Origin of the sequence: Poriferisphaera corsica, assembly GCF_007747445.1 — a bacterium.
Taxonomy (GTDB): Bacteria; Planctomycetota; Phycisphaerae; order Phycisphaerales; family Phycisphaeraceae; genus Poriferisphaera; species Poriferisphaera corsica.
Map to the genome: position 1 here is coordinate 3,113,435 of NZ_CP036425.1, position 922,746 is coordinate 4,036,180.

Here is a 922,746-nt window from a genome sequence, read left to right on the forward strand (position 1 = left end):
AGTCGTTGGCGAGCTTATCATCCATAAAGATGTTAAATCTGAATACCTTGAACTATCAAGAACGGTGCGCGTTTACTTACCACCAAATTATGAACAAAATAAGGATGCACATTATCCCGTCTTATATATGCACGATGGGCAAAACTTATTTGATCAACGCACTAGCGCATTCGGCAACGAATGGGAAGTCGATGAAAATCTGGTCGAATTGGTAAAAGCAAAGAAAATGGAACCAATCATTGTGGTAGGGATTGATAACTCAGCGATGAGATCGGATGAATACACGCCAACTTACTGGGAACGCTACGGCGCGGGAGGGAAAGGTGATGCATACGCAAAGTTCTTAATCACAGAACTGAAACCATTTATTGATAAAACCTACCGCACCAAGCCAGAAGCTCAATATACTGGAACGGCAGGCTCATCACTCGGCGGCCTGATCTCACTCTATCTAGGCACTGCATACCCAGATACCTTTACTCGGATCGGCTCGGTCTCGCCCGCACTTGGCTGGGATAATAATCAGATCATCCGGGACTTTTCGGAGTACAAAAAAACATATCTACCACATTGGCAAAAAATGAGAAATTGGATCGATATGGGCACATTAGAAGGTGATACTGGCGGTGGTGGTGTATGCACCGTACCGCTAGCCGAAGAAGTAGCTCAGATTTTTAGAAATAGTAATCTTCGTGAAAACGATCAATTTAAGCTCTTTATCGCAGAAAATGGCCTACACAACGAACCTGCATGGGCAAAACGTATCGACAAAATTCTGATGTATCTCTACCCACCTACTACTGCAAATCTGCAATCAGTCGATCAATCGCAATAGACAACTTCCGTTCATTTTCATAACACCCCTCGAGAATGTCCTGGCGTATACACTCAATATACGATTGTTTAAAACGCTCTTGCTCTGACTTGGGCGTTTTTTCATGCGCTTGCTGAGTTTGGCTAATTTTACAAAGATCCAATCGTGCAAGTTGTTTATGATCTTTAAATGATCTTGGATTACTAGTGCCGATATTGATTTGCTGATTCACCGTCGCACCCTGTTCGTGTCATTTTCTTTATCGCATGATCCAGTGACAGTACAAGAATCGAGTGATAGCAACATCATGACGTGGTCGAGAATTCACACGACATAAATAGCTTCACCTTTGCATATTGCAAGGATAGCGCAACACATAATTATTTGATTTATTGGGAACCCCCTCATTGCAGCGACAGGCGATTCGCATCAACCAAACAGACTCGCAAAGAGGTCCACATGCTTTGTAAACTTCACCAGCAGGCGTGGGTGGATCAATCTACATGGAGGGCGATTCTACTCAGCCTCCATAAAACAACAACACTGATATACACCTATATACATCAGGTCACACATCAATGAATGCTAATACATCGAACGTAAAGTTTTGAATTACCAACGTTTGCGTGGACATGCTTCTTTCAACAACGCCACCTTAGGTTTCAGCCAACATCCACACAACCTGCACTTACACACATTTGTTCCACCACGGCATGGCATAGCATCTTCACATCGATTACAGATTTCCAACCGCTGCCGCTTCGCACCAATTGAAGCGTGGCCAATGCCCAACGAAGCTTTAGCCAGCCCGACCGCTCCATGCGTTAGACGCGTTTTTCTACATGATAAACATCGAGTCATTGAATCACACCCTATCTAGATAGCTAAGATGTTATTCGGACACAATACCATGCAACTTCAGCGATTTTCTATTTCTTCAGATAGATTCAACGAGCGATCTGCTTGCCTATCGAGATGCGCCGTATAACTCATGTAAGGTGCGTATTGCATCAAGATCAATCAAACCAGAGCCGATGTAAAATTCTGTTATGGGGGTTCTTAATAACAAGGACTTTAATGATGAGTCAGACTGACAAGAAAGTCCCTGAGGTGGGGATGCCGAGTTTATCGGCATCAGATCTATTCAATGATCTGCAGCACCGCTGTGAGCAGCTTCGTTCATGGCATGCACAAGCCGATGGGCAAATTAAAGAAAAAATGGCTGAATTGGGTGAACGTGAAAGTGCGCTTGACGATCGCGATAATCGATTAAAAGAACACAGTGAAGAACTTCGAAAGCATCACAAGAAAGTTCAACATGCACGTAGCCGGCTCAAAGAAGACATGGACAAAATGCGTGATGATCGTGAAGAACACGAGCATGAAAAACAAATGGTCACGAATAAACGTATGGAGCTTGAGGAAGACCGGAAAGAACTACGCCAAATCCGTAAAGAACTAGATAAGGAATGGCAGACACTTAAAATCATGCGTAAAGCTCAAGAAGACATGGCCGCAACGCTCGACGCAGATCGTCAACGGATCAGCGAAATGCAGCTGAAACTCGTAAGCCATAAATACGGCGATGACAGTCAGTCTGATTACCGAAAATTAGCGGCATAAAGGATATATCTACTCTAAAAAAAGCCGCAATACATGCGGCTTTTTTTAGTTCACTCATCATACTGATTAGGCGACGGCATCGTATATTCTAAATTATTATCACCAGATTCTTCTTCGTTTAATGTGGGTGTCGTGTCTACATATTGCTCTTCTTCATCCAATTTTTGCGCCTCTTGCGACTCATCCGGGTCGGAATAATATGGATCATTACCCGGCACAAGTGACTTATCAGAACAAGATGCAAACACGCCTAAAACAACGATTAATAATGATGCTTTTAAGTACCTCATAAATAATAATATCAAGCAACCGACAAAAGTCGCTCAAGGTATTAACCGTGACATGATGAGCAAGAACATGTAGTTTCAACATGACATTCTCACAAAAACAAGTATTTATACGTATATGCTATCGCATATCTAGCCATTGCCGATCAATTCATCAGTGCATTAAATAAGTGTTCAGCATCAGCAATCGTTCTGAATAAAAACAGAGTTTCATTATCAGTCAACTTCCATAAGACAGAAGGTCAAGCAATATGGTTGCAATAAATTGTAACGAATGGAATCGGACGATAGAACGAACCATTAAACAAATACAGCTACAAGGGCAACTTCCAATGAGCCCATATGAAGTATGTCCCGAAAAGCATCGCTTAAATCTATGTGCAGGCGCATTGCTATTAAAAGAACACATGAAACACCATGCAACGAAGCAGGATTTATATCGATTTATCAATTGCATCATTAAAACGCAAAACAGCGACGTCATTCTCAAAGAAGCTGACCGTCTAGGTCTCCCTGTCGATAAAATCCATGATGTCATTTCACTCAACAACGGCCTAGCGCCACACATACGTGCTAGCGGCCTTATTGAATATCTCCAAATGCTTGCCGATGACCCTGATGAAGAATAGGCATAGAAAAAGCCCTGCAAATGCGGGGCTTGATAATATTCTCGTTATTTTACTTAGCTCTTTGCCATATTCCGTAAAACGGTGTGCAAGATGCCGCCATTACGATAATAATCAACCTCAACCGGCGTATCAATACGACAAGTCGTCACAAATTCAATCTTAGAACCATCAGCTTTGCTCGCAATAACCTTCACATCTTGGCGAGGTTGCAGACTGTCATCAATCTCGAAATCAAAGCTTTCAGTACCATCAAGTCCGAGTGATTCATGTGATTGCCCATCCTTAAAACAGAGCGGCAACACACCCATACCAACGAGATTTGAACGGTGAATACGCTCAAATGACTTGGCAATCACAGCCTTAACGTTGAGAAGGAACGTGCCCTTGGCTGCCCAATCTCGTGAAGATCCCATCCCATAGTCAACACCAGCTAGCACGACTAATGGCATATTAGATGCTTTGTAGTTCTGAACAGCATCATAAATAAATGACGCATCTTCAGGTTTTTCTACAACATTATCATATCGAGTAAAATCGGTTGTATAGCCACCTTCTGTACCCGGAGCAAGCTGATTTTTCACTCGGATATTCGCGAATGTGCCACGTGTCATCACACGGTCATTACCACGACGTGAACCATACGAGTTATACATTGACTTAGGCACACCATTCTCATCAAGATATTGAGCCGCTGGCGTACCGCTCTTAATCGCACCCGCAGGTGAGATATGGTCAGTGGTCACAGAATCAGCAAGCTTCGCCAAAACACGTGCTCCGCTGATCTTTTCGATCGGCTTTACATCTGATGTCAATCCGACAAAGAACGGCGGTTCTTGTACATACGTCGATTTCTCATCCCAACCATACAAGTCACCCGTCGTGGATTCCACCGCTTGCCATTCTTCCGAACCCTTAAACACATCTGCATACTGCGTCTCGAATTGTTCACGAGTTACACTCGACTCAACCAATGCCTGTACTTCAGCAGTTGATGGCCAAATATCCTTCAAGTACACGTTATTGCCATTATGATCCTGTGTAATCGGCTCATTCTGCAAATCAATATCTACTGTACCTGCGATCGCATAAGCTACGACCAATGGTGGTGATGCTAAATAATTTGCTTTAATATCAGGCGAAATCCGTCCTTCAAAGTTACGGTTCCCCGATAACACCGAAGCCACTACAAGATCATTTTCGTTGATCGCCTTACTGATAGGTTTAGGCAATGGGCCTGAATTACCAATGCAAGTCGTACAGCCATAGCCTACCGTATGGAAACCTAGTGCTTCTAAGTCACTCACCAAATTCGCTTGTTTATAATACTCGGTCACAACCTTCGACCCCGGTGCCAACGATGTCTTCACCCATGGCTTCGCTTTGAGACCCAACGCGTTTGCTTTACGAGCAACTAAACCTGCCGCCAACATCACTTCAGGATTCGATGTATTCGTACAAGACGTGATGGCTGCGATTGTCACCGCACCATGCTTTAGCTTAAACGTCTCATTGTTATATTCGACATCAACGCCAGCACTTCCACCATTCGAATCAGTGGCTAGCGTAACGCCGCCTTCAGCCTCCATCTCTGATGCTGTCGACTGCTTAGCCGCACTGGGCTTACCGAAAGTTACCGACAGATCTTGCTGCCACTGCGACTGCATGGCTTGCAACTCAATACGATCTTGCGGACGCTTCGGCCCAGACAGAGCGGGCACCACCCGACTCATATCAAGCTCTAGCACATCCGTATATACAATGTCATGTGACTCATCTCGCCACAATCCCTGAGCCTTACAGTACTGTTCAACGGTCGTAATCAAATCCTTATCACGCCCTGACAATTCCATATATTTTGTTGTCTGCTCGTCGATTGGGAAGAAGCCCATTGTCGCACCGTACTCTGGCGCCATGTTTGCAATCGTCGCGCGATTCGCAAGCGGCATCTCCGCAAGCCCTGGCCCAAAGAACTCAACAAACTTCCCAACAACCCCATGCTCTCGCAACATCTCCGTAATACGCAGCACCAAATCGGTCGCCGTTACACCATCCGCCAACTTACCGGTCAATCTAAACCCAACAACCTCAGGTATAAGCATATAAATCGGCTGGCCAAGCATCACTGCTTCCGCTTCAATACCGCCAACACCCCAGCCAACAACACCAAGGCCGTTAATCATTGTCGTATGCGAATCAGTACCCACCAAAGAATCTGGATACAACGTCTGATTAGATTCCCAAACACCTTTTGCCAAATACTCAAGATTCACCTGGTGAATAATCCCCGTTGCAGGCGGCACAACTCGGAAGTTATCAAATGCCTGCTGCCCCCACTTCAAAAATTGATATCGCTCGTTATTACGTTCAAACTCTTTCTCAGAGTTGATCGTCAACGCCACTTCACTCGCAAACGCATCAACCTGCACCGAGTGGTCAATCACCAAATCACATGGCACAAGTGGATTCACCTTCTTTGCGTCACTCTCATTACCCGTCATACGGACAATCGCTGCACGCATCGCCGCAAGGTCAACAACCGCCGGCACACCCGTAAAGTCCTGCAGCACAACACGCCCCGGCTTAAACGGAATCTCTACCTCACCAACATTCTTCGCGTCATAACCCGCCAGTGCCTTCACATGCTCCTCTGTCACAACATAGTTGTCCAGATTTCGCAGACATGCCTCAAGCAGCACCTTGATCGAATATGGCAACCGATCAATCTCGCCCAAACCACGCAATGCATCCAACTTATACATCGCACGTTCACCAAGCGGCGTATCTATCGCAGCAGCCGCACCAAACGGGTCTATTTTTGACATCGTTCTTAGTCCTTATTCATCGATGATTCTTCGTGTTACAGATCCATCTTCGCACACGCAACAGCCGCGATCACGGATCCTACACAGGCACTTTATACTCAAGTATGAACAGGCGATCTCACGAAATCACACCACAATTTCGCCTGTCAAAAGTCCAGATTGTCCTTAAAAAATCGGCTTCTCTGGGAAAATATGGTAGCATCCCCCCTTCAACCTAGCAAAGCCTCACCCCCTCCCATCTCCACCTCAGAACAGCCTCCACAACATCACCACAACGTCCTGACTAATCGCTGATTAGCCTTTCAAAGGTGTAATATTCAACACAAAACCATACAATCTTTTGGAATGGATCCTTCCTCCGACAACCTCCGCCCCATCATTATCCTCGGCCCAACAGCCGGAGGTAAAAGCGAACTCGCCGTTCGTCTCTGTGAATCACTCCCAGAATCTGGCGAAGTCATTTCTGCTGATTCCATGCAGATCTATCGCTACATGGACGCAGGCACCGCCAAACCCAACCTCGATCAACGCACACGCGCCCCACACCAAATGATCGACGTTGTCGAACCCACCGATCGATACACCGTCTCCCATTGGCTCACACAGACCGAATCCCACCTCACGCGACTCAAATCCGAAAACAAACGCCCCATCATCGTCGGCGGCACAAATCTCTACCTCAATGCACTCCTCCAAGGCATGTTCGAAGGGCCCGGCGAAGATCCGGACTTCCGCACCTCACTCAGCGACATCCACGAACACGACCTACACACCCGCCTTTCTAAAGTCGATCCTGAAGCTGTTTCACGCATTTTCCCCAACGACCGCAAACGCATCATTCGAGCTCTCGAAGTCCATCACCTCACAGGCCGCCCCATCTCTGATTGGCAAAAACAATGGGATGCTGAAAAACTAAAGCCCTACCGGCACAACCCCATCCTCATCGGCCTCGAATGGCCCGTCGATCCCATCAATTCACGCATTAATCTCCGCGTTAAAGCTATGTTCTATCCTGAAAAAGTCGATTCAGAACTCGCCCGCGAAGTCTGCCTCAATGGTGAATCCCTCGTAGACGAAACACGCCGCCTCGAATCAGCCAACCTCCTCGGCAAACAAGCCCGCGAAGCTCTCGGCTACAAGCAAGTCCTCGACTATCTCAACCGCAATCTCTCCCTGACAGAATCCTTCGAACGCACCAAAATCCTCACCCGGCGCTTTGCCAAGCAACAACGCACATGGCTCCGCCGTTACCGCAACGTGCACTGGATCCCCGCACACGATAAATCCGACGATGATCGCCTCTCCGCAACACTCAATATCCTCAAATCCATCTAGCCCTCGCCGTCACGTTTTACACATTCACCTCCCCAAAATGCTATCCATCTCCAACACATTCAAAAAAAATTCACCCACTTTTTATGACTATCTATATATACCCCTCCACACGTCCACAAAACCACGCCAACCGCCCTACCTCTGCACCACCTAAAACCCTGTCTTTTCTAGCACATGCCAACTTTTTCACCTCACCTTAAGCATATCCGAACAAAAACCAAACCATACCCCCTTATCAGGGTCAATTCCTACCCTTTTCATAACGCCCCACCGTTTCAGCACTTAGACATGGGACTTGACAACACCCCGCCACCGACCTGAAGATATCGCCCGATCGAACTGTCATAGGATACGTTCAGCCATCCACACGGCAACGCATCCGCTCACACGGCAGTCATTCAGGTTGGATTATCTATATAAGAGCAACAACCGGGCATCGCCCGACATACGGATAGACATGGCAAAGAAAAAAGCAACTAAAAAGAAAGCCTCTAAAAAGAAGGCAACTAAGAAGAAGGCTTCAACCGCAAGACGCTCCCGCTACGCTGTCCCAGATGCCACCGATAAGCAGCTCGTGATCGTCGAATCCCCCACAAAAGCCAAGACCATCAACAAATACCTCGGCCCCGACTACGTCGTCATGGCTTCCGTCGGTCACGTCCGTGACCTTCCCATGCGTAACCCCAAGGGCATCAAAAACCCGGTTCCCGGGGTCGACCTCGAAAACAACTTCGAACCTTCATACGACATCCTTCCTGACAAAAAGGATACCGTCAAAGGCCTCACCAAAGCCGCCAAGCAAGCACGCGACGTCTGGTTCGCGACCGACCTCGACCGTGAGGGGGAAGCCATCGCCTGGCACCTCGCTCACGCACTCGACGTCAACCCTAACAACGCAAAACGCGTTGTCTTCAACGCCATCACCAAGTCTGAAATCGATAACGCATTCGCCCATCCTCGTGCCATCGAGGACGACCGCGTTAACGCACAGCAAGCCCGACGCATCCTTGACCGTATCGTTGGCTACCAAGTCTCTCCACTGCTTTGGAAAAAGGTCGCAGGCGGCCTCTCCGCAGGACGCGTCCAGTCTGTCGCCACACGTCTCGTCGTCGAACGTGAACGTGAAATCGACGCATTCACCCCTGATGAATACTGGAAAATCACTGGCCTCTTCGCCACTGACCCCACCCAAGCCTCACCGCTCGCCAAAGCTTGGCAGGAATTCCTCGACACCGCACCCATCAAGCCCAACACCTTCGGCAACAATGTCGGCCAACGCACAATCAAAGAACAAATCGCTTGGCTTTCCGAAAACAAAGCCCTCAAAGCCGAACTCTTTGAACTCGCCGGAGCCAAATTCCAACCCGACAACCGCACAAATGCTCTCAGCATCGCACAAGCACTCGGCTTCGCACTCGATCAAACCATCGAAGATCTCGACGAAAAGGCTAAAGGCCCCGCTCAAAACACATGCAAGTATCTCGGCCACGTCGCCGAAGATGCACCTATCTACAAGATAGACTCCATCACCACTAAACGCTCAAAGTCGCGCCCCCCTGCCCCATTCATCACCTCAACCATGCAGCAGCAAGCCTCCACACGCATCGGCTTCACACTCAAACGCACCATGCGTGTCGCGCAGCAACTCTACGAAGGTATCGACCTCAAGGGCGCTCGCGGCCAGACCGGCCTCATCACCTACATGCGTACCGACTCAACCCACATCTCCGGCCAGGCACTCAACTCCGTCCGCAGTTTCATTGAACAGCAATACGGGCCCGACTATCTCCCAGATAAACCCAACTTCTATGCTTCCTCCAACAAATCCGCGCAGGAAGCCCACGAAGCCATCCGACCCACCGACCCATCAATCACACCGGAATCCATCCGCTCACGCCTTAGCGACGAGCAATTCAAGCTCTACGACCTCATCTGGCGACGCTTTGTAGCCTGCCAGATGGCTCACGCTCAATCCGACTCCACAACCGTCGTCATTGCCGCTGACACATCCGTCGGCAAAGCCAAGTTCAAAGCCACCGGACGCAACATCGTCTTCGACGGCTTCTACCGCGTCTCAGGCTACTTCGGCGACGACATCATCTTCCCACCACTCACCGAAAATCAGCCCGTCGGGCCCATGCACCTCAACCCCACACAGCACTTCACCTCACCCCCTCCACGCTACACCGAAGCCTCACTCCAGAAAAAACTCGAAGAAGAAGGCATCGGCCGCCCCTCAACCTACGCCGCAATCATCGGCACAATTCAGGACCGAAAGTACGTCGAAACACTCACCCCACGCGACAAGCGTCTCATGGCCACCGACCTCGGCATGGTCGTCACTGACATGCTCGCCGAAGCTTTCCCCGTCATCATGGACGTCCCCTACACACGCCAGATGGAAGCCGAACTCGACAAGATCGAAACCGAGCATCACGACTGGAAGCAGATGCTCGCCGACTTCTATGGCCCATTCAAAACCAAACTCGAAACCGCACACGAAACCCTCCAACACGCAAAAGCCGTCCAGGAACCCGCACCATACAAATGCGAAACCTGCGGCGCAGACACCGTCTACCGCTTCGGCAAAAACGGACGCTTCCTCTCATGCTCCCGCTACCCCGACTGCAAATACGCAGCTCCCGTCGACCGTGAAGGCAAACCACAACAGCCCGAACAGACCGACATCCTCTGCCCCATCGACGACAAGCCCATGATCAAGCGTAAAGGCCGCTTCGGCCCGTTCCTCGCTTCATCAAACTACCCCGAAGTGAAATTCATCCTCAAGATCGACCCAAAAACTCACGCCGTCGTCCTCCCTAAAACCCCGCCGATGCTCATCGAAGTTGAATGTCCCAAGTGCGGCGAACAACTCAACGTCCGCGACTCCAAGCGAGGCTTTTGGCTCTCCTGTTCCGCATTCCCCAAATGTCGTGGCCGCGGCAAACTCTCAGACCTCACCGAAGACCAAGTCAAAGACATGGAAGAAAAATGGGCCAAGCACGTCGCCGACAACCCACAACCAAACATCAAAACAGCCGAGGGCATCACCCTCACTGACGACACCTATGTCCCCCGTGTCATGGGCGAAGACTCCGAGCAACCCGCGGACGTCGCATAAATAAAATCAACAATTAAATTTTTCAAAGGCAGCTAATTTAGCTGCCTTTTTTATATAACATTCCGAACCCTGAATCTCGTTGCAAATCCGCTTCAAAACGTTAATGTAAATACTCAAACACTCTCTTAAAATCACGGATACCCAAAATGCAACTTCGCCTGTTCGCAATTTTCAGCACACTGATCTTATTGGTCTCAACTGCCACCGCCGCCGATCAAACTTGGCAACTCGATTGGTCTGATGAGTTCGATTACCAAGGCCTACCCAACCCCAGAAACTGGAATTATGAAGAAGGCTTCGTCCGAAACCACGAGACCCAATACTACACACAAGCACGCAAAAAAAATGCACGCGTCGAAGACGGCAAGCTCATCATCCAAGTACACCAAGAAGAACACAGAAACCCCAAATATTCACCCAACGCCAAACCCAGCGATTGGCGACGCTCACGCAAATTAATCACGCACACTTCGGCAAGTCTCACCACGCGTGGCAAACATGAAATTCACTACGGACGCATCGAAGTACGCGCCAAACTTCCAACTGGAAATGGAATGTGGCCCGCCATCTGGACTAAAGGCATCTCCCAATACAAAGACAAACAGCCCTGGCCCAAATGTGGCGAAATCGACATCCTCGAATACGCCGGTAAAGAACCAGGTATCGCCCACACAACCATCCACTACTTCGACAAAAAAAACAAACAACACAAATCAGGCCCGAAGTTCTCACTCAATGCCGAAAACCTTGAACACGGTTTTCATACCTACGCACTCGAATGGTCCCCTCAATCCATGCAATTCTTCTTCGATGGCAAACCCTATCACACCATCAAACTCGATGACATTGAAACAGGCCAAGACAACCCATTCCGCAAGCCGCACTTCTTACTCATCAATCTCGCCATCGGTGGCAACTGGGGTGGCCCCGTCGACAACAGCAACCTGCCTCAACAATTTATTATCGATTATGTTCGCGTCTATCAACGCAAGCCAAGCCCACTAAAATAAATCAAAAACAAAATCAACACCATCAGCCAACACGTTAGTTATCAAAATACATACAAAATTCATACGGGTGTGGCCGTGTACTTAGCGCACCAATCTCCATCTCCCGCTTGTATTTAATCCAATACCGAATCACATCCTCGGTAAACACATTCCCCTGAAGCAAGTACGCATGATCCTCCTCTAATGCGGTCAATGCATCGGATAGATCTCGCGGCACCTGATCAATCAACATCTGTTCCTCCGGCAACAACGTCTCCATCGGTTTGTCCATCGGCTCACCAGGCTCAATCTGATTCTTAATCCCATCAATCATCGCCATTGTTGTCGCTGCAAACGCCAAATACGGATTACATGACGAGTCTGGGCAACGGAACTCTAACCGCTTTCTCAGAGGATCATTCGAATACTGTGGGATACGGATCGTAGCCGTTCGGTTACGAGACGAATACGTCACATTCACCGGCGCCTCAAACCCCGGCACCAAACGCTTATACGAATTCGTTGTCGGATTCGTAAACGCGCACAACGAATTCGTATGTTTTAAAATCCCACCAATCGCCCACACCCCGAGCTTCGATAACCCGCCATAATGATGCCCGTTCATCAGATTCTCCCCGCCCTTCCATAACGACAAATGTGTGTGCATCCCCGATCCGTTATCACCAAAGAGTGGCTTCGGCATAAACGTTGCCGTCTTTCCATGCTTTGCCGCTATATTCTTGATGTAATGCTTCGCAAACATGATCGCATCCGCCATGTCCGTCAACCCCATCGCCCCAAGATCAATCTCCGCCTGACCACCCGTTGCCACCTCATGATGATGCTCCATCACCTTAATCCCCGCTTCACTCAGCATACTCACCATCTCACACCGCATATCTATCAGCGTATCAATCGGCGCACACGGGAAATATCCTTCACGCTGTCGCACCTGATACCCCTTATTCCCGTCATCATCTTTCCCCCGATTCCAAATCCCCTCCACACTATCCACCTCATAGATCCCATAGTTAATCCCCTGGTCGAACCGCACTCGATCAAATACAAAGAACTCAAGCTCCGGCCCGAACCGCGCTTCATCCGCCACCTCACTATCACGCAGATACGCCTCCGCCTTCCGCGCAACCGATCGCGGATCCCTCGAAAACCGCTTCTTCGTCACCGGATCTTTTACATCACAGATCATCGCCAGCGTCTTCGCTTTCATAAACGGATCGATCTGCGCCGTATCACTCACCGGCACGATAATCTTGTCTTCCTCATTAATTGCTTCCCAACCCCGTACCGCCGACCCATCAAATCCAAACCCCTCTACAAACGATTCCTGCACCAGATCCTTCGCCGGATACATCACATGCTGCCACAACCCCGGAAAGTCCATAAATCGGCAATCAACATACTCAATCTTTTTCGTCTTAATCAGATGCAATACCTGTATCGGCGTCATAGATCTATCCTTCGATTAGATAATACATACTCACGAACACTCAAGCCCACGACCGCCGGCCATGGGGTGTATGCAACACACATCCCACACCCCGTAATAACTCACAATCATACCTCAAACCCACACACCTCCCCCACCCCCATTCGACCATTTTCACTCTGTAATCCAAAATCCACCTACCTCCTGCCTAATCTTTAAGCATTGCCTAATAATCGCGCACTCTAGCCCATAAAAAAAGCCGACAATCCAAAGGTCATCGGCTTCATCTTAATCTTCAATTTTCGCTTGCGGCTTTTCTAGCACTAACATCTAGCACTAGCACTTGACAAATTAATGCCCTTCAGCAGGCGTACCCAAATGCGGCTCAAGTTCCTTCAACAACTTGTCCAAAGTCACCTTATCTTTCGCCTCAGCATTCAAACGCAACAGCGGCTCAGTATTCGACGCTCTCACATTAAACCACCAACCTTCACCATCAAACGCATCAATCGACACGCCGTCCAGCTCTTCGACTGTCGCCACTGAAGCATACTTATCCTTCAGCAAGTTCATCACACCAACTTTATCTTCAACCTCAAAGTTGATCTCACCTGATTGTGGATACTTGCGGTATGGCTCAACCAATTCGCTCAGCTTCTTACCCGTCTGCTCAAGCACACTCAACACGCATGCAAACGTAATCGCACCCGAGTCTGCATAGTTATTATCACGGAAGTAGAAGTGGCCCGACAGCTCGCCGCCAAACGCGCCTTCTGTCTCACGCAGCGCCGCCTTCATATTCACATGTCCCACCTTGCTTTTCTTTGCCTTCATTCCAAGACGTGCAATTGTTTCTTCCACAACCTTCGAGCTTCGCAAGTCATAAACAATCGTCGTCCCCGGATTGTCTTTCGCAAAGTAATACTCAGCCAGCATCGCGGTCATGTGATCGCAACCCACAACCTCACCCGTCTCATCCACCACCATGCAGCGGTCCGCATCGCCATCGAAGCATGCACCCGCCACAGCACCAATCTTCTTCACACCTTCCTGCGTCGGAATCATGTTCTCCGCCACAAGCGGGTTCGGCTCATGCACAAAGCCATTGCCCATCTCAAAGTAAACATCGCTGATCTCGAGATTCTCAACATCAAAGAACGCTTCAGGCACCAGCTTCCCAGCCATACCATTCGACCCGTCCACAAACACCTTCATCGGCTTCGTCAACGGCACCAAGAATTTCTGAATGTGCTTCCGGTACTCCGCCCAAAGATCCTTCACTTCAAACGACCCCGTCGGTTCAGGCTTCTCACCTTCAAACGCCTTCGCGATCGCTTCAATTTCCTTCAAACCCGTATCCGCACCCACAGGCCTCGCCCCGTCCTTCGAGATCTTAAACCCGTTGTAGTTGATCGGATTGTGGCTCGCCGTCGTCTGCACTCCGCCCACCGCCTTCAAGTAAGGCACAGCAAAATACATGAACGATGTATCACACATCCCAAGATCCACCACATCCATTCCCGTCGCTCTGATCCCCTCACTCATCGCCTTGCACAGCCCCGGCGAGTGCGGCCGCATATCACGGCTCACCAACACCAAACCCGTCTCACCACCATTATTCTTCTTCAGGTACTCACCCGTCCCATACCCGACACACCACGCAGCCTCCTCGTTCAAAGGCTCCGGATACGTCGCTCTCACGTCATACGCCTTGAAAATATTCCCAATCATCGAAATGACCTCTTCCTCTTTAAAACTGTTCTACGGATACCCAGCTGACAATCCCCTTCCAACTCAAATAAACCCACCCATAACCCCATTCAACCCGCCTAATCGCGGATTTCTACACTGGATAATACATCACTCGACCAATTTCAGCATCTCCACCAACAATTTCCTCACCCAATACCAACTTTCTCCCAAATACGCCCCATAAAAATCCAAACTTGAACTTTCCACCCCCAGACAGAACAATAACATCATGTACAAACGCGTTATCTTCGTCGGAGCCGCCCTCCTCATCAGCGGCATCATCCTCGCCATCGCCCTACTTGTCGATGTCACCACATCTCCGCGCGCCAACACCCCCTCCCCCACCGACAACAATATCCCCATCGAAGACATCCGCATCCCCGAGTTCAACCCCGAAGATGTCGTCGCCAATGTCGACGAGCTCGGCCAGCAATTCCCCAACCTCTCCAACGTCAAACTCACCATCATTGAGCCTGACCGCATCATTGGCTTCGGCTGGGATCGCGTCAACCCACAAGACGAAGGTTGGCTCGAACTCATCAAACCCGTCATCCGCATCAATACCAACCCTAACATCGCACCCGCCAACCAGATCGTCGTCGTCACCGCCGACCAAGGCCGAATCCTCGCACCACAACGCACACAACTCCGCGAAGCCCAACTCCGTGGCAACGTCATCATCACCGTCTACGAAGTCCCCGAAGGCGCCTCCATCGACTTCAACTCCAATCGTGATGTCCAAATCCGCCTCACACTCGAAAATATCGACTACAACGAGCAACTCCTCGAAGCCACATCCACCCGCGCCATCACCGTCGAAGGCCCGCAAGTCCTCTTCAAAGGCGAAGGACTCGAAATCCGATTCTCCGACATCAAAAACCGCCTCGAAAAACTCGAAATCTTCAAAGGCAAATCACTCTCCATCAAACCCGAAGCGCCGCCGAAACCCCAATACACGCTCCAACCCGTCACTCACCTCAACACCACTTTAAACCATCAACAAGATCGCCCCACCAACCCCGAGCCCACACCGCCAACCCCTTCATCCGCTCGCACTCCCAAAGCACCACAGTTCTACCGCACGCGATTCGAAGACGACATCGCCATCTCCACTGACAACACACAAACCCGTATCAATGCAGAAATCCTCGAACTCCTCTTCTCACTCGCCGCTCTCGATAACAAATCTTCCAGTAAAGACGATACCACTCCCTCACAACCCACCAAATCCACCCCTGCCACTGAACCTGAGACGCCCGCCGCAGACAACACAACCACCCCCACCCCATCACCCGACGCCCCCATCTTCGTCCCCGATCCCGCCAAAGATATCAACATCTACTGGACCGGTCGCCTTGTCATGGAGCCACAAGTCGTCCCACCAGCCGACCTCGCCGACGACCGCGACGTCCTCATGACCCTGCGCGGCTCCGGCATCAACCCCGTCAAAATCATCACCGCCAAAGGCGAGTCCGTCACAGCCTCCGACGTCTCTTATCTCCGCTCAACCTCACGCCTCGCAGCCACAGGCACCACCGCTCACCCACTCACGGTTATCTCCAAAGACGGCAAAATCTCCGCTCAAAAATTCCAGATCGATCAAGCCAAAGCCTCCGGCTTCATCACCGGCCCCGGACGCATCGCCGCCGAATCCGAAGATGCCAACATCAACGGCACAACCATCACCTGGCAAGACCGCCTCGACCTCGCCTTCTACCTCAAAGACAAAGCTCAAGACCGCGACCCCAACAACATCAACCTTGGCGAAATCGATCTCATCGACGCCGTCAAAACCGCAACCTTCCACGGCTCCCCCGTCATCACATCTCGTGATCTAGACATCAAAGCTACCGATAATCTCACCATCAAACTCTCACAAAAACAAGGCTCTCGCCAAAACCCGCTCTCCCTCACCGGCAACACTGCCGTCTCACTTTCCGCACGCAACAACAACCAAAACATCAACATCGATGCTGATAAACTCGATATCTCTCTCACACAAAACGCCGAAGGCAATACCGTCCCCTCACGAATCTTCGCGCAAGACAACGTCAAAACCGACGCACCTCAGCTCACCCTCGAAGCCGGCCTCCTCGACCTCACCCTCAACCCCGACAACCTCGACGATATTCAACTCACATCTAATACAAAGTTAGACGAAGCCGACACCAACCCTCAACCAGAAACCCAACCCACACCCGAACAACCCCAAGCAGACGAACCCCCAATCGTCACCTTCCCCAAATCTCCAGAAGAAATTCTCGAAGAATATAAAACAGCCGAAAAACCTCAAACACCTGAAAAACAAGACGAAACACTCGACCTCGCCACACTCAACTTCTCACGTCAATTCCAAGCCGTCCAGAAACTTGTTGCCGAGCACAACGTCAAAGTCCACATCAAAGACCAAGACATGAAAGCCTTCGGCGAACGCCTCGTCATCACCGGCGAAACTCAAGAACTCATCATCGCCGGCACAACCCAAAACCTCGCCGTCATCAACCACAACGACGCCACCATCACCGGCGAAAACCAAATCATTTGGCGAAACCTCACCAACAACGTCTTCATCCCCGGCAAGGGTTCCATGCAACAAACCCAATCCAATCCCGATAAAGACACACTCACCTCCATCACATGGAACAAATCCATGACCGCAAACCTTGCCACCGGTCAAGCCGACTTCGACGGCAACGTCCTCCTCATCTCTGACACCAAACAAGCCTCCCTCACACCCACTAACCCAGCCAACAACCAACGCAAAGAAGATGTCGTCGAACTCAAAACCGACACCCTCAACGTCAAATTCAGCACCAAAAACAACACATCTAATACTGTATTAGATCAAGCCAAAGAATCCTCAACCAACACCGACACACCACTCAACAACGTCGTCGGCAACAACAAAATTCAGTTCGCACGAGCCACCGGCCCATCCACCAAATTCACCGCCACAACCTTCGGCCTCAACAACGCCAACAAACGAACCACACAATTCCGCTTCACCCTCGCCGGTAACCGCGATATCTCATTCAACGGCCAAAACGAACGCATCAACATCATCGGCCCCGGCAACATCCTCATCGAAGACTATCAACCCCGCTCGCCCTCATCCCCCCAATCCACATCCACAGCAACCAACCCCATCGCGGGCATGCAGGTCACCGGCGAAGGCAAAACCGTCTTCACCTGGCAAAAATCTCTCACACTCGACGCCGCTCGCAATGACATGCTCATGGTCGGCTCAGTCTTCATGATCCACGAACCCGCCTCCGGCTCAGACACCGTCCAAATGGACGCAAACCGCCTCTATGCCAAGCTCAACGACGCAGGTGGACTCGGCTCATGGATGTCCGATGAAGGCTCGCCACAGCCCGACCTCCAACTCATCCGCGCCGACGGCAACGTCAAACTCCAATCCTCAGGCTACACCATCTACTCAAACGACCTCCAATATACCGGCGCAGATCAACTCATCCTCCTCTCCTCAAACGAAGGCGAAGAAGTCCGCGTCGAAGGTGGCAAGTATCCCATCCCACCCGCCAAGGAAATGGAATACGACGTCGCCAAAGACCGTTTCACCGCCCGCGACGTCACCGGCGGCTTCGTCCCAATCCCCCAAAACTAATCATCCCTCCCTCAATCTCACAACCCTCAAACCATACCCGCTTAATGGGTACTTCATCACACCAACTCAAGCTCAAGCCCATGACCTCCGGTCATGGGGTGTCAACACAACCAACATCCAATCACCTACTCAATCCCACCCAGAATCTAACTTCCAGTTAGATGTAGAATCAATCAGCCGCGACTCTTTAATCCCCCAAGCAAACACACCGGATTTCCTCTCATGCCCACCATCTACAACGTCCACGACCTGCCCGCACCCTCATCGAACATCACACTCGATGACGCGATCAACTACATCCACACCAAATGGGGCGGCGAATCAAACTTCAATTTCTACCAAAACGCCATCCGCCATTCCTCCACCACCGCTCTGCCCCAGTTCTTCATCATGCTCGACGACGCTCCCCCCTCCAATCAAACCATCATCGGCTGCTCCGCCCTGCTCACCAACGACCTCATCTCACGTCAAGACCTGTACCCCTGGATGGCCTGCCTTTTCATCGAGGAATCCCACCGCGGCCGCGCCCTTGGCAACCTCCTCTCCGAACGCGCCGTCACCGCCGCCCACGCCGCCGGCTACCCCAACATCTACCTCTACACCGATCACGTCGGCCTTTACGAAAAGTACGGCTGGACCCATCACACTGACGCTTACAACCCATTTGAAGCCACCCCCTACCGCGTCTACACAAAATCCACAGTTCCTCCTTCTACAACCTAACACACATCACGCTTAATCCGATATGATTCTCCCAAGCCTGCCACCGCCGGTGGCAGGGTGTTTGAAACATGCACCATCGTTACCTGCACCAACAACAACCCCATCGCCCTCCTATCGCCCCCTCGCAATCGGGTTTTGGAATAAGACGCGACCTCAATAGCGGCCAACCTAACCAACGATTAGAAGCACCCACAAAACTACAAAACAAAACGCTACTTTATCAGGGGGCTGATACGGTCGCTTTGCCTTCGCCTCAATCCTGTCGCCGCCAGTAGCCGGATTATACGAAGCGCACACCATCGCTATCTTCCCCATAGCTCCCGTGTAACCGAGTTTTAAAAGGCGCCCCAATAACGCAAAACTAATCAATGATTAGACGAAATCGTAAAACAATAATACAAAACGCGCGCACAAATCGACATGTGTTTTTGCGTGCGCGTTTTGCAAACTTCCCAAAACTCATCATTTCGCAACTTTTCTTAGCCAATTCCCATCGTTTCCAATCCCAAACAGCTCAAAACTCATGTTTTTTTATCCACACCCCTTTTCTCCACAACTTCCACACACACAACCTAACCGTAAGTTAGGTATGCACTTGCAACAACCGCCGCACATAACACACAACTTTTGTGCGCACATCAATTGTGAACGAAATCTTCATAACTCAATTTGTGCGCACAACCCCACCATCACCTCAGACCACCATCACAAAAAAACCGCCCCATCAGGAGCGGCTCATCAGCTTTCAATTTCACACCCAACCCCCGCTTGCGATCTATCCAGAGCTTAGCCCCTAGACCCTGATTTACTTCCGGGGAACCTGATATCGCATGAACAGTGGATCACCCTTCTGGATCTCCGTGCCCGGCTGCAGGTGACCCCACATCGCCCACTGATCCAACTTGCCTATCCCATTGTCAGCCAAAGCTTTGCCGTAATCCGCAAAACCAATGCGGCCCCAGAACACTTCAACCTTATTCGGGATCAACGGCCAGAGTAGCACCGATGCGACGCGTAATGCCTCAGTACAGTTGTACAAAATCGTTCCCACTTCAGGCATCTTCTCTGGATCCTTCGCCAACTTAAAAGGTGCTGTTCGCTCGATGTAGTTGTCGATCGCCCGCACGATTTCCAGCGCCGCACCCGCCGCCTTCTCGATATGCAAGCTATCCATCGCTGCCTTGTATTTACCTAAACATTGTTCAGCAATATCGTTATATTCCTCTGACAACGGTACGTGTGGGCCATGCTCCGGACATTTCCCATCGAAGTATTTACCGATCATGTTCGAGATACGTGAGCCGCAGTTCCCAAACGTGTTTGCCAAATCGCTGTTATATGCCTCAATAAAGCGTGCTTCAGAGAAGTCGGAATCGGTCGCCCCAATCGGCCCCTTCGTTGCGAGGAACCAGCGAAGCGCATCCAAGCCAAAGGTATCGACATAGTGATCGATTTTCTTCAGATCGATGAAGTTACCAAGTGACTTACTCATCTTTTGGCCTTCACTGATGAAGAAGCTGTGAGCGTAAACCACCTTCGGCAAAGGCTTTTCGAGTGCCATCATGAGCGCCGGCCAAATCGCGGCATGGAACCAAAGGATATCCTTTGCCATGATGTGAACGTCCGCCGGCCAATATTTTGCCCGCTCATCCGTATCCACAGCAGACAAATAGTTAAACAGCGCATCGACCCAGACATAGATCGTGTGCTCTTCATCGCCGGGGATTGTGATCCCCCAATCGGTCATGCCGGTACGGGTCATAGGGACGTCGTGCAGGCCGTCCTTGATGCGAGCGACAATCTCGTTCTTACGCGCTGCCGGCTGCACATCAAATTCATAACCATTGACTACTTCGCCACTTTCAAGAAGTTTCAGAAGCTCGCCCTGATACTTGCTCAGCTTGAAGAAGTAATTTTCTTCGGTTTTGCGAACCAGCGGTTTGCCATTGACCGGGGATTTGAAGTCGTATTCTTTGGCTTTGTTTTCAGGAACATATTCTTCCTGTCCCGCGTCGTACCAGCCTTCGTACTCGCCGAGATAGACATCACCCGAGTCGAGCAGTTGCTTGACGTATTTGGTGACTTTGATTTTATGGCGATCTTCGCTGGTGCGAATGAAATCATCGTTGGACATGCCAAGTCGATTAAAGGTTGCCTTGAACGCATCGGCGTTCTTGTCGGCCCATTGCTGTGTTGTAAATCCTTGCTCTGCAGCAGTATCGACGACTTTGGTTGCGTGTTCGTCGGTGCCGGTGAGGAAGAAGGTATCTTTCCCGAGTAGGCGGTTGTAACGGGCCATAACGTCGGCAATCAGCGTTGAGTAGACGTGCCCGATATGCGGCTCGCCATTGACGTAGTAGATGGGTGTGGTGACGTAATAGGTGTTCTTGTCCTGATTCATGGCCTAATTGTACGATCCAGCGGGTGAATGGGAAAATTGTTGCATGAGATGTGGTGAGCGTGGTTTGCTATCAGGAGGCGGCGGACTCGAGGCTAGCTTCTTGCTGCTTCCGGGCGAGTTTGAATTTGCGGCGGGATTGCCGCTTTTTGAGGTAGAGGTAGAGACCTGAGATGAAGAGGACGCTGGGAACGAAGCCGAGCAGGACGTAGAACGCTTGGGAGAACGGGCCGGCCCATGTGCCGAAGTGGAGCCAGGTTGACCAGTCCATGAGGACGGAGCCGAGGGGTTGATTGCTGCCGGTTCGGTCGGAGATGCGCATGATGACGCCGCCCTGCCGGGCGAGTGTGATGGTGTATCGGCCGGGGACGGATTCATCCGTGGGTCGGCCGACGAAATTGACACGCTGTGGTTTATCGACAGGTGCTTTCAGGAAGAGTGCGCCGTAGATTTCAATGTCATCACGTTGCTGTTGTGCAGTGGTGAGCATTTGGCCTAACGGTTGGATAGGCGCATTCAGATCGACCTCGGCTGCTACGGTTTGCGGTTGCGGGATGATGGCATCAACGATGGGTTTAAAGATGATGTATGAGCCTGTGATGGTGGTGACGATGAGGAAGATGAGTGATGTGGCGCCGAGGAGGCCGTGTATGTCCCAGGCTAATCGACGAATCGATTGGAGATTGATTTTAAATCGTTGTTTGAAAAGCTTGGGTTTGAGTCCGGGCCACCAAAGCCAGAGGCCTGAGGCGAGTAGGAGGATCGCGAAGATGGATGCAAAACCGTTGAAGAACCATCCAGGAATCTTGGCGAGCCAGTGCATGTGTACGGCGTAGATAAAATTGAAAAATGTACCGTAGTAGGGACGGTCACCGAGTACTTGGTAGGTGATTGGGTGGACGGCAACTTCACGTATCTGATCACCCCAGCCAAGGTTGTCGGTGTTGTCGGGGCGGTTGATATACATGACGTAAACATGGGCATCTTTGGAGAGATAGATGCGTGCGATGTCACGGTCGGGGTAGAGATCGGTGCCTATCTGGTGAACGCGTTCGATGCCTTGCGTGTTGTCGATTTGAGAGAGCTGTTGCGGGGTGAGGTCGAGCTCGTGAAATTGAGGGGTGAGGGTCTCGTTGATTTGCTCGTGGAATACGAGAATGGAGCCGGTGAGTCCCATGACGAGGAGGTAGAGGCCGACGGAAAGGCCAAGAAGCAGGTGTATGTAGTACACGCTGCTTCTGAGGAATCGTTTGATAGATCTTTTAGGTTTCATGGGGTGATCCGCTCGAAAATACGTGATCTTGGAATGATTTGGTAGCTGGGGATAGGCTGCGAGACACCGCATGGCCGACGGTCGTGGGCTTGAAAGAATCGGTGAAGCGTCACGAGCCTATTCAAGATCAAAGAGGTCGTCAGTGGTTGGATCGTCATCACCATCGATGTCGCCGAGATTCAAATCTTCCAGTTGATCTGCGGTCACGGAGATGCCGTTGTATGAGTAAGAACTACGTATGATTTTTGGTGTATAGGATTCGACGTGGCCATCAGCCCAACTCGTGTTACCGTTTTTTGAGTGGCGGCCGTGAAGCGCAGGTGCGCCTGAACCAAGATAGTTGGGAGACTGAAGGAAACCCGCGGTGGCTAATTGAAGATTACCACCCGAAACGTTCGGCTCTGCGGCATCACCAAAGAGGACGGTTTCTGTCGCATTTTTGATCATTGAAGCTTTAATCAATGGATAAACGATAGGTGGGTCACCTTCGTAGAAAGCTGCCGTGGGATGAAACGCACCCATGTAGTAGTGGTTGTAGCCGTAACCTGTTTTATTGGAGCCCGCGCGCGTGCCTTGGGTGGGGTCCTCATCGTTCCATGAAGGACAGGATTGAACGGTGCCATCTTGAAGATAGTCTTTGAAAAAACTGGAATTGGGTTCGGTGTCGTTTGAGCCGGGGATTTGTTCGCCCCACCAGTAACGCCAACCGCCGGGCGTGTTGAGATTGACGTAATCATAGCCAGGCATCACCCAGTCGTTATATTCGGCAACATAAACGGCCCATGAGATGCCCATCTGGCGGAGGTTGGAGCCACATGCGGCGGAGAGTGCGGTTTTTCGGGCAGCACCGAGAGCAGGCAGAAGAATGCCAATAAGCAATGCAATGATTGAAATAACAACTAGCAATTCGATTAGCGTGAAAGCATGATTCTTGCGGCACAAGCGATGGATCATGACGGATCTCCCATTAGGCGTTTGTGTGTGATGGTCGTTTATGTTGTGATCGTACGGAAGCCATACGGTTCGAAGGGGACAACACAGGCTGCTGCCACATTCAGAAAGAAGGCTCTGTAGGAATGAACGCACAGCGCCACAAATTATTGCACTTGCGATTCATTCTCAATTTAACAAACCTCAACGACAAGTCAATCGTATGACTTGCATACGATTTGACGTGGAAAACCAGAAAATATTGATGACTATTGGGGAATTGCGATAGACGCGTAAGAATCCGAATGCGGATTAGCTTGGATTGGGCTTGCAATCGGGGGAAAATTTGGCTGCTGTCTTAGACGGGATAAAACACGTAAAATGAGGTTTATGATGATTTTGCGTGACATTGCATATGGGGTTGGAGGGCTGCTGTCGGCTCCGATTTGGGGCACGGCGATGCTGAAGACGGGGAAGTGGCGGACGGACTGGGCAGGTAAACTGCTGGGTCGTGTGCCTGAGATGAATACAGAGGACGTGGCGGGGGAGAAGCCCACGGTGCTGATTCATGCTGTGTCGGTGGGTGAGGTGATGGCGACGCGAACACTGGTGGATTCCTTGGAGAAGGATGGAGCGCGGGTTGTGTTAGCGACGACGACGAATACGGGGTTTGAGCGGGCAGTGAAGTTGTTCGGGGAACGGCTGATGGTGGTGCGATACCCTTTGGATTTTTCGTTTGCGGTGAAGCGGTTCTTGGGTGAGGTGAAGCCCGATGTGGTGGCGCTCATGGAGTTGGAGGTTTGGCCGAATTTTGTGGGGATGTGCGAAAAAATGGGGATTCCGGTAGCGGTCATCAATGGGCGGCTTACAGAGCGGTCATACGGGCGGTATTTGAAAGTAAGGGGTTTGATTGCGGGAACGTTTGAGAAGCTCAGTGTGGCGGCGGTGCAGACCGATGCGTATGCGGAGCGGTTTAAAGGTTTGGGGGCGCGGGATGAGGTGGTCCAGGTATTGGACACGATGAAGTGGGATACGGCGAAGATTGAAGATGAGGTTGAGGGGAGCGAATCGCTGGCAGAAGAATTTGGGCTAGACCGTGGGAAGTTAACAGTGGTGGCAGGGTCGACAGGGCCAAGCGAAGAGGCGATGTTGATCGAGGCGGTGAAGGGACTTGAGCAAGATGTCAATCTGATTCTGGTGCCTCGTAAACCCGAACGGTTTGATGAAGTTGCGGGGCTAGATGGGGGAATTGTGAGAATGACGCGGATTCGCAAAGGCGAGAAGCATGCTAATCCATCTATCTACCTATTAGACACGATGGGTGAATTGCGGAAAGCTTATGCTTTGGCGGATGTGGTCGTGGTTGGGAGGAGTTTTAATGGGTTAGGCGGATCGGATTTGATTGAGCCGATTGCGCTTGGGAAAGCAACGGTGATGGGTGAGAGTTACTATAATTTTGCGGATGCGGTTGACGCGTTTGTGAATGATGGGGGGATAAAAATAACAGATGAGACGGGGCTAAAGAGTGCATTGACGGAACTGCTTGACGATGAGGGGAAGCGAGAGGCGATGCGGGAGGCGGGACGTGGCGTGATACGGCGCCGGATGGGTTCGACGCGGCGACATGTTGATTTACTGCTGGGGCTTGTGCGTGATGAACGTACAGCGAAGTGATAGACGGAAAGATTTACAATGCCATCGACTGAGTTAAGACAGAGTGTTTTGAGTGGCGCGAAGCGTGTGGTCGTGAAGATCGGTACGCAGTTACTGACGTTGCCTAAAGCGGAAGGAGGTGGGATTAACAAAGCGTTTATTAATGGGTTGGCCAAGCAGATCGCGGGCCTGAGGGAGAAGGGTGTGGAGGTAACGCTGGTCTCAAGTGGTGCGGTGGGTGCTGGGTGTGTGGAATTGGAAATGACGGAGCGGCCAAGTGATGTAGCGGGGCTTCAGGCAGCGGCAGCGATCGGACAAAGACGGCTAATGGATCTGATGCATAAAGCATTTGAGAAGCATGGCATTTCAGTGGCTCAGATCTTGTTAACGCGGACAGATTTTGATGACCGCACACGGTACCTGAATATTCGCAACTGCATTCGTAAACTGCATGAGTACGGGACGCTGCCGATCCTGAATGAGAATGATACGGTGTCGGTGGATGAATTGCGGTTTGGCGATAATGATATGTTGGCGGCGTTAACGTGTAATGCGCTACGGGCGCAGGCGGTGGTGCTGCTAACGTCGGTGGATGGGTTGCTTGACGAACAGATGCAGGTGATTGATTTGGTAGACGATGTGGACAAGTTCATGAATCTGACGAATGATGATGAAAAGACATCATGGGGCTCAGGCGGGATGGGTTCCAAGCTGGAAGCAGCGAGGCTGGTGACTGATGCGGGGGATGTGGCGGTAATTGCATCGGGGCGAGAGAAAAGTATTTTATTGCGGCTGATGGATGGTGAAAAATTGGGAACGGTACTCTTGCCTGCTAAGCGCAAGTTAGCCTCAAAACAGCGATGGATCGCCTTGACCAAACGGCCTGCGGGGACGCTGGTGGTGGATGAGGGGGCAGCGAACGCACTGATCGTGCGTAAGAAATCATTGCTGGCATCAGGGATTGTCAAGGTGAGTGGCCGATTTGAGAAGGGTGATATACTTGCGATTAAAACAGAAGGCGGCGATGAAATCGCACGTGGTCTGACGAACTTTGACCATGAAGATTTGAAGCTCATCGCAGGTAAACGATCGGATCAGTTTGAGAAAATACTGGGTCGGGTGACATATGCGGAGGTGATCCACCGGGATTATCTGGTGATGCGCAATGGTGCGGGGTGATTTGATGTTTTTATCAAAAAGTCTGGGGTTTACCTAAACCGAATAATCGATACAACCGATTCATTTGACGAGGACGTTCTATTTATTGGACGAGGTGAATGAGAGGTTGCGATTTTGAAGGTTCGCAAAAAAACACATGAAGAGCGGCTGAGCCGCATTGGCGAGGATTGCCGAAGCGGTGGTGCTGCACGCGCGGAATTGGAGTTATTCAGTTGGCTGCGAGATGTGGATTGCCCGATCGAGGCCAGAGTACTTTTGGGAGCGATGTGGGCAAAGCGAGGTGAAATTAAGGCGGCGAGAGGCTTATTCAGGCATGTACATGAGAAAGGTGCCGCCCAGTGTGATTCAACATCACTACAGTTATTGATTAGTTTGCTGATGTCATGTGATTTGATGGCGGCAGCGAGAAAATTGGGGCAAGCGATATATGACACATGGGGTGATCGTGCGGAGGTGCTTCAGTGGTTGAAGTTAATGGAAGTGCCGGGCGCTGAAACGTTGGGGATGGTGCATGAGCATGAAGCGGAACAGTTGGCCAATGAATTACGGGTTCAGTTTGCGAATGATGCGGGAATGGTGTGGAGTCTTGTATATGCGCTCAAGCATGAAATGAAAGTGAAGTCGGCGCTGCTGCTTCGTAAAGGGTTATTGCGCGTGGTGGATGGGATTGTGAATGATCAAGCGAAAGTAATTGCGTGCTGGTCGCTGGCTGAGCTCGCGATGCTGATGGGGGATCATGAGGACGTCAGAAAGTGGGCGGAAGCCGGGCTGTCAATTGATCCGTATCATGCGGCGATGGCGATTCTACTATCGCAAACTGGGGAACCTATTGCGACTAATATCGCGCGAGAAAAATTGGAAGTGGTAGCCGAGGCGCATCCTGCGTACCCAGATGTACGGTCGGCTCTGATACGAAGGCAGTTTGCAGATGGGTATATTCATGATGCTAATCGTGCAATAGATGAATGGCTCAAGAATGATCCGGGCAATCGATTGGCAGAGAAACTGCGTGACAATGCATCGGCGACAGAAACACACGAAGGGGTAGCGGCATGAATGTACATTGGATGAGTTTTGATGTGCGAAAAGAAGACGCAATTGAGGCGGCGAGACTACATGCGAAGCGTGGCGCCCATGCTGACGCTGAATATATCTATGGGGCGATGTTGCTCTCATGGCAGGATGATGGGGCGATTTGGCTGGAAGCGGGTGAGATTGCGGCAGCTGTGGGTGATTTGGAATTAGCTTGTGAGCGGTTTCGCCATGCTGTCAATTGCGGGGAAGCTGATATTGCGATGCGTGGATTGAATTTGCTGGGCAAGGCCTTGCTGGAGTCAGGGCAAATGAAAGAAGCGGCGCAAGCCTGGTTTGAGTTAACGCGATACAATCTCAAATCAAAAGAGGCATGGGCAGGATTGACTGTGTGCGGATTTGTCACGGGGCGAAATAGGTTAGCGAAAAAGGCTCAAAAAAGACTCATGAAGTGTGCGAGCCAATCAACACGGCGTAAGCTGTTGGCGGAATTGTGGGCCTATGCGACGGCTCACCGAGCTAGTCAAATCGGTCAATCAATATCGCATTCAAAATCAATACTTGGCGACTTGGTGGCCGATGCATGTAATACACTTGGACGAGCTCGGTCAGAGTACCCAATGCGGGCGGATGTGCATTTTCATTACGCCTCAGCTAACCGTTGGTTAGGTGAAAAAGTGAAGGCAATGCGAGCAATTGAGGATGCAGTGGCAATCAATGAGCGATACAAAGCGTCGCTTGCGTTGAAGGAAGCGTTACAGCTCGCAGCTTAGTGCGTCTTCTATCCAGATCCTTTCGTTGCTATGCGTAAAATCGAGCTGGTTTAGCTCTTTATGGGAGGATATTTGGCGGGGTCCCATTTAAAATCGATGTCTTTGTCTTTGTGGAATGCCTTGGCGGCCTGACGAATATCATCCCAACAAATGTGAGCGTTTTCGTTGAGACCTTCTGAAGACGTGGGATTTGAATGTTGCCAATGCTTAGTGCCTACAGGCTTATTTTGCAAACACATAGCGCAGTCGAATTCTTCTTCGGCTGGTGCTGCGGCATCTAGTGCTGTTTGAAGACAGGACAGACAGATGATTGAGCCGTGGTGGCCTTCGATCATGGGAATCACTTCGTCCCAATCCGTGCCGCAGAAATCACAAGAGATGACGATGTAGCCGTTTTCTTCGCGTTGCATGGAGGAAGGGTAACAGGGAGATCGCTGGTTGTCCATGCGTTGATTAGGCGAGTTAAGAGTCTTTATATACACCGTGTTTATGGGTGAAATGCTGTGAGTTAGACAATGCGATTTAGGTGGGGAGAAAAGATGGGAAGGAAACTAGCCGCGGAGAAGGATGGTCACTTCCATGACGACGGTGTTGTATTTTTTCAGGCCGGGGCCTGATGCTTTCCATGAGTAGAGGCTGGAGAGGACGGGGCCGTCAACATTGGCAAAACCAGCTTTGGAGGTGACTTTGACGCGAACGACTTCACCTTTGGGATTGAATTCGATGATTGCCACGGGGTTACGTGCCGAGCGGAGTGTGGTGAGGATGGCTGCGACACTGAAACGAGGGAGTTTGGTTATCACCTTGACGTCGCCGTAAGCAAAGACGGCTCCGGGCTGAATTCTGAGATTTCGAGCGACAAGTGCGGTGGGAGGCGATTCCATCTCACCCTTTGGTGAGCTGGTAGGACGGGCTTTTGAGTTTGGCGCACCGACTTGCGTTTGGACAGCATTTGTGGTGTCGGGCGAATCTTTCTCGGCATCGCCTTCGGCGGCTTGATCGGATGGTGTGACCATAGCGATCTGCACTTCTGGTGTATCGCTGATGGGTATGTTGTAGGGCTGCTTGGCTGCGGTTGCCTCTTCCTGATCCTGCTGATCCTGCTCAACCATCTCGATCGGTTGGATCGTCTCAGATTGGCTATTTGGCGCGGGTTCGGTGGCGTCGATGATCATGGGGGCGCCGGGAACGGGTGTCACCTTGGTTTGGACAGCGGGTTGTTCGGTGATCGTTTTAGGAGCGATGAGTTCTTTAAAATCTTCGTAGGGGATCCAAGCGACGGAGGTAATGTCCAGACCTTCTTCGCCAACATACACTTCGTTGTCGGGCTTCTCTTTTTCCTGATCTTCAAGCGGTACGACTTCAGCGAGTTCATCAAGCGGTTTGAGAGATGCAGCACGTAGGCCTTGAATAATCACGGGCCAGAGCAGCGCATGAATAAGCAGCGCCCAGATGAGGCCTAAAGCGAGGGGAAAATTGGGATCGCGTTCCTGCATGGTGTGGTGATGGTCGGTTTATTCGGGCGGGCCAGCGAAGCGGAAATCTTTGACGCCTGCGTTTTGTAGTTTCTGAACAAGATTAAGAATGAGCGGGCCACGGTCGACTGCGGTGATATTGCTCGCGTCGATCTGAGTATCACCCTCGACTTCCATTGCGACAACGACAAGGGGTTGTTCCTCGAGTTGGCCGACTTCGCTGAGTTTTAATTTGAATAGCTCGTTGGTGATTGGTTGCTGGTTGATGTAGTACTGCCCTGCCCTGTCGATCGTAATGGCGACAACCTTTACATCGTTGAGTTTCTGTCCGGTATTGACGCCGGCCAGCTTAACAGGGAGGAACTCAACACGAACAACGAGTGTGTAGATGAAGAACGTAAGCAATAGAAAAATCACATCGATCATGGGGGTCATTTCGATGCGTGTCGAGAGGTCAGTTCTTCGAATTTGCCTGATTCGCATGTGACTCATCGTAACGTATTATCCCTATAGTTGCATGGTTAAATTGGAGGCCAAATAACCAAACCAGCCATGCGGATTGCTGAACCGCCATCATCGGGTTTTAGACAGGCTGACAGTAGTATTGAACTCGACAGATCAGTAGACAGACATAAATAATTCACATTTTCAACACACAGAGCTACAATCTGTGATGGGTGTATGCACGTTTATTTTAGACGTCGACCGAGTTGAAACGATATTTCAAACCGGGAGCACGAAGGGATACTTAAGAATGACTGAAGAAAATCAATCAAATGAGCCTCAAGAAGAAAACTCACCAGCAGGGTCTGAAGAGAACAAATCTGAGCTGACCGCTGATGAAAAAACCATGGGTATGCTTTGCCACCTACTCGGTGTTTTTACGTGGTTCTTAGGGCCACTGATCATCTGGCTGATCAAGAAAGACGAATCGGCGTATATCAACGATCAAGGCAAAGAAGCTTTGAACTTTGGGATTACGATGATGATTGGGTGGGTCGTGAGCGTGATTGCCGCCATTGTTAGTTTTGGCATTCTCTTTTTCTTGCCGCCAATTGTGGCAATCGGAGGCTTGGTGTTCTTTATCATCGGCACCGTGAAAGCTAACGATGGGATCAAATACCGATACCCGATCTGCATTCGCCTGGTTCACTGATATACATCAGAACTGAATAAAGAAAAAAGCGCACGTTAAACGTGTGTTTTTTTATATATTGCATCAAACTCATTTACAGGTCATCGAATTCGGACACGTAGTGAACCGTACCGCCCAGATCGGGAAGTGTCGCGGGATCTAATGTCAGGATTTGAAAAGCATCACCGCCACCGAAGGTGTCGGACAAACGATACTTGGAAGCAGGCATGAAGCCGAACCGATTGTAGTAATTGGGATCACCGAGCACGACGATGAAGCCCGCTTTTTTTTCTGTACAAATACGAATGCCTTCATAGATCAGAGCGCTGCCAATACCTTGCTTTTGCAGATCAGGCAGGACAGCGACAGGTGCGAGACCGATGCCGTGTGCGAGTGTTTGCTTGCCGCGGATAATGGTGACGGGCGAGAAAGCGATGTGGCCAACAACACGTCCGCCAACTTCAACAACCAGTGAAATACTCAGCTTATGCTTCTGACGCAAGCGGTTGATCAACAGTGACTCGGAAGTACTACTAAAAGCAGCCTGATTGAGCATAAAGATTTCAGCTTCATCTTTGGTTGTCTCAAGCCGGATCTGCATTTCTCACTCCGTATTCAGCAGGCTAATGATTGATTAGTCGTTCACAGTAATCGCGTTCCATGCAGCAACAATCGCTACGTCTGGCGTATCATCAACAATCGACACCGCCCCAATTCTGTCAGGCAAAACAAGCCGGATCTTGCCATCAGCCACTTTTTTGTCGTGCCGCATGACTTCGATCAGTTTTTCAGCATCAGGCAGCTTTGCTTCGCATGGCAAACCAAGGGCCTTTTGCAATTCGATCAAGCGAGAAAGAACGTCTCCATCGCAACGCCCTGCATCCACCGCAAGCTGAGTCGCAGCAACCATACCAAGTGCGACCGCTTCACCATGCTTGAAGGTGTTGTAGCCGGTTGACGCTTCAATCGCATGAGCAAAGGTGTGCCCAAAATTGAGGTGAGCACGCTCACCAGCTTCTTTTTCATCGTTCATCACAACAGTCGCTTTGATCTGCACATTCCATCGAACAAGTTCGACCATCGTGTTTTTATCTAGCGATTTAATTTTGTCTGCATTGTCGTGAAGCCATTGGAACAGTTCGGGATCACGAATCACCCCGTGCTTAACACACTCTGCCAGACCGCAAAGCAACTCACGCTCTGGAAGTGTGCTGAGCGTTTCAGTATCGATCAGAACAAGGTGCGGCTGATGGAAAGCGCCAACAAGATTTTTGCCCTGCGGCATGTTCACGCCTGTCTTACCGCCCACCGATGCATCAACCATCGCAAGCAACGTCGTCGGACATTGCACGAATGGAACACCGCGCAGATACGAACTCGCCACAAATCCCGTCACATCACCGGTGATACCACCACCGACCGCGACAACCGGGCTTTTGCGTTCGAGCTTTGCATCAAGCAATGCCGAGTGCAGCTTGCTAAATGTTTCTAAATTCTTGTATTCCTCACCCACCAACATCACTGGCGAGGTCATCTCATAGCCAGCCCCAGCCATGGACTCGACCGCCTTCTTGCCCCACGTCTCTTGAACATTTTCGTCAATGATGCAGGCCGCAAGATCGTGCTTGGCCAATTGCATCACGCGCTCCCCCAGCTCACTCAACAAGCCTGGCGCGATGACGATCTGATATCGGGTATGGGGAAGAACAAGGTCAACGATGGCAGGTTGCATGGGATGAGCCTTCCTGTGTCACATTACTGCCGTCAGGCAGGGATTCTCAGCGTTTGACACATGATAACGGGGGCAGATGGAAATGCCGAATATCCTCCTGTGCGGCTATGAATCGAGTCTTTAAAGCCGCCAAGATGCCTGAGGCTGCTATTTCTGCTACAATTTTCCTTTTCCAATCCAGGCTACATGCCCAATGCCCTACCGGGCCTGTCATTGAAAAACGGGTTGTCAAAATGAGCGAAAACCAGACCGATACGTTCCAGGCGATACTTGAAGACATTCCAGCCGCCGCGCGCGATCAGATCATCCCGATCGTCGACTTCGGCTCCCAGTACGTGCAGCTCATCGCTCGCCGCGTACGTGAAGCCGGTGTTTATTCCGTCATGGTCGGCCCGAATATTACCCACGAGCAGCTCAAAGCGCTCCGCCCCAAAGGAATCATCCTCTCCGGCGGCCCTTCTTCTGTCTATGAAGATGGTGCGCCAACCTGCGACCCCGATCTCTTTGATCTCGGCGTCCCCGTTCTCGGCATCTGCTACGGCATGCAGATCGGTACAACGCTTCTCGGTGCGACCGTCAAAAACGCCCCTGCCCGAGAGTATGGCCGTGTGCAGCTCAAAGCTGACAACAAAACTGAACTCATGAAAGGTGTCCCTCAAAGCACCACCGCATGGATGAGCCACGGCGACCAGATCGCTGAACTCCCAGAAGAATTCATCCCGCTCGCCACAACACCCACCTGCCCCTATGCAGCGGTTAGACACGCCGACAAACCTTTCTACGGCGTACAGTTCCACCCGGAAGTCACACACACGCCACACGGCAAAGACATCCTCCACAACTTCCTTTACAACATCTGCGACTGCACCGGCAACTGGCGCATGGCTGACTTCCTCAAATCAGAAACCACTCGTATCCGCGATATTGTCGGCGATAAACGTGTCATCTGCGGCCTCTCCGGCGGCGTCGACTCCTCCGTCGTCGCAGCCATGCTCGCTCAAGCCATCGGCGATCAACTCACTTGCGTCTTCGTCGACAACGGCCTGCTCCGCAAAGGCGAACGTGATATGGTCGAACAAATGTTCAACGGCCACTTCAACATTGACCTGCGTGTCGTCGACGCATCCAAACAATTCCTCGGTGACCTCGCCGGCATCACTGAACCGCAAGAAAAACGCAGACGCATCGGCCACCGCTTCATCGAAGTTTTCAAAGAAGCATCTGCCGACATCGAAGGCGTCGAATTCCTCGCCCAAGGCACACTCTACCCCGACGTCATCGAATCCGGTCACGGTTACTCCGGCGAAGCCGCCAATATCAAACTGCACCACAACGTCGGCGGCCTCCCCGCTGAACTCGGCTTCAAGCTCATCGAACCACTCCGAGCACTCTTCAAAGATGAAGTCCGCCAACTCGGCCAAGTCCTCGGCCTCACCGAAGAAATGGTCTGGCGTCACCCATTCCCCGGCCCCGGCCTCGCCGTCCGCTGCCTGGGTGAAGTAACCGAATCACAGTTAGACATCCTCCGCGATGCGGACGAAATTCTTCTCGAAGAGATTGTTGCCAATAATCTTTACCGCAAAACATCACAAGTATTTGCTGTCATCCTCCCCGTCAAAGCTGTTGGCGTCATGGGTGATGGCCGCACACATGAGCAGGTCATCGCAATCCGTGCGGTGGAAACGCAAGATTTCATGACCGCTGACTGGGCTCGCATCCCCTACGAAGTCCTCGCTACCATCAGCAACCGCATCATCAACGAAGTCCCCGGCATCAACCGCGTATGCTACGACATCTCCTCCAAACCTCCTGCCACCATCGAGTGGGAATAACACCCCTGCTTCACCATCCAGACAAACCCCAAAGCCCGAATCGACGTCGGGCTTTTTTTATTGCCTATTACGACACTATCACACAATATCCGTACACCAATTCATACCCGTTTCAGAACTAACCCAAATCAAACTAGCCCATCATTGCATCCCACGTTATGCTTCTACAGTTTTATGGAGTTATCAGATCCGTCATCACGACAATATATCTTCAAACACTCAACAAACGCATACAAAACGCTCAAACACCTGCAAAATTGCAACCCATAAAAGTCGTTCTGCACGGTTTGTAACATCTATTCGGCTTACCACTCAACCGCCGGTACGATATGGTCGATAGCTCCTCTGTTATGAGGGATCAAATGAAGAGCGTGATGCGGAACAAAACCTACACCTTTACACTTGGCTTATTGGCCGTGCTCAGTCTGATTATCTCTGGCTGCGCAACCAGCCCCGACGTGTCTGATGGCACCCGAGCCAAAACATATGCCAAACGCGCCCAAGCGGCCCGCTCCACATCACCAGCCAAACATACACTCGCCAAACCCGAACACCTGCCTGATCAGGTTACCATCCCATTCCGGACACATGGCGAACACATCTTCGTCTCCACCGACCTCAACGGCCGCGACGCAGGACTCTTCCTCCTCGATACCGGTGCTGCAATCGACGCCGTTGGCATGGGTATTGCCGGCCGCTTAAATCTACCTCGTAACGGCGGCGGCACTGCAATGGGCATCGCAGGCCCTGAAAAATTCGCATTCCGCACCGTCGACTCCGTCAAAATCGGCGACGTCGATCTCAACCGCGAAAAACTCGCTGCCATCAACCTCAACAGATTCAACAAAAGCATGGGCGTCACCATCAACGGCGTCATCGGATACTCATCACTCAAAGCCGCACCATTCACACTCGACTACCCCAACTCGCAGCTTGTCTTCTATCATCCCGGCGAGTTCACACCACCCAACGATGCTTCTCGACATCCGCTACTTGTCAGACGTGGGCTCCCACTCGTCAAAGCTGAAGTCGAAGACGGCACAACCATCTGGCTCATCGTCGACTCCGGCGCAGACCAAGAACTCACACTCCCCATGAGCTACCTAAAACGCAATCCAAGTATCGTTTCCGTCCCTATGTCTGGCACCGGTCAATCCGCAGGCGTTGGCGGTAAAGTCAAAAACGTTCGCACATGGCTAAAACGCATGGAACTCCTCGGCGTTGAACTGAAAAACGTTCCCGTCTCATTCGAATCCTCACCCGCACTACAACACAGCAGCAAAATCGTCGTCGGACGTATCGGTCACCGCCTGCTCGAAAACTTCAGCCTCACCTTCGACACCAACAGCCGTTCCATCTACGCCAAATGGCAACCCAATGCTCGCAACGAACTCGCCATCACACAAGCCGAGCAGACCCCCAACTCAACCATCGGCATCCGTTACCAACCACCTGCCGACAACTAATCGCAGGTTAGACAAAAACCAAACAAACAACCCCCCAGGTGATGCTCAACAGCGTCACCTGTTTTTTTATCACACCCACGCCCACACCTCGCAATCTTCCTCAGCAATCTACCCTACCACCTTTCCACGTTCCCACTCCCGATACAACCTATTGAGCAGCTTCACATCACTTCGCCATACGACCTTGCTCACGCAATTAAAACTCTCTCGGGGACGGTCCACGGAGTCTTGATTATGACGACTCATAAGCCTTACGAAAAACTTCGCCTTTGGCAGCTCGCCATGGATCTGGTCGAAAAATCTTACCGCCTCACACGCGATTTCCCTGTCGAAGAAAAGTCCGGCCTATCCGCACTCATCCGCCGCAATATCATGACCCTACCCTCACGCATCGCCGAAGCCCACAACGCACCCTGCACCCAATCCAGCTCAGCCATTCTCAAATCCGCCCAAGAATCACTCCTTGAGTTCGAAACCGCACTCTTGCTCTGCCGCCGCATGCACATGATCTCTAACTGGTCCACCAGACGCCTACGCAAACGTGCTCAGCATCTCACCAACCTCATCGACCACGAACTCAGCCTCCTCGTTCAAACCGCCCCTGAAACCCCCTCTGCTGCCTCCTAAACACTTTTCTCACAACACTCACCACCGATTCACCCCTATCTCGCCTCACGTATCTCCTCTCAAACAACATTCATTTCTATGCCTAACATTGCCCAATTGAGCTTTTTGTCAGAATCGGCTTGACTTATTTAGAATTATTCTAAATAATAGAGGAATAAACGATTCGAACCTAGGCTAAGCCCACCCAAGGCAGCATTATGGCACTACACCCCGACATCACAGTCCTCTACGACGGCAAATGCCCGCTTTGCAAACGTGAGATCAACTTCATCAAACGCAAAGACAAGCACAACCGCATCACTACGGTCGATATCGCAGCCCCCAATTTCACACCTGCACACTACGGCCGCACTTTCGACCAACTCAACGGTCGCATCCACGCTTTCCTCCCAGACGGTTCCTGTATCACAGGCATGGAAGTTTTCCGCCGCATCTACGCCTCACTCGGCCTCGGCTTTCTTGTCAGCTGGACCCGTCTCCCACTCGCACGCCAAGCCTCCGACCGAGCCTACAACTGGTTCGCACATAACCGCCTCCGCCTCACAGGCCGCCTCCACATCAAACCTAACAACGATAACAACGACTGCGATTCAGGACACTGCAAAACCTGATTCGATTTGATAAACCCAACACATAAAGAACAACACAAGGAATCAGTATCATGGTTACCAACACAAAAACAAATATTTACAAAGCGACACACAAAACACGTCAGCCTCTCAATCACGAAATCCGTGATCAGGTCATCCCCATTCTCTCACACCTCCTCGCCGACACCTCTGATCTCTACTTCCAAGTCAAGGAAGCACACTGGAACGTCAAGGGTGAAAACTTCATCGCCCTGCACAAACTATTCGACGATGTCGCTGACGATATCACCGAATACATCGACGAAATCGCTGAGCGTATCGCCCAGCTCGGCGGCCAAGTCCACGGCACACTACAACACGCATCACGCTCATCTCGCCTCCCAACCTATCCCGAATCAATCACGACCGGACACGATCACGTTGATGCTGTCTCAAAAGCCCTCGCTCAATTTTCAGATAACGCCCGTCAAGGCATCGACGACACCGATGAATTCGGCGACCCCGTCACCGCTGACATGCTCACCAACATCACCGGCGGCATCGACAAGTGGCTCTGGTTCATCGAATCTCACAACCTCTAATCCTCAAACTACCTAACCACTAAATAGACATCCCCCACCCCACGGGCGCTCCTATGTGAGCGCCCCTTTTCATACCACCCACTCACATATAATCCGTGAACATTCACTTGTATGACTCTAAAATATCTATCATGACCACACCACAGCATCACAACACCATCCTCGTCGGCGCAGGCCCCATCGGCCTCGAGCTTGCTGTCAATCTCAAAGACAAAGCCGTCGACTACCTCCACCTCGACGCCGGACAAGTCGGCCAAACCATCTCCTGGTACCCACGCAACGTCCGCTTCTTCTCCTCACCCGAACGCATCGCTATCGCAGGCATCCCCCTTCATACTGAAAATCAGGAAAAAGCCTCCCGCGAACAATATCTCGCCTACCTCCGCTCAATCGTCGAGCACTTCGACCTCCCCATCAACACCCACGAACCCGTCATCGCCGCCACTCGTGATCCCAACACCCATATCTTCACCATCAAAACTCAAAAACACGCCCAAACGCACACCTACACCTGCGAAAACCTCATCCTCGCCATCGGCGACATGCACGCCCCGCAAAAACTAAACATCCCCGGCGAAGACCTCCCCAATGTCTCGCACTACTTCGATGAACCCCACACCTACTTCCGCCAAAATCTTCTCATCATCGGCGGACGCAACTCTGCTGTCGAAGCCGCCATCCGCTGCCAACGCGCTGGCGCCAACGTCACCCTCTCATACCGCCGCCCCAAATTCGATAAATCCATCATCAAGTATTGGCTCTATCCCGAAATCAAATCTCTCATCAAGTCCCACGACATCACCTTCCTCCCCAACACCGCACCCATCCGTATCGCCCTTTCACACACCACCCTCGCTCCAGCTTCCTCCCCCGATTCCGATACAACAATCTCTACTACCTCCCCCACACTCGACACCGATCACAGCAAACTCATTGATATCCCACACGACTTCGTTCTACTCCTCACCGGCTATCTGCAAGACACGTCCCTCTTCAAGCAGCTCGGCGTCCAACTCCACGGTATCAACCGCCAACCCAAATTCAATCCCGATACCATGATGACCAATATCCCAAACCTCTACGTCGCAGGCACCGCCACCGCTGGCACGCAAACTCAATTCCTCGTCTTCATCGAAACATCCCACATCCACACCTACAACATCATTCGCTCCATCACACACACCGAAGCCAACCCCAACCTCATCAACAATCTCGCCAGCAAATTCAATCAACCCGAATCCTGACTCTATAGTCAATCATCACATCTATTGTCCGATTCTTCCTTTCCTTCGCATTCCGCTCTCGCTATCCCTATATCCATCACTTCACATTCAGGTATATCCAAAGCTTTCTCATATAACCCCTCAATTGAATCACAACAAATCATCTCTACTATTCGTCTTCCATTAATAACGCAAGCACAAACGTCTTAACCTTTTTTTAAACTTCCAATCTATCAACCTATTTCAGTATTGGTTCAGCATTGTAACCTCCACCAATGCACCATATTTAAACACACGATTGAGGATTATTTACCTATGAATAAACGTACCATTGCAGTTCTATCCTTACCTGTTGCTCTCTATCCACTTAGCTATGCGACTGCAGATACGGTGACCATCACAGGTACCGCCAACGTCGCAGGCGTCTACATCAACGACGGTCTGCTCGACGGTTATGGCCTCAATGTCGGTGACGAAGTCACATACCAACTCGTTTACAACCTGAATAACGCAACCAATTCCGGCGGCAATTCCACTCAAGGCTACGCCTCCAACGCGATCTCCTCATTTTCACTGACCGTCGACGATTCCGTTCATGAATTCGTTGATCCCAACAACACGACGAATCATATTGGCACACGCAACAACCTCTCCTACGCGGGCCAAAATGCCGACCAATGGCAAGCCTTAATCAATAACGCATACGTTGAAGGCTCACTCGACCCCACACGCATCGGCTTCAGCTTCTATTACGATGGAGAAACCTTCGCCAACGCAAGCAGCAGCCTTGATATCCCACAACTCAATACTGATTCTGACCCCATTAGGCTCTTCGCGCAAATCAGCGCCAACAACGGCGAAGGCCTGCAAGATCAATTCGATGTCTACTTCAACACACTCGATATCACGGTTACACCCGATGCGCCCGCCAATGATACGATTGCCGCTCCCACACCTTCCGCTGCTGCAATGACCCTCTTATCGCTCACCCCCCTACTCTTCCTCCGCCACAGAAAATCTCAACCCGCAACGATACACCTATCATCTGATTAAGTCCTTATTAAAATTGCAAAAAATAAAGACGCGCTAGCAATAAGCCAGCGCGTCCTCTTTCTTTAACTTTCAATCTAAATCACCCCTTAAAGATTTCCCCCTCACCTTCCATCGCAAACAAATTGCCAAGCTCACACTCACCATCTTTCAGTTCATACATCTGACAAACCTTGATCGTGTATCCGCCTGTGACATCCACATCTGCCACAATCGCATCCGTCAGTTCTTCCGTATCTGGATCTTCAACCGATGCCTCATACAGCACGCAACACGCGTTGATCTCGCCTTCCACAGCCTGCGATTGAAACTCACGCTTCAGATGTTCAATCATGTCATGCGAATCGACTTCGCTTTCATCATCTTCACCCAAAATCGCGAGGATCTCTCCTTCACCATTCACAATCCCGCCAAATGGGTAAAACTCACCATGCTCAACTAACTGTTCCTCCGCAAGAGGAATCAATGCATCCAACATGCTTTCAGCAATCTCTTTACCTTCCATGACGCAGCTCCTGCTATATCCCCACGATTCAATTTCCAACCAGTCCCCACAAAATATAATCCCCCATACCCTACCACCGAACACACAAACTGGGTAGTGCTTTTTTACCACATCGAATCTACTGAGCTTACTTAAACAACTTATAAACATACAGCTAATTAAGTTGCGTGATTATCGGGTTCATCTGAAAAATAGCCGTTTCTGACACACCCAATGCTATGGCTGATTTTTCATAAGCCAGCCCGCTGCTCAGCGATCCTCGTCTTCTGCAGCCCACTCTAAAATAAACTACTGGGTAGCAAGATCCTTGCCATCAGATCCCCACAAATCAAATCCAACAAGGACATATACCTCCTGGGAACCTCAAACAGCATCGGCTTGCCAACCCATCCATTCTTCCATTCCGTGCCGTAATTCAACGTGCATATCAAGTCATTCTCAGCAGATTTGTACACGATACGCGTCCCGCGAAAACTAATATTGGTCATCACATGCAGCACCAACTCATTCTCATCTTTGGTAAACCATCGCGTTGATTTTCTCATATACACCGGCGACCCACTACGCATCATCATCCAATCCAAATCGTCGATGTAGCCACGAATCGAGCACTCCGTTCCGTCTAGCCAAACCCACTTCACATATGTACTTGTCCGTCCACCAAAATCAATCAATTGGCCATCGATTTCAATCGCAAATCGTTTTTGCGTTTCACTACCTAAAAGCTTCGGTAATAACGGTATCGTAGGCCAATAAAGCTTGCACTCACAAACCGAATCCTCATCGTGTCGTGGCTCAAAAGCTTCCTTGTTCTGCGTCATTTGATCAGCTCCCGAAAATTCAAAACGATCCGCATAACGACATGATAATTCTAACACACCTACACTTCAGACCATACCGTATTGACACGTTTACTCATAAAATGAGCATGAATTCTGTACGTGCTTTGATAACTCCCAAGCCGATTTTTTATCGCCTATTACAAATTGAATCTATCACCGTGTACTTTTGTGCGCGCGCACAATTGTGAACACTTTTTGTTTTTGTGCGCACGAATTGCTCGCTGTTTTAACGTGATTCACGACAAAAACAGATCATTTGTCATCAAAGTTTGCGATTCTTAAGCATTCTTCGCTATTTTCAGATCAAAATGCGATTCACGCCCTCACGGTTTCCCACAATCTACATCCTCATAGCCTACAAGCAGTTACCACAAAAAATCAGGTCAAATCGTGCCAAATGCGCGCACAAGAGGCCTAGTCATTGATTAGATTTCCATGTGATTGCGAACCCCAGATCCCCTCTTAATGTGTCCTAAAACTCATCGTCTTCATGATGCTCATCGCGGCTCAACCATTCGCTGCTATCACCGTTGTAATCATGTGTAATCTCTTCACCATCCGCAATGTCACGCAGCGCAACCACTTCACCATCATCATAATACGCTGCCGTTGGTTCCGGCGAATGATTGATATATCGCAGATTATTCATGACATGAATCCCCAAGTCATCGGTAATCCATAGCACATGATCACCATCAACAGTCGTTGGCGAACCAATGATCTGCCCAATGACGGTACCCTTTGCAATAAAACACTTTGCAAACAGACCTTTACCGTGGATCTCACTGTCCTTGACGAATGTGAGTTCAAGTAGGTTTTGATAAGCTTCCTGTTCAGAAACAGGGCGTGACGCTAGTACGGTTGATTCAATCATAACTTAGTAATTGGTGACCACGGTTTACATATTGTGGTTTGTGACGTGTGCAAAACCATTAACAGCTTCATAAGTGTAGCCCATCAAACTTAACAGACAAGTCGAAGATGGCAAACAACGCATAATCAACAATATTTATGCATAATGAAGAACAAGTTGCGTGATTACTTGCCGCTTAATCATTGTCGCAATAAGCAGCAGGCCACTTGGAAAAGCATTTATGGCGAGACGACCCACTGGTCAGCGCAGCAAATGTCTTCACAAAACGCTCTAACGTTCATCTTGTTTATCTATCTGAGCATACCGTACCTGCCTACACACAATCATGAACGAAATGAATTGATGGTTCATCCATGCGTTTTACCTGATTTAATGATTGATCATGTTACGAGGTGAATCATTTGCTTCGCACATTGCGTGCAAGAGCGCAAAAAAAAACCCCTGGTCGTCGGGGGGGTCCAGTTAACTAACGACCAGAGGTACGGTTTTCTTGATTGATTTGGATGTCCAGCTGAACTGATATTTTCCTACTGAACATTTATAACATCGGTCTAGTAATGCAAATATCATGAGCGATAATGTGGCATTTTGCCCTCCGTATTTACCGTAATAGGGTGATAACACAGATGATAAGGCTTGTTGTTTAAGGGCGAACGTGTAGTTGTACTGCGGATGATTAGACGTTTGATCCGTTTTAATCTGTATGTGATATCACCCGAGTAATAAGACTTGCATTGACGTTTGATGATAGAAAACACCATCAATCTGAATGATTGATGGTGTCGTTATCTACTTATTTTATAGGGTATTTTGCGTAATGCTGTTATGCTGCGATAGGCGAGGCATTGGTGATCATACGTTTTGCAGCTCGACGTTTGAGGAAAAAGCGAACGATAAGGAAGAGGAGCAAGCCGACAAGTGCAGCCCCGATAGTGATCGGGAGAATGACAAGCAAGAGCGTGATGGCAAGAGACGAAGTTGTTTCAACTGTAGCAACGACGGGGTTACCAAAGCCCGCAGTAGTTACGGATGAGAGGGCTCGCGTCACGACGGTTGCGGCTTGCGTGATACCTGCAACGGAGCCGCCGCCGATGATGGCAACTGACCATTGGATCATGGGATGCACGTCAACTGCAAAGGAAGCTGTGGCGAGGGAGCCTGCAATAATGGCAGCGGGCGTAGCGGCGGTATCGAGCATATTGTCGATCCACGGGACGTAATAGCCTGCGATCTCAAGGCCAGTGGCAACAGAGAAAGCGGCGATAGCGGCGGGTGAGGCGATCCAGTCCATGTTCTGTGCGATGGTGATATGGCCAGTATTGCCGGCAATGGAGAGGATGAGGAGTGGAACGAAGATGCGGAAGCCGCAGGCGGCAGCGAGGCCAAGTCCGACGATACATCCGAGTGCCATATGTGCGAGATCCATAGGAGGGCTCCTTTAATTTACATCGGATATGCGGGGGCATACGCAATGCGTTAGCTGAGAGCATGATACAAGAGGTTTATCGACCATGGCCAGCGGGTTTGGGGTCATTTTTGCATGACGGCATTTTTGAGACGAAAGATTTGCAGATCTGAGGCATATTGAGGTGATTTGGAGTTAGTTTACCCTTAGATCGATGAATATGAGCGGCTAAACAGGGTTTTAACACTTGGCAGATGTGCGGATGTTTTGAACAATACGGGGCAATGCTCGAAATGAAAGGCCTGCTGTGAGTGAATCTGAAACAAAACCGAAGCATATGTCGCTGAAACGCGTGGTGGGTTTGCCGGGTGCGGTGACGCTGGGATTGGGATCAATGGTGGGAACGGGGGTGTATGTATCGCTGGGGTTAGCGGCAGAGCATGCAGGATTGTGGACCGCTTGGGCGGTGCTCTTGGCGGGTGGGTTGGCGATGTGCAATGGATTGTCGGCAGCACAGTTGGCGGCGGCGCATCCGGTAGCGGGCGGGACATATGAGTATGGGCGGGTTTACCTGAGCCCGTTCATTGGGTTGCTGGCGGGGGTTCTGTTTCTGATTGCGAAATCGGCATCGGCTGCAACGGCGGCGATTGCGTTTGCGAACAATCTTGGCCCGCTGCTGCTGGAGTATGGCGGGGTGCATCTGGCCGATGGCTCGGAAAGATACGCGGCGGTGGGGCTTGTTGTGGTCTTGATGGTGCTGACGCTGGCGGGACTCAAAAAATCGAATCGTGTCAATGGGGCGCTTGTGCTGGCGATCATCGGAACGCTGGTGATGTTTGCGCTGGCGGGTATCTATGCGATAGTTAGTGGTCATGGCGTGGAGCCAGAAATTGTTGAGCAGGAGATGGTGAATGAATGGGGTGGAATGGATGGGTTATTGTTGGCAACGGCTTTGATCTTTGTGGCATATACGGGGTATGGCCGCATTGCGACGATGGGTGAAGAGATTAAGGAGCCACGAAAAAATATTCCGGTGGCAGTGATGTTGACAGTGGGTGTGACGGCAATCATCTATCTGACGATTACGGTGGTTGCGTTACGGCTTGTGTCGGTTGATGTGTTTTACGAGGCGTCGACACAGGGTCGATCCCTTGAAGAGATTGCGCGACTAATGGATAAAGGTTGGTTAGTCACCGTGATTGGGCTAGGTGCACTGCTAGCAACAGTGTCGGTGCTGCTGAATTTGATTTTGGGTTTGTCGCGTGTTGCACTTGCGATGGCCAGGCGGGGGCATTTGCCAAGTCGATTGGCATGGCTAGATAAAAAGCAGCAAACACCTATTTATGCAGTGGTTTTTATCGCGGTGGTGGTGGGACTGCTTGCGGGATTCGCAACAATCAAGACGGCATGGTCATTGTCGGCGCTGACGGTGTTGGTGTATTACGGGTTGACGAATATGGCGGCGTTGCGGTTGCCTCGGAAAAATCGGCTGTATCCACGATTTATTTCGGTGTTGGGCTTGCTTGGTTGTTTTGTGTTGTCCGTGTTTATTGAGCCGGTGTATTGGATGGTGTTTGGTGGGGTGCTGGCTGTGACGGCGGTGTGGTATGGGGTGACGAAGAAAGATCGGGCGGGTTGAGCTCCCCCTAAAAAACCCACACGCAGCGCGAGTGGATTTAGAAATCAAGGTTGTGCTTGCATGCAATTGGCCGTATTTTTTCTACACACCCCCGCACCGGAGGTGCGGGGCTTGATCATAAGATTTATGTTTTGTGGGTAGATCTAAGCTGTCGTCTATACGTATTCAGCGGACGCGGACTTTGACAACAATTTTTTGAACTTCACCTTTGTCGCCCACAGCGATGCAGGGTTTGTGTACGTCCCAAGGCATGAAGACGGCGAAATCACCTTCATTTAAAGTGATTTCTGTGCCAGAACCGAGGCCGGTGTAAAATGCGATGTCGCGATCTGGATCGTACACTTCTTCAATCTGAACGTCTTCGTGGCGGCTGACGCCGATGCGTTCGGTGCCTTTGACGATGTACTGGATGTCGGCGTATTGCTGATGAGATTCCCAGCGAGCATCGGCATGATCTTTGGTGGTATAGGTATCGAAATTGGCAAAGTCGTCGCCATGATCGTCTTCGCCTGAGATTTCGTTGCGCCCGGGGTTGAGGTTGCTGATATCGACTTCACGAAGAAATTTGAAGCCACGGATGAGTCCTTCAAAGAGGAGGCCGTACTTGTTTGCGTTTTTGAGTTTATCAAAGATCATTTTCCACTCCTTGGCTTAAAACGTGATTATGCTTTTATTTTAGCATAATTAGTATCTAACCGCTGAATAGTTGGGGCTAATTGCATATTAGGTTCTTTTGCGTTTACGTTGCGGGCGTGGGCCGGTGGGGCGGATGTCGAACTCGTCGAGTTCGGGAATTTGAGTGAATGATACGCGTGTGGGCGCGGTTTTTTGTGCGCCGAACATGGGTGCGAGATAGACGGTGTGGTGGCCGTATTTGTCGTCGATTTTATCCATGATGGCAGCAAGGGCGTCGAGTTTTTCTTGTTTTTGGAAAAGCGGGAGTGTGGTGCTTTGCTGGTTGGTAAGATCGACGAGCTCGATGGCGACTTTGAAGGGGCGGCCGCCGGTACGTTTGGGCCAGGCCTCGGCGAAGGCACGGACCATGGTGAGGGTGTCACGACATGAGCCGAGGGAAACGCGGTGCTTCCAACGAGGTTCTTCGAGGTAATAGATTTTAATCCACATGTGGTTGGCGGTGTATTTCATGGTGCGAAGACGGGCGGCGGCTTTGTGGATCATGCGGACACAGACGGCGTAGGCGCCTTGATCGGTCCGGAGATCGGGGGGCAGGACGTGAGAGTGGCTGACGGTGCGGCGATGAGTGGGACGTGAGGGGAGGTCTTGGCCGCGGAGTTGGCTCCACCAGATGGAACCGTGGACTTTGGAACCCCATACTTTTGAGAGCAGATGTTCATCACATTCGCAAAGTTGCTTGACGGTGCGGATGTTGTAGGAATGGAGGCGGCGTTCCATGGCTTTACCGATGCCAGTGAGGTCACGGAGTTCGAATTTGTGAAGCTTTTGAGGAAGATCAGAGCAATCGATGACGGTGAGGCCGTCAGGTTTTTTGAATTCGGTAGCGATTTTGGCAAGCCAAATGTTGGGGCCGATGCCGATGGAGCAACGGACGAATGGGCCAATATCTTTGGCAATACGTGCTTTAATGAGGTAGCCGAGATTGATGGCGCTTTTTGTTTCGCGCTCTGTGCCGAGCAGTTTGCCGTACATTTCGTCGATGGAGCAGACTTGATCGACGTGAAGGCAAGATTCGACGGCTTCGACAATGCGGTGGTGATATTCGACGTAGATTTTGGGGCGAGCTAGGACGAATTGGATGTCGGGACAGAGTTGCCGTGCTTCGCGGACACCTGTGCCGGTTTTGATGCCGAAACGTTTGGCTTCGTAACTGGCGGCAATACAGCAGGTGGTTTCGCAATCGGTGGGAATAACACCGATGGGTTTACTGCGGAGGAGCCCCTGCTCTTGCTGCTCGACGGAGGCGAAGAAGCTGTTCATGTCGATGAATATGTATCGGAGGGAGTGGGCCATGCGTGGGGATACCGTTTCATGCAAGCTTTTTGTTTTTTGATAGTTACGTCAGGCATCCGTGCATGGTCAGTAGAAAGGAAAGCGAGTGAAAGCGGATTTGAGGCGGTAAGTTGATGAACCGACCATATACCTAACATTACCCAAATATCGACGTAAATCAAGCTAGGGCTGAACATAAAATGGGTGTGAAGAAGATGTGCAGTGCCAGGGTTGTGTCACTGGTGCGAAAATGAATCGACGAAATTGGCTGAGAGATGATTAACAGAGGGAAGGATGAGGGGGATAAGGGATTTAGTATTCGACGAAGGTGAGGATATTGCCGGAAGGGTCGGAGACGTGGGCCATGTTGCCGCCCCAGTCTTGCTCGGTGGGTTCGGCGACGATGCAATCGGGATCAAAGGCGCGGAGGGTGTCGCAGGTTTGATTGAGGTTTTCGGTGTGAAGAGAGTAGCCGGTGAATCGGCCGACGAGATCGGCTTCTTCGGTGCTGGACATATCGACGGTTTCGAGGATCAGGTTAATGTCGCCGGGACGGTAGACGAGGTAGCCTTGGTCTTCACCGTCGGCAACGCATTCGAGGCCGAGGGCTTTTTCGTAGAAGATGCGAGAGTTGTGGAAGTCTTTGACGAAAATGCGGATGCTGTCGATGCGCATATGGGTGGCTCCTCGGATGGGGTTATGAACAACCGTCTTAGGTTCAATGCATATCAGCGTAACAGAGGAGGCTGGTTATGGATGCGCTGGATTTCAGCAATACATTTATCTCATATAACATTGATTGATAAATTGTATTACTTGATCTAATTTGTCTTGCTCAAAACCTAAACGATTTAAAGATATTTGGTTTTCAATCAAAACTTGTTTAATACCACCCAATATCTCCAAACCCGACCCTCCTAATTTCATTGCATTCTCTAAGTCTTTGGCAATCGTATCGTGCTTCTGAGTCTTGCACACACTGATTGTGTCATTCACATATTGATATACATTATCAGCGGTCCAAATCATAAGTTCACCTACCAATACAAGTGGGTACCAATATATTGAGAATTAGCTCAATCACACAATTTTCAAATTACAAACTATCATTTAGATTTGCCACTATTAATGTGCGCATAAAAAGAGCCTCTCAAGGTTTACCTTAAGAGGCTCATAAAGCCGGCAATGATCTACTTTCGCGCAGTGGCACTATCATCGACGTGGTAGGCTTAACTTCCGAGTTCGGGATGGGATCGGGTGTGGCCCTACCACTATAGTCACCGGCAAAGGGCTGAGTCGCCTTTCGGCGAAACAGTCCACGGTTCTAATGTGGACGGTCAGTCTGTCAAATGTAGACCCTAATTTTTAAGAAAAATCTCAAAGGTGCCTGAATCAGGTGGGTTGGGGGAACCTGACCCAGGCGTTAGGGGTCTGTGCTGTCAAGATGAAATCTGTGAAAAATCTAGAAGATGCATCCTGACCAGTGATCGTGTTAGCGATCGTTGGTCGGAATGAGTAAGCGATCGACCGTTAGTATAGCTCAGCTGAAGATATCTCTATCCTTACACCTGCTACCTATCAACCTTGTCGTCTACAAGGGGTCTCTCGCACACAAAGTGTACATGCAATACTAATCTCGAGGGAGGCTTCCCACTTAGATGCTTTCAGCGGTTATCCCTGCCGTACTTAGCTACCCAGCGGTGGACTTAGCAGTCCAACTGGCTCACCAGGGGTACGTCCTTCCTAATCCTCTCGTACTAAAGAAGAATCCTCTCAATATTGCTACGCCCACAGCAGATAGGGACCGACCTGGCTCACGCCGGTCTGAACCCAGCTCGCGTGCCTCTTTAATGGGCGAACAGCCCAACCCTTGGGACCGCCTTCAGCCCCAGGATGAGACGAGCCGACATCGAGGTGCCAAACCGCTTCGCCGCTATGGACGCTCGGAAGCGATCAGCCTGTTATCCCCGGGGTACCTTTTATCCGTTGAGCGATAGCCCTTCCACTCGGCACTACCGGATCACTAGAGCCTACTTTCGTAACTGCTCGACAAGTACGTCTCGCAGTAAAGCTGGCTTATGCTCTTACACTCTAAAATACGGTTTCCAACCGTATTGAGCCAACCTTTGCACTCCTCCGTTACTCTTTAGGAGGAGACCGCCCCAGTCAAACTGCCCAGCTAACACTGTTCCTCATCCTGATTCAAGGAGAGAGGTTAGGTCAAAATCATAAACAGGGTGGTATTTCAAGGACGGCTCCACTCAAACCAGAGTTCGAGTTTCAAAGCCTCCCACCTATCCTACGCAGTTTAAAACCTTGGCCAATATCAGCCTACAGTAAAGGTCCACGGGGTCTTTCCGTCTTGCTGCGGGTACGCGGTATCTTCACCGCGACTTCTATTTCACCGAGTCGGTTGTTGAGACAGTGCTCCAGTGGTTACGCCATTCATGCGCGTCGGAACTTACCCGACAAGGAACTTCGCTACCTTAGGACCGTCATAGTTACGGCCGCCATTGACCGGTGCTTTAGTCGTAAGCTTCGCCGAAGCTAACCTACTTCCTTAACATTCCGGCATCGAGCAGGCGTCAGACTGTATACTTCCTCTTGCGAGTTTGCACAGTCCTGTGTTTTTGATAAACAGTCCCCAGAGCCTTTTCTCTGCGCCCTTCTCCGAAGAGTGAGGGCCCCCTTATTGCGAACGTACGGGGTGAATTTGCCTAATTCCTTAACAACCGTTCTCTCGAGCGCCTTAGATTATTCATCACGTCTACCTGTGTCAGTTTTAGTACGGACACTATCTTTGTCCACGAACGCTATTTCTGGGAACTCTCTTCGCCATCTTATGGTTCTAAGCCCTCGCCCTTGCGGGAACCTCCACGTCTATTCGGAGGCATGACCACGAGAATTCGTCACGTCGCTTCAATCGCAGATAGTGGTGCAGGAATATTAACCTGCTGCCCATCGACTACGCCTTTCGGCCTCGCCTTAGGATCCGACTAACCCTGGGCGGATTTACCTTCCCCAGGAAACCTTAGACTTTCGGCGAACAGGATTTTCACCTGTTTTATCGTTACTCAAGCCGGCATAATCACTTGTTACCGCTCCACGAAACGTTGCCCGTTTCGCTTCATCGCTGATAACAACGCTCCTCTACCAATATATAATATTCCGCAGCTTCGGTTTCTAACTTATTCCCGATCATTATCGGCGCTAGAGTCCTCGACCAGTGAGCTATTACGCACTCTTTAAATGGTGGCTGCTTCTAAGCCAACATCCTGGCTGTCTTTGCACTCTAACTTCCTTAAGAACTAAGAAAGAATTTGGGACCTTAGCTGGCGGTCTGGGTTGTTTCCCTTTCGACTACGAAGATTATCCCCCGCAGTCTGACTCCCGTGATAGAGGCGTATGGTATTCGGAGTTTGGCTGAAGTGGGTACAGCGATGCCGCCCCATCCTCAATCAGTGTCTCTACCCCCATACGCTATAACACGAGGCTAGCCCTAAAGCTATTTCGAGGAGAACGAGATATCTCCAGGTTTGATTAGACTTTGACTCCTCCCCACAGCTCATCCCACAACTTTTCAACGTTGACGGGTGCGGTCCTCCAGAAGGTTTTACCCTTCCTTCAACCTGGCCATGGGTAGATCACCTGGTTTCGCGTCTAATCCCTGCAACTCAGCGCCCATTTAAGACTCGCTTTCGCTTCGACTACGCCTGGGTAAGGCTTAATCTTGCTACAGAGATTAACTCGCCGGCTCATTATGCAAAAGGCACGCGGTCACCATCCGAAGATGGCTCCCACAGCTTGTAAGTATATGGTTTCAGGTACTTTTAACTTCCCTTATCGGGGAACTTTTCAAATTTCAGTCACCCTACTGTTACGCTATCGGTCATCAAGTAGTATTTAGCCTTGGAGGGTGGACCCTCCAGCTTCACGCCGAGTTTCACGAGCTCGACGCTACTCTGGTGCACCTAGGTCTGTTTCTGTTTTCGTTACAGGACTATCACCTGCTGTGGTTGAACTTTCCAGAACATTCACAAAAACTTTCACAGTACCATGTTGGTGTCCGCAACCCCAGTCCGAAGACTGGTTTGGGCTATTCCGATTTCGCTCGCCGCTACTGACGGAATCGAGGTTTCTTTATTTTCCTCTAGCTACTTAGATGTTTCAGTTCGCTAGGTTCGCCTCGCTATCCTATACATTCAGATAGCGATAACTCCGAAGAGTTGGGTTTCCCCATTCAGAAATCCACAGATCAAAGCTTGTTTGCCAGCTCCCTGTGGCTTATCGCAGGCTACAACGTCTTTCATCGCCTCTTGATGCCAATTCATCCACCATATACTCTTAATAGCTTAATCATTCCGACCAAAGATCGATGTGATCGATCATCAGTCATAAAAAATTAAGATGCATTATCTAAGAATTTTCGACAGATTGTTATTTCTATTTCTCGGTACAGCACAGTTATACATTTGGGTTGTATAACTGACCTATCCACTTTTCAAAGAACTACTAAGCTCGAACCAACTAGGTTGATTCTTACTCTCGCCTGCCGCTGCAGGTGGTTGACACTTAGTGTTTTAAGTGGCTGCCACTCGAAGCGGGGTGAGAATTTTAACTTTGTTTTCAGTTTTGTCAAGCTCTTGTCTTCGTTGTGGAAAACAAGGTTTTGAACGGAAGTGCTTATTTCAGCAGGGGATACTGACTTGTCACTTCGTTTTCAGCGGGCTTGCCAGTCGCGTTTGCGTTTGGTGTTGCTCACTGAGGAGATGCGTAAGTTTACGGATCCCCAGCCCCCTGTCAAACCTGTTGGCTTCTCCGGGAGCTGCAAGTCAATGTTTTTTTTACGTAAAATCGCTAAACAATTAAAAACAATAGACTTAACCATTTTCCACATTTTTCATTAATCCACAGGGACTCGTCCAATAACCTTGTTGGTATGTGAATTACCGGATCATACGCCACATCATTTTGCATGAGCAGCCATTCGGATTATTTGCGATTCATCGAAATATGGAGTGAAACCAGACTTCTCTAGTTGCCACTGCCCTGCCCCACCGACTTTAGATGTCACGAATGTCATGTTCGAAGCTTTGTAAATCTATTTGAGTTACCACGATTGACTGTCGAATCTTCATCGAACAAGCCGTCGCTATGCGCATAACTACCTCGACGATGTCTGTAATGATCATCACCGGCATGCATACCAATCAAAAATTGGAGACTTGATTGATGGCCGACTGCTGAAATTTCTCTTCTACAAGAGACACGAAACGAACTGCATGACAAATGGTTATGCACGAATATCCCCAATACTGATCCGAAAGCATGCGAAAGCGATAGAATTTGCTAAACTATCCTGCGTTCAAGCGAGGCAACAAATTATGTTGCCAGCGAAACCATACAACTAAAGAACGAAAAGTCATTCGACAGAATCCCCACGGTGGGGTGCCAGAGCGGTCGAATGGACCGGTTTTGAAAACCGGCGTACACTTCGGTGTACCGTGGGTTCGAATCCCACCCCCACCGCTTATTAAACCTCTTGCAGAGACTGCTGGAGGTTTTTTAATATCTATATCGGTATCAAACCTAGTTCGACGCATTATGTGACTATATACAGCAAGGGTAAGCATGAGCCGCATTCAGCATCTCATTCTCATGGGTATTAGTGGCTGTTGCAAAACTGAGATCGGTAATCAACTTGCAAGTTACATTAGATACTTATTTGTTGAAGGCGAGCAAATCACTCTACGAGTAATATTGAAAAGATATGCTTGGCCAGCCAACAGTGACTGCAGATCGTACCCATGGCCGCATTGTCTTAATGAATCATTGTTGACATATGAAAGTACGAATACACCAATAATTCTTACGTGATCAGCATAAAAACGTGGCTATCAAAAAATTTTGTCTTCTCGCCTAAAAACCAAGCCGTGATTTGTTTACATCACGATCAATAAGCGAACTGTTCGTACACATTTGAGCAAAGAAAAAAACACTTTATGCCAATCGCATTGATTCGGTCACAAATTCAATCTCTTGAATCGTTCACATCTGAAGAAGCTTTATACACCGACGTTGAGAATACGATTGGTACTATCATCAAGCACATCATTTTCGATCTAAGCTAGAGTATTTCGCTACAGTATGTCATACCTGGATCTTGATCTCTTTTAATTTTGTTGCACAACAAACGATGGGAAGTTGCACGGCATTCACTGCAATTGATAACTTATCTATAGAAAACATTTGTAATAAATAAACGGACTGAATATTCAGCCCGCTGGTATCTTGAATCACAAATCGTAATTTAGCGAGCCATCACGCGACGATAACGCAATCCGGGCTGAGAAGGCTGAATTGGATTGCCTGATGCTGGCGTACATAACACCCAATGTTCGGGCTCGACTTCATAAAGACGTGCATCTTTACCTCCGTAGCCAATCTCAGGATCAGGTGTGGTAACATGCGGCTCGACGTGGTAGCCAGCAGGGAAATCTTCCGGAATTGTTGCGCCATCAACAACAGTCGGTAAGCGATGAACACTTTGGCCAAGTACGGGCATAGATTTGAGCAAGCCACGGGTATATGGGTGGAGCGGACGCTCGAAAATATTCTCGACAGTTGCGAATTCGAGTACGCGGCCTGCATACATCACCGCAACAACGTCTGCGTTTTCAGCTACAACACCAAGGTCATGAGTGATAAGCATGATGGACATATCTTGCGTATCTTGAAGGTGTCGAAGTAATTCGAGGATCTGAGCTTGAATCGTCACATCAAGGGCTGTGGTGGGCTCATCTGCTAGTAGTAGCTTGGGTTCGCAAGCGAGAGCCATAGCGATCATAACACGTTGCCGCATACCGCCTGAGAGCTGGTGCGGGTACTCTTTGAGACGTGACGCGGGGTCAGCAATACCTACATCTGAGAGGGCTTTAATCGCTATCTCTATGGATTGTGCCCGATCAACGGTGCGGTGAAGTCGGACGGCTTCTATGATCTGCTCCCCAATCGTATAGACGGGGTTGAGGCTGGTCATCGGCTCCTGAAAGATCATGGCGATTTGATTACCACGCACTGTCTGCATTTGCTTTTCGTTGTAATCAAGCAAGTTTTCTACGGGCACATTGGGATCAGGTTGCCAAAGGATTTTCCCATGCTCATATTTACCGGGAGGCGTGGGGATGATTTGCAGGATTGACATTGCTGAAACACTCTTACCGCTGCCGGATTCACCGACGACGGCAAGTGTTTGGCGCGGGTAAATCGTAAGATTCACATTGTTCACAGCAAAATTGCGCTTCTTGCCCTGCCCCGGAAAACTGACCGACAGTTGTTCGATCTGCATGATCGGGTCAAGCTGATTTTGATTTTTTGCGGTATCGTTACTCATTCTGAATCCTTTAGCGGATCTGGTTATTGTCTTGCGGTATAGGGATCAATCGTGTCACGCAGCGCTTCGCCGATGAGGTTGTAAGCGAAAACGGTCAAAAAGATCGCTCCGCCAGGGAAAATTGCCATCCACCATAAAAAGCCACCAGTCGCGCCGGTTGCTTGATTGAGCATCTGGCCCCAACTTGGTTTGTCGATCAATCCAAGCCCTAGGAAGCTGAGTGTTGCTTCTGCAAGAATTGCGCTTGCAACGCCAAAACTTGCACTGACAAGAATCGGTGCAATACCGTTTGGTAGCATATGTTTAAATAAGATCGAAGAGAGCGGCAAGCCAGACGCGTGACAGGCCTGGACGTAGTCCATCTTGCGAAGTTTTAAAAATTCCGCTCGAATAAACCGCGCATAACCACTCCAGCTGGTGATCCCAATAATAATCATCATGGCATACAAATTGCGGCCATAGAAGGCGACAAAGGTCAGCAGTAAATATAACTGTGGTATCGCTTCAAGTATCTCGACTAGTCGCATCCCAATCAGGTCAAATATGCCTGAAAAATAACCCATCAAACCACCAACGACGACACCAATGCACAACGATATTCCTGTTGCAATAAAACCAATTGACATTGCAATCCGAGAGGCCCATATCATGCGACTTAGTACATCTGCACCATCCGCTTCCGTCCCTAACCAATGCTTAGTATCTGGTGCTTGATTACGTTCCTGTGGCAGATCTCGCAACCTGTCCGTTGGAGAAAACGGGATCGGCGCGTAATAGGCCCACTCGATTTGGCCTGCCTTATCCATGGTGCGGTATTGATCGTACACCACCGTAATAGGCGGCGTCACGAGCCAGTAACTGCCACCCCATACAACTGCTAGCATGACCGCAAATGCAATCCACCGTATCCCGACATCCAGTTTTTTTAGGAATAGCAAGGCGATAACAAGTACACATGACAAAGGCAGTGCAATATCCACCGCGGACAAATACTCAAGAAACGGCCAAGTAATCTCACCATCAACGGTTTTCATTAAAAATGGGTGTGAATTCGCTAAAATTGGCGCAAACACTGCAAAAACAGCGATCATACCAAGCCACACTAATCCTATTTGTGCGCCTCGTCGTCCGATTGTGTCCAGCACCACACGAGCGATATAGCTTCTGCGTTTGGTCATCACTCGTGAATGCGATTGCGTTTCAACGTTTTGCTTATTCATAGCTCACCCTCGGATCCGCAAAGACGTAACACAAATCTGCAACGAGAATACACAACAAAGAAATGACACTGCTGATCAGTACACCTCCTAATACAAGATCCCGGTCTCGAGCAAAGATTGCTTCAACCATCAACTTCCCCATGCCTTGAATACTAAAAATATTCTCAACAATCACACTTCCTGCAATGAGTCCGGGAATAATTCCGGCTGCCACGGTAATGAGAGGTAACAAGCTATTGCGAAATGCATGTTTCCAAAGTGAATTCTTCGCGTTCACTCCCTTAGCTCGAGCTGTCCGTACAAAATCAGCATTCAGATTCTCCAATACTGATGCACGCATCAGTTTAGAAAGAAATGCAAAACTACCATATGAAAGGCATAACACAGGCAAAAGCAGATGCCATGTGCGATCAAGCAACCATCCACGCTGAAAACCACTCTCACCCCAGCTAGGCAAGAACGCATAGCTAGATGCAAAAGTCGAACTCAAACCACCTGAAGGGAAAAAATGCAGATACTTATCATTGGCTAAATACCCCAGTAATAAAACGCCAACCCAAATCGAAGGCATCGACCAAAGCGCGATAAAGGATGTTCCACTAACTACATCAAAGATCGATCCGCGATGCTTGGCAGCATAAACACCTGAAATGATTGAGATGCCATAGATCATCGGTAAAGCCAACGCATTCAACAACAACGTGATCGGCAATGCTTCAAGATACAAATCTGTAACTGGACGGAACCGTGTAAAGCTCTCGCCCAAATCAGGTACCTTAAACCCAAAATCTCCGAATACACGCTTACCTTCTTTAAAACGGGTCTCCCAACCGACCGGTGAAATCTGATTAAGCCACAAGCCATACTGCACAACGTATGGCTTATCCAAACCATATCGCTCGTTGTAGTACTCCAACTTTGAACGATTCTGTTCTGAACTCAATTCCCCTTGTTCATTGAGCAATCCACCAGCCACCCCACCCGGGGATAGTGCCATCACAAAAAAGACAACCAGCGTGATCCCAAAGATAGTGGGAATCATTAGCAAAAGCCGTCTTATGATATAGGTCAGCATACTTTTCCTATCCACGTGTTAGCATGCGAATATTATTCAGCGGTGTACTTTTGTTCGGCAGTCGGCACGAACCACTCCGTTGGATCGTTAAGCCCTGCAGACACGCGATGAACATTATGAATACGATCATTGATGAGCCTGATCGATTCTCGCGTAAACAGGAATGTGTATGGCTGATCTTCATACAGAATCTGATGTGTTTTATGCCATATTGGCAAGCGTTCACTTTTCGCAACAGTTCTGGCGGCAAGGTCAATGAGCTCATCTAACTCAGGATTAGAGTAGCTCATAAAATTATCGCCTGTTTCGATCATCTCGGTATGAAACGTTTGACGGATATCACCTTCAACGGCACCGCCGCCCCATCCTAATGAAATCGCATCAAAATCTCGGGAATCAAGCCGTTGAAGCATCACAGAGAACTCTAACGGATCTGGTACAAGCACGATACCGACACGGGCATAGGCATCTTTTAGGGCAAGCACTACTTTGTTATATGTATCACTACTCGCAGGATACGTAAGCTTGAAAGAAAATTTCTCACCGTCTGAATTTTCCAATACACCATCCCCATCACGATCCTCCCAACCAGCTTCCGCTAGAAGAGCTTTTCCTTTTTCGACATTGAATGGCCGGGCTTTAATATTGGGATCCTCCTGTGGCCCGCCATTAAAATATGGCCCATCCGCAGGCTTCGCAAAACCGTAATAAATCTGCTTTGCCATCTGCTGACGTGGCGTTAAGAATGTCATTGCCTGACGAACACGCTTATCTGCAAACTTCGTTGACTTCCCATCTCGTTTTTGGTTCCAAGCAATAAATGAATAGCCCGTTGGCCGTGTGTAGTACACAAACTCTTGTGCACCCTTCATCTCTTCTGGGTCTTTCTTCAGCTTCACATACTGCTCAGGCAATAAACTCAGAACATCAACCTCACCGTTTCTAAACATATTCAAACGAGCCACATCATTGGTCACTTCACGCCAAAGCAACTTATCAAAGCCGCTTTGTTCGCCCCAATAACGCTCGTTTCTTACCAACTCTAATGGCTGACCTGGCGTCCATCCCGCAGCATTCTTCATCCGGTACGGGCCACTTCCTAACAATAAGCCTGGCAACTTATTAAATTCATCTGGCGGATATTTTTCATAAAAATGCTTTGGTAAAACATTACGACTCCCGGTCATCCCCAGAGCTAAATAGTGCGGCCGTTTCATCTTGAACACGACTTCATACGGCCCGTTTGCCTCGCAACTCGCGATTGGTTCATAAAAATCTCGCAATGACGGCGCGTTGACATCCGGGTTGTTCAGCAACTCAAACGAAAACACGACATCTTCGCTCGTCAGCGGCTCGCCATCTGAAAAATAAACATCTTCGCGAAGTTGATAGGTAATCGTCAGACCGTCATCGCTGATCTGCCAACTCTTCGCGATTAATGGCACCTCTTCCAATGTTTCCGGATCTCGTGTCAGCAAACCTTCCAGCACATATGTCTGGATTCGCCGACTATACGCGTCACTCGTTACCAAAGGTGTAATCTTTGCCACCGTTGTCCCAAACGCATCAATCATCCAATCCCCTTCAGCAAACCCTTCGCTCGCTCTAGCAATTTTGATCCGTTCAAATGGGTCTGTCATCTGAATGGCCTCAGCGGGCGTATCGCTATCCGCCTCAAGATCCCCTGCCCCCGAGACAATCACGCCTTCATCCAGCTTACTGCGTAAACCGCCAATATCACGCCGCATCGCCGTTTGCGTTTTTGTCAATTGCGACACCTGCCCATTCAGCTCCTGAACTAATTCCCATTGCCGATTGAACATCACCATCGCAAGCCAAATACTGAGAATCACGCCCAACAGTAGCAGCATCACAACAAGGTCTTTCACGCCAAAGCGGTTTTCCATTTGCGCGGTCTTCTTTCTTTATCAATATCTATCTTTTGTATCGCTACACAGTTTTATCTCACATACACATCCAACCAACGGTCTCCCCCAATCATTCCGCTCAACATCATTCTTGTTTCTATGATTTTACATCACGCTTCGGATCAAATTTATCGCGTAGCGCATCCCCCAAAAAGTTCAGCGCCATCAACGTCAACCCAAGCAATGCACACGGGAACAATATTAGCCACCATTGCATTTGCCCCAAGGGCCTCACTAATTGCGTCACACCATCATTTGCCAGATTCCCCCAACTAGGCAATGGCGCCTGCACACCGATTCCAAGAAAGCTCAAGAAACTTTCCTGCAAAATCGCAATCGGAACCGTCAATGTCATATAGACGACGATCACCCCGACAAGGTTCGGCAGCACATGTACTGCTACGATCCGCAATGGACTCACACCCAATGCCCGTGCGGCCTCGATAAACGGCTGGCTTCTCAAACTTAACACCTGCCCTCTCACCACACGCGCCATCGTTAGCCAACTCACGCCACCGATCGCCAACAAAAGTGTGACCACATCTGCCAATAATTTCGCCATATCACCCGCCAACATAATCTCCAACCCTGCGTGCACCGCCGGCTGGAGCGCGATATTCAGCAGCACCACCAGCAGTACATACGGCAAGCTCAACATCACATCCACAACACGCATCATTACTGAATCAACGCGACCCCCCGCATAGCCTGCAATCGCCCCCCAGCTCACCCCAATCAATCCCGCAATCGTTGCTGCGCTCATTCCGATCCCCAAACTGATCACCCCACCCAACAAACTTCGCCAGAGCAAAGATCGCTCCAGTTCATCACTTCCGAAAGGCTCAGCCAAACTCGGCGGCCGCACCACATCCATCACCCCTGTCACACCCCCCTTCACCGGCTCATCAAAATACTGAACTGACCACGGCAACGTCACAAAGCACGGCACAGCAATCAGTAATAACAACACCGCACCAATCCACCCAGAACTCATCCGCGGTTTCCAAATACTCTTTTTAACAATTGTGCTTTCAATCATCCTGACTGATTTTCTTCCTTAGTATCGCATGCAACGAATCGCCAAACCTCGCCTAGCCCGTCACTCGCGACACCATTATGACCGCCACCCACCAAACTGTAAATCATCATTTATCCGACACTTCCGTACCGATCTCTGCTGTCACATCTTCAGCATACCCCACCGCTCCCATCACGTTACAATAATCCCTATGAACGATACGCTACCCGATCAGCCAATCCCACCCTCAAATAACGATCTCGTCACGCTCATGCGTATCCCCAGCAAGACCACCACCGTCCTTCTCCGCATTTACGCAACCCTCGGCTTCCTCCTCACGCTCTACCTCACCTACAACGCGCTCTCCTCCACACCCCTCGCTGGCTGTGCCCCCGGTTCTGCTTGCGATACCGTCCTCTCCTCTCCCTATGCAAAGATCGGCAATCTCCCGGTTGCTCTCCCCGCCGCCGTCCTCTATTTCCTCACACTCTTCACATCTTTCTATCTCTCACCTAAGAATCCGCCCACTGTCCACCGCACCCTCTGGTATATCCTCCTCGTCTTCGCCTACGTCTTTCTCGCTTCTGCACTCTACTTCACAGCCATCCAAATCTTTATCATCCAAGCATTCTGCAAGTACTGCCTCGCTTCACATATCATCGCCCTGCTCACCGCCGTCACTATCTTCGCACGCAACCAATCTCTCCGTGCGATCCGCTCTGGCATGCATCTCACCGACCCTCGACCAACCAAATTCCAAGCCAAATCTCACTTCGCCATCCTCATTATTGCCGCCATACTGTTTGCCCCACTGCCACTCATCCAGAAAATTGCCCCTGTTCAAACGCATGCAGTTACCCAATCTGTACTTTATGTTCAAGGCACCGGCCAAAATCGTACTGTCTCATATCAAGTCTCCCCTGTGGCAACCATCACCTTCCCTATTGCTATCCTCCCACACATCGGCGACATCGATGCTCCAGTCATCCTGACCGAACTTGTCGACTACACCTGCCCCAATTGCCGCGATATGGCCCCCGATCTCAAGGCGCTTACCGAGCAATTCCCCGATCGCTACCTCCTCAACATCCTCCCTGTCCCTCTGAATTCAAAATGCAATCGCCTCGTCACCAACACACAATCGCACGCTGAAGCCGCCTGTGACCTCGCCAATATCGCTATGGCCTTCTGGCTCTCCTACCCTCAGTACTTCCCACAAATCCACAACGATCTCATGACAGGCAAAACACCTCCAACCGCTGAACAAGCCTGTCAATACGCCCTGAAATACATCACACAAGAGCAACTTGATCAAGCCCTCAGCAACCCGCTCATCGAGGCCCAAATCAAAGCTTACGTCGAAGTATACGCTGCCGTCGGCGGATCACTCCCCGCTCTCTTTACCGGCTCAGCCATCATCCAAGGCTATCCCGGCCAGGATCAATTCATCCCACTCTTGCTAAACGAAACCCAAAACCAAGTCCATCTCCCACCACCCAACACCGGACCCGCAACACCCATGACACCTCTCACACCCCCAGCTAAACCAGCCCCCACAACAAACGAACAACCCGACTCTCAAACCAGAGCGATGTCTCCCGACGACTTCTACAACTACTCCAGTCAGTACACACAAGTTACTGGCCCCACCCCTCCCATCACCGGCTGCGACACATGCCCACGCGAAACCATCATGAACCAACAAAAAAACGCACCAGTTCAAAACAACTAACGCGCTTATCTTCAATCTATCGTCAGCAAATATCTGCCTAACGCATAATCATGTCCCAACAGCTACACCCATTTAGCCTTAAACACATCTTCCTTAAACCCCACACTAAAATCCTTCCCATCCGTCACGATTGGCCGCTTCACCAGCTTCCCTTCACTACTTAACAACTTCACAGCTTCCCCTTCATTCATCCCGCCCACTTTCTCCTTCATCTTCATCTCGCGATACAACACACCACTTGTATTAAACAATTGCTTCAACCCATAATCCCCCTTTTTCAACAGCTTCTTCAACACAGCTTCGCTCGGCGGATCCGTTGTGATATCAATAAACTCATATGTGCATCCAGCTTCATCTAACCACTTAATCGCTTTCCGACACGTACTGCATTTCATATAACCATAAACCATCAACATCCGAATTATCTCCTTCATATTCTCGCCCTGACCACCAATATAGTGTACAAAAAAACACGCTACTCATATTGAGTAGCGTGCTAAAACCGTCTTCGTATTCACTCAAAAATTAGGGGTGGCTGTTTCCAGCGACCCCTGATAAAACAATTGAATGGCCCACTCAGGCATCATTCCCTTTGTTACCTAATCATTCCCGCGTAATTCACATCGTCAACGATCAAGCAACACTTAACACCCAATATCCCCAAATCAACACTCAACTCACTCACCATCCTCCCGATAATCACCCACCATACAACTTAAACCACCGTCTAACGACTGGATAGTCCTGTGCATATACGGGTTAATCACCTCCACTTACTTTCTTTTATATCACGACATTCACGCACCAAATACCGACACCATGAGCTTCGCAAACACCGTCATCAGGATCAGCGCCATCGGATATGCCGCGGCATAACTGATCACTGGGACGTCCGAATCTGTCTTCGCAGTAATGGCCCCCAAGCCCGGCGTACTTGTCATCCCACCACACACCGCTCCCAATACTTCCAACATTGGCATCTTCAGCCAAACACGCGCCACTAGATACCCAATCGCCATTGGCACCAGGGTCACGACAACCCCCATTACCAAAAGCATCACGCCTTGCGTTTGGATCACACCCAGCATCTGCCCACCCGCTTTCACACCTGCATTTGCCAAAAAGAATACCAATCCCAATTCCATCAGCACAATCCGTGATGCCCTTGGCATCCGACCCACAATTCGGCCAATCTTTCCAAAATGCCCCAGCAAAAGCGCCACCAACAACGGCCCCCCTGCCAAGCCCAACTTAAACCCACTCCCCGCCTCGGCACCCGGCAACGTAAACGGAATTAGGCCCAATACCACACCCGCCACAATCCCAATCGCCAGTGAAATCAAATCCGTCTCATGCACCGCCGCTTCTCTGTGCCCCGCCGCATCCGCAAACACCTGCAAATCCTTCTCTTCACCCACCACGGTCAACACATCCCCATTCTGAATCACCTCATTCAAGCTCGGCACAAACTCCACATCCACCCGCCCAATTCGCGTCACCGTCACGCCCCATTGCTTCGTCGGCTGCAACTCCCCAATCGCCTTCCCAACAACTTCATGACTCGTCGCCACCACTTGCCGTCGCTCCTTCTCTGTATCCATCACAACCTGCGCATCACTCTTCTTGCCCAGATAATCCACCACATTTCGCACACGGAACCGCCGACCAATCACCAACACATCCACACCTTTCTCAAACCGAAACTCACCACCTACCGGAACCAATTTCCCTTCCCGCAACACCCGCGGCACAGCACACATCATCTCCGCAATCAACCCCACCTCCTCAACATGCTTACCCACAATCCCCTCATTCGTCACCGTGACCAACTGACGCACAATCTGTCGTTCCGGGTCACCCAACCCAACCTCTTCACCCAACGCCCTTAAATCTTTCCCCAATACCCGCGGCAATAGCTGCACAAATAACACAACCCCAATCACACCAAATGCATAAGCAATACCATAACCCACCGCAACATCGCCCTGCCCACTCACACCCCTTATCTGACCCACGGCTTCTGTTGCTGCTGCTAATGCAGGCGTACTCGTCATCGCCCCACTAAAAATCCCCACCGCCAAATCCATCGGCACATCAAACAACTCAGCAAATCCCACCGTCGTCAACGTCCCCACCACCACAATCACGATCCCCAGCTTCACCAAATTTTTCGCACCACTCTTAAACGCTCTGAAAAATGTCGGGCCAGCCGCCAACCCCACACAATACACAAACAGCACCAAACCCACTCTTCCCAAAACATTAAAGCTATCCGTCACACCTTCGGTCCATTCCCCAACTGGCATCATCGCACCGTAAGCCAAACTCGCAAACAAAACACCACTACTCCCCAACGATACGCCCCATCCCTTCACCTGCCCAATCAGCATCCCTACTGCTACCACCAAAAACACTGCAATCACCGGCCTACCCAACAACGTCACCGCAACCCCCGGCTTCACAGCCTCGCTTGCCACCTCAGCACCACTCTCAGCCCCATACCCCACCCCGCCAACACCCCATAAACTCACCATCAAGCCGACAGCAACCACCCACCACCAAACCCGCATCGTACCACGCTTTAACTGAACTTCACTCGACATAACGTCCCTTTACTCACTCCCCTCCCAAACCCAATCTTGGTTGTAATAACAATCGACCAAACGCTCGATTCATCTCAATCCGCGTCTGATCACAAATCCCAACTACGATAGCGCCCACACAGCATTCACCGCGCGCATACATACCGCCCTGTTACATCCTTTTTCCAATAACTTGCCAACCCCGCCCCTCACCACCTGAATATGACCGCCGCCCCAGTTTTTACACCCTCAAGCATACACATCACCTCTCTGCCTGCAAACTCAACCAACAAGCCTCCACACCCTATCCCTAAGGTGAAACACTATTGATCCTGACCCAATCCGCTCTAAAATGCCCGCATCCCAATAACGCTTAAACGCTCGGCAACCAGGAGGTGATTGCCGAGCGTTTTCTTTTTTTACACTCCCACTCCCTATATCCATACCTTCCGTCCCTAAATTCTAATAATATTTTTCCAATTCGTAATCTCATATATAAAAACAGGATGCATTAATTTGTATATACAAGTCGAGCTTATATGTATATACAATCTATTGATTTAATGCCGCCCGCCCTTTATATTTCAACTAGAGGATCACATCAACACAACCCTAAATCTATCCCATGAAAGGCCAACGCATGAAGAGGTACGCTTTTACACTGATCGAATTGCTTGTTGTCATATCTATCATCGCTTTGTTAATTGGCATTCTCCTGCCAGCACTCGGTGCAGCACGTAAAACCGCCCAATCAATCAAATGCGCCACGCAAATGCGGCAATTCTCACAAGCAAACCAAATGTACGCCGCCGACTACGATGGCCACATCGTCCCCGCACGTTCCGGCGGCTCAAACATCGACCAAACCGACTTCTGGGCTCACACGCTCTACCCATACATCGGCCAAGGTGATCTCTCTCAAGATGGCGCAGCTATCGAAATCCAAACCGGCGACTCCAACGTTTTCCTCTGCCCATCCTCAACCAACTCATACCGCTTCGCCGATGAATTCGAACACGAACCCGACATGAGCTCTCCTTGGTTCCGCTACACCTATAGCTACAACCTCCTCGCCCCTCACCACGCACTCAAACGCGCAGGCATCGACGCCACATGGGACTACATCGTAAACGGCGGCGCAAAACTCGTCAGCATTATCAATCCAACCGAAACCGCCTTCCTTTTCGAAGGCTCCGGCTACTACATGAACACGGACCTCTTCTGGCTTGGCGGCGCTTACCCAGCGCTCGCCACGGGACTCGCACCCCACAGCAGCAATTCCGCAAACGTCCCTTTCTTTGACGGCCACGTCGAAACCCTCTCACCCATCAACGACGTCCCCATCAACGGCGGAGCCTCTCTATGGGGCGGCAATGACGACCCAATCTATAAACCTTAGTTTTCCCTCCATACAGTTCACGCAAATGCCTTCTTAGCAACAACGCGTCACAACAACACTCAAACTCATAACGAACAGCAACCTCTCAGAATCACCATTTTGCGGGGTTGTTTTTTGTATTTATTTTTTCATTCACATCTGCCCAATTGCCTTTACCTAAAAACCTTAATTTCAATTCACAAACCCCATCCCCTGCAAACACTTGCCTGAAAGCCTTCTATTCATTTACTTATTTCATCGTTTTTTTTCTGAGCACCAGCTATTGCATCCGCAAATCTATGTGTTAATGATTGATCACATACTGTTCATGCTTAGTAACCTAATTTTTGCCTACAACGCCTCTAGAGATGCAAATATGACCACACGCCTAACCATACTCCTCTTTGCAGCATTGCTACCACTCACCACCACATACGCCACAACCAAACAAGACATCCTCAATGAATCAATCGCGGGCACGCATGGTCGACTCAACTACCGTTATGTAGCTGCTGAAAATGTAACGCAAGACGAAAAACTTCCACTTGTCATCTTTCTTCATGGTTCTGGCGAAGCTGGAACCGACAACAAGAAGCAACTCGCCTCGTATATGCATCCGCTCTATGACACGATTAGAACCAACTCACGTTACAAAGCTCACTTTCTCGCACCCCAAGACCCAACCCCCGGCTACACCCGTCTCCATCACGGCTTCATCGATCACATCCTCAACACCTACGATAACATCGACCCCAACCGCGTCTATATCACAGGGGTCTCCGCAGGCGGTGTCGGCACACTCGAATCTCTCGCTCATTTTCACAACAAAATCGCCGCCGCATTAACACTCGGCGCCCCCATGTCGCTCCCCGCAGCACGAATGATGGCCCAAAACCCCACACCTCTCTGGATGATCGTTGGTAGCAATGACCACATCGTCCCTCTCAACAACATCGCCAAAATGTACAACCAAACCCAATACCATGGCTCTCAACCACGACTTACACTCATCCCAAATCAAGGCCATTGGGACTGGGATCGTATGTACTCTCAAGCCCCCGGCTACACCAACCACTTCATCGGCGGCTCACCCCTCAATAACAACCTCACCGACATTTACGACTGGATGTTTACACAAAAACTCGATCGCCAAACCGTCAACACTCCCCGACCACTCCACACCGGCGAATCCATACGCATCGACTTCGGCCTCGAAGAAAACTTCGCTCAAAACAGTCAATCCATCCAAAACCCCAACAACTACTGGAACGATATCGTACGCAACAATGATTGGCCAACATACGATTCATCCAACCCCGACAACAACATCCTCATCAAAAACGCAATCACCACCACAGGCCACAAAACCAAAATATCTATCACTCTCAACGATGCTTTCCGATTCATCCAATCCAACAATATTCCCAACAACACCGCCTTCGATGACACCATCATGAACGACTCTTGGGTCGTAGGCCACAACTGGCAAAACCGCCAAGGCAAACTTCTCATCACCGGCCTCGAAGTCGACCAAACCTACAACATCAAGATCTTCGCCGCTGCCTCCATCACCGACACACAACAATCACTCCTCGGCACCTATACCCTTGGTGAAGCATCACAAACATGGGATCTACAAAACACAGCCACACCCTTTATCGAATTCGAAAACATCACCACCAATCAGTTCGGGCAACTCCTCCTCACCATCTCCACAACCCCCGGCAACTTCGCCCATATTTCAGCTCTTGAAATAACAGCCATCCCCGAACCTAACACCCTCGCAGCCATCTTTATTCTCACCGCCCTTCCCTACATCCGCCACAGAACACACTAAAGCAACTCAGTCGTTGCTGCACAAAAGTATGCGCCACAATAAACCAAAACCAAACTCATTTCTCATAAATTCATATCTTAATCTTATAACCAAACCAAATCCTACCTCTCTAAGCCTAACTATAAGTTAGGCTTTTTCATACCAATCACACAACCAGTCACACCACACCATTTTTAACAATTACATCTCCGCAATAAAACGATGCAACTTTCCATGCAACTACATCCAATAGCCACACTCTTCACTTACAATCGCTTCAATATTCCCATTCATAAATTCGTTCCCACAGCCTCCACAAAACTCAACCAATTCACTTTTACCATCCAACTCACCTAACAGCCTCTTCCATCTCACTCCTCTTCCTCAACGAGCTTGTCAATTGACCATAGCAAGTGATACTAACTAATGATTAGATATCTATTAATTTCATAACCAACCGTCCATGCCATGACGACGAATTTGGTAACCACAGCCGCAACCAATAACTCTTACATAACCCCAACCCACTCCTTCTCAACATCACCAAACCAATCCGACAAACAACCCCAAAACCGTGTAAAATCAACGAATATCGCTCCAAATCAGCGATATCCCCCCGTCAGACGCATGCACCGCCTCACGGGCCACAACAGAAACCAAACGCCTAAGTTTAGGTACAGGATAGACTTATGTCGGAAACTACAGGCCTCAAAGCCAAGCTCAAAGTCGGAATGGAGATCCACGTCGAACTCGCAACGCGATCGAAGATGTGGACAGCCGCACCCAACGTCGCGCACCCCGACTTCTTCGATGCTGAACCCAACACACTTCTCTCGCCCGTTGTCATTGGCATGCCCGGCACTCTGCCCGTCATGAACAAAGAAGCCGTCCAGATGTCGATCAAGGTCGGCCTCGCCCTCGGCTGCGAAATCGCCAAGAAATGCAAATGGGATCGCAAGTCATACTACTACCCTGACTTGCCGAAAAACTACCAGATCTCGCAATACGACCAACCGATCTGCGGCGAAGGCGAAATCGACATCCCCCTCACCGACGATCCCAACGGCCCAGCCAAAACTATCCGCATCACACGCGCTCACCTCGAAGAAGATGCTGGCAAGCTTGCCCACGAGGGCCCCGGAGGCATCCAAATGGATCACTCCATCGTCGACCTCAATCGCGCCGGCACACCGCTTCTCGAAATCGTGACCGAGCCAGATTTCAGTTCAGCCGATGAAGCCGTCACATTCGGCCAGATGCTTCGCGATATCTGCCGCCACCTCGGCGTCTCCGAAGGCATCATGCAAAAAGGCCACATGCGTTTTGAGCCCAACATCAACGTCGAAATTGAAAAAGACGGCAAAACCTTCAAAACACCCATCGTTGAAATTAAAAACCTCAACAGCTTCCGTGCCGTCCACGGTGCCATCACCCATGAGTACGATCGTCAGATCGAAGAGTGGCTGGAAAACGGCATCGTGATGGGCGCAAGAGCAAAAACCACCAGAGGCTGGGACGATGTCAAAGGCGTTACTGTTCTCCAACGCACCAAAGAAGATGCTGACGAATATCGCTACTTCCCAGACCCGGATCTCGTTGACCTGATCGTTGATGAGCAATGGCTTGTCGAACTAGGCAAAGAGGTCACAGAGCTCCCATTCATCAAACTCCAGCGGTACATGGGCGAATACAAACTGGGCGAGAAAGATGCCCGCGCATTGGTCGATGAACCAGCCACAACACGCTACTACGAAAAAGCTTTAGAACTCGGCATGGAGCCTAAGCGTGCCGCCACCCTACTGCTGAACTACGGCCTCAAACGTGCAAACGAAGCGGGCGTCCGTATCGACGAGATCGGTATCACCCCTGAGCAAGTCGTTGGTATCGAAGCACTTCTCAAAGCTGACAAGATCGGCTCATCAGCAGCTGACGAATTATTCGGCTACTGCTGTGAAAGTGATGACACACCCGAAAAGCTCGCCAATACACACGGATTGATCCAAGTCTCAGACACAAGCGCACTTGAAGGCTTTGTTGATGAAGTGCTCGCCAACGATCGCAACGCCAAGATCGTCGCCGACATCGAAGGCGGCAAAGACGCAGCCATCGGCGCCCTAATCGGCCAAATCATGAAGTTATCCAAAGGCCAGGCGAACCCCAAAATGATCCGCGAGATCATCATCGCCAAAGTCCGCAGCTAGCCAGGACTTCAACCCATCCAACAAACAAAACGGATCTGCAATGCAGATCCGTTTTTCTTTCATGAATCCCAACCAACGACTGCCAGCCTATCGCTTGGTGAGGTCGTTGGGTTCGTCGTCGGATGGATCTTGTGGTTGATCGCCGTTGTGCGTGTCTTCATCCAGATGGTGAGCAGTATCTTTAGATTTGGGAATGACGACGACGGTGTGGGCGAAGATGTCACCAACACGTTGCTTGTGCTGAGTAAAGAGAGGAAAGAGCAGAGCAATCTGGATGAGGAGTTCGATGATTCGGAGCAAGCCACGGAACAGGGATTGATAAGCGGTAGGTGCGTTGCCCTGCAAGTTGGTGACACAGATGCCGGTGAGGATCTTACCCAGCGTGCGGCCTTTGGTGAGGATCTCGGTGATGGTGGTATGCGCAATAAAGCAGGCAATGAGCACAATCGCGGGGATCATCTGAGTAAAAGTGAGGTTGGCATTGGTCGGCCAAGTGCCGAGAAGTTCGGAGAAAGATTTATGGAAGACAAACATGAGCGGAAAAAAGACGATGCCAAAATCGATCGCGGCGGCGAGCATTCGGCGAGGAAAATCGCAATATGTGAGGTGTTTCGGCAACGTCACGATATTAGATTTCGGATCGCGGAACAGGAAAAGAACCAGCAGAAGCGTCGCAAGAGCAATGAGGAAGAGTGAGATGATGGATTGAGTAACCTGTTCAGCAAACTGAGGAATAGAGGCGGTGAGGGTTTGGAAGTTAGCATTGGTTTTGGCAATCGTTAGTGGCTTGCCTTGTAATGTGAGCTGTGCGAGATCAAGCGCGATATTGTGCGAGTCGGGAGGCGTAAAGCCCCACATACTGGTTGTGGTTTGCGGCTTAGTCGGTTTATGCTCAGGACGAGCGGCAAGCAGAGCAAGATTGGCGTTGTAAGGAATAGCCTGCCAATCGGATGTATTCGGTATAGCCAAAGAGAGTGAGCCAACGGGGATCGCATGATCGTCACGGATGATGGTGTAGTCGATGGTTAGATCAGGATGAGACTGATCTTGCCGCGCATGAATGAGTTGATTGCTTTGAGCGAAGAAGGTGCGTGGCGATTGGGCTGTAGAATTGGCTGGAGACGGCAGGGCAATATTGGTCGTGTCCCACGACTCGGCTTTTAAGTTGTAAGAAAAGATGCGGAAATCGTGATCATTGTTGTTGGGCTGCGTAATGATAACGGGGTAGTCGTCCGCAGGGTTCTGAGCCACAAGCCAAACAGGACGGCGATGAGGAAAGTCAGCTGGGAGCGGCGTGAGCTGCCAGCGACCATTCATGAGGATAAACAGATAATCGTTGCCGGGAGCGGTATCAGGCAAGGTAACAGTCGATGACGAATTGGTATCGTCTTGCGATTGCGTATCAGCCTGCTGACTGTCGAATACCTCTTCTCGTTGAAACTCCTCGATAGCAGCCTGCGCGTCGTCTGCAGATTCGAAATTGAGCATCGCGAATGTATGCATATCAGAGGCCGCAAGTGCGCGTAGTGTGCCGTTATGAAGGATGGGCGGCTGAGGAGCAATGTCGTAAGAAAAGAAATCCTGATTGCTCAGACGGATCGGGGTGACCGTCTGAAAAGCGATGCCTTGAGAAAGCTGGTAAGCAAGGGTCAGATTGTTCGGCGACGCGGCAAGACCGTTAGGCAGAAGATAACCCGTGATGTTGGCAGCGTAAGCGATGGTAGCTGTCGGGTCATTGATATTGCGGTGATAAACGGAAACCGCTGGCGTAGGCTTCGCTGATGCCTCTGCTTTCGCTTTTGACTGAGCGGCATCATCTTCTGCTGAAGCGGGAGTTGGGGGGGTGTGGGGGGTGGGGGGAGCGGGGGGTGTTTGATCGTGAGGATAGACATACCAGAGGTTATCGTTAGAAGCCACGGCAGAGAGGTCTTGAGCATAGGCAGCCGACGCGAGCGCGAAGCACAGGCATGGGATTGCAATTAGGCGAAAGAGAGTAGCAATAGTACTAGGGATTGATTTCATGTTACGGATAAGGTTACGTGAAAGTGGTGAGAGGGCAAATACGAGGCGGCAGATTTTGGGGATATAAGTATTTTCGGTAGTGACACGGGTTTTGCTTCATTAATGCGCGAGCGTGTGCGCGATAAGACGCAATAGGGGGGGAATGGTACAATTGCGAGCATGCTGAAATACAGGCTGACATTTGGGCCGCTCATGATCGCGGCATTGCTGGGTTTGATCTGGTTGGATAACCGACTAGATCAGATCGATATTTCAGGCACATGGATGCAGGATTTATTCATGGGACGAGCCTATCTACCCGCCGGATTGGTCATGTTGGGACTCTTCCTGCTGCTGATCACGCTCAGTGTGGGGGAACTCGTGAGGATGTTCCGAGCAAAAGATGCACGCGTCGATTTTCTCATGCTCTGGCTGAGCGGAATGATCGGCTGCACCTTGGTCTACGTGATCCCTTACACCCTGGATAGCCAGACCACGATCGCAATCTACGCTTCGTTCATGGCAGGCTTGTTCATGCTCACGCTACTGAGATTAGCCTTCAAAAAGACGACCAAAGGCGCGCTGCTTATCGGCAGCATCACGATGTTCGGGTTCATCTACATCGGCGTATTACCGGGATTTTACCTCGCCATTCGCCGTTGGCATGAGGCGTGGGTCGTGGCAGCAATCATTCTGATCATCAAATCATGTGATATTGGCGCTTTCTTCACCGGCTGCTCAATCGGGAAACACAAAATGATCCCTTGGCTAAGCCCGAAAAAAACATGGGAAGGGCTTGCAGGTGGGGTCATCTTCGCAGGACTCGTCTCGATGGGGATGGTGGCCTTAGGCAACTGGACAGGGGTACTAGGACGATTCGAGGGCGGCCGGGAGTTTGTAACCCACGAGTACCCGCTTTGGTTTGGTTTTGTCGTAGGGATGGCATTCGGGATTTTGGGGCAAGCAGGCGATCTGACAGCCAGCATGTTCAAGCGAGACGCGAATATCAAAGATTCAGGCAGTGTGATCCCTGGTTTTGGGGGGTTAATCGACGTGCTGGACAGCCCGGTATTGGTCGCCCCGTTTGCCTATTGGGTTTTAGTGATTGCAGAGGTTTTTAGCCGGTAAAAAGGCGATTTAAACGAGCAAATTGCAGGAAGACAGGAGTGAAGTGGAGGGGTGATAGGGCGTGAAAGCATAAAAAGGGGGTTGAATTCGAGAAAAAAAGTTAATTATGGGCGGGAAGTGGACATGCAAGTGGGATTTTTGACGATATGATATAATGTGGCTCGGGAGTATCGAGCCGGGCGTCTTAGCGCAGCTAGGGCGTCGTGTTTGTATACAGAGATTTATGTGTAGTCATTGTTACTGGAGATTTTACCATCGCTAGACGCTTTAAACCGCAGCCGAAGGACACGGGTAAGAGATTACGTGTCAACGATCAGATTCGCATTTCACCAATTCGGCTGATTAGTGAAGACAATGAGCAAATGGGTGTCGTGCAGGTAGAAGATGCGAAACGTCGTGCACGCGATGCCGGTTTAGACTTGGTCGAGGTTTCACCAAACAGTGAGCCGTCGGTTTGTCGTATCATGGATTACGGCAAATGGAAGTACGCTCAGAAAAAGAAAGAGCAAAAAGCCAAAAGCCACGCCAAACAGAGCGAGCTCAAAGGCATCCGCCTCCGTCCAAAGATTGACTCACACGACCTTGAGATCAAATTGAACAAAGCCCGTGGCTTCCTCGAAGAAGGCAACAAGGTTCAGTTCATGATGCTCTTCCGTGGCCGCGAAGTGGCGCACAAGGATATCGGCTACGGCCACATGAACGATATCGTTGAAAAGCTCAGCGACATCGCGAAGATTGAATCTCCTGCACAACTGCAAGGCCGCCGCATGGGCATGGTTCTCGCACCAGACCGTAGCGGCAAGCAAAAGCCTGCCGCCAAGAAGGATGCACCCACACCTCAAAGGCAGCCTGCACAGTCATAATGCAATCAAGCAGATCAAGGCAACCGCCCTGCTCTGTCATGAAATAGATCACAACAACCTCGCTTCACGGCGAGGTTTTTACATGCTCTCAACTTCATAAACCATTGACACCCCACGCCCAACTCAATAGTTTGAACAATCCCCCATACCCAACCCGCATCCAATATCGCATGCAAAAAAGGGGAGAGGGGGGGATGATGAGGAGGAGGCAGAATACATGTCGTGCAAATTGCGAAAAACAATGACTGTAGATCAGTTTGATGGAAATTATTATTACGCAACCAAACTAAAAGATTTTGCCAGAAAGATCGGGATTACGGTTGGTAATTTCCGCAAGATAGAAATCGAAGTATTAATCAGGCAATTCCTCACCACGGGGCAAGTACCGCAAGCGAAACCTGTACAACCTCGAGAATCAAACAGCAAACGGGACACATTAACCGCCACGACAACAGTCGAAAACTATGTCGGCAACAAAGCAACAAAATCGTTCTTACTCGCACTCGTTGAAGCTCAATCGCCAGGTATCCGCAACAAATCAGGACAATGGTATTGGCTGAACGATTGGCGGCGCAAGCAGCAAGCCAAAAAGCTTCAATTCACCTACAACGATCTTGCCAACGAATTACACCGGCTCATGACATGCCCCGAGCGGCTCCCTCAAATCCCATCTGCTCGCATGAACAACTTCATCGCAGATTATCTCGCTGATCCAGCCAACAAAAACCACTCGCGCAAAGACGCGCAAAAAGCGTGGGAAAAAATCAAAACGATTAAAGGCCCCAAAACCCACGAAGCCTATCTCGCACAACAATAAGCAATATTCATTTTTATGCCACCGTATAATATGATAATGACTACCTTACTTTTCCGTAGATGAATCATGATATCTATCAGATTGACCAAGCGTTTTTTTCGAAAGCTCTGCATCAATCCGTTTAATCCCTGAACTAATATCGAAGATCACAACTTTCGGACTGCTTTCTTCAGGGATTTGCTGATTATTAAAAAGCGTTCCCCACAACCAGGCTCGATGCCAATCAAGCTTCAGGTCATCATAATATTCTCGAAAACTATCTCTTTCATATGGATCACAAACAATCTCAGCCAACCGCAATTTTTTCTCATCAAAAAAACCCCAGCTTTCCGCAAGCATTTTTTCTGTCGGGTTTTTAAACACGCGCATCAAGGGTTGCAAATCCGAGTTATGACTTATATCGCCCAAAGGGTCATCGCCCCATTGTACATTCCAGAGCCGTAAATCCACACCATAAGACCATCCTTGTAATTTGGAATTCATCTCATGGCGCCGCCATGAATATGGATCTACGATTCCCGGCTTCTTCTGATACGTTAATTCCCCACCTTTTTCGTAATACCACCCCATTTTGGTTTTCCAAACATCGCGAATTTTCACTTGATAAGAACTCGGTTTTCTTGCCTGTGTATATTCAATCAGAAACTTATACACCCCTTCATCATTCGGCAGCGAAAACTGGAGAGCAACGATCGGTTCAGGCTGTACTTCTTGTTTGATCTTGTACTGCGATGTCAAAATTTCCCACAAATTATCGTTTTGATACACATCCGAATGAATAACGCTTTTCTGCTCTAAATCGACAACTACAAGATAAAAATAAAGGTCATGAGTCAAGTACGACTTCAAATGCTGTGACCATGCACAAAGATACCTACCCTCAAGCAAAATCAACTGATAAGCATCCGCTCCAATAAATGGCACAGGTTCTAATGGATTGCGAAAGTCAAAACCAATCTCGGATACCCCACGCCGGTCATACCAAATCAAACCATGATTTGTTAATACGCCCGTTCCTATCAAGCTTTCCATGCTCGTACCCCAACGATCATCCGACTCGAATCGTGGCTCAAGCGGTAGACTTAAAAGATGTCCCTCAACTTCATATTGATAATATTTGACTTCCCTATCATGAAGCAGACGACGTTCAAGCTTGCCCTCAATTATTTGCAGCCCCCACACCTGTTCACGTAAATAATATTTCTCCCCCTCAGGCTTCACATATACGTGCAGCATTGCAACTACCTCGTTACTATCTAGCCCATCAAACCGAACTACCGGCGTAATATTCGCAATATATTCATTTTCGTTAAGCTCAAGCATATACTTGGGTTCAACAGACACTAATTCATAATCTAAATTCGCCTGCTCATATTCTTCCGCAGAACATATTGCTCCTCCGGAAAACATGCCAATCCATATCGCGAATAGCAATAAGACATGCAACATAATAAGTACTCCATGAAAGTACATTCACAACATAACAGTACATGATGCCTACCCGTATCATAGCAGCACTTAGTTGTTACTCGAAAGAATATTTAAGTCTAAGCCTGCAATAGGAACACAATCAATAGATGTATTTACTACTTCGCCGATGGCGCATTCAGCACAAGAAATGGATGAATCGTTCGACGGCTCGTCAAAAAATAATGCAATACCAACGTCATGAATGAACCGAAGTAAAGACCCGCCACAACGTCCGACACATAGTGTGACAGCGTGAAAACACGCGAGAACGCAATCACCAAACCCACAACAACCCACAACATCCATTGACGTGGATACATCAGCCAGAGCACTGTCGCTAGCGTTGCTGCCGCAGTCGCATGACCAGAAGGAAAGGATGCGTTCGCCGGGCCGATGGTAAAAAAATCAAATCCAAAATGCCCAGCCTGCTGCAACTCCGATGGCCGAAACCTACCAAAAATAATCTTGACGATGTTGACCGACAACCCTGACCACGCAATAGCAAGCATCAAAAACAAGGCCCAAGAGACCAGATCACGCCGCCTATAGATCAACCATGCAACCCCAATCGCTGGAAATATCACAACCCATTCGTAATGGCGATACAGCCTATCTCCCCACCCATAAAAAAAGAGAATCGCCGCCAGCAACAACCAATAATGCAGATTCTTCTTCACTGGCCCGCGGTCAAGAAACAGAGTCGAGAGCAGCGCGACGACCAATGTAATGTAATAAAACTTCGTATCACCAAATTGCGTAATCACATTCGCAATCGGCTTCAGCCAATCTTGCTCCAACGCAAACCACGATACGCGCACATCAATAAACATATACGCAACCACCACCATGATCGCACTCAACACACCCGTAATCGCAAAGTCACGCCGAACAGAGGCTAGATGCCATCCACGGTCTCTCAGATGAGATGTCATACCACCTACATTAGCATTCGATGAGTTTTGCGAGCTATCAGCCATTCGTTGCTCCAAGCAGCTTTTCAACTTCCCATGTTAAGATAGGAGGTTTACACGACTTATGAACTATACACAAGCCTGCATCGGTATCATAACAACTTGAGCGCGAAAAATATCTTCGAAAGTCGCACCTTCCGAGTTACAATTCACACAGCGTCGAAATGCACCCAGCATGCGTTCGTACGATTCTCGTCCGCCATGCGACTCCTACTCATGTGCATCGACCACGATGAGACGACCAAAAAGCAGAGGGAAAGACGATGAACAAGATCCTGAACCGGGCGATGACGTTGTCAGCAATTGCTTTATTAGCTGGTGGTTATGCTAGCCAATCCCAAGCCGCTAGATACGTCCTCGGCGACGCCGCAGGCATTGCCCCAGACCAACCCCGCGTTCTCTTTGGCCTCTACGATGTCCCCGAAGGTGAAGAACCCGATGACTCCCATCTCGTTGGCCCAACCTTCTACAACGCCGGCCTCCTCGACACCGGAGCTAACGGCATCCTCCTCGGCCAACTCGCCTTCTTCAACTTCTCCCTCGACAACCCCAGCGATACCGGCTCCCAATTCGTGCAAGCCACAAACCCCACCACCAACCAACCCGTTTGGTACGATGAACTCGGCGTCGCTGGCACCGACCCCATGAAAGTTTTTAAGTCCTACCTCCTCCACTATAACGGCTACGGCGACACCAATCCCGCCCGTGTTCACGATATGCCCGATATCACCCCATTCGGACGTGAAGACATCAACCTCGGCTCATACGCCGCTATCATCGGCATGCCCGCCATGATGGGCATGCACACCTACGTCAACATGACCCCGCTTCGCTCTTTCCAAAACTCCGGCACACCCGGCACTACCTTCGACGCTATCCACTCATACATCTCACCCACAAAATACCAAACCAATGGCCCGCAATATGACATCGACCTGCGACTCGTTGATGTCCCACACACAGGCCAGCGACACCCCGACGACCCCACACCCACCTACGCACCGCTCCCCGTCATCGATGACATCATCACCACATTCGAAGGCACCTCAACCACCGGCACATTCCTCCTCGATACCGGCGCACAAACCAACATCATCTCCATGCAAATGGCGCTAGACATGGGCCTTAATATGGACCCCGATGACGAAAACACCGATATTCAGGACTACCTCACCGTCGGAGGTATCGGCGGACAAACCGATATGCCCATCGTCCTAATCGACGAACTCACCGTACCACTCGCAGACGGCGATGAAATGGTCTGGAACAATGTCGTCGTCGGCGTTCTCGATATCGATGGCGCCCCATTCGATGCAGTCTTCGGCATGAACATGCTCATCAGCGGCTACGATGCAGCAGACATCTTCGGCGGAACCGCCACACCAGAAACCGGCTTCTTCGACGGATTCAATCTCGATTTCACGACCGGTGACGAACAAGGTATCCTATCCCTCGACTGGAACGACAACCGCATCATCCCCGAACCCGCCAGCGCCGCCATCATCGGCATCGCACTCTTCGTCGCATACACAAGACGACCTAAAAACGCTTAAACAAAACCCATGCAACCAAACAAAAAAGCCGGCTTTCAGTCGGCTTTTTCTATTCACGATAATCATGCTGCGTTTCTGAAATGATCTTAAATACCTTCTCATGCTGCACCATGATCTCAACGATCCTCGGATCAAAATGCGAACCCGATTGCTCCACAATATATTTCACGACCACCTCATGCGGCATCTCATCCTTATACGGCCGCTTCGTCCGCAGCGCATCATAAACATCTGCTACCGCAACAATCCGCGCCGCCAACGGTATCTCTTCCTCCTTCAAACCAAACGGATAACCCGTCCCGTCCCATTTCTCATGATGAGCATACGCAATCTGTGAAGCCGTGATCAAAAACGGATCATCCCCCCACTTCCGCTTGATCATCATCAGCGTATCACCACCCGCCCCCGGATGATCCATTATCTGTTCGCGTTCCTTCTTCGATAGCTTGCCCGGTTTGAGCAAAATCTTATCAGGTACCGCAACCTTACCAATATCATGCAGAGCAGCCGTATTCGCAAATACTTCCAAATCCAAACCGCATATCTTCCCATCCGACTCCATTAAATCCGAAGCCAACACCTTTACGTAACTACATATCCGTTCAAGATGCTGCCCCGTCTCATCGTCCCGCGATTCCGCCAACTTCGCCAAACCAAAAATCACCGCATCACGTGACCTGATCAACGCCTTCGTACGCTCATTCACCTTCTTTTCAAGCGAACTGTTGATCACATCCAAATCATGCTCATACCTCGAAAAAATCAGCAATGTAAAGAACGCAGCCACCGACATAATCACGATCGTCACCACCATCCCAACATTCTTCACCGTACTGGTCAGCAAATCGATCCGCCCCTTCAAATACAACTCATCCTGAAACACAATCAGTAGTGCGTCATACACCGGCATGCGCCGAATCGCAACCACATAATCCGTCTGCATATACTGCATATCCAAACGCGTTGCATACTGCTCCGCCAACTCGCGTATCTCACGTTGTTGGTTACGCGTCATCCCCTCATGATTCAAACCAATCATCTCGCGGCTATCCAACAGATAGACCACCGTATATGTAACACCCGCAACATCCATCCCCTCAATCAGGTCCACTAACACCTCACGATCCTTCGCCCCCGCCGATAGATCCTTGAAATCCAACAACACCAACGCCTTGGACAACTCATCCGCCAGCTTATTTGAGTTCCGCTCAATCCGTTCCTGCACAGCAACAGTAACCTGCCTGGCCAACCAAAGATCCAGCAGGATCAATCCACTCAGCAGCCCAATCAGCTGTATCATCAACACTGAGCTGAGCAGCACACTTCGCCGACTGAATTTAAAACCTTCAAACATACAATATGCCCAACCAAATCTCACCGCAGCTACGCAAGATAACACCATACTATAGCCACCCCATGCGTTCCCATTCTCCATTCCAAATCAATCTAGCCGCCCGGTTATACCAGTGGTATGATGCGTGCGGATTGGTCTCGGTGTGCAAGCGGGTTATCGGATATCAACTACTACATATAGTCAGGGATCGACATGCTTTCACCCATCTATAAAAGCACAAGCTTCGTTCTGCTTTCACTTCTCCTATGCGCCCAACAGCTCATTAGCCAAACCATTACCCTTCAATCCGATCAATACACCTACACCATCGACCCCTCCTCGATGCAGGTCACACAATCTTCACCAACAATCAACCCAATCACACTCTCTAGCCCAAATAGCTTTTTTGACAGTCATCAAATAGAAAATCAGCAACCGCAATCCGCACAATGGCAATACACAGACCCTCAACTCTCAGCACATGCCGAAATCGTCGGCAATGACCTGCGCATCACTTTCTCAGCCAACATCACCAACAACGATCAACTCATCGTCCCCTTCCCCACCATTCAGGAGCATCCCACAGACACCGCCCTCACACTCCCACTTTTTGAAGGTGTCTACATCGACAAAAATGCCACCGCTTGGCGTACAAAATTACAAGAAATCGAGAATGAACGCCTCACCGCCGCATTCAGTTTTCCCGCCATGGGCATCCTCGGCCAAGACAACATGCGCATCATCATCTTCGAGCATCAATACAACAACAAACTCACCGTCACAACCAACCAGCAAAATCAAATCGCTTTCAATTTCGCACGCACCTTCAATCGCCTGCAAAAAGACAACCAAATATATTCAGTGCTTTTCCAAACGCGCCCCAACAACCTGCTCGGCTCCGCCATCGCCTATCGCCAATACATGAAGCAAAACGGACTCTTCGTTTCACTTAAACAAAAAATGGCCGCCAACCCCAACATCAAACGCATGATCGGCGCCATCCAAGCCTACGTCTGGGGCCCCGCCCTCGTCTACGGCAGCGACCTCACCCGCCCCCAAACCAAACAATTCATCAATAAACTCACCACAGCCACACCCGATCATAACCCCGAAGCTTTTTGGCTACGCAACCAACTCACCCCAGAAGAAGCTACGCAACTCAAATCCATGACCAATCAGGAATGGCTGTCTAACTACGACTTAGACCTCATCGCAGTCATGGTAAACCGTATCCTTCAACTCCCGGATTGGCAGAACGCGACTTTCATTTCAAACAAAACCACCGCGCAAACCGCTATCCCCACACGCCTACGCCTCCTCAAAAATCACATCGGAACCATCTTCAACGACCACCATCAATGGGGCAGCGGCATCTCCACACGCATGATCGATATGCTCCAATCCGCAGGTATCAAACGCGCCCACATCTCCACCGGCGGCATCAATAGCACCAACCTCAAACCACAAGTCGCGCTTGCCGCCGACACAGCCGGCTATCTTTTTGGCCCATACGACTCCTACCACTCCGTTCACAACCCCAAGGCTACCGGCGATCATACTTGGGACACCGCACAGTTCGACCTCAACGCCTTCGAAGACGGTGCTATCATCCGCTATGACGGCAAGCCCATTCACGGTTTCAAAAAGATCGGACGTAAACTCTCCCCACTCGTCGCCATGCCTTACGTCAAAAAGCGTGTCAACGCCGTCACCGCCAACGTCCCCCACAACTCTTGGTTCGTCGACTGTGACGCCTTCGGCGAACTCTACGACGATTGGAACCCAAAACACGAAGCATCCGAAAACGACGGATCTAATGCTCGACTAGACCGCCTCCGTTGGCTCAAACAAAACAAAAACCTCATCGTCGGTTCAGAAGGTGGTTCCGCCTATGCCGCCCCCGTCATCGACTTCGCTCACGGCATGCTCACACCCGTCATCGGCTGGGCCGACCCCGCACGCACCGATAAACAAAGCAAATACTACGTCGGCCGTTACTACCCCGAAAACCAGCCCGATGTTTTCTTCAAGCCCGTCCCCCTTCAAGAAAAGTACATCAACCTGTACTACAATCCCGCCGTCCGCCTCCCACTCTTCCAAGCCCTCACCCACGACTCCGTCGTCGCAACCCATCACTGGTCAAACGCGACCCTCAAATACACAAATACAATCAACACCATGATGCTCATCGAGACACTCTACAACACACCCCCGCTCTACCACCTCAATCCAACACAATTCCCCCAAAACAAAGACATCATTATCAAGCACGCCCAGATGTTCAACACCACTCATCAGCAACTCTGGGATCAGCCCATCACGAACATCACATTCCTCAATAATGAACGCACGATCCAGCAAACTCAGTTCAACGACAGCGGTTCTATTACGGCCAACTTCACAGATCAACCCTTTAAGTTCAGCAACACAATCATCCCACCACGATCCGCATACATACAGCTCAATAAAATCGATAAAAACTTCATATACACACCATAATCAACACATGCAACAAACAAAAAAGCGGCCCACTTCAGGCCGCTTTTTCTTTTAACACGCAAACTTCATCATTCCCCCAATTCATGCGACTCTCGAAACGCTTCCGCACGCCCCAACATCGCATTCGTCATGTTTCGGCCAAACACCATAACATCCAATGGCTTTCTATTCGCTGAATAGTTCACTGTCTCATCCTCAAACAACAAATCCAACGGCAACTTCGTGTACTTATCAATCGTCTTATCATAATTCTTCTTAGTCACAATCAAAATCCCCGTTCCCGGCTTACGCGACCATTCATAAATCGCCGCCGTATCGGAACCCGTCTCCTTCACCACCTCACCCGCAGGCCTGCGTATATAAAACACCAGCGAAGGTTCCTCATACCCCGACATAATGATCGGCACATCCTCACCACCCAATATCTCATGAATACCCAACGCAATCTGCTTCGACGGTTTAAAATTCGCTTCAACCTGCGGCATAACCACGTACACCGTCGGCAGCGTGATCACCGGGAATATCAACGCCGTCAACAGCGACGCCCGATACAACCGCCCACTCATCACTGCCTTTGCCGTCATCATCATCACCCATACCGTCGCACCGGCCAACAGCAACGACAGAACATAACTAACACCCACACTTCCACGCTGCAACACCCAAGGCCCGACAATTCCGCCTAGCACCGCCATCCCCAAAAACACCAGATAAATCCACTTGCCCATATCCAACCAACCCACCTCATCCTCAGGTGAATCTTTCCTGACACGCGCCTCAATCGCCGCCGCCATCATCAATGCAATTGCTGGAAATATCGGCGCAATATAATGCGGCAACTTCGTCGCTACCAGCGAAAACATCACAAACGGCCCAACCATCCAACCCCACAACACAGCCCTCGATTTCGCCTTCCCAATATAACCCCTGATCAATCCCGACAAACCCAAAGGCAAAAACAAAACCCACGGCGAAACCCCCACAATCACCACCGGCACATACGCCGGTATCGCCGCTAAATACCCAAATAGTCCCGACCCGCCATGCGATTCAAACGCCGTTGTCGAACGCGCCATCACATGCTTGCCGATCCCTTCGCGATAAAACTCGCCATCAGTCATCTCGTTCGCCGGAATCCCCCATGCCACAAACATGCCCAAACCCACCAACGACGCAATCACCAGCGCAACCCATGTCCGTTTTTTCAGCTTAATCACACCACCACGCCCAAAGAACACCGCGCCCAACATCATCAGCGCCGGCACAGCAAACCCAACCGGCCCCTTCAAAAGCCACGCCGCCCCCAATGCTACCGACAACACCACATAATGCCACCACCTCGCGCAATACATAATCTCGATGACCATCCAAATCGCCAACGTCATCGCCGCAATTAATGACCCATCCGCCGTCGCCGCCGTAAACGAACCGATCACCAGCGGCACCAACATCGTTGGAAAGATAATCATCCCCCACAAGCCTGTCTTAGCGCTGAATAGACGTCGTCCAATGAAAAACGTAAACAGCGAAGTCAACCCGATCCCGATCACCGACGGCAACCGAAACGCCAATTCCGTAAATCCCAACCACTCAATCCCCAAATTCATCAACCAATACACCCCCGCAGGCTTATGCAACCTGAAGTCCCCATTAAAATGCGGCACAACATACTGCCCCGTCTCATACATCTCCCACGCCGATCGCGCAAACCGTGGCTCATCTCGATCCCACAACGTCGAACTATCCGCAAACAGCGCATAGACCAAACATATCCCTACAAACACCGCCCCCACAACCCACCACGGCACGCCACCCGCCTCACGGCCAACTATCTCGTCTTGTCGGACATCCTGATCCAAATTCTTGCTCCATATCATGGCTCTATTCCAAGCCAAATCCTACCGCCCTATCCCCCCCCTGTCACGTTGAATCTAACTTCACAAACCCGCCCTTGATTTGCAGCGTACTCTCATTATACATCCCTCCCCAAATCTCCATTCATACAACCCTCTTCACATTGCCTCGACAAAAACACACATTCCAACCCAAACCCAAGCCCACAGCTTCCAGACGTGGGGATATCTGACTGCAATCTTCAAGCCTGCCACCGCCGGTGGCAGGGTATCGTAGAACAACCGCGCAAAAACAAAAAAGCCCACACATTTCTGCATGGGCTTTCTATTTCATTAATCATTTACAGCATTTAGTATCGATAATGCTCTGGCTTATATGGCCCGTCAACCGGAATGTTCAGGTAATCAGCCTGTTCCTGCGTCAACTTCGTCAGCTTCACGCCAAGCTTATCCAAGTGCAAACGTGCAACCTTCTCATCGAGGAGTTTAGGCAACACATAAACCTTGTTTTCATACTTGTCATTATTCACTGCCAACTCAATCTGAGCGATCGACTGGTTCGTGAATGATGCACTCATCACGAAGGATGGGTGACCCGTCGCACAACCCAAGTTAAGCAACCGGCCTTCAGCCAACACCAACACACTGTGACCATCTTCAAATGTCCACATATCGTACTGAGGCTTAATGTTTGTCTTGCTGACCTTGCCTTCCTCAAGCCACTTATCCATCTGCGCCATCTCGATTTCGTTATCGAAGTGACCGATATTGCCGACGATCGCTTTGTCTTTCATTTTCGACATATGATCAGCGGTAATGATGTTGAAGTTACCTGTCGTCGTCACATAGATATCCGCTTCAGCAAGCGTGTTTTCCAGTGGTACAACTTCATAACCTTCCATTGCAGCCTGCAATGCACAGATCGGATCGATCTCCGTAATAATCACGCGAGCGCCCTGCCCCTTCAATGACTGAGCACAACCCTTACCCACATCGCCGTAGCCGCAGACCACCGCAATCTTGCCAGACATCATCACGTCCGTCGCACGGTTCAAACCGTCGATCAGTGAGTGACGACAACCATAAAGGTTATCAAACTTCGACTTCGTCACTGAGTCATTCACGTTGATCGCTGGGAACAGCAGTTCGCCTGCTTCTTCCATCTGGTAAAGACGATGAACGCCTGTTGTTGTTTCTTCAGATACACCCTGCATCTGCTCAGCAACCGTGTGCCAACGCTTCGGCGAAACTTCAAGAACCTGACCCAACACGCGAAGCACTTCCTTAAACTCTGCATTATCTGTTGTATCAGGTGATGGAACCGCGCCAGCTTTTTCAAACTCAACACCCTTGTGAATCAGCAGCGTTGCATCTCCGCCATCATCAACGATCTGAGTCGGGCCGTTATCATTACCAAAATCTAGCGCACGTTCAGTACACTGCCAGTATTCCTGAAGTGTTTCGTCTTTCCAAGCAAACACAGGCACGCCCTGCGGGTTCGCAATCGTGCCATTCTTACCCGCTACAATCGCCGCAGCCGCTTGATCTTGCGTTGAGAAAATATTACAAGAGACCCAACGGATATCCGCGCCCAGTTCCTTCAGCGTCTCAATCAAAACAGCCGTCTGAACCGTCATATGCAATGAACCCATGATACGCTGACCAGCCAATGGCTTCTGCGCACCAAACTCTTCACGCAAAGACATCAAGCCTGGCATTTCTTGCTCAGCAAGATCCAATTCCTTACGCCCCCAAATCGCAAGAGCTTCCAACTCTTCCAGTCCTGCACCTGGCTTGAGCTTATATTCAAATCCGTCAACTGACGTAATCTCAAGGCCCGGGGTTGTTGTCAATGTCGTCATAAGTTGATTCTCCTTAGCTGTTCAACTCGTGTTTTCTTAATCTCATTACGATCAAACCGTAACAACCTGTTCGTGATTACGTGTCTTCTCGCAGCGTATTCTTGATGATCCAGAATCAATCGCTTGATTCATAACTCTAGCCACATCCGTGACCAATTTATTCCTTATCAACCAACTTCTCCCGTCGCCAGCATCAGTGCCGGCCCCTGCGCTCCCGGCTCAGGCGATAACGCCACCGCACACTCACGCACAAACCCCGCACGCATCAACCCCTCCTTCATCTCCTCCAACCCAAACCCCGCATGATGTTGATCCAACTGCCGCCGAAAATCATCGCGATCATGTTGTAACAAATCCAGCACCACCAATTTCCCACCCGGCTTCAATACCCGCGCCGCTTCAACCAGCGCCGCCTTAATGTTCGGCAGGTACGTCAACACCAACACCAACAACGCCGCATCCACCGCATTGTCCGGCAACGGCAGATTATCCAAATCCCCCTCCAAAAGCGTCACATTATCAAACGCCTTCGTCTGCTGTTTCGCAGCCGTGATCATCGCTGGCGAATTATCAATCCCGTAAACGTGATGCACACTGCCTGCGAGTCGAGCAGTAATATCACCGATCCCGCAACCCAGATCCGCAATGTCATAAGACGATGGCAGCAAAGCCTGAATGGCTTCTTGAGTAAAACTTGAACCATACAGCTTGTGTCGTGTTTCGCCCCACTCCGCAGCTGCGCCCTCGAAGAACGATTGCACCCCTGCCCTGCGCTGCCTAAGTCGTTCTGTGAGGCGGATTTGATCCTGCTGCAACGTTGGCCAACCGTCTGTTTGTTCCTGCGCTAACTTCCAGAGCTGCTGAGCTGAGTCTGTAAGTTCTGCGGGGATCATGCGATACAGGTTTGTCGTGCCGGATCGCCGCGAGACGGTCCAGTGATCTTCGGTGAGGATTTTGAGGTGGCGTGAGACGGTGGACTGAGGCATCTGGAGGATATCGCAGAGTTCCGCGACACCTAACTCTTGTCGTTCTAAGAGTCTAAGGAGGCGTAGACGGGTTTCGTCAGACAGCGTTGCCATCTGCCGCATGAGTGTTTCGGGATTTTGAGGTGTGGTGGCCATAAGCTGCTATCCATCCATTCATCCGGATTAAATGATATATACTATCGGCACACCGTCAAGCATTCCTTCGATCCTCTTCACAAAATTTTCGCTAAGCCATGCTTGTATTGATAGTTACAAATTTCGTATGGTTTGGATTCGTTTTCGATATGATGAGAAGTCAAGTTGCGAGGCAAAGATTAAATCGTTTGTATGATGCTGTACGTCTTTACCCTGAGACTTAATGATCCTTTTGGGTGTATTGACGAGGTGCAAAATGGGTCCTGTCAATAAAGTCTATATGGTTTGAGGATAAGAAGTTAGGGAAATCCTTGAAGTGTTTTTGATTTCGATTATGCTGGTCTTGTGGCGGGCATACGGTGTGTTGGAATCGAGGCAGGTTGGACGAATCAAATTCGAGGTGATGGAGCCGATGACGAGCAGGTTGTTGAATCATAAGTTACTGTTTTTGCTTATGTTGTGTTGCGCATTTCTCAGCACTGGCTGTCAAATGGAGTACCGTGTGGTGCGTGACGGCTGGGAGGAATGGCGAAAGAGTGTGGGTGCTGAGTCGGTGGCGCAAATCGCGGGGCAATCAGACTTTGGAGCGATGGTGGATGAGGATGCCCAATGGGGCATCATGCTCGAAGCATTCAACGGCCCAGATCGAGCCCAGCGGGCGCAAGAGCTGATCTTGAAATTACGTAAACAATTTGACCTCAAGAACTTCTGGCTCAAGCGAGCTTATGGATCACTCATGGTTCTGCATGGCTCCTTCGAAGACCGCAGCACGGATGAAGCGAAGGACACGCTGGTGATGATCCGTAAATTGAAAGTCGGCAGGCTTCAGCCGTATCGGATGGCCATGATGCAAAGTCTTGCTGGTGCGTCACTTGTATCAGACAACCCGCTGGATGCGAAGTCATATGTTGGTTTCTACACACTGCGTGTGGGCCATTACAACGATGATATGGATGGCGATCGACGCGAGATGGCGGAGGAGGCAGCTCGCGTGCTGAGAACAGATGGGCATAATGCATTTTTCTATCACGGGCCTGTCAATTCGTTGGTCACGGTGGGCTTGTTTACGGATGACGATCTTGTCCCGGTAGAGCAGGCAAGTGGTTTTATGGTCGAGGGTTACGGGCCACGGATCCGGGAAATTCAGCAGGAATTCCCGATCCATATGACCAACGGACGCGAGACGATCGTGAAAGAAGCAGGACAAACTAAAGGCAAGATGCCCTGTTCGTTGGTGAGGATTTTTTAGATCTGCGGTAGCACAATGTGGTGGTCTGGTACATGTTCATAAACTGAGCAGAATGCGCGCAAAAAACGGAGCATGGTCGCAAGTGAGAATCATTGCCTGCGGCGTGGCGGTTTTGTGCGCCAATTGCGGCGCGCACAAAATGTTCAGCACTTGAACATGAGATCAGACAAGTCCATGTTGGGCTGCAAGTTACGCCAAATTCCGGGAGGATTCTCAGATTTGAGAAAGTGGCTCAAAATCGTAAGTCTTGCCCAAAAAATGATCCGTTTTGGTCAGAAATGGTTAGAAAATACTGCGTTTCGACGAGTAGAAATTCTTTGGCTGTTCAAAGTTTGAACATTTTGTGTGCCCCCCCGTTTTGCTTATTGTTTTATCCGCTTGTTGGATGTATTGCATGTAACTTTTTTGAAGCTGCCCCGACTCCTGAAGTGGGTCATCGAGTTGTTTGGGGCGATGCTTGAGTTGCAGAAACAACGATGATTGGGATGACACCCCCGCACCGGCGGTACGGGGCTTGAGGGGAGGCTGTTGTGCTAGAACGTATCGTTGGTTGAATGCATGGAATGGGATGAGAAGGCATGAGAAAACCGGCTAGCTGTCAGCCCGCGGCTAGAGCACTTTTCGTGGTTACTGGCTACAAATTAAAAATAAGTCGAATTAAGTATTTGTACATTCACAGGTCTGCATGGTGTTTATTGGCGCGCCGCGAAGTGTCGCGGCGGCTAATATTTATTGTTTGTTGTATCTTAAGTTTCTCTATTGACATCGTGGGTGGTGTAGGTGCAGGGGAAGGGGGGGGGGGGAGGGATAATTATTTTTGTTCTATTTGTCGATTAGATTTTTGCGTAACAGCGTAGATAGTTAAGACACTAATTGCGAGATAGACGGGGAGGTATTCGAGCAGGAGGTAAGGGGTCGGGACGATGTAGCCTTGCGGGTTGGCGTGAGCGGTATAGGCAAGTGTGATCGTGAGGGTGAAAAGCCAAGCGGCTAGGTTGAAGTGGAAGGGGATAAGTGCGAGAAGCCAAAGCACATACCACGGATGGACAGTAGTGGAGAGAAGGAGTGCTGCGAAAATGTACCAGAGTGCGATGGCGAAAATGTTTAGGTTACGTTTGAGGGCCACAACGAGAACTGCTAGCAGAATGGCGGCGATGAGCAGGTTAGTGAGGGTGTTGCTGTTGTTTGTGATTAGCGCGAGGTAAGGATGGAGCGATGCGTTGGCGGCCCATTTGGTGGTGAAGGTTTTGGAAGTTTGGATGAGGCCGGTGATTGAGCCGGGGAGGAAGAGGAAGGGGAGAAAGAGGATGAGGAGGAATTTGGTGGTGGAGAAGAGGAGGAGGAAAATGCGTTTAGGCTGCTTACGAAGTTTAAAGAGGATGGGGAGAAAGAGTGGGAGGGCGATGGGTTTAACGGCGAGAGATAATGCGAAAAGTTTGCCTGTGAAGTAGAGGCGGGTGAGGGGGCGTTTGATGTGTGGGGATTGCAGTGACGCGAAGAGGATGAGTGCGGCAAGAAGAGGGAGAATGCCGAGAACGTCTTGGTGGCCTGAGCCTGCGATCTCTGAGATGGGGAGGGGGTGCCATGCGTAGAGTGCGGCGAGCCAGAGGGAGGAGCCGCGTTTGGCGAGATATCTGAGCATGAGGATGATGATGGCGATATCGAAGAGGACGAAGGCGAGTCTGAAGGTGTCGTCGCCGAGGGATGACCATGTTTGCGGTTTGAGTAGGGAGATAAGAGCGAAGATGTACTGGCTAACCGGGAGATAAATCGTGTTGAGGTGAGGATGGTTGATGCGGTTTTTAACTTCGGGGGGTGAGGGGGATTGTTCGGGTGTGATGTCAGCAGGGGCTGTTTGGTAGGGGTTTTGGCCGGAGGCGAGGGTTGCGCCGTCGTGGATATATCGCCAAATGTCGTCGGATAGCGTGGGTTGGGTCGCGATGGTGGTGGTGAGGCGGGCGAGGATGGCGACGGTGAGGATAAGCCAAAAGGTTGCGCGTGTCGTGAAGGGACTATGCCTAACCGTGAGATAGACGGAAAGTGAGAGGGCGAGAAAGAGTGATGCGTAGGTGATCCAGTATGGGATGAGTTGGGAGGTGGGTACGCCGGTGGGAAGTGGGTGGGGCCATGTGGCGGAGAGGTGAACAAGCGCGGCGACAAAGGCGGCGATGGCGAGGATGGTGAGAGCGATCATTGCGAAAGTGACATGCGTTGTCAGGCGAAGTTTATTCAAGATGGTGTCCCGTTTTCTCGTTCGGCTTATTGTAAAAGACATCTTGAATGGAGGGAATAGGGAGGGAACTTAAAGGGGTGGAATATGGAGGTTGCGATGAATTGAGATAATTGCAGGCGAATGGCTATTGATTGTTACAGACACCCCACGACCGGCGGTCGTGGGCTTGAAAAGGAATATGCAGGGATGGTTTTGTAATGAATTGTTAGAACTCGAATTGATTGTCGTGAGATTTTTGAAGAAGCGTGATGAGGTTATGGGTGAGGATTTGTTTCACTTCGGGCATGGTGGGCGTGTTATTGGGGAGAAGTTTGGCGAGGGAGGTAACGCCGCGATCGGTGAGGCCACAAGGGATGATGGTTTGGAAGTGGGAAAGATCGGTGGTGACGTTGAGGGCGAGGCCATGCATGGTGGTGTTTTTGCGGATACGAACGCCCATGGCGCAGACTTTTTCAGATCCCCCTCCCCCCCCAGAAATCCCGGAAGCCCCGGAAGTTGGGTCTAAGGTGTTGATCGCGTTATTTGATTGATTGCGCGTCGGGTCAAGGGTGGAACTGGAAGATGAGTTTGACGTACAAGGGGGGGATGAAGGCTGAGGGGGGATCCAGACACCGGTGTTGCCGGGTTCGCGTTGGGCGGTGAGGTGGTAGTGTGCGAGGGTGTCGATGACGGTTTGTTCGAGCAGTCGCATGTATTTAGAAAGGTTGAGGTTGAATTCGCTGAGGCGGATGATGGGGTAGACGACGAGTTGGCCGGGGCCGTGATAGGTGATGTCGCCGCCACGATCGGTTTCAGCGGTTTCGATGCCGAGGGATGCGAGATGGTCGGGGGAGGCGACAAGGTTAGCTTGTGCGGATTGCTTGGGAGTGATGGTGATGACGGGATTGTGTTCAACGAGGAAGATGGTGTTGGGAGCAGTGTTCTGTGAAACAGCGAGGTTGGTTTGACGTTGAAGGTCGAAGGCGGGCGCGTAGGACAGGCGATTGAGGTCGGTGACGGTAATGGGGAGGGAGCCGACGTGGTATTCTGAGGATGAGTTACGTTGATGATCCATGTTGGGTATGATATCGGCGGAACGGACTTAATGTGAGGAATACCAGTGAGCAACATCCATTCGAGTGCAGTGATTGATCCAAAGGTAGAGATCGCGGACGATGTATATGTCGGGCCGGGGTGTATATTTGAGGGAAATATTAAGATTGGGAAGGGGAATTATTTTACATCGAGTGTGTATCTGAAGGGGCCGCTGGTGATTGGTGAGGGGAATCGGTTTTACCCGAACAGTTATATTGGTCACGAGCCACAGGACAAGAAGTTTTCTCCGGAGACAGAGGGGGCGGGGACGTTGATCGGAGAGAATAATGTTTTCCGTGAGGGTGCGAGTGTCCATCGCGCGACGGGGGAGAAACCGACGACGGTGGGAAATGACAATTACATGATGGTGAATTCGCATTTAGGTCACGATACGGTGATCGGGAATGAAAATGTACTGGTGAATGGCTCACTAGTGGCAGGGCATGTTGAGATTGCGGACAAGGTGACGATTGGTGGGAATGGTGTGATCCATCAGGGGGTTCGGATTGGGACGATGGCGATGATCTCGGGTGGTATTGGGATGACGCAGGATATACCGCCGTACTGCATTGCGTACTACATGCGGACGATTGGATCGCTGAACATGATTGGTTTGAGGCGAGGCGGGTATCGGGATCATATTAAGCCGCTGCAGAAGGCTTTTGATTTGGTATTCAAGCAGGGATTGCCGAACAAGGTTGCGGTGGCAAAAATTCGTGAGGAGTTGGGGGATGATCCGTTGTGCGAAGAATTTGCGGCGTTTGTTGAGAAGACGAAGCGCGGTATTGCGCAACTGGATGTTGTGACGCGGACGATGAAGACGAGGTGATTACGAGGAGGTTGGGGGAAGTGGGTGATTCCGAAGGAGGCAAAGTTGATGCTACGACTGATATGGCTGATTATTCAGATTTTTTTGACGTGGGGTGTAACGCTCTATTTGGCGATGTTTATCTTGTTTTCATTGGGTTATTTTCGGGATCTCCAAGACTTTCCGGGTGTATTTCTTTGGATGATACTTTGGCCGATTCTGAGCGGAATGGGTACTTGGTGGTGGATAAGCGAATACAAGAATAAGAAAACAAAAAACAGTGTTCCGAGGAATAGTCGAATCAACAATCATCATGATTGGAATATCATGATGATATTACTGACTTGGGTGGTGACGCTTTACGTAGGTGAAATTGTGTTAAATATCCTTCCCGGTACACACCATGATGATGAATATGTCTTTTTCTTTTATTCGATAACTCTTTGGCCGATTCTGGGTGGTTTAGGAACTTGGGGGATCTTGCATTGGCATGCGAAAAGGCATTAAAAAACAAGGTCGTAGTTAACTACGACCTTGTGTTCCCTGCAGTACTCTGAAGTCATTGCATCACACATGCGACTCAATTAGAGAGCACTAGCGAGGCGATTATAACACGGGGAGCAAAAACATGTTGGTGATTTTGTTCGGTGTTAAAGTGCTTGTGCCAGCTGTGCATGTGAGTGACGCGAAAATGTGCGTTGGTGTGATGATGCGGGTGAGAGGCGCGATGAAACTATAAGTTTAGACTTTCAAGTCAGGTGTATAGTTGAGGGTATCTGCGAAGCGAGTGCGGATGGGTGTGATGACGTTTTGGATGAATTGATCGACTTGCTGAGGAGCGCGGCCGACGAATTTGGAGGGGTCGAGGACGGCGTTGAGATCGATGTCTTTGAACATGTCTTCGTTTTCGAGACGTTCGAGCAAGTCGTTTTGTGCGCCTTCGGCTTTGACACGCTGGGCGGCGGCTTGTGAGTGCTCGCGGATGACTTCGTGGACGTCTTGACGGTCAGCGCCTTTTTGGACAGCAGCCATCATGATGTTTTCGGAGGCCATGAATGGGAGTTCGGCGGCGAGGTTTGCTTCGACGGTCTTGTCGTAGACGACGATGCCGGAAGCGACGTTGATGAGGATGTCGAGGGTGCCGTCGAGGGCGAGGAAGGGTTCAGGGAGGGTGAGACGACGACATGAAGAATCGTCGAGGGTGCGTTCGAACCATTGCTCGGCGGAGGTTGTGTAGGCGGTTTGGGTCATGCCGATGACGAAGCGGGAGAGGCCGCAGATGCGCTCGGAACGCATGGGGTTGCGTTTGTAGGCCATGGCGGAGGAGCCGATCTGGTTCTTTTCAAACGGTTCCTCAAGTTCTTTACGGTTGGCGAGGAGGCGCATGTCGGTGGCGAATTTTTGAGCGGCAGCTGCGACGGTTGAGAGGGATGCGAGGACAGTTGCGTCGACGATGCGCGGGTAGGTCTGGCCGGTGACGGCGAAGCGTTTGTCAGGGTCCCAGCCCATTTTTTCGGTGACGAGGCGGTCGAGTTGATCGACTTTGTCGTGTGCTTCTTGTGTTGGGCTGTCGCCGCCGAAGAGGGCGAGGAATGAGGCTTGTGTGCCGGTGGTGCCTTTGACGCCGCGAAATTTGAGTGAGTCGATGCGGTGCTCGATTTCTTCGAGTGCGATGACGAGTTCCTGCATCCAGAGGGTGGCACGCTTGCCGACGGTTGTGGGTTGTGCGGGTTGATAGTGCGTGAAGCCGAGGGTTGGCATGTCGCGGTATTTGTCGGCGAAGATGGCGAGTTTGTCGAGCGCGATGGCGACTTTGTTGGCGATGAGTTTGAGTGCATCGCGGAGCTGGATGAGTTCGGCGTTGCAGCCTACGAACTGGGAGGTGGCGCCGAGGTGGATGATGGCTTTGGCGTTGGGTGCGATTTCGCCGAGGGTATGGACGTGGGCCATGACGTCATGGCGGAGTTTCTTTTCATATGAGGCGGCGATGTCGTAATCGATGGGCTGATCGATAGCGGCGCGGAGTTCTGTGATTTGCTGATCAGTGATGTCGAGGCCGAGCTGCTTTTCGGATTCGGCAAGAGCGAGCCAAAGCTTGCGCCATGTGGTGAATTTACGTTTTGGGGACCAGATTTCCTGCATCTGCGGTGATGCGTTACGGGTAGCGAGTGGTGAGACGTAGGTTGTGTCGTTCTGCATGTTGCTTCTCAGGGGCAGTGTTTTTGGATGTAAGTCAATGGGAGCCGATAGGCCTGACGAGATCATTTTAGTGCGTTTTTTGAGGGAATGCTGGGGGATTGGGCGATGAGAGGCGGGTAGATCATGTTGACCCAGGTCAGGTGAATCGTCATATTACAGAGATGGGCGGCATGATGCGAAAAAGTGGTTGTTAAGTCGGGTTATTTGGGCTAATTACATGGTCTGTAGGCAATAAAAGGGATCCTCCAGGGAGGCTGGCAGGAAGTTCAGTGATTGCAACGGGTTTGTGAACATTGTTTCATGAAAAACCGTAAAATAAGCAGTCGGAACAGTCTCCAGTACTGGAAGAACAACACGATATGACGCAGGTCTCAGAGCGGGAAATAATCTCGCAGATCAAGAAAGGTAATCAGGCGGCGTTGGGATCGCTGCTGAAGAGCCAACAAACACGGCTCTTCAATGTATGCCTGCGCATGGTGGGGAACCGTGATGATGCGGCGGAAGTGACTCAAGAGACATTTCTGAAGGTGATTGCGAATATATCGAAATATCGCGGGGATGCGAAGCTGACGACGTGGATGACGCGGATTGCGATCAATCAGTCGATCAGTTTTTTGCGTAAAAGGAAGTATCGTCTGGTGGTGAGCTTGGACGAACCTCGAGGGACATCGGGGGGTGGTTCGGGTTATGACGATCAGGCAACAGCTCTTCGGGCACAAATTGCGGATGATCGGGAACCGGGGCCAGAGCTGAGCGTCGAAAAGAAAGAGATGCTCGGTAAATTGCAAGAAGCGATGGGTGATCTAGAAGAGGAATTCCGAGCGATTTTGATTCTGCGTGATATCGAGCAGATGGAATATAAGCAGATCGCGGATGTTCTCCATTTACCACAGGGGACCGTGAAAAGTCGATTGTTTAGGGCAAGGCTGGCGTTGCGTGAAGCGATGCAGAAGCGTTGTTCTGATGAAAAGTCAGATCGTGGCGCGATGAGCGGCGCGGCGGGACAAGGCGAGGTGCAGCATGACTGATCGGTATGATCAGGACAAAGTGCTTGGGTACTTAGAGGGTACCTTGGATGAAGCTGAACGGGCTGCGTTTGAAGCGGAGCTTGTGAAGGATGAGCGTCTGCGCCAATTGGTGGAGGGGATGCTGGAAGATATGGCCTTGTTGGGCGAGATGCCGGTGGAGCGGCCGGGGATTGATTTGGTTGAGGAAGTGATGCAGCAGCAGGAAAGAAATATGCTGCTAGGCGAGCCGGATCAGCCGCTGAGTGTGGATGGGGATGAGAAACAGATTGCAGGGCGGATCAAGTTTGCGAGAGTGGTGGGGTACACAGCGATTGCAGCGATACTGATGTTGTGTGGCGGTGTAATGATTGCGACGCTGTTTAATTCAGGTGCCTTGAGTGAGTTGGCAAGCAAATCGCCGAGTAAGAAAGAAATCTTGGCGCTATTGAGCAGCCCTCAGAGCGATGATCTGGAATCACAGATCGCAATGGATTCGATGGCGAAAGGCACCTCAAGTGTTGCAGGCCTGGAGATTGCCGATGCGGTGAAGATGGGTGGCACGGAAACAGCAATGGTGGCTAAAGCAACGCCGCTCGCGAAACAGATCGCGGCTGAAACTCGGCGGAAAAAGGCTGAGGATAAAGTTGATGTGTTGACTGAAGAGAAGACTCGGCTCGCTGAAGAGAATGTGCGATTGAAGCAAGAAATGCTTGCGATGGCTCGGGGTCAGGCAACAGAGAAACTGAGCGGTGCGAAACGCATGAGCATGGCAGCGGGTGTTATGGAAACTGAGCGTGTGAGTACGCCAGATTTATCCGTGGCAGATGCGGGCGATAGAACGATGCGATTGGGTACTTATGGAGTAGCAGATGTTGCCGAAGCGAAAATGGTTGCTCCGACAATGGCTTTACAGCCGGCGAATCAAGTTCGTGCTGAGCCTTTGATTGTGCCCGCAGCGGAAAAGGTGCTGGCTTTGAATGTTGTGACGGACAGTCGATATGCGACTGAACAGCAACTGCTACGCTGGGCATCACGCGAGAATGTGGACGTTTACAAGACGCCTAAGAAAGTGACGGTCGATAGTGATTACTTGAATATGTCGCTGGCGGGTAACTCTGTACCTGCGTCTTCATCAGCTATGGCAACGATGAATGAACGATCTATGATGAGTGAAGAAGTGCAGCTCGGGAACCGCCAAAGCGTAGCGAGGAAGGCATCGAAAAAGAATACTGAGAGTTCCATTGCAGCGAGAATTGAAGGATTAAAATCGTTAAAGCGCGGGGCGAAGGATAAAAACGAGGTGGCTGCAGCTGCAACCCCGGCAGCAACGCAGGCTGAGGCTAACCAACAAGAATTTGTGGTGGAACTCAGCGCGGATCAGATGGGTGAGCTCGTGAAGCGTATGAAGCTTAGACAGGGGCAGACGATTGATCTTGTAACGCAGCGGATGAGTGCGGATGAAGCGGAAAAGATGAAGCAGCAGATGGTAAAAGATGTGCCGCTGAATTTCGTCTGGGTTATGAATCGCGATGCTGATAGCGAAGAGAATAAGCAGGTTTGGGGGCAGAAGATGTTTAGAAATCTCCCGTTAGTACCGAGTCGCCCGATTTTACGTGTTGGTGATACGCAGCAGATTCATTTGCCTGTGACGATTACTGAGAATGACGCGAAGCCATAAATGTGGCGATGGAATTCATTTCTATATTTTATTTAATAAAAGTTGTTGTATTTATTTCACCTAAAGGTGTGATGGTAAGATGAATCATGCCATGCTTTGCGGTGACATAGCGTTGAGTTTTTCCATTCTCTAACAGGGCTGGCCATGGATCATTTTGCAGACGTTTCCTGCCGCTGGATTGAAGAACGACAGAAGGCGCGATAGTCGTTACGAATGATTCTGAAGCAGAGTTATAACTACCGTGATGCGGGAGTTCAAGCACATCGACATCGGAGAGATCATATTGCTGTTGGATATGTTCTATGGCATCCTGGCCAATATCGCCGACTAATAATATGTTTTTGTTTGCAAATGATATTTTCAAGACAATTGAAGTATCGTTATCCTGCTTGGGTGCGTAAGTAACAGGTGGCCAAAGCACTTGAACTTGTAAGTTTGAGTTGCTGAGCTCATTGCGATGAACTGGCAGTGCTCCCCCTTTCGCTACTGATTGAATTGGGATTTGTTTTTGTCTTAGCTGATTGATCAGGTAGGACGTTGCATACTTGAGGTTGTTGCTGTTTTCATAGGCTGATTTTTCTAATAATTGCGGCGAAACGATGACGGCTTCAACTGGTATTAAATCTACTAAATCCAAGACTCCGAGGTAATGATCGATGTCTGCATGGGACACGATAATGTTTTGAATCTTGTTAATGCCTTGCATCTGCATCGAGGGAACGATTGACTTGCTGGCTAATTCATAAAAAGAACTAGATCCACAATCAAAAACAAAGTTTTGATCTCTATGGCGTATCAATATACAGGTGCCGTCACCAACTGAATACATATATAAGTGAAGGTTTTGATCCGAAGCTTGACGAGAAATACTAACCCCCAAAATCGCATTGGTATTGAAGATATACATCAGCAATATTGGGAGAATCAACGCTGGCACAATGATTCGTTTAGGAAAATTCTTCTTGATGATTAGAAGCAATGAAATAACTAATAGAAAAGCTATCCAAGACTGGACGACATGGTTTTTCATTTGTAATGTCGCAAATGGCAACGCGTCTGCCTTCATGATGACATACTGAAATACATCAACTATCAACCTAAGTATATCGGCTAAGAAAACGGAAGCAGATGGCAAAACCGTAAAGCATATAATTTTTGCTAACCCAATAACGATAACAATTGATAAAAATGGTATTGCTAATATCGAAAGAAAAATGGCAACTGGACTTACTATTTGAAAATGATAAATCACAAAAGGCAATGCCACACAGAATGCCATGAGACTAACTGAGAAGTAATCGACTAGCCTCTTTAAAAGTAATTGTTTGATGCTGGGATGACGTGATGAAGACTGATAGATTCTACGAGTTAGGGAATCTGTAAAAATAAGCAATGCGGCTACGATGGCAAAGGATAACTGAAAACCTGGGGTAAAGACATCTATTGGATTAATGATGACTGAGATGATGCCGGCAAATGCCCATGCATTGATTGCGCGGATTGGTCTTCCTGAAATTGTGCCGAAAAGAAAGCATGCAGCCATAATGGATGCGCGAAGAATCGGTACCCGTATGGGCAAAACGGTGAGGTATAAACTTAATACGAATAATACTAGAAATGCTGCATTTCTTGGATGGCTACAACAAGTTATACCAATCAACCAAGTAATACCAAGAAGTATTGCCAAGTGCGCTCCGCTAATCGAGAGAATATGTGAGAGCCCTACCCTGCGATATTGCTCGGTTAAAGTACGGTCAGTTTGAGTCCAATCCCCCAGCAGGATTGGGCGTAAGAGGCTGACCGCTAACGGTGAGTCTGGATCAAATCCTGCGGCTAATGCATTCAATGAATAATTGGCTAATGCAAAACGAAACTGCTGGAACCTATTAATGAAAGTGACAGGTTCTTTTCGTGACGCCTGCCAATGCTCTCTGGATTCAAGGGTGATGACACCGTAAACGTCCCCGTTGCGCATCAGTTCCGGAAAATCGACATCGCCGGGATTTGCTCTTGGTGCAAACGATTGAAGCCAACCTGTAAGTTGAACACTTGCATTCTGTTTAATACGGTGTTCACTTTGGTTAATTTTGACATACAGATTGCCTGAGCTTGGCTGATATCGATTGTTAATTTGAATTTGATTGACATGCAAGAAGAAAGATGTGCCGGGCTGTCTGTAAGTGAAGTTCTTGAAGGCACCTTTTGCAGGCTCCGTAATGCGTGGTTTGCTGTCTACGCGTCCGATGATTTGAACTAATTTCGGCGAGCTATTGACATACTTTGAGATGTGCGTATCTGAAACATACTGTGTTCTAACGGTAAAGTAGATTGAGGACAGGATGATAAGAACGAAAAGCAAAAACAAGCTGGTAACGCGATACATGCGATTTAGGTAATGATAGTATGCGGCAACAAACAGCACTAAAGGGATAAAAAACCAATAGATTGAAATGGTGATTAGGTTGGCGAGAAGAATGCCGATCATTAGGCTTATAAAAACGAGAACGACGGGCGTAAAAAACAGAGGCTGTGCATGTTGTAAATGATCTGTAATGTCATCTGCAGAATGAATCATAGCGGATTCATTTTAAGTCATATTGGTCGATATCGAAATCTCTAAAATGTAAATGTTTTTATTGTGTTTGCTCTTGAAGCAAAGTGGAGATGCCGTCGGGCATGATTGATTTCGTGGGTACAATGGTTTTCGCATTCGGATCTAACGATTGCTTATAGTAAAGGAGCATATTGCTCCAGAGTTTACGGGCGTCGCTGATTTCGTAGCCGTTAACACCCCAACGTTTCATACCGAGTGCGCCCAACGTGATATCTTCATGTGTGAAGATGATCGCAGGACGATCATTGATGTAGATTGCTTCGAGGCGAGATTGATTTTTTATACCAATGAACTCTGTTGTGTAATTTCGATACTTGGGACGTACCAACGAATATCCGCCAATGGCTTTGCCATCGAGAATGGGACTTGTATCGGGAATGCGGACAGATGGTTTTTGGAGTGACTGTGTTAATTGCTCTTGAATACTGATTGAAAAATCGCCTAAACCGCCAATGGTTTCGACAAGAATTGTGCCGCCTTGCTCTGTGAATGAAGAGATTGCGTTGAGCTGATCACCAGAAAGTGAAATAGCTTCATTGCCTGAAAGATGTACGAATGCGTTTGGATATGAAGCGATTTTATCGAGCGGCACATTTGCTCTTTGCAGGTTGATGCCTGCATTATTATGAAGAAGACTGGCGATGGCATGAAGCCATAATGGTTCTTGTCCCCAGCTGCCTGAGTAACGTGCACGAATAACGGTGATCTCGCTTGTAGAAGCTGTATTCTTCTTTGAGATCATGGGCATGGTTAAACGGTGAGATAAACGGCCACGATCAGAAACCATTGCATACAGATTAAACATTGCGAGATCTGGTTGGTAATTAAAAGCTGACTTGCCGGTCTGCAAAACATAGCCCCAATCGCGGGGCAGCGTAATCGCGAGATCACGAACGCCGTTCGTCAGAATTCGAATTGGTTTTGAGCTTGGGATTTTAATTTCATGGATCAGATTGAGCATTGGATGCGTCGAGGGCATGTCGATCCATTTGGCTCGCGGGAAGAGTTTGCTGAGTGTAAGCCGCATCGACTCAGAAAATTCTCTACTGTTATTCTCTGGGTTAATGATGAGCAGGCCACCCATTTGTATGTAGGTACGTAGGTTTTCGAGTTCCAATTTTTGTGCGCTGAATTCTTCTCGAGCGCTGATCCAGGCGATGGGCGCGTTAAGCCAATAGAACGGATCAGAGGCGATGTTAATTACTTGCCAATTTTGCTCTTGCTCACGACGTGCGCTAAGACGCCTAGTGAGAAGGTTGATATCGTTGGGCCTGTTGTTCCATTTGATATCGTTGAGCTGAATTTTGTTGATCCAAACAGGAACTCTGCCGCGAGATAGATAGAGAAGCGCGAAGGATGTGTTGACGTTCGAACCCCCTGCCCAGCCTTGTGAGTTGGAAAAACTGCCATCTCTTGACATTTTTTTGAGAATGTATTCTGAGCCAGCCTCAAACCAATCTCGGCCGCCGAACATTTTGGCCCCTGAGGCGAGTGCAACGCGCTCGACGCCGTACATGTCATACATTTTGCTGACACCAACAACACCGTTGTGTTTTCTGGCCATTACATCAAGGTAGACGAGGCCTCTGCTGATTGCGTCTTGAAGTTTTTCGTTGGCGGTGTCACGGCCTCTGTAGAGCATCTCTTGGGCAATCAGAAGTGAAGTCACGCCTGCTGCAGCCATCGCGACATCTGATTGACGCTTGGGTGTATATCCCCAACCACCGTCATCATTCTGGCTGCTTTGAAAATGATCGATCACGCTTGGCCAAACATTTGAGCCAACTGAAATACTACGTTTTGCGCATTCCCATAGCCCTAGGATGCCATATTGCGTATTGGAATGATCAAAGGAATTACTGGGCTGAGCGTAAGTATATCGCCCACCATCTTGATTTTGCGCGAGCCACCGGGCATCGACAGAGAGTTTACCGGCAAATTGTGATGACATTGCGGCAAGGCAATGAGCTCGGAGGGAAACGGCGTAAGTGCCATTCATCTCACAGTTGATGAGATACTTGATCGTTTTTTCAAGACGGGGGTCTTGGGGGCTAATACCGCTGGTGATAAGCGCATATGTGACGATCGCAGTTTCACCACCAACATACTTGGGTGAGCTATATCTGCCTTCCCAGTTACCGTCAGCGTTTTGCGTGCTGAACAAGTAATTTTGAATTCGTTCAATTGCAGCTTGCACATGTTCGTCAGTCACACGTGCTTGTAACCTTGATGGGGTAAGCAGGAGAAGCAAGGCAATGAAATAACAAAGCAAATGCGGCCACTGCTTTTGAAGAGTTTGAAAACAACGCATAGATTCACCCAGAATAGATTGAATACCCTTCACATCATACTTTGCATCGCATTGAAGCAAAGCATCTGCCTATAACATATGGCTATGCTTATCGTACAGATTCTGTTTGTGATAAGGAAGGATTGCAGAAAAAAACCGTCATGAAAATGACGGTTTGAATGACTTGTTATATAGGGTTATGCGATTCAGCTAGCGTCACGTTGCCGTGAATCGGATGAATCCAGAGGATCGATATCATTGATATCAAACTCTACTGCAGTATCGTCCATGGCGGGTTCTGATTTAGCCGCTTCAGGGTTGCCACGTCTCATGATCTGAGCGGTGGCAATATCGATGCGGTCAACTAACTGCTGCATGGTGGAAGGTCGATCTTTAGGATGCTGTTCAACACAGTCCATGATGAGGCTGGAAAGAGCTGGCGGGATATCAGGGTTTAGTTCTGATGGTGGTACGCATTGCTCATCGGTGCGGATATCGACACCGGCTTTGCCCTTGGGGATCATGGTGGGTACGTGGCGTTTGGTAAGCATCCAGTACATGGTTGCACCAAGATTGAACACGTCTGTTTGCGGCGTGATGTTTCGACGCATGACTTGTTCGGGTGCAATATAGTCAGGCGTGCCTTGAATACGTTCTTTGACAGCACCGTTGGGACAGCTTTGTCCGAAGTCGATGACTTTAACCTGGCCACTGGTAGTGACCATCACGTTGTTAGGCTTCATGTCCGCATGGACGATATTTTGCTGATGCATAACACCGAGTCCAGTTGCAACATGCTTGCAGATATGGACGAGCTCAATAATGCCTGAGGACTGATATTGCTCGAGGGTGAGACCATCAACCATTTCCATCAGGACATAAACTTCGCTGGTGCGAAGAAATGATCGCTGTCTATATAGCTTAAGGCTTTTACGAAGGATGGGGTGGTCAAACCGTGCTGCGACTTCGTGCTCAGAGACCGCTTGGTCAATGAAACGTTGGTCGCTAGGACCAGATCTGACTACGCGCTTGAGGGCATAGACTTGGCGGCTTTTCTTGTCACGTACAGCATATATGGTGCTGCGAGCACCATGGCCTAGTGTGGCAATGACTTCAAAGCCGAGAATTTCATGAAACTCAGCCATAATCTGGCTTGCTTGTTTAACCGCAAGGCGTATCGGCTAAACGCGCTCCATTTCCTATCTAACAAAACAACAAACTCGATATCAAACGGATGCACAACAATAGCGATGTTTCATCCGTAACACAACACGACTCCACTGCAGAATCGACCTACACACGCTGTTACTTGATGGTTATTGTTCAATAAGGCACGAAATTCGCGCTTTCAATCACACAACTCATTATAAACGTGCGGATCAGTCGTATTTGAGATTTGTACTGGAGAGGCAATGAAAATGCCCCATATCCTCCCAAACAGGCCATAACCGACAAAAATGCCGGTCATGATTACTTGAGCCATTGTAATCGAAATCCGAGTGATTTCCGCGTAAATTCACAAAGCTGTGGAAAATAATCTTCTCAAAACAAAAACCCCGCCAGTTGCGGGGCTTGTTGTGGATTACTTTATAGGATTCATCATGGAATCAGCTTAAACAACTGCTGGCGAAAATGTACTTCTCTGAATAATGATGTGTTCGAGAATTGGCCGGAGCCTACTTGAACGAACACGCGATCCTGAGGAATACGGTATTGCTTTTGCAATTGACGAACGAGCCAGATGAGCTCGCTCATTTGTTTGTCTGTAAGCGGCTTACGATCAAGATCACCAACGACTGCAATGCCGATGCCGAAATCGTTGAATTCACGATTGTTCACCTTGACTGCTTCGGTCATGGTGTCATCGATATCGAAGTAAGCACCGCTTTCCTGGCGTTGCCAACGGTAGCCAATTTCAATAAGGCCATCTTGCTTTTCGGAGCCGTTATTGACGACGAAATGATACGCAAGGCCACCTTTTCCTAGTTCAGCATCAATTGCGTTCAATGAATCTGCTGAACCGTCGCTGGCACGCGTGTCATGGATAACTATGCGATCCCACTGACGTTCAGCCTCTTTGGAAAAGAGACGTTCTTCAGGCTGCACATCAACTTCGGTGGACATAAGTGTTACGTCACCGAGTGGTGCAAGCGGTCGTGGCTCAAGTACCAATAACAAGCCGCTGATAATTGTCATGCCAATAACCAGCGAAGCCAAAACGGTCAAAGTTCTTTTATCAGGTACGATCAACCCGATTCACCCCAGCTAGTGAGTGTTTAAAATTAGTTGTATCACAACATCTGCAATCGACCAATTAATTTATCGGCCAGATCACAGGGCGACTTTGATAAAACTCATCTAGGGCTGATAAAAAACTATCAATCAGGACTGACCAACGTCTTTTCTAAGCAAAACAAGAAAAATGCAACCCGTACTATCGGAATAACCACTGCAAAAGTAAGTCGGTTGCTCGCTGATTCGTCCCTGAACTAGCAAAAATCATCCTCGATTGAGCAAATTCTCAATAATCACCTAAAGAGCTCAGAAATCATTCAACCTCACCAAGCGGAGCCAAGCGTTGCCTGAGATTTCTCTCAAATTTACCTGGCTGAGTCGGATCTTGTTGCTGGTAACCGCCACGGTCCTTGCCACGCAATTCCGAATAACGTTGATAAGGCGAACGAGTGCCTGTTTTTGGGAATAGAGGATCACGGCAACCACTCAGAAACAGAGCCGTCACCGCTAACATCAAGATTCCGAATCCCAAAGCACTCCTGAACATGGCACAATTCTACTGCTAAATTCCACACCCCACAAGCATTTCAACATATCCACAGATTGCTGCTAATACATGATTTACAAAAAATTAAGTAAAGCTACTAGCCAGAATTTATGACCTCCCCAAGATGACCTTCTATTCCCACTAGCAAAACGGATAAACAAACAGTTTCCCACGTCCGAGAACTCGAAATTCGACAAGAAAAGCACAACACCAGTCAAGCAATTGCTGAATATGAGGTCTTTTCACTCGTAACGCTAAAGAAACCAATAAAGAAAGACGAAATCCACATAAACAGGGTTTACCCTGTATGCCAAAAGGGTTAGTATTTATCTTGTACGAAATTCATACTCTTTCGTCTCAAGAACCGTTTGGCAAGTGTTCTCAGTGGGTTACAGCAATTGCCGGGGCAGATTTGGTTGAAGTTTCAAGCCCCCGTTTTGAGGCTCTTGATGAAGATAAGCTCATTCCCAAAACGCGCGATTACAGTGCCTGTACTACGGTCACAAGCTGACTCGTACACAGCTTGTGGATTGTCTGGTTTTGCGACTGGCATAAGCGATGCAATAAGCCAAATGCGCCGAAACCGAATGCTTAACTTGGATACATGGCAATATCTTCCAACTAAAACCACAACAATTGCAAAAAATACTACTTGGCGTCACGACTATCGTGACACTGTTGATATAGCTAAAACTTGTCACCTCCTCATGTCGCCATTCAATCAATTGGCAACACCGGAGGTTACTCAACCGTTAGACAATTCAAGCTCAATCCAGGGCATGGGTAAATGTCTCGCCTAACAATCAATTAGTTCTTTTCCAGATCAGGATTTAATCATGTTCACCAACAACTTCACAAAATCAACAGCTGCTGCAGTGTTCTCTGCTGGCATGCTCATTGCACCCAACGTGTTTGCTTCTGAAGACCTATCTTTGGTTGATGATGCACTCATGGAATCTATAGTAGAAGTTACAGATAGAGACTTAAATTTAAGTCGAATTTCGATTTTCGGTGGTGTTGATGTTGTTACAGCATACTACAGCCGTGGCTTAAAAGAAGAAGACCGTGGCGTCATCATCCAACCCTGGGGCGGTATCAGCTTCAACCTCTTCGACAAGCCCGAAACAGACGATCTTATCAAAAGTCTTGATGTTTATGGCGCTTGGTGGGGCAGCATCCACAGTAATGAAACAGGCTCAACCCAAACACCTGATTCATTTTACGAATCTGATTACAGCATCGGACTGACAGCAGGTCTGCAAGCAGGCTTCACACTCAATGCGGAATATGCAATCAATACATCACCAAGCGGCTCATGGGACGATAGCCACGATGTGAATTTGAAAGTTTCTTACGATGACGCTGAGTTCTGGGAAGCTGCGGGCGTGGAATTCCCAGGGTTCGCAGGGTTCCAGCCTTACTTCAAAACTTGCATCCGCGTCAAAGCAACCAGCAACGAAACCGGCTACTTCTGGATCGGCGTCAATCCAACATTTGATTTGCTCCAGAGTGAATCTCTGCCAATCACATTCAGCACACCGATGACGATCGGCTTTGGTGATGGTGGCTACTACGACAGCACCGATGGCGGTAGTGATTTTGGGTACGCTGACGCAGGAATCACAGCTTCAATGCCTTTGGAGTTCATCCCTAAGGAATACGGCGACTGGGCAGGCTATGTTGGCTTCAAAGTCATCTACATCGGCGAAGACGCACGTGTAGACCGTACGTGGGAGCCGGTTGCCAGCTTCGGCCTGTCATTCTCCTACTAAAATCTACAATCTCTCTCAATATAAACATGAGTCGTTCAACAGCCCCCATGTCGTTTCGGGGGCTGTTGTTTTATTCTGGCAACCAGATACCCTCGCTATGTAGAGCCAAACCACTGAAAAGGGTATCATGCTCGGATATTTCTTGGCTTCGCAGCCGGATATGCAGTCACACACCACTCCCCAAAACAGGACGATTCATCATGCCCACCATGTGGTCAAATACGCTGATCCCCACCTCTCGTCAGGATCCTTCTGATGCAGAAGTACCATCACATAAACTCATGATCCGTGCAGGCATCCTCCGCCGCCTCGGTTCAGGGTCCTATGACTATCTCCCGCTTGGTGTTCGCTCACTTCATAAAGCGATGAATATCGTCCGGCATGAAATGGATGCGATTGGTGCAGCTGAAGTCTTCCTGCCATCCTTACAACCCATTGAACTTTGGGAAAAAACTGGACGCCGCGAAGCGTATGGCGACAATCTTTTCGTCGTAAAAGATCGTCATGGCCGGGAACAAGCATTGGGTCCGACACACGAGGAAGTGATTACCGAACTCGCTTCAGCATACCTCACGTCTTACAAAGATTTACCCAAGACGCTGTACCAGATCCAGACCAAATTCCGCGATGAATTCCGTCCACGCTTTGGCATACTACGTTCACGCGAATTCCAGATGAAGGACTCGTATTCTTTCCATATCACGATGGATGGCGAAGGCGGTTTAAATGAAGCTTACGACAAACACTATCAAGCATACTGCCGTATCTTCGAATCATGCGGCCTGCCCTACATGCCTGTCGAAGCTGAAGCCGGTCCAATCGGCGGCAACGCATCACATGAATTCATGGCACCTTCACCAACCGGCGAAGACATTATCCTAAAGTCAGACAAGGGCAACTATGCCGCGAACGTAGAGAAAGCTGAAATCGGAACACGAGAAGCTAACTTTACTGCTGAACCAACAGCAACTCTCGAAACCATCAACACGCCTAATTGCCCCGGCATTGCAGAGGTTGTCAGCCTTCTTGGCATCACCGATGCGGACATGCTCAAGACACTCGTATTTGAAGCTTCAGTCAAATCAGAAGAGGATCTTGAAGCTGAGCAACAATACGAGGCGCAGTACACACCTGCCCCACGTGAGTTTGTCCCCGATCGTTTCTTTGTAATCGCTGTCGTTCGCGGCGACCATGAAGTGAACGAAGCAAAACTACTTCAAGCGGTCAAGCAGCAGATCAATCCAAAGATTGAAGCTGTCGCGCTCATCGAAGAACACGAGGCGCAGCGACAAGAGTTCGCGATTGGTTATGTTGGCCCACAACGCGCCGTCAATGCGCCACTCACGCGTCTAATCGTTGATTACGATGCGGCACAACCCAACACCAACCCATCCGGCTGGGTAACAGGTGCAAACCAAAAAGATCATCACGTCAAACATTTTGATTGGCAACGCGATGTAGTTTCACAGCTCAACAAAGAACGCGCACCGATTGCTGCGGACATCCGCAATGCTCGTACTGGCGACCCATCTCCAAAAAACGATGGCGGTGTTCTTGAAGAAACACGTGGTATCGAATTGGGCCATATCTTCAAGCTCGGCACCAAGTATTCGCAAGCACTCGGCGCAACCGTACTTGATGATAAGAACAAGCATATCCCCATGCTGATGGGCTGCTATGGCGTTGGTGTCAACCGAATCCTCGCTGCCGCAATCGAATGTAATCAAGGCCACGACGAAAACGGCATCATTTGGCCTGCAGCTATAGCTCCGTACAAAATCGTCATTACGCCGATCAAATATGCGGGTGAAGCTGCAGAAGCAGCCAACAAACTCGCCAATGATCTCGAGGCGCAAGGGATTGATGTACTGATCGACGACCGCAAGGAGCGCCCCGGCGTCAAGTTCAAAGACGCAGACCTCATCGGCATCCCCGTTCGCATCGTTGTCGGTGACAAAGGTCTTGCCAATGGCGAGATCGAAATCAAGTTACGCAACGGCACAAACGGCCCCAAAGGTGAGAATATCAAGCTTGATACCGCAATCGAAACGATTGCTAAGAAACTCAAATCACTCTAATTTAAATCACATACAAACACAGCAAACCCCGCTTTATGTGGGGTTTTTTATATCCCACGCAAACGATCATCTTGAGCAATATCTGCCGTTTCTTCATGAATGATCTTGCAAGCAAACATCGTCACTAGAGAACTGGCCAATACAAAAACGAAAACAATCACGAGAAAGCAGCAACCGCCCGTCGTAGACGTAAGTAAAAATGGAGCAACAACCATTAATGCCGCTGAAACATAAGCCAAACCTCGCACCCAGCCAGACAAATACTCACACAATAATTGATTTAAGATTACCCTCATTAAACGTCCAAGCATGACAAGTAACAACACACTTCCCAAACCCGCCATCAACAAATAAACATTAATCTGATTCAACTTAACCTGCTGGAAAATAGCCGCAACAAGCACCACAAACACACTACCTGTCACAGCTAGCATAACAAGCCTAATCCCCCAACTCGTCAACATGCCTGCGCCTTTAACCCGTTCACTGGGTGTGGCCAATCTCCATATCCCCAAACCCATAAGAGCAACACCGCAAGCTGCTATTCCATGGATAGGCAGCCAAACAGCAATACTATCCGCACCAATAAATACTCCGAATATAATGCAGAGCGCGATCCATGCGCCAAAAACGATCATCCCCCAATACATTAAGCCTGAACCGCGGTAAACGGCTTTCGTCCATACAGCATCCGTAATCGCACGACCGTAACATCGACTGCAAGAAACATCCAATCCACATTCAGGACATTTCGCCTTCACTTCCATACCGCGTAAGTCATACCCACATCCGATGCAATACAGGCCAACATCCCTCGCATACAACTTTGATCCAGCCATCCAAAACCTCTCCTACGGCCTTATGACTTCTCCAACACTCTCGATCACAATCCCGCAAAATTTCACGGTACGCCACCACAGCCACAGAAGAATCAAACAAACAAAACCCATTAAAACCGGGGCATAAAGCCAGTTGTAATGGCCATACTGTGTGTATATCACATTACCGATGTTCGCCAACAAACCAATCCCAAGTATGCCACCCGCAGCCCCAATCCATTCCCAAGTCACTCGCTTGCAGCCATTGATTAGTTTGTCGTCTGGTATCCGCTCTCCCAATACCCGAACGTTTCGCCATGCTAAAAGTACACCTAAGAGATAAACCGCATGCACACCTAAAAACAGGACATCAAAATACGGCACTTCCGTAAACATCCCCCTCTCCATGGCAAATACCGCCCAACCAATGCTCACCATCACGCCAATAAACCCCATCGCACCGATACTTAAAAGACCCTGAGCCGCCAGCCTGAGATTCCGATCTTTCGTCGGCTCTTCTCGGCCAGATTGCTTCTGTAATAAATGAAAAAAGCCAACTGTTCCAACAACGACGCCAATGTATAACATCGGAAAAGCGAGGATCACACCAAGCCGCAACAACTTCAAACCGCGCACGATCATCATCAACCATGCTGGCGAAGCATCACGAAGCAGATCTTTCCGCAAGCTTACCTTCACACCCATCCCACACTCCGGGCAATCTCCTTCCACCGCAAGTGTGCGTAAGTTATATCCACAATTCAAACACTCAAAATCTTCACCAATATGCCCATCCACGACATGATTCTTCACATGCTCAACAATTTGTTCCTTCTGTACTGCCATGACACTCATCTTCCATTCCTTTCCGCAATTTGTCACCCCTCTCTATCAATATTGGCGGAGCCAACGCCCAATTCTTTCAGTCTAGATGCTTAAACCGGCGATACCGCTTAAAATACTCAGCATCATCACTGCCACATGTGTTGTAATCATCATGACAGATCCAAACGCACAAGCCGATTCCTCTCCCAATCACAATGATGACACGCTCAAGCGTGCCGCCACATCCATCGTCCAGACACTCCAAGACGCCGGCCACACCGCGTACTTCGCCGGCGGATGCGTCCGTGATACCCTCCTCGGTTTTACGCCCAAAGATTACGATATCGCCACCGATGCGAAACCCGAAATCGTTCGCAAACTCTTCTCCCGCTCACGCTATGTCGGCGAATCCTTCGGCGTCGTCCTTGTCTACATCAACCATCAGCCGCTCGAAGTCGCAACCTTCCGCAAGGAGTGGGGCTACACCGATGGCCGCCGCCCAGATGAAGTTGCCTTTACCGATGCCGAGCATGACGCCCAACGTCGCGACTTCACCATCAACGGCCTCTTCTCCAATCCACTTGACCTTGATCAAAATAATCAACCCACCATCATCGACTTCATCGGCGGCATCAAAGATCTCGACAACCAGCTCATCCGCGCCATAGGCAACCCCGACGAACGATTTGCTGAAGATTACCTTCGCATGCTTCGCGCGGTTCGCTTCGCAGCTCGTTTCGATTTTCCACTTGAAATCAACACCGCAAATGCCATTATCACTAACGCTCCAAACCTCAAGGAGATCTCACGCGAACGCATTGGCCAAGAGTTGCGACTCATGCTCACCGGCCAGCGTCCAGCCCTCGCCGCCAAACTGATCCAAGACCTCAAACTCGACAACCCCATCCTTGGCGAACCCCATAAACCCGCCAAGCTCATCACACTCAGCAGCCTCAAAGCCAACCCGCCCTACCCTGTTGCACTCGCAGCTTGGCTGCTTGATCGCCTCGCACCAACACGCTCAACCGACGCCCCAATCTCACTCCAAACCGCAACAATGCTGATCAACAACGAAACGATCCGGCCCATACTCAAACGTATCCGTAAATCACTCTGCCTATCAAATGAAGACCGTGACGTACTCCAAGCAATTCTTCTTGATCTATCTAAGGTCTGGGATTGGGCATCACTCACCCCAGCCCACCGCAAACGATTGCTAGCCACGCCACACTGGAATCTCACACACCAACTCGCCTACGCGATCCAGCCAGATGCATTTATGCAGAACCTCGACAAAGCAGCCGAACAATTGCGTAACGACCCCATCGGACTCACTCCTGACCCACTCATTACCGGCGACGACCTCATTGCAGAAGATTTTACCCCCAGCCCCAGCTTTCGTATCGTGCTGGATAAAGTCTACGACGCACAGCTAGAAGGGCTCATCACAACCCGTGAACAGGCGATCCAACTGGCACACTGTCTTTACTTCTAACTCCGCCACACACACCAACTTATCCACACGATAAACCCAGCCACTAATCCGTACCCCCGCTGCGACGCTCAAACTCACGCTCTCTCCCGCACTTGGCACTGAAGTGACTCTCGGCCTCCCCCCAATTGAGCCGCATCCACCAAAACCGTTACAATCTGCTACCTCATGGAAGAACTGATTCAGCAATTCGCCTCACAGGCACCGTATCTCATCATCATTGGAGTCATCCTCCTCTCGGGATTTGGCGCACCTATCCCCGAAGACCTCCCAATCATGCTCGGCGGCTACCTCTGCGGCAAAACCGACCCCACCGCCTCTGCATACATCATGCTCCCCGCTCTCTTTATCTCCATTGTCGGCGCAGATTGCATCGTCTTCTTCCTCGGCCGTAAATATGGCCACCACGTCCCCAAACTGCCCCTGCTCCGCAGATATCTCACCGAAAAACGCCTCAAAAAAACCGAAGCCTCGCTCAACAAGCACGGCGGCAAATTCATCTTCGTCGCTCGCTTCCTCCCCGGCATGCGTGCACCCGCTTTCTTCACCGCCGGCATATTCAAGCTACCTTATTGGAAATTCCTTTTCTACGATGGCACCGCCGCTCTGCTCTCCGTCCCGTTCTTTTTCTTCGTTGCCTACTTCTTAGCAGATCAATTCGACAAAGCCAAAGCCTGGGCCGCGGAGGTCCAAATCGTCGCCATTTTTGCCATCATCGGACTTATCGCTCTCTTCGTGCTCGCCAAGTGGGGTTTCAAGAAACTCCTCACCCGCTCCGGGGTGTATGATTCCTGATACACAAATTTCGCCTTATTGGACGATGCACACTTAAAGCAGCCGCGCACCACCCCAACAAGAACCCTGCTGCGCTCAGCGTGGATCATTACAATCCCCTTGCAAACCAACACACATAACACATAATCTAAACTATGACGACTGAAAACATGATCACACCGACAAACCTGCGGGATGCATACGACAGCATCAATGAACGGATACATAACGCCGCGGCCAAATCAGGACGACGCGGCAGTGATATCATCATGGTCGCTGTCACTAAGAATGCTACCCCAGACCAAATCCGTACCCTCGTTGAAATGGGGCATGCCGATCTCGGCGAATCTCGCGTTCAACAGCTCGCGCAACGCGCTCCACAACTCAACGAATTCCTCGCACGCAAGAAAACCCTTGCCCGTGCCGCCCCACAATCCGCACTCGGCGTCCCCGATAACGTCCGCTGGCACATGATCGGCCACCTACAACGCAATAAAGTCAAGCAAGTAGCACCACTTGTCACACTTATCCATTCTGTCGATTCACTCCGCCTCGCTGAGGAAGTTCACAACTTCGCAGTACGCACGGATCGCATCATCGACATCCTCATCCAAGTCAACGCCTCCGGTGAAGAGCAAAAATTTGGCGTTGCGGCTCCCGCAGTCAGCCATCTTGCCGAGCAAATCGACACCATGATGCACCTCCGTTTTCGCGGTCTCATGACCATGGCACCCCTTTCTGACAACCCAGAAGATGCTCGCCCCACATTCGCTCGCACCGCTGATATCTTCAACGACCTCCGCAAAGACAAAATCGGCGGCCCAGACTGCAATGTCCTCTCTATGGGTATGTCCAAGGACTTCGAAATTGCCATTGAAGAAGGTGCAAACGTCGTTCGCATCGGAACCGCCCTCTTCGGCTCAAATCCCATGCCTGAAGACGATTAAGCGTCTTGCATACAGGCTGATACTTAGAACCATTACTAGCCCACCATAGATACGGTGGGCTTTTTCATACCTTCTACCATTTCTGACCACCCACCTTCAAACCATCCTCACTTCAAAACCGATATAAATTACAGCCATTCATATTCACTCAACACACGCAGCTTGCCTATCATCAATCACCGCACCAAGGGGATAAATCACAAGCCATGCTCAGTCAAAGCCAAGTCAAAGTCATCCGTCGACCTGACAAATTCCACTCCGACGACGCCCGCGTCATTACACGCTTCTTCGTCATCGGCGGCGAGCATCGCATCCACTCACTCATCGCACGCATACTCCCCCTCAACGAGCCCGAGGTCAAGATCCTCCTCCAACAAACCTTTGATCAATTCGCCGATCGTCATAAAGACATCAAATCCGCATTCCGCAGGCATTTCGGCTATGTTCGCCAATACCTCGATCACCCCGATGAAATCTCAGAAAATAAACAGCTCCTCATCGGCTCGTACTTCACCATGGAGTACTCCATCGAATCAGCTGCCCTCTTCAACCCTTCCATCGTCCTCCACCCCGACCAGTCCGGCATGCTCCCCCATGAAGCTCGCTTCATCATGTCACTCCGCGCCACCGGCGAAGGTCACGTCTCCTCCATCGTCTTTCGAACAGGCAAAATCTGCTGTGATGGACACGTCGAATTCGACCCTCCCGGCCGATTCACCTCAAAACTCCGCACGAACGAAGACCAAACCTTCCAAAAGCACCTCTTCTTCCTCAAGCTCATTGAAATGGCAGCATACTCCGATACCGCTCGCGTCATCCTCGACGAACTTCCCGATTACTTCACACTTCATCACCTTGATCAAAAAATCTCCGAAGTCCGCACCAGACACGACCGCCCCGAGCCTTTCGATGAAACCGCTGAAAACATGCACTGGCTCGCTCGATCCAACTACCACCTCTTCGTTCCACCTGAAACAGATCCTTCCGAGATCGTCATCTTCCCGACCTCAGAAAATGAATCTCGCGGCATCGAAGACGTTCGACTCACACGCTTCATCGATGACGACGGCACACTCACCTACTACGGAACCTATACCGCATACAACGGCTACCGCATCCTCCCCCAACTCCTTGAAACACACAACTTCACGGACATCTCCATCCACACCCTCAACGGCAAGTATGTCCAAAACAAAGGCATGGCCCTCTTCCCCCGACGTATCGACGGCTTCTATCACATGATTAGCCGACTCGACGGCGAAAACATGTTCCTCATGAAATCAGACAACGTCCACTTCTGGAACGAAGCCGTCAAACTCCAAACCCCCCGCTACCCCTGGGAATTTGTCCAAATCGGAAACTGTGGCCCCCCCATCGAAACAGCCGAAGGCTGGCTCCTCCTAACCCACGGTGTAGGCCCCATGCGACGCTACTGCATCGGCGCATCTCTACTTGACCTAGAAAACCCGTCAAAAATCATCGCCCACACCCCACAACCTATCATGGTTCCTGCCGACAACGAACGCGATGGCTACGTCCCCAACGTTGTCTATTCCTGCGGCGCACTCGTACACGACAACCATCTCATCGTCCCGTACGCCATGTCCGACTCCGCCTCCTCCGTCGCCACTATCAAGCTCTCCGAACTGCTCAGCTACATGCGTCAATCCTCTCCCCTCTGCCCTCTCCCCAACAATGGTGAATTCGAACACCACGATTCTGACACACAACTCTAATACTCGAATAGCTAAATAAAAAAAGCCACCCTTTAAGGTGGCTTTTCAATCTAAAATTTAACGGCGATCACTTCCTCTTCATCGCCAAACCAATCATTCCACCCAACAACACCAAGCCAACACCCGGCTCAGGAATCGTCGCAATCCACAAGCTCTTGGCACCACTCGCATCAAAACCCCACCCACTGAAAGTCATCCCATCAGCACTCACTTGCGACGCACTCATCAAATCCCAACCTGCTAATGCATCTGTCAATCCATGCTCTTTCAACAACGTTTCAATTGATCGCATACCATTCACTTCATCCCAAACGAATGGATCCTGCCGGTATGTTGAACCATCATTGACACTACTAGCACCCACAACAAAAGAGCCATCATCAGAAATATCATATGCATAACTGCTGATATTTGATTCGTCTAAACCACCCAGTAGCGTAGCTCCTTCCCCATCAATCCATCTAAATGCCTGCCCACCAAAACCCTCTGCAATCGTCCCTGCAATCATATCCCCCGCATTATTCACAGCCGCCTCACGCTTCCCTGAATAATAATCATACGAATGTCCATAATTTATCCCCAAATCTTCCATGACATCATTCTGTTTCTGGTATCGATAGTAACCGGTTGAACCATCGTCCCGCGTACTCAAACCAACAAGTGTTGCCCCATCACCTGACAGATCCAAACCCACACTATGATTGATTGCCGCATCGTCAGATAGCCATCCCAATCCCTCAAGGCCATCACCTACCGTCCACCGAAAAGCCTGCCTTTTGTCCTGACTATGATCAATACCAGCAATGACATTCCCATCATCACTCACATCAACCGCAACTGAATATTGCCCATCTGCCGCAAGATGCCCCAGCATTGTTACACCCTGATTCTCTACCCATTTCGATGCTTCAGTAATCAATCCTGTGTTCGATTCTCTACTGGTGCTGCCAACGACCACATTACCATCACCAGACACACCATATGCCGTCATCCAATTCCAATCCGCACCATTCAAATAGCCTAGGTACTCAACACCTTTCCCCTGTTCCCATCGGAATCCTTTGCGTAAAAAACCACCTTGATCATCCACATATCCCACCACGACACGCCCATCATCCGACATATCCGTAACACGAACTTTACTGAACGTCGATGTATCATTGATCACACGTTCAAAACTCGCTGCAACACCAATCGAAGACAACCCCATCCCCGCAACAATAGGAACACCACATAACAATACACGCAACTGATTTAGCATTTTGCCTCTCCGGTTAAAATCTGATTTTACACAATATACAATAATAACCAAGCATCGTTAAGAACACATTACACAAACTTTAACACAGGAAATTGCCCCGAAACTACCCAATTTACCCATTCCTACAGCATCACCACCGGATCAACATCCACCGCCGTATGCATATCTGAAAGCAACAACTTATTCCCCCGCATCACACCCATCAACTTCTGCAACTGCCCCGGCTTATCCGCAATCAATTCTATTTCAAACCGGTAATACTCAGCTATCCGTGAAATAGAACATGGCATCTGCTGCAACACATTCACACCAGCCCCAATCGTATCATTACATCTCACCAACTGTTCAAACAGCTCTCTCGCATGCTCCTCACCCTTCCCATGATTTTTGTTCCTCACCACAACCCGCACCATTCGCCTCACCGGCGGATGCCCCACCTCTTCCCTGATCTCTATCTCGCGCTTAGCAAAAGCAACATAATCATGCTCCGCAGCCATCTGAATAATCGGATCATCCCCATTAAACGTCTGCACCACCGCAAACCCTGGCTTCTCACTCCGCCCTGCTCTCCCACAAACCTGCGCAATCAACTGAAACGTCCGTTCCCCCGCACGAAAGTCTGGCATGTTCAACGATGTATCACCACTAATCACACCCACTAATCTCACCTTCGGAAAATCCAAACCCTTCGCAATCATCTGCGTTCCAAGCAAAATATCCACATCCCCTCGCCTGAACCCGTCTAAAGTCTCCTGGTAATCCTGCCCTGTCCGCATCGTGTCCGAATCCATCCGGACCGCTGTAAAGTCTGGAAATTTTTTGCTCAACTCTTCCTCAACCCGCTGCGTTCCAAGCCCAAACGTTGTCACCCGCTTCCCACAATCCGGGCATATCGCCGGGAGTAGCTGCTCTGCCCCACAATGATGGCACTTCACCACTCCCCCAACAACCTGCCTATGCTTGTGATAGACCATCGATACATCACAATACTTGCAACTCATCAGCCAACCGCACTTCTGATCCGGGCACGCGATATAATTCGCATACCCCCTTCGATTCAAAAGCAACATCACCTGCCCCCCATCCCTCACCACCGCTTCAATTCCCTTCTCCAATCGCTGACTCAGCAGATGAATCCCCCGCCGCTCTCTTCGCTCCTCCACCATATCCACAATCTCAACCCGCGGCAGCTTCATCCCTGGAACACGCTCTGCCATACTCACCACACCATACACCCCACGTTTCACCGCATTATAAAAACTCTCAACACTCGGCGTCGCGCTGCCTAATACCACATTAGACCCGCACAATTGCCCCCGTTTCACCGCAACGTCCCGCGCATGGTATCGCGGCACCTGATCCTGCTTGTAACTCCCCTCATGCTCCTCATCTACCAATATCAACTTCAAATCACGCACCGGCGCAAACACCGCACTCCGCGCACCCACCACAATATGAGCCTCTCCCTCATAAATCCGCCGCCACTGCTCATGCCGCTGCGCCGCCGTCAAACCTGAATGCAGCACTGCCACACCATCAAACCGCCCCACAAACCGTCCCACCGTCTGTGGCGTCAGCGCAATCTCTGGCACAAGAATGATGACTCCCGCCCTTTCATCCTTCTTCAAAACTTCTTCAATCAACCGCAAATAAACTTCCGTCTTCCCGCTCCCCGTCACGCCATGCAAAACGTTCACCGCAAACTCATCCAACTTACCCGTCAACTGCTCCAGTGCATCCGACTGACACTGACTAAGCGATGGTTTAACAACACCAAAATTGCCCGCCAGCGCCTCCTCCCTCGCCTGCTGCACCAAATCCCCTCGCGATCTAACCATCGACTGCAATTTAACCTCAAGCACCCCCATCTGCACCAGCTTCTTCACCGGCCCACTCGTCTTCGCCCCCGCCGCATAAGCCAACTCCTTCACCTCAACCCAATCCTCCCCCTGTTGCGTATCATCATCCTTATTACGCTCACCATTTGAATCCGCGCATCGATCAAGCCCACGGGTTCCAACCTGTGGGGTATCTTCTCTGCAACTCAATTCCCCCGCCTTACTCACAATCGCCTTCTGCAATTTCGTTAACTTTTTCTTATGCTGCTCTTCAGGATTAAGCTTCAACCACGCATCACTCAGCCGCACCACCTGCACCTGCTTCGTCCCCGTCTTCTGCTTCACTGCCGCAGGCAGCATCGCCGCAAAAACCATCCCCAAAGGACTGCAATAATAAACACTGATCCACTTCGCCAGCTCCACCAAATCCGCCGTCAACCGTATCCTTCCCTCATCCTTCGCAATCACTCCCTTCACCTTCCCCTTAAGTTTCGCATCCAAATCTTCTTCACCCAGCACGCCCACCACATAACCCCACACCTTCTTATTCGCCCTTCCTAAAGGCACCATCACCCGATCCCCCTCACATAACCCATCACCCTCCTTAAATTCTTTCCCCACTGCATACGTCAGCCCGCCCCCCGCCGCATCACCACCCCGCTCCAGTGCAACCACAACATAACCACCACTCGCATCAACTTTCGCAGCCCGCTTCTTCGTCCCATCACCCAAATCATTGCCAAACAAAGTCTCACTCATTCCCCCAGTATACCGCCCTCACCGCATCCCCGCCCCAACTCTCCCCATCTTCACAACTCCCCCCACTCTTGCCCCAAATTCGCCTTTCATTTCTACTTATAACACTGTCTCTCCACCTTCCCACAACCCTTTCCACATCCCCCAAATCCTCGCCTTTCTCCTGTAAAATAGAAACCCTATGTCCACCACGAAATCGCAAGAAAAACCAAAAAAACTCACGCCCGCCATGCAGCAGTTCTTTCACTTCAAAGAACAATACCCAGGCTGCCTGCTCTTCTTCCGCATGGGCGATTTCTACGAGATGTTCTACGAAGACGCCGAAACCGCACACCGCGTGCTAGGCCTCACCCTCGCGCAGCGTTCCAAAGGTCAACCCATGGCAGGCGTCCCTTTCCACGCCGCCGAAACCTACCTCGCGCGTCTCGTCAAAGCAGGCTACCGCGTCGCCGTTTGTGATCAAGTCGAAGAAGCCTCCCAATCCAAGGGCGTCGTCAAACGTGACGTCACACGCGTCATCACCCCAGGCACCCTCACCGACGAATCGCTCCTCACCGAAGAACAAGTCAATCATCTCGCCGCCGTCTGTTTCCACTCAGACACCGAAGCCTCCATCGCATGGGCCGAGCTCTCCACCGGCTCCCTCCACATCGCCATCCTCCCCATCAGCTCCCTTGCCGATGAACTCGCGCGCGTCAATCCTTCCGAACTCCTCTACGCCGAAACCGCAACAGGCGATACACCCGATCGCATCAAAGCACTCTCCAACTCGCTCGGCTGCCCAACCGCGCCACGCCCCCAATACAACTTCCGCCACGCAGAAGCCATCGAAACCATCAAGCGGCAATACCAAGTTCAAACCCTCGAAGGCTTCGGCCTCGCCCCCGACAACCCCGCACTCGCTCCCGCAGCCGCAATCATTCACTACCTCCTCGAAACACAACGCTCCGAATCAGGCCGCCTCTCTCACCTTCAACCCCCACGCCTATTCGAACGTAAAAACCATCTCGTCATCGACCAAACCTCACTACGCTCACTCGAAGTCGAACAAACCCTTCGCACAGGACAAACCGAAGGCTCACTCCTCTCCACACTACAAAACTGCGTCACCGCAATGGGTAAGCGCATGCTCCGCCATTGGCTCTGCTATCCACTCTGCGAGCAAGCACCCATCGAGCAGCGTCAGCGTGTCGTCGAAGCCCTCGTCTCCGACTCACGTTTCCTCGAACAACTTCGTGAATCACTCGACAACGTCCACGACGTACCTCGCATCATCGCGCGTCTCTCCGTAGGCCGCGCAACCCCACGCGACCTCGTCGGCCTCGGCCGCTCCGCACAGGCTATCCGTGAGATAGAAGACCTGCTCGCCGACCGCCCCACCGTCTCCGACTACCACGCACGCGCCAAAGATCTCCTCGAAGTTCTCACCACACTCGCCGAAAAGATCAATGCCGCCTGCGTCGAAACGCCGCCCGCTCACATGCGTGAAGGCGGCTTAATCAAAGACGGCTACGACGCACAACTCGACGAGTACCGCGTCTTGCAACGTGATTCCCACGCATGGCTCGCCCAATACCAGGCCTCACTCCTCGAAGCCCACGACATCCCCAACCTCAAAGTCGGCTACAACAAAGTCTTCGGCTACTACATCGAACTCACCGCCGTTAACCGCGACAAAGCCCCCGACTCATGGACCCGCAAACAAACCCTCAAAAACGCAGAACGTTTCATCACCCCCGAACTCAAAGAATTTGAAGGCAAAGTCCTCTCCGCCGACTCACACGCCATCTCACGTGAACAGCACCTCTTCGAAACCCTCTGCTCACGTGCCGCGAAACAAATCACACAACTCCAAAACTTCGCCGACCTTGTCGCCGAACTCGACTGCCTCGGCTGCTTCGCGCAACAAGCCATCAAACACCGTTTCATCAAACCCACCATCACACAAGACCCCGTCCTCATCGTCCGTGCAGGTCGTCACCCAGTCCTCGACCAACTCCTCGGCGACCAATTCGTCCCCAACGATAATGACCTCGGCCTCACCAACCTCGCATCTAATTACAAAATAGACTCCGAAAGCTCGCCCCCTGCTCTCGCAACTCTCGGGCTCATCACCGGCCCAAACATGGCTGGTAAATCAACCTACATCAGACAAACCGCCCTCATCGCGCTCCTCGCACACACCGGCTCCTTCGTTCCCGCCGAACATGCAACCGTCGGCATCGCCGACCGTATCTTCACACGCATCGGCGCTTCCGACGAACTCCACACCGGCCAATCAACCTTCATGGTCGAAATGACTGAAACCGCCAACATCTGCCACCATGCAACACCCAAGTCTATCGTCATATTAGACGAAATCGGCCGCGGCACCTCCACGCTCGACGGCCTCTCCCTCGCATGGGCCATCGCCGAACACATCGCACAAACCAAATCACGCTGCCTCTTCGCAACTCACTACCACGAACTCACCACACTCGCCGACCAATACGACAACGTCACCAACCTCAACGTCACCGTCCGTGAATGGCAAGACCAAATCGTCTTCCTCCACCGCATCGCACCCGGCTCAACCAACCGTTCCTACGGCATCCACGTCGCCAAAATCGCAGGCCTCCCCAAATCCGTCCTCGAACGCGCAAACATTCTCCTCTCTCAGCTCGCCGTCTCCCACGAAGGCCCCGCAGCACTCCCAACCCCACCACAAAACCCCACCACCCCAGCAGCCGAACCGCAACCCACCTCAAAACCAAAATCCAAACAACAGCCCGACTCACAGGACTCACAATTCTCCCTCTTCTCAGAGCCAACCTACATCGACCACCCTGCCCTCGACCAACTCAAAAACCTCGATATCCTCAACCTCACCCCCCTCGCTGCCTTCGACCTCCTCCGCAAGCTCCACGAGCAATCCCTCTCCGAGCCAAGCGAATAACACCATCTAACAATCTCATCAACCCTCATTTTCTCGCTTGCCTTGTCGAGACAATTATCACATCGCCCAAAACGATCACAACCCCACTCAATCTTCTTATCATCGTCTATTTCAATTAAACCATCTCCTCGCCATTCATGCTCTCACAACTTCCCTAGAGTCCATAAATTTTCTCACCACATCACTAGACATCCCACGCCACCTCGCCAAATATTTACTGTTGTTCATCCGACCCCCTCCCTCGAGGTTCGTTGGCGAAACCCCACCGTCAACGAACCCATTTTTTTGCCCCCCCCCCCGGAAGTGCTCTTTCTTCTATTTCCTATTTTGTCTTCACCCTTCGCTTCTCTAGCACATCTTTCTCCCCGCCTTTACAATACCTCTCATGACAACTTCCGCTCAGCAGAACAACGATTGCTTCATTGAGACCGCCCTACACGAAGGCCCCGTCTCCATCTCCCCACTCGGTTGGCCCGCCGACTGTGGAGCCGAATGCATCTTTCTTGGCAGAACCCGACTCGAATCACACCCCAAACGCGGCCTCCTCCAGCGCATCATCTATCACACATACCACGAAATGGCCGAAACCAAACTCAACGAAATCGCCATCGCTGCCTCGCAAAAATTCCCCATCCGCGCCATCCGCATCATCCACGCCCACGGCCCAGTCCCCCCCTCACACGCTTCTGTCCTCATCCAAACCGCAACCCCACACCGCTCCGAATCCTTCGCTGCCACAAAGTTCGTCATCGACACCCTCAAACACGCCGTCCCCATCTGGAAACAAGAAATCTGGGCCGACAACTCCTCCACCTGGGTCAAAGGCTGCATTGCACACGACCTCGACGAACACGGTCAATCACAGGACCCCAACCACGACCCCGATCAACATCGCCATCACACACCACCACTTGATCTACCCTACAACCCCTAATCAGCAATTAGACATGATCATCCTTATCAAACCGGGATCATACCTGATCCCAGACCCCACAACCCCACAACCCCACAACCCCACAACCCCACGACCCCACGACCGCCGGCCCCGCGGGGCGTTTGAAACGACACACCCCCAATCGCCTGCAACAACGCAAGCCCAACACACACAACTGCCCCGGGAAGAACCACTTGCGTCATAACTAGCATTAACATCTAGCACTAGCACTAAAAATGACCAAACTCATCCAATCCTTCTACTACCTCTTCCTCGGCTCATGGCTCGGCTCGCTCATCATGCTTGCCCTCACCGCCGCCGCCTCATTCAAAACCCTCCGCACCTACCAAGCCATCCCCGGCATCGAACCCTACAACCTCCCCATCTTCGCCAACAAATACCCCGAAATCCTCGCCGGTGCCGTCGTCGGCCAGTCCGTCGAATACCTCACCCTCTTCCAAATCATCTGCGCCATCGGCACCTTCCTCGCACTCTTCCTCAATTACACCATCAACCGCAAGCAAAACCGCAAACTCCCCTCATTTATCCGCACCACCCTCTACCTCCTCACAGTTGCCACCCTCCTCATCCACATCTTCCTCACCGCTCCCTCCATGAACTCGCTCCGCGACAAAATCTACAACCCCGACATCACCCAAACCGATCGTGACGCCGCCTATACCAAATTCCAATCACTCCACAAATTCTCCGAACGATCCACCGGCTCCGCCGTCTTCCTCCTCGCCGCCATCATCCTCATCTCCCCATTCACCCAAAAACCCAGATCTATCCAACCATTAGATTCACCTCCTACCAACTCATAGTCCCTCCCTCCATCAAGCCCAGCACCGGTGGTGCTGGGGAGTTTAAAGCAAACACACTCAATCATCTGCAACAACTTCATAACCCCGCTTACGACTTGCACAAGCCTACAACACCAACACGACACAAAATGCCAAAGAAAAAAGCTACCAAAAAGAAATCCTCTCGCAGCTACGCACCTCCCACCTACACCCCCGCAGAAAAACGCCGCGCCAAGACCATCTACAACAAACTTCTCGAACTCTACCCCGATGCTCATTGCGCCCTCATCCACAAAAACCCATGGGAACTACTCGTCGCCACCATCCTCTCCGCTCAATGCACCGACGTGCTTGTCAACAAAGTAACCCCAGATCTATTTCGCGCTTACCCCACCCCGCAAGCCACCGCCAAAGCCGACCTTGAAGACATCCGCAACCTCGTCAACAAGGTCAACTTCTGGCAAAACAAAGCCAAGTCCATCCACAACGCCGCCAAGATGGTCGTCACCGACTTCAATGGAGCCGTCCCTACTTCAATGGACGAACTCATCAAACTTCCGGGGGTCGCCCGCAAAACCGCCAACGTCGTTCTTGGCAACGCCTTCAACATCAACCACGGCGTCGTCGTCGACACACACATCGCCCGCCTCTCACACCGCTACAACTTCACAAAGCACAAAGACCCCAAAAAAATCGAACAAGACCTCATGGCCCTCTTCCCCCGCGACACATGGACCATGCTCGCACACCTACTCATCTATCACGGCCGCCAAGTCTGTAAATCTCGACACGCCCTCTGTGACCAATCCCCTCTCTGCACAAAATACTGCTCAAACGCCAAGATAGTCGCCACCGAACGCGCCAACAAAACCAAGAAAAAAGCAGTCAAAAAGAAAGCTACAAAGAAGAAAGCCAAAATCAAAATCTCATAATTAACTATTACCCAATCTCTCAACTCGCTACCATATCATCTGCAATCTCTTTCTACTCCTCACTTCCGGAGGCTCAGATGAAAAAGCAAAGCACCAAAAAATTATTCACACTCATCTACATCCCAGCCCTCATCCTAATACTCGGGCTCCTCATCGTCTCACAAATCAACAAGCAACAAACATTCTACGAACAAGAATTCACCCAAGATCAACCGACAACAACTTCCTTCTCACAGCCCCTCGACCTCACCATCTCACCAGACCAGATCCGCAAAGACATCCAAGTCAACCTCACCCAAGGCCTTTTCAAGTACCAACTCATCGACCCCACCGGTAACTCCGCCGACTCATTCTCCATGGGGCAAGGCTCAATCAACAACCCCCTCTCCTTCAAACCACTCCCGCCCGGCCAATACAAAGTCGACATCTCACTCGAAAACGCAATCGGCTCTGCCTCCATCACAATCACTGGCGCCAATCACATCCCATTCCTCGCCACCGCCTCGCTCTTCCTCCCCGGCCTACTCATGCTTCTCGTCAGCGCAACATTCATCTTCATCGGCATCCACATCTACCCCGCCAAAGCTCGATACTTCTTCATCGGCGCCGCCATCTGGTTCGTCGGCGTCCTCCTCAAATTCGCATGGGCCATCCCAACCAACAACATCATCGTCAAATCCATCTACAACGTCCTCCCCGAAACCTCTGCCCTCATCATCGCCAGCATCTACATCGGCCTCCTCACCGGCATCTTCGAAATCGGCATCACCATCCTCGCCGCTTACCGCTTCAAAAGCCTCTCACTCACCCCATCACGCGCCATCACCATCGGCCTCGGCGCAGGCGTCATCGAAGCCATCCTACTCGGCCTCACCGCACTCATCGCCGCACCATTCGCCGCAGAACAAAACCAAAACCTCACCTTCTTCCTCGTCATCGCTGCCTCCCTCGAACGCACCCTCACCATCCTCTGCCACATCGCCTCCCGCCTCCTCGTCTTCTACGCCGTAGCAACCAAACGCTGGTACCACAACATCACCGGCTTCATGCTCCTCACCATGATCGACATCGCCGCAGGCTACTACCTCCTCGCTCAAATGAACGCATCCCAAGTTTATTGGCTCTACCTCGCCATCGCCCCATTCGCCATCATCAGCCTCATCCTCATCCCCTACCTCGCCACGCGTTGGCCGCAGTCCATCGAAGCAACATCACAATCCGATACCCAACCTGAAACCCCTAGGCAAACCACATGACCTCGCAATCCACCTTGCAAAATGATTGGTTCGCCTCCTACTACAACACTGAATACGCAGATTCAGTCAAAGATTTACTCTCGTCTGAACTAACTAAGCGTGAGATAGATTTCATTCTAAAAACCACCAACCTCCCCACTCGCGCCTCCATCGCCGACCTAGGCTGCGGGCAAGGCCGTCACGCCATCGAACTCGCCAAACGTGGGCACCACCTCACTGCTATCGATCTCAATTCTGATTTTATCCGCGAAGCAAAACAAACCGCCAACCAATCAAATCTTCAAATCAATTTTCTCGCGACCGATATGCGACAATCCATCAAACCCTCAAAACCCTACAACCTCATCCTCTCCCTCTTCAACTCCTTCGGCTTCTTCTCCGATCCCGAAAACCAAAACCTAATCAAAAACTGGACAAACCACCTCGCACCCGAAGGTTTCCTCATCATCGACATCTGGAACCGCGACAACCTCATCCGCAACTTCCAGCCACATCGCACCCATCAACCCAACCCCGATCTCACCGTCACCGAAGACGCAACCCTCGACACCCTCGCCGGCCGCATCAATCGTCAATACACCTATACCTATTCAGACAACCGCACCAAGACTTATCAAACATCATTCAGGCTTTACACCCCCGCAGAATTAAAAGCCATCATCGAGGCCGCCGGACTTTACGTTCATGCCATTCATGGCAACCTGCTCGGTCAAGATTACTCACTCGACACGCCGCGTCTTGTCATGATCGCCCGCAAGCAACCTGTATTTTTCTACGAATAGCCTGAGCACGTTTTGCGCACAATCTGACCAGACATTTTGTGCGCGCGTTTTGAGACCGCTTCAAATCACGACAAAACCCGACAAAATCACGCCGTTTCCGCCCAAATCGCGCAAAATCCCTTCAAAAACCGACATTTTCGCAAATATGCGAATCCGCCGTGCGCACAATCCCCCCCTGTTAAACATTGAACTACTAAGCAGTTGCAGCTTCCACAAAACACATCACACAAATGTTGTGCGCACAAAAAATGTGAGTAATTCGTGTATAAAAACGATCACATCGCACAAAAAAACCGCGACATCTACAAAAATGTCGCGACTCAAAATCATTCATTTTGTGCTAACTGTTGATTAGAGCAGGCCCATTGTTTCAGGCAAATCAAATAGCAGGTTCATGTTCTGAACCGCAGCACCGCTCGCACCCTTAACCATGTTATCAATCGCGCTGAACACAACAATCGTCTGGTTATCGCCTTGTTGAGTCAATCGAACCGTCACATCGCAGAAGTTCGTATTCCGCACATGCTTCACGTTTGGCATCCCTTCCAGCACGCGAACAAACGGCTCATCCTTGTACGTATCTTCAAACGCTTCAAAGAGTTCCGCCTCGGTGACATCATCCGTCGCAGGCTCCAAGTAGATCGTTTCAAGAATCCCGCAATCCAATGGCAACAAATGCGGCACGAATAAAGCAGGCACATCCTTGCCCGCAATACGTTTATAAGTTTGTTCGATCTCACATTGATGGCGGTGACCGCCGATCTTTCCGTAAGCGAAAAAGCTTTCGTTCTGTTCAGGATAATGCAGATGCGGAGCCGCCTTACGCCCTGCCCCGGTGACACCCGAAGCGGCGTTAATGACGATCTTATCAAGCTTTACAAGGCTATGCGTAATCAGAGGCGCAACGCCCAATGCGGCAGCACTCGGGTAGCAACCGGGGTTGGCAACCAGATCCGCGTCTTTGATTTTGTCACGGAACAGTTCCGGCAAACCGTACGCAGCTATTTCAAGATTAGACGGATCACCATGCGGCGTCTCATACACTTCCTCATACAACGACTGACTATCCAAGCGATAGTCAGCGGAGAGGTCAACAACTTTCAGCCCAGCTTCAAGCAGCTTTGGTGCGTACGCCATCGCTGCACGGTGCGGCAGCGCAAGGAATGCGACATCGCACTCCGCGGCAATGGCCTGCGGATCAATCGGGCGACACTGAGCGATCTCATCATCTATGCGTCCACGCAGCTGCGGAAACTCGTCACGGATGTCCGGGAGCTGGTCGCGGTGACTGGCAAGGTATGCCAACTCTGCTTGGGGGTGGCGCAGAAGAATATCGATGAGGTAAACGCCTGTGTAGCCGGTCGGCCCAATAATGGCTGCTTTGATACTGTTCATGCTCCTATTGTTTACGATTTTTGGGTTTAGATCAAAACAGGCCATCTTTGGGGTACTTAAATTGGGCTATTTGAGCTTTAGGGCTGAAAGTTCGGGAGGATCGTGCTGGTCATGACGGATGGGCGGATGGTGTTGCCAATATGACAGCGACAACGGTGCGTCGGATGAGTACGTGGCAGGTACGAATTACGATTAAACCCGTACAAATCGGCGATTTGCGTGTAATAGACGCGGCACGGGAGTTGCGTATTATTTTCACAGAAAGCTCGCGAATAAGACTGTTTTGGCGGGCTGGTCGGTCAAAAGTTGATTGTCTGAAAGGAGAACATCATGTTGCCTTCAATTCGTAGAACGTGGGAAACGCCGTTGGATACTTTGAATCGTGAGCTGAATCGTTTATTTGGCGATGAGCACGATAAGCCGATGTGCTTCCCGGTGGATATTTATGAGAAAGATAATGAGATTGTGATCGAAGCAGAGTTGCCGGGCTTCAAGCGTGATGAGATTGAAGTCACGACGGAACAGAATACGCTGACGATTAAAGCTGAGCATAATGAAGAGAAGCATGAAGACAGCGACAAGAACAAGCATCACATCAGTGAACGCAGATATCAGACGCTGTCGCGCTCTTTCGACTTCCCGAGTACCGTGAATAGCTCGAAGGTTGAGGCGCACTATGAGCGTGGTATTTTGACGCTGAAGCTGCCGAAGCGCGGTGAGGTGCATGCTCGCAAGATTGAAGTCAAATAATGGCTTGTGCGAGTTGCTAGTATGCGACGAGAATTGAAGCAAATGATGCCTCTGCACGTTATCGCGCAGGGGCATTTTCAATGCGGCACTAGAGGATCAGTGCGGTGATCACTCGCTGCGTGTTAAATACAGGGTGGTGCTTGATGTTGAAGTGCATATTTTTGGATGGCATGCGCGACGCCGTGGTTTTGGTTTGAGGGAACGATTTGATCCGCGATTGCTTTGGTGTCGGGCCATGCGTTTTCGACTGCGATACCGAGACCTGCCCAGCGGATCATGCCTTCATCGTTCTGAGCATCGCCGATACACATCACGTTTTCACGGGCGATATTGTAGTACTCTGCGACTTCACGGACTGCGTGTTCTTTGTCGACAGCAGGATCAACGATTTGAATGAGATGATCGTCTGATTGATGGATGGCGATTTGATTGCCAAAGGTTTCTCGTACTTGGGTATGGATTGGCTTGAGGCGGTCAGGCGGCGCGAGGAGCATGAGCTTCGTCACAGGTTCGTGGAAGATCTCATCGAGGTGCGCGACAAGGTCGGGGCCGAACTGCTTCGCGGTTTCTACAAGCAGGTTTTCATCGACACGATCGGTGTACCATTTGTCCTGCACTTCGAGCGAGACACAGACATCAGGGTCGACTTCACGAGCAAGATCGACAATTGCACGGGTGAATTGAGGGTTGAGTGGTAAGTGCTTAGTGAATTGCTGTCTAATCATGTCATAGTGAGCAGCACCGTTGTAGTTGATCTGGATGGTGTCGAGATTGAGCGTTTCGTAATAAGAGCGGACGCCACGCGGGGGGCGAGCGGAGGCGATGACAACAATGATGCCTTGGCTGACGGCTTGCTGTATGGCGGCGATATTCTCAGGGGAAATGGTTTTATCGTCACGGAGGAGCGTGCCGTCGAGATCGGTGGCGATCATTTTAATAATGGGCGAATTGGGTGTTGTGGGCATTGGGATGCTCTGTGAAGACTGGCCTGGCGGGTGTGGTCTATTTTGGGTCACGATGAATAGTTTTGGGTATAGGAGGATTATACCTGTAATCGGGGGAATCGTGCGCCTGCGTAGTTGCGTGGGAGAGCCTATAATCGCGGTAATTGGTGGGAAGCGGGAGCACAACAAATGAATAGCCGATGTGAGACGGGAAATACAACTGGAGTGACTTACATGCCACACACGCAGGGAAGCCATAGCTTGAATGATGCCAACCGATTAGGTTTGGATTATCGGCTTGAAAGTTCGGAGTTGCCATATGAAGAGCCGATTTGGGATGTGCACACACATGTTCAGTCGGTGAAGTCGGCGGAGATGATGCTGGCGGCGATGGATGCCTATGGGGTGGAGAAGATTTGGTCGATGTCGAATCTGGAGATCGTGCCTGATCTGAAGCGCATTTTTGGTGATCGTATTGAGTTTATTGCGGTGCCAAATTTTTCGGAGAAAGATGAGGAAGGGACATTCACGACGGACTGGTATCGCCGAATTGAAAAATTTGCAGAATGCGGCACAAAAATCTGCAAATTCTGGGCAGCGCCGCGTGGGATTGACTTTGATCCATCGTTTGCGATCGACCACCCATCAAGAAGAACAGCGATGGATATCGCGCGTGATTGCGGGATGATGTTTATGACGCATGTGGGGGACCCGGACACATGGTTTGCTACGCATTATCGTGACAAGCAGAAATACGGGACGAAGGCAGATCACTTGGCGGCATTGGAGACGATGCTTGATGTTTATGATGATGTCACGTGGATCGCGGCACACATGGCTGCGCAGCCGGAACACTTGGATGTGCTACAAGGTGTCTTGGATCGTCACCCTAACTTGTACTTAGACACGTCGGCAACAAAATGGATGGTTCGAGAATTGTCGCGTCACCCTAAAGAATTTTCGGATTTTTGTGAAAGGAATCAGGGACGCGTGATGTTTGGCTCGGATATCGTGACGAGTGATGAGAATATTGATTTCGATTTGTATGCGTCGCGTTACTGGTCGCTGCGAACGATGTACGAGACGGATTACGATGGGCTGTCTCCGATTGTAGATCCGGATCTGGTGATGCTGAGTCCTGAGAAGGGCGACAAGCAGACGGCGGATCTGCGTGGAGCATCGATGCCTAACGAACTATTAGATGTGGTTTATCATAACGCGGCGAAGGAATTGTTGATGCCGCTATATGAAGCCGCTGTGTAAAATTAGCAAACATCGATAATGGCAAAGGCCTGCAATTGCAGGCCTTTTTTTATAATGTGATCCAATGCCGACGAACGTCTTTATTGTATTCATCAACAAAGAATGAGTTTTCATAGATACCGCCTGCATTGAGAATCAGTTTTTCGGATGCGATGTTTCCTTCTTGGCAGCTGATCATGAGCCGATCCATGCTGCGTGAACGAGCGTACTCGAGGACGTGGTTGAGCATAAAGGTCGCGTAACCTTTATGGCGATGATCGGGGTGGACAGCATAGCCGACGTGACCACCCCAATTGAAGAGTAGTTCGTTGAGTTCATGACGCAGGTCGATGGTGCCGAGCATTTGATTTTGATCGTTGAAAAGCCAGAAGGTGGTCTGCGCGACCCAGCCGGGCTTAACGTTTGATTGAGTACGAGAAAGAAGTGAAAGCTCAACAGCTTTCGCAAAACCTTCGTCGGCGGCGTGACGCATCATGCCGATGCCGTCGATATCTTTGGGTGAGTCGAAGGCGGAGCAAAAATCCCAGAAAGGTTGCTCCATTTCTACGGTTGGTTCGATCATTTTTAGGATTTGCGTGTTCATGATTTGCCCTACTAAAAGCGAGATTTATAGTTCGATCCACCAGCGCATGATTGGAACTGGACGATCGGAGATGGTGGCGGTTTCTTGAAGAATGCCGCCGCAGTTTTTGATGACACCGATAGAGGCGGGGTTATTGCTATCGCAGGTGATGAGCAGCCGGGTGAGGCCGTGTGTTTTGGCGACAGGAAGTGTTTGTTTGAGCATATACGTGGCGTAACCCTTACGGCGGTGGGCGGGGTGTACGTTGTAACCGATATGACCGCCAAATTCGGCGAGTTGTGGCGATAGTTCATGTCGGAAATCGATCGAGCCGAGGATCTGATCATCAAAATTTATGAGCCAATAGACTGAGTGCGGAACAAGTCCTAACTGCGGGTTAGACTTTGCACGAGATTGCTTTAGCAGGTCGACGGCATGTGTAAAGCTATGGGTTTGAGACGAACGAAGTTCGTGCAAGCGCGGCGGCGTATTGGGTGGGTATAGCGCGTTATGGAAATCCCAGTAGGCTTGCTCCATATTCGGTGTTAGTTCGATGAGCTTTAGGTTTGATGTTGTTGTGGCCATCGGCTCACTCCTAGAGATTTCGTCGCAAGATAAACAGATGTAGGACAGAGGGGGGGAGGGAGATATAAAAAAACCCGCGAAACATGCGGGTTTGGTGGTCGTTCGCATGTGTGATTGTTTTATAAATTGATCCAGAATTTTTCGATCAGGTTGCCCGTGATATTGCTGACGTATTCTTCGGCCTTCACACCAGAGGACTTTTCAATCACGCGACGGGCGGCGGCGTTATCTTTATTGCATGTCAGAAGGATCGCGTCAATATTCTTATTTTTGGCAATAAGCTTGAGGGTATGGAGTAGCTGAGTGGCGGCACCGTGATTGCGGCTTTCAGGTTTAATTGCGAAGCCGATGTGGCCCCCTTCGGTGATGAGCGAGTCACTGAGGCGATGACGTAAACAGGCGGTTCCGTGGATGTTCTCGGAATTATCGATGAGCCAATAGGTGCTGCAAGGTACCCAACCTTTGGGAAGATTATCCTCGGAACGAAAATCCAGACAGCGTTTAATGCCATCAAGGAAATCTTCTTTGCAGGTGAGGGTTTCGTCTTCGGTAGAGCGCAGCATAGGCCCGATGCCGTTGATGTACTGCCAGTTATCGTAGTGGAAGTTCTGGCAGAACTGCATGTAGGCTTCATAAAGCGTTTCGTTGGGTTCGATGATGCGCAAACTTCTCACATCCATGTATGGACCTCACTGTGGGTAAAAAAAGAAAAATGGCTCGTACTGATAATACGAGCCATTGTCTCATGTTTCTGCTGATTTGAACAGTCTAGGCCTCGCTTAGAGCAATTCTTTAGCGGCAGCAATGGCGGCATCGTAGTTTGGCTCTTGAGCGATCTCCGGGACGACTTCTACGTATTTCACGGTGTCGTCTTTATCGAGCACGACGATTTGCCGAGCAAGAAGGCCGAGCTCTTTAACACGAACACCGTAGGCTGAGCCGAAAGAGTGATCGTAGTAGTCGGAGAGGCATTCAACCGCATCGATACCTGCTGCACCACACCAACGCTTCTGAGCGGGCGGAAGATCGACACTAATCGTGAGGATGACAACGCCATCGCCAAGCGAAGCTGCATCGGTGTTGAAGTGACGGGTCTGTGCATCACAGACAGGGGTGTCGAGTGATGGAATGATAGAGATGATCTTAACTTTGCCTGCGTAGTCAGCGAGTGACTTAACAGAGAAATCGTTCGCACGGAGCTGGAAATCTGGAGCCTTTTGGCCGACTGTGATTTCATCGCCCACGAGTGTCATCGGGTTGCCCTTAAAGGTAATGGCGCCTGCGCGTTCGGTCATCGGAATGTTCCTTTCGTGTGGCGGCAAGATCAGGATGGCAGCATTCAAACATGCATCCGAGCCGCACGACATTTTTATATATTTTCCCTTTACCCCCTGTTCTCACGTGCTGGCATTGTATGGCGGCAAAGGTCGTGTTGCCAGCTTTGATTAACGAGCGATCGCTCCTGTTTTGTGGAGAAATGTTTCGATGGCAGCCCAGTACGCTTCTTGCGATGGCGGCGTGTTGTGGGACATATCGTCGAAAATCATCAACGTGCCTTGATCAGGTGAAAGAGTGGCAAAATTACGACGAGCATGATGTGGCGGAATGATCTCGTCGCGTCGGCCGTGAATGATCAGAACTGGTTGGTCGTAATTTTGCAGAACCGAATTGACATCAAGTTTGTCGAAAACAAGGAAGCCGGGCAGGAAAAATTTGCGAGCAAGCGGCGTCACGCTCGTAAAAGTGGATTCAAGTATGAGACCAACGGAAGGACGTTTTGCGGCCAAACCCGCTGCGATACCACCCCCAATAGAGCGGCCATGCACGATGACACGATCAGCATCGACGTCAGGTCGCTGCGTGATCATATCGTAAGCTTGTGTAAAATCAGTCAAGATCGCGCGTTCACTGGGTTTACCCGCCGAGCGGCCATAACCTTTGAACTCCACTAATAAAACATGCAGCCCCAGCTGACGATAATCGTCAAATTCAAAAAGCCAATTATCGATCACCTCGCCGTTCCCATGAGCAAAAATGATCACCGGAGCGGGTTGTTCAGGGCTAAGGTTATGAGCCTTGAGAAACCAAGCTTCGGTTCCCTGGCCACGAGCCGCCGAGCCGTTTTCGTCAAACCAGATCACCTCGATATCAGCCTGTAAGGCCTGACTCTCAGTGATCCCCTGCCCTGCATCGTTCATTGCCCAACGCGGCCACAGAATCATTCGTTGCATTGAACAACCAGCGATCACCAAGAAAACTACAGTTATGAGCAGAAACCAGATCAAGGTTTTGCGTACCCCGAAAAAAGTCTTCTTTTTAACAATTAACTGTTCAAACTCAATCAATTCTGGCTGCAAGATCGAAATCCTCCCGAAAGGTTTTCTATAGAACCATTTTAATCTATTGTGAATCCAAACGATACGAAAAATCAAAAGACAACTGTATCTACTATCTAGAATAGATGGCTGCAAACCTGCGACCTATTGTTTGGACACTTGGCGCATCAAATTCGGCTATCTAACATGAAATAAAATCAGTTGCCTTTTGGCTATATTCAGGACAAACACTGATATCATTTGCTTAGTCGATCTATCATGATCCAAGCAAGCACAGGAGACCCCACCCATGGCGCAGACGCAAGAAACGCCCACACTGCATAACAAGACCTATCCCAACGTTCTTCAAACGGTGTACAACACACCCTTGGTTAAGCTGAACAAGCTCTGCCCTGAAGGCGCGACGATTCTGGTCAAGTGTGAGTATTTCAACCCGATGGCCTCGGTGAAGGACCGTATTGGCCGATCAATGATTGAGGACGCCGAAAAACAAGGCATCCTCACCCCTAAAACCCATATTATCGAACCCACTTCAGGCAACACCGGCATCGCGCTCGCGTTCGTTGCCGCAGCAAAAGGCTACAAACTCACCCTCACGATGCCTGAAACCATGTCCGTCGAACGCAGAGCCCTCCTCCGCGCTCTCGGTGCAAACCTCGTCCTTACACCCGGCTCCGAAGGCATGAAAGGCGCTATCGCCAAAGCCGCCGAGCTCGTTGGCACCAATGACAACGCATGGATGCCTCAACAATTCGAAAACCCTGCGAACCCTGCGGTTCACTATGCAACTACAGGCCCCGAAATATGGAACGACACCAACGGCAAAGCCGACATGGTCGTTTCAGGCGTTGGAACCGGAGGCACAATCACCGGCATCACCAAGTTCTTCAAAGAACGCAACCCTGACTTCCGCGCCTACGCAGTCGAGCCCGCTTCCTCCCCGGTCATCGGTGGCGGCAAGCCGGGCCCACACAAAATCCAGGGCATCGGCGCCGGCTTCATCCCCAAAAATCTCGATACCTCGCTCCTCAATGGCACTGAAACCGTCACCGACGACGAAGCGTTTGATTGGGCACGCAAGCTCGCTCAAGAAGAAGGCATCTTTGGCGGCATCTCCACTGGAGCCAATATCTGCGCAGCGGTACGCATCGCTTCTCGGCCTGAAAATCGGGGCAAAACCATCGCCACCATCGCATGTTCATTTGGTGAACGATATCTCTCTACCCCACTCTTTGATGGCCTAATGGGCTAACCCTAAAGACTAACCCGCAATCAAAACCGAAGCACACTATGTGCTTCGGTTTTTTCATACCCTTCATTGTCTCCCCACGCATCCTCCCTATTCAGGATTTTGCCTGAATGCCAACCTCTATAGTCATTTCAGACTTTGCCTGCCTAAAGTTCACTGTCATGAAGAGAATCCATCTTCCACATCCTCACCTCCCCCACATCCCTAGGCCGCACCTGCGTCTCCCCCACTCATGCCCCGTCTCTGGTGAAAGCACACCCACTCGTGATCGCATCCCTGTCACCGCAATTCAGCACAGCGTCATCGACATGATCCACAACGATCACCCGTGCACGCAGACCGCGAAATGGATTTCGCGCGCTATCGTCGATGAATACAACTCTCGCCATGTCCAAAGCATACTTCACGCTGACAAAGGCGAACTCTCAAAACTCGACGAAGAAGTCATGCGCGCAATCCAAGAACAGGATATCCTCTCCACAAATATTCACGAAGAATACGAAGAGGACATGACCTTAGGCTCACGCGCAGCAGATACCGTCGCCACTTTCGGCGGCTCATGGATTTTCGTCATCAGTTTCACCGTCTTCATTATCTTCTGGATGGCGATCAACACATACTGGTTCTTCCATCTTTCCAACTTCGATCCCTACCCCTTCATCTTGCTTAATCTCGTTCTCTCCTGCTTGGCTGCGCTCCAAGCCCCTATCATCATGATGTCTCAAAACCGCCAAGGTGCAAAAGATCGCATCCGTGACGAGAACGAATACAAAGTCTCACTCAAAGCTGAACTTGAAGTGCGAAAACTAAGTGAAAAAATGGATGCGCACATGGAAAAACAATGGGGGCACATGATCGAACTACAGGAAGCACAAATGGAACTGCTCAGACACATCTACGAAAAGCACGATCAACACCCTGATCACCTCTGAATACTTTCAGCTTCATCAAGGTTCTACATTGGTATACAATCCTGACAAGCAATCGTATTAAAGTGGTTTGTTCATCTCAATGGAGTCTACACATGGAATACCGCATTCTCGGCCGCACCGGCATCCGCGTCTCACCGCTCACCCTCGGCACCATGACCTATGGCTCCACGACCTCGCAAGACGAAGCCGACAAAATCGTCGCAACTTCCATTGACGCTGGCATCAACCTGATTGATACCGCTAATGTTTATAACACCGGGATTTCTGAGCAATTTGTCGGCAAAGCCATCGCCAAAACAGGCCTCCGCGAGCACATCGTCCTTGCCACCAAATGTCACGGCAACATGTTCAAAGATCAACCCCTCAACCCAAACCGTTGGGGAAACTCACGCCGCCAAATCATACAGCAATGCGAAGCCTCACTCACACGACTCAACACAGACTACATCGACCTCTATCAGATTCATAGACCCGACCCTCATTGCCCGATTGACGAAACCATGCGCGCACTCGATGACCTCGTCCGTTCTGGCAAAGTACGCTATATCGGCTGCTCCACCTTCGCCGCGTGGCAACTCGTTGAATCACTTTGGGTCAGCGAAAAACTCTCACTTAATCGTTTCGTCACAGAGCAGCCGCCTTACAACCTATTAGACCGTCGCATCGAACGCGAACTTATCCCCGCCTGCCAACACTACGGTCTCGGCATCCTTCCCTGGTCACCACTTGCAGGTGGCTTCCTCACCGGTAAATACACACGCCAAAACACATCACCCAAGGACGCGCGATACACCAACTCTCAGAACCCACGCGTCAATGAACTTATGAGTGAACGCTGCTTTGATGCGATCGAAAAACTACAAGAACTTGCTAGGCAAAAAGACACTTCATTAACCACGCTTTCACTCGCGTGGTGTATGAATCAACCCGGTATCACCTCCCCCATCATCGGCCCACGCACACTCGAACAACTCATCGACAATCTCTCTGCTCTAAATCTGTCTATCACAGATGCCGATCGCGAAGCGATCGACAGCATCATCCCGCCCGGCACATTCCTCTCCCATTATTACGACACCCGCTCCTACGAATACCGAAGCGGACAGTAAGAAACTATTTAAATTTATAAAGTCATTTAGTGACTTAATCCCACTATGAGGTAACATGCGTGTAAGGTTAATTGAAACAAAGGCATCATCAACCTGCAACTATATATTTATACTACTTCAACTCTATCAAGGGATTCTATCCCTCTATTTATTGACATGTTCTGTATACAAATAGCTGAAACACAAGCACAACATTCAAGGCAAATAATTCGAGAATAAAAAATTTAGCTATCCCTAGAATCCAACGTCTCTAATCTAAATCATTTGTCAACATAAGTACTATATATCTCAGGCATATCTTAGACATGCGTAAAACCCCTAACTAATCAATCCAATGTGAAATACTGATTTAATGACAAGCAGCGCCAAATCGCTATGTAACCTTGATTTTATAACTATCCACCAAATACTTATTTCACGAACTTGTGCAAAACTACATGCTTCATCTGTATTTTTACAGGGTAACTTCGTTTACATTAAGCCACTTAAGCACTTTTAATTCTATCAATAAAACAAATTACATTTTACAGAACATTTTTATTGATATGCGACACAATAGTATTGACACAAAGCCAAGCCTAATGTTATATAATTAGATAATGATTAGAATTTCTGGCGGCTAATCATTCTGTATTTTTACGATTTCTAGTCTCATTAAATATTTTTCTTATTTCAGCTTGTTTACTTTTACATAGTTTTTTAGCAATCAAATCTACTGCGCTAATGCCACTCATTCTAGTAAGAGTTAGTGCAGCAATATTTTTGCAGCAGCTATTGTTTACACATCTTCAGGAGAGCAATCATGCCCACATCGCCGCGTTCATATCGACATGCATTCACTTTAATCGAACTTCTTGTTGTCATTTCAATTATAGCATTGCTGATTGGTATTTTACTGCCAGCATTAGGGGCCGCTCGCAAAACTGCCCAAGGCATCCAATGCCTGAGTAATTCCAGGCAACTCGGCACCGCTGCATATGTTTATTCACAAGCATATGATCAACACATGATGCCCGCACAAAGCCATTGGGGCGGAACATCTGTTCCCGACGAACAAAAGTATTGGGGCGGCTTGCTCAGTGCAGATGGCATAATCACATCACCTGAATTCTTCGTTTGCCCATCATTCAACCCAGTACGCGAATTCCTCGTATCTGCAATCGACCCCAATGACCCCACCGACTCTGGTTGGTTTTTCACACATTATGGATATAACGCATATCACTTAGGCTCACTCATCAGGCCATCAATCCTTGGCTACGTCGATTCAGAATGGTGGGTACCTACCACTCGCGAAGTTTACACCTTGAAGTATGTATCCATTCAAAATCCAACCGAAACCGTCATGTTCGCTGACTCGCACTATCCAGAGTGGAACCCAAGCGGTAAAGAAGGTGGCATGTTTGCTTTAAGCGACTCATTCAAACTTGGCGGCACAGGTGATCCGCACCCTAGACACAACAAAAATGTAAACACAACTTTTCTAGATGGCCATGCAGAATCGGTTGCCACAAGGTGGAATCCTGATGAACACGACAATGTGCATGACATCGAATATTCCGCATATGCAGATGATATCTTCGGCGGCATCAACACAACACCCGATGACAATAAATGGGACATGAAATAACTCCCCCCGCAAAATCAGAATTCCCAAACCCGCATCTCGCGGGTTTTTTTATGCGCCAAACAAATTCCAATCACAAATTTAACGTAAATTTAGCACGTACAATTAATATTCATTCATTGACTTATATTTTTGGCATCATTATTATATAAGTAAGATACATTGATTTAATTGCATCAGTACGAAGTTATTTAGCACTTTTTATATTCTATTTCCAGGCAAAATACCGGCATAAAGCAATCTAAACGCTTAGGCCAATAAATACACACATCGGAGCTTTATATGAATCACCCTTCACTTCAATGTAGACCCAAAATAGGCTTTACACTTATCGAACTACTTGTCGTCATATCGATCATCGCTTTGCTTATCGGCATTCTCCTCCCTGCCCTTGGCTCAGCACGCAAAACCGCCCAAGACATCAAATGCCTTAGCAATATCCGCCAAATCAATATCGCACACCTCGCTTACACCATCGAGAATGATGACTTCATTGTCCACGCATCTCGAAACGACAAGGGCTATTTAGATATTTACTCATCAACCTCAAGATGGTGGTCAGCCCTTATCACAATCGGTGGCTACGGCTCAACACGCGAAATGTTTAGCTGCCCACGTTTCGACGTCGCAAAAGATCATACGGGTAGCATCCATTTCGCCGACATGGAAAATGAATCAGACTACAGATGGACAAATGCAGACTACGGCCTGAACGCTTCAGTTCTCGCAAGACGCCGAGTATTCGAAAAACTCGACCCCAAAAGCCCACTTTCATATGACGGCGACAATTCATCGCGCACCAACGACGCCCGCAATCCCGTTGACACACTCATGTTTGCCGACAGTTGGCTTGAACAATACGAAGACACCTCAGACCAACGCGGCCATATGTGGATGGGCTTCTCATTCGCCGGCGGACTACCACACGGCCGTCACAACGGCAAAAGCTGCAACATCGGCTGGCTAGACGGACACGCCTCCTCATTCTCATTCCCAAGCATCTATGTCTCCAAAGACGGATTCGACAACGGCCCATTCGGTGAGGAGCAACTCGGCACCTACGGCGGCCCACTTGGCATCGAAACATCTTCCGATGACAACGTTTGGGACCTCAAATAGCACCAACACACAACTAAACCCTCTACAAGAACCCGCACTTTCGCGGGTTCTTTTTATCCACACCTCCCCCCTTATTACCCAACCTCATCCTTCCTTCCCGACAATCCCCCTCATTTCTTGCTCGAAATTGCACTAAATGCTATGATTTCCCACTCGCATCACCGATGCAACATCTTTATGGCCGTGTACCAAAGTGGACTAATGGGGCTGATTGCAAATCAGTTGTTCGTGGGTTCGAATCCCACCGCGGCCTTTCAAACGCTACAAACCTGCTCACCCGAGCAGGTTTTTTTATTATTTTTCTACAAATACCTTCCATATTTCCTCACTTCACATCACCACACCAACTTTCTAAATCAGAATCCAACCAACCCGCATTATTATTGTTAATCACTTTTATATAAGTACTTACAATCTAAAACAGCAACAATACAACCCACACCAACACACATAAAATGCCTAAAATTGCACCACCAAACAACACCACATACCCCTAATGCTTATTTTTTAAGCACATATACAGCCTCCTTGCATTCAAAATAATCACTCACTAAAATACCTCCCAGATTAAGGGCCAAATCGATCAGCTAAAAATCAATCCGATCGACCTACCCTCTAAACGAAGAACACAACACGGGAAACACAACCCCAGAAACCGAGAACCAAGGAGTCTCAACATGTCTGGCAGCGAATCAAGACTACGCGCAATCGCAGCAGTCAACGAAACTGAAGCCGTCACCGAGCCATTTAACTTTGCAGACGACCCCACCGCCGAACTCTTCGGCAAAAACGTCTTCTCCAAAGCCATCATGGTTGAGCGACTCCCTAAAACCGTTTTCAAATCCCTCATCAAAACCATCGATAACGGCCAGCCTCTCGACCCAACCATCGCCGATGCAGTCGCATCTGCCATGAAGGACTGGGCCATCGAGAAAGGCGCCACCCACTACGCCCACGTCTTCTACCCACTCACCGGCTCAACCGCCGAGAAGCACGACTCACTCCTCTCATTCAACGAAAACGGCCAAGCCATCGCTGAATTCTCTGGTAAGCAGCTCATTCAAGGCGAACCCGATGCCTCCTCATTCCCCAACGGCGGCCTACGCCAAACTTTCGAAGCCCGCGGATACACCGCATGGGACGTCACCTCAAGCGCATACATTCTTGAGAATCCCAACGGCACAACACTCTGCATCCCAACCGCATTCATCTCATGGACAGGCGAAGCACTCGACAAGAAAACGCCTGTCCTCCGCTCAATGAGAGCACTCGACGAGCAAGCGCACCGCATCCTCGCACTCTTCGACAACGACACCGACGGCTTCATCGGCGCAACATGCGGCGCTGAACAAGAATACTTCCTCGTCGACCGCAACTTCTACTACGCTCGCCCTGACCTGCTCACAGCAAACCGCACACTCTTTGGCGCTAAGCCACCAAAAGGCCAGGAATTCGACGACCACTACTTCGGTGCGATCCCTGAACGTGTCCTCGCCTACATGCTTGAAGTCGAACGCGAACTCTTCAAGCTTGGCGTCCCCGTTCAGACCCGCCACAACGAAGTCGCTCCAGGCCAGTTCGAAATTGCACCGCTCTTCGAGTCAGCAAACATCGCAACCGACCACCAGCAAATCACCATGACCGTTCTCGCTTCAACCGCGAAAAAATTCGGCATGAAGTGCCTCATGCACGAAAAACCTTTCGCTGGCGTCAACGGATCCGGCAAGCACGTCAATTGGTCACTCGGCGGCCCCGGCGTTGGCAACCTCTTCAACCCAGGCGACAACCCACACGACAACGTACAGTTCCTCGTCTTCTGTGCCGCGATCATCCGCGCCGTCGATAAGTTCGCACCACTACTCCGTGCCGTCGTCGCTTCTGCAAGCAACGACCACCGTCTCGGTGCAAACGAAGCCCCACCAGCCATCCTTTCGATCTTCCTCGGCGATCAGCTCACCGATGTATTCGAACAAATCAAAGCCGCTGGCACCGCCTCATCATCACTCGACAAATCAACACTCACACTCGGCGTCGACTCGCTCCCACCACTACCAAAAGATGCAGGCGATCGTAACCGCACCTCACCTTTCGCCTTCACTGGCAACCGCTTCGAGTTCCGTGCTGTTGGCTCACATCAATCCGTCGCAGGCCCACTCGCAGCACTCAACACCATTGCCGCTGACTCACTCGACTTCATTGCAACCAAGCTCGAAAAAGCCGTCGCAGCAGGCAAAGATCTCAACGAATCCGTCGCCGAAGTCCTTAAGGAAATCCTCGACAAGCACGGCCGAGTCATCTTCAACGGCGACGGCTACTCCGATGATTGGCACGTTGAAGCTGAAAAACGCGGCCTACCCAATCTCAAGACAACCGTTGACGCACTACCTGCTCTCATTGACCCCGAAGTCATCGAAGCATTCGAAAAATTCAACGTCCTATCCGAACGTGAACTCGAATCTCGTTTCGAGGTTTACACCGAGCAATACATCCTCGCATTACGCGTCGAAGCAAATCTCGTTCTCAAGCTTGGCCGCACCATGATTTTCCCTGCCGCCATCCGCTATCAGAACGAGCTCGCCAAGACTTGCACGAACCTCAAATCCATCGGCATCGACTTCGATACCAACACGCTCGATAAGATCACAACTCTCGTCAAGCAATTACAAGACGCACTCGAAGCCCTCGAAATCGAAAACGCAAAGGAAGATGCAAGCGAAGCAATCGACCACGCCCGCCACTACCTCGAAGTCATCGTGCCACTTATGAACAGAGTGCGTGAGGCATCCGACACACTCGAAGGCTACGTTGCCGACGACATCTGGCCACTCCCGACCTACCAGGAAATGCTCTTCATCAAATAATTACTGGTCGTCTCTACTAACTTATAGACGACCCTTGAGTTGCAGTAACTCAAACTAAAAATCTCAGCACGAGGAACACAAACCCCCTGTGTTACAGGGGGTTTTTTAATGCGCCAACCACCCGAACCAATCAACGCATTAAAACCGATAAGACAAATGCAAGCACAAAGCCAATTGCGATAACAAAACTAACACCAACACCGATCATCACCATCCAATACGTTCCCCCGATCAAAGCTGCCATGATTTCTGACACAACAATAACTCCAACCGCAATTAGTGCCGCCCAAGCAAGCCTCGGCGTTCTTGCATGATAATCAATCATCAAACAACTCCCATAACTCGTTTCAAACTCATACGCCAAATAACAACTCATTAACCAACTGCAAACAATCACACCCAACATGCTCGCCCATCTCTAAACCTAACTCATATATACCTACTCGACAACCAAAAACGCAACAATCAAAAAGTCGACCTAATCATCCATTAGACCCGATAAACATGTATCCCAATAATCACTTCATACGTAATTGAAGCCCCATACTCAAGCAAAACAAATCGATTATCTAACCCACGCCCAAGTCATAATCGATACAACCCCACCCGATAAAATTCAGTAATTGCGCATCAACAGTCAATTTCATCTGATAGTCTGCCGATTTCACAATATCCGCGGCTTTTTATCAGAAGCCGCTACCAGCAAGATCTCGAACACTTGATGCGTAACCTCTCACCTATGCATCACTTAGGCAAGGCAGGCAGATGATGGACACGCCACTTCAACAAATCAATCAAACCTCACGGGATTGCGGCACATGCAATGCGTGCTGCACAGCTCTCTCCATCAGTAGCATTGGAAAAGAAGCTGGTGTGCATTGCCACAATCTATGTACTGCTGGGTGCGTGGTTTATGACGAACGCCCTGAACCCTGCAAAGGGTTTACATGCCTCTGGCTTGCAGACAATAACAACCTGTTTGATCAATTCGATCATCGGCCCGATCGACTGGGCGTGATGTTTTATCCATCCCAGCAGTCATCTAATACCATTACTGCACATGAGTTACGGCCTGACGCTCTGCAAAACGAGCAAGCGAAAATTATCACGAATTTCCTTTCACAGTTCTTCCCAATCGATATCAAAGCTCACAAAAAATCAGCTCAGCAACCACCGAATCTGAGCGATGCTGCGTAATCGATTGATGTAACTAATTGATAAACAATCATTAACAAAGGGCCATCTTTATCAGTGGCCCTTTGTTTTTGATTTACTTGGACGAATCCCCCTACCCCATTCATGAGCGAAATAATCAACTCAATGCTTTGGCAGCATCGAGTGCGAAGTAGGTCAAAATGCCGTCGGCGCCCGCCCGTTTGAATGCTAAAAGGCTTTCTAACATACAGTTATGCTCATCAATCGCGCCATTTTGAGCTGCAAATTTAATCATCGCGTACTCACCTGAAACCTGATAGGCGAAGGTTGGCATCTGAAATTCTGACTTAACTCTTTGCAGAATATCGAGATACGGCATGCCAGGCTTGACCATGACCATGTCCGCGCCTTCCTGAATATCCAGCGCAACCTCGCGTAAAGCCTCGTTGGTGTTGGCAGGATCCATCTGATAAGTCTTTTTATCACCTGCACTTAAGTTACCTGATGAGCCGACGGCATCGCGGAATGGGCCGTAGAACGCGGAGGCATATTTAGCGGCATAGGCCATAATCTGAACATCTGCAAACCCTTTACTATCAAGGGCTTGACGGATAACTCCGACGCGGCCGTCCATCATGTCAGAAGGCGCGATGATGTCACAGCCAGCCTCGGCCTGCACAACTGCCTGTTCGCAGAGTGCTGTAAGTGTTTGGTCGTTAAGGATTTGCCCGTTTTCGACAAGGCCGTCCTGACCGTGAGATGAGTAGGGATCGAGAGCGACATCGCAGATAATGCCGAGATCGAGGTTGAGCTTTTTGATTGCTCTAACTGCTTGGCAAACAAGGTTTTGCGGATTAAACGCTTCGCGGCAGTCGTCGGTTTTCAGTTCCTGCGGGGTCGCGGGAAAGAGTGCGATGGCGGGGATCCCTAAATCGCTGGCTTCACGGGCCTTATCGCAGAGATCGCTGATGGTGTAGCGGAAGGCGCCAGGCATGGAAGGAATGGGCGTGGGAAGAGATGGCGAATTTGAACCGGGTTGGATAAACAGCGGAAGGATGAGATCATCGGCGCGCACGTTGTGCTCACGGACGAGTCTGCGAGACCAGTCGGTGCGGCGGTTACGGCGCATGCGGATGTTGGGATAACCTGCGTGATGATCGTTTGTTAGGTCGCTACTCATGTATTGGATGATATCGGGATTTTAGGTTGGAACCAAGCACGATAGGCGTCGGATGTTGAAATGAACCACGAGCATTCTGTGCGCACACATTCTGATCAACATCTAACCAACGGATAGTCGCACAAAACCGATTGGTGCTGCATATGGCATAGAACGTGATAAAAACGCGCACAAAACCACCAAACCAAGGGTTTACCTGTATACAAAAATGGGCGAAAACTGTGAAAAACAGGCGGATTTGATCGAGTTTTGTCATGAAACGGTGCTGTTTCGGCGTGTTTTGAAAGGCGAAAATCGCGATGTTGCGTTTTTGTGCGCGTCTATGCGGCATGACGAAAGGTTGGCATGAATATTGCCTTCAGTTTCGCGAAAATCCATTCGTACAATATCTACTCATCCATTATGATTTTCTTTGTCCATCCAATCTTATAGAAAATCTGGGGCATGAAATGAGATTACCACACGTTGCGTCTTCGATTGATGCATTGCTTTGCTTACGGTTCATTGCGTTAGGCCGGCATCACCAACATGGATTGGGATGGACATTTTGTGTTGCGATGTTGTTGGCAGTGATGCTTCCCATTGGGTGCACCTCGGTCAATTCTGTTTCGAGTACAGAATTTCCTAATCATCAATTAGACAATCAACCATTTGATATTGACACCCGGAGTATGCCGAACTCATTTAAGACGGAAACCGATAGCGAAGTGATTGCTTCACAGACGGATCGTGGTAAGCGATCTAAGTTTACTTTGGAATCAAATTACAAAGAGATTGCGGCGCGGATGGGTCGTGGTGAGATTTTGTATAAAGACAAGATAGCGTTAGTCAATCGACTACTTGATTTTGGAGAAGACAAGGATACGGCATGGCGAAATGTGTGGTATGACATTCTATGTCAGGCGAATCAGGATGGGCTATTAAACGAAGCGCAAAAGCAGCGATGGGGCAAAATTCTCATTGGTGAATGCAGGCTGCAATTAACGCAAAAAGCCGATCATGGTAAGCGTACATCTGTGGTTGGTTTTGATGAACTATTAGAGATTCAATTTGGTGATCCAAAATTGTTTCGAGGCTGGGTTGACTTTAGGTATCACGTAAATAACATGCGGAAGAATTTTGCATGGCGTTTAACACTCAAGCAGGTTCGTTTTGGTGATATCATCAAAGATTTTCCGCAAAAAAAGATATGGTGGACATGCTCATTGAAGCCGGGATGGGTACAAGACTTACTTGAATATACATTTTATCGGGATTCATATTTCTTGGAATCATTGCGACAACAGTTTAAGGCTCAGGATGTCAAGATGATTGATATGTCGTTGATCTATGAGGTTGTATTCTTTGAAGATCAAGAAGAACTGGGTTTTACATGTACCGGGGAAACGCAATCCATAAGCATCAAGCGGGAGAATGTGAGAAAATAGATTTGCGTGTTGATGTTCGTTTACTTGCTTCAAGGGAGAGGGGATGGGAGGCAAGCGACTGAAGGATGTTGATGGATGACAATACTCACGCCAGTATGGGGTTTGGGAAGGATGAATTGGTTGGGGAGATGGGTTGAGGTATGATGATTGATGTGAAGATGAATGCCTGTGCGATAAATAGTTGTAAACGGATAACAGCATAGGTGCATGACGGATGATCTTTCATTTTTCTTTATATGGGTTTTTGAAAAATCAACGGTATTTTGAGCCGTTTTTGATGTTGGCGCTGTTGGATAAGAGGCTAAGCTTTTTCTGGATTGGTTTGTTGATCGGGATCCGGGAAGTGGCAACGAATGTGATGGAGATTCCGACGGGTGCGTTTGCGGATACGCTAGGGCGGCGGTACGCGATGATTGCTTCACATGTGGCTTATATCGGTGCGTTTATCTGTCTGGGGCTGTTTCGGCAGTTTGGGTTATTGGCAGCGGCGATGCTGATGTTCTCGATTGGGGAAGCATTCAGAACGGGAACGCACAAGGCGATGATCTTTTCGTGGTTGAAGGCTAATAACAAGTTAGACGAAAAGAAACACATCTATGGATATACGCGGTCGTGGTCGAAGATGGGGACGGCGGTAGGCGCGCTGATTGCGGCGGGGTTATTATTGGTGACGCAGCGATATGATTGGGTTTTTTACATGTCGGCGGTGCCGATGGCTTTTGGGATTGTGAACTTCTTGTGTTATCCGAGTTGCGTGGAGTCGCCGACGACAGCGCAATCGAAGTTGTTGAAGCAGGGGGAATGTTCACATGATGAGCCTATGGGTGGGTATGAGAAGATATCGGTGGGGCGCGTGGTGCGGACGCTTTGGAACGGGATTAAGAAGTCGTGGGTGGATCGGAAATTACGAGCGTTATTGATTGAGGATGTGACGTTTGAGGCGATGTTTAAGGCGACGAAGGATTACTTGCAGCCAATTTTGCAGGCGGCGGCGGTGGCAGTGCCGGTGGGGGCGCTAATGGGGATACAGATGACGGAGACGCAGCGGACAGTGGTACTGGTGGCGGTGGTGTATGCGGTGCTATCAGTGATGGCGAGTATAGCGTCGCGGCGATCGGGTAAATTTAGTGAGCGGTTTGAAAATGATGCTTTGGCGACGAAGGCGATCTGGAGTTTGTGTCTGTGTTCGTTTGCAGTGGTCGGGATGGGGGTGCTGATGGGGTGGTATTTTGCGATCGCGCTGGGGTTTGTGGCGGTGGCGGTTTTCCAGAATTTATGGCGGCCGCTGCTGATTTCACGGATCTCGAATTATGCGGATGACGAGACGATGGCGACGGTGCTATCGGTGGAATCACAGGGCAAAACAATGTTGACGGCAGTGATGGCGCCGCTGCTGGGTTTAGCGGTGGATTGGATGATGCGACAAGAGATGGGGAACGAGGCGTGGCAGTACGGGCCGATTGTAGTACTGGGGCTTGGGGTGTGTTTGTGGTTCAGATTTGCGGGGAAGAAGGAAGCGCGAAAAATTGTCTCGCAGAAAGAGATTGCGGCGTGGAAGTAAAAAGATTGGTGAGGTTTCGCGCTTCCTCACAGACTTGAGTTGAGTTTGGAAACGACGGCTCCGCCACCGCGGTGGTAGGCTTGATGCGCGATCGTGTGCAAGATGGGAAACTTTGGGAAGAGAAAAAAGCTCGCAACTAGTGCGAGCTTTTTAGGTTTTTGTTTACATGTCAAGAGGTATGAGAGGATGAGGTCATGCGGGACTAGCTTTGACGGCGCCTTCGACGGCGACGGCCATGCGTACGAGCTCGGCGAGGGAGCCTGCGTTCATTTTTTCCATGACGTGTGCGCGGTGGACTTCGATGGTTTTGTGCGAAAGGTCGAGTTCGGCTGCGATTTGTTTATTGAGGCGGCCTTGCACGACAAGGTCCATGACCTGTCGTTCGCGGGGAGTGAGGCGTTTGAGGCGTGTTTCAATTTCGCCTCGCTGCATCATGGATTCACGTCGTTCGGCATCTTGTTCGAGCGCATCACGGATGCGATCGAGGAGGACTTGATCGGAGAAAGGTTTCTCGATGAAGTCGAGTGCGCCGGCTTTCATAGCTCGGATGGCGACGGGGACGTCGCCGTGACCTGTAATGATGATGACGGGGAGGCGTATCCCGCGTTTTTTGAGCTGATCTTGTAGGTCGAGTCCAGACATGCCTGGCAGACGGACATCGACTACGAGAGCTCCTGCGGTGGCTCCTTCACACTCATTAAGGAAATCCATAGCGGTTTCGTAGTTTTTCACCTGAAGGCCAACGGATTCGATGAGCCACTTTAGTGAGTCACGAACGGCCTTATCATCATCGACAACATATACGGTTGGGTTCTCGTTCATAAGCTTGCTTAGTTGTCGGGAAGCGTCATTAGTGAGGTCACTTTGACCCTTAGTGACGTATCCCCCTGTGCCCTGATATTACTTACATGATAACGTAAATTTTGCGACTTCAACAACAGTAACTATTAAATTCTCCTACCGGGAAAAATCTTAGTCGCCTAGTTCATCGATTTCATCTGGGTCTTCACAAATTGGTAACGTCATGAAGAAGGTGAGGCCGGGTGTATTGGTATTGGGAGAAGCCCAGAGTTTGCCGCCGTGATTTTCTACGATGGATTGGCTAATTGTCAGTCCCATACCCATTCCATCGGATTTTGTACTGAAAAAAGGGTTAAAAATTTGTTTGATCTGTTCTTCAGTGGCTCCGATACCTGAGTCAGATACGGCCAGTTCAACGAGAGTTGAGTCGTCAGGTGAGATGCGAGAGGAAAGCGTCAATTGCCTATCCTCCGCGGGGGTTTCCCTCATCGCTTCGCCGGCATTTCGGACGAGATTGAGGACAACTTGTTCAATTTGGATCGCATCGACGCCTATATTTGGAGTGCCCGTATCAAGGTTGTCCCTAACAGTGATACGGTTATCACGGTTTTCGGCGGCACAAAGTTCGAGAACGTCGTGGACGATTTCGTTCACTGAAACAAAATTCTTTTGGGATTCACGTTTACGAACGAAATTTCGCATGCGTCGGATGATTTCCCCGGCTCGCTGCGCCTGGTTGCCGACATTGGCAAGGGCTTCGATGAGGGTATCTTTGTCGATGTTGTCCATTTCGACGCGCTTGCGGCAGCCGAAAACATAGTTGCTGATAGCTGCGAGGGGTTGGTTGAGTTCGTGTGCAAGGCCGGAGGCCATTTCGCCCATTGTTGAGAGGCGGGCAACATGCGCGAGCTCATCACGGCGACGGCGTTCGAGCTCTTCAGCTTGTTTTTGTTCAGAAACGTCACGTTGGATTGAAACGAAGTTTGCGACTTCACCTTTTTCATCGCGAACTGGGGTGATGTGCCACTGGACGGTGTACTCTTTGCCATCTTTGCGGTAGTTAACGGTTTCGCCGGTGCATGGACGGCCTGTTTCGAGAGCGGTGCGGAGTTCGTTGAGTACAGAACGGTCAGTGTTTACGCCTTGAAGCACGCGAGGGGTTTGACCGACGATGTCGGCGGCGGCCCAGCCGGTCATGTGCTCGAAGGATGGGTTAACGTAGATAATCTCTGGGCCGGGGTGGTCGATACGGGCATCGGTGATGATGACGGCTTCGTCAATCTGGTCGATTGCGGTACGAACGAGTTTCCAGACTTGCTCGGCGTTGATGCGATCTGTGATGTCGGCAGAGATACCGCAGACGCCGGTTACTTTGTTATCAGAACCGTAGAGTGGGAATTTGATGGAGAGATTAACGCGAGGCTCGCCGTTAATCATCGCGGCTTCTTCAAACTCGATCGTTTTGCCATTGCTCATGACTTCGATGTCATTCGTCCGGTAGAGATTGGCAAGTTGTGGCCTGAAGATGTCGCTATCGGTTTTACCAACAACATCGGTGATTTTGCGCTGATAGCGTTGCTCGAACATGCGGTTGATGAAGAGGTATTTGCCGTCAGCATCTTTAAGGTAGATTGATGCTGGGGTGTTGTCGAGAATGCCTTGGAGGCGTTGTTCGGATTCTCGGAGACGATCTTCAGCGATTTTACGTTCGGTGATATCACGCGAGACGGCGAGGCCGCCATAGATGTAGCCGTTTTCCTCTCGAAGAGGCGTGAGGATGTATGAGAAGCGTCGCTCGCCTTTGGTGGTCAGCATGTCGACTTCGCCGGATTGTGCTTGGCCACTGGCAAACATCGCTTTGGCTTTTTCAATCACTTGGCTCATACGATCAGGCGTAAATCCGACTTCGTATGGCGTTTTACCAAGGACGTATGACTCTTGGACGCCGTAGTCTTCGAGGATAGAAGCAGAAACCTGTAGCAGACGTGTTTGCGGATCAAATAGCCAAAGGTGGTCTGGCGAGGCGCTCATGATCGTGCTGAGCGTACGGGCCTGGTGCTCGGATTGCTCGGTTATGCGTTCGAGTTCTGCGGTACGCTGCATGACACGGCGTTCGAGTTGTTCGTTGAGCTCACGTAGTTTGATTTCGTAGGACTGGCGTACAATCGCAGCGCCGAGTGTGCCTGCGACGGATCGGAGGAGATCGACTTCACGTTCGGACCAGTCGCGCTCTCGTGAACATTCATCGAGTGCGATGTAACCCCACCATTGGCCGCCAGCAAAAATGGGAACTGCGACAACGGACTTAATACCTTTTGATGCGAGATCTCCGCGTTCTGATTCGGGCAAGTCTTTGACGTTGGCAAAGATGGTTTGATTGGCGATAAGCAGGTCGTGCCAACGCTGGAAGCCAGCTTTATCGTAGGGTATGGCTTCACAACGTGGTTTGACGCGTTCAGGCGGTATGTTGACGTTTTGCCATTCGTGAATTTGCGTGAAGAGGAGGTCGCCGACTTCAACTATGTAGTTTTTGCTGGGGTCGTCGATGGGGCAGACACCGTAATGAATGTCGGCTTTGGTGGCTTCATGGTTTTTGAAGATGAAGACGTAGGAAACGCCGGTGGCAACACCGATGCGATCAAGGACTTCGGGGAGACGAGACTCCCATGCGCCCATGCGGAGGAATTGTTCGACGGCGAAATGAACTGCATCCAGGATGGTATCGCGGGCTTCGAGTTGCTCCTCATGGATTTTGCCTGCGGTGACGTCCCAGATGGCGCCTTTGAGATAGAGTGGCGGGTCGTGATCGGGGTCGGGGACCACTTGGCCGACTTCACGTACCCATCGCCAAGAACCGTTACGGTGTTTAATGCGGTAAGTGAGGCGATATTCTTCTCTAGATTGTGCGGATTGCTGGATAACACTTTTCACACGTCTAGCATCGTCGCCGTGGATGAGTTCGCCGAAGGTTAGACCCTCATCCAGGAATTGAGATTTGTCGTATCCGGTAAGTGCTTCAACAGCCTCGTTGAGGTAGATCATGGTGTAGTGCGGCGGGTCGTTTTTACAGAAGTAGACAACCCCGGGCGCGTATTCGAGGACAGAACGGAATTGGTCGGCAAAATTGGGTATTAGTTGTTCTTGCAATCGGTAGGTATCGAGGCTTTTTTGAAGCTTTGAGACCTGATCTTGCAAATGTTGGACACTTTGGCTGAGGTTGTTCTGATCGTCTGATTTTGTCATTGAGAAGGCTCGATAGCGGCGAGGGGCTCCGATATGAATATGATCGCGTAAGCGGGGCTCAAGACCGTAATTAGCGTGAAATATATGTCACTATAGGCCGTTGTGAGGGTTAAAAGAAAGCGACTGATGTGACAGCACTATGATAATCGGTATCGGACATGAAAAACAGGGTGAAAAGTTTGGGGTCTTGATCAGAAAAATATTGGCGAAAACAAAGGTTAAGTGATTGGAGATAGGGGGTTGAGGGAAAGGAGGATGTGGGATGGGCTAAAGGACTTTACAAGGGGGCTGGGCGCTGCAATACTTTTAGAGTGTCGCTCGTCATTACTCACGCATTGACTGGTTGGTCGATTGCGGAGAACGAAATGTTATTCGTGGGTTGGCTGCTTAAATTACAAATCCAGTCCAGTGAATAATGATGTAAGGCACAGTATTTATTGCCCCCGTATAAGGGAAGTTGCAGGGCCGTCTGAGACTGTCATAGGTTCTTGGAATGGACTGTTTTTCTGGAAAAGGAAAGCGGATGTGGGTTCGAACCCCACACGGCCAATTGCCCGGATCATCGTGCATCGTAGTATTAGCAGCGACATGCATGGTTTCGGCGTTTTAAAAATGTCGCTGCGAAAGATGTAAGGTGTTCGTGATGATCCCACGTGAACCGGCGCGTAATCCGAATTTAGGCTTTCTCTATATTCCCCCGTATCGCATTCAAGGCATCTCGATTGCTGGTGAGCAATCGGTGGTGCAGATCCCTGAGTTAGATTTGGTTTTTGATATTGGTTTGGCGCCGAGGACGGCGTTGACGAGTAACTTTTGTGCGCTAACGCATGGGCACATGGATCATGCGGCTGGGATTGCCTATTACTATTCGCAACGATACTTCCAGGGAATGGGGGCCGGGACGGTGGTCTGCCCGAAGGCGATTGAGCAGGCGATTCATAATGTGATGGGCGCTTGGGTGGATTTGGAAGCGCAGAAGACGCCATACAAGGTGATTGGCCTGGCTCACGAGGAAGAGGTTGAAATCAAAAACAATATCTTCCTGAAGGGATTTGAAACGCAGCATACGGTGCCTTCGCTTGGGTATACGGTGATTGAGAAGCGATCGAAGTTGCGTAGTGATTTGGTGGGCCTGCCACAGGAGCAGTTGCTTGCGATGAAGGAGAAGGGGGAAGAAATCACGCAGACATTGCATATCCCGTTGGTATGTTATACGGGTGACACGATGTGGGGTGATCATTTTGATCGTGAGGATGTACTGAACGCGAAGATCTTGATTACAGAATGTACGTTCTTGGAAGATGATCACAAATCAAGGGCGGGCGTCGGCAAGCATTTACATCTGGACAATGTGATTGAGCTGCTTGAAAAGGCAAAATCGGATGCGGTCGTGCTTGTGCATACTTCGCGACGAACGCACATTGCTCAAGTGAAGAAGACGCTGAATGAACGAATTCCGCGTGAGTATCAGGACAAGCTGTTTGTATTGATGGATAACCGGACGAACAAGCAGCGATATCAGAAGCAGTTGGAAGAGGCTGAAGATTAATAATCACAGCTCAAGAAGCATTTTTAACGCTTTACAACAATTTTAGTGATCATGAAAGCCCTGCGATTGCAGGGCTTTTTCTTGCGTGGGTAGGGTTGGGTATAATGTTTTGATGCAGGAAGATAGTTTCAGATTGGCGGTTACCAAGGGGGCAGCAGATCACTATGCGATGATTAGTGATGTGGGGGAATTGGTTGAGGATCAAGGACAGGCGGTTATCAAGGGGTTTGATGCGGTGGTTGATTGGGATAAAAACGATGAGCGGCTGATCGTTCGGTTTTTAAAGATGGACAAGAAGATGGGGGGGAAACTGGGATCACTGCAATTTGATCTGACAGGCATTGATGTGAAGTCAGGGCATGGACGATCACTAAAGCAGCCGATCGCAAAAGCGGTGGGAATTAAACGGGGAGATGCGTGGCGACCCAAGGTTCTGGACTGCACAGCGGGGCTTGGGGAAGACGGATTCCTGCTGGCTGCATTTGGGTGTGAAGTGACCCTGATCGAACAACATCCACTCGTCTATGCAATGCTTAGAGATGCAATCAATAAAGCGGGTCAAGGGGACGAAGGATTGGCTGAGATTGTTGGGCGGATGGATCTGAGGCCCGGCAATGCGATCACTACAATGCGCGAATTAGAATCCGATGCATATGACGTGGTGTATCTTGATCCGATGTACCCCGAGAAGAAACGTCATGTATCAGCGCGAACAAAAAAATCGATCTGGTTTTTAAGGCAGTTACTGGGACACGATGAAGCGGATTCGGATAACACGGTTGGCCTTTTTGAACAAGCGATTGCGGTCGCAAATAAGCGGGTTGTGGTCAAACGACCAAACCATGCGCCACCACTGATCAATGAAGCGCATAAGAAACCGGAAGCAAGCCACAAGGGCAAGTCGTTCCGGTTTGATGTGTATCCGAGACATTAGTGCAATCATATTACGAACTAGAAGCCAACTCTTTTTCGTGCGTATTTACTTGACTCTTTTTATTTCGATAGAAGAGTTGGGAAAGGCTCAGACGACCTGGGCCTGTAAAACAAAGCGTGAAAGCACCGAACATGTAGAGTAGATTGAGTTCAATTTCAATGCCGCCATGTTCATTCAACGCGAAACCTCCAAGCCCATCGGTTAAATAGACAGCCATGATCATCGTGAAGGCTAAAATTGCGGCAGCTGGTCGAATTAAAAAACCAACTATGATAAGAATAGGCGCAACGGTTTCACCAAGGTGCACACCATAGGCCATGACACCTGGAAGGCCTTGATCAATAAGATCGAGTTTAATATCATCGATACCTCCGGAAATTTTTGAAATACCGTGAAAGAGCATCAGGATGCCAAGTGATAAGCGTAGCATCAACAGTCCAATATCGTTTTGTAGTCGCTTCAAATCGCTTTGATTACAAACAGGCATAATTAAAGTTCCTTTACTGCATGATAAGTTGTTGTTCTATCGATTCTGAATCGTTGGTGTGATTTTGGCCAACAGTTTTAATAGCTGGATTCTTTCTTTTTTAGTTAGAGCATCGAACAATGGATCCACTTGCTTGAAGTGAGTGGGAAGGATCTTTGCGATCAATTTTCTGCCTTTACGCGAAAGTTTTATGAATGAAGATCGGCCATCACTGGGGTTCGATTCACGCTCAATCATTTGCTGATCTTGTAGATTTTTCAACAAGCCGGTAACGGTAGCCCGGCTTGAACTTACGGTTTGGGCAATACGTGCGGGCGTCCATTGTTCATTACTGAGTAGAAAGAGCAGCACCATGATTGCAAAGCGACCTTGCGATAAACCAAATTGGGAAAAATGAGATTCTGCGCCAAGAATGGTGAGATGAGCAAAATCCATCAAAGCTAGCTGTGTTTCAATCAACTCGGTATTAGCAGATGGGTACTGCTCCGCAATTGCAGAGATCAGTTTAGTACGTGTTTTATCCTGCGGGACAACGGTTTGTGTGGTCATCGCTGACTCTCTCTTATACTAGTTAGGTACCTTATTATATAGTTCGGCACCTAACTATCAATAATATTTGTTTAAAAATAGGACGTCCGAATGCGTCAGTATTTGACTTAAAGAACATTCGACGACATACAGACATTAAAAAAGCCCCTGCAGTGCAGAGGCTTTTCATGTTAGCTATGAGGTTGATCAGTCAAGGACTGGTTTGCGATCATAATCGCCGTTACTGCTGCCATCAGATGACATGGGTGAGTTCTTGGATGGCTTTTGAGCACCAAGAATGAGGAGGGTTGGCGAAGCAATCGCGATGGATGAGTAGGTACCGACGACGACACCGATGATCATGGCAAAGGCAAAGCCGTGAACGCCTGAACCGCCGAGCGTGTAGAGGGTAATCACAGCGAGGAGTGTGGTTGAGGAGGTGAGGATCGTACGGCTGATCGTTTGATTGATCGAGTCGTTGATAATCTTCGGTGTGATGTATGAGAGGCGGCCCTTGTTTTCGCGGATACGGTCAAAGACAACAATCGTGTCGTTGAGTGAGTAACCGACGATGGTGAGAAGGGCTGCAATCATCGCAAGATTGATCTTGAACGGGTCAAGTAAGAAGAGTTCAAAGATGTCTGCTTCAGAAGCGTAGAGCCAGCCACAGATAGCGACGAGGCCGAGTGTGATGGCAACGTCATGGACGAGTGCGAAGATGGCTGCGATGCCGTAGCGGAGCGATCCGAAACGGAACCAGATATAAGCGACAACAGCGAGCAGTGAGAGCACCATCGCGACGATCGCCTGCTGTTTCATGGTCGATGAGACCTGAGACGAGAAGTTGGTCACGCCAGTGAGGCTGGTGTCGCGCTGGAGTGCATCACGGATCAGGTTCCATTCAGTGTCAGCGAAGCCGCCTGCATCGTCGAGCGTGTCGGGGTCTTCAGCATAGTTAGGTGAACCTGCGGTGTTGGTGATGACGACGACTTCGTCGTAGACACCTTCCTGAACCGTGCGGCTGCCCTTGGTGACATTCTTAGTGCCAACCTGATTGATGCCGATGACTTCAGCGGCACGGTGGCCGAGTGATTGATAGGCTGGCTGGAAACGCATTCGCGTGATGCGTTGTGCGATTTCTTCAGTCGTTTGCGGCTCGGACATGCCCTTGACGACAGTTGCCACGCCGCCGATGTATTCACTGACGTTAGCTGAGACAGTCGGTTGACCAATATCAGCGCCAAGGTCAGCAGATTTGATGGCGAAGACAGGAGCCAGCGCGACGTTTTCAGCGTTAACACCGTCGAAGTCGATTGGTTTGGTTGTTTCAAGACTGTCTTCAAAAGCAATCTTAGTCAGGTCGCTGACAGCTTGTGAATCCGTCATGAGTGTTGAGATAGAGAAGGCGCTGGCAAGGGTTTGCTTATCGTCTCTTTGAGTTTGACCTTCGGTGACAACGTCGGAGTTAGCGAAGTCTTCGAAATCGAGGCCGTCTGGTTCTGATTTATATTCGCCGGCTGCGATAGCGGCATCATATTCAGCGATCGCGTTTTCGTAGCGTGTTTTTGCTTCAGCTACGATCGGCGAAACTTTGTCTTTCAGCTCGTTGTAGATGCTTTGTTCGTCAGCAGTCGGCTGATCGCCATGCTGTATGAGGGCTGCAACGATACCGAAACTTTCAATACGTTCACGAACGGTTGAGATCGGAAGGGTTTCACCCTCACGGAGATCGAAAGACACTTGTGTACCTGAGCGGAATTCGATGTCGAGCATCTCATTGCCTTGCTCCCAGACCATAAAGAAGCCTGCGACGATGAGGATGCAACTGATTGCGAAGAAAGCATAACGCTTGGCGACCCAATCGACGTTGGGATGGAGAATCTTCTTGAGGCCTGGCACGAGCGTTGGAAGCATCGTGATGGACTTAGCCATACGGAAGTGAAAGATCGTATCGATGATGGTACGTGTGCAGAACAGTGCGGTGAAGAGGGTCGCGATGATACCGATACCGAGTGTCACGGCGAAGCCTTTGACTTCAGCGGATGCGGTATAGCCGAGCACGAGACAGGTAATCAAGGTGGTGATATTAGCGTCAAGAATGGTCGAGAACGCTTTACCGAAACCTTCGCGGACGGCGGCGCCAGTGTCACGACCGCTTTCAAGTTCCTCGCGAATACGTTCGAAGATCAGGACGTTCGCGTCAACAGCCATACCAATCGTGAGGACGATACCTGCGATACCTGGGAGCGTGAAGGTTGCCTGCACCATGGACATGACACCGAGGATGATGACCATGTTCAAAAGTAGTGCGAAGTCAGCGATTGCACCAGCCCAGAAGTAGTAGCAGAGCATGAAGATGGCAACGAGGCCGATGGCCCAGTATGCGGCCTCAAGGCCCTTGGTGAGGTTGTCTTGGCCGAGTGACGGACCGGTCGTTTTGATCGAAATTGGATACTCAGAGAGTTCACCTTCAAGCGAACCGGCTTTGAGCGTTTGAACGAGGTAACGGAGGTAAGAAGGCTGGAAACCGCCCTGACCGCCAGTGATGATGCCGTTGGATGAAATCTTTGATTGCAGCGTTGGAGCGGAGATCACTTGACCGTCGAGAACGATGGCCATCTGCTCGCCTTGGTGAGCACCAGTGAGCGCCCCCATGAGCTGTGCGCCGACTGCGTTGAGCTGGAAGCTGACAGCGGGAAAGCCTTGCTGATCTGCGGTTTGATAAACGCGGGTGAGTGACCAATCGCCTTGCGCTTTGGTCATTGAGTTGTTGTTAGCATTACCAAGCAGAACGTAGTAATCGCCATTGAAGTTGTCGCCGACCAGGCCGCGTGATGCGAAGTATGCACCGGGGTTTTCTTCCGCAGCACGGCGTTCGGCTTCACGTTCGATAAATTTTTCTACGTCCTGAATCTTAAACCAACGGTACGGACGGTTGATGCCGAATCGTGGCCCTTTCTCACGGAGTTGCGTGAGATAATCGTTCGTGTTGACGATCGGGTTGTTGGGTGTTGCAACGATACGGAATTCAAGAATACCTGAGCCGCGAAGAAGTGCGATGAGGTCGTTAGGGTCATCAAGCAAGCCCTTGTTGCCAACGTAGCCATTGAACGCGGTTACGACGTTATCAATTTGTGATGCAAGATTCGGATGCTCAGTCTTGAGCAGATTGACGGCTTCTTGACGTGCAGCGATGCCAACTTCGCCGGGCGCTGCAGTTGTCAGATCAAGAACGCGGTCGAGTTCGCCTGCAGTCAGGTTGGAAGCGAGAACTTCATTTTCCTGCTGGTTATAGGCTTCTTTCGAGTTCACGTAGGCTTCGGTCGCCTCGATCATCTGCTGAAGCATTTCGTCTGCATTAGGCGACGCTTCTTTTTGTGCTTCAGCATAAGCTGCGGTCAGTTCTTTATAGGGGCCTGCCGCTTCATCAAGATTGCGATAGGCCGCGTAAAGGCTTTGGAGCTTTGCGAGATAGGCTTCGTTGCCGCCTGAAAGCTTCTGGAAGTCAGCCTCACGCTCTGCTTGTTGCTTCTTGAGTGCTGCATCGATGGTGCTCTTATTGATATTGAGCGCGAGCACGTCTTCACGTGCTTCGATGTAGTTCTCGCGAGCTTCTTTCACATCGTCCGAAGGCAATGCCATCTGGATCTCGATGCGGTTACCCGCAATCTGTCGCCACACGAGGTTACGCACACCGCTTGGGTCAACACGGCGTTGCAAGACAGCAATCGTTTCGTCGATGACCTGACGTGCATCAGCACCTTGAGGTACTTTCACGTCGTAAACCATCGTCGTACCGCCAGCCAGGTCGATACCGCGTTTGAGTTTGGTCTGAGGTGGCCAGAGCAGCGTTGAACAGGCTGCCAAGACAATGAGGATCAGAATTGGCTTCCAGATAGGATATTTCATAATGACCGTTCGCTTTTTAAAAATCTAAATCAATAACCGGATGTTTTCATCGCATCACGTGAGGTGCTGTACTTGCCGAACCTATCTTTCGATGAGGCCCCTGCCCTTTGAGGCTGATTGCGTAAATGAGCATTTATCAGGCAAAAAAGCCGCAGGGTATGACCCACGGCTTCTGATTGCTGATCAATTTATTCTTTTTCTTTATCGTCGATCACCGTCTGAATCGCAGTGCGGTTGAATCGCATGCGTGTGTTGTTGTTTTCATCAATTTTCACAACAACAACATCGTCACGGATATCAACGATTGTGCCGAGGACGCCACCGATGGTCTGGACTTTGGAGCCCTTTTTCATCGAAGCAACCAATGCGGCCTTTTTCTTTTTATCTTTGCCGTTAGCACGGATCATGAAGAACCAAACGACTGCCAAGACAGCGATCATGACAAACAGGAACTGGTTGCCACCGCCTGTTGGCGCGGGAGCTGTCCCATTGCCGTTACCACCACTCGCATCTGGGCTGCCGTCTGCTTGCGTAGTTGCGGCGCCTTCCTGAGTCACGGTGTTAAGTGTCGGCGGGCCCGACTCTTCAGTTTGTGCGAGTGTGTACGTTGCGAGGAATTTATCAAGCATCTTGTTTCGTCTCTCTTGCTTTGTTATCAGCCCGCATCAGATTCGATGCGAGCCTAATCTTCGATCCATCTATTTTAACGGCCTGTCCAAAAGTTGCTGGATCACACACCCTTTTGTGGATGCCGACCTCATATTTCAGTCAACAACCTCAGGAACGCAGTATTCCTACAGCAACACTTCGGGCGTTTCAGCCAGTATACACAGACCACAAGTGCTTGTCTGACAAAGATATATACCAGCTTCCCTACTCTGCAAAAGCGACAGGCCACTTCGTGCGGATCAAAGACCAGTCATTTTGACGTATCGCAGCACGTATGTCGAGCATAAACCTTTGGAAATGCCGGATGTTATGTGCAGAAACAAGTATCCCACCTAGCATTTCATCCGCCCGAAAGAGATGCCGCAGATACGATCTGGAGAACCCACCCGAACAAGCAGGGCAATCACATCCATCTTCGATTGGATTCGGATCTGTCGCAAATTTCGCGTTCTTCAGCCGAATCTGTCCCGTTGAAGTAAACGCATTCGCATTCCGCCCGTTCCGAGTCGGCAACACACAATCAAACATATCCACACCCGCCTGAACAGCCAGCAGGATATCTCGCTCATAACCCACACCCATCAGATACCGTGGCTTTTCCTCCGGGAGCAGCGGAGCCGTAAACTGCACAACCTTCTTAATCTCCTCCGGCCCTTCCCCCACCGCAACGCCGCCAATCGCATAGCCGGGCAGATCCAATTCGGAGACACGCTTTGCACACCACTCACGCTGCTCATAATCCGTCCCCCCTTGGCAGATCCCAAAGAGCGCCTGCTCCGATTTCCGGGCATGAGCTTTCTTACAACGCTCAAGCCAACGAATGGTTCGCTCATTCGCTTCTTTCACACGCTGAATGTATGCAGCATCATCCATCCCCGCACCAAGCGCAGGATCGACTCCTCCCTTGCTCCAGCGTTTTGATTTATCACCACCCTGTTGTTCTTCTTGCCTTTGAGCTTCCCCCTTTGAACGTAGCTTATTCACATCCCCACGTGTCGGCTTCGCTTTGTTACCACCGCCCACATTCTTGAATTGAGCCGACCGCTGCCGCGCGTGCTCGTTAACGTTCTTAGCAGGCGGACAATCATCAAATGCCATCATGATGTCCGAACCCAAATGATTCTGTACCTGCATCGATCGTTCAGGCGTCATATCAATCAATGAACCGTTCAAGTGATTACGGAACACAACCCCATCCTCAGTCATACGGTTGATGTCAGCCAAACTAAAAACCTGAAACCCACCCGAGTCCGTAAGGATCGGTTTATCCCATCGCATCCACTTATGCAGCCCGCCCATCTGATCAATTAACTCAGATCCTGGACGCAGCATCAAATGATATGTATTTCCCAATATAATTTGTGCGCCAAGCGATTCGACCTGCTCTGGCAGCAAACCTTTCACTGTCGCCTGAGTACCGACATTCATAAACGCCGGTGTATCAAATGAACCATGTAACGTACTCACACGTCCCAAGCGAGCCTGTGTCGTCTGGTCACGTACCTCGATCTCAAATTTAAGCGGGGATTCAGCCATTCGAGAAAGTTTAATGAGAATCACGACTCGAATCCAATCCGGCTCACCCCAACATCTCACCAACCTCGCAAAACAACTTCCATAAAACCCCCTTTAAAAAACTGCGTCTTTCCATTTAAAACAATACAGCCCCACCCCATAGCGGACGATACTACCACCGTTAGGGCATACCAACTTAAGGGGCAAATAAATAGCCGCTTGAGTTTCTTAGGTATGGCACGCCATTTCTCCTGACGAACTCAAACAACAACAGTATTTTCGTTTTCCCTGCATGCTCCCACATGCAACGGAAAGGTTTTGTATCAATCTCTCTATCTATCTATTTATTAGAAGGACATGAACCATGAACTTCAAGTCTGTACGTGCAAAGATCACTTTTTGGTCGGGGCTTGCACTCACACTAACGATCCTTACCTCCACAATTTTCTCCGGCTGGAAAGCTTGGTCTGACGCCAAATCCTATGCCGAACAGGAAGCATTAAAAAACACATTTGATGCCTCGCGTATCATCAAGAGTACACTCGACAAAAACATATCGATGAGTCGCATACTTGCCGGCTATGCAGCGCATAGCCTTGACGAAAACCTCTCTAAAGTTAAAGATCCACAGCAAGTACAAGCCATCCTAGAACAAGCACTTGTCGATAACCCCGAACACGTAGGCGCCTGGATTTATTTCCGCCCCGGCATCACAACCAACAGCGAGCAATACAAACTCGAAGCTTCAAAACACTCGCTCTGGTACAGTGGCCGCATCTCCGGCAACCAATTCGAATGGCAGTTCGGCGCCGACGATGAATCCAACGTCGAAGATTGGGCCCAAGTTTCATACCGTACACGCAAAGCACACATGACCGATCCGTACTACTACAAAATCGGCGGCAAAGATGTCCTCATCGCCACATTCAGTGTCCCAATCATCATTGACAACCAAACCGTCGGTGTTGCTGGCCTAGATTTCCCACTTAAAGGTATGCAGCAACTCGCGGATTCCTACAATCTCTACGACGGCCAAGCCAACATGGTTATTCTCAGCCCCAATGCTTTCGTGATGGGCTATACCAACAAACCTGACAACCTCAATAAAGACGAAGCAAAACTCGATTCGCAATTTGCAAAAAACCGAGACACCATCATCAGCGGAACACCCATGAACTGGTGGAATGATGGAAAACTCAAAGTCTTTCAACCCAATCAAATTGATGCCGGCAGCCAATACGCTACCGTCCTCATGACCGTACCCGAAGATCTCATCCTCGCACCCGCAAAAATTGCATTAATTGAAATGATCGGCCTAGGCTTCATCTGCCTTATCACCGCCGGCCTACTCATCTGGTATATCGCCGGCAAAATTAGCCGCCCCATTATCGAAGTCGTGGACGGCATGAACGATATCTCGCAGGGTGAAGGCGACCTCACCAAACGTCTTGATAGAAAAACAGACGATGAAGTCGGCGACCTTGCAGATGCATTCAACAATTTTGCTGAAAAAGTACATGACATCATCCTGAACGTCTCGTTAACAACACAAGAAGTTGCAGGAGCTGCAACTGAGATCGCCGCATCCAGCGAAGAGATCGCTCAAGGTATGTCAGAACAGAACGCACAGGTTACAGAAGTCTCATCAGCTATTGAGGAAATGTCCGCATCGATTGTCGAAGTTGCCTCTCGCAGCCACGAAGCCAAGGACTACGCTGATAACGCGAAAGATCTCGCAGAATCTGGCGGCAACATCGTCAGCCAAACCGTCAACGGTATCAAACAAATATCCAGTGACTCAACACAAGTCGGTTCACTCATCGGAGAACTTGGCAAACAAGCTGAGAAAATCGGCGAGATCATCAGCGTCATCAACGACATCTCTGACCAAACCAATCTCCTCGCACTCAATGCAGCCATCGAAGCCGCACGAGCCGGTGAACATGGCCGGGGATTCGCCGTTGTCGCCGATGAAGTACGCAAACTTGCCGACCGTACCACCAAAGCGACCGACGACATCACCGAACTCATTGACGCCATTCAAACGCAAACCAATTCCGCGATTGAAAAAATGGATGCGAGTAAATCAAACGTCGAGCAAGGTGTTGACACCGCAACACAAGCCGGCAATTCACTTGGTGAAATTATGGACGGTGCAGATAAAATTGCTGGCATGATCCAAACCATTGCCGCAGCTTCGGAACAGCAATCCGCAGCCTCAGAGCAAATCTCATCCAACATACAGGCGATCTCAGCCGTCACCGCTCAATCACAGCAAGGCACAACACAAGCCGCTCAAGCATCCAATCATCTCTCTGAACGCGCCGAAGAGCTTAAGCAACTCGTTGGCCAGTTCAAAACCCGTGAAGCGGCATAATCCTTAAATCCTTACCTCCCCCCTCCACTCGACACAGGCTCTGATCCAAAGCCTGTGTCGTTTTCTTTGCGCATTTTAAAAACAAAAACACTTCACTCTGCCTTAAGGTTCCCTCAGCTAATCTATCACGCAACTCAAAGATCGAACTGCACCTCGATCTAACCTTTAGAAAGGAAAACATATGAAAACTAAGCTCTCTCTCGTTCTCGCTCTCGGCGCACTGACACTCGGCGGCACAAATCTCTTCGCAGAAACAGTAGCCCCAAGCAAAACCGCTCCACGTGTCGAAAAGAAGGAAGTCAAAGACGCCGACGGCGCTAAGAATCAGGAAGGTGCTACCGACAAGGAAAAAGCACCCGCCGACAAGAAAGAACAAAAAGATTCTAAAAAGCAAACGCCTAAAAAATAAGACCCTTTTGGTCATTTAACGACATTCAATCTTTCACAAGGTGTCATTACGAACTCTCTCACATTTCGTACATCACCCGATCAAACTGCACCTGGCTCCTGCCCGGTGCAGTTTTGATTTAAAAAATAAACCGTTAAAATTAAGCCCGTATCCATTACTTCGGAATCATAAATATGCGCATACTCGTCATCGAAGATGAAACCGATCTCCTGCACGTCATCGCCCAAGCCCTCCGCGAACAAGGCTATGCCATCGATGAAGCACAAGACGGCGAAGAAGGTCTTTACAAAGCACAATCACACACCTACAACGCCATCGTCCTCGACCTCATGCTCCCTCATATCCCCGGCCTCGAAATCCTCAAGCAACTCAGACAATCAGGCTCTAAAACCCCCGTCCTCATTCTCACCGCTCGCGGCTCCATCGAAGATCGTGTCACAGGTCTCGACGCTGGCGCCGACGATTACCTCATCAAACCATTTGAACTCGATGAGCTTTTCGCTCGCATCCGATCACTGATCCGCCGCAATCATGACACCTCACAAAACACCATACATGTCGATGACTTTACCATCGATATCAACAAACACCTTGTCTTACTGAACGACAACCCCATTGACCTCACACCCCGTGAATACGCCATCTTTGAATGCCTCACCCTCAATCGTGGCAAAGTCATCAGCAAAGAAAAACTCTACGACACCCTCGTCGATGAATTCGATGATTCACTTTCGAACGTTATCGAAGTACACATCTCAAATTTACGCAAAAAACTAGATAAAAATATCATCACAACCCGCCGAGGCATGGGATATATTATCGACTAATCCACGAACTTCCCAGCGATCATGAATCACAAAATCCGCATAAAATCTACACGCATCAAACTACTAGGCGGGTATGCCGCATTGCTGATCCTCCTCCTCAGCATCTTCGGCATCACCCTCTTTCAACTCGTCAATCGTACCTCATACAACCTAATCGATGAGGAACTTCTTTACGATGTTGGCAATGCGCTCATCACTTTCCGAAATCAAGAGTTACAAAGCCAGCCACCCTCACATACTGAACCTCTAAACCCAAACACAATACTTGACGACCAGTATTGGGAATCCAACACCAACCCGAACCTACTCAATGACAGGCGTGAGGACAACGAACGCTGGTGGCTCCAATACGAAAACCAAGCCAAATCACAAGCCCAACCACAAATCCCAAATTCATCTAACCCCAAATTAGATAAACCCAACCTTCAAAAACTCGCCACACCACCAAACCGAACGCCAACCCCTAACCCTTGGAAAAGCGAAACCCCGCAGCAACTCAAAAAACCTTACCTTACCATCTGGCAAGACCTCTCCAACGATCAACGCATCATCTACCGTGGCTACTCCGACATCTTCTCACTCCCTAACACAGCAACACTTGACACAAATAAAATCCACTACAGAAACAGAGATTCGTGGCGTGAAATCCTTCTCTTCGACAAGGATGTCTGGGTCCTCGCCGGCCGCCCACTTGATCTCAAACGCGCCGAAATCGTTATCATCAAAAACACATCCATCTTCCTCGGCACAATCATCCTCGCTGCTGGTCTCCTCGGCGGTTGGTGGCTCACAGGACGCGCCATCGAACCAATCAACAAAATTTCCAACACCGCTCGAACCATATCAGCCTCCAATCTTGATCAACGCATCGACCTTGAAAAAACCGAAGACGAACTCGGCCAACTCGCCCTCGTCCTTAACCAAATGTTTGATCGTCTCAAAGGCAGCTTCGATCAGCAAAATCAATTCATCGCTGACGCTTCCCATGAACTCCGCACACCGCTCGCCATCCTCGTTTCACAGATTGATCTCGCACTCCGCCGCGACCGCGACACTGCAGAATACAAAGATGCACTTCAGCGTTGCCAACGGTCTGCACATCGCATGAAACAACTCGTCGACGATCTGCTTATCCTCGCCGCCGCTGATCAGAATCGCCTCAAACTCAATCCTGAAACGTTTGATCTTGCAGACGCTGCGCATTTCTGCATTGAGATGACCACCCCACTCGCTCAACAAAACAACATCACCCTGCACCTCAACACACAACCCGCCACCATCACCGCAGACAAAGTCAAAATCACCCAGGTCATTACCAACCTTATTTCTAACGCGATCACCTACAATTCGCCTAACGGATCGGTCACCATCACGATCACTCAAACTGCGAGAAAAACCACATTAACCGTCTCCGACACGGGCATAGGCATTGCCCCTCAAGATGTAAAACACATCTTCGAGCGTTTTTACCGTGTCGACAAAGCCCGCTCCCGGCAACGCGGTGGTTCGGGCCTCGGCCTCGGTATCTGCAAAAGCATCATCGACGCCCATCAAGGCTTCATCTGGTGCGAAAGCACACCAAACCTTGGCAGCTCCTTCTCTTTCTCTATCTAAACCAATAAAAAAACGCCCCACATTGTAGGGCGTTCAATCATCCATTCATCTATTCGCCTTATCCCGGCAGCGAATCTCCCGGCTGCGGCTGACGGTGATCATAAAATACCTCCGCAACCTGCTTGCCAATCTGTTCAGCCAACTCACGTCGCAATTGAAGCTCAATACTAGGCCCATCAAAGTTCACACCCTGATACGGCAACTCCACTTTCAACATATAGCCCGGCGGCGTCATCGTACGATCCACAATCTTTTTCGCTTCTGGGAACAATCGCTTGCCCGTCTTCGAATCAATCACCTTCACTTCAACCGTCGCGTTCGGCCGGTACACATTCCCCGCATAATGAATCGTAAACGATTTAATGCTCACATACACCACCTGATCCGCATCCAATCGCTTACCTATCCGATTGATAGGCATCTTTGCAAAATCTTCCCCGACCTCATCCTCCAACCCATAAATCTTATCTGATGGAATCAACGTCACATACGATTCAAGCTTTTCAGGGTCCTCGATCTTTTTATTCTTTTCAATCACCGGATCGATCATCTCACGCTGCATGTAATGCTCAATATTCGTGGTGATCGTCCGTAAGATCTGCGAATTTGGCACCGCACCCATCGGATCATCCACCATGACCAGCGTCTTATCCGTTGGCAACACATACGCAGCCTTCACCTTCCCGCCCTGAATAAAATCAGCCACAAACGCAAAACCCGCGCACCCCGATGCGACACCCATCCCACCCAACACCACCAACATCAAACCCAGCATGCATACCTGTCGGTTCATCTCGATTCCCCTATAACCTTGCGTTATCTATCCGTTCGTTAGTCCACCATACACATTATTTCTTGCGAACGATCTCATGATCGTAAAACAGCCCTGCCGCATCCCGTGAAAAGATCGAGAGCATCCCAAGCTGTATTTTTTCATCGCTCGAATCGAGCACACCCACCTTCGAATCTTCTGGAAACTCCGCACGCACCGTCTGTGCAAACACTGCCTCATTACCTTCCGCCACCGTCACATGCCCCGCCACAATCCCCTTCCACTGATACTTGTTCCCAGGCTCGTGTGTCCTGTACTCACTCAAATCCACCACAACAACAGCATCCACATTCAGTGCATCAATCAGATTCTCATAACCCGACGTGCTCCAGAACGGATTATTTCGTTGATAAGCCAATACCGTCGTCGGATCCATCACACGAATCGATGGCATGTTCTCCGCCATCCGCGCCGTGATCGCACGACTCGTCCGCAAAATCGCTTCATTATACTTGTACAAAATCTCATCCGATGCGGCGACCAATACCGCAATCTTCTTCCCTTCAAGCTTCGTGTACTCAGCCTTCACCTCGATCACACTCTCATCCGACCCATACGGCGCAGCCATCCAACCAATAATATTGCAGCCGCCCATCGTCATCAGACCAGCCACCATCAACATCACACCCATCAACTTCGTTCGATTGTTCATCATGCCTGTTCCATAACCTTTATTTCTGTTTCTAGCTCACAGCACTGGTCATACGCCTGCACCACCCCGCATGTTTCCCCTGACGTAAAACTTCTTGCTTTAGATTTACACAACCACCTGCCCCCCTACTTTTGCCACGCCATTGTACCCATTCCCATCACGATGCGGTAACAACTTGTCCACTTTGCCTTATCTGTCACGTATGGAATCCCGACATCGTTGCCACCACGTTGTACAACCAACTCAGCACCAGCAGCACAACCACAGGCACCACCACTCGCGGCCGCCACAAAAATCGCCCCACCGAATCAAGTGACATTCCACTCACAACCGCCCATCCAAACACCCAGCTCAGCCCCGCACACACCACGCTCAACATCATCCCAAACGGCTGGATCAAAAATGCTATCCATAAATCACCCCGCACCGCATGCGTAAACGACGTCGTCATCCCACACGTCAAGCATGGCAACCCCGTACTCAACTTAAAACCACATGGCGGGATATTCATCGTCTGCTGCAACCCATTTTCCGGACTCAACACCAACCAAGCCAACAGCAGCGGAAACAGCACAACCCCTAAAAACACACCACCCATCACCCGATTTCGCCTCGCCACCTCACGCCGCCCCGCCTCATCCCGTGGCAAACCATTCAGACTCCCCGGATGCACACGCCGATGATCATCACAGGCGCTCACCGCCTCCGGTATCTCCGCGCCACCCAATCGGGCCTGCTCACCCTCAAATTGTTCCTCACTTGGCTCTAACATACTCCCATAGCATAGCCCACCCCTTCAACACATGCATCCTCAACCAAACCGCGTACAATAGTCCGCATGTCACCCCTTAATCTCGAAAGCGAACCAGCATTGACCAGCCGTAGAAAAAGACTCACACGCCGCGGCATCTCCGTACTGCCCTCAGCACTCACGCTCGGCAACGCCCTCTGTGGCTTTGCCGCCATCTTCCTCGCCGCCGCCGCTCACCGACCCGACAACGGCTTCCAACTCCCCATGAACTGGTCACCACTCACATTCTCCGCCATCTTCATTTTCGCAGGCATGGTACTCGACGGCCTCGACGGCCACGTCGCAAGACTCACCAAATCAACCTCCGATCTCGGCGAACAACTCGACTCCATGTCCGACATGGTCACCTTCGGCGTCGCCCCCGCTTTCCTCTGCGTACAACTCGTCAACGTCGGCCTCCCCTTCTTCGGCCCGCCTCACGACGACTCCATCTTCAACCGCATCGCACTTCTCGTCGCTTTCATCTACGTCTCCTGCGCCGCTCTCCGTCTCGCTCGCTTTAATATCGAACACGAAGAAGATTCGCCCGACCACACCTCCTTCAAAGGCCTCCCCTCACCCGGCGCCGCAGGCACCGTCGCATCACTCACGCTCCTCCACGAACACTTCCTCCGCCAGAGCGGTATCGAAGGATACTGGACCCTCTCACTAACCGCTGGCATCATGGTCTTTGTCATGCTCGCCGCTGCCATCGGCATGGTCTCAAACTTCCGCTACATCCACGTCCTCAACAAATACGCCAAAGGCCGCGTCCCCTTCCACAACATCGCCTACGGCTCAATCCTCTTCATCCTTCTCATGGTTCGCCCACAACTCACCCTCGCCATCGTCTTTTCAACCTACGCACTCTCCGCACCCTTCATGTATTACTACAACAAATTCTTCCGCCCCGAACACGCTCCCTCCCACATCGTCCCCGATCCTCCTATCGCACCTCAAGACATCGACGATAATCACGACAACGACTAAACAACTTCTCACCACTCAATTATTTTTAAGCCTGCCACCGCCGATAGCAGGGTGTTTTATCATCGCACGCAAACTTCAGATGAACTAATCAACAATTAGCCTAAGCATCCGTTAGCCGCCGCGACGCCTCACTGCTTGCCCTCATTTCATCACGCCTGCAACCCCTGCCAAACTCATTCCCACTAACCTATCCCTCATTCAATTTCTAGCACTAACACTTCTTCCTCCCCCTCGCCTTCCCCCCCACACCACCAATTGCTATCATGTATCAACAGGACTTGGGAGAGTCCTTTCTGTCTTTATATCAAAGACTTATATAAAGACATTGGTGTTGTTTGAGTGCCATTACCGCACTCCTATTTAACGATTCACAATTCATCCGCAGCATTCCCCCCACCCTCCCCTCATGCTCTCATACCTTTCGCCTGCTCATGCGCTGCACTGAATAAAACCGCTATTGCATTGCGAGCGAGAACCATGATCCAGAAACGTAACATCCCCGGAACCGACCTCGACATCAGCCTTCTCGGCTTCGGCAACTTTACCTTCGGTGCTAACTGGTGGGGCGAGTTCACCGACGAGCAGGCCGTCGCCGTCCAGAACTACGCCTTCGATCAAGGCGTTAACTTCTTCGACTCAGCCCCAGCCTACGGCAACGGCACCGCCGAACTGCGTCTCAAAGACACCATCACCTATGCAGGCCGCGATAATATCATCGTCTCCACAAAATTCGGCTACGACCTATCCCCCCCCTCAGGCGCGAGCCGCTCCGAGCAATCACACAGAGAACGTCCACAAGACTTCTCCGAAGCTTTCATCCGAAAAGACCTCGAAAACTCTCTCAAAAACCTCGGCACAGATTTCATCGACCTCTACCAAGCTCACAACATCAAGCTTGAGCACTACAACGATGAACTGCTCGACACCATGAACAAGCTCCAGACCGAAGGCAAAATCCGTCACTGGGGCATTGCCGTCGGCCCCGCCATCGGCTGGCGTGAAGAATGCTGGGACGCATTCAACCGCTACAACGCCGCCACCGTCCAGACTGTTTTCAACATGTACGAACAAGACCCCGGCCGCGAATGCTGCGAAATCGCAGCCGCCCGCGGACGTGGCGGTGTCATCTCTCGCGTGCCCACAAACTCCGGGATGCTCGATGATGAATTTTCATCACCTGACCACAAGTTTGCGCAGAACGATCATCGAAAATTCCGCGACAAAAACTGGCTCATCTATGGCCTCAAAAAGAATGATATGATCCGACCACTTGCCGAAGCACTCGGCCTGTCATTGCGTCAATTCGCATTCCGTTGGCTCGCTTCACAACCCGCTATGGTTTCTGTTGAACCCAACATCCTGACCAATGCTGATATTGACGATTACGCCAAGGTCGCTGATGGACAAGGTTTACCGCAAGACGTGCTTGAAAAAGTACAGGCATGGTATGACACGGATTTCGATCTTGGACAGGAAGCTCATCCATGTGATCACAAATCCTCGATCACCGAAACCGGCGCGATCTCCAGTCAATATATTAAGCCTGAGATTGTCACAGCCTGATCATCGCTTATTAAACAAGACCTTAAAGCCGAGGCTCGATGCCTCGGTTTTTCTTATGCAATGACAACCCGCATGCGCGCACAGAAGTGAACCAAACTCTCTCCCGAGTGATATCCGTCACGATCAATTTCTGACTGTTTTCATGCTGTTTTTAACCATAGTTAAGGCTTCTTTGACGGTTTTTGACCGAAACAGCATCAAGTCGCCAATTTGCGAAAATCCGCCCTGCCCCGCTAAGTACTTGATCTGAATATGGTTGTACAAACAGCGCGCAAAATTCGCGCACAGGTAGTCTAACCGTATGTTAGTCTATTTTCGTTTGATCAGTAAACAAAACACGCGCATGTGCGCACGTTTCAGATAGGCAATTTACATATATTCTAACTGATGATTAGACAGCTAAACGGAGTGCTGATCATTGAACTTAAAAGATAGAGCGTGATTGAAAGCGGGAACTCTATTCTGGGACATAGGGCTGGAGGACGCTGGAGGATGCTGGGGAACGTTGGGGGCGCGGGGGGATGGGGGGGGGGGGGAAGAGACTTATTTTGAAAAACAGGGATTGAGATTGAGGGGATTGGGGGGGGGGGGGGGGAGAGGAACTAAAAACTGTTGAGGAGTGCTAGCCATAAGCCGGTGAGGGCGAGGGTGGTGATGGTAACGGGGATGCCGATTCGGGCGTGGGTGAGCCAGTCGATTTTGATGCCGCCGCGTTCGGCTTGGGTGACGACAATAATGTTGGCGATTGAGCCAACGATAATGAAATTACCCGCAAGGGTGGAGGAAAGAGCAAGAAGCGGCCCGTAGCTCGGCTCGGTGACGACATTGAGGAGCAGAAGAACAGCAGGGACATTTGAGACAAGGTTTGAGAGGATCGCGGTGATCACGTAAAGCGGCGCCTGACTTTCCAAATCTATCTGGTAGTTAGCTAACGTCTTGACAATTTCAGGAAGGGTTTGGGTTTGATAGAGCGCGTCGTTGACGATAAACAATCCAATGAAGAGGAGAAGGAGTTGCCAATCGACTCGGCTTAAGATTGAGGCAGTGTGTTGTTTGCGAGAAAGCAGAAGCAAGGAAGCACCGGCTAACGCAACAATAGGTTTATGAAAGGTTGTGAAGAGGAAGAAGCCAACGATGACAATGAGGATAAGACTGGTGAGGATCGCACGCGGCCAATCTAATGCCTGATTAGCAGCATCGTCTTTCTCAATTTTTTTAGAAATTTTAAAACTGTTTTTTGCTTTAAAATCTGGAGTCAACAGAACAATGATCCCCCAGGTAACAATGAGGGAGAGTGTCACGGGAAGGATGGCCATGGCGAGATACTTGGGAAAGGACAGGCGGAGAACTTCCCCGATGAGGATATTCTGGGGATTGCCGATGAGGGTGGCGGCAGATCCGATATTGGCGGCGCAAGCAAGCGCGATCAGGTAAGGGATGGGGTTGAGTTTCCGCTGCATACATGCGGAAAGAAGAACGGGGGTTGTGGCAAGACAGACGATGTCGTTGGCGAGCAGTGCGGAGAGGAATGCGATGACGAAGATCACGATGAGTAATAGGAATTTGGGTGTGATGTTGGTAACGATAATGTTGCGGGTAATCAGCGCATAGAGGCCGGACTGGGCGAAATTGGCGGAAATGACCATGAGGGCGAAGAGCAGGAAGATGGTGGAGGCGTCGACGGCTTGCCAAGCGCCGGTGACGGTGAGTTCACGGGTGAGGAGCATGGCGACGGCGCCGAGCAAGGCGATGCCGGTGCGATCCACACGTAAGAATGGGATGCGGCCAGCGATCATGCCGAGGTAGACGAGGATGAAGATGATGATGACGGCAGTGGTCATGGTGTGGGGGAGAATAATGCTCGTTGTTAGTGCGAGGAAAGGACGCAAGCGAGGATTGAAAGTGCGATGGCCAATACATGGTGCTGATTGCAGGACACCACGACCAGTGGTCGTGGGCTTGAAGTGTATGGCGTATGATGTCTGTGACATCATGAACTGGTATCGGCTGTAGTACGGCAGATAAGAGAAAAAGAGCAAATAGACGAGTCACGATAATGAGCGAATTACAAGGCGAAAAGGTTTATCAGACGGAGCGATTTGATGTTTATGAAGTGGATCTAAAAAAACGCAGCGGGGGCGCTCTGCGGCGAGGATATATCAAGTCGGCGAATGCGGTGGTGATTTTGCCGCTACTGGAGATGGGGGCAGAGGATGAGGAGGATCGGTGCCAGTCAGCGATGGGCGTGGAAGATAGATCACACGAACAGGGAGAGGTGAAAGTCGTGTTGATACGAAATGAGCGGTTTGCGCTGGGGAAAACGCTTTGGGAGCTGCCTGCGGGGACATTGGAGACGGGCGAGGAGGCGAAACTGGACGAAGCGGCGGGCCGAGAATTGTCGGAAGAAACGGGATATGAGGCGGAACAAATTGAGCGGGTTGCGGGGTTTTATGCATGTCCGGGAATGGTGACGGAGAAATTGCATGGGTATGTGGCGCGAAATTTGAGGTACGTGGGGCAGAAATTAGATGAGACTGAGAAGATTACGACTGAAGCGGTGCCTATGAGTAAGACGATGGAAATGATACAGGCGGGGGAGATTGAGGATGCGAAGAGTATCGCGTTGATACTGTATTACAATACGTTTTTAAGTGGCGGCACGGAAACAGGTGGCGAAGCGTTATGAGTTTTGAAAACCGCGATTATTATCGGGATACAGATGAGCAAGGTGGTATGGGATTTGGCCGCATGGCGAATGCGTCGGTGGTATGGTGGCTGATCGGGATTAATGTGGCGGTTTTTGTGCTGGATCACTTTATTGGGATGGCGGCGGGACGTAAGTGGCTGGAGGCGATTGGGAATTACAATATCGCTCAGGCGATTTATGGTGGGCAGATCTGGCGGTTTGCGAGTTATGAGTTTTTACATGGTGGGTTGGGGCACATTTTCTTCAACATGCTGGGTTTGTACTTTTTCGGGCCGCTGATTGAAAGATGGTGGGGGTCGAGACGGTTTTTGGCGTTTTATCTGATCTGTGGTGTGGGCGGATCGATCTTGATGTCGCTGATGGGATTTGTGGGGATTTTGGATGTTGGGCCTAACACGATTTTAGTCGGTGCGTCGGGATCACTGTTTGGGATCTTGGTGGCGGCTGCGGTGTTGTATCCGGATATGCGTGTTCAGATGCTGTTCCCGCCGATCCCGATCTCAATGCGGGCGATGGCGTTGATCTTTTTGGGGATTGCATTATTCGTGTCGTTTGGTGGCGGCGAGAATGCGGGTGGACAGGCGGCTCATTTGGGCGGAGCGTTATTTGGTTATTTGCTGGTGAAGCGGCCACGGAGTTTGGACTGGGCGGATCGACTATCGATGGGGGGCGTGACGAAGAAAAGCCGCGAGGCGCGGCAGGTCTATCGCAAACAGAAAACTGAGAACTTCGATATCGAAGTGGATCAGATTCTGGACAAAGTGCGGGATCATGGGTTGCAGTCACTAACGAAGAGAGAGAAGAAGATTTTGCAGCAGGCGACGGATCGACAGCGGAAGAATGTGGGGTGACCCCTGTCCCCCCCACTACCCCAGAAGGTGAGATACGAGCGGGAAATGAGGGGCAGGATGAGAGGGGGAGAATTGCAGGCAATTGAATGATTTTGTTACAAACATCCCACGACCGGCGGTCGTGGGCTTGTTTCTATGTTATCTGGTGGAAAGGTGGGCTAGGAATGTGAAGGATTGCGGATTTGGGGTAAGGGAGGGAGAATGAGTGGAGATAAGGATAGGCTGCTAATAGAGGATCGATGCGTGGATATCAAGATGTTACATGTTGTGCGTGAAGGGGGAGGCTTGGGTTATCCGTGCGGATTGATGCGATTGAAGGGGCTTTTGGGTGCTGTGGAAGGGGTAAAGGAGCATGTTCTGTTGCTGGGGAGCCAACTATTGGCTGAGGAATGTGAGTCGGTGGGGATTGAGGGGGCTGAGCGACTGGGCGTGCCGGGCAGCAGCGGGGTGGCGGGATACTTTGGGATCCGGCGGCGGGTGAGAGAGTTGGGCGATATCCAGATCGTGAGTTGTGATGATGTGGGCCTATTGTGGGCGGCTAATCGGGCGGCAAAAAATGCGCGGAAGTTGTTGTGGTTGAATGAGTTGCCTGTGGGCAGACGGCTACTTTGGCTGCGAAAGTTCATGAATGGACGTCGCGGCGATCATTGCAGAGTGGTGGTGAGTGGTGAGGTGATGCGAAATGAGTTGGCGCGGCTGGGAATACCTGCTGGACGCGTGAAGATTGTGGGGCCTGCAGCGGATGAAGGCGAGATTGTGCGGGACGAGGCTGTTTTGGGTCAGAAGCGGGTAAAATGGGGTGCGGTGGGCGAGGATAAGTTTGTGGTGGGTTTGCTGAGTGATCGGCCGTATACGTCGGATACGCGGCTGGTGAGCTTGGCGGGGGGGACGTCGAGTTTGGTGGTGAGCCATAAATTGGGGAGGCCGTGGCAGATGCGGGTGCTGGTGAACGCGATGCATATGCACCGGGACCGATCGGTGGATCTGAATGATGAGTTTGGGCATCTGGGGTTATTGGTGCAAGAAGGCGGGACCAGCCGTGGCTGGGAGATCTTGGAGGCATGCGACGCGGTGGTGGTGACGGGTAAAGGGTCAGGGGAGAGCCTGGCGTGGGCTTGTATGAGTGGGAAGCCGATGCTGGTGGAGGGGAATGCGCGGCTGCGGGGGATGTTAAGTGAGGTTGATGGGGCTGAGGAGATGATTTTCGATGAGGATGATTTGCGTAAGCCAAGCGATGTGCTGACGGTATGGGCGATGGATGAGAAGGCGAAGCGAGAGGCTGGGGAGTTGAGCAAGCGAGTGGGCGAGAAGCTGTTTGGGCGCATGGAACAACGAGCGGTGTATGAGGGGATTGTGCGGGGACTGGTTGGGTGAGAAAAGAGGGGGTTTTCAGGGAGTAAGAGGGGGTATAAATGCGGCTCCTGAGGACAGATAAGACTTGACGAAATATCTGTAATAGGTAGAGTTATGTCAATTCATAGGTTTATGGAAAATCATGAAATCATTGATTTTGTGTTTAGAGCATGTTGCGACAATACCTGCCACGTTGACCGGTCGGTCGCTACGTGAAAAAGACTTCCCGTCTGGGCCTGCTGCTGGTTGCAGCTTCGGAAGGCATGGCAAGTCACCACGCAAACTGCTTTAGTGTCATGAGCCTGTGTGGGCTGATTTGGCGTGATGCGAATCGCGTTGAGTTGGCGATAAAAATTGATAACTATTGCCCCTCTTGGATAGTGTGTGAAAAGGCATGTCATTTGAGAGGATATAACCGGCACGAACCCGGGTAAGACCTGGTCTGCTGCGAACTACGCTAACGATGTTCCGAATGTGAGGGACGAGGTTAGTGTGGACGTCTGGAAGATGCTGCGAAAAAATGCGGCGGACAGACGGGATAAATCAAACGATGTACAACATTGGCCTGCCAAGCAGGCTGAGTAAACGAATTAAACGGCTAACAACCGGATCAGACTAAAAAACCAGCGCCAACGGGTCAGGATTGGGAATTGGGCAGTTGCGGTGTCATAGATGGCGTATGAGCGTATGAAAAAGATGCGCTTGATGCGGTGAATAGCCTGCTTGTAGAGATTGATACTCCCGTCATATTTCAGATATATCGCGGCGGAGAACCGGATCGTTAGTATCGACTGACGATGAGGTAAACCCGCGACCGTGCCCCAGTACCAACTGGTATTGCTATGCAGTGCAGATGCAGCTAGTTGGAGAAAAGGGGTACTTAGAGATGATAGATCTCATGTATGTACTAGCGCAGCCTACGGCAGCCCCAATAGGGCTGTCTGATTTGCTATTTGGCATCAGTGGCTTGGTGGGCGGTGCTGTTGGTGCGTGGCTGACGCTTTGGTTTTTGAGTAATCAGAGTATTGGTAAGGCTCAGAAGGAAGCTCAGGACATTATTGACCGGGCGAAGAGCGAAGGCGAAACGCTGCGCAAGCAGTTGGAGCTGGATTCACGTAATGAGCAGGCGGCGAGACGCGAGACGTTTGAGAAGGAAGTTGAATCCTCACGTAATGAGCAGAAAGAGGTTGAACGCAGGCTTACCAAGCGTGAAGACAATCTGGATCGGAAGCTGGATACGCTGACGACAAAAGAGAAGTATCTGGTTGATCTGGATAACAAGATCAAGAGTCGTGAGGGACAAGTTAATAAGCGCGAAGGCGAGTTGACGGATTTGATCGCGAAGCATGAAAAAGTGCTGGACGAGACTGAGGCTGAGAAGAAGCAGGTGCTGCTACGGATTAGCGGGATGAGCGAAGATGAAGCTCGCAAAGAAGCACTCAAAGCGGTTGAGCGTGAATGCCAGCATGAAGCGGGGCAGATTGTCCAGCGGATTACGGATCGCGCGGAGGAAGAAGCGAAAGAAAATTCACAGAAGATCACGCTCATGGCGATTCAGCGATATGCGTCAGAGCATGTGTCTGATTCGACGGTTAGCGCGATTGCGATCCCGAGTGACGATATGAAGGGTCGCGTGATTGGTCGCGAGGGCAGGAACATTCGTGCGTTTGAAAAAGCGACGGGTGTTGATGTGATTGTGGATGACACGCCGGGCGTTGTGGTGGTAAGTTGTTTTGATCCCGTCAGAAGAGCGATTGCTGCGGAAGCGTTGCAGAAGCTTTTGGATGATGGGCGAATCCACCCGGCTCGCATTGAAGAGATTGTTGAGCAGATCACGAAAGAAACGCAACAGCGGATTATCAAGCTGGGTAAAGATGCTTGCATTGAAGCAAATATCCAAGGCTTGCATCCACGTATTGCTGAGATGATGGGTCGGTTACATTACCGCATGTCATATGGGCAGAACATTCTGCGTCACTCGATTGAAGTTTCTTATCTTTGCCAAACGATTGCTGATGAGCTTGGACTTGATGGTGAGATGGCTCGCCGTTGCGGGTTCCTGCACGATATCGGCAAGGCGATGGACCATGAGATTGAGGGTGGTCACCCTGCGATTGGTATGGACTTCTGTAAGAAGTTTGGCGAGAAGGAAGCGGTGCTCAACGCGATTGGCGGTCACCATAATGATATTCCATCAACGACGCCATACACGCCGATCGTGATGGCAGCGGATGCGATCAGTGGTGCGAGACCTGGCGCAAGACGCGAGACGCTTGAGAAGTACGTGAAGCGCCTCGAGCAGCTGGAAGGCATTGCGACGAGTCACAAGGGTGTGAACACGGCGTATGCGATTCAGGCTGGCCGCGAGGTTCGCGTGATCGTTGATCCGGACAACATCGACGACTCAACGTGTGCATATATTGCTCGTGATATTGCGAAACGCGTTAGCGAAGAGATGACCTTCCCAGGTGAGATTAAAGTCACGGTCATGCGCGAGATGCGAACCGTTGAGTTTGCTCGCTAATTCTTCAAGGCGTTTTGCGAAACGTACTAACAATTGAATAGATAAATACTGCAACTTATATACGCTAGGAGCGTCCAAGGCGTGAGGGCCTTGTGTTCCATTAAACAGCGTATGTGCGGGAAGCCCGGACGTGGCGGCGTCCGGGCTCACTTTTTAGCCCCCCCCCTGTTCGTATCATCTCACTTTCCATGCCCGCCCTTGAACCAGCGCGCAATCCCCCCTGTTCGTATCATCTCACTTTCCAAACCCGCCCTTGAACCAGCGCGCAATCCCCCCTGTTCGTATCATCTCACTTTCCAAACCCGCCCTTGAACCAGCGCGCAATCCCCCCCTGTTCGTATCATCTCACTTTCCAAGCCCGCCCTTGAGCTGCGCGCAAGGCCCCTGCCCTGTTTGTCATTTCTCTTTTTTTACGACTACTTGCTGTGAACTTCCCTTTTCGATTTAAACGCGACCCTTGCAAACACCCTGCCACCGGCGGTGGCAGGCTTGATATTAATATTGCTGGAACGTGGAAATGAAACAACGTAATAGAGGGAGGAGGAGAGAAAAATCTTGCGGGATGGAGGCGTGAGGGGCACAATAGGTTTGATGGGTCATCTGTACGGTTTAGCAGAATATTGGTCGCTTGTTGTGAGAGATAAAGGAAGGTGACGCGATGGCAAAGATGGATGAACGAACGGTAAGATGCCCGGAGTGCCATGGGATAATGGAAGAGGGATGCTTGCCGGTGACGCAGGGATTGACGTGGATTAAAGGGCGAAATGCGGAGGGGAATCATTTTGCAGAAAGTTTGCCTGGAACACATGCGGTAATGCGGCCGAACCATATTATGGGTTGGCGATGCAGAAAATGTCGTGTGATTACGTTTAAGTATGGAAAATCACTGGAGCAGAAACCGAGTTGGCAGCGGCAACAAGAGGCGATGCAATCGGCGAAAACAGATGCTGATGTGGAGGATGCGGTGCAGGAAGCTGAGGTTTGAGTTTGTGTGGGGTTGAGTTTTTAAGTGTAAGATGAGCGTATGAGTAAGCCGGTATTGATTGTTGGCGTGAATGGACGTGCAGCGGCGATGAGTGCGCGAAAAATGGGGTATGAACCTTGGGTGGTAGACTGCATTGGGAGTCGGGATTTGCAACGGGTGGCGCATACGTTGCATGTATTGATGCGTGATTACCCGTCGAAGTTGCCGGGGATGGTGGAGAAGGCACCGAAGAGTGCGGCGGTGATGATGAGTGGGGATTTGGAAAACTATCCAGATATATGGGAAGCGATCACGTTTGGGCGTGAAGTGATGGGTAGCAGCGCGGCGGCGGTGCGATCGGTCAGGGCAGCGGGTTCGTTAAGTGAAGTGGAGCTGGCGAAGGGGCTGAAGCATTGCAAGATAAAGACAGAGGGCGGCTTGCTGCAGCGAATTGCTGTCCAGGTCTTTGGTAATTGGGATCGTCGGAAGTATTTGTTGAAGCCGATGAGCGGAAGTGGCGGGATGGGGATTCGTTTTTGGGAGAAGGGGGCGCCGATTGGCCGGGAATATTATTTGCAAGAGTATGTGGCGGGGATGCCGATCGGGGTGATGTTTCGTGCGGATGGCTGGAGTGTGCAGTATGTGGGGGCGTGCGAAATGATTGTGGGTGATGAAGCGTTTGGAAGTGATGGGTTCAAGTATGTGGGGTCTATCGGCGAGATAGACTTGTCGGAAGAAGCGAGAGCGGGTGTAAGCCAATTAGCGGTCGCGATGACGCAACGGCATGATTTGCGGGGTGTGTTTGGGATTGATTTCGTGATGGACTTCAGTGGGAAGCTCCGGCCATTGGAGATCAATCCGCGGTACACGGCGGGTATGGAAGTCTTAGAGATGTGCACAGGGCAATCGGTATTTGATGAACTTTCTTCGAGCAGTAAGAAACGCAAAGAAGGTGAGGCGACACATCTGAAATGGGGCAAAGCGCTGATTAGAGCGAAGATAGATTGCGAGATGCCAGACTTGTTTGGGGTGTTAGGTGAACGATGGATTGCAAACGTGCCGAATGTTGGCGTGAGGGTGAGTCAAGGGGAGCCGATCTGTTCAGTGTTTGCCGATGGGCGAACAAGGGATGAGGTTTATGATGGCCTTAAGGAGAAGGCGAAAAAAATCTACGATGCGGTGCTGCCGATAAAATGAATGTAAAAAAAAGACGATTCATTAGAATCGTCTTTTTACTTGTTTTATAGGATTATATGATTAGGTTGTGGGGACTGAGCCAAACTTACGTTGCCGATTTGTGTATGCATCGAAAGCCTTATAGAGCTCTGCGAGATCGAATTCTGGCCAACAACAATCGGCGATGTAGAGTTCTGCGTATGAGATCTGCCAAAGTAGATAGTTGGAGATACGCATTTCACCGGCAGTGCGGATAAGGAGATCCGGGTCGGGGAGCCCTGCTGTATAGAGGTGTGAGGCAATGAGTGCTTCATCAATGTCAGCGGCTTTGATGTCGCCCTGCTGAACTTGCTGAGCGATATCACGGACAGCGTCGACGATTTCGGCGCGTGAGCCGTAATTGAGGGCGAGAGAGAGGGTCATGCCGGTGTTTTTGGATGTGAGTTCGACAGTTCGGTCAAGCTCATCTAACACGGAGTTAGGCAAACCTTCACGGCGGCCAAGCTGACGGAACTGCACGTTATTGTCGAGCATGGTCTGGCGTTCGGCGAGGAGATACTCGACGTAGAGTTCCATGAGGAAATTGACTTCGGTTTGCTCGCGGGTCCAGTTTTCGGTTGAGAATGAGTAGAGCGTGAGTGCGTCGAGGTTGAGTTCGGCACATTCGGTGACGATGGGCCGAACGATTTCGGCACCGCGTCGGTGGCCGTGAGTGCGTGACATGCCGCGGGCTTGCGCCCATCGGCCGTTGCCGTCCATGATGATCGCAACGTGACAAGGCAGTTTGGCCGAGTCGACGTTAATGATCTGGTTGGAGACTTCACGCTGTGGCATGCGAACTGATCCTTGGAACAAACGGGTCGGTGTGATACGTGTGGTTAATTGTATCCCGCTTTGGCGTGTGGGTGTGAGGGAATGCGGTCTTAGCGTAAAACTGATTGATCACGACGCGGGCCTACGGAAGCAAAGACAACGGGAACGCCGATTTCCGCTTCAATGCGGGCGATGTATGCCTTTGCATTTTCGGGAAGTTCGTCAAAAGTTCTACAATCCTCGACAGATTCTTCGAAGCCGGGGAGTGATTCCAAGACGGGTTTTGCCTTGGCTAGTACGTCGTTGTCGGCGGGGAAGTTCGTGGTTTTCTTGCCATCGACTTCGTAGGCGGTACAGATCTTGAGCTCTGTAAGGCCAGCTAAAACGTCAAGGAGCATGAGCGCGATGTGCGTTGCACCGGAGACTGAGGCGGTGTACTTAAGCGCAACGAGGTCGAGCCAACCACAACGACGTGGACGGCCTGTGGTGGTGCCGTATTCACGACCGACTTCGCGGATGCGTTCGCCGATTTCATCGTGGAGTTCGGTAGGCATTGGGCCTTCACCAACGCGGGTTTGATAGGCTTTGACGATACCGATGACGTTGTTGAGGTTGCGACCTGGGAAGGCGGCGCCGGTGTGGACGCCGAGGGATGAGCAGTTTGAGGAGGTGACGTATGGGTACGTGCCATGATCGATATCGAGGAGGTTTGCGTTTGCACCTTCGAAGAGGAAGCGATCGCCGGTGCGGAGTTTTTCGTGGATGAGTGATGAAGTATCGGTGACCATTGGGCCGAGAACTTCCATGCACTTACGAAGTGTGGCGATGATTTCTTCTGCGTTTACAGGGGTAAAGTCGACTTTGTGTGCAGAAGCGAGGGCTGAGAGGAGTGTGTTTTTGAATTCTGCGATGCGGTTGACCTTGGCGACAAGTTTTGCATCATCGGTGAGGTCGCCCATACGGATGGCATTTAGGCGGATCGCTTTGTCGGCGTAGCAGGGGCCGATGCCGCGGCCGGTTGTGCCGATGGGGGCTTTGGATGTGACTTCGAGCAGGTTGTCTTCGATTTTGTGCCAAGGCAGGACAACGTGTGCACGGTCCGAGATTTTGAGGTTTTCGGCGTCTACTTGCTTGCCGCGTTCGCGGAGGCCATGGACTTCTTTGACGAGCTGTTCGGGGTCGATGACGACGCCGTTGCCAAGGACATTGGTCTTCCCGGAGTAGAGCATGCCGGAGGGAAGGAGGTGGAGCTTGTATTTTTCGTCACCGACGCAGACGGTGTGGCCGGCGTTTGCGCCGCCGTTGTAGCGGACGACGGTATCGAAGCCCACGGTAAGGAGGTCGACGACCTTGCCTTTGCCCTCATCGCCCCACTGGAGGCCGACAATGGCAGAGTGGCCGTTGGTGAGGCCCATGGATTGGAGGAGCTGTTCGGCGGACGGTACGGTGGTTTGATTGCTCATTGCAGAAGCTACTTCAGACGTCATGGTGTTACTCGGAAGTTTGGGGGTATCGGGGGGCGGCGGTAATGGCTGCTGATGATACACACGATTGGGGGAGGTAGTATTTTCCCTAATCTTGAGACCACGCTGCGGCGCGCAAGTGGCCCAAAAAGTGGGATTTTATCACGATGTGATGCGAAGATACAGCCGGGGGGCTATTGCTGTTAAAAATGGCATAAGATCAAAATATCAGAAGATGGTTGTCAGGGGGGTGTTATTGTTATAAAAAGCGTGTGTATCTGTTGTTTCACGCCAATCAGGCTCATTTTGGATCATATGCGAGAACCAGAAAGATGATTTATTCGAATGCTTGTGCGTATGCCATACGTGCGATGACACGTTTGGCCATGCTGCGACCCGATGGTTATGTGCTTTTAGACGAGCTCTGTGAGGGCTCTGATCTACCACGCCATTTTGTCGCCAAGATTTTCCAGGATCTTGTCCGTAAAGGTTTATTAACCAGCGCGAAAGGACGCGGCGGCGGTTTTGCACTAGCAAGACGTCCCCACGAAATCCGATTACTGGATATTATGGAGGTTGTGGACGGAACACGCGGTTTGGAGAAATGCGTGGTCGGTATGGCCGAATGCAATAGCGAGCAGCCCTGCCCGCTTCATGATAAATGGGCTCCGATCCGTGACGAGCTAAACGAGTTTCTTGAAGGCACGACGCTTGATCAGATGAGCGAAACGCTGCTACGGAAGCTTGAGATGCTTGGGACTCCGGTTCCATCACTCACCCGTGAGAGCAAACCATTCAAACGCGATGAAAATGAAGCTGCGTCGTCAGCGGACACACCGTCCGAGCCGATGCACTAATACAAGGCTTAATGAGAATGAAATATAAGGCGCAGAGCAAGAGCTCTGCGTTTTTTTATGTCTATTGAAAACTTAATTCACACATGATACGTCCAGTACATAAATCCAATCATTGAGCTTCTTTTATGCATGTCAATTGAATTTGATCGAGGCCACTGCAAACAAAATGGGAGCATATCAGATGCGCAGATTGAATATTCTATTCGTCATAATATTTATTGGCTTGATACAGATGGGGTGCATGGCTCCATATATAACGCCGAGTGTTGGTGCGCCAATTGGAGCGTTAACTGAGAGCGATGAGCGGGATTATATTAAAACCATAGGAAAAAATGACTCCTCGCCGCGTATACGCTTTCCAGCAAGTATTGTTTTTGCGCGGATACAAACACGCAAGTACTGCATGAAAGATCGTTATCCATATGAGATTGCGACACCGTCTATGGTGTTGATGGACGCGATCGAATCACAAACAGAAGCCTTGCCTCTAACGAGTAATGTTGGCAATCTCAATTCGATGCTTGTAAAAAAACACGTGAAAGATATTCAAGAGATACGTGAAGCGGCGGCTAAGATGAACGCAAATATTTTGGTGCTCTATACGGTCCAATCCCGCGCGGATGAGCGTACCTACGAAATTGGGCCGCTGAATCTTATTGCTCTGGGTTTTCTTCCAAACCATCACACAAAAGGACAGGCGATCATATCGATGTTGATGCTGGATGTGGACAGTGGGTATGTTTATGGATCAGCAGCGACAACGAGCACGACGAAGCAGCTGACCAATTATTGGCTAATTTCGGATGCATTGGATTCATGTGCTGCGGAAGCGGAGTTACGGGCAGAGGAGAAGATGCTGGCCAAATTTCAGGAACTGTGGACGGGTGTGTGTAACGAATACGTGAATGTCACACAGTCAGCAAGCTGATTATCGATTCGGGGATTTTGGTAAACCATGGTGGAAGAATTGCGACCCAGGAGCTTAAATGTGAAATCAATCCGCAAAGTGGTTATCTTGCTTACATGAGTGCCAAAAACAAAAAAAAGAAAGTCAATGTACTGATCATCGGCAGCGGCGGGCGCGAGCACGCGATTGGGTGGAAGCTCAAGAAGTCCAAGCGGTGCGGTACGCTGCACTTTGCACCGGGTAACGGCGGGACGGCTGTGCTGGGCAAGAATGTCAATACGATCAATCCAGACCGTGTTGATACGAAAACGGTGGACGACATTGACTACTACTGTAGACAGAATGACGTTGATTTGGTGGTGATTGGGCCGGAAGACCCGTTGTCACAGGGCTTGGCTGACAGGCTGGCGAAAGAAGGTCGGATGATCTTTGGGCCGGTAGCAGCGGCAGCGAAGCTAGAAGGGGACAAGGCGTTCGCGAAGCAGCTCATGAAGGCGGTATCGATCCCGACAGCGGATGCACGTGTATTCAAGGAATACAGTGTGGCAGCCAATTATGTGCAAAGCCGAGAAACGCCGGTGGTGGTGAAGGCTGCAGGGCTGGCGAAAGGCAAAGGCGTGATCGTATGTGATGATAATGATCAAGCACTTGATGCGTTAGCTCAATGCATGAAGAACAAATCCTTTGGCGATGCTGGTGATACTGTTATCGTTGAAGAGCGGCTGTCTGGTCAGGAAGTCTCGATCCTGGCATTGGTTGATGGCCGCAATATCTATGTGCTTGACCCGTCACAGGACCATAAGCAAGCAAACGAGGGGGATACGGGGCCAAACACAGGTGGCATGGGTGCATACTGCCCAACGCCGCTGGTGAATGAAAAGCTGATGCAGACGATTGAGCGAGAGATCCTCGTACCGACTGTTGATGCGTTGCGTCGTGATGGGATTGAGTACAAGGGCGTGCTGTATGCAGGGCTGATGCTGACCGCAGGCGGGCCGAAGGTACTGGAATATAACTGCCGATTCGGCGATCCGGAGACGCAGCCGTTGATGATGCGTTTGAAGGGCGATCTGCTCGAAATCATGATTGCGACCGCTCAGGGCACATTAGACGAGATCGATCTGTCATGGGATTCACGTTGCTGCTGCTGTGTTGTGATGGCATCAGGCGGATACCCAGGCCGATACAATGCGAATAAGACGATTCGTGGCATTGACGATGCTGAATCCGATCCGGATGTCAAAGTGTTCCATGCAGGCACACGCAAGACAAGAGACGAGTTTGTGACCTCTGGCGGCCGCGTGCTGAATGTCTGTGCGATGGGCAAAGATTTGAAGGAAGCGCAAGAAAAAGCGAATGCGGCTTGTGCAAAGATCAAATTCGATGGTGCGTGGTACCGGAAAGACATTGGCTGGCGTGTGATGTAATGGGGAATAATCCACAAACTAAGCAGAATTAATCGAAACTGGCACGGTTTATGTGCCAGTTTTTTCTTTTTACAGACAGGGTTTACCTTAATTTTTTAAAAATAGATACACGACCTGCATGACAATTCTTAGAATGCTTGTGAGCATCTTGCCTGATTGGAGGGCGAGAGATGTTGAGTGAATAATTTATGCTCAAGGGAATGCTATGAATATTGGGGCTGATTCAAAACCGCATAATCTTAACGGCTTAGCGCTGATTATCGTTGAGGATGATTTTGTTGTCGCACAATCACTGGCAGATTTACTGGAAGCTTTCGGAGCAAAATCTGTCGATATGGCTTCAAACATTGATCAAGCATTGTCTAAAATCAATACCCAGGCATTTGATGCCGCAGTACTGGATGTGAATCTGCTTGGCGGAAATGTTGAGCCTGTGGCGTTGAAGCTCGAAGAAATTGGCGTACCGTTCTTATTTGTAACGGGTTATGCGTCGCGCGACATGCTGCCTGAAGAATTGCAAAAACACCCAGTATTGCTCAAGCCCGTCAATCCCACAGAGATGCTTGATTTGATTTGCGACCTGACAAGCGGTGCTGAAAAATAGCATTACTTTTATATCTATTTCGGGTTGTATTTGATCCATCAATTGTATTTTGAATCTGCATATCTTAAATACGGTATACTTTTTGTATTAAATATATCTCACCTAGGGATTACACGTAATGTTTTTATTTACCTAGATTGACTAGGCAAACTAACAGCGTGTCATCAGCCTTTCCTTATACAAATTAAATATGACGGCGTGTGAATATGCTTGAAAAAAATCCCATTGCCGTTACCTTGGTACGATAACAACCGTGCGCATCAAGTCTCTTTCGGGGGTGGGCTCCGAAAGAAACGAGATTGCCTAGTAGTTTGTACATCCGTGTAACCTCTGTTCCGGTGGATGGATGATCGTACGACGTGGTTTTACATTAATTGAGCTTCTTGTGGTGATTGCCATTATTGGGCTATTGGTGGGTATTCTTTTGCCCGCGCTGTCCTCTGCAAGGCAAGCCGCAATAACCTTGAAATGCCTAACGCAAATCAAGAATGTTGGCACAGCTTTTTCAATGTATTACAACGATTCGGATGATCGCGTCCCATACGCGTATTTTGTAAACCTAAGAGACCGTGAATACATCACTTACGACGATGCGATCTCACAGTATCTTGGGCATTACGTTACGAAAGCTGATCAGAAACTGAATGGCATTCCTGCAAACAAAGCGAATCCAATCCTGATCTGCCCGAATGACGACACAGAAGATCGCCCAGCAAACCTTGCGAAACGCTCCTACTCGATGGTGCAAGGTTGGCAGCGAACACAGGATATGGCAAAAGGTTTACAACCTCCTGGCACGGGAATCACAACATCAACAAGCTACTCTGGGAGAACAGACGCAACACCACAGTTCATCGTTAGCAGCCAAGATATACCCAGCCCAACAGATACGTTATTACTCTCTGAAAAGGTGTTTAATGGCCTGCAATCGAACTATCAGAACACACAAGGTAGACAAACAAATTCACGTTCAGGTGTCTTGAGACGCGCCTACGAGCAAGTGAATTTCAACACAATCGCGTGGGATCTCGTTGTGCCACATGGCTCAAACAAACACCCACTTTACAACTACCTTTACGTAGACGGGCATGCCCGCACAGCAGCACCCATCGATACCATTGGTGCTGACGAAATGGACAAGGTTATTACGCTCGGTGAATGGACCCGAGATAAAAAAGACTGACGACAAAATAAAACAATAACTATCATTTTTGAGGGATGATGAGATGAACAAAATTAAAAGACGTACCTTTGGTGCAGCCGCAATCACGGCTTTCGTCGTGTCCGCAATGCTCGCCCCAACCGCAGGCGCAGCAACTCTGCTCAATGGCAATTACGACGTTCACCATTTGGAGAGAGCACAAGAATCTGAATACAACCACGTTGCCCAAGTCCTCCAGTATGATACAACTGATGGCATTTTGGTTCCGGCCAGAACACGTTCAACCGGTATTGTCATTGCTGACCAATGGCTCCTCACCGCGGCACACAACGTGACCGATCCACAGCTTCCAGACAGCTTGGAAACTGCATACTACGAAATCCGCGTAGGCAACCAAACATACGTTGCGGATCGTTGGTACACCCCGCGCACCTGGTCATATGAGCCTTATTTTGGCGACGATATCGCATTGGTTCATATCGGCGGCAATCAAATATTTGACCCAACGATCACACGTGCCAATCTCAACCAGGGCTCCTTTATTCGCGATGCTTCGGGAAATCTCATCCTCGACTCTGCAGGCAATGCCCAGTTCACCGGATATGCCGAAGTCGATCCGAACGGCCAAACATTTGAAACCGTCGGCTACGGTTTGACAGATTTTGCACAAGAAGGCGACGGCATTACGTTTGATACCGAATTTGGTACCAAGCGGTATTATTCAAACCGTTTTGACCTCAACCATGGCGATGACGCGATCCTTGCACCGTTTGTTGGTATTGGGCAAGCAACCAACATGCTTTACAGTGACATGGATGTGGATGTCGACGCTGAGCATGCAAGTGATATCGTAAATGGTGAAGATTTCGACTGGGACAAAGATTACTGGCAAGTCCTTGAAGGTCTCGGCGCTCCTGGCGATTCAGGTGCTGCAAATTACCGCGGCGGCAAAGTTGTCGGCATCAGCTCACAACGTATACAAGGCGCTAGTGCTCAAAATGACAGCCATTATGTTGACGTCATGGTCTCGACTGACGTCGCTCGCTGGTCAGCATGGATTGATCAGGTCATGAATGGTACGTACGACGATCCGACCAGTGGCTTAGGTGCACGCGAAGGCAGTATTTTCAATGAAATCGCATTTGACACTAATGAAGAGTGGACATTCATCAAGGTTCCAGGCTACAACTCATTTGAAGAATACGCTCAAGATCAATACTACAGCGAAGCAGGCCGCTACTTCGAATCTGCTGAAGAATACGTCTCTTACAAAGGATATGCATCCGTAAGTGACTTCATCGCTGACCGCGGCTTTGATAGCATCGCTGACTACAACCAAGATTACATCAACCAAATGCTGATTGAATCTGGCAACGAAGACCTCATCAAGCTGATCCAAGACATGGATGGCATGTACCTCGCTGGTGATCGTCAAGCAACCGGCGAGAATGGCGGCATCAGCTTCAGCGTTGAAGAACTCAAGAGTCTCTACCCTGACGTTGACTGGGATTCGGTATTCGTTCCAGAGCCAACATCACTCTCACTGCTCTCACTTGCTGGCCTCGCAATGCTGCGTCGTCGCAAATAATCCCATCATGAAAACAAATCAAAAGAGCGGCCTTTACGGTCGCTCTTTTTTTATGCCAATATCATTCCGCTCAATACCCCTCATACGGCAACCACCATCTCGAGCGAGGTTTATCCCACCGCATACCGCGTTTCTCGATAAGCGACACATGCCCATCAAAATACAGCATATTCAGACTCATCCCACCACTTCCAAAGCGATAACCGTGCCTGCCTGTTGCTGACCTGAAATCTTTAACACTCAAATCTTTCACATTCGAATCCGTCATCCGAAACGTCTTACTGGGCTCCTGTAAGTCAGCCAAACGCAAAGGCGTGCGATACCAGCCATACGCCGGCGAGAATTTCATTTCCGGATGCAACTGCAAATACAATTCGCGTTGCCTAACAACACTCCCATCGTACGGCTGCCATGCATTCGAACTTGTAAACGCATTTTGCGCGTACCCCAATTTATTCTTTGCCTTGCTTGTGTTCATATCCGGACACGCAAAATCAATCTCTTTCAAATCGATTTGCTGCTGTGATGCCACACGTGCAACACCCCTATTCTGCATATTGATATAAGAGCTTAATTGAAGTTGCCAATCTTGAATCGAACCATTCTCTGACCGGACGTAATTAAGCGGCAGCAGCCCATCATGATCAATCGCGTAAAGCGTTGCAGCAGTCCCAAGTTTTCCCGTATTTGCAGCACAATGCAACTGCCGCATCGCATTCTTTGAAAGCGATATAGCTGGCACGATCAATGCCAATAACACGACGATGACTACTAAAACAATGATCAGTTCTAAGATTGAAAAACCGCTACGATTCAATCCGACAAAACCATCACGTCGCCAACATAACTGCATAATCCGCCCCTGAAATAATTGATCAACCACCATCCTTTACGTTCCGTCTGCCTAACACAACAGCAACCTGAACGCCTCCCCCCTCCCCATCGAAATTTTCTGACCCGTGATTAACAGCCAAAAGAGTTATTCTCAAAATGATTCCCCCCTCTCTCAACTACAAACTGTCTAATAAACACAACACACACTTTTATGCCCAATAACAACGCGTTTCATCGCACATCAATTGAAAACGCCGCAAGCTATATAGCTCGCGGCGATTCAAAAACCTTCAAATTAATTACGTGCTTATTTTCCCATCCCTGCTATTGCACGCTTTATAAACCCCGGCCGATCCGTTGTAATAGAATCTACCCCCATCCCCGCATATCGCATGGCAACATGCGGGCTATTGATCGTCCACACATGGTAAGCGTATCCAGCCGCTTTGATCTGATCGATAAACGATTGATCCACACGATTAACCACGTTGATATCTACACCATCGGCATCACACGCTTTTAACTTCGAAATCACTTCATCTGCCGTCGGCGACCACCCGCCAGTCGCCGCATCACGCACGAAGTAAAGCAACAAATAGGCCGACACCTCCGGCATCTGCTCTTTCGATGCCTTAATTGCTTCAGCGCTAAACGAAATTATTCGAATCTGTTCCTGTTTAATACCGGACTTATCGATATCGGCCTTCACTAGCGGCACTGCAGACGCTGCATCTTCCCCAGATTTAATCTCAACATAGAACAGCTTGCCTTCAGGCACCGTCTCCAACACCTCGACCAGTGTCGGCATCTGCTCACCCACATATCGATCATCTGGCCACGCACCAACATCCAGCTTACGCAGTTCATCAAAATTCGTTTCGGATATTTTCGCTAGCGATCCCGCCGTCCGTTCTGCATCATCATCATGCATGCAGACCAGCTTCCCATCTTTTGTAATATGGACATCGGTCTCCGCCCCATCCGCACCCTGCTCCCAACCAAGCTTATAAGCTGCAACTGTATTCTCAGGTGCATCGTGTGATGCACCTCGATGCGCGATAATCAAAGGCTCGCCTGACTGCGTACTCATGCCTGCTACTCCAAATCAAAAAGCAAATGAATCACAAGCATATTAGCAGATCCTCAAACAACCTGACAACGCAGCTTCCTTCTTCTAAATTTTTCATATCATCCATTTCATCACAATCATTTCACACGTTCTTGTGATTCCATCTCAGGCACATCTCCCCCCTGCGCGGGCATCGATGGCTCAAGCGGTATCATCTTCGTGGCCTCGCCCTCAATCGCTTGCCGAATAAATGCCGGCCGATCCGTTGTAATCGAATCCACACCCATCTCCGCGTAAATTCTCGCCAAATGCGGGCTGTTTACCGTCCAAATGTGATACGAGTATCCTGCATCCTTAATTCGATCGATATAAGCCTGATCAACACGATGCTTCACACTCATATCAACACCATTCGCATCGCAAGATTTTAGCATTCGAATCGTTTCTTCAGCCGTTGGCCACCACATCCCTGTCTGCTCATTCTGTTTAAAATCGATCAAGAGGTAAGCCTCAACATCAGGCATCTGCTCTTTTGAAGACTTCACCGCAACCGGCTCAAATGAAATCACACGGATCTGATCTGGATCGATCCCCACCTTCTCGATATCCTCTTTCACCAATCTCACAGCACGCACCACATCCTGATCCTTCTTGATCTCCACATACAGCAATTTTCCTTCAGGTACCGTCTCCAACACCTCGACCAACGTCGGCACTTTCTCGCCCCGATATTGCTCACCCTTATATGACCCCACTTCCACCTGCTTAATCGCGTCCAACTCCGCATTTCTCACATCCATCCGCACACCGCCCGTACGATCCAGATTATTGTCATGCAGACACACCAACTGCCCGTCTTTCGTGACGTAGACATCCGTCTCAACCGCGTCCGCGCCCTGCTCCCACGCCTGCTTGTACGACGCCACCGTGTTTTCCGGTGCATCATACGACGCTCCGCGATGCCCCACGATCAACGGCACATGCTTCCCGCCCTGCCCTTCAGCCAAATTGAATGCTACAAAAACAAATGCCACACAAACCGCCAGCATGACAAACAACATCGCGACACGCTTGATTGGATGTTCCATTACTTAATTCACCTTCAATAGTTCAGAGCTCGACCTGTCAACGCCACAACCTGACATTCCACCCCTTACCAGCCATTCTAGGCTCACCTTCATCAACCCCGACGACTGATCCTGCCGAAAATCATGCCCCGCCTACAGGCAATTGCCCAGCTATTCAGCCATCCTCCCCCCTTTTTAACTCACTTTCCAAACTTCACATCGCCAACCCCCAGCCATCCGCCACATTTTCGACCCCACCTACTTTCGGGTATCATTCCTACATCATGATTCAGAAGATTGACGACATTATCCGCGACGCACAAACCGACCTCGACGCTGCCTCATCCCCTGATCAGCTCGAGCAATTCCGCATCAAATACCTCGGCTCCAAGGGTCTCACCAAGCAAATGATGACCTGGATCAAAGAGATCCCCGGCAATCAAAAGCGTGAGTTTGGCCAAAAAGCCAACGCCGCCCGTCAATCCATCGAAACCGCATTCAAAAATAAAAAATCCTCACTCGGCTCTGCCCCATCAACATCTAAAAAAATACAACTCGATATCACCGAGCCCGGCTTCGCCCCAACCCTTGGCCGCAAGCACGTCATCACCCAAACCGTCGATGAACTCCTCGACGTTTTCGGCCGCATGGGCTTTGACGTCGAAACAGGCCCCGAAACCGAAGACGAGTACCACAACTTCGTTGCCCTCAATATTCCCGAGCAGCACCCTGCTCGGGATCCACTCGACAACTTCTACCTCACCGACCCCAACACCGACAACCCATACCTTATGCGTTCGCAAACCTCCACCGTCCAGATCCGCACGATGGAAAAGACCGCTCCCCCCGTCCGCATCGTCTCCACTGGCCGCGTCTATCGCCCCGACGAGCACGACGCCACCCACTACTCCATGTTCCACCAAATCGAAGGCCTCTACGTCGACAAAAACGTCACCATGGCCGACCTCAAAACCACACTCATCCAATTCGCCCACGCCTACTGGGGCCCAGACACCGAAGTTAAACTCGTCCCCTCCTACTTCCCTTTCACCGAACCCTCAGCCGAGCTCTACATCAAAATGGACTTCGGCTCAGGCCCTGAATGGATGGAAGTCGGCGGCTGCGGCATGGTCGACCCAGCAGTCTTCCAACACGTTGGCTACGACCCCGAAGAGTGGACAGGCTTCGCCTTCGGCCTCGGCATCGAGCGACTCGCCATGCGCAAGTACAACATCCAGGACATCCGCTGGCTCTTCGAAAACGACACCCGTTTCCTCCGCCAATTCTAACTTCTAGTTAGACACCCCCAAAAGTAACACAAGCCCGTACGCTCCGCGTGTGGGTTATTTTTATACAACGCATCAATCAAAAGAGTCCTCAATCCGCCATCCTCACCCCCCATAATTCCAGCAACCAAAATCCTCATCCCACATTTCATCACTCGCCGCCACCCCATCCACATCTCCCTCACCTCAACTAGACCCTGACCCCAAACCTCACTACCCTATTCCTAAAAGCGTGACGCAACACACGCAATCTCTCACCCTCTAAACCATCTCATCTCGCACCCCCTCTGTTTAGAAGCGCACTTTCAACAATCAGGAGCAACAAAAATGTCCGCACCTATCATGCAGACCAACCTCGACCTCCCAGGCAAGCGCCAGGGCAAAGTTCGCGACATCTATCAGTGCAAGACCAAAGCCGGTCAAGACGCACTGATGATTGTCGCATCTGACCGCATCTCCGCATTCGACGTCGTCATGCCCAACGGCATTCCCGGCAAAGGCAAAGTCCTCACCCAAATCTCTGCCTTCTGGTTCGACATGATCGCCGACAAATTCAAAGGTGACCTCGAACACCACATCATCTCATACGATCCCAACGACGTTGAAGGCATCACACCCGAGCAAGCCAAAGACCTCGAAGGCCGCATCATGATCGGCCGACGCTGCAACGTCGTCCCTGTCGAATGCATCGTCCGTGGCTACATCACTGGCTCCGGCTGGAAAGAATACAAACGCGACGGCACCATCTGCGGCCTCCCTCTACCCGCCGGCCTCGAAGAATGCCAAAAACTCCCTGAACCAATCTTCACTCCCTCAACCAAAGCCGAGCAAGGACTTCACGACGAAAACGTCTCCTTCCAAGTTGCCTGCGATACCGTCGGTACCGAGCTCATGGAAAAACTCCGTGACCTCTCACTCGCCATCTACAAAATGGCACACGACTACGCAGCCCAGCGCGGCATCATCCTCGCTGATACCAAATTCGAATTCGGCCTCCCACTCGATGACCCATCAGGCACACCCATCCTCATCGACGAAGCACTCACACCCGACTCATCACGCTTTTGGCCAGCATCCGAATACGAAGTCGGCCACGATCAACCTTCATACGACAAACAGTACGTCCGCAACTACCTTCAAACACTCGTCGATGCAGGCGACTGGGCCAAAGAACCTCCCGGCCCTGTTCTCCCCAATGAAATCATCAACAACTCACTCTCAAAATATCTCGAAGCATACGATCGTATCACCGGCAAGAAATTAAACCTTTAACTTCCCATAGCCGATCATTACAATAACAAACAATGCTTCGTGTTTACTTACACCAAGCAAACCACGAGAACCCGCAAGCGCCACGAGCGGGTTCTTTTTTTATGCATCAATCTAATCAAGCATTATCGCCATCACATCTGATGTCCATGGCACAAAATGTATCTGCTATCCGCAATTGCATTTTCCGTAGCTACACTCCAGGCTTGTATGCAAATCTCAAACTACACTTTGCTGAAGCATTCATTAAGCTCTCAGCGTGCTAATACTCGCCAATGCAGCATCTAAAATCCCCACTTGCCTCCCCCCCCTCCACCTCACTACCCTATATATATGCCAGATACGCAAACCCCAAAAGACTACATCACCCCGCACCAGATGAACACCCTCAAGGTTGCCCTCTACGCCCTCATCTTCGGCACGCTCATCACGCTCTTCAAACTCACCGCATACCTCCTCACAGGCTCCGTCGCCATCCTCTCAGACACACTCGAATCCACCATCAACATCGCGGCCGCTGCCGTCATGCTCTACTCCATCTGGTACGCCTCACGCCCAGCCGACAAAACTCATCCCTATGGCCATGGCAAAATCGAGTTCCTCGCCGTCGGCTTCGAAGGCATACTCATCCTCTTTGCCGCCATCTTCATTGCCTTCACCGCCATCAAAAAACTCATCTCAGGCCCCGCATCAATCAACGTCAACATCGGCCTCGGCTTCCTCTTCATCATCGGCCTACTCACCGCCGGCCTCGCCTACTACGTCTCTTCCCGCGGCAAGAAACTCAACAACCAAATCCTCATCGCCGATGGCAAGCACCTCATCACCGATGTCCTCTCAACACTCGGCGTCTTCCTCGGACTCATCCTCGTCAAACTCACAGGCTGGCTCTGGCTTGACCCCATCATCGCCATCATCATCGCCGCCATCATCTTCCCCATGTCATGGCGACTACTCTGGCAATCCCTCTCAGGCCTCATGGATCGCTCCGATCCCGCCGACCTCAAACGCATCCACGAAATCCTCGACCGCGAAGTCAAAGCCGCCAGCATTACCTCCTATCACAAGGTTAGAGTTCGCCACACCGGCTCATATCACTGGGTCGACATGCACCTCCAAGTTGACCCAACACTCACCGTCGCACAATCACACACACTCGCCTCAGCCATTGAATACAAAATCGAACAAGCCCTCACCCCCGCCAACGCCACCGCACACGTCGAACCCAGCGGCGCATACTGCGAACACAACCCCCAATCCCCCCCTCCACCCCCCTATTCGTCAGATGCTCCTTCCAAACCCGCCCTTGAGCCGGCGCGCGACGATAAGGCATCAGCACAACCAATCGATGAATCCGAAAACCTCGAACCCATCGACTTGGCTCCTCCACGCAACGATACACCCCCTCCACCCACAACACCGACGTCCAAACCCTCACCACCCCCCCCACCTGCACCTGCACCTAAGAACCCTGACGAAGCAACTCCCGATGTGTTTACCGTCGAAAACGCAATCACTGGTTCAGGCGATCTCTACGAACTCGCCCACGAAGAAGCATCTCCTCTGCAAGAGGAACAAGAATCCGAAAATGACCCCACAAACAACTATCCCGAAAACATAACCGACGAAGAATCCGACGACGATTTCAACGCCCCAAATCCCAACGCCTAACCTATTTCGCCAACCCACAAAAGCTCTACAACTCCAATAGCCGCAGACCTATGGGCCGCGGAAGCTTCCCCTTCATCTTTTTACTCAAAAAAACTTCCGGATACCCAACCATGCACAAATTCCTCATCGTTATCAACATCCTCGCACTCACCACCCTCACCCTCGCACTAGGCCTCACCGCGCTCAGTTCCCACAACGGCCCCAGAAGCGTCATGGCAATCAATCGCGTCCAAGGCTTCAACACAGAAGCTGTGAAAGAACATTTCCCAGAACTCGTCAACACATCAAGTATTGACGCTTACACTACAGGCCGATGGATCGCCTCATCCGAACGCAACTCCGCCTACCTTAACCTTTTCCTCGCATACGCCATCGTCATCATCAACTTACTCATCGTCATCATTCACAAATTTTTTTTACACCCACAAAGCCGCCGCAAAATTAATAATCTACGATAAATCTTGATTCACAACCCATATCACTGCACTTATCTTTAGCCAACAAGTGAACTATAAAAATGGATGAAGAAATCAGAAAATCATGGGAACGATTTTTAAACCCTGAAATTTTACGTAATAACTTAATTTGTGCATCTGTCTACATAGCTAGTTATGAAATTCTAAAAACTGCCATAATCTCTCAAATCAAATCCTTCTTCACACATAGTTATGATGAATCTGGTGCTAAAATATCTCCAGAATATAAACAACATGTTCTCGATAAAAATCGAAGCACATTGCATGCAAGCTTGTTGTGGCTAAAAGAAATGGATGCCATCGATGATGAGGATATTAGTACATTTAAGAAAATTAAAAATTGCCGCAATGAGCTATCACATTGCCTATATGAAATGGTAAGTACTGACGGTCTACCGGAAAATTTTGTTGAACTATATCAACTCATGATTGTTTTACTTACAAAAATTGACCAATGGTGGGCTACAGAAGTGCTTATTCCATGTGATCCAATTTTTGACAATGAAACCATAAAAAAAGAAGAAATCTTAACCGGCAATATGATGGCTATTCAACTATTATTAGACATCGCTCTTAACGTTGATTCTGATGCACATCGCTATTACGACCACTTTAAGCAAAAAGCAACATCTCCCCCATCTGCATAATCATTCCACCACCAATTACCGCCGCGCCAACTCACTCTGATATGCCCGCCCCAACTCGTCCTTATACTCTTCCGCCCATTCCGTCAGCTTAATCTTCCCGGTCGGCTTATTTTCTACATGCAACAAATCATCCATCAACCCACCAATCTCATCGCGTGTGATCACCACATCCCCCACATACTTCCCAAACAGCCACCCCACCACAAACCCCATCCAGGGCTTCACGTGCATCACACGCTTCTTCACACCAATAATCCCCATCAATTCGCGCGCTAACCTCTCATACGTAAAACTCTCAGGCCCAATCGCATCAACAACCCCATCCCCCCCGCCCTTATCCTTACTCCCCCACTCCACAGCCAACGCAGCCAAATCATCCACATGAATCGGCTGCAGCCGATACTGCCCATCTCCAAACACACCAAATACCGGAAAATGCCTTAAAACATAAGCAATATTGTTAATCAAAATATCACGCCCGCCAAACAAAACTGCAGGCCGAAGTATCGCATAACTGACGCCAAGGTTCATCAACGTATTCTCAAGCTCCGCCTTCCCACGAAAATAACTCCACCGCGAATCAATCGACGGGTTCGTAATACTCACATGTACAATCCGCTCAACTCCCGCCTCCTTTGCAGCTTCAAAAAGCACTTTCGTATTTGCCACCGCCCGCTCATGACTAAAACCATGACGCTTCGAATTGAACCGCACCCAATACGTGTTGTACAAAACCTTCACGCCGCGAAGCGACGCGATCAACTCATCTCTACGATCAAAACGTAATGGTCTAGAATCAACTCGACCTTCTAAGTCATGCCCTTTGCCAGCACGATTGGTCAACGTCACAACCTGCTTGTCCTGTTCCAATAGTCGCCGCGCAATATACCCACCCGAATACCCAAAGGCGCCTGTGACTGCATGCAGTTCTTTCTGTCCATCATTCATGATGCCGCCCATCTTTATTTGATTCACCCCCCAATTAAAAATATACTTTTCAATCAAGCTTCTGATCGCCAGCCATGGGGAACTTTTCAACCACAGTTAATCTAATAGATGATTAGTCAATGCTACCTTTAAACAGTCCCATCACTTTACCGACCGTCGATTGCTGTAGATCATCTAACGCAACAATCGTTGCAACCAACTTATCCAGCATTTTGAAGAACTCCTCCATGTTCTTCATCCGTTCATCACAGAAAGCTTGTCTCTCACGACATTCGCCCTCACACCCATCCATATCCTTCAACATAGCGCGGCTCTCACCGACCGTACGTAACGCTTGATCAAACTCAGGCTTCTCACGCTCTTTCAACACATTACGAACGATCTTCCAAAAATCTGTCTCCGCTGTATAAAAATCCCGCCGATCACCCACAACAATCTTCTTATGCACCAACCCTAAACGATCAAGCGCCCGCACATGGGTACTCACCGCACCTTTCGTGACCCCTGACAGCTCAACTAACTGATTCAAACCCACCGGCCTATCCGACAGATAGACAACCCCATAAACCGCCCCCATCGCTTTCGGGAAGCCCCAGAACTGTGCAATCGTGCACATCCCCTGAATAAAATGCTCTCGCGATTCATTCAACACGCCATCTGCCTCATGCTGTTCATTCTGATTCATCATCCGCTTCGCTCCATTCATCTGCCCACTTTCATTTTCTTAACCATCCAATGGCTACATCTCTCTCCCATCGCACCCTAACACAAACACCTCTCAGATAAATCTCCAATCATCCCCCCTCACTCCCACTCCCACTCCCACTCCCACTCCCACTCCCACTCCCACTCCCACTCTTCAACTCAAATCTCAAATCTCAAATCTCAAACCCGCACCCGCACCCGCCGTGGCTATCAGTTGCAGTTGCACAGCGCCAGCGATAACAACACTGAAAATGACAAGCCTCTATACTTCATGTCGTTTAGTATATCCTAAACATTCTATATAATCAATATGCACTTCAAACTACCCACTACAAATCCCATGCCAAAAACATCAGATTCAGATTGCGCGCACAAACACGCTTTTTGGCTTCGATTTCGTGTGATTTTTTACCTTTTACCGACCCAACCTCGGCCTTTTCTAATCAAAGTTCGCTCCAAACCTGCTTAAACCGAGCCATTTTAGCTACGGGTATATCCCTAAAAACAGTATTCTGTGCGCCAAAACACGTGTATTACACACCTTTTGGTGTCATTTTCAGGCTAATTTAAAAGACCAATTCTCATTCCAGTTTACCCTCCCTAGTAGATGTCCGATCCCAAATAAGACAGGGTTTATCACCAAACACACCGCAGCTCCCTCATCATCCCACATACAACCGCACTTGATCATCAGCGCTCGGGCAACCTCACGCCGCCAAAAACACACAAAAGCATCTCAATCAATCGGCCATAACTAATGAACCCACAACGGTATACATTAAGGGGCATACCATGTCTACATATGATTCATTCCCAAACCGGATCCTCGATCAGGTCAACGATGGCGCATACTTCGTTGACCGCGAGCGACGTATCACTTTCTGGAGCAAAGGCGCCGAAAAAATCACCGGCTACAAAGCCGATCAAGTCATCGGTCGCCACTGCTATGACAACATTCTCATGCACGTAACTGACTGCGGCAAATGTCTTTGCAAATCTGGATGCCCACTTCAGGCTACGATCGATGATGGCATCGTACGTGATGCGGAGATCTTTCTTCATCATAAAGACGGCCACCGCATCCCCGTTCACGCGCACACCAACCCACTCCGAGATGACAAAGGACACATCGTCGGCGGTATCGAAGTCTTTTCTGACGAATCGTCCCAAGCTAATAACATACAAAGACTTAAGGATCTTGAAAAAGCAGCTATGATCGATCCGCTTACCAATATTGCGAACCGTCGTATGCTCTCCAGCACCCTGGAAATGCGATTTGCCGAGTTCAAGCGTAACGATTGGCAATTCGGCGTGATCCTCGTGGATATCGATAAGTTCAAAAATTTCAACGACTTACATGGACACCAAATCGGCGACCGCATCTTACAGCTCATCTCGCGCACCATGAAGCACGCCTGCCGTCGCTACGACCTTGTCGGCCGGTGGGGCGGTGAAGAATTCCTGATCGTAGTCGGACACACCGACACCAAGCAGATCGTCAAAACCGCAGAACGGTTGCGAGTCCTTGTGAATCAATCATTTATACAACACGCCGGTTGTCGGCTAACCGCCAGCATCTCGGCAGGCGTCACACTCGCCCTGCCCCACGATACGATCGAATCGCTTGTCAGCCGTGCAGATCAACTGCTCTACGAGAGCAAGCATCGTGGTCGCAATTGCGTGACATCCGATCTCATCCGTCCGGAATCGCATGAAAACGCCTCAAACGATGTACCGGCATGCTCTGTGGCATAACCGCGAACTACATGCTGTATCATCGGTGTTGGCAACGGGTTATTGCCTGCGGGAGCAAGCTCTATCGCATGATATCTGTCCACAATTGCCGCACATTTTTAACGATTCCCAGGCGCGTCATCACAAGACTTGCCAAGGTGGTGTTGTTCCGTAGAATTGGTGGAACCACTCGCCGGAGTGGCGGAATTGGCAGACGCGCCGGATTCAAAATCCGGTGCCCGTTAAGGGCGTGTGGGTTCGAGTCCCACCTCCGGCACTTAAATATCTCGAATTTTCGAATGACCTGATTTATCAAGTGATTCGAACACGAAAGGCGGCTTTTAGAGCGGCTTTTTTTGTGCGCAAATTTCCCCAATAACACTGTTTATTGTGACATCGAAATTGCTTGTCGATGTTTTGTTTGTACGCGCTTGTGTCGTCCGATATGAGGTTTGCTATGATCACCATTGTTCATTGTTTGCAAGTTCAGTGAAACATCTATCGCGGGGGGAGCGTAGTGAATATGATGCGAGTTGGTTGTGAGTGTTACGCGACCACACTGAACTATTACCAAAAAGTTTGTGAGCTTTATGTCGATCAACGGAACGATTTTGTTTAGTGCGTTTGAGCCTAGTGGTGATGCGCTTGCTTCGAGATTGATTACAGAATTGAAGCGTCGCCAGCCTGATGTAAGAATTATGGCGTTGGGTGGGCCACGGATGAAAGCTGCGGGCGCAGAGTTGATTGAAGTTACAACAGAACATGCGGTGATGCTAGCAGGTGCGTTAAAGCATGCGCATGAACATCATTTACGTTTAAAGCGTGTCGATGCGTGGTTAAAGGCCAACAAGATTGATGCGTTGGTGCCAACGGATTCACCGGCCGCGAACTGGGGGATTTGTAGGAAGGTTAGAAAACGCTGCCCTAATGCGAAGATTGTGCATCTGGCTGCGCCGCAATTATGGGCATGGGCGCCATGGCGGATCCGTAAGTTGCGTAAGTTGACGGATCATGTTTTGTGCCTACTTCCATTTGAAGAAAAGTGGTTTGGTGATCGCGGGGTCGATGCAACGTTTGTCGGGCATCCACTGTTCGAATCGGAACACGCGAAAGTTGAACGCGGCGTTGATGGGAAGAATGAAGATGATGCGGTATTAAATCTTGAGGGCGAGCCGAAGGTTGCGCTTTTGCCGGGCTCACGTCCGAGTGAGATCACGAAGAATTGGCCGACGATGCTAGCGGCGTATGAAGCGCTTAAAGCGAAGCATCCTGGGATGCGTGCGGTGGTTGCGGCATCGGATGAGTTGCGGCAAGCAGCGATCGTTGATTTATGTGGCGGCAAGTTGCCGAATGGGATGACGATTGAGACGTCGCGTGCGGGGCTGGTTTTGGATTGGGCTGATATTGGATTGATCGTTTCAGGCACAGCGACGTTGCAGGGCGTGACGCATCGGTTGCCGATGGTGTCGCTGTATAACGTATCGAAGATGGGTTGGAACATTCTGGGCCGTTGGTTGATTCGTAACAGACCGCTGACACTGCCAAACTTGTTGAGCCAACATGTGATGGGTGAGAATGCCACAACGGAATTGATTCCACACTTCGGCGAGGTTGAGCCGGTGGTTGATGCGTTGGAGCCGTTGATGACTGAGGGTGAGGCAAGGAATCGCCAAGTGAAAATATTTGAAACCGTCTGCGACAGATTTGTTGGCAGACAGTTTAGTGTTGATGCTGCGGATCAGTTCATGAAAGTGATGAGGCGATAGGTCGGTAGAGAAGACCGGCGACTTGTCCCCGGGAAGTGTCGCGGCTATTGGAGCGACAGGGTCAGGGTGAATGTGCGCTGACGAATCTGTGAACTGTTCGCTTGCAAATCAGGGACGATTCAAAATAGCTCAGCCCGATAAGTTGAAGCGATGGTAAGAATATCGGACGATTACTTAGGGCGGGCAAGTAAAACCTGAAAAAATATCAAAAAGATAAGGCGGCTGTCATGACAGCCGCCTTACTTGTAGCTCCGTGGCGAATTGAGAAAATTTTTAATGCATCTGTCGAAAATCGGAGCGACAGATATTTGATTCGTGTTAGAGCGTTTCTTATCTCTGCCGCGTTGGTGTGAATACCTAGGAGATTCATGTGGTTTTTTAAACCTGCTGCCGGGAGATAAGTCCAACAGTTTTATGAGATCTTACGCGGTACGCTCTATTGCCGAGCACAAGCTCGACGGGTTTAATCTACGAAAGATTATTTTTTCTTCTTGGTCACTTTTTTCTTCTTAGCGACTTTTTTCTTAGCTTTTTTCTTGGTTGCTTTCTTTTTAGCTACCTTTTTCTTAGCTTTTTTCTTGGTCGCTTTCTTCTTTGCTACTTTCTTCTTAGCTTTCTTCTTAGTAGCTTTTTTCTTTGAGGCCTTCTTCTTAGAAGCTTTCTTCTTGGAAGCCTTCTTCTTAGTTGCCTTCTTCTTAGTAGTTTTCTTCTTAGCAGCCTTTTTCTTGGTTGCTTTCTTCTTGGAAGCTTTCTTCTTAGCCATGGCTTTAATTCCTTTCAATCAACCTTCGGAGCTAGTTGATTCATCAAATGTAACGAGTATACAAAAAGTAAGTCAACAAAAATATTTGATGCGCCAAATTTATCGGCATGAAAAGTTACATCTCTTGAGTGGAATTTGATCAGTAAAGGTTTGAAAGTGGTTGTTGTCATGGTTTAACGAAGCTGTTTGATGTTGATGTTGCGTGTTGCGTGATGGTTGATTGTGTTGTTGTTACGTTTGTTTGTTGTTGTATGTATACATGTTTGAAATGCGCGATCATATGATCGTCATGATGTGTTTGATTACATGTAAACATGTGATTCATGATGTTGCGTTATGTTTTCTACACTGAAATAAAAGTGCATTTAGAGGCAGCTACGCTGCATTTTGAGTTGTTTGTTCCCATGAATGGGATAAGTCACACATGATATTCCCAAGTCACATATCGTTCGTTGCCTATCGCTATTCAACATACGAATTAAACGAAGAAACACGTTGGATGTGTGCGCGATTCATGAGACATGACGTGCTTGTTTATGCTTGATGGTGATGTGTTGTTGCATGAAACGATGAAGTGAAAAAAAAATTTCGTTTTATGTTTATACGGACGCTTTTGTGTGGTGATTTTGATTGCTAACGATCAAAAATATTTTGAGATGATGTCAATGCTAGCTGATGAATGATGCTGAGATGTTTAAATGTTGATGATATGCGTGCAGTAAACGTTGCATCTCATTGGATAAAGAAACAGGCTGCTGATTAAATTCAGCAGCCTGCACATGTTGGTTATAAGGAGGTTGGATTAGTCTTCTTCATCTTGAGGTTTGTATTCAGACATGACTTGCTGCTGAACATTGGATGGAACTGCATCGTAGTGATCGAATTCCATCGCGAATGAGCCTTGCCCGCCTGTTACAGACTTGAGTTGTGAGTGATAGTTGGTGACTTCGGATAGTGGAACGATGGCTTTGATGAGTGCTTGATCTCCGGGAAGCATGTCGGTGCCTTGGATACGTCCGCGTTTACCGGACAGGTCGCCGGTGATATCGCCCATATATTGGTTGGGAACGGTTACTTCAACATTAACGAGTGGTTCAAGCAGAACAGGTTTAGCGGCATTGATGGCTTGTTTGAAAGCAGTCTTGCCTGCGGAGATGAATGCGATCTCTTTTGAATCGACTGGGTGATATTTGCCATCATAAACGGAGACTTTGATATCTTGCATGGGGTATCCGGCGATGGCGCCGTCTTCGAGCACTTTGCGGATGCCTTTTTCGATCGCGGGGATGAATTGTTGAGGGATAGAACCGCCGAAGGTGTCGTCGACAAATTCAAAACCACTGTCACGTTGTAGAGGTTCGACGCGTAGATATACTTCACCGAACTGCCCTGCACCGCCGGTTTGTTTTTTATGACGGTGGTGGCCTTCGGCTTTGCCGAGGATCGTTTCACGGTAGGCGATTTTTGGTGGCTTGGTATCGACTTCGACGTTGTAACGGTTTTTAAGTTTTTCAAGGATGACACGGAGGTGAAGATCGCCGAGGCCGTTGATGACGGTTTCTTTGGTTGCGGAATCACGCGTGACCTTGAAGCATGGATCTTCTTCCTGGAACTTGGTTATGGCGTCAGCAATCTTTTGTTCGTCGCCTCGTTTCTTGGGCGATATGGCAAGGCCTGAGAGTGGCGTGGGATACATGATTGGTTTGAGGTGGATACCGTCTTCATCATGTGAATCGTGTAGACATGCATCGAAATGAATGTCATCGATTTTAGCCACAGCGACTAGATCGCCGGGGATGGCGTCTTTGATTTCAACGTGTTTAGCACCTTGCAGCTTGAAGAGGTGTCCGATTTTGAATGGCTTCTTGGAAGCGCCGGTGTCGACATCGTCAATATAGAGTTGTGAATCTTTAGAGACGGTGCCTTGATGAATGCGGAAGGAGCAGAGCTTGCCAACGTATGGATCGACTTTGATGTTGAACACGTGTGCGAGTACATGCTTGGAAGGATCAGGCTCAGCGTGCATCTCTTTGTCGTCATTACCAGCTTTGACGAATGGACGAGGATTGCCTTCGGTGGGGTTTGGAGCGAGTTTGACGAGGACGTCAAGGAGTTCGGAGATGCCGATAGGCTCGCTGTTGCCATGCGGGTGTGCGGCGGTGAAACAGATTGGGACGAGATGTCCTTCACGGAGTGCTTTTTCGAATGGGGCATGGAGTTGTTCTGGGGTCACTTCACCTTGCTCAAGGTAGATTTCCATGAGTTCTTCGTCGACTTCAACCACCTGATCAACGATGGCGGTATGTGCGTCGGCTACTGAGCCGAGGTCGGAGTCACCGTCTGGGTTGAAGAAGCAGTCAACGACGGATTTATTGCCATTGGCGGGTAAGTTGATGGGAAGACATTGCTTGCCGAAGGACTTTTGAATTGATTCGAGGAGTTCTTGACAGTTAACGTTGTCGGCGTCGATCTTGTTGACGATGATCATGCGGCAGAGGTTGCGTCGTGCGGCACGATCCATCATACGTCGGGTCATCGGCTCGATCCCGTGTGCTGCGTTAATGACGACGGCGCAGGTGTCTGCGGCGGGCAGCATGGAGAGCGCGAGTCCCATGAAATCTGGTGAACCAGGCGTATCAATGATGTTGATGTGCTTACCGTTGTAATCACAATGAGCAACTGCGGAGGTTAGGCTGTACTTGTGGTGTTTTTCTTCATCGGTGAAGTCACAAACGGTTGTGCCTGCATCGATTGATCCCATTGTTCCGAGCACGCCAGCCTTGTACAAGAGCGCTTCTGCGAGAAGCGTTTTGCCAGAGCTGGCGTGACCTACAAGGACCAAGTTACGGATGTCAGAAGTGGTATAGGAAGGCATAATCAAGAACTCCAAAATATAAATTACCGAACGGTATTAAAGATTGAGGCAAACGATTGTATTGATCATGGTCGATCAATGATTTTGGTACTACTTTTCAAAGTTGAGCCACGGATGTGCGGTTGTGTTGCGTGCTTTTCAATCGATTTAGAAGTAATAAAAAGCGGTTAAAAATCACACGGTTGTTTAGTGCCAGTATAGGCAGCGAAAAAGGGTGAGCCAAGTATTTTGAGTAAGGAAAAATACATGCAAAAACACATAAAAAGACGGGTTTTTTCAGTGTACAAATGAACGACATGAAGGGTCTGAAAAACAAAAGATTTTCCTGTATTTTGGTTTTAGCTAGGGATATAATTAGATTAATATGCGCGCAGCGGCAGAGCTGGCTTGAGAAGCCATCAGGGGGGTTATGTGAAACCGCTTGTTAATACTGAACGTATCTTAGTGATTAAACATTAATCGCTCTTGATGAACATCGTAAGAGATGTGATAGGCATGGGCATGGTTACCGCGCGTGGGTTATCCACTTATGCACAAGCTAGTCGATGAATTTAGACGAATAGTTAGCGGAAGAGATTGTATTTGATGATGCAATGTATCGCTCGGACACCGTCTCGCCAACCGATCTTTTTACCCTCGTCATAGGTACGGCCATCGTAGCTTATCCCGACTTCGTAGATGCGGCAGCCTTGACGAGCAACCTTGGCGGTGATTTCAGGTTCGAAACCAAAACGGTTCTCTTCGATATTGATCGATTGAATGATTTCACGTTTGAAGACTTTGTAGCAGGTCTCCATGTCGGTGAGGTTGATGTTGGTGAACATGTTGGAGAGTGAAGTGAGGAATCTGTTACCCATTGAATGCCAGAAGTAGAGAACACGGTGACACTCACCGCCAGCGAAACGTGAGCCATATACGACATCGGCATCGGACGAATCGAAGGGCTCAAGTAGTTTGTGATAATCTTGAGGATCGTATTCGAGGTCAGCGTCTTGAATGATAACGAGGTCGCCGCGAGCTTCTTTGAAGCCAGTGCGCAATGCTGCACCTTTGCCTTGGTTGTATGTATGGAAAGCGGTGCGAATATTCTCGTGATTATCTTCGAGTTCTTTGAGTTTATCGCGTGTACCATCGGTGGAGTAGTCGTCCACAAGGATGATCTCTTTATCAACCTCAACAGCTTGCACACGCGAGATGATGGATTCGATGGTGCTTGCTTCGTTGTACACGGGGATGACGACGCTGAGTTTCATAATCGGCCTTGAGTTTATAAAGAGAAACAAAGTAGCGGATAGATCGATACGTACATGCCAAGTTGCGATACTGGCCTCATGATACGTAACGCGTGGGTCACTGTCACAACATTGGGCAATTTATTGTTCAATTCGCTTAGCCAGAACTATGTCATCTTTATCGTCAATTTGGGTGAATCCGACTGGCAAGGCCTTTGACTTTTTCAGGAAAAGCCATTTTGCATACAAAGGCGGGCTTGCATTGCTGGAAAGTTGTACGAATCTACGGTCTGTGATGAAGATAAGCGTGTCATTATCGGCACGTGGAAGTGGATACGCGGCGATGAGGTTGGGTTGCGTGAGTTGATTATCGGCACCTGCATCATTTGCAGCGATAATTGGCTGGCGAGTTGCGTCAAGGTGGCGAAACGGGCGTTGGTTTTGCGTGTGTCATTGAAGTGATTGTATGTTCGGCTGCCTGCGGCGATGGAAGTGCTGCGGGCTTGGGTGCGAGCCCAACAATGGATGGCCTATACGATAACGAGTAGGTAGGCGCATTGGATGAGTTGTATGAGGTAGAAGGTGATACTGAATGGGAACCAGAAGGTTGGCGTGATGAGAATGGCGTAGTTGGGAGCTTGATCAAGTTGAGGGTTGCCGTTGTTAAAAAGTTGGCCGTGCGTGGTGAGCTGCCGCGCCATGGAGAGGTAGCTGAGTTGATCGCCGCCGGGTTTCCACCAGTAGCTAGTTGACTTGCAGAAGTATGAGGATGGCGAAGATCACGAACCAGCGAGTCGGGTGATCGCCTTGCGATTTGAGCCAATCTTCAAATATTGGTTTGGATTTTGTTATTACGACAGAGACTTGCGTATCCAATGCTGACACCTTTGATGATTTTCAGAGCGTTTTTCGTAAATACTTTCCGTGTTGACCAGTTGGTCGTTACGTAATGAATGCTTATTTACGTGAACCTGTTGTCGATGATGTTTCTGCTTATACGGCAGGTCAAGATGCAAACTGCTCTAAGATGCAGGTTAGAGAGACTGAGCGATTCGCGAATCGCAATTTTCCTGTATATGAACGTTTATTTATGCATTTTATGAGGGCAATTGGGCGATGATTCTGGTCAAAAGAGTGGTATTTCGCCTTGCATGAGCGTGAATGCTATGCTTAGGGAATGAAGAATTACACAACAGATGAGTGGATTGCTTTGGATCATAAGCATGTGTGGCATCCGTTCACGCCGATGGGGTATTGGCGTGAGCAGAAGCCGTTGGTGATTGAGCGTGGTGAGGGTGATTTTCTGATTGATACAGATGGGAAGCGATACATCGATGGGGTATCGTCGCTGTGGTGTAATGTGCACGGGCATCAGGTCAAAGAGATTGACGATGCGGTGAAGACGCAGCTGGGGAAGATTGCTCACACGACGTTGCTGGGGATGGCCTCGCCGCCGTCGATTGAAGTGGCGAAACGGTTGTCGGAGATGTGTCCGGGACGATTGAACAAAGTGTTTTTCAGTGATGCGGGAGCGACTGCGGTTGAGGTCGCGTTCAAGATGGCGGTTGGATATTGGTTCCATCAAGGGATGCCTGAGAAATGTAAATTTATTGGTTTGGCGGGTGCTTATCATGGGGACACAACGGGGACAATGTCGGTGGGGTATTCAGACCTATTCCATAAGCCGTTTATATCGATGGTGTTTCCGGTGAGTTCGTTTCCGGCACCTGATACATGTCGGCCGCCACACGGCTTTGAGAAGTCAATGCCGAAGTGCTATGCGGAAGGGCATTGGCCGTCGGAAGACAAAGAGCACAATGAGGCGTTGAGTGCTTATTGCTTGGGCAAGCTGGAAGAGATGCTGAAGTCTCACGCTGGCGAGACGGCGGCGATTGTGGTCGAACCCGTGATGCAGGGGGCGGCGGGGATGGTGTGTCAGCCCAAAGGATTCTTGAAGGGGGTTGAGCAACTAGCAAAGAAGTATGATGTGCTTTTGATTGCGGATGAGGTTGCGGTTGGTTTTGGGAGGACGGGTCATCTGTTTGCGGTGGATGGAGAGCATGTTGAGCCAGACATTCTGTGCTTAGCGAAAGGGATTTCGGGTGGGTATTTGCCGTTGGCTGCGACGGTGGTGAGTGATGAGATTGACCGTGTTTTCGCGGGTGATGATGTGATGGAGCGGCGAACGCTATACCACGGACATACCTATACGGGGAATCCATTGGCGTGTGCGGCGGCATTGGCAACGTTTGATTTGTTTGAGAAAAACGATGTGATTAATCATGCGAGGAAATCTGCGGAGATGATTCACGAACGGTTGCGTGAGCTGCTGGATCATCCGAATATTCTGGATGTACGGCAACGCGGCACGATGGTTGGGATTGAGTTGTGTCGATCAAGAGATGATGCTGAGCCGTTTGATTTCTCGAAACGAACGGCTGCAGAAGTGTGCATGTCGATGCGCGAGGAAGGACTGATTATACGGCCACTGGGCGACATCATTGTGTTGATGCCGATGCCGGGAATGAAGCATGAAAATCTGAGCAGGATGTTGGATGTGGTCGTTAAAGCGATCAAGCAGTGGTCGTTTGAAAAATAATGAGTTTATAAGCCGATGATCAAAGCGACTAACCGTATATTAGTCGCTTTTTTTATGGAAACATTGAATATAGTTGAGGATATTGGCAATAAAGAAGGCCGCCTCATGATCAGTGAGGCGACCTATGGAGTGTGTTTCTGTATTAGTAATCGTTATGTGTTTTGGGATTGTGAGTTGGCTGCACCGATCTGGTTGACGAACTCTTTCCAGTCACGGCTGCCGAGATGCTGCTCAACTTTTTGAATCACTTCGATAGTTTTCATGAGCTCTTCTTCGGTAACGACGAGGTCGATATTCTCGAAGATGTCAGACTCACGTTTATTCATAGCGGAAAGTTCGGAGCGGCCAAAATCAGTAAGATCGAGGAGCTGTGAGGTGTTGTGGGCGGGGTTGGCTTTTTGCTCGATGTAGCCTTTGTCGATGAGTGATTTGACCTGTTTTTGGATGACTTGCCGAGAGACAGGCTTTTCGCGTGCGATTTGCGGGACAGTCATCGGGCCCATTTCGTGGATGACACGCATGATGAGCCGCATGGCGGGGGAGATGCCGGTGTCTTCATGGAGCTGCTCGCCAACGTTTCGCATACGCTGGAATGTGGTGACGATTGAGTCGAGGAATGCTCGGATGAGCTGAGGTTGTTTGTTTGTCGTGGACATGCGTCATCCCTGAGTTGCGGCTGATCATTCGAGTTCGGATTTGGTTGCTAAGCGGGCGGCGGTGCAGAGCCGCCCGGCAACCTTGTTGTCATTATGCAAACAATGACGTCATGCTGTCAACTATGTTGTCACAAAAACAGGACTGAGATGGCTCAAAGCACATTATTCGATAGACAGCAGCCTGCCAAAGCGGCACCCAGAAGATGGTACATGTGGGGTGACGGCAGAGAAACGATCACCTGAAACCTGGGCGATATGTTGTAAGTTATTTAGCCACAGCAATTAAGCGTCTCTTAACACGGCATTCGATTTGGCACATGTGTTGCAGTATTGCATGTTGATGATCAATCCGCGCATACATCTTGATACAGGAAAGCGATTTGGGCATGGTGGCATGTTTGATCGCGATGAACCGGATCAGGTTGATGCGGACAAGCATCGTTCTGAGCGTGGAAAGTTCAATGTGCTGCTGACGGAGGATCGTGAGCATGCGATCGAGCATTGGACCCATCAGTTGCCTAGACTGCTCGGGCCACAGGGCGTTGAAGCGGTTGTGGCGAAGAATGGGCGGGAAGCGATCGACATCTCCAATGAACTGGAGGTTCATGCGGCGGTGATTGATCTGGCAACACCACAGGATGCGGCGAATCGTGCGTACACATCATCAGGCATGCCGGGCGGGATTTGGCTGCTTGAGGTGTTGTCGAGGTTGCCGAAGCATCCGCCGATTGTGATTGTAAATTCAAGAACGTACACACCAAGGCAGATTCATCGGTTCCTGCATGATGCTCTGCGGCTGGGCGCATTTTCGGTTATTAATCAGCCGGTACAGTTGGAACAGTTATTGGGTGTGATTCAGCGGATCATGCAACGACAATACAACGGTTACTGGCCGGGGAGTATGGTGGATGATGAACCGGGGTTGGATGACGCATTGAACAATTAAATAATAAACAGAAATCAAGCCCAGACGGAGCGTATCCTTGGGCTGCTGGAAGAACAACAAACCGGCTACGGCTGGATAAAACAGACAACACCATCTAAGGAGAACGTATAGATGAAAGTTAGACCACTCGGCGACAAGATCCTCGTCAAGCGTCTGGAAGCTGAAGAGAAAACAGCATCAGGCATTTTCCTCCCTGAATCAGCAAAAGAAAAACCACAACAGGCCACTGTGATCGCAGTTGGTGATGGCAAGCTGCTCAAGAACGGCGAGCGTGCATCATTCTCAGTCAAAGTCGGCGACACCATCATCCTCAACAAGTGGGGCGGTACGGAAGTCAAGATTGACGGCGAAGAATACATGGTCATGGCTGAGGACGAAGTCCTGGCAACCGTCGGCTAATCATTCCCCCCCGGAATTTCGACAATTTCCAACCGGGCGTATATGGCTAACCATTGATTAGCCCACTTAAATTAAGAATCAAAAACTCAAATAATCGGAGTTCAATAACATGGCTGCAAAGTCAATCAAATTTGATAACGAAGCACGCGAAGCGATTCGTCGCGGCGTGTCTAAGCTTGCAAAGGCTGTTAAAACAACACTCGGCCCATCTGGCCGCGTGGTTGTCTTGGAAAAATCCTTCGGCTCACCAACCGTCACCAAGGACGGCGTAACCGTAGCGAAGGAAATCGAACTCGAAGACGCGCTAGAAAATATCGGCGCTCAGATGGTTAAGGAAGTTGCTTCCAAGTCATCGAAAGATGCTGGCGACGGTACAACGACTGCGACCGTTTATGCTGAAGCGATCTTCACCGAAGGCCTGAAGAATATCACTGCTGGTGCGAATGCAAACCAGATCAAACGCGGCATCGACAAAGCTGTTGACGCTTTGGTCGAAAACCTTCAGAAACAATCCAAGAAGGTTGCGAACTCTGAAGAAGTCGCACAGGTTGGTACATGTTCTGCGAACCAAGATGCTGCTATCGGCCAGATTATTGCTGACGCGATGGACAAGGTTGGTAAAGATGGCGTGATCACAGTTGAAGAAGGCAAGAGCCTTGAAACTTACGTTGATCTCGTTGAAGGTATGCAGTTCGACAAGGGTTACCTGTCGCCACACTTCGTGACTGATCCGAAGTCGATGGAAGTGGAGATGGAAGATGCTTTCGTGATCATTCACGAGAAGAAGATTTCTTCTGCTAAAGATCTCGTCCCAATTCTCGGCAAGATCGCTGAAGCTGGCAAGCCAGTTTTGATCATTGCTGAAGACATTGATGGCGAAGCGCTCGCAACATTGGTCGTGAACCGTTTGCGTGGCGTATTGCGTGCGGCTGCAGTTAAAGCTCCGGGCTTTGGTGATCGTCGTAAGGAAATGTTGAATGACATTGCGACGCTAACAGGCGGCCGCGCGATTATGGAAGAGCTTGGCATTGATATTGAAAAGCTTGAGCTTTCAGATCTTGGCCGTGTAAAGAAGGTCATCATCACGAAGGATGAGACGACTTTGATCGAAGGTGCTGGCAAGTCTTCGGACATAAAGGGCCGCATCGAAATGATCAAATCGCAGATTGATGCGACTAGCTCTGACTATGATCGTGAGAAACTGCAAGAACGTTTGGCGAAGCTGTCAGGCGGCGTGGCTCAGATCAATGTTGGTGCTGCGACTGAGTCTGAAATGAAAGAGAAGAAGGCGCGCGTTGAAGATGCGATGCATGCTTGCCGCGCTGCGGTTCAGGAAGGCATCTTGCCGGGCGGTGGTACCGCGATTCTGCGTGCACGCAAAGCACTCGATACGATCGAAGGTTTGATCGGTGACGAAGCGATCGGCGTTGACATCGTGCGTCGTGCGGTTGTTGCTCCTGTGAAACAGATTGCAGAAAACGCTGGCCATGACGGTTCAGTGATCTGTGAGAAGGTTATTGCGGGCAAGCAGAAGGAAGGGTTTAATGCTCTGACCGGCGAGTTCGGCGATATGATCAAGATGGGTGTTCTCGTTCCAACCAAGGTTGAGCGTGCAGCACTTCAGAATGCTGCCTCAATCGCAGGTCTGCTACTGACCACCGACGCGGTGATCACAGAGATCAAGGACGACAAGGCTGCGGCTGGCGCACCAGGCATGGATGACATGGGTTACTAAATCGAACGATTTTAGTTAGATACTCATTGATTCGACCATCTGAATTGTGACGATTGATTTGGATGTAAAACAAAAATTTTCATTAAGGCAAAAACTAACGGCTATGGCGCGAAAGCGCGATAGCCGTTTTTTCATTTGAGCAATGCTTTCGTAAATAACACCCTTTGAGTAACGACATGGGGCTTGATTTTGGTGGGGAATATCATATTTTCTAATTATGAATTGCGGGCAAAATCATCATCTCTTCCATGTTATTCTTCATACTTATGGCTCATGGTTGCCGGGAGATCCGAAAGGGTTCCGAGCGGTTAAACATAAAAAGCACTGTGAGGGGGATTGGAAAAATCCGCCGCCGAATGGTTTACATAATGGACTGCTGAACTATAGCCAATCTATCAGTAATCCTGTCGTCTCACTGAATATAGCGCAAAGGCGAATTGTTGCTGAAGCTATTGCGGATAATTTAAATCATCAAGGCGCTAAAATATCAATCTGTTCAGTTTCAGAACAGCATGCACATCTATTGGGTGAATTTCCAATCGACGAAGTACATTACAAACCACAAATCAATCAATACATGCAACGCTGCAAAACATGGGCGGCAAAACGATTGAGAGATGCAGACGAATGGGGCGGTGGTACATTGTGGGCACAGGGGAGCAAGGTCGTCAGAATTAATGATCGGCGGCATTGGGACAATGTTTATGCGTACATCAAGCGCCACGTCAATGAGCATGCGTATATTTATCAGTGTTTGTAGTAAGTTCTTCAAGCCTGCCACCGCCGGTGGCAGGGTATCATCACAACCAACGCTCAAATTCTAAACACCCCCTGACCGGCGGTCAGGGGCTTGATGATTGGGTTATTTGATTGCTTTTGATAACTGTTTGATTGCGGCGGCGGGGTCGATGTTGCAGGCGCGGCACCAGTAGATGAGTTCGATGGGGTCGATGCGACGATCGCCGGTTTCGCATTTGTGAACGTAACTGTGGGGTTTGCCAAATATTGCACCGAGTTCACGTTGTGTTAAATCAGCATCCTCTCGCCATTGCCGAAGTCGCTTGCATAACTTTCTATACGCTAAATTTTGCTGAGCACTTGTTCCCATAACAGAAACAAGCTATATTGATCTTAGCTTGTACCCATTTTAGGCACAAGCTAAGGGCGTTCCATTCACCGTTTAAAACAAATTTCCCGAAGTGCCTCACGCCCTCTATACCCTACCCCGCGATACGGGCCTGAGAGTTAGCTTGCTTCTCAGGCTCATCTTTTCATTTATCACCACTGTCCGGATAACCGTGGGGTTAAGTGCTGGGTGCATCTCTATCCGCGTAATAGGGTACTGGCGAGCGATGAGGTGAGGGATCGTAAAACCCACGTCGAAAGTGCTTAACTTTGAGACATAACATGATGTGTTGACAAATGAATCTCTGAAGGGCTAGCAGGTTTGCCGGCTTATCAGACTGAAGCATGCGTCGACAGGGAAAAAGAGCTGGTACGTGCCAGCACGGTATGAGCAATGTTGCTCAGATATGTTTCATCGTTAGGAGATCTCTTATGAAGTTTAGTCTTTTAGCAGCGGTAGCACTTGTGTTTAGCATGTCGATGCTGGGTTGTGGCAAAGAAGAGCCGCAGACCGGTGGGTATGGTGTTCCGGAGCAGAATGCTGCACCACGCATGGACGACAAAGACATGAAGGAAAATCGCGACTGGACAGATGACAAGCAGCGCGAAATGAACGATCGCATGGACAAGGAACAAGATCGCATGAACGACCGCATGGATGATCGTCAGAGCTCAAGTATTTATCACAGCAAAAAGCAGCGTGATATGTACGACAGCCAGTACACTCGCTAAGCGAGGGTACGTGTGACACGCTTTGATGACAAGGTTGGGTTGTTACTATCGGAAGCATGATTAGATGCGAATCGATAATGACACTAACCCGTCAATAGATAGAGCATGTGCACTTTTGAAAGCCCTCGCTTAATCGTGAGGGTTTTTATTTTCTAAGGAAGAATGAGAGGGGGAGGGGAAGATGTGGAGGGCGGCGTACTCACAGGAAGGTCGATAGATGGGTAGCGGTCATGACACATCTATGAGGGGCTAAGGGGAGCGGGGTCAGTGATTGGGAATGGTGGTTAGTTATGCGGAATCAGTGGTATATTGTGGCCTTGCTGGCGTTGGTGATGGTGGGATTGGACGTGGTGCTGTACAGTGTCGCGTGGCGTGGGGTGGACGGCACATGGGGACAAGGCGGGATCCATGAGCAGCCGGGCGAGGCGCGTGATTCGATGCCGATCATGCCGGGGGAGGGAGAAGATGGGATGTTCAGGGATGTGGAGCAGATCTGGCAGAATGGGGAAGGGAGCGATCGAGAAGCGTGAATGAAAGATGAGGATTGAATTAAGATGCATGAATGTCAGGATGGAAATTGGCTGGATGTACAGGGGCTTGGCGAGAGGCTGCCGAAAGAACTGTTTGAAACTATCTGCAAAGGCTCCAAAGGATTTCGCTTGGAGCGAATTGTGTCAGAGGGGCAGGCTTCGCCGGAGGGGTTCTGGTACGAGCAGGAGCAGGCAGAATGGGTGATGATCGTTCAGGGTGAGGCGGGATTATTATTTGCGGATGCAGATCAAGAGCGCGTAATGAGGGCGGGCGATTATGTTTATATTGAGCCTTGCAGACGGCACCGGGTGACGTGGACTAGCCCGACAGAGAAGACGATCTGGTTGGCAATATTCTTTGACACTTAAGCTCTGTCCAACACTTGCGGCAATACGTCTTGAAACGAAGATTATCTAATCATTGGATGGGGATTGCATTGACATGCGAATGTTCTGAGCTAATATACTGGCTGATGCAAACAACCCTCTGATACAACACGGCTGACTTTCTGTGACTTACCACTATAAACGATGGCAATGTTATAGAGAGTTATTCTGCGCTTAGATAGCAGAGCACTTCTTATCGTTAGGCCGTGGCGATACTGAAACATAAAAGTAAATGAATTGAGATAAGTCTAAGAGATTGGCTGCGCGATTGGTTTAATTGCGCGGCGGTATCGCATGAGAGGGCTGAAGCTGAGGCTTCGCAGCGATTTGTATGTCGAGAAAACAACGTAAAAACAAGCAGTTTTATTGTATTCATTGCAGGCAACCGATCAGTGCAGACGCGTATGGAACGAAGCACCGAAACCATTGCCCGTTTTGTTTGTGGTCAAAGCATGTCGACGAGTTGCCGGGCGATCGAAATTGCGCCTGTCAGAGCGCGATGCGCCCGATCGCAGTAGAAACGCGAGGTGATGGAGAATGGGCGATCGTCCACCGATGTGAAGGGTGCGGGGAGATGAAGGCGAATCGCATTGCAGGCGATGATGATGAATTACAGCTATTGGGATTGATTTTAAGGCCGCTCACGGCTGCACCATTCCCAATCGATCACTTACCTATGAGAGGGCCAATGATCCCCTATAAATAATGGCTAACTAACAGATAGGTTCTATGAAATAGAATAATTATTTTTGTAAAACTAATACTGACGTGTGCAATCACTGCATAGTAAAAGCGGTGTGGTGATTGCATGCGCTTTTACTTGCTCTGATCAATATCGGAGGCAGGCGGCTCTTTTACTTTATCTCTATAGCAACCACGGAATTCGACATTACCAACCGCGACGGCAACCACGACTGCGAGTAACACACAGAAGATTCCAAAAAGAAGGATAAGGATATCCATGCTTACTTCCTCGTTTTGCCTAGAAGATAGAAATTGCCGAAGCTAAGGATGGACGGCACCCAGAGTCCGACGAAGATTGCTTCAATACGGTTGTGTGAAAACCAGAGACTGATTGAGAACAAAAAGGAAACAGCAACTGCGATGTAGATATAGCACTTAGCGGTTTTTAAGTAGTTCATATGGCACTCCGATAGCTGCGAATCACGAGGATCAGCGATCGTATGAGGCAGAAGATTGATCCCTAGAAGCGTATCGGTTGAAGAAGGTATAGAAGGTTAGATGCAACGCTGCGATCCCAACAAGGGCATGGCTGAGGAAACCTAATACTGGGTACGAATCAAGAATCGCAGACAAAATATCGATACCGTAAAGGCCGAATAGCCCGGTATTAATGCCGACGATGATTAGAAGAAATGCTGGAATCGAATTAAGAACACGAGGCACGTTTTTATTAGAAATCATGCGAAAGTATAGACACGAAAGGTCCTGGAATCACGCATCCAGACACTGTGCCACTTTGGGGAGGCCCAACGAGCTTTGAGTGATGAGTTCGGACAGACCGGAGCACAGAATAATCAGTGCCAAAGATGGGGTTTTCAGCATAAATCGAAAATTTTATGCTAATTCGGGCAGTTTACATGAGGGTAGGACGTCCCCGAGGGCAAATCCGGTTATAATTTGCGTCTCAAGCTGCGGCTTTTGCCAGATTCAAGCGACGCCAGAACGCGGCATGATGCTAAGGTGAATTCGGTCACATCAGCTTGAGCAACCGTGTTCATGATTACAAGTGGATTCAATCATTTTTAGCGAGAACGAATATGCAACTCCAAGAAGCACTCAACCTCATTCATCAGAAATTCGTCAACGAATCACAGGGCAAAGAAGAAGAAAGCGTCAGCGCGAAATACTTCGAAGCTTTTGAAAAATTCCCAGCCGTGATGGAAACCGCATCACAGATCTTTGCAGCTCAGATCATTGCTCAAAATATCCAACAGCAGCAAGCTGCGGGCCAAGGCGAAGCTCCAAGCCCAATCCAGACACCATAAGTGCCTGAACAGATCAAATAAAAAAGCCCGCACAAGTGTGTGGGCTTTTTTTATGATTGACTATAACTTTTCGGTTAGCCTCGGATTGCTCGAATGGCAGCATTCACATTCTTACCTTCAACAGCATGCTCAGCTACTTTGAGATGCTTCATTGCTACGCCCATGGCTTGACCATCATTGCCTGCAGCAACCACATTATCCTTCACGGATTCGAGCTCAGCAACGATTTCATCAACGGTTAAAGTCTTGGGCAGAAGCGTTTCTAAAATCACGATCTCGGCTTTGCATCTCTCTGCCATCGCCTTGTCTTTTGTAAGACTAATCGTTTCGTTAGATGACTTCACCATCTTACGGATGATTTTTTCGCAACGCTCGTTGGTCATCGGATCGACAGAACGACTAGCTTCGGTTTCCAAATCACCCAGTGCGACTTTGAGGATACTTTTTTCGAGTTCGTTTCGTTCCAGCATGGCTTTGCGGACACGTTGTTTGATCACTGCGATCATGCTCATGATTAACTCCTGAGATTATTGGTGTGTGGGTGATTCTATGATTAAGCAGCATATTGTAGCGTTTTTTTCGACGAAATCATTGCCGGTCAACGCTCAATCATTCGGTAATCGATAGAACCCCTTGCCCTCCTGAAGCAATTGCCTTCGCTTAACCAGCTCCTCCCAAACAGCTTGCGGGTAGGTTGCCGGCGGCTGAATGGCAAACATTTGCTCCGCCTCACGGCTCGTCGCTGCATCTAACTTTAGCTTGAGCCGCCGCCTAAATGCCCGCATGGCCTGCTTGAGCATTACATCGGACAGCCAATCAATTTCTTCGTCTTCTCCCTCATCTTCATCTTCCTCAATCGGGGCCAAAGGTGGCAGATCCGTTTCGGTTAATGCTGTGGGTATACCCATTGAAATGGGTTCCGGTTTTGAAGGAAGTTTTATCTGTTCGAGCAGATCGTTGAACTCATCTATATCACGATCTCGCACTATCTGAAGATGACGCATGACATCCGTATCGATCTCTCTCAATTTCTTAGCCACATCCTGCCACAAGATCGCCAGCTTCGACTCATCGTCTTCCAAAAATACTTCAACAGCCAAACGCTCCAGCTGCTCAACACTCTTTTTACGATCACACATCTTCAAAACCCAATAGCATGGTTATAACGATTACGTCAATGACATAACATAAACATAACAGGAAGTTTGGGTAAACACTTGTGGAATATGTCAATTGTCGCCACAATGATGAAGTGTCCAAGCCCTGTACTTGTTCCATAATTATAGTGGAGATGAGCAAATAAGATGCAAGACAAGATCAGCAAATCTGAACAGGAATGGAAAGAAAAACTTACACCTGAGCAATACCACGTTCTCCGTGAAAAGGGCACAGAGCGTGCTTTCACCGGAACTTACAACAATAGTAAGAAACATGGCACTTACTGTTGTGCGGGATGCGGGACAGAGCTATTTGAGTCAAATACCAAATTTGACTCAGGCTCAGGCTGGCCGAGCTTCTTCGAAGCCATATCTCCCGAAAATGTCGAGCTTGAAACAGACATGTCGCATGGCATGGTTCGCGTCGAAGTGATGTGCGCGAAATGCGGAGGACATCTCGGACATGTCTTCAATGACGGCCCTGCTCCATCAGGAAAACGATTTTGCATCAACTCTGCTTCGCTCAATCTCAACGAAAACAATGATTAGAACAAGGTGCGACATCATACCTCGTTCAACTGCAAACCTTTTATAAAATATTATTCCATCAGGTATGCCCGCATTGCCTTGCGTGTAATATCCGATTTTCTTTTTCCTAACTCCAAGTCATTCTAGTAGTAACAAAACAGACGACGGATTTGCTGCTGCATATCAAATTTCTTTATTCATTTCGTCGCCTTCGTGTCTCATCAATGAACACACATCGATAACATCGCACTACATGTTTCTAGTTGCGATGACCCTTGGGGATGACCATGATAGCAGAGTGCTTAAGACAATTACTTGATAGAAAAATGATCACTGTTAAAGAGATCGAAGAAGCGACCGGCCGCGGAAATTCAACAATATATCGCTGGCTCGAGAACAAATCTCACCCAGACATCAACGATTACATCACGCTCATCCACCGGATTGAAGATCAACGTGTTCGTGCCGCTTTGCTTGACGCCATCACTTCCAATCTACCGGTTTCGATACATTGGGTCGAAGAAGATGAAGAAGTCAATCATCACAATATCTTTGGCAACTTTATCCTTGAGGCGAAACAGCAAACCATCCAAGCCATTCAAGTTCTCCTCGACATTCTCAACAAACTAGAAAACAACGACGTCAACGAACGTCTATCAACACAAGACTGTGCTGATATTAATGAAGCAATCAACACCAATATCAGCATCCACACACACCTCAAACAAGGCCTATCTCGTCACGCTGGACGTCGGCGCAAGGCGCGGCCGCTACAGTACGTCAGCACATAACCACCTGCAAGAACATCGTAATTCCTCCAAATATCCATCCGCACCAACTCCATCTTTCATATTCTGCCAAATAATTCTTTTCCCATTTTTCGAGTAACGGTTAATAGCTAATAGATTCATCATCTCCAAGACTGGCTTCCCATATTTTCAGTGTAAACTGCTCAGTGGAATGCCTCCACATACTCAAAATTTCGACATCACCCGTATCAATACGCTATCTAATACAAGGTCGCACCTACAAAATACCGGAGGGTGTCGATCTTGCCTGCATTCGGCCAAATATATTATTCGCGTCATTCTCACACGTTTTCGGCCGCCAATATCCTGTCATTATTTCAGCATATCGCTACCACAAAGCCCCGAATCGCAAACACTTAAAGCCTGAAAAGACCAAAATACAGCAAACACTCTTTTCCAGAATCTGCTACAATAGCCCACAGTATTCAGCTCGGGTATTGTCAGGTTTTGGTCTACCTCTCGCTTGCACTGACAATTTCTTTGACAGCAGGTTTCGCGAAACATTTTCTTTACCGACCATTAGGCGGCATATGCCATCCCGATTCCTGACTTTGAGCTGGTGATTTTTCATCACACCAACATTGATCCATTCCTGAGAGCAGTCTGGATTACAAGCGTCATCATGCAAATGCAACGATTCATTTCGCTAATCCTGTTATTCGCCACATTGTTGTGTACACACGCGCACGCTCAGATTAATGATGATTTTCAGCAAATCTTTGGCAGCAAGTACGTAGGTGATGGAGCGTATCTCAAAAAAGCCGAATGGGATGACCATTTTTACCCCATTAATATCAACAATAAATGGGGATATATTAATCAACGCGGTGAAATCACCATCTTCCCACAATTCGATTGGGCTGACGTCCAATACGCAGGCATCATGCGCATCGTTGTCGGTGGCCGAACGGGATTTATCACTTACAACTCCGGCAGTGGCCAAATTGAATGGCTCGTTCAACCCATCTACGCATGGGCCGACCATTTTGCAGAGGGCGTTGCCATTATCTCCGATGGCAACAAATACGGCTTCATCAATAGAATCGGCATCCAAACAGTTCCACTCGAACTAGATGGTGCATTAAGATACAGAGAAGGATTAGCCGCTTTCCAAAAAGGCAATCTCATCGGTTACATGAACCGTGTCGGCAAAGTAATGATCCCTGCTAAATTTGACCTCGCGCATTCATTCTCAGAAAACGTTGCGGTTGCACGCACATCAACGAGATCTAGCAAAACACTTGGCTACATCGATCGCAAAGGTGAATTCGTTTACACAGTCAAGAACAATCAATTCGATACGCTTTCGAGCTTCTCAGATGGCTTGGCTGCCATTGAAAAAAATGGCTTATGGGGTTTCATTAACCGTAAATACGAGTTAGTCACAGAACCTCAATTCGAGCAAGTTCGCCCATATTTCAGCGACTTTGCAGCCGTCAGGAAAAACGGTAAATGGGGTTACATCAACAAAGAAGGCAAGACAGTCATCGAGCCACAATACGACGAAGCTTATGACTTCCAAGAAGTTCTTGCCATGATTAAGGTCAATAACAAATACGGCTTCATCAACCGTGAAGGTGAAAATATCATCCCACCACAGTTTGCTGATGCCCTGCCCTATTACTTTGACACCGCACGCATTTCACAATTCCCCAATTTCGGTTACATCGATATCGAAGGCAGCATCATTTGGGATCCACGATCACCTCATGACGGTATCTACAATCTCAACGACAACAAAAAGCGAATGAAGGCACCGACTAAACGTAGCCAAGCCAGTATTCCTTACAAGCAAGACCACATCTACCAAGACAAATTGCCTAAAGAACGAGACAATTCAAAAAGCCGTTCACGTTCTCGCAGAAATCGAAGACGATAACCGCATACCGCCATCATCAACCTAAAACACGGACACCCACATCATAAATGTGGGTGTTATTTATCTGAATTCAATTCTGTATAACTGCCGCGTCAGCATAATTTGTCGCATCCCATTCATGGCATTTTTCGCAAAAACCCTTTTTCCATAGGGGTTTAGCATATCTCATTTTATAATCACAACCTCTCCTGTTCTTGGCATCAAATACATGAAAACGCATAAAACAATCACAACTCTATGCATCGTCGTGATGTGTATACTTTTGCCCGCTACTGGCACCACAGCAAGTGATCAAACTGCGCAAGAAACTTACTCATGGATGCCTACCAACTCAAATAACATGCAATCATGCATCAAAGCAGAAAAACGATATGCTAAACAAGTAAATGAACAACTTAACATCAACCTCACACTATACGAGACAGATTACTTTCTCCTCTACACCGATCTACCGAAAAACAATGCCACGCATTGGCGTAATCAACTTGATTCAATGTATAAAAAGCTGATTCGCTTACTTAAATTACCTCATAACTACAACATTTGGGCTGGCAAAGCATCAATCTATCTGTTCAATAAAAAGCAGCAATTTATAGAGTTCGAAAAAACCTTCTATAAAAACAAGATCACATTTGAAGCCGCCCTTTGCCACCAACACTACACAGGCGAAGTACGCCTTGCTTTATATTCGCTCAAAGACCAGCTTTTCATGCAGCAACTTTTCATACATGAAACCATGCATGGCATCATTCACCGCTACAAAACATCCGTCCGTATCCCAACATGGTTAAACGAAGGCATCTCTGAATGGGCTGCGAACCAAATCTTAGGCGATGCACCTTCTTTCCGTACAAAAAAACTGCTCAGTAAAAACTATCTACAAAAAATTGGCTATTTACCATCTGATTTTTTCAGTGACTACCGCTTCAAGCCAGAATTCTATGGTATCGCATTAGAGCTCACGCGTTCTCTCATGTCTCGCAGTCAGGACAACTTCATTTATCTTCTTACGCAAATCAAAAACAAAAAACCTTGGCATAAAGCTCTTAAATCAACAAATGATATCACACCCGAGGAACTCATCCTTTCATATGCTCACTCAATAGGCCTTGAAGACCTACCAATTGAAATTCCCTCATCAAACGAAACTCATCAACCACCAAAAAACCTGCCTCAGTCTGCTATACCAAAATGATAAGGCAGCCTGAGGCAGTTCACATCTCTATTCCCCCTAAACCTATCTCGTGATTAGTAGCACCTAAACCTTACGCACATCTAAAAAGTAATGGCAAAACTACTTCTTCAAAAGATATCGCCACCGCCCTCCCATTGGCAGCAGCATCTCTCCCTCCTCTTCATCATCTTCCTCCCAATCCACATCTAACTCTTCCGCCATATCCATAGCACATTCCCCCGCCATTTCCAACTGAGCCAGCTTCTCCTTCCGTCTCAGTTCTTTCTCAATCTCCCATTCCTGGACTATGTCTAGCCCGTTAACAATCTCCATCCGCCCCGTCGAATCCTCGACTATCGCAGTACAACTCTCCACCCAATCTCCGCAATTCAGGTAAACCACATCCTCATCCTCAATCCGATCGCTATGATGAATATGCCCACAAATCACACCATCCAACTCCTGCCTTCTAGCCTCAGCAATCAACCTTTCTTCAAAACGACTAATAAAAGTGCAAGCATGCTTTACCTTTAACTTCATGTAAGCTGACACTGACCAGTATTTATACCCCAATAATGCACGACATTTGTTGTACCAAGTATTGATTCGTATCAACCACTCGTATGCCACGCTCCCCAGCACCGATAAAAATCTTGAGTGCTTGACCACCAGATCATACTGATCTCCGTGTGTCACCAAGTATCTCTTTCCATCTCCACCATCGTGCACCACAAACGGCTCAACCTTCACACCACCAAACTCCAAACCATAATACTGCCTTGCCGCCTCATCATGATTCCCCGGCACAAATACCACTTCTGTCCCCCGCTTAATCATCTTCAAGATTCGCCGCACAACTTCGTTATGCTCAGCAGGCCAATACCACCGCTGCTTCAGCCGCCACATATCGATAATGTCACCCACCAAATACAGTTTCTCACAATCAACACATTTCAAAAACTTGGCTGCCTCTTTCGCTTGGCTTCCATTACTACCCAAATGAATGTCCGAGATAAAAACCGTTCGGTATTTCAGCTTCATCTTTGACTGCCGACACTTTGTCAGCCTCCTGTGTGTTCGCTCATGAGTCCGCCCGACACCCCATACGCTCACAACCTAATCTCATCTCACGCACATAAGTTTACTCCTCCAAACACCCCCTAGCACCCAGCCTTATCTATTTCTAACCATGCAAACCCCACGTTATCTATTTGTAAAAACAATGTTAAACACAACCCTGATTCCGATTATTTTCACATCCATCTAACACGTCATTAGCCAAACAAAAAAAGCAGCGATGAATCGCTGCTCTTAAAAATTCTAATCATTATCATGCTTTTTATTCAGTCGAAGCTTTTTTCACATCATGCAACTGAACTTTGAATATCAAAGCAGCATTCGCAGGGATGTTCGGCGGAGCACCGCGTTCACCATAACCAAGATCCGACGGAATATACAACATATACGTCGCACCCGGCTTCATGTATTGTAAGCCCTCAGTCCAACCTTTGATGACGCCATTCAGTGGAAACTCAATCGGCTCACCACGTGCAAATGAACTGTCAAACACAGTCCCATCAACCAGCTTGCCTTCATAATCTACCTTCACCGTGTCTGCTTCAGTCGGCGAATCGCCTTCACCTTCTTCAATTACTTCATACTGCAAACCACTAGGCAACACGACAACACCTTCACGCTCAGCATTTTTCTTCAAGAAATCTGAACTAGCATCAACGCCTGCCGTTTTCCCTAATTCAGCCTGCTTCTTCTCCGCTTCAGCCATCTGCTTCAGCATCGCCTGCTGGAAGTAAGCCTGCAATGCAGTCTGAGCCTCGTCCTTCGTCATCGCCCAATCTTCTTCGTCGGCACTCAACCCAGCTTGAACACCTTTGAGGACTTCATCAATATTGATCCCCATACCCAATTGCTCAAGCTGATCCTTTTGGCTCTGAAGTTGATACGCAAGATTCAAACCAATCGCATAGCTTGCCTTCGCTTCATCAACCTCTGCCGGCATCGCAGCAACCAAGTCCTGCATATTAACCTCAGGCTTCGCAGCTTCATCACCGTCTTGAGCCCATACAAGCAGTGGAGCGCTCGCCATCACGAGTCCAAGCAACCCACTTACTGCTAACTTCTTCATGTCCATGCTGGTTTCTCCAGTTAGTATTGTTCATTCATCAGCAATATCTATGCTGATCATTATCCTAGCAACACCACCCATCAACATCTCCCTCACTCACTTATACCTCCCCATTTTACCGCCTATCATACCCGAACCCTCCGACTTTCGCCCCGTAATTGCCTTAGTCCAACCACCCATTCAACCATTTTATCCAAATCATTTGCTTCTTCCTGTCATATTAGCCTTCACCATCTAACCAAATTGATTAAAATCCCCCAATGCACACTTACTTTGCATACGGCTCAAACCTCGATCCTGTTCAGCTTCAAACACGCTGTCCACAATCTAAACCCATTCACGCTGCATATATCGACGATTATTACCTGACATTCCCCCTCGCAAAAATCCCCGTCACCCGCGGCGGTGTCGCCTCAATCTCGCTAACCTCACTCCCCTTTAAACTCCTATCGCTCACACCACCTACCCGCATCCACGGCTTCCTCTACGCTCTCTCGGACTCAGATCTACTCAAACTCGACCAATGCGAGCACACACACATCCCCCGCTACCTTCGCCAACTCATTCACGTAAAGATCCCCACCCCTAGCGCACCCACTCCATATAAATACACTTCCGCATGGACCTACTTTGCAATCCCTCAAACACTCGCTCCTCACGAGCACTTCGCACCATCAACCGAGTACCTCCAAACCATCATTCGAGGCGCAACACACCACAACCTCCCCGCCGATTACATCAATTGGCTCTCCACAATCCAAACCTGCGATTAGCCTAATTATCTCGGTTATTTCCCCAAAGACATCACCAACAAGCCAACATAAAGTGTCATGTACCCACAGCAACCAATGACTCAATAAAAGAATCATCCTGCAAAACACACGATCGCATAATTCTAGCTTTTTTCCACATCGCCATCCCGCTGAAATACATTCACCGATCAAACCGTTAGGCAGGCACAACCCCAACCCACAAACACGATCGAGAGATTCCCATGATCATCATCACAACCCTATTCGCCGCCCTTTATCTTGCCCTGGGACTAACCTTCTACACTATCATCAACTTCGCCACACCCACCGCCCTCATCCCACCCCTCGTCATCGCCATACTCTTCGCGATCATCGCCTTCCTTGCCAGCAAGCCTAAACTCCGCATGCACACCATGCACGCTGCCGCACTGCTATCGCTCATCCTCTTCTTCGCTTTCCTTTCCAATTACGGCCCCGCCTTCGACTACCTCACCGCAGCACCCGGCCACGAAACCCTCCAACGCCCACTTGCCGCCGTGGAAAAAGCCGCAATCTCCATCCTCGCGCTCATCTACTTCCTCATCACTTTCGCGTCTTTCTTCAAAGCCCGTGTCCTCAAAAAATAAACGCAAAAACGCGCCATTTCACCCCTTTAAAGCCAACTAACACCATTTAATCTTCACACAATCAACCTCATAAACTCAACATCCACACAACCTGCAATTCAAACCACACCCTCAACCTGACAACGACCTCAAACTGTGCAATAATACTCCCGTTCTCATATTTCCGGCGAGGGAGAAAATTGCCCCGATGAGCGTTCCAAGCCATACCCCACAACCCATGCACTGTCGGCTCGAAGCCTACGAGTTTCTTGCCGACCAACTCGCGAATATCGATTGCACACAGAATCTTCTCCGTGCCGCAATTGCTGTGTCTATGCATGAGTTAGAAGAGGTACGCATCGCAGCCATCGAACGCGATCTCATGGAACTCACCAATAAAATCGCCGCTCGACTTAATTCCTCTCACCACCGTGCCATCATCGCCCATGCCCACGAAGTCCTCTTCACCGAAGAACGCTTCAAAGGCTGCCGACACGACTACTACAACCCCAAACACTCCTATATCCCATACGTCATCAAAACCCGGCGCGGCCTCCCCAACACCCTCTCCATCGTCTACAAATACATCCTCGAACAACTCGGTCTACAAGTCGATGGCATCGGCGTCCCCGGACACTTCATCGTCCAAGTCACTGTCTCCGAAATGGAGAACGCCCCCCCTTCCGTCCAGCTCATCGACCCATTCTTCTCTGGCCGCATGATGACCGGTAACGAAGTCACACGACGCGCCCACAAAATGACCGGCCAACTCTTCGACCCTTCCGATATCTTCCAGCCCGTCACCCATCACCAATGGCTACGCCGGATCATCCTAAACCTCATCAAATCTTTCGATCAACGCGGCCGTACCGAAGATTTCAACGCAATGCACGAAATGCTCAACCTCGTTGACGCACACTGATCCCTTCTCCCCTTCATACATCCCATTTTCGCATATCCGATCCGACACAGATCCATTACAATCTGCCCATGCCTATCACACAGATCATCCTCGTCGGACACTGCGGCTTCGACACCGCCAACCTCACACGTTTCATCAAAAAACACACCGACCTCCCCATACATGCCGCTCAATCACCCAAAGAACTCACCCCCTATCTCTCCCCAGACGCACTCCTACTTATCAACCGCGTTATCCCGCGAGCATTCAAACTCCCCACTGGCATCGAACTCATTGCTCAGCTCAACCAGCAACCCAACCCGCCCCGCTCTCTACTCATCTCAAATTTCCCCGAATCACAACAACAAGCCATCACCGCAGGTGCCCTCCCCGGCTTCGGCAAATCCCATCTCACAGACCAAAAATCCATCAAGCTCCTCACCGATGCCCTCCAATAAAGACCCCATCCATCGCGCACCTCAACACAGTAAAACCGCATAAACATTTCTACATCACGCCGCAATATTTAAGCTTGTCTTTCACCTCGCCGATACCCTAAACTGAACCTCCACAATACAACTTCAACCACACAACTATTCACTGGTTAGACATGGCAACCAACGGCCGAAAATCTCGCTGCATCACACACACCTCTCCAACGTCCCCTGCACCCTGCTGGGCCCGTTATACCGATTCCGATCTTCTTGACCTCCGCTTCTGTGACCTCAAAATCACACTTAATTCACCCGCCGCCGCACCTTTACGCCACCGCATTGATCGTCTGTACAACGAGCTCGATCGCAAAGGCTTCACCAACTTCAAACCCCACTGCTGGCTCTCAACCGAATGGTTCTCCCCCGACGGTGTCCCCGGCATCGCCATCCCCTTCTATCTCGCACATCCCAGGCTCGCAAAACTCGAAAAGAAGCAAATGCTTCAAGCCGAAGGTAATTCCGAATCCGAATGCCTCAAAATCCTCCGTCACGAAGCCGGCCACGCCATTAACACCGCCTACCGCCTACACTATCGCAAAGCCTACCGCGACCTCTTCGGCTCATACGCCACCCCCTACCCCGAAACCTATAAACCCAAACCCAACTCTCAAAAATTCGTCCACCACCTCGACTATTGGTATGCGCAAGCCCATCCCGCCGAAGATTTCGCTGAAACCTTCGCCGTCTGGATGACCCCAAAATCCAACTGGCGAAACCACTACAAAAATTGGCCTGCCCTCCGCAAGCTCGATTACATCGACACCCTCATGACCGAAGTCGCCGGCTCCCCTACTAAAATCCGTTCTAAGCAATTCATTGAACCCATCACACACAACCAACAAACCCTCCGCGAATACTACCGCACACGCAAACTCACTCTCGCCGACGAATTCCCATCCTTCTTCGACACCGATCTCACCAAACTCTTTTCAAACGAGGCCAAATACACGCGACGCAAAACTGCCGCTGCCTTCCTCCGTGATTACGCACCCGAACTCCGCAGCACTGTCGCCCACTGGACCGCCGCCCACCCCTACACCATTGACCAGGTCCTCCGTGACATGATCGACCGTTGCAAAGAACTCCGTCTTCGCTGCAAGCACACCGATCACCTCACCCTTCCCCAAGCCTACATCATGCTCACCGTCCAGACCATGAACTACATCCACTCCGGCCATTTCCGCCTCCCACTCTAACTTTCAATTAGACCGATAAACAACCGCATCACAACCTATCTACTGATTAGCCCATATCTAACCGATGATTTGACCTCATCGTCAGTACTTCTAAACAACTCAACACACGCCTCTAGTCACAGCAAACCCCCATCAAACCTCAACTTATAACCCTCTCCCCTTTTACCGATATTTAAGCTAAAATAGTACATCTGTCGTAGCCAAGTCCGCTATGCACATATTGTTATGAATAAGAAACGTATTATCATCCTCATGCATTCCGACCTCATCCCCCCCGACTCCATTGAGGGGCTTACCGATGAGGAAGTACTCCCCTATAAAACCGAATTCGATGTCACCGCCACACTCCGCGAGATGGGCCACGACATCCAACCCCTCGGCGTCACCTCCAACCTCGAACGCATCAAAGACGCTGTCGATGAATTCAACCCCCACATCGTCTTTAACCTTCTCGAAGAATTTCACGGCATCGGCGTCTACGACGCACACGTCGTCTCATTCCTCGAACTCCTCAAAACCCCATACACCGGCTGCAACCCACGCGGACTCATGCTCGCCCATAACAAAGCGCTCTCCAAAATGATCTGCCGCTATCACCGCATCCGCGTCCCTCAATTCCACGTCTTCCCCATCTACAAAAAAGTACGCCGCCCTTCCAAGCTCCAATTCCCACTCATCGTCAAATCACTCACCGAAGAAGGCTCCGTCGGTATCTCCCAAGCATCCATTGTCTACAACGACGAAGCACTCGCCGAACGCGTCGACTTCATCCACCGCACACTCACCACCGATGCCATCGCCGAACAATACATCGAAGGCCGCGAACTCTACGTCGCCGTCTCTGGCAATGATCGCCTAGAAACCTACCCTATCTGGGAGTTAGAATTTAAAAAGCTCCGCGAAGATGCACCACGTATCGCCACCGGCCGCATTAAATGGGATCTCAAATACCGCAAACAGGTCGGCATCGACTCCTCACTCGCCAAGGAACTTCCCGAAAATCTGCTCACCGAAATCCCCCGCTTCTGCAAGCGAGCCTATAAAGCCCTCATGCTCTCAGGCTACGCACGCATGGACCTCCGCCTTACGCCAGAAGGCAAAATCTATCTTCTCGAAGCAAACCCCAACCCCGAGCTCGCCTATGGGGAGGACTTCGCCGAGTCCGCAGAAGCCGCAAACATCTCCTACGAAAAACTCCTTACACGCATCATCAACCTCGGCTTACGCTACAGGCTCAAGGGTCAAGCCTAATCTCCCTTACCCATCTTCACACCTAATCATCGAATAGCCTCATGATAGATCACTAAAAGGCTATACCCTAACCTTTACCTTCACTTCATTTTATAGCATTACCACTTGACCAGCCTCCAATTCCCCGTAACACTTATCACATGGCAGATCACCCACACAAACTCCGATATGGCATCCTCTCCACCGGCAACATCGCCCGCCAATTCGCCCACGGCGTACAGGAAGGCGCCTCCCTTTCCACCATCCATGCCGTCGCCTCACGTGACCCCCGCAATGCCCTCACCTTTGCAAATACCTACAACATCCCCAAACCTCACAACTCTTACGACGATCTCATCAACGACCCGAATATCGACGCCATCTACGTAGCCCTCCCCAACAACTATCACCACGAATGGACTATCCGCGCCCTCAATGCTGGCAAGCATGTCCTCTGCGAAAAACCTCTTGCCGTCACCACGCAACAAGCTACCGAAATGTTCCAAGCCGCTGAGCAAAATGACCGCCACCTCGCTGAAGCCTTCATGTACCTCACCCATCCACTCACTAAAACCTACATCCAATCCATCAAAAACGGTGACATCGGCACACCCAAACTACTCCGCACTTCGTTTTCCTTTTCCGTTGCCTACCCCGAAAACAACTCACGTTTCTCAACCGCACTCGCAGGCGGCTCCATCATGGACATCGGCTGCTACTGCGTCACACTTGCACTCCTCGTCGCCGACGCTACCACCTCCCCCGGCTCATACCCCTCACAAATCCATGCCATCGCCCACCTCCACGAATCAGGCATCGACGACTATGCCGCCGTCACACTCCGATTCCCAAACAACCTCATCGTCTCCTTCGTCTCCGGCATGACCGCACAAATGGACAACACCACCTACATCTCAGGCGACAATGGCTACATCCAAATCCCAGTCCCCTGGAAACCTCCCGTCCAAAACGCAACCTTCCACATCGACCACAACATCCCTTCTAAACAAGACAAACTCGCCAAACCCACCGGCAGCTCTCCAAACCAAAAGCAATCTTTCAACATCAACACACCCAACGACAAGCCCCTCTACGCACTTGAAGCCGACGCTTTCGCCGATACCATCCTCAACGATGCTCCCCCCTTCATCACCCCCGAATTCTCACTCCGAACTGCCCGCATCCTTGACGAAATTCGTTCTCAAATAAACCTCCCCTTCTAATTTTCTTGTTTATGTGCACAAACCCGTACGAAATTCGTCCAAAATTTTCTCACATTCACTCGCCCCTTCACCTGACATTCCCACACTTTCCCCCGTAAAATACAAGTCGTTTGTTCTTCCAAGTACACACCGACTTCATCCATCCGCCCATGAGTACACCTGCCTACAACATCGACGGCTTCTACTTCCGCTCAGGACCAAACATCCAAATCAACCTCGTCTCCGCAAAAGAAATCCTCCCGCTCCGACACCACGTCCTACGCCCCAACCGTCCCCTCGAATCCGCCGACTTCCTTGGCGACGATGATCCCTCAACCTCCCACTTCGCCGCTTACGACACCGAAGGCAACCTCGTCGCTTGCGCCACACTCCTCGACAAACCCTTCATCATCAACCCCGATATACCCACCACCAAAGACTTCCAGGAATTCCACCCCGAACTCCTCTCAACCATCGGCATGCGCGCCCGACAACTCCGAGGCATGGCCGTCCACCCCGATCACCACAAAAAAGGTATCGGCTCACTCCTGCTCAACTACATCGAAACCCATCAATCCATCCCCATGCAAACCACCGACCTCTGGTGCAATGCACGCACCCACGCCGCATCCTTCTACCAAAACCATGGCTGGATCACCGTCACTCCTCCCTTCGACATCCCCAACGTCGGCCCGCATGTCCAGATGTACCGCAAAATTCGACAATACTGACCCCAACACAACGCATACAATCAAACATGAAGCCCAAGCAACTCGTCCAACAATGGATCCAAGCCTTCAATCAAGCTGACCCAGAACGCTTAGCCAGCTTCTACGCAGACAACGCCATCAATCACCAAGCACCCGAGCCGCCTCTTCATGGCAAGCAAGCCATCAAACACTTCTTTATCAAAGAATTCGCACTCGCCAACATGACGTGCATCGTCGAAAACCTCTTCGAAGACGGCGAATGGGCCATCCTCGAATGGAAAGACCCCTCTGGCCTTCGCGGCTGCGGCTTCTTCCATATCCAAAACGATAAAATCATCACCCAACGCGGCTACTGGGATAAGCTCTCATTCCTCAGACTCAACAACCTCCCATTACCCACCAACTAACCTTCGATTAGAGCAAAACGACCTAACCCCTACCCCCAATAATACGACCCATCCTTTCCAAGCTGCCGTTCAATCTCAAGCAGCCGGTTATACTTCGCAATCCGCTCACTGCGGCACGCCGATCCGCTCTTCAAATGCCCACCATCCATCGCCACCGTAAAGTCCGCCAAAAACGTATCTTCCGTCTCTCCCGATCGGTGAGACAAGAAGTACCGCCACCCCGCCTGCCGACACTTCTTCACCGCCGCAATCGTTTCCGTCACCGTCCCGATCTGATTTAATTTAATCAGCGCAGCATTCGCCGTTTTCTCCGCAATCCCTCGCTCTATAAACTGCACATTCGTCACAAAGTTATCATCCCCCACGACTTCGATCCGATCGCCGAAACGCTCTGTAAACAACCTGAAACCTTCCCAGTCATGTTCACCAAACGGATCTTCCCAAAGCACGATCGGAAACTCATCTAAAAGCCGTTCATACACCGACATCATCCCCTCACGATCCTTCACTCCGCCCCCCGACCACTTCATCACATACTGCCCCTCCTCTTGCGGCATCGCAAACGAAGTCGCCGCCGAATCCACTGCCAACGCAATCTGTTCTCCCGCCTTATAACCCGCCTTCTCGATCGCCTCCACAATCAACTCCAACGCCTCCTCGTTACTCTTCAAGTTCGGCGCAAACCCGCCCTCATCCCCAACACTCGTCGCAAGCCCACGCTCTTTCAAAATACTCTTTAAAACATGGAAAACCTCAACGTTCCACCGCAGTCCTTCCGAGTAACACGCAGCACCCACCGGCACGATCATGAACTCCTGAAAATCCACACTGTTATCCGCATGCACCCCGCCATTCAATATATTCATACAAGGCACTGGCATACGCGTCGCCCCCACACCTCCCAGATAAGCATACAGCGGCAAGTTAGACATCACCGCTCCCGCCTTCGCGACCGCCATTGATACGCCCAATATCGCATTCGCTCCAAGCCGCTCTTTGTTCGCCGTTCCATCCAATTCAATCATCATCCGGTCAATCCGCCTCTGATCCCGCACGTCCACCCCTACCAGCGCGTTTCGAAGCTCACCCCGCACATGACTCACCGCTTCCTGCACCCCTCTGCCGCCATACCGTTTACGGTCACCATCCCTCAGTTCCACCGCCTCATACTCACCCGTCGACGCGCCTGAAGGCACGGTCGCGCTCACGCGCACACCATGCCTCGCTCCCCCCCCTGCTCCACCGTGCCCAGCTTGCAAGAACACTCTCACCGTTGGATTTCCTCTTGAATCCAGCACTTCAAGCGCATCAATTCCGGTAATCTGCATCTCATCACGCTGACCCATAACCACAACCTTTCCTACAAACCCATATCACTCGCCGCAATCTTGCCCCTCAACCAGTCTGAATGCTATCGACCTATTCACCAATATCCGCGCAGCAATCGCGGCCCAATCACTCATTCATGTCCAAATACATATTATCACCCCCCCCTCCACACACACATATCCCCATCATTACCAATCCGTCACCGCATGTCGGCCGGTGTACCAGCTCATCTCACAATCCAGCTGATACAGCGACACCATCTCATCCGCCTCAAGCGCCCGTCGCCCACCGCCCAATCCTTCCCACCACGTCAACAATGAATGATAAAAATCATCCATCGCCTCATCACTCATTTCGCGCAGCAACCGCCCCGCTTTATCCTCAATACCTACAGGCTTCTTAACTGCCCCCCTCACCTGCGTCATCAACTGCTTATGACATTCAAATACAATATCATTCTCAACCAATATCACACGCATCCCAAACAGCACCACTTCCATCGCCGCCTTACTCTTCAAATACACTTCCCCCATCCGCTTACCTTCTTCCCAAAAACAATACCGATTCCCCTGCAACTGCGCCCAGAAAGACGCCATCTTTTCTTCATGCCTATCTCTCGCATAGACACCTGTCACCTCACCCAAAACATCCTGACCCCAAACACACATCACCCCGTCCACCCCATTCATCGCTGGCTCACTCCCCTCCGCCATGACCCGCTCTACATACCCCACTGGCACATACCGCCCCTCCGCATAATTCTCCCAGCCCGGCAAGATATCAAACCAAATAAATGAAACATCTCGCGCCACGCGCCTCCGCTCCCAGCTCGCCTCATCCAACACCACCATCAGGTCAACATCCGAGTCTACGCGCTCGCGACCCTTTGCAATCGACCCTCCCAAATAAACCGCCACAACCTGCTCGCCAACACCCTCCGCAATCGCCAACACCCGTCTCACGCCCGCCGCCAATGCAAGCCGATGATGCTCATACTGAACCCGCGATTCCACCTTTGCCCACATCTTCGTATCAAACACATCGCAAAGCTCATCCCGCATCACATCAAAATCAATACCGCTCATCGCCCGTAGCTTTCTATCCCTCAAACCCGCCACGTCTAATCATACGCTGCATGTATGCAACAACAATATCAACACGGGCGCAGGACACAATGTATCATTGAGATACTAAGTTATAGAAGACTCAACCACCAGTTTTTTACACCCGATTCTTTGACATTTTATGACCATTTCTCACCAAAGTTTGCCCACAACTGATCAAAGTTTTCGATTCTTGAGCATAATTATTTTCCAGCCCAAATAGCACATCACCGCTTTTTCTATAACCAAAATTCATAACTCTTTGATGCAGACAGAGAATATTATAAAAGCTGCGAAAAAGTCTTATTTTTTCGCAGCTTTTGGAATTTGTCTTTGTGCGCAAAGAGACGCATTCGTGCGCCCAAACGCGCTTATTTACGCCGTCTCAGCAAGGCCAAACCACCCAACAACATAAGACTTCCGCTCAATGGTTCTGGAATAACCGTCGCCACAAAGCTGTCATAAACACTCTGCTGCGCCGCATCAAACGTCACATCCTGATACTGACTAAACATCAAAAGGTCATCCGCATCCACATCCCAATCGCCATCCCAATCACCCATCGCCCAACCCTTCATACCCTCATGGTAAGCAAGCTCACCTGTGAAGTTATTCATAAGTGCTGTGAAATCAAGATAATCCACATCACCATCCAGATCCGCATCACCATATTCCGTGCTTAAAATATCTCGCACCAGAAAATCAACATCCTTCTGTGTCACCAGCGTGCTGGTTGCAGCCAGATTAAAGATTTCCGCGTCCCCGCCAATGTTCTTGTACAGCAGATCAATATCAGACGCATTCACATCACCATCGATATTAAAATCGCCTGCCGCATCCGCGGTCATCGCAACCCGACCTGTCGAACGTAAATCGATGTGTACGTGGTTGATATGAACACCCGACGAATCGCCGACCGCGTAGGCATTCAAACCAAGCACATCCATACGGTCATTAAACGCATCACGGATATCCGTATTACTGATAATCATCTTGTATGCTTCAACACCAGTCGCCGCATTAACTACGAAGGCTTCCATCGTATCAACAACCCATTTCTCACTACTGCTGAGCGTGCCGTTACCCCAGTTCATCGCACTACCAGGAATATTCAGATCAACATCCATGCCCCCTTGATGGGTTTGATGCCACGCCGATGAACCGTAACCGTCATCCGTTGAAAGCGCGTTGTAGGTTTGCGTGCCTGATGCCGCTGCCGACGCCGCCACAATCGTGTCGACCGTCCAGCTTGTTGCCCATCGCTCTGGCTGCGGGGTTGCACCAGAGCGAGCCCCTGTTCCGGGATCGCGGCCGGGAAGAATATCGAAGTTGCCGTTGCCGTTATTGATACTGAAATAGCCGGTTTGCGGATCTGGATCAATGAGTTCAACCCAAGACGGTGCGTTGGCTGCGTTGAGCCATGCGGTGGTGTTGGGGCCGACAACGCCGTCCATGTTGGCTGGCTTGCTGTTGCTAAATGAGGCTTGGAATAGTTTGACCGCTGAAGTGGAGGATGGGCCATAATCGCCGTCAACAACAAGTGAATCGCCGCCCTGACGTGGGTAACCGAAATAGTTGAGACGATGCTGCTGACCGGCGACGGAGACTTTGTCATCCGCATCAACGACCGCGCCGCGCCCCGCACCCGTATATCCTTCACGTACCGTCACTTCGAACGATTTCTGCACACCGTCTACGAGCACATTGCCGGTGAGCGTGCCTTGAAAACCTTTTGCATTGAGATTGAGGTCGTTGCTGGTGGTGCCGACGGCATCCGGAACGATGAAAAACTTGCCGGTGTTAGTGAAGCTAGCGCCAGTCCAGTTGGTGGTGCTGGGTACATCGAAACCTGGCGCATTATTGAAAGTGAGGCCGGTGAAGTTGCTGCCGCTACCGAAAGCTGCGGCCAGATCAATGGCTATGACATCACCCGTGCGGCCATAAAAATCGGCATCTGTATCGTAAACATTTGCTGTTGCTGCAGTTGAAGCTCCCAAAACCGCACATAACGCTGCAATACCTAAAGGTTTATTCAAACTCATCGTTCTTGATCCTTATCCGGTAGTCATGGTCAATTCTCTGATGTCGCGCAAACAAAACGATCGCGCATCAGTGCCTCCTGTCGTTTCCGGGGGGGGGAGGAGGCGCTGATCTTTTCTACGAAGCCACACATATACGATGAGATTGCGGATGCTCTCTCAACCCATCCACAACTAAATATATCTCCTGATCGCTTAACCACAAGAAAATTTCGCGCGATTGTTCTATAAAACCATCCTGCAACATAGGCCACCCATTCTCGCCTTCCCCACCCCCCATGCCCCCCTAATTTACCATATCAGACTGATTCGATGTCCTTCTAAAACACACAGGCTTATGCAACTTCGTGCTCACCATGCAATCGAAAAGAAAACACATCAAGCGATTGAAAATAAATACAAAAAAGTCCTCAAAACAATACGGATACATGTTGATGATTATTGCGATATATTGTTAAGTTTTTTCTGTAATGAATCAATGAAACGCTCGTATTTACCCGTATTATTCGCATTAAATGCATAATTTTTATTGGCGCGATCTATAACTCGGGTTAAACTTACCGCGCTTGTTAATCGAGTTCGTCTGTGTTGTATCATTTCATTTTTACGAACTTGTAAGCTGTTTTGTGTGAATCATCTTTTTAACCCTCTGCGCATTGTTTTCACAATCAATCACTTGATCAATATCAAGGTTTATTGCTTTGTTTTGTGTGACATTCAGGTTACACAAGATTGACTTGGCTAATTTCTTCATAGCTGAGATTGATTGATATATCAGTACATTCAAAGTGTATTTTAATTTGATATATAACAAATACAGACGTACATGAGGCATTTATTTATTAGTTTTATATTCGCTCATTGCGATATGGATAAATTTGAGGGCAGAATAATTGTATGGCATGCAGCGCACTCCTACATAGACGGTGCATGCCTGGGAGATAGCGGAGACACATTTAATTTTGATCCAAGAGAGGAACGAAAAGTATGAAGACGAAAACACTAGGATTATGCGCCGGTATAGCGGCGGGTTTGGGATTTGCAGCTAGCGTTGATGCGGCGGTACTGTTTGAGGAATCATTTGATTCTGAGGCCGCAGCAAAAGTCAACGCAACGAATTTGGGCCAAAATTCGATCGATTATGTCGACTATTCAAACTTTAGCGTAGACGGCACTGCGTTCTCGATCGGCTCAGCTCAAACAGGTATGGGAACGAACGGTGTGCTCATCCGTAGCAATTATGATGAGGGCGTGAATTCCGGCGTCCAGTTTTATGCACTTGAAGGATTGGCATCAGATGCTGCAGCTTTGAAATCGTTCAATGGCAATTACATTATGAAATGGGACACATGGCAAAACATGGGTGTACCCCTGGCAGCCACTGGCTCGACTGAATGGTCAACCTATGGTGTTGGCCGTGATGCGGATACATACAACGGTTATGCAAATGCATCATTCCAAGGTACCTGGGGTGTTAACCTGACCGGTGGTGATTTTAATACATGGGATTATCGAATTGCTGTAGACGGCACCGTGGAAGCGGAAATAAACAATGAGTCGGCTGAGGCGACGGCGGCGTTCCCAAGCAACGATATTGTGGGTACACCTATCAACGCATGGACTCACTGGGAATTAGTTGTTGACGGTGACAGTGACAATGTGAAGCTATACGCAAACGGTGAAATGCTGTTTGACATTACGTCGGCTGTAACTGATGGCTATGCGTACATTGGCTATTCAGACCGTTATAGTTCGGTCAATAGTGATCCTGTCAATACATGGGCCATTTTGGATAACTTAAAGATTACTGACATTCCTGAGCCTGCTTCATTGGCATTGTTTGGCTTAGGCGGGTTGGCGATGCTTCGTCGTCGTAAGTAATGACTGAGAATTGCTGCATGATTATCACAAAACACAATCATCTTGTGTATGCGGCTTAAAAATAGACCACTCAACCCAATGGCCGTCGAGCGTACATGCGTTCGGCGGTTTTTTTTGATATCGCATATGATGATATTTATGAGCCATGTGGATCACGATAATTAAGCATTTCGAAGCCTTGCAACAGCGTCAAAGTGAATCCATTCTGGATTGTGATCTATAAGAGGTATAAAAAAAATGAACATTACTGCCTAATTTAACCTTCGTACGATTTCACGGCGATTGGCAGCCCCATGGCGCATGTGATGCGTGTTTTGATCACGTTAATTCTTCATAATCAACTGGTTACACATGTATTCACATGAGTGTGGTAAAAACGACATTCGTACACTTTTTAATTCGCGCTTATGCGCTCATTATGTTAGAATTTTTCGACCTTAATTCTATAACTTTTTGCTTGGCAACGATTAATTTCAGGTGTAACATTCATATCGACTAAGACACTTACCTAGATTTTTCTACTTATTTTTTTCAATTAATTCTGGCGTTTCAGCTATCAAGCTTTAAATGATATTTATTGTTCGCAAAGTCATTTCGTGCGAGCACACTCGGAGACTTTTTAAGAGAGAGGCATATTAATCATGAAATCTATGTTTACTACAGGCGCGCTTTTAGCAGCAACATTGGCTTTTGCAGGCTCAGCATCGGCAGCGGTTTTGTTTGAATCTGATCTAAGTTCAGCAGAAGCTTCCAAGTTTGCAGTTGCAGGTACGGCAGACAGTGCTGCACAATTTGGTTTTGATTACAGCGCATTAGGTATTGAAGCTGCACCTAACGGTAGCGGCGACACGGTTGGCCTTCGTTTGGCAGCAAACATGAGTGCTGGCGCTGCGCATGAAGTCGCAGTTGTCACAAACCAATCATTCAGCGGCAAATACATCGTCAAATTTGACGCATGGGCGAACGTGAACGGCCCATTCCCCGGCGGCGGCGGCGGCTCAACTGAATTCTTCGGTGGTGTTGTTGGTCACGATGGCGTGACAGCTGGCCGTAATGGTGCAGGCTTATTGATCACTGGTGATGCTGGTTCAGCACGTGATATTCGCGGTTACAAAGATGCGGGCGAGCAAGACATTGCTAGCGGGCAGTACGCTGTAACAAGTCAGAACCAAGACGCTTTGGTTCCGATCTTCGGTCACGGCGACCAAGGTTATGCCGCTCCAATTTGGCAGCAGGAAAACTACACACAACAGAACGGCTCAGCTATCAAAGATAGCGAGGGTATCCCAACTGGTGAGTTTAACGACCCGAATTTGTATGCCGGTGCCGCGGGTTTTGCATGGCACGCATTTGAAGCAGTCGTAGATTCGGAAGCTGGTACCGTGAAGTGGGCTCTTGATGGTGTAGATATCATCACGATCGACAGCAATATAGGCAGTGCGGTTGCGACTGACGGTAAAGCTGGCTTGCTCTATATGGACCTATTCGGTTCAGTGTCAGATAATGCTGATTTGAGCTTCGGCGTGTTTGATAACTTTGTTATCACAGACGTGCCAGAACCTGCATCACTGGCACTGTTCGGTCTTGGTGGTTTGGCAATGCTGCGTCGTCGTAAATAATGACGCACTAAGCAAGGGTTTGCTTACCAATACAATTTGACCACTCAACCCAATGGCCGTCGAACCTCTTGGTTCGGCGGTTTTTCATTTGTATAGATGTGCAAAACTTAGCTTTACCGCGTGTATCGCGAATAAAGGGTGAAAATTGGAGAAAAAGATTGCCTTATCGGTTGTTTTAACTTTAAATGTGTATAGATGTGATCCCAATTCTTAGCGCTATGTGTTGTGTATTAGTCTTTGAACGGTCTATCTGAAGTAGCACTGCTTTGCATTTCTATTAGAGCAGTGTTTTAGGTTGTATTGATTGAATGAAAAATCATACATTGTCCTGCACGCGACAGGTTTTGGTGCAACTTTGAATTTTGATGTGTACGTAACAAATCAGTGGCGGCTTCTCATTTGGTATTAATGTGCAATGTGCGGCGAAGCCATTTGATAAGACGGGCACATCACAATCAAAATCTGCTGAAACCATGCGATGGGTTAGCGTTTGGTGGCGAAATCGTGTGCTGTTCGTGTAACACTTGGTTATTGCGTGGAGGCTACCTGTGACATTTCGAGCAATATTTACAGCGGTTATCGTTGCAAGCGCATTATTGTTGGTCGTTTTGATGGTCAACTCGAGACGGCCTGAGATTGAGGTGGCACAGCCAACGGTTGATCTTGTACGTGCATCTGGGAAGTGTGCGGAATGCCATTCGCGCGAGACGCATGCGATTGTATTTGAGTATTCGTTGTCTGGGCATGCGAAGGCGAAGGTGAATTGTTTGGAATGCCACCAGGCTTTGCCGGGCCAGCAGAAGATGGAACATCGTGGGTTCATTATTGCGAACCGATTGACTTCTAAAAATTGTTCGCAATGTCATGCACAGCAATATGACCAATTTTTGAGATCCAGACATGCGGCACCGGCATGGGCAGCAGTGAAAGGGCCGGATGACTTTACGGCTGAACAGATTTTGTTTGCTGAAAAATATCACAAAGGGGCGGTTAAACGGCCTGCGAACAAGTTGGCGGCTTTAGAGGGCGGACCTGCGATCGAAGTGGGGTGCGCGAAGTGTCATAACATTGGGAAGCCGAACCTGGACGGATCCATTGGGACGTGTACAGCATGTCATGCTCGTCATGCATCGTCGGTTGAGTTGGCGAGATTGCCGCAAACGTGTGGGCAGTGCCATATGGGGCCGGATCACTCGCAGATTGAGATTTACAACGAATCTAAGCACGGCGTGCTGTTTAACCAACAGCGAGGGATCATGGATTTGAAGGCGAAGCCGGGAACGCTGACAACGAATGATATGCCGGTACCGACGTGCGCAACGTGCCACATGTCGGGGCTTAACGGGTTGAAATCGACGCATGACACGTCGGAGCGTTTGTCATATTGGCTGTTTGCGCCAGTATCAGAAAAACGACCTAACTACACGTTAGCTCAGGCGAATATGCAAGATGTCTGTAAACAGTGCCACACTGCACCATATGTTGAACGTTTTTACCAAGAAGCAGAATCGGTTGTTGATGCAACAAACGTGAAGATTGGTAAGGCTCGCGATCAGATGCTGAAATTAAAAGCGGATGGCTTACTGGAACATGCGCCTTTCTCGCAGGAAATTGATTTTGTGTATTTTGATATGTGGCATTACTTCGGCCGCACAGCAAAACATGGTGCATTTATGGGCGGTGCTGACTTTGTGCAATGGCATGGGAATTATGAATTGCTGCACTCGCAGGTCATGCTTGACGAATTGGCGAAGAAGTTAGAAGAAGAGCATGAGAAATGAATCAGAAGCATGCAATGATTAATCGCGTGGTGAGTGCGGTAGAAGTCGGGCCTTGCGGCTTGATTGAGTTGTTCTGTTTTTCGAATTTGGCGTTCTTAACGATCGATATCTATTTCGCACACTCAATCAATGCTTTCGCAATGTCAACAGAATGGATTCCGTTCTATTTTTCGATCGTTGGATCGGTGGCGCTGATTGTGAGCATGATCAAGGGGAAGCTAGAGCCTAACGAGAAATGGTCGAAAGTACTTGGGCTCATTGTGGGATGGGGAGCGGTCATAACGGGTGTGCTGGGAATGATCTACCACTTGGAATCGCGATTTTTTAAGGAATACACACTGGCGTCATTGGTGTATGCGGCTCCGTTTGCTGCCCCATTATCCTATACAGGTATCGGGCTGCTTCTGATCATGAATCGTACAGTGAAGTACGGAACACGGAACTGGTGGCAGTGGGTCATCGTTTTAGGATTAGGTGGGTTTGCGGGGAATTTTGTGCTTTCTGTTTTAGACCATGCACAGAACGGGTTTTATGAGTGGACAGAATGGATTCCTGTTATCGCCAGCGCAGTGGCTGTAGGCGTACTGATTCCATTGATTTGGGAACGAGTAACCAAAGCGTTTTTGCTGGTTGTGGTTTGGGTGATGGTCACACAAATGCTGGTGGGCGGACTTGGATTTTACTTCCACGGGATCGCTGATCTTCAGGGATCATCGGAAAGCATGTGGGAAAACTTAGTTTTTGGAGCACCGATTTTTGCACCCCTGCTGTTTGCAAATATCGCTTTGCTTGTACTGATTGGGCTCTGGGGTGGGTATATTTGGATGATGACGCAGGAAAATGAATCAGATCACTGATCATTCCAATGAATATTTGGGCAAAAGTGATGGGGGAAGCATGTGTGTGGATTGGTACGAGGGTTATGTGTCGGGGAGATGACTATATAATAGATGCAGGTATTGAGTTGTAGTAGCCGAGAGTAAAAGTGGCTATGGCTGTGGCTGAAGTATGACGATACGGCCAGCTAGAATGAATGCCAACGGAGCGTAAGAATGAAAGTAGCGATAGCGTGTGATCATGGTGGATTTCCACTGAAGCAGGATTTGATTGGTGTGATCAAGTCGATGGGCCATGAAATTGTGGATCTTGGGGCACATCAGTACGACAAAGATGATGATTACCCGGATTTCGCACGCTATCTTGGGCAAGCGATCCAACATGGGCAGGCAGATCGTGGGGTATTGCTATGCGGATCGGGCGTTGGGGCATCCGTTGCAGCGAATAAATTGACGGGGGTTCGAGCGGCAATTTGCCACGACTCCTATTCTGCACACCAGGGTGTAGAGCATGATGACATGAATGTCTTGTGTATGGGTGCGAGGATCGTGGGTGCGGCCTTGGCGAACGAGCTAGTACGAGCATTTTTAAGTGCAAATTTTTCACAGGAAGATCGGCACGTACGCAGACTAGAGAAGGTCATCGGGATGGAAGCTGGGGGCTGATCGGCTTTTAGAGCCCATCCGAGGGATATTAAATTGATAACAAACCGTCCACAGCAGAAGCCTCTGGGCGGTTTTTTGATGCGAAAAGTGCGATATTTTCCCAAGTATTGAAATCTGGACACCGATAATCGAAATCTATGTTAGGCAGCTTGCCGCGGGCGTGAAGTTGTCTATCATGCTTGTATCTGAATTCAGACAATTTCACCCTTTATTATTGAAGGATCGGATCCATGCCAAAACGCGCAAAGATTTCTATCATCGGTGGTGGTAACGTCGGTGCATCATGTGCAATGTGGGCAGCAGCGAAAGAGCTGGGCGACATTGTTGTTCTCGACATCCCACAGGCTGAAAACATGGTTAAGGGCAAGATGCTCGACCTGTTCCAGTGTGCTCCACTCGAGCGTTTCGACGCGAAGATCACCGGCACTGCTGACTACAAAGATATTGCTGACTCTGACGTGATCATTGTTACAGCTGGTCTACCACGTAAGCCTGGAATGAGCCGCGATGACCTGATTGAAACAAACGCGAAAATCGTGAAGAGCGTTTCCGAAAACATCAAAGAACACTCACCTGAAGCAAAGGTTATCCTTGTTTCTAACCCACTCGACGCAATGGTCTACACAGCTTGGAAAGCAACTGGCTTCCCAACAAACCAGATCATGGGTCAAGCTGGCTGCTTGGACGTTGCACGCTACAAAGCTTTCATCGCAATGGAAACTGGTTTCTCAGTTGAAGACGTTAATGCTCTTCTCCTCGGTGGCCACGGCGACACAATGGTTCCACTGCCACGCTTCACGAATATTTCTGGCATCCCAATCACCAACTTCATCAGCGAAGAACGCCTCAACGAAATCGTTGATCGTGCTAAAGTTGGCGGCGGCGAAATCGTCAAGTTGATGGGTACTTCTGCTTACTACGCACCAGCATCCGGTTCTGTCCAGATGGCTGAAGCAATCATCAAAGACAAGAAGCGCATCCTTCCATGTGCTGCCTTCTGTGGTAACAATGAATACGGTGCACAAGACCTGTTCGTCGGCGTACCTGCGGTACTCGGCGCGAACGGTGTCGAGAAGGTTCTTGACCTTGACCTCAATGCGGAAGAAAAAGGCTACATGGACACATCCATCGAAGCCGTCAAGGAACTCGTTGGCATCGTCAACAAAATGTTCCCTGAGCTCGCAAAATAATTATCTAATATTATTTAGATATTCAAACCCAAGGCGATTTGCCTTGGGTTTTTTTATGCGACCAGCAACAAGTCTTAGCGCATAAAAAGACCGGCCTGCCGTTGCAGCAAGCCGGTCTGATCAAGTGCGGCGAAGATGACAAATTGAATACTGGTTACTTCGCGTGTAATTGCAGATTTTCACTACTTAAACAACATCTTGAGAGACTTTTAAGAGAGAAACTACTTAAGGGCGGCCTTTCGGCCATTCAGCTATCTTTCTCCTCCCAGGCACGCACAAATGTGCCGGGTACTACAAAACTACATCTTTCTTTCTGACGACTAAATCTTTCTACTCCAAAATGGAGGGATGAGAGGTTCTCCTTTCAAAAGAACAAACTTCGCATCTTTGAATCAAACTACATCTTTCAACTCCGGGAGAACGGCTAAAAACATTATGCTTTTATCTCCCGCGCTTGATCTCTTTCTCTACCTACTTCATCTTCGTCACTACTTAGTATCTTTCTCTTTTCCTACACATCTTCAACACTTGATCGTATCTTTCTACTCCAAATCTGCAATTGCGGCTACGCAAGGCTCCTACCTCCTGCGTCGCACGAAGGACAGTATTCACATGATTCGAATCAAAACTTCGCTATTGATTCGAAACAATTCTATTGTTAGCAGTTAAGCACTGCTTGACATTATTTTGCGGACGATCACCTGACGCAGAACAGGTTTTATTAACCTGAGCTACAGCTTGCCCATAACAAGATGGCTTGTCGACAGTGGGTATCGTCGTGTATTGATGACAACTGTAAGGTATATCTGCTGCTGATCTTTTGCATGTAAAGATCGAAGCATTGACCCGTTACGGCCGCAGTATATCTGCTACGCTTAATCATCTTTTCCTCCAAGAAAAGCGCGAGTATAGCGTTCTTTTACACAAACTAAGATTCAGTTGTCTAGATGGGATTCATCTTCGCCAAAAGATGTCCTCACCTCCGTACTGCTTTGCCTAGCAGGATCAGTGCTAGAACGGGAGCGATACTAGCACATGATTTTCAGGCCACAACAGGGGGGTTTCCCGTACTTCTAAAAAAATAATCGATACTTAACAATGACTTTTCGAATATCAAAACAGCATAGAAATTGCAGGAACGTCGTTTGCTACTCTGCATGCGATACAAATCACGCAACGAAGAACAACCAATAGCCAATCGCAAATACCGCAACATCAACAATTGCATGGCTTACATATCCCGGCCAAATTGACTCGTATTTCATGTACATAACAGACCAGATGGCCCCGCCGCTCGCGATGCCGACACAGCAAAGTAGATTGATTGGTAACGAGAAATATATACTAAGCGCGAGATAGTGATGAATTGTAAACGCGATCGCACTCAATATCACAGCTACAATTGGATTAAAAATCACTTCAAATTTCTTGTAGACAAACCATCGCCACACATACTCTTCCACGAGCGAATTGAATGAAATCCAATATATTGCACCAATCAAATATTTCGTCTGGCTATCTAAACCGATCTTCTCTGCCATTAATTGTATGCGGGATATATCAATCCAATTTGTACTAAGCCACCAGTAGATCACAGCAATAAGGATACTTATACCCACTCCCCAAACAGCTCCAACAAATAGCTTACTTTCTTTAACAGGCGAGAAGCTCACTGGTTGTCTATCTAGAAGCAGATGCCATGTCGCGGGCAGTAGTAATATCCAGACTTTAGTCACTACAAACATGAGCTGGCCAATCGTTGTGCCGGGCATCATCATCATTGCGATATATACGCCCAGTGATGGCACGGGTACAAGCAAACACAAAGCTAATATCGCTTTAAATTTTAGTTGCGTGTTTGTAGACATTTTAGAGTTACCTCGAACAAATCTATTGTAATTCGCGTATTTTAAATGAATCCATTAACAAATAACACATCCGAGGTTTGCTATGGCAACATCGTTGCGTAGTTATCGTAAATTCGGCCTGATCGCATCGGCCGGGGCCGCTGTAGCATTGGCGGATTTCTTATTTTACAAACATTCAATTGGATGGACATCTGGAATATATGCAATATTCCTATCTATGCTTATCTATTTTCATGGCAAACAAAGATGTCTTCAATGGCAAAACATCATTATTTTCTCATGCCTAATTTACTTGGCGATCTCTTTAGTTTTACTGCCTTCAATAATGACGCTTTCATTGTTCTCAATCACAATCATCACATACTGCATTTCAAGTCGAAGCTATTGGCCAAAAACACTACCCCAAATCGTTCGATCTTGGCTCATATTCATCAACATAACATTCAATACTTGGCTTTGCTCGATACCAATATTGAAGACTCCTATGCGACGAGGAATTTTTCAGTATAAACCACACATAAAACTCATCCCTTGGCTTATTCCAATCTTTTTTGGTGCAATGTTTATAGCATTATTTATCAATGCGAATCCAATATATGAAAAAATGTACGATATCATTGAAGGATATATCTATGGCTTTTTTATTGATGCGATCCAATATATAACGCCCATACGAATACTGTTTTGGATCATGGTTTGGATGATTACTTATCCACTTTTTTCTGTTCGTATTTTGAAGCGAAAGAACATCGCCAAAGCCAAAGATCAAGGGGAAATAACTGATGGGAAAAATTCATTCTTACTAAAAACAAACGTATTGTTGGTTTGCCTTGTACTCTTTAATCTAATCTTTTTATTACAAACGATATGTGATATCCAATACCTGTGGAATAGTAACGAATTGCCAGAAGGAATGACGTATGCCAATTATGCACATAGAGGAGCATATCCACTTGTTTTCACAGCGTTATTGGCTGGTCTTTTTGTTATGTTTTCATATCGACGAGGTTTACAATCCCAACAAATTACGACACACAAAATCATTCTACTGTTCTTGTACCTTTGGATATTTCAGAATGTTTTTCTAATAATTAATGCTGGTTACAGATTGGCTTTATATGTAAATGCATATTCGCTCACAAGATGGCGTATTGCAGCAGCTCTATGGATGCTTCTAGTAACACTTGGGCTTATTACACTCATTTACAAAATCATGAATAACAAAAGTAATTACTGGCTAACAGGAAAATGCGTCTGGTATTTTTACTTCTTATTATTGCTGATATCACCCGTAAATATTGATCGTTATATTGCAATGTACAATGTCAATACATGCAGTGAGATCACGGGTAAAAACGCAAATATTGATATTGGGTATTTGACATCTTTAGGGATACATGCGCTGCCTGCGATGCAATGGCTAGCAAACCAATCAAGTGACCCAAAGATACGCGTAACGTTGCAAGCCAGCATTAATAAGCAAAGTGAAAATTTAATCAATTCATTAGCGGATTGGCGTACATGGTCTTACTATAAACAGCAGATTCTTAATACTACTCGCATTCAATTACCTAGCGATATCGACAGGATGACTACGGCTGATTACGATGGAATAGTAAATTCAGAGCAAGCTATGCATAGGCATGAAGGTGACTAAAAAGTACGACCCGGGCAGAGGATACGCCGGGTCGCACTCGATCAGGGGTCTAAATATATCTATTCTAACGGCCAGATGACTTGACCATTTTTTGTTTGATTTCTACGTAATTTCTAGGAGTTTTCCGTTTTTTGTGATGCTTGCCTGGAATAGGTTTATGAATGATCGCTTCCGGGGAGAACATCTCATATACTCCAGATTCCTGCTGAATATGACCATTGAATTCAGTAAAAACGCGCGGCTGGTTATTGAGTGTATTGAAGAGCCGTTGTGATTGTCGAAGTGAGTGGTTGTAGTCAATGCCGCCTGTCTTGTTCCAAACTCGCTTGCCGAGCAAAACATCTGTTGGATCCACAAAAACTGTAATACTGCCTTGCCTAACTTCAACTAAATTAGGCCATGTTGGTTGTTTAGCAATGCCGTTGCTGACAAGGGAAGAACGATCGACGATCTTTCTTTGCACAACGCGCGTCGTCTGAACAGGTTGATTCGTTGAATAATACTTGGGGTAATACTCAACCGCACGGCTAGGCACAGTTTGTACTTGTGGCTGGGACAATTCATTACGAAACGTGAAAACACGTGACGCATCGGTTGAGAGCTGCGCGTAAAGATTGCCTGCGGATAATCCAACAGCCATGATTGCAATACAAATTATTTTAGACCATGCCATAACGCTTCTCCTTTGCCGACAATCAATGGCGGTGTTGCCAGATACATCCCTGGTACCTGTTAGAGATCGTTTGATCCCTACCCTTGGTGCTGCGGATCAGGCAGCGGCGTATGAGTCCATGAGCAATGAGGCGAAGAATGCGCTGGCTCGGCTCCACATGGCGTCTCACTTCCTCGCGGGCGACAGTTGAACCAGCTCATCTTCAAGTCCTGGCGCTCTAATTTTGGATTAGAGCAAATCGGGTCTCAATCAAATACTAGGCGGCTCACAGATCGAACAAGGCGTCTCACTTCCTTCGGGCGACGGCTGCATGCCAACGAGTATTTGATCCTACTTGTCAATCCCCTACCCTTGCCTCTTCTAGGCCCCTAACGCCTCTCTCTTACCCCTCCCCGATCTCTTTTCCATTTTTATCAGGCGTCTCACTTCCTGATTTTCACTTAACCGCGTCTCAAGTCAGTTAAGTTCCGGGCGATGATTCATGTATTGGCAACTGCCGTGCCACATGCCAAAACCATCAAACATTAACCACAAACACATTAGCATCAGCCACTTATGAATCGCCCCACGTTTTCGATTGCTATTTCACCCTGCGCCCGGATGATGCATCCCTGCAACATACGCCAACGTGATGATGTATGAATTACGCAACACGTACATTTTTTTCAACATTCTTACCGATTACCCCCTTGTGCATGAGATAGAGCGAACGATAATGCCCTGCTTTACAGTTGGATAATTCGAGGTTTAGCCTCAAGGAAGTGCGTTGTGCCCCTCCAGACGATTAACACGGCTGATCATACGCTTCGACGTGGTGAGCTACGGGAAAAACTTGTTCGGATTAACTATGCATGGATCCCTGGCTCATTGTGGCTTTGGACGATTACCGGTGCTGCGCTTGTTCGCTATGCTCAGGGATTAGGAATGCCGGCAAGCTACTTCGGCATACTTGCGGCTCTGCCTTTCATTGGCAATATCATGCAGTTGCCAGCTTCATATTTTCTTGAGCAGCATTCATTAAGACAAAAAACAACGCTCTACGGCATCTTCCTGTCGCGGATTTGCTGGATATTGATCGGACTCGTGCCTTGGATCTTGCCTAAGGAAATGACATGGCCCGCGATGCTGATACTCGTTGGCGTCTCATGGCTTACACTGCATTTTGGCGTGCCTGGTTGGATCTCATGGATGGCGGATCTGATGCCCAGCCGAATTCGTGGACGTTTCATCGGTAAACGCCGATTGCTTTCACAAATTGTTGGTGTTGCATCTTCATTGATGGTCGGGGAAATGCTTGACCTTGTAGAGCGGGCCAATAATGAACCGCAAATATTGCTGAAGGTTCTTTCTGCTGTTTTTGTAATCGCAGGTCTGTGTGGCGTTCTAGAAGCAATTGGGTACCTACGTCAGTTTACGCCGGACCGCCCTAAGCCCATCACACAAACAAGTTGGTTAAAATCTCTGCATAAGCCATTAACAACGAGAGGATTCAGGCCATATATTCTGTTTAATGTTGTTCATACGCTTGGATTCGCTTCGGTTTCTCAGTACATCTGGCTTTATGTTTTTGATCGCCTCGAATTCAGTAACCGTGGTGCAAACTTCCTTTTAGTAACAATTCCTTTGCTTTTAGGTTCTGTTGGGTTTGTGTATTGGGGGCGTATGATCGATCGCGTGGGCAAAAAGCCTGTACTTTTGGTCACAGGCATTATTGCGACGTTGACCACAATCGGCTGGCTCTTCTGTGATAGAACGGGATATGGACTTGGCTATGCGCTTGTGATCATTAGCGTCATCACATGGCCAGGCGTTGATCTATCAAACTTCAACATCCTCATTGGCATTGCCGGTAATCCAAAGGACGGTTCAGTATTCGTAGCAGTTAACTCTGTGTCGGTAGCAATCGCCGGGGCTATTTCAGGCGTCAGTGCTGCGATAATCGCATGGCAATTTAAGGATTTCACATTTACGATCCCGCAGATTTCTGATCAACCTTACGATTACATCGCCGTGCTACTGATACTTTCAACTGCTCTTAGACTTGTCTCGTTTGTATTCGTTTTCTTTATTGAAGAGCCAAAAGCCAGTCCAACTCGCGATGCAATCCGGTTCATGACAACCTCGATTTATTCCAATATCAGGCAAGCAGCACTCATGCCTACAAGAGCTGTAGGCTCCTTATCAAAACGCACATATATCCTGACTCAAAAACATGATAAACCCTGAGTTATAGATACGTCCGATTGACTTATCGCGGTTTTATTCAGCAATTTCAATTCAAATTCACGACGATACACATGGTGTTTCGCTGTGGTTTTACATCACGAATTTGATGATGACAAGAAAAGCAGGAGTCTGTATATGCGTAGGACAAAATCATGTGGCCGAGCCTTGTGTACATTTATGGCAGTTATCACACTCAGCGCGTGCGCCTCGACAGATTCGATGGATGAAGATCCAAAAGAGCAAACAACGCGCGATCCAAATCAAATCCATCCTGTGGTTTTCAAACAGTTCACGGATGAAGTCGCTGAAGAGTTAAAGACACAAATCAACGAAGCGCCGCTAGTTACAGACTCAGAGAATAGTTTTGTAATCGTATTCGAACAATTCATCAATAAAACTGAAACAATTCCGCTAAACGATTTTGAATATTTCACAAAAAGATTACGGACAGATCTAGATGACCCGTTCTCTAAAAACAAGGTCACGTTCGCAGATAAAATGCCCACATCAGTTCAGATAAAAGATACAACCATTTACTCACTCAATTGCGAGCTATCTCGAACACGTTATGTGAAAACCAATCTTTACTTTTTAAAGTATCAGCTTGTTGACCCTCAAACCAAAGAAACTGTTTTCACTGGACAAACCATAAACCAGAAAATCAATACTCGGTAACCAATAATTAGCGATTCGCAAACTTTCTCAATATATGATTCATACTTAATCATGAAGAAACACATCTACATCATCATTGCTGCCTTTACTTTGCTAACAATTCTTGTGTTAGCCAGTGCTTGTGAATCACAACAAAACCATCAGAGCGCGTCGTTGCAACAACTTTCAGAACAGTCATATCCGAAAATTGAATTACAAGGTGATTTTCCAGTTAAGGTTGTCTATGGCATGCCATCGGTCCAATCATCACCCTATAAAATGATGAAAGTGTCTGTGCCAATACGTTTAACCACTGACAAGCAGCTCGCGGTTAAGTATCGTTACATTTTTTATGATAGTGCTAATTCACGAATCGAACCTGTAAGCGATTGGCGAGAACGAACACTTTTTAATAATAACACCTATCTTTCAGGATCAACTGAAAACCCGACCGCTTCCGATTGGCGACTTGAAATCAAACCTACTGATCTGACTTATGCTCGCTAATTTCGCATAACCCGATTCAGGTCAATCGAATTACAAACAGATACGCGACATGTTTGGCTCACAGCCAACCGCATCTGTATTCACACGAAATACTGCCCCCGCATTCACACCAGCCCAATCATCTAAATGACCACCTGCACTGGTCACGAACATATCTTTGTACCCTTGCCCGCCAAAGCACACACTGGATACCTGAGCTGCGGGCAATTCGACCTTCTCTTTCATTTGCCCATCCGGCCCATACCGATACACCCCCCAACCATCCCACCGCGCACTCCAAACATCACCCGACTTATCAACCGTCAACCCATCTGGAACACCTTCTCCTTCAGGCACCTCCACAAAAACCCCCCGCCCATGTAAACCGCCATGGCTTTGATCATATTGATATGACCAAATTGTTCGCATCTCGCTATCTGTGTAATACATCATCTTCTGATCTAACGTCAGATCCATGCCATTTGAACACGCGACCCCGCCTAACACTTCGTGCCAATCCCCGCCCACATCAAGCCGAATCAGCCGCCCCATCAGCCCACTACCACAGACAGTCCCTGCATAGACACGCCCCATCGGATCAGCACACACATCATTAAACCGTTCATTTGCATGTCCCGGAATCTGATCGATCACCGTTCCGCTTTCATGACCATCCTGCCACACCACCACATTCCCATTATCACGAAACAGTAACAACGAGCCATCCGCCTGAACCGTGAATCCGCCCACCTTGCGGCCTTCATATACCACTTCGGCTTCACAACCTTCCACCCATCGCCACAACCGTCCTAACTCAATATCCGTCCAGTACAATGCTTGCTCGTGTGGGTGCCACACCGGCCCTTCACCCAAGACACACCTCACATCAGCAATAATATCGTATCGTTCCGCTTGCATGCGACGCACACCCTTGATTAGCATAAATCATTCAATACAATAAAGTTACAGTTAATACCATACATACATTCCCCCAACCTCTCCCCAGCTTCTATCGGCAACCTGTACTTGATTTGGAAAATACTTCATTTCCAGCTACACTATCCGACTCGAAACGCAACAATATATGCGTCTAAACACAATAATCCACAACCAGAGGTTGAAGATGTACGCAATCATCGAAGACAGCGGCACACAGATCAAAGTTTCCGAAGGCACAGTCATCAAGATCGACAAGCGCGAGCTTGCTGATGATGCTTCCTCCGTCACTTTCGACAAGGTTATCTTCGTCGGCGGCGAAGGCGAAGCTAAAATCGGTGCTCCTCTTCTCGAAGGTGCTTCAGTTGAAGCTGACATCCTCGAAGAAGGCCGCGACGATAAAATTAACATCGTTAAATTCAAGCGTCGTAAGGGCTATCACCGTAACAACGGCCACCGTCAGTCCTACATCAAGGTACGCGTCACTAAAATTAGTGCGTAAGACGGCCCTCGGAAGTGTGACCACTTCCAATCGAATGTACGAAGTACATTCTTAGAATTGCCAAACGAACGGCAGCCTTCTTGGTTGCCGTTTTCTCATGCGCATATATTGCCCAATACTCTACCCCCCCACAAACCCCGCCAAATCTAGATTACGTCACCACCAAAACAAGTCACAGCCAAGCCCCCTCATCATCATCATACTCATCATCCACACCGCCCTGCTCCATGGCACTTACACCATATGTCAGTGGGACGCGCATCATATCGCTTAAGCCAATGGCCATCTTATTGGCTTTTTCTCTCACTTCTTCCCAATTACCAGCTTCCCCCTCTTCAAATCGCTGTACCTCGACATACCTCCCATTAAGCATCACCGCCACAGCCCAACGCTCAGTCCGATCAGCCCCCTTCCCAAATCCATCATCAATCAGCTTCACACCATCCACACATTCAAACCCCATCTTCTTCGTCCACAAAACTAGCAGCCCAAACAACAACCACTTCCATCTCACCTCCCGATTCACGCGATCAATCTCAATCTGCTGATACACCGCACTGATCACTAGCATCGCGCTCACGACCAACCATGCCACGACTAATTCCCCATCACTGATGTAAATCCATCTCGCCCATAATCCAAACCCCGCCCCGATCGCAATACACAGCAAAACCATTCTCCCCCACCATCGCCCAACTCTGACCTTCAAGCAGTCCGTTTCTTCTTGCTCCACGCTCATTCCCCAATAATTTTCACAAGTACGCGTTTACGTCTTTTGCCGTCAAATTCACCATAAAAAATTTGTTCCCATGGCCCAAAATCCAATCGACCATCTGTAATCGCCACAACGACTTCACGCCCCATAATCTGTCGCTTCATGTGCGCATCCGCATTATCCTCGCCCGTTCTGTTGTGATGATACACATCTCCACTCGCATTAAACGGAGCCAACTTCTCCAGCCATTCCTCATAATCATGAAGAAGCCCACCTTCATCATCGTTTATAAACACACTCGCGGTAATGTGCATCGCGTTCACAAGCACAAGTCCATTCATCACGCCTGATTGCTGAATTAAATCCTCAACCTCACCCGTGATATTCACAAATCCTCTACGGCCAGGAATGTTAAACCACAATTCTTTTCGCAAATGTTTCATACTTTGCTCATCCTAATTGCTGATTAGCTCTGCATCATCTTCCTCCCACATCATACCCGACCCGACCATTCACTTCATCAATATCAGAGCAAAAAAGCGATCCACTCTCGTGGACCGCTTGCCAATCTCTAGCTTGTCAATATCGTTTTAGTTCAAGAAATCAAACGGCGATGAACTCACCTCTTCCTTTTCCTTTTCGACAGCTTCAACACCAAACTCGATCGAAGGCTCACCCACCGTTTCCGGATAACGCATACGATGCTTTATGCCATGCTGGATGGGTGCCCCCAGCCAATCACGCATCTGCACATAATGGGCTTCGGTAAACAAATCTGGCTTTTCATCTGTGATCATCCGCATTTCCATCACACTTCGCCATTTGAATAGCTGCCAGTCAACACCCTCCATAAAGCCGTCATCCACCCACTCCCAGGCCTGCTCATCAGCATCAATGAACATCCGCATCATGTCAGCTGTCGCTTCACCTGAAGGGAAATGCGTCTTTCTAAACGACCGTTGATTCATCCGCTTAATTGTCTCTGGATCCTTCTCATACATCAAAATCAGAATCGCATTTTGCACAGGCACATGGTCAGCTGCCACCGCACCTGCCCTACCCAAATTACGCTGAACGAATGTGCAAATACGAGCAACATTCTTCACGTACTCTACTGCCTCACGATGCCCCATGCCGAATAGTTTTCTTGCTGCGACATATTTTGCAAAACTCGGTGGACGTTTAATCTTACGAGGCAAAGTACCAAAACGACCTCGGTCAACACCGTGCACAACACCCTTCAAAAACTCAAGCGATATTTGTTCATCAACACGCCCCCAGGCTTCTCCTGCTGCATACGGTGCCGCTTCGAAATCTTTGCTTAATTGCGTGAAGTAATCCAGCCCTGAACCTTCTCCCTGATACCCCGGCAAAACCGTTGTCAAAACAATATCACGCTCACTCTGACGCGGCGAACCTCGCAACTTCATTCTACTATCAATCTCAATCAATTGGCCTCTTACATAAACACGCCCCAAATCTTCATCCGATTTCAAGCGGTCAATTAGTGTCTGATACCCCATCTGGAAACCTTTGAAGTCAGCCTCGACGTACGACGCGTACTTCGCCACCCAATCGTCCAGCAGCAAACTACACTCACCGCCAACAAACGGCTTCACACGTAACAATGGATCGTTCTCATCACGCACACCAAGCGCCTGTTGGCACGATAACGCCGCCGGCCGCTCTGCACCCAATCCAATAAATTCGCCAACATAAACCTCGCCATCCAACCCCATTGGAATCTGCACACCCCCCATTTGCGCCCATACCTGATGCAGACGCCCCATCATTTTCTCTTTACCTATCAGCACCGAATCTTCTCGATCACGAGTCTGCTTACTCACCTGCAACCCACGGACCCATTCACCCAACACATTCATTGCCCCCTCATCGATCACATTAATACGTTTCTCGCCGATCACCTCACCCGTCGAGACATCGATGCCTCGCATCGTGATACCAGCTTCTCCCGCATCATCCAACCATACACGCCCTGTCAGCATCAGCGTACCCTGCCCCGGCAACCCTGTAGATTCACGAAGGTTACTCACGTTCACACCATCCAACACTTCAAATAGCTTGCCTTCTAACTCAGCAGCCAAACGATCCGCACCATAGTATTTACGCATCTGGTCAGCCATCACAATCGGCCCAACCAACGCGTGCACAGGCCGACCTTTCGCATCGGCCACCCCACTAAACGCGCCACTACGCTTCAATGGACTCACATACTTCTTCACCGCCAAAGCCAACTCGGTTAAGGATAATTCGCCGACCTTCGCCTCATATAGCTTTCGCTTCCCGCCGCTCATAAAATCCTTCACCCATAGCGCTACGCGTGTTCCATCGACACGTGATTCATCAACAAACACAAATTCCAAATGTGCAGGCAACCCCTGCCATTCATCCCGCTCCTTCACACCATTGCGTGACATCGCATCATAGAACAAACCAACCCGTGTGCGATCTAAAATCTGAACATTGCCTTCTTTACGAAGCACTTCAGAGATCGCATCTAAACCATTGATTGTTTCCATGGATGAGCCGGAATACACCAACTCTGATTGACCAAGCACAATATTAAGCGCCGCCAATCCTTGCTCTGCTTTCACCCAATCGCTTTCAACCCTCGGCCTGTACGCAACCAACACCGGCAACTCACCAACATCTGCCACCCAAGCATTCGATTTCACCAACCCATCATCATTCGGCGAGCCAATCGGAACAACCACAACCTCATATCGATAACGACCATTCACTTCGACCTGTGTATCGCGATACTCGCTCACATTTATGTTCAATACATCCAGTAATTTTCGCTCGCCCCGACCACTTACGCGATACACCGCATAACCCATCGGATCAGCATATGCACTTGCAGTTGCCGCAACCGATGCTCCATCCCAACTTAATTTCACTTCATCCTCATAAGGCACCACCGTCATATCCGTCGGCTGTCCCGCATACGCAATACTCACCTCATGCAAATCACCCGAAACTTTTGGCTTAAACATAATCCCGCGACTCAACAAGTTACCTCGCATATCGCGGCGTTGCTCAACCGTAAGGTTCTCAAACTCACGTACGTTTGGCACCATATCCACCACATCATCACCGTCACCATATACAGGCAACAAACCGACCGGCGACAAGTCACTCTCCCCATCAACCCGCCTGATCAATTCCTCATTCGACGCAACCTGCCAATTTACCAAACCCGTATCCGTGATATCAGCCCCAACAGGCATCACGCACGACATCATCACACGCATCGGTGCACCCAATTTCGTATCGGGCAACATCTCACTGATCCCCTCTCGGCTTGCCACACGGTGAATCAACACATGATCCCAGCCCGGCATATCCAAATACACCTTCACCGTCATTTCACCAGACTCAACGCCTTCTGCCATCGGATTCCACTTCACACGTCCGGCCTTCACCAAAGGCATACGCACGACAGGAAATTCACCCACAGGCGAATCGATCACGCGCTTACCCTCACGGTCCAATACCACCAACCGGTAGTAAACAAAGTTACCGACCTTTTCCTCGTCCATAAACGAGTTGTCTTTCATTTCAAAGACCAGCTCGCCCGTAACATGATTCATCTTTCCCACTGGCCGCTTATCAACCTGTACATAATCACCGTCTTTCGTCAGTGACCGATACAACACACCACGTATATTCCCTTTAAAAGCCTCACGATCTGACTTTGATGGTGTCACGCGCATCTCAAAACCATACTGCCTGCCGCGATCCTGCCATTTCGCAAAAACTTCACCACCAGCCACAGACAACTCGCTCAACATCGCGTCTTCCGCTACCTCCCATTTCTCATCTTCATCGCTAATCGTTTTCCCAATAATGTCGATCGGCTGCGCATCCTTCGGCCCATCCGCAACCGTACCACCAACATCACTACTATCCCCCAATGTCTGCCATACCAAATAACCGCCGCCAACAACACCGATACAAATCACAGCCAGAGCAACCCCCAACCCCAAAGTAAATTTCCCCTTCTTACCCTTCTGTAGTTCCTCACCCGCATACATCCCATACAACCGCTCCATGCGCGATTGCATCTCATCGTGCGTTTGCCCAGCACCTTGCACACCCAAATCCTCAGCCTTCAGTCCGCGACGCGCACCAATACCGCTGCTACCTGTCCCGCCTGCACCCGGGAACCCTTCCTGTCCCTGCCCTTGATCTTGACTCGGCTGGCCACCAGCCATACCACCCGGCATCAAACCGCTGGCTTCACCACCGATCTGTCCCTGATTATCTTGATTTGCATTCGGACTAAACAAATCCCCACCTAATAGCGCACCATTGCCTATCCCCGCGGCTCCTGATGAATCATCAGCCTTCATAGGCTCCGCCTTCAAAGCCTCACCACACGAACGACACTTGACTGTTTGGCCCTGCAATACAGCTGGCAAATCAAAAATTGTCAAACAATGCTCACATTGAACTTTAATCTTCATTATTATCTCACCCGCAGAATTAATCCTCGGTATCCGTACACATCACACGCCTGAAACAATAGCTTTCCCGGCATCAAAACGATTCATTGCTGTCTTTTCACAAGGCCCAGCCACACGTTTAGACGTACCTAACTCAGAATATGTTCAACAAATTCTCAGATATATCGCTCAAGCGACGCGCTGACCTATCAAATATCACAGCAGCATTAACCGCATCATATCAATGCGGTCCCCCTCGAAACACACCTCCATACCCCCAAAACTTCTCGTCATATCCTACCTGATTCAAACTACTTTGGGCAGTCACGATCACCGCTTTCTCCTATCTTTGCACTTTTCACTTGCATATTCCTCAATCGAGCTTCTCCTAACTAACGCTAAACAAACAAACTGCTACATTAAACATCATTTACGCAATCAGTTACGCCACTCAATTCTTAAAATCACCTCACAACAACGCACACCTCAACATAAATTATTCACACTCATGTTCAATACATAATTACCAATTGTGCAAACATCCAACCCGCATTTCGCACTTTCTGGAGCGATAAATGTCTATTAACACCTTCACGCCAACCCCTGCAGACAAATTCACCTTCGGCCTCTGGACACTCGGCAACACCGGCCGGGATCCTTTCGGCGAACCCACACGCTCGCCCCTCACTCCCGCCCAAATCGTCGATGCCATCGGCCAAGCCGGCGGCGCCTTTGGCGTCAATTTCCACGACAACGACCTCATCCCCTTGGATGCATCCGATCAAGCATCTGCACAAATCAAATCTGATTTCCGCAAAGCGCTCCGCCGCAACAAACTAAAAATACCCATGGCCACCACCAACCTCTTCTCTGACCCTGTTTTCAAAGACGGCGCGTTCACCTCCAACGATGCCGACATCCGCGCATACGCCATCCAAAAAACGATGCGTGCCATGCAACTCGGCGCTGAGTTCGGCGCAAAAATCTACGTCATGTGGGGCGGACGTGAAGGCACCGAATCCGATGCCACCAAAGACCCTATCCTCGCCGTCAAACGCTACCGCAAGGCCATCAACTTCCTCTGTAAATACAACCTCGACCAAAACTTTGGCTTCAAGTTCGCCCTCGAAGCCAAAGCAAACGAACCCCGCGGCCACATCTATTTCGCCGTCACCGGTTCATACCTCGGCTTCATCGAAACACTCGACCATCCCAAAATGGTCGGCGTCAACCCAGAGTTCGCACACGAAAACATGGTCGGCTTAAATTTCGTCCACCACGTCGCACAAGCCATCGAACACAAGAAACTCTTCCATATCGATCTCAATGACCAGGTCATGTGCCGTTACGACCAAGATTTCCGCTTCGCAAGCAACAGCTACAAACAAGCCTTTTTCCTCGTCAAACTGCTCACCGACACACAATACCGCGGCTTCAAACACTTTGACTCACACGCATACCGACAATCCGATCATCAAGACGTCATCGAATTCGCCAAAGGCTCCATGCGTTCATACAAAATACTTGAATACAAAACCGACCAATTCAACAAAGACAAGCAAATCCAAAAATTAGTAAAACTCATCAACCGTGACAACCGCAAACTCACCTCGCTAACGAATAAATTTACTAAAAAGAACGCAGCACAACTCCTCGCCACAAACTTCAACCGCCACAAACTCGCAGAACGCCGCCTTCCTTACGAAGAACTCGACCAGCTCACATTCGACCTCCTCATGGGCGTTCGTTAAGAAAGGCCACAATGCCATATCCCTACTTAGAGCAGTTCGTATAATGATTTGCTGTATAAGCAGAAACACCATCAACAGTAGATTCACTTCAATAAGCATTCAATTACGTTACGACCAACTGGTCAACACGGAAAGTATTTACGAAAAACGCTCTAAACTATACGAATTTATCATTTTTATTTATACTAGCCCTCAATATCGAGACATAGGCAATTCAAATCTCAGCCATTCATCATCTCGGATTTAACCAAACGTTAAAGCGAAACAACTTATCTTGTAAGCAGTCTCGCATGTATTCACAATTTTTTTCTGGTAAGGCATCAAATCATGATAAACAATCGCATCTTTAATTGGCTCGCTATCTGCTTCTGTGCAGCCATCCTTCTTTTACAAACAGGATGTGCAACCATCATCAGTGGCACAACCCAAGACATTACCATCTCCACCGAGCCAAGCGGCGCAATTCTTAACGTCAACGGCATGACACTCGAATCCCCCGCAACCGTCACGCTCAGCAGGAAAAACAACCACGTTGTTGAAGTCACAAAACCCGGCTACCAAACCACACAAGTAAACATCGAAAAAGGACTCAACGGTTGGGTCTTCGGTAACATCGTCTTCGGCGGCATTATCGGCGGCGTCGTAGATATCGCCACCGGCAGCATCAACAACCTCAACCCCGGTGATATCCATCTCAATCTCGCCAAATCAGGCATGAACAGCGAGGTCATGGTCTGGGACGCAAAGTCACTCAAGGCAGAAGCCAAAAAGCAAAAAGATCTATCAAAAGAATAGACGCTCTCAAATAATTCGGATTCCAACCAAGGCTTCCTGGCAAAGGAAGCCTTTTTATATACATACATCGCCGATTTCATCTAAGTAAAAACGCTACAAAACCACGTCATACCATCTCATGTCATATCTCGATTCCTTGCCTAGAATTGCCTGTCAATTTGAAGCGAACATGTGTCATATTCACTAAAAACTAAATCACTTAGAGAGTGCTCACTCGCTCTTCACAACGGAGAATGACACCCCGCAACGCTTCTGACAATAGGTCTGGCAGAGGTATGAGTATTGAAATCTGATTCTAATCAATTCATCGATTTGAAGCGGCAATCTCGCTCGCACACTCCTCGTCCGCGCTCACGCCACATCGCCTTTATCCACTGCGAATGCATCTTCCGTATCCTTCTTCTAGCACTGTTTATTCTTGTCGGATACATGATCTACAACATGCTCTATACCATTCAAAAGGATACGGGCAGTATCGCACTCTCATATCTCAATGACCTCGGCGTCAACCTGCGAGATCAAATCCACGACGAAATCGATCCCGCTTTACTCCGCACCCGCATGTTTGCCATCGACGACGTTATCATCAACGGCCTTCGTCAAGATAACATGGGCGAACTTGTTATGCGTGCAAACAAGCTCATCCAAATGACAATGGACATCGACGCACTCACCATCTTCAACCGACAAGGCAAACTCATTGCGATCAATACTGTGGATCACATGGGCAATCCATACCCAAATCAAGAAGAAATCAATCGCCTCTACTCACTCATGCAAGAACCAGCAGACAACATTAAAGGCTGCTTGCAAAACGATCTTGTTAAAGAGCAAATCGAATTCCAATTCTCTTGTCGCGTCGTCCCAGCACTATTCGACACCCAAGGACTCTCCATCGCCATTAGTGTTCCTGTGATAGACCCTGAAACCAATCAACGCATCGGCGTCATCTCCACACGCTTACGCTTTGAACGTATCAACAAAAAAGTGCTCGCCGAAAACTTTCTCCGTGAAGGCAACTCCGTCTATTTCGTCACCGACGACGGACGTTATTTCTCTGACTCCATCCAATCCGGCAAATCAATCCCGCCTGTCTCCGGCAAGCAACTCAAAGAAATGATCCAACCCCTCGTACAGGGTGATGCCAACGACCTGCTCGCTAAAACTGATAAATACTACCTCAACATTTTCTCTCTCAGCAGCCCTGGCGAAACCATCGGCTCAAACATGCATGTCATGCTCGTTGCTCAAGATCGCTGGCTCGATCAAGAACGCTCGCGCGTCGCACTCCTCAACCTCATCATGACACTCACCCTCCTTCTCCTCGCCGGCCTCGTCGCGCTCCAACTCTGGAACCGCGCCAAACAAAAGCGTACAGAATTACAACTCATTGATGCCCGCAACCAGGCCGAGGGAGCCTCCGACGCTAAATCTGAATTCCTCGCCAACATGTCACACGAAATCCGCACACCCATGACCGCCATCCTTGGCTACGCGGACACCCTCGAAGAGGAACAAGACCGCAACAATACGCTCAACGCAATCTCTGCCATCCACCGCAACGGCGAACATCTACTCCGCATCATCAACGACATTCTCGACCTCTCGAAAATCGAGGTCGGCAAACTCGGCCTTCTCGAAGAATCCATGTCCCCCGTCATGATTCTCGGTGAAATCCTTTCGCTGATGCGTCCCCGCGCGACTGAAAAAAATCTCACCCTTGAAGCAAACGTCATCGGCAGAGTCCCCGAACGTATCAACTCCGATGCCACACGCATCCGACAAATCCTCATCAACCTGGTCTCAAATGCCATCAAATTTACCCATGAGGGCAACATCACCATCACCTGCCAATACACCGATTGGCAACCATGGAAAACAAACGAATCTGCTGGCGGTATGCTCCAATATCAAGTCACAGACACCGGTATCGGCATCGATGACCTCACCAAAGAACGAATCTTCGAACCCTTCAATCAGGGCGATAACTCCCCAACCAGACTCGTCGGTGGCACAGGCCTTGGACTCACCATCACCAAACGCCTCTGTGAACTCCTCGGCGGTTCGCTACAACTCACCAGTGAAAAAGGCCGCGGTTCCACCTTCTCCGTCAATATCCCACTCCAAGGCAAAGGCTATCGCCTCGTCGAATGGCCCAGCATCTCACAACTCGCCGACACGCACACTGAAGCCTCTCAGCCACCTCCACCAAACGCCAATATCTCCCTCCAAAAACGCCACATCCTCCTCGCAGAGGATGCCACCGATAACCGTAAACTCATCTCATACCTACTCGAAAAAGCAGGCGCCACCGTCACGACCGTCGAAAACGGACAAGAAGCCCTCGACACAATTAAAAACCTCAGCAGCACAACACACCACTACGACCTTATCATCATGGACATGCAAATGCCCGTGATGGATGGCTTCACCGCAACCCGTGAAATCCGTAATCTCGGCTACAAATTCCCCATCCTCGGCCTCACCGCACATGCGCTCGAAGGCGACCGTGAACAATGTATCGCCTCCGGCTGCGATGAATACGCCACCAAGCCCATCGATCGACACGGCCTCATCGAACTTTGCGCTCATATCATCAATCTACACAATCAAAACGATTCGCCATAAGCCCACCCTTTCTTCGCTCTCACTCCTCACTCCAAGCAAAAAAAAACACCCCCTTAACGCTCTCACATCTCATTTCCCGTCTCAATAACCAAACCACACACAACATAACCAAAAATTAGTACGATAAATTGAGCCATACTCCCCTCAATGCGCGATAGATATTCATATATCCCGACTACCACGCCTCTCATGCGCCTCTTCCTCAGAAATACCTCAAAAAAATAGGCAAGGCGGGTGAGCTGGGGGGTGTGAGATCCGTCCATGTGGATTATCATGGGTGCATAATTTCAGGCACACCGTTTTACTTCCGATGTGGGTATGGATTGGGTGTATTAAATCGACTCCCCCAAACACTTTTCCCAACGCTCTTCGCAGCGATCCTCATGCCCCGCAGACGCTCTCAATCGTGTTCACAGCCTGGTCAGTGGTTTAACGGAACACTGCGGAAAAGTACAAAACGGGGAAAAGTAAATGGTTCGGGAGAGGGTTTACGTGCAGACGCCGACACGCGCGACTGCTTAATTAGTGATGGATAACAGCTACACAATGCGAACTGCAGGGATGTGACTGATGAAAAAACCAATTGTTTTAAGCGCAACCGCTTTCTTGACCGCAATCGCGACTAGCCAGCTCCTATATGCCCAGGCCTCACCAACCGTCGGCACAATCGACCCCGAAACCGGCGCCCTCCCAACATTCCAACAAATGTTCATGTTCTCGCCATACATCAACGGCGCCATCGCGGCTCTCTCCGTCATTGCCGTTCTCCTCTTCGTGGTCTACCTCCTCTCCATCAGCCAACGAACCATGGCCCCCACCGACTTCCTCGAAGAAGTCAAAAAACTCGTACTCGCCAAAAAGTATGAAGCAGCCACCGACCTCTGCCGCGCCAATCGCAACCTCTTCGTCGCGACTGTCATCCAACGTTGCTGTGAACACGCCGGTAAAGACCAGGGCGTCATCATGGACATGATCGAAACCGAAGGCAAACGCCGCGCTGACATGCTTTGGAATCGCATCAGCTACCTCGCTGACATCGCCAACGTCGCACCCATGCTCGGTCTCCTCGGCACAGTCGTCGGCATGATCACCGCATTCTTCGGCCTCGAAGAGCAAACCGGCTCCATCAACTCAACCATCCTCGCAGCCGGTGTCGGCCAAGCCATGGCAACCACCATGTTCGGCCTCGTCGTCGGCATCGCCGCCACCATCTTCTACACCATCGTCAAGGGCCGCGCAACCCGCACACTCGCCGAAGCCGAACAAGCAATCCACACCGTCGCAGACCACATCAAGCCTGAACTTCAAACAGCATCAGCCTCATCAACTCCGAAGAAATCGCCTCGTCGTAAATCAAACGAGGAGGATGCCTAATGGGATTCGCTTCAGAAAGCCGCGAACGCGCTAAACCCGTCGTGCCACTTGCTGGCATGGTCGACATCCTCTTCCTGCTGCTCATCTTCTTCATGACCGCAAGCACACTCCGCGATCAAGAACTCCAGATGCAAATCGCCCTACCCGGCTCAGAAAACTCACAACTCACCGCAAATCTCGACGCCATGCAGACCAGCATCACCGTCGATAAATTCAACAACATCTTCCTCGGTCAGCGCCAAGTCACCATGCCCGAGCTACGTGATGTCCTCTCGCAACTCGCCAAAGACTACCCCAACGAAACGCTCGTCATCCGTGGCGATCGCGAATCTTCCTATGGCACCGCAATCGAAATTATCGACCTCGCCCAAGCACTTGGCATCAACGACGTCCGCGCCGCAGAAGTCAAAAAAGCCTCAGCAATCTCAAGCCTCGAATAACGCACCCAACCACCTATTCACTGATTAATACAAAAACTCAACAACGCATCAACAACGGAATGTAAGTAACCCTCAACAGGGGGGGGATGATACGGGAGTCGATGTGAATAATCGAAGCACACAACCTGGGATAACAATGATGAGCGGTTCTCACCGTGAGCGCTCTGCCGCTAACTTCTGTTACAGGCTACGAACCATTTTGCGCACCTCTCTCATCGCAACCTGCCTCTCCGCAACACTCTTCGCAACCCCTGCCCTACTCCATGCGCAAAGCAGTGCCGAACTACAACAATTCCGCTTCGCCTATAAACTCATGCAACGCGGCGAAACCGATCTCGCCGAAGAAGCATTTGACCAATACATCGACGAATTCCCCCAAGGCGACAAACTCGGCGACGCCATGTACTACCGCGCCGTCCTCTTCCAACACGAAGGTAAATCCGCCGAAGCCGCACGCGTACTCTCACGCATCGAAACGACAAAACTTGTCCCAGAAGGCGCCGTCAATCTCCTCAAAGGCCAAGTCATGCTCGATCAAAAGTGGTATGACGATGCACTCGCCACACTCGAAAAAGTCAATGTCGCAAAACTAAAACCCGGCGCAGCCGCAGCTGCCCTCTACCTCAAAGGCCGCGCCTACCGCGGCGCCGGCAACATGCAGGCCGCAGCCGAAGCACTCCGCCAATGCGCCAACCTCGAATCTAAAGTTCAAGTCCGCGCCATGATCGAGCTCTCACGTGTCCTCGTGAAACTCGACCAAACCCCCGAAGCAATTACCACACTCGAACAATCACTCGCGCTCAACTCAATGGAATACGAAGCCGAAGCCGCACGCATGGCCGGCGACCTCTCCTACCGCATCGGTAACTACGACCAAGCTGTCGGCTTCTACGATCTCGTACTCAAAGAACACCAAACCTCCGACCAGTTCGGCCCATCCGTTCTCGGCATGCTCTGGTCTCACCACGCCGCAGGACGATACGAACTCGTACTTAAAAAACTAGAATCCACCAAAGACCTGCTCTCCGAAGCAGACCTCGGTGAAGCCTACTATGTCGCAGGCGCATCCTCCGCCGCCGCCGACCATCACGAGCAAGCCGTCCAACTTCTCGACCATGCCCTCACCCTCGTCGGCAAAGGCATCATGGAAGAAAAAGTCCTCTACCGACTTGCCGTCAGTCAATTCGAACTCGGTTGGCTCGGCGAAATGAAAACGACCGTCGCCAAACTCAAAGCCTCCTACAAAGACTCCGACCTACTCACCGATGCCATGTACCTCATCGCCGTCGCTGAAGCCGAGCAAGGCGACGCCGCCGCAGGTGCCGCCAAACTGACCGAAATGATCGATAAGGGCGACACCAACCCCTACTACCATCAAGCCGTCCTTCGTCGCGCTCGCCTCTACGAAACCAACAACGAACTCGATGCCGCCTCCGCCGACTACAAACGCTACGTCCAAGCCGGCAGCCTCGACAACCCCGCCGTCATGCGAGCCGCCCTCAAATACGTTGACCTGCGTTATCAACTCGAAGACTACGCCGAAGCCGAAGCCGTCACTCAATCCATGCTCGACCTCCGCTTCACCGACGACACCACCCCCGCCATGACCCTCGAACCCGCCATTGAGCAAGAAGCCATGTTCCGCCTCATGCTCGCTCAAATCAAACTCAGCAAACTCCAAGACGCCATCAACACACTCAACAATCTCGAGTCTAACCATCCGCTGCACGCCTACCGAACCTACGGCACATACTACCGCGGCCTCCTTCTCATGAGCACTGGCCAAAAAACCGAAGCCATCGAACCACTCAAAAAAGCTTCCAGCTTCGAAACGCTCCCTACAGAACTCCGCACCAATGCCCTGCGACTCCTCGGCGTCTACTACCGGCAACTCGAAGAAACCGACGCCGCCACCCAAACACTCGCTTCCATCGAATCTCTCACAGGCAAAGATTCTCTTCAGGAAGATGAGCTCCTATTCCTTGCTGAAGAACTCCAAGATGCCGCACGACAAGACACCAACAAACGCGAACGCGCACTCAGCTACCTCAATCTCCTAATCACCTCTGGCGAATCAGACCAATCACAAATCTCTGGAGGCGCCATGGCCCGTGCCCTCTACATGCGTGGGCAAATCCACCAAGACGCCGGCGAACTCAACGAAGCCAAAGACTCCTTCGCCTACGTCATCGCACTCGGCAAAGGCTATGACCTCGACGCACAAATTGATCTTGCCGTTGTCACCGCCGAACAAGGCCAATGGGAAAAAGCACTCTCTGAACTCAAAGATCTACGCTCCAGCGAAGCCTCACACATCGCCGCTAAATCACTCCTCGAATCCGCACGCATTTGGCGTAAAATCGCCCAACAAAGACTCCTCGACGACCAACCCGTCTCAGCACGCGATGCCCGCCGTGAAGCCGAAAAACTCCTCAAACGCATGGTTCTTCTCTACCCATATCAAGAACTCAATCCACTCCCACAACAAGGCTACATCGAACTCGCTTCCGTCGTCAGGATGCTCGAAAACCCAGACGGCGAACGCGAATTACTATCTGAAGTCGCTGAAAAATATCCCGAATCTGAATACGCAACCTACGCCAAAGCGCTCCTCGCCGAACGCCTCGGCAAGCTCGGCGACGCGCAAGTCTTCACCGCAAGAATTGCAAACACATCCGACCCATACCTCGCCGCTAGAGTCCAACTTCTCACAGGTCGACTGGGGGCACTACGATGAGAAAACACAAACCCTACAACCCATCACTCCTCACACGCCTACCCGCACTCGCACTCATCATCGGCATCATCGCCACACTCACACTTCACCTCGGCGCAGCGCTCTACTACTTCGACAGCCCACTCGGCTTCGTCGACCCCGCACTCCTCAACTCCGTCAACGGCCCCGTCCGCATCAAACGCGCATCCTTCGACAAACTCATCGACGACTACACCGCTGGCGGTCAATCCAACAACCCCGGCCTAAACGACGCGCCAACCGACCTCTCCTCGCAAGGCCAAGAACTCCTCGACAACGCGCAAATCAAAATCAACGAAACCATCGAACAGCTCGACATGCAGCTCCGCACCCCCGACGATGACAACCTCCGCATCGACGAGCAACCCATCGAACTACCCACCTTCGAACTTCCTAATGATGTATTAGAAATCAACGATCAACTCATCGCCGATGCTGGCTTCACCGATATCGAAGACACCCAATTCGGCGCCGAAGATATCAATACACAATCCTCGCAGTCATACGCACAATCCATGCTCTCCTCCATCTCCGGCGACGGCGCACTTGGCATCGGGCCCGGCAACGGCGGCATCGGCGACAACACCGGTTACAAACGTATCGGCCCTGCAAAACAAGTCACCGCCGAACGCAACACCGCCATTGATTCCGTCGCAGACTCATTCTCCGATCGCTCCTCAAACGCAACCGACATCCCCATCGATATGCTCATCGAAGCTCCCTTCGAGATCGACGACCCCAACGAACTCGCCATCTTCCAAAACGCCAAAGCGCTCGACACCGACTTCGATTACCTCCTCACCCGCTACGATGGCAAAAACGAAAAATCATACTTCCAAGTCGAAGTCTCAGCTCTTCGCACACTCAAAAAACTCCCCACGATGAAGAAAGACCTCGTCTTCCTCGTCGACACCTCATCCTCAATAGACCAAGAATGGGTCAACCAGGTCATGCGTGGCATCAAGCCCTCACTCCGCATGATGAACCCCGGCGACCGCTTCAATATCGTTCTCTTCAACGAACGCATCCGCTTCTTCTCACGTACCGGCACAGTCGACGCCACGCCCCAAAACATCGAACGTGCAGAAAAATTCCTCTGGAAAACCGAATCCAAAGGCGCAACCGATGTCAACGCAGCGCTCAGCCAAATGCTCGCCCGTGACACCGAACCCGACCGCGTCTATAACATCGTCCTCGTCTCCGATGGCATGCCAACCCGAGGTGTCATGGACACCCGCAAACTCATCAACCTCATCACCAAGGACAATGACCTCAACGCATCTATCTACTGCATAGGCATTGGCAACAAACAAAACCGCGAACTGCTCAACTTCCTCGCCTATCGCAACAAAGGCTACTGCCTCTTCGTCGAGCAACGCGGCCTCACCATGGACACCGTACTCGACCTCACCTCACGCCTCCGCTTCCCCATCATCAAAGACCTCAAAGTCAACGTTGCCGGCAAGTCCGTCTCCGAAGTCTACCCCATCAACCTCGCAAACATCCATCAAAACGAGCGATTCTCAATCCTTGGCCGCTTCGCCAAACCAGACAACTTCACCATCCAAGTCCTCGGCTACAACAACGGCCAACCCGTTGATTTCACACTCAACCGCGACCTCCGCAACGCTCGCTATGGCGAAGGACAAATCGCCTACGACTGGGCCTTCTGGAAGCTCCACCATCTCTACTCTGAAATCCTCCGCCAAGGCATGACCAACGACCTCAAACTCCAGATCAACAAACTCCGCAACCGCTTCAAAATGAAGACTGTCTACTAGTTTCCACCCCTCCAAAAAGGCAATCATTAATAGGCTGCTAACATCGATGACTATTTATCGATTAGATGCTATCTATTTGCTTATCAACACAACAGGCTACCCCGTCAAAAAAGCATTAACATTTCTGCTTTATGATCTACAATTCAAGTTCGCCTATATTAACTTTGAGCCAATTTACTTCGACGCATAGAACATGATTCTGCTGACGGGGCAGATATAAACTTTCATTTCAAAGGAGTCTCACTGTGATTAAATCACGGCATTTTAACATGCAAACTTTGCTCACTGCATTCTGTACCTTAGCCCTAACACAAGGCGCGTACGCAGGGTTTAAAACAACCAACAACATTAACTGGACTTACGACAATAGCAACGATACCCACTATCTCGATACCCCAAATGCCTACCTAACAATAGAAGGTTTAATATCTGGCAACCCCAGCCTAGCCATACCAGATAAAAACTTCTGGCTTAATAATTCATACACCAATAACACACACCTCACATACACTGGCACGACATCAATCAGCACCAGTAAAAAGAACTTTACCGCGATCAAATACAACACTGCCGCTGACAAAAAAGCAACAAACAATATCAATGGCAAAATTGTTGTTGAATCATCAAATAGCGGCACAAAACTTATCAGTAATGAAATAGGTAACCTAGAGTTCAGCAACGCAAAAGGTAGTTGGTACGTCAATTCAACTTCTAGCAATGCGTATGGAGTCTATTCAACAAACGATGTCATCTTCAACAACGATTATGACGCAGGCATACATGTCGCCGGTAACGGATACTACATTAATGGTATCTATTCGAACAAAGAACTGATCATGAATGGTAATTTCGATGGAACAATCTCAATCGAAAGCCCATCTGGCGCATACAATTACGCCCTATATGGCAAGGACGGCATCACAATCGACGGCTATATAGGTAGTGGTTTCGCCGTCACAGGATACGCCGCCAACAAAGGCATGTACTCATTACAAGATATCTATATCGGTGGTCATTTCGTGGGATTTGCAGAAGTAACCTCAACGAATGGTTCAGCATACTCAATACATGCAGGCAACGATTTCACATTAGATGCCCAATTAGCTGCTCTCATAAATACAAGAGGTTCTTCACAGGTCGTTGGGATCAGAGCAAATCGTTATCTTAAAATTAACGAGGGCATGAACGCAGAAGTCATATCTAACAGTGCAGGCAACCATACAGGCGGTCTTTATGTAGACAACGGTGATATCACCATCGGCTCTGCCGCTACCCCTGAAGGTATCCGCGGTTACATACATACAAACGTGCAAGGTAACTACGAATCCGACGAAGACTATGCCGCTCGTTTTGGTACAACATCATATTCCTATGGCATTAACGCGCAAGACCAAACCAGCAACAGCTTCAATGTTGGCAATATCACAATCTATGGCAATGTCTCAGGCGATATCGATGTACGTTCCGGCGGTAAACAAGCCTATGGCATGATCGCCGACCGAAACATCCACATCGTCGGCGACCTTTCCGGTAAGCTCAACGCAAGCTCAAATAACAACGAAGCCTACGGCCTCTACGCGTTAAACGATATCACCATCGATGGCAGCCATACCGGCCAAACCACGGTCAGCGCGGCAGGCAGTAACGCTTCCGCTTTCTATACCAAATCCGGCGACATCAATGTGCAAGGTTCGCTAGGCGGAACCATCTCAACCACCAGTGGCGGACAAGCAACACACAGCGTTTATTCCGGTTCCGACATCAACATCAATCAAAACCTATCTGCCAACATCACAACCACATCTCAAAGCCACAACACCAGCGGCCTATACGCATCCGACATCCTCACTATCGGCGGCGACGTCACCGGTAATATCGTCACCACCAGCACCAACGGCCACCGCAGCCGCAGCCTCTACGGCGGCAAAGGCATCTCAATTGCTGGCAACGTCTCAGGCGACATCACCTCCAAAGGTGGCGGCGGCGAGATGCGCGGCATCATGACCAACAACACCGGCAGCATCTCAATCGGCGGCGACCTCACCAGTGACTTCCTCATCGAATCAGGCGGCTCCGCCCACGCCCTCTCATCCGGCATCGACATCATCGTCGACGGTGAATATGGCGGCTCAATCAACACTTCCGGATCAGCCGACACACACGGCTTCCGCGCTGGTCAACACATCAACATTAAAAAAGGCATCACAGGCAGCATCACCGCCAACAGTGCCGGCGATAAAACCAGCGGTCTCTACACGACCAACGGTGACATCACCATCGGCTCAACCGTCGCCAACGGCATCACCGGCAACATCTACGTCAACACCAAAAAGGAAAGTGAAACCGAAGAACAATACACCACTCGACTAGCCAGCACGGTGAACGCCTATGGCATCAACGCCGAAGATCAAACCAGCAATAGCTTCAACGTCGGCAACGTCACAATCCACGGCCCCTTCTCCGGTAACATCGACGTCCGCACAGGCGGTAAACAAGCCTACGGCATCCGCGCCGAACGTGACATCAACATCAACGGCAACATCACAGGCACGATCAATACCGATGCAGGCAGTGAAAAATCTTACGCAATTTCCGCTGACGGCGACCTGAATATTAATGGAAAGTACATGGGCACCATCACGTCCAAATCTGGAGCCGCTCATGCATACGGGTTCTATGCCGGCAACGAACTTCTTTTCAATCAGTCAGTACTAGGTTCAATTACGGCAACCAGCGGCACAACTAATGCATACGGCATCTACGCTGATTCGGATCTTACAATTCAAGGCGATTTACGTTCCGAAATCACAACGCAATCTAGTGGCTACTATACAGGCGCTGTTTATAGCAAGGGCAATCTGAATATTCACGGCGAAGTCTCCGAGAATATTCAAACTACCAGCACAAATGGCGCATACGCTTATGGACTACATGGTAATCAATCACTATCAGTTCACAGTGTTATAGATGGCGAAATTATTGTTAACTCAAACACTGCAGCGAGAGGACTATCCACCTATGGTGATCTCTTGGTAAATGGTGGAATTGAAGGTGATTTAATCATTACATCGCAAGGATCCGTTGAAGCAATTAGTGCAGGCCAGAAGCTCACCTTAGGAAGATTAAGTGGTGAAATTCATGCAGTAGGCACCCAAAGCGTCTACGCAATCAAAGCAGGTTATTTTGATAATCTTATTGTTGACAATGAAGTCAATGCATCTGCAAGCAACGGCCAAGCCTACGCAATCCACACCGCCTCCTCTTACAACCACAACGAAACCGTTAATATCAACTATGGCGTCGATGTTTACGGTGACATCCACCTTGGCAATCACAACGGCACCGGCTCACGCGATACAATCAATTTCAAAGGGTATGGCCAATATAATGATGACCTGTACGGCGTCGAAACCATCAACATCAATCAAGGTTCTTTAACGAGTACAAATCATACTTGGAAACTCAACCTAGAAAATTCGGAAACATCGACCCGCAACAAGTTTGTTGATGTGAACGTCAACCACGGCAAACTTGCTTCAAACGCCAACATGACAACACAAAACCTAACAATCGCAAACGACGGCGGTCTCTCCTTCGCACTCACCAACCCTACCGACGATATCGCCATCACTGTCACACAAAACACATCACTCGACGGCAGCCTCGCGCTTGAACTCACTCAAACCGTAACAGATTACGATCTCGGCGACTCATTCAAACTCATCAACGGCAGCAACCTCTCCGGCATCTTCGATACCATTGAAAACGCAATGGTCACTGAAACCACCGGCTTGGCTGTACTCTACAATCACTTCAGCGGCAACGATCTCATCGCCCGCTTCTCAATCCTCGGCGATGCCAATCTCGATAACGTCGTTGACATGGCAGACGTCAATCTTGTCCAAGCAAACACTGGAGCCACTACCACCCAAACCTGGGTCAACGGCGACTTCAATGGCGACGGGATCATCAACGATGTCGATATGAATATCGTGACTGCCAACTACGGTGTAGACGCAACCAACATCGTCTACAATCCAAACGGCGCCGCTACCGCACTTAGCGCAATCCCAGAACCTTCTTCACTCCTCCTCCTCGGCTCCGCCGGCATACTTCTCATTCGTCGTAAACAATCCGCATAGTACGCAATCTCAAAACACAATCATCTCAAAGGATCAAGGCATCAGCCTTGATCCTTTTAATTTATCCCTATGACTCACTTGTCACTACACCAAAAGAGCTAGGAACGTTGTACTGCGCATCATCAATGCTCTTGTTAAGAAGTTTTACTACTTTCAACAACGAAAACATATGTCCTAATTATCAACACAACAGGCTAGCCTTATCATTAATTACACAATTTCCTTTACATAGAATAATCTCAATACTTACAATCACGTCCGATAACACCTATCATTTTCGCCTTAGCACATCGCCTTACCAAGGTTTTCAAGGATATTTTTCAATACCAAATCCATAAATATGGGGCAAACAAATGCATCGTAAATATCACTATTTCTGCCGTCTCGGATTAGCTGTATTGTGTTCAATGAATACGAGTACTCTGGCATTTGGCTATTTCCAAGGTTCATATGGCAATTGGACTTACACATCAGCAGATACTGGAGATAAGACAAAGGGCGTTTTCCCATACGATTCAGTCAGGGTTCATGGCCAGATAGCCAACGTATCAAATCGCGTGTTCATAGATTCAAACAGTATGTATTGGATGACCAACAGCGGCAATGGGGCTGGCAATAATACGATTACTTGCACCGGCAATACATATCTTCAAACACAAATTAAATCAGGCCTTCCTTTCTACGCCCTAAACTTTGGCAACAATGAACATCACACCCCAAATCTCACTATAAAAACTCAATTCGGCAATAAATCCGCAGAAATGTTTCACGTCAGATTTCAACCAAATTCTGTACCAATCAAAAATCGTGAAGTGGGTTTAATACGAAATGCAGGTGGCAACATCACATTCGACCAAGACTTTATTGGTAATTATGAGTTGCTTAACTTCTTCGGTTACGCTTACAGCGTTAGAGCTTTGAAATCTAGCAACAGTGACCCGAATAATTCGGGAAACATCACAATTAACAATGATTTACTCGCCACAATCTCTACCAAAGGCTACGGCTTTAGTAAAAGTTTCTACAGCCAATCCAACTTTACTGTTGGAAACAATTTTTCTGGATCAATATTTACCGAATCTGACCATAGCAGTGCATACAGCATTCACGCCTCCGGCAACGTAGATATCGGAAATCAATTAACTAGCCAGATCACATCTGATGGCGATACAGACGCATGTGGGATTTATGCAGGCAACAACATGAGCATCGCCAATGGCATCTCGGGCACAATCAATGCGCTGGGTGGTGATAAAGCACATGGTATTTACGGTGGTAACATCAACATCAATGGAATTTTTTCGGGCACTATTAGCGCACAATCTGGAAATAAACAAGCATATGGTGCTTATGCAAACAATAATTTTTACGCGAAAAACATCACAGGCATTATTCAAACTACTGCAAGCAATAACTCTGCTTATGGCATATACGCCAAATCATTACAAATTGACAACATTAGCGGGACAATCAAAGCCATTTCAAATAGTTCTAATGCAAATAATACTGCTTATGCCATTCAATCATACGGTAACGACAATGATTACATCGTTCTAAATACAGGCGCAAACATCATAGGCGACATTGATCTAGGAAATGACAAAGGTACAACGCGAGGTGATATACTCCACCTCCTAGGCTCTGGATCAATGAATTATGATTTACACAACATTGAGACATTACATGTATACGATGAAAAATACTCAGATCCAGAACTATGGACTCTTAATCTTGCAAATACTGCAACCAGTTCACGAAATTCTTTTGTACATACCGAGATTGACGGTGGCATACTTCGTGCTAATTCTAACTTTCAAACGCAAAATTTGAGAATTATGAATGAAGGCGGGCTTTCTTTCAACCTATATGACCCTAACCAAGATATCGCTTTAAATGTAACTAAGAGTACTAGAATAGCCGGCCGCTTAATATTAGATAAGGAATTTTCTGTAAACGAATGTGCAATAAATGATCAATACACACTTGTTGATGGCGACCTCATTCAAGGAAATAATATTGATGGCATGTTCGATATTATTTATGGTACTATAATATCTGACGAACTAGGTTTGGCAGTATTATACAATCACTATGGTAATGAAGATATTATTGCAAGAGTTACTCTGTTAGGCGATGCTAATCTCGATAATGTCGTGGATATGACCGACCTTCAAATTGTCCAAACGAAAATGAGTGAACCTTACCCTGTCGCAGGTGTTTGGACAGAAGGAGATTTTAATGGTGATACCATAGTCAATGACCTAGATTTAAATATAGTTACTGCAAATATGAACTTAAATGCAAATGACTCGTATTCCGCACTAACACTCCGTGCAATCCCAGAACCATCTTCACTCTTCCTCCTCGGCTCCGCCGGCTTACTCTGCTTCCGTCGTAAACGTATCGCATAAACACAACACATATCACCTAACCACACAAAGGATCAAGGCATTCGCCTTGGTCCTTTTCTTTTATCCCAGCTTTCTATTTGCTCCCCTGCCCTGCCCCTGCAACAATATTGAGTACCTCACATCGCAACAGGAGTTTTAACACATGCGCGTCGTCTTACAGCGAGTTTCCAAAGGTTCCGTTACCGTCGAAAACCAAATCGTCGGTCAAATATCCCGCGGCTACGTCATCCTTCTCGGTATCGGACACGCCGACACAAAGCAAACCGCTGACAAAATGGCGGACAAGATCATAAACCTCCGAATCTTCAATAACGACGACGGCAAGTTCGATCTCTCCCTCCTCGATATCAACGGCGAAGCGCTCGTTGTCTCGCAGTTCACCCTATTCGCCGACTGCAAGAAAGGGCGCCGGCCCAACTTCACCAATGCCGGCAAACCCGATGAAGCCTCTCCACTCTGCGACTACTTCATGGATAAACTTAAAACACTCGGCATCAAAAACGTTCAGGGCGGTATCTTCGGCGCACACATGGATGTCGACATCCACAACGACGGCCCCGTCACCATCATCCTTGACTCTGAACAATTCGGGTTTTAAGCAATCCACCACCTTCCATAACAATAAAAAAACGGTGCATAATCGCACCGTTTTTTTATTGAAACTTCACATTGAAGTATTTTAGACACGGCGTTGAACAAGCAATAACGAACCAACGCAAAGTAAAACAGAAAACAACGCAGGTTCCGGTACAATCATAAAGTCTGGCGATGTCTGAAATACAACATGATCAATCATCATCGACCCTGTTCCTGAGATCATTGAACCTGAGCCATCACCGATCACCAGGGTATTACTGAACGTCGTAGGATACGCATCCCCATGATATAAAACCGTCGAACCATCTAATCGATACGTCACCAATCCATCCTTCAACAACAGTTCGTACTGATGATATTCTGTCGTATCAACCGCAATAAGCTGCGTTTCAAGATTCCCTGTGGGCGTATGATATTTTGTAATTTCAATCGTATGATTGTCAATCAACCCAAGCCCAGCAAAATGCGCACCATCATAAAAATACATACTCCATTCCGTCGCCAACGGCGCGAGTTTTGCGGTCACACTTAAATAATTACCATCACTACTCGGAGCCAAATTCCAAGGTACAGCAAAACTAGGATGGTTATATTTACCAAACCATATTCCTTCAGCCGGCGCTGTCGTTAATGTAAGTTCGCCACCACTTACGCTCCCACTTGTACTACTAAATTCAACATATGAAAACGGATCCGTATGATTGTTCGGCATCACCGATGCGTCATAATCAATGTATATCGCATTCACAGGCGTAGCACTACAACATAAAACCAATGCAAAGCAATGGTACAACACATATCTGATATGTCTCATAATCTCCTCCTATCGAGATAATGACATGAATATTCGCACGCATTCTAACGTGAACATTAAACACTCATAACAGGAGATACCCGCGATAACAATCGGGGTTACAGTCGAGAATGCGCATAAAAAATTGGCAGTATCTGTTGTGATGCTGCCAATGAAATAATTCTATTTAATGTTGAGCAATGAAGACAATCACTCAACAAACATGGCTTCGACAAATGACGGTGGATCGAACGGTTGCACATCATCCGGCGTCTCGCCCACACCAATAAACTTCACCGGTAAATTCAGTTCCTCACGAATCGCAATCACGATACCACCGCGAGCGGAGCCGTCGAGTTTCGAGAGGAAGATGCCAGACACATCGGATGCTTGCGTGAAAATTTTCGCTTGGTTGATTCCGTTTTGACCTGTGGTCGCATCGATCACAAGAATCGTTTCATGCGGCGCTCCCGGAATTTTTTTGCCGACGACGTTTTTGATTTTCGTGAGTTGGCGCATCAGGTGTTCTTGTGTGTGCAAACGGCCTGCGGTATCGATCACCAAACAGTCAACACCACGAGCAACAGCGGCGTCGGCTGCATCAAATGCAACGGCAGCGGGATCCCCGCCCTGCTTACCTTTTACGACTTCAACACCGAGACGGTCGGACCAGATTTCGAGTTGTTCAACAGCAGCAGCGCGGAATGTGTCACAGGCAGCGAGCAGAACAGTTTTGCCTTCATCTCGGAGTGATTTGGTGATCTTAGCAATGGAGGTGGTTTTGCCTGCACCGTTGATGCCGGCAACAAGAATGACTGTTGGGCCGGATTCAGCGAAATGGATCTGCCGATCTTCATCGGGGAAATAAGCGATGAGCTGGGATTTAAGGAATTCCCACGCGTCGGTGCCTGTGGTGATTTCTGAGCGCTCCCAGCCGGCTTGGATGTCCTTACGGAGTTCGATAGCGGTTTTGACGCCGACGTCGGCTTGGATGAGGAGTTTTTCGATTTCACGGATAAGTTCAGCGGAAAGTGCCTTGCCGACAAGGATATTGCGCAATTGCGCGGTGGGGCCTGCCTCACGGGTTTTGGAGAGGCCGTCTTTGATTTTGGTGAATACGGATTTAAATAATCCCATGCTGGTTTGACCGTTGGGTTGGGGGTTTGGGGTGTTGAATGTTAAGTCGCTTGGTGAGCCATGATAGCAGGTTGGGCGGGTGTGGGCATGTTTGAGCGGGATGGGATTTGGGAGGCCCGGCGCGCACAAAAATACTGGAAATCAGATTTTAAAGGGTTTGAAAATGGCTGATTTCAGAAAGTCCAGTTGCGCGTTATTGTTTAATTTTCGATCGGTAATGCTTAATTCCATTTATAGAACACGGTTATACGGGCCAGAAGCCGGGTTGAGTTCATGAGGTGGCTGAATTCGGGCGGTTTTTTGCGCCTAATGTGCGCGATGAGGGTGGTTATCCAGAATTTTTGATGCGAAACGAGCCATTTTCGAGTCTTTTTGGGTCATTTTTGGCCATAAATGAGGCAAAACCGATAGTTTTCGGGTCGTTTTTGGATGTGAACTACGCTTTTGTGCGCGCAGATTGTTGAAACATCGGATGCGATAGCTATTACGTACGTGCAACCGGGCAGCCATAATCAGAGGTATCAAGTAAGAATGGATAGCGGGGGAGAAGGATGCAAGGCTATAAGGCGTAAGATGACCGGGGAGAGGATGGGGGAGAGGATTGGGGGGAGGGATGGGGATATTTTAGGCAATGGATGTTGTACAACAAAAAAGGAACGAAGAAAGGGATGAGAGAGGAGAGGAGGGAGGATTAGTTGTTGATGTGGGAGAGGGAAGGCGGCGCGGCGTGATTGAGTGTGTTGCGCTGCTTGCGGAAAACAATCGCGAGTAGGCAGCTAGAGATGGTGAGCAAAAGTGCGTAGATACTGTAGAGGACATAGGTGATGATAAAGAAGAACGTATAGATCATATAGGCACGCAATGATTGAACCTGCCAAATAGAGGAGCCACACCAGAAGAGAACGGTTACCAACGTGTATAGCAATGCGGCCAAGGCGGTGATCTGAAAAGCTGATTTGAGTTTTGGAGCATGAGTGATGCTGGCTAATCGACGGCCCCACCATGCAGTCGCGAACGGGATCAAAAGTGATGGGAACGCGGCAACGTAATAGATTGCTGTGATGATTTGATGGATATTAAAAGACCCGAATGATAAATTCGGATACGAACGGGATATCCAGAATCGAAAGAGCATAAAAATCATTGCGACATAAATGAGGGGGATGGCGATGGCCATGATTATGCTATAAACACGTCTATCTCGTGAATAGTGGTCAAATCTTTGTATCTTTGGTGTATAGAGGAAGAATGCGATTGCGATGAGAAGATAATTAATGAAGTTACTTCCCTCTAGTACATACTGATAAGCTTTAAGGAATGGATCTAAATTACGATTATACTGTTCCGTCATGGCATAAGAGATCATGCTGGCAGCTTGCACCAAGATGAAAGGCAACAGAACGATAAGGCAGATGGTGTTTGTGATTGCGTTGAGGATGAGGCCAGAGAAGAATCGTTTGTTTAAGCGGGAGTTTTTGAGGGGGTACGTAGCGATATCGAGTGATTGTTCGACGGGCGTGCCGCACTCGGGACAAGCGGCGTCGATATGGGCGGAGTAGAGGTTGTAGCCACAATGATGGCATGGAATTTCGGAGTCAACTTCACGATCGGACGTGAGCTGAGTGGTCGGAATGGTTGGATTATTCATGGGTATTGGACGTTTGTGAAAATATTCGAGCATGAGACGTAGGCCATCGTACAACTTGCATATTTATATGATAAGTGAGTTTTGCGTGATAAGACAAGGTTATTATTGCGGCGTGGGTGCGAGCTTAGCAGAAGAATTTGGGAGTGATACCAAACTTGTACGCGGCTATGGTACGGAGCTTTAAAGATCATTGAGAGGCTACAGCGTCAATTGCTTACGGGCATGAGGGGATCGCGTTAACGATGCAGGATTTAATCTGTGCGATTGTTCCATGTCAGCACATACGATGATCAGCAGAATATTGGCGCGATGTTTTTTGAACAATAAAGAAGTAGGGAGATCAAATTATTGAATAGATGATATGACTAGGATTGAGGCATATGATGTATTGCAAGTATTATGGAAAGGACAAATGATGTTGAGATATCATCACCTAGGATTACCTACGGATGAGAAGAAGGACGGGATGCGACGACTGGATGATTTGAAGATGTGGGTGTGCGGTTATGAGGAAAGTGAGTACAAGATCGAATGGATGTATTTCGAGGAGGAGTGTGAGTTGCCTGAGTTGGTGAAGAGTGTGCCACACGTTGCGTTTGAGGTTGAGAGTGTGGCGGAGGCGATACAGGGGAAGCATGTGATTATCGAGCCGACGTCGCCGAGCGATGGATTGATAGTCGCTTTTATCGAAGAGAATGGGGCACCGATCGAGTTTATCGAAACGCGATCGTATTAAGGGAATTCGCGAGTGGAAATGTAATGAATATCTGAAAATCATCCGATATTGGAAATGATTTAGATCAAACTAAAAAGCTAAGCGTCTTAACGATCGAATCACTTTCATTGGATCATCTCTCTTATACGATTTCGGAAGACTATTATGAAATTCAAACTGTCATTATTTTTAATGATTACGCTTATGCTTTTAACTGGGATGGCTGATCGGGCTGATGCTGCGGTCATTCATTATCGTGCGCAGGGGCATTTCATTTCATCATTCAATCCTCACGGGATGTTGGATCACATCTTGCCGTTGGTTTCGTTTGATACGAATGATGCGAACAACAAAGTAACCGTAGATATTATGGTTGATTACGAGGGGGTTTCACCTGAGCAAGGGGCGTCGCCAGGCACGGGGTGGTTTTATAAGGACGTGGTGGAGAGCTATGTGTATACGATTGATGGGACGCAGTATCAGTTTAACACGAATTACACGACTACGATGATCAATGTGAAAGATGGCGGCTCGCCTACAGAGATAGATATCTGGTCGGTGTCGCTGTTGAATGAGGCAACGCTGCAAACAGATGCGATTGGGTTTGGGTTTGAGCCATCGACGTATACGTCTGATATTAACCCGGCGGATTTTCCGAGCGGCGCGACGATGACGAACGCTGAGGGCGGGATCGCGTATTTCAGTACGGCGTTTAATACGTTGGTGTATGCGATTGATTCGTGGGAGATTGTAGAAGTACCTGAGCCGGGGAGTGTTGCGATGGTAGCGATGGGGTTGGTTCTACTACGAAAACGACGATCCACACGATAAGTGATAAGAAAACTGAATGAAATGAATAGTAAAAAAGCCTCGCGTTGTACGAGGCTTTTTGTTTGGTTGTTTATGTGTGTTGGCTGATTATGAGCAGCAACCAGTACCGCCGATGCCCTGCCCTGATGCGGCAGCTGCGGCGGCGAGGCCTGCAGCGGATCGGTTGATGGGCTCTTTGGGCATTTCGCCGGAGTTTAGGACAGAGAGGGCCATAATGGAACCGTCACGGCGTGACATCATTTCGGGCTTGCCGGGTGCAGAATCTGCACCGGGGGCAAGAACTGTGGCGTTAATGGGGTCTGGTTCGTAGACGTTGCCTGTGTCGTCGGTGTATTTGAGGCCGAGATCTTTGAGGAGTTGGTGGTCGGCTTGTGGGGTGCGGCCGAAGGTCGTGAGGTAGTTACCGATGAGGAATGACGAGGCGCCGCAGAAGAATGCGAGTGCTTGTGTGTCGCGAAGGATTTTTTCGCGGCCGCCAGCGAGCTTGATGGAAGCGTCGTGGAGGAGGAAGCGATAGATGGCGATGATCTTGAGACACTCCATGGGCGGAAGTTCTTCGATTGTGCCGTGGAGCTTTGTGCCGGGGATTGCGTAGAGGAAGTTGACGGGGACGGTGTCGACTTTGAGGTCACGGAGTTCGATGGCCATGTCGATGCGGTCTTCCCACTGCTCGCCCATGCCGAAGATGCCGCCGGCACAGATGTGCATGCCAGCGTCTTTGTAGGTTTTGATGGCGTCAACACGGTCTTGGTAAGAGTGGGTTGAGGTGACTTTGTGGAACTGGCGACGAGAGGTTTCGAGATTGTGATTGATGCGTTTTACGCCCATGTCGTGAAGGCGTTCGGCTTGTTCTTTGGTGGCGATGCCAAGGGTTGCACAAGGGTTGATCTTGCCGTTCTTGCCTTCTGATGTATTGCGGAAGAAGGGTTCCATCCAATCGAGTTCGGCGTCGGTTGGACCACGACCGGAGTTGACGATGCCGAATGCGTTGGCGCCGTTCTTGGCGGCTTCGCGGGCAGCCTCTTCCATATCCTCGACGGACATTTTGTCGGGCGTTACGTGTGTTTGATAAAGCTTGGATTGTGAGCAGTAGGTGCAGTCTTCAGGGCAGGCGCCAACTTTGCCTGCAACGATGGAGCAGAATTTGACGTGCGGGCCGACGAATTTCTGTTTGATCTTGTTTGCCCAGAAGAAGAGATCGTGGAGATCTGTATCAGGGATTTGTGTGAGTTGCATGGCTTGTTCTCTGGTGGCGGGTGTGCCGGAGAGGACTTGCAATGCGGTGTCCATGATGAATTGATTGAGACCCGTATCTGATTGGCGAATCATTGTGGGTGGCTCGCTTTCTTTGGTAATAAAAAAGGGTTTGTGTTGAGGTTCAGTCGGCGCGGCTGCATCACTAATGCGGCGGCGAAACAAGCGGGGCATGAGTTATTGAGCGATGAGAGGTGTGAGCGGGGTGCGTGCTTGCTTGGAATCTGAAACTATCAAACAAAACCCGGGGGATTTATAGATTGTTCGTGCATGGGGCATGAAGCGTAGGTACAGCGATGGATACCGATGCTGTTCCAATAGATTCATGCGATGCAAGACAACACAGGACGAATGATTCGGCGAATAATCTTAGCGTGAACGACGACGACGTGGGGTGTCGGCATCATCGGTAGACTCGCGGCCTTGCATGGCTTGTGCGAAGAGTTCGTTGACGTCTTCACGGTGCAAGAGCTCGATGTTTTTACGTTGCGAATCGGTGCGGTAGATGGCGAGTTTACCGGTGGGCCCGTCGAGGACAAAAAGGCCGTCTTCACCGTTGCGGATTTGAGCGGTGAGGTATGTGACGTTGCGCTTGGTGATTGAGACATCTGCTTCGGCTGTGTTTTGGAAAGCTGAAGAATTGGTGAGCACAACGACGAGGATCGCGGTGAGGATGAATGTGGAGGCGAGGAGTGTGTAGCATGCAAGTTGCGTGCGGTTCATATTGAATCTCCCATGAAGGGGTTATATTTTTTAAATAATTAGCGGCGAGTTTCTTCTTTTCGAAGGTCAGCAGGAACGTTGGTGCCCTTGATGACGACGAATTTCTTGCTTGAACCGTCGAAGTAAGCGGCGATGACGTTGCCTTTTTGAACGTCGATAATGTAGATACCGTCGTTTTGTGAGCGGCCTTGAATGGGTCCTGAAAGCATGGTGTAGTTTTCGCCGTCAGATCCAAAGGATTGGGCAACGGTTGGTTGAGCGGTGAACGAAGCCATGACGATGGCGACGATGAGTAGTGTGTTCAGGATGATCAGGGCAGCCAAAGATCGTCTATTCATCAGACTCTCCCTTGGTAATGAAGTTAGGGATTCGGACAGGCATGGCCGATCCGGATTTCGTTAATGTATGTCTTATCGGTCAGCGGCGAGGGATTGCGGTAGGTGGAGTTGTGGTGCGCGTGTGGGTTGCTGAGGGGGTAGTGAGGGGGGGGGATTAATCGTGGTGACCGCGTTTTGACCAGAGGAAGGATCCCGCGACGATGAGGCCGGTCATGAAGAGGGCGATGAGGATGTAGAGCCACATCTGTCCTTGCGGGGCTTTGCCGAGCTTAACGCTTTGAGCGAGCGCGGGTGAGGCGGTCATGAAAAGTGCGGCAAACAACGTCATGATTTTAGTGAGATTCATAGGTGCCATGATAAAGTTTGAGAGGGGCTGTGTAAACGCAAGATGGGGTACAAGTGGCGGAAAGATTGCGTGAGCGAGGGGGCGATGAGACGAATGGGGGTTAAAGCGCGTTAAGAATAGGTCAAGAAGGGGGATATGAGGGCGTGAGAGGGGATTGCGGGCTATCGGGTTCGCTAGAAAGGGGGTAGGATGTGGGGATGATGAGTGAAGAAACGATGTACTGGATTATTTGGCTGATCGGCGGTTATTTGTGCGGCTCTGTGCCGTTTGGGCTGCTGATTGGGCGGCTGAAGGGTGTGGACGTGCGCGAGCATGGGTCGAAGAACATTGGCGCGACAAATACAGGACGGGTGCTGGGTAAAAAATGGGGGATTCTATGTTTTCTGCTGGATGTGCTGAAGGGGTGCGTTCCGGTGCTGGGCTATGGCATTTGGAGTGGATTGAGCGGCGGTGAGGATTTGAGTGTGTTAGCACAGCTGATGTGGCTTGGCATCGCGGTCGTGGCGGTATGCGGACATATGTTCCCGGTGTGGCTTCGATTCAAAGGCGGCAAGGGCGTGGCAACGGGCTTGGGCGTGCTATTGGGATTCTGGCCGATACTCACAGTGGCTGGTCTGATTGCTGCAATCACGTGGTTAGTTGTGGTGAATATGACGGCGTATGTCTCACTTGCCTCTGTGTTGGCTGCGGGTCTACTGCCTGCGGTGAGTATTGGGCTGACCTTTGCGTTTGGTGGCAGTTGGCAAAACGCGATGGTGTTCGGGTTGCTGACTGGCGCGTTGGCAGGGGCAGTGATCATCAAGCATCGAAGCAACATCACGCGACTCAAAGCGGGGGAAGAGAACAAAGTGGGCTGGGGACTGAAGGGGAAGAAATTAAAAACTCTCTCCGACAATTAGTCTGGTTTTAAATGACCATAAAAAAGGCAACCGTCATTTGCGGCTGCTTTTTTTGTTGATGATATTGCGCGCCGGCTCAAGGGCTGGTTTGAATGTGCAACCTTACGAATTAAAAATGCCCTGCCCGAGTGTTAACTCAGACAGGGCGTGGAGCATGGCACGGTGTCTTCCCGAAAAAATTGTTCATCCGTGAACGAGGGTGCAAACAGAGCAAGCCTTGGATCTGTTTGCGTATCTGTCGTTGCTCCCGAGCTGCATTCCTTAATCCGTTAAGTCAAGCAACTCGTGACAGACAGGCCACCTTTCCCGCACTAAATTCATAGTGATTACATCGATTTTTGGATTGTGTCGTAGAGTTCGATGCTTTTCGTTTCGTTACCAAACGCGCCGTAATGGATCTCAAGTTTGGAAACGTTGTTACCATGTTTGGTAATTGTAATATCGATCTTGGTATCGTCTTGGTTGCGTGCAACCATGCGGACAGCGTTATCTGTTTCTGTCTTCTTGATTTCGCTGTAACCCTTTTCCTGTAAGGCTTTGGTGGTTGCGTCTGCGACATCGCTTGGGTCGGCATCTACGAAACCAGAAATTGTGCCAAAGGAATTAGTGACATTGGGTTGTTCGGTCTGACATGCGACCAACGCTGAGAACAAACCAACGACGAGTGTGAGATAGAATGCTGTTCTAATTGTTTTCATATTGATTACTCCTTTAAAAACAGCTCGGCTTTTTGATACATATTCCAGCCAACTCACAGGGATCATATCGACCTGAAGTGAGGTGTCCTGTACCTAATGTTGAAAAAAATTTTCCATCTTTTCCGCATTGCCTAAAAAGCGGGAGTCGAATAGTTGCGGCCAGATAGAAGGTCCGATTATTTCGCTGTTTTTTCGCTCAGAAATGAGAGTACCGTCGCGAGCAGAAAGACGAATGCGATGATACCGGACACGAACAAGGGAATGCCCGGGGTAGGGGAATTAAAGGAGAGGATGACCCCGATAAGCATGATGATAACTGCGATGGACGCGAGCGCGATGGTGCGAGCGCGGAGCATGAGCCGGTCGAATTTTTGCACGCTATTGCGTTTGGAATTTGCGATACCTTTGCCTGTGAGTTTGTTATAGAAGTGGCCACATTCAGGACAAGAGCCCTGAGCGGGGAGGCCTAGTAATTCGTAATCGCAGTTTTCACAGTTTTCCGTAGAGCTGTCAGTCATGGCATAAACAAAGGAAAAAGGTTAAGGATGTCTAAGAGGTTAGACGGTGTGGATCGGGAAAAATTTCAAAATGGCGAGGGATTAAGCGAAAGCATAGTAGAGAAACATGAAGACCAAGACGATCAAGAAGAGCGCAAGGATACAGAATGTGGCGATGCGATCGATCCGGTTGAGTTTGGTGCGAGTTTCAGAACGCTCATCGTTTTCATAGCCAACGAACAGGTCGTTAGTGAAAGGTTTACCACACTCGGGGCACTTGCCGGGGAAAGCGAGGCCTCTGAGGCGATATTTGCACTGGGGGCAACTGGCATTTACAGGGAGGGGCTTGGACATAGACAGAATCGTAAATGGAGGCGAGAACAGGTACAAGTGGAAAGTGCGGATGTGGAGGCGTGAGGGATAGGACGAAACATAGCAGTGGGTATGACAGTACCAGTTCAATCAACTACAATATTTGCGGTCAGAGTTGTCCTTTTAGGGCGATTTTGAACGGTGAGCCCGCATAAAATGTGTCGATCAATAGTTTGATAAACCCAATCACTCATATGGTTTATGACAGCATTGATCTGTATTGCAACCCCGTAAAAATGGCAAAAAATATAATTTACAGCTGGGCGATTATCGCCCTGTGAGAAAGGAATAAAACCGTGTCAGATAGTCCGAAACCGGTTGTGGTAATTGTTCGTGATGGCTGGGGAGACAACCCAAATCCTGAGCATGATGCATTTAATGCGATCAAGCTAGCGAAGACGCCGCGTGGTGCTGAGCTTTTGAACAAGTATCCGTGGACGCTAATTCATACGAGCGGCGAGATGGTCGGGCTAAACGACGGCACCATGGGCAACAGTGAAGTCGGGCATCAAAATATTGGTGCTGGACGCATTGTGAACCAAGAGAGTGTGCGAATCACAAAGTCGATCCGTGACGGTGATTTCTTTGATAACGAAGCGATGGTGAAGGCGGTTAAATCTGCTAAAGCTAAGGGCGGCTATGTTCACCTGCTCGGCATTGCATCAGATGCTGGTGTTCACGGCATGCTGACTCACCTGTACGCTTGCATTGAACTTTGTAAAAAACTTGGGCAAGAGAAAGTTGCGATCCACCTCTTCTGTGATGGCCGCGACACTGGTCCGTACACTGGCAAGGGCTACATTGAACAGATTGTTGCAAAATGTGCGGAGCTTGGTGTCGGCAGCATCGCCAGCATCATTGGCCGCTACTATGCGATGGATAGAGATAATCGCTGGGAACGTGTCAAAATGGCTTACGATCTGCTGACAACCGGCGAGGTTGACGGCAAGGTTGTGCCTAACTTTGATGATGCCATCTCTGCTGCTCAAAACTACTACGACAATCCAACGAACGACTCACAGAATGGTGATGAATTCATCATGCCTCGCACCGTAGGCGATGCGTCTGCAACACGTATCAAAGACGGCGATAGCGTGATCTTCTACAACTATCGTGGCGATAGACCTCGTGAAATCACACGAGCATTCATGCAACCAGACTTCTTTGGTAACGTATTGCCTTCACCTGAAAGTGGAGCAAAAGGTTTCGAACGCAAGCAACTGGATATTCAGTATGTTTGCATGACTGCTTACGACGAAAGCTTCATTGGATGGCCTAACCTAGGTGTCGCTTACCTGAAGCCACCAAAGATGATCAACATCGGCGGCGAATACTTGTCGAAACTCGGCAAAACTCAGTTCCGCTGCGCTGAAACTGAAAAATTCCCACACGTCACGTTCTTCGCAAATGATTACCGCGAAGAGCCATTCCCCGGCGAGGGCCGCCAGATGGCACAATCTCCAAAGGTTGCAACCTATGACTTGCAGCCTGAGATGTCAGCCTATGAAATCAGGGACATCGTGCTCGGCCGTGTGAATGCTGAAGACTGTGAAGACTTTATCCTCGTAAACTTTGCGAACGGTGATATGGTCGGCCACACCGGCAAGCTTGATGCAGCAATCAAAGCTGTTGAAACTGTTGATCAATGTGTCGGCGAGATTGTTGATGCGGTCCTCGCACGCGGTGGCAAGCTGATCGTCACTGCTGACCACGGAAATGCTGAGCAAATGTTCAACCCTGATACCGATGCTCCGCACACAGCTCACACGCTATATGACGTTGAGTGTATCTTGGTTGATCCAGACTTAACCAAAAACACGAAACTTGTTGACGATGGCAAACTCGCTGACATCTTCCCGACTGTACTGAAGATGATGAAGCTTGATCAGCCAGCCGAGATGACGGGCGTAAGTTTGTTCTAATTTGGCAATAGAATCGAATATCAAAGCCCATGCTTCATGTGTGGGCTTTTTTTATTACATGAGAATCAAACTAGCTGCGTGTAGGAAAATCGTCATCAAGATCATCAGTTGGCGGCAGCTCTGTCGAAGATGATGGAGAGTCGGGCGTATCATCGGTCGTGTTTTGGGATGCGTTCTCGCCTAAATCGTTTTCGCCTAGCAGCGTGAACAAACGTTTGCGAAGAAAGTGTGTTGCGAAAGTGATGTCATCGGTATGGATCACGATCGCAGGGCAATTGCGAGGACGCACGAGAAGCGGGTAAGCATATTGAATATTGACCTCAGCAGTAAGCAATGCGTTACAAATATCCTGTAGTGTCGTATTATTTGAAAGCTCAACAACAAGAACATCATGATGTGAAAATGCGAGATCATTCTGTTCAAGGATGCGTTTTGCGAGAGTTGCTCGTGAGGTCAAGATTCGGACAACCGCATGATCCGCCGCATCAACCACTGAAAAACCAGCAAGCGTGAGAGCCGGGGCTTTCATAATACCTATAAGATGATTGAGCTTGCCGACTTTGTTGTCGAGAAAGACGGAGAACTGCGTATTTTGTGGGGGCTCATAATTCTGAGCTGATTGTGTGGAGGTCGGTGTTGAAGCCATCATTGAATGATATGCCTTTTAGGTGCAAAGAAAAGCATAGCAAGGGTTTACGCATAGTCCTTGAGCGATGTTAAGTATCGGATGGTTATTGCTCACCGTACAGCAAAAGCTGCAATTTGGCGAGGATAATGACGAATTGAATAACCTCACAGTGGGTCTGTAGGGGTTATGTAAGTGGGAAACATACATAAAAAAGCCTCGCGATACGCGAGGCTTGATAAGTCATTCTATGTATTACTCTCAGACCGCTGATTGAGTGAGGTCTTCGATATACCAATCAACCGTGGGCTTAAGGCCGGTCTCAAAATCGATGAGCGACGTATAGTTGATCGCGTCCTCAATCGCTGTGAGATCAGCGAGCGAATGCTTCACATCACCAGCTCTTTCGGGAAGATGCTCAGGTGTCAGATTCGGCTTACCCATCATCTCAGCCATGTGTACTGCAAGCTCATTGACTGTAATACGCTTACCACATGCCACGTTAAAGACTTTACCACCGACCGTTTTCTCTGAACGAGCAGCAAGCAGGTTGGCATGAACCGCGTTGTCAACAAAAGTAAAGTCGCGTGACTGTTCGCCATCGCCGAAGATTTTAGGCGTTTCGTTTGCGATGATTGATTTTGCGAATGCAGCAATAACAGCAGCGTACGCAGAGTTCGCATTCTGGCGTGGGCCGAAGATATTGAAGTAGCGTAATGATGCGGTATCGAGGCCGTAGGAATCGGCATAGGCCCGCATCAATGCTTCACAAGCCGCCTTATTCGCTGCATAAGGTGATTTTGCCCAGACAGGCATCGATTCGATTTTCGGCAAAGTTTCAGAGTCACCGTAAGCAGATGATGATGCCGCAAAGGTTACACGTTCAACACCTGCATGGCGTGCCGCTTCAAGCACGTTCAACGTGCCTGTCGTATTGACCTGGTGATAGAGAACAGGTTGTTCAATTGATCGTGGTACAGATCCAAGCGCAGCCTGGTGCATCACATAACGAGCTCCATCAACCGCTTTAGTAAGTGCGTCATTGTCGAGAATAGACGCTTCCACAAAGGTGAGCCGAGTCCCAGCACGATCTTTGAATGTATCAAAGTTAGCAACATCACCACCCGAGAGATCGTCAATAACGGTGACGCTTGCGCCCAGGTCAATCAGCGCCTCAGTAATATGCGAGCCAATAAACCCTGCCCCGCCTGTCACGACGACTTTTGAACCTTTAAAGAAATCGCCGTGCTGTTCCTGCCAGTTGATGATTGCCATACGTGGATCGCTCCGTGTGTTGTTTGATCTTGAAGCCTATATGATCGCACATCACCGAAATATGTCCAATGAAGCCGCATGCAAGTCAAAACTGAATGGTTATAAGGACGTCATAATCGTTAAAAACGGCAAAAAAGTCGCATTCTCATGAGCCTTCGGTTAACTGCGAACGCAACGGACGCTCCGGGGCAGCAATCAGATCCACCACCATGTATTCCAACGCCTCACTCGCCGTCATCGTATGAAAGACTTGCCCCTGCAGAGGAAACCATTCCCGAGGTAGATTCATCGTAGTAAGCATTTCACGTTCATAAATCGCAAGCGCTTTTTGCTTGTACTGGAGTGGCGTGCCAGAAGAAGCAACGCCTCCATGAACGGTAAAGAGCGAAGACGGATAGGCGATACGCCTGCCTGTCCCCGCCGCCACAAGCAACACACCACCCGACTTCACATCCACTAACGCATGCGTATTCACCGGAGCCTTAATTTGTCGATAGGTCTGAATAATCGCAAGCGCAACATCAAGATCCCCACCGTTGGTGTTGATAAAAAAATCGATAGGTTTCGATGAATCCAACTGATCAAGATAAATCAGCTTCGTGATAACATCACGTGCCGATGTCGCATTAAGATCGGTCGTTAAGATGATCTTTCTGTTTTTCAGCAGCGGTGAATTCAGGTCGACATCAACATTGGGATAACCTGCCTCAATCATCTGATCAATGTTCGAGTAGTTAACAGCTCGTGAGGTTGTTTCACACCCCAAGGCCAATAACAATCCCACAATCACAACGATAACACGTATAAAACCTGACAAGGCGGATGTAAACAACTGCATATCCCCAAGACGTTGTTATCAGCCAAATCAAATACCAACCACCATAGCAGGTATTTGGGCATATAGACGCAACACAACATATACGCGCCTATAAACACTGATCGTTAATCAAGCACAAGGTACTTGAGGTTCTGCATCGGAATAATCACGGCCGCACTTTTATTCGGGCTCTTTGTGATCTTCACAAAATCCTTATACACCGCAACCCGCCAAGCCCCGCCAAAATCGCCCGGCCGATACTCCTTGTCATCAATCACCAAATACTCCAACTCACCCGTCGTGATCGTGTCTGCATCTACCGACCGTCGATCCACTTTTTCTTTATCAAAATCGCCCCATTGAGCGACTGAAACCGCGGTTAAAACTAATACAATCGCAGATGCGAGCAGACTGATGCTTATTTTTTGCATGGTATTTCGTCCTGATAAATATTTGCCACTTGCTGATTATTGAGACGTCAATCAGCCAGGAAAGATTTATCTGATTGTAATTGATTTGAGACGATCAGTAACGAGGAATTGATGGATCAATTGCAAGCGACCAAAGATCAATCCCACCAGCCAGAGATTTCACATCCTCAAAACCCTGCTGACGAAGGTAATCTGTCACCATCAATGATCGTTGGCCCGCATGACACATAACCACAACACACGCATCTTCGTAGTCTCGAATTTCTTCGACCCGAGCCGCCAACTCTTGCATCGGAATAAGCGTTGTGTTCAGTACATGCGCCGCTTCATATTCATGCGGCAATCGGCAATCAAGAAACAAAAACTCTGCTGCCCCATCAATCATCTCCTTCACCGCGCGCGGCGTCACTTCCCATTCACTCTGAAATGGGTAGCCAATTGGCAAACCATCATTATCTAGCTCAATTGATCGCGACATAACACAGGCAACACGATGATCATCCCCTCGTTCATTCATTTCTGAGGGTGTGGGATGGGAGGGGAGGGAAAGAGGGATTCGATTTTATTTAACTTCGACACGCGTGAACTGATCAAGATTACAGACCACAATTTCACCATCATCTTTACGAATCACCAGACGATCCAACCAAAGCCTATCATCCTTCGCACCTGCATACCATGACCCGGTCTTGCGCTGCTCGAAACTCTCAACAGTCCCTTCTACGGTCGTATTCCAAGTTGCCTGCAGACGTGGGATCTGCTGGGTAACTGCGACACGTTGGCCGACTTTGTATGCGGTAGCGGTTTGACTCATGGTGCAGCTCCGATGTCTTGGAAGGGGAAAGAATTGGCTTAACATAGCTGAAAAATGAGGGGTTGGAAAGTTAACACTAGCCAGATATGGCGAATTAGCCCGTTAATCCCCAATCACAGCGTTTGGCAGCGGATTGAGTTGCCTGACCAAGGGGAATAATCTACACTCAAAGGCTACAAATTGGCTGATTTAGCCGCAGGAGAGGTGACCGAGCGGCTGAAGGTGCTGGTTTCGAAAACCAGTGTAGGACTTGTGCCTACCGAGGGTTCGAATCCCTCCCTCTCCGCTTCCCAAGCTCGTAAGTTCTTGATCTGCAAGACTTAAACGGGCTTTTTTAATGCGCGGTTCAGGCTCCTCACTGGAACCTGATTTTCGCATATTATCGCCAGAATGGTCATGTTTTCGTACCGATTCCGGACAACTAGGCGGACAACAGATTTGTTGTCCGTCGAGCGGCCTGTTTTGCGGCACTGGTTTTACGCTCTCAAACTGCAGATCCGGAAATGCTCGAATCGCAGACATTTGATCCTCTGAAAAGCCAGTTGTGTACTTACCTGTTAAGGTTGGTGTTGAATGCCTCGCAAGATCTTGCGTTGTTTTCAGATGTGCGCCACCTCGTCCGACATGCGTGATAAACGAATACCGAAGCGCATGAAAATCTGCGTATCTGCCTTGCGCGTCTTTGTATTCAATCCCCGCCGCTTTAAGATCTGGCTTCAACAGGAAACGAACCACATGTTCGGATCTCGGCATATCAAACAACGGTTCATCGTCTAATCGTGTACTCGCATACTCACGAAGTAACCCCGCAGTTTCCGGTTTTAGAGGCTGGCGATCTTCTCGCCTTCGCTTACTGTAACCAGCTTCTACAACCACATGAGCTTCATCGTCATCGAAAACAATCGAATTCTTCGTCAGACTACGTAACTCCGATGAACGAAAACCCGTTTCCATCGCTAAGCGGTATAGAATTGCACGCTCTACGCCTGTCATTCTCCAAGCTGGCCTTCCTCTAAACATTCGGCCTTGCTTTGTTTCACCTCTTAGTGTTGCATTCAGTAAGTTCTGCATTTCCTCAACACTCAATGCACGCCGTTTACGCCTGCAATCGATATCTGCATTCAGCGTGGCTAGATGCTCAACCGGCGATTGATTTGCTCGGTTATTCTGCGCCATCCAATTACAAAATTGCTTGATAGCTTGCACGTAAAAATTTGAAGTTCGAATGCTTATCCCTTGCCTCTTATTTTTACCTTGCCGCTGCTCATATAAAAAGGCTTCGATCTTCGTCGCTGAAATATCACCCCATGTCGTGAACCTGCAACCTCGAACCAAAATCTTTATCCGATTTACTTTCGTCACAACATAATCTTCAGTGTTACCCTTTGCTTTCAACGAAGTCTCAAAGTCATCAACATGATTGAGAAGTAAATCTGTATGAGCCATATATTTCGACTCAAGTAGATCTAGCTCCATCATCTTCTCACGCAATGGCTTCGGAGCAGTTTCCAACCATTCATGCAAAGTCGGATCTAACGGCATACCCGTTATCCTGCAATTAATAATCTTCTGCAGCTTACGCATGATCTCATTTGCAACCGCTTTATCTGAATCAACCGCCCATCGCCTCACGATCTGATTATGATCGTTGAACTCCACATACCACTTACGGGTTTCTTGAGTTTCACCCGTTACTTTATCTTTATACTTACGTTTAAATAATCTCATCTAAATCCACTAAACCCTTTTCCGGAAATACTAAAAACCAGTTTTCTCGAAACCGAAACCGGTTTCTAAAACACTTTCTATTTCCTGTTTTGCTTTACTGTTTACTTAAAACCGGTTTTAGAAACTGGTTTAAGGGTTTTAAAAGGGGTATTAACTAGTATTTCAGCTTAATAACCCGTTTCTAAACCTGTTTATTATCCCAGAAACCGAAACTATCAGCCAGTATTTACTAACCGTATTTCGAAACTGTTTCTGGTTTAAAACCGCCTAAACTAACTCTAAAACCTACAAACTTACGCCTTAACCTCTACTGACACTGACACAACCTATCCCCCCTCCCCCGGAACTAAATTATTGGTGTTATTCACGCTGGACCTCACCCGTTTCGTCAGTGTCAGTATCGCCTTTCAACACGAATTGCTGTGTCGGTCTGCCGCCTTGCTGGGTGGTGGGTGAACTCGCCCATTCACCGATTCCAGCTAATACCAACGCATCAAGTTTCTGCTTGGCTTCGTCCACACTTTTGTAACAAGGCCCCGACCGCATTAGATCGCGCGGCGTTATTCTGCCGCCTTTCTTCTGCACCAACTCGATAATCTGCCGATACTCGCGGCTCGATTCATCCTCTCGCAACATGCCATAAACACGCTTTGTTTCTTCGCAGAACCAACCAATCAACTCAATCGCCTGAATCATACTGAGCGAGTCAATACATTCCGGATTTGCAGAGCAATCACCATCAGTAAGACGGATCATATGAACCAATAAAGCCAACCTCGCCGCATATGCTTCGAGTTTCGACCATGCAGCAGCAAGATCACCCGCCAAGTTTGCTTGTTGCTGATTGTGATCGTTGTAGAAGTTAATCCAGATCTGCTGCGTTTCAGCATCTAATGGCCAATTGATCGGTTCATCATCTGCAGCAAACTGCAAACTAAGTAATCCCTCAAAGATCCGATCTATACGCTGCTGCAATATTGGATCTACATTTGTATCTGTCCAACTCTTCGCTTTACGTGGCGGGTTCGCCATCAAAAATCTTGCCGCTAAGCCGTTCTCGATATTCTTTCTACCTAATGCACGACGCATTGCATCGGGTTGAATCCCGCCTGTAATACAGATCGAAGCTCTGGGGACATAAACCACTGGCGTGTTGCCTGATTTACGATCCACCTGCAAAGGATTCCCTTGAAACATCTCAAGATATTGCGCAACATCGCCGCTACCCTGTTTATACGCATTCATGGATTCAAAGAACCCTGCAAGCTCATCGCGCGTAACTAAAATCCCGCGTGGGTTGTCTTGCAACCTGCTTGCCAATGCTTCAATTGTGATATCGTTACACAAGAAGCGGCGCAGTTGCGGAGCTTGCGGCTTTGTAGGCTGCTCACTGTTCTTGCTTTTGCGCCACGCTTTATAACGATCTTCATAATCAAGCAGCTCCGCTTCATGTGTTTCCTGCTGGATCTCGAATTCTTCGTTAGCTGTGCGCTGCATCTTTTGCAGGTATTGCAGCGCGATACGCTGCGCTGGCGTTTTATGCGTACCTGATTCGCCAATCACTGCCGTCCAGATAATGCAAGGCTCACGCCAATCGCTTTTTAGCTGTATACGCTGCGTATTACCGACAGCAGCAGCCAAAGCGCTGATTAGAGGCATGGCTACGTAAGCATCATCACAGCCTATAGACTGCGCCGCTTGCTCTACGTACTGCGCTACAGATTCAGACAGCGCGTAGGTAGGAAACGCCTTGTACTGTTGCGGTATTGCTACGCTTACGCTAGGTAAATACAGCTGGCTCATGCTGCACCACCTAGCGCTACAGCAACGCGCTGCATAGGCTTAACGCTGATTAGATTAGCTAAATCGCTAGCTGCAGCCCCCGCGCGTAGCCATGCACGCATATCTTTATGCCCTGCTGGCGGCTGAATCACAAGTGTAGCATAGCCATGGCTAGCTAGTTGCTTAGCTAGGGCTGCTGCCCCTAGCTGCCCCGGCTCATCCTGATCACTCGCAATCACAAGCTGAGCTGGCTTTAGCTCCTTTATATAAGTAAAAAGCTGCTTTTCGCAGCCACGGCAGCTTGGCCTGCCTATTGCGTTAGCCCCCATATCAAGCAATGCGGCGGTATCGCTTGGCCCCTCAGCTATAAGCAGCGTTTGCACTGGCTCTTCTGCACTGCGTAGCTGCTTAGGAATAAACAATCCCTGCTTGCTGCCTTTGATAGCCCATTTTTTACCGTGATCGTTACGCAGCCGAATACCACTATATGAAGCTGAATCGTGCATCATCGGAAACGTCCACGCTACCTGCTTAGTGTTCCAGCCAGCTTCTAGCTGCTCCAAGCTCTGTACGCTTACGCCTAGATTATCGCTCAACTTATAAAGCCCGATCTCTTTGGCTTTTAGGTGATAAAGCTGAGTGAAGTTTTTCCATTGAATCGGATCAATCTCAGATATAGGCTCAACGTATGGCTTCACATATCGCCGACTTGCAAAGCTACAGGAGGGGGTTGTGTCAGTGTCAGTGCGGGGGGTGAGCTTATGTAGGAAACCGTTGTTTCTTGTTTCCAGCACGCAGCCTTCACTAACACGCATGCAAATACAAACTTGCCCATCATTGCTAACGCTACACCAATCCGGCTTGCCGCAGATCGGGCAAGGATGACCTCGCCCAACCCGCACCAGATCCGATCCACTTGAAGGGAATTGCTGATAACTCACGCAGCACCTCCCCGCATCTGATTCCAACGAAGCATGTTTGGCATACCTGCCGCAACCCATTGCTTCAACTCATCTAGCCGCCAACGTACAACACCCCCCAACTTAACAGGCTTCGGTAACTTGCCAGCATTACGCATGCGATAAACATGCGCCACACTGATATTCAGAAATTCAGCCACCTGCTCTGCCCTAAGAAGTAAAGCAAGTGATTTTGAAGTGTTTTGAGAACCATTTCCAGTGGAGTAAACATCGCGGTTCTCAACCGATGCTTCACCCTCTACGTTATTACATGAAGTACTATTATCTTTCATGTACTAACGCGAAATCGGTGTATCTGCGCAAGTTAAACTACCCCCTCAAAACTCATATACACCTACTAAATAAACACTTATACTTACATAAGAAAAGTATGGGGGTACCCCGTTTACTACCACCACGCTACCCCCGAAAAACACCCCTTTTTAATCCCAATCTTCACTAGTATCCGAATCCCAATCAGAATCTGATTCTGAATCAGGTGATCGTTCGTCTCTATATGCACCAATATTATTCTTAGGCCCTGTATAGGCTGGCCCCAAATCATTAGAGGCAATCATTGCTTGCCCTCTTTGATCATGCGGCAAATTTTGCTTCTCTATATGGCTGACGGCCTTCTTACCTAATATCTCACATGCTCTCTTGTAATGCTGTTCAATCGTTTTTCGATCTTTACCTAATCTTCTTGCTGCTTCGGCAATATTTCCATTGCAGTCCTGAACCATCCAAAATGCTTCTGCTTGTTTTTCTGTAAGATTAGCGTCAACAACCCCTTTACGCTGGCTGCGTTTCCTACGTTTCTTTGGTTTTGTTTCTTCACATTCTGCGTGTAGTTGTTGTAGTAACCACTTCGAAGCAAGCAACGGCATTTTGACAACACCCGTTGCATAACCACCATATTTACTAGGTTCTACAACAATCATTGGACTGTTACGTTCCATCAATTCAGATATCAAGAATGTAGTCCACAGCACAACTACAGGCGGCTCCTCGACATACCGAACTGAATCTACCTCTACATCACCAACCGCTTTCACAGCCTTCGCACTCAATGCGATATACTGCTCCCAGAAATTTGGTGATTTCCCGCTTAATCTAAACCTGCAGTAACTTGTTTTACCAACGCCATCACGCCCTTCAAACGGCTCGATATGATGCGAAAACAATTTATGTTCTTCCATCAATCGCATTTCATAGTAGATATTGAATTTTTCATCTAATGAGCCTGTAAAAATGAAACCTAACTCGGTTTCACGCCCACCCCATATGCGATCTGCATCATCAAATGCACCGATCATTTCACTTAAATCCATCTCACTGCCTTACATCTATAGAGTTGATATATTTCACCGTTGTATCTCTAATGTACACATTTGTTTACCGCTTTGCTCGGCTTATCCACTTATTACTCCGCATTAACTGGTGATTCATTTTCAACTTCCCGCTCAGCTAATTGCCTGCTATTTTATAAACCTACACGGTTCATCCAAACTGTATATCTATACATTCCGCAGGCAATTTTCATATGAATCATTTGACCTTGGCTACTAAATATGCAATGCATGGCAACGCTGCTCTGATATTTGGCATGCTCACAGTCATAGCAACAACTTGGGCAATGACCATGACTTACCACAAAGAAACACTTAAAGAAAATCGCCAACACAGACGTTACGTTCACCGCTGGGTAGATATCTTTCTTCTGAGTTGCGTCGCAGCAAGCATTTGCATCTTTACGCTCCCGCATCTTGAACGGCTTTCTGTTGGTTTCATATTGCACACTCAATTTTTGCACCACGCCATTGGCATTAGCATCCTTACATGGGCAGATATTTTCGCAATACCAATCATTACACTAGCAATTCTCTATCTACATCATCACGGTGCATTTCGTAAGTTTGGTAATTTCGGCCAGTATCCCAGTATAATATTTGCAATCATTTTGGTTCTCATTGTCGTGTTAATCGCCCGGCAATCCCGACTAGCCGGCCCTCAGTATCACGCATTCGTGCATATTGATTGGATTGTTCTTTCCATATTAATTGCACTACCAGCTACTTTCATGGCAGGTATTTGGCACAACCGTTACCTACATTCAAAAAACAACGAAGATCCACATGATCAGGATCATGATTTAACTAACATCTCGCCACACGAACTACTCGCCCAACTCACAGTTAACGATAAGGCATGGCAAGAAATGAAATCGTGGTTCAATGATACTCGTCCCATCACAATACCCGAAAACGACAAATTCGGTGCACGACGTACTGCCAAACAAATAGCCAATGTATTCGCTCAACCAATTAATCTCTCAAACAAACAAGGAGCAGCTATCGGCCTCATTGGCCCTTTTGGTTCTGGCAAAAGTTCGGTAATCGAAATGGCGAAAAATGTTTACAAACGTAAATACGACAAACTCAAGGATACGGAACAATACACTGATAACCCTACACATTATCCTCTCGCATTTTATATTCCAATTAAAACATGGGGTATTGAGCCTGAAACTCTCACGCATCACATGCTTGATGCGGCAATAAGCAAACTTCGAATGCATATGGATACGATTGGATTTTCACGTTTAGCAGAGCATTACGTCCAAGCTGTCAACGCTACTAGTGTTAGCTGGCTACAATCGCTCGCGGCATTGCTTCGCACTCACAAAGATCCTGAAAATATATTAAAAAACATCAATCATGCATTACAAGCAATTAACCGACAAATTATCTTTGTCATTGAAGATATTGATCGCGCCGAATTATCTGATTCACAACTCAGAAAACAGCATCTTGACTTACAAGCTATGATGGATCATCTAAACGAATGCTCTCATTTCAATTTTATTATATCAATCAGTCAGTCTGCATTTGATGTAAATCGCCTTTGTAAAACAAGAATCAAGCTATTGAGTATTGATGCTGAATTAACTGGAGCCATATTGCAAGCATTTCGTTATCGTTGCCTGCAAACTGCATTAACAAACAATATCCTGTTTCCAGATATAACGGAAAATGAAATCAACAGAATAAAGAATCTAGTCCCATCTCAATCCCATCACATGACAGAAGAAAATTCTAGCAAATACGATTATGATTCCGTATGGACGCATGTAATCCCCTTACTATGCAATCCAAGACGACTTACAAATACGCTCAACCAAACACTCTCTGCTTGGGGGAAAGACAAAGAGTTAAAGAAACTACGCGGTGAAGTTAATTTTGATGAATTACTTATAGTAGAAACCTTGCGAACTACTTATCCGCAAGCCGTAGATTTTATTGATCGTATAAAATGTAATAATTATTCGCCTGCGGAACACATGAAAAATAAAGAAGAAGAAAAAGAAACCTCTAACAAAATTAATAAAAGCAAGACTGAGCTTAATCTTCTTTTAAAAACAATCGATCAAAATGACCGCACTCATGTAATTGAGATCATATCTCACTTTACTGGATTGTATAGCAATCGAGGGGAAATACGAAGTAACGGATTAGATTCTACAGCGCAAAAAACTAAATGCGGACGACAAACTGATATCTATTGGCATCGCCTTTTTGAGTCATATCCAACACAAGATAAGCATCTAACAGATCAAGAGATTCTTCACGGCGTTTCAAACTGGCAAAACGACAAAGAACATCAAGAACTACCTGAAAAATTATTTAGCGACAACCATTATTTATCTAAATTCATACATCTGCACAAACATGCACATAATCCAAATCCTGAATGCATACTCGGGTGTAAAAAATTGCGTAAACTTCTAAAAAGTATCTACAAATATGCACTGACAAAGAAAGATCATGGCATACACTTCAATCAATCTACTAGCATTTATCAAATCCTTGAAATTGCTTTGAAGGATAAACAACGATCTGTAGATGATGTATTCACCTGGTATATTACCTCTGTAAATAAAGAAAAGAGCAGCAACTTATCACTTGCAGTACACCTATTATGGATCAATGAGCATGAGGATATTTTAAATCCAACAGATGTTGATTCTGTTGTCAACACCGCCATCAATTCATGGGCATCCAGTATGCTTACCGACGGTAAGCATGGTTACGACATACTATTCGATGCTCTACCGAAGAATACTCTGATAAATATTTTTTGTCTAAAAAGCTTTGTTCAATATTCTCAAACCATTAATTACTCTGAACTATATCAAGCCCTTCAATTGCTTATCGACAATCATCCAAAAGAATCGGCACCATATATAGCAGCGATGTTATTCGATACAAAAACTGCTGAGCATAATATGTACAACCGCGGGATACATGATAACTATTTAAGTTACACAATTGACTTTAACTTTGTCACACAATTAATACCGCAAGTAAATGACCGTTTAGCAATTCTCGATATAATTATTGCCAGATTAAATTATCAACTCACTCATACTCAGTTTAGTGACAAAGAACTGAAGCGTTTTTATGAGAATGCGATATCTGAGCTTAGCCTATGGCGAAGCAAGGGTGCGTTATAATTTTCCGATTCAATCACTCTCGATTATTTACACCCTCAATAATTGCCAATACCCCCATCCTCACACTTGGCGGCAACTCATCCCACTTCTCCGCAATCCTCGCTAAATCTGGGTGTTCGAAAAGCGCACAAATAGCCTCCGGACAAACATCCGGACAACCGTTATCGTCATTGCTTTTATCTTCTGCTAATAAAGCACTTACGATTTTTGGTTCGAGGTTTCGAAAACCAGTGTAGGTCTTGTGCCTACCGAGGGTTCGAATCCCTCCCTCTCAGCTTTCCAAGCTCGTAAGTTTTTAACCACAAAACTGAAGCGAGCTTTTCTAATTCACGTAACGGTCAAGAAACGGCAAGTTGGATTGTCAAAAATGAGGACTTATGAGCCTTCGAACAGTTTTGTGCGTGCAACACCAAAACACGGTCATCACCTAATCTTTTTAATGCAATTTGCTTACATGTCAGTCAACTAACTCGCATAGTATTCTTTGATCAAACGAATTGCCTCACACAGTTACCGCCACTCACTGCCAAACTTATGATCCCTGCCCCTTCTCTTAAAATGATTTTATGTAATCCCCGAAAAAAGTTCCCAACACCATTTCTTCTCCTTCTCCTTCATCCCCTCTTCCTCTTTTTTTTACTTCGTATCATTTGTATTAAACCAACTAATGTAATAATGCATCCTGATATTAAAATTGGTGTTAAAAAATATGTAGAAGCAAGATTATTTGCCTTTTCATCTACATACAGAATCAAAAAACAACCAATTATTAATAATACAATTCCACATATTGTTGTTTTTATGCCTGCCATCTATGCTAACCCTTATTTTGATCTACCAACCATCTTTTGCGTATTCTTGTAAATTTTTCAGCTGTTCTAAGTGTTGCATGTACCATCCCGAAACCTTCGCATCTGAAGTTGTTCCTAAATCAACCGCATGCATCTCTCTAATATGTGCATAGCTAACATGCGGTCACTATGATCGTACGTCCATATTGATCTCTCACCATCAAGATCACCACCAGGTATAAAAAGTTTGCAAAAAATGTCCGTTGGGTGAGCTATTCCCAATAGGCTCAATATTTTTGTTTTTTGACACCCATTCCCCTCCAAGCCATATAGATCTATTAAATACTTGTTACAACTTCACGTGGATTATTTAAAGTAAAATCATTAATCACTGCCCCGGCGGTAAACTCTCTATTAATAACCCATGGCATTACCGATTTAAATAATTACCATTAGCACCTATAATTCCTTTAAAACTTGCCCAAAAATCGTCTTTAGACCGGTAGTTATATACATTTCCTCTAACATCTGACTGTATAGAAGATAGTTTGTTGAACTTTTTATATTTACCGAAATGAGTAATATCATATGGACTACCCATCATTATAAAGTTATCGATTTTAGCCTTCGTTGGCGTCGCAGGTACTATCGAATTATTATTAATGCCATATTCTGGTATATAGCTACTATCCATCGCAAACATCGCAATTTCAGTACCTTGGCTATGGGCCATAATAGATATATTTTCTTCGCTGCCTGTGCGTTTTTTTAAACCATCAAGTTCCGCGATTAAAATAGATAATCTTTCTGCTGCCGCCTTATTGTAACCATGAAATTTCGTTGTATCATCGGTTGCCTTCAAAGAGCTGCCTCCTTGGACCCCATCCTCATCCCACCATTTAAACTCGATAATTTCTTCTTCCGGCATACCGTGAGCTTTCCAATATGCTCTTAGACCTGCTTTCGCATGCTCAAACCAAGCGGCATCAGTATTAACACCATGAATTAGAATCATTACCAGTCCTAACGGATCTACCCCATCGACACCCTTGTATGCGCCGTAGAGGTTTAGGCCGTCTTTGTAACCGGCGGAGTCGGGGCTTAGCCAACGGTCGTGGACTGGGTCGAAATCACGGTAGTGGGTATGGTGGAAGCCAGTGAAACGGTCACGGTACATGCCGGTCCAGCTGAAGGGGATGAGTTTGGATTGAGCGACATTTGCTATCTCATGCGTTATGCTGTCACCGTGGGTAATCTCGTTGCCGTTCGCATCGTAAACCTTGGTGAGGTCTGAGATGTCGTGTTTGAGTTATTCGAGGACGTTGCCATTTTCGCCAGTAACACCCATGAGCGTGCCACGATCGTTGATCGCAGCAACATAGGCTTCGGGGCCGTCGTTGCCGGTGCAATCTTCGACGGGGGCGATGCGGTTGATGGCACTCTGAATAGGTGTAGCGCCGGAGGAGCTTGCCGTTGTCAGGGTCATTCTGATCGGAGCTTTGGCGTTCTTCGATTTAACCGGTGAATGGCCAATCGAGATTATTATGACCATGCGTAATTATCATTCCCCGCATGTAAACCTACTCAAGAACCGCACGCTGCTCACCGTCACGGGAAACCACACGCGACATTCATACCTTCCCCCTTCCACGCACCAAATACACGCCCATCACATATCCGCCACTTCACAGCAACCCACCCCGAACATAAACCATACTTTCATCAGATCGAAATATCTCAATTCAGAACCGCAAACGATCTGTATATGAAAGTGATTTTCTGTTAAACTGATGCCATCTCTCGTGTATGCCGCTGACGGGTGGGCTGTCTCGGCAAGTGGTATTTTTACGTTTTTACAACGTTTTCAGTTAGGTTCCCAAGTGATATCCGAATCAATCGGATGGTAGCGAAAGGTGTGCACATTGGCAGAGGTCATTATTAAAGATGTAGAGAAGGTCTATCCCGGCGGCTTCAAAGCGGTTAAGGGTATCAATCTCGACATTCATGATTCAGAATTTATCGTGCTTGTCGGGCCTTCAGGCTGCGGCAAGTCGACAACACTCCGCATGGTGGCGGGTCTGGAAGAGATCAGCGGCGGAACCGTTTCGATCGGCGATCGCGTCGTCAATGACGTCCCACCAAAAGATCGCGATATCGCGATGGTGTTCCAGAACTACGCGTTGTATCCGCATATGTCGGTTTACAAAAACATGGCTTTCGGCCTGAAACTGCGTGGTATGAAGAAACCTGATATTGATGAGCGTGTCCGTTGGGCATCATCCATTCTTGGCTTGGACACATTACTCGAACGTAAACCCAAAGCACTCTCAGGTGGTCAAAGACAGCGTGTCGCTGTCGGCCGTGCGATTGTTCGCCAACCGGCTGCATTCCTGTTCGACGAACCCCTGTCGAACCTTGATGCAAAGCTGCGTGTTGAAACGCGTGCAGAGCTCAAGCGTTTGCACCACAAATTGCAAACAACCACGATTTACGTGACCCACGACCAGGAAGAAGCGATGACACTTGGTGACCGCGTTGTGGTCATGAGTGAAGGGCTGATCCAGCAAGTCGATGCACCTTTAACCGTATACGAACGACCTGTGAACCGCTTTGTGGCAGGTTTCCTCGGCACGCCGCCGATGAACTTCCTCAGCGGCGCACTGACCAGCAAAAATGGTGGTGTGTTCTTTGAAGGTGAAGGCGTTTCGCTGAAGCTGAATGAAGAGCAGGCAGACAATGTTGCGAGCCATATCGGTCAAGATGTTACTTTGGGTTTGCGTCCTGAAGGTGTTTACATGCACGCGAATGAGCATGCGAACGACGAAGACCGTACGGCAGAATTGGAAGTAAACGTCATCGAGCCGTTGGGCGACACGATGGACTTGTTCCTGGATACCAGCACGGGTGCGAGATTGGTTGCCCGCGTGAAAGCTGAGCATCTGGATCTCGGCACGAAGGTTAAGATGTATGTTGACCCCACGAAGATTCATATTTTCGAACCGGGCGAGTATGGCAACAACATCAGCTTGACGGAAGTTAAAGAAGCTGTCACGGCATAAGGCCAATTCAAATTGTATAGCACACAAAAACCTCACGATTTTCGTGAGGTTTTTTTTGTTTGATTAGATGAATGGCCACAACGTGAAGTAATGTGTTTTGGTTTGGTGCGCACGTTTTGATCTGAAGTTGGTTTTGTAATGCATATAAATGGATGGATTTTAAAAGCGGCTGTGCGTGTATTTGATCAATCTATGATTGCTATTGAACAATTAAAATGAAAACAAAGGGGTTATGTGATTTTCTCTGCGCGATTGTGCGCACACTTGTCGTGGATGATGTGTTTTCGATGACTTTCCCTTAGTCGAAAGTAGCCAAGAATGCTTTCTAAAAGCTTAAAACAACGTGAAAAGGGTGAGAAATCGTTAGAAATGATCTGTGTTTTTGAGCGTCAATGCGCTTCCGTGCGCGCGATTTGATACGGGAGTTGGTGTGGCATGCGATTTGCGTCAGAGTGAAATACAGGTCGGTATGCGTGAGCGTAAATGAACAGATACGCGTGTGTGCGGAGGGGGAGGTGTGTGCGTGGGGGGGGATGGTGTTTATTAAAAAAGAGAGTTGCACAGACATGGTGCGACTCCCTCTATTCCCTCGCACTCCCCGAGTCCTCGCGAAGTTTTGGGATAGCCTGCATGCTATTGATGAGATGAGCAGGCAATTAATTTCTGTGATGCTTTCGCAGCCAATCGACAACACATTTCTGACATGCACACTTATTGGCCGAATAAACCTAATTGATAATTGCATACAACTCGCAATTATTCCTCCAGACAATACGTTTTTAGTAAATTATTTAATTTTAATTGCTCGTATTAGTATTATTGCCGATGTGGCTATTGTTAAGACTGTTTTCTTTTATATATCGAATAAATGTATTGTTTTATGGTAACGGTGCGCGAAGAAGTGGGAAATGAGAAATTGGCGGCCCATGAAGAAAAAGACTCGAAAAGAATGACCAAATACTGATTTTTAGCTATGCCTTTAGCGGTTCGAAGAATTTTGATGTGCATGCGTACAGAAAAAAGAGATATGGAAACGGACTGGCGTGGTGCGTGCGAAGAGTGTTTAGGGAAGAGAGAGAGAGAGAGAGAGAGAGAGAGAGAGAGAGAGAGAGAGAGAGAGGGGGGGGGGGGGAGAGCGGGATGGCGATTTGTTTGGGAGTTGCATCGCAGCGCATTTTTGCAAAGGTGATTGATCTTCAGCGACAAATACTTCCGCATCAACACGTTGACCAATAGATCGTTGAGGTAAATTGACTTCATATCAAGCATCTGCTGATGAACGGTCTCATTGAGACTGTCCAAGTCATGATGCAACTTGCTTTAGCGCGTCTTTCGAAATTACTTGCTTCGTTGACCAATAGGTCGTTACGTAAAAATGGTTTCCCATATGAGCCTGCTTCCGATTGTTTCGCTGAACATATGGCACGTAAGGATGCAACCTGCTCTAGAGCGTCTTTCGAAGTTATTTACTACAAATCTTAAATAAGCTGGATTAAGCATTTTACACATTTACAGGTTTGCTGTGAGCTTATTGGCTCGCCGCGAGGTGTCGCGGCGGCTAGAGCAGTTTGCATCAATATTTGTCGAATAAGCAGAAGCATCATCGGCAGTAGGTTCACGTAAAAAAGCATTCAAAGCGTAACGACCAATTGGTCAACACGGAAAATATTTACACAAGACGCCCTAGTGATTGTTGTAAGTAATGATGCAAATTGCTCTAGTGTTGAGTTTTACAGGAACGTTGGATCTCATCTTGCGCAATTGCTTCAAATACCCCCGCACCGGCGGTGCGGGGCTTGATTCTGTGTGTGCGGCTGAGTGGGAGAGGGGGATGGTGGAGGGGGGAGGGGGGAGGGGGGAGGGGGGAGGGGGGAGGAGGAGGATGGGATAAAAGAAAACCCCGCGTGTGTAACGTGGGGCTATCTCTCGTGTATGCCATAAACGGCATGGTGGGTTGTTAAATTATGTGAGAGAATTGAAATGCTAATCAATCATCGTTCGCTACTTCTTCAAACACCCCACCACCGGCGGTGGTGGGCTTGTGGGGATTGAGGGGGCGAGGGAAATAACGGTGTGTGTGCGGGGGAATGGGGGGAGGATTTTATCCCTTCATGCCGGAGGAGGCTGCGTTATCCATGAAGTATCTCTGGGCAGCGAAGAAGAGGACGATACATGGGAGCATGGTGAGGAAAGAGGCGGCCATGAGAAGTTCACGGTTTTGAACGCCGTATTGGCCGTTGAAGGTGTTGAGTTCGAGGGCGAGGGTTCGCATCTCGGGTGAGTTGAGGTAGATGAGGGGCGACATGAAGTCGTTCCATGCGAACATGAAGGTGTAGATGGCAACGATGGCGATGACGGGGGCTGAGAGCGGGAGCATGATGGTGAAGTAGATGCGGAGGTTGGAGGCGCCGTCGATGCGTGCGGCTTCGAGGAGGGATTCGGGGATTTGCGAGAAGAACTGCCGGAACATGAAGATGAAGAATGGTGTTCCGAACCATGCGGGGATGATGAGTGGGAGGAGTGAGTCGATCCAGCCAACGGAGCGGAAGAGGAGGAAGACGGGGATCATGGTGACCTGTGCGGGGAGCATCATGGTTGAGAGCATGATCATGAAGAGGATGTTGCGGCCTCGGAAGTTGTAACGGGCGAAGCCGTAACCGACGAGTGACGAAGAGAGGACTTGGCCGATGACACAGAGGACTGTGATGACGGTGGTGTTGGCGAGGGCTGGGAAGCGGGGGATGCCGTTCTCGACGACCATGCCCATTTTTGCGAGGGCTTTGGGGTAGTTTTCCCATTGGATGACCTTTGGGAAGAACTGGTTGATGATGCTGATTTCCTGATCGGTTTTCAGTGAGTTACTGACGAGCCAAAGGAAAGGGAGCATGAGGAGGGTTGCGCCGCCGATGAGGAGTGTGTAGATGAAGATGTTGTAGAAGAGCTTTTGGCGCTTCAAGGATTTGGCGCTGAGAATGAGCGCGGGCTTTTGGGTTGGTTTTTGTTTTAGTTCGGGTTGTGGTGTGGTGAGTGTGCTCATGATTTAAGGCCTTCGTAATGCACCATGTTCTTCGAGCCGCGGAAGACGAGGAGGGTCATGACTAGGATGATGATGAAAAGGATCCAAGCGAGAGCGCTTGCGTAACCCATACGGTGTTGGTTGAATGCGGCGTCGTAGAGATTGAGGACGTAGAACATGAGGTTCTCGTTTGTGCCACCGGATGAGCCGCGGATGACGTAGGCTTGTGTGAAGATTTGGAATGAGCCGATGATGCCCATGACGAGGTTGAAGAAGATGAGTGGTGAGAGCATGGGCATGGTGACAGCGAAGAATTTCTTCACGGGCCCTGCCCCGTCGATGGTCGCGGCTTCGTAGAGAGATTGTGGGATGCCTTTGAGGCCTGCGAGGTAGATGACCATGCCGCCGCCGACGCCCCAGAGGGACATGATGACGAGTGCGGGCATGGCGAACCATTTGGCATCTTCGCCGAACCAGTCGGGTGCTTCGAGGCCGAGAGGGATGAGGATTTTGTTGAGGTATGCGTTGAGCATGCCTGAATCGTTGTTGAAGATGGTGATCCAGAGTGTGACGAGCGCGACGCCGGTAACGACTGAGGGGACAAAGTAGGCGGTGCGGAAGAAGGCGATGCCTTTCGCGGAGACGTTCATGAGCAGCGCAACGAGGAGTGCTGCGACTTGGATAACGGGGACACAGATGATTGTGAAGTAGGCTGTGACCCAGAGTGATTGGGTGAAGTCTTTGTCGAAGTTGAAGATGTGGACGAAGTTGTCGAAGCCAACGAACTTAGCGCTGGATAGAGGTGACATGGCGGACCACTGGGTGAAGGCGAGTATGAAAGAGAGGATCATCGGGCCGAGGACTAGGAGGACGAAGCCAAGCACCCAAGGCGAGACGAAGAGGTAGCCGGTACGTTCTTGGGCGTGGTCGAGTGAGCCGAGCTTTTCTTTGCGTGCAATCCACCAGAGAACGGCGATGGCAGCGGCGATGAGAATGGCGGCGGTGGTCACAACGGGCATCCACGGCATGCGTGAGTATTGTTTATTGTTGAGTGGTGATGCAAGTTCCTTTCGCCAATTTTCGCTGACATCATTGGCGGCTTGCATGGGTGTTTTTTCGTTGAGTTGTAGTGTTTTTTGGAGTTCACGGTCAACGATGGTGGTGAACTTTTTAATGCGCGGGTTTTGAGGGAGCTTACTCTTGGCGATCATGTCGATGAAGAGTTGAGCGTTCTTTGGTTTCTGGCCGGGCGAGAGGAAAGCGTCGGATTCGGCGACGGCTTTCATACAGGGCATGGCAAGGCCGAGCTCGGATGTGAGCGTTTGACCTTTTTTGCCGGTGAGGAATTTGAGGAGTGTGTAGGCTTTGTCGGGGTTTTGCGTTGCAGAAGCCATGGCCCATGAGACGGTTGCGATATCGCTGACGGGCTTGGTTTTGTAGGGCATGGGGACGATGTCCCAGTCGAACTCGGTAATCTTGCGGTATTGCGGAGTCATCCAGCGGCCTAATGGACCGATAGACCCGATCTTGCCGCGACGGAACATGTCGTCTTCAGACTGAGAGATGCCGGTGGGGTTGTAGACGCTGTCGTCATCCATACGCATGGTGCGGATGAGGTTGAGCATGTGCTGAGCGTTGGGCTGATCGAGTGTGACGAGGTTGAAGTCGTTGTTGTTTTCGCCGCCGAAGTAGTCAGCATCGTTTGTCCAGAGGATGTTGCGGACGACGGTAGGCCAGGTTTTGAGGACGCCGCCGAAGTATTGCTTGTTGGGGTCTTGTGGGTCGGAGAGTGCGCGGATCTTTTTCATAGCTGCGCGGTATTCATCCCATGTCCAGCCGTCGTATGGGATTTCGATGCCTGCTTGTTTGAAGAGGTCAAGGTTGACGTACATGATCCATGTGGTGAAGTCTTTGGCGATGCCGTAGAGATCGCCTTGGCCTTGGACTTGCTTGTCTTTATCGAATCGGAAGGCATCGATGAGGATGGGGTAGAACTCATCGGTCATGGCGTAGCCGTTGTTATTGGCGCGGTCCTTGGCGATGAAGGGTTCGAGATTTTTGATCATCTCGGTGTCGGCGAAGTCGATCACGTCTTCGTATCGGAGATAGAAGAGATCGGGGGGCGTGCCGGCGGCGAGCATGGTTTTGAGTTTGGTGTCGTAGTCGTTGGCGTGAAGCCTGTTGACTTTGATGTCGGGGTTCTCGGCTTCGAACTCGCGGACGAGTTCTTTAACGATATCGGTTTCCTCTGTATTACCCCAATGGAGGATGGTGAGCACGGTTTTACCGGGCTGATTGAGTTTCGCGTTCTTGTTGACGATTCGAACACCGACGTCGATGAAGGCCCATATCACGATGAGGATCGTGGCCAAAACGAGTAGTGAACGAAGTGCTTTTCCCACAGTCATCTGCACCTCTTTTCTTGAGTGAACCACCACGCCAGAAAAACTAAAATACCTGAATCTATTAGTCCAACTAACTAGCGATTAGATTTTAAATCGCTGCTAGTCGTGTGATTATTTCATATTGTTGATGTCAACGAGTACTGCAGTTTCATATGCGGGGACTGAGATGATGAGGGAGCCGTTAGTCGGTTTTTGAGATTTGGCTGCTTTAGTGAGTGCTAACTCGGGGCGAGCGTCGGGGGTGTTACCGGTGGTAAGTGTTGTTTGGTTTTGGCCTAGAACGTTGACGAAATTAATGTTTGCATCGCGTAAGTCGACGGGGACCTCGATGGTGTAATCGGTGTTGCTGCGGTTGATGAGGATATAGACGCGGCCTTGCTCGTTTTCACGGATGAAGCTGAAGATGTTGCGATCGTCATCGGCGATGAGTTGGCGGTAGAGGCCGGTTTGCAAAGCTGGGAGTTTGCGACGGACAGCGATGAGTTTTTGTGTTGATGCGAAGATTTCGGGGTTGAAGCCGACTTCGGGGTCATCGAACTTCATGCCAGGCCAAGTCATGGGTTGACGGTTTGATGGGTCGTCAGGTGAGTACATGCCGGCTTCGTTGCCGTAGTAGATCATGGGTGCGCCGACGAAGGTCATCTGGAAGGCAAAGGCCTGGATCATGCGTTTGTATTCGAGGGCGCTAGGTTTGCGTGGATTGTAGTCGGGGCCGTTATCCTGGAGGCGGTTTGCGCCGTCGTAGGAGATGTCAGGGTTGACGAACATGGATGAGAAACGATCGGTGTCGTGTGAATCGAAAAGGTTTTGCTGTGCGAGTGAGACCTGGAGAGGGTAGTTGTAGATGATGCGGTTAAGGCGAGTTGCGAGCTCGGTGGGTTTGATTTGTGTTTCAACGTCAACGAAGAAATCTTGTGCGGCTTGCGCGAATAGATAGTTCATGACGGCGTCGAATTCGTCGCCTTGAAGATAGTCTTGTGCCCAATGCCAGATCTCGCCGGAGATGTAGGCATCGGGATTGATGTCTTTAACGACCTTGCGCCAGCGTTTCCAGAAAGCGTGGGGGACGTCGTTTGGTGCATCGAGTCGCCAGCCGTCGATGCCTCGAGAGACGTCGCCGTTGGGTGCCATCCAGCGACGGGTGATGTCGAAGATGTGTTGCGACGGCGCATCGGCGAGGCCGAGGACGGGATCTTTTTTCCATGCGGGTAGGCCGGAGTTTTTGCCGCCCCAGCCGTTCCATTGAAGACCGCCGGGTTTGCCGGGTTCGCCGCCTGTCCCCCAGTCGGTGATGTCGAACCATTCGGCGTATATAGAGTCTTTACCGTTCTTGAGGACGTCTTGGAAGGCGAAGTGTTTGGGGCCAACGTGGTTGAAAACGCCATCGATGATGACCTTGAAGCCTTGCTTGTGGGCTTCGTCGATGAATTCGAGGAACATTTTGTCGGTTTCAGACCATTGCCATGTGGATGGCTCGAGTGACTCGCCTTTGAGTTTTTCGATATCACCTTTGACGCCGAAGTTATCGTCGATGTGACGGTAATCGGTGGCGTCGTACTTGTGCATGGATTCGGCTTCGAAGACGGGGTTGAGGTAGATGGCGTTCACGCCGAGTTTGCGGAGGTATGGGAGTGCTTCGCGGAGGCCTTGGATGTCGCCGCCGTATTTGCGCCACCAGACATTTCCGACGCCGGTGTAGAAATCGTCCATCGTTCCTTTTTCACCGGGAAGCATGGAGAACCATTCGGACGTCCAGCGTTTAGTGAGCTTAGGATCGTTTGAGGGGTCGCCGTTACGGAAGCGTTCAGGGAAGATCTGGTACCAGATGGCTTTGTGCGTCCATTCGGGAACGAAAAAATCGAACGCCATGCTGCGTTTGAAGGCAGCGGCTTTTGCCTTGACAAGCGATTGATGAATACCACTATTCGAGAGATAGATGGATTGGTTGCCATCAATAATTTCGAAGATGAATTGGATTTCATCGGATGCACTGTCAGCATCGACGCTGTAGACATCGAAGCCCATTGCACTTTCGGAGAGGTTCATGGGGAGGGATTGCCACACGTCGTTGAATTGCGCAGGTGCGTAGTACAGATTTGCGGCGGTTGCGTCTTTGGCTTGCACACGGATACGGATGAGCGCGTGATTGGATCTGAAGATGCTGAAGCCATCGATGGCAACTGCTGCGGTGTTGATGTGGTTAGGTTTTGGTTTAGAGAGTTTACGGCCATCTGGTCCGATGAAGACAGCGCTGTTGACGCCTGTATTGCCGTCGGACATTTCAAATTCTTTGTCACTGGCAGGGTCGTTCATCCAACGGTTGTTGTTGACGACGAATTTGTAGAAGTGGACGCCTTTTTCGAGTGGCAATTCGATCTGGTAGACGCCGTTACCGATGTCTTGCATGGGGGTTTTGTCTTTGCTCCAGCCGTTCATTGAACCGGCGAGTACGACGGTGTTGATTTTCTCTTTGATGAATTTGCTGGGGATGTAGACGAATTTGTGAAGATATTTGCCGTCTGGGAGGAGAATATCCTTGCCGGTGAGTGCGGAAACTTCGCCAAGGACGTTTTCGAATTGCGAATCGGAGAGTTGTACTTTTTCAGCGGCGATGCCGATGGCGATACCGGAGTTGCGGCCGCCGTGGCCGTCTCCTTCGGTTAGCTTCGCGTCGGCGGTTGGGTCTTCGAAGTATTTGGTGTTATTGACAACGAATTTGTAGTGATGAACACCTTCGGAGACTGGGAGGGTCACTGACCAGATATCCTGCCCTTCGTCGATCATGACGCCGGCGTCGGGATCCCAGTTGTTAAATGAGCCAATGACAGAAACGACTTGAGCGTCATGTGGAGCTACAAATCGAAACGTGTGCTGGACGACATTTTGCGCTGCAGATGCAAGTGAAGCGATACTAAAAAGTACAGCTAAGAACACGACACATCTGACTTGATCTCTACCTAGATGCATAAGCTTGGGAACCCTGTCTGATTATCAACACTGTGACAACTAACACTTTTACTAATATCTAAAGATACATTTAGTGCTATGTATTAGTTAGAGACTTAATCACACCAATTAAGCCTTGCAGGCAACTGCCTGCTTATTCAAGCTCAACTCAACCCACACCTGGCGAGAAACTTGCTGCGAGGGAAGTGGATTCACGCAACACAAGGTGTGTTGGTAAAACTTCTCGAACGCGTTCTGATTTACCACGGATACGTTCAACGAGTCGTTCACAAGCGAGTACGCCCAGCTCATAGAGGGGCAGATGGACGGTTGTGAGCGTTGGGTTGACGAACGCGGTGTATTGAATGTCATCAAAGCCAACAATAGAGAGGTCATTGGGGACGGATCTGCCGTGCCTGTTGGCGTAGTGGATGGCACCCAAAGCCATTTTGTCGTTGCTGGCAAAGATTGCGGTCATGTCTGGATGTGCTTCAAGTAATTTCGCGGTCGCTTCGGCACCGTGTTCTTCGGTGAAGCGGCCGTCAGCCATCCAGGAGTCTTCGAATTCGTTTGAGGCGATAGACATTCGTCGCTTAAAGACCTCAATGATCTCGCGGGCTGTGTAGACTTCGGGCGCACCGTGGACGAGGCCGATTTTGCGGTGGCCGAGCTGCTGAAGGTAGGTCATGACCTGTTCAGCGCCGGATCTATAGTCACAGACAACGTGATCGAGTCCCCATTGAGGGAACATATTATTTACGACGACCATGGGGTGATCGTTCTCGACAAAATCCTTCATAAAGGCATGTCGATCATTAAAACCGATGCAAAGTACGCCATCGACGAAGCGGCGTTCGAAAAGTTCGATATGCCGACGTTCACGGATGAAGTCTGGTTTGGCGTGCTCGAGCATGACTTTGTGGCCTAGTCGAGCGGCTCGGTCGCAGATGCCACTGATGAGTTCGCCGAAATAGGGGTCGGCCATTGCGTGGCGAAGCGTAGGCATGAGGATACTGATAACGCGTGTATAGCGGCCTGAGAGGCTTTGTGCGAGCCTGTTTGGGCGATATCCAACGCGTTCGATGACTTTATTCACTTTTTGACGGGTTGCTTCGGTGATCTTGGGGTTGTTGTTTAACACCATAGATACAGTTGCGACGGAAACGCCGGCTTGCCGTGCGATTTCGCGAATTCCCACCCGCTTCCCGGACCCGGTTGTGCCCTTATTACTCACAGAAACCCCTTTTTTACGTTTAGAGCGTTTCTTTTTTGCCTGACGCACAGTCGCTGTACCGACATCTGTCGATTTACCCGATTGGTCAGCCATGATCTGAGCCATGATCTCAGATCCAGCCTTTACTTTTACCACATATTCGTTTGATGCGTCCGACATTATGGTTAAACAGTTTACCACAGCATTTAACATCTTCAAGTAATCGTTAAACAATTTTACCAAACATTTTGGATATTTTGGTCGTTTAGTAGAAATAGCAGGAAAGTCTTATGGCTGTGAGAACAAATTTACGAGCTAAAATACAATCGGTAAACCCCAGTCAAATCGGTGTATTTACTTATATATGATTCGCTATAAGAAAAGTGAATGCATGTGTGTGCTGAGCATCCGGATGAACAAAATATCTCAAAATACCAAAAAAAAACCGTTGACTCGTGTTAATTAGCAGTTATATTTGGGATCAATGGGTCTTCGTTGTCTGGCAATCATTTGCACTTTTTCAGGCATTTCTTTCGGGTTCTGTTTTTAAGCACAACGGAATTTTGAAAAATTTAAGCATGTTGCGTAGTTCGCAACTCCTTTCAACGAAACAACGGTAAACCGTTTAACCCGCTAAGGCAGCTAAGTCAAGAAAACTTGGAGGTTCCCATGACTAAAGCAGACTTTAATTTAACCAGGATGGCACGCCGAGGCGCGTTCACCCTTATTGAGCTTCTTGTCGTTATCAGCATCATTGCATTGCTGATTGGCATCCTTCTTCCAGCCTTGGGTGCTGCTCGACGCACCGCTCAGAATATCAAATGCTTGTCTAATATTCGCTCGATGGGTATTGCGGCATTTACGTCTTCGGCAGACTTCGATGGGTTCATCCAGACCACATCGTCTGATAGTGGTTGGCCAAACAAAACCCCACCAGTGAATGCAGACAAATATCAGTATTTCACTGATTCGGGCCAGAAGCGTACGAAGGACTGGGTTTCTTCTCTGGTTCCATACATGAGTGGCGGAAATGATGCAGCTTTTGATCAAGCAGATCCGCAGGTTACAGAAGCATTTATGTGCCCAAGCGATCCATCAATCGATGCGCAAGATCCAGGCTGGCTGATCTATAACAACGTGAGTTCACAAAGCTTCAGAAACCCTGTTTCATACGCAACCAATGCTGACCTGACGGCCCTACCCAATCCATCGAACGATCCACAGGGTGCGGCAAAAGGTGGTTCTTGGGCAGACAACTGGGGCGGCGATAATGTATGCCCAATGTATGGTCCAGCACTTGGCGGTTTTCTTGAAGGTGTAAAGTCACCGTCTAACACTGCGATGATGCTTGAAGGCGGCACAGAGCTCAATCCGACAGGCAATCCGAACAACAACTCTCTTGTACTGATGTACACGGGCTCATGGTATGTCGGTAATGGGGAAGGGACATTAAAAGATGTTTACACATCTGGTTGGGCAAATGTCAAAATGCCAATCACACAAGAGTGGAATGGCACCGAAGATTCGAGCGGTGATCGTCATAACAGTGCTGTAAATGTTGCATTCTCTGACGGTCACGGTGCGTCAACGAACGAAGGCAACTGGGAAGACGTTTACCTGAGCCCACATAAATAAACAACAATCGTTATCTGATGTTTAACGGCATCAGATAGCTTTTAGATTCATATTTAATATCTAGTTTTAGTTCTTAACGACAATACAACTCTCTATTTCATATTTGGAGGAACTTATGAAGACGCTTTCACTAACCGCATTGACTGCTGCCGCATTGATTGGTTTCAGCACATCAGCAAACGCTGATTTTAATATCGCTGGTGCAATGCAAGGCTGGAATCCCGCTGCTGGCGACACGATGACGGACGTAGATGGCGATGGTACCTATGAGTACACATTTGTCGGTTTAAATGCAGGAGAAACATACAATTTTAAGATTATCGACGGAGACGCTTGGGGCGACCCTGAGATCACACCAAGCGATACGCCTGCAATCGCTGATGCAAGTGGTGAGATCACGATTTCATACAACACCAGCTTGGTACAGCCATTTGTACAGCCATTTGCAGGCTGGGATTCAGGCTACACCGACGAAAGCACTCCAGTGATCCTCTATACAGGTCAAATACTTGATTGGACAGCTCCAGAATTGCTAGCTGCTCCAGATACGCTTCCAACAACTTGGAATGTTGCAGGTAGCTTCGAAGGCTGGAACAACGCAGATGCTGAAACTGAAATGACGGATGTCGGTGGTGGCATCTTCGAATTCAGCACAACTTTGGCTGCTGGCGATTACGAGTGGAAAGCTGCTGCTGATGGCGCATGGGATACAAACATCGGCGCATTCGGATACAAGATTGACGACTCAACAGAATACGGCAATCTTAAGTTCTCCGTTGCTGAAGATAATACGGATGTAACGTTCCGCATCGATGCAAACACTGGCACTGCAGTTGCTGTTATTCCAGAACCAGCAAGCTTGGCATTGCTCAGTCTTGGTGGTCTTGCGATGCTTCGTCGCCGCAAATAATAGATCTGCTTGACGCGGAAGCTAATACTTAATTAGACCCCGGTAGCGGGACGCGTCGGCAAACTTGCTGACGCGTCCCGTATTTTATTACCCACTTATTTTTTATAAGCAATGCACACATCCCGCCTTGTCATCACGACACCTACGCATTGCCGAGCTTAACATCAATAACCACGTCATTTAACGATGTCGTCTTGCAAAAGGGCTTTTGCCGGTTACTTTTAACTCATACAACTCACTTATGGCTTGTTGATAAAAAGCGTTCCCAAATACCGAGGTTATGTTTGCCAATGCATTGATATGCGGAGGTGAATAAAACAACGCAATTCTAGATTCAACGTCATTCCCTCAATTAGCTTCACGGCTAACAGCGAAGTACTACTGCACTTTGCTCTACACACGTTTTGAAAATTTAATAACCTCAGTTTTTACTTTTGGGAGAAAAGGACGATGACTCGATTTATGAAGTCAGGCAGCAAGCTCACACGGACAATCTGTCCGATGCTAGCAGCATCCGGAATGCTGGCGTGCGCAAACTCTGCCTTTGCTTACGATGACGTCTCTGCTCCAACCATTTTACAATGGTTTGATGGTTCTTATGACTCTATGGAGAGACGCGCTAGTGACATCTTCATGGCAGGGTATGGCAATCTCTGGACACCGCCGCCAGGACGCGCGGACAGTGGCAATCATTCCGTGGGCTACGATCAATACAACCGATTTGATTTAGGTTCTGCAGGCAACTACACGCTTTATGGTTCTGAGACAGGACTTAAAAAGCTGGCAAGCACGTTGGATATGATTGGTGCCAACCTTCATATCGACTTAGTTTGGAACCACAACGGTTTTTCAGACCGCAGCAATAATGATTTCATCAAATCTGGTGGCTATCCTGGTTTTTGGATGGGCGAAGGTAGTAATGATGGCGATTTTCACGGGCCATATGAAGGTGGCGATCTAAACGGACGGCTATCCGGCTTGATTGATATCAATCATGAAGTGTCGAATTGGTATGTCCGTAATCCAGTCCCGGGTTACAACAACCTTCCCAATGCTGGAACGCAAGATTACTGGGGCAAACTGGCGAATGTTCCGACCGAAGAAAACCGCCGCTTCTACATGGATACGGGGACAACGAAAAAAACTTTCTATGAACCACGCACTGGATTAACGTTTGAATTCTATGAATTCAATTCTGACGACCCCACTGCTGGTGATCCTATTGAGGAAGATGCTCGCGGCTATTTGATGCGAAACGCAAGATGGCTCGTTGAGGAAATCGGTGTCGATGGTTTCCGAATTGATGCGGCTAAGCATTTCCAAGGTCAAAATCTTGATTACTTCGATGCTGCTGTATTTGATGCGAATCCACGTAAGCTGCTTGATGGTTCAACTCAAGATGTCTTCAGCTATCTCGAGGTCTTTGATTACAACCCATATACGTTGGGTGGCTATGTCCGCAAGGATATTGATCCTAACAATCGTGGCACTGCTGGCGGCAACCGTGACGTACTGGACTTCTCGTTGTTTGGTGCGATGAGAGGTAATCTCAGCAAGAACGGATACAACAACAGCTTCTACAATATGGTCTATGAAAGCATGGACTATATTGATGACCACATGATGAACGGGTCATCTGGTGTTAAATTTGTAAACAGTCACGATGAACATGGGGCGGAGCTAAATAATGTTGCGCATGCATACACACTGATGATGCCTGGCAATTCGATTGTTTACTTTAATGCGAAAGAATTCGGTGATGGTCGCGATTTCCCGAAGGATGGCCGCGGTGATGCACTTGGTGGTGTATGGGGCAACACGATCACAACACTGAATAACATTCGTAACACCCATGGACGTGGTGATTATCGCGAACGCTGGATTGAAAAAGAACTGTTTGCTTTTGAACGTGCTGGCTCATCTGTTGTTTTGCTGAGCAACCGCATGGATGAGGGTGTTGATGCTCGAACACTTCGTGTTGACTTTAAGCCAGGGACACGGCTTGTAGAACTCACGGGGAACCATGACAAAAACGGTAATGTGCAGGAAGTTGTCACCGTACGTAAAGGTGATGATGGCAATTCATACATCGACATTAACTTCCTACGTAATGATGGCGACGACCAAGGCTATCTGATCTACGGCTTGGCGAAACCAAAATCTGAAAATGGTGTTGAGTTATCGAACGTCGCAAGTGTGCTTGAAGGCGGTAACGACGTCGAAAAGAATTGGGAAAACGCAACCAAGCGTTTGACTGACCTGAACGTTATTACGGCTGATAATTTCGAGCTTTCAATCAATACTCAAAAGGTTGTTCTGGCTGATGGTTTTCATGATAAGGATGCTGACAGCGATTATTCTATCTTCAAGTTTGATGGCGGCCTCGACATGAACGGCAACGGTAAAGTCGATTATGTTACACCTAACTCGACTTCATATGGTTTTGAAGAATTCGACGTCAAGAATGACGGCTACAGTGCGGCTGATGGCAATGGTCACTACTCACAAGATATCGATGCAACCAAGCTGTCTGAAGGTGAGCACTTCATTACGATTCGTTCATATCGTCATAACGATGATGCGAACTCTCCTGAGATCTACGAAGACTTCAAGAAGGTTATCTATATTGACCGTCTCCCACCTGAATCCAAGATTGAATCGTTTGCACCTGTCACTGAAGGTGCAAATGAAAACCGCAAGCTTGTTATGAAATCCGTTGATATGACGGCTGACAATATGCATATCTTCATGGATATTGGCGCAAACATGACGGATTCTGAAATTCTCGCAATGCTTGATGGCAACTCACAGACCAATGGCACAGACCGCGACCAATGGGAGAAGAGCTTCAACAGTGTGAGCAAGGGCAATCATGCATTTACGCTTGTCACTTTTGAGCAAACAGGTAACTACAACATCCAGCGTTTCTCCGGCTTCTTCACTGATTCATACATTGGTGCTGGCCTTGGCGATCTTGATCTAGACAAGAGCTATGATGTTGACGATGTGAATGCTTTCATCGCTTTATACAACGCTGATAACACACTGTTCAATGCTGCAGCAGACTTTAATGCTGATGGCTTGATCGACCTTGCAGACGTTACACTTTTTGGCGACAAGCTTGATGAAGTGAATGCTGACGTGGTTACGATCAGTGCGTATGACGATTTTGCTTCGACATTGATACCTGAACCTTCAGCATTGCTGATCTTGACCGGATCGCTTTCGATACTCGGTCTTCGACGCCGCAAGGCATGTTAATGCGTCATGTGTTTTATGTTCTTGGTGATCTGTTAGCCGTTGCATTGGATCAACGATGACGTACCGTAAGCATAAGTTAAAGCACATGAAACGCTTAAATTTTTGACAACACTTATTCCACTATTAGTAAGGCCTCGCAGATCATTGATCCGCGAGGCCTTCTTTGTTTTACATCTGTTGATTGTTTACATGTGAATGGCGCGATCTTCGACAGCTAAGGCTGCTTCCTTGACCGCTTCACTCAAAGTTGGGTGGGCGTGACAAGTTCTCGCGATGTCTTCGGCACTTGCCCCGAACTCCATGGCAGCTGTACATTCAGCGATCAGATCACCGGCATGCGGGCCAATGATGTGAACGCCTAAAACGCGATCAGTTTTGGCATGTGTCAAGATCTTCACAAACCCTTCTGCGTATTCGATGGCCTTAGCGCGGCCGTTGGCGATAAAGGGGAACTTGCCTTTGCGGTATTCAACCGCTTCATCTTTCAGTTCATCTTCTGTTTTACCAACGGCTGCGATTTCAGGGTGCGTATACACAACGGCTGGTATTGCTTTGTAGTTCACGTGGCCGAAACCAGTTACGATCTTTTCAACACATGCCATGCCTTCTTCTTCAGCTTTGTGAGCTAGCATTGGGCCGGGGATAACATCACCGATTGCATAGACGCCCTCGATGTTGGTTTTGTAATCGTCATCGACAATGATCCAACCACGATCATCACGTTTCACGCCAACATCCTCTAACCCAAGGTTAGCAGTAAACGGAGCGCGACCGACCGCAACGAGAACACGGTCGGCTTCGATTGGATCGCCATTGCGTCTTTCAATGGTGATCTTGTTATTTTCAATATTTGCGCCCTGCACGCGGCTACGAAGCTCAAACTTCATACCCTGTTTTTCAAGCAGTTTATGCGCTTCTTTCGCAACTTCAGAGTCAATTCCGGGCAGAATACGGTCAAGGTATTCGACAATGGTTACTTCTGCACCGAGGCGGCGCCAAACAGAACCGAGTTCAATACCAATGTACCCTCCACCGATGACAGCTAAATGCTTGGGAACTTCTTTGTAATTCAATGCTTCGGTTGAGGTGTCGACACGTTCACTATCAAGTTCAACGCCAGCGATGGTCGCGGAGCGTGAACCTGTTGCGATAATGATGTTGTCAGCTTCAAGTTCTTCAACCTGAACACCACCCGATTCAACGATCACTGTGCGGTCTTTCGTAAACTTGGCATTGCCTTCATATCGTGTGATTTTGTTTTTCTTAAGTAATGCTTCAATCCCCTTGGTCAGCCCTTGAACGATTTTGTCTTTTCGTTTAAGCATTTTTCCAAGATCTAGCGAAACACCTTTTACATTGATGCCATGCACACCGATCTGCTTTTTGATCTCTTCGTACTTTTCAGACGATTCGAGCAATGCTTTTGATGGGATACAGCCAACACGTAAGCAGGTACCGCCCATTACCTTGTTTTTGTCCACTATCGCAACGTCTAATCCAAGTTGTGCAGCACGGATCGCTGCAACATATCCCCCGGGGCCTGCACCAATCACAATCATCTGATGTTTCTTCGTACTCATATCACTTCCATTCTCAGTCATGAAATCTCTTCCGCCGCCCTGAATCGATGCCCAATAACCTGTATGCTGCGCATGATTTGATCATTTTATTTCATACGCATTACTAATTTATAATTAGATTTCCATCAGCATGCGAGAGGGATCTTCGAGTGCATCTTTAATGCGGATTAAGAAACTGACCGCTTCACGACCATCAACGATGCGATGATCATATGTCAGGGCGATATACATCATGGGTCGTACTTCAACCGTTTCCTTACCGGGCTGACCGACAGCGATTGGACGACGAATGATGTTGTGCATCCCCAAAACCCCCGATTGCGGCGGGTTGATAATCGGCGTGGACATCATTGAGCCGTAGACACCCCCATTGGTGATGGTGAAAGTGCCGCCGGTTAATTCTTCGAGTTTGATTTTATTATCCCGCGCCGCTTTGCCGTATTGAGTGATTGCTTGTTCAATCTCAGCGAAGCTAAGTCGCTCTGCATTACGGATGATTGGCACAACCAAACCCTTGCCGCCGCCAACAGCGATGCCGATGTCGTAGTAGTTTTTGTAAAGAACATCGGTGCCAACAATTTCAGCATTAATTGCAGGGAATTGCTTCAATGCATCGACAACTGCTTTAACAAAGAATGACATAAAACCAAGCTTGATATCGTAGCGTTTGAGGAAAGCGTCTTTGTACTTGCTTCTGATTGCCATGACGTTGGTCATGTCGATTTCGTTGAAGGTCGTGAGCAATGCTGCTGAGTGCTGCGCTTGCACTAACCGTTCTGCAATTCGGCGACGCATTGGCGTCATTGGCACGAGTTCTTCTTCTCGACCGGGTTCAGTGCTGACTTCACGTTTTTCCGCTGCAGGTTGCAAGGTTGGAGCAGGAGCACTCGGCTGTGGGATAATTTGAGTTGCACCGTTACCTTGCATGGGGCGTTTCCACGCAACATGTCGCTCTACATCTTCTTTTAGCAATCTGCCCCCGGGGCCACTGGCTTCAACATCAGCCGCCTGTATGCCATAGAGATCTAACAGACGCTGGGCGGCGGGCATGACTCGTGGGTCCTGCCGACCTGGTATCTGTTTGGAGACGCCAACCGGTGATGGCTTGGCATCATCAGTTTCTGTCTCCTGTTTTTTCTCAGCAATTGCAGCAACTTTCTCGGCAACTGCTTCTGTTGCCTCTTCTTTTTCCTCAACAACAGGACTTGTCTCAGGTGATGTTTTAACTGCAGCAACCTCACCCTCCTCCATATATCCAATCACATCCCCAACTTTCGCCTCTGCGCCCTGCTCAAGCAATAGCTTCGTGATCGTACCTGATGCTGGTGCGGGCAACTCAAGTGTCACCTTATCGGTTTCGATTTCCACAATAGGATCATCTTTTTGAACACCGTCACCGGTTTTCTTGATCCATTGACCGATCTGCACTTCCGTGATCGATTCACCTACCTCAGGTACGATTAATTCGACTGCCATCTCGTTTACCTGCTTTCCATGACTTCCTTCAAAGCCATTGATCTCGTTAACGCGAGCTTCACATTAGCTCGCACGTTCTCTCCCACGTTTGCTCCATCCCACTGAAACAAAGCATATTTTAGTGCAGCCCTTTACAGAACGCTTCACTAATCAATTCATCTTGTTCGAGCAGATGAGCTGCGCGTGAACCCGTTGCAGGGCTTGCCGATGCAGCTCGTGTTGACGCAAGGAATCGCTGACGATCATAAATCCGATCGCCGAACTTCATCCTTAAAAACGGCCATGCGCCCATATTTTCTGGCTCATCCTGTACCCAGATAACGGGTACATCATCTGAGTGCCGCATCAACAACATTCGCAATTCATCATCGGGGAATGGATAAAACTGTTCAATCCTTGCAATCGCAATATCATCACGACCCAACTGTTCTCTACGTTCAATCAGGTCATAATAAACGCGACCAGAACAAAGCAACACACGTGTCACCTTCTTCGTATCCGCTTTCTCATCACGGATCACACGTTTAAAAGTACCTGTGGTCAGATCATCTAGATCCGAGACGCATTTGGGATTACGTAGCAAGCTTTTTGGTGTCATGACGACTAAAGGCTTTCGCCACCTTCTCACCATCTGCCTCCTCAGCAGGTGGAACACCTGAGCTGGGGTGCTGGGCTGAACAACTTGGAAGTTATCTTGCGCGGCAAGCGCCAAGAATCTTTCCAATCTTGCTGATGAGTGTTCGGGCCCCTGCCCTTCAAAACCGTGCGGCAATAACATCACCAAACCGCTCAACCTGCGCCATTTATCTTCTGCACTGGCAATAAACTGGTCGATAATCACCTGTGCGACATTCGCAAAATCGCCGAACTGGGCTTCCCAAATCACTAATGAATTAGGTGTTTCCAAACTGTAGCCATAATCAAAACCCAGCACACCTGATTCCGACAACGGGCTATTGTAAACTTCCACGGTTGCTTGCTCTTCCGCAACATGCTGCAACACGTTATATTCATGACCATCACTGTAGTCACTTAACACCGCATGCCTATGGCTAAACGTACCTCGTTGCGCATCTTGGCCTGAAATTCTGATCCGATGACCCGCAACCGCCAGTGCGGCATAAGCAAGCGACTCGCCGGCTGACCAATCTAATGGGCGTTTACCTTCTGCCATCTCCAAACGATTATTCATAAACCGCTTCAGTTTCGGATGTAGCTTGAAAGTATCAGGCGTCTGCGTCATGCGTGTCAGGTATTTGCAGAGTGTTTCTTTTTCAATCCCCGTCATGACTTCATCAGCGTCATGTTCAGATCCGCCATAATAGCCCGACCACTTACCTTCAAGAACCCACATTTTATCGTGCACAAAATGATCACTGCGTGCAGCAGTCAGGTCCTTCTCAAGGAGCTCTGTTCTTCGCAGGGCAATTCGGTCAGCATCACCGCGAGTCACACCACCAAGCTTCAACAGATGATCGAGATAGTTCTCGCGCACCGGTTTACGTTTGGCAATCTTGCTGTACATGTATGGCTGTGTGTATGACGGTTCATCACTTTCGTTGTGTCCACGCTTGCGGTAACAATACATGTCGATCACAACATCACGCTTGAATTCCATGCGGAATTCCATTGCTAATCGCACAACCTGTGCGACCGCTTCAGGTTCTTCACCGTTTACATGGAAAATCGGAATTTGCAGCATCTTTGCGACGTCAGTCGCGTAACGACAGCTTCTAGCCTGCTTTGCACCAGTCGTGAAACCGATCTGGTTATTGACCACGATATGTAGCGTACCGCCAACCGTGTAACCGGGCAGGTTAGATAAGTTCAATGTTTCTTGGATGATCCCTTCGCCGGCAAAAGCAGCATCCCCGTGAATGAGCATCACCATGCCCTTTTCACCGCGTGTACCTAAACCGCTCTTATCCTGCTTCGCTCGCATACGGCCCATTGCCACCGTGTTGACATATTCGAGGTGACTTGGATTAAAGCAAAGCGAAAGGTGCAAATTGTGGCCATGCCTTGTCCGCCAATCGCTGGAATAACCCAAATGATACTTCACATCCCCGCCGCCCCAATATCGCCGCGGATCGACATCTTCAAACTCACGGAAGATTTTTTGTGGGCTTTTACCCATGATATTCGCAAGCACATTCAATCGACCGCGGTGTGCCATGCCAATGACAATCTCACGCACACCTTGATCGCCTGCAGTCTCAAGCGCCAAGTCAAGCAGCGGGATAACACTTTCCGCGCCTTCAAGACTAAAGCTTTTCGCTCCGATGAATTTACGTTGAATAAATTCTTCGAAAATAACCGCATCGGTTAAGCGAGTCAGAATACGAATCTGCTCTTTACGCGTGAGCTTTGTCCTGTTCCGCGTTGACTCCATCTTTCGTTGCAGCCATTCACGAACCTGCAGATTATCAATGTGCATAAACTGCACACCAATATTTCGACAGTAAGTCTCTTCAAGGTTGGAGATCACTTCGCTCAATGTCTCACCTGGTACGTTCGTCGTGAACACCGGACAGTTCATGTCCTCAGGCGTAAATCCATAATATCGTGGCTCCAACTCCGTCGGCGATTCGTTCACAATCCCAAGCGGATCAATATTGGCAACAATATGACCACGCACGCGATAGTTTCTGATGAGTTGATCAAGTCTGTGCTGCAACGACGACATATCGCTGATGGAGACATGTCCACTCGGCACCGGCACTGAGCCAGGCGGCATCGCACCATTGCCATTTGCAATGACAGCATGACCGTTTCCATTACCATTCGTTGGCACCGGATTAAACAAACTCCTCGCCTTAAAGCGAGGGCCCAGACGCTCATTCACCTGTAGTCGCGGCCCCCCCTGCCATTGCTCAAACTGTTTCCGCCACCCCTCATCAACAGCATGAGGGTCGTTCAGATACAACTCGTAGAGGTGCTCAACGTAGGCAAGGTTCGTTCCGTTCGGCCAGTTAGGTTGCCCAGCCATGATGTGTTTCCAAGTTGCGAACCATAAATCTATTTTCTATCCGCCGCAGCAGATTTCACTGAAGGATCAATCCCATCAATCTCGTTATCAAGGCTTACTCGCACTCGATCACAAAAGTTCCAAAACTGATCCGAAACTTGGCGGAAGAGCATACCAGATAATCACTCGTTATCCAGACACTTATCCACCACCAAGTCATTTAATTTTTCCACGCATAGCGCGGCCGCAAAACTGCCACACCTCCCGGCCAATTTCGGCAAGGATAACTAACACACTATAATCCGTAAACATTATCGGGTCGCTTTTCGCAACCTTTTTTATATTCACTGACCAACATACGAATTTCGCATCATGATTGACCAGCTCTTCCAACCCACCTCTCTCATCGCAATCGCACTCATAGGCTCCCTTGCTGGAATTTTAGGCGGACTTCTCGGTGTCGGCGGCTCAGTGATCATCATCCCAAGTCTCTATTTCGTACTTGGCTCGGAACAGCAACTTTTCCAGGCCGCTGCCATGATTGTTAACGTTTTTATCGCCATCCCCGCCGCTTATAAACACTACAAGAAGCATGGCATGGTTCCGCGGTACATCGCTTGGATGCTCCCAGCATCAATTACCTTCATCGTCATCGGCGTCAGCATTTCCAACCTTTTTACAGGACAAGCTGGGAATATCCTCCTAGGCCGCATACTCGCTGCATTCCTTGCCTACGTCCTCGCAATAAACATCAAAAGACTTTTGACTCCCCGCAAAATCCCGCATCCAGACGACCCAGAGACGCCTGACCCCACCAAGCATATCCTCAAAACACGAGCCATTTCTGTTGGCTCGCTGCACGGCTTCACGGCCGGTCTCATGGGTATCGGCGGCGGAGCCGTCACAGTCCCGATGCAACAAATCATGCTCAAACTCCCACTTAAAAACTGCATCGCCAACTCATCTGCACTCATCATTATCTCTTCAATCGTCGGCGCTGCTTACAAAAACCTTTCGCTTCCATCACTTGGCTACAAAATTCAAGATTCCATCACCATTGCCGCGGTACTAATCCCAACAGCCTTTATTGCCTCCCGAATGGGCGCTCAACTCACACACATCCTTCCGACAAAAGTCATACGTATCCTTTTTATGATTCTCATCACAATTGCTGCGATTAAACTCGCGAATCTCCCTTCCCCCTTCTAAATCATTCCCACACGCCTTCAATTCTGCGAATACCAGGCAGCAGATCCTCAACTCTGCAAAATATCGAAAGATAAAATCGCATCTCGGAAACAATTCATCCGAAATGCGCGTATATCATTCATGCGTAACTACTGAGCCAAATCGCTCATGACCTAAGTTTTTCAGGACATAAACAATGACTGCCTTTTGGAACAACACGAAAACCGCCATCCTCCTAGGAGCTATGTTTGCCCTCATTTTGGGGATTGGTGCCATCCTAGGCCAAGGCTCTGCCGGTGGGTTGATTATCGCCTTTATTATCGCACTGATCATGAACGTGGGAGCCTTCTTTTTCTCCGATAAGATCGCTATCGCTTCCATGCGAGGCAAGCCCGCTGATCCAACCCAAGATGCCGACTTGATCACGATGGTCGAGCGACTCGCAAAAAATGCCGGGCTCCCCAAAACCCCTGATATATACGTCTGCCCGCAACAAGCACCCAATGCTTTCGCCACCGGACGTTCACCCGCTAAAGCTGCAGTTGCCGTCACCCAAGGCGCTCGCCAACTGCTCACTTTCGACGAGCTCGAAGGCGTCATGGCTCACGAACTCGCACACGTCAAAAACCGAGACACATTGACTTCCACCATCGCAGCCACCATCGCAGGTGCCATCTCCTTTCTTTCTTGGATGATTATCTGGGATCGTGATATACACCCACTCGTAAAGATCGGACTATGGCTCCTCGCCCCCATTGCTGCTGGAATCATCCAGATGGCCATCTCACGCTCTCGCGAGTTCGTTGCCGATCATGACGGCGCCCTCATCGCAGGCTCCCCACACGGCCTCATCTCCGCATTACGCAAGCTTGAAGCCACCGCCAAACGAATCCCTCTCGAAAACGAAACCCCAGCTCAAAACCACATGTTCATCATCCAACCGCTTTCACCCTCCAAAGCACTCGCATCACTTTTCTCTACACACCCCTCGACTGATGACCGCATTGCCAAACTCTCTCAGATGGCATAACTATCAACCACCCACCAATCAATAAACACCCACACAGACTCCGTAACGAGTCTGTTTTTACATGACATTTACTTAAGTCCGAATAATAACGCTATCCTCAATATCCAAACTGTTACCCGCATACATTGCCCACCTCACATTCATTCAGCCGATCTAACGCATATTATTGTTCATCGCATCATGCCAGCATCACGACATCCATACTGATCAGCAACAACATGAATCCCGGTGATCTCTTCCTACTATTCTGGCTTCTCATCTCAATACTCATCGCAGTATGGGTTTATCAGGATCTAGGTAAACGCTCACCCACACTCAACCTCATGAAGCCAGCCTGGATCCTCATCTGCATCTACACCGGTCTTTTCGGCCTGCTCATCTACGAACTTACCTGCCGCTCGACCAAACCCCTCATCCCACATTCCACGCGCTATTCAGCATCCTCGTACCGCAAAGCCTCCTCTTCAACCGTCCAAAGCACCGCCGGAGCCGCCACCGGCATCATTATCGCCGCTTCACTTTCTTCAATCCTCAACCTTCCAACGATGATCGAGTATCTCCTCGAATACCTCCTAGCCTACATCTTCGCCATCTTTGTCTTTCATGGCCTATACCACGCCAACACCTATTACTCATACCCAAATGCCATCAAAGAAATAATCCTACCCGAAACCATCTCTATCAATTTTATTCTCGCCGCAATCTTTCCCACCAATGCACTCTGTTTCCAATATATCCCTATGGCCGACCACCCTACACTCATTCGATTCTGGTTTGTCATGCAGCTTGCCACAATCGTTGGTTTCGGAATCGCATACCCCCTGATCCATTGGTTGATCCTCAACAACTTAAAACCCTGCTACATCATCATTCAGCCAAAAAGAAATGCGTACCCCACGCCCAAACATATGAAACCTATTAAAGAAATTGCATCCAATTCAAAAACCAATGATCCCACCCCCGAAGCGATATATAAAAGTAAAATCAAAACACAACTGATCATCGCCCTTCTTCTATCATTCCTTCTTCTAGCTGCCGGCTTCACACTCGCTATCTACATCACGCCAATCTTACCTCACATTGACCTTAGCCACTTCATCTATTGATCTCATACAGCCCCCTGTTATTAACTTGGTTCAATATCAAAAACCGTTGCCTTTTCATATCGCATCTCGTAAGATGTTTCCTGTAAATACATGTCGAACGATGACATGAACCGGGCATGCAGATCAATGTATTAACAGAATTTCCGGGCGGTCTTTCTTTCCTATCACACACATTTATCACATAAAATCCAACCGCTCCTTTCTTGTTACGATCCGACATGCAACTTAGAACTATCTCCAGGGAGCTTTAACATGCGCTATACTCTCGCCAGTCTTTTGGCCGCCACGACAATATGCACAGCGGTACACGCTCAATCCGACTTTCTTTCCGACTACACCAATGCCTATAAAACGAAACCCAAATCAGCCATAGATGATGTCGACTATAAAAACTACCAAGAAAAAGACGACTTCAAGATTACACCTTACATCCAAGGTTTTGGAACATTCGCACTCACCAACGAAACAGACTATGTCGGCAACGGCTCCACCATTGCCGAAGATATAGAACAAGATAACGCCTTCGGCGCAGGCGTCGCACTCGGTTTCGAAACCGGCAATTGGCGTACCGAAGCTGAATTCTCATACCAGCGTTTCGGCTTCTCAGAAACCATCAACAACGGTTCAAACATACTCGGCTACGACACCGAAATCTCCAACTACAACATTTTCATCAACGGTTACTACGACATCCCCGTCCAAGACAAACTTGAATTCTTTCTCGGCGGCGGCGCAGGCATCTCTATCTACCGCGGCAATTTTGACCTCTCAGCAACAGCACCCCTCGGCGACCAAAACGACGTCACACATGACGTTGTCTTCGGTTATCACTTTGACGCAGGCATAAACTATCTCGTAGATGATCATTTGGAAGTCTTCTCAGCCTACCGCATATTCTCTTCTGAAGGGCCTTCCTTCGAAGATCATGGTGAAATCGAAATCGACAGCCCCATCTTCCACACCATCATGCTCGGCATGAGATATAAATTCTAAGCCCACACCCAATCATTCAGCATATAAAAAGGCAGCACATGCTGCCTTTTTATATTACAACCCCATGAGCCGTATGAACGCTTCACCACGCTCCTCATAATTCAAATACTGATCCCACGACGCGCATCCCGGCGACAATAGGACAACATCACCATCTCTAACATGCGATTTGATCGCCAGCGCCGCTTGCTCCATCTCGCCCCAATCTTTCACTTCACAACCTTCCGCAACACCATTCGCTCCGCTGACAATACGCTCTGCGACATCGCCAATCGCATAAACTTCCGAACACCAACGCGCAGCCTCTTGACCTAAAGCGCCATAATCATCGCCTTTGTCATACCCGCCGCACACCAAATGCACCCGCCCTTTTTCAAAACTTTTCATCCCCATCAGAGCGCCCCCAACCGTTGTACACTTTGAATCATTGTAAACCCGCGCAACCCCTGCCTTTGATTCTGCCTCCCCCTGCTCTTGCCTGCACGTCAACGTCCCGACATATTGCATCCGATGCGGCAACCCACCAAAACCCTCCACTCGCCGTCTAGCCTCATCACACCAAACCCCCAACTCCTCACATACCGTTTTCACAATCGCCCCATTCATCGCATGATGCTCCCCAGGCAACGCCATCACCAATCCTCCCCCATCTCCCACTTCAACACACCTAACCCCTGCCCTCATTTCAAAACCAGCATCGCCAACCCCTTTCCCCATTACCACCACTCCACCCTCACAAACACCATCTAACAACACCCGTTTTGCATCACGATAAGCATCAACACAACCGTGCCAATCTAAATGGTTCTCACTAAAATTTGTCACCACCGCAACACGCTGACCGCCCCACTCATGCTCTTTCCCTTGCATCCCCGCCAGCATAAAACTCGAAAGCTCTAGCACCACCCAATCATCTTCACCAATCTCATCCAAGCACCCAAGCAGCGATCCTCCAATATTTCCACCCACCCAAACACAATCACCTTTCGCCTGCATCGCCTCGCCCAACATCGCACACACGGTCGATTTCCCAGCCGTCCCAGTCACCCCGATCACACGATCATGTCGGGGCAGCGCCTCAAGTAAAATCTCAATCTCACTCGTTAGCTCCACACCACCCGCCTCTGCAGCCCTTAGATAACGATTCCCCTCACGCTTGACTGCCGGATTCACAACAACCATATCCGCCTTTGTAAAATCGCTCACATTATGCTCGCCCAAACGATAGGCAATCTCCAACCCTTTCAAAGCCATTAAACTTTTTTGCAAATCTTCCTCTCGCCCCATATCCGTCACCATCACATCCGCACCCCGCTCAACCAGCCATCGGCTCACACCCACGCCACCACCAAATCGCCCCAAACCCATGACAAGTACTTTTTTCCCTGCATATTCCATTACAACAGCATACCACTCACCATCACCTTCTTCATCCCCATCCACCTCAACATGCGCACAAAAAAAGTGGCGACTCAAGCCGCCACTTTTATCATTCTCATTTTAAACAGTCACTTATTTACCTGATGCCGGTATCACAACATTCATATCCTGTGAAGATCCACCCACGATCAATTCCTTAATCGTACGGTCACGATTCACTTTAAAGTAAACATAAAGCTTATCGCCTTCTTCCATCTGATTCACCGGCAGCTCTTTCGCAGAACGAATTCGCTTCGCCGCGATCGTCACATGACTGCCTCTTTGCAGCACAAAACCAACTGCGGGCATCGTACTACCCTTATCATCCTTCACCCCAACCATACCCAATGCACTCGCTGACGCCATGGCCTGACCAAAGAATGAATTCGCTCGATCTGGTGTCATCTCGATTCGAATCATCGCCTGATGGCTTGGCACATAGAAGGTGTCAATCTTGGTTCGTGAACTAACTGAACCCTTCTGATCAACCTCTGCATACCCACTGGTAATCGCACTGCCCTGTACAGATAAGTTACGAGCAAAATTCTTACTCACAGATCTTGGCAACTTGTTCGTCACCTCAACCCAATTACCTGACGCATTCGAACGAGTACCTTCACGGTCACCAACTTCGTTACTGCTCTCCTCTGCAGCGGCATCCGCAGCAGCCTTCGCATCCGCCTCAGACAACACGCCAACCGCCTCAGCGACCACATCCACATCCTCTTCCCATGCGTTCTGTTTAGGCAATTCAAAACGCAGATTTCTAACCTGCATAAACTTCACCGCTTCATTCGTCGGCACAACAAACACCCAAGCAATCGTGTCCTCAGCATCTGAGCCCCATGCCTGGTCAGTACGACGTGCAAACTTCGTCATGATCCGCTGATCGCCCTGAGCTTTCGAAAACGCCTTCGGCCCATACAAGCCCTTCGACGTGATCAATCTCACCTGCGACGCAGACACGCGGAACGTATCGTCACCATCATAAGCACCACCCGACCTCTCTTGTGTCCATTTCGTATCCACCACAACCAAACGATGACCCGTTGCATTCAACGATTCACCAATCGCCAACTCAACAGCCGTGCTCAGCCCGGTATTGTCTGCCGGACGTTCATAAACCTTACCAACTCGAACTTCCTGTGGCCTAGCAACCAATGACGCACGCTCATCAGCACTCTGACGATTGATAACAATCATCTTCGGCAACTCTGGCCGTGCAGTCGACAAGTTCACACCACGATTAAGCGTCGGTGCAAACGAACCGCGTGACAAAAAGCTAAATACGTTATACGCATATTCGTCTACCCCAACCCACAACTTCGCATCATCTTCGACAACCTTACCGCCACTCGTAGCCGTCCAAGCCTGGTATCCCAGCGTTGTATAGCCCGTTGGCAACAACCCCAAGCCCATGACCAAAATACCTGCAGTCAAAACGCCACTCACCAAACCACATGCTCCACCACCTATACCACTTATCATCTGCTGAAACTGCATGTTTTTCTTGATCAGTTTATCCATCACCATTCGCAGCACGAGCAGCAGCACACCAAACGGCACCAGCAAGCCCACACTCATCGCAATCGCAGGCTTCCACGCCATCAGCAATCCCGACACCGGCTCCCACATCGCAAATGCCAGCGTTCCCGCCACAATCGTCACACTCAAGTGGATCAACGCTGAGAAAAATCCCTGCACAGCCCACATATAAACCATCCCGATGATAAAGATGATCAAAAGTATGTTCAATACAAGTAGCATAGTCTATTCACCAATTAGAGGTTCTTATGCCGCTCTCGTCTGAGCAGCCTCTTTGTTCAATTCACTCGTTTCACAAATCCTGTCAATCCTCAGATCGATCAGCCACTCACTTTTGCCTTCGCTCGTGCCGCACGTTTCACGCCGCCACTCTTTTCAGACAACGCTCGCGTCACTTCCTTAATGTCTGTCACGCCTTCAACAACCTTCGCCAATGCCGCTTCTTGCAGATACAGCATCTTCTGTTTACGCAAATGGCTCTTCAGCTTGTCCATCTCGCCCTTCGCGATATGGTGCCTCGCAACATCATCAATCGGCATCACTTCAAACACAGCAATCCGACCACGATAACCAATACCGTGACACATTGGACATGTCTGCGCTTTATCCTTGATCACAACCTGACCAGATGCTTTATACAATTTACCAACGCGATTCGATGGCAAATTCATCTTCTTAAGAACCGCCGGATCCGGCGTGTACGCCGTCCGACATGTTTCACACAACTTACGCATCAAACGCTGCGTCACCACACCACCAATCGCATCCGCCGCTTTACGCTTGTTGCCAACCTGATCAATCCAGCTATTCAGTGACGAGAACGTATCCGTCCCAGCCATGCCCAGATAGAACCGAATATCTTCTGTCAGATCGACAATCTCGCCCAATGTTGATGCCGCAGGAATACGGTTGATCATCACAACATTCGGGTCACTACGCAGAATCGCACGCAGCTTGTGGTTGAATTCTTCAACCGTCATCTCTGCCGGAATCTCCGTATGTGACACACCTTCCATCTCGTAGATCTCTTGATCCTCCATCGTCACAACCATCTGGATGTACGGATCGTGTATCTGAGTCAAGCTGTAAAGAGTCGTCGTCGATCCCATCTTCGGCGGCGTTGACACCACGATCACGCGACCTTCCTGGTCAATCGCATCATGCAACTGCTTCGCCTGCGTGTCGATCAAGCCCAGTTCATCCAACGGCAACGTCGCCCGGCTATCGTCCAACGTCATCGTCAAACTCACACCACGCGTCGAACCCATCGTCAGCAGCTGAACTTCATGCATGCCGCTATCTTCTAAACTAAACCGCAAAGTTCCCTGCTGTTTCTTACGACGTTCTTCAACGTCCATGCCAGCAGCTTCCTTCACATAATCAATCAATTTCAACGCCACCTGTGGCTCAAGCGCCGGCTGCGGATACTTCACGCCGTCAATCCGCGCCACCATCGCAGCTTTATTCGCATCAACCACCAAATCAACCTGCGTCGCACGACGTGGCACCGCAAAATCCAACACATTCTCAAGCGCCTCATGCGCCTCAAGCCTCGGATCACTACGGCTCGGCACTTCAATATGCCCCCCGTCCTTTTCAATTAGTGACAACGTCGCAGACTTCTGTGCCTTCGCATGCGCCCGCTCTTCAAAATGCATCCGGATCGTATCCATCGACAACGACCACTTATCCTTCTCAGGCACCTTGGTGTTGCGGTAATACGCATAACCCATAACCCCGCCAGCCATCGGGCAAAGACCTAAAATAAAGCCCAAAATAAAGAACGGAATCAGCAGCATTAAGCCAAGACCAATCGCACCTGTCACTATCAAAAACAGGTTCGTCCAAGGCCGTGGCAAGTAATAAAACTCCGCGTCCTTATCCAAGCTTGATACGACCCACGCCCAGCAACCCAACGCCACTAAAAATAGCACCGGGTTCACCAAGCTCATCAAAAAGACATTATCCGCTTGCAGTAATGTGTTGATCATCTGGTTTGTCTTCTTCTTTTACACAGTTAGTATTCGCCAGCCGTAGCTGCCTTCATCCCCTCACCACCAACAACACCCACATCACATCCCAGCCTATATTCCCACACCCCTTTTTTTATTTCGAGTTAATGCCACGCAAACGCATCTTCACCTCTTCCGGTGACGGTGCGACTTCCTGTGCCACACGTGGATGGATCTTTTCCATCTCAACAAGGTCAATCAAGCTGTCCGTAAACGTCTGCATACCCGCTTCACGGAACTCCTTCATCACCTGTGGCAACTCGTCTTCGCGGCCATCAATAATATACTTCCTCGTCGGCGGACTCTGCAGCAAAATCTCAACCGCCGGCACACGCTGCACATCTTCCAGCAACGTCGGCAACAGCTTCTGATAAATGAAGCCCTGCATCTGATAAGCCAACAAGTTTCGGATCGCCTCACGCTCTTCCTGTGGGAACAGGTCATAAATACGACCAAACGCTTGAGCTGCACTCGAAGCGTGAATCGTTCCAAACACCAAGTGACCCGTTTCAGCCGCACGTAACGCCGACTCAAACGTTTCTTTATCACGCATCTCACCGATCAGCACAACATCCGGATTCTCACGAACCAAAGCTCTCAGACCCGTATCAAAGTCCGGCAAGTCAATCCCAACTTCACGCTGGTTAACAATCGACTTCTTATCCGTAAACAAATACTCAATCGGGTCTTCGATCGTCAAGATGTGGCAAGAACGCTCTTTATTGATCTGATCCAACATCGCCGCAATCGTCGTACTCTTACCCGAACCCGTAACACCTGCAAGCAACACCAAACCTTGGTGCAACTTACACATATCACCAACTGATTCTGGCAAATGCAGCTCTTCGAAATTTAAAATCGTGTTATTCACGCGACGAGCAGCCAAACCGCTCAAGCCACGTGTTCTGAATATGTTGATTCGGAAACGGTGAACCTCAAATTCACTCGTCTTCGGATTCTTAATATCAAAGTCAACACCAAGGTCAATCGAACCAGCATCAGCATAATGCTTCCATTGCTTCGCGCTCAAAGAAGCCTCAACCTGTCGCTCAAAATCACCGATCGCGATTGGCGGAGAATCCAGATTCTTCAACGATCCTCTTAACCGCAGCTTGGGCACCTGCCCCGCGCGCATAATCAGGTCACTTGCTTCGAAGCGGACAGCCGCCTCAAAGAACTTAAAGAACTCTGTATCCGCCATCGAACGACGATCATCTACGTGATCCGCGCCCACCGCTTCTTCGGCATGCATGACTTCGCTCAAAAGCATCACCTCTCATCTACTTTGGTGTCTCATCAATTGTCAGGGCGATTGCAGCCCGATCGACTGACGCCGTCGGCTATACGCTGCGCTGTTTGCTCATCCCACTCCCCTAATGCCCCCTCATACGCAGTGGCCTGCGTTACGTTAGCTTACCATAACCTCCACTCATTGTTTAGCTTACTATTTAGAATCCCAACCTTTTTTTCTCTTCCTAACCCATATTTACACCCGATTTTCTCCGTCATCACACACCGAAGTTCATGATTTTAATGACTTAACAGCAATTTAACACTATTTTATCTTTTACCCTTGCCTTCCCGCCCATCAAACACCGCCAGCATTCCCGAAATCCCACCACACATCACCCATTCCCTCTATCCACCCCACATTAAAATACCGCCACCTCACCACAACTAAAAAGCCTACAAAAATGCTCGATTTGCACCTAACGGTCTCGTAATCGCCTAATTAGCATGCTAAATTGACTAACGCAACAGCGATCTATCCAACTGCCACTGCCGCAAATTTCGATAAGGCAAGCAAGACGACCCTGTCGCTGTTAAACATAAATAATCAGTACCAATTCCATTCCGGAGGCAAAATGAATACCCATCCCAGCTATCGTACATCAACCCTTCTCGCAGCTTTTGCATCACTCACCCTCACAACCCCCTCATTCGCCGGCTTCGATCAAATGCCCAACGGCCATCACGTCTTCTTCTACAACGACAACGGCTCAATGACCCTCAACCTCGACTCACCCGATGACCTACCCACTATCGACATCCCTGTATACGCCAATTCAGCACCATTCGATATTGTCCTCCCAACCAACGCGACTTCTTGGATCAAATCCACCCATGCCACCACACTCAACTTCGACGGCAAAATAAATACCCATGCAGGTAACGGAAACAGTGCCGACACCTGTAACGCCATCTCACTCGGCAACGCCAGCACCCACGCCACACATCAACTCAATTTCTCTCATAACAGCTCACTCAAAGTCAACACGCAATCAAATAACAGCTACGCAATCCTTGGCATAAAAGACACGCTCGACTTCAACGACTTCCACGGCCAAATCAGCCTGACAAACAGCCTCCCTAACAGCAACACCATACACAATGCTGCTATTGGTGGCCGGATCATCAAATTCAACACGATCAGTCAAGATGCTTCAATAACAACTCAATCCATCAGTTCTCAACCCAGCACCTACTCCATCTTTGCCCAAGCAAATGCACAAACTGATGCCATCACCATCAACTCACTCGCTGGCACAATCAGCTCAACCTCAGTAAACACACAACAATTTGGCTACACACATGCTTTAGGCGCGGCGCAAGGCAATATCAAAATTCAATCCATCGAAGAAACTGGCAGCATTTCCGCATCTGGCTCGGGCGTCTCGACCTATACCATCCTCGCCTTCCACAACGATATCAACATCGACAACATTCACGGCCAAATAGCCGCCGAAAACACCAACCAAAGCCACCTCTCTAACACAACCGCAATTCACGCATCACGTGGCGGCATCAACATCGGCTCTATCTCACAAACAGCCGTCATTTCCGCCAATGCCAGCAACGCCATCCGCACCGCAGGCCTACGCACCGCAACCAGCTACACCAACGGCAGCATCAACATCAACAACAACTTCGCCGGCACAATCAATGTCAACACCACACCAAACGATGGCAAAACCTCAATCGCATCTGCTATCGAATCTGTAAACAAGATCTACATCAACAAATTCGATTCCACCGGCTCCATCAACGTTGCAGGCAACAATCTCAATGCCTATGGCCTGCTTGCCGCTAATTCATTCGAATCCAATCAATTCGCCGGCACCATCAACACACTCGGACAAAACAACAGTATCGGCATCAAAGCCTCCCAGATTGACATGTTCAAAAACACCGGCACGATCGACGTTCAAGGCGATAACTTCGTCTGCGGAATCCTCGCCGACACCGTTCAGCTCTGGGAAGTCTCCGGCATCATCTCCGCCACATCCACAAACCCCAATCTCCAAGCCGCCGCGATCTCAACCTCACAATGGGATTCCAACACAAAAACATGGTCAAATGAAGACGATCTCAGCGATCTCGTCCACCTCCAAACCGGCGCCAACATCATCGGCGACATCCGCCTCGGCACACGCGGTCTAAACGACTACGGCCTCGATCAACTCATCCTCGAAGGCTCCGGCTCCTTCAACCATAACCTCTACGGCATAGACGAACTCCAAATCGAAAGCGATCCAAACAATCCCGGCTCAATCCCTCGCTGGAATCTCGACCTCGCACTCACTCCCGACGCAGCTGATCAGCAACGCAACATTGTCAACATACTCTACATCGGCGGCAGCGCCTTCAGTGCCACCAACCTCACTGTCAACACACTCAAAATGAACACCTTCGGCGAACTCGCCATCGATCTCGACAACCTGTCCGCACTCACCATCAAAAACGCCGAACTTGATGGCATACTCACCCTCGATAACAAACCCACCGACTACCAGCTCGGCGACACCTTAACCGTCTTCACCGCCGACAGCATCACCGGCAAATTCGATCGTCACGATGCATGTCTCGACAGCAAACATTCTATCGCACTCGACTACACCTCAACCGAAATCATCGGCACCATCGCACTCAACGGCGACACCGACTTCTCAGGCACAATCGATAACACCGACTTCAACAACATGGCCGCCGCATACCTCAGCAACGATCGCACATTCTCATGGACATATGGCGACTTCAATCAAGACGGCCGCGTCAACGACACCGACCTCTACATGATGCAATACAACACCGATCTCACCTTCGATCAGATCAAAGCCCGCCTCATCCCCGAGCCCACAACCCTCACCCTCTTCTCCCTCACTGCTCTCCCACTTCTTCGCCGCAAACGACGCGTCTAATACTCAATTAGACATCTACAAAAAGCAAAAGCTCGAACATCTGTTCGAGCTTTTTTAATCCACAGCAATCACACCTTCACCCCTCGATACGGCATCACACATACCTGCACCTCATCCTCATACAACACCATCCCCACTTGCTTACTCCGCAACACCTCCGTCTTCACGCCACCCCGCTCAAGCAAACGGCAAAGCTCATACCCCTTCTCAATACAATCATGCGCATCCTTCTTAAACCAGCTCACCCCCTTAGGCTCAGCCGTCACTTTCTTCGATTTCGACAACCGTTCAGGCATCTCCAAATGCAAATCAAACCATCTCAATACATCCCGCAACAACTCTCGCACCTGTGCTTCCGTCTCTACCGCGTCCCTCATCTCATACGCAGCCTGAAAAACTCCCATCTTCTCATGCGAATACTCATCAATCTGATCAACAACAAACCTGATAAACATTGAATAAAACCTTTATTTTTAAAACACCTCACACATTACTCTGCTTCACACATCTCACCCTTATCAAACAGATACATTTCCACGCCTGCCTGATTACCCTCTCGCATACCACCAACCGGTACCCCCGGCCCCACCATCGAGTAACTCGCCCATAATCGTCCACGCTCTGGATCACCACACAACTCTACAAACATATCATTCACAACAACATCATCCCGCACAGCCAAACCCATAAACTTCACACCAGCTTCAGACCGCCTCGATAACTGAACGACAATCTTACTCAATAAATCATCTCGCCTTGCATCCGTTCTCTTCAATACATCTTCTTCCCGACACGTAACCACACGATCCCACCCCGGCAAGACCTCCCAAGCATTCCGTTGCCATCTCCCCGTCACACGATTCCAATACACACAATTCTTCTCGAACCGCTTAAAATCCAGCCTTTTCCCATCAACCCCCTCCCAAACATATGGCTGAACATCACCCTCCTTAAACCGATGTTTCAAATCCATCACCGATAGCGGATCCAACTGCCCGCCTTCCTGCGACCTAATCCTCATCTTCTTCACAACAACCCTGTCATCACGCTCATACTCAAACCCCTTCATCTTCGTCCATTCCCAATCCACACCTCTATCATTAAGATAGATTGGCCAATCCGCCACCACACGCTTCTCGTACAGATCCACCATCATCACATGATCAAACGGCATCACTTCAATCCCCCAACCTCCAATCTTCGGCATCATCTCTCGCGGAACAACTCCCCTTTCATACCGCCCAACCAACATCACAAAACCTTCACCAATCTCATACCCCTCACATGCCAACTGCATCCCCCAATTCATCTCACCACCCGCCTCTCTAACAATCTGTTCAATCTCTTCAACCTCACCACCGTCCTTCTCATACCAAAGCAAATCATCCTGCAAACCAACAAGATAACCTTCCCCGCAATCAATCAACAGGTAATCACCCATTCTTCCCATATGAAACGTAACCCCATCACCCGGTACCCGTTTTAACATAGACATTGTCGGCTTAGCTTTCGCGATCACCCGGCTCACGACCTCACCCCGCTTCGCATCAAAGCGTAAACCCCGCAGCTCATGCTCCTGCGCACCACATACCGCCGAAGCCAAAAGTCGAAACCGATCCGGAAACCGCGAACAAAAATCAAACCCCCAATCGCTTGGCCAATCCACCCAATCACTCGCCCAACGATGATCCATCCACTTCCCTAACTTCCACTCCCCATACATCATCCCCTGCCCTTGATAACCCGACACCGCTCTCCAAACCATAAACCCCAACCCACCAGCACTCCCCCAAAATAAAACCACCCCTGCAAGCAAACTCACAAAACTACCTCGCCACCGACCTCTCACCTTCCCCATACTCTTTGCCCCACACTCAGCACACGCCGCCTTCTTATTCTCCAACACATACCCACATCGTTTGCAATACCGCTCTCCCACCTTCACCTCACTCACTTTCTTACGATACCGCAACCATCGCCAAACAAAAATCAACCCCAATATAGCCAACCCAATAATTGAAATCTCAATCCAGAAAAATATCACCAAATCCCACAAATCAACACGCGTCACTTCCACCCACATCAACAACTCATCCCGCCCCCCATCAATCGGCAACATCTCTTTGACGTGATCCCCTTTATTCATCACCAACCGCCCTGCTGATTCCACCACTTCTAAATTTGCCTGTTCAGTTGCCATGCATTTTGCCCTCAATCATGTATTACGAATACTCAATGATAAGACGAAATGACCCGTTAACAATTTCAGTCAATCCCTTCCCCATCAACCAACCTGCCCATTCAAATCTAGTGCGCTCACATCACGCTGATCTTCAACCAAAATTTCCAGCCACCTCTAAATCTCCAAAATTGAAACTGAATCGCATTCATACATGCGCGACGGATTTTGGCGCACAAGAATTTTCTAAAGCGCGCATCCGTGCGCAAAATCACTTGCGGATAAGCACTTGTTTTTTCCAATCACTTCCCAAAACGGACAAAAATTCATTCATTTTCATTCCAAACGTGCGCTTTCTAGCTGATTTCTGACCTTTTCTGATTTCTATGTTAACTATCTATTGATGAGTTAGTTGCGCTAATAACCAACTCTCAGAGATGCTTTTGTGCGCTCTTGGAAGTTTTATCATTTTTGCTTAACCGCTGAACAAACCGCGCGCACGCGCTCTTCCAACTGCTGAACATTTCGCGCGCACAATCCCATCACCCCCCCCATTCCCCGCCCACGTCGCTCCCCCCTACCTCATCCCCCCACTACCTCGCCCACTCCTTACCTCGCCCACTCCTTACCTCGCTCCCCCTTACTTGCTCCCCAACAAAATTTATCCCACATGATCGGCTATCAACCGAGTTGAAATTGAGTCACATTCACATAAAAAGCCCGTCGCTAATTGCCACGGGCTTTCGTTCGTCTCTAGTTTTCGTTCAGATCTTAAGCCCCTGCCGACTGATCTGAAAATCACTTGTAACAATCCCGCTTAAGCTAGACTTCCAATCAATCCACCCACCAATGATCTGATGAAAAGCTGATAGCCCGAAAAGCGACGACTCAATGTGCTGAACGTGTCAGCTAAAAGCTTAATTCGCAACAGGTTCGAGCATTCGCATCGGCAAGCCGGCTTTCGCCAAATATTCTTTGGTTTCTTGAATCGTGTACTCGCCGTAGTGGAAGATGCTCGCTGCAAGTGCAGCATCTGCACGGGTTTCCGTCAACACCTGACGCATATGCTCTGGGCTGCCGCAGCCGCCCGAGGCAACGACCGGCACATTCACCGCGTCCGCGATGAGCTTCGTAATCTCAATGTCATACCCGTCCTTCGTGCCGTCACCGTCCATACTCGTGAGGATGATTTCACCCGCACCAAGCTCGACGACCTGCTTTGCAAACGCCACTGGGTCCAGGCCGGTCGGCTTGCGCCCGCCGTGGGTGTGGATTTCAAACCCATATCCGGGCTTGATTGTGGACTCAACAGGGCTGTCCGTATTTTTGCATCGCGCACGTAACTCGTTCATTGGAACGCGTTTAGGATCGATGTTAACGACCGTTGCACAGCGGCCGAAACGCTGAGCGGTTAATTTGACGATATTGGGATCGAAGACCGCTGCTGTATTGATGCTGACCTTTTCTGCGCCGGCCTGAATCAGGCGGGTCACATCGTCGATCGTACGAATACCGCCGCCAACAGTGAAAGGCATAAAGCATTGCTCAGCAACACGTTGCACCATATCTAGCGTGATATCCCGTCCCTCATGAGTGGCCGTGATATCCAAAAAAACCAGCTCATCGGCGCCCTGTTCATCGTACTTCTTAGCCACTTCCACAGGATCACCCGCGTCACGCAACTGCACGAAGTTGACGCCCTTTACAACTCGCCCTTCATTCACATCCAGGCACGGAATAATTCGGTTCGTAATCATAAGACTCACCATTTTACCTCACTCAAGCACAATCACAATCATCCCCCCCTGTTTCTCCCCCGATCATTCCTGTCACCTCCATTACCCCCAACTTCCGTCCCCTATCAAGTCATTTCGCAAAACGCTCTAGAAAGATTGATAAAAATTGATTTGCTCCTGCCCGTGATCTGGACAAGACGAAAAGTAAATCTGCAACTTGATCTGAATCAGGAAAACTGGAAAAAAGAGTTCGCCTATTTAACAAGCCTATGCGCTGATTAGATTGGCTACTAATAAAATATTAGGTACGTAAAGATTCTGCTAAAAATGAAAAAGAATTGAGGAGCTAAAGAATTTTTATCGCTGTTATTGCCCTGTTAACAGCGATTATTTCGCATTTGATATTTTATACACTTCTTTGTGAAAATTAGTATCGGATACGTGTTGAATGAAACGATAAATCTGATAAATTCTTAGTGCACCTCTTGGGAGGGGTGACATCGTCAGTTCTGCGATGTACTTCTGAAAAGACTAAATTAACTTTTTAAGCCAAAGCGAACTCCTACCAAATGCTAAGGCTTATTGACTTTCCGTAACGGACTACTCTTACACGAGGGAGATACGAGATGCTTCGTACTAAGGCCATTTGTGCAGCAATTGCCTGTGCTGCACTGACCGGGGCAACAGCTTCGGCGGCAACTATTTCTGACACGGCAAGCTTTACTTACCCATTAACCAACTCAACGCATGGCGTTACGTTGCAACAGTTCGATAGTTCCCTGGGAACATTGACAGATGTGGCTTTAACGTTCAATACAACCATTATGGCTGATTTGAGCTTGGAAAATGATTCAATCGCAACCGCAAGTATCATTGCATGGTTGATGGCTCAATTCGAAATTGCTGTGCCTAGCAACGGCACATCGACAATCTCATTTAATGAGATGTATAACGCAACATTGGATCCAACTGATGGCGTAGCGGGCTCTGGATCGGACTACGCTGTATTTGAAGACATCAGTAAATCCAGCGGGATCCAAGATATTTCACCCGTCGATTTCACACCCTTTATTGGGCTGGGAACAATTAATATCAATATGACCGATCAGGTTGGTTTCGGAGCGTTTGGCGCTTCAGAAGCAACACTGAAGTATGTTGATTTGATGGCACAGGGTGCAGTCAATGTGACCTATACATACACGGCCCCAGTGCCAGAGCCAGCATCATTGGCATTGATGGGATTGGGTGGCCTGCTGGTTCTTCGCCGCAGAAAATAACTTCAGGTTATATAATTTAAATTCAATTTCTATAAGCCAACATCCTGTGATGTTGGCTTATTTTTTACGTATTTTCAGGTTATTCCGATTATATGATTATAAAGAAACGTTGCTAATACGCCTCTAAAAGACATCTTAATACATAAGCATCTTTTAATAAAATACTTATCACATCTTTCTTGACATTATTCTCGCCTGTGGTACATTTGTCGCACACTTCTCTTGGAGGAGAAGTCCATTTGTAAAAAGATAAGACTGGGTGGGAACACCTAATTTCAGACGAGAGCCTGTCAGCTTGTTGTTGTATTTATGCACCAAGTTGTGGGCGCACGAGGAGAAACACGATGCAAAAAATGACTTCAATAGTTGCCGCTTTGGCATTGACCGGTTTGGGTGCGAGTGCTGCGAATGCTGCACAGATCAGCGACATGGACACGTTCTCAATGGCGTTGTCACCCAACAGCACGACTGTCTCACTCGATCAGTTCGATGCTTCTTTGGGTACGCTGAACTGGGTCAAGATTGAGATTGATGCGACGGTTAACGCTAACGTGACGGCAGAAAACAACTCAACTTTGAACGCTCCTTTGTATCAAATCAGCTTGACTGCAAACTTTGATGCAACAGCGCCAACGACTTCAGTCAGCACGGTCAACAATGGTGTTTGGGCTGCAGCTCTTCTGGCCACTGACGGTGTAGCGGGTTCTGGTCCTGACTTCAATGACTTCGGTACATTGACACAGTCGGACAGCGCATCACAGACATTGATTAGCGGCTTTGCTGCATATATTGGTGCTGGTACATTTGACGTAGACGTTGATGGCAGTGCTGGTTTCGCATTCAGCGGTTCAACTGATTCAACTTTGGATGTGAGTGACTTGCTTGGCGATGGTACTGTCAAAGTTACTTACGATTACACCGAGGTTCCAGAGCCTGCATCACTTGCCCTGATGGGTCTTGGTGGTCTCGCGATGCTTCGCCGCAAGAAGTAAAACCGATCGATATTTAGATATCAAACGACAAAGGCTGGTCATTTGCACCGGCCTTTGTTATGCGCGCATGGCGAGAAGCTGCACAAATGAACGGCCCATCACAATGCATTTTCAATGGGCGTAGGGGTATTAACGTACGTCTAAGGGCAAACGGTTAAAACATATTGCCCGCGGATAACGTGTGGTGGTAGAAGTATGGACGTAAAAAGTGATTGGTGCGGTCGAAAAGTAGGTGGCATGTGGTCTAAAGTTACTCACCGCTTCAGCGTGTCGTATCACGCGATAGCGTTTGGCAATTTAAAGATGCTGCATTGTATTGGGGGCGTATGGCTTATTGACTGAATGGTCGACAAGCCGAAGTCTATCTGGTGCGATGCGTTAAAAGGTTGGACACTGGTATGGTGAGATTGGTTCCACACAAATCATGCGACATACGATGGCGGGATTCGGATTGTTCGAATTTCAGATTGAAGTTGCCATGGCTGGAGATGGATGTTGAGGTAGGCCCGGAGGATCGGCCTTGGATACGCAAAGCGATCGAGGACATCAGCACCAATCAGTTAGAGACGAAATCAGCACAGCGATTTTTAAAACGCTTTGATGGACATCATGTTTCATTTGCGGCGCCTGACCCAGAGAAATTAGATAGTTATGAGCGTGAGCTAGTGTATTTAACACCTTTTCATAGGCGGATGGACGACCCGGGAAGTTTGATTGAGATTGCATTGGGATGTGAATCAACGGAACATTTTTTGCCGGCCATGTGGATGTGGGATGATGAGAGCGTGCTATCACAATCACGAATCAAGGGATCAGATTTGCATGACCCGGCGACACTGGTGAGTGGGCTGACAGGTTGCAGGCTAGGGAATGAGGCGACAACACGGGGTGACCGCGAGGCACTGTGGCAAAAACTACGAATGATGCGAGAGCGAAGCAATGCTCGGCACATAGAGGGAATAGCTGTTGTTTGCAGACAGTTATTATATGTGACGGACCACATTAAACATGTGACGAAACCGGCATGGCGGATGTTTCCGGAGAGTATTGAGACGTGTGAAAGGCTGATTGAACGGCACAATGCGGTGAGCATGCGCGTCATTGGCGCCTGTGACGAGTCTTTACTCTTGAAGATACAGTCTAAGCATATATTAGAACCGCTGACTTTATTGATGCGTTTGTTTTCATATTCAGCGCATTATTCGCCGGTGGCGTTCACGTGGTTCGTAGATATGTTTTGGGATTATGTCCATCCATCGTTGGCGTGCGTCATGGGTGAGGGGATAGAGAGCGAGATGGACACGAGGCGGATGGGGGTGAAGGTCAGCGAGGGTGAGATATTATCGAGCAGGTTGCCGCTGGTTCAGAGGCCAACAGCTCATTTTGCAGCACAAATTTGTGAAACGGCGGGGCATCTTGCGGTCGCGATTGATCGAGAAATGCACCGTCTGATTGAAACAATGATTGTAGGTGAGGCGTAGATTGGGATGGATGTATTGTTCATGGTTAACTAATGAGGTAAGAGCATCATGAGAGCATCAAGACAAGCGCAAAAGCAGACAGGAGAAATACTGAAGCCGCTTCGATCACGGACACATAATGCGGCTCCACATCGGTTTTCTGAATTTTTAGGCGTTGAGAAGAATGGTGTTTCGGGGAGGCCCACTTCAACGTTGTACGATACGAAGGTGGTGTTATCGACGGGTGAGTTTAATTTACGTCCGCAGTCACACCAGGACTTGCCGGAGATGATCGAGTTTGAACGTGATCCGATTTTGATGAAGTATTTTGGAGGTGTTGTTACGCCTGAAAGGGCGACGCTTCGATTTAATTTGGCGAGATGGCATTACCATGCGTTTGGATATACGGTGTTTACCGCGCTCCGGCGGCCCAAGAATCAGTTTGCAGGATTTGCGGGGTTATCGCATTTGAATTTTGATTTTTCATCGGAACATACAGAATTGATTGTGTGCCTGACGAAGCCGAATTGGGATCATCATATCGCGATGGATTTATCGAAATCGCTGTTGAATTATGCGTTTAAGAAATTGGGTAAAAAAGCGGTGTATATGCGGTTTGAGAAGCGGAACTATCCCGCATGGAAAGCTGTCGTGAGAGATTTCGAATTTACTGATGTGCCAGAAACACTGTATAGGACGTTTAATAACAGAACATATGAGTTATTACGGATTACGCCGGAATTACTGACGAGATAGACTGAGATATCGCAAAAAAAACGGGCGTACTATAGAGTACGCCCGTTGTTTTTTGGTAGAAACTGCATGCAAGCATGACAAGGAGCTGATCGATATGACCTTTGAACGAATCATGCGCTGCACATAGGTGCAGTTGTATACGAAGCATTGCCCTGCATCGAATTCCCGGATGCCTAATGCATGATTAGTTACAGCTCTGCCATAGCTTCTACCATCACCCTGCCCTAAGCCTCGGAATTTGCCCTGCGAAAGCCCTGTAAAGCATGTTCAATCTACATGCTTAAAGCAATGGATGATTTGTAAAAACCTCGATGTGTTCTCGCGGTGCTGTGTTTTCTTTGCGACGGGTATCCTGAGATTAAGTCCCGGATTCTGATGATTACGGGTTGCACCTGGAAATGCATGAAACGGGATACCTTAAAGAGTGTGACATTCTCTGCCCGTCAAAATGTCTGTGTCACTTGCGAAAACGCGGCATGGAAAGTGCGAGAACATCGCTATCATCGAGGTTGGATCACTGAGATTGTCAAAGAACGGTGCGAAGGCGTATCAAAGAGTTGTGAACTGCCTTTTGTATTTAAAGTGTCTTAAGGCATAAACATCATTATCGTCTAAAGATTCTTTTATCTTAATATGAACCGGCTTTTCTACGACATTGATGAGTTACCGGACAGGTTCGTAAGTGATATGGGCGAGCAGTTAGTGCAAGCAAACCGTAAGATTTGTTAGCTTCTTGAGTTTTGTTTATTCGCTCACTGGGTTTTTAATGCGATAACGCAAGATTACTCAAGAATAAATCAGCAGAACGTTCATTCGAACGCTGGGGGATTGCGGCATGGCGTTGCATGTCTTGCCAGAAAAAACTCACGAATCAATCAGGAAGTGAGGAACATTCTGATGGATGAGTACGTCATATCTATGGGCGGCTGTACGGTCGATCGGTATTCGTGACACATATATATGAGATCAGGAGCACGTGATGAGGCAGAAACCGGAACGTTATGTTTTGGGTACAGGTGTGTTGATGCTGTCCTTGGTAATGGGGATGACGGGTAGCGTTTGGGGGCAAACAGAAGGTAAAAGCGAGAAGGATGTCGTCAAGCAGCGGATGAATCACCTGCAAAAGCGGGTATATCAGCTGGAAGATGAAGTCGATGAACTGCAGATGCAACTGACCATGATGGAAGAGCTGGAATCGAAACTGGCTAACCTACAGGCAGAGATGGCGCATCTACAACTGAGCGTGCATGATCGCGGTGACTTGGTGAAAGGTGAAGGGGCGGATGGAAAAAAGAATGCCAAGAGCGGAGCCAATCTGGTTGAGGAACCCACGTACCGGTACAAATATGATCTGGTGTTTGATCGACAGCGAGAAAAAGTTCGGTATCGGGACGATGATGGGGATCTGCATGAACGCTGGCGAACGGTGACGGATCGAAGCAAAGTAGGCGTGCGGATGTTTGTGATTAATGATGAAGATTTCCCAATACGGCTCGAGCTTGAGGTTCAGGTATTACGGAATTCTCGAACGAATGTAAATCCTGATTCAAGAAGGGTGTTGGGAACGGGTGTGGTGAGTACGCCGCTGCTGGAGCCGGGCGAGATTCATGAGGTCACGAAGTGGATACATGTGGATGACGCGTTGCGTGTAAAGCAAGCTGATGTGGTTGGTGCGAAGGGATATCGTACGCCTCAGTTGCAACGGTAGGCTGAGGTTAACTGAACGAAGAACGAATACGGATGTGATTCCTATATCCGAAGGGCCTGCGTTGATTAACGCGGGCCTTTTTGATGCGCAGCGGTATGAAACTATTTCTGGATGTATCCGTCAATAAAGATGAAGATAGCATGGATATTGTGCGCACTTCACTGTATTTAAAAAAGCGATAGCGAGGCAATGATGCGAGCGAAACAACTTCTGATTGTGGTCTTGAGCGTGATTTTGGGTTTTGGTGGCGTGCAGATGTTTGAATTGGACAATGTGGCGGAGGGGCAATTCGTCTCAAAAACATACAAAACAAAAAAAACATCTGATCAATCGAAGAGCAAAAATGAATCCGAGAAGAAACCTGGGTATGACAAGGACACGATTGTTATGCCGATGGGGAAACGGAGCAGCGGCGATGATTACGATCGAAGACGTGCGGAGCGTTTAGAAGATGAGTTAGATGATCTAGAGGACGAGAACGATCGTTTAAAACGGCAGATGTTGGAAATGCAGGGGGAATTGCAGAAGCTGGGGAATGCGAATCAGTCGGCAAAAGAAGATTTGGCGCGACGGGAACGCGAGTTAGAAGAAGCAGGCAAAACGCAGGGGCGCGAGATTGCGTGGCTACGTGAAGAATTTGGGAAGATTAAAAATGAGCGTACCCAGAAGACGGATATCGTGCGTAAAGCGAATGAACTGGTGCTGCAATACGCGACGGAGAGCGAGTGGGAATGGAAGCCTGAGTTGATTTGGGATGAGCAACGGGGTGATATCTATTTCACACATGAAAATGGGGCGCAAGAAAAGCAATCGTTCTGGAGTATGAATCCGAAGAAGGTGGGTGTGCGGGCGATTTTTCTGAATACAAGCCAAAAGGCGGGCTCGTACTATTTGCGATTTCGTGTGCTGAAAAAGCCGTTTGATGAGAGCGGGGAAGTAAAAGATGGCAAGGCGATCGTGATGGGGTACGCGGTTTATACGACGCCGTTTTTGGCGGCAGGCGAGGCGTGTGAACTTGAGCGTTGGATTCCGGTACGTGAGGCAGAGATGGCAGGTGAGATCGAGATGATGGAAGTGATGCGGCGGGTGGAACGATAAACGCCAAGAGATGGGGAATATACTGAGACGGTGATGTGATGATGTGAAAATATGCTGAACGTCATGTGATGTATGTTGTTGCTATCAAGAGAGATGGAAGCCGATTTGTGTGTATGGTGATTGGGGCTGTGGTTCATGGTTGAAATAGTTGGCTGATGAGTGGTGTTATCGAGAGGTAGAAAAAATGAGGGAAGTGGGGAGGTGAAGGTGGATAATTACCCAAACCCGGACGGATTTGGCTACAATGTCGATCCAAAGGGAGGGTGAAGTAAAGGGGATGAGTGAGGGGATCGGGGATGAAGTCAGGCTGAGGCGTATTGGCCTGTCGCTCGAAAAACTCAAAGCGCAAGTAAGATGGTGGGTGAGAGGGTGTGGGAAGCGACTTGAGTGAGCGAAAAGACGAAACAGCGAAAAGCGCGGCGCGTTTGAAGCTGGTGACTATGATTGCAGAGAAATCGACGCTGAGATGGATCGGCGAAACAGGTGAGCTATGAGTAGACGCGTTGTCATAACAGGTCTTGGCCCGGTGAGTGGTTTGGGATTGGGGATTAAAGAAAACTGGGCGGCTGTCAGTGAAGGCCGAAGCGCGGTCAAGCGGATTGGCATGTTCGATCCGAGCGGTTTTGATTGTCATGTTGGCGGTGAGATCGCGGAGTTGAAAGTTAAGAAGTTCGTGCCCAAGAGTTACCGTAAGGCAACGAAAGTGATGGCGCGTGATATTGAGATGGCGGTGGTAGCAGCAGATTTTGCAGCCAAGGATGCGGCGTTGAATACGCCGGGGACAATGGATAATGGGGACCAGATCTCATACTCAGGCGAACGTATCAGCGCACAGATTGGTGCAGGGCTGATTGCTGCGGATATTAATGAATTGACGATGGCGTTGGCGGATTCGAAAGATGAGGCTGGCGAATTTGACATTCATAAATGGGGTCAAGAGGGGATGCAGAGTTTGACGCCGCTATGGTTATTGAAGTACTTGCCGAATATGTTGGCGAGTCATGTGGCGATCATTCATGACACACAGGGGCCAAGCAATACGATTACATGTGGCGATTCGTCGAGCGGTTTGAGCATCGGCGAGAGCCTGCGTGTGATTCAACGCGGGAGTGCGGATGCGGGGTTCTGTGGTGGGGCTGAGTCGAAGTTGAATTTGATGGCGTACATGCGTCAGGAATTGAATGGCCGACTGACGAAGGATTTGAATGGTGTGGGCGAAGCGGGCGGCGTGGTCAAGGTGTTTGATGAGGATTCAAGCGGAACGGTTTTGGGTGAAGGCGGCGGGATTGTGGTGCTTGAGGCGCTCGAGATGTATGAGGCGCGGGAAAAAAATGCAGGGCATGAGCCTTACGCGGAGGTTGTTGGTTTTGGTGCATCGCAGACGGTGCATAAGGAAAGCCGCAACTTAAAGACGGATCCAGAAGGTCGAGCGATCGCCAGTGCGATCCGAGCGGCTTTGAATGAAGGTGATGTCAGTGCGGATGAGATTGATGTGGTGTATGCATATGGGAGCGGGATTAAGGCATACGATGTAGGGGAAGCGGCGGCACTGAAAAAAGTGTTTGGCGAACGGCTGAGCGGGATGCCGATCGTGACGACCAAGGCATTGGTGGGTAATTGCGGCGCAGGTGGCGGCGGCTTTGACGTGTGTATCGCGGCAAAGAGCGTCAAAGAAGGACTAATACCAGCGGTCGTAGGCCGCGAGAAGCCAATCGAAGGTATGCAGGGTAACAGCGATAGTGAATCAAAAGAGATTCGTTATGCGCTAGTTCTCAGTACGGGCGTTGGCGGACAGAACACAGCAATTTTACTCAAAAACCACAGAGCCTAGTTAGGCTAACGAAAGGAGCTTTCCATTGGGCAGAGACCATCGCAAACTAAGAGCATTCGAGGCAGCAGACACACTCGCTCAGGTCGTGTACAAGGAAACAGCTGACTATCCGGAAGAAGGTATTAAAGATATCCTGCGTCACGCAGCGATTCGTGTTCCGACGAACATTGTTGACGGCTGTGCACGTTCAACAATGCGTGAATACATTAACTGTCTGACGGTCGCGTTTGGCGCGCTTCGTGAAGTTGGTTACTTGGTCGAGCTTTCCGAGAAATTGGAATATATCGATGAAGATCGTTTTGATGTGATGAATGATGCATATGATGAATCTGCGAAACTGCTGGCAGGTTTGATCCGTTCTTTGAAGGAACGCAAGAGTGAGTAGAAGAGAAGCGAGTGATCGCGTGGTCGTGACGGGGGTGGGATGGATCACGCCACTCGGTCATGATGTCGAAGAAGTTTGGGGGAACTTGCTTGCGGGCAAGTGCGGTATCGGTGAAACAGCTCACTTTGATGCGAGCACGTTCCCGACGAAGTTCTGCGCGCAAGTGAAGGACTATGATTATCGCAAGTACGTGAAGCAACCTGAGCTTCATGAAGGCATTGGCCTGAACACGGCATATGCACTTGGGGCAGCGTCCCAGGCGTGGTCACGTTCCGGGCTTGATGCTTATGACGCGTCAGGTGATCTGAATCACGAACGGCTTGGGATTTATCTCGGGTCGGGCGAGGGTTCGTTAGATTTTGACAACTATGTCGGAGCGAACCTGCACGCTTGGTCGGCGGATGATCGCGAGATCGAGTCGGTGAAGTGGGCGGAGATCGCGAAGCAGCGATTTGAAGCGACGCGAGAAGTTGAGCAGGAACCCAACATGCCACTGACCCATCTAGCGATGGAGTTTGAGGCTATGGGACCAGCCTACAACTGCTTGACGGCGTGCGCTGCGTCGACACAGGCGATTGGCGAAGCGACGGAGATTTTACGTCGCAATGATGCTGATGTGATGATCACGGGTGGCGCACACACGATGATTCATCCGTTTGGTGTGACTGGGTTCAATCGCTTGACGGCATTGTCGAACCGAAATGATGATTTCATGACAGCAAGTCGTCCGTTTAGTGCTGACCGTGATGGTTTTGTGCTGGGCGAGGGTGCTGGGATCATGATTCTTGAGCGTTATGAGCATGCAAAAGCTCGCGGCGCGAAGATCTTGGCTGAGATTACGGGCTTTGGTTCGACGGCTGATGCGTATCGTATTACGGATATGCATCCTGAAGGCCGCGGTGCTGCTGGCGCGATGAATAAAGCGTTGGCTGATGCGGAGCGTGGCGTTGATGATGTGGATTACATCTCAGCACACGGGACGGGCACGAAGGAGAACGATTCGATTGAAACGAAAGGTATTAAGGCTGTGTTTGGTGAAGAAGCACCAAACGTGCCAATCAGTTCGGTGAAATCGATGATGGGTCACTTGATTGCTGCGGCTGGCGTATGTGAAGCGATCGTTTGTGTTCTGGGCATTCGTGACCAGAAGCTGCCACCTACAATCAACCTAAACAATCCTGACCCAGAGTGTAATCTTGATTACATTCCGAACGTGGCTAGAGAACGTAAGGTTGAGGTCTGTTTGTCGAACAGTTTTGGTTTTGGCGGACAGAACGACACGCTGATCATTGAAAAAGTTTGATTGACTCGAACTTAAGATGAAAAGATGATAGAAGCAGTCGTTCACCGGCTGCTTCTTTTTTATTACTCATCATACCGTGATTGAAATTAATAAAATGAGCTGCTTGTTTTGCAGATGACTTAGAGCATTTGTCGTCAAGAGACATTCGTTGATCAGTGCATTAACGAGGTCGTGAATAATGGAGCAACTTGCTCTAGCTCGATAGAAACGGAATTGATTGAAATGACATGGGAAGCCTGGTTTGTTGTCGGAGTCATTATTGCGGTGTTAATTGCACTGGTTAGGAATTTTGCGCCTGCCGATTTACTCTTGCTGAGTGGATTGACATTGGTCATGGTCATGGGAGGTTTGAGTGGCAGCGAGATGTTGCCGAGCGTTCAACAGGCGGTATCGGGATTCGGAAACCCGGGGATGCTGACGGTAGGTGTGCTGTTTGTGGTCGTTGAAGGATTGGCGCAGACGGGAGCGATGGCGAGGATCACGGGCCCGCTGCTGGGTTTGCCGAAGAGCGCGATTAGCGCACAAGCGAGATTAATTTTTCCTGTGGCGGGAATGAGCGCGTTTTTAAATAACACGCCGATCGTTGCGATGTTTATGCCGGTGATTGATGAATGGTGCAAGAAAGTCAAGATCAATCCTTCGAAGCTATATATCCCGCTTAGTTATGCGTCGATTTTTGGTGGGGCTTGCACACTGATCGGCACGAGTACGAATCTGATTGTGTATGGGATGATGACCGAACATGAGGGACTGCCAACATTAGGTATGTTTGATTTGGCTTGGGTAGGCGTGCCATGCGCCGTATTGGGGCTGGGGTATATTTTGTTGACGGGACGATGGATGTTGCCTGACCGCGTGCCTGCGGTTTCGCTGAACGATGACCCGAGACAATATACGGCTGAGATGATCGTGGAAGATGGTGGTGCGATGATCGGCAAGACGATCATGCAGGCTGGATTGCGACATCTTTCAGGTTTGTACCTCGCTGAGATTGATCGCGGGAATCGATTGATGTGCGCGGTATCATCTAATGTGGTATTAGAAGCGAACGATCGACTGATTTTTGTGGGAGTAGTGGAGTCGGTCGTAGAATTGCGGAAGATGCGGGGGCTTGTGCCTGCCACAGATCAGGTTTTTAAGCTCGGGCATGAGGTGAGTGAACGGAAGCTGATCGAGGCGGTGGTGTCGAATCAATGCCCGATGATCGGCAAGACGATTCGTGATGCGAAATTTAGGACAAATTATGGGGCGGCGGTAATTGCGGTGGGGCGTAGCGGCGAGCGCATCGAGCAGAAAATCGGTGATATTAAGTTGCAACCGGGCGATACGCTTTTGCTGGAAGGAACGCAGGCGTTTGTTGATTTACAGCGCAATTCAAGAGACTTTTTCCTAGTCAGTGCATTGGAAGGATCTACGCCAGTACGGCATCATCGGGCATGGGTTGCGATCGGGATTTTAGGCGGAATGATCGCGATGGTGACGATGGGGTGGTTGAGTATGCTAACGAGCGCGCTGCTTGCGGCGGGGTTAATGATTGCGACTCGCTGCTGCACAGGAAGTGAGGCGAGGCGGAGCGTGAACTGGCAAGTGCTTTTGACGATTGGTGCGGCGTTAGGTCTTGGCATGGCGTTGCGCGAAAGTGGAGCGGCAGCAGTGATCTCAAATAAGATCATTGGCCTTGTCGGTGAAAATCCGGTGCTTGTGCTTGGGGCTGTCTATTTTGTAACAATGCTGTTTACGGAAGTGATTACGAATAACGCTGCGGCAGTTTTGGTGTTTCCGATTGCATATGCAGCGGCGGGAACATTAGGGGTGAGCTTCATGCCGTTTGCGATTGTGATCATGTTGGCGGCGAGCGCCAGTTTCGCAACACCAATCGGATATCAAACGAATCTAATGGTTTATGGGCCGGGCGGATATCGATTTACAGACTACATGCGGTATGGGATTCCATTGAATCTACTGTTCATGACGACATCAATCGTTATAACACCGATTGTGTGGCCGTTCTAATAGTTGATTAGCTTTTTCCGGTACGCATACTTGTTGCTGAACCACTGCTGGACCCGAGGTCGACAAGAACTGCGAAGATAATGACCACGAGATAAATACCAGAGATGTGGCCGGAGGTTTGGTTGTATGCAAAAGCATAAGCGATCGTTGTGTAAGGGAAAAAGATGAAGCCAAGAACTGGCCACAGAATTGTTTCGTAAGCTCGCGACAAGTAACTGGTGAATAAGATAAGTATCACCATTAGTAGGCGAGGAAATGCAAGTGCGAGGCAGCCGAGTAAACATCCCATGCGATGATGATAGCCAATGATTGTTACCGCTACAACAGTACTACAAATAAAAGAGCTGCAGATCGGATCTGCAGCTCTTTGTTAATATTTAGTTTCGATTAATCGTATAACGGACTGACCGTTGTCGGAGGAACTTCTTCCAGTTGGAGTGTGGTATCGATACGGAAGTTCGATTCGTCAGTGTGACGCTCGGCCATAAACACGTCCAATGTATATTCATTGCCTGGTTCGAGCCCGAGTTGTTCTGCTTTTTGATCAATATTAATTGACCCAGAAGCTTGGGGATGTATTGAACCAAGGTCAACAGCGAGCTTGCCATTGATGAAGACCCAGACATCGTCGTCACCTGTAAACTTAAATGCGAGTGCGTAGTCGCGTTCGGTAGGATCGGTGTATGTGAATTTTGTTCGGACTTCGAATGTCCAATGGAAGTTGTGCATCTTCCCATCTTTCGCGCGACCTGAATTGCCGTAGCCTTGATTATCGATGGGGAAAAAGTAGTTGGGACGCTCACGAGCAAAGGTGTAGACTCCGCCGGGCTCGTCACGGTTATTGTCAAGCGTGATGGCAACGGGTATTGCAATGTTAACATTGGGTACATTGCGGTACCACTGATCAAAGTTAGCTTTGGAACTGAAGGGTACTTTACGCCTACGATCATTGAAATAGGACATATTCAGTTTGGGGATACCATCTTCGCTCAGTTCGGATTCGACCAGTTTCTTATAAACATATTTCGAAGGGCCATAAGTCACGTACCATTGTGAGAATTGCCAGTGGCCGAATGATTCGAAGTCTGGGTGCGAGGATTTAAAATCTCGTACAACGCCATGAAGTGTGATCTGATCCGCATTGACCAAGTTAGGTGTCATAAAGCATGTTGCCATAACGGCGCAAGCTGGGAATAATTTTTTCAAAGTTTAACCCTTTCGGTGCCTCCGAATGGGTGAAGAAACAAAAAACGGTGAAGAATTGGCTAGTGCCTGAATCCAGCCAATGTTGTTGATTGAAAGGTACTTTATGCTTGAGACGTATGCCAGTGATTTTAGAGAAGATAGGTCGAGTTGATTTTGCCTAACCGGAAAAGGTCGTAGAGATTAACAAAGACAGGCAGCGGAATCGCTTAGTAGTCAATGCGTCTGGGCATTGTTGAGGCGATCACACGTATTGTGGATTGTGAAGCAGACTCGATGGCCAGTGTGTTGTCACGATCAGGTACAACAGACAGATCTATTGAACCTCGCTCGAGTTGATAGATACCCTCATCGTTAATCCGATGCTTTGTATAGAATGCAGCTTTTTCTACACCTGAAAGCAATGGCTGCGCGAGTTCGCTATTGTCGTATGTAAAGTTGCCATTTTGGTCGACTCGCAGATAGAGCGTATTTTCTGAGGCATTATGTTCAATACGGATAAGCCGCCCCTTGGGATCGATCATTTCTAGAAAATTGGACGTTATTGTGCTTTCTTCCTGAGTTGCATTCGTATCAAAATCTTTCGCTTCAGTAAGAGTGAGCGGGCCGTGCGCGGTTGAATTTCGAATCATCATCAACAGACGATTGATCACCATACGCGTTGATGCTTGTGTTGAAGCAGATTCTGCTGCGGAGGCATATGCTCGGAACGAGGTGTCGATAGCGACCATCGTCGCAGTTAATAACATTGCTGTAATCGCAAGCGAGACGAGCATTTCAACAAGCGAAAGTCCTCGTTGTTGATGGTATCGACGTTGAATATAAGGATTCGAATTTACCATGTTGTTGCACCGGCCTCGGTATATGTTGCCATATAAGGCTGAAGTTCAATTGGCCCATTGATACCATCTGGAAGTGGGATCGTCGGGTCGTATGTCACTTGTATCACGCCAACACCATTAGGTGGCACTTCGGCTTCGAGATCACCATCGTCTGATGAGAAGTAGCCGATGGTTGTGTTGAACTGAGGGGATGTATTTCCGAGAACAGGGCCGGTATTGGATTTGGGTTCAAAGGTTGTGAGGATGGAGCCACGGACTTTGACTTGGCCACGCATATCGATGAGACCTGCCACGATTGTTCCGGTCAGATTGACGGTTTCATTGGAATCGGATGGCGCGACGAAAGTACCCATTTCTATCGAATAGTTAGGCGCCAGAATAGCGGAACGCTCATAGAGCTGCTTTTCATCATCCGAGAGATGGGCGGAATCCTGTATTTTGAATTGTGTTTGACCAGTAAAAGCGATTTTATTGCGTGTATGTGTGTATTCTTTAGGAGAATCAGTCACGATGGCGCCCTCAAAGGTGCAATCTTCAAAACGCAGATTATTTGATGTCGTTTTAGATCCCAAATCGCTTGGCACTTCGTTGCCATCAACGGTCACGGATTTATCCGGATGCTTGTAGTCCTTGTTGCTTTCCTGCATACCTGCGTAGTTGTAGTTTGGATCGATATTATCGACTGCAGATTCAACAAATGTCACGCCAATAAATGTGCAATTGACAAATAGTGCGTTGGTCCCTTTGGGTATCCTGGTATTCGTAAAGGTCATGTTTTTATAAACAGGCCGTTCATAGTAGTCGTATGGGTGAGCTGCACCATAAGGCACTTCTTCAACAGCGCCATCCGAATTGTATAACGGTTTATTCGGATCATTGCTTGGATTTGAAGAAGCCTGCGCGAGCATTTGAAACTGGAGATCACCGGTAGCTTTGTTTCGAAACGTGGTTACGTCGAAATCACTGGCCTTAAAGTTGTAACTACTATTCTGGGAAGCATTGAACGTAAGTGGTGACTGCCTAAAATCTGGCGTGATCGAACCTTGGAAGTAGTCTTGATACTTGGTTCCGCTGTTATCGAAATCAGCGGCACCATTGTTCCAATCATTTCGGCTAGCGGTGATGTAGATTTCGCCTCGGATCTTTGTATACCGGTCTAATGCATCAATCACACCATCGTTGTAACCAGGTCTTTTTGATGAGCCGAATGTATCAATCAGTTCGAGGAGTTGCTCTGCATCGGTATCGTTCACGCCTGCGGTACGTAAATCCGAACTGCTTACGGTTATGAGGTTGGTATCAGTATCGATACTGCCATAGTGATCCAGAAACAGATCAAACTCATCGATGAAGCCATCATTGTTAACATCAAGGTTTTTATGCAGTGTTCCGAGTTCTGTTGGATTATTGATATTAATGCGGTTATCACCATCAGTATCGTGATATTGGCTATTACCAATGAGTGAGCCAACAAGTGCATCCAGCTTTGCATCAAGCCCGGAGGACAAGCCACGGAAGTCTGAGAGCATCTGGATAGGATGTCCGTGTTCAAGATTCGTTTCGTTAAAGTTTGAACCGACGGGGCCATCAATCATGACGTTGCGACCAACCATCACACGAGAACGTGACAAAATCGCATAACGGATTTTTTTACCTAATTTCAAATCCATCTTAATGGTGCGGGTCACACGATTGGGACCAGCAGGGCCATCGTGCGCTTTCACCGTAAGCCTGATCCATGTACTGTCGAGTGGATTGGTAGCGGAAACGGGAATGTCCATATCACGATAAGGTGGGCGTTGATAGTAAGAAGAGCTGTAGCTTTCCCCAGAGATTGGGTGCTGCTGCAAAGACGCTTGGAACGTCGGGGAACCAGGCGCAGTTGCAATCTCATCAAAGAAAACACTGGTTGGGCTGGATGTACCTTCACCATCTGGCGGAGCGTTATACCAACTATCGGAAGTGTAATGAAAATCATCTGTGATATCGCTGATGAGTTGATCACGTATTTTTAGCCACAAACTCGGAGCATTGCTTTCATTGATTAGACCATCACTTGTTCTGACAGTTTCAGCAGCATGCTTGATGCGATAGAGCATAAAGTTGACGCCGGTCTCTGCTGCAGCAAGCGAACGGTTGATCTTCAAGTGAGAATCTGCAGTCGCGAGATTACCTTGAGAAAGAATGGCCATTGCAGCAGATAGTGATCCAAATATCACAAGAAACATCATGGCAAGAACGATCGCTGCACCGCGTTGACGTGGTGATGATTGATTGACTCTGATGATTGATTCGTTAGTACTCATGGCTAATCAGCGTGTTACGATCCAGCTAAGGCTAGTCACATGCTCCTCTTGGTTGTTATTTGGATCTGTATACGCAATATCGACAGTGACACGTATGATGTCAGAGTCTGTGGTCATCGGCAGCGTGACGGATGAACTGATATTATCTTCAGGCACTTTCTCGACAGTGACGTACTGTGCCCATAAATTCATATCCGGAACGGTTTTTCGTAAGGCGTTAACTGGCGGTGAAAAGACAGTGCCCTGCCCTTTATTGTTGCTCTGCATGATGCCTGCGAAATCATCAAGGTCATCTAAAAATTTAATGTTCGGCAGACCGTCAGACTTCAATTCATTCGGCTCTGGCCCAAAGTTTTGGTCGCCAGTGATCGGATCATGGAACGGTAAACTCAACGTCAATTCACGGATCTCATTGGCAAGCAACATTGCGGTGCCTGTACGGGCGGCCCAATCGTTCTTCTTGTGATAAGCCTGCTGGGCAGCAACGATCGCAAGTACACCTGTCCCGACAATGACAGTCGTCAACGCTGCTTCAATCAGCGTGAAGCCCGCATTGCGAGCATGACGTTTTCTTATGTCAGGATGAATGTTTTGCTTTTTCACGTTACGACTCATGTTTGGCCATGTACTTAATGAGTAATATGAGCTTGGCCGAGTTATTTAACGAGGGTAGAGAGTTTAAAGATTGGAAGAATAATCGCCATCGCGATGAAGCCAACAACTGAACCCATCACGATAATCATGATTGGTTCAATCATACTTGTCACAGTTTTAATCACTTCCTTCAATTGACGTGCGTAATAAGATGAAATCTCATCCAACACTTCACCGAGCTTACCCGATTCCTCACCTGCAGAGACCATCTGCACGACAGATTTAGGTAGATAAGGATTGCGTTGCAATGGCTGGGCAATTTTCTTGCCTTGCTTCACTGAGTTATGAACTGCATTCCAAAGTTTATGGAAGTGTCGATTACCTGAAATTTCACCCGTAATCGCAAGTGTATCAAGCATCGGAACACCCGCATTGACAAGCTCGCCCATCGTTTGCAATGAACGAGAAATATAAAGTGCACGGAACATTTTCTTAAAAATGGGGATTCGTAACTTCATCGTATCCCACCACCAACCACCAGGATCTGTCTTTACGAAAAAGAATGCTGCAATCAATACCCCCATCATGCCAACACCGACAGCCCACCACCATTCCACCATAAACTCTGAAAGATTCATGAGGAATATTGTTGGCCAGGGCATCGCTGCTTCTTTACCCTCAAACACTGTAGCGAATCGCGGCAGCACAAAGGTTAGGAGGAAAATAGTCACCGCAATCGCCAGGCCGCCGATCACCACGGGGTAAATCATCGCGCCGATCACCATCGCACGGGTTTCAATTTGTTGCTGCAGGTAAGCTGCGATACGTTCTAGCATCTTTGAGAAAGAGCCCGACATTTCCGAAGCACGAACCATGTTGATATACAGAGGATTAAATAATTTAGGATGCTTTGCCAATGCTTCGGAAAACTGCTTACCTGATTCTACATCCTGTTTAATCTCTAAGAGAATCGTCTTAAATTTTTGGTTTTCAACTTGATCTGCAATACCATCCAGAGCAGCTCGAATTGAGATGCCAGCACGAATCATCACGGCAAGTTGTGTCGTAAAATTAAGTACATCCCGTTGTGTCGGCCCTGACTGATAATTAAGTGCACTCAGCTTTTGACCAAGCGATGCGGTAGATCTTTCGCTGACCGGCGTCAACTGCAGAACAACATTGCCTTGGCTGCGCAATTGTTTGGCTGCAGCCAGTGCGTTTTCTGATTTCAGAAAGCCGTTTGATTTCTCACCGGCCGATGTCCGCATTTGGTATTTATAAGTTGGCATCTATCAGCGATTCCATTAACTATGCTTAATCATGTCGTTTAATACCCGACTCGAGTTTTAGGCCGCTAACGCTCGCTCAATCTTTTCAGGAAACGCAGCTTGCGCAATCGCATCTTCACGGGAAATCATCCCATTGAAGTACAACTCAGAAATCGCACTATCTAACGAGTTCATCCCAAGCGATCGATTTGTATCAATCACGTTTGGAATCTCAAACGCACGGTTTTCACGAATTAAGTTTCGTACAGCAGGTGTACAGAGCATAATCTCAACCGCTGGCACCATGCCTTTGGTATCGAGACGTTTAAAAAGTGTTTGGGAAACAACAGCCTGCAGAGTATTCGCAAGCATTGATCTAATCTGGTTCTGCTCATCAGCAGGATACATATCGATGATACGCTCAATTGTTTGCGACGCGTTGACAGTGTGGAGAGTTGAGAAAACTAGATGGCCTGTTTCAGCGGCAGTAATTGCAGCAGCGGTCGTTTCAAGATCACGCATCTCACCAACAAGAATAATGTCTGGGTCTTGACGCAAAACATGTCGCAAACCTGAAGCAAATGATGGCGTATCTTCGCCAAGCTCACGCTGCTCGATAATGCACTTAGCTGAAGACATCGTATACTCAATTGGATCTTCAAGCGTGATGATATGCTTTTGATAGCGATAATTCATCTGATCAATCATCGCTGCCAATGTTGTTGATTTACCCGAACCTGTATCACCCGTCACAAGCACAAGACCGCGTGGCAAGTATGTCAAACGGCTAATCACTTCCGGTAGATTCAAACTCTCTAATTCAGGTATGACTGTTTTAATAGAACGTAGCGAGATACCTACAGTGCCACGTTGCATGTGAGCATTCACGCGAAATCGGCCTATATCTTTGATCGCATATGAAAAATCAACATCTTTTACCTTGTTAAAAACCTTCATATGCTCTGGCGTTGCCATATGCTCAAGCATTGCCGTCGTCGACTCTTTCGTGAGCATCGGATAATCCATCGGCATCATTACCGTATGAACTCGCGCCATGGGCTTATGACCGGTGACAAGATGAATGTCGGACGCGTCATGCTGAAGGGCAGTCGTCAGAATAGTATCCAGATCCATTTATTCGTTCTCATGCCTAAAGGTAATGTAACGCAATGAACCAATTGACACAGTGTCTGCAGGCGATTGCGTTATCGAATATCGGCCTTTGATAAAGAACGAATAAGATGTTTCTCTAGTCAAGCTGTATTACCTGAATAAGCTAATATGTATAGAAGTGATCTCCGGCAAACTCGTCACAACCGCTACAATCCGAATCACGATAATACTCCAACACCCATAAAAAAAGCAGCCTATAAGAGCTGCTTTAATACTTTATATAACATACCTAATTTGCTAATTAATCATCTCGCATGTCTTCCTCTACGGCTCATGACCGCGAAAATGGCAAGCGTTAAGATTGAAGACGATGCTGGTTCTGGTATTTCATTCGGCTGAAGAGGAAACGGGAAATTAAACCCCCGCCTAGCTTCAGGCGTCGGGTACAAGTCTACTGGCCCACCTACATTTACCTTACGAACATCTGGGCCATTCTGCCTCAAATAATTCTGATTTAAATTTAATGGCGTCTCATTGTAAGCCAACAAAGTGGTTGTACGTACTGCTCCAAGCTTATCAAAAATCGCAAACACCTCTGCCGCACCATACGAGAGTTCGTCAATACGCACGATTTGGCCTAACGGAGTCTGGGTTTCTGATGCGCTACCTACAAAACCTTTTGCAGCACCCATCGTGACCGCTTCAATATAATTTCTCGGTGTTGATCCAAGTAAATCTTGCACCGATTGGAATTGGTAGGAAGTTCCATTCGCCGTAGCGTTATGGAATGGTGCAGCCTGAATACTTCCTGTCATACTCATTGATGCCAAACCAATGGCAATACCCATTACACAAGCGTGTATCAATCTCATAGCTTCTCTCCTGTTTGACTCCCATAAAAAACGTCGGACTCAAAGCTCATAAGACTCAAGTATTCGGCATTTTCTATACTAGTCGGTGCGTTATCGGCACCTGCGATGATGTGACCCCACTCCCCGCACTTCAATGGGCATGGCTCATAGAAGCAACTAAACACGATTCTATTTCATTAACAAGTTCGTTCAACAATTTATTCATCAATCGTGCGATAAATTGCACTATAATCCGTATAGCAAGCACAGACTATCTATTTATTAGAAATATAAGACCATCCATTTCTATTTTTATGCTTTCATGTTGCGACTATTCTATTCATTGACTACATGGGTATAGAAAAAGAGATGACCTACAAGCCATCTCTTTTATCTAAATTACCTAAACGCTATAAACTGAACTATCGTATCTGCTCAGCCTTCAAACCTCGACTCATCAACTTCGATATGCCTTCTAATGGATCGAGCCCTTGGAAGAGCACCATATTCAGTGCTTCTGTAATCGGCATTTCAATCTTAAATTTCTCCGACAGTTGTAATACCGATTTGGTAGTTGGCACACCTTCCACAATTCCTGGAATCGCATCCAACACATCGTCTAACTTTCTTCCACGACCAAGCTGCTCGCCGCATGTACGGTTTCGACCTGTTGGCGAAAAACAAGTCGTCGCCAAGTCGCCGACACCTGAAATCCCAAAAAAGGTTTCCTGACTTGCTCCCATAGCCAACCCCAAACGGGTGATCTCTGCCAATCCGCGTGAAAGCAATGCTGATTTAGCATTGATGCCAGCCTGCAATCCGTCCAGCATCCCAGCCGCCAACGCAATCACATTCTTCGTCGCACCAGCAAGCTCCACACCCAATAGATCCGAGTTCGTATAGACGCGGAACCAATGTGTGTTGAAAGTTTCTTGAAGTTCTTTTGCAAAATCCGCATCATCCGATGCTGCACAAACCGTTGCAGGTAAACATTTTGCCAATTCATCTGCCACCGATGGCCCAGAAATGCACGCCAATGATCGCTCCTGCTTACCTAACGGCGAGAGTACATCCGTAATGATCTGTGTTGGTCGCAGCAAAGTATCTGTTTCAATACCCTTTGAAAGCGACGCAATCGGCAAACCTGCTGGCAAAGCATCCGCCAAACGAGACCAGACGGTTCGGACATATTGCGTTGGTACAGCATTGATCACGAAATCCACATCACGAAATGCTCGATCTGACTCTGAAGTCAACTTGATCGCGTCCGGCAACTTGTACCCAGGCAGGTAACGTGAATTTTCACGTGTCTGAATCATTTCGGCGGTGTAATCGGCAAACGCCCCCCAAATCGTGACGCTATATCCTTTATTTTCAAGGAGTAACGCGGAAACGGTTGCCATGGCACCGTCACCAATAATGGTTATTTTTTTTGACATGCTCTCTCTTTTGCTTTGTGGCTATCGATTATCTCTATTTCTCTTCGATGATCCGCATCAGCGATCTTACCTCTTGTTAAGAATGGGCTTACAGTAGCAACCTCATTTTAAGCAGAGACAAGGAAACAATATTCTGGTCAGTAATCAGCACGCTGGCAAGTCATAGCCCCCAGAATTTTGAACCTCGAACATGCAACTCACTCTCAACAATATGCCAAATATAGATACGACGCATGGATTGCCTATCTCCCCTAATCCATGCGAATTGCTAAACATATGTTAGAAATGGCCTTAAATTCACATGAATAGTCACATTTCCCGGAACACGGGTGGTTTACAACTCGTAGATATGGATAATAGTTATCATAGTTAAGTGTGTGAGTCCTATCTGTCATTGGGATGCTTAATCACCCTCAGTAAAAGTTTAAATTAGAATTAGAGCAACCGCTTTTATTTGCCGAGAAAGTCAGGGACAGCAGACATCCTGCTGGGCAGACTTGTAAGTGAATGGCATGCTCAAGAGCAGAGAAATCTCTTTTGGTCATTAAATCTTAAACATTTTTTACTTACTTGGTCACAAGATTCATGTGCGTTAATCTGGGTTATTTATTAAGATAGACGCACATATCCAAGGGGTGTTTCAGTTACCCACGTGGACGCACAGAGTCAGGAACAGCCGATTCAGGAGCATGACGTTGACGAATAGCCGAGACTTGAGGATCCGGAGAGGTGTGCAGATCGCACTCTTGGGGGTTGTGGCCCTTGTGACTCTCCTGAGTGGATGTGAAACCGATTCATTCTTTAACCCAGCGGTGGTTGGGCGTTGGGAACATACGCCTGTCACCTTGCCAATCCTTGAACGATTGGAAGTTATTGAAGGTGAAGATACCTCTTCATTAGCAGTCACCTCTGTTCGACCAGAAGATCTTATCCCCGATGTGCGTGAATACGTCATCGGTCCCGGTGACCTTCTTACCGTCACCGTATTCGAACTCGTATCTCCAGGTCTTGAATCTGTACAAACCAGACGTGTCGATGAAACAGGCCTTATCCGCCTCCCAATCATCGGCCCAGTCCGTGCAGCAAATCTAAGCTCCAGCGAACTCGAAAAAGAAATCGCAATCGTCTTAGAGAATAAGAACATCCTGCGTAACGCTACTGTCAGCGTCATTCTGCAGGAATCACGCCAAAATACATTCAGCGTCGTCGGTGAACCCCTTCAAGGTGGTACCGCCATCGGCACTTATGTCATCCCTAAACCTGACTTCCGTCTTCTCGACGCAATCGCACTCGCAAGAGGTGCCCCAGGTCGTACCAAGCGTCTACGTATCTTCCGTCAAACACCTTTGACAGCAGAAGTTGCAGGCGAAATCCAACCAGCACAAACATCTCCAGAAAATCAGCCTGTGGCGCCTGCACCAAGCAATCCATCAAAACTGATTGACGAATTGCTTGAAGGCATCGACGAAAGTGATGCCCAAGCACCTTCAGCACCCGTTAGTTCAAAAGCACCTGCCGCAATCGAAGGCGGGCTTGATAGCAGCACCAACAGTCCACAATGGGTATTCGCTGGTGGCAAATGGGTCAAAGTCAATCAGCCAGTCGCTGGTGGTGCAACTGGCGACCAGATCGCTGAAACCGATGAACTCGGTGAACTCATCACCCAGCGTATCATCGAAATCCCATACGATCGTCTCCTCGATGGCGACCTGCGTTACAACATCGTCATCCGTCGCGGCGACATCATCCGCGTCCCCGACCCAACTGCTGGCTTCGTCTATATCATGGGCGAGATCGCTCGTCCCGGTGCCTACACCGTGCCCGGTGAACGCGACCTCACGATCAAACAGCTCGTCGCTTCTGCTGGCGGCCTCTCACAGCTCGCAATTCCTGAACGCGTCGACCTAACCCGCCGCATCGAAGACAGTGAAGAAGCAACGATCCGCATTAACGTTCGTTCCATCTTCGAGGGCTCCGAACCAGACTTGTACCTCAAGCCAAACGATCTGATCAATGTCGGCACCAACTTCGTTGCCACGCCACTTGCGATCTTCCGTAACGGCTTCCGCATGACCTACGGCTTCGGCTTCATCCTTGACCGTAACTTCGGTCCTGATGTCTTCGGCCCAGTCGACACGACAAGTAACTAATAACAGGCCAACAGTCTTTCAAGCTGGCCTCAAGATATTCGAGCGGCAAAGCCTAACAGCTCTGCCGTCTCATTCGAAAATTGATATGTCTTCGAGCTGTCGTTTAAGTGGGAAAGGGCTTGCAAAAGCTAGTTTAAACGGCAACAGGGCACGGATCGCCCAGTGCGGGGCAGGATGCTTTCTTTTCCGCACCTAAAAGACACAATCCAAGGATGGTTTACGACTGCAGTTTCTGCAGCCGAGGGTTATTGTTGAACCCAACTGGCATGCAAGTCGTAATGTTTAACATGTATAACTGCCGTTTTACAGGCCGACATACATGACATCAAAAGGCTCTTCATGACAAGATTCGTAGATGCGAGTGCTCTCAGAGGATGAACAACTCCGTGCAAACTAAAAACACCACAAAGATCTCTTTGGGTGCGTCCAAGCTGATTCCACAAGAGTTTTGGCCGTGGACAGTTTTGCTGTTTGCCAGCTTCGTCCTCATCCACTGGGCCTTCTTCCTTCGCATGTACTGGATCGCGCTTGACGACAGTAACTGGTCACACGCCTTCATCGTCCCAGTCATCTCTTTCTATTACATCTATCAACACCGCTACCGCCTCATGACCATTCAGGCTCAAACCTGTATCTGGGGCCTGCCCTTCATGGTGCTTGGCATCTTCAGTTACATGTTTGGCGTTAACCCAATCAGCAATCTCATGCTACAAGGCTACGGCATGATCCTCGCCTTATTCGGCCTCGTCTTGTTTCTCCTTGGCCCTCGCATGATAGCCATCCTCTGGTTCCCAATCATTTACCTCGCCTTCGGCGTCAAAGTATCACAACGCATCTGGGATTGGATCGCCGTACAACTCCAGTGGATCGCCGCAAACTGCTCCACCGTTACACTCAAGTTTTTCAGTTTCTTTATGGACTTTGATGTCGACAACAGCGGCTCCACCATCAACCTGACACAAAACAAATTCAATGCCGCCACCGGCATGATCAAACCCGTCACCGACAGCCTCAATGTCGCTGAAGCCTGTGCCGGCCTACGTATGCTCATGGCCTTCCTCGCACTCGGTGTCGCCACCGCGTTCCTTTGGAAACGTCCCGTTTGGCAACGCATCATCATGGTTCTCATGACGCTGCCAATCGCTGTCGCTGTCAACGTCGGCCGAGTTACATCCCTTGGCCTACTCACGCTCATCAACCCCGACTATGCCAAAGGTGATTTCCACCTCTTCATCGGTATGATGATGCTTGCTCCCGCCCTCGGCCTATTCCTTCTTATGGGATGGATCATGGACCGTGTTGTCATCACCGACAAACCCAAAATGGACGAGGAAGAAGTTCTCAAACGCGATGCCGCTCGCCTCACCGCTGAACGAATCAAAGAACCACTTCTTAATCCAATCAAACTCGCACTCTGGTTTTTTGCCGGTGCAATCGCAATGGGTTTCGCCAGCGTACTCTACGCCGTACTTGTCGAAAACCCAATCGGACTTCTTGAGCTAACCGGTATCAACGGCCTCGCCGTCAACAGCCTCATCAAACTCAGCTACACACTCATCCCCCCAACCATCATTATTTTCGCGGCAGTGATCATCCTCTCGAAAATATCTCCCATCGAATCACGCAGCGTGAAACTCCAAAGCTTCTCAGCATTCGCGTTAGCCATCTTACTCATTGGCTTCCCCAGCATGCAGATCAATAACGCACGTACAAACACCGTGCTATTTAAGAAAGCTGTCCCCACTCGCTACGAACTCGTCCTCATTCCCCGACAAATCTCAAGCTGGAAACTCAAGCAAGAAGATCCGCCTTTAAGTCAAGCGATTCTCGATGAACTCGGCACAACAAACTACGTCAGCCGAACCTACGAAGATACTGACCGCCCAGTTGACGACCCATTACGCTACATCCGTTTCCACTCTGCATACTACACCGGCACCGTCGACACCGTTCCACACGTCCCTGAACGTTGCTACGTCGCTGGCGGCGCGACATCACTCAACCAAGGCACATCAACCATCTCAGTCGGCGGAACCGAATACTTCGAAGACGACGAAACCGAAAATGGACACATCGCATACAGCACGCTCATGCGTGGCGATGTTCGAATACCGAAAATCAAAGACATCCCCGTTTCTTATATGTCCTTCCAGCCGCCCTCGCAGCAGCAAGGCAAGGAAATCAAAGCCACGGTAATGTACTTCTTCATCGCAAACGGAAAATTCCTTGCCACACCCGACGCCGTACGTCTTAAAGGCACTGAAACCAGCGATGAATACAGCTACTACAGTAAAGTTGAAGTGAGCATTCAAACAGGTGATTTAGATGAAGCGAAAAACATCGCTCAATCATTCCTGTCCGCTTACTTACCAGAAGTGATGGCCTGTCTCCCTGACTGGGTAGACGTCGAATCAGGTAAATGGCCAGAACAATAAAATCCAAGGATTGAGATTACTTTCAACTAATACAACATTAGATTGAATTTTGATACAGAGGAGTCGGTTAATGGCCGGTCGCGTAAACACTAAATTCGTATTCATGCTCAGCGCAATCATCATCTTCCTCGTCGTCGGACTCGCCGGCGTCTACATGGTATTTATGCGCAATAACCCACAAGAACTCATGCGCAACGGCGACAAGTTCGTCAGTGAAAAGGAATATTTCCTCGCGATCGAATCCTACGCCAAAGCGGTTGCAAAAGATCCAACGAACACGGACTATCTCGAAAAATACATCACCCTCTTCCCTGAGCTGAAAATCGAAGGCATTGTCGATGCGCGCCGCTATCTCGGCCAAAAACGCACCGCATATAAAATGCTCTCAGAACTCGCCACTGACGATCTTGCCAAACAATCCGCCTACTACGAGCTGATTCTCGATTCTACAAAACGACTTAGCCGCACCTATGCCGACTCACTTTATAACGAAGCTGATGAATGGCTCTCCAACTACCCCGACAACGTCATCGCTCGCAAATACCGCGGTATCGCCCGTGTCATCACTATTCACGGAAACATGACCGACGCCGATCGTGAACAAGCTTTCAACGACCTCGAAACTGCTGGCAAAACACTTGAGAACGATCCCGACATCCCATACTACATCGCACAGTACCTGCTTTTTGAAGGCTCCCGTCTCGACACAGAACAAGGCGACCGTCAACTCGCAGCCGAACTTCGTGACGCCGCCGCACAATACGCGGAACAATACGCAACACGACTTAATAACGAGCCTGAACACCTCATTAACTATGCTCGCCTCATGATCAGCCCTCAGCTGTCCCCTCGCATACCCATTGGCGCTTCCGAAGAATACAAGCAACAGGTACTCAACAACGCCAATGCTCGCGTAGCATCCATGAAACCCATCATCGATCAACTCGAGCAAATCACGCTAACAGACCAGTCACTCGATCCATATTATTGTGCGCAGATCGCGGACTTACTCCTCCGTACAGACACCAGAATCATTAAACGTGAAAATCGGAATCCAACGACCAGTGGCGTACAGCGCGCGATTGCAATCCTTGATTCATCATTCCAAAGCAAAACAAACAGCGTTTTCCTCATGCGTGAACTCGGCAAATACTACCGCCTCCAAGGCGATGTCGAACTCGCCCTGCCCTTCTACCAAAAGGCTATGAATACGCCCAACATCACAAACGCTGCAGAATTCCTGATCAACCGCATGATTCAATTCGATGCCGCTAAAAGTTGTGGCGAAATCATGATCGTTCAGGCAGCTCGTGAAAAAGATGTAGACAAAAAAGCAAAACTCCTCGCCGGTGTCGACAAAACCATCGACTACATTACAAAGCGTGATGACGCACCGATCATTGCCGAAACTTTACGAGCCAAGAAGCTGGTCGCAGAAGAAAAACTCAACGAAGCAATGCCTCTTCTTGAAAAATGCCTCAAGCAGCTTGGTAATTCAGACCCACAACTTATGCAGCTTGCCGCTGAAGCCCGCCTCAAACAAGGCAACTGGGGTTCAGCAATCTCACTCTTCGAAGAGTACCTCCAAGTCCGCCCAACAGACACACGCACCATGCGCCGTATCGCAGCCTTGTATATCCAACACAAGCAGCACGCAAAAGCGCGCCCAATCATCAACAAACTCCTCGCCATTGACGATACAGACAAATCCGTCCTCGCTCTCCACGCTGTGATCCTCGCGTACGAAAGCAACATCGATGAAGCCATCAATGTCTATCTCGGCCTTAATCCCGATGAAAACCCATCCTACTACCAGATGCTCACACAGCTCTACCTCGCCAAAAAGGATGTAGATAGTGCCCGCGAATCAGCACTGAAATATTTCGAAGCTGATCCTTCAAATATCCAGGCTCTTCAGTCCGCACTTAACCTCATCGAGGCCCCCGAACAACGTCAGCAGCTCATGCAGATCGCATCCGATGCGGGTGCTGATGCACGTACCATCCGCCTGATGTCAGAAAAGCAAGCCGGCAATCTAGAAGACCTTGCACCTGAAGAACTCGCGAACCTCATCAATGAAGGTGTCGATGATCCATTCCAAAAACTCCTCAATGAAATCACCGTCTACGCTCGTTCAAAACAAAAAGAAGCTCTCAAAACCGCAATCGACAAAGCCTCCGAAATGAAGCCCAACGATCCAAGAGTTCTTGAGCTCCAATACAACTACGCTGTCTCGGAAAAACAATTCGAAGAAGCCGAAAAACTACTTCCAAAAATCTCTGAACTCGACATCGATAAAGCGCAAGGCAACATCTTCCGTGGAAAACTCTATGCCGTTCAAGGCCAATACGATCTCGCCGAAGCTTCCTACAGCCGCGCACTCGCACTCACAGACGTCAACTCAAGCCTCTGGACTCAATACGCTCAAGTTTTGCTCATCAACAAAAAACTCCCCGAAGCTGAAGACGCTTACAAAAAATCAATTCAACAAAAACCCGACAACGTCTCCGCACATCGCGGCCTCGCCCAACTTTTCCACCAGACTGGTCGTGGCATTGATGCACTTAACCAAATCAAACTCGCTAGAAAATTCGAGCCTCGCAACGCCGAAATCCTCAACATCTATCTCCAGCTCGAACAACAATATGGCAACAAAGAAGCCGTAAAATCCATCCGCGAGCAAATCGCAACCGCAATGCCTCAAGACTTCAACAACCGTCGCATCCTTGCAGGCCTCTACGCAGACCTCGAAGATTTCGACAAAGCCATCACCACCATGCAAGCGATCGTCAAAGAAGAAGGCGAAAACAGCTTCAATATCCTCGCTCTCGCAAACATCTTTGCCGTCAGTGGCAAAGCGAATGATGGCGAAACCGTCATACGTCAGTACATTGCTGGCCGCATCGACGAGGTCACCGTTCAGGATCATCTCATCCTCGCTCGCTACCTCGCACAATACAGCCGCGATCGGGACAGCATCCTCAAAGCCTTCCAGGTTGCCATGGATGCCGAAGATCCCAAAGCAAGACTCGCCAGCCGTGAATTCGCTGACCTGCTCTTCAACCGTAAGCTCCTTGCTGAAGCTTCCGAAGTTTACAAGAGTATCCTCGAATCCGATCCTGCCGACGTTCGCGTCGTGCTCCGCCTAGCTGAAACTTACATCAAAAACGATCAATTCGATGATGCAGCCAAACTCCTCGAAGGTTTCGACACCGAAGCCGCCGAATTCGGCACATCCGAAAGTCTCGTACTCCGTGCTCTGATCGCTATGAATCAAAAGGACTACGACGAAGCAATCAAGCTCACCAACCAAGCAATCCGCAACGACCGTGAAAACGGCCGACTCTACTACCAACGCGCTCGTATGCTCAGCATGCAACCCGACCGCCTCGAAGACGCGCTCAAAGACTACAACCGCACCCTCGAACTTGAGCCAAGCATGATCACGCCTCGTCGTGAACTCGCACAAATTCATGTCCGTCGCGGCTACATCGACGACGCAATCCGCGAACTCGAAAACCTCCTCTCAATCAACGACCGTGACCTCATCGGCCGCTTGCAGCTCATCCAGGTTCTTCAAACAAACAACATGATCCTTGATGCCAAAGCACGCATCCAAGAAGGGGCCGACATCTTCCCGGATGATCCTCGTTGGCCACTCATGCTCGGCGACCTTGAATTAAAACAAGGCAACTTCAAAGAAGCTGTCAACGCTAAAATCGCCGCGATGAACATCGCACCAAACGACAACACACTCACACAGATCGGCAACCTTGTCATTCAAGCAAACCGACCCGATAAACTCATCGAAATCTACGACATGTATCCCACCAACGCCAACAACGGCTACGCCCGCGCTCAAAGAGGTCGCGCTCTAATTATGCTCGGCCAACAAGATGCCGGCGAGGATATGCTCAAAAAAGCTTTTGATGACACCAACAACTACTCACAATTCACCACCGTGGCTCAACAAGTCAAGCTCGCACTGGATGAAGATTATCTCCGAACACTCATGAGCAGCCAGACCATCGCTGAAAGACAACTCTGGTCAGAACTACTCACCGCCGAGTTAGCACTCAGCAATAACGATCACGCAGCCGTTGCTGAGATCGTTAAAAAAGCACTGCCTCTCCTACAAGGCGACCTCAAAACACGCGCTCTCCGCTTACTCGCAAGCTCCAGCTACGTGATCGATGACATCACCGCCGCAAAGGATGCTTACGAAACCATCCTCACAATCAACCCCAAGGACATCGGCACACTCAACAACCTCGCTTACCTCCTCTCCGAGGATCTCAAATCACCGCAACAAGCCGTTGCTCTTGCCGAAGACGCTTACACCGCTGCTCCAAACAACCCTCAAATTCTCGACACCTATGGCTGGATCCTCTACCGTCTCGAAGACTACAGCAAAGCAAGAACAATCCTCGAACAAAGTGTCCAAATCAAACCTCTACCCACAACACTCATCCACCTAGGCACCGTCTATCAAGAACTCAACATGCTCAGCCAGGCCATCAGCGCTCTCGAAGAAGGCCTCAAGCTCGCTCAAAACTCAAATGACGAAGAAAACATACTACAAGCCCAAAATCTTCTGAAGGAATTGGGCCAGTAAAGAACAAAACTCGATAAAATAGCTCGTTTGCATGATCACTGAAGGCTTATGGGAATCAATGCCGTGATGAACAACAATAACACTAACGTTCCGGCCTCGGCCGCAAATCCTCTGGGGAACAAATTTAAACCGGTTGATCCGGTTAAGATTTTGCGTCAGTACCTCTGGCTCATCATCCCCGTTTGCTTACTTAGCCCCATCTTCGCTGGCGGTGTCTGGTTCATCTGGAACAAAACCGCTCCGAAATGGCAAAGTAAACAGGTCTTCCAAGTTCAAGCAGGCAACGTCGACGTACGTAAAGCCAGCATGGATGACCTCTCCACCGGCCAGATCAACATGATCGAAGCCTACATGCAAACACAATCCATGCGCATGCAATCTGAAGACGTCTTCGCTAGCGCTCTCAACAACCCAGACCTCAAGAAAACCGATTGGTACCTCAGCTTCAACGACAAGAAGCCCCAAATGGTTAAGTCGCTCAAAAACGAAGTCATCGGCACATACATCCCACGTGATTCCCTCCTCATTGTGCTGAGCGCTTCCACCAAAAACGGTGATGACAGCAAAGAAATCGTCGCCGCCGTCCGTGACGCCTACCTCAGAAGCCTTCAAACCTCCAGTGTTGGCGATCGCCGCCTCGCTGAAGCCGCATTGGTTGAAGAGCTGAAGCGCGCGGAACAAGCCATCGAACGTCTCAACCGCAACATCCAGACCTACGCTTCTGAAAAGAACGTGGTTCTTCAACGTCAATCCAGCATCGATCTTCAAGTCAAAGAATACACCGAGCAACTCGTTCAACTCGAAGCCAGTCTCATTATGACCAAAAAGACCTACGACATCCTCGTAGCTCAACAGTCAAGCGGCGACCTCAACAACTTCCCTCCCGAAGACGAGCAAGCCGTCGATCAACTCCCAATCATCCTGGGCATGCAACAGCAGCTCAACTCCCTCGAAAGTGATCTCAAAGCTCACCTTCGCATGTATCCAAAAAATCACCAAACCTCTATCTATAAGCAAAATCTTTACGAAGAGGCACTCGACAAACTCAGCCGTGAACGCAACCAAAGACTTCGCGACATTCAGGCCGCGAAAATCTCAGAAGCTCAAAACGGTATCGAAACCTTCACAAATCAAATCTCGGGAGTCAGACCAAATCTTGACAGAGCACAAAAAGAGCTCACAGATCTCAGCTCTAACATCCAGTTCTACCAGAACCTCATCGCTCAGCGTGATGCCGAAATGCTCAACAAAGAGAAAACCCAACAAGCGCTCAACGACTTGCGTCTCTCACTCAACCGCTCTGACCTCGACCGCGTCCAAGCCATTGGACGCGTCACCGCACCAATCCTAGTTTCACCTAAAATCACAGTCATCGTCCCCGTCATCACTTTCTTACTCGTTGGTACGGCCATTGGACTCATTTTCCTCAAAGAAGTTCTCAACCAATACATCTCCTCACCCGGCGATGTCAAACTCATCAACGGAGCAGAACTTCTTAGCGTCATTCCTTCTTCCACCGAAGACAAACAATCTAAATCACCGATTGAGCGCATCGTACTCAACCACCCAACCAGCCTCATCGCGGAAAGTTACCGACAAACGCGTACCGCAATCCTCCGTAAAATGGAACGCAGTGGCTACAAAACGCTCATGATCGTTGCCGCTCAGCCCGGCAGTGGCGCTTCCGTTAACATTCACAACATCGCAACCAGCCTCTCTGTGAACGGTAAAAACGTCGTCATCCTCGACGCAAACATCCGTAAACCCAACCAACACATCCTCTGCAACACAAACTCAAACCTCGGCTGGACTGATCTCATCACAGGTCACGGCGACCTCTCAAACATCATCTGTGACAGCAACAACAGTGAGCCCGCCCTCGTCCCCGTCGGCAACACCACTGTCGCACCAGAAGCCTTTGAATCTAAAGACTTCCGCGAATTGCTCACAAATCTCGAAGCACGTTACGACTACGTCATCATCGATGCACCACCACTACTCCTCACATCTGACAGCCAGATCCTCAGCAAGATCGTTGACGCAGTTGCGATCGTCGTACACGCCGCTCAAGACAAACGTGGCATGGTCGAACGACTCCAAAACAAAATGCGTGGCAACCGTGCAGAACTCCTCGGCCTCATCCTCAATGGCGTCCAATCTAGCGCTGGCGGTTACTTCAAAAAGAACTACGAAGCTTTCCACCGCTACAGCGCCTCCGCAAACGAACGCGGCAACGCCTCTCGCGCCGCCGCTGTCTCCGCGATGCAGGACCAAACCGACAGCAACGCTTAACCTATCCATTAGTTAGTAAGCAAGGATATGATTTTGAACTCGAAAACGATCATCACGGGTGGAGCTGGGTTTATTGGATCGCACCTCACCGAACGCCTCAAAGCCGAAGGTAGGCACCTGATCCTCATCGACAACCTCTCCACCGGCCGACGCTCAAATGTCGAGTATCTGCTTGATGATCGTTGTCAATTAATCGTTCAGGACGTCGCCGATGCCTTCCAAGATCTTTCAATCATGGATGGTGTCTGCGAAGTCTATCATCTCGCCGCTTCCGTTGGCGTAAAACGTGTCGTCGATGACCCCACTGGCATGATCCAGACCAACATCCACGACACAACGCTCGTACTCGAAGCCGCCGCTGCAACCGATGCCGCCGTACTCGTCACCTCATCCTCCGAAGTCTATGGCAAATGCCCTGTCCTCCCACTACGTGAAGACATGGAACTCGTCTACGGCCCCACCACCGCCTCACGCTGGGCTTACGGCATGAGCAAAGCCATCGACGAACACCTCGCCATCGACCTACATCGCAGCAAAAATCTCAAATCCGTCATCGTCCGCCTCTTCAACACCATCGGCCCCAGACAAGTCGGCATGTACGGCATGGTCGTACCCAACTTCGTCCAACGCGCCGTCCGCAAACAAACCATCAACGTCTTCGGTGACGGCTCACAAACCCGAGCTTTCTGCGATGTCCGCGACATCACACGCGCCATGACCGAACTCATGGCCACCAAATCTTGCTACGGCAAAGTCTACAACCTCGGCTCAACGCACGAAATCACAATCAATGATCTCGCTGACCTCACCAACCAAATCGCAAGCAGCGATCAAGGCAAAACACATATCCCCTACGAAGACATCTACGGCAAGAACTTCGAAGACCCCATGCACCGTCTTCCCGACAACTCAAAAGTCAAAGCCGCAATCAACTTCAACCCGAAATACACACTCACTCAAACCATCACCGAACTCGTCAAACTCGAGCAACAAGCACTCGAATCCGAACTCGTCGACGCAAAGGATAACTGTTGAGCCTACTCCAATTGGCACAATCCGATCTTAATGTGGGGACCACACAAACCGTGCTCACCACAATTAAGCCCTTCATGGGCGTTTTCTTCATCGCCTTTATCGGCGCATTTATTGCAACGCCCATCATGCGCATGCTCGCCATCAAAAACGGCATCGTTGATTGGCCCGATCTACACCGCAAAAACCACATCGAACCCATCGCATACCTCGGCGGCATCGGCATCTTCTTCGGATGGTTCGCCGGCATCGCCTATTGCTATATCGCCAGCGGACACGACGGCAACAACCACCTCGACTTCTTCATGCTCATCAGCATCGTACTCGGCGCACTCGCCATCACACTCACCGGCCTCTTCGACGATGTCTACGGTATCTCGCCTCGCGTTAAAGTCGGCGGACAACTCTTCGCCGCCGCCGCACTCGCTCACCAGAAAATCGGCATCGAGCTCATCGAAAACATCAGCAAAATCTTCGAAATCCCCGCCTTCCCAGGCTCCGATCTCCTCTACTACATCCTCGGCACCGCCGTCATCGCCATCTTCGTCGTTGGCGGTTGCAACGCGCTCAACCTCATCGACGGTCTCGACGGCCTCGCTGGTGGCGTCACCGCCATCGCCTCACTCGGCTTCCTCGTCCTCGCCGCTCTCGCCGCCAACGATTCATTCGAATTCTCTCTCATCCTCGTCATGTGTCTCGCCATCCTCGGCGCAACACTCGGCTACCTACCCTACAACTTCAACCCCGCATCCATCTTCATGGGCGACGCCGGCTCACTCCTCCTCGGCTTCCTCTGCATCTCAACCATACTCCTATTCTCAAAAACCGGCACAGAATCCCTCAAGCTCGTCACCGCCGCACTCATCATCTTCGCACTACCCATCACAGACACATCACTCGCCATCTTCCGACGTAAAATGCGTGGCAAGCCCATCATGTCTCCTGACAACGAACACATGCACCACCTCTTCCGTCGCTCAGGCCTCTCCGTCAAAAAATCAGTCTTCTGCATGTACGCCATCGCCATCCTCTTCGCCGTCATCGGTTGCACGATGGTCGCTCTAGAATTCCCTTGGCGATTCATGCTCGCCGTCGCTTTCTTCATCTACGGCTTCATCCTCGTCACCTCCTACAAACACGGCCACAAACTCGCACTACTCGACAAAATCAAACAAGAACAAGACGCCGCACAACCCGACGAAGAACCCATCCCCGCACAAGCCGACGCCTAAATCCCCTCCATATTTCAAACCAAGCGAAACAAGCCCATGACCGCCGGTCATGGGGTGTCTTACAATTCATTCCCCTCTGCCTGCAACCAATCTTCACGATCCGCTCAAATCCGCATACCGTAATCCTTATTACCCCCCGCATAAAGACCCATGCTGCTCGCAACATGACCCCTTCCTCTTTCATCTTGAAAATCAGCCTGTCGCAATAGTCATACTCCAATCATTAAGACGCCCCTTTACGCCTCAATATCCCATCATTCACTTTGGCACACCGTTTGTACTATCTCATTCTGTGAGATGACTTCTATGTATCCCACACCTAGGATTTAGCAGTATCGAAAACGGTACAAAAGTAGATTACGTAATGCATCGCAAGGCTTGATACAACATCAGCCGCAGTAGGCGTACAACAACGCGTTAACCAAACGCCAACAACCTACTATTCAACGCATAGGCATTCACGTAATCGCTTTTAGAAACTTGAAATTCCAGCAGGCTCGCAGCCCTTTTTCTGATAGCGGACGAAGCTAGCACGCTCGCAGTCAGCCGCTACGTACACCACGCGAGTGTACCTAACGGGCTAGATAACTGGCTACTTCAACCTGCTGTGTAGATAGATCAAACAGGCTCGTTGTATCCAAACAGTACACCGAGCCTGTTTTTTCTTGCGCCCTTCCCCCCCTGTTTCGTCTCATCAAATTTCCAAACCCACCCCTGACATCCCGCGCAACAATCATCCGAACGAACGACTCAATGTATATCAATCCCCACAAGCTCACGACCGTCGGTTGTGGGGTGTACTACAACCCAACAATCCCTCGCCCTCAATCTCAATATTGACTTCATATCTAACCAGCCAATAGGCGGGATCACACCACAATCACCGTATATCTTTCCCCCCTCAAAATTCCCCAGCCATCAAACCGCCATTCCCACGCATTTCCAACACTAGAGCAAGTTGCGTGATTATCTGGAACATCCGATTATTCAGAATTCAGCAGCCAACTCTTGTAATAGGTACCCTTTACGAAACGACCCTTTGGTCAACGATTCAGGTAATTTCGCAAAACGCTCTAACCACTCGCACTTTCCTTCTTTTCTCCCCACACCGGCGGATTCAAAATCTGCAACACCAACAACGCAATCACAACAAACGGCAACGACAGCAAATACGTAATCGAAATCACACCACTAAAAAACCCCGTCACAAAAACCAACAACACCAAATACAACAACACACTCCCCAACACCACCAGCCACAACTTGCCCATAAACTGAATCCGCGGCGCCCACACCAATCCACACTCACTACACTCCCTCACACCCAATGGATGATTATGGTTGTATTGCTTCTTCGTATGCATCGCCGTCTTCGTTCCGCATTTCGGACAAAGCTCACCCGTATGCCGATCCCGTCTTGGCCCATCATTCATTTCATTCATAACAACACAAGCTCCATATTCCCTACCCCCTTCTACTTATCCCAACACAGTATCCACCTCGTGCAACAAATTGCCATACTGATACAACTCCCTTCATCATATAATCATTTCATGCCTGTTCACTTTCAACAACAATCTGCACAACTCCTCGCCATCTTCGTCGGCAAACCCACCACCAAAGGCTCCAACTCCGCAACCATATGGCACGATAAACCTTGGACCTCCGCCATCCACAAGCAGCCCGTCAACCAAACCATCCAACTCAACGAAAACAACCTCCTCGGCGACGCGCAAGCCGACCTCAAAAACCACGGCGGCCCCCATCGCGCACTCCTAATCTACCCCGCCGATCACTACCCATACTGGCGCAAACAACTCAACCTCCCCACACTCCCCTACGGCGCCTTCGGCGAAAACCTCACCATCCCCCACTTCACCGAATCACGCGTCCACATCGGCGACACCTTCACCCTCGGCTCAACCATCATCCAAGCATCTCAACCCCGACCACCCTGCTGGAAACTCGCTCGCCGCTGGAAAATCAAAAACCTCGCCATACAAGTCCAAAACACCGGCTTCGCCGGCTGGTACGCCCGCGTCCTACAAACCGGAACCATCTCCCCATCCGACACTCTCACACTCATCGATCGCCCCTGCCCCGACTGGTCAATCGACACCATCGCCCGCCTCAAATACGACTCCACCCCCAACCGCCCCGAATACGCCCAGCTCGCCGACTGCCCCCATCTCCCCCCATACCTTCGTGATCGCTTCGCAAAAAAGCACACATCCCCCGCACACTCTCTCCACCACAACCACGACACCACCCCTCGCACCCACGGCCCAAACATCGACTAACCTCCCCATCCCCATCCGCCTTCATTCCCCCCCTAATCCTCCCAATGATTCGCCCCATACCACTTTCCATCGAATACATCCCATCTCCCAATTCTTTCTCCGATCAGCCACCTTCTCACGCCAATCCGCGCGCACAAAACCAAAAATCTCACCAATTTACCCCCAATTTCTCACCATTTTTCATCCAAAGCTGCCCGATTCGTGTCCAAAACGCGCGAATTCCACCCCATAATTGACCTCATTGACACCCGCAAACACCCATTTCACCAAAAACGCGCGCACAAACGCACCGCTCATCCACTTCAAACCCGCCTCATCTCCGATCAAGCAAAACATTTTTAACATTAACAACCTCTTATTTAACTATTTCAATCATTTAGCCTTTTGATTTTCTAACCCATTTTCACTTTTTGATTTTTCATTTTGTGCGCGTTCATCACGCCCCCCTCCTCTTCAATTCGCCCCCCCTCAAGTTGCAGCCCACGTCCTGACTGCTACAATTAGCGTTCGGCCAATGCCTCGCGGCAGCGGCTGTCATTGCTGTTAATAGGCATGGATTGCATATTAACCGGCTCAATAACATTGTTTTGGATGATCGGCAGACCGATTCAAACCCTTCTTTAGGACGTGCATGATGCCATCCCAAGGGTACTCGGCCGCGATCTTTTAACCTTATAACGCCCTTATTTACCCGGTAGCACAGGTTAATCAGCTCCATATAAGTAAGCTGATTGCGAGGGCCCCTACCAAGGAGTTTTTTAGATGGCATCACTCGTCAAGGATCTCGTCGAAGCAGGCGTCCATTTCGGACACCGTGCAACGCACTGGAACCCAAAAATGGCGCCGTACATCTACGGCAAGCGTAACAAGATCCATATCATCGACGTCAAGGAAACCATCAAAGGTCTTCTTCTCGCTCGTAAATTCATCACCAAAACCGTTTCCTCCGGCAGAGACGTCCTCTTCGTAGGTACCAAGCGTCAAGCTCGCGGTTCACTTCAGAAGCACGTCAGCGATGTCGAAATGCACTGGGTCACTGAACGTTGGCTCGGCGGCACGCTCACCAACTTCCGTACCATCCGTGAGCGTCTGAAACGTCTCGAAGAACTCGAGCGTATCGAAGAGTCAGGCGACATCGCGAACTACTCCAAGAAAATGGAGTCACAGCTTCGCCGTGAGAAATCAAAGATCCTTCGCAACCTCGAAGGTATCCGTAACATGAACAAGCTGCCCGGCGCGATGATCGTCATCGACCCAAGCACCGAGCACAACGCAGTCAAGGAAGCCCGCAAACTTGGCATCCCAACGATCTGCCTCATCGACACCGACAGCGATCCAGATTACGCAGACATCCCCATCCCGGGTAACGATGATGCGATGCGTGCGATCGAAGTGGTTGTCACTTCACTTTGTGCAGCAGTCGCGGAAGGCAAGAGCAACCGCGTCGCTCAGAAGGAAGGCAAAGATTCGGGCGATGCTCCGAAGCCACGCCGCCGCTCAAACCGTGCACAGTTCTCAGCATCTGCTTCTGGCGACAAGCCTGCTGAAGCAAAGCCAGTTGAGGCAAAGCCGGTCGAAGAGAAGCCAGTTGAAGCGAAGCCTGCGGAAGCAGCACCTGCACCAGCTGAAAAAGCTGAATAATCAACGACACATACAATCCGGTTGCCCAATGGCAGCCGGATTTGTTTACCCCACCCCCCCTATTTTCCACTCACCCCCTCCTATCATCCCCACACCCACATCTCCGCATCCTCTGAAAAACTCAGTTGATTGCGAGCATCAGCTTTAATGACACGATGCGGGCAAGCTCACAAACTCATCACAACAACACCGTACAATCAATTCGGCCATTGCATTCTGCAAGGCCGATGACATGAACAAGAATCCAACCTCGTTTTCTCCAAGGAGATTACCATGGCGACAATCACCGCCAAGGACGTAATGGCACTCCGCAAGGCTTCTGGCCTGGGTATGATGGAAGCCAAGAAAGCCCTCACCGAAACCAACGGCGACATGGAAGCAGCCAAAGAACTGCTCCGTAAAAAGGGTTTAGCCAAGATGGACGGTCGTACCGACCGCGAGTCTGCTGAAGGCAAAATCGCAATCGCTGTCGAAGGCAGCAAGGGCGCGATCGTCCTCGTGAACACTGAAACCGACTTCACCGCAAACAACGATATGTTCATCGAAAAAGTGCAGATCATTGCGAATGAAGCACTCAAGAACGACGCTGGCGAAGTGGTCGTTAACGATTCAATGCAAACATTGATCGACGACATCCGCGTCACGACCAAAGAGAACGCACAGTTCGGCAAAGGCAAAGTCCTTGGCGGCGGCAACGCAACCATCGGCTCATACCTTCACTTCACCGGCAAGATCGGCGTCCTCGTCGAACTTGAAGGCGAAGCATCCGACGATTTGCTCAAAGATCTCTGCATGCACATCTCCGCGATCAGCCCTGCCCCGCTTGGCGTGAACGAAGACGAGATTCCTGCGGACATCATCGAGAAGGAACGCGAAATTGCGAAGGCACAAGCGATTGAGTCTGGCAAGCCAGAAGCGATTGCTGAGAAAATGGTCGAAGGCAAGATCCGCAAGTACTTGGACGAAGTCACACTGACACGTCAGAAGTTCGTCAAAGACGACAAGAAGCAGATCAAGGATATCCTTCCTGCTGGCGTGAGCATCAAGCAGTTCGTTCGCTACCAGATCGGCGGCTAAGACCGACTGATATGACATAAAATTAACAGCCCGTGCATGTTTGCACGGGCTTTTTTAGTTGTAAGCTAGAAAATGTAAAAATGTGCATTTATATCGCGACAATTCATTAAATCGTATTGCATTCTTCTGAAATTTAAGCAAGATTCCTGTATGCCAGAGACCGTTGCCGCGACCCCGGCCAATATCCCAACAACCAGCACAGCGACCAAGTCACTCACGATCAATATCGTCCGAGCGATTGGCGCGTTGGTTGTCTTGATACACCATGCGAATGGGTATTTTCTGCGAGCTGAGCCAACTTACGATACTGCATGGCAAGGGATTTCGCGCGTAACAACGACTTATGGTTGGACTGGCGTGACTTTGTTTTTTGTGATTAGTGGACTGTGCATTCATTTACCCCAAGCCAGGTCACAAGCTACAAAATTGAATCTAAAAAAGTACACGATCCGTAGACTGGTCCGGCTGTATCCGACATATTTCATCGTGTGTTTCGGTTTGATTGGTATGTTGATGTTGAATAACCAATTCCAAGGCGGAATCAAATCGATCATCGGCCATGTGTTTTTGTGGTACAACGAGTTTAATCCGGTGAAAGGTGAATCGTATAGTGTTGGGCCGTTCTGGTCATTGGCGGCGGAGATTCATCTATATTTTCTTTATGCGATTTGTTACCCATTGATCGTACGGCTTGGTGTTAAGCGGGTCACTCAGGTGACATTGGGTGTAACGATTATCTACTATGTCGCGCATCATTTTCTTTTTCTGTCTGGTTCTGAATTACCAAGCTATATACAGCCGCGTGATTTTGCGGTGGCGCGTTTCGGGGAATGGATGCTGGGCGCATATCTTGCGGAATTATGGTGTACGAAGAAGCTGAGTTACCAAACGCTGCCTTTGATCAAAAACAGTAAACAATTATTAATCCTATCTATTGGTTTGATTGCTGTTCCGATCGCATTGAGTGAGATATGGCGTGATCAATTTTATGTCTATATCATCAATATTCCGATTGCGATAGCCTCGTTTTATTTAATCGCTTATTTGCTGATCCGAGAAGACGAGAATCGCGGGGCAAGCAGAAAGGGGCTGAAGCATTTCACGGTACATCTCTTAGATAAGATTGGTGATCGTTCTTACAGTTTGTATTTAATCCATCTTGCAGTGATCTCCATTGTGGGCCGCATTATTTTTACAAAGGTTTTGAAGATCCAGGACATTGATGCGTATGCGGGTTCATTTTCATTATTTGCGGTCACCATATTGGGTATTGCGGTCTCGTTTTTGTTAACTGAATTGCTCTACCAATTGGTTGAGAAACCATCGCACAAACTGGCTCGCCGTTTAACTCGGCCTACGAAATAGAGACCGCTCTCGGTATTTACATTTTTTGATGCATTCCTTATAACTATTACAGCATACGATCAGGAGTGCATGATGAGATTAAATCTAATTCTGGTGATCATTCTTATCGCTTTTGCAGGTGCGGGTTGTACGACATCGCATGGGATTGCGAAAAATGATGTGAAGTTTACGCAGGTGATGGCGGAAAATAAGACAAGTATCGGCTTGGTTAGCTATAGCGTAGCGCATGATGGGAATTATGAAGAGAAGCAGATGCTGCAGGCAAACGCGCGGACTGCTGAGCAAAATGGGGTGATTGGTTTGTTGGTTGGCATGGGCGTAGAAGCGACTATGAAGTGGAATATTCCTACGGAAGAACAGAGGCATGCGGTACGGATACTGGACGAGAAAGTGAGACGGCAGCTTGTATCTAACCTAGGGATAGAGGTGCCGCCACTGCTTACGTATCAAGCAATCGCTCCGGCAAAGGGTTTGCATCAACGCAAAAAAATTAAGTATGCGATCACGGGACATCGGCTTGCGTCGGGGTTGGTGGTGGATTTCAGTTTCACACAGAAATATGTGAGCATGTTTGATTACGAATCGGTCGTGCGTGGCAAGTGGACGATTTATGATACGGACGGGAAAGCGAAGTTAGTGATTCATACAGAGAACATGTTGCCTGAAATGCATCGGGTGGAGGATACGCGGGAGATAGAGCATCATACGTACTACCTGAATACGATCCGTGAGGCGACGGAGGATTTTGCGATTTTCCTTTATGAGGCGCTGCAAGAGCAAAAAGAGTAGGGTAAGTAAAGATGTGTGCGTTGAGGTGTGTGGAGAGGGGAGAGGGAGTGGTTGCATGCAAGTGACGAGAGATTGCAAGACACCCTGCAACCGGCGGGCGCGGGCTTGAAGAATATATGGATATTGGTGTGTGTGGGGGGGATACTTATATCATGAAGGGATGGGGGGACGTACACTGATCTTGATTCTAGATCAGGAGATATCATGTTGAAATCATGTCTATGGGTGTGCATTTGCTTGATGATGATTGGTATTGCTGGCTGCACGATGCCGCATGGGATTGCGGAGAACGATACGCAGTTTACGAGGCCGCTATTGACGAAAAAGTCGCCGATATCGTTGGCGAATGTGACGATTCTGCATGCGGGCGATCCGGAGACGAATGATATTTATGGTGTGCATACATCAAGACAGGCGAAGAAGTTGGCGGCGGGGGGGGCATCAAATTTAGTGGATATGAATGACAATCGGCCGACGTCTGGACAGGCCGAGGCGATGGGCGTGCTGGATGATCGGATGGTGATGCAGATGCGTGAAGAATTGTCGACTCAGCTTGGGCCAATGGTGACGTATCGGCAAGCGATCCCGACGGTGCATGATGAGAATCCGCAGCATGTGCAGCAATTTATCCAGCGACATCGGCTGGCAGCTGCGATTGATGTGAAGATTACGATGATGTTCCAAGCATTATTAGGAGGCGAAGCAAAGCCTGCGATACGGACTGAATGGCGGCTGATTGATCCTGAGAGTGAGGTCAGGCTGGCGATCAATACGCTGACGATGTTGCGGGTTGATGAGAAAGTTGGGGATACACGCGATGAGTCGCATCATGCGGCATATTTGGCAGCGGTAAGCGAAGCGACGGAAGATTTTGCGGTATATTTTTACCAGGCGATGACACCGCCAAGAGTGAAGTAGGCGAAGCGTGATTATTGGGACAGAGAAAGACCCCACCAGTACAATATTCGTACAGCCATACCGGTACAGTTAAAATTATATAATGATTATAGGTATAATTGTTCCCTTTAAAGCTAGTTTTGAGCTTGTTGCGAAGTATTTTCATCTCTTTTTGAATTATACTGCTTTTACGTGTTTCGCATTATGCTGCATTTAAACAGGCGTATGTTGGGCAAGTTACGGCGAGTTATCAAAGATTGGGATTGCTCGAAAAACAGATTTCAGCCTGACAAACGTCTATTAGATGCGGCAAATAGCCGAAACATGCCAATAACATCAGTTTGAATCAGAAGAAGAGGTGGATCAGATGATCACACAATCCCCCCCGGAAGTGGCTTGCTCGGCGCCGGAGCTTGGCGGTGTACAAAGCCGTGAGGCGGTTTCGGCCGATACGTGTAACGTGACACGACAGATTTGGCTAAATGGGAAGCTTGTGCCGGCGGATCAGGCGACTGTATCGGTTTACGATCATGGTCTGCTATATGGGGATGGCGTGTTTGAAGGAATACGGCTATACAACGGGCGGGTATTCAAGGCGGGGACGCATTTGAAGCGGCTGTATGAGTCGGCGCACTCGATCCGGCTGGAGATCCCGTACACGCTAGAAGAGTTGGACGCAGCGACGCGACAGACAGCTGATGCGAATGGGCAGCGGGATGGGTACGTGCGGCTGTGCGTGACGAGAGGTGCGGGGACGCTTGGGATTCATCCGTTTAAGGAATGCAAGCCGAACGTGTTTATTATCGTTGATAAGATTTCGGTGTATCCGGCGGAGTTGTATGAAACTGGGTTGGAGATCATCACGGCATCAACGATTCGGAATCATCCATGCGCGCTGTCGCCACGCATTAAGTCGATGAACTATCTAAATAATGTACTGGCAAAGATTGAGGCGATTGATGCGGGTGTATTGGAAGCGGTGATGCTAAATCATGAGGGGTTTGTGGCGGAATGCACTGCGGACAACTTGTTTGTGGTGCGAGAGTATTTGGGCGAGTTAACGCTGATCACGCCGCCTTCGAGTGCTGGGATCTTAGAAGGGGTGACGCGGAACGAGATCATCAAGCTTGCGAAGAAGTTGGGGATTGCGTTTCGTGAGGAGAACCTGACGAAGCATGATTTGTACACGTCAGGGGAAATTTTCTTAACGGGTACGGCGGCAGAAGTCATACCGGTCACGAAAATCGATAACCGAGTGATTGGGGGAGGTGAGCCGGGCGAGATGACGTTGCGGTTGCGTGAGGCGTTTCAGTCGCTTGTGGCTGAAGATGCCCCTGAGGATTAAATCAGGGAAAAACAAGTATAAATACCTCTAAGCGCCCACACTCTACGCGTGTGGGTTCTTTTTATACAATGTGTGCATGAATGAGTCATACAAGAAAAGTCCGTTGCCTGAACCGTGTTATCTGACGGCTGATATTGAGGGGACAGGGGGCGTGATTAAGCAGCGGCCAGAGGATTTTTTGGTTGAGGAGTTGCCGCTGTATGAGGCAGGTGGCGAGGGGGAGCATGTGTATTTGTTTATTGAGAAGCGCGAGATGACGACGCTGGATGTGGCGAGGCGGATTGCGCGGGCGTTTCATGTGCGGAAGTCGGATGTGGGGTATGCGGGGTTGAAGGATAAGTATGCGATCACACGCCAACACTTTTCTGTGTATCTGCCTAAGACGGGGACGGAGGATGAGGGGTTACAAAATTTACTGCTGCATAAGAATATGACACTGCTTTGGCATGATCGGCATTTGAATAAACTGCGGAGAGGACATCATGGGGGGAACCGGTTTGTGGTGCGGATTAGAGATATTGAGATTTCGGCGATCATGCGGGCTAAGAAAGCGTTGGATGTGCTATTGAAGCAAGGCGTGCCGAACCGGTTTGGGATGCAGCGGTTTGGGTACCGGAACAATTCGCATACGCTGGGGTACCTGCTTTTGACGAAGCAGTATGAGGCGTTTATGGATGAGATGCTGGGGTATGGGACGGAGCTGGATACGGAGCAGTTGCGTGTGGCGAGAGGGCATTATCGGGACGGGGATTTGGATGCGGCGATTGAGGCGTGGCCGAAGGCGCTACGGTTCGATCGGCAATTGGTAGATAATCTGCGGCAAGGGAAGTCGGCGGAACGTGCGGTGTTGGCGGTGGATTCGACACAACTCAATTTGCTGATATCGGCGGTGCAGTCGGCGGCGTTTAATGATGTGGTGGAGCGACGTGTAGGTGATGGCACGTTTAATCGGTTGATGGCTGGTGATTTGGCGTTTATTCATGGGAACCGCGCGGTATTTGCGGTGGATGAAGCAACGGCGGCACTAGAAAATGGTGAAGGTGGCCGAATTAGCTCGTTTGAGATTTCGCCGTCCGGGCCAATGTGGGGGGCCAATATGACTCAGGCGGAAGGTGTGGTTGGGGAATTAGAACTCGAAGCGCTGAATAGACAGCAATTGACGCCGGAACAGATGGTGGCGCATGACCGGAAGATTTCAATTGATGGGGCGAGAAGGCCGCTGCGTATTGAGATGAAAAATCTGGATATGGATGGCGGTTGCGATGAGCATGGGAATTATATTCGTTTGGCTTTTGACTTGCCGCGTGGCGCGTTTGCGACGAATATTTTAGATGAGATTATGAAAATATAACTCATCATATTGATCCGGAGTCTTTGACATGGCAAAAACGAATGAAGTGCCAGCATACTGTGCGCATGAGGGGGTGTATCGACAGATTGAGGCGAAGGAATCCAAGACGTGGAATGAGCATATTGGGCAGCCTGCGATCGAGAAGGCGTATGTTCGATTTCTGGATGATCTTTGTGAGGACGGAGTGATTCATGAGCCTAAGCGTCTATTAGAGCTTGGGTGCGGTACGGGGCAATTACTGCGATATTTATGCGGGCGGTTTGGAAGTTTGGGGCATGGGATTGATGTGAGCAAGACAGCGATTAAGCTGGCGAAAGCGCAGACGGACGTTAAGGGGATTACGTTTCAGACGGGGGACGTGACGGATTTAGCGGCGAAACATGCGGGGAAATATGATCTGGTGGTAGATGGGCTATGCTTGCACTGCTTGACGGATGAGGAGGATCGGGACGCTTTTATTGAGTCTGTTCATGAGGCACTTACTAAGGAGGGGATTGGGATTATTTATACGATGGCAACGCCGATATTGCGGAAAGAATTCCAAGAGCAGTTTGGGAAGCTGTATGGGAAACGGACTTATTTTGTGACGGCGGATGCGGACAAGTATTCGGATGCGGAAGTGATTGATGGACAACTACAGATTCCGACTCGTTATTTCGAGCATTACAAGAACATCATGAAGAGTTTGGTAGATCATGGTTTGCTGCCGATGGCGTTTCGTGTGAAATTGCCAACAGAGAGCAAACCGCTGACACATTTAGCGGTGGCGGTGAAGAAGGTTGAGTTGTAGTCGATTGACTGTGCGTGTGTATACAGAAGAAAAAGAAAAAGAGGGGAAGTGAAGGCGGCTGAGGGGGAAGGAGGGGGGGATTAAGCGTGGATCTGAATTTGTGTTTCGAGGGGCATGGCGGGGAGAGATGCATCGCGGGCGTTGATGAGTGTGACGGACTGAAGGTTACGGATAGCCTCGGGGAACTTGCCATCAACGAGGCCGATGGCGGCGGCAGCTTCGGGGCAGCCGAGCGGTTCGTCGGGGAGCGTTGATTTGAGGAGGGTGAGACGCGGGGCATTTAGTTGAGCTGCGATATGAGCTGAGATGGAATCGCTGGTGAATTGCCAACAATGTTCGACAGGGAAGCCGTGGATTTCTTCGTACTCTAACCAAGCAATAGGCTCAACGATGGCGAGACGATTGTTCTGCCAAACAGGGGCGCATTCATTGATGTTGTGAACAAGGATGGCGTTATTCAGGATTTCTGCGAGCAGGTAGGCGTTGAGGGACATGCCTCGGACAGCAAGCCAGTGGGCACGTTGCTCGTCGAGGCCGAAGTTTTTGTCGATGATTCGGACTGCGTCTGCGGAACGCGCGCCGCCAACGACGAGAAGGAAGTTCGTATCGTTCGTCGTTGCGATGAATTGTTCGAGCACATGGAGTAGTTGGGGAAAATCAAGAAGACTTCCGCCGACTTTGAGAACGTGTACATCTTTACAACTCATGGAACTGCCTAACTGAAAACTTCTAAGTTTGATCGTTTAACTATCGCGCATTTTCAAACTTGTTGTTTGTGATTTCTGATCGCATCTATTCCAAACACCCTGTCACCGGCGGTGGCAGGCTTGAAGAAAAACGTGCATCTCAATGTGACTTGTATAACTGCTGATTAGCCACAAAAGCGAAAGGGCGCGTGATTGATACGGTTGGTGAGGTGTTGTGGTTCGATGGGGAGGGATGAGAGTGGGGTGGGGTATGGGGGGGGGATTATGTTTCTTCCCAAAGGTTGTCTTCATCGATGGCGACTTCATCGCGTTGATAGAGCGCGTTTTCGGTGATGACGAGATCAACGACGCAGTCATGATCGTTGCCGGGAAGGTCGGCGAGGATTTGGCATTCAAAGGCCAATGCGATGCGGATGGTAAGCGGATTTTTGTCGAAGTATTTATCGTAGTATCCGCCACCCTGTCCGAGGCGAGCGCCGAATTGTGTGGCGGCGATGCATGGCGTGATGGTGACATCGGGGCTGCCGAGGAATTGCTTACCTTTGCGGGGCTCGAGGATGCCTTGATCGGAGGGTTTGAGAACGTCGGTGGATTCGAGTTCAACGACTTTCATGGGCGCGTCTGGTTTGACGATCCCTTTTGCGTTGCCGAGTTTGGGGACACAGACTTTCTTACCGAGAGTGAGGAGTTGCTCGATGAGGGGGAGCGTGTCGACCTCACTGCCGTAACCGATGTAGCAGAAAATGACCTCGGCACGCTGGATCGCGTTTTGCTCAAGAACAGCTTCGTTGATCTTGCTGCTGGCGGCCTGGCGGACGGAATCGCTTAATTCTTTACGAACCTCACGTACGGCTGCACGAACCTGATCTTTGGTGTGGCTGACGGCGTTGGCCAAAATATCATCTCTTTCACTCATCACCCTATTTTACCGCATTGAGCGAGATCTCTCATCCTGGAGGGCTGAAATGTGGCAATGATAGGGAGAAAATCGAGCATATCATTTGAATCTATATCGGCTGAGATCATTTACGTGGGCTGTGAGAAGCCCCCCGCATCGGTGGTACTGGGGTTGTAGCAATGGGCTATGAGTAATGAGGTCTGAGAGGACAGGGGCGGATTGATATCAGGGGCAATTCCTGCAACAATACCGCATCCCATCCCCCCGGAAGCCCCGGGAGGTGGACAGCTTGCATGCTGGCCATGAATGGAGATTGATGGGATGTGGTGGTCTTCATTATGGAGACGGGTGGGTGAAATTATTTTTAAGACTGACAATGAGGGCCGATGCCCGCGAAATACACTCAGGAGTTTATGACCTCATGAAAGCAAACGACATCCGCCCCGGCATGGCACTGATCGTCGATGGCCAACTCTGGCAGATCATCAAAATCGATCATGTTAAACCTGGCAAAGGCCCAGCTTTTGTTCAGACCAAGATGAAGAACCTGCAGACGGGTTCAAATATTGAGAAACGTTTCCGTACTGCGGAAGACGTTGAGGGTGTAAACCTTGATCGCCGCTCGATGGAGTATTTATATTCCGAATCGGCGGGTGCGGTGTTTATGGATCTTGAGTCATACGATCAGACGACAATCCCGAAGGATGTGCTTGGCGATTCGTTGCTGTACACGAAGCCAAATCAGGAGATTTTGGGTCTTGTGTATAACGGCAATGTTCTGTCGATCGAGCTGCCTGCGGCGGTTGATCTTGAAATCACCGATACACCTCCGGGCGTGAAGAATGCGACCGTGACCAATGTGATGAAAGAAGCAACATTGGAGACGGGTTTGAAAACACGCGTGCCTGACTTTGTGAACACGGGTGAGGTGGTTCGTGTGTCCACGACAACAGGTGAATACATGTCACGGGTCACACAGAAGTAACCCCCTTTATTAGGGGCGTGTTGACTGTTTCGATGGTTGACATAAACCTTTAAAACGAAAAACCTAAAAGAAAGCGGCCTACAGTGCGTAGACCGCTTTTTTTATCGCTACCTGAAATATGAGCGTCTTCATGTTGGTGAGGAAATAACCGATAAAAACGGGGTACGACGATCCAGAATTGCATACGAGGCCCATCATGAAACGCGCACTGATCTTCATCACGTTCCTGCTTACGCTTTTAACGACTGCGGCTGCGCAAGAAAACGAAGTGGCTGATAGCTCTGCGTCGAAGCCTGAGAAGCCAATGATCTCACCGTATTCTGCGGCAGAGCAGCATTTGCAGGCGGTGTATGATTCACTTACCTATTTGGATAACCAGTTGCCGGTGATCGCGGTGGCGGCGGAGGAGACGGCGTTGAGGTTAGCGGCGGATCGTAAGGCAAAGCTGCATTATGTTGCGCCGTCGACATCGTTCACGACACCATCGCCATATTTTCTGGAGTACACATCGCGGCCAGGATCGTTATTGGCATCAAGGACGACTAATCCGACCCACAACATGCCTGTGACATCGGGGGATGTCACGTTGCTGTTTTTATCGCCGGACACACCGACGTTCCGTTCGGATAGCAATGCGAAGGACTATGATTTTGATGGTGATACGGCGGTAAATATACAGATGCTTGCAGACTTTGCGTTGCTGATTAAACAAGCGAGCGCACACCAGACGGCAGGATCATTTATCGTGACGTTCGCGCCGATTTCGCTAATTGAATCAATGGGAATGGATATTGACGCAATTCCTCATGACTTGTTGATTGATACATCAGCGAATCCGGATTCGCCATCACCATTGAAGACGTATCACACGACATTGCCTGCGGGATGGACGTTTTATTCGGAGCTATTTTGTGCTGCGACCCGGCATTTTCGTGACAACATTCCGGTGGTGAAAAAATCGTTTGAGTTGGATTCACGACAAGTCAGGTTCTTGGATTACATACACACGCCATACCATAGCGATCGACCTGCACCTGATCCGATCAAGCCAATGGCATTGGGTGGGAAATATTTAAAGACGTTGCAAAATGTTGTGCGTGACTTACAGACAGCATCGTTTGGTGCGATTGAAAATACGATTGATCGGATGCGGATTGCGGTGGCAGAGGAGTCGAGAATTTATGTTAAACCATCAGGGCCGTTTATTCAGTATTTAACGCCAGTCTATTCTCTGAATAGTTCGGTTACGACATTGCCGAAGTTCCCTGGGATCTTTACACCATGGCGCAATCAGGATCCGACCAATTCTGATTTCATGATTGTGATTGGGGATCATGAGCCGGCTTATTCGGAATTTTTCGGTTCATGGGAAGAGCTGGATCGTATTAAGCAGTTGCCACTGGCGGCGGCGTGGGTGCTAGAAGGTTATAACACGCGGCAGTCGGAATTGAAGATGCCTGCAAAACGGCCAACCAATTTCCCACATGAATATTTTGGTGATATTTTGATTGATAAGTGTGGGAATGTGGGGGATGCGCTGATTAATATTCCGGACTATGATACGAATCTTGGGCCTTCGTCATCGTTCACGTCGCTGACGATCTATCAGACGATTAGTATGCCGTTTGTTATGGATGATTAGTTTTTTATGCAGGCCGTGAGGGGCAATCATTCCGATACACTTTCATTCATCGTCGGATTGGTCGTTGCATTTTGATGCTCGGAATTAGGCGATTGCGTTGGTTGGATGGGTTGTACTTTGTTCGTCGTGATATTGACTGGCGGCGGAACGGTCTGAATTGTCTGAGTTTTGACAACAGTAAACGTTAATAAGAAGAATAAGATCAGTGAAAAAATGATCATTACGATGCCGCCCCAGATGAGTCCGGTGCGACGTTTCTTTTCGCTGCCGACTTTGACGATACCGACTTTGCGGAGGTCGTTGCCGCATTCGGGGCATATCATGTGTTCAATGCCGAGGACGATGTAGCCGCAATGGCCGCAGATAGATTCGCCTTCCCTGCCTTCATGCTTGAGGTTGGTACGCTTCCATGTGAAACCGAGAATAACGAGGATAACGCCGCCCATCAGTATGAGCAGTAATGAGAGGATGATCATTCCGCCCCAAGAAAAATTGATCGTCATAGCTGGTCTCTCCATTGCGTGAGGTTACATAACATCTTACATAAGATAGACGATGTAGAACGCATATATTTTCATGTTTCACATGCTACTGAGGATTATGCGATGATAGAATTCACCATATCAGAGAACATGTATCATTCGAAGAAAACCGATGATAATCAGAATTGATAGAATCGCAGTTAGCACAAGTGCTGTTATGAGGTAGCAATGCCGCTTTTGTGTTAAAACCTCCCCATTCAATGTGGTCTCGTAGGTACAACTGCCCCACATATCGAAAAGCAGGAAGATTGCCAACAACACTAGGCCAAGCAATGCGGGCAGCCAAATAAAAATTCCAAATATCAAGAAAAACCACATTCGTCTACCACAATCATTGTTGGATTAATTTTCATGACACTTGTGGATATGATTCCATATCTTGATTGATTTATCAATACATTCAACAGTTTCTTAGATCACATCGCCAATCAGCTTCATCAATACTACAATCTGCTTTATGTGCAGCAACCCAGAACATCACCAACAGCGCGATAAACCGACGCATAATCGGTTGTACCATGATTTGGCTTATTTGTGGCCGCTACTGTCGCCGCCGGATAATTACATTGCGGAAACGTCGATCTTACAGCAAGTTATTGAGGACAAGCTGAGTGGGCAAGTGAAGGCGGCAGATGAAGCTGGTGAACAATTGCTGATTACAGAGCTTGGGGCTGGGGGCGGGCATGCGCTGTTTCACTTGCGTGATCATTTCAAATGCACGGCTGTCGATATTTCTGAGGATATGCTGCATCACTGCAAGCATTTAAATCCGGGCGTGATTTGTGTTGCGACAGACATGCGGAATGTATCGCTTGAGGAAAAACAGGACGTGATTTTGATTCACGATTCGATAGACTACCTCACCACCGAAGAAGATATTCTGTTGACGTTTGAGAATGCACGCAAAAATTTGAAACCGCATGGGTTATTGATTGTTGCGCCGACGTATACGACTGAAACATTTGAATCAGGTGAGTCAGCAACGGATCACCAGTCTAGCCGTGAGTTAGACGTGACGTATACTACCCGTGTGATTGATCCTGATACTGATGACGATCTATTTGAGATGCATCTCGAATATCACATCACGGATTTACGCACAAACTTCGCCACGGTCGAGCACGACATCCATCTCTGTGGACTCTTCTCCATTGCAGCCTGGGCATCGCTGCTCAGTCGAAGCGGCTTCGACCCTGAGCTTTTTGAACAAACCGAGGAGACGGCTTGGACGCTGTTTGCGGCCACGCTCACCTAACTCCTGCATTGCTTTCATCATTGCATGTGCTTCGGTAACACCCGAAAAGCCATTACTACCTATAAACATACTATTTCTCCTATTCCATGTTTGTATCGTTTGACGAGCCGCGTACCAATCGCGCAGGTTTTATGCTACTGATGTAAAACATCACAACCTTTCAAACGAAAAGACCGATAGCTTAGCCAAGCTTTTCGCTGCTCTTCATCAATACGAACGGCTCTTTAATTTTCATTGGAAACCATCCACCATCTCCCCCCACCGCTTACCCTTACCCCCCATCAACTCACTCCCCATCCTTTCCCAATCCTTGCCTAACGCCTTACCCATCAACCATATCGACGAGAAGCATACTGCTGCTTTATGAGCATTCAGTTCGCATTTTGCAAGTCAAATATGAAATATGGGGTTTTATTCAGCCTGGGCACTGATCTTGCATAATGCTAACACATATTTCATGTTTTACGTGATCAATCGATCGATGACTGTTCATGTTGAATAAAAAAAGGATCACTAATTATCGATTAGCGATCCTTAACAATCTCAATATTTCTATTTCTTCAACTAAGCAAAGGCTAGCCTAGGCGATCGGTGGCAACGTGGTAATGTGGGTCATTTGAGACATCCACATCGACAAGATCACCGGCTTTACTGAGGAGCGCCTGACATTCATCACTGAGGTGACGCAGGTGAAGGACTTTACCTTCTGAACGATAGCGTTCGGCGAGTTTGTGGATTGCTTCCATACCGGATTGGTCGTAGACGCGCGAGTAATAGAAGTCGATGATGGTAACACGGGGATCGTCTTTGGGATCGAACATGGTTCGGAATGAGTGAACTGAGCCGAAGAAAACGGGGCCGTGCATTTGGTAGATTTTTTGTCCCACTTCATCAAACTTCACATCGGCTCCAACGTTGGTTGCGTGCTTCCATGCGAAGACGAGGGCTGAGACGACAACACCTAAAATGACGGCGGTGGCGAGGTCGTGCATGATGGCGGTATAGCCCGCAACAAGAATGATGACAAAGAGATCTTCATGCGGGATTTTCTTGAACATCTTGAGCGATGCCCATTCGAAAGTTCCGACAACGACCATGAACATGACACCGACGAGAGCTGCGATCGGGATCATTTCAATCCATGGGCCAAGGAAAAGAACAATACAGAGGAGTCCGACGGCGGCAACGACGCCGGAAAGACGACCTTTACCACCGGAGTTTACGTTGATAAGGCTCTGGCCGATCATGGCACAACCGCCCATACCGCCGAAGAATCCGCAGACAACGTTGGCGAGCCCCTGCCCGACGCATTCCTTATTACCGCGGCCACGCGTTTCGGTGATCTCATCGATGAGTGATAAGGTCATGAGCGATTCGATGAGGCCGACACCTGCGAGGATGAGTGAGTACGGGAGGATGATGAGGATTGCAGCCCAAAGGCCGGCAAAGGTAAAGATACCGTCAGGCAAAATTTTTGGGATGACAAGTGTGGGGAGCCCGCCTTTGATTTTCTGTTCTGGGGTACTGGCAATCGCGGCGGCGATATGTTCTTGAGTCAAAACGTCCTTGCCTTCAGCGGCTTGATGCCCTTGCTCGTAGGCAATCTGTTCAGCTTCTTCTTTGATTTCGCGTTGCGCGAGGACTACAGATTGTGCTTTGACCGAATCGTTGAGTACATCATAGACGGTATTGGCTTTGATATCGTTACCGAATGGCTGGAAAGTGTTGATGCCAATACCGATGCCGGTCACGACGAGGATCGCGACAAGCGAGGCGGGAACTGCTCGGGTGAGCTTGGGAAGGAAGAAGATAATGCCCATCGTGAGCGCGACCAAGCCCAGCATGATGCCGAGGTTCGGGCCGGTGATCCAGTGTTTGAATCCATCGGAGCCGAGGATTTTGAAGGATTCGAACTGAGCCATGAAGATAACAATGGCAAGACCATTCACGAATCCAAGCATGACAGGGTGCGGCACGATTCGGATGAACTTACCGAGACGCAATAGCCCAACAAGCACTTGAATTAGACCTGCGAGAATGACCGCAGCAAAGAGATATTGCTCGCCATGCATAGCGACCAGAGCGACAACAACCACAGCCATGGCACCGGTGGCGCCAGAGATCATGCCAGGGCGGCCACCGAAAATGGCAGTGATGAGGCCAATCATGAATGCGGAATAGAGGCCCATGATTGGCGAGACACCCGCGACAAAAGCAAATGCCACAGCCTCAGGCACGAGCGCCAGTGCGACGGTGATGCCAGAGAGGATGTCGTCTTTGTAGGACGCTGGTTGTTTAAAGAATAAACTGAACATACGGATTGTTTCTCCAGCGCGATTCGTGCGCATAATTGGGAAATCTTATTGATCTATCAGCCACCAAACACCCATAAAAACAGCAATATCAGCCATTTACGAATATAAATATCGCTTCGATCGGCATCGGTCAAGAGTGATACCGTCCGCGTTCGCATGCGGCTGTGGATGTCATAAACACAGATACCTTGGGATTTGTGCTCCCCACACAGGCGTCAGGGAATAGGTATGGGGGGGGGCCAAAATATACCCTTGCAGGAGGCTCGGGTCAAAGGTGTGACGCACTGATTCGCAGGACAAATCATCGCGCAAATGGCTGATTTGTAGGCTGTTTACTCTCGATGTGGGCAAATCATGAACTGAGGCATGACACGAATGTCTACCCAACACATAAAGGATATTGACCTCATTCACAATGAAATCCATCTATTCGAGAAGCAAATGCATCATTTTTTGGGAAACAAGTCATTGAAGAGTGTATTTGAAACAGGTTCAAAACCACTCCTATGTATTAAAATAGCATCGTTAAGTTCATCATTTATTAATGATCACATCGACAAAATATGATCCTTTCACATGAGGTCAACGGATTACTGATGCGGAAATACTTTATTGCTTTTGTGTTGTCATTGTCTGGGGTGGGTATCGTCCAAGGTAAGAGTACGGATACCTTGGCGTATTGGCGATTTGAGGATGGCAAGCCATTAACGAATCTCAATAATGAGCCAAACGCTCAACCAGCCACTGGCCAGACGGTGAGTGATGTCACGGGTAACAACAATAGGTTGCGTACATTTAACACGGATGTACGCCGCTACCCACCTGACACTTCGCCCACATTCTCACAGCGTGTCGGAGCGATCAAGCTCCAGAAAAATATCAGCAACAATCAGTCCATGCATTTCACTGGGATGCAGGATCTTTACACCTTCGGCGGGCCACTGGAAAAAACCAAACTCAAAGCGTTCACACTTGAAGTCGCAGTTCGCATTCAGAGCATCGGAGTGACCAATGACGAGTTCCAAGTCATTGTTGGCAAAGATGGGCAGCCGGTGAAAAAGATGGGAAATGCGCCGCTTCAGCTCACGATTGCGGGACGAACCGAAGAAGATACGGTCAAGCATGCTCCTGCGATACAGATCTTTGACCGTGAAGGTAATTTTCATAATGCAGCGAGCCAAACACCACTGCCCAAAGACGCGTGGGTCTGGTTGGCTGCGGTATGTGATGGCGAAACACTCAAGCTGTTTGTCGATCGCGGCAAGGGCTACCGTATGGAAGCCAATGTTGACGGTATTAAAGGCGGGCTGATCGAAAGCAAAGGCGGCTGGACGATTGGCCGAGGCATGTTTCGTTTGGCACCAGGTCAATGGGTACAGCAAGGATGGATTGATGAGGTTCGAATCACAAGCCGCGCACTGAACGTCCGCGAGTTTGTCGGCTACAAAAGATCCAAACAAGAGCGTGACCTAGACGAATCTCAAGCAGAGCGGATGTCCAGCGACATCGAAATCCGTGAACTCGTTAAAGACATCGCGGATCCGTGCATGATCAAGGCTGGCGATACGTTCTATATCTCAGGCACAGGCGCCCCGAATGGTTTTGATGCCTACTCATCTAAAGATCTCAAGAACTGGAAGAAGCACACAGGGATCTTTAAGAAAACCAAAGATTCATGGGGCACACATTGGTTCTGGGCACCCTCAATTATCCCCAATGGCGAAAAGTTTGATCTGTTCTACACAAGCAAAGGCCCGATTCCACACTCAGGCGGCCGCGAATCAATGCGGATTTGTCGCGCTGTAGGCGACAGCCCGTTGGGCCCTTTCAAAGAAGTTTCTTCTGCGATCAAAGACCCGCTGATCAATATCGGCCTGGCTACAATCGATATCGAAGGCTTCGTCGACGATGATGGGCGACGATACATCTATTACGTTTTGGATTATTTAGATGTTGGCAAGAGCCGCATCCTCGTTGCCGAGCTTGGCGATGATGGCCGCGTGATCGGTGAATCTAGTTTCTGTATGGAACCCGATCTGCCTTGGGAAGGCGGCAACTGGGTCGAAGCCCCCTCGGTCATCAAACATGACGGCTGGTACATCATGTTTTATTCAGGCAATCCGTTTTTCAGCAACAAATATGCTGTCGGGTATGCCGTTTCACGATCGCCGCGAGGCCCGTGGGTCAAACCGCCAGGCAATCGAATACTGGGCGAAGAGATCGGTATGCCCGGCCCCGGACATGCTGGCCTACTCAAGCATTCTGACGGATTGTATTACTTCCCCTTCCATGCCTTGATCGGCGAAAACGCGAGACGCGCCACCTTCATGGTCGGCTTAGAACTCAAACCGACAGGCAATCAGTATGGGTATCGCCCCGTGTTCACCGACATACCCACTCCATAAGCAGGTTGATACGCACTGTTACATGCGTGAAAGAGGTGTTAACAAAGCACCTCTTTTTTTATGCGCGATATTTGCAATAAGTCTTGCGATGCCGCTGATAGATGAAACTTCATTTCAAACCTCTTCAGTGACGATCACATTAATTTAGCGCACCCGTACAAGAAGAGCCTGCTCCAGCCGTACACCCAAAACAGTGCGATGCTGTTCGGATGTGCCTGCCCAACAACTCATCTGGTGTGAATTGCCAAATCTTTTTACTGTTGCGCTCCGTGAAATGCTCCGCATCCAGCTTCTCAGTCTTCGCCGCATTCTGCGGCGGCACAACCGGCGGCGGGCCATCAAGCGGCATCTGGATCATCTGATTGAAATCGCAATCATAAACCGCCCCCTCATAACCAATCGACACTAACGATCGGCACATCACCGCCGCAACATTGTCTTTATTATGTGCGCCCTTCAGCTTCTCCATATACGCTTCATATTGCCCATCTCGAATCAATGAATGCTCAAACCGCTTAATCGGCATATTTGTGATCGTAAACAAACTGTTAAAATGAATGTTATAGTTCTTCGCAAGCTGATCCTTATAAGCAGCTTCAAGCCCCGGCTGAGCAGGCGGCAAACCATAACCAACCGGGTTATAGACCAAATCTAACCGCAAACTAGACTGCGGCATACCATAGCCAAGTGCATTAAGAAGATGCAGCGCTTGAATAGATTCATCAAACACGCCAAGCCCGCGTTGCTTATCCACGTTCTCTTGCAGATAACACGGCATGGACGCAACAATCTCCACATGATTGTCAACCAAAAATGCAGGCAAATGTTCATACCCCGGCTGCAATAAGATCGACAGGTTACAACGATCAAGAATGTGCAACCCTCTGTTTTTAAGTTCAGTAACCAGATATGAAAAATGCGGGTTCATCTCCGGTGCGCCTCCAGTCAGATCCGCAACCGATATCTGCAATTGATCGTTGTAAAGATCTAGCCACGTCAAAATATGGTCCATGGTCTGACGAGACATAATTTCAGTTCGGCCAGGCCCAGCCTCAACATGGCAATGATGACACGCAAGGTTACACATCTTGCCCAGGTTAAGCTGCAACGTCGTCAATTGATCACGCACAAGCTGCTGCCCATCGGCTGCGAGTCTTGATGCAAATTGATCCGGTTGTTCATGAAGGGGAAGGTGAATCGAATGGGTCATAATGAATCGGCTCGCTGTTTGTGGTGTCGAATATATCGACCAGGCGTAATCGTGTCGTATCTCTTACGCTCCTATGGGAGCTGCTGCGTCATGTGCTTGGCGAAGGCTTAACCGCTTATGTGTATCGTCTTATTCCTGACAGTTTTTGCACGATGGGAGATCCCCTAAATTGGGTACATAACACTGCGGAGAGTCAGGATTCCATGAATTACACCATCCAATCAACTCGGGATTGGGGATGAAGGTCGATTACTGGTAAGATACGGGACTGAATTGATACTTGGGGAAGTCTTGCGGGCACACGCCACTGTCTGTAACTCCCTCACTAATGAAGGATTAGAAAAATGTCTACTGTCATTGCCCCCGAACAGAAATCGATGGAAGAAATTGTCTCGCTCTGCAAGAGACGCGGCTTCGTCTACCCCGCCTCCGAAATCTATGGCGGCATCAACGGTTTCTGGGACTACGGCCCACTCGGCACTCAACTCAAAAACAATATCCGCGATTGGTGGTGGAAGTGCATGGTCGAATGCCCACCCATCGGCCCGGACGGCGACCCCGTCTCCATCGTCGGCCTCGACTCTTCCATCATCCAGAACCCCAAAACATGGGAAGCCTCCGGCCACGTCGGCGGTTTCTCCGACCCCATGGTCGACTGCACCGAATCCAAAAAACGCTACCGTGCTGACCACCTCGTCTGCGCCGTAGCCAAAGCTGAAAAAGGCGGTGAAGTCCGTGACCTTGGCTTCCTCGCAGTCATGGACGGCGACACATCCGTAGCCGACTTCGAGAAACGGGCAGGCAAACTCTGCAAAAAAACTGGCGGCGGCGAACTACTCCCCATCACCCACGATGACCTCGTCGAGTACAACCTGCTCTCTTCAGACCAGCAAACGCTCGTATGGGGTCCAGACGCCGCCCAACCCGGCACACTCACTGAACCTCGCGAATTCAATCTCATGTTTGAAACCTTCGTCGGCGCCATCCGCAACGAAGATGCAAAAGCATACCTTCGCCCTGAAACAGCGCAAGGTATCTTCCTCAACTATAAAAACGTCGTCGACACCATGCGTGTCAAAATGCCCTTCGGCATCGCACAGATCGGCAAGTCATTCCGCAACGAAGTGACGCCCCGTAACTTCATCTTCCGCTCTCGCGAATTCGAGCAGATGGAAATGGAATGGTTCTGCCCACCCGAAGACTCCCTCAAGTGGTACGACTTCTGGAAGAACGAACGCATGAAGTGGTGGGAATCACTCGGCATCAACACCGACAACCTCATTTTCCGTGATCATGATGATGACGAGCTTGCCCATTACTCCAAAGCTTGTGTCGACGTTGAATACAAGTACCCCTTCACCGCTCCCAAATACGGCGAACTCGAAGGCGTCGCACACCGCGGCTGCTTCGATCTCACGCAACACGAAACCCACTCAAAAACCAAAATGCAGTACTTCGATCAAGACCTTCAAGTCCGCCTCCAGAAAGAAGGACTCGACAAGGAAGAGATCAAAAAGCGCACCAAGTACATCCCCAACGTCATTGAACCTGCAAGCGGCCTGACCCGCGCTGTCCTCGTCCTGCTCTGCGAAGCTTTCACACCAGACGACACACGCGCTTCAAAAGTCTACATGAAGTTCAAGCCGAAATTTGCTCCCGTCAAAGCCGGCATATTCCCGCTCGTCAACAAAGACGGCATGCCCGAGATCGCACAGAACCTTTACATGAAGCTCCGTGAAAAATACACATGCCAATACGACGCCAAGCAGTCCATCGGCAAACGTTACGCACGCATGGACGAAGCCGGCGCCCCATACTGCTTCACCATTGATGGCGACACACTCAAAGACCAAACCGTCACCGTCCGCGATCGTGACACGCAAGAACAAACGCGCATCAACATCGACCAAGTCGAAAAATTCATGGCCGACAAGATGGGCGACTAATCACTCACTCCTCCAATAAACCACACACAAGCCTCCTCTCACAGGAGGCTTTTTTTATCCTCATTCTGCCCTGTCTGTCACAAAATGAATACCTCTCCAAGCATCTCCCCAATTCATGAGGGTATAAATCACCAACCGCCATAATGTTCCAAATATAAAACACTTCATCGCATAACCGACTGACGACTGCACAAAGAACACATCTGTCATGTAAAAAACACGTCAATAAGACAGTTAGCTCGCATATACAATCCAACACACACGAAAAGTTTAGGCAACTTCAAATCATCGGGTATAATTTAATTGGCAGCATCGTAAGAATATTATTGCGTTTATTTTGTGGCCTCTCTTGTTTGCTTGGTCGCTATGCATCGGTTTTAGCATCAACATCCACTGACCGCATTGCATGCCATTTGGGACAACGATTTTGCCCCAGTGAGCAGTATCAGTGCCGACTCATCAACTAAGGAAACTTCAGCACATGAAAATGCAAAACCTGATTGTGACAGGGACAGGATTAATATGCACATTGCTCGCAGGCACCCTCGCCTTCGCTCAAAGCAATGAGCATCATGTCATCCATTTCGAAAACCTTGAAAACGGTCAAATTGTCGATCAACCGTTCAAAAATGTCTCCGTCTCAAACGTCAACATGAACAACGGTTACGCTGTCCAAGCATTCGACACACGCGTCAGTTCGCATAACTACGACGGCCTCTTAGGCGCAGACGGCATCGAACGTAAATGGGCCGGTGGAAATCTCAAAAACACCATCGTCATGGGCAACTCGCTCGCTGCTTTACCAACCAACCAAACCTCCACATCTTCCAACACACCCGGCGCCACCGTTAGCTTCGAATTCGCGCACCCCATCGATGAGTTTGGCTTCGATATGCTCAACGTACAGCCAACGGATAGACAATCCAAAGCTGTCTTTTACAACGGCAACGATCAAGTCGCAGAAGTCAAACTTCGAGACTTCACAAACCCCGCAAAAGATCTCTACGACCCCACAATCGAGTTCGGCAGCCGAACCGCAAACCGCATCCGCCCCATCACCGCTGACGACCTCAAAACCTCCGAGTTCACACGCGTTGAGTTGCATCTTGCTGAAAACGCAACCGCAATCGACAACATCACATACAAACAATCCAAACCACTTTCCGCAATCTACCTCAATTTTGCCGCACCACCCGCCTCCACGGAAAGCACCACCACCACCGGCAGCATCGCTACTTCTGCCACGCCTCCTCTGCAGCCCTCAAATCGACTCGTTTCGATCCCATCCATCTCAAACCCGCCCACCACTACCAGCGACCCCCAAGAGCCACAGAACCCCGAAGACCCTAAAAAACCTGAACCTCCTGTTAATCCACCCATCGTCCCAACCCCAAGTGCCATCGCAGCAGGACTCATCATGCTCAGCACACTCGGCCTAAGACGCAATCGCAAATAGCAATAGCCACACATCTGTCGCAAGAGTCGGCTTCATGCCGGCTCTTTTTTGTGCCGATAAAACACGCCCTCAATTCCTTAGGCGGCAACACAACCCCCTGACCGATAATGATCACGTGCAATGCGCGTTTTATGTTCTTGCGCGCAGACAGCCTCCCTAACTCATACACCGGCCAACCTCGTGAACCAATCAATCAACACAACACATACACCATCAAACACCGCACAATCCTGCTGCGCCATGACCATCGATGTCGAAGAATACTTCCAAATCGAAGCCGCTCACCGCATCGTTAAAATCGAAGACTGGGATCGCCACGAATCACGCGTCGAACAACAAATGGATCTCCTCCTCGGCCTCTTCGCCGAACACAACATCCAAGCCACACTCTTCACCCTCGGCTGGATCGCCAAAAAACACCCACTCATGGTTCGCCGCTTCACAGAACTCGGCCACGAAGTCGCTTGCCACGGCAACATGCACCAACGCATCCATCGACTCTCCAAACAAACCTTCGCGCTCGACCTCCAAACCTCTAAGTCTCGATTAGAAGATGTTACCGGTCAACCGATCCTCGGATACCGCGCCCCCACCTGGTCACTCACACAACAAACCGCATGGGCCGCTGACGTCATCGCAAACGCAGGCTTCGTCTACGACGCATCCATCTTCCCCACCAAGCACCCACAATACGGTATCCCACACGCGCCCACCACGCCATACACACTCAACACACCCGCCAACAAACAACTCACCGAAATCCCACCACTCGTCTGGCGAATCACAAACAACCGCAACCTCCCCGTCGCAGGCGGCGGTTATTTCCGTCAATTTCCACTAGCCATGATGAAGATGGGCATGCGTCAAGCAATCAAATCTCGCCGCCCCGCCGTCCTCTACTTCCACCCTTGGGAATTCGACAAGCAACAACCCAAACTCCCCCTCGGCAAGCTCGGCAAAATACGTACCTATCGTGGTATTAGATCCGCATACAACAAACTAGATCGCATCTGTCGCTTCGGCAACCACATCAGCCATTGGCAACTCATGCGCGATATCGCCGCCGCCACAACCACAACAACCACCCCTCATTTCAACTTCGAGTCCACAACCTAACCTCCACCCCCCCCCTACTTCATCTCCACACACATACCATATTAGCGATTGCAAACCGTGCTAACTAATTATTAGACAGCATAAAATCAAACGATTAGCACAATTATCGTAATACACCAAATCACTAGATAATTGGAATTACCCCATCTATTCCTTCGACTTCTCAATCAAATTCGTCGTTGACTTTCCCTCAACCAATTCTATCCGCTGAATAGATCCGCCGTTTTTCTCGACAATATCCCAACCTACAATATCTTCCTTACGCTTGTAATCTGCGCCCTTCGTTAAGATATCCGGGTTCACCGACTTAATCAGATCGTATGGCGTGTCTTCATCAAACAACACCACACCATCCACACACGCCTGCGACGCAATAATCCGCGCCCGATCATGTTCCTTCTGCACCGGCCGCCCCGGCCCCTTCAGTCGCTTGACCGAATCATCCGTATTAATCCCCACAATCATCGCATCACCCGTCCGCCGTGATTTCTCCAGATACGTCACATGCCCCAAATGCAAAATATCAAAGCAGCCATTGGTAAACACAACCTTCTTACCCTGCTTCTGCATCTTCTTCGCAAACGCAGCCGCCTCCTTCAGCGTCATCACCTTCCGTTCATAATCCAGCTCACGCGCCACCGCCGTTGTCTGCGAATCAATCGCATCCAAAATCTCCTGCCCCGTCACCGTCGCCGCGCCAAATTTCTGAACCTTGATCCCCGCCGCTACATTCGCCAGCCATGTCGCAGTCCCCGTATCCGCGCCCGCCGCTAAAAGTGCCGCCAACACCGAAATCACCACATCCCCAGCACCCGTCACATCAAACACTTCATGCTGCTCCGCTTTAAACGTCGTCAGCCCCTGAGCTTTCCCCTTCCCGGCAAGCAGTGACATCCCCGCCGAACCGCGCGTCACCAAAACACTCTGCGCCTTCAATTTCTTCGCCAGTTGCTTCGCCGCTTCCTCAGCCGTCACATCATTCGTGATCGCAAACCCCACATACTGCTCCGTCTCCTTACGGTTCGGCTTCAAAACCGTCGCACCCTTATACTTCGCCCACGGCCGCACCTTCGGATCAACCAACACCGGCACACCTATCTCCCCCACTCCCTTCGCCGCCTCAATCACTGCTTGGCACACTCTCTCCGTCAACACGCCTTTGTCATAATCCGACAAGATCACCGCATCCGCCCATTTCGCCGCAGCCTTAACCTGAGTAATCAATTTTTTCTCAATCCCAGCCGCTGGTTCATGTGTCACCTCATGATCCAACCTTACCACCTGCTGCTGCTTCGCAATCACGCGCGTCTTCCGCGTCGTCGGTCGGCTCGCATCCGCAATCACACCCACCGGATCAATCGTCAGATTTTTCAGTTCATCCGCAAACAACCGCCCATCCGGATCATCTCCCGTAATGCAGCACATCCGCACATCACAACCCAACGCCACCAGACACTGCGCCACATTCGCCGCCCCGCCTAATTTCCAATCCTCTTTTTCCACCTCAAGTACCGGCACCGGCGCCTCCGGCGAGATCCGATCAATCCGACCAATGATATAGCCATCCAGCATCGCATCCCCTACGACCGCAATCTTCTTACCCAGCGCCCCGCGAAGAAGCGTTTCAACCTGCTCATTTGATGGCTGCTCAAAGCTCATATCTGTGTCCCTGTGGCCTGAAATCTCAATACAAAACCATATTCTACCGTATGTTACCCCCTCCCCGCCACATGCGACACCATCACCTTTAATTCAATCTCACGCCCCCTCTCCCCCCATACGCTAACCCTCACATCACTCACCCTGCCCCACTGACCAATCTCCATCCCATTCGCACCCATGTCACTCACCAACCAACATCTCAGGCTCCACCCTCATATTCTCACCCATACCGATAAACACACACCCTCAACTTCACCCATCAATCATCCTCACACTGCCATACACCATGACACAATCACACATAAAAACATACACACGCTCTAAAGACATGCATACAAAAGTGCATGCTTGTAAAAATCACACACACCAAGCTGTATGCAAGTTGCTGGATACCACCCATCAATCTATCTTTCGCATTGACTCTATCTCATACATATTAAGAATATTAACTTGAAGCATGCTGACATTCTCACCTTCTAACCTACTGCCTCAATTACATAATAACCTGGCAGCCTAATGGCTTTATTGCCTGCCTTCTGACCTACTGACCTGTAATCTGCTGATCCTATTGCCTACTAACTGGCTTACTGACCTGCTGATCTTTTGGCCTACAAATAATCAGACATTCTAAAACACACCACACGCTCTAACCCATCGCGCAAGTAAAAGCCGCAACCTTCACAGACCGCGGCCATCAGTCATCACGATAAGTGTACACGTTAATCAAAACGTGCCATCAACGCGCCACGACCCAATAAGCAGCGCGCGTCTCTTCCCCTATTGGCCAGTACATGACCACTTAAAACCGATATAGAGCAGTTCGCAAAATGACTTGCCGTATAAGCAGAAACATCATCGACAGCAGGTTCACTTCTACAAGCAATCAATACGTAACGACCAACTGGCCAACACGGAGAGTATTTACGAAAAACGCTCTAATTGTTATACAACGGCGTATCACCACCGTTTGAACTGACATAATCTTCCATCAAATCCGCACAGATCTGATCGGCCTGATCCGCAGTCAAATCATCCGTCACCGCGACAACATCCGTAAACTGTTGATCTGTCTCAACATGTGTTTTACGCGCCCCATCAATATCTTCAGTAATACCGATGTACACAATATCTTCATTATTCTTCACAATGTAAACGCAAGTATCTCGTAATTGAAGCATCAGAAAGCTCCTGTATCAAAATAGAAATGAACACGTAGCCATCATCAAACGTGCCAGCCATGCTCACAGCAAACCCACAAATCAATGCTGCTCAACTCACAACCAGCAGACGTGCGTAATCACCCATCCAAAGGTGCATCCGAAAAAGTACACACGCCTTGATCGCTCAATCTGACCCTGATTCTTATATCATTCGCTCTTCACCAAAATCCAAAAGAGCGCATTACACTTCAAATATCGACTTAAAATCACAAAATCACAAACAAAACAAGCTTCTCAATATTCTCAAGCCAAATAGATCGGCATATCAATCACAAGATTTCAGAACTGCACTCACATTTTAGAGAACTCACCCCGCCATGAAAAGACTTTTTTGTACGGTTTCTGAACGGCTACCCTATCCCGTTTCCACCACTACCACTTCAACGCACCAATCCCCCCTCTATTGCGGCCACCACAAAAAAAACGGCCAACATCACTGCATGCCGTCTCGTTTCAACTCTCTAGAACCCAATGTGTGATTACTTTCCATCCAAACCAATGGAATCAATAACTGCTAATCGACATGGAAAGTATATATCACGTATCGGCCCAATGATTCGCACGGAAGGTCATTATAAAAACCCTTTACAACGGTTGCCTGTCCATTCAATGCCAGAGACCGTATCCGTCTTGGCCATTAAAATATCCTGTTAATCATTCAGCTCATCCAAATAAGCCACATACTTCTTAACCCCATCTTCTATCTCGTGAATAGGCTCCTCATACCCCGTTCCTAAAAGCCGCTGCATCGTTGCCTGTGTGAAATACTGGTATTTCCCCCTCAAATCTTCAGGCATCGGAATAATCTCAATCTTCGGCTCCAACCCCATTGCCACAAACACAGCCTTCGCAAAATCCAAAAACGTCCGCGCACTCCCTGTTCCCACATTGTACAAACCATTCGCCGCAACCGATGACACCGGCGTATCCAGAAAGTGCAACGTCATCCCCACCACATCATCCACAAACACAAAGTCGCGCCGCTGGCATCCATCATCAACCCCCTCCTTATGCGACATAAACAACTTCATCTTCCCCGTTTCTTTTATCTGGTTGTACGTATGGTACGCCACACTCGCCATCCGCCCCTTATGCTGCTCCCGCTGTCCGTACACATTAAAAAACTTCAACCCAGCCCAACGCGGCGGTGTCTTCTCTTGCTTCAAAGCCCACAAGTCAAACAAATGCTTCGATTCCCCATAATAATTCAGCGGCTTATACACCACCGGATCAACCTCATCCGAATACCCATGCCCACCATCACCATACGTCGCCGCACTCGACGCATACACAAACGCCACGCCCTCCCTCGTACACCATTCCCACAACTTCGTCGTGTATTTCAAATTAATCCCCATCACATAATCACGATCCGCCACCGTCGTATCACTACACGCCCCCATATGAATCACCCCATCAATCCCCCCTTTCGCCTCATCCGTTTCCAGCCACGCATGCAGATCATGCAAATCCAACCATCGACTGACCTGCATGTCCTTCGTGTACCGATCCTTCTCAGGCACATTCTTGCTCGCCATCCCACCACGTAACTCCGGGTAATCATCCACAACCACCAAATCGCTCACACCCCGCTCGTTCAGCGTCTTCACAATATTCGAACCAATAAACCCGTTTGTTCCTGTCACGACGATCATGCTTACTTCCCTTGCTGTAAAATCATCCAATCCCAACATTCTACCACGCCACGCCCACATCACCCACTTCCCACCTCCCCATGCCTCCCTTTCAAAGCTAACCACACCCGCCGTTTATCCAACATCCCCACGCACTTCCGATTCTAAACGTTTCTAGCACTAGCAACTAGCACTAGCACCCTCCCATACATTTGTGCAAAACGCGCATATCACTGCATTTAACCTCCCATTTTCCTCACCACAAAACTATCTCCTCATCCCATATCCGTTACAATGCTCCCATTCTTATGAACCCCGAATCCCCCACCACATCCACAACCACCGATGCCGCACTCGCACCGCCGAGCTCGCCCCCTCACAATCTTTTCCAGCGATTCGACCTCCTCATCACTCGCCACGCCCGACTCCTCCTCCCCATCTATTGGCTCCTCCTCGCCATCAGCACCCACATCCCCAAACTCCACCTCATCAAACCCGATCCATACGCACCACCCTCAATCTTCCAACTCGATAAATTCCTACACGTCTTCGCCTTCGCCATCCTCACCTACCTCATCATCCGCGCCCGCCCCCTCACCTCCCGCGCCTCCTTCGCCACCACATCCCTCTTCTCCCTCATCCTCGCCTCCGCCTACGCATTCATCGACGAATACACACAAGCTTTCGCCGATCGCACCGTCTCCGACGCCGACCTCATCGCCTCACTCTTCGGCATCCTCTCCGTCTACCTCATCACCGTCTCTCCCCTCCCCTACCCCGGTCAATCCAATTGGCGTATCTGGCCCGCCCGCGCAAGCTGGCTCGTCTTCGCACCCACCCTCCTCATCCTCACTTTCCAAATGTCTGGCAACAAAATCCTCACTTGGCTCTACTCCTTCTACGCTCAACCCCATCGCGGACAAGACAAAGACATGCACCTCTTCGCGGGCTTCGCCCTCACCACTCTCCTCGCAGCTTCCGCGCCCCTCGGCCGATCACGTCCCAAACGCTCCATCCTCATCACCCTCGCCATCATGGCTCTCTCCGCACCCATCATCGAAGTCATCCAAAAATACACAGGTCGCGGCGTCGAAATCGCCGACGTCTTCAAACACTTCCAAGGCATGATCGCAATCACCGTTCTCTGGGCCATCTATGCCGCCGTTAGATCATTCTCACTCCCACACCTCAAACAACCCGCCGCCGCATACCTCCTCACATCCCCAGCATCCCAACCTCACACCTCAAACACAAACACACCCACCTCATCACACACCGAACCCAAACACTTCATCAACTACGCGCTCATCGTCTCATCCCTCACATTCCTCTCCCGCATCTTCGGCCTAGTCCGCGACGCCATCCTCGCATGGGCACTCGGACTCACCTGGATCTCCGACGCATTCTACGTCGCCTTCATCATCCCCAACCTCTTCCGCCGTCTCTTCGGCGAAGGCGCCCTCACCGCCGCTTTCATCCCCCACTACACCCGCCTCAATGAATCCGACCCCGTCATCGCACGACGCTTCGCATACCTCATCCTCGCTCTCCTCACATCCTTCCTCGCCGCCATCACAATCCTCGGCGAAGCCTCCCTCTACCTCGCAAACACCTTCTTCACACACTCCGACAAAACCCACCTCATCCTCAAACTCACCATGATCATGCTCCCCTACATGCCGCTCGTCTGCGCCGTCGCCATGATCGGAGGCATCCTCCAAGTACACCACCGCTTCGGCCCGCCCGCCGCCGCACCCGTCATCCTCAACCTCACCATGATCGGCTTCGCCGTCTGCGGCGGACTCATCTTCGCAAACCAACCCAGCGCCTTCGCACCACGCATCGCCACCATCATCGCCTTCGGCGTTCTCACCGCCGGCATCATCCAAATCCTCTTCCTACTCCCAACACTCACACACCTCGTCAAACCCACACTCAACTTCCGCTCCACTGCCGAACACCTCCGCTCCATGCTCATCATGATGCTCCCCATGCTCATCGGCCTCGCCGTCCTTCAAATCAACACACTTCTCGACACCTTCATCGCGCTCATCTTCTCCACCCCCGACTTCCTCAAAAACCCCTCCGCCGCCACCACCCTCTTCAACACATCCATCGACTACCCCATGCAGCAAAACTCCGTCTCAGCCCTCTACTACGCACAGCGACTCTACCAATTCCCACTCGCAATCTTTGGCATCGCCATCGCCACCGCCATCTTCCCCGCCTTCGCCAAAACCGCCGCCGCCGTCATCCAAGCCTCGCGCACCGGCGACCCCACCGAACCACATCGCAATCAATTCCAAACTCAACTCCATCACGGCATCCGTCTCACACTCTTCCTCGGACTCCCCGCAGGCATCGGCCTCATCCTCGTCCGTGAGCCGCTCACCCGACTTCTCTTCGAACGCGGCGAGTTCTCTCCACAAGACACCGCTCGCGTCGCGCACATCCTCATCGGCTACGCCATCGCCATCTGGGCTTACTCACTCTCCCACGTCCTCACCCGCGCCTACTACGCCCACAAAGACTCACTCACCCCACTCAAAATCTCCGTCTCCATGATCGCCTTCAACCTACTGCTCAACCTCACCCTCATCTTCCCCTTCGGCACAGCAGGCCTCGCATACTCCACCGCTATCTCCGCCATCTTCCAAGTCGGCCTACTCATCAAAAACATCACCCAATACACACCACTCCCCATCGGCAAAACAGTCATCATCGGCATCACACAAACCCTCACCCTCACCTTCCTCATGGCCGTCATCGTCTACGGCCTCATCCTCTACCTCGACCCCATCTCCCGATCCGCCACCCAATCCGCCATCATCCTCTTCACCACCATCGCCATCGGCGCCGCCACCTACCTCGCCGCCGCCCTCATCATCGGCGTCGACGAACTCAAATGGCTCCGCAAAAAATCCGTCTAACCCCATCCCCCCCCTGTTGCGTCACACATCACTTCCAACCCCGCCCCTGACCTGCAGCACACTCATCACATTCACTTACCATCAAGCCCCGCACCGCCGGTGCGGAGGTGTCCTACAACCAATCCTCAATTGCCTGCAACCTTGTTACGTCACACCCATCTTCCAACCCCGCCCCTGACCTGCAGCGCACTCATCGCATGTACTCAACATCAAGCCCCGCACCGCCGGTGCGGGGGTGTCCTACAACCACACCTCAATTGCCTGCAACCTTGTTACGTCACACCCATCTTCCAACCCCGTCCCCGACCTGCAGCGCATTGATCACATGTACTCAACATCAAGCCCCGCACCGCCGGTGCGGGGGTGTCCTACAATCAATCCTCAATTGCCTGCAACCACCCCATACCCCAACATCAACACCAAAAACCACAACCTCTTTCACTCCTCCTCACTCCTCGCCCCAAACCTCCTTCGTCCTTTCAACATACGCCTCAAAATCTCTCGGCTTCCTTCCCGTCACAATCTCCACCTCACGTGACAAATAATCTTCCGACCCATGCGAGATATCCGTCTCCATCCCCGCCAATACGCGCGCATATGCCTCCGCCATCCCCAACACCTCAAACCGCTTCGCCATCTCTCCCTCGCTCAGCCGCACATGCTCAATCCGCTTCCCAATCGCACCACCAATCAACCCCGCAACCTCATCCAAACTCAAACATTTAGGCCCATTCAAAATCAACTCTCGATTCATCGCCGCCTCACCTATTAACGCCTCACACCCCACCGCCGCAATATCTTCCACGTCAATATAACCCACCTTCCCATCACCCATCGCGCTATAAATCCGTCCCTCCTCAACAATCGTTTGGCAATAATGTTGCTCCGAAAAATTTTGCATAAACCACGTCGGCCGCAACACCGCCCACTCCTCCACATACTTCTCTAAAAACGCATGCACGCCCCCCATCATCGGCCCACCCTTCACGATCGGCGACGCGCTCACCAACACAAACCGCTTCACCCCTTCCTCCACCGCCCGCTCAACAAACGGCCCCACCAAATCCAGCGGCTCTGCCACTTCCTCCGGCCCAACCAAATACGCCGCATCCACCCCTTCAATCACCTCCCCAAACGTCCCCTCATCATGCCAATCAAACCTTATCCCCTTCACATGATCACCACATCCTTCCACCCCTACCCCACTTCGCGACGCAACCCGCACACTATACCCACGTTCTGATAACTGCCGCGCTAATCGCCGCCCAATCTTACCCGTACCACCTGTCAGCAAAATATCGCCCATGACATAATCTCCATTCACAAAACCGCCCCTACTTCATTCGTCACAACCGTCCACTCAATATTAAAACCCACCTCCTCACGATTCCACCCTATGCCCGATCAGCCAGCAAGCACGCAAGTCTTTTTACACCCTCCAACACAACCCTCTTTCAAGCCCGCACCAATCGCCTGCAACCCTACCTTTCCTCAACAAACGGCTCACTCCAAGCCCGCCACCGCTGGTGGCGGGTTGTCCTGCAGCCCAACACTTAATCGCCTACAACTTCCCCTCCACCTCCCAACATCTCCCTCAACAACCCGCAGCAAAAAAAAACATACCGCGCGCACAAAACCAAAAACTCCCTCAAAAACCGCCTCGTTTTTCATCATTCACGAAGCGTTTTTCACCAAAACTTACCCTTTCTCACACATAACGCGCCCATTTTCTGAAAAAACGCATACGGGTAAATCACTAATTCGCCACATCTGTGCGCACAAACCCGCCACACCATTTTCATAACTTCTTACTTTTCACATCCAACTTCACAATTTCAATCATCCACTCGACTAACCCGCGAATAGAACCATCTAAAAACCAACCTTAAATCAAAATTTTAAAACCAACTTTCAAACAAAACGTGCGCGCCATCAACAAAAAAACACCCGCAAACATTCGTTCACGGGTGCGTTCATTCAAATCAAATTTCACAGCCAACAATTACTTCTCGTCAGCCACGATCCCCTTCTCACCGTCTGCCGCATGATCTTCAACATCCGCCGTCGTTTCCGCAACATCCGAAACATCAGTTTCAGAGGCCTCAGCATTGATCGCCGCATGATTCTCTTGATCTTTCACCGCCTCAGCATCATCTGCTTCATGCTTGATCGATTCTGGCTCAGGCTGACGCATGATCTTAATCGGCAACTGGGTTGAAAACACCGCGCCGGTATCTGCTTGCCGCAATGTGACCCGCAGCGTTCCATCAAACGTGCCCATCGGCATATCCGATGGCAAATCGGCCCGCAATGTGTAATGCGTCCCAGTAAAATTCGAGCGATACGATTCGCGCCACTCTTTCGCATTAATACGCTTCTCAACGATCATCCGCGGCTCACCATCATCGGGAATCAGAACAACTTGCATCGTTCCAACACCCGCGACCGGCAACATCCGACCAAACTGATCTTCCGTCTGCACATACGCAACAACCTGCGTATCGCCGACCGCACCATCATCGCTGATCGAACCGCTGTACCTGCCAAGTTTAATACGGCTCAGAACCGGCGGCTCAGCGCCGGGAATCGGCTCCTTGCCCGCATTGATCTGCTGTCGAAGCGCTTTCGCTTCCGATATACGCAGTTCCAACTGCTCGTCCAGTTCCTTCACCTGCTTACGCAGTTCAAGGTTCTCTTCGATGACTTCGCTGACTTTCTTGTCACCGCCGCCGATCTTCACGCTACAGCCGGACAATATCACCGCGGCACACAACAGCATCAGCACACTCATCATCGATCGATGACTGAAAATCATACGTTGATCATGTTGCGTATTCACGCTGGTCATGCGTCGTCCCTTTATTCAGCTGCATCGCAACTGATGATCGCTTTATAGCCTAATGACGCCTATTCGCGTCTTTTGGCAATTAGTCGTTGTCAGTTGGCAAGTGCTTGAGAACATCGTCAGCACAACCATACTCAACAGCGGCTTGAGCGTCGAGCCATTTGTCGCGTTCACAATCACGCGCGATGGTGTCGAAGTCCTGGCCGGTGTGATCGCACATCACGTTGTACAGGCGTTCACGTGTCTTGAGCATTTCAGCGGCCTGAATCGACAGGTCGGTCGCTTGTCCTTCACTTACGCCGCCGAGTAGTGGCTGGTGAAGCAGCACGCGGCTGTTGGGGAGCATGTGCCGAGAACCCTTGGCGCCAGCCATGAATAGGACGGAGCCCATTGAGGCGGCGAGGCCGATGCAGTAGGTCTGGACTTTGGGTCGGATGAACTGCATGGTGTCATAGACACCCATACCAGCGGTCACAGACCCACCGGGACTGTTGACGTAGAAGTGGATGTCGCTGTTGGGGTCTTCGTTGGAAAGGAACAAAAGCTGGGCGACAACAAGGTTCGCGGTTTCATCGGTCACGGCGCCGCCGAGGAAAATAATTCGGTCTTTGAGCAGACGTGAATAGATGTCGTAAACCCGCTCGCCGCGGCCGGTCTTTTCGATAACTGTGGGTACCAGAGGCATTCTCGTTCCTTTTATGCGATTTTTGGTATCAGCTTCTTTGTGTATTTATCCATTTAAATTGGATGCGGCCCGATATTATTGGCCATTGATCCAAGACTGTCGTGATTATCGATTGCGTTCTTGCGGACTATCAACAAGTGATGCGGGCGCATGATCGCCGAAAATCTCCAAACAGATATTGATATATCGGCCAGTATGATACACCGTCCCAATATTATCTGCCGGATCAGGCAAGGTCCTGATAATTTAACAACATCCCTGTCTACTAATCTATTTCTTGCGGATGCGAAAGTGGCTTCAATCTAAATATGAAAAAACCTGCATATGGCAGGTTTTTGTGCTTTATTTTCCTCATTCAGCAGGAGAAGCGTTCATTGGATTCGCTGGTGAGTGATTGCATATTCTTTTGACGCTTATTCGCTTTAAGGTTTTGGGTTGCGATTGGCCTCGATGCAGTCCTGCCAAGTCATGCCGGATTGTGTTTTGATGTTTTCGAGTTCCTGTATGAAATCATCGGGATCAAATTTTTCGACATGGCCATCAACAAATAAATTTGAAATATTTTGATTCTTATTGTTGGTTCATCGTAACGGATTGAGATCTGAGTGGGAATCATCAATGCGTGGAATCTTATGAAAGAAGATATGTGGTGAACGGCGATTGATGCTGGGATCGATATAAAAAGTAAGGTGACCGGCACAGGGTGGATATGCCGATCACCTACTTTATTTATGGTTTAGGATAAAGCTCGCGACAGCTCGTATTGCTGAGCTTTTCTTGAGTTAGTTCTTGAGCAGTTTTGATTGTTCTGCTTTAGGGAACTCAGCTTTTTGCTGCGGAGTCATGTTGTTGATGAACTCCTGCAACGGTGCGCGATTGTCTTTGAGATCGACGGGGCGACCGGTTTGGTTGCTCCACCATTTTTCGATGGCGTCAAGGTAGTCGAAGCCAAACTCGCGGGAGGGCTCGATGGCGGTAGCTTCTTCCCAATCGTTCCAAGTCATGAGTTGGATGAGTTCGGGGTTGCCTTCACTTGCGCGGGACATGGTGTATTCGAGGATATCGTTGCCATTGCGTTCGAGAACACGGGGACCACCACCCCAACCCCAGACGTTGGTTGTATCGAAGCCGGGACAAATGACGGTCATGAAGAAATCAAGTTTGTTTTGAGCTTTGAGGTTGTTAGCGGTTTGACTGAAATGCTTGAAGTCCTGATCCCAATGATCGCGGTTTGGCTTGAACCACATGAATGCAGATTGAAGCGGGCCGTGAAGGTCGGGGCGGTCGAGGTTTTGACGGCAGAAGTAGAGGTTGTTATTGAGTGAGGTGTAGATCTGTTGCCATTCATCGGCGAGGATCTGTCGCGGGCCGAGGTCATCTTCGCCCCAGTAATTGAATTGCATGACGAAGGGCTTGTTGTTTCGTTTGAGGTAAGCGGGGTGGGTGCCGTAATTGGTGAGGATGTAGTCGAGGTCGGCAGTTGCGGTCTTGACGATCTCGCTGCGAGATTTGGGGTCACGGTATGGAGCCCAATTGATTTTCTCTTCGTAACAGATGGCGATTTTGAAATCGAGGTTTTCTGCTTCTTCGAGGAGAATTGGGATGATGCGATCGGAGTCGGGGGTATCGGGGCCGTACCAGATGACGACGAAAGCTTTTACGCCGATAGCTTGTGCGGTTTTGATGTGGTAACGGATGACAGAGCGATCGTACGAACTGTAGGGGCCGATGGCGGGGTAGTAGACGGATGAGATTTGGCGTTGGCCGTTATCTAACTTGGTGTTAGGGTCACGGCGATGAGCGGGATCATCCCAGCGCCAGTGTTGCCAAATTTTGTTGCTGGGCTGATTTTCGGGGGTTACTGCGAACCAGGGCATGTAGTGAGCGATGAGATGCGGGCCGTTGCCGGCGACATTCCACTCTGCCTTGTTTTGTAGGGTTTGTGCGTGTAGTGAGGTTGTGAGGAGCGTGAGGGCGAGGCTGATGATGATTGTCAGAGAGGGGATTGGGTACTGCTTCAATGTGGGCCTCATTTCCATTTCCAGTGATCGCCGGTGTCGTTGTTGTATGGGGTGTCGCCACGGAACTTGTCGACTTCATCGAATTGGAGGAATTCGACGTGGACATCGGAGAAGCCGTAGTTGCCGCCGCGATCGGGGTGGACTTTACCGGGGAGGAAATCCATGCCTTCGTTCTCGGCGATGCCGACTTTGGTTGCTGAGCCTTCGATGCCGGGACGGTCGTAGATTTCACCGATCATGAAGACGTGAAGCGGAATGTTCTCGAATTTTTCTGTACCGAGATCGTTGTAGGTCACGCCGACTGCGGTGTAGTTAGGCCAAGGTGTTTTGTAGCCATTGTCGGAGAGCCAGACGTGGTTCCACTTCATGGAGTTGACGCCGTAGGACCGGTTTTGAATGTCGATGAGATTGTCACGACGGTTGACATCATCACTGGGGCATTCAAAAACTTCGCCGCTGCCGAGTAGGTCTTGATCGAGCATAAATTTTGACCAGTCGATGTAATCGCCGTCATCGATCAGGTTCATAGGAGGGAGGTGTCCCTCGTGATTTTCGCTGTAGATGAACAGAGCAGTCATGACGTTGCGGATGTTTGAGCCACAGGCGATTTGCTGGGCGGTTCTACGTGCGGCGCCGAGGGCGGGCAAAAGGATACCGATCAGCAATGCAATGATTGATATAACTACGAGAAGTTCAATTAGGGTGAAGCCTTTGTTACGGCGGATAAATTTCATCGACGCACTCCCTGCATTAGATAGGACATATTGTCATGTAAAAAAGACGCGTGGTCACGGCTCTTTCGAGCGAAGATCGAAAAAAATCGATAAGGCTCTGTGTTGAATCTCAAAGCCGCAACCACCCGTCCAGGCTGCAAAATAAGGTGTGAAATGATGGTGTGATACAAATGAATGTTGGCTATATCACGTTAGTCATATCACGAACTGCGACGTCGCAGCATCAACAACCCGCCAGCACCGAGAAGCAGCATGGAAGCAGGCTCGGGTACGGCTTGCGCAGAAATTTGATCGAAGGTGTATGAGGCTTCGGCGGCGGCCCAAGGCAAGATACGGATCTGCAGGACGTAGCTTGCGGCGTTTGCGGGAAGAGTGCCGATGGCGACATCGAAATTGATGGGCGTTTCGGCGTTTGTATCGGGTAGGACGAGTGATTGACCGACATAATCACCGGCGGCATCGAAGTAGATGGCGTTGATGTTGATGTAGTCGTTGTCTGCGGGCTCGTGAGCGGTGATGGTGACGAGTGAATCGGTGAGTGAGATTTTAGCGCCGCCAAGATCGCTCCATGTGATGCCTGAATCTGTGGATGCACCAGCAGATTTACTGAAGACAACTTGGCCGGAGCCGTTGTCAGCAGCGGATGCGGCACCAAAAGCGGCGCTGAACATATCCGCATTATCCATGTTGTCGATGACTGCGGCGTTTACACCTGTTGTCATCAACGCTCCGATTGATAAAACACCCATTAATTTTTTACTATTCTTCAACATCAACCAATCCTCCGTTTTCGTGTTTGGTTTTTTGAAATGATCCTTAATTCGCTTCGTTAAATAGACAGATTTACGACTGAATCACGCTCGATGAGTTGCGTTTCGAGCTTGATATCTATGACTTGAGTAGAATCTTTATCTTCGACTTGTTTGATGATGTTATCGACGGCGATTTTGGCCATTTCGGCGAGCGGCTGGCGGACGACGGTTTGCGGTGGGGTGAGGTATTGATAGATGGGGACATCTTCGAGTGAGATGGTTGAGATGTCGCGGCCGATTTGTTTGCTAAGTACGTTGCTGAGAATGTGAATGGCTTCGAGGCTGACATCTTCGGAGAAATTGAGGATGCCAGTGACGCCGCGTTGACACCATCGAGAGAGGATGTCGTAGACGGGTTGTTCGATGGTGTAGCAGATGCGCGAGGGATCGACGATGAGGCCGGCTTCGTTCATAACGTCGCAGAAGGCGGCGGTGCGTTCACATGAGCCCCATTCGCCGCGTTCGATTTCCATGAATGCGATCTCGCGGTGACCCTGCTGGAGGAGGTATTTGCAGGCCATTTCGGCTTGCTGGTAGTGATCGGCGTAAACGGAGCCGATGCCGTGCTCGACCATGGGTTTGTTGATGGAGACGATGGGGAGGTTGGGGATTGAGGTGAGTTCGGTGAGGCGTTGATCGAAGACGATGCCGATGACACCGTCGATGTGAGCTTCGTATGCAAGTTCGATATTGCCGATGTCGATGAGTTCGACGGCCATGCCACGGCTGGCGAGTTCCTGCGAGACGAGAGAGGTCATGGCGGAGACGTAGCCGATGGGCATGGCGGGTGAGTATCGTCCGGTGATGACGGCAACGCAGCGGTGTGAGACTTTGGGGACGAAGCCGAGGGAGCGGCTGCTTGCGAGGACTTTTTTCCGTAGATCGCTGCCGACGGATGGGTGACGGTTCAATACACGCGAGACTGTGCCGAGGGAGACGTTGGCGTGCTTGGCGACATCTGAGATTGAGATCGTACCGTTGGCGGAAGCGCGGCGTGCGGTTTTGCGTTTGGTCTTTTTAGATGTGGTGGCACGACTCATTACAAACTCCATTAACTTCATCCCCCCCCTTTTTATCACTTTTGAGTCATCCCAATGACCCAAAAGATTTCCCTGCCCTATCAACCACTGCGGCCCGACTCTTTGATCGACCTGACAGCATATTTCCAAGTCTTATGAAATATTTCACCGTATTATAACAGCACATAAATATGATGCAATGAAATATTTCATTATATTAAGTTTCTTGTATCTCTTTACGCCACAGCGGTTTACCCTGCCTGCTTATCCAAATTAGGTTATTTTAGCGCAAATTGCGTGGTTATTTGCTACAAATTTCCAATAAGCTGGATTAAGCATTTGCACATTTACAGGTTTGCTGTGAGCTTATTGGCGCGCCGCGAGGTGTCGCGGCGGCTAGTGATTGTTGTCAGTAATGATGCAAACAGCTCTAGAGATAAAAAAACTGGCCACTCGAGGTGGCCAGTTGGGTCGTTTTTTCTATTAAAAGCTCATTTGAGCGTCTTATTTTGTGAGCTTGCTTTTGTGTTTTTTATGCTCTTCTTCGCTCCAAGGCTTTGGATTGCGTGTGGCTTCGATGCAGTCCTGCCAAGTCATGCCGCCGGTTTGGTCTTCGATTTTTTCGAGTTCTTTCATGAAGTTCTCTCCGTTATGCCACTCAACGTGGTTGTCGTTGTAGACGATGCTGCCGCCGTTGAAGCCGGTGACTTCAGGGTCAAGGAAGCCTGCGACACGGAGCGTATTGAGATCTTCTTTAAGGTTGGGGACGAAGATGAAGTCTGTGTTGGCGAGTACCCAAGCACGTTGCTGATCACTTGACCAGACGTCGAAATCTTTGGGCGGGGTTTTGCCTGCGATTGGCGAGAGGATGTATTCAATCGTGAAGTAGTTACCATCGACGAGGTCGTAGAGGTCGTTGGTATACCGGCCACGATTAGATTGAGCATACATGACGAGCGATTGGTGCAGGCCACGCATTTGTGTGTTGGTTTGCATTTGGCGAGCGGTACGACGAGAGGCGCCGAGAGCGGGGAGCATGATACCTGCTCCCATGGCTGCGCCGGGAAGACCACCCATCATGGCGCCGTGCGGGCTCATGAATTCTGCGGTTGGGAATGGTGTGACAGAGCGTGAAAAGTAGCCTTGCTCATTGGTCCAGCTTGCGCCGCCCATTGGCTTCATGAAACGCATGATGCGGTTAAGTGGGGGGATGAGGCCGACGACATCATTGCCATTCCCCATGCCGCTGAAGGTCATGGCCATCTGGCTGAGCTGAAGGTATTGCTGATACATGCCGGGAGCGGTTTGCTGCAGGTCGGCATACATGATGCTGCTGAGAGGCTGGCCGGCAAACTGTTTGCGGATCATGTCGAATTGCGCGTTGTCGACGATCGTGCCGTTGTCGGAGCTGATCTGATCACCGGCAACCATGACGGCTTGAGGGTTGAGTGCGAAGATGAGGCAGTCATTTTTCACAGCGATTGCAGGGGAAAGAATCATGACCGGGAGGGTATGGATGGTCATGCCTTCTTCTTGGATTTGACGGATGGTGAATTGCATTGGGCCGTCATTGTTTTTTGTGATTTGCTGATTGGCAAACGCAACGAGTTTGTCGATGGTGGCGGCGAGTTTAGAGCCGTCTTTGACTTTGTTCGTGACACATATGCCGAGGATGTTGGGGACGCCGACGCCGGGATCGGTGTACATGGCCCAGGTGTTGCCGAGCTGCTTGATGACATCGGATTCGACATCAACACCGGTCATGGCTCGAGCCATGGCGATGCCTTGATTGAATTGCGATTCAGCTTCGGGTTCCATTTTGAAGGCGAATTGTTTGATGCCTTCAACAAGCTTGGCAATATCGAATTTGACGACCTGCATGTAGGTGGCGGTCATGGGGACGACGGCGAGATCCTCGTCGGAGATGGGGTCGGTTTCAAGGTTTTTAAGCAGACCTTTGCGCTCACCTTCAGTGAAGATGGCCGTGACGTGTTCCCAGTCTTTGCCGAGGATACCGGCTCGGAAGCCGACGCTGTCGATGCCGAGGATGCCGAGTTCATCAAGGATGATGATGGGATCTGGGCCGCCTTGCATTTGAGAGATTTCGAAGACGCCTTGTTCGCCGAGTAAAGCGAGGAGGCCTTGAACGTCGAGCATGCCGACGATCATGGCTTTGCTTTGTCCGGCGGCGATGAGTTTCTTAAAGCTGTCGTTATTGGTGATGGCGTCGTGCGAGCCGTAATCTTGTAGTCCTGCATCGGCTTGTCCACCGACGATCATGCCGAAGATTTCATCGTTGTCGATGATTTGAACAATGCCTTGGTCTGAGCCACCGCTCATCATGTTGAACATCTGCATGCTGCCGAGGAGTTGCGCTTTTTCGGTTTCGCTTTTACAGATGAGGCCGACTTCGATGGGGATATCCATGCGGAGACCGCCACGGACGTAGATGGCGACATCGGTTTTGCTGAGAGATTTGATGAGGCCAACGACCATGTTGACTTGCATCGCGGCTTGGGGGTTGCCGTTTTCTTCAGCGACGATCTTGCCAATCAGTTCAGCGACTTGATCGATCTGCTTTTCGAGGCCGATTTTTTCGGCAATCTTGGCGGCATTGGAGTTGGTGTAGACATCGCCCATGGAGGTGCCACATTCCCATCCAAAATAGGCAACGGAATCGGCGGGGACGAAGCGACGCAGATCGTCGGCATGCACATTCAATACGCATGCAAACAACATCATCAAAATAACGAGAATACGTTTCATTTGGGATCTCCCAGAAGCTATTAGCGTAGCCAGCAAATGGTGAAAACTGGCGGAAAATTAAAAATGACTATTGGCCTATGATACCTAATCAAGGGCGGTTGCACCTGAATACTGCTCTTCTATGACATGAGACGGATGCATGACTCTGGTTTTTCTCATATTTTTCAATTTCTTGAAGATTTGTAAAGATTGCTGCTGAAATGTGTATGTGATGGGTACGTCATATCTATACCGTTGGTGGGCGGTGAGAGGGGGATTTTGTTGAATCAATTTTCCGGAGTGATTACATGTCAAAAACATCAAGATTGGTCACTGTAGAAGATGATCAAAGGGAGCCGTTCCCGAAGTACCGCGATTTATGGATATATCGTATGACGACGAAGCGGAAGCAGACGTTGGCAATCCTGCTTGCGGGGCCGCTACTTGTCGCGATTTATTTGTTGGTCTGGTTTGGGTTGTATGTACGAGCGGAGATGGCGTTCAACAATATGCCGATGTATCGGAGTGGTGATGAGATCAATGCGTATTACGATATGCATGGGGATGTTGATTTGGGAAGGGTGTTTGGTGAGAAGTTGGGGAAGTTAAAATTGCCACAGGAGATGACGGAGAAGATTTCGATATTTAATCGTAAAGCGGAGTACCCTTTTGATGTGCCGTTGTATGTTCGTGGTGGGGTGAAGCCGATAGGTGAGGTTGAGTCGATAGGTGAGGTTGAGGCGATGCCGGGGGATGTGCGCGCGGCGGCGGAGGGATTGCTGAAAGTGAATGGGGAGGTGTTGGATTATTTGGATCAGTTGCCGGATGATGTGGGAGCGGCGCGGTTTCCGAGTGATTTCAATGAGGTGCTTGGGCCACTGATGCCACACTTAAGGAGAATGCGAAGTTTAACGAGATTGATCAAGGTGCGGATCGTTTTAAATTATCATGATGAGGATCATGAAACGATTTTTCAGGATTTAAAGAATCTGGTGAAGCTGTCGCGGATGCTTGAGGCGGAGCCGCATCAGATCAGTCAGTTGGTGCGGGTTTCGATCAATGCGAAGGGAACCTATCCGATGATTAGTGTGACAATGGGGCATGAGATTTTGGATCAATCGCAATTAGAGAAATTGCTTCAAATGATTCGAAATGAAGGGTTTGATTTAAATTTAATGATGACGGATGCGATTTTGTCGGATGCATTTACGATGATGCAATTGTTTGATGAGTTGGGTGAGGTTCAGGAATATGTGTTGCCAGAAGGGTATTTGTTTCATGGGTTTGATCCGGTGCCGTTTTGGCAATACACGCACGTGAAACAGATTGATCGGTATAAGACGGTTCAGCTTTATGCGGGTTTATTGGATGAGACCCAAAACCAGACGTACCAATACAGCAAGATGGAGGATCAGTTTTTGGATTCGTTAGGCGATTTGGAGCTAGTACTCCGTTCGACAAGTCTGGCTGGGCCGGCGTACCGAACGCTGTGCAAGGCAGAACAAGGGCGGGAGGGGATGTTGAAATCATTGAAAGATAATATTTATTATTTTAAGCATGGGAAGTATCCAGAGGATGAGATGGAGGGTCGTGAAAACAGTCCGAAACATTTAGAATAGATGCATGCAAACGGAGTTTGAATTAAAAGGCGAGGCATTGCGGGATGGTATTCCAATGACGAGCCAGCGTGGAGATGCAATCTATTACATCTATCGCACGATTAGGCGTCATCCAGTCGTATATCCGGAATGCAGAAAATGCGGATATGCTGCGGTTCATTTGAGGGCGGGCAAAGATGGGGACGTGCATTGCCCGGAGTGTGGGGCAAATTTATCGAAGACGGGGTGCTTACCATCTCAGTCTGAATTTCCGCTTGCGATAACGTATGGGTTTAATTTGATATATTTTTACGGTGATCGTGGTAGCAGTCTTTGGAGCAATCGGGTTTGATTCATGGGTGTATGACACTTACAGGCAGCGGATTGGTGATCGCTTTACGGTTTATCGTGAATATACGCGCGGGCCTGTACACTATCGAGATCAGAAAATTCGCCGTGAGATTGTTTTACAGATTGATACGATAAGTGAACCATTTAATCGGTTTCCGAAACCGGCAAAGGTAATGACATGGCTTGACCACCCGCCGGTGCTGACGGCTGTTGATTTTTATGTTCGTGAGCAGTCGATCATAGAACAAAGATGGCGTGGGGAGATGCGATTTGCAGCACCAAAAGAATTTCTATTGTTTAATCATGTGGATGATACGGTGGCGATTGTACCGCATGAAGTGTTTGATTTTTACCATGAATTGACGGTGAATCCTGAGCCGCGGCCGTATCACATTCATTCGGGTGAGACGAACTGTTTGCTATTGCTGAGTGGGATGCGGCCTCGGGTGAATGATTACTTTATTCGGTATGCGACGGATCGGAGCCAGTTGCCGGAGGTGGGATGGGTACCGCTTAGCAAGGAGGCGGTGTTGGGGTATCTGAAGCGAGTTGAATTGTTTGAGGGGGCGATGGCACATGAGAAACTGGCGGAGGACTTGATGAGGTATGCGACGATTGGGAAGACGCAGCGACTCGCGTTTATGGATGCGACATTTAGTGCGGATTATTTGGGAGACTTTAAAGGTGGCTCAAGTGGGCGGAGCAAAGGCGGACAGAATTTGAAGGGATGTGATGCGGCGGATAATTGGCGAATTTCACCGACTTTTTATGCGGTTTGTGTTTGTATTACTCTGTTGCCATTGTTTATGCTGCATCTATATCGTCGAAGACTAACGAGACAATTCTATTCCGCTCGTGTTGACGCGATGATATAAATGAGTGAATCGTTTTGTATACTCTAACTTATTATTAGACTTGTTTTGCGTAAGATGCGGCTTGCTTGCCGGCTTCGCGGCCGGTGACGGCACCTTTGATGAGGCCGGAACCGGTGGGGTAGGCGTAGTAGAAATAGTCGCCGGTGGCTTCACCGCAGCCAAAGAGACCGGGGATTGGGTGCATGTTGCTGGCGAGGATTTGGCAATGGGTATTTGAGGCGAGCCCGCCGAAGGTAAAGGTGACACCGGGAACGACGGGGTAGATGGAAAATGGTTTTTCTTTAATAGGCAAGGCCCAGTTGGTTTTGGGGAGATCCAGTCCCTTGGTTGACTGGCTATCGAGCTGGGTCGGGTCATACATGTGGGTGTTGTGTTTCGCGGCTTTATTAAATGCTTCGATGGTTTTCATGAATGCATCGGGTGCGATACCTGCTTGTTCGGCCAGGGTTTTGAGATCGTTGCCTTGAAAGAATTGTTTTTGTTCGGCATAGAGAGGTTCGCGATACGTTGCGCCACGGGCGTCGAAAACCTGGTAGCCGATTTGATCGGGCTGATCGAGAAGTGCGCGGCCGACGTCGACATAGATTTGATTGTTCCAGTGCGAGCCTTCATCGATGAAACGATGGCCCTGCTTGTTAACGGTGATACCCCATGAAAAGGCGAGTCGGTTGGTACGTTCGCAGGTGTTGAGGCCGCCGGTGAATGGGGAATCGGGGTCGATGGGTGTGATGTGTGCGCCGGCGTAGTGGCCAACCATTGCGGCTCCGGCGTTGACGGCTGCGAAGATCATTTCGCCGGTGTTGAATTTCACGCATCGTTGCCTGAGGTCACACCAACGTGATCCGAGGAATTGCGAACGTCTGGCAGAGGAAGCTTCGAATCCGCCTGATCCGATGACGACTGTGCCGTGGAATTTACAAAGTGTGCCGGATTGATCACGAGCAACGACGCCAACGACGTGACCTTTGTCGTTGGTGATGAGGTCTTCAGCGGGCATCTCATAGTGTACTTCGGCACCTTTGGATTTGGCGTATGCAAGTTCTGGCTGAACCATGCCGGCACCGCCTTTGACGGCTTGAATGACGACCCCGCCGCGATAGGTACGCTTTTGCGAGCCATGCTGTTTTGTGAGATCGAATTGCGAAAGATATTCGGCGAGTTCGAAGCGTACACCGCGGTCTTTGAGCCAATGAATGATGTCGAGTGATTGATTGGTAAACCATTCGACTAACTCGGGGTTAGGTCGGCCATGACCGGTTTTGTGGATGACTTCGTATATAAATTTATCATTGGGATACGGTTCAATCTCAATACTTGACCATTCATTATCCGTATAGCTTTGATCGAGTATCTCACGGATTTGATTGGGGTCGGTGAAGGAGACGCGGAGTGCTGCGGTAGTGAGACGGGTGTTGCCACCGAACTCAGGTTTTGGCGCTTTTTCAAGGATCGTGACAGACGCTCCGTGGTCGAGTGCTGACATCGCGGCGGAGAGTGCTGCATTACCTGTCCCCAGAACGATAACTTTATTTTTGTGCTTGTTTTGCATTGCTTTGCCATTATCGTCATGGTTCATCGCGATCATAAATGGGTGTTCTCATGATCTGAAAGCGAAATAACTACGACATTCCCACAATAAGACAGTTCGGTCTCTTGGTTACAGATTGATACTCAACTTGGAACCGCTGACCTGCTAACATATCTAGCACACGAGAAACACGAGATCAGCATCATGAACACGCCCGCACACTCCCGAGATACAGCAGGCTCGAATTTATCCACCACATCGGATGAGCTTCAGGCTGCTAATCAGCGCGCACCTAAGAGCGCGTCTTATATAGATCACTCTGATTTGGCTCATTCATCGAATTCCAGGTTAGCGATCATGACGCTTTGGAAGCGGGAAATGGTCACATTTTTCCGGGCGAAATCGCGGCTGGCGACGGCGCTTGCGTTCCCGGTGATGTTGTGGCTTATGCTGGGATTTGGGTTGAATAGCTCATTTGCTCCCCCGGCCTCTGAGGAAGCTGCTATAGGTGTCGCGGGAGGGATTGGGTATTTAGCCTATTTCTTCCCGGGGATCATTGTGATGGTGCTGCTGTTCACGGCGATTTTCTCAACAATCAGTGTCATTGATGATCGTAAATCTGGGTTTTTGCAGGGGGTTATGGTCGCCCCGGTTTCGAGGACGGCGATTGTGTTGGGCAAGATTCTTGGGGGCGCGACTGTAGCGGTGGTTCAAGCTTTTATCCTGACTGCATTGATCTGGCCGTTTATGGATGCGCCGCAGGCGAGTGTTTGGGGATTGATCCCAGCGGCAGCGGCGATGATCGTGGTGGCCATTTCGTTGACTGCATTAGGGCTGGCCATTGCCTGGCCTATGGATTCGACAGCTGCGTTTCATGGGATCATGAATGTGCTACTGATGCCGATGTGGTTTTTATGCGGGGCGCTCTTTCCACTGGCTGGCGCACCGATCGGATTGAAAATTTTGATGCTGATCAATCCATTAACCTACGGATACACAATCGTTTGCGCACATTTGATTGGGGTTGAATCGGGGACGATTCCGTTGTGGCTAGCCTGGGTGGTCACGATCGTGTTTACTGCGGTATTAATCGGGTTGTGTGCTAAAGTGGCGAATAAGCGGGCTTGAGTCGCGGTTGAGATACGGGGAAAGGTGAGAGGGAAGTGGGGACAAACAGATTGAGCGCCTGTAAGTTCGAGGCTATGAATATGCAAACATCAGACAACAATGAAGAGATTGATCACAGTCGGTCTTTGGGACGGATACGTGGGCTGCAACGTTTTACGGTTTGGGTGGTCGCGTTGCTTGCGCTTGCGGGAACGGCGGTGATGACTTTGAGTGTGCTGCGTGACGGGGCGCCGGGGGCGAGGAATCGGATTTCAGATGTGAGTCCTGAGGGGAAGGTGCCGCTGCTTTTGGACGCACCGAATTGGGAGCTCACGGATGCTTTCAATCAAACTGTAAGTCAGGATGATTACAGAGGTAAGGTGGTGATTTATGATTTTATATTTACAGAGTGCGCGTTGGTGTGCCCCATCATGTCGATGCGGATGGCGGAAGTACAAGACACGCTAAAGAAAGCGGGTGTACAGGATCAGGTGCGGTTTGTGAGTATGTCGGTGGATGGGAAGAACGATACGCCGGAGGTGCTGAACCGGTATGGGTATGATGACGAAGTGGGCGTGGGAGCGGATCCGGCAATGTGGCATTTCGTAACTGGTGACCAGCAAAAGGTTTGGGAGATCGTTGAGAAACAATTTTTGTTGCCACTTGAGAATCAGCCTGAGGTGACGGGGATGCCGATTGCACATAGTGCGAAGTTTGTGTTGGTGGATAAACAGGGGCGGATCTACAACTATTATGACCTTGATCACAGTGAGGAGCGGAGTGCGCTGCTGGCTGATATTGAGCGGTTAATGCGCGAATAGCTGCTTTTGATGGGTAGCTGTGCGAGCGGTGTGAGGAGTTTTTGCGCGCGAATTTGGCTGAGAGCTTGAAGATTTTCAGAGGCGATTGGATAAGGGAAAGGACGATAAGTGTATAGTGGGGCGGGTGATTAAAACGCGCTGCACTAAAAAACGCTTCACTAACGCGTTGGCCAATCACATGATTGCGGATATGCATGGCGTGGTGGCTGCGTTTGAATACATGATGACCTAATGCAGTATCTAGAGCGTCTTGCGTCATTATTTACTCGGTGGCAGTATGCCGTTATATGAAAAGGCTATTTTCGTAGGCTGCTGCCGATTGTGGCTTTGAGTTGATATGGCAATTAATGACGCAAACGGCTCTAGACGAACTGTGGTGAAAGATTGTGATATGAAGAAGGATGCCAAGAATTTGGAATTTACGCCGCCCCGGTTAGACCAGGTCAGGGATTTGTTTGAGCGAAATCGGCCAGAACAGGATTCGTTGTGGCTGGTGAGGTTACCGCTATTTGTTGGTGTGGGTGTGATTGTACTGCTGATGTTGACGAACAATTTGGCTTTGACCATCTTGTTGTGGGGTGTGTTTTTGGGGGTGTTTGGTGTGGCGATGTGGCGGGTGAGATGGATGCGAAAGCTAGAACGCGAAGGAATGAGGGTGGATGAACTGGCGATGCGACGGAAATATGTGGAGGCGTTACGGGGTGCATGGACACTGCTTCCGCAGGCAAGACGGCGGCATGGGTTGTATATGCGGATGGCTAATGTGATTGCGCATTGTTTGGGTGAATTAAAGTGTTATGAAGCCAGTGCGGAGGCATATGACCAATTAATAGAGCGGCTGCCGTTGGAGGGTGATGGGGTGAAACAATTGCGCGTGTTCCGAGCGATTGCGTGGCTCATGGAGGATCGATTGGCAGATGCTGATAGTGCGCTACGGGCGATGCGGGGGGTGAAAGATGATTACAAAGGAACCATCTTGGGGGCAACGGTCGCGTATGCGGAACTGCTACAATGCGTGAAGACATTTCACTTTGAAGAAGGATTTTTATTATCTAATCGATTGTTAGATGACATCCGGCCAATGGGAATTGAGGCGGGGTACGGACATGCCCTGATGGCGACATGCTGTTACGAGATGTCAAAACGCGCGACCGGTGATGAAGAGAGAGCGGGGTTAATGGAGAAAGCCAAGACCTGGTGGAGAAATGCGGTGTGTCTGATGCGTGAAGAGCATTTATTAAGCCGATTGCCTGCTGAAGTAAAGAGCGGGAAGGAGATGTTTCGTTCTGGGGCTTAGTGGCGATTGAATTGGGTTTAAACAATTCGAAATGCCCCATGATATACACATCGAATGAAGCGCGTTTGAGGTAAGATGAAACAAGGTATGGATCATAAACAACAGAACAAGCAAGTGATAAGCCGGGTCGATTTTTCGGAAGAAGAATTGGCAAAACAGCTCAAGGTAGATGGGCTATTACGCTGGGGATCGTTGGCGATTCTGGGCGGCGTGTTTGTATGGTTTTTACTGTTTGGCCCAAGCGGTCAAGGTGAAAATGGGGGAAGCGGTTTTGAAGGGAGTGGGCTGCTGATGGTGCTTCTGATTGTGGGCTGGTTCATGTTGAATTCGGTGAACGCACGAACGGGACGAGAACTGGGTCAGATATCGGGGCTGGTGGATCGCGACCCGGGAAGAGTGATGGTGTGGGCGGGGATGGCGTTAAAAAGGAAGCCGCTTTTGAAGTGGGTTCGGCTGATGATATATCACCGGCTGGCAATGGTGCGTCACAGACAAGGTCATTACGTGGAATCCGCGGCGATCTGTCGCGGGGTACTGAAGCATGGATTGGGGCCGGCTGAGGGATCCAGAGGGCATCTGCTGCTGATCTGGGCTGAGGCGTCAATAGAATTAAGAGACATGACTGGTGCCTATGAGGCGCTTAGGCAATTGCATGGGATGCGGTTATCTTTATTGGAAGGGCTACAGCGGCTGTGCTTGCAGATTCGGTATGAAGTTATTGTGGGAAATGATGCGGCAGCGGTGGGTAATCTGGATAACAAACTGGAAATGCTGGAGTTGTTGCCGGCAGCTCAGTGCGGCGTGGTGCATCGATTGCTTGCAGTCGCTGCGGAGCGGATTGGCGAAGCTGAGATGGCGGAGTATTTGAACAAACGTGCGAGACTGCTGTGTACTGAAAAGCAGTTAGAGGGATTGGGAATGTCGGTGGTGAATCGGCCACTGAGCAGGGAGGCTAGTTTATAAAAAATGCAGGTGTGTGGATGAAAGTAGGTGGGATTGGCAGATGTGTGGCGGCGGGTGTGTTATGATTTGCGGATGCTATTTCTAGGAAATCTATTGCCTGAGGTTTGGTTTGCGGATACGCATGGTTTGCTGTTAATGGCGATCGTGGTGTTTGCGATGTTCTGCGTGATCAAAGGGGCGGATTGGCTGGTCGAAGGGGCGGCAGGGATCGCGAAGAGATTGGGGATGCCTGAAGTCATTATTGGGGCAACGATTGTAAGTTTGGGAACGACAACGCCTGAGGCTGCGGTGAGTGTATTAGCGGCTTGGTCTGGGGATGCGGGGCTGGCATTAGGGAACGGCGTTGGCTCAATCATTGCAGATACAGGGCTGATCTTCGGGGTTGGATGTTTGATGTGCGCTTTACCGGCTGATCGCTTTGTGCTCAGTAGACAAGGGTGGGTACAGTTCGGGGCCGGTTTGTTGCTAGCGTTACTATGTGTGGGGGCTTATATGATCATGGGGGATGAGGCGGTATTAGGGCGATGGGTGGGCGTATTGCTAGTCGGGCTATTGGTAGGCTATCTTGTGATTAGCGTGAAGTGGTCACGGATGCACCCGCATGGCGAACCGAGGCTTGTCTCAGAGGAAGAGACAGTTGAAGCGAGAGGATATGAAGAACGGAGCAAAGAGGATCGTGGCGTGGGGGTATTGCTGGGAATGGGTCTGGCGGGGCTGGTTTTGGTCATATTTTCAGGTGATGGCTTGGTACAAGCGGTGACAGTGCTGGCAGAGAAAGCGGGGATTCCGCAGGTGGTAATCGCGTCTACATTGGTTGCTTTTGGTACAAGCTTGCCTGAGCTTGTTGTGGGCGTAACAGCGATCCGAAAGGGGCATGCTGAACTGCTGGTGGGGAATGTGATTGGTGCAGATATTTTGAATGTACTGTTTGTGATTGGCGTAAGTGCGATGGCTGCGCCATTGGGTATTGTGGACATGAAGGCGAATGTACCAGAGATCTTCTTGTATATGCATCTGCCGGTGATGGTAGGAATGCTGGTGCTGATGCGCATATTTATAGCAGGCAGCGTAAAGACAGGCGCGTTCAAGCGTTGGATGGGTGTTCCGTTGGTGGCGGGGTATGTGTTCTTTGTTGGCCTTCAGTATTGGCTGTCTGCTTAAGTTTACGTTGACGTCGGATGTGGGATGTGAGTGAAGTAAAGCCGAGAGGCGCAATGTATTGTTGCGGCTGCTGGTTGGGTTGTCGATCGGATTGTTTTTCATCTTCTGGCATGATGCATCCTTTCTGTTTACGTATCTATTTTGCAGATAGAACAAAAGGGAAACAGATGCAGATATTGCAAATGTTGTGGAGTACAGTGCGATTTCTACGGGGTGTACTGGTTGATTCTTAAAGAAAGTGTGCTGGTTTGCGCCTGAGGGGGTATCAGCCTTCTAGAAAAAACATTTTCAGGTACAGATACAGTGTGATATAATTGATACCAGTACAGTTTATATAAAAATAAACTGTACCGGTCACTTCACAGGCAAGGTGTGCCTGTTGGGCAATAAACGTATGACTTAGGATATACATATCCTCTTTGAGGCTGAATTTGTGCCGAATGGTTCTGATCGAAAGGCGAAACGATGAGCCCGATTGAAACGTTAAAGAAGAACAGCCCGTTGACGCGCGGGGAAGGCGGGGCGCTGTATGAACAATTGGCGGATCGGATTGAGGGAATGATTGTTGAGGGGGTGTTGCTGCCGGGCGATCGTGTGCCTTCAGTGAGAAAATTGAAACAGCAGTTTGGTGTAAGTATGTCGACGGTATTAGAGGCGTGCCGCTTACTGGAAGATCGGGGGCTGGTCAGTGCGCGGCCACAGAGTGGGCATTATGTCCGAGAGAATGTAACGGGAAAAAAACTGGACGAGCCAAGCGATAGTCGACCAAAGGCAAGAGCGGTGAAGGTCGACCGTGCGATGTCGTTGAAATTAAAATTATCCATTGAAGATGAATCAATACTTCATTTTGGCGCAGCAGTGCCGAACACAAATTGCTTTCCTCAAAAAACAATGAATCGATTAATTGGCCAAGCATTGCGTGAAGAAAGTGAATTAGTTCATAAGTACAACACACCGCGCGGTGTGGAAGAATTTCGCAAAGCGGTATGTAAGCGCATGATGTACGGTGGTATTTCGGTTGGGCCTGAAGATGTGTTAGTCACTAATGGCACCAAAGAAAGTGTATATTTAGCGCTTAAGGCAGTAACGAAACCTGGAGATACAGTTGCGGTAGAAAGCCCTACATACTTCGATTTGATTGTAACGTTAGAAAGTTTACACCTTAAGATTTTACCATTGGCGACAAGCCCAAGAGATGGGGTCAATTTTGATAGCTTAGGCAAAGCACTGCAAATGAAGCAGATTCAAGCAGTCGTGCTGATCACTAATTTCAGCAATCCGCTTGGCGTGTGCATGAGCGACTCAAGGAAGAAGGCGTTAGCAGGAATGCTGGAGCGATACGATGTGCCTTTAATTGAGGATGATATTTACGGTGATCTGTGTTTCGGTGAAGAACGGCCTAAGACTGTGAAGGCTTATGACAAATGCGATCATGTGATTTATTGTTCGTCGTTTAGTAAAACAATTTCCCCTGGGATGCGTGTCGGGTGGATCGTGCCGGGCAAATATCAGGCGAAGGTTGAGCAGATTAAATTAGCGATCAATCAGGCTGCTCCGACATTAGGGCAGATCGCGATGGCTAAATACTTGAATGGAGGAGGGTATGAGCGGCATCTGCGCAAATTAAGAAAAGTATATCAACAGCAAACAGGGTTAATGCTGCAATACTTATCACAATATTTCCCAGAAGGAACCAAAGTGAGTCAGCCAACGGGCGGACATGTGCTCTGGGTGGAGATGCCTGTGGGTGTGGATTCAGTACGGCTGCATGATGAGGCGATTAAAGAAGGAATTGCGATTGCACCGGGCCCGATTTTCAGCCCACGTGAAGAAGATTTTTTGAACTGCATGCGGATCAACACAGGCCTGCCATGGAGCGAACGGATTGAGCCGGCTATCAAGCGATTAGGCGAATTAGCTGTCGAACAATTGTGGCGAAGTGGCGTGAGAAAGAAAGCAGTACCACGAAAAGGGAAACTGAGCGGATTGGTGTAATTCCTACGGGGTCTTTTGTGATTCAAAAAGAGGGTAGGCTTGGGAAGGTGCGGCGAATTGGTTGAAGAAAACGATTTGGAAATGGCCGTCTTTGTCGGTATTGATGATGTAGCCGGCGGGGACAGCTCCGTAGCGGTATGGCAAAGAAGATGAGTTGGGGTCGTGATGCGGATTGATGAGCTGAAGCATGTCTAGATCTGCATGCAAATCTTGATGATAGTCAACTAAATGAGCAATGGGATGGGCGATGATTTCTTCGACGCATTGCTTGACGGATTCGAGAGTTGGAGGGGTGTCGGGTTTGATTGAAGTTTTGACGTTTGATTTTTGGAACTGAGAAGCCACGTGTTGTAATAGTTGGTGGTTGAGGTGTTGGGGCTCATTATCATGTGAGTTGAGAAGTTGCCAGAGGCCTGAGTAGAAATAGCGTTGCTCGCTGGCGAGTTGAAATGGGTGCAAGCGAGTCGATGAGGAGGGGATTGAATCGGTGCTGTTGTATTTAACGATGTATACGGCGAAGGCAATGATCGCGAGGGATAAAATATATTTGAGCTTTGCGGTCGTGATGGGTTTGTCGCCGATGAAAAGTATGAGAATGAAGGGTATTGCGAAGACGAGGGTAGCGAGATTGATTGCCTTGATCGATGCGGCAGCGGTGGAATGATATTTTGGCAGATAAGGTGAAGCGATTATATTTGTCAGATACGCATCGTCTTTCATTTCGCCGGGCTGGAAAGTGCGGCTTAGCTTGGTGAGCATAACAAGCGGCTTGGCGCGGTCTTCGGCGATGACATAAAAAGTGTGATCATCCTCGGAAGATCGCGTTTGAGCCAGAACTTGTTTGATCGTATCGATGTAAGGCGGATAAAAAAGTTGGATTTCTGATTCGGTTGTATGTGAGTCATGAAAGTAGCCATAATTTTCAAACGGCTCAAAATTAATGGCGGCGGCGCGTTGAGGCTGAAAGCCATCGGCGGACATTTTTTGGTGAGCGAAGATATAAAGGTCGATGGCACAAGCTTCATTTTCGACGGCGGTGAGTGCGAGGGGGTAAACGGGAGTTGCGGTTTTGAAGGTAAAATTGAGCGGTGTGGGTGAAAAAGCGAATTGGTTTTTATATTGAGGTTTGAGTGTGATGCATGCAAAGTTCCAGTTTTGACTGACATATTTTTCGATGACGGGCTGAGCTTCGGAAGGTATGCGGTAGTTGTTATCGTTTAGATAGTCGATAAGGGCGGCAGAGGTTTGGGAGGTGATTGTGGTGATGTTGTATGGGCCGACGGATTGACGTGAAGTGATGTCGATATTGGGGGGTATGACGGAAAGAGAACGGCGAGCAGCACCTAATGCGGGCAAAAATATGGTGATCAACACAAACACGCAAACGCAAACGAAAAGCGCGTTCCAGAACACCACTTTTCGAGCGGCGGCTTTTGAATCATGCTGACGCTTGAGGGCTTGATATCGGTAGATACCGATGATGTAGAATAGTGTTAGAAATGCGATGCCGATGTAATAATGCGTGATTTCTGATTCAGAGATGACGTATGGTCTTGTTTTAATTTGCAGTGATTCAAAAAAGTTGGGGTCGGCTACGGTGATGGTCGGTGTGGCGGGAAGGGGAACAACCCATGTGAATTCAGCGGGGATATCTTGAGGTTGTTTTTCGGTGATGAAATGCGTCTGGATGATGAGGGATTGAGTTTGGGTTTGATCGTTGTAGATGATGATGGCTTGCTGCTCGGGGACGGGGAGTTTCGCGAAATTGGGGCGTGCGAAAATTTTGCCATCTGCATGAACAACCTGCGGTGATAGGCAAAGTGAAATCAAAACGAGAATCATGAATGTGATTAGGTGACGCATTGCACTGCTCCGGAAAAGTGGTTGGCGATGCGTTCATGATATGCTATACGCAATGTACTACAAAGTCATATTAATTCTAATCTTCCAGTGCGAATAGATCTGCGGGGTTTTGTGACGTGCTGATCCGAAGGCCAAGATGCTGTGCCGCGGCTGTGGTAAGTTGGCGGCCTTTGCGTGTGCGAGCAAGGAAACCGATTTGCAAAAGGTACGGCTCAACAACTTCCTCAAGTGTACCAGCGTCTTCGCCAAGTGTTGCGGCGATCGCCTCGAGTCCGACAGGACCGCCGTCATAAACATCGGCGATAACCTGCATATATTTACGGTCGAGATCGTCAATACCAAGGCTATCAATACCCTCAAGGCTAAGCGCCGCATCGACAACAGCCGGGGTGAGTTCGCCACCAGCTTTAACCTGTGTAAAGTCACGAACACGCCGAAGTAAGCGATTTGCAATACGAGGTGTACCTCGTGAACGAGAGGCAATCGCGCATAATGCGTTCAGAATATCAGATGAAAGGTTAGAAGTATCGCCAATAGATTCTAAGTCACTATTAGACGGTATAAGATTCATGAGGCGAGCCGAGCGCGTGAGGATGGCAAGAAGGTCAGACTCAGAATAGAACTCAAGATTATGCGTGATACCAAAGCGAGAACGCATGGGGCCCGAGATCATACCAGCTCGAGTGGTTGCACCGATGAGCGTAAAAGGTTTGATGGGCAAAGTTATGGTTTTAGCGTGCATCCCCTGATCGATCTGAACATCGATTTTGAAATCTTCCATCGCTGAATAGAGGTATTCTTCCAATGAAATCTGGAGGCGATGAATTTCGTCAACAAAGAGAACATCGTGTGGTTGAAGTTTGGTGAGGATGCCGACAAGATCACCGGGCTTGGTAAGAGCGGGGCCTGCGGTGACGGTGACGTGGGTGTCCATTTCGTTGGCAATGATATGAGCCAGAGTGGTCTTTCCGAGCCCGGGAGGGCCATGAAGCAGAACATGCTCCATTGGCTCTTTGCGCTGCTTGACGGCAGCGAGTGTAATTGAAAGTTTTTCGACAAGCTTGGGTTGGCCGACATAATCATGGAGCGATTCCGGCCGCAGTGAGAGGTTAAAGGTTTCCTCTTGTTGCGTGGTGGTCGCGGCGGAGATGATACGTTCTTTGGCCATGCGTACTCGCGGGTAAAATGATCGTTGGTGTTAATGAACAAAGACTATTTTAGCAAAAAGTTAGGGTTGCTGCCCCTCGAAAAAGCCGCAAATTGCTGATGTAAATCACGTAACAAGGAAACTGAACTGATTAGTTCGCAACTGCAATCAATGTGCAAAGTTCGACGAGAACAAGAGGATTATCCGATGAGGTTTTTGCCTTTGTCCTCATCATCTTCAGACACTTGGTTGCCGTGGACGATGATTGGGTCGATTTCGCCTTCGATATTAACGTTACCGTTGGGATCGATAACACAAACTGGAATCTTATTCGCTTTCCAGTCTGCAAGCGGAAGGAGGGGCCAACGCTGGGGCGTGCTGCGGTTCGGCTCAACAGTAATATAAGCACCACCAGGAGCAAGGCGGTCAATAATTAAACGTGGGCCTGATAACAGATAGCCCATTGCTACCGCACCGCGCGGGTAGAAAGCAAGCTGATTATTGACGTAAGTGTCAATGTAGCCGAACGATTGGTATCGCGTATTGGACATGATCTGCATGTCCCAATAGCACTGGGCATGACCGGCTGGAATCCGCAGATAAACAGCAAGATGATCACGCCACATATTTTGCGAAACCCAAACATTATCAGGTTCAGCAGAAGTGTGTCCATTACCGTACTGAGAGTTATTCTCTCGGATCGCAGCAACGATGTCGGTTTTAACACGCTTGAGATCGAGAATATCAGGCTGCCCAATGATGTGCGGAAGGAAAGTACCGTTCGCAGAATAGATGGAATAGGCATCCCAGCCAGAATCTTGATTAAAGGTTACCATCTCGCCGGTTGCATCATCGATCATACCGAATGAATTTTTTTCAAGGCAGACCGCATAATGATCAACCAGCCAAGCAGAGCGTTCAATTTTCGTAATCGCATCTTCCGCGATTTCTTCACACTCTTTGGCTAACTCCTTGTTAGGCGTTTGCTGAAGAATCGTTGAGACCGCACGAAGTGCAGCAACGCGCTTGACTGCAAGATAAGTCTGCTTTTTCGCGAACTGAGTTGCGTGATTCGCATCATCAATCGTGTTCGCATTGCCTTCAGAAGTGAATCCAGATCCATCCCGATCCACATATTTGAGATATGTCGCAAGTCGTTCGATGAGGCCTTGATGACGATGCGCGACAGAGCGGTCGGCCGTCCAGTGCATATATGCCTGCAAAACAAGGAGGAATGAAGTCGCTTCCTCAACAGGCATGTCGTGCGGATAAGCTTGGCCAGTGATTTGAGTCCCAACCCCAAGATCGTGTGGCATATACGAACCACCTGAGGGTTCGTGTGGAATTTCAAAAGCTGCCCATTGATCAATCTGCATCGCAAGCAACCGCGGCCAAAGCGTGAGATACCAAAGCGAAACATTATACTCAACATCCAGCGCCGAATGATAGGTACAGTTACCTTCCCAAACAGAGAACCACTGCTTCATCGGCCCTTTCTGGTCACGGATATCACACCAGAATGTGCTGCCAAGGAACGAGTGGAAAGACTGATTGATCAGATGACGACGAGCCCCACGTAGCGGGGCCTGTTCCATGATTTTTTCAAAACGTCGTGAATGCGCAAGCCAATCATCGCGATTAGCCACAGCGTCAGCCATAACCTCGTTGACGTCTAACCAATGGCTGCAATAGCGGTAGGTTGCGTCACGCATTTCAGAACCGTCTTGAACTTTCAGAATCGGATCACGTGTGTAGGCTGCCCAGATCAATCGCCACTTAATACCTGATCCCGATTCGGAGATCGGAATTTCATACTCAAGCCCTACCCCATCATCGCCCGCAAACGCTTCATCCATGACCTCGCACCCCGGATTGAGGGATAGGATGCGTTCCTGAACATGAACCGGATCCAGTTCTGCACCTTCTTTTGAAGAAGGACCATCCTGCGGGATCAAGTCATTTTCATAAGCAAGGTTGATCTGACCATTCTTACCACCCTCACCCACCTTGACCGAAAGCTCGGTGTCGGGACGTTTGATACGGATAAAGAGTTTAACGCGCTCCGGACGTTCACCGCGATGCTCGCGCCAACGCCAACGATCGATTGGGTGGACACGCATTTCAAGATAAAACGCGGGAAGCAAACACAATTTTTCATCTTGCGGGTAGAAGATACTGTGAACATTAAACTCGAAGCGAAGACGATAATCTTCTGAGTAACCGCGGTAGGTGATGGAATTAACGCGTTCGAATTGTTCACAGTTACAGAGCTCTTTACCATCAACTGTAAATGGGAGCACGCGACGTGTACCGTCAGGCTCAACAAGGCCAACCTGCAAGTCAAGAGGCTTATCAAGTAAACGCCCCATCGCGCTATGCAACACCCGCTTCTTATAAGGTTCAAATAAGAACCCGAAGCGGCTACCCAACCTTGCCATTGTCCACGTCATTAATTGCATAGGTTTAAATTCCCAGAGCCCTGAACGATCACAGGTATTTTACCAATTCGCGATAAGTATGCTGTGAATTGTGCCAGCGAACCAGAACAGATGAAAGGGGGCGAGTCATCTACGTCATCGTGGGAAGACATGCCAAGTGATCAACCATCTGTGAGGTACTCATGTTTCTCCTCTAAAGATTACTCAATTGAGAGCGAATCGTCACGTTTGTGCAAGCATAAACACAATACTCATACCCACACCGGTCAATCATCGTCCGAATAACTGCGGTACTGCAGTATATCTCACGCATTGAGAAAAATCGCAAAAAGCCCGCTACTTCCCTCAATTCACACATGTCCTCAAATCGGCATCGTACGCTGCAACCGCGTCACCACTGCCACAACGGTCTCAATTGCATCCTCAATTTCTGCCTCGGTCGTATACCGGCTAAGCGAGAAGCGAACCGACCCGTGAGCCAAGGGTTCAGCAATTCCCATTGCGCGTAACACAGGACTAGCTTCTAAACTCCCACTACTGCACGCCGCCCCCGCACTGGCACACACACCTTTCTCACTCAACCCCACCAAAATTGCCTCCGCTTCAAGTCCTCGAAACGCGATGTTTGTCGTGTTCCACAAACGCTCTGCCCCCACGCAATTAACCACAGCCAACGGCTCTGTGCTCACGTCATTCAACTTCTCCAGCACCGATCGCTCAAAATGATCTCGCAAACCACGTAAGCGCTCAATACCATCAGCATCACCCACAAACGCACGCGCCAAATCTGCCGCTACACCCATTCCCACAATACCAATCGTGTTCTCAGTCCCAGCCCGTCGCTCACGTTCCTGCGGGCCACCTTTCTGCTGAGCCTTTAACCGAATCCCCGTCCGCAACCACAACACCCCCACACCCTTGGGCCCGTGAAACTTATGGCTCGCCAACGTCAGCATATCCAGGTTCATCGCCTGCACATCCACTAACAACTTGCCCACGGCTTGTGTCGCATCCACATGAAAAACAATCTTCGTCCTGATCTGCTGACGATCCGTCCAATCACGGGCTCGCTGTATCGCATCTGAAATCCCCTCCATATCCTGAATCGTACCCGTCTCATTATTGGCCCACTGGATCGTTATCAGGATATTCGCCGGCAACGCCTCTGCTCCAGCCACATCCTTGATCGCCTGCTCTAGTTGATTCGAATCGACCAAACCATCGATATCAGTTGGCAATTTAACAACCACACAACCTTGCCTATCTAGAAAATCGACAGGCCCATGCACCGCAGAATGCTCGACCTGCGTCGTAATGATCGCCGACGGGGCTCCTGCAGGATTGATCAACCCCAGCACCGCTAAATTATTCGCTTCAGTACCACCAGATGTGAAAATGAGTTCCGCAGGGCGACCACCAATAAGCCTTGCAACCTGCGTTCGCGCCAATTCCAAACGCTGACGTACAGATTGCCCAAACCGGTGTACTGACGATGGGTTCGCCCAACCACTCTGGCTCATTTCTAACATCGCTTGCGTCACAGGCTCCGCAGGCATCGTTGTCGCATTATTATCGAGGTAGATCCAATCCATCACCTTATTGTAGCCACGAGTTTCATAACCCCCTAATCCGCAGCAATCCGGAGCGGAATCACCGTCAAAACAAACCACCCCAATCAACCATTCAGAGCATTTAGCATAGTAACTCGCCACAGAAACAGAACCATCAGCAGGTTCGCAACACATATGCAGGAAATAGGCAACAGCCTGCTAATCAGCGCAAAAATATTTACGATAAATGCTCTACAGCTCTATATAAAACTACCTGCAAATGTACCCGGATCAACCGTTTCAATCTCCAGTGGAAACTCAAGAATATGATGATTGATATTGCCGTTCACAAACAGTTCACACTTTCCGCCTAGCTCATATTCCACAAAACCACGCACGAGTTCTTCTGCCAATTTCGCGTAGTCATGCCTCCCACGCTCTCCATCCTTAATATGGCTGAAATTCTGCCGCCACGTCAACCGCAGAGTATGCCGATCTGGCTCACGCAGTACCTCCCAGATCAATTTCAATGTCCCTTTCACCCGGTGAATCGGAATGGCCTGCCCCTCAATATTATAAACCTCAAGCAGCGCCAAAATCAGCGGCATCACCTGCCTCGGCTTCAACATCACCGCCGGCCCATCAATCACCACATTCAGCTTCCGTGAAATCATGTAATCCCGCGGCACAGCCAACCCACGAAGCAAATCTCGAAAATCAATATCACCCCATCCCGTCTGAGCCAGCGCATCATGCACCATGCTCATCACCTGAATACGTCGTTGCATCGCATTCGCAAAACCATCCACCGTCTTACTCCGTTGGCTGGTCAGCTTCAACAAACTCAGCAAACCTGCCAAGTTGTTCCTCACACGATGATTCACTTCCATAACCAACTGACGGTTAGAGTTCGCCAAACGCTGATAATGTTCTTTCGATTCACGCAGCGATTGCTCCGAACCCATCCGCTCTGTGATATCTCGACAAACTCCCACCGTAAACGTGTGCGTCCCATCATCATTAAAAATCGGTGTCGATCGGCAACGAAACCAAACAATATCACCACGTGCATTAATAATGCGATAATTAATGTCCGTTGGCTCAGCATTCCTCACATCCGCGTAAAGCTGCTGAAAAATATCAATATCGTGTGGATGCACCATATTTCGAAACTTGTTGAAATCATCAAGTATCGTTGAGCTGTCGTAGCCCGTAATCTTCTGATACGCCGGCGACACATACACCGATCGCTGATTGATGACATCAAATACCCAAAACAAGTCATCAATATTCTCAATGAGCATCTCGAAATACTTATTCTTATTCGCAAGCACATCGCTCGTCAGCTTGCTCACATCATCATGCTCAATGGATGTTATCTCTTGCCCAGCATCGCTTGGCATATCACCGCTCCCTGATAACAAGATTCATACACCGCAACGACTCTCATATGCAGACACGTCATCGTAACGACTGCCATACACAATTGGCAACTAAAATTGTATTGATTATCAGAGAATCCTGAGACAGGTAAACCTTTGTTGAGCGATAGGTTAGCACGCTCCAGACTATAGCCCGGACTTCGCACCATCCCCACCACAAACACACATACTCGCACACCCCGCCCACCCTGTTATCATACTGTTCCCGTTCTGGCCGATCCGCTCGGTTCTCGCCGGGCCTGTGACCAGTTTCGTCCGTGGAGACGCATTTTATGCTGTGGTGTGGACGAAAAGGAGCTTTTTCTCATGGATTCATTTAACTACAAAAACGGTTCTCTCTTCTGCGAATCTGTCAACGTCGACAAGCTCGTCGACCAAGTCGGTTCCCCCGCCTACATCTACTCCGCAGAAACCTTCCGTAACCACTACACCGCCCTTCGCGACGCTTTCGCCGAGGTCGACCCCATCATTTGCTACTCGATCAAATCCTGTGGCAACCTCCACATCATCAAACTCTTGGACTCACTCGGCTGTGGCATGGACACCGTCTCAGGCGGCGAAGTCTTCCGCGCCAAACAAGCCGGCGCCGACATGTCCAAAATCGTCTACGCCGGTGTAGGCAAAACCGATGCCGAAATCACCCTCGGCATCAACGAAGGCATCGGCTGGTTCAACATCGAATCAGAAGAAGAATTTGAAAACATCGCCCGCATCGCCGAAACCCTTGGCAAGCAAGCTCACGGTGCTCTTCGCGTCAACCCAGACATCTACGACCCAAAGACACACGTTAAAACCAACACGGGTAAAAAAGAAACCAAGTTCGGCGTCGACATCGAGCGCGCCAAGCAATTCTTCCGTTCCTACGGCAAAAACCAGCACTGCCGCCTCGACGCCATCCACCTCCACATTGGATCACCCATTTACTCACCTGATCCCTATGTCATGGCCATCGAAAAAGCACTCGTCCTCATCGACGAACTCCGCGCCGAAGGCTTCGAAGTCAACACACTCGACATCGGCGGCGGTTACGCAGCCGACTACGAAACAGGCAAATCGCCCTCATACAAAACATACGCCGACGCCATCGTTCCGCTCATCAAAGGCAAAGACCTCAAAATCATCATCGAGCCCGGCCGCACCATCTCCGGCAACTCAGGCATACTCGTCGGCGATGTCCAATACATCAAACAAGGCGGCAACAAAAAGTTCGCCATCCTCAACACCGGCATGCACCACCTCCTCCGCCCTGCCATGTACGAAGCATTCCACTTCGTCTGGCCAACCGCCGTCGCACCCGAACACATGGTCACCGCACGTACCGACAACATGGATCTGCCCAACCTCGAAAAATTCGACGTCGTTGGCCCCATCTGTGAATCCTCAGACACCATCGCCAAAGAACGCATGATCCCCGCCGTCAAACGCGGCGACCGCATCGCCATCTTCACCGCTGGCGCCTACGGCATGGTCATGGCCTCAAACTACAACGCCATGCCCCGCCCCGTCGAAGTCCTCGTCGATGGCACAGACGCCACCATCATCCGCAAACGCGAAACCTACAACGACGTCGTCGCCCTCGAACGCGACACCGAGCAAGTCCTGCTCTAAACAACAATTTTCCCCACAAGAAATACCAACCTAACCACACAAGCCCGCACGCTCAGCGTGTGGGTTCTTTTTTGATAACCACCTAACACTCGCCTTCTCAAGCCTCGCACCGCTGGTGCGGGGGTGTCATCCCATCCAATGCCACCCACTTTCCATCCATCCCCCCGATCACCCCGATCATCCCTCACCTTTCCCCATTTCTGCTAATTTCCGCCTCCATCACCCCTCTTCTAGCAATCTCCCTTGCATCCAACCCACACAAGTGCAAAATAGACCTGACCTTGTGATTGAAATAAATACGAATCACCTACGTCATACTAAACGGATACAGGGCATACACCTGTCCTATATCCATTCGTCCCGGGCCACATCAACGGTTTTTCCAAGAGGTTGTCATGCCACACATCGAAGTCGCACTACCCACAGGCATCAAACGTCTCACCCTTCCCACCACCTTCGGCAAGATCGTCACCATCGGTCGCAGCGCCGACAACGCGATCCCATTACCACACGACAATCTCGCCTCACGTCACCACGCTTCCATCACCCTCACCCCCGGCGGATACGTACTCGCCGACCACAACTCCTCCAACGGAACCCTCATCCAAGGCTTTGAAATCGTCAAAGTCGACCTCAACCACGGCATGTACTTCCAAATCGGCAACACCCAATTCCGATTCCTCGAAGCTATCCCCGAACAAGCTGAAGCATTCCCCCAACCAACCACCGCCGCTGACCGCGCTTCCACAGCTGCCGCAGCCACACAGCAGCCATCTGCCGCAACAACATCCTCCGCAGCCGGAGGCATCAAACTCAACCTCTCCGATCCCGTCGAATTCGACGACGATCAGCTCGCAACTGATCCATATGCCGATGATGACGACCCCTACAACGAACCAGACGCCACCCCAACCTACGCCATCGGCTCAATCCCCGCACTCGCAACCATCGGCCGCCACGTCCCATTCGACGCCTCCGCCATCGCACTCATCAACGCACGCGCTCAAATCGTCCACGATGCCGACGCCGACGACCAAGCCACCGCCGAAACACTCCAAATCCTCCGCATGCTTGTCTTTGGCTGCGTCCGTTCCGGAGCCTCCGACATCCACATCGAGCCCAAACGTGAAGGCAGCCTCATGCGTCTCCGTATCGACGGTGCCATGGTCGAAGTTTGTGCCATCACAACCGAAACCATGCGGCGCATCTTCTCACTCGTCAAAGTCCTCGGCGACATCGACATCTCCAAAAAATCAATCGTCCAGGAAGGTCACTTCTCCTCCAAAGTCCCCGGCCGCCGCATCGACTACCGCGTCTCTTTCACCCCCTCAATGTTTGGCCAGAAACTCGTCCTGCGTGTCCTAGACCCCGTTAACTCACCTCAACGCCTCCGCGATCTCGACCTCCCCGGCTGGATGTTCAACAACATCAAAGACGTTTCCAAGCAAAACACCGGCATGGTGCTCATGTGCGGCCCCACAGGCTCCGGCAAAACAACAACCCTCTACTCCATCCTCCGCCAAATCAACGCACAAATCCGCAACGTCATCACCATCGAGGATCCCATCGAGTACGAGCTTCCCGGCATCACCCAGATCCCCGTCGACGATGGCCGCGAACAAACCTTCAACTCACTCCTCCGATCGTGCCTTCGCCAGGACCCCGACGTCATCGTCGTCGGCGAAATTCGCGACGCTGAAACCGCCACAACCGCCATGCAAGCCGCAACCACCGGCCACCTCGTCCTCTCAACCACTCACTCCAAAGACACCATCGGCACCGTCTTCCGCCTCCTCGACCTCGGCTGCGAACCCTACCTCGTCGCATCCACACTGAACATCGTCCTCGCACAACGCCTCGTACGTTCGCTCTGCCCACACTGTAAAGAGAAACGCAAAGCCACCTCCAACCAGATCCTCAAAATCGGCCGCACCATCGAAGGGGTCCCCCCACTACACGTACCTGTCGGATGCCCCCAGTGTTTCGGCACAGGCTACGCAGGACGCCGCGGCGTCTTCGAACTCCTCGTCGCAAACGACGAACTCCGCGACATCATCCTCAACAACCCCAACATGACCTCCATCAACAAAGCCCTCGAGATGACCATGTTCCGCTCACTCCGGGATGCAGGCATCGAGCTCATCATGAACGGCGAAACCTCATGGGATGAAGTCGCACGCGTGGTTGGTTTCGAATAAATCACCCATCGACAAAACCGCTTTTTGTTAATTCAAATCACACAAGGCCAAGCACACGCTTGGCCTTTTTCTATCCACCCATTAGCTAAATACTATTACCTAATGCTTCTCCCCATTCATGACTATAAAACATCCGCATTGATACTTATATGACCTTCTCGCTCAACGTAATCAACCACTTTTCCACCTCTTCTCCACCACAACATGCTACCCTCTTAAACGCACACCAACGCTCAACATTTTCTCCACGCCTCCGGCATTCCCCACACCAAACACCCTATGATTCTGTTGAAATATACCGGTAAAAACAGTCAGGAAAAGAAGTTTGGCAATAACAAAGGATTTCACTAACTTCTAATTCCAATTTTGCCGAAAAAACATTTGCACCCATGTCGATGCGCTATTAGCATTGATTAGAGCGGTTTGCGAATCCTCTTGGTCAACACGACTGAGTCGCAACGGCAACTGGCACACCAGCCTTTCTTTTCGCCGCAACGACCTATAACAGTCCCAAACCAATTGAACACGTAATCCGTTTCGAGGCGCGTGTGTATTTTGACTAGTTTCCTACCTCATTGGGGGTTGCTATGCAGCTTAAGATTTACTGGGACGAAAAAGATCACGACTGGCTATACGAAGTCAACGACGAACCTCCTCGACGTCTGGCTTCCACCGGCATTCATATGCCCCATGGTGCCATCAAGTCCGACTTTTCACATGCAGCAGCCAAACTCGCCGAACATCTCCACTACGATGCCGACGACTTTGACCATTATCGCAAGATGACCGTCTACCACGGCCGCGAAAAGGTCGCACGCTTCCGCTACAACGACGACAACGACTGGACCATACTGCCACTCAGCATCAACTAACCTCCCCCACTCACTCATTCCTCAACCCAACATCGCCAGCTATGCTGTGCCCCAGTCCCCAACAAACAGAACAACAACTACGAAAACAGCACCGATCCCAAACCGGTGCTGTTTTTCTTTAACATTCATTTATCAACGGGCGACTCGATTCTTCCGCATCACGTTTAAATCTGACATATTCTTTTCAAGCCCGCCACCGCTGGTGGCAGGGTGTTTGGAAAATATACGCTCAGTATCTCAATCGAAACAACATTCTTAACGATGCCATCTCCAAAGCATGATCGGCACTACTCATCAATCCCCAAATCCGCCTTCGTAAACAGCGCATCAAACCCGTACCCTGCCCCCTCAACATTTTCACGCGCCCCTTCTTGCCGATCGATCGTCGCGATGATCTTGACAACCTTCACCCCAAACTCACCTTCCAGCAACTTCGCCGCCTCCAGCACCTGACCACCTGTCGTTGCCACATCTTCCAGAATCACCACATTCTCCCCCTTCTCCAGCTTCCCTTCCAACTGTTTCGCTGTGCCGTAATCCTTCTTCTGATTTCGAATCAGCACCGTTGGCTTCCCAGAGTAAATCGCCGTCGCCGACACGATCGGGATCCCGCCCAGCTCCGCGCCCGCCAAGCGATTCACCGTTAAACCTTCTGCTGCCTCGATCGCTTTCACCTTCTCAGCAAAAGCCTGTCCCAACGCAGCTAACACATCGCCCTGCGTCTCGAACAGATATTTATCGAGGTAATACTTCGATTTGCGCCCACTTCGCAGTGTGAAATCACCGTGAAGCAATGCCACATCCGCGATCCGTTTTGCTAATTCTTCATGAGTCATGCCCATACTATACAATCCCCCCCCACTTTCGTCCTGCCCCCGTAAGCCAACCCCCTCCCCTCGGAAGTAGGACCATCGCAAAAGCGTTCACAAGCCCGCACGCTCCGTGTGTGGGATATCATCACAACCTCATCCTCATTTAAACACACATTCACCAAGCCCTTCATCAAGCCCATGACCGCCGGTTATGGGAGAGGGGGGGGGGAGGGGGGGGTGTTGTTCAACTCATCGCTCACTCACACATGCAATCCCAAACTGAAACAACTCAACTCTCCGGGGAAGAGAGGGAAGGGAGCTTTTTGCACATAGGTACACCCCCCAGTTGCGGCAATCCCCCACCCCCTCCCATACTGGTAACCATGATTCGCGATCTTAAAGACAAAGTTATCGTCATCACCGGCGCCTCATCAGGCATCGGCGCCGCCACCGCCATCGCCTGTGCCAACCTCGGCATGAACGTCGTCCTCTCCGCAAGACGCACCGACAAACTCGAAACGCTCGCCGAAAACATCAATAAGAAGTCACCCAACCGCGCCATCGCCATCTCCTGTGATGTCGCCCATGACGAGCCGGTCCAAAAACTCTTCGCCAAAACCCACGAACACTTCGGCCGCCTCGACGTCGTCTTCGCCAACGCAGGCTACGGCATATTCGCCTCTGTCCTCGACACCAACGATCAGGAACACCGCCACCTCTTCGAAGTCAACTACTTCGGCACAGTCCGCACCATCAAAGAATCATTCCCCTACCTCGAAAGCACACCCAACTCGCTCCGCCAGTACCTCATCACCTCCTCCGTCGTCTCCGAAGTCGGCATCCCCATGTTCGGCCCATACGCCGCTACAAAAGCCGCACAAGACGGCCTCGCTTCCGCACTCCGAGCCGAACTCGCCGTCAAAGATTTCTTCGTCACCTCCATCCACCCCGCCGGCACATCCTCCGAATTCTTCGACGTCGTCGACGACATCTCCGCCGAAAAGCCAGCCGCTCAAAACACACCCAAACACATCATGCAAACCCCTCAGCAAGTTGCCGCAAAAATCACCCGCGCCATCCAAAAACCCACCGCCGAGGTTTGGCCCATGCGCTCCGTCCACTGGGGCGTCTCATTCGCCACCCTCTTCCCTCGCCTCCGCTCCCACGTCCTCAAAGGCCACGCCAAAAAACTCATCGCCTCATCCCCTCCCTCTTAAGACAACTTTCACACACCCAATTCCCTCCACCAAGCCCACGACCGCCGGTCGTGGGGTGTCTTCAAATACCCTTCAATCGCCTGCAACACCACCTCTTCCCTCCCCTTCTTCGCTTGCATCATCAGTCCACAATCCCACATCCAAAACCATCCTGCCCTAATCACCCATTAGACATCCTTTTTCGAGTACAACCCATCAAACCGTCCTTCATTCACATCTCCCTCTCGCGGCAACTTCCACCCAATTCCCGCTCTCCCGCTTCACTCCTTCGCATATACTGCCAAATCCTCACAACATTCAGCCCCGTATTCATCCACGGCGTCACCGTCGCCAACAACACAAACAACGTCGCAAACCCCACCAAATCAAACGGCCTTCCCAACAACAAACCACCACACACACCCATCACTACTGTCAACAGCAACCACACGCCCAACATCACCCGCAACCATTTCCCCTCACACTCCAGATAATCAATCCGCCAACCCATCCGCCAATCCCAAACATCCTCCCGCATCAGCCGCACTTCCCCCTTCGGCCAAACCCACCCACACTCCGAACACCGCCCATCCTCACACGCCCGCACATCATACCCACACTTCCCACAAACTCCCGGCCCATCTACCCACCTCCTCAACGCCTCATCCTCCCCCACATCACTCACCCATTTCCAAAACGCAGCCACACCAAACCCAACCCCCACAAGCCCCAACACCATCGCCACATACTTCACCTCCCAACTCATTTCCCACAGCCACCACCCTCCACCAAAACAAACCACCGCCAACAAACAATGCTGCGCAATCCGCCGATCACGCGCCCGCTTAAACAACCGCCGTTCACGCTGTTCCTTACTCATACCTTACCTCATCCCCACCATCCAACTTCCAAACCATATATACCCCAATCCGCCAAAGATTCACCACATGATGCAAACACGACACCCCGACAATCATCCAAACCAGACCCATGATCACGCTCCACCGCTCCTGCCCCGACAACCCAAAACTCATCGCCCCCATTCCAACATACCCCACAATCATCAGCACTAACATCCCCGCCGATCGCCTCACATCCTCCAAATACACAATCCGCCAGTTCCCTTGTTTCCACCACGCCCAAACATCGCGCCGTTCAACGCGCTGCCCCAGGATCTCACCATCATCATCAACCCGTGGCAACATCCACCCACACTCCGAACACACATCACCACCACCGCGCGAAACATCATACCCACACCGACCACACCGCCCCCGATCATCCAGCCACGCCCAAACATAATGATGCTCCGGAAATTCACGCACCGCCATATAAAAGGCCATCACCCCATACATCCCACCCATGAGCCCAAAAAAAATCCCCAAACTTTGTAGCGTCGGATGGAACCACATCAAAAACATCGCCAAACCTGACTCGACCACACACACCCAACTATACTTCCACACCGTCCGCCGCCGCACGTCCTCCACCACATAAATTTCATCTACTCCTCCCCGCTCACCTCGCCATCCTTTCCGCAGCCCCATCCCCAACGAAACCACGCCAAACCCAACCAGAATCAACATCACCAACTGAAACCTACCCCCAGGCACGCCCCACGAAACCGAAAACACCTCCGCCAATACAAAAAAGAACACACTCCTCAACGTGTATTCATTCAAATACCACCGGCTATTCCCTCCCATATTTTTGCAATTCTTATTTTCATCCCCATGGCCTACATCGCGCACTCGCTCTACATTTCCCATGTCACTCATCGAAATACCCTCGGAAAAAGATAGAAATCAATCTCCCCACATCATACCAATAGCCCATCCGCTTGCCCTCCCCACATCAAAACCAATCCCCAGCATTCCTAGCACCAGTATGAGCAACTCACATAAACTTCCCCGAGGAGAGGAGGGGGGATTAGTCACAACACCCTTGCAACAAGTTCCCACACTTCGGACAATAAAATGCCTGATTTTTTTCCACACCAGCAACGTTACACATCGGGCAGACAACCGCCGGGTCTAACCCATGCTTAGCCTCACCCTCTCTCTTATCGTCTCTCTTCTTGCACATCTGCTTTTCTTTACCTTCCCCTCTTCCGCACCCACTACCACACCCCTCAAACTCTGCATCCAATCCCGCTACCTCATCCGCCGCTTTACCAAACTTCGCCCACAATTCGCTCGCATCAATCAACGGTTCTGGCCCCGCCGGCCCATCATACTGACCCGGCCACATCTCAGGATGTTCATCCGTCGAACAATGCATCAAGGGATCGTCTTCTCTCACTTCACTGGTCTCCTGCTTTTTCACCTCTTCTTCATCATGACGTACCTCCCCATTTCCCCCCAACGTCTCTCCTCCTTTTAATCCTTCCCCCTGCCCTGCATCAACGGCACCAAAACCGTCCTTCCCTTCATCCTCAAACCGTTCTGGTTTCGCTCTAGCAATCATCGCTATCCCAATCATCTATTCGTCAGTTAGCCACTATGCCGTCTTCTTCCCCAAAGGCACAAACCCCAGCCCCAGCGCCAACGCCACCAACACCACCGTGAAAAATACAGGCACCTGCATAATCAACACCGGCCGCGCCACCATGATCGCGATCCAACCCGCCAACAACACATACCTCACCTTCACCAACTGCCCCAACTGCCACGGCAACGCATACCCCTCTGCCGTCTTCCGTGGCAACAACTGCGTTTCAATCACACCCAACACAATCACACCAATCACCAGCGACGATGCCAACCCGACCAAATGAAACAAATACTTTAGCTCCGCCTCCCGCGCCGCCAGTTCAAGCTTACTCATCTGCTGACTCATCACCTGCGGCACCATCCGATCCACAACCCCCTCAAGATCACTCACACTGCTCCCCTCACCCTGCTTCGCGCTAAGCTGCTCTCGCAACTGCGCCCGCACCTGTTCCTCAGCCGCCTCCTCGTTCGCCTTCAACCCCTGATACCGCAAAACCTCTTGTGTGTTCCCAATAAACAGATCGTTATAAACCTTCGGCGACACCTGCTTCAAACCTCCCGGGCCCAGCGCCAAACCAATCAGCAACCCCGCAATCAGAACATACAGATCGCGATGATCCCCAAACGGCAGCCTCCGCAGCAACTCATCCTTCATCACAGACTTCCCCTGCCCCCGCGCGCCTTGTCCTTGTGTATCGCTCATTGCCGCCTCATCCATCCTTAGATTTATTTCTCTAGATCCATAACGTCCTTCGCCCCATCATAACCCTCTCAACCCTTATTAAACAGCCTTTTTTACCCCCCTTAAATATCCACCCTCGTTTCTTAGCAACAATAACCAATAACCCAATCCGCAAGATTGTTTATAACTCAAATTCGCCTCAAGCCTATGACCACCGGTCATGGGGTGTCTCCTCCCAAACAATGAGCATATGCCTGCAAAACCCAAACACACAAAAACAGAGCCCGGCTACAAGCCGAACTCTGATTAACGACATCATCAATTTCTTCCCCCGCTATTCTGACACAAACTCCTGTGCCACGCACAACAACATCCTTCCCGCATTCCTTTGCCCTCTCCCTCCAACAGAGAGAAAACAATGTCCGTAACGCAAATCTTATCCAAAAAACTCAAGCGGATTCGTTCGGTCCGACCAGTTTCCTTCTGCAATCGCATCACATCTCACGCGTTCCAGAATCCGCGATAGCTCATCTGCCAATCGATCGATTCTGTCCGAATTCAACATGTCACGCCGCGACAGAATATCTCCCGTCTCATACGCCACATAATCATGATCCATCAAGACACGGCGGATCGCCTGTTTATGCTGACTCATCGCCACATGATGCGACTGCCGCACCATCTGTAACAATTCTGGCAACGAGTTCATCAACGTACAACGTGTACCGTCCATACGTCTGCTACCGCCCCGCATCAACTCGCCAACCAGCCCTTCATGGGCTTCACTCTCATGCTCAAAGAGCCTGCGGAGTTTTTCCAAATCGCCTGTCATTTCATATGTGCCCAGCATGCTAAAAGCCCCTTTCAATCTCTGATTCGCTGCCGCTCAATCCAGCAGCCACGCATACGTTTTCCGTTTTCCAACTCTCATTACGTAATCTTAGAATAGCCGTACGTGCAATCTACTATCTGTCACAAAACGGATATAAGTACTTACCTCAAGCCGCTAACGTATCAGTCAACACCGACACGACTTAACGACATCAATTTGTATACAGGCCAAACAAACCACCCAAATAAACCCTTACGCCGCCCTCTTTCAACAACCAATCCGCACCATCTCTCCCCTTCAGCAGCTTTATCCTTTGAACAAAACCGCTCGATATCTCATCAACAATCAACCCGATCGACCATCACTTAACATCTATAAAATACGGATTTCGTACAACAAAACAATCCATATTCTCCCTCCCTAACAGCCCATTAGATCCAGTTGCATCATCACGTACCACATGTCCTGCGAAACAATCTGAAGCAGGCTCATGTGAGAAGCGTTTTTTACACAACGACCCACTGGTTAGCGAAGCAAGTCATTTCGTAGGACGCGCTAGAGCCGCGTACATCGCACTCTAATCTCATCTCTGGCCGCTAGGCTCCACAACAACTTGTATGAATAATCACAAGACTTGATCTACAACCGGAGCAGCCTATCAGCGAACAATATCTAAAATCAGCGTCATCGGCCCAATGCTCAACATATGCATCATTTCGCAAGACGCCTTAAAGTGGAACTTAGATGACCACTTTGTTTTATTATCAGCTTTTCCCTTCAAACCGCAACAAAAAATGACAAACCTTTTTAACAATGCTCACGAACCACACCTCAAAACGGCCCATGATCCGCATTCTAAACACATCCACCACGCATCACCCATACCCCAGCATCATCTTGCCGCACTTCCCCAATAAAAAAGCCCGACCAAAGCCGAGCTTCTCATCATTCTAATTCACTTTTACTTCATCTAATCGACGATTAGGTCCATCATCAAGGCACCAAGAACACATCACCAGTCGATGTCGGCGTTTCACGCCCCGTATAAACCTCAACTCCTGATGCGCCCCAGATATTATCCAGCGTACCTGCCCCATCCCCTTCTTCCTGCATCACATACGGCGACGTCAGCCATTCAACCACGCCTCCCGCTTGCAAAATATTCTGACCACGCGAATCATGCTGACGTGACGATGCGCTTGGCTCAACATCCTCATCAAACTTCAGCGCGCCCGTCTTATCATCAAACACAAACCGCGGATTCTTGTCCGCCAAGATCACCATCTTCGGTAAATCATCCGCTCTCGCAGGCTTCTTCCCATACATATTCTGATACGAATACGACACCGCACGCGGCGAATTCCAATCAAAATGACCCGCCGTCATCGTGCCGTCCGCCGGAGCATTTGCATTACTCACGCAATTCAACTCACGCGGCTGCACATACTTACCGCGAGCCAACAAATACAGATGCGCCGAGTTTGAAGTAATCTCACCCTGATCGCGTCCCGATTTGCCGACGTTCCACCAAAGTGAACCCGGGCTCGCTGATAAGGCAGGCAAAGCGCCCGCGTTATCCGTTGCATACTGACCAAACGCGCCGCCCAAACCTTGCAGGTTCGAAGCACATGCCGCCTGATAAGCCGTCTGCTGCTGATTGTTAATCGCTGGGATCAGAAGCGATGCACCGATGACAAACACCGCTGCCGCACTCACGATCTGACGCCATGAAATGCCAAGCGTACGACGTGGCTGCGACAGCATATCAATCTGTGCCGCGAAGCGTTCACGCTGTTTTGCCTGCTCGATAAATGCAAGTGTATTCACCGTCAGATCTTCCGACACATCGTCGGCAGGATACTGACCCAATACATTCAACAAGCCCGCCATTTTCTCCGCACGCTCTTTCGAACCAGCCGGCATCGGGCCGTCTGTGATGCTGAACCCCACTTCAGCATCGCTCTGACCATCAGCCGCCTTGTCCGCTGCGTTGCGATTGGCCAACAATGCATCTAATACATCGCCGTCCTGCTCGCTGAGGCGGTAAACCTTGATATCCTCAGGCGCTCGGTTTGAATTGTCTGGTGTCTCTGGCATATTGCTCACGACTCTCGTCCCCTAACCTCGTTGTTTATAACGTACCTTCCATAACTGAGAGAATGTTCCCACTGCTGAATGCAATCTCGACTTAACCGTCCCCAGGGGGATCGCTAGAATTTCCGCGATCTCTTTGTAAGCAAGCTGGTTAAAGTACGCCAGCGTCAAGACTTCCCGTAAATGGTCCGGCATCGATTGCACGAGCTCACGCACCAATTCGCTTTGTTCTGCGTCCAGTGCGTTCTGATCCGGGATTGGGATATCTGCTTCGAGCAGATCCACAAATGACCGGCTGTCATCCCCGCTCGAATCAATCATCGCGGAGAGTGAGGCGGCTTGTCGCCTGTTATTCTTACGTAAGTAATCCCGTGCTTTGTTCGCGGCAATTGTAAAAAGCCACGGTTTAAATCGTTTGGTTATGTCGAATGTATCGGCTGAGAGGTGTATTTGGAGGAAGGCTTCCTGGAAGATGTCCTCGGCGGCGGCGCGGTTGCCGCAGAATCGGATGAGGAAATGGAAGAGTTCCTGGCGATAGCGCTCGATAAGTTCTTCGAAGCAATGGGTTTGCCCGGATCTGTAGTTTGCAACCAATTGCTCGTCTGTGAGTTTCTCGGCCAATCGTGGTTCCTCAAGAGCGCACTGCGTCATGGTGTGATTGTACGGGATGTTACAGGATAATTGGGGTGCAATGCGAGTATTTGAGGCTGATTGTGGAATCAAAACAGTGCTTATGGCTGCTTGGCTCATATTGCGTCCCGAAATCATGGTTGGTGTTCACACTGGCGAGAAGGCCTGAACTGATCAATGGCGATGAGCCGACTTGGCTGCCTGACCTGCCAGTTGTACGTATTTGCCCGAAGGCGGGTTCATGGAAATCGCATCAGAAAGATGAAGATTTGGGTACACATAGGCAACAGATTTAGCGCGTTAAACTGGGTGTTTTTGTGCGCACAAGAGCGTTTCATAACAGGGGTGCGCGGCGCGTTTGTGCGCACGAATCTTCGAATTTAGTGACTTACCCGTAACCTAAACGTGCGAAGAATGAACAGAAACAAACGAACTTTGACAATTATTAGTTGATAACCACGCGCTAACTGATTTTTCCGCGCGAGTGGGAAAAGCGTAAAACGCGCGTTTGTGCGCATCCTAAAAGATTTTCAGTCTCAAGATGGCGTAACGTGCTATGCGGCATGAAGAGGTGAGTTGGTCATTATTGATGACATTTTATAATCACGTCACTGCAAACGATCACATCTGTGCTGGTCTGATGTAAGCTGATTGGCGCGCCGCGAAGTGTCGCGGCGGCTACTTTTGTTTCGCCAGAACATCATGCAAGTTGCGTTGTTCGCGGGTCAAGAATTGGGAAGGAACATGGTAAGATATGTGTCGTCGCTTTGCGTTACAGTATCTATCTATTGATTAGTCTTCATGCATGATTTCTGGGCCAGCTATGAGTTTTACTTTGATATTTGTGATATGCGGTATTGTTTTGGGCCTGGCTATCGGCATGGTTCCGGTCTACTTGACGAATCGGTATCAACGCCGAAAGGCGATGGGGGAGATATCAGTTGAGAAGCAGAAGAAGAATACGGTGACTTATCACGTTGGATTTGGCGTGTGGTTTATGGGGTTGGGTTTACTGCAACTGAATTCGAGACGGGGCGAAGAAATACCGTGGTGGGTTTGGATGTGGATTGCTAGCGCACTCATGTATTTTATCGCAGCGTACCGGTTGTATGTGAAGGAAGCGAAGCCGATCGAGTACGATCGGGTTTATAAGAATGATCCGACAAAATGCGGGAAGTGTGGGTATGACGTGGTGCATATTCAGTCGGCGTCGTGCCCGGAGTGTGGGTGGACGTTGCCGAATTTGGATGAAGTGAGATTGCAGTCGCATGATGTTTGGTGTTGGTGGAAAAAGGGGAACTGGCAGATTGTTTATCTGGAAGAGGATATGCGGAAGAAAGCGCAGCGAGGATTTTATGTGACCGTAGTCATGGAAGTAATCGTGGCATGTGTTATTGGATTATGGTTACTAAGCAAGGAAGGCGGTTGGCATTCATTCAGTGTTCCAGTAATTTTTCTAGTGTTTCTGTCGCTGTTGTCCATTCATAAATTTATCAATGTGCATCGTATTCGAAAGTATTATGAGCGAGTGGATGGAGAAAAATGAAGTTGAAATATAAGATTGCGTTTTATTAGTGTTTGGTTGATGAGGTTGCAAACACCCCAGCACCGGCGGTGCTGGGTTTGATGGTGGTATGCGTGCGTATGGGGGGGGGGGGGGGGGGGGGGAGCACGATTAGTCAATAAGAAAACGGCATCACTTTGACTGAAAGTGATGCCGTGGGCTTTTATCTAACTTATGGTTAGTTGAGTGTTATTGCTTGCGAGCTCGGGGTTGGTGGATGCGCGGGACTTCTTCGCGGGTTAGGGTGCGGAAGAGTGACCATGCGGCCATGAGGAGGATAATTGAGAATGGAAGGGCGGCGATGATTGAGGCTGCTTGGAGGGCGTTGAGTCCGCCTGCGGCGAGGAGGAGTGCGGCGACGAGGCCTTCGGAGATAGCCCAGAAGAGTCGTGTACCGACGGGTGGGTCGGGGTTGCCGCCAGATGCGATGATGTCGATGACCATCGATGCGGAGTCGGAGGAGGTGACGAAGAAAAGGATGATGCAGAGCGTTGCGATGCCAGCACCGATGACGACGAGTAGTTTAGACTCGAAGATGCCATCAATCATGGCGAAGAGGACGGTGGGAAGGGTTGAGATTTTTTGCGTGTTGTCATCGGTAACGATGTCGGAAGAAAGATACTCGACAGCGGTAAGCTGTTTGGTTTCGGTTTTGAAGGTTCCGTCTGGGTTTTCGAGAAGCTTGCCGTCTGCACCTTTGACTGCGACGTTGAACTCGGGGAGGTATTCACCTTGAAGCGAGTCGCGTAGTTCGGTGTTTTGGGCTTTTTGCTCGTATTCGAGGTGGGTTTGATGTTGGCGAAGGGTTGTGGAGCCGAAGGCGGTCATCCAGATAATGGAGACGGCTGTTGGCAGGAGGAGCGTGCCGAGGACGAACTCGCGGATGGTACGACCTTTGGAGATCCGTGCGATGAACATGCCGACGAATGGTGACCATGCGATCCACCATGCCCAGTAGAAGACGGTCCACGCGGTGGCCCAGTTGCGACCTTCTTCGGAGAATGCGCCGGTGCGGAGTGATGATGAGGGGAGGAGTTGGAGGTATGCGCCGGTGTTGTCGAGTGTGGATGAGATGAATGCGATGACGCCCGAGCCGATGATGACGATGAGCATGAGGACGGCGGCGAGTGCGATGTTGAGTTCGGAGAGGCGGCGGATGCCTGTGGCGAGGCCGGTGACGACGGAGATGGTGGCGATGGCGGTGATGCCGGCGATGATGAAGTATTGGATGGGTAGTGAGATGGGTGTGCCGAAGAGGAAGGAGAGGCCGGCGTTGACTTGTTGAGCGCCGATGCCGAGGGAGGTGGCGACACCGGTGAGTGTTGCGATGATGGCGAGCACGTCGATGGCGTCGCCGGTGAAACCCCAGACGCGGTCGCCGAGGATTGGATGGAGGATTGAACGGAATGAGAGGGGCATGTCACGTCGGAAGCCGAAGTATGCGAGGGCGAGGCCGACGACGGCGTAGAGCGCCCAAGGGTGGAGTCCCCAGTGGAAGATGGTGACGGCCATGGCGATGCGTTCGTTGTCGAAGCCTTCGGCGAAGCCGGGAGGTGTTGCGTTGAAGTGATAGATGGGTTCTGCGACAGACCAGAAGAGGAGGCCGATGCCCATACCGGCGGAGAAGAGCATGGCGAACCATGAGAGGGTTGAGAATTCGGGGGGTGAGTTGTCCTTGGAAAGGCGGATGCGTCCGAAGCGAGAGAAGGCGAGCCAGAGTGCGAAGAGGACGAAGCCGGTCATGGTCATGACGTAGAGCCAACCGACGTGCTCGCCGATCCAGTTGCGGATGGAGACGAATGAAGATTCGAGGTTGGCGTTGGGGACGAAGAGCGTGAGCGCGACGAGTGCGAGGACGATGAGAGCGCCGACGGGGAAGACGACGGGATGCATTTCGAAATGCGGGCCGAAGCTGACGGAAGGCAGCTCGGGGACGTCGATGTTTTGCGGTGCGTGGTTCTGGTTTTCGTGGGACGGGTTAGGAGACGACGTATCGTCGGAGAGCATATGAGACCTTAATTTTGGATTGGGTTCCTAATAAAGCTGTGATTGCAGTTGCGAGGAATTGAGAGGTGAGGGGTGGGAGATAAAGCGGGATCACGGCAGAAAAGGAAGACAGCACGGGATGTGCTGTGCAAGCGTCAGATGTTGAACCCAAAATGCGTTTGCTCCGGCTGGTGGGTTGCGGTGTTGTCTGATGAAACACGGCTCAGCGCGGAGTAAAGAAAACAGACACGCATCAACTTCAATGCGCAGTTAAAGTACTTGATCAGGCAAATCTGCCCAATTTTAACTGGTTTTAACTTGGTTATCAAACAAGGCAGTCAGATGCGACAGGATGGACTTTCACAAGGAATCGCAAAACGATCTGGTTTTTACGATGTTTTTAGAATTCATGTCTAATCGATTAATAGCCTTTGAAGTTTGGCGGGCGTTTTTGGTGAAAGGCGTGGAGGCCTTCGATGTAGTTGAGCGAGCGATAGGCTTGGCGTCTGACGGCAGCGATATGTTCGGCTTGATCGGTGGTGATGGGGGTTGCATCGTGGAGGATATTGAGTTCGATTTTCAGCGCATGGATACATTCAGGCGAAACGGATTTGAATTCGGCTGCGAATGCGATTGATTCTTCGAGTAGATTTTGCGGCGGATCGATGATGCGGTTGACGAAGCCATGAGTGAGAGCGAGTTGTGCAGTGACGGGCTTGGCAAGGAAGAAGATCTCTTTGAGTAGATGGTCGGGAAAGGCGTGGATGAAGTTGTTGACGCCAACGAGGTTGTGAGGGATGCCGAGTTTGGCAGGTGTGATAGCAAAGGTGACATCAGGTGTTGCGAGGACGAAATCGCAGCATGCGGCTAGATCGCAGCCAGCGCCGTAGACTGCGCCTTCGATGGAGCAGATGACGGGGAGACGAGATAATCGGATGGCGCGTGTGAGTCGTCGATATGCTTCTTCCCAGATGAGTGGGTCGGATTTTTGATCGGTTGGGAATTCGTTGATGTCGTGGCCTACGGACCAGATGCGTGCGCCGGATTTTGCGTTGATGATAAGTGCGCGAACATTTGATTTTTCGGCTTGTGTGAATTGAGCGAGAAGCTGACGATTAAAGGGTTGGGAGAATCGGTTGCTTTGCTCGTTATCTTCCATGGTGATGATGGCGATTTGATTTTCGATTGTTAGATTGATTAGAGGCATAGAGGTTCTCACGAATCTTTAATAAAGTTCAATCGATTAAAAGCCTTTAAAATTGGGTGGGCGTTTTTCGTGGAAGGCGCGGATGCCTTCCTGGAAATCCTGAGAGCGAAACGCTTGGCGGCGGAGCATTTGGATATGTTCAAAATCGTCAGCGGAGATGTTCATAGCATCGGAGAGTTTGACGAGTTCGGCTTTGAGAACACGAAGACAGAGGGGAGCCATGGAGGCAACGCGAGCGGCGAGGGTGAGGGTTTCCGATTGAAGGTTTTCGGGCGAGACGAGGCGATTGACGAGGCCGAAGTTGTGGGCGCGGTCGGCGGAGAGCGGAAGGGCGGTCATGAACATTTCTTTGACAACGTGCGTGGGGAGTGAGCCGAGGAAATGGGAGACGCCAACGGTGTTGTAGGGGAGGCCGAGCTTGGCAGGGGTGATGGCGAAGGACGTGTTTGTTGTTGCGACGATCATATCACAGCTCACTGCGAGGTCGCAGGCGCCACCCCAGACGGAACCATTGATTGAGGCGATGACGGGGGTGAGAGTGTGGCGGACTTTGCGGAGGAGCGTGACGTAGGGGACGTTCCATGTAACGGGGTCTTGCTTATCAATGGGGATTTCGTCGATATTGTGCCCTGCAGAAAACACCCCTCCTCCCCCACCCTCCCCTGTATTTCCTTCTGTTTTTTGAGTCGTGGTTGGCGAGTCATTGGATTGCGATGCATGAGTGTTGGCTGTGAGGATGATGACACGGATGTTTTGTTTTTCGCAGGCATCGAAGGCGTGGAGAAGCTGTTCGATAAGCGAGGCAGAAAGGCAGTTGCGTTTGGTAGGGTCGTTGAGGGTGAGCGTGGCGATGTGGTTTTCAGTTTTTATTTCTATCAGTGACATAGCTTATCGGGGCTTATGAATGGGTTTGCGGGTTGATGGATGATCGGGGTGCGCTTGGATGAAGTCGGCTGAATATGGAAGGGAGTTGATGGGGGAGGATCGGTAGGACAAATCTGGAGTAAAAGAAAGGCAGATGGCGATGAGGTGTGTGGTTAGGGCTTTTAGAGCGTTTTTCGTAATACTATCTGTGTTGACATGTAGGTCGTTGCGTTTTTATTGCTTATTTATTGTGAACCTGCTGACGATGATGGCTCTACTTCTGCGACAGATCACGATGCAAAATACTCTAGAGCGTTTTTCATATTTACTTCCCGTGTTGACCAGTAGGTCGTTGCATTTTTATTGCTTATTTATTGTGAACCTGCTGATGATGATGGTTCTGCTTCTGCGGCTAGTCACGATGCGAAATGCTCTAACTTATGGGACTAGGTGAATGATGAGCGATGACAAGAAGAAGCGTGAAGATTTGGTTTTTAAGGTTTCGATATTAGGGGCGTTATTTTTTGCGTTGGTTGGTGTGGGGTGGGGGCTGGCGATTGGGTCGCGGATGATCTTGTTTGATGGGTTGTATTCGTTTTTGGGGGTCACGCTGACGAGTGTTTCGGTGTATGTGAATCGTCTGGTGAGAAGGCCGGAGGATGGGCGGTTTCCGTTTGGGAGGGAACAGATGATCCCGTTTGCGCTGTCGATGCGATCGGGAGTGTTGGCGGTGTTGTGCTTATATGCGGGAACGAATGCGGTGCTAAATTTGTTGAGTGGGGGGCATGAGGTGGATGCGGTGTCGGGGTCGATGTATGCGGTGCTTTCGACGGTGGGTTGTTTTGTGGTGTGGATGCTATTGAGTCGGGAGCATGGCCGGATTGGGAGTGATATGGTGAAGGTGGAGAGCCATCAGTGGTTGCTGGATACGATGCTGAGTGGGGCGGTGCTGGTGGGGTTTGTGTTTGATCTACTCATACAGGGGACAAGGCTGGGGTGGTTAGGGATGTATATTGATTCGGGGATGGTTTTGATTGCGTGCCTGGTGTTCTTGCCAATGCCGCTACAGCAGATGGTGAAAGGATGTGGGGAGTTGCTGTTGATGGGGCTAAAGCATGAATCGCGGACGCGGATTGAAGAGGCGGTCAAGGGAGCGCTTGCGAAGTATTCGGTGAGCCGATGTGTGCTGAGGGCGACCAAAAGCGGGGATATGGTGACGGTGGAATTGGATGTGATCTTGCCTGAGGATTATGTGGTGGGATCTGTGAAAGAACTGGATGAGATACGGGAGCGAGTGGCGGAATCGCTAAGGTTTGTGGAGGGGAAATTGTGGCTGTCGGTGACGTTCACGGGTGACGAGAAGTGGGTGTGACAGGGATGCAGATTAAAAGGCAAAGGGTGCGAGAAAACTCGCACCCTTTGTTTCTATGGATGTGTGCAAAGGAGGATTGCACACAGGCGTTGTGTTTTACTCATGCGTTCTTAGTTGCAGCAGCAGGAGCATGAGGAGCCGGAGCATGAGTCGCCGCAGCAGCATGAAGAGCTGGTGCAGGACGAGGATGAGTCGGCTGCGGAAGCAGTGGTTGGTGAGAGTGAGAGGCCGGTGAAGGCAATTGCTGCCGCGAAAAGGATTGCTGGTAATTTAGTGCGTTTTACGGCAAGCCGTGATCGTTGACCAGCTACATGCTGCTTAATCATTTTTATACTTGTTTTCATCTGTTTGTACTCCATCAATGATGGTTTAATTTTTAGTTAATAGGAATTGTGCATATGATCGCGCAACTTGCGCGTATGCAGGTTGTCTATTTACAAAATAGACAAATTAATTAAGGGGGGATCAGATGAAAAGAGTTGATTCGGGAGGGGGTGTGGTGGGTTTTTGTGTACGTGTAGGAAATTGTTTTTGAATGTCTATGGTATAGGTTTGCTCGGCGTGAGAGAACTCGAGCGGGGGAAGTGTGGTAATTGTTGCGATGAGAGAAATACAACAGCAAGGATTTGAAGGCGAGGCTGGCGCGTCGTGATCGACGGGTTTATCCGAGCCGCTAGTGGGCGATGTGGTGGAAGTTAGGGGGCACGCGGTACAGGCCCTGGTAAGGGGTGTTGGTGACATGGCGGCCATACTGCATGAAGCGGGCATCGAAGCGGCGCGTGTCATGCATGTGGTGATTGCGGGGAAAGCGGGACGGATAATCGTGAGCACCATCGCAAAAGCGATGAGAACAGGCAGGACATAAGCTTTCAGGCGGATGCTGCTCATCTATAAAGATTAATCGGAGATGGGGTAAGATTATTCGTAGAAGATGAAAAAATCGCGAGGCATTGGATAAAAAAGCGGCGTGCAAGGCTATAGGCTGCATACCGCTTTGAAGGGTTCTAATTTAGGTCACGAAATCGCGATTGAGCAGAAGAAATGAGCGATTGATTTCCAGATACCCACCACCGGCGGTGGCGGGATTGGGGAAAAAGGACTCTATCCATGTACGGCCGATATGCGTGGGCGAGTTAGTCTTCGAGTGAGACGTAGATTTCAGTGAGGAGTTCTTCGGGGGCGGTATCTTCGGGTGAATTGAGGTATCGCTCGAAGCATGGTGTCTCGGAGGGGGTGTGGCCGGAGTTGGGGATCCATTCGTGGTAGATCTTGCCGTAGAACTCTGGAGAGTCTTCATAGGGGCCTTTGTAGAGGAAGACGGCGTATTTGCCGGCGGGTATGGTGCGGTATTGGATATTGTCAAAAGGTTTGAAGCTGGCGGGAACTGTGATGCAGACTTCTGATCGAAGTTGCTCGGCAGGGGTTTCGCCGGGGTCATCGTAGTAGACGCCGAGGAATTTTGTTTCGGGTGTGATCAAGTTATTAGAGGCGATAAGAGGCATGAAGCGTTGCCATACGGTGGCCATCTCGTTGTAGTCACCTTTGTGGGACATGTAAGCGATGGGTATTTCGGCGATATCTTTAATTTCTGGGTTCATGCTGATCTCCTGAATGTCATGTGTGAACACATATGAATCGTGATACAACAGTATTAGGAGAGTATATTTAGAAAGTGTTAATGGCGATATGAGATTTAGTATGTATTTGAGGCGATTTTTAAAAGTGGGAATATTGCGCAAGAATGCCTCAGACACCCTGCCATCGGCGGAGGCAGGTTTGGGGGGGGAAGTTGAAATGAAATAAATGTGATTAGTGAGGCGAGATATGTATTGGGTGGGTCTTTTTTTTGGGAGACGATACGCCAAAAGCGTGCAGCGAATGCGCACGCGATTGGGTCTAAATTTGTGTTTAAAAGCGAGCTTAACCTTCGATTGGCATGTGGATTTCAGTGATGAGATCTTCGGGTGCAGTGGTAGCGGGGTCGGTGACATAGATTTCGAAGGGTGGTTGGTTACGGGGTGTATGTCCGGAGTTGGGGAGCCATGAGCCGTAGAATGCGTTGTAGGTTTCTTTGAGTTTGTGGTATGGGCCACGATGTACTGCGACGGCGTATTTACCTGCGGGGACGGTTTGAAAGCCGATATCATCGAAAGGTTTAAAGTCGGACGAAACGGATGCACAGATGTCTGCGCGGAGCTTTTCAGTTTCGGTGGTATCGGGATCGTCGTGATAGATGCCTAGAGAGATGGAATCATTGGGTTTGAGTTTTTGTTGAGCGAGGGTTTGCTCGAGACGGCTGAAGGTTTCGCCGACACCCATGTAGTCGCCGATATGGCGGAGGTAGGCAACGGGGATTGGATCAAGATTTTTGATTGATACTTCCACGTGAATCTCCTTATTGAAAAGGTGTATATAAGAAAGGGAAGGACGTCCTCCCTCGAAGTTAATATTCATTCGGGTGAAGGGGTTAGCTTTGATGGTGTTGCGAAGCGTTGAGGGGGTGAAGCCGAAATGCTGGCTGAAGGAACGCGTGAAGGATTCGTGGGTGGAGTAGTGCGCGGCGAGTGCGATATCTAGGATGGTGAGGTCTGTGTGGATGAGCTGGTTGTAGGCGCGTTGGAGACGCGCACGTCGGATGTGCGCTTTGAATGTTTCACCAACGATTGAGGTGAAAATACGGTGGAAGTGGTAGGGTGAGAAGTAGGAGAGGTCAGCAAGAGTTTCGAGTGAGAGGTCGGCATCAAGGTTGTTCTCTATATATAGAAGTGTTGTGAGGATGCGCTGGTGGTACTCTTCACGGGTGATGCTCTTAGAGGCTGGTGCTGCGTTCATGATTGGTCTCTGTGTGTTACTGGCTTCGTGATCAATGACACGTTTGATTGAACAAGAGGGAGGATATCAGGGCTGATGTCGAGGGTCTTGATGTTTTTTGCGGTATTTTGGATTTTGCAGAGGAAGTGTGCTTGAAGAAGATAGCGGAAGGATGGTTAGGATTGTGTGAAGATTATGGTGGGTGTACGGGGGTTGTGATAGATTGATTCGTTGGATTTCAGGGGGACAGCGGCTGCACGTTTGGGCGAAGGAAATGGTTACTAGAAAAAAAGGTAAGTGCATTATGATCCCAATTTCAATACAAGGTTTGCGGAAACATTTTGGTACGACGAGGGCGGTGGATGGGATTGATCTGGAGATTGGAGCGGGAGATCTGTTCTTTTTGCTTGGGCCAAGTGGTTGTGGAAAGACGACGTTGCTGCGGATGCTGGCGGGTTTTACGGATCCGACAGATGGGCGGATTTTGTTTGGCGAGCGGAATGTCACACATGAGGCGGCGAATAAGCGTGATACGGGGATGGTGTTTCAGGGATATGCGCTTTGGCCACACATGACGGTGAAGCAGAATGTGGAGTTTGGATTGACGGTTGGGAAAAGGAAGGGGAAATATAGTGCGGCAGATCGGAAGGTTAAGGTGGACGATGCATTGGGGATGGTACAGATTGATCAGTATGCCGATCGGAAGCCGAACCAACTGTCGGGCGGGCAACAACAGCGTGTAGCATTAGCGAGGGCATTGGTGATTGAGCCGGATGTGATCTTGCTGGACGAACCGCTGTCGAATCTGGATGCGAAGCTGAGGTTGGATATGCGAAGTCAGATACGGGAGATCTGTAAACGGGCTGGAATTACAGGGGTTTATGTGACGCATGATCAGAAGGAAGCGTTGTCGATGGCGGATGGGATTGCGGTATTGCGGGATGGAAAGGTGATGCAGACGGGAAGCCCGAGAGCGTTGTATGAACAACCACGAACGCGATTTGTCGCAGACTTTTTGGGTGAGACTAACTTTGTACAAGGTGAGGTACTGGGGAGTGAGAATGGGAGAATGGTGATAGATACGGCACTGGGAAGATTGCATTCGAGCAGTTATCCGACGGATATGCCGACAAAGGGGAATGTGACGTGTTCGATTCGGCCTGAGGCGATGATGCTGGATCATCGCGGTGAGTGGGGGGGATCGACGGGCGAGAATATGTTCGGTACGGCACAGAAGCATGTGGTGTATTTGGGGGAAATGGCTCAATACCGGCTGCTTGCGAGCGAGCAGGTTGAGATGAAGGCATTCGAACTGAACCCGAGACTGATGGATGAGCGAGCAGAGAAACTGAATGCGCGGGTAGACCCTGCGGATGTGGTGGTGTTGGCAGATTGATAGGAAGAAAATCGTAAAACAGCACGCGAAAGACCTGCCGAGCAGCAGGTCTTTTTTCATGGCCTCAGGTCATCTAAAAGGGCCTTACTTGCGATTTTTCGTATTATTTGATCAATATTTTACGAATTACTACATTATCAGAGGCCTTATTGGGGAAAAATATCGTTTACACGGGGGTTGTGGAGGCCGAATAATAAAAAATATTGGGATTTTAGGGGGTTGGCTCTTTTCAAAAGTTTTTGTTTCAGTACGATATCCGGATCGTTATATAACTTTCGATACGTTTTTCGTACATATAAGGTCATAAAGTTATGAAAATAGGAACAGTAACCGAGATCAAGACACATGAGTATCGTGTGGGTCTGACACCCTCGTGTGTGAAGGCGTATGTTGGTCGCGGCCATGAAGTGATGGTTCAGCAGGGTGCGGGTGATGGTGCTGGTTTCTCAGACGAGCAATACATCGAAGCGGGTGCGACGATCGCGCCTGATCGTGAGACGGTTTTTGCGGAAGCAGAGATGATCGTCAAGGTTAAAGAGCCTCAGCCAGACGAATGCAAGCTATTTCGTGAGGGACAGTTGCTGTACACGTACTTGCACCTGGCTGCGGACGAACCTTTAACGACGGCATTGCTTGAGAAGAAGGTTCAGGGCGTAGCTTACGAGACGATTGAAACGGCCAATGGTGGGTTGCCATGCCTTCGTCCGATGAGCGCGATTGCTGGGCGTCTTTCGATTCAGGAAGGTGCAAAGTACCTTGAGAAAACATACGGTGGCCGGGGCGTGCTGCTTGGCGGCGTGCCTGGTATCGAGCGTGGCAAGGTTGCTGTGATTGGTGGCGGCGAGGTCGGTTTGAATGCTGCGAAGATGGCAGTTGGCTTGGGCGCTGAGGTGACGATTCTTGATATTTGTGCAGATCGTTTGGCATATTTGGATGACATCTTTGGTGGCCGCGTGACGACGCTGTACAGCAATGCGGGGAATATCGAGAAGGTCATCAAGGAAAGCGACCTGATTGTGGGAGCGGTATTGCTTCCGGGCAAGAAGGCTCCACATCTGATCAAGCGTGATCAGCTTAAGATGATGAAAAAGGGTGCTGTGATTGCTGACGTTGCGGTTGACCAGGGCGGTTGCATTGAGACAACGAAAGCGACGACGCATAGTGATCCGATCTTTGTTATTGATGATGTGGTGCACTACTGCGTGGCGAATATGCCGGGTGCTGTTGCGAGAAGCTCAACGCTAGCATTGACGAGTACAACATTGCCATACGGTTTGCTGTTGGCGGATAAGGGCCTTGAAGAAGCATGTAAAATATGCAAGGAACTGTTGCCAGGCGTAAACGTGCTGGAAGGCAAGTGCACTTATGAAGGTGTTGCAGAAGCTTTTGGTTTAGAATACACGCCAGTTGAGAAAGTTTTGTTCAAGAACTGAGCTAAGCAGCGCAACTGAGTCAGTATTGATAATCATGGGTTGAAGAATGGAGCCGCGTTATGGTCCCTGACGAAACGGACTGGAAAATCACAGAGATTCTGAGGCAGAGCTACGAATCGAACAATCAGATTGCGAGACAGTTAGGTGTTTCGGAAGGGATGGTTCGCAAACGTGTGCAAAGGCTGAAAGAGGCTGGGATTCTAAAGGTGCGTGCACTGATTAATCCGGATGTTTTGGATAATCAGCAGGTGGCTGTGATCGGGGTGAACGTGAAAGAATCAAGATTGCTTGATCAGAAGGCGAGTGATATTTCAGATTTGGACTGCGTTTTGTCCGTTTCGGTTGTATCTGGACGTTATGATCTTTTGGTTGAGCTACTAGTTGATTCGAATCGCGGGATGGTCCAGTTTTTAACCGAGACGCTGCCACAGGTCGATGGGATCTCTGCGACCGAGAGTTTTTTATTGCTGAAAAGTTATAAAAAATATGTGTAATTATGGCGGCGCAGCCGTATGATACGGCTAAGGTTCTATAACTTAAAAAATAAGCGAGCAGTCGATGAAAGTTGGCTGCTCGAATTAAAATAATTTGTATTCGGTTTGGTTTTTATATTTAAAAGAATAGTCGACATTAGTTTTGGAGATTACTAATGGCGATGGTGTTGTCGAAAAATTGATTTAACTAGTTACTTGTTTCGCGCGGCGTTAGCCGGGCTTGTTTTGTTGTGTTCAGTGAGTGAGCTGAATGCGATTGGTGTTGCAATTCACATTGCATGCATGGAGAGATCATATGAGAGACGCACATGAACTATTGGCTAAATTATGGGAAAATTACAGCAATTTGATACCACAGGCAAAAGAGATTCACGGGCTTTTGGAAGCACGTGGCGATAAGGTTGCGAATGATCATATTGCATTACGAACTTACAATGATCCACGGATTGGAGTTGAATCGCTAGCTAAATATTTCGAGCGTTTTGGCTACAAGGCTTGTGGTGAATATGAGTTTAAGGCAAAGAAATTACGAGCCAAGCATTTTGAGCACGAAGATCCTGATTTGCCATTGGTATTTATTAGTGAGCTTAAGACAGAAGAGTTTAGTGACGAATTACAATCGGCGGTCAAAGGATTTGTCGATCAAATTAAAGATGAAGATTATGCCCGCGATGATTTCCCATGTATCGGCAGGCCATGGGATGTTTCACATGAGACATATTTGAAATTGGCTGATGAATCTGAGTACGCGGGATGGATGGCGGCATTTGGTTTTAGAGCAAACCACTTTACGGTGTACATCAATGCGCTATCATCGATGAAAAGCCTTGAAGAAATGAATCAGTTTTTAAAGGATAATGGCTACCCACTGAATACGAGTGGTGGTGAAATCAAAGGTACGCCTGAGATGCTTTTAGAACAGAGTTCGACACTGGCAGATAAGGTTGAAATTCCATTTACTGATGGCAAGTTTGTGATTCCATCGTGTTATTATGAATTCGCTCGTCGATACCCGAAGCCGAATGGTGAGATATTCACTGGTTTTGTCGCCCAATCTGCTGATAAAATCTTTGAAAGTACGGATAGGCAAAAAGCTTAATCCACAATATCCACAGATAGACATTTAACAACCTGCAGCCTAAAAGCTGCAGGTTGTTATTAATTTAGTTTAAATCTTTATGGTGCAATAAAAACATTGCAATACAACTTGTACGATTTTCGCACGCGCAATATTTGATTCTTGTTTTTATGTTAATTCTATGATATTTAATCGCCGCTATAGATTCAGAATTGTCAATTCTGACAATACGAATTTCGATCTATTATTGTTAATTTAGGTAGTTAAAAAAGTAGAAGCTCGCGGAATGCGCGAGCTTCTGGGATGGGGGTGGTGTGGGAAAATTATTATACAACAATCATGATTAAAAACCAGTCCCTACGATTGTTTTTTCTGGGATTGATATAGAATTTGCTTCAAGCGATGCAACGGGGAAAGCACAGTAATCCGCGGAGAAAAATCCGGCAGGTCGGTTGTTTCCAGATTTCCCGCAACCACCAAAAGGGAAACGTCCGGATGCACCCGTAGTTTGCCGATTCCAATTAACAATACCGGCTCGGATTTTGCGGTAGAAGCGTTTATAGTTATCGGGGTTATCAGAGAGCAGTGCGGCGGAGAGCCCGTATGCGGTTGCATTCGCGGCGTCAATGGCGGCGTCAAAGTCGGGAACACGAATGACTTTAAGAAGAGGACCGAAGTGCTCGGTATCAGTGATCGTTTTAAGTGGGGTTAGATCAATGAGGCCTGGTGTTAAAAGAGCTGGCGATGCTTCGTGCTGCTGCATTGTAACGAGCGGGGTTGCGCCGTCAGCAATGTACTGATCTTGAGCCTTGAGCATATTTTGCGCGGCTTCGATATCGATGAGCGGGCCGAAGAATGGAGCGGGGTCAGCGTTCCATGCCCCAATGTTCATTTTGGGTAGGTGCTGGGCGAGTTGATCAATAAATTGATCGCCTTGTGCGGTTTGAGGGACGATGAGCCTGCGTGCACAGGTACATCGTTGACCGGTAGTGATATATGCTGACAAGAGGGTGTGATAAATTGCGGCCTTGGTATCGGCAGATTCGTGGACGATGAGCGGATTGTTGCCGCCCATTTCAAGAGCGACGATTTTTTCGGGATGATCTGCGAGCAGTTGGTTGATGGCACGTCCGACATTGTATGAGCCGGTAAAAAAGACGCCGACGATATCGGGGTGAGTGATCAGTGCTTTGCCAATCTCAGCGGCTCCGTGAACAAGATTAACGACACCTGCAGGGAGGCCGGCGTTATGCCAACAGCGGATCATTTCTTCGCCAATTAGTGGGGTTTTCTCAGATGGCTTGAAAACAATTGTGTTACCTGCGAGGAGAGCAGGGATGATGTGACCGTTGGGCAGATGACCGGGAAGGTTGAACGGGCCGAGAACGGCACACGGGCCATGCGGCTTGTAGCGGGTAATACCTTGCGCGTCGCCGACTGCGAGGGTGAGTTCGGCGAGACGTTCCTTGTGGGCATCAAGAGCAAGCTGAACCTTGGCGACCATACGATCGGCTTCCATGGTTGCTTCCCATAGCGGCTTACCTGTTTCTTGAGCAATAATTTGCGAGATTTTTTCGAAGTTTTTTTCGAGTTCTGCTTTGTATTTGAGGACGTATTCGAGACGCTGCTCAAGTGTGAGGTCTGCCCAATCAGGGAAGGCATTTGCGGCTGCGGTCACGGCGTGATTGACTTGATCTGGGGTTGCGTATTGGCCGTCCCAGATGGGTGTATTTTCGAATGGTGCGATAGACTGGAAGGCTTCGCCCTGCCCTTCTAACCATTGATTAGCAATAAATTGAGTCATGATGTTACTTGAACCTTATGAATAAAATGGTGGCGTGTGATTTCTTCTGTATTGTTGCCGATAGATCGTGGGTTGTTGATAAGGGTTTACGGTGTTTTTTGTGTGAATGCCGGCCGAATAGGGGCAACACGAACGTTGTCGCCAACTGAGAGGCGTAAAGCGTCCGCAATTTGTGGGTCGAGTGTGATATGCTCATCGGCAGAAAAATCGACATAGGCCTTGCCGGAACGGAACGATGGCGTGTTGGAAGCGATGATGTAGTCGGTAGTTGTGTTTTGTGTGGGTGCGATCTTATCAACGATGACGGTTGAAGATTCGCGAAGGGTACGGATTTTATTGCGTTGACAGGTGTATATGGGGCCTGCTTCAAAGATATCGATTAGGCCAGAGAAAATAAAACCCTCTTGTTCGAGCAGACGGCGTGCGGGGACGGTATTGCGGTGAACCTCGCCGATGACCTCTTGAGCGGCTTTGGGGAGCGTGGCTACGTAAATAGGGTGCTTGGGCATGAGATCTCCGACGAAGGATTTGTCGAAGACAGATTGGCGTGAGGCTTCGAGGAAATCAATATCGAAGAAGTGCTGACTAAGCGCATCATAGAAAGGGGAGCGGCCATTGGGATCAATGACGCCTCGCAGAGCGGCGATGATCTCGGGGTCGAAATGGGTGGGATGCTCAGACATGAAGAGAAAGCGAGAGAGAGAGAGGAGGCGGCCGTTGCCGGATGAGCGATAGGACTCATCGAGAAAGAGTGAGCAAATCTCACAGGGGCCATTGTGTTCGGCGTATGGGTGGAGGGTGCGTATTTCTTTTTGGACGCCGATGAAATCGGAGCGTTGAACGCCGGTTTTCGTGCGGAACGCGTAGAAGGGTTCGAAGCCTCCGACTTTAGGAACGATACCGGATGTGCCGACGATGTTGCTGGTTTCAAGGTCTTCCATGACGAACATGAAGGCTTCGCCGGGAGTGGGTTTGTAATCGATACGTTCGAAGCCTCGGATTGAATCTTCGACACGTTTTGCGAGGTAATCGGGGTCTTTAGTGAGAGATGTCATGCCAAAATCGGCTTTGGATACGAGGTCGACAAATTGTTCGGTGTCGTGTCGTTCGATGGGGCGAATGATAACCATATTCAGAAAGATCCTGAGTAAGCAAAAAGAATGAATGTGTTCAGAGCGTTTTCCGTCACCACTCACTCATTGAGTCATCGATCGATAAAGAAAACGAAGTGTTTTCGTAGATTAACGACTAAAACTTTCGACTCCAGCCCTATGAGTGATAATGTAACTGACTCTAGGTGTGGGTTCGCGCTTGGCTGATGGTGTATTTGCAGATAGCGATCACGTGGAATTGAATCGGTTTGCCGAGGAAATGAAACAGGCAGTGTTAGGTCAAGTTGTTGATAGATCGCTTGTGCTGGCGGCCATCAAACCAAAAAAACTGGCACACCGTGTTGAGGAATATTATACAAGACTTCAAATTAAAGCGGCAGTAAAAAACAGGGATAAGATGAAGATATATGGCTCGCAACCCACAACACAAAAGATTATAAGATCTTAATTTTCAAGTATTTGCTTACTATGGGAGCCTAGATTGACAGGTCGTCGGGGTACGTGCGATATGGAGTAATTGGCTTGTGCGTGAAATAAACGTTTGAGCAGTACGTCATATTTAGTAGAAGGTGTCATACGTTGTGGGATTATCGGGATGTGTATACGTGCAGAGGTGTGGTCGTAGCCGATAATATGGTGAGACGATGGGTGAACTTGGTTGAGGTTGGCGAAAATACAGTCAGGATGGACGATGCTTGAATCGCGTTTGATTGAGGGATCTAAAGGGTATCAATGGTGGGAGCCGCTGTTTGATTGGAGCGGTGGGTGGTGGCATGTGATGGGCGTGTTGGTGGTATTAGCATTTGTGCTGCTTGTGTTGCGAGGGATGTACCGCTTGGGTCGCATGACGATCGCGGCAGACAATTCACAGAAAGCGGAACGTGGAACGGCGGCCATTGAGTTTGTGCTGGTGTTTCCCGTGCTATTGGTATTGGTACTGCTGCTGGTTCAACTGGTGTTTTTATTGGTTGGGAATTTGCAGGTGCAATATGCTGCGTATGCGGCAACACGAAGTGCGATTGTGTATATACCGACGGATCTGGGGGAGAACAATGAAGCGAACAAACTGATTACAGCACATGGTTTTGAAAAATATGATGCGATTCATCAGGCTGCGTATTTATCATTGGTGAGCGTTAGCGGGGAAAGCGATTCGCTGGCGGCACATTTGGAAATTGATGTCGAGCAGTATGTCCAAGGTGTGAGCGAGATGTATTTGATTCAGGATCGGCCTGAGCCGAAATGGGTTGAAACGCTGTTGGCAAAACGTTTGAGGTATGCGGCGAATCATACAGATATTCGTGTAACACGGATGATGAATCACTGGGACTTGCCGTATACGGGGATGGAGCCGGTGTATGACAGTCATTTGTATGGGCCGCGAGATCCGGTGGGTGTGGTGGTCAAGCACAAGTTTAATTTGTCCGTGCCGTATGTGAGGGCACTGTTCTCGGATGGGCAATTGGGCGAGGCATCGGGTGGTGGTGAATATGCGCTATTGGAAGGTTATGCGGTAATGACGTTGGAGGGGATGAAAGTACCGCTTCCTCCAGCGCCATCAATCAAGCGCGTACTTGGTGACACATATTTGTACTACACACTTCCCAATTGAACGAAGAAGGAATAATGCCATTGAGCATTGAATACAAAAGCAGAATGTGCAATGAGCATCGCTCGTGTGGAGCGGTCTTTATTTTGGTCATGCTTGCGATCTTATTGATTGCGGCAATCACGTTTTATGTATTTAATGCTGGGCGACATATCCAAGGGCGAGTTGAGACACAAAATGCGGCGGATGCTTCAGCAATGGCGGGGGGCACAGAAATTGCACGAACGTTTAATACGATTGCGATGAATCAGGTACAGACGGCGAGAGTGATTTCGGCTATTAATGTGATAGACTCTTTGCCGCAAGCGATTGATTACATTATTACTTCACCAGGTGAAATGAAAGATGGTGAACTAACCGCTTTAGATCATGTTCTGAAACATGAGTATGGTAAACGACCACTCGATCCTTGGTATCAGAATTTGCTAAAGAGAGCGCATATTGGGCATGGCGGAAGTACGCAAACCGTTATCCCGATGCTGCTTGAAATGGATGCTTTGTATAACGGTAACAGCTCATATATTCCAACACTGACGTTTTACAATCACCCAACTAGGCAAGGCCGAGGGAAGCTCTGGGAATCGATATATTCGATGTATCAACAGAATAAGGCGATGGTTGAAACGATTGATGATCGCGTTGAGTCTGCGGTCGATGAGACGACTCGGCAGAATATCAGGTCGAATCGTGATGCTGGCGCGATTATGCTGCCGCTGATAAATCGTGTGCCGATTGTAAAAGGGAATTTCAATGATTATGAACGGCCGATTAAAAGAGGAATGTTGCCGGGGCCTGATGATCCGCGATTAATTAAGAATGATAGCTTGTTCGAAGGGTTGGGTGTTATCGATCATCGTGTTGATAATCGCGGACCATGGGACACTTTAATGGGGTGGCGGCGAACAGATCTTCGTACAGGTGAGGGGGATGTTAGAACATTAGTTCGATATCGACCTCCACATCGTATTATGACAAACCAAGAGCAAGAGGCAGCGGAAAAATATTGGGTTTATGGGCCACAAGAATGGCTTTTAGATAAACTAACCCATGATGACGTGACGATTGAGGATCGTGGCGCACTACACCGCCTTGATGAAAAGGTACTCAATTTTTCCAGCTATAAATTGGACTATTTATTTCCTGGGGCCAACGCATCACCGCGTATCAGGTCTATGTATAAACCGAATTGGGAAGTAGACCTTAGCATTGACAACCAAAGATCAAACGACAACAACGGATATTCAATTCGGCGATATATATTAGAAGCACAAACTCATCCGTGGGAATTCGGTGAATCAATGTATCTCGTTTGTGAGATGAAAAGTCGATTTGCAAACAACAAAGGAAATCCGAACACACAAGGTATCACTTGGAACTATATCAAACGAAATAATCGGCCAATGCCTTTTCTTGATTATTCTGATAGTTTTACAAGATTGCCGTACTCAATACCTGCGGAATATATCATTGAGAAAGATGAATGGATCGACCCTATAACAAAGGTATTAAAAAAGGCGATAATCAAGGCTAAGTATAAAACGGAAGCGAATAATTTTGAGCTTGGGGGCGATTCAGAAATTGGGTTAGAGCCAAAAATCATCGGAAGAAATCCTGACGGTACCTATATTTATGCAAGCCAGACCGTTTACTGGACAACGATTTTTGTCTATGTGGGGACAGATGTTCATGACATACCGGAAGGAAAGCAACCAATACGTAATCCTCATGCTGGATTCAATCGGCATGATGCTGGTTCACCTGTACCGTTTGATCTGAATCATGAGTTGATGCGGCCTCGCCGTGAAAGTACGGATGCGCGTTTGCAGTTCTTGAATATTAGTTATGTTGATGATCAAGCTGAGATATGGTCAGAAAAATTTGACCGCAATCGCCCGTATCGAAAGATGGTGGGTTTGTCTCAAGTCAGATTGTTTAATAACCATTCATGGGATTTGTGGACGCAGATGTGGCATGCACAGTTGGAGCCTGTGCAGGATTATGACCAGTGGGTTGATCTGTTTAATCAAGGGGATGTTATGGATCTATCGGGGAAGGATTCTGGGGAGATGTATGAGCTTGGCAGGTATCTTGAAAGTTTGAAGACAATGTCTGATTTTGGGAGACATTAGTGGCTACGACAGATCAAATACATATTCATCGGCATTGGTATGGCCGCCATCACGAGGTTGGCGGTGTGATGGCGGAAACGGTGCTGATCATGCCGTTACTCGTCACGGTTTTTGGCATTGTGCTTTTTAGTGGCATGTCGATGTTACGGTTTGAGAGAGCAACCGTGATGGATCGGTATGCGGTATGGAAGGATGTGACCAACGGATATGGGCCGGGCAATGAGGAAGAATATAACGATACTTTTATGAATGGCGAGGCAGCGACTTTGGTGTATAAGGTTGAGGAAGGGCCATCGTATAGAACGACGAATATCATGCGTGAGGCGAGTGAGGGTGAATCAATGGAAGCGTTGCTGTACTTTGAGTATATGTCTGCGCTACTGCCAAGCCAAAAAAAGTACATTTTTAAAACAACGCATACAACGGATAGCTCATTTTTCAGATGGATGGGGATGCGCAATATTCACAGTTACGAACGGATTGATAATGAATGGAAGTATTCAAATGGGGTAACACTTAATGAGTATGACAAATGGACATATGCCGCACCGCGAATATCGTTAGAGCAAATTCACACGGGCTACTTCTATGATAGCTACGATGATAGCCTGCAAGCGAGTATCTCACGTGGAAATACATACGCAGAGATTTTCCGTGAGTTCCATTTTGATCGACCTCCCTATCGAGGCCCTATTGTGATATCTGAAGACTGGGAAAATGTAGATTGGTAAAATCACATCTTCTTGAAATTTATTGAGATTAGCAATCGGATTGAGATATTGGCCACGTACATTTAAATTGATTAGTTGATATGCCTATCACCCAATACAGATTCGATATCATGTCCTGCTCTAGGCGGTTAACAGAAGGACGAGAAACATTGAGATCCATACAGCATCAAGAAAATGCCAATACATGGCGATGTATTTAACGGGGCCGAAGCATTCATGATCATAACGTCCGTTCACAGCATTCTTCGTAATTAGTGCTAACGGGATGATGCCGCCTATGACGTGAGCAGCATGTAATGCGATGAGAAAGACAATGAAGCCAAAAAGCGCGAGTTGCCGCGTGTTCATAAATTCTTCATTGGTTGGCGTGCTTGCGAGTAGAGTGCGATGCTGATCAAAAAGCTCGACCATCGCGGGAGTTTGGATGAGTAAGAAAGAAATCGAAAGAAATACGGTGAGCTTCATCATGCGCAGGAATGGCGTTAGACGTTGCATCTGTACATGTTTTAATGCAGAAGCGATTGTGAATGACGATGCGATAATGATGAAGGATGAAAGGTAGAGGAGGATGGGCATGTGAACGTTGGGGATGTCGGGCGTGATGATGCGATTTTCGGGGGAACCATTGGGGTAAGCAATGACGTCGTAGGGTTGACGGATTTGGTAGTTAATAATGATGTAACCGATCATCGAAGCAATAAATAGAACGCCAATAGAGAAAAGAAAAAGCTGCATACCGAACGTGCCGGTTCGAAGCGGGACCGGTTTACGGCGTAGATTTCTACTATCAAGATTGCCTGCTTGATGCTTTGAAGACATATTTGTACTCGTCATTTAGAGTAACCTGATGTTGAATAGTAGGGTGGTTTGAGACTAAAAAGCCAAAAGGGAAATATCTTAGTACTTTTAACGATATTACTCTCTCGTTGACCTGTAGATCGTTACGAGAGATTTACTATTTATTGCACGTCTGCTTCGAATTGACGAGAACAATACGAGACTGTCGGCTCAAGAAAAAGCCTGCAAAAACTGCAGGCTTTGGATTATTGGCGTGAATATCTGAGATTAATGCGCGGGATCGCTTTCCGAGCTGTCAGGAAGTTTGGGGATATCCTGAATAGTCTGCGGCTGTAGGCGATCGAGCAATGCGGGACGTTCAACATACTTTTGATATTCGAGTGAATCCTTGAGCGCGAAGCCTATAAAGATACCAACAAAAACGAAAGCAACGGCAAGGATGAGGCTATTGTACGGTGAATCCCAGCGAAGATGCATGAAATACAGTGCAACGAGAATCGCTTTCGCAACAGCTACGCCAAGAGCAATCCAGATGTTGAGACCACCGAGATCGACTTTTGTAACACCAACGGTGAGGAAGGTGAGGATAATGAGTGCTGCAAAAACCGCAAATAGAATTCGCAGCGGTACGGCATGTACGTGATCATCGGAATGTGCTGAGTGACTCATATTTTGAACCTCGATTCAACGAGTGTTTTGTTTGATAACAACTTTAACCATCCATTAGTGAATCAGATAGAGCAATGGGAAAAGGAAGATCCAGATGAGGTCGACGATATGCCAATAAAGGCCGACCAAGTCGACGGGCACAAAGTACTTGGGGCCGAAGGTTCCAAGCATTGAACGAATAAGTAGCCAGAAGATGAGTGCCATGCCGACGAGAACGTGGATGCCGTGCAGACCGGTCATGAGGAAATAGATCTGGAAGAATTGCGAAACAAGTGTGCGCTGCTGAGGCGTGAGGTCTTCGTAAGTGAGTGGTTTCTTTTCGGGGTAGTTGTAAGCAGCGGCATCACCTTCATTCCGACCGAATTGAGTGGAAAGGCCGACCGGCCCCTGGTTTGCTTCAGGAATGTTGGTTTGCGCATCCGTAGGGAGTACAGCTTGGGGTTGATTCACTTGCTCGTCATTTTGAGCAACGTCTTTGATTTGTTCGCTTAGCGAATCAGTCGACTCAGTGGATGGCGTTACGGCGTTGTGTGATTCGCCATATTCAACCGCACCCACGAGTTTTTCGGGATTGGTGAAGGAATCGCTCTTGTAGTAAAAGGCGTTCTCAGTACCGACCCAGAGACCGTGCTTATATTTAGAGGTGTACTCGATTGTTTTGATGCCCATAAAACCGAAACCACCGAGAAGCGTGAGAAAGAGCAAGCCAACAAGAAGCTTTTGCTGACCAAGTTGTGCTGCGCGAACAGCCCAAGCCATTGTGAGCGATGAGGTAAGTAGCACAACAGTGTTGATTGCACCGAGGTTGGTGTCAAGGAAGTGGTTTGCGTAAAGGAAAACTTCGGGATGCGTGCCACGATAGACGGCATAGGCGCAGAAAAGGCCGCCAAACATGAGGATTTCCGTTGCGAGGAAAACCCACATACCAACCTTGGCGGAGCTGTATTGCTGCACAGGCGTATCAAAGTGATGCGCGAGGTGCGGGTCGTGATGTTCATCAACCTTATTCATAGAGGATCTCGTAGTTGATATTGAGCGTCAGTAAATGACTGTTTGCTTTAATATCAGACGAGCGGATTAGTGCTCGACTGATGATCTGTTGTTTCTCAGCTAATTAGCTGAAAGCTTCGATCGTTTGATCTCAAATTAATGCGTTATGAATCATTATGAGCCATAGCTTGTCTTTCTTCGGGCTCGCTGGCCTCATCGAGAATATAACCTTCAATCTCGGGCTTCCAACGCCAATGCGAATAGTCGTATGGATCGGTTGCTGGAGGTGCATGATCAAAGTTGGCATGTGGTGGGGGTGAGACTGTGTGCCATTCGAGTGAGTTTGCGCCCCAAGGGTTAGCGGGTGCTTGCTTGCCTCGAAGTAGTGAGTGAATCCACACAAAAAGCACAAGGAAGAGACCCACGGTGAGGATGAGTGAGCCACCTGTGGAGATGTGGTGATAGATCTGGTATTTATCGATGTAGGTTGCATAGCGGCGAGGCATGCCGAGCGCACCCATGATGAATTGAATGAAGAAAGTGACGTTGAAGCCGACAAAGACGAGGAACCAGCCAATCTGAGCCCAACGTTCTGAGTACATCTTGCCGAACATCTTTGGCCACCAATAATGCATGCCTGCGAGGAATGCGAAGAGCGTTGAGCCAACCATGACGTAGTGGAAGTGAGCCACGATGAAGTAAGTGTCGTGGATGTGGATATTCACAGCGAGTGTGGCACAGTAAATACCTGTGAGGCCACCGATAGTGAATAGCCAGATAAACCCGAGTGCGTAGAGCATCGGTGAATCGAGGCGGATCGAGCCGTTGTACATCGTCGTCAACCAATTGAAAACCTTGATGGCTGAAGGGATCGCGACAAGCATGGTAATGATTGAGAAGACTGCGTTGAGCAATTCGGATTGGCCGGAAGTAAACATGTGGTGACCCCAGACGAGGAAACCGAGAATAGCAATCGCCATTGAAGAGCATGCGATGAAGGCATAGCCAAAGATGTGCTTGCGTGAAAATACGGAGATCACCTCCGAGACAATACCCATTGCAGGAAGGATCATAATATAGACGGCTGGGTGTGAATAGAACCAGAAAAAGTGCTGGTAGAGGATTGGGTCCCCGCCTAGGGCTGGGTCAAAGATGCCGACATGAAGAACACGCTCTGCGATGAGCAGGAGAAGTGTGATCGCAAGGACTGGTGTTGCGAGAATTTGAATAACAGCGGTTGCATAGAGTGCCCATAACATGAGCGGCATACGGAACCATGTCATGTTTTTCGGGCGAAGCATGTGGATGGAGGCGATGAAATTGACGGCTGTAAGGATTGATGAGAAACCGAGGATAAAGGCCCCGCCTGTGGCGGCAACAACTGCGGTGTTGGTCTCAGTTGAATATGGCGTGTAGAACGTCCAACCTGTATCAAGGCCACCACCGCCCCAAACTCTTTCAAGCGTTGGGACGATATAGTTCATGATGCCTTTGCCTAGCACCCAGATAAAGAAGATCGCACCGCCCATATAGCAGTACCATGAAGCAAGGTTGAGCCTAGGGAACGCCACATCCTTCGCACCGAGCATCAATGGCAAAACAAAGTTACCAATAATGGCGGGGATGGCAGGTATGATGAATAAGAACACCATCACAGCACCGTGAAGCGTGAAGGATTGGTTATAGAGTGTGTTGTGGTTGTTTAGTTTAGTGGCGTAATTGCCGGCTGCTGCGGTGCGAGCCTCGTTCAGTTGTGCATAATCAACGATTGGAACATTCGCGTTCGGATTCTTTGCTGCGGTATCGGTAAGAACAGCCTCAACGTCAGTTTGCAATTCTTCAGGGGTACGCTGACCTGGATTAAAAATCAGATTGAGCGCCTCGTCTGGAACGGTGGCGTTCTGACTATGAACAATCGCACGTGTATCGTTCATCTCCATGCCCATCTGATTGCCTGCATCAGCAATAGGCAGAGCCAACATGACTCGTAACACGATCGCAAAAATGCCACCGACGAGGAAGAAGGTCAAAACGGCAATCATATATAGGATGCCGATTCGTTTATGATCCAACGTGAAAAGCCAACTCATCAGGCCTTTCTGATGGGTCAGGTAATTATCGACATCTTTTTCTTCGACGTGGTTACCGAAGATGTCGGTTTGTTGTGTAGGCTTGGTTGCCGACATTTTTTACCTCGCGTTTAAAGCAACTTACGGAATTGTTTTATACCGCATTGCTATCTCATGGTTGGCCCTGTGAAGGGTCTTACCGGTTGCTGCCGAGCATGGCCCGACGAAACGACCGTGGGGATTCAAGATCCCAATCGGTCGTGTCAATTATTGATTGGTTGCCTCGTTCTGCGTGGCAGCGGGTTCTGTGGTTGCGGTGTCGGGTTCTGCTTGACCTTCTTCGGAGGCGGTTGCCTCACCACCCTCTGGCTGATATTTATCGCTTTGAGCTTTGATGAAAGTTACCAGAGCAGTGACTTCCTGATCGCTAAGCGGGATTGCGGGCATAACGGGTTGATAACCCTTGATACCATGAGAGTTTGGCTGAACGATCGCTTGACGAATAAAGTTCTCGTCCACAATAGGTGCCGAGCCATCTTTGAGTTCGACAGGGTAGCCGTAGTTGTTGAGGAACGATGGGCCGATGAGTTTCGAACCATTGAGTGAGTGACACTGAGCACAGGTCTTGGATTTATAGAGTTTTGCACCGTATTCAACCGGTGTAAGCCCCGCGCCTTGATCGGAAGCTTTTTCAAGCCAAGAACTGAAAGATTCAGGTGTGTGGAGAATGACTTTACTCACCATACGTGAATGGTTGAGACCACAATATTCTGCGCAAAACAGATCATATTCTTTGGTAGGGTTCTCAAAGGTAATGTTGTTTTTCTTACCATCAACTTCGAACCATGTCTGATTGTAGCGACCCGGAACCACATCCTTTTTAATGCGGAAAGCTGGGACGTAGAATGAATGAATAACGTCTTTGGATTCGAGGATCAGCTTGATCGGTTTATCTACAGGGACATGGAGTTCATCAGCAGTCGCACCATTAGGATATGTGAAATTCCAACCCCATTTGAAACCAGTAACGAGAACTTCATAGCTGTTCGAAGGAGGTGTGGCCATATCAAGAAAGCCGCGGAAACCCCATAGAAAGATGGACATCACAATAATAAGCGGAATGATGGTCCATGTGACTTCTAGCGCGGTGTTGTGCGTATGACCGTGAGGCTGATCGTCCGGATGCTTACGTGGGAAGCGTAGGACAAAGAGCACCATCAGTCCTGCAATGACAACAGTAAAGAACACGCTGACATAGGTGAGATAGTTCCAAAGCCAATCAACCTGTTCTGAATAGGTGGATGCTCCCTCTGGGAGAGAGATGCCTTTGGTTTGAGCTTGTGCAAGGATGCTGATCATCTGTATACCTGTTCGTGTTTGGCTTACCTGATTTGGTTTTACTACTTCACCAGTTTTGGCCAAAACAATCATTCGTTAAAGCGTTGTTCAGGTTCCCAAGTTGTATGCGTCGTAAAAATGACGCGAAAGGTCAGCCGTTCGACTGTTCGAGTCGGCGTCGCTTGAATTCTCTAATGAGTAAGAGGCTAATAATGCTGCCGAGCAATACGACAGTGACCCAGCCAGCAAATCTCATCAATCTTGTCACGGCCAACGTATATTGGCCAGCTACATGGTCGTACTGGAAACACATCATGACGACTTGATCCAAAAACGAGCCGACTTTGTTGTCAGCTGCTTCCATGAGCGCGAATTTCATTTGACTTGGTGGGTAAACAATACCTGCCAAATACTTCGTGATCGTGCCATCAGGAGATGTAATCACGATTGCGGCGGGGTGAGCAAACTGTTTAGATGCTTCATCCCATTTAAAACCAAAGCCTGTGGCTTTCGTAAGTTTTTCAATACTATCGCGGCTGCCCGTAAGGAAATCCCAACCATTACCCTTGACTTGCTTTGCCCCACCCATCGTAGCAAAGATTGTATCGCGCTTATCTGAAGCGAGCTGCGAGGTTTCAGCGTAGTCGAAACTCACAGTTAAAATGCGGTATTCATCACCGGGGTTCCAATTCAGCTTCTTAACACCATCTGTCAACCCTTGCAGTACAACGCCACAAAGCATGGGACAGTCGTAGTAACCAAGATTAATGATGACGGGTTTGCCATCCTTATAATAATCCGCAAGCGTTACGGTTTTACCGTTTTGATCTGTAAACTGAAGATCTAAGGGAATCTTATTGCCTAGTTTTTCGTCGAGTTTAACCTCGTCAAAAATCGCAGGCTTGGTTTCCATAAGTGGCAGTTCATCTTGTCGATAGTAGCCCTGTGCAAAAACTGAATTTGTTGATGCCAACAACACTAATCCCGAAAGCAGATATATGCATACACGAACCGTCATGGTCTGATCTCCATGCGTGAGACACAGGCTTGATTTTTTGATTCGCTTACAAAACGCTTTCATAGCAAAACAGTATCCTTCTCCGCTAACGGCTTTATTTTCTATCAACAACCAATTTCATCGCAACATCAATAGGAATGTGGTCATTCCCTTGGGCATCTTTACCAGTTGTCGTGATGTTAGCCAGTTGCTCTGATCTGAGTGATTCAAGCACTTCATTAGGCACCTCAACAACACGCTCTTGGCGGATGTAACCAATCTCGGTTTGTATCCATGCGATCATGCCTACGAAAATAATCAAAATGAGCATGACGCCTGCGATCACAATCGTGACAAGAACACCAACGTTCATGTCACGATTTTCATGTTTTGCTTTTTCCAACGGCATATTTTTCTGCTCAATATTAGTTTAGATTAATTTTAAAATGCTCTAAGGGATTTCCGAATCACATTTTGTTTTTAACTATTTCAGCTTTAAACCTTTGCGTCTTAAACGACATCATGGCAAATCTTAAATGTTATGGAAGCCAAGTGAGTCGTGTAAACGTGGATCTTTAGTTGGAACCGCATTATATCTTGCAAAATTACGCAGCGTCATTCCGACCATCAATGCAAACATCCCAACGCCTGTGCCAATCTCCATAATGCCAAGATTGACGTGATGGGAATCGTACATCGGCATGATAATCCACCAGATATCTATGTAATGCATGACCATCAAGAACACCGCCCAAAATGTGAGCAAAGCGAAATTACGTTTGATGTGGCGTGAGAGTAACCCAGCAAACGGAATCAGCAACTGACCAAACAAAAGGATTAAACCGACATAGGTCCAACCGGTCATTTCTGAGGGCACTTGCGTGATACCGTGAAGTTTATACCAAGCCGTTTCTTCTGGCAGGTTGGCGTACCATATCAGCATGTACTGCGAAAACGCGATATAACCCCAGAAAAAGACAAAGGCAAATAACAATTTACCAAGGTCATGCATATGCTCTTTATTTACAGAAACTAGTACACCCAGCTTTTTAAACATCATAATCATGATGATGATAAAACTGACCGCACTGAGGAATGCACCCGTAAAGTAATAGACTCCGAACATGGTTGAAAACCAAACAGGGTCAAGACTCATAAGCAGGTCAAAAGATGCGAATGTAATCGTTAACGCAAAAGCTAGCGTGTTGATCGGCGACAGACCTTCCATTCTATTGGTCAGAGTATGATCGCCGGTTTCATCCTGCTTGGTACTCGAACGCCAATAGAATCTTGCTGCTAGAAGCCAAATCGCAAAAAACACAACCCAGCGGACGACAAAAAACATTGGATTCAGATATGGACGTTTCGCTAGCATCATTTCTGGTGGATAGTAGTGTTCGCCATGACTCTCAGAATCCGCCTCAGCAGTCTGTTCGGATTGATTCGCGACGGTAATAATCTCTGGCTGATCTGCGGTAGCATGTCCCCCTGCCCCAAGTTTTTCTTCCCAATGATGCGCCGATACAGCCCATGGATATAACTCACCATTACCACTCAAAACCATTCCTAGAATCGGTAGAAAAAGAATCAACAGTAACGGCAATGTATTCGCGATTGACTCAATGGGGCGTCTTACCACAACAACCCAGCCTGCACGAAACAAATGCGTGAGAATCAATAGAATTAATGCACCCAGTGCGATACTCAAGACAAAAGCAAAACCGGTTAAATACGCAAACTGCATATGCCGACTAAACAAATTACCTTCTGAGATCAGCGAGACCACAAACGCTGCGACCAAGCCGATCACCCCAATCGCAATCCAGATACGCGCCGCACCTCTTGCTTTATCACCAAGTGGCTTTGCGTCAATCGGATCTAAATATGCACCGTGTTCTGCCACAGTTCTACTCCGTCGTGCTTATGCTGGGCGAGTTATTAATCTCGCCTTGAATCTTACTTCAATGCTGAAAAGCCGGTTTATTCTGACTGCTCAGCGAGGTCTTTCTCGCTCGCGTGCTGACTAATTTGCAAGGCTCGAATGTAAGCTACAATCGACCAACGATCTTTAACAGAAATCTGCTGACCGTAGCCTTTCATATTTCTAATACCGTTATTGATGGTGTTATAGAGCTTGCCATCAGCATACTCCTCCTCACCATATAGCAAATTACCAGTTTGAGGATTCACTGCAATAATGTTCGAAGCGGGCGTCCATTGATTGATCGTGCTGTTGATGTTAACCAACTCAAGTGCACGTTTATTAACCGCACCATTACCTTGGCCGTCATAGCCATGGCACGCTGAGCAATAGATGTTGAACTGCTCCTGGCCTCGTTTAACAAAAACATCGTCAACATCAATCCGATCAGGTATACCACGATAAAAATCCAACGTAGCCTCAATACCCTCTTCGTCAGGCTGAACCAATACTGGCTGCCCAGCATCGTCTACTTTGAAACCTAACTCGTAATGCGCATCACCAATGATTGCTCGACGCGACACGGTTCCCGCGGGGTTAGGCCGCATGGATCTTTGATCCGCGAAAATCGGATTGATAGACTGCGCATCGAATCGTGGCTGCAAATCCATATCCTGAAAAATATGAACCGGTGGCTTCGTCGATGTTGTCGTTCGAGCCTTAGCAATAAATGCCAAAGGTACCCAAGTTGCGACAACACCCACTACAGCAATCGCGATCAGCCAAAACGGCATCTTCGGCAAATACGTGTCCTCGATGAAATCTTTAATCAGCTTCATCTCGCTTTAGTCCCTCGCTGATACTCTCAGCGGTTATCACTGACTCACCCAATATCAGCTAAATGACATTCGGCTTTAATAAACTGCCATAGCGGATTTCACCGGCATGACAGATCTCGCGTTTCTTTCAAACAGCCCATACCAAACGAAGGACTGCCTCCTCATTTCCGCCTGTTAATGCGGATTAACTTTCACTTAATCAACCACTTCTTCAATCGCACTTGCTCCGATATCTTTCAGCAGCTTCTCGGTTTCTGCACGTTTATAAAGGCTATCCTTACTATCTACACCAATAAAAAATCGGTCATCTGTAGCGCGAACAAACCTGTCGATTTTGAAGAGTGGGTTATACAACATTGGCAAACGATTCAGCAAAAACATACCGAATACAGCTGCAAACGCAGACAACAAAATTGTCATCTCAAATATGACCGGGATCCATGCTGGCAAACTATTAAAAGGTTTACCTGAGATCATGAACTTGTAGCCTACAATTTCAGTACCAGGCATCATCGGCGTATAAGTATCCGTTGACATCGTAACTACCGTCAAAAGTAAACCGACGAAAAACCCCGTCACCCCTGCTCCAAGCACAATCCATGGCAATATCGTTGGCTTAATACCCATCGCATCATCGATTCCATGAATCGGGAACGGCGAATAGACATCCCAACGCTTAAAGCCTTTATCGCGCATCTTCTTGGCAGCCGTCATCAAAACTTCGACATTATCGAATTCTCCAATGATGCCGACAATACGTCCGGGCTTCGGTTGATGATCTGATTTTTCAGTGACTTCGCTCATGGTTCTTACTCAAACTCTGTCACCGGATTTACACGTTCGTGCAAACCTCGGGGCCAAAAGACTCACATCGAGTCTCTTTAAAAGCACGATCCGGATTTTCATCCCGACGGTGCGTCCATATCTCCCCCACGTTCTCCCTATCCCGTCCTCCTACCCCTCCCTTATCTTTACTCACTCCGCCAATCCGTAACACGTTGATGCCATCAACGCTTATATTCAACAAATTTTAATCTGGTTGGTAGTCAGATCTTCCTTCAGAATCCATTGCCTCACCCCCCGGGCCACTGTGAGCATGGGCCTCAGGCATCACACTCTTAATTTCAGCCATCGCACAGGTTGGCAAAAATTTCAGGAAGAGCAGGAACATGGTGAAGAACAACCCAAACGAACCAATAAACATGGTGATGTCCACCCATGTTGGTTTAAACAAATCCCAACTCGACGGCAGAAAATCACGCACGAGGCTTGTAACAATAATTACAAATCGCTCAAACCACATCCCTACGTTTACACACATCGCAGCAAACATCACGCACCATACATTCATGCGCGCCTTACGGAACCACAGAATCTGAGGCCCAATACAGTTGCAAAAAATCATCAGAGCAAATGCCCACCAATATGGACCTCTCATACGATTTAGAAACGCGAATTGCTCTTCTGGAACCTGTCCATACCATGCTATGAAAAATTCAACACCATATGCATAAGCCACAATCATCCCAGTACCCAACATCACCTTCGACATATTTTCGATATGACGCCATGTGATGATATCTTCCAATCCAAACAGCTTGCGACAAGGAACAGCCAACGTAATCACCATCGCAAAACCACCATAAATCGCACCCGCAACAAAGTAAGGTGGGAAAATCGTGGTATGCCAACCTGGCAACTGTGCCACAGCAAAGTCAAACGAAACAACCGAGTGCACAGACAAGACCAATGGCGTTGCGAGTGCTGCCAAGATTAAGTAAGCCTTTTCGAAACGATGCCAATGACGGCTCGATCCGGTCCAACCAATTGAGACAACACTATATGCAAATTTTGCGATCACATTCTTCGCACGATCACGCAGCGTTGCAAAATCAGGCACCATACCCGTTAGCCAAAACAGTGTTGAGACCGTTGCGTAGGTACCCACGGCAAAAACATCCCACAATAACGGGCTTCTAAACTGCGGCCACATATCCATTTGATTCGGAATCGGAAATAGCCAATACGCCAGCCAAGGCCGTCCAACGTGAACACCAGGGAAAATTGCAGCACACATCACCGCAAAAATCGTCATCGCTTCAGCGAAACGGTTAATGCCTGTTCGCCAATTCTGTCTAAACAAAAACAGAATCGCACTAATCAGCGTACCCGCATGGCCAATCCCCACCCAGAACACAAAGTTCACAATCGGAAAACCCCATGCGACCGGCTGGTTATTACCCCAAATCCCGGTACCTGTAGTAAACAAATATCCAAGCAAACCGCCCAACATCGCCAGAAGCGATGATGAGAACAAGAACGCTGCCCACCACCAGATATTCGGCCAGCCACGCGCAAGATCAGCGACTGTCGACGTTACCGCCGAAAAATCTTTACCGCCTGTAACCAAGGGAGCACGCTCACGCGGATCCTGGCTAAGGTTCTTCTCATACGAGTCATGCGTGTTGTTCGAAATCGTTGACATTGACGCTAACGCCTTCTTCTTTTAAAGCTCGCATACGCTGCAAACCTTCATCTAACCAATCGCTGCAATCTGCTTTCGCTCACTGCAGCAAACGTATTCCGGTCACGCTTCGGTGTGCTCCACCTTTTGCGCGGATTCTTCGTGATACTCAGCAGTATCGTTTTTTCTTGGGTTACGAATTTTTGCCATATACTGCGTACGAGGCCGTGTGTTGAGTTGAACCAAAACGCCGTAAGTCCGATCCTGAGACATATTCTTGGTAACTTGCGCATCTTTATTAAGCAAGTTTCCAAATACGATTGCATCAGTCGGGCATGTTTGCTGACAAGCAGTCTGCAAAGCATCCGCACTAATCGTTGGCTTCGTAGGTGCATTAGGATCGTTATTCGTAATGCCTTTCGCCCACGCATTTTTCGTATCAATCTTCTCACGTGCAATCCGCTGTGTGCAGTATGTACACTTCTCCATCACCCCACGCATACGTACAGTCACGTCTGGGTTGAACATCATCCGTTTAATTTCATTGACAACATCACGCTGTTGCGTATCTGGCCAATTCAACCACGGCTTCGCCATCCCGCGTGGATTCTTTGAGTGATAATCAAAATAGTTAAAGCGACGAACTTTATATGGACAGTTATTCGAGCAATAACGCGTCCCGATACAACGGTTATAAACCATTGTGTTCAGACCTTCACTATCATGAACCGTTGCCGCCACCGGACAAACCTGCTCACACGGCGCATTCTCACAATGCTGACACATCATCGGCATATGCGCGATTTCAGGTTTTTCAGCATACGCATCTTCAGAGCTTGTCTTAAAGTAGCGGTCAGTCCTAAGCCAATGCATCTCACGATGCATAAGCACCTGATCTTTACCTGCAACCGGAATATTGTTTTCAGCCTGACATGCAACCACACATGCGTTGCAGCCGATGCATTTATTCATATCGACCGTCATGCCCCACGCATGTTCGTCCTTAAAATTCACTGGCACTTGATGCGCATCCGCATCATAACTCGGCAATCCATCATTATTTGTTGAAGGCGGATCCCACAATTGCAAAGGAATTGTGCCAAAATGATCCGATCTCTTCGCGAAACCGCGATCCTTCTCATATCCATCAAGTGTTGATTCACGAACAATCGAACCATTCTTATTCTTATCACCGACCCTATGACGTTTACCCTGCATCCCAATCGCATCAAGCAGGTAATGATTCTGTGTCAATGCCAAAGCATGACGATTAGCAGTTACCGTAACCTTCGCATCAGTAAAGTGCATCGCTCTACTTGTTCGCAGCGGATAAACATCAACACCAACATCATCCCCGATACTAAACGTCCCCGGCCGCTGTTCTTTGCGACCATACCCCAATGCAACGGTAACTACACCCTCAGCCTGCCCCGGCATACGATACGCTGGCAGCAACACAAATTTTCCGCCAACAGTTACCTTCAATAGTTGACCATCTTTCTTGATATTCAACTTTGTCAGCGCATCTTTTACACTCACAATAGCGACGTTATCCCACGTCACCTTCGTCATTGCTTCAGGCAATTCCTGCAGCCAACCACTGTTCGCAAAACGGCCATCATAAACCTGGCCGCTCTTAACAAATTTCACTTCCCACTCGCTTGGCTTACCCAAACGAATAGCCTTACCAACTTTCGCGGGCTCACTAATCGTTGAATAGCTTGTACCAACCTTCAATCCATCTTTAAGAATCTGCTGCCACGCGACCTGATTACCACTTACAACAATACCTTCAGATATAAGCGTATCTCGCACGATGTTGTAACCATCACGCGTTTCAACATCCGCAAGTATCGCAAGCAATTCAATCGGCGACTTGCCGTCAAAAAGCGGTAATATCAATGGTTGCTGAATGCTTACCGTACCATCCCAAGCACGACCATCACCCCAACTCTCAAGATAGCCTGCACGCGGAAGCTGCCACTCACATTTAACACTTGTCTCGTTTAGATAAGTCGTCAAGTGAATCGCATTTTTTACTTTCGCTAATCCGCCTGAAAAATCTACGTCTGCAGGTGCATCATAAACAGGATTGCCGCCCAGAATCACAAGTGTATCAATCTGCCCATCCGCCATACGCTTCGCCAGCTCTGCAATCTGCTTGGCATTATTTCCTTCTTCTACTTCTTCAATATAGCTTACAGTCTTGCCGCGATTGCCAATCACATCATTAATCACCGCAGCAAGTGCATGCAACTCTGCCGGCTGACTCTCACCCACCACAACCAGCGATTCTCCCTGATGAGCCATCAAATCTGCAGCCAATTTTTCTGCAAAATCGCGTTCTTCAGCAGTCAATTCAAAGCCTTCTGCCTCAACAACACGCTGCCCTGTTACAATTCGCCCGACCTCAGCCAGCAGCAAACCAACAGTTTGACTACAAACATTCATCCGGTAGTCCGCAACCGAACCCGTCTGCGTAAAGCTTGGCTCTACCGCATACAAACGATTACTCGACTTACCATTTACCTTATCAACCCCGTCACGTACTTTTGACCACTGTTTTGAATAACGAATCGAGCCGCCCATTCCCCACAGTAAATCCGCATCAAACGTAGCAATGACTTTCGCATGGCTAAGATCATAAACTGGACGTGCACCCTTACCATTAAAGGCTTGCTTCAAACCATCAATCGATTGATCACGATTGATCGATTCCCATGTATACCACTTCATCCCCGGATATTTCTTAGCCAGTTCAGCCTTCATCCGCTTTACAGACGGACTCGCACTCATTTCACTAAGCACAGCCAATCGTCCGCCATTTTGCCCATCGAGTGCACGTTTGATTGTCGTTTCAAATCCTGCCCACGTACTTCGACTACCTTTGCCCTGCCCATTCAACACCCAGCGCATCCGTTGTGGGTCATATTGCTCAAGCACACTCGCCTGCGCAAACACATCGGCCGCACCCATTGAAAACGGATGCAACTCATTGCCTTCAACCTTAATCGGACGACCATCAAAAGCCGTCGCAACCAACCCATCTGCAACGCCCCCACGTTCAAGCATCGTTGCATAGTATTGCATTCCACCCGGCACACGCCCTGCCGGCCTGGCCGCAAATGGCGCCAACTTTTCTTCCGGATACCGACGACAACCGCTCAATGACAATCCCGCCAACGACATGCTCGCTGCCATCAACTGCACAAACCGGCGACGGCTCATCGAAAGCACTTGCTCCGGCTCATACCCACCAGCAAACTCATCATTCAGCGCTTCCTGGAACTCCGGCGTGTTCGAATATTCTTCCAAACTTCGCCAGTACACAGCCCCCGTCACGTTCTCGCTTTCGGACGACATCGGCAATGATCTCTTCGATTGTTCGCTATTTATCTGTGGCACGTCGAACAACTCGTCATATAGGCTTTGTTATGAATTTCATACTTAGACTTCAGCTCCATACCTATTCGAAGCTGAGCCTCCTCCAACGTTTCACCTGCCTGCATCGGCGGCTTCCACCCCAAATTCGTCACTTCCTCTACAGGTCGTAACTGCTTCTCCGGTGCACGGTGACAATCCAAACACCAACTCATGCTCAAAGGCTGCATCGTCTGCACAACCTCCATTTTGTCCACTCTTCCGTGGCAACTCACACAGCTCACACCTTTATTGACGTGTGCCGAGTGATTGAAATAAGCATAATCTGGCAGGTTATGAACCTTCACCCATTCAACAGGTTTGCCCGTTGCATAGCTCTCATAAACTGCAGCCAGCTTCGGACTATTCTTTTTCACACCATTCACACCATCTTGATTGCTATGGCAATTCATACACGTGCTTGTTGCCGGTAGAGCTGCAAACCCTTCGTCAAACACAGATGTATGGCAGTACCGGCAATCAATGCCCAACTGCCCAACGTGTAGTTCATGGCTATACGGAACCGGTTGCTTTGGCGCGTAGCCAACATTCAGCGTTTTCGCCGACAACCCAAAGTTCACGATCACTGCTGCGTATGGACCACCACCTAATACCAACACCACTACGACTGGCAGCAAATAATTCACCCACTTGGGGAACATATAACGTTTTTGATCTTGATGCTCTGGCATATCCACCAGCCGTGTTGTAACAGACACACACCGTAATAGGGCACACCTGTAAACCACTTAAGATTGAACAAACAAAACTAAATTGAAATGCGCGAAATGAAGCGCTCCTCGTGGCCAACGAGAATAGCGATTATTCTTCTTTCTGACAATCTGCTCTTTGTTGCACTTTTGCCCCTTGATTAAAACACATCTTCATCACATTTAAGCACTTATATATTCAGATAAACATGTCTATAGAATACGAATAATCTAAAACATAAGGAAAACCCTTTGTGTTTCGCGTTAAATCAATATTCACGCCACAACCACAACAGGTTATTGATCCTTAATCTCAATAGCACACATACTCATTAATCATTAAACATGATCATCACCATATAAAAATATTTTTACTCTTCTTAAACGCACAAAAACAAACAGTTAATCTTCGTGGAAAACTCTGGTATATCCATCGATTAGACAAGTGGATGACAAAATCTCATACGCATTCCACAGATGTAACAAATCAATACATGCTTAATCTCATGCCAAATTACCAAACATAAATCCAACACAAACTTGCACACAGTTACTATAACTTCTCATATTAATTATTAAAGATCTTTTTATAATATCTTCGCTCTATCCGATGGTTAGCCTACACGACACAACCGATCCGCATTCCCAAAAACTCGCAATCAAAATACCGCAACTATAAACCACCACGCCGCAAGTTAAGCACACAAAACCAAAACATCAATCACCTAACATGTTTCGCTCTCACTGACTTTTGGCTTCGCCCCAACGTAATTGCCGATACCCAACAGACCCGCATTTCACATCCACACACGCCCCAACCCGCCGTCACGCAAGTCATTTACGACACCACAACCACCTCAAAATACAGGCTGCGTTTACAACTTGATTGTTGAACAATACTTACAACTTATTAAACTGGTAGCATGACCAAAACCCGCTCAGCCGCAATCTTGACCCTCACAACAGCCGCCTGCATAAATCTCGCAGGCTGCGCCCTATTCATCGAACAAGACACAGGCCCTTCAAACGAAGAACTCAGAGCAATTGAGCAGGAATACCGCGTTCGCGAGCAAAAACAAGCAGAAGCATACGCCAAAGAAGAAGTCGTCGTCAGCAATGACAACTCACTTGTCATGAATGCCATGATCGGCCAAGTCAACGGCAACGCCATCTACGCCGAAAACATCTTGGCTCCAATCCACGACCAGCTCACCGCACTTGGCCAAAACCTCTCTCGCGACGCCTTCTATCGCGAAATCCGCGGCAACGCCCAACAACTCGGCATCATCGCTCAAAACATCCGATCAAATGTCACCAACGCCCTCATCTACGGCGATGCCGAACGTCACCTCACCAACAACGAACGATATATCGTCAAAATCTATATACAGAAAAACCGCGAATTCTTCATCCGGCAACACGGCCAAGGCTCCCAAGCACTCGCCAACAAAACCATGCTCGAAAAATTCGGCATTGGTATTGAAGAATCTCTTGAAAACGAACGCCGCAAATACATCATTCAGCAATACGTCAACAAAACCATCCGACCAAAAGTCAATGTCACACGAGCCGACATCGAACGATACTACCGCGATCACAAGGATGATTTTAATAAACCGAATGAACGCGACATCCGCATCATCGCCACAGCAACAGCAGATAACGCATTGCAAGTGCAATCACAACTCGAAAGCGGCATTTCCTTCGACCAAATCGCTTCGTCTGAGCTAAATACCTACCGCCGCTCCTCAGGCGGCCTCTCAACAAACCTTAAAGGCGAACGCGTCCTCGCCCCCTTCCTAAAACCGCTCAATGACGCCCTAAACCAACTCGCCACCGGCCAATCCACCACTGAACCCATTGAAATCAAAAATAAATACTGGTTCATCAAACTCGATCGTGTCCAAGAAGCTCAGAACATCACTCTTCGCCAAGCTCAGCTTGGTATACGTAAACTACTCGAAGATCAGCAGTTTAATATCCTCGTAGAACGATACAATCGAGATCTATTAACCGACGGCAGCTACGACAACCTCGACGAAATGACCAAAACCCTCATTCAGATTGCAATGAACCGCTACGCTCAACCCGAATCTAATTAACGCCGATAATGAGTACACCGTGCTTTCAGCACATATTCCTTTTCATTCGTTCATGCAGTGAGTATTTCTAAACAACACGCCACAACCGATTCACCTACTCACGCAGGGGGTGAGAATGAAAAATTTACTAAACAACCTCGTCAATAAAGTCACCGATCATATCACCAATCGGGACACCCATATCCATACAATTGGCTACCGCGGCGAAACAGCTGCGACACGCTTCCTTCGAAAAAACAACTATCGCATTATTAGACGAAACCTCAAATTCAGACTTGGTGAAGTCGACATCCTCGCCCGCGATCCGGACGGCCAAACCATTGTTTTAATCGAAGTGAAATCAACTGCCGCCGCAGACAACGCACCGCCCCCCGAAGTTCACGTCAATCACGACAAGCAAGAAAAGCTCATCACGCTCGCAGCCATCATTCAGAAAAAGTTTAATCTCCAACTCCACCCACTCCGCATCGATGTCATCACCGTCACTTTCCCCGACAAAATTACCGCCCAGCCCACCATCCGTCACCACCCAAACGCCGTCGAAATTGGCCAATCACATTGGCTCTAACCGCTCATCCCGACCAACTCATCGGCCCTGTCCCGGCAACCGGATACCCAATACGCCCAGACAGCTAAACAAAATCGCGCATGCCAGCACCTCATCCAAATTCCCAATCACCGGTAAATTGTCTGGCACCTCCACCACACCAAACGAAAAATTCAGCAAAAACAGCACACTCAAAAACACCCCGATTGTTGCAATGAGTCGCGCAATAAGACCTCGCTTCTTTCGGGGCTCAACCTTGACCACTTCATGCTTACCTTCATCATTAACTCGCTTCATGTCATTCACCTTCTTTAACCTCCACCTCAACTTCATACGCATCATGAGTTGCCTGCAACAACGCTTCAACAATTGCCCCAACACTTTCCTCTGCCTGCGCCCGAGCTATCTTTCGATTAGACTCCGCCATCGCCTTCTCTAAGATCGCTTTCTTAATCTCCCGTTTCGCCTCCTCCGCCAGTTCATGCGGTGTCCCCGGCCAGCTCACCCATCCACGATCTGTCTCCACACTAATCTGCTGCGGATCAGTCTGAATCACCACCATCTCCTCATTCACCCGCGGCTCATCAATCCAAAATCGGATCACCTTCCCAATCTCATCCACTTCAACGTCCTCCGCCCCTAATCGTTTCAAATCCACCCACCATTCCACCTTATTATTAAAATACTTCACATGCGCTGAACTCGTCGTGCTAAAAACCTCTCCCAGAAACTTCGTCACCCGCTCCTTCTCAATCATCACATCAATACTGTGTTGATACACCACTACCTGACTTCGGCCCCGCAGATTATCAATCAAACCCACCACCGTACCATTGGTTGATGTCGAATAGACAAACCGCCCTGCCTTCCCCATCATCATATAAACACCATACCCGCCCACACCCATCAATATCATCGCAGCCAGTGTTGCCAAAAGCACAAACCACTTCCAACGCCAGCGCTGCCTCTGCTTATCTTCACGAGTATCGCTCATCCACACGACCTCCATGGCTCATTATTGATGACTATAAACCCAAGTACTTTTTTAATTCTTTCGCAAAAACATCTAGCGGCGCATCTTTTCCCGTCCACGCTTCAAACTGCCCCGCTGCCTGCTTAACAAACATCTCTCCACCACTCACAGTCACACACCCTGCCGCTTTCGCATCCTTTAATAGCTGCGTCTCCAGCGGATTATAAATCGTATCAAACACCACCATCCCCATCTCAAACGCATACCCCGCAAGCGGCGTCTCTCCCTCATTCGGATGCATCCCCATCGGTGTACAATTAATAATTAGATCACCTTTAAACGTACTAGCCTCATCCATCCCCTTCGCTTCGCAACCAAATTCCTTTGCCAGCGCCTCTGCCTTCTGCACCGTTCGATTAAAAACAACAACCTCTGCGCCATACGCCGTATACCCCGCCACAATCGCCCTCGCCACACCTCCAGCACCGAGCACCGCAATCCTCTTGCCATTCAAACCTTCGCGCTTAATCGCCATCTTCTCGCACACACAATCCAGTGCCGCAGCATAATCTGTATTGCACGCATACAACGATCCATCCTCCCGCACCACTAGCGTATTCGCCGCCCCAATGGTTCGGCTCAGCTCTTCAACCTCACCACCTTCTTCTTCAACAAACCTCAGTAAATTCGCCTTATGCGGGATCGTTACCGACGCACCCTTAAAATCAAGCGATTGGTAATCCAGCCATGTCCCCACCGTCGCCTTGAACGCCTCATATTCTGGCGCCACCGGCATCGGCAAATACACCCCGTCATAATCCACCGCATCAAACCCAGCATTATGTATCTGCGGGCTCATCGAATGCCCAACCGGATAACCCACCACACCATAAACCTTCGTTTTTTTTCCCAGCCTATCCCACCGATAGAGACCCTTCAGATCTTCTACTGTCGGCTGCCCCGGCGCCGTCCCCTCCTGATTACTAAGCACCGCAAACGTCAACAGCGCACCAAACTTTTTCGCTAGAACACGCGATGCCAATCCATACTCACCCATGCACAGCGCAATCGTCGGCTTCCACCTCTTCTCAATAATCTCAAACGCCTCTAAATTATCCCGCAAACTCTTCGCCGCCCACGCCACCTTAATCACTCGACATGCATCCACCTCCACCATCTTCTCGACACGCCTCAGCAAATCCCCTGGCCGCCCCCTAAAGTCATGCGACGACAATACCAACCCCGTCTCTACACCGCGTACCTGCCCCTCATGCTCAATCGCCAATTTCACCTTCTGCCGAATATTCGCACTCTTCTCCCAACCCAACAACTCAAAATCAATATACGCTGGCCCAGCCCCCCCACTCTCCAAAACATGCTCCAACGCACTCACCCGCTCCATCTCATCCCCATCATATTCTCCCCCCTCCCACACCGGCCTGCACGTCACAATGCACGGCAACGCACTCCCCTCCACCAACATTCCAACCCCACTCGCCCCCGCTTCCCATTCTCCAAAATGGTCAATCCGAAACTCCACAAGATCAGCCCCAGCCTCCGCCGCCTTCGCCGCATCTGCCAGACCCTGCTCAACACTGTACACCATGATTGGAACTGTTAGCTTTGTCATACCCCAAAAGCGTACCATCCCCCCTCTCAATCGTCACCTCAAGATCCATCATTCTGAGCTTCCACACGACGAAAAACCCTCCCAACCCTCTTTGCCCCACAAAAAAACGCCTCAGCTCATCGCAAAGACGTTACAACACTATTCAGTCTGCTTAAATCCGTACTTTTTCTCATATCGCTATGTCATATTGAGACTTACAGGTTACCTAGCAAGCATCCGCCTGCTATCCCTCAACTTCGCTGCTTCTATCGCGTATCTCGCAGATTCCATAATCCGTCCACGCTGAGCTAACTCTAGCTGTATACTGCGGATACGCGCATATTCTTCAGGGCGTTTAGACTGATCCAATTCTTTTTTTTCTGGAGGCAATTTCATTTTCACTTCCTACCTTTGCTACCCGCAACCGCAGCCACGTATTACTTTAAAGACCAATAAAACATCAGCAACCACCATGCCAAGCCAATCCGTATAAACCCGCCGCCAATACAGCATCACCCCATTCCCCCGCGACTCACTGCAATCAACGCGCACACAACACCCCTTCCCTCTTCTAAAATCGCGCTAATTCCTCTGGATAAGCCAGCCCCCATTTTCCCACACCCCCTCAGCCGTGTAACCTATTGGCTTCCACCGACATCACTCAGCTTTGAGGAGTAACCCCACCCATGCCACTATTACAACCCATCAAAGCCCTTACCTATTCCATCGGCTCAGGTGAAGATATCTCCGACCTCATCGCCCCACCTTACGACGTCCTCGACGAAGGCCCCAAACAACAACTCCTCTCTCAATCACCAAACAACATCGTCGCCGTCGATCTCCCCGTCACACCACCCAAAACCGTCGGCCCAGACGAAAAATACAACGATGCTGCCAATCTCTTCAAGCAATGGATCGACGCAGGCATCCTCAAACAATCCCCCAAACCGGCCATCTACCTCTACGAACAACAATACACCGCCCAAGGCAAATCCCATGCACGCCGCGGCATGTTCGCCGCACTCAAGCTCGAAGAGTTCAACCAATCCAACGGCATCTTCCGCCACGAAATGACCATCCAAGGCGGCCTCGACGATCGCTACAAACTCATGAACGCAACCCAATCTCAACTCTCACCAATCTTCGGCGTCTACTCAGACTCACAAAAACAAGTCGCCGACCAACTCGAATCCATCTACACAACCAACCCCTCATTCACAGGCACAACCGAAAACGACAACGTCCTACACCGCGTCTGGATCGTTGACGACGAATCACTCATCGACTCACTCCAGTCCTTCTTCAAAACCGCACCCGTCTACATCGCCGATGGCCATCATCGCTACACCACTGCCCTCAACTACCACAAAAACAATCCCAACAACCCTGACGCATCAACCTGCCTCTTCGTTCTCGTCGCAGCCGAAGACCCCGGCATGATCGTCCTCCCAACCCATCGCGTCATCACCGGCATGACCGACTTCTCAATCGAAAAATTCCTCACCATCGCCGCCAAACGCTCCGACATCATCGTCCACGCAACCAAACATTCACCCGATGAACTCGCGGAATTAGAAAACACACTTCCCGGGGCAGGCAACCACGCGATGGCACTCTACGACCCACAAACCAAAACAACCTATACCATCTCAACAACCTCTCCAGACCCACTCGCAAACATCACACCCGACAAGCCCGAAGTTTGGCGAACCCTCGACGTCGCCATCCTTCAGCACCTGCTCGTCGAAGAAATCCTCAAACCCAACTTCGCAACCAACCCCGATGACGTCGGCTACAAATACACCGCCGATATCAACGACTTCCGAAACCTCACCGAGCAAACCGACGATAACGATCAACCCCGCCTCGGCATCATCGTCCAATACACCCCACTCCAATCCGTCATGGGCGTCTCACTCGCCGACGAAGTCATGCCCGCCAAGTCCACATACTTCTTCCCCAAACTCGCCACCGGCCTCGTCATCAACCCACTCACCCCCCTCGACTAATCTCAAGTTAGACAACAAAAAACTAGATCATCAAACCCACATCTCCACGATGTGGGTTTTTTCATTGACCACCATCATCAACTCGCTATCATTTTTTCTTCATGCATTCACATTCGCAAATCAATCTAACCTCCCTCAACCGCATCACCATCATCGGATGTTGCGGCGGTGGCAAGTCCACACTCGCCAAACAACTCGCCCAAAAACTCAACCTCCCCCTCCACGACCTCGACGATATCTATTGGCACGAAAACTGGGTTCTCACACCAAGAGAAAAACGCAACCCAATCCTCGCCCCCATTATCGAGCAATCCCAATGGATCATCGACTCCAATTACGCATCCGTACTCCTCACCGAACGCTTCGCCGCCTCCGATCTCATCATCCATGTCGACCTCCCCACATGGTTCTGCCTCTTCCGCATCACCAAACGCTCCATCCTTCAATTCCTCAACGTAGAACATTCTTTCCCTGCTCGCATTCAAGAAGCCCACAAAACAAACCGTCAACGTTCTATCTCGGATTTCGCTTTTTACAAATACGTCTACACTTTCAAAAGACGATTACACCCTCACTTTGAGAAAACTCTCACCACCGCAAACGCGCACCAAAAACTCATCACCCTCAAATCTAAAAAGCAGATCAAACAATTTTTTGATTCAATCCCAACCACACCCTCACTAGCCCCCAACACAAGTACGCCTCAATAACCATCATCCAAAAGAAAAATATCATGGTATTCTGACATTTATCAGGAACCGCTTGCGTCTAACACTATTTCTTCCCAATCACAGCCGCCATTCTTCCGCATCCACCTAACCCATTTCGCCCCACACTCCGCCGGTAACTATAAAACTCATCCGCCCGCTCAAACGTACACACATCACAAACATCTATCCGACTATTAGACACACCCGCTTCTTCTAGCTGTCGCGCGATCGCCCCTCGCAAATCAATATGTGGCTTCATCATCCCCCCCCCTCTTACAACACAATCCTCCAATCCCACATTCCTAAAATCACTCACCACTTCCTCTCCCACCTCAAACGCCCCAACCCCAATACAAGGCCCAACAGCACCCACCACCCCACCAACATCAACACCCATCTCCACCATCTCTTTGACCGTCTTCTCAACAACCCCCGCAACCACAGACCGCCAACCCGCATGCAGCGCACCGATCACCACATCCCCATGACCATCTTTCCCAACTAAAAGTACCGATCCACAATCCGCCGTCCTAATCGCAAGTATCTCTCCCTGATTCCCACTCACCATCCCATCCGCCTCTGGCGCATGACACAATTTCACCAACTCACTCTCTGACGACCATGTCTTCACCTCACCGCCATGCACCTGCCGAACCTCTCGCCTAACCATCCGCCGCATCCCCATCACTTTCCGAAGCTTTCGCCAGTTAGCCGACGTATACTTCGCCTCACCCTCCACCCCCAAATCTAATCCTTCATAATCCCCCCCGCAATAAACCTCTCCTTGCTCCTCTTTTTCAGGGAACAACTTCCGGGGGCTAAGTCCACTCAACCGCGTACTAAATCCATGCACCACCACATCACCACAAAAATCCTCGATCAAACTCGACCGGTACACCACAACACCATTCTCAAATTCATCTCGCCTAATCAACACATTACTCCATTCAAATCACCGCCTGCGCCGCTCATCACGGCCTGCTACCTCAACAATCTCCTCTGCCTCCTCCACGACCGCCAAATCACCAAACCCATCCCAATCATACAACATTTCAAATCGCATCCCTTCATGATTCGCCCCCTTCGCAAACACCTTGAATCTCACCGCAGGCTCCATCTCCTTCGCGCTGATCCAAACCTCTTGATACCCCGCACCACCTTCCTGAATCTCAAACTCATACCGATACTTCTCGCCATCCTTACCTTGATACCACCACACATCTTCATCCTTCGTTGTGAATCGCTTCTCACCAATCCGATCCATCTTCACATTCATCTCAAACTTCAACCGCCTCATTTCCTCTTTCAGCACGCTCTCTCCCTGCCACAACAATCCGCCCCCAGCCCCACCTTCACCACCTCCAGTTTGGCCATGCTTCTTAAATAGTTCCCAAACCATTTCACCTAAAAACAATGTTTCCAGTTGCATCTCACCAAAATCATCAAACCCTAGCCCCATCACATAATCCACCCAGTATCTTTCCAAATCACGCATCTTCACCCCATTAAACGCCGATGCATATGCCTGCCGATGTGTACGCCCTCTACCAATCACTCTCAAATATTTTTCAAAGGCATCTCGCACCGCTTGCTTCTCATGTTGCATAAAAAAATGCACGACCAACCACGATTGAGTGTACTGATGCTTCCCACCTTGCATCTTGCTTGATACGCGAGCTCGCCTTCCCCCCACACGCTTACGCATATTCTTCGCCCACTTCTCGTTCGTCATCTTGAACAGATCATCAAGACGAATAAACGCACCTCGTTTGACCGCATCTCGCATTGACCTGACACGATCCATATCCACCACGCCTTCGACAAATCGCCCTTCAACAAACCAGCTCGTATCAAAATATTCCGCCAGCCCCTCATTCATCCATGTCGGCAAACGATCTCCCATAAACTGATGAGCCGCCTGATGAAACGCTTCATGCCTCAACACACCCATCGTCCCACTCTCCGACCACCCTTCAACCGTCACCACCAAACCATCCACGCCCCACCCCGGCACAAACATCGCACCCGCATGCCGCGCATCAATCCCCTGACGCTTCAAAAAATTCAACATATCCTGCCGCGTCGCGAACAAATACGCATTATTTCGCCCGCTTTTGCGGACATCATACCCCGCAAAAAATTCTATATAAGCTTCATAAACCTCATCTAAATGCTCAACGTATTTCTCAACCGCCTCGCGTTCCAGATTGGTGTAAACCTTGTAATGCTCACTCTCCCAGCTCGTCATATTCTGCTTTGTAATCGACCGCTGACGTTCACGCCTCCCAGTCCGCTGCCCATACAAATCTCCCCCAACACCGAACATAACCCCTAACACAAGCATAGACACAGCCGCCCACCTGATAACATCATCACAAATCATCTTGCCCATCATAAACCTCACCTGCCTCATTCAAAACTTAAGATTACTGACCGTCCAACCCCTCATCTCGAAGCGTTTTCTTGATATTCATCTCGGCAAGCCGAATTGTCGCATGATCCATCGCTGTCATCGCCTCCTGAAATTCATCCCCATTCGGCCCATCCGCATCAATATACCCTTGAACTTTCGCCATATGATCGTCTATCTCGCGCTTATACCCCTCGTCAATCTCATCCGCCACCCGCTCAAGTTGCTTCTTGATATTCCGAATATCCAACCGCGAATTCATCCGCAGATCAATCAGCCGGTGCATATTCATATCCTCCACTGCATGCTCAAAGCCTTCTTTCTCCATCAACTCCACCTCATCACGTGTCAGCCCATGATTCGGGATGATCTGGATCGACGCACGCTTACCACTCCTCACCTCCGTTGCCATCACATTGAGCACCCCATTCGCATCCACCAAAAACATCACCTCAATCTTCGGGAGCCCCGCCGGCATCGCCGGTATCCCCCTTAGCTCAAATTCACCTAAGCTCCGACAATCCTCAACCAACTCTCGCTCGCCCTGCAATACATGAATCTTCACATTCGTCTGCCCATCCACATACGTCGAGAAAATCTCTGTCGCCCGAGTCGGAATCGTCGTATTACTCGTAATCAGTTTCGCAACCGCGCCCCCCATCGTCTCAATCCCCAATCCCAACGGAATCACATCCAGCAATAACATGTCCTGCTTCACACCCATCAGCACCGCCCCCTGCACCGCCGCACCCATCGCCACCACTTCATCTGGGTTCAATGCCGTATAGCACTGCACACCAAAATATTCGCTCACCTTCTGCCGTACATACGGGATGCGCGTCGAACCACCTACCATCACCACCCGCTCTACCTCATCAGCGCTTAAACCTGCACCCTTCAGCGCCTTGCCACACGCCACGAGCGTCTTCGCCACCCACCCATCAATCATCCCCTCAAACTCATCCCGCTTCACCACCCGCTCATAAACCTGCCCTTCGCCCACCTGGACCTCAACCCGCGCCTCCATCTCATTCGACAGCCGAATCTTCATCGCCTCTGCAAAGTTACGAAACGCTTGCCGGGTGCTCGCTGGAAACTGCACCGCCTTCCCATCGAAAAACTGTTCCCGAATCTCGCCCTGCATCATCTCCACCAGCAGCCGATCCACATCATCCCCACCCAAATGCGTATCCCCCGCCGTCCCTAATACTTGATCAACACTCCCCCCCTCACCCCCACGATTCAGCTTCATAATCGAAACATCAAACGTCCCGCCCCCCAAATCATAAACCGCCACCGTCCCCCCCCTGTTCGTATCATCCCCCCCCTGTTCGTCAGACGCACCTTCCAAATCTGCCCCTGACCCGTCGCGCAAATCATCAGCTCCACTTTCACATGCTTCCGGATTCACCTTCACATTCAAGCTCACATCGCCCCCGGAAGATCCCCCCGTAGAGATTCCGCTTACAAGCGATATCCCACTGCTTTCTGATTCCTCTTCATCTTTACTGCCACCTGAAAGTCCTAACCCATACGCCAGCGCCGCCGCCGTAGGCTCATTCACGATCCGCACCACATCCAACCCCGCCAGCCGCCCCGCATCCCGCGTTGCCTGCCGCTGCGCATCATCAAAATACGCCGGCACAGTCACCACTGCCTTTTTCACAGCCTCACCCAATTCACGTTCAGCCTGTCCCTTCAACTCCCCCAAAATCATCGCACTAATCTCCTGCGGACTTACCACAGCCTTGCCTACATGCACCCGAGCCGTATCCTGAGCACCCGCCACCACCTCATAAGCCAAATACCCAAGCTCCCCCTCAATATCCTTTAACCCTCGCCCCATCAAACGTTTAGCACTATGTATCGTCCGCTCCGGATACTCCACAGCATGCCGTCGCGCCTCACCGCCGATCGCTTCAACATCACCCTCCACACTCAACCTCACAACGCTCGGCAAGCTCTCGCCCAATATCCGAGGCCCCTTCTCATCACAATAAGCCACCAACGAATTCGTCGTCCCTAAATCAATCCCAATGATCTTCTCTTTACGCACGATTCATGACTCCCATCGCAGCCGCTCAGCTTTCCCCATCGCAGCCACTGAGTTTTATTCTCAATCACTCACCTATTATAGTGAACCTTCAAACCCCCACACATCCCCATCCCCCCCGTACTCCCCCTCCTCTACCTCGCGATCACTCGCCACTCCCTCATTCACTTACCTCACCCGCTCACCCCGCAATTTGTTCCAACAACCCCACCGGTCAATCAATACGTTGTTGATTGTCTAGCTGGAAATTGGATGCTCAACAGCAATCCAACGTTCGACACGCTCTCTTACGAAACGACCCACTGGTCATCGAGCCCAGTGTAAAATTGACGCATTAAAATGTTCGAAATCACTGCACAAACCGTCTTTCACGCCTCCCACACCATCCGCCTCCCCGATGACTCCTTCGAGCCCATCCACGCCCACGACTGGGTCATCACCGCAACCATCGCATCCGAAACCCTCGACGACATCGAAACCGTCATGGATTTTCACATCCTCGAACAGTACCTCAAAGACATCACCGCCCCCTTCGATAACCAACACATCAACGACATCCCACCCTTCTCACTCCCCAAACCAGCCCGCGCAAACACCTCAGACTCAGAGTTTCCGGGGGTTCCGGGGGTTCCGGGGGTTCCGGGGGTTCCGGGGGTTCCGGGGGTTCCGGGGGTTCCGGGGGTTCCGGGGGTTCCGGGGGTTCCGGGGGTTCCGGGGGGGGCGAACCCCTCCGCCGAACGTGTCATTCAGCACATCGCCCTCGAACTCATCAAAAAACTCCCTCCCAACATCCACCTCGTCTCCGCCACAACCACTGAAGCTCCCAACTGCACCGCCACCTACCGTCCATCCCCCCCTGTTCGTTAGACGAATCTTCCAAACCCGCCACTGACCTGCAACAATCCCCCCCTGTCCATCAAACTAAAACTTCCAAAATCCGCCCCCGACTTGCAGCAATCCCATACCAATAACTCTTTCAAGCCCACGACCGCCGGTCGTGGGGTGTGCTTCAACCCCGCTATCCATTGCCTGCAACAACTTCACAGTTCGTCATATAGCCGGAATCACATCTGATCACGGGCCGCATCCCCCCACACACCAAACGCCAACCCCACCTTCTAATCATCCGCTGCATCCACATCCCCCATATCCCCCACATCCCCCCACATACATCATTCACCTCTTGACCCATCTCCCTCTCTCACCGACAATCAACCCCATAACAAAACCTCCAACCCCGCATTCCAAGGGCCAGACATGCAAACTTCCACATACAAATTCGCAAGTAAGCTCCTCCTCTTGACACTCATTCTCACCCTCTCCGCCTGCATGCTTCCGCAAAACACGAATACCAAACCGATCCCCACTTGCTCACTCTCCGCCCCCGGCATCGCCGTGTTCTCAAAACACCGCACCGATCGTCCCGGTCAATGGCTCTTCAACTCTCTCACCATCTACTACCAATCAGCAACCCCGCAAACCCTCAATAACATCGCCCTACTTACTCCTAACACCGACAAACCTATTCCTCTCGCCCACCTCACCCCACACACCCTCTTCGAGCACGCCCAAATCTCACCCGCCACCGACTACACCCTCTACCGCTTTCCTGAGCTCACCCCACCACAAGACGAGATCTACATCGCTCGCCTCCCCTACGCCAACTCATCCGACACCTATTTCTTCCTCACGACCAAAGACGAGATCCTTCTATTCAGCGCTTCGATGAATCAGACCCTCCGCAATAAAGATCTCCTTCAACTCCATGACCTGAAAACCAGCCAAGCCTACCAAATCCCCTTCACGAACAATCAAATCAAATCCCTCACTCAGCAATACAACTTCATCAAAATCCAAGCCATCAAACCAACCACCTATTAATACAAATCAAATTCTAACCCTCGATCACTCATCACACACTGAATACCGCATCCCACGTCCACTCATCTCTCACCCATGTTGGCATGCACCCCGCCTTCTCCATTGATTCAACCACACGCTGTCGACACTCACCACAAGGCGTATTTTCATACGCAAATATCATCAATCTCAACAACTTTCCATCACATCGCCCTTGCAACAAATCAACAAGATCCAAAACCTCATCATGCATATCAAACGCGTCATCAAATACGCTTAACCCTGCCACTAATTCATGCTCATCACCATCCAAAAAATTGCGTTTAAATAAGCGATAAACCCCATCCACCACATCTTCTTTCTTCCTCAACTTCGCCAACCCAATCTCACGCAACCTTTCATCTTTCACATGCCCTAATGCGTTATACGTCATCCGCCGCAACTCACGATCATCATCAGCCAACCATCCCAGAATCCGATCATCTATTTGCAGCATCTCTCGCAAGCCGAATACCGCCAAATACTTCTTTAGTTTCGCTACATCCTCCTCACCGCGCATTGCATACCTCACCATTTCCAACGCGTCCTCATCTGCCGCCTTCCCCCAGTTCGCCAGCCGTATATCTGCAATACGCTTCGCACTGCCATCATTTATCATCTTCACAATTTCCTCACCCCGCGTATCCTCCCATCGCAGCCCATTCGTACGTTCTCCACACCATCGCTCTCGTAATTGCTCAACAACATCTAAATACCGCTTAACCCCCACCTTTTCTTCTTTCACCTTATCTAATATACGATTAGCCTTGCCCTTACCAAATTTCTCGTCATACCATCTTACCACCACATCATCTTCCGACCGATCATGATCCTCAAGCAACCATTTGCCTATTGCATCACACACAAATATAAGCCCCGCCTCACCATCCATCGAAACAATCTCATCCCACCCCAAAAACCAGCCCGAATCTTCATCGTATCCAAACATCTCATACACCCACCCCTTCATCTGTTTATCCCCTCGCCCATACAAAACAACAGCGACTTCTCTTCTTCGCTTCTCATGCCACGATCGCTCAACCCAAATCTGTGGCACATCACTCAACGACAACAACCGCTCCGCCACAATATTCAGCGCGCCCGCCTTCTCAGCAATACCACACATCCATTCTGTCCGCCCCTCCTCAACCTGCGGCCAATAACTAAAATCAAACAAACACCCCGTCACAATCATCTCTGTCAGATCATTCCCATCACAATCCACCGCCCCATGCTTCTCAACATGTAATCTCACCCGCCCAAGCCCCTTCCGCATCCCATCCCAAAACGAATCCCGACTCAGCGGCAACTCATACTGTTGCTCATCCCAACACACATGCTCAAATACACTCATTCTTTACCCTCAAACATCATCCAAAAAATCTATCGTTATCAACACACCTCCCATTCTACAAATCACGTCCTCATCTCCCACTACAATCTTTCTTCGCAATTAAACATTCATTAGCCAAAGCAACCTCTTCCCCATCAATCCACACCATATCACACTCGACCTCCTATACACATCACGCTTCTAAATGAAAACTACTTGTCCAGCTTCCCACCCTATCTCATGGTTAGTTGATTCATCTCAGTCACAATTATTCACATCCCTACTATTCTTCGCACTCATCATCTACTTCCCCTGCCAACGTCACCTCCATTCCTAAATCCGAAAACGATTCCACATTCAAACAATGAAATCAGCATGTTTGCTAACCTTCGAACCTTCCACTCCACCACCACTCCACTCCACCAATACACTTACCATCAACCGCCCAATCAACAAGCTATCAACCAAATTGAAATTGAGTCACACCCACTTCGCAGTTCACCAAAATCGTGTTCATGCGCACAATCTTTTTTTGACGCGCGCATTTGTGCGCAAATTCACTCGTGGATTACCTGTGTTTTTAACCATTCTTCACCTCAAACGCGCCAAACCTCGCCCCTTTCTCTTCAGAATTGACGATTTCAGGCCAATTTCTCGCTGTTTCTAAAATTTCATATAACCCGTTCTTGAAACTTAGGTTGCATCAAAAATAACACCCAAACGATGCTTCTGTGCGCGCCAAGACGCTTTATTTTTTCTGTCCGTCTTCCGAACAGATCGTGCGCACGCAGATGTCCGAACACGCTCTTTTCTGTGCGCTCATGACAGATCATTCGCTCCTAAAAAACAACCTCAAAACATCCGCCAGCTGCCACCTATCAATCACTTCATCGCATGGATTTCATCTCATTGCCATCTACCACCCATTTGGTCTTTTTTTATTTCCTCACCCAAACAAGCTATGCTAACGTCATCTCCCCCCCCATCCCCCCTCATCCCCCCCGCATCTCCTCCATCTTCGCTTCCTCCGTGTAACCGCACTTGACTCACTGCTCAGATAATCCAATCAATCACACCATCGACCAAACGTCTACATTCTGTCCCCCGCAACCCTCCTAAGTCATTAAACAAAAATGCTTAACAAAATTTTTCAATTGCAGGACAACAACACCAATGTCCGCACCGAAGTACTCGCAGGCATCACCACCTTCCTCACCATGGCCTATATCATCTTCGTTCAGGCCAACCTCATGTCCTCCTCCGGCATCGAAAGCGGAGCCGCCATCATGGCCACATGCCTCGCCTCCGCTTTCGCCACCCTCCTCATGGGACTCTGGGCCAAATACCCCATCGCACTTGCACCCGGCATGGGCGTAAATGCTTATTTTGCCTACACTTTGATTCCTGCACTCCAGGAAGAGGGCTACGCCGCCCCCTGGCAGGTCGGTCTCGGTGTTGTCTTCGTTGCCGGCCTCGCCTTCATCCTACTCACAGCCGTCGGCATCCGTGAAACTATCATGAATGCCATCTCACGCTCCATGAAAAACGCCATCGCCGTCGGCATCGGCCTCTTCATCGCCTTCATCGGCCTCAAAAATGCAACCGTAATTGCCCCGCACGCAGCTACTTACATCACGCTCACTGATAACCTTCTCAACCCCGACCTCGCGGTCTTCCTTGTCGGCCTCTTTGTCGCCGCCGCGTGTCACGATCGTAAAATCAAAGGCAGCATCCTTTTAGGTATCCTCGCGTCCTTCATCACCGCCATTGCCCTAAAGAATATCCTACCCATGACCGCTTGGGCGGAGAGTGATTTCGTCACCAATTCCGCACTCATGCAGCAGTTCACACTCACCCACGTCACTGAAAACGGCATCCTCGAAACCCCACCCAGTATCATGCCCACATTGCTGCAAATGGATATAGCCGCAGTCTTTAGCACATTCGTCTTCCCCTTTGTCATCATCTTTCTGTTCATCGACATGTTCGACACCATGGGCACCCTGATCGGCGTCTCCGAGCAGGCAGGCTTCGTCAAAGATGGCAAAATCCCACGCGTCGGCAAAGCCATGGGCGCAGACGCCCTCGGCACCACCGTCGGGGCGACGTTAGGTACTTCAACCGTAACGGCTTACATCGAATCCGCTGCGGGTGTCGAACAAGGCGGCCGCACAGGATTAACCGCAGTCGTCGTCGCCATCGGCTTCCTTTTAGCCATCTTCTTCACCCCGGTCATCCAGATCATCGCCTCTTACCCATCCATCACCGCCCCTGCCCTGGTCATCGTCGGGGCAATGATGATCCGTAACGTTGTTCGCATTGACTGGGACGACTACTCCGAATCCATCCCAGCCTTCCTCATCATCGTCGGCATCCCGTTCTCATTCTCGATCGGCGACGGCATGGCGATCGGATTCATTGCCTACCCAATCATCAAAGTCCTTTCAGGCAAACGGAAAGATCTGAACTTCACAAGTGTTGTGCTGGCAATCGCATTGCTTGGCTACTTCATCTTCTTAAGAGCAGAATTCTAATCATTGATTAGAAGGCAATATTCATTCTCACTGAATCTGCAAATGCGGCGTATCGTGCTTCAACTAGGAAATAGGGGAAATAGAAAACCATAACGCATAGGCATTTCTCAGGATGAGGTATGTGCGAATGCGGTGATATGGTCGAAGGATCGAGGAAGCTGAAGAAATGGGGAAAATGCCCGTTCGTTATAGCAGAAATGAACGAAAAGTATGAATAGGAGCGTTGAAAAGGGGTATGCGTGGGAGATGGTGAGCGTAGGATGGGCGGATGATTGACTGGGTATGAGATGGGTAAGACAAAGGGAACGAGAGAAAGCAAGGTGAGGGGGATATGGGTACTTTTAGACTGAAGTTAAAAGAAACGTTTGCTCGCTGTATCGTGAAGGCTGGTAACGATATACTAAGTGTGTAGATTAACGATTCGTGGCTTTGGCTGCGGATCGTTTTTTTATTTCAATACGGCTGCCCGACTCGCCTATCAACCCAGATCATCTGCTTCTTGAGATGATGTCTTGCTACTGCACACCAAAACATCATGGCAAAAAAACAAGCATCAGGACAGCGATAGTCATGCTGAGATTCTTAGAATATAGCAAGTAAGAATCTAGACTGACGCGTGAAAGCAAGCGAATGTCGACAGGAAAGAAATACGATGGAAAGAGTGGGACTTAGTGATTGTCTTTACGGCGTCGCGCGATGGCGAGGGTACCAAGAAGAATGAGAATGAGAGAGCCGGGCTCGGGAACGAATGTACGGTTGCTGCTGGCGGTCGGTGCGGGGGGATCGACAGCGGGATCGATGAGATGCGGATTGATGGGGTATTGAGCGTGATCGAACTCCACAGTCTCTGAGGGGAGCTGGCTGATCTGCGAAATATTCACATTGTCTGGCTGCGCGTAGAGATACGCGCTAATGAGTAGACACAGGGCAATAGGCAGGATGAGTCGTAAACGGGACATCTTTCTCCTCACGGCAAACATACGCAAACCGTTCGCGAACCGACAGCAAAGCTGCGGCGGAACAACACTGGCCATTAATTCAATGAGAGAATGGACTCAACCCATGGCGGCCGGCAAAACATGGCCGGGTAAAGAAGGGGGTTCCTTCTCTCTCCTCTTGGGAGAAAAGATAGCATTGGATCAGGTGATCAACAATCGGTTTAATCTGAAATTGACGTATTTACCGTATTTAAGCAAAAAGTTGACTTAGGCTTATCAGAAAACGCTGGCGAACTGTTTGGATTATAACGATTAAATGAGTTGTATCAGCAATCAATACAGCGGATGAATAGATTACTAAACAGTTTATATGTTTAGTCGGCGAGTACTGAGGCTGCCAAGACAGGCAACTATTGGCTGATGTTGTCTATGGAAAATCAAAGACTCGTGTTACTGTTTATCTCGCTGGAACAGGAGATGATGGAAATGTGGTGTATGCTGGCTCACTACGAAGATTGCGAAGGATGTCAGCGATGATGCGAGGGTCTTGGTCGGCAAGGAAGTGTCCGCCACCCATGAGAGATCGGCCGACCCAATGGGTGGGGATATCGTTGGGTGCGGTATTTTGCTCGCCGACGATGAGGTCGTCGAGACGAGCGTAAGCGCGAAGATTAAACCGACTATTCGATGAATAGTCTTTGTCGAGTGCGATAAGAAAGTCACTATTAACTTTCATATCACGAGCGTTGGGATCGAAGGAACCGAGCCAAGCGAGGGCTGCACCTTGATGAGGTGTGCAGATGGTGTAGAGGTTTTTGATATTCAGACGTTTACGCGAGGAGGTTGGGGTTGAGCCAAAGTTGGTTGTTGTGTTTGGCGCCCATTGCGGAGGGATGGCTGCGTAACGGGCGATGAGCCCTCCCATGGAATAAGCAACAACGTCGACTTCGACGGTTTGATTGGGATCATCGGAGGGGATTTGAGATTCGAGTTGCTGGATCAGTTTGTTGGCTGATTCGTTGAAGGAGGACGAGCCAAAGAAAGCAATGGCGATAATGGGGGTCTCGGTGATGGCGGGTTTAATGAGATTATTGAGGCCTTCGGAGGAGAAACCGGGGTCCATCCAGCCGCCAAGGATGATGAGTGGGCGAGGGATAGGTTTAGGTGAGGCGGCCATGAGATCTAACTCATGCTTAGCTTTCTTCACGGTGAGCGGAAAGGAAGGATTGGTTCTACCTTTGGCGCAACCACCTAGAGCGATGAGACAAGTTGAGAGGATGCCCATCCACGAACTGATGAAGCGATTCATAATAGACTCCGAGAGTAGACAGGCTATGGGTCTTGCTGGGAGTCATTATAACTGATTGATGATGTGTAACGGTGGTTATAGATTATCCGCCGGAGTTTGTTGGAGACGTTGCTGGGGAAATTGAGTTGGATGGCGCAGGTGATGCGTTGTATTCAGCGATCACGGGCGAAGGTTGCGAATCCGTATCTGTATTCTTTACAAGTACGGTTGTCGGCTGAACCTGAGGAACATCTGTTTCCCATGGGAATGGTGCGGGCTTGCCGAGTGCGAGCGGGGGTTCGGATCGGAGACGGCGCGCGATGTCGGCAAGGAAACGGCGATCGGTACCGGAGTTGCCGTGTGCAGTTTGGAATGGGCGGTTGTCGACCCACCAGAGATCAACACCGTCGGGGGCGGCGTTTTCTTCGCCGACGATCAGGTCTTGAAGCCTCGTGTATGCGGTGGTGTTGTAGCGATGGTTCTCTTTAAAATCGCGGTTGAGTCTTACGATAAAATCTGAGCCGGGCATCATGGCGCGGGCGGATGGGTCCCACCAGGCAGTCCATGCGAGTTCGGCTCCCTTGTGAGGGGTGCTGATGGTGTAGAGGTTTTTAATGTTGAGGCGTTTACGGAATTTCTTTTCACCGGTTTCCGAAACGGGGATAGCGGCGTAGCGAGCGACAAGGCCGCCCATTGAGAAACCAATGACGTCGACTTCTACTGTTTGATTAGGGTCATCGGAAGGAAAGGCTTCATCGACTTCACGTACGGCTTTGCGAGCGGACTCGTCAAAGCCACCTGTGCCAAGGAAGTTGACTGCAATGACACGAGTGTCGCCGGTGGCGAGTTGCATACGTTTTGAGATTGAGGTTGGCACGAAGCCGGGATCACCCCAACCCCCCAGCACGACGACAGGACGATTGAGTAAGACGGGATCTTCAGACATTTGCGTGAGTTCGACTTTTGCGTCGTCGTATGAGGTCGAGAATGATGGGTTTACACGGCTACTGAAACCACACCCGGATGATGTGATGATAAATAGAAGTGTTAAAGCGGCGAACAGGCCGCGACCGTTGATGGGTCGTGGTTTGGTCATATGAGATCCTATGTTCACCGTGCGTCATTAGCTTCTAGACGTTGCATCTAGGTGGGGGGTGTGAGTTCCTTATCAGATTGGGGAAGATCCATCTCTTGAACGTTCACGAGGTTATCGATCGCGTTTAGAGGTCGGAGGAGTACATTCAAACACTGATTTGATGCTCCTACAGCCTAGCATCCTGCTATGAATAACCGCGTTTTTTGCTCTATCGGAGTGGAACTAAAGATTTGATCGGCTGAAAAGAGGGGCGTATTGGGGGCGACAAACCCTATGAGGGGGTGTTGATAATGTGCTGATTTGGGGAGAGGAAATAAGGTTATATTTTGATATTCTGGGGGAAGAAGTTTGCGGCATTCTCGAAGAGTTGTTCGGTGAGATCGGTCTGATCGATGCCGAGGATGTCTGCGATGCCGGGGAGGATATGGGCGAGGTTAGCGGGCTCATTACGAGACTTACCGTTGGGGTCTTCACCGCGAATGACGTACTCATCGGGAGGGATCATGTAGGGGGCATCGGTTTCGAGTAGAAGTCGGTTATCGGGAACGGCTTTGATGGCTTCACGCGACTTTTTGCGTGATGGGTCAAGGACGTTGCCAGCAAAAGAGAAATAGATGTGGTCGGAGAAGGTGATGAGTTGTTTAACAATTTCGGCGGATCCTCCGAAGCCGTGGAGAAGGATGCCGGTCTCTGGGATGGATTGTGATTTGAGGATCTCGATGAGCCATGCGTGGGCTTTGATGCAGTGGATGGTTGCTGAACGGTTGAGTTTATGGGCAAGGGTGAGTTGCTCACGGAATACGCCTTCCATGAGTTCTTCATCGCGTGGGGTGATCCATCGATCAAGGCCGATCTCACCTATCTGGGCATTAGAGGATGTTAGTTTAAATTCGAGAAGCTCAAGCCAATTATCATCGACTTCATTGATGAACCAAGGGTGAAGGCCAATGCATGGGATGATGGCGGGGTATTGATCTGGGAGTTCGAGGACAAAATCCCAGTCTTCAGGCGAGGTCGCATTGACGACGAGGTGTGTGATGCCGAGATCGAGAGCGTGCTGAATGACCTGGTCACGGTCAGAGGTAAAGGAGCCATCCTGGAGATGTGTGTGACAATCGATAATGGGATTGATCATAGCGGAGCCTTTCGTGTGTTTGTGAGTTCAGGCGAAAAACTGAACTGTGGCTGCGTGGTGGATGAGGGGTTAGAGAAAATGGGCATGCTGATGATGCCCAGTGTCTATATTATTGCGGTAGAAGTTGGGTTTGTCACTGTTTATGCCAAGTGATTTTGTCGCCGGGGATTTTGCGGTTTACTTTTTGCTTGATGTTGAACTTGAACAGTTGATTGAGGTTGGTGAGTCGAACGACTTTGACGGATTTGATGCGTGAAAGAGGGACGGTTTGATCGGCGAGGCCGTTGGTTGAGCCTTGGGAAGACCAGTAACGAAGGAATGCGTAGGGCTTGCCTTCGGCTTTGAGTTTGGGATCGGCGTAGTAGCCGAGGAAGATGACGGAGTGGCCGCCGCCGTTGTTCCAGGAAATGTTCATGAAGTCGCCGGGGCGGGCATGATCGGGGTTAATCACGGTGCCCATTTTTGCGTATTGAACTAGTGCGAAGTGATTTCCGAAGCCATCGTCATTCCAGTGACCCCAGAATTTGATGCCATCATCACGACGAGAACCATCGGGCTCTTGCATGCGAAGGGCTTCGAGGCGTGTGTGGCTGAGTTTTGCTTTAGGTGAGTGCTGAGTGAAGTAGATGTTGAGGCCTTCAATGAATGCTGAGTATGAGGAGCCGGAGCAGTATGAGGTTTTGCGTGGGGCTTTGAGGAGGGATTGATTGAAGAGTGCGAGGTCGTAGCCGATGGGTGATTCGGTTGGTTTAGCTTTGATGCCGATGAAGTAGCCGCCGCCGGTGGGAGCTGAAGCTTGCACGACGTCGATACCTTTAAGGACAAGCTGATTATAGCCGGGGACATCGTGAGCGAAGGACGTAAAGTGGGCGGTATGATAGGCGGGGAGTTCGTTTTGCTCTGCTGTCAGGAGATATGTGGTTTTATCATCGGTTGTGGGCTTGGGGAGGATTTTGTCGGGTTGCTTTTCAGCGGCACATAGCGGAGCGGTGGAGAGAGTGACGAGCGTGAGAAGCGAAACGAAAAATCCGGGGCGGACGGTTGTCATAATTGGCTGCCTTGAAAGCAAAGTTTTAAGGGGATCCGAAGTTATGCCACTGTCCCAATCTGAGGTTATTGTAACGTGAGATGGATGGCTGGATAAGTGGGAAGTTAGGAGAAGCTGGGATGCAGGCTATTGGGGGGTGGGGTACAATGTGGGGATGAGTGAAAAAGAAGCAAAAAATCTGGGAAATGCGTTTGCTGTGGAGGGTAGCGGCGGTGTTTGCGGGTATTCATTTGGGTGCAACTTTTCGAAATTGAAATACCCGGTGGAAGCTGCGGTCTGGTCGGTGTTGCCGCTGTGTGACTGGTTTGTGTTTGCGGTTGGTAAAAGTGAAGACGACACGATGGAGCGGGTGCTATCGATCAAGAATGATCCTGATCTGCCGATCGCAAAGGAACGATTTGTGATCGTGGAGACAGAGTGGCCAGCGGTACAGATTGATGGGACCGTGCTTTCAATTGAAGCTAACAAGGCATTAGATGCGGCGGAGAAAGTAGCTCAGGAGAATGGGTTGACGTGGGGGTTTTACATCCAGGCGGATGAAGTGATCCATGAGGACGACTTGAAGGCGGTGGCGGATTCGATGGTACATTGGAAAGATGTGCCGAAGGTGAAGGCGTTGCAGTTTCGGTATCATCACTTTGTGCTGGATTATAAAACGGTTGATCCGTGGATGTATCACAAAGCGTGTCGCGTGATGCGGCTGGATGGGTCAACACGGATATTTGGTGATGCGTGCGGGCCGGGATTGCCGAACTATGAGGGGCCGAAAAATGATGGGTACCTGGATAAGAATCATTTGGGGAGTTATGTGCAGTGGGCGGCAACGCCTGCAAAGGCTGGGCACAATGTGTTTGCGAAGCGAGCAAGAGTGTTTCACTATGGGTGGGTAAAGTCGAAGGAAGATCTGGATGAGAAATTCCAGATGGTAGAGAAGTTGTGGTGGGGAACGCTTGATGAAGCGGAAAAAGAGCGTAGAAAGAATAATAAATTCGGTCGGTTTATCGAACGATACCCGTTTTTGAAGAAATTCAAAGGGTCACATCCAAAGATGGTGGATGATTTGATTGCGAAGCATGAGGAATTTGCGAAAGTGCCGAACCGGTGGCTGAACCCAAGATTTTATTTGGAAGTTTTGCGACACGGCTTCCATGGGTAATTCTAACTGATGATTAGTATCCGGTTGAGGTGCGTTGCGGATTTGTTGCGAGCTCGCGAATTTCTTTATCATTGAGGCCCATTGAGATGGCCATACGCAAGCGTTCTGCGCGGGAGAGATTGGCCCGCTTGGCTGTATCATCAAGAATACGGATCATGTTAAGACGTCGACGTCGGCTACAATTCCTCTTGAAACTACCAACATCAATCAGTTTTATCGATCGATCTTTGTCGGAAATGATCATATTGCTTAATTTGCAGTCGCGAAAGACCCAGCCGCTGGTGATAAGTTTACGCATGAGCCGACTGATGGCTTGAAGGATCTGTTTGCGTTTGGCAAACGATGCAAAATTACCTGATTTTAGTTCTTGATAAGCTTGCTGGCCGGCAAATTCGGTTAGGAGATGGGCTTTACCGTTAATCAATTTTGCAGCAACGATTGGCTGGGCGGGGAGGCCTTGCTTGATGAGCTGCGTTGCACGACGTGCTTCAATTTGCGCGGGGTGTAAGCCGATAATCCAACCTAGAATCTGTCGCAATGGGATGTATTCGAATCGCTTTATCACGTAAGGCTTGCCGTGGTATTCGACGAGCCAAACACGACTACGCCGATCCTGTTTATATACTTCCTTTACGGATTGCTTGACGAGTGCGGTGAGATTTGGATGGGTATCATTACACATAGGTGCATTATCATAGCAAGATTGATCACGACCTTGGGAACTGGACATATTATTAATTGAGGACGCTGATTGCGGCTAGACAGGTTGTAGCGCGTTTACAGCATTGACGATACCTTTAGCTCGGGCGGGCCAAGCGTATTGAAGGGCAGAGGCTTTTGCGTTTTCGGCAAGCTTTACTGCTAATGCAGGATCATTCTGCAATCTTTGTATCGCATCGATCCATGCTTTGGGGTTGGCGGGATCGACGAGCAGGCCGTTGTGTTCATGGGTGATGATTTCACGGATGACTGGCAGATCGCTGGCGATGATTGGCCGACCGGCACCGAAAGCTTCGAAGAGCTTCATCGGGCTGAGTGTCTCGATGCGCTTGAGTGAGGGTTGGTATGGCATTAAGGCGATGGACATGCGATCGTGCCAATCGATGACCTGATGATAGGGGGCGAAGGGTTTGATACTGATGTTTGGTGATTCGTCTTCTTTGGATCCGCCGACGAGTGTGATCTGGTATTGCGTTGTTTGCGCAATTTCTTGGAAAATATGTCGGCCATAATCATTCGACATGCGGCCGATATAGACCAGGTTGGGCTGGCTAAGTGTTTGCGGGTTGAATGGTGAGACATTGTTGAATGCGTGCAGATTAACGCCTGATGTCGCGACGTGAATACGTGATGGATCGGCGCCTTCATTGATGAGCATTTGACGTGTTGCTTCGGTGATAGAGATCAGCAGGCCGATGGTTTTGTTGGCGTGCATTTTGAGGATGATGTCGAGTTGCTTTTTCTCTTTGAGAGCAAAGAAATCATGAATCTCCAGATGATGAGAAAGCTTGGCTTTACCGAGAGCGATGCTGATTTCTGCGGATCGCGTGTAGCGTTGCTTGGCTTGCTTGAGTGTTTTGTAGTTCCATTTAATGAATGGCCAAAACTTCCAGCGTGGGTGAAGCAGTTGTGAACGAACGGCATCTATTTTTGTGGGTATGAATAGGTCATTGAGCTTCTTATCAATCGTAATTTTATCAGTCGGCCAAGGAGGAAGATAAAGGCGGATGGATAGCCCCATCTCTGTGAGCGCGGCCACTGTATTGAGGGTTTGGATGAGGTTTGCTCGTGATCGGTGAAGCCTATTGCGGCCAACGTAGATCCAGTCGGGTGTGGTGGTCATAGATAGTTTCGCCTTGTAAAAATAACTTATGCGTCAACTGGATGTTTGTCGAGCCAGCCAAGAAGTGTGATGACGGCGTAGATCATGCTGCGTGAATCTTTGCGGCCAGACTGTAGCTTTGCATACCGGCGTTTGATTTCTTTACTGTTGAGGAATGGGGCGATCTGCTCGCAACGATCGACCCAATCGGCGGTAACTTCTTTCCACTCCGTGGTCATGAAGTCATAGATTGGAACGGAGAAGCCATGCTTTGGACGATCCCACACTTCACGAGGAAGATATTTGTCGGCGAGTTTTTTGAGAACAGGCTTGAGGTTATCTTCACTTAAACCCGAAGCGGCAACACGGTGCATGAGAACCTCGTCCGTGACGGGGTTGCCCAGCATTGGCACACGTACTTCAAGGCTAAAATCCATTGAAGCACGATCAGTTTTCGTGAGGTAATCGTCGGATAGATATTTATGGAGGTCAGCACGCATCAGTGCATCAGTATCGATCGGATCTGCGAAAGATGCGGCGAGATCGACCCAGTGCTTCATGGTATCTTTCAGGTCGGCATGGCGGATGGAATCATTCGTTAGGAATTGATACATATCCTTGCGTGTGCCTTTGAAAGGCCCGAGCTTTGTGTGATTCCAGATGAGCCGATCTTTCCCAAACAATGCTCGCCTGCGAAGTGAGCCGGGGACGAGATTTAGATCTGCAAGTGATTTAATCAGCTTATTTGCTGCAGTTGGAGGAAACATGTCTTCTGTTTCCAGATATCTGGGATAGCCACAGAAAATTTCATCACCGCCATCACCCGCGATCGCGACGGTCACATATTGTTGCATGTGTGAGCAAAGTTTGCGTAATGGGAGGTATGCTGAATCGGCGAAGGGTTGATCGAGATTTTGGATCGATTCGACAAAGAAATCCTGCGTCATATCCTTCGCATTAATCTCAGTGTGCTCGGTTTGAAGTAAATCGGCAACTTGTTTCGCGTACTTTGCTTCGTCATACCCTTTACGCGCAAAGGGAAAAGTCATGGTGAATGTTTTGACTTTTTCTGTGCGTTTGCTTTCTTTGTATGCACGGGTCATGTAATGAACCATGAGCGATGAATCAATGCCGCCGGAAAGGAATACACCAACGGGGACATCGGCAACAAGCTGACGTTTAACGGATTCATAGAGCGCATGATCGGTTATTTCGACGAGTTCATCGAGCGTTAAATCTTGAGCTGGATCCGCGTGAGGGATTGACCAGAAAGGTTTGATGGTTAGTTCATTGCTGTCGTGATGCCACTTGAGATGATGGCCGGGCATTAGCGCGTGAACATCACGGAGGATGGTAAGCGGTGCGGGAATAAAATGAACAGCGAGGTATTCTCTTAGCGCGTGATAGTTAATATTGCGTGGAAAATCGGGGAGCTTCCAGAACGGTGCAAGAGTCGAAGCTGAGATGAAGCCGTTGTGGGTTGAATAGTAGAAAGGCTTGATTCCAAAACGATCTCGGGCGGCATGCAGCACGCGTCCCTGTTTATCGTAGACAGAGAATGCAAACATACCATCTAGCTTTGGTAAAAGCGTATCCGGGCCCCAATGTTGTAGCCCAAGGAGAAGCACTTCAGTATCGGAGTGGTCTGTTTCGAAGACGACGCCTTGGGAGGCGAGTTCTTCGCGGAGCTGCTGAAAGTTGTAGATTTCACCGTTGTAGACAAGTACAAAGCGACCATCGGGGGATTGCATGGGTTGATGCCCACCCTCGATATCGATGACGGCAAGGCGACGATGCCCGAAGGTAAGATCTTTATATTGAACAACACCACGATCATCGGGGCCGCGTGTTTCAATCGTATCTAATGCGAGATCGAAGTTCTCTTTTTCGACGTCACCGATAACGGTTAAGAATCCACACATACAATACTCCGTAGCACGGATACGCCAAACAGTCGCGTGACAGTGGCCATCTGAAAATGCTAGTCATTTTGATCATGCAATGATACCGAGAAATACCATAGGCACAACAATTGACGGGGATGTGGCAGGTGATATGCCAATTGCGACAACGTATAAGGTATTACGCAGCGTCATTGGGTCGCAATTGTGATGGTATATGGGTGTGGTGCCACGGTCATCATCTATTGATATGAGATTCGATCGAGTTGTTTCGAGATATCGATATTTGCAGCTTGATCATGATCCTGAGAAGCCTAGGAGTTCATGACTTTACGGCTAAGAAGGCCTGTATGTTTGAATTGCTTACCGAGCGAAGCGGTGGCGTCGAGCTTCATCCAATTATCGAGCAGATCAGCATACACGCTACGGAAATCTTGATTGAAAATGAGATCGCCTTTATGAAGATCCGTTAGCGAGGGGTATTGGCCATGAATGCCGATTGAGTTAGAGGCGAGGTGATTTCCGAGCACAAACATGAGCCCTGCGGCACCGTGATCGGTACCACTGGATGCATTTTGCTCAACACGCCGACCAAATTCGCTGAAGGCCAACGTCATGACCCGGTTGCTATCACCGGTCGCTTGAAGTTCACTTAGAAAAGCACTTGTTGCGGCAGAGAATTCCGATAGCAATTTTTGATGCTGATACAGTTGGTTGGCATGGGTGTCGAAGCCACCTAAGGTCACGTAATAGACACGCGTTGGGAGATCGTCAGCAATCATGGCGGCGACTTGCTGAAGCTGGCGAGCTAACTTGTTATTAGGGAACTTGGTTTTAGGCTTACGCGAAACAGCTTTTCGTACACGATCGGAGGCGATGTGTGCATCCAAAGAAGTGCGATAGACAAAATCTAGCGCAGGATCACCTGCTGTGTCATTGACGCTTTGCGTTTGAATTTGATCGTAATATTGATCGAGTTTGGCGTTACGGCCTTTTGCGCCCCATTTAAAGCTGTTGATGTTGCTAAATGTGATCGGTTTGGCACGTTTCCCTTGGACAGCGGTTGGCGCTGCGGATCCTAGGCTAATGATCGAGAATGGGTTTTTCGGCTGACGCTTTTGAAAAGATTGATCGATTGCTTTACCGAGCCAACCATGGCCACGGGGATCTAGCGTGTCGCCTGTATGATAGATATCCATTGAGGCAAAATGGGAGCGATTAGGATTGGGGTAGCCAATACCGGGCAGCACAATACACTGGCCAGCTTGTGCAAGGCTGTGCAATTCACGCATGCCGGGATGAAGGCCGATACCGTGATTCGTATCGAGAGTTAATATGTCTTTCTGCTTTATCGCGATTTGCCGCCGAGCTTTATAATAATGGTCATCTCCGTATGGGATGAGGGTATTGAGCCCATCATTGCCGCCAGAGAGTTGTATAACGACGAGTACACGATCTTCCGGGATACCGGGTAACGATGCTGTACCAGCTTTAGCATGCTCCGCGGCCATAAGATTTGATGAATTCAGAAGAAAACCGGGGACCGTCGCTGCAGTCGAAGCTAAAACAAGCGATGTATTTAGAAATTCACGACGAGTAAAGTTATTAATCTTATTGGGCATGGCAACATCTCACATGATGATTGATTGGCTGTCGTTCTATATCAGCAGAAAACAACTAACAGAGTTGGTACTCCGGCATGGTCGTGGCTAATAGCAAAAGACTGATTAGTGATTGACGTGAGGTTGGTTTTGATTCAGAAGCGAGAAAATCATAAAGAGGCCGTCTTCGGGCAGCGGATATGTTGCCAAGCGTGATATCGACGACTCTATCTGCAATCTGCGTAATTGAGGCAGATTGTAAATTCAACCCACTTAATAGCGATTTCGGATCATATGAGAAGGTTTTTTGATTCCGCTTACCGCCAGCGGTGATCATCGTGGTGGTAAGATTGTGGCGGGCCAAGAGTGTAGAGGTATTGATCCATGCTTGACCGGTATCCCAACCTGCGACAGTGGGTGGCTCGAAAAGTTGCTGCCCCATAGTTCGCATGGCGCTACGTAGTTTTGATGCCTTTAGATCTGGCGTACGCAGTGACCGGGTTGTTGTTGCAAACAAATGCACAGGACTTTTGATCTTGCGGCCAACAATGGCGGGGTCATAAAAATGCTGCGATTTGAGGAGTAATTTTAGAACTGGCTTGATTTTATATTTGTGCGTCTGAAGTGCTCTAGCGAGTTGGCCGATGATGCTCGTCTGATCTTTCGTCCAGTCTTGCCCCTGATCGGAGATGTCCGCTACAAAATGTCGGTAAATTTTAAAGGCGATGAAACGTGCACACTGTGGCTTGGCTAGGAGAATACGAACGAAGTCATCGCCGGTATGAGTACTAGTCTGCCCCAGAATCGTTTTGGCATCATCGTCATGCACCCGTTTATTGAAAACGAATTCATTATCACGATAGGTGTAGCCTGTCAGCGCACGAGCACCTTCACTGATATCCTGTTCGGTATAGTTCCCCTCGCCAAGCGTGAATAGCTCCATAAGCTCACGAGCAAGGTTTTCATTCGGTTTTCGCTTGTTATTTTGATTGTTGTTGAGAAACTTGATCATGGCTGGATCGTGAATAATCTCACTCGCGAGCAAGTCGAAGGACGCGGAAGCGTTTTCACGCAGTAAGTGATTTTGCTGATACATGAGATATGCATCACGAACATTCTGCTGTTTGGACGCAAAATGCGAATGCCAAAGCAGAGTGAGCCTTTCTTCAAGTGGACGCGTGGTTTGCTGTATCCGCTCAAGCCACCATTCCTGAAGTTCCTTAAAATCTTCACGATCAGTTCGCTGCCGCTGTTGCCGCTGCTTCTTTAACTGTGCGAGCATCTCCTGATCTTTATTTTTGCGGGCTAGAGATTGCTTCTGCCGCTGCTCTTTGGTTAGTGGCTTGATATTGTCTGGATCAATTTCTGGTTGCTCTACATGCTGCTGATTGATGTTGCTGTAATCCACCAATTGATCTACCGCCAGATCCAGGCCCATATCCTCATATTCTTTAATTTCTTCGTATCTTCCCCCAAAGCCTGCTCGCCAAAGCAAATGTCTTGCATGGTACCAATCGAAATCTGATGCTTTAAGCGGCTCAAGTAAAGTGTTCATATTCGCCATCCAACTCGAAGATTTCGTCAATAAAACAGAAACCGTACGAATAAATAACGTCTCTGACATGATGATATTGCACTAAATTACGTCGATTTTTTCAATACCTAATTTTGTCCAAACGATTCTTCGTCATCAAAACTGTGATTTATATTTTGTTATATAAGCAAATCCAAGACTGAATAATGAAACAAATATGCTATATAAAGACATAAATTATTAAGAATATATAGTCGAAAAAGGCGTCTAATCATGCGATAGCGCTATCGCATGGTTAGATGATCTTTTTTTGCCGTTTTTTTACAAAAAGCGGTTTACTTTTTTAGTGCAGGTAGCCGATACAGGTAAAACACAAAAGGATCTCTTTAAGATAAAACTTAAACCATTCTTTTTGTATGACATCCACCTGACTTTTATAGCTTGTAGATTCAAGCGTGTTAGATATGGAAATACCCATTCAAAAATTGATAAAACTAAAGTTTCATGCATTATTGCTGTAATCATATGCAAGCAGCGATGATGTTATGCCCCCGAAAGAGATGCAAGGTATGCCCACTGTTTGCATCTCTTTTCTTATATAAAAATAAACCATATATAGACTAATTTATCCCTAATATGGTCGCGCGAATTATCAAACTACATCACGAAGAATAACAACGGCGAAATCAATCCATATATATACAGATTCATACTGTTTCATTGAGGCAAACAAATCGTGAACGGTGGAAATGGTCATTGATGACAAAAAGGAAATGAATATATACATCTCATGTGTAGAATTTTGGCCGTAGGATGCCCGACTGAGAGACGATTCAATCATCGAAGCATTCGAAATCTATCTTACTAACAGTAGTTATAACACGTACGTGAATTAAAATGGGCCTTGCGTATCAGCGGAATGCGGCTGATGGGCGGTATTGGTTGGCAAGAGGATAAGGAATGTTGTCCCGCTGTCTTCACCTGTTTCGATTTTAATCTGGCCACCATGTTCTTCAACAACCTTCTTAGTCACAACGAGGCCGAGCCCGGTACCACGAAGACCTTTTGTTGAGTGGAATGGCTGAAAGAGACGTTTTTGGGTTTCGATGGGGATGCCGATGCCGTTGTCACGCACTTGAATAAGCACGAGCTCTTTTTCTGGGAGATATTCAGCTTTTACTGTCACCGCACCGGTTTCAGGCTCACAGGCATCAAGTGCATTATTAACGAGATTAAGAACAGCTTGATGAACACCGCCAGGATCGAGAGGAACTGGAGGCATATCAGTATCGAAATCTGTAATCAAAGCGACATGCTTAGAATCGTACGACTGCTGCATGAGCACGACGATCTCTTCAAGAATTTGCGGTAGATTGGTCATGACAATTTCAGGCTTACGCTGCTTGGAGTAAGCGAGCATGTTCATGGCCAGTTCGTAGATACGCTGCTGATTGCGTGCCACGATATCCCAACCATTTCGAAGCACCTTCACATTGTTCTTACGCATCCCCAGTTCGACAACTTCAGCACCACCACGCATGCCTTGAAGGATGTTTTTGATTGAGTGAGAGAGCGAGGCAACGGTTTGACCGACAGCTGCGAGGCGTTCCGCTTTCAGACGAGCTTCGTATAGCCGAGCGTTCGCCAGAGCGAGACCGGTGTGTACACCAATTGTCGTCAGGAGCGCGAGTTGATCTTCGGTATAGGTGTAATTCTTGATCATGGAATCGACTTGAATGACGCCATAAATACGATCTTTGAATCTGATGGGCACGCACATTGCGGAACGGATGCCGTAGGACTGAACGGAATCACCGGTTGCAAAACGTTCATCGTTCATCGCGTTAGCAGAAAGGACGCCGACACCTTTTTGAATCACATATCGAACGATTGTTTTCGAGATAGCGATTGGCTTTGCATCATCACCAGGCTTGCCGCCGGCAGCTTTGGTACGAATCACCGCGGGGTCATAATGCTCATCTGATTTGTCTGGATTCGTGCGTAATAAGATAAAACCGCGATCCGCATCGAAGTAATCAAACACCACATCCATAACTTTTTCGAGAAGCTGTTGCCGATCTGAGACGGTGCCGATGAGAGAGGTGAGTTCGTAGATAACCTTGAGTTGGAACTCTGCTTCTGAGCCAGGCGAAGGAACCGACATGATCATGGAATCATCGTTGGATTCAACAGTATGCTCGACGGAGATGTCGATTTCATCGCGTCCAGCAAGACGAACGGGTGTTGCTTTTTTCTGAGGTTCGTTGCCATAAAGAAGTAGGGTCGTACCAGTACGAATTTGATCACCCGGACGAAGAACAACCTTGTTGGCCACAAGATTGCCATTGACGTATGTGCCGTTAGAAGACTGGAGATCCCGTATGTACCATGACCCATCGTCAGGCGTGAGTTCTGCATGGCGACGTGAGATAGTCTGGTCATTAAGCGGCAGCGCTTCAGACGAACGCCCGATCTGCTGCGGCTCGTTAGCTGGGAGTTCGAAGCGACGACCTTTTTCCGGTCCTTGTAAAACGGTGAGTACGAGCAAGGCTAACTCCTGCCCCCGAAGAATAAAGACTTAAACGGGGGTATCAGTATTGTGTCATTCTGAATATTTCACACAGCAAAATCTAACCACATATTAGTTGTCGTTATTGGCGAGAACATTTTTCCAATGGGCGAGCTGAGCTTTAAATCCTGGCAAGCCTGAGTTACCGGAAGATTGGTAACGTTTCACGACGTTTTGTGGCGTAAGCCAATCGTATACGTCTTTATCGAAAGTGACATTAAATTCTTTCGATGCGTTCGCCATCTGTTCAATGGTCAGGTCGGAAAGCTCGGTAAGATTGTCAGCTTGGCATTTACGAACGAGCGAGCCAACGATCTGATGTGATGTACGGAAAGGGACGCCACGGTTCACGAGGTACTCTGCAAGCGATGTTGCATCGAGGAAACCTTCATTAAGCTTGGCTGCGATATGCTCGCCTTTAAAACGTGTGGTTTTGACGATGTTGGTTGCCATATCAAGGCAATCGCATACCGCATCATAGGCTGTAAAAATAAAGCGTTTATCTTCCTGAAGATCGCGATTGTAGCCGATGGTGATACCTTTGGTCATGGTAAGTAAGGCGATGAGTTGGCCGTAAACACCAGATACCTTACCGCGGACGAGTTCAAGCATGTCCGGGTTTTGTTTTTGCGGCATCATCGATGAACCAGTCGTATAAAGATCATCAAGCTTGATAAATGAAAATTCAGTCGAAGCATAGATGATCCATTGTTCAGCCCAACGAGAGAGCGTCATCGCAGTCATGGAAAGTGCATAAACAAAGTCGATACCAGCATCGCGTGATGCAGTACCATCGATGGAGTTCATCGACGCTGGGCCAACCCCAAGCACTTCAGCGGTCATATCACGATTGAGCGGCAACGATGAGCCGGCAATCGCACCAGAACCCAGCGGATTTTCTGGGTATGAATGAACGAGAGCAGCAAGACGTTGCTGAGCGCGATCAATTGCAGCCGTCCAAGCCATCAATTCTCCACCTGCAACAATCGGCTGAGCGCGTTGAAGATGCGTATAAGAAGGCATCACAACTTCGCCATCTTTTTCAGCCAGCGAGATGAATGCTTCAATGAGATTCGTATATTTTTTATCGATGCTGTGGTATGCATCAGCAATCCAAAGCTTAAGATCCAACGCAACCTGATCGTTCCGTGAGCGTCCCGTGTGGAGCTTGCGGCCAGCGTCACCTGTCTTAGCGACAAGAGCAGCTTCAACACACATATGCACATCTTCAAGCTCGACATTCCAACCTGACCAGTTGTCACCTTGCTCGTCGATCTCAGATTCGATTTCGGATAGGCCCCGGTTGATCTCGGATAAATCTTCATCAGTGAGTAAATTTTGAGCATGGAGCATCGCGGCATGCGCACGAGAACCAGCGATATCCTGCTTGTATAGACGGGTATCGTAGTCGAGCGATGCGACAAAACGAGCCGCCAACGGGTCTGCGGCTGAACCCTCGCCAGCTTTTGCATGTTCCCAAGGCTTGATAACGGGTGACGATTTTGAAGATTCGTTGCTCATAATGCCATTGTAGCTGGAAAAATCGGTTTCAGCAGGTCAGGTGGATACCGGCTCAAGCTGCCCTGTCTGCTCGAAATTGTTCAATTGATCAAGGTAAGGCTGCAAATCTATACGATGTGATTTGAGCCAATCGGGACTATAGAAGGTATCAAGATAGCGTGACCCTGGATCACAAATCACCGTCGCCACGTTGATCGGCTTAGATTCCTGCGAAGCTCGAGCAATATACCTCAAAGCCCCATAAACATTCGTCCCCGTGGAGCCACCGACCTTACGATCAAGGATGGATTCAAGCCAATGAATTGTGGCAATCGAAGCAGCATCTGGGATTTTTAGCATCGTATCGATCACGGAGGTGATAAACGAGGGTTGTGGCCGAGGCTGACCAATCCCTTCGATCTGCGAACTGTATTTCGAAGACAGGTCTTTCTTGCCTGTCGTAAAGTAATCCGCATACACCGAATGCTCGGGGTCCACGACACACAAACGTGTGTGTTTATATAGATTGGGCTGATAGCGGATGTACCGCCCCAGCGTTGCAGACGTCCCTCCCGTGCCAGCCGACATCACGATCCAATCAAGCCGTGGATTCGGCTCCAGCTGCATCTGTTCAAATAATCGCTCTGCAATGTTATTGCTGCCTCGCCAATCAGTTGCGCGCTCCGCGTAGGTGAACTGATCCATGTAATGACCCTTCAGATCCTTCGCCAATTTCGCAGCTTCATCATAAATGTTGTGAGGCGGCACCTTGTGCGTCTTACCCCCATAAAACTCGATCTTCTTAATCTTCTCCTGTGCTGTCTTCTCAGGAATCACCGCAATGAACGGCAACCCCAACAGTTGTGCAAAGTATGCCTCCGAGATCGCCGTATTCCCCGACGACGCCTCGATAATGGTCGTATTCTGCTTGATACTCCCGTTCGCAAGTCCAAAAAGAAATAACGACCTTGCTAAGCGATGCTTCAATGATCCCGACGGATGAATCGACTCATCTTTCAAATATAACGTCGATCCCTGAAAACAAGGCAACTGCAATTTGAGCAGATGCGTGTCAGCCGATCGCTGATAGTCCGCGTTAATTCGGGCAATCGCATGACAATGCCAATCAAGCTCAGCAGAAGTCAGTGAGCGATTCGGATAAGCTTGCGTAGTGTGTGGCACAACAAGGCTCCAATTCCTAGTTTCATCATGGCTAACCGATCATCAGTCGCCCTGCCCTGTCCGGATTATATGACGTAAAATCTTATTGCTATTTCGGTTAGAATGATCTTGAGTACAGAAATTATCAAATAATTTCTTCTTCGCTGATCGCTGTCGGATCATATCGTTTCATATAAAACATCGAATCCGCCGCCCGCGGCCCCACCAAATGCAGCGACAACGGATAACTCGGCGGATTCTGTAAATACAGTGACATCAAATGAGTCGCTGAACGGATTTGATTATCAATATTCTTCTCCACCCGCGCTGTCTCAGCCGGATTAATGAACAGTTTCGCTGCAAAATCCCAATATGGGTCCAATCGCACCATCAATTGCCCCTCATCCCACTCAATCGGGTAACCATGAACAAACCCCTCTCCTGTGTTTGGCGGATGAAACCAATAACACACAAACTGATCCTTGGAGATTGTTGATGTATCTTGCGTGCCACCAACGAGTAAGCGTGCGTGAGACACACGAATCGGGCTCTGCCCCTTCCGCTTCTTGGCGATCCATGCATGACGCTTTTTCACGTCATAAAGCCCCACATGCGCATAATCTGTCATCAAATGATCAGTGCAGTATTCTGGATTTACATGCTTATTTGGCAATTCCGGCATATCCATATTGTAGAGAATTGCCTCAACTTCGTGAAAATCATGCTTATAACCCCTTCCGTACCTGCCTCAACTGTCCATCTACCCGCCTTCCCGATATCCTATGCCCTACAAGCACTGCATCGTCACGCATAACATGTGACCTGCTCGATTTATGACATTGACACACGGAGCCCATCCAAATGAGCGATGCCCCCATCATCACCGGCCCAGAATCCCTCGGCATACTCATCCCGCAAGACGACAACTTCGTCACACTCAAAGTTCCCGGCACGGACTACCAGATCAAACTCGTCCCCACTGGCGACATCCCAGACACCGGCAGCGAAGTCATCAACGGCATCATCCGCGCAGATGCACTTCGCATCGACGTCATCACCGCTGGCGGTAAATACATCGAACCCGTCAGCGGCCGTCCTCGCCGCATCCAAGGACGCATTACCGGCGGCGACATCGCATCAAATACACTCATCGTCAATGCTGGCGGTGCAGTCATCCACGCGAAACTCATGGACCTCCAAAAAGCATCCGATTTCATGATCGGCCAAAACGTCTCCTTCGACGTCAAAGCTGGCGCGACTTTCGAACTCTCGAAATAATCCGCAACTCATTCCGAATCCTACACCTGAAAGCTCAACACAATGTCAGAAATCATGAAACGAGTCCTCGTAACAGGCGGAGCCGGTTTCCTCGGGTCACACCTTTGTGATCGCCTCGTCAAAGCAGGCCACGACGTCATCTGCCTCGACAACTTCTTTACCAGCCAGAAATCCAACGTCGCACACCTTCTCACAGCACCCAACTTTGATCTCGTACGCCACGACGTCACACATCCCATTTGGCTCGAAGTCGACGAAATTTATAACCTCGCCTGCCCCGCTTCTCCCGTCCACTACCAATACAACCCCATCAAGACCATGAAGGTCTCCGTCATGGGCGCAATCAACATGCTCGGCCTCGCAAAACGCTGCAACGCCCGCATTTTCCAAGCCTCAACTTCCGAAGTCTACGGCGACCCCGACATCCATCCGCAACCCGAATCATACCGTGGCAACGTCAACCCTATCGGCGTTCGCTCTTGTTACGATGAAGGCAAACGCGCCGCCGAAACGCTCTTCTTCGATTACCACCGCTCAAACAATGTCGACATCCGTGTCGTCCGTATCTTCAACACCTATGGCCCACGCATGCACCCATACGACGGCCGCGTCGTCTCCAACTTCATCCTCCAAGCACTCAAGCACGAAGACATCACCATCTACGGCGACGGCTCGCAAACACGCTCATTCTGCTTCGTTGACGACCTCATCGATGGATTCCTCAAGCATATGCACGGCCCCGATAATTTCATCGGCCCAGTCAACCTCGGCAACCCCGGCGAATTCACCATCAAAGAACTCGCCGAAATGGTCATCAAGCAAACCAACTCTAACTCCAAATTAGTCTACATGCCTCTCCCTGCTGACGACCCCACACAACGCAAACCCGACATCACCCTGGCCAAGAAGCACCTTGATTGGGAACCCAAAGTCCCGCTCAGTGAAGGGCTCCAAAAAACCATCGACTACTTCGCATCACTCGACCTCCGCAAATACCGCAAACCCACCGACCACACAGCACACAAAAACTCTCAAACACAATAATCAACTTCAAACAACCAACACAAACCCGCTATTTTTACAGCGGGTTTTTTCATGCATACCAGTCCGATCAACACAATCGCCCATCATTTTGCATTCTTCGACCATCACCTCAACAATCTCACCACAAGAACTTTCAGCCATTCCCCCTTTGCATAGAATCCGCTATCCTTCCTATAAGGGGGGGGATATACGATTCTGAATCATCACGCTTTTTTCACACGCGAGCTAACCCTATGAGCATCACAACCGAACTCTTCGACCTCACCGGCAAAGTCGCACTCGTAACAGGCGGCGCCACTGGAATTGGCAAAGCCATCGCAAAAGTGTTCATCGAGCACGGCTGCAAAGTGGTTGTCGGTTCACGCACACTCGCAAATGTTGAACAAGCGGCCCAAGAACTCAACACTATCCTCGAACATTCAGATGAAATCCCCATGGCCGCAGGTGTCTCACTTGATGTCGCCGACGATGACTCTGTTCAAAAAGCTGTCGATTTCGCCATCGACACGTTCGGTTCTCTCGACATCTTGGTGAATTCCGCCGGCATTATGTGCAAGAAACCAACCGCCGATCTAAGCGCTGATGAGATGAACAATCTTTACAACATCCACGTCACCGGCTCACTCCGCGCCTCACAAGCCGCCGCTCACATCTTCCGCGAACAACACGCAGGCTGCATCATCAACATCGCTTCTGTCGCTTCTTACTGTTCGCTCACTGAAGTCACCGCATACGCTTCAGCCAAATCCGCAACCATGGGCCTTACCCGAAGCCTCGCGAACGAATGGGCCAAGTACGGCATCCGCACAAACGGCATCGCCCCCGGATTCGTTCCCACCGATATCAATCGCAAAATGATCGAGGGTACAGATCGCGGCCGCCGCATCATCGAGAACACACCCATGGCCCGTTTCGGCACAAGCGACGAAATCGCTGGCGCAGCCGTCTATCTTGCAAGCCGTGCAGGTCAATTCGTCAACGGCCACACCATCGTCGTAGACGGCGGCTACCTCGCCTGCGGCATCGGCGATACATTCGCACCTTGGGCTCAACCCAGCGAAGCCTAATCAGACAATATTAAACCTTCATCTTAAAACGTCGGGACATGATGGGCCGGTATCTCGCACCCACACTCTGGGCAAGATGGCCCATGCGAACCTCGCAGATCATACCCACACTGCTTGCACTTCGTGTATGGCTGCCTCGCGGCTTCAATCCAACCCTTGATCTGTTCAATCTGTCGTGGTGATAAATCCGAATATCTCACGCGTAAAACATGTCCTGATAAAAACAGATGCAGCACCAGCCGCCGCCGCTGCCAGCTATACCCAACCTGCCACCACGGATAAAATAGCTGCGCCTCTCCTGTCTGCATAAACCGAACTCCATGCCGGTTGATCGAGATCTCTTGTGTGTACCCATCTCCAAACCGTGCATGATCCGTCGCAACCTGTACACGATACCGTCGATACCGATAAACATAGATCGCGCCTAACGCCATCGCCACACTTACTGCGACGATCCCTCCCACGCTTCCCAGCCACATCGATTCCCACGCCAGCATCTGCCTCACACCCCACATCACCGGCATCAATCCTATCAAGCCAATAGACAACAACACAATCAGCGACTGCGATCGTGCCGCTAAAAAACCATGCCGTTGCGATGAGAGCCAACCCGCCTTCAGGTCTACCCGCCTATGGAAGGTAACACGTTCCATATCCCATCAATCGGCTAGTTACACAAACCAAAAAACCTCCCCACACGTTAGGATTTTCACCCCCCAATCACCAAAACTCCAAAACCCCGCGCACACACAATCCAAACCTCCTACTCACAAAAACCCTTGATATCCAAACAAAAAAACCTCATCATAAAGCATGACAAATCGAGATTTTCAGACAGTTTCGTCCGTACTCATTACTTTTCAGGAATCGCAACCATCGCTGCCAATGAAATGAACATCCAGACCGTTATCTCCGCACCGATCGAAACCTGTTTCGAACTCGCATGTAATGTCGATTTTCACAAATCTCTCGACACAAATTCAGAACGCATTATCGGCGGCAAAACATCCGGCATGCTCCAGATCGACGACCAAATCACTTGGGAATCCACCCATTTCGGCATCAAGCAGAAATTTGTCTCGAAAATCACAGCACTCACATCACCCACTCACCTACAGGATGTCATGGTCGAAGGTGCTTTTAAATCCTATACCCACGATCATTATTTTGAGAAAATCGACGACATCCACACCCGCATGAACGATATCATCCAGTACGAAGTCCCCATGTGGGCCATCGGCCGACTCATGGAAATCGGCTTCATGAACAAATACCTGCACAACCTCATCGAATCTCGCTGCAACGCAATCAAAGAAAAAGCCGAACAAATCGCACGCAAACAATAACGTAACAAATTCACAACGATATAAACCTACCGCCTACGCAATAACACTCATGGAGAATTCGACATGCCCAACCCACTAAACGAAAAAGAAATCAGCGAAGCCCTCACCCACCTCCCCGGCTGGTCATATGATGATTCAAAGATCACCAAAAAATATCACTTCAAACACTTTAAAGAAGCGATGTCCTTCATCATACGTGTTGGTTTCGAAGCAGAAGCCGCTAATCACCACCCCACAATCAAGAACACTTACAACATCGTCAAGATATCACTCAATACACACGACGCTGACAATAAAGTCACTAACCACGACATAGATCTCGCTAAAACGATTGAGCACTTCTGCTGGACAGATAAAGCCTAACCATCCATTAGCCTCAACAAATTTAGTACTTCACCACAGCTTCGCGCACAAATGCCTGAGCTGTTTTCTTTTGCTCCCGGTAGGTCTGGCCATCTTGCACACGAATCGCCAATTCAACATCCCCATTCACAACTCGCACACCCTCAACACTCACCATCCGACCATGTTTAATCTTGATCGCCGGCCGAATTTCCAAATGACTTAATTCATCCAACATCGCCTCAACTTCACGCAGCTTATCTTCATATCGACCACCATGCTTTCTCGCCAACTTAGCCGCTTTCTCTGCTGGCACAGGTAATCGCCCCGCATCCACCGCATCCATCTCCAACACCACAACCCCATCTCGCCGAATCGTATAGCCCATATCCACCGTGAAATTCTGTGTCAGCCGCTCACCCACATAATCAAACGTCACCTGCACACGTTCACTCCCCACTTCTAACAGCGGATTTGTCACCTCGCGTGGCATCCGATAGCCATGCTTCTTGAGTATCCCATCCAACTCCTCCTCCACCAGCATATTGACCTGCCGCTGCGTTAACTTGATCCGCTCCACTCGATCAACGCGCTTATCCTTAGCAATATCGTTTTCTGTACCACCGTTCAACACCACATCTCGTATCGCCTTCAACTGCCCCGCATCATCTTTCCGAATAGCATCATCGTCATCCTCAGTTACCGCATTACGCACCACCTGTTGATGTTCATCTATATCCGACAAACAGATCGCTTCGATTGTCTTCTTTAACTTCTCTGCATGCTCAAGTCGCTGCTCACGAGGCTGATCCGCAAGATACACCTTATACGCCGTATACCGCGCAGGCTCACTCCGCAACAACATATACCCCACAGTTAATGCCACACACAACATCAACGCAAAACTCACCACACCACGTGATATCCACCACCACAACCCTCTTCGCTTCCCTGGATCATGCCTGTTCATACGAACCTCCATTTCATTACCAAACCAATTAACCGATACACACCCCCCATCACCAAACAAACTTCTCAGCAAACCATCCCCACCCCGTCAACCTGTAACGATCACAACGCTTAGCGAATCTCTTCTTGTACACCACACAAAACACTGGCAAACCAGTCGCGTAGCGATATATTGTTGTGATGAATACCCAACTACTTGAACAACTGACCACAACCGCCGGCGTCGCAGGCCGCGAACACCGCATCCGCCAATTCATCCTCGATCAATCCGCCAATATCTTCGACGAAACCCACGTCGACAACCTCGGCAACCTCCACGGTATCATCAAACCAAAATCCTCCTCATCCACACCTCCTCAGAAAATCATGATCGCTGCACACATGGACCAAATCGGCTTCTTCGTCCGATTCATCGACTCCAAAGGCCTCATCTATCTCCAACCCGTCGGCGGCTTCGACCCACGCAACCTCTTTGCCCGCACCGTCACTATCTGCCCCGACGTCAACGATCCAACCAAAGATGTCATCGGCGTCATGAACCCCGCAGGCAAACCCATCCACATCGCCGACGAAGCCGACAAAAAGAAAATCCCCGATGTCTCCGAGTTCATCGTCGACACCGGCCTCACCCCCGAAGATGTCAACAAACAAATCAAAATCGGCGACATGGTCGTACTCAACGCACCACTCCTCGAAATCGGCGACCTCATTACCGCACAATGTCTCGACAACCGCGTCTCCGCATACATTGCCATCCAAGCCCTCAGCCAAATCAAAAACAACGCCTGTGAAATCCACATGGTTTTCACCGTCCAAGAAGAAGTCGGCCTCCGCGGCGCAGGCCCCGCAACCACCATCATCAAACCCGACATCGGCATCTGCCTCGACACCACTATCTGCTGCGACCTCCCCGGCGTCCCCGAAAAAGACCGCGCCTCCGTCCTCGGACAAGGCATCGGGCTCAACGTCATGGACGGCGCCGCCATCGTCGACCACGAACTCATGGAACACTTCGCCTCACTCGCCGAAAAACACAGCATCAAAGCCCAACGCACCATGCTGTACCGCGGCGGCACTGATGCCGGCACCATGCAACGCGCCCACCAAGGCTTCCGCATCATGACACTCCTCACACCCGTCAAACATATCCACACCGTTACCGAAACCATTCACCGAGACGACGTCGAGTCAGCCATCCAGCTCCTCACCGTCTACCTCGAATCCGCCTAATCCCAGCCAAACCTTATTTTTACCCCACATACCCACAATCACCTCACCCCAAACGGGGAAAAATCAGGCGACTTTTCAGCCTCTATTGGCCAAATTGGAGCTTTACTCAGGTTTTGCTATAATTCTCGCTCACCCAACGGGGTGTAGCTCAGCTTGGCAGAGCGCCTGGTTTGGGACCAGGAGGCCGTAGGTTCAAATCCTATCACCCCGATTAACAAAAACAGCCCACCAAACGGTGGGCTGTTTTTGTTAGTTGAAATCGATTGGCTCACGTCGAAAGCATCATCTTATCACTCGCGATTGCAAAAGCTTAAGACTACAAGCAAGTAAAGACACCTCCCCACTTTCTCCTCACACGCCCTTATATTCTTTCCTTCATCTCCCGTGTTCTTAAATTTAGAACATTTTTCACACCATAAAACTTGCCTAGTTGTCGCATAAATGGGAATTAACGAATCTCATTTAAATCTTATCTCATTTCGTAAACGTATATAAATAAACGTTTAAAACGATTTCCACCTCTCTAATCTCTAAACAAAACTTACAGAATACAATCAAACGTTCTTTTCAAATAAGCATTTGAATTGTATATTTGAATTTATGCGACTCGATCCCTACCAAACCGACCACACTGACAACTCTAAAAGCGCCTGTTCCACAGGGCCCATCAAGTTCGATCGCCCCGAACCAGAAATCAATACCGATTCACCAACCAAAGATCGCCTCCTTCTCGCCGCTTGTCACATCTTCTCTAAAAATGGCTACCACGAAGCCACCATCTCTGAGATCTGCCAACTCGCACAAGCCAATATCGCCGCTGTCAATTACCACTTCCGCGACAAACAAACCCTATATGTCCAAACCATCAGGCACGCATTCGATATCACCGCAAAAAAATACCACCCCAACGGCAACCTCCCCGACTCCGCCCCCCCCGAAGATCGCCTCGCCGCCCGTATCAATGCCATCGTTCGCCCATCATTCGACCCCGGCCCTGCCGGATACATCAAAGAACTTTTCGCATGGGAAATGGGATACCCCACCGGACTCTTCGGCCAGTTCATCAAAGAAGGAATCGAACCACTCAAAAAGCAATTCCACAAAATGCTCCGAGAACTACTCGGCCCAAACGCCACCGATGACGATGTTCACTTTTGCGCCTTCAGCATCATCAGCCAATGCCACTCCCCCCTACTACGCATGCACGTTCGCAAAACCCTCATCAAATACCAACCCAGCGTCGCCGAAGTCGAGGCCCTTATCGACCACATCGTCAGCTTCTCACTCGCAGGCATCGCGAGTCGCAGAAAGCTCATCGAAGAAAGACAAATCGATAATTAATTCGCAATAAACCAACTAACCGCACGTTAGACATAATCCAACACTCCCTCACCCACACCACACAAAGCATCGGAAGAACAACAATGCAGCCTACCAAACAAACAACACGCAAACGCACATCATCGGCCGTCCGTATACTCCTGTGCACCCCCCTTCTCTCACTTACCGCATGCAACTTCACACCACCCATTGATGACTCTCCCATCCCACTCCCAGACACTTATACGCAACTAGACCCAAACGTGAACTACGCTGAAGCGCCAACACCGCTCCCCGCTCGCTGGTGGCAATCCTTCAACGATCCCAATCTTAGCGCCCTCATCGAAGAAGCACTAACACACAACTTCACCATCAAATCCGCATGGGCACGCATCGACCAAGCCCGCGCCGCCGCCGCGCAAACCGGCGCCGCATCCTATCCCTCTGTAGACTTCACCAACCGCAACAGCCGCACGCGTAACGAAGTCAATTCTCCATCAAACCCAGGCATGCCCGCCTCCACAACCTACTCAACATCCCTCTCCCTCGGCCTCGCCGCTTCCTACGAAGTCGATCTCTGGGGCCGTATCAAAACACAACAACAAGCCGCCATCGCCGAACTCAACGCCACCGAACTCGACCTCCAGTCCGCAGCCACCACCCTCGCCGCAAACATCGCCAATGCCTGGTATCAACTCATCGACCAGCAACAACAACGCCGAATCCTCAACCAGCAAATCGAACTCAACAACAAACACCTCCAAGTACTCGAAGCCCGCTTCGCCGTCGGCCAGGCCGGCGCTCCCGATATTCTCCAGCAAAAACAACTCATCGAATCCAACAACGCTTCGCTCTTCCAAGTTGATTCACAAATCACCGTCCTCCAAAATCAACTCGCCATCCTCCTCGGCAACCCACCCACACTCGAAAACACAACCTTCAAAACCCCCAAAAACCTCCCCGGGCTTCCCGCACTCCCCGACACTGGTGTCCCCGCAAACATCCTCAACAATCGCCCCGACGTTCACGCCGCATTCATCCGCCTGCAGGCGTCGAACTACCGCATCGCTACCGCCATCGCCGACAAGCTCCCCAAACTCTCACTCTCACTCTCCGCAACAACTGAATCCACCAACCTCCAAGACCTCTTCGATAATTGGCTCGCCACCATCGCCGCCAACATCTCCGCACCCATCTTTGATGCCGGCCGACGTGAAGCCGAAGTCGATCGCCAAAAAGCACTCACCGATGTCGCCTACAACACCTACTCACAAACCATCCTCACCGCACTCCAAGACATCGAGAACGCCCTCGCCCAAGAACGCAATCAAACCAAATATCTTGCTTCACTCAAAACACAACTCGATATCGCCTCAAATGTCGAAGAGGAAGTCCGCAACAACTACTACAAAGGCAACGCCGATTTCCTTCGCGTACTCTCTGCCCAGCAATCCACACAAACCCTCCAACGCCAAGTCTCTACCGCACACCAAAACCTCCTCGCATTCCGTGTCGCCCTCTGCCGCGCCCTCGCTGGCAATATCGAACTAGAACAACCTCAACCCACGCAAACGCAAACCACTCAAACCACACCCGCAGATAAGTCTTGAACAGCAACAACAAAAATAACATCAATAAGAATAACAACCGACGGATTAAGAACCGGAGCTCTCGGATGACAACTGAAACAACAACACAGCCCACCAAACCACTCAAACGCCGCAAGAACGCACTTCAAAAAACCCTCGCGTTCAGCATCAACACCATCATTGCACTCGCCATCATCGCCGCTGGCGCACTCATCACCCAATACCTCTTCCTCACCGCACCACAAGCCGACAAGAAACCGCGTGACCCACAACCCGCCCTTATACGCACCGCTGTACTCAACCCCATCGATTACCAAGTCCGCATCGAAGCTTTCGGCTCCGCCGAGGCCGCACGCACCATCAATCTTCAACCACAAATTTCAGGCATCATCACCACCATTACCCCAAACCTCACACCCGGTGGATACCTCGAACACAATCAAACACTCATCACCATCGATCCCGCTGACTACGAAATCACACGCGCCGCACGACAAGCCGATCTCGCGAAAGCCCAAGCCAGCCTCGACATCGAACTCGGCAAGCAAAACCTCGCCAAACGCGAATATCAACTTCTCGGCAAATCAGCCTCCGAAGAAGACCTCAAACTCATCCTACGTGAACCTCAACTCAAAACTGCACAAGCCAACCTCGAAACTGCACAATCTGCGCTCGACTCCGCAGAGCTCGACCTTCAGCGCACCACCCTGACTGCCCCTTTCAACGCTGTTGTCAAAGAAAAACTCACCGACATCGGTGCCGTTGCCTCACCTAACTCACCGATAGCCTCCCTTATCGGCACAGACGAATTCTATATCCGCCTCCTCGTCCCGACCCGCGATCTCAGTTGGATCTTCCAAGGCAACAATGCTACCCCCAACGTCACCATCTCTAACAACTTCGCTTGGGGCGAACGCACACGCACCGCAAAAATCAAGCACCTCACCACTGAACTAGACAGCGGCGCACGCATGGCACAAATCCTCGTTTCCGTCAATGACCCGCTCTCACTCAAACCACAAAACGAAAACGCTCCAGCCCTCCTTCTCGGCATGTACACCCGCAACATCATCGACGGCCCAATCCTCTCCGACGTCTACACCATCCCAACAGCGGCCCTCCATGACAACAACACCATCTGGATTCTCACCCCAGAGAACACACTCGATATCCGCACCATCACACCCATCTGGAAAGATAAACAGCAAACCGTCACACGCACCAATATCCAACCTGGTGAGCAACTCATCGTCTCTCAAATCATCACCCCGGTACAAGACATGAAACTCAAACTCACGCAATAAGCTTTATCACGCATCACACTTAATCTCTAATCAACCACTGCATCGAGATCTCAACCATGAGCAAACCCCAACTCAATGATCAAAATAAACGCGGCCCCATCGCCTGGATGTCACACAACCCCGTCGCGGCAAACCTCATCATGTTCGTCCTCCTCCTCGGCGGCATCGTCTTCATCTTCAACTCAAAACAAGAAATCTTCCCAGAATTCGACATCGACCTCGTCAGTACCAACATCATGTACCCCGGTGCTTCCCCCGAAGAAGTCGAAAACGGCATCGTCCTCGTTGTTGAAGAAGCCATCCGCGGCGTCGACGGCATCGAAGAAGTTACCTCCACCGCAGGCGAAAACTACGCCCACGTCATGGCCGAAGTCCTCATCACCGCCGACGTTCAACAGGTCTACCAGGACATCAAATCAGCTGTCGATCGTATAACCACACTACCCGAAGATGCCGAGCGTCCCGAGATTTCAATCATCTCTCTCAAAAATCGCGTCCTCGACGTCATCGTCTCCGGCGATGTTACCGAAAAACAACTCCGTGAAACCACCGAACAAATTCGCTACAAACTCCTCGAATCCCCCGGCATCACACAAGTCGAACTCGGTTGGACTAAACCCCTCGAAATCGCCATTGAAATCCCACAAGACACACTCCGTTCTTACAACCTCACACTTGACCAGGTTGCCGCACGCATCAAGCAATCCGCTATCGAACTACCCGGTGGCTCTATCAAAACCGCTGCCGGTGAAATCCTTCTTCGCATGGATGAGCGACGCGATTACGGCTCAGAATTCCATGAAATCCCAATCATCACCACACCCAACGGCACGATCCTTAAACTCAAGGATATCGCCATCATCAAAGATGAATTCTCTGACATTGATCAAACTTTCATCCTTGATGGCAACCCCGCACTCGCCATCACCGTCTACCGCGTAGGCAACGAAACCCCCATCGGTATCTCCGATGCTGTCAAAACACAGATCGTCGAAATCGAAAAAACACTACCCGTCGGCATGAACCTTTCAATCACCGAAGACATGTCCGTTATCCTCAAACAGCGCATCAACCTACTCCTGCGCAACGCATGCATCGGACTCGCGCTCGTCTTCGGACTCCTCGGCCTCTTCCTCGAAGTTCGCCTCGCCTTCTGGGTCATGATGGGCATCCCCATCTCATTCCTCGGCTCATTCCTCTTCCTCCCTGCTGGCGACATCTCCATCAACATGATCTCGCTCTTCGCATTCATCATCGCGCTTGGCATCGTCGTCGATGACGCCATCGTCGTTGGCGAATCCGTCTACGAATACCACCAACAAGGCCTCCCCTTCCAAGACGCCGCCATCAAAGGTGCACGCGACATCGCCGTCCCCATCACCTTCTCCGTACTCACCAACATCGTCGCCTTCATCCCCATGGCCCTCGTTCCCGGCCCTATGGGTAAAATGTTCCGTGTTATCCCATTCGTCGTGATCTCCGTCTTTGCCATCTCACTCTTCGAATCCCTCTACATCCTACCCGCCCACCTCGCCCACCAAAGAGAAGGCGCTCGCACACGCTTCGGCAAAAAATTCCACGCACTACAACAATCCTTCAGTCACGCTTTCGTACGCACCGTCAAAACGGTCTATCACCCATTCATCAAACTCTGCCTCAACACCCGCTACATCATCCTCGCCATCAGCATCGCAACACTCTTCATCCTCTTCGGTGTCATCGGCAGTAAACGTGTCGCCATCACATTCATGCCTCGCGTTGAATCCGATGTCGCTCAAGCCGTTGCCGTCCTGCCCTACGGATCACCCATCGAATCTTCCGAAGTCATACTCGACCAGATCGTCCAAGCCGCAAACGATATCGTCAATGAAAACGGCGCTGAGCAACTCCTCGTCGGCTCCCGCGCTATGATCGCTAACGCAAATGAAATCACCGTCATCATCGAACTCACCGACGCCGATACGCGCCCCATCACAACCGAAAAATTCACCGAACTCTGGCGCCAGCGTGTCGGCACCATCCCCGGACTTGAATCACTCACTTTCGCATTCGACCTTCGCGGCCCCGGCGCCGGCAAATCACTCTCTGTCCAACTTTCCCACAGTAACCTTGAAATCTTACGCAAAGCATCCGCTGAACTCGCTCAAGCCATCGAAGAATTCCCCGTTGCCTCAGGCATCAATGACGGCTTCCTCCCCGGTAAATCACAGCTCTCCTTTACCATGACACCCCAAGGACAAGCCGTCGGCCTAACCTCTTCCAACGTCGCAAGACAAGTCCGCAACGCCTTCTATGGCTCCGAAGTCCTCCGACAACAACGTGGTCGCAACGAAATCAAAGTCATGGTTCGCCTCCCCGAATCTGAACGCATATCTATTACGCGATTAGATTCACTCCTGCTCCGCACGCCTCAAGGCAACGAGATCCCACTCCAAGAAGCGGTCAATATCTCAACCTCGCGTGCCTACACAACCATCGACCGTAAAGATGGGCACCGCATCATCACCGTGACCTCAAATGTCTCACCCGACTCAGAAACATCTAAAATCATTGACTCACTCCTCGAAACCACACTCCCCTCACTCACGCAACACTACCCCGGCCTCACCTACTCCTTCGACGGCCGCGAACAAGACCGCCAAGAATCCATGCAAGCCCTCGGCTTAGGCTTCATCCTCGCCGTCTTCTGTATCTACGCGCTGCTCGCCATACCCTTTAAATCATACCTCCAACCACTCATCATCATGGCTGCCATACCCTTCGGCATCGTCGGCGCCGTCATCGGACACATCATCATGTCCTATGACCTCTCTCTCATGTCTATGATGGGCATCGTCGCCCTCTCCGGCGTCGTCGTCAACGACTCACTCGTACTCATACACACCGCCAACCAACTCCACAAACAAGGTTATTCCGCATACGACGCCGTCTGCTATGCTGGCATTAGACGCTTCCGCCCTATCCTCCTCACCACCCTCACCACCTTCTTCGGCCTCGCCCCTATGATCTTCGAAACCTCAATCCAAGCCAAATTCCTCATCCCCATGGCCATCTCCCTCGGCTTTGGTATCCTCTTTGCAACACTCATCTCCCTCATCCTCGTCCCTTGCCTTTTCCTCATCATCGAAGACCTCAAAGACCTCTTCCTCGGCAAACCGGTCGGCGAACTGCACGACGAAACCAAACTCGAGGAACTCCTTGCCAACTAACCGTAAGTTAGATACAACCCATAAAAAAAACCGCGACTCACCAGCCGCGGTTTTTTCTTATCGATCAATACTCTCATCAAACACTTCAATCTCCGCCAAACTCTCAAATTCACCGACCTCAACCAGCAATTCTCTTACCCGTTACCCCAAATCCACATACCTCTTCTTCGCCGCATATATCACCAACATATTGAAATTGAAAATCTATTAAAGCCAATTGCGTGAATATCTGGAACATCTGAAAGTGAGGTCATTCGGCAGCCGATCTCCGTGATGGCGACTATTTACTGTCACGACCGACGCTCCAACATTCTTGGTGTATTCGAAAATCGCGCTGGAATGCGCACAAACGCGCCTTTGCCTTAATTCTCACTGACGCGGAAAATTCAGTTAGCGCACGGTTATCACTCAAAACTTGTCGAACTTTGCCGTTTCTCACCATTTCTGATCCATTTTAACTACAGGTAAATACCTAATTTTGAATATTTGTGCGCACAAACCCGCCGCAAACCTCCAATATTCACCACTTTTGTGCGCGCAAAAACCGCCATTTAACGCGCTAACAACCCCGCAAATCTGCGCACAATCCATCCCCACCACCCTGCTCTGTTCCGTCTTTTCTTCCCTTCTCATCACCACCCTCCCCCCCTTTTTTCCCCATTCCCCATCTAACGCGCACAAAAAAACTCACCAAATATCGGTGAGCTTTCTAATTAATGGACCATACTGGACTTGAACCAGTGACCTCCTCGATGTCAACGAGGCGCGCTAGCCAACTGCGCCAATGGTCCGTCTCATTTGAGGCTCAAGAGTATACACCCACTCCGCTTTGTTGCCAACCTTTGATGCCTTGCCCACATATTCACGAGTTTTACACAGCCCCACATATTCAACTGCAAATATTTGTATATAAATCACTTACAATTCAACACCTGCGACACTTTTCACCGCCTTTCTGCACGACAGTCGCATTGAAATCCCAGCCTTTTGAGCAATTGATCGTTGACACCAACACCCTCAAAGTGTTATATAAAACTATATAAGCCGTGTATCTGCTCGGCGTTATAACCTACGGTGTGACAAAAACCTGCGCCGCTTTAATCGCCTTATCCTTCGGCCAGGACACTTAACGCTCAACAATCATCCAGGCGAACCTCACGGCTCGCCTCGCTGCATTTATAACTCGCGTTACCAGCGTCACTTAATCAACTTCTTGGTTTAAGCATGGATATTCTATGAACTACGTTTGGGCAGCCCTAATCATCGTGAGTCTCGGTTTCGCCATATGGGCCGATGCTGGCGACATCGCCTCCGACAAGTACCGAAACAAAGCTCCCTTCCCCATTAATATCGAAATGGTCGACCGCGATCTCGACAATGGGCCCCAGGACGCCACCGTTTCGATCGATGCGGAAGCATACATGGCCTTTTATAAGCTCGATCAGGGTATGGAGAAAACACAAAGGCAAGACGCACTCAAGCAATTGCAAACTGTTTTCAACAAACCATTTAAAGGCAAAATTTCCAAAACTGAAAGCGGTGCAATCGAATTACGATTCGCGCTCAACAGCACCAAACTGCCCGAGCCCATGGCCACCGTCTATAAAGACAACAAAACGAAAAACGGCGACTTCCTCGCCAAAATCGACAAACTCCCCGAAACCGCTGCTGGCCTAGCAACGCTCAACCTTGCCCCAAGCCGCTTCTTGAGCATCAAATCGATCACCGATGCTGCTTTCGACTTCGCAGACGTGGCAGTCACCATCTCACTCGGCCTCATCGGCGTGCTAGCACTCTGGCTGGGCTTAATGAACATTGCAGATAAAGCGGGCCTGATCAATGCGTTCTGCAAATTGATCTCCCCGGTTTTGCGACCACTTTTCCCTGAAGTTCCCAAAGGGCATCCAGCATATGGGATGCTAGCCTTGGCTTGTGCAGCGAATGCATTAGGTACGGGCAATGCAGCAACGCCAATGGGCATCAAGGCGATGGAAGAGCTACAAAAACTGAGCAAGAAAAAAGACACAGCGACCAACTCAATGGTCATGTTGCTGGCCATGAGTACGGCAAGTTTACAGATCACGCCATCGGCTACGCTGCTTGCGGTGCTGGGCGTGGCGGCGGCGGACCTGCTGGTTGCGATCTTAATCGTGACTGCGATTTCGGCGGTAATTGCGATTATCACAGCACGGTTGATGAGTAAGCTGCCGATGTTCGCGAAGACAAACCCGGGCCACATTGACTGGAAGCCGGGCGATGATGATGAGGGAACGCCTCTGGTCAAGGAAAAGAAGAAAGAAAGTGTGTCAGTCTAATTGACGATTAGAAGGCTGGCTTGCTTGAAAATTGAAGCAAGAAGAACGAGATGAGGGATACAGGGGATACAGAGTGAGGCGGGGGGGGGAGGGGGATTAGATCCGAGTGATGCTGACGAACGTCAGAGGAAAATAAAAAGATGGAAGCAATTAAAGAACTCATGAACATGGCATCCTTGTTTATCATCCCAGCGATGCTGCTGTTCATTCCGCTGTATGGTTTGTTCAAGCGCGTGCCGGTGTATGAGGTGTTTGTTGAAGGAGCGAAGGAGGGGTTTGATATCGCAGTGATGATCATTCCGTATTTGATTGCGATTTTGTTTGCGATCGGGATGTTTAGGGCAAGTGGCGCGATGGCTTTTTTAATGGACGGCTTGCGGCCGGCACTTTCGTTTGTGGGGATTCCGCCAGAGATATTGCCGATGGCAATCGCGCGGCCCTTAACGGGTTCTGGCGCGACCGCGATCTTGGTGGATATCGTGAATGAGAACGGGCCAGAGAGTTTGATCTCACGGATGGCGGCGGTCATTTCCGGTTCAACCGAAACAACGTTTTATGTGATCGCGGTATACTTTGGCGCGATTGGCGTAAAGAAGATTCGCCATGCTTTGGTGGTTGGCTTGATTGCTGATGTGACCGCAATTCTGCTTGCCATTTATGTTGTGAAATGGCTGTTTGGTTAAAATTGTTTTGATTATGAATATTGTTAACCCGCTTCTGGCGGGTTTTTTATTTGGATAAGCTTTCAGGTTTTAAATTACATATGGCGGGCAGAGACAGAGTAGAGGATGGTAGCGGAAGAGAGAGGGAGAGAGAAAAAGAGGGGGGGGGGATTGATGATGGACGGCGAAGTGTAAAAAATACAAAACCCGCATAGCGTGGCGGGTTTGACAGGCGGAACACTAAATTTGGAAATATCTAGATCGCCTTGCGTTATTATCTACTTGGTGACCTGTGTGTCGTTATATAAAAAGTCTATTTACATAGGCCCGCTGCTAATTGGGGCGTTGAGTTGGTATCGCAATTAATCACGCAAACTGTTCTAACTTAAATTTTATATATAAGGCGAAGGCACGTTGCCATCACAAATTGCTTTATATGTTGAGTTCACAAGCTTGGATTTGGCTTGCCAGTTGGAGTAGCGATTCCGTGTTACATTTAGAGAGGATGTTTGCACGATGCGAAGCAATGGTTTTGCTTGATAGTTTTAGTTCTGAGCTAATCTGTTTGTTTGATTTGCAGTCGAGAAGGTTGCGAAGCACTTGTCGTTCACGGATGGTGAGTTTATCGAGCCCCGAGTCGAGCCTCGCGCGTAGTTTATGAATTGAACGATTTTGCTGGTCAAAAATAAGGGCTTTCTGGATTTGATCGATGAGATCCTGCGGAATAAAAGGCTTTTCCAGGAAATCGATGATCCCGTTTTTGATTGCAGTGACTGCGGTAGGAACGTCTGCGTAGCCAGAAATCATGATGGTAGGCGGACAATAGGGGTACATGAGGTGCGCTTTTTCGATGACTTGCAGTCCTGAGAGATCGGGCAATCTCAGATCGACAATAAGGCAGCCGAAGCTATCGAGATTTTGCGATTTAAGGAAATCGTTGCCGTTGTTGAATACTGCGGCTTGGAGTCCGATGGATTTGAGCATGGACTCGATTGCGTCACAGACTTGCAGGTCGTCATCGATGAGGGCGACACTATTTTTGATATTAACTTGTTCGTTTAACATTTGAAATGACTCTTTTCTTAGACCATGAAATTGCACTGAAGTGGATAAATCAAAATGAATGAATGACATGAAATGTGTTTATAGACGCATAAGATTTGCTATGAACTGAAATGGATGTCATGGCGATAGATTTGAAGTGTAAGAGAAATCGATCGACCATTATGTCTTATCCTACCTCACTTGAAGAGCTGACTCGTCTAGGTCTAGTTAAACAAATATTGTGGTGCTTAGATCAAATAAACACGGGGTCTCGCACAATCAATCGTGGATATGCGTGAAACGGTTTAACTAGTCTTCAGATAGAAAAGATGCTGTCGTAAAGAACGGATCGGATCATGGATAGCCATTCAACGAGTAAGCTCGAGAATACTAAGCATCAAGTTATCTGCACAACCGGTAAGGTGTAAACACTTTGAAAGGTATTTCTATTTACACCGAGTAAAAAAAATGTTGCGACCATAAACGAATCAGTCACGAAAAACAAAAGAAATTAAAGGTCTGAATGACCTATGCAAACGTGCTTTAAACAACAAAAACTAACGTTTACTTTATAATGGTTAAAAATAACGCAATCTCAGAAAAAATGCAAAGGTTATTACAATTTGTTCATAATTACTTAATAGTTTTCCATCATCATAAAAAGAGCAAGGCAGGCAAATTCAGGGGATTTTATACTAAAAACGCTATGAGATAGTTATATTTTTAGGTACCAATTGACCGTAAACTCAAGGTCCTTATTGAAAGTGCTTTCATGAGGATGCCAACCGAGTTGCTGCTTAATTTTCGTTACATCTACAGCATATCTGAGGTCGTGTCCGGGGCGGTCTTCAACATACTCTATTAATGTGTTAGGTTTATTAAGAATATAAAGAATCTGTTGAGTAAGATCAATATTAGCTATCTCACAGTTAGATCCGATGTTATAGATTTCGCCGGATGGCGCGTATTGCAAAACAGCGAGCAGAGCGGTGATATGATTGTCTACATAGATCCAATCGCGGATATTGAGTCCGTCGCCATAGAGAGGAAGTGGTTTGTTTTGAAGTGCATTATGGACAAAGAGGGGGATGATTTTTTCGGGGTATTGGTATGGGCCGAAGTTGTTTGAGCAACGCGTGATGAGCGTATTTGCTTTATAGGTGTGGTGATGAGCTTGGACGAGGAGATCGGCAGCGGCTTTGGTTGCGGCATAGGGTGAGCGAGGGAGGAGCGGTGAGGATTCAGAAAATTTGAGTTCTGGTTGGTTGAGTGGGAGGTGGCCGTAGACTTCGTCAGTGGAGATGTATAAGAAGCGTTTGTTGTTTTTGGGATCGGTTTCACGGAGTGCATCGAGGAGTGTTTGCGTGCCAAGGATGTTGGTTTGAGTGAAAGGCGATGCGTCGATAATCGAACGATCGACATGTGACTCCGCGGCCATATGAACGATGGCATCAGCAGAAGCTATAAGTTTATTAACAAGGGGGCGATCGTTGATGTTGCCGTGAACGAATGTGTAGCGTGGGTTGGATTCAAGGTCGACAAGATTTTGTCTATTGCCTGCATAGGTGAGGGCATCGAGGTTAGTGATGTGTGGGATGTCGGTATGGTTGATGAGATGGCGAATGAAGTTGGTACCGATGAAGCCGCAACCGCCGGTGATGAGAAGGTGATTGAAGTGGTGTTGTGTTGGGGGGTTAGTCATTGTTGAAGCCGTGTCGTGCGACCATTTGGCGGGCATAATCAAGGCTGTCGAATGTGCCTACGTCGGCCCACCAGCCTTGGAGTGAGGTATGGTGTATTTTACCTTGTTTGAGGAGGGTTGCGTTGAGGTCTGAGATTTCAAGTTCGCCGCGGGATGATGGTTTTAGGGTACGGCAGAGTGGGAAAATAGTTGGTGGATAGAAGTAGATGCCGGCAATGGCTAGATCTGATTGAGGCTGAGTGGGTTTTTCGGTGATATCGACGAGTTGATGATTGGTGTTGAGCGTGGCGATGCCGTACCGGGCGGGATCGGAAACTTGTTTGAGGAGGATGAGCGATTGATCGGGGTTGCCGAGGAAAGCTTGATGTGCGGTATGGAGGGTTGAGCCGAGGAGCTGATCGCCGAGCATGACGCAGGTGGGGGTATTGATGTGGGGTTCGGCTTGCATGAGTGCATCGGCAACGCCGCGAGGCTCGGGCTGGGGAATGATGCGGAAGGAATTGAGGTTGAATTGATCGGGGATATGCGCGAGGGCGGATTGAAAGGCGGGGACGTACTCGGAGTTGGTGACGATGATGAGATCACGGATGCCGAGTGTTGTCAGGGAATGGATGGGGTAGAGGATCATTGGGAGATCGGCGATCGGGATGAGGTGCTTGTTGAGGTTATTGGTGAGGGGTTGAAGGCGCGTACCACGGCCGCCAGCAAGGATGATGCCAGTGAGATTTGTGGGGTTGGTGGTCAATGTTTGATCCTGGGAATACGGTGATGGCTGTGAATGCGGTCATGATACCGCTGAATGGTGAGAGAAGTTATCCACTGCGAGCGTGAGTGTGTCTGGAAAAGAGACAGAGTCATTGAAGATACATCGGGAGAGTTACGGTGAGAGGTAAATAAAATTACGGTAAATCATTAGTGTGGCTCCTGATAGCGGATAGCGATGATGTTGAAGATGTTTACGGACTGCCGATGGAATGCGTATGATGATTGTGAGGTTGTTTATGTAGTTGTTAGGTGGGCGGGTGTGGAATCTGTCGTGCTTTGATGTGGTTGCGCGGCCTCGTGGAACCAGACAATATGCTGCAAAAAGCGAAGCAAAAATCTTGGGATGCGTTGGAAACGCTGGCGCTTATTGGTACGTACACGCCACGACGATGCGGTATTGCAACATTTACCAATGACTTGACGGAAGCGTTGTCATCGGCTGCGCCGGAGATCAATACGACGGCGGTCGCAATGAACGATCGCGCGGAGGGTTATCGGTATAACAAACGGGTATGGTTTGAGGTGAATCAGTCACGGCTGGTTGAGTACCGACTGGCGGCTGACTTTTTGAATATGTCGTCGGTTGATGTGGTTTGCCTACAGCATGAGTTTGGGATTTTTGGTGGGCATGATGGGTCGTATATTTTGGAGATGCTAAGAAGACTGCGGATGCCGGTGGTAACGACATTACACACGGTATTGAAAGAGCCGACGGACGGCCAGTTGCGTGTGATGCGGCAATTAAATGAGTTGTGTGATCAGTTTGTGGTGATGGCACATCGTGCGGAATCTTTTTTGTGTGATATTTATGAGATCCCACGCGACAAGATCACGATCATTCCGCATGGGATACCGGAGGTGCCGTTTGTTGATCCGGCTTACTTTAAAGATTTGTTTGGAGTTGAAGGAAAGAAGGTCATTTTGACGTTCGGGCTTTTGGGGCCATCAAAGGGTTTGGAGAATATGATCGAGGCGATGCCTGCGATCGTTGCGAAGCACCCAGATGCGGTATATATCGTGTTGGGGGCGACTCACCCAGGTGTGATTGCACATCAAGGCGAAGAGTATCGCTTAGGCTTGCAGAAGCGCGCGAAAGAGTTGGGTGTTGCGGAGAATATTATTTGGGTGAACCGGTATGTGGATTTGGATGAATTGCTGGAGTTTTTGGGCTCGGCGGATGTGTATGTGACGCCGTATTTGAATGAGGCGCAGATCACGTCGGGGACTTTGTGTTATGCGTTAGGCAGTGGGAAGCCGGTAGTGTCGACACCGTATTGGCATGCGGAAGAGTTGCTAGCAGATGGGCGCGGGAAGCTGGTGCCGTTTGGGGATACGAAGCAATTGGCGAATGGGATCAATGAGCTGTTTGATCACGAGGCGGAGCGGCACGCGATACGAAAGAAGGCGTATCAGCATACACGGCCGATGGTTTGGGAAAATGTAGCGAGCGAGTATTTGAATTTATTTCAACGTGTGAGGACGCATCGTAATCGAGCGCCAAAGCCAAACTTTACGGCGCGGCCGTCAATCATGTCGAGCATGAAGACGCCGGAGCTGACGGAAATCAAGCTGGATCAGTTGATTAATCTGACAGACGGGACAGGGATTTTACAGGCTGCGCAAGCGACGGTGCCGGATCGCCATGCGGGGTACACGACGGATGACAATGCGCGGGCGCTGATCGTTACATTAATTGCGCAGGATCATTTACCGACACTGACAGGATCGCCTGGAAGAAGATATGCGACACCGGGGCCGACAGATAGCAAGACACTGCCGACGGGGTATCTGGATGATATGTCTACGCGCTATTTATCATTTTTGGGGCATGCATTTAATACGGAAACTGCTCGTTTTAGGCATCGGATGAATTATGAGCGGCAGTGGATGGATGACGTGGGATCGGAAGAATCGCATGGACGATCTATCTGGGCATTAGGCGAAACGGTTGCACGATCGCCATCTCGTGGGCAGATGACGTTTGCGGCAAATCTTTTCCAGCAGGCATTAGATTCGTGTACACAATTGCAGACGCCGCATGGGATCGCGTTTTCGCTGATTGGGATTCATGCCTATCTGCGACGGTTCTCAGGGGATTCGCATGCTCGGCGTGTGAGAGAAAATCTGGCGCATAAGCTGTTCCACTCGTTTAACACACATGGCGATCATGATTGGCCATGGCTAAGCGATCAGATGACGTATGCCAATGCGCAGGTGCCGCATGCACTACTGCTATCGGGGCGGTGGATGTTTAATAATGAGATGATTCAGAAAGCGCTACATGTCTTGGAGTGGTTATATCATGTGGAGCTTGGCGAGGATGAACATTTTGCACCGATTGGTTCGGACGGTTGGCTGAAACGTGGCCAAAATAAGGCGAGGTTCAATCAGTTACCGCTGGAGGCGTCTGGGATGATCGCGGCAACACTTGAGGCATATCGTGTGACGAACGACAAGAAATGGGTGGAACGATCATACCGATGCTTGAATTGGTTCTTGGGCGAGAATGATCTGCGACAGCCACTATACGACCCATCGACAGGTGGGTGTGCTGAAGTGTTGTTGCCGCATGGGGTGTCAGAGAACCAATCAGCAGAGGCGACGACGTGTTGGCTGTTTGGGTTGCTGTCGTTATATGACCATATACAGTCAGAAGATGCGGCGTCACATACAATTACAGCCGCGGAGCCGGGGGGAGCTATGACTGGAGATCGCCATGAGGCGGCCTTGTCACGTTATAAGACAGAGCAGAAGCAGTCGTGAAGTGAGCTTATCGTGCTGTAAAGGTTTGATGGGGGTGAAATATTTTTCGGATATAGAAGATTCTAATTGGGCACGGATTGAGTCTATGAATGGGCTTGATTGAGAAATGCCTTCTATGTGGCTGGGTGTACTTGGCCAGTTTAATTCTCCTTTTGTACAATCTGCATCATGAGCGAAGAAAATAACGAAATCGTTGAAAAAGTTGTCATTATCGGTTCTGGGCCTGCGGGCTGGACGGCTGCGATTTATGCGGCGCGAGCGAACCTGAATCCTGTTGTGTTTCCGGGTCGTGCGGCAGGAAAAGACTTGTTGCCGGGCGGTCAGTTGATGCTGACGACGGATGTCGAGAACTTTCCAGGCTTCCCGAAAGGGGTGATGGGGCCGGAGATGATGCAGCAGTTTTTCGATCAGGCAATGCGTTTCGGCACACGGGTCGTGACGGACAAGGGGATCAAGGATGAGTCGGGGATTGAGATGGGTTTGTATACGCCGTTCCAAAATGTTGCGGAGGTTGATCTGTCAAAAAGGCCGTTCGTGGTCAAAGGCGATGGCGGGGTGACGATCAAGGCTGAAGCTGTGATTATTGCGACGGGCGCGAAAGCGAACTGGTTGGGCTTGGATAACGAATTGCGGTTAGCACAGACTGGCGGCGGTGTGTCGGCATGTGCGGTATGCGACGGGGCATTGCCGATGTTTAGAGATAAGGAATTAGCGGTTGTCGGTGGCGGGGATTCGGCAGTCGAAGAAGCCTCATATCTCACGAAATTTGCATCGAAAGTTTACATGGTTGTGAGGCGTGACGAATTACGCGCCTCAAAAATCATGGCAGACAGAGCAAAGAACAACCCGAAGATCGAGATCCTATGGAACACACGGGTCGTGGATGTTCATGGTGACGAAAAGATCACAGGGGTGAAGCTCGAAAGCACAAAAACAGGCGAGCAACGCGAACTTGATCTGACCGGTCTATTCATGGCTATTGGCCACACGCCGATCACTGATTTCTTAGATGGCCAACTGGAAACGGATGAGACCGGATTCCTTAAGCTGACTGATCCGTACCGTTCTTACACATCGATTGAAGGTGTATTTGCTGCAGGCGATGTGGCAGATCACGTCTACAAACAGGCGATCACGGCTGCTGGAATGGGGTGCAAGGCTGCAATTGACGCAGAACGTTGGCTGGCAGAACAAGGGATTGCATAAAATCTCGTTTAAATGAAATTTCATGAAGTGCTGCAGCGTAATTTGCAGCACTTTTTTTATGGTGCTTATGTTGGAAAATCGCAATGAATTATCATTGCTTTTGAAAGACAAAACTGAGAAAATATTAGCTACTACTTATACACACTAACGCCAGAAGTTTCGGTCAGCGTGGGGACTCCGGAGCTCGATCATGTCGACGACCAGTAATCAAGAATTGTCATTGAAATTAACCCGTTCGATCAATGCATCCGCGGATGAGTTGTTTGATGCTTGGCTCAATGCGGACACATTGGCGCATTGGTTTAAACCTGAGCCAGGATTGGTATGTGATGATTGCCAAATCAATCCGACGGAGATGGGGATTTTCAGAATTATTTTGCTGAATGAGGAAACACATGACCACTATATTGTCATGGGTCATTTCATTGAGTTGGACGAGCCTAACACACTGTCGTTTACATGGTCTTGGGAGCTGCCGCAGAATGGGGTACGGGATACGATCTGTACCGCTATTTTTGATAATCCAACACCGGATGTGAATCACACTGAATTGACGTTTATCCACTCGGGCTTTCCAGATCAGGAATCACTTGAGGATCATGTCGCAGGCTGGAATGCTTGCCTTGACGAGCTTGTAAAACATTTCGCGTAGCTTTTTACTGAACACTAATACTTGGTTAGGCTTTTGGGAAACCATTTTGATCCAATGGTTCAGGCTATCTTTCAGCCTCATTCAATAAGAATACACGCTCAAGAACACGCGATATGTAGATGCGGGATTATTCGCCCTGATGCTTATCAAAGTTAATTTTAAAACAATCGCTTGTTAGGTATTGAACTACTGAACAATGCGGTTTATGATGCTGCACGTACCCCGAACATTAACCTTACATATTGCTGCAATAAAAAGCACGGCTAAGGGATTATGTATTCGGTGAGTACGTCTGTGTTTCATTAATTGAAATGTTTTTATACATCTACGAGAAGTAGTGAGCTATCACTGCGCTAGGAAAGACTATGCCAGCAACATCAACATTGGATTTAGGGAATCAACTTGCAGATCTTTGCAAAGAGGGACGACATTTAGAAGCGGTCGACACGCTGTATGACGAAAATATCGTTTCAATTGAACCATGCAGCAGCCCCGATATGCCAGCAAGGATGGAAGGCATCCAGGCGGTACGCGGTAAGAATGAATGGTGGTTGAATGCGTTCGAGATGAAGGATCAACACGTTTACGGGCCGTATCCACATGGCGAACGTTTTGCACTAGCATTTTGCATGGATGTCGTGAATAAAGAAACGAAGGAAGAAATGCATATGGAAGAAGTTGCTTTGTACACCGTCAAAGACAACAAGATTGTGCAGGAAGAATTTTTCCATGTCGTGCCTGGCACTGATCAATAAAGCCATCATCGCTGCAAACAAAGGGCTTGGCGTTGAAAAATGCCAAGCCCTTCTTCTATTTGATAAATCAAAAAGTGTGAGACTATCTGGATCAAATAGTCTCACACTTGCATACAACGAGGCATAAGCAGTTATGTGTCGTTATAAGTTTATGCAGCGTCTTTGACTTTGAATTGTGCGACGAGCTGCTTGAGTGATTCGGCTTTTTCTGACAAACCGGCGGCGGCGACGCTGGCTTGTTGAGTGCCTTCACGGGACTGGTGCGTCACGGCGGCGATCGACTGAATGTTGCGTGAGATCTGCTCGGAAGCGGCGGACTGCTGCTCGGCAGCGGCGGCGATGGACTGCACCATCTCAGCGACGTTCTCTGCGCCATCCACAATATTGTTTAGCGACTCACCGGCACGACGCGCGGAATCGACACCCTTGCCGACGATCTCGGTGCCGCTGCTCATTTTTTCGACAGCCTGATGCGTGCCGGCCTGGATACCGGAGATGAGTTCGCTGACACCGTCGGTGGCTTTGGTGGTGCGGTCGGCGAGCTTACGGACTTCATCGGCGACAACCGCGAAGCCTCGGCCATGCTCACCGGCACGGGCGGCCTCGATGGCGGCATTGAGGGCAAGGAGGTTGGTCTGATCGGCGATGTCATTGATGACTTCGATGATCTCGCCGATGCGTTCACCTTGCTTGCCTAACTCACCAATAGATAGGCTGGAATCGCTGACGACGGTTTCGATCTCATTCATGCCGGACATGGTTTGCTGGACGATGTCGCCGCCGTCGAGAGCAACCTGCTTGGCATCCCCTGCACTTGAGTTGGCGTCGTGGCTTTTTTGTGCGACTTCATTGATGGAAGCGCTCATTTCCTCGACAGCGGTAGAGATTTCCTGGACCTGGCCGGACTGCTCTTCCATGCCGGCGGCGATCTCCTCGCTGGACGCGGCGATTTGGGTCGATGCGCTGGCGACGTCGAGCGTGAGACGCATGACGTCGGAGATAGTATCGTGAACTTTTTCGACAAAGACGTTGAAAGCTTGGGCGAGGTTGCCGAGCTCGTCTTTGGAGTTGATGGTCAATCTAACGGTTAGATCGCCTTCGCCTTGAGAGATATCGTTGAGGCTATCGACAACGTTTTGGATGGGCTTGCTGATTTTGCCAGCGGCGTACCACATGAGGAAGCCTGCGATGGTGAGGCAGACGATGCCGAGTGCGATGATTTGGTAGAGGGCGGCTTTGGCGGGGGCCATGATGACCGAGCCGGGGATACGCATGGCGCTGACGAGGTACTGGCCGGTGCTGCCGAGCTCGAACGGGTAGTAGAGAACGAGATCGCCGGAAGAGGTCCAGATGTACATGGATTCACCGGTAAGCACTCTGTCTCGCAGGTTTTTAAATGCTTCGCTGTATTCGCCAAGATCTTTCCCAACGCGTGCTGCATCACCGGTATACCCAATGATCATGCCTTCGGGACTGAGAATAACGAGTTTCGCAAGACCATCAAAAGCTTCGCAGTTGTCAGCAACTTTCTGCATTTCGTCCATGGAAATGTCGAGGCCGCCAACACCGATCACGTTGTCGTCATGAAAAACAGGAAGAGCAATACTTGAAACCAAGCGTTTCACACCGTCACCATAATCCCAAAAATATGGCTCGGAAAAAGTTGTTTTCTTTTGTTGAAATGGAATATTGTACCAAGCATCCGAATCGCCAACCGTATTGTTACCGCGAACTGTCGATTCGATTTGGCCACCGATATTTCGAACAGTGACTGCAAAAAGTTTGTTCGCATCAATTTCTTTGCCATCTTTTGGCTCGAAGCCGCTGATATCCATCGAAGAAGTGTCGACCCAGAACCATGTACTAAATGCAGACGGATTGACCAATGCAACACGGTTAGTCGTTGAGAGAGCATTCTGATAGAGGATGGGTTGTTTTTTGGATTGATCAGAAACGGCTGCGATAAAAGTTTCCGCCGATTTCACCATCGCATCCATATCCCCCTTCATATCATTTGCAGCCTCAGCCGCAACCTTCATAGCCTCCTGAACACCTCGCTCCTCGGTCTCAGTCCAGATCTGATAACCAGAAAAACCAAAGCCGCAAATCATTGCGATCATCATGGTCAGGCCACACCAGACCACAACCTTCATACGAACGGATAAATTCCTCATTCCATGCCTCCACGCAGAATGAACCTAAAGACGAATACAACCCACTACAACACTGCAGGGGTTATTCCTTATATTCCGGTATTCGTATATCGATGGGTTCCACTTAAAAGACAATGGCAGAAAACATGAATAAATGAGAAAGCAATTCCAATTTTACGGCATCTTATAGCATATCTGGCACATTATCGTGCTGTTGCCCGATAATAACTCGCTACAACTTGATCAACTGTATCAATTTCCGACTCGTCTGCGAGCAGCGCATCAATCCGCTCCATTGCTGATATCCGGTTTTCACCAAGCTCCACCAATACGTCAAGTGCATCTCGTACCAATGTCCCCCGACCGCTTGTTTTCTCTTGTTCAGGATGAGCATCTGTACTCACTAATTCCCCGGTATCGACCACCGCCATTTCGTTGGCCGCACTAACCGCACCAATTTCCTCACGGGCGGGTGTGATATAACTCTCAACTTTATCTTTCAAAGTGACCACAATCGTTTCAGCTGTACGTTTGCCAATTTCTGGAAGACTTTGAAGCGTCGCAAGATCCCGATCCAAGATTGCACCCGCAATCTGATGGCTCGCCAATGCCATGGCACGAAGCGCCTTGCGGTTGCCAATCCCCTTAACGGATGTAAACAGCTCATAAAAAGCTTTGTCCTGGCGTGTCAGGAAGCCTGCCAACCGCGGCACAAAGCTAGTACCTTGCCCCACACCTTCGAGATAATGCATCGTATACAGCTTCACCTCACGTCCGATCATCCCACCCAATCGATTCACAACAAACGTTGGCAAGAGAACTTCATAAACAAAACCACCCTGAATCTCCAGCAATGCGGAGCCAGTATCGATACCGATCAATTTACCTTTAATTTGCGCTATCATCGTTACAAATCATACCTCACGACGACCTCTTCGCACACCCTTCGCTGCTTGTCCCCAGTTGATCGCAAGTTTTAGCCGATGATTTATCATGTGGGCCGAGTTTATTGACTTCGAACTCGGATGGGTCCCTTTATCTGCGAAGCGAGCGATATCTTGCGTTTTTTTGCTCTGATCACATCGGTCGCAGTAATCGTAACAGCCCTGCTAATCTGGGGATTGCTACGGATCGATTACCAAACACAACTCACCACTACTTATGAACCCACACGCGCAACTATTATCGAGACGCACGTCCATAAAACATGGTTTGGCTTCTACAGACCCGTCATCACCTATCGATATCAGATCGGCGGCCAGATCTATGCATCAACGAAATACGCGCCACTAAATCAATTCGGCTCACAGCCCTGGGCGTCAAAAGTCGCCGAACAATACCAACCTCAACAAGTCACAACAGCATACGTTTCCACACAAAATCTAATGATGGCATTCCTTACCCCTCACACCACTTTCACACCTTACATTGCAACCATTTTTTCAATGCTACTAATTTTCATGACCTGCTTTTTGATCAGAAACGCAGGCATTTTTTCTAGTAAGCCTCACACACCACATCATCCAAACCGTTATCATTGGTATCAATTAACTACAGAGCACATCCCATCTTTCTATGCCTTCGGCATGATCTTTATCTCTCTGCTCTGGTCAATTCTGATACTCCTGCCATTCATTCATTTTCTTCTTTTCGCTTACTACGATCACGAACACACCAGACTCATCATACCAACACTCATCACAATCATTGCCGTTATGCTGACACTCATTCCAGCTACGATGGGATTTTCAGCATTACATACCGCCAAGCCAATCAAGACCATACGCGCTCTAACCACTCAGCCACAAATATTCCTCGACGCACCACTCGCCATCCGTACTGATCTTCTGTTTGCCAAAGCATGTGAAATCCAATCAATCAAAATCAACCTGACTTGCAAACAACTCACAGGCATTACATCGCGTACTTGTTTTTCAATGACACACACCATCCAGCAACATCAGCACATCCTGCCGGGCCAGACTATCACCGGCTCACATCGCTTTAGCGTCCCTCCATCCAAACAAAGGCCATCCTCTCATTTCACACGTTTCGACTATCCACGCATCGCATGGGCTGTTGAAATACACACAACATTCATCAACAATCGTACACTCACATGGTGTTTTCCTATTGCTGCTGAACGCACGACCTCCGAAAGATAAACACGACCTCAAAAGTCGCGACTATTATTGAACTTGACAAATTTCATTAGCCCGCTAATTATATAGATATGTTTCTACTCCAAGATCTTCCAGATGAGCAAGTCATCACACATGCCCAAGCCATCCACGGACAATTCAACCGTCAAGGCCTACTTCTCTTCCTGCAAATACTCAAAACAGGCTCAGACCTACTCAACAATCTCGATCAATTCTTATCTAAATACAACCTCAAACATGGCCGCTGGATCACGCTCGTCTTATTGCAACGTGAACCCTCGCAAACATCCTCACCTTCTGAACTCGCAAAGAAGCAGGGAATCACACGCGCAACCATGACCAATCTTCTCAATAGTCTCGAAAATGATCTGTACATCGAACGAATTGAACACCCGACAGATGCACGCGCAACAAACGTTAAACTCACACGAAAAGGCCGAAACCTTTTAAAAAACATCATGCCACGTTACTACCAAGCAATCAATCAACTCACCGCCGAATGCTCCACCAAACAACTCAAAGATACTCAAAAAATGCTCAATCTGATTTCCGGTAAAAGCGAAGAGATTTTCAGTCAATAGCAACATACTATTTACCCAACACATAGCGCAAAACGAAAGCACATTTACACTGATATGCATGAAACACAATGCTTTAATTAGCCTGCTAATCACTTGCAAGCCAAACGCCCCAACAGGATAACCACAATGAGAAAACATATACTCGGCAACAGCAACTTAGAAGCTTCCATCCTTGGTTTTGGATGCATGGGCCTCTCCGAATTCTACGGCCCGCCAACCGAAGAAGCCGAATCACTCAACATACTCAATCACGCCTACCATAACGGAATCAACTTTTTCGACACCGCAGATATTTATGGCTGCGGACATAATGAACAACTACTATCAAAGTTCATCCGCGATAAACGCAGCAAGATCATACTCGCCACCAAATGCGCTATCGTTCGCAAACCTGGCGAATACGCAAGAAAAATTGACAACTCACCTCAATACATTCACAACGCTTGCGACGCATCACTGAAACGCCTTCAGACTGATTACATCGACCTGTATTACATCCACAGATTCAGCGGCGAAACACCTATCGAAGACGTCATGCACGCACTCGCGAAACTCAAAACGCAAGGCAAAATCAGACAGATTGGCCTTTCCGAAGTATCCGCAAATACACTACGAAAAGCCTGTAAAATCACACCAGTAGCCGCCTTGCAAACCGAATACTCTATCTCAACACGTGATGTCGAAGCCGATATCCTTCCTACTTGCCATGATGTTGGCACGGGTTTTGTCAGCTACTCACCACTTGGTCGCGGCTTGCTCACCGGCCAGATTAAATCCTTAAACGACCTCGCCGATGATGATTTCAGACGCATCTCCCCACGATTTAACGAAGAAAATTTCAACAACAATCTCAAACGTTTAAGCCTTCTGAACGATCTCGCTCAATCAAAAAACTGCACGCCAGGTCAAATCGCAATCGCATGGCTACTTCATCGCCCTGTACCCATATTTCCCATTCCCGGAACCAAACGAATCAAATACTTAGATCAGAATATCCAAGCCGCAAACATCGAGCTGACTCGCGATGAAATCAGCTTAATCGACAACAGCTTTCCTCCAGGATTCTTTGGTGGCCAACGCTACCCCGAAGCTGGTATGACTGGTATCAACACATAAAAAACACTAAAAAAGCGGCGAATTAAATCGCCGCTTTTTTTAAGATCATATCAATGCCCTGTATGCCCAAACCCACCAACACCCCTTGCCGTTGTAGGTAATTCATCCACCTCCAGCCACTCAACAATCGGCACACGCTTTACAATCATCTGGGCGACACGCATCCCATTCTCGATTATAAAATCTTCTTTCCCATGATTAATCAGCGCTACCTTCACTTCTCCACGATAATCCGCATCAATCGTTCCTGGCCCGTTCGGCACACCAATCCCATGCTTAACCGCCAATCCACTCCGAGGCCGGATCTGGGCCTCCCAACCAATCGGCAGCGCCATCGCAAAACCTGTTGGCACAAGCTCAATCTCACCTGCCTTCACAATCATCGGCTTATCCAAATGGGCATACACATCCATCCCCGCCGCATGCTCACTCTGATACGTCGGCAACTGCCCGGCCACATTCCCATCTAATCGCTTAATAGCCACCCTCACCGTTTCGATTTCAACTTGCTCCATCATCTCTTATCCTCAGATTAAATCTATCTTTCAAACTAACAACACGCCAAATCTTACCATTCACCATCCAACATTTTGTGGATTGCGTAAGCAACCCCATCCTGCTCATTAGACAATGTTCTTCTATTGGCCACAATCGCAGCCTTTTCTACTGCATTCCCCATCGCAACACCTAATCCAGCATTACTCAACATCGACACGTCATTAATCTCATCCCCAATACACGCAATCCGCGACGTTTTAATACCATACTGATCTGCCAACCACCTCACCCCGCGCCACTTATCAATCCCAGCAGCAAACACCTCTAAGATATACACCGTATCCACCGGATCTGGCATCTGCACACCCATGAAATGCTGCACCAAAACTCGATCAGCAAACGCATCCCGAATCTTCTCTTCCATCTCAATCAGCCGAGGCCCACATGCAACCATACCAACACGCAACACCGCATGCAGATCTTCCACACCAACCCTCGGCATCGTTGCCGACCGAATACTCGATTTTTCAAACCACCAAGATGTATTTCCCACTAACTCGCAACTACCCGTCACCAAATAATCATGCCCAACAACATTCGCATCTCGAAAACACAAAACCGCCTCAGGCTCTGCTCCCAAAAAATCAATCAGCTCTTTCGCCAAATGCGGCTCAATCTCAGCAATCTCTACGCTCTCCCCACTATTAATCTGATTTACCATCGCCCCAGTTACGAAAATCCCCACTTCTATCACGTCCACTAACCCCTCAAGTGCAAACTTAGCCTCCCGCCAACCTCGCCCCGTGCAAGGCACAACCCTCACACCTGCATCAACCGCACGTCTTACCGCATCCTGATTCGCCTTACTCACCTCCCCATCACGCCCAAGCAGCGTTCCATCCATATCCACAGCAATCAAATCATATCTCATACAAATATCATACCCCTGCCGCCTTGCCCTCACCACCCGAGATCTACAGTAACGGCGAGCACAAAGAACACACCGCCTCACCAAACTGTCGCCAATTGCTACGATCCCGCCAATGATCCAAATGTATCAATGTTGAATAAGTCATGTAGGTTTTTTGCTCATCCCTCAATCTTTGCGTCACATCCTTACCATACATCAACACATTCACCTCAAAATTGAGATGAAAACTCCGCATATCAATATTCGCACTCCCCATCAGACCAAACGCATCATCCACCGTCACCGTCTTCGAATGAAGCAACCCATTCTCAAACTGGTGAATCTTGATCCCGGAATTCAGCAAGTAATCATAATAATACTCACCAGCCAATTTCACCATTGGATGATTATTATCCTTAGGCACCACCAATCGAACATCGACATCCCGATCCGCCGCCATACTCAACGCCAGCACCGTCGGCTCATCTGGCACAAAATACGGTGTCGTCATCACAATACGGTGCTGCGCACTATTCAACGCCGCGATTAATACACGCCTAAATGTTTCTGCTTCATAGTTTGGCCCTGTCGGCACAACCTGTGCACTCACCCCACCCACCTTCTTCGCATCTGGAAACAGCCCCATCTCATCTAATTGCTTTTGTGTCTGAAAAACCCAATCGTCTAAAAATACCCGTTGCATCTGCCAAACAATCGGCCCCTCATATCGCCCACTCAAATCCACCCACTTCATATCATCCTGGCCACCATAGTGTTCCTCAACAACATTATGACTACCAACATACGCAACCTTACCATCAACAATAGCTATCTTGCGATGATTACGCATATCAATCCGCGATAACTTATGTCGCAAAATATTAACAGGCAAAACAGCATGTACATCTACACCATGTTTTTTCAATTCCCCAAAACCATGCCCCTTCACAAACCCACGACTCCCCGCCGCATCTACTAACATACGACACGCTACCCCCCGCTTCTCCGCTCTAATCAACGCATTGACCACTCGCCTACCATAATCATCATCCACAAAAATATAGTACAGCAAATGTACATGATCACGTGCTTCATCAATATCTTTCACTAACAGATCAACATACCGTTTACTCGATGCGATAAATTGAACATCCGAACCCGTGACGATCGGATTTCCGCTCATACTCTGAGCCTGAAGTACCATTGCTTTTTGCTCTGGCTCAACAATATCTCTCACCTTCGCCCCAACATCACCCCCTTTCTCCTTATCCTTCGCCATCATCTCCGTCATCCCAACCTGACTCTGAGTACTTGCTAAATCCAACACATATTTATGCTCACGCTTACGCCGCCACCCCAAATGTGTCACACCCAATATCAAATACAAAAACAGCCCAACCTCTGGCAAAAACATCACAACCACCAACCAACTCATCTTCGAACTCGGCATCGTCGGCTTGCGCAGCACAACCAGTACCAACACGATCCTCAACACCCATTCAAAAATAAAATAAATCGTCAGCCACGACATCGCTATAACACCCCGTTATTAACACCTCACCTCACCAACCTTCTTCCACACAGCTATACATTCTATCGACTCAAAATCTACCCAACCTGACACCTCATTCCCGTCTCAATAACAACGCCCCCACCCTACCCCTCAAGTCCATCTCACTCCCTCTACAACAACACATCACGCAAACAACCAAACAAAAATCTAATCAATTCCCACAACAAGCACACAATACACTTATTCACATTTATCCAGAGAAGCCAAACCCACACCAATTAAACTCATATAAAAACTCATAAAATTTCTTTATACGAACGTACTATATATAACCCATCCATTCCTGACAGTCCAGTAATTTATGCACCGAAACTACAACAACTTACATTTTTGCAACCCCGGAATCACTTCAAAATTAGACCATTCCAATTCTCGCAATTGATTAACAATTATTTACATCATCACAGCTTGCACGAATCAGTACTTATCATCAAAATAATATCTTAAGATTAACCTACGCAGCATTTCTCAGCCTGGCTGTTCCCCCACCTGACATGTTGCGTGATCTTCAACCCACCCAACTCGCACACCCAAACCTCACATAACACAATGGCCGTTATCTGTCCCCAACCAATTCACAAAGTGCTCCCACACCATGTCTGACCATAACCATCAAATCAACGATACAAAATCTCGCATCCTCAACATCGCCATTGAACGATTCGCTGACAAAGGACACGACGCAGTCGGCATCCGTGAAATTGCTGCCCAATCAAGCGTTTCACTCAACACCGTCATGTACCATTTCACCTCAAAAGAAAATCTCTACCACCAGGCAATCATCCACATCCTCACGCAATCTTTTGATTTCCGTGAAATATTCAAACCCTATCTCGAATCTAACCTCACCATACACAATATTTCTAATGCACTATTAGATATTACCAAGAGCATCACACATTCACTCACAACCTTGCCTCACATCACCCACATTGATCTCATCGGCCGTGCAATCTACAGTAAAGACATCGCTGTTCAGAAAATCATTTCCGAGCACGCCACACCCGCCAACGATCATCTGACCGCACTTCTCACACCGCACATCGATATCAATGACCACAGCACCATTGAATATTTCATCGGATTATTTTGGTCGCAACTCATTCTCCACATCTCAGCGCGCGGCCTCGCCAACCTGAAATTCAACTTCCCAATCGATGCGACCCCGCCTGCAGAATACTACGACAACGCCGCCTCACAAATCACGCTCCTCATCACCCGCTACTTCAAACTTCCTGACCCAGACATCACACTCCACACCTATTAATCACACCCATCACACATAACCACCACAAATAAAACCTCCATCTCAGAGGTTAATGCGATCCATTCACACACCTACAATGTTAATTCCCCAGTCTCACCGCTAAACACAAAATCAAAACCCTTCATATCAACAATATTCTCTGCATACCAATCCTCTGCTGCCGCCCAACGATGTATCCAAATTTCCTCATTTTCATCACGATTTTTTACACGTTGCGTCGCAACTTCTCGCGGAACATCAATCCAAATCTGAATATCATACGCTGCCAATGTTGGCAGACACGCATACACACCCTCGACAATCAAAACCTGATCGATCTCAACTTCACGATTGCAGCCTAATCGACTATTAGTCCATTCGTAAACTTGATAACTCAATTTTCTGTCGCCGCGAAGCACAGGCTGAATCACCGATGAACGCACATATTCCCAATTAAAATACCGCCAACACCCATCCTTTGCCCCTAGTTTCGCGCGTTCATCCTCATCCATCACACGGTAAAATTCATCCATCCCGACCACAGGCGCTTTAACCGCATCCGCCAACTCACGTGCAAATGTACTTTTCCCGCTTCCACCCAATCCGTCAACACCGATCAATAGTGGCCGCGCTAATCTTACGTTCAAATCTGCGATACGAGCAACAACCAAATCAATCTCAAACAACGTTGAATCTCCTCTACACACAACTGCAAAAATTCAACTCCCAACCGCTTTACACCGATAAATTGCCTGTGTCATCTTCATCACCAAATGGTCACATACCATATCTATCTTAACATTAGACCGGTACAGTTCTTCCGCCTCCGTCACATACTCAATCACCCTCGCCCAAGGCTCCATCACATTCTCACCTTGCTCTAAATCACCCACGCCTACTTGCTCCGCATTCATCATCATCTGCCGCCTCGCATGCTCCGCGACCATCCCCCACATCAATCCAGCGCCCATCTTGTTCGCTGCTTCTTTACTCGCCCCGTCATGCCCATCACACCACGCTTTCGCAAACGCGTCCACCATCCCCGCCATCATCCCACCTAACTCACCATCCGCTCGCCCCGTCGCGATCCCTTCAATCCGTGGCAACACTTCTCTCGCCCACTCAAATAACCCATACTTCACCACCAATTCAGCTCGCCCCAAACTCCCACCGCTAAATCCGATTAACCACTCACGCATCTCATCATCCAACCCACGCATCACTTCCGCCTCATGTCGCTCTAACCATCGCCTCACCACATCATCCCCAAGCGGCACAAACCCAATCCGCTGACACCTCGATCGAATCGTCGGCAACAACCGATCCTCACTACTCGTAACAAGAATAAAGACACTTCCCGGAGCAGGTTCCTCAAGCGTCTTCAAAATCGCGTTCTGACCAAACGCGTTCATCAACTCCGCCTCATCAATAATAAAAACCTTCCCCTTACCCATCACCGGCTTCTTATACGCCTTATCCAGCACCGCCTCCTGAATCACCTGCACAGGAATACTCGTCAGTTTTCTGTTTCGAATATTCGCATCATCGCTATACCGCGCAAGCTCCTTCACCACCACATGCAAATCCGGATGCGCCCCCTTCAACCCGCCTTCATCATCTCCCTCATTTCCCCGCCTTTCATCATGATCCGCTTGTTCGCGCTGCTCATCAACACCAAACGTTGCTGTCTCGATAGGCTTAAACAACTGGCAACTCTTGCACGCCCCGCACGCCGCAACCTTCCCCCGTAAGTCCGTCACCGGATCCAGACACAGCACCACCTTTGCAAATTCCACAGCCGTACTATATTTCCCCACACCTACCGGCCCGTGAAACATATAAGCATGATGCAACTTCCCGCTCATCAGTGCCGCATCCAATACCCCCACAACCTTGCTCTGTCCTTGAATCCTGTCCATCACCCCATCATAATCCCCTCCCCTCTCACTGTCATACCTCAAATCTCACATCCCGTGAGCAAGCCCACCACCACCAGCCGTGGGCTACCTTCCAACCCGTTTTATGCGACAACAACAATCTCAAACCATCGATAAATCTAAATCGGCCGCCGCATCCCTTTGATAATCAGCTGATGAATCAGCCAGCTTGGCAGCATCCGCATCTTGATAAATCGCAACCGCATCGCCCAATCACTCGTCTTCACCATCGTTTTCGCAATCCGTCTCGACTGATTCACCACCGCCTTCACCCGCTTCATCCGCCGCCTCTCATATAGCCGCAGCGCCTGCGTCACATCCGCGGCCCCCACTCTCATCAATTCATCCGCCAACACCGCAGCACTCTCAAGCGCCATCGACGCCCCCGCCCCAGCCGTTGGCAACACTGTACCTCCCGCATCACCCACCAAGACCACCCGATTCGTGTACCACCGCTTACTCCAGCAATCCCCAAGCCGCCAATACACCATCTGCTGCTCATCGCCGGGGAAACTATCCATCACATCCGCATACCGATCACCCAACTCACCCATATACGCCCGCACTTTTTCTTTTCGCCCCATCCCTGCCACCTCTATCTCTCGATTAGGCCCAAACAGTCCCACACACATCCGCTCACTCGTCGGATAAAAACCCATAAATCGGCCTCTCCCCCAATGCTCAACAATATCTCCCATTTCTCTCGCCACACCAATCTCCGTCCACCAAACCCATCCCCCCCATCCTCCCCATCCCCCCCCTATTTGGGTTTCAGATTCACTCACATCACCAGATGCCTTATTTTTCAGTATTTTCCGCTCAATTCCTTTACCAACCCCTGGCTCAAACACATCTCCCTCGCGAAAACAAAGCGATCTAACCCGTGAATGCACCCCGTCCGCACCCACCACTAAATCAAATTCATCCTCCAGCCCATCACTCATTTTTACTCGCACCTTTTCCGCCTGTTCGTCAATCGTTTCAACCGTGACCCCCATCCGCACATGGACCTGATCACTCACACCGCCTCGCAAAATATCAATCAATTCATCACGACCAATGATTCTGGTCATGCCATATTTTTGACCCAACGATTCCCAATCAAACCGCCGAACAAAATGCCCCGCATCATCATGGATCGCATACCCATTCATTTGGCAACTGCGAGCCACAAAATCCTGATGCACACCTAACCCATGCATCACCCGGCTACCCATCGGATACAACCCAATTGCAAAACCACCCAGATCCTCAAATCGGTTGGCCCGCTCGATCAACATCACCTCTGTATGAGGCCGCCGTTGCAACAAACCCGCCAACGTGAGTCCCGCGATGCCGCCGCCAACAATCAAAACCTTCATCATTTATAACCCAATCACCGAAATACAGTTATCACCAATCCCCATGTGATCCACTTCAATATCATCGGCCGTGCAGCCCACAAAACCAGCAATCATCGCACCACAGAATTCGCTCTGAATGACAGACCTTTTCTGTTATCATAGCCCCTCGGGATTGAACTCATACCTAAGAGGAGTCCACGGATGATGCCAAACCGTAAGCCCGTCTCAATCACGCTAAACAACTGTAAATCAATCATTTACATATCTGCCGCACTCATCTGCTGCCTCGCGTTGATCATGACCACGACCGCATCGGCTGCTCCCCTCATCGTCAAAGCTGGCCGCTCACCCATCCCGCAAGAAGGCGAATCAATCCCTAAACCCTTCGACGCACAGCGGCTCATGCCGCTCGAATCCGAACGCGACCCTGCCCCATCCCCCGGCGAGATCGTTCCTTGGTACATGGCACCAAAGCACTTAGGGCGCATCATCACTATTGAAGGTCATGTCGAGCGAGCAAACAATATCGGCGGACTCACCTTCCTCAATTTCACCAATGACATGAGCAAAGACTTCATTGTCATTTGCTTCAGCGATATGTATGACACCGCTCCAGGCGGTGATCCAGCCAACTATGAAGGGCAAACATTACAGATTACCGGCCGCGTTATCCTCTACCGCGGCGCACCGCAAATCGCGTTGTACGATGGAGATATAAAAGTTGTAGGCAAGCACCCCACACCACTGCCCGCGAACTTCATCTTCCCTAATATCGTGCCGCCCCCAACAATCATGGAGGCCAAAGCACCACTCGCAAAGAATGCGATCCCGTGGGAAGCAGCCTACCAGCACGTCGGCCAAAAGATTACAACACAAGGTAAAGTTGTTGCAGCCAAGGATTTAGGTGGGCTCACCATCTTGAATTTCACCCATGATTGGCGAGGTAAATTCAGTGTCGTTGTGTTCTCCGATGCATACGATCAGGTGCCGGGCGGCAACCCTGAAAATGCTTATCTAGGTCAAACCATTCAGGTGACTGGGCTGGTTTCGACTCACAAGAAAGCACCTCAGATCGCGGTAAGGAATGCTGAGCAGATCAAGATTGTGGGTGTGGACGGCCAGATTGAGGAGCCTCTGAACCCGGTTTTGGGTGAGGGTGTGATCCCCTGGAACGAAGCGAAACATCATGTAGGAAAAGAGGTTACGGTCGCTGGAACGGTTGTTGTCAGTAAGGATATTGGTAGCCGATGCTTCTTGAATTTCACGAGTGATTTTCGTGGCAAATTTACGATCATGATCCCCAAAAAAGCATATAGCGCGTTTAAAGGTGGCAAGCCCTGGGTCAGCCTCAAGGGCAAACAGATTGAGGTCACTGGTAAGGTCAGCGCTTTTCGCGGCACGCCTCAAATGGAAGTAACGCGTGCGAATCAGATCGTGGTTAAATAATTAAATCGAATACAGTTAAAAACCTCGTGTGTGCGCACGAGGTTTTTTCGTGCGCATAACGTTCAATTTAAGCGATGCGGTCTGCTTGTTTATGCTTACTCAGAAATAGACGAGGCGTGAGGAACGCAGATCGCGTTCCAATAGATGGACTCGGGTTTTCCGAATCATCGGCTACGAATTTCGTCGTGAACAAAACGTGCGATTTTTATGTGTTTTCTGGCCTTTCTTCGTGTTCTTCGATGCAAAGTTGATGATTTCCAGTGGTTTCATCTCTGTTTAAGACTGTTTTCGATGATTTTTAAAAATGCACAAGAATGGCTAAGAATGGTTTGTTTCGGGCCAACTTTGGTAAGAAACAGGCTGCGTTTAGCCCAAAACAGCCAAATTCCGCACGCGTTTTTGCGCACGGAATTTCATTTTTATGCGGCTGCGTCACATTTTCATGCGCATGTAAATTTGCGATGGCGAGACAATCACGTGAGGTCATTGAGGTGCAGCGAAGTCATGGAGGCTATGAATTTAAACGGGTATGTTTTTCGCGGAAGAAAATGACAAGGAGAAAGAGGAATGATGGAAGTGTGACTAGTGGTTGTGGAGAGGGGGGAGGGTGTGGGGGGAGACGGGGTGGAAAAATGGGTAAACAACATCGATAGCAGAATCATGAATCGATCCGATGAAGTGAGTATGACATATATAAGGATCAATCTATATCATGGAATTTATTGAATGGTAGAGGGATAGTCACGTGAGATTGGTACGATATAAAACAAATATTGGATGGGGATGCTGCGTGAGAAAGGGGTCATATGATGCGAGAAGCGGGGTTTGTAGTGGTCATGAGTCAGCGGGTTTTGCAGAAACGCGCTTATACTTGATTGAGAGGGCTGGGAGAAGGTAAGATGGTCGGGATTCAAAAGAGTTTTTTGTCGGCTGTCGTCTGTGTCATGTCATGAAATACTGGCCTACGATGAATTGTGCCAAGTGGTGCGATGAGGCTAGTGTTCGTAAGGGGTTTGGGATTGAGATGTCATTGGGCTAACGTGTGGATAGACATGACGTAGGTAGTCGGAGTGTGGCTGCAAGCAGGTCGGTTTGATGTGTAGGCAGCATAGAGCCAGGAAGCGCTGAGAATGTCAGAAGCAACAGATAACAAAGTCGCGGCTGCAGAGTCGCAAGTGGAAAGCCCATACAACGCGGTTGTAACGGAGCGGATCGATTTGAACCCTGAATTAGCGTTGTTTCGTGTGACGTTTAAGGATGGGCGTGTGCCGGAGTTTGAACCGGGGCAGTTTGCGACGCTGGGTTTGATGCAGAGCGATGAAGAAGCGGCTGCTGATAAGGTGAAGGTTGAAGAAGCGGGTCGCAGATGGCGCGGGCCGAAGATGATTAAAAGGGCGTACTCGATTGCGTCGCCGTCGATTGAGCGGAACTTCCTTGAGTTTTATATTGTGTTGGTTGAGGAGGGGCAGCTTACGCCGAAGCTTTGGGAATTGCAGAGCGGGGATGAGATCTTTATGGGTGAGAAGATTGCGGGGCACTTCACGCTGGGCGATGAAGCTGAAGGAAAGAATTTGGTCATGATTGGAACGGGTACGGGGCTTGCTCCGTTCCGTTCGATGTATGAGACATATAAGGATGCGGGGAAGTGGAACAAGTTTGTGCTGATTGAATGCTGCAGGTATTCGCAGGACTTGGGTTACTTGGAAGCGATGAAGGCGGCGGATGCGGCGGATGAGAAGTTCCAATATATCCCAACGGTAACACGCGAGCCTGAGGAATCAGATTGGGCGGGGAATCGTGGCCGTGTGCAAACCATTTTGCCAGCGGATAAGTTTAAGGGGTTCACGGGGTTTGATCTTGAGGCTGAAAACTGCATGGTGTTTATCTGTGGTAATCCGCAGATGATTGATCAGGTGGAAGAAGATCTGGAAGGCAGAGGGTTTGCAACGAAGAATCGCCAGAACCCGGAAGGAAATATCGTGTTTGAACGGTATTGGTAGTTTGACAGACAATCTAGTGATAATTGTGATTATGCAATAAAAAAAACGCCGTATATTGCGGCGTTTTTTTTATTTTCTGCAAACAGAGCCTTAATAACCATTTCTCACCCAACCTTCGTGAATTTAATAACAGAAAGCTTCTTATCAAATTCAGGACAAAAAGTGTAGGTTATGAATACAATCATTCCTCTTTTTGCAATGTAATCACAACATTCCCTTTTTTGTGCCCCGTGTCCACATAACGATGCGCTTCAACAATCTGATCAAAGTAGTAATGCTTATCTATCACGGCTTTATAATCACCCTTTACGAGTAACTCATTAACCAATTCAAGGTTTTCTACACGTGATTGCGGCACACCATCATCAACAGATATATATCGACCGCTTTGAGTCAAAGCTTTTTTGCATGCAACTTTAAGCTTTGAACTTTTATCTTTACCTACGGCATCGAACACAAGATCGAAACATTCCCCTGAAGGAATTGAATCTTCCTTTGTGTAATCAATAATTGAATTTGCTCCCAAAGTTTTTACTAACTCTAAATTTGTTGTACTGCATACTCCTGTGACATCCGCACCGAAATGCTTTGCAAGTTGTACTGCCGCGGTTCCGATAGCGCCAGATGCGCCATAGATGAGTACTTTTTTTCTGTCTTGAATCTTACCTTTTTGAAGAAAAAATCCGGCTAATAATGCACCATATGCAACAGCGGCTGCATCTGTATGGCTAACTTCTTGCGGTTTTTTTGCCGAACAACCTCTCTCGGACAAACATACGTACTCAGCATAAGTACCGAAGTTTACACCTGTCATGCCATATATCTGGTCACCTGTTTGAAAGCGTGTAACGCACTCTCCGACTGATTCAATTTCACCTGAAAAAACTAGTCCTAAGATCGGCCTCCGAGGTTTTCTTATCCCAATCACAATGCGAATCATTAATCCAACGGGATGCCAAAGAGGAAACCTGAATGCGCGGATTCTACTATCACTTGTCGTTACTGCTGTAGCCTGTACTTTGACACATATCTGATGTTTTCCGGGAATTGGCTTCGCAACCTGGGCGACACGTAGAACTTCTGGTGGTCCATATTTCTCACATACAATTGCTCTCACACGCTTGCTCCATGTGGATTTTCGAAATGACGCAACATGTCATACTACACCTTACAATTTTGCTGAATATTAGCCATCCCAGTCTTTCACTAATCGTTATACAATTTTGTTTTAAAGACAATGCCAAGGCATAGAGATGTTAAAGAAACTATCACATGAAGAGTAGAGACTGTTTTAATTTTATCTTCTCACGCCAATTCAACATCCGATAGCTCTCATGTCATATTGCTTCACAATGCGTACAACTGAGATATATGAAGGGGAATTACGTAAACTCAAATAAATGAAGCAGGCTTGCTCACACAAGCCCGCTTCATGGTTTAAATCAAATCTTATATTAAAACACTAATAAATTAGTGGAGGAAGAGGCGGATGCCGGTTTGGGACATGGCCATGTTGTGTTCGTTCGCTGCATCGATGACGAATTGATCGCGAGCGGAGCCGCCGGCTTGAATGACGAGTTTGACGCCTGATGCGGCAGCGCGGTCTAGGTTGTCGCGGAATGGGATGAAAGCGTCAGACGAGAGGACGACGTCGCCGGTCTTTGAAGCGAGGAAGTCGGCACGCTCTTCATCAGTGATTGGATCAACGGGGCAACTAAGCGCTGATTCGACGGCTGCTTTTTCATCGTTGTTGAGTTCGTGCCAACGAACGAAGCCTTCGAGGGCGTTGACCTTTTCGGATTTGGGGATGTCTTTGAAGGTGAGGGTGAGTGCTTTTGGGTGCTGCTTGAGGAGCCAACGGTCGGCTTTGTCGCAGGCGATGCGGGTGCAGGCGATGCGTGATTGTTGGCCTGCGCCGACACCGATGGCCTGGCCGTCAACGCCGACAGCGATGGAGTTGGATTGGGTGTGCTTGAGGGTGATGGTTGCAACGATGGCGGTTTCGATGGCTGCGGGAGTGAGAGTTTTGTTTTCGGTAACGACGTTGTTGGTGATGGTGTCGGCGGTGATGGCAATGTCGTTGAAGGTTTGCTCGAGGGTGATGCCGAAGTCTGTGCGCGACTCGGTTTGGGGTGGGGTGTAGTCGGGGTTCATTTGAAGCATGACGTAGTTGCCGGACTTCTTGGCTTTGAGGATTTCGAGTGCTTCGGGGTCGTATGCGGGGGCGATGATGCCGTCGGACACTTCGGGCTTGATGATATTTGCGAGTGTGACGTCGACGGGTTCGGAGACAGCGATGAAGTCGCCGAAGGATGCGACGCGGTCGGATGAGCGGGCTTTGGCGTATGCGGTGGCGATGGGTGAGAGGTCAGTGGTGCGGTAGAAGTGCGCTTTGCAGAAATCTGATGTGAGCGGACCTGCGACAGCGGCGCCGGCTGGGGAAACGTGCTTGTAGGATGCGGCGGCGGGTTTCCCGGTGGCGATTTTGAGGTCGCGGACGAGTTGCCACGAACGGATGCCATCCATGAGGTTGATGTAGGAAGGAGAGCCGTTGACGACGGAGAGCGGGCAGGCTTGCTGGGAGTCGTCAAAGAGAACGCGAGCGGTAGGCTGATTGGGGTTGCAGCCATACTTGAGCTTGATTTCCATCGAGCTGATTCCTGTAAACTGTTGTTTATGTGAAAGTTGCGAAAATTTCACAGGCGAAAATACCCTGCCCTGTTGATGGGAGGGTTGATTGTTGTAGCTAGATTTTAGCAGGAAAGGGAGGCGGTTGCCGGGAGGGGAAGTATGCGGGGACGAGATGTGAAGATGGGCAAGATGCTGGAAGGTGATTAGGGTGAGGAGTGAGTATGTTGGTGAGGCAAGTGGCGAGAAAGGCATGAAAATTAAGGGGGACTGAAGCGGGGTGGATTTTGGGGTTATCGGGGGTGGATGGCCGATAATTGGAACTTGGAGCGCGATCGGTGCGTGCCGATTGATCCGAATGTAAATCATTGATTTGTAAGCAGATGGCAAAAAAGAAAGCAAGCAAACGTAAGACGAAGAAACAACTGGAGCAGGAGCGCGAGGACAAGCTGACTGCGTACCGGTTTATTGGCTGGGTGGCATTGGGGGCGGTGTGGCTGTTGGTGCTGGCATCGATGCTGTCGCATAACCCGTCTGATTATCCGGCTACAGGATTTGGCGTGCCAGATGTGGTGACGCAGAACTGGATCGGGAAATTTGGGGCGTTGTTGAGCGACAAGGTGTACCGGATGGCAGGGATTGGGAGTTGGGTAGTCATCGGCGGTGTTGGCGTGTGGCTGGCGATGATGGCTGTTGGCAAGACGGTCAATCAGTTGATCTTACGCGGAATAGGTTTGGTGGTGATGGCGGTGGCGGTGAGTTGCGTGGCGGGGGTGATGTTGCCGCTGCTTGGCGGTGGCGGGTATGAAGGAGAAGCTGGGAGCGGAGGCGCACTGGCTCGGATTATTAATGATGAATTATTGATTGGGAAGTTTGGTAAGCCGGGCACGTTTGTGATCATGATGACGCTGCTGCTGGTGGGTGCGGTGTTGACCGTTGACCAATTCGTGTTGGCTGTGCCGATCTGGCTGGGGAGTAAATTGAGAGATATGGCGTTCCCGAAAGTGGAACTTCCGACAGAAGCGATTGGCGAAAAGATTGGTGGGCTGAAACCGAAGTTGAGTATGCCGAAGCTGTTTGGATTTTGGCGTAAAAAGGATCAGGCTGGGCCGGGCGAAAAGGGCGGCGGATTGAGACGCAAGAAACGTGTTGATCTGGATGAAATCGACGAAGATGCTGGTGGCTATGCTGGCGTGGAATCTTTTGATGCGGACGTGAATCGCTTGCGATCGAAACGTAAGCAAGATGAAGAAGAGGACGAGTACGAATACGAGTATGAGGAAGAGGAATACGAGGAAGGGGATGATGAGTATGAGTACGAAGAAGAGGAAGACGAAGAGGGAGCTGATGCGCCAGGCGCGTATGTGAGTGACAACAAGAAACGCAAATTCAATGCAGATACGATCCGTGAAAAAATCAAGCAGATGCCGATTAATCAGGCAGTGAAGCCGCGGCAAGGGACGGCAGAGCCGCCTCGTAGTCAGGAGATGGATCTGACTGGTTATCAATTCCCAGGGTTGGATTTACTTGAAGACGCAACGGGCAGCTTTACGGATGAGCATGAACAGATTGTTCGTGAGCAAGCGATTCAACTCGAATCAGCGCTTAGAGAATATAAGATCAAGGGTGAGGTTGTTGGCATTGATACTGGCCCTGTGATCACGATGTTTGAAGTGAGACTTGCGCCGGGCACAAAAGTGGCTCGTATCAATGCGGTACAGAGCGACTTGGCTCGTGCGATGAAAGCGCAGAACATGCGTATTGTTTCGAACATGGCGGGTAAGGATACAGTTGGATTTGAGGTGCCGAACATTAAGAAGGAAGTTGTTCGGATTAAGGAGTTGATGACGCAGCCTGATGAGACGGTACAGAAGATGAAGCTGCCGATGTTCTTGGGTAAGGATGCATCGGGTGCGCCGTTGATTGCAGACTTGAATGCGATGCCTCACATGCTGATTGCCGGTACGACGGGTTCTGGTAAGTCGGTATGTATGAACTCGATTATTACTTCGTTTATCTACACGAAGCGGCCTGACGAATTGAAACTCGTTTTGGTCGATCCGAAGATGGTTGAGATGAGTATGTTCCGTGATATACCGCACTTGATGTGTCCGGTGGTGACGGAGATGAGTAAAGCGGCTGCGATCCTTGAATGGGCAGTGACGAAGATGGATGAACGTTACGAACTGCTTGCTGAGTGCGGTGTTCGTGATATTGCGTCTTACAATAAATTAGAGTGGGATGAGATTAAGGAACGCATGGAGCCGGCTACGCCTGAGGCAGAAGCGCGGATTCCGAAGAAATTGCCTTACCTCGTGATTGTCGTTGATGAGTTGGCAGACTTGATGATGACGAACAAGGAAGTTGAAGGCGCGATTGTTCGTATTGCACAAAAGGCGCGCGCGGTTGGTATTCACTTGATTTTGGCGACGCAGCGGCCACAGGCGAATGTTGTGACGGGTTTGATCAAGTCGAACATGCCTTGTCGCGTGGCGTTTAAGGTTGCATCGGGTATGGACTCGCGTATCGTGCTTGACCAGAAGGGTGGCGAGCTATTGCTTGGTCATGGTGACATGCTGTTTTTAAGTCCGAGGACAAGCAAGATCACACGTGCGCAAGGTTGCTTTGTTGATGATATGGAGATTCGCAAGGCGGTTAAGTTCTTGAAGACGATCAGTCAGCAGTCGTTCGAGCCTGCACTCGTGCAGATTAAGTCGGATGGTTCGATGCCAGATCCGAGCGAGATGGATGAACGACCGATTAACAAGCCGGGGTATAAAGAGTCGATGCTCGAGCATCATGATGATTTGTTTGATGATGCGGTGCGCGTTGTACTTGAAAGCAAGCGAGGAAGCGTCTCGCTGGTACAAAGACGACTGGGGATTGGGTATGGTCGCGCGGCGCGATTGATTGAAATGATGGAAGAGACAGGGATTTTAGGTAAGTTTAAAGAAGGTAAACCTCGCGAAGTATACATGACGCTTGAAGAATGGATGGCGATCAAGGCTGAAATGAAAAAAGAGCAAGAGGAAGAAGACAATCTTAATCGGCCAGTAACAAATCAAGAGGCCGCGGAGATGGAGGAAGGACAGGAAGAAAGTATCTACGAGGAAGGTGAAGAACCTTTTGAAGTTGATGACGAAGAGGTGGAAGAGGAAGATGACAGCGAGGAAGAAGAAATAGAAGAAGGCGACGAAGACGAGGAAGAAGAAGGGGAAGATGATGAGTATGAATATGAAGAAGAGGAGGAGGAAGGCGAAGAAGAATGGGATGAGGAAGAAGAGGAAGAAGAAAGCACTGCATGAAATGTGTGACTCACTTGGAATCAATGAAAAACCTCGCGGCATTCCGCGAGGTTTTTTTAATGAGTAGAAAGATTGTTTTCTATTTATGCATGACGGCGACGCAGCAGTGCAAGACCGCCGAGGCCGAGGAGTGCGAGTGATGCTGGCTCTGGAACTTCGGTGACGACGAGATTTTCGTACTCGTAGATGCCAGCATAGTTCGTAGCGGTATCACCCCAAATGATGTTAAAGCCAGTACCGTTCTTTGGAGCACCAGTACCGATTGGCGCCGGATAGGTACCGGGATCAGCAATGATAAGACCTGCAAGGTCTGCACCTGTGACGTTAACCCAGCCACCCAAACCATCTGATTTTTGAAGGTACTGACTGCTACGGTTGGCGGCATTACCACCAAGTAGCCAATCCAGATCACCAGCATTATCCATATCGGTTTCAAAAACCTTGAACTGGCTCCACGTTGACCAGTCACTGCCACGATAATCGTTCTCAGTTGAGATGACGGCATAGTTTCCTGCACCATCGGTCACCCAAACGTTAACGTATGGGATGATGCTTGGGGCAACGGTCTCGCCGGGTTGTGCAACCCAATCGAAGGAAACGGAACCAATTGAACCGAAAGTTTGACCATCGAAGTGGCTGGTGCCGTATCCGACTTTTTGGCCACCGAGTGGTGTTTCACATTTTGCGCCATCACCGGTTGCGTTTTCAGTAATCGCAGGAACATCCCCGGTGCCGTTAGCATTACGGATAACGAATGCATCGAAATCCATCGCATAGGCGGTGGTTGCTGAGAATGCAGCGGCAGCGACAAACAATGAAGTGAATAATTTAGATTTCATATCCTTCTCCTACAAAGTAATGAACATCAAATAAAATGAATCATTATAAAAATTACAAATAACAACAATCACGCTAGCGATTAGATAGCGTAATCATAACTACAACCATTCAATATGATCAGTAGCCAACAGGCGATATTATGCAAACTATTGAATCATAACTGAATACGAAAGCTATCGCGGAAATAACAAATCGCAAGCTCACGCAACATATACAATCTTGTTTGACTCAACAAATCAGATAGGGTCTTTCTTCTCCTACCCCATCAATTCAAGGTCAAGTTTAAACTAGAATTTTCTTAGATCAAGAGCGTTTCTGTGTTTTGGGTAATATTTTGTCGTTTTTATGTTATTCGACAGCTAGCATTTGCCCTATCTTACCCAACCTGCTTTATTCATATGGCATCATGCGGTGAGTGATTCTATAGGTTGGAGCAGCACCCAAAACATCGAAGAATTCTTCTGATGTTTCGTAATGCTGTTCGGATAAAGAACGAGCATTAACATTGACAGAAAAGAAAGGATCCATGAATGGCCAAGGGTCTAATCTCACGCCCCATTCATCAGGCTTATAACGAAGCGGCACATCATTAATATCATAGCTTACTGAACCTTCGAACCTATTCCACGGCAGGGCACCGATTAACATCAGGCTTAACCGATCAGCGAAAGTCATAATCCTTTGTGCTAAGCGCAAGTTAGGCCGTGTAAACCCTTCTTGGTATTCTGAAGGTTCTTCATCTCGCAAACGGGCGATGCTCAAATCTATTTGTTGATCCGTCCATGAAAGATAATGATCCACCAGACATTGATCTTTAATATCACTTTTTGTTTCTGAAAAAATATATTTAAAATGCAGCAACACGAGTACTGCTTGATATCGATCTTCTTTGATCAGGCTTTCAATGCAATATTTGAGATACTTGATATGTGTACGAACAGGGAGCGAGAGAAATGAATAGGGGCAACCATCATCACTAATGAGAGGCTGATATTTATGTCTATGCCAACCATCGTCATGATGCTTAGTTGCGGTTATCAGTCTTTCCCATAAAGCTTTTGGAAGAATACACGGGCGCTGCCAATGTTGAATCATCTGCGCAGCATGCCTGGCATGGTCAGGCTGAAACACAATACGGATCATGTTATCGGATTGTGGGATTATGATCATCTCAATAGACCATTCATACAATAGGATGAGATCAATAATAGTATCGTGAAATTGCGACCTATCGTATAAGGTTTTATCTAGATATCACACATGAAGAATAAATAACGCCCCCCAGGCAAAATGGAAGGCGTTGCTGTTATTGATGATGTTATCGATACTAGGCGGGCAGCGTTGCGAGTTCCTGTTCAAGTGTATCGATTAAGGGTTGAATGGTTTTCAAAGAGAAATCAAAGCTGATTCCTGCAGCTGCAAATAATTCAGGGAGTGGCCGCGTACCACCAAGAGTTAAAGCTTTGCGGTAGAGCGACAGTGCTGTTGCTGGGTCTTGTCTGTAGATGTTATAAAGCTGAAGCGCACCAAGTTGAGCAATGCCATATTCAATGTAGTAGAACGGGACATGAAATAAGTGGAGTTGCGCATGCCAACGAGCATCGCGTGCTTCTTCAAAACCGGTGTAATCGATGAGGCCTGTTGAAAAGCGTGCAAGGATATCACGCCATGCCTGAGTCCGCTGCTCAAGTGAATGGCCTTCGTTCGTATAAAGCCAATGCTGGAATTGGTCGATTGTGGCGATCCATGGCAGAACAGAAAGAATGCCTTCAAGATGCTTACGACGTGCGCGGTCTGCATCCGCTTGATTGGGATAAAATTCACTGAGATACGGAGATGCAAACAATTCCATTGACATTGAAGCGACTTCGCAAAATTCGAGTGGCGCGTGCTGTAAAAAAACAAGCGGTTCACTTTCAGCCGCCCAAATATAATGGAAAGCATGGCCTGCTTCATGTAGCATTGTTTCGACATCGCGCTGCAAACCCGCTGCATTCATGAAAATAAACGGTTGTTTTGATTCAGGCAACGAAGCTTGGAAACCACCTGCTCTTTTTCCAATGCGTGAGTCCAGATCTAGATTACGCCCCATTTTAAGCATGTCATAATCAGCGGCCAAAGGGACTTCAATTTTACTAAAGATCGTTTTACAGCCACTAACCAGCCGCTGCACATCTGATTTATCAAAAGGCATAAGAGGTGATCGCCCTAATGGATCTACAGACGAATCCCATGGACGAAGCACATCAATGTTAAGCTGATTGGCTCGCTCTTGATGTAATTTTTTCATTAAAGGAACAATTGATTTTTCAACTGCATCCGCAAACTCATGACAATGCTGCGGGGTATAATCAAACCTGCACCATGATTTCCAGAGATATTCACGGTAGTTTTCACAGTCTGCGTTGGCTGCGATTTTACTACGGTTCTGTAGCATTTTTTCGAAAATATCATCTATCTTACCTCGATCATCTAATCGACGATTAGATGAAAGCGCCCATGTTTCCTCACGAACGGAACGATCGGTATCCTCAAGAAAACGGCCAATTTGCTGTAACGTGTAAGTTTCCCCGTCGTAATCAACAGTCATAGCACCGATTGTTTGGTCGTACTCTTTGTTAAGTTTGGCGTCTTCAACTTGCAACGGAATATTTTCATCACGAAAAAGATCAACGCTAGCTTGCCAATCCCGCGTCAGCAGCTCAAACTTAGAATCTGTCAGTTGACTACGGTAAGGCGATTCTAAATATTTTCGATGGAACTGATCCTGTAGGGGCTGAAGCTTAGGTGCGATCTTTTCAACGTAATGCATATAAGCGGATTCGATCTCTTTGTCATCAGTATGACATGCAAAATCTATATTTCTACGTGATGCGTATTCACTAAGCACAGCTTGCAATTCTGAATTATCAGCAAGCCATTGTTCGAAATCCGTGAGTGAATTTAACTCTCGATCCAAAAGTTTTACAACAACTGGCTCGATCTGTTGCCAATCAGCACAATCTAAACCTTTTGGTACATATTTTCTCACTGGTGATATTGCCTCAACCATATATTTCTGCTCCGTATCTGTTAATCGTCTCAAATTCCAACATATTGTAGGATATATACAAGCCTAGAGAAGGAAGCAATATAAAAAGCATCGTAACAAAAAAACGCTCATACAAAAATGAGCGTTTCAGATAGATTAATGAGTAGCTGTCTATTTGCGGTAGCAGAGCACCGTGAGACCGCCTAGAATGAGCAATGAAATTGAGGCGGGCTCGGGCATGTGACTCGAAACCACAATATTGTCAAACATAAACGCCTCAGATCCGCCATCGGCATATGTTGTAAAAATTAGCTTCAATGAGACTGCGGATGAATCGACTTGTATCTCTTTATTGAATGTTTGAATTTGATTTGAAATAACTTTATTGTCAATCTTCAAGGGATCGTTATACGTAATCGTCTTGGCTTCAAGTTGATAGTCATGCACATCTGATTCATCTACAACGACATCGAATAGCTCTGACTCACTATGATCATCAACCTGATAGGTCCAATCAAAATTATCGTCTTTTTCAAAGTCGCCAACCGCACCCATATCTATGGCAATATTGAGTGATTCTGAGAAAGTCAGCTGTGTTAAATCAAATGTAAAAATAACACTAATTTCTTTGTCAATGTCGCCGTTCAAAGTATCACTGACACCGAAGAACACATCGTTAGCAACCTTTGTACTATCTACGATCCCCAAGTTGTCTGCACTATTAACAGCCGAAGTATCAATCAGCACAGAAGGTGCGCTACCATCGTTACTATATATTCCCCATGCATCTTTTGAACTACTGAAACTATTGAAGTCATATGTTGCGGTCACCGTTGCATCAATTTTGGTATCAAAATTGTATACTAAACCTCCAGCCACTCTCATACTAAGCAACAATCCGATTGAAACACTGAATAATAAGATCTTAAGACGATTCATTCGAATATCCTCCATACCCATCAAAGGACAGCATTAAATATCTACAAAAACTCTGCAGTGCCTACTAAAGGCACCTGGTGAATACATAGATCGATTACATTTCAATAATTGCATTGACGGGCGTTTAAAATATGCCACATCGATTTCAAGTGGCATCAAACTAATCATCAAACGTGTACGACATGGGCGAGGTCGCAAAAATAAGTCACAAAGGCAATTACGTCATTGCTAGTATCTCAATTTTATCAACTGATTCAAGGCTTCTACTGACGAAATGCTCAAGAAATTAAAACATAATTCAAACAAAACGAATCAGACTTTTCTTAATCGCATACGAACTGTTAATTTAGGCGCTTTTGCCAAATCTAATCTTATTGATTTCAGATATCGTTACAAAAAAAGAGACCAACATCACAATGTTGGTCTCTTTCGTAAAATATTCTTTATCTGCATTATTTGCGGCGACGCAGCATCATCAAACCACTCAAGCCGAGAAGCGCGAGTGATGCTGGCTCAGGAATTACTGTTGGGATATTAATTATAGCATTATCGTTACTTACCGTAATTGATAAATCATCGAAAAACGCACCGTCTCCCGGATTATTGTATGTACGAAATTCTAAGATAAAGTTTTCTTTTTCAGCTGCCATCGTCCAAGAATAAGTAAGTTCTGTCCAATCTGCATCGGAATATGACCCTAAACCACTGGCAGAACCATCATACACATTGATATCATTTGCATCGCCACCATAATGCCCCCAGATACGACCGCCATTACCATCGATACCTGGCAAATCCTTGGCATATACTGTGACTTCAATCGTATCACCTTCAGCTAAGCCGGTAATAAATGCGGCGTAAGCCTGTGGCGTACCTGTCGCCGCATCATCTGTTAGTTTCAAACCTGCAGTTCCACTTCTTGCAGCATCTGCAGTGTTTTCCGCAATGATGTCACCATAATTACCGAGTATAGTCCCACCATCTTCCCAGCCATACGTTGCTGTAATTGCTGCACCTGCTGTTGCGGAAAGCCCCATAGCCAATGCAGCACCAAAAAGCGTCGTCTTTGCGAAGTTCATTCTAGTCGCCTCCTAACCCATCACGGGTTGGCTGTTTTGCGCCCGGCCGGTGAAAGCACTTGCTCTCGATAATCCAGACGGACAGAGTAGAAAGAAAAAAGAAAGTTAAAAGCTGAAAACATAACGTAATGACAACGTGTTATGAAAGTATTAGGAGCGTCATAACTTCGTCATTATTAAATTGCTTAAAAATCGTTAATACGTCAGAAATATGTAACTAACTTATAAGAGATCACGAAAACTTCAATGTAGGGGATGTCCCTAAATACAAGTATCACTATTTTGTAAATCTATTCAAGACACTTAGATACAAAAAAAGAATTATGAGTACTGGTTATGAAGTTTTTATTTGCATTGTTAAAAAACTTTTTCTCTCACCTATGTGAAATAACATTTGTTTAAAGAAATAAATTGATAACGCCCTATTTCAACATTAACAGATAACATCAACGTAAATAATGAATAGCCAATCTGACCTTCGCGCATCTAAGAACTTCATGACATAGACTTCTTGCCACTAATAAAAAACGGCCAGCAATCTATGCTGATCGTTACAAAATGCCTGATTATTGAACGAACGTCTTACCTGCGACGACAAATCATTACCAAACCACTCAAACCAAACAGAGCAAAGGAAGCTGGTTCGGGAACCGATGGTACCATGCAATCAAACGCGAGTGATGGACCGTCATCAAACGTATTCGTCGTGCCAGCAGCAGCGAGAGCTGTTCCATTTGCATTGTCTTCATCGTAAATACCATGGAATGCCAAAACCAATTTATTGTCAGCTACTGATGCTGAAAATTTAGCTGCCTCTGCATCTCCCTAGACAACCGTGCAATTGTGCGCCTAATAATCACCCGCACACTCGAAACTGAAGTTCTCAACCTTAATCGCTTCAACGGCCACCGCATCCCAAGCAAATGCCCACGGCATCAAAACGATCTGCGAGTAAATAGACTTCAACACCGCCACTGTTTGACCAGCTAACCTTGGATTCGTTCAGCTTGAAACTGAAACGATTGATTGTGATGTCTTTGCCTGCATCAGCACCCAGATCGAAATTCCACTCAACACCTACCCATGAATCATAAAACGAGCCTTGATTCTGAACATTAATATATTGTGGTGTGTATGCGAAAGTAGATTGATGAAGCTTGCTCAAAAGAAGCGAAAAACTTCATCATCATGGCAAGATACTAAGCAATACTAAATAACATATGTATTACTTCTGGTTTCGGACGATATTTAGTGTCTAATTTACGACAGCCGCCAGATGCAGTGGTGCACAGACATAAATATGACCTAAATCACACATGCCTACTTCAATCTAACGCAAGCAAAATGAAGTCTTTGCAACATTTTTCGAATCATGAATCAGCCACCGAAACTCGTTTAATACCAATTAAAAGTTATACACAACAAAAAAACCCAGCTGCGAGAGCTGGGCTTTCATCATTTAAACTTCTGTCCAAATTTAGATCTTTGGCTTATGCTTCAAACCGCGCACCTGCATTGGCAAGCCGTACAAATCAATAAACCCTCGAGCTGCGGTGATGTCGTAGTTATCCATCGCAAATGATGCCAACTGCTCATCGTAAAGTGAGAGTTTGGAATCAGCTTTAATCGCCAAAGCGCGGCCCTTATAGAGTTTGACCGTCACGGTGCCGGTGACCGTTTCGTTGGCCTTGTCCATAAAGCACTGGATTGCTTCACGCAATGGGTGGAACCATTGGCCGTAATAAGTGAGCTCTGCGTAACGGTTCGCGAGATTCAGTTTCTCGTGGTATAGCTCACGCTCGATGCAGAGTTGTTCGAGTGCTTTGTGCGCTTCATAAAGGATCGATCCGCCCGGTGTTTCGTACACACCACGTGACTTCATGCCGACCAGACGGTTTTCCACGAGGACGGTTTGACCGACCGCATGCTTGCCACCAACCTCGTTGAGCAGCTCAATAATCTCATGGCCTGCCAACTTCTTACCGTTGACTGAAATAGGATTACCCTTTTTGAACTCGATTTCAACGTTCTCGGCCTTGTTCGGAGCCTTCTCGACAGGCACACTCATCACGAGGCACTTCTTCCATTCTGGCTCTTGGTCAGGATGCTCAATTTCAGCACCTTCATGCGAAATATGCCACAGGTTACGGTCACGTGAGTAGATTTTCTTCTTGGTCTGATCGATGGGGATTTTGTGCTTCCTAGCGTAATCGATCGCAGTTTCGCGGTCTGTCAAACCGTCTTCAATAAAGACAGGGTCTTTCCAAGGACTAATGATCTGAAGCTTGGGCGCCAATGCACGCGCGGTCAGCTCGAAGCGTACCTGGTCGTTACCTTTACCCGTCGCACCGTGGCCGACGGCATCCGCTTTGGTCTGTTTGGCAACGAGAACCTGATGTTTCGCGATCAGCGGGCGCGCGATCGAGGTGCCGAGCATATAGTCGGTTTCATAAGTTGCATGTGCCCGGATCATCGGGAAGCAATATTGCTCCGCGAATTCTTTACGCAGGTCTTTAACGATCACTTCGTCAGCACCTGATGCGTATGCTTTTTCTTCAATCCCCTTGAGTTCATCACCCTGCCCGAGTTCTGCTGCAAAAGCAACAAGCTTCACACCGGGATAGCGTTCCTTGAGCCACGGAAGAATAATCGAGGTATCCAACCCGCCTGAATAGGCGAGTACGATTTTCTTGGGGTCGCGCTGCTTAGCCATGATTTGAAATTCCTGTGTTAGCCGACGACAGGTCGCGTGGCTGTGTGATTTAAACGAACCAACCTGGAAGAGGGCTGGCAGATCATGAATGATATCACAACACCTCGCCGCGGTGAATTCAATCCCCAGCGAACACCCGACCATTCAACATTTTCGCTTGAATTAACCCTCAAATTTCCCCAAATACCCCACAACGCTCTTCGTAACAGTCACAAACCGTCCAAAGAAAAGCTCGGAGCGGCATATCCGCTCCGAGCTTCAGGGTCCGGATATCAAATCCGGTGAGATGTCTTGGGTGTAACAGAGCAAATCAGCCTGTCACAATCGTCACATTTACGCACGACGACGGCGGCCAAGCATCGCAAGACCGCTCAAGCCAACCAAAGCCAATGATGCTGGCTCAGGCACAGCGCTCACAACTGCTTCCAGTGAAGCACCTGCATTAAACCCAAAGTTTACTGCAACAGCATTTAGATCAAGAGCATCAACAACACCATCACCATTAAAGTCACCATTTGCCCAGCCTGTATTCGAGTTGAAGTTCACCGCGATTACATTTAAGTCCAATGCGTCAATGATGCCATCAAAATTCGCATCACCAAATTCAGTGCTCTTCAGAACCTGTACCCAGAAGGCAGCATCATCCCCGTCAATGTCATTATCAGCATCTACGTCATACTGCATATCTGTTGAGCTACCAGTTATCGCGGCATAAAGCATATCGATATCAGCAGCCTCTAGCTGACCATTTCCATCGAAGTCACCAGCAATCGCTGCTGCCAAACTGAAGAACTCAACCTGGTCACCGTTACCAAACAGACCGTTAGATACATCTACGTCTAGTTCAGCAATTGTCACCTGGCCAGTATTCAAATCAAGTGCATACCAGTCATGGGCGTATGAACCACCATTGCCAGCACCTGGATTATCCATGTCATAGAAGTAAACGACATTGTTTGCAGCATCATAAGCGCTATAGCGGCCATCGACGATCGCCGTGTCATCATCAGACACACCTGAGGTATCAATTGTCACAGGTGCATCCCAAGCACCAAAGTCAATCAAACCTTCTGCATCATCATAACTGTCTACATTACGTACGATGACCTTTGGCTCATGCTGTGGATCATCAAAATAACCCGATTCAACAATCACAAGCTTGCCAGTCGAAGGATCAACAAAAAGTTTATCACCGCTACCATCGTTCGTTGTTGGATCGACTGAAGGATCGTTATCCAAACCAAAACCCGTCGGGTAATCTGGCCCAGTACCAACATTGAAACCCTTCATTTTGTTCAATGAATTATCAGCACCTGTGATATCACCGATTTCGAAAAATGAAACATCATCCCCATCACCATCATCTTCAAGTATCCAAAGACCCTGCACGCCGTCTTTGTTAATGTAAGCAGAGCTGACAATATCACTGCCACCGGTTACCTGTCCAGCATCCGTATCGTACTCCATGTTCACGAGTCCTAGCTGCTTGGACTGCCATGATTCTGAAGTACCATTGTTGTAACCACCTTCTTGGCCGTCAACAGTAGCTTGACCGCTAGAGGCATTCACACGATTCAAGACGCGAATCTGATGATCACCTTCTGCGGTCGTATTATCATTGCGTCCATCAATAAGAAGAAGATTATTCTGATCAACAAACTCAAGATGCAAATCTGTATATGATGTATTACCTTGTGAATTGACGCCAGTAACATTGTCCGTACGCGCAACCTCACCAATCTTATCGACTACGCCGCCAAGAACAGTTTGGTTAGGATGTGTACCATCAAAGAAATTAGCGGAATGATACGTACGGTATGTCATACCGTTATTTGCCCAGTGATTGTATGCAGAGCTAAAATCGATTTTGAACAAATCGATGTCACCCGTGGTATCAACATCACCATCGATTTCAATTTCGGTACCGCCCGCTGCACCCGAATCAAATGCAGCAAGGTAAACATCACCAGTTGCTTTATCAATCGTTATCGCGCCTGGATCTTCAAACCCACCATTCTCAAAGCCAACAAAAACTGAGAACATAGGGTTAGACATGTTTGCGGTATCATAGAAAACAACCGAACGCTTTGAATCACCATGGTTCTGCTGCTTGTCTAAAAGTGCAATATAATTGCCCGTCGGCGCCGCCATCACAGGCGTTGCAACAATCACTGCAAGAAGTGCAGCTGTAGAATACTTTCTCATTTTCATCTCCTGTTCTATTGAACAAATAGTATTGTTATTGATTTACGCTTTATTACTGAATTACGTTACCTTCAAAATCTTTATCATTCGTGAACACTGCATTACTCACAATCGTGTTCGTCGGAAAATACATATTTAAATCAACCGTATCTGCAGCACGCATCCCCTCAGCATGCCCATCAAAGAAGACCTGATTCATGGTGTTTGAAGCATGACGATATGCATGCCATTTCGCGATCTCTGTAGGCGTAAAGTCACCCGTACTCGGATTTACAAACCCCCAAGGATCGCCTGTCAGCGTAACGGCCGGCCCATATGCCATGTAATTACCACCACGCAACTGGCGCCCATAATTATTGAATGTGCGATCGTTCATACTTGTGACGAAACGAACACCTTCCATTGCAAACACTTTATTTGACGCCGCCCCAACTTGTGAGATACGTGGCCCATAACCATCAGGTAGTTTCAATGCACTGCTTGCAAGGTCATAAAGACCAATTTCCGAGCCCTGTGGATTTCCCATCGCATGAAACCCCAACGCTGCGGAATAGCTGCCATATCTCAGATCATCCGGCGTAGGAAAACCTACCGCTCCTGAATAAACCAAATCATTCTCAGGACAATTCAAATCATGATTAAATTGTTGAATCGTTTTTTCATAACGATCACCTGGCAACCCCAACTCATTACCCATCGTCGGTGAGACCCAGTCCATATTCTGCGTCGGTTCAGTCGCGCCGCCCTTAAAAACATAACCATTATTCAAACGCGTCAACTCAGACCCACTCGTATTTGGCCCAGCCAACCATTCACGATTATTCGTCGTGTAAATGACAGTCGCCTGCATATAACTACGCAGGTTCGCAAGGCAAATCGCACTTCTCGCAGTACGTCTTGCTGCACCTAATGCCGGCAATAAAATTCCAATCAACAACGCTATGATTGAAATGACTACGAGCAATTCAATGAGCGTGAACGCCTTTTGGCGCACAAAAAATGGTTTAATCATGTCTCTTTTCATCTCACCAGTTCTCCAGTTATAGTTTTATACTGATTTATGCTTTTGTTTTAAGAGGTTAGCCCCGTTTTCACGAGGCTAACCCAATATTTACTCACATTACGCACGACGACGGCGAGCCATCGCAGCCAAACCACCAAGACCAAGCAAGGCCATTGATGCAGGCTCTGGAACAGCAATGCTATACAACACGTTGTTTTGATCTATACCCAGACCAGCAACAAACTCAGGTGTTTCACCACCGGTAGCTACACTGAAAAGAGCGATTGTTTCAGTCGCACCATCAACAATCCATGCACTAGCCGGTGAAGTCACGTTAGCAACACCGTCAGCATAGAGACGGGTACCATCATCAACAATAACTCCGCTGATCGTAGGATTAACATTAGGAGCGGTAAAAAGCGTATCGGCAACAATAAGACCTGGAACTGGTTCTGGCAGAGTAGCACCTTGCTTGCCACTGTTTGTACCATTCACAAATGTACCGACAAAATCGATTTCCTTGAATGTATAGATGTCAAAACCGGTATTATTCGTAATACGGAACTCGTAAACATCCACTGGGCCAGTGAATGTATTTTGGTTACCCGCGAATACGAACTCGCCGATCAAACCTGCGTGAGCAGCCGAACCTACCGTCAACAGAACGGCACCTGCAACAAATGATTTCATTAAATTCTTCATCAATATCTCTCCTGGTTATTAACCAAATTATTTCTCCCCTACGTTGGGGGCTTACAGTTTTCTCACTCATGCTCGCTTACGGCGAACCAACAAGATTCCGCCCAAGCTCATCAGCATAAATGCCCCTGGCTCCGGAACAGCATTGACCATCGCCATGGCATCAGCAAAACTCAATGCGTTTGCATTTGCCAGACCAAAACCGAAATTCACTGCTACGGTGTTTAAATCCAGAGCATCTACCAATCCATCACCATTAAAATCACCTTTATCCCAGCCAATATTGGTGCCGTTAAAGTTCACCGCAATTACATTCAAATCAAGTGCATCAATAACCCCGTCCAGATTCGCGTCACCATATTCCGTACCGAGTATATTCTGAACAAGATCATCAACATCTAATTGATTGATGTTCATATCGCCATTCATATCTGCTGATAGATCTGACATCACAGCTTCATCAAGATTGGACCATTCAACACCACCTGTGCTGTCCTCATCTTTACCAACAAACTGTGAGAACACATAATCAATGTCCGCCGCACCAATAGCTCCATCAGCTCCACTTGGTGCCGCACCTTTAGTGATCGCATTACCAGCTACATCGCCTCGTGAATCGCCAGCAACATAGGTCTTGCTAGTTTCGAGTGTAGTACCAAATAGATTCCCGCCAAACGCGTTGTCAGCATCAATAAAATTCTGCTTACGATCAAGTTTGTTGCCAATACGACCTGCAGCAAACAAGCCATCAACACCGTAGTGAACATCAGCGAGATCAAAATTACCATCGCCATTAAAATCGCCCAGCAATTCAAGCACTGCATTCGAATCATTAATCGCCAGAAATGCGCGATCATTCGCATTTTCATAGGCGTTCACCATTGCACTGATATCTGTCGCTGTACGTGCACCATCGTTATTAAAATCGCCAGCAATTGCATTACGCTCATGGATTGCATTTCCCGCAACCATCTTCACGTTGTATGCAACAGCCGTACCATCATTAGTCACATAATGTGCACCATTCGCAACACCATCCGAATATGCTGCACCCGTCAAACGCTCTGACACCCAGCCAAAACCGACATCACCATACTGGCCTGGCAATGTTTCTTCGGTTGGCAAAAACTGCGTATTACGCAGGTTCGTATTAACATCAGCGGGATCCTGTAATTCAAAATTGCCCGGATCAGTCACTGTTGGCAGAGCTTCCATAGCAGCAAGCAATGCATATTGTGTCGCTAAAAACTGTCCCGGCGTGCCTTCATTCGCAGGATCACCTGGTGCCGCAGAAAAAGCTTTGATCGATTCAAGAATATTTCTCAAATACGCAGCTGCCTGCACATTACGCATGGCTGGATCACTGCTCTCAGAACCATTCGATGCATTAATATCATTTGCGTATGGGTTACCAATAGTCGCGAACGTTTCAGCCCCACCGATTTGCCAACCAGTATTCGCATCACCGTTCCAAATGATATTATTGAATGCAGCACCCTGACCGTCATTGGTCATCACAGGCCGCACATAAACCGTGCCGCCATCTGTATCATTCATAATATTCAGAACTTCGTACTGATTATCTGCAGATTCGCGAGCCGCCTTCGAACTACCGGCCAATCCTGTATAACCAACAGCCAAACGATGATTTCTCACCGTCTGTTCCATTCGGCTTGATGAGTTCTTATTCGTTGAAACAAACGAATCACCTAACTTATCGTTAGACTTGTCCGCATGTTTTTGACCAACATTATCACCGACACCCCATGAAGGATCGACGCCCAGCGAGTTCATTGCACCGTTCCGTGTACCCGATCCAGAATCACGCGACACCGCAACAAGGTTCTCACCATTCTTCATGCGGCCCGTAACATAAAGATGCTGCAACTCAGTCTTCTTAACATTACCATCTGCCGCACCATTGAAATCTGCATCAATCCCAGTGCCATGATTCGCAATAAATGCAATCGGCACCCATGCAATCGAATTGTCAAAAACCGTATTGCTATCAGGAGCACTCGTATTGGTATTCAAACCGCCAAGCGACTTGAGTAAATTAGCCTGGCCGCCCTCCTGATTACCAACACCACCGCCTGTTGCATTCGAAGTCGTCTGGTTTAAACCATAACCAGCCGTCGTAGGGGCCGCATTCCAACGCGCCTGAGACGCATTTCCCTGCGTAACAAACCACTTCGTCGGTACGTCCATCACCGCAACATCAATATAGACGCCGCTCGGATCGCTCAGGTATGGCATCCCACCAGGATTTGCCGCATTACCTTGGCCAACAGCACCACCGTCATAAAACTTCGTACGGTTAATCAAACCCGGATCAGGCCACTTCAATTCTCCATCGCCAGCAGCCGTTGCAGGCACCTGACCATAATTCACCAAATCCTTCAAACCATTACCAGAACCTACCGCGCGATATTGCACCGCCCAATAAGAACTCGCCGGATTCGTCCCCGCTAACTGTACAAATTGCAGCTGAGAAAAATCTGTAATTTGACCATCGCCGTCAGCATCAATGTAATCTGACGTGCTTGCCGGTGCCAGGAAAAACGGCTCAAACAACGTCGCACCACTGATATTAATCACATGCTGCGGCTGAGCCATCACAGGCCCTGATAACACTGCTCCCAACAGTGCTATCGTTGAGAATGAAATTGCTTTTTTCATGCTATCCATCTCTATCTCCGTGTTAGTGTGTTAGGTTTCCCATTCACACTCACCAGTGGCACGCAAGGTATCCGCCCGACGTACCTTCTTTCTCCTCCCCGCCTCGTTTTGTATATAAACCGGGCTTAAACGACGAAGCCCGGACTAATTTTCACACGACGTGCCATATCATCACGACATAACACGCCGCTGGTGAGTCAATCGAAATTCCACCCCTTTGTGAGAATCTTGTTTTCACCAGTCAGTGAGTAGAAGTACTCACCCCATTCTTTATTTTCAACGGTCTCCATCACGTGCTTATTTTCAACGTGACCATCCGCATAAGTAAAGTTCGCTGTACCACCATACTCACCCGTTCCTCCCGGATGATGCCGACCAATCCCATTGAGCGGAGTGGATGAGCCAATCAGAAACGACTGCCCGTCAAGCTGCTGCATCGTCATGAACGTATTCTTCTTTGGATACGTCCACCATTTTGATGATGCAGACACAGCAACCGCACCCCCTGAACTTAAATTCGGATTCCAAAACGGATTGATCGGCCTATGTGATTTTGATAAACCACCACTGCCACCACTACTACCTGTTGCAACCGCACTGTATTCATCTGAAAACTCAGCCATTAATATGGTCTGAGATGCGCTGCGAACCATACCCGCCCTGACAAACTGATAATTACGTGGTGTTGCACCCGCAAACTTGTTCCTCGGTATTAAAGCCTCGTTGGCTGTGAACGCCATCCACCTTGCCTGCCTATCAATCGTTCCTGACCCCGTGCCATTGCCCGGCACTTGATCAGCCACCATCGCATCAGGATGTGGATTCGTCGCCGGATGGCCACCCTCTGACATCTGCGGACATGTAAACGAATCTTCCGATGCACCCCCACCATTGAACAATGAATACGACCAGTGAACATAGCCATTAGCCGGATCTGTTCCGAACTGCTCACCCCAGTTCCAGCTACCACCCGTTGGGCTGTTCGCGTACACATATGACGCCGGATAAAACTCTTGATTGCTTACTAAATAAGCCTCGACTGCAATCGCAACCTGACGCTGATTTGAGCCGCACTGAATCTTTCTTGCCGACGCCTTTGCACTACCCAATGCAGGCAACAAAATCCCAATCAATAACGCAATAATTGAAATCACTACTAGCAATTCAATGAGGGTGAAACCCCTGCCGAAATTGTATTCTGATCTTCTTCGCATCGATCTAAGCTCCATCATGTGAGAGTTATATTTCAACGCCACACAGTATGAAGCCTCACTGTCCTTCTTTTGTCATGTCCCAAAGAGTTTTCAATGCAACTTACGTCAATAAATCATCAGCTATACGGGCATTTCCTCGGCCGCATACTCCTCACGAATTCGGTACCCAACACCTCGCACCGTCTCGATCTGTTTAGCAGCCTTCACTCCTAACTTCCGACGAAGCATATAAACATGATTCTTAACAACCGAATCACGCGCCTCACCCGACTCTAAATTCAACGTTTGTCGAATCACCTCAGGCGTCAGTATCCAGCCCGGCCGCTTCAACAACATCTCCAGCAACCGAAACTGAGTCAGCGTCAACGTCACACGCTTTCCACTCACTCTCACCTCAAATTTTTCTGGCCACATCGTGATCTCGCCCACTCGGAACGACTCACAAACATCCTCACCCGCATGCGGCTGCCCCGCCGGCTCCAAATCCCAACGCACATGTACCCCTCGCGGCCTCAACCTAGCCTGCAACCTCGCCAAAAACAAACGACGATTCGAAACGTTCTCTCCCCCCAATATGTCATCAACCCAACCCAACCAGGAAATCGTTTCATCCGATGTCATCTCTCGACACACCGCCACCACACTCCCCGTCTCCGTATCTTTACCCCGCAGCAAATTCAGCCGCGATGCAATCTCTAAACGATCATCCGACGACATCTCAACAACCATCACAACCAACGTCGGCCTAAGCGCCTCATAGTTCTCAAGAAGATCGTCCCAGCTGCAATGCTTAACCCGCACACCGACACCATCCAGATGATGCATAGCCAGCTGTTGCAGATACCCCTCACCTGAAACCAAGACCGTTATCATGCCCATCTCAGCTCGCCCCGTAACTTCACCTTTAACAGGTAAGCCTTGATTGATTGAAGATACTTCAGTAGATCGTTCCACGCAGCAACTCCATCAATGGTTATTTCTTAACCCAATACCGAAAATTCACACCGTCCTTGTCCCATCCCAAACAACATCCACTCCCCAAACCGCTTGACCTCGTTGTGTTCTCTCCAATTCGAACACGACAATTTATACCCCCACAACGTCTGTGTTATGTAAGATTAATGTGAATCGCGTAATAACTTTCGCTTCAATGTCATCGTTAGGTCATCATAAAATCGATTTTCATACGCAGCTAACAATGGCCCCGTTTGGGCCTACTCGCTTTACCTAATCTAAATAAAAAAGACCACACCATATCGGCATAGCCTTCATTAACAATTCAGTAACACAAGTATCAAAAACTGAATTCAATCTGGCGAACGCTGCTCCCCTCGCCTACCCCTACACGATCACCGACCGCCCGTGACACATCATCACCAAACGCTAACCATAACCCAAGCAGTACAATCAATACCGCCATCACTGCCAGCATAATCTTGACCCAACTCCAAGGACGCTCTCCCTGCACTTCTCCCGTCCGCGCATTCACGACAATCCGGTACACCCGATCCTGATACCGATACGTGTTCGACCACACCGGCAACAAGATGTGCTTAAACGTAATCTCATCATACTGCGAGTTCACTGTAAAAATCCGTTGCTCATCCCCACCAATATCCCGCTTAATTTTTGTCCGAATATCGGGCTCCATCAACCCCTTCGCAACATCAAAACCTTCTTTCACATCAACCTGATAACTCTCCGCAATAAACCCCGACAAATACTCATCCTGATACGCTACCAGCTCTCCCAAATCCCAAGGCTCAAGCGCCCTCACATATTTCGTTGGCAACGACCTCGAACCCACCACTAACACATCATCAAAATCAACATACACCGTCCCCCACGCTGAATACCAACGCGTCTTCCTCACACGCTTCGACTTCCTCACCGATTTACCGTTCGAATCCGTCGTCGTATAATGCTCTGTCACCCAGTAATGCTCACCTCTTTGCCCTGTATAGCTCGTTGTCGTATCCGTGTCATACGTCCAGTGCGGCAAATACACCCCCTTAAATGCATGATCCGCCCGCGCAAATTCCTTCACCTTATTCGGCGCAAACCACAACCCCTTAACCCACTTCTCAAAACCAGCCCGCGCCTCGTCCTTCCCCACACGAAACGGCAACACACCCTTCGGCTTAATCAGCCGCTTCGACTCACCCACCTTCACAAGATGCAACCCACAAAACGCGCAATCAAACGCATCCATCCCCGTTGGCTTCTCAACTTCTGCTCCACACCCCTCACACTTCACCATTAACAACTCAACCGTATCTTCTCCCGCCGCCAGCTCACTTAATATTGCTTCGAAGTCCTGTTCCTTTACGACCTCATCCGACAACGCAATCTGATTCTCATACTCGCAATACGGGCACACCAACATCGCCTTCCCCGGCTCAAACGCCAGATCAGCACCACACTTCTCACAACCAAATTGCCTATCCCCCCCATCCGAGTCTTCAGCACTTTTTACAACAACGTCATTCTCAATCCCACCCGACCCCTCTGCTTTCATTTCACTCGGTATCGGCGGCGGCATTTGCTCACTCATATCTCAACACCTATCTCTCGATTAGATTTTCAAACCGGCAGGCAGCACAAACTAGACATCTAATACTTGGTTAGTCGATCAGACTCTTATCTTCACCTCCCCAAATCAGGACATTGGCGGCAACGGCGGCGGAGCCTGACCAAACAATTTCGCCACCTCACCCACCTCGCCCGCCTTCTGCCATCCACTCATCCCCCCCATCCAAACCAAAGTTTCAGCCGCCAGCGTTCCCTGCGAAATCATCCCCTTCAGCGCCGCCTCATCAAACGGCCCTGCCTGCTGTCCATTCACCGCAACATGCACCGCCAACGCACTTACGCCCGGCAACGGCGGTGGCCCACCCACTTGATTCCCCCCCTGCCCCCCTTGGACATTCTGACCACCACCCGAAGGCTGTTGCATCGAACCCATCATCTGCTGCGCCATCCCAAACCCCATCCCTAAGCCCATCCCCTCTGCTGCCCCGCCACCGTTCGGATTATTTGCCGCAGCCTCCATTGCCTCTGCCGTCTGGAATTTCGTATACGCATCCAAATTCCCAATCACACCCATACTCGTCCGTTTGTCCAGCGCCTCTTCCACCGCACTTGGCAATGAAATATTCTCAATCAACAACTTCGTCAATTCCAACCCATACGTATCAAACTCGCTCTGAATCCGATCCGTCAAAAACTGACCAAACTCATCGTAGTTCGCCGCCATGTCCAACACCGGAATCTTCGCCTCACCCACAACATCCGCAAACCTTGATGCAACAATACTTCTGAGCTGCCCATCAATCTCATCCTTCGTAAACTCACCATCCGTCCCCACAATCTCCTTCAAAAACACATCCGGCTTATCAACCCGCATCACATACGTCCCATACGCCCGAATACGTATCGGCCCAAACTCCGCGTCACGCATCATGATCGGATTCTTCGTCCCCCACTTCAGATCTGTAAACCGTCTCGAACTGACAAAATAAACCTCAGCCTTAAACGGCGACTCAAACCCATACTTCCAACCCATCAGCGTCGACAACACCGGCAAGTTCTTCGTCTCAAGCCGATACTGCCCCGGACTAAACACGTCCGCAATCTTCCCCTGATTCACAAACACCGCATACTGCCCCTCCCTTACCACCAACTGCGCACCATACTTAATCTCATTCCCATACCGCTCAAACCGATACACCATCGTATCATTCGAGTCATCCAGCCATTCAATAATGTCAATCAATTCGCCGCGCAGCTTTTTCCAAATCATCCGACTACTCCCAAAAATGTCCATCTATATATTGACTCACAAAACGAATTTGAGCGAATCCTTTGTAACCGCAACACACACAATCCACCACCCCCAGCCCCCACAATTTACCAGAAATGCAATCCCCCCCCTCCCCTACCCCCACATCTGCAACCCCTTCATTCACCAACCCGCATGACTTTCTACATCGCCTGCAACCATCCCCTCCCTCGCATGCGTCTTATATCCGCAATCCGAAATCTAAATTTCCTCACCCCTTCCTCGCTTGCGTCTTCTCTAGCACTAGCACTACACAAAAAAAGGCGACAAAGCTGATGCTTCGTCGCCCGGAGGGAAAAGAGAGACGCCAAATTTAATTTCACCCTTCTTTACTCACTTCGTCATTCCGAGGAGAACTCAAAGGGGAGCTACTTTTGACCGTCGTAGCAAACGTGCTGTTCAATTTGCCTTTTAGAAGTTGTACACTTCCGGGGCTTAACCGAGACTGAAGATCGTTGATGCTTCTTCCATTGCCTCAGGTACTTTCGTACTTATTTCTTCGACCTGTTCCATCGAGAGCTTCAACTCTTCTAGCAAACTAGGCATTATTTCTTTGTGTTCCACGCCACGTGTAAAGCCAATGCCGAGATTAGCGACAATGATGTCTGCAACGTGTACAAGGCTCGCAAGGGTTCTATGCTTTTCTGGCAGATCCCAAGGATGGTGATGGAACCCCGTCACATACGCAAAACTCTGCGGGAATTTCCATGTTCGGCATAACGCCGCACCAAATTGCTCGTGATCAGCACCTATAACCGCTTCTTCGTACTCGCGAAGCTTCCCATCAGGATTCTCTTCAAGCTTCTGCATCACCTCAACAAACTTCGGACGCTTCGCCTGAATCTCAACCATCATCCCAATATCGTGAATCAGCCCCGCCAAAAACGCTTCGTCTGGCAAACCCAGACCTATCTTCTCACCCAACAACCGCGTCGCCGTAGCACTCGCAATCGCCTGGTTCCAAAGGTCATGAGCGTCAAAACTGTTACAGATCTTCCCACCCCTAAAAAGCTTCGCCAATGAAGCCGCAATCGCGATATTCTTCACCGCGTTCAACCCCAAAAGCACAATCGCTCGATTAATCGAGCCAATCTGCCCCGGCAAACCATAAAACGCTGAATTAACCACCTTCAGAATCCGCGCACCCAGTGCCGGATCGTTCGAGATGACCTTATTCAGATCCTGAGCTGTCGAGTCCGGATCCTCAACCAACTGAATAATCTTCATCGTTACCTCAGGTAACGTTGCAATATGACTGATCTCCGCGATCGCCGCTTCAATCAACTCATTCTGTGCTTCATTGTCGGTGACTAAACCCGTTTCTGACATGATCGGAACCTCCGCTCCTATACGGTTTGGGACAGCAATTTGCGTCAACACTTCTCTTGGCAAAGAGCTGAATCATTGGCAATAACTCGCCTTTAATTCCTGCAACACCAATATCGACCGGCTGGTCAACGAGGAAGTCATCTCACAAATCGCTCTAGAACAAGTTGCATCATTACACGCCACATGTCCTGCGAAACAATCAGAAGCAGGCTCATGTGAGAAGCGTTTTTTTACGTAACGACCTATTGGTCAACGAAGCAAGTAATTTCGCAAGACGCTCTAAAACATCTTGCATCAAGACGTTCTACTTCGCATATCGGCCAATAACATGACCCACTTAATGTTTCCCCTAGTTCCGCTAACCATTTTTATCCCATCATCCCCCCCCACCCCAACGCACACCACAAACACCGCCTTCTCTTGTCGCCGCCCAATCCCCTGCATTCTGCCCTCCCTTTTCCCACTGCAACACTTCCAAAATCTCGCAATCCTGCATAATTGCCCCCACCGAATCCCCCAACCTGGGACAATCGGCCAAAACCCGTTTGTCCCAGCCTCCAAACCCCGCTAGCATCAAACTTGAACGCATCTATATATAGATTCGTATAACCCTTGATAACATCTCAAACCCGCATGCACCTCAAGCCGCAACAACCCATTAATCAATAAACACTTAGACATAATTGCTGCTCTCGTCGATGCGATCGAGCAGCCGATAGAAAGCAATACCATGGTTTGGAAAGCCTACGTGAAAAATCACCCTAAATTTGGCTCTTATTACGCCACCATCCAACGACAACCCTCTTGGGTCACCAAGATCGCGATCTTCGCTTTCGTCTTTGCTGTCGTGATCCCCATCGCCGTCCTCGTCCTCGCCGCCATCCTCGTCGCGACCATCGTCTTCACCATCCTCGCTCTCATCGCCCGCGCCTTCAACGGCCTCGCCAACATCCTCACCCCACCATCCCCATCACCTCCACATACAAACGACGATAACCAACCCCACACAAGCCAATCCCCTCACGCCTCCACCGACTATTCATCAAATAGGCCATCATCTTCACCGCCTCCTCCACCTCCCCATGATGCCGACGGCCGCCGCAATGTCCGCGTCATCCGTCGTGACTAATCCGCGATTAGTCATCAATTTCTTGAATTTTGAATTTGCGAATCACGCACAACAGCGCGACGGTTTTATGCGCACAAAATTTTTTACAGACGCGCATCTGTGCGCAAAATCGCCTGTGTATAAGTTCCCATTCTCAAGCATCTCTAACCAAAGCGTGAGATTCTTCAATCGTTTCTCACCGAAGTTGGCGATTTTCAAGCTATTTTTAACTGTTTCTGTTTTTCGATGTAAACGGCGGGCATGCCAATACATACGAACAAAAAACACGAATGATTGCGTGTTTGTGCGCGATTGCATTTTTGTACAATGTGGAATCTTTTTGCGCGAACTCTAATCATCAATTAGTACTGACACGCGCACAACAACATTCGGCCTCACACTCAAATACTTCAATCAACAGATTATTTTCGCAGTGCGAGCCAACCGCGTATGCGGCTGAAGAATTCAGTACGCGCATAACGCTCAACCCAAGGACTGTGCCCACAGCGTTCCAACTCGTGATAGTCCATCTGCGGCATGTACTGTTTGAGCAATTCATAGGTTTCGATACCGGGATGTGGATCATGCGAGCCGTGGATCATAAGTACAGGCGATGTAATCGCTTTAAAGGCATCAGGATACATACCTTCTTTTTGCAGACGAATCATATCGCACCAGGTATGTTTATGAGCAACCGCATCAAGTTTGATGGGATGCTCTGCATAGCCATCGATCTCAGCTTCGGGAAGCTTGGCGTAGTTGTAGACCTTCTCGATGAGCTTGATGTGCTGCTGCATTCGGGTATGGGGGTCCTCGATATCTGATTCGAGGCTATCGAATCGATCTTTCAACCCAGGGGCCTGATCGATGCGATCAGTGATTGTCTTCCTAAGCACAGATCGAGTGTCTTCGCTAAACGTCCCACAGCCCACAAGTATCAATGGGCCAACGATTTGCGGATATCTCGCAGCATAAGCCAAGGCGAGCATGGCTCCCCAGGATTCACCGAGAATGATCGGTTTCACACTGCATTTAGCGATGATGAGCTCGTGTAAATCACGGACATGCTGATCAACGGTGAAGATTTTGCTGGGATCTTCACTCGGGTGTAATAGATCGGTATCGCGCTGCAAGGGCTCAATGACGGTAAACCCGTCTTGAGAAAGCTTTTGCGCTATCGGCGCAGCACTACCCGCGGCTGCCGGCCCGCCGTGCAGGACAATAATTTCCCGCTTTTTGTGATGCCCACCCTGATTGTGAATACGAAACGTGATCATCTATAGCTCATGCCTCTTTGTACAACATTAGGCAACGGTTTTCCGCAAGTCATTACAGAATAAACAGATACACAAACACGACAAGCAACGTTCATGATTTCTCTGCCGGATGCGATATGAGCATACGGACTGAAGAAGCCGTTGAACCTTGCTGCGCGATGAATTATGACTTCAGTGGGGTCTCCTATAGATGCAGGGCTATTGTACTGTACGTGGCACGCGAGACCAACCATTTCCACATGTCACCGGCGCTTAAATACGGCTTGATGAGTCAAAATTTAGTTTCGGCAAGGATCGGCCTAGCCGGCCATACGGACTTATAGATAACCGCCTGCTTTGGGAAGGACTTACGAATATTGTATGAACCGGATAACAGGAGAAAGTTGATAAGCGTTTATGGATATAGGCTGAGGCTTCATGAAATGCTGTGGATGCGTTACATTGTTGAGTTATGAGCATGTATATGAATAAATCAAAAAGACAAAACGGGCAAGGTTTCGGTATCGCTGGCCACGGGGTGTGGCTTGGATGGCTGGCGGCGCTAGCGATGTGCTTGAGCATGATGGGCGGGCAAGTGCATGCACAATCACAGGCTGAGAAGGTTACGGACAAGGCGCCCAGTGGTTCGTCGAAGGTCGCGGATGCGATCAAAGATAAGGTTGTAGATGCCAAAGAGCAGATGGAGAAGGAGAAAGAGGCGGAAGCGCTGAAGGTGGATCTGACAACGCCAGGGCAGACAGTGAAAACGTTTATCGAGGCGATGGACAAGATCACGGGTTTGTGGGATGAGGCAACGATCAACGATGAAGACAAGAAGAAGCAGCAAAATATTGCGATTGCTTGCATGTGGGTCAAGGGGACCGACTATGAGACGGATAGAGCGAAGGCAGTTCTAGCTGCGAATGATTTGTACTCCGTTCTCAATAGGATCCAGGATTATTTATCGATGGGGATGCTCGATGATAAGACGTACTTGGGGAATGCGGATTATATCGATGAGGGGGCAGGCAAGAAAGAAATTACGCTGTTTCCCATTAATGATGGGCAGCAAGATGAATTTGAGAAATTGCTAAACACAACTTCTGTGCCACGAATTGTGTTGGAGCGGAATGACGCGGATGAGTGGAAGTTTGATAAAGGCACGGTTGAGCGTGCGGGGTCAATGCTTAAATTGTTTACGGAGCATGATATCAACCCAAAGCGTGGGCCGATGGTGACTTCGATTGCGCCGATGATTGAATCAGCGTTACCAAAATATCTGGTTCAGGGGGAGTTCTTGCAGATCAAGTATTGGCAATGGCTGCTTGTGCTGATTCTGATCTTCATTGGGATGGTGATTGATTTGTTCTTCCGGATCTTGGTAAAGAGCAGTTCACGTCGATTGATTAAGCGGCGTGGGATGACGGAGGATATGCATGAAACGATTAAGTACTCGGCAAGGCCGTTTGGGTTGTTGGCCGCGGCGGTGTTTTGGATCACGGCACTGAAGCTGACGTTTACAATTGGAAAGGATGAGAATCTTGCGGTTTACGTGCTATTCTCATCATTACGGATTTATATTGCGGTGATCGGGACACTAACGGCGTGGCGGTTTGTGGATTTGATCGCGATGTTTTTAGAGGCCAAGGCGAAACGCACGTCGACGAAGTTTGATGATGTGCTGATCCCGTTGATGCGAAAGACGTTTAAGGTTTTCGTGGTAGCGATCGGGATTGTGTATGCAGCGGGCGCGTTGGGGGTTTCGATCGCGCCGCTACTGGCTTCGATTGGTATTGCTTCGGTTGGTATTTCGTTTGCGATGAAGGATACTGTTGAGAACTTTTTTGGTTCGGTGGCGGTGCTGCTGGATCGGCCGTTTGATGTGGGGGACTGGGTGCTGATTGATTCGGCGGAAGGGATTGTGGAACAGGTTGGTTTTCGGTCGACACGGATCAGGACGTTTTATAATTCGCAGATTACGATTCCTAACTCGAATCTTGTGCGTGCGAAGGTTGATAACTATGGGCGGCGAAGGTATCGCCGATGGAAAACGAATCTGAGTGTGCAGTATGATACGACGCCGGATCAATTGATTGCGTTCACCGAAGGGGTGCGTGAACTGGTGCGAACGCATCCGTATACGCGGAAGGATTATTACGAGGTTTATTGCAATGAGTTTGGCGATTCGTCGTTGGATATTTTGTTGTATGTCTTTTTTGAGGTGCCGGACTGGAATACGGAGTTGCGAGAGAGGGAACGTTTGTTCTTAGATATTGTGCGACTGGCGGATGCGCTGGGTGTGAGCTTTGCGTTCCCAACACGGACGTTGCATTTATATAATGAGGAAAAGGATGCGATCCATAAGCCGAGCGAGGCGCCGCTGAGTTCTACGGAGCGGCGGGCTGAGGTTTTAGGTGTGCATGCGGCTCAACGATTGATGAAGCAGCAAACTTGGCAGAAGAAGAAGCCAGGGGCGGTGGTGATTACGGGTGCGCCGACGGATATTAAGCTGGATGACGGGGGGAATCCGGTGGTAGAGGATGAGAAGGAAGATGAAGGGAAGAAAGAATGATGAGGTGTATTGTCGTGCTATGAAGTGTCACGACGGCTATTGCATGTAACGAATAATGAATTGAAGCTTGGACGATTGTTCGAGCTTTTTTTATGATTGGATTCTTTATGTTGCAATTTGGGTTGGTGTATGATGAAAAAATGACAGATGAGTCAACTGAAATGATGGGGCCGATGGCGGATTACTTTTGGAGAAAGTGGTTGCTTGGAGGCGTTTTTACTGCGTTTCTGTTTTTCGTTGGGGCATACGCGATTGTATTTGCTGAAACAGCGCTCTATTTTCCAACGCGATACAGGTTTTATTACCGTGTTCCGCTAGAAGGAGTTGAAGCTGTACTGGTGGATGTTTGCGAGGTCATGCTGGGATTAATGTTTCACTTTGGCATGTTTTGGAAGTATCAAAAGAAATTGGAGCAGTATTATCAACCGCTGCTGTATTTAACGAGTGTTGCTTTTGGTGGATGCGTATTACTGACGGCGGGGTATTCGTTATGGACGCGATTTGTTGTGTTTATGTGATCTACAAAAGACTAACTCACGAATAGGTTATTTCAAATCCTTGAGGTTAGCAGTGACTTCGATGTTGGCGTTGAAGAGGCGGTGAAGGCCGAAGTCTTGCTCGGCTTCGTCGAGCATGGGGATAAGGCGGAATGTGATGGTTTGAGGTGGGGTTGGTGAGGTACGAGCGATGCCGATGGTCATTTCCCAAGGGCCGCGGCCTTGTACGGTGGCCACGGTTTTGGCGGGTTGATTATCGATTTGAACATTGAACTGATGAAGCATATCGATGGGGAGACGAGGACAATTGAAGTAGGTGTAGATCATATCGTCCTGGATCTTGAGAGAAAGCGGCGTATTCTTTTTGCGTAACGGAGCGGCGATGGCGCGGCGGAGTGTGATGAATTGATTGGAATCGTAATCGTGAGCGACGCGTCGAGAACGGATTTTAAAGGGTTTTTCAAGGGTTTTGGTCCAACGATGAACCACGACGGATTTGTTGCGATCGAATAGTTCGGCTGAAAAGATGACTGAGAGGGTATGTTCTTGATTGGGTTTGAGGTTATCACGTTCAATGTGCCGCATTGAGATGTCGAGTTGTTGATCGATGCTGAGGGTTTGATGGGCGGTGTGTTGTTTGCGATAACGGGCGAAGGATTGGTTTTGGTTGAATGCGTAGGTCAGGGTGTACCTGAGTGTGAGTGGGGAGACGGGGCGATCGATGCCGAGCAGAGGGCCAGAAGCGGTGAAGGTGATGGGGAGATTATTGCCTTCAAAGATTTCGGGTTTGATCTCAAATTCAAAATGAGGAAGGATGCGGTCTTGCAGTAAGGTGAGATGATTTCTGCTGAGTCTATTCTGTTGATAGGCTGCGAGCAAAAGCTGTGAGAAGGTGGGCTCATAGGTGATGAGCTCCGTGCGAGGAAAGGTTAGGAGCTCGGTGAGAAGTTCGGAGACTGTTTGCGGCTTGAGGTCGGAGTAGGCGGCGCGTTTGATGAGTTGATCCATTGCTTCAAGGTGTGAAGGTGAATCGGTTTGCGTGTATTCGAGTTGGTAATGAAGGATGTTGGAGGGGGTGAAAGCGGCGAGGGGCTGGCCGGTGGCGTCGGCGTAGAAGTCGATGGCGAGGTAGGTGAAGGCTGGGAGGATGAGGATGAGGCCAAGGATTTGGAGTTGGGGGCGTTTACGACGATTGCCGTGTGTGATGTAACGGATATCGTGGATGGGCCGACCACAATCGGGGCATTCGAGGAATGGGCGTGGGGAGCCGTAGAGATCGTATTTGCAGTATTTGCAGACGGGGTGGTTGTCGAGTTTTTTGCCAAGATGGGCGAGATAGATGAGGAGGAGGCCTGAGAAGATGGCGGCGCAGAGGATGAGGTAGAACAGCGCGTAGAGGATATCGTAGATGGTGTTACTCAATAACATGAGATGTTCCGGAAGGTATCTCAGGGCGGGGTCTGTATGTCTATGATAACACGGGTTTGGGATGATCGTAAGATAAAATCATGGGGACGACCAGCTTGTCAAGATAGGGAAGCGAAAGCCTATCTAATGATTAGGTGAGAGCGGGTTGGCGGGCGACTTTGTTGGTAGCGGTGATGGTGGTGGTGATAGCGTTGGGGTCGACATCGGTTTTTTTGATGCGTTGACGGGCTTTTTTGGCGTAATCTTTGGAGAGCTCTGTGCCAAGGTAGTCGCGGCCGAGTTGTTTTGCGGCAGCCAGTGTGGTGCCTGAGCCGGTGAAGGGGTCGAAGACGAGGTCGCCGGGATTTGAGGAGACTTTGATGATGCGATGAAGGAGCGCTTCGGGGAGTTGACAGGGGTGCCAGGTGGTGCGTTCGTGGAACGTGCCGCAGAGGCGGGACTGGTTCCATGTGTCGGAGTCGGGAGCGAAGTATTCGTCGGTGTTTTCGGTGGCGTCTTGAGGGCGAGTGTGCCAAAGGGCGGCATCGGGGAAATGGCGGAGGTACCAGGTGTCGTCGGGGAGTTTACCGGCGGGGTTAGCGCGTTTGTCGCCATAGGTTGTCATGCGGGCGGATGGGAGTGCGATGGCGTCACGGTTGAAAGCAAAAGGCGGCTTTTTGGTGAGATTCTTGGCGTTGAGTGCAGCGGTACCGACGCAATAGAAGAGGTGTGCGTGCGAACGATTGAACTTGATTTTGCAGCGCTGGCCGAAGGTGTAGTGCCAAATGATCCAGTTGCGGAACATGAGTTTGCCTTCATTTTCGAGTTTGCGAAGGTGGAGCCGGGTTTCGGCGGCGTACTCATCGCCGATGAGGATGTACATGGAGCCTGTGGGTTTGAGCAGGCGAGTGCATGCATCGATCCATGATTCTGTCCATGCGACGTAGTCGTCGTGCTCACGGTTGTCGTCGTAATGATCGTAGTTGTAGCCGATGTTGTAGGGTGGGTCTGCGAAGATGAGGTCGAGTGAGTTGGGCTGCCAACGGGACATGATTTTGTGGCAATCACCTTGGAAGAGGCGGTTGCGGGGGGCTTTACCGACGGAGGGTTGTTGGGAGTCAGTGGACATAAGTATGATTTTAATATGGATAAGATGAATGCGCAAGCTGGCGAGGTATGAGCATGAGGTTTCCCCAGAGAAGGGGGTGATCAGCGGCAGAGACGCTGGTTATCCCCTATTCGTGATGATGAGATGCTGTATACAAACGGTCATTTTGGGCTTAAAACGACAGTTTTGCATGATGTTGAGATTCAATATCATTAGAAAATTAATGGGTTGGCTGGAGTGGATAGAGGTTCTATACTAAGCCGGATTCGCCCGATCTGTGGGGTCACAGATAAAGTAGCGGGCAGTAGAAATGTCATGAAGGAGCGAAGTCATGCCACACGTGATTGCTGAACCGTGCGTCGGCACCAAAGACACTGCTTGTGTTGCAGTCTGTCCCGTGGACTGTATTCACCCAACGGCGGATGAACCTGAATTCGAAGATGCAGACATGCTTTACATCGACCCGGACACCTGCATTGATTGTGGGCTGTGTGTTGATGAGTGCCCTGTGAAGGCGATCTTCCCAGAAGAAGACTTGCCGGATGAATGGCAGTCATTTGTCGAGAAGAATGCAGAATTCTACGGCTAAATTCCCCCCATCCCCCCGTCTCCCCCCGGAAGGTTTAGGACTTGCAGGCGTCTGGTGATTGCAGGCTTGCGAGTAAACCATCCAAACAATACAGCAAGTAAATGAGCGGCTGAGCGAAATGCTTGGCCGTTTGTTTTTGCGCGGGCAAGGTGGGCTATGAGGTATGGGCAAGTTTTAGAGCATTTTTTAGTATTACTTACATGTTGACCAGTGGATTGTTTCGTAATAATTATGAATAGCATCGCCCTACTATCGATTATTTGGATCAAGAATATGGCATGTAATTACGCAAGTTGCTGTAGGTATAAAGAAGGATGAGAAGAAAGTAGACCAAACAGAGAGCGGAAGGTAGGCTTTGGGGATGAATGAGACAGTAAAGAAGCCGATGGTGATTGTGACTGAAACGTTGTCGGATGGGCCAGCAGCATGGTTGGCAGAACGCGCGGAAGTCGTGTGGTGTCCACATACGGATACTGAGAAGTTGAATGAGTTGCTGCCAAAGGCTGATGGGTTGGTGGTGAGGACTTATACATTGGTGAATGAGGCGTTGCTAGCGAAGGCGGGAAATGTGAAGGTGATTGGTCGGGCTGGGGTTGGGCTGGATAATTTTGATTTGGATGCATGTAAGGATGCGGGGGTGAGAGTGGTGTATACGCCGGACGCAAATTCGCAGGCTGTCGTTGAGTATGTGATTGCGTTGATGCTGGATGAACTTCGGCCGCGGACAGATGTGCCGACGGGGTGTGATGCGGAGATGTTTCATCAGTTGAGGAAGACGGAGATTGGGTTGCAGCTGGATCAATTAACACTGGGAATTGTGGGGTTTGGCCGCGTTGGGAAACGGTTGGGACGAGTGGCGCATGCCATCGGAATGAAGGTGATGGTGGCGGAGGTTTTGCCTGAGTCAAAATTAAGGGGAGCGGTGGAATATCCGTTTGAATATGTGACGCATGATGCGTTGTATCAGGGGAGCGATATTGTGTCGGTGCATGTGGATGGTCGGGCGGAGAATCGGCACATGCTGAATGCGGATGTGTTTGAGATGTTGAAGCCGGAGGTTTTGCTAATTAATGCGGCGAGGGGGTTCTTGCAAGATAACGATGCGATGCGTGCGTATGCATTACTGAATCCGGATGCGCGGATTGTTTTGGATGTGCATGATCCGGAGCCGATCCCTCCCGGAAGCGAATATCCGCTCCACGGGTTGGAGAATGTTAGGCTGTTGCCACATATTGCGTCACGGACTAATCAAGCATTAGAGAATATGTCGTGGGTCGTGCGGGATGTTGATGCGGTACTACGGGGCGTTGAGCCGATGTTTGCAAAGGTGTGAATCGGTGGGGATTAGTAGTTGGAATAGTGGATGCCATACTGTGAGTTTTGGATGTCATTGATGGCGATGCGCCCGCATTCAGGGCAGGTATCGTGGAAGCTGTTGCGCAATTTATAGTTGCAGGACAGGCAGCGGCCAATGGTTTGGATGATGATGCGGAGGGTTTCGTGATAGTCTTCATCGCATGTAAAAAAACGGCGATGCAGAATTAAAGTTTGACCTTCGGAGTAATTGAGCACTATTTTTTGGCTGGTACACATCGCTTTCGAGAGCGAATCTCGGATAAATTCACGACGTTCACCTGTTGCGAGGACTTGCGTAATTTGCTCGTGATCAAGCTCGAATTCAAATGCTTGAGTCCACCACACATCTGATTGAAATGCAGAACGAATCAAATATTTCTTTAATAAGATGACGACTAATACCTCAAAAGGTATGAGCATTATCGCGAGCAAAAGTCCGATTACGCCGGTCATTATGGCAAGAGATATCATGAAAAAAGCATCAACTATGATTAGGGCAAAAACCATAAAGGTTAGGCTATTGAGTACGGTATTCGATTCTTTGCCAAGCTCATAATTAATGTAATCGACAAGGTCGTATTGACCTGAAGCGTGTATTGTTCGGTCTGTTTGCACTGTTTTACCTTTTGGAATTATTGCTGCGTGCTTTGTTTTTCTATTTGATCGAGAAGATGGTCGCCGCATTCGGGGCATGTGAGTGATTCGCTGCCAGTGAGGTCGTATTCGCATTTGGCGCAGTCGCGGATTTCGCGGTAAAGCTTGAGACGGAAATTGAGCCAATCGTCATTTGATGCGAAGAAACGTCTGGGGAGGACGATGAAGTCGTCTGCAGAGCGGAAGTAGATGATGTCTTTGCGGAAGTAGATGTTTGAGAAGGCTGACCAAATGAGCCGAATGTAGATACGGTCGTCATACCAAGCGATGGCGTCTTCGTCGATGATGACGGCACTGGGGATGTGGACTAATCGTGAGTTAGTGAGTTGAGATTTACGCTTTGACCATGTTTTGGAGAGAACACGGTTGTAAAGCAGGAAGACGAGGAAGAGCGGAGTAAAGATGATGCCGATGGATGCGAGGATCTCGGCCATATTAGTTTGCTGATCGATGAGTTCGCGGATGCACCAAAGCATTGGGTAGAGTGATACGAGGAGAAGGACGATAACGGCGAAAATGTTTGACCAGAAACTGCTTTCTTGATCGGTTATGATTTTGTGGAGTTGTTTGTAGTCGTCGACCTTGTATTGGCCATGGGTTTGGACAGGAGCGGATTCCCAATCCCAAGTGTGGGTTTCGGGATCGGGCTGCGCGAACTCTGAGTCGCCTGTTTCCAGCATATTTTTGGCTTGCGAGGTGTTGGAATCGGTATCTGACATAGGGAGTTTGTAATAATGTTTGGTTATTGTGTGGAGAGTTTATTGATTTGCTTGAGTAGATCGCTGCCACATTCGGGGCAGGTGTCGGTGGTTGAGCCGAGAAAACAGTAGTCGCAGGCGGTGCAGTTGCCGAAGCGGCGGTAAAGGGTGAGTTGGAATTGTTGCCAGGTTTGTTGGTCGGGGAAGAAGCGTTTGGGAAATGCGTAATAAAGGGTTTGATTCACTTCGATGTAAATGTGCTGTGAGGAGAAGAAAACCATGGTGACGTCATCGGTTGCGTTTGAGATGCCATGACTGTCACTGAGGCAGGAAATGATTTGATGCGAGAAGGTTAGTGTTGAGGGGGACTGAAGGTTATCTGGCGAGTAACGGATCTTCATGCTTTTGAAGTAGCGATGGATGTAGATGAGTGTCGCGGGGATGGAGCAGATGATGAACAGGTTGAGTGTGGAGAGATGATCGAGATAGAGCCAAACGAATATCGCACCGACCCATGAGAATGTGAATGTGGCGAGCATGAACCAGAGGATAAAACGGTATGGCAGGCGGATGATATTGCGCATGCGGATGCAATTGAGTTCGCGGAGGTCGTCCTGCGTGAGCGAGCCTTCAACGGAGAAAGAGATTTCGGGGAGTTGAGGTTTGGTCATGCCCGTATTGTATTTGATGTTCTACTCGAAGGAATGGTGAAGGATTTGTCGCGCCAGATCGTCGCCGCATTCGGGACAAGTTGGGGAGGTTGAGCCGGTGAGATTGTAATCGCATTTCATACATTGGCCGAATTTTCGATAGACAATCATGGCAAAGGCTCGCCAATGGTCGGGGGATTCGAAATGTTCTTTTAACAAAAGCACTATGGTCTGTTCATTGGCAGCAAGACAAACGCCGGCTCGTACCCATTTAACATGCTTGACCGCGTACCAAGGCAGATAAGTGTGTGTGTATTGATCGGCCAAGCGGACATCAATGCCTTCCGGGTCGACGGTGAGGGTGTATTTGATTTTGTTTTTATAGCGTTTTCTTGCAGGTCGATTATCAATATAGCTGCTATTAACGTAACAGCTTTGCAACAATCTAAAGGTAAGAATGGAGAAGAGACCCATCAGGATTAGCATGATTTGGTATTGTTCTTGATCTATTACTTCTTCAGTAAAAAGGGCATGAAACATGAAACCAAAAAAGATAAGGGGCAGTATGGGGAAACTGGATTTATAACCACTACGAAGGCTGAAGGAACCTGGCTTTTCTTCGTACATGCTCTTTTTTGCACGAAGCAATCGTTTCCAATGAGTCAGATCATATTCACCCTGAACCCGGTAGCTGAACTCCGTCATGATTGGCTGTGTCATGTGAGATATGATCATGGAAAACGGGGCCGGCCGCAATATTGTTTTAGCGAGTTATTCAATTTATAGAAGGGGTTATCCACGGTGTGAAATGTGGGTTGGCAGTGACTTATAACGATGGCGGAAAAATCCACACAAGGGGGAGCTGGTGAACTAAAATGTGAGCACGATGTTGCGAGGCTGTGATGACTGGGAAATCATGGTTTTTTGCCAACAGCTAACCAGAGATTGCTGAAGATATGACAGATACTGCTAAGAAGACGATGCCTTTTGTTCACCTGCATTTGCACACGATGTATTCGCTGCTGGATGGTGGTAACAAGCCTGCGAAGTTGATGGAGAAGGTAAAGGAACTGGGGATGGATGCGGTGGCGATCACCGATCACGGCAATCTGTTTGGGGCGGCGGACTGTTATAAGAAAGCGAAAGCAGCGGGGATCAAACCAATTCTGGGGATTGAGGCTTATGTCGCACCGGATGTGACGGGGAAGAGTGACCGGACGAAGCGCGAGTTTACGGGCGTATCGGATGGTGGATTTCACTTGGTGCTGCTTGCGGAGAATCAAAAGGGGTGGAGCCATCTGCTAAAGCTGAGTTCGGATGCGTATATCAATGGGTTTTATTTTAAGCCACGTATGGATAAGGGGATTTTGGAGGAACATCAGGACGGGCTGATTGCGATCAATGGGCACTTGGGATCGTCGATTGCGTTTTATATGGTGAAGTATGAGCAGACCAAAGACGAGTCGATGTATGAACGGGCGAAGCAGGAAGCGATATGGCATAAAGAGACTTTTGGGGTGAACGAGAATGGGGAGCCATGCTTTTATATTGAGCTGCAGAGCCATGAGGAGAAGCTGCAGGATCAGATTAATCCGCATCTGGTGAGACTGGCAAGGGAGTTGGACATCCCGATTGTATGTGACAATGATGCTCACTTTTTGACGGCTGACGACTGGGATGCGCACGATTCGTTGTGTTGTATTTCGATGGGCAAGATTAAGCATGATGAGAATCGGCTGCATTATCCGAAAGATTTGTATGTTAAGTCGCCGGAGGAGATGCATAAGCGGTTTGTTGATGAGTTGAAGTTGCCGGATGCGATTGAGAACACGAAGAAGATTGCGGACCGCTGTCATGTTGAGTTGGATTTTAATGCGAACCATGCACCGGTTGTGAAAGTGAAGTCGCCGTATGCTGAGTTGCCGACGGATGCGGATGGGGCGTTGAAGCTGATTGATGATTTTGAATGTGATCATGAGGTGGGAACGAGCGAGTGGTACAAGGCATTTTGTGGTCAGTTCGAGGTCGAGCCATATAACACAGAAGTCGATACTGAATCAGAAGATGAATTGAAGCTACAGTGCGATGGGGCGCTGCGTATGCTTTCAGAGGCGGGGGCAATTTGGCGGTATGGTCGTGACGGGGTGGATGAAGCGAAGCGGGCTAGGATGGAGCGTGAGCTTCAGGTTCTGGCGGACAAGCTGATTAGTGCGTACTTCATTATTGTGTGGGACTTTGTGAATGAAGCACGGTCACGTGGGATGCCGTCGAATGCGCGTGGTTCGGGTGTGGGTACGATGGTGGGTTATGCGTTGGGTATCGCGAACGCTTGCCCGGTGAAGTATGGCCTGCTATTTGAGCGTTTTACTGACCCAGACCGAACAGAATATCCCGATATCGATATCGACATCTGCCAGAATGGGCGGCAGGAAATTATTCAGTATGTGCGTGACAAGTATGGTTATGTTGCGCAGATTATTACGTACGGAACGTTGAAAGCGCGTGCGGTAATTCGCGATGTTGGTCGTGTGCATGACATGCCGCTGAATGAGGTGGACAATCTTTGCAAGCTGATTGGGGATGGATTAAAGACAACGCTTGATTCGGCCCTTGAGCAAGAGCCGGACTTGAAGGCACTGTACGATGAAAATCAGTTGGTGCGTGAAGTGTATGACACGGGTCGGCGGCTTGAGGGGATGGCTCGGCATGTTGGGGTACATGCGGCGGGCGTGATTGTTGCAACACAACCGCTGGATAATATTGTGCCGCTATATAAGCCATCAGGTACTGAGCAGATTGTGACTCAGTGGGATGGGCCGACGTGCGAAGCGATTGGTTTGTTGAAGATGGACTTCTTGGGGCTTCGTACGCTGACCATTATTGAGCGTGCAAGGCAGTTGGCTTTGAAGTCGTTACCACCAAATACGATTCGTCGCACGATTGATCCAGATTCGGAAAGGCCGAAGTCTTGGGATCCCCTGGACCTTGAGCGTTTACATTTTGATGACACTAAGGTTCTTGACCTGTTTCGTCGCGGCGAAACCGCAGGTGTATTTCAGTTTGAATCGGGCGGGATGCGCAACTTGTTGATGGCGATGGCGCCGGACCGGTTGGAAGATTTGATTGCAGCGAATGCGTTGTATCGCCCTGGGCCGATGGAGCTGATCCCAAACTATAATAACCGTAAGCATGATCGCGAAGAGGTGCCGAAAGTCCATGAGATTGTCGACAATCTCACGGCTGAGACTTATGGCATTATGGTGTATCAGGAACAGGTCATGCAGGTGGTCAACCAACTTGGTTCGATTCCATTGCGTCAGGCTTATACACTCATTAAAGCTATCTCGAAAAAGAAGATGGATGTTATTAATGAGAATCGTGCGCAGTTTATTGTCGGTTCGGGTGAAAAGGGTGTTAGTGAAAAACAAGCTGGTGATTTGTTTGATTTGATCCTGAAGTTTGCAGGGTATGGTTTCAACAAATCGCACTCAACGGGTTACGCGATTGTGGCGTATCAGACGGCTTATTTGAAGTCGTACTTCCCGATTCATTACATGGCTGCACTGCTGACGTTTGAGTGCGTGAGCACTGAGAAAGTCGTTGAGTATATTGACGAATGCAAGCGTGTGCTATTGCCGAACGGGAAACGTGGTGTGGATGTCAAGCCACCGGATATCAATCTTTCAGATATTGCGTTCTCTGTTGTTTATACCAATGATGAAGAGCGGACAGCAAGTGCGGGTCACATCCGCTTCGGGCTAAGTGCTGTTAAAGGTGTTGGCGAAAAAGCGATCATTGTCATTATTCAAGAACGTGAAAAATCTGGGCCGTTTATGTCGTTGTCAGATTTTTGCGAACGCGTGCCATCATCAGCTGCGAATAAATCCACAATCGAAGCGTTAATTAAGTGCGGTGCATTTGATTCAGTACACTCGCAAGATGAACGGGCAGCGATGGTTGCTGGTGTCGAAGCGGCCATGCGTGCGGGCTCACAGGCATCGACGTTACGTGCTTCTGACGATTTCTTGTTTGGTGAGGTCGATAAGAAAGATCGCGAAGAAGGAAAGAAAGAAGATAACTTTAAGTTGCCGGAAGTGAAAGCTTGGGAGAAAAAAGAGACTCTGGAGTTTGAGAAGGAAGTGCTTGGGCTGTACGCATCCAGTCATCCGCTTGATGAGGTTGGCGATACAATCGAACGATATTCTAATATTGCGATAGAGAATATTACTGAATTGGCAACCGATACGAAAATCATCATCGGCGGCATGCTTACCCGCGTTCGCCCGACCTTCACGAAAAAGAAGGGCGAAAAAATGGCGATGATCACGATCGAATCAAAGACAAACAAGATCGACGGTGTAGCGTTTCCGAGAACATTTGAAACCTGTTCAGCGTTTTTAGTGAAAGATGAGATTGTATTTATTGAGGGTAAAGTCGATCGCCGCCGCGAGGAACCCAATATCATTATTGAGCGTGTGATCCCAGTCAGTGAGGCGGCTGTCGAACTGACGCGCGGTGTGAAAATCATCATTAACGATAAAGCTGATCCCAAGGTTGGCACCTCGTTTAATGGTGAATTGGCTCAATTAAAAGAGCTTTTACGCCAAGCTTCCCAACGAGGAACCAAACAATCAGCAGACGTGAGCTTTGAACTACATCAAGGTGGCAAGGTTGTTACGATTCAAAATCGTGCAATCCGTGTGTGTGTCGATGAGCATTTAACACATGGCATCACAGGTGTACTATCGCGTGTTGATAATGGATCTGCTCAATGTGAATTGCTGGGTCCAACGAAAATTCATGTAAACACAGAGAATGCTTTTGATGACTCACAACGAGATGACGAGAACATGATTGCGATGTCGTCTTCTGTACAGGGCGAGGACGCATCTTGTGGTTCGATTGATCGTTATAACAATTAAACTATCTATAACATCAATATAAACAAAGGAATCTGCTCCTGTAGGTTCCTTTTTATATTTTGGATGTTTTCCCCACCTATTCAAATGATAATCATATCGTTTAATCTGATGGTATTCGCCTGATATAGTTCAATATCCAAGGAGACTACCATGGCGAAAGTAATCATTATTGGTGATGGCCCAGCGGGCCTAAGCGCTGCATTGTATTTAGCGAAGGCAAAATATACGACTGTGGTCTATGGCCAAGACAAGACACCAATGCATTACGCGATGGTTCACAACTATCTCGGCATTCGTGAGATTTCTGGCCCGGACTTTCAAAAGAATGCTCGCACACAAGTCATTGATATGGGTGCTGAAATAGTTGACGAGCAAGTGACGAAAATTGCAATTGCAGACGACGGGTTCACCATTAAAACTGCCGTTGGCAAAATCGATGAGGCTAAATATGTCATCATCGCTGCTGGCAGAAACCCTGAATTAGTTACAGGTGTGGGATTAAGTTTAAATGATCAGAAAACTGTTGAGGCAGATCGCAATGGCCGCACGATGGTTCCCAATTTATACGTAACGGGTTGGTCGACAAGGCCGGACAAAATTCAAGCGATTATCTCGGCAGGAGACGGCGCCGCGGCGGCACTCGATATACTCTCAAAAGAAGCGGGTAAAGATATCCACGACTTCGATAATCTCGAAAAATAGTACATACTCAATTCGGTTATTAAACCTCCAATAACGGATCGCCAACCATGGCGTGACGTATGACTTCAGCCTTGACTGTGTTGTCAATGCTTAGGCCGTGATACGCAATATCACGGCTTTTTTCGTGCTTTTTTGGCGATTACGGGCGTTTACTTGAATACCAAACGCATCTGCGCTATGCAGTATTGCAATAATGCAATGGCAATACGATCCTGCTGATCTACGATTACTAACATATCTGTGATTTATATTTTTAAGTGAGGTAAAGAGATGACCAACATGGCTACCCAGACACCGTTTACTAGTATTTTGAAGACAACGTTAGGGGCAGCGATGATGCTCGCGGCCTGCACAATAACGACCACGCCAACTCATGCTCTCAGTAAATACGCAAACGATCGGATTAAAGAAGTTGCGAGCCATACTAGCTACTACGCTGCGAATGCAGACAAACGCTACACCTATGCCACACGACCTGAACGTGATCTTGAGGTATTTGTTTGGACACCGAGGACAGCACCTCGTGAGGACGCTCCAGTTATCGTGATGTATCACGGCGGCGGTTGGAATGGCGGGACGCCCAGTGCCTTTGCTAGAAGCGCACTCTATTTTGCGCTTAGCGGATACTACGTCGTCACACCAAATTATCGGGTCAAAAATACAGACGGCACAACACCCATTGATGCGGTACATGATGCCGAGGCTGCTTTGCAGTGGGTCATTGACAATCAGGGCGTTGACGGCATGGACTGGGACAATCAGCGGATCGCATTATATGGTAGTTCGGCGGGGTCACACTTAGCGATGACGACTGGTTTAGGCGGACGTGTTGCAGGGCTTAATAATGGCGATGCTAATGTTTTTGCCTATGCGGCTTTCAACTCGGTTTATGATGGCAGCCCCAATGGATACGGCAAGGGCAGGCTTGGTAACACGATTGAAGAATACGGGCCATACTCACCACTACATTTAGCCCATAAGGACATGGATCCAATCATTTTCACACATGGTGAAAAAGATACGACCGTACCATATTCAAAAGCACTTGAGTTTGATCAGAGACTTGAAGATCTAGGTGTCGAAAAAGAATTTCTATCCTATGCCAACTACGGGCATAATACCGGGCCATACTACAGCAGTAGTGAAGGAGGCCAAACTGCATGGATGCAGGGCGTTTACAATGTTGAGGATTTCCTAGGAAAGCAACTTACGGCGATACCCGAACCTTCCAGCTTAGCATTACTTTCTATGACCATGCTTACATTAATTCGACGCAAGAAATAACCGCTTCACTATTTAGTATTAAAGAAATACTCACCCGTATTGCGATTTACTGCATCAATACTCCCCTATTTTAGTTCATAACCTTGATGTGCAAGCTGATAAAAAGATGCCATATGACAGCGCACACTCAAGTTTATGATTAAACATTTAGTATTCATTCATTTGTATTATGAGGATAGGAAAATGACTCAGGCATTTGTCTCACGCTACGTAGCAACCAACATCATTGGACTTTTCGTATTAATCGCGTGCTTTACTTTGAATTCAACGCTACATGCCTTGGACAATGCGAATGACAGAATTCTAGAAGTTATTAGCCACAATGGCTATAACACATCAAACGCAGACAAGACATATCGCTACGCATCTAGGCCGGAACGTGATCTTAATTTGCACGTGTGGAAACCTAGAACTGTAACAAGCGGCACCGCACCAGTAATTGTCATGTATCACGGTGGCGGCTGGAATACGGGCTCTCCTAGTGCATTTGCAAGAAGCGCACTTTATTTTGCACTCAGTGGCTACTACGTGGTTACGCCTGAGTACCGACTGAGAGATACTGATGGTACGACGCCTATCGATGCTGCACATGATTCCGAAGCTGCCTTGCAGTGGGTCATCGACAACCAAGGAATTGATGGGATGAACTGGGACAACCAGCGCATCGCGTTGATGGGTAGCTCAGCTGGTTCGCACCTAGCAATGGTTACTGGGCTGGGTGGACGTGTTGAAGGATTAGAGAATGGCGATGCAAATATTCTCGCCTACACACTTTTCAACTCGGTTTACGATGTAAGTCCTGAGGGGTATGGTAATGGTAGATTGGGCACGAAACCTGAAGAATACGAGCCTTACTCACCGCATCACTTGATTCATGAAGACATGGCGCCGATCTTTTTTACGCACGGCGAAAAAGACACATCTGTGCCGCACACTCAAGCACTTGCGTTTGACCAAAAACTTGAAGACCTAGGTGTCGAAAAACTGTTTAGATCATATGCCCACTTCGGCCACTCAACTGGGTCATCTTATAGCACTGATCCGCTTTATCAGAAACGTTGGATGTATGGCATTTACAATGTCGAAAATTTCTTAGAGAAACAGCTTGCAGCAATACCTGAACCTTCCAGCCTAGCTTTGCTTTCCTTATCGATGATTGCTCTGATTCGTCGTAAGTAAAACAGGTTATCGTTTATTCGCTCTTAGTTCACACACACATGGTTTAAGTTACTTTTATGCTCAATGTACGATATAACCCGAAGCTATTGATCTGCATATTGACCTTGTTAGCAATATGTGGCGTAAATGATGCAGCCATCGCAAACGATCGACTAGAATCTGTCGTTCAGCATGAAAAATACTCATGCAAAAATGCGGATGCCTCGTATACCTATATCAAACGCCCTGAACGCGCTTTAAGAGTTTTTGTCTGGGCACCACCAAAGCCCGTCACCAAGCCTGCACCTGCCGTGGTTTTGTATCATGGGGGTGGATGGAACGGTGGCTCAACGAATAGCCTATCACGTAGCGCTAAGTATCTTTCGACGGCTGGCTATTACACAATCGTGCCAGAATATCGCATCAAGAATAAAGATAAAACGACACCATTCGAGGCGGTTGCTGATGCTGAAGCTGCGATGCAATGGATCATCGATCATACCGGCGAACCTGGCATGGAGTGGGACAAAAAGCGTATCGCGTTGATGGGCAGTTCTGCTGGATCGCATCTTGCAATGGTCACGGGATTGAGCAACCGAGTAGAAAGCTTAAAAAACGGTGATGCTAAAATTTTCGCATTTGCTCTTTTTAACTCTGTCTATGACGGTAGCCCGAACGGCTATGGCAAAGGCAGACTAGGCACCACACCCAATGAATACGAACCTTACTCACCACTACACTTGATTCGCTCTGACATGCCGCCGATTCAGTTCACGCACGGCAAGAAGGATGAGATCATCCCGTATGCCAAAGCGATTGAATTTAAGAAGCGGTTAGATGAGCTTGGTGTTGAACATAATTTTCTATCCTACGATAAGTACACTCACAATACTGGCCCATACTTCAGTAAATCAAGCTGGGGGCTACGACGATGGAAAGAAGGCATCCAAAACGTTGAGAAATACCTCAATGAGAAACTGCCCAAGCCATCCGAGCAATAATATTCTTTATCATTAGATTTTAAAAGCCCAGCATATGCTGGGCTTTGTTAGTACCTATTTGATCATCAAATGGCCTTGTTTAATCTTCTTCGAAAGCATCGTGACCTTGCAGGAGTTCTGGTCTGAGGAGCCCCTCCTCACCTTCGGTTTTCGCAATGATCGTTGCTCCGATCGAGTCACTGAAGATATTGACTGCAGTACGGCACATATCTAACGGACGGTCAAAGATCAGCAAGATTGGGAAGCCAGCCACAAGCGGAAGGTTGATACCCTGTGAAGCTAACTGCGATTCGATCGCTTGCAAAATCACGATAATGGCAACCAAGGAAGCGCTCGGCACGCCGGCAACACCAATACTAGTTAAGAGCGCAACAATGACGATGAAGAATTGCTGTGCGAGATCGAGTTGCCAACCAAAGGCTTGAATCACAAAAATCGCAGCAACACATTCATATAATGCCGAGCCGTCCATGTTCACTGTTGCACCCAACGGCAATACAAACGATGAGGTCTTGCGGCTTACCCCCGCTCGCTGCTCAACACATTCCATCGTCACAGGCAAAGTTGCCGAACTACTGGCAGTTGAGAACGCTGTTAGCAAAGCTGGCGCCATCGCGCGGTGATGTCGATATGGATTCACACGTGTAAAAATCCATAAGAATATAGGTAAAACGATAAACATATGCACCGCGAGTGCGGCGATAACCGTGAACGCAAACAACACCAACGATGAGCCAAACTCCCACAAACGTTCTTCCTGTGACAGTTTCGCGTAGTTCTGCATCATCGTCGCAGCAATCAAAAACAGGATCCCAATTGGCGCAAATCGCAAAATGATATTCGTCAATCGAATACTCACACGGTACATGCCATCAAAAAATAATGTCAGTACTTCGCCCGGTTCGGGTTTAATTCTAACAACCAGATAGCCCACAAAAAGCGAAACGACAATCAACCCTAGAAGATTATTCGTCGTCGCAGCAGTAATGAGATTGTCCGGCACAAGTTTGCGGAAGACATCTAAAAAGTCAGATGCTGTCGATCCACCAAGCTTTGAATTCATCTCACCAGCCACATCACCAAATTGCTTAATATTTTCACTGGTCAACAAAGCTCCGCTTTCAACCACACCCGGCTTGAGTGTGTTTACGAGCGTCAGGCCGATCAAAATCGAGACCAATGATGTTGCTGCATAATACGACAAGGTCTTCAAACCGATCCTGCGAAAACCTGCCCCTTTACCGATGCCGATAATGGAAACGATGATAGAGCTGGTCACAAGTGGGATCACAACTAGCTTCAGCGCATTCAAAAATATATCGCCAATCAGATCGCAGATCATGTACACCAAACCTTGATCGACAAGCGTTACAACGCCAGGGATGCCTGCCTCTTGGTAAGCCTGCCCCGCTGCTGCTGCCGCGGCCAGTTCGCTGGCGTACTGTGTTTTCCACTCACCGATATAGTAAAGCGAAATTCCGAGCCCCAACGCCGCCCCCAAAATCAAACCAATCAGAATCTGCCAGTGAAGTGCCCAATGCCAAATTGCCCAGACCGGTTTCTTTTCTGCGAGCTTATTATCCGACATATCATCTCCTGTATGCTGGCAAACCAAACATGCCAGTCTGAACCAATAATCCCAAATCGTACTCAGCCTGACCTAAATTCGATCAAAAATCAAGCTGGTATCTTTATCGGTATGGCCATCCCAGGCATCTGCGACATCACCCCGCCGCAATGTCATTTAAGTCATCGTCGGGCCATACTTTTTCACAACTTCCTCAAAACCACTTCTTTTTATCCCAAGATCACGATCCAGCCGTTCTAACTCAGCATCATTCGCCACATTATCTTCCTCCGCCATCAACACCTGATCCTTACCAAACGGCAAACTCGTCACACCAACTCTCTCTGCGATACCTGCCACCTTTTTGGCAAACCAGCTCGGCACACCAACCGCCGGTCGATGTTTCGCTCCTGCAATATATTTCTGGCATATCTCATACATCTGTGGCCAACTCATACGATCTGCCCCAGCTACATCGTAAATCTGCCCAATCGTCTGCTTATTCTCAACAGCCTCCACAAACATTGCGGCCACATCCTCCACCCACACCGGCTGTACGAGCCCTGCCCCTCCGCCAAAGCCGCCACCTAAAATCCCTTTGCCAAAGTAGGGCACGAAAGGCATGCCTCCCTTCGCCAAACCCTTGGTAAAAAAGTCTTTCACCATCAGCATGAACTCACCATCTGGCCCATGAATCAGGCTTGGCCGAAAAATCGTCCAATCCAACCCGCTCTTCATCACCGCCAACTCTGCCAATCGTTTAGTTCGATGATATTTTGATGACGCGTGATCTTTTGTCCCCAAAGCTGACATCTGTATCCAACGTTTCACGCCTGCCTTCTTAGCCGCACGCAACAAATTTTCCGTCCCCTCAACATGCACACGCTCAAATGTGACGCCCTTACTTGGCACTTCCCGAATAATCCCTACAAGATGAATAACAACGCTTGCTCCATCAACAAGTTTTTCAAGGCTCGCATTGTTGAAAAGATCACCCTCGATAACTTTGGTATCATGACCCTCAGTCTGCAAAGGGTTGGGCCTCTCTTGCTCAGAGTCGGGGATAGAACGTGTGGAATCGTTATCACAAGACGCTTCCAACCGACTCTTAGGGGTTCTTTCGCAGCTTGATTGCCTCGCTCCATCGTGATCCACCACTGTGTCACACGCCGTTGCGGAGTGATCATCGGGTCGATGGGTCGTTTTCGTGCGGGACGTAGACCGCACGAGGGTTTTGACGGTGTATTTCTTTTCCAACAAATCACGCAGGATATGAGTGCCAACAAATCCACTCGCGCCCGTCAGGGCGATCGTCTGGGTTTTTTCATTCATAAGCATACCTGTCGGAATACACTTAGCCCTTGCGCCAACATAATTGCGCACAGTCAGTTATATTATTGCTTCTACTACGGAGCTTAGAATATTGCGTCGAAGTCGTAAACCAATCGTTATCGCATCCCGCCGTTCACTGCTTGCTCGTACGCAAGCCGAAATGGTTGGCCGCGCACTCGGGAAACTCCATCCTAACGTTGAAATCCAATACCGTTGGATCGAATCCGAGGGTGATATCAAACTCAATCAATCCCTTGCTGATATCGGCGGCAAAGGCCTTTTCACTCGCACAATCGAGTCGGTCCTTCTCAAAGGCGAAGCCGATATCGCCGTCCATTCACTCAAAGACCTCCCCGCCCGTGATACGCCGGGTCTGATGATTGCCGCAGTCCCCAAACGCACCGTTGTCAACGATTGCCTGATCGCCAAGGATGGTTCCACCTCCCTCGATCAGCTTGCAACCGGCGCTATTATCGGCACCTCCTCGCCGCGACGCGCATCACAACTCCTGCGTGCACGCCCCGATCTTAAGATCGACCTCATCCGTGGCAACGTCGAAACACGCATTAATAAAGTCATTGCCCCTCAACCCAATACCATCCACTACGATGCGACCCTCCTCGCAGCCGCAGGACTCCGTCGTCTTAAGAAACTTGACCTCGCAGCCCGAACCATCCCGACGGACATCATGCTCCCCGCAGCATGCCAGGCCGCACTCGCCATCCAATGCCGCTCCGATGATCACGTCACTCTCACACGCTGCCTCCCATTAAACAATCCCTCCTCATCAACCGCTGTGCATGCTGAACGCGAAATCCTCGCCGCACTCGAAGCCGATTGCCATTCAGCAATCGCTGTTCTCGCCGAACCCGTCGAGACAGGTGATGAACTCACCAAACGTACCGGCGATCAAACCTATCGCCTACAAATCCGCATCCTCTCGCCCGATGGCTCGCATTGCCTCGAATTCGACCAACAAACCAAAACCAAAGAACTCCGCCGCCTCATCAAGACAGCCGTTTCACAACTTAAAGAGCAAGGCGCAGACGACCTACTCCACTCACAAACCATTGGCGCTTAATATTTGGCGTTTGGGTACCAATCAATCGAACAAACAAACAAAAGCGATGCGTTTTTAACGCATCGCTTTTTTCCTGCCTTTCTAACATCTCATTCACACAATACAGACAATTCTCCCACACAAGAACACTCAAAAACCGAGAAGCCAACAAAGCAAACGACTTCCAGAGAATCCGCTTGTATCGTTCAATCTGAATCTGTTACTATCAGGTACTCGCCGGATATCGATCACCACAGAGCAAAACCATGAAACGACACACGACCCTGCCATACTTGGCCGCTGCCCTTTTCTTCTCACTTAGTCTCATCTCCCCAACCCTCGCTCAATCCCTCAAGCTCCCCGCTATTATCTCAGACCATATGCTTCTGCAGCAAAACACTACCTGCCCGATCTGGGGACAAGCCGAACCCAATCAGCCCATCACGGTCAGTATCAACAATCAAACCCACACCACCACCGCAGACGCCGACGGTAACTGGCGTATCGACCTCAGCCCCATCACCACCAAAGGCCCATTCACACTCACCATCACCTCATCTGACCAATCCATCACCATCAACGACGTCATCACCGGCGAAGTCTGGATCGGCTCCGGCCAATCCAACATGGAATGGCCCACCGACCTCTCCATCAACGCTGAACAAGAATTACAAAACGCCAACTACCCCGATATCCGCATCTTTACCGTCACCAAACAGGTCAAGCATGAAAAAACCTTCGACTTCGAAGGTACATGGTCATCCGTCAATCCCAAATCAATCGCTGACTTCTCCGCAGTCGCCTACTACTTTGGCCGCGAACTTCACCAAAAGCTCAACACACCCGTCGGCCTCATCGACTCCTCATGGGGCGGCACACCCGCTCAATCATGGACACCCTACGACAAACTCAAATCCAACCCCGTCACCAAAGCATACGTCGACGACTACGAAGCCAAGCTCCCTGAAATGACCCGAAAGGCCGAAACCTACAAAGCAGATCGCGCCGCCTTCGAAAAAGAATTCCACGACGCACGCATCAACCTCACCAATAGCGCTGGCGTAGCTCTTGGCTACCACACCATCAACTTCAACGATGCTGACTGGAAAACCGCAACACTCCCAGCCAACTACGTCGATCTTCACCAGCATCCAACCATTGACGGCGTCCTTTGGCTTCGCTCAACCATCAACCTCCCCACAAATTTTCAACATAAAAAACTCACCATCAATCTCGGCGCCATCGATGACTACGAAATGACCTACGTCAACGGCAAGCTCATCGGCCAAGTCGATCACAACACCCCCAATGCACACTTGATTAATCGCAACTACACCATCTCTGCCGAACTTAACAATAAGCCCACTCTCACCATTGCTGTCCGCATCGTCGACAACATCTACGCAGGCGGCTTCAAGTCTGCTCCCGAAACCCTCTATCTTTCCAATAGTTCAGACCGCATCTCACTCGCCAATGACAACTGGAAATATAAGTTCGGCCAAACCTACACCTCACAGCCCGTCATGCCCCGCGGCGTTCCCGGCAACTCCCACGCACTCTCCGGCCTCTACAACGGCATGATCGAACCACTCATCCCCTACGCCATCCAAGGCGTCATCTGGTACCAAGGTGAAGCCAACGCATGGGACGCCGCTCGCTACCAACCCCTCCTCACACTCATGATCAACTCATGGCGTGAAGCATGGGATCAACCCAACAACAAGGATTTCCCATTCCTCATCGTTCAGATTGCCAACTTCTATGATCCATCGGATCAATACCAGGACCACGGCTGGGCGCACCTCCGTGAAGCACAACGTCTCACCCATCTCTCCACCCCCAACACTGGCCTCGCAACAACGATCGACATCGGTGAAGCCGCCGACATCCACCCACGCAATAAACAAGACGTCGGCCGCCGTCTTGCCGCATGGGCATTCGCCAATACCTACAACCAACCCGCCACACCAGCCGGCCCAATCTTTACTCACCAATCAATCAACTTCGACCACACCATCACACTGCACTTCGACCACAACCAAAACCTCCGCCCCTACTCCGGCGATACCCTCACCGGTTTCTTCATCTCATCCAACGGCAAAAACTTCCTCCCAGCCAACGCGATCATCAACACCGACAACACAATCACCATTTCAAACCCACAAGTCCGCTTCCCCAAGATCGTCGCCTACGGCTTCGCCGCCAACCCTCAAAACCTTAACCTCACCAACAACACCAACCTCCCCGCGACACCATTCCGATCCGATTACTAATATCAAAACACGATAAATCAGTTCATTCAAAGACCCAAGCATCACTGCTTTGGGTCTTTTTTATTTCTACTTATACTCAGAAACCATACTGCATTGCGCCAAAGCTACAACATACAGACAACCACCTTTTCTTCATTAGAATAAATGAATCAGCCAATTGCATACTCATTTATATGACTGCTCCGCTCATCGCATGCCTCAATAGACGCGAGATTTTGCGCAACGATCTAACGATCGATTAGCTGGCAATCGTATCGCATGACATCCCTCACCCTCATTCAAACCAAATTTTATTTATAGGCGTTATCATGATAAACATGAATGATCGGATTAAACCTGTTCTCGTTCTCTTACTTTTACTCACGCTCTCAGCCACATCCTTTGCGCAATCACTCCAACTCCCCGCGATTATTTCAGACCACATGGTTTTACAACGAAATACCGTATGCCCGATTTGGGGAAAAGCAAAACCCAACGATAACATTACCGTGAGCATCAACAAGCAAACACACAAAACAAAAGTCGATACTAAAGGCAATTGGATCATTAAACTTAGCCCAATCAAATCCAAAGGCCCATTCACACTCACCGTTAAATCCTCGAATACCAATATCAGCATCAAAGACGTCATCACCGGCGAAGTCTGGCTCGGCTCTGGCCAATCAAACATGGAATGGCCAATCGAACGAACTGACACCAACAATGCAATCTTAAAAAAATCCAACTACCCCGACTATCGCATCTTTCTTGTTCCAAGAAAGTACACTTCAGGCTCGCACTTCCTAAAACCCAAATCCGCACGTTGGCAAAAAGTAACACCAAAATCGATCACCAAATTTTCCGCCGTCGCTTACTACTTCGGGCATGATCTTCACAAAAACCTCAAAACCCCTGTAGGCATGATCGCTTCATCCTGGGGCGGAACCCCGGCTCAGTCATGGACACCCTACAACGCCATGGCCTCAAACACTGAACTCAAACAATACACAGACGAATTCGAGCAGCGTGTTAAAAACGCTCCTCAATTAAAGGCCGAGTACGACAAAAATCTCAAACAATGGCAAAAAGACAATAAAAAAATTCTGCGCACCCAACCTCAAAACCCCGGCTCAAAACTAAACTACCACCAAATCGATTTCGACGATTCTTCTTGGAAATCATGCACCGTCCCAGCCAAATTTTTACATACATACAACCGAATGTTTGATGGAATTGTTTGGTACAGAACAACTATTAACCTTCCGAAAAACCTTCAAAAGACCAACCTCACCCTCTCCCTCGGCGCGCTCGATGATTACGATGTCACCTACGTCAACGGCAAGCACATCGGTTCTCACGGCAGCGAAACGAAAAGCAGCTATAAAGTCCCTCGAAAATACAAAATCCCAGCATCAATCAATAACCGCAAGCAACTCACCATCGCCGTACGCATCACCGACAAACACCGATACGGCGGGTTCAAAAGCGACGCAAAAGAAATCTACCTTTCAAGCGGCAAACAAAAGCTTTCTATCGCCGGCAACAACTGGAAAACACACATCGAATCAACCTTCCAGGGCGAGCCTTACAAACCTGCAAGCACCAAAGGCCCACGCAACGTCTCCGTTCTCTACAACGGCATGATCAAACCCATCATCCCATACGCCATCAAAGGCGTCATCTGGTATCAAGGCGAAGCAAACACCAGCACCTCAAACTATCCTTACTACCAAACCCTCCTCTCGACCATGATCAGCGCATGGCGAGATGAATGGGATCAACCACAACACGACTTCCCCTTCCTCATCGTACAACTCACAAACTATCAATCACCTTCATTCAGTGTCACCAATCATTCCTGGGCATACCTCCGCGAACAGCAACTCAATACGCATCAAAACGTGCCCAACACCGGACTCGCCGTCATTATCGACATTGGCGATGCAACCAACGTCCACCCTAAAAACAAAGCCGATGTAGGCAAACGCCTCTCACGCTGGGCACTCAATCAAACCTACAACAAAAATATCATTCCCTCCGGCCCGATGTATCAATCCCACACAATCTCGGGCAACACCGTTAATCTAACCTTTGATTATACCGACGGTATCAAACCGCTTACCGGCAATAAACTCACCGGCTTCTTCATCACCGATGACCATCAAAAGTACCTCCCCGCCATCGCCAAAATCAACAGCAATAACACTATCTCCGTCACACATCCCCAAATCCAGCAACCCTTAGCAGTTCGATACGGCTGGGCCGCAAACCCCCAAAAACTCAACCTCACCAACAGTACCAATATCCCCGCTTCTCCTTTCCGAACCGATCAATAAATAAGCTTTCATAATCAACAAAAACCTGCAAGAACCCGAACAACATCGGGTTCTTTTTAATAACACATACTCAAATCCAACATCTAATAGCGCATCTACTATTTAGTCTTTTTTTCTCAACTTTTGTATTACAATGAACCCCCACCCAAAACCCACTAATCGCACGATTTGTACGCATTAAACGTAGATCTTTAACAAAACAAAAAGTGATGACAATGAAGCATGTAACCCGCCAGCTCTTTTCTATCGTGTTCCTTTTTATACTGCTGACGCTCTCGACCAACGTCCTCGCCCAATCACTCAAGCTCCCCGCCATCATCTCCGACCACATGCTTCTCCAGCGCAACTTCCCCTGCCCTATCTGGGGCATCGCCTCACCCAACCAACAAGTCACCGCCACCATCGCAGGCCAAACCCATACCACAAAAGCCAACAGCGAAGGCCAATGGCGCATTAACCTCAACCCCATCACCGATAAAGGCCCATTCAAACTCACCATCAAAACCGGCGACAAGTCAATCACCATCAATGACGTCATCACCGGCGAAAACTGGCTCGCCTCCGGCCAATCAAACATGGAATGGAGTGTCAAACGCTCCAACAACGCCGAACAAGAATTAAAAAACGCACAATACCCCGACATCCGCATCTTCACCGTCACCAAACAAATCAGACACAACAAAACCTTCGACTTCAAAGGCCAGTGGCACAGCGTCACCCCAGATTCCATACCAAACTTCTCCGCCGTCGCCTATTTCTTCGGCCGCAAACTTCACAAAGACCTCAACACACCCGTTGGCCTCATCCACGCATCATGGGGCGGCACACCTGCGCAGGCATGGATCTCCTACCATGCTATGAAGAAAAATCCCCGCCTCAATAAATTCATCAAAAACTACCCCACCGAATCTAAAAAATGGGCCGACGTCGTCGCAACCTACGAAGCAAACAAACCTCAATACGACATCATCAACGCTCGCGTCAAAAACCAAGAAAACACCGAAGGCGTCACCAAGGGCTATCACAAACCCGACTTCGATGACTCCGACTGGAAGACCACCAGACTCCCCGTCAAGTTTTCTCAACTTCACGAAAACCCCGACATCAACGGCATCCTCTGGCTTCGCACCACCATCAAAATCCCCACCAACTTCCGCAACAAAAAAATCAAACTCAGACTCGGCATCATCGACGACTACGACATGGCCTACGCTAACGGCAAACTCATCGGACAATCTGGCACCGAAACCATCGGCGTATCCAGAAAAAGACGCGTCTACATGATCCCAGCCTCCATCAACAACAAACCCAACCTCACCATCGCCGTCCGTGTGCTCGACAACCAAAGAACCGGCGGCTTCATCTCAAAAAGCAACGACATCAACATCCAATACGCCGACACCAAAATCGACATCGCCAAACGCCCCTGGAAATACAAATTCGGCCACACCTTCACCAAAGAAATCTACGGCCGCTTCCCACGTTTCCTTCGCAACTCAACCTCCGGCGCATACAACGGCATGATCGACCCCATCTCACCTTACGCCATCAAAGGCGCACTCTGGTACCAAGGCGAATCAAACTCCGGCGACGCAAAATACTACCAGGCACTACTCACCTCACTCATCACCTCTTGGCGTGAAAAATGGGACCAGCCACAAAACGCTAAAAATTTCCCATTCCTCATCGTCCAGCTCACCAATTTCCGAAGCCCTTCCGACAAATATCAAAAACATAGTTGGTGCGAACTCCGTGAAGCGCAGCGGCTCACAAGCCTCGCCGTCCCCAACACCAACCTCGCCGTCATCATCGACATCGGCAACGCCAAAGACATCCACCCACACAACAAACAAGACGTCGGCCTCCGCCTCGCCTACCTCGCCCTCGCCGACACCTACAACAAACCCATCACCCCCGCAGGCCCGCTCTTCACACACCAAACCATCAACAGAAACAACTCAATCACTCTACACTTCAAATACGCAGATACCATCAAACCCCTCTCCGGCGACAAACTCTCCGGCTTCTTCATCTCATCCGATGGCAAAAAATTCGTCTCCGCCAACGCAACCATCAACCCCGACAACACCGTCACCGTCTCTCACCCCAACGTCAAAAAACCCAGAGTCGTCGCCTACGGCTACGCCTCAAACCCACAAAAAATCAACCTCACCAACGACACCAACATCCCAGCCTCGCCTTTTCTCTCAAGCAACTAACGATTAAAAACACAACATACTCAAATGATCTGCGAAGCCCGATTGATAAAAAAATCGGGCTTTTCATTTGTATTCACACATTGAATTCATCTATTCCATAGCGCATATCACACTATGCTTTTATTTAACAATTTTCTTACTACATTAGTTTATTAACGAAGTCCTAAATCTCGCCAATTAATTCCAATTGAATTGAGCTTAAAAATGAACACGCCCTTTAAGACGCTCAGATTTTTACCTGCATTATTATTACTACTAACCATCTCACTCCCCGCGTTTGCCCAATCACTCTCAGTCGCATCCATCATCTCCGATCACATGATGCTCCAACGCAACACCACCTGCCCGATCTGGGGCAAAGCCAAACCCTATCAAAACATCACTGTCACCATCGACGATCAAACCCATACCACCACAACCAATATCAACGGCAAATGGCGTATCAACCTCAAGCCCATCAGCACAAAAGGCCCCTTCACACTCACCATCACATCCCCCGACCAAACCCTCACCATCACCGACGTCATCACCGGCGAAGTCTGGCTCGGATCAGGCCAATCAAACATGGAATGGAGCGTCCGCAGTTCCAACAACGCTGAACAAGAACAAGCAAACGCGCAATACCCCGACATCCGCATCTTCACCGTCAAGCATCAAGCGAATCACAGTGACGAAATCCTCGACCCGAACGGTCAATGGGAAAGCGTCACACCCAAATCCATCGAGCACTTCTCCGCCGTTGCCTACTTCTTCGGCCGAAAAATCCATCAAGAACTCAACACTCCTGTCGGCCTCATCGATTCCTCATGGGGCGGCACCCCCGCTCAATCATGGACACCCATCCACGCATTAAGGCAAAACTCAAAACTCAATCGTTATGTCAAGACCTACGATCAAAAGCGCACCGACTGGGCCGCCCGCATCAAAGACTTCAACGCCAATCAAGAACGCTATCAACAAATCCAAAAAACACTCTCCAACGCACCCGACAACCAAGGCGCCGCCAAAGGCTACCACACCTCCGACTTCAACGACTCTGATTGGGAAACAACCAACCTCCCCGTGAAGTACGCCGAAATCAACAGCACCCCCGACATCAACGGCGTCCTCTGGGTACGTACCTCTGTCGAACTCCCCAGCCAACTCCAAAACAAACAACTTACACTCAACCTCGGCGTCATTGACGACTACGACTTGACCTACGTCAACGGCCAAATCGTCGGACAAATCGGCAAAGAAAATTCCAGAGCCTCCGGCACCAACCGCAAATACACCATCCCCGCCTCAGTCAACAACAAACCAACCCTCACCATCGCTGTCCGCGTCGTCGACACACTCCGCACCGGCGGTTTCAAATCAGGCGGCCACAACTTCTACCTCACCAACGACAGCGACAAAATCCGGATCGATAAAAACGATTGGAAATACAAATTCGCCTTCATCTACACCAAAGAAACACCCGGCCGTCTTGACCGCGACATCCGCCTCTCCATCTCAGGCCTCTACAACGGCATGATCCAACCTCTCATTCCATACGCCATCAAAGGCGTCCTCTGGTACCAAGGCGAATCAAACAACAACGGCCACACCACATACGAACCTCTCCTCACCTCACTCATCACATCATGGCGTGAAGCATGGGATCAACCCATCAACAAAGACTTCCCATTCCTCATCGTGCAGCTACCCAACTACCGCGAACCTTCTAAAAAAGTCGAACAACACAGCTGGGCTCATCTCCGCGAAGCTCAACGCCTCACACACGCCAAGCTCCCCAACACTGGCCTTGCCACCATCATCGACATCGGCGACACAAAGAACATCCACCCGCGCAACAAACAAGACGTCGGCCTACGCCTCGCCTACTGGGCACTTGCCGAAACCTACAACAAACCCATCACCCCCGCAGGCCCGCTCTTCACACACCAAACCATCAACAAAGACAACTCAATCACCCTTCACTTCAAGTACGCCGACGGCATCAAACCTCTCTCCGGCGACAAACTCTCCGGCTTCTTCATCTCATCCAACGGACGCAGCTTCGCACCCGCCACCGCAATCATTAACCCCGACAACACCATCACCGTCTCTCACCCCAGCATCCTCAACCCCAAAGTCGTCGCCTACGGCTTCGCCTCCAACCCCGAAAAAATGAACCTCAATCTCACAAACGATTCCAACATCCCAGCCTCGCCTTTCCTCTCAAGCAACTAACCCTCCCACATAAGCAACACACTGCAAATACTCACAACAACCTCATACGACAGCAAGCAGGCATTGAATTTCATGCCTGCTTGCTTCTTTTTTATGCGCGCGTCACTCCCCCTCATATTGACGATTCACATCTCACCGCCAACCCCCTATATTATCTCAAGCCCCCTTATGTACCCTTCCCTACCCAGGATCAGCCATGCGAACCGATTCATCCCCCCAATCCCCCCCACACCGCCTCCTCTCCATCGACATCCTTCGCGGCTTCGACATGCTCTGGATCACAGGCCTCAAATACTTCATCATCTACACCCTCGTCGCAACGCAATACATCCCCAACCGTGAAGCCGCTCGCTCACACACCTATCTCTCACAACTCGACCACGTCTCCTGGCAAGGCTTCCACTTCTACGACCTCATCTTCCCACTCTTCCTCTTCCTCACCGGCATCACCATCCCCCTCTCCATCACCTCCAAACTCCAATCAGGCTCCGCAACCAAAACACAACTAACCATCCGCTGCATCCGACGCCTCCTCCTCCTCATCATCCTCGGCATGATCCACCAAATCCACGGCCTACCCGAACGCTGGCCTTCCGTCCTCGGATTCATCGGCCTCTCCTACTTCATCGCCGCCATGCTCGCCATCTACACACCCCGCATCATCCAACTCGCATACATCCCCATCGCACTCATCACCTACTACCTCGCCATCCGCTTCATCCCCTTTAACGGCCACCCCGCCGGCACTCTCACCATCGACGCCAACCTACCCTCATACATCGACTCACTCATCATCCCCGCCAAGCACATGCTCATCCCCAAAACACCCTTCGACCCCGAAGGCCCATTCATGGCCATCGCCGGCGCCGCTCTCGCCATGCTCGGCGTCTACGCCGGTTACATCCTCACCAACCAAAACACCAAACCCATCAAGCGTGTCGGCCAACTCCTCATCCTTGGCCTCGCCGCCATCTTCATCGCATACCTCTGGTCGTTCGACCTCCCCATCATCAAACAAATCTGGTCCTCCTCCTTCATCCTCGCCGCCGCAGGCTGCTGCTTCCTACTCACAGCCATCTTTTACCTCGTCATCGATGTCATCAACTTCAAACCTTTCAACACCCTCCTCTTCCCACTCCAGCTCTACGGCCAGAACGCCCTCGCCGTCTACATGATCGGCCCCGCCATCGGCATCACCGCACTACTCACCTCCATCACCGCACCCATCCTCCATAACTTCTCCACCGCCACCCAACTCGCCACCATCCAAGCCCTCATCCTCATCACCCAAACCATCTACCTCTACATCTTCCACAAAAAACGCATCTTCCTTCGTGTCTAATCATCCGCTACACACATATCACACAACGCCGCCCCTTAACATTCAAACTACATCTTTTCACGTAACCGCTGCACCAGCGATCCATCATTTAGCCCCGCAACAGCCTCACGTGTAAAAGGCGTCTCGATCTTTGTACGCGCATTCAGCACCATCTGCTCCCCACCCGTCAATTCGATCAAATCTCTCACCTTAACCTGCAAACACCGCTCCTCTTTCGTCACATGCATCTGCATAAACATAGGCGAACTGAATATCGCAACCGACTGCCCACCCGATCCTTCAACCATATAAACGCCGATCTCATCCCCCGACGCAAACCCCCCGCCAGCAGCATCATTCCCCTCCATCTGAAGGATATAAACCTCTGAATCGTAAAAGGCCTCATAAAAATCAGCCCGTCTATTCGGATATTTAATCGCTGCCAACAATAGCTTCTCAAGCTCATTCGGCGCCCAATTGATTTCTTTTTGATTCATCATTTTGCCCTTTGATTTAGATTGTTACCACGGTACTGTCTCGCGACATCAATCACTATCCTCAAACACAGCGACCACCGGAAAATGATCCGATGGTAACCGATCCTTGCCACTCCGCTTATCCTTTACCACCGTCTGATCAATCTCCGCGTTCACCGCTTTCAACCCCTGATCATAAAACACAAAATCGATCCGCCGACCATCCTTCTTATTCTTAAACCCGTTAAACGTCCCCTCATCCGCCGACTTCTCATTCAACTCACGATATGAATCCACAAACTTCTCATTCATCACATCAATCGGCCCCTCTCCTTCCACACAATTCAAATCCCCCATCACCACAACCTTCTTCTCACCCCACTGCCCATCAACATGTTCATCCACCCATGCCGTGATCAACTTCGCACTTTCTAACCGCGCCTTCTTTCCACGATGATCCCAATGCGTGTTAATCACCCACAAAACCCCTTCCCCCTCCTTCTCAATCCGTTTCCCTTTCGCATTCCTCAAATCCTTCAACTTCACCCACGTAAACATCCGTGGCAAAGATGAATCCCAACTCTTGCTCCCCACCTTCTTCGGCGACTCACTCAACCAAACATGCCCTTTATCCAATAACTTAAATCGTTTCCGCGCATAAAAAATCCCGCAAGCCTCCCCCTTTCGCTTCCCATCATCTCGCCCTGCACCCACATACCCATACCCCCTAAGCGCTCGCTGCAAATACGACCATTGCTCCTGCTTCGCCTCTTGTACCCCAAGCACATCCACCTCTTGCTTCTTAATCCGATCAACAACCAACCCCTTACGATTCCCCCAATAATTCTCCCCATCCTTTTTTGTCGCGTAACGAATATTAAAACTCATCACCCGGATCGTTTCTCTATTTGGCAGCACCACATCCTGACTCCATACAAATCCATTGGCCGTCATACACACAATTAGAACAGTTAACGTGAATACCCATTGATCTTGCCAATGCTTCACAGCAATACGGGATCGGTTAAGTACCTTCGTTTCATGTAACCGACCCACTGGCCAACACATGAACAACCACTCAAAACGCTCTAAAACCATCAACCATGTTCGCATCTTCATCTCCAATCAAGTATTAAACGATCCGTTACACCTCACGAAACAATCACCCCAGACGCATCGCTATTCTTCCTGAATCCACTTCTCATAGGCAGCCTTCCCCCATAGCTGCCCAGATCGCCCCTCCAAATCCGTTCCAAATGTCATCCCATGAATCAATCCGTTCCGCTCAACAAGCACAGTATGCAAAATCTTCCTCTTCGAATTTTCAATCAGATTGATATCCACCTGCCCCTTCAAACCACGATACCGCAATACCGCATCTACCTTTTTCGGTTGCAGATAAATGTCTTTCTCAATTCGCCCAATCATCCGATGTGTCGCGCGATAAGTTCCCCCCGTCGGCCCAACAATCTTTTTCCCATTGATCTCAACATCTCGATCATCATACGCCACCACCCCCAAGTAATGCTCCCGCGATCTTTCCAACCAGCCCAACAACTTCTCGCCATGTCCTAACGCATCGCTGTAACCATAATTTGCATCCAACCACACCATCCGCCCCACCCAATCCGGGATCGCTTCATAAGCGTTGATAAACCCAAACATAAAACTTCCACCACCACTATGCGCCGCCAGATCCACCCTCACCTTTTCGCCAAACAACGCGCGTATCTCCTCGATCAATACTTTGATCCGCTGATCCGCATCCTTCTGAGTCCGCCGCCAGTGAGGCCAACTTTTCCCACCCGCCTCAACATACGCCACCACAATCGTTTCCTTCAGATTCACCTCTCGCAACCGCCGAACCTGCGCACCGATGTGCTGAATAAAGAAATGCCAATCCACACCCTCAGCCCTTTGCCGTCCAATCGTCTGCGCCGTCGTATTCCCATTTGGCAGCGCATAAATCACCACACGCACAGGCTTCCCGCCGCCAAACGACTTCGCGGAAGGCGCATTAATATGCACCTTCACATTCGGATCAAACACATACTCACGAATCCGCTCATCAAAATATCGGCTTTCCTTAAACCCACTCAATTCCCCCACATCAGACACAACACCCTTCCCCCACGTCATACCACTCACCATCACACACAACACAAAAAACAAGATCGCATACGCACCTCTTCGCGATCCTTTATAAAAAACTTGATCAGCCATCTCTCAAACTTAATCTTCCATCCACTCAACAACAAGATAAATCTATCCCCCCATCAGACACCGCAGCCAGCATCTAAATCTCAATCAGTCATGCGCACACAAATCAACCATCTACTCTGCGCGCACACCAATCCCACCTCGCCAAAACTGACCATAACACAACATTCTTTCACTTTTTCTCGCCATTTCTCACCAAAGTTGTGCCAAAACGCCCGAAAACGCCCCGCGTACAAAAATCACTGTGCGCGCAAACCGCTTCGCCCAACTCACGCTCACCAAACAACCTATAAATTCAGCGTGTGCGCCGCACACAAAACGTGCGCACAAGACCTTCCTTTTCTCAGCTTTATGCGCGCCGTATTCAACCAATATGCCAACCTTTTCCGCTCCCCAACAGCCTACCCAATCCCGCCCACTACCTGCTTCAGATTTCTAACACCCCTTGAATATGCCAAAGGACTCATTTATCCCTACAATATGGGCCTGAAGCCCCCGGAAGTTGTTTCCGATCGCTTCCCGGCCATGCCTCCCCGCATGCGCCAAACACACAATGCCACCCACACCCTTGGGATCGGCAACATGTAAACCATTAAATAACCTTTATTTACACAAGGGAGAGCTAGCCGTGGCCAGCCGTAAAAAATATGTAGGTGGTAACTGGAAGATGAACCTCAACAAGGCAGAAGCCGTCGCACTTGCCAAAGACTTGGCAACCAAGGTCGACGACGCCGCTCCTTGTGAAGTCGCAATCTGCCCACCATTTGTCTACCTCGACGCCATCAGCCAAGCACTCTGCGAAGCCGGCAACAAAACCATCAAGCTCGGCGCCCAGGATTTCTGGACCGCTGGCAACGGTGCATACACCGGTGAAATCAGCCTCGATATGCTCAAGGACGTTGGCGTAAGTGTCGTATTGACAGGACATAGCGAACGTCGTCACGTCATCGGCGAAACCGATGTGCTCATCAATGAAAAGAACCTCAAGGCTCTCGAAGCCGGCATGGAAGTTATCTTCTGCATCGGTGAAAAACTTGAACAGCGCGAAGCCGGCCAGACTGACGCAATCAACGCCGCTCAAATGAGCTACGGCCTCGCAGGCGTCACAGCCGAGCAAATGAAAAACGTCGTCGTCGCATACGAACCTGTCTGGGCCATCGGCACCGGCAAAACTGCAACCCCAGAAGACGCTCAGAAGGCTCACAAAGCCATCCGCGAGCACCTCACATCCATGTTCAGCAAAGAAGTTGCTGACGGCGTCCGCATCCAATACGGCGGCTCCATGAAGCCTTCCAACGCTGGCGAACTCATGGGTCAAGCAGACATCGACGGCGGCCTCATCGGCGGCGCTGCTCTCAAAGCTGACGACTTCATGGGCATCATCAACGCTGCGAAGTAATCAGCGTTAATCCTTTCAAACTCAAGATTTAGATGTTTGGAAGCAGATAAGCAATCAAAACAGCTGCGTGCTCACACGCAGCTGTTTTTTTATTTTCATATCCGACTTACACGAGCTGATGCGACCACACCCGACTTTCGCTACGATGTGGAAGGTGCGTGGAGGCACGGAAAGTTGGTTGTATCAAGCGTTGCGCGGTATCATGCTGAACACGCTATGCAGATGTATGGCGGTTATGCGCGTTTTAATGTGACTTTGTCGGATACGGACGCGTAAAATCAGTATTGATTTCGGGGACGACTTGGGGCTGAAACCGAAGCTAAATCCATTATTATTTGGAATTTATGAGCATGATGATACTCGGTGTTAACTACGGTCTGATTTACACTTTGATGACATTGTTCGTCTTGGTGGCTGCTTTCATGATGCTAGTCATCCTGATCCAAAAACCTAAGGGCGGCGGCCTGAGCGGCGCTTTTGGCGGCGGCGGCGGTTCAGAAGGTGCTGCTTTCGGCGCGAAAACCGGCGATGTGCTGACCAAAATCACGATCGCTGCGTTTATTATTTTCCTCGGCCTTGCGATCGGCTTGAACCTCTTGGTCAACGACACGCATGATGCTTTGGAGCAAGAACTTACGGTCAATCAAGTCGACTCTGAAGAGATTGACGACCTGGCAACCGAAGCGGTGGATCCGCAGCAGCCAGCTGACGTCACCGACGTCCCCGGCCCAGCTGAAGAAGGCGCGGCACCTGAGGGCGCGAAGGTTGATTCAGAAGTTGAAGCTCCGATCGTGCCAGACACGACGGCCCCGCAGGACAACACGAATAATCAGTAATTGATTGTTGTCAGGTGTTTAGAACAAATATTCAAGGCCGCTGGTGTGAAGCCAGCGGTTTTTATTTGGCTTTGGGCAAGGTGTAGAATGTGGGCTGAGGGATGTTTGGAGGGGTTATAGGGACGGGATGAATTGCGTTGCGGCAGTTGTATGTGACGGATGGGGTGAATTGTTATATCGTTACGGGGCAGTGACGATAAACTACTGTATGTCAGACAATTATTTTGCGCGGGCGAAGTGTTTGTCGTGTAAAAATGAATAGATTAAGTATTGAATTGAACCTCAACAGGCACGCATACTCAGACGGTTGCCGATGATGGTCACAGAAACAGGCGGAATAGAATGATTCGATCGATGACAGGCTTTGGCGACGCGGCAGGAGAGATTGATGGCGTGCATTACGCGCTTGAGCTGCGGAGCTTGAACAATAAGTATTTCAAAGCGACGATCCGGATGCCGGAACAGATTGCGGGTCTGGAAGCAGAACTCGAATCAGCGCTTAGAAAATCGGTACATCGCGGATCATTTACGATGACGATCAAGATGCGGTTGTCGGATGCGAAGGCTGCGAGCCGCGTGAATGACGAGGCGATTCTGGCTTATGTCGATCATCTTGAAACGATTAAAACGAAGATTGATGATAGCAATTCAGTGCATATCGACTTGACGCAGTTGCTGGCGCTTCCGGGCGTGTTGCAACCTGCGGAAGACGATGAAACGATCATGAATAAGGCGCGTGAGATTCTGAAGGGATTGCTGAAAGAAGCGATCGTGAAGATGAACCAAATGCGTGTGATTGAGGGTGAATCGCTAGCGGCTGATTTGATGAAGCATCGCGGCGCGATTCTTGAGCGTACGCAGCAGGTCAAGGCGCGTGCGTCAGTGGTGATTGAAGAATATCACGACAAGTTGAAGTCGCGCGTCAACCAATTGATGGCGCGTGCGGAGTTGGCGGTAGGTGAAGCTGATCTGATGAAGGAAGTGGCTGTGTATGCGGATCGTTCGGATATCTCGGAGGAGATTACGCGGACGATTGGACATCTGGAGCAACTGGAACAGATTATATATCGCGATGACGCTGAACCTGTGGGAAGAACGTTGGACTTCTTGGCACAGGAATTGTTGCGTGAGGCAAATACAATTGCGTCGAAGTCGAATGACGCGGAGATTAGCCGCGCGATTGTCGAGGTCAAGAGCTTGATCGATCGGATCAAGGAACAAGTGCAGAATGTTGAATAGCCCTTGGAAGTGCTAGATCCATGCGATATTCGCGAACTGTACTGCGTTGCGATCAAGGGCTAATTGATGATTAGTCTGGTAAGCGCATTGTCAATTGGGAGGGGGGGGATGGGTGAGAACGATATGAGTGATTTGTCGGACAGCTTGTTCGGGGAAGCGGCCGATGGGGGGGAGGCAAAGAAGAAACGTGAGGGCGAATGGCCTCACATGCAGTTATCGAGTGCGCAGGATTTCATCGGTAGTGATAGTGGCGGGGATCGGGTTGGGCTATCTGGCGGTAGTAGTGGTGGTGGATTTGAAGGACTTGGAGAAGGGCGAAAAGGACGGCTACGGTTCGGCGCGGATGAATTGGCGGTGGTAATGTCGCATTACGATGTCGGGATTATCCGTGCGATCCAGGAGTTCCCGAGAGGGTCACGGAAAGCTCCCAAAGCGCTGATTAGAACGGATAGTGGGCTGTATTTATTAAAGCGAAGAGCACATGGGAAGGACGATCCGTTTAAGGTTGCGTTTTGCCATGCGTTGCAATTGCATTTAACGGAAAAGCAGTTCCCATTGCCTCATCTGATTGGGACGAGGGATGAAAACAATTCGATGCTTCAACTTGGTGGGCGTGTATACGAATTGTTTGAGTACATTAAGGGGTCGAGTTACGACGGGGAGTTGGAGACAACGAGTGAAGGCGGAAAGATTCTGGGGTTGTATCACCGGCTAACGAAAGATTTTAAGTCAGAGTATGAGCCGGCTAAAGGGACGTACCATGATTCTGTGATGGTCAAGAAAACATTTGAATTGATTCCGCAGGCGATCAATAAGGTGAAGGGGGATCATGGGATCGGTCGGATGAAGGAGTTGGAAGAACTGAGCGATGGGTTGGAAGAGGACTATCTAAGCGCGGGATTGAAGGGGAAATTGCTGGGTATGGACGATTGGCCAACACAGGTGGTACATTCGGATTGGCATCCGGGTAATTTGTTATATCGGCGTGGGCGGGTTGTTGCGGTGATCGATTATGATGCGGCGCGCATACAGCAACGTGTGATGGATGTCGCGAATGGTGCGTTACAGTTTTCGATTTTGGGTGGCGGCGATCATCCGGAGAGATGGCCAGCGTATCTAGATGAATCACGGCTTAAACGGTTTGTGAGAGGGTATGAAGGGGTGAGAGATTGCGTGTTATCGAAGGCAGAGGTGGAAGTAATGCCGTGGCTGATGATTGAAGCGTTGATTGCTGAGAGCGCGATCCCTGTGGCGGCGACTGGACAGTTTGCGAATATGGATGGTGCTGCGTTTTTAGAGATGGTTGGGCGAAAAGTAGATTGGCTAAAAGAGAATGCGGAACGGTTAGTTGGCCTACTCGTTGAATAGACGAAGTGTCATTGCATTGAAAGAATCTGAAGCAGCTCGTGCGATCATTGCTATTCATCACAAAGAATATCATATTGAATAAACAACATTGAGACTATCGCGATTTAATCGTTATAGCCGTTATGGTTTAACATACGTAATTCTGTTTGGATCGTGCAGTATGGGGAAGTGGGATTAAATAATAAAAATAGCTAAAAAGATTTGCCTTTAAGGGTGTTATATTTTCTATTGATTACAGATCCAATTTGTTTTAACGAATCTAATTGAGCAGCTATGGAGGCAGTATGAATCCGATGATCAGGCTAATCACGGCAACTATTACGATTGTGTTTGTGCTTTACGTGAGTTTAGGGCATGAAGGCGGATTGATGATGAGTCACGTGCTGGCGATCGTTGGTCTATTAATGATCGGATTCGGTTTAACAAAGCATGCTCAGGAACAACATCGCGTGGTTGAAGTTAGGGCGAGCACGAACGAACGTCCAAATAAATAAACTGATAGATGGGAGTGTTGGTCTGAAATCTTGGTAAATAAACGAATCTATCTACCATCCAACGCTGGGACGGCTGATGTGCAAAGCACCAGCCGTCCGTTTTTTTATGCGCTTTGTGGTGTGGTTCCGAATATTAAGATATGAGCACAAAACAAAGAGCAAGTTGGTTGGTTGTGGCATTGATGGTTGCGAATTTGGGCGGATGCGTGCTTGGCCCGTTATTGGACTCGTCAGATAAACGACGATCTGAGGCAGCTCGAAGCATCAATGATCAGAATGTTAAAAGGGCGACTACGCTAAAAAATGCGTTTTTGCAATACCATCATGACATGGGGTTCTATGCACAGAGTTACATGGATTTCGAACGATATCTGCAAGATTCGCGTGTCTATGAAGAAGTAACGATCAAGCGCAATAAGGATGACAGCTTTAAGATCACGTTTAAAGTAACGCGGAAGGATCGGACATACTCGGTGGTTCAATTTTTAGTTGAGACGCAGGAATCAAAGGCGGGCAAGGATATAACGTATGAACGTCCGATGCGAGATCTGGTACAGCAAAGAGTCTATGCATTAGATGGACATCGCGCAGGCAGACTGAACGGTAAAAAAATCGAACGAAAAACGGATAAACATGGCGATGATGTGATCAAAGAGCGGAACCATGATGGATATGTCGAATAAGGCATCTAACTCATTAATAGTAAAAGGCACGCAATTAGAGGCGTGCCTTTTTTATATGTTTCTATGTGCTTATGATTTCTTGTAGAGCTTGGCAACGTAATCGCCGTATCCGCCATACAAAAGTGTTTGTCGACGTTTGCCGTCATCGATAAGGACTTCGGAGGCTTGAGACCAGCGGGGATGGGGAACAGCAGGATTGATGTTTGAGAGCCAAGAGTATTCATCTGGAACTTCTGCGTGCCAAAAAGTTTCAGGACGTTCTTTAAGAAGTTCTATTTTTACAGGGCATTTCGGGCCTTTGTAGCCATATTTCCAAGGGATGATCATGCGGAAGGGGGAGCCGTTTTGGCGTGGGATGGGTTGGTCGTAGATGCCTGTGACGAGTAGCGGAAGTGGGTTCATAGCTTCGTCGATTCGCCAAGCTTCGAAATAGGGCCATTTATACCAAGGCATGCTGACCTGGCCAGGCATTTGTTTGGGACGCTCGACGCATGTAAATTTGACGTACTTTGCATTAGAGGTAGGTTCGACGGATTCGAGAACTTTATGGAATGGGACACCGGTCCAAGGGACATCCATCGCCCAAGCTTCGACACATCGGAAACGGTAGTTGCGTTGTTCAAGTGGGAAGTTGTAGATATCGTCGATGGAAAGTGTTCTGGGTTTGTGGCATTCGCCGGTGATTTCGATTGACCATGGATCTGGATCGAAGTCTTGGGCTAGCTTCCAGACATCGGTTTTTGTGGTCGTGAATTCGTAGTAATTATTGTAGGCGAGTGCATCGAGTTTAGGGGTAAGCCGCTTCACGTTGCCGGGCATTTGGATAAAATCGGGGTTGCGTTTAGCGGGATATTTGGAGAGAACGAAATCGGAATTGAGCCCGGGTCGTTCAATGGTGGGGATGTCGGCTTTGGTGTAACGCGCGCGGCCCATTTGAGCTTGAGCTCGGGTTGGGAACGCAAAGGGTGATGTGGCGGCAAGGGCAATGGAGCCGAGGCCGAGGGCTTTAATGAAAGCACGGCGATTGAAAAAAACATCGGGAGGTGTGGGGTCGAGCTTGGGGAGTTGATTCCAAATGAAGTTGTTGTTCTTAATGTTTGCCATGTAGGGCTCCATTGGCATGGCGGGGCTAGTCCTTTAGCGCAGTTACAACGAAAAGGCAACGTTGCACCTTATAAACATCTGTGATCGGTCCAGAATTATCTATAAACATTTACGGCAATGATCGGGGATGAATACCCGTAGGCGAAACTATAGTGATTGGCTTGCAAGAAAATCCACAGCGGATGATTAGGCATTTATTAAGTTTGCGATGTGTTGATATTCAGAGGCGAGAGCATGATACAAACGTTGATATTGTGCGTGCTGTTTTTTATAGAATGCAATGAGTTTGCGATTAGGTTTGAGTTTCTTAGATTGTTCGATCGCGGTTTTACAGGCAGCGTGAATGTCGGGGTGCAGACCGATGCCGACGGCTGCGAGGAGGGCGGCGCCGTAGGCGGGACCTTCATCTGTGTTAACGGTTGCGACAGGTGAGTTGTATATATCGGCTTGAAGTTGTCGCCAAAATGGATCGCGTGCGCCGCCGCCGGTCAGGCGGATCGTTTTTGTGGGGATTTGCATATTGCGAAGGATTTGTAGGATGTCATTCATGCCGAAGGTGACGCCTTCGACGAGAGCGCGTGTCAGGTGAGGATGGGTGTGGCGGATGGTTAGGCCGATCCATGCTGCTTTGGCGAGTGGATCGGGATGAGGGCAACGTTCGCCGGTAAGGTATGGGAGGAAGTAAAGACCTTCGGCGCCGGGGGGCGTTTGTGAGGCTTGCTGGAGCAGAAGTGTGTAGGGATCTTGTTTCTGTTTTTTGGCTTGCTTGATTGTGTCCTCGGCGAGGTTATTGTGGAACCATTGAAGGCATGCACCGGCAGATAGTTCGCAGCCGAAGACGCACCATTTATCAGCGACGGCAGAGCACATTGTGTGGACACGGCCATCGGGATCGAGAGTGGGGGTGTCGGCATGCGCGAACATAACGCCTGAGGTGCCGATGGATGCGGTAAGGATGCCGGGTGAAGTGACGCCATTACCGATAGCGGCGGCGGCATTGTCACCAGCGCCGGCAACAACGGGGATACCGGGAAGTAGGCCGAGCGACTTAGCGCCGGAAGTTGAGAGTTCGGCAGTGACTTCATGAGATTCGTATGTTGGGGGAAGGAGGGATGAGTCGATTTGCAGCTTACGAAGCACAGTTGGATTGTATTTGCGTTTAGCGATGTCGAGAAGGAGGTAGCCGGAGGCATCAGCGACGTCGGTGGCGAACGTGCTGGTCATGCGGAAACGGATGTAGTCCTTTGGAAGAAGGATTTGAGTGGTGCGATCATAAAGGCGAGGTTGATGGTTGCGAAGCCAAAGAATTTTAGGGGCTGTGAAACCGGTGAGCGCGGGGTTGCCAACGGCTTTTATGAGCTTTTTACGTGAACCCATGAGAGATTCGATCTCGGCGCATTCAGCGGCGGTGCGTTGATCGTTCCATAAGATGGCGGGGCGGAGAGGTGTGTGATTTTTTGAAAGAAAGACCGAGCCGTGCATCTGTCCCGATAGACCTATTGCCTGAATAGATGACTTGGGGATTGCGGCTTTACGAAAAACGGCACGGGTCGCTTTACAGGTGGCGGCCCACCATTGATCCGGGTCTTGCTCAGAGTAGCCGGGTTTGGGGGATTGAAGGGTATGGGGTGCGGTTGCGGTTGCTAGAACTTTGCCGGTGGGAGTGCAGATGAGTGTTTTGGTGCCTGAAGTTCCGATGTCGATGCCGAGGAGATGCTGTTCCATAGAAGTATTATGCGAAATGTTTTGGGGGATGGAAGGCAAAGTTACGATAGCGGGTAAATGGGGTGATGAAAGATTGCGTGTGTGGATATAAAATTGTGGTTGTACATGGTGCGAGAAAAAGGAGAAAACCATGCCGGTGTTAAAAGGACGCAAAATCGCGATGTTTGTAGGAGATGATTATGAGGACTTGGAATTGCAGTATCCGAAATATCGGATGCGTGAAGTGGGCGCAGAGGTGATAATTGCGGGAATTGAAGCGGGTGAGAAATATGTTGGGAAATATGGATATCCGCAGGTGTCGGATGTTGCGGTGCGGGTGCTACGGGCAGAAGATTTCGATGGGTTAATTGTTCCGGGTGGGTGGATGCCTGATAAGCTCAGACGGTTTGACGAGGTATTGACGTTTACGAAGGGATTTGAGGAGCAAGAGAAAATGATTGCGTCGATCTGTCATGGGGCGTGGATTAATATCAGCGCAGATGTGGTGAAGGGGTATCAGTACACGAGTACACCGGGAATTAAGGATGACATGATCAATGCGGGTGCAGTATGGGAAGATAGCGAAGTGGTCGTGGATCGGCATCATATTTCATCGAGAAGGCCGGATGATCTGCCTGCATTTTGCCGGGCGATGATTGATTACATGGTCAAACAGCGGTGAGAATTTTGAGGGAGAGAGATGAGGGGGGATATGAGTTGAAGGCAATTGGTGCTTTTATAGAAAAATAACCCGTCACCGGCGGTGACGGGCTTGACTGCGCTTTATTGTTTCTGCCTATTTAACGATTAGCTAGTGGGTTGAGATTCGGGTTGCATGGCATGGGTCTGTGCAAATTGGCTAGTTGCGGATTGTGGTTCGAGGATGCCGAGTTCGGAGAAGATAAGGTGCGTAAAGGCGGCGTGGCCGAAAGCGTTGGGATGGAATGGGTCAGACATGCGGTTGATGTGTGCGTAGGGCGATGCGGATTGCCAGAGTTTGGCATGGTCGATGATTGGTAAGTTGTGTTTTTGGGCAGCATCACGGATGGCTTGCATGTAATCGTTAAAGGAGTTTTCGCGATCAAGGTTGAATCCGCCGGGGAGGACGGGGCATGTGGTTTGGAGGATGGTGTCGGTACCGAGTTTGGTGTTCATATCAATGAGGGTATCGAGGTTTTCGGCGAATTGTGGGAGTGGGACGTTGAGTTCATTTTGAGCGCAATCGTTCATGCCAATCATGAGGAAAATGACATCGGGGATGCGTTTGGTGACACGATGATCGTATTCAGCGATAAGGTTTTTTGTTGTTTGGCCGGAAATTGCGGTGTTGAGAACGATATCGTGTATGCGCGCCATTTCGCCGCGAATGCGTTCGTGAAAATGATCAACGTAATTGCGTTGTGTGTTTGTATGACAGAGGCCGTGGGTGATGGAGTCGCCGTAGAAGAGCCATGTGATGGGTTGCTCGGATTGAAGGCGGGCTTTGATACGTTGCATGTTGCGTCCTTGATTGATGATGGTTGCTAATACAGGGAACGAATGTGTGAGAATGCAGGCGTATTATAGGGGCATTTAAAGCGTCTTACTTAAATACCTACAGTGTTGACCAGCAGGTCGTTACGCGACAAATGCTTCTGATGTGAACCTGCTGTTGTTTGAGACATTGGCTTACTCTGCAAGTCATGACGCAAAATGCTCTAGATGAGGTCAGCGAGTGAGTGGATGATGAGATCGGGGATGATGTCGGACTCGGCGGGCAGGCCTTGGCGGCGCCAGTCGAGCCAAACGCCTTTGATGCCGAGTTGCTGAGGGGCGGCCACTTCCCAAGCGAGGCTATCGCCAATCATCCAGGCTTGGTCGGGGGTAACATCGAGTTCACTGAGTACGCGGTGGAAAAGTTTGGGTTCGGGCTTGCCGATGCCAATCTCACCTTCGATGTAGATTTTGTCGAAGTATTGTTCGAGCTCGAAATGAATAACTTTGGCACGTTGGGTGGCGGCCATGCCGTTGGTGAGGAGTGCGGTTTTGATGTTGCGATTTTTGAATTCGGCGAGTGCTGTCATCGCGCCGTCAAGTGGCTGCATGACGGGAATACGGTTGGCGGTGAAATCTTTTTGGAGTTGCTCGGCAAGGGTAGGAATATCATTGGGATATTCCATACGAACGAGCGTTTCGGTGATCATGTCAGCGCGAGCTTGCTCGAGATTGAGACGGCCGATGAGTGAACGCTGTGGATCTGACCAGAACCAATCGCGTACATCATCCATGTGTTGCGTAAAATGAGTGGGATCGATGGGGATGCCGGCATCTCGGGCTCGCTGAGCAGTGTTGAGCCAATTACGATCGGCGGATGGCGTGGTATCGAGGATGGTATCATCGAGGTCGATGAGCAGAGCTGGAGGTAGCGTGATCATGAAAGTAGGGTATATCGAAGATGGAAGTGAGTCTATTGGATGGGAAAGAAGGGATGGAAAATATGGGGGAGATATCAACGAGAAGAAGTGACTTGATCAAAAGCGATGCGGCGGGCATGGGTGAGGGCAATGGCGATGGCGTCGGCGACATCGGGCGGTTCGGGGAGATTTGGGAGATTGCACTGGGACTGGACGGCGAGTTGCATTTGTGATTTGGAGGCGTGGCCGTAACCGGTGACGGATTTTTTCACTTCGTTGGCGGCGAGATGGAAAATTTCCAAGCTGTGCTGCTTTGCGGCGAGGAGGATTGTGCCTCGAGCATGACCCATGATGATGGCGGTGTTGGGATGTTTGTAGTGTGCGAAGAGCTTTTCGATAGCGAGTTGATGGGGATTAAGTTCGGTGATCAAAGCGGTGAGATCGGTGTGGAGAGCAAGCAGGCGGGATTCGATGGATTTCTTGGAGGAAAACTTGAACACGCCGGCCTCAACAAGGGTGGGTTCGATTTCATTAGGCTGAAGATCGACGATGCCGTAGCCTGTGATCTGAAGGCCGGGGTCGATGCCAAGGATACGGAGAGGGCGATCGGGGTTGCGGGGATGATCAGCGAGGTCATCGGGGGTATGAGGATGGGCGTTGAGATCTGGCATAGGCTTAAGGATACCTGAGACGTGTTGAAAAGGTAAGTTTGCGAGCAGAGAAGGCGAAATATGCTTAAAATAAGTCGTTGGCGCAGATGCTTGTCATGGGCTTAGTGCGCGATTATGTTGATATAGTAAGCAGAGATCAGCGTCATTGGATGACACTGGTACTCAAGAAATTGCCACGGAGGGCCGCAGGTTGGCCAAGCGTAAGTCATCGAGTCGTAGAAAATCTAAAAGCAGCGACGAAGGTTTGCTGTTTGGTGGTGGTGCGTCTGAAGAGGGCGGGGGGTTAAAAGCTAGTGAAGAGCAGGTTTCATTGCATGAAGCAGCTCAGAAGCGGTATCTGAATTATGCGCTGAGTGTGATTACCTCACGTGCGTTGCCGGATGTTCGTGATGGATTTAAGCCGGTTCAGCGACGAATCGGGTTTACGATGTGGCAGCAACGGCTGACTCATGAAGCGAAATTCCGTAAGAGTGCGAAGGTGGTGGGTGATGTGATGGGTAACTATCACCCGCATGGCGACTCGAGTATTTATGATGCGTTGGTGAGAATGGCGCAGCCGTTTGCGATGCGATTGCCGATGGTGGATGGGTCGGGGAACTTCGGGTCACTGGACGGGGATCCTGCGGCGGCGATGCGATATACGGAATGCCGTATGACAGCGGCAGCGGTGGAGATGCTGAATGAGATCGGGCAAAACACGGTCACGTTTCGGCCGAACTATGATGGCACGAAGAGTGAGCCGGTGGTATTGCCTGCGAAACTGCCGAACTTGTTGCTGAATGGGGCTACAGGTATTGCGGTGGGGATGGCGACAAGTATTCCGCCACATAACTTGAGTGAGTTATGCAAAGCGCTGATTAGACTGATCGACGATCCGGAATTGACCAGCGCACAGCTAGCAAGAACGGTGAAAGGGCCGGACTTCCCAACGGGCGGCCAAATAATTAATAACCGGGAAGAACTTACGCAGATCTATAAAACGGGGTCGGGGACGGTGCGGACGCGAGGGACATGGGAGGCGGGCCCGGCAACGAGAACGGTTAAGAAACTTTACATCACATCGATCCCGTACATGGTGAACAAATCGACATTGGTGGAACGGATCGCGGATGTAGTGATCTCTCGAAAGATGCCGCTACTACTGGATGTGCGCGATGTGTCGACAGACGATATCCGTATTGAGCTTGACCTGAAAAAGGATGCAGACGAAAACAAAGTATTGGCGTATCTATATAAGAACACGCCGCTGCAGTCGAATTTTTCGGTCAACCTAACGTGCCTAGTACCGACGGACAATCCTGAGGTATGCGCGCCGGACAGGCTCGATTTACGCTCGATTTTAAGGTATTTTCTTAACTTTAGGCTCGAAGTGGTCACACGGCGGCTTGAACATGAACTGAATGCACTGAATAAACGGATTCACATTCTCGAAGGCTTCATGACGGTCTTTGATGCGCTTGATGAGATCATTCGTATCATCCGAAAATCCGAAGGCAAAGCGGATGCAGCGTCAAAGATCATAAAAAAATTCAAGCTGGATGAAGAACAGACAGATGCAATTCTTGAATTGAAATTGTATCGCTTGGCTCGACTTGAAATTCTAGTGATTCAAGATGAGCTTAAAGCAAAGAAAAAGCGGGCGAATGAGATTAAGAAGCTGTTGAACGACGAGACAGCAAACGGACGCTGGAAAATTGTTCGTGGTGAAGTCGAAGAGATGGAACAGCGATTTGGGAAGACTGACAAACGCCGCTCACTGATTGCATCGGTAGATGACGAGCCGGAATTCTCAGAAGAAGACTTCATCGTCGCTGAAGAAGCAAACGTGCTCATCACGACAGATGGCTGGGTAAAACGCCAGAAAGAAATCAAAGATCCTGCAAACACTCGTTTGCGTGAAGGCGATTCTGTATTAGCGTGTGTCGCGGGATCGACTAGAAATACAGTTGTTTTCTTTTCGAATCTGGGCACAGCGTATACTGCACGCGTGCTGGATATCCCAGCAACGACCGGTTACGGGGAACCGATTCAGAAACTCTTCAAGCTGAAAGATGGCGAGAAAATTGTTGCGGCATACTCGCTTGACCCGCGTGCATTGGGCACGGACAAAAAATTCAGTGATGTTAAACTGAACGAAAAAAGCGGCTTAGAGTGGCCTCTGCAACATCTACTTGCGGTCACTTCGGATGGGTATGCCTTACGTATCTCGATTGAAAACTATATCGAGCCCTCAACGAAGGCTGGTAGAAAATTTGCACGCCCAGCGAAAGGCTCACGTGTCGTGGGAGTCGAGCTGGTCACAACCAAACCGAGAACAAAAACGAAGCTCCTTGAAACGATCTTGGCGGTCTCGGCAAATTGTCGCGCAATGATCTGCAAAGCAGAAGATGTCAACTTCCTGTCAGGACCAGGCAAAGGTGTGCAGCTGATTAAACTAGCGAAAGACGATCAAATCGTAGGATTCAAAGCGTCGACAGGTGATCGGGATCTCTTACGGGTCAAAACGAATCGTGGCGCGGAGAAGACGATCTCAACCGCAAAATATAAGACAACTTCACGTGGCGGCAAAGGCACGGAGATCCAGAAACATGGCAAGATTACTTCTGTGATCCCTGAAGAGCCCGCACCGCCACTGTTGATTGAAGATGAATAATCTTCGTGCCATACATGAGACTGTGTTGTAGTTAGGATTGTGATATGAAATGCTTACTGATCTTGGTTTTATGCTTAGGTATGGCTGCATGCGGCGGAAATGGCAATGAGAATACTACAGAATCAACAGCCGAGGCAAGTAAGCCTAAGAAAATCACATTCACAGTCAAAAATAAAACCGGCGCAAAAATCATAGATGTTGGCATCAATAGTAGCGATTCACGGATGACGCACATGAGCTACGGTTCGATAGAGAAAAGTAGCACAGAAACTCTGAAAAATAAGTACTTGCCAAGAACGATCGGCCTCCACTGGTCAAAAATGAATAAAGATCGTACTTCGGCCAACTTAAGAATAGGCGAAGCATTGGGGCCGAATTATCAAGGGCCGGTGACATTGACGATCCAACCCAACGGCAGCGTCAGCATTAGTAAATAAACAAATTTCAACCATACGTTGATCACAATAAAGAGTGGCATTAGGGAAACAATGGCCAAGAAAAAAGCAGCATCATCTGGTGGATCATATACCGCGAAGGATATCACGGTCCTAGAAGGACTTGACCCTGTCCGTAAACGTCCTGGCATGTATATTGGTGGCGTTGGGTCAACGGGCTTACATCACTTGGTATGGGAAATATTAGATAACTCTGTCGATGAAGCCATGAACGGCCACGCGACCGAAATCAGTCTAACACTGCACAAAGATGGTACATCCATCTCTGTCTCAGACAATGGGCGCGGTATCCCTGTAGATATTCATCCGAAGCATAAGAAATCTGCACTGGAAATCATTCTCTCCACGCTTCATGCGGGCGGTAAATTTGAAAACGCCAACTACAAAACTTCCGGTGGCTTACATGGTGTTGGTGCTTCAGTCGTTAATGCACTTTCAACAAAGCTCTACGCAACGGTGAAACGTGATGGCTACGAATGGCAGTTAAAATTTAGGACGGGCAAAGCCGACGGTAAAATCAAAAAACTTGGGAAAGCTCGCGGCTCGGGTACGACCATCTATTTCCACCCAGATCCAACCATTTTTCCTAAAACCAACTTCAATCCAGAAACGATCCAGCAACGACTTGAAATAGTGTCGTTCCTACATAAAAACGTAAAGGTCACCTACCACAATGAGGTGGATGGCAAGACTGAAGTCTTCGAGAATAAAAACGGCATCGCGGATTTTTTACAAAAAATCACCAAAGAGCATAACGCCAAGCCCTTAAACCATGCAGTCTTTGCCTTGGAAAAGGAAGGCATTGAAGGTAAATGCGAAATTGTTTTCCATTGGACAGAATCAACCGATGAGTTGATCCGGTCTTACGTCAACGGCATTCCAACCGGGTCAGGCGGATCACACGAAAACGGCATGCGGGCTGGGATCACCAAAGCAGTCCGCAACTATATCGATACGCACAACCTCACTCCGCGCGGCGTCAAACTCACACATGAAGACATCCGCGAAGGCATCGTTGGTATCTTGTCTATCTTTATTCCAGATCCGCAATTCCAGGGCCAGACGAAAGATCGTTTGAACAATTCTGAGGTTCAACCTTATATTGATAATGCTCTTCGACCTGCCCTTGAACATTGGCTGAATCATAATCGAACATCTGCTGAAGGCATCGTTTCACGTATCATTGCTGCAGCCAGAGCGCGTGAAGCATCACGTGCTGCATCGGCTTCGGTCTCTCGTAAGTCAGCAACAACAAACCGCTTGACTTTACCTGGGAAGTTGGCTGATTGCCTGACTTCAAATCGAAATAACACGGAACTGTTCATCGTCGAAGGTGATTCTGCAGGCGGCTCAGCAAAACAAGGCCGCGATAGAAATCACCAAGCAATTCTACCTCTTCGCGGCAAGGTTCTGAATACCGAATCTCTTGGCCTTTCTAAAGTCATGGGCAATAAAGAAATTTCCGATCTAATCACTGCATTGGGTTGTGGAATTGGCAAAGATTTTGATATTAGTCGGCTAAGATATGCACGTGTCGTCCTGTTAGCCGATGCTGATTCTGATGGCCATCACATTACCACGCTGCTTCTGACATTCTTCTTCAGGCACATGAAGGATCTTATTACTGCAGGCCGTGTTTATATCGCGGTTCCACCGCTCTACCGCGTAGATATTGGCAAAGAAACCTACTGGGCTGCTGACGAAGATCACCGCGAAAAAATCCTCACAGATTATAAAAAAGGCAATGCAAAGGTTGAGATCACGCGTTTCAAAGGGTTGGGCGAGATGATGCCCAAAACACTCTGGCAGACAACGCTTAACCCAAAAACCCGAAGCCTTTTGCGTGTCGATATTACAGACGGCTTAACTGCCGACCGCATCATGAACGATCTTATGGGTAAGGATCCTTCTGCACGCTTCTCATTTATTATGGAACATGCAGAGGATGCAGATGATTTAGACGTTTAATTGAAAGCCTATTAATAAAAGCGATTCGCTTTTGCCAACCGCTTTTATGCTGATATTCTTTTCTGCTTATCATCGTGATGCTTTGCGATCAGATCAAAGAATGGGCTAAAATCTAAGCGTACAAATACGTCTACTAATTCAGGATCAAATTGCTGCCCGCGACACCGAACGATCTCGCTCAAAACTTCATTAAGATTCATCGCTTGACGATATGTGCGATTCGAACTCATCGCATCAAATGCATCAGCAAGCCCAATGATCCGCCCCATAATCGGAATGTCATTCCCCGCCAATTTGTTCGGATAACCACACCCATCCCATCGTTCGTGGTGACAGAGTACACCCGGGATCAAATCACTCATCTGTCGAATCCCACTTACAATTCTTGAGCCAATCTCCGGATGTTGTTTGATCTGATCGTATTCAGATTCTGATAGGCGCCCGGGTTTCGACAGAACTGATTCAGGCACACCGATTTTTCCGACATCGTGCAGCAGTCCTGCAATATAGGTGCGTTCGACAAAAGTTGCGTCAAAACCTGCTGCTTCTGCAAGGTTACGACTCATCAAAGCAACACGCTCTGAGTGGCCATGTGTGTATGAATCTTTCGCATCAATTGCGTTTGTCAGTGCATGAAGCGTACCTATAAACATAGACTGTGCATCTTCATACAGCATCATGTTGCCGAGAAAAATCGACATACTATTGACAAGCGAATCGCATAGCTTCACATCAATAGAATCAATATGCGTACCTTCAATTTTATCCCCACCAAACAGAATGCCGAGCTGTTTGCCTTCAAATCGAATCGGCACGATTAACATCGTTTTGGCTAACTTAGGTATAAGAGGCACATCAAGCATCGCGGTATCGTCATGCACAACCGAATGTTCCTCATGACTCATGCGAACCATGAGGTATTTACCTGCCTCATGCACACACCTTGTGCTTTGAGCACAGTCACCCGCAGTAATCAGACGACCCGCAAGATCTTCGAGACGCGGATCATCCTCTATCAATTGAATAGCCAGCCACTTAACGCCCAATACTTGCTGAAGTTCCACGCAGGCATCTTGAAGAAAAGCTGCAGGCTCCTGATTCACTCGCATATTCACTGATAGTTTATAGAGTAAACTTAATTCTTCATAGGATTCACTTAATTCCAAGCTCATTGATTGCAACTCAGTTAATCGCCGATCAATCTCAGTCACATCCTGATGCATCCAACTCAACATGGATACAAGCCGATTAACTTCGCCTGATGATACAACACTAATCTTCGATAGTTGTTCACGCAAATTTGCTGAAGTGATTTGCTGCGATCTCGCAATACACTCGATCAAACCATTTTCGTGTATAGATTCGGTCAGCACTACCACCGCAAGGCTATGCTCATTGAAACGATCTTCAACGCGGCGACGACGTTTTATCGGCATTGATACAAGTATCACGCCAGGTAAAACTTCGTACATCAATCTATTGGGATCTGTAATCTGCTCCCAACTCTGACAAAGCGCATCAGAAAAATTTTGACTTGCGACAACAAGTTCAACTCCGTTATCCTGCCCCAGCACCGAAGAATGCCCATCGTGTGAGATATCTACTAAAGTGAATCCTAATTGACGCACTCGCATCATAATCTCAGGCGACATGCCGATGTCATGTTGGATAACATCTAAACTCAACTTGCTTTTCTTGCCTCCATCATCTGACTTCGATTCATTATTTCATCAACACGAGCTAAAACTTCTCGTGGACTAAAGGGCTTTGTCAAAACACCCTCAATATTGGTTTGCTCGAGATATTCATTCGCAAGACTAAAACCCCTTGCAGTCAGCATCAAAGCCGGTATCTCTTTTGTTTTTTCATGCTCGCATAACTTGATACAAAGCTCTAACCCGGTCATAAATGGCATCTGATAGTCTGTAATCAAAAGGTCGGGCATATGAACCTGCGCTTTAGCAAGCCCTTCTTCCCCGTCTTCAGCTGTGATGACTTCATAGCCTGCATTTCGTAGCTTTAATGAAACAACATGCAAAATATGTGTCTCGTCATCAACAACTAAAATTGTTTTCAGCTCTTTCATGTCCGCTCCGAAAACCGGAAACTAACATACCGGTTATCTCACCATAATAAATGTTTATTACTTCCGCCTTCTTCATTCCGGCAGGAACAGACATTCCTTCTCCGGCCTTCCCTATGTGTTGTCGGCAATCGGCAAAGCAAAAGTAAATGTACTTCCGTGATTCACTGTACTTTCAACGTTAATCCGTCCGCCGTGTACAGTTTCAATGACATGCTTAACCAAATTCAGACCGAGCCCGGTACCTTTTGCCAAGTTTTTGTGATCAGCAACTCGATAGAACTTATCAAATAAATGCGGTAAACTTATTTCCGGTATACCAACTCCATTATCAGTCACGCTTACTGTTACTTTCTCACCTTCAACACCAACACGCAACGATACAACGACTCGCCCACCATGCTCTGTGTACTTTATCGCATTACTGATCAGATTCAGTACGCTCTGAAGAATCATGTCGTGATCCGCGAATACTTGAACACCTGTAATAACACTATTCTGAACAAGCTCAATTCTCTTAGCTCTTGCCTGTGGCAACATAATACTAATCGCATCGCCAACCAAAGAGGATATCTCAACATGCTCACGTTGTATGCGCACCATTCCTGACTCAATACGGCTAATGTTCAATATGTTATCTATTAAACGTGACAACCGGTTCGTTTCACTTTGAACAATATTGTAAAACTCATGTCGCGTTTCGTCATCCGCTGCCTCACCGTCAATCAACATCTCCATATAAGCCTTGATGCTAGACAGCGGCGTTCTAAGCTCATGGGACACATTCGAAACAAAATCGCTTTTTGTTTCTGCTATTTCTCGTTCCTTTGTGACATCCCGCAAAATCGTAACCACACCCGCGTTCACTTGTTCCTCGATGCCGCCAACCACATTACTCGGCTGCATTTCCGCATCAACACAAGATAAGGTGACATCGTATATTGATTCTTCCCCCGCCTTCATGATCCGTTGCTCAACACGCTTCATGCCTCGTTGTCTTGATTCACGTATATCGGTTATCAAACGTGAAATCGACGGGTCTGCGATCACCTCGTCCACCGGCATACGCTTCGATTCATCAATATCAAAATGGAATAAGCGTGAAGCTGCCGTATTCGCCATTGCAAGCTCATTAAAACTATCTGTCACAACGACCGCATCATTCAAACTATCAAGAATCGACACCAAATGTTTCTGCTCGGCTTCAGCCAATCGCAATCGAATATCCAGTTCACGCTTTTGGATCAAGAGTTGCGATTGTTTACCACGAACTTGCTCAACAGCATCCGCAACGACCTTCATCATACCATCGTAACCGAATCGACTTTTAAATCGTCCTTCTTCAGCTTTCCCCTCCAACAATAATTCAATATGAGTGACAGCATCAATCACCTCTGCCTGCGATTGATGCATAATAATACATTGCCAGATCATCATAACCACACAGGCCGCGCCACCACCTGTCGCAATCGCTATCATGCCTAACCAATTGATACCCTGCACATTTAATACGACAGCAACCAACACCATGACAAGCATGCTGCTCGAAGCGACCGCCGCAATATTAATGTATTTACACGCTGACAACTTTCATCTTCCTGGATAAATCTTCTCAATTCAGCTCAATTAGTAACCTGTTGGCACTAATGTTTGCAGCAACTTCAACGCACGTTCATCACGTGGTTTCCTCCGAAGCGCTTCCTCATATGCCGCAATTGCCGCCGACGTCCGACCCGTTCTTTGCAAGGAAATGCCTCTTAAAATACAGGGCACAGCATCACCTGGCGCGAGTTCTGCAGCACGATCAAAATTCTTTAAAGCTCTCTCCAACTCTCCACGTTTTTGCCACACCATACCTGCCAGAAGATATCCATCATGTCGTTCCGGATCCATCTTCATGACACGGGTTGCCGCAGTCAATGATCCTCCCAAATCACCTTTCATCCATGCGATATCCCCTAATTTCACCCAATCGCCAGCCTTAACCTCTCGCATACGAGTTAAATCCAGGTAAGCTTGACGAGATTGCTCATACCGTCCTGACTGGTAATACGACTCCGCCAATAACCGCTTGATATCTGTACGATCTTTATATGACTCATTACGCAGCAACATATCTAATGTATGAATCGATTTACTATATTTTTTAGCTGAGATCTGTGAAACCGCAACCTCTTCAATCAGCTTCATGTTCTCTGGATCAAGCATTGATGCTTTCTCAAAATACCATGCAGCTTCGTTATGATCGCGTTTTAATCTATAAATATGCCCAAGTGTACTACGTAAACCAGCAACCTGATCAAAATAAACAAGTTTGCCTTCAAGCAACTCTGCCGCCTCATCCACGCGATCCTGCTGTACAATCATTTCAGATAGTGCGAGTAAGTATGACGGATTATCACGCTGCGAATCATACGCTTGCTTATAGCTAAGCTCCGCCTCGTCGTACTGCTTCCACCGCTGCTGAACCACACCACGATAGTAGTATGCATCCGCATTTTTATCATTCAGATCAACTGTATGATTAAACCAATGATAAGCTCTCTCCAGCTGACCCTTTTCCAGTGAAACGCGACCAGCTAAAAGTGAAAGCCCATCATTTTTCTGATCAATCCGCATAGCTTCATTAATCGTTTTTGCCGCAATATCAAGATCGCCTGTCTCAAATTGCTGTGTTGCCATCTGAAGCATCATGCCTGATCGCATCTCATGCCAACGATCGTTCGCCTCGCCCACCCATTGTTTATGTGTCTTGTTATTACCTGCTTCGCAACCACAAATTAGCAGTAACCCCACAAATAAAGCATATACATTGATTTGTCTTTGATTTCTGATCTTCATACTTTCTCCCTGATCATGCGAAGATCCCCGTTAAATCGCAGCTACACCCGTTAAGGCATAGCCGCGTATCATTTCTACTTCAGCGGACTTTCGCTCAAGCCCGTTTCTACTTCAGTTAACAGCACACTTTCAACTGCCCCATCAACAGTATCCACAACCTGAATTGCTTCACCTTCCGAAGCGTCTTCAAGCGTATAGTCAAAAACTTCAACCAACTGCTCTTCAACGTTCGAATTTGTCTCATCAGCAAGATACTCATCGTATCCATCAAAAATCGACATTTCATCTGCCTGTGTTACCGTTTGAGTTATTTCTGAAGCCTCAACTTCCGCAACATCGCCCGGCTCCGAATATTCTTCAAAAATTGAGATTGGGGCAATTGCTTCGGCATCATTGGTTTCAACAGATACAGTCTGCTCAACGACATCACTCGTAACAACCGAAGCTTCGGCTGAATCCTCAACTCGTAATGAATCAAAGATCTCATCTACGGATGCTTCTTCTGATATTGAGGTATCCATTACGGACATTTCATCATTAACGACTGTGGCATCAACCATAGGTTCGGTAATGTTCTCAGTATTATCTTCCGCACGTAAAGCCTCAAAAATAGCATCGACTGAAGTATTCTCAGCAACGGCAGCAACCTCATCAGCCATCACCTTTTCATACGCAGCGACTACATCACCATTTACAGGTTGAGATTTACGAGAACTCTTTGCCGCATTATTCGCTTCTTCTATATTCTGACTAATCTCTTCTTGCTGCTTCTCAACTTCAGCATTAATCATGGCATCAACAGCATTATCAAGAATACTATCTGATTTATAGTAGAACTCTTGACCCGTCAACTCTTCCTTCATCCGCATCGCTTCGACGCTGCTTGGATCTATATACAAAGCTGCATCTACTGCCCACATCGCCTTATCACTTTCACCCCGTGCGAGCTGCTCACGCGCATCTCTAAGATAGGCATTAGTCATCTTTGCTTGACCAAACGGCAACAATCCATCACGCGATCCCATGATAGCTTTCTGAGCACCATCAAGTGCGCTATCACCCATCGCAGCCAACTGCTTGTCCTTAATAACTGTTGGCCTAATCATAAAGATCACTTCGTCACGTTGAATCGTATCATCCTGACCCTTAAAAGCGGCACCAGCTATCGGGATATCACCCAATCCAGGAATCTGACGACGATCGATCTGATTGCTCTCTTTAAAGAAACCACCCAGCACAACCGTCTGGCCGCTCTTGACCATGACATTGGTCGTCATTTGATTCGTCGTCTCATTCGGGATGATCGTTCCATCCTCACTTGTTGTCGAACCTTCACTGATCTTCGGCATCAACTCCATACGCACAAAGCCATCATTCGATATGAACGGCCTAACATTCAGTGATGTACCAATCTCCAAGAACTCAACCGTCTGCGTTGTACTGGTCTCAGTCTGTGTCGTTGACAGATAGCCAAGCTTCTCACCAACCAAAAGTTCCGCACGCTGTCTATTCAAAACCAACAATTGCGGCTTCGCCAAAACGGTCGTATCAGTCACCTGATCTAAAGCTCTTACAAATACCGAAAAATCACTACCAAAGAAACCCAACTTCGCACCACCAACACGATTCGTCTGCCCAACCTGCGATGTAATCACCTGTCCACTATTGACTGGATTCGCAGTATCGCCTGCAATAATCTCATTGATCGCGTTGAGTGGATTTGTGAAGTCACTAATATTCACATCGGTAAAGATGGCGAAGTCAACGCCAAACTCATTGTTCTCGTCTAACTGTGCCTGCAGAATCCATGATTCAATCAACACCTGCGCTGGCCGAATATCCAGCTGTTCAATCAAAGCCAGAACATCTTCCATATTGTCTTCATAATCACGAACGACAATCGTTCCACTATTTGCATATGTATCCGAACCACCATCCGACAACGTTGCTTCAAAACCTGCAGCAACCTGTCCTACGCCCGTCACCGAACCAACGCCCGGCGTCAAGACCGGCGTAATAAACTGTGCAGCATCAATCGAATTCAAATAATTCAACCGAATAATTTTTGTCACCAACTGGCGATTCATCTCCTCCAGCTGACGCAGCTCATCCTTCGTATACACATAGATAAAGTTACCTTTCTCACGGTAACCAAACCCATTACTATCAAGTATTGCATCCAACGCTTCATAAAAATCAACGCCATACAAATCCGCTGAAATTTCACCCGACACATTGCGACTAACAATAATATTGCGTTGGCTTTGCGTACTCAGTTGCTGAAGTACCCGTGAAATATCCAATCGTTTCGTATGGATATCCACCTCACCAAAAGAACCGACCTTTACTGCATCATCATCAATCAATTCTTCATCGTAAAGATCAATGACCTCAGGCTCAACCATCTCATAATCGACAGCCTCTACCTCGTTCTGCGCATTCGCCTTGTTTCCCGAACCGGTATAAACCGTACCTACAGAGCATAAAAAAATGCCTAGCCAGAAGCTGGTTGTCAGCTTACCCATGCTCGACTCCTTCTCTTGCCTCACCAGTGACCGTGGCTTTTGTTCGGGACCCAAGTCCTGCCGCAATCGGCTTCACCACTTCTCGATTTAACATTTCACGAAATTTCATACCCATGATCTTCTTCGTAAAATGTTACGTTTAATTCCTGATTTCAATCCGCAGCCATCTGCCGCGAAACTACTCAAAACAATTCGAGCAGTATTAAAACTTCAACACGAACATACATTACGTATCGTCCCCCTGTTTAACTAACTTTCCACACTTTCCTACCTTCACCACACTTCATATCCGTCTGTAACACCTATGTGCATATTAGAAATCATCACGGTTAGACCTATCATCATCATTCGTCACATCGACTTCCTCTTCGTCATCCACCCGAATGTCAATCTGCAATCTCTCTGACGGCTGTACCGCTTGTAACACCTTCTCTGGCTCAGCCGTAACTGACCTTGGCACATCCTTCAACAATAAGCGACCCCAAATCAATAAGCCCAATGCGCAAACACTGCAAACAATCACACCCTTTTTCACATCCGTTCGCAGTAAAAACCAAACATGATTTAAAAATAATTTCATAACACAATTCCTCCTTCAGGAAGCAAGCCGCATCTCACAACCTACATGCTCCACAACACCACACTCAATATTAAGAAGCTCACCCACCTCACTCGCCAGCCAATCACACCATGCCCCCGAGCCAATCACGCCAACCTCATCAAACACAAGCCCAGCATGTTCACTCAACCAAAATCGTAAACACAAATCCATTTCACGTATTAGACCTTCACTGATTTCGCGCTGACAACGATCCACACGCCGTGCCAATCGATCTTCCCCTATATACGACACGCCTAACCGCTGCCTCAGCATCGCCGCATCTTTCAAACAAACATGAAATCGCGTCGCGAGTTGTTCATCAAAAGCCTTAATTCCAACACCAATCTCATGTCGAAATAGGACGTTACGATCAGCCTCAAAGATCAACTCACTATCATGTTCATTAACCACTAAAAGCACACGCCCATGACGAGCATATGCCTGCTTTATTTCCTGATGATTCACTTTGCCTCTCACAACGAACTCCTCATAACACTTATCATCCTGGATCCTCCCCCATCAAAACTATTACATTCGTTTAATCGCCACCTTCCCCGTGAACGCCGCCACACTCACCTCATACCGATCGTCATTAAATTTCAACTCGATCACGCCACCTTCATTAGGCGCACCCAATTCATCAAATGTTATAAATGATTCGCCTCCGAAATCGGCGCGCACAATATCAACACCAGAAAACCGTTGATCATCCCGAAAGCTAACCTCATAGTTATCTGAGCCACCACCCCGCCATCGCGCCGTCAACTTCGTATTCGTCTCGTCCTCAAGTTGGTAATGTTCTTTACCCGCATTAAATCGCACCGTACGCGGCTTCTGCTTTGCCACCGCATCATTCTGCGCAATAAGCAAATCCGAAATCACCATACGCGCCGCCGCCTGAACACCCAACTTCCCAACCGACAACATAGATGGCACAACAATCCCCGCCGCAATACCAAGTATCGTGACGACAATCAACACCTCGACCAGCGTATACCCGGGCCTAAACCCAGCAAACACGCCTCGATATTGCCTATTCATCCGCTGCATACCAAGCTCTCAATGTTTCTTATTGTTTCTTCTTGAATTCGGGATTACGCAACTCAACAACAACCTTGCCACTCTGTAGCAAACCCGTAATCCCAGCAGCCTTGCTATTCAGTATCTTGAGTTCATCAATAATCATCTTTCGTTGTGCTCCGGAGTTCGCAATCCCCTGCGCCTCCGCTTTACTCGCCAAACTCATCACCTCACCCCCGGGCGTGCTTTGCCACATCGCCCATAAATTCAGCGTCAACAACACTGCGATCACCGTCAACACACCATTCAAATATCTCAACGATCTTGTCATATCAATCTCCTTCAAGTCAGCTCACGCAACTTGCCTTACGAATTTCATCGTCCATTCGCCAAAGTAACTCATCCCCATTCGCCCGCCCTCGAGCCTTCACACCAAACCTAAACCCCATAACCACACCAATCCCCACCACCCTCATAATCCCCCACCACCTATTCCCCACACATCCTTCCCATCACCCGCCGCATCCCCACCCCCGATAACCTTTTTACTCCTCCCTAAAAAAACTGCCTCGGCTTCCACCGAGACAGCTTTCTTTGTTCATTCATTTACGCAATTTAGTCATCACTTGAAGGTGCACTTTCACCATCAACATCGCTCCAAGGAATACCATAGTCTGCATAGTTCGTTAACGCTTTACCGGTCAGCTTCAAGCGAATCTCACCTGATGTACTGTCATACGCCCAGTCAGTACCAACAGCGCTATTACGTGTAAACGGATTCGTCGGTGCTTTCTGCAAGTACGGGCCAAACTTACCGCTCGAATCAACTGTACCTGCAGCATCCGTCTTCTTCGTCATCGCATCCCAGCTACCAGAAAGATCCGGATACTCACCATTGTGTTCAATCTGATACAGTTCAAGCTGACTGCGGATCGATTGAAGTGTCGAGATTGAGCTCGAAGCCTTCGCGTTTTCACTCGCACTTGAGAACTGCGGAATAACAATCGCCGCCAAAATACCAAGAATCACGACCACGATCAGAATTTCAACCAGTGTAAAACCTTTTTTAACCATCTTTCGTGCCGACATAGTTCACTCTCCTGATGTTTCCACCAATGCTCTTGTTAACTCGTTCCGAACAGGCAACATGCCCGTCACACACTTCGGCCTGCTCCGCTTACTCCCCTCCATCCTTTGGAGAGCCAGCTTACACAAACCCGCTTTTTCAATTTTCGTCTACCTGCTTGTCCTACTTAAGCAGCCTTTTCGTTTGTTATCAGCCGCAAACTTTCACTCGCTTAACGCTGACAACAACTCCACTAACCAATACGCCTATCAGCAAAGCAAGCGCTTCGTCTCATTTATCTGTGTCACCTAACCACACACACTTACCCACCCCATATAACTACTACAGCCCGCACATCTAACCGCTGATTACCCCAACTTCACCCCTATAATCCGCACAAGTTAACATCAACAACCATCAATAAAATCGGCCATCATCCACTAATCCACTGAATATCCCCCTCTCTTTCTGCTTATCACCCGTTAATATCAATCCATCCATAGCGCGCATTAAAAAAGCGTGTTTTTTTCAAACACGCTCAAATGATTGACTTAAATCATTTGCCATCCAGATACGATTTCACCCGCTCAAAAAGCTCCCGTCCCTCTTTGAAGGTCATCCGCTCCATCACCCAGTCCGCATCTCCCCATTTCGCATCCAGCAACTCCGCTTCCTGAATCACAACCTCACCCCCCTGACTCGACACATGCTTTTCATGCACCTCACCCACATAATAACTCACCTTTTTGCGAATCAAATTCCCCTTCTTCGAGATATACTCATAGTACTCTTCAAACACCCGCCCCTCATTTAATGCCACATCCGTAATCCCCGTTTCCTCAGCCAATTCGCGCCTAGCCGTTTCCAACATGCTTTCTCCCGCATCCGCATGCCCCTTCGGAAACCCCCAATGCCCTTTCTGGTGTTTCACCAGCAAAAACTCTCGCCGCCCTTCACCGTCCTCAAAGATCGGCACAACCCCAAATGACGCATCCATCTTCACTTCCATATCACACACTCCCTATCTAACCAAAAGTTAGCCTCACCTTTTAAAACAACACAAACAGCAACAACTAATCTCAAGCAAAATCAAACGTAAAGATCGCGGTTCAGTACCTGCGATGCTTAAAGAATCGCACTAAAATTACTCGCCCGTATCTAAGACAGCCATAAACGCTTCTTGCGGAATATCAACCGTACCCACACGCTTCATGCGTTCTTTACCCTTCTTCTGCTTTTCAAGCAGCTTACGCTTACGTGTCACATCACCACCATAACATTTAGCAGTAACATTCTTACCCACACTCTTAATCGTCTCGCGAGCAATAATCTTCCCACCAATCGCTGCCTGCAACGGGATCTCAAACAAGTGACGATCAATCTCCTGTTTAAGCCGCTTCAGCAAAACGCGCCCACGGTACTCCGCCTTATCCCTGTGAACAATCACACTCAGCGCATCCACCCGCGTACCATTCACCAAGATATCCATCTTCACAAGGTTATCCCGCCTAAACCCATTGAGCTGATAGTCCATCGTCCCATACCCACTCGTGATCGACTTTAGCTTGTCATAGAAATCATAAATTGTCTCAGCCAGAGGCAACTCATAATCCAAAATTTGCCGCGTTTCCGACAAATACTGCTGCTTCTTATATTCACCGCGTCGCTGATCACACAGCTTCATCAAATCGCCTATCGACTTGTTAGGCGTAATGATCTCCGCCGTAATCATCGGCTCCCGTATCTCTTTAATCAGCGACGGATCAGGCAAATCAGCTGGGTTCGTAATCTCAAACACCACTCCATCTCGCTGCTCGATCTCATACGTCACCGTCGGCGCCGTCTGTACCAGACTCACATTCCCCTCACGTTCCAGCCGCTCCTGAATAATATCCATGTGCAGCATCCCCAAGAATCCACAACGGAAACCCGACCCCAGCGCCTCACTCGTCGTGGGCTGATACGTAAAGCTCGCATCATTAATATGCAGCTTCGTCACCGCCTCACGCAAGTCATCAAACTGCGTTTCACCACTCGGGTAAAAATCGCAGAACACCATCGGGTGCGGCTCTTGATAGCCCGGCAACGCGCACTCCGCCGGATCATTATCCAACGTAATCGTGTCACCAATATTCACGTCCGCCAGCGTCTTAATACTCGCAACCATATACCCCACTTCCCCCGCCTCCATCGGCTCTTTCTGCCGTGTCATCTTAGGCTTAAACTTGCCCAACTCACCCACAGCAAATCCTCGCTTCGTCCCCATCATCCGAATCTTATCACCAACCTTCAGCTTCCCACCAAACAACCTGAAGTACACCACAACCCCACGATAATCATCGTACTTCGCATCAAAGATCAGCGCCCTCGTCTTCTGGTCATCACTCTCAGGCGCCTCATCCCCCGCCTTCCGCGGGGCCGGGTCCGGCAACTTCGCACAAATTGCATCTAACAATTCCTGAATCCCCGCACCCGTCTTCGCACTCGTAAAAATGCATTCCTCTGCCGGCAACCCAAGCACCTGCTCTGTCTCCAAAGCAATCTCCTCAGGCCGCGCACCCGGCAAGTCAATCTTATTAATCACCGGAATCATCTCGAGATCCGACTCAATCGCCAGATACGCATTCGCCACCGTCTGCGCCTCAACCCCTTGCGCACTATCCACCACCAAGATCGCGCCCTCGCACGCCTGCAGCGCCCGACTCACCTCATAGTGAAAGTCCACATGTCCCGGCGTATCAATGAAATTCAGCATGTAATCCTCACCCGCATAGTGATGAATCACACTCACCGAACTCGCCTTGATCGTGATCCCACGCTCCCGCTCCAGATCCATGCTGTCCAGTGTCTGCTCACGCTCTTCGCGCTTCGTCACCGCCCCCGTACTCGCCAGCAACCTGTCAGCCAGCGTACTCTTACCGTGGTCAATATGCGCAATGATGCAGAAGTTCCGTATCTTCATGGACTTATAGCAACCTTATCAAATCTTGTTCAACATCTCCCCCCACTTACTTCGACACGACACCTCCACCCTCTATATAGACACACTATTGTAGCATCACTCGCCCCCGCCTCCCAACCATCAACCATCCCCCCGTCCCCCCACATCCCCTCCCCATCTTCCCCGATCACCGCCCATCTGCCTTTTTCGCCCCATAACCTCACCCTCCTCCCCATTTCCAACCAGCCTCTCTCTGCTCACCCGATCCCAATAACATGATGCTCCTCCTCTACATCCTCACCCTCCTCACCTTCTTCCTCGCATGCCGTGGCCACTACCGCTCCACCATCATCCTCTTCTTCATCTCACTCCTCTACGCATCACTCATCTTCGCCTATCACGCTTCCTCTCCCCTCGACATCCAACTCTAACCCCCCCCATCCCCCCAATTTCATCCAATACCACATTGATAAAACCCCCCACATGCAACGAATCGCCATGCCTCCCCAACCCCCACCCCTAAAACCTTCCCAAGTCCTCAATCTCATTCTCCTCACCCTCACGCTCATCGTCCTCCTCCTCCCGCTCGCCTTCCAATTCTCAATGCGCGAAATCCCCTGCCCGCTCTGCCTCCTCCAGCGTTTCGCCCTCCTCGGCGTCGCCCTCGGCCCAATCCTCAACCTCCGATTCCAAACCCACCCCCGCCATTACGCCATCTCTCTATTCAGCGCTTTGTTCGGCATCACCATCGCCACACGCCAGATCCTCCTTCACATCCTCCCCTCCACCCCAACCTTCGGCTCCCCAATCCTCTCCCTCCACTTTTATACCTGGTCATTCCTCCTCTTCACCATCATCATCCTCATCCTCGCCGTCATCTTCTTCCTCGACAACCACACCAATCCCCCCCCTCCCTCCCGCCATACTTCCCCCACACACCCCTCATCCACCACAACCATCTCCACCCCCTTCCGTACGCTCCCCCGCATCACCCAAACTCTCTTCATCGCCACCCTCCTCATCACCCTCTTCTATACCTACACCACCTATCGCATCTGCCACTTCTCCCCCTGCCCCCCATCACCTACCGAAAAATTCACCACCCCCATCGAATAACCTCTTAGTTCGCTCTGTATCCTCCCAACTTCATAACCTCAACAAGCCCCGCACCGCCGGTGCGAGGGGTGTGCTGCAAATACACCTCTAATCGCCTGCAACAAACGCGGGCTGACACCCCGCCAGCCTTTCAAATCCCGCATCACCACCCCCTCAACAAAAAACAAAACAGCACAAGCCCCTTGTATAAACCCGCCCTCCACGCATAATAAAACCCATGACCACCCGAGAGCAAATACTAAAAGCCATCTTCACCGCACTTCGCGACGAATGCACCAACATCCCCGGCCTCAAAGTCGTCACTACCCTCGTCGTCGAAATCGCCTGCCTAACCCTCGACAAAGACAAGCAGCTCAACACCTCTCTCCCCGATGACCAGTTCAAAGACTTACTCTCAAACCTCAAACTATCCGCCGAAAACACCGCCCTCGCCCACATCGAAATCAAAGCCCTCAAATGCGCCCTCAATCAAGCCTACCAATACACCCATCAAGACCTTCGCTCATTGCAGGATTTCACCGAAGAAGAATTTCAAAACCTCCGCATCTTCACCGGCGACACCAACCAACGTGTTCGATCACTCGAAAAAAAAATTGACCTGCTTCTTGATGCTCAGCAACAATATCCAACCCCGCCAACAAGTACCACAGAAATTGGCAACATCAACGTTGCCGGCAGCCAAAACATCAATATCACCAATAATCAAAACATCACAATCAATCAAACTCCATTAAGTGATGCCTCCAAAAAATCCATCAAACGCATCTTCCTCGACCTGCTCGGCCAGCAAGATATCCCAGAATGGCAATGGCCCGACAAACTCCAGGAAATCGCCGCCAACTACAATATAATGGTCAACCAATTAGCCGAACAGCAAGCCAACCCCAACACCGACCAGCAAACCAAACAACTCAACCAGCAAGTGACCACCGCCATCGAGCAAGGCAACCTCCATATCGCCCAAACCACCCTCCAAAACTTCATCGAAAAAGCAAACCAAGAAACCAAAACCAAACAACTCGCCGCCGCCGACGCCCTCGACACCCTCGCCGACACCTATGAAATCGAACTCAACTACAACGCCGCAGCCCAAGCCCTCGAACAAGCCCTCCAAATTCGCAAAACTTATCTCGATCCGGATGACCCAGAGCTAGCACGGTCAATGAATTGTTTAGGGTATATCTACCACACACAAGGCCAATACGATAATGCACTCCCATTCTTCGAGCAGGCACTACAAATCCGCAAAAAGTTCCTCAGCAAAGACCACCCCGACACCGCAACGAGTTGCAACAACCTCGCAAGTCTCTATGACACACAAGGTCGCTACGAAGAGGCCCTCCTACTGTACGAGCATGCGTTACAAATTTGCAAGCAATCCTTTGGTGAAGACCACCCCGACACCGCAACGAGTTGCAACAACCTCGCAAGTCTCTATGACACACAAGGTCGCTACGAAGAGGCCCTCCTACTTTACGAGCATGCGTTACAAATTTGCAAGCAATCCTTTGGTGAAGACCACCCCGACACCGCAAATAGCATGGGCAACCTCGCCAGCTTTTATTACTCACACGGCCACTACGAAGAGGCCCTCCCGCTCTACGAGCAAGCACTACAAATCCACCAAAAATTCCTCGATAAAAATCATCCCGACACCGCGACCAGCCTGAACAACCTCGCCAACCTTTATCAATCACAAGGCGATTATGTAAAAGCTCTCCCGCTCTACGAGCAGGCTTTAAAAATCTCCAAGAATTCTCTCGGAAAAAATCACCCCGACACTGCAAAAAGCATGGGCAACCTCGCCAGCTTTTATTACTCACACGGCCACTACGAAGAGGCCCTCCCGCTCTACGAGCAAGCACTACAAATCCACCAAAAATTCCTCGATAAAAATCATCCCGACACCGCACAAAGCCTAAGCAATCTTGCAGTATGGTACTGCAACAAAGGCCAATTCAAGAAAGCACTCCCGCTACTCGAACAAGCCGCCCAAATCCTCCTCAATACCCTCGGCAAAAACCACCCACAAACTCAGCAAATCATCGAAATCCTCACCTACGTCCGCAGCCAACTCAACCAAAATCAGCCCACCACTTAACCATCAACATTTCTCCTCGCAACACGCTTTACTCAAACAACAATCCCACATGCCATGCGTGTAAAATAACGAACACACCATCCCCCCCATCTCCCCACCCAACGACACGCTTTAGTGTAACAATTCACACCACTCCACCCCCTACAATCCGCGCGCACAAAAACACATCCCGCCACAAATCACCCTCAATTCCTTACCAAAAACAACCCAAAACCCACCAAAATACTTTCACGTCTAACCATTCCTCATCATTCCCACACACTTTTTAACCTCAAAACCAACCTCGCGCCCACATCTGTGCGCAAAACCGCGCTCAGCAAATTCCTACACCGTTCATAACCCCTGATATCCAACTAAAATTTTCACACAACCAACCCCACATTTCACAATACCGCTCAAAACACATTTCAAAATCCCCTCAATTTTCGCGCGCACAAAACCGCACAACAAAACATTTCATGCGCACAAACACAAATCTCAATCTTCCCGCTGCCCCAAAAGCAATTCCAATCCCACATGCGCACACCTGAGCCCAAACATCCCCGTCAGCGTTGGCAAACTCCCCATCGTCCGATGTTTCAATTCACCCTTCGCATCAATATCCGCCATCCGTTCATCCTTTACCTCACTCATTAATTCATCCGACCATACGCACCAATGTTCGCACACCCCCTCTTGCCGCCAACATCGCCCCGCTTCAACTTCTTCTCGATGCCGTTTTCGTAATTGTTTACGTAAATCCTTCGCCAGCCCGCATCGCCGTGTTTTCTTCGCGCGGCTCACATGCACCGCATCCGAATCCCAGCGCATTGCAGCCCCCATACTCGACACCAATCGCAAACCCCGATCATAACACTGCCACGCCAACTCGATCTTCGGCCAAAGCGAATCGATCGCATCAATGACAAGCGAGCTACCCCCAAAGTCCTTGGACACCAAATCCCCCAAAACATCATCCGCAGTCTCGTCATTAAAAAAACAATCCATCATCTCGACATTGCACGCACGATTGATATCCAAACACCGTGTGCGCGCGACCTCGGTTTTCTTTTGACCGATCGTGCTTTCCAGTGCGTACAACTGCCGATTCAGGTTGCTGGGCGAAACTGTGTCAAAATCCACAAGCCGAATATGCCCGATCCCCGCGCGGACGAGCGCCTCGGCGGCGAAGCTGCCAACGGCGCCAAGGCCGATCACAACGACAAAGCTGTTTTGTAATTGTTCAACCCCCTGATCGCCAATCATCCTTCTTGTTCTCGCAAAGCGATCTTCCATACTGAAACTCCTTCATCGGCTGCTCGCAAACCCCCTCCATATCTGTACCTACAAAGCTTAAAAGCGGTTTTCAGGCACATAATATTGAATGTCAGCCTGACAGCAAATGTGAGCCATGTCGGGTTTGGTTAAATGGGAGTTTTGACATGATACGAAGCAATCATCCGAACATCATCCTTCATATTGATCACAATCAAGCGAAACTGTATCACTTAAAACCAGAAGGGGATTATGAGGTGCAGGAAATTACGCCGGAGAACATGCCGGAAGATCGACCTCCATCGTTTAAACGTAAATTCTCCATTTTGCCAACGCGGTCGGCGCAAAAGTCGCGTGGCACGAAAACACCTCGTGGGCAAATCAATCCACAATACTACAGTGAGATCGCACATGCGATACGCAACGCACCATCTGTAATTGTGCTTTCGCGTGGGAAAGGGAAATCAAATGCGGCTAATTATCTGATGAAGCATTTAAAGGCTCATCACGCAGAGATCCTGCCACGGATTATTGAAAACAAAACGATTAATCGTCCGACCACGAATCAAATGATTGCGGAGTCGCGATTAGCCTTCGAACGACATGAAAACAATGTGAACATTGCTAAATTTAGTACATAAACTGATCTAACTGTCGCTTAGTATAGCCAGTATTGGATGCCAGCTTGTTGTACCTTAACAGCTTGTTGCACCTGAATGGTTTGTTGTACCTTAATGGTTTGGCATTTACCGCGACTGGACGGCTGGCCATTTATTGCGAATGGACCACTGACCGTTTGTAGTGATTAGGCCACTGATCATTGGCAATGACTAGACCAATCGCTATTTGTGTGATTAGCTCGTTCGTTATTTGTAACGACTGGACGACTGATCATCTTAAGTTTGCGCGCGATTGATGCGCTAACAAACGGCTTGGCAATACATGTGAGCCGCGTACTTGGCAAGTTTGCGGGTTGCGATTAGTCTAGTTGCATGACTGACACGAAGACGACAAAACGTGCGGGGAAGTATGAACCTTTTGATTGGTACCGCACACCCTTGTATTACGACATGATTTTTGATGAAGGTACGCAAGACGAAGCAGATTTTATTGAAGCAGCGGCGGAGCTTTACTGTGCGAATCGGCGGCGAGGTGCATCTGCACTGAAAATCATGGAGCCTGCGTGTGGATCGTCGCGGTTGGTGATTGAGTTGGCGAAACGTGGTCATACGTGCAGCGGGTTTGATCTTGAGCCGGGGATGATTGAGTACTCGAAAAAGTTGTTGAAGAAGCGGGGCTTGAAAGCGGATCTATCGGTGCAGGATATGACATCGTTCAAGTATCCGAGAACAAAAAAATTTGATGTGGCTCACTGCGTCGTTTCAACGTTCAAGTATTTAATCAAGGAAGCTGATGCGCGGAAGCATTTGGAATTGGTGGCGGAGAGTTTGCGGCCAGGCGGGATTTATATTTTGGGGTTGCATCTGACACCGGAGGATCAGACGGGGAAACTGCGTGAGCGGTGGACAGCGCATCGCGGGGGAGAGCATGTGACGTGCAATATTCAGAGCTGGCCGCCGGATTACAGGAAGCGGACGGAGGCGATTCGATCACGGCTGATCGTGACGCCGCTGAAGGGATCATCACCTGCAGGGACATGTGATCCACGGTGGAAGGTGGCTGAGACGAAAGAGACGAAGTACTACGAATCAAGCTGGACGTTTCGGACATACAACCTTAAACAGCTCAAATCGTTGATTAGGTCGGTGCCTGCGTTCGATCATTTAGCGACGTATGATTTTAATCACGATATCACGTATCCGATCGAGTTTGGGTCTCAGTTAGATAATGTACTGGTTTTGCAAAAACGTCAACCTCCGAAAGCAGAATCTTGAATCCTGTCAATTTGGACGAGAAGACAAATAACATGTGGCTTACACGGATCACAGATCCCCAGCTAGGGAAGATGTAATAAGTGGCGAGTAGGCGGTGAGATCCGGTATCAAGTGTGATCTTGGCTAATTTTTGGTAGGCAATGTGGTTCGGAGCGTAATCGCGTGGAACACGGCTCTGCGGCTATTTCATCGGAATGAATGATGGATTATCGTATTAAAATAGTTTTATCTTAATTTGAGATTCAACTGAACGTATCAACCAAAAACCCTAAAAACAAGAAAGCCAATACTAAAAGTTGTATGCAAATAGCGACGTAAGTTGCTACCCGCTGCCAACCCTTTCTTTTACGGTTCATCACAAATGATGGGATGATCAGAACAATCGCAATGATCGGTAAGATGGAAACTAACAATGAACAAAACGCAAGGGCAGAAGCAGCAACTTTCCAAGGAGGCTCTACCATTTCACATAATTCATCCGGCGAATACCGATGAATATATTTTAGATCAATATCCACATACCGACGTTTACCACAGGACGTACATTTTAACTCTGTTCTCTTTTGGACAATGAGTGGCAGAACAACTAGTAAAGTAAGGGCAGTATCAACACTTCTAGTTTCAGCGACAATACCTTTTTCATTACATATAGGACAATCATACAGAACATCTTCACCTTGAATGGTTTCTTCTTTGACTCCAATCATGACAGATCCTTAAAGATTAGATGATTATTTTAAGATCCTAGTTGCCATTGCGTGATGCTATCGATTGGATAGATGAGCATAATAACGTTGAGGGTGAGGTTGTCGCGGATGAAGTAGAGCATTGTGAGTTCAATAATGATGAAGATAGCGAGTGTCTTTTTCCAGCCCAAAATATAGGCGATCCAAAAGCCGAGGGCGCAGCAGAGTAAATCGCCGAGGGAGTTGACGACGGTATCGCCGGTGTAGCCTTGTGCGACGGTTTGGCGGTAACGGTCGATGACAATGGGTGAGTTTTCTAGTACTTCCCAAGCGGCTTCAATGGTGAGGGCTGCGAGGAAGAGCCAGCGTTTGCCGATTTTTATGCCGGGGATTTTGTTGATGGGACTAAGCGCCCAATAGAAGATAAAACCGTGAAGGACGTGGGAGAGTGAGTACCAGTCGATGAGGTGTTGTGAATTGTGGGCGGAATCGACTTCACCTCCCCAAAGACGAGGTTGGCCACATGCACACCACCAGAGTCGTCCCATGTATTTCATAGCGCCGACCATGCCGCCGACGACGAGGAGGAAGGCAAAGGCGTAGATACCCCATAGCCACATTTTGATTGTTGTTTTGATCAAGCCCATGCGAATATTTTACAGGAAGTGATTGGTTGCGTAAGTCAGCGCGGCGAAAAGAGCAATATAAAGTAACGCGCCAAGGATGAAGAAGAGGATGGCGCGCCATTTGAATGACCATTTGCTGGTTTTATGTCGCCAAATGAGCATACCGAGCGCGCTGCCGAGGGGGGCGAAGAGCATATATTTGTGTAGCGTTTTTTCGTTGATGCGTTCTGAATGGGATTTGTTGGCGTCACGGATTGCGCGCCACTTGTCGTAGCCATAGGTGAGGAAAGCGATCGTGTTTAGGGCGAATAACACGGAAGCGATTGCGATGTCTATCCATGAGTGCGTTGACATGCGTTAATGATAGTTGAGCCTGTAAATGGAGGATAATTGATGTGGGCGTGGGGGCATGATTCTGCTGCGTCGTGGGTTATTTCAGCCCACAAAAAAACCCATCTCTGAGAACAGAAATAGGTTTCAAATTTGTGCCATGCTCCAGCGTTTGCTGGAAACTGGCCCTCAGGGACTCGAACCCCGACTAAGTGGACCAGAACCACTCGTGCTACCGATTACACCAAGGGCCAAAATATCTAAACTGCAGTGAGCGGTTTAGTTCTGATGAAACCTGCGCTAAGCAGCACATCCCGCATCAGAGTGAGATATCCTACATCTGGGCGATTACTCAGTCAAACAGAAGAAGGCATCCACAAGGTATACACCGGTGGCAAATCATGGTGCTTAAGTGTTTTGTTTGAAGCGAGTTAGCGAAGCGCGGCGGGCCAGTATTTTGCACCATCATGGAGGGCGGCGATAACGGCTTGGCGGTCGTCGGAGCCGAAGACTGCGGAGGCGCTAACGATCATGTCGCAGCCAGCTTGGGCACAGGCTTGAACGGTTTCGGGAGCGACGCCGCCATCCATCTCGACGCGCATGGTATCGGGGCCATTTTCACGAAGCCATTGCACTTTGGCGAGGACTTCGGGCATGAACTTTTGACCGCTGAACCCGGGCCAAACGCTCATGACAAGGGCAACTTGGATCTGATCGAGGTATTTTTCGAGTGCTTGTGCGGGAGTGTCGGGGTTAATGACCAGACCCGCATCCATGCCAAGGTCATGGATCTGCTTGATGAGGTCGGTGGCGTTAACGCCTTCAACGCGATTGTTGCGTTCGGGATTGTCGGTTGTGACTTCCCAGTGGAAAGAGAAGTTATTGCAGCCTGCTTTGGCGAATTGCTCAACGTAATCCTGGGGACGCTCGACCATGAGATGGGCGTCTAGGTAGGTATCGGGGAGGTGCTTGCGAACACCTTTGACCATATCAGCACCCATCGTGAGATTAGGGGCGAAGTGGCCGTCCATGACATCGAGGTGAAGTGCGTCGGCACCTTTATTGATGACGTCATGACAGTCCATGGCCATCTGACCGAAGTCGGCGGAGAGAATGGAGACGGCGATGATGGGCTGCGACGGCTTGTTCTTGATGTTGAGCATAGGGATATGATACATCGGTTGAAGGTTTGATGCAGATGGCGAGTGAAATGGGTATGCGGTATTTGGTTATGGCTATTGGTTGATTAGATAAGGGATTTGAGGGATTTGATATCGGTCGTGATACGCTCGATATCGTGATCACCGAGGACGAGTTCTCCGCCACGGGCGTTGGCTTCGGCTTGCTGGACGTTGCGGGCACCTGCCAAGACATGGGTGACACCGGGCTGTTCGATGGTCCAGGCGAGGACGAGTTGAGCGAGGGTGCAATCGTATTTGTGCGTGAGGTCTTGCCAAGAGTCGAGGATGTCTAGGACATGGTCGCGACGTGTGGGCTCGAACCATGGGTTCCAATCGTAATTGCTTCGGATATCGCCGTCCTCGAAGGTGGTTTCGCGTGTGATCTTACCTGTGAGAAGGCCTTGCTCGAGGGGTTGATATGCGATGAAAGCGATATGCATTTCACGGCATTCCTCGATCATGGCTTCCTCTTGCTTTTGAGTGAGCATTGAGAAACGGGCTTGGTTGGAAACGATGTGCGCGTGCTTGAGGTATTGGTCGAGTTCGTTAACGGAGAGATTGGAGACGCCGATAGCTCGGATCTTACCTTGATCTTGGAGTTTAGTGAGGGTAGCGAGTGTATCGGAGACGGGCATGGTCATGTGATCGACGGTGGGCCAATGGATTTGGTATAGGTCGATGTAGGTAGTGCCAAGGCGTTGGAGTGATTGTTCAATTTCGTGTTGGATGGAATCAGGGCGCGTGTTGCGGAATATTTTCTTGCCATAGCTTTCACCAAAAGCTGTGCCTGTGGCGTCATCCCAGCGGAGGCCGCATTTGGTTGCGAGGACGACTTGATCACGTTTGCCTTTGATCGCGCGGCCAACGATTTCTTCGGATTTGCCAATGCCGTAAATGGGAGCGGTATCGATGAAATTGATACCCGCCTCGATCGCTGACTCTATTGCTCGAATAGATTCACTATCATCAGGTTCTTGGCCCCAAATGGGAGAGCCACCTGTGACCCAAGTACCGAGCCCGATGACAGAAGCGTGTATGCCGGAATCGCCTAATGGTCTGTATCTCATAGTCACAATCAACTTATTACACATGTGTTATTCGTGAGTTCGTTATCACTCATCGTCAAATGAGTCATCAATACAAAAATTAATGGTAGGCCAATATTCATGGCAAAGTTGAGATAAAGAGAAAAACATTATCGCATCTAAGGGAAGACAAATTATCAAATGTTACGATTGTCATTGAATTGGAGTTATCAGACAAAAAACAGAGGATTTTACTTAAAATGCGCGTATAAGTCATGCTGAAATGAGCGTACATATACATTTGACGCAATGATGAGAAAATTGGCATTCACAATAAATTGAATTCGTTGGTTGGGAACTCGTAATATCCGTCTCGTATCTGCATTTTGTTTTTGAGTAGATCTGGAAAATGGGTCTTCTGAAATCGCTCAACATTCAAAAGCTTATTTTTGCAATTCGTATGTTGCACGTTCTATTGTTTTACTTTTGGAGATGTGTATGAAAGTTTTACGTGATTTGATTATTAGGCGTACCTTTTCTGCAGGGAAGAAAAGGAAATTTGTATCGGGGGCTATGATGGGCACAATCGCTGCTTTTACAGGCATAGACAGCTCCGAAGCGGCTAGCGTCGAGACTGTTCTTCAAGACCAAGTAAATGGTGGCGCACAATATTCCATTGGTGGGAGTTCAAACGGCGCATCTGTTGGTTGGACATTTACGGTTAATTCACCGGATTTGATTGTGACGCAACTTTCAACACTAACGGGTGCTAGTGGAAATAATGATACGATTTCTCTATGGAATCTTGATACCAATGAACTCGTTACGTCAGTTAACAGCCTTGCGAATACTGATTCTTGGCGAACCGTTGAACTTGACGAAGGTGTCACGTTAGAAGAAGGCGGGAATTACGGGATTCTTTTAACAAGCTCTGCTGGAGATCAATATCGCAGGGTTATTGAGAGCTTTACTGAAAACTCAACAGGTGGAGATATCACGTATAACAATAGTGTTTACAATCCAATCTCTGGTGCTGTCCCAAGTTCATTCAGTTCACTTTGGAACTTCCCAGATGCGATCGGTGAATTCCAATGGTTAGTAGATTTTGGGTATATTGATCCAAACGAAGCTGCTAACTCACCTGACACGGTCGCTGTACCAACACCTGCAGCATTTGGCTTGGGTGCACTGACACTTGGACTTCTTGGATTACGACGAGGACGTCATTCACGTAATCAGTAAAACATTACAAATGCATCACATCATTAATTCGTGGCCTGCTTACGGTAACTCGTGAGCAGGTCATTTACGATAAAACTCATGTAACGGCTGCACGATCACGAAACCAGATCCTTCGAACTTCATTTGTAGCGTTTCACCTGAAGTACGGCCGACGAGTGTTTTGATTGAGATGTCAGCTTTGAGTTTTGGCGTAAGGCTGCCGGACCAAGCGATGGTGGCATTTGGATCAGTAAACACAGGTGTATGTGGTTCAACAATCAGAACCATAGGATCGTAATAGGAAGTTATGGCAAGAAGTCCGGTGCCTTGGAAGCGGACATTGAAGAGATCGCCGGAGAGCATTGCGACCATCTTTTTCATCATTCTGATATCCCATTGCAAGGTGGGTTCAAAGGCGAGAATATCGCGGCCGGTGACGAATATAGATTCATCGCGGAGTTGCAATGCGGTTATTTTTTTACCGAGATCGGCAAGATACACTTTACCTCGGCCTTTGATTTTGGTGAGTTGTGTGCCTTCGCCTGAGAAGCGTTTTTTAAGAAGACGACGTATGCCGTGCTCAAAGATCCCCTCTCGGATGAACTTGACGGCTCCTTGATATGCGATCATCGAACCCATTTTGGTCCAGATCATATCGTGAAGGTTCACCTCAAGAATGCGTTGAGATTCAAGTTCAAACAAATCATGGCCATGCATTTTTTGTTGAGCTTGTGTAACGAAGTCCGTGAGCGAGTAACGAGCCGCATGGATTTGAGTCATATCAGATCTCCAACTTCATACCGAATGGTATGTTGTCCAGCTCAGGATATGTACTAATTATTGCAGAAAGTTTGTGCGACTATTGTTACGTGGATCACAATATTGATTTTGATGACAAACTAAAAAATCCTGCAGATGCAGGATTTTGTTGAATGAATTTAGTTCGTAGATCAATCAGGTTGAGCTGGTGTTCTGAAAATAAACTTCCTCATATGGCTGTACGACGACGAAACCAGAGCCTTCAAATTTCATTTGTAGTGATTCGCCGGAACCACGTCCGAAGAATGTTTTGACTGAGATGTCTGTCTTAAACTCGGGCATGAGGTCACCTGACCATGCGATGGTCGCGTTAGGATCAGTAATGACAGGCTTACCAGGCTCGACTAACAGTGTCATAGGGTCGTAATGGGAAGTAATAGCGAGGAGGCCGGTACCTTCAAGACGGACATTGAATAGGCCGCCGGAAAGCATAGCTGCCATCTTTTTCATCATTTTGATATCCCAATCAAGCGTGGGCTCGAATGCGAGCACATCGTTACCATTCACATAGATCGATTCATTTTCAAGCTGAAGGATTGAGATTTTTTTACCTTCATCAGCAAGATAGAGCTGGCCACAACCTTCGGCTTTTGTGAGTTGTGTGCCTTCACCTGAGACTGCTTTTTTGAGTAGTTTACCGATACCATGTTCAAGAATTTTCTCGCGTGTAAATCTGATGTCCCCATTATAAGAGATCATGGAGCCCATCTTGGTCCAGACCATGCTATCGAGATTAACCTCGAGGATACGTTCGGATTCAAGTTCGAACAGCCCCTGCCCTCTATCTTTTTGTTTAGTTTTCTCGATAAAATCAGCGATTGAGTAGCGTGAATCGATTTGAGACATGGGGCGGGCTCCAGTAATTATTTTCATTTATTTGAATGGTCAATTTACCAAACTGAAGAATGACAATGATGAGCCCATTATGCAAGTGGAATTATTAGTTATGGGAATGTGTTGAATGATTTCTGCAAACAAGACGATACGCAATATTTATTAAGTTGCCATAAGAATCGAGGTATTTTAGTAAGTGCAGCTTTCTTGATGGCAGTAAAAAATAAGCCGATACATGCGTCTGCACATACCGGCTTAATCAATCGTTATCATTAATTTCTTAGATCTAATGCTTGGCTTATGTTACTCAAAATTCAATGGCACACTACCAACTGCACCTGTATATTTAAGCTCAATATATTCTGATCGCCATAAGTTCTTATCAAAACCATTCGCCGATTTGCCGAACGACTCCCATGATTCACCCCAACCAACAGATCCTGCATGGCCATCCATATAATTCACATTGAAGCTTTTCGATTGGCTATTACTGTTCCCCTCATGACGAAAGGCAACAAGCTCGTCATGATTCTTGGACACATGCTTCCATGAGCCCGATGATTCAAAGGTAGCAAAATGGTGTGAAAGACTTAGATCCCCTGCATCATTACGTGAGTTTCCATCCACGATATAGATTGCTTGGGAAGGGTGACTCATTCTTTCAATATTCATTGCGAGCTTGTCCATCTCGTGGCCATTACTCATATTTACACGGTACGAAGCAGGAAATTCTGTCTCAGGATCGCCAAGAACAATACGGACGTCTTCCGAGGCGTCGGCTGGACACCGAAAAAGACCATCCATATTCATCGTATCATTTAGCACATAATCAAAGCCTATACGCGGAAACTCATAACTCCATTTCTGGCCGAGCGTTTCCCATCCACTCCCAGAAAGGTACTCCATTGCCGCTACATTGTGCCATCCTTTGGGCACAAATCCCTCATGATTTACAGCAAATGCATTCGCGGCTGTCCCCATCTGCCTCAAACCAGAAAGACATTGAATGGAGATTGCAGTTCTTTTTGCAGCTCCCAATGCTGGCAATAGTATGCCAATAAGCAATGCGATTATTGATATGACAACTAATAGTTCAATTAATGTGAAAGCTGTTTTTCTTTTCATATTATGCCAACCTTATTTTAATAAATGCGTATTAAGTGATAAGAATGCCCTGTTTTCATACAAGTAAGCACATCACCCAAAATTAACCTGAGCATCACAAATCATTATGACGATAGCAATATGCATCATTTTCTCTGAATAGATTCAGTATATTTGGCGGAAAATCTGCAATACATCATGAATTGGTACGTAAGCAATTAATCTTCGACAATGTGCGACATAATCGTAACGTTCAATATGAGGTAAAATACTAAAACCCTTCAATTTCTATTTGATACATTTTTTGCGTTACTTTTACTAACTGCTCTATCATCATTTCCGGAAATATTGTTTCTACCAAAGACAGTTACCCGCCAATTGGCCGATGACTTATAGAACTGCTAAATACAAATCTAATTTTTAACTTTTAGATTTATGCCGTAAATTATATTTGTTAATTTGATTCTGGCCATAGCTCCAAAACATCAAAATATCGCTTGTTTCACAAATTTTTAGTCACCATTTAATTTGCCACACATATTCTATTTACAAGACGCTTATCGTTTCATCTTAAATCCGTGGATACATATCCTAGAAACCATATAAAACCTAGCTTACTTCGAAATATAGTCTCCTTATTAAACAGAACGTTGAACAAATATAGAACAACTATTGGCTCGCCCAATATCGTCAACACAACTCTACATATTCGCAATCACAAGTTGTTGTGTTAGGCAAATAAAAAGCAGCTCATTATGAGCTGCTTTTTAATCTCTAATTATGTTAATTATTTGAGGTAATGAGGTTTCTCACACCACAGCGGGTATGGGCTTGTGGAATGAGAGAGTTAAGTTTATTTTTCGTCAAGGAGCTCGACTGCTGCGAACTTCTTGCCTTCGAGCATTGCGAGGGATGCACCGCCTCCGGTGGAGACGTGGGTGACTTTGTCTGCGTAGCCGAGTTGTTTGACGGCTGCTGCTGAGTCGCCGCCGCCGATGATGGAAACTGCGTCTGATTCAGCGATAGCTTGTGCGACTGCTTTTGTGCCTTCATCGAATGGAGGCATTTCGAAGACGCCCATTGGGCCGTTCCATACAACTGTCTTGGATTCACGAACGATGTCAGCGAAAAGTTTTGCTGATTTAGGGCCGATGTCGAAACCTTGGAAGCCGTCGGAGATATCGTTGTCGACGATTTCTTTGTTGCAGTCAGAGGAGAATGCGTCGCCGCAGTTTGAGTCGATTGGGAGAACGATTTTGTCGCCACCTTTTTCGAGCATTTCTTTGGCTTTCTCTACGAAGTCTGGCTCGACGAGGGAGTTGCCGACTTTGATACCTTTTGCGAGGAAGAAGGTGTAAGCCATTGCGCCGCCGATGATGATCTTGTCGCAGATGTTGATGAGGTTTTCGATGACGACGATCTTGTCAGAGACTTTAGCGCCGCCGAGGATGGCGACGAAAGGACGGCCTGGTGTGGCGATGGTGTCAGCGAGGAACTTGATTTCTTTTTCAACGAGGAAACCACAAACGGTAGGCTTGCCAGCTGCTTTCATTGCAGATGGGACAGCGACCATTGAAGCGTGCTCGCGGTGACATGTGCCGAAGGCGTCGTTGACGTAGACATCAGCCATGTCAGCGATTGCTTTGCCGAAGTCTGCGTTGCCCTTCTTCTCTTCCTTAGCGAAACGAAGGTTTTCGAGGACGAGGATTTGACCCGCTTCGAGTGCAGCAGCCTTTGCCTTTGCATCCTCGCCGACGGTGTCGGTTGCCATGATGACTTCATTGCTGGAGAGGATTTCGCCTAGACGGGCGGCGGCTGGAGCGAGTGAGAAGGCGGGTTCGATGCCTTCACCCTTCGGGCGGCCGAGGTGTGACATAAGGATGACGGCGGCACCGTTATCGAGGGCAGCTTTGATGGTGGGGAGAGCCATCTGGATTCGACGGTCGTCGGTAATTTTGCCTTCGTTGAGGGGGACGTTGAAGTCAACACGGATGAGGACTTTCTTGTCAGCGACATCGACGTCAGCGATGGTTTTCTTCGCCATGTTCTTACACTCCAAAGATTTAGGGGTGGTTTTATTCTGGATCGGTTGAACAATAGAGGCCATCTCGGAGAGATTCCAGAGGATAGCTGGGGGTTATTATATCGAAAAATCAGGGCAAGGTTGGCGGGCAGGAGCAATGAAGAGTGGCGGATCAGGCAGAGATGAAGCGATCGGGAATAGGAGTATAATCGTGGGATGAACGAGACTCACGAGAATGGCACGGGCATGTTTGGCGGCGCAGACGAGGCAAACCCGCTGATGCGGATCCAGGAGAAAATGGGCGGAATGTTTATTGCGTGGGGTGGCGATGGAGGTGAGTTCACGGGTGTGCCGCTGGTTGAGTCGTTTGACGAGTACTATGCGGAATATGCTGCGATCAGGCAACGTGTTGGAATTTTGCACATGCCGCAGCGAACGGTGGTCAAAATGAGAGGGTCTGAGGCGTGTGATTTTCTGCACCGGATGAACACGAACGATGTCAACGGCTTAAAGGTGGGCGAATCCAATCACGCGCTACTGTTGAACCAGAAGGGGCGGATTGATGTGGACATGATTGTGATGAAAGTGGGGGAAGATGAACTTTGGTTGGAGGTGGATCAACATAATGCAAGCCGATTGATTGAAAGCCTCGATAAAATGATCTTCACTGAAGATATTGAGTTTGAGGATTGCAGCGATCAATTAGAACATATTGCTTTGCATGGGCCTGCAGGTGTGAAGTTACTTGAAAAGTTGAGAACTCAAGAGACAGAGGGGTTGAGCGGAATTGAGTTGTGGGAACATCGTGAAGTGAAATTGCACGGGGTCGATTGCCGAGTATATCGCAGGGATGATGCGGGGAGTTTGGGATTGCACGTGCTGGTGCCGCGTGATGCATTGATTGCGATTTATGGCGAGATGGTGCGAGCGAGTGGATGGGAAGCAGGGGCGGAAGTTGATGCGGAATGGGCGGAGAAGAGAAGAGAAGGATTGAGGGGACGGCCGATTGGCTGGATGGCATATAACACGGCTAGAATTGAAGCGGGGACGCCGATCTGGATGATTGATTATGGTACGGACTCATTGCCAGCCGAAACGGGGATCATTGATGAATTGGTCTCTTTTACCAAAGGATGCTATTTGGGGCAGGAAATCGTGGCACGCATGCATAGCCGAGGACACCCTAAGCGTATATTAGTTGGTTTAAAGCTAGATGCCGACAAGATTCCGGTCGCAGGGTCAGCGGTAACTGAGGAAAAGAATGGTGAATCCGCGATTATTGGCGGAATCACCAGTTCGACGGCTTCACCTCTGCTTGGCAATCAATCCATTGCACTGGCGGTAATGAAGTGGGGTAAACATAGAGCCGGCTCAAAATTTTCGGTTGTGGCCGAAGAAGCGAGTATTGCCGCTGAGACTTGCACACTTGGTGTGATGTAAAAAGACGCTAACAAATAACCCCGACTAACGCATGATTAGCCGGGGCTTTATCTTGATTGATATTAATTAGGTTAGGAAGCCACTCTAAACTGCCCGACCAGACGTTGCAGTTCTTCCGACTTCTGAGAGAGCGAGGTCGCTGCGCCTGCGGCCTGGTTGGCACCTTCGGTATTTTGTGAAATAACTGCTGAAATACCGGTAATATTGCCTGAAATCTGCTGAGCGGCGGCGGACTGCTGCTCAGCTGCTGCGGCGATATTCTGAATCATTTCCGCAACTTCTTCAGCACCGGACACGATCGTGGCAAGTGCTTCGCCGGCTTGTTGCGCTTGAGAAACACCTGACTCAACAGTTGCTTTCGAGCTATTCATCTGCTCAACCGCTTGATTAGTGTTGCCTTGAATTTGATCGATGAGTGTATTGATGTTTTCTGTAGCTTGAGTGGTACGATCGGCTAGTTTACGAACCTCATCAGCGACAACGGCGAAGCCGCGTCCATGTTCACCCGCTCGTGCTGCTTCAATCGCAGCATTGAGTGCAAGCAGATTGGTTTGATCCGCGATATCGTTGATGACCAAAATAATCTCACCAATCTTGTCGGATTGCTGACCAAGGTCATTGATGACGCCGCTAACGGTCTCAGTGTCGGAAGAGATTTGCTGAATACCTTCAATGGTATTGTGAACAATGTTGCCACCTTTTTCTGCGACGTCGCGTGCATTAGTAGCGGTGTTGTTTGCATCAGTCGCTTTATTGGCAACTTCGACAACGGAGGATGACATTTCCTCAATCGCTGTCGAGACTTGTGTTACCTGATCGGATTGTTCGATCATGCCCTGCGCCATTTCTTCTGCAGATGCGGCGATCTGTGTTGCGGCGGAAGCAACATCGTGCGTGGCATATGAAACCTGTTGCACGATATTGTGAACTTTCTCGACAAACGCATTGAACCAAGTCGCTAATTCACCAACCTCATCTTGTGATTGCACGTCGACACGCTTCGTGAGATCACCTTCACCTTGCGCGATATCTTTAATACGTTCAACGATCTCACGGACTGGCTGCACGATACCTCGTGTAATCAGAAGGGCTATGATTGAACCGATTAATAATGAAGCGACAATGCCCGCAATCATCATCCATGAAGCGCGTGAAACGGTTTGATTCGTCAGATTTGCGACTTCATCCGCAACTTCTCTTGCGTCGCCAACCACTTCATCAGCTAATGCCATCATTTCCAACCCAATCTCAGATCGCTCTTTGTATGACTGATCAAGCTTGGCCCAAACAGATACGATTGCGTCCATGGATTCACGATATGCCTGTGCTGACACTAACGCGCCATTCAGCAAATCTAGATCACTTTGCTTACTGGTCATCGGCAGAATTTGCTCAATATTCTCTTTCAGCAAATCGACATGATCGAATGCTTGCTGCATAACCGATACGTCACGACTGATCTGGGCCTTGTAATTCGCAACCTGAATACTATTACCTGCGTTAATCGTGTTGTTAATCAGCTCTATCTTACGATTACGCTCTTTCACTTCTTTTGCATTCTCAACCTTATCCGCAGCAGCAGCCATCTTTAGATGCTGCGGTCCAAGATAATCGTTGCAATATTGCAGAAACGCATTTGCGGCATCATTCATTGCTGAACGGTTGGCTACTATTTCTAATTGCGCCTGCATATTTGCATCAATTTGTTTACGATATTGTGATCCTAATTCCGACATAAGCCGCGTATCTTCTGTGACTTCATCAAGGCCAATGGATTTCGTCACAGTTGCCAGATTCGCGATCGCTTGATCAACCTTCTCTAATTCGTTCTTCGCATCATTTAAATACTTCACATGACCTGTTCGATCGTATTTTGCCACATCGTAGCGAGCAAGCAAAAATGAAGACTTGATCTCTGTCGTCGCTTCCTTAATTGGCGTTACCTCTTCTTCGAAACGACCAACATTTTTCTGGATCTGCCCCATTTCAACAATCGCTGTCACACCAAGCACTGCAGTCAATACAAGCATCAGCGCAAAACCTGCTGTCATCTTCGCGCTAATCTTCAAACGTTTTAACATCTTGATTCCTCCAAATACAAATTGATAGCGTTCCTTGCAGCCATCGCCACAAAGCTCGGGTCTTTCAAAATTCAATTTAGCTGAACGGTTATTTAACTTTCGTACTGGTAGACATGCAACACAAACAAGCTTTGCTCAAAATGTAATTGAGAATCATCTCTTCGTTGTATGCATTTCTGCTATAGCCAGATAACTTTTCCTGACATACGCAACAAACCAATACAGACCGTCTTAACTCACAGCCAAGTCACATACTTTTCAACGTGCGATAATGTCAACCCATAGAAAGCTGCAAAGCCTTCTATCTTTGCAATTGAAACCTTATCGCGTGGCCTCAATCACAACCCACTGTGCGATAGGTTGCCCAAGGAAGAAATGTAGCACAGCAGCCATCCCATTTATCGCCCTATTTAGAACCGTTATTTAGTAACTCAATCTCATCTGGCGCAATAAGCAAGATAACGTATTTGACTCATACTCCGATAATCCGCATAAACCGATCCACATTTCAGCTATTACCGAATCGATCCTGAAATATTCTGGCATCCCCCCAATCCGTATCGTCCATTCCCTACATTCAAGGGCTATGAGCACCTCACACACCCATCAACCGCTCACCCACACAACAACCGATAACACGATAACGTGACAGAAGTCGTGATTTTATATGTGGTTCTGTTTATTATAAACCATGCAAAAGAACCACAACGCTCATACATCGCATGATTTCTTATAGCCAATGACTTAACCATGCGCTATAACCTGCATATGTATTTGCGATTTCAATGTTCACCGCATCACTCACCCGATACAAAAAGATATCAGGCATATCATCAACTTTATTGAGGGCATATGAATGCTGCCTAGCGGAATGGAAATTGACATCAACACCGGCGTTGCCACCTGCAAGATTGACCTCCCCGAGGTCACCCATCTTGAAATGCAGGAGATGGTCGACGAATGCATGAGCCTCATGCGCAACGACAACATCCGCAACTTCGTTTTCGACCTCGAAGCCGTCGAGTTTCTTGCCTCAAGTTGCATCGGTGCACTCGTCTCATTCCTCCAAGACATTGAGCACGTCAAAGGCAAAATCGCCATCGCCAACTGCAAAGACAACGTCTCATTCCTTTTCAAAGTCACCCGACTCGACAGTGTCTTCGCCATATACGATGACGTTGACGACGCCATCGCGTCCTTCTAGCCCATCCCCTCATCGCTTAAACAAAATCAATTAAAAACCCATGCACGTCTATGCATGGGTTTTCATTTATCGATTTCATATTCAGCTTACCGGCCTTCGAACAAACGCTGCCCTAAAAAGTCATTCAACTGCGGGATCTTCGTAACTTTATCAGCCACCTTCTGAATATCATAATTGAGCCGCACAAACTCAACGCTACCATCATGTAAAATCGCATATGAAGCACGCGGATCCCGATCACGCGGTTGCCCCACCGAACCCGGATTCACAATGCATTTCTCCCCAGCTGTAAACGTATACTTCCCACCCAAATCCGTTGGCGGATAAAAGTCAGGTTCATCCGTAAACACACCCGGCACATGCGTATGGCCCGTAAAACATTTCCAATCAATCCGATCATAAATCTGCTGCATCTTCACCGGGGCCGTCAGCACATCATCCGGAAAAATATACTCATTAATAGGCCGCCTCGGCGATGCATGCACAAACAATCCTTCATCCGTTTTTCGGCGAATACTCAGATTCCCCAAAAACTCAAACCGTTTCTTTCGCTTCGCCAGATCTGTCTCCCCCTCAAACTGCGACCGTGTCCAGTAGCAGCTCTGCTCCGCTGACGCATTAAAGCTCGTCGGTTCGTATAGCACTGCGAAGTCGTGATTCCCCATCATTGCAAACTCACACTTCTCCATCACCAGATCCACACATCTCAGCGGGTCCGGCCCATAACCAATAATGTCACCCAAACATAGAATCCGCTTGATTCCACGTTTCTCAATATCCGCTAGAACAACCTCCAGCGCATCAACATTACCATGTATGTCAGAAATCAGAGCCGTCGTCATATCTCACACTTCCTATGGGGACTCACAAACTTTAGAGCAACTTGCGTGATGATCTGGAACATCCGAATATTCAGAACTAAGCAGCCAACCCTTGTCATGGGTACCTTTTACTGAAACGGCCCACTGGTCAACGATCCGGGCATTTTCGCAAAACGCTCTAGAACCTATAGTTTGACGCCCACATCCTATATTGCAAGTCTCTTGCTATCCATATTTTGCATCTCGCAACCCAGTCCCTCTTTTTCAGCAACTTCACCCCATAACACACTCAAAACGATCGTATTTCAGATATATTAGACGTATGTACGCTCCCCTGCCCACACATCCCGATTCCGTACGCAACATCCTCATCGTACGCCCCTCTGCCCTCGGCGATGTCGCTCGTACCGTCGGTATCCCCACTTCCCTCAAAGCCTTCTACCCCAACGCGAAAATCCACTGGGTCGTCAACAGCCTATTTACCGATGTCGTCCGCGCCCACCCCGCGGTCGATCGTGTCATCCCCTTCAACCGTAAACGCCTCAACAAAATCGGCCGATCCCTCCCCGCAACTCGAGCAGCATTCGATTTTAAACGTGATCTCCAATCAGTCCGCTACGATCTCGCCTTCGACTTACAAGGCCTCGCCCGTTCCGGCTTCATTACCTACCTCTCCAAAGCCCCGATCCGCATCGGCTTCCGCAACGCACGCGAACTCGCACACCTCGCCTACAACCACAAACACGTCATTACCGAAACGCACACCATCGATCAGATGCACGCACTCCTCGAAGCTGAGAATATCCCCTCGACCAAGGATCTCACGCTCTACACCCACGCTGACGATACGGATTGGCTCAACGATTTCCTTGTCGACAACAACCTCACCAACAACAACTACACCTGCCTCGCCCCCACCGCACGTTGGCTATGCAAGTGTTGGCCTATTGAAAAGTACGCCGAGATCGGCAAACGCCTCATCGAACAATCACTCACCGACAAACTTGTCATCCTCGCCGCACCCAATGAAAAAGATCAACTCACCACGCTTTTCAACCGCTTCAACCATTGGCATCTCTCAGACCGCATCATTATCTCCACCACCACTGTCGGTCAGATGGCCTCTCTAATCAGCCGCTGTAAATTACTCGTCTGCAACGATTCTGCCGCCCTTCACATCGGCGTTGGCTTCGACCGCGCCATCGCCACCATCTTCGGCCCAACCGATCCCGCATTCGTCGGCCCATACAATCGATCCGAAACCGTCATCCAACCCGATGCCGCCAAAGACTCTAACTTCAAATTCGATTACCGCGCCCACAAAAACGACCAATCCCTCATCGCACAAGTCCCCACCGACGCCGTCTGGCAAATCATCCAACATCAAATACAACGCAACAACAACTCGTAACACATCCTTCTCACCACGCCAACAAGCAACCTGGCAACCCAACACGGCCTATCTACAACATAGACCATCGAAATACATTTTAATTATTGACCCAAATATGCCTGCCCCCATTGTCTCAGGGATTCCAATGTTGGGCCCAATTTGCGCCCCAAAGGTGTTAGGCTATATTCCACCTTCGGCGGAATTTCCGGATAAACCTCGCGATGAACAACGCCTTCCTTCTCCAACTCCCGAAGCTGCTTCGTGAGCATTCGCTGAGTGACCCCAGGTATTGAGCGGCGCAACTCATTAAATCGTTTTGTCCCATCATATAAATAGAACAAAATCATCCCCTTCCACTTCCCACCAATAACCTCCAAAGCTGTCTCTGTAGGGCAAATGTCTTCGTCCACGGTTCAATCCTTCATTTTTAAGTATACTTTTTGATACTATATAACAAAAAAGTGCGTACTTATATTTTTTTAATATATCTCCTATTATACCTCCGAAATCATTAAAAGGAGATATACAATGACTCACATCGCTCTTAAAAACTTCCAAATGGGCCGCCAAAAGCTCAAAAACAGAGCTGTCCTCGCACCAATGTCCAGAGTAAGCACCCGTGGCGATGGCATACCGACCATCGCAATGGCCGACTATTACGAACGCTATGCCTCCGGCGACTTCGGCCTCATCATCACAGAAGGCACCTACACCGACCGATTTTTCTCTCAGGCATACCCCAACCAGCCCGGCATAACGAATGCGCAGCAATTAGACGGCTGGAAAAGAACTGTCGATCAAACAAAACAACACGACACAAAAATCATCCTGCAACTCATGCATGGCGGCGCATTATCGCAACACCTCAGTAACACACGCGCACCGTCACGCATCGAACCCATGCGCAACATGCTTCCCGGTTACAGCCGCAAGCAAGGCCGTTATCCAATCCCCCAAGCCATGAATCTAGCCGAAATTGATCAAGTCATTGAAGGCTTCATCAACTCATCCCAAAAAGCAAAAGAAGCCGGTTTTGATGGCGTCGAAATCCACTCTGCAAACGGCTACCTTCTCGATCAATTCATCACACCCTATACCAATACACGAGAAGACCAATATGGCGGATCCTTGGGAAACAGAATCCGATTAACAACTGAAATCACTGAATTGATCCGCCAATTTCATACTGATGATTTCATAGTCGGCGTACGACTATCACAGGGCAAAGTCAACGATTTTGACTACCTGTGGGAAGGCGGCCTCGAATATGGACGGATTCTTTTCAACGCAGTAGCCAACGCTGGTGCCACATACATCCATTTTGCAAGTGAAGGCAAAGGGTTTGATCATGGAAGCCTTACACGTAATGGCGAAAGTCTGCCCAAGCTCGCAAAAGAAATCACCAATCTTCCCGTTATTGCTAATGGCGGACTCCATCATCCAAACGAATCAGAACGTATTCTCAACGATGGCCACGCAGATCTAATTGCTCTGGGAACTGGCGCTATTGCAAATCCAGATTGGCCTAGGAAAATTGAGAGAAACGAAGAAATAAACGAGTTTACACCCGATGTATTCCAGTTCGGCGTCGACATTGATTCACAGATGAAGTTTGAACACTCACAATTAACCACACCACTTGACGCGCTTTAGGGAAATTTGCGTGATGATCCGCAGGACTTAAATCATAATGACTGACAATCAATCACTGTTCTTTCTACTCAAACGCTATCGACCTAATGGTCGGCAAGTGAGTATTTACGAAAGACGTGCTAATATTTTCTCGCTCTGTAACTCTCGGATTGCGCCCCTTGCAATCCAATCTGCTGTTCTATCACCCATCCCAAGCAGCTCCTCCGACAACCCAACCGCTTCTCTGTTCAGCATCAAGCTTCGCTTGCCTATTTGACGAATAGACCAGTTCACTGCCTTCTTTACAAAGTTTCTCTCATCCGTTGCATGCTGCTTAATCAACGGAAAAAATTCCAAGAACCGCTCATCATCCGCTTCCTTATCATGTACAGCCAACGTACACATCATCACAAACCCCGCTCTTCTCACAAACTCCTCTCGCCGCCCACACCACACCCGCGGCCTCCCCCATGCCTCCTTCGTCTTTCCAAACAAATCCACCACCACATCCACCATCGCCCATGAATCAAAATCTCCCGCCCATTGATTCATCAACCTCACTGTCATCCGTTCCGGGTCCGCGATCAAGCTCGCCACAATCCGCGCCTCATGCACCTCATACCCCCACAATCGCATCGCCACCTCGTGACGATCCGCCAACTCCTTCTTCAACTCTTTACCCATCGCTCGCAGCCGCGGCATGCTCACCCCTAAATACTCTAGCTCCGTCACAATCCCAAATCGCTGCACACCCATCACAACCGCTCGCTCATCCCGCATCCCCCGCAGCTTCTCAACAATGATTCGCTCATCCATTCCTTAATCATAACATTCCCCCAACCGATCCACATCACCCAATACCCACCGCAAATAGTTATCATGAGAACAGCTTGCCTGAATCTTCTTCAGTTACTCTGTTGAAGCGAAGCAGCTGATTGCGATAAAAACGCCAGCATGACATAACGACCAGCTGGTCAGCGCGATCGAAAATTCGAAAGACACACCCAAAAATGTACATCTTCGCAGGTATCGACGAAGCCGGTTATGGCCCACTCCTCGGCCCACTCCTCGTGGGCCGATCCATTTTCGCATTCTCAAACCTCCCCACCCCCAAACAACACGACCTCGACAATCTCCCCGACATCTGGGACATCCTCTCCGCCGCCATCGCCCCCAAACTCGTCGGCCGCAAGCACCGCATCACCATCGGCGATTCCAAAAAACTTATCACCAAATCCGCCGGCATAAAGCACCTTGAAACCGCGCTCCTATCCTTCATCAAACTCACCCCCCACTACTCCAAGCACGCCCCATCCCCTCCCCTCTCAGATTCATCATCCACCGATTTCACCATCACCCTCGACAACCTCCTCGACCTCTTCCATAACAATGCCCATCACGACCTCACCGCCCTCCCTTGGTACACACCCTCCGACACCCACCCCTGGCAGCAGCTCCCCATCGACACTACTCACGGCGAGATCGCCATCGCGTCTGCCATGCTCAAACGTGAACTCGACAAAACCCAAACCCAAATCCTCGACATTGCCGCCACCACGATCTTCGAAGATCACTTCAACCACCTCGCCCAAACTACCCGCAACAAAGCCTCCACCTCCTTTACCTTTGTCGCTCAACACCTCGCGCACGTTTGGCATCATCACGGCCAGCACCACCCCATCATCACCGTCGACCGTCAGGGCGGCCGCACTCGCTACCGCCACGTACTCCAAACCTACTTCCCCGATACCTCTATCCGCATATTAGACGAATCCGACCACCGATCAGCCTATCAACTCACTCAACAAAATCGTCAAATGACTATCACCTTTGAAACCAAGGGCGAAGACAAACACCTCCCTATTGCACTCGCTTCCATTGCCTGTAAATACACCCGCGAATTGCTCATGCACCGGCTCAACGCTTTCTTCCAAACCCATGCCCCCGACCTCAAGCCCACTAAAGGCTATACAACCGACGGCCGCCGCTTTCTCACAGACCTCGAACCACATCTTTCATCACTCAACATCTCCCCCGCCCAACTCACTCGCATCCTCTAACCATCCGCCCTTCCTCCACCCCACACACCATCTCTTCAGCCAAGATCTCACCTGAAGATTATTCCCCAAATCTGCTCAAATACATGACCCTTCTATAGGCTGGTCATGAGACGTTTTCCCAAACAACAACCTTTTACTTCCAATATCGATCGTCATGATCTTAATCGATCAATCCCATCTCATCCCCACAGCGCAATAAAAAGGGAGACGCCACCGGTACTGGCGTCTCCCATGGAGGTATCCTTGCTTTGAGCTTGCATGCGATCAAAGCATTATCTATCTAAATCAAATTACTTCTTAGGCAACTCAAGAACACTCTTCTCTGAAAGTGCTGCATTCTCACCTTGAAGCGTGACAACAACCATCTCCACATCACCCTTCTTGCCTGGCAGCTTGACCTTCGCGCTACGATCACTCGTTGGCAAAATGTCATACGTCCACGCACCATCACGTTTTACCTGAACAACCCAGTTAATGCCCTGCTTCGCACTCTTTGCATCAAGCATCACATCAACTGTTTTCGCGGTAATCCGTGAAACCTTCGCTTTAGGCAGCGCCGGCGCTTCAGTACCTAACCATGGCGATTCAGGCACCAAAGCCTTCTTCGCATACACAGTACTCTTAAGGGTATCCGTCAGACCGCCCTTATTTTTCATCAAACTAATCATCGAGAAGTGAACCGTACCCGGATTTTCCTTCACGATAATACGTGACCATTCAACCTGACGTTTAATCTCATCACGGTCGTAAGGACGACGTGTCCCTTCTTCCGTCATCGATGTAAACAAGCCCGGCCACAAGTGACGCTGCTGCGTATTCTCATCGTTCCACCAGTTCAGCAAACTGATATACGACTGCGCTGGCTTACGGATTTCCCAGTAGAGCTGAGGTGTGAAGTAATCCAACCAGCCTTCATTAAACCACAGTTTCGCATCAGCATAAATGGCTTCGTACTGATCCATTCCTGCGACATTCGATGGATAGCCCGGCTTCCAAATCCCAAACGGGCTGATACCAAACTTCACTTCAGGATTAACCTTCTTAAGTTCTTTGTAGAACTTCTTGATGAACTGATTCACGTTATCACGACGCCAGTCGTTCTTCGACAACTTGCCGCCAGCATCTTGGTAACGCTTATATGAATCCGCATCCGGGAAATCCAAATACGCACCCTTCTTGTTCGGATCAGCCGCACGATACGGATAAAAGTAGTCATCAATATGAATACCATCAACGTCGTATCGCTTCGCAACGTCGAGGAACACATCCATCGACCGCTGCATCACTTCTGGCTCACCCGGATCCATCCACATAAACGAACCGTATTCTTTCGAAAGCTCCGGATTCGTCTTATTAATATGGTTGTCCGCATACTTCTTATTCGTTGGATGCCCTGAACGATACGGATTAAACCAAGCATGAAGCTCTAACCCGCGCTTATGCGCTTCTTCAACAGCCATTTCTAATGGATCGTAATATGGCTTCGGCGCCACACCCTGCTCACCAGTAATATAGTATGACCAAGGCTCAAGATCCGACTCATAAAGCGCATCAGCCGTCGTACGGATCTGGAAGATCACCGCATTCAGGTTAAGCTCTTTACACTTATCCATGATCGCGATCAGCTCTTTTTTCTGCTCAGCTGTCGTCAAGCCCGGCTTGGTCGGCCAGTCTATATTCGCAACCGTCGCAACCCATGCCGCACGAAACTCGCTCGGCACATCCGGTATCTCTGACAACTGTTTCTCCGTTGCAGGCTTCGCTTGCGCGACGCAAGCCATAAGCCCCATCACGAATCCCACCATCAACATCATTGTCCAACGCGTGTTATGCATTGTATCCTCTAATCGTTTAATAGAATTCTAAAACGTTCGAACATCAGCCCATCGCCTGACGCCCAAATCTAATGTTTCCTCTTATTTACCACGCCGCCTCAGCAGCATACCCATCACTCCACCAAACACCAACAAACTCGCAGGCTCTGGGATCGGTACAGCAACCGCACTCATGTCATAAAAGACATCATCCATATAAACCACCGTATCCGATTTTCCAAACAATTGGATCGAATCCAGCGAGAACCTCATACCAATCTCCCCATTACCACCACCCGTCCAAGCTTCCCAATAATCCGCATCCTCAAAGAACCACTCATATTTATGCCACTCACCGTCACCAATCACATCAAACTTCACACCACGATCGCCCGTTCCGACTGCCGCACTGTACCCATCCGCATTATCATCCACAGCAATCGACACCTTCATGTCGTCTGCTTCTGTCTTCAGCCATACCCCGACCGACCCCTCTGCCTCCAGTAATACGTTCGCTGTCTTCGACGCGATCATCGAATTCTGAACATTCTGAACCCCAGCGACGTGACGCAGAAAATATCCTGAATCGGACGTGTCTGTTGCCTCATCATAATCAATAACGATCTTCTGTGAGCCATCACCTGAGTGAGCCATTCCTGCGTCATCAAGCAATGAGGTCGTCGTCCCCGCTCCAATATGCTTATTGCTACCAGAATACAGCGGCGAATGCCCAAATATCCCTGATTTCGACTTGGATTGCTGCCATGTAGGCGATTCGAAATCCGCCAAGCTACGCTTCTCAAATTTCGCCTGATCCGTCCACGTCTTACGCATCACACTCTCAAGCTGAATATCACCACCGTAGTAATATTTTAGAATGTCCATATAGTTCCAACCCAGATCAGCTAAATAATCCGCCCCATTCTGCGACATACACCCACGATTGATCGGATTCGCCAACGATCCAAGCGTTGACCCCTGATTGTTATCGCCCCATTTGTCATTTGGATAGTTGTACGTCACATATTTTTCAGTTGGATAGTCCCACCAGAAATCCTTTGGCGTGTCATCACCAGGCTTCAGCGGCAACTCACTAACCTTACTCCCAGCAACATAAAACGACGCAATATACTTCCCATTAAACGTCAGTATCTCACCCGCCGTCGCTTTTACAGCATCCTTATGCTTCTGCCGTGGGTCTTGCTTCCCCGGCGTTCTGAAAACCTGATCCCCCTGCCCGTTTTGAATCTTGCCCCAGTTGTACATCTTGTAATAAGCAAACGTTCTCGCCGCCACCGCCTGCGCCTTCAACGCTTCCGTACCCGCTGCACCATTCTCACAATCCACAACGCCCGGCAAATACGTATCTTCTAAGTTGTATACACCATCAAACTGATTACCCCACTCACCTCCCTCGACTGTAATATCTTCCATCCGCCACATGTAATCTATCGCACCCGCTTCACCACTCATCATCAAACTCATCCCGCCCGCCAACAATGCCCCACATAAACAGTTCATACCAAAACGTACGGTGTCTCTCTTCGACTGCTGCATCTGCGACTCTCCCTTAATGATGTCTCTCTCAAATTGCCACGCATCACGCACTCAGTCTTACACAACCCACCGAGTGGATGCCCTCCATACATGACCGACTGGTCTCTCACATCTGCCTGCACGTATAGCTCAAATATTATTCTATAACTTTAACGCCCAATCACCAGACTTTTTTTTTCGACACGCTTCAATCAATCTCAGCCTATATGCACAAATAGCTTTTAAACATATACTTTATCCATCTTTACATCGATTTGTATCATATATAAAATAGACAAAAAAGTGTTGTCACTGACCTATTTGCCGGGTAAACTAGACCTTTGTTATAGAAGTATCACAAAAACTGATTACTCCGTATCTGCTGAATTTACAATCATTTATGCCTTTCCCCGCAGCAGTTCAATCATTTTTCTGTAATCAGAAATACCACAATTCCTCACATTCAGTTCACCGTACCCCAGCCCCAGATTCATACCAATCGCATGCCGGTTCTTTGCAGCTCCTACTCTGTTGCCAAAACCATGCATGACAATCTTCTGTACTGCCCACCCCCGTTTCATATCTTTACCGGGCAGCAAAATATGTTCTGTATCTTTCTGACATTTGAACATCAATCGTGTTCAGTCACATCTTTCATTTCACTAAGGAGGAAACTCGATGAGAGGGACCCTACTAACTTTGACCGGTGCTGCAGCGTTCTGCTTCGTAGCCCAAGCCAATGCCGCTGTCATCTTCGAAGATAACTTCGATAGCTACGCAACCATTGGCGATATAAGCCCTACATGGTCTGCAACCACCACTGCTTCCATTGTTACCGACGACAATGGCGGCAACGCCATCCTCATGGACGGCTCCGCTCCAAACGGTGCTAACAACACTGCAATTCACGCAATCACCGAACTCAAACCCACCGCGACTGAATCCATCAAACTCACTGGCCGCATCTACGATGATGGTGCCGGTAACAAGCGTAGCGCCATCGGCTTCCGCAACGGCGCAACCCCGCTCTTCGAAATGGGTCGCTACAACGGCCTACTCGATACTTCATACGCTGCTCGTGCAGTCAACTTCCCCGGTGCGAACCCAAGCTGGGTACAGCTCTCCACCGAAGGCGCAACCGAAGGCTGGCACCTCTTAGAAGCCATCTTCACACTCGATAACGTCAACGTCACCATTGACCTCGGCAGCGACGGCACAATCGACGGCACACTCGATATCGCTCTTGATGAAACCCTCTGGGCAGCATCACCCGGCTTCGTCGAAGTACGCATGGGTGGCCCATCAGGCCTATCATCTGCTGGTGGTGGCCTCGCATACGACAACATCAAACTCGAAACAATTGCTGTCCCCGAACCAGCCTCACTCGCATTGCTCGGCCTCGGCTCACTCGCATTCATGCGCCGCCGCAAATAAACCCACACAGCACACCTATCGTCGTGAAAAACCTCTGTTTTCCACGCTTTAGACAATCAAATACCGCAAAACGCTCACCCTTTGGTGAGCGTTTTGTTTTGCGCTTTTCCCATACATGCCCACTTATCCACATCCCACGCACGTTTCTTCGACCCCCATATCGACTCGTTCGCCCAATCTAAATCTCGCCCTAACCTCTCTCTAATTCAATCATTTACAACCTTCTCATTAATTCTTATACAAATCACCCTCTTTAAATGATTGAATGTTCATTGACGTGATATATACTTATACTTAATTATATAATTATTAGGCACTGATCTTATTTTCACCAGTACTAACGCTTAATTTACACGCAGCTACTCAGCCGTCATACCCAGTCAAATTTGTTCTCAACCTCAATGACCGTGCGACCTCTGCCCTTACGACTGATTTTCACTGCAATCTTTTTTTTCGATTCGTAGTATTTGTGTTTGAATTGTTTCATATTTTTGCCCTACACATCTTTTCCCTCGGAGGAAACATATGAGAAGTACGCTCCTAGCTCTAACCGGTGCTGCTGCACTTGGTATTGCAACATCCGCCTCAGCCGCCGTCATCGTCGAAGATAATTTCGATTCCTATTCAGATACCGCTGCCATGCAAGCTGTCTGGGGAGACGCAGGCCTCGGAACGCTCGTCGACGCAACCACAGTCGGCGGATCCGGCAACGCCATGTCACACAACGGTGGCCAAGTCAACAGCATCGCACTCGACAACCTCGCGCCAACCGCCTCGACAAATGTCGTCCTTAGTGGCACATACTACGATGATGGTGTTGGTAACAAACGTATCTCAATCGGTTTACGTAATGGTGCCAACCCACTCTTTGAATTCGGCATCTACAACAACCCATCCGGCTATGCCACACGTATCGTTAACTTCCCTGGTGCATCACCAAGCTGGGTACAGATCGAAAAAACACAAGTCGAAGGTTGGCATTCCTTCAACATCGAATTCGGTCTCGACAGCATCACATCCGTCTTTGATATCAGCAGCGACGGCGAAGATCTCTACGAAACAACCACCGATCTCTCCGGCGACGCTTGGGCAAGCGGCTTCGGTGAACTCCGCATCGGCGGCCCTTCAAACTACTCCTCCACAGGTGGCGGCCTCATCTTCGACAACATCAAACTCGAAACTGTCGCAGTTCCAGAGCCAGCCTCACTCGCACTCCTCAGCCTCGGCGCTCTCGTCGCACTACGCCGTCGCAAGTAAACCCATCCCCACCCATTCAAATTACAAAACGCCGCGGCCAACACCGTGGCGTTTTTTTCATCCCCCCATCTCCCCCCCTGTCCCCTCTTCTGTACACCCTTTCTCTTTCTCTCTCAACACACCCTTTACACGCCATCGCGGATTCATTCCATATAACGAATTCTTTAATATTTTCATTGACTGTTCTTTTAGGAAACGTATACTCGACCCAAATAAATGCTGTAGCTCATCTTTATCTTTTCACCTCCGCCTGCCCAAGACAATGACCTTTCAGGCTACGCACAGTTCTAGCTAGCCTCAATTTCGTTCCTATCTGCTAAATATGCGTATCAGTTCGCTTTATATTTGTTCCTTTCCATGCATCTTCTACTTACCGGAGGATCTTATGAGATCAACACGACTTGCCTTAGCCGGCCTCACCGCCATGACATTGGCATCCACTTCTTTCGCTGGCATGGTTTACCAAGACTACGAAGGCACCTGGGATACAGACACAGATACCGTCAACTTCAGCTACGCCATCACCACCTCAGGCAGCAACCAGAATATCGGTGCTGAGAGTACACTCGAAATCGTCGACGGCGGATACAACAGCACAAAAGCCGCAAAAATTAAGATCGTTGCAAGCGCCGCAGACCAAGCGCCTGACGCTCGTTACATCGTCAACAAAAACGCAACCATCACCGCCGCCAACCCAAAAGTCGATGCCAACGGCTACCTCGGCTACTACTACAAACTCGATTCACAATACGCCGATCAAGCCGTCAAACTCGCACTCACCATCGATGATCCCGGCACAGCAGATACCGCCGTCAAAGTCGATGCCATCGCAGACGGCAACTGGCACATGGTTCAGTGGTCACTCGACAACAACGATGACTGGGACGTATTCGCATACCCCGGTGGTCTCGGCAACGGCCAAGTCGATGAAGCCAAAATATCCATCGATTCACTCTACATCGGCGGCAAAGAAGGCGCTAACTTCGAAATCTTTATCGATACCATCACTCACGCCGAAACCGGCCTCACCGACGTTCCTGAACCCGCATCACTCGCTTTGCTCGGTCTCGGCTCACTCGCATTCATGCGCCGCCGCAAATAAAACCACAACATCGCTCGCTACAGTTCTCCCCAACCCTCTCTTACCGCAACAGATGATGCACCACGCAATGTGCACCATCGATCTCAGAGCCTCATCAACCACTCATTGTATGTGTGCAATTTAAGAATCACGCAGACCTGAAAATGATTCATAGCTGCAACGGGTTTAGCACTGGATACATACTGATATCCAATGACTTAACCTTCAGGCCAGCCAGCGTTTCTCCAAAACAGCAACCGCTGACAACCTGCAACTCAATCCGTACTTCCAAAGTATGATTGTTGATTCTTAAATTCATCAAGAAGCACCCTGCTAAAACAGGGTGCTTCTTTTCTCTCAAATAACCCCTTCAATACGCCCCCCATTTGCGACACCCCTCCCCTGACCACGCTAAGCCCCTCCACATAACATTTTCATTCAATCCCTGAAAATTCCCCCTGTGATTTGCCCAATTTTGTGTTAATCTGATAAGACTTATATAACACCTAAGCACAACGATGTGTTCAACATCATCGTTACCACAAAAACGCTCCTCACACTCGCCTCTACGCACAGCATTCAAATTCACAAACCACCAAGCGCCAACCACCAAGCGCCCGCTTGTTTGCTCACACAAGAGCTTTCTATTTATAAGGATACGTTGAAGATGGATTCACACATCAACAAAACCAAAACCATCAAGGCCGCTGCGATCACCGCCTGTCTCGCCGCAACGACACTCGCCATGACCGCATGTACCACCCCGCAAGAAGTAAAGCCCGGTGCAAAAATCGAGCGTTCAAATCAGGAAATCATCGTTGCTGGCCAACGATTCAACGTCGGCGCTCCTGTCGTACTCTGGACCGATCCGGGTGGATACGATGCATACCGTGTTGATAAACGTTTCGGCGATATCGACAGCGGCAAATGGGAAAATATCAAAGAGTCGATTGATACCCCAAACCGTTACAACCTTCGCTACGGCAAGCCCAGCCAAGGGATGTGGTCCAAAGATGAACTCGAGCAGATCCGCGGCGGCGGCTGGGAACTTGAGCAACTGCAAGAGGTTGTGGATCAGTTCGTGTATCACTACGACGTCTGTGGTACGAGTGAAGTCTGCTTCCGCGTGTTGCATGATATGCGTGGATTATCCGTACACTTCATGCTCGATATTGATGGCACGATTTACCAAACGATGGACCTGAAAGAACGTGCATGGCATGCTGGGACATCGAATGACCGCTCGGTTGGGATTGAGATTGCGAACATTGGCGCATACTCAAAGAAAGAGCTGTCAAAAGAAAACAACGCACTCGATCAGTGGTACAAGTGGGATGAAAATCAGAAAACCTACATCAGTATCCCCGAACGTTTGGGCGATGGCGGTGTGAAGACGCCTAACTTTGTTGGTCGGCCATCGTTTAATGACAAGATCAAAGGCAACGTCCAGGGCCGCGATCTTTATCAATACGATTTAACGCCGCAGCAGTACGAATCATTAGTCAAGCTGACAGCTGCACTTACTGAAATCTTCCCGAAGATGAAATTGGATTACCCACGAGATGAGCATGGTGAATTGATCACGACCGTCTTGCCAGAAAACGGTAAAGATTTTTCAGGCTTGGTAGGCCATTACCACGTCAGCAAGCGCAAGATCGATCCGGGGCCAGCGTTCCAGTGGGATCGCATCATTGATGATGTAAAGAAAATCAAGGGTAAAAAATAATTCAACCTTGTATTAGACAACTGATATATCTTAAAGGGTCAGCTTCGGCTGACCCTTTTCTTTTGGCGGTTTGAACAACTGAAAGATGGCTGAGATATTGCGAGCGAGTCGCTGCGGCGCGGCGGGGTTTGGCGCACAGATTGCTATTTTCAGGGGGTTTCCTGTAGATCTTTTGGGTTGGTTTTGATTAGAAACCATTACGTTTTTGAAAGAAACGGTCTAAAAAAGTTTGGTTTTGATTGGTTTTGAACAGGCGAAATGGGCTTATTTCCGTGTTTGTGCGCGCAAATGCAAAAGCGCATTTTTGGCACGCGGTTTGCATATGCGCACGGATGTGTGCATATGTGAGCAGATTATTTTTATTCTATTCGTCAATTAGATTGAGTATAAGACTTTGATGTGCGCGCGATCCCATTTTTGCGCACAGATTGTCATGATCTTGAACTGAGTCTTTTTCTAAACGAGTAGAAACAAAGCATGGCTGCAAACGTCTTGAATGATGGGTGAACTAATCCTATTTATTTTGAAAAGCGATGTAATGGAAAAACCGGGAATTGAAATGATTGAGCCGATGGCAACGTATGTCATGGGTTCGGACGTGGACTTTGTTGAGATGGGTCTACTATCAAAGGGTGAGCGGGGCGGGGTTTATATGCTTGAGTATGCGCGGGGGATAGATTTGTGGGGACTGGGATGGCATTACTGGATTGAGATTGCGGGGCTGATGGCGGTGATGTTGATCGTGATTGGGATGGTCGGAATCTATAGACGGCGCAGGAAATTGGCGGATGTGAGGCCTGGTGAATCCTACTGCAGTCATTGCGGGTATGGGCTGAGCGGTTTGAAGCAAGGGGCGAGCCAATGCCCGGAATGCGGAGCGAAAGATGTAGGCGAGAGCGGTAAGCGGCGGCGGGTGATGAAACGGATCAAAGGAGGAACCGGTTGGCGATGGGCGATGGTTTTCGGTGCTGTATTGATTGCTGCGATGACGGGGGTGTTCTGGTTTGGCGCGGAAAATGAGCATGTGTGGGTGGACAATATGGCGAAGGTGATGGGGGCAGGCGATGGGGTGAAAGTGAAGAGTAGTTATGCGGGTGATGATCAGATGATTCGTCGGCTTGGGATCAAGAGTTGGCTTAAAGGGAAGGATTATGAGAGCCGATGGGCGTACCGGGCGTGCAAGGCGGTGTTGAGTGATGAGCTGATGAAAGTGGTGGATGGGCATAGCGTGCAGCAGGTGAATGTACTGCGGGCAAAGGGGGTAGGGAGAGTGAGGGGGAAGGATGGTGATGCGGGGCGGGTTGAAATTAAAACAATCTCTATTCGCGGAATAGACGATTGGGATTGCAAGCCTCAGGAGAATCTTCATATAGGACAGGTGCCGACAGCGCCGATGTTGATTCGATTTGGCGATCGAACATGGTTTTATGAGGGATGGATTGGATCACATCACGATCGGCTGTTTATGGTGGATGAATCTAAAAATGTAATGCAAGAAATTGTGTTTGATCAGAGCGGTATGGCGGAGTTTTATGATTTACTTCGAGGCCGACCCGAGACGATGTCGTATAAGATTTCGGATGGGCTGTATTTGCTGCATCAATCGAATCACTGGGAAGCAAAGCGATTAGGCGAAAGGGCGTGGCATCACTTTTATGTGTTTGATTTTGATCAGAAAGTTTTAGGCCATTACAACAGTTTTGCGGATGTTATGGAGATGAATGTGGGGGCTTGGATGTTGGTTCAGGATGCACTGATGAAGCTTCGGTTGGAACATTTAAAAGGAGATAATCAGGTTGGGAATCGTCAGCGGTTTTTTGAAATATTGGGTGATAGGTGGATGAGTTTGAGTGAGCCGCTTGAAGCAAAGCCAGTTGAATACAGCAAACATATTGCGTATATGGGCAATTTTACCTACACGATTCCGGCGATTGATCGAAAGATGAGTAATCGCTGGCGCGTGAGGGGAGATATGAAGGGGGACATGGGGGGGATCATGGGAAGAGACGTCAAGATGAATACGGATGGGGAGATTTTTGTTGATCGTCGGGCAAGTGCGATTTGTAAGATTGCGATGCCTTGGGATGCGATCGTGGAATCGAGGATGGATGATGAGGGATACTTGTATGTGATCGGGATGCAAAAACATGGCAATGATGAGCGGTTTGGGGTTTGGGTTTATGATTTGCCCGCCCCCCCCAGAAGCCCCCGGAAAACTTTTGGAAAAGCGGGTATTTGAATTATTGGAATGATGACAATGGGGATTCTCGCTTGATTGGAAGTATGCCTGGGTGGTTGTGTTACAGGGATTTTATTGGCTCGCCGCGAGGTGTCGCGGCGGCTATGGATAGGATGTCGGTATATAAAACACTCATGAGTGTGAGCGTTTTGACTAAACCTAATGCCTAATTAGATGTTTATGATTGCTGGAAAGTACACCCGGAAGTGATCCCAGCAGTTAGTAGACGTTTAATTTTCGTTCTCGTCTGTTGGGTGGTTAAAAGAAGTTGGGCATGATGCGGAGGAAAGCGATTGCAGGCGAATGGAAGTTTGATTGAAGAACATCCCACGACCGGCGGTCGTGGGCTTGAAATTGCGGCGATGAGGCCCAATACGTCACGCGGCGGCTATGGATGAGATGTCGGTATATAAAAAACGCTCACGGGATGTGAGCGTTTGAGGAATGTCTAATTCATCGTTAGATGTGTGTTTGTTTGGGAGACACCCCGACACCGGCGGTGTCGGGCTTGAGATTTAAATGTGTCAAAACAAGTGTGTGTGGGAGGGTTATTTCTTTTCGGCTTCTTTGTTTTTGTTGTAGGTGCCGAGTGGGTCGAAGAGGTAGGCGCAAGCTGCGTCTTGAGCGGCGTTGACTTCACGGGTTGGAACGGTGTAGTTGTTGCACATGAATGAGAAGATGAAGGGTTGTCCGGCTTCGGATTCGATGTAGCCGGAGAGTGTGCGTGCGTAGGAGATGTAGCCGGTTTTGGCCCGGACTTTACCGCGAGCGGGTGAGTTTTTAAGACGACGGCCGAGGGAACCATCGACGCCGGCGATGGGGAGTGATTGGATGAATGATTCTTTAGCTTTGGAATCGGTGGCCATGTATCGGAGGAGGTGCACCATCTGGCGAGGTTGGAAGTTATTGCGTGATGAGAGGCCGGAACCGTCGTAGATGTTGACGGCGTCGGGTTGCGGGCCGTCGATTGATTTGAACCATTCTTTGACGGCGATGGCGGCGGAGGCGAATGAGCCTGATTTGCCGGTGTTGATGGCGAGGGTGCGGCCGAAGAGATCGGCGAAGAGGTTGTGAGAAGGTTTGTTGACGACGGCTGCGAGGTCGTGAAGTGATGGTGAGACGTGGGTGATGACGGTTGTGCGTTTAGAGGCGCTGTCGATGCCTTCGATTTCGAAGGATTTGAGGTCACGGATATTGGAGGCTTTGCCTTGGACTTCGACACCGGCGTCGAGGAGCGCTTGTTTGAAAAGGTGTGCTGCGTATTTAGGTGAGTTCCAGATGGAGGCGCGTTCGCGGTATTCTTTTTTATCGAGTGCGACGTTGCCAGAGAAGATGACGGTGTTGGATTCTGGGTCACGCCAGACAACGTCGGCGTTGGTGGATTGGCCGGCGGAAACAGTTTTGGCTTTGTTGACGATGTTGATGTAGTCAGTGTCGGGGACGATGCGGAGGATGGGTTTGTCGCCGACTTTTTTGCCGGGGGCGATGTAGATGCGGACAGTGTTTTCTTCGATGTTGAGGCCTGAGGAGCCTGCGGCGTACCAGTAGGGGATGTCAGAGAGAGACCAGTCGCCGTTGTAGTATTCTACGGGGAGGATGCGGGGGTCGCCGATGATGCGGCCGTAGACTTTGTCGATGCCGGCTTCTTTGATCTGGCGTGCCCACTCGGCGAAGAGTGCGGTTGATTCAGTGTTACCGGCTGGATGCCAGGCACCGAGTGACGGGTCAGCGGAGCCGACGATGACGAGATCACCGTTGAGAGCACCATTGCGGATTGAGCCGACGGCGTCGACTTTGGTTTCATAGCGGAAGTCCGAGCCAAGGGTGTCGAGCGTGGCGGCGGAGGTGAAGATCTTCATGTTAGAAGCAGGGGTGAACTGCTTGTTGCGGTTTTGCTGGTAGATGATGTCGCCGTCGATGGTCTCGACGGTGATGCCCCAGAATGCGTTGGCGAATTTTTCCTGGTTGAAGATCGCGTCGAGCTTTTCTTTGACCTCGGAGGTGGAGAGGGTGGTTTGGGCAGAAAGCGCGGTTGAGAATGAGAGAAGCAGGAGCAGCGCGAAGAGGCTGGATGATTTGAAGAAGTTGCGTGTCATGTTGTTATCCCTGTGAATCGTGTTGTGATGGAAGGTGTGGCTGTGTGGTGTGTGCGGAGGTGTGATTAGATGTTCAGTTTAAAGGTTGTTGGTTTGAGCCGGAATGATTATTTGCCCGTAGTCGTGATTGTCGGGTCGTCGGGGAATGTGATGGCGGCGAGGATTGAGTCGATGTAGCGATCCCAGATGTCGATTGAGGGGATTGAGTTGGCGTCGCGGTGGAGTTCAAATGTGATGATGGGGATATTGAGGTCGTTGCCAGCCCATGAGCCGAGGGAGCCGGGACGAGAGCCGAGTTTTTTGACGGGGAGCGAGGTGAATTTGCCCATGTGTTCGGCGAGGGGTTGTGCTGGGCCGTCGTAGTCGATGCATTTGAGGGGTTGATGCATCATGATGATGCGATCGGGCTTCGCGTTGAGGATGAGGTCATGGAGGATCTGAGATTCGGGTTCTGAGAGGGCTTCCCTACCATAGCGATTCGAGTTTTTACGGTTATTTGCTCCAAAATTCCGGTTTAAATCGATGCCGTTGGCGTTGAAGCGCTGCTTGGCGGCGATGCCGTCGGGGTTGAGTGCTGGGACGATGATGACGGAGCGGTCTTTGAGGAGAGCGGGGTTTTGTTCGAGGAAGCCGATAAGACGCCAAAAAGCGGGGGTCGCGGCGGCTTCGTTGCCGTGGATACCGCAGACGAGGAGGACGGTATCGGGTGATGTGGCGGTGGTGTCGGTGAGGGTTGTGGCGGAAATGGGGCGATCTTGGATGGAGCGGCCAAGGATTTGGTCGGTGCGGTGGATGGTTGAAGAAACTAAGGGAGGAGATGGGGTAACGGCACAGCCAAAGAGGGATGTGAGACACAAAGCGAATATGGCGATGTAAATTGATTTCATGAGTGTGAATATAACACTTGCATAAGTGTTGGGACAAGTCTTATATTAGACTTCGGACGGTGGGATCTGATTTCCATGACTAGATCAAGAATAAACGGAGCTAAGCTATGAGGCGGATGATGTTAACTGGGTTGGCGGGATTGACACTATCGAGTGCGATGCTGGTTGGTTGTGTAGATCAGACAAAGATCGTTGAGAAGCCGACAAAGGTGGATGCGTTCTTAGAGCGTGTTGAAAAAGGTGAGCCGATGCCTGTTGAGGAGATTCTGGCTTACATCGAAAATGATCGAGATGCGTTTAATGGATGGGGTGAAGGGTATGAGTTCCCGGTGCATCCGGCTGAGAAACATTTGAAGGGCTGGACGATTGTACTGGATCCGGGTCATGGTGGTGATGCACATAAGAAAAATTGGAAGCGCGGGCCAACGGGCGTACGCGAGGCAGCGATCAATCTGCGTGTTGGTTTGATCCTGAAGGCGCTGCTTGAGAACAGTGGTGCGCAGGTGAAACTGACGCGTGCGGATGATTCATATGATATGAGTTTGGCGGAGCGTGCTGAAGTTGCGAACACGATTGTGCGGAAGCGTGATGGTGGTGTTGGTGCGGACTTGTTTGTATCGCTGCATCATAATGCCTCTGGGCCGACGGCGAACTATACGACAGTTTGGTTCCATGGGCCGGTGAAGTGGTCGGAACCAGATTTAGATCCGGCGAAGTATGTGGCACATGAATTGGGATGGGCGCTGCGAACACAGGTCGCGAAGACGAGCCCGATCATGAACGATCAGCAGATGTATGCCAAGGGGTTTGGCGTGCTGAAGATGACACGCGTGCCAGCGTTTTTGTGTGAGAGTTCGTTTCACACGAACCCCGACGAAGAACAACGGTTGCGTGATGCAGAGTATAACCTGCGAGAAGCGTATGCCATCTACAAAGGTTTGACTGAGTACGCATATGGCGGACGGCCAACCCAGGAAGCACCTAACGTAAAGATAGATGGTTCTGAGATGGTGATTGAGACAGTGCTTGATGATGGCAGCGATAAGGGGTGGTGGGGCCATGACAAGGAGCGTACAGTAGCATCGACTGTGAACGTCAATGTGAACGGCGTACAAGCATTCGCGAAGTACGATGCGAAGAGCAAGAAGCTTATCGCGAAGGTTGCTGTGGCAGATTTACCTGAAGCGGAAAGCTATGAGGTCTGGGTACATCACCAGAATATGTTCAAGCACTCGAACTACCCACAACGCTATAGCGTAGCATTTAGTGAAGGGTTAGTTGATGGCGCGAAAGCAGAATCGAAAGCGATGCTGGTGAAGCGTAATGGCATAGAAGACTAACCTTCTGTTAGTCGATTTAGTCTTGATATACAACAGCTGCTGCTGTGAAGTGGCAGGGGAACTGATTTCCCACTAAGGCCCTGCGAAAGCAGGGCTTTTTTTGTTGCGTACGGTGACTATTGAGCGGTAAGTGTAATAAATCTATTCTTACAATTCTCCTCATCCACCTAATCGTTAGTTATCTCTAATTGCTTCGGCTAGGTGAGATGGACGATCAAACGATCTTTTCGCCAGACATAAAGCGAGAGATCTATTCGATATTTGAAGATCGATTCTTGTCGTTGTAACGACTGAAAGATGAGAAGCAACAAGAACCGAAAAGGGGAGAAGCAGTGATAAAGATTGAAGCAGAAAAACTGACGAAACCGTGTCACACGATACTGCGGGAGAAGAATCTGTGAAAAGGTATGCCTGCAGCGATGATTAGCTGTAGGCATTGTATGAGATAAACTGTGCATATGATTGCGGTGGATACTATATTCATATCTATCTAATCATTAGTTTGTTTGACTAGCTATAGCCATGTGTTAATGGATACGTCTTTTGAGGCATGGTTATTGCGTCTGATTGCGTTTGGTTTCGATGAGTTTTTGTTGTGTTCGTGCAACTTGATGCGTGTGTATATCAGCGGCTGATGCAAGTCCATAGGGGGGGGGGGGGGGGGATTAGTGCATGCTCACCTGGTGTGACATGGGTTGGTAGTGGAGGCCGGCGATGGCGTTGGTTCGCGGTGCGGCGGCGGGATTGAGATTGGTGTCGAAGAAATTGACGATGGATTGCCAAGTGGCTTGTTTATAGAGGAGTGACCAGTGATCGTCGCCGGGGAAGGTGATGCGTGTTGTGTTTTTCGGGCGGGCGGTTTGGATTTGTTCGGAGGCATATGACGGGCAGATCTGGTCGGATGTGCCGTGGAGGAGGAGGAGTGGGGTTTGAGTTTTGGTGATGGCGGTGGAGGGTGAGAAGGTGTCGGGATTGACGCGGAGACGTGAGGCGGCTTCACGGAGGCCGTCTTCGACGAGGTTGTTACCGCCGAGGGATTGAAGGGTGGCGTAGAGTTCTGGGTGGAAGATTTTTGCGATGTTCATAGGCGCGGTGGTGTCGGCCATGAAGTTATTGGGGGAGATTGAGGCGATGGCTTTGATGCGTGGGTCGTTGGCGCCGGCGAAGATGGACATCATTGAGCCGTAGGAGTGACCCATGATGCCGAGGTTACCTGAGAGGAGGTTACGGTCTTGGAGGTCGTCAACGAGTTGTTTGAGGTCATGGGTTTCGAGCTTGCCGAAAGTGATCTGTTCACCGGTAGAATCGCCTTGGCCGCGCAGGTCGGGCATGATGACACGGTAACCTTGGTTGGAGAGAACAGCGGCGAGTGGCCAGAGGTAAGGTTCTTTGCGGGTGTAGCCGGAGTGACCTTGTAGAAGGATGATGGTGCCGCGTGGTTTTGCGATATATTTTTGGCGGAGTGTGGTTTCATTGACAGCGGGATGAGAGATGGTGATGCAGAGTTGATAGGGGAGGTAGTCGGCGGAGATGGTGCGGTTGTGCGTAGCGATGGGCATGGGTTCTGCGTCACGGACAGCTTTCTCCCAAGGTTTATCGTCATGGAGAGAGAAATCGGAGTGGACGTAGTAAAAGTTGGGCTTAGGTTCGACGACAAAGTAGGTCATCAGGGCGGCATGTTTGCCACGGCCGACGGGGAGGACATTGGCGGCATCGAAAAGGAATGGGATATCCCGGGAGATGTCTTCGTTGGCTTTAACTTTGATGGTGAAGTTAGAAGCGGTGGGATTTGGCGCTTTGAGCACCTGATCGGCAATGATACCCTGCAAGCAGCCTGGCAGGGTGAAAATGGACAGGAGCAGGAAGAGAATGGCAAAGCCAAAACGACGGGTAGGAATGCGCATTAGTTGAAAACTCGATGTTGTTGTTCGTGACCCAATCACTGATTGCTCAACCGCTGCGGAGGAAGGAGGAAGGCGTCAAAAATTTTGCGGGGTGAGGTATGCGTATTTATGAGGGAGACGCGTGGGGGAATCGAGGAATGCGTTCCATATATGATAGGTGAGATTAGGTATTATCCAAGGGTTAACCTGTATTTTTTTAAAAACTGTATGTGACATATTGCGAGAACACGTCTAGTACGATTTTCGTAAAAAAGATCGATTAAGTCTATATTGTCGTGAAACGGATCCCGTTGGGCTGCGTCAGTTGTATTGAGAGCTGATTGTGGTCATTTGGGTCGAATTTTGGAGGATGTCGGTTGGAAAAACTGAACATTCAGTCTCGATTGGGGCTAGGAGAATGAGATGTGGGATTAGGGAAATGGTCGTATGATTGAAGGAGATTTATATTGCCAAGAATTAGGTATTCGAGGATACTGAATAGTGATTGGCGCAATCTATCGATCCTTCAAATCAGGATGTTGGTGTGGACGGAGCGAAAGGAGGGGATAACGGATGGGAACATGGGACGGGGTAAGCGGCTGGGATGGGGCGAACAGTGAGAGAAATGGGCTGAGTTGGGTTGTATTTGGGCAAGCAAGAGCGAGCCTAAGTTAATACTGGGATATACTTGAAGTGAAGTATGTTCAGGTGAGATTGACGGGGAATACGGCGTACGAGAAGCGTATGCTGAACATTGAAGGATATTCATGACGACAACTCCATCTCCTAATACTAAGACATTGCAGCCGATCGAGGCGAGAGCGGGTTGTCCGCTGTACGAGGTTGTGAAGGAAACGGTTGTTAGCGCAATAGAAACGGGGCATTTTCTGCCTGGTGGCCGGATGCCGAGTACGAAGGAATTGAGCCGCCAGCTGGGTGTGTCACTGGTGACAGTGCATCGCGCGCTGCAAGACTTGGTGAACGTTGGCTATCTAGAGCGAACGCAGGGGCGTGGTACGTTCGTGGTGGAGGATCGCAAGAGCAAGACAAGAGAATTTCGTTTTGGGTTGGTGATCAGACGTGAAGCATCGGTTGCTGATATTTATCACAGCCAAATCTTAGAGGGGATGCGTCAGGCATCGCATGAGCATGCGATTGACCTGAATATGATGCATTTTGAGAACGATCCGCGAATGGATTGCGATGGGCATTTACTGATCAATCCGACACAACAACAGTTGTTGGAGTATGCGGATAAGTTAAATCGCAATCAGCCGGTCTTGGTGGTGGGGACAAAATCGTCGATCAAAGGCGCGCCATCGATTGACGTGGATAATGCGAATCTGGCGGATCAGGCGATCCGGCATTTGCACAGCTTGGGGCACAGACGATTTGTGTTAGTGGTGGGTGCGAGGGAATTGAGCACCAGCCAAGAGCGTGTGAAGGGGTTTGATGCGATTTGCGACCAACTGGGTATTGCCCGTGAGGATCGTGTGATTGTGCAGGCGAGCAGTTGGCATTTGCTGGCTCAAGATAAAATGAAGCTGACACGAGCATTGAACATTGCGAACAGGCCAACGGCGGTGTTTGCAGGCGGGTACTTCCTGTCGCTTGATACGTATGATGCTGTTTCGACGATCGGGTTGCGAATACCGGAAGACATTTCGGTGGTGGGCGTGGACGACCCGGCGAGTGCAGCTCACTTGTCGCCGCCGCTGACGACACTGAGACAGCCACTGGCTGATATTGGCTACAACGCGGTGATGACGATGCGTGAGCACCTGACAAACAAAGATCATGAATTGCATTCACAGATCTTGCAGCCTGAGTTGGTGATCCGGAAAAGTTCGGGTTCACCGCGCTGATTTGAGACTTGCTGAAGGGCGAATGTAATATCAACAAAAGAATAAGAACCCTGCCCTATCGGGCGGGGTTTTTTTGTGGCAGAGAAAGGGGGAATGATGTGAGAAACTAGCGAAGTTTGCGTTGACGTTTTGGGCGAAAATACGGTATATTATATAACAATCTGACACGAAAAAGGGGAAGGAATTTCGTACAGATGTTTGCGAAAAAGGGGGGAGGGAACAGGTGAATGGGTTGATGTGTGTGAGGTGATATTGCTCTGCGACAGTTGAAGTATTAAACGTATAAGTTGTTTTTATATTTAGCGTTAGTACTGTAGAGCGGCGTTGACAATTGAAGGATTGATGATGAGTCGTCGAGCAAGCGAGAAAGCTTTGATTGCGAAATTCGTAATAGAAGTTGTGCTAAAAGCTGAGGTTCACATCTTTCTGGCAGGTAAAGTAACCACATTTTCTGGATGAACTGATGACGTACACACTTGCTGCTTTCGGCACACTGGACTGGTTTGTAATCCTGGGGTACATGGCGGTCATGGTAGTCGTGGGTCTTTTCGCGTCGAGGGGACAAAAAGACGAAGAGACTTACTTCTTAGGTGGTCGAAAGATCCCAACGTGGGCGGCAAGTATTTCGGTGCTTGCAACGGCGTTGTCTGCGGCAACGTTTATTGGTGTGCCACAAAGTACGTATAACGGCGACATCAGTTACATGATTTTGAATATCGGCGGGATCATTGCTGCGATTTTGGTGGCAACGATGCTGATTCCTGCGTACTACAAAGCGGGTACGGTGACGATTTATGGTTATCTAGGCCAACGAATGGGTAGCGGTGCGAAGATCGCGGCGAGTATCACGTTCTTCTTTGGTCGGCTGCTTTCATCGGGTTCACGCTTCTATATGGTGGGTATCCCGTTTGCGTTATTGATCTTTGGCGAGCGATTTTTAAATCCTGAAACAGAGAGCATGAGCTTCATGGAACGATTCCTGGAGCAGGATATGTTCATGATCTTCACGCTGATTATTCTCGGGATTATTGGCGTGGTTTATGTTGCGTTTGGCGGGATTACTGCGGTGATCTGGACGGACGTAATTCAGTTCTTCGTGATGACAGGGGCTGTGATCTTTGCGATTGTTTGGATCTATACCAGCTTGCCTGCTGATACGGATGTCATAAAGGAGCTGACTGAAGCGGCGGTTTATGAGGTACAGCAGGTCGAGGCGAATGTGCTGGGGAATGCTGAGGGGGCGCCGGCGATCGAGGATACGGGGATTGTGAATGATGCGTTGAGCGCTGAAGCGAAAGGATCCGTGCTGGTTCAGAAGATGAACGAAGACGGCACTGTATTTACTAAGAATAAGCTGAATCTTTGGGACTGGGGTATCAGCAAGGCTGGCGAACTGGAATACTGGAAAATGTTTACGTTCATCGCGGCGTTGGCATCGATCTTAGGCACGATGGCGAGTTACGGTGTTGACCAGGATATGGTTCAGCGCACGATGACGACGAAGTCGCCGGCGAGAGCGAGCTGGGGGATGGTGAGTGCGATTTTGTTCAGTATCCCGGTTGTGTTCCTGTTTGTGATCGTGGGCCTGCTGCTGTCGTTCTACTATGCGAGACCTGACATCATGGCGCCCGCTGAGGTGCTATCAAAGGAAACATCTGGGTTTGTATTCCCGATGTTCATGAAGAATGAGATGCCAACGATTGTGGCAGGCTTGGCTGTTGCTGGTTTGCTGGCTGCTGCAATGAGTACGTATGACAGTGCGGTGAACTCAATGTCATCTACAGCGGTGACGGACATCATTGCACCGATTGCTGAAAAGATGGGCCATAAACTGGATTCGAAGAAGACGTTATTCTTCTCACGAATCATGGTTGCGATCGTTGGTGTGATGCTGACGGTGTTTGGTGTTCTTTCAATCTATCTTGCAAGAACGTTTACCGACCTGCTCTCCTTCGCATTGGGTGTGATGTCTTATCCGTATGCTGGCTTGTTGGGCGTGTTCCTGGTTGCTGTTTTGACGAAGAAACGTGGCAACTCAGTGAGTGCGATTGCGGCGATGGTTGTGGGCGCTTCACTGGTGTTTGCACTAAATAACTCGGCAACCATTTGGTGGTGGTTTGAACATGGCTTCACGAAGGCGACTCCTGAAGAGTGGACGGCTTGGTGTGAGTTCCATGTGATTCAGTGGCCATACTGGATGCTGATTGCGACACCGATCACGTTTACGATCTGTGCTTTGGGTAAGTCACCTGAAAAACTGGTACGTAAACAGGCGGAAAAGAAGCAGATTGAAATCGAAGAAAAAGCTGAGAAGAAAGCTGCGAAACGTGCGGCAAAAGGCCAAGCGCGTGCGTGAAATTGAAGACTATCGGTCGTTGGCATTCGGTTTGTAAGGATGTGAACGATTGAGCAAGGATAAAAAGGGAGCGGACTATCGGATCGCAGTAAAAACGTGGAATGCGTTTTACTGCGGTCCGATATTTATGCCGGATACGTAAGAATCAATGATTGAGTTGAAGGATGTCATTTCGATAGGTGTGGATATCGGCGGAAGCGCTACGAAGATGTCGCTCCTGCATGGGGAAGAGGAAGTTGTATTGCGCGGTGAGTTTCGCAGCAGGCCGGGATTGGCACAGTTGGGTGATGAACTGAGTGAGATGCTGGATGTGCTTTTGGGGATGAGTGGTGGGGGTTTGAATCGAGAAGATATTAATGCGGTGGGTGTATCGTTGGCTGGGCCAGTGAATGCGGATGGTGTGTTGGAGCATGCATCAAATATTCCTGCAATGAAGGGGTTGATGATTGGAGATTGGTTGCCGGGGGTTTTGGGTGTGGACTTAGAGGCATTGGCATTGACCGACGCACTCAGTGCGGCGTTGTGCGAGCATCAACGAAATCCTGTCGCAGGGCGAGCGATTTACTTATCGATGGGGACGGGTGTTGGGGGCGCAGTGCTGGATGATGGTATCCCGCTTGTGATAACACGCGGGACGCCGGGACATTTTGGTCATTTGGATGTATCAGGGGGTGAGGACGATGCGCCGATGATTGTGGGGAGTGGGCGGGGATCATTGGAGGCGTATGTCGGAGCGAATATGCTGCGTCAGGCAGGGGTGCCGCTGGAAGATCCAGAAGCATGTCTGGAGCATGACCGGATGCAGATGGCGTTGGGTGGATTGTCGCGGGGGATCAGGATATTGCTGGCGATTTACCGGCCGAACTATATTTATTTGATGGGCGGGATGTCGATGGTGTTCGAGCCAACATTGCCGCTATTGCGTACGATGATTGCGGATGGGTTGACACCGGCGGCGCCAGAGCAATGGGTTGTTGAGCGAGCGGAAAGTGGCCCGTTTGCGGCAAGTATTGGGGCGGCGAGTGTGGCACAAGCGAAGGTCTTGCGTAACTGTATGAAGCACGACGGGATGAGCGAGACAGAGATCAGGATTCAACAGGCTTCAAAACGTAAGGCGGTAGACGCGTAATGAGTGAGTTAGTCAATCAGGCCAAAACAACGGAAGACCGTGGACACCTGACAACAGAGAAGCGATTAGACGCTTCGAGCGAGTTGGATACGCTGTCGACGGAAGGAATGTTGCACGTGATGAATGGGGAGGACGCAAAGATAGCAGCGGCAGTCGAGAAAGCGGTGCCTGCGATCGCAGGATTAGTGGATTCGATCGTTGAGCGGATGAAACGGGGTGGACGCATTATGTATATCGGTGCGGGGACAAGTGGGCGTTTGGGCGTGTTGGATGCGAGTGAGATACCGCCTACGTTTCAGGCTGATCCGAGTATGGTGGTGGGTATTATTGCTGGAGGCGACGGGGCGCTGCGAAAAAGCAGTGAGAGTAAAGAAGATGTTTACGATGGATCATACGAGGCGTTGGATGAGCTGGGTGTGAATGGTGATGATGTAATGATCGGGATTGCGGCAGGTGGGACGACGCCGTATGTGTGGGGAGCGTTAGAATATGTGAAGAAGAAAGGGGGCGTGACGGGGTTTGTCAGTTGTGTTGAATTAGGCGAGATTGAAAAACGATTTGGTGTTGCTGTTGATCATAAGATTGAATTGATTGTTGGGCCGGAGGTTGTAACGGGGTCAACGAGAATGAAATCGGGAACCGTGACAAAGCTCGCACTGAACATGATTTCGACAATCACCATGGTGAAGCTTGGGAAGGTTTGGGGGAACTTGATGGTGGATGTGAAGGCAACAAACGCAAAACTTGTTGATCGTGCTGTGCGAATGCTAATGGGGCAGACAGAATTAGAACGGGAAGATGCTGCGAAGCTGCTTGAAAAAGCGGATGGGCATGTCAAGGTCGCTCTTGTCATGCAGAAGAAGGGGATTAATGCGGAAGAAGCGCGGTCGTTATTGACTAAATATGAAGGGGTGCTGCATCCGATCTTGGGGAGGCCACGATAATTCGAGAGTGGGTTTGAATCGGAGAGGGATACAGTTCAGTGTGGGACAACGTAGCGAATACTGCCGCGCATGGTCGCGGCTTTTACTAATGAATATCGAGCAGCATAAAGCTGCTTACGAATACCAAGGAGTATGGTTGTGATACTTGTTCCGATGCCACGCGAGATGAAATGTGTTGAGGGTGTGTTGAAAGTTGGCGGCAAATTAGCGGTTACATACGAAGGATTGTCGCCAGCGTTTGCGGAACGTGCGAAGGCGGTCGCATTCGATGCGGTTGCAGCGGCGTGCGATAAGGATGTGCAGGATGAAGTTAAGGTTGCATTAAAAGTCGATGCGGCAAAAATCGAAAACAACCAAGGATATGAGCTAGTCATCAGCAAGGATGGAATCAAGGTTGTGGGTGGTGGTGATGCAGGTGTGTTTTATGGGTTGATGACAGTAAAGCAGATCGCGAGACAGTCTAAGGGTGGGTTAGATTATGTTTCGATTCAAGACTGGCCGGATTTTGAGCACCGCGGAGTCATGATGGATATCAGTCGAGATAAGGTTCCGACGATGGAAACGTTGCGGATGCTCGTCGAGATGTTCGCTGAACTGAAGATCAATGAAGTTCAGCTGTATATGGAACATACGTATGCATATGAAGGGTATGAGGTGGTGTGGGAAGAGGCTTCTCCGATGACACCAGAGGAATGCAAGGAGTTGGATGGGTGGTGCCAAGATTACTTTATTGATCTTGTCCCGAACCAGAATACCTTTGGGCATATGGAACGTTGGTGCAAGCATGAGCCGTACCGTCAGTATGCGGAAGCACCTGATGGATTCTGGCGTGACGAACTGAAAGAGCCATGGTGGGTGGCAAATCCTGTGAGCTTGTGCCCGACGGACGACAGGGCTATCTCATTATTAGATGACATGTTTGGTAAGTTACTCCCAAGCTTTACCAGCGGGACGTTTAACATTGGGATGGATGAAACGTTCGATCTGGGCAAAGTGCGGACAAAAGAGATTTGCGCCGAGAAGGGAAAAGGGCGGGTATACCTGGATTACCTGCTGAAGGTCTACGATCTTGCGGCGAATAAGTATGGGAAGAAAGTGCAGTTCTGGGCAGATATTTTGCTTCACTATCCTGAGTTAGTAAATGATTTGCCAAAGGATATCGTGGCGATGAACTGGGGTTATGAAGACGATCATCCGTTTGAAAAAGAATGCAAGATTCTTGGGGAGAGTGGCCGACCGTTCTATGTGTGCCCAAGCACATGTACGTTCTTGTGCGTAACAGGACGAACAGAAAACACGATGGCTAACCAGCGAAACGCGGCCTACTACGGGAAGTTGAATGGCGCAATTGGTTACCTGAATACGGATTGGGGTGATAATGGACATTGGCAACCACTAACAGTGAGCTTACCGGGTTATATGTATGGAGCTGCGGTGAGCTGGTCGCTGGATACTAATCGCGAGTTAGACATAGCAAAAGCAATGGATGAGCATGTATTCATGGACAGTGCTGGTGTAATGGGCAAGACGGTGATGAAGGCAGGAAGCATGCCAGTGCAGGTCGCGAAAGTGTCGAAGAATTGCTTGGGCTGGTTGATGCAGCGTCTTGAGAACAAATATTTGGGTGATCAAATGTTTAAGATGCCTTGGTTCAATATCGGGCCGATTAATGAAGAAAACCTGAGCGAAGCGGAAACAATCATGGATGAAGTGATTGCGGAGTTGGATCAGGTTAAAATGGATCGTGCGGATGCAGATCAGGTTGTACGTGAAATGAAGCTTGGATGCGAGTTAATCAAAATCTCGGTGCATCTAAATAAAGCAAGAGTAGCGGAAGACGTTGCGTCGTATGACTTGTTAAGTGAGGCGAAACGGAAAGAACTGGCGGCTGAGCTTAAGGCCTATATTGGGCCATATCGGGAGAGTTGGTTGAAGCGAAATCGTGAAGGCGGATTAAAGGATAGTGCGGGTCGGTTTGAAACGATTTTGAAGATGCTGGAAAATGCTGAGCCGTATGTTTTACCTAAGCCTGCATTTGAGATTGCGAAATAACTATAAGAAATTAATGAAAGAAAAACGCTCAGTTATGCTGGGCGTTTTTTTTTGCCTAGATCCGGATATGATGTATTGATGAGCGGAATTGAGAAACCAAAACTGACTTGGGGCGAAGACGGTGTACTGAGAAGTGAACTGTTTGAGGATGTATACTTTTCTGTTGAAGGCGGCGCAGAGGAAACACGGTATGTGTTTTTAGAAGGAAACGGACTGCCAGAACGATTTACAGAAAAAAAGAAGTTTGTGATTGCCGAAACGGGGTTTGGAACAGGGCTGAATTTTCTAGTCACTTGGAAGATGTGGCAAGAGGCCAAACAACACGGAGAGGTTGATGAAGATGCAGTGCTGGAGTATGTATCTTTCGAAAAATATCCGCTCAGCCTAGATGAAATCAAGCAAGCGTTGGGGTTGTTTGATGAATTCAAAAATGATCTGGAATGGTTTGATATTTATTACCCGGAAGTATTGATGCGGGGCGTGCATAAGATCCAATGGATTGATGGGGTGGTACTGACACTCGTGCTGGGTGATATTAATGAAATGATTTCAGAGATGCGATTTAAGGCGGATGCATGGTATTTAGATGGGTTTTCGCCTAGCCAAAACAAAGGGATGTGGACGGAGCATGTGTTTGATTGGATAGGTAAATTAACGGCCCCAAAAGGGACGGTGGCAACTTTTACGGCAGCTGGATTTGTTCGGCGCGGGTTAATAGGGGCGGGATTCGAGATGAAAAAGGTGAAAGGGTTTGGGAAAAAACGGGAGATGTTGGTTGGTGCATACTGCGGTGCTGGCGTGATTGAAGATGGCAAGCCGTGGTTTGATATTCGTGCTCCGAAGATTAAGCCTAAGCGCGGGTTAGTAATTGGTGGCGGTATTGCAGGGTGCGCGGCGGCATGGTCATTGGCTGAACGAGGCGTCACAGTTGATTTGCTTGAAAGGAACACAATTGCAAGCGGCGGATCGAGTAATCTTGCGGGATTGTTTCAGCCGCACCTGTCGGTTGAATGGAGTGAGCAAGCACTTTGGGTTAATACGGCGAATCAATATGTGATGCAATGGTTGGATCAATACGCGATACCCAATGATGTGCCGATGTATGATCAGTGCGGAGTGTTTCATCCGGCAATAAATGAGCGAGATGAAAAACGATTTAGAAAAATCATTGAAGCGGATCATTGGCTGCATGGCGATGCGGTGAGATGGGTTGAAGAAGGAAAAGGTGGGTGGAAGCGTCCGGAGAAATGTACGTACGGCGGATTGATGGTAGATGCGGGAGGATGGGTAAAACCAAATGAATTATGTGAAATGCTTTTAAATCACAAAGGTATCGCTGTTTTTGAAAAACACGAAGTACAGCGGCTCATTAGAACTGATGATGAGAAGTGGGCGATAAATAACGATTGGGATACAACATATGATGTGGTTGTGATTGCAAACGCGATAGATGCGAAACGGTTTGATGTTTTGAATTGCTTGCCGCTTCGAGTTGTGCGCGGACAGCTGAGTATGATTGAAGGTAATAGCGGATTAACATACGCGGTGAGTGGAGATTGCTATATATTGCCAAAAATAGATGGAAAATCAGTCGTGGGCGCAACTTTTGGGCCAGATGATTTTGATATGGACGTACGAGAACAAGATCATGAGAAGATTATGACGGATTTAAAAATGGTTTTACCGAAGGCGTGGGAGAGATTGAAAGACAAGCCTTGGAAAGGTAAGGTTGGATTTAGATGCGTCGGGGAGGATCGATTGCCAATGGTGGGCTGCGTACCTGATATTACGTTTTATGAACGTGCGTATCAAGATTTAAAGGATGGCAAGGTAGGTAAGCAATACGAGAAAGGGCGATATCTACCTGGTCTGTATGTGAATCTGGCACATGGTTCTCGCGGGTTAGTTTCTGGATTGCTTGGCGGGGAATTGATAGCGGCAATCGCTCATGATGAAATTTTGCCTGTGGAGAAATGTGTGGCTGATGCGGTGAATCCCGCAAGATTTGTGATTCGAAAAATAAAACGCGGTTTAGTTTAGAAATCATGATCTATGTATATTGATGACAGAATAGGGCTAGGTGAATGGTGTTACATGATTTATTTATCTTTTGATTGATTTACTTTTTAGAATCATTCGATGTTTGGTGGAATGATTTTTAGAGGTTCGCAGTTATGTTGCTGACGAATGAAGGGAATGAACATGATTGAAAAGGTAAAGCCCGAAGCAGTCCAAGAACGGACGGATGCTAATGGTCACTTAAAAATAGATTTCGAAGCCGCCGAACATGCAATGCGGCAGTTTTTACATGCGATGGGTGAGGATGTTGATCGCGAGGGGATTATTGATACGCCACGTCGCGTGACAAAAGCGATGATTGAGTTGATGTCAGGGCGGCTTGAGGATGTGGGTGAAATATTAAGTCGTCGATTCAAACAAGAGACTGATTCGCCGGTGATGTTGCGGGATATAGAGCTTTTTAGTTTGTGTGAACATCATTTATTGCCGTTCATTGGGAAGGTACATATTGCATATTTACCTGGTGACGGACATGTGGTTGGTTTATCAAAGTTGGCACGGCTAGTGGATGCTTATGCTAAGCGACCTCAGATCCAAGAGCAATTAACGAATCAGATCGCGGATGCACTGATGGAGCATTTAGAGCCTAAGGGTGTCTTAGTCTGGATCGAATCAGAACACATGTGTATGAAGATGCGTGGGATTAAGAAATGCAATCCGGTCATGCAAACTATTGCGGCGCGAGGATTGTATGAATACGATCGTGAAGCAAGAAAAGAACTGCTGGGTATGCTACGAGGCACGTAAGTAGGAAGTCTTTAGCAGGAATCGCGCACAATCAGATCGCATGGCAATTCAATATGACGCTGATCATCGCCTGTAATATTGAGTTTATCGATCAATAAATTGAATGCTGTACGACCAATCTCATTTAAAGGCTGATGTACTGTGGTGAGCGAAGGGGTCGATTTTGCGGCGGGTTCAAGGTCATCGAATCCTGCTATGGCAATAGTATTAGGCACGTCAATATTGTTTTCTTGGCAGTAGTTCAAAATGTTCAATGCAATCATATCATGAAGACAGATGATCACTTCGGGTGGCTGGCGCATTGCAAGAAGGACTTGGATCTCTTGTATGCCTTGTGAAGAGACTTCACGTGGTGCGGTCATGAGGAAATACTCGTTTGGGATGGGCAAACCTGCCTCTGACATCCCGCGACGAAACCCTTGCTCGCGCTGATTGATGGTATACACGGTGGAATCACCTGTGAGAAAGGCAATGCGCTTGTAACCTTTTTCGATGAGGTGCTTGGTGAGTTGATAAACACCTTCATCATTTTGTGCTGTGACAAATGAGACATCGGGATCATCACAGTCATCTAGCAGCATATCGAGAACGACAACGTGCTGCCCGGTATTACGCAGCATCTGAATGATTTGCAGGTTATTGGGATTAGGGGTGTGCTGAATCGGAAAGAAAAGTGAGCCGATCGCTTTCTGTTTATTGAGCTGAGCTGCTTGCTCATATGCGGTTTTCGAGTCTTGGCGATTATTGTAAAGAAGAATTTCGTAGCCTTGCTTTTTTGCCTCGGTTTGGATGGATTCGATGATTTGATCATAAGCACCGTAGCCAATGGTGTTGAGTGAAGTTAGAACGCCGATGAGATTCTTTTGCTCCGTAGAGCGTTTGAATTTAACGAATGTGCCTGAGCCTCGGCGACGGAAAAGAAAACCATCTGCAACAAGCTCATTAATTGCACGATGAACGGTCTTACGTGAGAGGTTGTAATGCTTGCAGAGCGCAAGCTCGGTTGGGATCTGCTGACCGAGCGCGTACTCTCCTGAGATGATTTTCTCTTGAAGCATTGCACGTACAGCAGCATATCTCGGGAGATCTTTGCCTGGTAGTTTTTCCGGTGTTGTCTCGGGGCCGATACTCATACGCTACATCATATTAGATTCTTTTGAATTGAGACAATAACATCATTCCGAATATGGATTAAATCCAAGACACTGAGAAAACATAGGGGATTACGATCAATTAAAAGGATAGATTCGCGATCCAAGATAAGTATAAGTAGAAAATTGGGAGTTACGCTAAGAATTCGGACGAAATTATGATTGTCTGGTCGCAATACAGAGGATTATAGCACTGCACGCCTACACCGTGCTTACGATATATCTACCCAAGGGGATTAGCATGGCGATGCATCAGCACGATCGGGGTCACCATAAGAATGAACCTTATATCCCTGCATCAGCATCGTTGACTGAGATTACTGTTCGAGCGATTTTGTTGGGCATCAGCTTGAGCATTCTGCTTGGTGCGGCGAATGTATATCTTGGACTCAAGGCAGGTATTACCGTAGCAGCATCGATCCCTGCAGCGGTCGTTTCTATGGCTGTCCTGAAAATGTTCAAGAACTCGAATATTCTTGAAAACAATATTGTTCAGACTGCTGCGTCGGCTGGCGAATCTCTCGCGGCGGGGGTGATTTTTACAATACCGGCACTCGTGATACTTGGCATATGGGATTCATTTCATTATTGGGAGACAACATTGATTGCAGCTTTGGGTGGCGTGATTGGTGTATTTTTTACAGTCCCTCTTCGTCGCTCACTCATTGAACAAAACAAGCTTCAGTACCCGGAAGGCGTGGCAACTGCTGAAGTTTTAAAGGTTGGCGATCAAGGCGCAGGTGCAAAAAGTTTATTGGGCGGAGGAATTATTGGCGCATTATTTAAGCTTGGAGATTCCGGCTTTAGGCTATGGACGGGGATATGGGAGTTTGCAAAACCAGTTCAAGGCAGTGTGTTCTATTTTGGAATTAATCTATCGCCTGCATTAATTGCTGTTGGCTACATTGTCGGGCTCAATATTGCCACACTCGTTTTTATTGGCGGCGCAATCAATTGGCTGGTTGCAATACCTATTTATGTCGCAAGCAATGAATTACCTGAAAAAGAATCCATGATCGACTTGACGTATCACGTATGGTCAACCAAAACACGATATATCGGTGTTGGAGCTATGGTGGCTGGAGGGTTGTGGGCTTTAATTCAGATGAGGGGTAGCTTGTTTACTGGCGTCATCGCGAGCATGGAAGCTTACCGGCAAAGTAAACTTAAAAGTTCCGACCAAGTAATGCGTACAAGCCGTGACATTCCTATCCAATGGATAGGCCTTGCATTACTTTTTTCGTTGGTACCGCTTGTACTCATTTATATTTACATCGTCGAGCAAGTACCATTGGCACTGGGCATGGCGGTCATGATGCTCATTGCTGGTTTCTTATTCTCAGCTATCTCAGCGTATATGGCTGGCCTTGTTGGCTCCTCAAACAATCCTGTTTCAGGTGTAACGATTGCGACCATTTTATTTGCGTCATTATTGCTACTCGGACTGGGCATGGGTACGTCCAAGGGACCTGCTGCAGCGCTTCTGATCGGAGCGGTTGTCTGTTGCGCCGCCGCGATTGGCGGTGATAACATGCAGGATCTCAAATCCGGTTACATCGTTGGAGCCACACCATGGAAACAGCAGATCATGCAGCTAATCGGTGTGATCGCTGGAGCATTAGTCATGGCGCCAGTTTTAACATTGCTTCTCAAAGCCTATGGGATTGGGCCTATCACAGTTGAGGGACAAAAACCTTTAGCCGCACCACAATCCGAACTCATGGCTTCCGTGGCTCAGGGTGTGTTTGCTAAAAATTTGCCTTGGAATTTTATTATTGCTGGCATAGCTGTAGCAATCGCAGTGATCATTGCAGACCTCATTCTTGCAGCCAAAAAAGCATCATTCAGAATGCCTGTCTTGGCCGTTGCGGTCGGTCTATACTTACCATTCGAGTTGAGCACATCTATCTTCCTAGGCGGGTTAGTCGCGGCTGCTGCGGGGCTCTGCTTTAGAAGAAGACGCCGTAATCTACAGAGTAACATTGAACTCACAGCAGCAGACCATCATCGTGACAGCGGTATGCGTCGAGGGCTACTGTTTGCTGCGGGGCTTATCACCGGCGAAGCATTGCTTGGTATCCTATTGGCCATCCCAATTGTGCTATATAAAGGCATAAACCCGCTAGATTTTGGATTATCTTCTCTCTCTGCATGGCCTGGGATTATACTACTCGCAATCGTGCTGTATCTGCTATACCAACTCTCAACTAAGCACGCAAAAGAATAAAAAACAACGACGATTTTAGTCAATCGTCGCCGTTAGATAATGATGTATTGATGACTTTATACCATTGCAACCGGTAGGTCGCACAAGTTTTCCGCCACGTAATCCAAGCTAATTTTCAATGATTCAAATGGATCTACTGGACACTCATCTTGCTCAATAATAAACCACTCACAACCAGCAGCTTCAGCGGCAGGAATAATATCTTTAAAACTCAGATTACCGTTACCAATTTCAGCAAACGTGATCTCGTTTTTATCGGTGATCATGTAATCTTTCATGTGGAATAACGGTAGTCGGCCTGAAAGCTTATTACACCACGAAACATTCTCACATCCACCGTAATGAAGCCAATATGAATCGATTTCGCCTTGCAAATACGCTGGATTTGTTTCGTCATATATACGTTCAAGAATCACTTGGCCATTAAGCCTGCGGCATTCCATATGATGATTATGATAAGTTAGAATCTGCCCCGCATCAGCCAGCACCTTGCCTGCTGCGTCCAAACCTTTGATGAGTCCTGCAACATCGTCTTCTGAACCGAAATCAATATCCTGAGGCCAAGGGTAAGCTGTATACTTACACTTTAGATTATTGAGCTTTTCAACAACAGCTTCAGGTGTTTTCAAAATCATGTCTGGCGATTCATGTGTTGCACAACAGATCAAGCCTTCGCCTTCAATCATTTTACATAGTTCATGATCATCTATTTGGCATTGACCTGACATCTGAACTGCGGCATAGCCTATTTCTTTGATCTTCTTAAGTGATTTAGCGATATCCGCTGGTGACTGCAAAAAAGCTCTGCAGGTGTACATCTGCGCTGCTACTTGATTAATTTTCATAACACACCCTTAAAATAAATAGTAAAAAATCTACCCGATTTAAGCTTGCTACTCTATCAAACCTATTTCATGAGTAAATGCTATTTTGTTGAATAATGAAAATAAATGAGCAGCTAAACAGAACACCGCTACATAAACTCTGAATCAACAATTATCTATCAAAGGCAATAAGGCATATTCCGCTAGATATCCCATACATCTGCGTTACATTTATCGCACCTCGAACGGTACTGCATTCGTGCTAACAGTATCCATTTCGCACACTCATTATCACGATCTACCTCTTCAATCGAAATCATTCCTAAACAAAGTAACTGACACACAAAAGCCACCGCTATCTCACATCGCTTCAACTTCGTATTGATACAGCTCTGATCAAAAGCGATTTTCAGAAAATACGTACGTAATACTTTTTATCTTCACTTGCCTAAACAGCTTCCTAACCTACAACAAAAGCTTATCCAATCATCATTTATATCGGAGCGAGTTACCTATTTATCCTTCGTGCAATTAAAGTTTCGGCGACAATCATCTTGAGATCAACGATTGATTGAAACCTCGCCCGACATGCTGGCGTTCATTGCCTATTGAAGATACACTATACAATACTTTTGAGCAACTATTGCTCTTTAATTATTAACTTGAATCTGAATGCAAATAACCCAATAGACAGCTAATAAAAATAGATCACTCTCGAAACAGCAGGGCAGGAAAGCTAGATAACATACGGCGAAAAGAGGTAGGTATGCACAAAATCAGTTCAAACGCCAAAAGAATTTGGAGCAATGATAAGCCAAATCAATATTCTGTCTGTTTTTTCAGAAAAGTTTTTATACTTAACGAAGTACCGGAGACTGCCTCGTTTTTTGCTTATGCTGAACATCGCTGCAACATCTGGATCAACGGAACCTATATCGGCAGAGCACCTGCATACAGTCATCCCGATCAAGCGTTTGGTTACCAATACGATGTTACAACATTATTACGTCCTGGAAAAAACGCTATTGCGGTTTCGGTCAACGCCTTCAATTTCTCAACACATTACCACGTGCCAAGACATGAACCCGGCTTAGTCGCGGAGCTTATACTCGACAACACATCATTCCTTACCACAGACGCGTCATGGATCTGCAGCTCTGATACTGGCTACAAAAAGGATTCACCTAAACGAACATGGGCAATAGGACCTATTAATGTGATAGATCTCAAGCATGCACCAAGCTCAAATTGGCATAGCATTGACTATGATGAAAAAAAATGGACTCCCGTTACTACCCATGATGTATATGTAACGCCAGAGTCAGCCTACACACCAAGCCTAAAATATCAAACAATAGAGGCAAATAAAACAACGTTGTATTCAACGTCAACACCTCCTACCACCACAAATGATTTCAAACAATACGGACATCATCTCGAACAAACCGATTACAAAGCAGCACCTTCACATATTCGCATATGTACTTCTAAAGAAAACTGCATCAATCTAAATAGCACCTCTAAATCAACGGGATTAATTGTTGAAATCGATCTCGGAGCCAACCATACCGGACAACCATTTTTCGATATTACAACTGAATCTACTGGTACGATTGATATTGCATGGTCTGAAATTCTTGACGACAATCAACATCCAATGTTCTTTAAGCATGGCAACATTTTTGCTGATCGCATCTTAGTGACAACAGGGAACAATCAATACCTCAGCCCCGATTTTAGTTCCGGCCGATACATGTCACTTTTCTTACGCGAATTCCAAGGTCATATACACATTCATCAATTTGGCATGATCTCTTCTGAACCCGACCTCAATTTCAATGCAACATTTCAAACACCAACCCACACACATACGCAGATTTTTGATCTCTGCAAACGTACGCTACGCATGGGCACGCAAGAAGCGCTTCTGGATTGCCCATCACGTGAACAAGCAACTTACATAGGCGACGGCCATTACGTTGCCCATCACATCGCCCAAGCAACTGGTGACATTCGCTACTGGACCGATCTAATCAATCAACAGTTCCATCGTCAAGCACCCAATGGACTAATCCGTTCATCCATATACTCAGGTCGTAATGACACACTTTTGGACTACAACCTATTAGCAATCGCTCTGATGCGTGACTACCTACATTACACCAGCGATATTGAGACGATTCGAAGACATTTACCTGCCGCAAAAAAATGCCTTGAATTCTTTATCACACATTTAGACGACAACCATGTATTCACATGGGAGTTCGAAAAGGCGAATCATTCCAGCCCATGGGAAAATAAGTACAACCCAGATTGGCCTCATCTCAATGACCAAACCATCTTTATTGATCACCCGGGCATGGGATGGCATTGCAAAGGTGAACCGGGAATCAATCGATCAGGCATCAACGCTGCAATGAATGCGCTATTTTGCATCACCTGCGATGCTCTGGCTGACATCTGCCATGAAGTCGGTGAAATTAATGACGCAAACCAGTTACGCAATATTAAACAGCAAAACACGAAGCAGTCTATCAATCTGTTTTTAAATCAAGACAAACATCTATTCGCGGATGGCATTGATAATGATTGTTTACATAAACAAATAAGCCAGCAAACAAACACATGGGCCATGTTGGCCGGCTGGGCCGATCACAACCCACTTATCCAAGATGCGATTCTCGAACTACTCATTAACCCACCAGAAAATGCCGCTAGAAACACAGCGTATTTTTGGCATTTCAGCTTTCCACTCTTATACAAATACGATAGCCTCTCAGATGCACTCAAAATCATTGACGAAAAATGGGGCCACATGATCAAACGTGGGGCCACCACTTTATATGAAACATTCAATGGTGATCACTTTGACTCTCACTGCCACCCATGGTCCGCTTCACCACTACCTGTCTATCTCAATTACATTCTTGGCCTTCCCGACACTCACAATTGCCCTGATCACATCACCCTTAAGCCACAAACCAATCTACTTAGCATTGCCGAAGGCTCAGTCATCACAAAGCAAGGCCCGATCCAAATCAAATGGAACAATAATCAGATCATTGGTTCACTTCCCACAGGCATCACTGCTTCCCTAATTCTTCCCAATGAAAAACAACCCATCGCCACTGAACTATCTGGGAACTGGCAAATCAAGCACCCAGCCCCTACTACAGCTTAGACACCTCGACTAAGCGTATATCAATCATCCATGGTACCGGCCAATTCACAAGCTATCTTCTTATAAGCAAGCATTTAACGGTTACACACAGCAAGCTTTTTCCCACATTTCTTGGCACACACCCGCACAATAAGATATAATTGACTTCAAGGGCAACTTTTGCGTTTTATTGCTTAGTTGCCCATTCTCAGGAATTTCTTTTAAAATCTAAAGACTCCAACCTTCGTTTATTGTCTTTAGACCAATTAAAGATCAAGCATAATTCAGAGCGGCTTCAACATGGCTTCAAAGAAAACACAAGAATGTGGTTCAATCTACGACTTGGCAAAACAAACCGGCCTATCCACCAGTACCATTAGCCGTGTGCTCAATCAGCGTGGTCGCATCAGTACCGAAACACGCCAGCGTGTCTTGGCTGCTGCCCGAGCTGCAGGTTTCCGGCCTCGTGCGGCTGTTCGTCAACAGACAGTAGCTCTTGTTATTGACCGAATGAAATATGCAAGCTTCGGCGGCTTCGTCACCTCGATCGTCACCCACCTCATCTGTGAATTAGCCTCATATGATATGTCCGTTGAGGTCTACACCGAAGACAATCTTGATCAATTGGGAACACGTTTTATCGATGGCGTTATTGCCCTGACTTGGGATCCAACGTCTATCTCAAAATTACAATCTCTCAAAAACGTCCCAATCATTCTCATCAACCGCCCCAACTTCCCCGGCCTATCCACTGTTGCCACCGATCACAAGCAAGGTGGTGAGATGGTTGCCGACTACCTCATCAAACATGGCCACGAACGCATCGCATTTCTTGGCGAAGAACAAGACTGGGGTGCTAAACAACGCATCGAAGGCATTGAAGAAACACTTCAAAAAAACAAAATTACCAAATCAAACCTAATCATAGGCTTCACAGAACATCAACCTGTGTATGGCGCACTCAAACGTCTTCTCACACAAAAACCTACCGCTATTTTCCTCGCTGGTGAAGACCTCACAATCGAAGCTATTTACGTCCTCAATTCTGTTCTCAACACCAAGATCCCTAAGGACATCTCCGTCGTCGGCCTCGAATCCCCAAAAGTCTCACAGTTCGTCCAACCTCCACTTACTTCCCTCGCACAGCCACTCCACAATCTCGCCTCAGAGACACTCAACCTCTTACGTGATCAAATCGAAAAGAACAGTTCAAAACCACGCCAAATGGTCATTAGCAACCAACTTGTTGAACGCGAATCTGTCATACAGATCTAAAGGCTCTGCTTTTGTTCAAACACGATTATCCATTCGATCCGACCTATGGCTACCCTCTCTCCGATCTCCTAAAGGTCATGCCACCTCCCCCAGCACCTGGCTATGCTGAGTTTTGGCAAGACACATTTGCGCAAGCGATTCAAATCGATCCACAACCTATCGTCACCGACTCGCATACTACAATAAACAACTACCAAACCTATGATATTTCATTCACAGCCTGGCCGAACATCAAGCTTGGTGGTTGGCTTCTTAAACCCACCCATAAAGCACCACTAGCCAATATTATTGTGAGCCATGGCTACGGTGGTCGAGCTATTGTCGAAGCCGCACAACATAACATCCCCGCAAACTATTTCTTCTACTGCACGCGTGGCTTCCATCGCTCACAGCAACCTGACATCCCCATCAACAACAGCGATCTCCATGTCCTTTGCAATATAAACTCCCCCGAGACATACATTCATCGCTACTGCGTAGCAGACATCTGGGCAGCCGCCTCCGCTCTCATTCAACTCGAACCCGATCTCGCCCACAACCTTTTCTATACTGGCAGCAGTTTTGGTGGTGGCATGGGCGCGCTAGCCCTGCCCTGGGACACCCGATTCAAAGCCGCCTGCCTTGAAGTGCCATCCTTCGGCAACCACCCATTCAGACTCTCTGTTCCATGCATCGGCTCCGGCGAAGCTGTTCGAAAAGCGCATCTCAACAATCCTGCAATCGCCCAAACAATCAAGTTCTTTGATGCCGCATCGGCCACACAATTTATAACCATCCCCACTCATTACACGCTCGCACTTTTCGATCCCGCTGTCCCGCCCCCTGGGCAATTCTCTGTCTACAACGGGCATGCCGCACCAAAACACTACAGCACGATCAAAGGCGGGCACTTTATCTATCGCGGGATCAAAGAAGACTACAAAAATTATGCGCAAGCGCAGAATCAATTCTATTGTGATCTCATATCAGGACCAAGCAAACAAACCCTTCACCCAATAGCTAAATAAATAGCTCACTCTGCGATCCACAAGTGAGCTGTCATTTAATGCCAACGAACTGATTACTTGTTTCGACGCTCTAGATAAACATTTCCAAATTTCGATTCATTCCTAAACGGCCACTTAGATGCCCCCTTCCAATACAACGCGCTCTCTCGTCCCTTCCCATCATCATCCTGCATCGAAAGCGTGAATCCAATTGTCTTACCCGGACCAGCAATCCCCCCCATCACACCCCAGGCCAAACGCATTTCATATTTCACGACATACCCAGCCCCATCATCTCCCCTAACTTTTGTTGCACCTGACCAATACGCATCTTGCCCAAATGTTCTCGGATATCCTGAATAATCACTATTTGCAGACCCATTAGCTACGAGCGCAAACTCGCCGCCATACTTCAGTTCATCACGATCTTTCGTCCGCGAATCCTCAATTTTATTGTGATCTCCATCAATAAACACTTCAAGCGTATCATCCGCCCATGATGGGATCTTCCCAATCTCACCCACCTCGCAACTATCTGTTGAATACACATCATCATAGACCTGCACAGCAACATACAGCGCATCATCATCACATCGAACTGCAAATCCGAACCATAAATCTTTCCCACCATCTAGCGCTTTCGTTTCTTCATCTAATACACCATTCTCTTGGTCTACCCACTGCCATTCTACATCTCTCCATTCATCCAGTTCACCATCTACCACAATACCCTCCTGATACTTCGCAATCAGCGTATCCGCATCCACCGCGACATCACATCCACAATCTGGTGCAACACTTCCAACACCACCTATTCTTTGATTCGCACACCCAGTCATTAATACACAACCACATACAACCATCATCAACGCAATTCGACTCAACATCTTCACACCCTTTATATACATGCTTCATTGCGTGCGCCGTATCAATAACATGTTACATGATCAGATAAAACCACTTGCTATCACAAAGCAAGCCGCGCTATCGCAAGGTATCAACCAACATCAAGAATGTGCATCATACCCAACCCCAAACAACCGTGGAACACTTATTTTGCAGACTCAAAACCCATACGCTCTACAAACACATTAATTTCACGCAGATGCAGCATATGAGCATCTCCATCATTCCCAGCACAACCAATCACAACAAACCCATCCTTCTCTGCCTTGCTCACTTGCTCAAACCCTTCAGCTAAAACAGCATACTCTTTTACCCGCTTTGTACCCGCCGCCTCAATAAGATCATCTGCCGTTTCCTGAGTTCCTGCATAGCTACCCGGCACAACCTCGCTATGTGTAATAATCATCTGTTTTTCACCCTCACCTGCAGCACGCGCGAATCTTCGAAAATTTTTCATATGCTCGCCATAAGGCACATTTTTCCCTTCCACCTTCTCATACCCCGCATACAGCGAATCCGCCATCAACAACACAGATATCTGATCAAAATATCTTTCATCCTTCAAAATCTCACGTACCGCCCCAAAGCCCGCACTAAATGAAGACACTCCAATTCGGCCCAATTTCAAATCATCTGAAAACCGATCCAACTCATGTGTACACATAAGCGCTTCAAGTAACATACGATCAAATAAATCTCGATCTTCTTTAAACGGCTTCGTATACACACTACTCAAACCATTCAAACTCACTGCTAAAACAGCCACGTTCAATTTCGAATCATCTATCTCTTCAATAACATAGGATGGGTTCCCATGAAAATGCACCAACAGATCAATCCGCCCATCAATTGCCTTCAAGTGCTTCGGCACATACACCCGCCCCATCGACAGCTCATACCACTTCCCCTTCTCCGCATCCGCAGCATAAGCGATGCCATGACCAACAACCCCAACAAGCAGAGACAGCAACAAAACCAGTAGCATCGTTATTCGCACCATCAATATTCTCCATAACCAGTCAGCCACCCCGCCTATCGCATATTCACCACAGCAACATCATAACTCTCAAAATCAATTTCTGAAATACTTTCATCCAACATTAGAACTATAAACACCTTAAGTAACCCTTAATTCGCATACCCTTCACAAACCTCACAAAAAAACCTGCCAGATTACTCTGACAGGTTATTCTCATCGATTCTACTTGTCTGTTTAACTCAAAGCTGCCAGCTGCGATTCGACACTCGCAAGCTCCTTTTCCGCTTCCATCAATTGGTCGCGTGTCTGCTGCACAAGGTGCTCCGGTGCTTTATCAACATAACTACTATTCGACAGTCTACCCTTCAATGCCCCCACGCTCTTCACAAGCTCAGATTTACGCTTATCCAGCCTCGTTCGTTCTGTATCCGCATCAATCAAACCATGCAGGTAAACCTCAAACTCGCCCACAGTTGTCACGGCAGCATCCCCAGGCTTCTCAACCTCATCACCAAACGCAACCAACTTCACGTTTGCAAGCGCCTCAGCAAAACCCCCTTCGACCAACACACGTTCTATTGCATGCTTAGGGCCCCTCACTGACACTTCCACCGTCTCACGAGGCACGACTTTATACGTCGTACGCACCTCACGAATCGCACCAATCACAGCCTGCATTTTCTCGAAAATCTCGCCTGCATGTTCATCCACATGCAACACATTAACCTTCGGCCAAGCCGCTTTCATCAGCAACCCACTGCCCTCAGCATCAATCCCCTCTATCCCTCGATTAGGCATGACTGCGTTCAATGCTTCCCACAATTTCTCAGTCACAAACGGCATAGACGGATGCAACAGCCTCAACGACACATCAATACACGTCGCTAATACCTGCTTCTGCTTCCCATTCTCACGAATCGTCGGCTTAACCGCCTCAATATACCAGTCACATAAATCTCGCCAGAAGAAATCATATAAATCCTGCGTATATACACTGAACTCATACCCCTCCAAAGCCTTACTCGCACCATTCATCACATTCGCCAACCTGCCAATGATCCAACGGTCCGCAACACCCAATCCCTCGTCACTCGGGCTGACCGGCCCATCAGCCTGCTCGCCTTCACTCAAATTCCCCAAACTAAACCGTACCGCATTCCAAAGCTTATTCGCAAAACGCTGGCCGTAGTCAAATTTCTCACTCGTATTACGTGCCGCCGGCACGTCCTCACGTGGCTTCGCAACGCCTGAAGCAACACCATAAGAGCTGATCATCTGACCACCCTTATATTCCTGCTCTGGTGCAGCGACCTTATGACCACCACTCGCAGTAATGTACTTAGGCGTAAACGTCTCACCACTATGCGGATCAACCATATCCACAGACATCCTCACGTCTTGCGTCTGAGTCGTCATGCTCGTAAGCGTAAACCGCATCGCATCTGCACCGTGACTATGAATAATATCCAGCGGATCGACCCCATTCCCCAACGACTTACTCATCTTTTGGCCATGACCATCTTGAATCATCGCATGAATAAACACGTCCTTAAACGGCAATCTATTCATAAAATAGACATTAAACATCACCATGCGGCTAACCCACAACGTAATGATTTCTCTCGCCGTACTCAGCACACTTGTAGGATTCCATTTTTGCAATACCTCGTTCGCAGCATCCAACGCACGATCATTCACCCACCCCATCGTGCTCATCGGCCAAAGCGCCGAGCTAAACCACGTATCCAAAACATCAGGATCCTGTTCAAAACCAAGATCCTCTAACAGCTTCACCGCATCAGCATCATCTTCACTTCTCACGCAAATATAACTCGCGCTTAGATCAACCTGACGCTGTTGGCCCTGCATATCCGTATCGTTATGCTGCAATGCAATCCGATCCTCATTCCGCATCGCAACCAACGTTTCAAGCATCAATCGAAGCTGCTCTTCGCTCCGCGAATCAATCTTCTCATCATGCTTAAACGACCACACCGGAATCCGATGCCCCCACCACAACTGGCGAGAAATACACCAGTCCCGAATATTCTCATGCCACATCTGGAAAGTTTTCGCATAACGCGGCGGCTGGAACTCCAAACCACCTTCCCATTCACCCTGCGCTGCCCGCCCATCCTTACATGCAAACGAATCACCACGCTTCCACACACAACCATCTAATTCCTGACGCTGCTCCTGCTTCATCGCACGCAGCGCCGCACCCGCCAAACGATCATCCGCAACCTTCACATACCACTGATCCGAGAGCCAAGGCTCAACCGCAACATGTGAACGATAGCTATGCCCCACCGCATGACGGTACGGCTTAATCTCCGCCATCAATTCCTTTTCTTTAAACCAACGCACGATCCACTTCCGCGCCTCCTCACGAGACAAACCCAATATCGGCTCTATCTCCTGAATAGTACATTCATCCCAATCTTCCCAACCAAAATCTTTGCTAATCGCCCCATCCGGCCCCATCACATTAATCACAGGCAGATTATGCCTTAATCCAATCTCCCAGTCGTTAGGATCATGCGCCGGCGTCACCTTCAAAAACCCGCTCGCCATTTTCGCTTTCGCATCATCACTTTTTTCATCCGGGATCACCACATAATCATCCCCAACAATCGGAATAATCCGCCCTACAATCGGCAACCTCACATGCATCCCAATAAACTTCGCACGCGGCTCATCATCAGGATTCACCGCCACCGCCGTATCACCCAACATCGTCTCCGGGCGTGTCGTCGCCACAGTTGCAAAGTCACCCGTATCAACCCATTCCCCATCATCATTCTTCTCAACCACAGGATACTTCATATACCAGAAGCTCCCATCCACATCCTGCATTTCGACTTCATCATCCGCCAGCGCAGTCTGCGTCGCAGGATCCCAGTTCACTAACCGCTTACCGCGATAAATCAGGTCATCCTTAAACAGCTTATAAAAAGCCTCTCTCACCGCCTTCGCGCACTGCTCGTCCATCGTAAATCGCTGACGATCCCAGTCACACGAGCACCCCATCAGCTTTAACTGACTCGAAATCACCCCCTCATACTCATCCTTCCAAGCCTGAATCTTGCCCACAAATTCATCACGCTCAAAATCTGTTCGCTTCTTTCCCTCTTCCGCCATGACACGCTTCTCAACCACCGTCTGCGTCGCGATCCCCGCATGATCCGTCCCCGGCATCCACATCGCATTCTTACCCAACATCCGGTTATAACGCACCAACACATCCTGCAACGTATTGTTCAGTGCATGCCCCAAGTGCAGCGCAGCCGTAACATTCGGCGGCGGAATCACCACACCATACGCCTCACCCTCATCACTCGGATCCCCATGCCACGCCTTCACCGCATCCCACTTCGCAGCCATCGCATCTTCAACCGCCTCCGGTCGATATTGGCTCGCTAATTCAAATCCACCCACCTGCTGCGCTTGTCCCTGTTCCATTTCTTGATTCTCAGACATCTTTTATAACCTTCTGCAAATCCAATGATTACAAGCCAGCCATCAAAGCAGCTCAACCATCATTATTGACGTTATGTATTAGTTTGTTCTCCCAACACGAGAACCGTGTCAGGCGTATCATTCCGTGCAATCAAACAGATCACACATCCCTTTCACAGAAGGGGAAGGATCGGGGGTCGTCCCCTCAGCGAACGGCGACGCCGACCGCTACATGACTTTGCATCATCATCCGAATCATATCAGCCGCATTATAGCAACATTAAACCTCGACTGACCAACCACCTACTATCAACACAAACACTTCTAGACGTCATCTCCGCGAGCATCCAATCCCGCTCAAAACAGCCGCACATTTACGACGTATCTTGCAACAAATACCGCGTCACACCCCACTCCTGATCATCAACCGCTCATCTCAAATCCCAAGCATCACCTATCTATCTTACGAAATATCGCAAATACATTTACTAATTTTCGTAATTATACGATTTTATCAACACCCTTTATTTCATCCGGCCAGATTATAAGCACTTAAATTCAAAGTACTTAAACACTACTTGACTTTTGGCACGCGCTTTGCACTAACCGCAACAACGAGAAGCCAGAAAGTCTGGCAGAAGCACACAAACAAACTTTAGGACAAACCGTATGCCATCTTTCACCACAAAACTAAGCGTCAAACAAACCAGCCTCACCCTTGGAGCCTGTGCCCTCGTCGGCACCCTCGCCACAACCATGCTCCTCAGCACCAGCTCCGTTGACGCCAAACCAAGCTCGCTCAAAAAAGTCGAAGCCTCCGCACACCCCGGCGGCAAACCCGAAGCACCACTCCCCAAATACGACATCAAGCTCGATCCCAACCGCGTCGCCGTCGTCATCACCGACCCACAAAACGATTTTCTCAGTCCAAACGGCGTCACATGGGGTGTCGTCGGCGAATCCGTCACCGAAAACAACACCGTCCAGCACATCCACGACCTTTTCGTCACCGCACAAAGCAACAACATCCCCGTCTTCGTCAGCCCACACTACTACTACAAGCACGACCACACCTGGAAATTCGAGGGCGCTCTCGAATCACTCATGCACCAAATCGGCATGTTCGATCGCCCCAACGCACTCGACCTCACTAACTTCGAAAACTCTGGCGCCGATTGGCTCGATCAATACAAACCTTACATCAACAACAAAAATACAACCGTCACCAGCCCACACAAAGTTTACGGGCCAGAAACCAACGACCTCATCCTACAACTCCGCAAGCAAGGCATCGACCAAGTCATCCTCGCCGGCATGTCCGCGAACCTTTGCACCGAAGCACACATGCGTGAACTCGTCGAACAAGGCTTCGAAGTCATCGTCGCCGCCGATGCAACCGCTGCCGCCAAGCTCCCTCACTACGACGGCTACGAAGCCGCTTACATCAACTTCCGCTTCATCGCCAACGGTGTATGGACAACCGACCAAGCCGTCATCGAACTCAACAAAGCCGGCCGCGCCAAAAAATAGCCAACCTTTTACCAAAGCCTCATAACAAACAACAGGCTTCGCATTAGAGCGAAGCATCAAACCGGAGATATTAAAATGACTCGCCTGAAGAACTACCCAATGACAATTATTGCCGTCACCGGCCTCCTCTTCGTCAGTATCGTTACCGTCATGGAAGTCACAGCCAAACCAAACACATCACCCTCAAACTCAAAAGCTTACCTCCACGCCTACAACCTCCCAGCCTCAGGCCTCGCTCTCGACGGCTACTGCCCCGTCGCATACCACGTACTCAACAAACCCGTCAAAGGCTCTCCCGAACACTCATCCATCTACAACAGCGTCACCTACAACTTCGTCAACGCCGACGCTAAAAAATACTTTGATCAAAACCCTGAAAAATACCTCCCTGCCTATGGCGGCTGGTGCGCCTTCGGTATGGCCATCGAAGATAAATTCCCCGTCGACCCCACCAACTTCAAAATCGTCGACGGCAAGCTCATGCTCTTCCTACGCAACCAAAACGTTGACGCCCTAAAACTCTGGAACCAAAACAATGAGGAATCCCAACTCACCAAAGCCAACAAGCACTGGGAAAAAGTAAGCCAATAATCCGTAACCCAAACACCCACACGTAGCTTCGCATTGACAAAACACAAAAGCAAAATGGCATCAGCCTAAAATAACCATAAAAGTCAATAAACAAGCCTACATAGCGAGTGTATATAAAAAGCCGATTGCCCAATGACTCAATGGATTTGAGTATCGCTCAAAGCAAACTGCTCACTGAGCAACCAAACAAACATCAAAGGCATGACGCCCACCAACGAGTCATTTCGCAAACGCTTAAGAGCATCAAACTTGCTCAACAGATCAACCCGATCACGATACACAGTGATCGCCCAAAAAATTGAATCACCACGGTATGACAACCATACCACTCCTAACCCAGCTGGCGCGATCCACCCATCCCGCCAGCTTTTTCATTGAAGAACCACCTCCGTATCCCACTCAACTTCACTCACATCATAGACCCACGCATAACACCTACCCTTAATATCATTCCGATGCTTCCCAATAATCCATAATTGCCCTATATCATCCAAGATCGCCCCACCAACCTTCACCCCATGAACAGCTACCCGGCCAATCTCCCGCACAACCTCACCGCTACAATCAACCGATTCATCCGCATACAATCGACCATCTTTATCTACGAGCAATCGCCTACCTGCATCATAAAAATCATTCTTTTTGTAACCTCTGCTATACTCAAATGACCGCCGTCTCATATCTTCAACCACAACAGCGTCAATAGCCTCATGATCTCGCCATTCTTCTCCGATCACCTCAATCAAAGCCGCTACTTTCTTCTCATCCACACGTGATTCGATCATCCCCATGGCCTGCTTCACCCTGCCCCACGCATCGCCTACAACCGCCTGATAAGCTGCTGATTCTCCTCGCTTTTCAACCGCCATCACACTCGCAAATTGTTTTCGCTTCAAATCAAACCCCATCACGACATGCGTTTTCACATCCTCTTCCACCTCCCAATCATCCCAGTAGTGATCATCTTCACCGTGCACCAAATACACACCTTTTTCCACCTCATACTGGCGCCACATCATCCGATTCTGCGTTTCATCTGCTGCATTCAAATAGCCCGTATTGAATATCCGTACCTCACTACCATAATCACGTCCATTTGATTCGTTCAGTAAATCATCAATCCCCGTCGCTACAAATCGTCTCATCATCGCCGCTTCACCATCAACCAAATAGAATCTCCCAGCGTGATGACCATCACTATTATCATAATCTTCATCTATCGGCTCGTAGTACCACAACCCATCTCCCCAAACAAACCATTCAGGCACATCAACACGATTCGGTCCGTTGTCTAAACTATCCCCTAAATATTGATATTCAGCATAACTCACACCGTCATCGTAAATCATCGGCCGCCTGACTACTTCGTCTCCCTGTATATCCAAGACCACAAGATCCCCACCCCAAACTTCATGCCATCTCGTAAACCCTTTAAGCCAATCACTTCCATATTGATGAATCATTCGACTCGCCAAACCACTCCTTATACTCAACCACCGACTCACACCAATATCACGTATTGAGTACCTCAGATCCCATTGGCCATTAACATACCCAGCTAAACTACCATGATCTCCCATCCATTTCGCCACCGTTTCCACCCATCTCCAACGCCCTCTCTGCCCACTCAAATTTTCCCCGCCATACCACAACAAACTCACTATCGTCATCATCAAGATCACAACAGCAACAGCACCCCATCTCACCACCCTTTCACCAATCAAACGCCCCCGCCTCACCCTTCGTTCACGCCCGCCCTCGCCAATACCTTCAACACCACATTCCGGACAAAAAAGCTCATCATCTTCTAACCCCATTAACCCATACCCACACTTCCTGCAATACGGTTCATTCTCTCTCACATCCGTCAACACCCCCCGCCTCCTCCAAAGCCTCATCAACTGCCAAATCAGCACCAACACACCAACACCAAAAACGATCTCTAACCAAAAATGCACACCGTAAGACCACAAATCTAGATATCTCATCGATTCAGACACATAAACACCACCTCGCTCCGCCCCAATCTGCTTTACCGCCATCTTCATCTCTACATCCACCACATCCGCGTCAAACACAAACTCCGCCATCGGTCTAATCACTCGCCCAATTTCTTCTGCCATCACAGCCTCCGAATCTAAAGATTTCCAATTATCTTCCACTCATCTTCTCTGCCATACAAGCTTTTTTCATCACCTCAACTCCTCCACCCCCAAACATTCTCACACCAACCCCTTTCCCTATCTTGCTCCCTACCCTACACTGCCGATAAACTCATACATCGTTTCTTGGCTCCCGGTTCACCCATCCCAAACCACCCATCATGCCTCACAGAAACCCAAATCCCGCTCCCTATCAGCCGACCCATAACGAGCCCCCACGCCTCGTCGTCATCACCAATCTCCGCGCCATCACCCCTTCCTCTGACCGCGTCATTCTCACCGAAAAATTCGTCGACGGCATGTCCCAATACGCCTCACACTGGAACGGCCCCATCCGCGTCATCGCTCAACCCTCTCGCAGCACCGACTCCAACCTCGACCACATCGAATACCCCCTCTCCTCACTCCCCTTCGAATTCCGCTGCTTCAACTTCACGAACGATGCCCTCAAACCCGCCCTCCAGGATGCCGCCATCGTCCTCGCAGGCTTCGATCACGACAAAACCCTCCTCGCACCACTCTGCAAACAACTCAACGTCCCCCTCATCTACATCACCGAATACTCCACCCGCACCCAACTCCAAATCATCGCCGCAGGCAACGCCCCTTTCCTCAAAAAACTACGCGCCTCACTCTGGGTCAAACAACAACGCAAACCCAAAAACCGCGCCCTCTCACAAGCCACCGCCCTCCAATGCAACGGCACACCCACCTACAACGAATACACCTCCATCAACCCCAATCGCCTCCTCTACTTTGACACCCGCGTCACCGCCAACCTTCTCGCCACACACCAACAAATCGACAACCGCCGCGACGACCACTCACCCATCCGCCTCCTTTTCTCAGGCCGACTCATCCCCATGAAAGGCGCATCCCACCTCCCACACATCGCCCACTACCTCCTCGAAAACCGCACCCCCTTCCAACTTAAAATCGCAGGTGATGGCGAATCTCTCCTCGAAATTAAAAACCTCATCAAAACCTACAACCTTCAAGACCACGTCCAAACCCTCGGCAACCTCGACTTCAAATCACAACTCCTCCCACTCGCTAAATCATGGGCCGATCTCTTCGTCTGCCCACACCGCCAAGGCGACCCCGCCTGCACCTACCTCGAAACCTACTCCTGCGGAATCCCCATCGTCGGATACGACAACGAAGCACTCACCGGCCTCGTCTCACTCACAAACATCGGCTCAACCGTCCCCCTCAACAACACCAAACAGCTCGCCGATCGCATCACTGCATTCGCCCATAAGCGTGACAAACTCTACCGCCACGCCCACCGCGCCCTCGACTTCGCATCCGAAAACACGTTCGAACTCACTTTCAAAAAACGCATTGAACACCTCAAATACTACCTCAATCCCCCCCCTGCATAATCCCCTCCACACCAATACACCAACATATCAATACCCCCACTCCCATTTACCCGCTACCACCGCCTCTGCTCGTTTTGCCTCCCCACTTTTCTTCTATTCTCACAACCATTCTTTTTTATCTTCTCTCCTTCCTCATTTTCTTCCACACCTCTCTTTTATTCCTTACCCCTCTTACTGCTCACCCTCACCTCTCACCTCTCACCTCTCACCTCTCACCTCTCACAGAAGCTAATCAGCTATAGCAAAACAAACTAACTAATTATTAGATAGTAAAATAATTAGTTACAAGCCCATTTTTTAACCATACCGTCACCATTACAATCATTCTAGCCTTACACACTCCCCCAATCCTACAAATCTCAATAGCTAGCGATCCATGATCGCCGAACGCACATCCAGATCCACCGCATCTCACTATTCAAGCTTAATCGCTAACAAGTCACACTCGTTAGAATCCTCACCAATAAACCGCTCACCACCCGCCTCACCACACCACCTCGTCTCTTATCCCGCCACCGCATTTCACAGAACTACATAACTTCAGTGAGTTGTACTAACGAAATTATTAGTTAGCTTGAATTAAATAAAAAACATGACGACACACCCATTTTCTACTCTAGCAACAGCATTACTCGACATTCTCAACTGTTCAATGAACTGAGATATAAACAAACCACACTAACCCCAAATAAAAAAAGCCTCACGATCAAAATCGCAAGGCTCTCATTTCTTAATCTATATTCGCGCGTCATCTCAAGGACGACTTTGAAACCTCGATCCTAACGCAACAGGAAGGAGGGAGGGAAGGATTTTCGCGCGCCCTCTCAAGGGCAGGCTTGAAAACGATACTCCCACGCAACAGGGGGGGGTTACTTTCTTTTACGTTTTTTCTGCTTGAATGTTGGCTTATGCTTCGTGCTTCCCTTCATCTTCGGCATCCCATGCCCATGCTTACCACGCATCCCCGCCATCGCACCCGACCCCATCCCCGCCATACTCTTCACCTTACTCATCATCCCCGCACCACTCATCTGCTTCGACAGTTGGCTCACCATCTCAAACCCCTTCACCAACTGCGACACATCCTTCGCGTCCGATCCCGATCCCTTCGAGATACGCCGCCTACGCGAGTTGTCCAGCAAATCCACATCTTTACGCTCCGCCACCGTCATCGACTGAATAATCGCCTGCGTTCGATCAATCTGCTTATCATCCAGATTCAAATCCTTCAGCTGATTTCCGATCCCCGGCAACATCCCCAGCAAACTCTTCATCGACCCCATCTTCCGAATCGCCTGCAACTGCTTCAGGAAGTCGTCCATCGTCAACTTCCCTTTTTCCATCTTCTCCTGCAGCGCCAGCGCCTCCTCCTCACTCACCTGCTCCTGCGCCTTCTCAACCAACGACACCACATCACCCATCCCCAAAATCCTGCTCGCAATTCGCGACGCATGGAACTCCTCAAGCGCATCCAGCTTCTCACCCACACCAATAAACTTAATCGGCTCCCCAACAATCTTCTTCACCGTCAGCGCCGCACCACCACGCGTATCCGAATCAAACTTCGTCAGCACCACACCGTCCAATTCCAACTGAGCATGGAACGCCTTCGCGCTGTTCACCGCATCCTGCCCCGTCATCGCATCAATCACCAAATAAATCTGGTGCGGGTTCACAGCATTACTCACCTGCCGCAACTCACCCATCAATTCATCATTCACATGCAACCGCCCAGCTGTGTCCAAAATCAACACATCTGCCCCTTGCAGCTTCGCACTCTCTAACGCACGATTAGCCACCTGCACCGCAACACCCACAGCCTGCCCATACTCCGCACATTTCTCAGGCTCGCCGTGGAACATCACCTTCCCTGAACCCTCAACCTCCTGCTCAACCTGATTCGCCAACACTTCCAACTGCGTCACCGCCGCCGGCCGCTGCAAGTCGCACGCCGCCAGCATCACGTTCTTGCCCCGCTTCTTCATGTACCCCGCCAACTTACCACACGTCGTCGTCTTTCCACTCCCCTGCAAACCCGACATCATAATAATCGTCGGCCCCGGCTGGACATACATGATCGGCTCACGTTCAATCGGACGCCCCTCATCATCCATCGCCTCCTCACCACCCAACAACTTCACCAACTCATCATGCACAATCTTAATCATCTGCTGACCAGGCTCAACGCTCTTCAGCACCGATTCACCCAATGCCTCAGTCAACACTGTCTCACAGAACGCTTCTGCCACTTCATAATGAACATCCGCCTCCAGCAGCGCCTCCCGCACCTCGTCCATGCTCTCGCGAACATTACCTTCACTGATCGTTGCCTGCCCCGACAACTTCCGCATCACACCTTCAAATTTTTCGCTGAGATTCCCAAGCATTTTTAGTTTCTCCGATCAACCACGCCTATCGCATGATGAGTTATCACAAACAATCACACCACAAGCCCCGTACCGCTGGTGCGGGGGTGTAGTACAAAAACAAAAGCCCTAATGAAACACCCGAAGCGATAAACTTCCGGGGGAGGGGGATAAACCGAGAAATGTCATACCTTGATCGGAGGCTCGAACATTATACCCGAGCCACGGTCGCATCACCATCTCCCCCGATACGTCATACACCTCTTTCAATCCCACCCTTGACCCGACGCGCAAACAAATCGCCACCCCAATCATCTTCCAGCTGACTTCTCATAAAAGTGCAGCGACATCGACCCGTAATGATGCGGCTCAGGCTCCCCCCAACCCTCAACAACCGGCGCACCAATCAGCTCCGGCAACCTCAGCACCATCAAACCTTCATCATGCACAACCCCCGCCAACATCCCCATCATCCGCACGATCCGCTCCCGCTCCTCACCATGCGTCTCATGATCCATAAACCGGTACGGCGGATCAATAAACGCCATCGCATACAACTTCTCTGGCAACATATTCACCCAAGTCCCCGTCATCGCATTCGCCTGCACAACCTTCCCCCGATCCTCCTCACCCAATTCCAGCAAATTTGTCCTCAATCGTTCCACCGCATCCCGATCCATATCCACAAACGTCGCCGTCCGCGCACCTCGCGACAACGCCTCAATCCCCATGCTCCCCGTCCCACTAAACACATCCAGCACCGGCCCCGCAGGCACCTCCTCCGTATCCTCCTCATCCATCGCCGCAAACGGATCGTCTGGCAACAAACCCATCGCCCACAACCTGTTAAACAGATTCTCCTTCACACGATCCGTAATCGGCCGCGTCGTCTTCTCATCCGCCGGCCCAATCAATTTCCTACCACGATGTATTCCTGCTATGACTCTCATTCCTATATTATAGACCCTCTCAGCAAACTCGCACCCTTGCCCCCCAATCCCCATTACCAACCCATCCCAAGCGGATCTGCATCAACTCCCATCCTCTCTGCCACCGCCTCATCCAGAGCCGCCATATACGCATCTTCTTGAGCCGTCGTCCCCAAACCCCACCATTCACCCGATCCACCATCCTCACCATTCATCGCCGCCTCCGTCTCCTCTCCCCAATCTCGGCTCATCGCCTCCATCTCACGCATATACCCTAAAACCGCCTGATCTCGCTCCGCCTTCGTCTTCGCAAACGCAAACGATCGGCCATGCTGCACCATCTTCCACTCACCATACAACTCCGCGCCTAGCAATCCATGCTCCTTCACCAAACGCTTCTGATCCGCTAACGACATACCACGAAACAGCTCATCCGTCTTACGCATATACGACTCATACTCATCGCGGTCCAGATACATCATCGACTCGCTATTCAGCTCCCTCATCGCCTCCCCCGCATCCTTCGGCAATCCCGGCTTTGCCAACTCCCACATCAATACCCATCCACACAATGTCATCAACACCAACCCCAAACACATCGCCCCCCACCAACGTTTCTTCTTCCACCAACGATCCACGCCCTGCCCTCTCTGCCCTTTTTTCACTCGTCTTTTCTGTTTCTTTGTTCTCATCTTCATCTACTCCTCATTTTCCATCGCCTCAAGTTCAGACTCACTAAACCCTTCAACATGCCCATCCGCAAACACAACATTCTCATCTCGATGAAATTGACTAACCTCCAATTTGCTCCCATCCTCTAACTCAACACGTCCCGGCTCGTAGTCATACATCAACCAAACATCACTATCATTAAAACCCTCTCCCCAATACCGCATCGCCTGCGTCACCTCCAACACCTTCTTCCCTCGAAACATAATCTCATACATATAGCTCGACCCACACGCATCAAACAAAACATCATCACCATCGCATCGATACACCGCATTCTTTCCCTCTCGATCCAATGGCAAATAATTCTTCATCACAGAAGGTAATCCCTCCCGCAAATCTCCCGAAGCCACCGGGCTCGGCATAAACTTCGCATTCGGCAAATACCCCTCAAAATCCTGCAAATACGACTGCATCACCGTCCCAATCTGCCGCAGATTCGATTTACACTTCACCGACACTGCGCTCCCCCGAGCCATCGCCAAAGCCGGCATCAAAATACCTATCAATACCCCTATAATACTGATTACAACTAACAACTCGATTAACGTAAACCCAATCCGATATTTCTGTTTCATAACCATATCCCTCAATTTTCGCGCATTCCATAACATCCAACACCCTATGAGTGACACAACCTCACACTTGGTTTACCACCACATCCAAATTTCCCTTCACCCCTGTTGCGTACGGATTTAGCTTCCAAGACCGGATCTTGAACAGACGCGCGTCTCTCCCCCCTGTTACATTTGGCCATCACTTACAAGCCCGCCCTTGATCCCTCGCGCACCACAAGCCCATGATCAGCAGAGGATAACTCACCATTTCTCCAACAAGCCCGCCACCGCTGGTGGCGGGGTATCCTACAACCCAACAACCAATCGTCTGCAACCTCTTAAAGCACACAACAATTCCAACCAGCCTAGAGATCCAAAAGAAACCGAGAAAGTGAACGAGTTCCCACCCCACCATTCTCCCCCCACCACTACCACTCACACCCGCATCCCCTTACAATACCAACCACACAACCAACCCCAACAAAAACGCGCAAGGAGCCGCCCTCATGGGTAAGCCCAAATCCAAAGATAAATCAAAATCTAAGCTGAAAACCAGCAAAAAATCACAACACACACAAGCAGAAACCGCCGACAAGTACCGCTGCTACCAACTCTCTGTCCAGGAACCCGAGCACGAAGCCGAGTTCTTCGACGATGTCTACCAACAAGAGTATGACCGTAAACCCGTCACACTCCGCGAAGACTTCTGTGGCACACACGCCGTCTGCTGCGAATGGGTCAAACTCGATGACGATAAAACCGCACTCGGCGTCGACCTCGATCCCGAATGCGTCGAATGGGGCATCGCCAACAACCAATCCGAACTCACCGACGAGCAGCGAACCCGCATTACCCTCGAACTCGACGACGTTCGCACCGTTTCCAAACAAAAATACGACATCCTCGCCGCCCAAAATTTCTCCTTTTGGCTCTTCAAGACTCGCAAAGAGCTCCTCGAATACCTCAAGATCGCCCACAAAAACCTCGGCAAAGAAGGCATGATGGTCATGGACATGATGGGCGGCGGCGAATGCTACGTCCCTCAAGAAGAAGAACGCGACATCGACGGCAAGTTCACCTACGTCTGGGAACAACACTCCTACAACCCCATCACGCACGACGCCTCCTTCTACATCCACTTCCGCTTCAAAGACGGCTCAGAAATCCACCGCGCCTTCGAATACCATTGGCGTTTCTGGTCCATCCCCGAAGTCCGTGAACTCCTCGAAGAAGCCGGCTTCTCCAAAACCGAAGTCTTCTGGGAAGGTGAAGACGAAGACGGCGAAGGCGACGACAACTGGGAAACCACTGAAGAAGCATACCCAGACCCCTCCTGGATCTGCTACATCACCGCCTACAAATAATCCCCCCCACCAACCACCTCCCCCCCGGAAGTTGACTACTTCCACGCCTAACATACAGTTAGACACATACTAAAAGTTAAAAAACGCTCAGCACCCCACTGAGCGTTTTTTATTTAACGAATGCAATCAACAACAAATCCACTAATAGCCGCGGAGCCACGCTCACCGGAAGCCTCACCCCCCTCCTTTCTCCCCTCTCCCCACAATCTTCTTAACCTCACAATCTCAATGACCTGCTTCCGGGGTCGGCCACCTAGAGGGCACATCCAAACAACATAAATAACCTTGCATTTAAGCACTTAATTGGAATACGATAAACACTCTCGCTCATCCGGCTGAAAGGCAATTCATGGAAACAGGCATCACATTATTAGGCGATCTCGGCAAACCAGCCACTGCACTTGTTGAAAAAATTGGGGTGGCTACTGGTATTCTATATGAACCAACAAGAATTAAACGTAAGGCCAGAGCTGAAGCAAAAGCTGAACACATTAAGGCAATTGCAAAAATCGACCAAGGCAGACAAGTACGCGCACTTCAAAGATTTATTGCTGAAGAAGAACGCAAGCAAGAAAACATGGAATCAATAATTGAACAAGCGTTCCCTCTGATTGATGATAACGCAAAGCCTAAAGCCATTGAAAATGATTGGCTGTTAAACTTTTTCGAAAAATGCAGACTTACATCAGACCAAGACATTCAGAAAATCTGGGCAGCAATACTCGCTGGTGAAGCTAACACAAATGGTAATTTCTCAAAACGAACAATCAACTGCTTAGCGGATTTTGATTCACGTGACGCTATGCTTCTCCAGCATCTATGCACTTTTGCGGTTACTTTTAATCAGGATCAGGCTATACTAATTTACAGTTTTCAAGATCGTATATATGACGGACCTATGCACATCTATGAACTATTACAGCATTTTCAATCTTTTGGCTTGCTCTCAATTAATAATATAAATTTTTATAATTTGGAATACCCCAGTATTGTGGATTTGAAGTACTTCTCTAAGAATAAAAAAATTCACAACCTTGACCATTCATACACAAAAATCAATATTGGCAAAGCCCTATTATCCAGAACTGGTTGCGAGTTAATAAAGGTATGCAAATCGTCACCTGAAGCTCTTGAATATGACAAATTTTATGCATACATGATTGATCGTTTAAAAAATCAAAAACTTTCAATTTATTAATAATCAATTCACAAAATAGTAATCTGATACACCACGGCAAGCACAGATATTCATAACTGCCAATACTCTATACTCAACTCCACATCCAACAACCCACAAGCCACCTACATATATTGGCTATAGTTAGCTATACTAACTAATTATTAGATAGCTTCAAACATTTTGCACGCATCTACTCAATCAACCACAACTCACACAAACGCGCCACGCTGAGTACCCATCCCCCCTCATTCCCTCATACCCACTAAACGCTCTGGAGCAAAAAACGTGCGCGTAAATTGTTCAATAACCAAACGATTTTTGAATTCATCCCCAGCGCGCACAAACGCGCATGAAACACCGGTCTTATAGTCATCAACACCATTGCCCACAATGACTTACAACCACGATTCTCAAATCTGAGAAAACGGGCTAGTTCCATCGGTTTTGAAGCAGAAACAGAAAGAAATCATCCAAAAATCGCGCGTTTTAGCCAGAAACAGCCAAAAACCGATCGCGAGTTTGCGCACAAAAACAATCTATTAAACATAACGCGCGCACAAAGCCGCATTTTTGCTCCGGTCTTACAGCAAAACCCCGCTGTTTCATCATCAACCAACACCACACGTCCACCCAACAATCCATCTGCGATCGTCTCCAGATCACATCAACAACCCGTTAACATGGACAAAACACCACCCATATGGGTTCGCCTCCAATCCCCATTCCCTGCTATTATGTCGATCTTAAGACCGCATCCCTCTTTTCCCTCCGCCCCTCTGTCGCTCAATGCTATGTCAGCGTTCACGAACGAAACCCCCTGAACCCAAGACCCAACGAAAAGCCATGAAGATCGAAAAACCCAAAGGCACACGTGATTTTTACCCCGAGGATATGGCCTGGCAGAACTATATAACTGATGCCTGGCGAAGAGTTTCCATCCGGCACGGCTTCGAAGAGGTCGACGGCCCGATCTTCGAAAAACTCGATCTCTATAAAGTAAAATCCGGCGACGGCATCGTCTCTGAACTCTTCAGTTTTCGTCGCGAGAATGGGTCGACCGACTTCGCGCTTCGCCCTGAATTCACACCGACCCTCGCCCGTATGGTTGCCGACCGAGCCAATTCATTACCCAAGCCTATTAAATGGTTTACGATCCCGAACCTTTGCCGCGCCGAGCGTCCGCAACGCGGCCGCCTTCGCGAATTTCTCCAATGGAACGTCGACCTGCTCGGCCTCGAATCCGAACTCGCCGATGCCGAAACCATCCTTGTTGCCATCGACTTCCTCAGCGAGCTGGGTGTCACACCAGAACACGTCCGGGTCAAAATCTCACACCGCGATGTGGTCAAAAATATTCTCATAACCCTAGGTGTACCAGAGGATAAGATTCTTGACGCATTCAACCTTCTCGACCGCCGCGACAAGATGGAATCTGAGGATTTCGAAAAAGCAGCCATGGCATTGGGACTCGATGAACACCGTGTTCAGCGTTTCCAAGAAGCCTGCCGATCACGATATCGCACCGGGTCACTGGGTTCACTCTGCAAAGCGATCGGAATGCCTGAAACGGATGTGAAAGAACTTCAAGAGTTGGATGACAAACTGCATGACCTCGGAATTGCGGAGTGGTGCGAGTATGACCTCGGCATCGTGCGCGGCCTAGCTTATTACACAGGCGTGGTTTATGAAATCCACGAATCATCGGGTGCAGAGCGTGCGCTGGCTGGAGGCGGCCGATATGACAATTTGATCAACCTGTTCGGCGGGCCCAAAACACCGGCGGTCGGGTTTGGCATGGGTGATGTTGTCCTCTCTAACCTATTACGCGACAAAGGTTTAATTCCCGATCATATCGGCCATCGCCCTGATATTTATGTGCTTGCTGTGAGTGATCTGGGAGCGAAAAAGGTATTACCTTTGGTTGCAGATTTGAGAGCCAAGGGTTTACATGCGAGGTTCTCATATAAGACGACTAAGAATATGGGCCGATTGTTAAAAGAGGCGGTCGGTGCGAGTTCACGGTATGCGTTGATATTGGATGATGCACCGGAGAGCGGCCAGCTGAAGAATCTTGATACGCAGGAGCAGGTCGAAGTGAGACTCGATGAGGTGGCGAAAACGCTCCATGATGCTGTCTAATCATGCGTTAGTATAGCGATTTTATATTGCTATATCTGTTGATACGAAACTGTAAAAAAGCTGCGATTTATTCGTGGCTTTTTTTGTTTATATGACAGGATGAAACGAATAAAATGTAGATCATAAGGATCATGAGAATAGAATATGAGGTGCGTGTTTGATGAACAGATGGCCGATTGGGATATTGACTAATCAAGTGTTAGCCGCGCTGAATTTGTTTTTTTGGGGTGGGTTCGTCGTGTGGCTATGGGGCATGATGGGCGGGGACATATTCGGGGACATGATGGGGTATGTTTTGGTGGCATGGTTTGGGATGCCGTTTGTGGTGATGGCGGGTGGGTTTTTGATGATACCAACGTCGGGGGCTGCGCTTGGTGTGTTGGTGGCTGGGGATGTATTCGTCGTGGGCCTGGGCTATGCGGTGGTTAGTGAGATGACTGTCGGGACGGGGAATGGGATTGCGGTAATGCTATTGCCGGTGCTCCAGGCTGTGGTTGCGGCAGGAATGGTCATGGGCGCGTGGTTGTGCGAAGCAGTGGTTCGGTATCGACGGAGTGGTGCGAATTATGTCAATTGATGGGTGGGTGCAGTAACGATTTAAAATGCAGGCAATTCGTTTATAGGCAGCAGGATACCCCACAACTAGCAGTCGTGGGCTTGTAAATTACACCTGCATGTGCGCGCCTGCCCAGTGGCGGACTTGTAAGTTAAATCTGTATGTGCGCGTCTATTAAGTAGCGGGTTTGTAAGTTTAACCTGTATGTGCGCGTCTGTTCAGTGGCAGGTTTGTAAGTCTAATCCGTACGAACAGGGAGGGGGGGGGGGAGAGGATGGGGTGTTGACGGAAAAATCAACAGTAATACAAGCAGATTGAAGGCGCGGCTCTGGATATCAGGAAAGATGAATCTATAGTTTGGTCAACGAGAGTTTGGTCAACAAGTTTGAAATTGCATATCACCTGAGAAAAGGAGTTTTACAATGTCTGAGAATCATAAACCACTGGTCGTCATTACGGGTGCGTCATCGGGGATCGGTGCGGCAACAGCAAAACTGTTTTCGGAGAACGGGCATCCGCTGCTTTTATTGGCGCGGCGAGTTGATCGGTTAGATGCGTTGGGTTTGCCAAACGTGATCTGTGCGCAGGTCGATGTGACAGATCGCGATGCAGTAAAGGAAGCGGTAAAAGATGCGGAGGAGCAGTTTGGACCAGTGGATTGTATGGTCAATAATGCGGGCGTGATGTTGTTAGGATTCTTGGCGGATCAATCGCCTGATGAGTGGGACAAGATGTTGAGTGTGAATGTGATGGGTGTGCTCAACGGGGTCAATGCGGTGCTTAAGCCAATGGTTCAGCGGCAAGGCGGAACGATTATCAATGTGTCGTCAGTGGCTGGTCGGAAAACGTTTCCCAATCATGTGGTGTACTGCGGAACCAAGTTTGCGGTTCACGCGATCACGGAAAACCTGCGAGAAGAAATTGCAGCTAGTAACGTTCGCTTGACCACTATTGCACCAGGTGCTGTTGAAACTGAATTACTCTCACACACCACGGACGAAAATATTAAATCAGGTTACGAGGATTGGAAAACAGCGATGGATGGCATCATCTCAGCTGAAGATGTCGCACGGTCGGTGTACTTCGCCTACAGCCAACCACAATCCGTCTGCATCCGCGAAATCGTCCTAGCCAAAACAACTCAACAACCCTAACCCATCCCCCCCCTGTTCGTACGGATCAAACTTACAAACCTGCCCTTGAGAAGGCGCGCATCTCCCCCCTGTTCGTACGGATCGAACTTACAAACCCGCCCTTGAGAAGGCGCGCATCTCCCCCCTGTTCGTACGGATCAAACTTACAAACCCGCCCTTGAGAAAGCGCGCATCTCCCCCCTGTTCGTACGGATCGAACTTACAAACCCGCCCTTGAGAAAGCGCGCATCTCCCCCCTGTTCGTACGGATCGAACTTACAAACCCGCCCTTGAGAAAGCGCGCATCTCCCCCCTGTTCGTACGGATCAAACTTACAAACCCGCCCTTGAGAAAGCGCGCATCTCCCCCACTGTTCGTATGAATCAAAGTCTCACAACCGGATCTTGAGATGTAAACAATTAGCTGCGAATTGCAAGACACCCCACGACCGGCGGTCGTGGGCTTGTGATTGTTTAGGTGTATGCGGTATGTATGAGATTAGGATTATAAAGCACAGCACGGATGTAAACGACTTCTAGTTCGAAAATCGAATATATCCAGGCTGAATTCCGGAATACACATTATTTCATTTAAAACAGGCTGCAAGTACTTGCGGCCTATTGTAAATTCAACGCCAGAATGGTCTATAATTGAATCGGAAGGATTTTATGATGGGTCAGAAAAACCACAAGCATATCGCTATTTTGAAACGTGAAATTGAAACACGTGTTAAAGATAATGAGCAATATTCGATGAGAGCATTTGCGCAGTGGTTGGGTTTGGACCCGGCGTATCTATCACGGGTACTGAACGTAAAGCAAGAGATCTCGACCACTGCGGCGAAGCAGGTAGTGAGGCGATTAGATCTAAGTGAGAAAGAGCGGGTACATTTTCTGGAATCGGTTGCTGATGAAAAACGGTGCTCTTCGTTAAAGGACATGGATCCGGAGTTGACGGATTGTGATAAGTAATTTTTGTTTCAGATTATACAATGGGGTTTTATAATCGTTTCAGAAAGTTTCGGATAGGCAATTGGATGTGTGGATATGTTGCGGCTACACATAATTTGGATAAAGGGTAAAGAAGATGCAACGCCGCTTTCATTATGAGTTAGCTTTTGAGCATTACCTAAGAGAAAACGGGATTCCGCATATTTCAGTGGATGAAGCGAAACGATCTCTGATCGGGAATAAGGGTGCGGGGAAGGTTAACATTAAGAGTTTTGATTTTGTAGTTTATGCAGAAGGCGGGGCTAACTTATTAATAGATGTAAAAGGGCGAAAGCATGCGGCGAATACGGGACGGGCATTACAGAATTGGGTGACAGAGGATGATGTGAAGGGGTTAACGAAATGGCAGCATATTTTCGGAGATAACTTCGTGCCGGTGTTTGTGTTTTTATATTGGTGCGATGTGCAGCCGCCGGATGCTTTATTTATGGAGATCTTTGAGTTTAAGGATCGGTGGTATGCGATGACGGCGGTGAAGCTGGAAGAGTATATGAGCTATATGAGGCCGCGATCTGCGGCATGGGGAACGGTGAGCATACCGACGAGTTCGTTTGACCGGATACAGAGGCCGCTACAGGATTTACTGACTGGGCTCAGTGAAACCAAATCTATCTAATGATTGGTTAGTTGTTTAGGGTTGATATTTAGGGGTGGCCATTAGTTTGATTGTTTTATGTGTTTAAAATGGGTGTTCACCTCCCATAAGTGGATTATTGTGTGGGATATTAAGGGGAAAAGAAGCGGTGAGCCGAATGTGGTAATACATGGCTGCAAAGAATGAACGGTGGCGGCCGCGAGATAACTACAGAAGGAACGAACACCATGAAGAATCTAATGACATTGCTGTGTGCATTGTTGCTCTGCGGCTCATTCACGATGGTTGTTGGCTGTGCTGGCGATCAGGACGTTGATGAGAAGGACAAAGTCGAACAGAAAGACGACGACAAGAAGATGGACAAAGATAAAGACAAGAAGATGGATGATGATAAGAAGATGGAGAAGAAAAGCCGTCGGTATTAATGATCGATGGTGGGAGAAATGGCGGGGTGATGCGATTGCTGCTGTGCAACGTAGTGGCGGTTGTATCTGAGAAAGCTAACAATAAGTAGTTGCGTGCAATGCGCGGCTTAGAATATCCCTCCAGGTGGTTCGTGATGGATATGACAACAACGATATCAATAAAGATCAGAGACTGCTCAGCTGTGTGAAAACACGGTTGAGGGTCTTTTTTCTTTGAGTGATAGCGATTTGTTGCAGGTGAAAGATATCTATTACGGATGAATAGACCGTGATGGTCAGGACAAATGATGACGCTTACAAGTCACATGCTCCCGTGATGTAAGGGTCATGGTATGCACATGGTTGCGTGCTGCTTTCCCGCAAGTTTTCGGCGGCAATCATGTTGCATACACCAAGCGTTTTCGCTCGGCAAGGATGCTGTAGAAGGTATCGTTATTGAGTGATTGTGAGTGGGGAAATGGGGCGGAAGGGAGGCTGGATGGGTGAGAAAGAGAAGCCGGAAAGAGGCTAGGTGAGGATGAGAGGAGCATGTTTAATACCCCAAGATGGGGCGACGATATCGCTGTGGTTACAGGTTTATATCAACTTGTGACGACGGCGATTCGTTGTAATGTGGACGTGGTGGGTCATGTCTCTTGAGGATAAGGATGATGAATCATGCGCGTCGGAAAAATTGAATTTGATACAGAACGGGGCATGTCGTTGTGTTTGTTTGTGCTGTTACGCAGCGTGGTACTACTGTTAACTTTTCTATTGTTATTGATGATGTTTGGCGTACTGGGAGGCTGCGTGGGGAATGTGTCGGACAAGATTGGGACTGGGGACAAGGTGAATATCATGGCGTGTACGTGCTGCAAATGTGATCCGTGTATGTGTCCTGAGAAGACGACGAAATCGATTGCCCCTTCAACGGGACGTGTTGAAACAAAAGTAGTGTGTCCTTGCTGCACATGTGATGTTTGTGATTGTGCAACAAAATCTTGAAATCAGGTATTGATAAAAGAAAAGCGGCCACATGTATGCGGCCGCTTTTTGTTGGTTGGAAAATTTCATTTAGAAGAGAATGTTGAGGCCGAGAGTAATGTTTTGCGTCTTGAGGCTGCTGCGGTGCTCGTATGCGTAATCGAATGAAGCTTTCATACGATCGTTGATCTGGTAGTCGAAGCCGGTGCCGAATTCGATGGCATTTTTATCGGATTCGATGCCGGTGGTGCTGAAGGGTGTGGAGCCAACGGACTGGAAGGTTGAGGTGACAGTTGGAGCATCGTTAGCGAAATCGTATTTGTAATTAATCTGAGCATTGAGCTTGAGATTATCTGAAGCTTGATAGATGCTCTTCAGGCCAACGGTGGCTGTGACGATATCGTTGTCGAATGAATCGACGTTGAGATTCAGAGCGCCGGCTTTGGACTCTTCATATTTTTCTTGTGTGAAATATGTGTAGGCGATTTGAGCATTGGGGATGAAGGCGAGACGTTTGTCGTTAGAGACGATGTCGTAAGAAACACCGAGGTAGTTGGTGAAAGTGTGTGAGTTCACATCGTCGGCTTCGGCGGTTCGGCCGAGTGCGGTTTCACGTTTGTAATCGGCGAGGCCGAGGGTGTAGATGGAACCGCCTTCGAATTTGAAGTTTTCATCGGTCCAGGCGAAGTAGGCACCTAACGTGAAAGCGTCGAGATCGGTTGAGCCACGAGATTGGTTGGAATCGATGTCGGCATGAGCGAAGCCGAAGGCTGCGCCGAGGAGGACGTTGCCTGTCATGCGGTCGAGGCCGACGAGTGTGCCAGCAGCTTTGGATTCGTAGCCGGGGATACTGCCATCATCGTCTTGCTCTGTGAATGAGCCGAAGGCTGAGGTCCAGAACTCGTAGCCATCTTCATCACGCATGGTTGGGCCGGAGAAGAGGAGTGGGTAAGCGTCTGAATCAGCAGCGGCGATAGCCTGGCCGGCATTGAGTGTTTGTGTGCGTACGGTGAGTGAGCGAGCGATAGATGATGTGGTTTCGGTAGCAGCGTTGGCGGTTGAGAGTGACTGTTGTGGAGTGATTTTATTGAGCTGCTCTGCGAGTTCCTCTTCTGAAAGGTCTTGGAATTTGTCGAGGACGTCGGCTGCGTCGCCGGTGAGGTCGGCGTCGAAAGCATCCTGGAGTGATTGCGCGGCTTTGAATGCTGGAGTGTTTGCGTATTCCTGAAGGTCAGCGAAGGTTGATGCGGTGAGGATGATTTGGTTGCCGGTGGAGGAGAGTTCGGCTTCGTAATCGATAAGAGCAGTGTCTTTGATGAGGTTGAGGCCGGTGACGTCGGATTCAAAAGTGATTGTGTTTACTGAATCGACGAGTGTGAATTGGGCTTCGCCTTGGAGTGGGCCGTTGAGCTGGGTGCTGATATTTGCACCGTCGTTGAAAGAGGCGTTTGTGGTTTCGATTGTTGAGGTTGTTTTTGATGCGGCATCGAGTGTGTAGTGGAGTCCGCCGTTGGCTGCGACGTTTAGGTTTGTGGTTTTGATGTTTCTGTTGAAGCCGAGGGTGCCGTGGTTGACGTTGATGGTATCGAAGACGTTGCGTTGATCGGTATTGTCGTAATCGTTGGCGAAGTTGAGTTGCCATGTTTCTGTTTGGGTTGATGTGGTATCAGAGTTTTGGTTGATATTGAGTGTTTCGATGCCGTAGAGGTTGTGGTTGTAGGTACCAGTGCCGCGGAGGGTGAGAACATCGGCGGTGGTTTGGTCGCTGAGACGGATGTCGCCGATGATGTTTGCGCCGGTGGATAGGGTGATTGAGTCGTCGCGATTCGATGGCGACCAAGTTCCGCCCGCATAGGATTCGCTTGAAATCGCTGCGGCAACGCCGCTTGGGTCAGTTGCGATAGCGGAGATTATGCCGGTGATGTTGCCGATGGTGATGGGGCCGTTGTGTGCTTCGATGCCATAGACTTCGCTGGCGCCTTGAGCGTAGATGCTGCCAGCGATGGTGTTGATGGTGATGCCGCCGGAGCCTTGCGTGGTGATACCGTAGACGTTGCGGCCTGAACCGGTAACGTTAATGTTGCTGGTTGATGTGATGTTGCCAATCCGAATGCTCTGAGCGCCGAAGCCTTCGGCTTGAATGCCCATGGCAGAGCTGTAGCCGAAACTGTTATGGCCTGTGCTGAAGACGGTGATGTCGCCGGCGAGGTTGCCGGTGATGTCGAGATCGCCGCTACTGGCGACAATGCCGCGGACGAAAGTGCCGGATCCGCCGACGTGGATATGGCTCTCCTCAGCAATCGAATTAATCAGGACATTATCAGTTGCGTACAGACCGCTGACAAAAGATTGGTCAGATGTGTTTTTGCCGCCCGTGGCGGTGATGCGGCCGCCGAAAGTGCTGGTGATCTCGAGGTCTGAGCCGGCGTAGATGCCAGCGACATTGCTGCCGGTTGCGGCGATATTGATGTGGCTGTCGGCAGATACGAAATTGATTGAGACGTTGTCGGCTGCGCGGATACCGTAGGCGTAGGAAGCGCCAGCGTTTTGACCGGCATTGATGGTGACGTCGCCGACGAATGTGTTTGAAGACGTAAAATCGCCATTAGCGGTATAGAAGCCGGCAACGTTGGAGCCTGTAGCGTTGATTTCGATGTTGCTGGTGTCGTCGAAGTCGCCGATCGTGATGTCGTTATCCGCGTAGAGGCCGTATGCATTGGATACGTTCGCGTTATTACCGGCATCGATGGTGATATTACCACTCAAATAGTCGATGTCGATGCTGTTTGAGATGGAGCGTATGCCGTAGGCTTGGTCATTTGTTGTGGTGACATTGATCTGGCCGCCGGAAGTGACAGTGCCGATATCGACGAGTTGGCCGGCATGGATGCCTGTGACGTCTGAGGTGCCGGTGGCAGATATATCGCCAGAGAGTGCGCCGATGGATACACCTGAACCGGCGTTGATGCCGTAGAGGCTTGTTGATCCATTGACGGTGATATCACCTGCGAGTTGGTTGGTGATGTTGACGTTGCCGGCTTGGCTGCGGAGTCCCATACCGAGAGCGCTGTTGCCGGTGATTGTGATTGATGCGGTGTCAGTGAAGGCATTGATATTGATGTCGTTGATAGCGGTCATTGCGTATTGGCGGAAACTTGAAGCGGTGCTGTTGAGCGTGATGTCGCCGGCGAAGTCGCCGAGGATGTCGATTGTGTTGCCCTGGATACCATTGACATCCGAACCTGCGCCGGTTGCGGTGATTTGGCTGGTTTCGGCGATGGATCCGATGGTGACGCTGCCACTTGAATATAGTCCTGTAGCACCATCAGTGGTAGATACGACGGTGATATCACCGGCGAGTTGGTTGGTAATGGTGAGGCCGTTTGCGGAACCGGCGGAAATACCATTGATCACATTTCCGGCGCCGGTGACGGAGATGAGGCTGGTGTCAGCGATTGAGTCTAAGGTGACACCTTGCTGGCCGAATATGCCGAAGATTTGGTTACCGTTTGATTGCACGTCAATGTCGCCGGCGAGGGGGCCGGAGATGGTGACGTTGCCGGCACTTGCATGGATACCGGAGACGCCGTCGCCAGTACCTGTCACATTGATTTCACCGGTTTCTGCGATTGATCCGATGGAGATGTTGCCTGCAGCGGAAGTGATTGCAGATGCGTTGGATTCATCTGTGGAGCTTTTGCCGGCGTGCACTTCGATGTTGCCGCTAAGAGCGCCTTTGATATCAACGGCGCCATTGGCATAGATGCCGTGCACATTGGATGTATTTACGATACGCGATTGATAGTCGGAATCTGATTCGCCGGAACGTTTTGTGTTGATCAGGAAATCACCTGCCATGTCGCCGTCGCCACCTGTGCCTGTGGTGCCGATGGTGATTGTGCCGCCGGTATGGATGCCGTAGATGTGCTGGCCGGTGCCTGCTGCGGAGATGATGCCGGTTTCAGCGATACGCGTGCTGGTTATGGCACCAGATCCGGCTTTGATCGCGTAGACATTGGAATCGCCACCGGGGTCGACTTGTCCTGTGACGCTGAGCGTGCCTGCGACGGTTCCCAAGTCGAGGTTCCCGCTATCGATAGAGATGCCGCGTGTGCCGTAGTCTAGTGAGTAGACTTGGTAGTTTGAGTTAGCAGCGAGATCGATGGTTAGATTGGCAGTGCCAGTTGCTGAGATTGAATGAAGTTGACCACTTGTATTGAAGGTTTGAACTTTCCCTTCGATACTGATGTTCATGTCATCGCCAGATGTCATCCAGTACGTGCCGGCCGCGAGGTTGATGTTATGCGGGCTGACTAAGTCGGGGTCAACAACGCTGGTCGGGACATTAACTGTGACAGCACCGGTGAAGGATTGGAAGTCTGGGTCAGGACCGCCGATCTGATATTCCCAATTGCTACCACTCGTGTTAACTAAGCCAGCGTTAAGTGAAGATGGAATCGCCATGGAACAGAATGCGGCGAGGAGAATCGCGGTGGAATAGGATGAAGATTTCATGATTGACCCATTTCAATAAGAGCGCATAAAAATAGCGCAACTGCTTCGAGCTGAACGCAGAAAGGACACAGAACAAGTTTGATTGGTAGGAAAAACAGTACCAGATCGTGTGTGGGTATTATCGGTTGTAATCTGGGTCATTGGCAACTACAGCCGGCTGATTGTTGAAAACGAATTATCTTTACTTGTTTAGTAACAATTATGGTGCGATTTAGACTGAATATGGATTTATTATCGGAATGAGGGGGATCCGGGGTATTTTTCAAGCAATGTATTATCGGTCTGAATGTGGGAGGCGGGGATTGATTTGAGACTTAATAGTCACACCAAGCCGAGGATCAGAAAGGCCATCGTGAGGCTGCGATTGAGGGGGAAACGGTTATTTTGCCGAGAAGTGGGGAGGCGGTATACTAAATAGCTTAAAGATGAAACCGCAAATATTGATTATCGCTGAAATTATTATCATTAGCACTGCATGAGTGGCAGGGCCGGCGATCGTTACAACGAACAGTCAACCCTGCCTACAAGCGGGGTTTTTTATTGTTTTGGGGAGAACGGGAGGCGGGGCCGTCGATGGCGGCGGGGGATATGATTTTGAAGCATACGAGGGCCTGAGATGGCCCGTAAAGGAAGATATAGGAAGCACTTAAGATGAGTGACCAGGCAGAAAAGCGTAATTACAAGAAGACATTGAACTTGCCGAAGACGGCGTTTTCGATGAAGGCGAATCTGGTGCAGAACGAACCGGCATCACAGAAGCGATGGGACAAGCTTAATGTGTACGGGCTGTTGCGTGAGAAAGGGAAAGAGGGCGGATATGCGAAGGGCGGATTTGTGTTCCATGACGGGCCTCCGTATGCGAATGGGAATATTCACATGGGGCACATGCTGAATAAGGTGCTGAAGGATTTAGTGGTGAGAAGTCGTGGGATGATGGGATATGACACACCGTATACACCGGGCTGGGATTGCCATGGGTTGCCGATTGAGCACAAGGTGATGCAGGATTTGGGCGAGAAGGCGAAAGAGATGGAGCCGATCCAGATCAGGCGGAAGTGTAAGACGTATGCTGAGAAGTTTGTGAAGCTGCAGAAAGGGCAGATGCAGCGGCTATTGACGATGGCGGATTATGATGATCCGTATTTGACGATGTTGCCGCGATATGAGCGAGGGGTGCTAAACGTATTCGCGGGGTTAGTGGAAAAGGGGTTGGTTTACAGAGCGCTTAAGCCGGTGCACTGGTCGGTTGAGAATCAGACGGCGTTGGCGGATGCGGAGCTTGAGTATTACGACCGTGAAGACACGTCGGTTTATGTGAATTTTGAGATCGAAGGGAAAGAGAACGAGTACCTGATGATCTGGACGACCACGCCGTGGACGCTGCCTGCGAATATGGGCGTGGCTGTACATGAGCGTTATGAGTATGGGAAATTTAAGCTGCCAAATAGTGGTACGGCTATTGTGGCATTAGAACTGGCGAAGAAAGTACTGGCGGCGGGCGGTGTTGAAGATGCTGAGCCGATTGAGACGTTCAAAGGTTCGGAGCTGGTTGGGCTGAAGTACAAGCAGCCTTTGACTGGAAAGGTTTGCCCGGTTGTCCATGCAGAATACGTGACACTGGAAGATGGTACGGGGATGGTTCACACGGCACCGGGCCATGGTGTTGAGGACTATCAAACGGGTTTGCGTGAAGGAATCGAGATCTATTGCCCGGTTAGACCTGACGGCACGTATGACGAGACGGCGCCGGAGTGGTTAGTGGGCATGCACATCTGGGAAGCGAACGATAAGGTTGTCGAATTTTTGCGTGAAGCGGGAAGCTTGTTCCATGATCATAAGTTCATGCATAGCTATCCGCATGACTGGCGAGGGAAATCGCCGGTGATTTTCAGGGCAACGGAACAGTGGTTTGTCGGCGTAGATAAGGCGTATGATGGTTGTGGGGAAGGCTTGCGTCATGCGGCTGAGGTCGTCACCAGTGACGGCGGGGATGTACGATTCTTGCCTGAGTGGGGTCGCAATCGTATGCGTGGGATGCTTGAGTCGCGGCCAGACTGGTGTATTAGTCGCCAGCGTTCATGGGGTTTGCCGATCCCAGCGTTTTATAATGAAGCGGGCGAGCCGCTGATGACGACGGCGAGTGCGAAAGCTGTGGCGGAATGCTTCGGTAAGCATGGGTCAGATTCGTGGTTTGTTGCTGAATCTAATCAGATATTAGAAAGCTATGATGTTGCCAACGATGCGGAAGCTCCGGAATGGGCGAAAGCTGAGGGGGCGTTAGCCGGTCTACGCAAGGGCAAGGATACGTTTGATGTTTGGTTTGAGTCAGGTTCAAGCTGGAATGCGGTTGTGCGTGAAGGCTGGGAAGCAAAGCAATCCAAGCATGCTGATGAGAACGTGAAAGAAACCACGGATCTTTATCTTGAAGGTTCTGACCAGCATCGTGGTTGGTTCCAGCATTCGCTGCTGCCGAGCGTGGCAATTCATGGCGTGAGCCCGTTTAAGACGGTGCTAACGCATGGATTTATGGTCGACAAAAACGGCCACAAGATGAGTAAATCATTGGGTAATACACTTGATGTACAGGATTTGATGAAAGAGTATGGCGCGGATGTTTGCCGATGGTGGATCTGTTCACTAAATACGGATAACGATATTAAGGTTGATCAATCGTATTTTAAAGTGGCGGGTGAAGAGTATCGTAAGGTACGTAACACGATCCGTTTCTTGCTGTCGAACTTGAGTGACTTTGATCCAAAAACTGATGCTCATAAATTTAGTCATGATGATGCACGGAGTATTGATGCGTGGGCGATGAAGGCTTACGTTGATATGGCAAAAGGAGTTGTTGATAAATATGAGAATTATCAGTACCGATCACTAAGCCGCGATCTGTTCAACTTCTGCAATGATACGATGTCGAGCGTTTATCTTGTTGCGGTAAAAGATCGTTTATATTGCGATAAGACGAACAGTGCGAGACGCCGCAGAAGTCAATCGGCTATCTATCGGATTGTTAGTGGCTTGATACGCTTATTGGCGCCGATCATGCCACACACTGCTGATGAAGCGTGGCGAGCATTACTGAAGGTTGACCAGAAAAGTAACGAATGCGTGCACGTCAAAGAGTTCCCGACGATGAAAGGCTGCAGCCTGATTGCAGAACTTGCAAGCAATGAGTGGACGGGTGTTATGGATACTCGAGATGAGATGCTCAAAACCATTGAGGACTACCGCCAAGAAGTAGGGATCGATAACCCATTAGATCTTGGCTTGGTATGGAATAAGATCAAGGATGTGGATCTCAATGCATTTGATGCTGTAGATCTTGCAGATCTGATTGGTGTGAGCCGTTTTGCTACTGGCGAAGCGATTGCTGTCCAAGATCTGCGTGAGGAATCAAGATGCGAGCGTAGTTGGAAACGTGATGGCACCGTGAAGGAACGCGGCGATGGCGGCATGCTTAGCGACCGTGATGCTGAAGCAATATGCTGATATAACTAGATATGTGATTACTAAAAGCCTTGCTCGAAGCAGGGCTTTTTTATTAGCCCAAACGTCATAACCCGCATAACTCTAAGTCAATAAGTGAAGATATGTTAGTTATTCTGAATATCAAAAGGAGATTGCGGACATCCATACAGGTCGCGGTATGAGTAAATGCAAATCGGGACGATAAAAACGATGTGTGTTGAATTAAACTGCTTGTGTTTGGATGAGGATTAATGACATGAATCTAAGAATTGCTGAGATACGTTTACCAGAGGTAGATGATGCAGTTTTATTTCTTGGAGGATGCGGATGTGAGATTGATCGTGGCTATGTGCAGCATACATTGAGCCTGATCGCTCGAGATGAGATGGGTGAGATTAGAGGTGTGGCAATGTGTGCCGGCATTGAAGGGAAACCTCACACGAAGTTACTTGTTGGTTGCTCTGAAGGCATTGATGAGGACGCAATACAGGAAATTACAAATAAAGCCATTATGAAATTGCATGCAGTAAAAATGAGTAAGTTTAAAATCCTTCTTTACGGGTCGATTAAAGGGCAAACATTTTGGCCGCGAAACAATTGGCTCATACATCTAGATGAAACTGATCAGGTTTCGATTGATGACTATGACGTGAATGACAAGGCTGACTCTAGAAGTTTGGTTGCGTAGATGCGTGCGATTGGGTTGTGTTATTTAGATCATATTTGATGATGATCAATGTGATATCATCTTCTTGCAAAGAGGTATTGCGGAAGTTTGCAATATCGTTAAGTATGACATCTGCGATACTTGATGCTGAACGATGAGAATTCTTCCGAATTATTTGCTGCAAGCGTTCTTTGCCATAAAAATCACGATTTTCATTTCTTGTTTCCCATATTCCATCTGTGCCGAAAAACAGAATCTTACCCGGTGTAATCGAGGTTGATTTTGCGCCGCTATAGGGCCAATCGTGCAATACTCCCAACGGGATGTCTGTTCCAGAAAGTTCGGTGAAGACGCGCCTATCCATATCATAGACTAAGGCTGGGTCGTGACCAGCCGAAATATAGTTCAGATTCAATTGTGAATTTTGCTGGCCAGATTGAGTTATGTTCATATAGAACAATGTCATGAATTTACCTGCAAAACGTGACTCACATAAATGGGCGTTAAGACTTTTGAATATTGTCTTGAGGTCATCTGGCGATATAACATGAACTCTTAGCAAAGCCCGCGTTGTGGCCATAAGAAGAGCAGCGGCGATGCCGTGCCCAACCACGTCGCCGATTGCGACGCCCAGTGTAGGATGAGGCGCATTCTCAAATGTAATGAAGTCATAGTAATCACCGCCTGTTTCATCGCAATAGAGGGAGCATCCAGCAATATCTAAATCATGGAAAACAGGGGGTTTTTCAGGTAATAATGCTTGTTGAACTTGCATTGCAAGATCGATCGATTCGGAAAGCCGAAGATGATCTTGCAGCTTGGGAACCATGGCGTTGAATGTATTGGCGAGCTGCCCGATTTCATCTGAACGACGTGGAAGATGAACTTGGGTATCAAGGTCGCCGGAGGCAATACGTTCTGCGGCGCGTGCCATTCGAAGAATCGGTTCGGTAACTGTACGTGAACGCGACCATGCGAGCACGATCACAAGGATGATCACACCGATCAGAACAACCGTTGAAATGCGGATGAGTTGCCATGTTTTCTCTTCAGCAATACTGCGAATGACAGAGGCTCGCTCGTCAATTTCATTAAAAGGCACCATCACAAGAAGGCATGCTCTAGGACCAATAGAAGCGTAACCCCATACAGCCTGCTTCTCGTTTTGCATTACATTCATAATACCTGAGTTTTGATCAAGCATATCTTCGATCAGTTTGTTTCTAACATTCGTAGATTCAATCACCAACGGGTGGATGTTAAGTTGCAATTTCCAATCAAGTTGTTCGTTTTGGAGCTCGGTATCTGCAATAATCACGGGTGTTGGTATGTCACCAGCAGCTGGGTTATAGGGTTCAAGCGTGTTTGTATTGGCTAATGCGATGAGTAGTAATCGAGAGTTAGACCATTGTGATGGCAGACGGCCGGAGGAAAGAATTTCAGTAAGTTTAAGATCTATTCCAGACACACCGATAATTTCATCGTTTGCATTGCGGATAGGCAGCGTGGCTGTCATCGTAACTTGGCCGGTGAGCGAGTCGACGATTAAGGGGAACCAACGCACTTCATCTTTAATGGTACCCTCACGTGAGACGGAAGATTTAGAAGAACCAAGGATTGCTTCGTTAATTGTTTCTTGAAACCATGACCGTTTGCGAGCGTCATAGCCTTCAGGGATATATGAGTTGCCGGGAAAATTAAGATGAACGCCGGATTTCAGAGAAATGTATTGCCAAAGGATGATATCGCCTTCGGTTGTGTGTAGTTTTTTGAGTACATCATCAAAATCATCGAGTCGGCTGATCTCCTCATCTACATCAATGGCGGACACGCCGGGAGGAAGATAGATACTGTGTTGTTCGAAATTGAGGGATGGTTCACTTGTGCTGTGAGGTGTCAGCAAAGGCGGGTAATGTTCTAAGCTTGGAGCGTTATTAGATTCAGAGTATTTGAGCGGTAATGGCGCGTTTAAACGGCGTTGCGCTTCCTCGGTTTGAATGTAGAGCAGAAGAGAGACGAGACTGATTTCGCGTTCCATGATACGGGCATACGAATCGACGAGTTGCCGAAGTTCATTTTGAGCGTCTTGAACGAGATTATTGTGCGTGCGTATGGATAATTCTTCACCAAGCTCGCGCAGGAAAATGTGATCTGCAATGCTGAGAAATATCAGCGGAGGCAGCGCGATAAACATCATGAGTAGTAGTAATCGTTCTCGGAACTTCACGTACCAACTACCTAACCAACCAATGCGGGTATTAACGTCCACATAAGTGTATGCTTGTAAGCACGACTAAGTACCAGATCGGGTTATTTTGAATGAGGAATAATGCTTGATGGTGTGTGATTAGGGAAGATGAGGATAGAAAACAAACAACCCCGATCGGATGACCGGGGTTGTTTTTGGATTTATTGTGCGTGTTCGACTTATTTGTCGAATGTGAAGGTTGCGATCTCTGGAAGTTCGCCAACGATTGGGGCGAGGTACTTCTTGAAAGAGTCACAGATGTTGCAGCCATCAACGACATACTTGGTGTCGAGATGTTGAGTTTTCGCGGCTACATCAGAGAGTTCAATGCGATTGAATTCAACTTTGTATGGATCGTCGGAGACACGTTGGATGGCGATTGAACCATCGAGGTCGCCGGAAAGTGCGAGTTCAGCAGCACGACGGCCAGCTTGACGTGCTTCGGCTTGATCGACTTCGGAAACACAACCAACGAATGAACGCTGAAGGTAGCCGAAGGTATCCGCGCGGACACGGAGTTTTTCGCCTGTACGTGCACCGAGCTTGTCTTTGATGAGATCGGAGAGAAGATCGCCGAGAGCACCAGAGCCAGAAAGCTGAACGTTGCCGTGTGCATCTGTTTCGACGTTCTCCTGAAGCTTCGCAGCGATTGCTGTGCCATCCTTATCGGAAATACCTTCGGAAACGGCGATCAGGCAGCGACCGAACTTTTTGTAGACTTTTTCGACGTCGTCAATGAACTTACTTTCGTCGAATGGGGCTTCTGGGACATAGACCAGATGTGGCCCATCGTCGGTATTTTCGCGGCGGCCGAGAATGGAAGCAGCGGTGAGGAAGCCTGCGTGGCGACCCATGATGATGTTAATTTTGATGCCTGGGAGTGAGCGGTTGTCGAGGTTATCACCCATGAAGGCTTGTGCAACGAACTTGGCTGCTGAGCCAAAGCCTGGGGTGTGGTCGTTGAGGACGAGGTCATTGTCGACGGTTTTAGGGACGTGGAAGCAACGAAGCTCGTAACCTTCTTCTTTGGCGAGCTCGTTCACGATACGGCAAGTATCGGAAGAGTCATTGCCGCCAGCATAGAAGAAGTAACGGACGTTGTTCTTTTCGAATGCTTCAAAGATGCGTTTGCAGTATGCGGCATCTGGTTTATCGCGTGATGAGCCGAGTGCGGAAGATGGGCTATTGGCGATCTTGTTGAGGAAATCTTCGGTGCAATCTTGGAGCTCGATGAAATCGCCCTTGACGATGCCAGCGACAGCGTGATGAGCGCCGTAGATTTTTTCAACGCCGGGGTGACCTTTGAGGCCTTCGATTACGCCGACGAGAGATTGGTTGATGACCGCGGTTGGGCCGCCGGACTGACCGATGACCGCATTACCTTTCAGTAACTCACTCATAGGAGGGACTCCGAGTTTAAGTTTGGGGTTTTGATGTCAGGTACTCATGACAGAAGCAATGGTTGGACTGCAAAGGCATGGCAACCTGTTCTGGCTGTGGCCAGTTCCGGCAAGCCGAGGGCAACATCCGGTGGCTTGGTGATCCGGAGGTCAAAAAATTGACGCAAGTATTGTAGTGGTTTGAAGCTAATCCGACAAAATTGACCTGTGATTTGGTCAGAATATGGCCACTACCTAACGAAACATGATATGAGGTGTAAGTAACTATCTTAAATGATTTTACATAAAAACAACCCAACAACAAACACACGCGAACAATGGGGATTCAGCCAAGAATTGACCTTAAATTAGCCCGCGCGTTTAAGGATGGTGCAAAAAGGTGAAAGCATGGATCGTGATACAAAACCTTCATAAAAATATTCGCCTCACTGTGACGATTGTCTATTGTCTTGAACCCACGACCAATGATAGGGTAATCACTTAGCTTATATGAACCTTTATTGAAGCATTTCGCAATCATTTCAAATTCATCATATTTCATATTGAAAGGGTTCATGATGAAGAGTTTTGGATTTTTAAGGTATTCACTCATCACCGTATTCGCATTTGGGCTCGTATTCTCGTGTTCGAATGTCTATGCAGGCATCATGCTGGAATTTGACTACATCAGTCAAGGAAAGGACGCGGAAGAACAGGCTGTTGAGGGAGGGAAAGCATGGGGAGACGCACATTTCTATTTACTCGGAGGTGGTCCAAATCTGGAGCAATTGGCATTGACGCATAGCGTACGAGTGAGTGCGTGGCGAAGCGATCAATCCGGCAATGCTTCGAAGCATCTAGGAAGTATCGTGACAGATCTGCAGGATACGGCTGATAATTTCTTTTCAAATTCAGTTAGCCGAATCAATGTCATTGGCGATTCGTCGACATGGTCGCTGTATGCAAATGTAGATTTCCATGATGATGCTCAAGCACTTCAATCGATTGATGAATTTGCTGAAGGTCTATTTGAACGCGTTACAGGGCAGAAAGGTAAAGGAATCCTTGGCTGGGCGTTAACCAATGCGATCAAGGGCGTTTTAAAGTTAGCTGGTGTCGATCTGTTTAGTACATTGGACTGGGATGCATACCTGCCTGAAAACAATGTATATGAGGAATATGCTCTGGCATCGACAGGCAACTTAAATCTCACTTCAGTTCCAGAACCTGCGAGCTTTGCGTTATTAGGATTAGGCGGGTTAATGATGCTACGCAGACGCCATTAAATTTTCTAAATTATGTTGCGGCAGCTTACAGATCTGCAAATCCTACTGAATCTGAATACACAACCAATAAGGATATTGATATGTTTCAAATTTAGTCTAGCTGCCTAAATTAACATTGCTGCAACGCACCCTGATCATAGGGTGCGTTTTTATCAAACCGATGGAAGTACGTCTAAAAAAAGCAGCACCGTCTAAATCGGTGCTGCTTTATAGTCAAAATAATGTCTAAATCTAGAGCTTTGCGAGAATTCCTGAAAGACGCTTCATCTCTTTGAGGAGCTTCTTACCTTGAGCTGTAATTTCCCATTTGAAAACGGGTTCTTTTTTCGTCTTTTTCGCACGGATCAGACCACGATCGGCAAGACGACGAGTCACGATGTACTGATAGTTATAGGCGACTTCGATCTTAACGTGCTTCTGGTAGTACTGTGCAATCTCGGAAGAGGTCAATGGCTGGTATTTTTCAATGACAGCCAATATCAGAGCCTGATGAAAAGTGATTCCGTGTGAGTGTTTGTCGCTAGGCATTTCTTATTCTCCAGAGTAAGCCCCGTCAAATGGATTTGTCCGAAAATGGGTTCTAATACTTCAATCCGGGGGCAGCTATCTGCTGCATTGGCTATTGTACTGAGCTAAACAAAACTTTCTACTCCATCTAACGATTAGATGTTGAAATTTATAGCACTATAGATGTTCCCATGGCAAGAAATATCAGCAAGGTAGTCTGTGGTTTAGGCTCATTCTAGAAGTGAAAAGGGATTTTAATCAATCAAACACATCAATTGAATAGACACTATAGAGATTGCCCTAACATATGCATTGAATATGCGCCCATTTCCGTACTGGATCTTGATGCGCAAGCTAAGTATAGAATTGGAAAGATAGGCAGCAGCTTCCATAACATGCGAAGTAGCTATCAAGCTTATCGATCAAAGGGCATATCAATTGGATGTGAATATTATGAAATTTCTTTGAGAACGTTTTCAGCCAGTTCTTTTTCAGCACCATCCAGCGATTCCATCGCTTCATTCAGTAGCATCTTTGCCCGATTGTGATGTGAAAGATAGCGTCCGTAAATCAAGCCAAGAATAAGTCTTACATGATTCTTTTGCGGGTATGCTGCATAAGTTTTAAGAAATATTTCGTATGCTTGTGCTGCAGAGTCGTACCGCGCATCGGCCATGAGCTGGTTGGCGACGTCTAATTGATGCTGCATTGAGAGGACTTGATCAGGAGATGTTGCCAAGAGCTGCTCATAAAGTTTGGCTGCATGAGCCATGTTCTGTTGCGCGACTGCAGCTGTGATTTGTGCCCGTAGATCCACTAACTGCTGCTCTTCCGGTGAAAACGTGTGCGGCACATCGGATTCGGCTGAAATAGTTGAGATATTAGACTGCCAAGGTGATCCTTCAACCGCCACCATGCGTTTAAATTGCGAGCGTCTACGCCGTCGCTCGATGAGCGCGAGCAGATCGTAAGGTTCTCGCGGGAAAAGTCGTATGAGCAATAATGCCATGCACAAGCCAAATCCAAAAATGTAGCCTGAGATATGTGCAATATAAGCAACGTTACCGCTACCAAAGAAGTTAAACAGGATATCTTGAGCCACACGAAAGAGTATGAGTACGATGCCAGTGACTTCGAAATAATCAACGACAAATATAACCCAGTAAAAAATCGTAATATTAGACAGTGGGAAAAGTGCGAGGTAAGCACCTGTTACACCCGCAATAGCTCCTGAAGCACCAAGACAAGGGGAATCTTTAAACGCGGCATGCCCTAATGCGGCAACAATGCCTGCGGCTAAATAGAAGAAGAGATATCCTAAATGGCCTAAACGATCTTCAACGTTGTTCCCAAATACATATAGGAAGATTAGGTTGCCGAATAGGTGCCAAACACCTGCATGCAAAAACTGGTAGGAAAAGAACTGGTAGAAATGTAGATCCCCTGGACGCAGATAGTAATCGGTGACAGGGAAATATTGCGAAATAAGCTGTTGAATCGTGAGACCTTGCTGGCTCGCTGCGGCTGCGAATCTAGCGTAATTTTCTGGACTTAGGGCAGCTTGTGCCCCAAGAATCTGCTGATAGGTAACTAAATATATCACGATATTTAACGTGATAAGTGCATAGTTAATCCATGGCTTGCGTTTGAGCGGGCGGTCCGTTTTGACGGGAAAAAACAGCATACGATGCGAATATATCCTTGTTTTATCAGGCAGAAAATTTCACGTATAGAACGTATGTGGTCTTGAGATTACTCTGCTGCAGCCACGATATCCCAACGCGCGACATTTTTGTCTTTGGGTAGCGGGGTCATCGTAACAAATCGCACAAGGTTTTGCGCGGGAACTCGATGATCCCAAATAGTAGCCCACGATGCGATCACAGCACCACCTTCATCTATTGCATTAATACGATAGATGATATAGCGAAGATCGCGATCTGTTTTGTTGTAGGTAATGATTCGAAGTCTTGAATCATGCGATTCACCTGCGGGGGTTGCAGTAATCTGATCAGGACGAACATATTGTGCATGATCATATTTTCGATCAACTTCCACCCATGCATCGACACGCTGTTTATCGATACCCTCAAGATTCGGCATGGGTATGCGTAGATTCACAGGTGTTCTGGCGGAAATCATTGATACAGGGAATGAGATGTTAAAATTCTCAATCGCAGATAAATCTATTAAGGATATATGCACGGTAGCAAATGCGATGACATCTGTTTCTCGTGTTGTCAGTTGAGCTTCATACCACCAATTTCCCTTGCGATCCTGCACCTTCCTAGTATTGACAACCCTAACGAGGGCTGACGGTTTGCGAGAATTATACTTATACTGCTCACCGACCAACTTCCATGATTTATGCGTCACTCTGGTTTGAAGAGGTGTTGAAACGGCAAGGTTATCACCTGGGGTCACATGAATGGCTTCCGTATCGCCTTCTATGCTCCCCTCGTAATTCTCTGGCATCACCCGAGTCGCATAGATGATGGTAGCACCGATAATTGCAACAAACGCGGTCAACAGGCCAATTGCGATATAAAGGCTACGGTACCGAGTACTACCCGTTGGCCGCATGACCATTCTGAATTCATTTGGCACATCTCCAACCCGAACTTGGCTGTCAGAATCATCGCCCTCAGGCGCAAGAGATGCAATCGCGATATTCATCTGCTGGGTATCATCTAAGCCTAAGCAATCGTCAGGGTTAGTACGCATTTTATCCGACAAACCTGACAAACCCACAACTGATCCATGGGGATCAAAGCGAAGTGGCAGCGTGTCATCCATTGCGCGCTCAGCATCCTCATCATGCATTTCGGTATAGCAACGCCTCCGAAAGTCATGTGGCTCAATTCGATAACGATGGTTACATTGAGGGCATCGCACGATCGCACTCGCTCGGATGAAGCTGCTCTCAGTGACGAGTTTACAGGATGGGCATGTTAATTCATACATATTTGGAACATCATGATCGCAGGTAAGTTACTTGTTGACAAATCTTTTATGAAGATTTTAGGCTGCCTTACGAGACTTACAACTTTATCTATGACATGACTCTAGATGAACTCATAGCAGTTGCGAGGTAACCTTCATGTGCTTATCTACACACAAACCTCTAGAGACGAATAATTGGCAGCGAATTACAATCGCTTGCGATGAATATTGCCTTACCAGTACTCGAAACCCGGGCTACAAAACCAATATTTGCGAAGGGGCCTAGAAGCTTAACGTCATTGCAGCTATTGCGGATTTCTGTGACAGATCGTTGTAACTTTCGTTGTGTTTATTGCATGCCACAACAAGGCTTAGAATTTCTGCCTGGACGGGATGTGCTCTCCGCTCACAACATTTTTGCGGTCTGCAAAGCTGCCAAGGAAGTAGGAATCACACATTTCAAACTCACAGGCGGTGAACCTTTACTTAGACGCGACTTATGTGAGATTATTGCTGGAATACGCAAGCTTGAACCTGTTGATATTTCACTCACAACCAATGGAGTACTGCTACCACAACAGGCATCTGCGCTGAAAAATGCGGGTTTAGATCGCGTTACGATATCTTTAGATACTCTCGATCATACCCGTTTCGATGCCATCGCGGGCAAGACAGGTCGTTTTCAACTCGAAGACGTATTAAATGGAATTCAAGCAGCCAATGATGTTGGATTTAAGCAAATAAAACTAAATACGGTCGTGATGAAGGGTATCAACGATGACGAAGTCATCTCTTTTGCGAAATTAACCACACATAATGCATGGACCATCCGCTTTATTGAATACATGCCGCTTGGGAATTCTCAATTATTAGATAGAAATTCAAATAACCCGCTAGCATTAGTCACAGAGAATGAAGTCATAAAACAGAGGATAGAGCACCATTTCGGTGAATTAATAAAAATATCTAGATCAGATGAATATGGCGTCGGCCCGGCTAATGTATTTCAAATCCCTGGGCACATCGGCCGAATTGGTTTTATTTCGGCAATGAGTCGTCCATTCTGCGAAAACTGTAACCGTCTAAGATTAACCGCTAACGGAGACCTTAGAGCATGTCTTTTTGATGGCGGCGAAATCAACATTCTTCGCTATTGTCTTGAGGTCAATTCCCACAAAAAACTAGTCCATGCAATTCAACAAAGTCTTGATCTCAAACCCGAAGTACATAAGGATGTCGGCAACCGAGCAATGAGCCAAATGGGAGGCTGAATATCACTTGAATCTGGAGTTTTCTGCCAAAAATATGTCGAAGCCATGACGTGAACCGATAGTATATTTGAACAAATTCGTGATTTACAGACATCAACAAGGACATCCTGATGAATCATGTCAATCAATCAATCGAAGATCTCAATGAGTATTTCAGCATTGATGATGTCTTGCGTTTCGAAATTGGAGAAGGTGGGCTAACCCGTGCGGTCATCACACACAATCTTTGTAAAGGCGAGTTGTATTTGCATGGCGCACATATTTCCCGATTTCAGCCAAGTGGTTTCGCGGATATACTCTTTTTAAGCTCTAACTCACAATATGAAGCCGATCAACCGATCCGCGGTGGTGTCCCAATCGTGTTCCCTTGGTTTGGGCCAAACAAGCACGATAACAATTTACCAATGCATGGCTATGCTAGAACAATGGAATGGCAAATGGCTCGCGCGGATTACCATTCAAGTAAACTTGTTCTCGAACTCAAAGCATACATTGCCCCATTCGAATTACAGTACTTCGTAGCATTCAGTGAACACCTCACAATGACACTTCGTGTCAATAATCCAACGGACGAAGTTCATCAATTCGAAGAAGCATTACACACCTATTTTTCTGTTGGTGACATCACAAAAGTAACTATTCGAGGATTAGAGTATGATTCGTTTATAAATAAAATTGATCATTTCCGTATACACGAAGGTGAAAGCAATCCTATCACAATCACGGGTGAAACTGATCGTGTGTATATTGATACTGCGGGCACGTCGGAGATCGTTGACCCCACTCTCCGAAGACGTATTTTCATAGATAAACATCATTCAAAATCAACCGTCGTGTGGAATCCATGGATCGATAAATCACAACGGATGACCGATTTCAAAGACGATGAATGGAAACAGATGGTATGTATAGAATCTGCTAACGTCGATAAAAACATCGTACAACTTCAGCCGCATCGATTCCATGAAATGACCACAGTCATCAGGCCTATTGCTTATTAATTACAACATAAAAGCCCTGTCTTTTATGACAGGGCTTGCACAACACTCAACTTTCCACCAACTGGGTTGGGTCTAACCCAGATCTTCGTCAAATATTATTTACGCTGAATTGTTTTCTGTGATTTAATTTTGCCGCCCTTATCTTTAGGTGCAACAACTTCTTTTTCCGCGATCGAAGGTGGAGCCGGGAAAATTGCGGCAAAATCTAAACCGCGAGCCTCACACTGCTGCGAAAGAGCTTTTCTAAAGTTCGGATAAGAAATCTCACGCCAAACTGTTGGTGTATTGGCATACACTTTTGCTTTCAATCTCAATTCGATTGAAGGCGCCTTCATATATTTGGCGTATGTATTACCAAAGACTTGATCAAAAGTTCCGAGTTTCTGACGAGCTTGCTCCGCTTTCGGGTCAACCAATTTATCCTTCGTATATTCGTTGAACGCGACACGAGACATCTTCATGAATTTGGAAAACACATCTAAACGGCCATTCGCAAGGCCTTCCATCAATGCTTTACCGATCATCGCATCTATGAACTGAACGACCTGAGTTTGCATATCCATGTCTTGCTTCAACTCAGACATGACAAAGTCTTCAAGCGGCATGTTATAACGTCCCATACGGACGTTGTGTCCTTTGTCTCCGTACAGATTTCTAGATTTCGCATAGTACTCAGCAGCCTGTTTTTCAGCGCCATACAAGTACGAGTAGACGATCGCTTTAATCAAGAAATTCTCATGCCCATTTTCAAACTCGTTAATCGTACCCTTTTTAAGGGTGAAGTCAGCGCCGCGAATTCGTTTGAGCGAATTCACCATGGCTAGTTCATATTTAGGAATAAAACGTGGATCTGGTAAGAGATCGATACGAGTTAATCCTGGATCATATGAAACCTTGCCAAGATACATTAATTCCTGCAACCCATGAATCACATTACGGTCAGTGTTCAGCAAATCAATACGAGTCGTATCTTGCAGCTCACCTGAAACACGAACACCAAGGAAAGCCCAATACACACCATGAGATGCTGGATGCCGCCAATCCAATGGGCCATACATCTCCATTAACTCATACATAACCCCCGGATCCATATGGTAATTTTCCCAAAGCACTTTCGCCCGCATATATGCAAGGATAGCGTTCACGCCCATCTGAGTACTGGGGCTCTCGTCAGTCAACAACTGAACAACCATGGCGAGTTGCGTTTCATTCTTATCTACGAGCATTTCAACAAGACGTGTTGGTTCGTTGTAACGAAGTGCGACAATCATTTGTCCAAAACGTCGAAGCGTCTCTTCGTTCAGAGCCATCCCATTCTCAGCGAGGCTATTCACTACACTTTGAGCTTCCGGTGTATCGCCGTATAGCACATCCAATTTATTTAAATTATTTCGCTTGCTTTGTTCATCGATCAATTGCTCAAGCAAACTTAGTTTTTCAATCAAATCGGGTCTTGATCGTCCATATACATTACGATAATCGTCCAATTGATCTGCAACTCGTACAGATGTTAAATCACGAACCTTTGTTAAGCCATCCTTAAACTCTGGGACTGATTCTATAAGATGATCAAGTTCATTTCGTGCCTCACGTGTTAAACGCGGCAAGACAAAATAACGATCAATTGCTTTTGCAATTGGCGCAAACTGATCAAGTACCTGTTGCGTTGTCGCGCCATCAGTTGGTGCTCCAAGAAACTCTTGCCATTCCTCAGCAAGTTTACGCTTGTAAAACCAATGCATATCATCAGCAGTCTTACCCATCTTGTGGAAGAAGATCCATGCAAGCTCCCGGTATAGACGGATTGATTGACGGTTTTTCGGTATCCCCTCATCACGAAGCAGCCGGATCCCCTTTGAAACCCAGTCGTATCGCTCAGTCGGTGTATTAGTTTTTACAGAAACATTATATGCCAGGTTCCAAGCTTGGAAGGCCCAAACTTGAGGAAAGCGAGGCTGCAGTGTTGTTATCCATTGCGCCAATGTATTCGCTTCATTAAATTTGCCTTGCTGCTTGAGTCGTTCAATACGGTACCACAATGCATCCACAGCTAAGCCGCGAAATGATCCGAGCAAAGCTGATGCCAATGCGTACTTTGGCGGCAGGTTATCCCCCTGCTGCAAGTCGAAGCTTAACTCTAAATCACGGCGTTGCTTGTTAATCGTTGGAACAAGCATCGTCGCGCCTACTAGAGCGCTGACTGCAAAAAGTACAGCTATGATTTGAACAAACCGATCTCTATCCATGTTTATATCCTGCAGCAGCAATATTCAAGCCACTCTTCTCTTGGCAAAATCACGTATCAAACATAATTCAATGCCAGCGTTTGAAACCCGATCTTGATCGCTAAACCCTGATCGAGAATTATCTCAATAGTAATTATCTACACAGTGACACGAGCTAACTCGCGTGATCTGAATATGAGGTATGCGATTACACCGATCACAAACGTCCAGATCATACCAAGCCACATGAATGCACTGGCTAGCTCTCGAGTCGTGACGACTCGACCATCCGTCAACTGTTCTGTAGGGCTGTAATAACCAAAACGTGGAACAAACGTCATGAATACCTCGCCGATCATTCGAATTAAAACACGCACACCATCCATCGGCTTATCAGAAGAGAATTTGCTCGCAAGAATATCTTTTAAGCTGAAAACCCATGCCCCCCAACTCAGATCCCCTCTGGGATACTTTGCGTAGCTATCTAATGATTCGAATAAAAATTCGCTACCTGAAGCTGCGAAGTATATAAGAAGTGCAGCCAAGCAAGCTGTTGGAAAGCCCAAGAAGGAGCCCATCGTTAGCCCAAGCATCGCAAGGAATACAAGCTTCAGCCAAATCATGGCCATGGACTTGAACAGATTAACTTCGAACGAACCTACTCGGTAATAAACTTCGAGCCCATTCCCCTTTTTAAAACTAATTGTCGGCTGTTCGCCGCTACGCAAAACTGGGTTACGAATTGTAACAACCAATTGTCCAAGATCATCGATCATTGAGGAATCAACTTCTAGGACATGGAAAAAATCTTCCGCTAATCGCACACCATTTGATTGATTCGATGCAATATTTGGGAAAACATAACGCAAGCCGCCAACCTTAACCAGCAATGTCACCATCCGATCATCAGTCGATCCAAGAGCATCTGGATTCAAACGTAATTGGAGTGGTTGACCGTATTTTTTACCATATTCTTTAGCCGTCATTAAGCCCGTAAAAACATATGTGCGTTCTTGGCGAGCTTTTAATGAGAACCATTGTTCAACAATCTCTTTGCGAATTCTACTACGCACTTCGTCCGTGACATTCATGATGGGTGACCCAGGCGCACCATAAACATCTGGATCTTGCTCTCGCAATTTCGTCAAGCGATTTTCATACTCAACTTGAAGCTCATTATCATCTAACGGCTTAGGTGTCATGATCTGACGCGCAACAAGAATTTGTTCATCAACAGCTGCTCGATCCAAGGGATCTAATGCCTGTTGCTTCGCAAGAAATGTTGTAAATGAATAAGTTGCAACACCACACACAATAACAAGCACTGCATTCAGCATCACAATCCCAAGCCACTTGCCAAGCAGGTACTGAACACGGCCAATAGGCTTGGTCAGTGTTAGATAAATCTGCTTATACTGCAATTCACTAGTGATCGTCTGAACCGCTAAGAACAATGTCATTAACGATAATGAAACTGAAGTCACATACATTGATGCGGTAAGGAATGTTTGAATCCGATATTTAAGAAAATCTTTTGGATCGATTACAAAAGGAAGAATCGGCACAAGCAAAACCAGCACAATGATGAACACTAATGGCACCCGCATACGGATGGCTTCATCAACCAATGTTCGCGCAACACCGATAATTGGATGTCCACCAGACAACAGACCCTTTACAATCTGAATGCCCAGATACATCGAAACACCCATGGCATAAATGCCAAGAATAATCGAGACCATGCTTGGCAAATCTAGTACGTAGAAAATACCCGCACTACCTGCTCCTAAAGTCGCCAACGCAATCACGGTTACACGCTTGACCCAACCCACATGTCGCCACATATATAGACCACGTACTTGCCAATATGCGACAAATAATCCTCCAAGCACGGACACTAGCACCGCCCCTGCTTGAATCTGTTGCGCAACGAAAAGCATCGTAACGCCAACCGTCATCGCAATCGATACAATATAAACGATCAACCATGACACCCAATTTGAGTCCTGGCTATTATTCTTGTTTGTGATCGTATCAGCCAATTTGATTACTCGCTGTTATCTATAATCAGTGCTTCTAAGCACGAAATTCCATTTTATAACCGCAACGATTAAAGAAGGTCATCAATCACAGACTGATCGCCTGCAGATTTCTTGCGCTTCTTCTCTGCATCAGATACGTCAGGCTTCTTCGCTTCGGCCTGTTCAACCTTAGGCTGATCCATCAAGGATGCAATAGCCTCATCGCTCTCAGTATTCGCGGGCTGCTCGACAGGTACTTCTTTTTCAACGACAGGCTCTGGCTGACTGTTACTTACGAGTTCTTCAAGGATAGACTCACTACTCGCTTCCCCAGCAACCGCTTCTGATGTGAGGAACGAAGCGATCTCACCACCCGATGATGCACCGTGTGTTGCGAGGCCTTCTTTTTGAGCTTTGTGAACAATATCAAGGAACAGATCTTCAAGCCGCTGCGTTGGATGCTCGACCGCATCAATACACTTATTGTGCTTCGCAAGCACTTGCTCAATTTCTTCAATAATCGATGGATCAAGATGATCGACCTTCAGAGTTGTCGTTTCTTCTTTCACAAGCAACTCTTCGACTGTACCGATCTGTCTAATCTTGCCCCCATACATCACCGCAACGCGATCACATACATCTTGGACATCAGATAGCTGGTGTGAACAGAGCAAAATGGTTTTGCCCTTGTCAGACAGCTGCAAAATCAAATCCTTGATCTGCTTCGCGCCAATCGGGTCCATACCCGTTGTGGGCTCATCCAAAATCAAGAGTTGAGGATCGTTAATCAGCGCTTGCGCCAAACCAATACGACGCTGCATCCCCTTGGAATACTCGCCAATCGGCCTATGTGCGACACGATCCAAACCAACCATCTCAAGCAACATATCGATACGTTGTTTACGTTGACGCCTGTTTTGATGAAACAGCTTTCCGTAGTAATCAAGCGTTTCACGTGCATTCAAAAAGCGATACAGATACGATTCTTCAGGAAGATATCCGATCATCTTTTTTGTATTCACGTCACGCGGCATCTGTCCGAAAACCGCAATATGACCAGCCGTCGAATGCAAAAGACCAAGAATCATCTTGATCGTCGTTGACTTACCTGAGCCGTTCGGGCCAAGCAAACCAAAAACCTCACCGCGTTTAATATCGAAGTCGATTGAATCAACCGCCTTCACGCGATTACGTAACCAAAAGTCCTTGAAAATCTTGGACAATTTTACGCATTTCACAACTGAATCTGAGGTCATCGATTCCGCCGCGGCCGTTTGTGTCATTGTCTGCGTCATACGCTTCTCACGAGCTTAGCTATCAAACTTGTTACAGGCATAATGCCCAATTATCTCACCACAAATCATCCCAATCCTACACCGTTATCTGCTTGTAATTATTCAAAACAGCGAACGGCTCCCGCAGCCTTACGTTTATCATCTCTCTTCTGATACACGCATCTGCTGCCGTTTCAATTGTGCCTCTTCACGACGTCGTGTCACCTCAGGGTCACGATTTGTTTCGAGATACAACTGTCCCGGGATCGCATACATCGTTTCAATATCAGGGCTCGTGAAGATTGCTTCACGGGTTTCCTGACGCAAACGGTTTGCGAAAATGACTGGATTTTCAAGATACTTTTCGTAAAGCGTCTCGAAGTTATTTGCCTCACTTTTAATCTCTTCAACCACGCGAGTCTTGTAAGACTCTGCTTGCTTGATATTCGCCGCTACTTCACCACCGATACTCAGCAACACGCCATTCGCATTACGAACCTCAAGAGTGCGAAGCGCCAGATCAATCTTGGTTTCGAAAGCATCAACCTCCGCCTGCTTGTTTGCTGACAGTGCTAATTGATACCCAAGAACAAGTTCATACAGCGCACTATGAGCTTCGCCAGCAGTTTCACCTAAAATTCTTGCACGTTCCTGACGTGCCTGTTCAATCTGCTTGCCGCGTTCATTCTCTGCATTGGAAACTGCTTCCCAAGCGTTGTAAACGCTATTCGGCATCTGCGGTTTGATATTGCTTATATTGACAATCTCAAGTCCGGAATTCAAATCATCTAGAATCCGCTGAGCATACATTTCTGCCGCATCATCATTTGTACGACCAACGATGTACTCATCTGCCTGAGTTTCCGCAACTGCATGAACAATCCCTGTTGATACCGCCTGCTTCATAATCTCCGTTGCACGCGCCATCTTCGAATCACCCAAAGCACTCGTTTCGACAATACCAATAGATTCAATAAACTTCACAAAGTCACGCACTTTATACGTAACTTCAAATCGGCCATGTACCAGATTCGCATCGCCTGTAATCAACGAACCATCGAACTCCGGCTTGAGTGGGCGTGCCAAATCTGCTGGCTTCTTACTCTCGTCACCTGCTTTGAATGCATACCAAAAATCTGAATTCATCGATACGACTTGAGGATCCGTCGGCACAGAAACATATTGGCCAAATGGGAAAGGTGCATTCAAATACCACCCTTGCTCCAAGACCTGCTTGCCTGGCTCACCAACAATCTTCCCAAAAATCAACCGTACGGCTTTGTCCTGCGGATCTACTCGGAACAAACCTGAGCACATATACAGCACCACAAGCACAACCATCACAAACTTTAAAATCCCAAACGATACAGAAAGCGCATCCGAAAGTGATTTTTCAGCTGGATCGATTTCTCTTTCAACTTCATCATGATGATGGTGATGATGCCCGTGATCATGGCCGCAACCACAATCACTGGAGCATTCCTTATCTTCCACAACTGCGATCACTTCTTCTTCGGACAGTTGCTCATCATTCATCTGTTTGTTTGTGTTTTCTTCGCTCATAATCTGCAATACTTAGCTGCCATGAGTTTCAATTTAGTTTTGACTCTAACAAGTCACATGCAATCTCGCTATGAAAACCATTACTCGTTCGATGCGATTGGCTTCTGCGGCAAGATCGGCTGGTCTTTCAATTCGTTCAAACCAACATCATCTGCCGACAAAATAAACTGCGTATTATTAGGAAGCATTTCTTTCAAAGCCTGCATCCTTCTCAGGAACTTCGCAAACTCCGTATCTTTCGCAAATTCGTTGTAGTAGCTCGCTGCCTCACGATCACCCTCATCGCGAATCGAGGAAGCGCGGCGTTTTGCAAACGCCAAGATCTGCTGCTGAATTGATTCAGCTTCTTTCTTTATTGTTTCAGCCGTTGCAGTACCCTCTGCTCGTGCGGTCTGAGCCAAACGCTCGCGTGTTGTACGCATACGCTCAAAGACCTTTGCCGTAATATCTTCTGGCAACACCAATCGGCGAATCCCAACCTTATCAACCTTAATACCATACGAAGGTTTGATACCAGCTAATTGTGCTCGAAGATCATCCGCACACTTCTCTTCAATCTTACGCAATTGAATATTGCCTTCATCCAAATTCACCAACTGATCAAAACGATAGTTAGAGATAATGCCTTGGAAGGAAGACATCAATGCTTTCAACTGATCCGTTGCTTTGCTGATGTTATTCATGGAACGGAAGAACGCGTACGGATCGTCAATTTCCCAAGCAAGATACATCTGAACAATCACAGCATGTCCATCGCTTGTCTTAACTTCCTGTTTAACGTCTTCAATCAGCTGGATCTTCTTTGAATATGTCTGCACATTCGAGATCGGCCAAGGCCAGCGGAGATTAAAACCCGGCTCATAAATCACTGAGCCTGGATCTACGATATTCCCAGCTGCATCTCGAGCGATCTCACCTGTTTCAACATCACGCAGCGGCTCTTTAGCCTGATTGAACGTTGTCACAACAGCAACCTGATCGTACCGAACGGTGAAGCACACCATGTACGTCAAAAGAATCAAGGCTACAAGAATGGCAACAATAACTGTCAGCGGATTCTTCATGGATTTACTCGTTCCTAAAACGAATTCCTTCTTATACACAGACCATTAAGCCTGCTTTTTCATTCAAAAAAACAATTCACCCCACCTACCCAACTATTATTCTGTGCTAAACAGCGACTTCATAAATGAACCTGAATCCTTCAAATCCATTCGGATGATTACATCCCTCATCAAGTCACTACTTACCACAATCTTTTTGCGTTCTTTCAGCCCATCGGTCATCGCATTCAAAAGCATCCGCTGAGCGTAATACTCAGGGGCATTTTTAAATGCCGCCAATTGTGCATCAAAGCTACGTGAAGCAGCCTGTTCTTCCAGAGCTCTGTCCCAACGATACGCACGTGCTTCTTGAAGCATCTGTGCTGCACGTCCACCAGCCCGATCCATCAGCGCTTCAATTTCAGCCTGCTTTTCCGCAAGGCCTTCATCACCACGACTCAACTTGATCGTTTCTAATTGATCAATCGCAGCACTGATCGCAAGCGCTTTACCCTGGGTACCAGCCACCTCAGATAGCGTTTGAATCGCATCTTTCTGAGCGTTCTGAATCACGATTTGCTTATCTTGATGTGCACCATTCTGTTCATGGAATGCCTTAGCCACATCACCGTCCTGCGGCGGATGTATCGAAGCAAAACCAACAAACACCACCTCAATACCTAACCCAACATGCCCATCCACAATGACGTCATCAACATCATCTTGAATTAGCCCTTTCAGTTCATTCGCCCCAAATGCACGCCCCTCACCCACAAGCATGTCAATATCTTTACCTGCGATATAATCGCTCAATCGCTCCACAGCCAACGCCTTCAGCATCTTGTCGGGACGTTCAACCGTCGAAACAAACTGTTCCAGATTCTTAATCCGGTAATCCACCACCATCTCGATCCCAACCAATTCACCCGCCACTGAAGACCCGTGAGCTTCATGGAAACCTGGATCTTCATTTTTATCTTCATTGGTCTTCGGTGCGATGACCATATAATCCTCAGCACCTCGAGCATGTGCATTCGTCCAAAGCACCTCTGGCGTATGATCAAATCGATAAATAGCCAATCGATTCGCCATCTCTCGGTTAATATCTTCGAGCATCACCTTGATCGGATCGCGGCGGCTCGCTTGCTTACGCTCTGTATCTGATGACCCCACCACTATCCGTTGGATACGATCAACGTCATATTTCTCACTCGTACCAATCGGCCAAGGCATCTTAAAATGGAAGCCCGGCCCTTCAATACGATCAATCTTCCCATACGACATGATCACTGCCTGCTGCTGCGGCTCAACAATCGTCAAGCTCGACAACAACACCAGCAATATCAAACCGATCACAACCAGCTTAGGCATCGATTTGTTCAACAGCTCCATAAACCAGCTGCGTGAAATCTCAAAACCAAACTGATAATTCAGCGTTTCACCAATAATCTTGCTGATCGATTCAGGACGTGTCAGCCAACCCAAAACGCGTGAATCAAACGCCGGCCTCACAACCTCATTCGTTCGGCGAGGACGATACATTCCAAACACATACGAAAGCACAATCTCAAGACCTAGTAGCACCATAATCGCCGGAACTATCAGCGATAATGCAACAAAGCCCATCTTATGCTCTGGATTCACCAGCACCGGGATCGTACCCGCAAACAACATCAACAACACAACCGCCACATTGCCGATCATGTATGACGCACCACCTCGTAGCGGCTGCCACTCCTTAACCTTCGTCATACCCGCCACATAGCGCGCCGTCAGGAACCCTAAGAATGCGATCGCACCCAAAAGGAACAGAAGCACCAATGGATTTGCATTCGGACTAATCGAGGCCGCAACCAGATCTTTCCAATTAGCTGCCTCCCCATCAATCCGCTCAACCATCCCGTTGGCTTTATACAACAAGAACCCGCCCAACGTGAGCAGGTACAATGACAATGCAAGGCTAACACCATTCAGCCAGTACTTATACAGATTGTCCAAACGCTTACGAGCGACATGCAACTGCTGCCCCGCCTCATTAAAGAGGGCCGCAGCTTCCGCATCCACCTCAGCCAATTGCTCAGCTTCTAATGCTTCAACGCGCTCTTGCTTATGTGCGTTAAATAACGCCCACAAGATGAACCATACCGGCACACCGCCTAGGAAGTACCAGATCGTCGCGTCAATCGCAGCTGATCCGTAAATCAGGCCAATGATCACCACAACCATCGCTAGGAAGATCTGAGCGATCATTCCAAACATGGCCGCATTCGCAGCACGCTTGTAAGTCTGCTGGTCGTTGCTCATCCGTATTCAAATCCTCATTACGTAAACGGTTACGCTGAATAAGCTAATCGTTATCTGTCTCGTTTGTGTGTCGGCTTCGACATGATTCCTTCAGCCTCAGATGACACTTCCTGCCTGTCTTAACCGCATTCCCCGCCCTCTAAACCACGGTTACCTCTTATATACTCATGACAAGCCGCTTAGGATCACAGATTTTTCAAAAAAAACACACTCTTTCAAACTCACTCGCACGGAAATTCGTATCATGGTACAACTTAACGCCTTATCGTGCTGAGTTTATGCACGTTAGACACATTAGTAACAGGTCCGTCTCTCTCAAATCAATCTTCTAAGTCGGTTTTTTATAACGAGTTACAAATCGCAACTCCCTTAATAGCCGTACTTGCCTCATCCCCACATACGATCTGTTCTAAGGATCCGACATTATCACGATTTCTGAACATAAGTCGAGCGAACCAATATGTTTGGCCAACTTCTCACTATTACACGTAATACTTTCACCGAGTCCATCAGGCAGCCCATCTTCGCTGTCCTCATCCTGGTCGGTATCCTCGGCCTCTGGCTCAATCTCAACCTCGCCGCATATACCATGGATCAAGACTCCAAAATGATGATCGACATGGGGCTCTCCACCGTCGCCATCATCTCACTACTCGCTGCCGCTTTCACAGCAACCGGCGTCCTCTCCTCTGAAATCGAGAAAAAAACCGTCCTCACAGTGGTCTCAAAACCCATCTCACGCCCCACCTTCGTCGTCGGTAAATTCCTCGGCGTTGCTGGCGCCATCCTCCTCGCCTACTACATTCTCTCACTCGTCTTCCTCCTCACCGCCCGACACGGCGTCATGCAGACCGCATCCCACCGCATCGACTGGCCCGTCGTCGTTTTCGGCCTTGGCGGCGCTTTCATCGCCATCGCCTTCGCCGCTTTCACAAACTACAACTTCCGCTGGGTCTTTACCTCAACCGTCACATGGGCGCTCGCCATCACCGAAACTATCGCCTTTCTCCTCATCCTCTTCATTGGCAAAAAATGGGCCATCCAAACCCCATACCACGACCTTTTCAGCCTTGATCCCAAAGCCCCCCAGCTCATGCAAGTCATAACAGGCACCGGCCTTATATCATTTGCCATCCTCATCATCACCGCCATCGCCGTGGCTGCATCAACCCGCCTCGGCCAGGTCATGACCATCCTCCTCTCCTTCGGCTTCTTCGCCCTAGGCCTCATCTCCAACTCACTCAACCAACTCACCAATCAGCGGCTCGAAATCTCACCACACATCGGATTCTTTGAATCTTTCTCACACATCTTCGCTGCCGACGCCCCCTTCTACACCAAACTCATCTACGCTGCCGCTAAAAGCATCTATCTCATCACCCCCAACATGCAATTGCTCTGGCCCGGCGACGCACTCCTTCAGGACAAACCTTTTACGCTCATCGCCTTCATGACGCCCGCCATCTACGGCATCCTCTTCACCGCAGCCATCCTCGCCATCGCTGTCGCGCTCTTCCAAAAACGCGAAGTTGGCTAACCCCCCCCGGAAGTGCAAACCACTTCCATCCGACATACAGAAATCCAATCAAACCTCACGCACAACGTGGGGTTATCTTTTTATATAATCACACGTCACCACGACCTTTCAAGCCCGCCACCGCTGGTGGCGGGGTGTTCTACAACCCATCACAAATCCGCCCCCCCTTCCACCCACAAAAAAAACCGGTCACTTCCGTAACCGGCTGTTCATTTCGTTAATTTTTATCAATCAATCATCTTCACCCTCAATCTCACCAAACCCAAAATCAATCCCCCAATCTTCTTGATCATCATCTTCACCGCCCCAATCTTCAACTTCAGGCGTAAACCGATGATGAACACGAATCACGCGTGATAGCGCTTCCGCCAACAGCGGCCCCACTGCCCCACTCATTTCAACACCACCATCTTCAAACGGCTCATTACAATCTCTAAACAACACCATCACCGCCAATGTTTCACCACCATGACGGCACGCCACCGCAACAACATGACTATCCGCCAAATAAGCCGCATCGTCACCAATCCAATACTTCAGTGTTTCATTATCTGTCACATGCAACAGATCTTCACGTGCCGCAACTTTCGGCGCCACCACATCCGCCAAGTGCTGCAACAACATATCCGCACTATCCGCAGCACAATCATAATTCACATACCCACCCAAACTATATTCATCCATCGCACTCGGCAAGAAGATCGCCGCATTCGTCGGCCCAACCTTCTCGATCATGTGCTCTAATGTCGTCCGTAACAAATTCTCTAAATCAAGCTCTTCACGTATCAGCGCACTGTACTCACTCGTCTGCACAACCTGCTGCATCTGACAAGCTAATTCCTGATACGCCATCACCAAATCATTGCACAACACATCGACCTGCTGCGATACATCCTGCCTTGCTTGATTCAATTTCTTACACAACCTTTTCAACCGATCCACTCGCCCTACATGATCATCATGCTTCAAGTGCTTCGCCACCATCCCATTCAAGCATCGCGTGACATCCCCAGTATCCACCGGCCTCTTCACAAAATCACAAACGCCGATCCGCATCCCCACAATCACCTCATCAGCATTCGGCTCATCACCCACCACCGAAGCATAAACATCCCCCTTACCCTGACTCAACTCTTCAACAAAATCCAGCCCATATCCATCGGGCAAACTCATCTCAACCATCACCATATCAAAACGCTCGCCCAACACGCATCCGCGCGCCTCAGCCAACGTCTTCACATGCTTCACATTGAGTTCAACTCGGCGATCCTGATACTCCCTCACCGACTTCAACACATCGTCCCCAGGATCCACGACCAGCAGACTTACCGCCTTCTTCGCTTCACCTAATCTCTTATTCCGGCTTTTCGCCGTCTTAGCCTGATGACTCACAGCTTTCTCCTGCTACCGCATCCTGCGTGAACATCTTCTATAATCGCAACCGTCTTTAAAGCTGAAAATCCATTTGATTCTCATTCTTGCCGCAACGATCACTTGGTCAACGAGGATGTTATTTCGCAAAACGCATTAAACGATCCCATGCACTCTACCGATCCACGTGTATCCCTAAACACATGGGCCTCCTCGGCAGAGTCTCCGCTTTTCACATCGTCAACCTATGCCGCACAATCCAGCGGCAACCTCAACGTTGCAACAGTTCCTTCACCCAACGCACTTGCCAATTCCAAACAACCGTTATGACCCTCAATAAACTGCTGCGCACGCGTTAAACCCATCCCAACCCGACGCCCCGCCGCCTTCGCGCTAAAGAACGGATCCTTCGCATGTCCCAACGTCCGATCATCCATCCCTTCACCATCATCCTTCACCTTCACCTCAACCCATCGCCCATCATTGGTCACACCAACCCGAATCTCCACCCCATCCCCCGGCTTCGATTGCACCGCATTATGCAACAGCTCACTCACCGCCGTCTGAATCTGATCCACATCCATACGCACACGCGGCACACCATCCTTCATCTTCAAGAAAATCGGCGTCTCACTCTGCCACTTCCCATAATGCGACTGCACCTTCTTCACCGTACTATTCAACAGAAGCGACATATCCGCCTCCACAAACTCCGGCTCAGGTGGATCCGCAAACAAGTGCAACGCCGTAATCAAATCACTCAACCGGTGACTCTCCATATAAATCCGCTGCGCCGCCTTCTGCTCCTTACTACCACTCGCAAGCGTCATCGAAAGCAACTGACTACGACCACTAATCACCGCAAGCGGGTTATTCATCTCATGCGCAGCCCCTGCCGCCATCTCACCCAATCTCGCCATCGATTCTTGCTGCAACAACTTATCTTGCGCCTCAGCTAATGCACTATTAGACTCAGCAAGCTCCTCACCTAATCTTCGCGCGCCGTCATGCTGCTCAGCCGCCGCAATCGCACTACCCCAAACACTGACCAACGTCTCCATCAACCCCCATTTTGGTAGCACACTACGATCATGCAGCAACACACCGACCGTTCCCCATCCACAACGAAGCGGGATCAATCGCACCCGTCTCAAATCTTCCGATCCAATCAAAAAATCCTGCACCCAAGGCAGCACGCCCATCATGCTCATCCCCACTGGCTCACTCAGATCTAATTCCCTCAGATCCGGCGCACCATACGGCACATCCACGCACTGTGAATCCACCACTTGCCCATCCGTCCGATATCGACTCACCAACCAACTCGTCCCACCATCATTTAAATCCTTAGATGGCCTAACGACTGAATAGAATCCCGCCCCCAATAATTCCTTCGCATTCATCACAACACTGTCAATTACATCCTGAACCCCTTGCCCCGGCATTGCCCGGCTATGGAAACGTGACACCGCCTCCAAAATCTGACTCTGCTGCTGTGCGACTCGCCCCTTATTTTCAAGCGCATAATTCACCCGGCCTAAAGCTTGATTCGCCTTCTGGATCGACTGTAACAGCAAATCTTTCGACGGCTGATCATGTACGCCAAGCGCCTTACCCCGACGCTCTAACTGATCATGCAGTTGATCCAAAGCCCAATCCACATGCTGCCGCTTCACCCCAACCTTTTCCATCAACACTTCAACTTGCTGCTTGAAATGATAGTTCCCCGAATAACCCAGGTGCTGTTGACGTGTCAATAAATCTGCCAAACTAACCAGCCCCACCATCCGACGGTGCGGCAACTCCGGCAACGTCTCATATGGCGAACCATGCAACCAAATACAATCCTGCAATCGGTGAGGCAACCCCCACTGCTCAGCCATCCGCTTACCCGCCGTATGATGATCAATCCCCACAATCCGCCGTTCATACGACGCGATATTCCCATGATTCATCTCCACCAACTCCACCACGCGCGCATAACTTTTCGGCAAAACATAATCCAGCGCCAACTTACCCACATCATGCAACAACCCACAAACAAACGCCTCATCAGCGCTTAGACTCCGCTCATTCCCCGCCGCCTTCGCAATCAATTCCGCGACAACACCTACCGCCAAACTGTGCACCCAGAACCCCGCATGATCAAAGCCCGCTTCTTCACGTGACTCCTGCTCCACAGCCACCCCGCCCCCTACTTTCGCAATCACAACACCATCCGTATCATCACCACACAACACCGCCGACGCATCACTCTCATCATGCACCGCAACCTGCCCCACATGCTTACCACCACCAACATCTTGCTTCTTCTCTTTACCTTTCTGAAAAAACTCCATCACCTTAATCGACAACACCGCATTGCGTATCGTATTGAAACCCAAAAGAACAACCGCTTTATCAACCGTCAATATATCCTCGCGCAATCCCTTGTCCGCAGCGCGGCACAACGACAAAACCTTCGCCGTTAGCGCCGGGTCAGCCTGCACCAATTCAATCACCTCACGCGCATGCGTCTCGTCTGATGCCGTCAACGACAGCAACCGCGTCGCAATCACCGGCAAAGTCGGCAACGAATCTATCTGCCTCAAGATCAGCTCAATCCTCTTCGGCCTGCTCACCTCTTGCGCTGTCATCCTCAAATCTCCTGAACCCTCTGACAAATTCTATTCACTCAATAGATATGCGCACTTCTCGCGCGCAATCCCCTTACCTAAACTTAATCGTCACCCTCAAACCCTAACTCAAGCACAATCCGCACAATCGCTACCTTTTATCACACTCACCAAAACCTCGCACCAACATAAACCAACGAAAAACCGCGACTCAAGCCGCGGCCTCATCATCCTCCTCCGCCATGCTTAGCGAAGGATTCAATCTTAAAACACTTCGCGCGTTTTAAGCTCCCTATTCTCATTCATTCAATTCATCAAGCCGCAACCGCAAGCAGCGTTTCTATTCGCTCTTGCAAGTTCTCAATATTAAACGGCTTCTTAATGAACTCATCCGCGCCCGACTGCAACAATTCATGAACCTCATCCTGGTTTACAACACCCGACACAATAATGATCTTCATATTCACAAGATCCGGATTCTTCCTCACCGTCTCGCAAACTTTGTTCCCATTAATATCTGGCAACATGTAATCCAAAATCATCAGGTCAGGCTTAAACTGCTCCGTCATAATCCCCGCATCATAACCCGTGCTCGCCGTCTTCACTTCATAATGCTCATTACGACTCAGCACATCGACAAACAATTCAACAATCTGTTCATCATCATCCACCACCAACAGCTTACGCTTCTGGCCACTACCTTTTTCACCAAGCGCCTCAACCGGAATCCCATTCTCCTGCATGAACTTGAGTAGCTCATCACGAGGTATCCGCCTAAATCGACTACCTGGCACGCGAAACCCATTCAAACGACCACTATCAAAACAACGGATAATTGTCTGCTGCGAAACCTTACAGATCTCCGCTGCTTCACCCGTCGTAAATACTTGTTTTCCACTCAGATCAGTCGGTGCTTCATTAGCGCTCATGGTCTGCTCACTCTTTCTTTTCGTCTTCTTTCACCAAGACGTTTTCATCACATCGCCCGAAAATGGCTCTCCCACCCCAAACCAAATACTTAGCACGCCCTCCCTAATTTACCTACCTTTACATCGTCCCACCCTGTTACCAACTTTACACGCATCCTGCCCACGCTTTATTTTTTCTTTCCTTAGCCTTCCATCTACAGAAAACCCAGACCCGTCTTCTCCAATTTAGTTCATCAGCTAACATCCCCAGACAATCCTCTACAACGTCAACCATAGACTCACCAGTACGCCCGACATCCCATTCCTGAACAATTTCCTTCTGACTTCTCACGGATCTAGCCATATCGCCCCATCACTTTTACTCCCCGCCTCTGCCTCATCTCGTACCTCTACACCACACCACGGGCACTCGCTTCGCCCCGCCCCAATCGTCTCCCGCACATCGTAACCACAACATGTGCATCGCCCCGGCTCATTCTTGTTCACACACCCTCGATACCCGCGGCCCGCCCAATGATGATTCACAATCACAACCGCCAAACATAACACCAAATATCCCATAAAAACAAACCACACAACAGGCAACAAAAAAGAATCAAAACCCACAGTATTCACCAAATCAAATCCAAAGACAGCCATACAAGCACATATAAACGTACTACCCCAAATGCACATCATCATACCCCACAAAAAATTTTGCCCGCTCTTATCAAGGTGCTGAAGCATATCTCTAGACACCGCCACATGATGCACGCAAACAACCAACATCACCATCAAACATGCCAGCAACACAATCGGGGCAGCATATATGATGAATCCATACATCAGAAGTGCAATAATCTGCATACTGCTGAAGGCAATACTACACACCACCGCCAACAGTAAACCTCCCCACAAAAACATCTTCGTCACACACCAACACACACTCAGCCAACACAACCCCTTACCCACTTTCATATCCATCATTTGCTCACCCATTTAAACCTCCAGAATATAATGTAAATTATCACTTACAATATATGCTCTCCCCACCTAAATGCCAGCAAATTCTCAAACATCTATATATAGATAAACTTCACGCCAGTCCCCCTCGCCTAGCCCCCTCCCCCCTTCTCAGCTAGAATAGATCGCTCACAACCGCGCGACCATTGCACCCACACCTCCTCAAAACCCATCCACAACCGCGCAACTACATACAAAACTGATAGTTACGTGCAGCAACCAATCTCCCCCGCTGCACCCAAAGAGGAAGGATCACCACATGGCACGCCCAATGACCATGACCGAAAAAATCCTGGCCGCTCACGCCGGCAAGGAAGAAGTAAAGCCCGGCGACAACGTCTGGGTCAATGTCGATGTCCTCATGACCCACGACGTCTGCGGCCCCGGCACCATCGGCATCTTCAAAGAGCAGTTCGGCCCCGATGCCAAAGTCTGGGACAACGCACGCATCCCCATCATCCCCGACCACTACATCTTCACCGCCGACGACAAATGTCACCGCAACATCCAAACCCTCCGCGACTTCGTCGCCGAGCAGGGCATCAAATACTACTACGACCCCGACTTCGTCAACACCGAAGAAGGCTCCGGCTTCCCATCGCCTTACCGCGATCCCAACAACACCAACTACAAAGGTGTCTGCCACAAAGCTCTCCCCGAAGAAGGCCACTGCCGTCCAGGCGAAATCCTTCTCGGCACAGACTCCCATACCTGCACCGCAGGCGCATTCGGCCAGTTCGCAACCGGCATCGGCAACACCGATGCAGCCTTCACCATGGGCACCGGCAAAACATGGCTCAAAGTACCACCGACCATGAAGTTCGTCTTCAACGGTGAAATCCCCCCATACCTCACCGCCAAAGACCTCATCCTCGCCGTCATCGGCAAGATCGGTTTCTCCGGCGCAACCTACAAAGCCATGTACTTCACCGGCTCAGGCATCTCCTCACTCTCTCTCGAAGACCGCATGACACTCACCAACATGGCCATCGAAGCCGGCGGTAAAAACGGCATCTGCGACGTTGACGAGAAAACACTCCAATACGTCCGCGCACGATCCAATCGCCCCGAGTGGACCGTCTACACCGAAGACGAAGGCGCTGAATACGATTTCGAATACACATGGGATCTCGCTGACTTCGAACCACTCGTCGCTGCACCACACTCCCCTGACAACACAAAAACCGCACACGAACTATCTAACCAAAAGTTAGACCGTGCATACATCGGCTCATGCACCGGTGGCAAGATCACTGACATGATCATGGCCGCCAACATCCTTGCCGGTAACAAAGTCGCCATCCCAACCTTCGTTGTGCCCGGCTCAACCGAAGTACACTCAGACATGCTCCGCCTCGGACTCAACGGCGAGCCTGTCAAAGACGGTGAAAAGAACATTTACCAAACACTCGAAGATACAGGCTGTAACATCGGTGCCGCGTCATGTGCAGCTTGCCTCGGCGGCCCACAAGACACCTTCGGCCGACTCAACGAACCCATCAACTGTATATCAACAACCAACCGTAACTTCCCTGGCCGTATGGGCCACAAAGAAGCCGGTGTCTACCTCGCATCCCCACTCACCGCCGCAGCATCCGCACTCACCGGCAAAGTCACCGACCCACGCGAGTACATCACCGCCCCAATCCAAACTGGCACCGCCGGCGTCTGCTAATCATCCATTAGCCCCCGGAAGCCACAACAGCTTCCCATTCAAACCACGAGAACCTCAAGCTCAGGCAACCCGCCTGAGCTTTTTTATTGGCCACACACATTTTCTCACCCCACCGGAAATACTCTACCCACAACCACGGTTATACACAGCGATTAAAAACACAAACAATAACGACAACTTTCACAACAGGAATCATGACCCCATGGACACCCTGCAAGCCATTGCTGAACGCCGCTCAATCAAGCATTTCGACCCTAACCACACCATGACCGAAGAAGAGCGCAACACCCTTCTCTCCCACGCCATCCTCACACCCAGCTCCTTCAACATCCAGAATTGGCGGATTGTTGACGTCCAAAACCAATCACTCCGTCAACAAATTCGCGAAGCCGCCTGGGATCAAGCCCAAGTCACCGACGCATCCATGCTCCTGCTCATTTGCGCCGACCTCAAATCCTGGAAAAAACATCCCGAACGCTATTGGCAAGACGCACCCGATCCCGCACGTGAAATGATCGTCCCCATGATCGCACCCTTCTACTCTGGCAAGCCCGAACTCCAGCGCGACGAAGCCATGCGATCCACCGGCCTCATCGCTCAAACACTCATGCTCTCTGCCAAAACACTCGGCTACGACTCCTGCCCCATGATCGGATTCGATCCCAAACAAGTCTCCGAAATCATCAAGCTCCCCGAAGACCACACCATCGGCATGATGCTCACCATCGGCAAAGCAACCCAACCCGCATGGCCCCGCCCCGGCCAACTCCCCCTCAACGAAATCGTTGTCACCAACAATTTTTAGGTCGTATCATTTAGCTTCCAAGCCCGCCCTTGAACCGGCGCACAAACAAACCAGCACCCAAAAGCCACGCACCTCCGCGTGGCTTTTTCTTTCATCATATTTTCACAGCCCAATCACACAAACTGCCCACCATAAACCTCATCAATCACCTTTCGTTTACGCTCTGATATTTTCTCCCCACACTCCGGGCACTCATCCCGGCTCGTCACCCGCAAGTCGTACCCACACTTCCCACACAACGTGTTATCTACAAAAACATGCTTATTCTCATATTCTTTCCAAATCACTTTCGTCCTTGCCCACTTATCTCCCACCCGGTAACCCCGGCACAAAAACCCGCCGACAACAAGATACAGCCCAATCACACCCAACCACGAACACCAAATCAGAAAACAACACAACAGCGTATAAAACTGCAACCTTAAATGCCGCTTAAAACTTTGCCAAAACCCAATCGGCCTCCCCGTTTCTTCATCAATCACCTGTACCCCAGCAATCCGTTTCCCCAATGAATAACCATGAAAACCATCCTTAAAACCAAACGCAAAGTGCGCACCAACCATCGACACGACCGATACCGCGATCCATACACCTTCAACAACTTCAGCAGGCACCACATCAAACGATTTCACCCACCCCATTAAAAAGCTCCCCAATGTGGCATACAATACACCACCCACCATCAACATAATCCCCCACAAAAAGAAATCGATAAGAAACGCTCCTTGCCGCCGATTCGCAAACCCGTAATAACATTTTTTACAAACCAGCACATTATAAAGCTTCTTCCCCTTATCCATCACTTTTCCCTCACGCCCGCACAACGGGCAGCACACCGTTTGAGCTGTTTCTTTCATCCCCTCAACAGCCTGCCCTTCAACCTCGTTCAAACAATCCATCGATACGCATCCTCCATACCAAACAACAGCTATTCAATCACCCACACCCCCATCAATTCCCCACCATCCTCCCCCCTACCCCCACCGCTATCTCCTTCACATCCTACTTCATCAGCAATGCCTACCCATTCTCCTCCCACCTTCTCTAACACACGCTTCGACGCTTCATTATGCTCCCCTGTCACAACCAAAACCCGATCTATTCCATAGTTAGACAAAACACGTAAAGCCAAACCCACCATCCTTGTCCCATACCCCCTGCCCTGATAGCTCTCCCAAACCTCATACCCCAAATGCCCCCCCGCTTTCACAATCACCTCCTCATCACCACATACCACACGCAAGCACAGCTTCCCAACACTCACACTCACCCCCTCAATAAACGCTTCGCACCCAAACACTTTCCCTTCTTCACAGCCTTCCATCACCCGCTCACTCACCACCTCAACCCACATTTTTCCACTCCCATCTCCCCCATTCTCCCCATCACCGCCCCCACAATCGCCGCCCCCGTCTCCTTCATCACCCCAAACATCACCGCCTCTGCCGCCCAGCACACGTACATCACCTTTTTCATTTCGTACAAACATACTCGCCTCACCAAGCAATATTCACGATCGATATCAATATGACCCTCTCAAAACATGCCCTCTCATACTAACCACACATCTTGATCCAATAAACATTTTTCTCCATCTCCTATCGTCAAATCCAACCCACCGCCATTGATTTGAACTCCCGCACCTCTACCCATACGCCGCAGCATCCATTACCATATATCACGTCAAGCTCATTCAATCATTTTCTGGGCGCATTTATGAGCACAACCACTTCAATAGAAATATCTAACTCACCAATAGACAAAGATCTTCTCTGCATCAACTGCGATTACAACCTCCGCACCCTCACACCCAACAACAACTGTCCTGAGTGCGGCCACCCCGCCCTCAAAACCCTCCAACAACCCCGCCTCTGCGACGCACCCACCCACTACCTCAAACGCCTCCGCTCCGTACTCACTACCATTATCATCGTCAGTATCGCCTCCTACTCACTCAACGTTCTCGCTATCAGCTTATACCTCAGCGGTACGGTAAACTATCCACTACTAAACGGGCTCTTCTATTACACCCTAAACATCCTACATCTACCGCTCGTGATCATCCTCACAATCTCAATCTTCCGCCTATCATCTACAAACTCTCATACAACCATTCCAAAATCTACAGCCAGATCCATCAGAATCATCGCAGCGTTCTACTTATTATTCGCTTTCCCTCAACATATATTTAATAGCCACACACTCGAATTATCATCCGTCATCACGTTGACAACGATCAGCTTCTTCTACAATCTCTTCACCTACTTCACCTACATCTATCTATTCCGCTACGCATCCCAATTCACACTCGGCTCGCGCCCCGATACCCACCATAAACCACTCAAACTCATCAGCCACATCCTCTTCTTCACCATCCTCATCCTCATCCCCGCACACCAAACAGTCATGATGCTTTACTTCCTCGCTGCCGCACAATCCCCGCCAGCCCCCGGATCATTGCTCTATTCACTTCACACATTCTTCAGTTACGCACACACTATCACCGACATCTTCCTCATCGGCCTCGCCCTCATCTACCTCCTCAAACTTCGCTTCAACCTCACCCATCTCATCAAACAAAAATCCATACCCACACTTTAGCCAATCACACTTAATGTAATGCCCCGTCTCCTCAAGCCCGCCACCGCTGGTGGCGGGGTGTCTTGCCAGCCAACAATCAATCGTCTCTCTCCTCCGCGTCCATCCCCTCCATCCGCGCGCACAAAATCGCACACCGTTTTTCATCACCAATCGCTAAATTTCTAAAAACCCATCAAAACCAAGCATCCTTTAACCGTTTCTCACCAAACTCTACCATTTTCTGGTCATTTCTAGCCAATTCCTAAACCCTTTCTTTAGAACCCGCGCACAAATCCCCCCCCTGTTGTTGAGATCGTCTAACCGTCAATTAGCACAAACATCCCGCACCCCCCGCACCCCGACCATCACAACCCCACATACACCTCACCTTTACAACGCAACCGCGCACAACATCTCCTATCCCATACTCTGTCCTCCGGGGGCGGGGGCGCACAAAACCTAATTTTGAGAATTAGAATCGTGCGCACGTCTAATCGATGCTTAGTTTTCACTGTAAACCTAAATGCGCATCAAAAAAGACGCACCTTAAATGCGTCTTCTACTTAACATTCTTATGTCCACTTCATTACCCCGACTCAGCCTTATAGCCGCCTATTTTTTCTCACCCATCTGGGTTTTGCGGATCAAGACCAGCTGCCGCGCCATCTCACGCGCCGCCGCCCCGCGATGACTCACACGGTTCTTCTCGTCTGCTGTAAGTTCAGCCGTCGTCATGCTTAAGCCGCTCACAAAGAACAGCGGGTCATAACCAAACCCATTCGTACCCTTACCCTTCTCAGGATGGATCTCATCCTCACACTCGTCATTCTTCAGAATGCGGCCTTCAATCGTGCCACGCACCTGAACCAATGCATCACCCTTATCCGGGCTGCACAAACTCATCGCACACACAAAACGTGCATCACGCTTGCTCGGCGCAACCCCTTTCATCTTCTGCATTAACATACGATTGTTCGCGATGTCCACGATCTTACGCGGGCCTTCTTTGCCCGAGTATCTCGCCGATTTCACGCCCGGCTCACCGCCCAGCGCATCCACTTCCAATCCCGAATCGTCCGCAATACACATCATCCCCGCTAAATCCGCATAGTACTTGGCTTTAAGCGCGCTATTGCCCTCAAAGGTATCCTTATCCTCGACAGGTTCCGGTACATCCAGGCCAATATCCGCCAACGTCACTAATTCGACGTCAGCATCAGCCATGATGTCCTGAATCTCCTCCAGCTTGTGCGGGTTGGATGTGGCTAAAAGTATCTTCATAACTCAATCACCAATTACATCTCTAATCTTTACATAGCAATCACTTACGGTCAATTACCATGCCGTCGCGCACACTCAGCAACATGACATTCCTCCCCTGTTTTCCTTCCTTTTTACCACGATCCTGCATCTGGCAAGCCGTGATTTCCATCGTGATTCCTCCCCTGATTATTCCCGCAGCGATCTACGACCGCCACCAGTTCAAATCAATATTTGGGAAGATCACATCATGGATATCGGCATCTTTGATCTCGAACTGTTCTACCTCATTCAGTTTCCCGAGATAATCGCTATGCTCAGCAACCTTCTCGGCCAAACTGGTCAGAACCTCGAATCGGGAGACGTGCTGCATAAACCGCTTGATCCCATAATCCACTGCCTGACCACGTCTTATGACGAACGGCCAGTCCGATGCCTGTAAAAGAAGCAGCTCACGGCCAGCCTTCTCAAGCAGCTCGCGAATCTTTGAATCGTTCTCCCAATCCAGTTCGGATGTCATTTTGCCAAATACAGTCTCACATCGGTACTCAATATCCCACATCCAGTTGACCTGATCGTTGGTCCAGACGCGGTGATCGCCCTCCTCGCCCCATGAGCCTTCCGGCAATGCGACGACTTTATCGACGAAATGCGTGTCGAGATATTCCGCTGTGGTGCAGATATTGACCTCAGGGTCGGCATTCAGGGTCAGCATCACGTTTCGGAGGAATTCCGGACCTTCGAACCACCAGTGGCCGAAGAGTTCGGCGTCGAATGAGGTGACTACCACACCGGGGCGGCCGACCTTGTCACGGTACTCGCGGAGACGGTTTTTGATCTGCTCAACAAAGTGTGTGGCATGCTCGTGAAGCTTTGCCTCGATGTTGTCGGGGACGTAGAGATGTTTGTCGCCGAGATCTGTTTTGTGACCGGTAATTTTCCAGTAGCGCAGGCCGCGTTTGGGTGACCAGGCTTTGTGGAATTCGAGATAAGATCCGTCGGCAGGGTAGCCGATGTCGCCGGACCAAACTTTTTCGCAGACGTTTTGATCGCGTGCGAAGGCGTAGGCGCGGGCGAGGCCGTTGCCGTCGGAGTTGACGCCGTGGGGTTCGTTGACGGAGCGCCAACCACGAGACGGGTATTTTTGAGCTTCGTCCCAATCGACCTTCCACCACTGCTGATCGTTTTCGTTGAAGACTTGTTCGGAGCGAGACTCCTCGACGAGGTGCGACTCGACGAAGAAGTGATCGATACCTTCATCGGCCACGATGTGTTCAATGCCGGTGCGTGCACCCTTCCAACCCCAGCCGATGGGTGGCGACCAATCGCCACCGGGACGGTAGGCGCATTCGGGCAACCACATACCGGTTGGCTTGAAGCCAAGAATGCGTTCGGACGATGCGACGCCGGCACGGACTTGTGCGCGGATGCTTGCATCTTCGTAGAGCAGGGGCATGTAGGCGTGTGTGGCGTTGGAGGTAAGAATTTCGCAGAAGCCTTTTTCGGCTTGTTTTGCGAAAGCGGCAGGGATGTCCTGTTCAATTTTTTCAAATTGCTCTAAGCGTTCGCTGTACCATGTCTCCCATCGCTGTGCGAGGTAGAGCATGTGGCCGTTATCGATTTCTTCGAACTCTTTTTGATCCAGTTTAGCGCGCTCAATGCGGTCTTTGAGGTAATGGGTGAAACCTTCTTTAAAGACGGGGTGCGCGAGTTGTTCGAGCAGAACGGGGGTAAGGCCCATGGTAATTTTGGGTATGGCGTTCATGTACTCGCATGAATCAAGCATGGCGAGAAGGGGCAGATAGGTTTCTGCAGCGGCTTCATAGAGCCAATCTTCGCCGTGAGGCCAAGTGCCATGCCGGAGAACGTAGGGGAGGTGACCGTGGAGGACGAGACAGAAGCTTCCTAGGGTTTCGCTCATGGTTATTATGGTAGCGTTTGATGCGCGGAAGTGTTGAATTGTGTGGAGATTGTGGATGTTTGGTGTGCTGTATGAAGGGCGCTTTGGGGCATGATTAAGTAGGGTTATGAAATGATGAACGGGTGGCTACGTCTATCTACATGAAGGGGATGGCAAGGTGGGGAGGGTATCGCGTGGGTATGGTGGATGGCTGATGAGAATGAACAACAAGTCATGAAGGGCGAAACGATGCAGAGAGTGAACCGCTTAGGTGTGCTGATCTTTTTATGTGCGGCGTTTGTGATGCTGGTTGCGGTGACTGGCCTGGTGGATCATGCTCATGGCGGTGTGAAGGATAGTGATCGAGGGATTGGTAACAGCACGGGTGGCCGCGGACGGTTGGGTGATCCGCGAGACCTCGAACGGGAACAGTTACTGATTAATCTGAACAACAGATGGCTGAACGAGGATTTTTCATGGATCCATTGGTGGGAACTATACGAGCGGTATTTCTTTGAGCATGATCAGAATCTGATTGATTGGGATGACATCTCAAATAAAGAGATGCGTGCGGAGTATGTTGACGAGATGCGGATCTTGTTGCGTTCACCGCATCAGCGTAGCAGGCGGCATGCGGTGCTGACGATTGGCGAACTGAAGCTGGTTGAGATGAAGCAAGATCTGTTGAGGCTGCTGGAAGACAAGGACAAGGTGTTGCGCGATCATACGTGGTTGGCGCTTGGGATGATGAACGAGTCGGTGGTCACGCTTGGTCGCGAAGAATTTGTACTGATGGAGGAACGTGATAACGAGAAGCAGCCGGAACGGGTGGATCAGCAATTTGAAGCGGTACAGGTTTTGGCGATGGCGTTTAAGGATGAGTTGCTGAGTGACGAGGTGGATTATCTGTTTGATAAAGCGAAAGAGATTGAACGATGTGGCTATCGGCGTGACGACACGATGGAGAGCTTGTTGTTTGTGCTGCGGGTGCATAATCCAGAAGGAACGCTTGAGTTGATGCGGAATGCGCTGCGTGTGATACAGCATCCGTATGTGCTAAACCAAGCGATTATGTATTTAGGTGAGGTGGTTGATGAGGATTCGAAGTTTTCGCTGCTGAATGGATTTACACGAGAAAACAAGAACCAGATGGAGATTACGCTGATTCCGGAATTGAATCGGATGGCTGAAAACGAAGTCGATGCAAAGGTTCGCAAACGGTTGCGGGGAACGGTGGCGGGGTTGCAGATTGGATGCGTGCTTGCATTAAGCCAATATGATAATGCGAATGGTAAACAGAACCGATTGAGCAAGGATATTTCAGAGCGGTATTCGAGGCGGCTTTATGTCGACAAGCAGCTGATGGATTACGTGAAATACTTGCAAAGGCATCCGGAATTAGATCGTCAAGTGGGCAAGAGACGGATTGGCAAAACACAAAGAAAGGCGCGTGAAAGAAATCAACGCGACGAACATAAAGTTTGGATGCGATTTTACTTTGGTGACTTGAATTGGCTTCACCGTTATCAGAACGGCCATGCGGCCATTGAGGCGGCAAACGAAGAGGTCAATGATCCGTTAATACATGATCTGTATCCAACGATTACGCATGTGAATACGGTTGGGAAATTGAAGATGAGGTACGGGCCAGAGCTTCGGTATGGGTTGATCACGCTTGGGTTGGCGGGTGATTGGGATTGGATGGAGCAAGTCAACAAGGTGTTGGAACAGAAGGATCTTTTTCCGGCGTCAACATTTCGGAGGATGAAGCATGATCCGAATCGGGGTACGGCGGCGATTGGCCTTGGGCTGTATTTACGCCGCATTAATAAGGAGAAGGAGAACCGGATCACCTCGGGGTTCAACCGAAATATACGGAAGACGATTAAGCTGTTTGAAGATATTTTGATTGATGAGAAGGACGAGTTGCCGGAGCCTGAGCAGATTAAGGCGGCAACGATTGTAGCGCTGGGTCTGTCGCAACATCCGGATGCGGTACGGATTTTGAAGGATAGATTCAAGGATCGATATAGCTTGTTGGAACTGAGTTTGATGGCTCAATCGTTAGTAATGCTGGGTGAGGTAGAGATGGGAAATGAGCTCAACCGGCGACTGGCGATGTTGATGTTGCGGGTGGATGAGAACGGGGCGGATGCGGAGCAAGACGAACATGCGCGGCTGGTGAATGAGGTCTTAAAGCTGGGCAAACGTCAGAAGCAGTTCGTGCTCAAGACGATTTTCTCGACAGCAGCGCGGCATGATATGGAAGATGAGCGGGGCGAATTTTGGCGGGATGTATTGATGAAGGCGTTTGGGAATGATCCGATATTGGATTGGGAGCTTGTGCGGATCGCTAAGATGATGAATGAGCCTCGCGTGGGCGAACGGTTGTTGGAGATGACGCTGGACGAGGCGGAGGACGCGCTTGAGATGGATGACATTAATAAAGGGTTTACGTTGGAGGAGAAGTATGATGCGCGGAATCCGTACCTGCTGATGAATTGTTTTCTGGAAGAGGATTTGTATGGGCGATGGGATGTATTGGTGGGGCGAATGAATTTTGCCTTGCCGAATGAGGCGGTGGAGCTGGATGAGGTTGGGCTGCTGAAGACGTCGACGTTGCACAAATATCGCGGGTATGCGGATCGGTATCTGATGATGAGTGCGTATAAGCCTCGAACGGAGATGTGGTATTAAAGTGGTTTGTTCTGCGTTGAAGTTGATTGATGCGGGGGGCGGGGTCTGTACAATTGGTGCATGGATCAGGAAGTACAAGCGGAACGGATGACGCGTGAGGATGTTGAGATGGTGGGGGGTGGCCGCGCGCGTGATGAACGGGTGGCGATAGCGGGGAAAAGGCTGCATTTTGTGGGGATTGGCGGGTGCGGCATGTCGGGGCTGGCAAGGATTTGCAAGCGGCTTGGGGCTGTCTGCAGCGGGTCGGATATGAATGAGAGTGTGGTGGTGAAAGGGCTGCGTGGGGATGGGATCTTGGTCGCCCCCCCGGAAGTTGGGTTTATGGATTTCCTGGACGCGGATAGCGAACTGGACAAGCTGGTGATCAGCGCGGCCATCAAGGCGGAGCATCCGGAAGTTTTGGCGGCGAAGGCGAAGGGGATTGAGGTGGTGAAGTATGCGAAGCTGCTTGGGGAGCTGATGATCGGGCGCCAAGGGGTTGCGATTGCGGGGACACACGGGAAGAGTTCAACAACGTCGATGCTGGCACATGTGCTGATCAGTGCGGGGCTTGATCCTTCGTTTATTGTTGGAGCAAATTGCGAGCAGATTGGGGGGGGGAGCCGCGTTGGGTGTGATGTGGTGGGGAAAGATTTTCTTTTGGCAGAAGCGTGTGAGTTTGATCGTAGCTTCCATCAATTTCATCCGACGCATGGGGTGATTTTGAATGTGGAAGCGGATCATCTGGACGTTTATAAGAATTTGGATGAGATTGTTGAGGCGTTTAAGGTTTTTGCGGAACAGCTGCCGGGAGCAGGGGGAGGGGGGTCGCTGCTGATTAATCATGAGATGGGTTGCCGGCTAGAGATAGCGGGAGGACTGGATTGTGAGGTGCAGACGCTGGGGTATTCGAGCGAAGCGGATTGGCAGGTGCGGCTGAATAAGGGGAAGGTGTATTTGGATCGTGGTGGCGAGAAGGTGTGTTCGTGGAAGGCGGCATTGCCGGGAATGCACATGGCATACAACGCGGCGGCGGCAGGGATCACGGCCAACCGGTTAGGCGCGAATTGGGAAGCTATCTGCGAAGCGCTTGAATCGTTCACGGGGCTGGATCGGCGAATGCAGGTGATCGGGGAGAAGATATTGGGAGATGAGGATCTAACTGATGATAAGCGTGGGAGAAAACGAGGGGGGAAGGTTGTGGTACTGGATGATTACGGACATCATCCAACGGAAGTAGATGCGACATTGCGAGCGCTTAGGAATCATTATGATCCGAAGCGATTGATCTGCGTGTTTCAGCCGCATCAGCATTCGAGAACACGGTTTTTGATGGAGCAATTTGCAACGAGTTTTGGGGAGGCAGATATTGTGATCGTGCCCCATATTTATTTTGTGCGCGATAGTGAGGCGGAACGCCATGCGGTAACGAGTGCGGATCTGGTGGATCGGTTACGGCAGAAGGGCGTGCAGGCGATGCATTTATACCCATTTGAAGCGATAGTGGAGCAATTGTCGCTAATTACAGGTGATGGGGATCTGGTCGTGACGATGGGGGCAGGCGATGTTTGGAAAGTAGCACGTTGGTATATGGATACGTGAAGAAGCGGGTGATTTGCGGTAAAATATGGGAGTTAGGGGGGATTAGGATAAGACACATCAACGATGAAGTCATATATATTCTTAGAAGTATCGAGTTTGTGGGCGAAAGAGAATTTTAGGATCAGGTGAATCATGAGGTCTATTAGCCGACTAGGGATGAAGGCTGAACAAACACAAGGGATTGTGCAGCGATTTCTCACGGCTGTAAAGCATCGACATGAGCAGCGGCATGCGATTAATCCCGAGGGCAATGCGCTGGTTAATGCGATCTGCAGCATGATGCAATCGATTGAAAAACGAGAGCAATCATTCGGACGGATGCGTGAGGGGATGGATGAGAGTGTCACATTTGATGCGCTCATTGCAAAAAGCGGTGACCCGTCAAGCCCGGATGCGGTGTTTGGAAAATTGAGATGGGGCGGTGTGTTTGGGTATGTCGGGCAGCAAGGGCAACAAGTACGGCGGTTAGCGGAGATGTACGATGGCCGAAATGGTTTCGTACTGGAACGTGGAGTGGAAACGATCTGGGGCGGGCGAGGTTTCATGGGGATCGGCCGCAAGAAGGGATACAGTTTTATCGCCAGGAAGGTGCATCTGATCCAGCCGGGCGAAGTGACGGATCGGTTTACGTATTGTGTGCAATTAACGAAGGCGGCGCAGGTTGAAGATGGGTATGTGGTCACGAAATATGTGCCGAGCTTTGAAAATATTGTGTATCGATTGAAGCACAGGTTCCCGGATGCGTCCAAAGAAGATCTGAGCGCAAGAGCAAGAAAATTTGTAGATCATGTATTCCCAACATTTTTAACACGTGAGGCTGCATTTCTGAAGATTTTGGCAGAGCGATTGCCTGAGGAATATAAGGATCGTGTGCCAAAGTTATTAGGCATTGAAAAGGATCATCGCGGGTTTGTGACAAAGCTGCATATGAATTGGATGCGGACGGGGAGCCAACATTTGTCACAGATTGAGTTTGCAACGCAGGCGGCTGATTTGCTGAGCGCTTTGCATGATCATGCGGAAGTGATCCATCTCGATTTGCGGCTGGATAATATTGTGGTCACGGATGAAGGCGTTGGGTTTGTTGATTTTGGGAGCGCGGTGCGAATTGGTGAGAAGATCGCGGAGAGCCGAATGCTGACGAGCTTGTTCAGCGAGATGATGCGGACAAGCCAAATTCAGCGGATGCTTGGAAAAATGATCGATGATGGGCATGTGACGAATGAAGAGATGACTGCGGCTCATCAGAAGGTGGACAAGGCGGTGGACTCGTATTACTTGGCGGTGCAGATTAATAAGCCGTATGGGAACCCGGAGTTTGGGCATTTGATTGATTTTGATGCAGAGAGCGAAGAGGCAAAGGCGCTTAGCGCGTTAACGGCGGCTATCTTACGACCAAAGCATCCGGATAAGACAGAATTCAAGTCGGCGAGCGATATTCTACGTGGAATTAAACGTATCGAACAAAGGTTAAACCGTAGCAGATCGTCACGAGCAGCATAGGCAGATTTGTCTATTGATCTGGGATATGCGTTGTGTTACAACGTGTGCGAATAACCTATCAGCTGTTCGTTTATCATTGGAAATCGCGATTCAATTGCTGAAGCAATATCCAAGATTTTATTAAGAATGTTAAGCTTGAGATTAACTGGGAGTGGAGGGATTGTTATACCGGCAAAATCAGCTGCAATTACAGGGCTGAATACAGGGCAAATTAAGGGTGAATAATAGAATGAATCATTTAGCTTACGAAGATGGCAGGGTTGTGGGCAAACGCGGGCTTCGGTTCGCTGAAGTCAACGACGCGGCGCGTGAAGCGGAGCAACTGCTGGCAAGCGGATACACCGAGATCGGCGAGTGGTCGCTGGCGGAAAACTGTGCACATCTTCGAAAAACATTTGAATACAGCGTGGATGGATTTCCGGTCAAATTGCCGCTCTGGATGCGGATCATTATCAAGATCGCTATTTCAAAAAAGAAGGTTTTTCGCGAAGGATTCAAACCCGGAATAAAATTATCAGGCAGGTTCGCAGCTTTGCTGCCAGGGGAAAATCTGAATGATGCGGAAGAGGTCGCTAAACTTAAAAAGGCGATCACACGATTTCAACAATCCAACACCTCTATGCCAAGCCCGGTGCTTGGCACGATGAGTTTTGAAGACTGGAAGATTCTGCATTGCAGGCATTGCGAACATCATCTTGGAATGCTGCGGCCAAAGGGATAACAACACCGCATGCGGCTAGTTTTGAAAGAAGCATGAAAGGTGATTTGTGATGATACATGAGAAAGCAATCCGCGAAGGCAAATTAACCAAAGGCATGAATTTCACTGAGAAATCTCTTGCAATATGTGCGCGCATCCCCAAAGGCAAGGTGGTGACGTATGGTGATATCGCATGCAAGCTCGGTAGTGATGGTGCGTCAAGAGCTGTGGGCAATGCGATGAATGGCAATCCGTTTTCCCCTGATGTGCCTTGCCATCGTGTTGTAGGATCAACCGGCAAGCTCACGGGATTCGCAAGAGGCTTGGATAAGAAACGCGCGATGCTGAAGAAGGAAGGCGTCCCGTTTAAGAATGATGACCAGGTTGATATGGCCGCCTGCCGACACAAGCTGTAACTCGATCATTGATGAATATAAAACAAAACCCCGTCTTCATGGCGGGGTTATTTATTGACGAGTGGTCATTTTTAATGTTTTCACTTCTTCGAAAGTGGGATGACGATCGCATCTTTAATGCCGAGACGGTGCTTGGCATAGTTGGCTGATTTAAAGGAAGTGAAGTTGCCGATCTGAACACGGTAAATGACTTGGTCGCTATCGTTTTTGATTTCAGCAATTTTGGGTTTATCGAGGTTCATCGTCATTGAACGGAGCGCGACATTCTGGGCTGCGGAGATAGCGTTTGACTTGGCGGTATAGGCACCGATTTGGATGGTATAACCCGCGACAAAGATGCGTGAGTCGATCTGTTGGAGAAGTTTGTGATCAGCATTGGAAGAACGGGCAAGAAAGAGCGATTTCTTGGCTTGATCGAGTTGGCCGATTTTCTGCTGAGAGATCGCGGCGTAGTAGTATGCATTCGCTCGATCGTTACCAACGGGATAGTTTTTAGCGGCGTGGATGTAGTACCCGGCAGCTTTGGCGTGTTCATCAAGCTTCGCGCTTTGGATGCCAAGCTCTGCGTAAGCGTCTGCAATGAGTGAGGGATCCTTGGCGGTCTGAGTAGCTTGTGTGAGGAAGGCGATTGCTTGCGAGCGATTGCCAAGTTGAAGATTGGATTTGGCTGCGGTGTAGTAAGCGAGTGCACGATAATCCGGATCAGGATCATTCATAAGAATCAGCGCGTGCTGATAGGCTTGCTGATGATTGTTCGCGTTGTAGGCATTGTTCATTTTCTGAACAGTTAGTGGTGCACCACGATTCGATTCGGGCATCGCGATACAACCCTGCAGCACGATCGCGAGAAGTGCGCAGAGCAGGATCGGTTTAGTATGACGGAAGAAAGAAAGCCGATGGAAGGTATGCATTGCGTATCTCTTCTTGCTTGGCAGCTATGTCTTAATAGTCATGGCAACCGGAGTGGTCCGCGTGAACAACATGATACGGGACGATCATTTTTCATGTGTGTAGCCAAGGATGAGTGTGTGTGGATGTGCGCCCCCGGTGGGTTTGTCTGTGGTCATCAGCATACCGAATGGGTGTGGGTAACGAGGCGTGGGGGGGGAGGGAGGTTGGTTGCTCGGGTGATGACCATGAGCGTGGCGTGTGTTGAGGCATTGCGCTCTCATTTGTTGTTTTCGGTGATTTGGCTGTGATTTATGCAGGTTTCGTGGGATTGAACCTGTGAAATATACGAAGCCGATCAAGACACACAAGCGTTTTACTGTTTTATCTGGACGTGGATGCGGTTATGAATGATTCCATCGAGCTTAAATGTGAGCAGATAAAGATCTGTTGATCAAATGATCTAGTGAAAATCCCGATTTCAAAGCAGGCCAACATGAACATCATGATGAGAAAGATATAAACGACAACCGGGCTGACAGGTGGGTAAAACAAGGTAAATCAGAGCAATTATCACACGTTTCGGGTATCATTTTACGGATCAAATGAACGCGAGAAGCCCAGTTTTTTATCAAGTAGAGGCATTAACGTGAGCTTACTTTGGCCTATCTTAAAGAAGGCAATTTTTAATTTTAAGAAAACAGCTGTTATCGATGACCAACGAGAGTGGAGTTATGGGAAGCTCTTGGGTGGTGCGCTTTTTGCTGCCCAGTTCATCGAAAAGATGACCCGTCGCAAGAACGTGGGCATCTTATTGCCGACTTGCGGCGCAACACCTGTTGCGATCCTGGGTTGCTGGCTAACGCGCAAAGCAGCGGTCCCATTTAACTTCCTGCTCTCACCCGATGAGCTTGAGTACATCATCAAAGATTCTGACATTGATCTGCTGATCACGGTCGATCAGATGCTCGACTATGTTGGCGGTGAAAAAGTCATCCCTAAGGGTGTGAAGCTGATGAAGCTCAACAAGATGAAGTTTAAAGGCATACCGAAATTGCGTCTTCCACCTCGCTTAAAAGACGATGAGTTGGCGGTACTGCTCTATACGTCAGGAACCAGCGGCAAGCCCAAGGGCGTCATGCTCACACATGGCAACCTTCAGTCAAACGTCACCGACTGCATCAACCATGCAGGACTGACCGAATGGGATATCTTCATCTCGGTATTGCCACAATTCCACTCGTTCGGCCTGACAGCCTGTACTTTGATCCCACTGAGTCTCGGAACCAAAGTCATCTACACCGCACGGTTTATGCCAACGAAAATTCTCGAACTGTTTCGAAAACACAAGCCCGGCATCTTCATGGCTGTGCCATCAATGTATGGCGCTCTCATGTCGATCAAAAGCGCAAAACCTGAAGATTTTAGCAGTATGACCCTCGCAATCAGTGGCGGTGAGCCGCTCTCTGATGCGATCTATGAATCGTTCAAAGAGCGTTTCAACATTGGCATCCTCGAAGGCTATGGTCTTACCGAAACATCACCTGCACTAAATTGGTCGACTCAAAAAAACAACCGCAAACACTCTGTCGGCAAGAAGCTTCCTCGCGTCAAACAATACATCGTTGACGAACACAACAATGTTCTTGGCCCGAACGAAGAAGGCGAGCTGCTCGTCAGCGGGCCGAATGTTATGAAGGGCTACTACAAGTTGCCGGAGATGAGCGCGGAGGTGATGACAGAATTGACGCTGCCCGACGGCTCAAAAGATTCTGTTTTCCGAACAGGCGATATCTGCAAAATTGATGAAGATGGGTATCTCTTCATCACAGGCCGCAAGAAGGAAATGATTATTGTTGGCGGCGAAAACATCTTCCCACGTGAGATCGAAGAAGTACTCAACTTCGCTGACGGCGTCATGGCCAGTGCAGTTATCGGTAAACTCGATGACATCCGCGGCGAGGTACCCATTGCTTTTGTGGAGATGGTTGAAGGCGCTGAGTTTGATGAAAAAACATTGCGGGCACATTGCCGCGACAATTTAGCTCAGTACAAAGTACCGCGTGAAATCCGTCTAATCGACGAATTGCCTCGTAATCCAACCGGCAAGATTATGAGACGCAAGCTAGAAGTCTAATCAATGAATATCGACTCAAAAATCTAACAAGGCCGCGATAATACCGCGGTTTTTTTATGCGCCATTCACGATAAGGGTAGGTACGGTATACATGACCCATTAAGTACGCATGATCAAACGTCGAATGTACGTCTAGGGACACGGTGCACACACCTATGCTCAATAAACGATGCACTGATTAGGTGGGCAGAGACGACTATGGCGAGAAAAGTAAGCAGACGCAATTTCTTCGCAACGACCGCCGCCGCTATCGCAGGCAGCGCCGCCGCCATCAAAGCGCACGCCGAAGATGTGACGGCCAAAAAAGCCATCAAAAATGCACTAACCAGTGAATCCGCTGAAATTCCTGAGCCAGTTCTGCCACTCTCACTCGACGGAAATTCTTACAAGTTAAAGATGGAAGATGCGCTCGAACCACTTCCCATGGATCCTGCCAGAGATTCGTTCCCGCGTGTTGATATGAATCGTTCATATTCAATGCCACCCGCAACGATGGGCAGGCAAATGGGCCGCGTACAAACCATCGGCCAACCCGCGCTCGGCTACGAGATGGACGGGAACGTCAAAGTCTTTCGTCTCATCGCTCAACCCATCGAAACCAACATCACCTATGGTTTTACGAAAGAAACTTACACATTATTAGACGAATCCGGACCCTATGAACAATTCCGTTATCGCCCTACAGCTAGTAAAAAACTACTCGGCTGGGGATTTAATGGTATCTGTCCAGGCCCGACCCTTGAAGCTTTCGAGGGCGATCGTGTCCGTATTATCGTCCGAAACGAACTCCCTCAACCCACCAGTATTCATTGGCATGGCTTTAAAATTCCATTCGCCCAAGACGGCGCCACCGGCTACTTCCCATGGAATGCCTCCCGACCCATCCTCCCCGGCGATGAACAAACATATGAATTTACGCTTCATCAAAGCGGAACACTCATGTACCACTCCGGCTTCAATGTTCTGGTTCAAGAAGGGATGGGCCTTGCAGGCATGTTCATTGTTCACCCTAAAAAGGAAGAACATCCGATCGACTGCGATATCGCGATCCTTCTTCAACAATGGAATTTTTTCCCGGGCAATGCAGCACCCAATCTCATGTCAATGGAAGCTAAAATCGCAACTTTCAATGGCAAGACACTACCCACACTACCCATGATTCACTGCAAGCAGGGCGATCGCGTCCGCATCCGATTCGGCAATCTCTCACTTCTCTCACACCCCATCCATCTCCACGGCTACGATTTCGAAGTCGTCGGCACCACCGGTGGGCCTATCCCAAAAACCGCACGCTACCGCGAATCAACGATCGACATCGCGCCCGGCCAAACACGAGACATCGAACTTGTCGCATGGAACCCCGGAACATGGCGTCTGCACTGCCATGTCCTTCACCACACCGTCAACATGATGGCCAACGCCCCCATGGGAATCATGCCCCCCGAAGGCATGTTTACCTATCTTCAAGTTGAACCCCGCAACCCAAACGACAATCCCAAATCCCCCGACGCGCCATGGAAATACGAAGGTGACTGGTCCAAAATCTAACTAACAAATGAATGGTTAGACATATATTGATTAAGTACGACAACAACCTCAATCATTCACTCAGGCTAAACGCCTTTCTTTTCTTCTGCGCCATCACCACACTCCTCGCAGCTCTTTCAGGCTGCCAAGTCGATGCTCGACCACAATGGGAAGAAACTAAAAAACTCAGTAAAAATCGCGTTCCCAGTGACGACCTCATTTGGCATAGAACCGATGAAGACAAACTCATCATCGAGCAAAAAGTCCAGAAATATCTCAATGAAGGCCTCACCCAAAAAGATGCGGTCGCCATCGCATTACTCAACAACAAAGCCCTTCAGGCCGAATTCGAAAACCTCGGCATCGCGGCAAGCGATCTACTACAAAGCAAACTCTTCACCAACCCACCACTCTCAGGCTTCCTTGCCTTCCCCACAAACCTCGGCAACACAACCGCATCACTGCTCTTTATTCTTTCAGACTTTTACCAAGTCCCTAAGCGCGCCGCATTCTTCGAATCTATCTCCGCCGCCACTTCACAGCGTGTAGCGCTTCTCATCATCCAAACCGCCGCTGCCGCCGAGCTTGCCTATAACCAGGTCCTCTATTACAAAAAAACACTTGAGCTCCAACACGGCATGCTCAACCAAAAAATCCTCATCGCAAACCGCATGCGTGTTCGATATGCACACGGTCTAATCGATGAATTGACCCTCCGCGCCGCCGAGGCCGCCGTTACACAACAGCAGATTATCATTCGCAACACCGAGGTCTCCGAGATCCGCGCACAAAACATGCTCAACGTTCTACTTTCACTCGATGACATCACCCAGAAAACGCCACTCATCTCCGAACTCAAATGGGATGGTCGCGAGTTTCAGGACCTCCAAACCTACGTTGAATTTGCACTCAATAATCGTCTCGACGTCATCGCTGCCAAACAGGACATCACCAGCGCCAAGCTCAACATCGAATATCAAAAAACACTCATCTTCCCATACGTCGGCGGCGGACTCGGCTGGGAAGGTGAAATCACCCAAGGCAACACCTTCGGCCCTGTCGGCTCTATGGTCGTTCCCATCTTTGACCAAAACCAAGCTCAAATCGCCAAAGCAGGCTTCGTCCTTCGTCAGCACGAAAAGATTCTTGAAAATCTCAAACACACTTCGCGCGCCACCATCTCCAACATCATCAACCGACAAGAGCGTAACCAGCACAACCTCAAACAAGTCAACGAACGTCTTGCCGAAATCGTTTCACGCGAAGTCAACTTTGCCAGTGAATGGCAGCGCAAAAGTCAGATCAACCAAATCGAATGGCTCATGACCCGGCTCAATCACCTCGACTTCGAACAACAACTCCTCGACATGATCTGGCTTCTCCGCATGGACGACGTCAGACTCCATGTCGCCAGCTGGGGCGGCCCCCCCGTCCCCATGGTCACCGCAACCCAATCACCCATCGGCCCTGTCACTGCTCGCGGCCCAACCAGCGCCGCTGGCGACAGCTCAACCGGCTTTTAGTACTACTCCACGCCCTATTTTTAGCGATTCAGTCGAACCTGCTAAGATATTGTCATGAGTAATCCAGACAACAAAACCCCAGACCACCACCTCGACGTTGTCAAGCGCATTTTCAGCGACCATAGCCGATCTTGGGACAATTTCACATACGTCTACCCCGTTATCTCACGGCGCAGCGGCGGGCTCTCCATCGGCATCAACCTCAACGTTAACAACGCCTGCAACTTTGATTGCATTTACTGTTGCGTGGATCGCTCACAAGAGCCCGAAGTTAAAAAAGTCGACCTCACGATTGTCCGCGCAGAACTCGACGCGCTTCTCCAAGAAATCATCAACGGTAACATTTGGCAACATCCCAAGTTCAAAGACGTCCCACAGAAACTCCGCCGCGTTAATGACATCGCCTTCTCAGGCAACGGCGAACCCACAACCTACAACGCCTTCGGCGAAGCCATTCGCCTCATTATCGATCTCATTACTAAGCATAAGTTAGACGAAACTAAAATTGTACTCATTACCAACGCAACGGTACTCAACCGTGACTCGGTCATCGATGCGATCAGCGAAATGATGGCTCACAACGGCGAGATCTGGGCTAAACTCGACGCCGGCACGGAAGCCTACTACCAACTCGTCGACCGTACCCGCGTCCCGTTCGATCGCGTTTTAAACAACATCACTGCTATCGCCCAACGTCATCCCATCGTCATCCAGACCATGCTCATGCAGGTGCTGAATCAACCCATGCCTGCGACTGAATTCGACACATACCTTGACCGCCTCGAGGACATTATCCGTGCCGACGGACAGATTAAATCTGTCCAGCTTTACTCCGTTGCTCGCGAGACTGCCGAAGACTACGTCTCCCCCGTCACTGATCAGCAGCTCGACGACTATGCCGCCAAACTCCTCAGCCGCCTACCCAACACACCCGTCGACGTCTTCTACGGCATACCCAACGACTAACCATCACAACCTCACCAACACTCACCATTCTATCACCCATAAAAAAGGCAAGCCGCCCCACAAAAATGCGGACGGCTACACCATTATCCTAAACAATTAGTTCTTTCTCGATATCAAATGTATTTAGTAACACGATCCGCCAATTCTCATGCTGAGATCATCTCGCAAAACGCATTTCAATTTCAGGCAATCATCCCGAGATACGGCGTCAAGTACTGATCCGCATCATCCACCGACATCAACAAATCCTCACCACCCGACGACCGCACCAACACCGGCGAATCCGCCAAATACCGACGCAGAATCCGCTGCACATGATTTGTCGTAATTGCATCCCCAATCGTCTCAACAAACAACGGTATCACACCCTCTTCAATGTGCTTCACCAACGTAATCGCTATCCCCAGATTCGAAGGTACATCATCACCACGCAAATGCCCCTGTGTCCACAAACAACGATCATCTAATCGCTCCGGTGCCGCACTCACCAATGGACATGGCGACAAAACCGGTTGCCCTTTTTCAGCATGGCCCAACCCGGCAAATGGGTCACAACGACATTGATCGCAGCATCGACTCGACATAGCGACTTCCAAACTTCTAAAGTGATTTTTTCGAGGTGTGTCCCGACGTGATGAGGACATGACTTTCATCGTCATTTTGAGCTGCGAAGTATAGTGCACAATCTTAAGTGTGATAAAAAAATTGCTTACCCGTATCTGTTTTTAATCGCACGCAAACAATCTCGCACACTTCTCCACCATTCATCCACCGGCCCTTTTAATTTTGCACCATTTCTAGCACACTCACCAGCAATCTAACCATAAGATAGGTTATTAATTACAGCCACAGCATTCCCCAACGCCCAATCCCAAACCACCCCTGATCACACCACTCCCAAATCCGTCACTAGTAGAAAATTACCCATCACGCTTGTGTTCTGTTACACACGAAATTCATTCTCAAATAGCGTGAACTGTCAGCTCGCCAGCCATTGAATGTGCAAATGAGCACCTCAGCGAAAGCTTTCCATTAACTCAGTGGATCGTGTATCCCTTCTCCGGGGCGGAAGATCATGGCAAGATCTCCTTCAATCAACAAATGACCTACTGCACGCATCGCCAGTGACCACCGATACCCGAAAACCCTCACCCAGCCAAGCCTCGGACACGCCGATCCACGAAAATCATCCTCACCCAGCATTTTTCTCTCCCATCGCCTGACCCCAAAAATTTCCACCGCACATCCCACCACAGCCAATAAAAACGTAAAACATTAGCCATAATATACTTAGGTGTTTTATTCGGTAGCCGTCTTCCCCCCCTGAAAGAGCTTTTCGGCCATTTGAATTGCCACACAGCCCAAACTTCGTACACTGTACGCCTGAGCCCTCACTCCGATTCAAACAACGTTTTTTCATGAAAAGAAACCAGCTCATGAGACATAGCTCTGCTAGTTTTGCTCCCTTACGCAGCGGCATCACAACCCTGCTCGCAGGCACACTCATCGTCTCCGGATGCACCTCGCCATTCGACCTCGCAGATGAACGCGCCCTTCAACAGCAACTCCTCTCCTCATACACCACCGAAGTCGATGCCATCGCCGCAGGCCCCGTCATCGAACTCCAGCGCATGCCCTCCGACGTCATCCAGGAACTCTCACCCCAACGCTCCGCAGAGCTCAACAGCATCTCCGGCATCGAAGCCTATCGCGACGATGAACTCATCCTCGGCCAAAACCTCCTCGGCAACGAAAATCAGCTCGCCGTACAACTCACACTCCAGCAAGCCATCGAACTCGCCGTCCGCAACAACCTCGATCTCCAGGTTGCTCGCTACACCCCTGCCATCAGTGAAACACAGCTCACACAAGCTGAAGCCTTCTTCGACGCCAACTTCTTCTTCAACTCCGGCTACGTCCGCACCGCCGACCCCAACTTCGGCAACACTTTCGCCGGCCAGGAAGGCGCTTCTCTACAAGAAGATTACAACTTCGAAACAGGCATCCGCAACAACCTCATCTCAGGCGGTCAACTCACAACCTCAACATCACTCAACCACACCCACTCCTCCTTCGGCGGAACAACCTCAAACTTCTTCGAAGGCAACATCACCATCAACCTCGTCCAGCCTCTCCTCCGAGGCTTCGGCTCCGACATCAACCGCGCAAACATCATCCTCGCACGCAACGCACTCGAATCAACCCGACAAACACTCCGCGAAGACCTCCTCAACCTCGCCGCTAACGTCGAAGCTCAATACTGGACGCTTTCATTCAGCAAGCAAGCCCTCCTCATTCAAACCCGCCTGCTCGAACGAACCATCAACGACCGCGACCGCCTTCAAGAACGTGCCGAATTCGACGTCAACCCCGTGCGTCTCACCGAAGCCAGCTCCTTCGTCGAGCTTCGCCGCGCGGATGTCATCCGCACACGTCAAGAAGTCCGTGATGCCTCCGATGCTCTCAAGCGTCTGATCAACTCCCCAGAACTCCCCGTTGCTGACGAAACCATCATCATCCCTGTTGATTGGCCCGTCGACGTCCCACTCCAATTCTCACTCCTCGACGCCATCTCAACCGCACTACTCAACCGTCCTGAACTCCAAGTCGCACTCTACAACATCAAAGACTCATCCATCAGGCAACGCGTCGCCGAAAACGGCCGTCTCCCAATCCTCAACATCACACTCGGCAACAACCTCTCCGGTGCCGAAGCCAACAACCCCGCCGCAGGTTACGGCGACCTCTTTGACCTCGACTTCGTCGACTACATCGCTCAAATCGCTTTCGAAATGCCCATCGGCAACCGTGAACCCGAAGCCGCCTACCAAGAATCTATCCTTGCACGCAAGCAATCTGTCGTTATCTACCAAGACCAAGCGCAGCAAGTCGTCCTCGACGTCAAAAACGCGCTTCGTGAATTACTCACCAGCTACGAACTCATCGGCGCAACCCGCGCCGCTCGCCTCGCCGCCGCTGACGCGCTTCGAGCAATCGAAGAACAAGAAGCTGCTGGTGTCGCACTCACACCCGAATTCCTACTCGACCTCAAACTTCAAGCTCAGGAACGCCTCGCCGACGCCGAAACCCAAGAAGTTCAATCACTCATCAACTACAACAACGCAATCAGCATCCTCTACCTCCAGATGGGCACCCTTCTCGAACGTGATGGCATCGTCTTCGAAAACTACATCAACGCACCCGTGACCGCCGCACCACTACTCGAACCATAAGCCGCTTATGTGATGACTTGCCAAAACCGCAATAATCACGATCAGCAGCAAACACGTAAAAACCTTCTTTTTACGTAGCACCAGAGCAAAACGCTCTAACATTCAAATTAAGAACAACGTACCCAAGCCCAAAGTCGCGAGCCTAAAAAACTCGCGGCTTTCTTCATTTCTAACGCATACCACCCCCCACTCATCCCCCACTCACCCCGTACCACGCACCACTTCGTCCCCACCAACACCCACCGTCATATACAGATCAAAAAACGCCAACAACCCCGCCAGCGTACTCACGGATTGAAACATGTGCTTAATCAACAGATTGACTACACGCTCATGCTGCTTCGTATGTTCCGCACTCGCTGCCAACTTAAAATACAACTGCTCCACGCGCCGCCAATCCGCCCAAAGCGTATGCACAATCGCCGCTGTATCATGTGGATGCAAAAACTCCGACAACGCCACGCCCCCCGAAACAACCCGATCAATCACCGGCTGCAAACCCCGCACATGCTCATCATAAGCCTTTCGCCACGGCGATCTCTCCAACGTAAAAGCATGATGAAACGCATGCATCGGATTCTTCGACGGCGACATCGACAAAAACATCGCATACAACTCCGGCCCAAGCCAACGCTTGATTGCCGCAAACGCGCCAATCTGATTCATCGATCGGCATTCCTCCGCGTACCCGTGCAGCATCTCCAAATCATGCCCCAACTTTAACAGCCGCTTCCGCAACTCCGCCACAACCTTTTCACCGCTCACAACTCCCGCGCGATCCCGTTCTTCCAACACCATCTCCCCCGTTTTCATCCCTCGCCAATCCATCAACGTCACCGTCACATTGTCCGGCCCCCCCGCCCTGTTCGCCGCCTCAACCAAAACCCTCACCGTCTCACCAATCGGATACCCCTGCGTCAAAATCTTTTTGATCACCCACTCCTCCACCGGGTCCGTCAGCCCATCCGAACACAAAAGCATCTGATCACCCACCGCCATCTCCACCCGCTTCACCGCCACATTCACTTGCCGCGGCGCACCAATAAACTCACTGAGTAACCGCCGCTCCCCAACCTGCTCATCCTTCAACGTATCCGTGATCGAATCATACTGCCGATACTGCGCCGTATGATCTTCACTCACCTGCCGCAGCTCACCATCACGAAACAGATACGCCCGTGAATCACCCACATTAAACACATACCCCACCTCTCCCACCACAAGCATCCCCACCAGCGTTGCCCCCATCCCTTTCAACGACCCAATTCGGCTCCCACCTATATATAGCTGCTCTGAAATCACCCCAATCACGCGCCGCAATGCATCCTCAATCCCTCCCTCACCCAAACCACGACGCATCTCCATACGAAGCATCCGTCCCAACGAATACGCAATAATCTGCGACGCCGCCTCACCCGATGGCTGCCCCCCAATCCCATCGCAAACTACATGCAAATTCAAACCAAGATCGTTATAAAACGCATCCTCGTTCGCCAATCGCCGCCGCCCAATATCTGTCAGTGAAGCTGAAATGATGTCCGGAACCATATTCACCTATTTCTAAATTGACACAAACGTGAATTCGAATCGATTGTAAGCTACCCCCTTATCCTTTAACAGCTTACATTCATCCCATTCCCAACATTTTTTCACACCCATCCTCCCCGTTCGTATCATCCAACTTCCAAACCTGCCCTTGACCCAACGCGCAAATTCACAATTCCGATCCCTGTGAATCAACGAATCACCGATCTTTTCCTTCCCCTTCAAGCCCGCCACCGCCGGTGGCGGGGTGTCCCCCCAACTCATTTTCAATCGCCTGCAACCCCACCCTACCTCGCTTTCGCCTTATAAGCCCCTAGCTTACCCCCCATCCCAACAATCTCACAAGACCCTAACACCCCTCATTTCATCCTCACCTCCACGCCTGCTATGATGTAAAGCTCGATTCACTTGGAGATATACCGTGACCAACCAGACCAATTCAGCCGTCGAGCAGACCCACAACGTCAACGTCGAAGCAACGCAAACCCTCACCATGCCCCGCGAGCTCAAAGCCGCACTTCCAGCCAACGAATGCTCCGTCAAGACCGTCATCGAAGGCCGCCAAACCATCCAAAACATCCTCGCCGGCAAGGACGACCGATTCCTCGTCGTCATCGGCCCATGCTCCATCCACGACACCAAAGCCGCCATGGAGTACGCCAACCGACTCATTCAACTCAAGAAAAAGTACGAAGATAAACTCTACATCGTCATGCGTGTCTACTTCGAAAAGCCACGCACCACCGTCGGCTGGAAGGGTCTCATCAACGACCCACACCTCGACGGCTCCTTCGACATGTCCGAAGGACTCCGCCGCGCACGCAAACTCCTCCTCGACATCAACTGCCTCGGCCTCCCCACCGGAACAGAAATGCTCGACCCCATCACACCCCAATACATCGACGACCTCGTCTCATGGGCCTCTATCGGCGCCCGCACAACCGAATCACAAACCCACCGCCAAATGGCCTCCGGCCTCTCCATGCCCGTCGGCTTCAAAAATGCAACCAACGGCGACATCCAAGTCGCTGTCGACGCCATGGGCTCCTCAAAATCCAAACACCACTTCATCGGCATCGACGACGACGGCGCAACCTGCATCGTCATCACCAAAGGCAACCCACACGGCCACCTCATCCTCCGAGGCGGCTCAAACCAACCCAACTACGACCATGTCTCCGTCGCAAACGCCGCAGAAAAGCTCAAAAAAGCAAAACTCTCACCCACCATCCTTGTCGATTGCTCGCACGCAAACTCAGGCAAAAAACACGAAAACCAGCAACTCGTCTGGAACAGCATCATCGAACAAAAACTCACAGGCTCCTCACCCGTCATCGGCGGCATGATCGAATCCAACCTCAACCAAGGTGCTCAAAAACTCACCGAAAACCTCGAATACGGCGTCTCCATCACCGACCAATGCATCGGCTGGGGCAAAACCGAGCAAATCCTCCGCGACGCATACCTCAAACTCTCCGCTAAATAACCCCACCCCCCAAAAAAGCAAAACTAAAAACCTCCCCAAACTGCAAGCACCCCACCGCTCGCAGCTTTTTCATGTCCCCAACGCCTCAAGCCCGCCACCGCTGGTGGCGGGGTGTCCCTCCAACCAACATTTTTCTACCAACACCAATAACCGGCGATCCGAGATCCCCGGAAACTCTCACCCCTCACCCCCTCCCACCTTCTCCTCAAAGCCAACCCCACCCAACCTGCAAACCGCCCACCCACACGCACTTCCGATCCCCAGCGTTTCTAGCACTAAAAAAAAAACTGCCATTCCCCCTCTCCGAGTGTTAAGATAAACATCCTGTTGTTTTGGTTTGAACACTTATCAACTATTGACTTACGCGCACATACATCCTTCCTCCATGTGTCTCACCTCAACCATGCAATCATCAAATGCAGATAAAAAGAGGCCCGTCATGACACAACTTGCTGACAACGTCAAAGATCGTACCGCACAGATGCACTGCCCCCTATGCAACGCATTAACCCATGAAGTCCGCCACCCGAAATACAAAGATGAAGTCGCCTACTATTGCCCCGAATGCAATTGGGGCAAAGAAAAAGCTGACAAGCTCGCGCTCGGCAACGTCGTACACAAGGAACCTGAATCTATGCATACCCAATACATCATGGTCCCTTCCTATATCCGCATCGGCTTCTCACTCATCGCCTCCGCCGTCCTTCTCTCCATCCCCTACCTCATGATCGTTCTCTTTTGGCCACTCGAAGGCGGACTCCCCGTCCCATTCCATATCGCCTACTGGATACTCGCCCTCATCTATCTTGCCGCTGCATACTACGAAGACCCACGCATCTACGAAGACTGGGACGTCTGGGCCTTCGATAACCCCTTCAAACTCAACGACCAAACCAATCGCACCTCCACCGTCCTCACCATCGCCCTCATCCCCGGCAAGCTCCTCGTCTGGTCACTCTCCGCGCTCCTCGGCCGCATCGTCAAATAACACCTACGCAACAATCACACCCCGCAACAGCGACTCAATCGAACCGACAAACATCCCTTCCATCTCTGCCTCACTCATCATCACACCCGCCACTTCCATCGCCTTCTTCTGATTCTCCGTCATCTCCCAGATCGGGCTCGCACCAATCACAAACGCCAACTGAGCATACACAAACTGCATCACACTTTCCTCTGACCTAAACCTAAAAATCCCCGCTAATACCACACCAATACCACCCCATTCAACCATCGCATGACGCTTAAACTCAATCAACTTCTCAAGTGTTGAATTCTTTTCAATTGTCGTATTCATGATCGAAAACAACTTCATCATGCGCCGATGACGTTTCAAACTCGCCATCCATGCCCGACTAAATTCCTGCACCGTCCAAGATCTACCTCGCAATGATTTCTCAACATCTATCCGCCAGTTAGTCATCTCACGCATCAAAATTTCCAAAAGCACTTCTTCCGTCGTCCTGAAATACTTATACAAATTCGACCGCGTAAAATCAGCCTCACGCGCAATCATCACAAACGTAATCTCATCATACGCATACCGTTCGAACAACCGCTCCGTCGCCTGAACGATCTCATCGATACGTTGCTCTATCTGCTCATCTGTACGCGCACGTTGCCAACTCAATGTCTGAATCTCCTTACGAGTCCACCCATGATATCGACTTTATCCAGCTCGCACACTCAGCCACCAACCTCTCAATTCCAATCAGCCCTACTTAATGAACCGCTTCATCATCGCCAAAAACACGCGATCATACGTCTTGTCAGGCAAAAACTTCCGCATCCGCAAAATCGTCTTCGCCATATACCCCGCCACATATCGCGTCCGTGGCCTCCGGTCCGTCACCGCCTTCAATATCACATCACCAATCACCTTCGGCTTCGATACCTTCGGATGATTCTCCGCCGCATCAAGCATCTTCACCATCAACTCCGCCTGCTCACGATAAGCCGACTTACCCGACGTTTTCACCAAACTCTTGCTCGCAATCCCACTCCATTCCGTCGCAATCGCACCAGGCTCAACCACAATCACATCAACCCCAAACCCCTTCACCTCATTCCGCATGCAATCCGACAAACCCTCCACCGCATGCTTCGTCGCGTGATACCACCCACCCATCGGCGAATAAATCTTCCCGCCCACCGACGTCACATTCACAATCTTCCCAAACCCCGCCTCACGCATGTGAGGCAACACCAACTGCGACAACCTCGCCAATCCAAACACATTCACCTCAAACTGCCGCCTCGCCTCATCCATATCCACATCCTCAACCGCGCCATAAGAACCATACCCCGCATTGTTCACCAAAATATCAACCCCACCCGCTTCCTGCTCAATCTGATGAATCCCTTCCTCCATCGATCCTTCATCCGTCACATCCATCCGAATCGGCTTCACCCCCATCGCCTTCAGATCATCCATCTTCTCCACCCGCCTCGCACACGCATAAACATTAAAACCCACCTCATGCAAAACCTTCGCCGTCGCCTTACCAATCCCAGCCGACGCGCCTGTCACCAACACCGTTTTCTGATCACTCGCATTCATCATCTGACTCCTTTACAGTCATGTTCATTCACGATTTCATCAACTAGAGCAAGTTGCGTGATGATCTGGAACATCCGATGACTCAGAATTCAGCAGCCTACTCTTGTAACAGGTACCTTTTACGAAACGACCCTTTGGCCAACGATCCAGGTTATTTCGCAAAACGCTCTAATCTCACCCATAGCCCAATTTTCTATATCGCTCACCAACGTGGTGTTGCCCGTTTGACCTTCCAAACCCACCCTGGATGCTCATCTTCATTTCGTGCTCTCATCCCGATACGCGAATTCAATTTTCATGCTCAGCCTTCCATTTCAGCCAACACCCAGAAGGCCAAACCCCTTTCATATCAGCCCGCGACATCTGCCAGCTAACTATCTCGAAATTCGAGACAAAATCTAAAGACACCATGTCTCTAATATAAGCACGCCGCCGCCACTAAGTCAAGAGACACCGCGTCATTTATTTAATAACCCCGCCTATAACCTGCTTATAAGCTCAAAAACCAACATTTACGATCCCCAAACAAGCCCACGACCGCCGGTCGTGGGGTGTCCTACAACCCAAAATCCGCCGCCTGCAACCAATCTCAATTCATCCCCCTCCCCCACCCCACACACCACACGCCCGATCATCACCCCAAAACCAAGCTCACGACCGCCTAAAAATTTCCCCCTCAATACCACCTTCATTTACAATGACCCCATGACCACAACTTCCGGCCCAAAGCTCTGTCCAAACTGTAATCGCTACACCAAATTCAACACTCAAAACGCAACCCGCTTCTGCCCGCATTGCGCCTGGGGCACCGATGCGCCAATACGCAAAAACCAAGTTCTTACAGAAGCCAGCGATCCCCCACTCCCCAAACAAATCCTCATCATCAATTTCATCCTCACCCCCATCATCCTCTTCGCTCCCTACGCCCTACTCATCTACTTCAACATCATCAAACAACCCGTACATCACCTCATCTACTGGGCCGCAGCCATCGTCCTCATCATCCTCGGTTTCTTCATCGGCCCCGAAGAATCCAACCTCGACGACGGCGACTTCAGCTACAGCACAAACAGCATCTTCGCCGGCGAAAAACTCGAAGCCGCCTTCTATCTATACATCCTCCTCCTCCCCGGCCGCATCATCGCCACCACCATCAAATCAACCTACCACTACCTCTTCAAAAACTAATCCCATCCCATCCCCCCCACTCCCACTCTCGATCCCCCCTAATTATCTCAAAATCACCATAAACCAAGCCCACGACCGCCGGTCGTGGGGTGTTCTACAACCCAAAAATCAATCGCCTGCAACGAATCTCAACCCCCTTCCAAATCCATCTTCTTCTCATCCCCCAGCAAACCCCATACCAAACCAACCACAAAACAAAACGCGCGCACAAACCCGACCTCTCCCCATTTTTTCCTCTAACTCTTTAACCATTTCTCACCAAAACCCTTCTAAAACAGCTCTTTTCTCGCTATTTCAACCCATTTCCCAAACAACGAAGCTAAGGGTAAATCACCGAAAATCAAAATCCGCGCACACAAACGCGCCGCGCAATCTCACCCACTTTTCATAACCTCTTATGTTTCACATCCATTTTTACAAGACCAACCCTAAACCCAGCTAATACGCGCATAGACACATCTTAAAAACTATCAAATTTCTATCCCCAATTTTCAAACAGCTCAACATTTCGCGCGCACAATCCCCCCCCATTCTTTTCTCATTCCCCTCATCCTCCAAACCCCGGCACATCCTTTGGCACATTCCCATTCCTCAAACTCTCACTCGCCAAACAACCCACCGCAACCGCCTGCCGCGCATCCCAAGGCTCCGCACCAATCCGCTCACCCGTTTTCATATACCTCACAAAATCATCCAAAATCATCGGGTCCGCCCCGCCATGTGTCCCGTCCTTCGCCGGCAACGCAATCTCCTCATCGCCAAACTCACTAAAACCCTTCCGCGATTCCCAGACGCGCACCTTCGCAATCTTCTCTTCCGTTGAATGATCCCCAATATTCTCAATCCGCCCCTTTGTTCCGATCACCGTATAGTTCCGCACATCGTCCGGCGAATAATGACATTGCATATAACTCGCCTGCGCACCACTCGCCAACTGCATCATCACCATCGAATGATCCTCAACATCAATCACCGGCGATATCCCCGTCTGACTCAGCGGCGGCCAATTCGATTCATCAATCCGCGCATCACCCGGTTCATCGGCACTGCGGCGATCCTCAACTTTGTCATACACCGACAACATCCCCATCCCCACCGTACGCACCGTATGACTGCCCGCTAAGTAATGAATCACATCAATATCATGCGCACCCTTCTGCAATAACAACCCCGTCGTGTGTTTACGCTCAGAATGCCAATCTTTGAAGTACGCATCCCCGCCATACGCAATGAAGTGTCGACACCAAATCGCTTGCACCTCGCCAATCCGACCCGACTCAATAATCTCGCGCATCTTCTGCATCACAGGGAAGAAACGCATGTTATGCCCAACATACAACTTCATGCCGGTGTCTTTCGCGGTCTGCAAAATCCGATCGCAACCTTCAATCGTGATCGCGAGCGGCTTCTCTAGATACACACCCTTCCCTGCCTGCAATGCTGCAATCGCATGCTCCTCATGCAGATCGTCCGGCGTTGCGATGATTACCGCATCAATATCATCACGCTTTAACACCTCACGATAATCCGAGTAGGTATCCACCTGATCGCCGAGCAATTCTGTGTAACAAGCAAACGCTTCTTCGCGCGTATCACAAAGCGCGATAAGTGATGAACCTTCGTCAGGTTTATGAGCGAGTTTTGAGATTTCACCCCGGCCACCTGCACCTATGACTGCTAACTTCAACATGTTTCAGTTTCCCAACGTTGCTCCCACTGCTTAATACAAATAAGGCAGCAGGCACAAACTCATTTCCTGATGAGGAGCAAGGTATTATCTGAGTGTGAGATCAGGCGACAAGCACATTTCCGACGCTCTGTTTATTTTTTTCATTACATTTTCGCCAACCCAACAACACTTTTGATGACACCTGTCATGAGTGGCAATAAACATATCGCGTGGATGAGGTAAGCGAGGTGATTATGGCGATTGCAGGCGATTGAGCGGAGCTGAATGTTTCACGCGCCGCGAAGTGTCGCGGCGGCTATTGAGGAAATGAGGGGGGGATGGGGGGGGATGGGGGGGGATGGGGGGGGATGATTTACTATTTTCGTTGACGGCGCATGCGTGTTGCCGGGTCTTGTTTATAGAACCCTTTGAGGACTTCGTAGAGATCGTTGTGTTCTGCTTCCATGCGGACGGGTTGATCGAAGAAGAACTCGGTGGCGACGGCAAAAAATTCGCCGACATCTTTCCCGCCGTATTGATCGAGGAAGGTACGCTTGCCTGCTGCGGCGCGGCGGCGCAGGTCTTTGTATTCTCGTGTGCAGACTTCGTTCCACTGTTTGTATTGATCACGGGTTTCGAGGGGCGGCGTGCCGTTGATTTCGCCGTCGAGCATGTCGAGTTTGTGGGCAAACTCGTGATAAACAACGTTGTGCCCGTCTTCGGGATGGATGCCGCCGCGCCGGACGGCGTCCCAAACGAGAATGATGGGGCCACCCATTGCGGCCTGGCCGAGGATGGGAACGCAGTGTTCATCTTGAATGATGCCGTGCTGGTCGCCGTAACCTGCGGGGTAGACGGGGACGACGGTTGAGGGATAGACGAGCACGGTCATAACGTTTTTGTAGAGGATGTGATCGAGGCCGAGAATGAGCAGACATGCTTGGGCAGCGATGGTGACTTTGATTTCATCGGTGAGTTCGAGTCCGCCACAACCTTCCCAGTCTTTTTCAGCAATGAAAACTTGTGTGAGATCACGGAGCTGTTTTTGCTCAGTGGTGTCTAAGTAATCGTAATGCCCCATATTTTTATGCAGATAGGCTTCCCATTCTGCGGAGAATGGGTCGTTGAGGATGTTGCGTCTGCGGCGTTCGGCTAACCAGTCGAAAATCATGGCATGAATCCTTGTGCGATCAGGAGTGCGGATGCGTGATGATGTGCAACTGTAATGATAACAGAGCGTGGAAAGCATGGGGACACTGGTTGGGGGGACACCCCGCCACCAGCGGTGGCGGGCTTGAGAAAGAAAAAGAAGACCGGCGACCTGTCAGGTCGCGGCTACTTGAAATGTGGATTTGTACGTTGGGTCAAGACGGCATTGGAAGTTGGATGACACGAACGGGGGGGATGGGGTTTTGCGCGCAGGGTCAAGGACGGGACTGGAAAATTGATGACACGAACAGGGGGGGGAATGGGGTTAGATTGAAGAATGGGCGCGTGCGCGGCGAAGAGTTAAGGGGAGGAGGAGGATGGCGGCAGCGAGTGCGGAGGGGGTGGGTGATGAGTAGGGCTGATAAGCTTCGAAGCGATCGAGCGAGAAGTCGATCGCAACGGTTGGCGCGGAGCCGGATCCGGGGCTGTTGGCGGGTTGATCACCTTCGGCGTAGACGACGATGTTGCCAAAGGTGATGTCGAATTCGTTGAAGTCGATGGTGTCGGAGAGGTCGGCGCGGGAGAGGGCGAGGCCGTCGAAGTCGTCGAGAACGAGGAGGATGGCCCAAGAAGCGAGTGAGTTGCCGTAGAGATTGTAGAGGAGGGAGTCAGCGGGTTGAGGTTGGCCGTCATCGTTGGTGACGGCAGCAAAATCGTATTGATGAAGGAATGAGCCGTAACGCGAGACGGTTTGTGAGCCGATGGAGACCGACCAGAAATCGAAGGGTTTATCGAACGTCGCGGTATGAGTGTTGGATGAGTAGAGATGCGATTGGTCGTAGGAGTAGTGAAAACTGATGGCATCACCGATTTTAGCGTTGGTGAATGCGGAGGTGTTGGCGGTTGTATCGACAGCGGTAACTGTGCCGAAGAAGGAGTGAGTGACCACGGCGGCATGGATGGACGAAGAACATGCGCCAATCATTGCGATGAGTAGGATGAATCGACGTATCATTTTACCCTCTTTCCCTTTCCCTCTCCCCTTGATCTCCAGCATCTGCCCTGCTCGCGGTGCGGTATGCTCCTGCATACATGCAGTCATGAAAACAGGCGTTTCATAAGATGAATTGTCACAAGCGATGGTTGCACTGTCATAGAAATTAGTTACTTAGATGGTGCTATTTTAGCAGTTAATAAGATGCGCGAAGCTAGGTGAAACCCGTTTGTTTGTGCTAAAAATTAGAACGATTGAACAATTTTTTCTCACGAATGTACATTAAAATCGGCGTTTTATTTCATATTTGAGTTATCCGTTTCGTATTTAGGACAATTCTGAGGCGAATAGTCATAATAACTGCGTTGTGACGTTTTATATGTTGTATTACCGTCTGAATATGGAACCTGTGATTGCAACAATGAAATCGACGGACCCCGCACCGGCATTGACGCGGGGATTAAAGATCATTCACATTTTGGCGAATGATGGGATGTGTACGCTGGGTCAGCTGGCGGAGACGACGGGTTGGCCGAAGTCTTCGGTGCTGAGGCTGCTGCGCTCTCTGGAGATGGGCGGGTATGTTGAGCGTGAGGAGGGGGGAAGACGATATCGAGGTCTGGTGAAATTGCAGACGGTGAATGGTGACGTTGCGGCGCTGAAGCGTTTGGCAGCAGGGGCGATGCAGAAGTTGTGCAAGGCGGCGGGTCACACGGTGGAGTTGCATCATTTCCGTCATGGTCGGGTGAGTTTGATTGAACGGATCGAGCCATTGGATACGGAGGTGACGGTGCGTATGCGGATTGGGTATGAGCGGGAGGTTGAAGAGATTGATGCGCTGATGCAGGTTGTGGCGGCGCATGAGCTTGGGATACATTTTCTGAATAATCAGCAGAGCTGGGTTTGGGCTGATGGGAAGCAGGTTGAGATCAGCAAGGAAAAGGCTGCGGGGCTGATTGAGCAGGCGGATATTAATGGGTATGGGATTGACAGCGGATATAACTATGGGGGCGTAATGCGGATCGCTGTACCTATCTATCGATTAGACCAATCATTAATTGCGGTATTGGCGATTGCTCAGGTGTGTCATCCGACGATGCGGAATCTTGATCAGGCGATGATCAGGTCGTTGAAGCGGATCGGGAATCAATTGTCAGATAAAGTGTCGCAGACTATGTGACATACGAGGAACAAGTGGGCGGGATATGAGAAACGCGAGGGGGAAGAGACTAGAGGATGCTAGGGGATGGCTCGGGGGGAGGGGATGATATGGGGGCCATCTGAAAACGATGGCGGGATAGATAAGGGGAGGGTATTCTGGGGGCTGAGAATCAAGAAGGGGAGGTAGGGTGGGGAGGTTGATTTTTCTACATTGGGAACGTGTTGTGGATGATACGGGGCGATTGATGAGCGTATCAGCCTATCGCAAATGCGATGAAGTATGACGTGGGTTGGGCTGATAAGGAAAATTAGGCATGTGTTAGAGCATCTTGCAATGTTATCTATTGCGTTGAGGAATTGGCCGAGTACGTTTTGGCCGCTTGTTTGATGCTTGTGTCACCTTATTAGAATTCGTCATCATGCCATGGACTATCACGTTACTTGTTCTACATAAGAAGTTAGATTCATGCGTTTAATCTATATTGATGTTGACTCGCTTAGGCCAGATCATTTGGGGTGCTATGGGTATCATCGTGAGACGAGCCCAAACATTGATCGAGTGGCGGAGCGAGGTATACGGTTTACGAATTGTTATGTGAGCGACGCGCCGTGCTTGCCTTCAAGGACTGCATTTTTTGCGGGGCGGCCGGGCGCTTTGACGGGCGTTGTGAATCATGGTGGGGTTGCGTCACAGCCTTTTATCGAAGGGGTTGATCGCGGGTTTCGAGATCGTTTTTCGGAGACAGCCTTGCCGGCGGTGCTCAGGAGAGCGGGGCTGAATACGGTATTGGTATCATCGTTTGCGGAACGGCATTCTGCGTGGCACTGGTATGCGGGGTTTAATGAGATATTCCACACCGCAACTATGGGATTAGAGACCGCGGACGAAGTTGGGCCTAGAGCTATTCAGTGGTTAGATCAAAATGCTGAGAAGGATGACTGGTATCTGCATATTAATTTTTGGGATCCACACACACCGTACCGGACGCCGAAGGATTTCGAAGCTGATTATTCAAAAGAACCGTTGCCTGAGTGGTACAACGAGGAAGTGAGACGTCGGCACTGGGAGGGATATGGGCCACACTCGGCACATGAGGTTACGGGGTTTAATCATGAAGTTTATGATGCCAGAATCAAGGGAAAGTATCCGGATCAGCCCAAAGAGATTGATTCGATGAATGAGGCAAGGCGTGTTTTTGATGGTTATGATCGGGGCGTGAAGTATGTTGACCATCAGATTGGTTTGATCATGGACATGCTTGAAAAGCAGGGTGTATTGGACGACACGGCTGTGATCATTTCAGGGGATCATGGTGAAAATTTAGGGGAATTGAACATATATGGAGATCATCATACGGCGGACGAATTCACGACACATGTCCCTTTGATTGTGAGCTGGCCGGGCGTGACTCGGGAAGCGAGAGTAGATGAGTCGTTGCTTTACCATTTTGATATGGGAGCAACGATGGCGGAGCTGGCGGGAGGCGATCTGCCTAAGGAGTGGTTTGGAAAAAGCTTTGCGAAGCAGCTCCAAGAAGAAAAACTTGCAAATCCACGAGACTATCTTGTGGTTAGCCAAGCGGCGTGGACATGTCAAAGAGGAGTACGGTTTGATTATGAAGAAAAACGATACATAGCGATCCGATCGTACCATGATGGATACCATGATTTTCCTGACGTTATGTTATTCAATCTTACAGACGATCCGCATGAACAGCACAATATAGCTGAAAGTAAGGAGAATATCGTCAATATGGGGATGCGGCATTTAACGGATTGGGAAAGCGGGATGATGCGGCTATCGAAGAGTGGTGTCGATCCGATGTGGACTGTCGTGCAAGAGGGTGGGCCGTTCCATACGAGGGGCGAGCTAGGGGGGTATATCGTAAGGTTGCGTGAGACGGAACGATCGGGTTGCGCGGAGCGATTACGTTTGAAGCATTTAGACGAGTTGTACTCGAGTTAATTGTTGAATTCACTTTTATCTCATACGTTCAGTATTAACGATCCATCTGCGCTCGATTTCTTCGAGTGGATGGTTTTTCGTTTCTGGAATAACCCGGTAGATAAAGATGAAAGCTGCGACGTTAAAGAGTGCAAACATCCAGAAGGTGAATGATGCGCCGAGGGTATCGAGTAACGAGAGAGAAGTTTGAACAACAATAAAGTTACTGAGCCAATTTGTGGTCAGCGCGAGGCCTATCGCTTTAGAGCGGATTTTATTGGGAAAAATTTCGGAGACAACAACGAAGCACATCGGGCCGAGAGAAAAGGCGAAGCTGCCGACGTAGAGCATCACGCCGGCGAGCGTGATGTAGCCTAGCCAATGCGATTCTGATGTTTGGGGATGCGATGGCATTGATCGCTGAATATCGACGGCATGAGCGAGATTTGCGCCTGCGGCGTGGCCGCTGATTGCTTGGGATTGAAGATGCTCAACAACATGGCTATCAATTAAGCTATCTTTAAGATAGAAGGTTGTCCCAATGATAAGAAGCGAGAGGACAATAAGGCTGAGCCCGCTTAAAAGTAGTGGTCGGCGTCCCCATCGATCGACAAAAATAACTGCAAATATGGTTAGAAGAAAATTCACGATGCCAACAGAAACAGTGGCAATCAAGGCGGATTGGTTGGATTGGAAACCAGCGGATTCGAAGATGAAAGGCGCATAGAAGAAGATGATGTTAACACCTGAAGCTTGCTGAAAAAACATGATGGCCATGCCGATGAGAGTGACCTTGAGAAGTTTTTTATCGAGGAAGGCTGACCACTTTGCGTGAGACATATCGGATTCTTCGCCGCGCATGCGATTTAGCTCAACTGAAACGTTTTGTTTGCCCTGAGTGTGCGTAAATATCTCTTGGGCTTCTTCGATGTGATTATGCGTGACAAGCCAACGCGGGGAGCGGGGGATAAAAAAGAGAAAAATGAATGCGATGACGGCGGGAATAAGATTGAGGGCGAACATCCAGCGCCAAGCGGCGTCACTAGAGAAATATGTATCTGCAACGTAGGCGATCATGATGCCGAGGGTTATGGCTAACTGAAAGACAGATACCATAGCGCCTCGCATCCGAGCGGGGGCCAATTCAGCGGTGTACATGGGAGCAACAACGGTGATTGCGCCAACAGCAAGACCAAGGATGACCCGGCCAAGAATGAGTATTGGGACACTATTTGCGATGACGGTGATGATGACGCCGGCGATGAGAAAGATGACAGAGAGGGAATTGGCGAAACGACGACCGCAATGATCGGCAATGATACTGGCGAAGATCGCGCCGAGGACGCCGCCGAGGACAAGTGAGCTCGTGACGAAGCCAGCAAGAACGTCGGACATGTGGAATTGGTTTTTAAGAAAAAGAAGCGCGCCTGACATCACGGCGAGTGCGTAGCCGTAGGAGATGCCACCGAGTCCAGCGACGACAACGACGGAGCGGAGGACGTAAAGATATGCACGGCTATCAGGTTTGGGAGGGTCAGCGTCGTTCATGGTTGATCATGAATAACATCGACGGGGCGAGGAATTGGTGTTTATTTATATGCTTTAGATAAGGAAGTGTTGTGGATGGGCCAATAAAAAAGTCTGCCGACAAGGGCAGACTTGTATGGTTTGATGATGAGTGTGTTTGAGGTGTGGGGGATTATCCGTCGAAGTGCCAGATATCGCCGGGGGCCATGTGTTTGACGTTGACGTCGGCGGGATGGAACTCGGAGAGATCGCTGGTAAGGAGAGGCCAAGTTGAATGGTGAACGGGGATGGCGTATTTGGGTTTGATCATTTCAGCAGCCATTTTTGCGAGTCGTGGGCCCATGGTGAAACGGTCCCCGCACGGGAGCATGACGATATCAGGCTTGACGACCTCGCCGATCATTTTCATGTCAGAGAAGAGGGCGGTATCCCCGGCGTGATAGATTTTGACGTCACCCATGCTAATGACGAGGCCTGCGGCGACGCCCATGTATTGGCCTTGATAGCTGGATGAGTGGATGGCGGGTGTGAATGCGACGTAGCCGAAGTCAGTGTAGATGCGGCCGCCGGGATTGCCGGGTTCGGTTTTACGTACGCCTTGCGATTCGCAATAGGCGCAGATTTCAAAGTTCGCGATGACGGTTGCGTCATTGTTTGCGGCGATGGGAAGGGTGTCGCCGAAGTGATCTTCGTGGCCGTGCGTGAGTGCGATGTAGTCACAGTGTATTTCGGCTGGTTTATGAACAGCGACGGGGTTTTCGGTCAAGAATGGATCGACTGCGACCGTGTGCTTGCCGTCGTTGATGAGAAAACCGGAATGACCTAAGAAAGTGATGGTGAGGCTCATCTGTGATCCCTCTCTCTTTTTTTGAACATGATAAATTGAAGGCGACAATTATATGATACTGATTCAAGCGAAAGTGAACAGAAACAAATTGGTGCTAAGAGGTAAGCAATTATCCGGAGGTGGGCTGAATGAGCGGTTGCTTAAGAAGGTGTTAAGATGGGCGGGCTAACACAAAACGGCTAACCGTAGGTTAGCCGTCCTGTGATTCCTATATCCCTTATTCCCCTTTTCTCCCCCCCATTATATCAAGCAGCGGGCTGGTCTAAACCGTACTGTTTGATTTTCTTATAAAGTGTAGTGCGGTTGATATCGAGTTGCTTTGCGGTTTCTTGCCTGTTCCAGTTATTTGCTTCGAGTGCGGCAAGAAGAATGCGTTTTTCGGGTTCTTTGAGCGCTTCTGAGAGTGGAAGGCCGTCCCAAAGTGCTTGGGTTTGATGCTGGGTGTCAGAGGTTTCATTGCGCATGGCAATGGCGCGTTGGACGAGAACGTGAGCGTCTTTGCTGTGCAGCGTTTCGGGGAGATCATTAATACTGATGGTGAGTTGACGTGAAAGGACGACGGCACGCTCGATTGCATTTTCGAGTTCACGCACGTTGCCGGGCCATTCGTAACGTTGAAGTACATCGAGAACACCGTCACCGAAACGTCGTTCGCGGCTCATTTGCTTGCAATGTCTCTCAAGGAAGTGCTCGGCGAGGATGTTGATATCGCGAACACGTTCACTGAGGCGAGGAAGCTCGATATTGACGACGTTGATTCGGTAGTAGAGGTCCTCGCGAAATTCACCTTTGGAGACGAGTTCATCTAACTTTTGATTCGTTGCTAGTACAAAACGAACATCGGCCTGTTTGGTTTCTGTCGAGCCAACGGGCTCGTACATTTTTTCTTGTAAGACACGTAGTAATTTGAGCTGAAGCGCGGGTGTTGCGGAGTTGATTTCATCGATAAAAAGCGTTCCACCTTCGGCGGCGGCGATTTTTCCGATCTTATCTGTATCGGCGCCGGTGAAAGCGCCCTTGACGTGGCCGAAGAGTTCGGATTCGAGAAGTGTTTCCGGGATTGAGCCGCAGGCGAAGGTGACGAAGGGGCCACTGCGTCTGGAGCTGGTTTCGTGGATGGCGTGACCGACCATGCTTTTACCTGTGCCGGACTCACCGGTGATGAGGACGGTTGTGTTTGATTCAGCGACAGCTTCAACGAGGTCGTAGACTTTTTGCATACGGTAGTCCGCGCCAACGAGGTTGCCGAGGCCGTAGCGTTCTGAGAGCTGGGCTTTCATGGTAACGTTCTCGGCAAGGAGAACGTGTTGGTTCATCGCTTTGTTAACTGCAAGACGGAGTTCTTCATCGACGACGGGTTTGGTGAGATAGTCGGCGGCACCGAGCTTGACGGCTTCGACTGCAGATTCGATTTTGCCGAAACCTGTGACGACGATGGGAACGACTTCGCTGTGACGTTGTTTGAGTTCACGAAGCAGAGATACTCCGTCCATACGGGGCATGTTGAGGTCCGTGATGATAATGCCAAAGTGATGTTGCGGATCACTATCTAATAGTGAGATAGCTTCGAGTCCATTACTGGCAGTGGCGACATCGTATCTGTCTTCACGAAGCATCTCGGCGAGAGAGTCGGCGACAATAGGGTCATCGTCAACGACAAGGATCCGTGCGCGTTTATTGTCGGCAGAAGATTGATTTTGGCCGACGAGTTTAAGATTTCCGTTATTGACGGTCATCCGTTGAGATCCTTCCATTGATCGGTGAGGCTGCTGACTGGTAGTTTGATGACGATGCGGAGGCCTTTAGAGCCATTGAGGAATTCGATGCTACCGCTCATGGCGATGATGATATCGCGGCAGAGTGAGAGGCCGATGCCGTGGCCGTTTGGCTTGGTTGTGTGTCCAAGATTGATATTATCAGGGCTACCACCGGCGGTGTCTTCAATTGTTATGTGAAGCTCGCTTTGGCGATAGATGTCGCAGTTGATTTCGATGCGATGACGCGCATTGGGTTGCGGATCAGTGATCGCTTCGAGTGCATTTTTGATGAGGTTTTCGAGTACACCGAATAGCGGGCCAAACGGGAGTTGTGCGGCTTGCGGGTTAATGTGTGTGATGAGATCGCAATGAAGATCTTTCGCTTGCTGCTCATGAAGTTCGATGACAAGATTGAGTCCATGAGCAAGCGTTTGAGGGTTGCCGTTATGTGTTTCGGACAACGGGCAATGGGTTGGGTGATGTGAAGCGTTGGTGATCCAACTGAGACTTTTTCGCTGCGAAGCGGGGGTTTCCATCCATTCGTGGATTAAGGAAGCCATTTGTCGGAGTGCGGTATCTGCGGTTTGTATGCGTTTGATGGCCTTATCGGCTTGCTGATGTGGGGCGAGATCATGTGGATTTTCGGTGTCGAGTGACCGTATTGCGAGGCCTAATGACCGCATAGATCCATCGAGAAGATTGGCGAGCTCGTGAGCAAGACGTCGAGCGTCTTCGCTGACAGGATCGTTGGCTTGAGTCGGTTCAAGCGCATTGGGGTTGTTGCGTTCGGTTGGCATACATGATCATCATCGGTGAGGAAGCGGGATGATCACATGGCGATGTTGCTTTTTTGCAACATTAGTTTTATTGGGTCTGCGTTGATTTCACACAACACGCACAGTCGTTATAACCGTCAGAATCGGAGATGGCGACATGGTATGAAAGTATGACGGAGGAGGGATTTAGTTGTTGCCGAATTTGAAAGATTGCCGAATTTTGAGGAGTTCGGGATTGGCCTGTTCGATGAGCCTGCCAACGGCGGTCCCGGGGGAAGGATCGTTGGGATTCATACATAGCGTTGCGAGGTGGTGAGCGTAGTGCAAGTGAAGGCATTTAACGGTAAGAAAGTTACTGATGCCGCCGATGCCGCGGGTACGGAGTGTTTCGAGCATGGCTGGAGATTTTTGTATTTTTTCCTGATCACCTTTGGTGAGTTGTTTCCATCGCTGCTCGATATAAGCGCGGTGGTCGTTGGCGACCTGGTGCTCTAACTGATGATTAGCATTGATTTGATTTTGAATGTCGTCGATCACTCCAAGGCGTTCCATGTCTGCGAGGGTATTATTAAGACGTGGGTTGGTGAGCCAATAGAGTGTTGGGAAGGGGACGAGTCGTTCACCGCCTTCACCTTGTATGCCACCACCTTTTCCCTCGCCGCTATCTCGACCTTCACAGCAATGATGTAGCGGATAGTTCACGATAACAACGGGCGCGTCTTCGGATGAGCGAACGATGACGGCAAGTACGCCGCGTGGGATGCGTCCGAGTTGTTGTTTGAGCATGTTTGTGTCTTGATCGCTGAGCATTACCTATTTCCTATCGTCCAGTGCGGCGTGTGGCCACAGTGTTAATGATACTCAAGCGATTGAAGAAATGGTGTGTAGTAGTCATGCGCACGAAAAAGGCCAGAGCCCTCAAAGGACTCCAGCCTCGCCTGTGTTGTCTAGATTAAGGAGTTAGATGAATGAGCTCTAAGTGGTGAGGGACCAGGACAGGGAGGGTTTGGTGTTGTCGATTCACGAGGAACACGGGGAGAAACGCGAGAACCATGCCCTGATCCCAGCACGAGGAGATCACATCTAACAAATTTTTCCTCGCTTCGATCAGGGTTTTGAGCCGCTTAAGTCACGGTTTAAACCTGAGAAGCGTAAGCTGTATGACCAGCTTTATGTTTAAAAGGATACCACTATCCTTTTACTTGTCAAGCTCTGATGGAATTTTTCCATTATTTTTCCATTCATTGCATTAGATCGAAATTGGGGTATAGCTTCACATCTTAAATCATTATTATTCAAATATTTACAATTTGTATACTTTATCTAGCAGATTATTTTCCAATTTAAATTTGTGCAACATATGACATCATATGGGCTTTTGTACTAAAACCCCCATGCCATTCTTCGGGACGGGCAGCAGAGCTCTTTCGTGATTGTTTCATGACAGAGAGGGGTTAGATGCGAATACGTTATCGTCATTTGGACGAGCGAAAAAGCAAACTAAGCAGAGCGATGTGTTATCTATAAATATGGTAAACGTAAATATTAACCATAAATTAACAATCAAGATGGATGGTGGATCACCACTTGAGGCTGGCGCGGTGGAGGCGATCATTGATGGCTCTGCCAAGCCCTGAATCGGGAACTCGAACCGCGATAATGGCATCTAATTTTTGAGCATCGAGGCGGCGCATGGCTCCGAAAAGATTTGCAGCAGCTTCATTAAGATCTCCAGATTCCGAAAGAATCTCATGCGATTGAAAACCTTTGGCTTGTTTTGCTTGCAAGGTCATCAAGCCGAATGATTTAGGCGGCTGCATGCCTGGGTTACGATTGGTAAAAATTTGGGTGTATTGCTCTGTTGTTGACAGGTTATCCACTAATAACAAGCTGGTGGATGGTGCGTAATGACGCTCAAGCATGCCGGGCGAGGCAATGCCTTTCTTGGCGTTTTCTTTGATCATGGCATCTTTGGTGTGAACGAGCTGGACACCGTTTTTGCCGAGGATGCTTTGAAGAGATTCGAGTGAAGTACCGCCAAGACGAAGCACGGTTGGGATGTCGCTGACTACCGAGATAACGGTGCTTTCGAGACCAGTTTCGCATGGGCCGCCGTCAAGGATGAGGGGAAGATCATTGCCGAATTCGGCGTATACATCACGGGCGGAGGTGGGAGAGATTGAGGCAAATTTGTTTGCAGAAGGCGCGGCGATTGCCGTGGCAGAAAGCTCGATGAGCGTGCGTGCGACGGGATGTTTGGGCATTCTGAGGCCAACGGTTGGCAGACCAGAGGTCACGATGTCGGGGATGATGTCTTTCTTTTTCACAACGAGTGTGAGAGGGCCGGGCCAGAAAGCGGCGGCGAGCTTAAGGGCGGCAGGAGGAAAGTCAGCGGCGATCTCTTTGGCGTCATCGATGGTGTTAATGTGGACGATGAGGGGGTCAAAGGCGGGGCGGGCTTTGTGAGCAAATACTTTAGCGACTGCTTTAGGGTCAAAAGCGTTGGCGCCGAGGCCGTAAACCGTTTCGGTGGCGAATGCGACAACGTCACCCGAACGGATCAGATCGGCGGCTTGCTGTAAAGCCTTTTGCTCGTAGCCGTTACGGATATTCGAGGGGTTTGTGGGTTTAAACCCTTCTGGGGATGGGTTGTGTGGAGGCTGACTGCTCATATCAGAACCGTATCAGCGTGCCCTGCCCTGCGTCAAATCGGATTTATTGGATACGGACTGCTGGAAACTGATGTGCGTAATCCGGGGGCAATGAGATGCTTTGATCAACACTGACTACCTAACTAATGATTAGATTGTTACGGCACAAATGATGTGTGATATGCCCTTTTGCTCACAGTGGGTGGAAATTGTGAAAAGGTACGTTATGCGAATAAATTGCAAAACGAAATGATTGAGCTAAGGTGGGTTATTGGACAGAAGAAAAAGCACTAAAAAGTTGGGCGAACCTTTTCGAGGTGGCCGAGCTAAATATGGTGTGCGGTGATGGGGCTTGTGGGTGTGGTGTTGATAGATGGATGAATGACTGTGATTACTCGGATGACACAACCGATGTCGCCTTCGGCGCAGCCTTATATGTCTAGGCAGAGTTATCGCCACGAGTTGGTGACGGTAATGCTATTGCCGTTGGCAATCTCTTTGGTCGAAGGTTCGGTGATCACGGTGTTGGCGAAACGTGTGTTTGACGTTGGGCCGTTTGCGTTTGCGACAATGATGGCGGCGCCGATGTTTGCGAACCTGACCTCATTTATGTGGGCGTCGGCAGCAAAGGGAAAGCGGAAGGTACGTTTTATAGCGGGGTTGCAGGGACTGCTGCTGCTGTGCTTGGTTGGGATTGCATTTTTGCCAATTAGTGCGGGCGGAGCGTTTGCATTGGTCGGACTGACGGTTTTGTCTCGATGCTGTTTGGCGGGCGTGGCGACGTTGCGATCAACGGTATGGCGGCAGAACTACCCGAGGCGGTCGAGGGCGCGGATTACGTCAAAGCTGGTTTTGATTACATCATTGGTTTTGGCGTTGGGGCCGCTGCCGGTGTATTACTTGTTAGATGGTAACCCAATGCGGTTTCGGTGGCTGTTTGTCGGGGTGGCTGTGATTGGGGGATTAGGCGTCTTGTCCTATTCGAGGATTAGACTGCGGACAGAACGGCAGTTGCTTGCTCAAGAGAGAAGGGGCCGAGATGAAGATGATGCGGATGGATTGCAGCGAACGGGGTTCGTGTCGGTGTTGCGGAACGATCGGTTTTTCAGACATTACATGACGTGGCAGTTTTGCGCGGGCGTGGGAAACATGGTGGGCGAGACAGCGATCATTGCGTTGATTATTAAATGGACGGTTGTGCAACCCACCTATGTGCCGATTTTACTGAATGCTACTGTGCCGATGCTGATGGCGACACTGACGTTGCCGATGTGGGCAAAGTATATGGACCGGGTGCATATCACCACGTTCCGGACACGGCATGCGTTTACATGGATCTTGGCACAGTTTGGCTATTGGGTTGTCGGGGTAATGGTAGCGATGGGCAGTGGGATGTGGTGGCTAGTTGTGCTGCCAAGGATCATGCAGGGCTTAGCGAGATCGGGCGGGTTATTAGCATGGAATTTGGGACACAACGATTTTGCGGATAAGCGGCTGGTGACTACATACATGGGAATCCATGTGACGTTAACTGGGGTGAGAGGATTCTTTGCGTCGTACTTGGCTATCTTGCTATTAGAGGGCTGGAATGATTTGCCGTGGGTATCTGGGTTACTGCCGAAGTTCGATGGGATTCACCATCATGTATTTCTAATTACGACGGGGCTATGTATTGCGGCGCAGGCTGGGTTCTACTCTCTGCATCGGATGTATAAACGGCAGCAAGCCGAGGCTGACAAAGCAGAAGATCAGGTCTTCTCTGATGCTGTCTAGATGCATGAATAGACAATTGCGACTAAAGTATATTTAACATATCTGATGATTGATTGAAGTTTAAATTCTGTGCAAAACACCTATTTTCACAGTGGAATACAAACAAAATACGGCATTGACTGACCAGACACTTTTAATGATTTGCGAAGATAGGCAAGAGGGTATCAAACTGTCGTCTAAGTCATAGAATGGTGGTGAGGGCATTTCTTTAAATTTTAAACGAGTGCGGCGAAAGGCCTTGTTAGAAGGACAGAATCGGCACTTTAAGAATAATAGCGATTTTATTGGCACATCGTGTTTGACTTTAGGGTCGGGTCAGACATTAAATTAGCCAGATGTCATTTAGATGACAGGTTTGTTTTCTGAATTGCATCTGTTGGTAATAGTTCGTGACACTATTACTGAGATTATTAGTTAGTCATGTGATGTGAGCTTGGATGATCCGTGTTGTTACGGATGATCTTGGGTTGAGCGTCACGGGAATGATTGGCTGATAAGAAATCATGGATGTTTGCGGGGCGTGAAGTTGAGCCTGCGGGGGCTGACTTTCCAGTTTTTTATAAAGGGGAAGAATTATGACCGCAACGCATCAAGTGACCAATTCATTAACAACGGGCCAAGTAGCGAAATACTGTGGCGTTAACTATCGAACCGTGATTCGTTGGATCGAACGTGGCGAGATGAAGGCGTACCAGTTGCCGGGCCGCGGCGACAACCGTATTGAGATCGAGGATCTGATTGCGTTCTTGCGCAAGAATCAGATGCCGATTCCGCTAGAGTTGTCGGGCGGGCTAAGCAGGGTGCTGGTTGTTGAGAGCGACAGGACGCAAGCCCAGAGCTTGTCGCAATCTTTGACATCGGGCGGGTATGAAGTTCAAGTGGCTCAGTTTGGTTTCCATGCTGGGGCACAGATCGATTCGTATCGGCCTGCGCTGATCATATTTGATCTGCAGACGCCTGGGCTTGGCGGGATTGAAGCAGTGCATTATCTGCGAGGCAACTCGCGGACGAAGCATTTGAAGGTGCTGCTGATATCTGACAATGCGAATGAGGATCAGCATGCGTTGCTGGACGCTGGCGCGAATGCTGTGATTCAGAAGCCGTTCCAACCGCATGATCTGCTTGCGAAGGTCGGTCAATTGGTTGGCAAGCCGAATGAGTAATTCGTGAGCGAATCATTCGCATGAGCTAATCGAGCAATAGAACGATGGGAGAGAACGAACCCGGCTTCGCGGTCGGGTTTTGTTTTTTTGATGAGGATTGCGGGGTTATAATAGAAAGATCATTACAGATGAATGATCTCACGGGTAGAACCTGTGGGCATGAATGATGAGGGAATAAGAAGTATTTGAGGGGATGATTATGGGGAGTACAATGGCGGCATGCCACGGATAACGGATCAAGCGATATGTGTGAGGCATTTAGACTGGTCGGAGACGAGCCAGATCGTTGTGCTATTTACACGCGAGTTTGGCTTGGTTCGTGGGGTAGCGAAGGGTTCTAAGCGAATGTCGCCGTCGGCGGTTGCGCGGTTTTCGGGTGGGATTGAGCTGCTGACTCGGGGTGAGGTTGTGGCGATGGTGAAGCAGCAAGAATCTCTGGCGGCGATTACGGAATGGGATTTACAGGATGACTGCCATGTGTTCCGTAGGAAGCTGAAGCTGCAGCAGTTGGGGTTATATGCGGCGGATCTGGTGGGGCATTTGTTTGCAGAGCAAGATCCACACCCCCGAAGCTTTTTTGCACTACAACAGGTGCTGGAGAAGTTGTGTGAGATCTATCGGATCGATAGATCATGCCCGGATACGATGTGCCAAGCGGCGGTACTTGGGTTTGTGTATTTATTGTTGCGAGATGTGGGATATGCGCCGAATGTGACGCATGACGTACTGACTGGGGAAGAACTGACCCAGCAAAATAGTTTTCATTTTGATCCAATTGCAGGCGGGTTAACCATGGAGCCAACGCAGGATGATTGGCGGGTCAGGCTGTCAACTGTGAAAATATTGAGGCAAACGGCAGGACTAGTGCCTATGGGAAGCGGTGAAGAAGGGGAAGATATTGAAGCAAAGGTGGGTTATACATTCGATCAGATCTATTCGATGCTTAGTAAGGTTGAGGGCGATACGTTAAAGCGGGCGAATCGTTTACTGTGCTCATATATACGGTCGCTGTTAGATAAGCAGCTGCCGACGATGGGGTATATCTTAAAACAGCATGCGAAGTGATTCGTTTGTTGCGTCTGCATGCAACCGGCATAAATAAAGAGGAAGAGTCTGTGCGAAGGGGGATTAGCTGCGTTTCACGATTTCGATGTCGTGAGGCGCATTGATTTTGTATTGGATGCCGCCCCAAGTGAAATGGTTGCCGAAGATTGAGGCGACGCAACAAAGCCAATGAACAAACATGTATAGCGGTGTGGCGAAGTATTCGTAGATCCATACGCCGGCAAGCTCTTCGAAGGCTTTGCGATCGAGAGAATGCTTGGCGATCTGTTTGCGGATACGTCCTCGGAAGAAGTCGGTGATAAAGACGCTGATGAGTGTGAGAACCGCGATCGGAAATACTGGTGAGTCGGTATAAACAAAGAGGGCAATGACGGCGGAGAGGAAGCCGAGAAGATAGAGGGATGTGCCGAATGGGCCGACACTCCAAGAAGCGGGCTGGTAGACGCGTGCATGCATATATTGACGGCGGCCAAACTCGAGTAGTGAGAGCCAATTAAAGGTGACCGGGCCGCGTACAAGCATGTTGGGAACGAGGTAAACGCGTTTGTCGATGTTGTTGATGGCGTTGGAGAGATTTACATCGTCGTTGAAAGTACCACGCCAAGGTTTGGGCATGTCGATTTCGGTGAGTGTTGAACGAAGCACGGCCATTGAACCACCCCAGGCACAGTTACGGCGATCGCGTCCCATGAGTGTGACGATGGATGAATTGATGATGCATGCAAGCTTGGTGGGCAGATTGGCTTTTGCACCTTTTTCAGGCACAAGCCATCGCCAAGCGGTGGTACAACCGATTTGTTCACTTGCGAGTGGGGCGATGATTCTTCTAAGCCAATCGGGCCCCATCACGGCATCGGCATCAGCGTAGACAACTGCTTCATCATGGTCGGTGAAGAGCTCCATTGCAGCAATCTGGTTGTGTACTTTTTGTGCTTCATTGCTGGCAAGGCCTGCGTCGACGAGATGGATAGATTGGAGGCCGGGCGTGCGGGTGAGGTTTTGAAGGTTGAGCCAGTGTAGGACTTGGCCATCGTGATCGGGAAGCTCGGATTCGGTTGCATCTGAACCGAGGTATTCTCTGATGGCAATGAAGGCTGGATCGTTGTGTGATTCGGTCGTGAAAATGATGCGGAAATCGGGGTAGTCTTGTTCGAGGAGTCCCTGCATGTGGGTGGCGAGCTGATCGTCGGAGCCTTTGACGGGAACGATGATCAGGGCTGGCGGAGTGTGGTCTGCAAACTTAGGATTGTTTTGTTCTTGATGTTGTTTTTTACGTTCGCGGCGGAGGAACATGTGAACGTTCCTCAGGCCAAAGATGGCTTGACCAATCCAGACGAGCCAGATGAGCATGAGTAGGTATTCGAGGATAGTGGTTGGGATACTCATAAGTGGGGCATTCTAACCGATTGGTGTTGGACTCGCCTGAGATTTGCGAAGGGTATATAAAAAGGCTCATAGATTGTATGAGCCTTGGGTATTGATTGTTTTATATGAGAAACTGAATTTATGCACCATCAAATTCAGCGAATTTAGCGTCCTGGATCGGGACGACTTGCTTGAGGACTTCGTCGAGGACGCGGGCAGGTGAGCCGATGGCGTCGACTTCGGAGATGACGCTATCGGAATAGAAATCGAGAACAGGCTTGGTTTCCTGCTCGTAAACTTCCCAGCGTTGACGGATTACTTTTTCATCTGCGTCATCAAAACGATTTTGCTTGAGAGCACGACGGCGAAGGCGTTCGATCATGGCTTCCTGGTCACGACAGACGAGGTGAACAACTTTCAAGACGTCGATGTGCTCTCTCATCAGCTCGGCTTGTTCGATTGTGCGTGGGATGCCGTCAAGGATGAGGAGGTCGAAGTGCGGCTTGAATTCGCCGAGCGTGTGACGGGCGGAGATGTTTTTGGCCCACATTTTGACGGTCACGTCATCGGGGACAAGCTCACCACGAGACGAGTACTCGTAGAAGACTTTGCCGAGGTCGGAGTGGATGTCGAGGTTGCGGAAGACGTCACCACAGGACATATGGTAGTAACCGGGGATGCGGCCGAGGACGGCACCTTGCGTGCCTTTACCGGAGCCGGGGGCGCCAAACAATAGGACGGTCTTGTAACGATTCATACGTGTGACCCAAAAGAAGGAATTAACAAAAAACTAGTATGGATTGCGTCGTGATGCGCGCGTCGATCAGTGGCTCGTTCATTGAAGAATTTTTCACCTTAATCTACTGCCGATTGTTCGAATCGGTCACACGGGCTGTCACCATGCAATTGCTCTGGCGTGATAACCACATGGACGAGATTATAACCTGTAGGCAAGTCTTTTGATCGGCGATCTTCGCTGTATGAGGGGAAATCTGTGTGATCTCTGTATGCAGAATGTGCATGTACGGTGCATCCCGCATAAAGAGAAGCATGGGGAGTTATCCCCCAGAAGTCCCCATCGTTACAGTAGATACATAACGAAAAAAAGGATTGACAGATTTCATAAAAATGTGAATATGACATTCATGACAAGCTGTTTTCCGGATATGAAACGTCAAAGGCAAGAGAATATAGAACAACTAGCAAAAAAGGGGCGGGTACTGATGAGATCTAATCACATGATTCAGCGAGGTGGTTTTACGTTAATTGAGCTTCTCGTCGTGATTTCAATTATTGCACTTTTAATTGGCGTGCTATTGCCAGCGCTTGGAGCGGCAAAGAAGGCTGCAGAGCGAGCATCGTGCTTATCGAATATCCGGCAACTCAGTATTGCTGCGAATGCGTACTCGGCAACGAATCGTGATCTTGCAATTCCGTCGTACAACATGGTCGGGAACGGTGCGAGCGACACGTTGATTGATGGATGGGGGCCAATTTTGGATAAAGGGGGATATGTACCGGGGAGCAACGAACTGTATACGACAGCATTTACGTGCCCAAGTGCATTAGATGTAGCTGGAATGGTAAGCGGGCAAACGACGAATACGGATGACCCGATGGGCTGGATGGCGTGGCCGAACCGGCGAAGCGGCAGCGGGAGTGGCAACGTTGCGATGACAATTCCTGCGAAGGGATATCACAAGATTATCAAGGTGGCATACTGGATCAATGGTGATAATCCGATCGGAAAAGACAAGATCTTTGAACAATCGCAGTACTACACATGCAGTGTGGGTTATACGAATCAGTCCACAGGCGAAACGATGATGCCAGTTCCGCTAGTGACATACCGGAGGCCATCGGATTTAGTGATGCTGGCTGATGGGGTGTATTCGGGGAAACATTCAAAAGCGCGAATCGGTACGGAAAAAAGTCGCATTGGGTATCGCCATAACGGTGATCCAGCGAGCGCAAATGCTGCCTTTGCTGATGGACACGCGGAATCGATCAATGGGGATGTGTTCCCAACAGGTGTGAGGTCACTGGATGAGGCAACGGGTGCGAATTACACCATCTTTGCAAAGCCAAAGTGGTAGTGTGCGTGATTTTGGGGGCAATTTGGCTATCGATCTCAATAATATGTTTATATTTCTCTATTTAATCAACATATCTTAAGTTATATACCAGTCATCAACTGCCGAATGCCGTGCTGCGAATCAGTCGCATAATTTTGATACAATGAGTGTACGCCTGTCAGAACACCCTGCCTGTGCTGCAGCCTGTACGAGGTCTGTGTGAAAAGCCTGTACGAATGCCTATGCATAGGTGCCTGTGAGCGTGTTGTGAAGCTGAAGCTGGGCGAAAATCCCCGCTGAGGTTCCACGTTGAGACTCCAAAGCAGCTGCGTGATTCTGGGAGATTTGCATCGAAGGCGATTTCTATTTTAGAATTAATCCAACTAAACACGATTAATCGGTTGATAGGGTACTGATTTAGTACTACTATTGACAAGGAAGTCAAATTCGATACACACTTTCGGTACATTTCGGCAACGAAATGGAGCTGAGTCGAGTCTGGATGTGGGACAAAGCAATGCCTGAGCGAACAACGAACAGGAAGTGAAGTCCTCACAAAGGGAATCTGACGATGTTGAGTTTGACAAGAAAAACGGACTACGCGTTAGTGGCGTTATCATTTTTGGGTCATCGCCACGAAACGGAAGGCGGGCCGGCGTCGGCTAGGTTTATTGCTGACACGTATCATTTGCCTTTGCCGCTCTTGATGAACATTTTGAAAGAACTGTCATCAGCGGGTTTGCTGACAAGTACACGAGGAGCAACGGGTGGATACCGATTAGCCAAAGAACCGGCTGAAATCTCGGTACTGAACGTTGTTGAAGCCATCGAAGGGCCGTTACGCGTGACGCTGTGTGCGGATGAAAATGCTCCGGCGGTGTGTAACTGCAACATCCTTGAAGAGTGTCCGATCCGGAAACCGATCCGTGGGTTGCACTTTCGGATTGCTGAATTTTTTGGAAAAACATCGCTGGCTGACGTGATCGCTGAGAGTGCTTTTGAGTGCTGCGAAGAGACAAACACACATCAGGTTAGCGTAAGTGCGGCGAATGGTAGTGGTTACGGTGAGGCGAACGGTAGCTGCAAAGTTAACGAGTGATTTTGAAATAAAAGGTTGTGGTGGATGATTGGGTTGATGAATGGTGCATTACGCTGAAGCGTGAGCACTTGGAGATACTTGGGATTGGCAATGATCTTGCCATGTAACACCGGGACAAATGCTGAGTACAACGGTATTACCGAATGGGAACCGAAGTGCTGCAAGGAGTATGAATAATGGCATTGGAACTGCCCATTTATATGGATAACAACGCAACGACGCCACTAGATCCTCGTGTGCTCGATGCGATGATGCCGTACCTAACTAGCAAGTATGGCAACGCGGCGTCACGTTCACACACCTTTGGCTGGGAGGCTGAAGATGCGGTGTCGAAGGCGCGTAAACAGGTTGCGAAACTGATTGGTGCTTCACCGAAAGAGATTATTTGGACGAGTGGCTCAACAGAGGGTTGCAACCTAGCGATTAAGGGCGTGGCTGAAATGTACGGGCCTCGGAAGGAAGATGGTAGTTGCCGCGGGCATATCATCACAACTTCTTACGAGCACAAAGCTGTACTCGACCCATGCAAACGGCTTCAACGTGAAGGATTTGATGTCACGTTTATTGACCCACATGAAGACGGTGTGATCACGGCGGCTCAGGTTGCTGAGGCGATCCGCGAAGACACGATTCTTGTGACGATCATGTGGGCTAACAATGAGATAGGCACAATAAACGAGGTTGATGAGATCGGGAAGCTGTGCAAGGAAAAAGGAATTCTTTTCCATACAGATGCGACACAGGCTGTCGGCAAGATTCCGATTGACGTGGAGCGTGACGGTGTGGATCTGCTTTGCGGTTCGGGCCATAAGATATATGGGCCGAAGGGAGTTGGGTTCTTGTATGTGAGAAGAAGAAAACCGCGTGTACGCTTGAGTCCAATGATTGATGGCGGGGGTCACGAGCGTGGCATGCGAAGCGGTACGCTGAACGTCCCGGGAATCGTTGGAATGGGCGAATCGTGCGAACTTGCTGGTAAAGAAATGAACGCGGATGCGGAACGTCTCAGCAAGCTTAGAGATCGCTTAATCGACGGGGTTCTGAGCCAACTAGATATGGCTGTGTTGAATGGGGACAAGGAAAAACGCTTGCCACAAACCGCAAACATCAGCTTCCCTTATGTTGAGGGCGAATCGCTGATGATGGCGATGAAGGATATCGCTGTAAGTTCAGGCTCTGCGTGCACGAGCGCATCGCTTGAGCCAAGCTATGTGCTGAAGTCATTGGGGCTGGGTGATGAATTAGCGCATAGTTCGATTCGCTTCGGGCTTAGCCGATGGTCAACTGAAGAAGAAGTGGACTATACGGTTGAGAAGGTTGTTAGTGCAGTCAATCACTTACTTGAGATGAGCCCGCTGTACGACATGGTCAAAGAAGGAATTGATCTGTCGACGGTCGAATGGGGCGGCCATTAATACCGTGGCAATAAGTAACGTGATTTAGTTCGCTAACGAAATAGGATCCGTTGAAAATTAGAATAGGCGGGGATAGAAAATTGAACGTAAGGAGATAGGCAATGGCTTACTCAGAAAAAGTAATTGATCATTATGAGAATCCACGAAACGTAGGTGCGCTGGACAAAGGCTCTAAACAAGTTGGCACAGGCGTGGTTGGTGCGCCTGAGTGTGGCGACGTGATGAAACTCCAGATTCAAGTGAATGAAGAGACGGGCGTAATTGAAGATGCCAAATTCAAGACGTTTGGCTGCGGCAGTGCGATTGCATCGAGTTCGCTGGCGACGGAATGGCTGAAAGGTCGAACGATTGAGCAGGCGAAAGAGATCAAGAACACAGAGATTGTGAACGAGCTGTCATTACCGCCCGTGAAGATCCACTGCTCGGTTTTGGCCGAAGATGCGATCCGTCACGCAATCAGCGATTATGAAGAAAAGAACGAGAAATAAACGATAGGTTTGAGGAGGCGGACTGCCGTGACTATTGCGTCACGGGAACCGGAGCGTGCTTCGGTGCGTATTGGTGATACAATAAAAAAGAACCTCCCGGAGCCTGAATGTTGCCGTGCTTGTTTGGTGGGCACGCTTTACAGGGGGAGATGACACGACGGAGTAATACAATGGCAATTGAATTAACAGAATCAGCAGCACGTGAGATCAAGACTATTGTAGATCAGCAAGAGCTGGATACTGAGAAAGTCAGGTTACGTGTAGGCGTTAAAGGTGGGGGCTGCAGTGGGTTTTCATACCTTCTGGATTTGACTGAGCAAGAACGTGACACGGATGAGCTATTCGAACAGCACGAAGTGAAAATCGTTTGCGATCCGAAGTCATACCTATACCTGAACGGTACGACGATTGATTTCAAAGATGAAATCATGCAGCGTGGGTTTGTGTTCAACAATCCGAACGCAAACAGCACCTGTGGTTGCGGCAGCAGCTTCAGCGCATAATGCCGATTAGCTAACCGATTAATAGAAGCCTGCGGATTAATCCGTGGGCTTTTTTCATAGTGTGGCAAATAACTGAAAGTTGTATAATCCCGACATGGATGAACAGAAGGATTTTGAATTCGTAAGCCGGGGTGGATTGAAGCTTTGGGAAGCGATCGGTGCGTTTAAGCTAAATGCCGAAGGGAAAGTGTGTTGCGATTTAGGCTGTAGTGTTGGCGGGTTTGTTGAGGCTTGGCTGAGAGCGGGCGCAAAAAAGGTGTATGCGGTAGACACGGCTTATGGCCAACTTGCATGGAAGCTGCGACAGGACGAACGCGTGATTGTTTTGGAACGTAAAAATGCACTACATGTCGAAGTTGGGGAGCCTTGCGATTTTGTAAGTGTGGATCTTGGATGGACGAAGCAAGATAGAGCTGTGCCGGCAGCATTGCGGTGGCTAAAGAATGACGATCAGGAAGCTCGTGTTGTTTCGCTTATTAAGCCGCATTACGAAATGACATTTGAGGAACGTGGTTTAGATGATTCAACTGAAAACACCAAATATCGTGGCAAAAAAGGTAAAAAGAAAGCGAAAGCAAAACGCCTGACTGACGATGAAGCGGCACAAGTGAACGATCGGGTACTGAAAGAGATCATGCCTGGGCTGGAGGTCAAGGTAGAGGCTTGCATCGAATCGCCAATCCGAGGTGCCAAAGGGGGCAATGTTGAGTATCTGGCTGAACTGAAACGCTTACATCGATCGTCTTAAGCGATAAGCCCTCAATGGAAGGCTTAAATTACACCTGAAAATATCATGGACGGGTTGTATGTGATATATTGTGGCGGTATTAAGATTTACTGAATTCACCGAGGGAGTGTGAAGATGAGAATTAAACAATCTGCTGTTATGGGCTTTATGTTGTTGTTGGTTATGATCCTAAGCGGCTGCGCATTATTTAAAGCTGAAGACAAATGGCTTCGTGAAGATAAGCCGATGGAACGACAAGCTATCGCTGAACGTGTCGCGCCAATGGGGCGAGAATACCGCAGTATGATTGAGACATGGCTTGGTTTTAGATTGCCGAAGAAAACGATAGCTCAGTATGCGTCTCAATCGGGATCATACGAACAACATATGTACATGCGATTTGAAAGTACTGATGCTGGGCTGCTTGCGATCCTAAGTAAGATGAGTATTGACATAAACGAATTCGTTACTGATGAATTCACAAAAGGCGCATTAGAAAGTTATATTGACGAAGGCTTATTTGGGGCGGCACCACTTATTGATGATGACAAGAAGGTCTTCTTGAAGGATGTTGTCATGAGCCGTAATTCTGTGCCTGCTCGCGCTGAGGTTTATTTAGTAAGACTGGAAAGTGATAAGAATATAGCCATGATTCATATCAGTATGTATTAAGCCATGACGAATAAAAGTATAAATAAAACAAGCCACCGTATCGGTGGCTTGTTTTATTTATACTTAATCCATTTTCATCATGCGATCGTAATGTTGCTATCAAGATACACATCTTGAATTGTATGTAACAAATTGATGCCATCGTTCATTGGACGCTGGAAAGCTTTACGACCTGAAATCAATCCCATACCTCCAGCTCTCTTATTAATAACGGCTGTCCTCACTGCGTCTGCAAGATCTGATTCACCAGCTGAAGCTCCGCCTGAATTAATAAGCGGAGATCTGCCCATATAACAATTCGCGATCTGATAACGTGTTAACTCGATAGGATGTCCGACAGATTTTTCATTGGGCGTAAGTTGCGTATAAACACGATCATCTGTTTTGCCAAACTGCAGAGCCGTAAAGCCACCATTGGTTGTTGGCAATTTTTGCTTGATAATATCTGCTTTGATTGTCACGCCAAGGTGATTGGCTTGTCCTGTCAGATCAGCGGCGGAGTGATAGTCGACACCACCCTTCTTGAAGGCGTTATTGCGCAGATAACACCAGAGAATGGTTACCATGCCGAGTGAATGTGCATGATGAAAAGCTTCTGAAACTTCAACAATCTGTCGATCTGAATCTTCAGAGCCAAAGTAAATTGTAGCGCCCACCGCTGTCGCCCCAAGATCGTATGCTTGAGATACCGAGGCGAACATAATTTGTTCAAAATGATTGGGATATGTCAAAAGCTCATTGTGATTAAGTTTGCAAATGAATGGGATCTTATGCGCATATTTTCGTGACACTGAAGCAAGGGCTCCAAGTGTTGTAGCGACTGCATTACAACCGCCATCCATTGCGAGCTTAATAATATTTTCGGGATCAAAATATAGTGGGTTAGCGGCAAACGATGCGCCCGCAGAATGCTCAATGCCTTGATCGACAGGGAGAACAGAAACGAAACCGGTATTGCGTAGACGACCGTGCGAAAGTATGGATTGAAAATTTCGTAACACTTGCGGACTTCGATCAGAGTTCAATAAAACTCGATCTACAAACGCTGGGCCCGGAAGATGTAAATGTTCTTTCACAAATCCTTGAGCGGAATAAGTCAACAGCTCTTGAGCCTCGGATCCGAGCAATTGAACAATACGTGGATCAATATCGGACATGGTCATATGCCTTAATCTTTTATATCTAATTGTGAAACAGCATGGTTCACAAACACCACACGTAAATGAATAATCGACGCGATACCACCCAACGACTACGCGGGGATTACCATTACATTGATCTATAAACGAATCCAATAAGTCGATAACAATTCTATGAGTAATCATTACAGCCAAAAGATTTTTCTTGTTAGACATGGCCAAACAGCGTGGTCATTATCTGGCAAGCATACGGGGCGTAGTAATATCCCACTAACTGAGGCTGGCAAACGAAATGCGACAAAACTGCGACCAGTATTAGCACATCTCAATTTCGAAATGGCGTTGACTTCACCACTACAACGTGCACGTGAAACGGCACATCTCGCTGGCTTTGACGAAGCAATTGAAGATCCCGATTTAATGGAATGGGACTATGGGCAGTACGAGGGGATCACGACTGCAGAAATACGTAAAACTGCGCCAAATTGGACGGTATTTACCCAGCCTTGTCCCGGTGGCGAAAGCGGCAGAAGTGTTGGCAAGCGCGTCGATCGTGTTATCGATCGTGTAAAAGGTTGCCGCGGAGATGCTATACTTTTTGCGCATGGGCATGTACTACGTGTACTGTGCGCGCGTTGGCTAGACATGAATCCAGCTCAAGGAATGCACTTTGTACTAGGAACTGGCAATCTCAATATTTTGGGGTATGAACATGAAACACCTGCCATTGAGGTTTGGAATGAACATATTCATTAGGAACGATGTGGTGACACCAACTCAATTTCATGTTTTGTCGTATAGAACGCGCCAGCACCTGTGAGCGAAGAAGCAATCAGTTCAATACGGTTTGCTTGCACTTCGCCAAGATCACGATCACTAAATCGATGTATAATTTCTTCGACCTTTTTCTCCGCTTTGTGTTGATCTTTAATGCGAGCAAGTGTGAGATGAGGAACAACGTTCCGATCTAGCCGTTCGATTGATGGCGACATTTCTTCAAGCGCTGATGTGATCTTCTCTGAGACCTCTAAGATATAATGCTCTGACGCCTCGTCTAGCGTTAAAAAAACTACACGCGCGGGTTTACGCCTTGATGTAGGAAATCGTGATACCGATTCGAATTGCATACATCTTGATGGGAAACGATATTCATCATGCAACTCAGCAAGCGTATCACCAATCGGTTCAATTAGTGCATTTGGCACTTCACCAATAAACCGTAATGTTAAGTGTAAATTTTCAAGCGAGGGCATTCTGACCATTAAATCTAAAGCTGCAAGACTGCTGTATACTTCTCGGGCTTCCGCAGATAATTCAATTGGTATTGCAATAAATAGACGTGTCATGATCTGTGGATTAATTTTATATTTTTACGCTTAGTATGTATTGCGATCAATTTGTATATATCTATATACGACATCACTTATAGATCTTTATGTTCATCTCGTCTTATTTCTTGGTCATCTGCAGAAGCTCGAAATCAGCAATTTTCCCTTCGGATATCGCTCGCCAATGCTTGAGATGTGGCGTTTCCATATGAGCTTCCCAGAGAGGTTTACTTTCCCATGTTTCATAAAAAAGAAACAGGTTTGGGTCTTCATCTGATTGATGTAAATCATAAAGCACACAACCAGGATCTTTACGTGATGGTTCAAGCAATGCAAAAAGCTCTGATTCGAGCTCTTCACGAGATTCTGATTTGACAATGACCTTCGCAATGATTGTTAGTGGCGATGTACTCATCACAGACTCCTCAACATTTTACATAAACCTTCTAGCACAACATTTAACTATCATAACCACCTCCATTGTTAGTTGCGAAATACTATCGTTGCTTTACTTTTTGTAACTCCACATCTACATGCTTATCCTATATGAATCTCATTTACCTAGTATAGGGGAAAGAGGAAAATAGAATCTCATAGAGCGATCAAGGGATTCATACCGCTTATCACATGAGCCCTAGATTTTCATTCAAACAAACGTATCTGGTGTTTCTGAAGCTTCGATCAATTCTACTTTATCAACAATGTGGTTGATCGCATTTATGAACTCCGCTGTGTATTTCATATTCAAATGTTCTTCCCAAACTTTCGCAGACTCCCATTTGTGATAAATAATGAAACAAGTGGAGCACGTGTGGGATTGAAATAACTCGAAGTGAATACAACCACTCTCTGTACGCGTTTGCTTCATGAATGCCTGGCAATGAAAAAGAAACGTCTCACCTGTACCGGGCTTTGTGGTGTAATGCGTAAAGCCAGTAATAACGTTTTTAGCTTCTTTCTTTTTCATAGGTACCCAATTTGTTAAGTGCGTAGATCGTAGTATTACTGAATCGTAGCGTGCAACAATAATGAATTGATAAACGGCAGCTTTATGGGTATCGGTTGAGCTAAATGGACGTGATCAAAAACTATTTATGACAAGTCGACCTATAAAAAACCATGCCACCGGTAGGGAGTCCGTATGGCATGGCGGAGGAGAAAGATCATATTTAGATGCCCAAATATCTAGGCATATCTGCAAAGCAGGATTGCATGACACTCTATTTTACGCGTTGCAATCGCAGCAAGTTCGCAGGAAACGGTATCAACTTAGTCATATTTTAACCAAAAATTACCTATTTTAAACAATCGATTCTGGGAAAGATCGACAAAAATGGGCAGTTTTTGTTAACACCGCCATAGGCAACCCAGTAATGACATTTATATGACATTACGAAGACAAACGGGGGTATACCGCATAATTACCACAAATGGGCAAGAGGAATGATAAAAAAAATCAGCGAAGGGCCAGAGCCGTAGGGCAACGTGCCAGAGAAGATGACTGAATGCTAGAAGGCACCCGATCACTGATGCGACTGGCTTGACACACTAGAGTCCTTCGTCCGTGAAGCGACCGTTAGGCTGCCTGCGTTGAGGTTCCTGGGTTCTGGTGAAGAATCCGTTCCACCTTCGCTGAGCAATTCCATAGCAGATAGAGCGTCCGATCTCTGTCTGCAGTTATTTCGTGCTACCTAGCGAAATCCGTTTTCGCAGGGGAGCTATATCGCTGTGGAGCGGTCCTTGCTCTACAGATGAAATAGGTCGCCTCGTCCGTGAGGCTCATGAATCGATAGATTGGAGATTGAAATGAATTGTCGGGATGCTGTCATCACGCCCTAGCGACGCATCATGCGTCTTGGGTTGGTGAGCAACGCAGGGTTCTGAGCAAGCCTTTCTTCAAGGCGTTTGAGCCATGCTTCACGACTGTGTACTTCGAGGTGATCCTTCACGCCGAGGAGTACGATGTCTGAAGGCAAGTTAGCTCGCTTGATCAGCGACTCTGGAAGCCTGACACGTCCCTGTTTGTCGATTTCCACACGGGTTGCAAGAGAAAAGAGAATACGTTCGTATTCGAGCAATTGATCCGCGTCGAGTTCTGAATCGTCGAGCTGTTGAGCTCGTTTTTCAAAATCCGACTCTGTGTAGATGCTAAGTGATCCGCCTTCCGGGTCTAACTCGCCTGGTATGACGAATAGAGCGATAGCGTCGCCTTCTCCTGCGCCAGCGGCCCGTTGTATCTGGGCTCGGATTGGTGCTGGAATTGCAAGGCGATTTTTTGCATCAATTGAGTGCTCGTAGGTGCCGGTGAAAACCAATATTTCAATCTTTCACACACAAAGGTGATACGTGGGATATTACCCCACTACTCCCCACTCAGCAACACTTTTTCCCCCCAAACCCCCATTTTTTCTCAAGTTACGGAAGTAACCTTACCGATTGACCACCGTTCAATTAGTTGCGACACTCATGCCTTTCGATATAAATGCTGATATATCTTGATTTAACTTTATCCAGACACTTACTAAGTGCTCATACCTATATCAGTGGCCCACATATTCTCGGACTATGTATTTTCGATTAATGCATGGCATCACAAAGAAATGTAAATAGATGAAGTGGATAACCTGTCGGTTACTGGACCTTTGCATCGCTAAGCTGACATTGTCTAGGCAACGGATCTAAACCAGGCAAGTTAACTGAACTACATGTTCGTTTTTTATCAGATACAAATTGCCAGATGATAAAAGTTAAATGGACCAACATAACAATTGGGTCGATAACTGAATAGATTGAGGATACCAAGGCTGTAAGTCTCACCGCACAGGACGACAAGGGAAGAGGATCGCAGGAGTTGATGAACCCAAAGATTCTAATCATTGAGGAAGAAGCACGCTTATTAGATCAGATGCGTGACGCACTCGAGCAACATTTTGGCTCGAGTTGTGTGCAATACTGCTGCAGTGTTTTTGAAGCCAAAGAACAGGATCTCCTTCACGTGGATCTTGTTCTCACAAGTATGGATTTGCCGGATGGCTCTGCACTTGATGTCGTCGAAAATCTTCTTGTTAAACGAAACGATCTTCCTATCGTCGTCATGGCTGACGAAAGCATCATTGAGTTGGCCATACAAGCAATTAAACAGGGCGCTTACGATTGCATTATCCGTGGTGGCGATTGGCTAACAGGGCTACCATTCATTGTCGAAAAAAATCTCGCAGTCTACATCGTCAAGATGGAAAATGAACAGTTACGAAAACGATTAGAGCGAACTCTCGATCAACTCCGTGTGAAAAATGAACAATTGGAGATGGTGGTTGAGAAACTAGAAGATATTGCAGCCACCGATCCCTTAACGGGATTAGCGAACAGGCGTGCGTTTGCCAGAGCGCTAGGGCGTTACTTCGCTGCCTCAACGCGTGACGACACCGATCTTGCATGTATTATGATTGATCTTGATGGATTTAAGGCGCTCAATGACACGCTGGGCCATCAGAATGGTGACAAGCTCTTACAACACACATCACGTGTTTTGCAGCAATTCCTACGACGCTCCGACTTGGCCGGTCGATTCGGTGGTGATGAATTTGTTCTGCTTCTACCTAATACCAATCAACAACGAGCCATTCAGGTTGCAGAACGCATACAAGATGAATTCCGCAAAGAAATATCACGGCAAATCATGGATGAACATGATCAAATCAAGCTGTCCATGAGTATGGGTTTAGCGACTCTTCGTGTGTCAGAAGCAAAGTCCCCGCAAGCACTCATTGAATGTGCCGACAAAACACTCTATGCTGCAAAACGCTCAGGCAAAGATCAGTTACTCGTATATCAGCCGAAGCGTACTGCGAAGGTATAACCATCAGATAAAGCTATTGCTGCATCGCTTCGGCATCTAATTCCGGTAATTTTTGCCAACCACCCAATGCTTCGACATTTCTACTTTTAGCCCAAAGAATCCCCACGATACCCACCGCAATCACAGGCACAGACAACCACTGACCGCGTGTTAAGCCGAATGCTTCATAACCAATCTGAACATCCGGGTTTCTATAAAATTCAGCCAAAATCCTAAATATTGCATAGAAAATAAAGAAGCTGAATGTCACAATACCTGGCTTACGTGGCTTGCGATAAATCACAAACATAATGACAAACAGCGCCAGTCCTTCCAATAATGCTTGATAAATCTGTGAAGGATGACGCGTTGTAAGCAATGGCGCGATTGCATCAATAATGACTTGATTGTGTTTTTGCGTCTGCTCAATAATACGATCCGGCGTCCAGTATTCCTGGATATAACCAAACTTTGTGGGCGATGGGAGCTTGGCAATTAGCGCTTCATATTTTTCTGGCTGCGAGTAATACCAATTGGTTATTTCCGTTGGAAATTTCACGCCTAATGCAAAATTAGGATCCTTCACAGCTCGGCCATACAACTCACCATTAATAAAATTAGCAATACGCCCAAAAAAGATCCCGATCGGTCCAGACACAGCCAACAGATCTACTAAAAACAACAACGGTTGTTGATGCTTTCGGCCATACCACCACGCACCAATAATCGCACCCACGATCCCTCCATGCGAAGCCATCCCTCCGTTATTGATCGCAAGCACCCCCCAATATGGAAACTCCTCCGTGAACCCCCATAAACTACGATCATAAAAAATGCAGTATCCTAAACGCCCACCAATCATCATCCCAAGCGCAACAAAAACGATAAAATCCGTGACCGCCTCAGGCTTCATCGTTCCTTTGCCGACTTTACAGATGCGCCTGATTAATAGCCATGCTGCAAAAATTCCCGCCAGATAAGATAAGCCATACCAACGAATCGGATACACGAGGAATGGCGATATCTGGTGTACATACGGACTTGTTTGTGCGAGTAATATAGAGACCATATCTAACCAACAATTTGTCTAGCGAATTATCGACGACGAGCGGATCGTTTACGTGCTGCCTTAAGCTTGCTTTTCTGCTTTGCTGCATTTTTGGGCTTTACCCCGCGAGCCGACTTCTTTTTCGAACCTTGTTTGTGTGACTTGTCCGAACGTTTCGTTTTTTTATCAAACGCTTTTTGCTGCGTTTTTGAACTTTTGCGACCAGATTGTTGATCAACGATAACCAAATCCATTTGCCTTCGCGAAAGGTCCACGTTCGCAATGCGAATGACAAATTGATCACCAATCGTTATTGATTTACCTGATCGTTGAGCAACCAGCGCCCCAGTATTTGCATTCAGCTTCCACCGTTCGCCTGCAGGCGGCAATTCATTCACATGGACAAACCCATCAATCACAAACTTATCAACCTGCACGTAAATGCCCGATGAAGTCACACCTGTAACCGTACCGCTAAAATCTTCGCCCAGATGTTCCGCAAGCAATTCAAGAATCAAATATGAACGCAACTCACGTTCCGCTGTTTCCGAGTTTCGCTCCGTATGTGAACAACCTCGAGAGATCTCATGCATCTGCTCTTCGTCTGGTACGCGTGCGTCCTCTACCACCTTCTTCGCGATCTTCTTCTTGTTACGTGAATTGATTGCCTTTCCATCAGCCGCATCAATCACTGCATCAATCCCGCGATGCACCACAAAATCCGGATACCGCCTAATTGGCGAAGTAAAGTGCGTGTAATGCTCACTGGCAAGCGCAAAGTGCCCAATCATCGACGGTGAATACTCCGCCTTGTTGAGCGTTTTCAAGACCGCCATATGAACTGCCTGCTGTGCCGGCTTACCTCGCACCGATTCAAGCAATGCCTGCAAAGAATGTCGATCTGGCCGCTGCGGGATGTTATACCCTGAGACCCTAGCAAACGAGTGCAATTCACCCAAATCATAAGTATCAGGATCAGGGTGCGTACGCCTGATCATCGGAATATTCAAGATGTCGAATAAGCGAGCCGCAGCCTCGTTGGCTTCGACCATAAACATCTCAATAATCGTATGGGTAAACGCGTCATCCTCAGGCTGCGCATCAACCACACGCCCCGAATCGTCAAACACCAGTTCAACATCCGGCAAACCCAGCACAATCATCCCCTGCTTCATACGCCGACCACGAATCACCTTCGCCAATTCGTCCATCAGCTTCAGTGCAGTAATCAACTCTCTTGAATACTTAGGAGTGGATTTTGTATGCTTCATCGCCTCACGAACATCATCACCGATCAAGGCTTGCGCTTCGAGGTAGGTCAATCGCTTTGCAGAACAGATCACCGTTCTCGCAAACCGCTCTGACACTACCTGCCCCGTTTCGTCATACCGCAAAAAGCATGACTTCGCATATCGGTTCACACCTTCTTGAAGCGAACACACACCATTCGACAAAACCTCTGGCAGCATCGGAATCACTTTACGAGGCAAATAGGTCGAGTTCCCTCGCCTGATTGCTTCCTTATCCAACGCACCGCCCGATTTCACAAAATGAGCAACATCTGCAATATGCACACCTAATTCATAACAAGCCCCATCCTTCTGCACCTCATCAAACCGCGTGATTGAGATCGCATCATCGTAATCCTTCGCATCTGGTGGGTCGATTGTGCAGATAAACGTTTTCGTCAGATCTTCACGATCTTCAGGAATCGTATTATCAATCTTCTTCGATGCTAATCTGGCTTCCTCTAACACATCGTTAGGAAATTTTTCTTCCAATCCAAACGCACGCATAATCGCCATCGTCTCAACGTTCGGCTCACCAGCCTCCCCTAAAACCTCGGTAATCACACCCTCCGGCAAATTGCCAAAATCGTCCGGGTAAGACACCAAATCGATCGCAACCTTCGAACCAACCTTCGCATTCTTAGCATGAGGATCTCGAATGATCACAGGCTCATGAAGCGATCGGCCATCAACATTCACCACATACATATTCCCACGCTTGGTAAGCGTACCGACATAACCACGAGCAGAACGCTCAAGGACTTCGATAATTCGGCCAATATATGGCGACTTGCCCATCGTCGCACGACGTTTCTGCGAAATGACTTTCGCTCGAACGCGATCACCCGTCAGCGCATCTATACCATTACCCGGTGGGATAAATAAATCGCCATGAGCCGTCAGCGAGTCCGGCACAATAAAGCCAAACCCACGTTCGTGACGCCGGTAAACCCCAATCATCTCCTTACCCGGAGGTGGCAATGTCACAGCATCTGACGAGCCCAGTATGACCTGCCCCTCCGATAACAACTGCTCTGCCGCTTCGTAAAATGCGGTCTTCTCCTCTCCCTCAATATTGAGCTCTTCTGCTAACTCCCGCAGTGTCTGCGGCTCATACCTTCGATCTGAAATGTAATCTAATATGCGATTCTGATACATCAATGTGGATGTTATCCCGTTATAGTATTTTGATAATACAAAGCTGAGTGTACGGGGTGGTGCGTCCGTCCAATCCCCTCAACCCTGTTTATCGGCTATCCACCCGCAACATAATTCATATTGCAATAAACCCGCCGATGCGGATATTGTACGTTACGGATTGTTCCTGTGGTTCATTTTTCATGAACCCACAACAATCTCAGCAATAATAGTGTACCCGCTTACACAATGACAGGAGGTAATCATGACCAAAACCGATGAGATACTGGCTGACGCCAAAAAACTAGGCAAAAAAATAAAAGACCATGAAATCGCCCAAAAACTTGAAAACGCAATCCACGCACTCGAACAAGACATCGACGCCCAACGACTCATGACCGACTACAACCGCCTAACGACGGAAATCGCCGAAAAAGAGCACAAGGGGCAACCTGTTGAAGTCGACGAAAAGCACAAGATAGCCGAGCTTCACAAACAGATCGTCATGAATCAAGTGCTTCAAGATCTTCAAATGACCCAGATGGATTACTCCGATTTAATGCGCCAAGTCGATCAAGCTATCTCCAGTGAAATTGCACCACCACAACCAAATCCCGAATCCAAACCCAAGCCCGATGAGCCAAAAGGCGAATCACCAATTATTCAATAAACCTAAATACCAGCCTCATCATCTAAGCCGCATTTTCAAATGCGGTTTTTTTATTCTTTAATGCAAAAACGGAATCACAATACTAATCAAACCAAGCAAAATTAAAAACATATACATCACCACACGCAATCGCTCCGTTCCTAACCATTGCCCAAGTCTGTTCCCTACCCGCGCACCAATAAACGATACCGGAAAAAAAAGCACACCAAGAAATGTCGCCACCATAATCTCACGCCCAAACACATACCACAGCATCAAAAGCAATGGCGCAATATCCGCCAGAAAAATCAACCATATAAACGTGCGCATACGATGCATCCCCCATCGATGCGCCATCATATATAAAATCAAAGGCGGCGAACCCATCCCTACTAACCCCTCAATGTAACCACTCGAACCTCCCGCCGCATATGCCCAATTTCGCCCCAACTTATCTTGTGGCTCAACACGCAACATCGTCTGCATCGCCACTGCCAACAGCACCACCACACCCACCATCGCCTTCGCGATATCCGGATTAAATGTGTCCAATAAATATAACGTCGCAACACCGATCGGCAACGCAATCAAATGCGACACAAGCACCGGGCAGATTGACGGCCAATGAATATGGCCTCGGTAGTAATAGCAACTTACACCATTCACAAACAACATCGTCATCAGCATAATTGTAATCGCCGACGGCAATGACACGCCGCCCAATACCAACAGTGGTATACATATCAATCCAACACCAAAGCCCACTGCTCCGCTGGAAACACTGCCTACAAAGAGCACGCACCCGATCCAAATTGTTTCGTTCAAGTCGAGCATACTCATCAATTCAAAAACACAACTTTAATACTTCCCTGCTAGTAACGCGTGATGCGTCCACTTAGCTAATGGCAAACATACACTCACCATTCCCAACAGCACCAAGATCATATAAGCAACCCATCGCAACTTCTCCACCCCTAACCAATGCCCAGCCTTATTCCCCAGCAACGTACCGCACACGCTAACCGGGAACAAAAAAACACCCAAATACACCGCATAAACAATCTCCCCTTTAAATTCATAACTCAATAGCAATAGCAACGGTATCACATCCGACAGGAACACCACCCATATCGTCGTACGGATCCGATCCAAATCCCACTTCTGCATCATCACATACAACACCAGTGGCGGCGACCCCATCCCAACCAATCCCTCAATGTACCCACTCCCCAAGCCCGCACCCCAACCCCACACCGCATTCACATGATCCCGTGGCTTCACCTTCAAGGCCCACTGTGCAAACACCGCAATCAATACCATGATCCCAACAACCGCCTTCGCCACTGATGGATTAAACCCTTCAATATACACCAACGTCAACACACCAAACGGCAATCCAATCAGATGCATCGACACGAGCGGCCACACCGTTTTCCAATGAATTGACCCTCGGTATTTCAAGCAGCTCGTACTGTTCGTGAACAGCATCGTAACAAGCATGACTGCAATCGCCGTCGGCAAGGGTATTTCACCCAACACCAACAAAGGTATTGCCACCAAGCCTAAACCAAAACCCACCGCACCCTGTGTAAACGCGCCCAAAAACAATACAAAACCAATCCATACCGTCATCTCAAAGTGATTCATTAATACCAACCTGCCCAATCATTGCACTGCTTGCACGCACAAACAATAGGCAACAAATCGGCTATCAATCATCTCATCTGATCAGGGAATTTCCTGTATGACGCTATCCAAACCAACCACTCAATTAATTACCGGATCGAAAATTTCTCAAGAAAAACTGAAACAGATTACAACGTTATATGCCGCGTAAGTAAAACCATCATCAACAGCAGGTTCACTGAATAAGCATTCAATACATAACGACCCACGAGGCAACAAGTATGTTTTAAAAGAAGCGCATTAAAAAAGGCCGCAACAAATTGTCACGGCCTCTAATCGACTGTTTGATTTTATTACATCATCACTTACTCAGGTAACATCTCACCTGTTTCGATGAAGTTGCGGTGCAACTCGAAGCATTTCGTGAGGTCGTGATGGAGGTGACCACCCGGAGATTCGTTGACATACTTGCGAAGATAGTCTTTGTATCGTGGATGAGCACAATTTTCGATGATCGCGTTTGCACGTTCAATTGGGCCCAAACCACGCAGGTCCGCAAGGCCTTGTTCCGTAACAAAAACATTCACAGAGTGCTCAGAGTGGTCAACGTGTGACGCCATTGGGACGACAGCAGAAATCTTGCCAGCCTTCGCAACAGAAGGAGCCACAAAGATAGACAGGTATGCGTTACGAATAAAGTCACCCGATCCGCCAATACCATTCATCAACTGCGTACCACAAATATGTGTCGAGTTCACATGACCATAAATATCAGCTTCGATCGCCGTATTAATCGCGATCACACCCAAGCGACGAACAACCCCTGGATTGTTCGAGAGTTCCTGAGGACGCAAGACCACACGTGAGCCGTAGAAGTCCATGTTGTCGTACACACTCTTGATTTTCGGATCAGAGAGCGTAAGTGAAGTTGTTGAAGCGCCGAGGAGCTTGCCCGATTCCATCAAGTCAACAAGCGCATCTTGGAAAACTTCGGAATACATATAGAAAGGCGGGATATCGTCAGCGGTACCCAGACCTGCCATAACAGCATTGGCGACGTTACCGACACCCGACTGTAGTGGGAGGAATTCTGGTGGGATACGGCCAGCCTTCAGTTCAGCGACCAAGAACTTCACAACGTGATCAGCAATCCTGTTGCTGACTTCGTCCGGAGCGGCAAACGGCGCAACACCATCACTCTGATTATTTTCTACAACCGCAACAATCTTCTTAGGATCAACCGTTGCAAACGGTGTACCCATCTTTGAGAGCGGGTGGAAAATGGGGATCGGGTTACGATGCGGCGGCTTCGGCAAAATCACCACGTCATGCATCTCTGCCAGTCGTGTTGAGTGTGCACGGTTCACCTCAATGATGACCTTCTTCGCATAACGAAGTGCAGCCGCTGAAATACCACCACTCGTCGTTAGATAAACGCGACCGTCCGGCGTCACATCGGTTGCTTCAACAACCGCAAAGTCTGGCTGGTCAATAAAACCAAAACCCAACATCTGTGGCACGTGCGACAAGTGCATATCCAAAAACTCTGTCTTTTGGCTATTGATACACCCACGTAATGATTTTGATGATTGGTACGGTGCACGCCATGCAATCGCATCCGCTGCCGCTAAAGCTTCGTCCAAATCCTTACCAGTTGACGCTCCGGTCAACACACGCACGCGATACTCTTCACCTTTTTCGTGAAGCGCCTTCGCACGCTCCGCCAACGCTGAAGGCACAACTTTCGCTGCACCCGCTGGGGTAAATCCAGAAAAAGCAATCATCGCATTATTCGGAATCAATTCCGCTGCTTCTTCCGCTGTCATCCGGGGAAAGGTGAGTCCCTGTTTGTCACTAACCATCGTGAGGCTCCAGGCTGTGGGTACTAAACAATCGATTTATACATAGTTCCTATCGGAACAATTCAACTCTATATTAGGTGATGCCCGTGTTTTGTTTGGTGTTACCGGCAAAAACCTTTCTATTCACGCACTTCTAACACGTGATTCATCCACTTCCCCGCATTTTCGTTATCTCACCAGATTCCAGCCTGATGCGACTCTTCCCCCCAACCTCCACAAGCAATCCACCACCATCATCAACCCCAACCAAGACCCCCATCTGTTCTTTTCCACCCATCTCATACCTCACCTCCTCACCCACCCACGCCAAGCTCCCCTCAATCCGCGCCCTCGCCTCCTCATTCAAACCACCACACACTTCTAACTCCCGCATAGCCCCCGTAATTGCCACCCCACAATCCCCGATTAATTTCGTGATATTCACCTCGCATCCCAACTCGTCTTTCAGCGACGTTGGCCGTGTCCTCAAATCTTCTCCCAACCCCGACACATCCACGTTCGCATTAATCCCGACCCCCAATATCATGCTCCCTCCAATCCCCTCCTCAACACCCTGCCCTGCAACCAACACCTGCTCACACAGTATCCCGACCAATTTTCGCTCACCCACCAATACATCGTTCGGCCACTTAATCCGCAATCGATCCCTCAACCCTGCTTCCCCCATCCCCGCAATCACTTCACGCACCGCCATCCCCACAGCTAACGGTGCCGCCCCCATCTCTTCCGGCCCTCGATTGCTCGGCCACACCACACTAAACCAAGCACCACCCGCAGGCGATTCCCACTTTCTCCCCATTCTCCCCCGCCCCATCGTTTGCTTCCCCGCACTCACCACGATCACTTCACCAACATGCTCACGCGCCAATTCCGCAGCACGCGTATTTGTCGAATCAGTCTCGTCGTAATGATAGACAAGCATCAACGCTTCCCTTTACCCATTCGTTTCAATACGTTCACACCCATCCCGTTATGCATTTCGTGCGTTACTGCTACAGACATAAATCAAATCCATGAGCAGTAAACCAACTTGATTCACTTCGCATTCACGCAACGACCATTGGAGCAACGCATACAAATTGTCACAGAACGCATTAAAACACCTCTTCACTTTTCAGCAAAGAGGTGCAATTTTTATTATCCGAGACTGCTAAGCAGCACACCCGCCGCAACAGCCGATCCAATCACCCCCGCAACATTCGGCCCCATCGCGTGCATCAAAAGGAAGTTTTGCGGATCCTCATCCGTACCAACCTTGTGCACAACACGAGCAGCCATTGGAACAGCCGAAACACCAGCCGCACCAATCAGCGGATTGATCTTTTCTTTCAGGAAAAGATTCATCACCTTAGCAAAAAGTAGACCCGACATCGTAGCCACAGCAAAAGCTGTAATACCAAGCACGAAGATGTAAATCGTCTGCATTGTCAGGAAGTTTGCAGCAGAAGTTTTTGCACCAACAGTGACACCAAGAAGAATGGTGACGATATCGATGAAGGTTGTCTGTGCAGTCTTAGCTAAACGGTCTGTAACCAAAGACTCACGAAGAAGGTTACCGAAGAAAAGCATGCCGAGCAGTGCAAGACCGCCAGGAGCAATCATGGCTGTCATCAAGAAGCCAACGATTGGGAACATGACTTTCGCTGTGCGTGAGACTTCCGTCTTAGGCATCGGCATCCGACGCAAGCGTTCTTCCCTCGTCGTGAGCAACTTCATAATCGGTGGCTGAATGATCGGAACCATCGCCATGTAGGAATAAGCCGCCAATGCAATCGCACCTAATAGTGGTGGAGCAAGCTGCGAAGCTGTAAAGATCGCCGTTGGGCCATCCGCACCACCAATGATGCCAATCGCACCCGCTTGAGCATCTGTGAAACCCAAGAAGATCGCACCAAGAAATGCGCCAAAGATGCCGAACTGTGCAGCAGCACCAAGCAACAATGTCTTTGGGTTGCTCAGCATCGGGCCAAAGTCCGTCAAAGCACCAATACCAAGGAAGATCAATGGTGGATAGAAGCCAGCCAAACCAACACCCGCAAACAGCCACCAGAACACAGATGCGTTATGGATATTCTGTTTGTCGACTGACCAAACCTGTGGGTATTGTGGGAACTGACCTTCACGGTCAATCTGCTTCGCAAAAACATATCGGCCTTGACCAAGATTAATGAAGCCTGGCTTTGTAATCTCTTTCTCGCCAGCGACTTCTTCAACACCAAAATCTTTTGAAAGCTTACTTGTGCTCCAAGGATAAAGGTTGTGACCATTAACCATCACAGCCTTGCCTTCAAACGCAAGGTTTTTGCCTTCTTGTGGATTTTCGATAGCTTTAATATCTGACACCGACTCGAAATTCGCGACATCAGAAGCATACAACGCCGTCAGGAATTTCTCCCCGCCAGACATCGTCTCAAGCTCTGATTCAAAGCCCGCCTTCTGCGTCTCAGACTTCAACTCTTTAATGCGATCCAAAGCCGCAGCAACGCCAACGACGTCCTTGCCTTCAATCTCAAAAGTCAGCTTGTCTGTTTCAATCTCGTAGTAATGAAGATCGTGCGGATTCACCGGCCCGTCATACACCCCAAGCGCGACCTCGTTTGAATTGTATGGAATATTACCGATCAAAACACCGAAACCAATCGGTACCAGAAGCAGTGGCTCGAAACCCTTCTTAATCGCAAGGTATATGAAGAGTAGACCAATACCGATCATCACCACATTGGGCCACATATACTCCCACTGCCCGAATCCCGAGCCAGCGAGGTACTGTGAAATTGTATCTATTAATTGTTGCATTATGCCAAACACTCTATTCGGTAGTTAGGCTTTCTCATAACGCCTCTCGCAGCTCTCGCCGCATCAGCGCCTACGGGCAAATGACTTCTCAGCCAGTCCGCCCAACAATGAGTCCGCTCTAATTCAAAGATCCACGATCCTCAAACAGCAAACCCAATACGACTGAGATTAGAACTTAACCAGCACCTGGCCAGCCTGAACCGCATCACCTGCTCCACAAGTGATCGCTGAAACCGTACCCGCAACCGGAGATGCGACCACTGATTCCATCTTCATCGCTTCGAGCGTCAGCAGTGGATCATTTACAGCAACCGTGTCGCCGACTTTGACCTTAATTTCAAGAATGCTGCCAGCAATCGGGGCCGTTGCGTCACCACCTGCGCCGCCTGCCGCTGGGGCCGGAGCTGCCGCTGGTGCGGGTGCTGGAGCCGGAGCCGCTGCTGGTGCGGGCGCTGCGACTGGAGCCGGAGCTGCCGCCGCGACCGGTGCCGCGCCGCCATTTTCATCTAAAACGTCTACATCAACGTCGTACTGTTTACCTTGAACCGTAATGCGTAATTTCATGGGAATCGTACCTTGCGTTTTTGGTTTTGATTGACCAATTATTTGTTATCTCAGGCTCAGCATCGCTGGCCGTAATTTTTCACGAATTAACCAACACACCTTCACACCCATCAGCCTACCGGCGTGTCGGACGGTGACTCGTCATGATCGCACGACGACCGTGTCTCGCCCAATTGCTACCTGCCTGCTGTGCCGTCAGTGAATCCACACGACGAATCCGATGAGGCTTACGAACAATCGCAGCAACCGCAGCAGCAATCACAACTAATGTTTCAGGCTCAATCTCATCACTCGCAGCCTTCGCTGACGCCACTGGAACGCTCGCAGCCGCTACCGCAGGTGCTGGTGCAGGCTTATTCAGCATCGCATGCATCAACTTGATCGCCCATAAGAGCAAAATCAAAGCCGAAAACACAACGCCCATACCCACGATCATCAGCACAATACCACCCGTAAGCTGCTCCGACGTCAGTGCAAGTGTGGTCAGGTTAGTGAGCATATATATCTCTTCCTGTTAGAAATCTATCTTCAAAAGCACCATCCTACAGACAATGCCCGCTTTCGTCTTCACAGACCCACTCAGACCCTCCGTCTGAGCATGCCCATTTCAACAAAACAATGATTTTAACTCAAACCGCCCGCTTTACAGAGGGATCAAGCCATGCTTCTTCTCAGGACGCACATCACGCTTCGATGACAACGCATCCAACGCCATCGCCACATAGCGACGTGTCTCAGATGGCTCAATGATATCGTCTACCAACTGACGTTGCCCAGCAATGTAAGGCGTCGAGAATTTCTCACGATACGCTTCGATCAATTCTTCACGTTTCGCAGCTTGATCGTCCGCCGCAGCAATTTCTTTACGGAACACGATACCCGCGGCGCCTTCAGCACCCATCACTGCAATCTCAGCACTTGGCCAAGCTGCAACACGGTCAGCACCCAACTGCTTGGATGACATCGCAAGGTATGCACCGCCATATGCCTTACGCAGCATGATCGAGATCTTCGGAACCGTTGCCGCTGAATAAGCAAACAACATCTTCGCTCCGTGACGGATAATCCCACCATATTCCTGCTGAACGCCCGGCATGAAACCCGGAACGTCAACCAATGTCACCAGTGGAATATTAAACGCGTTACAGAAACGGATAAACCGTGATGACTTGTCAGAAGCATCGATATCAAGGCAACCCGCCTTGACCATCGGCTGGTTCGCAATGATACCAACCGAACGACCATTGATACGAGCAAAGCAAGTAATCATGTTCTGAGCGAATGTCTGCTGTGATTCAAGGAAATCGCCATCATCAACGATCTTCGAAATCACATCACGCATATCGTAACCCTGACGTGGATTGTCCGGGATAATGCTATTCAATGATTCTTCGACTTCCATCGTTTCAACACGTGGACCCATTGGCGGATCTTCCATGTTGTTCGCAGGAAGGAAGGAGAGAAGCTTCTTACAGATTTCCATCGCGTGTTTATCATCGTCAGCAACGAAGTGAACAACACCCGAATAAGTCATCTGAGCTTCAGGGCCACCAAGCTGTTCAGCAGTGACCTCTTCACCAGTCACCTGCTTGATAACAGCAGGACCCGTGATAAACATCTGTGCCTGGCGCGTCTGAATGATGAAGTCCGTCAGAGCCGGTGCGTAAGCAGCACCACCCGCACAAGGACCACAAATCAGTGAGATCTGAGGAACAACACCTGAAAGCAGCGTGTTATGGTAGAACGTGCGGCCATAACCCGACAACGCGTCAATACCTTCCTGAATACGAGCACCACCTGAGTCATTAATAAACACAAACGGGCTACCTGTCTTCAAGGAAGCCTTCATCATGTTCACCACTTTTTCCGAGTGAATCTCACCCGCAGCACCACCAACAGACGTAAAGTCCTGTGACGCAAAGTGAACCAGTCGGCCATCTACAGCACCACAACCCGTGATGACACCGTCAGCAGGAACAAACTTGCCTTCCATGCCAAAGTTCACACAGCGGTGTGCCGCAAAAGCATTCTGCTCTTGCATGGAATCCGGATCCAAAAGCACATCAACACGCTCACGAGCGGTCAGCTTGCCTTGAGAATGCTGCTTATCAATGCGCTTCTCACCGCCCATTCCGCGGATCGTCTTCTTCTTCTCGCGCAATTCGGCGATACGATCAGCCATCGTCATCTGACTGCGAGTCTTGCTCTCTGGCATGGCTTACATTCCTCACTGATAAAAGTGGGTTGACTAATAATTCTTTCCTGGATCCCACCCCAAAAACTCATCCGCCGCCTTTCAGCGACAAACGAGTCTATTCAATCACTGCATCAAACTGACTACAGCATTTCAATAACTATTTAGTGGCCTGGCTCACAGAGTTCCGTGAGAATGCCGCGTGAAGATTTTGGATGCATGAATGCAATCTTCGTACCGTGAGCACCATTACGTGGCTTCTCATCGATCATACGAAGGCCGCCTTCTTTGATCTCATCAATACGATCCTGAATGTTCTCAACAGTGTAAGCAACATGATGGATGCCTTCGCCGCGCTTTTCCAAGAACTTACTGATCGGTGAATCTTCGCTGGTTGGCTCAAGCAACTCGATACGAACATCACCAACAAGGTAGAACGCAACCTTAACCTTCTGCTCTACAACTTCTTCGACACCTTCAAATTTGCCGCCGAGAACGTTTTCGTAGTATTCGCGTGCTTCGTCCAGTGACTTAACCGCAACACCGAGGTGATTGATTGCTTTAGCCTTAATCATTGCTCCAGCCTTTCTGTTCTTTAAACAGTCTGCATCTTAACGATGCAAAATTATCTTTGCGTTAAATAAAGCTCACCGGATTCCTCCGATGAGCTTCTAATTTTCGATTAGTTAAAGGTCTCAGTGTATTGTCCAAAGACACCTTCCATAGCGTTACAAATTTCGCCAATCGTCGCGTACTCGCGAACCGCATCCAGAATGAACGGCATCAGGTTCTCATCACCCTTTGATGCCTCAGTCAACGCAGCAAGCTTCGTCTTAACAACTTCCTCGTTACGATCCGCCTTGACCTTCGCAATCTTATCAGATTGCAATTTGCCGACAGACTCGTCAACTTTGAACAGTGGAATCGTATTCTCTTCTTCCACCTGGAACTTGTTCACACCGACGACAATACGGTCGTTGCTTTCGATGGACTGACCGTAATTGTAAGCCGATTGCTCGATCTCTTTTTGCACGTAACCCTGCTCGATGGCGGGCACCATGCCACCCAGCTCATCGATTTTCTCGATATAGGCAAGGGCTTCGGCTTCGATCTTATCTGTGAGCTGTTCAACATAGAAGCTGCCTCCTAATGGGTCAATCGTGCTAGTTACACCTGACTCCTCAGCCACAATCTGCTGCGTACGAAGCGCAACTCGCACACTGTCTTCCGTCGGAAGCGCCAGCGCCTCGTCCTTCGAGTTCGTGTGCAATGACTGAGTCCCACCCAATACCGCTGCCAGCGTCTGAATCGCAACACGTACGATGTTGTTGTCAGGTTGCTGAGCAGTCAACGTCACGCCACCAGTCTGCGTATGGAAACGAAGCATCCATGATTTAGGATTTTCAGCTTTGAAGCGATCCTTCATGATCTTCGCATAGAGACGACGTGCTGCACGGAACTTCGCAACTTCTTCAAGAAGGTCCGTATGAGCCGCAAAGAAGAACGCCAAACGTGGTGCAAAATCGTCAACCTTCAGGCCAGCCTTCATCGCTGTTTCAACATAGCAGATTGCGTCTGCAATCGTGAAACCAACTTCCTGTGCAGCAGTCGAACCCGCTTCACGGATGTGGTAGCCTGAGATTGAGATCGTATTCCAGCGTGGAACGCTCTTCGTGCAATACTCAAAAATATTCGAGATCAATCGCAGTGATGGCTTCGGTGGGAACCGGTACGTGCCACGTGCGATGTATTCTTTCAAAATGTCGTTCTGAATCGTACCCGTCAGCTTGTCTGCTGGAACGCCCTGCTTCTCACCAACAGCGATGTACATCGCCAGGAGAATTGCAGCACTCGAGTTGATCGTCATCGAAGTCGAAACCTTGTCCAGCGGGATGCCGTCAAACAAAACTTCCATGTCTGCCAGTGAGTCGATCGCAACGCCGACCTTACCCACTTCGCCAACTGACATCGAGTCATCAGAGTCGTAACCGATCTGTGTTGGCAAGTCGAACGCAACCGACAACCCAGTCGAACCCTGTTCGAGCAGGTAACGGTAACGCTTGTTCGATTCCTCAGCAGTCGAGAAACCAGCATACATACGCATCGTCCACAAACGACCGCGGTACATCGTTGGCTGCACACCACGTGTAAACGGATACTGTCCCGGGAAGCCGAGCTTCTCGTTGTATTCCTTCATCACACTAGGTTCTGGTGTGTAAAGACGTTCCACCGGCTCATCCGAAACCGTTACAAACTCTTCTTTACGCTCAGGAAAACGACCACATGTCTTCGCGACCGGACCCTCGTCCCATTTCTTCTTTGCTTCTGCAATTTTTTCCAGATTCGAGCACTTATCGTCAGCCATCTTTTTTCATCTCCCGTTAGGGTCTTTAGCCTTCCCTCACTATTGGGTCAGCTTCCGATGATTATGTCATTGTTAATGGGCGATCGCTCGCCCCTTTTCCCTATCCAGCGATTAGCACATCTAATCACCAGTTAGCTCCCATCCCTTATAAAAACCAAGCCCGCTTCCGACTCCAATCACTCATTTCTTCAATGAGCAATCTTCCGAGGGCGAGCAGGCTTCTTTCAAAAGCACATGGGCCACATCCTTGACCGTCACCGTGCCATCAATAATCTTTGCCGTCATCTCAGGTTTCGATCTCAGCACTCCCGCCAAACGCATCCGCGCCTGATCCAGCACCGACTCACTCACATCCGCATGCATCCGCTTCTCGCGAAGCTCCGGCCAAGCCTCACACTGCTCGCTCGTACGCTTATCCAAAAGCTCCACCAGCACATCAATGTTCACCTTGTCCGTCGCACTCACCAGCTGCACATCCGTCACCGCCTTCTTATCGAAGCTCAGATTCAGACTGCTCAATAACTGCGTATGTAACTGCGCCGATCCTTCGCGGTCCATCTTGTTGATCACGAACAAGTCCGCAATCTCCATCAAGCCCGCCTTCAGCATCTGGATCGAATCGCCCTGCCCCGGTGCCAGCACAACCGCCACCAGGTCTGCTACCTGCGTCACTTCCACCTCGCTCTGCCCAACGCCCACAGTCTCAATGATCACGACATCGCAACCAATCAAGCCCATGATCCGAGCAACGCCCTTAACACCAAGTGTCAGGCCGCCAAGATGCCCACGTGCAGACAACGAACGAATAAAAACCTTTGAATCTGTCGCGTGACGCATCATCCGAACACGGTCACCCAATACCGACCCGCCTGTAAACGGGCTACTCGGGTCAACCGCAATCACACCCACCTTCTTGTCCGGATACTTCTCGCGATATTCACCAACCAAAGCGTCCGTCATCGTCGACTTACCGCTACCCGGCGCACCTGTTATACCCAGGAACAACCGTGGCATCGGGATCTGCTCACTCAACTCATCTTCACGACCCTGACGGATCGCCGCCCACGCATGAAACAGCTCTGGCAACCGCCAAGGCTGATCCTCCATGAGGCTCATCAATCGACCCGCAGCACGAATCCCGACAGGACCGTCCTCCAAAGCCTTCTCTACAAGTTGATTCAGATCATTTGTCATATCAGACAACCGAACTCTCTGCCTGTAAATCTCTTACTTAGCCAAACATGCGTTCAGCGTATCCACAATCTCTTTCGCAGGTGTACCCGGGCCGAACACAGCCTTGATACCCATCGCTTCCAGACCCGGAACATCGTCCGGCGGAATCGTCCCGCCACCGAACACAATAATGTCCGCAGCGTCCTTCTCCTTCAGAAGATCCAACACACGCTTAAATAACGTGTTATGCGCTCCTGAAAGCAAACTCAGGCCAATCATCTTCACGTCTTCCTGAATCGCTGCATCAACGATCTGCTCAGGCGTACGACGAATACCCGTATAAATCACTTCGAATCCAGCATCACGAAGAATGTGCGCAACATACTTGGCGCCACGGTCATGACCATCAAGACCTGGCTTACCAATCAGCACACGTACCTTCGCACCTGTCGCGGTACTATCGCTCATAGCAAACATTCCCTTTTCAAATTTTCAGCTTTACCATGCTCACCGGGTGGGTCCGGGTACCGTCAAATCAACCCAGGACCTCCGGGTTCATCTCACAGTCTGGCAAAAGGCGGGCACAGGCGTCCCACAAGTCCTCAAGAATAGAATCTTTCCTACCCTTTATCAAGTTAACCAGTACCTTTTATCTTTTTATGAACCCGTTCCCAGCTAAGGATATGTCCTATCGACGTAAACCTCCACTCAACTGAGACTTAAAGCAAATTTTCCCCTCACGACCCCTTTACGCCCCCCTTTATCGGCCCACCTATTTACACCAGTGAAATAACACTCGAAATCGCGTTCCAAATAGCAGAATACACGATTCCACAGTCTTATTTACACTTAAGAATATCAATTTTTCGCCCCTACTCAACAGCAGACACTAACCAAAAACTTTTACAATTTTCAATTTTCTCCACCAACCATCCACCGATCCCCTAATTCCTATAACCTATTTCATCATTTCATGACACGACCCTCAGCCCATCATCTTCCCATGTAATTCTGTCGCAAATTATTACAAACCTACAAAAGACATTTGCTCCTTTAAATGATAGCAATATACTCCCATTTAACGCTGTCGCAATTCGAGGGGATATAGGGATTTCGAGGCGGAGAGAGCCGACTTGCACCAATCATCTCGATCATGCGATTTAATCCAACCCAAGCCTCCTACCAACGCTTGGGCTTATTTTGCTTATATCTATTAGATTGAAAGACAACTACATGAATCGCCTGTGCCTATCTGTCATCCGACCGATGACCCTATCCATCCTTCTTTTGCTCACCCTCCTCACCACCACAACCCACGCCAACCCCATCCTCGTCCAAGGCATCGCCACCAACGAACAATTCTCCCAAAGCCTCTTCGGCGTCACCGCTCAAGTCCAAGGCAACTACATGCACACGCCACTCACCACAGACTTCTCATCCATTAATTCCGACACCGATCTCCAATTCACCATATCAGCACCCACGGGCAAGCAATTCGTCGTCGATTTCACCGCGGCAGGCGATCTTGATTTCAACATCGATCACAACGCACACTTCCCCCACGACTTTGTCGCTGTCGATGAAAAATACTCCGTCACAAGTTTCACACTGAACAATCTCCAAGGCAACGCTCACCCCATCTTCAGGACAGGCGTCGTCCTAAATCCTAAAAACAATCAATCTGATTCTGTCTTCACCATCCCCGGCGGACAAAATATCAATCTCAGTGCAAAAACCACACTCGCCGCCAACACATCCTTCACCTTCACATCCTTCACCTTCAACCTCAACATCCCCGCAAGTTCTCAAGCAATATTCCAAAACCCATACTTCCACAGCAGCGACTTCTCCGTTCGCGGCTTCATGAACTTCGTCAACGTACCACAACACTTCGGCCCCTTCGTTCGTCTCGGCGACATCATCCACACGCCCGAACCAGCATCTATCTCCTTCTTAGCCCTCGGCGCATTCGCCCTCATTCGCCGTAAACGATAAACACACGCATCATCTAATCGCTTAACAAACTTCCTCATAATGCCCAACCATTAGAAAGACTTCACCATGCTCAAGCCATTCAAAACAATCGCCTTCCTTCTGCTTACTACCGCCATCACCGCCACCACACACGCATCCATCACTAACCTCAACTACGAAGTCACTTTTGATAGTGAGTCCTTCTTCTTTGACACCCACGTATACCAAGGCACCAACGCCAACCTCCACACATCTGCACCCGTCCCCATCAACCCCGACTTCAGCACACTTGGAGATACGACCCTCTCACTCAACCTCAAATCATCCACCGGCCGGTTCTACGCCAACTTCCCCAAAGCCGGAAAATTAGTCCTTAGCTTCTGGACCGGCAACGACATCAGCCATCTAGACGGCGCATTCACCGACAACAACCCCCTTATCACTTTCAACGATCTCCAAGCCGCCTTCACACCCACCATTAAGGACCCCACCACCAACGTTGTCTTCACAGGCAACAGCGGTGACGGCAACCGCTTCGGATTCGAAATTGAAATACCCGAAAACCAACCCTTCTCGTTCGAATCCATCACCTTCACAACAACCGTCCCCGCTGCCTACAACAAAAACTTCTCCAGCATCATCACTGGCAGCGACCCGTTATTCCACGGCTACATTAACGACACCACAACAGAACACGGCCAGTTCCTCTCTCTCACACCAATCCCCGAACCCGCATCTATCTCACTATTAGCCATCGCTTCACTCGCCCTCACCACCCGCCGCAGCAAATAAGGCCAATCTTTATTAAGCAATCAGCAACACACCAAGTAAGCCCGTTTTATTTCGGTTTTTTACTCGATCAACGACGATCAATATTTGACTCTAAACAAATTCAACTACACGTCAAACTACCAAATTTAGCATAAACCCTAGCACAGCTCTAACTCCAGAGCTGTGCTTTTTTTATACCATTCGCAACGCCCCCCATCATCTCTCTTTAGCCAAGCCCTTCAAGAATCTATTGCCCTCGTAATATATTGAGCTATATTCGCTCGTACTGTCTGTATCATTTTCTGAATCTTTTCATACCTCTACAAAACACGATTCATTCCAACATATTTAAAACCAAAAAAGCGTTTCGCTTTGCACATCTATTCTAAATAGGAGGATAAAGATGGCTAGCAGATATCTTCGCACATTTTTACATGCATCAATACTCGCTTCATGCGCTCTCATTTCATTACCCCTCACCGCCAACATCGATCTGGACACCACACTCGACCAGGAATCGCACATCTTCACCCCAGCCATACCCGAGTTCGGCATCCCCTCAGCTTCCAGAACAACCATCACCACTGACACCAACAACATCTCTCGTTTCGCTCACGACTTCTCATCCGCAGGCCAAACCACGCTCTCATATACCATCAATTCCTCAACCGGAGGCTTCTACGCCCACTTCGAGCACGCTGGCAGCCTAACATTCGCATTCAGAGATGGTGGTACCTTTGGCGGCATCGAATCCTTCTCACCAACAACCACCATCACAGTTGCCGACGAAAGCGGATCACCGCCTCAGCAACTCACCTTCAGCTCAAGTATCCGCGGCACCAACGACACCAATGCCTCTTTCGCAATGGTCGCCAACATGGATTTCGCCGCCGGCTCCAGCTACTCATTCTCCTCAATCACCTTCAACATCACTTTCCCCGCCTCATACGACGGCGTCCTCCCCACTTTACCCGGCTCCCCTACCCTCGAAATCTTGGGCACAATCAATGATGCCCCCCAAGACCTCGGCCAATTCGTCTCAATCAACCCCATCCCCGAACCCGCATCTATCTCACTATTAGCCATCACCACACTCACCCTCCTCCGTCGACGTAAATAACCCCCCTCCCCTCTCAAAACTAATCAAAAAAAAACCAGCCCCTCATCGGCTGGTTTTTTGATTGCCATATATTAAAACGATCAGGACATTTTACTGCCCTGATCGCGGTCTTCAGAAAGACGTTTCATCTTTAATGATCTATTCTCAGATTAGAACAGAAGGTTAAAACCAACAGTCAAACTCTGAGTATCAGCACTGTCACGGTGCTCATAGGTGTAGTCACAAGAAGCCTTCATCTTATCATTCAGCTTCCAGTCAAAACCGCCGCCCAGCTCGATCGCTGTTTTGTCGGTTTCAATACCCTTTGAGCTGAAGGAAGTCGCGCCCGGTGCCAGCAATACTGCATCAACCTCAGCCGCTTCATTGACAAAGTCATACTTCAAAGCAACAAGACCGTTGAGTGTCAGCTGATCGTCAACCTTGTAAGCACTGCTCATGCCCACAATACCTGTCACAACGTCCTTACCAAACGAATCAACATTCAAGCCAAAGCCGCCAGCACCCTTTTCTTTATAACCATCTTGGTTGAAGTAGGTGTAAGAAAGCTTCGCACTTGGTGACAATGTCAACTTGCCATCTTGAGCAACAAAATCGTAGCTCGCACCAGCATATGATGTCAGTGAGTATGATTCCACACTGTCAGCCTTAGCCGTACCGCCAAGCGTCGTTCGCTCAAGGTCAGCCTCGCCGTATGAGTAAACCATGCCGCCTTCGATCTTCCACTCCGATGGAGCGTAAGCGAAGTAAGCACCCAATGACAACGCATCAAGCTCGCTCGAGCCAAGACCGCCGTTCGTATCAACATCAGCTGTTGCAAAACCAAGTGCAACACCCGCCAACACGTTCTCGTTCATACGGTCAATACCGATCACAGAACCATAAACATCAGCGTCAAAGCCAGCCATGCCGTCATTGTCATCCTGCTCGGTTTTTGAACCAAACGCGGTTGTCCATGCTTCATAACCGTTTTCATCACGCAGTGATGGGCCCGCAAACATCAGAGGATACGCATTCTCGCTACCAGCAGCAGCCATGCTCGTACCGCCAACTGCAGCCGAACGTGATGACATCTGATTCGAGAAGCCAGCAGCCGCTGCCGAGGAAGCCTCAGCCACAACCAATGAACCCTCAGGACTAAGCTTCTTCACGGCAGCCTTCAGGTCTTTCGAGTTCATACCCTGCAGCATGATCATCGCGTCTGTAATTTCCTGTGCAACACCCGCGTCACCCACAGCATTTTCAAAGCTCTTGAATGCCGCCACATTGTTGCCGCCGCCGACCACTTCAGCACTACCACCTTGGTATGTACCCTTGATCGCGATCTTCTTCGCAGGATCTGTATCCGCAGCCACGACTTCATAGTCAACCAATGCCGTATCTTCAATCGCAAACACCGCACCGTTGTCGACAATATCCTGAGTTGAAACAACAACCTCATAAGTCTTGTCGCCGGTCAGCACTTCGCCCTGCTTCGCAACAACAAACGCGTCCTGTGCCAATGTCACTGAGTCAGCCGTGATCTTCACGCCGTCCTTCAGTTCAAACACAACACCCGCATTCGCGTCGATCTCAACAGCGCCAGTCGCTGCAACCGTGCCGTCAACCTTCACAAAACCAGAATTCACATCCAGCTTCGTCAGGTTCACGCCCTTAGCCAGCTTCCAAGTGTTACCGTCAACAGCCGCAGCCAAAACCGCTGCCTGTTTTTCTTCAGCCGTCATCGTTGCATAATCTGCAATCACGACTGCTTCACCGTCAACCGCTAAGTTCTCAACGTCAAGCATCTCATCGCTGTATGAACCATAACCCTTTAAGGTCACCGTATCATCACCAAGGCCCAAACGGATGTCGCCCTTGACCACTGCACCAGCGTTCAAAACAACAACATCATCGTTCGCGCCTGAGTTCGCGGTATCCCAACCCATGGTTCCGCCGCCAAGATCTTTGTACTCAACCGTCGAGATCGCTGCAACGCCGCCGTCAGCCTCGGATACCGTTGCCGATACCTCACCGCTGATCGTTACGTCCAACGCGCCTTCTGACATGATGCCGACCGCATAGCTTTCGCCTTCAGCCTTCACCGCACCGGTAATATCACCGGTCGTCACAGCACCCGCTGCGTAAATACCTTCTGCCTTGGCACCCTTCGCAGAGATCGTGCCAGCAACATCACCAACCGTCACGCCGCCTTCACTGCTGATACCCGCCGCTTCGCCAGCAGCCGTCGCAGAAATCTCACCAGCAACAGCACCAACTGTCACCAAAGCATTACCTTCAGTCACAATCGCTGCAGCTTTGCCGGTCGCGTCCGTTGATACAGCCGTGATCTTTGCAGTTTCCGCAATATCGCCAACTGTGATCGCAGCATCGCCCGCAACAGCCTTCGCAACTTTCACAGCTTCCGCTGTAATCTTGCCTTCGCCTGTCAGGTTGCCAACGACAATTGCCTCAGCGCCATAAATCGCTTCAGCGCCATCATTCGCAAGGTCAGCATCCGCAGTCGTCACCGCACTGATCGTGCCGCTCACTTCACCGACTTCAACTTCGCCTTCGCTGCTAATGCCAGCCGCAATCGTCACGCCTTCACCAGCAATCGTGCCAGCCACTGCGCCAACGGTGACCTTCTTGCTCGCGCCTTCGCCAGCAATACCGGCTCCAACACCAGCCGCGCCAGTTGCCGTACCTTTAACCACTGCATCCGCAGCAACATCACCCACCGTGATCGCATCGTCAGCCTGGATCGCAACCGCAGCATCTTCTGCAACAGCAAGCACGCTGCCGCCAATGTTACCCGTTGAAATCGTTCCAACTGCCTTCAACGCAACCGCTTCAGCCGCGCCAGTCGCGGAAATCGTACCGCTGATACCTGTTGCAGAGCTGTCAATATTCTGACCACTCACAACAGCGTAAGCCTTACCTGTTGTTGCGCTAACAAAAATCGAGGAGCCATCGCCAAGTGCCAAAACAACACCCGCATCACCTGCAGCCACAACCTTCGCTTCGCCGGTCGTGCCGTTCGCGGTATATGTCACTGTCTTACCAGCAGCCAGATCTAGCGTGAAACCCGTATTACCAGCAACACTCGAATCATAAAGCACAACATCACCGCTCGTCGCCGTGTTGTTGAACGTCAAACTGTCATTCTGATCAATCGTAATACCTGTCGCAGCAGTCGGCCCAGTCGGATCGCCCACCTGAATCAACGGCGTCAAAACCGCATCCGTAATCGTCACGTCCCCTGATCCACCCACTGTGATCGTGTCAGCTGTTGCAACATTCACTGTCGCATTCGTTGAACTATCAACCGTCAAATCCGCTGCCTGCGCACCCGGAACAGCAACCATAGCTGTATATGCAGCAAGCAATGCCGCTGTAGAATAGTGCTTGTGAGATAGCATGTTCGGCGTCTCCTATAAAGACCGAATAAATAAATTAGTCAACATTTGATGTGAATCCCCGAAACCACGAAAGAACGAACACTTCACGTCCATTCACAACCCGAAAGCGACAAATCGTCACACAATTCCCTCATCCAGCCCGCACCCCTTATTCTCAAAACCGTGTTTTTGACGATTACATCCCAATATCTAGGTATAGGCTCACATACTTAAGCGTATATATCGACTGTTGTACGTATTCACACGTACTTTTTTCGGCATCCGATAAAAAAATCTTTTTATACACCCGTTCAGGCTACCCTTCCCCTCAATCCATTTATTATCGCCCCAATGAACACCGTTCCGCTTACTGGTATTAATATCCACCACATACGCTCAACACCAGCTGCCACAAAACAATCCGATTCCTCCAGCTCAAATAACCGCCTGGATCACTCTAACCCCTCCCCGATCTCCTTCGGCAGCCGCATCTCTCCCTCATTCGCTCTCAAATACGCATACAACTTCAACGCCACCGACTCCTCCAGCCCATCTACCTTCTCATGAAACTCAGCCAACATCTTTATGTCCTCATCACGCAATTGACTGAGAATCCCTGTCCCAAAACCCAATTTTGGCTCCGCCTCAAACTTCGCCATCGCTTCCCGCAATACCTTCGCATGCTCCACTGCCCCGATCCGCTCAAGCGCCGCCGCCCCCATCTCTCGGCTCCCCTCCGACGTATCATCAAAATACCCAACAAAATCAATCACACGCAAATACCCCAAAAACTGATACACACACTCAACCGTCTGCTCCGCTTCGCCCTGAGGTTCATCCTCGACATACCAAATCCAATCCGAATCCAAAACCGACTGCAACACATCCATCACCTTCTCATCAACATCCTCCGTCCGAAGCTTTCGTGCCTCCTCACGCTCCAGCTTCCCCCGAAGCTCCGGCTTCACCAACAAAAACCCATGATCATCACACGTAGACAACCACGACTTCATCCCAAATTCACTTTCCTCAGACGCTTCATACATCCGCTCAATCGCTTCATGCATCGGATCCTCAAACCCATAAGGCTCCAAATTCTCCAACGGGCTATACCCATAACTCGACAGCCCATACTGCGTCTGCCCATCCTTCCCATCCGTATACACAAGCAAGCCCACCGGCAACTCCCGCATCTTCACCGCCGCACCCGTAAACGGACACACCGGCATCCCCCCCGCTCCCCCAAACTCTCCCAACTCTAATACATCCTTAGGATACCGCCCATACTTCAAATAAAATCGCTCCGCCCTGATCGCAGTAATCGCCACCACCTGATCCGACCAACCCTGCAACATCGACTGCATGATTCTCTCTAGCCAACGAAACGGATGCTCATCCTTCATCACCTGATTTTTGTTAATTGCCCGCGCCGCCTCAAACGCTTCCCGGTAAACGCCCCTATCTTCCACCCCCTTTTCGATCAACCGGATCACCTCAACAGCATCCCCATAAAAACCCGCCAGCCTTACATCATCCTCCCTAGGCTGAAGGTTTTCCGCACGATCAAAATCAATCACACTCTCAACCAAATAATATGGCCCAAACGCCTTCTCATATCCATCCAAAAACCCATTAAACGTAAAACCCGCTTTCCCATTCCCCGCTGACCCCCTCAAATCATCTCCCCAATAACGACGCGTTTCGAACGCATCTTCAATCTGGTCAATCCCATTTATACATGCCCAACGATACGCCTTGCTCATCAATTCGTACTGCCTGTCCAACCGGCTCAGCGGATACAACTGAAACCGCTCATTGTCCAGCGCCAACTCCGTCTTCAAATGCCACGCCAAAGTTTCCCCCGTCGGCAACCCCATCACCGCTCGTTCAATCGCCTCCAATTCCTGCTCATCAAACGAGAGCACCGACATTGCATACCGAAGATCATTCAGCGCACCCGCACCTCTTGACACCATGACCAGAGAAGCAATCAATCCATTGGCAGACCGAAAACTATTAATCAGTCGAAAATGCTCAACAAGACTCTCCGCCGCCGCCGACTTCTCCCCCGCCATCGTATGCATCAGCGTCCGCGCACTGACCGCATACAAAGTTCGGGCCAGCCCCCCAATCATTGGATTGCCTGCCTCATCAAACTCGCTCATCGTCCGATGCCCAAGCTGATAAACCGCCTCATCTTCCAACCCCATCAGCACCCCCAGATCCGCAAACATCGGTTCATTAAACTTCACCGCCGCCGCGATCCGCTCAAACATTTCCTCTGGATACTTCTCGCCTATCACAAACTCCGGCGCCCCAATCACAACCTTTGGCGCCTCAAAATACTCCAGCCGTTTCGGCCGAAGCAACACCGACTCATACATCGCCTGCCACCCATCCAAACGCATCCCCGCATAAACATCTCTCATCCCCCCCGTTTTCTTTTCATCATCAATTTTCCACGGCTTCAAAAACGGATTCTTCAAATCCAATTCCCATCGCACCACCGGATACCCCAGCGACTCCAGCTTTTCATTCAGCGCATACCGCGCCGCTTTCCCCTCAACATCCCCGCTCTCGACCTCATCCGCTCGCACCTGCCCACCACACAAAACAAAGCTTATTGCCGCTCCACCGAAAACAAACCTCGCAGTACGTCTCATACCCGATTTTTTTTGCAGAACACCCATCATCACAATGCTCCCATGAAATGATTTGTTTTCATCCAATATCCCCATCATTGTACCTAAACAAGCGGATCATCAACGCCTCTCCGATCTCCCGCTAATTCCCCCTTCCCCCCCACTCACCCCTCAACCCCCTTCATCCTTTCCCTCTTCCCAAGCCCGCCACCACTGGTGGCGGGGTGTTTGAAACAATACCACCAACTTTCCCTCCCCCCACTCCCCCCCCCACCCTTCTCACCCTTCTCCTACTCCTACTCCACTCCTATTCTCCAACCATCTATCGCTATCAACCGCAAACGATTGAAATTGCATCTCACTCACTCTCGCTGCAGCCATACCACCTTTCCGATCGCAACCCTCTCGCCATCAAAAATAAACCTACCCATCATGTTCATCTCCCACACAATCCGCGCGCACAAAAACGCGCCTCCTACTGAATCACCGCTCAAAACCAAATCATTTCCGCCTAAAACCCACCTAAAACAAATCAAAACGCGCGTTTTCTGAGTGATTTCCAACCCACTTCAACCGCCACAACCCCAAAATCCCTCTAACCGCGCGCACAAAACCGTTGCCATCCTTACCACACAACTCCCATAACGCACGTAACCTCAGCATTCACAAATTCAATTTCACTTTTTCAACCCACCACTTAACCAAATCGCACATCCGCCATTTCTAAAATCCACCCCAAAATCGCCCCTCCATTTTCACCTCCCAAACATTTTGTGCGCCCTCACCCCCCACCTATATATCTCCTCGGCATTCCAACCTCCTATCCAAAAACCTCAAACCTTAACCTTCTGCCAGTATCCCATCTGGAACCAGCCGAAGAATACGCAACCGCGCACAACCAATTCAAGACTCAACGCAACCCAGATTCCCGTCAACCCATAACCCAGCATCACCCCAATTACATACGCCGCCGGCAGACGAATGAAAAACGTACTCGCATACGTCAAAATCATCGGCCCCACCGTCTCCCCTGCACCGCGCAAACTCTGACTGATCACGATATACGTCCCGAAGAAAAACTGCGCAAACCCAACCACCACCAACAATGGCACAGCCTTCTCACGCATCATCACCGAGGCCGCATCCTTACCCCCCACCAACAGCGACACATACACATTCGGCATTAAGATAAAACTCAAACCCATCAGTCCCATCAAACCTGCGCCGATCGCCCACGATGTCATCGCAGCCTTCTTTGCCCGCTTCACATCCCCCAAACCCAGATACTGGCCCACCAGCGTTGCCGACGCGATTCCGATCGCCATGCCCGGCAAGAAACTCAAACTCTCGATCCGGATTCCAACAACGTGTGCACCCATCACCCCGCCTTCAACACCATCCACCACTTCCTCCATATGCCAAACCGCCAAGCCGCCCACCATCCACGCGACCGCTAAGTTCCCCAGCCACATGCCGCTGCTTTCGATCAATGACGGGATCCCAATCCGGACAATCCGCCATGAGAGCGGCAAATCAAATTTCATCCACCGTTTACGCAACCGCAACGGTAAATTCATTAACCGCATCCGCACAGGCAGCACACCTGCATAATCGATCGGGCCGCCACCTCGGATTGAGATCGGATGTCTTGCACTCAATGCTCGCAGATCACCGCCTGCATAGTTTCGCCATCTCGCGAGCGAGATGAAATCCGGCCCCTTCCCCTTGACCAACGTCACCAAAATAATCAGACCGCCTGCCAACCATGCCATCGCCGTTCCGCCCGCGATGCCCCCGACACCATATCCACCCAGCGGCGCCGGGCCGAATGTGAGAGCGAGAGATGCGATCACATTCACGATGCTGATAACAACGACGACCAAAAACGGTGTACGTGTATCACCTGCAGATCGTAAGGACGCACATCCGAGCATAACGACGGCGCAGAGCGGCGATGCGATTGCGAGAATGCGGAGGTATAAGGTGCAAAGGTCGAGTGTTTCACCTTCGAGGTTGAAGAGGACGCCGAATATGGGTGCGGAGCTATATAGGAGTATGCCAACAAATGCGCCCCAGATGGAACCGAGGAGGATAGCTTGGCCGAGAACCTGATTGGCTTTGAGTTTTTCACGTGCGCCGATGTGTCTTGCGACGAGCGCGCCTGTGCCGACACCGACTGCGGCGAAGAGCATGTTGATGAGCCAGGTGACATAAGCGGCGACGCCAACGGAGTCGAGTGCTCGAATGGTTTGTTCGCCGCCGAGCCTGCCAGCGATGGCGATGTCGACGAGGCCGACGAAACTGGTTCCGAGAAGTTCGAGGAAGGGCCAGATCGCGAGGATGTAGATTTGGCTGAGAATTGACCTGCCTGCAAGGTTGCCGGCAAGTTCTTTTTGTTTTGTTTCGGAACCGGCTTTGATGCCTTCAATCACGTCACTGGGGATTTCGCTGGCATCACTGGCGCGAGCGATGGCCAAGTCATCTGGGCAAACGGGATCAACCGCATCAACGACATCCTCGCGATCTTGCGGATTGCATGATGAGGATGGTTGTTCCTGTGATGACATGGGAGCCTTTCAGGCGTGTTTTAAAACGGATGGCGCGTAAGCACGGATGGTCACAATAACACAGAAGTCACGTATGGCAACCCGCGTTTTGTATCGGCTAATACATGACTGTATGCCTAGTCTCTTGAATGACATTGTGCAGAACATATCGCGGGCTGATTTATTCCGTTGTTACTTAGAAAGTTTGCCTTTTGAATTGGTACGCCTACTGTTGGTCGGTCGGCGCTATCAGTGCCAGCGTACTAGGCACATCCTGCTGCTGAAGTGAAGCAGAGATGCATCGGAAAAGGAAAACAATGAGACGTTTGAATTTTTATCAGTTGGTTGTGACTTCTACGTTGATCGTGTCGGTTGCGGGCGTGTCACAGGCTTCGCTGGTTACAGCGGATGGTGTGGCGGTGGAATCTGGCTCAGAATTCTTCACGGCACAGAACCTGATCAATACGAACGGCCTGAATTTAGGCGAAGACAACACGTTAACCGTGAATGACTTTTATACAGAAAGTTTTAATGAAGATCATTCGTGGGTGACAAACAATAACGGGGCTTCGGATTATTACAGTGCTTTTGCTGAGCCGGTGCTGACGTTCACATTTGACGAAGCGCAGGATATCAACCAGATTGCGGTATGGGGATATGCGGTTGAGAATACTTTAGCCAACGGTATTGGTAACTCGGCACGTACAGGTACGGTTGAATTTTCAACGGACGGCATTAACTATGGTGATGCGATTGCGTTCAACGTTGACTTGACTTTTCAGGGTGATGGAGCCACGGTTACAGAATTTGACACACAGAATGGTGTGGTCGCGGCAAGGATTACGTTCACCGACAACTATGCGAACCTGAACGGTGGTGACCGTGTTGGTGCAAACCTGGTTGCGTTTAATACGGTTGATGATCCTGCGATTGCCGTGCCGACGCCGACGGCGGCGAGCTTGGCGCTGGCGGGTTTGGCGGCGATGTTCTGTGTGAGAAAACGTCGTGTGTATGCACCAATGCGTGTGCGATCGTAGGGATTAAAATTAAAAACGAATAATTAAACGCTGTACTGAAAGGTGCGGCGTTTTTTTTATGAGGGGGGGGGGAGATGGGGATGCTAAGACCGGTGGGCTGTCAGCCTGCGGCTACTTGAGTTGTAGGTGATAGGTATCAGGTTTCAATTTGATGACGGCATGGCGCGCCGCGAAGTGTCGCGGCGGCTATTGGGGGGGGGGTATTTTTGAGAGGATGAGAGGCGATTGATTGAGGTTGTTTCAGACACCCCGCCACCGGTGGTGGCGGGCTTGAAAAAAAATGAGGGGGAAAGGGAGGAAAAAAGGGGGGGGGGGAAGAGGGGGGAGGAGCGATTTGTGTGAGTGGTTGGCGAAGCGGGATGCATTTATAATTGGGGGATGACTGAAGCAAAGAATCAATCATGTGTGAAGGTGGGGCTGCTGCAGTATGCGATGGGTGAGGTGTGTGATCGGGATGGGGTACTGGAAAAAGTGTGTGGGATGATTCGGGAAGCGGCGGGGATGGGAGCAGAGGTGGTGGTGTTGCCGGAGCTGTGCTTGTGGCCGTACTTTTGCCGAGAGCAAGATCCGCAATATTTTGATTGGGCTGAAGAAGTGCCGGGGGCAACGACGAAGGTGCTGCAGGGGTTGGCGGATGAGCTTGGGGTGGTGATCCATGTGGCAGTGTTTGAGAAAAGAGCAGCGGGGCTGTATCACAATACATCGGTGACGTTGGAGCCGGGAGGTAGGGAGTTACAACTGTATCGGAAGATGCATATCCCGCATGATCCGTCGTTTGAGGAGAAGTATTACTTCACGCCGGGGGGTGAGGGAGAAGGTGAGCAAGAATCGTTTGTCGTACATAAGGCATCTAATTTAAAGATAGGCCCGCTTATCTGTTGGGATCAATGGTACCCGGAGGCGGCGAGGATTGTGGCGATGAAGGGGGCGGAGCTATTGGTGTATCCGACGGCGATTGGGTATTTGGATGGCGAGCGTGCGGCGGATCAGAAGGCACAGCGTGAGGCGTGGATGACGATGCAGAAGTCGCATGCGATTGCGAATAATGTGTATGTGGCGGGATGCAATCGTGTGGGGAGAGAGGGTGAATTGGTATTTTGGGGAAGTTCGTTTGTGGTCGGGCCTGACGGGGTGGTGATTGGGGAGATGGGTGAAGAGGAGGAGGGTGTGTTGATTGTGGAGGTAGATAAGGGGAAGATTGAGGAGCAGAGGCGATGGTGGCCGTTCTTTCGGGATCGGCGTGTGGATCAATATCAAACGATCTTGAAGCGGTGGGCCGATGAGAAGTGAGGTGGATCGGGAGGAAATGAGGGAATATGGGGAAAATGGGGCGATTGTGTGGCTGGGAGAGGGACGATTTACAGCGGGAGAGGGTGTGAGTGTTGTCCGGATAACATGAGTTTAGATGTTGAGATATAATGGTATGGATACTTTGCAATATGCTTTGTGGTATGTTTTTGTCGCGTTTGTTTTGTGGCGAGCGTACGTGATCTGGAACCGTGGCGGGAAGGGGTTTGCTACGGCAATGTTGGTTTTGGCGGCGTTTGTGCTGTACGAGGCGAACAGGAATTATTTCAGTGTTGATGATGCTGGGGGCCGGGAAGGTGAGGCTGTACAGGTTGATGAGGGACGGGAGAACGGTGAAGAGGTTGATCATAGTGAGCAGTTTATGTCTGCGCCGGAGGAGCGCGGGTTGCCTCGGATGAGTCCGAACGACCCGAATGCACCGACGCCGAGGCTAAACGATCCAAATGCGCCGGATATCAATCCGAATGCGCCGGGGTTGCCGCGAGCAAAACCGAATGCAGACACGCGTTGATAGCGGGTGTCGAATCAACCTATAGAGAGAGAAGTGAACGATGCCGTTAAAAGGAGCGATTGCGGGGAAACATCCGAAAATTGAAGGATTTCAATCGTTGGTGGTGATGGGTCGTAGCGCGCGAGAGATGGGTTATCGCTTGCCTGCGGAGTTTGAGCGACAAAGAGCGGTGCTGCTCACGAGGTTGCATAACGGGGAGACGTGGCCGGGAGGGAGTTTAGAGAAGGCGCAAGAGGAATTTGAGTATTTCGCGGAAACCGTTGCGAAGTACACACGGGTTCGGTTTGTTGATGAATTGGGATTTGAGACGACGGATTCTTGGATTAGGGATTACGGGCCGATCTCGATGAAGCGGTGTGATGGGCGCGAGTCTAACCAGCGATTAGCTGGGCAAGGGTTGATGTATCAGGATTTTGTGTTTGATGGCTGGGGAGCGAAGTATGATGAGAAGACGGCGGATGATTTGATTCCGCAACAGTTTGGGTTGATGGATGGCGTGCCGATGAAGGTGCATGATGTGATTTTGGAGGGCGGGTCGATTGAAGTGAATGGGAAGGGGATGCTGCTGACGACGGAGCAGTGTTTGCTTAATGAGAATCGCAATGCGGGGATGAATCGACGTGAGTTGGAGGGGTATTTGTGTGAGCATTTGAATGTGGATGATGTGGTTTGGTTGCCGGGCGGGATTACGGGGGATGATACGGATGGGCATGTTGACGATATTGCACGATTCGTGTCGGAAGACGTGGTCGTTGCGGTAACGGCGGAGAAGGGGCATGCGGATTATGAGGTTTTGCAGGCGAATAAGTGTGTGTTAGAGGGGAAAGGGCTGGAGGTAGTGGAATTGCCGATGCCTGAGGTGATGACGCATGAGTTTCCGTCTGGGCAACCGTACGATCAGGCGGGGAAACAGGTTTTGCCAGCATCGTATGCGAATTTTTTGATAACGAATGGTGCAATTATGGTGCCGATGTTTGGGCAGAAAATGGATGAGGTTGCGCTGCGTGTGATTGAAAAGGCGGCTCCTAACTATGTGATAGAACCTGTGCCGGCGAAGCATTTGATTGTTGGGATGGGATCCTTGCATTGCTTATCGATGCAGGTGCCGTGGTAAGTGAGTGGGGAGTTGGGGATCAAAGCGTGTGATTGAATTAGGTTGTAAGACACCCCACGACCGGCGGTCGTGGGCTTGTGAGATCAATCAAAAAGAAAGAGAAAGGCCATGATCGATGATCGTGGCCTTTTTTGATTTGCTTGTGTGGTGTGTGGGGGAGGAGGGATTATTGACGGTAGTTCATGCGTGAGAGGATGCGCTGTTTATCGAGTTCGAAGCGGCATCCGAGACGGAAGGTATTGCGTAGCACTTTGACGCAGTAGAGGGGGAGAATGGGGAGGATGCCGGCACATTGACAGGTTGCGTGTGGGATTAGTGCGCGGAAATTCACCCATACCATTTCGTCTTCGCAGACTTGCCATTGCTGGTCGACGAGTAGGCCGAGACCGCCTTCGGAGATATCGATGGCCCAGGCGCGTGAGACGGGTTTAAAGTCGGCGGGTTTGCCGTCTTTCATGATGCAGGTTCCGATTTCGACGGGAACCTGTAGTGAGACGCGATGGTGTTGTCGTTGATTCTCTTCTTGGCCGTATTGTTGATCACGGGCACAGGATATTACGCACATGACGGCGTCTTCGACGGTCATATGCGCCCCTAACTCTGTTGCTGGCATTTTGAATGCTCCCGATGGATAGCGAGACACAGGCGGGAGTCACGAACTGCTTACGATAAAAAAATGAAATTTGGTTATGAACAGATGGATCAGCGGATGACGTGTTGCCATGCTTTATCGGGAATGCTGCTTATGTCTTTGACGAAGGCGCCGCCGACACGGTAGGTGTGGGGGAGGAGCTTCATGCAGTAAGCGATCCTGATGGGGAGGAGTTGCTGCTGTTCGGGTCGGTGTTCTTCGGGGATCATGGATCCGAGGTTGAGCCACATGATGACGTTGTGGGGGAGATCATGCTCGAGGAGCATGCCAACGCCGGATGAGGAGATGTCGGTGATCCAAGCGTGGTAAAGGGGCTTGAAATCGACGGGGAGGTTATTGGGGTCGCGGTCGGCGATGCCGAGCTTCGCGGGGGCGTGGACGTTGTGCCTGTGATCGACACGTTGTGAGAGGTGGTGGGCACGGCCTTCGCGTTCGAGGCGTTGCATCAGGTAGAGGATCGTTTGATCGACGAACGTATTGTTTTTTGAACTGCTAAAAACCATATCACTAATGGTATCGTCCAAAATGAGACATCAAGGTTATTGGTGGTTCAGAAATACCCTAAAAATGAGACAATCTTGTATGTTTGCTCCTTACAACCGGATTTTGAGGGGTCAAAAAGGTGGGTTATAAACAGGAAATCCCGAGGTAACCTGCGTCCGAAGGGGATTATTGGGTGATGGGCGCTGGGGCGGATTGGGTGGTGAGGTGGTAAACTGAAGGGATGGATATTGAATCTCAGCAGTTAATCGATCGTTCAAGAGGACGGTTGCCGATTGTGATGGGCGTGTTGAATGTAACGCCGGACTCGTTTTCAGATGGGGGTTGTTACGTTGATGTGGACGAAGCGGCTAAGCATGCATTAGAGATGGCGCGGGCGGGTGCGGGTTTGATTGATGTGGGAGGAGAGTCGACACGTCCGGGCGCGGCGCGTGTGAGTGAGGGAGAGCAAATAGTACGGGTGGTGCCGGTGATCGAGGCGGTGAGGCGGGAGCTGGATGCACATCATTTTGAAAAAGTGATGATCTCAGTTGATACAACGCGGTGTGATGTGGCGGCAGCGGCGCTCGATGCAGGCGCGGGGATGATTAATGACGTATCGGCGGGGACGGAGGATGAGGGAATTTTAGGGTTGGCCGGTGAACGTGGGGTGCGATTGTGCTTGATGCACATGAAGGGTGAGCCGGGGAATATGCAGAAGGACCCACGCTATGAGGATGTGACGGGTGAGGTACTGGTCTATCTAATGGATAGGTCGAAGGCGGCTGAGGCAGCGGGGTGTCATAAAACTAACATATGGATAGATCCGGGGATTGGGTTTGGGAAGACGGCGGCGCATAACTTGAAGTTGCTCGCGGATCTGGATCGGTTTGTGGAGACAGGGTATGGGGTGCTACTTGGGACGTCACGGAAGTCGATGTTTTATGCGGTGTCGCCGAGCACGGCGAAGTTGCCTGAGAACCGAGAGTACGCGACGGCGGTCACTTCGGCTTTGGGTGTGGCGGCGGGCGTTGCGTGTATTCGCGTGCATGATGTGGCGGCGAATGCGCAGGCGATCGAGACGATGGGGGCTGTAATTGAAGCGGGTGAGGGGAACGTTTAGGAATCCATTAAGCGGTGGTTTGGATGGTGTCACGCTTGTGGTTATCGATAAATTGTTTGATGGTGTTGAAGACGATGTCGTTAGGCTTGTGGGCTTCAAAGATGATGGTGTGGTGATCACGGTCTGGGACGGGGAGGAATTTGATCGGTTTTTCGGCTCGCTGACGATATGCGGCGAAGAGCGCGTTTTCTTGTTCACGGCATGGGATATCATTGACGCCGACGACGAGGAGGATTGGGACGTCGGTCTTGGCATGATGGAAGAGAGGGGCGAATTTGTCGGTGATGACGGTGTGGTTGTTGATGGATTGTTCGGTTTTGATTTGTTCGTGTGTGAGCATTTGACCTGAGACGGGGATGACAGCGGCGAGGTCTTCGGGTTTTAGGTTGTGGGGGGCGAGGTATTGTGGGTCGGTGGCGATCATGGTGATGAGGTATGCGCCGGCGGAGTGGCCGAGGAGGGTGATGTTTTGTGAGTTGCCGAGGTATCGGTGGATGTTGTTGAAGACCCAAGCGGTGATGGCGGCGACGTCATGGATGTAGGTAGGTGCGGTGATGCCGTCGGATGAGAGACGGTAGTCGGCGGTAATGACGGCGATGTTGTTGTTGAGTAGTGTTGTGGTGAGGTCGGGGTTGTCGTTACGTTGGCCTTCGATGAGGCCGCCGCCGTGGATGTAGATGACGGTTTGGCGGGTGCTGGCGTGTGTGTTTTCTATCCAAGATTGTGGCAGGAAGATATCGAGGACGCAGCGCTGTTGGATGAGTGGATTGGACTGTTCGGAGGCAGGGCGATAGTTGATGTTGGTGTGGGTTGGTGTGGGGAAAGGCATGATACACCTCGTGGGCAGGCAAAAAAATACTTAAGATGAGGGCATCATCATAGCGGAATTGGGTTGCAATCAAAGCGAAAAGAGTCACAGATATGGGCGATGTGTTGAGATCGGCGATTGAAGGTTGGGATGGGAAATCGGCGAAGTATATGGATCGTTTATGTTTCAAACACCCTACCACCAGCGGTGGCAGGCTTGAGAAAAGCACATCAATTTTCGTGACAGTATGTATTCAATGAACAGGTTACTGAGGTTTTATTCTGTGACGGGTTTCTGGTCAGCATTTTGCTCTGGTTGTACGTGTTCTTTTTCTTGCTGCTCTTTGTAGGCTTCATAGTAAAAGGGAACGGGCTTTTGCTCGGTAGTTTGCTCGAGTGATTGCTGCTGGGTTGTGTTTAGTGGGGTGGGCTGAATTTGCAGTGGCTGAATAGGCGAGGAAGAAGGAGGGATAGGTGCTGCGTTTTGCGGGGTTGGTTGTTGTTGCGAGAAGGGGATGGAGTTTTGGTTATATGCGGATTCAGTGTTGGTGCGTTGACCGGTGAGGAGGCCTTCACGAGCGGGGAGTTCTTGTGTGAAGAGTGTTTGGGGATTGCGATCGATGACGAGGTTGCGGTAGGCGCCGAAATTAGCGGTGGGTGTGGAGATTGGGCGTGGTGTATTTTCGGGTTGACTGGTGACGAGTGGTGAGAGGTAAAGTTGGGGGTTACCAACGGTTTGGGGGTTGATGTAGTTGCCGCGTTCGTTGGCGATGAAGGAGTCGGGCTGAGAGTATCGCGAGGCGAGGCCGGAGGCGTCGAGATTGGTGAAGCCGGTGCCGAGCATGCGGAAGTCGTTGACACCGAGGCCGCCGGTGACGCCGGGGATGCCGAAGAGTTGGTTGCGGTTGTAGAGGATGCCGCCGCTACCTCCCGCGGAAGAGCCGTAAGCGTTACCACCTGAGACACGCTGGTTGGCGTAGAGGCCTGCGGAGGCGGGGCCGCCGCCTTCGATGCGTTGACCGGTCGATGGGGCGTAGCTACCAGGCGCGTAAACGCTTGGATTGTACTGTGCGGGGTTGGCAGTTCCACCGGGGCCGGCTGCGTTGCCCGCGGGGAGTTGGGCCTGGAGTTGGGGTGCAACAACGAGAGAGAGTATCGATGTGGCGGCAAAGATGGTTACGCGATGATTCATATCAAGCACCTATCTGATCGTTAGACTGTAATGAATGTACGTATAGCTCGCGGGATGGGCTGTGAGGAATGATAGGCAGGCAGAGAAGGGATATTCAGGGGATGTGTATTTATAACAAAGTACGACGGCAAATAGGCATCATTTCCTGAGTATACGAGGTGATTACCCTATTTTTTATGGTTGTTATGGGATGATGCGAAAAAGTGATTGCTCTGGAAAAACGAAGCCATACACTGGCGAATGTCGTGTTGTTGCGATTGTATTTGTTGCGGATTGGTGATGGGGAGGAGGAGGGGGGGGAAGCAAAACGTCTGGGAGCAAGTTGATGGCATATCTTGATACGTTGAAAATGGATCACCCGAGGTTGATGTTGCATGAAGAGCGGGTTGATCGGATGAGGCATTGGCTTCGGCCAAAGACGTTCGTACAAAGGTGGTATGCGTATGTGAAGAAGGAGGCAGATGAGCTGCTTGAAAGTGATTTGTTAGTGTATGAGTTGCCGGACGGGTTACGTCTTTTGGATGTATCGCGAGAAATGGTAAGGCGGGTGTATGCGTTGGGGTTAGCGTATCGGGTTGGCGGCGAACGAAAATATGGCGAGCGGCTTGTTGCGGAGTTGCTACAGGTGTGCGGGTTTGTGGATTGGAATCCGAGGCATTTTCTGGATGTGGCGGAGATGTTGCATGGGGTTGGGGTTGGTTACGACTGGGTTTATGGATTGCTTTGTGAAAAGGAGGAGCGGCTAATTCGTGCGGCGATTATTGAGAAGGGGTTGCGGCCAGCGCTTTGGTGTTATGAGCATGGGGACGAGCTGGAGAATCGGTGGACGCGAGATATAAATAATTGGAATCAGGTTTGTAATACGGGGATCGTGATTGGCGCATTGGCGGTGGCGGATAAGGAAGGTGAGGTTGCTGAACGGGTTTTGGAAAGAGCGGTGAGCGCTTTGCCGATTTCGTTAAAACAGTTTGAGCCGGATGGCGGATGGTTTGAAGGGCCGATTTACTGGCGGTTTGCGTCGGAGTATACGTGCCATTTTTTGGCGGCAATGAATAGCGCGTTAGGACATGATGGGGGTTTGGGTGAGTTGCCGGGGCTGAGCGAGACGGGAACATTTTTGGTTTATATGACGGGGCCAAGCGGGAAGTATTTTAATTTTGCGGATGGACATGAAGAGCTGATTGGGACGCCGCAGATGTTGTATATGGCGGAAAGATATGGTCAGCAGATGTATGCGGCTCATCATATTCAGAAGGGCGAGATGAGTGAGACTGATTTGATGTACTGGCATGAGGGATTGGAGAAATTAAATGGAGGAAGATATGAGGAGGCGATGCGTGGGGTTGATTTGGACAAAGTTTTTGAGCCTTGCAATGTGGTAAGTATGCGATCGTCGTGGGAGGATGATGCGATGTATGTGGGGATGAGTTTTTCAAATAATGGATTGTCGCATACGCATTTAGATATGGGATCGTTTGTGCTGGATTATGGCGGGGAACGGTTTGCGACGGAATTGAATGCGGATGACTACAACGCACCGGGTTTTTTCACCAAAGAGCGGTATTGCTTTTATCGTAATCGGGCGGAGGGGCATAACACGTTGGTGGTAGATCCGGTGGTAGGGGATTTAGAGAGGGATCGGGATGATGGAGGGATAATGGAGCCGGATCAGAATTTGCCGGAGCGAGGGACGTCGATGAAGGCGGAGTTGATGGAGTTCAAGGCGGATGATGAGCGGTGTGCTGTGAAGGTCGATTTGAGTGCGGGGTATGAGCCGCGGCTGAAACGGTTTGAGCGTAAGATGCGGTTGGAACGAAAAGCAAAAGAAGTTGTCGTGACGGATTGGGTGGAGTCGGATGAAAGCAGCGATGTCTATTGGTTTATGCATACCGAAGCTGAGGTTGTGCTACATCATGAGGGGAGGCGAGCAATATTGCGGCGTAATGGGGTTAATCTGGTGGCGGAGGTATTGAAGCCTGACGGGGCGGTGTTTCATGTGCGAAAGGCGGAGGGGTTTGATCAGAACCGGACTCGGGGCGAGAAATCGAACGAGGGATATCGAAAGCTAGCAGTGCTGTTAAAAACGGTCATGAGAGAACAGGTTGTGGTGCGGTTTCGAGGGATTGAATAAAAATACCTGCTTGAAGGCAGGTATTTGATGGTTTGAATAATATTGATTGCTGGCTTACTGGAAGTAGTTAAGAACCTGATAGCGGATGTATTCATTGGTGGCTTCAAGTATGCGAAGCCTAGCGCCTTGGTAGCCAATGATATCGTCTTCAGAAATATCGTAGTTCGTTTGATTGGTAAAAAGCGGTCTTGAGGATGGGCCAGCGTATTCGTTGTAGCTGATTGAGATGGCGTTGTTGATGGTGCCGTTGTAAGTCAGCGCTCTGACAAGATAATCTTCGTCCTTGCTTGGAACTTTGGTGCGTGTGAAGCGAGGGCGGGTTGTTTTGCCGCGCATTTTGAAAATGGTTACGCCGTAGAGGTCGCTGGTATAGGTATCAAGTTGCATGATGAGGAATGGGTCGGCAATGGGATTGCGATCAACGGAGCCGGGATTAGGTACGTTGCCGGGGAGGTAGTATTCAAAACGCTCATCAAAGCCGGCACGAATGTAGTTGCCTTTGGAGAACTTATAGACGTATCCGAGTAATCCGGCGGGCATGGTTGCTTCTACATCGAGGTGGATGGCGTCATATTCTTTATAGTTTCCGATTTTGAGGATTTCGTCGCCGACGTAGGCGGTCTGCTCGATCATCAGATCAGGTTTTTGGATATTCACGTCAGTCGGTATGTAGTTGTACTTGGGGGAGACACAGCCGAAGAGGAGCAGTGAAAGCACAATCAGGGGGAGAATTTGTCTCAATGTTGGACCCTTCGGAAGAGAAATGACATAAAAAGATGTAAGTCATTTTTTATCATAACAATTATCGAAAACTTCGTAAAAGAACATACCTGATTGAAAAAACCGCGTTTGAATTAGGTTTTAATTTGGAAAAATTCTCCTGATTGAGCGAAAATTGTTCTCGGATGGGCCTATAAGAGCGGAATTTTGAGTGCTAAAAAGAGGTGGTAAAAAATTTTGGTGGGGTCTGGATAATGGCCGAAAGTAGCGATAAGCCTTGGGATAAGCAGGACTTCGGTGCATGAGTACCAATATAGGGGGGCAGAATATTACCGGACGAACATTGTTCAATCTGCGACTTAAATGTATATTTTACAGTGATTTAACCTGTTATTCAGGTAAAGACAGTTTCGCTCAAGATTTCTTCCGGTAATTGTCGATACCGTTGGTGTGATACAAAGGAAGGCCTGAGAGGGCCGCGTTGGGCGGGTATGAAGCTGGATAGGAGATCCGGCGGAATACAAGCGAACGGGTATCACGAAGTGAGTGGAGCAAAGCCGGCACCCCGTGGGTCGAGGTGCTTGGAACGGCAAGTTCGCAAGGGACTTGCTTTGACAGACGCATGAGCACGGAGGCGTGCCATCAGGAGTCAATGAGATGAGTGATATTGCCCCAATCAGTCGCACATCCGCGGCCGCGGTTCAGACACGAATGAGTGTGCCTGCTGCACCGACGGCGGTTGAGACGAGCCCACATCGGAAAGCCGACAGTGTGGAGTTCTCAGAGGCGGCGCGTTATTTGGCAAAGATCGCTGAACTTCCGGACATTCGTCAGGACCTGGTCGATCGCGTTAAAGGCGAGATCGCAGCGGGTACGTACGATTCGGAAGACAAGGTCGATTCAATGCTAGATTCGCTCGCAGAGGATTTGCTCTAACCAATTCTCTTCAACCGAGTTACGGTGTTGTTTGCCGTGGCATTATGGCGGCCGCCTGCCGCTGACAGCTAAACTAGAATCATATAACCGTCGCTGAACTCGACGGTTTTTTCATGGACAAAGACGGAAAAGACTGGGTGGTATTTACTGAAAAAAAGAAAGCTAACACGATTGGGGAATGCGTGTTACAATCGAGGTTCAGTTGGGTCGCTTAATGATTGCGGTGGTATGGGAGCCGCGATCGGATTAATCGAACAATTTAGGTATATAGATGGAGTTTGCTGATGCGCAGGTTCAAGCTGCTGAATGCTGTCCCTTTCATGGCTGTGGTTTTACTGATGCTGGGGAGTATGGGGGAATTTGCATGGGGCGAGGTGAAGTTAGCCGGTGAGGTTAAGGTGAGTGAACCGTTTGTTGGGGTGAAGCATGTGCAGGTCGTGCAGAAGAAACCACGAGCACGGATTATCAATGCATTGGTCATTGATCCAAAAGCAGATGGGGTGAGATTCAAGATGACACCGGGCAACGGTGATCCCAATGGGAATGAGCCGGGAGATCTGAATTACGAAGTCACACGTCAAACTGTTCGTGAATTCATGAAGCAAGAGGGCGCGGTCGCGGGAATTAATGCAGCGTTCTATGTTTTCATTAATGGGACAAGTCACACGAATGTGATTGGGTTAGCTGCTTCAGATGGGGAGATCTATTCCGCGTTTCAAAAGAACGAGAAAGACAAAGATTGGCCGGCCATTAACTTTGGGCCTGATGGCAAGGCGGATGTGATCACATCCGCGAAACCGAACACCATAACGACAGAGTATATGCCGCGAAATGTGAAGATCTATAATGCGATTTCGGGTTCGCATATGCTAGTCAGAAATGGCAAAGCGAAAACTTTTGAGAAAAGACCTTTTAATGATGTTTATCATCCACGCACAGCAGCGGGCGTGACGGTTGACGATAAAGTGTTGTTAGTAACGGTTGATGGCCGACAACCGGACTTTACAGAAGGTGCATCGCTTGCTGAACTTGCAGAAATCATGGTTGGGCTTGGTGCGAAAGATGCGATCAATCTAGATGGCGGCGGTTCAACAACCATGGTAATGGCAGACCCGGTCATGCGTGTGGTTAACAACCCATCGGACGCAAAATCAAACGGTAATGCGGGACGTGAACGATCGAATGGTGTGAATATCGCGTTGTTTGCAAAACCAAAGCCGGGATATAAAGCTTTATCACAACCATCGAAACCGGCACCGCCAGCATTGCTACCTTACCCTAAAAAGAAGATTGTGCTGGATGATTTCGAAGGTGGACTTGGCCGCTTTGCCAGTGCGGTTTCAGCATGTGGATCTAATCGATGCGTTGATAAAAAATCTGAATCATTCATCGTCAAAGATCGGAACGCTCCATCGGGTAACAAAGCACTGGGCCTGAAGATATTGCGTGGAAAAGATAATGGCAAAGGCCTACTTTTGCGTTTTCTGTCAGGCGGCGGCTCTGTAAAGAACAACGTCGTGCTTGGCCGCGTAGGCACGGTTGGCTACTGGATTAAAACGAAGCAAGTGAACTTAAAGGCATCGATCGTGATTGATGACACAATCATGCCGAAAAAGAATACGAGCAAAGCACATGAGAAGGGTGCGTATCGACCAATCAAGGCTGACGGGAAGTGGCACTTCTATGCGTGGGACTTACAGAAAGTCCATCACTGGTCGAACTTCTTTAATGGAAATGGCGCATTGGAAGGCCCTAACACATCAATAGATGGCATTCTGATTGTTTCTGATCCGAAATTCAACAAGCAGGGCGAAGTGATCGAGTTAATGATTGATGCAGTCACTTATGATCCGGACGGGGATTTTGAATAAACTTAATTAAATCTGAACATTAAGAGCTACGGTAATTGCCGTAGCTCTTTTTTTTATGGAAATTTACTGCGTGATCTAGAATCGTCAGGTTATAATCCGAATTCAAATCGCTTGAGATTATCATGCTTATGAGGGAGCAATGAGATGAATAAAGTTTGGCGTATTGTTGGCTGCTGTGTCTTGATTGTTAGTAGTTCACAATTATGGGCTGAGGATGAATCGATCGGCCAATGGGACATTAGCGGGAAAATGGAAAGTGCAGATCCGTTCATCGGTGTGAAACACACACAGATTATTCAGCAGATTCCGCGGCCAACTGTCATCAATATCATTGAGATTAACCCGAAAGCTGAGGGGATACGTTTTTTGTGTTCACCAGCAAATGGCGATCCTAACGGTGACGAGCCAGGGGATCCAAATCTTGAAGTAACGCGACTGCATACATTCGATTACGTCAAACAAACCAAAGCGCAGATCGGGATCAATACCGCGTTTTACGGCAGCATCAGTAACGAGCATCATTTCGCAGATATCAAGGGGTTAGCGGCGTCGGAGGGTGATGTTTATTCGAATTTCTACAAGGGGTGGCCTGCATTAAATATTACCGCTGACAATCAGGCGATGCTTATCAAATCGGCTGAACCCAAAGCGAATAATGCCAAAACAATACCATCTAATGCTCCGCTGTATAACACGATAGGTGGATCGCACATTTTGCTTGAAAATGGTGTAATGCCCGAGACTAAAAGATGGAGCTTTACGACAGGTCGACACCCGAGAACGGCGGTCGGCTGGAAAGAAGATGGGACGATTTTGCTTGTTATCGTGGATGGAAGGCAAGCCAGATTTTCTGAAGGCATGACACTATTCGAGCTTGCCGATCTATTTCGCGATCTCAGTTGTGTCAATGCAATCAATCTGGACGGTGGCGGATCAACGACGTTAGTAATGGGTGACCCGAATGTACGAATCGCCAACAACCCATCGGATACATTTGAAAACGGTGAGACCGGTCGGGCGAGATTTGTGGCAGCATCACTGTTAGTTTTCGCAAAGCCAAACCCGGAATATACGAAACCGATCGTGATGGCGATCAAGCCAAAACCAATTGAGGCTCTGCCCTATCCGCAGGAGAAGATTGTTTTGCATGAGCAGTCAATTGGTTCGCAAAATTTTGTAAAACAGCACCCAACATCAGTTTCTAACATCGGCATTGAAGGCGAAATCACAAGCTCCCTGCACAATGCGGCTCACAGAAAATCACACATTGCGGAGCAGTTCAGTTTCCAACGTTCAACACAGAAATCGAAGCTGGTCATGCGACATCTGTATGGCGAGGGTGAACCGAAAGGGAATATTGCGTTAGGTCGCGTAGGAACGATCGGTTATTGGCTCAGAACAACAAATAAAAATCTCAAAGCATCAATCATTCTTGATGACTCAGCGAACCCGAACACCAACAAATCAAAAGGTGAGGAGCGAGGTTCAACGATTCCGATTATTGGGGACGGGGAATGGCATTTCTATGAATGGGATTTACGCGTCGTTGACCACTGGTTTAATTTTGATGGCGGCAGTGGCGTGATTGATGGACCAAATACGACACTGGATTCGATCTTAATTCTGCAGGATAAAGAACATACTCAGGTTGGCGAAACGATGGAGATCATGATCGATACGATTGTTTATGATCCGAAAGGTAAGATGAGACAATAAAACACTAAAAACAATTAATAATAAAAAAGCCACTCATTGAGTGGCTTTTTACATGTGCCAAAATTTTATTACGGGCGACAAGATTTAAGCCACCCCATCAACTTGTCTTCGGCAAAACAGTTAACGATGTTTTTAGGTTCAGCCCAGGCGCGACGAGCGGTAAGCAAGCCGTATTGAAGTTCATTGAAATCATTGGGGCGATGCGCATCTGTATTGATAGCAAGCAAACAGCCTGCTTCGATCGCAGCACGAGCATGCGTATCTCGCAAATCGAGTCGATGATGATTCGCGTTTATTTCAAGAGCGATACCACGATCCGCAGCAGCCTTGATAATAGTATTCATATCAGGTGACATGCCTTCACGACGGGCAAGCAAACGGCCGGTGGGATGTCCGATGATATGTACGTATGGATTATTGATTGCTTTGATAAGACGATCGGTTGCTTTTTTACCGGTTTGCGAAAGAGCGGAGTGAGGTGAAGCAACGACGATGTCGAGCTGTTTCAGTAAAGAATTTGGGTAATCAAGTTTGCCGTCAGCAAGGATGTCGACTTCACTACCTGCGAGAACGTGTATCTTTCCTGCCATCTCATCGCGAACAGCATGAATATCTTTGATATGTTGTTCGAGCCGTTTCTCGTCGAGGCCGTGAGCCTGGACTTGCGATTTCGAGTGATCGGTGACCGCAATCGTATGAAAACCACGATCGTAAGCAAGACCAGCTAACTCTCGAATAGAGAGAAGTCCATCGGACGCGTGCGTATGAGCATGTAATTCTGCATGTATATCACGCTGAGTTACTAGCTTAGGAAGTTTATGCTCCTCGGCTGCTATGATTTCACCACGATCCTCACGGAGTTCAGGTGGGATAAAATCGAGACCAAGAGCTTTGTAAATTTCTTCTTCGGTTCTAGCAGCAACCGTCTTCTCTGTTTGTTTATCTGTCAGCGCGTATTCTGACAACGTCATGCCCATTGACTGAGCGCGTTCCCTTAGCACAACGTTATGCTCTTTCGAGCCGGTGAAGTACATAAGCGCAGCCCCATAAGATTCGGGAGCTATGATTCGCAGATCGACTTGAATACCGCCTTTGGTGCGAACTGATGTCTTCGTTTTGCCGGAAAGCATGACATCTTCAACCGGCTCAAGTGCTGTAAATCGCTCGGTCACGATTGATGCATGTTTAGGATCTGCCGCAACGAGAATATCGATATCACCAATGGTTTCCTTACCACGACGGAGCGAACCTGCATAGGCAGCCTGCTTAACCTCTTTTAATTGGCGAAGCTGGGCCACGAAGTAGACGGCTTTGAGATGAGCACGGCCAATGGTGTGTCGTTTGCCAGCTTGCTCAGCAAAAGCAAGATTCTTAGCGATCATATCGATCTTTTTTTGGCCTAATCCTTTGATAGACGTCAGCAACTCGGGCTTCTTTAGTGCTCTTTCAAGTGATTTGATGGAAACGATATCCGCTTCTTTCCAGAGAAGAGCGACAGTTTTTGCGCCTAGGCCGGGGATATTGAGTAGATCGGGAAGCCCCTTGGGGATCTCTTTAAGTAATTCATTGTGCTCGATCATTTGACCGGTTTCACAAAACTCAACAATCTTGTCGGCAGTACCTTTCCCCACCCCATCGAGTGAGAGAAGTTCTGCATGGGTCATACTGGCGGTATCGGTCGTAAGTTCTTTGACAACTCGGGCAGCTTTTTGCATCGCGATAATACGAAAACGGTTAGCGTCGAGAATTTGTAAGACGTCCGCCATTTGGTTGAAAATTGATGCGATTTGTTTGTTTGTGTCTGCCATAATTTCATGTGTGTGGTCAATATGTATCGGCCAATCTGCCTGCCGGGATAACGGAATATTGTAATGAGACAGACAGTTTTATGCTCAATTTTTCTTGTATTAGTTCAACAATGATTACGATTTCCAGGTGGAAAAGTTGATGTATCGGGTTTGATGAGCAAACTAGACACATAAAGGGGTTGTATGAATTGCCAGTCAGGGGCAGTCTGTCTAGACTTGGTATATCGACGAAGCAACCGAAGACGGATTGTTTTCGGGGTTAGGACGCGTGGCCAAATAGAGAGACAATATGAGTTCAAACAAGCAAATTTCGCCTGAGAATATCGTTGCAAGCGAGCATTTGAGACCGAGTGATACGTTCGAGGCTCGACATATTGGGCATACCGAGCAAGACCTCGCAGAGATGCTGAGTGTGGTTGGTTACGATTCGCTTGATGCGCTCATTAAAGCGACGGTTCCAAGTGACATCCGTCTTGAAGGGGATCTTGACCTTACCGATTTGCCCGACACGCTATCTGAGGCAGGGATTCTTGATCATCTCCGTAGTATTTCTCGCAAGAATCGTGTTTTCCGAAACATGATCGGGATGGGCTACCATGACACCAACACCCCAGCGGTGATACTACGAAACGTATTAGAGAACGCACGCTGGTATACACCTTACACACCATATCAAGCTGAGATCTCACAAGGCAGACTCGAAGCATTACTCAACTTCCAAACCATGGTCTCAGACCTTACGGGCATGGAATTAGCCAACGCCTCATTGCTAGATGAAGCCACTGCCGCGTCAGAAGCAATGGCCATGGCAGTGAGTATTGCTCGTGGCAAAAAAAATCGTTTCTTTGTTGCTGACTCTACACATCCCCAAACAATCGCACTCATGAAAACACGTGCGCGTTCCATGGACATTGAGTTAGAAATCGGCAAGATTTGGGATCTCAACCTCAATGACGACGCAGCCAAGCAACTTGCTGGCGTTCTGGTTCAATATCCAACAACCGATGGCAACATCGAAGACTATTCAACGATTAGTGATCAAATCCACAAACATGGCGGCCTCATGGTCGTTGCTGCGGATCTGCTCGCATTAACTTTGCTCCGCGCACCCGGTGAATTCGGTGCTGACATCGTCATCGGCAACACACAACGCTTCGGCGTACCCATGGGCTTCGGCGGGCCACATGCCGCTTATATGGCAACCCATGAAAAATATGTCCGAAAGATGCCGGGCCGCATCGTTGGCGTTTCCGTCGATTCTCAAGGCAACAAAGCCTACCGCCTAACGATTCAAACTCGCGAACAGCACATTAAGCGTGATCGCGCAACCTCAAACATCTGTACCGCACAGGTTCTACTCGCAACCATTGCGGGCTTCTATGCTGTTTTTCATGGGCCAGAAGGCATTAAAAAGATTGCATGGCGAGTTCACTCACTCACCTCAATCCTCTCTAGTGCCCTCAAATCAATGGGCTATGCAATCCCATACGAGAATATCTTTGATAATCTCCGTATCGATCTGCCTGCCGATCAGGTCAACCAGATCCTTTTCGCAGCTCGTGAACATCTCATCAACCTCCGCAAACTCAATAGCACTGCGATCTGCGTCAATCTGGATGAAACCACCACACTCGACGAAGTACAAACGTTGATTGGCATTTTTGCCGAGGCAAAAAACACAACCGCACCTGTGGCAAAATCGATTGCTGACTCACTGGAAATCTCATACAAATCCCCATCCGCACGCACATCGGACTTCCTCTCGCACGAGGTCTTCAATCGCTATCACTCTGAGCATGAGCTGCTGCGTTACATGACCCGTCTGCTCGACAAAGATATTTCGCTCGCAAATAGTATGATTCCTCTCGGTTCTTGCACGATGAAACTCAATGCCGCTGCAGAGCTCATCCCCATCACATGGCCAGAATTCTCCAAACTCCATCCGTACGCGCCATCCGATCAGACCCGAGGCTACCGCGAACTGTTTTCGACACTTCAATCATGGCTCGCTGAAATCACCGGGTTTGAAGCGGTCTCTTTACAGCCTAACTCTGGCGCGAATGGCGAATACGCCGGCCTCATGGCCATCAAACGTTGTCATATTGCCAACAATCATGCTCATCGTGATATCTGCCTTATCCCTCTTTCAGCTCATGGCACCAACCCCGCATCATCCGTCATCGCCGGCCTCAAGGTGATTGGCATCAAGTGCGACAACGATGGCAACATTGATCTGGATGACCTAAAAGCACAAGCCGAAAAGCATAGCAAAAACCTCGCAGCCCTCATGATCACATACCCATCAACACATGGTGTCTATGAGGCACCTATTAAACAGATCTGCCAGATCATCCACGATCATGGCGGACTTGTTTACATGGACGGGGCAAACATGAACGCACAAGTCGGCCTCACAAGTCCCGGCATCATCGGCGCAGATGTGTGCCACCTCAATCTTCACAAAACATTCGCGATCCCACATGGCGGCGGCGGCCCCGGCATGGGCCCCATCTGTTCCACCAAGCAACTCGCCCCCTACTTGCCCGGCAACCCCATCACGGGTGACGCTCAATCCAATTACGCGTCAACCGCCATCTGGGGGCTTGATCCCGATCCGAGCGAAGATTTCAACTACCCCGTCTCAGCCGCACCATACGGGTCTGCCTCAATCCTCCCAATCTCATGGATGTACATCGCCCTACTATCCTCAAAAGGCCTCAAACGAGCCACCAAGATCGCGATCCTCAACGCCAACTACATCACATCACGACTCAAAAATCACTACAACATCCTCTACACCGGCGATAACGGCACCGTCGCACATGAAGGTATTGTCGATTGTCGCGACTTCCAAAAAACAGCCGATATCTCAGTCGAAGATATCGCTAAACGATTAATCGACTTCGGCTTCCACGCCCCGACAATGTCTTGGCCAGTTGCCGGTACACTCATGATCGAACCCACCGAATCCGAGTCTAAGCAAGAATTAGATCGTTTCTGCGACGCGATGATCGCCATTCGAAAAGAAATCTCTGACATCGAAGCCAACATCTCCGATCAAGAAGATAATCCTCTACGCAATGCGCCTCATACCGCAAGCATGATTGCCAATGACGATTGGCCACACAACTACACACGCCAACAAGCCGCTTATCCCGCAGCATGGCAAAACCCACGCAATGTTGGCGCATCCAACGCATGGAAGTACTGGCCGCCCGTTTCGCGTGTCGACAACGCCTACGGCGACCGCAACCTTCAATGCTCCTGCCCAACCATGGAAGCCTACCAAGACGCATAATCATCAAAATGTGACCGCAACATTTTGCCTCATCATGCATGAAAAATCATGGCAACCAACCCACTTCCGGTAAAAGTCTCAACAAAGAAAATGAAAGAGGGATGGGGGGAGATGGGGGGGGGGGGAGGGGCAACGAGTGAATCATTACGGAAGACGCTCTAAGTAACACACGAATCGGAGATCAGGTGATCTCCGATTTTTTCTTTCCCCTTCAGATCCATGTCTATAATCACCCATGGCAGTCCGTTACCAAAACCGAAGTCACGCCGGGCGCATCCTCGCCAATCATATCCGCGACTCTAAATGCCATTGCCAAAGCAACTCCATTGTCCTCGGTATGCCTCGTGGCGGCGTTCCCGTCGCATACGAAGTCGCACTTGAACTCCAGCTCCCCTTCGATGTTATGCTTGTCAAAAAAATCGGCGCACCCGAACAACCCGAACTTGCGATCGGCGCTGTTGCAGGCGACAACCTCACCATTCTCGACAAATCACTCATTAAAAGCGTCGGCTTGTCTAATCATGCCATTGAAATACTCATTGACACCAAACGCCATGAACTCAACCTGCAACGTCTCCGCTATGAACTTGATCGTCCACACCCAGACCTCTACAAGCAAGATGTCATTCTTGTCGATGACGGCCTCGCAACGGGCACGACCATGGTCGCTGCAATCCGCGCCGCCAGATCTTCACGCCCCAATCGCATTATCCTCGCTGTCCCCGTTGCCCCACCTGATACCATCAAGAAAATAAACCCAATGGTAGACTTCATCATCTGCCCCCTTCAACCAGAAAACTTCCACAGCGTTAGCGAATTTTACGACAATTTCCCCCAAACCAGTGACGATGAAGTTAAACAAATCCTATCTCACGCTGGCTAGCACCCGCCACATACCTCTCAATATGAAGACACTTCCGATCCTCGGGTTCAACCGTTATACTGCAAACAACCATCCTCATTATTTGGAGTTGCAGCATGACACGACGATCAAACCTGATCCTGCTATTTCTTTCCCTCATCTGTCTTGTATCAATCACATCTCAGCAGCTACAAGCCGCAGAGAATGCATCCTCCAAATCACAACCCAAAACGATCACCCTCAAAGTTTTCTGGATCGGCAACTCCTACACCGCTTCTGGCAACCTGCCCCAACTCGTCACAAACATGATGGCAGAGGGCCGTACTAAATATCGCATGGACGCCTCCCATCACTGGGTCGGCGGCAAAGGTTGGGATCACCACGTCGAAGAAACGAACGTGCTATCCAAAATCTCCGCAGGTAACTACGACTACGTCGTCCTTCAGGACTACTCATACGCGCCCACGCACCGTAAAGAAAAGATGCGCAAATACGGCAAAATCCTCGCCGACGCCATCAAAGATTCCGGCGCAACCCCCGTCTACTACAACACCTGGGCCAAAGCTCACCTCCCCAACGAAGCCGATGAAATCAACGGCATGTATCACGAGGTCGCACTCGCCAACGACGGCATCCTCGCCCCTGTCGGCGCAGCCTGGCAATACCTCATCGACAACAAAGACAAACACAACCTCACACTTCATCTCGTAGACCGTTCACACCCTTCCGCCCAAGGCACATACCTCAACGCCGCAATCTTCTACAGCGTTTTCACCGGCAAATCCCCCGTCGGCCTCAAATTCCGTAAGTCCAAAGGCTACATCATGGGTAAGGGGCAATATGAAAAGCTCAAAAAGAAACACCCCAACCTCAACAACGACAACGTCGACACCACACACGCCAACACCACCATC

At 49.1% G+C, this 922,746-nt stretch carries 731 protein-coding genes, 7 tRNA genes, 2 rRNA genes and 1 pseudogene (2 of these 741 only partly in view); 359 read left to right on the forward strand and 382 right to left on the reverse strand.

Features of this window, described 5'->3' with window-relative positions; genetic code table 11:
• Positions 1–835, forward strand: partial view of an alpha/beta hydrolase-fold protein gene (locus KS4_RS12790; RefSeq protein WP_145078751.1) — the 3' portion only. Its footprint begins 443 nt before the window's first position; only the last 835 of its 1,278 coding nucleotides appear in the window; its start codon lies off the left edge, out of view; the stop codon is at positions 833–835.
• Here KS4_RS12790 and KS4_RS12795 read toward each other — a convergent pair.
• Positions 798–1,046: a hypothetical protein gene (locus KS4_RS12795; RefSeq protein WP_145078754.1), complete on the reverse strand. Its 249-nt coding sequence runs from the start codon at positions 1,044–1,046 to the stop codon at positions 798–800. The two genes, KS4_RS12790 and KS4_RS12795, sit on opposite strands and share 38 nt — an antisense overlap.
• 848 nt (positions 1,047–1,894) lie before the next feature.
• Here KS4_RS12795 and KS4_RS12800 point away from each other — a divergent pair.
• Positions 1,895–2,437 (forward strand): hypothetical protein, encoded by a 543-nt coding sequence (locus tag KS4_RS12800; protein WP_145078757.1) that lies wholly within the window; start codon positions 1,895–1,897, stop codon positions 2,435–2,437.
• Positions 2,438–2,487: 50 nt separating this feature from the next.
• On the opposite strand, the gene KS4_RS12805 is transcribed toward KS4_RS12800, so the two are convergent.
• The gene (locus tag KS4_RS12805) at positions 2,488–2,727 is read right to left on the reverse strand and encodes a hypothetical protein (RefSeq protein WP_145078760.1); all 240 of its coding nucleotides are present in this window, start codon (positions 2,725–2,727) and stop codon (positions 2,488–2,490) included.
• A 404-nt stretch (positions 2,728–3,131) separates the two neighbouring features.
• Here KS4_RS12805 and KS4_RS12810 point away from each other — a divergent pair, with 404 nt between their 5' ends.
• Complete coding sequence (locus tag KS4_RS12810) at positions 3,132–3,353, forward strand: hypothetical protein (protein WP_145078763.1); 222 nt, start codon at positions 3,132–3,134, stop codon at positions 3,351–3,353.
• A 53-nt stretch (positions 3,354–3,406) separates the two neighbouring features.
• On the opposite strand, the gene acnA is transcribed toward KS4_RS12810, so the two are convergent.
• On the reverse strand, positions 3,407–6,175 hold the full coding sequence (gene acnA, locus KS4_RS12815; protein WP_145078766.1) for an aconitate hydratase AcnA: 2,769 nt from the start codon (positions 6,173–6,175) through the stop codon (positions 3,407–3,409).
• A gap of 345 nt (positions 6,176–6,520) precedes the next feature.
• Here acnA and miaA point away from each other — a divergent pair, with 345 nt between their 5' ends.
• From miaA to KS4_RS12830, 3 genes are all read left to right on the forward strand, one after another.
• Positions 6,521–7,510, forward strand: coding sequence for a tRNA (adenosine(37)-N6)-dimethylallyltransferase MiaA (gene miaA / locus KS4_RS12820; RefSeq protein ID WP_145078769.1), 990 nt, complete (start codon positions 6,521–6,523; stop codon positions 7,508–7,510).
• Positions 7,511–7,967: 457 nt separating this feature from the next.
• Positions 7,968–10,631 (forward strand): type I DNA topoisomerase, encoded by a 2,664-nt coding sequence (gene topA / locus KS4_RS12825; RefSeq protein WP_145078773.1) that lies wholly within the window; start codon positions 7,968–7,970, stop codon positions 10,629–10,631.
• 146 nt (positions 10,632–10,777) lie between these two features.
• Positions 10,778–11,641 (forward strand): glycoside hydrolase family 16 protein, encoded by an 864-nt coding sequence (locus KS4_RS12830; RefSeq protein ID WP_145078776.1) that lies wholly within the window; start codon positions 10,778–10,780, stop codon positions 11,639–11,641.
• Between the two features lie 34 nt (positions 11,642–11,675).
• On the opposite strand, the gene glnA is transcribed toward KS4_RS12830, so the two are convergent.
• Complete coding sequence (glnA, locus tag KS4_RS12835) at positions 11,676–13,088, reverse strand: type I glutamate--ammonia ligase (protein WP_145078778.1); 1,413 nt, start codon at positions 13,086–13,088, stop codon at positions 11,676–11,678.
• Between the two features lie 330 nt (positions 13,089–13,418).
• A complete protein-coding gene (locus tag KS4_RS12840) occupies positions 13,419–14,798 on the reverse strand; it encodes a phosphomannomutase/phosphoglucomutase (protein WP_145078781.1) in 1,380 nt (459 codons plus the stop codon).
• A gap of 250 nt (positions 14,799–15,048) precedes the next feature.
• Between KS4_RS12840 and KS4_RS12845 the strand changes: the two genes are divergently transcribed.
• Positions 15,049–18,447, forward strand: a complete 3,399-nt coding sequence (locus KS4_RS12845) for a hypothetical protein (RefSeq protein WP_145078784.1) — start codon at positions 15,049–15,051, stop codon at positions 18,445–18,447.
• A 222-nt stretch (positions 18,448–18,669) separates the two neighbouring features.
• Positions 18,670–19,170: a GNAT family N-acetyltransferase gene (locus tag KS4_RS12850; RefSeq protein ID WP_145078787.1), complete on the forward strand. Its 501-nt coding sequence runs from the start codon at positions 18,670–18,672 to the stop codon at positions 19,168–19,170.
• 805 nt (positions 19,171–19,975) lie between these two features.
• Here the strand turns inward: KS4_RS12850 and metG are convergent.
• From metG to KS4_RS12865, 3 genes are all read right to left on the reverse strand, one after another.
• A complete protein-coding gene (gene metG / locus KS4_RS12855) occupies positions 19,976–21,571 on the reverse strand; it encodes a methionine--tRNA ligase (protein ID WP_145078789.1) in 1,596 nt (531 codons plus the stop codon).
• 70 nt (positions 21,572–21,641) lie between these two features.
• Positions 21,642–22,841: a PepSY-associated TM helix domain-containing protein gene (locus tag KS4_RS12860; protein WP_200761231.1), complete on the reverse strand. Its 1,200-nt coding sequence runs from the start codon at positions 22,839–22,841 to the stop codon at positions 21,642–21,644.
• A gap of 117 nt (positions 22,842–22,958) precedes the next feature.
• Positions 22,959–23,795 (reverse strand): type II secretion system protein, encoded by an 837-nt coding sequence (locus KS4_RS12865; protein WP_145078795.1) that lies wholly within the window; start codon positions 23,793–23,795, stop codon positions 22,959–22,961.
• A 369-nt stretch (positions 23,796–24,164) separates the two neighbouring features.
• On the opposite strand from KS4_RS12865, the gene KS4_RS12870 reads away from it, so the two are divergent.
• From KS4_RS12870 to KS4_RS12885, 4 genes are all read left to right on the forward strand, one after another.
• On the forward strand, positions 24,165–25,445 hold the full coding sequence (locus KS4_RS12870) for a 3-deoxy-D-manno-octulosonic acid transferase (RefSeq protein ID WP_200761232.1): 1,281 nt from the start codon (positions 24,165–24,167) through the stop codon (positions 25,443–25,445).
• 18 nt (positions 25,446–25,463) lie between these two features.
• Positions 25,464–26,603: a glutamate 5-kinase gene (gene proB / locus KS4_RS12875; protein WP_145078801.1), complete on the forward strand. Its 1,140-nt coding sequence runs from the start codon at positions 25,464–25,466 to the stop codon at positions 26,601–26,603.
• 114 nt (positions 26,604–26,717) lie between these two features.
• Entirely contained in the window at positions 26,718–27,659 is a 942-nt protein-coding gene (locus tag KS4_RS12880; protein WP_145078804.1) for a tetratricopeptide repeat protein, read from the forward strand.
• Positions 27,656–28,408 carry a hypothetical protein gene (locus KS4_RS12885; protein WP_145078807.1) on the forward strand — a complete coding sequence of 251 codons (753 nt, stop codon included), beginning with the start codon at positions 27,656–27,658 and terminating at the stop codon, positions 28,406–28,408. The genes KS4_RS12880 and KS4_RS12885 overlap by 4 nt, the downstream gene beginning before the upstream one ends.
• Before the next feature lie 50 nt (positions 28,409–28,458).
• Here the strand turns inward: KS4_RS12885 and KS4_RS12890 are convergent, their stop codons facing one another.
• The 3 genes from KS4_RS12890 to KS4_RS12900 all read right to left on the reverse strand — a co-directional run bounded on the left by KS4_RS12890 (position 28,459) and on the right by KS4_RS12900 (position 30,366).
• Positions 28,459–28,854: a ClpX C4-type zinc finger protein gene (locus KS4_RS12890; RefSeq protein WP_145078809.1), complete on the reverse strand. Its 396-nt coding sequence runs from the start codon at positions 28,852–28,854 to the stop codon at positions 28,459–28,461.
• 105 nt (positions 28,855–28,959) lie between these two features.
• A complete protein-coding gene (locus tag KS4_RS12895) occupies positions 28,960–29,904 on the reverse strand; it encodes a hypothetical protein (RefSeq protein WP_145078812.1) in 945 nt (314 codons plus the stop codon).
• A gap of 18 nt (positions 29,905–29,922) precedes the next feature.
• Positions 29,923–30,366 (reverse strand): ExbD/TolR family protein, encoded by a 444-nt coding sequence (locus KS4_RS12900; protein WP_200761233.1) that lies wholly within the window; start codon positions 30,364–30,366, stop codon positions 29,923–29,925.
• Positions 30,367–30,637: 271 nt separating this feature from the next.
• Between KS4_RS12900 and KS4_RS12905 the strand changes: the two genes are divergently transcribed.
• A complete protein-coding gene (locus KS4_RS12905; protein WP_145078818.1) occupies positions 30,638–31,039 on the forward strand; it encodes a DUF4870 domain-containing protein in 402 nt (133 codons plus the stop codon).
• A gap of 73 nt (positions 31,040–31,112) precedes the next feature.
• Here the strand turns inward: KS4_RS12905 and KS4_RS12910 are convergent, their stop codons facing one another.
• Positions 31,113–31,619, reverse strand: coding sequence for a GNAT family N-acetyltransferase (locus tag KS4_RS12910; protein ID WP_145078821.1), 507 nt, complete (start codon positions 31,617–31,619; stop codon positions 31,113–31,115).
• Positions 31,620–31,652: 33 nt separating this feature from the next.
• Positions 31,653–32,750: a 3-dehydroquinate synthase gene (aroB, locus tag KS4_RS12915; protein ID WP_145078823.1), complete on the reverse strand. Its 1,098-nt coding sequence runs from the start codon at positions 32,748–32,750 to the stop codon at positions 31,653–31,655.
• A 233-nt stretch (positions 32,751–32,983) separates the two neighbouring features.
• On the opposite strand from aroB, the gene guaA reads away from it, so the two are divergent.
• The 7 genes from guaA (at position 32,984) to KS4_RS12950 (ending at position 40,122) form a co-directional block, all read left to right on the forward strand.
• Complete coding sequence (guaA, locus tag KS4_RS12920; RefSeq protein ID WP_145078826.1) at positions 32,984–34,582, forward strand: glutamine-hydrolyzing GMP synthase; 1,599 nt, start codon at positions 32,984–32,986, stop codon at positions 34,580–34,582.
• Between the two features lie 374 nt (positions 34,583–34,956).
• Positions 34,957–36,048 (forward strand): aspartyl protease family protein, encoded by a 1,092-nt coding sequence (locus KS4_RS12925; RefSeq protein ID WP_200761234.1) that lies wholly within the window; start codon positions 34,957–34,959, stop codon positions 36,046–36,048.
• A gap of 234 nt (positions 36,049–36,282) precedes the next feature.
• Positions 36,283–36,675 carry a four helix bundle protein gene (locus KS4_RS12930; RefSeq protein WP_145078831.1) on the forward strand — a complete coding sequence of 131 codons (393 nt, stop codon included), beginning with the start codon at positions 36,283–36,285 and terminating at the stop codon, positions 36,673–36,675.
• Between the two features lie 197 nt (positions 36,676–36,872).
• The gene (locus KS4_RS12935; RefSeq protein ID WP_145078834.1) at positions 36,873–37,286 is read left to right on the forward strand and encodes a thiol-disulfide oxidoreductase DCC family protein; all 414 of its coding nucleotides are present in this window, start codon (positions 36,873–36,875) and stop codon (positions 37,284–37,286) included.
• A gap of 50 nt (positions 37,287–37,336) precedes the next feature.
• Positions 37,337–37,846 carry a DNA starvation/stationary phase protection protein Dps gene (gene dps, locus KS4_RS12940; RefSeq protein ID WP_145078837.1) on the forward strand — a complete coding sequence of 170 codons (510 nt, stop codon included), beginning with the start codon at positions 37,337–37,339 and terminating at the stop codon, positions 37,844–37,846.
• A gap of 131 nt (positions 37,847–37,977) precedes the next feature.
• On the forward strand, positions 37,978–39,090 hold the full coding sequence (locus KS4_RS12945) for an NAD(P)-binding domain-containing protein (RefSeq protein ID WP_145078840.1): 1,113 nt from the start codon (positions 37,978–37,980) through the stop codon (positions 39,088–39,090).
• Between the two features lie 294 nt (positions 39,091–39,384).
• Positions 39,385–40,122 (forward strand): hypothetical protein, encoded by a 738-nt coding sequence (locus KS4_RS12950; protein ID WP_145078843.1) that lies wholly within the window; start codon positions 39,385–39,387, stop codon positions 40,120–40,122.
• A 79-nt stretch (positions 40,123–40,201) separates the two neighbouring features.
• Here KS4_RS12950 and KS4_RS12955 read toward each other — a convergent pair whose 3' ends face one another.
• From KS4_RS12955 to KS4_RS12970, 4 genes are all read right to left on the reverse strand, one after another.
• Entirely contained in the window at positions 40,202–40,624 is a 423-nt protein-coding gene (locus KS4_RS12955) for a hypothetical protein (protein WP_145078846.1), read from the reverse strand.
• A gap of 278 nt (positions 40,625–40,902) precedes the next feature.
• The gene (locus KS4_RS12960) at positions 40,903–41,445 is read right to left on the reverse strand and encodes a hypothetical protein (protein ID WP_145078849.1); all 543 of its coding nucleotides are present in this window, start codon (positions 41,443–41,445) and stop codon (positions 40,903–40,905) included.
• A 493-nt stretch (positions 41,446–41,938) separates the two neighbouring features.
• Positions 41,939–42,340, reverse strand: coding sequence for an SET domain-containing protein (locus KS4_RS12965; RefSeq protein ID WP_145078852.1), 402 nt, complete (start codon positions 42,338–42,340; stop codon positions 41,939–41,941).
• An 823-nt stretch (positions 42,341–43,163) separates the two neighbouring features.
• Positions 43,164–43,766, reverse strand: a complete 603-nt coding sequence (locus KS4_RS12970; protein ID WP_145078855.1) for a DUF4126 domain-containing protein — start codon at positions 43,764–43,766, stop codon at positions 43,164–43,166.
• Between the two features lie 286 nt (positions 43,767–44,052).
• Here KS4_RS12970 and KS4_RS12975 point away from each other — a divergent pair, with 286 nt between their 5' ends.
• Positions 44,053–45,384, forward strand: a complete 1,332-nt coding sequence (locus KS4_RS12975; RefSeq protein WP_145078858.1) for an APC family permease — start codon at positions 44,053–44,055, stop codon at positions 45,382–45,384.
• Between the two features lie 165 nt (positions 45,385–45,549).
• Here the strand turns inward: KS4_RS12975 and KS4_RS12980 are convergent, their stop codons facing one another.
• The 6 genes from KS4_RS12980 to KS4_RS13005 form a co-directional block, all read right to left on the reverse strand.
• Positions 45,550–46,020 (reverse strand): YhcH/YjgK/YiaL family protein, encoded by a 471-nt coding sequence (locus KS4_RS12980; RefSeq protein WP_145078861.1) that lies wholly within the window; start codon positions 46,018–46,020, stop codon positions 45,550–45,552.
• Between the two features lie 87 nt (positions 46,021–46,107).
• The gene (locus tag KS4_RS12985) at positions 46,108–47,373 is read right to left on the reverse strand and encodes a DNA polymerase Y family protein (RefSeq protein WP_145078864.1); all 1,266 of its coding nucleotides are present in this window, start codon (positions 47,371–47,373) and stop codon (positions 46,108–46,110) included.
• 291 nt (positions 47,374–47,664) lie between these two features.
• Positions 47,665–48,027, reverse strand: a complete 363-nt coding sequence (locus KS4_RS12990; protein ID WP_145078867.1) for a VOC family protein — start codon at positions 48,025–48,027, stop codon at positions 47,665–47,667.
• A gap of 105 nt (positions 48,028–48,132) precedes the next feature.
• The gene (locus tag KS4_RS12995) at positions 48,133–48,381 is read right to left on the reverse strand and encodes a hypothetical protein (protein ID WP_145078870.1); all 249 of its coding nucleotides are present in this window, start codon (positions 48,379–48,381) and stop codon (positions 48,133–48,135) included.
• A gap of 148 nt (positions 48,382–48,529) precedes the next feature.
• Positions 48,530–48,637: ribosomal RNA gene (gene rrf / locus KS4_RS13000) — 5S ribosomal RNA — on the reverse strand.
• A 226-nt stretch (positions 48,638–48,863) separates the two neighbouring features.
• Positions 48,864–51,710 (reverse strand): 23S ribosomal RNA (locus KS4_RS13005).
• Positions 51,711–52,794: 1,084 nt separating this feature from the next.
• On the opposite strand from KS4_RS13005, the gene KS4_RS13010 reads away from it, so the two are divergent.
• Positions 52,795–52,881, forward strand: a tRNA-Ser gene (locus tag KS4_RS13010).
• Between the two features lie 781 nt (positions 52,882–53,662).
• On the opposite strand, the gene KS4_RS13015 is transcribed toward KS4_RS13010, so the two are convergent.
• The 5 genes from KS4_RS13015 to KS4_RS13035 all read right to left on the reverse strand — a co-directional run bounded on the left by KS4_RS13015 (position 53,663) and on the right by KS4_RS13035 (position 59,962).
• Positions 53,663–54,745, reverse strand: coding sequence for an ABC transporter ATP-binding protein (locus KS4_RS13015; RefSeq protein WP_234698804.1), 1,083 nt, complete (start codon positions 54,743–54,745; stop codon positions 53,663–53,665).
• A gap of 23 nt (positions 54,746–54,768) precedes the next feature.
• Positions 54,769–55,965 carry an ABC transporter permease gene (locus KS4_RS13020; protein ID WP_200761235.1) on the reverse strand — a complete coding sequence of 399 codons (1,197 nt, stop codon included), beginning with the start codon at positions 55,963–55,965 and terminating at the stop codon, positions 54,769–54,771.
• The gene (locus KS4_RS13025) at positions 55,958–57,040 is read right to left on the reverse strand and encodes an ABC transporter permease (RefSeq protein WP_145078872.1); all 1,083 of its coding nucleotides are present in this window, start codon (positions 57,038–57,040) and stop codon (positions 55,958–55,960) included. Before KS4_RS13025 ends, KS4_RS13020 begins: the two co-directional genes overlap by 8 nt.
• A gap of 32 nt (positions 57,041–57,072) precedes the next feature.
• A complete protein-coding gene (locus tag KS4_RS13030) occupies positions 57,073–58,947 on the reverse strand; it encodes an ABC transporter substrate-binding protein (RefSeq protein ID WP_145078875.1) in 1,875 nt (624 codons plus the stop codon).
• Between the two features lie 118 nt (positions 58,948–59,065).
• Complete coding sequence (locus KS4_RS13035; protein ID WP_200761237.1) at positions 59,066–59,962, reverse strand: ABC transporter permease; 897 nt, start codon at positions 59,960–59,962, stop codon at positions 59,066–59,068.
• 235 nt (positions 59,963–60,197) lie between these two features.
• Between KS4_RS13035 and KS4_RS13040 the strand changes: the two genes are divergently transcribed.
• Positions 60,198–61,718: a vitamin K epoxide reductase family protein gene (locus KS4_RS13040; protein WP_200761238.1), complete on the forward strand. Its 1,521-nt coding sequence runs from the start codon at positions 60,198–60,200 to the stop codon at positions 61,716–61,718.
• 62 nt (positions 61,719–61,780) lie between these two features.
• On the opposite strand, the gene KS4_RS13045 is transcribed toward KS4_RS13040, so the two are convergent.
• Entirely contained in the window at positions 61,781–62,152 is a 372-nt protein-coding gene (locus KS4_RS13045) for an arsenate reductase family protein (protein ID WP_200761239.1), read from the reverse strand.
• A gap of 363 nt (positions 62,153–62,515) precedes the next feature.
• Positions 62,516–64,321 (reverse strand): aspartate:alanine exchanger family transporter, encoded by a 1,806-nt coding sequence (locus KS4_RS13050; protein WP_145078883.1) that lies wholly within the window; start codon positions 64,319–64,321, stop codon positions 62,516–62,518.
• Positions 64,322–64,940: 619 nt separating this feature from the next.
• On the opposite strand from KS4_RS13050, the gene KS4_RS13055 reads away from it, so the two are divergent.
• The 3 genes from KS4_RS13055 to gatB all read left to right on the forward strand — a co-directional run bounded on the left by KS4_RS13055 (position 64,941) and on the right by gatB (position 69,695).
• The gene (locus tag KS4_RS13055; RefSeq protein WP_234698806.1) at positions 64,941–65,699 is read left to right on the forward strand and encodes a type II secretion system protein; all 759 of its coding nucleotides are present in this window, start codon (positions 64,941–64,943) and stop codon (positions 65,697–65,699) included.
• 355 nt (positions 65,700–66,054) lie between these two features.
• On the forward strand, positions 66,055–67,515 hold the full coding sequence (locus KS4_RS13060; RefSeq protein WP_145078886.1) for a carboxylesterase family protein: 1,461 nt from the start codon (positions 66,055–66,057) through the stop codon (positions 67,513–67,515).
• Positions 67,516–68,183: 668 nt separating this feature from the next.
• Positions 68,184–69,695 carry an Asp-tRNA(Asn)/Glu-tRNA(Gln) amidotransferase subunit GatB gene (gatB, locus tag KS4_RS13065; protein ID WP_145078889.1) on the forward strand — a complete coding sequence of 504 codons (1,512 nt, stop codon included), beginning with the start codon at positions 68,184–68,186 and terminating at the stop codon, positions 69,693–69,695.
• Between the two features lie 87 nt (positions 69,696–69,782).
• Here the strand turns inward: gatB and KS4_RS13070 are convergent, their stop codons facing one another.
• The gene (locus KS4_RS13070) at positions 69,783–71,612 is read right to left on the reverse strand and encodes an RDD family protein (RefSeq protein ID WP_200761240.1); all 1,830 of its coding nucleotides are present in this window, start codon (positions 71,610–71,612) and stop codon (positions 69,783–69,785) included.
• Between the two features lie 264 nt (positions 71,613–71,876).
• Here KS4_RS13070 and KS4_RS13075 point away from each other — a divergent pair, with 264 nt between their 5' ends.
• The 3 genes from KS4_RS13075 (at position 71,877) to KS4_RS13085 (ending at position 74,504) form a co-directional block, all read left to right on the forward strand.
• Positions 71,877–72,824, forward strand: a complete 948-nt coding sequence (locus KS4_RS13075) for a phosphatidate cytidylyltransferase (RefSeq protein WP_145078895.1) — start codon at positions 71,877–71,879, stop codon at positions 72,822–72,824.
• Between the two features lie 203 nt (positions 72,825–73,027).
• Positions 73,028–73,687 (forward strand): translation initiation factor IF-3, encoded by a 660-nt coding sequence (infC, locus tag KS4_RS13080; RefSeq protein WP_200761241.1) that lies wholly within the window; start codon positions 73,028–73,030, stop codon positions 73,685–73,687.
• 217 nt (positions 73,688–73,904) lie between these two features.
• Positions 73,905–74,504 carry an SAP domain-containing protein gene (locus tag KS4_RS13085; protein WP_145078897.1) on the forward strand — a complete coding sequence of 200 codons (600 nt, stop codon included), beginning with the start codon at positions 73,905–73,907 and terminating at the stop codon, positions 74,502–74,504.
• 45 nt (positions 74,505–74,549) lie between these two features.
• Here KS4_RS13085 and KS4_RS13090 read toward each other — a convergent pair whose 3' ends face one another.
• Together KS4_RS13090 and KS4_RS13095 are read right to left on the reverse strand one after the other, a co-directional pair.
• Entirely contained in the window at positions 74,550–75,953 is a 1,404-nt protein-coding gene (locus KS4_RS13090) for a hypothetical protein (protein WP_145078900.1), read from the reverse strand.
• 137 nt (positions 75,954–76,090) lie between these two features.
• Positions 76,091–76,951 (reverse strand): phosphatase PAP2 family protein, encoded by an 861-nt coding sequence (locus tag KS4_RS13095; protein WP_145078903.1) that lies wholly within the window; start codon positions 76,949–76,951, stop codon positions 76,091–76,093.
• 257 nt (positions 76,952–77,208) lie between these two features.
• Here KS4_RS13095 and KS4_RS13100 point away from each other — a divergent pair, with 257 nt between their 5' ends.
• Positions 77,209–78,498 (forward strand): retropepsin-like aspartic protease, encoded by a 1,290-nt coding sequence (locus KS4_RS13100; protein WP_145078906.1) that lies wholly within the window; start codon positions 77,209–77,211, stop codon positions 78,496–78,498.
• Positions 78,499–78,547: 49 nt separating this feature from the next.
• On the opposite strand, the gene KS4_RS17670 is transcribed toward KS4_RS13100, so the two are convergent.
• Positions 78,548–79,798: an HD-GYP domain-containing protein gene (locus KS4_RS17670; RefSeq protein WP_200761242.1), complete on the reverse strand. Its 1,251-nt coding sequence runs from the start codon at positions 79,796–79,798 to the stop codon at positions 78,548–78,550.
• Positions 79,799–80,044: 246 nt separating this feature from the next.
• On the opposite strand from KS4_RS17670, the gene KS4_RS13110 reads away from it, so the two are divergent.
• Entirely contained in the window at positions 80,045–82,330 is a 2,286-nt protein-coding gene (locus KS4_RS13110; protein WP_145078909.1) for a glycoside hydrolase, read from the forward strand.
• A 68-nt stretch (positions 82,331–82,398) separates the two neighbouring features.
• Here KS4_RS13110 and KS4_RS13115 read toward each other — a convergent pair whose 3' ends face one another.
• The 3 genes from KS4_RS13115 to KS4_RS13125 form a co-directional block, all read right to left on the reverse strand.
• Positions 82,399–84,207 (reverse strand): ArnT family glycosyltransferase, encoded by a 1,809-nt coding sequence (locus KS4_RS13115; protein ID WP_145078912.1) that lies wholly within the window; start codon positions 84,205–84,207, stop codon positions 82,399–82,401.
• Between the two features lie 326 nt (positions 84,208–84,533).
• Positions 84,534–86,045: an adenosylhomocysteinase gene (gene ahcY, locus KS4_RS13120; RefSeq protein WP_145078915.1), complete on the reverse strand. Its 1,512-nt coding sequence runs from the start codon at positions 86,043–86,045 to the stop codon at positions 84,534–84,536.
• A 167-nt stretch (positions 86,046–86,212) separates the two neighbouring features.
• Positions 86,213–87,166 carry an ArsR/SmtB family transcription factor gene (locus tag KS4_RS13125; protein WP_145078918.1) on the reverse strand — a complete coding sequence of 318 codons (954 nt, stop codon included), beginning with the start codon at positions 87,164–87,166 and terminating at the stop codon, positions 86,213–86,215.
• Positions 87,167–87,500: 334 nt separating this feature from the next.
• On the opposite strand from KS4_RS13125, the gene KS4_RS13130 reads away from it, so the two are divergent.
• On the forward strand, positions 87,501–88,415 hold the full coding sequence (locus KS4_RS13130) for a hypothetical protein (RefSeq protein ID WP_145078921.1): 915 nt from the start codon (positions 87,501–87,503) through the stop codon (positions 88,413–88,415).
• Between the two features lie 811 nt (positions 88,416–89,226).
• Here KS4_RS13130 and KS4_RS13135 read toward each other — a convergent pair.
• Together KS4_RS13135 and lipB are read right to left on the reverse strand one after the other, a co-directional pair.
• A complete protein-coding gene (locus KS4_RS13135; protein WP_145078924.1) occupies positions 89,227–90,648 on the reverse strand; it encodes a hypothetical protein in 1,422 nt (473 codons plus the stop codon).
• A 205-nt stretch (positions 90,649–90,853) separates the two neighbouring features.
• Positions 90,854–91,702 (reverse strand): lipoyl(octanoyl) transferase LipB, encoded by an 849-nt coding sequence (gene lipB / locus KS4_RS13140; RefSeq protein ID WP_145078927.1) that lies wholly within the window; start codon positions 91,700–91,702, stop codon positions 90,854–90,856.
• Positions 91,703–91,747: 45 nt separating this feature from the next.
• Between lipB and lpxA the strand changes: the two genes are divergently transcribed.
• Together lpxA and KS4_RS13150 are read left to right on the forward strand one after the other, a co-directional pair.
• A complete protein-coding gene (gene lpxA, locus KS4_RS13145; protein WP_200761243.1) occupies positions 91,748–92,551 on the forward strand; it encodes an acyl-ACP--UDP-N-acetylglucosamine O-acyltransferase in 804 nt (267 codons plus the stop codon).
• 48 nt (positions 92,552–92,599) lie between these two features.
• A complete protein-coding gene (locus KS4_RS13150; protein WP_145078933.1) occupies positions 92,600–93,037 on the forward strand; it encodes a hypothetical protein in 438 nt (145 codons plus the stop codon).
• A gap of 234 nt (positions 93,038–93,271) precedes the next feature.
• Here KS4_RS13150 and purB read toward each other — a convergent pair whose 3' ends face one another.
• The gene (purB, locus tag KS4_RS13155; RefSeq protein ID WP_145078936.1) at positions 93,272–94,729 is read right to left on the reverse strand and encodes an adenylosuccinate lyase; all 1,458 of its coding nucleotides are present in this window, start codon (positions 94,727–94,729) and stop codon (positions 93,272–93,274) included.
• A 359-nt stretch (positions 94,730–95,088) separates the two neighbouring features.
• On the opposite strand from purB, the gene KS4_RS13160 reads away from it, so the two are divergent.
• Positions 95,089–95,757 (forward strand): RNA polymerase sigma factor, encoded by a 669-nt coding sequence (locus tag KS4_RS13160; protein WP_145078939.1) that lies wholly within the window; start codon positions 95,089–95,091, stop codon positions 95,755–95,757.
• A complete protein-coding gene (locus KS4_RS13165; RefSeq protein WP_145078942.1) occupies positions 95,750–97,414 on the forward strand; it encodes a hypothetical protein in 1,665 nt (554 codons plus the stop codon). Before KS4_RS13160 ends, KS4_RS13165 begins: the two co-directional genes overlap by 8 nt.
• A 28-nt stretch (positions 97,415–97,442) precedes the next feature.
• Here the strand turns inward: KS4_RS13165 and KS4_RS13170 are convergent, their stop codons facing one another.
• From KS4_RS13170 to KS4_RS17930, 5 genes are all read right to left on the reverse strand, one after another.
• Positions 97,443–99,989 (reverse strand): ComEC/Rec2 family competence protein, encoded by a 2,547-nt coding sequence (locus KS4_RS13170; RefSeq protein WP_145078945.1) that lies wholly within the window; start codon positions 99,987–99,989, stop codon positions 97,443–97,445.
• A gap of 58 nt (positions 99,990–100,047) precedes the next feature.
• Positions 100,048–102,240, reverse strand: coding sequence for a DUF4159 domain-containing protein (locus KS4_RS13175; RefSeq protein ID WP_200761244.1), 2,193 nt, complete (start codon positions 102,238–102,240; stop codon positions 100,048–100,050).
• A 284-nt stretch (positions 102,241–102,524) separates the two neighbouring features.
• The gene (locus tag KS4_RS13180) at positions 102,525–103,463 is read right to left on the reverse strand and encodes a serine/threonine protein kinase (protein ID WP_145078951.1); all 939 of its coding nucleotides are present in this window, start codon (positions 103,461–103,463) and stop codon (positions 102,525–102,527) included.
• Between the two features lie 454 nt (positions 103,464–103,917).
• Entirely contained in the window at positions 103,918–104,568 is a 651-nt protein-coding gene (locus KS4_RS13185) for a peptidoglycan recognition protein family protein (RefSeq protein WP_145078954.1), read from the reverse strand.
• A 298-nt stretch (positions 104,569–104,866) separates the two neighbouring features.
• Entirely contained in the window at positions 104,867–105,100 is a 234-nt protein-coding gene (locus KS4_RS17930; RefSeq protein ID WP_234698807.1) for a hypothetical protein, read from the reverse strand.
• 836 nt (positions 105,101–105,936) lie between these two features.
• On the opposite strand from KS4_RS17930, the gene KS4_RS13190 reads away from it, so the two are divergent.
• Both KS4_RS13190 and KS4_RS13195 read left to right on the forward strand, forming a co-directional pair.
• Positions 105,937–106,872, forward strand: a complete 936-nt coding sequence (locus KS4_RS13190; protein ID WP_145078957.1) for a hypothetical protein — start codon at positions 105,937–105,939, stop codon at positions 106,870–106,872.
• Between the two features lie 200 nt (positions 106,873–107,072).
• Positions 107,073–108,950 (forward strand): proline--tRNA ligase, encoded by a 1,878-nt coding sequence (locus KS4_RS13195; RefSeq protein ID WP_200761245.1) that lies wholly within the window; start codon positions 107,073–107,075, stop codon positions 108,948–108,950.
• Between the two features lie 47 nt (positions 108,951–108,997).
• Here KS4_RS13195 and KS4_RS13200 read toward each other — a convergent pair whose 3' ends face one another.
• Together KS4_RS13200 and KS4_RS13205 are read right to left on the reverse strand one after the other, a co-directional pair.
• Positions 108,998–109,789 carry a hypothetical protein gene (locus KS4_RS13200; RefSeq protein ID WP_145078961.1) on the reverse strand — a complete coding sequence of 264 codons (792 nt, stop codon included), beginning with the start codon at positions 109,787–109,789 and terminating at the stop codon, positions 108,998–109,000.
• Positions 109,790–109,801: 12 nt separating this feature from the next.
• Positions 109,802–110,614, reverse strand: a complete 813-nt coding sequence (locus KS4_RS13205; protein WP_145078964.1) for a hypothetical protein — start codon at positions 110,612–110,614, stop codon at positions 109,802–109,804.
• A 151-nt stretch (positions 110,615–110,765) separates the two neighbouring features.
• Here KS4_RS13205 and KS4_RS13210 point away from each other — a divergent pair, with 151 nt between their 5' ends.
• The 4 genes from KS4_RS13210 (at position 110,766) to KS4_RS13225 (ending at position 115,542) form a co-directional block, all read left to right on the forward strand.
• Entirely contained in the window at positions 110,766–112,088 is a 1,323-nt protein-coding gene (locus tag KS4_RS13210) for a CCA tRNA nucleotidyltransferase (protein ID WP_200761246.1), read from the forward strand.
• Between the two features lie 165 nt (positions 112,089–112,253).
• Positions 112,254–112,880, forward strand: coding sequence for a DedA family protein (locus KS4_RS13215; RefSeq protein ID WP_145078970.1), 627 nt, complete (start codon positions 112,254–112,256; stop codon positions 112,878–112,880).
• Positions 112,881–113,014: 134 nt separating this feature from the next.
• A complete protein-coding gene (locus KS4_RS13220; RefSeq protein ID WP_200761247.1) occupies positions 113,015–113,806 on the forward strand; it encodes a YggS family pyridoxal phosphate-dependent enzyme in 792 nt (263 codons plus the stop codon).
• Between the two features lie 206 nt (positions 113,807–114,012).
• Positions 114,013–115,542: a glycoside hydrolase family 130 protein gene (locus KS4_RS13225; protein WP_145078972.1), complete on the forward strand. Its 1,530-nt coding sequence runs from the start codon at positions 114,013–114,015 to the stop codon at positions 115,540–115,542.
• Between the two features lie 67 nt (positions 115,543–115,609).
• Here KS4_RS13225 and KS4_RS13230 read toward each other — a convergent pair whose 3' ends face one another.
• Positions 115,610–116,803: a hypothetical protein gene (locus KS4_RS13230; RefSeq protein ID WP_145078975.1), complete on the reverse strand. Its 1,194-nt coding sequence runs from the start codon at positions 116,801–116,803 to the stop codon at positions 115,610–115,612.
• Between the two features lie 122 nt (positions 116,804–116,925).
• A complete protein-coding gene (priA, locus tag KS4_RS13235; RefSeq protein ID WP_145078978.1) occupies positions 116,926–119,400 on the reverse strand; it encodes a replication restart helicase PriA in 2,475 nt (824 codons plus the stop codon).
• 178 nt (positions 119,401–119,578) lie between these two features.
• Between priA and mutS the strand changes: the two genes are divergently transcribed.
• The 6 genes from mutS to KS4_RS13265 all read left to right on the forward strand — a co-directional run bounded on the left by mutS (position 119,579) and on the right by KS4_RS13265 (position 127,039).
• Positions 119,579–122,332 (forward strand): DNA mismatch repair protein MutS, encoded by a 2,754-nt coding sequence (mutS, locus tag KS4_RS13240; RefSeq protein ID WP_145078981.1) that lies wholly within the window; start codon positions 119,579–119,581, stop codon positions 122,330–122,332.
• Positions 122,333–122,717: 385 nt separating this feature from the next.
• A complete protein-coding gene (locus tag KS4_RS13245) occupies positions 122,718–123,266 on the forward strand; it encodes a molybdenum cofactor biosynthesis protein MoaE (RefSeq protein WP_145078984.1) in 549 nt (182 codons plus the stop codon).
• Positions 123,267–123,502: 236 nt separating this feature from the next.
• Positions 123,503–124,090, forward strand: a complete 588-nt coding sequence (locus KS4_RS13250) for a hypothetical protein (protein WP_145078987.1) — start codon at positions 123,503–123,505, stop codon at positions 124,088–124,090.
• A gap of 128 nt (positions 124,091–124,218) precedes the next feature.
• The gene (nth, locus tag KS4_RS13255; RefSeq protein ID WP_145078989.1) at positions 124,219–125,001 is read left to right on the forward strand and encodes an endonuclease III; all 783 of its coding nucleotides are present in this window, start codon (positions 124,219–124,221) and stop codon (positions 124,999–125,001) included.
• Between the two features lie 77 nt (positions 125,002–125,078).
• Positions 125,079–126,257 carry a YhfC family glutamic-type intramembrane protease gene (locus KS4_RS13260; RefSeq protein WP_145078991.1) on the forward strand — a complete coding sequence of 393 codons (1,179 nt, stop codon included), beginning with the start codon at positions 125,079–125,081 and terminating at the stop codon, positions 126,255–126,257.
• Entirely contained in the window at positions 126,254–127,039 is a 786-nt protein-coding gene (locus KS4_RS13265; protein WP_145078994.1) for a class I SAM-dependent methyltransferase, read from the forward strand. The genes KS4_RS13260 and KS4_RS13265 overlap by 4 nt, the downstream gene beginning before the upstream one ends.
• 351 nt (positions 127,040–127,390) lie before the next feature.
• Here KS4_RS13265 and argC read toward each other — a convergent pair whose 3' ends face one another.
• Positions 127,391–128,434: an N-acetyl-gamma-glutamyl-phosphate reductase gene (argC, locus tag KS4_RS13270; protein WP_145078997.1), complete on the reverse strand. Its 1,044-nt coding sequence runs from the start codon at positions 128,432–128,434 to the stop codon at positions 127,391–127,393.
• 330 nt (positions 128,435–128,764) lie between these two features.
• Here argC and KS4_RS13275 point away from each other — a divergent pair, with 330 nt between their 5' ends.
• Positions 128,765–129,184, forward strand: a complete 420-nt coding sequence (locus tag KS4_RS13275; RefSeq protein WP_145078999.1) for an Hsp20/alpha crystallin family protein — start codon at positions 128,765–128,767, stop codon at positions 129,182–129,184.
• A gap of 122 nt (positions 129,185–129,306) precedes the next feature.
• Here KS4_RS13275 and KS4_RS13280 read toward each other — a convergent pair whose 3' ends face one another.
• Positions 129,307–130,149 (reverse strand): Cof-type HAD-IIB family hydrolase, encoded by an 843-nt coding sequence (locus tag KS4_RS13280; protein ID WP_200761248.1) that lies wholly within the window; start codon positions 130,147–130,149, stop codon positions 129,307–129,309.
• A 213-nt stretch (positions 130,150–130,362) separates the two neighbouring features.
• Here KS4_RS13280 and KS4_RS13285 point away from each other — a divergent pair, with 213 nt between their 5' ends.
• Positions 130,363–131,391, forward strand: a complete 1,029-nt coding sequence (locus KS4_RS13285; protein WP_200761249.1) for an amidohydrolase family protein — start codon at positions 130,363–130,365, stop codon at positions 131,389–131,391.
• A 49-nt stretch (positions 131,392–131,440) separates the two neighbouring features.
• Here KS4_RS13285 and KS4_RS13290 read toward each other — a convergent pair whose 3' ends face one another.
• From KS4_RS13290 to KS4_RS13310, 5 genes are all read right to left on the reverse strand, one after another.
• Positions 131,441–131,974 (reverse strand): GNAT family N-acetyltransferase, encoded by a 534-nt coding sequence (locus tag KS4_RS13290; RefSeq protein WP_145079009.1) that lies wholly within the window; start codon positions 131,972–131,974, stop codon positions 131,441–131,443.
• Between the two features lie 24 nt (positions 131,975–131,998).
• A complete protein-coding gene (locus tag KS4_RS13295; RefSeq protein WP_200761250.1) occupies positions 131,999–132,538 on the reverse strand; it encodes a GNAT family N-acetyltransferase in 540 nt (179 codons plus the stop codon).
• A gap of 119 nt (positions 132,539–132,657) precedes the next feature.
• Complete coding sequence (locus tag KS4_RS13300; protein ID WP_145079015.1) at positions 132,658–133,218, reverse strand: GNAT family N-acetyltransferase; 561 nt, start codon at positions 133,216–133,218, stop codon at positions 132,658–132,660.
• Between the two features lie 99 nt (positions 133,219–133,317).
• Positions 133,318–133,833: a thiol peroxidase gene (tpx, locus tag KS4_RS13305; RefSeq protein WP_145079018.1), complete on the reverse strand. Its 516-nt coding sequence runs from the start codon at positions 133,831–133,833 to the stop codon at positions 133,318–133,320.
• A 150-nt stretch (positions 133,834–133,983) separates the two neighbouring features.
• Complete coding sequence (locus KS4_RS13310) at positions 133,984–134,895, reverse strand: alpha/beta hydrolase (protein ID WP_145079021.1); 912 nt, start codon at positions 134,893–134,895, stop codon at positions 133,984–133,986.
• Positions 134,896–135,163: 268 nt separating this feature from the next.
• On the opposite strand from KS4_RS13310, the gene cysK reads away from it, so the two are divergent.
• The 7 genes from cysK to KS4_RS13345 all read left to right on the forward strand — a co-directional run bounded on the left by cysK (position 135,164) and on the right by KS4_RS13345 (position 143,771).
• On the forward strand, positions 135,164–136,126 hold the full coding sequence (gene cysK / locus KS4_RS13315; RefSeq protein ID WP_145079024.1) for a cysteine synthase A: 963 nt from the start codon (positions 135,164–135,166) through the stop codon (positions 136,124–136,126).
• Positions 136,127–136,284: 158 nt separating this feature from the next.
• The gene (locus KS4_RS13320; protein WP_200761251.1) at positions 136,285–137,055 is read left to right on the forward strand and encodes a DUF1003 domain-containing protein; all 771 of its coding nucleotides are present in this window, start codon (positions 136,285–136,287) and stop codon (positions 137,053–137,055) included.
• 92 nt (positions 137,056–137,147) lie between these two features.
• Positions 137,148–138,164, forward strand: a complete 1,017-nt coding sequence (locus KS4_RS13325) for an aldo/keto reductase (RefSeq protein ID WP_145079030.1) — start codon at positions 137,148–137,150, stop codon at positions 138,162–138,164.
• An 802-nt stretch (positions 138,165–138,966) separates the two neighbouring features.
• On the forward strand, positions 138,967–139,794 hold the full coding sequence (locus KS4_RS13330) for a type II secretion system protein (RefSeq protein WP_145081675.1): 828 nt from the start codon (positions 138,967–138,969) through the stop codon (positions 139,792–139,794).
• Between the two features lie 279 nt (positions 139,795–140,073).
• The gene (locus KS4_RS13335; protein WP_145081678.1) at positions 140,074–140,910 is read left to right on the forward strand and encodes a type II secretion system protein; all 837 of its coding nucleotides are present in this window, start codon (positions 140,074–140,076) and stop codon (positions 140,908–140,910) included.
• 179 nt (positions 140,911–141,089) lie between these two features.
• Positions 141,090–141,163 (forward strand) — tRNA-Cys (locus KS4_RS13340).
• A 424-nt stretch (positions 141,164–141,587) separates the two neighbouring features.
• Positions 141,588–143,771, forward strand: coding sequence for a glutamine synthetase III family protein (locus tag KS4_RS13345; RefSeq protein WP_145079033.1), 2,184 nt, complete (start codon positions 141,588–141,590; stop codon positions 143,769–143,771).
• A gap of 130 nt (positions 143,772–143,901) precedes the next feature.
• Here KS4_RS13345 and KS4_RS13350 read toward each other — a convergent pair whose 3' ends face one another.
• Positions 143,902–144,096, reverse strand: a complete 195-nt coding sequence (locus KS4_RS13350; RefSeq protein ID WP_145079036.1) for a hypothetical protein — start codon at positions 144,094–144,096, stop codon at positions 143,902–143,904.
• Positions 144,097–144,539: 443 nt separating this feature from the next.
• Between KS4_RS13350 and KS4_RS13355 the strand changes: the two genes are divergently transcribed.
• Positions 144,540–144,968 carry a hypothetical protein gene (locus tag KS4_RS13355; protein WP_145079039.1) on the forward strand — a complete coding sequence of 143 codons (429 nt, stop codon included), beginning with the start codon at positions 144,540–144,542 and terminating at the stop codon, positions 144,966–144,968.
• Between the two features lie 115 nt (positions 144,969–145,083).
• On the opposite strand, the gene hemB is transcribed toward KS4_RS13355, so the two are convergent.
• Entirely contained in the window at positions 145,084–146,106 is a 1,023-nt protein-coding gene (gene hemB, locus KS4_RS13360) for a porphobilinogen synthase (protein WP_200761252.1), read from the reverse strand.
• A gap of 449 nt (positions 146,107–146,555) precedes the next feature.
• Here hemB and KS4_RS13365 point away from each other — a divergent pair, with 449 nt between their 5' ends.
• The gene (locus KS4_RS13365) at positions 146,556–147,533 is read left to right on the forward strand and encodes a hypothetical protein (RefSeq protein ID WP_145079042.1); all 978 of its coding nucleotides are present in this window, start codon (positions 146,556–146,558) and stop codon (positions 147,531–147,533) included.
• 214 nt (positions 147,534–147,747) lie between these two features.
• A complete protein-coding gene (locus KS4_RS13370; RefSeq protein WP_145079045.1) occupies positions 147,748–149,094 on the forward strand; it encodes an MFS transporter in 1,347 nt (448 codons plus the stop codon).
• A 192-nt stretch (positions 149,095–149,286) separates the two neighbouring features.
• Here KS4_RS13370 and fixJ read toward each other — a convergent pair whose 3' ends face one another.
• Positions 149,287–149,916, reverse strand: a complete 630-nt coding sequence (gene fixJ, locus KS4_RS13375) for a response regulator FixJ (RefSeq protein WP_145079048.1) — start codon at positions 149,914–149,916, stop codon at positions 149,287–149,289.
• 150 nt (positions 149,917–150,066) lie between these two features.
• Positions 150,067–153,138, reverse strand: a complete 3,072-nt coding sequence (locus KS4_RS13380) for a PAS domain S-box protein (protein WP_145079051.1) — start codon at positions 153,136–153,138, stop codon at positions 150,067–150,069.
• Positions 153,139–153,781: 643 nt separating this feature from the next.
• Between KS4_RS13380 and KS4_RS13385 the strand changes: the two genes are divergently transcribed.
• Together KS4_RS13385 and KS4_RS13390 are read left to right on the forward strand one after the other, a co-directional pair.
• On the forward strand, positions 153,782–154,687 hold the full coding sequence (locus tag KS4_RS13385; RefSeq protein WP_145079054.1) for an MBL fold metallo-hydrolase: 906 nt from the start codon (positions 153,782–153,784) through the stop codon (positions 154,685–154,687).
• A 112-nt stretch (positions 154,688–154,799) separates the two neighbouring features.
• Positions 154,800–155,621, forward strand: coding sequence for a class I SAM-dependent methyltransferase (locus KS4_RS13390; protein WP_145079057.1), 822 nt, complete (start codon positions 154,800–154,802; stop codon positions 155,619–155,621).
• Between the two features lie 10 nt (positions 155,622–155,631).
• Here KS4_RS13390 and KS4_RS13395 read toward each other — a convergent pair whose 3' ends face one another.
• The 5 genes from KS4_RS13395 to KS4_RS13415 all read right to left on the reverse strand — a co-directional run bounded on the left by KS4_RS13395 (position 155,632) and on the right by KS4_RS13415 (position 162,774).
• Positions 155,632–156,108: a DoxX family protein gene (locus KS4_RS13395; RefSeq protein WP_145079060.1), complete on the reverse strand. Its 477-nt coding sequence runs from the start codon at positions 156,106–156,108 to the stop codon at positions 155,632–155,634.
• 36 nt (positions 156,109–156,144) lie between these two features.
• Positions 156,145–156,657, reverse strand: coding sequence for a MarR family winged helix-turn-helix transcriptional regulator (locus KS4_RS13400; RefSeq protein WP_145079063.1), 513 nt, complete (start codon positions 156,655–156,657; stop codon positions 156,145–156,147).
• Between the two features lie 186 nt (positions 156,658–156,843).
• Positions 156,844–160,545, reverse strand: a complete 3,702-nt coding sequence (secD, locus tag KS4_RS13405) for a protein translocase subunit SecD (protein ID WP_145079066.1) — start codon at positions 160,543–160,545, stop codon at positions 156,844–156,846.
• Positions 160,546–160,733: 188 nt separating this feature from the next.
• Positions 160,734–161,174, reverse strand: a complete 441-nt coding sequence (yajC, locus tag KS4_RS13410; protein WP_145079068.1) for a preprotein translocase subunit YajC — start codon at positions 161,172–161,174, stop codon at positions 160,734–160,736.
• Positions 161,175–161,418: 244 nt separating this feature from the next.
• Positions 161,419–162,774 (reverse strand): tRNA guanosine(34) transglycosylase Tgt, encoded by a 1,356-nt coding sequence (locus KS4_RS13415; RefSeq protein ID WP_200761253.1) that lies wholly within the window; start codon positions 162,772–162,774, stop codon positions 161,419–161,421.
• Between the two features lie 319 nt (positions 162,775–163,093).
• Here KS4_RS13415 and KS4_RS13420 point away from each other — a divergent pair, with 319 nt between their 5' ends.
• The 4 genes from KS4_RS13420 (at position 163,094) to KS4_RS13435 (ending at position 167,956) form a co-directional block, all read left to right on the forward strand.
• Positions 163,094–165,106, forward strand: a complete 2,013-nt coding sequence (locus KS4_RS13420) for a methyl-accepting chemotaxis protein (RefSeq protein ID WP_145079071.1) — start codon at positions 163,094–163,096, stop codon at positions 165,104–165,106.
• 181 nt (positions 165,107–165,287) lie between these two features.
• Complete coding sequence (locus KS4_RS13425; RefSeq protein ID WP_145079074.1) at positions 165,288–165,515, forward strand: hypothetical protein; 228 nt, start codon at positions 165,288–165,290, stop codon at positions 165,513–165,515.
• Between the two features lie 173 nt (positions 165,516–165,688).
• Complete coding sequence (locus tag KS4_RS13430) at positions 165,689–166,342, forward strand: response regulator (protein ID WP_145079077.1); 654 nt, start codon at positions 165,689–165,691, stop codon at positions 166,340–166,342.
• Positions 166,343–166,363: 21 nt separating this feature from the next.
• Entirely contained in the window at positions 166,364–167,956 is a 1,593-nt protein-coding gene (locus tag KS4_RS13435) for a sensor histidine kinase (RefSeq protein WP_145079080.1), read from the forward strand.
• A 58-nt stretch (positions 167,957–168,014) separates the two neighbouring features.
• Here KS4_RS13435 and KS4_RS13440 read toward each other — a convergent pair whose 3' ends face one another.
• From KS4_RS13440 to KS4_RS13450, 3 genes are all read right to left on the reverse strand, one after another.
• The gene (locus tag KS4_RS13440; RefSeq protein WP_145079083.1) at positions 168,015–168,749 is read right to left on the reverse strand and encodes a hypothetical protein; all 735 of its coding nucleotides are present in this window, start codon (positions 168,747–168,749) and stop codon (positions 168,015–168,017) included.
• Between the two features lie 55 nt (positions 168,750–168,804).
• Positions 168,805–169,440: a hypothetical protein gene (locus KS4_RS13445; protein ID WP_145079086.1), complete on the reverse strand. Its 636-nt coding sequence runs from the start codon at positions 169,438–169,440 to the stop codon at positions 168,805–168,807.
• Between the two features lie 196 nt (positions 169,441–169,636).
• The gene (locus tag KS4_RS13450) at positions 169,637–170,212 is read right to left on the reverse strand and encodes a DUF2752 domain-containing protein (RefSeq protein WP_145079089.1); all 576 of its coding nucleotides are present in this window, start codon (positions 170,210–170,212) and stop codon (positions 169,637–169,639) included.
• Positions 170,213–170,278: 66 nt separating this feature from the next.
• Here KS4_RS13450 and KS4_RS13455 point away from each other — a divergent pair, with 66 nt between their 5' ends.
• Both KS4_RS13455 and KS4_RS13460 read left to right on the forward strand, forming a co-directional pair.
• Positions 170,279–171,220 (forward strand): CDP-alcohol phosphatidyltransferase family protein, encoded by a 942-nt coding sequence (locus KS4_RS13455; RefSeq protein WP_145079092.1) that lies wholly within the window; start codon positions 170,279–170,281, stop codon positions 171,218–171,220.
• 477 nt (positions 171,221–171,697) lie between these two features.
• On the forward strand, positions 171,698–172,783 hold the full coding sequence (locus KS4_RS13460; RefSeq protein ID WP_145079095.1) for an aldo/keto reductase: 1,086 nt from the start codon (positions 171,698–171,700) through the stop codon (positions 172,781–172,783).
• 602 nt (positions 172,784–173,385) lie between these two features.
• Here KS4_RS13460 and KS4_RS13465 read toward each other — a convergent pair.
• Positions 173,386–174,774 carry an ArsB/NhaD family transporter gene (locus tag KS4_RS13465; protein WP_200761254.1) on the reverse strand — a complete coding sequence of 463 codons (1,389 nt, stop codon included), beginning with the start codon at positions 174,772–174,774 and terminating at the stop codon, positions 173,386–173,388.
• A gap of 65 nt (positions 174,775–174,839) precedes the next feature.
• Here KS4_RS13465 and KS4_RS13470 point away from each other — a divergent pair, with 65 nt between their 5' ends.
• The 7 genes from KS4_RS13470 to KS4_RS13495 all read left to right on the forward strand — a co-directional run bounded on the left by KS4_RS13470 (position 174,840) and on the right by KS4_RS13495 (position 182,379).
• Positions 174,840–175,469 carry an NUDIX hydrolase gene (locus KS4_RS13470; protein ID WP_145079097.1) on the forward strand — a complete coding sequence of 210 codons (630 nt, stop codon included), beginning with the start codon at positions 174,840–174,842 and terminating at the stop codon, positions 175,467–175,469.
• Positions 175,466–176,341, forward strand: a complete 876-nt coding sequence (locus KS4_RS13475; RefSeq protein ID WP_145079100.1) for a rhomboid family intramembrane serine protease — start codon at positions 175,466–175,468, stop codon at positions 176,339–176,341. Before KS4_RS13470 ends, KS4_RS13475 begins: the two co-directional genes overlap by 4 nt.
• A gap of 243 nt (positions 176,342–176,584) precedes the next feature.
• The gene (locus KS4_RS13480; protein WP_145079103.1) at positions 176,585–177,715 is read left to right on the forward strand and encodes a hypothetical protein; all 1,131 of its coding nucleotides are present in this window, start codon (positions 176,585–176,587) and stop codon (positions 177,713–177,715) included.
• Between the two features lie 121 nt (positions 177,716–177,836).
• Entirely contained in the window at positions 177,837–177,986 is a 150-nt protein-coding gene (locus KS4_RS17675) for a hypothetical protein (RefSeq protein WP_200761255.1), read from the forward strand.
• A 606-nt stretch (positions 177,987–178,592) separates the two neighbouring features.
• Entirely contained in the window at positions 178,593–180,218 is a 1,626-nt protein-coding gene (gene rny, locus KS4_RS13485; RefSeq protein ID WP_145079106.1) for a ribonuclease Y, read from the forward strand.
• A 658-nt stretch (positions 180,219–180,876) separates the two neighbouring features.
• Positions 180,877–181,203 (forward strand): PF20097 family protein, encoded by a 327-nt coding sequence (locus KS4_RS13490; RefSeq protein ID WP_145079109.1) that lies wholly within the window; start codon positions 180,877–180,879, stop codon positions 181,201–181,203.
• Positions 181,204–181,242: 39 nt separating this feature from the next.
• On the forward strand, positions 181,243–182,379 hold the full coding sequence (locus KS4_RS13495) for an ATP-grasp domain-containing protein (RefSeq protein WP_145079112.1): 1,137 nt from the start codon (positions 181,243–181,245) through the stop codon (positions 182,377–182,379).
• 60 nt (positions 182,380–182,439) lie between these two features.
• On the opposite strand, the gene KS4_RS13500 is transcribed toward KS4_RS13495, so the two are convergent.
• Together KS4_RS13500 and KS4_RS13505 are read right to left on the reverse strand one after the other, a co-directional pair.
• Positions 182,440–183,192, reverse strand: coding sequence for an isoprenyl transferase (locus KS4_RS13500; protein ID WP_145079115.1), 753 nt, complete (start codon positions 183,190–183,192; stop codon positions 182,440–182,442).
• A gap of 89 nt (positions 183,193–183,281) precedes the next feature.
• Positions 183,282–184,586: an adenylosuccinate synthase gene (locus tag KS4_RS13505; RefSeq protein WP_145081690.1), complete on the reverse strand. Its 1,305-nt coding sequence runs from the start codon at positions 184,584–184,586 to the stop codon at positions 183,282–183,284.
• Between the two features lie 320 nt (positions 184,587–184,906).
• Here KS4_RS13505 and KS4_RS13510 point away from each other — a divergent pair, with 320 nt between their 5' ends.
• The 6 genes from KS4_RS13510 (at position 184,907) to KS4_RS13535 (ending at position 191,179) form a co-directional block, all read left to right on the forward strand.
• Complete coding sequence (locus KS4_RS13510) at positions 184,907–185,491, forward strand: RrF2 family transcriptional regulator (protein ID WP_145079118.1); 585 nt, start codon at positions 184,907–184,909, stop codon at positions 185,489–185,491.
• A gap of 403 nt (positions 185,492–185,894) precedes the next feature.
• Positions 185,895–186,419: a hypothetical protein gene (locus KS4_RS13515; protein WP_200761260.1), complete on the forward strand. Its 525-nt coding sequence runs from the start codon at positions 185,895–185,897 to the stop codon at positions 186,417–186,419.
• Positions 186,420–186,514: 95 nt separating this feature from the next.
• The gene (gene purD / locus KS4_RS13520) at positions 186,515–187,825 is read left to right on the forward strand and encodes a phosphoribosylamine--glycine ligase (RefSeq protein WP_145079123.1); all 1,311 of its coding nucleotides are present in this window, start codon (positions 186,515–186,517) and stop codon (positions 187,823–187,825) included.
• Between the two features lie 205 nt (positions 187,826–188,030).
• Positions 188,031–188,429 carry a response regulator gene (locus tag KS4_RS13525; RefSeq protein WP_145079126.1) on the forward strand — a complete coding sequence of 133 codons (399 nt, stop codon included), beginning with the start codon at positions 188,031–188,033 and terminating at the stop codon, positions 188,427–188,429.
• Between the two features lie 346 nt (positions 188,430–188,775).
• On the forward strand, positions 188,776–189,612 hold the full coding sequence (locus tag KS4_RS13530) for a type II secretion system protein (RefSeq protein ID WP_145079129.1): 837 nt from the start codon (positions 188,776–188,778) through the stop codon (positions 189,610–189,612).
• A gap of 43 nt (positions 189,613–189,655) precedes the next feature.
• A complete protein-coding gene (locus KS4_RS13535; RefSeq protein ID WP_145079132.1) occupies positions 189,656–191,179 on the forward strand; it encodes a PEP-CTERM sorting domain-containing protein in 1,524 nt (507 codons plus the stop codon).
• A gap of 70 nt (positions 191,180–191,249) precedes the next feature.
• Here the strand turns inward: KS4_RS13535 and KS4_RS13540 are convergent, their stop codons facing one another.
• The 3 genes from KS4_RS13540 to KS4_RS13550 all read right to left on the reverse strand — a co-directional run bounded on the left by KS4_RS13540 (position 191,250) and on the right by KS4_RS13550 (position 194,170).
• Complete coding sequence (locus KS4_RS13540) at positions 191,250–192,032, reverse strand: prepilin-type N-terminal cleavage/methylation domain-containing protein (RefSeq protein ID WP_200761261.1); 783 nt, start codon at positions 192,030–192,032, stop codon at positions 191,250–191,252.
• 288 nt (positions 192,033–192,320) lie between these two features.
• Positions 192,321–193,103 (reverse strand): glycerophosphodiester phosphodiesterase, encoded by a 783-nt coding sequence (locus KS4_RS13545; protein WP_145079134.1) that lies wholly within the window; start codon positions 193,101–193,103, stop codon positions 192,321–192,323.
• A gap of 116 nt (positions 193,104–193,219) precedes the next feature.
• Positions 193,220–194,170 carry a glycerophosphodiester phosphodiesterase gene (locus KS4_RS13550; protein WP_145079137.1) on the reverse strand — a complete coding sequence of 317 codons (951 nt, stop codon included), beginning with the start codon at positions 194,168–194,170 and terminating at the stop codon, positions 193,220–193,222.
• A gap of 263 nt (positions 194,171–194,433) precedes the next feature.
• Between KS4_RS13550 and pheS the strand changes: the two genes are divergently transcribed.
• The 5 genes from pheS (at position 194,434) to KS4_RS13575 (ending at position 199,498) form a co-directional block, all read left to right on the forward strand.
• On the forward strand, positions 194,434–195,438 hold the full coding sequence (gene pheS, locus KS4_RS13555) for a phenylalanine--tRNA ligase subunit alpha (protein ID WP_145079140.1): 1,005 nt from the start codon (positions 194,434–194,436) through the stop codon (positions 195,436–195,438).
• 324 nt (positions 195,439–195,762) lie between these two features.
• A complete protein-coding gene (locus KS4_RS13560; RefSeq protein WP_145079144.1) occupies positions 195,763–196,707 on the forward strand; it encodes a phosphoribosylaminoimidazolesuccinocarboxamide synthase in 945 nt (314 codons plus the stop codon).
• 330 nt (positions 196,708–197,037) lie between these two features.
• Entirely contained in the window at positions 197,038–198,375 is a 1,338-nt protein-coding gene (locus KS4_RS13565) for a cation diffusion facilitator family transporter (RefSeq protein WP_145079147.1), read from the forward strand.
• A gap of 110 nt (positions 198,376–198,485) precedes the next feature.
• On the forward strand, positions 198,486–198,833 hold the full coding sequence (locus KS4_RS13570; RefSeq protein WP_145079150.1) for a hypothetical protein: 348 nt from the start codon (positions 198,486–198,488) through the stop codon (positions 198,831–198,833).
• Between the two features lie 59 nt (positions 198,834–198,892).
• On the forward strand, positions 198,893–199,498 hold the full coding sequence (locus KS4_RS13575; protein ID WP_145079153.1) for a hypothetical protein: 606 nt from the start codon (positions 198,893–198,895) through the stop codon (positions 199,496–199,498).
• A gap of 15 nt (positions 199,499–199,513) precedes the next feature.
• Here the strand turns inward: KS4_RS13575 and KS4_RS13580 are convergent, their stop codons facing one another.
• Positions 199,514–200,446: an SDR family oxidoreductase gene (locus KS4_RS13580; protein WP_145079156.1), complete on the reverse strand. Its 933-nt coding sequence runs from the start codon at positions 200,444–200,446 to the stop codon at positions 199,514–199,516.
• A gap of 112 nt (positions 200,447–200,558) precedes the next feature.
• The gene (locus KS4_RS13585) at positions 200,559–201,134 is read right to left on the reverse strand and encodes a GbsR/MarR family transcriptional regulator (protein ID WP_145079159.1); all 576 of its coding nucleotides are present in this window, start codon (positions 201,132–201,134) and stop codon (positions 200,559–200,561) included.
• An 809-nt stretch (positions 201,135–201,943) separates the two neighbouring features.
• Here KS4_RS13585 and KS4_RS13590 point away from each other — a divergent pair.
• The 3 genes from KS4_RS13590 to KS4_RS13600 all read left to right on the forward strand — a co-directional run bounded on the left by KS4_RS13590 (position 201,944) and on the right by KS4_RS13600 (position 204,651).
• Positions 201,944–202,906: a sensor domain-containing diguanylate cyclase gene (locus KS4_RS13590; protein WP_145079162.1), complete on the forward strand. Its 963-nt coding sequence runs from the start codon at positions 201,944–201,946 to the stop codon at positions 202,904–202,906.
• A gap of 171 nt (positions 202,907–203,077) precedes the next feature.
• Positions 203,078–203,162 (forward strand) — tRNA-Leu (locus KS4_RS13595).
• Between the two features lie 313 nt (positions 203,163–203,475).
• Positions 203,476–204,651 (forward strand): lipid-A-disaccharide synthase, encoded by a 1,176-nt coding sequence (locus KS4_RS13600; protein ID WP_145079165.1) that lies wholly within the window; start codon positions 203,476–203,478, stop codon positions 204,649–204,651.
• A 478-nt stretch (positions 204,652–205,129) separates the two neighbouring features.
• Here the strand turns inward: KS4_RS13600 and KS4_RS13605 are convergent, their stop codons facing one another.
• From KS4_RS13605 to KS4_RS13615, 3 genes are all read right to left on the reverse strand, one after another.
• Positions 205,130–205,414, reverse strand: a complete 285-nt coding sequence (locus KS4_RS13605; RefSeq protein WP_145079168.1) for a hypothetical protein — start codon at positions 205,412–205,414, stop codon at positions 205,130–205,132.
• A gap of 802 nt (positions 205,415–206,216) precedes the next feature.
• Positions 206,217–208,289, reverse strand: coding sequence for an elongation factor G (gene fusA / locus KS4_RS13610; protein ID WP_145079171.1), 2,073 nt, complete (start codon positions 208,287–208,289; stop codon positions 206,217–206,219).
• A gap of 563 nt (positions 208,290–208,852) precedes the next feature.
• On the reverse strand, positions 208,853–209,542 hold the full coding sequence (locus tag KS4_RS13615) for a glycosyltransferase family 2 protein (protein WP_145079174.1): 690 nt from the start codon (positions 209,540–209,542) through the stop codon (positions 208,853–208,855).
• A gap of 252 nt (positions 209,543–209,794) precedes the next feature.
• On the opposite strand from KS4_RS13615, the gene KS4_RS13620 reads away from it, so the two are divergent.
• Positions 209,795–209,983 carry a hypothetical protein gene (locus tag KS4_RS13620; protein ID WP_145079177.1) on the forward strand — a complete coding sequence of 63 codons (189 nt, stop codon included), beginning with the start codon at positions 209,795–209,797 and terminating at the stop codon, positions 209,981–209,983.
• A 68-nt stretch (positions 209,984–210,051) separates the two neighbouring features.
• On the opposite strand, the gene KS4_RS17680 is transcribed toward KS4_RS13620, so the two are convergent.
• Positions 210,052–210,222, reverse strand: a complete 171-nt coding sequence (locus KS4_RS17680) for a hypothetical protein (protein ID WP_200761263.1) — start codon at positions 210,220–210,222, stop codon at positions 210,052–210,054.
• Between the two features lie 476 nt (positions 210,223–210,698).
• Here KS4_RS17680 and bioA point away from each other — a divergent pair, with 476 nt between their 5' ends.
• On the forward strand, positions 210,699–212,120 hold the full coding sequence (bioA, locus tag KS4_RS13625; protein WP_145079180.1) for an adenosylmethionine--8-amino-7-oxononanoate transaminase: 1,422 nt from the start codon (positions 210,699–210,701) through the stop codon (positions 212,118–212,120).
• A gap of 152 nt (positions 212,121–212,272) precedes the next feature.
• On the opposite strand, the gene KS4_RS13630 is transcribed toward bioA, so the two are convergent.
• Positions 212,273–212,776 carry a MarR family winged helix-turn-helix transcriptional regulator gene (locus tag KS4_RS13630; RefSeq protein ID WP_145079183.1) on the reverse strand — a complete coding sequence of 168 codons (504 nt, stop codon included), beginning with the start codon at positions 212,774–212,776 and terminating at the stop codon, positions 212,273–212,275.
• A gap of 334 nt (positions 212,777–213,110) precedes the next feature.
• Here KS4_RS13630 and KS4_RS13635 point away from each other — a divergent pair, with 334 nt between their 5' ends.
• The 4 genes from KS4_RS13635 to KS4_RS13650 all read left to right on the forward strand — a co-directional run bounded on the left by KS4_RS13635 (position 213,111) and on the right by KS4_RS13650 (position 216,616).
• Positions 213,111–213,722, forward strand: a complete 612-nt coding sequence (locus KS4_RS13635) for a DNA-binding transcriptional response regulator (RefSeq protein WP_145079185.1) — start codon at positions 213,111–213,113, stop codon at positions 213,720–213,722.
• Positions 213,723–213,833: 111 nt separating this feature from the next.
• Positions 213,834–214,121 (forward strand): co-chaperone GroES, encoded by a 288-nt coding sequence (groES, locus tag KS4_RS13640; RefSeq protein WP_145079188.1) that lies wholly within the window; start codon positions 213,834–213,836, stop codon positions 214,119–214,121.
• Between the two features lie 109 nt (positions 214,122–214,230).
• On the forward strand, positions 214,231–215,856 hold the full coding sequence (gene groL, locus KS4_RS13645) for a chaperonin GroEL (protein ID WP_145079191.1): 1,626 nt from the start codon (positions 214,231–214,233) through the stop codon (positions 215,854–215,856).
• A 217-nt stretch (positions 215,857–216,073) separates the two neighbouring features.
• Positions 216,074–216,616, forward strand: a complete 543-nt coding sequence (locus KS4_RS13650) for a transposase (RefSeq protein ID WP_145079194.1) — start codon at positions 216,074–216,076, stop codon at positions 216,614–216,616.
• Between the two features lie 102 nt (positions 216,617–216,718).
• On the opposite strand, the gene KS4_RS13655 is transcribed toward KS4_RS13650, so the two are convergent.
• Positions 216,719–216,964, reverse strand: coding sequence for a helix-turn-helix domain-containing protein (locus KS4_RS13655; RefSeq protein ID WP_145079198.1), 246 nt, complete (start codon positions 216,962–216,964; stop codon positions 216,719–216,721).
• A 449-nt stretch (positions 216,965–217,413) separates the two neighbouring features.
• On the opposite strand from KS4_RS13655, the gene KS4_RS13660 reads away from it, so the two are divergent.
• From KS4_RS13660 to KS4_RS13675, 4 genes are all read left to right on the forward strand, one after another.
• The gene (locus KS4_RS13660; protein WP_145079201.1) at positions 217,414–217,713 is read left to right on the forward strand and encodes a hypothetical protein; all 300 of its coding nucleotides are present in this window, start codon (positions 217,414–217,416) and stop codon (positions 217,711–217,713) included.
• Positions 217,714–218,003: 290 nt separating this feature from the next.
• Complete coding sequence (locus tag KS4_RS13665; RefSeq protein ID WP_145079204.1) at positions 218,004–218,243, forward strand: hypothetical protein; 240 nt, start codon at positions 218,004–218,006, stop codon at positions 218,241–218,243.
• 24 nt (positions 218,244–218,267) lie between these two features.
• Positions 218,268–218,612, forward strand: a complete 345-nt coding sequence (locus tag KS4_RS13670) for a cupin domain-containing protein (RefSeq protein ID WP_145079207.1) — start codon at positions 218,268–218,270, stop codon at positions 218,610–218,612.
• A 349-nt stretch (positions 218,613–218,961) separates the two neighbouring features.
• The gene (locus KS4_RS13675; RefSeq protein WP_145079210.1) at positions 218,962–219,336 is read left to right on the forward strand and encodes an RNHCP domain-containing protein; all 375 of its coding nucleotides are present in this window, start codon (positions 218,962–218,964) and stop codon (positions 219,334–219,336) included.
• 110 nt (positions 219,337–219,446) lie between these two features.
• Here the strand turns inward: KS4_RS13675 and KS4_RS17685 are convergent, their stop codons facing one another.
• Genes KS4_RS17685 through KS4_RS18180 form a run of 3 tightly spaced genes read right to left on the reverse strand, consistent with a single transcriptional unit; the run spans position 219,447 to position 220,055 of the window.
• On the reverse strand, positions 219,447–219,593 hold the full coding sequence (locus KS4_RS17685; RefSeq protein ID WP_200761264.1) for a hypothetical protein: 147 nt from the start codon (positions 219,591–219,593) through the stop codon (positions 219,447–219,449).
• 2 nt (positions 219,594–219,595) lie between these two features.
• Positions 219,596–219,772, reverse strand: coding sequence for a hypothetical protein (locus KS4_RS17690; RefSeq protein ID WP_200761265.1), 177 nt, complete (start codon positions 219,770–219,772; stop codon positions 219,596–219,598).
• Between the two features lie 31 nt (positions 219,773–219,803).
• Positions 219,804–220,055 carry a DUF378 domain-containing protein gene (locus KS4_RS18180; RefSeq protein WP_145079213.1) on the reverse strand — a complete coding sequence of 84 codons (252 nt, stop codon included), beginning with the start codon at positions 220,053–220,055 and terminating at the stop codon, positions 219,804–219,806.
• Positions 220,056–220,411: 356 nt separating this feature from the next.
• Between KS4_RS18180 and KS4_RS13685 the strand changes: the two genes are divergently transcribed.
• Complete coding sequence (locus KS4_RS13685) at positions 220,412–220,639, forward strand: hypothetical protein (RefSeq protein WP_145079216.1); 228 nt, start codon at positions 220,412–220,414, stop codon at positions 220,637–220,639.
• A gap of 74 nt (positions 220,640–220,713) precedes the next feature.
• Here the strand turns inward: KS4_RS13685 and KS4_RS13690 are convergent, their stop codons facing one another.
• Both KS4_RS13690 and KS4_RS17695 read right to left on the reverse strand, forming a co-directional pair.
• Complete coding sequence (locus KS4_RS13690; protein WP_145079218.1) at positions 220,714–221,151, reverse strand: GatB/YqeY domain-containing protein; 438 nt, start codon at positions 221,149–221,151, stop codon at positions 220,714–220,716.
• Positions 221,152–221,244: 93 nt separating this feature from the next.
• Positions 221,245–221,778 carry a hypothetical protein gene (locus KS4_RS17695; protein WP_200761269.1) on the reverse strand — a complete coding sequence of 178 codons (534 nt, stop codon included), beginning with the start codon at positions 221,776–221,778 and terminating at the stop codon, positions 221,245–221,247.
• A gap of 165 nt (positions 221,779–221,943) precedes the next feature.
• Here KS4_RS17695 and msrB point away from each other — a divergent pair, with 165 nt between their 5' ends.
• The 4 genes from msrB (at position 221,944) to KS4_RS13715 (ending at position 226,207) form a co-directional block, all read left to right on the forward strand.
• Positions 221,944–222,345: a peptide-methionine (R)-S-oxide reductase MsrB gene (msrB, locus tag KS4_RS13700; protein ID WP_145079221.1), complete on the forward strand. Its 402-nt coding sequence runs from the start codon at positions 221,944–221,946 to the stop codon at positions 222,343–222,345.
• Positions 222,346–222,650: 305 nt separating this feature from the next.
• Positions 222,651–223,115 carry a hypothetical protein gene (locus KS4_RS13705; RefSeq protein ID WP_145079224.1) on the forward strand — a complete coding sequence of 155 codons (465 nt, stop codon included), beginning with the start codon at positions 222,651–222,653 and terminating at the stop codon, positions 223,113–223,115.
• Between the two features lie 640 nt (positions 223,116–223,755).
• The gene (locus KS4_RS13710; protein ID WP_145079228.1) at positions 223,756–225,012 is read left to right on the forward strand and encodes a WG repeat-containing protein; all 1,257 of its coding nucleotides are present in this window, start codon (positions 223,756–223,758) and stop codon (positions 225,010–225,012) included.
• A 208-nt stretch (positions 225,013–225,220) separates the two neighbouring features.
• Entirely contained in the window at positions 225,221–226,207 is a 987-nt protein-coding gene (locus KS4_RS13715; protein WP_145079231.1) for a hypothetical protein, read from the forward strand.
• 99 nt (positions 226,208–226,306) lie between these two features.
• Here KS4_RS13715 and KS4_RS13720 read toward each other — a convergent pair whose 3' ends face one another.
• Both KS4_RS13720 and KS4_RS13725 read right to left on the reverse strand, forming a co-directional pair.
• Positions 226,307–227,227: a UDP-2,3-diacylglucosamine diphosphatase gene (locus tag KS4_RS13720; protein ID WP_145079233.1), complete on the reverse strand. Its 921-nt coding sequence runs from the start codon at positions 227,225–227,227 to the stop codon at positions 226,307–226,309.
• A gap of 298 nt (positions 227,228–227,525) precedes the next feature.
• Positions 227,526–228,335, reverse strand: a complete 810-nt coding sequence (locus KS4_RS13725; RefSeq protein WP_200761270.1) for an FKBP-type peptidyl-prolyl cis-trans isomerase — start codon at positions 228,333–228,335, stop codon at positions 227,526–227,528.
• 254 nt (positions 228,336–228,589) lie between these two features.
• On the opposite strand from KS4_RS13725, the gene KS4_RS13730 reads away from it, so the two are divergent.
• The 9 genes from KS4_RS13730 (at position 228,590) to KS4_RS13770 (ending at position 235,826) form a co-directional block, all read left to right on the forward strand.
• Positions 228,590–229,102, forward strand: a complete 513-nt coding sequence (locus tag KS4_RS13730; protein ID WP_145079236.1) for a gamma-glutamylcyclotransferase family protein — start codon at positions 228,590–228,592, stop codon at positions 229,100–229,102.
• 221 nt (positions 229,103–229,323) lie between these two features.
• A complete protein-coding gene (locus KS4_RS13735) occupies positions 229,324–229,707 on the forward strand; it encodes a hypothetical protein (protein WP_145079239.1) in 384 nt (127 codons plus the stop codon).
• Between the two features lie 187 nt (positions 229,708–229,894).
• The gene (locus tag KS4_RS13740) at positions 229,895–230,608 is read left to right on the forward strand and encodes a transglutaminase-like domain-containing protein (RefSeq protein WP_145079242.1); all 714 of its coding nucleotides are present in this window, start codon (positions 229,895–229,897) and stop codon (positions 230,606–230,608) included.
• A gap of 68 nt (positions 230,609–230,676) precedes the next feature.
• Positions 230,677–231,045: a hypothetical protein gene (locus KS4_RS13745; RefSeq protein ID WP_145079245.1), complete on the forward strand. Its 369-nt coding sequence runs from the start codon at positions 230,677–230,679 to the stop codon at positions 231,043–231,045.
• Positions 231,046–231,197: 152 nt separating this feature from the next.
• Complete coding sequence (locus tag KS4_RS13750; RefSeq protein WP_145079248.1) at positions 231,198–232,277, forward strand: putative zinc-binding metallopeptidase; 1,080 nt, start codon at positions 231,198–231,200, stop codon at positions 232,275–232,277.
• A gap of 225 nt (positions 232,278–232,502) precedes the next feature.
• Complete coding sequence (locus KS4_RS13755) at positions 232,503–233,528, forward strand: D-alanine--D-alanine ligase family protein (RefSeq protein WP_145079249.1); 1,026 nt, start codon at positions 232,503–232,505, stop codon at positions 233,526–233,528.
• Positions 233,529–233,668: 140 nt separating this feature from the next.
• Entirely contained in the window at positions 233,669–234,730 is a 1,062-nt protein-coding gene (locus KS4_RS13760) for a Gfo/Idh/MocA family protein (RefSeq protein WP_145079251.1), read from the forward strand.
• Between the two features lie 110 nt (positions 234,731–234,840).
• Positions 234,841–235,440, forward strand: coding sequence for a GNAT family N-acetyltransferase (locus KS4_RS13765; RefSeq protein WP_145079253.1), 600 nt, complete (start codon positions 234,841–234,843; stop codon positions 235,438–235,440).
• A gap of 26 nt (positions 235,441–235,466) precedes the next feature.
• Complete coding sequence (locus KS4_RS13770) at positions 235,467–235,826, forward strand: nuclear transport factor 2 family protein (protein WP_145079255.1); 360 nt, start codon at positions 235,467–235,469, stop codon at positions 235,824–235,826.
• 29 nt (positions 235,827–235,855) lie between these two features.
• Here the strand turns inward: KS4_RS13770 and eno are convergent, their stop codons facing one another.
• The 3 genes from eno to KS4_RS13785 form a co-directional block, all read right to left on the reverse strand.
• The gene (gene eno, locus KS4_RS13775) at positions 235,856–237,172 is read right to left on the reverse strand and encodes a phosphopyruvate hydratase (RefSeq protein ID WP_315851382.1); all 1,317 of its coding nucleotides are present in this window, start codon (positions 237,170–237,172) and stop codon (positions 235,856–235,858) included.
• Between the two features lie 171 nt (positions 237,173–237,343).
• Positions 237,344–238,240, reverse strand: coding sequence for a nucleotidyltransferase domain-containing protein (locus KS4_RS13780; protein ID WP_145079257.1), 897 nt, complete (start codon positions 238,238–238,240; stop codon positions 237,344–237,346).
• A 389-nt stretch (positions 238,241–238,629) separates the two neighbouring features.
• Complete coding sequence (locus tag KS4_RS13785) at positions 238,630–240,300, reverse strand: peptidoglycan-binding domain-containing protein (RefSeq protein ID WP_145079259.1); 1,671 nt, start codon at positions 240,298–240,300, stop codon at positions 238,630–238,632.
• Positions 240,301–241,284: 984 nt separating this feature from the next.
• On the opposite strand from KS4_RS13785, the gene KS4_RS13790 reads away from it, so the two are divergent.
• The 6 genes from KS4_RS13790 (at position 241,285) to mdh (ending at position 248,270) form a co-directional block, all read left to right on the forward strand.
• Positions 241,285–242,178, forward strand: coding sequence for a PEP-CTERM sorting domain-containing protein (locus tag KS4_RS13790; RefSeq protein ID WP_145079261.1), 894 nt, complete (start codon positions 241,285–241,287; stop codon positions 242,176–242,178).
• 641 nt (positions 242,179–242,819) lie between these two features.
• A complete protein-coding gene (locus tag KS4_RS13795; RefSeq protein WP_145079264.1) occupies positions 242,820–243,797 on the forward strand; it encodes a PEP-CTERM sorting domain-containing protein in 978 nt (325 codons plus the stop codon).
• A 548-nt stretch (positions 243,798–244,345) separates the two neighbouring features.
• Positions 244,346–245,578: a multiheme c-type cytochrome gene (locus KS4_RS13800; protein WP_145079267.1), complete on the forward strand. Its 1,233-nt coding sequence runs from the start codon at positions 244,346–244,348 to the stop codon at positions 245,576–245,578.
• On the forward strand, positions 245,575–246,435 hold the full coding sequence (locus KS4_RS13805) for a hypothetical protein (RefSeq protein WP_145079270.1): 861 nt from the start codon (positions 245,575–245,577) through the stop codon (positions 246,433–246,435). Before KS4_RS13800 ends, KS4_RS13805 begins: the two co-directional genes overlap by 4 nt.
• 195 nt (positions 246,436–246,630) lie before the next feature.
• A complete protein-coding gene (gene rpiB, locus KS4_RS13810; RefSeq protein ID WP_145079273.1) occupies positions 246,631–247,080 on the forward strand; it encodes a ribose 5-phosphate isomerase B in 450 nt (149 codons plus the stop codon).
• Positions 247,081–247,310: 230 nt separating this feature from the next.
• Positions 247,311–248,270 carry a malate dehydrogenase gene (gene mdh / locus KS4_RS13815; protein ID WP_145079276.1) on the forward strand — a complete coding sequence of 320 codons (960 nt, stop codon included), beginning with the start codon at positions 247,311–247,313 and terminating at the stop codon, positions 248,268–248,270.
• A gap of 1,169 nt (positions 248,271–249,439) precedes the next feature.
• On the opposite strand, the gene KS4_RS13820 is transcribed toward mdh, so the two are convergent.
• Positions 249,440–250,138, reverse strand: coding sequence for a CPBP family intramembrane glutamic endopeptidase (locus KS4_RS13820; protein WP_145079279.1), 699 nt, complete (start codon positions 250,136–250,138; stop codon positions 249,440–249,442).
• A 217-nt stretch (positions 250,139–250,355) separates the two neighbouring features.
• Here KS4_RS13820 and KS4_RS13825 point away from each other — a divergent pair, with 217 nt between their 5' ends.
• Positions 250,356–251,795 (forward strand): DUF4153 domain-containing protein, encoded by a 1,440-nt coding sequence (locus KS4_RS13825; protein ID WP_390620480.1) that lies wholly within the window; start codon positions 250,356–250,358, stop codon positions 251,793–251,795.
• Between the two features lie 64 nt (positions 251,796–251,859).
• Here KS4_RS13825 and KS4_RS13830 read toward each other — a convergent pair whose 3' ends face one another.
• Complete coding sequence (locus KS4_RS13830) at positions 251,860–252,468, reverse strand: hypothetical protein (RefSeq protein WP_145079284.1); 609 nt, start codon at positions 252,466–252,468, stop codon at positions 251,860–251,862.
• A gap of 768 nt (positions 252,469–253,236) precedes the next feature.
• Between KS4_RS13830 and KS4_RS13835 the strand changes: the two genes are divergently transcribed.
• From KS4_RS13835 to KS4_RS13845, 3 genes are all read left to right on the forward strand, one after another.
• A complete protein-coding gene (locus KS4_RS13835) occupies positions 253,237–254,694 on the forward strand; it encodes an MFS transporter (RefSeq protein ID WP_200761274.1) in 1,458 nt (485 codons plus the stop codon).
• Positions 254,695–254,829: 135 nt separating this feature from the next.
• The gene (locus KS4_RS13840) at positions 254,830–255,369 is read left to right on the forward strand and encodes a hypothetical protein (protein WP_145079290.1); all 540 of its coding nucleotides are present in this window, start codon (positions 254,830–254,832) and stop codon (positions 255,367–255,369) included.
• 51 nt (positions 255,370–255,420) lie between these two features.
• Positions 255,421–255,855 carry a DUF1425 domain-containing protein gene (locus KS4_RS13845; protein WP_145079293.1) on the forward strand — a complete coding sequence of 145 codons (435 nt, stop codon included), beginning with the start codon at positions 255,421–255,423 and terminating at the stop codon, positions 255,853–255,855.
• Positions 255,856–255,885: 30 nt separating this feature from the next.
• Here the strand turns inward: KS4_RS13845 and KS4_RS13850 are convergent, their stop codons facing one another.
• Positions 255,886–256,752 carry an SMP-30/gluconolactonase/LRE family protein gene (locus KS4_RS13850; protein ID WP_200761275.1) on the reverse strand — a complete coding sequence of 289 codons (867 nt, stop codon included), beginning with the start codon at positions 256,750–256,752 and terminating at the stop codon, positions 255,886–255,888.
• Positions 256,753–256,957: 205 nt separating this feature from the next.
• On the opposite strand from KS4_RS13850, the gene rplU reads away from it, so the two are divergent.
• Positions 256,958–257,272 carry a 50S ribosomal protein L21 gene (rplU, locus tag KS4_RS13855; protein WP_145079300.1) on the forward strand — a complete coding sequence of 105 codons (315 nt, stop codon included), beginning with the start codon at positions 256,958–256,960 and terminating at the stop codon, positions 257,270–257,272.
• Positions 257,273–257,444: 172 nt separating this feature from the next.
• On the opposite strand, the gene KS4_RS13860 is transcribed toward rplU, so the two are convergent.
• The 3 genes from KS4_RS13860 to KS4_RS13870 all read right to left on the reverse strand — a co-directional run bounded on the left by KS4_RS13860 (position 257,445) and on the right by KS4_RS13870 (position 262,477).
• Complete coding sequence (locus tag KS4_RS13860; protein WP_145079303.1) at positions 257,445–258,011, reverse strand: hypothetical protein; 567 nt, start codon at positions 258,009–258,011, stop codon at positions 257,445–257,447.
• The gene (locus KS4_RS13865; protein WP_145079306.1) at positions 258,008–258,430 is read right to left on the reverse strand and encodes a secondary thiamine-phosphate synthase enzyme YjbQ; all 423 of its coding nucleotides are present in this window, start codon (positions 258,428–258,430) and stop codon (positions 258,008–258,010) included. The genes KS4_RS13860 and KS4_RS13865 overlap by 4 nt, the downstream gene beginning before the upstream one ends.
• 147 nt (positions 258,431–258,577) lie before the next feature.
• Entirely contained in the window at positions 258,578–262,477 is a 3,900-nt protein-coding gene (locus KS4_RS13870) for a hypothetical protein (RefSeq protein WP_145079309.1), read from the reverse strand.
• Between the two features lie 554 nt (positions 262,478–263,031).
• On the opposite strand from KS4_RS13870, the gene xylA reads away from it, so the two are divergent.
• The 10 genes from xylA (at position 263,032) to dtd (ending at position 281,131) form a co-directional block, all read left to right on the forward strand.
• Entirely contained in the window at positions 263,032–264,207 is a 1,176-nt protein-coding gene (gene xylA, locus KS4_RS13875) for a xylose isomerase (RefSeq protein WP_145079312.1), read from the forward strand.
• 327 nt (positions 264,208–264,534) lie between these two features.
• Complete coding sequence (locus KS4_RS13880; RefSeq protein ID WP_145079314.1) at positions 264,535–265,002, forward strand: PEGA domain-containing protein; 468 nt, start codon at positions 264,535–264,537, stop codon at positions 265,000–265,002.
• 441 nt (positions 265,003–265,443) lie between these two features.
• On the forward strand, positions 265,444–267,630 hold the full coding sequence (locus tag KS4_RS13885; RefSeq protein ID WP_200761276.1) for an ATP-binding protein: 2,187 nt from the start codon (positions 265,444–265,446) through the stop codon (positions 267,628–267,630).
• 570 nt (positions 267,631–268,200) lie between these two features.
• On the forward strand, positions 268,201–269,004 hold the full coding sequence (locus tag KS4_RS13890) for a MotA/TolQ/ExbB proton channel family protein (RefSeq protein WP_145079320.1): 804 nt from the start codon (positions 268,201–268,203) through the stop codon (positions 269,002–269,004).
• Positions 269,004–269,444, forward strand: coding sequence for an ExbD/TolR family protein (locus KS4_RS13895; protein WP_145079323.1), 441 nt, complete (start codon positions 269,004–269,006; stop codon positions 269,442–269,444). Before KS4_RS13890 ends, KS4_RS13895 begins: the two co-directional genes overlap by 1 nt.
• Positions 269,445–269,583: 139 nt before the next feature.
• Positions 269,584–272,181, forward strand: coding sequence for a tetratricopeptide repeat protein (locus KS4_RS13900; RefSeq protein ID WP_200761277.1), 2,598 nt, complete (start codon positions 269,584–269,586; stop codon positions 272,179–272,181).
• Complete coding sequence (locus KS4_RS13905; RefSeq protein ID WP_145079329.1) at positions 272,178–273,980, forward strand: VWA domain-containing protein; 1,803 nt, start codon at positions 272,178–272,180, stop codon at positions 273,978–273,980. The genes KS4_RS13900 and KS4_RS13905 overlap by 4 nt, the downstream gene beginning before the upstream one ends.
• A gap of 269 nt (positions 273,981–274,249) precedes the next feature.
• On the forward strand, positions 274,250–278,122 hold the full coding sequence (locus KS4_RS13910; protein ID WP_145079332.1) for a beta strand repeat-containing protein: 3,873 nt from the start codon (positions 274,250–274,252) through the stop codon (positions 278,120–278,122).
• 353 nt (positions 278,123–278,475) lie between these two features.
• The gene (locus KS4_RS13915; RefSeq protein ID WP_145079335.1) at positions 278,476–280,533 is read left to right on the forward strand and encodes a PEP-CTERM sorting domain-containing protein; all 2,058 of its coding nucleotides are present in this window, start codon (positions 278,476–278,478) and stop codon (positions 280,531–280,533) included.
• Positions 280,534–280,675: 142 nt separating this feature from the next.
• Positions 280,676–281,131 (forward strand): D-aminoacyl-tRNA deacylase, encoded by a 456-nt coding sequence (gene dtd / locus KS4_RS13920; protein ID WP_145079338.1) that lies wholly within the window; start codon positions 280,676–280,678, stop codon positions 281,129–281,131.
• Positions 281,132–281,212: 81 nt separating this feature from the next.
• On the opposite strand, the gene KS4_RS13925 is transcribed toward dtd, so the two are convergent.
• The 3 genes from KS4_RS13925 to KS4_RS13935 all read right to left on the reverse strand — a co-directional run bounded on the left by KS4_RS13925 (position 281,213) and on the right by KS4_RS13935 (position 284,708).
• Positions 281,213–281,944 carry a hypothetical protein gene (locus KS4_RS13925; protein ID WP_145079340.1) on the reverse strand — a complete coding sequence of 244 codons (732 nt, stop codon included), beginning with the start codon at positions 281,942–281,944 and terminating at the stop codon, positions 281,213–281,215.
• A gap of 189 nt (positions 281,945–282,133) precedes the next feature.
• Complete coding sequence (ftsY, locus tag KS4_RS13930) at positions 282,134–283,060, reverse strand: signal recognition particle-docking protein FtsY (RefSeq protein ID WP_145079343.1); 927 nt, start codon at positions 283,058–283,060, stop codon at positions 282,134–282,136.
• Positions 283,061–283,751: 691 nt separating this feature from the next.
• Positions 283,752–284,708: a hypothetical protein gene (locus KS4_RS13935; protein ID WP_145079346.1), complete on the reverse strand. Its 957-nt coding sequence runs from the start codon at positions 284,706–284,708 to the stop codon at positions 283,752–283,754.
• A 412-nt stretch (positions 284,709–285,120) separates the two neighbouring features.
• Here KS4_RS13935 and KS4_RS13940 point away from each other — a divergent pair, with 412 nt between their 5' ends.
• Both KS4_RS13940 and KS4_RS13945 read left to right on the forward strand, forming a co-directional pair.
• Complete coding sequence (locus KS4_RS13940) at positions 285,121–285,444, forward strand: hypothetical protein (protein WP_200761278.1); 324 nt, start codon at positions 285,121–285,123, stop codon at positions 285,442–285,444.
• Between the two features lie 144 nt (positions 285,445–285,588).
• Positions 285,589–286,254, forward strand: coding sequence for a PEP-CTERM sorting domain-containing protein (locus tag KS4_RS13945; protein ID WP_145079349.1), 666 nt, complete (start codon positions 285,589–285,591; stop codon positions 286,252–286,254).
• 87 nt (positions 286,255–286,341) lie between these two features.
• On the opposite strand, the gene bioB is transcribed toward KS4_RS13945, so the two are convergent.
• From bioB to KS4_RS13965, 4 genes are all read right to left on the reverse strand, one after another.
• Positions 286,342–287,583, reverse strand: coding sequence for a biotin synthase BioB (bioB, locus tag KS4_RS13950; RefSeq protein ID WP_200761279.1), 1,242 nt, complete (start codon positions 287,581–287,583; stop codon positions 286,342–286,344).
• Positions 287,584–287,877: 294 nt separating this feature from the next.
• Positions 287,878–288,231 (reverse strand): hypothetical protein, encoded by a 354-nt coding sequence (locus tag KS4_RS13955; protein ID WP_145079355.1) that lies wholly within the window; start codon positions 288,229–288,231, stop codon positions 287,878–287,880.
• A gap of 38 nt (positions 288,232–288,269) precedes the next feature.
• Positions 288,270–288,569, reverse strand: a complete 300-nt coding sequence (locus KS4_RS13960; RefSeq protein WP_145079358.1) for a hypothetical protein — start codon at positions 288,567–288,569, stop codon at positions 288,270–288,272.
• A gap of 154 nt (positions 288,570–288,723) precedes the next feature.
• Positions 288,724–288,915, reverse strand: a complete 192-nt coding sequence (locus KS4_RS13965) for a hypothetical protein (RefSeq protein ID WP_145079361.1) — start codon at positions 288,913–288,915, stop codon at positions 288,724–288,726.
• A 200-nt stretch (positions 288,916–289,115) separates the two neighbouring features.
• On the opposite strand from KS4_RS13965, the gene plsY reads away from it, so the two are divergent.
• Complete coding sequence (gene plsY / locus KS4_RS13970) at positions 289,116–289,814, forward strand: glycerol-3-phosphate 1-O-acyltransferase PlsY (RefSeq protein WP_200761280.1); 699 nt, start codon at positions 289,116–289,118, stop codon at positions 289,812–289,814.
• Positions 289,815–290,140: 326 nt separating this feature from the next.
• Here the strand turns inward: plsY and KS4_RS13975 are convergent, their stop codons facing one another.
• Together KS4_RS13975 and KS4_RS13980 are read right to left on the reverse strand one after the other, a co-directional pair.
• The gene (locus KS4_RS13975; protein WP_200761281.1) at positions 290,141–290,512 is read right to left on the reverse strand and encodes a DUF3568 family protein; all 372 of its coding nucleotides are present in this window, start codon (positions 290,510–290,512) and stop codon (positions 290,141–290,143) included.
• A gap of 176 nt (positions 290,513–290,688) precedes the next feature.
• A complete protein-coding gene (locus tag KS4_RS13980) occupies positions 290,689–291,030 on the reverse strand; it encodes a hypothetical protein (RefSeq protein WP_145079367.1) in 342 nt (113 codons plus the stop codon).
• Positions 291,031–291,057: 27 nt separating this feature from the next.
• Here KS4_RS13980 and KS4_RS13985 point away from each other — a divergent pair, with 27 nt between their 5' ends.
• On the forward strand, positions 291,058–291,426 hold the full coding sequence (locus KS4_RS13985) for a hypothetical protein (RefSeq protein ID WP_145079372.1): 369 nt from the start codon (positions 291,058–291,060) through the stop codon (positions 291,424–291,426).
• Positions 291,427–291,677: 251 nt separating this feature from the next.
• Positions 291,678–293,303 (forward strand): 2,3-bisphosphoglycerate-independent phosphoglycerate mutase, encoded by a 1,626-nt coding sequence (gene gpmI, locus KS4_RS13990; protein WP_145079375.1) that lies wholly within the window; start codon positions 291,678–291,680, stop codon positions 293,301–293,303.
• 70 nt (positions 293,304–293,373) lie between these two features.
• Here gpmI and KS4_RS13995 read toward each other — a convergent pair whose 3' ends face one another.
• The 6 genes from KS4_RS13995 to KS4_RS14020 all read right to left on the reverse strand — a co-directional run bounded on the left by KS4_RS13995 (position 293,374) and on the right by KS4_RS14020 (position 297,265).
• On the reverse strand, positions 293,374–293,952 hold the full coding sequence (locus KS4_RS13995) for a hypothetical protein (protein ID WP_145079379.1): 579 nt from the start codon (positions 293,950–293,952) through the stop codon (positions 293,374–293,376).
• A 237-nt stretch (positions 293,953–294,189) separates the two neighbouring features.
• Positions 294,190–295,203, reverse strand: a complete 1,014-nt coding sequence (locus KS4_RS14000) for an NAD-dependent epimerase/dehydratase family protein (protein ID WP_145079382.1) — start codon at positions 295,201–295,203, stop codon at positions 294,190–294,192.
• Positions 295,204–295,348: 145 nt separating this feature from the next.
• Positions 295,349–296,035 carry an ATP-dependent Clp protease proteolytic subunit gene (locus tag KS4_RS14005; protein WP_200761282.1) on the reverse strand — a complete coding sequence of 229 codons (687 nt, stop codon included), beginning with the start codon at positions 296,033–296,035 and terminating at the stop codon, positions 295,349–295,351.
• A 110-nt stretch (positions 296,036–296,145) separates the two neighbouring features.
• Complete coding sequence (locus KS4_RS14010; RefSeq protein WP_145079387.1) at positions 296,146–296,451, reverse strand: hypothetical protein; 306 nt, start codon at positions 296,449–296,451, stop codon at positions 296,146–296,148.
• Between the two features lie 94 nt (positions 296,452–296,545).
• Entirely contained in the window at positions 296,546–296,929 is a 384-nt protein-coding gene (locus KS4_RS14015) for a rhodanese-like domain-containing protein (protein WP_145079390.1), read from the reverse strand.
• An 84-nt stretch (positions 296,930–297,013) separates the two neighbouring features.
• A complete protein-coding gene (locus KS4_RS14020) occupies positions 297,014–297,265 on the reverse strand; it encodes a hypothetical protein (protein WP_145079393.1) in 252 nt (83 codons plus the stop codon).
• 198 nt (positions 297,266–297,463) lie between these two features.
• On the opposite strand from KS4_RS14020, the gene KS4_RS14025 reads away from it, so the two are divergent.
• Positions 297,464–297,551 (forward strand) — tRNA-Ser (locus tag KS4_RS14025).
• A 266-nt stretch (positions 297,552–297,817) separates the two neighbouring features.
• Here KS4_RS14025 and KS4_RS18185 read toward each other — a convergent pair.
• From KS4_RS18185 to KS4_RS14050, 5 genes and pseudogenes are all read right to left on the reverse strand, one after another.
• Positions 297,818–298,993, reverse strand: a pseudogene (locus KS4_RS18185) (tyrosine-type recombinase/integrase); the annotation flags it as partial.
• Between the two features lie 360 nt (positions 298,994–299,353).
• On the reverse strand, positions 299,354–300,796 hold the full coding sequence (locus tag KS4_RS14035; RefSeq protein ID WP_145079396.1) for a YfjI family protein: 1,443 nt from the start codon (positions 300,794–300,796) through the stop codon (positions 299,354–299,356).
• Complete coding sequence (locus KS4_RS14040) at positions 300,793–301,716, reverse strand: toprim domain-containing protein (protein ID WP_200761283.1); 924 nt, start codon at positions 301,714–301,716, stop codon at positions 300,793–300,795. Before KS4_RS14040 ends, KS4_RS14035 begins: the two co-directional genes overlap by 4 nt.
• Complete coding sequence (locus KS4_RS14045; RefSeq protein WP_145079402.1) at positions 301,713–302,027, reverse strand: helix-turn-helix transcriptional regulator; 315 nt, start codon at positions 302,025–302,027, stop codon at positions 301,713–301,715. The genes KS4_RS14040 and KS4_RS14045 overlap by 4 nt, the downstream gene beginning before the upstream one ends.
• A gap of 150 nt (positions 302,028–302,177) precedes the next feature.
• The gene (locus KS4_RS14050) at positions 302,178–303,065 is read right to left on the reverse strand and encodes a sigma factor-like helix-turn-helix DNA-binding protein (RefSeq protein WP_145079405.1); all 888 of its coding nucleotides are present in this window, start codon (positions 303,063–303,065) and stop codon (positions 302,178–302,180) included.
• A 212-nt stretch (positions 303,066–303,277) separates the two neighbouring features.
• Here KS4_RS14050 and KS4_RS14055 point away from each other — a divergent pair, with 212 nt between their 5' ends.
• On the forward strand, positions 303,278–306,247 hold the full coding sequence (locus KS4_RS14055; protein ID WP_145079408.1) for a P-loop NTPase fold protein: 2,970 nt from the start codon (positions 303,278–303,280) through the stop codon (positions 306,245–306,247).
• 1,221 nt (positions 306,248–307,468) lie between these two features.
• Here the strand turns inward: KS4_RS14055 and KS4_RS14060 are convergent.
• On the reverse strand, positions 307,469–308,335 hold the full coding sequence (locus KS4_RS14060) for an RHS repeat-associated core domain-containing protein (RefSeq protein WP_315851392.1): 867 nt from the start codon (positions 308,333–308,335) through the stop codon (positions 307,469–307,471).
• Between the two features lie 12 nt (positions 308,336–308,347).
• On the reverse strand, positions 308,348–308,590 hold the full coding sequence (locus tag KS4_RS14065; RefSeq protein WP_145079414.1) for a hypothetical protein: 243 nt from the start codon (positions 308,588–308,590) through the stop codon (positions 308,348–308,350).
• 370 nt (positions 308,591–308,960) lie between these two features.
• On the opposite strand from KS4_RS14065, the gene KS4_RS14070 reads away from it, so the two are divergent.
• Positions 308,961–310,097 (forward strand): ABC transporter ATP-binding protein, encoded by a 1,137-nt coding sequence (locus KS4_RS14070; protein WP_145079417.1) that lies wholly within the window; start codon positions 308,961–308,963, stop codon positions 310,095–310,097.
• Positions 310,098–312,198: 2,101 nt separating this feature from the next.
• On the opposite strand, the gene KS4_RS14075 is transcribed toward KS4_RS14070, so the two are convergent.
• The 4 genes from KS4_RS14075 to KS4_RS14090 all read right to left on the reverse strand — a co-directional run bounded on the left by KS4_RS14075 (position 312,199) and on the right by KS4_RS14090 (position 319,803).
• Positions 312,199–313,134, reverse strand: coding sequence for a carbohydrate ABC transporter permease (locus tag KS4_RS14075; protein ID WP_145079419.1), 936 nt, complete (start codon positions 313,132–313,134; stop codon positions 312,199–312,201).
• Positions 313,131–315,521, reverse strand: a complete 2,391-nt coding sequence (locus tag KS4_RS14080; protein ID WP_145079427.1) for an extracellular solute-binding protein — start codon at positions 315,519–315,521, stop codon at positions 313,131–313,133. Before KS4_RS14080 ends, KS4_RS14075 begins: the two co-directional genes overlap by 4 nt.
• Positions 315,522–315,629: 108 nt before the next feature.
• Positions 315,630–318,452 carry an alpha amylase N-terminal ig-like domain-containing protein gene (locus tag KS4_RS14085; protein ID WP_200761284.1) on the reverse strand — a complete coding sequence of 941 codons (2,823 nt, stop codon included), beginning with the start codon at positions 318,450–318,452 and terminating at the stop codon, positions 315,630–315,632.
• A 181-nt stretch (positions 318,453–318,633) separates the two neighbouring features.
• Entirely contained in the window at positions 318,634–319,803 is a 1,170-nt protein-coding gene (locus tag KS4_RS14090; RefSeq protein ID WP_200761285.1) for a LacI family DNA-binding transcriptional regulator, read from the reverse strand.
• 543 nt (positions 319,804–320,346) lie between these two features.
• Here KS4_RS14090 and KS4_RS14095 point away from each other — a divergent pair.
• From KS4_RS14095 to KS4_RS14105, 3 genes are all read left to right on the forward strand, one after another.
• Positions 320,347–321,312 carry a prepilin-type N-terminal cleavage/methylation domain-containing protein gene (locus tag KS4_RS14095; RefSeq protein WP_145079434.1) on the forward strand — a complete coding sequence of 322 codons (966 nt, stop codon included), beginning with the start codon at positions 320,347–320,349 and terminating at the stop codon, positions 321,310–321,312.
• A gap of 115 nt (positions 321,313–321,427) precedes the next feature.
• Positions 321,428–322,222, forward strand: a complete 795-nt coding sequence (locus KS4_RS14100) for a pullulanase X25 domain-containing protein (RefSeq protein ID WP_145079437.1) — start codon at positions 321,428–321,430, stop codon at positions 322,220–322,222.
• A gap of 450 nt (positions 322,223–322,672) precedes the next feature.
• Positions 322,673–325,483, forward strand: coding sequence for an alpha-amylase family protein (locus tag KS4_RS14105; protein ID WP_145079440.1), 2,811 nt, complete (start codon positions 322,673–322,675; stop codon positions 325,481–325,483).
• Positions 325,484–325,668: 185 nt separating this feature from the next.
• On the opposite strand, the gene lpdA is transcribed toward KS4_RS14105, so the two are convergent.
• The 3 genes from lpdA to KS4_RS14120 all read right to left on the reverse strand — a co-directional run bounded on the left by lpdA (position 325,669) and on the right by KS4_RS14120 (position 331,528).
• Entirely contained in the window at positions 325,669–327,084 is a 1,416-nt protein-coding gene (gene lpdA, locus KS4_RS14110) for a dihydrolipoyl dehydrogenase (RefSeq protein ID WP_234698808.1), read from the reverse strand.
• Positions 327,085–327,177: 93 nt separating this feature from the next.
• Positions 327,178–328,539, reverse strand: a complete 1,362-nt coding sequence (gene odhB, locus KS4_RS14115) for a 2-oxoglutarate dehydrogenase complex dihydrolipoyllysine-residue succinyltransferase (RefSeq protein ID WP_145079443.1) — start codon at positions 328,537–328,539, stop codon at positions 327,178–327,180.
• A gap of 118 nt (positions 328,540–328,657) precedes the next feature.
• Positions 328,658–331,528 carry a 2-oxoglutarate dehydrogenase E1 component gene (locus tag KS4_RS14120; protein WP_145079446.1) on the reverse strand — a complete coding sequence of 957 codons (2,871 nt, stop codon included), beginning with the start codon at positions 331,526–331,528 and terminating at the stop codon, positions 328,658–328,660.
• A 351-nt stretch (positions 331,529–331,879) separates the two neighbouring features.
• On the opposite strand from KS4_RS14120, the gene KS4_RS14125 reads away from it, so the two are divergent.
• From KS4_RS14125 to KS4_RS14140, 4 genes are all read left to right on the forward strand, one after another.
• Positions 331,880–332,716 (forward strand): sulfite exporter TauE/SafE family protein, encoded by an 837-nt coding sequence (locus tag KS4_RS14125; RefSeq protein WP_145079449.1) that lies wholly within the window; start codon positions 331,880–331,882, stop codon positions 332,714–332,716.
• Positions 332,717–332,891: 175 nt separating this feature from the next.
• On the forward strand, positions 332,892–333,725 hold the full coding sequence (locus KS4_RS14130; RefSeq protein WP_145079452.1) for a M48 family metalloprotease: 834 nt from the start codon (positions 332,892–332,894) through the stop codon (positions 333,723–333,725).
• A gap of 218 nt (positions 333,726–333,943) precedes the next feature.
• Positions 333,944–334,831, forward strand: coding sequence for a DUF4396 domain-containing protein (locus KS4_RS14135; protein ID WP_145079455.1), 888 nt, complete (start codon positions 333,944–333,946; stop codon positions 334,829–334,831).
• Between the two features lie 252 nt (positions 334,832–335,083).
• Positions 335,084–335,824, forward strand: a complete 741-nt coding sequence (locus tag KS4_RS14140; protein WP_145079458.1) for an outer membrane protein — start codon at positions 335,084–335,086, stop codon at positions 335,822–335,824.
• 54 nt (positions 335,825–335,878) lie between these two features.
• On the opposite strand, the gene KS4_RS14145 is transcribed toward KS4_RS14140, so the two are convergent.
• The 4 genes from KS4_RS14145 to KS4_RS14160 form a co-directional block, all read right to left on the reverse strand.
• Positions 335,879–337,300: a Mur ligase family protein gene (locus KS4_RS14145; RefSeq protein WP_145079461.1), complete on the reverse strand. Its 1,422-nt coding sequence runs from the start codon at positions 337,298–337,300 to the stop codon at positions 335,879–335,881.
• A gap of 36 nt (positions 337,301–337,336) precedes the next feature.
• The gene (locus KS4_RS14150) at positions 337,337–339,010 is read right to left on the reverse strand and encodes a CvpA family protein (protein ID WP_145079463.1); all 1,674 of its coding nucleotides are present in this window, start codon (positions 339,008–339,010) and stop codon (positions 337,337–337,339) included.
• A 98-nt stretch (positions 339,011–339,108) separates the two neighbouring features.
• Positions 339,109–340,779 (reverse strand): ATPase, T2SS/T4P/T4SS family, encoded by a 1,671-nt coding sequence (locus tag KS4_RS14155; protein WP_145079466.1) that lies wholly within the window; start codon positions 340,777–340,779, stop codon positions 339,109–339,111.
• A 115-nt stretch (positions 340,780–340,894) separates the two neighbouring features.
• The gene (locus tag KS4_RS14160; RefSeq protein WP_145079469.1) at positions 340,895–342,070 is read right to left on the reverse strand and encodes a type IV pilus twitching motility protein PilT; all 1,176 of its coding nucleotides are present in this window, start codon (positions 342,068–342,070) and stop codon (positions 340,895–340,897) included.
• A gap of 595 nt (positions 342,071–342,665) precedes the next feature.
• Here KS4_RS14160 and KS4_RS14165 point away from each other — a divergent pair.
• The gene (locus tag KS4_RS14165) at positions 342,666–344,999 is read left to right on the forward strand and encodes a hypothetical protein (protein ID WP_145079472.1); all 2,334 of its coding nucleotides are present in this window, start codon (positions 342,666–342,668) and stop codon (positions 344,997–344,999) included.
• A gap of 68 nt (positions 345,000–345,067) precedes the next feature.
• Here KS4_RS14165 and KS4_RS14170 read toward each other — a convergent pair whose 3' ends face one another.
• From KS4_RS14170 to hisF, 3 genes are all read right to left on the reverse strand, one after another.
• Positions 345,068–345,454, reverse strand: a complete 387-nt coding sequence (locus KS4_RS14170) for a hypothetical protein (RefSeq protein WP_145079475.1) — start codon at positions 345,452–345,454, stop codon at positions 345,068–345,070.
• Between the two features lie 35 nt (positions 345,455–345,489).
• Positions 345,490–347,199 carry a hypothetical protein gene (locus KS4_RS14175; RefSeq protein ID WP_145079478.1) on the reverse strand — a complete coding sequence of 570 codons (1,710 nt, stop codon included), beginning with the start codon at positions 347,197–347,199 and terminating at the stop codon, positions 345,490–345,492.
• 896 nt (positions 347,200–348,095) lie between these two features.
• The gene (hisF, locus tag KS4_RS14180; protein ID WP_145079481.1) at positions 348,096–348,935 is read right to left on the reverse strand and encodes an imidazole glycerol phosphate synthase subunit HisF; all 840 of its coding nucleotides are present in this window, start codon (positions 348,933–348,935) and stop codon (positions 348,096–348,098) included.
• 605 nt (positions 348,936–349,540) lie between these two features.
• Here hisF and KS4_RS14185 point away from each other — a divergent pair.
• The 11 genes from KS4_RS14185 to KS4_RS14230 all read left to right on the forward strand — a co-directional run bounded on the left by KS4_RS14185 (position 349,541) and on the right by KS4_RS14230 (position 361,737).
• Positions 349,541–350,191 (forward strand): choice-of-anchor E domain-containing protein, encoded by a 651-nt coding sequence (locus KS4_RS14185; RefSeq protein WP_145079484.1) that lies wholly within the window; start codon positions 349,541–349,543, stop codon positions 350,189–350,191.
• 344 nt (positions 350,192–350,535) lie between these two features.
• The gene (locus tag KS4_RS14190; RefSeq protein ID WP_145079487.1) at positions 350,536–351,183 is read left to right on the forward strand and encodes a PEP-CTERM sorting domain-containing protein; all 648 of its coding nucleotides are present in this window, start codon (positions 350,536–350,538) and stop codon (positions 351,181–351,183) included.
• 467 nt (positions 351,184–351,650) lie between these two features.
• A complete protein-coding gene (locus KS4_RS14195) occupies positions 351,651–352,664 on the forward strand; it encodes a hypothetical protein (protein WP_145079490.1) in 1,014 nt (337 codons plus the stop codon).
• Positions 352,665–352,712: 48 nt separating this feature from the next.
• The gene (locus KS4_RS14200) at positions 352,713–353,399 is read left to right on the forward strand and encodes a GNAT family N-acetyltransferase (protein WP_145079493.1); all 687 of its coding nucleotides are present in this window, start codon (positions 352,713–352,715) and stop codon (positions 353,397–353,399) included.
• A 979-nt stretch (positions 353,400–354,378) separates the two neighbouring features.
• Positions 354,379–355,107 carry a hypothetical protein gene (locus KS4_RS14205; RefSeq protein ID WP_145079496.1) on the forward strand — a complete coding sequence of 243 codons (729 nt, stop codon included), beginning with the start codon at positions 354,379–354,381 and terminating at the stop codon, positions 355,105–355,107.
• A 192-nt stretch (positions 355,108–355,299) separates the two neighbouring features.
• Entirely contained in the window at positions 355,300–356,205 is a 906-nt protein-coding gene (locus KS4_RS14210; protein WP_145079499.1) for a hypothetical protein, read from the forward strand.
• A gap of 244 nt (positions 356,206–356,449) precedes the next feature.
• Positions 356,450–356,596 (forward strand): hypothetical protein, encoded by a 147-nt coding sequence (locus KS4_RS17700; RefSeq protein WP_200761287.1) that lies wholly within the window; start codon positions 356,450–356,452, stop codon positions 356,594–356,596.
• A gap of 99 nt (positions 356,597–356,695) precedes the next feature.
• On the forward strand, positions 356,696–358,036 hold the full coding sequence (locus KS4_RS14215) for a beta-ketoacyl-[acyl-carrier-protein] synthase family protein (protein WP_145079502.1): 1,341 nt from the start codon (positions 356,696–356,698) through the stop codon (positions 358,034–358,036).
• Between the two features lie 25 nt (positions 358,037–358,061).
• Positions 358,062–358,421, forward strand: a complete 360-nt coding sequence (locus tag KS4_RS14220) for a four helix bundle protein (RefSeq protein WP_145079505.1) — start codon at positions 358,062–358,064, stop codon at positions 358,419–358,421.
• Positions 358,414–359,724 carry a beta-ketoacyl-[acyl-carrier-protein] synthase family protein gene (locus KS4_RS14225; protein WP_145079508.1) on the forward strand — a complete coding sequence of 437 codons (1,311 nt, stop codon included), beginning with the start codon at positions 358,414–358,416 and terminating at the stop codon, positions 359,722–359,724. The genes KS4_RS14220 and KS4_RS14225 overlap by 8 nt, the downstream gene beginning before the upstream one ends.
• A 222-nt stretch (positions 359,725–359,946) precedes the next feature.
• Positions 359,947–361,737: an SLC13 family permease gene (locus KS4_RS14230; protein WP_145079511.1), complete on the forward strand. Its 1,791-nt coding sequence runs from the start codon at positions 359,947–359,949 to the stop codon at positions 361,735–361,737.
• Positions 361,738–362,124: 387 nt separating this feature from the next.
• Here the strand turns inward: KS4_RS14230 and KS4_RS14235 are convergent, their stop codons facing one another.
• From KS4_RS14235 to KS4_RS14270, 8 genes are all read right to left on the reverse strand, one after another.
• Complete coding sequence (locus KS4_RS14235; RefSeq protein WP_200761288.1) at positions 362,125–362,898, reverse strand: fibro-slime domain-containing protein; 774 nt, start codon at positions 362,896–362,898, stop codon at positions 362,125–362,127.
• A gap of 251 nt (positions 362,899–363,149) precedes the next feature.
• Positions 363,150–363,782, reverse strand: coding sequence for a PulJ/GspJ family protein (locus tag KS4_RS14240; RefSeq protein WP_145079517.1), 633 nt, complete (start codon positions 363,780–363,782; stop codon positions 363,150–363,152).
• Positions 363,776–366,088 carry a hypothetical protein gene (locus KS4_RS14245; protein WP_145079520.1) on the reverse strand — a complete coding sequence of 771 codons (2,313 nt, stop codon included), beginning with the start codon at positions 366,086–366,088 and terminating at the stop codon, positions 363,776–363,778. The genes KS4_RS14240 and KS4_RS14245 overlap by 7 nt, the downstream gene beginning before the upstream one ends.
• 6 nt (positions 366,089–366,094) lie before the next feature.
• On the reverse strand, positions 366,095–366,691 hold the full coding sequence (locus KS4_RS14250) for a type IV pilus modification PilV family protein (RefSeq protein ID WP_145079523.1): 597 nt from the start codon (positions 366,689–366,691) through the stop codon (positions 366,095–366,097).
• Between the two features lie 53 nt (positions 366,692–366,744).
• Positions 366,745–367,971, reverse strand: a complete 1,227-nt coding sequence (locus tag KS4_RS14255) for a type II secretion system F family protein (protein ID WP_145079525.1) — start codon at positions 367,969–367,971, stop codon at positions 366,745–366,747.
• Between the two features lie 57 nt (positions 367,972–368,028).
• Positions 368,029–369,084 (reverse strand): type IV pilus twitching motility protein PilT, encoded by a 1,056-nt coding sequence (locus KS4_RS14260; protein ID WP_145079529.1) that lies wholly within the window; start codon positions 369,082–369,084, stop codon positions 368,029–368,031.
• A gap of 284 nt (positions 369,085–369,368) precedes the next feature.
• A complete protein-coding gene (locus KS4_RS14265) occupies positions 369,369–369,935 on the reverse strand; it encodes a hypothetical protein (RefSeq protein WP_145079532.1) in 567 nt (188 codons plus the stop codon).
• Between the two features lie 401 nt (positions 369,936–370,336).
• A complete protein-coding gene (locus tag KS4_RS14270) occupies positions 370,337–371,353 on the reverse strand; it encodes an NAD(P)H-dependent glycerol-3-phosphate dehydrogenase (protein WP_145079535.1) in 1,017 nt (338 codons plus the stop codon).
• A gap of 731 nt (positions 371,354–372,084) precedes the next feature.
• On the opposite strand from KS4_RS14270, the gene KS4_RS14275 reads away from it, so the two are divergent.
• From KS4_RS14275 to KS4_RS14300, 6 genes are all read left to right on the forward strand, one after another.
• The gene (locus KS4_RS14275; protein WP_200761289.1) at positions 372,085–373,503 is read left to right on the forward strand and encodes a polysaccharide biosynthesis/export family protein; all 1,419 of its coding nucleotides are present in this window, start codon (positions 372,085–372,087) and stop codon (positions 373,501–373,503) included.
• 386 nt (positions 373,504–373,889) lie between these two features.
• Positions 373,890–375,938: an exosortase/archaeosortase family protein gene (locus KS4_RS14280; RefSeq protein ID WP_200761290.1), complete on the forward strand. Its 2,049-nt coding sequence runs from the start codon at positions 373,890–373,892 to the stop codon at positions 375,936–375,938.
• A 70-nt stretch (positions 375,939–376,008) separates the two neighbouring features.
• On the forward strand, positions 376,009–380,553 hold the full coding sequence (locus KS4_RS14285) for a tetratricopeptide repeat protein (RefSeq protein ID WP_145079544.1): 4,545 nt from the start codon (positions 376,009–376,011) through the stop codon (positions 380,551–380,553).
• A 66-nt stretch (positions 380,554–380,619) separates the two neighbouring features.
• Positions 380,620–382,845 (forward strand): polysaccharide biosynthesis tyrosine autokinase, encoded by a 2,226-nt coding sequence (locus KS4_RS14290; RefSeq protein ID WP_200761291.1) that lies wholly within the window; start codon positions 380,620–380,622, stop codon positions 382,843–382,845.
• Between the two features lie 33 nt (positions 382,846–382,878).
• On the forward strand, positions 382,879–383,880 hold the full coding sequence (locus KS4_RS14295) for a GDP-mannose 4,6-dehydratase (RefSeq protein WP_200761292.1): 1,002 nt from the start codon (positions 382,879–382,881) through the stop codon (positions 383,878–383,880).
• Positions 383,877–385,109: a glycosyltransferase family 4 protein gene (locus KS4_RS14300; protein ID WP_145079553.1), complete on the forward strand. Its 1,233-nt coding sequence runs from the start codon at positions 383,877–383,879 to the stop codon at positions 385,107–385,109. The genes KS4_RS14295 and KS4_RS14300 overlap by 4 nt, the downstream gene beginning before the upstream one ends.
• 1,073 nt (positions 385,110–386,182) lie before the next feature.
• Here the strand turns inward: KS4_RS14300 and KS4_RS14305 are convergent.
• Complete coding sequence (locus tag KS4_RS14305; RefSeq protein ID WP_200761293.1) at positions 386,183–386,551, reverse strand: hypothetical protein; 369 nt, start codon at positions 386,549–386,551, stop codon at positions 386,183–386,185.
• A 111-nt stretch (positions 386,552–386,662) separates the two neighbouring features.
• On the opposite strand from KS4_RS14305, the gene KS4_RS14310 reads away from it, so the two are divergent.
• Positions 386,663–387,409, forward strand: coding sequence for an MOSC domain-containing protein (locus tag KS4_RS14310; RefSeq protein WP_200761294.1), 747 nt, complete (start codon positions 386,663–386,665; stop codon positions 387,407–387,409).
• Between the two features lie 180 nt (positions 387,410–387,589).
• Here KS4_RS14310 and KS4_RS17705 read toward each other — a convergent pair whose 3' ends face one another.
• A complete protein-coding gene (locus tag KS4_RS17705; RefSeq protein ID WP_200761295.1) occupies positions 387,590–387,754 on the reverse strand; it encodes a hypothetical protein in 165 nt (54 codons plus the stop codon).
• Positions 387,755–388,171: 417 nt separating this feature from the next.
• On the opposite strand from KS4_RS17705, the gene rpsB reads away from it, so the two are divergent.
• The 8 genes from rpsB to KS4_RS14350 all read left to right on the forward strand — a co-directional run bounded on the left by rpsB (position 388,172) and on the right by KS4_RS14350 (position 396,664).
• Positions 388,172–389,050, forward strand: a complete 879-nt coding sequence (gene rpsB / locus KS4_RS14315) for a 30S ribosomal protein S2 (RefSeq protein ID WP_145079562.1) — start codon at positions 388,172–388,174, stop codon at positions 389,048–389,050.
• Positions 389,051–389,323: 273 nt separating this feature from the next.
• Positions 389,324–390,127: a translation elongation factor Ts gene (gene tsf, locus KS4_RS14320; RefSeq protein WP_145079565.1), complete on the forward strand. Its 804-nt coding sequence runs from the start codon at positions 389,324–389,326 to the stop codon at positions 390,125–390,127.
• A 150-nt stretch (positions 390,128–390,277) separates the two neighbouring features.
• Entirely contained in the window at positions 390,278–391,492 is a 1,215-nt protein-coding gene (locus KS4_RS14325; protein ID WP_145079568.1) for an acyltransferase family protein, read from the forward strand.
• A 72-nt stretch (positions 391,493–391,564) separates the two neighbouring features.
• Positions 391,565–392,281, forward strand: coding sequence for a hypothetical protein (locus tag KS4_RS14330; RefSeq protein WP_145079570.1), 717 nt, complete (start codon positions 391,565–391,567; stop codon positions 392,279–392,281).
• Positions 392,282–392,485: 204 nt separating this feature from the next.
• Complete coding sequence (locus tag KS4_RS14335) at positions 392,486–393,199, forward strand: hypothetical protein (protein WP_145079573.1); 714 nt, start codon at positions 392,486–392,488, stop codon at positions 393,197–393,199.
• A 439-nt stretch (positions 393,200–393,638) separates the two neighbouring features.
• Complete coding sequence (gene ilvE / locus KS4_RS14340) at positions 393,639–394,523, forward strand: branched-chain-amino-acid transaminase (protein WP_145081714.1); 885 nt, start codon at positions 393,639–393,641, stop codon at positions 394,521–394,523.
• A gap of 76 nt (positions 394,524–394,599) precedes the next feature.
• Positions 394,600–395,874 carry a tRNA pseudouridine(13) synthase TruD gene (truD, locus tag KS4_RS14345; RefSeq protein ID WP_145079576.1) on the forward strand — a complete coding sequence of 425 codons (1,275 nt, stop codon included), beginning with the start codon at positions 394,600–394,602 and terminating at the stop codon, positions 395,872–395,874.
• 28 nt (positions 395,875–395,902) lie between these two features.
• Positions 395,903–396,664, forward strand: coding sequence for a class I SAM-dependent methyltransferase (locus KS4_RS14350; RefSeq protein ID WP_145079579.1), 762 nt, complete (start codon positions 395,903–395,905; stop codon positions 396,662–396,664).
• 80 nt (positions 396,665–396,744) lie between these two features.
• Here KS4_RS14350 and KS4_RS14355 read toward each other — a convergent pair whose 3' ends face one another.
• Complete coding sequence (locus KS4_RS14355) at positions 396,745–397,371, reverse strand: amino acid kinase family protein (protein ID WP_145079582.1); 627 nt, start codon at positions 397,369–397,371, stop codon at positions 396,745–396,747.
• A gap of 262 nt (positions 397,372–397,633) precedes the next feature.
• Complete coding sequence (locus tag KS4_RS14360; RefSeq protein ID WP_145079585.1) at positions 397,634–398,287, reverse strand: 5-formyltetrahydrofolate cyclo-ligase; 654 nt, start codon at positions 398,285–398,287, stop codon at positions 397,634–397,636.
• Positions 398,288–398,690: 403 nt separating this feature from the next.
• Here KS4_RS14360 and efp point away from each other — a divergent pair, with 403 nt between their 5' ends.
• Together efp and KS4_RS14370 are read left to right on the forward strand one after the other, a co-directional pair.
• Complete coding sequence (gene efp / locus KS4_RS14365; RefSeq protein WP_200761296.1) at positions 398,691–399,254, forward strand: elongation factor P; 564 nt, start codon at positions 398,691–398,693, stop codon at positions 399,252–399,254.
• 196 nt (positions 399,255–399,450) lie between these two features.
• The gene (locus tag KS4_RS14370; RefSeq protein WP_145079592.1) at positions 399,451–400,896 is read left to right on the forward strand and encodes a hypothetical protein; all 1,446 of its coding nucleotides are present in this window, start codon (positions 399,451–399,453) and stop codon (positions 400,894–400,896) included.
• Between the two features lie 26 nt (positions 400,897–400,922).
• On the opposite strand, the gene KS4_RS14375 is transcribed toward KS4_RS14370, so the two are convergent.
• Positions 400,923–401,399 (reverse strand): hypothetical protein, encoded by a 477-nt coding sequence (locus KS4_RS14375; RefSeq protein WP_145079595.1) that lies wholly within the window; start codon positions 401,397–401,399, stop codon positions 400,923–400,925.
• A gap of 496 nt (positions 401,400–401,895) precedes the next feature.
• Here KS4_RS14375 and KS4_RS14380 point away from each other — a divergent pair, with 496 nt between their 5' ends.
• Positions 401,896–402,693: a class I SAM-dependent methyltransferase gene (locus KS4_RS14380; RefSeq protein ID WP_145079598.1), complete on the forward strand. Its 798-nt coding sequence runs from the start codon at positions 401,896–401,898 to the stop codon at positions 402,691–402,693.
• A gap of 575 nt (positions 402,694–403,268) precedes the next feature.
• Here KS4_RS14380 and KS4_RS14385 read toward each other — a convergent pair.
• Positions 403,269–405,008, reverse strand: coding sequence for a SulP family inorganic anion transporter (locus KS4_RS14385; protein ID WP_145079601.1), 1,740 nt, complete (start codon positions 405,006–405,008; stop codon positions 403,269–403,271).
• Between the two features lie 596 nt (positions 405,009–405,604).
• Here KS4_RS14385 and KS4_RS14390 point away from each other — a divergent pair.
• Positions 405,605–407,413: a family 43 glycosylhydrolase gene (locus KS4_RS14390; protein WP_200761297.1), complete on the forward strand. Its 1,809-nt coding sequence runs from the start codon at positions 405,605–405,607 to the stop codon at positions 407,411–407,413.
• 139 nt (positions 407,414–407,552) lie between these two features.
• On the opposite strand, the gene arsS is transcribed toward KS4_RS14390, so the two are convergent.
• Positions 407,553–408,623 (reverse strand): arsenosugar biosynthesis radical SAM (seleno)protein ArsS, encoded by a 1,071-nt coding sequence (arsS, locus tag KS4_RS14395; protein ID WP_145079607.1) that lies wholly within the window; start codon positions 408,621–408,623, stop codon positions 407,553–407,555.
• Between the two features lie 344 nt (positions 408,624–408,967).
• On the opposite strand from arsS, the gene KS4_RS14400 reads away from it, so the two are divergent.
• From KS4_RS14400 to KS4_RS14410, 3 genes are all read left to right on the forward strand, one after another.
• The gene (locus tag KS4_RS14400; RefSeq protein WP_145079610.1) at positions 408,968–410,569 is read left to right on the forward strand and encodes a glycine--tRNA ligase; all 1,602 of its coding nucleotides are present in this window, start codon (positions 408,968–408,970) and stop codon (positions 410,567–410,569) included.
• A gap of 481 nt (positions 410,570–411,050) precedes the next feature.
• Positions 411,051–412,025: a hypothetical protein gene (locus tag KS4_RS14405; protein ID WP_145079613.1), complete on the forward strand. Its 975-nt coding sequence runs from the start codon at positions 411,051–411,053 to the stop codon at positions 412,023–412,025.
• Positions 412,026–412,205: 180 nt separating this feature from the next.
• Positions 412,206–413,141 carry an XrtA system polysaccharide deacetylase gene (locus KS4_RS14410; RefSeq protein ID WP_200761298.1) on the forward strand — a complete coding sequence of 312 codons (936 nt, stop codon included), beginning with the start codon at positions 412,206–412,208 and terminating at the stop codon, positions 413,139–413,141.
• A 147-nt stretch (positions 413,142–413,288) separates the two neighbouring features.
• Here KS4_RS14410 and rfaE1 read toward each other — a convergent pair whose 3' ends face one another.
• From rfaE1 to rfaD, 4 genes are all read right to left on the reverse strand, one after another.
• Positions 413,289–414,800, reverse strand: a complete 1,512-nt coding sequence (rfaE1, locus tag KS4_RS14415) for a D-glycero-beta-D-manno-heptose-7-phosphate kinase (RefSeq protein WP_145079619.1) — start codon at positions 414,798–414,800, stop codon at positions 413,289–413,291.
• A 53-nt stretch (positions 414,801–414,853) separates the two neighbouring features.
• Positions 414,854–414,991, reverse strand: a complete 138-nt coding sequence (locus KS4_RS17710) for a hypothetical protein (RefSeq protein ID WP_200761299.1) — start codon at positions 414,989–414,991, stop codon at positions 414,854–414,856.
• Between the two features lie 747 nt (positions 414,992–415,738).
• Complete coding sequence (locus KS4_RS14420) at positions 415,739–415,981, reverse strand: hypothetical protein (RefSeq protein WP_145079622.1); 243 nt, start codon at positions 415,979–415,981, stop codon at positions 415,739–415,741.
• Between the two features lie 692 nt (positions 415,982–416,673).
• On the reverse strand, positions 416,674–417,783 hold the full coding sequence (gene rfaD, locus KS4_RS14425) for an ADP-glyceromanno-heptose 6-epimerase (RefSeq protein WP_200761300.1): 1,110 nt from the start codon (positions 417,781–417,783) through the stop codon (positions 416,674–416,676).
• Positions 417,784–417,965: 182 nt separating this feature from the next.
• Between rfaD and murJ the strand changes: the two genes are divergently transcribed.
• Complete coding sequence (gene murJ / locus KS4_RS14430) at positions 417,966–420,587, forward strand: murein biosynthesis integral membrane protein MurJ (RefSeq protein WP_145079627.1); 2,622 nt, start codon at positions 417,966–417,968, stop codon at positions 420,585–420,587.
• 448 nt (positions 420,588–421,035) lie between these two features.
• Here murJ and KS4_RS14435 read toward each other — a convergent pair whose 3' ends face one another.
• The 8 genes from KS4_RS14435 to KS4_RS14470 form a co-directional block, all read right to left on the reverse strand.
• On the reverse strand, positions 421,036–421,893 hold the full coding sequence (locus tag KS4_RS14435) for an ergot alkaloid biosynthesis protein (protein WP_200761301.1): 858 nt from the start codon (positions 421,891–421,893) through the stop codon (positions 421,036–421,038).
• A gap of 696 nt (positions 421,894–422,589) precedes the next feature.
• On the reverse strand, positions 422,590–423,402 hold the full coding sequence (locus tag KS4_RS14440) for a hypothetical protein (protein WP_145079634.1): 813 nt from the start codon (positions 423,400–423,402) through the stop codon (positions 422,590–422,592).
• A gap of 112 nt (positions 423,403–423,514) precedes the next feature.
• Positions 423,515–424,117 carry an ATP-dependent Clp protease proteolytic subunit gene (locus tag KS4_RS14445; protein WP_145079637.1) on the reverse strand — a complete coding sequence of 201 codons (603 nt, stop codon included), beginning with the start codon at positions 424,115–424,117 and terminating at the stop codon, positions 423,515–423,517.
• Positions 424,118–424,899: 782 nt separating this feature from the next.
• Positions 424,900–426,150: an endo-1,3-alpha-glucanase family glycosylhydrolase gene (locus KS4_RS14450; RefSeq protein WP_200761302.1), complete on the reverse strand. Its 1,251-nt coding sequence runs from the start codon at positions 426,148–426,150 to the stop codon at positions 424,900–424,902.
• Positions 426,147–426,872 (reverse strand): type II secretion system protein, encoded by a 726-nt coding sequence (locus tag KS4_RS14455; RefSeq protein ID WP_145079643.1) that lies wholly within the window; start codon positions 426,870–426,872, stop codon positions 426,147–426,149. The genes KS4_RS14450 and KS4_RS14455 overlap by 4 nt, the downstream gene beginning before the upstream one ends.
• 200 nt (positions 426,873–427,072) lie before the next feature.
• Entirely contained in the window at positions 427,073–427,645 is a 573-nt protein-coding gene (locus KS4_RS14460) for a PEP-CTERM sorting domain-containing protein (RefSeq protein ID WP_145079646.1), read from the reverse strand.
• 56 nt (positions 427,646–427,701) lie between these two features.
• Positions 427,702–428,724 (reverse strand): LacI family DNA-binding transcriptional regulator, encoded by a 1,023-nt coding sequence (locus KS4_RS14465; RefSeq protein WP_200761303.1) that lies wholly within the window; start codon positions 428,722–428,724, stop codon positions 427,702–427,704.
• Between the two features lie 483 nt (positions 428,725–429,207).
• Positions 429,208–431,469, reverse strand: coding sequence for a hypothetical protein (locus KS4_RS14470; protein ID WP_145079651.1), 2,262 nt, complete (start codon positions 431,467–431,469; stop codon positions 429,208–429,210).
• A 287-nt stretch (positions 431,470–431,756) separates the two neighbouring features.
• On the opposite strand from KS4_RS14470, the gene KS4_RS14475 reads away from it, so the two are divergent.
• Together KS4_RS14475 and KS4_RS14480 are read left to right on the forward strand one after the other, a co-directional pair.
• Positions 431,757–433,067: a hypothetical protein gene (locus tag KS4_RS14475; RefSeq protein ID WP_145079654.1), complete on the forward strand. Its 1,311-nt coding sequence runs from the start codon at positions 431,757–431,759 to the stop codon at positions 433,065–433,067.
• A 338-nt stretch (positions 433,068–433,405) separates the two neighbouring features.
• Positions 433,406–434,272 carry a hypothetical protein gene (locus KS4_RS14480; protein ID WP_200761304.1) on the forward strand — a complete coding sequence of 289 codons (867 nt, stop codon included), beginning with the start codon at positions 433,406–433,408 and terminating at the stop codon, positions 434,270–434,272.
• A gap of 34 nt (positions 434,273–434,306) precedes the next feature.
• Here KS4_RS14480 and tcuA read toward each other — a convergent pair whose 3' ends face one another.
• Positions 434,307–435,857: an FAD-dependent tricarballylate dehydrogenase TcuA gene (gene tcuA, locus KS4_RS14485; RefSeq protein ID WP_145079659.1), complete on the reverse strand. Its 1,551-nt coding sequence runs from the start codon at positions 435,855–435,857 to the stop codon at positions 434,307–434,309.
• 147 nt (positions 435,858–436,004) lie between these two features.
• Here tcuA and KS4_RS14490 point away from each other — a divergent pair, with 147 nt between their 5' ends.
• The 6 genes from KS4_RS14490 to KS4_RS14515 all read left to right on the forward strand — a co-directional run bounded on the left by KS4_RS14490 (position 436,005) and on the right by KS4_RS14515 (position 443,144).
• Positions 436,005–436,928, forward strand: coding sequence for an ABC transporter permease (locus tag KS4_RS14490; RefSeq protein WP_145079662.1), 924 nt, complete (start codon positions 436,005–436,007; stop codon positions 436,926–436,928).
• Positions 436,929–437,002: 74 nt separating this feature from the next.
• Entirely contained in the window at positions 437,003–437,728 is a 726-nt protein-coding gene (locus KS4_RS14495; protein ID WP_145079665.1) for an SCO family protein, read from the forward strand.
• A gap of 337 nt (positions 437,729–438,065) precedes the next feature.
• The gene (locus KS4_RS14500) at positions 438,066–439,025 is read left to right on the forward strand and encodes a hypothetical protein (RefSeq protein WP_145079668.1); all 960 of its coding nucleotides are present in this window, start codon (positions 438,066–438,068) and stop codon (positions 439,023–439,025) included.
• 87 nt (positions 439,026–439,112) lie between these two features.
• Positions 439,113–439,988: a hypothetical protein gene (locus KS4_RS14505; RefSeq protein ID WP_145079671.1), complete on the forward strand. Its 876-nt coding sequence runs from the start codon at positions 439,113–439,115 to the stop codon at positions 439,986–439,988.
• A gap of 27 nt (positions 439,989–440,015) precedes the next feature.
• Complete coding sequence (locus KS4_RS14510) at positions 440,016–441,149, forward strand: sodium:calcium antiporter (protein ID WP_145079674.1); 1,134 nt, start codon at positions 440,016–440,018, stop codon at positions 441,147–441,149.
• 465 nt (positions 441,150–441,614) lie between these two features.
• Positions 441,615–443,144, forward strand: a complete 1,530-nt coding sequence (locus KS4_RS14515) for an aminotransferase-like domain-containing protein (protein ID WP_145079677.1) — start codon at positions 441,615–441,617, stop codon at positions 443,142–443,144.
• A 3-nt stretch (positions 443,145–443,147) separates the two neighbouring features.
• Here KS4_RS14515 and KS4_RS14520 read toward each other — a convergent pair whose 3' ends face one another.
• The 5 genes from KS4_RS14520 to KS4_RS14540 all read right to left on the reverse strand — a co-directional run bounded on the left by KS4_RS14520 (position 443,148) and on the right by KS4_RS14540 (position 451,545).
• Positions 443,148–445,007, reverse strand: a complete 1,860-nt coding sequence (locus KS4_RS14520) for a DUF2330 domain-containing protein (protein WP_145079680.1) — start codon at positions 445,005–445,007, stop codon at positions 443,148–443,150.
• A gap of 76 nt (positions 445,008–445,083) precedes the next feature.
• Positions 445,084–446,175, reverse strand: coding sequence for a Holliday junction branch migration DNA helicase RuvB (gene ruvB / locus KS4_RS14525; RefSeq protein ID WP_145079684.1), 1,092 nt, complete (start codon positions 446,173–446,175; stop codon positions 445,084–445,086).
• Positions 446,176–446,354: 179 nt separating this feature from the next.
• A complete protein-coding gene (locus KS4_RS14530) occupies positions 446,355–448,613 on the reverse strand; it encodes a glutaminase domain-containing protein (RefSeq protein WP_145079686.1) in 2,259 nt (752 codons plus the stop codon).
• Between the two features lie 341 nt (positions 448,614–448,954).
• Positions 448,955–450,184, reverse strand: a complete 1,230-nt coding sequence (locus tag KS4_RS14535) for a cysteine desulfurase family protein (protein WP_200761305.1) — start codon at positions 450,182–450,184, stop codon at positions 448,955–448,957.
• A gap of 218 nt (positions 450,185–450,402) precedes the next feature.
• Positions 450,403–451,545, reverse strand: a complete 1,143-nt coding sequence (locus KS4_RS14540; RefSeq protein ID WP_145079692.1) for a PAS domain S-box protein — start codon at positions 451,543–451,545, stop codon at positions 450,403–450,405.
• A gap of 345 nt (positions 451,546–451,890) precedes the next feature.
• Here KS4_RS14540 and lysA point away from each other — a divergent pair, with 345 nt between their 5' ends.
• The 3 genes from lysA (at position 451,891) to KS4_RS14555 (ending at position 456,262) form a co-directional block, all read left to right on the forward strand.
• Complete coding sequence (lysA, locus tag KS4_RS14545) at positions 451,891–453,192, forward strand: diaminopimelate decarboxylase (protein ID WP_145079695.1); 1,302 nt, start codon at positions 451,891–451,893, stop codon at positions 453,190–453,192.
• Between the two features lie 395 nt (positions 453,193–453,587).
• A complete protein-coding gene (locus tag KS4_RS14550) occupies positions 453,588–455,390 on the forward strand; it encodes an ATPase, T2SS/T4P/T4SS family (protein ID WP_145079698.1) in 1,803 nt (600 codons plus the stop codon).
• Between the two features lie 587 nt (positions 455,391–455,977).
• On the forward strand, positions 455,978–456,262 hold the full coding sequence (locus KS4_RS14555; RefSeq protein ID WP_145079701.1) for a hypothetical protein: 285 nt from the start codon (positions 455,978–455,980) through the stop codon (positions 456,260–456,262).
• Between the two features lie 287 nt (positions 456,263–456,549).
• Here KS4_RS14555 and pyrE read toward each other — a convergent pair whose 3' ends face one another.
• The gene (gene pyrE, locus KS4_RS14560; protein WP_234698809.1) at positions 456,550–457,104 is read right to left on the reverse strand and encodes an orotate phosphoribosyltransferase; all 555 of its coding nucleotides are present in this window, start codon (positions 457,102–457,104) and stop codon (positions 456,550–456,552) included.
• A gap of 353 nt (positions 457,105–457,457) precedes the next feature.
• Between pyrE and KS4_RS14565 the strand changes: the two genes are divergently transcribed.
• Positions 457,458–458,291: an SDR family NAD(P)-dependent oxidoreductase gene (locus KS4_RS14565; protein WP_200761306.1), complete on the forward strand. Its 834-nt coding sequence runs from the start codon at positions 457,458–457,460 to the stop codon at positions 458,289–458,291.
• Between the two features lie 211 nt (positions 458,292–458,502).
• Here the strand turns inward: KS4_RS14565 and KS4_RS14570 are convergent, their stop codons facing one another.
• The 7 genes from KS4_RS14570 to KS4_RS14600 form a co-directional block, all read right to left on the reverse strand.
• On the reverse strand, positions 458,503–459,150 hold the full coding sequence (locus KS4_RS14570; RefSeq protein WP_145079707.1) for a hypothetical protein: 648 nt from the start codon (positions 459,148–459,150) through the stop codon (positions 458,503–458,505).
• Positions 459,143–460,048: a hypothetical protein gene (locus KS4_RS14575; protein WP_145079710.1), complete on the reverse strand. Its 906-nt coding sequence runs from the start codon at positions 460,046–460,048 to the stop codon at positions 459,143–459,145. The genes KS4_RS14570 and KS4_RS14575 overlap by 8 nt, the downstream gene beginning before the upstream one ends.
• A 151-nt stretch (positions 460,049–460,199) precedes the next feature.
• Positions 460,200–460,736, reverse strand: coding sequence for a hypothetical protein (locus KS4_RS14580; RefSeq protein ID WP_145079713.1), 537 nt, complete (start codon positions 460,734–460,736; stop codon positions 460,200–460,202).
• 33 nt (positions 460,737–460,769) lie between these two features.
• On the reverse strand, positions 460,770–461,465 hold the full coding sequence (locus tag KS4_RS14585) for a hypothetical protein (protein ID WP_145079715.1): 696 nt from the start codon (positions 461,463–461,465) through the stop codon (positions 460,770–460,772).
• A gap of 415 nt (positions 461,466–461,880) precedes the next feature.
• A complete protein-coding gene (locus KS4_RS14590; RefSeq protein ID WP_145079718.1) occupies positions 461,881–462,294 on the reverse strand; it encodes a hypothetical protein in 414 nt (137 codons plus the stop codon).
• Positions 462,295–463,269: 975 nt separating this feature from the next.
• Entirely contained in the window at positions 463,270–464,382 is a 1,113-nt protein-coding gene (locus tag KS4_RS14595; protein WP_145079720.1) for a hypothetical protein, read from the reverse strand.
• A gap of 12 nt (positions 464,383–464,394) precedes the next feature.
• Positions 464,395–465,021 (reverse strand): RNA polymerase sigma factor, encoded by a 627-nt coding sequence (locus KS4_RS14600; protein WP_200761307.1) that lies wholly within the window; start codon positions 465,019–465,021, stop codon positions 464,395–464,397.
• Between the two features lie 62 nt (positions 465,022–465,083).
• On the opposite strand from KS4_RS14600, the gene KS4_RS17715 reads away from it, so the two are divergent.
• Positions 465,084–465,296 carry a hypothetical protein gene (locus KS4_RS17715; protein ID WP_200761308.1) on the forward strand — a complete coding sequence of 71 codons (213 nt, stop codon included), beginning with the start codon at positions 465,084–465,086 and terminating at the stop codon, positions 465,294–465,296.
• A 527-nt stretch (positions 465,297–465,823) separates the two neighbouring features.
• On the forward strand, positions 465,824–466,546 hold the full coding sequence (locus tag KS4_RS14605; RefSeq protein WP_145079726.1) for a hypothetical protein: 723 nt from the start codon (positions 465,824–465,826) through the stop codon (positions 466,544–466,546).
• Between the two features lie 207 nt (positions 466,547–466,753).
• Here the strand turns inward: KS4_RS14605 and KS4_RS17720 are convergent, their stop codons facing one another.
• From KS4_RS17720 to scpB, 3 genes are all read right to left on the reverse strand, one after another.
• On the reverse strand, positions 466,754–468,571 hold the full coding sequence (locus KS4_RS17720; RefSeq protein ID WP_200761309.1) for a BCCT family transporter: 1,818 nt from the start codon (positions 468,569–468,571) through the stop codon (positions 466,754–466,756).
• A gap of 400 nt (positions 468,572–468,971) precedes the next feature.
• Entirely contained in the window at positions 468,972–469,757 is a 786-nt protein-coding gene (locus KS4_RS14615) for an enoyl-CoA hydratase-related protein (protein WP_145079729.1), read from the reverse strand.
• Between the two features lie 36 nt (positions 469,758–469,793).
• Positions 469,794–470,642, reverse strand: a complete 849-nt coding sequence (gene scpB, locus KS4_RS14620; protein ID WP_145079732.1) for a methylmalonyl-CoA decarboxylase — start codon at positions 470,640–470,642, stop codon at positions 469,794–469,796.
• Positions 470,643–471,078: 436 nt separating this feature from the next.
• On the opposite strand from scpB, the gene KS4_RS14625 reads away from it, so the two are divergent.
• From KS4_RS14625 to KS4_RS18040, 3 genes are all read left to right on the forward strand, one after another.
• Entirely contained in the window at positions 471,079–471,993 is a 915-nt protein-coding gene (locus KS4_RS14625; RefSeq protein ID WP_200761310.1) for a cation diffusion facilitator family transporter, read from the forward strand.
• Between the two features lie 114 nt (positions 471,994–472,107).
• A complete protein-coding gene (locus KS4_RS14630) occupies positions 472,108–472,296 on the forward strand; it encodes a hypothetical protein (protein ID WP_145079738.1) in 189 nt (62 codons plus the stop codon).
• Positions 472,297–472,732: 436 nt separating this feature from the next.
• The gene (locus KS4_RS18040; RefSeq protein ID WP_261341875.1) at positions 472,733–472,858 is read left to right on the forward strand and encodes a hypothetical protein; all 126 of its coding nucleotides are present in this window, start codon (positions 472,733–472,735) and stop codon (positions 472,856–472,858) included.
• Positions 472,859–473,126: 268 nt separating this feature from the next.
• Here KS4_RS18040 and KS4_RS17725 read toward each other — a convergent pair whose 3' ends face one another.
• Both KS4_RS17725 and KS4_RS14640 read right to left on the reverse strand, forming a co-directional pair.
• Entirely contained in the window at positions 473,127–473,591 is a 465-nt protein-coding gene (locus tag KS4_RS17725) for an AraC family transcriptional regulator (protein ID WP_200761311.1), read from the reverse strand.
• 322 nt (positions 473,592–473,913) lie between these two features.
• Positions 473,914–474,825, reverse strand: a complete 912-nt coding sequence (locus KS4_RS14640) for an AraC family transcriptional regulator (protein WP_145079743.1) — start codon at positions 474,823–474,825, stop codon at positions 473,914–473,916.
• Between the two features lie 283 nt (positions 474,826–475,108).
• On the opposite strand from KS4_RS14640, the gene KS4_RS14645 reads away from it, so the two are divergent.
• The 4 genes from KS4_RS14645 (at position 475,109) to KS4_RS14660 (ending at position 479,226) form a co-directional block, all read left to right on the forward strand.
• The gene (locus KS4_RS14645) at positions 475,109–476,200 is read left to right on the forward strand and encodes an ABC transporter ATP-binding protein (RefSeq protein WP_145079746.1); all 1,092 of its coding nucleotides are present in this window, start codon (positions 475,109–475,111) and stop codon (positions 476,198–476,200) included.
• Between the two features lie 311 nt (positions 476,201–476,511).
• Positions 476,512–477,633, forward strand: coding sequence for an alanine dehydrogenase (ald, locus tag KS4_RS14650; protein ID WP_145079749.1), 1,122 nt, complete (start codon positions 476,512–476,514; stop codon positions 477,631–477,633).
• Between the two features lie 59 nt (positions 477,634–477,692).
• Positions 477,693–478,127 carry an Lrp/AsnC family transcriptional regulator gene (locus KS4_RS14655; protein WP_145079751.1) on the forward strand — a complete coding sequence of 145 codons (435 nt, stop codon included), beginning with the start codon at positions 477,693–477,695 and terminating at the stop codon, positions 478,125–478,127.
• Positions 478,128–478,422: 295 nt separating this feature from the next.
• Positions 478,423–479,226, forward strand: coding sequence for a DUF1338 domain-containing protein (locus KS4_RS14660; RefSeq protein WP_145079754.1), 804 nt, complete (start codon positions 478,423–478,425; stop codon positions 479,224–479,226).
• A 322-nt stretch (positions 479,227–479,548) separates the two neighbouring features.
• Here the strand turns inward: KS4_RS14660 and astD are convergent, their stop codons facing one another.
• A complete protein-coding gene (gene astD / locus KS4_RS14665; protein WP_145079757.1) occupies positions 479,549–481,009 on the reverse strand; it encodes a succinylglutamate-semialdehyde dehydrogenase in 1,461 nt (486 codons plus the stop codon).
• 86 nt (positions 481,010–481,095) lie between these two features.
• Positions 481,096–482,139 carry an arginine N-succinyltransferase gene (locus tag KS4_RS14670; protein WP_145079760.1) on the reverse strand — a complete coding sequence of 348 codons (1,044 nt, stop codon included), beginning with the start codon at positions 482,137–482,139 and terminating at the stop codon, positions 481,096–481,098.
• Positions 482,140–482,320: 181 nt separating this feature from the next.
• Between KS4_RS14670 and KS4_RS14675 the strand changes: the two genes are divergently transcribed.
• From KS4_RS14675 to KS4_RS14690, 4 genes are all read left to right on the forward strand, one after another.
• A complete protein-coding gene (locus KS4_RS14675; protein ID WP_145079763.1) occupies positions 482,321–482,569 on the forward strand; it encodes a hypothetical protein in 249 nt (82 codons plus the stop codon).
• A gap of 243 nt (positions 482,570–482,812) precedes the next feature.
• Positions 482,813–483,733, forward strand: coding sequence for a TadE/TadG family type IV pilus assembly protein (locus KS4_RS14680; protein WP_145079766.1), 921 nt, complete (start codon positions 482,813–482,815; stop codon positions 483,731–483,733).
• Positions 483,734–483,777: 44 nt separating this feature from the next.
• Positions 483,778–485,859, forward strand: coding sequence for a Tad domain-containing protein (locus KS4_RS14685; RefSeq protein ID WP_261341894.1), 2,082 nt, complete (start codon positions 483,778–483,780; stop codon positions 485,857–485,859).
• A complete protein-coding gene (locus tag KS4_RS14690; RefSeq protein WP_145079772.1) occupies positions 485,859–486,590 on the forward strand; it encodes a hypothetical protein in 732 nt (243 codons plus the stop codon). The genes KS4_RS14685 and KS4_RS14690 overlap by 1 nt, the downstream gene beginning before the upstream one ends.
• A gap of 120 nt (positions 486,591–486,710) precedes the next feature.
• On the opposite strand, the gene KS4_RS14695 is transcribed toward KS4_RS14690, so the two are convergent.
• From KS4_RS14695 to KS4_RS14755, 13 genes are all read right to left on the reverse strand, one after another.
• A complete protein-coding gene (locus tag KS4_RS14695) occupies positions 486,711–487,409 on the reverse strand; it encodes a cytochrome c oxidase subunit 3 (RefSeq protein WP_145079775.1) in 699 nt (232 codons plus the stop codon).
• A gap of 246 nt (positions 487,410–487,655) precedes the next feature.
• Positions 487,656–488,057 carry a cytochrome C oxidase subunit IV family protein gene (locus KS4_RS14700; RefSeq protein WP_145079778.1) on the reverse strand — a complete coding sequence of 134 codons (402 nt, stop codon included), beginning with the start codon at positions 488,055–488,057 and terminating at the stop codon, positions 487,656–487,658.
• Between the two features lie 54 nt (positions 488,058–488,111).
• Positions 488,112–489,068 carry a cytochrome c oxidase subunit 3 gene (locus KS4_RS17730; RefSeq protein WP_200761313.1) on the reverse strand — a complete coding sequence of 319 codons (957 nt, stop codon included), beginning with the start codon at positions 489,066–489,068 and terminating at the stop codon, positions 488,112–488,114.
• Positions 489,069–489,211: 143 nt separating this feature from the next.
• A complete protein-coding gene (locus KS4_RS14710; RefSeq protein WP_200761756.1) occupies positions 489,212–491,137 on the reverse strand; it encodes a cytochrome c oxidase subunit I in 1,926 nt (641 codons plus the stop codon).
• Positions 491,138–491,383: 246 nt separating this feature from the next.
• On the reverse strand, positions 491,384–492,538 hold the full coding sequence (gene coxB, locus KS4_RS14715) for a cytochrome c oxidase subunit II (protein WP_200761314.1): 1,155 nt from the start codon (positions 492,536–492,538) through the stop codon (positions 491,384–491,386).
• A gap of 67 nt (positions 492,539–492,605) precedes the next feature.
• On the reverse strand, positions 492,606–493,472 hold the full coding sequence (locus KS4_RS14720; RefSeq protein WP_145079787.1) for an SCO family protein: 867 nt from the start codon (positions 493,470–493,472) through the stop codon (positions 492,606–492,608).
• A gap of 94 nt (positions 493,473–493,566) precedes the next feature.
• Positions 493,567–493,860, reverse strand: coding sequence for a hypothetical protein (locus KS4_RS14725; RefSeq protein ID WP_145079790.1), 294 nt, complete (start codon positions 493,858–493,860; stop codon positions 493,567–493,569).
• Positions 493,861–493,983: 123 nt separating this feature from the next.
• Positions 493,984–495,354 carry a quinol:cytochrome C oxidoreductase gene (locus KS4_RS14730; protein ID WP_145079793.1) on the reverse strand — a complete coding sequence of 457 codons (1,371 nt, stop codon included), beginning with the start codon at positions 495,352–495,354 and terminating at the stop codon, positions 493,984–493,986.
• A gap of 77 nt (positions 495,355–495,431) precedes the next feature.
• On the reverse strand, positions 495,432–496,211 hold the full coding sequence (locus KS4_RS14735) for a c-type cytochrome (protein ID WP_145079796.1): 780 nt from the start codon (positions 496,209–496,211) through the stop codon (positions 495,432–495,434).
• A gap of 195 nt (positions 496,212–496,406) precedes the next feature.
• Positions 496,407–497,015 (reverse strand): DUF3341 domain-containing protein, encoded by a 609-nt coding sequence (locus KS4_RS14740; RefSeq protein ID WP_145079798.1) that lies wholly within the window; start codon positions 497,013–497,015, stop codon positions 496,407–496,409.
• Between the two features lie 226 nt (positions 497,016–497,241).
• Positions 497,242–498,696, reverse strand: a complete 1,455-nt coding sequence (gene nrfD / locus KS4_RS14745; protein ID WP_145079800.1) for an NrfD/PsrC family molybdoenzyme membrane anchor subunit — start codon at positions 498,694–498,696, stop codon at positions 497,242–497,244.
• 102 nt (positions 498,697–498,798) lie between these two features.
• On the reverse strand, positions 498,799–502,038 hold the full coding sequence (locus KS4_RS14750) for a TAT-variant-translocated molybdopterin oxidoreductase (RefSeq protein ID WP_145079803.1): 3,240 nt from the start codon (positions 502,036–502,038) through the stop codon (positions 498,799–498,801).
• 29 nt (positions 502,039–502,067) lie between these two features.
• Entirely contained in the window at positions 502,068–502,787 is a 720-nt protein-coding gene (locus KS4_RS14755; protein ID WP_234698811.1) for a cytochrome c3 family protein, read from the reverse strand.
• 941 nt (positions 502,788–503,728) lie between these two features.
• Here KS4_RS14755 and KS4_RS14760 point away from each other — a divergent pair.
• Both KS4_RS14760 and KS4_RS14765 read left to right on the forward strand, forming a co-directional pair.
• A complete protein-coding gene (locus KS4_RS14760; protein ID WP_145079806.1) occupies positions 503,729–504,907 on the forward strand; it encodes a peptidyl-prolyl cis-trans isomerase in 1,179 nt (392 codons plus the stop codon).
• A gap of 115 nt (positions 504,908–505,022) precedes the next feature.
• Positions 505,023–505,475, forward strand: coding sequence for a YraN family protein (locus KS4_RS14765; RefSeq protein WP_145079809.1), 453 nt, complete (start codon positions 505,023–505,025; stop codon positions 505,473–505,475).
• An 18-nt stretch (positions 505,476–505,493) separates the two neighbouring features.
• Here the strand turns inward: KS4_RS14765 and KS4_RS14770 are convergent, their stop codons facing one another.
• The 5 genes from KS4_RS14770 to KS4_RS17740 all read right to left on the reverse strand — a co-directional run bounded on the left by KS4_RS14770 (position 505,494) and on the right by KS4_RS17740 (position 508,588).
• The gene (locus KS4_RS14770; protein WP_145079812.1) at positions 505,494–505,751 is read right to left on the reverse strand and encodes a DUF1232 domain-containing protein; all 258 of its coding nucleotides are present in this window, start codon (positions 505,749–505,751) and stop codon (positions 505,494–505,496) included.
• A 1-nt stretch (position 505,752) separates the two neighbouring features.
• A complete protein-coding gene (locus tag KS4_RS14775) occupies positions 505,753–506,448 on the reverse strand; it encodes a DUF4230 domain-containing protein (RefSeq protein WP_145079815.1) in 696 nt (231 codons plus the stop codon).
• Positions 506,449–506,479: 31 nt separating this feature from the next.
• Positions 506,480–508,057, reverse strand: coding sequence for a shikimate dehydrogenase (gene aroE / locus KS4_RS14780; protein ID WP_234698812.1), 1,578 nt, complete (start codon positions 508,055–508,057; stop codon positions 506,480–506,482).
• Between the two features lie 201 nt (positions 508,058–508,258).
• The gene (locus tag KS4_RS17735; protein WP_200761315.1) at positions 508,259–508,432 is read right to left on the reverse strand and encodes a hypothetical protein; all 174 of its coding nucleotides are present in this window, start codon (positions 508,430–508,432) and stop codon (positions 508,259–508,261) included.
• A gap of 18 nt (positions 508,433–508,450) precedes the next feature.
• Positions 508,451–508,588, reverse strand: a complete 138-nt coding sequence (locus KS4_RS17740) for a hypothetical protein (protein ID WP_200761316.1) — start codon at positions 508,586–508,588, stop codon at positions 508,451–508,453.
• A gap of 134 nt (positions 508,589–508,722) precedes the next feature.
• On the opposite strand from KS4_RS17740, the gene KS4_RS14785 reads away from it, so the two are divergent.
• Together KS4_RS14785 and KS4_RS14790 are read left to right on the forward strand one after the other, a co-directional pair.
• Complete coding sequence (locus tag KS4_RS14785) at positions 508,723–510,045, forward strand: DUF1015 family protein (protein ID WP_145079821.1); 1,323 nt, start codon at positions 508,723–508,725, stop codon at positions 510,043–510,045.
• A 101-nt stretch (positions 510,046–510,146) separates the two neighbouring features.
• Positions 510,147–510,755: a P-loop NTPase family protein gene (locus KS4_RS14790; RefSeq protein WP_145079824.1), complete on the forward strand. Its 609-nt coding sequence runs from the start codon at positions 510,147–510,149 to the stop codon at positions 510,753–510,755.
• Between the two features lie 64 nt (positions 510,756–510,819).
• On the opposite strand, the gene KS4_RS14795 is transcribed toward KS4_RS14790, so the two are convergent.
• The 3 genes from KS4_RS14795 to KS4_RS14805 are packed head-to-tail and all read right to left on the reverse strand — an operon-like array spanning position 510,820 to position 515,221.
• On the reverse strand, positions 510,820–511,689 hold the full coding sequence (locus KS4_RS14795; protein ID WP_200761317.1) for a polyphenol oxidase family protein: 870 nt from the start codon (positions 511,687–511,689) through the stop codon (positions 510,820–510,822).
• A gap of 18 nt (positions 511,690–511,707) precedes the next feature.
• A complete protein-coding gene (locus KS4_RS14800) occupies positions 511,708–513,147 on the reverse strand; it encodes a DUF1570 domain-containing protein (RefSeq protein ID WP_200761318.1) in 1,440 nt (479 codons plus the stop codon).
• 34 nt (positions 513,148–513,181) lie between these two features.
• Complete coding sequence (locus KS4_RS14805) at positions 513,182–515,221, reverse strand: Hsp70 family protein (protein WP_145079833.1); 2,040 nt, start codon at positions 515,219–515,221, stop codon at positions 513,182–513,184.
• Positions 515,222–515,557: 336 nt separating this feature from the next.
• Here KS4_RS14805 and KS4_RS14810 point away from each other — a divergent pair, with 336 nt between their 5' ends.
• A complete protein-coding gene (locus KS4_RS14810) occupies positions 515,558–516,085 on the forward strand; it encodes a 6-pyruvoyl trahydropterin synthase family protein (protein ID WP_145079836.1) in 528 nt (175 codons plus the stop codon).
• Here KS4_RS14810 and KS4_RS17935 read toward each other — a convergent pair.
• Both KS4_RS17935 and KS4_RS17745 read right to left on the reverse strand, forming a co-directional pair.
• The gene (locus tag KS4_RS17935; protein ID WP_234698813.1) at positions 516,082–516,231 is read right to left on the reverse strand and encodes a hypothetical protein; all 150 of its coding nucleotides are present in this window, start codon (positions 516,229–516,231) and stop codon (positions 516,082–516,084) included. The genes KS4_RS14810 and KS4_RS17935 overlap by 4 nt on opposite strands.
• A 5-nt stretch (positions 516,232–516,236) precedes the next feature.
• Positions 516,237–516,410, reverse strand: coding sequence for a hypothetical protein (locus KS4_RS17745; RefSeq protein ID WP_200761319.1), 174 nt, complete (start codon positions 516,408–516,410; stop codon positions 516,237–516,239).
• Positions 516,411–516,475: 65 nt separating this feature from the next.
• On the opposite strand from KS4_RS17745, the gene KS4_RS14815 reads away from it, so the two are divergent.
• Positions 516,476–517,099, forward strand: coding sequence for a hypothetical protein (locus tag KS4_RS14815; protein ID WP_145079839.1), 624 nt, complete (start codon positions 516,476–516,478; stop codon positions 517,097–517,099).
• A gap of 31 nt (positions 517,100–517,130) precedes the next feature.
• Here KS4_RS14815 and KS4_RS14820 read toward each other — a convergent pair whose 3' ends face one another.
• Entirely contained in the window at positions 517,131–518,471 is a 1,341-nt protein-coding gene (locus KS4_RS14820; RefSeq protein WP_145079842.1) for a hypothetical protein, read from the reverse strand.
• A 1,112-nt stretch (positions 518,472–519,583) separates the two neighbouring features.
• On the opposite strand from KS4_RS14820, the gene KS4_RS14825 reads away from it, so the two are divergent.
• Positions 519,584–520,984 carry an NCS2 family permease gene (locus KS4_RS14825; protein ID WP_145079845.1) on the forward strand — a complete coding sequence of 467 codons (1,401 nt, stop codon included), beginning with the start codon at positions 519,584–519,586 and terminating at the stop codon, positions 520,982–520,984.
• A 668-nt stretch (positions 520,985–521,652) separates the two neighbouring features.
• Here KS4_RS14825 and KS4_RS14830 read toward each other — a convergent pair.
• From KS4_RS14830 to KS4_RS14845, 4 genes are all read right to left on the reverse strand, one after another.
• Complete coding sequence (locus KS4_RS14830; protein WP_200761320.1) at positions 521,653–521,943, reverse strand: PEP-CTERM sorting domain-containing protein; 291 nt, start codon at positions 521,941–521,943, stop codon at positions 521,653–521,655.
• A 436-nt stretch (positions 521,944–522,379) separates the two neighbouring features.
• A complete protein-coding gene (locus tag KS4_RS14835) occupies positions 522,380–523,231 on the reverse strand; it encodes an alpha/beta hydrolase (protein ID WP_145079851.1) in 852 nt (283 codons plus the stop codon).
• An 82-nt stretch (positions 523,232–523,313) separates the two neighbouring features.
• On the reverse strand, positions 523,314–524,306 hold the full coding sequence (locus tag KS4_RS14840) for an alpha/beta fold hydrolase (protein ID WP_145079854.1): 993 nt from the start codon (positions 524,304–524,306) through the stop codon (positions 523,314–523,316).
• Between the two features lie 319 nt (positions 524,307–524,625).
• Complete coding sequence (locus KS4_RS14845) at positions 524,626–525,441, reverse strand: TatD family hydrolase (protein WP_145079857.1); 816 nt, start codon at positions 525,439–525,441, stop codon at positions 524,626–524,628.
• Between KS4_RS14845 and KS4_RS14850 the strand changes: the two genes are divergently transcribed.
• Entirely contained in the window at positions 525,415–525,594 is a 180-nt protein-coding gene (locus tag KS4_RS14850; RefSeq protein WP_145079860.1) for a hypothetical protein, read from the forward strand. The genes KS4_RS14845 and KS4_RS14850 overlap by 27 nt on opposite strands.
• On the opposite strand, the gene KS4_RS14855 is transcribed toward KS4_RS14850, so the two are convergent.
• Positions 525,575–526,489 carry a hypothetical protein gene (locus tag KS4_RS14855; RefSeq protein ID WP_145079863.1) on the reverse strand — a complete coding sequence of 305 codons (915 nt, stop codon included), beginning with the start codon at positions 526,487–526,489 and terminating at the stop codon, positions 525,575–525,577. The two genes, KS4_RS14850 and KS4_RS14855, sit on opposite strands and share 20 nt — an antisense overlap.
• A gap of 154 nt (positions 526,490–526,643) precedes the next feature.
• Here KS4_RS14855 and KS4_RS14860 point away from each other — a divergent pair, with 154 nt between their 5' ends.
• Entirely contained in the window at positions 526,644–527,645 is a 1,002-nt protein-coding gene (locus KS4_RS14860; protein ID WP_145079866.1) for a hypothetical protein, read from the forward strand.
• A 13-nt stretch (positions 527,646–527,658) separates the two neighbouring features.
• Here the strand turns inward: KS4_RS14860 and KS4_RS14865 are convergent, their stop codons facing one another.
• The 9 genes from KS4_RS14865 to KS4_RS14905 form a co-directional block, all read right to left on the reverse strand.
• Positions 527,659–528,327 (reverse strand): BUD32 family EKC/KEOPS complex subunit, encoded by a 669-nt coding sequence (locus KS4_RS14865; protein WP_145079869.1) that lies wholly within the window; start codon positions 528,325–528,327, stop codon positions 527,659–527,661.
• Between the two features lie 75 nt (positions 528,328–528,402).
• The gene (locus KS4_RS14870) at positions 528,403–529,488 is read right to left on the reverse strand and encodes a glycosyltransferase family 4 protein (RefSeq protein ID WP_145079871.1); all 1,086 of its coding nucleotides are present in this window, start codon (positions 529,486–529,488) and stop codon (positions 528,403–528,405) included.
• Positions 529,489–529,514: 26 nt separating this feature from the next.
• On the reverse strand, positions 529,515–531,389 hold the full coding sequence (gene asnB / locus KS4_RS14875; RefSeq protein ID WP_145079874.1) for an asparagine synthase (glutamine-hydrolyzing): 1,875 nt from the start codon (positions 531,387–531,389) through the stop codon (positions 529,515–529,517).
• Between the two features lie 293 nt (positions 531,390–531,682).
• Positions 531,683–532,990 (reverse strand): DUF1501 domain-containing protein, encoded by a 1,308-nt coding sequence (locus KS4_RS14880; RefSeq protein WP_145079876.1) that lies wholly within the window; start codon positions 532,988–532,990, stop codon positions 531,683–531,685.
• Between the two features lie 55 nt (positions 532,991–533,045).
• The gene (locus tag KS4_RS14885) at positions 533,046–534,524 is read right to left on the reverse strand and encodes a DUF1800 domain-containing protein (protein ID WP_234698814.1); all 1,479 of its coding nucleotides are present in this window, start codon (positions 534,522–534,524) and stop codon (positions 533,046–533,048) included.
• Positions 534,525–535,395: 871 nt separating this feature from the next.
• Positions 535,396–537,051: an ATP-binding protein gene (locus KS4_RS14890; protein ID WP_145079882.1), complete on the reverse strand. Its 1,656-nt coding sequence runs from the start codon at positions 537,049–537,051 to the stop codon at positions 535,396–535,398.
• 93 nt (positions 537,052–537,144) lie between these two features.
• On the reverse strand, positions 537,145–538,593 hold the full coding sequence (gene argH, locus KS4_RS14895) for an argininosuccinate lyase (RefSeq protein WP_145079885.1): 1,449 nt from the start codon (positions 538,591–538,593) through the stop codon (positions 537,145–537,147).
• Positions 538,594–538,629: 36 nt separating this feature from the next.
• On the reverse strand, positions 538,630–539,754 hold the full coding sequence (locus KS4_RS14900; protein ID WP_200761321.1) for a PLP-dependent cysteine synthase family protein: 1,125 nt from the start codon (positions 539,752–539,754) through the stop codon (positions 538,630–538,632).
• Positions 539,755–539,878: 124 nt separating this feature from the next.
• Complete coding sequence (locus KS4_RS14905) at positions 539,879–540,415, reverse strand: hypothetical protein (protein ID WP_145079888.1); 537 nt, start codon at positions 540,413–540,415, stop codon at positions 539,879–539,881.
• 179 nt (positions 540,416–540,594) lie between these two features.
• Between KS4_RS14905 and KS4_RS14910 the strand changes: the two genes are divergently transcribed.
• A complete protein-coding gene (locus KS4_RS14910) occupies positions 540,595–541,011 on the forward strand; it encodes a hypothetical protein (protein WP_145079891.1) in 417 nt (138 codons plus the stop codon).
• A gap of 54 nt (positions 541,012–541,065) precedes the next feature.
• Positions 541,066–542,055 carry a UDP-glucuronic acid decarboxylase family protein gene (locus KS4_RS14915; protein ID WP_234698815.1) on the forward strand — a complete coding sequence of 330 codons (990 nt, stop codon included), beginning with the start codon at positions 541,066–541,068 and terminating at the stop codon, positions 542,053–542,055.
• 6 nt (positions 542,056–542,061) lie between these two features.
• On the opposite strand, the gene KS4_RS18045 is transcribed toward KS4_RS14915, so the two are convergent.
• The gene (locus tag KS4_RS18045; protein WP_261341876.1) at positions 542,062–542,196 is read right to left on the reverse strand and encodes a hypothetical protein; all 135 of its coding nucleotides are present in this window, start codon (positions 542,194–542,196) and stop codon (positions 542,062–542,064) included.
• A gap of 92 nt (positions 542,197–542,288) precedes the next feature.
• On the opposite strand from KS4_RS18045, the gene KS4_RS14920 reads away from it, so the two are divergent.
• The gene (locus KS4_RS14920) at positions 542,289–543,122 is read left to right on the forward strand and encodes an SDR family NAD(P)-dependent oxidoreductase (protein WP_145079894.1); all 834 of its coding nucleotides are present in this window, start codon (positions 542,289–542,291) and stop codon (positions 543,120–543,122) included.
• A 23-nt stretch (positions 543,123–543,145) separates the two neighbouring features.
• On the opposite strand, the gene KS4_RS14925 is transcribed toward KS4_RS14920, so the two are convergent.
• Positions 543,146–543,775 (reverse strand): hypothetical protein, encoded by a 630-nt coding sequence (locus tag KS4_RS14925; RefSeq protein ID WP_145079897.1) that lies wholly within the window; start codon positions 543,773–543,775, stop codon positions 543,146–543,148.
• Between the two features lie 237 nt (positions 543,776–544,012).
• On the opposite strand from KS4_RS14925, the gene KS4_RS14930 reads away from it, so the two are divergent.
• Positions 544,013–544,468: an SRPBCC family protein gene (locus tag KS4_RS14930; RefSeq protein ID WP_145079900.1), complete on the forward strand. Its 456-nt coding sequence runs from the start codon at positions 544,013–544,015 to the stop codon at positions 544,466–544,468.
• A gap of 63 nt (positions 544,469–544,531) precedes the next feature.
• Positions 544,532–544,831, forward strand: coding sequence for a 4a-hydroxytetrahydrobiopterin dehydratase (locus tag KS4_RS14935; RefSeq protein WP_145079903.1), 300 nt, complete (start codon positions 544,532–544,534; stop codon positions 544,829–544,831).
• Positions 544,832–544,853: 22 nt separating this feature from the next.
• Here the strand turns inward: KS4_RS14935 and KS4_RS14940 are convergent, their stop codons facing one another.
• Entirely contained in the window at positions 544,854–545,780 is a 927-nt protein-coding gene (locus KS4_RS14940; protein ID WP_145079906.1) for a hypothetical protein, read from the reverse strand.
• 179 nt (positions 545,781–545,959) lie between these two features.
• On the opposite strand from KS4_RS14940, the gene KS4_RS14945 reads away from it, so the two are divergent.
• The 6 genes from KS4_RS14945 (at position 545,960) to KS4_RS14970 (ending at position 554,431) form a co-directional block, all read left to right on the forward strand.
• Positions 545,960–547,009, forward strand: coding sequence for a M42 family metallopeptidase (locus KS4_RS14945; RefSeq protein ID WP_145079932.1), 1,050 nt, complete (start codon positions 545,960–545,962; stop codon positions 547,007–547,009).
• A gap of 137 nt (positions 547,010–547,146) precedes the next feature.
• Positions 547,147–547,220: transfer RNA gene (locus tag KS4_RS14950), tRNA-Pro, on the forward strand.
• 389 nt (positions 547,221–547,609) lie between these two features.
• Positions 547,610–548,350, forward strand: a complete 741-nt coding sequence (locus KS4_RS14955) for a CerR family C-terminal domain-containing protein (RefSeq protein ID WP_145079935.1) — start codon at positions 547,610–547,612, stop codon at positions 548,348–548,350.
• An 83-nt stretch (positions 548,351–548,433) separates the two neighbouring features.
• Positions 548,434–549,939, forward strand: a complete 1,506-nt coding sequence (locus KS4_RS14960; protein ID WP_145079938.1) for an efflux transporter outer membrane subunit — start codon at positions 548,434–548,436, stop codon at positions 549,937–549,939.
• Between the two features lie 65 nt (positions 549,940–550,004).
• Positions 550,005–551,222, forward strand: coding sequence for an efflux RND transporter periplasmic adaptor subunit (locus KS4_RS14965; protein ID WP_145079942.1), 1,218 nt, complete (start codon positions 550,005–550,007; stop codon positions 551,220–551,222).
• A gap of 56 nt (positions 551,223–551,278) precedes the next feature.
• Positions 551,279–554,431 (forward strand): efflux RND transporter permease subunit, encoded by a 3,153-nt coding sequence (locus KS4_RS14970; RefSeq protein ID WP_145079945.1) that lies wholly within the window; start codon positions 551,279–551,281, stop codon positions 554,429–554,431.
• Positions 554,432–555,148: 717 nt separating this feature from the next.
• Here KS4_RS14970 and KS4_RS14975 read toward each other — a convergent pair.
• Positions 555,149–555,222, reverse strand: a tRNA-Val gene (locus KS4_RS14975).
• 444 nt (positions 555,223–555,666) lie between these two features.
• Here KS4_RS14975 and KS4_RS14980 point away from each other — a divergent pair.
• A complete protein-coding gene (locus tag KS4_RS14980; protein WP_145079948.1) occupies positions 555,667–556,746 on the forward strand; it encodes a nucleoside recognition domain-containing protein in 1,080 nt (359 codons plus the stop codon).
• Positions 556,747–556,886: 140 nt separating this feature from the next.
• A complete protein-coding gene (locus tag KS4_RS14985) occupies positions 556,887–557,429 on the forward strand; it encodes a spore maturation protein (protein ID WP_145079951.1) in 543 nt (180 codons plus the stop codon).
• A 411-nt stretch (positions 557,430–557,840) separates the two neighbouring features.
• Here KS4_RS14985 and KS4_RS14990 read toward each other — a convergent pair whose 3' ends face one another.
• From KS4_RS14990 to KS4_RS15000, 3 genes are all read right to left on the reverse strand, one after another.
• A complete protein-coding gene (locus tag KS4_RS14990; RefSeq protein WP_200761323.1) occupies positions 557,841–558,473 on the reverse strand; it encodes a response regulator transcription factor in 633 nt (210 codons plus the stop codon).
• Between the two features lie 694 nt (positions 558,474–559,167).
• Complete coding sequence (rfbB, locus tag KS4_RS14995) at positions 559,168–560,154, reverse strand: dTDP-glucose 4,6-dehydratase (protein ID WP_200761324.1); 987 nt, start codon at positions 560,152–560,154, stop codon at positions 559,168–559,170.
• Positions 560,147–560,899, reverse strand: a complete 753-nt coding sequence (locus KS4_RS15000) for a sugar nucleotidyltransferase (RefSeq protein WP_145079959.1) — start codon at positions 560,897–560,899, stop codon at positions 560,147–560,149. Before KS4_RS15000 ends, rfbB begins: the two co-directional genes overlap by 8 nt.
• Before the next feature lie 332 nt (positions 560,900–561,231).
• Here KS4_RS15000 and KS4_RS15005 point away from each other — a divergent pair, with 332 nt between their 5' ends.
• From KS4_RS15005 to KS4_RS15020, 4 genes are all read left to right on the forward strand, one after another.
• Complete coding sequence (locus KS4_RS15005; RefSeq protein WP_145081736.1) at positions 561,232–563,682, forward strand: glycosyltransferase family 4 protein; 2,451 nt, start codon at positions 561,232–561,234, stop codon at positions 563,680–563,682.
• Between the two features lie 168 nt (positions 563,683–563,850).
• Complete coding sequence (locus KS4_RS15010) at positions 563,851–564,888, forward strand: NAD(P)/FAD-dependent oxidoreductase (RefSeq protein WP_145079961.1); 1,038 nt, start codon at positions 563,851–563,853, stop codon at positions 564,886–564,888.
• A 190-nt stretch (positions 564,889–565,078) separates the two neighbouring features.
• Positions 565,079–565,540 carry an SRPBCC family protein gene (locus tag KS4_RS15015; protein ID WP_145079964.1) on the forward strand — a complete coding sequence of 154 codons (462 nt, stop codon included), beginning with the start codon at positions 565,079–565,081 and terminating at the stop codon, positions 565,538–565,540.
• A 365-nt stretch (positions 565,541–565,905) separates the two neighbouring features.
• Positions 565,906–566,295, forward strand: a complete 390-nt coding sequence (locus KS4_RS15020; protein ID WP_145079967.1) for a nuclear transport factor 2 family protein — start codon at positions 565,906–565,908, stop codon at positions 566,293–566,295.
• Between the two features lie 149 nt (positions 566,296–566,444).
• On the opposite strand, the gene KS4_RS15025 is transcribed toward KS4_RS15020, so the two are convergent.
• Both KS4_RS15025 and ruvA read right to left on the reverse strand, forming a co-directional pair.
• Positions 566,445–568,469: a methyl-accepting chemotaxis protein gene (locus tag KS4_RS15025; RefSeq protein WP_145079969.1), complete on the reverse strand. Its 2,025-nt coding sequence runs from the start codon at positions 568,467–568,469 to the stop codon at positions 566,445–566,447.
• A gap of 182 nt (positions 568,470–568,651) precedes the next feature.
• Entirely contained in the window at positions 568,652–569,353 is a 702-nt protein-coding gene (gene ruvA, locus KS4_RS15030; RefSeq protein WP_145079971.1) for a Holliday junction branch migration protein RuvA, read from the reverse strand.
• Between the two features lie 153 nt (positions 569,354–569,506).
• On the opposite strand from ruvA, the gene KS4_RS15035 reads away from it, so the two are divergent.
• From KS4_RS15035 to KS4_RS15045, 3 genes are all read left to right on the forward strand, one after another.
• On the forward strand, positions 569,507–570,613 hold the full coding sequence (locus KS4_RS15035) for a DUF3592 domain-containing protein (RefSeq protein ID WP_200761325.1): 1,107 nt from the start codon (positions 569,507–569,509) through the stop codon (positions 570,611–570,613).
• Positions 570,614–570,681: 68 nt separating this feature from the next.
• On the forward strand, positions 570,682–571,191 hold the full coding sequence (locus KS4_RS15040) for a MarR family winged helix-turn-helix transcriptional regulator (protein WP_145079977.1): 510 nt from the start codon (positions 570,682–570,684) through the stop codon (positions 571,189–571,191).
• A gap of 126 nt (positions 571,192–571,317) precedes the next feature.
• Entirely contained in the window at positions 571,318–572,307 is a 990-nt protein-coding gene (locus tag KS4_RS15045) for an aldo/keto reductase (RefSeq protein WP_145079980.1), read from the forward strand.
• A 50-nt stretch (positions 572,308–572,357) separates the two neighbouring features.
• On the opposite strand, the gene dut is transcribed toward KS4_RS15045, so the two are convergent.
• From dut to cls, 3 genes are read right to left on the reverse strand one after another with little or no spacing between them, the layout of a single operon-like run.
• A complete protein-coding gene (dut, locus tag KS4_RS15050) occupies positions 572,358–572,822 on the reverse strand; it encodes a dUTP diphosphatase (protein WP_390620481.1) in 465 nt (154 codons plus the stop codon).
• A 53-nt stretch (positions 572,823–572,875) separates the two neighbouring features.
• Positions 572,876–573,736 (reverse strand): HAD hydrolase family protein, encoded by an 861-nt coding sequence (locus KS4_RS15055; RefSeq protein WP_145079983.1) that lies wholly within the window; start codon positions 573,734–573,736, stop codon positions 572,876–572,878.
• Positions 573,737–573,779: 43 nt separating this feature from the next.
• Positions 573,780–575,246, reverse strand: a complete 1,467-nt coding sequence (gene cls / locus KS4_RS15060; protein ID WP_145079985.1) for a cardiolipin synthase — start codon at positions 575,244–575,246, stop codon at positions 573,780–573,782.
• A 637-nt stretch (positions 575,247–575,883) separates the two neighbouring features.
• Between cls and KS4_RS15065 the strand changes: the two genes are divergently transcribed.
• Positions 575,884–576,555 carry a TetR/AcrR family transcriptional regulator gene (locus tag KS4_RS15065; RefSeq protein ID WP_145079989.1) on the forward strand — a complete coding sequence of 224 codons (672 nt, stop codon included), beginning with the start codon at positions 575,884–575,886 and terminating at the stop codon, positions 576,553–576,555.
• A 71-nt stretch (positions 576,556–576,626) separates the two neighbouring features.
• Here KS4_RS15065 and KS4_RS15070 read toward each other — a convergent pair whose 3' ends face one another.
• From KS4_RS15070 to KS4_RS15080, 3 genes are all read right to left on the reverse strand, one after another.
• Positions 576,627–577,220 (reverse strand): uridine kinase family protein, encoded by a 594-nt coding sequence (locus KS4_RS15070; protein WP_200761327.1) that lies wholly within the window; start codon positions 577,218–577,220, stop codon positions 576,627–576,629.
• Between the two features lie 33 nt (positions 577,221–577,253).
• Entirely contained in the window at positions 577,254–578,453 is a 1,200-nt protein-coding gene (locus KS4_RS15075) for a DNA polymerase III subunit (RefSeq protein ID WP_145079994.1), read from the reverse strand.
• A gap of 137 nt (positions 578,454–578,590) precedes the next feature.
• Positions 578,591–579,832, reverse strand: a complete 1,242-nt coding sequence (locus KS4_RS15080; RefSeq protein WP_200761328.1) for an FAD-dependent oxidoreductase — start codon at positions 579,830–579,832, stop codon at positions 578,591–578,593.
• A gap of 183 nt (positions 579,833–580,015) precedes the next feature.
• Between KS4_RS15080 and KS4_RS15085 the strand changes: the two genes are divergently transcribed.
• Both KS4_RS15085 and KS4_RS15090 read left to right on the forward strand, forming a co-directional pair.
• Positions 580,016–581,260, forward strand: coding sequence for a hypothetical protein (locus tag KS4_RS15085; RefSeq protein ID WP_145080000.1), 1,245 nt, complete (start codon positions 580,016–580,018; stop codon positions 581,258–581,260).
• 1,130 nt (positions 581,261–582,390) lie between these two features.
• Positions 582,391–583,260, forward strand: a complete 870-nt coding sequence (locus KS4_RS15090; RefSeq protein ID WP_145080003.1) for a ferredoxin--NADP reductase — start codon at positions 582,391–582,393, stop codon at positions 583,258–583,260.
• Between the two features lie 181 nt (positions 583,261–583,441).
• On the opposite strand, the gene KS4_RS15095 is transcribed toward KS4_RS15090, so the two are convergent.
• Together KS4_RS15095 and KS4_RS15100 are read right to left on the reverse strand one after the other, a co-directional pair.
• Positions 583,442–584,377, reverse strand: coding sequence for an NAD(P)-dependent alcohol dehydrogenase (locus tag KS4_RS15095; RefSeq protein WP_145080005.1), 936 nt, complete (start codon positions 584,375–584,377; stop codon positions 583,442–583,444).
• A 353-nt stretch (positions 584,378–584,730) separates the two neighbouring features.
• The gene (locus KS4_RS15100) at positions 584,731–585,918 is read right to left on the reverse strand and encodes a phosphoribosylaminoimidazolecarboxamide formyltransferase (protein WP_390620482.1); all 1,188 of its coding nucleotides are present in this window, start codon (positions 585,916–585,918) and stop codon (positions 584,731–584,733) included.
• Between the two features lie 353 nt (positions 585,919–586,271).
• Here KS4_RS15100 and KS4_RS15105 point away from each other — a divergent pair, with 353 nt between their 5' ends.
• A complete protein-coding gene (locus KS4_RS15105) occupies positions 586,272–589,193 on the forward strand; it encodes a DNA translocase FtsK (protein ID WP_145080011.1) in 2,922 nt (973 codons plus the stop codon).
• Between the two features lie 83 nt (positions 589,194–589,276).
• Here KS4_RS15105 and KS4_RS15110 read toward each other — a convergent pair whose 3' ends face one another.
• The 18 genes from KS4_RS15110 to KS4_RS15195 form a co-directional block, all read right to left on the reverse strand.
• Positions 589,277–590,032: a PEP-CTERM sorting domain-containing protein gene (locus tag KS4_RS15110; RefSeq protein WP_145080014.1), complete on the reverse strand. Its 756-nt coding sequence runs from the start codon at positions 590,030–590,032 to the stop codon at positions 589,277–589,279.
• Between the two features lie 391 nt (positions 590,033–590,423).
• The gene (locus KS4_RS15115; protein WP_145080018.1) at positions 590,424–591,203 is read right to left on the reverse strand and encodes a DUF3891 family protein; all 780 of its coding nucleotides are present in this window, start codon (positions 591,201–591,203) and stop codon (positions 590,424–590,426) included.
• Between the two features lie 157 nt (positions 591,204–591,360).
• Complete coding sequence (locus KS4_RS15120) at positions 591,361–593,085, reverse strand: M3 family oligoendopeptidase (protein ID WP_145080021.1); 1,725 nt, start codon at positions 593,083–593,085, stop codon at positions 591,361–591,363.
• Positions 593,086–593,235: 150 nt separating this feature from the next.
• A complete protein-coding gene (locus KS4_RS15125; protein WP_145080025.1) occupies positions 593,236–594,003 on the reverse strand; it encodes a hypothetical protein in 768 nt (255 codons plus the stop codon).
• A gap of 452 nt (positions 594,004–594,455) precedes the next feature.
• On the reverse strand, positions 594,456–595,082 hold the full coding sequence (locus KS4_RS15130; protein WP_145080028.1) for a PEP-CTERM sorting domain-containing protein: 627 nt from the start codon (positions 595,080–595,082) through the stop codon (positions 594,456–594,458).
• Between the two features lie 582 nt (positions 595,083–595,664).
• Complete coding sequence (locus tag KS4_RS15135; RefSeq protein WP_145080031.1) at positions 595,665–595,853, reverse strand: PEP-CTERM sorting domain-containing protein; 189 nt, start codon at positions 595,851–595,853, stop codon at positions 595,665–595,667.
• A gap of 127 nt (positions 595,854–595,980) precedes the next feature.
• Positions 595,981–596,247 (reverse strand): hypothetical protein, encoded by a 267-nt coding sequence (locus KS4_RS15140; protein WP_145080034.1) that lies wholly within the window; start codon positions 596,245–596,247, stop codon positions 595,981–595,983.
• A 312-nt stretch (positions 596,248–596,559) separates the two neighbouring features.
• On the reverse strand, positions 596,560–597,795 hold the full coding sequence (locus KS4_RS15145; RefSeq protein ID WP_145080037.1) for an argininosuccinate synthase: 1,236 nt from the start codon (positions 597,793–597,795) through the stop codon (positions 596,560–596,562).
• Between the two features lie 333 nt (positions 597,796–598,128).
• Positions 598,129–600,000 carry a dockerin type I domain-containing protein gene (locus KS4_RS15150; RefSeq protein WP_234698817.1) on the reverse strand — a complete coding sequence of 624 codons (1,872 nt, stop codon included), beginning with the start codon at positions 599,998–600,000 and terminating at the stop codon, positions 598,129–598,131.
• Between the two features lie 52 nt (positions 600,001–600,052).
• Positions 600,053–601,012, reverse strand: coding sequence for a type II secretion system protein (locus tag KS4_RS17940; RefSeq protein ID WP_234698818.1), 960 nt, complete (start codon positions 601,010–601,012; stop codon positions 600,053–600,055).
• A 108-nt stretch (positions 601,013–601,120) separates the two neighbouring features.
• A complete protein-coding gene (locus KS4_RS15160) occupies positions 601,121–601,705 on the reverse strand; it encodes a PEP-CTERM sorting domain-containing protein (protein ID WP_145080045.1) in 585 nt (194 codons plus the stop codon).
• Between the two features lie 66 nt (positions 601,706–601,771).
• Positions 601,772–604,390: a dockerin type I domain-containing protein gene (locus KS4_RS15165; RefSeq protein ID WP_145080048.1), complete on the reverse strand. Its 2,619-nt coding sequence runs from the start codon at positions 604,388–604,390 to the stop codon at positions 601,772–601,774.
• A 188-nt stretch (positions 604,391–604,578) separates the two neighbouring features.
• Complete coding sequence (locus KS4_RS15170; RefSeq protein ID WP_145080051.1) at positions 604,579–605,595, reverse strand: type II secretion system protein; 1,017 nt, start codon at positions 605,593–605,595, stop codon at positions 604,579–604,581.
• Positions 605,596–605,715: 120 nt separating this feature from the next.
• Positions 605,716–606,549 (reverse strand): winged helix-turn-helix domain-containing protein, encoded by an 834-nt coding sequence (locus KS4_RS15175; RefSeq protein WP_145080054.1) that lies wholly within the window; start codon positions 606,547–606,549, stop codon positions 605,716–605,718.
• 340 nt (positions 606,550–606,889) lie between these two features.
• Positions 606,890–608,149, reverse strand: a complete 1,260-nt coding sequence (locus KS4_RS15180) for a hypothetical protein (RefSeq protein ID WP_200761332.1) — start codon at positions 608,147–608,149, stop codon at positions 606,890–606,892.
• A gap of 105 nt (positions 608,150–608,254) precedes the next feature.
• The gene (locus tag KS4_RS15185) at positions 608,255–609,397 is read right to left on the reverse strand and encodes an SPFH domain-containing protein (RefSeq protein WP_145080057.1); all 1,143 of its coding nucleotides are present in this window, start codon (positions 609,395–609,397) and stop codon (positions 608,255–608,257) included.
• A 474-nt stretch (positions 609,398–609,871) separates the two neighbouring features.
• Positions 609,872–610,765 carry an HDOD domain-containing protein gene (locus KS4_RS15190; protein ID WP_145080060.1) on the reverse strand — a complete coding sequence of 298 codons (894 nt, stop codon included), beginning with the start codon at positions 610,763–610,765 and terminating at the stop codon, positions 609,872–609,874.
• A 376-nt stretch (positions 610,766–611,141) separates the two neighbouring features.
• Positions 611,142–611,354, reverse strand: coding sequence for a hypothetical protein (locus KS4_RS15195; RefSeq protein ID WP_145080063.1), 213 nt, complete (start codon positions 611,352–611,354; stop codon positions 611,142–611,144).
• Between the two features lie 159 nt (positions 611,355–611,513).
• Between KS4_RS15195 and KS4_RS15200 the strand changes: the two genes are divergently transcribed.
• On the forward strand, positions 611,514–611,894 hold the full coding sequence (locus KS4_RS15200) for a hypothetical protein (protein ID WP_145080066.1): 381 nt from the start codon (positions 611,514–611,516) through the stop codon (positions 611,892–611,894).
• A 401-nt stretch (positions 611,895–612,295) separates the two neighbouring features.
• Here KS4_RS15200 and KS4_RS15205 read toward each other — a convergent pair whose 3' ends face one another.
• Positions 612,296–613,150, reverse strand: a complete 855-nt coding sequence (locus KS4_RS15205; protein WP_145080069.1) for an alpha/beta fold hydrolase — start codon at positions 613,148–613,150, stop codon at positions 612,296–612,298.
• Positions 613,151–613,613: 463 nt separating this feature from the next.
• Here KS4_RS15205 and KS4_RS15210 point away from each other — a divergent pair, with 463 nt between their 5' ends.
• A complete protein-coding gene (locus KS4_RS15210) occupies positions 613,614–615,701 on the forward strand; it encodes a mechanosensitive ion channel family protein (RefSeq protein WP_200761333.1) in 2,088 nt (695 codons plus the stop codon).
• A 92-nt stretch (positions 615,702–615,793) separates the two neighbouring features.
• A complete protein-coding gene (locus KS4_RS15215) occupies positions 615,794–616,219 on the forward strand; it encodes a hypothetical protein (protein ID WP_145080074.1) in 426 nt (141 codons plus the stop codon).
• 27 nt (positions 616,220–616,246) lie between these two features.
• Here KS4_RS15215 and KS4_RS15220 read toward each other — a convergent pair whose 3' ends face one another.
• Both KS4_RS15220 and KS4_RS15225 read right to left on the reverse strand, forming a co-directional pair.
• Complete coding sequence (locus KS4_RS15220; RefSeq protein WP_145080076.1) at positions 616,247–617,626, reverse strand: hypothetical protein; 1,380 nt, start codon at positions 617,624–617,626, stop codon at positions 616,247–616,249.
• A gap of 130 nt (positions 617,627–617,756) precedes the next feature.
• Positions 617,757–618,734, reverse strand: coding sequence for a DNA-methyltransferase (locus KS4_RS15225; protein ID WP_234698819.1), 978 nt, complete (start codon positions 618,732–618,734; stop codon positions 617,757–617,759).
• Between the two features lie 310 nt (positions 618,735–619,044).
• Between KS4_RS15225 and KS4_RS15230 the strand changes: the two genes are divergently transcribed.
• Together KS4_RS15230 and KS4_RS15235 are read left to right on the forward strand one after the other, a co-directional pair.
• Positions 619,045–619,302, forward strand: coding sequence for a 4Fe-4S dicluster domain-containing protein (locus KS4_RS15230; protein ID WP_145080078.1), 258 nt, complete (start codon positions 619,045–619,047; stop codon positions 619,300–619,302).
• Between the two features lie 361 nt (positions 619,303–619,663).
• Positions 619,664–620,635 (forward strand): NAD(P)-dependent oxidoreductase, encoded by a 972-nt coding sequence (locus tag KS4_RS15235; protein ID WP_145080080.1) that lies wholly within the window; start codon positions 619,664–619,666, stop codon positions 620,633–620,635.
• An 11-nt stretch (positions 620,636–620,646) separates the two neighbouring features.
• On the opposite strand, the gene KS4_RS15240 is transcribed toward KS4_RS15235, so the two are convergent.
• From KS4_RS15240 to KS4_RS15255, 4 genes are read right to left on the reverse strand one after another with little or no spacing between them, the layout of a single operon-like run.
• Positions 620,647–621,273 (reverse strand): hypothetical protein, encoded by a 627-nt coding sequence (locus KS4_RS15240; RefSeq protein WP_145080082.1) that lies wholly within the window; start codon positions 621,271–621,273, stop codon positions 620,647–620,649.
• Positions 621,274–621,290: 17 nt separating this feature from the next.
• Positions 621,291–622,031 (reverse strand): hypothetical protein, encoded by a 741-nt coding sequence (locus tag KS4_RS15245; RefSeq protein ID WP_145080083.1) that lies wholly within the window; start codon positions 622,029–622,031, stop codon positions 621,291–621,293.
• Positions 622,032–622,054: 23 nt separating this feature from the next.
• Positions 622,055–622,681: a hypothetical protein gene (locus tag KS4_RS15250; RefSeq protein ID WP_145080085.1), complete on the reverse strand. Its 627-nt coding sequence runs from the start codon at positions 622,679–622,681 to the stop codon at positions 622,055–622,057.
• Between the two features lie 21 nt (positions 622,682–622,702).
• The gene (locus tag KS4_RS15255; RefSeq protein ID WP_145080086.1) at positions 622,703–623,380 is read right to left on the reverse strand and encodes a hypothetical protein; all 678 of its coding nucleotides are present in this window, start codon (positions 623,378–623,380) and stop codon (positions 622,703–622,705) included.
• Between the two features lie 236 nt (positions 623,381–623,616).
• Between KS4_RS15255 and dnaE the strand changes: the two genes are divergently transcribed.
• The 5 genes from dnaE to KS4_RS15280 all read left to right on the forward strand — a co-directional run bounded on the left by dnaE (position 623,617) and on the right by KS4_RS15280 (position 631,727).
• Positions 623,617–627,582 (forward strand): DNA polymerase III subunit alpha, encoded by a 3,966-nt coding sequence (gene dnaE, locus KS4_RS15260; RefSeq protein ID WP_145080088.1) that lies wholly within the window; start codon positions 623,617–623,619, stop codon positions 627,580–627,582.
• A 150-nt stretch (positions 627,583–627,732) separates the two neighbouring features.
• A complete protein-coding gene (locus tag KS4_RS15265; RefSeq protein ID WP_145080090.1) occupies positions 627,733–628,284 on the forward strand; it encodes an NAD(P)/FAD-dependent oxidoreductase in 552 nt (183 codons plus the stop codon).
• 279 nt (positions 628,285–628,563) lie between these two features.
• A complete protein-coding gene (locus KS4_RS15270; RefSeq protein ID WP_200761334.1) occupies positions 628,564–629,568 on the forward strand; it encodes an alpha/beta hydrolase in 1,005 nt (334 codons plus the stop codon).
• A 183-nt stretch (positions 629,569–629,751) separates the two neighbouring features.
• Positions 629,752–630,747: an alpha/beta hydrolase gene (locus tag KS4_RS15275; protein WP_200761335.1), complete on the forward strand. Its 996-nt coding sequence runs from the start codon at positions 629,752–629,754 to the stop codon at positions 630,745–630,747.
• Positions 630,748–630,845: 98 nt separating this feature from the next.
• Positions 630,846–631,727, forward strand: a complete 882-nt coding sequence (locus KS4_RS15280; RefSeq protein WP_200761336.1) for an alpha/beta hydrolase — start codon at positions 630,846–630,848, stop codon at positions 631,725–631,727.
• 79 nt (positions 631,728–631,806) lie between these two features.
• Here the strand turns inward: KS4_RS15280 and KS4_RS15285 are convergent, their stop codons facing one another.
• Both KS4_RS15285 and KS4_RS15290 read right to left on the reverse strand, forming a co-directional pair.
• Positions 631,807–633,315 (reverse strand): dicarboxylate/amino acid:cation symporter, encoded by a 1,509-nt coding sequence (locus KS4_RS15285; protein WP_145080098.1) that lies wholly within the window; start codon positions 633,313–633,315, stop codon positions 631,807–631,809.
• A 156-nt stretch (positions 633,316–633,471) separates the two neighbouring features.
• A complete protein-coding gene (locus tag KS4_RS15290; protein WP_200761337.1) occupies positions 633,472–634,626 on the reverse strand; it encodes an NAD(P)H-binding protein in 1,155 nt (384 codons plus the stop codon).
• A 91-nt stretch (positions 634,627–634,717) separates the two neighbouring features.
• Between KS4_RS15290 and hemC the strand changes: the two genes are divergently transcribed.
• The 6 genes from hemC to KS4_RS15320 all read left to right on the forward strand — a co-directional run bounded on the left by hemC (position 634,718) and on the right by KS4_RS15320 (position 646,049).
• Positions 634,718–635,707 carry a hydroxymethylbilane synthase gene (gene hemC, locus KS4_RS15295; protein WP_200761338.1) on the forward strand — a complete coding sequence of 330 codons (990 nt, stop codon included), beginning with the start codon at positions 634,718–634,720 and terminating at the stop codon, positions 635,705–635,707.
• A gap of 245 nt (positions 635,708–635,952) precedes the next feature.
• Entirely contained in the window at positions 635,953–637,959 is a 2,007-nt protein-coding gene (locus KS4_RS15300; protein WP_145080107.1) for a sialate O-acetylesterase, read from the forward strand.
• Between the two features lie 317 nt (positions 637,960–638,276).
• On the forward strand, positions 638,277–640,274 hold the full coding sequence (locus tag KS4_RS15305; RefSeq protein ID WP_200761339.1) for a sialate O-acetylesterase: 1,998 nt from the start codon (positions 638,277–638,279) through the stop codon (positions 640,272–640,274).
• Between the two features lie 215 nt (positions 640,275–640,489).
• Positions 640,490–642,493 carry a sialate O-acetylesterase gene (locus KS4_RS15310; protein WP_200761340.1) on the forward strand — a complete coding sequence of 668 codons (2,004 nt, stop codon included), beginning with the start codon at positions 640,490–640,492 and terminating at the stop codon, positions 642,491–642,493.
• 204 nt (positions 642,494–642,697) lie between these two features.
• A complete protein-coding gene (locus KS4_RS15315) occupies positions 642,698–644,707 on the forward strand; it encodes a sialate O-acetylesterase (protein WP_145080116.1) in 2,010 nt (669 codons plus the stop codon).
• A 196-nt stretch (positions 644,708–644,903) separates the two neighbouring features.
• Complete coding sequence (locus tag KS4_RS15320) at positions 644,904–646,049, forward strand: acyltransferase family protein (RefSeq protein WP_145080119.1); 1,146 nt, start codon at positions 644,904–644,906, stop codon at positions 646,047–646,049.
• A 47-nt stretch (positions 646,050–646,096) separates the two neighbouring features.
• Here the strand turns inward: KS4_RS15320 and KS4_RS15325 are convergent, their stop codons facing one another.
• The 3 genes from KS4_RS15325 to KS4_RS15335 all read right to left on the reverse strand — a co-directional run bounded on the left by KS4_RS15325 (position 646,097) and on the right by KS4_RS15335 (position 648,727).
• Entirely contained in the window at positions 646,097–646,525 is a 429-nt protein-coding gene (locus tag KS4_RS15325; RefSeq protein WP_200761341.1) for an SseB family protein, read from the reverse strand.
• 48 nt (positions 646,526–646,573) lie between these two features.
• A complete protein-coding gene (locus tag KS4_RS15330; RefSeq protein ID WP_200761342.1) occupies positions 646,574–647,617 on the reverse strand; it encodes an endonuclease/exonuclease/phosphatase family protein in 1,044 nt (347 codons plus the stop codon).
• Positions 647,618–647,683: 66 nt separating this feature from the next.
• On the reverse strand, positions 647,684–648,727 hold the full coding sequence (locus KS4_RS15335) for a hypothetical protein (RefSeq protein WP_145080128.1): 1,044 nt from the start codon (positions 648,725–648,727) through the stop codon (positions 647,684–647,686).
• A gap of 625 nt (positions 648,728–649,352) precedes the next feature.
• On the opposite strand from KS4_RS15335, the gene tpiA reads away from it, so the two are divergent.
• The 6 genes from tpiA to KS4_RS15365 all read left to right on the forward strand — a co-directional run bounded on the left by tpiA (position 649,353) and on the right by KS4_RS15365 (position 654,743).
• Positions 649,353–650,123 (forward strand): triose-phosphate isomerase, encoded by a 771-nt coding sequence (tpiA, locus tag KS4_RS15340; protein ID WP_234698820.1) that lies wholly within the window; start codon positions 649,353–649,355, stop codon positions 650,121–650,123.
• Positions 650,124–650,473: 350 nt separating this feature from the next.
• On the forward strand, positions 650,474–650,959 hold the full coding sequence (gene secG / locus KS4_RS15345; RefSeq protein WP_200761343.1) for a preprotein translocase subunit SecG: 486 nt from the start codon (positions 650,474–650,476) through the stop codon (positions 650,957–650,959).
• Between the two features lie 342 nt (positions 650,960–651,301).
• Positions 651,302–652,198, forward strand: coding sequence for a YicC/YloC family endoribonuclease (locus KS4_RS15350; RefSeq protein WP_145080134.1), 897 nt, complete (start codon positions 651,302–651,304; stop codon positions 652,196–652,198).
• Between the two features lie 108 nt (positions 652,199–652,306).
• Positions 652,307–653,566, forward strand: a complete 1,260-nt coding sequence (locus KS4_RS15355) for a phosphotransferase (protein ID WP_200761344.1) — start codon at positions 652,307–652,309, stop codon at positions 653,564–653,566.
• Between the two features lie 284 nt (positions 653,567–653,850).
• Complete coding sequence (locus tag KS4_RS15360; protein ID WP_145080140.1) at positions 653,851–654,060, forward strand: hypothetical protein; 210 nt, start codon at positions 653,851–653,853, stop codon at positions 654,058–654,060.
• Positions 654,061–654,200: 140 nt separating this feature from the next.
• Positions 654,201–654,743 carry a hypothetical protein gene (locus KS4_RS15365; RefSeq protein ID WP_145080143.1) on the forward strand — a complete coding sequence of 181 codons (543 nt, stop codon included), beginning with the start codon at positions 654,201–654,203 and terminating at the stop codon, positions 654,741–654,743.
• 69 nt (positions 654,744–654,812) lie between these two features.
• On the opposite strand, the gene msrP is transcribed toward KS4_RS15365, so the two are convergent.
• Complete coding sequence (gene msrP / locus KS4_RS15370; protein WP_200761345.1) at positions 654,813–655,847, reverse strand: protein-methionine-sulfoxide reductase catalytic subunit MsrP; 1,035 nt, start codon at positions 655,845–655,847, stop codon at positions 654,813–654,815.
• Positions 655,848–656,033: 186 nt separating this feature from the next.
• A complete protein-coding gene (gene xylB, locus KS4_RS15375) occupies positions 656,034–657,572 on the reverse strand; it encodes a xylulokinase (RefSeq protein ID WP_145080149.1) in 1,539 nt (512 codons plus the stop codon).
• A gap of 130 nt (positions 657,573–657,702) precedes the next feature.
• On the opposite strand from xylB, the gene KS4_RS15380 reads away from it, so the two are divergent.
• Positions 657,703–658,233 (forward strand): type 1 glutamine amidotransferase domain-containing protein, encoded by a 531-nt coding sequence (locus KS4_RS15380; protein WP_145080152.1) that lies wholly within the window; start codon positions 657,703–657,705, stop codon positions 658,231–658,233.
• Between the two features lie 125 nt (positions 658,234–658,358).
• Here the strand turns inward: KS4_RS15380 and KS4_RS15385 are convergent, their stop codons facing one another.
• The 3 genes from KS4_RS15385 to ruvC all read right to left on the reverse strand — a co-directional run bounded on the left by KS4_RS15385 (position 658,359) and on the right by ruvC (position 660,615).
• On the reverse strand, positions 658,359–659,048 hold the full coding sequence (locus KS4_RS15385; protein ID WP_145080155.1) for an SGNH/GDSL hydrolase family protein: 690 nt from the start codon (positions 659,046–659,048) through the stop codon (positions 658,359–658,361).
• 200 nt (positions 659,049–659,248) lie between these two features.
• Positions 659,249–659,965: an HAD family hydrolase gene (locus tag KS4_RS15390; RefSeq protein WP_145080158.1), complete on the reverse strand. Its 717-nt coding sequence runs from the start codon at positions 659,963–659,965 to the stop codon at positions 659,249–659,251.
• Between the two features lie 74 nt (positions 659,966–660,039).
• A complete protein-coding gene (gene ruvC, locus KS4_RS15395) occupies positions 660,040–660,615 on the reverse strand; it encodes a crossover junction endodeoxyribonuclease RuvC (protein WP_145080161.1) in 576 nt (191 codons plus the stop codon).
• Positions 660,616–660,805: 190 nt separating this feature from the next.
• Here ruvC and KS4_RS15400 point away from each other — a divergent pair, with 190 nt between their 5' ends.
• Genes KS4_RS15400 through KS4_RS15410 form a run of 3 tightly spaced genes read left to right on the forward strand, consistent with a single transcriptional unit; the run spans position 660,806 to position 665,691 of the window.
• Positions 660,806–663,268: a DNA gyrase/topoisomerase IV subunit A gene (locus KS4_RS15400; protein ID WP_145080164.1), complete on the forward strand. Its 2,463-nt coding sequence runs from the start codon at positions 660,806–660,808 to the stop codon at positions 663,266–663,268.
• 44 nt (positions 663,269–663,312) lie between these two features.
• Positions 663,313–663,705, forward strand: coding sequence for a hypothetical protein (locus KS4_RS15405; protein ID WP_145080167.1), 393 nt, complete (start codon positions 663,313–663,315; stop codon positions 663,703–663,705).
• 51 nt (positions 663,706–663,756) lie between these two features.
• Positions 663,757–665,691 carry a DNA gyrase/topoisomerase IV subunit B gene (locus tag KS4_RS15410; protein WP_145080170.1) on the forward strand — a complete coding sequence of 645 codons (1,935 nt, stop codon included), beginning with the start codon at positions 663,757–663,759 and terminating at the stop codon, positions 665,689–665,691.
• 44 nt (positions 665,692–665,735) lie between these two features.
• Here KS4_RS15410 and KS4_RS15415 read toward each other — a convergent pair whose 3' ends face one another.
• The 12 genes from KS4_RS15415 to lepA all read right to left on the reverse strand — a co-directional run bounded on the left by KS4_RS15415 (position 665,736) and on the right by lepA (position 678,789).
• Positions 665,736–667,376 (reverse strand): HD domain-containing phosphohydrolase, encoded by a 1,641-nt coding sequence (locus tag KS4_RS15415; protein ID WP_145080173.1) that lies wholly within the window; start codon positions 667,374–667,376, stop codon positions 665,736–665,738.
• Positions 667,373–667,777 carry a response regulator gene (locus KS4_RS15420; RefSeq protein WP_145080176.1) on the reverse strand — a complete coding sequence of 135 codons (405 nt, stop codon included), beginning with the start codon at positions 667,775–667,777 and terminating at the stop codon, positions 667,373–667,375. Before KS4_RS15420 ends, KS4_RS15415 begins: the two co-directional genes overlap by 4 nt.
• A 111-nt stretch (positions 667,778–667,888) precedes the next feature.
• Positions 667,889–669,361 (reverse strand): sensor histidine kinase, encoded by a 1,473-nt coding sequence (locus KS4_RS15425; protein WP_145080179.1) that lies wholly within the window; start codon positions 669,359–669,361, stop codon positions 667,889–667,891.
• A 39-nt stretch (positions 669,362–669,400) separates the two neighbouring features.
• Positions 669,401–670,615, reverse strand: a complete 1,215-nt coding sequence (locus KS4_RS15430; RefSeq protein ID WP_145080183.1) for a tetratricopeptide repeat protein — start codon at positions 670,613–670,615, stop codon at positions 669,401–669,403.
• A 74-nt stretch (positions 670,616–670,689) separates the two neighbouring features.
• Positions 670,690–673,140 (reverse strand): secretin N-terminal domain-containing protein, encoded by a 2,451-nt coding sequence (locus tag KS4_RS15435; RefSeq protein WP_145080186.1) that lies wholly within the window; start codon positions 673,138–673,140, stop codon positions 670,690–670,692.
• Positions 673,141–673,453: 313 nt separating this feature from the next.
• The gene (locus KS4_RS15440; protein ID WP_145080188.1) at positions 673,454–673,720 is read right to left on the reverse strand and encodes a hypothetical protein; all 267 of its coding nucleotides are present in this window, start codon (positions 673,718–673,720) and stop codon (positions 673,454–673,456) included.
• A gap of 15 nt (positions 673,721–673,735) precedes the next feature.
• Positions 673,736–674,218, reverse strand: a complete 483-nt coding sequence (locus tag KS4_RS15445) for a hypothetical protein (protein WP_145080191.1) — start codon at positions 674,216–674,218, stop codon at positions 673,736–673,738.
• Between the two features lie 51 nt (positions 674,219–674,269).
• On the reverse strand, positions 674,270–674,791 hold the full coding sequence (locus KS4_RS15450; protein ID WP_145080194.1) for a type II secretion system protein: 522 nt from the start codon (positions 674,789–674,791) through the stop codon (positions 674,270–674,272).
• A gap of 19 nt (positions 674,792–674,810) precedes the next feature.
• Entirely contained in the window at positions 674,811–675,092 is a 282-nt protein-coding gene (locus tag KS4_RS15455) for a hypothetical protein (protein WP_145080197.1), read from the reverse strand.
• A gap of 284 nt (positions 675,093–675,376) precedes the next feature.
• Positions 675,377–675,850, reverse strand: coding sequence for a type II secretion system protein (locus KS4_RS15460; RefSeq protein ID WP_145080200.1), 474 nt, complete (start codon positions 675,848–675,850; stop codon positions 675,377–675,379).
• A 533-nt stretch (positions 675,851–676,383) separates the two neighbouring features.
• Positions 676,384–676,836, reverse strand: a complete 453-nt coding sequence (locus KS4_RS15465) for a bis(5'-nucleosyl)-tetraphosphatase (RefSeq protein ID WP_145080202.1) — start codon at positions 676,834–676,836, stop codon at positions 676,384–676,386.
• A 135-nt stretch (positions 676,837–676,971) separates the two neighbouring features.
• Entirely contained in the window at positions 676,972–678,789 is a 1,818-nt protein-coding gene (lepA, locus tag KS4_RS15470) for a translation elongation factor 4 (RefSeq protein ID WP_145080205.1), read from the reverse strand.
• 254 nt (positions 678,790–679,043) lie between these two features.
• Here lepA and KS4_RS17755 point away from each other — a divergent pair, with 254 nt between their 5' ends.
• From KS4_RS17755 to KS4_RS15485, 3 genes are all read left to right on the forward strand, one after another.
• Positions 679,044–679,199 carry a DUF5993 family protein gene (locus KS4_RS17755; RefSeq protein ID WP_200761346.1) on the forward strand — a complete coding sequence of 52 codons (156 nt, stop codon included), beginning with the start codon at positions 679,044–679,046 and terminating at the stop codon, positions 679,197–679,199.
• Positions 679,200–679,251: 52 nt separating this feature from the next.
• Entirely contained in the window at positions 679,252–679,884 is a 633-nt protein-coding gene (locus tag KS4_RS15480; protein WP_145080211.1) for a disulfide bond formation protein B, read from the forward strand.
• Between the two features lie 217 nt (positions 679,885–680,101).
• Positions 680,102–681,985 carry a tetratricopeptide repeat protein gene (locus KS4_RS15485; RefSeq protein WP_145080214.1) on the forward strand — a complete coding sequence of 628 codons (1,884 nt, stop codon included), beginning with the start codon at positions 680,102–680,104 and terminating at the stop codon, positions 681,983–681,985.
• 477 nt (positions 681,986–682,462) lie between these two features.
• Here the strand turns inward: KS4_RS15485 and KS4_RS15490 are convergent, their stop codons facing one another.
• Positions 682,463–683,260, reverse strand: a complete 798-nt coding sequence (locus KS4_RS15490) for a tRNA threonylcarbamoyladenosine dehydratase (protein ID WP_145080217.1) — start codon at positions 683,258–683,260, stop codon at positions 682,463–682,465.
• Positions 683,261–683,406: 146 nt separating this feature from the next.
• Between KS4_RS15490 and KS4_RS15495 the strand changes: the two genes are divergently transcribed.
• Together KS4_RS15495 and KS4_RS15500 are read left to right on the forward strand one after the other, a co-directional pair.
• Positions 683,407–683,880, forward strand: coding sequence for a hypothetical protein (locus KS4_RS15495; RefSeq protein ID WP_145080220.1), 474 nt, complete (start codon positions 683,407–683,409; stop codon positions 683,878–683,880).
• 351 nt (positions 683,881–684,231) lie between these two features.
• Positions 684,232–685,134, forward strand: coding sequence for a class I SAM-dependent methyltransferase (locus KS4_RS15500; protein WP_145080223.1), 903 nt, complete (start codon positions 684,232–684,234; stop codon positions 685,132–685,134).
• Positions 685,135–685,376: 242 nt separating this feature from the next.
• Here KS4_RS15500 and KS4_RS15505 read toward each other — a convergent pair whose 3' ends face one another.
• The 6 genes from KS4_RS15505 to KS4_RS15530 form a co-directional block, all read right to left on the reverse strand.
• Complete coding sequence (locus tag KS4_RS15505; RefSeq protein ID WP_145080226.1) at positions 685,377–685,841, reverse strand: hypothetical protein; 465 nt, start codon at positions 685,839–685,841, stop codon at positions 685,377–685,379.
• Between the two features lie 29 nt (positions 685,842–685,870).
• Positions 685,871–686,467: a DUF2585 family protein gene (locus KS4_RS15510; protein WP_200761347.1), complete on the reverse strand. Its 597-nt coding sequence runs from the start codon at positions 686,465–686,467 to the stop codon at positions 685,871–685,873.
• A 9-nt stretch (positions 686,468–686,476) separates the two neighbouring features.
• Positions 686,477–686,800 carry a DUF1294 domain-containing protein gene (locus KS4_RS15515; protein WP_145080230.1) on the reverse strand — a complete coding sequence of 108 codons (324 nt, stop codon included), beginning with the start codon at positions 686,798–686,800 and terminating at the stop codon, positions 686,477–686,479.
• 158 nt (positions 686,801–686,958) lie between these two features.
• Positions 686,959–687,030: transfer RNA gene (locus KS4_RS15520), tRNA-Gln, on the reverse strand.
• 177 nt (positions 687,031–687,207) lie between these two features.
• The gene (rpe, locus tag KS4_RS15525) at positions 687,208–687,939 is read right to left on the reverse strand and encodes a ribulose-phosphate 3-epimerase (RefSeq protein ID WP_145080233.1); all 732 of its coding nucleotides are present in this window, start codon (positions 687,937–687,939) and stop codon (positions 687,208–687,210) included.
• An 83-nt stretch (positions 687,940–688,022) separates the two neighbouring features.
• Positions 688,023–689,024 (reverse strand): aldo/keto reductase, encoded by a 1,002-nt coding sequence (locus KS4_RS15530; protein WP_200761348.1) that lies wholly within the window; start codon positions 689,022–689,024, stop codon positions 688,023–688,025.
• Positions 689,025–689,480: 456 nt separating this feature from the next.
• Here KS4_RS15530 and KS4_RS15535 point away from each other — a divergent pair, with 456 nt between their 5' ends.
• Entirely contained in the window at positions 689,481–690,224 is a 744-nt protein-coding gene (locus tag KS4_RS15535) for a DUF4082 domain-containing protein (protein WP_145080239.1), read from the forward strand.
• A gap of 60 nt (positions 690,225–690,284) precedes the next feature.
• Here the strand turns inward: KS4_RS15535 and KS4_RS15540 are convergent, their stop codons facing one another.
• From KS4_RS15540 to KS4_RS15555, 4 genes are all read right to left on the reverse strand, one after another.
• A complete protein-coding gene (locus KS4_RS15540) occupies positions 690,285–690,983 on the reverse strand; it encodes an AIM24 family protein (protein WP_145080241.1) in 699 nt (232 codons plus the stop codon).
• Between the two features lie 174 nt (positions 690,984–691,157).
• Positions 691,158–691,868: an AIM24 family protein gene (locus KS4_RS15545; protein WP_145080244.1), complete on the reverse strand. Its 711-nt coding sequence runs from the start codon at positions 691,866–691,868 to the stop codon at positions 691,158–691,160.
• A gap of 291 nt (positions 691,869–692,159) precedes the next feature.
• Positions 692,160–692,981: a type II secretion system protein gene (locus tag KS4_RS17945; protein ID WP_145080247.1), complete on the reverse strand. Its 822-nt coding sequence runs from the start codon at positions 692,979–692,981 to the stop codon at positions 692,160–692,162.
• Between the two features lie 832 nt (positions 692,982–693,813).
• Positions 693,814–695,004, reverse strand: a complete 1,191-nt coding sequence (locus KS4_RS15555; protein WP_145080250.1) for a phosphoglycerate kinase — start codon at positions 695,002–695,004, stop codon at positions 693,814–693,816.
• A 195-nt stretch (positions 695,005–695,199) separates the two neighbouring features.
• Here KS4_RS15555 and ygfZ point away from each other — a divergent pair, with 195 nt between their 5' ends.
• Positions 695,200–696,423, forward strand: coding sequence for a CAF17-like 4Fe-4S cluster assembly/insertion protein YgfZ (ygfZ, locus tag KS4_RS15560; protein WP_145080252.1), 1,224 nt, complete (start codon positions 695,200–695,202; stop codon positions 696,421–696,423).
• A 71-nt stretch (positions 696,424–696,494) separates the two neighbouring features.
• Here ygfZ and KS4_RS15565 read toward each other — a convergent pair whose 3' ends face one another.
• The gene (locus KS4_RS15565) at positions 696,495–698,504 is read right to left on the reverse strand and encodes a HAMP domain-containing methyl-accepting chemotaxis protein (protein ID WP_145080255.1); all 2,010 of its coding nucleotides are present in this window, start codon (positions 698,502–698,504) and stop codon (positions 696,495–696,497) included.
• 856 nt (positions 698,505–699,360) lie between these two features.
• Here KS4_RS15565 and KS4_RS15570 point away from each other — a divergent pair.
• Positions 699,361–699,708 carry an STAS domain-containing protein gene (locus tag KS4_RS15570; RefSeq protein ID WP_145080258.1) on the forward strand — a complete coding sequence of 116 codons (348 nt, stop codon included), beginning with the start codon at positions 699,361–699,363 and terminating at the stop codon, positions 699,706–699,708.
• Positions 699,709–699,794: 86 nt separating this feature from the next.
• On the opposite strand, the gene KS4_RS15575 is transcribed toward KS4_RS15570, so the two are convergent.
• A complete protein-coding gene (locus KS4_RS15575; protein WP_145080261.1) occupies positions 699,795–700,550 on the reverse strand; it encodes a metallophosphoesterase family protein in 756 nt (251 codons plus the stop codon).
• A 301-nt stretch (positions 700,551–700,851) separates the two neighbouring features.
• On the opposite strand from KS4_RS15575, the gene KS4_RS15580 reads away from it, so the two are divergent.
• Positions 700,852–701,940, forward strand: a complete 1,089-nt coding sequence (locus tag KS4_RS15580) for a glycosyltransferase family 9 protein (RefSeq protein ID WP_145080264.1) — start codon at positions 700,852–700,854, stop codon at positions 701,938–701,940.
• A gap of 83 nt (positions 701,941–702,023) precedes the next feature.
• On the opposite strand, the gene KS4_RS15585 is transcribed toward KS4_RS15580, so the two are convergent.
• Positions 702,024–702,332: a winged helix-turn-helix transcriptional regulator gene (locus KS4_RS15585; RefSeq protein ID WP_234698821.1), complete on the reverse strand. Its 309-nt coding sequence runs from the start codon at positions 702,330–702,332 to the stop codon at positions 702,024–702,026.
• Between the two features lie 118 nt (positions 702,333–702,450).
• On the opposite strand from KS4_RS15585, the gene KS4_RS15590 reads away from it, so the two are divergent.
• Complete coding sequence (locus tag KS4_RS15590; protein WP_145080267.1) at positions 702,451–703,575, forward strand: oxidoreductase; 1,125 nt, start codon at positions 702,451–702,453, stop codon at positions 703,573–703,575.
• Between the two features lie 105 nt (positions 703,576–703,680).
• On the opposite strand, the gene KS4_RS15595 is transcribed toward KS4_RS15590, so the two are convergent.
• Positions 703,681–704,370: a DNA alkylation repair protein gene (locus tag KS4_RS15595; protein WP_145080270.1), complete on the reverse strand. Its 690-nt coding sequence runs from the start codon at positions 704,368–704,370 to the stop codon at positions 703,681–703,683.
• 194 nt (positions 704,371–704,564) lie between these two features.
• Between KS4_RS15595 and KS4_RS15600 the strand changes: the two genes are divergently transcribed.
• Positions 704,565–705,614 (forward strand): hypothetical protein, encoded by a 1,050-nt coding sequence (locus tag KS4_RS15600; protein ID WP_145080272.1) that lies wholly within the window; start codon positions 704,565–704,567, stop codon positions 705,612–705,614.
• A 290-nt stretch (positions 705,615–705,904) separates the two neighbouring features.
• Here KS4_RS15600 and KS4_RS15605 read toward each other — a convergent pair whose 3' ends face one another.
• The 3 genes from KS4_RS15605 to KS4_RS15615 form a co-directional block, all read right to left on the reverse strand.
• A complete protein-coding gene (locus KS4_RS15605; protein ID WP_145080275.1) occupies positions 705,905–707,449 on the reverse strand; it encodes a glycoside hydrolase family 10 protein in 1,545 nt (514 codons plus the stop codon).
• Positions 707,450–707,530: 81 nt separating this feature from the next.
• Positions 707,531–708,985 (reverse strand): SpoIID/LytB domain-containing protein, encoded by a 1,455-nt coding sequence (locus tag KS4_RS15610; RefSeq protein ID WP_145081754.1) that lies wholly within the window; start codon positions 708,983–708,985, stop codon positions 707,531–707,533.
• 377 nt (positions 708,986–709,362) lie between these two features.
• Positions 709,363–709,596 carry a hypothetical protein gene (locus KS4_RS15615; RefSeq protein WP_145080278.1) on the reverse strand — a complete coding sequence of 78 codons (234 nt, stop codon included), beginning with the start codon at positions 709,594–709,596 and terminating at the stop codon, positions 709,363–709,365.
• 46 nt (positions 709,597–709,642) lie between these two features.
• Here KS4_RS15615 and KS4_RS15620 point away from each other — a divergent pair, with 46 nt between their 5' ends.
• The 3 genes from KS4_RS15620 to KS4_RS15630 all read left to right on the forward strand — a co-directional run bounded on the left by KS4_RS15620 (position 709,643) and on the right by KS4_RS15630 (position 712,757).
• Positions 709,643–710,398 (forward strand): PEP-CTERM sorting domain-containing protein, encoded by a 756-nt coding sequence (locus KS4_RS15620; protein WP_145080281.1) that lies wholly within the window; start codon positions 709,643–709,645, stop codon positions 710,396–710,398.
• Positions 710,399–710,923: 525 nt separating this feature from the next.
• Positions 710,924–711,655, forward strand: coding sequence for a PEP-CTERM sorting domain-containing protein (locus KS4_RS15625; protein ID WP_145080284.1), 732 nt, complete (start codon positions 710,924–710,926; stop codon positions 711,653–711,655).
• Between the two features lie 385 nt (positions 711,656–712,040).
• Positions 712,041–712,757: a PEP-CTERM sorting domain-containing protein gene (locus KS4_RS15630; RefSeq protein WP_200761349.1), complete on the forward strand. Its 717-nt coding sequence runs from the start codon at positions 712,041–712,043 to the stop codon at positions 712,755–712,757.
• A gap of 148 nt (positions 712,758–712,905) precedes the next feature.
• Here the strand turns inward: KS4_RS15630 and KS4_RS17765 are convergent, their stop codons facing one another.
• On the reverse strand, positions 712,906–713,055 hold the full coding sequence (locus KS4_RS17765) for a hypothetical protein (RefSeq protein ID WP_200761350.1): 150 nt from the start codon (positions 713,053–713,055) through the stop codon (positions 712,906–712,908).
• A gap of 348 nt (positions 713,056–713,403) precedes the next feature.
• Between KS4_RS17765 and KS4_RS15635 the strand changes: the two genes are divergently transcribed.
• Positions 713,404–714,462 (forward strand): N-acetylmuramoyl-L-alanine amidase, encoded by a 1,059-nt coding sequence (locus KS4_RS15635; protein ID WP_145080289.1) that lies wholly within the window; start codon positions 713,404–713,406, stop codon positions 714,460–714,462.
• A 538-nt stretch (positions 714,463–715,000) separates the two neighbouring features.
• Entirely contained in the window at positions 715,001–716,701 is a 1,701-nt protein-coding gene (locus KS4_RS15640) for a zinc ribbon domain-containing protein (protein WP_145080292.1), read from the forward strand.
• 548 nt (positions 716,702–717,249) lie between these two features.
• On the opposite strand, the gene dacB is transcribed toward KS4_RS15640, so the two are convergent.
• A complete protein-coding gene (gene dacB, locus KS4_RS15645; RefSeq protein ID WP_145080295.1) occupies positions 717,250–718,797 on the reverse strand; it encodes a D-alanyl-D-alanine carboxypeptidase/D-alanyl-D-alanine endopeptidase in 1,548 nt (515 codons plus the stop codon).
• A 107-nt stretch (positions 718,798–718,904) separates the two neighbouring features.
• Positions 718,905–719,684 carry a DUF2817 domain-containing protein gene (locus tag KS4_RS15650; RefSeq protein WP_145080298.1) on the reverse strand — a complete coding sequence of 260 codons (780 nt, stop codon included), beginning with the start codon at positions 719,682–719,684 and terminating at the stop codon, positions 718,905–718,907.
• Positions 719,685–719,791: 107 nt separating this feature from the next.
• Here KS4_RS15650 and KS4_RS15655 point away from each other — a divergent pair, with 107 nt between their 5' ends.
• The gene (locus tag KS4_RS15655) at positions 719,792–721,024 is read left to right on the forward strand and encodes an N-acetylmuramoyl-L-alanine amidase family protein (RefSeq protein WP_145080301.1); all 1,233 of its coding nucleotides are present in this window, start codon (positions 719,792–719,794) and stop codon (positions 721,022–721,024) included.
• Between the two features lie 665 nt (positions 721,025–721,689).
• Here the strand turns inward: KS4_RS15655 and KS4_RS15660 are convergent.
• The gene (locus KS4_RS15660) at positions 721,690–722,928 is read right to left on the reverse strand and encodes an alpha/beta hydrolase family protein (RefSeq protein WP_145080303.1); all 1,239 of its coding nucleotides are present in this window, start codon (positions 722,926–722,928) and stop codon (positions 721,690–721,692) included.
• A gap of 746 nt (positions 722,929–723,674) precedes the next feature.
• Here KS4_RS15660 and KS4_RS15665 point away from each other — a divergent pair.
• The 7 genes from KS4_RS15665 to folE all read left to right on the forward strand — a co-directional run bounded on the left by KS4_RS15665 (position 723,675) and on the right by folE (position 734,079).
• A complete protein-coding gene (locus tag KS4_RS15665) occupies positions 723,675–724,772 on the forward strand; it encodes a LacI family DNA-binding transcriptional regulator (protein ID WP_145080306.1) in 1,098 nt (365 codons plus the stop codon).
• A 463-nt stretch (positions 724,773–725,235) separates the two neighbouring features.
• Entirely contained in the window at positions 725,236–727,128 is a 1,893-nt protein-coding gene (locus KS4_RS15670; RefSeq protein WP_145080309.1) for a sodium:solute symporter family transporter, read from the forward strand.
• A 148-nt stretch (positions 727,129–727,276) separates the two neighbouring features.
• A complete protein-coding gene (locus tag KS4_RS15675; protein WP_145080312.1) occupies positions 727,277–728,257 on the forward strand; it encodes an ROK family protein in 981 nt (326 codons plus the stop codon).
• Entirely contained in the window at positions 728,257–729,201 is a 945-nt protein-coding gene (gene murQ, locus KS4_RS15680; RefSeq protein WP_145080316.1) for an N-acetylmuramic acid 6-phosphate etherase, read from the forward strand. Before KS4_RS15675 ends, murQ begins: the two co-directional genes overlap by 1 nt.
• Positions 729,202–729,339: 138 nt before the next feature.
• Complete coding sequence (locus KS4_RS15685) at positions 729,340–731,253, forward strand: beta-N-acetylhexosaminidase (protein WP_200761351.1); 1,914 nt, start codon at positions 729,340–729,342, stop codon at positions 731,251–731,253.
• Positions 731,254–731,331: 78 nt separating this feature from the next.
• The gene (gene mnmC, locus KS4_RS15690) at positions 731,332–733,293 is read left to right on the forward strand and encodes a bifunctional tRNA (5-methylaminomethyl-2-thiouridine)(34)-methyltransferase MnmD/FAD-dependent 5-carboxymethylaminomethyl-2-thiouridine(34) oxidoreductase MnmC (protein ID WP_145080322.1); all 1,962 of its coding nucleotides are present in this window, start codon (positions 731,332–731,334) and stop codon (positions 733,291–733,293) included.
• A gap of 162 nt (positions 733,294–733,455) precedes the next feature.
• Complete coding sequence (gene folE / locus KS4_RS15695; RefSeq protein WP_145080326.1) at positions 733,456–734,079, forward strand: GTP cyclohydrolase I FolE; 624 nt, start codon at positions 733,456–733,458, stop codon at positions 734,077–734,079.
• A gap of 11 nt (positions 734,080–734,090) precedes the next feature.
• On the opposite strand, the gene KS4_RS15700 is transcribed toward folE, so the two are convergent.
• Positions 734,091–735,212 carry a GntR family transcriptional regulator gene (locus KS4_RS15700; protein ID WP_145080328.1) on the reverse strand — a complete coding sequence of 374 codons (1,122 nt, stop codon included), beginning with the start codon at positions 735,210–735,212 and terminating at the stop codon, positions 734,091–734,093.
• A 259-nt stretch (positions 735,213–735,471) separates the two neighbouring features.
• Between KS4_RS15700 and KS4_RS15705 the strand changes: the two genes are divergently transcribed.
• Positions 735,472–737,457 carry an OPT family oligopeptide transporter gene (locus tag KS4_RS15705; RefSeq protein WP_200761352.1) on the forward strand — a complete coding sequence of 662 codons (1,986 nt, stop codon included), beginning with the start codon at positions 735,472–735,474 and terminating at the stop codon, positions 737,455–737,457.
• A 56-nt stretch (positions 737,458–737,513) separates the two neighbouring features.
• Here the strand turns inward: KS4_RS15705 and KS4_RS15710 are convergent, their stop codons facing one another.
• Positions 737,514–738,302 carry a sugar phosphate isomerase/epimerase family protein gene (locus KS4_RS15710; RefSeq protein ID WP_145080331.1) on the reverse strand — a complete coding sequence of 263 codons (789 nt, stop codon included), beginning with the start codon at positions 738,300–738,302 and terminating at the stop codon, positions 737,514–737,516.
• Positions 738,303–739,047: 745 nt separating this feature from the next.
• On the opposite strand from KS4_RS15710, the gene KS4_RS15715 reads away from it, so the two are divergent.
• The 3 genes from KS4_RS15715 to KS4_RS15725 all read left to right on the forward strand — a co-directional run bounded on the left by KS4_RS15715 (position 739,048) and on the right by KS4_RS15725 (position 743,723).
• Positions 739,048–741,462, forward strand: a complete 2,415-nt coding sequence (locus KS4_RS15715) for an alpha-L-rhamnosidase-related protein (RefSeq protein WP_145080335.1) — start codon at positions 739,048–739,050, stop codon at positions 741,460–741,462.
• Positions 741,463–741,741: 279 nt separating this feature from the next.
• The gene (locus tag KS4_RS15720; RefSeq protein WP_145080338.1) at positions 741,742–742,716 is read left to right on the forward strand and encodes a LacI family DNA-binding transcriptional regulator; all 975 of its coding nucleotides are present in this window, start codon (positions 741,742–741,744) and stop codon (positions 742,714–742,716) included.
• A gap of 11 nt (positions 742,717–742,727) precedes the next feature.
• Positions 742,728–743,723, forward strand: coding sequence for an acetylxylan esterase (locus KS4_RS15725; protein ID WP_145080342.1), 996 nt, complete (start codon positions 742,728–742,730; stop codon positions 743,721–743,723).
• A gap of 53 nt (positions 743,724–743,776) precedes the next feature.
• Here the strand turns inward: KS4_RS15725 and KS4_RS15730 are convergent, their stop codons facing one another.
• The 3 genes from KS4_RS15730 to KS4_RS15740 all read right to left on the reverse strand — a co-directional run bounded on the left by KS4_RS15730 (position 743,777) and on the right by KS4_RS15740 (position 749,067).
• Complete coding sequence (locus KS4_RS15730; protein WP_200761353.1) at positions 743,777–744,589, reverse strand: sugar-binding protein; 813 nt, start codon at positions 744,587–744,589, stop codon at positions 743,777–743,779.
• Between the two features lie 164 nt (positions 744,590–744,753).
• Positions 744,754–745,608 (reverse strand): hypothetical protein, encoded by an 855-nt coding sequence (locus tag KS4_RS15735; protein WP_145080348.1) that lies wholly within the window; start codon positions 745,606–745,608, stop codon positions 744,754–744,756.
• Between the two features lie 213 nt (positions 745,609–745,821).
• Positions 745,822–749,067 carry a valine--tRNA ligase gene (locus KS4_RS15740; RefSeq protein ID WP_145080351.1) on the reverse strand — a complete coding sequence of 1,082 codons (3,246 nt, stop codon included), beginning with the start codon at positions 749,065–749,067 and terminating at the stop codon, positions 745,822–745,824.
• Positions 749,068–749,715: 648 nt separating this feature from the next.
• On the opposite strand from KS4_RS15740, the gene KS4_RS15745 reads away from it, so the two are divergent.
• Positions 749,716–750,576, forward strand: coding sequence for an isochorismatase family protein (locus tag KS4_RS15745; protein WP_200761354.1), 861 nt, complete (start codon positions 749,716–749,718; stop codon positions 750,574–750,576).
• Between the two features lie 75 nt (positions 750,577–750,651).
• Complete coding sequence (locus tag KS4_RS15750; protein ID WP_145080354.1) at positions 750,652–751,167, forward strand: YHS domain-containing (seleno)protein; 516 nt, start codon at positions 750,652–750,654, stop codon at positions 751,165–751,167.
• 371 nt (positions 751,168–751,538) lie between these two features.
• Here KS4_RS15750 and KS4_RS15755 read toward each other — a convergent pair whose 3' ends face one another.
• Positions 751,539–753,290 carry a zinc ribbon domain-containing protein gene (locus KS4_RS15755; protein ID WP_145080357.1) on the reverse strand — a complete coding sequence of 584 codons (1,752 nt, stop codon included), beginning with the start codon at positions 753,288–753,290 and terminating at the stop codon, positions 751,539–751,541.
• Between the two features lie 200 nt (positions 753,291–753,490).
• Here KS4_RS15755 and KS4_RS15760 point away from each other — a divergent pair, with 200 nt between their 5' ends.
• Positions 753,491–754,714, forward strand: coding sequence for a glycosyltransferase (locus KS4_RS15760; protein ID WP_145080360.1), 1,224 nt, complete (start codon positions 753,491–753,493; stop codon positions 754,712–754,714).
• Positions 754,715–755,583: 869 nt separating this feature from the next.
• Here the strand turns inward: KS4_RS15760 and ffh are convergent.
• The 4 genes from ffh to KS4_RS15780 form a co-directional block, all read right to left on the reverse strand.
• A complete protein-coding gene (gene ffh, locus KS4_RS15765; protein ID WP_145080362.1) occupies positions 755,584–757,101 on the reverse strand; it encodes a signal recognition particle protein in 1,518 nt (505 codons plus the stop codon).
• A 290-nt stretch (positions 757,102–757,391) separates the two neighbouring features.
• Positions 757,392–758,030 (reverse strand): RsmD family RNA methyltransferase, encoded by a 639-nt coding sequence (locus KS4_RS15770; protein ID WP_200761355.1) that lies wholly within the window; start codon positions 758,028–758,030, stop codon positions 757,392–757,394.
• Positions 758,031–758,083: 53 nt separating this feature from the next.
• On the reverse strand, positions 758,084–758,701 hold the full coding sequence (locus KS4_RS15775; protein ID WP_145080368.1) for a hypothetical protein: 618 nt from the start codon (positions 758,699–758,701) through the stop codon (positions 758,084–758,086).
• Positions 758,702–758,707: 6 nt separating this feature from the next.
• Positions 758,708–759,316 (reverse strand): type II secretion system protein, encoded by a 609-nt coding sequence (locus KS4_RS15780; protein ID WP_234698822.1) that lies wholly within the window; start codon positions 759,314–759,316, stop codon positions 758,708–758,710.
• Positions 759,317–759,801: 485 nt separating this feature from the next.
• On the opposite strand from KS4_RS15780, the gene KS4_RS15785 reads away from it, so the two are divergent.
• From KS4_RS15785 to KS4_RS15820, 8 genes are all read left to right on the forward strand, one after another.
• Complete coding sequence (locus KS4_RS15785) at positions 759,802–760,659, forward strand: class I SAM-dependent methyltransferase (RefSeq protein ID WP_145080374.1); 858 nt, start codon at positions 759,802–759,804, stop codon at positions 760,657–760,659.
• A 349-nt stretch (positions 760,660–761,008) separates the two neighbouring features.
• A complete protein-coding gene (locus tag KS4_RS15790) occupies positions 761,009–761,857 on the forward strand; it encodes a DUF2806 domain-containing protein (protein ID WP_145080377.1) in 849 nt (282 codons plus the stop codon).
• A gap of 825 nt (positions 761,858–762,682) precedes the next feature.
• Positions 762,683–763,978: a histidine--tRNA ligase gene (gene hisS, locus KS4_RS15795; RefSeq protein ID WP_200761357.1), complete on the forward strand. Its 1,296-nt coding sequence runs from the start codon at positions 762,683–762,685 to the stop codon at positions 763,976–763,978.
• A 160-nt stretch (positions 763,979–764,138) separates the two neighbouring features.
• Positions 764,139–764,555, forward strand: a complete 417-nt coding sequence (locus tag KS4_RS15800; RefSeq protein WP_145080383.1) for a hypothetical protein — start codon at positions 764,139–764,141, stop codon at positions 764,553–764,555.
• 401 nt (positions 764,556–764,956) lie between these two features.
• On the forward strand, positions 764,957–765,688 hold the full coding sequence (locus KS4_RS15805) for an SDR family oxidoreductase (protein ID WP_145080386.1): 732 nt from the start codon (positions 764,957–764,959) through the stop codon (positions 765,686–765,688).
• 650 nt (positions 765,689–766,338) lie between these two features.
• Positions 766,339–766,638, forward strand: a complete 300-nt coding sequence (locus KS4_RS15810) for a hypothetical protein (protein WP_145080389.1) — start codon at positions 766,339–766,341, stop codon at positions 766,636–766,638.
• Between the two features lie 115 nt (positions 766,639–766,753).
• The gene (locus KS4_RS15815; RefSeq protein WP_145080392.1) at positions 766,754–767,293 is read left to right on the forward strand and encodes an HYExAFE family protein; all 540 of its coding nucleotides are present in this window, start codon (positions 766,754–766,756) and stop codon (positions 767,291–767,293) included.
• Between the two features lie 206 nt (positions 767,294–767,499).
• Positions 767,500–767,697 carry a hypothetical protein gene (locus KS4_RS15820; RefSeq protein WP_145080395.1) on the forward strand — a complete coding sequence of 66 codons (198 nt, stop codon included), beginning with the start codon at positions 767,500–767,502 and terminating at the stop codon, positions 767,695–767,697.
• A gap of 1,053 nt (positions 767,698–768,750) precedes the next feature.
• On the opposite strand, the gene KS4_RS15825 is transcribed toward KS4_RS15820, so the two are convergent.
• Complete coding sequence (locus KS4_RS15825) at positions 768,751–773,175, reverse strand: autotransporter outer membrane beta-barrel domain-containing protein (protein WP_145080398.1); 4,425 nt, start codon at positions 773,173–773,175, stop codon at positions 768,751–768,753.
• Positions 773,176–773,826: 651 nt separating this feature from the next.
• Here KS4_RS15825 and ileS point away from each other — a divergent pair.
• Positions 773,827–776,670 (forward strand): isoleucine--tRNA ligase, encoded by a 2,844-nt coding sequence (gene ileS / locus KS4_RS15830; protein ID WP_145080401.1) that lies wholly within the window; start codon positions 773,827–773,829, stop codon positions 776,668–776,670.
• Positions 776,671–776,905: 235 nt separating this feature from the next.
• A complete protein-coding gene (locus tag KS4_RS15835) occupies positions 776,906–777,337 on the forward strand; it encodes a hypothetical protein (RefSeq protein WP_145080404.1) in 432 nt (143 codons plus the stop codon).
• Here KS4_RS15835 and KS4_RS15840 read toward each other — a convergent pair.
• Both KS4_RS15840 and KS4_RS15845 read right to left on the reverse strand, forming a co-directional pair.
• Positions 777,318–779,513, reverse strand: a complete 2,196-nt coding sequence (locus tag KS4_RS15840; protein ID WP_145080407.1) for a SpoIIE family protein phosphatase — start codon at positions 779,511–779,513, stop codon at positions 777,318–777,320. The two genes, KS4_RS15835 and KS4_RS15840, sit on opposite strands and share 20 nt — an antisense overlap.
• Before the next feature lie 230 nt (positions 779,514–779,743).
• Positions 779,744–780,964 (reverse strand): 6-phosphofructokinase, encoded by a 1,221-nt coding sequence (locus KS4_RS15845; RefSeq protein ID WP_145080410.1) that lies wholly within the window; start codon positions 780,962–780,964, stop codon positions 779,744–779,746.
• A 554-nt stretch (positions 780,965–781,518) separates the two neighbouring features.
• On the opposite strand from KS4_RS15845, the gene KS4_RS15850 reads away from it, so the two are divergent.
• Positions 781,519–782,229, forward strand: a complete 711-nt coding sequence (locus KS4_RS15850; RefSeq protein ID WP_145080413.1) for a PEP-CTERM sorting domain-containing protein — start codon at positions 781,519–781,521, stop codon at positions 782,227–782,229.
• A 231-nt stretch (positions 782,230–782,460) separates the two neighbouring features.
• On the opposite strand, the gene KS4_RS15855 is transcribed toward KS4_RS15850, so the two are convergent.
• From KS4_RS15855 to KS4_RS15865, 3 genes are all read right to left on the reverse strand, one after another.
• On the reverse strand, positions 782,461–782,757 hold the full coding sequence (locus tag KS4_RS15855; RefSeq protein WP_145080416.1) for a helix-turn-helix domain-containing protein: 297 nt from the start codon (positions 782,755–782,757) through the stop codon (positions 782,461–782,463).
• Positions 782,758–783,187: 430 nt separating this feature from the next.
• The gene (locus tag KS4_RS15860) at positions 783,188–784,420 is read right to left on the reverse strand and encodes a rhomboid family intramembrane serine protease (protein ID WP_145080418.1); all 1,233 of its coding nucleotides are present in this window, start codon (positions 784,418–784,420) and stop codon (positions 783,188–783,190) included.
• 68 nt (positions 784,421–784,488) lie between these two features.
• Positions 784,489–785,532, reverse strand: a complete 1,044-nt coding sequence (locus KS4_RS15865; RefSeq protein WP_145080421.1) for a hypothetical protein — start codon at positions 785,530–785,532, stop codon at positions 784,489–784,491.
• 368 nt (positions 785,533–785,900) lie between these two features.
• Here KS4_RS15865 and moaA point away from each other — a divergent pair, with 368 nt between their 5' ends.
• On the forward strand, positions 785,901–786,950 hold the full coding sequence (moaA, locus tag KS4_RS15870; RefSeq protein WP_145080424.1) for a GTP 3',8-cyclase MoaA: 1,050 nt from the start codon (positions 785,901–785,903) through the stop codon (positions 786,948–786,950).
• Between the two features lie 110 nt (positions 786,951–787,060).
• Positions 787,061–787,951 (forward strand): D-hexose-6-phosphate mutarotase, encoded by an 891-nt coding sequence (locus KS4_RS15875; protein ID WP_145080427.1) that lies wholly within the window; start codon positions 787,061–787,063, stop codon positions 787,949–787,951.
• A gap of 95 nt (positions 787,952–788,046) precedes the next feature.
• On the opposite strand, the gene KS4_RS15880 is transcribed toward KS4_RS15875, so the two are convergent.
• The 6 genes from KS4_RS15880 to KS4_RS15905 form a co-directional block, all read right to left on the reverse strand.
• Positions 788,047–790,197 (reverse strand): hypothetical protein, encoded by a 2,151-nt coding sequence (locus KS4_RS15880; RefSeq protein WP_145080430.1) that lies wholly within the window; start codon positions 790,195–790,197, stop codon positions 788,047–788,049.
• Positions 790,198–790,334: 137 nt separating this feature from the next.
• On the reverse strand, positions 790,335–792,218 hold the full coding sequence (locus KS4_RS15885; RefSeq protein ID WP_145080433.1) for an ABC transporter permease: 1,884 nt from the start codon (positions 792,216–792,218) through the stop codon (positions 790,335–790,337).
• Positions 792,219–792,286: 68 nt separating this feature from the next.
• On the reverse strand, positions 792,287–793,492 hold the full coding sequence (locus KS4_RS15890; protein ID WP_200761358.1) for an ABC transporter ATP-binding protein: 1,206 nt from the start codon (positions 793,490–793,492) through the stop codon (positions 792,287–792,289).
• Positions 793,493–793,630: 138 nt separating this feature from the next.
• Positions 793,631–795,034, reverse strand: a complete 1,404-nt coding sequence (locus KS4_RS15895; RefSeq protein ID WP_145080436.1) for an SPFH domain-containing protein — start codon at positions 795,032–795,034, stop codon at positions 793,631–793,633.
• Positions 795,035–795,114: 80 nt separating this feature from the next.
• The gene (gene hflC, locus KS4_RS15900) at positions 795,115–796,098 is read right to left on the reverse strand and encodes a protease modulator HflC (RefSeq protein WP_145080439.1); all 984 of its coding nucleotides are present in this window, start codon (positions 796,096–796,098) and stop codon (positions 795,115–795,117) included.
• Positions 796,099–796,194: 96 nt separating this feature from the next.
• On the reverse strand, positions 796,195–798,381 hold the full coding sequence (locus KS4_RS15905; RefSeq protein ID WP_145080442.1) for an SPFH domain-containing protein: 2,187 nt from the start codon (positions 798,379–798,381) through the stop codon (positions 796,195–796,197).
• A gap of 460 nt (positions 798,382–798,841) precedes the next feature.
• On the opposite strand from KS4_RS15905, the gene KS4_RS15910 reads away from it, so the two are divergent.
• Positions 798,842–799,918: an ABC transporter permease gene (locus KS4_RS15910; protein ID WP_145080445.1), complete on the forward strand. Its 1,077-nt coding sequence runs from the start codon at positions 798,842–798,844 to the stop codon at positions 799,916–799,918.
• Positions 799,919–800,149: 231 nt separating this feature from the next.
• On the opposite strand, the gene KS4_RS15915 is transcribed toward KS4_RS15910, so the two are convergent.
• From KS4_RS15915 to KS4_RS15930, 4 genes are all read right to left on the reverse strand, one after another.
• On the reverse strand, positions 800,150–801,310 hold the full coding sequence (locus tag KS4_RS15915) for a response regulator (RefSeq protein WP_145080448.1): 1,161 nt from the start codon (positions 801,308–801,310) through the stop codon (positions 800,150–800,152).
• Between the two features lie 224 nt (positions 801,311–801,534).
• Entirely contained in the window at positions 801,535–803,925 is a 2,391-nt protein-coding gene (locus tag KS4_RS15920) for an HDOD domain-containing protein (protein ID WP_145080451.1), read from the reverse strand.
• Between the two features lie 293 nt (positions 803,926–804,218).
• Positions 804,219–804,833, reverse strand: coding sequence for a response regulator (locus KS4_RS15925; RefSeq protein ID WP_145080454.1), 615 nt, complete (start codon positions 804,831–804,833; stop codon positions 804,219–804,221).
• Between the two features lie 327 nt (positions 804,834–805,160).
• Positions 805,161–805,811: a hypothetical protein gene (locus KS4_RS15930; RefSeq protein ID WP_145080457.1), complete on the reverse strand. Its 651-nt coding sequence runs from the start codon at positions 805,809–805,811 to the stop codon at positions 805,161–805,163.
• A gap of 283 nt (positions 805,812–806,094) precedes the next feature.
• Between KS4_RS15930 and KS4_RS15935 the strand changes: the two genes are divergently transcribed.
• On the forward strand, positions 806,095–807,510 hold the full coding sequence (locus KS4_RS15935; RefSeq protein ID WP_234698824.1) for a 3-isopropylmalate dehydratase large subunit: 1,416 nt from the start codon (positions 806,095–806,097) through the stop codon (positions 807,508–807,510).
• A gap of 202 nt (positions 807,511–807,712) precedes the next feature.
• A complete protein-coding gene (locus KS4_RS15940; RefSeq protein WP_145080459.1) occupies positions 807,713–808,315 on the forward strand; it encodes a nitroreductase family protein in 603 nt (200 codons plus the stop codon).
• A 113-nt stretch (positions 808,316–808,428) separates the two neighbouring features.
• Here KS4_RS15940 and KS4_RS15945 read toward each other — a convergent pair whose 3' ends face one another.
• Entirely contained in the window at positions 808,429–809,214 is a 786-nt protein-coding gene (locus tag KS4_RS15945) for an RDD family protein (protein WP_145080462.1), read from the reverse strand.
• A 29-nt stretch (positions 809,215–809,243) separates the two neighbouring features.
• On the reverse strand, positions 809,244–809,804 hold the full coding sequence (locus tag KS4_RS15950; protein WP_145080465.1) for a GNAT family N-acetyltransferase: 561 nt from the start codon (positions 809,802–809,804) through the stop codon (positions 809,244–809,246).
• Between the two features lie 227 nt (positions 809,805–810,031).
• On the opposite strand from KS4_RS15950, the gene KS4_RS15955 reads away from it, so the two are divergent.
• Positions 810,032–810,916, forward strand: coding sequence for a hypothetical protein (locus KS4_RS15955; protein WP_145080467.1), 885 nt, complete (start codon positions 810,032–810,034; stop codon positions 810,914–810,916).
• Positions 810,917–811,507: 591 nt separating this feature from the next.
• Here KS4_RS15955 and rdgB read toward each other — a convergent pair.
• Together rdgB and KS4_RS15965 are read right to left on the reverse strand one after the other, a co-directional pair.
• Positions 811,508–812,176: an RdgB/HAM1 family non-canonical purine NTP pyrophosphatase gene (gene rdgB / locus KS4_RS15960; RefSeq protein ID WP_145080470.1), complete on the reverse strand. Its 669-nt coding sequence runs from the start codon at positions 812,174–812,176 to the stop codon at positions 811,508–811,510.
• A gap of 184 nt (positions 812,177–812,360) precedes the next feature.
• Complete coding sequence (locus tag KS4_RS15965) at positions 812,361–814,076, reverse strand: 1,4-alpha-glucan branching protein domain-containing protein (protein WP_145080473.1); 1,716 nt, start codon at positions 814,074–814,076, stop codon at positions 812,361–812,363.
• A 186-nt stretch (positions 814,077–814,262) separates the two neighbouring features.
• On the opposite strand from KS4_RS15965, the gene KS4_RS15970 reads away from it, so the two are divergent.
• The 5 genes from KS4_RS15970 (at position 814,263) to KS4_RS15990 (ending at position 820,951) form a co-directional block, all read left to right on the forward strand.
• Positions 814,263–816,752, forward strand: a complete 2,490-nt coding sequence (locus KS4_RS15970; RefSeq protein WP_145080475.1) for a HEAT repeat domain-containing protein — start codon at positions 814,263–814,265, stop codon at positions 816,750–816,752.
• A 60-nt stretch (positions 816,753–816,812) separates the two neighbouring features.
• A complete protein-coding gene (gene murC, locus KS4_RS15975) occupies positions 816,813–818,333 on the forward strand; it encodes a UDP-N-acetylmuramate--L-alanine ligase (RefSeq protein ID WP_145080478.1) in 1,521 nt (506 codons plus the stop codon).
• Between the two features lie 132 nt (positions 818,334–818,465).
• Complete coding sequence (locus tag KS4_RS15980; protein WP_145080497.1) at positions 818,466–819,836, forward strand: BUD32 family EKC/KEOPS complex subunit; 1,371 nt, start codon at positions 818,466–818,468, stop codon at positions 819,834–819,836.
• Between the two features lie 229 nt (positions 819,837–820,065).
• Complete coding sequence (locus tag KS4_RS15985; protein ID WP_145080499.1) at positions 820,066–820,557, forward strand: DUF1569 domain-containing protein; 492 nt, start codon at positions 820,066–820,068, stop codon at positions 820,555–820,557.
• 49 nt (positions 820,558–820,606) lie between these two features.
• Entirely contained in the window at positions 820,607–820,951 is a 345-nt protein-coding gene (locus KS4_RS15990; RefSeq protein WP_200761359.1) for an MGMT family protein, read from the forward strand.
• 80 nt (positions 820,952–821,031) lie between these two features.
• On the opposite strand, the gene KS4_RS15995 is transcribed toward KS4_RS15990, so the two are convergent.
• Positions 821,032–821,862, reverse strand: coding sequence for an SPOR domain-containing protein (locus KS4_RS15995; RefSeq protein ID WP_145080502.1), 831 nt, complete (start codon positions 821,860–821,862; stop codon positions 821,032–821,034).
• Positions 821,863–822,488: 626 nt separating this feature from the next.
• Between KS4_RS15995 and KS4_RS16000 the strand changes: the two genes are divergently transcribed.
• From KS4_RS16000 to KS4_RS16015, 4 genes are all read left to right on the forward strand, one after another.
• Positions 822,489–823,976, forward strand: coding sequence for a class I adenylate-forming enzyme family protein (locus KS4_RS16000; protein ID WP_145080505.1), 1,488 nt, complete (start codon positions 822,489–822,491; stop codon positions 823,974–823,976).
• Positions 823,977–824,174: 198 nt separating this feature from the next.
• Entirely contained in the window at positions 824,175–825,524 is a 1,350-nt protein-coding gene (locus tag KS4_RS16005) for a multicopper oxidase family protein (RefSeq protein ID WP_145080508.1), read from the forward strand.
• 11 nt (positions 825,525–825,535) lie between these two features.
• Positions 825,536–827,026, forward strand: a complete 1,491-nt coding sequence (locus tag KS4_RS16010) for a TolC family protein (RefSeq protein ID WP_145080511.1) — start codon at positions 825,536–825,538, stop codon at positions 827,024–827,026.
• Positions 827,027–827,080: 54 nt separating this feature from the next.
• Positions 827,081–827,992 (forward strand): radical SAM protein, encoded by a 912-nt coding sequence (locus KS4_RS16015; RefSeq protein WP_145080514.1) that lies wholly within the window; start codon positions 827,081–827,083, stop codon positions 827,990–827,992.
• A 182-nt stretch (positions 827,993–828,174) separates the two neighbouring features.
• Here the strand turns inward: KS4_RS16015 and KS4_RS16020 are convergent, their stop codons facing one another.
• The gene (locus KS4_RS16020) at positions 828,175–828,651 is read right to left on the reverse strand and encodes a hypothetical protein (RefSeq protein ID WP_145080517.1); all 477 of its coding nucleotides are present in this window, start codon (positions 828,649–828,651) and stop codon (positions 828,175–828,177) included.
• Positions 828,652–829,024: 373 nt separating this feature from the next.
• On the reverse strand, positions 829,025–829,195 hold the full coding sequence (locus tag KS4_RS17770; protein WP_200761360.1) for a hypothetical protein: 171 nt from the start codon (positions 829,193–829,195) through the stop codon (positions 829,025–829,027).
• A 233-nt stretch (positions 829,196–829,428) separates the two neighbouring features.
• Between KS4_RS17770 and KS4_RS16025 the strand changes: the two genes are divergently transcribed.
• Complete coding sequence (locus KS4_RS16025) at positions 829,429–831,225, forward strand: TolC family protein (protein WP_200761361.1); 1,797 nt, start codon at positions 829,429–829,431, stop codon at positions 831,223–831,225.
• A 201-nt stretch (positions 831,226–831,426) separates the two neighbouring features.
• Here KS4_RS16025 and KS4_RS16030 read toward each other — a convergent pair whose 3' ends face one another.
• Entirely contained in the window at positions 831,427–832,773 is a 1,347-nt protein-coding gene (locus KS4_RS16030) for a PP2C family protein-serine/threonine phosphatase (protein ID WP_145080523.1), read from the reverse strand.
• 418 nt (positions 832,774–833,191) lie between these two features.
• Between KS4_RS16030 and KS4_RS16035 the strand changes: the two genes are divergently transcribed.
• Positions 833,192–834,256 (forward strand): 3-deoxy-7-phosphoheptulonate synthase, encoded by a 1,065-nt coding sequence (locus tag KS4_RS16035; protein ID WP_145080526.1) that lies wholly within the window; start codon positions 833,192–833,194, stop codon positions 834,254–834,256.
• A gap of 439 nt (positions 834,257–834,695) precedes the next feature.
• Entirely contained in the window at positions 834,696–835,244 is a 549-nt protein-coding gene (locus KS4_RS16040) for a hypothetical protein (protein ID WP_145080529.1), read from the forward strand.
• Positions 835,245–835,247: 3 nt separating this feature from the next.
• On the opposite strand, the gene KS4_RS16045 is transcribed toward KS4_RS16040, so the two are convergent.
• The 3 genes from KS4_RS16045 to KS4_RS16055 form a co-directional block, all read right to left on the reverse strand.
• On the reverse strand, positions 835,248–835,889 hold the full coding sequence (locus tag KS4_RS16045; RefSeq protein ID WP_200761362.1) for a TetR family transcriptional regulator: 642 nt from the start codon (positions 835,887–835,889) through the stop codon (positions 835,248–835,250).
• Positions 835,890–835,976: 87 nt separating this feature from the next.
• Entirely contained in the window at positions 835,977–836,819 is an 843-nt protein-coding gene (locus KS4_RS16050; RefSeq protein ID WP_145080536.1) for an oxidoreductase, read from the reverse strand.
• A gap of 512 nt (positions 836,820–837,331) precedes the next feature.
• Positions 837,332–837,511 (reverse strand): hypothetical protein, encoded by a 180-nt coding sequence (locus tag KS4_RS16055; protein ID WP_145080538.1) that lies wholly within the window; start codon positions 837,509–837,511, stop codon positions 837,332–837,334.
• A gap of 13 nt (positions 837,512–837,524) precedes the next feature.
• Here KS4_RS16055 and KS4_RS16060 point away from each other — a divergent pair, with 13 nt between their 5' ends.
• The gene (locus KS4_RS16060; protein WP_145080541.1) at positions 837,525–838,007 is read left to right on the forward strand and encodes a hypothetical protein; all 483 of its coding nucleotides are present in this window, start codon (positions 837,525–837,527) and stop codon (positions 838,005–838,007) included.
• Positions 838,008–838,554: 547 nt separating this feature from the next.
• On the opposite strand, the gene KS4_RS16065 is transcribed toward KS4_RS16060, so the two are convergent.
• The 3 genes from KS4_RS16065 to KS4_RS16075 all read right to left on the reverse strand — a co-directional run bounded on the left by KS4_RS16065 (position 838,555) and on the right by KS4_RS16075 (position 841,915).
• Positions 838,555–839,697, reverse strand: coding sequence for a Gfo/Idh/MocA family protein (locus KS4_RS16065; protein ID WP_145080543.1), 1,143 nt, complete (start codon positions 839,695–839,697; stop codon positions 838,555–838,557).
• Positions 839,698–840,052: 355 nt separating this feature from the next.
• Positions 840,053–840,847, reverse strand: a complete 795-nt coding sequence (locus KS4_RS16070; RefSeq protein WP_145080546.1) for a M90 family metallopeptidase — start codon at positions 840,845–840,847, stop codon at positions 840,053–840,055.
• Positions 840,848–841,150: 303 nt separating this feature from the next.
• Positions 841,151–841,915, reverse strand: a complete 765-nt coding sequence (locus KS4_RS16075; RefSeq protein WP_145080548.1) for a hypothetical protein — start codon at positions 841,913–841,915, stop codon at positions 841,151–841,153.
• Between the two features lie 325 nt (positions 841,916–842,240).
• Here KS4_RS16075 and KS4_RS16080 point away from each other — a divergent pair, with 325 nt between their 5' ends.
• Together KS4_RS16080 and KS4_RS16085 are read left to right on the forward strand one after the other, a co-directional pair.
• Positions 842,241–842,999 carry a helix-turn-helix domain-containing protein gene (locus tag KS4_RS16080; RefSeq protein WP_200761363.1) on the forward strand — a complete coding sequence of 253 codons (759 nt, stop codon included), beginning with the start codon at positions 842,241–842,243 and terminating at the stop codon, positions 842,997–842,999.
• 447 nt (positions 843,000–843,446) lie between these two features.
• Positions 843,447–844,946 (forward strand): sulfatase family protein, encoded by a 1,500-nt coding sequence (locus tag KS4_RS16085; protein WP_145080554.1) that lies wholly within the window; start codon positions 843,447–843,449, stop codon positions 844,944–844,946.
• A gap of 15 nt (positions 844,947–844,961) precedes the next feature.
• Here KS4_RS16085 and KS4_RS16090 read toward each other — a convergent pair whose 3' ends face one another.
• From KS4_RS16090 to KS4_RS16115, 6 genes are all read right to left on the reverse strand, one after another.
• Positions 844,962–846,473, reverse strand: coding sequence for a sugar porter family MFS transporter (locus KS4_RS16090; RefSeq protein ID WP_145080556.1), 1,512 nt, complete (start codon positions 846,471–846,473; stop codon positions 844,962–844,964).
• A gap of 151 nt (positions 846,474–846,624) precedes the next feature.
• Positions 846,625–847,299 carry a metal-dependent hydrolase gene (locus KS4_RS16095; RefSeq protein WP_145080559.1) on the reverse strand — a complete coding sequence of 225 codons (675 nt, stop codon included), beginning with the start codon at positions 847,297–847,299 and terminating at the stop codon, positions 846,625–846,627.
• Between the two features lie 245 nt (positions 847,300–847,544).
• Complete coding sequence (locus tag KS4_RS16100) at positions 847,545–849,035, reverse strand: sigma-54-dependent transcriptional regulator (RefSeq protein ID WP_145080562.1); 1,491 nt, start codon at positions 849,033–849,035, stop codon at positions 847,545–847,547.
• Positions 849,032–849,853 (reverse strand): ATP-binding protein, encoded by an 822-nt coding sequence (locus tag KS4_RS16105; RefSeq protein ID WP_145080565.1) that lies wholly within the window; start codon positions 849,851–849,853, stop codon positions 849,032–849,034. The genes KS4_RS16100 and KS4_RS16105 overlap by 4 nt, the downstream gene beginning before the upstream one ends.
• Before the next feature lie 165 nt (positions 849,854–850,018).
• The gene (locus KS4_RS16110) at positions 850,019–850,642 is read right to left on the reverse strand and encodes a DUF501 domain-containing protein (protein WP_145080568.1); all 624 of its coding nucleotides are present in this window, start codon (positions 850,640–850,642) and stop codon (positions 850,019–850,021) included.
• Positions 850,643–851,412: 770 nt separating this feature from the next.
• Complete coding sequence (locus KS4_RS16115) at positions 851,413–852,504, reverse strand: L-threonylcarbamoyladenylate synthase (RefSeq protein ID WP_145080571.1); 1,092 nt, start codon at positions 852,502–852,504, stop codon at positions 851,413–851,415.
• 360 nt (positions 852,505–852,864) lie between these two features.
• On the opposite strand from KS4_RS16115, the gene KS4_RS16120 reads away from it, so the two are divergent.
• The 3 genes from KS4_RS16120 to recO all read left to right on the forward strand — a co-directional run bounded on the left by KS4_RS16120 (position 852,865) and on the right by recO (position 856,484).
• The gene (locus KS4_RS16120) at positions 852,865–854,256 is read left to right on the forward strand and encodes an MFS transporter (RefSeq protein ID WP_145080574.1); all 1,392 of its coding nucleotides are present in this window, start codon (positions 852,865–852,867) and stop codon (positions 854,254–854,256) included.
• Between the two features lie 575 nt (positions 854,257–854,831).
• The gene (locus KS4_RS16125) at positions 854,832–855,419 is read left to right on the forward strand and encodes a response regulator (RefSeq protein WP_145080577.1); all 588 of its coding nucleotides are present in this window, start codon (positions 854,832–854,834) and stop codon (positions 855,417–855,419) included.
• Positions 855,420–855,638: 219 nt separating this feature from the next.
• Positions 855,639–856,484: a DNA repair protein RecO gene (recO, locus tag KS4_RS16130; protein WP_145080580.1), complete on the forward strand. Its 846-nt coding sequence runs from the start codon at positions 855,639–855,641 to the stop codon at positions 856,482–856,484.
• Between the two features lie 63 nt (positions 856,485–856,547).
• Here recO and KS4_RS16135 read toward each other — a convergent pair whose 3' ends face one another.
• Both KS4_RS16135 and KS4_RS16140 read right to left on the reverse strand, forming a co-directional pair.
• Entirely contained in the window at positions 856,548–857,870 is a 1,323-nt protein-coding gene (locus KS4_RS16135) for a glycosyltransferase (protein ID WP_145080583.1), read from the reverse strand.
• 118 nt (positions 857,871–857,988) lie between these two features.
• On the reverse strand, positions 857,989–858,606 hold the full coding sequence (locus KS4_RS16140) for an adenylate kinase family protein (RefSeq protein ID WP_145080586.1): 618 nt from the start codon (positions 858,604–858,606) through the stop codon (positions 857,989–857,991).
• Between the two features lie 466 nt (positions 858,607–859,072).
• Here KS4_RS16140 and KS4_RS16145 point away from each other — a divergent pair, with 466 nt between their 5' ends.
• The 7 genes from KS4_RS16145 (at position 859,073) to KS4_RS16175 (ending at position 864,828) form a co-directional block, all read left to right on the forward strand.
• Complete coding sequence (locus KS4_RS16145; RefSeq protein WP_145080589.1) at positions 859,073–859,945, forward strand: type II secretion system protein; 873 nt, start codon at positions 859,073–859,075, stop codon at positions 859,943–859,945.
• Positions 859,946–860,504: 559 nt separating this feature from the next.
• On the forward strand, positions 860,505–861,023 hold the full coding sequence (locus KS4_RS16150; protein WP_200761364.1) for an RrF2 family transcriptional regulator: 519 nt from the start codon (positions 860,505–860,507) through the stop codon (positions 861,021–861,023).
• A 176-nt stretch (positions 861,024–861,199) separates the two neighbouring features.
• A complete protein-coding gene (locus KS4_RS16155; protein WP_315851384.1) occupies positions 861,200–862,438 on the forward strand; it encodes an IscS subfamily cysteine desulfurase in 1,239 nt (412 codons plus the stop codon).
• A gap of 101 nt (positions 862,439–862,539) precedes the next feature.
• On the forward strand, positions 862,540–862,926 hold the full coding sequence (gene iscU / locus KS4_RS16160) for a Fe-S cluster assembly scaffold IscU (RefSeq protein WP_145080595.1): 387 nt from the start codon (positions 862,540–862,542) through the stop codon (positions 862,924–862,926).
• 170 nt (positions 862,927–863,096) lie between these two features.
• The gene (gene erpA / locus KS4_RS16165) at positions 863,097–863,429 is read left to right on the forward strand and encodes an iron-sulfur cluster insertion protein ErpA (protein ID WP_145080598.1); all 333 of its coding nucleotides are present in this window, start codon (positions 863,097–863,099) and stop codon (positions 863,427–863,429) included.
• A gap of 94 nt (positions 863,430–863,523) precedes the next feature.
• The gene (locus KS4_RS16170; RefSeq protein ID WP_145080601.1) at positions 863,524–864,177 is read left to right on the forward strand and encodes an SAM-dependent methyltransferase; all 654 of its coding nucleotides are present in this window, start codon (positions 863,524–863,526) and stop codon (positions 864,175–864,177) included.
• Between the two features lie 114 nt (positions 864,178–864,291).
• The gene (locus KS4_RS16175; protein ID WP_145080603.1) at positions 864,292–864,828 is read left to right on the forward strand and encodes a hypothetical protein; all 537 of its coding nucleotides are present in this window, start codon (positions 864,292–864,294) and stop codon (positions 864,826–864,828) included.
• A 77-nt stretch (positions 864,829–864,905) separates the two neighbouring features.
• On the opposite strand, the gene KS4_RS16180 is transcribed toward KS4_RS16175, so the two are convergent.
• Positions 864,906–865,985, reverse strand: coding sequence for a class I fructose-bisphosphate aldolase (locus tag KS4_RS16180; protein ID WP_145080606.1), 1,080 nt, complete (start codon positions 865,983–865,985; stop codon positions 864,906–864,908).
• A 156-nt stretch (positions 865,986–866,141) separates the two neighbouring features.
• Here KS4_RS16180 and KS4_RS16185 point away from each other — a divergent pair, with 156 nt between their 5' ends.
• The gene (locus KS4_RS16185) at positions 866,142–866,723 is read left to right on the forward strand and encodes a histidine phosphatase family protein (protein WP_145080611.1); all 582 of its coding nucleotides are present in this window, start codon (positions 866,142–866,144) and stop codon (positions 866,721–866,723) included.
• On the opposite strand, the gene thpR is transcribed toward KS4_RS16185, so the two are convergent.
• From thpR to KS4_RS16205, 4 genes are all read right to left on the reverse strand, one after another.
• A complete protein-coding gene (gene thpR, locus KS4_RS16190; RefSeq protein ID WP_145080614.1) occupies positions 866,720–867,313 on the reverse strand; it encodes an RNA 2',3'-cyclic phosphodiesterase in 594 nt (197 codons plus the stop codon). The genes KS4_RS16185 and thpR overlap by 4 nt on opposite strands.
• 103 nt (positions 867,314–867,416) lie before the next feature.
• Positions 867,417–867,710: a putative quinol monooxygenase gene (locus tag KS4_RS16195; RefSeq protein WP_145080617.1), complete on the reverse strand. Its 294-nt coding sequence runs from the start codon at positions 867,708–867,710 to the stop codon at positions 867,417–867,419.
• Between the two features lie 231 nt (positions 867,711–867,941).
• Positions 867,942–868,262, reverse strand: a complete 321-nt coding sequence (locus tag KS4_RS16200; protein ID WP_145080620.1) for a putative quinol monooxygenase — start codon at positions 868,260–868,262, stop codon at positions 867,942–867,944.
• Positions 868,263–869,130: 868 nt separating this feature from the next.
• A complete protein-coding gene (locus KS4_RS16205) occupies positions 869,131–869,610 on the reverse strand; it encodes a division/cell wall cluster transcriptional repressor MraZ (protein WP_200761365.1) in 480 nt (159 codons plus the stop codon).
• Positions 869,611–870,149: 539 nt separating this feature from the next.
• Between KS4_RS16205 and KS4_RS16210 the strand changes: the two genes are divergently transcribed.
• Entirely contained in the window at positions 870,150–871,154 is a 1,005-nt protein-coding gene (locus KS4_RS16210) for a diguanylate cyclase (protein WP_145080626.1), read from the forward strand.
• 13 nt (positions 871,155–871,167) lie between these two features.
• On the opposite strand, the gene lgt is transcribed toward KS4_RS16210, so the two are convergent.
• Both lgt and KS4_RS16220 read right to left on the reverse strand, forming a co-directional pair.
• Positions 871,168–872,202 carry a prolipoprotein diacylglyceryl transferase gene (gene lgt, locus KS4_RS16215; protein WP_145080630.1) on the reverse strand — a complete coding sequence of 345 codons (1,035 nt, stop codon included), beginning with the start codon at positions 872,200–872,202 and terminating at the stop codon, positions 871,168–871,170.
• A gap of 26 nt (positions 872,203–872,228) precedes the next feature.
• A complete protein-coding gene (locus KS4_RS16220; protein ID WP_145080633.1) occupies positions 872,229–874,628 on the reverse strand; it encodes a ribonuclease R family protein in 2,400 nt (799 codons plus the stop codon).
• Between the two features lie 244 nt (positions 874,629–874,872).
• Here KS4_RS16220 and KS4_RS16225 point away from each other — a divergent pair, with 244 nt between their 5' ends.
• The gene (locus tag KS4_RS16225) at positions 874,873–875,277 is read left to right on the forward strand and encodes a YlbF family regulator (protein ID WP_145080636.1); all 405 of its coding nucleotides are present in this window, start codon (positions 874,873–874,875) and stop codon (positions 875,275–875,277) included.
• 57 nt (positions 875,278–875,334) lie between these two features.
• On the opposite strand, the gene KS4_RS16230 is transcribed toward KS4_RS16225, so the two are convergent.
• The 12 genes from KS4_RS16230 to KS4_RS16285 form a co-directional block, all read right to left on the reverse strand.
• Positions 875,335–876,054, reverse strand: coding sequence for a sulfite exporter TauE/SafE family protein (locus KS4_RS16230; protein ID WP_200761367.1), 720 nt, complete (start codon positions 876,052–876,054; stop codon positions 875,335–875,337).
• A 60-nt stretch (positions 876,055–876,114) separates the two neighbouring features.
• The gene (locus KS4_RS16235; protein WP_145080643.1) at positions 876,115–876,903 is read right to left on the reverse strand and encodes a sulfite exporter TauE/SafE family protein; all 789 of its coding nucleotides are present in this window, start codon (positions 876,901–876,903) and stop codon (positions 876,115–876,117) included.
• Positions 876,904–877,247: 344 nt separating this feature from the next.
• Positions 877,248–878,744 carry a succinate CoA transferase gene (locus KS4_RS16240; RefSeq protein WP_200761368.1) on the reverse strand — a complete coding sequence of 499 codons (1,497 nt, stop codon included), beginning with the start codon at positions 878,742–878,744 and terminating at the stop codon, positions 877,248–877,250.
• Between the two features lie 145 nt (positions 878,745–878,889).
• Positions 878,890–879,666: a biotin--[acetyl-CoA-carboxylase] ligase gene (locus KS4_RS16245; protein ID WP_145080645.1), complete on the reverse strand. Its 777-nt coding sequence runs from the start codon at positions 879,664–879,666 to the stop codon at positions 878,890–878,892.
• A 215-nt stretch (positions 879,667–879,881) separates the two neighbouring features.
• On the reverse strand, positions 879,882–881,540 hold the full coding sequence (locus tag KS4_RS16250; RefSeq protein WP_145080648.1) for a sodium ion-translocating decarboxylase subunit beta: 1,659 nt from the start codon (positions 881,538–881,540) through the stop codon (positions 879,882–879,884).
• A gap of 168 nt (positions 881,541–881,708) precedes the next feature.
• On the reverse strand, positions 881,709–882,104 hold the full coding sequence (locus tag KS4_RS16255; protein ID WP_145080651.1) for a biotin/lipoyl-containing protein: 396 nt from the start codon (positions 882,102–882,104) through the stop codon (positions 881,709–881,711).
• 115 nt (positions 882,105–882,219) lie between these two features.
• Positions 882,220–882,603, reverse strand: coding sequence for an OadG family protein (locus tag KS4_RS16260; RefSeq protein ID WP_145080655.1), 384 nt, complete (start codon positions 882,601–882,603; stop codon positions 882,220–882,222).
• 144 nt (positions 882,604–882,747) lie between these two features.
• Positions 882,748–884,319: an acyl-CoA carboxylase subunit beta gene (locus KS4_RS16265; protein WP_234698825.1), complete on the reverse strand. Its 1,572-nt coding sequence runs from the start codon at positions 884,317–884,319 to the stop codon at positions 882,748–882,750.
• A 143-nt stretch (positions 884,320–884,462) separates the two neighbouring features.
• Positions 884,463–884,873 (reverse strand): methylmalonyl-CoA epimerase, encoded by a 411-nt coding sequence (mce, locus tag KS4_RS16270; RefSeq protein ID WP_145080658.1) that lies wholly within the window; start codon positions 884,871–884,873, stop codon positions 884,463–884,465.
• 107 nt (positions 884,874–884,980) lie between these two features.
• On the reverse strand, positions 884,981–886,663 hold the full coding sequence (locus KS4_RS16275; protein ID WP_145080661.1) for an acyl-CoA mutase large subunit family protein: 1,683 nt from the start codon (positions 886,661–886,663) through the stop codon (positions 884,981–884,983).
• Between the two features lie 180 nt (positions 886,664–886,843).
• On the reverse strand, positions 886,844–887,857 hold the full coding sequence (locus KS4_RS16280) for an ArgK/MeaB family GTPase (RefSeq protein ID WP_200761369.1): 1,014 nt from the start codon (positions 887,855–887,857) through the stop codon (positions 886,844–886,846).
• Between the two features lie 33 nt (positions 887,858–887,890).
• The gene (locus KS4_RS16285; protein ID WP_145080664.1) at positions 887,891–888,313 is read right to left on the reverse strand and encodes a cobalamin B12-binding domain-containing protein; all 423 of its coding nucleotides are present in this window, start codon (positions 888,311–888,313) and stop codon (positions 887,891–887,893) included.
• 756 nt (positions 888,314–889,069) lie between these two features.
• Here KS4_RS16285 and KS4_RS16290 point away from each other — a divergent pair.
• The 3 genes from KS4_RS16290 (at position 889,070) to KS4_RS16300 (ending at position 891,701) form a co-directional block, all read left to right on the forward strand.
• Positions 889,070–889,831 carry a PEP-CTERM sorting domain-containing protein gene (locus KS4_RS16290; protein ID WP_145080667.1) on the forward strand — a complete coding sequence of 254 codons (762 nt, stop codon included), beginning with the start codon at positions 889,070–889,072 and terminating at the stop codon, positions 889,829–889,831.
• A 66-nt stretch (positions 889,832–889,897) separates the two neighbouring features.
• Positions 889,898–890,602: a PEP-CTERM sorting domain-containing protein gene (locus KS4_RS16295; RefSeq protein WP_145080670.1), complete on the forward strand. Its 705-nt coding sequence runs from the start codon at positions 889,898–889,900 to the stop codon at positions 890,600–890,602.
• 382 nt (positions 890,603–890,984) lie between these two features.
• Entirely contained in the window at positions 890,985–891,701 is a 717-nt protein-coding gene (locus KS4_RS16300; RefSeq protein WP_145080673.1) for a PEP-CTERM sorting domain-containing protein, read from the forward strand.
• Positions 891,702–891,850: 149 nt separating this feature from the next.
• Here KS4_RS16300 and KS4_RS16305 read toward each other — a convergent pair whose 3' ends face one another.
• The 3 genes from KS4_RS16305 to KS4_RS16315 form a co-directional block, all read right to left on the reverse strand.
• Complete coding sequence (locus tag KS4_RS16305; protein WP_145080676.1) at positions 891,851–895,099, reverse strand: autotransporter family protein; 3,249 nt, start codon at positions 895,097–895,099, stop codon at positions 891,851–891,853.
• Positions 895,100–895,530: 431 nt separating this feature from the next.
• The gene (locus KS4_RS16310) at positions 895,531–897,771 is read right to left on the reverse strand and encodes a DMP19 family protein (protein ID WP_145080679.1); all 2,241 of its coding nucleotides are present in this window, start codon (positions 897,769–897,771) and stop codon (positions 895,531–895,533) included.
• A gap of 782 nt (positions 897,772–898,553) precedes the next feature.
• On the reverse strand, positions 898,554–900,287 hold the full coding sequence (locus KS4_RS16315) for an MATE family efflux transporter (protein WP_145080681.1): 1,734 nt from the start codon (positions 900,285–900,287) through the stop codon (positions 898,554–898,556).
• A 296-nt stretch (positions 900,288–900,583) separates the two neighbouring features.
• On the opposite strand from KS4_RS16315, the gene KS4_RS16320 reads away from it, so the two are divergent.
• The 4 genes from KS4_RS16320 (at position 900,584) to KS4_RS16335 (ending at position 904,236) form a co-directional block, all read left to right on the forward strand.
• On the forward strand, positions 900,584–901,303 hold the full coding sequence (locus tag KS4_RS16320; RefSeq protein WP_145080684.1) for a hypothetical protein: 720 nt from the start codon (positions 900,584–900,586) through the stop codon (positions 901,301–901,303).
• A gap of 378 nt (positions 901,304–901,681) precedes the next feature.
• Positions 901,682–902,593, forward strand: a complete 912-nt coding sequence (locus KS4_RS16325; protein ID WP_145080687.1) for a carbon-nitrogen hydrolase — start codon at positions 901,682–901,684, stop codon at positions 902,591–902,593.
• A 133-nt stretch (positions 902,594–902,726) separates the two neighbouring features.
• Positions 902,727–903,122 carry a hypothetical protein gene (locus KS4_RS16330; RefSeq protein ID WP_145080691.1) on the forward strand — a complete coding sequence of 132 codons (396 nt, stop codon included), beginning with the start codon at positions 902,727–902,729 and terminating at the stop codon, positions 903,120–903,122.
• Between the two features lie 40 nt (positions 903,123–903,162).
• On the forward strand, positions 903,163–904,236 hold the full coding sequence (locus tag KS4_RS16335) for an agmatine deiminase family protein (protein ID WP_145080694.1): 1,074 nt from the start codon (positions 903,163–903,165) through the stop codon (positions 904,234–904,236).
• Between the two features lie 166 nt (positions 904,237–904,402).
• Here KS4_RS16335 and KS4_RS16340 read toward each other — a convergent pair whose 3' ends face one another.
• Entirely contained in the window at positions 904,403–904,849 is a 447-nt protein-coding gene (locus tag KS4_RS16340) for a PilZ domain-containing protein (RefSeq protein ID WP_145080696.1), read from the reverse strand.
• A gap of 89 nt (positions 904,850–904,938) precedes the next feature.
• The gene (locus KS4_RS16345) at positions 904,939–905,412 is read right to left on the reverse strand and encodes a hypothetical protein (RefSeq protein ID WP_145080699.1); all 474 of its coding nucleotides are present in this window, start codon (positions 905,410–905,412) and stop codon (positions 904,939–904,941) included.
• A gap of 200 nt (positions 905,413–905,612) precedes the next feature.
• On the opposite strand from KS4_RS16345, the gene folP reads away from it, so the two are divergent.
• Complete coding sequence (folP, locus tag KS4_RS16350) at positions 905,613–906,491, forward strand: dihydropteroate synthase (RefSeq protein ID WP_145080704.1); 879 nt, start codon at positions 905,613–905,615, stop codon at positions 906,489–906,491.
• Between the two features lie 7 nt (positions 906,492–906,498).
• Here folP and KS4_RS16355 read toward each other — a convergent pair whose 3' ends face one another.
• Both KS4_RS16355 and KS4_RS16360 read right to left on the reverse strand, forming a co-directional pair.
• Positions 906,499–907,320 carry an alpha/beta hydrolase gene (locus KS4_RS16355; protein WP_145080707.1) on the reverse strand — a complete coding sequence of 274 codons (822 nt, stop codon included), beginning with the start codon at positions 907,318–907,320 and terminating at the stop codon, positions 906,499–906,501.
• Positions 907,321–907,575: 255 nt separating this feature from the next.
• The gene (locus KS4_RS16360) at positions 907,576–908,490 is read right to left on the reverse strand and encodes a hypothetical protein (RefSeq protein WP_145080710.1); all 915 of its coding nucleotides are present in this window, start codon (positions 908,488–908,490) and stop codon (positions 907,576–907,578) included.
• 325 nt (positions 908,491–908,815) lie between these two features.
• Between KS4_RS16360 and KS4_RS16365 the strand changes: the two genes are divergently transcribed.
• The gene (locus tag KS4_RS16365; RefSeq protein ID WP_145080713.1) at positions 908,816–910,621 is read left to right on the forward strand and encodes a heparinase II/III domain-containing protein; all 1,806 of its coding nucleotides are present in this window, start codon (positions 908,816–908,818) and stop codon (positions 910,619–910,621) included.
• Between the two features lie 54 nt (positions 910,622–910,675).
• On the opposite strand, the gene KS4_RS16370 is transcribed toward KS4_RS16365, so the two are convergent.
• Positions 910,676–911,362, reverse strand: a complete 687-nt coding sequence (locus KS4_RS16370) for a hypothetical protein (protein WP_145080716.1) — start codon at positions 911,360–911,362, stop codon at positions 910,676–910,678.
• 615 nt (positions 911,363–911,977) lie between these two features.
• On the opposite strand from KS4_RS16370, the gene KS4_RS16375 reads away from it, so the two are divergent.
• From KS4_RS16375 to KS4_RS16385, 3 genes are all read left to right on the forward strand, one after another.
• On the forward strand, positions 911,978–912,277 hold the full coding sequence (locus KS4_RS16375; protein WP_145080719.1) for a flagellar biosynthesis anti-sigma factor FlgM: 300 nt from the start codon (positions 911,978–911,980) through the stop codon (positions 912,275–912,277).
• A 284-nt stretch (positions 912,278–912,561) separates the two neighbouring features.
• Entirely contained in the window at positions 912,562–914,148 is a 1,587-nt protein-coding gene (locus tag KS4_RS16380; RefSeq protein ID WP_145080722.1) for a phosphodiester glycosidase family protein, read from the forward strand.
• A 144-nt stretch (positions 914,149–914,292) separates the two neighbouring features.
• Positions 914,293–915,864 (forward strand): phosphodiester glycosidase family protein, encoded by a 1,572-nt coding sequence (locus KS4_RS16385; protein WP_145080725.1) that lies wholly within the window; start codon positions 914,293–914,295, stop codon positions 915,862–915,864.
• Between the two features lie 68 nt (positions 915,865–915,932).
• Here KS4_RS16385 and polX read toward each other — a convergent pair whose 3' ends face one another.
• Positions 915,933–917,672 (reverse strand): DNA polymerase/3'-5' exonuclease PolX, encoded by a 1,740-nt coding sequence (gene polX, locus KS4_RS16390; protein WP_145080728.1) that lies wholly within the window; start codon positions 917,670–917,672, stop codon positions 915,933–915,935.
• 289 nt (positions 917,673–917,961) lie between these two features.
• Here polX and gcvP point away from each other — a divergent pair, with 289 nt between their 5' ends.
• The 3 genes from gcvP to KS4_RS16405 all read left to right on the forward strand — a co-directional run.
• Positions 917,962–920,970 carry an aminomethyl-transferring glycine dehydrogenase gene (gene gcvP / locus KS4_RS16395; protein WP_145080731.1) on the forward strand — a complete coding sequence of 1,003 codons (3,009 nt, stop codon included), beginning with the start codon at positions 917,962–917,964 and terminating at the stop codon, positions 920,968–920,970.
• A 235-nt stretch (positions 920,971–921,205) separates the two neighbouring features.
• Entirely contained in the window at positions 921,206–921,853 is a 648-nt protein-coding gene (locus KS4_RS16400; RefSeq protein ID WP_145080734.1) for a phosphoribosyltransferase, read from the forward strand.
• A 95-nt stretch (positions 921,854–921,948) separates the two neighbouring features.
• Positions 921,949–922,746 carry the 5' portion of a hypothetical protein gene (locus tag KS4_RS16405; protein WP_145080737.1) on the forward strand. Its footprint extends 99 nt past the window's final position, so 798 of the gene's 897 nt are visible here — the first part of the coding sequence; the start codon lies at positions 921,949–921,951; its stop codon lies beyond the right edge, outside the window.

Excerpts from the sequence above, each read along its gene's own strand:
- KS4_RS12800 (WP_145078757.1), top strand. The coding sequence starts at position 1,895 with ATGAGTCAGACTGACAAGAAAGTCCCTGAGGTGGGGATGCCGAGTTTA.
- KS4_RS12805 (WP_145078760.1), bottom strand. The coding sequence starts at position 2,727 with ATGAGGTACTTAAAAGCATCATTATTAATCGTTGTTTTAGGCGTGTTT.
- KS4_RS12810 (WP_145078763.1), top strand. The coding sequence starts at position 3,132 with ATGAAACACCATGCAACGAAGCAGGATTTATATCGATTTATCAATTGC.
- acnA (WP_145078766.1), bottom strand. The coding sequence starts at position 6,175 with ATGTCAAAAATAGACCCGTTTGGTGCGGCTGCTGCGATAGATACGCCG.
- miaA (WP_145078769.1), top strand. The coding sequence starts at position 6,521 with ATGGATCCTTCCTCCGACAACCTCCGCCCCATCATTATCCTCGGCCCA.
- topA (WP_145078773.1), top strand. The coding sequence starts at position 7,968 with ATGGCAAAGAAAAAAGCAACTAAAAAGAAAGCCTCTAAAAAGAAGGCA.
- KS4_RS12830 (WP_145078776.1), top strand. The coding sequence starts at position 10,778 with ATGCAACTTCGCCTGTTCGCAATTTTCAGCACACTGATCTTATTGGTC.
- glnA (WP_145078778.1), bottom strand. The coding sequence starts at position 13,088 with ATGACGCCGATACAGGTATTGCATCTGATTAAGACGAAAAAGATTGAG.
- KS4_RS12840 (WP_145078781.1), bottom strand. The coding sequence starts at position 14,798 with ATGATTGGGAATATTTTCAAGGCGTATGACGTGAGAGCGACGTATCCG.
- KS4_RS12845 (WP_145078784.1), top strand. The coding sequence starts at position 15,049 with ATGTACAAACGCGTTATCTTCGTCGGAGCCGCCCTCCTCATCAGCGGC.
- KS4_RS12850 (WP_145078787.1), top strand. The coding sequence starts at position 18,670 with ATGCCCACCATCTACAACGTCCACGACCTGCCCGCACCCTCATCGAAC.
- metG (WP_145078789.1), bottom strand. The coding sequence starts at position 21,571 with ATGAATCAGGACAAGAACACCTATTACGTCACCACACCCATCTACTAC.
- KS4_RS12860 (WP_200761231.1), bottom strand. The coding sequence starts at position 22,841 with ATGAAACCTAAAAGATCTATCAAACGATTCCTCAGAAGCAGCGTGTAC.
- KS4_RS12865 (WP_145078795.1), bottom strand. The coding sequence starts at position 23,795 with ATGATCCATCGCTTGTGCCGCAAGAATCATGCTTTCACGCTAATCGAA.
- KS4_RS12870 (WP_200761232.1), top strand. The coding sequence starts at position 24,165 with ATGATTTTGCGTGACATTGCATATGGGGTTGGAGGGCTGCTGTCGGCT.
- proB (WP_145078801.1), top strand. The coding sequence starts at position 25,464 with ATGCCATCGACTGAGTTAAGACAGAGTGTTTTGAGTGGCGCGAAGCGT.
- KS4_RS12885 (WP_145078807.1), top strand. The coding sequence starts at position 27,656 with ATGAATGTACATTGGATGAGTTTTGATGTGCGAAAAGAAGACGCAATT.
- KS4_RS12890 (WP_145078809.1), bottom strand. The coding sequence starts at position 28,854 with ATGGACAACCAGCGATCTCCCTGTTACCCTTCCTCCATGCAACGCGAA.
- KS4_RS12895 (WP_145078812.1), bottom strand. The coding sequence starts at position 29,904 with ATGCAGGAACGCGATCCCAATTTTCCCCTCGCTTTAGGCCTCATCTGG.
- KS4_RS12900 (WP_200761233.1), bottom strand. The coding sequence starts at position 30,366 with ATGCGAATCAGGCAAATTCGAAGAACTGACCTCTCGACACGCATCGAA.
- KS4_RS12905 (WP_145078818.1), top strand. The coding sequence starts at position 30,638 with ATGACTGAAGAAAATCAATCAAATGAGCCTCAAGAAGAAAACTCACCA.
- KS4_RS12910 (WP_145078821.1), bottom strand. The coding sequence starts at position 31,619 with ATGCAGATCCGGCTTGAGACAACCAAAGATGAAGCTGAAATCTTTATG.
- aroB (WP_145078823.1), bottom strand. The coding sequence starts at position 32,750 with ATGCAACCTGCCATCGTTGACCTTGTTCTTCCCCATACCCGATATCAG.
- guaA (WP_145078826.1), top strand. The coding sequence starts at position 32,984 with ATGAGCGAAAACCAGACCGATACGTTCCAGGCGATACTTGAAGACATT.
- KS4_RS12925 (WP_200761234.1), top strand. The coding sequence starts at position 34,957 with ATGCGGAACAAAACCTACACCTTTACACTTGGCTTATTGGCCGTGCTC.
- KS4_RS12930 (WP_145078831.1), top strand. The coding sequence starts at position 36,283 with ATGACGACTCATAAGCCTTACGAAAAACTTCGCCTTTGGCAGCTCGCC.
- KS4_RS12935 (WP_145078834.1), top strand. The coding sequence starts at position 36,873 with ATGGCACTACACCCCGACATCACAGTCCTCTACGACGGCAAATGCCCG.
- dps (WP_145078837.1), top strand. The coding sequence starts at position 37,337 with ATGGTTACCAACACAAAAACAAATATTTACAAAGCGACACACAAAACA.
- KS4_RS12945 (WP_145078840.1), top strand. The coding sequence starts at position 37,978 with ATGACCACACCACAGCATCACAACACCATCCTCGTCGGCGCAGGCCCC.
- KS4_RS12950 (WP_145078843.1), top strand. The coding sequence starts at position 39,385 with ATGAATAAACGTACCATTGCAGTTCTATCCTTACCTGTTGCTCTCTAT.
- KS4_RS12955 (WP_145078846.1), bottom strand. The coding sequence starts at position 40,624 with ATGGAAGGTAAAGAGATTGCTGAAAGCATGTTGGATGCATTGATTCCT.
- KS4_RS12960 (WP_145078849.1), bottom strand. The coding sequence starts at position 41,445 with ATGACGCAGAACAAGGAAGCTTTTGAGCCACGACACGATGAGGATTCG.
- KS4_RS12965 (WP_145078852.1), bottom strand. The coding sequence starts at position 42,340 with ATGATTGAATCAACCGTACTAGCGTCACGCCCTGTTTCTGAACAGGAA.
- KS4_RS12970 (WP_145078855.1), bottom strand. The coding sequence starts at position 43,766 with ATGGATCTCGCACATATGGCACTCGGATGTATCGTCGGACTTGGCCTC.
- KS4_RS12980 (WP_145078861.1), bottom strand. The coding sequence starts at position 46,020 with ATGATCTTTGATAAACTCAAAAACGCAAACAAGTACGGCCTCCTCTTT.
- KS4_RS12985 (WP_145078864.1), bottom strand. The coding sequence starts at position 47,373 with ATGGCCCACTCCCTCCGATACATATTCATCGACATGAACAGCTTCTTC.
- KS4_RS12990 (WP_145078867.1), bottom strand. The coding sequence starts at position 48,027 with ATGCGCATCGACAGCATCCGCATTTTCGTCAAAGACTTCCACAACTCT.
- KS4_RS12995 (WP_145078870.1), bottom strand. The coding sequence starts at position 48,381 with ATGATTTGGACCGCTGATAATGTATATCAATATGTGAATGACACAATC.
- KS4_RS13015 (WP_234698804.1), bottom strand. The coding sequence starts at position 54,745 with ATGAGTAACGATACCGCAAAAAATCAAAATCAGCTTGACCCGATCATG.
- KS4_RS13020 (WP_200761235.1), bottom strand. The coding sequence starts at position 55,965 with ATGAATAAGCAAAACGTTGAAACGCAATCGCATTCACGAGTGATGACC.
- KS4_RS13025 (WP_145078872.1), bottom strand. The coding sequence starts at position 57,040 with ATGCTGACCTATATCATAAGACGGCTTTTGCTAATGATTCCCACTATC.
- KS4_RS13030 (WP_145078875.1), bottom strand. The coding sequence starts at position 58,947 with ATGGAAAACCGCTTTGGCGTGAAAGACCTTGTTGTGATGCTGCTACTG.
- KS4_RS13035 (WP_200761237.1), bottom strand. The coding sequence starts at position 59,962 with ATGAGTTCTGGGTGGATTGGTGCGGTGTTGTTATTACTGATTGCTGTG.
- KS4_RS13040 (WP_200761238.1), top strand. The coding sequence starts at position 60,198 with ATGAACGATACGCTACCCGATCAGCCAATCCCACCCTCAAATAACGAT.
- KS4_RS13045 (WP_200761239.1), bottom strand. The coding sequence starts at position 62,152 with ATGAAGGAGATAATTCGGATGTTGATGGTTTATGGTTATATGAAATGC.
- KS4_RS13050 (WP_145078883.1), bottom strand. The coding sequence starts at position 64,321 with ATGTCGAGTGAAGTTCAGTTAAAGCGTGGTACGATGCGGGTTTGGTGG.
- KS4_RS13055 (WP_234698806.1), top strand. The coding sequence starts at position 64,941 with ATGAAGAGGTACGCTTTTACACTGATCGAATTGCTTGTTGTCATATCT.
- KS4_RS13060 (WP_145078886.1), top strand. The coding sequence starts at position 66,055 with ATGACCACACGCCTAACCATACTCCTCTTTGCAGCATTGCTACCACTC.
- gatB (WP_145078889.1), top strand. The coding sequence starts at position 68,184 with ATGTCGGAAACTACAGGCCTCAAAGCCAAGCTCAAAGTCGGAATGGAG.
- KS4_RS13075 (WP_145078895.1), top strand. The coding sequence starts at position 71,877 with ATGCTGAAATACAGGCTGACATTTGGGCCGCTCATGATCGCGGCATTG.
- KS4_RS13085 (WP_145078897.1), top strand. The coding sequence starts at position 73,905 with ATGTCGTGCAAATTGCGAAAAACAATGACTGTAGATCAGTTTGATGGA.
- KS4_RS13090 (WP_145078900.1), bottom strand. The coding sequence starts at position 75,953 with ATGTTGCATGTCTTATTGCTATTCGCGATATGGATTGGCATGTTTTCC.
- KS4_RS13095 (WP_145078903.1), bottom strand. The coding sequence starts at position 76,951 with ATGGCTGATAGCTCGCAAAACTCATCGAATGCTAATGTAGGTGGTATG.
- KS4_RS13100 (WP_145078906.1), top strand. The coding sequence starts at position 77,209 with ATGAACAAGATCCTGAACCGGGCGATGACGTTGTCAGCAATTGCTTTA.
- KS4_RS17670 (WP_200761242.1), bottom strand. The coding sequence starts at position 79,798 with ATGATACAGCTGATTGGGCTGCTGAGTGGATTGATCCTGCTGGATCTT.
- KS4_RS13110 (WP_145078909.1), top strand. The coding sequence starts at position 80,045 with ATGCTTTCACCCATCTATAAAAGCACAAGCTTCGTTCTGCTTTCACTT.
- KS4_RS13115 (WP_145078912.1), bottom strand. The coding sequence starts at position 84,207 with ATGATATGGAGCAAGAATTTGGATCAGGATGTCCGACAAGACGAGATA.
- ahcY (WP_145078915.1), bottom strand. The coding sequence starts at position 86,045 with ATGACGACATTGACAACAACCCCGGGCCTTGAGATTACGTCAGTTGAC.
- KS4_RS13125 (WP_145078918.1), bottom strand. The coding sequence starts at position 87,166 with ATGGCCACCACACCTCAAAATCCCGAAACACTCATGCGGCAGATGGCA.
- KS4_RS13130 (WP_145078921.1), top strand. The coding sequence starts at position 87,501 with ATGCTGGTCTTGTGGCGGGCATACGGTGTGTTGGAATCGAGGCAGGTT.
- lipB (WP_145078927.1), bottom strand. The coding sequence starts at position 91,702 with ATGGATCATCAACGTAACTCATCCTCAGAATACCACGTCGGCTCCCTC.
- KS4_RS13150 (WP_145078933.1), top strand. The coding sequence starts at position 92,600 with ATGCTACGACTGATATGGCTGATTATTCAGATTTTTTTGACGTGGGGT.
- purB (WP_145078936.1), bottom strand. The coding sequence starts at position 94,729 with ATGCAGAACGACACAACCTACGTCTCACCACTCGCTACCCGTAACGCA.
- KS4_RS13160 (WP_145078939.1), top strand. The coding sequence starts at position 95,089 with ATGACGCAGGTCTCAGAGCGGGAAATAATCTCGCAGATCAAGAAAGGT.
- KS4_RS13165 (WP_145078942.1), top strand. The coding sequence starts at position 95,750 with ATGACTGATCGGTATGATCAGGACAAAGTGCTTGGGTACTTAGAGGGT.
- KS4_RS13170 (WP_145078945.1), bottom strand. The coding sequence starts at position 99,989 with ATGATTCATTCTGCAGATGACATTACAGATCATTTACAACATGCACAG.
- KS4_RS13180 (WP_145078951.1), bottom strand. The coding sequence starts at position 103,463 with ATGGCTGAGTTTCATGAAATTCTCGGCTTTGAAGTCATTGCCACACTA.
- KS4_RS17930 (WP_234698807.1), bottom strand. The coding sequence starts at position 105,100 with ATGTTCAGGAGTGCTTTGGGATTCGGAATCTTGATGTTAGCGGTGACG.
- KS4_RS13190 (WP_145078957.1), top strand. The coding sequence starts at position 105,937 with ATGTTCACCAACAACTTCACAAAATCAACAGCTGCTGCAGTGTTCTCT.
- KS4_RS13195 (WP_200761245.1), top strand. The coding sequence starts at position 107,073 with ATGCCCACCATGTGGTCAAATACGCTGATCCCCACCTCTCGTCAGGAT.
- KS4_RS13200 (WP_145078961.1), bottom strand. The coding sequence starts at position 109,789 with ATGGCTGGATCAAAGTTGTATGCGAGGGATGTTGGCCTGTATTGCATC.
- KS4_RS13205 (WP_145078964.1), bottom strand. The coding sequence starts at position 110,614 with ATGGCAGTACAGAAGGAACAAATTGTTGAGCATGTGAAGAATCATGTC.
- KS4_RS13210 (WP_200761246.1), top strand. The coding sequence starts at position 110,766 with ATGACAGATCCAAACGCACAAGCCGATTCCTCTCCCAATCACAATGAT.
- KS4_RS13215 (WP_145078970.1), top strand. The coding sequence starts at position 112,254 with ATGGAAGAACTGATTCAGCAATTCGCCTCACAGGCACCGTATCTCATC.
- KS4_RS13220 (WP_200761247.1), top strand. The coding sequence starts at position 113,015 with ATGACGACTGAAAACATGATCACACCGACAAACCTGCGGGATGCATAC.
- KS4_RS13225 (WP_145078972.1), top strand. The coding sequence starts at position 114,013 with ATGCTCAGTCAAAGCCAAGTCAAAGTCATCCGTCGACCTGACAAATTC.
- KS4_RS13230 (WP_145078975.1), bottom strand. The coding sequence starts at position 116,803 with ATGCTAAATCAGTTGCGTGTATTGTTATGTGGTGTTCCTATTGTTGCG.
- priA (WP_145078978.1), bottom strand. The coding sequence starts at position 119,400 with ATGAGTGAGACTTTGTTTGGCAATGATTTGGGTGATGGGACGAAGAAG.
- mutS (WP_145078981.1), top strand. The coding sequence starts at position 119,579 with ATGTCCACCACGAAATCGCAAGAAAAACCAAAAAAACTCACGCCCGCC.
- KS4_RS13245 (WP_145078984.1), top strand. The coding sequence starts at position 122,718 with ATGACAACTTCCGCTCAGCAGAACAACGATTGCTTCATTGAGACCGCC.
- KS4_RS13250 (WP_145078987.1), top strand. The coding sequence starts at position 123,503 with ATGACCAAACTCATCCAATCCTTCTACTACCTCTTCCTCGGCTCATGG.
- nth (WP_145078989.1), top strand. The coding sequence starts at position 124,219 with ATGCCAAAGAAAAAAGCTACCAAAAAGAAATCCTCTCGCAGCTACGCA.
- KS4_RS13260 (WP_145078991.1), top strand. The coding sequence starts at position 125,079 with ATGAAAAAGCAAAGCACCAAAAAATTATTCACACTCATCTACATCCCA.
- KS4_RS13265 (WP_145078994.1), top strand. The coding sequence starts at position 126,254 with ATGACCTCGCAATCCACCTTGCAAAATGATTGGTTCGCCTCCTACTAC.
- argC (WP_145078997.1), bottom strand. The coding sequence starts at position 128,434 with ATGAACAGTATCAAAGCAGCCATTATTGGGCCGACCGGCTACACAGGC.
- KS4_RS13275 (WP_145078999.1), top strand. The coding sequence starts at position 128,765 with ATGTTGCCTTCAATTCGTAGAACGTGGGAAACGCCGTTGGATACTTTG.
- KS4_RS13280 (WP_200761248.1), bottom strand. The coding sequence starts at position 130,149 with ATGCCCACAACACCCAATTCGCCCATTATTAAAATGATCGCCACCGAT.
- KS4_RS13285 (WP_200761249.1), top strand. The coding sequence starts at position 130,363 with ATGCCACACACGCAGGGAAGCCATAGCTTGAATGATGCCAACCGATTA.
- KS4_RS13290 (WP_145079009.1), bottom strand. The coding sequence starts at position 131,974 with ATGAACACGCAAATCCTAAAAATGATCGAACCAACCGTAGAAATGGAG.
- KS4_RS13295 (WP_200761250.1), bottom strand. The coding sequence starts at position 132,538 with ATGGCCACAACAACATCAAACCTAAAGCTCATCGAACTAACACCGAAT.
- KS4_RS13300 (WP_145079015.1), bottom strand. The coding sequence starts at position 133,218 with ATGGATGTGAGAAGTTTGCGCATCATCGAACCCAACGAAACGCTTTAT.
- tpx (WP_145079018.1), bottom strand. The coding sequence starts at position 133,833 with ATGACCGAACGCGCAGGCGCCATTACCTTTAAGGGCAACCCGATGACA.
- cysK (WP_145079024.1), top strand. The coding sequence starts at position 135,164 with ATGGCGCAGACGCAAGAAACGCCCACACTGCATAACAAGACCTATCCC.
- KS4_RS13320 (WP_200761251.1), top strand. The coding sequence starts at position 136,285 with ATGAAGAGAATCCATCTTCCACATCCTCACCTCCCCCACATCCCTAGG.
- KS4_RS13325 (WP_145079030.1), top strand. The coding sequence starts at position 137,148 with ATGGAATACCGCATTCTCGGCCGCACCGGCATCCGCGTCTCACCGCTC.
- KS4_RS13330 (WP_145081675.1), top strand. The coding sequence starts at position 138,967 with ATGCCCACATCGCCGCGTTCATATCGACATGCATTCACTTTAATCGAA.
- KS4_RS13335 (WP_145081678.1), top strand. The coding sequence starts at position 140,074 with ATGAATCACCCTTCACTTCAATGTAGACCCAAAATAGGCTTTACACTT.
- KS4_RS13345 (WP_145079033.1), top strand. The coding sequence starts at position 141,588 with ATGTCTGGCAGCGAATCAAGACTACGCGCAATCGCAGCAGTCAACGAA.
- KS4_RS13350 (WP_145079036.1), bottom strand. The coding sequence starts at position 144,096 with ATGATTGATTATCATGCAAGAACGCCGAGGCTTGCTTGGGCGGCACTA.
- KS4_RS13355 (WP_145079039.1), top strand. The coding sequence starts at position 144,540 with ATGGACACGCCACTTCAACAAATCAATCAAACCTCACGGGATTGCGGC.
- hemB (WP_200761252.1), bottom strand. The coding sequence starts at position 146,106 with ATGAGTAGCGACCTAACAAACGATCATCACGCAGGTTATCCCAACATC.
- KS4_RS13365 (WP_145079042.1), top strand. The coding sequence starts at position 146,556 with ATGAGATTACCACACGTTGCGTCTTCGATTGATGCATTGCTTTGCTTA.
- KS4_RS13370 (WP_145079045.1), top strand. The coding sequence starts at position 147,748 with ATGATCTTTCATTTTTCTTTATATGGGTTTTTGAAAAATCAACGGTAT.
- fixJ (WP_145079048.1), bottom strand. The coding sequence starts at position 149,916 with ATGAACGAGAACCCAACCGTATATGTTGTCGATGATGATAAGGCCGTT.
- KS4_RS13380 (WP_145079051.1), bottom strand. The coding sequence starts at position 153,138 with ATGACAAAATCAGACGATCAGAACAACCTCAGCCAAAGTGTCCAACAT.
- KS4_RS13385 (WP_145079054.1), top strand. The coding sequence starts at position 153,782 with ATGATCCCACGTGAACCGGCGCGTAATCCGAATTTAGGCTTTCTCTAT.
- KS4_RS13390 (WP_145079057.1), top strand. The coding sequence starts at position 154,800 with ATGCAGGAAGATAGTTTCAGATTGGCGGTTACCAAGGGGGCAGCAGAT.
- KS4_RS13395 (WP_145079060.1), bottom strand. The coding sequence starts at position 156,108 with ATGCCTGTTTGTAATCAAAGCGATTTGAAGCGACTACAAAACGATATT.
- KS4_RS13400 (WP_145079063.1), bottom strand. The coding sequence starts at position 156,657 with ATGACCACACAAACCGTTGTCCCGCAGGATAAAACACGTACTAAACTG.
- secD (WP_145079066.1), bottom strand. The coding sequence starts at position 160,545 with ATGAAATATCCTATCTGGAAGCCAATTCTGATCCTCATTGTCTTGGCA.
- yajC (WP_145079068.1), bottom strand. The coding sequence starts at position 161,174 with ATGCTTGATAAATTCCTCGCAACGTACACACTCGCACAAACTGAAGAG.
- KS4_RS13420 (WP_145079071.1), top strand. The coding sequence starts at position 163,094 with ATGAACTTCAAGTCTGTACGTGCAAAGATCACTTTTTGGTCGGGGCTT.
- KS4_RS13425 (WP_145079074.1), top strand. The coding sequence starts at position 165,288 with ATGAAAACTAAGCTCTCTCTCGTTCTCGCTCTCGGCGCACTGACACTC.
- KS4_RS13430 (WP_145079077.1), top strand. The coding sequence starts at position 165,689 with ATGCGCATACTCGTCATCGAAGATGAAACCGATCTCCTGCACGTCATC.
- KS4_RS13435 (WP_145079080.1), top strand. The coding sequence starts at position 166,364 with ATGAATCACAAAATCCGCATAAAATCTACACGCATCAAACTACTAGGC.
- KS4_RS13440 (WP_145079083.1), bottom strand. The coding sequence starts at position 168,749 with ATGAACCGACAGGTATGCATGCTGGGTTTGATGTTGGTGGTGTTGGGT.
- KS4_RS13445 (WP_145079086.1), bottom strand. The coding sequence starts at position 169,440 with ATGAACAATCGAACGAAGTTGATGGGTGTGATGTTGATGGTGGCTGGT.
- KS4_RS13450 (WP_145079089.1), bottom strand. The coding sequence starts at position 170,212 with ATGTTAGAGCCAAGTGAGGAACAATTTGAGGGTGAGCAGGCCCGATTG.
- KS4_RS13455 (WP_145079092.1), top strand. The coding sequence starts at position 170,279 with ATGTCACCCCTTAATCTCGAAAGCGAACCAGCATTGACCAGCCGTAGA.
- KS4_RS13460 (WP_145079095.1), top strand. The coding sequence starts at position 171,698 with ATGATCCAGAAACGTAACATCCCCGGAACCGACCTCGACATCAGCCTT.
- KS4_RS13465 (WP_200761254.1), bottom strand. The coding sequence starts at position 174,774 with ATGTCACAGACATCATACGCCATACACTTCAAGCCCACGACCACTGGT.
- KS4_RS13470 (WP_145079097.1), top strand. The coding sequence starts at position 174,840 with ATGAGCGAATTACAAGGCGAAAAGGTTTATCAGACGGAGCGATTTGAT.
- KS4_RS13475 (WP_145079100.1), top strand. The coding sequence starts at position 175,466 with ATGAGTTTTGAAAACCGCGATTATTATCGGGATACAGATGAGCAAGGT.
- KS4_RS17675 (WP_200761255.1), top strand. The coding sequence starts at position 177,837 with ATGAAATCATTGATTTTGTGTTTAGAGCATGTTGCGACAATACCTGCC.
- rny (WP_145079106.1), top strand. The coding sequence starts at position 178,593 with ATGTATGTACTAGCGCAGCCTACGGCAGCCCCAATAGGGCTGTCTGAT.
- KS4_RS13490 (WP_145079109.1), top strand. The coding sequence starts at position 180,877 with ATGGCAAAGATGGATGAACGAACGGTAAGATGCCCGGAGTGCCATGGG.
- KS4_RS13495 (WP_145079112.1), top strand. The coding sequence starts at position 181,243 with ATGAGTAAGCCGGTATTGATTGTTGGCGTGAATGGACGTGCAGCGGCG.
- KS4_RS13500 (WP_145079115.1), bottom strand. The coding sequence starts at position 183,192 with ATGCCACAGCGTGAAGTCTCCAACCAGATCATTAACGTCGACTCGGCC.
- KS4_RS13505 (WP_145081690.1), bottom strand. The coding sequence starts at position 184,586 with ATGGGCCTCACCAACGGCCACTCTGCCATTGTCGGCCTCCAGTGGGGC.
- KS4_RS13515 (WP_200761260.1), top strand. The coding sequence starts at position 185,895 with ATGAAAGATCGTTATCCATATGAGATTGCGACACCGTCTATGGTGTTG.
- purD (WP_145079123.1), top strand. The coding sequence starts at position 186,515 with ATGAGTGCCAAAAACAAAAAAAAGAAAGTCAATGTACTGATCATCGGC.
- KS4_RS13525 (WP_145079126.1), top strand. The coding sequence starts at position 188,031 with ATGAATATTGGGGCTGATTCAAAACCGCATAATCTTAACGGCTTAGCG.
- KS4_RS13530 (WP_145079129.1), top strand. The coding sequence starts at position 188,776 with ATGATCGTACGACGTGGTTTTACATTAATTGAGCTTCTTGTGGTGATT.
- KS4_RS13535 (WP_145079132.1), top strand. The coding sequence starts at position 189,656 with ATGAACAAAATTAAAAGACGTACCTTTGGTGCAGCCGCAATCACGGCT.
- KS4_RS13540 (WP_200761261.1), bottom strand. The coding sequence starts at position 192,032 with ATGCAGTTATGTTGGCGACGTGATGGTTTTGTCGGATTGAATCGTAGC.
- KS4_RS13545 (WP_145079134.1), bottom strand. The coding sequence starts at position 193,103 with ATGAGTACGCAGTCAGGCGAGCCTTTGATTATCGCGCATCGAGGTGCA.
- KS4_RS13550 (WP_145079137.1), bottom strand. The coding sequence starts at position 194,170 with ATGGAACATCCAATCAAGCGTGTCGCGATGTTGTTTGTCATGCTGGCG.
- pheS (WP_145079140.1), top strand. The coding sequence starts at position 194,434 with ATGATTCAGAAGATTGACGACATTATCCGCGACGCACAAACCGACCTC.
- KS4_RS13560 (WP_145079144.1), top strand. The coding sequence starts at position 195,763 with ATGTCCGCACCTATCATGCAGACCAACCTCGACCTCCCAGGCAAGCGC.
- KS4_RS13565 (WP_145079147.1), top strand. The coding sequence starts at position 197,038 with ATGCCAGATACGCAAACCCCAAAAGACTACATCACCCCGCACCAGATG.
- KS4_RS13570 (WP_145079150.1), top strand. The coding sequence starts at position 198,486 with ATGCACAAATTCCTCATCGTTATCAACATCCTCGCACTCACCACCCTC.
- KS4_RS13575 (WP_145079153.1), top strand. The coding sequence starts at position 198,893 with ATGGATGAAGAAATCAGAAAATCATGGGAACGATTTTTAAACCCTGAA.
- KS4_RS13580 (WP_145079156.1), bottom strand. The coding sequence starts at position 200,446 with ATGAATGATGGACAGAAAGAACTGCATGCAGTCACAGGCGCCTTTGGG.
- KS4_RS13585 (WP_145079159.1), bottom strand. The coding sequence starts at position 201,134 with ATGATGAATCAGAATGAACAGCATGAGGCAGATGGCGTGTTGAATGAA.
- KS4_RS13590 (WP_145079162.1), top strand. The coding sequence starts at position 201,944 with ATGTCTACATATGATTCATTCCCAAACCGGATCCTCGATCAGGTCAAC.
- KS4_RS13600 (WP_145079165.1), top strand. The coding sequence starts at position 203,476 with ATGTCGATCAACGGAACGATTTTGTTTAGTGCGTTTGAGCCTAGTGGT.
- KS4_RS13605 (WP_145079168.1), bottom strand. The coding sequence starts at position 205,414 with ATGGCTAAGAAGAAAGCTTCCAAGAAGAAAGCAACCAAGAAAAAGGCT.
- fusA (WP_145079171.1), bottom strand. The coding sequence starts at position 208,289 with ATGCCTTCCTATACCACTTCTGACATCCGTAACTTGGTCCTTGTAGGT.
- KS4_RS13615 (WP_145079174.1), bottom strand. The coding sequence starts at position 209,542 with ATGAAACTCAGCGTCGTCATCCCCGTGTACAACGAAGCAAGCACCATC.
- KS4_RS17680 (WP_200761263.1), bottom strand. The coding sequence starts at position 210,222 with ATGGCGCGGCAGCTCACCACGCACGGCCAACTTTTTAACAACGGCAAC.
- bioA (WP_145079180.1), top strand. The coding sequence starts at position 210,699 with ATGAAGAATTACACAACAGATGAGTGGATTGCTTTGGATCATAAGCAT.
- KS4_RS13630 (WP_145079183.1), bottom strand. The coding sequence starts at position 212,776 with ATGTCCACGACAAACAAACAACCTCAGCTCATCCGAGCATTCCTCGAC.
- KS4_RS13635 (WP_145079185.1), top strand. The coding sequence starts at position 213,111 with ATGTTGATGATCAATCCGCGCATACATCTTGATACAGGAAAGCGATTT.
- groES (WP_145079188.1), top strand. The coding sequence starts at position 213,834 with ATGAAAGTTAGACCACTCGGCGACAAGATCCTCGTCAAGCGTCTGGAA.
- groL (WP_145079191.1), top strand. The coding sequence starts at position 214,231 with ATGGCTGCAAAGTCAATCAAATTTGATAACGAAGCACGCGAAGCGATT.
- KS4_RS13650 (WP_145079194.1), top strand. The coding sequence starts at position 216,074 with ATGAATTGCGGGCAAAATCATCATCTCTTCCATGTTATTCTTCATACT.
- KS4_RS13655 (WP_145079198.1), bottom strand. The coding sequence starts at position 216,964 with ATGGGAACAAGTGCTCAGCAAAATTTAGCGTATAGAAAGTTATGCAAG.
- KS4_RS13660 (WP_145079201.1), top strand. The coding sequence starts at position 217,414 with ATGAAGTTTAGTCTTTTAGCAGCGGTAGCACTTGTGTTTAGCATGTCG.
- KS4_RS13665 (WP_145079204.1), top strand. The coding sequence starts at position 218,004 with ATGCGGAATCAGTGGTATATTGTGGCCTTGCTGGCGTTGGTGATGGTG.
- KS4_RS13670 (WP_145079207.1), top strand. The coding sequence starts at position 218,268 with ATGCATGAATGTCAGGATGGAAATTGGCTGGATGTACAGGGGCTTGGC.
- KS4_RS13675 (WP_145079210.1), top strand. The coding sequence starts at position 218,962 with ATGTCGAGAAAACAACGTAAAAACAAGCAGTTTTATTGTATTCATTGC.
- KS4_RS17685 (WP_200761264.1), bottom strand. The coding sequence starts at position 219,593 with ATGGATATCCTTATCCTTCTTTTTGGAATCTTCTGTGTGTTACTCGCA.
- KS4_RS17690 (WP_200761265.1), bottom strand. The coding sequence starts at position 219,772 with ATGAACTACTTAAAAACCGCTAAGTGCTATATCTACATCGCAGTTGCT.
- KS4_RS18180 (WP_145079213.1), bottom strand. The coding sequence starts at position 220,055 with ATGATTTCTAATAAAAACGTGCCTCGTGTTCTTAATTCGATTCCAGCA.
- KS4_RS13685 (WP_145079216.1), top strand. The coding sequence starts at position 220,412 with ATGCAACTCCAAGAAGCACTCAACCTCATTCATCAGAAATTCGTCAAC.
- KS4_RS13690 (WP_145079218.1), bottom strand. The coding sequence starts at position 221,151 with ATGAGCATGATCGCAGTGATCAAACAACGTGTCCGCAAAGCCATGCTG.
- KS4_RS17695 (WP_200761269.1), bottom strand. The coding sequence starts at position 221,778 with ATGTGTGATCGTAAAAAGAGTGTTGAGCAGCTGGAGCGTTTGGCTGTT.
- msrB (WP_145079221.1), top strand. The coding sequence starts at position 221,944 with ATGCAAGACAAGATCAGCAAATCTGAACAGGAATGGAAAGAAAAACTT.
- KS4_RS13705 (WP_145079224.1), top strand. The coding sequence starts at position 222,651 with ATGATCACTGTTAAAGAGATCGAAGAAGCGACCGGCCGCGGAAATTCA.
- KS4_RS13710 (WP_145079228.1), top strand. The coding sequence starts at position 223,756 with ATGCAAATGCAACGATTCATTTCGCTAATCCTGTTATTCGCCACATTG.
- KS4_RS13715 (WP_145079231.1), top strand. The coding sequence starts at position 225,221 with ATGAAAACGCATAAAACAATCACAACTCTATGCATCGTCGTGATGTGT.
- KS4_RS13720 (WP_145079233.1), bottom strand. The coding sequence starts at position 227,227 with ATGAAGCTGAAATACCGAACGGTTTTTATCTCGGACATTCATTTGGGT.
- KS4_RS13725 (WP_200761270.1), bottom strand. The coding sequence starts at position 228,335 with ATGGACATGAAGAAGTTAGCAGTAAGTGGGTTGCTTGGACTCGTGATG.
- KS4_RS13730 (WP_145079236.1), top strand. The coding sequence starts at position 228,590 with ATGCACACTTACTTTGCATACGGCTCAAACCTCGATCCTGTTCAGCTT.
- KS4_RS13735 (WP_145079239.1), top strand. The coding sequence starts at position 229,324 with ATGATCATCATCACAACCCTATTCGCCGCCCTTTATCTTGCCCTGGGA.
- KS4_RS13740 (WP_145079242.1), top strand. The coding sequence starts at position 229,895 with ATGAGCGTTCCAAGCCATACCCCACAACCCATGCACTGTCGGCTCGAA.
- KS4_RS13745 (WP_145079245.1), top strand. The coding sequence starts at position 230,677 with ATGCCTATCACACAGATCATCCTCGTCGGACACTGCGGCTTCGACACC.
- KS4_RS13750 (WP_145079248.1), top strand. The coding sequence starts at position 231,198 with ATGGCAACCAACGGCCGAAAATCTCGCTGCATCACACACACCTCTCCA.
- KS4_RS13755 (WP_145079249.1), top strand. The coding sequence starts at position 232,503 with ATGAATAAGAAACGTATTATCATCCTCATGCATTCCGACCTCATCCCC.
- KS4_RS13760 (WP_145079251.1), top strand. The coding sequence starts at position 233,669 with ATGGCAGATCACCCACACAAACTCCGATATGGCATCCTCTCCACCGGC.
- KS4_RS13770 (WP_145079255.1), top strand. The coding sequence starts at position 235,467 with ATGAAGCCCAAGCAACTCGTCCAACAATGGATCCAAGCCTTCAATCAA.
- eno (WP_315851382.1), bottom strand. The coding sequence starts at position 237,172 with ATGGGTCAGCGTGATGAGATGCAGATTACCGGAATTGATGCGCTTGAA.
- KS4_RS13780 (WP_145079257.1), bottom strand. The coding sequence starts at position 238,240 with ATGAGCGGTATTGATTTTGATGTGATGCGGGATGAGCTTTGCGATGTG.
- KS4_RS13785 (WP_145079259.1), bottom strand. The coding sequence starts at position 240,300 with ATGAGTTTGAATAAACCTTTAGGTATTGCAGCGTTATGTGCGGTTTTG.
- KS4_RS13790 (WP_145079261.1), top strand. The coding sequence starts at position 241,285 with ATGAAGACGAAAACACTAGGATTATGCGCCGGTATAGCGGCGGGTTTG.
- KS4_RS13795 (WP_145079264.1), top strand. The coding sequence starts at position 242,820 with ATGAAATCTATGTTTACTACAGGCGCGCTTTTAGCAGCAACATTGGCT.
- KS4_RS13805 (WP_145079270.1), top strand. The coding sequence starts at position 245,575 with ATGAATCAGAAGCATGCAATGATTAATCGCGTGGTGAGTGCGGTAGAA.
- rpiB (WP_145079273.1), top strand. The coding sequence starts at position 246,631 with ATGAAAGTAGCGATAGCGTGTGATCATGGTGGATTTCCACTGAAGCAG.
- mdh (WP_145079276.1), top strand. The coding sequence starts at position 247,311 with ATGCCAAAACGCGCAAAGATTTCTATCATCGGTGGTGGTAACGTCGGT.
- KS4_RS13820 (WP_145079279.1), bottom strand. The coding sequence starts at position 250,138 with ATGTCTACAAACACGCAACTAAAATTTAAAGCGATATTAGCTTTGTGT.
- KS4_RS13825 (WP_390620480.1), top strand. The coding sequence starts at position 250,356 with ATGCTTATCTATTTTCATGGCAAACAAAGATGTCTTCAATGGCAAAAC.
- KS4_RS13830 (WP_145079284.1), bottom strand. The coding sequence starts at position 252,468 with ATGGCATGGTCTAAAATAATTTGTATTGCAATCATGGCTGTTGGATTA.
- KS4_RS13840 (WP_145079290.1), top strand. The coding sequence starts at position 254,830 with ATGCGTAGGACAAAATCATGTGGCCGAGCCTTGTGTACATTTATGGCA.
- KS4_RS13845 (WP_145079293.1), top strand. The coding sequence starts at position 255,421 with ATGAAGAAACACATCTACATCATCATTGCTGCCTTTACTTTGCTAACA.
- KS4_RS13850 (WP_200761275.1), bottom strand. The coding sequence starts at position 256,752 with ATGCAAGCGGAACGATACGATATTATTGCTGATGTGAGGTGTGTCTTG.
- rplU (WP_145079300.1), top strand. The coding sequence starts at position 256,958 with ATGTACGCAATCATCGAAGACAGCGGCACACAGATCAAAGTTTCCGAA.
- KS4_RS13860 (WP_145079303.1), bottom strand. The coding sequence starts at position 258,011 with ATGAGCGTGGAGCAAGAAGAAACGGACTGCTTGAAGGTCAGAGTTGGG.
- KS4_RS13865 (WP_145079306.1), bottom strand. The coding sequence starts at position 258,430 with ATGAAACATTTGCGAAAAGAATTGTGGTTTAACATTCCTGGCCGTAGA.
- KS4_RS13870 (WP_145079309.1), bottom strand. The coding sequence starts at position 262,477 with ATGAAGATTAAAGTTCAATGTGAGCATTGTTTGACAATTTTTGATTTG.
- xylA (WP_145079312.1), top strand. The coding sequence starts at position 263,032 with ATGTCTATTAACACCTTCACGCCAACCCCTGCAGACAAATTCACCTTC.
- KS4_RS13880 (WP_145079314.1), top strand. The coding sequence starts at position 264,535 with ATGATAAACAATCGCATCTTTAATTGGCTCGCTATCTGCTTCTGTGCA.
- KS4_RS13885 (WP_200761276.1), top strand. The coding sequence starts at position 265,444 with ATGCTCTATACCATTCAAAAGGATACGGGCAGTATCGCACTCTCATAT.
- KS4_RS13890 (WP_145079320.1), top strand. The coding sequence starts at position 268,201 with ATGAAAAAACCAATTGTTTTAAGCGCAACCGCTTTCTTGACCGCAATC.
- KS4_RS13895 (WP_145079323.1), top strand. The coding sequence starts at position 269,004 with ATGGGATTCGCTTCAGAAAGCCGCGAACGCGCTAAACCCGTCGTGCCA.
- KS4_RS13900 (WP_200761277.1), top strand. The coding sequence starts at position 269,584 with ATGAGCGGTTCTCACCGTGAGCGCTCTGCCGCTAACTTCTGTTACAGG.
- KS4_RS13905 (WP_145079329.1), top strand. The coding sequence starts at position 272,178 with ATGAGAAAACACAAACCCTACAACCCATCACTCCTCACACGCCTACCC.
- KS4_RS13910 (WP_145079332.1), top strand. The coding sequence starts at position 274,250 with ATGCAAACTTTGCTCACTGCATTCTGTACCTTAGCCCTAACACAAGGC.
- KS4_RS13915 (WP_145079335.1), top strand. The coding sequence starts at position 278,476 with ATGCATCGTAAATATCACTATTTCTGCCGTCTCGGATTAGCTGTATTG.
- dtd (WP_145079338.1), top strand. The coding sequence starts at position 280,676 with ATGCGCGTCGTCTTACAGCGAGTTTCCAAAGGTTCCGTTACCGTCGAA.
- KS4_RS13925 (WP_145079340.1), bottom strand. The coding sequence starts at position 281,944 with ATGAGACATATCAGATATGTGTTGTACCATTGCTTTGCATTGGTTTTA.
- ftsY (WP_145079343.1), bottom strand. The coding sequence starts at position 283,060 with ATGGGATTATTTAAATCCGTATTCACCAAAATCAAAGACGGCCTCTCC.
- KS4_RS13935 (WP_145079346.1), bottom strand. The coding sequence starts at position 284,708 with ATGAATAATCCAACCATTCCGACCACTCAGCTCACGTCCGATCGTGAA.
- KS4_RS13940 (WP_200761278.1), top strand. The coding sequence starts at position 285,121 with ATGATGTTGAGATATCATCACCTAGGATTACCTACGGATGAGAAGAAG.
- KS4_RS13945 (WP_145079349.1), top strand. The coding sequence starts at position 285,589 with ATGAAATTCAAACTGTCATTATTTTTAATGATTACGCTTATGCTTTTA.
- bioB (WP_200761279.1), bottom strand. The coding sequence starts at position 287,583 with ATGATTCGCCAATCAGATACGGGTCTCAATCAATTCATCATGGACACC.
- KS4_RS13955 (WP_145079355.1), bottom strand. The coding sequence starts at position 288,231 with ATGAACCGCACGCAACTTGCATGCTACACACTCCTCGCCTCCACATTC.
- KS4_RS13960 (WP_145079358.1), bottom strand. The coding sequence starts at position 288,569 with ATGAATAGACGATCTTTGGCTGCCCTGATCATCCTGAACACACTACTC.
- KS4_RS13965 (WP_145079361.1), bottom strand. The coding sequence starts at position 288,915 with ATGAATCTCACTAAAATCATGACGTTGTTTGCCGCACTTTTCATGACC.
- plsY (WP_200761280.1), top strand. The coding sequence starts at position 289,116 with ATGAGTGAAGAAACGATGTACTGGATTATTTGGCTGATCGGCGGTTAT.
- KS4_RS13975 (WP_200761281.1), bottom strand. The coding sequence starts at position 290,512 with ATGAAAACAATTAGAACAGCATTCTATCTCACACTCGTCGTTGGTTTG.
- KS4_RS13980 (WP_145079367.1), bottom strand. The coding sequence starts at position 291,030 with ATGACTGACAGCTCTACGGAAAACTGTGAAAACTGCGATTACGAATTA.
- KS4_RS13985 (WP_145079372.1), top strand. The coding sequence starts at position 291,058 with ATGTCTAAGAGGTTAGACGGTGTGGATCGGGAAAAATTTCAAAATGGC.
- KS4_RS13995 (WP_145079379.1), bottom strand. The coding sequence starts at position 293,952 with ATGATGGCTTCAACACCGACCTCCACACAATCAGCTCAGAATTATGAG.
- KS4_RS14000 (WP_145079382.1), bottom strand. The coding sequence starts at position 295,203 with ATGGCAATCATCAACTGGCAGGAACAGCACGGCGATTTCTTTAAAGGT.
- KS4_RS14010 (WP_145079387.1), bottom strand. The coding sequence starts at position 296,451 with ATGCAAAAAATAAGCATCAGTCTGCTCGCATCTGCGATTGTATTAGTT.
- KS4_RS14015 (WP_145079390.1), bottom strand. The coding sequence starts at position 296,929 with ATGTCGCGATCAATTGAGCTAGATAATGATGGTTTGCCAATTGGCTAC.
- KS4_RS14020 (WP_145079393.1), bottom strand. The coding sequence starts at position 297,265 with ATGAGTCAAACCGCTACCGCATACAAAGTCGGCCAACGTGTCGCAGTT.
- KS4_RS14035 (WP_145079396.1), bottom strand. The coding sequence starts at position 300,796 with ATGAGCCAGCTGTATTTACCTAGCGTAAGCGTAGCAATACCGCAACAG.
- KS4_RS14045 (WP_145079402.1), bottom strand. The coding sequence starts at position 302,027 with ATGAAAGATAATAGTACTTCATGTAATAACGTAGAGGGTGAAGCATCG.
- KS4_RS14050 (WP_145079405.1), bottom strand. The coding sequence starts at position 303,065 with ATGGATTTAAGTGAAATGATCGGTGCATTTGATGATGCAGATCGCATA.
- KS4_RS14055 (WP_145079408.1), top strand. The coding sequence starts at position 303,278 with ATGAATCATTTGACCTTGGCTACTAAATATGCAATGCATGGCAACGCT.
- KS4_RS14065 (WP_145079414.1), bottom strand. The coding sequence starts at position 308,590 with ATGGTCATAATAATCTCGATTGGCCATTCACCGGTTAAATCGAAGAAC.
- KS4_RS14075 (WP_145079419.1), bottom strand. The coding sequence starts at position 313,134 with ATGAGCACACTCACCACACCACAACCCGAACTAAAACAAAAACCAACC.
- KS4_RS14080 (WP_145079427.1), bottom strand. The coding sequence starts at position 315,521 with ATGACTGTGGGAAAAGCACTTCGTTCACTACTCGTTTTGGCCACGATC.
- KS4_RS14090 (WP_200761285.1), bottom strand. The coding sequence starts at position 319,803 with ATGGCTCAGATCATGGCTGACCAATCGGGTAAATCGACAGATGTCGGT.
- KS4_RS14095 (WP_145079434.1), top strand. The coding sequence starts at position 320,347 with ATGACTAAAGCAGACTTTAATTTAACCAGGATGGCACGCCGAGGCGCG.
- KS4_RS14100 (WP_145079437.1), top strand. The coding sequence starts at position 321,428 with ATGAAGACGCTTTCACTAACCGCATTGACTGCTGCCGCATTGATTGGT.
- KS4_RS14105 (WP_145079440.1), top strand. The coding sequence starts at position 322,673 with ATGACTCGATTTATGAAGTCAGGCAGCAAGCTCACACGGACAATCTGT.
- lpdA (WP_234698808.1), bottom strand. The coding sequence starts at position 327,084 with ATGACTGAGAATGGAAGTGATATGAGTACGAAGAAACATCAGATGATT.
- odhB (WP_145079443.1), bottom strand. The coding sequence starts at position 328,539 with ATGGCAGTCGAATTAATCGTACCTGAGGTAGGTGAATCGATCACGGAA.
- KS4_RS14120 (WP_145079446.1), bottom strand. The coding sequence starts at position 331,528 with ATGGCTGGGCAACCTAACTGGCCGAACGGAACGAACCTTGCCTACGTT.
- KS4_RS14125 (WP_145079449.1), top strand. The coding sequence starts at position 331,880 with ATGATTGACCAGCTCTTCCAACCCACCTCTCTCATCGCAATCGCACTC.
- KS4_RS14130 (WP_145079452.1), top strand. The coding sequence starts at position 332,892 with ATGACTGCCTTTTGGAACAACACGAAAACCGCCATCCTCCTAGGAGCT.
- KS4_RS14135 (WP_145079455.1), top strand. The coding sequence starts at position 333,944 with ATGAATCCCGGTGATCTCTTCCTACTATTCTGGCTTCTCATCTCAATA.
- KS4_RS14140 (WP_145079458.1), top strand. The coding sequence starts at position 335,084 with ATGCGCTATACTCTCGCCAGTCTTTTGGCCGCCACGACAATATGCACA.
- KS4_RS14150 (WP_145079463.1), bottom strand. The coding sequence starts at position 339,010 with ATGCTACTTGTATTGAACATACTTTTGATCATCTTTATCATCGGGATG.
- KS4_RS14155 (WP_145079466.1), bottom strand. The coding sequence starts at position 340,779 with ATGATCAACACATTACTGCAAGCGGATAATGTCTTTTTGATGAGCTTG.
- KS4_RS14160 (WP_145079469.1), bottom strand. The coding sequence starts at position 342,070 with ATGCTTTTGAGCGAAGTCATGCATGCCGAAGAAGCGGTGGGCGCGGAT.
- KS4_RS14165 (WP_145079472.1), top strand. The coding sequence starts at position 342,666 with ATGAATACCCATCCCAGCTATCGTACATCAACCCTTCTCGCAGCTTTT.
- KS4_RS14170 (WP_145079475.1), bottom strand. The coding sequence starts at position 345,454 with ATGTTTATCAGGTTTGTTGTTGATCAGATTGATGAGTATTCGCATGAG.
- KS4_RS14175 (WP_145079478.1), bottom strand. The coding sequence starts at position 347,199 with ATGGCAACTGAACAGGCAAATTTAGAAGTGGTGGAATCAGCAGGGCGG.
- hisF (WP_145079481.1), bottom strand. The coding sequence starts at position 348,935 with ATGATTACGAACCGAATTATTCCGTGCCTGGATGTGAATGAAGGGCGA.
- KS4_RS14185 (WP_145079484.1), top strand. The coding sequence starts at position 349,541 with ATGCTTCGTACTAAGGCCATTTGTGCAGCAATTGCCTGTGCTGCACTG.
- KS4_RS14190 (WP_145079487.1), top strand. The coding sequence starts at position 350,536 with ATGCAAAAAATGACTTCAATAGTTGCCGCTTTGGCATTGACCGGTTTG.
- KS4_RS14200 (WP_145079493.1), top strand. The coding sequence starts at position 352,713 with ATGAGAGCATCAAGACAAGCGCAAAAGCAGACAGGAGAAATACTGAAG.
- KS4_RS14205 (WP_145079496.1), top strand. The coding sequence starts at position 354,379 with ATGAGGCAGAAACCGGAACGTTATGTTTTGGGTACAGGTGTGTTGATG.
- KS4_RS14210 (WP_145079499.1), top strand. The coding sequence starts at position 355,300 with ATGCGAGCGAAACAACTTCTGATTGTGGTCTTGAGCGTGATTTTGGGT.
- KS4_RS17700 (WP_200761287.1), top strand. The coding sequence starts at position 356,450 with ATGTCGATCCAAAGGGAGGGTGAAGTAAAGGGGATGAGTGAGGGGATC.
- KS4_RS14215 (WP_145079502.1), top strand. The coding sequence starts at position 356,696 with ATGAGTAGACGCGTTGTCATAACAGGTCTTGGCCCGGTGAGTGGTTTG.
- KS4_RS14230 (WP_145079511.1), top strand. The coding sequence starts at position 359,947 with ATGACATGGGAAGCCTGGTTTGTTGTCGGAGTCATTATTGCGGTGTTA.
- KS4_RS14235 (WP_200761288.1), bottom strand. The coding sequence starts at position 362,898 with ATGACACCTAACTTGGTCAATGCGGATCAGATCACACTTCATGGCGTT.
- KS4_RS14240 (WP_145079517.1), bottom strand. The coding sequence starts at position 363,782 with ATGGTAAATTCGAATCCTTATATTCAACGTCGATACCATCAACAACGA.
- KS4_RS14245 (WP_145079520.1), bottom strand. The coding sequence starts at position 366,088 with ATGAGTACTAACGAATCAATCATCAGAGTCAATCAATCATCACCACGT.
- KS4_RS14255 (WP_145079525.1), bottom strand. The coding sequence starts at position 367,971 with ATGCCAACTTATAAATACCAAATGCGGACATCGGCCGGTGAGAAATCA.
- KS4_RS14260 (WP_145079529.1), bottom strand. The coding sequence starts at position 369,084 with ATGGATCTGGATACTATTCTGACGACTGCCCTTCAGCATGACGCGTCC.
- KS4_RS14265 (WP_145079532.1), bottom strand. The coding sequence starts at position 369,935 with ATGAGATTGATACACGCTTGTGTAATGGGTATTGCCATTGGTTTGGCA.
- KS4_RS14270 (WP_145079535.1), bottom strand. The coding sequence starts at position 371,353 with ATGTCAAAAAAAATAACCATTATTGGTGACGGTGCCATGGCAACCGTT.
- KS4_RS14285 (WP_145079544.1), top strand. The coding sequence starts at position 376,009 with ATGGCCGGTCGCGTAAACACTAAATTCGTATTCATGCTCAGCGCAATC.
- KS4_RS14290 (WP_200761291.1), top strand. The coding sequence starts at position 380,620 with ATGAACAACAATAACACTAACGTTCCGGCCTCGGCCGCAAATCCTCTG.
- KS4_RS14305 (WP_200761293.1), bottom strand. The coding sequence starts at position 386,551 with ATGAATGAAATGAATGATGGGCCAAGACGGGATCGGCATACGGGTGAG.
- KS4_RS14310 (WP_200761294.1), top strand. The coding sequence starts at position 386,663 with ATGCCTGTTCACTTTCAACAACAATCTGCACAACTCCTCGCCATCTTC.
- KS4_RS17705 (WP_200761295.1), bottom strand. The coding sequence starts at position 387,754 with ATGTTAAAAATGTTTTGCTTGATCGGAGATGAGGCGGGTTTGAAGTGG.
- rpsB (WP_145079562.1), top strand. The coding sequence starts at position 388,172 with ATGGCATCACTCGTCAAGGATCTCGTCGAAGCAGGCGTCCATTTCGGA.
- tsf (WP_145079565.1), top strand. The coding sequence starts at position 389,324 with ATGGCGACAATCACCGCCAAGGACGTAATGGCACTCCGCAAGGCTTCT.
- KS4_RS14325 (WP_145079568.1), top strand. The coding sequence starts at position 390,278 with ATGCCAGAGACCGTTGCCGCGACCCCGGCCAATATCCCAACAACCAGC.
- KS4_RS14330 (WP_145079570.1), top strand. The coding sequence starts at position 391,565 with ATGAGATTAAATCTAATTCTGGTGATCATTCTTATCGCTTTTGCAGGT.
- KS4_RS14335 (WP_145079573.1), top strand. The coding sequence starts at position 392,486 with ATGTTGAAATCATGTCTATGGGTGTGCATTTGCTTGATGATGATTGGT.
- truD (WP_145079576.1), top strand. The coding sequence starts at position 394,600 with ATGAATGAGTCATACAAGAAAAGTCCGTTGCCTGAACCGTGTTATCTG.
- KS4_RS14350 (WP_145079579.1), top strand. The coding sequence starts at position 395,903 with ATGGCAAAAACGAATGAAGTGCCAGCATACTGTGCGCATGAGGGGGTG.
- KS4_RS14355 (WP_145079582.1), bottom strand. The coding sequence starts at position 397,371 with ATGAGTTGTAAAGATGTACACGTTCTCAAAGTCGGCGGAAGTCTTCTT.
- KS4_RS14360 (WP_145079585.1), bottom strand. The coding sequence starts at position 398,287 with ATGAGTGAAAGAGATGATATTTTGGCCAACGCCGTCAGCCACACCAAA.
- efp (WP_200761296.1), top strand. The coding sequence starts at position 398,691 with ATGAAAGCAAACGACATCCGCCCCGGCATGGCACTGATCGTCGATGGC.
- KS4_RS14370 (WP_145079592.1), top strand. The coding sequence starts at position 399,451 with ATGAAACGCGCACTGATCTTCATCACGTTCCTGCTTACGCTTTTAACG.
- KS4_RS14375 (WP_145079595.1), bottom strand. The coding sequence starts at position 401,399 with ATGACGATCAATTTTTCTTGGGGCGGAATGATCATCCTCTCATTACTG.
- KS4_RS14380 (WP_145079598.1), top strand. The coding sequence starts at position 401,896 with ATGTGCAGCAACCCAGAACATCACCAACAGCGCGATAAACCGACGCAT.
- KS4_RS14385 (WP_145079601.1), bottom strand. The coding sequence starts at position 405,008 with ATGTTCAGTTTATTCTTTAAACAACCAGCGTCCTACAAAGACGACATC.
- KS4_RS14390 (WP_200761297.1), top strand. The coding sequence starts at position 405,605 with ATGCGGAAATACTTTATTGCTTTTGTGTTGTCATTGTCTGGGGTGGGT.
- arsS (WP_145079607.1), bottom strand. The coding sequence starts at position 408,623 with ATGACCCATTCGATTCACCTTCCCCTTCATGAACAACCGGATCAATTT.
- KS4_RS14400 (WP_145079610.1), top strand. The coding sequence starts at position 408,968 with ATGTCTACTGTCATTGCCCCCGAACAGAAATCGATGGAAGAAATTGTC.
- KS4_RS14405 (WP_145079613.1), top strand. The coding sequence starts at position 411,051 with ATGAAAATGCAAAACCTGATTGTGACAGGGACAGGATTAATATGCACA.
- rfaE1 (WP_145079619.1), bottom strand. The coding sequence starts at position 414,800 with ATGAGCTTTGAGCAGCCATCAAATGAGCAGGTTGAAACGCTTCTTCGC.
- KS4_RS14420 (WP_145079622.1), bottom strand. The coding sequence starts at position 415,981 with ATGCTTCAATTACGAGATACTTGCGTTTACATTGTGAAGAATAATGAA.
- murJ (WP_145079627.1), top strand. The coding sequence starts at position 417,966 with ATGAACCCCGAATCCCCCACCACATCCACAACCACCGATGCCGCACTC.
- KS4_RS14435 (WP_200761301.1), bottom strand. The coding sequence starts at position 421,893 with ATGGGCGATATTTTGCTGACAGGTGGTACGGGTAAGATTGGGCGGCGA.
- KS4_RS14440 (WP_145079634.1), bottom strand. The coding sequence starts at position 423,402 with ATGATTTTCAGTCATCGATCGATGATGAGTGTGCTGATGCTGTTGTGT.
- KS4_RS14445 (WP_145079637.1), bottom strand. The coding sequence starts at position 424,117 with ATGCCTCTGGTACCCACAGTTATCGAAAAGACCGGCCGCGGCGAGCGG.
- KS4_RS14450 (WP_200761302.1), bottom strand. The coding sequence starts at position 426,150 with ATGAGGCCCACATTGAAGCAGTACCCAATCCCCTCTCTGACAATCATC.
- KS4_RS14455 (WP_145079643.1), bottom strand. The coding sequence starts at position 426,872 with ATGAAATTTATCCGCCGTAACAAAGGCTTCACCCTAATTGAACTTCTC.
- KS4_RS14460 (WP_145079646.1), bottom strand. The coding sequence starts at position 427,645 with ATGTTGAAGAATAGTAAAAAATTAATGGGTGTTTTATCAATCGGAGCG.
- KS4_RS14465 (WP_200761303.1), bottom strand. The coding sequence starts at position 428,724 with ATGAGTCGTGCCACCACATCTAAAAAGACCAAACGCAAAACCGCACGC.
- KS4_RS14470 (WP_145079651.1), bottom strand. The coding sequence starts at position 431,469 with ATGAAACGTATTCTCGTTATTTTGATGATGTTGTTTGCATGCGTATTG.
- KS4_RS14475 (WP_145079654.1), top strand. The coding sequence starts at position 431,757 with ATGTCAAAAACATCAAGATTGGTCACTGTAGAAGATGATCAAAGGGAG.
- tcuA (WP_145079659.1), bottom strand. The coding sequence starts at position 435,857 with ATGATCGCGATGAACCATGACGATAATGGCAAAGCAATGCAAAACAAG.
- KS4_RS14490 (WP_145079662.1), top strand. The coding sequence starts at position 436,005 with ATGAACACGCCCGCACACTCCCGAGATACAGCAGGCTCGAATTTATCC.
- KS4_RS14495 (WP_145079665.1), top strand. The coding sequence starts at position 437,003 with ATGAATATGCAAACATCAGACAACAATGAAGAGATTGATCACAGTCGG.
- KS4_RS14500 (WP_145079668.1), top strand. The coding sequence starts at position 438,066 with ATGGCAATTAATGACGCAAACGGCTCTAGACGAACTGTGGTGAAAGAT.
- KS4_RS14505 (WP_145079671.1), top strand. The coding sequence starts at position 439,113 with ATGGATCATAAACAACAGAACAAGCAAGTGATAAGCCGGGTCGATTTT.
- KS4_RS14515 (WP_145079677.1), top strand. The coding sequence starts at position 441,615 with ATGAGCCCGATTGAAACGTTAAAGAAGAACAGCCCGTTGACGCGCGGG.
- KS4_RS14520 (WP_145079680.1), bottom strand. The coding sequence starts at position 445,007 with ATGCGTCACCTAATCACATTCATGATTCTCGTTTTGATTTCACTTTGC.
- ruvB (WP_145079684.1), bottom strand. The coding sequence starts at position 446,175 with ATGGCCAAAGAACGTATCATCTCCGCCGCGACCACCACGCAACAAGAG.
- KS4_RS14530 (WP_145079686.1), bottom strand. The coding sequence starts at position 448,613 with ATGCAATTAATGACGTGGACAATGGCAAGGTTGGGTAGCCGCTTCGGG.
- KS4_RS14535 (WP_200761305.1), bottom strand. The coding sequence starts at position 450,184 with ATGGATTGGATCTACCTCGATAATAATGCGACAACGATGCCTGCGGAG.
- KS4_RS14540 (WP_145079692.1), bottom strand. The coding sequence starts at position 451,545 with ATGCCAAGCGATGCTGGGCAAGAGATAACATCCATTGAGCATGATGAT.
- lysA (WP_145079695.1), top strand. The coding sequence starts at position 451,891 with ATGGATTCATTTAACTACAAAAACGGTTCTCTCTTCTGCGAATCTGTC.
- KS4_RS14550 (WP_145079698.1), top strand. The coding sequence starts at position 453,588 with ATGCCACACATCGAAGTCGCACTACCCACAGGCATCAAACGTCTCACC.
- KS4_RS14555 (WP_145079701.1), top strand. The coding sequence starts at position 455,978 with ATGCAGCTTAAGATTTACTGGGACGAAAAAGATCACGACTGGCTATAC.
- pyrE (WP_234698809.1), bottom strand. The coding sequence starts at position 457,104 with ATGGGCATGACTCATGAAGAATTAGCAAAACGGATCGCGGATGTGGCA.
- KS4_RS14565 (WP_200761306.1), top strand. The coding sequence starts at position 457,458 with ATGATTCGCGATCTTAAAGACAAAGTTATCGTCATCACCGGCGCCTCA.
- KS4_RS14570 (WP_145079707.1), bottom strand. The coding sequence starts at position 459,150 with ATGAGTAAGGAACAGCGTGAACGGCGGTTGTTTAAGCGGGCGCGTGAT.
- KS4_RS14575 (WP_145079710.1), bottom strand. The coding sequence starts at position 460,048 with ATGAGTGACATGGGAAATGTAGAGCGAGTGCGCGATGTAGGCCATGGG.
- KS4_RS14580 (WP_145079713.1), bottom strand. The coding sequence starts at position 460,736 with ATGATTGCTAGAGCGAAACCAGAACGGTTTGAGGATGAAGGGAAGGAC.
- KS4_RS14585 (WP_145079715.1), bottom strand. The coding sequence starts at position 461,465 with ATGAGCGATACACAAGGACAAGGCGCGCGGGGGCAGGGGAAGTCTGTG.
- KS4_RS14590 (WP_145079718.1), bottom strand. The coding sequence starts at position 462,294 with ATGCTGGGCACATATGAAATGACAGGCGATTTGGAAAAACTCCGCAGG.
- KS4_RS14600 (WP_200761307.1), bottom strand. The coding sequence starts at position 465,021 with ATGACGCAGTGCGCTCTTGAGGAACCACGATTGGCCGAGAAACTCACA.
- KS4_RS14605 (WP_145079726.1), top strand. The coding sequence starts at position 465,824 with ATGAGTTTTACTTTGATATTTGTGATATGCGGTATTGTTTTGGGCCTG.
- KS4_RS17720 (WP_200761309.1), bottom strand. The coding sequence starts at position 468,571 with ATGCTCTCCGACGATACGTCGTCTCCTAACCCGTCCCACGAAAACCAG.
- KS4_RS14615 (WP_145079729.1), bottom strand. The coding sequence starts at position 469,757 with ATGCCTCTAATCAATCTAACAATCGAAAATCAAATCGCCATCATCACC.
- scpB (WP_145079732.1), bottom strand. The coding sequence starts at position 470,642 with ATGTCACTGATAGAAATAAAAACTGAAAACCACATCGCCACGCTCACC.
- KS4_RS14625 (WP_200761310.1), top strand. The coding sequence starts at position 471,079 with ATGAGCGATGACAAGAAGAAGCGTGAAGATTTGGTTTTTAAGGTTTCG.
- KS4_RS18040 (WP_261341875.1), top strand. The coding sequence starts at position 472,733 with ATGGCGGCCATACTGCATGAAGCGGGCATCGAAGCGGCGCGTGTCATG.
- KS4_RS17725 (WP_200761311.1), bottom strand. The coding sequence starts at position 473,591 with ATGAACCCAGAAATTAAAGATATCGCCGAAATACCCATCGCTTACATG.
- KS4_RS14640 (WP_145079743.1), bottom strand. The coding sequence starts at position 474,825 with ATGAACGCAGCACCAGCCTCTAAGAGCATCACCCGTGAAGAGTACCAC.
- KS4_RS14645 (WP_145079746.1), top strand. The coding sequence starts at position 475,109 with ATGATCCCAATTTCAATACAAGGTTTGCGGAAACATTTTGGTACGACG.
- ald (WP_145079749.1), top strand. The coding sequence starts at position 476,512 with ATGAAAATAGGAACAGTAACCGAGATCAAGACACATGAGTATCGTGTG.
- KS4_RS14655 (WP_145079751.1), top strand. The coding sequence starts at position 477,693 with ATGGTCCCTGACGAAACGGACTGGAAAATCACAGAGATTCTGAGGCAG.
- KS4_RS14660 (WP_145079754.1), top strand. The coding sequence starts at position 478,423 with ATGAGAGACGCACATGAACTATTGGCTAAATTATGGGAAAATTACAGC.
- astD (WP_145079757.1), bottom strand. The coding sequence starts at position 481,009 with ATGACTCAATTTATTGCTAATCAATGGTTAGAAGGGCAGGGCGAAGCC.
- KS4_RS14670 (WP_145079760.1), bottom strand. The coding sequence starts at position 482,139 with ATGGTTATCATTCGCCCCATCGAACGACACGACACCGAACAATTTGTC.
- KS4_RS14680 (WP_145079766.1), top strand. The coding sequence starts at position 482,813 with ATGCTTGAATCGCGTTTGATTGAGGGATCTAAAGGGTATCAATGGTGG.
- KS4_RS14685 (WP_261341894.1), top strand. The coding sequence starts at position 483,778 with ATGTGCAATGAGCATCGCTCGTGTGGAGCGGTCTTTATTTTGGTCATG.
- KS4_RS14695 (WP_145079775.1), bottom strand. The coding sequence starts at position 487,409 with ATGTCTTCAAAGCATCAAGCAGGCAATCTTGATAGTAGAAATCTACGC.
- KS4_RS14700 (WP_145079778.1), bottom strand. The coding sequence starts at position 488,057 with ATGAGTCACTCAGCACATTCCGATGATCACGTACATGCCGTACCGCTG.
- KS4_RS17730 (WP_200761313.1), bottom strand. The coding sequence starts at position 489,068 with ATGAATAAGGTTGATGAACATCACGACCCGCACCTCGCGCATCACTTT.
- KS4_RS14710 (WP_200761756.1), bottom strand. The coding sequence starts at position 491,137 with ATGAGTTGGCTTTTCACGTTGGATCATAAACGAATCGGCATCCTATAT.
- KS4_RS14720 (WP_145079787.1), bottom strand. The coding sequence starts at position 493,472 with ATGACGGTTCGTGTATGCATATATCTGCTTTCGGGATTAGTGTTGTTG.
- KS4_RS14725 (WP_145079790.1), bottom strand. The coding sequence starts at position 493,860 with ATGCCGTTGGAAAAAGCAAAACATGAAAATCGTGACATGAACGTTGGT.
- KS4_RS14735 (WP_145079796.1), bottom strand. The coding sequence starts at position 496,211 with ATGAAGCTGATTAAAGATTTCATCGAGGACACGTATTTGCCGAAGATG.
- KS4_RS14740 (WP_145079798.1), bottom strand. The coding sequence starts at position 497,015 with ATGAGCGAAGTCACTGAAAAATCAGATCATCAACCGAAGCCCGGACGT.
- nrfD (WP_145079800.1), bottom strand. The coding sequence starts at position 498,696 with ATGTCAACGATTTCGAACAACACGCATGACTCGTATGAGAAGAACCTT.
- KS4_RS14750 (WP_145079803.1), bottom strand. The coding sequence starts at position 502,038 with ATGTCGTCCGAAAGCGAGAACGTGACGGGGGCTGTGTACTGGCGAAGT.
- KS4_RS14755 (WP_234698811.1), bottom strand. The coding sequence starts at position 502,787 with ATGCCAGAGCATCAAGATCAAAAACGTTATATGTTCCCCAAGTGGGTG.
- KS4_RS14760 (WP_145079806.1), top strand. The coding sequence starts at position 503,729 with ATGACCAAAACCCGCTCAGCCGCAATCTTGACCCTCACAACAGCCGCC.
- KS4_RS14765 (WP_145079809.1), top strand. The coding sequence starts at position 505,023 with ATGAAAAATTTACTAAACAACCTCGTCAATAAAGTCACCGATCATATC.
- KS4_RS14770 (WP_145079812.1), bottom strand. The coding sequence starts at position 505,751 with ATGAAGCGAGTTAATGATGAAGGTAAGCATGAAGTGGTCAAGGTTGAG.
- KS4_RS14775 (WP_145079815.1), bottom strand. The coding sequence starts at position 506,448 with ATGAGCGATACTCGTGAAGATAAGCAGAGGCAGCGCTGGCGTTGGAAG.
- aroE (WP_234698812.1), bottom strand. The coding sequence starts at position 508,057 with ATGACAAAGCTAACAGTTCCAATCATGGTGTACAGTGTTGAGCAGGGT.
- KS4_RS17735 (WP_200761315.1), bottom strand. The coding sequence starts at position 508,432 with ATGAAATTGCCTCCAGAAAAAAAAGAATTGGATCAGTCTAAACGCCCT.
- KS4_RS14785 (WP_145079821.1), top strand. The coding sequence starts at position 508,723 with ATGCCACTATTACAACCCATCAAAGCCCTTACCTATTCCATCGGCTCA.
- KS4_RS14790 (WP_145079824.1), top strand. The coding sequence starts at position 510,147 with ATGCATTCACATTCGCAAATCAATCTAACCTCCCTCAACCGCATCACC.
- KS4_RS14800 (WP_200761318.1), bottom strand. The coding sequence starts at position 513,147 with ATGGGCAAGATGATTTGTGATGATGTTATCAGGTGGGCGGCTGTGTCT.
- KS4_RS14810 (WP_145079836.1), top strand. The coding sequence starts at position 515,558 with ATGTTCGAAATCACTGCACAAACCGTCTTTCACGCCTCCCACACCATC.
- KS4_RS17745 (WP_200761319.1), bottom strand. The coding sequence starts at position 516,410 with ATGGGTCAAGAGGTGAATGATGTATGTGGGGGGATGTGGGGGATATGG.
- KS4_RS14815 (WP_145079839.1), top strand. The coding sequence starts at position 516,476 with ATGCAAACTTCCACATACAAATTCGCAAGTAAGCTCCTCCTCTTGACA.
- KS4_RS14820 (WP_145079842.1), bottom strand. The coding sequence starts at position 518,471 with ATGAGTGTATTTGAGCATGTGTGTTGGGATGAGCAACAGTATGAGTTG.
- KS4_RS14825 (WP_145079845.1), top strand. The coding sequence starts at position 519,584 with ATGCTTAACAAAATTTTTCAATTGCAGGACAACAACACCAATGTCCGC.
- KS4_RS14830 (WP_200761320.1), bottom strand. The coding sequence starts at position 521,943 with ATGTCCCGTTTACGACTCATCCTGCCTATTGCCCTGTGTCTACTCATT.
- KS4_RS14835 (WP_145079851.1), bottom strand. The coding sequence starts at position 523,231 with ATGAATCGCTTCATCAGTTCGTGGATGGGCATCCTCTCAACTTGTCTC.
- KS4_RS14840 (WP_145079854.1), bottom strand. The coding sequence starts at position 524,306 with ATGACCAAACCACGACCCATCAACGGTCGCGGCCTGTTCGCCGCTTTA.
- KS4_RS14845 (WP_145079857.1), bottom strand. The coding sequence starts at position 525,441 with ATGATCAATCCCATTATCGATTGTCACACACATCTCCAGGATGGCTCC.
- KS4_RS14855 (WP_145079863.1), bottom strand. The coding sequence starts at position 526,489 with ATGACAACCGTCCGCCCCGGATTTTTCGTTTCGCTTCTCACGCTCGTC.
- KS4_RS14860 (WP_145079866.1), top strand. The coding sequence starts at position 526,644 with ATGAGTGAAAAAGAAGCAAAAAATCTGGGAAATGCGTTTGCTGTGGAG.
- KS4_RS14865 (WP_145079869.1), bottom strand. The coding sequence starts at position 528,327 with ATGTGTAATGATACCCATCCAAATCTCACCGCACTCGTCAAGCAATCC.
- KS4_RS14870 (WP_145079871.1), bottom strand. The coding sequence starts at position 529,488 with ATGACCACCACACCCGACTGGATCTACGTTGGCCGCAATAGGCTTCAC.
- asnB (WP_145079874.1), bottom strand. The coding sequence starts at position 531,389 with ATGTGTGGATTCTTAACCGTTATCGGTGACGTCGAAAAAGAGAACTTC.
- KS4_RS14880 (WP_145079876.1), bottom strand. The coding sequence starts at position 532,990 with ATGCCCAATAAGATTAATAACTTTACTCGTCGTGAATTTCTAAATACA.
- KS4_RS14885 (WP_234698814.1), bottom strand. The coding sequence starts at position 534,524 with ATGAACACTTTACTTGAGCCGCTTAAAGCATCAGATTTCGATTGGTAC.
- argH (WP_145079885.1), bottom strand. The coding sequence starts at position 538,593 with ATGAGCAACGAATCTTCAAAATCGTCACCCGTTATCAAGCCTTGGGAA.
- KS4_RS14905 (WP_145079888.1), bottom strand. The coding sequence starts at position 540,415 with ATGCCGGAATTGCCAAATAAGCATGTAAATCCAGAATACTGCACTGAT.
- KS4_RS14910 (WP_145079891.1), top strand. The coding sequence starts at position 540,595 with ATGAGCGATGCCCCCATCATCACCGGCCCAGAATCCCTCGGCATACTC.
- KS4_RS14915 (WP_234698815.1), top strand. The coding sequence starts at position 541,066 with ATGAAACGAGTCCTCGTAACAGGCGGAGCCGGTTTCCTCGGGTCACAC.
- KS4_RS18045 (WP_261341876.1), bottom strand. The coding sequence starts at position 542,196 with ATGGCTGAAAGTTCTTGTGGTGAGATTGTTGAGGTGATGGTCGAAGAA.
- KS4_RS14920 (WP_145079894.1), top strand. The coding sequence starts at position 542,289 with ATGAGCATCACAACCGAACTCTTCGACCTCACCGGCAAAGTCGCACTC.
- KS4_RS14925 (WP_145079897.1), bottom strand. The coding sequence starts at position 543,775 with ATGGAACGTGTTACCTTCCATAGGCGGGTAGACCTGAAGGCGGGTTGG.
- KS4_RS14930 (WP_145079900.1), top strand. The coding sequence starts at position 544,013 with ATGAACATCCAGACCGTTATCTCCGCACCGATCGAAACCTGTTTCGAA.
- KS4_RS14935 (WP_145079903.1), top strand. The coding sequence starts at position 544,532 with ATGCCCAACCCACTAAACGAAAAAGAAATCAGCGAAGCCCTCACCCAC.
- KS4_RS14940 (WP_145079906.1), bottom strand. The coding sequence starts at position 545,780 with ATGAACAGGCATGATCCAGGGAAGCGAAGAGGGTTGTGGTGGTGGATA.
- KS4_RS14945 (WP_145079932.1), top strand. The coding sequence starts at position 545,960 with ATGAATACCCAACTACTTGAACAACTGACCACAACCGCCGGCGTCGCA.
- KS4_RS14955 (WP_145079935.1), top strand. The coding sequence starts at position 547,610 with ATGCGACTCGATCCCTACCAAACCGACCACACTGACAACTCTAAAAGC.
- KS4_RS14960 (WP_145079938.1), top strand. The coding sequence starts at position 548,434 with ATGCAGCCTACCAAACAAACAACACGCAAACGCACATCATCGGCCGTC.
- KS4_RS14965 (WP_145079942.1), top strand. The coding sequence starts at position 550,005 with ATGACAACTGAAACAACAACACAGCCCACCAAACCACTCAAACGCCGC.
- KS4_RS14970 (WP_145079945.1), top strand. The coding sequence starts at position 551,279 with ATGAGCAAACCCCAACTCAATGATCAAAATAAACGCGGCCCCATCGCC.
- KS4_RS14980 (WP_145079948.1), top strand. The coding sequence starts at position 555,667 with ATGAACTACGTTTGGGCAGCCCTAATCATCGTGAGTCTCGGTTTCGCC.
- KS4_RS14985 (WP_145079951.1), top strand. The coding sequence starts at position 556,887 with ATGGAAGCAATTAAAGAACTCATGAACATGGCATCCTTGTTTATCATC.
- KS4_RS14990 (WP_200761323.1), bottom strand. The coding sequence starts at position 558,473 with ATGTTAAACGAACAAGTTAATATCAAAAATAGTGTCGCCCTCATCGAT.
- rfbB (WP_200761324.1), bottom strand. The coding sequence starts at position 560,154 with ATGACTAACCCCCCAACACAACACCACTTCAATCACCTTCTCATCACC.
- KS4_RS15005 (WP_145081736.1), top strand. The coding sequence starts at position 561,232 with ATGCTGCAAAAAGCGAAGCAAAAATCTTGGGATGCGTTGGAAACGCTG.
- KS4_RS15010 (WP_145079961.1), top strand. The coding sequence starts at position 563,851 with ATGAGCGAAGAAAATAACGAAATCGTTGAAAAAGTTGTCATTATCGGT.
- KS4_RS15015 (WP_145079964.1), top strand. The coding sequence starts at position 565,079 with ATGTCGACGACCAGTAATCAAGAATTGTCATTGAAATTAACCCGTTCG.
- KS4_RS15020 (WP_145079967.1), top strand. The coding sequence starts at position 565,906 with ATGCCAGCAACATCAACATTGGATTTAGGGAATCAACTTGCAGATCTT.
- KS4_RS15025 (WP_145079969.1), bottom strand. The coding sequence starts at position 568,469 with ATGAGGAATTTATCCGTTCGTATGAAGGTTGTGGTCTGGTGTGGCCTG.
- ruvA (WP_145079971.1), bottom strand. The coding sequence starts at position 569,353 with ATGATAGCGCAAATTAAAGGTAAATTGATCGGTATCGATACTGGCTCC.
- KS4_RS15040 (WP_145079977.1), top strand. The coding sequence starts at position 570,682 with ATGTTTCTACTCCAAGATCTTCCAGATGAGCAAGTCATCACACATGCC.
- KS4_RS15045 (WP_145079980.1), top strand. The coding sequence starts at position 571,318 with ATGAGAAAACATATACTCGGCAACAGCAACTTAGAAGCTTCCATCCTT.
- dut (WP_390620481.1), bottom strand. The coding sequence starts at position 572,822 with ATGGAGCAAGTTGAAATCGAAACGGTGAGGGTGGCTATTAAGCGATTA.
- KS4_RS15055 (WP_145079983.1), bottom strand. The coding sequence starts at position 573,736 with ATGAGATATGATTTGATTGCTGTGGATATGGATGGAACGCTGCTTGGG.
- cls (WP_145079985.1), bottom strand. The coding sequence starts at position 575,246 with ATGTCGTGGCTGACGATTTATTTTATTTTTGAATGGGTGTTGAGGATC.
- KS4_RS15065 (WP_145079989.1), top strand. The coding sequence starts at position 575,884 with ATGTCTGACCATAACCATCAAATCAACGATACAAAATCTCGCATCCTC.
- KS4_RS15075 (WP_145079994.1), bottom strand. The coding sequence starts at position 578,453 with ATGGACAGGATTCAAGGACAGAGCAAGGTTGTGGGGGTATTGGATGCG.
- KS4_RS15080 (WP_200761328.1), bottom strand. The coding sequence starts at position 579,832 with ATGAAGGTTTTGATTGTTGGCGGCGGCATCGCGGGACTCACGTTGGCG.
- KS4_RS15085 (WP_145080000.1), top strand. The coding sequence starts at position 580,016 with ATGATGCCAAACCGTAAGCCCGTCTCAATCACGCTAAACAACTGTAAA.
- KS4_RS15090 (WP_145080003.1), top strand. The coding sequence starts at position 582,391 with ATGTCAGAAGCAACAGATAACAAAGTCGCGGCTGCAGAGTCGCAAGTG.
- KS4_RS15105 (WP_145080011.1), top strand. The coding sequence starts at position 586,272 with ATGGCAAAAAAGAAAGCAAGCAAACGTAAGACGAAGAAACAACTGGAG.
- KS4_RS15110 (WP_145080014.1), bottom strand. The coding sequence starts at position 590,032 with ATGAAATCTAAATTATTCACTTCATTGTTTGTCGCTGCCGCTGCATTC.
- KS4_RS15115 (WP_145080018.1), bottom strand. The coding sequence starts at position 591,203 with ATGATCATAATCCCACAATCCGATAACATGATCCGTATTGTGTTTCAG.
- KS4_RS15120 (WP_145080021.1), bottom strand. The coding sequence starts at position 593,085 with ATGGTTGAGGCAATATCACCAGTGAGAAAATATGTACCAAAAGGTTTA.
- KS4_RS15125 (WP_145080025.1), bottom strand. The coding sequence starts at position 594,003 with ATGAATCGTCTTAAGATCTTATTATTCAGTGTTTCAATCGGATTGTTG.
- KS4_RS15130 (WP_145080028.1), bottom strand. The coding sequence starts at position 595,082 with ATGAACTTCGCAAAGACGACGCTTTTTGGTGCTGCATTGGCTATGGGG.
- KS4_RS15145 (WP_145080037.1), bottom strand. The coding sequence starts at position 597,795 with ATGGCTAAGCAGCGCGACCCCAAGAAAATCGTACTCGCCTATTCAGGC.
- KS4_RS15150 (WP_234698817.1), bottom strand. The coding sequence starts at position 600,000 with ATGAGAAAGTATTCTACAGCTGCACTTCTTGCAGTGATTGTTGCAACG.
- KS4_RS17940 (WP_234698818.1), bottom strand. The coding sequence starts at position 601,012 with ATGATTAAACCATTTTTTGTGCGCCAAAAGGCGTTCACGCTCATTGAA.
- KS4_RS15160 (WP_145080045.1), bottom strand. The coding sequence starts at position 601,705 with ATGAAGAATTTAATGAAATCATTTGTTGCAGGTGCCGTTCTGTTGACG.
- KS4_RS15165 (WP_145080048.1), bottom strand. The coding sequence starts at position 604,390 with ATGGATAGCATGAAAAAAGCAATTTCATTCTCAACGATAGCACTGTTG.
- KS4_RS15170 (WP_145080051.1), bottom strand. The coding sequence starts at position 605,595 with ATGCGAAGAAGATCAGAATACAATTTCGGCAGGGGTTTCACCCTCATT.
- KS4_RS15180 (WP_200761332.1), bottom strand. The coding sequence starts at position 608,149 with ATGAGTGAGCAAATGCCGCCGCCGATACCGAGTGAAATGAAAGCAGAG.
- KS4_RS15185 (WP_145080057.1), bottom strand. The coding sequence starts at position 609,397 with ATGATTTGGAAAAAGCTGCGCGGCGAATTGATTGACATTATTGAATGG.
- KS4_RS15190 (WP_145080060.1), bottom strand. The coding sequence starts at position 610,765 with ATGTCAGAAACGGGTTTAGTCACCGACAATGAAGCACAGAATGAGTTG.
- KS4_RS15195 (WP_145080063.1), bottom strand. The coding sequence starts at position 611,354 with ATGCGTTCAAGTTTGATGCTAGCGGGGTTTGGAGGCTGGGACAAACGG.
- KS4_RS15205 (WP_145080069.1), bottom strand. The coding sequence starts at position 613,150 with ATGATCACGTTTCGTATTCACAATCAGGGTGGGCATCACAAAAAGCGG.
- KS4_RS15210 (WP_200761333.1), top strand. The coding sequence starts at position 613,614 with ATGAATAAATCAAAAAGACAAAACGGGCAAGGTTTCGGTATCGCTGGC.
- KS4_RS15215 (WP_145080074.1), top strand. The coding sequence starts at position 615,794 with ATGATTGGATTCTTTATGTTGCAATTTGGGTTGGTGTATGATGAAAAA.
- KS4_RS15220 (WP_145080076.1), bottom strand. The coding sequence starts at position 617,626 with ATGTTATTGAGTAACACCATCTACGATATCCTCTACGCGCTGTTCTAC.
- KS4_RS15225 (WP_234698819.1), bottom strand. The coding sequence starts at position 618,734 with ATGTCCACTGACTCCCAACAACCCTCCGTCGGTAAAGCCCCCCGCAAC.
- KS4_RS15230 (WP_145080078.1), top strand. The coding sequence starts at position 619,045 with ATGCCACACGTGATTGCTGAACCGTGCGTCGGCACCAAAGACACTGCT.
- KS4_RS15235 (WP_145080080.1), top strand. The coding sequence starts at position 619,664 with ATGAATGAGACAGTAAAGAAGCCGATGGTGATTGTGACTGAAACGTTG.
- KS4_RS15245 (WP_145080083.1), bottom strand. The coding sequence starts at position 622,031 with ATGTCAGATACCGATTCCAACACCTCGCAAGCCAAAAATATGCTGGAA.
- KS4_RS15250 (WP_145080085.1), bottom strand. The coding sequence starts at position 622,681 with ATGACCAAACCTCAACTCCCCGAAATCTCTTTCTCCGTTGAAGGCTCG.
- KS4_RS15255 (WP_145080086.1), bottom strand. The coding sequence starts at position 623,380 with ATGACACAGCCAATCATGACGGAGTTCAGCTACCGGGTTCAGGGTGAA.
- dnaE (WP_145080088.1), top strand. The coding sequence starts at position 623,617 with ATGACAGATACTGCTAAGAAGACGATGCCTTTTGTTCACCTGCATTTG.
- KS4_RS15265 (WP_145080090.1), top strand. The coding sequence starts at position 627,733 with ATGGCGAAAGTAATCATTATTGGTGATGGCCCAGCGGGCCTAAGCGCT.
- KS4_RS15270 (WP_200761334.1), top strand. The coding sequence starts at position 628,564 with ATGGCTACCCAGACACCGTTTACTAGTATTTTGAAGACAACGTTAGGG.
- KS4_RS15275 (WP_200761335.1), top strand. The coding sequence starts at position 629,752 with ATGACTCAGGCATTTGTCTCACGCTACGTAGCAACCAACATCATTGGA.
- KS4_RS15285 (WP_145080098.1), bottom strand. The coding sequence starts at position 633,315 with ATGTCGGATAATAAGCTCGCAGAAAAGAAACCGGTCTGGGCAATTTGG.
- KS4_RS15290 (WP_200761337.1), bottom strand. The coding sequence starts at position 634,626 with ATGAATGAAAAAACCCAGACGATCGCCCTGACGGGCGCGAGTGGATTT.
- KS4_RS15300 (WP_145080107.1), top strand. The coding sequence starts at position 635,953 with ATGAAACGACACACGACCCTGCCATACTTGGCCGCTGCCCTTTTCTTC.
- KS4_RS15305 (WP_200761339.1), top strand. The coding sequence starts at position 638,277 with ATGAATGATCGGATTAAACCTGTTCTCGTTCTCTTACTTTTACTCACG.
- KS4_RS15310 (WP_200761340.1), top strand. The coding sequence starts at position 640,490 with ATGAAGCATGTAACCCGCCAGCTCTTTTCTATCGTGTTCCTTTTTATA.
- KS4_RS15315 (WP_145080116.1), top strand. The coding sequence starts at position 642,698 with ATGAACACGCCCTTTAAGACGCTCAGATTTTTACCTGCATTATTATTA.
- KS4_RS15320 (WP_145080119.1), top strand. The coding sequence starts at position 644,904 with ATGCGAACCGATTCATCCCCCCAATCCCCCCCACACCGCCTCCTCTCC.
- KS4_RS15325 (WP_200761341.1), bottom strand. The coding sequence starts at position 646,525 with ATGAATCAAAAAGAAATCAATTGGGCGCCGAATGAGCTTGAGAAGCTA.
- KS4_RS15330 (WP_200761342.1), bottom strand. The coding sequence starts at position 647,617 with ATGCGAACATGGTTGATGGTTTTAGAGCGTTTTGAGTGGTTGTTCATG.
- KS4_RS15335 (WP_145080128.1), bottom strand. The coding sequence starts at position 648,727 with ATGGCTGATCAAGTTTTTTATAAAGGATCGCGAAGAGGTGCGTATGCG.
- secG (WP_200761343.1), top strand. The coding sequence starts at position 650,474 with ATGATGATACTCGGTGTTAACTACGGTCTGATTTACACTTTGATGACA.
- KS4_RS15350 (WP_145080134.1), top strand. The coding sequence starts at position 651,302 with ATGATTCGATCGATGACAGGCTTTGGCGACGCGGCAGGAGAGATTGAT.
- KS4_RS15355 (WP_200761344.1), top strand. The coding sequence starts at position 652,307 with ATGGGTGAGAACGATATGAGTGATTTGTCGGACAGCTTGTTCGGGGAA.
- KS4_RS15360 (WP_145080140.1), top strand. The coding sequence starts at position 653,851 with ATGAATCCGATGATCAGGCTAATCACGGCAACTATTACGATTGTGTTT.
- KS4_RS15365 (WP_145080143.1), top strand. The coding sequence starts at position 654,201 with ATGAGCACAAAACAAAGAGCAAGTTGGTTGGTTGTGGCATTGATGGTT.
- msrP (WP_200761345.1), bottom strand. The coding sequence starts at position 655,847 with ATGGCAAACATTAAGAACAACAACTTCATTTGGAATCAACTCCCCAAG.
- xylB (WP_145080149.1), bottom strand. The coding sequence starts at position 657,572 with ATGGAACAGCATCTCCTCGGCATCGACATCGGAACTTCAGGCACCAAA.
- KS4_RS15380 (WP_145080152.1), top strand. The coding sequence starts at position 657,703 with ATGCCGGTGTTAAAAGGACGCAAAATCGCGATGTTTGTAGGAGATGAT.
- KS4_RS15385 (WP_145080155.1), bottom strand. The coding sequence starts at position 659,048 with ATGCAACGTATCAAAGCCCGCCTTCAATCCGAGCAACCCATCACATGG.
- KS4_RS15390 (WP_145080158.1), bottom strand. The coding sequence starts at position 659,965 with ATGATCACGCTACCTCCAGCTCTGCTCATCGACCTCGATGATACCATC.
- ruvC (WP_145080161.1), bottom strand. The coding sequence starts at position 660,615 with ATGCCAGATCTCAACGCCCATCCTCATACCCCCGATGACCTCGCTGAT.
- KS4_RS15405 (WP_145080167.1), top strand. The coding sequence starts at position 663,313 with ATGAAATGCTTACTGATCTTGGTTTTATGCTTAGGTATGGCTGCATGC.
- KS4_RS15410 (WP_145080170.1), top strand. The coding sequence starts at position 663,757 with ATGGCCAAGAAAAAAGCAGCATCATCTGGTGGATCATATACCGCGAAG.
- KS4_RS15420 (WP_145080176.1), bottom strand. The coding sequence starts at position 667,777 with ATGAAAGAGCTGAAAACAATTTTAGTTGTTGATGACGAGACACATATT.
- KS4_RS15430 (WP_145080183.1), bottom strand. The coding sequence starts at position 670,615 with ATGAAGATCAGAAATCAAAGACAAATCAATGTATATGCTTTATTTGTG.
- KS4_RS15435 (WP_145080186.1), bottom strand. The coding sequence starts at position 673,140 with ATGGGTAAGCTGACAACCAGCTTCTGGCTAGGCATTTTTTTATGCTCT.
- KS4_RS15440 (WP_145080188.1), bottom strand. The coding sequence starts at position 673,720 with ATGAAATTATTTTTAAATCATGTTTGGTTTTTACTGCGAACGGATGTG.
- KS4_RS15450 (WP_145080194.1), bottom strand. The coding sequence starts at position 674,791 with ATGCAGCGGATGAATAGGCAATATCGAGGCGTGTTTGCTGGGTTTAGG.
- KS4_RS15455 (WP_145080197.1), bottom strand. The coding sequence starts at position 675,092 with ATGACAAGATCGTTGAGATATTTGAATGGTGTGTTGACGGTGATCGCA.
- KS4_RS15460 (WP_145080200.1), bottom strand. The coding sequence starts at position 675,850 with ATGTCGGCACGAAAGATGGTTAAAAAAGGTTTTACACTGGTTGAAATT.
- KS4_RS15465 (WP_145080202.1), bottom strand. The coding sequence starts at position 676,836 with ATGGAAGTGAAGATGGATGCGTCATTTGGGGTTGTGCCGATCTTTGAG.
- lepA (WP_145080205.1), bottom strand. The coding sequence starts at position 678,789 with ATGAAGATACGGAACTTCTGCATCATTGCGCATATTGACCACGGTAAG.
- KS4_RS17755 (WP_200761346.1), top strand. The coding sequence starts at position 679,044 with ATGATGCTCCTCCTCTACATCCTCACCCTCCTCACCTTCTTCCTCGCA.
- KS4_RS15480 (WP_145080211.1), top strand. The coding sequence starts at position 679,252 with ATGCAACGAATCGCCATGCCTCCCCAACCCCCACCCCTAAAACCTTCC.
- KS4_RS15485 (WP_145080214.1), top strand. The coding sequence starts at position 680,102 with ATGACCACCCGAGAGCAAATACTAAAAGCCATCTTCACCGCACTTCGC.
- KS4_RS15490 (WP_145080217.1), bottom strand. The coding sequence starts at position 683,260 with ATGGAAGATCGCTTTGCGAGAACAAGAAGGATGATTGGCGATCAGGGG.
- KS4_RS15495 (WP_145080220.1), top strand. The coding sequence starts at position 683,407 with ATGATACGAAGCAATCATCCGAACATCATCCTTCATATTGATCACAAT.
- KS4_RS15500 (WP_145080223.1), top strand. The coding sequence starts at position 684,232 with ATGACTGACACGAAGACGACAAAACGTGCGGGGAAGTATGAACCTTTT.
- KS4_RS15505 (WP_145080226.1), bottom strand. The coding sequence starts at position 685,841 with ATGATTGGAGTCAAAGAAGAAACCATTCAAGGTGAAGATGTTCTGTAT.
- KS4_RS15510 (WP_200761347.1), bottom strand. The coding sequence starts at position 686,467 with ATGGGCTTGATCAAAACAACAATCAAAATGTGGCTATGGGGTATCTAC.
- KS4_RS15515 (WP_145080230.1), bottom strand. The coding sequence starts at position 686,800 with ATGTCAACGCACTCATGGATAGACATCGCAATCGCTTCCGTGTTATTC.
- rpe (WP_145080233.1), bottom strand. The coding sequence starts at position 687,939 with ATGCTCAACATCAAGAACAAGCCGTCGCAGCCCATCATCGCCGTCTCC.
- KS4_RS15530 (WP_200761348.1), bottom strand. The coding sequence starts at position 689,024 with ATGAGATACAGACCATTAGGCGATTCCGGCATACACGCTTCTGTCATC.
- KS4_RS15535 (WP_145080239.1), top strand. The coding sequence starts at position 689,481 with ATGAAAGTTTTACGTGATTTGATTATTAGGCGTACCTTTTCTGCAGGG.
- KS4_RS15540 (WP_145080241.1), bottom strand. The coding sequence starts at position 690,983 with ATGACTCAAATCCATGCGGCTCGTTACTCGCTCACGGACTTCGTTACA.
- KS4_RS15545 (WP_145080244.1), bottom strand. The coding sequence starts at position 691,868 with ATGTCTCAAATCGATTCACGCTACTCAATCGCTGATTTTATCGAGAAA.
- KS4_RS17945 (WP_145080247.1), bottom strand. The coding sequence starts at position 692,981 with ATGAAAAGAAAAACAGCTTTCACATTAATTGAACTATTAGTTGTCATA.
- KS4_RS15555 (WP_145080250.1), bottom strand. The coding sequence starts at position 695,004 with ATGGCGAAGAAAACCATCGCTGACGTCGATGTCGCTGACAAGAAAGTC.
- ygfZ (WP_145080252.1), top strand. The coding sequence starts at position 695,200 with ATGAACGAGACTCACGAGAATGGCACGGGCATGTTTGGCGGCGCAGAC.
- KS4_RS15565 (WP_145080255.1), bottom strand. The coding sequence starts at position 698,504 with ATGTTAAAACGTTTGAAGATTAGCGCGAAGATGACAGCAGGTTTTGCG.
- KS4_RS15570 (WP_145080258.1), top strand. The coding sequence starts at position 699,361 with ATGCTGCCTAGCGGAATGGAAATTGACATCAACACCGGCGTTGCCACC.
- KS4_RS15575 (WP_145080261.1), bottom strand. The coding sequence starts at position 700,550 with ATGACGACGGCTCTGATTTCTGACATACATGGTAATGTTGATGCGCTG.
- KS4_RS15580 (WP_145080264.1), top strand. The coding sequence starts at position 700,852 with ATGTACGCTCCCCTGCCCACACATCCCGATTCCGTACGCAACATCCTC.
- KS4_RS15590 (WP_145080267.1), top strand. The coding sequence starts at position 702,451 with ATGACTCACATCGCTCTTAAAAACTTCCAAATGGGCCGCCAAAAGCTC.
- KS4_RS15595 (WP_145080270.1), bottom strand. The coding sequence starts at position 704,370 with ATGGATGAGCGAATCATTGTTGAGAAGCTGCGGGGGATGCGGGATGAG.
- KS4_RS15600 (WP_145080272.1), top strand. The coding sequence starts at position 704,565 with ATGTACATCTTCGCAGGTATCGACGAAGCCGGTTATGGCCCACTCCTC.
- KS4_RS15605 (WP_145080275.1), bottom strand. The coding sequence starts at position 707,449 with ATGCATAACACGCGTTGGACAATGATGTTGATGGTGGGATTCGTGATG.
- KS4_RS15610 (WP_145081754.1), bottom strand. The coding sequence starts at position 708,985 with ATGCAGCAGTCGAAGAGAGACACCGTACGTTTTGGTATGAACTGTTTA.
- KS4_RS15615 (WP_145080278.1), bottom strand. The coding sequence starts at position 709,596 with ATGTTCAAATGTCAGAAAGATACAGAACATATTTTGCTGCCCGGTAAA.
- KS4_RS15620 (WP_145080281.1), top strand. The coding sequence starts at position 709,643 with ATGAGAGGGACCCTACTAACTTTGACCGGTGCTGCAGCGTTCTGCTTC.
- KS4_RS15625 (WP_145080284.1), top strand. The coding sequence starts at position 710,924 with ATGAGAAGTACGCTCCTAGCTCTAACCGGTGCTGCTGCACTTGGTATT.
- KS4_RS15630 (WP_200761349.1), top strand. The coding sequence starts at position 712,041 with ATGAGATCAACACGACTTGCCTTAGCCGGCCTCACCGCCATGACATTG.
- KS4_RS17765 (WP_200761350.1), bottom strand. The coding sequence starts at position 713,055 with ATGAATTTAAGAATCAACAATCATACTTTGGAAGTACGGATTGAGTTG.
- KS4_RS15635 (WP_145080289.1), top strand. The coding sequence starts at position 713,404 with ATGGATTCACACATCAACAAAACCAAAACCATCAAGGCCGCTGCGATC.
- KS4_RS15640 (WP_145080292.1), top strand. The coding sequence starts at position 715,001 with ATGGAAAAACCGGGAATTGAAATGATTGAGCCGATGGCAACGTATGTC.
- dacB (WP_145080295.1), bottom strand. The coding sequence starts at position 718,797 with ATGACACGCAACTTCTTCAAATCATCCAGCCTCTTCGCGCTGCTCCTG.
- KS4_RS15650 (WP_145080298.1), bottom strand. The coding sequence starts at position 719,684 with ATGAAATCAATTTACATCGCCATATTCGCTTTGTGTCTCACATCCCTC.
- KS4_RS15655 (WP_145080301.1), top strand. The coding sequence starts at position 719,792 with ATGAGGCGGATGATGTTAACTGGGTTGGCGGGATTGACACTATCGAGT.
- KS4_RS15660 (WP_145080303.1), bottom strand. The coding sequence starts at position 722,928 with ATGCGCATTCCTACCCGTCGTTTTGGCTTTGCCATTCTCTTCCTGCTC.
- KS4_RS15665 (WP_145080306.1), top strand. The coding sequence starts at position 723,675 with ATGACGACAACTCCATCTCCTAATACTAAGACATTGCAGCCGATCGAG.
- KS4_RS15670 (WP_145080309.1), top strand. The coding sequence starts at position 725,236 with ATGACGTACACACTTGCTGCTTTCGGCACACTGGACTGGTTTGTAATC.
- KS4_RS15675 (WP_145080312.1), top strand. The coding sequence starts at position 727,277 with ATGATTGAGTTGAAGGATGTCATTTCGATAGGTGTGGATATCGGCGGA.
- murQ (WP_145080316.1), top strand. The coding sequence starts at position 728,257 with ATGAGTGAGTTAGTCAATCAGGCCAAAACAACGGAAGACCGTGGACAC.
- mnmC (WP_145080322.1), top strand. The coding sequence starts at position 731,332 with ATGAGCGGAATTGAGAAACCAAAACTGACTTGGGGCGAAGACGGTGTA.
- folE (WP_145080326.1), top strand. The coding sequence starts at position 733,456 with ATGATTGAAAAGGTAAAGCCCGAAGCAGTCCAAGAACGGACGGATGCT.
- KS4_RS15700 (WP_145080328.1), bottom strand. The coding sequence starts at position 735,212 with ATGAGTATCGGCCCCGAGACAACACCGGAAAAACTACCAGGCAAAGAT.
- KS4_RS15705 (WP_200761352.1), top strand. The coding sequence starts at position 735,472 with ATGGCGATGCATCAGCACGATCGGGGTCACCATAAGAATGAACCTTAT.
- KS4_RS15710 (WP_145080331.1), bottom strand. The coding sequence starts at position 738,302 with ATGAAAATTAATCAAGTAGCAGCGCAGATGTACACCTGCAGAGCTTTT.
- KS4_RS15715 (WP_145080335.1), top strand. The coding sequence starts at position 739,048 with ATGCACAAAATCAGTTCAAACGCCAAAAGAATTTGGAGCAATGATAAG.
- KS4_RS15720 (WP_145080338.1), top strand. The coding sequence starts at position 741,742 with ATGGCTTCAAAGAAAACACAAGAATGTGGTTCAATCTACGACTTGGCA.
- KS4_RS15730 (WP_200761353.1), bottom strand. The coding sequence starts at position 744,589 with ATGTTGAGTCGAATTGCGTTGATGATGGTTGTATGTGGTTGTGTATTA.
- KS4_RS15735 (WP_145080348.1), bottom strand. The coding sequence starts at position 745,608 with ATGGTGCGAATAACGATGCTACTGGTTTTGTTGCTGTCTCTGCTTGTT.
- KS4_RS15740 (WP_145080351.1), bottom strand. The coding sequence starts at position 749,067 with ATGTCTGAGAATCAAGAAATGGAACAGGGACAAGCGCAGCAGGTGGGT.
- KS4_RS15745 (WP_200761354.1), top strand. The coding sequence starts at position 749,716 with ATGCCATCTTTCACCACAAAACTAAGCGTCAAACAAACCAGCCTCACC.
- KS4_RS15750 (WP_145080354.1), top strand. The coding sequence starts at position 750,652 with ATGACTCGCCTGAAGAACTACCCAATGACAATTATTGCCGTCACCGGC.
- KS4_RS15755 (WP_145080357.1), bottom strand. The coding sequence starts at position 753,290 with ATGGCAGAAGAAATTGGGCGAGTGATTAGACCGATGGCGGAGTTTGTG.
- KS4_RS15760 (WP_145080360.1), top strand. The coding sequence starts at position 753,491 with ATGCCTCACAGAAACCCAAATCCCGCTCCCTATCAGCCGACCCATAAC.
- ffh (WP_145080362.1), bottom strand. The coding sequence starts at position 757,101 with ATGCTTGGGAATCTCAGCGAAAAATTTGAAGGTGTGATGCGGAAGTTG.
- KS4_RS15770 (WP_200761355.1), bottom strand. The coding sequence starts at position 758,030 with ATGAGAGTCATAGCAGGAATACATCGTGGTAGGAAATTGATTGGGCCG.
- KS4_RS15775 (WP_145080368.1), bottom strand. The coding sequence starts at position 758,701 with ATGAGAACAAAGAAACAGAAAAGACGAGTGAAAAAAGGGCAGAGAGGG.
- KS4_RS15780 (WP_234698822.1), bottom strand. The coding sequence starts at position 759,316 with ATGAAACAGAAATATCGGATTGGGTTTACGTTAATCGAGTTGTTAGTT.
- KS4_RS15785 (WP_145080374.1), top strand. The coding sequence starts at position 759,802 with ATGGGTAAGCCCAAATCCAAAGATAAATCAAAATCTAAGCTGAAAACC.
- KS4_RS15790 (WP_145080377.1), top strand. The coding sequence starts at position 761,009 with ATGGAAACAGGCATCACATTATTAGGCGATCTCGGCAAACCAGCCACT.
- hisS (WP_200761357.1), top strand. The coding sequence starts at position 762,683 with ATGAAGATCGAAAAACCCAAAGGCACACGTGATTTTTACCCCGAGGAT.
- KS4_RS15800 (WP_145080383.1), top strand. The coding sequence starts at position 764,139 with ATGAACAGATGGCCGATTGGGATATTGACTAATCAAGTGTTAGCCGCG.
- KS4_RS15805 (WP_145080386.1), top strand. The coding sequence starts at position 764,957 with ATGTCTGAGAATCATAAACCACTGGTCGTCATTACGGGTGCGTCATCG.
- KS4_RS15810 (WP_145080389.1), top strand. The coding sequence starts at position 766,339 with ATGGGTCAGAAAAACCACAAGCATATCGCTATTTTGAAACGTGAAATT.
- KS4_RS15815 (WP_145080392.1), top strand. The coding sequence starts at position 766,754 with ATGCAACGCCGCTTTCATTATGAGTTAGCTTTTGAGCATTACCTAAGA.
- KS4_RS15820 (WP_145080395.1), top strand. The coding sequence starts at position 767,500 with ATGAAGAATCTAATGACATTGCTGTGTGCATTGTTGCTCTGCGGCTCA.
- KS4_RS15825 (WP_145080398.1), bottom strand. The coding sequence starts at position 773,175 with ATGAAATCTTCATCCTATTCCACCGCGATTCTCCTCGCCGCATTCTGT.
- ileS (WP_145080401.1), top strand. The coding sequence starts at position 773,827 with ATGAGTGACCAGGCAGAAAAGCGTAATTACAAGAAGACATTGAACTTG.
- KS4_RS15835 (WP_145080404.1), top strand. The coding sequence starts at position 776,906 with ATGAATCTAAGAATTGCTGAGATACGTTTACCAGAGGTAGATGATGCA.
- KS4_RS15840 (WP_145080407.1), bottom strand. The coding sequence starts at position 779,513 with ATGATGTTTATCGCGCTGCCTCCGCTGATATTTCTCAGCATTGCAGAT.
- KS4_RS15845 (WP_145080410.1), bottom strand. The coding sequence starts at position 780,964 with ATGAGTGAGTTACTGAAAGGTAATGCGGTCATCGGTCAGTCCGGCGGC.
- KS4_RS15850 (WP_145080413.1), top strand. The coding sequence starts at position 781,519 with ATGATGAAGAGTTTTGGATTTTTAAGGTATTCACTCATCACCGTATTC.
- KS4_RS15855 (WP_145080416.1), bottom strand. The coding sequence starts at position 782,757 with ATGCCTAGCGACAAACACTCACACGGAATCACTTTTCATCAGGCTCTG.
- KS4_RS15860 (WP_145080418.1), bottom strand. The coding sequence starts at position 784,420 with ATGCTGTTTTTTCCCGTCAAAACGGACCGCCCGCTCAAACGCAAGCCA.
- KS4_RS15865 (WP_145080421.1), bottom strand. The coding sequence starts at position 785,532 with ATGGATGACACGCTGCCACTTCGCTTTGATCCCCATGGATCAGTTGTG.
- moaA (WP_145080424.1), top strand. The coding sequence starts at position 785,901 with ATGAATATTGCCTTACCAGTACTCGAAACCCGGGCTACAAAACCAATA.
- KS4_RS15875 (WP_145080427.1), top strand. The coding sequence starts at position 787,061 with ATGAATCATGTCAATCAATCAATCGAAGATCTCAATGAGTATTTCAGC.
- KS4_RS15880 (WP_145080430.1), bottom strand. The coding sequence starts at position 790,197 with ATGGATAGAGATCGGTTTGTTCAAATCATAGCTGTACTTTTTGCAGTC.
- KS4_RS15890 (WP_200761358.1), bottom strand. The coding sequence starts at position 793,492 with ATGACGCAGACAATGACACAAACGGCCGCGGCGGAATCGATGACCTCA.
- KS4_RS15895 (WP_145080436.1), bottom strand. The coding sequence starts at position 795,034 with ATGAGCGAAGAAAACACAAACAAACAGATGAATGATGAGCAACTGTCC.
- hflC (WP_145080439.1), bottom strand. The coding sequence starts at position 796,098 with ATGAAGAATCCGCTGACAGTTATTGTTGCCATTCTTGTAGCCTTGATT.
- KS4_RS15905 (WP_145080442.1), bottom strand. The coding sequence starts at position 798,381 with ATGAGCAACGACCAGCAGACTTACAAGCGTGCTGCGAATGCGGCCATG.
- KS4_RS15910 (WP_145080445.1), top strand. The coding sequence starts at position 798,842 with ATGTTTGGCCAACTTCTCACTATTACACGTAATACTTTCACCGAGTCC.
- KS4_RS15920 (WP_145080451.1), bottom strand. The coding sequence starts at position 803,925 with ATGACAGCGCAAGAGGTGAGCAGGCCGAAGAGGATTGAGCTGATCTTG.
- KS4_RS15925 (WP_145080454.1), bottom strand. The coding sequence starts at position 804,833 with ATGAGCGCTAATGAAGCACCGACTGATCTGAGTGGAAAACAAGTATTT.
- KS4_RS15930 (WP_145080457.1), bottom strand. The coding sequence starts at position 805,811 with ATGGGTGAGCAAATGATGGATATGAAAGTGGGTAAGGGGTTGTGTTGG.
- KS4_RS15935 (WP_234698824.1), top strand. The coding sequence starts at position 806,095 with ATGGCACGCCCAATGACCATGACCGAAAAAATCCTGGCCGCTCACGCC.
- KS4_RS15940 (WP_145080459.1), top strand. The coding sequence starts at position 807,713 with ATGGACACCCTGCAAGCCATTGCTGAACGCCGCTCAATCAAGCATTTC.
- KS4_RS15945 (WP_145080462.1), bottom strand. The coding sequence starts at position 809,214 with ATGGATTGTTTGAACGAGGTTGAAGGGCAGGCTGTTGAGGGGATGAAA.
- KS4_RS15950 (WP_145080465.1), bottom strand. The coding sequence starts at position 809,804 with ATGTTTGTACGAAATGAAAAAGGTGATGTACGTGTGCTGGGCGGCAGA.
- KS4_RS15955 (WP_145080467.1), top strand. The coding sequence starts at position 810,032 with ATGAGCACAACCACTTCAATAGAAATATCTAACTCACCAATAGACAAA.
- rdgB (WP_145080470.1), bottom strand. The coding sequence starts at position 812,176 with ATGAAGATACTTTTAGCCACATCCAACCCGCACAAGCTGGAGGAGATT.
- KS4_RS15965 (WP_145080473.1), bottom strand. The coding sequence starts at position 814,076 with ATGAGCGAAACCCTAGGAAGCTTCTGTCTCGTCCTCCACGGTCACCTC.
- KS4_RS15970 (WP_145080475.1), top strand. The coding sequence starts at position 814,263 with ATGGCTGATGAGAATGAACAACAAGTCATGAAGGGCGAAACGATGCAG.
- murC (WP_145080478.1), top strand. The coding sequence starts at position 816,813 with ATGGATCAGGAAGTACAAGCGGAACGGATGACGCGTGAGGATGTTGAG.
- KS4_RS15980 (WP_145080497.1), top strand. The coding sequence starts at position 818,466 with ATGAGGTCTATTAGCCGACTAGGGATGAAGGCTGAACAAACACAAGGG.
- KS4_RS15985 (WP_145080499.1), top strand. The coding sequence starts at position 820,066 with ATGAATCATTTAGCTTACGAAGATGGCAGGGTTGTGGGCAAACGCGGG.
- KS4_RS15990 (WP_200761359.1), top strand. The coding sequence starts at position 820,607 with ATGATACATGAGAAAGCAATCCGCGAAGGCAAATTAACCAAAGGCATG.
- KS4_RS15995 (WP_145080502.1), bottom strand. The coding sequence starts at position 821,862 with ATGCATACCTTCCATCGGCTTTCTTTCTTCCGTCATACTAAACCGATC.
- KS4_RS16005 (WP_145080508.1), top strand. The coding sequence starts at position 824,175 with ATGGCGAGAAAAGTAAGCAGACGCAATTTCTTCGCAACGACCGCCGCC.
- KS4_RS16010 (WP_145080511.1), top strand. The coding sequence starts at position 825,536 with ATGGTTAGACATATATTGATTAAGTACGACAACAACCTCAATCATTCA.
- KS4_RS16015 (WP_145080514.1), top strand. The coding sequence starts at position 827,081 with ATGAGTAATCCAGACAACAAAACCCCAGACCACCACCTCGACGTTGTC.
- KS4_RS16020 (WP_145080517.1), bottom strand. The coding sequence starts at position 828,651 with ATGACGATGAAAGTCATGTCCTCATCACGTCGGGACACACCTCGAAAA.
- KS4_RS17770 (WP_200761360.1), bottom strand. The coding sequence starts at position 829,195 with ATGCTGGGTGAGGATGATTTTCGTGGATCGGCGTGTCCGAGGCTTGGC.
- KS4_RS16025 (WP_200761361.1), top strand. The coding sequence starts at position 829,429 with ATGAGACATAGCTCTGCTAGTTTTGCTCCCTTACGCAGCGGCATCACA.
- KS4_RS16030 (WP_145080523.1), bottom strand. The coding sequence starts at position 832,773 with ATGGTTCCGGACATCATTTCAGCTTCACTGACAGATATTGGGCGGCGG.
- KS4_RS16040 (WP_145080529.1), top strand. The coding sequence starts at position 834,696 with ATGACACAACTTGCTGACAACGTCAAAGATCGTACCGCACAGATGCAC.
- KS4_RS16050 (WP_145080536.1), bottom strand. The coding sequence starts at position 836,819 with ATGAATGCGAGTGATCAGAAAACGGTGTTGGTGACAGGCGCGTCGGCT.
- KS4_RS16055 (WP_145080538.1), bottom strand. The coding sequence starts at position 837,511 with ATGAAGGTGGTATTGAGGGGGAAATTTTTAGGCGGTCGTGAGCTTGGT.
- KS4_RS16060 (WP_145080541.1), top strand. The coding sequence starts at position 837,525 with ATGACCACAACTTCCGGCCCAAAGCTCTGTCCAAACTGTAATCGCTAC.
- KS4_RS16065 (WP_145080543.1), bottom strand. The coding sequence starts at position 839,697 with ATGTTGAAGTTAGCAGTCATAGGTGCAGGTGGCCGGGGTGAAATCTCA.
- KS4_RS16070 (WP_145080546.1), bottom strand. The coding sequence starts at position 840,847 with ATGATTTTCGACTGGTTAGCCGAACGCCGCAGACGCAACATCCTCAAC.
- KS4_RS16075 (WP_145080548.1), bottom strand. The coding sequence starts at position 841,915 with ATGCAGGAGCATACCGCACCGCGAGCAGGGCAGATGCTGGAGATCAAG.
- KS4_RS16080 (WP_200761363.1), top strand. The coding sequence starts at position 842,241 with ATGAAATCGACGGACCCCGCACCGGCATTGACGCGGGGATTAAAGATC.
- KS4_RS16085 (WP_145080554.1), top strand. The coding sequence starts at position 843,447 with ATGCGTTTAATCTATATTGATGTTGACTCGCTTAGGCCAGATCATTTG.
- KS4_RS16090 (WP_145080556.1), bottom strand. The coding sequence starts at position 846,473 with ATGAACGACGCTGACCCTCCCAAACCTGATAGCCGTGCATATCTTTAC.
- KS4_RS16095 (WP_145080559.1), bottom strand. The coding sequence starts at position 847,299 with ATGAGCCTCACCATCACTTTCTTAGGTCATTCCGGTTTTCTCATCAAC.
- KS4_RS16100 (WP_145080562.1), bottom strand. The coding sequence starts at position 849,035 with ATGACCGTCAATAACGGAAATCTTAAACTCGTCGGCCAAAATCAATCT.
- KS4_RS16105 (WP_145080565.1), bottom strand. The coding sequence starts at position 849,853 with ATGCCAACCGAACGCAACAACCCCAATGCGCTTGAACCGACTCAAGCC.
- KS4_RS16110 (WP_145080568.1), bottom strand. The coding sequence starts at position 850,642 with ATGCTCAGCGATCAAGACACAAACATGCTCAAACAACAACTCGGACGC.
- KS4_RS16115 (WP_145080571.1), bottom strand. The coding sequence starts at position 852,504 with ATGAGCAGTCAGCCTCCACACAACCCATCCCCAGAAGGGTTTAAACCC.
- KS4_RS16120 (WP_145080574.1), top strand. The coding sequence starts at position 852,865 with ATGACTGTGATTACTCGGATGACACAACCGATGTCGCCTTCGGCGCAG.
- KS4_RS16125 (WP_145080577.1), top strand. The coding sequence starts at position 854,832 with ATGACCGCAACGCATCAAGTGACCAATTCATTAACAACGGGCCAAGTA.
- recO (WP_145080580.1), top strand. The coding sequence starts at position 855,639 with ATGCCACGGATAACGGATCAAGCGATATGTGTGAGGCATTTAGACTGG.
- KS4_RS16135 (WP_145080583.1), bottom strand. The coding sequence starts at position 857,870 with ATGAGTATCCCAACCACTATCCTCGAATACCTACTCATGCTCATCTGG.
- KS4_RS16140 (WP_145080586.1), bottom strand. The coding sequence starts at position 858,606 with ATGAATCGTTACAAGACCGTCCTATTGTTTGGCGCCCCCGGCTCCGGT.
- KS4_RS16145 (WP_145080589.1), top strand. The coding sequence starts at position 859,073 with ATGAGATCTAATCACATGATTCAGCGAGGTGGTTTTACGTTAATTGAG.
- KS4_RS16155 (WP_315851384.1), top strand. The coding sequence starts at position 861,200 with ATGGCATTGGAACTGCCCATTTATATGGATAACAACGCAACGACGCCA.
- iscU (WP_145080595.1), top strand. The coding sequence starts at position 862,540 with ATGGCTTACTCAGAAAAAGTAATTGATCATTATGAGAATCCACGAAAC.
- erpA (WP_145080598.1), top strand. The coding sequence starts at position 863,097 with ATGGCAATTGAATTAACAGAATCAGCAGCACGTGAGATCAAGACTATT.
- KS4_RS16170 (WP_145080601.1), top strand. The coding sequence starts at position 863,524 with ATGGATGAACAGAAGGATTTTGAATTCGTAAGCCGGGGTGGATTGAAG.
- KS4_RS16175 (WP_145080603.1), top strand. The coding sequence starts at position 864,292 with ATGAGAATTAAACAATCTGCTGTTATGGGCTTTATGTTGTTGTTGGTT.
- KS4_RS16180 (WP_145080606.1), bottom strand. The coding sequence starts at position 865,985 with ATGTCCGATATTGATCCACGTATTGTTCAATTGCTCGGATCCGAGGCT.
- KS4_RS16185 (WP_145080611.1), top strand. The coding sequence starts at position 866,142 with ATGAGTAATCATTACAGCCAAAAGATTTTTCTTGTTAGACATGGCCAA.
- thpR (WP_145080614.1), bottom strand. The coding sequence starts at position 867,313 with ATGACACGTCTATTTATTGCAATACCAATTGAATTATCTGCGGAAGCC.
- KS4_RS16195 (WP_145080617.1), bottom strand. The coding sequence starts at position 867,710 with ATGAGTACATCGCCACTAACAATCATTGCGAAGGTCATTGTCAAATCA.
- KS4_RS16200 (WP_145080620.1), bottom strand. The coding sequence starts at position 868,262 with ATGAAAAAGAAAGAAGCTAAAAACGTTATTACTGGCTTTACGCATTAC.
- KS4_RS16210 (WP_145080626.1), top strand. The coding sequence starts at position 870,150 with ATGAACCCAAAGATTCTAATCATTGAGGAAGAAGCACGCTTATTAGAT.
- lgt (WP_145080630.1), bottom strand. The coding sequence starts at position 872,202 with ATGGTCTCTATATTACTCGCACAAACAAGTCCGTATGTACACCAGATA.
- KS4_RS16220 (WP_145080633.1), bottom strand. The coding sequence starts at position 874,628 with ATGTATCAGAATCGCATATTAGATTACATTTCAGATCGAAGGTATGAG.
- KS4_RS16225 (WP_145080636.1), top strand. The coding sequence starts at position 874,873 with ATGACCAAAACCGATGAGATACTGGCTGACGCCAAAAAACTAGGCAAA.
- KS4_RS16235 (WP_145080643.1), bottom strand. The coding sequence starts at position 876,903 with ATGAATCACTTTGAGATGACGGTATGGATTGGTTTTGTATTGTTTTTG.
- KS4_RS16240 (WP_200761368.1), bottom strand. The coding sequence starts at position 878,744 with ATGGTTAGTGACAAACAGGGACTCACCTTTCCCCGGATGACAGCGGAA.
- KS4_RS16245 (WP_145080645.1), bottom strand. The coding sequence starts at position 879,666 with ATGCTTGTCTATCATTACGACGAGACTGATTCGACAAATACGCGTGCT.
- KS4_RS16250 (WP_145080648.1), bottom strand. The coding sequence starts at position 881,540 with ATGCAACAATTAATAGATACAATTTCACAGTACCTCGCTGGCTCGGGA.
- KS4_RS16255 (WP_145080651.1), bottom strand. The coding sequence starts at position 882,104 with ATGAAATTACGCATTACGGTTCAAGGTAAACAGTACGACGTTGATGTA.
- KS4_RS16260 (WP_145080655.1), bottom strand. The coding sequence starts at position 882,603 with ATGCTCACTAACCTGACCACACTTGCACTGACGTCGGAGCAGCTTACG.
- KS4_RS16265 (WP_234698825.1), bottom strand. The coding sequence starts at position 884,319 with ATGCCAGAGAGCAAGACTCGCAGTCAGATGACGATGGCTGATCGTATC.
- mce (WP_145080658.1), bottom strand. The coding sequence starts at position 884,873 with ATGATTAAGGCTAAAGCAATCAATCACCTCGGTGTTGCGGTTAAGTCA.
- KS4_RS16275 (WP_145080661.1), bottom strand. The coding sequence starts at position 886,663 with ATGGCTGACGATAAGTGCTCGAATCTGGAAAAAATTGCAGAAGCAAAG.
- KS4_RS16280 (WP_200761369.1), bottom strand. The coding sequence starts at position 887,857 with ATGACAAATGATCTGAATCAACTTGTAGAGAAGGCTTTGGAGGACGGT.
- KS4_RS16285 (WP_145080664.1), bottom strand. The coding sequence starts at position 888,313 with ATGTTTGCTATGAGCGATAGTACCGCGACAGGTGCGAAGGTACGTGTG.
- KS4_RS16290 (WP_145080667.1), top strand. The coding sequence starts at position 889,070 with ATGAATCGCCTGTGCCTATCTGTCATCCGACCGATGACCCTATCCATC.
- KS4_RS16295 (WP_145080670.1), top strand. The coding sequence starts at position 889,898 with ATGCTCAAGCCATTCAAAACAATCGCCTTCCTTCTGCTTACTACCGCC.
- KS4_RS16300 (WP_145080673.1), top strand. The coding sequence starts at position 890,985 with ATGGCTAGCAGATATCTTCGCACATTTTTACATGCATCAATACTCGCT.
- KS4_RS16305 (WP_145080676.1), bottom strand. The coding sequence starts at position 895,099 with ATGCTATCTCACAAGCACTATTCTACAGCGGCATTGCTTGCTGCATAT.
- KS4_RS16310 (WP_145080679.1), bottom strand. The coding sequence starts at position 897,771 with ATGATGGGTGTTCTGCAAAAAAAATCGGGTATGAGACGTACTGCGAGG.
- KS4_RS16315 (WP_145080681.1), bottom strand. The coding sequence starts at position 900,287 with ATGTCATCACAGGAACAACCATCCTCATCATGCAATCCGCAAGATCGC.
- KS4_RS16320 (WP_145080684.1), top strand. The coding sequence starts at position 900,584 with ATGAGACGTTTGAATTTTTATCAGTTGGTTGTGACTTCTACGTTGATC.
- KS4_RS16325 (WP_145080687.1), top strand. The coding sequence starts at position 901,682 with ATGACTGAAGCAAAGAATCAATCATGTGTGAAGGTGGGGCTGCTGCAG.
- KS4_RS16330 (WP_145080691.1), top strand. The coding sequence starts at position 902,727 with ATGGATACTTTGCAATATGCTTTGTGGTATGTTTTTGTCGCGTTTGTT.
- KS4_RS16335 (WP_145080694.1), top strand. The coding sequence starts at position 903,163 with ATGCCGTTAAAAGGAGCGATTGCGGGGAAACATCCGAAAATTGAAGGA.
- KS4_RS16340 (WP_145080696.1), bottom strand. The coding sequence starts at position 904,849 with ATGCCAGCAACAGAGTTAGGGGCGCATATGACCGTCGAAGACGCCGTC.
- folP (WP_145080704.1), top strand. The coding sequence starts at position 905,613 with ATGGATATTGAATCTCAGCAGTTAATCGATCGTTCAAGAGGACGGTTG.
- KS4_RS16355 (WP_145080707.1), bottom strand. The coding sequence starts at position 907,320 with ATGCCTTTCCCCACACCAACCCACACCAACATCAACTATCGCCCTGCC.
- KS4_RS16360 (WP_145080710.1), bottom strand. The coding sequence starts at position 908,490 with ATGAATCATCGCGTAACCATCTTTGCCGCCACATCGATACTCTCTCTC.
- KS4_RS16365 (WP_145080713.1), top strand. The coding sequence starts at position 908,816 with ATGGCATATCTTGATACGTTGAAAATGGATCACCCGAGGTTGATGTTG.
- KS4_RS16380 (WP_145080722.1), top strand. The coding sequence starts at position 912,562 with ATGCGCAGGTTCAAGCTGCTGAATGCTGTCCCTTTCATGGCTGTGGTT.
- KS4_RS16385 (WP_145080725.1), top strand. The coding sequence starts at position 914,293 with ATGAATAAAGTTTGGCGTATTGTTGGCTGCTGTGTCTTGATTGTTAGT.
- polX (WP_145080728.1), bottom strand. The coding sequence starts at position 917,672 with ATGGCAGACACAAACAAACAAATCGCATCAATTTTCAACCAAATGGCG.
- gcvP (WP_145080731.1), top strand. The coding sequence starts at position 917,962 with ATGAGTTCAAACAAGCAAATTTCGCCTGAGAATATCGTTGCAAGCGAG.
- KS4_RS16400 (WP_145080734.1), top strand. The coding sequence starts at position 921,206 with ATGGCAGTCCGTTACCAAAACCGAAGTCACGCCGGGCGCATCCTCGCC.